The sequence below is a fragment of the Paraburkholderia sp. GW821-FHT02A12 genome, assembly GCF_059422005.1.
The window spans coordinates 2,524,064-3,441,973 of record NZ_JBWKWA010000002.1 but is presented as its reverse complement, the minus strand read 5'-3'; the positions used below and the strand labels follow the sequence as shown (position 1 = coordinate 3,441,973).

The following is a 917,910-nucleotide window of genomic DNA, read 5'->3' as shown; positions in this document are numbered from 1 at the left end:
ACAGCGGTACGACGTACACCCAGCAATCGGCTTCGGTGAATACGGCCGCCGATCTGACGAATACCGGCACACTTGCGGCGCAGCAGAACTCGACGATCAACGCGGGTTCGGTGAATTCGACCGGGACGCTCGGCGCGGGCGTGAACAACGATGGTTCCGTTGGCCGTAGCGGCGATCTGAACGTGACGGCGTCGGCGCAGCTTTCGGCGAGCGGTCAGAACGTCGCGGGAGGCAATGCATCGCTGATCGGCGCGGACGTGAATCTCGCTGGTAGCACGACGGCCGCGAACGGTAATCTGTCGTTGAACGCGACGGCCGGTGACGTGAACCTCGCGAACGCGACGACAAGCGCTCAAGGTGCCGTCTCTGCGAACGCTTCGGGCACGGTGATCAACGATCACGGCAGCCTGTCGAGCGGCGGCAGCACGACGCTTTCTGCCGGTAGCGTTTCGAACCAGGGCGGCAAGGTGTCGTCGCAGGGGCCATTGTCGGTGACGGCCGCCAACCAGATCGCAAACCAGTCCGGCGTGCTCGTGTCGGAGAGCACGATGGCACTGCGTGGCGGTACCGTCGCGAACAATCAAGGCACGATCCAGAGTGCCGGACACGCGACGGTCGACGGGGGCGCGATCGACAACACGGCAGGCCGCATCACGTCGCTGAATGGCGATGGTCTGACGCTGACCGCGACCGGGCAACTGACGAACGCGGCGGGCACGACGTCGGATGGCGCGCAAGGCGGCATGATCGGCGGCAATGGCGACGTGACCGTGCAAGGCGGACATATCGCCAACCACGGCACGATCACGTCCAGCACGAATCTTCACGTTGCCGGTCAGTCGGTCGGCAACAACGGCGGCGCGCTGAGGGCCGCTCAGGCCGTGACGGTCGATGCCGGCGCGCACCTGACGAACAGCACCGGCACGATCGCCGGCCAGACGGCAACGGTCAGCGCAACGACGCTCGACAACAGTACAGGCACCGTGCAGGCCGAACAGGTCTCGTTGACCGCTACCGACCTCGCGAATCATGGCGGCGCGATTACGCAGACCGGCACCGGCGCGATGGGCGTCAACGTGTCGGGCACGCTCGACAATTCCAGTGGCGGCACGCTGCAGTCCAACAGCACTGACCTGACACTCGCTCCCGCTTCGCTGGTTAATGACGGCGGCACGATCACGCATGCCGGCACTGGCACGCTGACGCTCGGCGGCGGCGCGGGTTCGATTTCGAACGTCGGTGGCACGATCGCGAGCAACGGGCGCATCGTCGCGCAGACTGGCACGCTGAACAATACGTCGGGTTCGATCAACGCCCAGACAGGGTTGGCGGCTACCGCCAGCGGCATGCTGAACAATACGAGCGGCAAGCTGCTGTCGAATACGGACCTCGGTCTGACCAGCAGCACGCTGACGAACGACGGCGGTCAGATTGGCGCGGGCACGAACGCGTCGATTCAGACCGGCTCGCTGACCAACAGTGCTGGGTCGATTGTTGCCCCTAACCTGACCGTCAACGCAAACGATTCACTCGACAACAGCGGCGGCAGGCTCGAAGCCAATCAGCTCGCGCTGACGGCGACGAACCTCACGAACCATGGCGGCACGATCTCGCAGTATGGGTCGTCGGCGATGGGCGTGAACGTGAGCGGCACGCTCGATAACTCGGCCGCCGGCGTGATTCAGACCAACAGCACGGACCTGACGCTCGACCCGGCTGCGTTGGACAATGCGGGCGGCACCATTACGCATGCCGGCACCGGTACGCTGACGATTGCACCGGGCAATCCCCCAGGGGGACTTCCTTCGGGGCGCGGAGCCAGCGCGCTGAACAACGCGTCGGGCACCATCGTGACGAAGGGGCAAGCGATCGTCAACGCCGGCAGCTGGAACAACGCGAGCGGCATCCTCGCGGCGCAGCGCGGCATCAGCGCAACGATTGCGGGCGACGTGAACAACGCGCAGGGACTGCTGAGGTCGGATACCTCGCTGTCGCTGACGAACGGCGGGGCGTTGTCGAACCGCAGCGGCCACATTCAGGCCGGACAATCGACCGCCGGCGACACCAGCACGCTCGATATTCAATCGGCCTCGATCGACAATGCCGACGGCGCCATGGTCGATCTCGGCGCGGGCAAAATGACCGTGCAGGGCGGCAGCCAGATCGCCAACAGCCACGCTGGCGGCGTATCGGGTATGGGTGCCGTCACCGGCAACGGCGACGTGACGGTCAGTGCTGGGTCGATCAGCAACACGCAAGGCGGTCAGCTCAGTGGCGCGTCCCTGCATGTCCAGGGGAATGCGCTCGACAACAGCAGCGGCACCATCGGCAATGTCGCGAATTCGAATGGCGACGTGAATGTCACGACGATCGGGGCAGTCACGAACACGAACGGCCAAATCAGCTCGACGCACGACCTGACGGTCTCGGCGGCTACCCTGCAAGGTGGCGGCACATACAGCGCGGCGCACGACGCGAGCGTGAACCTGCGCCCCGGAGGAAGTCCCCTTGGGGGACAGGGCGATTACACGGCAGCGGCCGACACGCAGTTCAACGTCGGCCATGATCTCGCCTTCACGCTGCCCGGCACCTTTACGAACAACGCGAACCTGCAATCGGTCAACAACCTGAGTGTCGACGCGGGCAACATCGTCAACACGGGCGCATTGACGGCCGGCGGCCTGCTGCACACGCAATCGACCAATCTGACCAATACCGGCGCGCTCGTCGGCGCCAGCGCGTCGCTCAATGCAACGAACACGATCTCGAACGTCGGCCCGACCGCGCTGATTGGCGGGTCCGACAGCAACGGCACGCTCGAGCTCCTCGCGCACGACATCGAGAATCGCGACGACACCACCGCGACCGACACGATGGCGCAAACCGCGATCTTCGGGATGGGCAAGGTCGTGCTGGCCAGCGGCAAGGACGCGAGCGGCAACTATACGAACGCGGCGCTGGTCAACAACGCGTCGGCGCTGATCCAGTCCGGCGGCAACATGGAACTGCACGCCGACAAAGTGACGAACACGCGGCGCGTGATGACGACCTCGACCAGCTCGATCGATCCGGCGCTGCTCGCGCAGTTCGGCATTCCGATCAGCGGCCGCACGGGCCAGGTCGGTGTGAAGGATCCAGACAGTATCGGCGGCGTTTATACCGATCCGCCCCATGGCGGTCAGTGGAACAGCACGTATCAGTACACCATCTTCTACGCGGACAGCGCGACGGCGACGACCGTGGCAGGCATTAGTCCGGCAGGCCAGATCGTGTCGGGCGGGAACATCGACGCGTCGTCGGCTGGCAATCTGCAAAATTACTGGAGCAACATTGCCGCGGTTGGCGACATCAAGATGCCGGTGCACTACGACGCTGACGGCTGGGCGGCGTCCGGCCAGAAACTGCCGGGCGTGACAGTCTCCTATTCCGGGCAATATCACTACAACAACTACGACAACAGCGAATACAACTGGCAGTTGCCGTTCGGCAACGCGCCGTTCGTGACGGGACGCCCCGGTGGCTATACGCAGGCGGCGCCGGCCGACATCAAGGATTACAAGCTGCCGAGCTACGATTCGACGTTGGGTTCGAACGGCACGATTTCGGGTACCGGCGTCAGCGTCAATAACACGGCGGGCAACGCGTCGATTCCGTCGCTCGGCCTGCTGCCCGGCCAGGCGGTACCGGGTCTGACGCTGGGTGGGCTGAGCGGCAACGCGAGCGGTGCGAAATCGGGGGCGTCGTCCGTGCACGGCGGCACGCCGGCGCCGGTGGACCCGATCATCGCGAGTGCGACGGCGCTGAACGTGCTGAACAATCTCACCATTGCGCAGGGCGGGTTGTTCAAACCAACCACTGCGCCGAATGCGAGCTACGTGATCGAGACGAACCCGGCTTTCACGAATCAGAAGAATTTCATTTCGAGCGACTATTTCTTCGGTCAGCTCGGCGTCGACCTCACGCATATTCCGAAGCGGCTCGGAGACGGCTTCTATGAGCAGCAGCTTGTGCGCAACGAAGTCACGGCGCTGACTGGCAAGGCTGTACTCGGGCCGTATGCGGACCTGGAGACGATGTATCAGTCGCTGATGGCGGCCGGTGCGGATCTTTCGAAATCGCTCAATCTGCCGATCGGGGCAAGTTTGTCGGCCGATCAGGTATCGAAGCTGACGAGCAATGTGATCATGATGGAAACGCGGGTGGTCGATGGCCAGTCGGTGTTGGTACCGGTCGTTTATCTCGCGAAGGCCAGCCAGCGGAACATCGACGGGCCGTTGATCAGCGCGACGAACATCGACTTCCAGAACGCACAGTCGTTCACGAACAGCGGGACGATCAAGGCAGATAACACGCTGGCGATTCAGGGCAAGCAGATCGACAACGCGTTCGGCGCGCTGCAAAGCGGCGGGCTGATGTCGCTCACGACCGGGAACAATATCGACCTGACGTCGGCCAATGTGAAGGCCGGCAGCCTGCAACTGGACGCCGGGAAAGACCTGATTCTCGATACGGCGACGACGACGAACACGCGGGTGAGTCGCGATGGTGCGATGAGCGTGGTGACGACGCTCGGGCCGACCGCGAAACTGGACGTCACCGGCGACGCGTCGATCACGACGGGCGGCAATTTCCAGCAGAACGCGGGCAACCTGTCGGTCGGGGGCAATCTCGGCATGAATGTCGGGGGTAACTGGGATCTCGGTGCGGTCCAGTCGGGCGAACACAAGATCGTGCAACGCGCGAACGGCGTATCGAACACGGACATCAACAAGGTTGCCGGCAGCTCGGTCGAGGTCGGCGGGCAATCGAGCATCGGCGTCGGCGGGGACCTTGCCGCGAAGGGCGCGCAGATCGACCTCGGCCAGGGTGGGACGATCGCAGCCAGGGGCAACGTTACGCTCGGCACGGCGAGTGCGACTTCGACGGTAAACAGCAACAGTTCGGGCAGCGATAGTCACGGCAGCTACGCGGAGACGTTGCACACGTCGGACCAGGCGCTGACCGGCACGATGCTCAAGGGCGGCGACACGGTCAACATTGTGTCGGGCAAGGACATCACGGTCAGCGGCAGCACGATCAGCCTCGACAAGAGCAACGCGAACCTGCTGGCAGCCGGCGATGTGAATATCGGCGCGGCAACCGAGACGCACGAACTCAACTCGCACGAAACGCACAGCCACAGCAATGTGGTGAGCGGTTCGAAGGTTGCGAGCGGGGTTGACCAGACGGCGACCTATAGCCAGGGCAGCACGGTGTCGGCCGATGGCGTCAACATTGTCAGCAACCGAGACATCAACGTGACGGGCAGCAACATCGTTGGCACGAACGACGTTAAGTTGCAGGCAACGCGTGATGTCAACATCAAGACCTCGCAAGATACGGTCCAGTCGTCCACCTACTACGACAAGCAGGAGTCCGGCCTGCTGTCGAACGGCGGTCTGTCGGTTTCGATTGGTTCGCGCTCGCAGTCGGACAAGCAGCAATCCGCCAGCGTGACGAACAACGGCAGCGCGATCGGTGCGCTCAATGGCAACCTGACGGTAAGCGCAGGCAATGACGTGCATGCGACCGGCAGCCTCCTCCACGCAGGCAACGATCTCGCCGTAGCGGGCAAGACCGTCACGATCGATTCAGCTTACGACACCATGAGCCAGGCGGAACAGCAACAGTTCCGTCAAGCGGGCTTGTCGGTCGGATTCACCAATCCGGTTGTGGCGACGGTGCAGACGGGCCGGCAGATGGCGGAAGCAGCGCAACATACGAACGGTGACCCGCGTCTGACGGCACTGGCAGCGGCCACCACGGGACTGGCGGCGAAGAACCTCTATGATGGCGCGGCCAGCGGCAATCCGGTGCAATCGCCGACGAGCGTCGGGGTCAGTATTTCGCTCGGTGCGAGCAAGAGCGACAGTCAGTCGCAAGCCCAGGCGAGCACGGCTATCGGCAGTACGCTGTCGGCAGGTCGGAATGTCACGATCGGGGCGTCGGGCGCAGGCGCCGACAGCAATATCAACGTGATCGGCAGCACGATTTCGGCCGGGAACAACGCGCTGCTGGCGGCTGACGGCAACGTGAACCTGCAGGCGGCACAGAACACCAGCGACCAGCATTCGACCAGCAGCGGGTCGAGCGCGTCGGTCGGCATTGCATTCACCGTGGGTTCGCAAAATGGTTTCTCGCTCAATGCGGGTGTGGCGGGCAATCGTGGGCACGCGGACGGCGATTCGACCACGTGGACCAATACGCACGTCACGGCGGGCGACACATTGACGATCCAATCGGGCGGCGACACGAATCTCAGGGGGGCCGTCGCATCGGGTAAGCAGGTCGTGGCCGATGTGGGCGGCAACCTGAATATCGAAAGCTTGCAGGACAAGGACCATTACGATTCGAAGCAGCAGAGCGCGGGCGTATCGGTCAGCGTCTGCGTGCCGCCTTTCTGCTACGGCGGTTCCTCGAGCGCGGCGGCAAACTTCAACCAGCAGGAGATGCACAGCGACTACGAGGCGGTGGGCGAGCAGTCTGGCATCAAGGCGGGCGATGGCGGTTTCCAGGTCGACGTGAAGGGCAACACCGATCTCAAGGGGGGCGTGATCGCGAGTGGCGACAAAGCCGTGCAGGACGGCGTGAACAGCCTGACGACTGCGACGCTCACGCATAGCGATATCGAAAACCATGCATCGTACGACGCGTCGTCGGTCGGGATTTCGGGCGGTGTCGGCGGGCAAATCGGCAAGGATCAGAAAGGTACGGCGGACAACGTGAATCCGGTGCCGGGGACAACGCTGCCGAAGGGGGATGGCGGAATGCAGGTTGCGCCGCCCGTAGCCCTCAGCGCGTCGGGCGATGCGAATTCCACGACCCGAAGCGGGATTAGTGGCGGAGCAATCAAGATTACAGATGGCACGAAGCAGCAGCAGCTGACGGGCCAGACTGTCGCCGAAACGGTAGCGAACATCAATCGTGACTCGTCGAACACCGGGGGCGCGCTCGCGCCGATCTTCGACAGGGACAAGATCCAGGCCGGCTTCGACATTACGAGCCAGTTCATCAATCAGGCGGGGACGTTCGTGGCGAATCGCGCGGCGGAAGCCGATGCAGCGAAGGCAGCCGCGAACAACCCGAATCTGACGCCGGATCAACGAGCGGCCGCCCAGCAGCGCGCCGATGAACTGAACGCCAATTGGGGGCCGAGCGGCACCTATCGTCAGGTGCTGACGGCTCTGTCGGTGGCTGCGGGCGGAAACGTGACAGGCGGCTTCGGTCAATTTGCACAGAATGCGACGGTCGCCTATCTGCAAGAACTCGGCGCGAACCAGGTTAAGCAGATTGCCGACAACCTCGGCAGCGAAGAAGCGCGTGCTGCACTTCATGCGATTGTCGGTTGTGCTGGCGCGGCCGCCAGCAGCCAGAGTTGTGGCGCGGGCGCCATGGGTGCGGCGACCAGTTCTGTCCTCGGTAGTCTGCTTGCGCCGTCGACGAACCTGCCGGCATCGGAGCGCGAGGCGCGCGACAATCTGGTGACAAGTTTGGTTGCCGGCGTCGCTGCGGTGTCCGGGCAGAATGTAGCGACGGCGACCGGTGCTGGCAAAATTGAGGTGGAGAATAACCAGGTTTCGTTGCCGGGAGCCAGACCGAAAGACTCGCTCGACGCAATCAAGGTCGATCTGGTCAGTAAGTACTGCGGTGGAGGGAACGTTTGTACAGATGCCCAATTAAAGGAGGTTCTGGCGGCGCAAGGTGAACTGTCTCAGGCGGTGAATCAGTATGCGATGGGCACAGTCGCAGCCGGCGGCGGAGCAGCAGCGCTTGCTGCGGCAGCGATCGCGGGACCTGAGGCGCTGGTTGCGTACAAAACTGCGCAGGCTGGGTATTCACTGTACACCGCCGCACTTACTGGCGCGGGGGTTTCCGGAGGTTTGTATGTAGGTTTGGCGGCGTTTACTGCTGCATTTAATTCCATCTTTCACGGCCAGGATTTTGGTTCTGGTTTTGACCAAAGATTTTCTGTAGCAGGCTTGGGAGCCGCCGCGACGGTCGGTGCGCTCAATGGAATGTTCGCGACCTCTATGTTCCAATGGGCCGGCCTTCCGAACTCGATTAAGAACATCAATACAATTCCCGGTTTGGTGATTCAAGTAAACAAATTCGCTTTGGGTCAAGCTGCGGGCAAGGCGGCTCAAGGAGCCGCTCGACAGGGCAATTGACGAGGCAAACGGAGAAAGCCATGTTCGATGGATTCTGGAGCGGCATGATCGGCGGTCTTTTTGGCCCAGCCCTTGTGCGTTGGGCGGGCCAGTATAAGTATCGGCTCACATTTTTCACCGTCACTTTTGGCGTGTACATATGCATGTTCATCTTAGGTTCACTGGAGTTCGGAGTTCGTGTCGCATTTGAGAAGATGGGAAGCGCGATCTTCACGCCAGCCTTTCTTTTTGTTCCTTCGGGCATAGGTTTGTTGGCAGTCTTCATCGTTGCCTTGTACTCGGCGACAACACCAAAGGAATCCGACAAAAATAGTACTAGAAACTGAATACGCTCGGCACGACAGCCTTCGCTTATGAGGAAGCTCCCCCTCTGGAAAGAACAAATTGAGGTAGAGAACAATCAGGTCGCCATTGGGCGAACCGTCACCGGACCGCAGAATGTGCCGCAAGGCATGGGCGGGTACTTCGGGGAGCAGCGCCAAAAAGGCGACGGCGTGACCGCCGATCCTGCTACGGTGCTTGATCCGACGATTAAGCCGAATGGGTCGTTGATCCATCCGTTGCCGGATGCCAAGACGGTCGGCGACTGGATTACGGCGATCATCCCGGATGACGTTAAGGATCTGGTTGACCACATCTTCTCGGCGTCTAACGAAAATGACGCTCGACGTACAAATCCTTCGAAAGCTGATAGTCCGGTATGGCAGGGACTTCGGCCATCGGGGAACGGGGTGAGGACTGACGGGGATCGCCTGTACGAGTGGGACTACACTCATAACAAATTTGAAGTCTACGATAAGCGCGGGCGTCACTTGGGGTCTGCGGACCCGGTAACTGGTGAGCTATACAAACCCGCTGTTCCCGGCAGAAAACTGAATCGGTGAAAGATGAAAAAGCGCGATTTGCTTGATGATTTGATTAGGGGGCGACTGTCGCCGGAGGATGCTGAAAACGTCTATGACTTGTACATGGACAATTTGACCGAAGCCGATCCGCCTGTCACGGAGATGCTTGGTTTCTCAAAGAAGGAGTGGACCGCGCATGCTCATGGAGCTCCTTTCGAGGTAATCGCTAAATGGCGTGAAAAAGGTTGGCCTGACACGTGTTTCGTCTGTGGAGGGAAAATTGTTTCCGACGATTTCGGATGGTTTCCTCGCGAGCACGATGGAAAATATGGGCTCCGACATATCGTGTGCCCTAAAGATATCTTGACTGGTTGAGAAGGCGAGGATTCAAGTCTGATGTGAGGACGCGAGTGTTCGATGGTAAGGGGAATTTCAAATATGTTGTAAATTTGGATGGGTCGGTGAATTCCGATAAGACGAACGCCGGATCTGGTCGAAAACTTAATATTAGGTGAGGTGTATGGAGTCGAGTCGAGTTATCAATTCGCGTAAGATTGTTGCCAAAAACTGCGCGCAGTCTTATGAATACGACGAGACGTCATTTGCTGCGATTCTGCACGAGCGTGGTATATGGCAACGGGACCAATATTGGCTTCTTGAGCGGGCGCTTTACGACCTCACTTCAGAAACAGAGGGTCGCGAAGAGCTGTGTGGGTCAGTTTTTCGTATCTTTAGTTACGTAATGAATGCGATAAGCTCGCATCTTGATAAAGATGATCTCTTTGAGATACAAAATCTTGGAAGAGATGAAGTTTACGAGTTTCGTGAGCGAATTAGAATGGTTTTCGAGGGATTTTTTTTAAAGAATTTTCCCGATCAGATTATGTTTGAGGAAGAAAATCCATTGCTTCCTGGAGGAAAAGGTGCTTTGTGATGAATGGTGAAACTATTGGGGGCGCTGGTTCAGTTAAAGCAGCTTTTTGTCGTGCGACCTGCCCCGGAATTTCCGGATCAATTGAAACTTGAGAGAATGGCTTCCAACGGAGAAAAGGAAGTCATGATGAATAGCCGATTTACCGAAAAACAGATGGTCATCATCCTGCGCGAGGCGGACAAGACCCCGGTCGCTGAGGTCGCGAAGAGGCACGGGATCAGCGAGAAAAAATCTTGGAACCATTCCCGGCATTGTCATTAATGCAAACAAGATTGCGATAAGCCAGACTGCGGGGCGAGCGGCTCAGGCGGCGCAGTCCGGGAATCCGCCACAGAAATGAAAGGAGTGAAGTAATGATTGATGGTCTCTGGAGTGGTCTGTTGGGTGGATTTCTGGGGTCTATCGTTGCGAAAATCCTCGGGAAATTCTCATGCTGGAAGGTTTTTGTTTTTCTGCTGACTTGCATTTATATTTTTATATTTTCTGTTGCGATATTTAAGGCTGGATTTAAACATGGTTTTGCGACCGCAGTGGAAATTGCTTCAACTATACCTGGTGCGCTGGTGCCGATAGGATTTGCCGCAATTTTTGCATTCTGCGCCCTTCTTCAAGCGCGATCAGATAAGAAGGGCTGATCTCATGAATCATTTATCGTTGGCGCGGCAGAGTCTAGAATTTGATCGACAATGAAAATAAAAAAACAGCTGGCGACCATGCCGTTCGCCGCCTTGATATCGGTTGCGGTGCAGGCGCAACAGACACCTATACTTACTCCCGCCGACCAAGCCGCCGCGGCACGGGCGAACGCGGAACAGGATCGGCAGGCGCAACAGCAACGGGACGCGCAGCAGCGTGACGCAGCCGTGCGTGCGCCTTCAGTGCGGTCGGACGTGCCGCACGTCGAAGCGTATCCGGCCTTGCCTACCGAAACGCCATGCTTTCGCATTGACCGCTTCACGCTCGACGTACCGGGCTCGTTACCCGACGCGGTGAAAGCACAAGGTGCATCTGCGCTGCCGATGGACCGCTTCGCATTCGCGCGCGAATGGCTGCACCACTATTCCGGGCAATGCGTTGGCAAACAAGGCATTGATATGCTGGTCAAGGGACTTTCACAGGCCATACTGGCGCGCGGGTACGTGACGACGCGCGTGTTGCTGCCTGAACAGGACCTGTTGACAGGGACTCTGAAATTTTCGTTGATCCCCGGCGTGATCCGCCACGTGCGCTTCGCTGACGACAAACTACGCGGCACGTGGAAAACTGCGTTTCCGACTGGCGACGGTGAGCTGCTGAACCTGCGCGACCTCGAACAAGGTCTGGAGCAGATGAAGCGCGCGACGAGCCAGGATGTGTCGATGCAGATCGTCCCTGGCGATCTGCCGGGCGAAAGTGACGTGGTGCTCGACGTGAAGCGCGGCAAGCCATGGACCGTCGTTGCGTCGATCGACAACTCGGGCACGCGCGCGACCGGCAAGCTGCAAGGCAACCTTTCGGTTGGCATCGACAATCCGCTCGGCCTGAACGACGTGTTCAACATTGGCGTAAGCCAGGATCTCGAATTCGGCGACAAGCGCCTCGGCTCGCACGGCTGGAACGGCTTCTATTCGATTCCGTGGGAGTACTGGACCGCGACGCTGTCCGCGTATACCAACACGTACTACCAGCAGATCGCCGGCGTGAATCAGACATTCGTCGCGAGCGGCAACTCGAAGACGGTCGACTTCAAACTGGCTCGCGTTCTGGCGCGCAGCCAGAATGACGTATTCGGCGGGTATTTGCGCTTGTCGCGCCGTTTCGGCCAGAGTTTCATCGAAGACACCGAGATTTCGCAGCAGCGCCGCAACAACACATTCATCGAACTTGGTCTGACCGATCGGCACTACTTCGGCAGTGCGCAGTTCGATGGCACGCTCGCGTACAGGCAGGGCATCGGCACATTCGGCGCACAAGACGATGTGCTGGCGGCGGGCGGTGACCCTACCTATCGCTACAAAATGGCCGTGCTTGATGCGAACTTGTCGGTGCCGTTCGCGATCGCGCAGCAGCCGTTCCGGTACGTCACGACATTTCACGGCCAGTACACGGGCAACACGCTGTACTACATCGATGACCTGACGATCGGTAGCCGCTATACGGTACGTGGTTTCGACGGCGAAACGATGCTGGCGGCGGCGCGCGGATTCTACTGGCGTAACGAGCTAGAGGCACCGATTGGACAGACGGGGCAGGCGCTCTATGCGGGACTCGATTATGGCCGCGTATGGGGCCCGCAGCCGATCGCGCTCGTCGGTACGCAACTGGCCGGTGCGGTGATCGGCGTCAAGGGGAGTGTTGGCACGCGATTCGGCGCCTATGCGTACGACCTCTTCGCGAGTACGCCGGTCTACAAGCCGTCGGGCTTCCCGACCGCGCGCGTGACGGTTGGTTTTCAGGTGACAGCGCAGTTCTAAGGGATGGTGGAATGGGAGATGGGGCACGAGCCAAAGATGTGATCGAGCCGAATGACGGAGGCGTGGGCGACAAGCTGTTGAGTCAGAGCCGATGTGCGTTCGAGCGCGCGTCGCGACGTCGTTTGCATACGTTGCTTTCGGCTGATGCGAATCCTGTCCCGTCATGCCCGCGTTGCAAAGGAATTGCTGTCGAGAAGAAGGGATACACGCACCGCAGTACGGGACGACTGCCGACGTACATTTGTACAAGATGCGGTCAGTATTTCAATCTCGCAGCCGAGCAGGTGCGCGGCCTGACAAGCAGACCCATGCGGGTGGTGTGGTTCTCGAAATTTGCGTTTTGATGCTGGTCGGAAGCCGGTGCGGTGCATGCATTGCGGACGCATGATGTCGGTGCGTCGTGAGATCGTTGAACGGGGCGGCTTGTTGGAGCTTGGCAACGGGCAGGAATCAATGCGAAAACCGAGTAACGGCATCTGAGATCTGAACAGGCTCACTTTTGTTCGTTCGAGTGACGGGGGGAATGGAGCAACCCATCGCGCGGCGAACCCGATGTCCGAAGGTTATGTGGTTGATCGGCGCGTTGCTCCTGGCGTGGGCGCGCTTCTCACCACAACGCAAAAGGACAAATGCAGAATGGAGAATCTGATGGAAAAATCGAACGTTATCGCCGCGCTAAAAGCAGCAGGCGCTGCAGGTTGCCGTTTTCACGTTGGAGTGCCGTCGTTGGGAGGCGCCACAACGGTTGCGTTGACTCCGGAGCAGGTTCTTCGCCTTACATCGGATAAAAATGCAGTGTTCGCGGAAGTCTTGGGCCTCACGGTTCCCGAATACATCGAGTGGTATGAATCGCAAGGCTCGGTGTATTGTTCCGGACGTACGAAGCAAGGTCGACAATGCCGCAATTTTATCGTAGGCGGAATCGGGCTCATGCCTGAGAAATGGACGGCACTGCGAGCCGCTGGAGGCTATTGTTCGACTCACGGAGCGTAGGAAACCCGATGGATAAGATCAAGCTCACCCAACGTTGCGACACATGCGGAACGATTTATCAATTTGGTCCGCACGTGTACGACGGCAAATACGTTCCGACGTACCGGATTAACGTGTGTATGACGTATTGGGACGCGAACTGGGATGCGCTGGGCGCCGCACCTGGAAGAAAAGGTAACGGCAAAGCTCAAGGCGGAAGGGCTACCTGAAGTTGGCCCGCCGAAACGCCCAGGCATAAACGCCCTGTGGAGTTCGTTGCCGCCAGCAAATTCGGCGAGGTTCCAGTTCTGGTTGATGAAGGCACTGCGCTTTGCCAGTCGAACGCCATCCTCATGCATCTTGCTCAGCGCACTAACGCCTTCCGTGGTGAAAAGTCGGAATGGCAAACGATCCTGGAATGGCTTTCGTGGGAGACGAATCGTATCGGGTTCAGCATACCGAACCTTCGTTTCTCGCTACTGTGGGCGCATCAACCGACAGAGGTTATTGCATATCTGCGCCATCGAGCGATTGCAGATCTGAGGACGCTTGATGAAGTTCTATCGACCACCGAGTTTCTCTTACCATCAGGTCCAACGATTGCCGATATCTCGTGTTCGGCGTATCTGTTCTGGCTTTCTCAGGCCGGCATCGCGGAGGCTGAATTCCCTAATATTGAGCGATGGTTGCGATCACTGCGTGCTTTGACTGGATGGATCCATCCTGATGACGCAATGAGGCCGGCGCCGCTCGCTCCCATGGCCTAACTGGGGTCATGCGAAACGCTGAATGTCTGCTCTCGAGTGCGGTGAATTTTCGCGATGGGTCGACTTCTGCCTGTCGCCAACACAGCAGTCGCCGACCAGGCGATTTTCACTGATTGCGCTGGGAATTTTGACAGTTGAGCGAACCGAATCGATGGAAAGCTTCGAGCAATGCCTTCGCTACGCGACGAGCGCAGCGTCCACCGCAGGCAGATAGCTGTTGAAGCCGGCTTCCACGAGGGCTGCGCGCGCACGCTCGAGTTCGCGCTGCGCTGCTTCCCCAGAATGGTCTTGCTGCGCGCGAGCGAGGGCGCGGCCGCGCGCCACAAACAGCTCTGCCCATGGCAGCGGCTCAGCGCGCGTATAGTCTTCGAGCGCGGTGACATAGGGCAGTGCGCCGGCTGCGTCGCCGGCGGACAGCATCGCTTCCATGGCATCGCGGTAGAACCACAGATGATTGTGGCCAACCGCGCCTCGGTGCAACATGTCGGCACCTTCGGCGAGCAGACGCGCGCGTTCGCCGTCGTCCTCGACAGCGCGGCTCAGTGCGCCCACGGCCTTGGGTGCGCTGAACTGCGTTCCCACCTCGCGGCAAATCGCTAGCGCTTCACGCAATAATTCGGCGGCCTCTCGCCGACGCCCGCTATCGAGCAGCACTCGCGCCCGCATTTCCATATTCTGCGCCTCGAAGCGGCGAGCTCCCAGCTGACGGATGATGTGCATCTCGCGTTCGAGATGGGTGAGGGTCGCCTCCATGTCGCCCATTTCGTAGCAGGCAAAGGCGCCTAACGTTTCGCACAGCATCTGCGCACGCGGCTGACCGACCAGCGCGGCGGCGCGTGCGGCGGCGCTTACGTCCTCGCGCGCTGCGCGTGCCTGGTTGAGGTAGATCCTGCTGAAGCCGGCCATCGAACGATTGGCGACCTCGATGCGGCCGAAGCCGTGTTCGCGGCTTAACGCAACGCACCGGCTAAAGTGCTCGAAAGCGGTGCGCATGCGCCCTTGCGCGTAAGCAGCATCCGCGATGCCGCCGAGCGCGCGCGCCTCGGCTTCCGGCAAGCCGAGGCGCCGTGCATAGGCAAGCCCGCGCTCATGCTCGGTGCGGCAATCTTCGATCCTGCCAAGCGGGAAGAGGATGTTGCCGCGCAGGTGATGCAGGCGCGCAAGTTCAGGCACCTTATCCAGACGTTGCGCCACTTGCTGGGCCGCGTCGAGCAGCGAGAGGGCTTCGGCGAGGCCTTCGCTCACCCGCAGACCTTCGGCGAGCCCAAGTTGGGACTGGCAGAGACTCGCTTCGTCCGGAGCGGCGGCCACGGCCGCACGGTACGTCGCGATGGATGCGGCGATGTCGCCGAGATCTCGTTGGAGTTCGCCCCTGAAACAGATCAGCGCGTGGCGATCCACGTCCGTTTGCGCGATTTGCAGACCTCGCTCGACTAGCCGCAATGCCGCCTCGGTCAAGTAGGCGGAGCGTTGTGCGATCGCGGCGTCGAGATAGGCCTGCGGCGCCCGCTTGTCCTCGGCGCGATCGAGATGCTGGGCGCGCAGCACGGGGTCAGTCGCCGCAAACCAGTCGGCCGCCAGGCGGTGCAAGTCGCGCCGGCGCGCCCGCAGCAGCGTCGCGTAGGCGCTCTCCTGGATTAGCGCGTGGGCAAACAGGAAATCGTCGCCTTCCGGCAGGACGAGCGCGTTGGCGACGAGCCCGTCACAGACATACTCCGGTGCATCGATCAACCGCCGGAGCAAGGCGAGGCCAAAGCGCTGTCCGATTACCGAGGCAGCCTGGAACGCTTCGCGGTCGCGCGGAGCCAGCCGGTCCATGCGCGCCAGCACGAGGCTCTGGATCGTCGCGGGGACCGCTTCCTCGCTGCCTTCCTCGGCGTTATGCAGGAGTTGTTCGAGGAACAGCGGATTGCCGCCGGCTCGCTCGATGCAGGCACGCGCGACACGCCCGGTCGCTTCGATAAAGCTGCCGGCAAGGTTCAGCGCCTCGTCGCTGCGCAGCGGGCCGAGGTCTATCGTGGCGAAGGGCGTGCCGCGGCAACTTGCCCGCCATGCCGCGTCGAGCGGATCGCCGTCCACGCGCGACGTCATCACAAGCAGGCCCGGACCGTTCGCGATCGCAACGGCGAGGGTGGCGAGGTAACCGAGCACCTGCGGGTCGGCCCAATGAATGTCCTCCACCACAATCATGGTTGGCTGGTGCCGGCAGACATCCTCCGTGATTGCTGCTGTGACCGCGCGCTTGCCGCGCGTGTGTGCGGCATTGTCCATCGCGTCGTAAAGCGTGTGCCATTCGCCGGTTTGCGTGAGATCGAGGAGGTCGTGGAGAAACATCAGCTGATCGGGGCCGACGGCCCCGGATGCGGCAACCCGTTCGGCGGCGGCGCGCAGTTCATCGGACCCGGCCGCGGGCCGCAGGTCCAGCAGGCTGCCGACAATGGTGCGAATGGGGTCCTGGCCTTTACCCACGCCAAAATCCAGTACGAGGCCGCGGTGACTGACAAAGCCCAGCGTTTCGACGAAGCGGCGCATCTCGTCGACGAGCCGCGTCTTGCCAATGCCCGCCTCACCGCGGACATAGACGACGTGACCGGCCCGCTGTTCGAGGCACGCGCGGGCGAGGCCCTTGAACTGCTCGAGTTCAGCCTTGCGGCCGACAAACACACTGCGGCTTGGCGTGACGGGTTCAAAGGCGAGACCGCTCAGACGCCACACGCGCACCGGCGAGTCGATCCCCTTGAAGCGCATCGCACCGACGGCGTCGCTCATCACGCAGTTGCCGAGCGCGTGATGCACGCTATCGGAGAGCAGCGTTTCCCCGGGGCCGGCGGCGGCAACCAGGCGGGCGGCGAGGTTCACGGAGTCGCCGAGGACCGTATAGTCCTGAACGTCTGCGCGCTCGAGCGGACCCGCGACCACCTCGCCGCTGGCGATGCCCACATGCGCCCTCAGCGCAGGCGCCACTTGCTTGCCGAGTCCGTTAAGGGCCTCATGAATCTCCAACGCGGCACGCGCCGCGCGCAGCGGATCGGTGTCGTGCGCGCGCGGTGCACCGAAGATTGCCATGACGGCATCGCCGATGTGCTTGTCGATCGTACCGCCGTAACCGAGGACGATCCCATCGACGAGCGCTGTGTAACGACCGGTTAACTCGCGCAACTCTTCAGGATCGAGCGTTTGCGACAGCGCGGTAAAACCACACAGATCGGCGAAGAGAATGGTGACTTGCCGACGCTCGCTTGCCGGCGCATTCACAGCGGGCGACGCTGCGCACAGTGCGGCGTCGCGCTGATCGGCAATCGCCGCCAGCAGGCGCTTACGGTGGCCGAGCGAGAGGACGCCGAGCTCTTTCAGATCCGCGCCGTCGAGCTGTGACAGCATCGCGAGATCGATGTCGTTCTCGGCAAATACGCGTGCGTATTGTTCAAGCCCCAATGCATGCAGCCACTGATCGATATCCATCGCCGCCGCCTAATCCGGTGCGTTCGAACAGGCATACTCCGTCGCGGTTCGTGGCCGCGCAGGCGGTCGAACCGTATCCCCGAACCGGGCCGCGTCGCACCAACAGATCATACGAATCGACGCACCGCCGGTTGCCTGGCTGTGACGGGTGCAACATACTCCGTGCTCAAGGCCTTCCTGCCGAAAGCACAGTGTACGTCCAGCGTGAAGGAAACGGATACCGGGCATGAGCGACGAGGTGGATGCAAATTCGGCCAGGATCGCAACGGCGCGCCGCAGTGCGTTTGACACTGGCTGCGGCCACGACGGATACTGCCTAGCGAATCGGCCACAGTGTCGGGCGAGCAGGCAAGCGCAACGTGCAGTCGTTCGTCATCCGGAACGATGGGTGACGTTCGAACAAGCCACAACCGCAGCGCGCCGCGCGAACCGCACGGCCCAGGCCAGATTCCATCTGCCCTCACCGGGAGCACTGTGAAGCCAGCTACGACAGGTTCCTCACCCGATGCCCGCCCCGGGCCACGCATCACGGGCCTGGTCGGAGACCTCTCGGCCGGCATGGTGTCGATGTTGGTCATGCTCTGCTATGCAATGAGCCTGGGCACTATGATCTTTAGTGCGGATCTCGCCCGTTACGCTGAGCTTGGCGTGCCCACCGCCTTCATCAGTTGCGTGGTAACGGCACTGGTGATCGCCTTGACGAGTTCGATGCGCATGAATATAGCCGGACCCGACGGCAACGCGACGGCGTTTCTTGCCGGTGTGGCGGCAGGCGTCGCGAGCAGCGTGCGGGCTGACGGCGGTACGCCCCAGACAATTCTGCTGACGGTGCTGATTGCCATCGCGCTGTGTTCTGTGGTGACGGGCGTCATTCTGTATGCGGTCGGTTCGTCGAAGCGCAGCCGTTCCCTGCAATTCCTGCCTTACCCGGTCGTAGGCGGCTTTCTTGCCGGTACTGGCTACCTCCTGCTAGCCGGCGCGTTTCGGGTCGTGACCGGCGAACCCTTGAACTGGCACACACTGGCGCTGATGACGCACCTGAACTGGCTGGTGTGGACACCCGCTGTGCTGGTGTGCGCATTAGCCACGCTCCTGTCGCGCACCTGGAAACACCCAGCGGCGCTGCCGATCACCCTTGCACTCGGCGTCGTGCTGTTCTACCTGCTCCTGCTTGCTGCAGGCCTGTCGATCGACGACGCCCGCAACACGGGATTATTGCTTCCGCGCGTGGCACTGCACCCGATCCGGATTCCAGAACTGCATCTTCCGGCATTGCTGACGCGTGGGAGCGTCGACTGGTCGGCAATCGCTGCGCACTTGCCGGAGACGCTCGTGGTCACCTCGATTGCGGCGATCACGATCCTGATGAATTCGACAGCGATTGGCGCAGCCACGGGCGAAGACATCGATCTGAACCGCGAAATGAGGGCCGCCGGAATAGCTAACATCGCGAGCGGGATGTTAGGCGGGATGGTCGGATACCAGTCGTTCAACCGATCGATGCTCAACGCGCGCGCGGGCGCGACAAGTCGTATGGCGGGCGTATTCGCCTCCCTCGCATGCCTGTTCGTGCTGGCCGCCTCGCCGGACCTGGTGGCGCTATTCCCGGTACCAGTGCTGGTCGGGCTGCAGCTCTTCATTGGACTGCGTCTGTTGATCCAGTGGCTAGTCGGTGCGTATCGTAAGCTCAACTGGCATGAGTATCTACTTGTACCGCTTATTCTGGGCGCTATTGCGTTCTACGGCGTCGTCACGGGCGTCGTCGCGGGGGTCATCGCCGCATGTGTGATGTTCGCTCTGCTGTATGGCCGCGTCAGTTGCGTTCGTATGGAGTTCGATGGCAGTACCCGCACATCGAATGTTGAGCGCAGTATCGAGGCAACCGAACGGCTTCACGAACTCGGCGTACAGGTGTGCGGAACGTGTCTGCAGGGGTTCCTGTTCTTTGGCACCGCCAATTCGATCTTGCAGCGCGTGCGCGAACGGCTGGCGAGGCACGGGCCGCTGCCGGTTCGCTTTGTCGTGCTCGACTTCGCTTTGACCAACGGCATGGACGCGTCGGTATCGGTCAGCTTCGTCAAGCTCAGGCAGCTGTGCGCGACGATTGATGCGGACCTGGTGTTGACGGGGCTGCCGGCACGCTCGCGTGAACTGCTCATGAAGACCGGCACGCTGAACCTAAGGATTCACGAGTTCGCTACGCTGGATGCCGGCCTGGAATGGGTCGAAGATACGCTTCTTGCGTCGGATTCACGCGCGCCGCCTTGCGGCGAAGAGGATTTCGAGGCGCTGCTCGCACCGCATTTCACGTCATACGCGCTCGAAAGGCTGTTGGCCCTTCTAGACGTGCGCGAGCTTGGCGCGGGGCAGCCGGTGTTCCGTCACGGCGAGCCGGGGGACGCCATGTACTTTGTCGAGCGCGGCCGTGTCACCGTCTTACTGCCGCTTGTGGACGGGAGATCCATCAGGCTGCGCTCGTTCGGACCAGGTACGATCGTCGGCGAAATGGCGGTGTACACGCAGCGGGCGCGTAGTGCGGATGTGCTCGCAGACGGCCCTGCGCGTGTCCGGCGTTTGACACTTGATTCGTTGCATGCGCTCGAGCAGGACGATCCGGTGACCGCGCGGCAAATCCATCGTTTTGTCGTCAAGGTCATGGCGTCACGGCTGGCTGTCGCGGACGAAGCCTTGCGCGCGGCTCATTGACAGGCAACCCTAATCATTGAGGCAAGCCCGTATCTGCCGGATCGTGACCAGCGCCCGCAGCCGCACGAGCGTGCGGCAGTCCCGTTCATTCCGCACGCGCACCAGACGCTCCATGACGGCCTCCGGAGCTGTATATGCAAACATATTGCTCACATATACAGGTTCCACGGATCTTTCAAGGTTCAGCCCGTTCAATTGACGAGACAAACGGCGAAAGACCCTCGGCCAGGCGCTCGCCCAAAGCGAAGTCAGGCCGCGAGGTCGGGCGGCAACTTCCCGCCGTTCGCCGCCAGCGCCTGCATCACTTGCTTGTGCAGCCAGATATTCATGCTCGCCGAGTCGTTCGTGTCGCCGTTGTACTTGAGTTCCTGGGCGAGTTGCTTGCGATGATCGAGGCTGCTGTCGACGCCGAGCGCCTTCATTGTGTCAACGATTGACGTGCGCCAGTTCAGCGTTTGCCCGCTTTCACTGACAAGCTGATCCATCACGGCTTCGACGTCGACGTCAGTCAGAGGCGCAGGTGCTGGCGTGGCATCCGGGGCGGCAGCCTGGGCTGCCGCGGGATCCGGGGTCGGCTCCGCTGCAGGCGCTGGTTGATCCGGTTTTGCTTTTCCGAACAGCTTGTTCACAATCTCGCCGAAGATGCTCATTATCGATGCTCCCAACAGGTTGGTAATTCACGGAAACACCGTACCGTATCCCGATACGCGTGCTTTCAACATCCTATGCGAGGTTTGCGTCCGGGTCGTGGCAAATTGTTTAAGAATGTTCAGGCGTTGGCAGTCTGCGCCAAGGATTGAAAGCAGCGCGAGTCGCCTTGTGGCGCGCTCTGCATGAGAGCTGCCCGCACACTTTCCGATCGACATGAGCGCACTCTGTGTGGCCGCTCATGCGCCCGCGGATGCTTCCAGTTCCGCGAGACGCTTGCGCAGCAAGCGATCTTCCTGGAAGCGGCTGGTTTCGTCGCGGATCACGGCGACGATGCCGGTGAGCTCGTTTTGCGGCGAATGCAGCAACGCAACCGTAAAGGCAATCGACAGTGACCGCCCGTCCTTATGTGCGGCGGGCACACGCAGCACGTCGTTGCCGTAACGGGTTTCGCCCGTTGCCATGGTCTTGTGATAGCCGTCCCAATGGCGGCCGCGCAAACGTTCCGGAATGATCAGGTCCAGCGACTTTCCCAGCGCCTCGCTTTGCGTAAAGCCGAACATGCGTTCGGCCGCGGGGTTCCACAATGTGATGCTGCCGCCGGCGTCGGAAATGATGATCGCGTCGCCGATTGCGTTGACGAGTTGCTGGAAGTCGATGGCTCTTTGCATGGCGTTCCCCCGAATGTAAAAACGTAGATCCTTGAATCGGATATGGCGCCGCCAGGGGCGCTGTATTCACAGGCCCGAGCGTACGACCGGGCCTGCGTGACACCCCGCGTGACACCCACGTGACACCATTAAACCGCTTTGACTTCGCGCAGGTTGACGATTTCCTGCTGACTGTAGCCAAGGCTCGCGAGCACTTCGTCCGTGTGTTCGCCGAGCAGCGGCGACGCGGTGACTTCCGGCTTCAGATCCGAGAACTTGATCGGACTGCCGACCGTCAGATACGTGCCGCGTTTCTTGTGCGGCACTTCGACGATCGTGCCGCTCGCGCGCAATGACGGATCGTTGGCCAGTTCCTTCATCGTCAGCACCGGCGCGCACGGAATGTCGAACTTGCGCAAGATGTCGACTGCTTCGAATTTGGTCTTGTCGGCGAGCCAGTCTTCGATGGTTTTGAAAATCTCGAAGATATGCGGTTGACGTGCTTCAGCGGTCTTGTAGGCTGGGTCATCGATCCACTCGGGTTTGCCGAGTGCCCGGCAGATCGGCTCCCACGCATGACCCTGGATCGTGAAGTAGATGTAGGCGTTCGGATCCGTTTCCCAGCCCTTGCACTTGAGCACCCAGCCCGGCTGACCGCCGCCGCCCGCATTGCCGCCGCGCGGCACCACATCGCTGAATTCGCCGTGCGGATATTGCGGATATTCCTCGAGATAACCCACGCGCTCCAGCCGCTGCTGGTCCCGCAGCTTTACGCGGCACAGGTTCAGTACGCTATCCTGCATCGACACCGCGACCTTCTGGCCCTTGCCGGTTTTGTCGCGCCCCAACAGCGCGGTCAGAATGCCGATCGCCAGATGCATGCCGGTGTTGCTGTCGCCGAGCGCCGCGGCGCTGATGGTCGGCGGACCGTCCCAGAAGCCGGTGGTGGACGCCGCGCCGCCTGCGCATTGCGCGACGTTTTCGTAGACCTTCAGGTCGTCGTAGTGATGGCCGTCGCTGAAACCCTTCACCGAAGCGACGATCATCTTCGGATTGAGTTCGTTCAGGCGTTCCCACGAAAAGCCCATCCGGTCCAACGCGCCCGGGCCGAAATTTTCGACCAGAACGTCGGATTCGCGGATCAGCTTTTCGAGTACTTCCTTGCCTTCGGGCTTTTTCGTATCCAACGTCAGCGACTTCTTGTTGCTGTTGAGCATCGTGAAGTACAGCGCGTCGGCGTCGGGCATGTCGCGCAACTGGTTGCGCGTCACGTCGCCCGAACCTGGTCTTTCAACCTTGATCACGTCGGCGCCGAACCAGGCGAGCAACTGGGTGCACGCGGGACCGGCTTGAACGTGGGTGAAGTCGATGATCTTGATGCCGTCGAGAGGTTTGGTCACTTTGCTATCTCCTGGGTTGCTCTGGATTACTTTTTCATCGCCGCGCTTTGCGGATTCAGATTGGTCAGGCGGCCGCTTTCGGTGCCCGCCGCTTCATCGATCACGGCATTGATCAAGGTTGGCTTGCCCGATGCGATCGCTTCGAGTAGCGCCTTCGTCAGTTCTTCCGGGGTGGTCGCGTTGTAGCCGACACCGCCGAATGCCTCGATCATCCTGTCGTAGCGCGCACCCTTGACGAACACGGTCGGCGCGACGTCCTTGCCGCCCGTCGGGTTCACGTCGGTGCCGCGATACACGCCGTTGTTGTTGAATACGATCGTGCAAACCGGCAAGTCGTAACGGCAGATGGTTTCGAGTTCCATGCCGCTGAATCCGAACGCGCTGTCACCTTCGATCGCGACAACCGGTTTGCCGCTCGTCACCGCCGCGCCGATCGCGAAACCCATGCCGATGCCCATGATTCCCCACGTGCCCGAATCGAAGCGTTTGCGCGGCTCGGCCATGTCGATGATGCTGCGCGCGTAGTCGAGCGTGTTCGCGCCTTCGTTGACGACGTTGATGTCCGGGCGCGTCTTCAGCACATCGCGGATCGCACGCAACGCGCTGTGGAAATTCATCGGCGACGGGTTCTTCTCGAGCGTCGCGGCCATCTTGGCGAGATTCTTGTTCTTGCGCTCGGCGATCGCGCCGGTCCACTCGGCGCCCGGCTTCGCGAAGCCCGCATCGAGGCCCGCGCGCAGTGCTGCGACACACGAGCCGATATCGCCGATCACCGGCGCGGCGATCGCGACGTTGCTGTCGATTTCGGTCGGCGAAATATCGACCTGGACGAACTTCTTCGGCTCCGCGCCCCACGTTTTGCCCTTGCCATGCGCCAGCAGCCAGTTCAGCCGCGCGCCGATCAGCACGACGACGTCGGCTTCCTGCAGCACGAACGAGCGCGCCGCCGACGCCGATTGCTCGTGCGTATCGGGCAACAGACCCTTGGCCATCGACATCGGCAGATACGGAATGCCGCTTTGTTCGACGAACCCGCGGATCTCCGCGTCAGCCTGCGCGTACGCCGCCCCTTTGCCGAGCAGGATCAGCGGACGCTTGGCGCTCTTCAGGACATCGATCGCACGCTTGACCGATTCCGGCGCGGGCAGCTGACGCGGCGCGGCGTCGACTACTCGCACCAGCGACTGCTGCGCCTTCACGGCATCCAGCGTTTGCGCGAGCAGCTTGGCCGGCAAGTCCAGATACACGCCACCCGGGCGGCCTGACACCGCGGCACGAATCGCACGCGCCACGCCGATGCCGATGTCTTCCGCATGCAGCACGCGATATGCGGCCTTCGCGTACGGCTTGGCCGCGTTCAATTGATCCATCTCTTCGTAATCGCCTTGCTGCAAATCGACGATTTCGCGCTCGCTGGAGCCGCTGATGAGGATCATCGGGAAGCAATTGGTGGTCGCGTTGGCGAGCGCCGTCAGGCCGTTCAGAAAGCCCGGCGCCGATACCGTCAGGCAGATGCCCGGCTTTTGCGTCATGAAACCGGCAATGGCCGCCGCGTTGCCCGCGTGCTGTTCGTGACGGAAGCCGATAAAACGCATCCCTTCCGCCTGGGCAAGCCGCGCCAGGTCGGTGATGGGGATACCGACCAGCCCAAAGATGGTGTTGATGTCGTTTAGTTTCAGTGCATCGATGACGATGTGGAATCCGTCGGTCGTCTCCGTCGCCTGTTGTTTCAAGGTCTCTTCTGCTGTGGTGCTGTCGGCTTCTGCCATGACGTCTCTCCTCCGAAGCTGGGGCGTTGTGTGGTTCGTGATATACAATATTCCACACACAGTATTAGTCAAGCGAGTTTTTCCATGACGGGTGGATTGCTGCATTGCAGCTAGTCTGTGCGTGCTTGTATTTAAAGGCCGATGCGGGGTGCGAGCGTTTGCGCCGCACAAATCGCCGGCGGAGCCGGAATTGCGCGGGCGCTGCATTTTTGACCACTGGTTTGGCGGGTGTCGGTGACGAAAGAGAAGGGTTGGCCGACGCTCTGTCAAGGTCTGGCCCCTTGCGAGGGAGAATAAAAAAGCACTGCGACGCTGAAAGCGTGGCAGTGCCTGGCGGTTCTTACGAGATGCGGCGACCGGCTCCTATGCGAAGCCTTTATGTCGCGCCGAAGATGATTTCAGGCTCAGTCGAGGAAATCGCAGTTCGCTTCGACGAACGCCGCCAGCTCGAGCGAATGCTGCCGCACGAGGCTCTCGACCAGCTCGGTATCGCGCCGCTCCAGCGCCTCGATGATGCGCATGTGATCGACAATCGAGCGCGATGCCCGGTCGCTCTGCGAGATCGTCATTTTGCGAATCGCGCGGACATGGACGAACAGATTCTTCATCGTATCGAGCAGAATCTGCGATTGCGAGAGCTGCACGATCGACTGATGGAACGTAATGTTTGCCTCCGAATACTCGTCGATGTGCTCGGCCGGCGTGGTGTCGCGAAAGTCGTCGAACATGCGCCTGAGCGCGGCGATCTCGGAGTCGGACGCGCGCTGCGTGGCGAGGCGCGCCGCCATGCTTTCGAGCGCCGCCCACATGTGGATCATGTCGACGATCTCTTTCTTCGTCTTGCGCTGGATGTAGATACCGCGGCGCGGCACGGTGCGCAGAAACCCTTCCTGCTCGAGCAGCGTCATCGCTTCGCGAACCGGCGTCCGGCTGACGCCGAGCGCCTCTGTGAGTTCTTTTTCGTCGAGCCGGATCTCTTCGCGCGAGCGATAGATGTCGGCTTCGGCAATCGCCTGCTTCAGCTTGGCGTAGGCCTGGTCGCGCAGCGAGGCAGTCGCGTTGATCGGCACGAGCGTCAGTGGCCGAGCCGCTGGAAGAACATCGGATTGCGTATCAGCCATTGACAGTGCTTCCCAGTTTGAGGATTCGTTGCTCGGGACGCGCGAGCGAGTCATTTAAATATATTTAATACCATATATCACATACAGCTATTAGTCCAGGTGGTGTAATCCACGGGTTTTAGCTGGGAAGCGCGTGCCGTTCCGTACGCGCTATACATATTAGATGGGGAAGCGCGGAAAGCGACCGTGCAGCAAGCTGCAGGTCGCGACGCAGCACCGTCGAACGCGGTGCGAGGGCAGGGCTGCCGCCGCAGCAGCCTATGCCGCTGCGGCAGGCGAATCCAGTTGGGCCGTGAGCTACGCGCTCACGTTGTCATTCACGCTCACGTTGCCATTCATTCACGCGAGCCGCCGGACAACGGCTGCAACCGCGCTTCGGCGACAACTACGCCGGCCGGCGCACCCGAGTGCTCGATCCAGCGCTTTCTCATGGGTGCGAGGACGAACTTCGCGGACACTGCTGCCGCAATCGATACCACCGCCGCCGAGATGAACACTGTGCTCCACCCGCCGTTCGCCGACAGCACCGATGCTATCGGCACCAGCATCGACGCGGTCCCCTTCGCGGTATAGAGCGTCCCCGCATTGGCCGCGGCGTATTTGCTGCCGAACGTGTCCGCGCAGGTCGCCGGGAAGATCGAGAAGATCTCGCCCCAGCACAGGAACACGATGGCTGCGAAGAACATGAATGCGTACGGATTGTGGCCGAACTGCATGAGCCCCAGCAGCGCGACGCCTTCGCCGAGAAAGATCATGAACATCGTGTTCTCGCGGCCGATGCGGTCCGACAGAAAACCGCACAACGGACGCGTGAAGCCGTTGCACAGATTGTCTATCGACAGCGTCATCGTCAACAGCGGCAGGGTGATGCCCATCAGATTCACCGGCAGCCTGGCAAAGCCGAATTCCTTCGCAATCGGCCCAAGCTGCGCGGTTGCAATGATGCCGCCGGCCGCGACGAACACGAACATCAGGTACAGCACCCAGAAGAGCGGCGAACGGATCATCTCGCCGGGCGAGTAGTCGATCCTGGTTGCGACCACGCGTCTGGCCGCGACCGCGGTTGCGGGCGGTTTCGGCCGTATCAGCATGGTGGCGAGCAGCAGAATGCAGACGCCCTGGAAAATGCCGAAGAACATGAACGTGTGCTCGTAGCCCGAACGCTGGATCATATTGGCGATCGGAATTACGGTGAGCGCCGCGCCGGCGCCGAAACCGGCCGCCGTCAAACCGGCCGCGAGACCGCGCTTGTCCGGAAACCATTTGAGCGCCGTGCCGACGCAGGTGCCGTACACGCAACCCGCACCGATACCGGCGATCACCGCCGCGACGTATAGCGCGGTGAGACTGCTCGCATGCGCGTCGATGATCCAGCCGAGCGCCGCGCACAGCGAACCGCCGATCACAACCGGGCGCGGTCCGAACTTGTCGACGAGCCAGCCTTCAATGGGCACGAGCCACGTTTCGGTGACGATGAAGATCGTGAACGCGGTCTGAATCGCCGTCTGGCCCCAATGGTGCGCATTGTCCATTGGTACGACGAAAAGCGTCCACGCATATTGCAGGTTCGCAACGAGCCCCATGCACACGATGCCGATCGCCAGTTGCACCCAGCGGTTATGCCTGAACGCCGTCCTGCCTCTCCCGGCTACGTTGGAATAGCCCATGTCTCCGTCTCCTGTAGATTCCGTCGCGCTCGAGCGGCACGTTGGACTTACCTAGTCGAATCGCCTGATCGCCGGTTTGTGTGCCGGCAATGAAGCGCCAATGGTCGGCCAGAGGGCATTTCATTAACGAAAACCCTTACCTCGTTGATCGCGCGACAACTGAGTAGAAGTAGCTGCGCGTGCGGCGAGTGTGGGGGCATGCTGCGCGAGAACAGCAATCGGTGAAAGTTAAAATATTTTATGGTTTGTATTAGGTATCCCTAATATAGGGTTTCCCAGCTCTGAGTGTGGGTTCGTCGTTCTGGGCGGCGAACATGCATAAACAAAACACTATCGTTATTCACAATAACTTTAACTGTTGTTTATTTATGCTCGCTCCTATTCTTGGTCCATACCATCTGCCTGAAGGAGACGACCATGAACCCCTCCCAATTCGACGCAGGCGACAGCGCGCATGATGCGGAAATCCGGGCGCAACTGTGCGCCTATAACACCGCTTTCGACGAACTCGGCCTGCGCTTCCGTTGGGACGCGCGCACGCTGGCGTCGCTGGCTATGATCGACGGTGAACAGGCGCGGATTACCGCGTACATCGAAGCGCACCATGCGCATTTGCTGAAAGCGTATAGCGCCGAGTTTCTGAGCCGGGCCATTCTCGAGAAGAAGAACGCACGCTACCCGGCGTGCGTACCGACGCGCGTCGACAGCGCGCCGCATCTGAACCACGAGACACGTCGGTCGCCGATGAGCAGCCGGCGCGAGCGCGTGTCGTATGACGTAGAGCTGCCGGCGCTGGCGGGTGTTTAGACGCAACGGGCGGATTTCGGGAACGGCGTCCTTACCCCGGCTGCCGTTCTCGCGTCGCACCTTACTTTCGCAAGCTGATTCCGCGTGTTTCGGGCGCAAAGAAAGTCGCCGTGAAGCTTATCCCCGCGAGCACGCCGATATACGTTGCGATCGGCCAGTACGCACCGTGTGTCCACGCCAGCAAAGCCGCGGCAATGAACGGTGCGATACCGCCCGACGCCACTGCTGCGAACTCTTTGCTTACGGCAATGCCGGTATATCGATAGCGAGCATTGAACAGTTCGGGGAAGTATGCACCCTGGATGCCATACATCCCGAACACGCCGACGCCTATCGCCATCGCCATGCTGAAAACAATCAGCACAGGATCCTGAGTGCTGAACAGCCAGAATGCCGGGAACGCCCAGAGGCAGGTAAAGAGGGCGGCAAGGCGGTACATCAGGCGCCGGCCGAATCGATCGGAAAGCCAGCCCATCAATGGAATGGTCAACACCGCAAGCGCCGCCGCGATCGTAACGCCGATTGTGCCGACCGATTTGTCGACCAGCAGCACCTTGGTCAGATAGCTCAGTGCGAACACCTGATACAGATAGGATGAACCGTTCTCGCCAACCCGAAGGCAGAATGCGACGAGCAAGGTGCCGCGGGCTTCAGACATCAGATCGCGCACGGGACGTTTGCTTGCATGACCCGTCTTCTTGATCTCCTCGAAGACCGGACTCTCTTTGACCCGCATCCGGATAACGATGCCCGCGACAATGACAACGGCGCTGAACAGAAACGGCACGCGCCATCCGTAGCTCAGAAACTCGTCCTTGGGCAGGCGCTGCACCAGGGTGAATATTCCATTCGCTAGCAATATGCCGACAATGCATCCGGCGAATGGCAGGGCGGCATAAAAGCCGCGCCGGGCGGGCGGGGCGAATTCTGAAACGATCAGCGAGGCGCCGGCTTGTTCCGCTCCGGCGCCGAAGCCCTGCAGGAGCCGGAGCGCCACCAGAAACACCGCTGCCCAGACGCCGACCTGGTTATAGGTGGGTAGAAGGCCGATACAGAATGTCGAGCCGCCCATCAGCAGTACGGTCGCAACGAGCACACTCTTGCGCCCGTACTTGTCGCCGAGCCAGCCGAAGAAAAGTCCGCCGAAGGGGCGCGCAAAGAATCCGGCGGCATATGCGCCGAATATCGCCAGCAGCCCGGCCGCCTTGTCGAGCCCCGGGAAAAACAGATCGGAAAATATCAGCGCCGACGCAGTACCGTAGATACTGAAGTCGTACCATTCCATCGCGCTGCCGGCGACGCTGGCGCTAATGACGCGTCTAAGATCCGTGCTTGTGACCGTACCGGCCGTCTCATGAGTCGTTGAGATATTGGTGGCTGCGTGTCCCGTCATGTTTTGTCTCCTTGTCCTTGATGCACGGACATTCGTCGTGGTTTTGAATTTGCGATTGCATAGCCGGCAAACCGGATTCGCCAATTTCGCCGCTAGTTTTCAATCCCAGCATGGAGGCTGAGGAATTCGCCCATCCGGCGACGCGCCAGTTCCGGCCGAATCAGAACGCCGGATCCGTCTGCCTTTCTGAACACGTTCGCGTAATGCAGGACGGACCGTGCCGATTGCATGCCACCCGCCATCGAGAAATGACTTTGATGGCCGTTGAGCCACGCGAGAAACACCACGCCAGCCTTGTAATACTGCGTCGGCGCGACGAACAACTCTCGCGACAGTGAGACCGTCGGCGCAATCAACTGGTGGTAGTGTTCGAGATCGCCTGCGGCAAGCGCCGTCAGCGCCCGGGACGCGACCGGCGCGATCGGATCGAAGATACCCAGCAGCGCGTGCGATTTGCCGGTGCTGTCGCCGGCGATCAGGTCGCCGTAGTTGTAATCGTCACCGGTGAACATCAAGACGCCTTCGGGAAGCTGGGACCGCAGCTGGCATTCGTATTCGGCGTTCAGCAGCGATATCTTGATGCCCTCGATATTGCTGCGGTGCTGTCTGATGATGTCGAGGACTGTTGCCATCGCAGTCTGCACGTTGCTGCTGCCCCAGTAGCCTGCAAGGGAAGCGTCGAATGCCTCGCCAAGCCAGTGCAGGACGACCTTGTTGCGAGACGGGGAGATCACCGCGTCATAGACGTTTTTGTAGTCGTCGGCAGACCGGGCCACCGCGCAGAGCGCGCGGCTAGCCATCATGATCGGCCGACCGCCCGCGGACTCCACCACCTCGAATTGCTCGTTGTATGCATTGATGATGTCCGACAGCGTGTGGCGGCGCGAATTGTCCAGATGGTCGGTGCCTGCCCCACAGGCAAGGTCGGCGCCTGGAATAGTGCGGGCATGTGCGATGCTGCGCCGGATCAGTTCAGCCGCGGTCGGCCAGCCGATGCCCATGCCTCGCTGTGCGGTGTCCATCGCTTCGGCCACTTTGAAGCCGAGCCCGTAGAGATACTCGCGGAACGCAAGCGTGCTATCCCAATCGACCCGAGGCGCATCACCCCACGGCTCATACGCCGTGCGCGGATCGACTACGACGTGCGCCGCCGCATAGGCGATACGGTTGAAAACAGGGTGCGTCGTGGGAGGCACCGCGTCTTCCTGATGCTGCATCACGTAGCTTTGGATCGCGCCGTCGTGGGATGGTAGATTGATCTGCATGAAATCCTCTCACTGTCTGGATTGAATGATCATGTCGGCCGCTTTCTCCGCGACCATGATCGTCGGTGCGTTGGTATTGCACGACGGCACGAACGGCATGACCGACGCGTCGACCACGCGCAATCCCGCGAGGCCGATCAGACGAAGATCGGGCGTCACGACGCTATCCGGATCGCTCGCGGAGCCTATCCTGCATGTGCCGACCGGGTGATGATCGGTCTTCGCATTCGCGCATGCGTATTCGAACAACTCCTGGTCCGTATTCGCGCGCGGTCCCGGAAGCACTTCGTTTTGCACATACCGCTTCATGGCAGGGGCGCTCATGATGTCGCGCGCAATCCGTAAGCCCTTGATCGCCATGTCGCGATCGTGAGGATCGGACCAGTAGTTCGGATCGAGTAGGGGAGCGGCGGCCGGGTCGGAGCTCGCCAGGCGAACCGTGCCTCTCGAGCGAGGGCGAAGGTACGCGGTATTCAACGTCACGCCGGCGTTTTTCAGCTTCGCCATGCCCGCTTCGATGCCCGATCCCAACCCCAGATGAAACTGGATGTCGGGAGATCGGTCGCGTGACGGCGAGTCGCGATCCGCGTACCAGAAGCCGCCCGTTTCGAAGAGGCTGGAAGCGACAGGCCCTTTCTTCAGCACCAGGTACTGCAATGCGGCCCACGCTGCGTTGTGCAGTTTGTTGTACTTGTCGTAGGTGTGATCGCCGGTGCATTCCGCAATGACAAAGAGATCCAGGTGATCCTGAAGATTCTCTCCAACGCCCTTCAGGTTGTGCACGGGTTTGATTCCCACCGATTCCAGATGACTCGCCGGACCGATTCCGGATTGCATCAACAGTTTCGGTGAACCGATCGCACCCGACGAAACAATGACCTCGCGCCCGGCACGCACGATTTGCGGATCGCGGCTATTGCCCACTACGAGTTCCACGCCGACCGCCCGGCCCGCCTCGACAAGCACACGCAGCGATCTGGCCTGCATCCGGACCGTCAGGTTCGGCCGGTCGAGAACAGGCTTGATAAAGCCGGTCGCCGTGGAGGAGCGGCGGGCGTCGAGCTGGGTGAGCTGGTAGTAGCCGAGTCCCTCCTGGCTCGCACCGTTGAAATCGGGGTTGAAGGGAATCCCCAGTTCCTGTCCGGCCTGAAAGAACGCTTCGCAGATCGGCAGCGGGCTGATCGGATTCGATACCCCGAGCGGGCCGCCATAGCCGTGATATTCGTTGGCAAAGCGCTGATTGTTCTCCGAGCGCTTGAAATAGGGCAGAACGTCGCGATAAGACCAACCCGTGGCGCCGGCCTTGCTTTCCCATTCATCGTAGTCGGCGGGCACGCCGCGCGTATACAGTTGGGCGTTGATGGATGAGCCGCCGCCGATTACCTTGGCCTGCGTAAAGCGCAGTACACGATTGTTCAGATGCTTCTGCGGCACCGTGTACCAGCCCCATGAACCGATTCCCTTTGTCATCTTCGCGAAGCCTGCCGGCATCGCAAAGAAGGGATGGCGGTCCGAGCCTCCCGCTTCGAGCAGCAGGACCTTCACCGAAGGATCGGCACTAAGGCGATTGGCCAGTACACAGCCCGCCGAACCGCCGCCCACAATCACGTAGTCGTATGTTGTCGTTTTCATGTCAGTCGGCTTCAAAAAGCGGGAATAGACAGGCCGCCGTCCACGTTCAGCACACTGCCGGTGGCGAACGGGAGAGAGCCGTCGGCCAGCGTGGCGACCGCCTGGCCGACCTCTTCGCTTTCGCCCCAGCGCCCGGCCGGGACGAGGCCTTGTTCGAAGCGCGCCTCGTATTTTTGCGCGACGCCTGCTGTCATCGGCGTTCTGATGATCCCGGGCCTGACCTCGAAGACGGCGATATTCGCGCTCGCCAGGCGGAGCGCGAAGAGCCGGTTCATCATCGGCAAGGCGGATTTCGACAGGCAATACTCGGCGCGTTCGGGTGAGGCCATCTCCGCGGATACCGACGAGACCGTGATGATCGAGCGGGCGAAGCCGGATGGCGTGGCCGTCATGTGGCGGGCCACTGCTTGCGACATGAAAAACGTTCCGCGTAGATTGACGCCGAGCACGGCGTCGAACGCTTCGGACGAAACGTCGAGCAGATCTCCGCGGCTCGGTGAACCCACTCCCGCGTTGTTCACCAGGCACTCGATGCCGCCTTTGAAGCGGACGGCCTTCTCGAGAACGCCGGCATGCGAACCGAGGTCGCTCAGGTTGCTCTGCACAAAGAGAGCGTCCCGGCCTTCCCGCCGAATCAGCGCGCAGGTGTGCTCCGCCTCTTCATCCTGCACGACATCCGTCAACACCACGTCGAACCCGCGACGCGCAAGCGCAACGCAGATCGACCGACCGATGCCTCGCCGGCCGCCCGTTACCAGTGCGGTCGGATACTTTCCCTCTGAATTGCTCATGGTTACACCATCTTTCTATGCGCGAGACGCCGCAGCGCCGTTCGTGGCTCAATGAATCCGGGCTTCCGTTTCGGCATCGAACAGGACGAGTTTCGAGAGATCCACTCGTAATTCGCAGCGCTCTCCTGACCGGTGAGGCATATCGGCGCCCAAGCGCGCCGACACCTCCATGCCGCCGAATTCCAGAACGGCCAACGTATCGGGTCCGGTCGGCTCGAGCACGTTGATCTTCACGGGAACCGTGCGGAATGACGACGTTGCGCGCTCGTTCTCGACGCCGATCGCCTCCGGCCGAAGACCCGCGATCACGTTCTTTCCGACATACCGCTCCACAGCCGCCGGTTGAGCCGGCAACGCCAGATCGATCGCATCCTCACCGGTGCCGATATGAAGGTTGAGCGAGCCGTTCCTTTGCTCGATGCGAGCCGGAATCAGATTCATCGACGGTGAGCCCATGAAGGTCGCCACGAAGGTATTCGCGGGCGTGTTGTACACCTCCGAGGGCGTGCCGAGCTGCTGCAGGATGCCGCCCTTCATTACGGCGATTCTGGTGGCAAGCGTCATCGCCTCGATCTGATCGTGCGTGACATAGACGATCGTCGCGCCGAGCCGCTGATGCAGCTTCTTGATCTCGGTGCGCATGTCGACGCGAAGCTTGGCGTCGAGATTCGAGAGCGGTTCGTCGAAGAGAAAGATCTTTGGGTGCCGCACGAGCGCGCGGCCCATTGCGACGCGCTGCCGTTGACCGCCGGAAAGCTGAGCCGGGCGACGGTCAAGCAGATGCTCGATCTGCAGGAGGCGCGCGGCATCCTGCACAGCCTTCTCGCGCGCCGGTTTCGACACCTTGCGCATCTCGAGACCGAAGCTGATGTTCTGTCCGACGGTCATGTTGGGATACAGCGCGTAGCTCTGGAACACCATCGCGATGTCGCGTTCGCTCGGATGGAGATCGTTGACCTTGTCGTCGCCGATGCGAATCTCGCCGCCGCTCAGCGTGTCGAGGCCCGCGATCAACGAGAGCAGGGTGGACTTGCCGCAACCAGACGGGCCGACGAGAACAAGGAAGTCCCCGTCTTCGACATCGATGTTGATCTCGCGAAGAATTTCAGTGGAGCCGTATGCCTTGCGGACATTCGATACGTGCAGAGAAGACATTTTCTTACCCCTTGACCGAACCGGCCATCAAACCGCGAACGAAGTAGCGGCCGCCAATGACGTAGACGAGCAGCGTCGGCAGCGCGGCGATCATTGCCGTTGCCATCTGCACGTTGTATTCCTTCACACCGGTGGACGTGTTGACGATGTTGTTGAGCGCGACCGTGATCGGCGCGGAGCTGCCGGTCGTGAAAGATGCGCCGAACAGAAAGTCATTCCAGATATTCGTGAATTGCCAGATCACGGTGACGGTGATGATCGGCACCGAATTCGGCAGCAGAATCCGGAAGAAAATCCGGAAGAAGCGGGCGCCGTCGATCATCGCCGCCTTGACGAGTTCATCCGGAAACGCGATGTAGTAGTTGCGAAAGTAGAGCGTCGTAAAGCAGAGGCCATACACGACGTGGACGAAGACGAGGCCGGGGATCGACTGTGCGAGGCCCACTTTTCCGAGGAACGACGCCATCGGGATGAGGACGATCTGAAACGGAATGAAGCAACCGAACAGGACGAGCGCGAACAACACGTTGTCGCCCTTGAAACGCCACTTGGTCAGTACGTAGCCATTCAGTGCGCCGATCAAGGTGGAGAGCGCCACGGCTGAAAACACCATCCGGAACGAGTTCCAGAAGAAGCCTTTGACACCTGAGCAATCGAGGCCCACGCACGCCGAACCCCACGCCTTCTCCCACGCGGCGATAGTCCATTCGTGAGGCAGCGCGAGGATATTGCCCGCGTAGACTTCCGGCAGCGGTTTGAGCGACGTCAGAAGCATGACCAGCAGCGGTATGAGGTACACCACGGCTGTGATAGCCAGCATCGAGTAGATCACGATGCGTGAGATGTAGTTGTGCTTGCCCACCACCATTTGTGGCGAGTCCCATGATTTGGCAGCCATCATTGTCTCCTTGGCTTTGTGAATCAGGCTTTGTGAATCAGTCTCTATGAATCGCTTAATGCCCACCCGCCGTCCGGCGGGGGCGCATTTCAGAGTAGAGGTACGGCACCATGATGGCCGCGACGGTGCACAGCATCATCACAGCGCTCGCGGCGCCCATGCCGAGTTCGTTACGCGTGAAGGTGAACGAATACATGAACGTCGACGGCAACTCGGTGGCGTAGCCCGGTCCGGCTCCGGTCAACGCGATCACCAGCTCGTAGCTCTTGACGGCCAGGTGTACAAGAATGACCAGCGCGGAGATGAACACGGGACGCAGCTGCGGAATGATGATGCGGCGGTAGATCGCAGGCATCCGCGCGCCGTCGATCGATGCGGCCTTGATCATTTCCTGGTCGATCCCGCGCAGTCCCGCGAGAAACATCGCCATCACAAAGCCGGAGGCCTGCCACACCGCGGCGATCACGACCGTATAGATGGCCATGTCGTCATTGATGATCCAGTCGAACTGGAACGTCGTCCAACCCCAGTCATGAAACAGCTTGGTGAGCCCGAGGCCGGGATTCAGGATCCACTTCCACGCCGTGCCCGTGACGATGAACGACAGGGCCATCGGATAGAGAAACACCGCACGCAGGCCGCCTTCGGCTCTGATGCGCTGGTCGAGAAGAATGGCGAGCGTGAGACCGATCACGAGACATAGCGCGACATAGAGCGATGCGTAGATGCCCAGGTTCGTGACCGCTACATGCCAGCGCGGATGCTCCCAGATACGCGAGTACTGGAGGAAGCCCGCCCACTTGAAGTTGGCGAATGCGCGAGATCGCGTGAACGAGAGGATTGTCGTCCAGGCGATAAAGCCGTACACGAAGATAAGCGTAACGATCAGCGTCGGGCTGAGAACGAGCTTGGGAAGAACCGCTTCGAACTGGTTGCGAAGAGAGCGTTTTTTCACGCTCGGCTCGGCGGACCGGTTCAATGAAGCGGCCGCGTCGACTGAATGGGCGCGATTGTGTAAGAGCATGGTGTCACCTGCACATCAGGTACAACGAGTACACGGGGGACGCGGATATCCAGGAGCATCTCGCGTCGCCGGCTAGTCGATTACTTCGAGTTCTCCACGGCCTTCACGAGTGCCTTCACTGCGTCGGCAGACGACTGATTCGAATTGAAGAAGTGGGTCACCACGTCGTACATCGCGGTCTTCGACGCTTCCGGCATGGCCTGGCCATGGGCGAAGCTGCCGACCATGGTTCCGTTCTTCAGCGCGGTGCGCATGTCGTTCATCGATTTCACGCCGCATTCGTCGAAACCGTCGGACGGAACATCGAGGCGGGCCGGAACCGCGCCCTTCACCTGATTGAATCTGGCCTGCACGCCCTTGTCCATCACCGCTTCCGAGAACGCGTATTCGCCTGCCTGCCGGTCGCTGCCGGCCTTGAACGTGGCGAACTGATCGGTCACGAAGATGAAGTCGCCCTGGGTGCCGGGATAGCGCATGCACAGATAGTCGACGCCGGCCTTCTTGCCCGCATTGGCGAATTCGCCTTTGGCCCAGTCGCCCATGATCTGCATGGCCGCCTTGCCGGTGATGACCATGGAGGTCGCGAGGTTCCAGTCGCGGCCGGAGAAGTTAGGATCGACCATGCCGCGCAGCTTGCGCATCTGATCGAAGGCCTTTTCCATCGTCTTCGAGCCGAGCGCCTTGGTGTCGAGATTGACCATCGCGTCCGTATAGAACTTCGGGCCGCCAGCCGACATCACGGCGCTGTCGAAGATCGTCGCTTCCTGCCATGCCTGGCCGCCGTGGGCGAGCGGCACATAGCCCGCCTTGCGGATTTTGTCCGCGTCGGCCACCAGTGCGTCGAAGGTTTGCGGCGGCGTCAGCTTCAGTTCGTCGAAAATCTTTTTGTTGGCCCAGATCCAGTTGGTGCTGTGCACGTCGATGGGTACGGCGTACCAGTGGCCGTCCGCCTTCGAAAAGCGCTGGATCGGAGCAGGGATCAGCTTGTCCCAGCCGCCCTTGGACGCCACGCTATCGAGCGGCGTAAGAAGGCTCTGTTCCGCGTAGTCCTGGACACTGAAGCCAAGCATCTGCATGGCGTCCGGGGGATTGTTCGAGGCCACGCGTGCACGCAGCACCGTTCGCGCAGCTTCGCCGCCGCCGCCGGCGATCGGGCTGTCCTTCCATGCATAACCCTTCTGTTTGAGATCGTCCTTGAGTACGCTCAAGGCCTTCGCCTCGCCGCCGGACGTCCACCAGTGCATCACTTCCACCTCCCTGGTGTCGGCCGCAACGGCAGACAGGGCGTGGCAGGCGAGCAGTCCCGCCGCGATCGCAACAATGCGTTTCCTGAACATCTTCGTCTCCATGATTACGCTCCCTTGATGGGCGTTCTTTTCGATTCCACAGCGACAGATCGCCGTGACCAGGTGATGAGGGTTGGGTTAGGCCGCCGGGCGCGGTAACCACCAGTTCTTCCGTTCCCCGATGTGAAGCTGAATCGTTTTTGTCTCGGTGTAGTCTTCGACCGCCTGTTTGCCGAGCTCACGTCCCACGCCGCTCGACTTGAATCCGCCGAAGGGCAACTCCGGGTAGCCGTCGAGGAATGTATTGACCCAGACCGTCCCGGCATCCACGCCGCGCGCAACGGCGAGGCACGTGTCGATGTTGCTGCTCCAGACCGCCGCGGAGAGGCCATAAGCCGTGTCGTTGGCAATATCGATCGCTTGCTGCGCGTCGGAGAAGGGAATAATCACGAGGACCGGGCCGAAGATCTCGTCGCGGGCGATGCCCATGTCCGGCGTGACATCGCTGATGATCGTCGGCTCCAGATACAGGCCTTTCGCGTCGTAGCGTTTGCCGCCGAGACGCAGCCGGGCGCCGGCTTCGACACCCTTGTCGACGTTGCCGAGAATGTCGCGCAACTGGTTTTCGCTGACGATCGCACCGACCTTGCAATCCGGGTGCAGCGGGTCGCCGACAGGCACCTGCTTCGCACGCTCGACGACCGCCTCGGCGAAGCGTTCCGCAATGGATTCGTGGACGAGTACACGGCTGCCGCTGTTGCAGCATTCGCCGGCGTTGAAATACACGCCGAAGACGACCGCATCGATCATCGCTTCCCAGTCGCAGTCAGGGAAGACGATCTGCGGGTTCTTGCCGCCGAGTTCCAGCGCGATCTTCTTCAGGTTCTTCGACGCCAGCCCGCCGAGCATGCTGCCCACGCGGGTCGAACCGGTAAACGACAGCATGTCGATCGCGGGATGTTCGGCAAGCGGCTGGCCGACCGTCGGACCTTTGCCGGTCACGACATTGACGACACCCGGAGGCACACCGGCTTCCTCGAGTACCTCCATCAGCATGACGGTGGTACTCGAGGTCAGCTCGCTCGGTTTGACGATGCAGGTGCAGCCTGCCGCAAGCGCGAAGGGAAGCTTTTGCGAAAGGATCCACAGCGGGAAATTCCAGGGCGTGATCAGGCCGACGACGCCGATCGGCTGACGCAGCACGATGCCAAGCATGTCTTCGCCGAGGCTGTCGTAGGCGTCGCCGCTGATGGTGCGCGCGAGACTCGCCGCGTATTGCCAGAGATCGACACAGCCGGACACTTCGCCGCGCGCCTGCGCAAGCGGTTTGCCGGTTTCGAGCGATTCGAGAAGCGACATCTTTTCGACGCGAGCCTTGATCCCTTCAGCGACCGCGAGAAGAATCCGGGCGCGCTCGGCGCCTTTGAGTTTCGGCCACGTTCCTTGCCGGAGTGCCGAATCAGCGGCTTTGATCGCTGCTTCGACGTCCGCGGAAGTCGCCTCCGGAAATGTGCTGACGACGTGTCCATGCGCCGGGCTGCGTCGCTCGAAGCGCATACCGTCCCGCGCTTCGGTCCACACGCCGTTGATGTACATCCTGCCGTTGAAGCTGTCTTGCGTGGGCGTCGTAGCGCTCATCAGCAGAGCAGGGGCTGCGGGAATTGCGGATGCGTTCGTCATTTCATTGACCCTCGTATTGCGCCTTGCGGCGTTCACGGAAGCTGGCCATACCTTCGCGCGCGTCATTCGTCGTTGCGGACAAGGCACCCGCCATCGCTTCCAGGGTGGCGCCTGCTCCGTGGCCAGAGGCGGCGTTGATCAGTTGCTTGGTCAGTTGTACGGAGACCGGCGCCAGCGTCGCGATTTTTTCGGCCAGCGCGATGGCCATGTCGAGCGACTGTTTCGGTTCGGAAAGTTCGTCCACGAGGCCGATTCCATAGGCGCGTTGCGCATCGATCCGGCGGGCCGTCAACGCGAGCGATTTGACATGGCTGGGGCCGATCAGCGAAACGAGACGCTGCGTGCCCGACCAGCCGGGACAGGTGGCAATGCTTGCCTCGGGCAGCGCGAAGGTCGCCGCGGGGTCCGCCACGCGCACGTCCGCGACAGCGGCGAGTTCCAGACCACCGCCTAATGCGGGGCCGTTGATGGCGGCGACAACCGGCAGACGCAGCGCAGCCCAACGATCGAAGATCCGATGACCGCGGGTGACCCAGACGCGCCACATGTCGAGCGGGGCGAGCGCTGCCCATTCGTTGATGTCCGCACCGACGCAGAACGCCCGCTCTCCCGCGCCGGTGAGCACCACGGCACGCAGCGTCGAATCTGCTTCGAGACCAGCCGCAGCCGCCTCCAACTGGTCCAGCATGGAAGGCGTGAGGGAATTCAGCTTCTCGGGCCGATTGAGCGTGATGACGGCAACCGCTCCTGTCCTGTCGATCTGGATCAGTGGCTGATCAGACATGACGGGCCTCCTTGAGCTTCAAGCCAAAGCGCTCGTCCGTGAAGATCGACGCGTCCATGGTTTTGAGCGCGGGGGAGACTGCGAGATGGATGTCGGACTGATCCAGCACATCTCGTTGCAGATCGATGCCGGGAGCTATTTCGGTTACCTCGAGTCCATCAGAGCCGAGCCGGATCACGCAGCGTTCGGTGACGTAAAGTACTTCCTGATTTCGTTGCCGGCCCATGCGGCCGCTGAACGTGACGTGGTCTACGTCAGCGATGAACTTCTTCTTGCCTTCCTTGAGGATGGTCAGGCGGCCATCGCCCACTTCGAGTTTCGCGCCGGCTGTAAAGTAGCCGCTGAACACTAACCGCTTCGCGTGAGTCGTGATGTCGATGAATCCGCCGCAGCCGGCGGTCAGATAGGGTTTGCTGGGCAGCTTCGAGACGTTCACGTTGCCGAAGCGGTCGACTTGCAGGAACGACAGCAGCGAGACGTCGAATCCGCCGCCCTGGAAATACACGAACTGCGAAGGCGAGGGCATGATCGCGTCTGCATTGCCCGAACAGCCGAACGCGAAGCCGAGTAGAGGAACGCCGCCGACCGCGCCTTGCTCGATCACCCAGGTCACGTCGTCGCGGTAGCCTTCCTCGAGCAGAATTCGCGGGACGTTGGCCGAGATGCCGAAGCCGAGATTCACCGCGTCGTTCTGCGCGAGTTCCATCGCTGCGCGCCGCGCGATGACCTTGTCCGCGTTCCAGTCGGCGAAAGCAAAGGTGCTATCCGGCAGCTTCACTTCGCCGCTGATTTCCGGGTCGTATTCGATCTGCGTTGTCTGCTTCTGTTCAGGATCGACGACGACATAGTCCACGAGATTGCAGGGGATATGCACCGCCTGCGTATGCAGTGAGCCGGCCTTGACCACGCGTTTGACCTGCGCGATCACGATGCCGCCGTTGTTGCGAACGGCCAGCGCCTGATCGCGTCCGCCAAGAAGCGCTCCTTCGTGCTCGAACGACAGATTGCCGCGCTCATCCGCGGTCGTGGCGCGCACGATCGCAACTTGCGGAACGAAGTTCTTGTAGTACAGCCACTCGTCGCCAGCGAAAGAAACCTTCTCGACGATTGGCTGCTCTGCAGCTCGCGGGTTCATCGCACCGCCCTGGCGGGACGGGTCCACATACGTGTCCAGACCGACCTTCGTCAATACGCCCGGCCGTTTCGCTGCAACTTCGCGATGCATGTCGAAAAGCACGCCGCTGGGCAGGTTGTAGGCGCGGATGTCGTTGTCGACGACCATGTGCCAGATGTCCGGCATGGGCAGACTCGATGGACCGCTCGGAAACGAACCGGCAATGACCGTGTCGATCAGCCCTTTCTTCGCAACGTGATCGATGCCCTTGATGCCGTACATATCGCCTGCGGCGATCGGATGAAGCAACGTCAGATTGCGCGGATGGTTCTCTTCTTCGAAGCGCGCGCCAATGGCGGCGAGCATTGCATCCGGACATCCCAATCCGCTGGACGAACTCACGGTGACGACGTCGCCGTCGTTGATCAGGCTCGCGGCCGCTGCCAGTGAAATGACTTTGCTAGGACCCACAGTGAATCTCCTCGGACATTCTTAACGCGCAAATTGAGCAGGGACCGTCACGTGCTCGCCTGTTTCGGCGGACCGCACGAGAGCCAGTGCGGTAATCAGGGAGCGGTATCCGTCAACGCCCGTCGCAGCGGGTTCCTGTCCCTCTGTGATCGCGCGATGAAACTGGGCAACCGCGGTGACGTACAGATCGCCGTGTGCGATATCGATGAGTTCGATGCCGCGCGCGGATCGAAGCTCGACTTGCCCCACGGCGCGCTGAGTCATGACGTCACGCGCCGACAGCGATCCTTCTGTTCCGTGGACCTCCAGGCCTGTCGGTGCATAGGGAACTGTGAATGCGTCGTGAATTTGCGCGAGCACGCCGTTCCGGAAGCGGATGATGGCCATCACGCCGTCGGCGAGTCCGGCCGTTCCCAGGGATCCCGAAGCGGTGAGCGCGCTGACCTCGAGCGGTTCATCGTCGAGAAGGAAACGCAACGTATCGACGTCGTGAACGGAGATGTCGAGGACGACACCGCCGCCTGCGTCCTGGCTTTCGATCCGCCAGCCGCGCAAATGCGGCGGCAAGCAGACTGCGTGAAAAACCCGCGCATAAAGCGGTTTTCCAACGGCGCCGGCGCGGATGAGTTCGCGCATCTTCCGGTGCGATGCCGCGCAACGCAGATGGTGGTTGGTGCCGAGAATCACCTTACGAGCGGCACATGCTTCGATCATGTGTGCCGCCTCGGCCTCGGAGAGGGCAAGAGGCTTTTCGCAAAGGACGTGCTTGCCGGCTTTCGCTGCGGCCAGAACGTGAGAGAGGTGTTTTTCGTTGGTGCTGCTGATGTAGACGGCGTCGATGGCCGGGTCGGCGAGGACCGCGTCCAGATCCGTCGAGGCAAGCGGGATACCGTGCTTTTGCGCGAATTCACGGGCGCGGTCCTCGTTGCCACTGACGACGGCTTCTATCGAGCCGTCAGGTTGCGACCGTATCGCGTTGATCATCCACTCGTCGGCGATGGTGCTGGCGCCGATCAGCGCCCAGCGAATCTTGGACATTGTCTCTCTCCGTTGGAACGTTCCAACTCACATTCGTTGGATCGTTCCAACGGACTGTAGTAGACTGAATTCACGCTGTCAAACACTTTTTGGAACGTTCCAATTGTGCAAAGCAACATGAAATCTGGTCCGACCATTCAGGACATTGCCGCCGCTGCCGGCGTCTCCAAATCGACCGTCTCGCTCGTCTTGCAGGAAAGCCCGCGGATCAGGGCCGAGACGGCGGAGAAGGTGCGCGCGGCCGCTCGCAGTCTCGGCTACGTATACAACCGCGGGGCCGCGACGCTCAGAGGGCGGCGCAGCACGACGATCGGGATGGTGATCAACGACTTGACCAATCCCTTCTTCGTTGAATTGCTGGTTGCGATCGAACGGGTGCTTGCGCAATCCGGCTACACGACCTTGATGGCCCACACGGCGGAAAGCATGGAAACGCAGACGAGGGTTTTGCGATCGATGCGTGAGCAGAATGTCGCCGGTCTCATCATGTCGCCTGCGCTCGGCACCCCCGACGAGCTGCCTGCCGAGATTCAATCGTGGGGAATTCCTCTGGTTCTGGTGATGCGTCCGATGGGGACCGACGTCGACACGGTCGGCGTGGATAACCAATACGGCTTTGCTCTCGCGACTGAGCATCTGATCGAACAGGGACACACTCGAATCGCCTTCGCCGGCAACCGGAAGGGTTATGCGGTCGCGAACCAGCGCAGGGAGGGCTATCTGTCCGCCATGGCGAAGCATTCGCTGACTGTCAGCGATGACTGGATTATCGATGTGGAGTTGACGCCGCAGGGAGGCCGCAACGCGGTTCGTGCGATCTTCGAGATGAAGCCGCGGCCAACGGCGGTCGTCTGTTATAACGACCAGGTCGCCATTGGCGTGTTGCACGAGCTTGACCGGATGGGCAAGCGCGCGGGCAAAGCGTTGGCGGTCGTAGGCTGCGACAATGTCGTGGCGGCGGAACACACCAACCCGCCTTTGACGACGCTATTCGCCGGGGCGGGCAAGCTTGGCACTATCGCGAGCGAGACGCTGCTGGGCAGGCTGACCGAAACATCCGAAGGCGAAAAGCCCCCGGTGCAATACTTCGCGGTGCCCGAGCTCGTTGTCAGAGAGTCGAGTGTAGGCGCCGGCGTGAGCCACGCAAGCGCAACGTCCGGGACGGCACGGAAACGGGAGCCTGTTGCTGGAGGGCGATAAACTCCGCGCACGCGATCCTCGGCGTCGTTCGCCGCGCACACCACCATTTAACGTGCCTGTTGCCTCAAGAGGGGCGTGACAACGCGCTCCAGCCGCTCAGATGTCCAGACGGGAGATTTGTCGTCCCATCCGTTGTCGGCCAGAAGTCCAGAACGGTCGATCGTGAAGCTCACCGGGAAGTATCTGGCTTACTGCAGACGGAACGTGCCGACCATCGTCTGCAACCGTGCGGCTTGTTCGTCAAGCGATGCCGCAGCCGCGGCCGCCTGTTCGACCAGCGCCGCGTTTTGCTGCGTCACTTCGTCCATCTGCGACACCGCGCGATTGACCTGCTCGATACCGGTGCTCTGTTCGAGCGACGCTGCGGCAATCTCGCTCATGATGTCGCTGACGTGCCGGATCGACTGAACGATTTCACTCATCCGTTCGCCCGCGACCGCCACCTGATCCGTGCCGTCGTCAACACGCGCCACGGACGATTGGATCAGATCCTTGATGTCTTTCGCCGCCGCCGCGCTGCGTTGCGCGAGCGTGCGCACTTCGCCTGCGACCACCGCAAAGCCGCGCCCTTCCTCACCAGCCCGTGCCGCTTCGACCGCTGCATTGAGCGCGAGAATGTTGGTCTGGAACGCGATGCCTTCGATGACCGCGATGATCTGGCCGATCTTGCGCGATTCGTCGGCGATGCCCTGCATCTTGCCGATCACCTCATCGACCGCATTGCCGCCGCGCCGGGTGGCTGCCGTGGCGAGCTCCGCTAGCTGGCTCGCCTGCCGCGCGTTGTCGGCATTCTGCTTCACGGTGGCCGTCAACTGCTCCATGCTCGCTGCCGTCTCCTGCAAGGACGCAGCCTGTTCTTCGGTACGTTGCGACAGATCGGTGTTGCCTTGCGCGATTTCACCCGAGCCCGTCGCAATCGAATCGCTCGAATGCTGAATGCCTTGCACCAGTTCGCGCAGCTTCTGCCGCATCTCGCTCAACGCGTACAGCAAACTCGAACGGTCAGTCGGCGCGAGCTTGATATTGGCCGCCAGATTGCCCGAGGCGATCTGCGCCGCAAACACTGCGGCCTCTGCCGGTTCGCCGCCCAGTTCACGCTTCACGCTGCGCGTCATGACCCACGCCATGCCGCTAACCGCGGCGAAGATCGCAAGCGAGAGCGCGATCAGCGTTTTCGCGAGCTTCCAGTACGCCACGTTGATGTCGTCGTGGAAAAAGCCTGTGCCGATCCACCATTGCCATGCCGGAATCGCGACCACGCCTTGCAGCTTGGCTTCGAGCGGGCCGTTTTGAGAGCGTTTGATCAGGACGTCCACCAGCGCAAAATGTCTGCTTGCAAGTCCTTGCTGATAGGCCTGCGTATCGGTGAGATCGCCAGACGTCGTCTTGTTGCCGCCGGTCTTGGTGCCGACGAGACTCGGGTTCGGGTGGACCAGATTGATACTGTCGGTATTCGTCACCCAGTAGTAGCTCTGGCTGTTCGCGTTCAACTGACTGAGCGCCGTTTTGGCGGCGGCCTGCGCGTCTTCGCGGCTCATCTTGCCGCTCGCCTCGAGCGACTGGTAGTACAGCACGAGATGTTCCGCTTTGATCAGCAGCGTTTCGATCTGCGCCTGACGGCTCTCGATCAGGGCATGGTCGAGTTGTGACAGCGCGATTGCAGCGATGCTAACGACACCTGCCAGCGCGGTGCAGACAATCAGAACCAGTTTGGTCGAAACTTTCATGGGAATATAGCCGGCGGGGGCGCGCAAAGTTAACCGTACAGTACATATAACGACCAACCGCGCTTGAACCTTTAGCGATTTTTTTGACTGGCAGGCGTCACTTGTGAGAGCTACCGATCGCAGCCGCAGATCTGGTAAAGCGACCGCTTCATTCTCGAAAGGCGCCAATCGTTGACACGGACGATCCTGTTCGACGGGGCGCCTGGATTGCGTGGAAAGTTCTTGTAATCACTTCCGGATCACGGGTTTTTCTCTCTTAATCGCAAAATCGCGCCCGCACTATCCTGTTCTCTCAGAAACCGCATCCCTGAAAGCATGGCGGCAGGTCGCGACGATGTCCCGCCACGCCTCAGCCTGGTTACTTCCCTGAACAGAGGCTCGGCATGTTTACTTTCAACACTGTTTTCTCTTGCGCTCTCCAGCGCCTCGCGAAGCCGTCGGCTTTGCTGTCGATCGGCATGCTGGTGGTAGGCGCTACGCTTGCCGCCGATGCATCCGCGGCAAGCTTCAAGTGCACGAGCAAGTCGTCCGCGTCGGAAAAGATCGTCTGTAAAGATCCGGAACTGTCGGCACTCGACGACCGTCTCGCCGCCTCCTGGCACCGCGCAAAGGACACCACGCTCGACCCCGCAGCGCTCGAAGCGGCGCGCACCCAGCAATGGCTCTGGCGGCAGCACCACTGCACCGACCAGGCGTGCGTGAAGAGCTGGTACGACCGCCGGATCGTCGAATTGGACGCCGACTATGAACAGGCGAAGCAGGCGCGCCACGAAGCCTTCGAAGCGTCGCTGGCAGCGCAAAAACTCGTGCCTTCGGCAGCTGACGCGGTTCGGAAGATGAAAGGCACGTCGGTGGCGAATGCGACAACCGCGAGCACGCAGTAGTCGAATCCGAGCCGCTCGAGCGGATAGCCCCGGAAACTCCGTTTGAAGGGGCACGCGGCCTGACTACGCTCGCGGATAAACCGCTCGGTGCGCTCGCGCAGGTGTGCGGTGCTGGTATGGCTGGCATGGCGCCGCACATGCGATCTCGTCTGTCTGGCGCATCTCAACGCAGCAGAATCGCACACAGCGCCCCACCGGTCAGGTAGGTCCCAAGTGCGCCGACGAACCGGAAAGGGTTGGGTTTTGCCATCGTTGGCCATGCGATCAGTCCGACGACAAGCAAACAGCGGCACACGGTTGCCGCGACGATCAGCGATACTGTCGCCGTCGAAGGCGATCGCGCGCCAAGATAGAGAAACAGCAACGCGAGGAACGGCGCGTATTCGGCCGTGTTGGCATGAGCCCGGACGAGCTTGTGTAGCCGGTTCGCGGGATCCAGCTCGCAGCCTGAGCCGGTGCCTTCGCGAAAACGCATCACCGAGACGGACAATCCGAGGCCGAACAGTAGTAGCCCTAGAACTACCGCGCATGCGAGAGCAACGTTGTCCATTTGAACGAGCCTCCTTGGCAGGGAATCAACGAACGCCGGTTTGGTAAGTAAAGCTGGCATGTCGGTCTCTCGATTACGATGCACCGATTTGCAGCGGATAGCCTCGGAAGCTCCATTTGAAAGGGCGTGCGGTCTGATTATATGCTCGCGGATAAACGGCTCGGTCGCCTCATGTCTTCGGCCACATTGCGAACGGACAACCACCACTACTTGCGAATCTACATGGGGCATCTGCGTCACAAGCTCGAACGCGATCCGGCTCGCCCCGAGCACATCATCACCGAAGCGGGCGTGGGTTATCGCCTCGTCGGCGTGCGCTGATCTGGCGGCGCGAATTCCCGAGCGGGGCGAGAGTCCGCAAGGAGTTTGAAAACCTCCGATACTTTTACACTGTGTTAACGCAGCTTTAGCTAAGCTGAAAGTACATAGTGCGGGATAGGAGTTTTCGGTGTTAAGAATGCTGATCCCTGTGTTCGGCAACGGCGGAGCAGTAGAAGCCGCACGTTTCGCTGCATTCATGTTTCTGGAGCGCTGCGTCACCGAAGTCGAATTGCTGGAAGTACTCGAACCCGTGGACCAGGGGCGCGCGGCAGCCTTCCACTCCCGAAGCTCACTGGTGCGTCTGGAAAAGCAGGCCATGCTGAAGGCGCTGATCGAGGCCCGTGCGATCCTCGAAGAAGCCGGCGTACCGTATCGGTGGAAACGCGTATTCGGCCACCGCACCAAGGCCATCGCCGCCTATGCGGCAACGACGCAGCCTGACGTGATGGTGATCGACGCCAGTCATATGGGATTCTTCCGCCGGCTGGCGACGCTCGCGGCACTCTCGCGGCGCACCGTCACCCCGGTGACGATGGTCCACTGAATCAACCCACGTTCATTGGCAGCAGCACCATCTGTTTGCCGACAATCAGACGCCAGATGTTGCTGAAGGCGTTCATGTCCCCTCCCAACCTGCGTAGGCATTCCGGCGTAGTTTGCGTCGGTCGATGGCTCTGGTGCGGGGTGCACGACGACGGCCCAACATCCAGGCGGTCATTTTGCACCCGATCGGGCCAAATCGACGTTTGAAATGGGCTATCGGGGATTCAACTGCGGAAAACGGGGTGGTAGCTGCGATGCCGAGGAGGACGGGTCGGTAAAGCAACCCGCGGAAGAAACTTTTTTCCGCCAGTTTGCATCCGGCGTGCCGCTTGATCCGTATAGCTCGGTGAGGACTTGCCGCTTCGTGCATAGCCATCGAATGCGCGGTCTTATGCTCAGGGAGAGTCTCGGGATGCGATGGCAACGACCCCAGGAGGCACTCGTTTCGACTGGCCGCCGCGCTGCTAAACTACCGCTATTCCCGATCATGCACGGCCAACCTGCAGAGAATGCGATGCCCATGCAAGGAAATGCAGCGGCCGACGGCGACGGGATCGCGGATGACTTCGAGGCCCGGCGCCGCGACGAACTCAACCGGCTTCTGCTCCGCACCGGTGAAGGCGACCAGGCAGCATTCGCCACGCTCTATCAGCGCACTTCTGCAAAGCTGTTTGGCATTTGCGTGAAGATGCTGCGAGATCGCAGCGAAGCCGAGGACGTGCTTCAGGACGTCTATGTCACGGTATGGCGCCGAGCCGCAATCTTCGACCCTGGAATGGCCGGCGCCGTCACCTGGCTCGCGACGATCGCGCGCAACCGGGCGATCGACCGCTTGCGCCGCCGCCGCGAGGAATCGCTGGATGAGTCGACAGAAGAGGACATCGTCGACGAGCATCCGTCACCGGCCGCGTTGGCCGAGCGCAGCCAGCAGAGACGGCGTCTGGAGCATTGTCTGGAAAGGCTGCCTGCCGGGCACGGCAAGATCGTACGGGAAGCCTTTTTCACGGGCGCGACGTATGCCGAGCTGGCGGAGCGCCTGAGTGTGCCGCTGGGCACCATGAAAAGCTGGATCCGGCGTAGCCTGATTCAGCTCAGAGCCTGTCTCGAGCAATGAATACGCCCTTACACGAACCCGACGATCTGCGGTGCGCCGAGTACGCGCTGGGTGTGCTCGACGCTGCCGAGCGCCGCCAGATCGAAGAGGCGATGCGACACGATCCTCATCTGGCGGCTAACGTGGCTCGCTGGCAGAACCGCTTGATGCCGCTGAGCGAGGATATCGGCGAGATCACGGCGCCTCCGCAGGTGTGGGCGCGCATCCAGTCCGAGCTGGGTTTCGCGCGGCCGGCGCCGCGCGCGCCACGCGTCAGGCTATGGGACAACGTTCGTTTGTGGCGCGTGATCGGTATCGGTTCGAGCGTCGTGGCTGTCGCGCTCGCTATCGTGTCTGTGTTGCCGGTCGGACGGGCGCCCGTTACGGCGCCGGGCAATCATGACTACATGGTCGCCAGCATCGTCCGGCAAGGCGGGGGTGCGGGATGGACCGCCACCGTCGACGTTCAGCGTGCCCGCATGGTGATCGTTCCAGCAGACAACGTACCGGCGGTGGCCGACCGTTCCACCGAACTATGGATCATCCCGCCGGGCGCACGGCCCATCTCGCTCGGCGTCATTGCCGCGGACCGGCCGACTATCGTATCGCTGCCGCAGGCCCGGATCGCGCAGTTGAACGCCCGCGCGATCCTGGCTGTGTCGCTGGAGCCGTCCGGCGGGTCGCCTACCGGACAACCGACCGGGCCGGTACTGGCGAAAGGGGTTGTCGGCGGGACGTGAACCGTTCTTGCGGCAAGGTTCTTCGCGTGCGTTTGTGTTTAATTGATGCGCGTGCATCCGCCCGTTCGTTGGACCCGTATCTTCGATTGCTTCCAGTCCGGAAGCGTCGATCTTTCGGGGAGAACCGAAATGCAATCCTGCAACAATATGAAGACTATCGGCGCGATGCTCGCGCTCGCGCTGACCTTGGGCGTGGTGACGCCGGCCGCTACGGCCGGATCGATGTCCACCGATAACACGGTGGAAGTCGGCGGCGCGCCGATGTATCCGTCAAAAAATATCATCGATAACGCGGTGAATTCGAAGGACCACACGACGCTGGTGGCGGCCGTCAAGGCCGGCGGTCTCGTCGATACGCTGTCGGGCAAGGGGCCATTTACGGTGTTCGCGCCGACCAACGAAGCATTCGCGGCGTTGCCGTCCGGAACAGTCCAGACGCTGCTCAAACCCGAGAACAAGCCGACACTCGTGAAAGTGCTCACGTATCACGTCGTGCCGGGCCGCATCACCGCACACGACCTCGCCATGGCGGTCGAACAGGGGGGCGGCAAGGCCAACCTGAAAACGGTCGAGGGCGATTCACTGATCGTCAGTAAGGACAGCAAAGGTTGGGCTATCACCGACGACAAGGGGGATATCGCACACGTGACGATTGGCGACGTCATGCAATCCAACGGCGTGATTCATGTCGTCGACACGGTGCTGATGCCTTGACGTCCGCGTGAAAACCTCGGGGGACTGGCTGTTGCGACGACTGCGTTTAGAGTGGCAGGTCGGCGGCCAGTCCGCTTCGTATTGCGTGGGCAGGCGATCCGTGCGTGATGTCGCGGCGCCGCAGTCCTGCATTACAGGTCAGCGGCCGACAGCGTTACACGTTCGCCGGTGTCTGGCGCTTCCTTCGCCTCTACTGCCTGCAACAGCCGATGCTTGCCAAGCTCGAAGGCGAGCAGCAATTGCCTGGGGGTCCGGTTCGCAGCGCCGAGTTCTTCGCAAACGACTTCGCAAGGCAGCGCAAAGGCGCAGTATCCCCAGCCGAAGCCGTACGCCGAAAACAACACGGTAGAGTCGGTACAAAGGATTGGCTCAGTCAGATTCCTGGTGGGCTGCATCATGGCTCATCGCCCTCCTATCCGACGGAAATGTTTTTTGAATTCTTGCATGTTGACCTTACAAAAGTCCGTGTGTAGGGGTAAGCGATGACGAGGTGCAATAGTTGTTGATTGGTCTGGCGAATTCACTGCAGCGAATACGCGCGCAGGTATCGTGAGCTATTAGGACCAGCGCGGTGTGATCCGGATTCACGGCATTCCATCTATGCGACTGCATAACGGTGCCGTTTCGGTTTGCATTCGACCTCGCCCCCCGGTCGCGCTATCGGCGACTCGAGTGCGGCGACCGAAGCACGATGGGAGGTGATTAGAGAGTAGGACCGACTAACGATTTACGATAGTTAATGTCTTTAGCGATAAAAATAAGCCAAATTTTATGCATTTTGGCGCTCGGTCCAGCCGAGGTTTCTATGAAGCGCCGGCGACTGCCTGGCGGACATTCGCTAGACTTCACCCTACCCGACGGATAGGTCTCTGCCCGGAATAACAGCCATTCCTGCAGCCAGTGAAATCTGCCCTCGACTTCCTTAAGCAGACGTTAAGCGACTGTCTGTCATGCTTGGTCACGGTTTCTGTTTAACTTTGAACAAGGGCATTCATCAATATGAAAAGCGACGCGCGGCAGATATTGGAACATGCGGTCAGCAAGGTCCCGCAAGTCACATTGGGCTTCTGGATTGTCAAGATTGCCGGAACTACGCTTGGAGAAACGGGCGGCGACTGGGTGACGATGTCGCTCAACCTGGGCTATCTGATCGGCTCGGCCATTTTTGCGGTCATCTTTATCGGACTCGTTTCGGGACAAATCAAGGCCGAGCGGTTTCGTCCATCCTTATATTGGGCGACGATCGTCGCGACCACGACGCTCGGCACGACCATGGCCGACTTCTTCGATCGATCAATGGGTGTAGGTTATCCGGGCGGCGTCGCCATCGTGTTCGCACTGCTGCTTGCGAGCCTCGTCATCTGGTACAAGGCGGAGGGCAGTGTGTCGGTCCAGAGCATCACGACGCCCAAGGCCGAGTGGTTCTACTGGATCACAATCCTGTTTTCGCAGACGCTGGGTACAGCGCTGGGCGATTGGGTGGCAGGCTCGGACCGCGGCGGCCTGGGTCTCGGATACGAGTACGGCGCGCTGATTTTCGGCGGCGGCCTGGCGATTGTGGCGGGTCTTTATTTCTGGAAGCGTATCTCGCACACGCTGCTGTTCTGGGCCGCTTTCATCCTGACGCGTCCGCTTGGCGCGACGCTTGGAGATTTCCTCGACAAACCCGTCACCGACGGCGGCCTGCACGTCAGCCGGCTGTATGCGTCGGTGATATTGCTGGTCTTCATTGTTGCGTGCGTCATGCTGATTCCTCAACGCCCGGCAACCCGGACAAAGCCGGTGAGAGCGAGCGGCGAATACGGGGGCGCCTGACGGGTATTGAGTTTGCCTGGCGACGCGGCCGATCCGGTGCATGTTCGCCAAGGACAAACGTTGCCAGATGCCGCGCCACCGGCATCTGGCTTGTCCGTCGCTACGCGGAAATCAATGCCGTAATCTGCGCGGCGCTAAGCGCGTTACGGTAGATGCGGAACTCGTCGATCAAGCCGTTGAAATACGGGTCGGCTGAAAACTGCGAACGGCCGATCCAGTTCTGGTTCGTACTTTCCAGCCGGAACGGCGCAAACGACATCGCCGTGTTGGAGCCGATCTCGCTGCCGTTCAGGTACAGCGTGCCGACATTGCCCGACAGCGTCACCGCGACGTGAACCCATTGCCCCGTGGGCAGCGCGACGTTGCCGTCGATGCCCTGCTCGCCGGCGGCGCCGTTGAGCGTGATCGCGAAGCGTGCGAACCCGCTATTGGCGCGCGGCGTCAGCATCATGTAGCGGCCCGTGCCGGAGCCGAAGTCGAATATGCGCTCCCAGGTCTTCGCTGCATTCCAGTAGACCCAGGTAGCGATCGTGAAGTCCGACACGTCGGCCACGAGGTTGTCCGGCAGGCTGACATAGCCCGTGCTGCCATCGAGCGACACGGCATTGCCCTTCTTGCCGGCCGCCCGGCTCGCACCGCCGACCAGCGTACCGGTATGTCCGTTCCCGCTCGAATCGGCCGCGCTCGTGCCGCTGCTTTCGTCGAATGTCAGCCAGGTCTGCAGTTGCACCGCCGTGATCGCGACGGCCTCGTTCGATGCAGCCGTTTCACCGGACGGTGTCACCGCGGTCACGACGTAGTAGTAGGTGCCGGCTGCAAGACCGCTGTCCGTATAGCTGAGCAGATCGGTGACGCCGTTCGCAATGGAGGTATAGGGTCCGCCCGACGTAGTGCCGCGCTTGACGTTATAGCTCGTCGCATACGCCGTGCCCCACCACGACAGGATCACCTGCCCCGCGCTCACGCTCGCGCTGAGCGCGCTCGGCGCCGCGCCGCTTGCGATCGCGTCCAGCGTGCAGGTCAGCGTTCCATAGCCCAGTTGGTCGTAGCCGCCGCTGTCCGATCCATAGTTGCCTCCGCCGCCTTCCGGCTGAACCAGTGTCGCAAACTTCTGCGTATAAGGCGCGGCCAAACCCTTGCGGTTGACGTAATGGTTGTAGACCAGCGCCCAGCAAGGCCGCGCCGTACCTTGAGCCAAAGTCGAAAACCCCGTCTGGTTGACGTTGTCGACATTGTTGTAGCGTACGAAGGGCACCGTGTAATAGTTCGTGCCCGACTGGATCAGGTTGCTCTTCGCAACGTATTCGGCGCCCATCAGGAACCGGTTGTTGTCGTAGCCATAGAGGTCGACGCCCTGATTCCAGGCCATTTCGCAGATCGTCCCCGCGAGCGCGATGCCGAGCGTGGCATGCCCCTGGTCGCGTCCCGATTCCTGCCATTGGCCAAGATAACCCGGATGAACGTAGTACACAGCTTGCTGGATCGCGCCGTTGCCTGCGCCGCTCTTGAAGTAGGTGACGGCCTCGTCGAATAGCGCCTGATCGTCGCATAGCACGCCGATGGCCATGATCGATGCCATGTTGCACAGATCCCAGTTGGCCCAATAGTGGGTCACCTCGGTGTTGTTGTGCCGGTTGATGAAATCGTGGTTGATCGGATAGAAGACGTTGCGCATCATGCTCTGGAAGCGCGCGAAGTCGGCGGCCGCCCAGCCTGAATAGGTGCGCATGATTTCACCGGCATTGGCGAATTCGTAGCCGTAGATGCCGGCCGCGAGATCGGCGTCCGTATCGCCGCCGATCCCGGTCAACGTGGACGACCATGCGTTCATGATCTGCACCGACTTGTCGGCGTAAGCGGTGTTGCCCGTGACTTTCCAGCGCAATGCGCATGCGTACGCCGCCGCGACGTCGTTGTACAGCAAGGAGTAGTTCTGCGGATGCACCCCGTCGCTACCCCGATAGACGACTGCCTGTGGGCGCGGTGTCCAGGACAGGCTGGCATGACTGTTCGCAATCAGGATGTTCCAGCTATCGATCCACGGCGAAGCCTTCGCCGCGACCTTCTGGCTCATCCGGTCGAAATCGGCCTGGGTGTGCAGCAGACCTGGATGGACGAACGTGCCGGATGACGAACTGCTTAGCACCGCCGCGCGCGACGCGGCCGCCGCAAGCGATGACCCGGACGATGCTTCGGCGTTGCCGCCACCGCCGCAGGCGGACAGCGCCAACGCACCGAGGCTGTAAAGGAATGTACGACGCGAAATGCCTTCAGCAATGTGTGCCTGCATCGCGAAGGAATCCGCTTGTCCAGACAATGTTTCAGGAGTGTCTGGATTCACGTGAGCTCGTTGCACATCGAATTTGCTCGATTTCGATCTCTTCATACCCTGCTCCATCTCTGATTGGGACGCGCCCGGCGGTTGATCCATGTAACGATTCCGGGCGTCGCCGATAGTTGGCAAACGTTTGCTCTCGAGGCCGCAACGTTCCTCGCCCGTACCAAGCGGCGAACAAAATCATCACGGCCTGTTTGTCTGTTGCAGTTCAGTGAACCCTGTTGGCTTCACCCAGGTTTTGATACGCGCGTTCAGTGCCCGGCAAGGCTTTCTGTTTTGCCGGATGGCTTGTCCCGATACACTTTTGCGCTGCGACGTCGAATCTGAATGCGAATGCCGGTTGATTCATTTCGATCATTTAAGACAGCCGAAATCACATCGGATCAAGCGATTTCGACAGGTGTTCCGAAGATCAGACATAGCTGAGCCGCCAGAATCAAGCCGTGACGAGCGCGGATGGCGGCGGCTGCTGATGATCCACGATCCTCCATGGTATACGGCCACGTCCAGTCATTCTGAAGAGCGGAAGCAGGTGTTATTTCATCGGTTTCAGGTAAGGCGCTGGATGTAAAGCAAGCTCCAGCAATGGTCTATGAATAGGAAAGGAAATCCTTATAAAAAAATCAGGATTTATTTACAAAGAAATGTTCATAGAGTGAGCGAGCCTGAGGAATAGGCTCGCGGAAATCAGCGAATAAAGCGCGCGTCAACTTTCCGACCCGGTCGCCCGCGAGAGTCTGTCGTGCTCGCCGCGCAACTCGTCGTGGCGCGGCGACGCATCGCGGTCGATCTCCCGCTGACGCAGCCGCCCCGGCAGGCGCGCTGAGGTGCTTAGCGTCTTGCCGAACAAGATGCATGGCGATTCGATGAATCGATACGTAAGCGATGCGCTCGCACAGAGCAGAACGACATAGGCAAGACCGACAAGCCAGAATGCCGGCATGCTGGCGAATGCGAACGAGCGGATTGCGGGAATGGAAAAGAACAGCGTGAGGAACAGCCCCTGGGCAAGGTAGATGCTATAGCTCGCTTGTCCCAGCATCTGCACGGACCGGCTCGTCAGTAAGCCGAATAGGGTGGTGCCGGAGCTGATCAGATAGAAGAGGAGCGAATAGTACGCGACAGACATCGGGGACAGTGTTTGGAATGCATGTGGCGCAGCAAACATTGCGGCAAGCAGCAACAAAGCGGCAGACGACGTAGCGCGGTTGTCGAGATGAATCCGGTGGCCCGTATGATGAAGTGACGCGGCGCTCATGCCGGCAAGGTACAGCGAGGCGAACATGGGCATCGTCTTGTGGCTCGTCAGCCCTGCGACCAGCAGGCAGACGGTCAGGGCCAGCAATGGGAAGAGCACGCGGGTCTTCTTTCCGGATAGCAGGGCCAGCACTGGCAGGCACGCGTAGAAGAGCCACTCCCAACGCAATGTCCACGTTACGCCGGCCAAGATGAGATCGGCCCTCGGGTGGCCGTTCACCGTATGCGGCACGTCGACGATCCCCACGCCGAGCCAGCACAGCACCTGGTAGGCGACGCTGCTTGCCGGCTCGCGCAGGATGAAGCCGGTGCGCGCAAAGACGACAAGCAGCATGATGCTGACAACGAACAAATACATCGGACCAATGCGAAACAGACGCGCGATATACAACCGTAACCAATCGGTCTTGATGCCGGCCTGAAGGACCTTTTCCCAAAAGACGAACCCTGTGATCATAAAAAAGAGTGGGAACGACTCGAAATAGCCGATCATGCCTTCCCATTCGCCCGTCTCGATGGCTTTGTGGGTGCGCAGCAAGTGACTGACGGCGACATTGATCGCAAGAAAGGCGCGCAATCCATTTATCGCGGCGTTGCGTGCAGGCGGCGAACTCGCCGGCGCGGCGTTCGACCGTGCTTGCCAGAGCTGAAATATCCAGAACGTGGTCGCCAGCAAGACGATGCTCGGTAAGGCGGGGGAGTAACCGATCATGGGCGTCTCCGGTCTCGTGGAACGGGCCAAGCGGGAGCGGTGCTCGACCGAAGCAGCGATCGTCTGCCCGCCGTGACCGCGTTCACCGGCTCCACTCGCATGCAGTAGGACAGCGCGTTGGCCGCGCTGTGTATAGGCTTCCTTCCTGGGTACGCAAAGAGAGCCGCGTTCTCTGTGTGGAACGCGGTCGAGAGGCTCAGTTTTCCCCTCGCTGTCTCCGTTTTATAGACCCGAGTATGGGTCGTCAATGGGGTTGCTTCCCCAAACGCTCGGAATTCTGGGGGCCGGCCCACCGGCCACACGCGTTATTCCTTCTGAGCGACCAGCTTCTGGATTGCCGCTTCGGTCTGAGCGTAATCGCCTTCGCCGAAGTGGCTATAGACGATCTGTCCTTTCCTGTCTCGTCTGGATGTATCTCGTGTGTGTCGATTGGGATTCGAATGCGCAATGTTTTGTATCTATTCGGCGCGTGGATGCATTGCGATACAAATCGCGGAGCTATGCCACCAGCAGCCTGAAATTCCGCGTTCACCCGTCCCACTAATCAAGAAGCGGCAGTCTTCAGCCCGGCGGCGTGTAAACTGCTGACTTTTTTGACTTTGGTGGTATGGTGCAAGCCCCGCAGCGCACAGCTTTCAGCGGTCCGACGCTCATTCGCTTACTGGCTCGCCTGACAGACGCCGACGTTCCCGAATCCACGCAATCGCTCTCGGACCGGCTGAGCCAATGGCTCGGCTGGACCGACGCCATCGCCTTGTCCAGCGCGCTCAACGGCAGTCCGCCTGCCGCAGCATCTGGCGCGCGCGCCTTCGGCAGCGCTGAAGAGAACGAGTGCGACCGCGTGCGCACCTCGTTGGCACATGCCATCGCCGGCGACAGTGCGTTCGCCGGCGCCAGACGGCGCGGGCCGGCGCAAGCGCCCGTCCAGGGCGCCCCCATGGATGCAGCGGTCGATTACGCGGTTTTTCGTCAACGCTATCTCTCCTTGCAGCAGGAGATGGAGACGGGTATCGACAATCTGCGCGGCCGTCTGCGGCAAATGCTGGCCGCCAGGACGCCCGCCATGACCCGGCTCGCGGTAATGGATGCCGTCATGGAGCGAGCGCTGAGTTCGCGCGAGCAGAACCTGCTGGCCGCTGTGCCGGGGCTCCTTGCAGCGCACTTCGAGCGTTTGTGCCGGGCCGGGCAGGACACGCTGGCCGACGCTCGAGTTTCGGGCGATGCCGCGGCGGTCACGCCCGGCGCATGGCTCGACGTGTTCCGCAAGGATATGCAGAGCGTGTTGCTCGCCGAACTGGATCTTCGTTTTCAACCGGTCGAAGGGTTGCTCGCGGCCCTTCGCACCAGCTAACTGGGACACTATGTCCAGACATCTTCTTAATCTCGTTGTTTTTCTGGCAGGTCTGGCCGTTGTGTGCTGGATCGGCGCCGGCTACGCCGGCTCGAACCCGCTGGCGCTGGCCGTCACGATGCTGGTTGGCGTTTGCTATCTGGCCGGCGCGCTCGAGTTGCGACGCTACAGCCAGGCGACTTCCACCCTGGCGAGCGCCGTTACGGCGCTGTCCGTACCACCGCCGAGCCTTGGCGCCTGGCTCGACCGCTTGCATCCCAGCCTGCGCAATGCGGCGCGCCTGCGCATCGAGGGTGAGCGCGTGGCTTTGCCGGGGCCGGCGCTGACGCCGTATCTGGTCGGCCTGCTGGTCTTGCTGGGCATGCTGGGTACGCTGCTGGGCATGGTGGCGACCCTCAGGGGCACCGGGATGGCGCTGGAAAGCGCGACGGACTTGCAGGCTATCCGCGCTTCGCTGGCCGCACCGGTCAAGGGGCTGGGATTTGCGTTCGGCACCTCGATTGCGGGCGTGGCCACCTCCGCCATGCTCGGGCTGCTTTCCGCGTTGTGCCGGCGCGAGCGGATTCAGGCGGCGCAGTTGCTCGACGTCAAGATTGCGACGACCTTGCGCATCTACTCGCAGACCCATCAGCGCGAGGAAACCTTCAAGCTCCTCCAGCGGCAGGCCGAGGTGATGCCCGCTCTGGTCGATCGGCTACAGACGATGATGGCGGCCATCGAGCAACAGGGCCTCACCTTGAACGAGCGGCAGATCGCCAGCCAGGACGTCTTCCATGGCAGGGCGGAGGCCGCCTACACGCGCCTTGCTGCCTCCGTGGAGCAGTCGTTGAAGGAGAGCGTCGCCCAAAGCGCCCGCGTCGCCGGCGCGGCGTTGCAGCCGGTCATGCAGGCCACGATGGCGGGTCTCGCGCGCGAGTCGGCCTCGTTGCATGAGACCGTCACGCACGCCGTGCAGCGTCAGTTGGACGGGCTGTCGACCGGTTTCGAGACGACTACGACGACCGTGGCGGATATCTGGAACCGGGCATTGGGCGAACACCAGCGATCGAGCGAAGTGCTTGCCCAGGACCTGCGCGCCTCGCTGGACCGATTCAACGAGACTTTCGAACAACGCTCGGCCGGCCTGCTGGAGGGCGTCTCCACCCGCCTGGAAGCCGCGGCCGGCAGTGTGGCGCAGGCGTGGGGCGAGGCGTTGTCGCGGCAAGAGCGCGTCGGCGAGAAACTGGCGGGCGACAACCAGCGAGCCCTGGCGGCGGCCACTGCGACCTTCGAGCAGCATTCGGCGTCGCTGCTAAGCGGCGTGAGCCGATCGCATGCCGACTTGCAGGCGGAATTGGCGGCGCGCGACCAGCAGCGCCTCGCGGGCTGGACCGAAACGCTCGGTTTGATCGCCGCGACGCTGAGCAAGGAGTGGGAGCAGACGAACGCGCACGCCGCGAGCCGGCAGCAGCAAATCTGCGACACGCTGGAGCAGACCGCGCGCGACATCTCGGCTCAGACGCGGGCTCACGCGAGCAACACGATTGCGGAAATCTCCCGCCTCGTGCAAGCCGCCTCGGAAGCGCCCAAGGCCGCGGCCGAAGTCGTCGCCGAACTGCGTCAGAAGCTCTCTGACAGCATGGTTCGCGACACCGCGATGCTGGAGGAGCGCAGCCGCCTGCTGGCCACGCTGGAAACGCTGCTCGATGCTGTGAACCATGCGTCCACCGAGCAGCGGTCGGCCGTCGACGCGCTGGTCGCGACGTCGGCGGATCTGCTGGAGCGTGTCGGCACCCAGTTCACCGACAAGGTCGAGCTCGAGACCGGCAAGCTGGGCGCCGTTGCCGCGCAAGTCACCGGCAGCGCCGTCGAAGTGGCGAGCCTCGGCGAAGCATTCGGTGTGGCCGTCCAGTTGTTCGGCGAGTCGAACGACAAGCTGGTGGCCCACCTGCAGCGTATCGAAGCTGCGCTGGACAAGTCCCTCGCGCGCAGCGACGAACAGCTTGCCTATTACGTGGCGCAGGCGAGGGAAGTCGTCGACCTGAGCATGAGGTCGCAGAAGCAGATCGTCGAAGACCTGCAACAGCTCGCCGGCCAGCGGGCGTCCGCCGGAGCCGAAGCGGCATGAGCGAGGAAATCGACGGCGGTGTGGAGACAACGGCGCCGATATGGGCCGTATTCGGCGACCTGATGTCGGTGCTGCTGGGCGCCTTCGTGCTGATCCTGGTGGGCATCATCGGCGTGCAGTTGGAACTCTCGACGAGGCTGGATGAAGAGGTCAAGCAGCGGCAGATGGAAACGCAGCGCCGCAAGAGCCTGGAGCAGGCGCTGGCAGGGCCGCTGGCGGCGGGCCGGGTGACGCTGGTCAACGGGCGCATCGGCATCAGCGGCAGCGTGCTGTTCGCGCTGAACTCCGATCAATTGCAGCCCGAAGGCCGGGAAGTGCTGAAGAGCCTGGCCGGGCCTCTGTCCGGGTATCTCAAGGCCCGCGACGAAATCCTGATGGTGAGCGGCTTTACCGACGACCGCCAGGTGCGGGACGGCAACCGCCGCTTTGCCGACAACTGGGAGCTGTCGGCGCAGCGCGCGTTGACGGTGACGCGTGCGTTGATCGATGAAGGCGTGCCCGCCTCCTCGGTATTCGCGGCTGCGTTCGGCTCCGGGCAGCCCGTCAGCTCGAATGCCGACGACGCCGGACGAGCCAGGAACCGGCGAGTGGAAATCGCGCCTGTTCCGAGGCCGTCGACGGCAACGGTGAAGTCCCATGACTAATGGCGTGACACACGCCCGGGCGACGCTCGACGCATGGCGCGAGCACGGCGCCGATCGCCTGGATCCGGTCCGCTTTCATTTCATCGAGGCGCTGGATCGGCGGGCGGCTGGCCACAGCGGCGAGGCGCGGCGCATCCTGGATGACAGACTGTCCAAACTGCTCGCAGCCTATGCCGATGATCTCGAGCGCGCCGGCCCCAGGCCTGGCGACGCCGACGGCGCTTCATCGTCAGGCGAGCCCGCTCGCGGAGCGCTCGCCGGACTGATCGATCACATTGCCAGCCACGCGCCTATGGATGGCGCCGGCCCCGCGGCCAACGCCGCGCCGCGGCGCCCCTCCTATCCGGAACTGGAGGTGCTCGATTACTTCAGAGACATCTGGTCCAGGCTCAGCACCCAGAAGCAGTTGCGGCAGTCGCTGGAGCAGGTGCCGGGGAATGCCGGTCCGCTCAACTCGAGCAGCCTCGTGCATCGGTCGCTCTCCTTGATGCGCGAGCTGTCGCCTGGGTATCTCCAGCAGTTTCTGTCGTATGTCGACGCTTTGTCGTGGATGGAGCAGATGAACGGCGGCGCCGTGGCGGGTAAAGATGCGCCTCGCGCCGGGAGCGCCAGGAAGAGCGCCCGGGGCAAAGCACGCTAGCGCCGTCAGTGCGGCACCCATTCCCGCGAGGACCGAAGCCCTCATCATCTCGCTGCTGTTGGTTTGCAGGCTGTTGCTCCGCAATAGCCGTTTTTCATCGGCAATCGTTGCGTGCCGTCACAAACCTGTCACACCGAAAAATCAACATCGCTTGATGAATCAGCCGAGCCTGGCGGTCGGCGTGGCCGGACCAGAAGCGAGTACTCGTGGAGCCGGGGAGCCTGAGATCGCATTCTGGCGTGCTTTCGTCATCACCGCCCGACGCCCGGCAGGAATGGACGAGACTTCATGAAACAGCGCGCGACTGTCGTGTGCCAGCAAGGAACGCGAGTTCTGCTGGTAGGCCGGGAACAAAGTAGATGGTCGCTGCCGGGCGGCAAACCGGAAGTGGGGGAAACGCTGGAAGATGCGGCGTTGCGCGAGTTGTTCGAGGAAACCTGCCTTCGTGCGGGTGCCTTGAAATTCATGTTCGAATTTGCCGGCGCGCATACCCGCCATTACGTTTTTGTGGCTGAGGTTGCGCAGGGGCAATTCCCGGTGCCCAGCAACGAGATTGCCCATTGCTGGTGGGCCAAGGTGACGGATGTCCCGAAGCTCGCCACCAGTGTGTCCACCAAGGGCATCGTGGGTCTGCTGGCCATGGATACTCGCCGCCCTCTACGGCTGCAAAACCGCCGCGAGCGAGCACAGTCGTTCGTGCAGAACCTCAGGCTCGCACTACAGGAAGGGAGCAATCAGGGCCAGCCTTCCTTCATGAACGCCAAAGGCTGACACCGCCAGGCAGTCGCCCCGCACTTTGGAACGGATGATTAGCGCGGGGGCAAAACCAGCCCTTCGCGCATGTGCCGTCGACGCAGCTTTTATCCCTTTGCAGGTCGCCCCGTCTTCACTGCTTCCACTGACGACACCGCGGCTACAAGTCGTTTCGGTGCGGCGGACTCCAGCATCAGCAGCCCTGCACGCAACAGCTCACTCTTCTTGACGGAAACGCCGGCATCCAGACACTTCTGCTTCAGCGCCGCGATTTTTTCGTAGTCGGATTTTGGCATGGTGAAGCTGTCGCGCACGACTTTCTCTTTCTTTGCGCGCTTCACTTTTGCCTCTGCGGGAGCGCTGGCCGGTGCGGCCTCCTCAGCCACCGGGCGTTTTGATTTCGCGGCCTTCTTGGTCGTGGCGGACTTTTTCGTCGTAGCGGGCTTGTTCGCAGCGGCGGCCTTCTTCGCAGTGGCGGGCTTCTGCGCAACCGGTTGCTCCGCAGCGACAACGGCTTTGTCATCGCCTGATGCAACGCTATTCGAATTCTTCGGGAAGTGGAATGCTTTCTTGCTGGGCTTCTGGGTAATGGGAGCGGTCATGTGAACCTCTGCGTTGATAATGGTATAAACAGTATATACCGTTTATTGCAATCATCCCGTCGGACAGGTCCCACCGTCTTTCTATCGTTACCTGGTGCGCCGCACTGAAGCGAAGAAACAGAAATCCTGCAATCGCTAGCCGGTGTACGCGTCAGAGCGGTTTTCAGCGCTGGGAAAAGGTCCAAATTCTTGACATTCATCACGGCGTCGTAGCGCTTGGCGACGTGGACCAACCGTTTGATCCACGCCGACGACGGGCAAACGCTATAGGGCGGTCGTTTGTCCGAGTCGAAGGGGTGCCACTACCGTAGGCAATGGCCGATGAAGAGGCGGTGCGGGCCGCCCGGCTGGCGGCCGGTCATCGGCCGGAGCGGACGTTCATCCATAGGCGATGACAAGGCAGGTAACGATTCCTTTCCCGCCATTCGCACGTCGGCAACCATCAATGTCAGGTTTCATTGCAAGCGGATGCGTACTTGCGACCCGTTGCGGCCCGTCAAGCCAGCGCGACATCTACGGCGGCTTTCAAGGTACAACGGCCGTTCGTCGACTCGCATAGGGAGACGGGAGTTCGGCCATTGCCGACATTGGGGCGGGCTGAGTTGTACGTCAGCAATGTGGCGGATTGCTGACGGGCTGCGTCAAGGAGACGGACGGCAGCTTTCTGCATCAGCGAACTCACACTCCCGACCCAGAACTGCCGTTCCGACTCGCGCCACCGCAACGACCTCTTTCAAGCTATTGCGGACAGTGGACGCCCTGCCGCGTCAATGGCGGCTGTTGCGGGCTGCTCGGCATCACAGGCACGAATCAGTGCGCGTTTAGTGCCCGTCCGTCAAGGCGCGTTCAAGCGCGTCGACCGATACGGCGCCGAGAAGCCGTCGGCTGTTGGCAAGAATGATCGTCGGCGTGCCCGTCACGTTCGCGCCACGCCCGAGTGCGAGATTCCTTTCGAGCACGCTCGTGTCGCAAGCCGTCGATGCCGGCGACGGAGCGCGGCGATCCAGCATCCACGCTTCCCACGCCGTGACGCGGTCGGGCGCACACCAGATTGCCTTCGATATCGTCAACGAATCGGGCGACAACACCGGGTAGAGGAAGGTGTAGACCGTAACGTCGTCGACTGACTTCAGCGCCGCTTCGAGCCGCCTGCAGTACGGGCAGTTTGGATCCGAGAAGACGACGATCTTGCGGCTACCCTTGCCTTTGACGACCTTCACTGCATCGGCAAGCGGGAGGCTTGCGAAATCGACTTTGTTCAGCTCGTCGAGGCGCGCTTTGCTCTGATCGGTGCGCGTCTTCGTATCAACGAGATCACCTACAATCACATAGTCGCCGTTTGCGTCGGTGTAAATGATCCGGGAACCGAGGTTCACCTCGTAGAGGCCTGCGATCGGCGTCTTTTCGATGCTCTTGATTTCGATCTCGGGCAGGCGCGCTTGCAGCATCGATCTGATCTTGTCGGCAGTCTCATCGGCGTATGTCGGGCAGCTCAGTGTCACCGTGCTGAGAACAGCAGTCGCTGCCGCGATGCGCATGAAGTTGGGCATGATTCGGGTCCTTCTGTTGCGAAGCGTCGCACGCGCGGCCTGATGTTAGGTAGCTACGTCAATCAGCCGCCGGCCTGGCGCGCTCCCTTCTCACCGGAGCACACGCGTAAAGCGCGCCTCATCGGACGCAGTGCCTCGATGGTCTCGCGCGAGCTGGCACGTAACCGCAATTCTTTGTGCCTCATTCCGATGGGCCACGGGCGGCGTTGCCAAGCTTTGCTGAACGCGCCTTTGCAGATCGCGAACGATACCTTCAAGATTCATACGTCGATTGGCTTTCCCAACATGCCGTGACGCCGGTATTGCAGTGACCCGCGCCAAGCCTCGTGCGTGCAACCCGTGACGCAAAAGAAGAGGCGGCCGGCAGGACCAGCCAGCCGCCTGAATGTCGACGTATCAGGGGCACATGAAAATAGTCGCGGAGACTGAAGACGGGACGGCATTCTGCGTGATCGAATTCGTGTCATCGGTGATCTGAATACCTGAATAGCTAACCTGTGAAAGCGTCAGCGTCTGGCCGCCAGGGCACTTGAAACTCCCCGCACTAGGCGGAGCGAGCATAAGACACGCATTAATTGAGCCATTTTTTCCGGAATTGAACGACCCGTTGGCGCTGACTGGCCCATTTACGGTTGTCTTATTAGCGGCGTTCGGGCACTGCCCGCCGCCGTTCTCACAAACGTAAGTGGCAGCCGCTTGCGCGCTTGCGGTGTAGTTAATTAATTGATTGTTCCCGAGACCGGCCTCCTTGAAACACACTTCCGCGTCGCCATCGGCTTGTAGCGTCGATGTCACCTTACCTACGAAATGTGGATTTTGTGCCGATGCCGGAAGCGCCGTCCAGGCCAACGCAGCGAAAACAAAGGCCAGCGCTGCGCGTGCTGCGATCGTTTGACACATGTCATACTCCTCATATCCAGAATGGCGGCACACTACGCCTTAGCAGTCGGAACGCTGCACCGGCCGATCAAGGCGAATGACCAGATCCCCCCGTGCTACCCACGACGCAATCGATCAGAGAAAAAAGCTGCAAAGCCGCGACCGCGATAGCCGCAACGATTGTTGCGGACATTAGTTTTTCATATACGTTGCATTCAGAAAATAAAACCAGTCAATTCGTGCGCTGGAATCGGTTTGCGCTTCGATTTTTCAATTTACAAAATAACTAACTAACCCCTTCACGGTCCCCATCGACAAAAGTATTGTCGATAGTGATTAACTGAGAATCCGCGCATATTCTAAAAGCACCCAGCGTCTTGTATGGATAATACGAATATCACGCTGATGGACGATTTAATCTATTTTTTAAACAGCCGATTCGATGAAAAGTATAGGTTTACGCAGGAGTTACTTTATGGCGCTATCGGATACGCGCTAGGTTGTGTCTGAAATCAATCAAGCGCCGCGAGCACCACCAAGCAAGCGACGAAAGAGTCGTAGGCCGGTTTTCTTGCGGCCCATGCAAGAGCAGAAAAATCAGTAGCGAACGACCGATTCTGGAGTAAAACGGTCGCGTGAACGTCCTGCCGACCGCGAGGACGAAAGTCCGCTAAGCGTCTTAATTTCCGGGATAGTCCGCTGCATAGGGAAAACCAAGCCCTCCGGAGGTGAGTTCTGGTGGTGACACCACAATTTGCCTCGATCCATTCTGGAATTGGGCGACCTCATGACCCTGTATTCCCTGGAATTGGATCTGCAGGACCCGCGGTTCCGCCCATTCGCCATTTACCCCAAACCTCACAGCGCCTATGACTGTGTGAAAGGTCGTGCTTCGCGTGTACGCCGAGAGGCTTGCATCGTCGAAGCCACGGGTAGCTTCGACAGCCTGGGCAACCACCTGCATCTGGGCGTCGGCGAGCGGTGCCATGTAGTGTCCCAGGAGGTCGACGCCGACGTCGCCGGCTCGCGCCTGGTAGGTATTGAGTAGTTCCTGAACGCCCGGGAACATCATCTTGGGGACTGGCGCCCAATACTCGTAGTTCACGAAGCCATTGAGCAGCGGCCCGAGTGTGGTTTTCACCGACGCATTCTGAGGACCGATCATGGCACCGCCAACCATCTTCGGACGAAAACGGTGTGTACTGATGGTTCGCACAAGACCGATCGAGTCAGCGAGGTACGAGCAGAGAAACAGCAGATCGCAACCGCTTTCGGCGACAGCGTCGATAACAGGCGCAAAATTCTCGGTCGTCAGTGGATAAGTCGCCTCGTGCACAATCTGGAAGCCGTGCTTCACGGCATTGGCCTTCGCGCCGAGAACGGGATTGCGTGAAAATTCCGCATCTGCCGAGACCAGCGCCACAGTCAAAGGCCGAGGCGTCTGCGCAGCGGCGAGCTCGAAAAATCCCTCGGTGAGGGCGGCATTCGGATCCGGTCCAGTTGGAATCATGGCGAAGTAGTTCGGATAGGCAAGCGCGTTGTTGACGCCCAAGCCCATCAACCCGACGAAAAAGCGCTGTCGCTGCATGATCAACGGCATCGCCGGCAACAGGCTGTTGGTGCCGTAACCGCCGATGACGAGATCGACCTTGTCTTCGTCCATCAGCCGCTTGTAGATGCCTGGAACGAGTGAAGCATCCGCACGATCATCGTAGCAGACGAGTTCGACAGGGCGGCCAAGCAGCCCACCGCGGCTGTTTACGTTCTCCCGCCAAATGTCATGGGCGAGCCGAGCCGAGCGGCTGTTGTCCGCGACGGGACCGGTGAGCGACAGGCAGTACCCTATACGGATTGGCGCTGGTGCGGTGGGCACGATCAGACGCCCGATCCAGCGCGCCCCGCGAGAAGCTGCAGTTCCCAGGCCAAGGCGACACCGCTGGCTCCGCCATGTTCGAGAACGACTACGGCAAGTACAGCTTCCGCCGCTGGACCGCGCAGTTTACGCCGCGTCACGCCGGCCAGTGGGTGCTGAAGGTTAAAGCCGTCAACGACCACGGCGTCGCTCAACCGGACACCCCGAACTGGAATGCCGGCGGCTACATGCGCAATGTCGTCGAATCCGCGACTGTGGTCGTCGCGTGAGGAGGGGAACATGAAGGCGGCTGCTGTAGTCCTGTCGATGTGCGCGATCTGTGCATGGCTGTCCGCGGCGGCTGCCGGCCCGGACAAACCGGGCAGTGCGGCGACCCGGACCGTCGACGTCACGATGCCGGGCGGTACGGCGACGTTCCCGCCCGGCGACGGGGCGGACCGCGCGAACTCGCAATGTGTGCAATGCCATTCCGTCGGGATGGTGACGCGACAACCCGCCCTTTCTTTCGACGAGTGGAAGGCCGAAGTGAACAAGATGCGCACCGTTTACGGCGCGCCACTGTCGGCCGATGAGGTTGAGCCGATCGCAAGGTATCTGACGGCGATCAATGGCAAGCCTTGATCAGGTTCAAATGACGTGTCGAAAGGGCCTGCAAATTTGCACCCGAGCCAACTGAACAGGGGTAGCGCCCGTCGGGGTGATCGGCCTATTCTGGAAGCATCCGCCGTTCGTCACGATTGAGCGCGTCCAGGGGAACATCATGAATGTACAGAATGGTTTCGTCGACTGCATTGGCAGCACGCCGCTGATCCGGCTTGCCAAGCTCAGTGCGGAAACGGGGTGTGAAATTCTCGGCAAGGCGGAATTCCTGAATCCGGGCGGATCGGTGAAAGACCGCGCGGCGCTGTATATCATCCAGGATGCCGAGCGGCGTGGCGTGCTCAAGGCTGGCGGCACCGTGGTGGAGGGCACCGCCGGCAATACCGGGATCGGGCTGGCGCATATCTGCGCCACGCGTGGTTATCGCTGCGTGATCGTCATTCCGGAGACCCAGTCGCAGGAAAAAATGGACCTCCTTCGCGTACTCGGCGCGCAGGTGCGTCCGGTGCCGGCGGTGCCGTACAGGGATCCGAACAACTACCAGAAGATCGCCGGCCGTCTGGCGCAGGAGATGGAGAACGCTATCTGGGCCAACCAGTTCGATAACCTCGTCAACCGGCAGGCCCACTATGAAACCACCGGGCCGGAAATCTGGCGCGACACGGCGGGTACGGTGGACGCTTTCGTGTGCGCTACAGGGACGGGTGGCACGCTCGCCGGCGTCGCGCGCTTTCTCAAGGAACAGAATCCGGCGGTGAGAACCGTGCTTGCCGACCCGCACGGCAGCGGGCTGTACAGTTTCGTGAAAACGCGCGAAATCAAGGCGGAAGGCAACTCGATCACGGAGGGCATTGGCTCCAGCCGTGTCACTGCCAACCTCGAGGGCTCGCCGATCGACGACGCGGTGCGGATCGATGACCAGAGTTGCGTCACGATGGTGTACCGCCTGCTGCGGGAGGAGGGGCTGTTCGTGGGCGGCTCCAGTGGTATCAATGTAGCGGCAGCCGTCTGGCTGGCGCAGCAGATGGGGCCGGGCCACACCATCGTCACGCTCCTGTGCGATCGTGGGGACCTGTACTTTGCCCGGCTATTCAATCCCGCCTGGTTGATGGAAAAAGGGCTCGTGCCGGGTTGAGGCGGTGACTTCACGTTACGCATCTCCCGCGAACCGGCAGGGTTCTGCTACAGAACCAGACGATCGCCCGTTTCCGCAAAGACAACGGCAAAGCAATCCGGGCGGTCTGCCGCCAGTTGGTGAAGAATGCGAGCAGTTGGATCTTTTCTCCGATGCCCTCGTCGCGATTGATGGCAGCAAGTTCAAGGCGGTAAACAATCGGGGCCGCAAGCGCCCGATAAGCTGCGCACCATACGGCGAGGAGTAGCTGCCCGGCTTCGAATCACAAACGTTCGGACCAGCCCGGAATTCCTGGTCAGCCTCCATTGCAGACGGATTGGAAATGCAAAGGGGCGTGGCCGCTGGGGCGGTGGGCGCGACGGGCCGTGGCGTACCTCGCACTCTTATTCGAGCCTGATTAAGTCCTCGAATTCGACTTTCAGCTTGACTTCCGGAACTTCCAACGTAACTTTCGCGGGAAAAGATTCAGTTCCTGCGATGGCACCGCTAGCAATGGCCTTGGCCACTGCATGCTCGATCTCACGCTGAGAATTTACGCCAACCATTTTTAAGAACTTACGTACACTGAGGTTGAAGCTATCTTCGTTCATTTGGGCTCTCCAGTTTTCCGTGAACCTGAAAATTTTCGATGACACAGATGGTTGGGGGAGGGACCTCAAGTATGCGCGCGATACGTCGATGCAACGCGCAGGAGTCCCACCGAAATTGGTGTCGCCAAGCATGGACAAAAGCCTATTTGGGGTGCCGTCAGGAAACGGACGAAATCGTACGCCTGACGTCCGGGAAGTCCTGTCGCATAAGGCTTGGCGCTAACGCTGCGTTCCGACCCTTGGCCGAAAAACGGAGTCCATTCGCAAGCTGTTGATTATATTGATTGTGCGGTGCGGCTATCGTACGTTTTCGTCCGTTTCCTGACGGCACACCAACCCGTACGCACGTCGGCGCCGCAAGCTGAACCGCGCCACAGCAGCAACAATTTTCGCCGGCCGGATATGCCTGCCAGGTCAGTCCGCTCGCGGCCACGACTCATCGGGCGCGTCGAGTTTCCGAAGCGCCGGGGCCAGCGTCCGCAGTCTTTCGACGCCGGGTTGAGGCGCGCCACGCGCGCTGGTCTTTGGCCGCGGAATGGTGATGGCTTCAGTCAGTTGCGTCTTAGTTCCGCGTTGTAGGCCAGAGCGCCATTGGCGACGGCAAACAGGAAGTCATTGTTCCTGCCATCCCCGTCATCGACGAGGGTAGCCAGACCGGTCAGCGCCTGGCTACCCACCTGCAACGTCATGCGATAGACATCCACCGTCGGATCAAGAACGGACAATGTGCCAGCGAAAGCTTGCCCGGCCGCATCCCGGTAAGAGACATTCCCGTTCGCATCGACGTTCAGAGCGGTAAGTCTCTGGCTGATGGAGTAGGCACCTGCGGCGCGCGGCAGCGTGCCCGACTCGTTAAAGTAGTCCGGATAGAAGTTCAGGAACGAGATCGTTCCGCTGTCATTCGCAGTGGTGTAGTTGGCGAATGCTGTGCCGGTCCGATCATCGAACTCCCCAGCGATCTGGAAAGGTTGCACGGCACCTGCACTAGAGGTCGGCGGCACCACAGTGACATCGACGCCGTCGCAGTTTGTCTGCGTATAGGTCGTGCCGGCACCGGAGAAAAAGGGTCCGCTCGCTGCAATGTTTGCAGAGGTCTGGGCGCAGTCGTCGGTGATAAGGCTAAGGGCGCCGCCTGCCGTCACGATCACGAACATGCCGGTGTCGCGGCCCGTCAGGTTCGAGTGCACATGGCCGTTCCAGATTCCCTCCATGATGCCGGCAACCCCAAACGGCCGATGATCGTGGTGGTCGCCTCCGCATGTCACCACGCTGCCAAGCATTGCGATCGACAGTAGCCAAACCCATAGCTTCTTCATGAGTTCACCTGCGTGTTTAACAGACCCGTCAATAGTGGCTTACGGCAACGGCACGGCAGCGTAAAGTAGGGTCAGCCCTGGGACAGTGGACCTGGACCGCGCAGAGAGCCTCGGCTTTCCGGGTTCCGACTTCCGTCGACTCCGCAGCATAAAGCGCCAGGCGTGGCGAGCACGCTATACGCCGAAGTTGAAGAGCAGGGCCACTATGAAATCCGCTGACTCGCGCCTCATTCACCAGGCGAGCTCGACGCTCCTGGGTTGATGAATACGCCGGCTCCGCGCTCGCGGATGCGTTTTCTGACGGTTGCGTGACGGTCTCGGTCATCGCATCCTCCTCACTGGAAGTCGTATTCGGGGTTATGCCGGTCGAAGGTGGTCTCGCTCCAGTGGTGAGGCACGACGTCTTCGAACTGGATCAGTTCCAGTGGCCGGCCGCTGTCGTCCCACGCGGCTTCGCCACGGGGCCAGGGGTGCTGAAGATCGAACAGCAGTCTCACGCGCTGTGCATAGTGCGCAGGCGGCCCCGACGGAGCAATCCACGTCCAGGCTAGCAACCGCATTCCATGGGCGTTCACGAGTTCGATGCGGGTCGGCCGTTCAGTAAGACCCTCTTCTCGAAAGCTGCGTGCGTCGTGCTCGACGATGCGCGCGATGAACTGCAGACCGAGATCGCGGACGCTATGGCGGGACTGGGTGTGCGCGAGCGGGCCATCGATGGCGATCTTGCCTGACACGAAATGCAGTGAGCCCCCCAGATGGCCGAAGATGCTATCCCGATCCGTCGTTTCGTCGTAAAGAAGCTCCTGTCCCGCATGGTCTCCGTCAGGCAGCCATTTTGCGTAGACTTTTCGTGGGATGTCCTGGTAACGGACAACCATGTGATCGGGCCTGTCAGGCCATCTCCCGAGCACGCGCTCCTGCCGGAACATCCGGTATTCGCAGCCGCCATCGGGGAGCATGTCGGACCTTGCGTACTCAACGAAAGCTTCCGGCTTCATCGCGTCCATCAGGGACAGAATCTGATCGTCGGTCAGGGAGGACAGGGTGTGGTTTTCGATTCGTATTCGCAGCGACGCCGCCTGTTGGCCAGCCGTGAGACACCGGAACTTGTCGAGCTCCGCACTCACGGCGACGGATGTAGCGGCACTGGCGCATCGCGCCGACGTACCGGATGAAGCAGGCACAAGTGGGCTGGTCGATTGAGCCAGAGCGCCAATTGAGAAGATCGGGCACGTCAACGCGAGCGCGCGCAGCAACGTCCGCGCGGTTGCCTGCCATCCCGCAGCAGGCGGGCTGCTCCAGCTTGCAGGGTGATCAGAACTGCGAAAACCGTCAAGCACCGCAGGTTCGAACCACCGCCCGTTGCGAGGTTTCTGCCTAGTCCCCAGCGCGCCGAAAACGTCGATCATCGTGGAGCGCAACGGCGCCTCGGAGGCGTGACCAGTCAGCGCGAATCCCACTCTCTGACTCACCCAGAAGAACGCGCTGCGGGTGCCATCACGAAACAGGCGAAACACCGTGGCGCCCTTTGACTGCGCAGCGACATGCAGGGTAAGCGGGGCCTTGACGGGGATCTGGTACATGAATTGCCTTGCAGGGCCGGACTCGTCGTGCAGCATGTGACTGCCGACCAGCGGATAGCCATATTCCCGAAGCGAAGGCACCGGCAACGGCCGAGGGAGGGGCATGGACGACCACTTGTCGAGATGATCCTCGTTCGCCGCCATGACATCCACGGGGTGGCGATGCTCGGGCGCCGACACCGCGTAAGCGATGTCGGCGCGCTTCGCAAACACGGGCTGATCGGCCGGGAATCCAGCCGACACCCAGCCGGGTGCCGACCTGAGCACCACGCCCACGCCCCGGCAGGAGGCTGCCACGCACGCGTGCCGCCACCACGGCGTGCGGCGCCGCACGACGATGCATCGAGTGTCTTCTCGCGGGTCGCCGAACAGTGCCATCAATGCAGCTTTCTGGGCGCGGTAATCGGCTACTCGGGCGGCTGCCTCCCGGTCATTGGCTAGCCAGTCGAGCGTGGCCGCGCGCTCCGTGGCGGACAGCTCATTGTCGGCAAACGCCGACAGCGGCCACAGATCCGGCTCGCCCGAGCCTCGACTCCTCCGGTCACTATCGTAGATTATGGCCCGCCTCCCGCTACCCTGGTTCGATGCCTCGTGATACCTGAACGCCGCGAGTCGACCAACAGCAGGATCCGGCGTTGCTCGACGGGCAGGCACCAATACCCCCTGCAATGCACATCGCGCAGGACCCGCTCGTCGCCCCGCTGGGGCTGCCGGGTCGACCTCGAAAACGCATGGAGGCAATCGCGGCCCCTAAGACGTCGTCAGGATCATCAATATCCGCCGCCGCCACTGCTGTTACCACCGCTGGACGTCGCGCCATCGCCATGCATGCTCCCGTCGGACGAGCATCCCCGCACGGCGACTGCGAAAACCATCAGGAATGCTGAAAATAGTCGAACTGCTTTCAACGTCATCTCCTGTGAGCGCGGCCAGCGAGCCGATCGCCTGACCGCAGTTTCATGCTGTGCCGCATGCCCTTCAAGCCGTCACCATTCATATCGCCGTATTCCCTGTCCGCCGCAAACCGGTACAGGCGGTGTCCTTTGTATGCCGCGCCGCCTTGTCATATGGATCCGCGAGGCGTCGGTGGCCAGTTCGCGGCACAGGCATCGCCGCACGCACTCTCGCCAAGCAACGGTGTCCTTGTCGATGACGCACCGGGTCTTGCCATCATCGTCGAGCCATTTGCCGAGGTCCGTCTTGCGTACGTCGGCAAACGGGGGAGCAGCAAGGCTTGCGCACGCGGGCAGTACGATCCAGGTTCCTGGCACGTTGCCTTCTTCCCGGTCAGGAACGACATCCGGGTACAGATCTGGGCTCGAAGCATCGCATGCCACTGGTGTTAATAAACGTGCGACGGGACAGCTTTATTCCAATCGGGTGTGGTGAAGGTGACAGAGCCGAAATTGCGTTCGGCACAAAGGCGCAACCTTGGGGTCGAGCGTGAACGCTTGTTGATCGGCTGCACTTCCGGCTTTGCCGGACGGACCAAACCGCAAAAGCGGCCCGCCGGTCTTCCCCTTGCGCGCTGCCACTGTGGAAGCACGTCAGTCCTGCTTTTGACTCTCACCTGAACCTTCAGCGTGGCCAGGGTCCCGTGGCCGTAACGTTAACTCCGGTTCATGCCGCCATCCGCGCGGTCGAATTCGCCCTCCGCATCGGCGCCGCGCACGGCGTACTTGACCGTCGCGTTTAGCGGGCGCTCAAAGGAAACGAGTTCGCTTCATCGGACTCGTCGCGCATTTCAGCGTCAGCGTGCCAATGGTTTGCGTCGGCGTGGCGCCGCTGGCACGGCGTTCGCGTACGGGCTTGTAGCGGCAACGCCCATCGTGGGCGCTGACTTGCCCCAAATCGGTGTGTGGCATGGCCGGTTGTCGACGCCGATGTCAGTGCGTGCGGTGGTGATTGGCGTTGCGCGAAACGCGTGCGTACAGCTCCGATTCGCTGGGTACGTCATCATCCGGCATGCATCTTCATTGGACAGCGACGGACATGAAAATAATTCCTGGACATAGGAATAACCGTGCTGCGCTGACGTTTTAATACCGTAGTGAGCAGGCGGGCGGAATGGTCAGCCCTCGAAGCGCATTCGATCCTGAGATTCATTGTTGCTTGCGACGACCACGACCCGGACGGCGGCGTCAGCAGCGCTATGCCGTTAGCTATTGACTCGTGCTGCGGTCGATGGATCGCACGTCGTTTCCTTGCGCTTCTTCCGGCCCTTCTCAATGAAGCGAGCGGCCAAGGCATGATGCGTAGGGCGACCAGCGATACGTGGAAGCTCGGGCCGATTTGCAGAGGAAAATGTCATGATCTCCAGTCCAAGCACCGCGGTCCTCCTTGGTGCAGCCGCGCTCGGCCTCGTCTGCAGTCCCGGTTACGCAAACGAGACGATAAAAGCCACCTTGCTCAACAACGCGATCCAGCTTGATGTGAGTCGTGTCAAGGCCGGTACAGTCACGTTCGAGGTAAGCAACGCACCGGACACGGCTCAGACACACGAATTGGTCGTGCTAAAAACTGACCTGGCCGCCGATAAGCTGCCAGTTAAAAAGGAACAAGTGCCAGAGAGCCAGTTCAAAAAAATGGGAGAGGCGCAGGACATGGCTCCTGGCAAGAACAGTCGTCTGACGCTCAAGTTGGCACCCGGCCACTACGTACTGATCTGCAACAAGCCCGGACACTACGCTATGGGGATGCATACGTCTTTGGTCGTCACGCGCTGACGCGACCTGCTTCGTGCGTTCCTTGATGCGCCTTCACTTATCGCCGATGGCGTGAGGTCGGTCGGAGGCTGTCGAGTCAAACGGGTTAAGGCGCTAGTAGATTCAACAGAAGCGCTGGGTGAAGGCGACGGACGACCGGTAACCAGGGCAAGCCTGCTACGGTGGTTTTGTCGCGGGAAGAGCGTTGGGGCGAGCGAAAGGACTACTGGGCGGCGGACGGCGTTGTACTCCGAGCCGTTCTGAGCTGGCCTTGCCTGATTGTGTGCATGAACTTGGGCGCCCAAACCTGGGCTTTGCCGATGGGCCTAGATAGAGCCAGGCTGGGTTGATTGTCCTTGCCCACAGATCAATAGTCTCCGCCGCGTTGCATGATCTCTTGCGCGAGGGCCACCTGGGTGCCGATCGCACCCGGGCTGCCTTTAAGGGAGAGGAACGTCAGCAAGCGGCCAACCTCCGAGATGCACAGGAGTCACTGCTCAAGCGCACGCGGGCGAACGGCGCCGCATCCTGCAGGCAGTACAACCCAGCGTTTGAGGCTGCCGCGAGTTCAGCTTTGTGAGCCGTTCCTTGATCTACTGGTTGTCGTGTGTCTCTCGGGCGACACCCCGCCGAACGCAAATCCATCGCGCACCCTGAAATAGTTCGCCGGCAAGGGAATAAAGCGGCGTTACCGCACGTTCAGTAATCTCGTTGACCTTCGGTCAGATGAGGAGCGCTGTCATGAAATCTCTGCTTAAGGTATTGAGCATCGTGGCGGGCGGTGCGGCTTTGGCGAGTCTGGTCGCGTGTGGCGACGGGTCCGTCCACGTGCAATCGTTCACAGCGACCGCGCTGGTTTCGGATGGCGCCGTCCCCGCGCCGCACACCGACGCGAACCTGAAAAACCCCTGGGGCATCGCTTTCAATCCGAAGGGCTTCTTCTGGGTCGCGGACAACGCAACGTCGGTCGCCACCCTCTATGACGGCAACGGCGTGCCGCAATCGCTCGTCGTCAGCATCCCTGACGGCAGCAGCGGTCCGGCAAATCCGACCGGCATCGTCTTCAACGGCACCACGGATTTCGTCGTCAGCCAGAGCGGCAAGTCCGGCGTGGGCGTTTTCATCTTCGTTGGCGAGGGCGGCACGGTTACTGCATGGTCGCCAGCGGTCAGTCCGACGGCCGCGATCACCGTGTTCGACGACGGCAGCGGGGGCGCGGTCTACAAAGGGCTTGCGCTCGCAAGCAACGGTGGCGCGAACTTTCTGTATGCCACGGATTTTCACAACAGCAAGATCGACGTCTTCGACAGGACCTTCACGAAAGTCGCGCTGCCTGGCAAGTTTCAGGACCCGACGTTGCCGGCCGGATTCGCGCCGTTCGGCATTCAGGCGATCGGCTCGAAGCTCTTCGTGACCTACGCAAAACAGAATGCGGCATTGCATGACAATCTCGACGGCCCGGGCCTCGGCTTCGTCGATGTATTCGATACAGCAGGTAATCTCATGCAGCGCTTCGCATCGGCCGGTCCGCTGAATGCACCCTGGGGCGTCGCGCTGGCGCCCGCCAACTTCGGTCCGTTGAGCGGCGACGTGCTGATCGGCAATTTCGGCGAGGGCACCATCAACGCTTTCGATCCGACCAGCGGCCAATTCGTCGGCACCGTCAAGATGCCGAATGGAGCCCCGTTCGTGCAGGCCGGGCTGTGGGGTATTGCGTTCGGTAATGGACTCGATAATCAGCCTGTGAACACGCTGTTCTTTGCCGCAGGACCTAATGACGAAGCGGACGGCGTCTACGGACGCATCGACGTGCAGAACTAGCGATCGTCGCGCACGTTCGTTGCGACTGGAGAAACCTGCACCAGGGTGTGCCCGGAAGTCACCTTGCGTTCCTTGAGCGCGTCCCGGAATGCTAAGGAGATCCCGGTGGCAAACGGCCGCAGATTCGCATGCAGTTCAGTCGGCGATTGATGTCTTGCACCGATCCGCTTGATCGCGAGATAGCGTTGTTGCATGGCGCGAAGCGAGGACGAGATTTTTCCTTCCCCACACGTTATCCGAGCTGCCGCTCCCGGCGTACGGATTTCGGACGTGCGATTGAGCACGGCCGCGCCGATGGGGCGCGCTCCTCGGGGTAGTCGTCCTTTTCGCGCAAATCTGGCGGGCGCTGCTCGCAGTGCACCGTCCAGCAAGGCTTTGCGGTATCACAACACCCCGTTGAGGCGTTACTTCATAAGCCCTTGATAAGTAAGCGATTTTGAATGCAAAGCGCCAGAATTTCCACGAAAAGGACGATTCCACCGTGATGGACATGACATGCATCGGTCGATTGACCTATGCTTCCCGAGGGAGAACCGTCGACCCGGGCGCTTCGAGTGGCGTTTGCAATGGGGCGACTTCCGGACTGGAGGCCCCCTATGTCCACCCAAGTAGATCGCGGCGAGCTCGAAACCAAGGTCCAGGCGATGTACCGCGACGTCGCCGAGCATCCGCACGGCGAATTCCACTTCGAAATGGGCCGCGCGCTGGCCGAGCGGCTCGGCTACCCGACGGCCGACCTGGACCGCGTCCCCGCCGAGGCCATCGATTCGTTCGCCGGCGTCGGCTACTTCTTTCACCTGCTCGACGAGATGGAGGGCACGCGCGTGCTCGATCTCGGCAGTGGCTCGGGCATGGATACCTTCGTCTCCAGCCTGTTGACCGGACCGACGGGTACGGTGATCGGACTGGACATGACTGACGCACAGCGCGCCAAGGCCGAAGGGCTCCGCCGGCGCCACGGCGTGCGCAACATCACCTATGTCAAGGGCTACATCGACGCCGCGCCGTTCGAAGATGGCAGCTTCGACGTGGTGATCAGCAATGGCGTGATCAACCTTGCCGTTGACAAGCTTCAGGTGTTCCGCGAGGTGGCGCGGCTGCTGCGCCCGGGAGGCCGGCTTGCGCTTGCAGACATCGTGACCGATGTCGATCTGCCCGAAAGCATTTCATGCAACTCGACGCTGTGGGCCGCCTGCATCGGTGGCGCCTGGCAGGTCGAACGCTACAAGCAGACAATCGAGGCGGCCGGCCTGCACGTCGTCGCACAGCAGGTCAACGACAAGTATCGCTTCCTGTCTGACAATGCCCAGCGGGCAACGGAGAAATTCGGCGTCAGGAGCGTCTCATTACGTGCAGACAAACCGTGACCGGGGCGGTCATCGACTATACGTGCTGAGTCTGGCGTCACGGCGTTATACCGGAACGTGACCTCGATCCCCGTTTGCGCCGCCCCTGATGTGATGGGACGCAGTCTCGTAGAGACGCTCATGGGAGCGATGAAAACCGTGGGGTAGCGATTCGGGTTCAGGTTGCCGTTGACGGCACCCAGCCATTCGGGCGCGGCCCCGAAATCCGCGGGATAAATTCCAGTTGCGACAAGTTTTCCGGCAAACGTATGGCCATCGAGTCCGTAGCCCCTGCAGCCGTTGTCACGATCCCTTTCGTGATTGGCCGCCGCGGGCAAAAATCGACGTGCCACGACATCGATGGCCACCCGCCGGACCAACAACCAACCCATAGTGGTCCGCGTAAACCGGTACCGGAATGACGCGAGATCCATACGGCGCAGCGTGTGGATCGCGACGTCAGTCTTCCGCGCTACCTGGCCGGTGACCAGGTGAATTCCCTGAAGCGCTCGTCCAGGGGTGCCGTCAGGAAACGGACGAAATCGTACGCCAGACGTCCGGGAAGCCCTGTCGCATAAGGCTTGGCGCTAACGCTGCGTTCCGACCCTTGGCCGAAAAACGGAGTCCATTCGCAAGCTGTTGATTATATTGATTGTGCGGTGCGGCTATCGTACGTTTTCGTCCGTTTCCTGACGGCACACCCACATGGTTGCACAACCGCCGGTGCAGGCGCTTTTCCCCGGCACCGTGTCTTTATCGTACGTGTAGAGCGTCATCCCATCGTCGTCGATCACCATGCCGTTCGAAATCCTCGGTGCCTCAGCAAGGCAGGTGACAGGCACAGCGCAGGCAATGGCACACAGCAAGATCCTGATTATGATTTCCGTCCTTATAGAAACGTGGCAGCAATGCGCAAACGCAACCACGACGCATGAGGCATCGCGATCGCAAACGAGGCAAGCCGCCGTGCCAGCCGTAGCCCGCGTCTTGCACCGCGGCAACAGGTAAACGACCGGGTGGGCGCTTTATTCCGTGTACAACCACACCCACCTCGGCGCTCAGTGCCGAGGTGGGCTTCGATAGCGCGCACTTCTGGCATTCGCTCAAGGTGTGCTTTGACGCAATGTCCAGACAGTCGAAGTGTTGGTGTTGTCGTTGACTGCCGCGAACTGCGGCTGGCCACTGCTGCTGCGCCCAAACGCGAGGCCGAATGCCGAGCCCGACGTCGGATCGATCTGCATCTGCGCGATAAAGCGTCCGTCAGGCGTGAACTCGACGATTTCGCTCGGTTGCTGCGGGTCGGGATTAACCGCGTCGCCATTCGACGTGACGAGATCGCCATTGGGCGCAAGCGCCAACGCCAGCGGCCCGTGAAGGTGGGTGTTGTCCTGGTAAATTACCCTTCCCACGCCGCCATCGTGCGTGATCGACGCAGCACCTGAAACCGCGAACACCGCATTGTCAGCGGTTGACGCGACATAGAGCACATCATGGGCCGCATCGTAGGCCAGTCCTGTTGGCCCGACAACGAGCGCCGCGGGATCGGTCCGATGCGCATAGCCGGACGCAATGATCAGCGAGCTTTGCAAAAGGGTCGCGTTGCTCTCCCCGATGTTGATATCGAGCCTGGCCACCGTGCCGTTCAACACGTTCGAGACGAATGCCGTGACCCTCGACCCCTGATCGACGATCACCGTCATATCCCACGGGCCGTTTAACAGGGTGGAACTTTTCAGTTCACTGAAGAGCCCGCCTTGCGGGTTGATCACCAGCAGCGAGCCGGGTGAGATGACGGCTGTGCCGCTCTTGGTCGGAAGATTGCCTACCAGCACAAAGCCGCTCTTGAGCACTGCAAGTGCGGTAGTGAGACCGAGGTCGCGCCCCTGAAAAAAGGTGACCGGCTTGCTGTCGGTGACGAGCTTCACGATGGTCGTCCCGGTGCCTTGCAGGTTCGACTTGGCGTTGAAGTTGGACACCACGACGTCCCCCGGCTTCAGCGTGCTCCATGACGGCACGCCGCTTGGCACGAAAGCAATGCCGTACGGATTGAGGTCGCCGTTGGCTGGAACGGTCGATGCGCTCGTGGACGACGGCGGCAGAATCGTCGCGTCAGTGCCTGCCCACGCGGAGCCCAACGACAGTGCAAGCAGGCCCACCCCGCATGCCGCATTTCGCAGGCCACGGGCAGCGGCATGAAATGTCCGCTTTGGCTTCGCGAGCCGGGTGACGTCAGCGATCGGATCGAGAGAAGACAGATGGCGTAGAGTTTTCATGTTGTGACTCCATTTCGCAAAAGATCGGCCCGCTTGTCGATTGGCAAGGCACGGGTATCCGGCGAGAGCTCGCGATGCACCAACGCGGGTAGTCGCTGTGCGTAAACGGACATCGAAGCCTTTTATTCCTTCGCATTTGCACAGCCTTGACGGACAGCGCAGTGCGGATCGCACCGGTCCGCATGAATGAGTTGTCCGCTCCAAACGTTTGTGGGATCGGGGAGCCGGCCTGGAACTTCCTGTTACGGGTCCAAAGGGCCGAGACGGTTCACGCGAGCTGACTCATCTGGCGCTGCGCCAGTTGCCGGAACAGTCCGGGCAATCGATTGCTCGTCCTCTGCGGCAAACACCGTGGGCGTTGCTGTCAAACGACACAAAGTTGTCCGAGAAATGACCCAAAGTCGTCCAGCACCGCTCGCTGTGCCTTATAAACTGGTCTTTGGGTCTGGACGACTTTGTGTCATTTGACACTTGCTCAAGGTCGTTAAGTGCAAGCGTGACGGTTGCCTGACGCAGTTTGTCGAATTGCTCAGTACCGAGCGTCGTACGCAGTTGGCGCAAGAGCGTCTCCCGCAGCTAGAGCAGCACCGGCGAACGAAGCAAACGCCGCTATCACGGCTGGATAAAGAACGCTAACGGAGAAAAGGCGGGCCGCCATACGCAGAATTGGGCGTTTAGCTTGCGTTTCGACGATCAGGCGGGGTGTCTTTCGGCGGGACGGCCGGCATCGCTTGCGGTCTTGAGCGGCGATCTGCGCGAGGTTGCGCCGCATCGAATCTCCGAGGTCGACACGGTGATAACGCTGTTCGAAGGGGAGGCGGTGTTCGGCAGCCGCGATTGAACCGCGCCGCGCTGTCGAGACCCACGGCAGACAGCGTGTTTCGCCGGATCGACTAGAACATCGTGTTGTCGTTGTCCGACTGCTCGGACACGGGTTGAATCACATCCCAGTGCTCGGCGATCTTGCCGTGCTCGACGCGGAAGATATCCACGATGGCGTTGCCGCGGTCTTGCGGGTTGCTGGTCGAGTGAACATGCAGAAAGACGAGATCGCCGTCAGTCGCACTGCGCACGATGGCCGAACGAGCATCAGGGGCATGCTTGAAGTATTCGGTAAAGAAGCTGATGAACGGCGCGGACCCGGTGGGCACATGCGGATTGTGCTGAATGTAATTCGGTGCGAGCACGGTGCTAGCAGTCCTGAGATCGTGCCGGTTGAACACCGCCTCGTAGAAGTTCACGACTAGCGCGCGGTTGCGCTCTTCCTGGGCAATATCGCGAGCGGCCGGATGAACCGGCGCGACGCTATCTTCGGCGCGGGCCACATGGCTCGCGATCAGCACAAAGAAAGCAGCCGCTGCCGCGCGCTGGAGCAGGGAGGTTCTGTTTGGCATGACGGTCCCCTTCTTTTCGTTGAAAGCCGGCGGCTTCAAGGACTTTAGCATCCGCAGGTGGCGACGACGAGACGGATCTTGCCGGCGCATCGCCGCTCCCGCGCCGAATGGCCTGCTGCATTGCAACCGCGTCGCCATGCCATCTGCGCCGGCCCTGGAACCTGGGCCATAGCGCGAAAGCCTGCAACACCGACGCGCTTGCAGCATAGGGCAAGTCCCTAAGGCGATTTAGCCGTGCATTACCACATTCGTGTTGGCGTCCCTACGCTTGATTTAACAACACGGGGGTGCGACATGGCCAAGCTGATCCACACGATGATCCGCGTGCAGGACTTGCAGCGCTCGCTGCAGTTCTACCAGCAAGCTTTCCATTTCAGCGTCGCGCATCGGCTCGACTTCCCCGAATTCACACTGGTTTATCTGCGCAATGGCGAGGCCGATGCGGAGATCGAACTGACGTGCAACAAGGGCCGCGCCGAACCCTATACGCATGGCGACGGGTAGGGCCATGTCGCAGTCTGCGTCGGCGACGCGAAAGCCGAACGACAACGTCTGGTCGAACTCGGCTTCGCACCGAACGCTCATGACGGCGAGATCGGTGCCGAAGGACGGATGCAGGAAGCGCCCGTATTCGAAAAGGTTCACAACGGGGATGTCGTGGCAGCTGCCGATCGGACCGACCTGATCGGCTGTGCTTCGCCAGTTGGGCATACTGTGGTCAATGTGGTTGGCCGAGGCAAGCGTCAGCGACATCGACAATCGGCTCGCTGTCGGCGTGAGCTTCGTAAAAGCGGTCGACGCATCTTATCTGAAGGAAGGTCCACCACGTTCCGGGTGGATCGTGACCCAGCCACATCACTGTGGCCGCTGCCTTTGTCCGAAGACCCCATCGTTGCCAGTCAGAGCCGGTTGGCGAAAAATGGCCTTGCTTGTCCATGTACAAGTTCAGGTCCAAGCCGTATCGCTTCAGGTATGGCGGGTTAAGGAAATCGTCGATAGTAGGTATTTCGCCACGGTTAATTCGTGCTCTTTCGATGGCCTCGTCCAGACGGAAGTCGCTGATGGCACGGTTGATCACTGACAACTGAAACAGTAGCATTGCGCCAATTGCCATGCACGTAACACCTATGCAAAGCACGAGCGCCACAAGAACGCGCCTTCCGGTTATCGATATCCGTGACACTCGCGATGCCCCATCGTTCGCTTTTCCTACTCGTGGTCCCGAAGGTCGGCCAACGACTCTTCGAGCGTATCCGTTGCGTCCAGGTGCAGTTGCACGACGGCGTCATTTAACGGCTCGCCTGATGGCATCTTGCGCGACTCGGCTGAGTCACGTAGCACGTTAATCGCAGCCCGCAGTGCGAGTGCTTGGGTCAATTTCGACATGGTTTGCTTTTCCTCGGTATGCCAGGCCGCCGCTGATTACTCTGCGCCTGGCGCTTCCTTGTCCAGTTCGTTGTAGCCCTCGGCGGGGTCATCGCCGATCACATCCTCAAATTCGAGCGATTCGGGGAAGACGTCGAGCGCCGACGCGGTTAATTCCTCGGCCAAGGCGCTGATCGAATCGATCCATTCCTTCGTCGCGATTCCCCTGTCGCCGTTCTGCCAGTTCGCCGACCTATCATCGAATTCATCTTCAAGCTCACGATGCACGTCATCTAGCATGCCCCGCACCGCATCGACCTTTTCGTTATATGCGTCCACGTCTAGTTCCAGCTTCGCACGTGCAGCCGCAACCGCCTCATTGAACACACGCACAGACTCTCCCAACGTGCTCCGCTGCGCCGTCAGTTCGCCGAACGCTGCATCGATGCGCTTCTGATCGGCGGCTTTGATCTTGAATGTCATGCTTGTCCTCTTTCGTGATACCCGAGTCCTGCTGCTGGGCCGCGTCATTTAACTCACGATCGCCAAGGCTTTTCCATGCTCCAGATTCACGCTCTACTGCTTCTGCCAGCCCATGCGCCCATAAGCTGCTGCGCAATCGTCAATCTCGTGTTGAGCGATGATCGGGAAAATTCCCGGCGTTGTTGCATTGCATTGAGCCACTTGCCCCGTCTTGGGATCACGAAAAACCGCCGGTGATGCACATCCGGCAAGCATCAGCGCGACGACGATGATCGTTCGATTCACGTTTTCTCTGTCGATGATGGGTCTTGTGCTGCTACGACGACGATTCTGCCTCGCGGTTCCTTGCGTTAGGATCGCGTCACTCCTGAGTCGCGGTATAGCAACTCGGCGCTGTTTTTGCTGGTGGGGTGCCTTGCCAACAACGCTTCATTTCGCCCGTGTTCGTATCTAATCTCCACGCATTGCCGCCGCCATCCACAGCCAGTTGGTAGTGGCCTGATGCCGTGGGCGAAGCATCATGCGATGCTTGGCCGCAGCCAGTGAGGATCAGGGATAGCGCAATAGGGATGAGTTTCATATGGCTTTTCCTTCCAATTTGACCCGAGCGGCGCTTACGCTTTCGGCTGATTCGCGTTCGGCAGATTTCGAACTTCGATAGGAAACGGTCACTCTCCGCGGAATGCCTCTGCAGCCTACTGCGTAGGCGAAGGTGTGCAAGGTGAAACCGGAATCAACACCCTACGATCTGTCGACGCGACCGCGATCGGTCGGCCCCCTTTTGTGTAGAGCAACTGAAGGGAGCCACGTGGACCGTGGCCGCTGTCGATGTCGGCCGCCAGATTAGCGCCCGCTGGAATCCCCCCGACGCTCAGTCCCGACATCATTGCCGGACGATGTTGCGGATCATGCCAATTGACATTGGCAACCTGCACGTAGAAGTTTGGCAGTGTGCCATGGCTATAGAGGGTCCCCAGCGTCTGCGTCAACCTGATCGCACACGTGGCGCACGGTGCAGGGCGGTTCGCCGACATCAGTTGTTGGCCGACGCGCTGCACCTCAGCTTGGCATGACACAGGGCCTTGCACTTGCGCATGCGCGGGGAATGCGTGAAAAGCGGCCAACGCGCAGACCAAATCCACAGCCCGCCAAATAGTCGCCAGACGCCGGCGCGGCGCATTGAAAGAGGTAACGGATCCGATCAACGTCATGGCAAAATAGCCGCAGAGTTCGGCGCGTGTCGACAATTCGCATTAGATGTGACGCGAGCATCACCATCTCTTGCGCCTCGCGCGCGTCGGCAATCGTGACGGTACGATGCGAATGCGGATTCTTGTACGAACCAATCGCCCCGGCGAAGAGGTGTTGCAGCGCTTCGCGCTCCGCTGTCGGTTGCGACGGATCTGAGAGCGGCCCGTTCGCAGTATGAAATGCCTTGCGCATCAGATCTGTGCCGACGTCGGTAGCCGCGAGGCCTGCCGCATCCCGAACTGCTACCTCGACGGACTTGAAGGCAGCAAAAACAGCCTCGTCATAGTCGCCACGCGCAAGGCTCAGCCAAACCTTTTCCGCGAAAACCGGATGCAGAAGCGTTTTCGGGAACTCGAAGGCTTCTCGGAACGCACGGAACCCATGGTCATCCACCAGGGCCTCTCCGCGACGGCTCACAACAAACCAGCCATTGCGGCCGTTCGGCTCGCTTGCCGGCACAATCAGCCCGGTCACCTGCAGCCAGTTCCATGCCTCAGCGAGCGCCATGTCGATCTCCACCTGCTTGAGCCGCGGATAGCCGCCATTCGAATCGAAATTCGCGCCATACAGGTATGGGGTTGCGGTTGCCGTTGTGAACATGTTGTTTTGGTTCACGCGGTCTTGCTTGGCAAGGCGTAGGAGGATGGGCGCTAGCTCCTCGGGCGCAAGGGCGAGCAGCATGTCCGCATCAGGAATCAGCGCGTGCAGAGTAGTCATCGCGAGGCTTTTCCGATATTTATGTGGCATCCGCGGCGCGAGCAGCCAGCTCCGCCAAATGCTCGATTACCTTTGCTCGCGGCCGGCCTACAAAGATCACTTCTTGCAAGGCCTGAGGCTGGCTGGAAAGGCTCATGATGTAAGAGTCGCGTCGCGCAAACAGGTCCAACGGATCGCGCTCGACAATGGCCTTCGCCCCGTCAACGAAGCTCACAACAACGCTCTTGTCGGGAGTCGGCTGACACGTCCGATACGCCTGGCAAAGCGGACAAATCCGTCCGTATGTCAAGATGGTCCATGGTGCTTTTCCTTAGTCAAAGGGATTCAACAACCGGACCCCTGTTCCTGCAAAGTCATCGACGTTGCGCGTGACAACGGTCAGGTCATGAATCAAGGCTGTGGCCGCAATCAGTTTGTCCAAGGCATGCTCTGGATGCGGCACGCGGAGCCGTCCCCATAGTTGGCCGATTTCTTCGTCCACAGACAGAACGTTTTGGGCATAGTCAACCATGATCGCCCCAAGCCACGTTTCGAGGATTGTCGCCTGCTGTGTGTCGCCCCTGTGGCGGATCAACTCAACTCCACGGCGCAATTCCGCAGCGGTAACGACCGACAAATAAATATCGCTGTCGTCTCGCACCGCTTGGCGGAAGAAAGCACGCACCCCTTTGTTCGCGCGGTCCCGTTTTCGGACCTCGCTGATAACGTTCGTATCAACCAAATACACGCGAAGCCTCGCCGTCATCGACGCGCTCAAAATCCGAATCCGCACCGACGTTTGGAATACCCGTTAACACTTCCGCAAAGCTCTTACGCTTGGGCTTTCGCAGCGCCTTTGCCAATATTTCGCGATGTTCGGCTTCGGCGCTGCGGCCATGCGCAGCGGCCAGTTCGCGCAGACTCTGCACCAAGGCGTCGTCCACGTTGCGCACCAAAAGATTTGCCATTGCAATGCCTCCTGTGATGTTGATATCAATGATAGCATTCAGGCGACGGATTGCAAGCATTGCTATCATCGAAAACGACGTCCAGCTTTAACTGATATCGGCACGTCAAAGCGTTTTCTTCAGTCCCACTCCAACTGATCGAACGCCGATAGCGCATCGCGCTGCTCGCGCGGCGTGACGTCCAGATAGGGTGAGACGTGATCGAGATGGGAGTGTCCTAACAATAGCTGAACGGTATCTAGCGAGGGTTCTGTCGCGATAACGAAGTGCTGTCGAAAGAATGCACGTTTGTTAGCATTCGTTAAATAAGCAAGGAGTAAAATTGCTCGGCGCTGGAAGGATGAGTTCCGTGCGCCGTCTTCATTTGCCCTTTCCTGATCATATGCATCACTTCGATGCCGGACATTGTGATGCGGGCGCACCGAAAATCCTTGAAACCCATCATCGGCCTGGCGATGCGTTTGATCGCCCGGTGATCCTGCTCTACGATGTTATTCAGATACTTGACCTGGCGGACCTTGATCGGCGTTTCCCTTTCAGCATTGATACTCTGGATGGCGGCCAGATTGGCTCCGCTTTTGTCCATGGCGACCGTCTCGGGCACGCCGTTCTGGCCGATGGCTTTCTCGAAGTAGCGACGCGCCGCGGCCTTGTCACGGCGAGCCCTCAGCAGGAAATCGACGGTGTTGCCCGCCTTGTCAACAGCGCGGTACAGGTATTTCCATTCGCCACTGACCTTGATATAGGTTTCGCCCATCCGCCAGCTCTTGCCGACCGGGCGCTTGTGCTTGCGGAACGCCTTTTCGAACAACGGCACGAGTTTGATCACCCAGCGATGCACGGTTGAATGGTCAACCTCGAAACCGCGTTCAGCCATCATCTCCTCGAGATTGCGCGTACTCAGCGAGTACGCCACATACCAGCGCACACACAGCAGAATCACATCCACCGGATAGTGCAGTCGCTTCAGAACCTTGGCGACACCTGCGGGTAACGTCTTTCGCGGCGTCTTCTTCGTCTTTTCCATCGCGAGCTTCATCAAATTCTTGTCGCCCTGATTTTACCTCCACGCCTTAATGCGACAGAGCCCGACTGAATGCCTACGGAAACTGCGCACCTTTATTATGAAAACGATGAGCTTTATGACTGCGAGGCTTATGAAGAAATTCGCGCTCAGCTTGATCCAACCCCAAAAAGGCGCAATGCCGCTTGAATGCACCGATCAACGCACCGCTCCCTGCCCATCGAAAAGTCCGCCGAAATCCCGCTGACATAATGGCACTGTTCGCCGGAAGCCGTTCACCGTCCAGGCCGATCCGGATCGCTCGGGAGAGCGAAAGTTGTCAACTGAAAACGGGACGGAATCGGGTCTGGCCTCACAATGGACATCCATCGCGGATACCCCTCCTGGCCAAACCATCTTTTCCGCTTTCAGCCGCATTGGCGTAGTCGATCGGTGCCTGCGGGTTAGGTCGATTGCGCCAAAGGGCCCACTCGGGCGGACATCGTGCCTGAACATTCGTCAAAGTCCAGGTCTCGCCAGCCTTTACGAGTGCAAGTGTAGTGTCGCAGATGATTCCATCGCGGAGCTCGCGCGGTCCCCGACGGCCGATGATCGCAAACCGGCCTGACAAGGTAATGCGATTCGTCGTGTACTCAAGGCTCAATAACGCTTCCATGATCAGTTCGCTCAATACGAACTGGCGCGTTTCCAGGTAGCGTCGAAACGCAGCGGCCGTGGTCACGTTGCCTTTGATGCTGAATTGCGAGTTTCCGAGCGCCGTATGGAGCGCGTCCCACCGTCCCTCGAGGAAATCGTCGCGCAGTTGCTTCAGTGCCGCGACCGCGGCGTCGGGAAGCCGATCGATCATCGCATGAATGCCGCGGACGGGGGCCGTGCGAGCGCGGCCACGGCTCGAGGCGAGGGCGCGGCGGACGCTGCGCCCGTTTCAACGCGTTGGCGGATCAGTCGCGCCACGGCCGTGCCAAATTGCAGGTCGGTATCCCGGATTCCCAGCCATGCGACATGCGCGTCCCCCGCTGTCGCGCGTACCCGATTGCCTTCCCAGAATACATATCGACCGTCGGGCAGGCGGCTGTAATCGAGCGAGATCACGTCGAGTCCCACTGCTCGCGCGGCGGCGAGAACGCGTTCCGGATGCGGCTCGCCTTCCATGCGGAACATTTCATCCATGGAGCAGGTCTGCGCCCATAAGGCGGCATCCTTGTAGTTGACGAACGCCGACATCGATCGCATGAAGTGCGCGGGAATCACGTCGTCGCCGACGACATAGCTCCGGAATTTATGGTAGTAATGCCCCGATCGCTCGGTTTCGATGAACTCAATGGCCAGATTCAGCGGCAGCATGCCCTTCGCGTTGGGGTAGGTGTGCAGTGCCTGTACTCGCTGATGTTCGATGGTGCGGCGCGCTTCGTCCTCGTTTCTGACAAGGTGCATGCCGGATCCGCGGTGCATGCCGTCGCGCCGCAGCACCAGCGGGTATTGCAGCTCCGTAATATCTTCAAAGGTCGCGAAGTGCTGATACCGCGCACAGGGAATGCCGCCTTCGGCCCAACGACCGAGATAGAACGAATGCAGGCTATGCGCGTTCTCCACCGTGCTGATCACCGGCAAGCCTCGCGCATGCGCTTCGCGCTCGCGTTTGGCGCCATAGTAGACAAAGTTGCGGTTGTAGAAGCGGTAGACGGAGATGTATAGCGCGTCGTACCGTTCGAGGTTGGGTAGTGGATTCCACGGGTTATACAGATGCCACTCAATGTTGGCCTCATCGAGCCCCCACACGAGGCAACGGTGTTCCATGGGCAACATGAAGCCGGTAAGGGTTTCGAAGCCCGTCATGATTAACACCCGAAGTCCTTTCATCTTCCTGTCCCGTTCTTCAATTCGAGCCCAGCGGTCGACACCGGAAGATGGCGCAGACCATGAAAACTGATCGTCGGATACCACTCTGGCGTGCCCGCCAGCGTCAGGTCGGGAAGGCGCTCCACGATCGCTCTGAGTGCGTGCATGGCCTGCATTCTGGCAAACCAGCCGCCAAGACACGCGTGGCGCCCCTGTCCGAATGCCAGATGACGGTTGTTGCTCCGCGTGATGTCGAAGCGTTCCGGGTCGTTGAATACTGCGGGATCCCGGTTCGCCGCACCCAGTACGAGCATCAACTGGTCGCCAGCGGCGATGGGCTTGCCGCCCAGTTCGTGGTCGCGTGTCGCGACGCGCCATGCAATCTGCTGGGGTGATTCGAAGCGGAGCATCTCTTCAATCGCCTTTGGCCATAGTTCAGGCTGTTCGATGAGCATCCGTCGTTGCTCCGGATGTTGCAGCAAAAGCCAGAGTCCGTTTCCGATCAGGTTAACCGTGGTCTCGTGGCCGGCGGGAAAGAGCAGAACGAGATTGGCCAGCGCGTCTTCGAGGCTGATCGCATGGTTTTCGACCGCGCGGGCCAGCGTGCCTGCGAGCCCAGCGTCGGTGGGGTTCTTCATCTTCTGTCGCAGATAGTCTTTGAATGCGTCGATGCTCTCGGTGGCATCGCCAAGAATCGATGCCGCGGGCAGGGGTTCGATCAATGCGGCAACGTGGTTCGACCAAGCCTTCACGCTTTCACGCTCGCAAGTCGCTACATCAAATACGCGACAGATGGTGTGCACGGGAACGGGTAACGCGAAATCGCCAATCGCGTCAAACGTCCTGCTAGTCGTCAGAGACATAAGCTGAGTCTTCAGAATCTCGTCGACCAACTGAATGAGGCGACCTTCCTCAGCCGGGCTGAATGCCTGGACGATGGCGCGCCGCAGTGGCTTATGGTCCGGCTCATCGCGGTTCAGCAGCGAACGCGTGAGTAGCCATGCGACACCCCGGCGGGACCGGTAGCGTTGAACGAAGCCACTCCAGCGCGAGAGTTCGGAACTATAGGTGGCGTCCCGCAAGACTTCGCTGGCTTCCTCGTAGCGGGTTACCACCCAGGTCCCCATAAAGCTCTTGTGCACGGGGTCGTGTTCGCGCAGTTCGCGATAGTGTGCGTAGGGCTGTGCGGTGAAACCCTTGGCGAAGGGGTTGAAGTGCAGCGTGGTCATGGGGCGCCTTCGAACCAGTCGAGTAGTAAAGCATCGGATACCGGCCGCTCGCCGCTCGCGAGCAACAGGATCTCCGCGGTCAAACCAAATGGTGGCATGACGATTAGGCCCCTCGGTTTATAACTCGCGAGATACAGCGCGCTTTCCGCAACGTCGCCAATACGCGTCAGCACCTGGCACAAATCCTCGAACGTCCTGACTTTCCAGCGGCGTCCATAAGCGCGCGTGCGCTCCCGCGCGTGAGAATCGAGGGCCAGTGCGACGCGTACCAGGTCCACCAGCGCGAGCGAAGCCGCGCGCGGTTGCCCGCGCGCGACGATGCTGATGCCGCGCCAGACATCCGGTTCGAGGCGGCAGCGAAACGCCCTGGCCTGTGGCAAGGGAAAGTCGGTGCGTAGCGATTTCACCGTGGCCACCGTGGCCTGATCCGGCACGCCGATCAGCTGCGCGGCCAGCTGGCGGACCTGTGCGCGTGTCGCGGCACTGCCCGCGTAGTGAATGTCGCCGGTGGCGTCGATGGCACTGTCGTGCGTTGTCATCGGATCGTCGAATTGAATGGGTAAATGGCCACTGGCTTTGGCGACAGCGCATACGCGCGTAGTACCCCGCGGTGGCTCAGGCGCGCCAGCAAGCCGTCGCTCGGATAGCGCAGCGGCCGTACATGTTCGAGCAGCGTGCGCGCGCCACGCTGGGACACCAGGTAACAGGCGGAACCGCCGCACGACCATGTGCTGAAGATGGCAAATCCCCCGGTGCGCACGACGGGTTTGTCCTTGTCGATGTCGAACGCCGCCCCCATCAGGTTCTGGTGCTGATCGTTCAGGTAATGCAGATACACCAGGTCCGCATCTCCCGGCGTCCAGCGCAGCAGCGTCCACAAGTCGAAAGCATCTGGCAGCACGACGTCGTCTTCGCAGATCAACGCGTAACCGCTGCGCGACGACCGGAATGTTCGCCATACCTCGGCGTGCGATAACGCGCAGCCGACTTCGCCGGGTGACATCGGCCCGGTCAGTCCTTCGTTTTCCATGTGCAGCAGGCCGTCGCTGCGCATCGACGCAAGATCCAGGCTCGTCCCCTCGACCGCGTTGACGAATTCCGCCGGCCAGCCGACGCGCCGAAACTGCCGTTCCATGTGGCGCCGCCGCGCCGAACTCTGTCGCAAGCTGATGCAGTAGACGCTGCAGGGGAGCCACCGGGGCTTGCTCATTATGCGCCCTCCGCATGAGCGATCAGGCGTTGCAGCTCGTCGAATTCGACGGACCCTGTGGCGCTGCCATCGGATGTGTCCTCCTGGCGGTTCGCTTTGCTCACCAACTGCCGTCCGAGCAGCAGGCCGTCCATGCCGCATGAACGATAGCAGTCGATTGCATCCGCAACGGTTTCCACGATCGGTTTTCCTGCCAGGTTAAACGACGTATTCAGCACGACGGGAACCCCCGTTCGCTTGCCGAAGGCCTCGACAATGTCGTACAGCCATGGATTGGCGGGCCTGCGCAGCGTCTGGATGCGCGCGGTGCCGTCCACGTGCGTGATCGCGGCAAGCTGATCGCGGCGATCTTCGCGGACGCGAAACACGCGCAACATGAACGGACTTTCGTCGTCGCCTTCATCGCCCAGCTCGAACCACTCAGCGGCTTGCTCGTATAGCACGACCGGCGCGAACGGCCGGAACAGCTCGCGATGCTTGATGCGTGCGTTCACGATGTGGGTCATGCTGGTCGAGCGCGGATCAGCCAGAATGCTGCGATTGCCGAGTGCCCGTGGGCCGTATTCACTGCCGTTCTGGAACATCCCGAGAATCCGGCCCTGAGAGAGAAGCTCCGCCACCTCATCGGCAGTCGTACTGGAGGCCGACAGGTTGTGCGCGGCGAGCGCGAGCGTCGCGTCCGTATCGGGTGGCGGCCCAAGGTAGTCGGTTGCCGGCGCGGCGCGAGGCAGTTCACCCAACACGTTGGCGCCGTACAACGCGCAGGCGAGCGCGTGGCCGTTGTCACCGGGATTGGGTGCGATATAGATGTTGCGGAAGCCTGCTTCCTGCGCGATGCGTTGATTGGCGCAACTGTTCAGCGCTACACCACCGGACAGGCAGATCGCGTCCTCTTCCGGCAAGCGGCGGCGCAGTGCACACGCGGCGTTTACCATAATCTCCTCGATCAGCCGCTGTGCCGCATAGGCGATGTCCGCGTGCTCGGGGCGCGGGGCACCGCTCTTGCGGCGCGGCGCATAGCGCGCGAGTTCGGCGAGATAGGCCTCGGCCTGCATGAACGCAAACTCGCCGTCGGCGCGCAATTCGAGAGCGGGCCGCAGCAGCCGATAGAGCGTATCGCGCCCATAGGAGGCGAGGCCCATCGTCTTGCCTTCATCTCCCGCGAAGAAGCCGAGGTATCGCGAAAATTCCGCGTACAGCAGGCCGGGACTGCTCTGCGGGTGCAGGTGTTCCTGCAGCACCTCGATGGCGAGTCCATCGGCCCGGCTTAGCGTCATCGCGATCTTCGATTCGTCGTTGCGCCCGAGGCTCTCACCGCTTTCGTCGGCCGTGAGTACCGCGGCATGCGAAAACGGGCTAGGCAGATAGGCCTGCCATTGATGTATCTGGTGATGATCGAGGTCGCGCACGAGTGCGGCATTGGGGAACAGGCACTCGAGCAGCGAGCCGACGCGGCCCCAGTTGAATGCGAAATGACAGTCGGCCGTCACGATCAGGTCGATATCGTCCGGCGTGAGTGGCAAGCCGCGCAGCAGATGGTGGATGAAGGGCAGCAGCGTGTCCTCGGCGACGTAGGCCGGGGGGAAGCCCTTGAACGAGTAGTCGAGCGCCGAATGGATCGCTGCATCGACTTCGGAGTGCGCGGCACGAATGTCGGCCAGCTCGCGCCGGGTAAACAGGATCGAGTGTTTGCTGCCCGTAAAGCGTTCGAGCGTGAGCGCTCTGGTGCCGTGCCGGGAAGAGACCAGTGCCGCGGCAGCGCCGTGGCCCGTCGAGCACAGTCCGAGGACGTTGGTGACGGCGCGGCGAGGGGGGCGGACATCGATTGCTTGTTCAGGACCAGTCATCGGGACCCTCGTAGATGCGGGGATGTTTACGGGCGACCATGGCCGCGGAGACCGTTCTGCTCGTGAGTGTCTGAAAGTACGCCTGCAGACCGGAGTTGGCGCTTAACAGATCGGAAAACACCGTGTTGATCCATGCGATCGCATCGGCCTGGCACGTATCGATCAGGCTTCCGAAACCGGCGGGTAGCGGTGTGGTCGCGAGCGCATTGATGATGGCTTGCAGATCGGCGGCGAGAACCTGCTTGCGGGAGGCATCGAGCCCCGTTTGGCCCTGCAGGACGGTGAGGAGAGCTTGGGTCTGTGCTTTGATCTGATTCGCAGGAATAGCGGTCTGAAGCGCCGCTTCTTCCACGCCTTTGATGCGGCTCCAGATCTGATAAACCATCGTAATGGGAGAGGCAAAAATGCCTTGCAAATAGATCGAGTCGAGCAGACGCCCGGACATCCGCGTGAGGTTGTACAGGCGCTTGGCAACCTTGCCCAGGTTGTACTTCGCCTTGTGTGGCGTACCGAACTTTATGACCTCGAGTTCCAGCTGCTCGATGTACTGCGCGCGCAGATCGGCTCCGAGCGCGACGAACAAGGCGGCCACGAGGGTCTCGTTGCCTACGTCAAGATAGATTTCCTGCAGAAACGCATCCTGCGAACCGTCCAGCGTCGCGATGTCGCCGGCAGGGTTCTGCCACGTCGGGTCGAGCACGTTGCTGGTGTTCAGGACGATCTGCTGTGACGGATTCGAAAATATCCAGTCGAACTTGATCCAGCCAGGGTTGGTCTGCGCGTCCGTCCACGCAATCGTGGCAGGCTGGCCGGTCCCTACCTGTGTGCCGCTGATCGAACCGGCGGCGATTTGCGCCGGTGTCCACGCAATCGGACTGCCTTTTTTGTCGACACCGGTCTGGCCACTCGCGCGGAAATCGAACGGATAGGCGCCGAACTTCACTTCGATCAGTTGCGCGGTGATGCCCGGCACGCTGGGGACAGTGCGCGCGCGGCCAAGTACGGTGTCGCCGAGAATGCTTTGTGCGGCAGCGAGCGTAGCTGCGGTAATATGCACGCGCTGGGTGAAATCCAGGTCGCCGGGAAAGAGCTGGATCGCGTCCTGGGCGGTGGAGCCGGACATGGCGAGCGCACTTTGTACCGACGCGGGCACCGGCGAGCCGCTACCGCCCACGCCGACCACCGCGACCACGCTGCGCGCGAGTGGCAACGCGGTGCCGTCAAAATCGATCATCGCGACGTTCGGCCCGAATACCTGCGCGGCGCCGTTGCGCACGAACCAGCTTGCCAGGCAGTTGATTGCAGCGCTCTGCATCCAGCTGCGTGCCGACATGGCGTCGAAGCGCAGGTTCTTTCGCGAAAGCAACGCGCCCATCTGGGCTAAGCCCCAGCCGGAAACCGAAGTGGGTGCGCCGCCGAGGGCAAGCGTCGCGCTCGGCGCATAGACTTCACCGAGTGCCGTGCCGCCGCTCTCCGGCAACGCGTAGGACCCCGCCGGGCCCGGCATGAGTGCCGCGATCGCGGGCAGAGGCGACGGCGGTGCGCTGATCAGTGCCGGCGTGCCCTGGTAGTTTGCCTGCGGGTAAAGGGCTGCGTCGGCTTCGTTGACGAACGCGCTCACGCCGAGCGGGGCACTCGTGGAGACTGGGGTGCCGGTCCGGGACCACAGACGCACGCCGGTCTGCAAGTCGAACGCGGATAGCGTTCCGGCGCCGTCCTGCACGATGAGCGCACTGCCCCAGAGCACCGGCGCCGTGGCCGCCGCCTGCGCGAGCGTGACGCTCCAGCAGAGCGACCATGTGGCTGGCTGATCGATGAAGAGCCACGCGTAGGCCGCCAGTTGCCCAGACGCGGTGGGGACAAACAACCGGTTTCCGACCAGCAGCACCTTGGCGAAGTCGATTCCTGTGATGCCCGGTGTCCATGTCGCCACGGCACTGCGGCTGTCGACGTCGACGACGGTAAAGGTGTCGGCCTGGCCGTTTATCAACGCCTGACCACTGCCGGGACTCAATAGTGTCTGGATGGTGGCCGGGCAGGTAAGTGTCCATGTGCTGCCGTTGCTGCCGAAACCATACAGAGTTTGCGCCGAAGCGGCGAGTAACGTGCCGGCGGCAAGGGTCGCGCCATGCGCGGAAAAGTCGGTGGTGGTACAGGCTGACCAACTCAGCGCGGGCTGCGCGCCGAGCGTCAACGCATAGACGCCGATGCTCGAGACCGCGTAAAGCGTTCCACCGTCGCGCGACAGCTGGCAACTGGTCACTCGCGATGTGGACGTTCCGGACATGAACGTGAGCGCCGAGCGAACGACGGGGCTGCCCGGCGTGGTGATGTCCACGGAAACCAGCTGGCCGCTGCCTGTGCAGAACCAGATCGTATTGCCGGTCGCGACCGGTGTCGCATCGATGGAGCCGGACACTTGCGGCAGCGCTGCCGCCCACAAGTCGCCGCCCTGATACAGGTCGAACGCATGCAAATACGTGTTGCCGGTCGCATTGCCTTCGCCGAACACGGCAAGCCGCCCATACCCAAGCGGGGGCGCGGTTAGCGCGGAGAGTAGATACGGTAGTGTGCCGATCACGCTGCCGTTCAGCGTCTGGTAGAAACTGAGCAGCAGATTGGCCGACGCGATGGCGATACCTCCTGGCGGGCACGGCGCTGGCGGCGAGTCGAGCTGCGCGCGCAGCGCGAACATGAAGTTCACCGCGCAGGTCGCGGCCGACGTTGGCGCGGTGGCTGCCAGCGTCTGCGCGGCTGCGCGGCTGTTGACGCCGGCAAAGTCGACCAGGCCGCAAAACGTGATGGCGAGTTCGTGCAGAAGCGAAGCCGCCAGGTCGATCTGTCCGGACTTCGGGTCCAGATAGATCCGTTGCCAGATGTCGCTCCAGAGCGTGACGGTTGCAGTCGCGGACGTGAACGCCGTGATCTGCAGATAGACGCCGTCGAGCATCATCATTGGCAGCGAGTTGTTCAGGTCGAAGGTGATGGTGACCGTAGAGAGTTTGCTGAGCGCGGTTGAAAATACCGCGCTCACCGTGGCCGCGGTGGTGCCGTTGCCGAACAGCGTGCTCAATGCCGGTGACGTCGGCAGGCTCGCGCCCAAGGTCAGTGCATCGGCTAGCGCGGCAAGCGCGTCGTTGAGCACGGTTTGTTGCTGCGGGGTTCCCCCGATGAATGAGGTTGGCACGTGCGTTCCTTCAAACAGGCAGGCTCATAACAGCTGGGACGGATCAACGAACGCCGAAAGCAGTGCCCAGGTGAAGCTGGTCGGCTGTCTGGGCAGCGATTCGTACTTGAGCGGGAGCACGCCGAGGCTGATCGTGGTCGTTGCGGCGAAGCGGTTCATGTCGTCTGACCATGCGGCGGGCGTCGACATGTTCCAGTGCTGGAACAGCTTCACCCGGATCGCGCTCGCGGTCGGCGCGTCGTCGACGAAAACGCTGAGTTCGCCGTCTGCGCGCAGGCTGCGCCGGGAAAAATTGGCGCTGCCGATCAAGGCGACCTGGTCGTCAAACAGCGCGAGCTTCGAGTGAATGTAGACGCCACGGAAATTCGCCGGATATCCCTGCAACGCCTTGTCTCTATCAGAAGGGACAGTGGAGAAGTAGCGTGCAGGCGAACACATGCAGACTCGCGGTTGCGCCGCCGTGCAATGGATGTTTGTAACCTCGGCGAGGGGCACCGTACGGGGTGAGTTGCCTTTCGTGAACGTCAGGGTCGTGTACTCGATTCCGCGCGCATCGAAATTGAGCACTGTGCTGTCCGTGCTGCTGACGATGTCGCCACCCTCGAGCGCATAGAAGTCCCAGTCCGTCGAAGACAGCTTGAGCGCCGCACAGGCGAGCCGCGTGAGCTTCAACTGTCCCAATTCCATCGTGAAGTCATTGGTGAACTCGCTCACGGTCGGGTGTGGCACCATGACGATGATTCTGAATCCGGACGCGGGTCCCGACTTCAGTTTGGCGGCCAGCGCGGCGACCAGTTCCGACGACGTGAAGGTGAAATTTTCGAAGTAGATGTATGTCGTTGCCTGCCTGATCTGGACGATCATCTGATCCAGGATCTGATGAACGTCGGTGAGCAGCGCGCCAATATTCAGGCTGCCCGCTGTGTTCACGGAGAACCGCTCATTGCTGGTGATGGATACCTGGGTCGTCACCGTACGCGACGCCGGCAATGGAGAGACATAGGGCGGCGGCGAACTGGACGGCCCAAGGATCGAACCGCGAGCGATCATCCAGTTGGCGAACTTGACGTAGCTGGTGCCGGACGGCGCAGGCAGCGGGTTCTTTTTCGACCAGCGCCGGTCGAACTCCGCTTCGATCAGATCGACCGCCGGGCCGGTCAGTACAATCCCCGTGTCGTGCCAGCTCGCGCCGTCATAGTTGCCCTGCTCGTCGAGCAGCGTATGGTTCTGGGTATCGTAGTAGGACGGGGTGATCGTATTGAAACCCGAGACCAGCGCGACGCGCGTGCCGTTGACCGAGGCGATCACGATCTTCTGGTGATTCGAACCGAGTTCGACCGGTAGTTCGAACCAGCTGGATACATTGGTCTGATAGTCTTCCAGGTAAGCGGAGACGTTGGGCGTACTCGCCAAGGCAAGTGCCGTTTGCGAATTGAGCCGGTGATCGCCCCGGTACGCGCCACGGGCGTCGAACAGCTGCTGAAACTTGACTGCGCCGAGCGTGGTGGCGATCTGGGTGTTAGTCCAGTTGCCATTCTCGGTCAGCGCGTAGGCGAACGCGGTGTTCCACATCATGACGTAGGCGTTCTTGCCGGCGTTGCCGATCGCCTTGATCAAGCCTTCGAAAGAAAGATCGGCGGGCATGCTCGATGGCGCGTCGAACGATCCGTTGAGTACGGCAATCAGCAGGTCGCGAAGTGCCGGAAAGTATTCTTCGCCGTCGAGCAAAAAGGTGACACTGGCGCTACTCACGCCCTGTGCCAGCTCGATGCCGCTGAGTACCGCCGACATGGCGCCTGCGCTCAAAACCTGAGCGCCGTCGATAACGGGTTGTCTGTTTTTCAGGTCGTAGACGGAAAGCTTACCGTTTGCGCCGATGCCGGCCACGAGGCCGCCCAGTATCAGCGGTGGCGCGATGAATCCCGTGCCGCGGAGCGACCAGACGGAACTCAGGTCAAGTGTGCCGTTCGTGCCGACTGTCAGCGACTGGAGCGCGAGCGTGCCGTTCGGCGCGAATGACAGCAGATCGCCGCCAGCCACGCGTGTCCATGCGACCGCGCCGGGGGCGCCGGCCAGAGCGAATCGGCCCAGCGACTGCTGCCTGTCGACTTCGAGCAGGAAGCAGTCGCCATTGCTGCATCCCGCCAGCAAATAGCTGCTGCTCATCGGCAGAAGCACCGATATGGTCGCGGTGGCCTCGATATCGGACGGCGGCTGTATTCCGCTGGCCGTCAGCGACACCGCGTACAGGGTCGCGCCCGATGCGACGAATGCCGTGTTACCGACTATCGTCGGAACGACGCCGCTCAGGTCAATGCCGCCAAGCGTCGCCCAGAGCGGTGTTGCGCCCGAGCCGGAGACCGCTGCGCCATACAGACCGTCCGCGGTGACAAGCAACAACGTGCGATTGTCGCCCGTGGCGAGCAGCGCCGACACCTTGCCGGGCGCGCGGGTCGAACCGCACACGTAGACCGGCTCCGTGAGCGTCGGCGTCGAGCTTTGCGGGTCGAGAACGCCAATCAGATTTCCGGCACTCGTCGCGAACCACACTACGCCGTTCATGCAAACCGGCGTGGCATCCACGCTGCCGGAGACGCTCAGGCCGCTGCCCCAGCGGTCGGCGATCGGCGTGGTCGAAGGATCGAACGCATGCAGCAGCGTGCTCGCGTGGTTGGTACTCTCGCCGGCATAGAAAAGCGAGTTCCACGCGAGACCCGGCGCGGACAGGATGCCGCGACTGAGCGTGACGCTGCCCGACACGGCACCCGATCCGGCATTGACGAATACCAGGTTGCCCCGGTTGTCGCCGATGGCAACGATATTGGCTGTCGCCATGCTCACATCGATACCCCGGTTGGGACGTCCGCCGCTTTCATGTCGGGCGCCTCGTAGAGACTGGCAATCAGATGGTCAGCGAGCATCGCGCAATTCGGATAGTCCCAGAACAAGGTGCCCTCCAGATCTTGCCGGCATTGATCGCCGATATGCATGGCGAGGTTGACCGCCGCCAGCGAGTCGAGTCCGTACACGCCAAAATGCGTATTCGGGTCGATTTCGGATGACTGGGTGTTCAGCTCGGTTGCGAGTAACGTCGCGAGCCAGTCGCGGACCCGTTCGACGGCGACGGCGGGAAGCTCGCCATGCAGGGAGGGCATAGGCGGTAGCGGTACGCGCGCGGCGCGAGCCACACAGGACCCGGTGGCGTTAGAGCGCCAGGACGCCATGGTGCTCAGGCGCCCGGTGCGAAACGCGGCGGCCACGATGTTGCGGCGGATCTTCCCGCTCGGCGTGCGAGCGAGACTGCGCTCGCGTACCAGCAAGATTTCGTCGACGGCGATGCCATGCGTTTCGGCGATGGCGGCGCGAACGCGCACGAGTAGAGCGGGCATGTCGGCGTGGCGCTTCGGCACTTCCAGCACGACCACAATACCGGTCTGGTCGTCACCGAACGCGGCGGCTCCCATCTGTGCGAGGCCGGGCTCGAGGCCACGGCAGGTCGCTTCCATGTCCTCTGCCTGGTGATTGCGGCCGCGTACCACGAGAACCGCTTTGCTGCGACCGACGACATACAACTCGCTTTTGTGAATGAAGCCGAGATCGCCGGTCCGCACAAAGCGCGCCGGATTGTCCGGCAAACGTGCGCCGAACGCCGGATTGTCGTCGTCGATCGGGGTCGCGACGCTCGGTCCGCTGATCCAGATTTCACCGACGTCATGCGACGACGCTTCGCTACCGTCCGCCTTGACGATCCGCACGGGCTGCAACGGCGCGCCGTGACCCACGAGCAGCCGGTGCGTTGCATCGTTTGGCTTGTGCACGATGTGCACTTCTCCTGCTGCCAGCGCGTCCCGCTCCACCCCGAGTATCGCGGGCCTGTGCCTGTGGCTGCTCGCCGAAACGATCAGCGTCGCTTCGGCGAGACCGTAGCAACTGGTCAACGCGTCGGCCCGGAATCCGAAGCGCTGAAAGCGGCGCGCAAACTGGCGGAGTGTGGACGGGTTCACTGTCTCGGCGCCGTTGAAGGCCACCTGCCAGCGACTCAGGTCGAGCCCGGCCCGCTCGAGTTCGTCGTCAGACGCGGCGAGGCACGACTCGTAGGCGAAGTTGGGGCCGCCTGACGTCGTCGCGCCGGTCAGCGTAATGGCCCGCAACCAGTTCACCGGCGAGCGAAGAAAGGTGCGCGGCGCCATCAGTGTCGTGCGAAAACCTGCGTAGAGCGGCTGGACCAGGCCGCCGATCAGGCCCATGTCGTGATAAGGCGGTAGCCAGATCAGTCCGCGCTGCTTCGACATGTGCACGAACGCCCGGCAGATCAGATCGCTGTTCTGCATCAGGTTGCGATGCGATATGCGCACGCCGTGCGGAATGCCTACGGTGCCGGAGCTGTACTGGTGGATCGCGATCGCATCCGGCTTTTCCGTCATGTCAAGCGCGGCGGCGTTGCTCGCGAGGCAGTCTTCGACGGCCAGCCAGCGTGGCGTTTCCCCGTCCGATGCCCCCGGCAGCGTAGCGATCGTCGCGCGTGCCGCGATTGCCCAGCGCACGCCGCTGTTCGCCACGATGTGCCGCAGGCGGGCGACGGTATTCTTTTCGCCCGGCGGCTGGGTCGGCACTGCGATCGCCCCGGCACGCAGGATCCCGTAGAACGCGCGAACGAAATCCAGCCCGGGCGGGCAGGCGAGTATGACCGGCGCGCCGCGCTGGACGCCGTTGCGCGCGAGCGCCGTCGCCACGCGTGCGGCGGCATCGGCCAGGGTCGCGTAGCTGTCGGTGTCGACGATCTCCAGCCGATGGTTCATGAACGCGAAAGCCGGCAATGCTGGCTGATATTCGGCGCGCCAGTCGAGCAGGCCGCTCAGAGTCGCGCGCGGGGCGAATTGCATTTCGCTCATGGGCACGGCACTCCCGGCGTTCTTTCGAAGAACGGCGTTTCGCGGGGATCGAGCCAGTAGTTATACGTGAAAGCCGGTTCCACGCATTCGACAAAATGCGCCCAGCCAAGCGGCAACAGCAACAGATCGCCTGGAAACAGATCGAACACCACGCAATGGGCCGGATGGTCTGGACTGCGAGGATCGAGCGGGCTGCGCATGAACGCGCTTCCCATGACCGACTCGGCCCGAATGGCGTCCAGTGCCGATGGCGGATGCAGCCAGAAGCGCTTGCGTCCGATCACGCAGAGTACGAAGTTATCCTGAGGGTCGGTATGCAGATTGGAGCAGGCACCCGCGGCGCCCATCCAGATGCAGGGCAGATGCACCTCATGCGGGCGCAGGAACGCGGGGCGGATCAAACCCAGTGCGTTGCGCAATTCCAGCGGCACGCGAAGATTGCGAAATCGAACATAGAGGTCCTGCCGTACCGTCTCGCCAAGGACTGCCGCCGACAGGTACTCGCCGACGCTGATGGGCGCGTCGTGCGCGCCGGAGTCGAGGGTTTGATAGACCTGCGAAGGCTTCCAGCGCGGGTCCAGCATCAGCGAGCCGGCTCTTGCCCGAAGCGCGTCGAAGGTGAGGCCGGCAAGCGGCGTGCCGTCGAGATAGCCGCGCACAACCACCGGCTGCGTGGCGCCGATGAAGCGAGCGACGATCTCTTCGTCCGGCGCGTCACGCCGCTCGAGTTCCACCACCTCGTCAAATGGGCCTTTCCAGCTGCGCAGCAGCTTCTGGATCTTGGAGTTCGATGCGCTCACAAGTTGCCGTCCTCTTCGCTGTCGTCGATTCCGCTGACGAAGTCGATGCCCGGTTCGTTGCGCTCCATGTCTTCCTCGAGGAACATCTCGAGCGTCACATCGACGTCAACGTCGACATCGACTTCGGTTTCGATCTCAGCATCGACGTCGGCATCGACGTCGACGTCAACGTTGGGGTCATCGGGAATCTCGACGTCGTCGCCGATTTCGAGCTCCCCCGGATTGCTCATGTCGGCGTCGTCGGAGGCGTTCTCGAACTCTTCGTTCTGTTCGTCGAAATCGTCTTCCAGGTCGTCGCAGGTGCTGCCTTCGATCAGCCTAGTATTTGCCACCTCATCCCCCGCTCCGTAGTTTGCGATGACCCATGCCAGATGTCAGTCGCATTTGAGTTTCTGCATCTCGACCGACTCATCCTGAGCGACGCGCACATATCCGTTGGCGGAGGAACGACACCAACGAATCAAGCCGATAATGCCCCCAGCGCCCAGAATGCCTAGCACTGCGGCGACGACTCCGAACACCCATCCGGGTGTTCCTCCGCCACCGCCGTTGTTTTGCGCGAGCGTACCGGACCAGTTGATGGCGGTTGGGGCGGGGGCGGATTGATAGAACACACCCTTGAAGCCGCCGGTCTGTCCACGTGCGTCGACGAAGAACGAGATCGCGCCGTTATTGAAGCGGCTGTCACCCGTGACATTCTGGCCGGACCAGTACAGCGTGTTGCCTGTTATCTGATATTGCGCGTTGGTGATCGTGGTTGACTGACCGTTGGCGGTGATTGTCAGCGTGAAACTGCTCTCATCGGTGGCCGCGATAGTGAGGGTCGGGCCATTGGGTATCAAACTGCCGTTGGTGGCGCTGACGGTCGATGTCTGGTAAGTGCCGACCCAGCGCAGCACGTCATTGCTGACCAGGCTCGAGCTCCAGTTGCTCTTCGTACTGCCCGAGGTCTGCGTGCCGGTGAACGCCGTTGCGAATGTCGGAGGCGAGGTACTGTCGGCTGGTACGTATTTGAAGGTTGCATCCAGCTTCAACCCGCCCGCGGTGGTGCCGCTCAATTGTCCGGTGAAGAACGTATAGTTCACCTGCTGCGAGCCGTAGGCGACCCGCAGGTTGCTCGGCGTGCCGCCGATCGATAGCGTGTCGGCCGGTTTCCCGTCGAGCGTGGTCGGATAGTTGCCGGTGAAATTGATCAACGCGTTTGCCGATGCGACGCCCTGGAAGTTAGGGGTGGTCGGCTGAGTGGCGCCGTTGGCCCAAATCGTGCCGACGAAATACGCGGCGTTGGTGAACGGATTGACTGCGAAGAACACTTGCCCGTTCTGCATCGCAGATGGGCCGTTGGTCCACGTTATCTGCCGATTTGCATAAGTGACGGAAAATGAACTTGAGCCCAGCGACAGGGTCCATGCGTTGTTCGTCTGCGTGAAGCCGAGCGGGTAGAAAGGCTGCCATACATTGGTGCCTTTGGTGGCTACCAGATGCTGGGTCGCATACTGGCCCTCGAAGCTGGTCGAGGCGCCGGCCACGCTTGCACCGGTAACGGTCTTGTCGCCGATCGTGCCGCTTAGCGTCATCTTCCCGCTGGTGTTCGCATCCAGAGCGAACACCAGCGAGCCGCCCGACCAGCTGAACTTCGAACCGCCGAAGCTGCCACCGGTGACTGGCGAGCCGTCTACATACAGCGCGGGAGACGGATTGCTGCTGCCCGGCAGATAGACAGCGACCGGCGGGCCAGCCTCATTGGTCTGTGTGACGACCGTTGTGTATTCGCCGGTCCAGACCGACAAAGGATTGCTCGGTAGCGGCTGCAAGGTGGCCGTAAAGTTGTTCGCGGACGGTTCGCCTTGCGCGGTTGTCCAGATCTTTCCGCTCACCGTTTGTGCGGTCGACGCACCGGGGACCGAGAACGTCAGGAGTCCACTGCACGGGTTGCCTTTACCTTCGGTAAAACTGAGCTGGCCGGCGGAAAACGTCACATTGTAGAGTGCCGAAGCATTCAGGTAGACCGCGCCATTGCTGACGATATTCGCGTTGCCGTTGCTGCCCGGCGCGCCGGCCATCACCATCAGGACGTCTGGCTGGCTACCACTCGTCGCGTAGATGCCGTTCCACATCAGAAGTAGCCATGCCTGTACGCTGGCCACCGCATCCGGAACGTCGGCAAGGTGCATCCCCTGATAATTCGCGCTGAGCCAGTCATCGACCGGTTGCCAGTTCTTGGGGCTGGACTTCACCGCCGTGGCAAGCATCTGCATCCACTGCTTTGCGAGCGCCGGCTGGGTCTCGACATTGACGACGAATTGCTCGTTCGGCGTAATGCTCACCGCTGCGCCGCGGGCGGCAAGCTGGGTACGCGCGGTGCGCCGGCTGGCAAGCAGCTTGCGCTCTTCGCCGCTTAGATCAGTAAACCCGCGCATTCCTTGTGTCGGGTCGGCCTGGAACTCGCGGCGCAAGGCGGGCTGCTCCGACAGGGCGAGCAGGAAGCGCGCGGCGGCGGTGTCCGTCTGAAAGTGATAGTCGGGCGGCGGCTGGAAATCCTTGAGGGCCGCGATCGCACGGATTTCACGCGGTCCGTAGCGATCGAGCGGGCGGGTCAGTCGCGGCCGGCCGACACGTTGGCCGGGTTTGATCAGTCCAACCTCGCGCGCGAAATCCACGTCAACCGTACACGCTTTGGCGGGCGCAATGTAAAAGGTCGAAATCCCGCTGATCCGCGCGTGCACGACCGGGTCGAGCAACTCATCGAGCGTGTAGGTGTCGATGGTCGGAGGAAGCGTCGGATAGCGCGACGCGATGTAGTGGACGACCGGATGATCGGGCTTGTAGTAGCCGCGCAGATAGTCGACCAGGTGCGCAAACTGGCGGTTGTGAAAGCCACGCCGGCGAAAGCCCAATTCCGCGATCAAGCCGACCTGCCAGAGCACGACATGCGCGCCGATGTCGATCGCACGCCGACGCAGCAACATGTCGGTCGCCTCGAAGGTTTGCAGGCCGGGATAGGCCGGATCGATGCCGAGATCGGCACACAGCCAGTCCAGCGCCGAGACGCCGGGACGCATTTGCGCGCGGTGCCCCTCGCGCCGCGCAATCTTCACGGCGCGATGCGTCGACAAGACAAAGATACCCGGGTGACCATAGAAAACCGCAACGACGCGCTTGCCCTGACGAACGTGGCACAGCATCGCTTCGGTCATCTGCATGTAGGTGTGGTAACGCGGCTTGCGGTCATCGTAGAGTGCGTACAAGTCGATCGCATCGGGCCGACGCGTGCGTAACCACACCTGGGTGACCGGGTCCGCGACACAGAACAGGACGTACTCGGCGTCGTCGATGTACTGCTCGGCGTCGCGCGTGAATCCCATGACGCCGATGCCGGATCCGATGATTGTGAGCTCACCCGGCAGCGCCGCCTTTTCCATCGCCGCGGTGTCACTCAGCCCCGGCAAGGAGGCATGGATCTGGCCGGCCAGCTCGACCCACGCAGCTTCGGCGCTACTGCGGGTAGGGTATCCAACGGTCATGCTTCGGCTCCTGCTACAGTGGGTTGAGTGGGATTGAGCCGATGCGCGGCGCGATGCGTGTCGCTCAGCGATGCGGCCAACGCATCGCCGACCTCCTCGGGCAGCACATCGATCAGTGCCGTGATGGCGTCGACCTCACGGGCGCAGATCTCGCGGATGGCATCCGAGGTCTGAACCCAGTCGCAGAGGTTCGGCTGTCCGGCGTCCTTGTCGTCCTGGTAGTCGCCAATGTCGTTCAGGTACTGGGCCAGTCGCGACAGATGCGCGGTGGCTTGCAGCACGGTCGTGCGCACCGGAGACGGGCACGGGTCGAGCAGATTGCGGTAGAGGATCTCGTCGTACCAGACGGCCTTCTTCTGGATGACCTGTCGGTACTCCGCCAGCGTGGCGCGGGTGGTGTCCAGACCTTCGAGCAGGATGCCCGGTGCGATGCGCTCGCAGATCCGCAGCGTGGTGAGTGCGGCTGCGTCGCCACCGTGTCGGCGCAGCCGCTCGATGCCGAACAGCGTGATCCAGGTGCCGGCGAGCATCGTGTAAGCGCGCCGTGTCGCGTCGTCGAGTTGAGGATGGGTGAGGGACAGCGCGCCGATTAGCGTCGTGCGCTTGCCCTTGTAGCTCCCGTGATTGTCGAGGGCGTCGTCCATGACGCGTGGGCCCGCATACACGAGCATCGCCGCCGCGATGCGTCGCACGTCTACCTCGGCGACGAGACCGAGCGGCGGGGCGAGCTGGCTCGAGCACCAGCTCGACCAGCCTAGCCATCCAACGTATCCGCTCAGCTGCTCGATGAAGGTGGTCGCATCGGAGCGGGTCGGATCAGCCGCGAATGCGTGACGCATGCGCGCGACTTCATTCTGGAACTGTGCCTCGATGCGCAGGCGCAAGTCTCGCAGCACCTCGCCGTAGCGCGCAGCATGGGCGGCCGCGCGGCTATGAAGCTCCGCTGGAAGCAGGTCATCCGGCAATGCGATCATCGCTTTTCCAGAGTGAAGGTTCGGTCAGGCGGAGCAGCCTGACAAAGTTCGAGCGCGATACCACGTCGAGTTCGTCCGGCGCCCGGTCGTGAAAGCGGTCGCGCCAGCGCGGCCATGAGAACTGGTCGTCGAGCCGCTCCAGCGCCTGCTGTACGCCGCCTGGCAACGCATGCCAGATACGATCGAGCAGTTCGTACGCCTTCGCCGCGCGGACACCGCCGGCGTAGGCGAGCAGCGAGGTCGCGTGCACCATGCCGTTAAATGGCAAGCCGCACTGCTTCCCTGTATCGAGCAGCCGGATGACCGCTCGGGCGGCCTGCAGCACACAGTGCCGGCCGGTCTGCAGGTTGAACCAGAATGTCCACGGCGACGGTGCCCAGAAGCGCGGGTTGTGCTCAAGGCAAAGGGCAATCGATGGGGTGCCAGTTTCGGCCGCCAGGTGCGCGGTGTAGGTATCGATGCCAAAAAGCAGATCGGCACGCGTGAGTTCATGCACGACGTGAGCGATCGCATTCTGGGTCGTCAATGCGTTGTCCCCGGTATGCGCAAGTTCGGCATGGCCGCGGCCCCGCAACTGATGCGATGCGAGCCGCGCGATGTCCGCCGCGTGCGCGTTGCATTCCGGTGTCAGCCCAGGCAGCACCACGCAGAGCACGCGTCGACCGCGGGGCAGTGCGCGCGCCAGCGTGGCAATGTAGTCCGCCCAGTCGTAAGCGGTGAGCGGCGAGCGTTTCGATGTGAACGGGCTGAGCAGTATTCTGAAGACGGGCCCGCGCGTCGTCGCCGGGCCCGGACGCATCGCCGTGAAGGGCTCCGCTGGTGCGCGGCGCGGCAAGATGTGTTCGCCGATACGCCCTAATGCCCGGCTCAGACAGGGGTACTCGGCGTTCAACCCGCACCAGTGCAGCTCGGCGCGCTCGCCGTGGCGCCGGAGCACGACTTCGCCGGAGCCCACCGAGATATCCAGCACGTCGTGCCAGTCTTCATACGGCAACATGACACGAAGCGCATCGCGGCGCAGGAAATTGCAGAAGACGACCAGCACCTCGCCGGCCGACGTGGTGGCGCGCAGCGTGGTCAGGCGGTCGAAAGCCGCCATAGGCTGCAGTCCGAGATCGTCCACCTGCCAGCCGCTCTCCAGCGTACGCCAGATTGAAGGGCAGTACGAAAAAATATGGACATCGTGCGCACGCATGGCAAAGTGCCGTTCGATACGCTTGAGTAGCCCTCGCAGCTTGATCTCATCGCCGATGCCGAGCCCGGGCCCGATCATCACGACCACCGAGACCGGCTGCGCGTCATGAAGTGGATCGGCAGGTACTGCTGCTCTGGACGATTCTGTGCGCATCAGTCGCGCGTACAGCGAAAAGTCTTCGCGGATGTAGTGGCCGCATGCCTGTATCGCCTGTTCGCCTGGCCTCGACGCGACGCTCCGCAACAGGCTCGCAAGGCGCACCGCCTCGTCGTCGTACGGGTTCGCGAGAGCATGGCTAGCCTGCACCAGTCGGCCAGCGAGCGTAGCCAGGTTACTCAGGCACGCGTCGACGAATGGCGTGTTGGCGTGGCTGAGCGGACGTCCGGCGAGCGTCTCGACGGTGACGCGCGCGATATGTGCCGCGTAAACCGCATCGCAATGTGGAGCGTTCGACTTGGGCTGCGTTGCGCTCGTCATGATCCGAGGATTGCACGCAGGGTTTCGCGATCGAGAACAACGGGCATGTAGACGACGTGCCGCGACCGCTCCGTGGACTCGAGGGGCGGTGCTTGCGGTACCGCAAACGGCGCCTGCGCGGCGAAATACTGGACCTTCTGATCCGCTGCGGCCTCGACCGGAACGGGTGTGCCCTGCGCGCCTGGGCGAGGCGGTGCGACCGGCGCTACAGTGTTCTGCATGAGAGGATCGGGTAGTTCCCTGGGCGCCGGGGCATGGGCAACGGGCGCCTCCAGATTTGCATGAACATGACGATCCACTACGACCTGAACGGCCGTCCATGTCGCGCGCCGAATGTGGAACACCGCATGTACGACGACTTCCGCGTGCCGTTCGTCCCAATCATCCAGCGTTGTCCAGAACAGATTGAGCACAACAGATATTCTCTGCTTTCCGTCACCGAGGCGCTTTCTGTCGATCTCGTGCTGCACAATCTCGAAGTCGCAGACCTCGTTGAACGCGTTCGCCAGGGTCTGCGAGGTGTCGTCGATCGACGTGGGTTGACCGAAGAAATAGATTTCCTCCAGATTGACCATCTGGCGGAATCCTTCCCAGTCTCGCAGTTCTATGGCTCGAGCCCATCCGCGCACGATTTGAGTTAGCCAATCACCGTCCTGACATGCCGTTGCTTCGGCGTTTGAGGACCCTGCTTTCAACTGTGAGCGAATATCGTTCATTGAAACTCTTCAGTGAGCAATGAAAGCTTACCGCCATGGCTTAGCGTGTGCATGGCGCATAGGAGTGCAGACATTTTCGGCCGGACCGCTCCCGATAACCCGGCAAAAGCGATTTGCCGTGGTCGTCTTGCTTCCCTCTCGTCGGAATGTCAGTTGAACCGAAGTCGGCCCGCATACGCTGGAAATTGCTCACTGCGGCCCCGTCCTTCGTAAATCGGCATCCGGAATGGAGCGCCGTGTCTAGCTGTGACTGCATCTGCGAAGAAGACGACTTTCTGGACTACTAGTGCCGCTGTACTTGAACCGATTGAGTTGACTATTGAGGAATGAACTATTGCAGATCGATCTGCAATAGTTCACATTTCTCAAATCAAAAGAGGGAAGGGCAGGCGCTGTGAACCAAGAGACTGGTAGCAAGACGGTCCGCCTTGGAGAACTACACCCCGTTTTAGGTCGATCAATCTTCAGTAATTTTCGGACAACTATAGTTACCCGGAGAGACATCGTCAACGATCAAACAGCATAAACACACATCATGAGTCCGGGATCGTGGTTGCGACTGCTTCAGCCAGCAAGGTAATCGAAACTGTCCCGCCTTGAGGTACACCCTCTCCGGCAAGGGCGCCGGCGCGGCGCGGGTCCGAAGTGCAGCGTAGGTTTATGTGTTTCGTTAAACTCGCTAAATCTTGTCACCTAATCTTCTCCGCAAGGTTATCTACTGCCCATAAACTCTTTGAACTTGGAGTTGAGGTGAGGAGCGGTGGCTTGGCTTTCTATGCTCATTGCATCAATGAATCTGCGACCGATGAGGCGTGGCTGCGCGCGCAACCTAGTCATGAAGCGTGTCGATGATAGCCGCCGTGATTCCCGTGAGCCCGTGTGAAGTCCCTTCGATCATCCCGACTGCTCGAAGGATTGCCGGCTGCGCAATCGAAATCAGCGCGCAGCGCCGGGCCGGTCTGCTATCCCGCCCTATGTAGTTGTGGCAATACCGTCATAGGTTCAGGCACGAGTCGTGTGAGTGTCAATCGCGACGTGCCGACGGCGAATGGATGGTGGTTGGGTGCCAACGACGCTGGCTTTTCCGATCCGTTCGTGGGCGTTCTGCACATCGATGGGATGAACAAAAAACCGCTGGCGATTTTGATGAATGTCGCCGTACAAGCTTCGATCATGGACGGCTCCCGAACCGCCGCCGGTGGGGCTCTGTCGTCTGTTCAACCGATAGCGCCGGTCGCTCGCAGTAGTTCGTCACGCCGGGATTGGCCTCGAGCATGATCCACAGGTGCCGGATTAGAAGCGGCTCTCGGTCTGAACGACTGCGATGACGCCGTGACGATCTGCTGCGGCAATGAACACTATCCGACAGAACGTTTAGGTCGCAGAGCTTGCGGACAGACGCGCGGCGCGCCGATCCCGCAGGGGTGGCCTGCCGCGCTGCGTCGGATCGGTAACAAGCTACCCGCTGATGGTCGCGAATATTCGCTAGGGCGGTTCCAATTCCTAGTTATCGGCAGGGGCCGTACCGGCGCCCTGCCGTTCTGATCAACGCCTAGACTTCGGCGAGGTAACGCTGGAGGGCCTTGATGTTAACATCGTAGGCATCCGGAGAGCCGAGATCGACACTGCCGCTGCGCACGTAATAAGCAAAGGGAATACTGCGCGTGTCGAAGAACGGCAGGAAGCCGTCTGGTTGCAGCGTGCTGCCGTTCAGGCCGATCGCCCAGTTCCTAGCCTTGTACACCTCGAGTTCGGCGATCACGCTGTTCACGGCCGTGGTTTCCGCCGCCCGGATATTGCCAATGTACTGGGTGAGCGTGGCGATGTTGGTCTGATAGGCACTCGGCTCACCGACGTTGACGCCCTTGGCCCGTACATAATAGCTGAACGGCAGATGGCGTTCGGTGAAGAAGGCCAGAAAGCCATCCGGGGCCAAGGTGTCGCCGTTCAGGCCGATCGCCCAGTTCTTGCTCTGGAAGTCCCTGATCTGCGCGATCGAGCTGTTGGCCGCGTGGATTTCCTTTTGTGCAGGAATGCTAACCGATGTAATGTTGCTCATTCGAATCTCCATGATTGTTGTTACCGCACGGTTGCTCCGGCCGGAGCAATGAGACCGGGTAACCCGACACACTCAGGTGTCGGGCCGCCTACTGTTCCTATCATAGGATGAATGGCCGAAGTTGTTAGGGTCTTTTTGATCAGCCTGCGGATACCGCGTCACCCATGAATCCGGGCTTCAAAACCGGATTTGCACGCAGCAATCTGGTACGCATAAAATCGGCAGCAAAAGCTTGTCGGCCATAGCCGCCTCGTTATGACCTTGTACTACACCAAGCCCGGAGCGACCTATATTCGCGACGTTCTACTCGATGCGAAGGCACGGCTGGACGCGAACAAAGACGCGAGCATCCAGAATTTCCTGCTCGACACCAAGCACGAGGAGCTTCTGCAAACAGCGATTTCGTAGCCAGCGTTGCAAGTACGATCCCAGAGCATCCCGCAGCAAGAAACCCGGTCGGCTGGATGCCGATGCACCACGGCCTCTGCATGGTTGGCGGCAATACCAGTGACTCGGTGGAAAACCGAGCCATCGGTGGATGTCACAACGGAGGGCCGTTGCTTCTGCCGGGTACCGCTGTCACCAATGCAAAGCACGCTCCTGGCCCCGGGGGCAGTCGCAACTGCGTTCGTTGCCGTTGGTTTCTGACGGAGCCACACTACCTGCCGGCGCTTGCGGGGCACTTCAACACGATCGCCTACCATGTCGACGAGGCACGCAACGCTTGCCTCGCGAATGAGAACGTTCTTCTTGAGCTAAAGAAGCAGAAGGCTGATGCCGAGGAAGCGGGCCATGTGTTTCTCCATCTCGATACCTACCGGCAGGCAGAGCGCGTGTGGGAAGGGGCGATGAAGCGATTCAACGACTTCGCTGAAGATTTGGCGGCCTGCTGGCGTCTGATCAAACGCTGTAAGTCTGCGCTCGACGTAGCACGCGATGGCGATACCCAGTTAGTGAGGCGTGGCCGGGATTCGCAAATACCCTAACCTTCAGGTATTCACGAATCCCGGCCAGACCTCTTAGTGGCCGTGGGCGCCGCTGGTGATGTGCATATCGCGTTTGAGGAGACCGAGTCGGAATTGCTGCAACTCGCTGGCGTCTGCGAAAACGTCGAACTCTATCCGGATCTCGATGCGGGCAAGGCGGTATTCCGTCGTAGCCAGTTGCTCGATGCCGTGCTTTATCGCGATGACGTACCACCCGTGTTCATGATGCTGAGTGAAGACGAGCAACTGCGTGCGGGCAACGCGTTTATGCGTCGTCTCGCACAGCAGATGAATCCAGCGAACCCGGTGCTGGGGCAGCGGCAAGTGATTAATCTGATGGACGCCGGTGAGAGCTTGAGCGAGCGATTTGGTGTCGATCTCATCACGCTGTTGCCAAAGGGCAACTCGGTCGCAACGTTCGCCCGCAAACCTCGAACGCTCGCGGAATCGGAAGCATGAATGACATGACGATCGACCGCAACCCCGACGTCGTTCTAGACACGCTGCTTGCCAAAGGCGGACGCTCTCATCGGCGCGCCAAACTGACGGCCATGCACGAGATTTGTCGCAGGCACCACGCATCAGGGTCCCGCGATTTTTCGCTTCCAACCATCGGGCGCCTGGCCGAGGCCGATGGAATCCTAAAAGGACGAGTCCTTTACAACGCTCAATCGACCGACTACCGAGTGCTGGTAAGCGCTTGGGCGGCCTTTGTCGGGCGGCCGGCGCCACAGGCATCGAAGCCGTTGGCAAGCCATGAATACCTGATGCGTATCCATGACCCTGCCATTCGCTCCATCATGCAGACCATCATCGGAGAGCGTGACAAGCTAAAGGCGGAGGTCAACCTTCTGAAGTCCAAAACCCAAGTCGTTGTGGATCGGCGCCCTGTCGGCATCCGCGTTGCTGGCGCAGCCACGTTGCCTGGGACGATATTCGGCCACAACGAGCAACTCACGCCATCCGAACGCGAAGCGCTGCAGAAAGCGGTCTCGGCCGATCACCTCGAGAAGCAGGGGTTACGAGAGGGCACCCACGGCGAGATCTTAAACGAGCGAGGCCGGACGGTGTTCGATATCGGCTTTGCACGCGCTATACGCAAGGTCCTTGGGAACTGACCGACTACCTTTGGAAGGAACGATGTATTTCGATGTATTGATACATCGCAAGGAGAGGCTAGGCGGACGTCATGCCCCACAACGCTTCCGCGCCCTCGAGCTACAAACTATGTACCGCTAGGGTAAACGTCCACAAAGCGGGGTGGACTTCTTCAGGGTGACGCGGCAGGGCGCTCATGGGGTAAGAATACTGTATGAATATACAGTGTCTAGTGTAGCGCTTATCCCGGAAAAATGTAAAAGGGGGTAGTCCGGAGGCCACGGGCGGTTGCTTTTCGTCGAGTGACTGCACAGCCAGCAGGCTATCCATGCCGGACTCGCGTGCCTCGCATCCGAATTCCCGATGACGCCACTCGCCGAACGCAATGCGATGCCGGACCATTCGCCAGCACGTTTTTGCTCGTGGCGGTGCCAGTGACGAAGGGCAGAAGTCGGACCCAACTCGGCCATTCGGCTGCTGGTTACGGGTTGATATTCCGGTCCCGGCAGCATTAAATTGATTTTCCTGCGACGTGCATGAGGCGTCCGGTCAGCAGACGCCTCGCGTGTGGGGTTGCGGTATCCGCCCACTGAACCTCGCGCGCGGCGCGATGGCTGTCGTTCAGGCTCCTCACCAAACGCAACGCCTATCACCCCGGAGGCGAAGATGCCGAGTCCCCATGAATGTGCAACCCTGTGGTTCGATCCGGTTCCGCGCACACGCAAAGGGCCGAATTTCAGGAGCTTCATGATGAGTCTGCTACCCGTCGAGCAAATCAGTGCTGCCCAGAAAGCCAACCTCAACACCTTGTTCGGTCTGACGAACAGTGCCCTGGAAGGATTCGAGAAACTGGTTCAGTTGAACCACGATGTCATGAAGTCGACGCTCGCCGAAATCCGGGATGATGCGCAGAAAGCGCTGTCCGTCAAAGACCCGCAGGAACTGCTCGCGCTGCAAGCCAGCCTGATGCAGCGATTCGCCGGGAAGGTCGTGCCGTATGGACGTCACGTGTATGAAATTGCATCGTCGACGCAGGCCGAATTTGCGAAAGTCGCCGAGGTGCGCTACGAAGCGCAGAGCCGCCGGGTGCAAATGCTCGCCGACGACCTCGCGAAGAGCACACCGACTGGTTCGGAAGCCGCCGTTGCCGTGATGCAGTCGGCGATCACGGCTGCCAACACCGCATATGAAACGGTTCACAAGGCCACGCAGCAAGCGGCTGAGACCATCGAAGGCAATTTCAACGTGGCGACGACTGCTGCGTCGAGAGCGACACAACCCGCCGACGGGCAAACCTCGCGCGCCGCGAGAAAGTAATGATTGACGCGCGCCCGCAGCACCCGCTGCCGGGACGCTGCGGGGCGTATTGACCTGATGGGGTTCCTGCTCGATCTTTCTCGCGATCGGGGGCGTTGCGCTGGCCTCTGAATCCGTCGACAAAAAAGCCAGGCGGTAAAGTCTTTGCCTGGGGAATTTGCTGATTGAGAGGACCAGCAGAAACCGGGAGCGGCCACCGCGCAGGTGTTATCAGTGCGCGTTTCCAGGAGAACCGCGTGTGCCCGTCCAACCAGGCATCAATACGATCATCCTCGGTGCCGCAACAGGTTAGCGAGGGCGGAAGCTCAACGCCGGGCGCTGCCCCAGTCCCACCAGTCGTGATGGTAATCCAGCCGTCTGAGCAGTTTTTGGCGCATTTGCTCCCGGTGATAGTGAGCGGCGACGAAAGCGGTTGCCGTCACCAGCACGAATGACCCTACAACGATTGCCACTGCTTCGCTCATCGGAACCTCCATGGCTGATCTCCCGGGTTCACTGCAGATGTTGCCCTCCGTTGATCGCGATGTTGGCGCCGGTCACAAAGCCCGCTTCGCGCGAGCACAGGTACAGCACGAGTGCGGCGACTTCGTCGGGCTGTCCGAGCCGGCCGACCGGAATCTGCGGAATGATCTTCGTCTCGCGGATCTCCTCGGGCACCGCCATCACCATCTTCGTCGCGATATAGCCAGGCGAGATCGTGTTGACAGTGACGCCTTTCTTCGCCACCTCGAGCGCCAGCGATTTCGTGAAGCCATGCATGCCGGCCTTCGCCGCCGCATAGTTGGTCTGACCGAACCCGCCCTTGGAGCCGATGATCGACGACACGTTGATGATGCGGCCCCAGCCACGCTCGACCATGCTGTCGCACACCGGCTTCGTCATGTTGAACACCGAATCGAGGTTGGTGCGGATCACCGCGTCCCAATTGACCTTGTCCAGTTTCTTGAAGCTGGCGTCACGCGTGATGCCGGCGTTGTTGATCAGGATGTCGACCGGCCCGACTTCCGCTTTGATCTGCGCCATGCATTTTTCGCACGAGTCGTAGTCGGCGACGTCGACCGCATACCCGCGGAACTGTCGTCCCTCGGCTTCCATGCGTGCGAGCCACTCGTTCGCACCGGTGTTGCCGGGCGAATAGGTGACTACGACCGCATAACCGGCGTCATGCAACTTGATGCTGATCGCCTCGCCCAGTCCACCCATGCCACCCGTTACTACCGCGATCTGCTTTGCCATCGAATCGTCCTCACAAATACCAGCGGCGTGCTCGTCTGGAGCAACACTGCCTTCAGTCAAAATTGGATGCATTGAAATGCCGGATTCTTATCCAAAATGAATAAAAGGAATCCTACATATCAGCATGGAACCGGAAACGCGGGCATCGCTGCCCGCGTGAGTCCTAGTGCTTCGCGCTCGCGACTACGGCAGCCGACCCGGCGGCACTACGTTTGGCGGCCTTGGACGCTGAGGCCGTGACGGCTTCGAGATTGGTCCCGGCCATCTCCACGGCCTGTTGCCCCGCCTTCTGCAGCGATTCGCTCAGCGTGGTGGTGGCGCTGATCGCGGACTTCCACGCGGCGATCGCCGCTTCGGAACCCGCGGGAGCACTCTTCGCCGCTTCCTCGACGAGTGCCTGCACGCGTGCGTTATACCGTTCGTACTGCGTCTGTGCGAGTTGCGCGACCTCAGCCTGCGTGGTTGACGCGATGTCGAAGAGTTGACGACCGTATGACAGTGATTTCTCCGCGAAAGGCGCGGCGAAACCGGCTTGCAGCGTGAACCACTGCTGCGGGTCTGTTGTGCCGGGCGCCTTCGTCAGGTTCTCCTGCGATTCCGCCAGCGTGGACTTGACGACCTGCAGGTTCAGCACAACCAGTTTTTCGACGCCTTCAAAGACCTTGCCGGTCAACCCGAAGAATGCGTCGAGGCTGGCCTTCTGTGATGCGGCGATTTGCTCGGGACTCGATAGAGCCATTATTGAAATTCCTCAGGATTCAGTTCGCCGCGCGAAACCCCGGTCGACCGGATGTAGCACGGCGAATGGCGATGATGGATGGCCCGAAGCGCAAGGACGCCTGCCAGGCAGCATGCGTCGCGAATACTTCGGAGGGTCGTTACAGCAAGAGGCACTACGCATTACAGTCCAACAAAAGCTACTTCGCTTACCTTTTCTTCGGCGCGCTCGCCGCGTGATGCAGCGGTGCGCGCCGCAATTCCTAGCGCCTGCGCGCGACCGCCTTGAGAATGGAAGCGCCTTCGCTTGTGACATGAGGACGTGGATGGCCCGACGCGAGGCGTTCCAGTGCTATGAGTTGACGCTCCAGCAGCGTGTCGAGCTCGGCGCGGCCCAGTTCGATCTGATCCGGCGCGTCCTTGATGAGCATTAGGGTGGCGAATTCATGGGGACTCAGCATATCGTCTCCTCGATTTAGTCGGTCTGCGCCGTGGGCATTAATTACCTTCTCCGCGGCCGAATGGCGGCAAATATTTCCTCGCCTTTGCGAAGCGCGCTCAGGAAATCCTTACGGAGACGTCATCATAACCGCACAATTTTCAATTGCAATATGCGGAGTACATTTTTGATTTGTCTGTCTATTTAGTCTGCATATCGACGACAACGCATTGCCCTCGCGATGCCGGTGCGGAGGCCATGAAAGCCTTGACTGGCATGGCCCAGGTCGATCTGGCCGCGCACCCGATGTCTGAATTGGCAGTCCAATCAATGGCACCGCGCAGCGTCCCAATTCATACTTGAATATGCCGTTTATAGGTAAGCATTGTCTTTTTCAGACAGGGCCGCTTCTAACCTGTTATTGAGAAACATTTATTACATCGCATGCGAATCGCTTATTTTCAGAATTCTGACCGGCGAAACGGCTCACGAAGCATTGACTTCTCCCACTGTTGTGAAGGACCAGGAGATGTCGGCAAAACCACACCGGCTCGTTGCACTTTCACCATGTCCGATTCCGCCTCTGCGGCACGGGATTGCTCCGGGAAGCGTAGATACGTAGTCCTTGATATATTGCTCGAGTGTCGCGAAAGGTGGGTTCGGGCTGAAGAGGCAATCCGTGAGGCATCGCTAGTCATCGGTCCGCTGCAGTCATTCCGCGCCGGAGAACCGGATGGATGAAAGTGTGTCACGAACACAGGCGAAAGCTTGTGGTGCTGTACTGAAGATGGGAGTAGGCCTCCCGAAGCCGGCTTGCAGGAGCAGGCTTCAAACCGCCCGGTGCTGCTGCGTTCAAAAGGCGTGGTGGTGAGCGACCGTGGAAAAGTCATCCATAAGGATGGCAGGTATGTGTTGAGAAGATGAGCGAAAGCAAACCGTACGATGATGCGTCGTTAATCCGTTAAGTTGCTGTCAAAACTGGGGTCATTTCGTCGCTCCAGGATCAGTCAGGGCGAGACCTGTTTACGGACCTGACGGCAGCCGGCGTAGAGGCGGCATGAGCTCAACCCAGGCTTCAGTATGGAACGTGAGAACCTTGTTGCGGATGTGAAGGGAAATGACAAGTGGCCAACACCATGAGGAAGAATACCGATGCCGTAACGAGGGGCGGAGCTGCCCGTAGTAGTGCTGAAGCCCTTGTAATGAGGGTGGAGCGAAGGGGCAGCGTTATCCGGTTGACAAAGGTCACCAACCCGCTTGTCGGGGAGGAGTGACATGACATCAACGAAACCTTATGACATTGCTAAGCGAACGATCTGGGAGGCGTACCAGCGAGTGAAGGCCAACCGGGGTGCTGCCGGCATCGATGATGAAACCATCGCGATGTTCGAGCAGGACCTGTCGAAGAATCTGTACAAGCTGTGGAACCGGATGTCGTCGGGGTCGTACTTCCCGCCGCCGGTCAGGCAAGTGGAGATTCCAAAGGCAACGGGCGGTATTCGTAAGTTGGGCGTGCCCACGGTGAGTGATCGTGTGGCGCAGACTGCGGTCAAGCTTCTCATTGAACCGATTCTCGATCCACTATTCCATGCGGATTCGTATGGATACCGGCCCCGGAAATCGGCCAGACAGGCGGTCGCCATCACCCGACAAAGGTGCTGGAAGTACGACTGGCTGGTGGAGTTTGATTTCAAGGCGGCCTTCGATCAGATTGATCATGGCCTCTTGCTAAAAGCGGTACGCAAACACATCAAGGAGGACTGGATCCTGATGTACATCGAGCGGTGGCTGACTGCACCATTCGAAACTGCACAGGGGACACGCTTGCTGCGGGACCGCGGTACCCCGCAGGGGGGAGTGGTCAGTCCGATCTTGATGAATCTGTTCATGCACTATGCGTTTGATGCCTGGATGCAGCGTCACTTCCCGCAATGCCCCTTTGCGCGCTATGCCGATGATGCGGTGGTCCATTGCCGCAGCCAGGAGCAGGCGCAAGAGGTTATGCAGGCCATTGCCTCGCGGCTGGCTGAATGTGGGCTGGCGATGCATCCTGAGAAGTCAAAGATCGTGTATTGCAAGGACCGAAGCCGCACCCAAACCTATCCGAATGTGACCTTCACATTTCTAGGCTTTCTGTTTCGTCCGCGAAGGGTGATGACCAGGCACGGGCAGGTCTCTACCAGCTTCCTGCCGGGCGTCAGTCCTGCTGCCTTGAAACGGATGCGACAGACGGTGCGGGGGTGGCGGCTGCCTCGCCAAACGTCCAGGCCACTGGTCGAACTAGCCGAGCAATGTAATCTCACGATACGTGGCTGGTGGAACTACTACGGCGCCTTCTATCGGACAGCCATGCATGGGCTCTGTCGGTATCTAGACCGGAAGCTTGTGCGCTGGGCTCAGCGCAAGTACAAAACACTGCGACGGCACAAGCGGCGCAGTGAAGAGTGGTTGCACAAGATGAAGAAGGCGTACCCGCGACAGTTCGCGCACTGGCAGTATCAGGGGGTACAGGTTGGATAACGGGTTGTGCCATGAACGTGTTTGCATTCTGAACACGATGCTGTACTCGAGATGGAGGAAGACCCTCCGAGGTCGGTTTGCAGGAACTGACTTCAAACAGCCGTAAGCTGCTTCAGTCGGAAACGCTGCGGTGGTGAACGTTACGGTCAAAAGGCGTGATCAAACACGTCATGTATGGATTAGAGAGTCGAACGAAAGTGAACCGCTGACGACGCATCGAAACCAACTTAGACGACATCAAAACTGGGGGCGCCCGTTACTCCCAGGATCAGCGTGGCGGAAACCTGCTTATTGGCCACGTGGTGTCCGGTGTATAGGCGGCGTGACTCGAATCCGGGCTCGGGTACGGAACTTGGGAACTCTTCATGTGATGCCAAGGGAAAACCTTATAAGTGGGACCCACGAAGGGGGAAAGTACCGATGCACATGAAGGGGGCGGATCATCCCGTATTAGTGTTGAAACTCGTGTAATGCGAGTGGAGCGAAGGGGATGACTCAGCTCAGAGAAGGTTACCGCCAACCGGTAAACCGGGATGAGCATCTACCTTCCGCGTCGATCTGTCATCGCAAGATGGCGGAAGAATGGCTGGGACGAGCCGTGTAAATCGAGAGGGTTACGCACGGTTCTGTGGGCGGCTGGTGGTGAAATTCCACCGGCCGACCCGGCAGCCGTGTAAATCGAGAGGTTTACGCACGGTTCTGCGAGAGACTCCGGGTGAAATTCCTTGGGTCTACTCACCCGTACATTCGTATTCGTGTCAAGGGCGAATGGCGGTATCTTTACCGGGCCGTCGACAAGGACGGCAACACCATTGACTTTCTGCTACGCGCCCATCGGGACAAGACTGCAGCCCGGCGTTACTTTGAGAAATCGATCGCCCAGAATGGCGTGCCCGAGACGGTGACCATCGACAAAAGCGGCGCCAATCTCGCCGCACTCGAAGCCATCAATGATGATCGTGAAACGCCCATCAGGATCCGCCAGTCCAAATATCTCAACAATCTTGTCGAGCAGGACCATCGCGCGATCAAGCGACGCACGCGACCCATGCTGGGATTCAAAACTTTTCGCTGTGCCCGAATCCTTCTGGCCAGCATTGAGATTATGCACATGATCGCCAAAGGACAGATGAAATGTGCTCGCGGAACCCATCCGTCTGGCGCCGATCAATTCTACGACTTGGCAACATAAGCAGTACTTCGCATATCGATCAACTTTCCTCCGCGAGCTTTATGCGACAAAACCTTTCGACATCGAGCGCGGCCTGCACATGCAGGGGCGTGAGCGCGCGGTCCTGCTTGTGCAGGATGCGATGTTCATAGAGCCATCGTTTGAGCTCCTGCATCAGATCGGCGCGATTCGGGCGCCCCGCGAGCCGCTCCTTGAGCCAGCGCGACGCATCACCGGTTGAACGGCGTTTCGGCTGATGAAGTGCGCGCCGATCACTGGCTGAAACAGATCCACTCGCGGGTGTTTTGCGTTCCCTCAGAACGCTGTCTGCGCGTGATGAATACGCCGGTCGATGTGCGTGAACGCGAAGGCGAGGTGTGCGATGAATACGCGCCCGACATCTCAGCGGGACGCTGGCCGGGGCGATTCAGGATCTTCGGCACGCGCTTATCGCAGCAGGGGTGCCGGTGAACACCGTAACGTCAGTCGTCGAAATATCCCGCTGCCAGCGCCTCGTCGAAATCGGTGATCCACGGGGCGAAATGATCGGTGTCGTAGATCGCCATCTTGCCGTTGGTGATACGGGTTACGGAGATCTGTCGGATCGTTCCGTTCCTTCCACCCGTCGGGTAGTCGTCGTTGTCCGTGATCTTGAATTCGCGCAGGTCAAGTCCACGGCTTGCAAGGACAGCCTTGACGTCTTCCTGTTCGTCCCACGAAAACTCGGTGAAGTCATGGGCTGCCATGTTCGTCTCCTCGGCGCGGTGAGCGAAAAACATCCTAGCACGGAGGCGTGACATGCCGGATACGAGCGAACAGCGGCGAGAATACTCCAACTCGCGCATCATCTACGACGCGCTCGCGCGTCTTGGTCCGCAGACGCAATCGCAACTGTCAGCGCATGTGGACGCGACGGCCGTGGTGCAAAAAAAGGTAGAGAGGAATCGCGGCTCGTTGATGGGTTGCTTCAAGATGCGGAAAGAACGGCATTCCAGACAGCGGGCGCAGCGGTATCTTTGAGGGGCAGTTTGGTGAGGTCGAACTGACCTTTGCGAATGCGATGCATCAGCTCGATGCCGGAGATCGTAACGGCGCCGCTCCTGAAACGTTTGAGGCCCAGCATCGCGTTGATCCTGGACTTGATGTTGCGGTGATCCCGGTCGGGTAAAAGCCATTTCCGCTTGTTTCTAGTAACGACCTTTATCGCAGATTCACATGTGTTCGCCATATCGACTATCTGGCACCCATCCGGCTTGTGGCTGCCAGAAGGGTACGCCTCTCGCGATTGATACCCCGCACCTCGCGGTGCTTCGTTACGTTGTCCGGTTCGCACTTGATTCAGAACCGTAGGTTCATCCAGTAACATGGATGGTCCCTTCCTGAGTAGGGACAACTTCTACAAGGGACCTCGTGTCGCACCTCGATCAAGTTGTTTAAGCGATCAAGAGATTGCCCCGTACGGTGAGCAGCCTGAATCCGGCCACCTCGAGTCCTCGCGCCTTCAGACGATTCACCACAGTCAATGTATTGTTTTATAATAGAAGCTATTGGAAACTCATAATTGGGGTGGCAATGACCGCAACAGCGACAACCCGGACCCTGACTGCGCAGGTACCCGTGGCGTTGGCCGAGGAGGTTGACGCCCTGGCCGAGCAGATCGAACGCCCGAAGCAATGGATCATTAAGAAAGCCTTGATCGCGTACTTGGCGCGTGAAAAGGAAAAGCGACGTCTGATCCAGGAGGGTTTGGACGACGTTGACGCAGGCCGTGTGGTTTCGATGGAGCAAGCCGAAGCGTGGGCGGATAGCCTCGGGACGCAAAACGAACGGTCGGTGCCGCGCGCATGACCGTGCCGGTTGAACTAACCAGCAAGGCCATGTCCGACCTCGCTCAGATCGCTGACCACGTCAAGCTTTACAACGACGCCGCAGTGGCGCGAAAGGTAGTTAAGGCAGTGTCGGCCGAAGCGAAGAAACTGGGTGAGGACCACCACCACCGGCTCGGGGAAGAACTGGACGGGTACGACGGCCCGCCGCCCCGCGAGGTTCACAAGTGGGTGTGCCTGGGCGGGCGATACGAAATCCATCTCGAAATCAAACCCGCCTACGCCGATCCCCCCACCACAATCTTCGTGCTCTGGGTATGGGACACGAGGCAGGACCGCTGACCAACGGGCGGGGCATTAGCCCGCTTGCGCGGTGTGTGACCGGGGCAAGTTGCCTTGCACCCGCTCATGCGGACGTAGCCACACTTCGCACATATTAGGGAGGACCCGGGCCCGAGACGATGCCACTGAATGGACTGGGACCCGTAAGATCAGCGCTGGTGAACATGCCGACACTTGCGGCGTAGTGTTCATCAGGGCTCCAAAGAGAAAACGCCCGCGCTATTCACGCAGGCGTTTCCGTGGCCCCGCTACCGCGCCCCAATGAACGATTTCTCGTCCGCTTCTGCTTCAGGGGCCGGCTTCCGCGCGGCTCCTTTCAGTATAGGACGCGCAGCGGGATAACCAAGTCGGCGAGACTAGCGTTCAGATGGGGGTATTCGTACCTTTCGTGCAATTTATGGCGGTTTGATCCTAAAAATCGTTATCGATCAATGACTTGTGTATCCTCCGATTGCGCGAAAGCCGTGGAGCCGCCGAGCCTTGCTGCAAGCGGCTCTGAAAGTGACTACCGCCGGATTTCGCACGATTCGTACGATTACCCCATGACGAACAGGCAGAGCGTTCCAGACAAGGGCGCCGCCGGTGGAAACCGGGTTTTACCATCACCACCTTGCCGCTTGCGTTGCTGGTCGCCTACGGATTTGTCCGTTTCATGCTCGAACTGGTTTTCCCGATCGCAGCGACCCGTCACTGACCGGTGAGGCGAGACCTACCAGTCGATGCGGTGCTTTTCCTCGGTTTCGCGGTGGCGCTCTTCGCCGGGTGTGTGCAGGTACGGGTTGGTGCTCGTCAGCGATGCATGGCGCAGGTTGTCGCGCACGGTACGCAGATCGGCGCCGCCGTCGGCCATGTGCGACCCTGCCGTGTGGCGCAGCCAGTGCGCGGAGGCCTGTTCGAGCAGATCCGCCTGTCCCGCGAAAGCGTCGCCGCGCAGCCGGAGCCGCTCGGCCGCGCCGGCAAAAATGGCCTTGACGATTGTCAAACGACACAAAGTTGTCCGAGAAATGACACAAAGTCGTCTAAATAGCAAATTCGAGAGCGCACGATCTGGAGAAATCGTTATTAATCAAATGGTTGCCATAAAATTGACGTAAAGTCGTCCTGTTTGGTTGATAGGTGGGCTGCGGAATTTCGCGAGGTTGGCTGAACGGTTTGCAATCCTAACATATTGTTATGTGGTCACTGATGAATCGCGCGATACGCACCACACGCGCTAAGGCTCGGTTCCTAACGTGCCATCGAGGTGCCCCGGGCTTATTGCACCAGGAGCAACGGCGTCTCTGACAAGAGCGTGCGGAGCAGGCGTGAGCGCGCTTGGGACGTCGAGAACCACGCATTCAAAGAAGGTATTTTGCAATGCGAATAATCATCGATTGAAGTGTATCGATCCATCTCGAGGGTTAGGCCGCTCGCGATAGGTCGCGGCAGCGAGAGTCGGCGCCCAGCATGAAGGTGAGCGGCACCCGATAGGGAGAAGTCAACACCACTGGACGTAGGAGATGGAGGAGACCGTGCGTGTGCGGCCGCGACATCGCTAAATTTCCGGTTCGCTTCTCGTGCCGATCCCGTCCAGCAAGACTTGTCAACTTTAAGTCAATTTCAGCAAAATGGACGACTTTGCGTCAATCAAAATTGACGTAAAGTCGTCCAGCACTGCTCGCTGTGCCTTATAAACTGGTCTTTGGGTCCGGACGACTTTGTGTCATTTGACAGCGCCGCGGCTCGCGCCGTTCGAGCGGCTCGCAGTGCCGGCGGAGCTCTCCGGTGGAGATGGCACCCACCGGGGGACCAACCGCGCGGGCGCGTTTGCGTTCATCCGGGCGCCGCACGACCTCGCGGCGATCCACGCGTACCTGCACCGCTACCGGGACCGGCCGGCGACCTGTCGCGCCTACACCCACGAGCTCGAGCGGCTGGTGCTGTGGGCCGTGATCATGCGCGGCACCGCGGTGTCGTCGATGACGGTCGAGGACTGTGAGGCGTACAAGGATTTCCTCGCGGCCCCGTCGCCGGCGCTTACCGGCCCGAAGCAGCCACGCGCGGGCGGACGCTGGCGGCCGTTCGCCCCCGGGGGCCTGGCGCCCGACAGCCAGGCGTATGCGGTGCGCGTGCTGCGCGCGGCGTTTGCGTGGCTCGTCGAGGTGCGCTATCTGGCCGGCAATCCGTGGAGCGCGGTGCACGATCCGGTGACGGTGACCCGCGAAGTCCCGGTGCAGGTCGGGCGCGCGCTGCCGGCCGGGTTGTGGACGGGATTGCGGGCCGCGCTCGATGCGCGCTGCGCACGTCGCACGAACGGTGCGGGTGCGCACGGGGATGAGGCCGAAGCCCGGCAGTGGCGCACCGCGCGCGCGGCGATCCTGCTGATGGGCGACTCCGGGCTGCGGCGCGACGAGGCCGCGCACGCCCGGCGTGAGGACCTGCGGCGTGAGGACCTGCATCGGTCGCCGCAGGGTCCGGATGCGGCTGCGGTCTGGGCGCTGACGGTCATCGGCAAGCGCCGCAAACAGCGCGCCCGCGATTTCGAGGACCGGGCTCGAGCCGCTTTCGGCGACGCCTGCGAAATGAGCGAAAACGCGTGTCCTATGCGCCGATCGACTTGAGTGGCCGGCGACTTTCCGGGAACGGCCATAATCAGCCATTCGACATCGGCATTCAGATCGTTGACACCCATTAGCGGGCCCGGTGTCAAGTGAGCAAACAACATCCTCGACTGCCTGAGCAGCCGATTTCGATTGCACTGACCGAATGCAGTAGCCGAGCGCACCCGTTTCTTCGATTCATGGCTGCGACGGATCGCGCCAGACACCCATCAGGCTCAAGCGATCGGCGTACATCGGTTGCCTGTCGCCCTGGTGGCTCTGCCACCCCAGAAGAACTTTGGTGCCGCAACGCGTCCATTGGGTTCGCACAATAGTCGTGGTTGCCAGACGTCCGGCACCAATCCAGGGCTGGCTCGCGTTGCCGGCGATCCGCGTTGCTGCACATCGGGGACGGCGGCACGGCATCCCATTCAATTGGGTGGCTTTTCGCCAGTCAACGATCAGGGCTTGCCGGTCGCCGTCGTAACGCTTATGCGAAGCAGCGGGTCACATCAAATGGCTTTCGCTCCTTCAGCATGTGGAAACACGCACGGGCGAGCTTGTGGGCCAGGGCCTTGCGTGCGATCACTGAATTCGTCCTGGCTTTCTTGCGCTCGTAGAACTGCCTGGCTTCGGCGCTAAAGTGCATCGCGAAGTTGGCCGCCTCGATGAATGCCCAGGACAGGTATGGATTTCCGTTCCTGGTATTGCCTTCGCCCTTCTTCTTGCCGTTGCTCATGCGCTGGCTGTCCACGCACCGCGCGTAGGAGGCGAAGTTACCGGCGCTGGCGAAACGTTCGATGGTCCCGGTTTCCAGTACGATCACGGTGGCAAGCGTCTGGCCGATGCCGGGCACCGTGGTCAGGAGGGCGTAGTCCGCGTGTGGCGCGACCTTTTCCTGAAGACGCTTTTCCACGATGGCGATCTGTGCGGAGAGCGTCGTGATGACCGCGACGTTGGCGCGGACCGCGAGCGCCACGTCGTCTGGGAGATGCAGCTGGTCGACAGCGGCCTGGTCCAGTTGCTTGACCTGATTGCTCGTGATTCGCGTGCCGTACTGACGCGCCGTTGTGTTCTCGATGGCGAGGATGTGGCTGGTGCGGCTGCGCACCAGTTGCATGCGTTTGCGGGCGAGGTCGCGCACATCACGGTGCTTCGCCGGCAGAATGGTGCCGGTAGGCAGGATGCCCAGGCGCAGCAGGTGGGCCAGGTAGCGCGCGTCGGTCTCGTCACCGCTGTGCTTGAGCCCATCGTACTTTTTGATTGCCGTGGTGTTGGCCAGATGGACCACGAAGCCGGCCGTCTGCAGGCCGTCGACAAGCCAGTACCAGTTGTACGTGGATTCGACCACGACGCCTGCCAGCTCGGCTCGCCACGGGGCAAGGAACGCCAGAATCCTTGCCAGGTCGTTCGGCAGCCGCTTTTCGGCGACCACGCGGTCCGTTTCGTCGATCACGCTCACCACGCTGTTGTTCGAATGCAGGTCAATGCCGCTATAGTTCATCATGACCTCCTTCCGGTTAAAGCGGTTTTGGCAAACTCACTTTAACCCCGTCGCCCGGCAGGGCGGCGGCAGGAGGTCCGCTAGATGATTTTCAAACTGTTGCAACTCCTCCGACGAAACCAAAGCTAACCCATGGCCGATATGAATGAGTCGACGCAGTCGATCGGACGTGAAGCGTATGACGAGTTTGCCGAGCGCTACGCAGAAGCCGTTACGACAAAGCCACACAATGCGCTCTACGAACGCCTCGCGACAATCTCGCTCCTCGGCGATGTCAACGGTTTGCACGTTCTCGATGCGGGTGCGGGCCCGGTATATGCAGCGAGCAGGTCAGGTTTCGGTGAGCCGAAGCCGTACGCGCAAGCCTATCGTCGTCCTCTTTCCGACATTCTGAACGGAAACCGAGAGCGGCTGGCTGTTGGGTCGCTTTGTCGAACCTCGACCGCTCGCCGAGATGCAGACCGTCTCGGAACGCTTGCACACGGAACTCTCGCAAGCCCCAGCATACTGCGCGCCGCTTTAGCGATTAATTCGATTGCTTTCCCCTATCGCATTGATCGTTAAATTTCAACAGTCTAGGTTTGATTTTCTGCCGGCAGAAAACTACACCAGGAGGTGTCATCTCGAAAATGTGCTACCACGCTCCATGGAGGATGATATGTCTGACAAGCGACACACCGGAAGTGTTAGCGAAAGCGAAAGCCCTGCCAACCCCGCGCCAACTCCAAAGGTCAGCCGACCGATGAGGAACGAGGATTGGTGGCCGAATCAGCTGGATCTTTCGGTGCTTCACACGCATTCGCACCTGTCCTGCCCGTTGGAAGAGGAGTTCGACTATGCCGAACAGTTCAGGAGTCTTGATGTCGAGGCGCTGAAGCAGGACCTCATCAAGCTCATGACCACATCCCAGGATTGGTGGCCGGCCGACTACGGCCACTACGGGCCCTTGTTCATCCGCATGTCCTGGCATGCCGCCGGCACGTATCGCATCGCCGATGGTCGCGGCGGCGGCGGCGAGGGCCAGCAGCGGTTTGCGCCGCTGAACAGTTGGCCGGACAACGCCAATCTCGACAAGGCGCGCCGGCTGCTCTGGCCCATCAAGCAGAAGTACGGCCAGAAGATTTCTTGGGCCGATCTGCTGATCTTGGCCGGCAATGTGGCTTATGAATCGATGGGCTTCAAGACCTTCGGCTTCGGTTTTGGCCGGCCCGACGTCTGGGAGCCCGAAGACATTTTTTGGGGTCCGGAGGACACGTGGCTGGGGGACGAGCGCTACAGCGGTGACCGGGAACTCGCCAAGCCGCTCGCCAACGTGCAGATGGGCCTGATCTACGTCAATCCCGAGGGACCGGGGGGCAACCCCGATCCGCTCGCTGCGGCCAAGGACATCCGCGATACTTTTGGCCGCATGGCCATGAACGATGAAGAAACCGTTGCGCTCATCGTGGGCGGCCACACGGTCGGCAAGACGCATGGTGCTGCGCCGGCGGTAGGGAATGTCGGCCCCGAACCAGAGGGCGCCTCGATCGAGGAGCAAGGCCTAGGCTGGAAGAACAAGTTCGGCAGCGGCAAGGGTTCCGATGCGATTACCAGCGGGCTTGAAGGCGTATGGACCAACAATCCGACCACATGGGACAACGGGTTTCTGGAGAACCTGTTCAAGTACGAGTGGGAGCTGACGACGAGCCCTGCGGGCGCGAAGCAGTGGACGCCCAAGAATCCCGAGGCGAACGACACTGTGCCCGATGCACACGAGGCGTCCAAGCGGCACGCGCCGACGATGCTGACGACAGACCTGTCGCTGCGAATGGATCCGATTTACGGGCCGATTGCGAAGCGCTTCTACGACAACCCAGACCAGCTTGAGGACGCGTTTGCCAAAGCCTGGTTCAAGTTGCTTCACCGCGACATGGGTCCCCGCTCACGCTATTTGGGCCCCTGGGTCCCGGAGGCGCAGCTTTGGCAAGACCCGATACCACCCGTCGATCACGTGCTGGTCAGCGAACAGGATATCGTCGCCCTCAAGCGCACGGTCCTCGACTCTGGTTTGTCCGTCCCTGAGTTGGTTTCCACAGCCTGGGGCGCTGCCGCCAGCTTCCGTGGCACCGATAAACGTGGTGGTGCCAACGGCGCGCGGATTCGCCTGGCGCCGCAAAAGGATTGGGAGTCCAATGAGCCGCCGCGGCTGGCAAAGGTCCTGACAGCGCTTGAGCGCATCCAGAAAGACTTCAACGGCTCGCAGTCCGGCGGCAAGAAGGTTTCGCTTGCCGATCTGATTGTCCTCGGCGGGTGCGCTGCCGTCGAGGAAGCGGCCAGAAAGGCGGGATACAAAATTAGCGTCCCGTTCGCGCCGGGTCGCACCGATGCGTCGCAGGAACAGACGGATGAGAGCATCTTTGATGTGCTCGAGCCGATCGGCGACGGGTTCCGCAACTATTTCCGAGCGGAAGACCCCCTGTCTCCGGAGATCCGTCTGCTGGACCGGGCCAACCTCTTAAAGCTGACCGCGCCCCAGATGACGGTTCTCGTCGGCGGCATGCGCATGCTCGGTGCAAACCACGGGCAATCGAAGCACGGCGTGTTCACCGACAAGCCGGGCACGTTGAGCAACGACTTCTTCGTGAACTTGCTCGACATCGGCACAGCGTGGAGACCTTCCGTCTCGGACAAGAACGTGTACGAGGGCAATGATCGCACTACGGGCAAGACCAGGTGGACCGCGACGGCTGCCGACCTTGTCTTCGGGGCGCATTCTCAATTGCGCGCGCTGGCCGAGGTCTACGCGTGCGACGACGGGAAGGAGAGATTCGTGCGCGACTTCGTGGCGGCGTGGAACAAGGTCATGAATCTCGATCGCTACGACCTGCTCGGCCGGGGAAACGGTCGACGCGCGGTTGCAGCCGCGCTCTAAGCGAGTGTGACGACACCGCTGCAGCAAGCGTGGGCGCACCTCCCGAGGGTCGCCTGCGCCTCGTTGCTCGGGCGCGTCGCTTAACATCATGTGAGGCAAGTCCATGGGTCAAGACACCGCGAACCTGATCGCTCGCCTCAACTCGGTTGCTGTCTCCGTGGAGGACTTGATTCTTGCGAGCCACGAAGTTCATAACCTTCCGCCTGAGAAACGGAATTGGGAGGGGCGGACGAGCTGCATCGCGCGTCTCTTTAAAGGGCAACATTACAAGGCGTTTGCGGTTCATTCCAGGCTGCAAGCCATGGCTGCCGTTATCACAAGCGGCAAACTCCCTCTGGCGCTTGTCGCTGAAATGAGCGAGGGCGGCCGAATGGTCGCTGAACCGATATTTACTGCTGCTGCGAAAGAACCAATTCTCTTTACGGAGAAGGAGCCGTTCTTCAATACCGAATCCTTCATTGAGGCTGTACTCCGACACAGTGGCGCGGAGGGACATGCCTAACCGCCTTGCCGATTACACGGCGGGGGATTATTTCAAATCGGACCCGCGGCGCCGATCTTCCAGACAGCGCAGGACGCGCTAACGTGATCGCAGTGCACGTTTACGGTTAGCGGCGGTGGACTGCGCTTCGGGTCGCTGGTACTGGGTATTGAACGTCCGTTTCGGAGTGAGACGACAGTCCGTTGTGGGTCGAACCGAGCCGTTCAAAGTCACTTTGCCGGGTCTTCGCGGGCGGCGATAGTTCATGGGGTGGAATGACAAGGGCAAGCCTCGTCCTATATGGCATCTGGCCATTGCTGTAGCAAATCTGTAGCACGCGAAACGCCCTCTCTTAGAGCACCACTCGACTATTCCGCCGTCACGGCTCGCGCGCGCTCGTTCAACGAAAATCGGCCAGTTTCTGCCGCTCGATTTGGGCGCCTAGATCGTCGACGATCGGTGTTCAGTGTGCGTCCGTATTCAGCATTCACCGGCTAATCGCGCTTCCTTTTGTATCTTCGAGAATGGCACTAGAAGACTGCGCGCTCAATCCAGCGAACGTGCGGAAGTTTGATCCAATCCGCAGAAATGCTAATGCAATGTTTGTTTAAAAGCGTTTCGTAGGATGAGCCTGATCGATACGGATCGCATCGGTCAGGGGCGTCACCTCCGCGCCATATTCATGTAGAGTCGATTCACGGCAAAAGAGCGGTGTTGCCCAAGCGTGCTGCCGTTCCCACTCGTTATTGGCGTGTCTTTCAAATGAAATACAAAGACTATTACGCGATCCTGGGCGTGGAGCGTACGGCGGCTCAGGAGGACATCAAGCGCGCGTATCGCAAGCTCGCGCGCAAATACCATCCGGACCTCAGCAAGCACACCGACGCGGAGGATCGCTTCAAGGAATTGGGCGAGGCCTATGAGGTGCTCAAGGATCCGGAAAAGCGCGCAGCCTACGATCGCATGGGCACTCACTGGCGCAGCGGAGAGGACTTCCAGCCTCCGCCGAACTGGGACGAAGGTTTCGAATTCAGCGGCGCGGGCGAGGAGCCCGGCACGCATGCCGACCTCAACGATTTTTTCGAAGCGATGTTTGGCGGTGCACGAGCGGCGCATGCGCGGCCCTCGCACGCGATGGGACAGGATCACCACGCTAAGGTGTTCATCGATATCGAGGATGCCTATCGAGGAGCACAGCGCTCGATTTCGCTGCAATTGCCTGTCATCGATGCGCAGGGCCATGTCTCGCTGCAATCACGTACGTTGAACGTTTCCATTCCGAAGGGCGTGCGGGCTGGGCAGCACCTGCGGCTCGCCGGCCAGGGAGGAACCGGAGTGGGAGGCGGGCCGGCAGGGGACCTCTACCTGGAAATTGCGTTTCGCGAACATCCGCACTTTCGCGTCGATGGGGCCGACGTCTTGCTCGACTTGCCGGTGGCGCCCTGGGAAGCGGCGCTTGGCGGGCACGTAACGGTGCCGACGCCCGATGGATGGGTCGAAATGACGGTGCCGATGGGCTCGGCGGGCGGCAGGCGCTTGCGGCTCAAGGGCAAGGGGATTCCCGGGAACCCGCCCGGGGACCTGTACGTGATCTTGAATATCGTATTGCCGCCAGCCGACAGCGAGCCAGCCAAAGCGGCCTACAACACGATGCGGCAAGCGTTCAACTTCGACCCGCGTGCGCGGTTTTATGGGTAGTTCATTATGAAAGAATCTGAGACGACCTATCTGGCAGGCCAGATTGTCGATGAAGACGTCGAGTTCACGCTCGTCGAGCTGAGTCGGGTAAGTGGCGCATCGGCAGAAGAAATAACCCTTTGGGTTGCTGAAGGCGCCTTCGAGCCGAAGGGCGCCGGGCCGCAGGAATGGCGGTTCAGCGGCGCTTCGCTGTGTCGCGTGCGCACCGCTTTTCGGCTGGCTCGGGACCTTCAGATCAACGCGTCGGGCATTGCGCTCGCGCTCGATCTGCTCGACGAAATCGAGGCGCTGAAGACACGCTCTAAACGTTCGCCTGGCAACTGAACCGGGCCGTACGCATCGGACCGGGTTCGACCATCTACGGTCATTCGCCCGCAGATCAACGCGGACGTCCGAGCGTCGCCTCCACCGGTTGAATCCGCCCCAGACAGCGGACATTCGCGCGTCGACCGCGCATGTCGCGTCGCCGGCCAAAACGGTCACTCAAGGAACTGCTACCCTAGTCGCAGCGAATGGCCGCTATCAAAAAAACCAAATGCTCGTAGTCGACCCATACAACTGCGCTCGCCTAATCGGAATTGCCTGCGGCGCCGGCCCCCTTGACGGCTCCAGCCACGTCTCCAATTGGATCGACGCATTACCGGAGAATGGCAACGAGCGGCCATCGCGCAGGTGCCAGCTCTAGCCTGATTGGTGGCGCGCTCGACTGAGGAATTGATCGACCGTTTATGTCGCGGCGCAATGTCCACGCGGAAGTCATCTGTTATGGCAACAGCCCCTTGCGCCACCACACACCGCGTTCGGTGGCGCTCGTCCGGGCATGCTATCTATGGCTGAGTATGGCTGAGTTAGATCAAATCCGCCGCCGCCGGACGCGCTAAAAGTGAATTTTGTGAGTCGTCAGGAGCAGCCATGAACACTAAGCACAGTAAAAAGGAACACCTCGAAGCCGCAGCGTCGCATCACGAGCAGGCAGGACGCTTCCACCGCGAGGCGTCGCGGCATTTCGAGGCGGGCAAAGACTTCGCCCACGCCGCACATCAGGCGATGATGGCGCACGGTCATGCGTTGCACGCCATCGACCGGGCGAACGACGCCGTCAAACACAACCGCAGTACGCCGCTGATAGTGCCCCCATCTCCGGGCTCCGCCGAAAGCAGCGCGACCGCGGCCCAGCATCACGCAATGGCAGCGGAGCTACACGAGCAGGCGGTGCTGCATCTGCGCAGCGCCGCCAGGCACTTCGATCAAGACCGTGGCGCAGTCGCTCATGAGACGCAACTGGCGTTCTCCCTTGCGCTGCGCGCGTTGTCCCACAGCAACGAAGCGGCCAGGCAGCATGTCACGTCGTCGCGCGATAGAGGTCCGGTGACCGACGCTGCATGAGATCGGCGCGAGTCGTCGTGCCTGAGCGTTTTCCGAGCTGGCGCTGCAGAGCTTGCGAGCGCCATTGTTGAAACGTGGGCCTGCCCGATTAGTTTGTTGTGGCACTTCGGGGACTGAACCGTCGTGTCCTCGGCATCAAACCGTCGGCCTTCATCGACTCGCCACGACTGGCAGGTTGCCGTAGCAAGGCGATTAGCCATATGTCTTATGAGAAACCATATGGCGGACGTTCGTTGAGAAGTCTGTTCGCTTTACGAGGCCATTGGTCGGGACGCGGCGTGGCGCCCGCAGCTCGTCCAGCGCGACGACGAATGGCGCACTCTCGCGGAGACTGTCATGAAGTTCGACTACAAGGAGTTCCACATCGACGCGTCGCCTCTTGATGAGGGCGGCCACTACTACGCCCGCGCCAAGATTTACCGGCGCGCCCCGGAGGGCGGCTATGCCGTTGAAGTGAAGTATTCGGGCGACCTCGGCGACTATCCCTCCGACGCGGACGCTATCGAGGCGGCGCAGCGCTGGGCGATCCAGTGGTGCGACGAGAACTCCGAATAGGCCGCGCGCACGGACTCCTCGCAATAGATCCTTGGAGGCAGTTATGCAGCCTTGCAATGCCTGTCTCGAATTGGTTGGAAAGCCATCTAGCGTTCCCCCGCATGGTGATCTCGCCGATTCCGGCGTCAGTGAAATCGGGTCGCCTGGCCACATGACGAAGATCAGCAACAACTGGAATTGCACGGTCTGCGGCAACTGGCTGTACCAGAACACAGCGGATGGCGAACCTCCAAACAAGTGGACGATGGGCGAACGGCCGTTAGATTGGTTCGGGAAGGGATGACTAACGATTCCTCGAAGATTGCGATGGAGGCTCAGGATGAGCAATGAAAGCGGGAAAATTGACCGCCGTTTCATGGACCAATTTGCTGGCTTTGTCGAAGAAGACCGGCATACGAATTGACCACGACGCCGGCTTGCGTCCGCTTTCGGTTGCGGCGCTCGTCGGTCTCGCAAGTGCCTGTCACGCACAATCCGCAGTGAATGCGCAGGACCTTGCCGGGGGGGGGGCGAAGGCTCCGTCCATCGCAACCTGTGTCGCGTGCCACGGCGCATTGGGCGCCGGCACCGCAACCGGTGGGCCGCGGCTCGCTGGCAAAGATCCGGATTATCTCGCGCACGCATTGTCAATGTTCAAGGCGGGTACACGCGCAAGCGCTGTCATGCAGACGGTTGCACACAATCTTTCCGATAGCGAGATACGCGAGCTCGCAACCTTTTTCTCGAAGCAGGATCCGCCGCTTGCCGAAGGTGCGCCGCCGCAACAAAGCCTGGTGTTGGCCGGAAAGCAGCTCGCCGAGATGGGTGCAGGATCCGGCGTTCCCGCCTGTTTCAGCTGCCACGCGGCCGGCGGTAAAGGCAACGGCGCGCGCTTTCCGGGCATTGCAGGCGAACCGGCGGCGTTTGTCGTTTCCCGGCTACACGAATTTCAGGCGCGCGCGAAGGAGAAAACGCCGGCTCCGGGAACGATGACAGCCGTCGCGGCCACGCTGAACGACGCACAGATCGAAGCGGCTGCGGCTTACCTTTCGGTGACCAGACCTTGACGACCGGCAACGTGTGATCTGCGCGTCAACACTGTGTCGATTGGCGTTGCAACTCAACGCCTAACAGCGTTTGCGACGGGTTTCCCGTACCGCAACCCATTCCCTTCGTGTCGAGTACATATGCAATTTACCGTGTGGAGTAACGTCGCCGTGGTATCGGGTCTGGTAGTGATGCTTGCCGGTTGCACCGTGAGTAGCGACGGCTCAAATTTGAGTGCAGCGCAGAACCCGCAGCTACCTGAATCCTATCCTTGCCAAAGCTTGCACGTTAAGTCGATGACCTGCCCACCCGGATAGGAAGGCACCGACCGCGTTCGCTACCTCGTCGGCGGTGACGCGTGCGGACGGGGTCAAGGGAACCCCGTTTCAGCTTGCCGCCGATCCTGACTGCAACTGCTTCCATTCCCGCCTGAGAAGCCCATACACCCAGGAGTCCGATACCTCGCCATCCACAATGCAATCTTCTCGCAACGTGCCTTCGCGGACAAACCGGAGCTTCTCCAGCACGTGGCTCGATGCCGTGTTGCGCGTGTCGGTCTCGGCCTGAACACGGTTCAGGTCCAGCGTGTCGAAGGCCCACTGCAACAAAGCGCCTGCGGCTTCGGTGGCGAAGCCTTGGTCCCATGCCGCGTCATCGAGGCAGTAGCCCATCCGCGCGCTGCGATAGTCTGGATCCAATTTGATCAAACAGCACCAGCCGATGAACACACCGTCGACGGCACGCTCGATGGCCAGTTGCGCGCCGGTGCCTTCCTGCTCAATTTGCCTGCAAACCGCGATAAAGTGCTCTGCTTGCGCGCGCTTCTTCCAGGGCGGCGCGTCCCAGTAGCGCAACACGCGTGGGTTGCTCTGCAGTGCGTAGATGGAGTCCGTATCGGCCTCCGTGAAAGGGCGCAATAGGAGGCGAGGGGTATGCAGTGTCGGGGTTGGCAAGGACATGAGCGTATGTGTGTATTGGTCAAGCACGGTGTGCACAGAGTTTTCGAGCCGAGATGTCCCGAAAGAAAAAGTGCCAACTAACAGCAGAGATCTTTGCGGAGATACGAAGCGACCGCCCCTGTCAGCGCGATGCCGTGCAATTCCTCCTGCGATGCCAGATGCGTGGCGATAACCTCACGATTATCAAGCCGCAGCTCGGGTATGCAATCGTCATGGCGAGGCCGTCGAAGGTGCCACCAGGCGCGAGCGAGCCGGAATCCGAGGCGAAGCACCATGCGCCAGACAGAGTCGAATACTCGGCGAATCTTAGGATCGGCTAGCGTCAACATGAAGATTTTTCTCAGAAACTTTAGCGCACACCACCCGCAGAAGGGTAGTCACGGTCGTTGACAACCGACGTGTCGACGCCCTGCCATCCGAAATAGTAGAAGCCTATGACAATGCTTATCACGCAGACCGTCAATGCTGCTCCGATTACTGCTTTAGTCGGTCGATCCATGAATCGAACTCCATAGTCAACTCATAACAGTGGATATCGCATTGTCGCCAGGTTCGGAGCAACGGTCCAGCGACCGCAAGGTCGCTGCGGCAGATCGTCCCGTCAAACGAGGGGAATGTAGATATCGGTTTGCCACTGGTCCTGCGGCGTTTCTGGAAAGACGCTCAGGTAGTGAAAGAACAATGGATGGTCCCGAAGTTCCTCTCCGCTTGCAGGAAGCCAGTCGCGATAGATCGGATAGATTGTCTCGCCAATGTGGTCGGTCGATCCCGTATGCCGAACCACTGCACATCGGCCGCCCGGAATGACGAGTTCGCGGATGCCGTAGACGTTCGACGCGACCGGCTCGTCGATTTCTCCGCAGATGTCGAAGCGAAATGCGTCCGCCGGTGTCGTGTCCGGGTTATTGCGCGGGATACCAAAAGTTCTGCTCGACGCAACCGGAGATTGCCCACTTTGCTTCCGCCAGTCGACGAACTTGCGCACGCTCTCGTTGACGAGCCCAGTCGGTCCGCAGTGTTCAAGCGCGGCGACGCGAGTTTCAGAAAAATCGACAATTTGTACTTGCATGGTGAGTTTCCTTGAAAGATAAGGGACGACGAAAGTCGCACTCCAGATCTGCCAGTTCGGATGCTGCCGAAACGAACTCGGCGCCGCGCCGAACGCGCGCTTGAATGCGCGACTGAAGGCTTCGGGGCTGTCGAAGCCCGCGTCGAACGCGGCGTCAAGCACCGAGCAGAACTCACGCGAAACCAGGCGGTGGGCAGCCCGACGCAAGCGCGTCAGTTGCACGTAGCGTGCGACTGGCACCCCCACATAGGCCGCAAACTGCCGATGAAAATGGAACTTCGAGAAGTTCGCAATGCGACTTAGCGCTTCCACTGACAGGTCGCCATCGAGGTTCGTTTCGATGTATGCGAGTACGGCATTGAAGCGCTTCGTGTAAGCGTGAGTGGCGTCAACATGAGCTTGCATGGTCTGGATATTTGGATCGTGCGACTGGCGTTATGGTCGCTCATGGTCGAAACATCGCGCCTAGCCGTTCTTGCTCAATCTCCAGACGGCCTGTTCGATAAGTTCTCGGCTCATTCAGCCAGTCTTTCGCGGGAGCCGGGTGCCCAGCTCTGAATCCTTTTTGTCAAGCCTGCACCGTCATACCGGCGAAGTGCACGTCTTTAACCTTGAAGGGCAGCGTCGTCTCTGTACTGGCGAAACTGTCGTATCCGGCGACTACGTGCACGAGTCTACCGGCAACGTCGACTGGTGGGAGGCGGTCGGTGACGAACCACTAGTCGTGATGGTGGTGGTGATGGGCACCGTCGAGTATCTTGGTCACAATGGCGAGATCAAACGCCGCATCACAACCGCCGATCGCCTTGCCGACTATCAGCGCTACTGCAGCGAGGTGGGCATCGAGCCGCAGGATCTGCTCGAGCGCTGAGCGCGGCGCCCCAGCCTGTAGGTGCAGGCTGCTCATGCCCTCCTTGCGCCAGCGGTCTTCAGCCGTCAGTCGAGACCGTAACAGACTCCTAGTTACGGATCTCGTTTCCCAACGTGGACAACTTGTCCCTCACCAACCCGAGTGCATCGCTACCGAGCAAACGATGCGTAGGAGGGCGGTGCGCGGCGATTGCGGCGAGCATCGCGCGTGCCGCCTTTTGGGGATCCCCCAATTGCTTGCCGCTCTTCTCCACACGCGCTTTGCGGATGGGCTCGAAGATAGCGTCGTAGTCCGCAATCGAACGGGGCGTTCGCGTCATCGAGCGACCCGCCCAGTCGGTGCGGAACGAGCCTGGCGCGACGGCTGTTACGGCGATGCCGAGAGGCTTGACCTCTTTGCCAAGCGCCTCAGAGATGCCCTCCAGCGCGAATTTGCTTCCGCAGTAGTAGGTGATTCCTGGCATGGTGATATGGCCGCCCATCGACGTGATATTCAGGATGTGGCCACGTCTGCGCTCACGCATGAAGGGCAGGACGGATTTCATCATGGCGACAGCGCCAAACACATTCACATCGAACTGTCGGCGCATCTCGGACAAAGGCGATTCTTCCATGACGCCTTCGTGCCCGTAGCCGGCATTGTTGACCAGAGCGTCCACGGGTCCGACGGTCGCCTCAATTTCCGCCACGATGCCGTCGATGGCATCGAAGTCGGTCACGTCAAGTACACGTCCAAAAGCAGCTTTCGCGGACAGAGACTCGAAATCACGCTTTGCCTGCGCACTTCTCACCGTACCGACGACTTTGTGTCCCGCCGCTAACGCCTCTCCCGCGAGCGCACGGCCGAAGCCGCTGCTGACGCCAGTGATGAGCAGAATTTTACTGGATGCCACTGAAGCTTCTCCCGAGTGTTGTCTGGAGAATGCATACTAGTCTGAAGGACGAGGCTAGCTAAGCCATATTCCGCTATTTTTCTTGCCTAAAGCTATGAGTACGAAGCGGACCTCTACGCACAATCCGGATCTTTCCTCGGGAACCCAGAAACGCATGATTGCGTTGCTCCGCGCGTTGGCGCCGGAGGAGGGCTACAACCTCACGGCGCTGCCGAGCGTCCGCATCTTGCGTTCAAACCGGCCCCTGTCACGCACGCCGGTTCTCTACGACCCCGGCATCGTGATCGTTTGTCAGGGCCGCAAGCGAGGTTATTTCGGCGACCAGCTCTATCTGTACGACGAGCATCACTACCTGGCCGTGTCCGTGCCCGTTCCGTTCAGCATGGAAACCGAGGCAACCCCGGAGCGCCCGCTGCTCGCGCTGTACCTTCACCTCGATTTCACATTGGCCGCTGAACTGGCCGTACAGATCGATCGTGAAGGCGCAACGGAACACGTGCAGGGGCCTCAGAGCATGATGTCGACGCCGATGGATGACGCGATGCAGGCGTCCGTGTTGCGCTTCCTTGAGGCGATGCATCGGCCGCTCGAAGCTGCTGTATTGGGCCCGGGCCTGCTGCGCGAACTTTATTTCCGTGTGCTCACCGGCAAGCAGGGAAGCTCGATGCGCGAGGCTTTGGCGATGAAAGGGCAGTTCGGCCGGATAGGCAGATCGCTACGCCTCATCCATGCCGGCTACGCGCAGCCGCTGGACGTGATGCGGTTGGCAGAGGAAGCGGGAATGAGTCTTCCGAGCTTCCATAGCCATTTCAAGGCAATCACACACGTTTCGCCGATGCAGTACGTGAAGTCAACGCGTTTGCATCAGGCTCGCCTGTTGATGGTCCGCGAGGAATTGACTGCGGAGGCCGCGAGTCACGCAGTGGGGTACACAAGCGCGTCCCAGTTCAGCAGAGAGTTCAAGCGGCTTTTTGGCTTGACGCCAGCGGCGGAGACGAAGCGTATGCGCGAGAGCTTCGCCATTCCGGCGGCGTTCGGCGATGCGAAGTACGTTTCGTCACACTGAGTTTGGCACGCTTTCAGCTGTGAAACGGGATCGGTGCGTCTGGCGCAAGAAACGGCTTCAAATCCCGCCAAGGGATCGAGATCTCTGTCGCTCCAAGAGCGTACGCAAGCACGACGTCTGGAGCGAATGTAATCATCAGCCCGTCTGGCGTGAGCGTCCAGTTGCGAATATCGGTCGTTGCGTCCTCGAGCTGGTCGCGGTCGATGCCCGGCGTCACGGATACCCCGCGACCGCTTCCGCATCGAACGCATCGGCACCCGGCAGATGCGCCCATTCGTTCGGGCCCGGGGCGATTTCGGTAACGGCCAGCAGACACGTCTCGAGCTCCTGCCGCAGCCGGTCGTGGTTGATCGCCTGTCCGATGAACACGATTTCTTGCCGGCAATCGCCGACCGGCTCCTCCCATTTGTCGAGTATGCCCTGACGGCGATAGTCGTCGCGCGGCCAGTCCGGCTGCGGAACGAAGCGCCACCAGCGTCCGACATAGCCCCACCGAAAGCGCCCGCCGGTCTGCACAAGCATGCCGATATCGACATGCCGATGCGCTGTCCAGAAATAGCCCTTGCAGCGAAGCAGGCGGCCGTTGCTCCACGGTTGCTGTAACCACGCAAGGAGACGCGCCGGATGAAACGGCGCGCGCTCGCGATAGACCCATGACGCGATCCCATACGACTCCGATTCCGACGATCGCTCGTTGGCCTGCATCCGTTGCATCCAGCCCGGCGATTCGACGAGCGCCGGTAGATCGAAGCGGCGGGTATGCAGCACGTCTGACGGATCGACTTTGCCGTTCGCCATCGGAAGGATCCGCGCGGACGGATTCAGCGAGGCGAGTGCCGCGCGCAGCCGGTCGAAACCCGCTTCGCCGATCCGGTCGATCCGGCTGACCAGGATCACGTTCGCGTATTCAACCTGCTCGATCAGCAAATCCGAGAGCTTGCGCGGGTCGGCGCCGTCATTGCCTTGACCGCCGTCGTCGCCACTGCCTCCGGCCGTGACTGGGTCTGTCGATTCCAGCATCGTCTCGAACGTCTCGCCGTTTACGACGGTGACGAGCGTATCGAGTCGCGCGAGCTCGCTGAGACTGAAGCCGTCCCGGTCGAGAAACGCGAATGTCTCCGCGACCGGCATTGGTTCCGAGACGCCGGTCGATTCGATCAGCAGGTAGTCAAAGCGTCGCTGCCGCGCGAGCACGCTAATCTGATCGAGCAGATCAGCGCGCAGCGTGCAGCAGATGCAGCCGTTGCTCATCTCGATGAGCTCGTCCTTGCCACGATGCAGCTCGACATGCCGCCGCACGTCATCCGCGTCGATGTTCACCTCACTCATGTCGTTGACGATTACCGCGACCTTCAGGCCCGCGCGATTGCGCAGGATGTGGTTCAACAGCGTGGTTTTCCCCGCGCCGAGAAACCCGGAAAGCACGGTCACCGGTATCCGTGCCACCGGGTTTCCCGGCGTGGGTGACGACACGAATGATGGCGCGAGCGTATTCACGCCGGCGCACCGTCGGCGTGTTTCCGGGCCCACGCAGCTGCGGCATCGGCGCGGGCCGGCGCGCGGTCCAGATAGCCTTCGAACAGATCGGCGACCACGAAGCCGTCGTCCGTGGCATCGCCCCAGAGATCCCTCGCGCGGAATTCGACGTGATAGGTCGGCTGGTGCGCAGCACTTGTGTCGCCGTGGCCAATCGCGTCCGGGAACGGCCACGACTCGGTCGTCCGGTGCAGTACGACGCCTTCCTTGCCGCGCACGTATCCCGGTGCACGAATGTGCCCGCTCACGTATTCGTCGCGAACGATCACGCGGTCGCCGACTTCGAACCGCATCGAGCCTGCGGGCGCCGCGCGACCTGGCGAGTGCGGCGGGTTCGCGAGCCTGAACCGCGAGCCGAGCGCGCGGTCGAGATCGTCCTGCGTCAGCACGCCGGTTTCGACTAGTAACGTCGCCGTCGCGATCACGTAGCGCTCGTAATAGCGCGTGCCGACGTGTTGGCGCACGTCGATCCGTTCGACCGCGTGGCGCACTTCGTCGACGCTGAATTTCTTCAACTGGTCGACACCGACGAACATCAGGCTATAGGCGAGATGTTCCCAGTCTTCCTTGAAAACCGGCTTGTAGCCCAGGCTGTTGATCGAATGCGGAACCCGGCCGAAGCCCTGGAAGCCGCCGAGGTCGTGAAAACCGTCCATGTGTGTACTCCGGAATGAATGTCGATGGGAGAGGGCGGCGCGAATCAGCTCACGCGCGGCAGGGCGACGCCGATCAGCACGTCCTTCGTGACGAGCGTCTGCAACCCGGCCTCGCTCATGTGCTCGCTGCCTTGCGGGCGCACCGGCAGCACTAGATAGCGGCTTTCAGCCGTTGTGTCCCAGACCTTCACCACGACGTCGTCGGGGAGATCGGTGCCGAGTTCGCGCAGCACCGTGCGCCCTTCGCGAACGAGGCGCGCACGGTATTCGAAGCCCTTGTACCACTCGGGTGGCAGGCCGAGCACCGGCCAGTTTGTGCACGAACACAGACTGCAGACGATCACATTCTTGAGCGTTGGCGTGTCTTCGAGCGCGACGATGTATTCGCCCTGTGGACCCGTGTAGCCGAACTGCGCGCACGCGGCCGTGCCGTCCTTCAGCAGCAGTTCGCGAAATGCCGGATCGACCCACGCACGCGCGACGATGCGCGCGCCGTTGGCCGGGTCCCAGGTCGTCGACATCAGTTCAGTCAGGCTTTCGATGTAGCCGTCGGGGATCAGGTTCTTTTCCTTCATGACCCGGAACAGCGCCCTGGCACGTTCGCCGGGCGTCGAGGTCGTTTCCGCGGATGGGTTAGCGCGCATTGGAGGGGACTCCTTTCCTTGTGGTGGATCGGGATGACCGTCGCGGTGTCGATACCGCTGCCGTGTCCGAGGCGGGACGCGGCCTTCACCGGTCACGCTCGATGCAAAGGGTAAGAAGAGAAAATGTGCGGTTCTTTGTCTACGCGGATCGGAAACTGTGCTGAGACGGATCTAGCCGGGCAATCGGCGATGGGCGGGGAACGTGCGGGGCAACCGGCTATATACGAGGCGCCAGACTGAAGTATGCCGCCGCGGGCGGGGCGCTCCGCTCCGCAGGAAATGATGGTGATGGATAGCCGTTTTGTTACCGCCGCGTGGCGCCGATTGCGGAAGCCCGCCACAGTCAATTTCTTGTTCCGTCAGGAAACAGAACCGCATATTTTGTCTTCCTATTCTCCCTCTCAAGCGACGGTCATCGAGCTGTCGCGAATCGACGGCGCATCGAATGCGCCGCCGGATAACAGCTATGCAGCACACCACGATACCGGCGTCCGGCAACGGCGCACGTTCCTTGCACGTCGAGCGTGGTGGTGTTTGCTCATCCAGGTGAGGGGAATGATGGACAACGTCAACAGAACGAAACTGAAGCGGATCGCGAGCTGGATCGGCGCATCGCTGATGCTGGTCGCATCGCACTACGCGGGCGCGGTCGAAGTCGATCCGGGCGACTACGAGCAGTACCCGGCCGGCGCGACGATCGGCGTGCTGTACTACGACTACTCGGCGACGAACGCGTATTACTCAAACGGCGGCAAGACGTCGGATTTCGACTTGCAGTCGAACGTAGGCATAGCGCGTCTCTTGCACGTGTTCCAGCTGACCGACCGGCTGACGATCGATCCGCAGATCCTGCTGCCGTTCGGTCACGTCAGCGGCTTCGGCAACGCGAGTGCGCTCGGCAGCACGACGGGTGTCGGCGACGTGATCCTGACTGCGCCGCTGAAGTTCCGCCTGAACGACGCAAAGGACGTGGCCGCCGCGACCGTGTACCTGTACGCGCCGACCGGTAGCTATGACCAGAACAAAAGTCTCAATTTCGGCGCGAACCGCTGGTCGCTCGACTTCCAGGCAGCGTACGTGAAGCATTTCTCACCGCACTGGGCGCTTGATCTGGTCGGCGACGCGATCTGGTATGGCAACAACACGTCTTACGGCGGGAGCGGCGCGACGCTGCACCAGCGGATGAGCTACAGCGCGCAGGCGATGGTCCGCTACATGCCGGATCCGGGCACGTCGCTCGGGCTCGGCGTTACGCAGTTCTGGGGCGGCGAAACGAGCGTCGACGGGATCGACAGCCACAACGCGCTGCGCACGACGCGGATGCGGGTGACCGCGTCGAAGTTCGTGACGAAATCGGATCAGGTGCAGATCCAGCTCGGTACCGACCTGAGCGTGCGCAACGGTCCGAAGGACAGCGTGCTCGTTGGCCTGCGCTACGCGCACATCTTCTGAGCACAGTTCGAGCGACGCCGATTCGTCCTTCCTGTCTTCGATTCTTCAACATTCAATTCCTTTCCCAGCGAGGCCATTCATGGAATCCGCCATCGACAAACACCTGGTCTGCCCGCGCAAGCTGTCGCGCCGCGTCGCCGACGACTACCAGCCGCCGTTCCCGATGTATGTCGCGCGAGCGTCCGAGGACCTGACCCAGGTCGTGATGGGTTACTTCGGCGTGCAGTATCGCGGCGCCGACAAGCGTGCCACCGCGCTTGCCGCGCTGCGCCGCATCGTCGCCGATTTCGGCGCGACGGACGGCCCTGCGCACTACGACCTGACCCAGCACACCGACAACCAGGGCTATGGCAACCTTATCGTGCTCGGCTACTGGCGCGACCCGGCCGCGTATGGGCGCTGGCTCGCGTCACCGACGATCGCCGAATGGTGGGCGTCCGACGAGCGGCTTTCCGACGGGATCGGCTATTTCCGTGAGATCGTCGCGCCGCGCGCGGACCAGTTCGAGACGCTGTACGCGTTTACCGACGATTTCCCCGGCGTCGGCGCGATCATGGACGGCGTCAGCGGCGAGATCGAGGAACACGGCTACTGGGGATCGATGCGCGACCGCTTTCCGATCTCTCAGTTCGACTGGATGCAGCCGGACGGCGAGCTGCGGATCGTGCATCGTGATCCGTCGAAAGGCGGCCGCGTCGTCGTGCATGCGCACGATAACATCGCGCTGATCCGATCAGGCCAGGACTGGCGCACGGCCGAAGGGGACGAGCGCCGGCTTTATCTCGATGAGATCGAGCCGACGCTGCGCGCCGGCATGGATTTCCTGCGCGACAACGGTAAGGATGTCGGCTGCTACAGCAACCGCTACGTGCAGTCGATCGATCTCGACGGCAATCTGCTCGACGAGAGCTACGCCATCGGGCACTGGCGCTCGCTTGACCGGCTCGAGCGCTGGGCCGAGTCGCACCCGACGCACCTGCGCATCTTCGTCACGTTCTTCCGCGTCGTCGCCGGGCTGTCGAAGCTGCGGTTGTATCACGAAGTGTCGGTGTTCGACGCGCAGCACCAGGTCTACGAATACGTGAACTGCCATCCGCAGACTGGCATGATGCGCGACGCCGTCGCCCGCTGAATGGTCCGGGCGCCGCGCATCGTGCGGCGCCGTCCTACCGAACTGGAGAAAGTCGATGGCTATCAAGCGCCCGACCCGTGAACAACTCGCCGACATCGCAGCTGGGTTCGGCTTCCATGTCGACCAACGGCAGCTCGCCGACTACGACGAAGCGCTGCAGGCGAACTTCGACGCGTACGACGCGATCGACGCGCTGCCCGACTACCTGCCGACCGTTGCGTATCCGCGCACGCCCGGGTATCGCCCGGAAGGAGAGCAGAACCGCTACGGCGCGTGGGCGTGCAAGAGCACGATCCACGGAGCGCCCGACGGCAAGCTGCACGGCAAGTCCGTCGCGGTGAAGGACAACATCTGCGTGGCCGGCGTGCCGATGCGCAACGGTGCGAGCACGTTCGAGGGCTACGTGCCGGACATCGACGCGACCGTCGTTACGCGGATGCTCGATGCCGGCGCGACGATCGCCGGCAAATCCACTTGCGAGTACTACTGCTTTTCCGGCGGCTCGCATACGAGCACATCGGGGCCGGTGCAGAACCCGCGAAAGCCCGGACATTCGTCGGGCGGCTCGTCGTCCGGCAGCGGCGCGCTCGTCGCGAGCGGCGAGGTCGACATGGCACTCGGCAGCGATCAGGGCGGCTCGGTGCGGATTCCGTCCGCGTATTGCGGCGTCTACGGGATGAAGCCGACGCACGGGCTCGTGCCGTACACCGGTGCGATGCCGATCGAGGCGACCGTCGACCATCTCGGACCGATGACGAACAGTGTGCTCGACAACGCGCTGCTGCTCGACGTGATCGCCGGCGACGACGGGCTCGATCCGCGCCAGCGCGCGCTGCCGCCGCGCGCCGACTATCTCGGCGCGATCCGCGACGGTATCGCCGGGCTGCGGATCGGGATCCTGCGCGAAGCCTTCGGGCTCGCGAATTCGGAATCGGTCGTCGATGAGGCTGTGCTCGTCGCCGCGCATCGGCTGCGCAAGCTCGGCGCGAGCGTCGACGAGGTGTCGGTGCCGCTGCATGCATCCGGCACCGCGATCTGGCTGCCGATCGCAGCCGAGGGCGCGACGCAGCAGATGATGAAGGGCAATAGCCACGGCTTCAACTGGGGCGGTCTGTACGTGACCGGGATGATCGATCACCACGCGGGCTGGCGCGAGCGCGCCGACGAACTGCCGGACACCGTGAAGGTGACGATGTTGCTCGGCGAATACTTCACGAGCCGGTATCGTGGCCGCTACTACGCGAAGTGCCAGAACCTCGCGCGGCGGCTGCGCGCGGATTACGACTCGGTGCTGCAATCGTACGATCTTTTGCTGATGCCGACTGTGCCGATGCGCGCGTCGAAGCTGCCGGACCCCGGCTGCGCGATGTCGGAATCGCTGACGCGCGCGTTCGAGATGCTCGCGAACACCGCACCGTTCGACGTGTCCGGGCATCCCGCAATGTCGCTCCCGTGCGCGGTTGCCGAGGATCTGCCGATCGGCCTGCAACTGGTAGGACGACGCTTCGACGAGGCCACGATCTATCGGTGCGCGTATGCGTATGAACAGTCGTCCGACTGGCGTCAGACGGCGCTCGTCTGACACGTACGACTCGCGTCGGTGTGACCGGCGGTGCGGCCTTCGCGACCATGCGGCGTAAGTTGTCGGATCGATTGGACAACGACTTTTTGAACGGGCACGCTACAGGATCCCCCGTTCGCTCATCCATGTTGGGGCACGATCATGACGATGCAACCGATCATTCCCGCCGCGCGCGACATCGTACCGGGCGTCGTGTCCGGCGGTGCGCCGTTCGAGTGGGCGAGTTCGGCGATCGAGGTGGCGACCGACGGCTCGATCAGCCAGCGCATCGAATTCTGGCGCGAGATGATCTTACGCCTGTTCGCGGACGTGCAGATCGCAGCGGTGCAAAAGCCCGATTTCTTCGGAAAAGTGCGGCAGCGCAAATGCGACAAGTTGTGTATATCGGAAATCCATGCTGCCGAGCAGTCGGTCACTCGACGCTATCGCCAGGCCCGAAGCGAATACGAGGATAAGTACTTCGCGGTATTGATGCTCGAGGGAAACCAGTCCGTCGAACAGGACGGCAAGATCGTGACGCTGCGCCCCGGCGATTTTGCGATTTATGACGCGACACGCCCTCATCATCTTCACTTCGACCAGTCATGGCGTGAAATCGTCGTCAGCATTCCCCGGACGACGCTGAACCAGCTTGTTGGAGGGATGGAAAGTCGCACTGCTACCCCGATGAACACATCCCAAGGCGTCGGGAACGTAATGCGCACGTTTCTGGAGGGGATGTCGTCGCAGCTTAGTCACGTGACCGAGGACGAAATGCTCAAGCTCTCGGATACGGCAATCACATTGGTTGCGATGACGCTCGGAAATCTGCGGCAAAACGATATAGCCCAATCACGGTTGAAGGCGATGACTCTGTTGCGTGCAAAGAGTTTCGTCATGGAGCATCTCCGGGATCCCGAACTGAATCCACAAATAGTCGAACGGGCAATGGGAATTTCGGCTCGATACATTAACAAGTTGTTTGAAGCAGAGAACATGTCCTTGATGCGCTATGTTTGGCATATGCGCTTGGAACGGTGTGCGGAAGAGCTCGCAAACCCTCAGTTTTCTTTCTTACGAGTCTCCGACATCGCGTTCAGGTGGGGCTTTAATGATATGTCGCATTTTAGTCGTGCTTTCAAGGAGCGCTTTAACATGTCTCCTCGAGATTGGCAAAACAAGAGGGGACAGGGATGACCGCCATAGCTGCCGCGTAACGTTCGGGTTTCTCCCGCCGCCACTGATAGAACTTACCCCCGACACTGGACTCACTCACGTAGCAAGGTCGATTCATCGCAAAACTATTGCCTCACTTCGCGTGTCAGCCAGCCTTCGCTTCATTGGCAACGGCGAGCATGGTCAAACCATCCTTAGTGGCTCGTCCTGCATCGATATTAAGTTGAGGGCTTATTCCGCCTGGAATTCTGGTCGGGCAAATCGATAAAAATTGATTTCTCACGCTCATAGTCCGAAAAATGATTCGATTTCGCTCTCTGGAAAGTAAGGTGTGAAAGCTGTCCAGGCTGCTCGAACAGCATTACCCTGACGGCTTTTCGCTTGACACAACGCAGCAAATTGAGGTGGGTGTACGACAGACACCTGCTCTCATGAGCGGCCCACATCTAGTCAACCTGAACCATTCAATCGTTGATAGGTGGGGACAGGAGACCGGTGCCGTTTCCTCGATTTTTGTGCTCTGTGGTGATGACTTTGTTCGGGTCGCGACCAACGTCAAGGATTCTCAAGGTGTTCGCGCCGTGGGTGTAGTCATGGACCGTTCACATGCGGCATATGCACTCAATCGCGCGGGACAAACCTTTTACGGGTACACACTCGTTGCGGGCAGGAGGTTCCTTGTGAACTACCGCCCCATTCGCGATGGACAAGGGAACGTCATCGGTATTTTCTCAGTGGGTCTCGACATTGCGGACTTCCGAACACCAGCCCTCGCTGAGAAACTCGGCCTCTCCGTACTCGGTGGTGCCGCGATCCTGACTCTTGACGTTCTGGTGCACATAGTGTTGGACGCATCCACTGCCCCTTTGAATCTGGTAAATGAGGTGCCAAGTTTGATCGCTGCCTTATTGATAGGCCTGTGTGCCTTCGCTTTAACCCGACAGTATGTCTCCCGCGAACTGACAGATGTCGAAACGGCGGCTCGCCGGTTGGCAGCAGGCGACCTGTCAGCCCAGATACATGTCAAACGAAACGACGAAATCGGTGCGATTCAAGACTCCTTTAACAGTATCAATATCGGTCTTGCCAGTCTTATCAGCAACGTTCGCAAATCGAGCGACGATGTGACTACTGCGGCACGCGAAATTGCGGCAGGTAATGCGGACTTGTCTTCCCGAACCGAAGCACAGGCCGGCTCGCTTCAGCAAACCGCTGCTGCCATGGAACAGCTGACCTCCACTGTGCGGAACAACGCAGCAAACGCGCAGCAGTCGCATGAGTTCGCTACTTCGACGTCCGGTCTCGCAGCCACAGGTTCTGATCTGATGAACGTGGCCGTTGAAACAATGGAAGAAATTCGTGCGACCTCGCGTAAGGTATCGAATATTGTTGGCACCATCGAAGGCATCGCATTCCAGACCAATATCCTCGCGTTAAACGCCGCGGTGGAGGCCGCACGTGCAGGTGTCGAGGGCCGTGGTTTCGCAGTTGTCGCACAGGAAGTGAGAAGCCTTGCACAGCGCAGCGCAGATGCTGCACGCGAAATCAAAGCCTTGATTTCCGAATCCGTTGCCAAGGTCGACGAGGGCGGTCAGTTGATCGATCGAGGCGGTCAGAACATGAAGCAGATCGCAAACTCAGTGCACGGTGTTACCAAGCTGATGGCGGAGATTAGCAATTCCTGCACGGAACAAGGCACTGGAATTGAGGAAATTAACCGCGCCGTGGGACACCTGGACGAGATGACGCAACAAAACGCCGCCTTAGTCGAACAAGCCGCAGCAGCTTCTGCAAGTATGCAGCAGCAGACAGACGTGCTCGATAACGCGATGAGAGTATTCCGCCTCGCAACGGATTGAGTGTAGTCAAGCAACGACGCCACCTCTACGGCCGTAGTCTCCTGGAGAGTCTCTGCCCGTCCCGCAAGAAACCATGCCGCTCATAAAAGCGGTGAGTATCTGGCCGGTAATCACCGCTCGTCACTTTTCAACGGTACCACGCCGGCGCTCACGGGCCGACCGTCCTATCATCCGGGCGTGATGCTCAAGATCTATATCTACGGGTATCTGAACATCCGCGCGTGCGAACTGGCCGGGATCACGGCGTATGTCCCGAAACCACTCACCTCGGCATCACGGAAGCAAGGACTCTTTACCACGCGCGACTTTGTCTACGTTGTCAGGAACGTGAGTATCGATGCCCCGCTGGCGAGCGCGCGATTCACCGATTCACGACCGTTGAGCATGACATGAATCTGCGCGCGTACTGGCCCAGTGCTTGCCCGCATTGCCATCTCAAGGAACGCTGTTCGCCCAGCGACTATCGCCGCATCCGACGATGGGAGCACGAACATATACTGGAAGCCATGCAGCGTCGGCTCGACCGGAAGCCAGATGCAATGACCATTCGTAGGAGTACCGTTGAATATGTCTTCGGTACGCTCAAGCACTGGATGGGTGCCACACACTTCCCGACCCGATTGCTCTAGCGATACTGCCAGCTCGAACCTCACTCTTGCCGCGCTTCGCGCAGCGCGTCCTGCATCACGACGCCAGCCGCTTCGATATGCGCTTTCGTCAGGCGCTTCGCGGCGCGCCGGTCTCGGGCGAGTACTGCATCGAGGATCGCATGATGTTCTGCGAGCGAGATGCGTTGGTAGCGCTCCAGTTGCCAGACGAGCCGCAGATAGCGGTCAGTCTTGCGCCAGATTGATTCCAGCGTCTCCAGCAGATGCCGCTTGTCGCTTGGCTGATAGATGGCTCGATGAAATGCCCAGTTGTCGATCGACCAGTGCTCGACCTCGTGCGCATCCTCGTCGCGCTCGAGGATTGCGCGGACCGCGGTCTCGTCGTCCGCGCCGAATGCATCGATAGCGGAGTCGAGCGCCAGCAGCTTTGAGCCGGGCGACGAGGTCGTGCTGACGGATCCAACCTACGCTGGCCTGATCAACCGGGTGCATTTGGCCGCAGGCGTGCCGAAGTTCGCGCGGCTGCAGCCGGGTGCCGACGGCTGGCGGCTCGATCTCGACAGTCTTGCCGCGGCGATCGGGCCACGAACGAAAGCGCTGCTGATCATGTCGCCTTCGATGCCAAGCGGCTACGTCGCATCTCGGGACGAATGGCTTGCGATTGCGGAACATTGCAAGCGCCATGGCATCTGGCTGGTCTATGACGCGGCGATGGAGCGCATCCTGTTCGACGGGCGCGAGGTCATTCATCCCGCCGGTTTGCCGGGCATGCGCGAACGTACCATCACCATCGGCGCGGTTTCGAAGGAGTATCGGATGATCGGATGGCGCGTCGGCTGGATCGTCGGGCCCGCATCGATCATGAACGACGTACGTCTCGTGAGTTTGTCGAACGTGGTGTGTCAGGTGGGAATCGCGATGCCCGGCGCCACTGCCGCGCTGACGGCAACCGACGACGGCGTGGCTGCTGTTGAGGTCCGTTAATTATGCTAATGGGTACGCTAATTTTGCTAATATCGCTTGAGCCACGGAGTTTCGGAGAGGCGACGTCGATATTCGCTGACGAGTGAGAGTAGGCGATCCATATTCCGTGCCCGCCGTGGAATCGACGCCGGAATGCGCTCCAGATCTGTCCCGTGTTCATCGCATACTTTGATACCTGGATCGAGCCATCGTCGTTTCCAGCGTGGGGCGGTGACGTCAACGGGATTGAGTACCAGGCATCTGAAGCAATACGGTAGGTTGGGGCGATCTACCATCCAGTCGGGCGGTGTTTGAGTTCGCGCGAGCCGATCAACGTCCAAACGTGCGAGCGTTGCGAGGATTTCGAGCGTGCTTTTGGGTACCGGAGTGAACAAGATCCACCAGGCGTTGGTCAATGCCGGGAATATTCCAAGCTGATTGATTTCCCATGCTTGGATGACGCTCAACTGATAGCGGTTGGCAATCCGCCCCAACCAGCTTCCGAACGCCTCTTCATCGAACGGGCGGGGCGCAACTGGCCACGGACGCAAGCTAGTGGACGGCAACGCGCGTCACCTGTTCGAGATGATGGAGCTTGATCGATTCGTTCCCGTCGCGGATTGCCAGTTCGGCCGCGGCGTTCAAGATTCGCGATACCTCGCCGGTGAGTCCATCACTGGCGGCCAAAACGTATTGTACGATCTCACGCTGCGCGAGATCAGACGGACGACGTAGCGGCAATATGCGTTCGAATGCCGATAGCAGCCGGCGAAACGCTTCGCTTTCGCGCCAGCGGGGTATCTCAAATGGTGTGAAACGACTCACCATTTGCGTATTGCTTTGGAGAGCGATCACCGCGTCGTCGGTACCGACGAGGACGATGCTGGCGCGGAGATCGTTGGCAAGGAACTTCAGGAGATTCAAAGCGGCGCGTTGTTCGCGATACGTGCCCGCCAGGAGATGATGCACCTCGTCGACGATCAGCATGCTCGGAGTCATCCTCCTCAGTAGATCTCGTGCGAGTCGCTCGAGCACTGCGAGGCTCGCTACGGCATTGTGTGGCGCGCCGATTTCGAACAGCAACGCTGAGTAGAAGCGATGTTGGTCTGGTGTCGGCGGCATTTGCATCGAAACGATTGGGCGCACTTCGATGCCGCGTCGCTCGTCAAATTCACCGGGATGCTCGCGCCGAAACTTGGCGATAATTTGCGTCTTGCCAATATTGGAATCACCATGCAGGAGAAGGCACGGCATCCTGCTCGCGTCGTGGTGTCGCAAGCAGCCTCTCGAGCTGCTCCAGCGCCTGAGTCGCGCGTGGGTAGTCTATCCATCGGTCACGCAACAGAGACTGAATACGCGTTGCATCATCGAGCTGAGCTTGTGGCCGGATCGCCGGTAGTAAGTGTCCGAGCTGCGCGTTCTTCATGTCGTACCCTCACCATTGTTCTGCATCGTAGGCTGGTGCTGGCTTGCTGTAATCGACAAGGTCAAGTTGCGGGTCAGATGCAGCAGGTGATTCAGAAACGACAGGACCGGGGTCAGATTTCGTTTGTGGTGCACTACGATCAGTGCGCGAGGCTCGTTGCTTTGTGCTGCGCGTATTCCGTTGAGCTTGCGTAACAAGACGACGTTGTTCCTCGATCGCGCGAAACATCATCGCTTCCGAAATCAATTTCTGTCCTTGGTCGCGTAAATGCCGGACAACTGATCGCTGCTCCCAAAGTGAGATTCGGGGATGGCGCAAATCCGCAAATCGGACCTCGATGAATTCCTTGCCGGGTATGCTCACGAATATGCGTGAGAGGTCTTCGGGGTGATAGCGAACCATCACGGTACGTCTATCCGGTCGCCACGCGGAGAAGATCGGATGCCAATAGCGAATATAGAACAGCGTGAGCCCATCAGCCTGGATCGTTCGCCGGGCGACAGGAAGAAACTGCAACAAGAATTGCCATTCTGCTTCCGGAGTATCGGGCAGACGCGATGTAACTTCGGCGGCGTTCAAAGTGTTCCACATACTGGCGGGCGTTGCCCCATGAAGGCCACGATGCGCGCTGTTGTGATAACGCTGCCCGATTTCCAGCGCGAGCCATCGCTCGAACTCTTGCAGCGTTAAGGCAGCATGCTTTTCAGGAGCGCGCTTTTTCCGACCCTTCGGGGACGAACCCGTCGTACCGGGAAGCCCGTGAACCCGCTCCATCAGCGTGCGGTTCAAACGCTCAATGTGGCCTCCAAAATGAGGGCGTCCGACTGGGCGGTACATGAGTTCAATGCCATATTCAGAGCATCCGATCCGGAGTGCTCGACTCTTGAACTCAGCGGCATTATCGAGATGCAATACCTTGGGCACGCCGTGCATGGACCACTCGACCTGGACACCGAGTTTGTCCAGCCATGCGGATTTGGGAAGCGCCACGCGTGTCAGCAACAGCGCAACGGTTGCCGCCCCGGGTCGCTCCATGCTGACATAGAAACCCACCACACAACGGGTCGCGACGTCGATGGCGAGGGAAAGCCATGGTCGACCGATTGGGCGCCGGTAAAACGCATCAACGACCATGATATCCGCTTGGGTATGATCAACCTGGACGACGTCGAGTGGATGGCGCACGACAAAATTGCCAGGTGCCGCCGTTGGTTTGCTGGCCTGTTCGAGACTGTCGGCTTCGCGATGTGCGACCCACCGCCGGACCACTGAGCTGCGGCTCGGGGGCGTTACGCCTGCTGCCGCACATCGACGCCGGATCTCGAGTGTCAGGTCGGAAAGCGGGTGAGCGAGCTGACGTTGTCTGGGAAGCCAGATCGTCAGCGCTTCGTCGACGATCAACTCGGCTCGTTCGCTCAAGCGGCGACCGCCCGTCTTTGGGCCTCGCTCACGAGGTTTAACTGCACTGGCGACGGGATTGACCAGGAAGCGTTGCCGAAGGCGGTAGACGGTGGTCCAGTGCACGTCGAGCAATTGTGCGGCCTTCAGTGCCTGAGCCTTCGTAAGAGGCCCGCTCCCGAGCGGTCGGAGCAGTCGGGCAACCGTGTTTTCTCGGTCTTCGCTTTCGTTGGCTTTGACCATTGGGACGTTGACGTCAGTGACGATTAATCTACATTAGTACAATTAGTGGTCAAGAAAGGTGTATTAGCAGAAATAGCGGACAAGAGTTGTATGCCGCGTTGCGAAAAAGCAACAAATCGCGACGAAGTAAATTCGTTGATTCTGTCGAAAAATCAATGAGATAGAGAGATTTCTCGTTAGCAGCGAGATTGGACGCCGTTAGCGGAATTAACGAACCTCAACACCGACATCCGCAGCGGGATGCCTGCGGTCACGGCGAGCGCCCGCGGTTCCCGCAACCCAACCGTCACTGACCTTGGGCTCTCGTACAGACGGTTAGAGTCGCGGGGGTAACCTGTTCCCGGACTCGCGCTGCGGTCTCGACACTTTCGGAAGCAAGGCGTAGCGCCCCTGGTCGTCGGCTGTCATTTTCCCGTGGTACAAGGAAACTGCCGCGTTCGGCCGTTCCGCTGAACGTGACAACAACACAAAACTTTTCGGAAAATTCAGGAAAATGGCAACAGGTACTGTGAAGTGGTTCAACGACGCAAAGGGCTTCGGATTCATCACGCCGGACGACGGCGGCGAGGACCTGTTCGTCCACTTCTCTGAAATCAAGGCAGAGGGCTTCAAGTCGCTGCAGGAGAATCAGAAGGTCAGCTTCGATGTGAAGATGAGTCCGAAGGGCAAGCAGGCTGCAAACATTAAGCCGGTCTAACGGCCAGTTCATCCTTTGCGGTGTCGAATGCCCGGTTCGCCGGGCATTTTCGCCTTTTGTGCGGCGCTCATCTACGAGAGCATGGATGCCGACTGACGGAATTTTTCTGCCGCCAGGCTTTGCGGTTTTGCTAGCCATTCGCTGGCACACTTGCGATACGCTTCTGTACAGCGTTTGCAATGCTCCTCCTGATGCTCCTCGCATTCTGCCGCGCACGCATCGACCTGCGCGCACAAGGCGCAGATAGCCGTCGCGTGCCGGCTGCTGCATACCATGCCACCGGATGCAAGGCGGCAGACCGCCGCGCAATCGACATCGGGTTTTATGCGTTCGGCCATTTCGGTCGCATGTTCCTCTCACAAACGGGAAGCGACGCAGTGGTCGCAAGCCGTTGCTCATGCGTCGAAGGCCGAGATGCAAGGTTGATGCTGTTCGTGTGCCATTTAAAGCTCCGATGGAATGGCCGGCGACAAGACCGGCTCATTTCATCGAGCAACGCACGGACCCAGTCTGCAACGTTGTCTTTTTCGGCCTCCCGTGTCAGAGCCAGGGCGACCGCACTCACGACCATCGGCGTGAGCCGTCAGGTCAAGGTATTGCCTCAGACTGCGTGCGGACGCGGAAAAACCTTTCGACGGGAATAATCGCGACTATGCCGTCTCCGGCCGGCCCGACGTGCGCGATATCCATGATTGCTCTTACGAGGGTTTCAACGTCCGATGCCTGGGCGAAAATTTCGATTTTGAGGTGCTCGGTTGTCCAATCATCGGCAAACAGGTTTGGATGCGCGCCGAACCCTTTTACCTTGCTAACGGTTATGCCGTGGATATCAATAGCGCCGAGCCTCTTTTCCAGAGTTTGCAGAGCGTCCGGCCGAACAACCGCCACAACACATTTAAGTTCCATGTCTTGCTCCTCGTTGACTCCTTGATGGAAGGACGTCATGCGCTGCTACCCCTTCGGCGCCCACCTTGCATCAACTACTGCCTGAATCTTCCCTGCATCTCGAACTCCGTCTTGTGTCATCTGATAGTGTATCTCTGCCATACCTTGGGGAACCGGACAAGTTACTGCAATCCGGTCTTCAAAGCATTGCAAGCGCAACGGCGGCGTATCGGCGTTGGCGAGCGTGATAAGTGCCTGCGCCGGCTTATTTGGGTCGTTGGCCTCTTTTCCATTGACAGCGACCGTTGCTTCACGCGTAGCCCCCGCCGTTGCAGCATATGCGTCGATTACTTTTTTCGCGTATTTAACGGAATTGCCGCTGAGTTACTCAGTGCTGAAATATCCTGGTTCCACTACCGTCACATGAATTCCCAATGGGGCGACCTCGATGGCCAAGCACTCGGTGATGCCTTCTACGGCAAATTTCGTCGCGCAATAGCTAGACGCGCCGTCGCCGTGTTCGCAGTGGAAAACTCGCTCGGCGTTCGCTCCATCCGCCAGATTTCTTTGCGCGCGCCTTGGGTGGCCCGTGAGATGTTGGTTGGGCACCCGAGCCGACACGATGCGAGCGCGGCGCCTCATGCTACTGCGCCAAACAGAGCGCCAACACCTGATGACACGCCCATTGCCAGGGCACTCCAGAAGACCACGCGGATGACGCCTGCGCCGACTTTCGCTCCGCCCGCTTTTGCGGCCAAGCCGCCCAGAAAGGCTAGCGAAACCAAGGCAGAGAGAGCTATGGCCGGAATCAACACCGACTCGGGCGCCAGGGCGGCAACGATAGCCGGCAAGGCTGCGCCCACCGAAAAGCTGCAGGCAGAAGCCAGTGCTGCTTGCAAAGGTCGGGCGGACGTCACTTTCGAAATGCCCAGCTCATCACGTGCGTGAGCGCCAAGCGCGTCGTGGGCCATCAGCTTTTCGGCAACCTGCTTGGCAAGCGGCAAATCCAGACCGCGACGCACATAGATTGCAGTCAATTCTCGATGCTCGCGCGGAAAGTCAGCCTCGAGTTCGGCCTGCTCTTGGACCAGAGCTGCCTTTTCAGTATCCGCCTGCGAGGAAACAGATACGTATTCGCCAGTCGCCATCGACATGGCCCCCGCAACCAGCCCGGCCACGGCCGTGAGCACAATGCTTCCATGAGAGGAATGCGCTGATGCTACGCCGGTAACGAGGCTGGCAGTCGATACGATGCCATCATTGGCTCCGAGAACCGCAGCACGCAACCAGCCAATGGTTTCAAGACGATGCTGTTCCCTACGTCGCCTGGCCATATTTCCTCAACGTTCGAAGCTCTCACCTATCAGCCTCGACCGAACGCACAGTGAAGCTGAGCACCCAGCGCCGTGCATCCAGGCGACCTACCGCTTCTTGCTGCCAATAAAGCCTGGCAGCACTCTGGCATCCGGGTTTTTCGCGAGATATTCGCCCTGATGTACAGCCGCAGTAAACTGAAATGGAGTGGTCCAAAGTCGGATGCGAGTCCAGAAGAAATCGGCCCAGTGTGTTGTCACCGATGCCAGGTTGGCCCATATGCCGGCATCGGACTGACCAGCCTGCCAATCAAGAAACGACTCTGTCATCAACGACTTGCGGCCCAATCTGGCTGGTCAGCCGATTTTCGGCATGCGGGTCAATATTATGTTGGTGTCAACAGGGCAGCCGTAGACTTAAAGCCGGATTCTTCGTCGGGGGAACCGCTGAAACCTTTGTCTCATCGCAGCGGTCCCGCTGGATACGTCTCTCAATGACCAAAGAAAATGTCACATTGAGGCCTAGTAGCGCAAGTTCGAGTGCGCGCGCTGCCTGATGCGCTACGTATGTCGCGAACGCCGCCATATGACATGTCGGTGCTGGATTGAGCGGACGCGTTGGCGTTATCCTGCATCGTCGCGTGAGCGTCGCCCTGCATCGTCTCATCAGCGTCGGCCTGCATCGTCTCGTGGGCGTATGGCCGTACGTCCCGCAGCTCCTTCGCGGTCGCCATATCCGCCACAAGAAGCAAAGCGATGGCTGCCGTCAAAATCAAACGTAATTTCATTTCGAGCCTCCTTGAATCTAGTACCAGTTGCCTGAGTCCTTTTCTCGGCAATTCGCTAATCTGACGCCTGCTCGCAGAACCGCGCTAAAGCGACCCCGGACTACGTCGACGGGCGCGAGCGGGAAAGGTGGGATATCGACCGCTGCAGGTCGCATCGCCGAATTAATTAGGTAACTACTGGCGAAAGACACGCCCTCGGTATCGGGCGGTACAGGGCGGCGCACCGGAAGGTCGCTTGACCAAGTCATGGTAAGCCTTTGCGCAGATAACGCCCGCGCTACAAATTCTGTTATAGGCTGCCAGCGCTAGACTTCAACGGACATTCGATGGAGCCTCTGCGTTGCAAGCGCAACCTGGTCAGCAAGCATCCCTGAATGACTCGTCGCGATAGAGCAGCTTTCGCAATCCTCGTCGACAATACGCATATCGATGGCATGCCAGGTAACGCAGAGGAGCCGTATGTCGACAGAAAAGAGGAGCTCCGACGAAGCACGGGCCTTGGAACGAGTCGTAAGCGCGGCGCGCAATGTGCAAGCCGCGTCCACCGCTCTTGAACGGCACTTCGCATCGGACGGCGACGGCCAGCCGTCGACTCTCGAACTTGTCAGGTTCGAAGCTGCGATGCAAGAACTGAAGGAGGCACGTGAAGCGTTCGATGCGCTCCTATCGGGGGGGCGAGGTAAATTGACGCGTGCGGTCGCGTCCCGGACTAGCTACAGTGGCCGGACCAAGGGAGACGAACATGGCTGAATCCAATCCGCTCAGGCTGTCGCACGAACAATTGCGCGCCACACTCGCCGCGCAGCCTCTACCCTTTATCGAACTGTTCGCGCGACAAGGCGTATCGCTGGAGTTGTTCTCGCCACGCACCGCCGACACGCAGCAACCGTACGACCGCGACGAGTTATATTTTGTCGCGTCAGGTCACGGCACGTTCCGGCGCGAGGGTGAAGTTGTTGCTTTCGAGACTGGAGATTTTCTGTTCGTTGCTGCACATGTGCCACATCGCTTCGAAACCTTCAGCGATGACTTTCAGACGTGGGTCGTGTTCTTCGGGTCCGTTATTCCGCACCCGACGCGATAGCCTAGTTACGCCCGCAGGATGTTGAAGCGCCGACCGCGCGCGTGGAAGCTGACGACAAAGACGGGATGCTTGAAACCCGACTGGGGTGCGGAAGTCGACATGATTTCCTTTCTTACCTCGCGCTATTTCGGCATGAGAACGGAGACGTACAGTCCGGCTAGATACCCGGCTGAATTCCGCATACGGCTACGGAATGGCAAGGACGGAACTTGCCTTTCGGATAGCCGCGGACGACGTGTGATAGCAATTGCCGACCGTTTTCCGCCTAACGCGTTCGCGCGAGCTTGTAGCGGTCGACTACCCTGGAATCGCACCCCCTGTCTTTATTGCCCGCCATACTGCTGGTTTATCTTGTCGAGTTCACCCGACTGGCGCGCGCGCAGATATTCCTGCTTGACTTGGGCCCGGGTTTTGCCCATTGACATGCCTGACTCGCTGGTCGTGGCAGGGACACCTCCAACAGACTCTGTCGAGGACACAGCGGGACTGGCGGCCGGCGTTGCAGGCGACATTTCCTGAGCCTGAACGTACCCGAATGCGAGGGCGGCGACACTAACTGCTGCGAATCTGAGCGGTTTCATATCTATGTACTCCATGTGATGTGGTTCGTTCTCTTGAACCAGGCAAGTGCGGCCGTTCCAGATAATGTCGACGCGGCCTTGCCGACGACCTGTACGTGCGGGTCCAATTAGTTACCTTGGTAAATATCGCAGGACAGTCCAACCGTACACGGCGTCCCGTCAAGGCGAGCGAATCCAAAGCCAGTTTCTGGCACGCGCTGTGCAAGATATCGAACTTATAAAATGGCTATGTGGGCAATAACGCGAGGCTGGTACCGGGCGGAGCAGAACGGTGCGCAATAAGTACGCTGGTGACTGGACGTTGTAAATCCGCTAGCCAATAAAGACCATGCTGCAGTTCTGTTATAGGCCGCTGCGGCAGTGATTAACAGGACAATCGCGAAGCGGCAAATCCAGAGCGGCGCACGGCCTCATAAAAGAACACCACATTTTTATGGCGCGAAAGACCGCGCGTTGCCCGTGCGTATGACAGCTGTTGAGCCACCTAGTGAAGCGTCTTCTCCTCCATCACAAGACAGTGAGGTTGGCCCGCGGATGTATTGAATTCGGCGGATGGCACCACACGAACAAAGCCCTGACACCAATCAAGCTTGCCGAACCGCTGACAAGACCTCATAACCGTACTTTGTCATGAGCTTGGACAGTCTGGCGGCGGCCGAAGCGGGCATACTGGACGGGGACCGATACATCCAGCAACTGTTTGCAAGCAAAGTGGATGTACGTGCCTCCAGAATCATCTTGCGAGATGCAGGTCAGGATAGGTGGTTGCAGGACCGCCATTTCAATGCCCTCAAAAAGCTGGGGTGTGCGGAAATGGACGCATTCACCTAAGCAAGCATCGCGAGGAACAGATATTCTTTGAGCATCTGTTACGCCCCCCTTTCTGGACTACGCATGCGCGAAGCCCGAGTGCTCCTCCCACTGTAGGCGATGCTCAATGGCCTCGCCGATGAACTTCACTTGCAGTCAAACATCGACGCGATGCGTTCCCCCGCCGGCGGCGGCCGCCCCTTGCGCGAGAAGGGCGCCGGAGACTGCAAGCAGTAGCAGCCAGCACACGAATGATTATCAAGGATGCCATATAAACGGCATTCAACTATCGCATCTTGCGGTCAAAATCGACGCGTCCTACTCTGAATCCGGCTATCGAACATAAAGCTTCGGGTCGGCCGCAATTCTGCGTTGTCACACCGAGCACCTTCCCATCCTTTTTGCAGGCCCGTAGTGGAGAAAACATGGACGAGAAGATGATTGCAGCAATTGTGACGCGAAAGTGGCCGCTCGCTCAGGGATATCACGCCGTCGAATTGGAGACGAAGCACCAGATGGAACTACCACCGTTCGAAGATGGAGCAATAGTAGACCTCGTTCGAGACAATGGTAGCCGAACCGTGCGGTCGCACCCTCTGTGGCGCATTCCATCGCGCCTTGACGCGTTTGTCCTGGGAGTCCGGCAAGAGGCCGATAGAGAAACAAAGCAAGTAAGTTCGGGTTTTTCGTGGAACAGAGGGGACGAAATTCATATGGGAATTCCGCGAGACACTGCTGTTGTCATAGACCGAAGCGCGCGCTATATCCTGTTCTCAGCTGGCGTTGGAGTCAAAGCTATCGCAGGTGTCGCAAGGCATATCGCATCAGTGGCGGGATGCTTCATGGAAATTCACAATTTCGCTCGAACACCCGAGCGAGCTGTCTTTCGGACGGATTTGGACGAACTTCGCGACCATGCTCAGGTTGACCACCGAATCGGTCTCAGCGAGGAACAGATTGCGAACGCTACGGCTCACGCCTTGAGCCCCACCCACGCGAACTCACATGTAATCTGCAGCGGACCGCCTGCGTTCATGAAGCTTATCGAATGCCAAGCGCTTCAGTGGGTCTACCCCTCGAACGTGCATAAACTCGTTCTTGGTGAGAAAGTGCTCGAAAAGACCTAGTAGAGCGAGACTGCCTTCGAGGCTGATTTCGAATCCAACCCGCTCACGGCGCCTGGGCGTGATGGTCTGTTGTGCGGGGGAGGTCGGTCTCGGAGCAGCCGGCGTTAGCACCGGATTAACTGCGATTGGTGCGGTCGCCGGAAGCGGCGCTGTCACCGGAGGAGCCATTGTGCTATCCCACTGCATGCAACGCCTCGGATGCACGTTCCCACAACGGTCGACGAGGGTCAATTTCGGCCGTCGCTGTATACGACGGCGGGGCGTCATCCGGTTCAGTCGCGTGCGTACCTCCATATACCTTGACTGACGTGCGCGACCATTCCGCCGCCCACGCCACGGCAGCTTGGCGCAGACGTTTGAAATCATCGTCGTTCTCAAGCATCTCGATGGGACTCCGGTTACCAAGGCTCCCGCGCCGCGACGTCAGAAAATCAAGTCGACTCATCGGTTCAGCAGGAACGATGATTCGGCAAATTGCCTGCAGGCGCCTCCGGTTGTGTGCGGGGTCTGCGAGCAAAGCGGGAATGAACTGAGCTTCATCCACCTCAACCGAAAAGATGCTGCCATCTTCGAGTAGATGTGTAAGTCGTTTCTCGGTCACGCCGATGCGCTTGCTGAAGTCGACTGGTCGCAGCAGTTCTCCACTTGCAATCATGGCGCGCCGGGTAACGAGAGCCTGCTGCCAAAGGTGCTCGCGCAAAATCTCACCGCCGACATCTTCGCCCGCATCGAGGTATGCGTCGCGAACAATTTGTTCTATGCGAGCAATAACATCGTCGGGTACCACCGCACGCACAGCAGGATCACTTCCAGCGGATAGTGCAGTCGTTTCAGTACCCGCGCCACGCTCACAGGCAGTGTCTTTCGCGGTTTCTTCGTCCTGGCCATCGTCGGTTTCGTAAATTTTCGGAGACAAAATCTTACCTGAACGACTTAGCGCGACAGAGCCTGCGGTGCATTTCGCGCCGTTGCATATTCCGCCTGCACTGGCCTTGATCGACGAGGCGTCGGCGATTTTCGGCGACGCGCAGCATTTTGCGTGCTTCGATACCGCGTTTCATGCCACGCTGCTGCCGCGCGCGGTGTTTGCGCATCTGGGAAACGGTTCGAGTTTGTGCGCGTTACAGGACGGTAAATCCGTGGACACGTCGATGGGTTTGACGCCGACCGGCGGCGTGCCGATGGGTACCCGCTGTGGCGATCTCGATCCGCGCGTGCTGCCGTATCTGATGCGCGCGGAGAAGCTCGACGCGGACCCGCTCGAAACGCTGCTGAATCGCCAGAGCGGCCTGGCCGGTTTCGCGGATGGCGAGAGCGATATGCAGGCGCTCGAGAAGCGCTGCGCGGCGGCGGATGTTAATGCGTTGCTGGCGATCGATGCGTTTGCCACCGCTGTGCGGAAAACTATTGGCGCGTATGCGGCTTTGCTGGGGGGTTGATTTGCTGGTGTTTACTGGCGGGATCGGTGAGCACAGTACAGAGATTCGCAAGCGAGTGTGCGAGGGGCTTTCGTTTCTCGGGCTATCGGAGGGTGACACTGCGGGGAAAGTGCGTGCAATTCACACTGAGGAGGAAAAGCAGATTGCCAGGCATTGCCGGAGGCTGTTACAGGCGGGTTGACGCTATTTTGCTTTGATCGTGGTTCGGTCGGAGACGCCGGCGACGCCGAACAGGCGGGATACGTCTTCGAGTGCTGCGGTTTTTTGCTGCGCCTGATGGAGTTCACCTCGCAGGGTGATCCTGCCATGGTCGACTTTTACTTTTAGAGACCATTTCAAAAAGACCCCGAGGTGGCTGTTAAGTTCAAGACCGGGATACACTGGTGCGACCTGTCGATCAAGTTGGGATTTGGTTCGGGCCCGACCTGCTGGCGTCGCTTGCGCGACTGGCAAAAGGCCAGCGTGTGGGACCGGCTGCACGGGTATTGTCAAGTTGTTCGGTAGGCGGACGAGCGAGGGCGATTGGAGTGGGTAATCAATCGCCTTACGCCGCCATGCGGGCGCACGAAGCCCTTTCCCAAGCCGCGAAGGCTTGGGCGCGCGCCTGGCGTTTGTGCTGCGCGTTCCGATTGTGATCTTTGCAGTACAACGGAGTTCGTAACGAACCGACAGCAAACCGAGAACAACCGCGACGAGGCCAGGCATCGATCCAGCGGCGCGCACAGCAGGTTGAGCATGGCAAGCGCAAGCAAGCCGAAGCTCAAACGACGGCGCCGAACATAAATCTCAAACGCCCAATGCGCCTCAAACCACGGGACAGCGCGTCTGATAAGCGTCAGTCGCGAGGCTGCTGAAGAGCAGTCAGCAGAAGCCGGCCAAGCGCCGGCTTTTTTTGTCTGGCGTACGAGAAAAATGGCCGGAACCGAAACGGAGCGGGCTGACTGCATGCGACCGCCGAGCGAGAGAAACGCTGATCTGTTCCTGATCCTGGAATCGAGTGCAAGGCGCATTGCCCGCTTTCAGTTCCATTATGGCGAGCGCGCTCAACAATCCGCCCTCTTGTATTTTTTTTTGCCCGCCCCCATGTATCCATTGCATAGGTCGGCCACCACGCGCCTTCTCGTCCAGCGTGAAATTCGAGTGACTGCCCTGGGTCGCCTTTCGGCGAAGCTGCCGAGGGGCGCACTCGCCTGCGAGGTGATAGATGAAAGGAGATCCAGCCATGAAGGGTTCATTCACGAGGTTTTCTTCCGACGTATTTCCGGACTTCGAGCGGCTCCAGGAGCAGATGGACGCCGTCGTTCGAAACTTTGGCATTTCGTCCGGTATCCGTGCCGGCGCTCGGGGTACATTTCCCCCGATCAACATCGGGAGTACGGCGGACGCCATCGAAGTGGTCGCATTTGTGGCGGGCGTCGACCCGCAGGCGCTGCAGGTGTTCATCGACAAGGGCCTGCTTATCCTGAGCGGCGAAAGGCCGGCCGCCGTTGCGGACGCCGGCGAGCGCAAAATCGTCTATGCGGACGAACGGTTTGCCGGCAAGTTTCGCCGCGTCGTCAGCCTGCCTGACGATGCCGACCCGGCTCGCGTCGAGGCAAAATATGCGGACGGTTGTCTGCGCGTCACCGTGATGAAGCGCGAGTCGTCCAAGCCTCGCCTGATTCAAGTCCAGTAAAGGGAGACTGCCATGAGCGAAGAAACCCAAGTCGCCACGCGTGAACCGCAAAAGGTGTCGGCCAAGAGCGCCACCGCGGCGTTGATCCCGCCCGTAGACATCGTCGAAGATGAGACGGGAATTACCATCACGGCCGACCTGCCGGGCGCCTCGAAGGACCGTCTCGAGATCAAGATGGAAGGTGAACACCTGCTGATTGAAGCAGAGGCTGCCATCGCGGTGCCGGAAGGTCTGCAACTGCTTCACGCCGAAATTCTTGAGGCGCGCTACCGCCGAGCTTTTAGATTGAGTCGCGAACTGGATGGCTCGAAGATCGAAGCAAGCTTGAAAGACGGCGTTCTAACGCTACGCATTCCACGCATCGAACAGGCGCAGCCGCGACGCATCGAGGTGCAGGTAGCGTAATGACAGCGAGCAGTACCGGGGGCGGCTTCAACCCGCCCCTAAAAAGCGGAGAAAGGGTAACCCCTGCCTTATGGCCCGGTAATCAGGGCAGCTTGGGCGGCGACAATCATTGGGGCCGAAAGTGGAGCCAAGGTCACGGGGCTCCATGTCATCCTGGAATTTCATGTCCTCGCGTATGGCACCGAAATGATCGCGGACACCGAAAAGCGAGTCATTCAGGCCACCCGACAGCATGCGGATGACTACCTCGGGCGCTGTCACGTTGAGGTGTTAGTGCCGCAATAGCGGAGAGAACGCGCATTGCTCAGAAAGCGAACGGATTTTGGGTGAGATCAGTGAAGCGATGCCACGCGGCAAAGCGTGCTGCGAGCTGTTTTCGATACGGTGAGGCGCGTAGCAAATGTCGCTTGAGCGCGAAGTGCTGGCGGATCGGACCGAAGCTCGACAGGAACGCCTGCGTACGGTTGGGATCGCGGAAGCCACGCATGCGGCGCTCGCGTTCACGCGTAGGCTGATGGCTATTTTCGGCACGATTGTTTAGGCGGGCACTGGCCTTGACAAAGACATGCTTGACGTCGGCCAGTTCGGGGATCTCGGCCTTCGCCGCAGGATAGCTACGGAGTTGGTCGGTCACGATCTTGCGCGGCACTTCGGAACCCGAGGCCAGCACGCGCTTGAAAAACGGCTTGGCTGCAGCCTTGTCGCGACGCTTCTGCAGCAGGATATCAAGCTCGGTGCCGTGTTGATCGACTACTCGCCACAGCAGGTGAGGCTTGCCGCGCAACGTCACGAACACTTCGTCCAGATGCCACGTGGAGCCGGGCTTGCGACGTGCAGCTTTGACACGGTGCGCAAAGCCCGCGCCGAACTTGTCGCACCAGCGCCGGATCGTCTCATAACTCACGATCACGCCGCGCTCGAACAGCAATTCTTCGATGTCGCGAAGGCTCAATTGGAAGCGAAAATACCAGCGCACGGCGCAGCTGATAACTGCAGCCGGAAAGCGATGACCGTGATATAGCGATTTTGCATTCTTCATCGCCCTATCTTACGCGACCGCCCAGGCAACGTGAGAATGCCGTCGGGATCTGATCGGCACCGCGATCGGCCGCGAAATCACGGGTAGTCCTGAGGACGGTTGGTGGCCGCGCTTGACGGCTCTCCTTATCGTGACCGCTCGTTTCAGACCGTCAATCGATTGCTCTTACAAATATGTTAGTCCTGCATCCGCTCTTGCGGGAACTGGTACGGCGGACGCGGGAGCCGAAGGCATCGGTTGAGGACAAACATATTTGCAACATCGGATCGGGGATGTGTCACGCGCGCCTCCTCGCTTGATGTTCGTGCGTGGGCAGTGTTGTGTCCGGACGCTTATTGGTCTGTTGTGGTTGCGAGCTTGGCTGGTGGCCTTCATCATCACGGACTCTCTTCACGTAGGAGCGTCCGGCTTTGATCGACGCCTTGTCGGGAGACGCCCTTTCCATTTCAGATTGACCCCGTGCTTTTGCAGCAAGCCCACGATCTGGCCTTCGCGCATGTGCGGCAACTGCGCCGGCGCCTTTGCCTTGAACCAGGCGTGCAATTCGACGAACTGGTAGTAGCCGATGTCGGAACGGAGCCAGAATTTCGATCCGGACGAGGTGTCCTGACACTGCATGTGCGTCCACACAAACCGGCGCGCGCAGAAATGCCATTGCGTTTCGGCCAACTCGTCGCGCACCCCGTTGCAGCGCGGGTACGCCGATCGTGCACATACGACGCGACTCAGGTTAGCTGCGCGTCCGATGTGGCTCCTGGAAACCCTCACTGGTCGCTCGAGGCTGGCGTAGAGTTTGATCGCTGCCTGCCGGATTCTGTCGGCCAGTTCAGCATCCATCGGGTGGGGCGAGACGGGCCGCGTTGCGGCGTTCGTTGGTATCCCGCGGGATTTTTGCGCTGCTTCCGGCCCCGGGGCGCCCCTGCATAAGCAGCGTCATGTAGCAGATTCCATCGCCACGTTGCGATTGGAACTCACCGTAGCCCTGCTGGCTTGCTTCGAAAGGTGCCCATGCTGCGGTCGACGAAACGAACATTTGTTAACACAGTCGTACTAGGAGATGACCTGTGGCTGCAACCCCCGCGCCGATCGCCGGCATCCGCAACATCGGCGTCATTGCTCACATCGACGCTGGCAAGACCACCATTACCGACCGGATTCTCTTTCACACGGGACGCACCCATCGCCTGGGTTCGGTCGACAGCGGCACGACGGTGACCGACTGGATGGCCCAGGAGCGCGAACGGGGGATCACGATCGTGTCGGCGGCCATCAGCGCGCGGTGGCGCGACTGCATGATCAACCTGATCGATACCCCGGGCCATATCGATTTCACCGCCGAAGTGCAGCGCTCGCTACGGGTGCTGGATGGCGCCGTGGTGGTATTCGATGCCGTGCACGGCGTACAGCCGCAAAGCGAGACGGTATGGCGGCAGGCCGATCGCTACCGGGTGCCGCGGCTGTGCTTCATCAACAAAATGGATCGCATCGGGGCCGACTTCGAGCGCGCGGTGGCCAGCGTGCGTGAGCGCCTCGGTGCGCCGGTGGCGTGCCTGCAAATGCCTGTCGGCCACGAAGCGGCGTTCGAAGGCGAGGTCGATCTGCTGTCGATGCAGGCGCTGCGCTGGGGGGCTGCGCAGGAGGGCAAGCCGGAATGCGGTCCCATACCGGCTGAATATCGTGCGGCGGCCGAGGCCGCGCGGCAGCGCCTGATCGAGTCCGTCGCCGAGGCTGACGATGAACTGCTCTCGCTTTACGTGACCGGCGGCGACATCGGGACGGAGCCGTTGCGCGCGGCGCTGCGCCGTGCCACGCTCGCCAATCGCCTGTTTCCGGTTTGCTGTGGCGCCGCGTTACGGGATATCGGCGTGCAACCGCTGCTGGACTGCGTGGTCGATTTTCTGCCGTCACCGCTCGATATCGGCGAGGTACAGGGGACCGATCCCGACAGCGGCCTCACGATCTGCCTCGCGCCGCGCGACGAAGAACCGCTCGCGGCGCTGGTCTTCAAGATCGTCAACGATCCCTACGTCGGCCACCTGGCCTATGCGCGCATCTATTCGGGCATGGTCAGCGCCGGCATGACGCTGCACAATGCCACCCGTAACCGCAAGGAGCGGGCCGGGCGCCTGTTGCGCATGTATGCCAATCACCGCGAAAACGTCGAGGCGCTGCACGCCGGGGAAATCGGTGCGTTTCTCGGCCTGAATCAGACCTATACGGGCGATACGCTGTGCCACGCGGAACACCCGGTAACGCTGGAAACGATCACTTTCCCGGAGCCGGTCCTGCGGGCCACGGTAGAACCGAAAACGCTCGCCGAGCATGGCCGCATGGCCGAGGCGTTACGCCAGTTGACCGACGAGGATCCGACCCTGCAACTGAGCCTCGATGAAGACAGCGGCCAGTTGCTGATTGCCGCCATGGGCGAACTCCACCTCGAAATCTTGCTGGACAGGTTAGAGCGCGAATACGGTGTAGCGGCGAAAATGGGGCGGCCGCGCGTGGCCTACAAGGAAACCATCACGCGCGAAGTGGCGGCTGAGGAGGGGCGTTTCGTCCACCAGACTGGCGGGCATGGCCAATACGGCCATGTGATTCTTTCGCTGCACCCCGGCGCGCGCGGCTCGGGCATGCGCTTCGAAAACGCAATCACCGGCGGGGCTGTGCCGCGCCAGTTCATCCCGGCGGTGGAGCAGGGTGTGCGCGATGCCGCCGAAATCGGAGCGCTGGCAGGCTATCCCGTCACCGACCTCGAGGTGCGTCTCGAAGGCGGTTCCAGCCATTCCGTCGATTCGAGCGAATTCGCTTACCGCGCCGCGGCCATCCAGGCATGCCGCGCGGCGTTCGGCAAGGGGCGGATGGTGCTGCTTGAACCGATGTTCCGCATCGAGGTGCTGGTCCCGACTGAGTACACCGGGGCCGCGCTGGCGCAGCTCGGCGCCCGCCGCGCCGAGATTGAAGCGGTGGCGTCGCGCCCGGGCGGTGTGGAAGCGATTGCCGGCCAAGTGCCTCTCGCCGAAATGTTCGGCTACGTTACTGATTTGCGCTCGGTCACCCAGGGCCGCGGGCTGTATTCCATGGAGTTCGACCACTATGCCGAGGTCGAGCTTGAGGTGGCAGGCGTGCCGTCCCGGAATTAAACGGCGGAACGACCTTCATCGGTCGAATTCAGCGCCTGCCGGCGCGGTTCGAAACCCGTCGTTTTTGGGTCACACGCAGGCGACCGGAATCCGTTTGGGCAGCGTCATCCCGCGCTTCGTGTGTAACCCTCGTTTGAACCATGCCCACCTGTTATGAGGCGTCCGGCCGTCTGTATGCTGACTTCGCGGCTATAGTACAGATCTGTGTTCCCTTGTCAGCGCATCGCGCAAACGGTCGTGCAGCCCCCAACTCCGGACGTCGTACGCCTGTTCCCAACCTTCGTGTGCCAGAGCCGCCTCGAACCAGCGTGCTATGAACCACTTAACCGGGATCTGCTCGCGTATGTCGAAACCTTGATGCGCGCTGGTAGCGGAACACGCACAGGTGCCACTTGGCAATCCGGGCACAAACAACATCAGATGCCCGAATTTGCTGCGCTGATCACTCGCATCGATGCAGCCGTGCGCAACGTGGTCGCGTATATCAAGATAGCCGATGCCCCGTTCCGCATCACGGGGTGCTGGGTCAACGTGCTGGGTCCAGGTGCGGCACACGCCACGCACAGCCATCCCAACAATTTCCTGAGCGGCGTCTACTATCTGCAAACGCAGACAGGCACAGACACGATCAATTTCCACGATCCGCGCCCTCAGACTGCCATCATTCGTCCGCCGGTCACCGAATTGACGGCGTACAACACCGACCAGGCGGTGGTGACGGTGAGCGACGGCACCTCGCTCGTGTTTACCGCCTGGCTGCCACATTCGGTGCCAGTGAACACGAACGCCCGCTCGCGCATCAGCGTTAGTTTCAATGTCATGTTCACCGCTTACGAAACGACCATGAGCCTGCCGCTATGGGGCCAGGACTAAGTGCCAGCCCGGCCCTGTAGATATCGGGCGGTGACGTTAATGGGTGAAACTGCGCGCACCATGGCTCCGCTGAAAATGATTGGGCGTTCCCTCATGCTGGGACTTCTCCGAGACAATAGGAGTCGAGTTCATGGAAGATAAGCGCAGCTACGAGTACATGGGTTTCGAGATGACTTCCGGTGTCAGCGGGGACTCGACCAACGGGTTCTACGTCGCCATGCAATGGATCAAGGAAACCACGCCGGCAAACCGGATCAACGTGCCGATTGACGGCATCGCCGCAGGCCGCTTCCGCAGTCTGGAAAATGCATTCGATGCGTCGTTTGATCGTATGAGGATAGCAATTGACCGCCAGGTTAGTGCTGGACGCACATCCTGATCCCGCGGCACATCTTCGATAGTCCGTCGCTTGACCGTCGGGCAGCGCATGCACTAACGCGCCACTGGAAAGAATAGGGCGTTCCTTCATGCCAGGATCCCTCGAGAATCAATGGGAGGACGGCAATGGCTGTCGAGTCGCCCTCTGATCCCCAGCGTTCGCGCTGATGAGTGGTCTAGAGCACGACCGCCTTCGCGAAGGCGTGCAACTCGGGCATGTTGATGAGCGTCGACAGTTGCGCATTCTCACGCTGCAGCTTTTCGACCTGATCGAGCAGGGCCAGGACCGTTGTGGGGTCGACAGCTGATATGTGGTCCACGTCAGCAGCGCCGCAAGCGACGTCGGCGTAGTCTCGGCGTACCATAGTCGGATGCAGTACGCCGCCGTCGGGGCCGCGCCCCGCAGTTTGGCGCTTAGCGCTATTGCTAGTCCACCATTTCAACGGACCCGGCGTCGCGCGTTCGGCAATCTCACGCAGCTTGTTCGTGTCAATGTTCATGCTGCGCGTCCTGCTCGATGATGATGGAGATTGACATGGCCCACGCTGAGAATACGTACAACGGATTTCAGTACCTGGTTCGAACGCTTGCGAAACAGGGCGTCGGGGGCGAGCAATTGCAGATATTCGGATTCAACGGTTTCGTGCTTATCCCGCGCGAATTTGATGCAGAGCAACCCATGCAAATCCCCGTTCAATGCCTCGAGGAAGAGGGATATCGTCAAGAAGACTGGGCGTTGGATGCAGCGATTGACGAAGCGAAGGCGATCATCGACGGCAAGCGTCCGCTGAAAGACCCGAAAACGTTCCGATAAGGCTAGCTTCATTGCGTTTCCGCGAAGGTCGTCAGGTCGGACATTCGGTACGCCAGACCTCGAGGCGCGGCGGAATCTGCCAGCACGAAGGCGGAGAGGAGCCGGGGATGAGCCGGTACAACAGCCGGGAATGCGAACGGTTGTGACCAGGACAGAAGATCAGCGGGCGACGCTGTGCTCCGCACAGGATGCGCGTGCTGCCGGTCAAGTTCCGGGCCATGCAGGCAACAAGGTAGGATTACTACTTTACGAATTTGGCGTGACATTTCGGGCAGGACGCGTGGCCGGGCTGGGCTGAGATCCGGGCACGCATGGCAGAGCTGGAGGATAAGCTGCAGCAGGAACAGTTGAAAGGCCTCATCCTCGCAGTAGCCGAATGCCACGCCGTGCTGGGCCCGCTGCACGCTGCACTGGCCGCTACCGCACGAGCGAAGTCCCACGGAAACGAACATGATCGATCTTGCTGCGGCTCTTCCGACAATTCTTCCTGCGGCGATTGCCTGGGCAGAGGCTCAATCTAGGCTGGTACTTTCTGCTGGCGCACCCTTGACTGAATATGGCATCACCGACGCGCATACGGTGGGCGTCGCTGCACTCGAATCAATTCGCGTAGCGATCGTTCCTCGCTTGCCGCTGCCGGACGATCCAGTGCTGCGGGATGTCGCACTGAATACGGGGCGGTTCAGTCGGCAAATGACGTGCAGGTAGGGGTCGACAAATCACAATTCCGAACCTTGCCCCCTTTTTCGGCGACGAAAACCCTAGTCTTGTTTCCGTTAAAACTTATCGCGGTCGGCTGATTAAGACAGCCACTGTACAAAATCTGCTCGGTAAATCCCTTTGGAAGCGTCGGCTGCGGCCTGGTCGTGGAAGTGGGTTGGCATGTAACCGACTGCCCAACAGCAGCGGCATTGGGTACAACAGCGGCCGGAAAAACTGCGTGCGCCGCATTGGTCAAAAACGGTAACGTCAGCAACAGTGCCAGCGCGGCGATCAAGCGGCTTTGGCTTAACCACTTTTCCATATAGCGCGACACTTTATCCTCCTGCACGAATCGAACCGCGAGACACCGCCACGCACCACGCGTTAATCGCTTAAGCGTGAATCGTTGGTTTTGACGCCGCAGATCATTTAATAGTGGGCCGTGCGCCCGCGGGCAGCGGACAAAAGACTGTCACCGCTCGCCAGGCAAGTAAGCTGAATGGCAGATGAGCTGCAGCCGGCACGCGCTTCCCTGGCAAAAATGCTGGATGCCCGAACCTGGTTTGTCGGTTGCGAGGAAACCAACGCCTGCACTTGACTCATTGCTTCATCACAGCGCTTTATTTACCTAGATGCGCGGCAGTGCGACCGTCTCGAACCAAACCGGAAGCTGCCGTTGAGCAGAGCAATGTCCGAACGGCACAGATGGGTCGACTTCTGCCGAACGAGGACGAGTCTAAGGAGGACCACCTCACCGACTCGACGGCCGACCGGGTCCGGCCAATTGCGGAGGTTGGCTGGAGGCACCTGGATTTTGCACCGCTCCTCAGGTTTACTACGACGGTACAGTTACTACACTTGGTATGGGTCGCGGAAGTGAGGTGCGCGGCCTTCTCAATTACTTCCACGCACTACACGCTGTCGGAAAGAGCAGTTACACGCTGCACACATTGTTCGTGCGGCATGCTCGTTTCGCTGGTCAAACAGGAGGATGCAATCATGCAAACTGTTATAAGGAGATTTTCCGGAAAGGGTGCAAAGGAGTTGTTCGACCTGCTGGAGAAGCGCACGGCTGACGTCGAAGAACTGATGCGTTCGGTCAAAGGCTTTGTCAGCTACACCCTCGCACGCAGCGGCGATGGCGGATTCTCGGTGACTGTTTGCCAGGACAAGACAGGCACTGACGAAAGCGTGCAGAAGGCGAAGGACTGGATCGCGAAAAACGCAGGAAACACGGGCGTAGGCGCGCCGGAGATATCGGAGGGATCAGTCCTCATTCACCTGAAGTAACTTTGCCTGGCGACTGGCAGCGCGTGAGTTCAGCGGGCGGATTGGGACGTGCGCCACCGGCCTCACCGCCCACTCCTCACGCTCACGTCTTGCCGGGTTCGTCCAGACCTGCCTTTTGCGGATCCTCCGGGCTCGTCACAATGCGGCACTTCTGGCTCTCATGCCGCCTGACATGCATTCAACGGACCCACGTCCGTACTACTCAGAAAAGCAGAGCGGGCAATCTGTTTTCTTCTTCATCGAGCGGCGAGTCGCGAACAAGCCCACGCACGCGACTCATGTCAAACGTTGAACGGCTGCTTCGGAGAGAACTGACCGACCAGAGTGGGTCGGCCACTGCCTGACGGCGATCGGCGGCACACGACCCTTCTCGGCCGTTCGGCTCGACGCCATATCAACGGCAGTTACGAATGTACAACGTAGCAGCCCTTTCTGGTGGACGCCGTACTCCTTGCGCCAGCGGTAATAGCTCTGCTCGGAAATGCCGACTTCCTTACAGTCCAGCAGAGCGCTCCCCGGAGCGTCACCGGTACCCGACCGCGCAAATTTTTCGATGAACGACGCATGGTACGTCTATAACACCCGAATGGGGCTGCGCTCAGATCATCGATGACCAGCTGCGTGATGTTCACGAAACGCTTGGACGGCGTACCGCCCTCCAAGAACTCGTGGTTGTTGATGCAGGAAGGCAACTTGCAACGTCCGTTTCCGTTGGGAGGCAAATATGGACAAACGATTGAATGAAGAAGGGATGGATCTGCTGTTCCGTCAGGCTCGAACCCACAATAGCTGGCTGCCTAAACCGGTCAGTGATGACACATTGCGCGAACTCTACGAGCTGATGAAGTGGTGTCCAACGAGCGCAAACTGCAGCCCAGCACGTATTCTGTTCCTGCGCACTCAGGAAGCGAAGCAACGACTTCTGCCGGCATTGGCACCAGGCAATATCGACAAGACGATGAGCGCACCGGTGACTGCCATCATCGCTTATGACGGCAAGTTCTATGACAAGCTGCCTAAACTCTTCCCGCACGCAGATGCGCGAGCCTGGTTCGCCGACACACCGGAACTGGCCGAGGTCACGGCGCGGCGCAATAGCTCGCTACAAGGGGCTTATTTCGTCCTGGCTGCCCGCTCGCTCGGACTGGATTGTGGTCCGATGTCTGGGTTCGATCATGCAAAAGTTGACCATGAATTTTTTCCTGCGAGCGCACAGGAGGGCACCTTCCAGCAGGAGTACTTTCCCGACAGCCACATCAAGTCGAATTTCCTCTGCAATCTGGGCTATGGTGATCCGGCAGGGCTGTTCCCGCGCAGCCCACGCCTAGATTTTGACGAGGCCTGCAAATTGCTCTGACCACCAGGAACCCGGCTTGGCGGGCCGGATCTCCCTCGCCTGCCTAGGTGTAAACGGCTCACATGCCGGTGGATCAGCATGTGGGCCCAATTGCATGGCCACTGCAAAGAAGACGTTCCCGTCCGGTGCGGGCATATCCATACGACCCGACACAAACATGGGTGCATGCGACCGAGACCGACGCTCACGGGTGCCGGCCCTGCATCGCCAATCGTGCCGCCGAGCCCCAAAACGCCATGCCCATCGACCGTGGCGCCCCATGCCCCCAAGGAATAAGTCCTGTCTCCACCACCTGTCTACAGCCATGGCATTCCCGGCGATCGCAGCCGTGTCCTGCAAAGCCGACCACTGCTGACGCTCGGTTTGGCCATCAACTCTGGTTTGAAACGGATTCCTTTGCTGCAGATGGCAACGGCTGCCCTGACGCTGATTCGAACAAGTCGAAGTGACACGGAAACGCTGGTGTACGGTGATCATGTACGGCCGCGGATCTTGATTGTCTGCAGCAGGCTCGGAAGCGGACGGACAAGTAACAAATCCGACTGGCGGAAACTGGCCGTACTGCCTCATGCAAAGGGCCTAGGCAATGTGAACTGCGCACGTCTGCGGTCGGCAGCACGCGACCCGGACGCGACACTCGGCCTGCTCCGAAGCTGCCGCTCAGGATGCGACGATGGTAGCGCAGCGTGTAGATGCTGCGGATTAGCTTGTCGAACTCGAGGATCGCCCGCCGCGTCGGATTTGGCGCGGTGTAGGTGCATACCATCGCGGGCTGGCCTGGATGAACGCATGTGATGCGGCGGACGATGCAGGACGGCGGCGACCTGGACTTCGATATGGTGTCGGCGTTCAGCGTTGAATTTGTCCGGTATTGCCAGGGCGCCATGTTTCGTGGACCACCATCCTACCGGGGAGCCATCGCCTCGATGCACCAACGCCGGAGAACGCGGCTCATCTGATGCTGTCGACAATTCTTGACTCTGCGTGAATGGGCGAATACGCTCGTACTCCCTGACTCTTGAAAAGGAGAGTTCATGGACAGGCGAAACATGATGCGCGGTCTGGTGATTTCCGGTGCCGGATTCTCGGTCATGACGCCGTCGCTGGCCGCGCCAGACCTGATGGTAAAGACTCTCGCTGAGCAATTCGCCGGGACTTTGAGCGCGCATGATATCGACGCGTTCGCGGCGCTGTACGCAGACGATTTCGTCAATCACCAGAGAACTGCCGCCTTGCCGCCTCCGCCAGTCGGCACGCGACCAAAGGATGCGGTGGTGGCGTACTTTGCGAGCCGCCTCAAAGGAATGCCCGACCTCGCCGTGTCGATCGAGGTGATGGTGGGCAATGGGGATATGTTCGCGGCCAGCTTCGTCTACGAGGGCACGCATCAGGGCGTGTATTTTGGTATCGCGCCGACCGGCAAGAAATTGCGGTTCACGTCCTGCGACATCTTTCGTGTCGCCGACGGAAAGATCGCAGAGCACTGGGGTATGGGCGACATCGCGGGCACGCTGGCGCAATTGAAATCGTAAGAGGCGGCGGCGACGTCAGTTCAGCAGGGGGCTCCACGCCGGGTCGCTCGCAGAGGACGGGGTTGGCACAGCGAATTCCTGGCGGCCGAGAATGCCCATCATGTAGATTTGGCGACGTTGATGCCGCAGGTGTTTGCCTGCGGCGTCCGCTTCATATCCACAGGATTCCTCCGCGGGATAAGGGCTCGAATAATCCCGCAATGCGAATTCAATCCGAGCCTGGAACCTTTAATTAGCAACACTATCGGCACGATAAGTGCCCGTCAGCCAGAAAGGGCTGATCGGTAAAAACCAGCCCCGCTTGCTCGGGCTGCGGCATGCAACAACGAACGCGCTTCAGCGCAATGCTACTTGACGCGCGCCCAGACTACGTCACCCTGGCCACCGCCGCTCGATGGTGCGTTGACGGTATAGGTCAGTTGATCCCCGGAAACCTTGAACGCCCGCTTGAACGTACTGCCGTCGTAATTCGCGAATGTGCTGACCTCGACGTTGAATGTAATGGTTTTGTCGTTCGCGTCCACCGTGTACTTGCCGAAATGCGCGATGCTGCCGCCTACGATCGCCTTATTTTCCTCTGCGGTCCCTTTGACTCGCGTACCCGCGGCGACTTTCGGCAGCGTCGCGCGTGCGAGGATGATGGAATAGTGGCCGTCCGGTCCCAGGATCAGCTGGCCGCGCGGATTGTCGCCGAACTGCGCGGCCGAGACGAGGGTATAAGTGCCGGCGACGCTCCTGGCGTCCTGCGCGGCTGCGTTCCCGGTAGACAATGCGAATGCCGCGATCAGCAGCAAAGCGGAAACTGCGGAAAGGTTGTTGCTGTTATTCATGGTCATCCTCGCAGGTGTTTTGGCGCCACGGGCTCAGCCCCAAGCGTCCTTAAACAGGATAGGTGAGTTAGAGCAAATTAGAGGGGCCGTGGTCGAATTTTGTCTCGGTGCACCGCATCGAGAAAGGCGTTGAAGACATTCGCGAGGAACTGCGGATTGCAGTGGGATCTGGCCAGCCATCACTTTCGCAGGAAGTTCGGGAACTATGCCGCTCGTAGTCAGTTCGGAGACCTTCGGTACTTGCGCTCTCATTTCAAACACTGGTCGATGGACATGACTTTGGGCTACGCCTTGACAGTCACAACCACGTCGCGAGCGTACCTTGAACGAAAATTGGTTTTCGTATTCATTTGATTCTCGCGGAATAATAAATGAAGTACATGATGTGCCTCTGTAAATAGAACGCTGTGTTCAACTCAACTTCGATATCATTCCCTCCTCCGTTCCAAGGAATAACTTCTTGCTGATGTGCGCCGCGTAGTAAATACGGTCTGGAGACTGCCCGTGGCATGAGTGGAACCCCCGTGTGCTTCCACGCGTTCGTCCCAGGTTGGGAAACAATCGTACTTTTTTTATATCCAGGACGCGCAACTGGCCGCTCGTATGGCCGTGCTCAACGACGCATCCTGGATCGACCGTGTGAACCAGCGATTGCGACTGAAGGCCACCAGGTGTCACCACGAAGTTTTCCGACATAAGCACTCCTCCATCGACGGGCGAGCCTAAGGATTCCCTTAAACCTGGGACCACTCCAGTGCCTGTTCACATTGAACTGTTCAACGTACCCACTTACACAGTTTGAGTACCCCTTTGATTAAATCCGCCAGCGTCTACCGAAGCACCGATGTGCAGGACCTCTTATCCCAGAGCTTTGGTGTTTTCCCCAAGGGCAGGTTCCGAGCCATTTCGACAAGTGAGGCTCCTCGCTGTCTGTGGGCGCAACCATAAGCGCGGATCACACTCGGATGGTGGAGGAACGCTTAGAAGCCGGAACGGAAACCGCGTCGGAAAGAGGCGCGTGTCGACCGGCATATTCACCACCAGTTATATGCAAAATCAGGCAGCGAAATCCGACAAATTGCCCCTGCATCTGTCCAGCAGTACATGCAGCATAGACGCGCTCACACTTACGGAAACCCGCCGCCGTCAAAAAACGCCGAGCTTACCAAGCCTCGAATGGGCGTGATGGGTCAACAACCCGTTCGTACAGTCCGTGCAGAACTCGTGAGCAGTGGACTGAGCGCGACACCGGCGGTCTCCAAGTTACAACGTTCGGGCGCCGACGGCATAGGACCGAACGGCCGCTGTGAAGCGCAGCCGATACATTCGCGTCAACTACAACCTGACATTCGCGGCCGCCACGGTGCGAATGTCAGGAAAGCAACATGTAACTACCTTACCAGCGCCGATACCTGAAATCCGGCCGCCGTACCAGGCGGCGGCCGGGGCGTCCAGAGCACATCGGCAACGGTCGAGATGCATCCATAGGGTATCCGGCAGGTATCAGAGTAGACCCGCCGTTCGAATGACGGGTTTGTGGAATGGGCGAGCGGCAGCAATTGGCCGAGGGTGTGTCAAAACTCAGGCTCACGCTTCTCGTTCAAAAAGTCGGCTTTCGAGAAGGGCTTACAACGGCTTGGTGGCGTGTCGGGAAGGGTAAAGTGACCCCTCGAAACCTTCAACTTTTGTGTTTTGACACACCCTCGGCCGCTTGCCGCCTCACGCAACCTCGTCATGTCGACCCGTTTGGGCCATTCAGCCGCGGCTCTTGATGATCCGCTCGGGCCACCATGAGCCTGTCGTTCGCGAAGCATGTATCTGTGGCTGGTCGGTCCTTGCGGACGGTTGTGGATCGCCGTCGTTGGGTGAGCTCGATCGTGTCTTCACGCAGAGTCGACGTGATCGCGCACGGCGCCGCGCTGCACCGTCTGCACCAGCGGCTCGCCGAACTGCAGGGCGGCAAGCTGCGTATAGAGCGGCGAGGTCTGAAGGAGATCGGCGTGACGGCCCTGCGCGACGATGCGACCTTGTTCCAGCACGACAATGCGGTCGGCTTGTTGTACGGTCGCGAGGCGGTGCGCGATGACCAGCGTGGTGCGATTCTGCGCGGCATTGTTCAGCGCCAGTTGTACCAGTCGTTCACTGGCGGCATCGAGCGCGCTGGTGGCCTCGTCGAGCAGCAGGATGGGCGGATTCTTCAGGATCGCGCGGGCGATCGCGATGCGCTGACGCTGTCCACCAGAAAGCCGCACCCCGCGCTCGCCGAGAAACGTGTCGTAGCGTTGCGGCAGTTCTTCGATAAAGTCGGCCGCGGCGGCCATTTCGGCGGCCTGCTGAACTTGAGCGAGTGTGGCTTCGGGCGCGCCGTAGCGGATGTTGTCGAGCACGCTGCCTGAAAAGATCACCGATTCCTGCAGTACCGCCCCGATTTCCCGGCGCAACTCGGCAAGCGGCACATGCCGTGTCGGGACGCCGTTGATCAGAATGCTGCCGGCCTGCGGGTCGTAAAAGCGCAGCAGCAGTTGGAACAGGGTGGTCTTGCCGGCGCCGGACGGTCCGACCAACGCGACATGCTCGCCCGGGCGGACATCGAGCGAGAGGCCGGAGAGCGCGGCGATGCCGGGGCGGGACGGATACGAAAAGCTGACGTTGTCGAAGCGGATGCCGTCCCCGTGCGTCGGCAGCCGAACGGCGGCCTCGGCCTGCGCCACCGGCGAGCGCGCCGCCAGCAGTTGCAGCAGTCGCTCGGTGGCGCCGGCAGCCCGCTGCAGATCGCCCCACACCTCGGCGACCGCCCCCACAGCCCCGGCGGTGATCACTGCGTAGAGGATGAACTGGGACAATTGGCCAGCCGTCATGTGCCCGGCCAGCACCGCCTGCGCGCCTAACCACAGGACGAAGACGATAGCCGCGAACACCAGCACGATGACCACGGCGGTCAGCCAGGCGCGCGCCCGAATGCGCGTGAGCGCCGTCTCGAATGCCGCTTCCGCCATGCCAGCAAACCGCCGCGCCTCGCGGGGCTCCTGCGTAAACGATTGCACGGTCGGCATGGCATTGAGCACCTCCCCCGCCAGCGCGCTCGCGTTCGCTACCTTGTCCTGGCTCGCACGCGAGAGCCTCCGCACGCGCCGCCCGAAAATGACGATGGGTGCGACCACCACCACCAGCGTGGCCATGATGTAGCCCGACAGCACAGGGCTCGTCACCGCGAGCATCGCCAAGCCGCCGGTAAGCAGGAAGAAGTTGCGCAACCCCATAGACAGGCTGGTGCCCACCACCGTCTGGATCAACGTGGTGTCCGTGGTGAGTCGCGACAGCACCTCGCCGCTCTGCGTGGTCTCGAAGAATTGCGGACTCATCCCCAGCACGTGCTCGTAGACCGCCTTCCGCAAGTCGGCCGTGACCCGCTCGCCGAGCCACGACACCAAATAGAAGCGCAGCGCCGTGGCCCCGGCCAGTACCAGCGAAACGGCGAATAGCGCCAGGAAATAGCGATCGATGTGCGCCCGGTTGCCGCCGGCGAAGCCCCGGTCGATCAGATATTTGAACGTTACCGGCAACGCCAGGGTCGCACCCGCGGACGTCACCAGCGCCACGAAGGCGAGCGCCCAGCGTCCGGTATAAGGGCGCAGGAAGGGCAACAGCGCGAACAGGGGACTGATACGCGGAGTAGACGGGGCGACATCTGGCATGAGGATTCCTGAACGGATCGAGGCTCCCCTCGATTGTGCCAGTCCTGCAGATTCGGAGTCAGTCCGCCTGCATGCTTGTCATTGATCCATGAGGGCTCATGGCTCGCTTACACCGCTGCGGACTGCCCGCCTGTCTGACTACGCGCCGTTCAGCGATCTGCTTCCACATGCTTGCTGCGACTGCGCATCTGTATCAAGATCAAGTCGCCTCATCAGGAACAAGCGACTCCCATGACAAACGATCCCGACCTCGATCCTGACTCCGATCCCGGCAAACTGAAAGGCCCCGGCGGCATGACGTTGCGGCAGATCCACGAACAGGTACAGAAGAGCGTCGAGCGCGACCGCGAAGCGCAGGCTGCGCACAACTCACCCGCTCCGCCGCAACGCCGGTGGCAGCGGTGGGTGCGCTATGTATGGGGCCGCAGCGGACGTCGCTAGCCACGGTTTGATAAGGAATGTGCCGGTCGCCAGCAGGTTTCTCAGGAATTGAGCCGTATTGCCACTCAGCGCCGTTTCGCTCCGGCCAACCCGAAATTTGAACGCCCGTAGGTCAGCAACGTTGCTAGCCGGGTCCGGCCCTATGTTGGTGTTGCTCGTGAGCGGTCCGTCATTAGGACCGGATAGCCGCCGTCGCAGCCGGGAAAGCCGAAACTGACGCTGTCGCGACAAACGACAACCCGTTTTGGCAGCGCATATTTCGCCTACAGTCGCCACCACCCGACCAGGATTCAATACGCACTCGAACCCGGAAACCCGCGCCAATGCGCGGTCTAGCACGTGACATGCAGGATCGCATTGGTCTGGTCAGGGTGCTCCTTGAGTTTGGCGATAGCTTCCGCTGTCGGCAGGATAACCAATTCGACTTGCCGACGCTGTGCCTCGTGCTTCACCTCTTCCATCACCGGTAACGCCCCGGTGCCGGTGCCAATCACGAGCCGGCGGCACTTCCAGGGTATGTCCTCCTGCGCGGACAGCGGTGTGTGCCCGAAGGCCTCGCGGAACGGCTTGGAGGGTTTCTTCGTGCGTTTGCGAATCTGCCCGTGGTCGATCACCACGTCATGCTGGTAGGTGACCCCATCAATGCGGATGGAACCAAACGAAAATGCTTCGAAGCGCATACCCACCTCCGCCGGTTTCGTGCTGGCAGCGACTCCCTCAGTCAAGGCCCATCGGATTGATGTCCGACACGAATAATTATAGGTTGGAACCATTTGCCGGCAAACCGCGCGAGCCGACTGAGGCGACCGACGACATCGACGATTCGGAGGTGATGTCACGAGTGCCATTGAGAAGGCCGCTTGGGGTAGGGATTCGCGAACTACCGGTATCGACCCATTTGCGTCCTTCGCTGTTCCGCAAAGCGGTCATTCGTATGAGCCAAACACACAACTAGGGTCATACTCATTAATCGAGGCCACCAACTCGACAGCCGCTTCATTAGACGCTGGATCCAAGTATGCATGTCCGGACCGGTCACTGGCAGCAAGCGCCTTAAGTTGCTCGGCAACCTTCTCTGATTCGGACGCAGATATGTCCCATTCAAAGTCGCTTTCATGGCGAGATAAGCGACCGCGGTGGTGTGCAGTGGGAACGAATCGTAACCTCGTGAGCGAGGTCATTGCCCCCCACTCAATAGCGACTAATTGCCGTCCGGAAATCCGCTCCGCGAGCCAAAGAAAGGACTCGGGATTACCTAAGACCAACAGCGTTGGCTCAGAAAAGTCGACAATGCCGATATGCAGTGTAAATTGTTCATTAGGCATGGCTTGAGCGGCGGAAGACCGCCGTGAGGTTCGTTTTCCAGAGGGGAATTAGTGCGTCAACTTCCGTACTCAATGTTAATCGCAAGACGGCTGTCGGAGTGCTCAAAGTTTGGTGCTTCAGATTGTCGCCAATCTAGCACCATCAGTCCAATGACCGCACCTGGCCGCGCACCGCCTCATGCAAACCGCATCGGCGGCTCGACCTCCCTCGGTGTCGATCGACAAAACGCGACCCGCAACGGACCTTCCGGTATCTCGAAAGCAGACATTCAGCACCTCAATTCACCAGCCCGCATGATGTTCCGGCTGTGAGGAATACGTTTCGCCAGTAGCTACGTTTGACGAATCTAAGAAAATTCGATGTCATCCCTTAGGAGATACTCGTCTTGCCGTTCAACAGGCTCAAGGAACCCCAGATGTAGAAAGACGGGGTGCGCCGCTGAATCCCGGATCGATAGATGCCGACGCCGCTTATGAGATGGCGATCACCTAGGTACGGAGCCTGCAATTGCCACGCGTGCCATAGAACCTCCGATTCGGTGAACGCATGGCCGTCTTGCGAATGGACTAAGGTTGCCGGCTTCTGGCTGCCCTTTGGACCGAAAGGTGCGAGGTAGATTGCCGGCGCCTTCAGAAGCGACGCACCATCGCTCGTGCGTTTATGACCTCGTGCTTGGGCGATCTGTTGGGCCAGTTGCGATAGAGATTCGGGCGTTTGGTCATACCAGCTCAACGATTCGAACTGCGCGTAGGCCAAGGGAAGATCAGGCCTGTGAATGCTGACCTCGAGTTCCGTGTATTCATCGGTCAGCAGATAATGCGCCCGTGACAAGAACAAGGTGCGTCGCACGCGGTAGTAGCTAAAGGTGCCGGACAGGTTCTTCATGCCCCAAGCTTGCCTGTGTGGCCGCCAGGCGTCATACATGACCACATCTTCATCAAACGCGATCACGCGAACAGGATGCCCTGTCCAATCCGTTTGGAAAACAGCACCAAGTTCGAGTGGCGGGTAGTTCATGTGTAACTATCCTTTCTACACGGACCAAGCAGGCGTATCGCTCTCTCGCCACCGAAGCGTCACACAATGCTCGACATAACGCGGACCGTCGTGCCTTTGGAGAAGGAATGTCGATATCGCGCAACTAGTCACTGTCGGGCAAATACGGTTCAACGCGCACCACGCGCGCAACTGCGCAATAGAGCAGGAACGAAAAGCCAGTTGACGGATCCAGATCGACCTGGATGCGGCCATCATCGCACCGCGAAAAACGCAAGTCATTGATCCACGAGGGATGGGTTACGTTTTCTGTGACGAACTCCTCCCCCTCCACGTCCTTGAGCAGAAACGTAACCTTGCAATGCTCGTCATTACCTTTCCATGCCGGATTGTCCTGCCCCCAGTGATGAAGTGTGAACTCCATGTCCGTATGCCCTTTTCCACTGGACGCGCGTCGACGCAGGGTTACGGAAAGCAGTTCGGCATCGTGAAACTCAGGCCAGTAGCCGAAGATGCGACGAATCAGCCACGCATCGTTGACCGCGCCCTCGTCGGTTTCCTTGCAGTTCCTGTATCGGTCCGATTCCCATGACTCCGGCAACCTCTCTACCATCTCCTCCAGCATGTTTCGGAGGTATTTTTCCGCTTGTTCGTGCGTGCCCCGGAAATTCAGCACGCTTGCCCCACTCCCTAGGCGGCCATCGCAAGCTTCCTGCACAATTTCGAAACCGTAGATAAACGTCCCGTCGTCGCGCTGATAGAGGTGGTAACCGATGTCATAAGTCAGGCCGCGTGCGTTCTTGCGGATGTACTTGAACGTATTCTCGCAATTTGACTGAAGTCTCATTTGCCTCCCCCGCTTATATAAACCAGCTGGATCGGATCGCCTGGCTCTCACCGCCGCCAACGCCACTCGATAGCCCTCATTTGACATCCATCCAGATTGCGGGAGTGCGTCGCGCGCTCCTGCGGCCCCCGTTCAATTCCTTACTTCAACAGACCAGGGGCCAGTGTACGTTGGCCCCGCACTCATAGGTCTGACGATCAAATCGACCTTTTTTGAATCTAAAACCATTACTTCTGTTGGATCAGATTGCCAAGCATCCTCATTCCCCGCACGGGGATCGTACGGGTCAGAAGAGTATGACACGACGACATGGCGACCGGATGTGACTCTTAGGCATTTATGGGTTCCGCCAAATAATGACATGACTCGCCTTCCATCAAGACGGACGTGAGCAGGTCGAATATTAAGAACTCCACCATCCTCAGCCCGGGAGAAACACATTAATCCACTACCAGCGAAAGATTGAGCGGAACCAAAATAGAGTACGCAAAACAAGATAATTCCATTCGTTAGCAATCTTCTCATGGCTATCCTCGTAGTGTGTTGAATCAGAGCGGTTATTTATTGCCTACGTTCGCCTAAGGGTAAGCGCCCGGTGATCCCAGGGGTTCGGCAGCCGACGTCAGCCTACTGTTGGAGCTGAGGCTGCCAGAGGTGCGGCAACAACTCGTCAAGCCGGCTGGCGGGCTGTGTAGGGAGCCGCGTCAGGATGTCTTTCAGATAGGCATAGGGATCGTGCCCATTAAGCTTGGCCGACTGGATGAGACTCATCATTGCAGCTGATCGCTTGCCTGCTCGCGCGGAACCCGCGAAGAGCCAGTTCCCTCCGCTGACGGCAATCGGCCTTATTTGGTTCTCGCACCAATTGTTATCGACGGGAAGCTGCGGATCGTCGAGATATCGGGTGAGCGCTGCCCACCGCCGCAGACTGTAGTCGAGCGCCTTCGCTATGGACGAACCTTCGTTCACGTGTGCACGCTGCAGAACCATCCAGGTGTGCAATGCTTCGGCGACGGGACGCGCGCATCGTTGGCGAAGTTCCAATCGATTCTCGGGGGAGAGATCACGCGCCTCGCGCTCGACATCGTACAGCTGGCTGATGTAGCGCAAGGCATCTTCGGCAATCTGGCTTCGACTGGCAACATGCAAGTCGTAGAACTTACGGCGCGCGTGGGCCAGGCAACCAACCTCGGTCACGCCCTGGGCAAACAGCTGCTTATAACCTGCGAAGTCATCGCACACCAATTGGCCGCGCCATGGATCGAGGAAGGCGCGCGCATGTTCGCCCGCGCGGCTCTCGGCGAAGTCATAGACAACCGCCTTCATCTGTTCGAATGCCCCGGGGCAATAAGTCCAGAGATAAGCGCGATGCGTCTTCCCCTTTCCCGGACTGAGCATCGCAATCGGTGTCTCGTCGGCGTGCAACACGCGATGCTTCAGTATCTTCTCTTTCAGCGCGTCAACTAACGGCTGCAGTTGAACGCCACACATGCCCACCCATTGGCCCAGCGTCGATCGGGGAATGGCCAGGCCGGCACGCGCGAAGATGCGTTCTTGTCTGTACAGCGGAAGGTGATCGCCGTGTTTCGAAACAAGCACGTGAGCCAGCAAGCCCGACGTTGGAATGCCCTTATCGATGACGTGCGCCGGCACCGGTGCCTGAGTTAAGGTTTCGCAGTGAGCGCACACCCATTTGCCACGAACATGACGCTCGACGGTGAACACGCCCGGCGTGTAATCGAGCTTCTCGCTGACATCCTCGCCGATGCGCTTGAGCTCACAGCCACAGCCGCAGACGGTCGACTCGGGCTCGTGATGGACATTGACACGTGGAAGGTTCGCCGGAAGCGGCGCCCGTCGCGGTTTGTTCGGCACGTCTTTCGTCTTCGGCTCGGTGGACAGCCTCTCCAACTCGAGTTCGATGGCTGCCAAATCGCTGTCGATGGTCTCATCGAGCAAGCTTTGCTGCTCGTGACTGAGCTTCTCGCTTCGGGCGGCAAACTTCCAGCGCTTAAGTACGGCCATCTCGTGCGTGAGTTGCGCGAGCTTCGCGTCGCTGAATCGTAGTGCTGCTTCCGTGCGATCGACGATGTGTTGTTTCGCCTGGACTTCGGACATCAATTCCAGGGCGAGCGCACGCAGTTCGTCTGCGCTCATGTCCTGGAGTTGTGTCCTATCGATCATGACCAATAGTGTGCCAAAGGCCGTGCGACAAGGGTATTGGCACACGCACCGATTGCCGCAGACCGGCTCACACCACACGAATCACGCCGTCTTGACCAATGCGTTGCCACGGCAATCCGAGCACGAGTCCGGCCAGTTGCTCCTGCGTGATCGGCCGACGCGTATCGGTACCGGGCTGCGGCCAGACGAACTGTCCCTGGTTCAGCCGTCGTGCTGCCAGCCAGATTCCGATTCCGTCGTGTACGAGCACCTTCATGCGGTTGGCCCGACGGTTGGTGAAGAGATAGGCGTGGTGCGGATGCGCCGCGTCAAACACGGCGACCACGCGCGCGAGTACCGTATCGAAACCTGCTCGCATGTCCAGCGGGTCAACCGCGAGCCACGCCTCGTCGATGCGGATCATTTCAGCCACTCGCGCAGCCACGCTGCGCACTGGGCCGCGTCTGATGTCGGCCAACTGACCGTGATTGATTGTTGGCCACGCCGCACCTCGACGCGAATTTCCCTTTGATGATCATTCGCGTCGCTCAGTTGAAGTGGGACGAAAGCAGGTGGTATGGGCGCCGCCGCTGACGGCTTCATTGCCACGACGTCACTGCCCGTCGTCGTTGCGCCGCTCTCGGCTTTCTCCAACCAACGCCGCAGCAAGTTGGCGTTCAGTTTATGCATCAACGCGATCGCGGCAACCGACACGCCTGGTCCTTGGCAGGCTGCCACTACTTCCGCTTTGAATTCATCCGTGTATCGCCGCCGTTTGCGGCGCCCCGAGGGTGCATCTTGGTCAATAGTGTTCACGTGTCCACCTATTCGTTAAGTGGACACGATGCTCCCAAGGCTGCTACGTCGATTCAAGATGCCATCACCGGCCGCTTACGCCTAAGGAGAATGGCTTCATCAAATTCGCCGATCGTCGCGAAGTATTCTAAAGACTCTGAAATCAGCGATTTTGGGCCGACGATCCACAGACACAACGAGCCATGTGAGACGCGCTCGCGTACAACATCTTCAAACTTCCGGTCGATATCACCTTCAACCGCAAAGCAGACCGTGGCGAAAGACCGCAAATGGCCCGAACCCGGTCCGATGTCGAAATTCCGCAGGCGACCCTGAGCAATCAGTCGAATCCCCCGAGAAGAGGCGTTCGATGCACCCTATGGTGGGAGGGATGGCAATTTACTACCGTCTCCAGTCATGAGGTGTTTTGCTGGCTTGCACCCGTTCGTGCTTTGGCCGCGAGAATGTATGCGTCTGTCTGCCACTCCTCGTAGCCTAGAAGGAACCCCTCCATGCGTTCAAGCGATTCGTTCCAGCCAGTCACTTCTCCTGTATGCCAAAGAAGTATATAGGCGTCGATCCGCCACGCTTCGTCAGGTCGCGCATACAAAACGCGCCTTGTACGGTAGCCTTTGAGAACCTTTGTTCCGACGTACTCTCTCTTTACAAATCGTCCAGCCGCCACATAAGGGTCGAATAGCCGCTCTGGAATCACACTGTCGTCTGTCAACGATGGATATTCGTCGGCGAAAGCGGCAAAGGGTTTCACGCCGTCAAGCATCAGCGCAAGCTCCCGATCTGTGTGGACCTGGTAAGGAAGGTCGTCAAGCCAATGACGGGGTCTCAGAATTGCTGAGGCCGATTCTCCAACCGAGAAACCGAAATGCGCTGAGATTCTAGCCGTGTCGTGCGCGTCTAACTCATAGACACAATGTGCATCAAATTCCTCGTCCTCCAGTAAAGAGGAAACGACAGACGGATCTGGCAGTTCGATCGCAAAGCTCTTTGCAGGACACGCCGTGTTCGCATCGATGATTTCGAGGATGAATTTAGCGATCATGTCGGAGTGCCCAAAGTTTGGTGCTTCAGATTGTCGCCAATCTAGCACCATCAGTCCAATGACCGCACCTGGCCGACCTCAGCCTGACGCTGATCGGTACGAACGCGACCCAAGCGGGCGCTCGCGCACGGCCCTTATGGCTGGGTTTGCACCGCGACGACGACCAATTCGCTGTCTCCAACTTCAATAGTTTTTCTCCATACGTGTTTAGCATTCGACACAGGCAGAAACTCGCCTCGGTATGCCTTGCCCACCAATTCCCGCTGAAGGACAGGCGTAAGCCCAGGAAGTGCTCCAATCGGAATATTGGAGCACCACGTAGACACGAAGCCTTTGTAATTACTGTGGCTACCTTGACTTATATGAGTCGAACCCTTGAAGGAAACCACATAAGTGTAAAGCGGCATGAAAATGCACCTCAACAAAGAGTGACAACTAATGGCTGCATGTGGCCCGTCACTGCCTGAGGGCGATCGGCAGCGCGCGACCCGTTGCAGCCATTCGGTCTCGGGCTCGACAAACGAAAGCAGTCATCCCACAAGCCGCTGCAGTGCTACCTAACCGCCACCGAGAAACTTGGCGTTGTTGGCCTCTGTGAACAAGCTCAACGTGGCAATCAACGTTGCCGCCTCGGCTCGGATGGGTGTCCAAACCTCATCGCTCATCGCTTGGAGATTGCGCTGCCTGCCCTGGGCGGATATCAAAAGCTCTTGCGGTATTTTATCAAGCGCGTTTATGAGCTTCCATATGTCTGCCTTTGCCTGTGTGGGCAGAAGTTCCCACTCCACGAGGTATCTGCCGGCTTGGACGTCGTCCTTCACCTCCCATGCGACGTTGTAGTCGCCCATCCTATCGCAGGCTTCATCGGGGTTGCTTGCAAGCGTCGTCACCGCGTAGATGAAGTAGTAGTAGGCGGTTCGAAAGCCCTCGTCGGATGTCAATGTCATATTGCAATTCTGCCCGTATATGTTTCAGTGGCCATCCCCAAAAACGGTCGCTCAAGCTTTCGAATGGCTTTTTATTGGCCGTGCTCCGTCGGCTATCGGCTCGTCTTTGCTTCTAACGTTCAGTTCGGGTTCTCTCGGAAGCAGTCGTTCAGAAGTCTGTCCTACAACGCGTACCGACCCAAGGTGGCCTGTTTCACAAAAAAAGTGCCCATGCCGCCAGCCCCAGCCCAATCAGCAGAAGGAGGCAACCGTTAAGACGAACTACTTTTTCTGCATATTCCGATTTAAATATAAAGGAGTAGATATCAAATAGGTCAAACCATGGATGACGCCTTCTCATTTCAATGAAAAAATTAGGCCGTATTGCCTTTGCCGCTCCGAACCCGAAACATAAAATGGAAATACAGTCGATCCAGATCTTCTCGGTCACCTGCTGCCCCTATTTAATTAGACTTCCAAGGTTCCAGCTGGCCCAAGCGTCCTGCTCCCGTTGACAGTGTCAGCGACGCTTGCTCCTTACAAACGGTTCATAAGTAGGAAGGCCACATGCTATACACGTTCGACGAGGAAACGGCCGGCTGATCTTCCAGTGCCCACGAATTTCCCATAAGAGTGGTTCCCTACATCGCGGACACGAAAAGGTTAGCGCCCAGAACATAAATACCACTATCGAAACAATACCACTGACAATCGCAACGCCGACCGCCAAATGCGCGGCCATGACCACGGACGGAATAATAAGGACGAAAAATAGCATTAGAAGCCATGCGACCGTGCACTTACGCCTTGATGTCATTTCCATCTCCCGGAATAGCGCTGACGGATGTCCGCGTTTGGCCTCATTCATCTGGCGGCTGCCTGAATGCGGTTGTTCAAACCCGGCTCTCAGCCTCGGCCGTACAAACGCCACCGTCAGAGTAGCTTCCACTAGTGGCCTGACCATCCGTCCGTCGATTGAAAATCATCTAGCGGACCTCCTGCCGCCGCCCTGCCGGGCGACGGGGTTAAAGTGAGTTTGCCAAAACCGCTTTAACCGGAAGGAGGTCATCATGAACTATAGCGGCATTGACCTGCATTCGAACAACAGCGTGGTGAGCGTGATCGACGAAACGGACCGCGTGGTCGCCGAAAAGCGGCTGCCGAACGAGCTGGCTAAGATCCTGGCGTTCCTTGCCCCGTGGCGAGCCGAGCTGGCAGGCGTCGTGGTCGAATCCACGTACAACTGGTACTGGCTTGTCGACGGCCTGCAGGCTGCCGGCTTCGTGGTCCATCTGGCCAACACCACGGCAATCAAAAAGTACGATGGGCTCAAGCACAGTGGCGACGAGACCGACGCGCGCTACCTGGCCCATTTGCTTCGTCTGGGCATCCTTCCCACCGGCACCATATTGCCGGCTGAGCACCGCCAGGTGCGCGACCTGGCCCGCAAGCGCATGCAACTGGTGCGCAGCCGCACCAGCCACATTCTCGCCGTTGAGAACATTACGGCGCGTCAGTACGGCACGCGAATCACGAGCAATCAGGTCAAGAAACTGGACCAGGCCGCTGTCGACCAGCTGCATCTCCCAGACGACGTGGCGCTCGCGGTCCGCGCCAACGTCGCGGTCATCACGACGCTCTCCGCACAGATCGCCATCGTGGAAAAGCGTCTTCAGGAAAAGGTCGCGCCACACGCGGACTACGCCCTCCTGACCACGGTGCCCGGCATCGGCCAGACGCTTGCCACCGTGATCGTACTGGAAACCGGGACCATCGAACGTTTCGCCAGCGCTGGCAACTTCGCCTCCTACGCGCGGTGCGTGGACAGCCAGCGCATGAGCAACGGCAAGAAGAAGGGCGAAGGCAATACCAGGAACGGAAATCCATACCTGTCCTGGGCATTCATCGAGGCGGCCAACTTCGCGATGCACTTTAGCGCCGAAGCCAGGCAGTTCTACGAGCGCAAGAAAGCCAGGACGAATTCAGTGATCGCACGCAAGGCCTTGGCCCACAAGCTCGCCCGTGCGTGTTTCCACATGCTGAAGGAGCGAAAACCATTTGATGTGACCCGCTGCTTCGCATAAGCGTTACGACGGCGACCGGCAAGCCCTGATCGTTGACTGGCGAAAAGCCACCCAATTGAATGGGATGCCGTGCCGCCGTCCCCGATGTGCAGCAACGCGGATCGCCGGCAACGCGAGCCAGCCCTGGATTGGTGCCGGACGTCTGGCAACCACGACTATTGTGCGAACCCAATGGACGCGTTGCGGCACCAAAGTTCTTCTGGGGTGGCAGAGCCACCAGGGCGACAGGCAACCGATGTACGCCGATCGCTTGAGCCTGATGGGTGTCTGGCGCGATCCGTCGCAGCCATGAATCGAAGAAACGGGTGCGCTCGGCTACTGCATTCGGTCAGTGCAATCGAAATCGGCTGCTCAGGCAGTCGAGGGTGTTGTTTGCTCACTTGACACCGGGCCCGCTAATGGGTGTCGACGATCAATGCGGCGATGTCGAACGTCAGAAATTGGCCGATGACTGCCTCATGCAAACCGCATGAACTTCGGAATCCCACTCCGTCGCGACCGGCAGTACGCGACCCTAAGCCGCCGGCCATGAGTCTTGGAAGCGGACGGTCATCACATTAAAGGTTCACCAGCACCAGCAACTTCTCTGTACAGTGATTCATCACATGTCACTAAGAACAAGATTGGTGTTCCAGCTCCGAGTACGTGTATCGGCCGTAAGGCAGCAATCTGTGCCCAAAATTCTTCTGTCAGTGCATCGCCGTCCTTAAGCGGTGAAAATCCAAAATGATTCACAAATGACCGATGGGGGCCAAAGTTCCTACGATTATCGTAAACGTACCACTCGTCGAAGCCCGGCGTCGGCAATTGTGAAATAGTCTCGATCCGTGGGCTAACTGCCAAGTCTCCGAGGCTGTACCAACCGCTTGCTACTTCAAAATCTGTCGGCCTGTACGGGCCACTGTCGCAGGACGCGATTGCAACATGCCTTTCTATAACTATGTTCGGGAAGCGCTGAAGAATATCTTCAAGAGAAGGATCCCAATCACTTTCCCATTCGATAACCCGATAACCAGCTCGCAAGCCTGTACGCATGATCTCTGATCTCCAGAGAATGGTTTAGCAACGCAGCCCTTCTTCGATATATCTATCATACGAAACAAATAACTGCTCAATCATGCTGAAATCTGGGATAAATATGTATTCCAATACTATAAATAGAATCTTCAGTAAAACGTGTAAACTGCCCCAAAAAAACACCAAGGCAACAAACGTCATGGCCCAAATAACCATAATGGCCAGCAACTTAAGACGATACTTCAGATACTGCGATTTGGACATTTTTTGTGGAGCCGGCCAAGCTATATAAAGAAATTTCAGCATTGTTCACCGCTAGCTATAGGTTAATTACTGATGGACTGACTGGCCTCAACCTAGGCTACGGTCAGAGTAGCTTCCATTAGTGGCTTGACCATCCGTCCGTCGATTGAAAATCATCTAGCGGGCCTCCCCACCGCCGCACTGAGACCGATGACAACCGTCTCAGGTCGACCCGCGGCGGTCATTCAAAACTCAGTCCACCGGCATTGCTGCTTGCTGGTGGCCCACAAAGGTTAAGTCACCTTATGGCCGCAGTGCACACATTTGCTAGACCAAACATTACCCCATCCAAATATCCAACCTACTTTGGTGAAGAAAAATCTTTCTCCGCAGCACGGGCATACAAATGTATAAAGCCTTACCAAAGCGCGATAAGCACGAAAGAACAGCACCCATACCCATGACGAGGCGTTGCGCATCGCCTCCATGCACCCGGCGGCCACGCTGGGCGAAGAAGGTGGATGGGTCGTCGAGCTTATCCCCGTGGATTTCTACTGGTCCCGATGAGGGCTTGGACGCGTGTCTCAAATATGCGTTGGGGCTCTGTTCTCCTCAAACACCTTCACGGCTTCGTGAGTCATCGCGACGATGCTACTTCTGGGCCGAGCGGCGACGCCTGTGATCGACCCGGAACGGACGGTAACGTCGATCCATAGCGGACATACACAGCGAGATCCAGTTCGCTCCTGCAAGCAAAATAGTCTACTCTAGGAGTTTGGTGCGATTGGCGCAGTAGTTGGTGCTGGCATAGATATCGGCAAGCAAATGTTGATTGATGGCAAGAGCGCCAAGTGTGTAAACATCGGGCCGGTTCTTACTTCGGCCGCTGCGGGTGCCTTTTCTCCAGGCCTTTTGACGTTGGGGACGAGTGTTGTTGGTAGATCTGGCGTGTCCGCATTGGGACTCGGATTCAAGGACCTAGCCATCATGCAAGGATTGTTCATTGGCACAAACACGTTGATGAAGCGTGTTTTGGGAGAGAAACCATGGGCGATCGGCAGCGATTGTGAGTGCAAGTAGTGGTGACGATTATGTCGATTTGTCGTCGTCTCGCTGAGCTCATTAAAAGAGCGTTTTCCAATCCGTGGGTCTTGTGGGCTTTGCTTACGGTACTGGGGGTAGCTTCCGCATACATGGCAACGTTTGCCAAGGAGTCACTGTCCGCCAGTCACTTGGCGGTGGGAGGAGTTTTTGGTTGCGCGGTCGGCGCAGCCTATGTTGTGGAAGTACGGCGCATTGGTACGGTCTCACTGAATCGCATGATTTGTGCGCTTATTGGAATACTTGCGGGCGTGGTGATCGGATTTCTGTTGTCGTTCTCGATCGCCGGGACATTGATTAGCGCCGTGGTCGGTCTTTTTTTAGGCGCTACCAGCAGAAATTGGATCAGTCACGTAAATCTACCATAGACCTGAACCATGCTCGTGTGACGTACCTGTTCCATTTTGACCTCGGCAAACTTGCAAGCTCAGTGCAAAAAACGTTGGCCGTACTCCCTCGCTAATCACATGTGCTCTCAATGCTCTAGCGGCCGTTCATACGTATTAGCTCTTAGGATCGCCCGTCCACCATCTCAATTCTGGTTGGCGTCCATCCGGCGTATCCGAATATCGCCTCGTTAAGTCGGGCCTGTAAGGACGGACCGTCAGGACCGCTGCAGCAATTGCCACGCAAACAGCAGAGGTAAAGAGATACCCGAGGACCCCAACTTCCCTTGTGTGCGAATGCGCACCGTCAAGTAGACGTAATGCGGTTAGCCCAAATGCCAGCCCTGTGAGCAACGACATAATCCCGAACAGACGAGCTAGGATGTTGAAGATGCTCCAATGTAGAGCCTCGTATTTCGCGTATTTCATTGTCGGGAAGGGAGGCTTTCACGAAGTGCTTGGATTTCGAAGCTTCAGATTGTCGCCAATCTGAGGGCATCAGTCCAGTGACCGCTCCTGGCCGAACCTTGCCGATCGTCGTGCGATCGACCTGTGCCTTGCCACGAGCGGCAGCACGCGACCCATCAGAGACCTTCAGCTTTCCCGGAAGCGGTCATTGGCACCGGTGGCATTTGAACAACGCTGAGGAACTATCACTTCGCTAAGCTCCGAAGTGCTCTCGCGCAAAATCCAGAAAGCTCCTCAACTTTGGCGTCACGCGGCGATCATGCGCATATAGAACGTGTAATGGCCGCGAAGGCGCCTGATAATCCGGAAGCACGACAACCAGATTGCCACGATCGAGCTCGCCCTTCGCCAGTTCTACGGGTTGAAGCATGACCCCGACGCCCGCCACTGCGGCCGCTAGCAGCACCTCTCCGTGGTCGACCATAAACCGACCCGACACCTGCACAGAGACGCGCCCCGCAGGGCCATCAAACGTCCACTCCGATCTTAGTGACGTGTGCGTAAACGCAAGACACTCGTGATGCTGGAGATCAGCGGGAGTTGTTATGCGCGGGTTTGCAGCAAGATACGACGGCGCAGCGCATAGCACCAGCCGGTATGGAGCGAGGGGTTGAGCAATCAGGCCGCTGTCCCCCAGCTCACCAATCCTGAACACAGCGTCATATCCTTCGTCGATCAAATCAACGGCTCGATTTGAAAGGGCCAAGTCCAATACGACCTGTGGAAACGCCTTTAGGTACTCCGGCAACTTCGGGGCCAAGGTGTGTATGCCGAAGCTCACCGGAGCATTCACCTTCAGACGACCGGTCGGCACCGCACGGGTTTCGGCAACGAGATTTTCAGCGGCCTCGACCTCCGCGAGGATGATCTTGGCGCGTTCGTAAAACACCCGTCCGACATCGGTCAGGCTTTGCCGACGCGTCGTTCTGTTCAGCAAGCGCACGCCCAGGTTCTGTTCGAGCAACTGAACATGCTTTCCGACAAGTTGCGGCGACATCTGAAGCGCGTCCCCGGCCGCTGAGAACGAGCCCAGTTCGACCGCTTTCGTGAAAACGCTCATGCCGGTCAAGCGATCCATTCCAAACATCCTGTTGTGAATGTTCAAAGATATCACGCATTTATCTCGATGAATTTGCAGTCTAGACTTGTTCAAGACGTCGTAAGCGCTCCCAACGCGGCACATACGCGACGCGCCGCAGCCTGCTCTACCTCTCGTTTAGCAGCGCACATGAACCACGCCGTTGCGGACGGCGGCACTCACTTACAAGGCTCAAACCATGACCGCCGAATCGAACAAACTCTTGATGTCTCGCTTTCTCGAATTCATCAACACAGCCAACGAGGTACTCGCCGACGAGCTTATTGCTGCCGACGCAATCTTCTATGTCCCTGGCCGCCCGGACTCGTTGACGGGACCACGTGGGTACATGGAAATCATTGGCATGATGCGTTCCGGTTTCCCCGACGTTCAGTGGACGCTCGAAGAAACGATCGCGGAAAACGACAAGGTTGCCGCACGATTCATCATGCGCGGTACTCACCAAGCCACCTTCTTTGGCGTGCCTGCGAGCGGTAAGAAGATTCAGGTTCAAGCCATGAACTTTTATCGTTTTTCCAGCGGGAAAATTGTCGAAGAGCGCGGGCAACCGGATCGACTTGCCCTCCTGCAGCAAATCGGTGCCGTTCCAGTCCTGAACGGAAGATAGTCGCGCCCGGCGTCGATCGGGACGACCGTGCACACGCACCTTTTTTTGCGAGTTGGATAGCCGGAGAGAGGGACCACTACGGAACCGCGAATGCATATCGAAAGCACCGTACCCAGTTTCTCCTAATGGCTACCGGTAGCGAATATCCATTACGCGGGTCGACCTTCGCCTATATGCGTATGGTTTCCCATGCGACAGTGCTCACACCGATTGCCAACGATCTTGGTCCCAGTGCCGAAGGTCCCCTTGTGGCGTGCGCGGTTCGTGCGGCCGCTTTCCGGCGCGGCCCTATTCGTGCGCAACCGGCCATGAACTGCCGCTCGCAGTTACATTTCCATCGAATTCCTTTGGCGATGAGCTAAGCTGACTTGATGGCGATCGGACCAACGCCGTCGTCGTTTGAAGCACGCTTGCGGGGCCGCCGTCGCTGGTCATCGTCGTACGTTGACGTTCGGTTCTGAACACGTAAAACGACCCTCATTGGCCGCTTTGAAGCGGTGCATAAGAAGGGCCAAAAGCAATGGGCATTCGTCGCCGCTGCTCCAGTTGTAGCTTGCTGATTCGCTAGCCCGTCCAAACGGCAAGTGTCCTGGCGACATCAATGTTTAAAAGGAGGATGGCAATGAAGTACATGATTAGCTGGTTCGAACGCACACAAGGTTCGCCTGTAGAGTACGAGAATGCCCAGAAGCGAATCCTTGATGTGTTTGGTCAGTGGAAGGCGCCAGACAACTTCAAGATCGAGTTTTTCGTGGTGCGTGTGGGAGAGTGGGGTGGGCACATGTTGGTTGACTGCGACGATCCGTTGGCGGTTCACAAAGTTTGCTCGACATTCCCTGCATTTGAATTTCGGGCGCACCCCGTAGTTGCCGTCGAGGACGCAGTCCGGGTCGAACTCGAAGCGATCGCCTGGCGAGACGGACTGAAAAGCAAGTGACATCCGAGAGGATCATGTCGCCTTCACGGCGAGTGAACCCGAGGCACGGTCCTCCTTTTTGAGGTGGCCAGCGTCCTGGCACTGCCGCCGAGCCGCGGGCTAACCCCCGCTCAGTCAGACAGCCAACGGCCTGCACCCGCGGGCCGTCGTTGACCGTAAGCGTCCGCTTCAGGGAAGGATGAACGGCGGCAGCGGGTCGAGAGTACGCATCCGCTATCCGTGAAACCCGACATTCGCGGTCGCGTAGGTTCGAATGGCAGAAAAGGAACCTGAAGCCGCCTCACGTGCGGCGACACGTGAACGTCGGCTAAGGCCGAACTCCCGTCTCCCTGTGCGGGTCGATGAACGGCCGTTGTACCTTGAAAGTCGCCGAAGTTGCCGCGCTGGGTCGACGGGCCGCAATGGGTGCGGGAGTTCAGTTGCCCGGGTTCTGCCGTCTCCTTCCATTCGATAATCGCTGTCGGCCGTAGAAAGCGAGTTTGCGAGAAGTCGATAATCGCTCGTCCGCGCATCCTCCAGCCCTTGGCGTGGATCGATCCATCCGATATCCGGCGGCAGGGACGGCGGCACAAGCCGTGCCATTGCCGCCGCGCAAGCCGGGAACAAGCGAATAGCGCAGAATAGGATCGTGAGCACCTTCAAACGCGCGTGAGAGGAAGTGGCGCCCGACTTGGGTCATTAGGGCTAGGCGTTAGCGAGACAACTTTGCTGCAGAGAGACCAATGAAGAAAGGAAAGACAAAACTTACCCGCCATGATGCTGAGCGCCTTTTCGAGGGTCTGCCCGACGGGAAGGTGAGAGTATCGAGCCGGCCCGAGAACCCATTCGAAGCAGGGGTATTCGACGTGGTCGAGCGCGTCGACGACGAAACCAAACTCTGGAAAGACAACCTCATTACTCTTCCGATGTCGATCGAGTTGCCGGCCGGCTACGAATCGGTCTCTCGCATGCGCGAGGCGATGGCGCGGGCATGGCGCGTGAAGTGGGTGAGGGAGGGTAAAAACGAGGTTGTCGCGGAGTTTCCTGAAGGATGGACCGCCGTTCGCCCTGAAAGCGGCCCCATAGAGTTGCGAGATCCGTCCGGCGTGGTCCGCGCCTTATACGGGTGGGCCAAGGATGCTGAACTCAGGATTCTGCCACGGTATCTTGTTGAGTCACAGGCGAACAGTTCAAGCGGACTAGGCAGCTTGCTTGTCCGTGATCGCGGGAACGGTCAAATTCTTGAGAGGTCGTCGACCTGGTCTGCTCAAACTGGTACCAACCATCCAGATTGGACCAGGCTGTCAGCGTGGCTCAGCTTACGCTATCCACAACATCACGACCCGCTGAGGTACTGGGAAGATTGCGAGGAAAACATCCAAAACTGAGCTGCTTCTGGGGCGCTGTTCTCGGGCAAACCGCTACACCCAGCTTGACAGAGGCGAAAGGAGGGCTGACTGCTTGATTGGGCTTCCGAGTTCGGGGCGGACCCGACGCCTGAACGTCCGACCGACGACGCATGTAAACGACGGTTTGTGGCCGAAAGCACCAGTTCGATGAACGTTCTACAAAACGGACGTTGGAATCGTACAGACTCAACCCAATTCCAGTGGGAACAGAACGGTCCGGACCGCGCAGCGCAGCGCGGGGTCTGAGCCGCGTTAGCGCGAGGCTTGCAACCTCGCGTGGCATACGCAAGGCGCCAATCTAACTTCTCGCCGATGACAGCTCGATGCGCTTGCGCTGCAGGAACCGGCGCACGGCCGGATCGCGCTCGAGTCCGATCGCGAGATCGTACGCGCCGAGCGCTTCGGCCGTCGCGCCGGCACGCGCGAGCAGATCGGCACGCGCGGCCCAGTACGGCTGGTAGTCGGCCAGCCGCGGATCGTCCGCATACGGCTCGAGCGCGTCGAGCGCCGCCTGCGGGCCGTCTCGTTCCGCCAGCGCGAGCGCGCGGTTCACCGCGACCACCGGCGACGCTGCAATCGCGAGCAGCGCATCGTAGAGCTGCACGATCTCGTCCCAGTTCGGGCGATGCGTCCGGCAGCGGTGGACGTGCGCCGACTGCAGCGCGGCCTCGAGCTGAAAGCGTCCGATTGCGTTGAATGCGCTTGCGCGCCGCAGCAATGCGTTGGCTGCGGCGATCATCGGCGCGTCCCATGTCGCCGGATCCTGAGCCGACAGCGGCACGTAGTCGCCGGCCGCATCGCGTCGCGCATCGCGCCGCGCCTGCGCATACAGCATCAACGCGAGCAGACCAAGCGTCTCCGGCTCCTCGGGCAGCAGTTCGACGAGCAGTTGTGCAAGAAACAGCGCCTCGCCGACGAGATCGCGCCGCTCGGTATCGCCGCCGACCGGATCGGTCCACCCTTCCGCATACGCCGCATAGACCGCTTCCAGCACCGCAGCGAGCCGGCCGGGCAGCTCCTCGCGCTCCGGTACGCTGAACGGAATGCCCGCTTCGCGGATCTTGTGCTTCGCCCGCACGAGGCGCTTGCTCATCGCGGCGGGCGACATCAGGAACGCGGACGCAATCGTCTTCGCTTCGAGCCCCAGCACCACCTGCAGCATCAGCGGCGTGCGAATCGCGGCCTCGAGCGCCGGGTGCGTGCACGCGAACAGCAGCGCAAGCCGCCGGTCGGGCAACATGCCTGCTTCACGCTCGTCGATCTCGTCGGCGAGGATCGCGAGCTGGTTCGCCACTTCGTCGCCGACACGGCGATGACGCGCGCCATCGACCGCCCGGCGGCGCGCAACCGTCATCAGCCACGCTTCGGGATTCGCGGGGCAGCCGCGCTCCGGCCAGTCCGCGAGCGCGGCCGCAAACGCGTCGGCCAGCGCGTCCTCGGCCGCGGCGACGTCGCGCGTGCGCATCGCCAGCAGCGCGACGAGCTTGCCGTAACTGCGGCGAGCGACCGCCTCGGCAATCGAATGCGCGGCGCCGTCAGCGTCACGGCCGCCGCCGGACGGACTCATGCAGCAGATGGCGCATCGCTGGGGGCGGTCCAGACCGGGCGCACTTCCATGAGGCCGTGCGCCGCGCCGGGACAACGCGACGCCCACGCGATCGCCGCATCCAGGTTAGGCACGTCGATCAGGTAGTAGCCGGCGAGCTGCTCCTTCGAATCGGAATACGGTCCGTCAAGCACCTGCGGCTTGCCGTCGACGAGCCGCACCGTGGTGGCCGTGTTCGTGTGCTGCAGCCGGTTGGCGCCCACCAGCGCCTCCGCTTTTTTCAACGATTCGGTGTACGCCTGATATGCGGCAACCCCTTGCTGCCGCTCGCTGTCGGTCATCTGGTTCCAGCGGTTTTCTTCCGAATAGATCATCAATAGGTATTGCATATGAGCCTCCGTCATGGGGTTAAGGCGGGTGAATTACATCGGGCCGCCATCACAATGACGCTCGGGCTGCATGCTGACGGACAAGCGGCGTCGAAAAAAAATCGCGGACGGTACGCTCGCACCGTGCGTGATGCCTACCGACCACCGCTCCCCTATCAGAGTCGCCCGGGTCATCGAAAAATTTGAGGGGGTCGGCTGCGAATCTAGCCGGGTCAGTTCGTCTTGGAGCTAACAACAACGGGATTCGTAGTCCAATCCCTCTCCGAGTGTCGACCACGGATGCAAAACTATTTCCCGAGGTGGATAAGAAAATAGAGAGGCTACTGCCAATGGCGTTACCTAGGAGGAACGATGCTCCCGCTCATTCTTGGACCACGATACAACATCCGCGTCACCTGTGATGCCAGCCCCAGCAATGACCGAAGTGAATCGACGATAGAAGTCAATCCGACCAATCCGTACAACATGGTCGGGTCGTCCAAACGGTTCACCGACCCGCACACCTATGCGTTCTCGCTCGCCGCGTATTCGACATTCGACGCGGGCCGATCGTGGCAGGAGGCTGCGCCCCTCGGGCTCCTCGCGGGTTGGGACGGCGTTTCGGATCCGACGGTCGCCTTCGACGACATCGGCGGCGTATATCTCGTCGCTCTGCCGTTTCAGGGAGCCGAGCCGATGGCCATAGCGGTGTACAAGTCTACGGACGGCGGGTTGACCTGGTCCGCTCCGAACCTCATTCACTCGGCGCCTGGCGATGACAAGCAGTCGGCCGCAGGCGATACCAATCCCGGCAGCCCCTATCATGGCCGTGTTTACGCCGCCTGGGACGGTCCGGGTGGCATGCTCTTCGGGCGCACGATCGACTACGGGGCCAACTGGCGCGGGACCGGAGCGAACCCGGTCGGAACGTCGCTTGCTCCGGCCTCGTTCGGACCCCAGGTCGTCGTGGCCGCGGACAGTAGCGTCTACATCTTCTTCATCGCCGGCACCGACATTCAGTTCGTCAAATCCACCGATGGCGGGGATTCGTTCTCGAACCCGGCCATCGTTGCGAGCGGAATCACGGGCTTGCCCGGCCAGCTACCCGGTGGGACGTTCCGGACGCCCACGGTCGCGACGGCGTGTGTCGGCGTGAATGCGACCGACCTGGTTGTTGCCTGGGCCGACTATCGACAGGGAATCGCCCGCATCTACTATGCGCGCTCCAACAATGGCGGCGCCGTCTGGCAGGCGGGCAGCGGCTCCGGCATGCCGCTGATGAGCGGCGGCGCTGTCTCTGCCCCGGATCAACACGAGTTCCAGCCGCAGCTTGCCTGCACGCCACAGGGAGACGTCGGCTGCGATTTCTATCTCTTCGGACCGAAGGGCGGCGGCACGACACCGCTGATCGACGTTGTCCTGACAGCGTCGGCCGACAACGCGGCGACCTTCGTGGATCGGGCCACCGTGACCGAGATGCCGTGGGACCCCACAGTGGATGCCGTCTGGGCGCACGGGGATCCTAACGTCACCTTCATTGGCGATTACTTCGGTCTGGCGGCGAGTCCGCTCGGGTTCTTCCCGTTCTGGATGGACACTCGCACCGGAACCCAGGAAATGTTCACCGCGCGCGTCGCGGTCCGGCCCGCGAACGTCTACATCAGGGACTCCTCGAGCGACACAGGAACGGTACCGTCACCCGGCAATCATTGGGAGGCTCCGGATCTGATCGTGCGCCGGCAGCAGGACGGTAACGCTGTCTGGGTCGATCAGGATCTGCTGCGCGACGGTGTGACGGACCATTTCATCTACGGCAAGATCACCAACCTCGGGCCCAATCCCGCGGAGAATGTCACGCTCGCTGTCACCGTTGGCAACTATCCCGCGCTCGATGCGCTGCCTGGGCTGGAGTTTCGTTATCCGCAGGATTGGTATCCGGGCGACTGGCAGACGGCTGCGGTCCAGCAGAGACACCTGTATCTCGGTGAAAGCGCGCCGATCAATCTGGCGGTGGGCGCCACCCGTATCTTCGGACCCATTCGCTGGTCCGCCGCTCAGATTCCTCAGGAGGGCACCTGGCACCCATGCCTGCTGGCCGAGGCGCGCGGGGACAACAACGACTCCGCAGGCGGCCTTGATGGTGCGCCACTGCTGGTCGCGCCCGGTACGTGCGATTACGGCAGCTACTTCTGGGGCGACAACAACGTCTGCCAGCGCAACCTGTCATACGCACATGTCTTCGCCGACGCCGAGAGCCTGATCGAGTTGCCCTTCATCATCGGCAGCCCGTACAGTCACGCAAAGCTCGTCGAGGTCATCGTCCGCAAGGACTACCGGCTCGACGACGTTCCGATGATTCTCGAAGTGCTTCCGCCCAGGAAGGGGGAGAAGCCGCCTGTACCTGACGGGAATCACATGCACGGCGCCAAGCTTACTGGCAAGCATTGGAACCTGACGCATCGAGTGGCTGGAGTCGGCTTTGCGGTTGAACCAGGGCAGACGCTTCGCCTGAAGCTGTCGGTCAAGCTTCCCAACGAATTCGATCTCGACGCGCCGACGAAGCTGACCATCTTCCAGCGCAATGACGGCCATGTCACGACCGGCAGCGCCACCCTCGAGCTCGTTCGCGGCCACGTCGAGCACGCGAACCACGAACGGAAACAACGTGCTCCTGCGGCGCGCAAATCGGGGCGATGACGCCGCGCAGCATCGGACTCCAGTTACTGCACGCACTTTACAAAATCGGCCTGCCTGCGCCGTTTTGCTTACACGTGATTTTGCAAGGCACCTTTTCCGAGCTGGGCTGTCGGGTTCCATCGGCCAGCTGTTACCGCCCGGGGCCTTTTCATTCTGCTGGTCGTGTCTTCGCGACCAGCCCATGAATGAAGGTTTCGCGCCGGGCGATCACTCGACCTTTCGAATAATCGATAAGGGGGGATCATGTCGAATATCCAGGTCACGCACGATACGAGCGTGAATAACGCGAGAAGCGAAAGCAATATCGCAGTCAACCCCAATCACCCGAAGCAGATCGTAGCGGGGTCCAAGAAGTTCGGGGACATTCACAATTACGACTTCATTCTGGCCACCGAATACTCCGCGGACGGTGGCCTCTCATGGCATGATTCGGCCGCCTTGACGCTATCCGGTTTTACGCTGCTCACCGACCCTGCGCTTGCCTGGGACGATGTGGGAAACGTCTATCTGGTCGGTCTGTCGGGCAACAATCCGCCGACCTTCGACACCGTCGGGATCGTGATCTACCAGTCGTCGGATGGCGGGCAGACCTGGAGCGCTCCGCTGCCGATCCACAACAGCGCTGGCGATGACAAGCAGTGGGCGGCAGGAGACACGAATCCGTCGAGTCCGTTTCACGGCCGCGTCTATGCAGTCTGGGACGACGGATCCGACATGCGGTTCGCACGCACCACGGACTATGGTGTAACCTGGATCGGTGCGGGACCTGGCGTGACACCCGCCGGCACGGTGCTCATCAATGATTCGTTTTCACCGGACATAAGAGTCGCGGCCAACGGTGACATCTATATCGTCTGGATCGCGGGAAGCGAGATCAAGATGATCGTGTCGACCGACGGGGGCGACAGTTTTGCGCCCGCCGTGTCGCCGGCCGTGGGCGTGACGACGCTCAATGCCGGATTGCCGGCCCCTCATGGGTGGCCGGTGTTTCCGGGCGGAAACTTTCGCGTGCTGACGATCCCATCGGCGAGCGTCTTCGGGAGCACCGTCGCCGTGGCATGGGCCGACTTCCGCGAAGCCGTGTCCCGTATCTACTGCGCAGTGTCGCCTGACGGCGGCGCCAGCTGGCCCACCGGTCTCTCTGGAAAGCCGCTGCTGGCAGGACCGCTACCCTCGGGTTTGCAGCACTTTCACCCGCAGATCGTCATTGATCCCAACGGCGTGATCGGGTGCGCCTTCTACGAGTTCGGACCCAAGCCGTCGACACCGCTCATCGATGTGATCATCGCCCAGTCGGTTGATGGCGGGGTCTCGTTCGATCGTGCCATCGTGACGGACCAGCCGTGGGATCCGGCCATCGACGCGCCGTGGTCCCATGGAGATTCCAACGTCACCTTCATCGGTGACTACTTCGGGCTGGACGCCAGCACGCGGGGATTCTATCCACTCTGGACGGACACACGCACCGGTATTCAGGAACTCTGGACTGACATCGTGCGGGCCCGTGCAAAGGCGGCTGGGATTCCACTTGGTGTCTATGGGCAGGTAGCCCAGATTCTGGACGGCATCATTCAGGACGGCGGTGGCGATGAGATCGTGGGCGGGCATATCGTACATATTCCGCCCTGGGGACCCGAACTGGATATTCTGCTGGGTGTCGCGATCCAGCGGATCGCCACGCTTGTCGCCAGCCCCGGGGGCATCGGCATTCAGAGAGCAGCCATGGCCATGGTGGCGCACGTAGCTCAACAGGAAGTAAAGCGTCTTGAAGGCAAAGGATAGGCGACCAGCGCGCATCCAGGTGACTCGCGGTGCCAGGCCAACTCCGGTCGCGCCTGCCCACCGCTACTTCACCGCCCCCAGCGCCAACCCCTTCACCAAGAACCGCTGCAACCACGCAAACACAATCGAAACGGGCAACGTCGCACCGAGTGTCGCCGCCATCACAAGATGCCACTCGACGACGTACTTCCCAGCGACCATATCCGTAACTTGAACGGTCAAAGTCTTATTCTCCGGCGACCGAATCAACGTATAGACCACCGCAAACTCATTCCACGCATTAATAAAAGTAAAGATCGCCGTCACAACAATCGCAGGCACGGCCAACGGCAAGAACACCTTAAAAACAGCCGTCGTCCTCCCACACCCCTCAAGCCATGCCGACTCTTCAAGATCCCTTGGCACAGTCTGAAAGTAAGAAGACAACATCCAAACCGCAAACGCGATATTAAAAGACGCATAAGAAACGATGACTCCGATCCTGGAGTCAACCAGATTCCCATCCCCATAAGGAATCATCGCCGCGAGCCGGAACAAGCCAACAACCAGCAGAATCGGCGACAACATCTGCGTCACCAGCAGAAACTGCGAATACAACCCCTTCCCGCGAAACGGAAACCTCGCCAGCGCATAAGCCGCCGGCAAGCTCACCGCCAAAGCCAGCGCAGTCGAAAGAAAGCTGATCACGCAGCTATTCCTCAGCGCCACGCCAAAATTAGCCGCGACCCACATGTCCGAAAAATTGCTCCACTGCCAATGCACCGGCAACCACCTTGCCGGATACACAAAGATCTCCGAAGCTGGTTTCAAGGCGGTAAACAGCATGACGGCAAACGGAAACAGCACGACCACAACCAGCGGCGACAGCGCGAGCCAGCACCACAGCGTGCGCTTCATCTTGACGCTCAGACTCATGTCGGCTCTCCTTCTTTTGCGGGCTGCAGGCGCAGATAGGCGATCGAGAAAACGAGCAGCATGACGAGCATGATCAGCGACACCGCGGCAGCTTCGCCGGGTCGTCCCAGACGGAAACCGAGCTCGTAGAGATACGTGACGAGAATATGCGTGCCGTTGTCGGGGCCGCCTTGCGTCATCACCCAGATGATCGGGAACGAGTTGAACACGTAGATCACGTTCAGCAGAATCGTCATGTTGACGAACGGCCGTAACAACGGCAGCGTCAGTTTGCGAAACTGCTGCCAGGCGCTGGCGCCGTCCATGCGCGCCGCTTCGTAGATATCGCCCGGCACCGACGACAAACCGCCGAGCAGAATCGTCACCGTAAAAGGAATCGACACCAGAATGCCCACCGCGATTTCCACCGGAAACGCGAGTTCCGGCGTCGCAAGCCAATGAATCGGACCGCTGATGAACCCGAGCCGCTGCAACGTGACGTTGACCATGCCGTAGTCGTCGTTGAAGGCCCAGCGCCAGACCACGGCGGTCATCGTCAGCGAGACGGACCACGGCAGCATCACGATCGTGCGCGCTACGCCGCGTCCATAGAAGTCCTGATTCAGCACCAGCGCGACCGGCACCGAAATCAGCACCGTGCCGCCCACCACGCAGACGGTCCAGATTACCGTCCGTCTGGCGGCGGCCAGGAAGGCGGGGTCGCTGAAAATCGTATAGAAATTCTGCAGGCCGGTGAAATCGCGAATCGCACCGAAGCGCGACACCTCGTGCAGCGATTGCCACACGATGTTGAAAATCGGATAGCTGATGATGAACAGCGCCAGCGCGAGGCTCGGCGCAATCAGCAACCAGGGCGCTTGCAGGCGCGAAGAAACGGAAGAAACGGAAGAAATGGAACGGCTCATGCGTGCTCGATCGTAAGACGCGCCCGCATCAAAAGCGGGCGCGACGGGATGGGCCGGACAGTGCAGTACGACCGGAACGCGCGCCGCCTTCGCGACGGCGGCGCGCGTTCCGTCTTCAGCAGATCACTGCGAGACTACGCGATCAATGACCGAGCGACTTGTTTGCTTGCGCCGCCGCGGCATTCAGCGCGTCGGCCGGTTTCGCCTTGCCCAGATAGACCGACTGCATGGCATCGGTCACGGCCTTCGCGGTGTCTTCCCAACCGGTCACGGTCGGCGCGAAGTGGGCCGTTGGCAGCAGCGCGACGAAGGCCTTGGTGTCCGGATCGTTGAACGCCGGATCGGTCGCCTCAGCCTTGGTGGTCGGCAGGAAACCCTCGGTGGTCGTGAACTCGACGCGCGGTTCCTTCGTGAACAGATAGTCGAGGAACTTCCATGCCGACTTCTTCACCTTCGAGTTCTTGAACATCACGATCGAGTCCGTCACCGCGTAGGTGGCGTGCGTCGTACCCATCGGGATCGGATCGATGCCGTACTTCAGGTTCGGCGCTTCCTTCTTGATCTGCTTGGCGAGGAATGGCGCGGAGATCATCATCGCGACGCGGCCTTGCTTGAACAGGTTCTGCACGTCTTCGCGGCTGTAGCCGGTCACGCCCGGTTGCGTCAGCCCCTGATCGATCATCGTCTTGTACAGCGTGGCCGCCTTGATGCCGGCCGGCGAATTGACCGCCGCCTTGCCGTCCTTGCCGACCACGTCGCCGCCGTGGGTCCACAGGGCGTAGTAAAAGTAGACGTCGGTTTCGATTTCCTTGCCTTGCAGGCCGAAGCCGGCCACGCCTTGAGCCTTCAGCTTCTTCGACGCTTCGAGCACGTCATTCCAGGTTTTCGGGCCGTCGGGATAGCCGACCTTCGCGAGCAGATCCTTGTTGTAGTAGAGCGCACGTGCGGAAGCGGCGATCGGCAGGCCGTACACCTTGCTGTTGATCTCGCCCGGTGCGAGGAACGGGCCGATAAAGCGGCCCTTGAAGCTTGCGTCCATGTAGCTGTCGAGCGGTTCGGCGACGTCGTCTTTCACGAAGTCGAGCAGCCACCGCGTGCCGACGATCGCGAGGTCGGCGTTGGCGCCGCCGGAAATGTCCGTTTGCAGTTTCTGTTGCAGCGTGTCCCAGTTCACGTCTTCGATCTTGATGGTCGTGCCGGGATTGGCCTTCTCGAAGTTGCGGGCCATCTTTTCGAAGTACGGCGCGGTGGCATCGCTGTAATGCGCGACGGTGACGCGGACCGTGTCGGCGTGAGCCGCGACGGCGATACCTGCAAACGCGAGCGCCACGGCAACTTTGCCGAGCGCGAGGGAAGCACGGGCATGCAACGACATTTCTCTCTCCTGTGTCGATCGGAGTTAGCGCTTCAGCGCTTACTCCGGTCCCATCCAACGAAGGGTGTCGATCGGAGTTAGCGTGTCGACCAGAGTTAGCGCTTTAGCGCTTACTCTGGTCCCATAGCGCTTACTCCGGTCCCATCCAACGATGGTGGGGGGGGCTGCTGCCGTCGCCGGCCGCTTGGGGTTGAATTGTTTGAAAAAATCCTACATGACGAAAAATAGCTTGTCACGTAGGGTCTGCGATATTTTTTCTCGGCCGGTTTTGTGCATAAGATGCTGTAAAGCAGGGATGTTTTGTGGGGCGAGAAGAAACGGATACCCAATCTTCGGGATGACCAGGCAACTGCGGGTCGTCAGTTTTGTAGGAAATTTACACGCGAAACCGGCGCCGGCAACGAGGGGCAACGAGGGGGCAACGAGGGGTTGAGGAGTGAGGCGAACATGAATCGTGTGGTGTTGGTAACCGGCGCTTGCGGCGGAATCGGCAGCGTGTTGTGCAAGCGGTTCGTGGAGCAAGGCGATACGGTGCTGGCGCTCGACATCGACGCGAACGCGCTCGGCGCTTTGACTTCGCAGCTCGGTGACGCGCACGTCACGCCGATCGCGGTCGATCTCGGCGACGCCGAAGCGGTCAAGCAAACGGTGGCCGCAGCGGTCAAGACGCGCGGTCCAGTGGACGTGCTGGTCGCGAACGCGGGCGCAGCCCAAGGCCTGACGCTTGCCACGACGGACGCCGCCAGTTGGCAGCGCGACATCCATCTGAATCTGAACGGCACGTACCACACGGTGGAAGCGGTGCGCACGTCGATGATCGAGCGGCAAAAGGGCGTGCTGGTGCTGATCGGTTCGGTGAACGGCATGGCTGCGCTCGGTCATCCGGCGTATAGCGCGGCGAAGGCGGGTCTCATCAGCTACACCAAAGCGCTGGCGATCGAGCTGGGCCGTTACGGCATTCGCGCGAACATCGTTTGTCCGGGCACGGTGAAGACGCAGGCGTGGCAGGCGCGGGTCGACAAGAATCCGCAGGTCTTCGAGGATCTGAAGAAGTGGTACCCGTTGCGCGACTTCGCGACGCCCGACGATATCGCCGACGCGGTGCTGTTTCTCGCATCGCCGATGGCGCGTGTGATTACGGGCGTCGCGTTGCCGGTGGACGGTGGCTTGATGGCCGGCAATCGTCTGATGGCCGAGGAGCTGACGCTCGAACCGCTTTGAACCGCTTTGAACCACGTTGAACTGGTAAGCGAGCGTGGCGCGCACTGCGTTCAATGAGGCACGACAGCACGACGGAATGACAATGAGGACAGCATGGCAGCAGTGCAACTGAGCGGCATCTTCAAACGCTACGGCGACACGCAGGTGGTGCACGGCATCGATCTGCACATCGACGACGGCGAGTTCGTCGTGCTGGTCGGCCCGTCGGGTTGCGGCAAGAGCACGCTGATGCGGATGGTGGCGGGGCTCGAAGAAATCAGCGGCGGCGATCTGATGATCGGCGGCACGCGCGCGAATGGTCTCGCGCCGCAGCAGCGCAATATCTCGATGGTGTTCCAGAGCTACGCGCTCTATCCACATTTGTCGGTCTACGAAAACATTGCGTTCGGGCCGCGGATCCGCAAGGAATCGTCGGCGAGTTTCAAGCCGCGCATCGAAGCCGCCGCGAAGATGCTGAATCTCAGCGGCTACCTGGACCGCTTGCCGCGTGCGCTGTCCGGCGGTCAGCGGCAGCGCGTGGCGATGGGCCGCGCGGTGGTGCGCGAGCCGTCGCTGTTCCTGTTCGACGAACCGCTGTCGAATCTCGACGCCAAGCTGCGCGTGCAGATGCGCACGGAAATCAAGGCGCTGCATCAGCGTCTGAAGAATACGGTGATCTACGTCACGCACGATCAGATCGAAGCGATGACGATGGCCGACCGCATCGTCGTGATGAACGCGGGACGTATCGAACAGATCGGCCGGCCGCTGGAACTGTACGACCATCCGGCGAATCTGTTTGTCGCGAGTTTCCTCGGCTCGCCGTCGATGAATTTCGCCGAAGGCGTGCTGGTCAATCGCGCGCAAGGCGCCGGTCTCGCGTTGAAACTGGACGACGGCGGCGAAATCGTTCTGGAGGGCGCGCCGGCCTCGGCGACTGCCGGCGCGAAGGTCACGCTCGGCGTGCGCCCTGAGCACATCGAGACCATGGCGGAAACGCCGGATGCTTCGATGGAAGTCGAAGTGGTCGAGCCGACTGGCGCCGAGACCCATTTGTACGGGAAAATAGGCGGCAGCACGTGGTGCGTGACGACTCGCCAGCGCTCGAAAGTCGAGCCCGGTCAGCGCGTGACGCTGCGCTTGCCGGCCGAACATATTCATCTGTTCGATACGGAGAGTGGGCGCAGGCTGGTCTGAACCGCGCGATGCTGGCTGAAGCCGATTGAAGCTGCGACGCGACGCGGATTCATTTAACCCTTAAGGAACATTGGGTGTCCGCACCGAACTTGATTCCCCACATCCGCAGCGCACTGGCCAATTTGCGGCCCGCCGAGCGCAAGGTCGCCGACATGGTGCTGAGCGACGTCGACTTCGCCATGCGTGCGAGCATCACCGAGCTTGCGCAGCGCGCGGATGTCTCCGAGCCTTCCGTCACGCGCTTTTGCCGCGCGATCGGCGCGCATGGTCTGCGCGACTTCAAGATGCAACTGGCGCAGAGCGTGGCGGGCGGCTTGCCGTACGCGTCGACTGCGGTGGCGCGCGGCGACGATGTGCAGACGCTGATGGACAAGGTCGGCGAAGCGGCCGTCGACGGCATCACGCATGCGCGCGGCGCCCTCGATCCCGCAGTGGTCGAAAGCGCGATTGCGGCGTTGGCGAGCGCGCGGCGGGTGTTCTTCTTCGGCGTCGGTTCGGGGTCGGGGCTCGTCGCGCAAGATGCGGCGCTGCGGTTCTTGCGCCTCGATATCGCCGCGAGCGCGTTCACCGACGGTCATCTGCAACGTCTCTATGCCGGGCTGATGGAACCGGGCGACGTCGCTTTCGCGATTTCGCATGCGGGGCGCAGCGTCGAAGTGAACGAAAGCATCCAGATCGCCAAGGAGCGCGGCGCGACCACGATCGCGCTGACTAACGTCGGCTCGCGGCTTGCGTGGCTGGTGGATATTCCGCTGCTGCTGCGCGTGCCGAGCCCGATCGATCCGAATACGCCAGGCGTGTCGCGGCTCGTGCATCTGTGCATCATGGATGCGCTGGCAATCGGCGTTGCGCTTAAGCTCGGTCCGAAGACGCTCGAAAAGATGCGGCATGCGAAGGCGCGGTTGTCGCATGAGCCGGAGGCGGCGGGGGATTAACCCTCGGTGCGAACCGCACAGTGATTTTGCGCTGCTCGTTGTCGCGGGTATTGGCGGGTGGGGCTATCGCAGGGTTAAAGCGCGGCGGGATGCGGGAAGCCGCGAGTGATGCTGCAGGGTTAGCGGCTGTTCTCATCCGCAAATGCATCCGTAATGGCCTGCACGATTTTTGCCCTCAACTCTGGCCGCTCGTCGAGTAGCGGATAGCGCTTGCGCAAGTGGTTCGAAATGTCGTTGTCGTTCTGTCGAACGCTGCGAATGATACCGTCCAGATCGTTGTCGGGCGCCTCGAGAAAGTCCTTGATGGTACGGCGTGCTTTGTCGGGTGCCTTGGGGGGCTCGAGAGCCGCTCTGGTTTGCTCAGTTTTGCTTACTCGGCTCCTAAAACGATTAGAAATCGCCTGTTTTATGAAAAAACGCTTACACACCCTTCGGCGGCCCCTTCTTCAGCCCTCGGCCGCCGCCTCGATCCACCCAAACCGCCGCGACAACCGCAGCGTCGCGGCCTTTAACGTGCGCGCCGGATCGCCCGCCGGTTCGCTGTCGAAGCTGCCGGTCGGCCCCATCAGCGCGAGCACCAGACAGATGCTGCCGGTGTGGTCCAGCACGGGCGCGGCCAGCGTGTTGATGCCCGGCACGGGGCGGCTCAGCGCGGTATCGATGCCGTCCGCGCGAATCTGTGCGAGCCGTTGCGCGTAGTGTTTGGCCACTTGCGCCGGCGCCGCTTTTTTAGCGCTCGCCGTGGTCGTCGTTGCCGTCGTTGCCGCCGTCGCGAAGATATCCGCTCTGTCCGCACCCGCCAGCCGCAGATGATCCTGCGCGAGCAAGCCATTGCGCACCTCGTCCGCGACGTAAGCGGCGAACACGCGGCCGATCGCTGTGTTCACCAGCGACATCACCGTGCCGACCCGCAAGCTCACATGCAGCGGCCGCGCGGATTCTTCCAGACGTACGACGGTCGGCCCGAGCGGCCCGAGCACCGCCATCGCGACGCTCATTCCCGTCGATGCAGCCAGTTCGACCACTTCCGGTTCGGCTTCGCGGGTCGGCGAAAGACGTTGCAAGCCGATCAAGCCGAGCTCCAGCGCAAGCGGACCGGCTTCGAAACAACCCGCGGCGTCACGATTGAGCAAACCGATCTTCAGCAGGCTCACGAGATGCGGAAACGCCTTGGCCGGCGGCATGCCCGCGGCGGCGGCAAGGTCGCGCAAAGTCAGCGGCCGCGCCGCAGCGACCAGCGCGGCAAGCAATTCGCCGGTGCTGTCGAGCGACTGGATGCCGCGCTGCGGTTTCGCATCGGCGGCGCTATTAGGCGAAGTGTCGGGAGAGTCGGTCACGATGTGGAAGAAGCAAGCAGGGAAGGCGTTGCCGCAAGTTCGGCGCCGATGTCCCGAGCCGTGGCGAGGAGCGCTTGAGCGGTCGGGCCGTCGGCGGCCACGTCCATCGCGCCGGTCGAGCCGATTACCGTCAGCGCGAGGCATAAGCGGCCGTCGCCATCGATCACCGGCGCGCTCAGGCTGCTGATTCCCGGGCTCGGCACATCGACGCTGCACGCAAGCCCGCGTGCGCGAATCTCGGCGAGCGCCGCTTCGAACGCTGCGTGCTCGCCGGCCGGCGTCATCGGGCTATCGGCGGCGCCGGACTGGTTCGCCCACATGCCGTCGAGCGTGGCGCGCGGTAGATAAGCGCAAAACACACGTCCAGTGGAAGTCGCCGGCAACGACATCACCGTGCCCACGTGCAGATTCACGTGCAACGGAAAGCCCGCATGCTCATATCTCACGATGGTCGGCCCTTGCGGACCAGCAATGCAAATCGCGACGCTAAAGCCGATCGCTTCGGCCAACGCCGCCACGCGCGGTACAGCGGCGCGGAACGCCGGCTGGTTTTCCAGATGCAGCAAGCCGAGCCGCAGCGCCAGCGGGCCGGGTTCGTAACGGCCCGAAAGCTCGTCGCGTTTGATCAGCCCCAGGCGGCCCAGGCTCACCAGATAAGCGTGGGCTTGCCCAGGCGCAAGCTGCGCGCTGGCGGCGAGATCGGACAGCGCGAGCGGACTGCGTGCCTGTGCGAGCGCCAGCAGCACGCGGCCGCCCACTTCGACGCTCTGGATGCCGCGCTGGGTCTTGCCGCTGTCGGCTGGTTCGCCGCCGCCTTGATGCCGGCGTCCGCCTTTGCCCGCGCCCGATTTCGCTGCTTTGCTCACACCCGCGCTCATCCGTAAAAAGGGTCCATATTAAAGGAAGACTCCCGAAGGCCCGCACCTTCTTGTCCTTATCTTAGGCGTTTTGAAATTTGCGTATAGCAACACATTTCGCTATTGACAAATAATCTGAGACGGCCATAACATGCATTCACCCCGACATACCGGTGCAGTCACAGAGTCAAAACGGGGCGAGACAATCCTCCAATACAGTCAGCCTGCGCGGCAAACGGCACGCCACGCAGCCGGCCGTCTCGCCTCACGTCCAACTTTTGAGGGAGACAAGCATGGCAAAGGCATTCGCATCCCAGGCCGACCTGGAAGTCAAGAAAGTCACGTGGACGCAGTTGTCCGAGAACGCCTACGCGTACACCGCTGAAGGCGATCCGAACTCGGGCGTGATCATCGGCGACGACGGCGTGCTGATCGTCGACACCACCGCCACGCCGGCCATGGCGCAAGACCTCATCGCGAAGATTCGCAGCGTGACCGACAAGCCGATCAAATACGTCGTGCTGTCGCATTACCACGCGGTGCGTGTGCTCGGCGCGTCGGCGTATTTCGAAGAAGGCGCGCAAGAAGTGATCGCGAGCCGCGGCACGTACGAGATGATCGTCGAGCGCGGCGAAGCGGACATGAAGTCGGAAATCGAACGCTTCCCGCGGCTCTTTGCCGGCGTCGAAACGGTGCCGGGCCTGACGTGGCCGACGCTCGTGTTCGAAAAGGAAATGACGCTGTTCCTCGGCAAGCTCGAAGTGCGCATCGCGCATCTGGGCGCGGGCCACACGAAGGGCGACACGGTGGTGTGGCTGCCGTCGCAGAAGGTGCTGTTCTCCGGCGACCTGGTCGAATACGACGCGGCCTGTTATTGCGGCGATGCGCAGCTCGAACAATGGCCGGCCACGCTCGAAGCGCTGCGCGCGCTGAACGCCGGGAAGCTCGTGCCGGGGCGCGGTCCTGCATTGACCACGCCGGAAGAGGTCAACAAGGGCCTCGACTACACGAAGGACTTCGTCACCACGCTATTGCAACAGGGCCGCGAAGCCGTCGAACAGAAGCTCGACCTGAAGGCCGCGATGGCGCACACGCGCAAGGCGATGGACCCGAAGTTCGGCAACGTGTTCATCTATGAGCACTGCCTGCCGTTCGACGTTTCGCGTGCCTACGACGAAGCGAGCGGCATCACGCACCCGCGCATCTGGACCGCGCAGCGCGACAAGGAAATGTGGGACGCGCTGCAAGCCTGATAAAGAAAGCGCACCGCAGAGCAGAGATGGACGGAGACACAAGATGAGCATCAACTACCAGACGCTGTCGTTCGAATATAAGCCGTGCCGTGAACAGAGCGAACCTGGCGCACAAGCGGCACAAGGGGCACAAGGGGCACAAGGCGGCGCGGAGCGGGCGGCCTATCCCGTGATCGTGGTCGGCGCGGGCCCGGTGGGCCTCGCCACGGCGATCGATATCGCGCAGCAGGGCGTGCCGGTCGTGCTGGTCGACGACGACTGTTCGTTGTCGACCGGTTCGCGGGCGATCTGCTTTTCGAAGCGCTCGCTCGATATCTTCGACCGGCTCGGCTGTGGGCAGCGGATGGTGGACAAGGGCATCAGTTGGAATGTCGGCAAGGTGTTCCTGAAAGATGAACTGGTGTACACGTTCAATCTGCAGCCGGAAGCGGGCCATCACCGGCCCGCGTTCATCAACCTTCAGCAGTACTACGTCGAAGGTTTCCTGCTTGAACGCGCGCAGGAGATGCCCAATCTCGAGATCCGCTGGAAGAGCAAAGTGGTCGGCGTGCAGCAGAACGGCACGCCGGGCACGTGCGATGCCAGCGTGACGCTGAGCGTCGATACGCCCAATGGTCAGTACGCGTTGCGCGGCCGTTACGTGGTGGCCGCCGACGGCTCGCGCAGTCCGATTCGCAATCTGATGGGACTCGACAGCAAGGGCGTCACGTTCAAAGACCGCTTCCTGATCGCCGACGTGAAAATGGAAGCGGACTTCCCGACCGAGCGCTGGTTCTGGTTCGATCCGCCGTTCCACCCGAATCAATCGGTGCTGTTGCATCGGCAGCCGGATAACGTGTGGCGGATCGATTTCCAGCTCGGCTGGGACGCCGACCCTGTGCTGGAAAAAACACCGGAGCGCGTGATTCCGCGCGTGCGCGCTTTGCTTGGACCTGACGCGAAATTCGAGCTGGAATGGGTCAGCGTCTATACGTTTTCGTGTTTGCGGATGGAACGCTTCCGGCACGGCAATGTGCTGTTCGCGGGCGATTCGGCGCATGGCGTGTCGCCGTTCGGCGCGCGCGGCGCGAACAGCGGCGTGCAGGACGCCGAAAACCTCGCATGGAAACTGGCGATGGTGCTCGAAGGCAAAGCGTCCGACGCATTGCTCGACACCTACGCCAGCGAGCGCGAATTCGCCGCCGACGAAAACATCCGCAACTCCACGCGCTCGACCGACTTCATCACGCCGAAGAGCCCCGTGAGCCGCGTATTTCGCGACGCCGTGCTGAAGCTCTCACGCAAGCACGCGTTTGCACGGCAGTTGACCAATAGCGGCCGGCTCTCGGTACCGGCGGTGCTGCGTGATTCCCCGCTGAATACAGCGGACAGCGACAGCTTCGAAGGCCTGATGGTGCCTGGTGCGTCATGTGTCGATGCGCCGGTGCAGGTGGCCGGGCAGCCGGCATGGCTGTTGCGGCAACTCGGCCAGCGCTTTACCGGCGTGTTGTTCTGCGGCTCGCAAGGTGTGGATTCCGCGACGCAGGCTGCGTTGGCAACATTGCGTGCCGGTTCGATTCCGCTGAATCTCGTCGTGGTGACGAGCGGCGATGCTCAGGATGTCGTAGCCGCGGGCGCGAACGTCGTGCGCGACGTCGAAGGTCTTGCAACCGCACGCTACGACTCGACGCCCGGCACGTTCTATCTGATTCGTCCGGACCAGCATGTCTGTGCGCGGTGGCGGCAATTCGACATGAGCGCCGTGGAAAGTGCGTTGAAGCGCGCGTTGTGTGTCGAAGGTACGGCCTGAACGCACAGTAGGGCAGGCGCAGCGCAGACGCAAAGCACATGCAGAGCACATGCAGCGCATCAGCTAAAAATAGCAGGAGACAGTCATGACGTTGAACACGCAACCCAATCTCGCCCGCCCCGACGATTTCTACGAGGCGCTGATCGACATGCATCGCGATCTGAGCGATGCGCAGAGCCAGTCGGCCAATGCGCAACTGATTCTGCTGCTCGCCAACCATATCGGCGATCACGCGACGCTGCTCGAAGCCATGCAATACGCGCGCGAAGGCGCGGCCGATGCCCCGCTTCGAGGCGGCGAGACGCATCCGCTGGCCGCCTGAGCCGGCGGCGCAAGCGACACGAAATCCCGGTACGCAGGTGATGGTTCGAGTCACCTGCAATCCATCAAGACTACGGCACGCGGCGTATCAACGCCGCCGCGTACCGTTCCAGCAGCAAACAAAAACGCGGCGCATCAAGACGCCGGACCCATCGGGTCCGTTGGACCCTCACGTTTGGAGAAGACCGATGAGCCAATCTTTTGTCCGCGCGCTCGAGCCGGGCGCATCCGCTGCCGCGCACGACGACCTGCTGTATCACAAGGTCTCGCTGCGGATCATTCCGTTTCTATTCCTGTGTTATGTCGTGTCGTTTCTCGACCGCATCAATATCGGCTTCGCGCAGTTGCAGATGAAGCACGACCTCGGTTTCAGCGACGCGATGTACGGTCTCGGCGCGGCGGTCTTCTACATCGGCTACGTGCTGTGCGAAGTGCCGAGCAATATGCTGCTCGCGCGCTTCGGCGCGCGCCGCACCTTCACGCGGATCATGCTGCTGTGGGGCATGGCATCGGTCGGCATGATGCTGGTGTCGAAGCCGACGCACTTCTATGCGCTGCGCTTCATGCTCGGCGTGTTCGAAGCAGGTTTCTTTCCCGGCATCGTGCTGTATCTGACTTACTGGTATCCGGCGCGGCGGCGTGCAGCCGTGCTGTCGATTTTCTTTGCCGGCGTTGCGGTGGCAGGTGTGCTCGGCGGTCTCGTGTCCGGCTGGATCATGCGCGACATGGGCGGCGTGATGGGCATGTTCGGCTGGCAGTGGATGTTCGTGATCGAAGGCGCACCGGCCATCGTGCTCGGCTTGCTCGCCGCGTTCTATCTGGACGACGGGCCACAGCATGCAAAGTGGCTCAATGCTGCCGAGCAAGCGCATCTGATCGCGCAACGCGATGAGGACCGGCCGTCGGGGGATGCGCATGCGTCGCGCTCTTTCATGCAGGCGCTGCGCAATCCGCGGGTCTATCTGTTTGCGTTCATCTATTTCTCGCTGACCTGCGCATCGCTGACGTTGAACTTCTGGATGCCGCTGATGATTCGCGATTTCGGCATTCACGACGTGCTGGCGATCAGTCTTTATACGGTGATTCCGAATGCCGTCGGCGCGGTGGGCCTGATTCTGATTGCACGCCACTCGGATCGCCGCGGCGAGCGCCGCCGGCATTTTGCGGTTTGCACGATCGGTGGCGGTATCGCGCTGTCGCTATTGACACTGCATCTGAGCAGTTTCCCGGCGATGCTCGCGATCCTTTCGCTGGCCGCCGTGCTGATCTTCGCCGCGTTGCCGATCTTCTGGACCGTGCCGTCGGGCTATCTGTCGGGTGCTGCCGCGGCGGCCGGGATTGCGCTGATCAGCAGCATCGGGATCACGAGCGGAATCGTCAGCCCCTGGGTGATCGGCCAGATCAAGACGCATACCGGCAGCATGGACAACGCGCTGTATCTGCTGACCGCGCTGTTGTTCGTCAGCGGTGTGGCGTTGCTGCTCGGCGTGCCCAGGGAAACCCGGCGCGTCTGAAGATCGAACGGGCCCGGAGGTCGGATCGGGTACAGTCGCGGTATTGTCTTGCGACCTCGCTTTTGAGCCCCAACCCTGCGATGTATTCTGTTGAACCCGTTCCCTTAACGCATGAAGGCCCGCCCGACGTTTCGTTGTGGCGGGTCGATTTCGTTTTCGATGCGTCACTGGATGACGCCGCCTTCGCGCCGCTCAGCGATGACGAGCGCGCGCGAGCCCGCGCCTTTCGCCGCCATGAGGACGCGCTTCGATTCGCGACGGTGCGCGTGGCGCTACGTGCGCAACTGGCAGGGCATCTCGGCATTGCGGCGCACGCCATCCGTTTCATGCTCGATGTCAATCGCCGTCCCCATGCCGCGGATTCCGGTGCGATCGATTTCAACGTATCGCATGCGGGCGCGCATGGACTCATCGCGATGTCGCCTTGCCGGCGTGTCGGAGTCGATATCGAACAGCACAGCGATAAATTCGATTGGCGTTCGATCGAATCGTTGACGCTCGATGAAAGCGAAGCGGCGTGGATCGAGCACCTCGACGCCGCGCAGCAGATCGCCGCGTTTTACGACGCATGGGTCGCTAAAGAGGCACTCGTCAAAACAACCGGCGTGGGCATCACGCGCGGTTTGCAGCATCTGACGGTGTTGCCGCGCGACAGCGCATGGGTGACTTTGCGCAATCACGTTCCGGACGACATGCGCGATATCTCGGCGCGCTGGATCGAGGCGCCTGATGCTTATGCCGCATGTGTGGCGTGGTCGGTTTCAACGTTCGCGGAATAGAACGGGCCGACGCGCACGTACCTACGCGACTGCGCCAAAAGTCAGCGCCTTCGGCCAGCCAAACGCTGGCACCTGCGTGACCGGCTGCGCGAGCGCAACCGCCGCGCGAGTCGAGGTTGTCGCGCAGACGCGGCGAGGCGGGCGAAGCCAATTCCAGTTCCAACGGCATGGGCCTGGCCCCTCAATGCATATACGTGACGCGGCGAGCTTGCACGTCGAGTTCGAGACCGGCGTCGAGCAGATCGATGGCGAACCAGCGGATCAGCTTCAGCACGCCGCTGACGGCCGGCGCGGGCAGCCATTCGGTCAGCATGCGTAACGCGGCGCCGCTATGGGTTCGTTGCAGCAGCGCGATGGTTTGCAGAATCACGGCTTCGTCTTTGCCGAGATCGCTGGCGCAGCGGCACCGCATGTCGAGCGGACGGTAGGACACGTGCATCAGTGAACGCATCAGCAGATCGAAGTGTTCAATGCCGTCTTGCCGCAAGCCCACACCGGTCAGGATGTCGCGCCAGTTCATGCCGCTGCGCACCGTTTCGCAAGCCGGGCGCAGCCACGTGCGCACGGCGCTCAGGACCGTGCGGTCGGGCGCGTCGGTGGTGTCGATAGAATGATCGTCGATCAGTTCGGGACGGCTGCTGTATTGAGAGCGGAAGTTCATCGATGCTCCTGAATGGACACGGTCCAATGAGTCGCGCCGGCCTGATCGAAGGAATGCCGCGTCGCGGGCCAGCGCTGTTCGCAGGCGACGGATGGGCGATGACGCAATGCTTGCTTGCGTCAGGTTCGTGCCGGCTGAAGCGGACGCCATTCGCGCACGTGTTCGCTGCGCGGCGGACGCGCCGTTGTCTGCCCGGGCGTTTTCGGCGTGCCGACAAAGAGGAAGCCGAGCAGCCGCTCGTTCGGCGCGAAGCCCAGAGCGTCATGCAGTTGCGCTTCGTCACTGTCCGCGCCGGTGGACCAGAAACCGCCGTAACCGAGCGCATGAATCGCGTTCAGCATGTTCATCGTGGCCGCGCCGACCGCCAGCAATTGTTCGCTCTCGGGCACCTTCGGATGAGCCGAGAGCGCGGCGCCGAGCGCGATGATCAGCGGCGCCGCATAGGCCTTTTGCCGCCGATGCGCATGCGCCGAACGCGGCTCGCCGGGCGAGCGGGCGCAGGCCAGGTCGACCAGCACGTCGCCGAGCCGGCCGCGCGCGTCGCCGCGGATCGTGACGAAGCGCCACGGCCGCAGATTTCCGTGGTCCGGCGCGCGCAATGCCGTGTCGAAGATCAGATCGAGCTCGGCGTCGGCAGGACCCGGCTCGATAAGCGGCCAGTGAGACTGGCGCGACAGCAGCACTTCGAGCACCGCCTTCGCGTTCGGCGTGGTGGCGGCGTCCGGCAGCGTGTCGATTTCAGCTTCGGTTTCGGGACAGCAGGCGTCTGGCGTGATCATGATTTCATTCGGCGGGTAGCACGGACTCCATCATGATCGAAATCATCGTTAAATGCAAATGATTCTCATTTATACGATGGCGCGGTGCGTTACACCTGCACGGAAGGAATGCTCTTCATGCAGCGCAGTGCGAACATCGAGCGGCTGTGGCGGATGCCGGCGATCTTGTAGAGTTTCTCGCGCAGAAACCGCTCGTAGCCGGCGGTGCCGTCTACAGCCACCTTGACCAGATAGTCGTAGTCGTTAGCTGCCTGCGTGCATACAGCCTTCAGGTTGCTCAGGATGTTTTGGTGGACGTTTTGACCGCGCTTTGTACGGCGACATTGCGATAGACGTCGCGGCAAAATTGCATGCTGGTGTTGTCGTGTGTGCCGGTGACGGCAGCCGTTATTTTCACTGCGCCTTTGTCGGACGGGGGTGTTGCTGGATTGATCACAGCGGCATCGATCGCGAACGGATCGGTGGCTGATGCGCGCATGATGCCGATGCCCTTGATCGTGACCGCGAGACAAGGATCCGGAACCTGCGGACCGTGCGCGGCGGCGACGTTGAAATTGATGTTCAGCGTCCAGAAACCTTCGTGAATGCCCTGATGAATGATCACCGCCTTCACCACGTCCTGATGCGACAGCGTGTATTCGTTGCTTGCCATCGGTCCCTCCTTGCTCGGACGCGGCATGCGCGAGCGCGTGCGTATCTGGCATTCGCGCGGAACCGTCAGTCTAGTCTTTGACTTCGATTCCTCGACTACCTGTCAGGTCCGGTCCAGGCTAATACCCGTTATGGGAGCGCGAAATTTGCCTGGCAGGACTCGTCCGACGTGTATGTGCCTTAGCCGATGGCGCACGGTGTGACGCAGCAGGCAACGTCGTCGTCGTCGTCGTCGTTACGCGCAGCGTTACGTAACGTGAACTCGATTTTCGGTAGCAAATGGCGCTCGCTGACCCCCGCCGCTGACGGGAGGCATCCCACGAAGCCGCACCTTAGCCGTCGCTCTGCAGGCTCCTCTCCGCCTCAAACCGATCCAACTCCCTGAGCAGTCTCCCAATCGTGGAAATCTGCGAATCGGACAGGTGGAAAACATCCAGAATCTGTTCAAGCCGTCTACGCCAATAGGCCGGCGGCAGCACAGGCTCACCGCGAAACGCGCTCAGCGACGGCACCATCACACGCGCTACGTGCGCGATGTCTTCATCCATTGTCATGCCCACAACCCCGAAGACCTCGTTGTTTAGTTTTGGCCCTTGTTATATGGCTCGCTTAGGCTGAAAACGTATGCGCTCGAGTAGCGCCCGCAAGCCGCGACCCGACATAGTAGAAACTCAAAATCCACCGGTCAAGGTCTCTGACTATTATTCGCGGTTCAGAGCGTCAAACCTTCACCTTGCCTCTTAAGCATCCGCTTCCGCCTGCCCGCCCGTCATCAGCTCAACTTCCAGATAAGTGATCCGCACAGGCGGCACGAACCACGCGAGGCACAAACCGATTAGCGCAGCCGCGCCCGCCACCAGAATGCCGATATGGATCGACTGCACCAGCGCATCGCGCGCGGAATTTATCATCGCGTCGCCGGCATGGCCGGCGCTCACCAGCCGATTGATCAAGGCCGCCTGTTCCGCGCGGTCCACCAGCAACTCCGGACTCGCGAACGACTTGAACCACTGCGTAGCCTGATACGAATCCAGCGACCGATGCACGCCGCGCGTGTATAGATGTCCGAGCAATGCGCCCGTCATCACGGTGCCGAGCATGCCGCCGAACGTGCGCAGCGATTGCAGCAGTGCGGTGGCGGCGCCGAGATGGTCCCGCGCGACGATTTGCTGCGAACAGATCGTCAAACTGGTTGCCACCAGTCCGAGCCCGAGTCCGCTCAGACCCATGCACGACATCCACACCAGGTGCGGCTCCGTGCCCCGCAGTGCGACCACGCTCAGACACGCAAGCGCGGACAGCGCAAAACCCGCATACATGATCGCGTTCGCGCGGCGAATTCGTGTGACGATACGATTGTTCACCACGCTTCCCACAGTGGTGCCGAGCAGCAGCGGCGTGATCAGCATGCCCGAGTCGTGCGCGGACATCGCGTAGCCGCCCTGAAACAGCAACGGCACATAAAACACCAGCGAAAACAGCGCAAAACCACCGAGCACAGACATCGCGAAGAGCGGGGAGAGCTTGCGATCCATCAGCATGTCCACTGGAATGATCGGGTAGCCAATGCGTCGCTCCCACAACCAGAGTATCAGCGCGCAGATCGCCGTCACGGTGCCCAGCACGACCGTCATCGTGCTGAAGCCTTGCCTCGGAAACAACTCGATCAGCAATTGCAGCGAACCGAACGTGACAGCGACGACGAACGCGCCGAGCCAGTCGAGCCGCACGCGGCCGCTATGCCGCAAATGACGCAGCGGCGGCAGAAAGCGCTGCACGAACAGCAGCGAGACCAGTCCGACCGGCACGTTGACGAAGAACACCAGCCGCCATATTGCGTCAGCAATCCGCCGAGCGTCGGGCCGACCATATTGGCGATGCCGAACGCCGACGTGACGAATACGAGCCAGCGCAGCCGCAGCTTCGGATTGGGGAACAGATCGGCGACGGTGGCGAACACGGTGCCGATCAGAATGCCGCCGCCGATGCCTTGCACGCCACGCGCGATCACAAGGAGCAACATGCTCGAGGCGACGCCGCACAATACCGACGCACAGGTGAACAACACGATGGCGGCGACCAGAAACGGCTTGCGGCCGAACAGGTCGCCGAGCCGCCCGAAGATCGGAATGGTGATCACCGATGCGAGCATGTACGACGTCGCGACCCACGCGTACAGATCGAAGCCCTTCAGATCGGCGACGATGCGCGGTAAGGCGGTGCCGACGATGGTCTGGTCCAGCGCCACCAGCATCGCGACGAACGCAATGCCGAGCATCGCCAGCACCGATTCGCGAAACGGCAGTAGTTGTCCGTTGGGACGCGGCGCGGCTCGACCGGGAGTCATGGTGTGCTCCACGGAAAGTAACAGCGGGCGCGGTGGGTTTACTTGTGTGCCGCCTGGTGCGCGGCCAATGCGGCACCCAGATCTTCATCCGTCATGGCCGGCGAGACGGACAACGACAACAGGTCGCCCCATTCGAGCGCCAGCGCCGAAAGCCCACGCGTATCGTCCGCTTCGACAATTGCGACGCCATGCAAGCCGCCGACTGCGTGCCAGCGCCCGAGCAATTCGACACCCTCCGGTGCCTTGCCGCCGGTTTTCATGAAGCGCTCGATCACGGATTGTTCGGCGGACGGCTGCCCAACCCATTGCACGATGAATTTCATTGCGGATCTCCAATTTGAATTGGCGATGCCGGCTCGTGGCGGGCTGCCATCGTCGCGAGCGTCGCGTGGCGCTCATGTATGACGTGTGTCGCGACACTTCCACGCCAGCATGCCGCTCGAACATGCGCTGTTCGCGAGCGGCATAAGACCACGTGGCGTCTTAACCATCATAGTTGACGATGCGGCGGCTATCGTCGCCGCATACGGACATTCAATAGGCCTATTGAACAATGCGCCCTACGCGGCCAAAGCGTGGAGGGCGCATCATTGTTTCCAATTACGGGCATCTCGCGCGTCCTAGAGGAAGGACGACGGATTTCCTGGCGGTACTCGCGACCCCGTCGGTGTGTAACCTGTAACCGGAAGAAAAAACGCGAGGGGCACATACGCAAAACGGCACGCGCATCGAGCGCGTGCCGTTACTGCGAAAGTCCGAACCGGAGTCTACCCGCGCGACAACTTGCGCGGCGCGGCCGTGTCGGCGATTGCCTGGTGCGCTGCGGGAAAACCCGGTGGATACTCGACGACGCGCGGCGAACCCGGCGCCGGCTGCGCGGCAAAACTCCAGCGTGCACCGATCCGCGCTCCGCCGATAATCGCGGCCATGGCCTGGCGGTCAAGTTCGACACTGTCAGTGAGGTCTTTGATGACGACTTTTGCCATGAGGGCTCCAGATAAATAGGCGAGTCGGCAGTCCGCTTCGTTGGTGCGATGGTTCGGCTGCCGCCCGGTTTGAGTCTTTAAAGTGTGCTGAGGTCTCCTCGCCCTATCAGTATAGGAAATCTGCTTGCGGCCCGCCTGTAGAGTACAAGTGATCGGTACGGCGGATCGGTACGGCGCTCCCGCAGCGGGGCAATCCTGGTTTGCGAAAGCATGGGTCCGGGGCTAGTATCGAAGCGGCACATGTAACTGGTTACGACAGGTTTTTTATCAGCCCGACTGGTTTCGCTCGTATGCGATCCGGTCCAACGGCAGCGGCGGCGCTTCGCAAAAATGGCTAGCCTTGCGCATGTGATTCGCGACTTTCAGAGCGGCGAGCTGTCACGCGACGAGTTCGTCGCTCAGCTCGACAGCACGTTGACGACCGAAGGGCTCGGTCCGGCGCAGCTGCTGGAGATGCTCGGCGCGGCCCAACGCCGGACCCCGCTGCCCGACGATCTGTACGCGGAAGTGCGGCGGCGGATCGAACAGTTGCGCGTCTCGAACGTGGCGGCCGGCGGCGAGGAAACCGGCGTGCAGACCACGATCGAGATTCCATCGGTGCCGTCCGCGAGTTCCGCAAGCGCCTCGAACTCGTCGAGCGCCTCAAGCTCCTCAGGTGGGATAAACCCCCCGGGGCACGATCAGGTCAAAGGCACCGGCGACACGCTGAACAACCGCTTCGTTCTCGAGGAATGTCTGGGCGTCGGCGGAATGGGCACGGTGTACAAGGCGCTCGATCTGCGCAAGCTCGAAGCCTCGGATCGCAAACCGTATCTCGCGATCAAGGTGCTCAACCTTCAGTTTCGCGGCAACCCGAATTCGCTCGTCGCATTGCAACGCGAGGCGCGCAAGGCGCAGGTGCTGGCGCATCGCAACATCATCACGGTGTACGACTTCGACCGCGACGGGCCGATCGTCTACCTGACGATGGAGTATCTGACCGGCAAGCCGTTGAGTCAGTTGTTGCGCACGCCCGGCTACAAAGGCATGCCGGTGCGCGCCGCGCTGCCGATCGTGCGCGGCATGTGCAGCGCGCTCGCCTACGCGCACGAACGCGGCTTCGTGCATTGCGACTTCAAACCCGCCAACGTATTCCTGACGACCAGCGCCGAAGTGAAGGTGATCGACTTCGGCATTGCGCGCGTATTTCAGCGGCCGGAGGAGGAGAGCGACGCAACGGTGTTCGATCCCGGCAGCCTCGGCGCATTGACGCCCGCGTATGCAAGTGCGGAAATGCTGGAACATCTTGAACCGGACCCGCGCGACGACATCTATGCGCTTGGCTGCATCACCTACGAGTTGTTGACCGGCCGTCACCCCTTCGATCGACTGTCGGCGACCCAGGCGCGCAGCGCGGATTTCAAGCCGCAGCGGCCCGCCAACCTCGACGCAAAACAGTGGCGCGCGTTGCGCGCGGCGCTTTCGTTCGATCGCAAGACGCGCATGCCGAGCGTGGTGCGCTTCATCGCGGAGTTCGACAACGAAGCGCGCGCCGAGAAGTCGGGGACGTTGGTGAAGGCGGCGTTCGCGGGTTTGGCTGTGTTGTGCGCGGCAGTGGTCGGCGTGTTTGCGTTCCGGTCGGCGCCGGATCGCCAGAGCGGAACACAGCCGGTGACGACGGCTTCGCAGGCGGTAGCGGAGCAGGCAGGTTCAGCAGGTTCGTCGCCGCCGTCTGCGTCCGCGGCGACGGTGGCGAGCACGCCTCTACCGCCGCCAACTGCCGGGCCACCCGCGGCGCCGCCCATCGCGCAAGCTCCGCCACCCGTGCCCAAGCCGGCGCTGACGATGGCCGCCGTCGCGCCGATGCTGGCGCAGGTTCCGTGTTCCGCGCTGGCCGGTTCGGCGCACGACCATTCATTGACGGTTCGCGGCTACGTCTCGCAACGCTACGGTGCGGCGCGTCTGAAGGACACGCTGACCGCGCTGCCGGGCGTGGAGACGCTCGCGCTCGAAGTCGAGCCGCTCGCCGACGACAAATGCGACACAATCAAAGCGCTAGCACCGTACTGGGTTCGCAACTGGCAGGCCGGTCACGTCGCGGCGCTGCATGTGCGCCCGCCTGGCGGCCAGTTGAGCGAAGGCGATCCGCTCGTGGTCGACGTGACGACACCCGCTTACGACTCGTACGTCAACCTCGACTACTACCAGCTCGACGGCAGTGTCGTGCATATGGTGCCGAGCCCGCGCGCGAAGGACAATCAGGCGCCGCCGCGCTACGCCGCCACGATCGGCAGCGCGGGCGACTGGATCATTTCGAAGCCGTTCGGATCGGAAATGGTGGTGTTGCTGATTACGCCGGTGCCGCTATTCGACAAGCCGCGGCCGGAGAGCGAAGCACACGCCGACTATCTGCGTGCGCTCGATACGCGTCTCGCGCAAATCGCCGGCAAGTACGGTCAGGATCACATCGTCGCCGATTTCGCGCAGATCACGACCAAGCCGCGTGCGCCCTGACGCATGCGCAAAATCATCTGCGGCACCCGGATCACTTGAGTTCCTTGACCACCCTGAAGCCGTCCTGCGACTGGCGCACGCCCGCACTGTATTTGAAGCGCGTCGCGCTGAGCATGTAGTTCGCGCCTTCGCGCCACGAGCCGCCGCGAATCACGCGCATCTCGCAGCCTGGCGTATCCCATGCGCGGCCGTCGGTGGGTGCGCCCTGGTACGAGTTGTGCCAGCAATCGCCGACCCACTCCCAGACGCCGCCGTTCATGTCGTACAGGCCGAGCGGATTCGGCGCGAACGAACCCACGCTCTCGGGACCTTCCTTGTGCCACGGCTCGCCGCAATCCTTGCAATTGGCGTTGCCCTTGCGCATCGGGTCGCCCCACCAGTATTGCGTGGTGGTGCCGCCGCGGTCCGCGTATTCCCATTCCGCCTCGGTGGGCAAACGATACGTTTTGCCGGTCACCTTGCTGAGCCATCTCACGTACTGCTGCGCGTCGTCCCAGCTGAGGTCGCGGGCCGGCGCGCTTCTGTTGGAATTGGTTTCGGGCGTCAGCTTTTGACAGGCGTTGGCGTCGGCGCACGCGTTCCATTGCTCGACCGTCACGTCGTATTTGCCGATCGCGAATGGCGCGCCGATGGTCACGCGGTGGACGGGTTTCTCGGAAGGGTCGTCGGTGCTGCTGCCCATCGAGAACGAGCCCGCCGGTACCGCGATCATGACGGGGCAGGTAGCGCAATCCCGCGTCTCGTTGGCGTTCGCCGGGCGTGCTGAGGGTTTTTGCGCGGCGGCCGGCGCGGTTGAAGGTGTGGCAGCAGGCGCCGCCGGTGTTGGCGTGACCGACGCGCGCGGGTGTTCCTGCGGCCCTGCACTGGCGGGCGCGGCCGGCCGCGCGGCTTGTGGTGCAGGCGCCGGCGCGCTCGACGGTGCGGCGGCGCGCAGCCGGTCGATACGCGCATGGGCGAGCGTGGCAAAGCGGCCGTTCGGATAGGCCTTCAGATAGGCCTCGTAGTCGCTCGGGTAGTTGCTGTCCTTGATCGAATTCCAGAAGGTGATTTCGTATTGCTCGCTGCTGTCCTTCGGCAGGATGCCGCGGCTGTGCAGCACGACAACCGGTTCAACGAGCGTAGCGGCGGCGAGCTGCGCGGTCGCGACATCGGAAGAACGCATATTTAAGTGAAAAGCCCTGGAAAGCGACGAGGTCACCCATGGTGTTTGCTTACCGCCGGTGTTCTCGCGAACCTGTACGGCGACGCGTTGAAACAGGTCATGAAGATCTTGCGACGGAGCGTCGGCAAGGGCACGCAACAGTGTGCTCGTATAGACGCCATGACGCACGCCGTCCGCCGCGAAGCCACCCGGCGCTGTTGCGTAAGCGATTAGCGTATTGCCGGGAAGCGCATGTGTACCGATTTTTGCGGGAGCCGAGAACGGATTGTTCAGGCACGTATCGAGGATCACGAGATTGAGCGGATCGGCACGCGGCGCACGCATCGCTTGCAACACGCTGCTCAAGTCGACGCCTTCGCCAATCAGCCGCGCCGGTGAGCGTGTGTCGGTGCGGGCGGGAATCAGCAGCGTCTGCTCGCCGACTTGCATGCCATGTCCAGCGAAATAGAAGAGGCCAACGCCACCCGCATGCAGACGTTCGCGGAATTCGGCGATGGCCTGCTGCATCTGCTGCGGAGTCGCGTCGATACGCACGATGACGTCGAAGCCGTGAGCGCGCAGTTGGTCGCGCATTGCCAGCGCATCGCGCGGCGCGTTCTCACGAACCTGATCGGTGTCGTGGTCATACTCGCCGTTGCCGATCACGAGCGCGACGCGCCGGGGATTGACGTTGTCCGTCGGTTCGGCGGTCACAGCTGCAACGCCGGCGTCTACGCCGCCGCCGCGCTGCGCTGCGGCATAGGCATGACCCCAATGCGCCTGAATTGCCCCGGCCATGCACACCAGCAGGAATATTCGCCACATATTCAAATCCTGTTTGTTCCGGACAGAACATAGGTATTCGACGACCGCGACGCCCGCAGCGGCCGTTGGAGTGCATAGGGCGGCACATCGACGCCGCTATCGACCATCCGTAGACAATCTATGAACAACGATAGCACGCAGTTCGCGCGCTACAACCGTCCGCTTGCCGTCAACGTGTTATACGGTTAACGAATGTGGCGTTTCTTTTTGACAAGTTACGTCCTAAGCTAAATCACAAAGTAACAATGCAGCGCGGCCTTTGCATGCCGCGGCCGTCCGACCACGCGTGCGCCCGCAAAAAAACAGCCGGAGCGCGCGGTCCTCGCCTCGAGTCACGAAGGCGCTGGGCCACTCTTCGGGAGAGTGCGCAATGCGAATAACAGTCACGCTGGGCGTGCTCAACACGCGGCATCGGGTGTGCGCGCGATCCACCGCTCTCGGTACAGTTCTTTGCGCCGCGTTTGTCACCCTGCTCGGCATCGCGCCGCTGTCCGAATCCACGCTCGCCGCGCAAACAGCTTCCCCGCCGGGCGCCGAGGAATACATCATCTGGCCGCCGGACGGTGCCGTGATTCACGGCGGCAAGCTGTGGGTACGCATGGGGCTGCGCAACATGGGCGTGTGTCCGAAGGGCATCGTTTTTCCCAATACCGGCCATCACCATTTGCTGATCGACACCGATCTGCCGCCGCTCGACCAGGAAATTCCATCGGATCGAAATCACCTGCACTTCGGCGCCGGCGAGACGGACGCGCGCATCGAGTTGCCGCCGGGTAAGCACACGTTGCAACTCATTCTCGGCGACCACAACCACGTGCCGCACGTGCCGCCCGTGTATTCGAAGAAGATCACCATCAACGTGCAATAAGACTCGCGCGACCCGGTCGTTCAAAGTGGGTCCGTCTGGACGGAGAGCCTTTCATGTACAGGAACATCGCGATCGCGGCGCTTGTGACACTGGCCGTACTGGCCTCGCCGGGGCTCGCCTTAGGCGGCACGACGCCCGCGCCGGCCGGCGCGCATGTATATATCGGGTATCCGAACGACGGCCAGGTGGTGCCCGCCAACAGGCCTTTTCGCGTGTGGTTCGGCTTGCGCTTCATGGGCGTGGCGCCCAAGGGCGTCAAGTATCCGAACACCGGCCACCATCACCTGCTGATCGATACCGATCTGCCGCCGATGGACCAGGAAATTCCCTCAGACCGCAACCATCTGCATTTCGGCGCGGGCGAGACGGAAACGATGATTCAACTGCCGCCCGGCAAGCACACGCTGCAGCTGCTGTTGGGCGACGACATGCACATTCCGCACAACCCCCCGGTTTACTCGAAGAAGATCACGGTCATTGCGCGGTGAGATTGTGACGCGGCGCGCCACCTCACCGCGCGCAGTGCCATCCACAGTGTCTCGGTTCGGCCAACACCGCAGCGTGCGTTGTTGGTTGCGATCCACCATCTCCCGCTTGCCGCTTTGCCGCCATCTCGATGCGGTTAGCGGGACCGCATCCCGCCTGGCCTTTATCGACAGCCTTTCTGCGATTTTCTTAGGATCGGAAAACAAACCTGGCACAGCCCATGCGTTAGTGACACTCGAGCAGACAAATTGCTTGAACCCAGCCGCAAGACTGGGCTGTTTTCCTTCCAGGAGAATTACCATGAACACGCTGATGATCAAAGACCTGTCCATCACCGAACAACTCGACGGCAAGGCCATGAGCGCTGTGCGCGGCGGCTTCGGCTATGACTACCCGTTGTCGTCGTACTTCAGCTTCGCGCCGGTGTATGCGCCGAACAACAGCAAGCGGGTCGAGGCCACGCAACTGATCAGCACGACGCTGAACATTCAGAATGCGAATGGCAACAACGCTGCGTTCGATGCCGGCATCACCACCACGATCAACCCGCATCTGAGCACCAGCAACAACATCTACGTCGCCTGAACGGCGCAGGCCGCCGCGGAGGCTTACCGGCCGCCGCGGGCCGCGCAACAGCGGCTCGTCAAAAAGAATTCGCAATCAATCGTTCTTTTCACGCGACCCCCGCGTCACCGTACGATTCCCGCGCCGACTTTCTTGCACCGCTTCGATGGTGAAGCCGGGCAGGACCTGCTTTACTTGAAGAGCGCGTTCTGCTCGTGCAGCGCAGCCGGCGTCATCGGAGAAAATCGTGTCAGCGTTGCTTGATTCATCGGTCCGTCAGCGCTTCTTCAATGTATCGGCGCAGCGCTGCCCGGCACTTCAACGGGCTAATACGGGCCGCCTGGCCACGGCGGCGCGCGCAGCCGGCGCCGCGATCGTATCCGCGCTGCTGCTGTGCGCGTGTGTCGATGTGAGCATGCCCGATTACAAAAGGCCCGACACGCCGGCCAAGGCATCGTGGTCGGATCAGAAGGGCGCGCCGGTGTCGGCTGCCGCGACCATCGAACCCGACTGGTGGAAAGGCTTCCACGATCCGTATCTGGACACGCTGATCGCCAAAGCGATTGCGGGCAATTTCGACATCAAGGTGCTGGCCGCGCGTATCGACGTCGCCGGCACGCAGATCGGCGAGGCAAAAGCCGGTGCCTTGCCGACCATGGATCTCGGCGCGGGCGCCGATTTCGAGAAAACCACCCGCCAGACTTTCTCCAAACAGTACAACGTCGCGACCCAGGTGAACTGGGACATCGACATCTGGGGCAAGGTGGAGAAGGGTGTGCTGGCGCAAAAAGCCGAGTTCCATGCCACCGAGGCGGACTGGCGCGCCGGCTATCTGGAGCTGGTCTCGAACGTATCGAGCACCTATTTCCAGATCCTGCAATTCGACGACCAGATCGAGCAGCAGGAGAAAACGCTCGTCGCGAACAAGCAGATTCTCACGATTTACGACGGGCAGAGCCGCAGCGGTCTCGTGCCTCACACCCAGGTATTGCGCCAGCAAGCCGAGATCAACCGCCTGACGAACCAGTTGCTCGAACTGCGCCGCTCACGCGATCTCGCGAACAACGCGCTCTGCACGCTGGTCGGCGTGCCGGCCGGCGAATTCCAGCTGCCCAAAGGGCATTTGCAGCAACGCGTGCAACTGCCGTCCGTGCCGGACGGTTTGCCGGCGCAACTGCTCGCGCGGCGTCCCGACGTGGTAGCCGCCGAATTCAGAGTGCTGGAAGCCTACGACCTCGTCGGCCAGGCCAAGCTCGCGCAACTGCCCACCATCAGCCTGACTGGTCACGGCGGCACCGCCAGCTTCGCGCTGACCGACCTGCTGAAATCGTTCACGTTCGGCTTCATGCCGAGCATCAACATTCCGCTGCTCGATCCCGGCGTGCGAGCGCATGTGAAGGTCACGCAAGCGCAATCGACGGTGGCCGAGCAGCAGTATCGCGTCGCCGTTATGGGCGCGTTCGAGGAAGTGGAAAACGCGCTGGTCAATCTGAATTCGCACAAGGCGCAGCGCGTGGAATTGCAGCAGCAGGTGTCGCGCCTGCAAATCGTCGCCGATCAGATCCAGGCGCAATTGCGTCTTGGCGTCGTGTCGCAGCTGGAAGTTTTCGAAACCGAACGGACACTGCTGGAAGCGCAGCAGCAACTGCTTGCCAACCATCAGTTGATTCTGTCCGACACGGTGCTGCTCTATAAAGCGCTGGGCGGCGGTTGGCCGAGCGTCGACGTGCAAGCGCAAGTGAAGGATAAGTGAAGGATAAGTAAAGGGCAGCTAAGGGCAGCTAAGGGCAGCTAAGGGCAGCTAAGGGCAGCTAAGGGCAGCTAAGGGCTCAAGTAAAGGAACGCTGAGCTAATCGGCGGATCAACGCGCGTTGCGTGCAGCGTGTGGAATTCAGGCTGTGCGTCGTGCGTTCATTGCTTCTACAACCGAGGATCTGAAAATTGACACTCGCCATGCGTGACTTAAAATCGTTAAAGGGCTGGCCTCTGCGCGGCTCATTCGCACAAGATCTCTCCGCCGTCGTCCTTTTTCCCCGTTTTCATCGCGTTTTATCCGCAGCGGGTAAACGATTAGTGATCCAGACAAAATGAACGCCGGCGAAGTTCCGATTGCTGAGGGGCGCACGACACTGGACGCTCTGTTCGACGTGGTGCTGTCGCCGGTTGCATCCGCGCAGCGTCCCGCGCTCGACGCGATCCGGATCGTCGACAACCTGTTCGCAATCGGGCGCAGCGAGGCGCCGTTTACGGATTATCCGGCCGAGCGGATCACACGCCTGTCGCGCCGGCATGCACGGATTTTCACGGAGCACGGCGCTGTCTATGTTGCCGACCTGGGCAGCAAGAACGGCACGACGGTGAACGGCGTCGCGGTGCGAACGACACCTGCCCGCGTGCGTGCCGGCGACGAATTGTGCTTCGGCGGCGAGCTTTGCTATCGCGTCGGCATCGAACCGCGTGCGCGTATCGTGGCCGCCGCCAGTGCCGCGCCGGCGCCTGGCCTGCTGCTGGTGCCGCAGCGTGACGACCTCGGCCTTCAGCCGATCGACGTGAAGGCGTTTCCGTTCCTCGTCAGCAAAGCGGACGACATCTTCTCGCGCTACAAAAACCGCTACCCGCATCAGGTCAACTACATCTCGCGGCGTCACGCGCACATCTTTCTGAAGGGCGGAGAGCTGTACGTCGAGGACCTCGGCAGCACCAACGGCACATTCGTCGGCGGAAAGCGGCTCGACGAATCGGCGCAACCGCTTGTCGACGGCGACGTCGTTGCATTTGGCGGCGACCACTTCGTCTACAGGGTAACGCTGCAACAGCCCCCTGAAGTCGAGCCGACCGTGACCCAGCTATCTCTGACTCCCGCTATCGACGAAGCTGCCGATACCGACAAGACCACGTTCGTTGCCGCCGCACATTCATTCCTCGATATCTTTTGCGTCGACCCGGGGCTACAACGCGAAGATGAAGTCAACGAGGCGGCCCAGGCTGCGTCGGCGCATGCGAAGAAACGGGACGCGGCTGGCGGCGGGGCGAACGGCGCCCATGGAACCCACGGCACCCACGGCGCAGGCGGTACGAGCGGCGCCGCGAAGGGCAGGCCGCAGCGTTGGCGTCTGGTGGCGGCTGAACTCAGCGAGGCTTTCGCGGGCGGCGACCGCACGATGGTACGGCGCGCGGCGTGGTGGGGCGGCGCGGGTGTCGCCGTACTGATGGCCCTGGCGCTGACGCTCTACATGCGCGGCTCATCGGAGCGCGAATTGAAAAACCTGTTGGCGAGCGGTGACTACTCCAGTGCGATCGTGGTGGCGAACGGCTATCTGACGCATCATCCTGCGGATTCGCAGATCAAGGCGCTGGCGAGCGAAGCGCTGCTGAAGGCGAAGGTCCCCGGCTGGCTGAATGCGTTGCAAAAGGCGCAGTTCGGCCAGGCGGACATGCGGCTCGCGGAGATGAAATCGTTGAGCGCGAACAATGCGGACGCCGCGTCGCTGGTCGGCGAATTGCAATGGGTCGGCGATCTGGAGCGTTTCGTGGTCGGGCGGGGCGGCGTGGATGCGCCGATCAGGATGTACGCGGACGAGTCCGTCATCCGCAGCTTGCTGCAACGCTGGGACGACGACGCAAAAAATCACCAGCGCGCGCTCGACCGCATTGCGTCATACGTGCCCATGTTCGCTGAGCTGTACGCGCAGGCGCTGAGCCATCTGCGCAAACTGGAGAGCGACGATTCGGTGTACCTCGCCGCAATCGACCGGCTCAACGCGACGATTCGCACCGAGCTGGCGCGCGACAAACCCGACGCGCTGCCGCCGGCGTTCGACGACTACGCGCAGCGCTATCCGCGTCTCGCCGGCCTCGACCGGCTGCGCGAAGATTTGCGCCAATACGCGAATGTGCTGAACGCCGCACTCGGCCGCCAGCTGACGCCGCTGCTGGCTTTACTGAAGACGGTGCATTTCAGCACGCCGCCGTTCCAGGCGCAGTTTCAGCAACTGGCCGCGAGCCGTTTGCCTTCGGCGGATGTGATCCAGCGGCATGACGCCGTGACCGCGGCGTGGCTGCGCGGCGACGGCCAGCAGGCGCTGGCCGGTTTGCAGGCGATGCCCGCCGGTCCGTGGTCCGACGTGCTCGCCGCGGAGCAGACGCATAAGAAAGCGCTGCTCGACCAGTTCGCCGACTTGCAGAAAACCCGTGGCGGCAAGGGCTACGACGAACGCCTGCTGTCGTTCTACGCGAGCCTCGATCCGGCCGCGGACGCGTGGTTCGTGGCGTCGATCCAGAAGGACGTAGCGGCGCTGCACGACAAGGCGCTGGCCCGCGCGCAGGATTTGCTGCAGCGCGCGCAGAGCCTCTGGAAGCAATACCGCGCGAATGGGTCGATCGGCGGCACGCAACGGCTCGAGGCCGGCATCTCGGCTGGCTTTCGCAGCGAGGCGCGTTTGCTGTCGGATGCGCAGGCCGCCGCGCAACAGGGCATGCGCATCTATACGCAGTTGAAGGCGGATCATCCCGCCGACTTCGACCAGCTGCTCGCGGATATCGAAGCCGAAGCGAATTTGCAGCGCCGCTCGCTGACGGAACTGCGCATGGTGCTGGACCCCGGGCTGCTGAAGGCGAAACTGGCGTTGATCGGAGGCGAGCAGAGTGAAGCGCGACAGTCACCCTAGACCGTTGTCGGAGGCGCTGGAGGATCACAGCGTCGAAGGCATCGCGATCCTGACCGCCGAACCGGTGCGGCTCGCCCGTGCGCTGATCTGGGCGATGGTCGCGCTGGTGGCGGTCGGCCTGCTGTGGTCGTTCGTCGGCCGCGCGGATGTGATCGTCAGCGCGCAAGGGACCTTGTCGCCGGAATCGGAAGTGCGCCGCATTTATGCGCCGATCGACGGCGAGCTTGCCGATCTGTATATCGCCGAAGGGCAGCCGGTGCAGAAGGGCGACGTGCTGGCGCGGCTCAACGCACGCGGCGCGATCGAAGCGGCCAGCAACGCGCTGCAAGCGCAGCTCAAACTCGAAGACGCCGAGCGCGACTGGAAGCAGTTCCCTGAAAAGAAAGCGCTGATGGAGCGCAAGGCCGCCGCGCTCAAGGCACAGATGGAAGTGGAAGCGCGCCTGCACGAAAACCGCCTCTCCGAAGGCACCACCAAGCTCGCCGAAGGGCAGAAAGCCGAACTCGACGAAGCGCGCAGCGTGCTCGACAACGCCCGCCGCACGCGCGAAGCGGCGCGCCAGGAACTGGACCGGTACTCGCGTCTGTTCGCGCAGCCGGGCGGTGGCGGCATCGCCGAACTTCAGGTCGAGCAGAAGCGCACCGCCGCGATGGAAGCGGACAACGCCTACCGTGTCGCGCAATCGAAACTCGCGGAACTCGATTTCCGCCTGAGCCACGAGTATGCGCAGGCCCACGCGCAACTCGAAACCAGCGGCCAGCAGGCCACCGACCTGCAACTCCAGTACGACTCGGCGGTGCGCGATATCACCGACGCGGAAGACAAGGCGCGCCTGCAATTGCAAAGCGCGCGGCTGGTAGCCGACGCCGCGGCGCGGATTCGCTTCGAGAACATCGACAAAGACAATTTCCTGCTGATCCTCGCGCCGGTCTCCGGCGTGATCACCGACGTGACCTCGACGCAACCGGGCGACAAGATTCAGGCGAACGCGCCGCTCGGCGGCATTGCGCCGAAAGATGCACGGCCCGTACTGAAGATCGAAATCGCCGAACACGACCGCGCGTTTCTGCACGAGGGTTTGCCGGTGAAGCTGAAATTCAGCGCGTTCCCGTATCAGCGTTACGGGCTGATCAGCGGCACGCTCGCCTACATCTCGCCGGCCACCAAGCCGTCCTTGCAGGACAAACAACCCGTGTACGAAGGCCGCGTCACGCTCGACAAGAACTACTACCAGATCGCCGAAACTCGCTACCCGCTGCGCTACGGCATGACGGCGAGTGCGGAGATCGTGGTGCGCGAGCGGCGCCTGATCGACCTCGGTCTGGACCCGTTCAGACAGGTTGCGGGCTGATAGCGCAGATCACACGTCAATTAAAGGAGCGGATGACATGACCGCGATAGTGCGAATCGATGAGGAAGTCGTGGACGTTGCCGAGTTCATTCGTCTTCTGAAATTGACCGGCCAGTTCGAAAGCCTGATCGAGCAGATCGTGCGCGACAAGCTCACCGTGCATGCGGCGAAGAAGCAGGGTGTCGTCGTGACGGCCGACGAAATCCAGCAGCGCGCCGATCAGTTCCGCCGCGTGCGCGGTCTGCACCGCGCGACGGATATGAATCAGTACCTCGATGTGCTCAACGTGAGTCTCGACGAATTCGAGGCGTTCATCACCGACGGGCTGTATCAGGAAAAGATGCTCGACATTGTCGGCAACGAGGCGGCGATCAAGGACTACTTCGCGCTGAATTCGCCGAAATTCGATGCGATCGAGGTGAGCCATATCGTGCTCGACAGCGAGGGCAAGGCGAAGGAAATGATTTCCTATCTGCGTGACGATCCGGACTGCTTCGCCGACATGGCGCGCGAGCATTCGATTGCGGATACGCGCGAAGCCGGCGGCGTGATCGGCAAGGTATTGCGCGGCTCGCTGAAGCCGGACATCGAAGCGAAGATTTTCAACGCGGCGGTGGGCGATCTGCTCGGGCCGTTTCCGTCGGCGGATCGTTCGTGCTTCGAGATTTTTGCCGTGACAGCCAAGTATCCGGCAACGCTGGATGCGGACGTCGCTTCTGAAGTGAAGCGTCTGCTGCGCGAGAGCTGGCTGATCGCGCGTGCCCAGGAGCATGTGATCGAAGCGCGCTAGCCGGCCCGCGATGCACCTGATGCACCTGATGCACCCGATGCACCCGATGCACGTATTGCGCCACATCGCGCACTGTCGTAACAAAGCTGAATCGAGGTCCGCAAGTCTATGGATGCACCCCAGACCGCGCCGTCCGCCGCCGAGTTTCTGACTTCGGTGGAGATTCTTTCGCCGTTTTCGCGCGACGAGATCGAACGTCTTGCCGAATATGCGCAAGCGCGCTTCTATTCGTTCGGCGAAACGGTGTGCTCCGCGGGCGAGACGGCCGACGGTCTGTACGTGGTCCGTTCCGGCTCGGTGCGCATTTTCATCGAGGAGCACGGCAAGGAAACCAGCATGGGCGTGCGCAAGGCCGGCGAGATTTTCGCCGACATCGCGATGTTGCGCGCGTATGTGCACGAAGCGTCGGTGCGGGCGTCGGCGAAAACCGAGTTGCTGTTCATTCCGCGCGCCGCGATCGAGCCGGTGATCGCCGGCAATCAGGCGGCGCTGGCGTTTATCGCGAGCTATGTGGCGATCAATTCGGCAGGCGGTTTCGTCGCGCAACTGTTCGATCTGCGCGGCAAGCTGAACAAGGCGGAACTCGAAGAATACGTGCGCAGCGTCGGCGTAAAACGGGTGGCCGCCGGCAAGGAGATTCTCAAGCAGGACGGACGTGACGACCGGCGGCTCTATGTGGTGCGGCAAGGGCAGGTGCGCATCGTGCGGCATGAGGAGGGGCACGATTACACGCTCGCCACCCTGGGCGAAGGCGAAATCTTCGGTGAGAAAGCGTGTTTGATGCGGCAGGAACAGATGGCCTCGGTGGTGGCTACAACCGATACGCGGCTGCTGGTGATTCCCGAGCGCACCGTCCACTTCATTCTCGAACGCAATCCGAAGTTGCGCGACGTGCTCGATGAACGGATTCGCTACGGCGACCGCGAGTTGCAGCGGCAAAAGCGGCTCGAACAGCGGCGCAAATTGCCGCTGATGCTCGATTTGCAGAGCAAACCAGAGTTCGGCGAAAAAGTCATCAAGCGTTTCGCGCTGGTCGAGCAGGCCGAGGAAATGGATTGCGGCGCCGCGTGTCTCGCGATGGTGTGCCGTCACTACGGCATTCCGATGACACTCGGCAAACTGCGCGAACTGGCCAACGTCACGACTCAGGGCGCCACCCTCGACAGCCTCGCGCGCGCCGGCGAATCGCTCGGCTTCACCGCGCGAGGCGTGCAATGCACGTTCGACTCGTTGCGCGGCTTCGATCTGCCGTTCATCGTCCACTGGGAGGGCTACCACTACGTGGTGGTGTACGGACTCTCGAAGGACTATGTGTGGGTCGCCGATCCAGCGCTCGGCTTCAGGAAAATGACCGTTGAAGATTTCGAGCGCGGCTGGAGCGGCACCTGTCTGCTGTTTACCGGCGACCCGAATCTGTTGCAGATGTCGGCTGCGCGTTCGCCGTGGATACGCTTTGTCGGCTATCTGAGGCCGTACAAGAAAATTCTCGGACACCTGTTTCTCGCCACTTTCGTGATTCAGGTGCTCGGCGTGATTCCGCCGCTGATCATCCAGAACATTCTCGACGGCGTGATCGTGCATCAGAATGTGAGCCTGCTGAATCTGCTGATCGGCGGGCTGATTATCTCCAACGTGTTTTCGCAGTTGATGTCGTCGATTCGAGCGTATCTGGCGAATTTCATGGTGCGCAACATGGACTTCGCGATGATGTCGCAGTTCTTCAGGCACACCATGACGCTGCCGTTCTCGTTCTTCGCCAAGCGCAAGACCGGCGACATCTTCGCGCGCTTCCAGGAGAACCAGACGATCCGCGCGTTTCTCACCGAATCGACCGTGACCACCGCGCTGAATCTGCTGATGGTGTTCATCTACTTCACGATCATGTTCGTCTACAACGTGAAGATGACGCTGGTGCTGATCGCGTTCGTGATTCCGATTATGGCGCTGACCGCGCTGGCCACGCCGAAGATCAAGAACTACGCGCGCGAAGTATTCACCGCGTCGACCGATGCGAAAGCGTTTCTGATGGAGGCGCTCGCTGGTGTGGAAACCGTCAAGGGCATGGGCATCGAACGGCCGGTGCGGCTGCGTTGGGAGAAGAAGTACGCGAAGGCGCTCGAAGTGCAGTATCGCGCGCACGCATTCAATATCCTCGTCGGGCTCGGCAGCCAGTTGCTGAACGCCGCGACGACGATTGCGATTCTCTGGGTCGGCGCGAATCTGGTGCTGGCGCGCGAAATGACGATTGGTCAGCTGATTGCGTTCAATGCGTTCATGGGCAGCGTGCTGGGTCCGCTGATGGGACTGGTGGGCCTGTGGAGCATGTTGAACGACGCGGGCGTCGCGATGGAGCGGCTCGGCGACGTGCTCGACATCGAGCCGGAACAGAAGCCGGAGGATTTGCCGTCGCGCGTGATGCTGCCCGAACTGCAAGGCGAAATCAGTCTCAACGGCGTCTATTTCCGCTACGGCGACAACGACTCCGCATACGTGCTCGAAAATATCAGCTTCGACATCAAGCCCGGCGAACTGGTGGCGATTGTGGGCCGCAGCGGCTCGGGCAAGACCACGCTCGCCAAATTGCTGGTCGGTTTCTATGCGCCGACCGAAGGCAAGATGACGATCGACGGCTACGATCTCGGCGTGGTCGATAAAGCCTATTACCGGGCGCAGATCGGCTACGTGATGCAGAGCAATCTGCTGTTTTCCGGCACGATCGCGGAGAACATCGCGAGCGGCGACGACGCGCCCGAACGGCGCCGTATCGAGGAAGTCGCGAAGATGGCCGACGCACACGCGTTCATCAGCAAGATGCCGCTCGGCTATGAGCAGATTGTCGGCGAACGCGGCATTGGCTTATCCGGCGGGCAGATTCAGCGGCTGTGCATCGCGCGGGCGTTGTATCACGATCCGCGTCTGCTGGTATTCGACGAAGCGACTTCGGCGCTGGACTCGCAGTCGGAAAGCAATATCCTCGGCAACATGCACGACATTCTGAAGGGCCGCACCGCGGTGATCATCGCGCACCGGCTCAGCACCATCATGCGCGCGGACAAGATTCTCGTGCTGTATGAAGGCGCGATTGTCGAGCAGGGCCGGCACGATGAACTGATCCAGCGTGGCGGCATGTACTACCAGCTGGTCCAGAAACAGTTGAGCGCGTGATGAAGATACTCGACCAGATTGAAGAGCCCAGCCCGGCGATCTCGTATGCGGGCCTGATCGAGCGGATCGAGATTTTGCGCTCGACGCTGCGCTGGTCCTCGCGCCTCGAGCGCGCCGACATCGACAAGCTGCTCAGGCAAGCCACCTCGTTGCGCGACGAGGTGATGCAGCTCTCGCACAAGGAGCGCTTCGTGCAGGCGGCAGTGGCCGAACCCGCGCGCGTGGATCAATCGCGCGGCGCGCGCAGAAAGGCATTGATCGAGCGCAGCTTCATTTTCGAGGGCACGTTCGGCGACAATCCGCGCTTGCTCGAATCGCTCGAAATCGCCGAAAAAGCGGCGCCCACCGATCTGCCCGTGCTGATCGACGGCGAAAGCGGCACCGGCAAGGAACTGATGGCGAAGGTGATTCACGCGAACGGCTCGCGCGCGGACAAGCCGTTTATTTCCGTGAACTGCGGCGCGATTCCCGAAAATCTGCTGGAGTCGGAATTGTTCGGGCATCGGAAGGGCGCGTTCACGGGGGCTTCCAACGACCGTAAAGGCAAATTCGAAAGCGCGCATACCGGCACGATCTTTCTCGACGAAATCGGCGAGTTGCCGCTGGCCGGCCAGGTGAAGCTGCTGCGCGTGCTGGAAGCGCACGAGATTCAACGCGTGGGCTCCGACGAAACGATTGCCGTCGATACGCGGATCGTCGCGGCGACCAATCGAAACTTGCGGCAACTGAGCGAGGAGGGCAAGTTTCGCGAAGACCTGTTCTACCGGCTCAGCGTGATTCATGTCACGTTGCCGCCGTTGCGCGAGCGGCGCGACGAGATTCCGCTGCTGATTGCGTGGTTCGGCGACGAGGCCGCCGGCACGCTGAAGCGCCGGCCCGTCAGACTGACGCCGCGCTTGCGCGACTTTCTGCTGAACTATGCCTATCCGGGCAATATCCGCGAACTGCGCAACGTGATGTATCGCGTGTCGTGCCTCGCCGGCGACATGGCGGACGTCGATCATCTGCCGGTGGATATGCGGCCGGCTGCGCCCGGTTCGGCCGCGGCGGCGGGCTCGGCGTCGTCAGGCGGTGAACCCATCAGCGTGGCGAATCTGATGTCGCTGAGCGACGCCAAGCGAGCCGCCAGCGACGATGCGGAAAAAGCGTTCCTGGAGCGCGGCCTTCGCGAGGTAAGCGGCACGGTTGCCGAACTGGCCAGACGCATCGACATGAACCGTTCGCATCTGCAAATGCTCCTGAAGAAGCACGGCCTGCATTCGAAGGACTTTCGCAACCGGAACTTGCCGCCGCCCGGCAACAACGGCACCGATGAAAACGATGAAGAAGACGGCGACAGTTGACGCCGCGTTCACGCCCTCAGGGCGCCGGGTTGAGCAGCGTTTTGTCGGATGCGTAGCGATCTTCGGCCCGCACCACCACGGCGGTGATGTTGTCGCGCCCGCCGCGCGCGAGCGCCAGATCGACCAGTTCATCGGACGCGCGCTCGCATTCCACCGTGGTCAGCACGGCGAGCATTTCCTGATCGGTGATCTCGTTGCTCAGGCCGTCGCTGCATAGCAGGAAGACGTCGCCGTCCGCGACTTCGATTGCATCGTCGTCGAGTTCGAGCTGGTCCGTGGCCCCGACCGCGCGCGTAATGGTGTGCTGCGCCGGATGATGGCGCGCCTGTTCGCCGGTGATCACACCCAGTGATTTGAGCTCTTCGACCTGGCTATGGTCGCGCGTCAATTGCCGCAATTGCCCTTCGCGATACAGATAGAGCCGGCTGTCGCCAGCCCACAGATAACCGCAGAAGCGGTCGCACGCGAGCAGCACGATCACCGTGCTGCCGATCCGCTGCACCTGGCGGCGCGCCGCTTCGTCCCTGAGCTGGCGGTTGGCCGTCTGCAGCCGGGTGCGCGCGTCGGCAATAGAGGCTTTCATGCCCGCGGGCCGCGCGAGCCGGCTCAAGGTATCGATCACCAGGCGGCTCGCCAGATCGCCGACCGCGTGCCCGCCCATGCCGTCGGCGACGGCCCAGCGCCCGAGTTCGGGCTGGTCGAGGCAGGCATCTTCGTTGATTTCACGCACGCGCCCCACGTCGGAACGCGCGGACGACGTCCATCGAAATTGGCTCGCACAGGTCACAACGTCTACACCGTATCGTTTCTGCTGCGTGCGTCGGGAGAGACACTGATGTTCGAGTTCGCGCCGGTGTTGCGGACATCGACCGACTGGAACTGGTTGATCATCTGGTTAGCATAGAAGTTGTTCGAGACCTCGTACAGGTTGACGACCGGCCCGATGCTAGGGGTTTCCCGCACATAGGGCTGAATCCAGCCGTACACCCACGGCGCACCGCCGCCGCCGCGAATCGCCGCCATTGCTTTACGGTCGAGTGCGAGGTTCAGCGCCAGGTCATTCACGGTGATTGAGGCCATGTCGATCTCCGGTTGGCCGCCCGAGAGCGGCGCGCGGTTAAAAGAGAAGCTGAGCGTGATGGTGCAAGTGGCATGCCAATTTGCGGCCGGCGCGCGCGGTTTGCCGTAACGCGTTGATTGGGTGGCGATTCCGTTCGATCAGGCCCGCGCCGTACGTTCAGGCTGACGCGCAGAGGTCGGGTTGCAGCCAACAGCCGCGGCCTCAGACCGATGCTGTACCCAACACATTGGCAAGGCCTGCCGCACGTTTATCGACGACCGCAAATGATCGCCGAGCGCCAACACATCGACGCGAAATCTGTCGGCTGCCGGCGCACACCTGCTTGATTCCCGAACCCTCGAAAATGCCGATTTCCCCGTAAACAAAGGCTTTCCGGCCCATGGCCCGGATGATGCGAAAGACCTCGCAACAGTGTTGGATATTGAACCGAGGCCAGCCATGAACACCCACCTTCTTCAGACGAACGTCGAACGGCGCAGCGAAGGCCGCAACGATACGTCGACCATCGACCTGCCGATCGGCGCGCATCTCGTGACGCAACGCAACGGTTATGAACACCACGGCATTTATGTCGGCAACGGCCGGGTGGTGCATTACGCCGGGTTTGCGAACTCGGCTCATCGCGGTCCGGTGGAAGAAGTCGAACTGGCGCGCTTTGCCGCCGGCCATCCGCTGTCGGTTCGCACGACACCCTGCGCGCGCTACCAGGGCGACGAGGCCGTGCGCCGCGCCCGCTCCCGGCTCGGCGAAAACCGCTACAGGCTCCTGACCAATAACTGCGAGCACTTCTGCGCGTGGTGCCTGCTCGGCGAAAGCCGCAGCGAACAGGTGCATTGCTGTCTGACCCATCCGCGCGCCGGCATGCATGCGCTGCTGTGTCTGGTGAAGGCTTTTGTCGAAAGTGGTGCGAAGGGTGGTCAGGTCGCTGCGTACGCCGCGTGAGCGAGTGGAAAGAGTTGAACGGGATTCGAGGAGAACATCATGGTTGCCGCAGAAAAGACCTTGCACTGGGCCGTCGACAAATGGCTCGCACCCACACCGTCGATGCCCGCGCGCGTCACGCAGTTTTGTCATAGCAAGCTGCAGCATCAGTGCTATGTCTGCGTGGAAGCACTCCGCCCGGGCGGACTGCTGTCGATCTTTTTCTTCCGTCACGACGACGGCTCATGGAACGTGTTTCCGCCGCAAGCCGAGCGGCCCGCGATGAACGGCCATCGCCGCGCGGCGGTTTGCTAGTCCCGCGTTTGTCTCCCGCGATGCCCTTACGGCTGTCTGCAGCGGCTCATCTGCGCACTCCAGGCCTTGATCGACCCAAAACTCGCACTTCACGCCGCGACCCGCCAGGCCTGAAAAACAAAACCCCACGCTCCGAAAAACATGGGGTTGGTCAGCAATCTGAAGCCCGCAGATGCGGGCTTTTTTTATCTAACGTCGATTAGAACCTGTGACGGATACCCACGGTCACGGTAGCCTGCTTGCTGGACCCCGAATTGCCCGTTGCTGAGCCGATGACAGCTACAGCAGCCGTGCCCGACGAGTCTTGCGTTCCTGATGCAGTCGTGTACCCTGCCCACGCGTAGGCATCCGTACGCTTGCTAAGCGAGTAGTCCGCTGCGACTGCGAGCTGGTTATACTTTGCCGACGAGTTGCCGCTCGACTTCAGATACACGTAGCCAATCTGGGTCTGCAGCGGTGCCGAGACCTGCCACACGGCGTACACCGAACCCGTGTTGTACTTTTCCGCGTGCTTGAACGTCGAGCTGCCGTCTGCAGTGTATTCGGCGTAGCTGTAGTAGCCGCCCAAGGTCACCGAGCCGAATACGTAGTTGCCCCCGATACGGGCATTGTTGATCGACGCCGCGGTGGAATACGCGGCGTTGACCGCTGTGTTGAACAGCGAGTCCCACGTCGATGTTCCGCGGGTTGCGCGGTTGCCGTTGCTCAGGTGGTAGTAACCCGCTGCCAGGTTGACCGGACCGTTGCTGTACGCAGCTGCAGCGGCATAGCTCTGACCCGAGCCCATCGCGCCAGCCACCCCGCCCAGCGAGTACATGGTCTCGAACTGGAAGCCGGACCAGGAAGGCGACGCGTATTTGATCGAGTTATTGACGCGCGCGCTGTTGTCGGCGTTGTCGATGTCACCCGGCGAGATGAACACGCCACCGAGAAAGCCATCGCCCTGCACCGGCTGAACCAGGTCAACCAGCGGATCGTATTGACGCCCGGCCGTGAGCGTACCCCACTTGTCACTGCTCAGACCAACGAACGCCTGACGACCGAACAGGCGGCTACCCTGACCAAGCTTGCCGTTGGTCGAATTAAAACCGTTCTCCAACTGGAAGATTGTTTTCAGGCCACCACCGAGGTCTTCCGAGCCTTTCAGGCCCCAACGGCTACCGGACTCGTTACCCGACGACATGCTGAAGGACTTGCTGCCGCCGTCGTTGGAAACGTACGTCAGGCCCGTATCGACGATACCGTAAAGCGTGACGCTGTTTTGTGCGTGAGCTACGCCAGTTGCGCCAAGCATGGCCAGCGAAAGAATTGCCGGAGTGGTCTTCTTCATCGGCGTCCTTGAGTTGACGGTGCCCGCAAGGGTAATAGCAAGGTTTTTCATTAGTGATCTCTTCAGTGAATTGACGACTTCGAATTGACGGAGGTTTTAGCCAAAAGTGTCCCCTTTCCTATTTTTTGCATAGACATACTAATTATCCATATTGGACTGCGGATCTTCGAAGGTAAGGTCCAGCGGTGGTTACCCCGTTATCGCCTGGATAACGTCATCCTGAAGTCCACGAATGTGGCTGACCATCGCGTTGCGCGCTTCCACCTTGTCACGCGACTTGAGCGCGGCGAGGATCGCCAGGTGTTCGACGTGATTCTCCTGCTGGCGGTGAAGATGGCTCGTCACGCGAAAGAGCCGCGCGTTCAGCCGCATCATCGCGATCATCTGGACCAGAACGGCATTGCCCGACGCCTCCGCAATCGTCCTGTGCAGCAGATCATCCAGTTCACGATGCTCGACTTCGGTATGCTTGCCGACCTCGAGCGCGTGAACCTTCTCTTCCAGCGCCTCGATCGCCACGGGCGTGAGCCGCTGGATGCCGAGGTCGATCGCTTGTGCCTCGAGTACTTCACGAACCCGCATGCTTTCGAAAAACTCGCGGGCAGACACCGTGCGCACCGCGAAGCTGCGTGCGTCGGCGCGCACCAGCAGGCCTTCGCCGGTGAGCCGGATGAGCGCCTCGCGAACGGGTGTACGCGACATATCCAGTTGATCGGCGACACGCAGTTCATTAAGCAGCGCGCCCGCCTCGAGCTCACGATCCAGAATCATCTCGCGCAAACGCCGGTAGGCGCGCTCGCCGAGGCTGGCAATGCGCGTTTCGGAGACCGCTTCTTCTGTCTGCACGGACGATGCGTCTGGCTGCGGCACCTCGCCTGTCGATTTCCGCGATGCCTTCTTCACGCCGGTTCCCGCTGCTTTGGTGTCTGCTTTTGTCATGATTGCGCGTAGTTCTCTTTTCCGCCGGATCCGCTTTCAGATGGCGGCAGTCCCGATTTTGACCTGCGATGTTACAACCTCGGGGCGCTCGCATCGCAGGAACTGTCCATGACCGGCCTGCCCGCGGAACTGCCCGTCCGCCCAGACGGTCACGCCTCGACTCAGCGTCGTCGCGGGCCATGCACGCACTTCGCGTCCCTCATAGGGCGTGTAGTCGGCCGCATGGTGAAGCTCGTCGTTGCGGATCGTACGTTCGATACCCGTATCCCAGATCACCAGGTCGGCGTCACTGCCGACCGCGATTGTGCCCTTGCGCGGGTACAGCCCGTACAGCTTCGCCGCGTTCGTCGACGTGAGTTGCACGAAACGGTTGATGCCGATCCGGCCGGCCAGCACGCCTTCCGAGAACAGCAGCGGCAGCCGGGTTTCGAGGCCCGGAATGCCGTTGGGCACCAGGTGGAAGCCGCTAGCGGCGCCATGCAGCATCTTGCCGTGCGGATCGTCGTAGTTAAAGGGCGCGTGGTCCGACGACACGATCGTGAACATGCCGTTCTGCAATCCGGTCCATACGGCCTGCTGGTTCGCCTTGTCGCGCGGCGGCGGGCTGCAGATGCACTTCGCGCCAGCGAAGCCTTCGAGCGCGAGGTCTTCTTCGCTGAGGAAAAGATACTGCGGGCAGGTTTCCGCGAAGATCGGCAGACCCCGGCCGCGCGCCCAGTGAATCTGCTCGATCGCCTCCCGTCCGGAGACATGGACGATCAGAATCGGCACCTCCGTCACCTCGGACAACGCGATTGCCCGATGAGTAGCTTCCCGCTCGACCAGCATCGGCCGCGAATCGCCGTGATACTTCGGCGCGGTGAGCCCGGCCGCGAGCAGCCGTTCGGTCAACCAGCCGATGCAGTCGCTGTTCTCCGCATGGACCATCGTCATGGCGCCATGAACGCGCGCGCAGGCGAGCACGTCTATGATCTGGCGGTCGTCGAGCTTCATGTCGTCGTAGGTCATATAGACCTTGACCGACGTATAACCGTCCGCGATCAGTGCCGGCAGTTCGTCCTTCAGCACAGCCTCTGTCGGGTCCGACACGATCAGGTGGAACGCATAGTCGATCGATGCCTTGCCGGCCGCTCGAGCATGATAATCCTGCACTGCCGCGCACACGCTGTGTCCCTTGAACTGCAACGCGAACGGAATGACCGTGGTAGTGCCGCCGCACGCCGCGGAGCGCGTGCCGGTCAGGAAATCGTCCGCCATTTTCGAGCCGTCGGACGTGGGCTGGTCGAGATGAACGTGCGCATCCACGCCGCCCGGCGTGACGAAGCGGCCCTTCGCGTCGATCGTCTCGCGGCCGCCGGGCAGATCACGGCCGATTGCGACGACCACGCCGCCGCTGATGCCGATATCGGCGGTGTAGAGATCGGCCGCCGTGGCGATGCGGGCGTTCCGAATCACCGTGTCAAAGCTGGACTGGTACATGTCGGTCACGCGTGTTTTCTCCGTAATCAATGCGAGCGGGCTGCTACGCGCGGCGTGCGGCGCGCCGTGAGCCATGCGCGCCAACCGCTGCGGCCTGCATCGTGCGCGGCATAGCCTCGTCCGTAATAGGCTTCGATCCTGCGCTGGAAGAAGCTCCAGACCGTCGTCATCAGCAAGTAGTAAAGCGCGGCCACGACAAACAGCTCGAGCACCATGAAGCGTTCCTGGATGAGTTCCTGCGTGCGTCTGAGCAGTTCCTCCATCGAGATCACCGACGTGATCGAGGTCGTCTTCAACAGGCTGTTCACGCTATTGCCGAGGGACGGCACGATGAGCCGCATCGCTTGCGGGAAGACGATCTGGCGCATGGTCTGCACGCCGTTCAGGCCAAGCGCCTTCGCGGCGTTGATCTGCCCGCGCGGCACAGCGGCAATGCCCCCGCGGATGATCTCGGCAAGGTATGCCGCCTCGTTGAGGATCAGGCCGATGAGCGCGGCCTCGATCACGGAGAAGCGCAGCCCGACCTGCGGCAGCCCCGTGTACAGGATGATCAGTTGTACCAGCAGCGGCGTCCCACGAAAAATCCATACGTAAAACGCAGCCGGTGCTGACAGCCAACGCTTTCCGGACAGCCGCGCAAACGCGATGAGCGAGCCGAGAACAAGGCCGCCCGCGATCGCCGCGAGTGTCAGCCAGATGGTCTGGAACGCGCCGCCGATCAAGTACGGGCTGATCAGATACGAGGCGAAGCCGTCCCAGTTCCATCCTTTGTTCATTGCTCGGCTCCTGATGATGTAATCAACGTGCTGGTGACGCGGTCACTTCGGCTGTGCGACTGCGATCGGCGCGTCGAGCGGCTTGATGCCGTACTTCGCGAACAGCTTCTGGTAGCTGCCGTCCTTCTGCATCTGGTCGAGCACGCCGGCGATCGCGCTCGCGAGAGCCGGGCTCTTCGCCGCAAGCGCGACCGGCGTCGGGTGGATGCCGGATATCACGCGTGCAAAACCACCGCGCTTCTGGTACTCGCCGGCCACCGCGTCGATCGAGACGACCGCGTCCACCTGCCCGGCAGCCAGCGCCTGATAGGCGATCGAGAAGGTGTCGAAGGTGCGCAACGTGAAAGGCTTCATGCCACGCGCCGTCATGTCCTTGATCATCGCGCGGGCCTGCGCCTCCTCGAAACCGCCGATCTCGACGGCCACCGTGTGCTCTGCGAGGTCATCGGTCTTCGTGATCTTCAGCGGATTTGAAGCCAGGGCGGAAATGCTGATCGCCTGGTTCTCGTACGGGATCATCTGCATGATGCGGGTACGCTCATCGGTCACGAAAATACCGGTATTGATGACGTCCCAGCGGCCGCCTTGCAGACCCGGCACCATCGCGTCGAAATCGATCTTCACGTATTCGGGCGTGAGGCACAGACGCTTCGCAATCTCCTCGCCCAGTTCGATGCGCATGCCCTTCAGTTGTCCGGAGGCGTCGGTGTATTGCAGCGGCGGCAACGTCGGGTTGGTCGACATGATCAGCGCGCCTTGCTTGATCAGCGCGCCGGCGGGAATCGATGACGTGCACGCGGCAGCAGCCGGCTGCGCGGCCATTGCCACTGCAATCGCGAGTGCGCCTGAAAACAGGAGCGGGCGGGCGAACGAACGGTAGGACATGAAATTCTCCAGGAAAAAAAAGGGAATCAGGACAGCGTGTTTAGCGCGCCGAGCGCCGCGAGATCGGCGCGTAGCAGTTCACGATCGGCGGCCGGCAGCGGCAGACGCGGCGCGCGCGGCTCGCCGGCTGGCAAGCCCATCATCGCGAGGCCGGCCTTGCTTGCCGACACATAGCGATGCCCGCCGACCCAGCGCACGATCGGCAGCATCTCGCGATAGATCGCAAGCCCCGCGTCGAGATCTCGCTCGACAGCGGTGCATTCGTAAAGCCGTGCAGACAGCCGGGGCAGCAGGTTCGAGCACACCGCCACCCAGCCCTGCGCGCCGACACACATGGATTCGTAACCGAGGATCCCCGCGAACACGGTCATGCGGTCGCCGCACAATTCGACGATGTCGCGCACTCGCGTGACTTCAAGCGTCGACTCCTTGATGTAGCTGACGTTGTCGATGTGCGACAGGCGCGCGACGAGTTCCGGCTTCAGGTCGACGTTCGCCGTGGCCGGATTGTTGTAGATCATGATCGGCAGTTCGATCGATTCGCCGATCCGGCGGTAATGCTCGAAGAGCTCGTCTTCGGTCGGCGTGCTGTAGAACGGCGGAATCACCATCACGCCGTCAGCGCCGAGTTCCTGCGCTTCCCGCGAGCGGGCGATGGCGTCGTCGGTCCATTCCATCCCCGTGCCGAGCAGCACGGGCACACGGCCCGCCGCCGCCTCGATCACGGTCTGCGCCACTTCGATCCGCTCCGAGTCCTTTAGAGACAGGAACTCACCCGTACTTCCGAGCGGGATGAGCCCATGAATCCCTTCTTCGATCTGCCAGTTCACGAGTTTGCGCAAGGCTGGGACGTCGACGTGCTTGCCGTCGGCGGTAAAGGGCGTAATCAGGACGGTGTAGGTGCCGCGAAAAGTTTTCATCGTAGAGCTGGAATCCGGTTTTTTTGAGAGCTTTGAATCTGCATATTGTTTGTATAGCATTTGTATACAAATTTCATACGTCAAGTCTTTTCAAATCCCGGCACCCGTCTGGAAGCTTGAGCCCAATGCAACAAGGTTTCCGATGCGTCTAAAAGAATCGCACGTCGCTCCATCCGGCAAGCTCATCTCGTTCGAATACGACGGCGAGCGCATCCGCGCGCTAGAGGGCGAGTCCATCGCCGCGGCGCTTGCCGACGCCGGCCGCGGGGTGTATCGAGAGACACGCGACGGGGCGCGGCGCGGGCTGTATTGCGGCATGGGCAACTGCTTCGAATGCCTCGTGTGCGTGGACGGCAAACAGGGACAACGCGCCTGCATGACGAAGGCGGCGGACGGCATGCAGGTCACCGCACAGGGCACGGCGCGCGCAAACGCCGGCGATCATGTGCCGCTCGCGCCGACGCCTGAGGGCGCACAGCCGCGCGAGGTCGCCGTCGACGTGCTGGTGGTAGGCGCCGGTCCCGCGGGACTGACGGCGGCGTGCGCGGCCCGCTCGCGTGGTGCATCGGTCGAGGTGATCGACGAGCGCCCCATGGCGGGCGGCCAGTTCTTCAAGCAGATGGCGCCGAGCCAGCAGGCCAGCAAACTGGATCGACAGTTCCGCGAAGGCGCAGCGCTGATCCGGCGTGCTCGCGCGATGGGCGTCACGCTCACGTCGGAGGCGTTCGTCTGGGGCGCATTCGGCCCGCACGAAATCGGTGTGATCGTGAATGGCGCAAGCGTCGTGTTCCGCCCGCGGCAGATCGTGCTCGCTCCTGGCGCGTACGAATACACCGCGCCCTTCCCGGGTTGGACCTTGCCCGGCGTGATGACCACCGGCGGCGCACAAACGCTAGCGCGGGCGTATCGCGTGGCGCCGGGCGAGCGGATCGTCATTGCGGGCAACGGGCCGCTGAACCTGCAACTTGCCGCCGAGTTGGTGGCCGGCGGCGCGAACGTCGTGGCGGTTCTCGAAAGTGCAACGCGACCCGGCTTGCGCCTGTGGCGCGAACTGCTTGTCGCGACCCGCGAAGCGCCCAGCCTGATTCGCGATGGCGCCGCTTACCTCGCCACGCTGCGCGCCGCGAACGTCCCGGTCGTCTGGAACGCGCGCGGGCTCGAGGCGCATGGCAAGCAGCGGCTCGAAGAGATTGCCTACAGTTGCGACGACAAAACCGTCACCCTCTCTTGCGACACCCTGTGCGTCGGTTACGGCTTCGCGCCGACGACCGATATCGCACGGGCGCTCGGCTGCGCGCATTCGTTCGTCGACAGAGGCGTCGGTCATCTCGCCACCGACATCGACGCGAACGGGCAGACGAGCATCGCAGGCGTGTTTGCGGCAGGCGACGGCGCGCGCATCGGCGGCGCCCGGGTCGCGCTCGCGCGCGGGACGCTCGCGGGCCACGCGGCGGCGGATGCGCTATGTCTTCAGTCAAAGGCGGACGCCGGGCAATCGCGTGCTGCGGCACGCCGTGCGTTGGCGCGCGCGGACCGGTTCCAGACTGCGCTGTGGAAAATTTTCGCCGCACCGGCGCCGCGCATCGCGGATCTGCCGCGCGACACGATCGTCTGCCGATGCGAGGACGTGACGCAGGGCGTAATCGTCGACCAGCTCGCCGCCGGCCACGACACGCTGGCGTCGATCAAGCGCAACACCCGCCTCGGCATGGGCCGCTGCCAGGGCCGCAATTGCGCGGCGAGTTGCGCGAAGCTCGTCGAGGAATCGACCGGCCGTGCCCGTGAGGTCATGCATTTTCTCGCACCGCGTGTGCCAGTACGTCCCACGCCGCTCGCCGCGCTCGCGTTCGAGAAGCCCGAATGGGGCGGCCATCGCAAGGCGTCCACGCCGAACGTTGCGCGGCCTGTAAAAGAACCCGCACTGGGCGATCAGACGACCGACGTTCTAGTGATCGGCGGCGGCGTGATGGGTGCGTGCCTGAGTCATTTTCTGAGCCGTGCCGGCTGCGACGTGCTGGTGGTAGACCGCGACGATCTGAACCTGCAGGCGTCCGGCGCGAACGCGGGCAGCCTGCACGTGCAACTGCTGTCGTTCGATTTTGGCAAGAAGGCCCGCGCGGGCGGCACGCCCGCGGCCAACACGCTTGCGCTCGGCCCCGCGTCGGTGCGGCTCTGGCAGCAACTCGAACGCGAAAGCGGCGACAACCTCGAAATCCGCGTGACGGGCGGTCTGATGGTGGCCGACAGCGACGCTGGCATGCGCTTCCTCGAGCAGAAGATCGCGCTCGAAAAACAGTTCGGCATCGAAGCGGAACTGCTCGATGCACGCGGCCTGCTCGCGTTGTCGCCGCATCTTTCGCCCGCGCTTCTCGGTGCGGAATACTGCCCGATGGAAGGCAAGATCAATCCGCTGCGCGCAACGTATGCCGTCATGCGCCTTGCCGGCGCGCAGGGAGCGCGCTTCCAGCGTGCGACCAACGTCACGGCGATCATGCGCGATCGCGGCGGCTTTTCTGTCGACACGAGCCGTGGCCGGATTCGCGCACGTGTCGTGGTGAACGCCGCCGGCGCGTGGGCGAAAGAGATCGGCGCGATGCTCGGCGTGCACGTCCCGGTGGCGGGCGCGCCGTTGCAGATGATCGCCACGGAACCCGCGCCGAAGCTCGTCGACCATCTGATCGCCCACGCCGACCGCCACCTGAGCCTGAAGCAGACCGCGACCGGCGGCATCCTGATCGGCGGCGGCTGGACCGCCGCGTTCGACCCCGCGCGGCGCATGAATCACGCAATGCGCGAGAGCATCGAAGGCAATGCCTGGGTCGCAAGTCACGTGCTGCCCGCGCTCAAGGGAATGCACATGGTGCGCGCTTGGGCCGGCATGAATATCGACATCGACGGCGCGCCGATTCTCGGTCCGGTGGAAGGCGTTCCCGGCTTTTTCAATGCCGTGACGTCGAACGGATACACACTTGCGCCGATCGTGTCGCAACTCGTCACCGATCTCATTCTTCAACGCTCTCCCGAACTCGACATCGCGCCCTTTCTGCTCGACCGGTTTACACCTGCGTGAAGCACGGCGACGTGGCTCGAGGATTTCAGGCAGGCCGGCTTCAGGGACGAGGTGCAGCCTCCAATTCTGAAGCAGAACGCGATCGGCTTGCTCGGCTTGAGCGCCTGAGCGTCCTGACGCTTGGGATACGGAAGGTCAGTCGCGCGGCGCGTTCGAGCATTCCGCGCCGCGCGGCAGAAGCGTTTCGCCGTATACAATTCGGCAGCGCTTGAAATTTGCTCAATACTGACCTGATCCCATCCATGCCCAATCCGACCCGGGCCTTTCTTCTCGGTCCGCTCCTGAAAGGCGTTTCACGCTCCTTTTACCTCACCTTGCGCGTGCTGCCTGTCGGCATGCGCGATCCGATCGGCCTTGCCTACCTGTTGGCGCGCGCCGCCGACACCATCGCGGACACGTCGCTGATTCCGCCGGAACAACGTCTCGCGTTGCTGTTGTCGCTGCGCAATCAGGTCAACGGCGCGGCCGACGATGGCGCTTCGATCCGGCGGATCGCGGCCGAAGTGGCCGGTCAGCAGATCCAGTCGGATGAAAAAGTGTTGCTCGAGTCGCTCGGACCTGCGCTGGAGGTGTTGTCGCAACTGAGCGAGTCCGATCGGAAGGCCGTGTGCGGGATCGTCTCGACGCTGACCGAAGGCATGGAATTCGATCTTCGAGCCTTTCCTGACGAGCAATCCGGGCAGATCGTCGCGCTTCGCGAATATGACGAGCTCGACCGGTATACCTATCTGGTGGCGGGATGCGTCGGCGAATTCTGGACCACGATGACCTACGCGCACATGCCCGGCACGCTGAAGGAGCAACCCGGGACGATGACGCGCCGGGGCGTGCGCTTCGGCAAAGCGCTGCAGATGACCAACGTGCTGCGCGATTGCGGCAAAGATCTGCGGATCGGCCGCTGTTATCTTCCCGGCACGATGCTGGATCGATTCGGCTTGAGTGCGCAAGACCTCCTGTTGCCGGGCAATTCGGTCCGCGCGCGGCCTCTGATGGTGGAGCTCGTGCGCAAGGCTCTGGATCACTTCCGCGAGGCCCTGGCGTACACGCTCGCGATACCCGCTCTTTCCGTGCGTTTGCGTCTGGCCTGTTTGTGGCCGGTGCTGATTGGCCTCGACACACTGCTGTTGCTGGTGGATAACGACGCGTGGCTCGACCCGGCCAAAGTTTCCAAGGTGCGGCGCAACGACGTGTACAAGATCATCGCGTCTTCAATGCTGCTGGTGCCGTCGAACGCGCTTGTGCGCAGGTCGGTGGAGCGGCGGATCGAAAAAATCGAAGCACGGCTCGGAACGTGACGCTACTCCGCCGCGTCCCGCAGATCCCTGATGTGCTGATACACCGTCGCGCGGCCCATTCCCAGAACGTTGGCAACGTAGTTCGCCGCGCTCTTTCCTTTGAAGGCGCCCTCCGCCCACAGCGCCGTGACGAGTTCGCGCCGGTGGTCTCGGGTCAATGAGTTCAACGCCAACTGGCGTTCCTGAAGCCATGCGTGAAGGAACGTGTTGATGCGTTCCTGCCAGTCGTCCTTGAACAGTTCCTCAGGCTGCTTCACGACGCCCGCGCCTGAAACGACAAGGTCGATGACGTGTTTCACTTCATCGAAGACCGCGATGTTGTAGTTGATGCACATCATGCCGACCGCGGCGCCGGCGTCGTCCAGCAACACCGTGCTGACACAGCGCATGCGCCGGCCGTCCCAGTTGATCTTCTCGTATGGACCGATCGTGCCCGGCGTCGCGACGTGATCGATTTCTTCCAGCGCCGATTCGTCACCCAACTCGCGCTTCGACAGATTGTTGGCGATATACGCGACCGTCTGGCTCTGAAGGTCGTGAATGACGATTTCGACATACGGGAAAAAGAGCAGCGCGATACCGTCGGCGACACGGCCATATCGCTCGAGCAGAAGCCGGCGAGCCGGTGTGGTTTTTGTCTTTCGCATGGAGATAGGTGCAGTTTTCAGGTGGCGGCGATGTCCGGCATCGGCTTGTTCATGCCGCCGCCGATCCGTGTGGTCCGTGCTATTTTGCCACGGCGTTTATGCGGCGATTTTCAACGTCAGATGCCGCAACAACTCGTAAGCGATCGCCACGTCCTCGAGTCCGAGTCCGATTGAGCGGAAAAAAGCATGCTTCCGGTAAGACGGCTTCTCAGCGTTGCCGCAAACCAATTCAGGCAAATCAGCCACCACGCTTTGCGGCGACCATCCGTGCCGCTCGGCCGCCAGCTTCATTTCTCCCGCGCTGGCGGGCGTGGTGCGCCGGTAGTCGCAATAGACGTCCATCTCCGTCAACCACGCAGGCGGGATCTCGTGTGCATTCGCGGCGTTCGTGCTGATCGACGTGATCAGCGCCGGTTTCGCCAGCATGCCCTCCAGCAACACGGGCGTGCCCGATGAAGTGCACAGCGCCACCACGTCCGCGTCGCGTACGCACTCTTCGAGTGTGGCGTTGATCGTCACCCGCGCTTCCAGCGCGGTGATCGCCGCGCATTTCGCCACGTCGCCGTGCAGTCCGGGCGAGAACACCTGGATCGAGTCCCACGGCCGCAACGGAGCGATATGGCGCAGGTGCGCCTGCCCGACCGCTCCAGCGCCGACGATCGCCAGGCGGCGCGCGCCAGTTGCCGCAAGATGTTCGACCGCGAGCGCCGTCGCGCCGGCCGTGCGCTCGATGGTGAGCAGGCCGGCGTCGCACCACATCAGCGGCTGGCCGGTTTCCATCGACATCAGCGCCGTCCACGCGGTGATGATCGGTTTTGCGCCTGTCACGATGTACGGCGACAGCTTCGCACCGAATACCCTGGCGTCGGCGACGGCGCCGAGGTACGTGATGAAATCGCCGGCGTTGGCGGGAAACAGCGTGAGGCTTTGCGGCGGCTGGACCGCATCTTCATGGCCGAGCGCGCGAAACATCTGCGTCAGCGCACGGCGCACATCCAGTTCTGGCAGGGCCTTGCGCACGGCGTCTTCCTGAACGATCAGCGGGGTCTGGTTCGTTTCGTGATTGCTCATTGGCCTGCTCTCCAAGTCGTTGCCGGGTTCCGGCGGTGACGCAATTCTAAATTCAAAGTCCAGTCTGGACTATTATTTTTGAAAAATGCTTGCAATTGTCTGAGTCCAGAATAGACTGATGTTCCAGAACAGCGATGAACACGGTTCATGCCCACCGGCGCCGGCGGTCTCATGGCTGTTTCACCCGATCCCTATTTCTAGCGATACCAACCACGCCTGGAACCATCATGAATCTCAAGATTTCGCTTTCACTCTGCCTCGCTGCCGCGTTGGCCAGCGTGGCCGGCACGGTCAACGCCGAAACCGCAGGCACCTTGCGTTTCGGCATCGAAGCCGCTTATCCGCCGTTCGAAAGCAAGTCGCCCGCTGGCCAGTTGCAGGGATTCGACATCGATGTCGGCAATGCCGTCTGCGCCAAGATGGGCGTGAAGTGCGTGTGGGTGGAAAACTCGTTCGACGGTCTGATTCCCGCGTTGCAGGCGCGTAAATTCGACGTCATCAATTCGGCGATGAACATCACCGCCAAGCGTAAGCAGAGCATCGATTTCACGCGGCCGATCTACGTCGTGCCGATCGTGATGGTGGCGCGGCGCGGCTCGACGCTGCTGCCCGATGTAAAGAGTCTCCAGGGCAAGCGTGTCGGGGTCTTGCAGGCGTCGTCGCAGGAAGACTTCCTCAAGCAGCACTGGGCGAATGCGGGCGTCACGATCGTGTCGTATCAGGACCAGGATCAGGTCTATGCGGATCTGCTCGCGGGACGTCTGGATGCAGCGGTTCAGGAAGCGCAGACCGCGCAGGAAGGATTTCTGGATAAGCCGGCGGGTCACGACTACGCAATCGTCGGTGAGCCGCTGAAAGATCCGGCCACGCTCGGCGAAGGCACCGGCTTCGGCATGCGCAAGGACGACAAGGCGCTGGGCGGCAAGATCAACGCTGTGCTCGACGCGCTGAAAAAAGACGGCACGCTGAGCAATCTGTCGATGAAGTACTTCAAGCGCGACATCATTGCGAAGTAACCGGCTCCCAGGCCGGGGCCGACGGATCCGAACCGCGCGAGCCGGTGAGGAACACAGAGCGAGTCTATGGATTTCGATGTAATTGTACTGGGCGCCGGCATAGTCGGCGTGTCGTCCGCGCTGCATCTGGAGGATCGCGGACGCCGCGTCGCGCTGGTCGACCGGCGTGGCCCCGGCGAGGAAACCAGCTTCGGCAACGCGGGCTTGATCGAGTCGTCGTCGATCGTGCCTTATGGGTTTCCGCGCCGTCTCGGCACGCTGCTGCGCTACGCCCGCAATCGGTCAACCGACCTCTATTGGGACTACCGGGCACTCCCTGCGTTCGCGGCGTGGCTCGGGCGTTTCTGGTGGGAGTCGTCACCGCAGCGTCTCGCGATGGCCGCGCGCGACATGCTGCCGTTGATCCGGCAAAGCGTCGCCGAACACGATGCGCTGATCGAGCGCGCCGGTCTTGGCAATCTCGTGCACGACGGCGGCTGGATCGAAGCATTTCGCACGCGGGCCGAGTTCGATCAGCAGGCGGCCGCCGCCGAAGTCTCCGCGCGCCAGCACGGCCTGCGTCTCGTGCCGCTCGATGCGGCGGCGCTCCGTAAGCAGGAGCCCGGCATTGGCCCGGGCTTTTGTGGCGCGCTGCACTGGCAGGACCCGAAGAGCATCTCTGATCCCGGCGCACTGACGAAGGGCTACGCGCGTCTCTTCAAAGACGGCGGCGGCACGCTGCTGACCGGCGACGCGGCCACCGTGCGGGCCGAAGGCGATGCCTGGACCGTCCAGACAAGCGCCGGAAAAATCAGCGCAAAGGAAGTGGTGGTCGCGCTCGGACCGTGGTCGGATACGGTATTCGCGCCGCTTGGCTACCGCATTCCGTTGCGCGCGAAACGCGGGTATCACATGCACTATCAGCCCATGCAAACGATGCTGTCGGTGCCGGTTGTCGATACTGAGGAAGGCTACGTGATCGCACCGATGCGCGGCGGCTTGCGTCTCACCACCGGCGTCGAGATCGCCGCGCGCGATGCGGCGCCTACCGCGGTTCAACTCGACCGCGCGGAACGTATCGCCAGACCGGTATTCGGTCTGGGGGATCGTCTCGATGAGAAACCATGGCTCGGGCTGCGTCCGTGCACGCCCGACATGCGGCCCGTGATCGGACCTGCGTCTCGGCATCGCGGCCTCTGGTTTTCGTTTGGACATAACCATCATGGCTTGACGCTCGGTCCCGTCACAGGGCGCCTGCTAGCGGAAATGATGACGGGCGCTGCGCCGTTTGCCGACGTGCATCCGTTTCGTCCGGAGCGGTTCCGCTAGACAGGCCGGAGACGTCGGCGCGATTTGAAAAATAAGGAGCGTGAAATGAAGATCAAGGAATTCGGCGTCGAGCGCTGGATGGACCTCTATGAAAACCAATGCACGTACAACCTCGCGGAAACCTGCGTCGAATCGCTGACGGTCGATCAGTTGCTGACCCTCACGGGCAAGCAGGACAGCATCCTGGACGAGTTGCGTGCGCTCAAGCTCACCTACGGCGCCATCGAGGGCTCCGCGCGGTTGCGAGAGGCGATCTCGGCGATGTACGAACATCAGACGCCGGCCAATGTGATCGTCACGCATGGCGCGATCGGCGGCAATGCGCTGGTGTACGAAACGCTGGTCGAACCCGGCGATACGGTGATCTCGGTGCTGCCGACGTACCAGCAACACTATTCGATTCCCGAGAGCTATGGCGCGGACGTGCGCATTCTCAAGCTGCGCGAGGAGAATGCGTTCCTGCCGGATCTCGCCGAACTGCGAAGCTTCGTCAACGACAAAACAAAACTGATAGCGATCAACAATCCTAACAACCCGACGGGATCGTTGATGGACGAGAAGTTTCTCGGCGAGGTGAGTGAGATCGCGCGATCGTGCGGCGCATACGTGCTGTGCGACGAGGTTTATCGCGGCACCGATCAGCACGGTAGCGGCTACACAGCGTCCATTGCGGACGTCTACGAGCGCGGCATCAGCACCGCAAGCATGTCCAAGACCTATTCGTTGGCGGGACTGCGGCTCGGCTGGATTGCGGGTCCGAAGGAATTGATCCATGCGGTCGCGATTCATCGCGACTACAACACGATCAGCGTGGGCATGATCGACGATCACTTCGCGACCATCGCGCTCGAACACCGCGCCGCGATTCTCGCGCGCAATCACGACATCGTGCGCACCAATCTGGCGATCGTCGACGCCTGGGTCGAAAAGGAGCCGGCAATCTCGTACATCAAGCCGAAATCCGGCACTACGGCGCTGCTGAAATACGATTTGCCGATGTCGTCGCGCGATTTCTGCACGGCGCTGATCGAGCAGACCGGGGTGATGTTCACGCCGGGCAGCGCGCTCGACATGGAAGGCTACGTGCGCATCGGCTACGCCAATAACCGCAATGTGCTCGAGGCTGGGTTGGCCAAAGTATCCCAATTCCTCGCGAAGCAGGGCGGATGAACGCGGTGGGCTAACGCGAAGGCGTGCATTCAATCTGCATCATCTGACACAGGCCAATCGGGAAACCCCTGGCATCCTGCATCCATGGTTCACGTTAGTCTCTTCAAAAGAGGAGACGAACCATGAGACAAGTGTTCAATATTGCCGTGGTGTTGCTGCTTGGCTATCTGATGGCGGATAGGGCGTTGATGCGCGCCCAGGCGGGAGAGGTGGGGACGATAACCTGCGCAAGAGGCGCGGAGCTGGTCAAACTGGACGCGTTGAAAAAGGGCTTCGGCGAGGCGGGATCCAGCAGCCAGGGTGAAAATTTCCTGTCGAGCTGCCTTGTTACGGGCCGCGGACGCGTGGGCGATCTGGTCGCTCGCGATTGAGCGTTGCGTCCCGCGCAGAGATAGCGTAACGAGAACGCGGCGACGAAAAAGCGCGCAGACAGCGAAGGTTCAGGCGAAGTCATCGGGAGCCCGATGCGGTGTATCTCGAGTAGGCGCCGCGTTAGCCTACATGCCATAGCAAGTGAAGCGGCGTCTTACCCGGGTTGGAGCCGTGGCGTCGAGAAATCAGCCTGCCAGTTCAATTGCCTCCCTTGAAAAGCTCCTGCATTCGGGCCGCTTCACCGCTTTGCTGCGATTGTAGAAGCTGCTGGTAAACCTGCGCCCGCGTCAGCCCTTGTGCGGGACCACCCGACATCGTGGTGGTGGCAGGTTGCCCGCCGACGGAGTCGGCGGCTGACTGCTGGGTTTGCGCTGTCGTGCCCGTGCCGGCGTCTTCGGCATGCGCTTGCCACGAAAGTGCGCAAAGCAGTCCGCCTGCGATCATCAAAGCCTTCTTCATTTCCATCTCCTTCAAACTGCCGGCGCCGCTCTAACGACACCTCATTGCGAAAACCTCGCCGGATTGCTCACGATGAACGCCGAGCGCTCTGACGAGACACGGAGTGGAGATGGCCACCGGCGTCCCTTGTCGAGTTCTGCGCAGCGCACCAGAGAAGTGCGTTACCGGAAGAGCTTCCCTTCGCAATGGAAAGGTGCATGCTGAGGCTGTGTTGTTTGACGGACCTCAGGAAACCGGATTGCCTCCACCTTGAAAATGAGACGAGCCGCTTGAGATGAATTTCAAGCATTAATCAGCCATCCTCAATGCGTGAGAGGCAAACTCGGATCTGGTGTTTTTATACGATGATTGCGCTGGGACAACGCGCATGGAGCAAGGGGAACGTGAGGAAGGGAGCGGTGGATAATTCGCGTGCGCTGCAATCAGAATGCAAAAAGGGCGCCTGTGGCGCCCTTTTCACTATACTGCCTGACGGTCTGGTTAAACCGCCGTCGGCCGCCACTTCAGCAACCGCTGTTCGACAGCGGTCAACAGATAGTCCGCCGCCAGTGCGACCACCGCCAACACAATCATCGCCGCGAACACGCCGCTTGCGTTGAATGCGCCTTGAGCCGTGGAGATCAGCAAACCGATACCTTGCTTCGAACCGAGGAACTCGCCGACCACCGCGCCGACCAGCGCAAAGCCGAAGCTCACATGCAAGCTCGCGAGAATCCAGCTGAGCGCGGAAGGAATCACAACCGAAGTCGTCACCTGGCGGCGCGACGCGCCGAGAATCTGCGCATTCGCGATCATGTAACGGTCAGCTTCACGCACGCCCTGAAACGCGTTGGCGAACACGACGAAGAACACCATCACCACCGCGAGCGCCACCTTCGACGCCATCCCGAGACCGAGCGCGATCACGAACACCGAGCCGAGCACCACACGCGGAATCGAATTGGCGATCTTGATGTAAAGACTGAACACGTCGGACAGCAATTTGTTGCGGCCGAGCACGATGCCGCAGAGCACGCCGGCCACCGAACCGATGATGAAGCCGAGCCCGGTTTCCTCCAGCGTGACCCACACTTGCGTCAGCAGCGGACCCTGCGAAGTACCGTTCACGAACCAGTCGATGATCTGTTCGAAGATCGCGCTCGGCATCGAGAAGAAGAACGGATCGATCCACTTCAGGCGCGCCGACAGTTCCCAGCCGCCGAGCACGACCACCAGCACGAGAATACGCAGCGAAATCACTAGCGCATGACGTTGGCGGATGCGTTTTTGCGCGACGCGTTCGACTTGCGCGAGCGCCGCCGCATCGATGCCCGAAGGCATCATCTGTTGAGAGGTAGTAGACATGTTTGCCGTTCCTTGATTAACCGATCTGCACTTCTTCGCGCAGGTCATGCCAGATGTCGCGCGAGATTTCGATAAAGCGTGGGTCGTAGCGAACTTCCGACGTGACGCGCGGACGCGGCAGATCGATTTCGTACACTTTCTTCAGCGTAGCCGGGCGCGCGGTCAGCACGAACACGCGATCCGCGAGCGCAATCGCTTCTTCCAGATCGTGCGTGACGAACACCACCGAGCCGGCACCCCCCCACAGTTGCAGCAGTTCGTCCTGCATCAGCGTGCGGGTTTGCATGTCGAGCGCCGAGAAGGGCTCGTCCATCAGCAGGATTTCCGGCTTGTTGATGAAGGTCTGCGCGAGCGCCACGCGCTTGCGCATGCCGCCCGACAGCTGGTGCGGATAGTGTTTGCCGAACTTGTCGAGGCCGACGCGGCGCAGCCATTCGTTGGCTTCGTCGTGGGCGGCGGATTTCGAGCGGCCGCGATACAGCGGGCCGGCCGCGACGTTGTCGATCACCGAGCGCCACGGGAACACGGCGTCGGCCTGAAACACGAAGCCGATGCGCGGATCGATGCCGTCCACCGGCGCGCCCATGACGCGCACTTCACCGGTGGTCGGCTTCAGGAGGCCGGTGATCATGCTGAGCGTCGTCGATTTGCCGCAGCCCGTCGGGCCGACAACGGCGACGAACTCGCCGCGCGCCACCGACATGCTGAAGTCGCGCAACGCGATTGTCGCCTTGCCGTCGGGAGAAATGAAACGGCACGATACGTTGCGGAACTCGATGGCTGGCGTATCGCGTGACATAGGTTGATTCATCGGCTGATGCCTCGCTGTTCTCGTGATGTTGAAAGTGTGTTCGTGTTCGTTACTTAGCCGCGGTCTTGACCGGCACCGACGACACGTAGTCGCTGGTGTAGGTCTTGGCGAGGTCGATATGCTTACCCTTGACGGAAGGATTGAAGGCCGACAGCACCTTCAGCACCGTGTCCGGGCCGTCGGCGGGCATCTTGCCGTCCTTCGTGAACATCGGCAGCGATGCCTTCAGCGCGCCGACGTAAAGGTCCTTGTTATTGCCGTAGTAGTCCTTCGGCATCCTGGCGGCGATCTCATCGGCGCTATGCGTGGCGATGAAGTTCAGCGTCTTCACGAACGCGTGCGAGAGTTTCGCCGCGTCGTCCTTGTGCGAATCGGCCCACGCGCGCTGCACGTAGAAGCTCGAAGCCGGATACGTGCCGCCGAGCGCGGCGCGCGTGCCTTCCAGCGTGCGCATATCGACCAGCACCTTCGCGTCGCCGGTCTTCAGCAACTGCGAAACGGTCGGCTCGGTCGTCATGCCGGCGTCGATGCGGTTCTGCTTGATGGCGGCGATGAAGCTGTTGTCCGCACCGACCGGCAGCAGCGTGTATTGCGTCGACGGCACGCCGGCGCGTTGTGCGAGGTATTGCGTGAGGAAGCTGGTGGAGGAGCCGAGGCCGGTCACGCCAAGCGTCTTGCCCTTCACGTCGGCCATGCTCTTGATCGTTTCGGCGGCCTTGGTGGAGACCATTTCGACTTCACCCGGCACCTGGCCGAAAATCACCAGCGCCTCGACTTCCTTGCCCTTGCTCTGCAGATCGATGGTGTGATCGTAGAAGCCCACCACGCCTTGCACGGCGCCCGCGAGCAGTTCGTTTTCCGCATCGACGCCCGCCGGTTGCGAGAGGATTTCGACGTCGAGGCCTTCGTCCTTGAAGTAGCCGAGCTGTTCCGTGAGCTTGGCCGGCAGGTAGATGATCTTGGTGGCGCCGCCGACCATGATGGTGAGCTTCTCGGCATGAGCGGCGGCCGACGCGGCGGCAAGGGTGAACGCAACACCGGTCACAGCGGCAATCTGGCGCAAGGTACGCATGAAGCAGTCTCCTTAGGTATGGTCGCCGCTGGGTGCAAAAAATGCGGCGCTTTCTGGATGAATGTCGAGGATTATAGAAATTGGAAACCTTCTGGCAGCTTTCTGGGCTGCAGGCAAATCATGGGTGTTAACCCGAAACTGAGCCGAGACTGAGCCGAGACTGAGCCGGAAGCGAGTCGAAACTGAGCCGGAACCGGGCCGCGAGCGCGCCTCAAACATCACAACGTACGCTGCAAACCACGCGAGACGCGCGCAAAGCCTTTGTTTTACGGCACAATCGGCGTCCTGACTTTCGCCGTTCCCGCCATGAAGCTGCTGCTGATCGAAGACAACCCCACGCTGGCGCACTGGCTCGCGAAGATGCTGGAGCAGGAGTCGTTCGCGCTCGACGCCGTGCAGGACGGCGATGCCGCCGACCAGCTGCTGCGCACCAACCACTACGACGTGATCCTGCTCGACCTGAATCTGCCGAAGCTGTCGGGCAAGAACGTGCTGCGGCGGCTGCGCCAGCGCGGCGACGCCACGCCGGTGCTGATCCTGACCGCGAGCGGTTCGATCGACGAAAAGGTGGAATTGCTCGGCGCCGGCGCGGACGACTACCTGGTCAAGCCGTTCGAAGTACGGGAGCTGGTGGCGCGCATCAAGGTGCTGATCCGGCGGCAGACGCCGTCGAAGGCCGGCGAGGTGGTGTGCGGCGACCTCGCTTTCGATATCGACACGCGCCAGTTCACGCTGAAGGGCGCGCCGCTGAACGTCACGCCACGCGAGCGCACGGTGCTCGAAACGCTGATTCTGCGGCTCGGCAAGACGGTGACGAAGCCGGCGCTGGCGGACGCGATCTTCACGCTCGCGGACGAGCCGAGCGAAGACGCGATTGAAATCTATATCTCGCGGCTGCGCAAGAAGCTGGACGGCAGTTCGGCGGCGATCGTCACGCTGCGCGGGCTCGGCTATCTGCTGCGCAAGAAAGACGATGACCAATAGCCTGCGCATGCGTTTGCTGTGGTGGCTGCTGGTGCCGCTCGCGTTGTACGTGTTCGTCACGGGCAAGGCCGAATACGACAATGCGCGGCGCACCGCGGATCTGGTGCAAGACAACCAGCTGATTTCGTCGGCGCGTATGATCGCGGGCGAAGTGGAATGGGTGGACGGGTTCCTGCGTGTCGATGTGCCGCCCGCGGCGCTCGAAGTCTTCGTGTCGCCGTACCGCGACCAGGTGTTCTACAGCGTGAGCGTCGACGACGGCCGGCTGCTGGCGGGCACGCCGGACTTCCCGCAGCGCAAGGCGCAGGCACCCGACACGCCCGATCACTACAACGCCGACCTGCACGGCCAGCCGGTGCGCGCCGTCGGCCTGGTTCGGCAGATGTACGATAACGGCGTAACGCGGCGCGTGCTCGTGACGGTCGGCAAGACCGTGCGGTCGCGCGATGCGATGGCGCAGCAGCTGTGGCAGCCGCAGCTCGTGCGGCAGATCGAGATGATCGTGCTGGCGGTCGCGCTGGTGTGCATCGGCCTGACCTTCGAGTTGCGTCCTCTGATGAAAGTGAAGGAAGAGGTGGCCGACCGCGATCCGATGCAGTTGGAGCCGATTCGCGTCGAGCGCCTGCACACGGAGTTGCGGCCGATTGTCGAAGCGATCAACCAATGTATCGCGCGGCTGGGTGTCCAGGTGGCCGCGCAACGGCGCTTCATCGCCGATGCCGCGCACCAGTTGCGCACACCGCTCACGCTGCTGGGCACGCAGTTGCAGTTCGCGCGCCAGCAGGACGGCTTGACGCCCGCGCTCGATGAAGCACTCGCGGCCATGCACCGCAGCAATCGTTCGATGGTCGGGTTGACCAACAAGCTGCTGCTGCTCGCGCAGGCGGAGGCGGCCGACAACACGCAGTTGGCCGTGGAAACGGTGGATTTCGTGCCGCTGGCAATGGAAGTGGTGGAAGACCTGGCGCTGCTCGCGCAGGCCCGCGACATCGATCTGGGCGCCGAACTGAACGGGCCCGCGCCGGTGGCGGGGCACCGCGGCCTGCTGCAGGCGCTGGTCGCGAATCTGGCGGAGAACGCGATTCGCTACTCCGGCAAGGGCGGCCATGTCACCGTCGCCGTCAGCGCCGATGCGGAAACGGTCACGCTCACGGTGCTCGACGACGGGCCGGGCATTCCGCCCGAGTCGCGCAGCCGTGTGTTTGAACCGTTCTTCCGGGCGTCGACGGATACAGAGGGGACCGGGCTCGGCCTCGCGATCGTGCGCGAGATCACGGATGCGCATCACGGCGAAATCACGCTCAAGCCCGGCGAGGGCGGCAAAGGCGTGCACGTGACGGTGTCGTTCCCGCGCGCGGCGGCCGACGAGGCGCAGCCACTCTGACGAGCGCCTTGGCGCGCATTGCTTGCTGCCGGAGTCGGGACAAACCCGCAATTGGCGCAGGAAACGCACAAGCGAAAGCATATAGAAGGGTTTGCGCCCCTAGAATTTTTGCAGGCGATCCACCCGACGCCCGCCCGGATACGGGACATAAAACGGAGACATTCACCATGAACCATGCGTTGACGCGCTTCACGCGCGCCGTCCGTGCCGTGGTCGCGGCGTCGCTCCCACTGTTCCTGGCTGCTCCGGTGCTGAAGGTGCTCGCGGGCTCAATCCTGCGATGAAGGACCGCCATATCGAGCTGTCGAGCGCTTTCACGAGTCAGTTCGTGAACCAGGTCGAACCATAAGATGGACGCCGGCCGCGCCGCGAGGTGCGCCGGCCTCCTGAGACAAGAGGAACGCCGAATCGTGTTTTCAGGCAGTTTGCGCGGACGTTTGCTGTGGTGGCTATTGCTGCCGCTGGCGGCGTTCGTTTCCATTTCCGGCATGATTTCGTTCCGCAACGCGCAGACCACGGCCGATCTGGTGCAGGACAATGCGTTGCTTTCGTCGATGCGGATCATCGGCGAGGACGTCGACTGGGATAACGGCAGCGTCGTGATTCAGATTCCGCCGGCCGCGCTCGAACTGTTCGAATCGCCCGAGCAGGACAGCGTGTTCTATCGCGTCGAGGCGAGCGGGCATCGTCTGCTGGCGGGTATCCCCGAGCTGCCGTTGCCGCCTGGCGCCGGGGTCGGCCCCAGGCTCTATTCCACCCATCTCGACGATGGCCGCGCCGTGCGCGCCGCCACTTACGTGCGGCAGCTGTACGACTCCGGGCGGACCGAGGAAGTCGTGGTGGCGGTCGCCAAGACGGAACGCTCGCGCGACGCGATGGTGTGGCGCCTGCTGCGTCCACAACTGTTCGGCGAGGTTCTCACGCTGGTGCTCGCGATGGTCTTCGTCTATCTCGGGTTGACCTTCGAACTGCGTCCGCTGATGAAAGTGAAAGACGACGTCGAGGATCGCAATCCATCGCAGCTCGAACCCATTCGCGTGGCGCGGCTGCATGTGGAGTTGCGGCCGATCGTCGAGGCGATCAATCAGTGCATCGCGCGCATGCGCCAGCAGGCCGCGGCGCAGCGGCAATTCATCTCCGACGCCGCGCATCAGCTGCGCACGCCGCTCACGCTGCTCGATGCGCAGATCCAGTTCGCACGGCAGCGCGAGAACCGCGACGTGCGGCTTGCCGAAGCACTGGCCGCCATGCACAAGAGCAGCCGCAAGATGACGACGCTGACCAACAAACTGCTGCTGCTCGCTCAGGCGGAGTCCGCTGCGCGGTCGAAAGAACACGAACGCGTCGATCTGAGCGCGTTGATCGCGGGCGTGCTCGAAGAGCTGATTGCGTTCGCCCAGTCGCGTGAAATCGATCTGGGCGCGGAGCTGGAAGACGGTTTGCACGTCACCGGAGACGAGGCGCTGACCGCGGCGCTGGTGACCAATCTCGTCGATAACGCGCTGCGCTATACGCAAGCGGGCGGCCGCGTCACGGTGCAGACGCAGCGCAGGAACGACATGGCGATCGTGCGTGTCGTCGACAACGGGCCGGGTATCAAGGCCGAGGCGAGGGCGCGCGTGTTCGAGCGCTTCTATCGCGCATCGAACCACGCGGACGGAACCGGCCTCGGTTTGCCGATCGTGCGCGAGATCGCCCAGCGGCAGGGCGGCACCGTCACGCTCGGGCCGGGAGAAGACGGTGTCGGTCTGGTCGCGACCGTCGAGATGCGATTGTGGGCAGCCGTGGTTCGAAGCGCGGCAAGGGGAGACATATGAAACTGCTGCTTGTCGAAGACGACGCCGACCTGGCGCGCTGGGTCATCAACCTGATGCAGGTCGAAAATTTCGCGCTGGACTGGGCGCAGGACGGCGAGAGTGCGGAGACGCTGCTCGGCTCGCAACGCTACGACGCGGTGCTGCTCGATCTGCGCCTGCCAGGCATCGGCGGCAAGGATGTGCTCGCGCGTTTGCGCCGCAAACGCGACAACGTGCCGGTGCTGATGCTGACCGCCAACGGGTCGACCGACGACAAGGTCGCCTGCTTCTCGGCCGGCGCGGACGACTACGTCGTCAAGCCCTTCGACGCACGCGAACTGGTGGCGCGCATCAAGGCGCTGATCCGCCGTCAGGCGGCGGGCGACAAGGGCCAGTCGATCGACTGCGGCGATCTGCGCTATCTGTTCGACACACGCGAATTCCTGCTGCAAAACGAGCTGTTGCCGCTGCGCCGGCGCGAACACGCGATCCTCGAAGCGCTGATTCTCAAGCAGGGCAAGACCGTCTCGAAGACCACGCTGATGGACAGCGTCTTCAATCTCGACGACGAACCGAGCGCCGATGCGATCGACATCTACATTCACCGCTTGCGCAAGCATCTCGCGAGTTCGAGCGTGAAGATCATGACCTTGCGTGGACTCGGCTATATCCTGCGCGAAGAAGCGCCTCGCGAAGCGTTTGCCGGGGCGCTGTAGCCGCACGCTGTATCCGCATTCCGTCACGCTGCCCCGTTCAGCCACGCCGCCTGGAGCGGTGCTACTCATGCGGCTTGTACAGCATCACCTCGCAGCCAGGCGTTGCGTCGTTGAAACGGATCGACATGCCGTGCATTCCGGCCACCGCCAGCGCCAGACTCAGGCCGAGCCCGCTGCCCGGCGTATGGCGGCTCGCCTCGCCGCGATAGAAGCGCCGCAGCACCGCTTGCCGTTCTGCGGGTGCGATGCCCGGCCCGTCGTCGGATACGCTGACGCCCGCGCCCGTGCGGTCGCGAAACACCGTGAGCCGTACCTTGCCGCCATGCGGCGCGAACTTGATGGCGTTCTCCACCAGATTCGCCAGCGCTTCGAATAGCAGACTCGGGTCGCCCTGAATTTCCAGCGGACCGGCGGTAGTCCGCTGCACGTCGAAGACGATCTGCTTGTCCTCGGCGGTCGGCTCGTAGAACTCGAATACGTCGTCGGCGACGGCGGCCAGATCGACACTCGTAAAACCCTTACGACGCACGCCGCTCTCGATTTCCGAAATACGCAGCAGCGCATTGAAGGTGCGCAGCAGGCCGGTGGTCTCGACAATGGTTTCATCGATCGCCGCGCGATACTCCGCTTCAGTTTTGGCGCGCCGCTGCGCGCGTTCGAGTGCGCCGAGCATCCGCGTGAGCGGCGTGCGCAGATCGTGCGCAATCGCATCGCACACGCCCTTGACTTCGTGCATCAGCCGCTCGATCTCATCGAGCATGCCGTTCACGACGCCGACGAGACGATCGACGTCGTCCCGTTTCGAATGCACGGGCAAACGCCTGCTGAGATTGCCGGCGACGATCTCTTCGATCGACGCAGTCACCGCATCGAGCCGCCGCATTGCCGAGATGCCGATCAGGCTCGCGCCGATCAGGCCGATCACAAACGTGAGCATGGCCGTGGACAGCAGCGCGTGCAGCAGTTCTTCGTCGAAGTGATCGAGCTCGCGGGTGTTCTGGCATTGCAACGCGACGCGGCTGTCGGACAGCCGCGCGGCGATGCATCGTCCGGGCGGGTGGCCCGGCAGATTCGCGAGGCGCATCGAAAACGGCTTGTCGAAAGCGGAAATCGACGGTTGCTCGCCCGGATAGCCGCCCGCAAGATGTTTGCCGCTGCTGTCGAACAGCGCGAACGGGCGCTGGTGGCGCGGGTCGAACTGGCCTTGATGCTGGAATCGCGCGACCAGTTCGTTCGGGTCTTCGCGTATCAGCTCCGCGTGTTCCCGCACCAGCCAGTCGTCGATGCGTTCCTGTTCGAAGCCGGTGATCTCGCGGTAGAGATAGCCGAACAGCAACATGGCGATCACGCCGAACAGCACCAGAAACAGCGTGGCGAGGCGAAAACCGGTGGTGCGGTGCAGTTCAGTCAGGCGCATGCAGCATGTACCCCGAACCGCGCACGGTATCGATCATCGGCGCCGACCCGTCCGGGTCGAGCTTCTTCCTCAGGCGGCTGATGTGCACGTCGATCACATTGGTCCGCTCGTCGAGCCGATAATCCCACACTGCCTCGAACAGCATGGTGCGGCTCACCACCTGGCCTTCGTGCTGCATCAGATATTCGAGCAGGCGGTATTCGCGCGGCAGCAGCGGCACCGGACGGCCGCCACAGGTCACTTCGCGTTTGAGCGGGTCGAGCCGCAGCGGCCCGACCTGGTACTCCTGCACACCCGGCGCCGCTTCGCGCCGGCGCATCAGCGCGTCGAGCCGAGCGGTCAGTTCGATGAACTCGAACGGCTTGGTCAGATAATCGTCGCCGCCGGCACGCAAACCGCGCACGCGTTCGTCGACCGCGGACAGCGCGCTGAGAATCAACACCGGCGTAAGCACCCCGGCGCTGCGCAACGCCGCCAGCATGCCGAGCCCTTCGAGGCCGCCTGGCAACATACGATCGAGCACGATCGCGTCGTACGTATTGGCGACCGCGAGCATCAGGCCGTCGCGGCCCGTGCTCGCGGCTTGCACCGTGCAGCCGTGATCGGTGAGGGCCTCGACGATTTCCGCGAGGGTTTGCTCGTCGTCCTCGACGACCAGTACATTCGACATGCCTTTATCCAGTCAATGAGCAGCGCCAGCGCCATGAGCAGCTCAATGAGACAGCTCAGTCGGCCAACGCAATCAACGCAATCAACGCAATCAGCGCAATCAGCGCAATCAGCGCAATCAGCGCAATCAGCGCAATCAGCGCGCGGCGGGCCGCAGCCGGCCGGCCGTTTTACACTATGCCCGTACGCGCGATCTTCGCAGTATGCCGCGCGAAGCTGCACAGGCGTTTCGCGCCAACATGAAAAAATTTTAATGTAAGCCCGATTGCGGATGCGAATCCTTCTGATCGAAGACGATATGCGCGCCAGCCAGTTTCTGGCGCGCGGCTTGAGCGAGAGCGGTCTCATTGTCGACACGGTGGCCGACGGTGCGACCGGGCTCGCCTATGCGCGCGAGGGCATCTACGACGTGATTGTGACCGATCGGCTCTTGCCCGCGCTCGACGGCATCGCGTTCGTGCAACAACTGCGCGCCGGCGGCGACACGACGCCGGTGCTGATGCTATCGGCGCTCGGCGGGCTGAACGAACGTGTAGAGGGGATACGCGCGGGTTGCGACGACTATCTGGTGAAGCCCTACGCGTTCGTTGAAGTGCTGGCGAGAATCGAAGCGCTGGCGCGGCGCGCGGATCGCAGCAGGATGAGCGAGCGGCTCGAGTGCGCGGATCTGGTGCTCGACACGCGTGCGCGGAGCGCGAGCCGCGCGGGCCGCGATCTGCGCCTGCAGCATCGCGAGTTCCTGTTGCTCGAATGCCTCGCGCGCCGCGAGGGGCAGGTCGTGACGCGCAGCATGCTGCTCGAGGCCGCGTGGAATTACGATTTCGAACCGCGCGGCAATATCATCGACATGCACATGCATCGCCTGCGCATGAAAGTGGATCGCGACTTTCCGGTGGCGCTGATTCACACCGTGGTCGGCGCGGGCTACGTGCTCAATCCCGCGCCCTGAACGCCGTCGATGGCCGTGGACAGGCCGTTCCACACGCATGTTGCGCCGCATTAAATTTTTTTAATCATTGGGCGAAAGCGCCGACAGAACCCATTGGCTAATCTGGCGGCATTCTTTGTTGCCTGAGGCTTTTCCATGTCAGGGCTGTTCCGTCCGGCGCCGTTTTCTCCCGTCGTCAGTCCTCATGCGCGGCGTTCCTGCGTCATGCGCGCTGCCTTGTGCACGCTGGCCGCCGCGGTTCTGGCCGGATGCTCGCTCGTGCCTGCCTATCAGCGGCCCAGTACGCCGCTGGCGCCAAGCTTCGACGGCGCGGCGGGGGCCTCGCTGGCCGATACGGTGCCGGTCAGAAGCGGCTGGTGGCGCGAGTATCACGACCCCGCGCTCGACGCGCTGGTCGAGCGCAGCCTGCGCAACAACTTCACGCTGGCGTCGGCCGTCGCCAGCGTCGAACAGGCGCGCGGCAATGCCGAGAAAGCCGGCGCGCCGCAGTATCCTTCGCTGTCGGCCGGCGGGACTTTTACTCGCAGTCACCAGGGCCGCGGCTCGACCACAAAGAGCCAAAGCCTCTTCGCCGAAGCCAGCTACGAAATCGATTTCTGGGGCTTGAATGCCGCCAACGCCAATGCCGCCGACCTGCTCACGCGCGCGTCCGAATTCGATCGCGATACGGTTGCGCTGACGCTGACTGCCTCGGTTGCGGATACGTATTTTCAGGTGCAGAGTCTGCGCCGCCGTCTCGCGATCGCACGGACCATTTCCGACGACGCAGCGCGCATTCTGCAATTGTTGCTCGCGCAACAAGCTGCGGGCGTCGCGACCGAATTGCAGGTGCAGCAGCAGCGCAATGCGCTTGCCACCTTCCAGGCCGCGGTGCCGGCGCTGCAGCAGCAACTCGACACCAGCGTGCATGCGCTCGCCGTCCTGGTGGGCACGGCGCCCGAACAATTCGCGGTCAGCGAAGCCCCGCTCGCCGACATCGTCATTCCGCTGCCGCGCGCGAATCTGCCCGCGAGCCTGCTCGAAACGCGCCCCGACATCCGCTCGAAAGAAGCGCAGTTGCAATCGGCCAATCAGAGCGTCGGCGCGGCGCGCGCGGCGTTTCTGCCGAACATCGTGCTGACCGCCGACGGCGGCCTCAGCAGCAAGTCGCTGTCGCACTTCCTGTCGAGCCCGTTCGCCAGCATCGCCGCTTCGCTAGCGGCGCCGATCTTCGACGGCGGCGCGCTGCGCGGCCAACTGCATGCGAGCCAGGCGGCGGAGACGAAGAGCGTGGCGGATTACCGGCAGGCCGTGGTGACCGCGCTGCAGGACGTCGAGGATTCGCTGTCGGCGGCGCAGCAGCAGCAACTTGCTGAAGCCGCCGACCAGAACGCCGCCGACGCCGCCCGCAAAGCCGCCACGCTCGCGCAAACCCAGTACACGCTCGGCACCGTCGATTTTCTGACCGTCCTCGACGCCCAACGCACGCTGTACCAGTCCGAAGACACGCTGGTGCAGGCGCGGCTCGCGCGCCTGCAAGCGTCGGTCAGTCTGTTTCGCGCGTTCGGCGGCGGCTTCGGCATAACCGGCGATAGCGATGGCCGTCCCGCTTCCTCTTCTACGCCTTCCCGCTCATGAAACCTGCTGACCTTCCGAAACATGAGGCGCCGCGTGCGCGCAGAAGCCGCGCGCCGCTCGCTGTGGCGTTGGCCGTTCTCGTCGTGATTCTCGTGGCGTGGTTCTGGCCGAGGCACCCGGCTGTCAAACCGGCGCCGGCCGTGCCGGTCAACGCCGGCCATGCGGCGAATCGCGACTTTCCGATCCGCGTCGCGGCGGTGGGCACGGTTCTGGCGCTCAATACCGTGGACGTCAAGGTGCGCGTCGACGGCCAGTTGCAGCGCATCGCCTTCACCGAAGGGCAGGATGTGCACGCCGGGCAACTGCTCGCGCAACTCGATCAGGGACCGCTGACCGCCCAGCTGCACCAGGCGGAAGCGGCGCAGCGCAAGGACCAGGCATCGCTCGACAATGCGCGGCTCGATTTCGCGCGCTATTCGAAGCTGGTCGGAATCGGCGCGGCGACCAGCCAGGCGGTCGACACGGCGAGGTCGCAAGTGGAAGCACTCGCCGCGACCGTCGCCGCGGATGCCGCGCTGGTGCAGAGCGAGCGCCTGCAACTCAGCTTCACGACGCTCTCCGCGCCGTTCACCGGCCGCGCCGGCGCGCGCGAAGCCGATATCGGCGCGATCGTGCATCCGACCGACACGACCGGCATCGTCACGGTCACGCAGATGGAGCCGATTACCGTGCAGTTCTCCGTGCCTCAGGACGTGCTGCCCGACCTGCTCGCCAATCAGGCGAAAGCGCCGCTCGCGGTGAACGTCACCACGCGTTCCGGCAGTTCGCCGCTTGCCGACGGCACGCTCGTGTTCATCGACAGCACGGTCGATCCCACTACCGGCCAGATCAAGCTCAAGGCCTCATTCACCAACAAGGACCGCAAGCTCTGGCCGGGCGAACTGGTGAACGCGCGCGTGCTGGTGCGTACCGATTCGCAGCGTCTCGCGGTGCCGAGCCGCGCGGTGGTGAATACGCAGAACGGCACGCAACTGTACGTGATCGACGCGAACGGCACAGCGCGGATGCGGCCGGTGCAAACCGGTGTCACGGTCGACGGCATGACGGAGATACGCAGCGGCATTGTCCCGGCGGATCTGGTCGTGTTCGACGGACAAAGCCGGCTGAACCCGGGCGTGCATGTGGCGGCGACCATGGTGGCGACGCTCGCCGAGGCGCCGCAGGCCAACGCCAACGCCAACGCAGCGGGCAGCCAGGCTAACCAGGACAATCCGTCATGAGTTTCATGGAGTTGTTCATCAAGCGGCGCATTGCGACCAGTTTTCTGGCGATCGCGGTGCTGCTGGTCGGCGCGGTAGCGTATTTTCTGCTGCCCGTCGCGCCGCTGCCGCAAGTCGACTTTCCGACCATCCAGGTCGTCGCGAAGTTGCCCGGCGCAAGTGCGGAAACCATGGCGACGTCGGTGGCGACGCCGCTCGAGCGGCAGCTGTCGCTGATTTCCGGCGTGACGCAGATGACGTCGTCCAGCTCGCTCGGCAACACCAACATCGCCGTGCAGTTCGACCTGTCGCGCGACATCAACGGTGCGGCGCAGGACGTGCAGACCGCCATCAACGCGGCCGGCGGCAATCTGCCGAAGAATCTACCGAATCCGCCGACCTATCAGAAGGTCAATCCCGCGGACTTCACGTTGCTCTCGCTGGCGCTGACTTCGCCTTCGCTGACGCTCACGCAGCTCGACAGCTACGCCGAAGACTATCTGGCGCAACAGATCTCGCAGATGCCCGGCGTCGGCCTCGTCGATTTCCACGGCCAGCAGCGGCCCGCGGTGCGCATCCAGCTCGATCCGGACAAGCTCGCCGCCCGCGGTTTGACGCTGGAAGACGTGCGCTCGATCGTGGGCGTGCAAACAGTGAATGCGCCGAAGGGCAGCCTGAACGGCCCGGACCGCTCGGTCATCTTCAACGCGACCGACCAGATCACGAGCGCCTCGGAGTATCGCGATCTGGTGGTGGCGTACAAGAACGGCGCGCCGATTCGCGTGTCCGATCTCGGCACGGTTCTGAACGCCGCCGAAGACAACCAGCAGGCCGCGTGGCTGCAACACGAGCGCGCGATCATTCTCGACATTCACAAGCAGCCGGGCTTCAACGTCGTGCAGACCATCGCCAACATCAAGGCGAAGCTGCCGGCGCTCGAAGCGACGCTGCCCGCGGCCGCGCATCTGCACGTGGTGGGCGATCGCACGCAGACCATCGACGCGTCGGTGCACGACGTGCAGTTCACGCTGATGCTGACGATCGCGCTGGTCGTGATGGTCATTTTCTCGTTCCTGCGCAACCTGTGGGCGACGGTGATTCCGAGCCTGACGATTCCGCTTTCGTTGGTGGCCACGTTCGGCGTGATGTATCTGCTTGGCTATAGCCTCGACAATCTGTCGCTGATGGGTCTGACGATCGCGGTGGGCTTCGTGGTGGACGATGCGATCGTCGTGATCGAAAACGTGATGCGGCATATCGAAGAGGGTGTGCCCAGAATGAAGGCCGCACTGCTCGGCGCAATGGAAGTGCGCTTCACCATCGTTTCGATGACGATCTCGCTGATCGCCGTCTTCATTCCGATCCTGCTGATGGGCGGCATTGTCGGCCGTCTGTTTCGCGAATTCGCGGTGACGGTGAGCGCGGCGATCGTGATGTCGGCGCTGGTTTCGCTGACCGTGACGCCGATGCTGTGCGGCTGGCTGATTCGCTTGCCCGAGCCGGATGACGCAGGCTGGATGCGCAAGTTCGAAACGTGGCTCGAAGCGGGCTTTACCGCGGTGGAGCGGCGCTACGAGCGTGGTCTCGATTGGGTGCTGAGTCATCAGAAGCTGATGCTGGCTGTGACGGTGGCCACGATTGCGGCGACCGGCGTGTTGTTCGTCGCGATCCCGAAGGGCTTCTTTCCGCAGGAAGACTCCGGCTTGATCATGGGCGTCGCGCAGGCCGCGCCGGACATCTCGCCTCGCTCGATGTCGGTCAAGATGCAGCAACTGGGCAATCTGATCGAAGCCGATCCGGCTGTCGATAACGTCTACTACTGGATGGGCCCGAATCCGACCGTGAGCCAGGGGCGCGTCATGATCAATCTGAAGCCGTTCAATCAGCGCAAGGACAGCGCGGCGCAGGTGCTCAACCGCCTGAAGCCGAAACTGGCGAAGGTCATGGGCATTTCACTGTCGATGCAGGTGCGGCAGGACATACAGGTGGGCGGCCGCATCAGCGCCGCGCAGTATCAGTACACGTTGCAGGACCCCGATATCAAGGAACTCAATCACTGGGCGGGCGTGCTGACCGACAAGCTCTCGAAGCTGCCGGAACTCGCCGACGTCACCTCCGACCAGCAGGCTGCCGCCACCAGCGCGACGCTCGTGATCGACCGCAGCACGGCGTCGCGCTTCGGCATCACCGCCCAGGCGATCGACGACACGCTCTACGATGCGTTCGGCCAGCGGCAGATCGCGACGCTCTTCACGCAACTGAATCAGTACCATGTCGTCGAAGAAGTGGACCCGAGCTTCCAGTTGACTACCGATGCACTCGCGCACCTCTACGTGCGCTCGCCGTTGACCAGCGAACTGGTGCCGCTCAACACGTTGGCGAGGCTCGAGAACAACGTGTCGCCGATTTCGGTGAATCACCAGGGGCTGTTCCCGGCCGTGACGATCTCGTTCAATCTTGCGGCGGGGCAGTCGCTCGGCAACGCGGTGGCGGCGATTCACCGGGCTGAGGTCGCGGCAGGCAAACCCGATAGTCTGACGGGCTCGTTTCAGGGCACTGCGCAGGCGTTCCAGGCATCGCTCGCGAGCGAGCCGTATCTGATCGCCGCGGCGCTCGTGGTGGTCTATCTGATACTCGGCATCCTGTACGAGAGCGCGATTCACCCGCTCACCATCATCTCGACGCTGCCTTCGGCGGGCGTGGGCGCACTGCTTGCGTTGATGCTGTGCGGTCAGGATCTCTCGATCATGGGGATGATCGGCATCATTCTGCTGATCGGCATTGTGAAGAAGAACGCGATCATGATGATCGACTTCGCGCTCGTGGCCGAGCGGGAGCAGGGGCTGTCGCCGCGCGAAGCGATCCGGCAGGCCTGCGTGCTGCGCTTCCGGCCGATCATGATGACCACGCTTGCGGCGCTGTTCGGCGCGTTGCCGCTCGCGCTCGGTCATGGTGCGGGCGCTGAGCTGCGCGTGCCGCTCGGCATCGCGATTGTCGGTGGCCTGATCGTTTCGCAGATGCTCACGCTGTTCACGACGCCGGTGGTGCATTTGTGGTTCGACCGTCTGTCGCATTGGCTGGAGAAGCAGCGCTCGAGCGGCAGTGTGGTCGAAACGGAATCTGTTAGTTGAGCGCTGACAATCAGATCAATGGCGGGACTGGCTCACACTAAAAGTATGTACGTGGTTGTTATCCAGTTTCGCAAGGCGTGGACAGTCAGCGTAGATAGAAATGGATGGCCATTTCTTTTGCTCTCGATCACAAAGACCGTCGATAGGACAACTCCACCCAGGAACGCTGTCGCAATGTATGGAATGCTGTAGTCGTGAGCCAGACCGAACACCGCCGAGGAGACAAGAATAGCAACGCTTGCTCGACAACGGAGCTTCTGAAGTATGCGGATACAGGCCCACTGATGAAATGCCGTTTCAAGTAACGGCGCCAGCACGCATCCGAACAGAATCATCCGAAAGACGTCATGCTTGCCCCAGCCGGGCCCGCCGACAGAAGATTCGGGACTGACGAGAACGGAAATGACGGACGGTAGCGTTGCAACATAAGTTAGCAATAGGGCGAGTGGAATGAGTTTCACTGTCGGCAATCCGAGAAGCGTCACTTTCAGATTGCTATAGCAAGAACCAACTAAAGTTGCAAATTTGATCATCGAGATACGCTCTCCGGAAAAATAATGCCCAGTCGAGTGACCAGCCATACTCGCAATTCTCCCGCTCTCGCCACCGAAAGCAGCACGCTCCGAAAATGCGTCGGGGCATTGGGTGATCCTCTATTAGCCGGTCCCGCGCCGGCTCATGGAACACATACGCCTCGTACGGTACGAAGTCTGGCGCAGACGACGTTTCGGCCGCCTCGAACTGCACAACGTCAAACCTGAGTTCGCGCTTGAAATAGTGCGCCAGTGTTTCAACGGCGCGACGAAGCGCGATCGGCGAATCGGGTCCAATACGTAGCGGCGCCCCATCATCCAGCCAACGATGGCGACTAAGCGGTAGAGTCAGTGAATAGAAGTCCGGCATCGCGCGCGACGCGCGCTCGAACGCACATCGGCTCTGACTCAACAGCTTGTCGCCCACGCCTCCGTCATTCGGCTCGATCACATCTTTGGCTCGTGCCCCATCTCCCATTCCACCATCCCTTAGAACTGCGCTGTCACCTGAAAACCAACCGTCACGCGCGCGGTCGGGAAGCCCGACGGCTTGTAGACCGGCGTACTCGCGAAGAGGTCGTACGCATAGGCGCCGAATCGCGTGCCAACACTCCCCTTGACGCCGATCACCGCACCGGCCAGTTGCGTACCGACGAGCGCGATCGGCTGCGGGCCCCAAACGCGGCCATAATCGAGTCCCGCATAGAGCGCCTGCCCCGTCTGTCCAATCGGTGCCTGTAGCTCGTTACGCCAGTAGAATCCGCGCGCCGCCGCCAGCATCGTTTCGCCGTCGAAACCACGTACCGTATAGCGGCTACCGATCGTCAGGTCATCGATGTAGTACAGCGTGTTGCCCGTGTACTGGCCGTGAAATGTCGTGACGTACCGGAACGGCTGCTGCGCGATCGCGAACGGCACCGACAAGTTCGCATCAAGCACGGCCATTTTGTAGCGATAGGTAGGGCCACCGCCCGCCGCCAGCACATCGTCTTGTGCGCCGAATGTGCCGATGCCCTGCCTGTACGCGAGCGTGCCATCGAACTGCGCACTGCCGAAGTAGTGCCGATCGGTCAGACCAAGTTCGATGAATGTGTTGTTGCGGCGCTGCTGCGAAATCTCGGTGTCTTCGATGAAACTCTGGCCGAAACGGCGCGACAAGCGCATATACCCGCCGAATACGTCATTCTGGCTGCGCGCTAGAATGCGAGCCAGTTTGAAGTCGACCGTCTTCGAGTTGCCGCTCGCGACGAATGTCTGATTCACGCCGGCGATCTGCTGGTAGTACGCGTTGGTATACGCGGACAGCGTCGCGGTCCAGTAGCCCCACGGAATCGAATAGAAGCCGTTCCAGCCGTGCGAGCCGAGGCGCTTGTCGCCGAATTCGAGATCCTGGCTCATGCCGATGTTGAAGAGGTCGTTCAGGCCGAGTGGGTTGTCGATACCAAGCGAGAGATTGCCTTGCAGCTTGCCGGTCGCGCGTGTGCCCGAATTGTCGATCGATGCAACGACGGTCCACGGCTTGCCGCGCTTCACGTCGAGCACCACGTCACTTTCGCCCGGCAGATCGCCCGGGACGATCTGCATCGAGACATTCTGGCTCGTCACGCGCTTCATCTGCTCCAGGCCTTGTTCGAGGTCGCGCAGGTTCAGCAGTTCACTGTCGCCAGTCGGAAACGCGGTCTTCCACGTGCCGCGCAGCTTTTCATCGGCGAAGTGCACATGACGGATCGTGCCGGGAATCAGCGACAACTTGAGCGTGCCGCTCGACAGGTCTTGCTCGGGGACGAGTACACGTGTCGTGACGTAACCTCGCGACAGAATCGCTTGAGACAGGCCCTTGACCAGCACGTCGATGCCTTGCTTTCCGACGCATTGTCCGGCGTAATGGTTCAGCCATTCACGCGCGAACGCGAAGCGATCCATCGGCAATGCAGACGCGCCTTGGGTCTTGACCGCTTCGGGCAACGTGCCTGGCACATCGAGCGAGAAGTGGTCGATGCGGAAACACGGTTGCTCTCTCGGCAGCGGTGGATACGTTTCAGCTTGTGGCACTTCCGAGCGCACCGATGGGGCTCGCAAGGCCGCGTCGCGCTGCTGGGCGTCCCGTTGCTGCTGGGCTTGACGGTCCTGCTCCGCATTCGCACGTGCAGCTGCTGCGCGATCAGCTGGGGTTGGGGCTTGTTGAGCAGAAACGGAGATCGGCACTAGCCATGCAGCCGACAGTAATACAACAGATGTGCGGATGGTCATGCGCGTGATTTCGTTAAATTCGTTTTATGGCTTGGGTGCAAGGTGGCCTGGAATCCAAACCAGTCAGGATGAAGTTGCCGGTTGTAGCGAACACGCAACCCAGACACGCCCGCCGTTGGCGAATCCTCAAACTCCCGACGCGACGCGGCTTTGAGCGCCTCAATTTCCCGGATGCAGTTCTTCACGACAGATTTTTTGCCCCGACGCGGGTTTTGGCCTAAAGACGCGAGTCTGCCAGAAGAGACCTTTTCCTTATCCCAATTACATTGCATCACGAAGCAGTTTCATCGTCCCGCCGGGTTTGACGGCTCCCGGTTTGCTCAAGGCTAATTTTCTTCGTCGTCCTTGACCTTGTAACTTTCCCGCGCCTGCTTGTAGCTGTTGTCGAAAGGCTTGATGTGGAACATTCGCGCTCGACAGGTCATCCCTCCTACTGCCGCCACACCAAAGCCAATCAATACCAAAACAGCACTCCATATCGAGGGAGGCCCAAATTTTAGTGTGCCGAACATTACACCGAACCCTAACAGGATCAGGCATACACTAGCGCCCCATGTCAAGTTGCCGTCCTCAATGAGTTTCATTTCTTGACTCCCTGATTTGTAAACTTGTTCCAATTAGAATTAATAAAGTCCTGAATGGCATTGGACCAGTTGCTATCGTTAAACTTGTTTGCCGCTTCGTTTATAGCTGGACTCAATTCGGGATACCGGCCGGAAACGGCGTTTGCCGCGATGCCAGTCGCGCCGTTTTCTAAGAGGTCAGTTCAAAAAGGCCGCTCCGTACGCCTGAAGATGTTCCAGCAGACGAGGGCGCAGCTGAGTTTCAAGAACGCTTCGTGAATGTTTGCTCGGCGATCGAAGCGAATACGAAGACGACGGAAGCTGTGGAGCCACGAGTGAGTCCGTTCAACCACCCAGCGGAATTTGCCCAGACCGCTGCCATGTTCAGTGCGACGCTTCGCGATCACCGGCTTGATACCGCGCTCGCGCAGTCGCTGACGATGCGAGTCGGAATCGTAGCCACGATCAGCATAGACGACCTTGGGCTTCTGAAGCGGCCGACCGCGTACGCCGCGAATAGGCGGAATCGCATCGACGAGCGGCAGCAACTGGGTGACGTCGTTTCGGTTCGCGCCAGTCAGGATCGCGCTGATGGGAACGCCGTTTGCGTCGACGAGGATGTGGTGCTTGGAACCGGGTCGCGCGCGATCCGTGGGGTTCGGGCCAGTTTTTCGCCCGCCCCAACGGCCCGTATCGACGAGGAATCGACGGCAGCGTGTGAGAGGTCGATCTGGCCAACCTCGCGCAGCTTGTCGAGCAGCAGTTCGTGCAGCCGGTCCCACACACCAGCCTTCTGCCAGTCGTGCAGTCGTCGCCAGCAGGTTGCGCCGGAGCCAAAGCCCAATCTGGTCGGCAGGTGGTTCCATCGCAGACCTGTCTTCAACACGAACAAGATGCCATTCAGCGCCGCCCGATCCGACACGCGTGGGCGACCAGGATGCTTCTTGCGCCGCGGCTTGGGCGGCGGCAATAACGGTTCGATCAGTATCCACAACTCGTCATCAATAACCGGCGGTTCCATCCCTTGGGTTCCGTTGTTGAGGCAACCAAGGTTAACAGCTTGCTGGGAAAGTAAACAGCCCCCTCACGGGTTTTTGAACTGGCCTCTAAGTATTGGCCAACATCAGGTTTGACAAGTTGAGTGACACCGTCCGCCGCCATGTCTGTCGCGGTAGCAACAAATGCGCCGCTCGATCGTCTCAGGGATGCGGGTGACTTTCCGTAAGGACAAGGAAATAGATACTGAGCGCAATAGCTACGAGAATCGTCAGCATAACGAGAAATAGATTTCGCCAACCTCTGCGAGTTGTTGGAAGGTCGCTTAAGCCCCCGCCTGTACCCATACCCCCGCTGAGAAGTTCGAGAGCGACAAGAAGCAAAGCGGCAATGACCATCGTCGCCTTCGCAATCGCACCGAAGAACAATTCGGCGAAGCGATAGGGCCACATGGAACCGCGCGGCCCTACCGCGGGACGGCGAAATTCTGGATGTTTGTTCGAGAACATGATATTTCCGCAACAATGCGGCTTCGTTAGAAATGCCAAGCTGCTGCTGGTGAGCGCTGCTCACGCTCGCGATGTTAAGGTTTCCGTTACGCTTGAAGCAGACCGCACGCACGAACACGCTGGCTTCCTGCCGGGACACCAGGTTCTGTTCAGCGTCGATTATCGGTTCGGCCACGTCACCATCACGCCCGATTACGACTATAGGGTCGCCGGCAGGTACATGACCTCGCCAGAGACCGAGGCCATGCTGCAAAGACGCAGCAAACAGAACTGAACAACCCACAAACAACAATCCCGGCTCACGCAGGGTTTGCTGCTTGCTCAAGGCTTATTCTCTTCGTCGTCCTTGACCTTGTAACTCTCCCGCGCCTTCTTGTAGCTGTTGTCGAAGGGCTTCAAATGAAGCAGGTTTGCTCTTTCAGCATAGGTCCCAGTGGCCAGAATAACCATACCAACAACAACCCCTATGAACATCGGCATACCGGAAAGTAGCTGATAGGATGCGGCGGCAATAGCAATTCCAGTCGCCCACAGCACAACGCGGAACCATGGAGAGAAATTTCCGTTTTCTATGATTTTCATTTTTTTGGTTTTACGGCGTCGTTTAACTTATCACTCGCTTGCTTTACCGGTCCCGGTCTTGATTGTTACCGGGCTCCACACTTACTTAGTGCTTGAGCAAGACACTCGAGACTCTCAACGTTTCCGTGTAGAACAACGGTGTTGGTGCATAAACATCATTCCCACGTTTCCATCGAGCCGCCGTAATAACGTAGTCTACAAGCCCCTCGATCTGATCAGGGATGATCGCCGTAATCCAGTCCCCCACTGTCTTGGCATCCGGCAACGGATAAATCAACGATCCATTCGGCTTGATCGTCGGATCGAGCGCCGTAGCGGGATCGGCAATCACGCCGTCGCCTTTCTGCCACTGCTCCCCGGTGTACCCGCCCATGCCTTGCGGCACATTCTGCGGTCCAGTGACGGTTCGTCCAATGATTCCGCTGAGCTGGTTGTTCTCAACAACATCAGCATCCGACGCACGCGCCGTTGTCGAAACGGATTTTTTCCCGACGCCTCAACCACTTTCAAGCCACTTCGCCCCGACGCACCGGCCAGCCAACAACTTTTTTCCCCGACGCGACTTTGCGCCTAAAGACGCGAGTTTGCCAGAGGACGCCTTGCGTCCATCTCAATTACATCGCATCACGAAGCAATTTCATCCAGCAGGGTTTGACGGCTCCCGAAGGGAGACGGCAAACCCGGGGGAACAGGGCCGTCGTGCTCCACTGCTCCATAACCGCGTCGACCCTCGTAACTCGATAACGGCACCTCGCTGGCCTCGTGCACTTCTCCGTCAAGGCCGCGCGTGAGCGCGCCGAAGGGCAGCCTTGACGGCCACCAGGGTTCTACGCTTCACCGAAGCTGAACAGCAGTTCGCCCGCCGCTGACTCGCTCACCTGCATGTCATCGGCGTGTGTCACCGCAGGAGCCAGGGGCGATACCTCCTCATTAGCCGCGCTTTCGGCTGCGGCCAGCGTGACCGCTTCGCCTGGCACAGCAATAGCAGCTAAAGAGGAGGCAGGTTTAACGTCCGTCACTTCGTCAACCCGCATCGGCTGTGCAACCGCACAGTAGTGAGCAATACGCTGACGTAAACGAAGCGCGGGCGGTGAGTGCTACCAACACTCACCGCCCGCTGACCACCACCAACTCAGACAAGGAGTTGATATGGCTGACGCCCATCTTAAAGCATTGCACGCTCATCCCGAGCGACACGCCACCGTCCAGCAGATCATGCGCTGGCGGCCCAGCCCCCAAGAGGGAAGACCCTGGCGAACACCACGGTTTTTTCCGTGGCTACGCATCGCCGGCATGTGGCTTGAACAGGCCGGCTTCCCGCCCGGACAGCGAGTGAGAATCCAGGTCGAGCACGGCAGGCTCGTCATCACGCCGGATTGAACGACTCTACAAACGACAAACCCAGCTCGAAGACTGGGTTTGTCGTATAGGTAGTCAATCGAATGGGAAACTATTAAACCGCTCCCCAATATCCATGGAACGGACCATCTGGCGCTACAAGCCTCCAGACATCTCCGGATTGCTTACAGCGGAACCACTTTTCGTCAAACATTTCTCCGGCATATGAGTCTTGGACGGCTACTTGCTCCGCCAACCCGCTAGCCACCTGATCACCAAGCCAAGCGCAGAAACGACGATATTCGCCGGGCGAGGAGAATGTGTCTATCACTTCCCAGTTACACGCGTTCATGGTTTCTTAATCCACGATGGATCAATCTTGACGTCCTTCGGAAACACCACTTGACTGCCGCCACCAACAAGTCCACCTTGCGCAGCGGCAGCACCCTCATAGAATTTTGTTCCAGCGGGAATATCTATTGCGACCACATTAACAGCCGTATTGCCCCATTGCGGATTCAAGGCACTATCGATTATTGACTGGACTGGACCAGCCGGTGGCGTACGCGACCAATACCCTCCAAGTTCGTTAGCTGTACCCCCGTACACTCGATAAAGAGTCGTCGGCTCTTCTACGACGATTTCCGCATAGCTTCCGCCTCTGAATGTATTCGCAATGGCTTGAGGGAGAGGACCTTGATTGAGCGGTCCATATTGTTCAATAAGTTTCGAACCGCTTGCAACGGCCTTCGCTCCAGCACCTTCAATTGCAACGCCCGGCGTCACCGAGTTCGTCACAATCGCCGCCGCAGTCTCCGCCGTAATGATGCCAGCATTCACCGCTGCCACCGGATTCGACAACGCCAGCGCCAACGCATCTGGCGCCAACGATGCCAACGCAGGCACCGCCACTATAGCCGCCGCTGCTCCGGCCACGATCACCGCATTCTTGCCAACCGCGTCATTCATCTGGTTCTGCGCCTGAACCAGTTGCTTGACCTGCTCATCTGTGCACGTCCCCGTCGCGCAGAACGTCTTTACCAGATCGGTTGTCAGCGGATTTTTCTTCGGCGCGAGGATGCTAACCTGATTGTTCTCTACCTCAATTTTGCCAGCACCGGTCGCCGTCGCTACATTCTGCCCTGACATCGCAGCGACGCCGGCAACCAAACTTGTCACCAGATTGTCGCGCGCCTCGCGCTCCGATGCCGGCCACCTCACCTAATATTAAGTTTTCGACCAGATCCGGCGTTCGTCTTATCGGAATTCACCGACCCATCCAAATTTACAACATATTTGAAATTCCCCTTACCATTGAACACTCGCGTCCTCACATCAGACTTGAATCCTCGCCTTCTCAACCAGTCAAGATATCTTTAGGGCACACGATATGTCGGAGCCCATATTTTCCATCGTGCTCGCGAGGAAACCATCCGAAATCGTCGGAAACAATTTTCCCTCCACAGACGAAACACGTGTCAGGCCAACCTTTTTCACGCCATTTAGCGATTACCTCGAAAGGAGCGCCATGAGCATGCGCGGTCCACTCCTTTTTTGAGAAACCAAGCATCTCCGTGACAGGCGGATCGGCTTCGGTCAAATTGTCCATGTACAAGTCATAGACGTTTTCAGCATCCTCCGGCGACAGTCGCCCCCTAATCAAATCATCAAGCAAATCGCGCTTTTTCATCTTTCACCGATTCAGTTTTCTGCCGGGAACAGCGGGTTTGTATAGCTCACCAGTTACCGGGTCCGCAGACCCCAAGTGACGCCCGCGCTTATCGTAGACCTCAATATCGTTATGAGTGTAGTCCCACTCGTACAGGCGATCCCCGTCAGTCCTCACCCCGTTCCCCGATGGCCGAAGTCCCTGCCATACCGGACTATCAGCTTTCGAAGGATTTGTACGTCGAGCGTCATTTTCGTTAGACGCCGAGAAGATGTGGTCGACCAGATCCTTAACGTCATCCGGGATGATCGCCGTAATCCAGTCGCCGACCGTCTTGGCATCCGGCAACGGATGGATCAACGACCCATTCGGCTTAATCGTCGGATCAAGCACCGTAGCGGGATCGGCGATCACACCGTCGCCTTTCTGTCGCTGCTCACCGAAGTACCCGCCCATGCCTTGCGGCACATTCTGCGGTCCGGTGACGGTTCGCCCAATGGAGACCTGGTTGTTCTCAACCTCAATTTTGCCAGCACCGGTCGCCGTCGCTACATTCTGCCCGGACACCGCAGCGACGCCAGCAACCAAACTTGTCACCAGATTGTCGCGCGCCTCGCGCTCCGATGCCGGCAGATTCGTCGACGGCGCAAGCAGACTTCCGAGGACAGAACTGGTCGCCGCACCCATGGCACCTGCACCGCAACTCTGGCTGCTGGCGGCCGCGCCAGCACAACCGACAATCGCATGAAGTGCAGCACGCGCTTCTTCGCTGCCGAGGTTGTCGGCAATCTGCTTAACCTGGTTCGCGCCGAGTTCTTGCAGATAGGCGACCGTCGCATTCTGTGCAAATTGACCCATCCCCCCCGTTACATTACCGCCCGCGGCCACCGACAAGGCCGTCAGCACCTGACGATAGGTGCCGTTCGGCCCCCAATTGGCGTTCAGTTCATCGGCGCGCTGCTGGGCGGCCGCTCGTTGATCCGGCGTCAGATTCGGGTTGTTCGCGGCTGCCTTCGCTGCATCGGCTTCCGCCGCGCGATTCGCCACGAACGTCCCCGCCTGATTGATGAACTGGCTCGTAATGTCGAAGCCGGCCTGGATCTTGTCCTTGTCGAAGATCGGCGCGAGCGCGCCCCCGGTGTTCGACGTGTCGCGATTGATGTTCGCTACCGTTTCGGCCGCAGTCTGTCCCGTCAGTTGCTGCTGCTTCATGCCGTCGGTAATGGTGATGGCGCCGCCACTGATACCGCTCTTCGTCGTCGAATTCGCATCGCCCGACGCGCTGAGGGCTACAGGCGGCGCAACCTGCATTCCGCCATCCCCCTTCGGCAGCGTTGTCCCCGGCACCGGATTCACGTTGTCCGCCGTACCTTTCTGATCCTTGCCGATTTGCCCGCCGACACCGCCCGAAATCCCGACCGACGACGCGTCGTACGATGCATGGTTTTCGATATCGCTATGCGTGAGCGTCGCGGTTGTCAGGCTGTTGACGCCGTCCTGCACCGCCTTGTCGCTGCTCGCGATCACGCCACCCTTGAGATCGGTATTGCCCTTCACGTCGACCTGGAAACCGCCATCGCCCGCTGCTTTGATGCCGGACTGCTCGCCCACCGCCTCGTAGTCGCTGTGCATCTTCTGCTGGTTGAAGTTTGCCGCCGCGCTCGAGGAACCGCCGTAGCAGAAAGGCGGCACACAGACGCTGATCGATACGCCCGCGCTCTGCTGCTTCGAATCGTAATGGTCCTTGTCCTGCAAGCTTTCGATATTCAGGTTGCCGCCCACATCGGCCACGACCTGCTTACCCGATGCGACGGCCCCCCTGAGATTCGTGTCGCCGCCCGATTGGATCGTCAATGTGTCGCCCGCCGTGACGTGCGTATTGGTCCACGTGGTCGAATCGCCGTCCGCGTGTCCGCGATTGCCCGCCACACCCGCATTGAGCGAGAAACCATTTTGCGAACCCACGGTGAATGCAATGCCGACCGACGCGCTCGACCCGCTGCTGGTCGAGTGCTGGTCGCTGGTGTTCTGTGCCGCCTGCAGGTTCACGTTGCCGTCAGCCGCCAGCAGCGCGTTGTTCCCGGCCGAAATCGTGCTGCCGATCACGTTGATATTGCTGTCGGCGCCTGCGCCCGACGCCCCGATCGTGACATTCCGACCTGCCGACAGCGTACTGCCGATAGCCGTGCTCGCCTGGGCTTGCGACTGACTGTCGCTCTTGCTCGCACCGAGCGAAATACTGACCCCGACGCTCGTCGGCGATTGCACCGGATTGCCGCTGGCCGCGCCATCATAGAGGTTCTTCGCCGCCAGTCCCGTGGTGGCCGCCGCCAGTGCCGTCAGACGCGGGTCACCGTTCGTATGTTGCGCTGCTTCCGCCATCTGCCGGCCCGTCTGCACCGCCGCCACAACCGGATTGGTGAATCCGACCGACAAGCCCGCTTGACGGAACTGTTGCTGTTCCGCCTGGCTCATGGTGTCGTAAGCTGAATCGATCGTGACGGTCTTGCCCGCTACGGCGAGATCGTTGCCTGCGTGGAGGAGGCTGCCGGTCGCATGCACGTCATTGCCTGCGTTTACCGTCAGGTTGCCGTTGAGCGCACCGATCGCGCTGCCGTTGTTCGTCACGCTGGCGGATTGCTGCTTGTCCGACTGCGAGCGCGAACCCACCGTCACCGACAGACCGCCATTCGTGAGCAGCCCCGTTTCCTTCTTCTCGTAGTAGCTGGATGATTGCGTCGTATCTTGCGAGGTCTTGATGGTGACGTCGCGTGTTGCCTGCAACGTCACATCGTTTGTGCCGACGATGTTGCTGCCCGTCACGTTGATGTCTCGGTTGCTGACAATGTTGACGCCATCAGCCGACACCGTGCTACCGCATGGCAGTGCTTGCCCGCCCGCAGTCCGTCCGCATCGCCTGAATTCAGCATCACAGGGACCTTTTCGCCTTCAAATTCGATTTATGCAACAACGCCGCGTAGATCACCTACCACCACACCGGGAATTGTTCAATTTGACTCTTTATATGTGCCATTGTGTCTTCGTCGATTCGCGAGCTAAACGCCGCCGTCACAGTCGCGCCATCTAAGCCACTTCGCTTGATTTCCCATGACATTTCCGGCATCCCAGCCGATTTTCCAAGTCGCAAAATGAAATAGTTATTCATATCGGCAAGACTTGCCTCGGCTGCGTCAAGGTCATTCAATCTCGAAACAAACTCATCCCAACTGGAGCAAGCAAACCATAGACTGCTGTGGTAACTAATATCTTGCCCAAACTGCTGTATCTCCGCCGATACTTGCATCCGCATGGACGGAACATGCTCATCCGTTTCGACCACATCGAAACTCAACCGAAACGGCTTCTCAATCCTGATTTCCATATGCGAATCTCACTTACCTGTAGGCAGTGCATGAATGAGCACGGGAAGCTGCCCCGGTTGCCGTGGAGGAGCAAACTTTAATTCCCAGCCGTTGGAATTGATTAGCTGATTGTATGGCACGCCATCTTTGGTAACAGCGTTCACGGCACCCTCCAAGCTCGCAAGTTGTTGTTGTGTCGCAACTCGAACAACTTCCGGCGGATTGTTCTTTGCAATCATCTGGGCATATTCCGCGATATGCTCCGTCGCGTTCCCATGTACCCAAACACTCTGCCCGCCTTCCAATGTTAGCTCAAACGATTTTGGAAGAACTGAGCCAGGATAAACGGGCTGAGTCGCAACAATCGAATCCCACACCGTACCTGCTTTCGCTCCCGCGCCCTCAATAGCCATGCCTGGCGTGATCGAATTCGTCGCAATCGCCGCTGCGGTTTCCACCGTGATGATGCCAGCATTCACCGCTGCCGCCGGATTCGACAACGCCAACGCTAACGCTTCCGGTCCCAGCACCACAAGCGCAGGCACCGCCGCAACAATCGCCACCGCTCCGGCCGCTGTCACCGCGTTCTTGCCGCTGGCCTCATTGATCTGGCTCTGTACCTGAACCAGTTGCTTGACCTGCTCGTCCGTGCACGTCCCCGTCGCGCAGAACGTCTTTACCAGATCGGTTGTCAGCGGATTTTTCTTCGGCGCGAGGATGCTAACCTGATTGTTCTCCACCTCAATTTTGCCAGCGCCGGTCGCCGTCGCTACATTCTGCCCGGACATCGCAGCGACGCCGGCAACCAGGCTTGTCACCAGATTGTCGCGCGCCTCGCGCTCCGATGCCGGCAGGTTCGTCGACGGCGCAAGCAGACTTCCGAGGACAGAACTGGTCGCCGCACCCATGGCACCCGCGCCACAACTCTGGCTGCTGGCGGCCGCGCCAGCACAACCGACAATCGCATGAAGTGCAGCACGCGCTTCTTCGCTGCCAAGGTTGTCGGCAATCTGCTTAACCTGGTTCGCGCCGAGTTCTTGCAGATAGGCGACCGTCGCATTCTGTGCAAATTGACCCATACCCCCCGTTACATTACCGCCCGCGGCCACCGACAGAGCCGTCAGCACCTGACGATAGGTGCCGTTCGGCCCCCAATTGGCGTTCAGTTCATCGGCGTGCTGCTGGGCGGCTGCTCGTTGATCCGGCGTCAGATTCGGGTTGTTCGCGGCTGCCTTCGCTGCATCGGCTTCCGCCGCGCGATTCGCCACGAACGTCCCCGCCTGATTGATGAACTGGCTCGTAATGTCGAAGCCGGCCTGGATCTTGTCCTTGTCGAAGATCGGCGCGAGCGCGCCCCCGGTGTTCGACGTGTCGCTATTGATGTTCGCTACCGTTTCGGCCGCAGTCTGTCCCGTCAGTTGCTGCTGCTTCATGCCGTCGGTAATGGTGATGGCGCCGCCACTGATACCGCTCTTCGTCGTCGAATTCGCATCGCCCGACGCGCTGAGGGCTACGGGCGGCGCAACCTGCATTCCGCCATCCCCCTTCGGCAGCGTTGTCCCCGGCACCGGATTCACGTTGTCCGCCGTACCTTTCTGATCCTTGCCGATTTGCCCGCCGACACCGCCCGAAATCCCGACCGACGACGCGTCGTACGATGCATGGTTTTCGATATCGCTATGCGTGAGCGTCGCAGTCGTCAGGCTGTTCACGCCGTCCTGCACGGCTTTGTCGCCACTCGCGATCACGCCCCCCTTGAGATCGGTGTTGCCCTTCACGTCGACCTGGAAACCGCCATCGCCCGCCTTGATGCCAGACTGCTCGCCCACCGCCTCGTAGTCGCTGTGCATCTCCTGCTGGTTGAAGTTTGCCGCCGCGCTCGAGGAACCGCCGTAGCAGAAAGGCGGCACGCAGACGCTGACCGATACGCCCGCGCTCTGCTGCTTCGAATCGTAATGGTCCTTGTCCTGCAAGCTTTCGATATTCAGGTTGCCGCCCACATCGGCCACGACCTGCTTACCCGATGCGACGGCCCCCCTGAGATTCGTGTCGCCGCCCGATTGGATCGTCAATGTGTCGCCCGCCGTGACGTGCGTATTGGTCCACGTGGTCGAATCGCCGTCCGCGTGCCCACGATTGCCCGCCACACCCGCATTGAGCGAGAAACCATTTTGCGAACCCACGGTGAATGCAATGCCGACCGACGCGCTCGACCCGCTGCTGGTCGAATGCTGGTCGCTGGTGTTCTGTGCCGCCTGCAGGTTCACGTTGCCGTCAGCCGCCAGCAGCGCGTTGTTCCCGGCCGAAATCGTGCTGCCGATCACGTTGATATTGCTGTCGGCGCCTGCGCCCGACGCCCCGATCGTGACATTCCGACCTGCCGACAGCGTACTGCCGATAGCCGTGCTCGCCTGGGCTTGCGACTGACTGTCGCTCTTGCTCGCACCGAGCGAAATACTGACCCCGACGCTCGTCGGCGATTGCACCGGATTGCCGCTGGCCGCGCCATCATAGAGGTTCTTCGCCGCCAGTCCCGTGGTGGCCGCTGCCAGTGCCGTCAGACGCGGGTCACCGTTCGTATGTTGCGCTGCTTCCGCCATCTGCCGGCCCGTCTGCACCGTCGCCACAACCGGATTGGTGAATCCGACCGACAAGCCCGCTTGACGGAACTGTTGCTGTTCCGCCTGGCTCATGGTGTCGTAAGCTGAATCGATCGTGACGGTCTTGCCCGCTACGGCGAGATCGTTGCCTGCGTGGAGGAGGCTGCCGGTCGCATGCACGTCATTGCCTGCGCTTACCGTCAGGTTGCCATTGAGCGCACCGATCGCGCTGCCGTTGTTCGTCACGCTGGCGGATTGCTGCTTGTCCGACTGCGAGCGCGAACCAATCGAAACCGACAGACCGCCGTTCGACAGCAGGCCGGACTCCTGCTTGTCGTAGTAGGTGGACGACTGGACCGTATCTTGCGAGGTCTTGATGTTGACATCACGCGTTGCCTGCAACTTAACGTCGTTCGTGCCAACGATGTTGCTGCCCGTCACGTTGATGTCTCGGTTGCTGACAATGTTGACGCCATCGGCCGACACCGTGCTGCCCTGGCTATAGGTCGCCGTCTGGTCAACCCCGCTCGCAACCTTCGAACCGCTCACCACATTGCTGTGGCTGTGCGTTTCGTGCGAGTTGAGTTCGTGCGTCTCGGTTGCCGCGCCGATATTCACATCGCCGGCTGCCAGCAGGTTCGCGTTGCTCTTGTCGAGGCTGATCGTGCTGCCGCTGACCGTGATGTCCTTGCCCGACACAATGTTGACCGTGTCGCCGCCCTTGAGCATCGTGCCGGTCAGCGCCTGGTCCGACGTGTGCAACGTCTCCGCGTAGCTGCCGTGACTATCGCTGCCCGAACTGTTGCTGTTTACCGTCGAAGTCGCACTCGCCGTGCCGAGCGTAACGTTGCCCCTGGCTGCGATCGTCCCACCCTGGCCGAGGTCGATCTGCGCGCCCTTCGCGGCAAGGTCCCCGCCGACGCCGATGCTCGATTGCCCGCCGACCTCGACCGAGCTGCCGGCAACCTTGTTGATGTCCGTGTTCGATACGCCGTTCGCGCGTTGCACGATCTTGTGTTCGCCCGACTGGACCGCACCGAGATCCCAGTTACCCCCGACATTCATGCCGAGATTGCCCCCGACCGACAGGTTGCCCGCGTTCTGCTGGAAATTGCCGCCCGTCGTGATCGACGCGTCGCCGGTGACGTCCAGTTTCGCGGTCGGCCCGAGCGTCGTCACCACGCTCATCGCACCATCGCGACTCACCCGCGTGTTCGTCGTCGTCGCCGTATCGAGAATCAGGTCTTTCCCGGCGTCCAGTTGCAGGCTGCCGGCCTTCACATTGGCCGACGTCAGATCGATATTGTTCCCGGCCTTGAGCGACATCAGCCCGCCGCTTTGCAGCGCGCCGAACGCGTTGTCGATCTGCTTGCCCTGAATCGCCAGCGTGTTATCTGCCTTGATCGTGCCGCTGTTCGTGAACGACTGTGCGTTCTGGAAGTCGATGTTCGTCGCGCTGATCAGTGGCCCGTCGATGTTCTGCTGGCTGGCCTTCGCGAGATAGACGACCGGTACCAGCACCGACTGGCCTTCGACCATCCGCGTTTCCATCAGGATTACGTTGCTCGTCAGCTTCGATACCTGATCGGCCGACAGACTTGCCCCGATCGGCAAATCGAGCGATTTCGACAGATCCGCACCGGCCGCCATCAGCGACTGATACATGGTCTGCAGGTCCGCGTATGGGCCAAGCACCGCCTTACCGGTCAGCGCCGTGACTTCGTTGCGCACAAGCTGCTGCTCATAGAAGCCATCGCCGAGCCGCTTCGGAATATGCGTGAGGTCGACGCCGAGCTGACCGAAGAAATAGTCGCTCGAAATGAAATTCTTCTGGTTCGTGAACGCCGGATTCGTCTCGATCACGTAGCTCGCGTTCGGCGCAGTGGTCGGTTTGAACAACCCGCCTTGCGGAATGGTGAGATTGTTCAGCACGTTCAGCGCCGTCGCACTCGCAATGATCGGGTCCACCGGCGCTGGCGTGCCGCCGTGCACGGACGACGCCCCCGATTTCGCACCGCTCGCGTTGCCACTGAGGCCGCCGATTGTCAGGCCCGGAACGGCTTGTCCGGGCAGCAGGCCGAGCGACGGAATCGACGCGTTGCCCGCGGTGTTATTGACGCTGACGCCGGTACCCGAAATCGTGCCGTTCGAACCCAGCGTCGAATCGTAGCCCGGCAGCTTGTAATCCTTGATGTCGGCCGGCGCCGCCTGCGTATAGCCACCGGGACGTCCCGTCACGAACGGCGCGTTGCCGAACGGCAACTGCCAGTTGTATTCGCTGTTGTCGTAGTTGTTGTAGTGATATTGCCCGGAATACGAGACTGCCACGCCCGGCAGTTTCTGGCCGGACGCCGCCCAGCCGTCAGCGTCGTAGTGCAACGGCATCTTGATGTCACCGACCGCGGCGATGTTGCTCCAGTAATTTTGCAGATTGCCGGCCGACGACGCGTCGATGTTCCCGCCCGACACGATCTGGCCTGCCGGACTAATGCCTGCCACGGTCGTCGCCGTCGCGCTGTCCGCATAGTAGGTCGTGTACTGATACGTGCTGTTCCACTGACCACCATGAGGCGGATCGGTATAGACGCCGCCGATGCTGTCCGGATCCTTCACGCCGACCTGGCCCGTGCGGCCGCTGATCGGAATGCCGAACTGCGCGAGCAGTGCCGGATCGATCGAACTGGTCGAGGTCGTCATCACGCGGCGCGTGTTCGTCACCTTGTCGGCGTGCAGTTCCATGTTGCCGCCCGACTGGATCAGCGCTGACGCGTTGTTGACCACCGCCGCATTCGTGTAATTTCCGCCCGCATCCTTGCCGCCTGCCAGCACGACCTTGCCCATCCCGAAGATGGCCGTTTGCGCCATCGTATCGGTGGACGTGGTGTCGTCGCGGTTTTCGATGTCGTGCGCGAGAATCTCGAGTGTACCGTTGCCGTCGGAACCGCCGATCAGCGCGGTCGGGCCGACGTTCGAGATCGTGTTCGTTGCATTGAGCGACGCGCTGGCGCCGACGAGCGCGCCGGTATTGGTCAGATTGGTCGATTGCGTGTGCAGCAGGCCGCCGGCCGTCAATGCGCCCGCGTTGACGATGCTGCCCGCATCGACGCTCAGGTTGTTGACCGATTGCAGGTTCGTGTTGTTCGTGAAGGTGCCGGGCAGCGTGAACGCGAGATCGTGACCGACGTTGAACTGCGTGTCGGGCGACGACGTGTAGTCGCCCTGTCCCCCAAGGGGACTTCCTCCGGGGCGCAGGTTCACGTTCGCGTCGTGCGTTGCGCTATACGTACCGCCGCCTTGCAGCGTGGCTGCCGAGACCGTCAGGTCGTGCGTCGAACTGATCTGACCGTTCGTGTTCGTGATCGCACCAGCCGTGGTCACGTCGACGTCGCCATTCGAATTCGCGACATTGCCGATCGTGCCGCCGCTGTTGTCGAGTGTATTCCCCCGGACGTGCAGCGATGCGCCGCTGAGTTGCCCACCCTGCGTGTTGCTGATCGACGCCGCACTGACCGTCACGTCGCCGTTGCCGGTGATGGCGCCCATACCCGATACGCCGCCAGCGTGGCTGTTGGCGATCTGGCTGCCGCCTTGCACCGTCATCTTGCCGGCGCCGAGGTCGACCATGGCGCCGTCCGCGTTATCGATCGATGCCGACTGAATATCGAGCGTGCTGGTGTCGCCGGCGGTCGATTGCCCCGCCTGAATATGGCCCCCGCGGTTCGACAACGCGCCGCCGTTCGTCAGCGACAGCGAGGTATCCGAACGCAGCAGTCCCTGCGCGTTGTTGACGTCGCCCGAAATCGTTGCGTTGATGCCGCGCTGCGCCGCGAGAATACCGCTCGCGTTGTTCCAGCTGCTCGCATCGACGACCGCTTGTCCCTTCGTCACGATGGTGCCCGATGCGTTGTTCAGCGCGCTGGCGCCATTGCTCGGTGCGATCGTCAGCGTGCCCGTGCCGGCATGCGTGATGGTACCGCCCGCGTTGTTCAGCTCGGCGGGCTTGAGCGTCAGATCCGTGCTGTTGGTCTGAATCACGCCGGCGGCCGAGTTGTCGAGCGTGCCGCTCACGTTCACGCCCATCGCCGACGATCCATACTGCGTGATCGCACCGTCATGGTTCGTGAGGTTCGTCGCCGTCAGCGCGAGCTGATTGGCTTCGAGCCTGCCGCCGCTGTTGTCGAGTGTCGAGTCGGTCGTGACCGACAGATTCGGCGCGACGATCGAGCCACCCTGATTCGTCATCGAGCCGCTATGAATCGACGCGTTCGTGCTCGCGCCGATCTGACCGCCGTCGTTCGTCAGCGTGCTGCTGGTCAGACCGAGGTCCGTATTCGACAGCAGCTTGCCGCTCGTATTGTTCAGCATGCCGCTGGCGGTAGCCGCCAACCCTGTCTGGGCGTTGATCGAACCCGACGTATTGTTCAGCGTGCCAGTCTGCGCGACGATGCGCCCGTTGCTCGCGATCGTGCCACCGACGTTCGAAATCGAACCCGCGCCGCCGCCGAGCGTCAGCGTGCCAGTGCCGGCATGCGTGATCGTGCCGCCGTCATTAACCAGCGAAGCGGGAGCGAGTGTCAGGTCAGTGCTGTTGGACTGCAGCGTGCCGCCACTGGAATTGTCGAGCGTGCCCGACACGTTGACGCCCATCGCGCCGGTGCCGGTCTGCGTAATCGCGCCGCCATGATTCGCGAGGTCGGTAGCGGTCAACGAGACCTGTTCGGCCTGCACGGTGCCTGTACTGTTGTCGAGCGTCGTTGCGCTGACCGTTGCCGTCTGGCCGGCGATCGTGCCGGTGCTGTTCGTCAGGTGCGCGCCGGCATCGACCGTCACGGCCTGAGCGGCCCTCAGCGCGCCGCCGTTGTTGCCGACCGACTGACCGGCAACGTGAAGATTCGTGCTGGACGTGATCGTGCCGTGGTTGGCGATATGTCCGCCTTGCACGGTCACGTCGCCATTGCCGCCGATCATGCCGCCTTGCGCGCCATCCGACGTCGTGCCCGCCGCGTTCGTCAGTTGCCCGGTCGCGGTCAGCGTCAGACCATCGCCATTCAGCGACGTGATGCGGCCTGCCGTGTTGTCGATCGCGCCCCCGTCGACCGTCGCGTGTCCGGCACTCTGGATCGTGCCTTGATTGTTCGCGACGGTACCGCCACGCAGTGCCATCGTGCTCTCCGACACGAGCACGCCGGACTGGTTTGCGATCTGGTTGGCGGCCGTCACCGACAATGGCCCCTGCGACGACACCTTGCCGCCCTGGTTCGAAACGCTACCGGCAGAAAGCGTCGTGCTGCCGCCGCTCGACAGGCTGCCGTGATCGTTGATCACCGTGCCCGAAGCGTTCGCAGAGACGGCACCTTGAGCGCTTGTCGTCGCGTTCGCGAGGTTCACGTCACCGGCCGTCGCGTTCAACGACAGATTACCGTTCGCGGCCGTCGTGCTACCAGCGAGATTCACGTCCGCGCCGATCAGCGATGCATTGCCTCCCGCGACGTTCTGACCGCTCGCCGAAAGCTGCGCCGACGCCGTCACGTTCAGATCGCCGCTACGGCCAACGGAACCATCGTTGTTCACGCCCGCGCCGAGCGTCCCGGTCGAATTCACCGAACCCGCGTTGATCGTCGAGTTCTGCTGCGCCGCAAGTGTGCCGGTATTCGTCAGATCGGCGGCCGTATTCACCGAAGCCGATTGCTGGGTGTACGTCGTACCGCTGTTCTGGATGCCGCCTGCGGCCGACAGCGCGAGGCTGCCGGTAGAGGTAGTCTTGCCCGTCAGCACCAGACGGCCGTCCGACTGCAACGTCAGGTCGCCCGCCTGTGCCGCGATCGTGCCGGCATTCGCCACACCGACGCCTGCGGAGTTGCCGACCAGAAACACCCGGTTCGCGTACATGCCGCCCAATTGCGCCACGTCGATCGCAACTGCCGGTGAAGCGCCATCCCCCTGAATCGGCGTCGCGGCCAGCGTGTCGTGATTGACCTGATTCGCGCCGGCGATCACGTTCAGGTTCTTTGCGTAGATTGCGGCATTGGCCTGCACAGCGCGCGCAATAATATCCGTCTGGTCGACGTTTGACGTATCGAGGCCCGCACCTTGCACGGTCACGAGGCCGCGATTCACATTGAAGCCCGTCAGCGAGCCGTCCGCGCCAAACTGCGGCACGCCCGTTGTAAGGACTGCGCGTGAGGTATTGATGAACCCGCCACCATCCACGACGATACCGGCGGGATTGGCCTGCACGATCTCCGCGCGGCTTCCCGCGATCTCGACATACCCCTTGATCTGGCTGGCCGCCGTACTGTTGACCTGGTTGACAATGATGCGCGCCGCCTGCCCCGCACTCAGATTCGGGTTGCCGTTGATATAGCCCGCTTGCTGCGTGTTGACGATCGTCGGCGAGTTGTTCAGGATCGCGCCGTTCTTCTGAACGTCGAACTGGTTATAGGTGTTCAGCGAAACGCCAGCGCCGCCCGGCTTGTTGATGTTCACTTGTGGCAAGCCGTTAGGCGTCTGAACCACCGAGGCGGCGTTTGGCCCCGCTCCCACGATCTGCGCATGCGCCCACATCGGCATGGCGCCAGCGGCAATCAATGCGCCGAATGCGACGAGACGCAAAGCGAACTGCGTTACCAGACGCACGCCGCTATAACTGACGGTACGCCGGGTTTCACCCGTATTTGCTTTCCCCGCTGCGCTGGCTATTTCTTCCACCGCAACCAGCATACCGTGCACGCGGCTGAATACCAGCCGATATTGGTTTTTATTCATAATCTTGGTCTACTCGCGATTCATGCGACCCGCTCTCACGGACCTCGAACATCGAATGAAATCTAATAGAACAGCGTCAAGAAGTGTCGAGCGTTGCCGAGACGCGACGGACTGCACGATTCGATTGAACGCCTCGTGCTCGTACCAGTGCGCTGACCAGCAATCCCGGTCTCTCGGACGAGCAACGTACTTCGCTAGCCGCATATATCGGCGATATTGTTTACGGCAATTCGGTGGATATTACCGCGCCGGGCATCTCAAAAATCCCTGGCAGAATTGCGAGGTCCGTGCGTCACGATGCGCCTATCAACTCACGAAGTACCCTAGGGACCAATTCAAATATGCGTTGTATGCCGATGAACGCTGGGCACCTCAATGTCGCACAATTTGATATAGAAATAGTTATGCGTTTAGTAGCGAAATGGATGTATCGCAATTCGAAGGCGTGTCAATGAGTAAATGTAAGGTTTGTCTTGCGAATCTTCTCCAGTGGCGCGCAGACAATTCTGGCCACTCGGCAATGCGGTGACCGCGATTCATCTAAATCTCCCGAGAGAAAAAACGTTTGTACTGCGCTCTGTCCATCGGCCTGGAAACCGAGTGCTTGAGCGGTATATTTTTTGCATTTCGCGCGGCCCTTAAGCCTTTCTTAAGGCTCGGTCGAAGCCTGTCTTCGTGATGTGCGCGACAACAGCGACTCGCGATTCTTTTTTACATCGTCGTAAGCTTTCCATAAGGTTTCCCGTCGCATATTGGCGCCTGGACGAAACGCGAGCCGTCTCGCTCGCAGCGTCGATCTATACGCCTATTAACGGGAGAACCAGCTTGGCAGAGATCTCGAACTATCGCGTTGCCGACATGAGCAACAAAGTGCCTGAAGCGACACTTGTCTTCTGGGCGATCAAGATCATGGCAACCACCGTCGGCGAAACCGGCGCGGACTATCTGGCCGTGCATGTCGGTCTCGGCGCGGCGCTCACCGGCGGGATGATGCTTGTGTTGCTGCTCGCCGCGCTGGCCGTGCAGCTTCGTATGCGCAAGTACTTACCGTGGATTTATTGGCTGACCGTGGTTCTGGTCAGCGTGGTCGGCACGCAGATCACCGATGCGCTGACCGACCGTCTCGGCGTCAGTCTTTACGCCAGCACGATTGCGTTTTCCATTGCGCTCGCCGCTGTGTTCGCCCTCTGGTACCGCAGCGAGCGAACGCTGTCGATCCACACGATCGTCACGACACGCAGAGAACTGTTTTACTGGGCCGCCATATTATTCACGTTCGCATTGGGCACCGCGGCCGGCGACCTCGCGACAGAAGCCTTGGGACTCGGCTTCATGATCGGTGTGGTGGCGTTCGGCGCGCTGATCGCGGTGGTGGGCATCGGCTATTACGTCGGCGGAAATCCTGTGCTGACCTTCTGGATTGCCTACATTCTGACGCGGCCGTTGGGCGCCTCGTTCGGCGATCTGCTCTCGCAGTCACGCGCATACGGCGGTCTCGGTCTGGGCACGATCAATACGAGTGTGATGTTCCTGAGCGCGATCGTCGTGCTGGTTATCTTCGCCAGCGCTATCGAACAGCGGTCCATGCGCGCGGTCACCGTACGCGAACCTTGAGCCTTGAACCTGCGTCGCGCGGAAAGCTGCGCACGATGCCTTCTTTTTTCACCGAGTATCGGATCCAACCGAAGAGAACAATCATGAATCAACGTACCCTCAGTAAAGCCGTCATTGCTTCGTTCATCGCGATCTCCGCGGCCAGTTTCGGCCACATCGAGCCGGGCAGGATCGGCTTTTCGTCCGCAGCGGCCGCCGAACCGGCCAAGGCGTCGAAGCTCGGCGACCTGTCGCCGTTCCGCAAGATTGCCGCCGATACCGCGGCCCTGGTCGGCAAAGGCGAGCTCGCGGGCGGCAAAGCGCGCATCAAGGATCTGGAACTCGCATGGGACGATGCCGAGCCTTCGCTGAAGCCACGCGCCGCAGCCGACTGGCACACAGTCGACAAGGCAATCGATCGCGCATTGAGTGCATTGCGCGCCGGCACGCCGAATGCGGCGGAATGCAAGCAATCTCTGACGGACCTGCTGGCGGTTATCGACCGGATGAGCGGCAAGGCTTGACGCTCTAGCCATGATTGAATCTGACGCCATCGGCGAGGCCGCGGGTGGCGATCGTCAATCGATATGGGATGCGAATCAGCTTTGCATGATGTCCCCGTAGAAAATACTGTTGGCTGCCCGTCGCGCCACCGGCAACAGTCGCCAAAGCGAATAACAGCGCAGTCGCATTCAACTCGCTGAACTGGCTGGTCAAATCCATTTACGCCGGCGCGTAGGCTCACCCTGGTCGCGGCCCACATCACGCTTCGTCAGACAAAACTATCGCGACTGTAAGGTTATTCCAGATCATTATTGAGAATGATTCGCGTTTACGATAGATTGACGCCCTGTCTTGAAAAAAACGGAGCGAATCTATGGCTGAGGTGCTCACTCGGCGGGGGGCTTCAACGGCGCGACCGATGTCTGTTTTCAGCCCCGGCGTTGCGTGCCCGCCGCCTTCGCCACGTATGCGCCGCCGTTCCCGCTCTGTCGATTGGGAGAACGGCACGCTGCTCGACGTGCTGATCGCCAACCGGCCGATGCTCGTCAATCTGGCGCGCGGCTTTGTCGGCTGCGCGAGTCTGGCGGAAGACGTGGTGCACGACGTCTTCATCAAGCTGGTCGATTTCCCGGATCAGGATGCCGTGCGGCAACCCTTGGCCTATGTGACCCGCATGGTGCGCAATGCATCGATCGATGCCTTCCGCCGCCAGAGTCTCGAAAACACGTACCACGCGGACGAAGACGACGGGCTCGACGTGCCGTCGCCGGAACCGTCGCCCGAAGCGGCGCTGCTCGTGCGCGACACGCTGCGTCATGTCTACAACGCGCTCGACCAGTTGCCGCCGCGAAGCCGCGCCGCGTTCGAGATGGTGCGGCTGCGCGAGGAGACGCTGCAAAGCACGGCGCGCGCGCTCGACGTTTCGCAAACGCTGGTGCATTTCATGGTGCGCGATGCCGAGAAGCATTGCGCCGATTGCCTCGACGCCTGCAATCGCGGCGTTGCCGGTCCCGTGTTCTGCGGCGGCCGTGCCCGCCGCCGCGGGTAAATGGGCGCTCAGTGGCCGCTCTAGTGCGGTCAGGTCGCCGCCAGGCCGCCTATCAATCGCCGGTAAAAAAACACGTGCGCCAAACGTCAACTGGATAGAGGCGGTGCGAGTGGGATCTTGCCGCCGCAGCTTGGGGAGCGTTGCCCTGAGAGCCTGATTAGGCATCCAGACAATTTCATCGAAAGAGCTATTCATCATGACGCAATCACAGCATGCTTCCACCGCCGCAACGGGCGAGGCGGACGACCTCGTCTACACGGTCGTCATCAACGACGAAGAACAGTACTCGATCTGGCCGACGTTTCGCGCCGTGCCCGCCGGCTGGCGCGAAGTGGGCGTGAGCGGTCCGAAGGCCGTCTGTCTCGCGCATATCGAAACCGTCTGGACCGACATGCGTCCGGCCAGCCTGCGCCGCCACATGGACGAGGCTTCGAACGAGGCTTCGAAGGCGCGCGCGTCGTAACCCGGCACGCCCGGACGAGCACCGGGCCACGCCGCTTCTGCAAGAGGATTTCGCATGACCATGCTGTCGATGCCGCTGCTCACGCTCGAGGATCTGTCGATCGAACCGGGGCTGCCGATTGTCGTTTCGCCGCGAGCGGGCGCGGAGATTTCACTGGAAGAGGCGGCGCCGCTGCTGCATGCGATCGTCGGCGACACGCTCGAACGCGCCGGCGGCGTGTTGTTCACCGGCTTTCGCGTGGCCTCGATCGATGCCTTTCAACGCTTTGCCGGGTCATTCGGCCATCCGCTGATCGGCTACGAATTCGCGTCGACGCCGCGCAGTCAGGTGGAAGGCGCTATCTATACGTCGACCGAATATCCGCCGCACCGGTCGATTCCGTTGCATAACGAACAGTCGTACACGCGCGAGTGGCCGTTGCGCATCTGGTTCCATTGCGCACTCGCTGCCCGCTCGGGCGGCGCGACGCCGATCGCCGACAGCCGCGCGATCTACCACGCGCTCGATCCTGCTCTGGTCGCGCGCTTTGCGAAGCGCGAGCTGCTGTACGTGCGCAACTTCGGACAAGGACTCGATCTGCCGTGGGAGCAGGCTTTCGGCTCGGACGATCCGCGCGTGGTCGAGCGCATTTGCCGCACGCGCGGCATCGAGTGCGAATGGTGCGACAGCGAAGACGGCGAACTGCTGCTGCGTACGCGCGAGCGCTGCCAGGCCGTCGCCCGCCATCCGCGCACGGGCGAGCAGGTCTGGTTCAACCAGGCGAACCTGTTTCACCTGTCCTCGCTCGATGAAGACATGCAAGATGCGCTGATCGATTCGGTCGGACTCGAGAACGTGCCGCGCAACGTCTATTACGGCGACGGCGAGCCGCTCGAAGCGGACGCACTCGCGGAAGTTCGCGGCGTGCTCGATCAGCAGCGCATCGTGTTCCCGTGGCTGACGGGCGACGTGCTGATGCTCGACAACATGCTGACCGCGCATGCGCGCGACCCGTTCGAGGGGCCGCGCAAGGTCGTCGTGGCGATGGCGCAGAGCTACGGCGAAGCCGCCGGGCGGACGAGCGCGCAATGACGAAGATGCTGGTAGCGGCGCTCACGGCGCACTCGCTGACGGTCGGCTACCGCGCTCACGTGGTGCTCGACAGTCTCGATCTGACGATCGCGGCGGGCCGTGTCACCGCATTGTGCGGGCCGAACGGCTGTGGCAAGAGCACGCTATTGCGCACGCTCGCCGGTTTGCAGCCGGCGCTCTCGGGGCGCGTCGAAGTGAACGGCGCGCCGCTCGCTTCCTACCGGCGGCGCACGCTCGCCCGCACGCTGACGATGCTCGCGCAATTCAACCAGATTCCATCCGGCCTCACCGTGCGGGAACTGGTCGCGTATGGCCGCTATGCGTATGGCGGCTGGTTGCGCGGACTGTCGCGTGCCGATCACGCGGCGATCGACGAAGCACTCGCGACCAGCGGCCTGGCCGACGACGCCGCACGCGACGTCGCCGCGCTGTCAGGCGGCGAACGACAGCGAGCGTGGATCGCGATGGCGCTCGCGCAGCAGGCGCCGATCGTGTTGCTCGACGAGCCCACCACGTACCTCGACATCCATCATCAGCTGGACATCCTGGGTGAATTGCGGCGCCTGAATCGCGAACGCGGTCTGACGATCGTGTGGGTGCTGCACGATCTGAATCAGGCCGCCGCGTACAGCGACGAAATCGTGTTGATGCGTTCGGGCCGGATCGTCGCGCAGGGTTCGCCCGACGCGATGCTCGATCCGCGTCATCTGAACGAGACCTTCAACGTGCCGATGATCAAGATCGCGCATCCGCAAACAGGCGCGCCGATGTGCGTGCCCGCTTACGACGGTGACGCTGCCGATATGAGCGCCGTCGAATTCGACGGCGAAGCGTTGAGCGATGCGACGGCCACGAGCAAGGACCTCACCGCATGACGACTCTCGCAGCGCGCAGACGCCTGCGCCGCCATGCGCCTGCAAACGGTAGCTGGCGCGCACCCGTAAGAAGCCGGGCGGGGACGATCGGCGCGGCGCTCGTCGCGTTGATCGTGGTGGTGGCCGCGATGCGGCTCGCGCCTGGTTTCAACACCTGGCTCGCCGCGCCCGCGGGCAGCGACGCGGCCCAACTCGCCGGCATTCTGCTTTTCGATCTTGGTGTGCCGCGCATTCTGGCGGCTTTGGTGGCAGGCGGTTGTCTTGCCGTCGCGGGGACGTTGTTCCAATCGTTGACCCGCAATCCTTTAGCTTCGCCTGACCTGCTCGGCATTACCGGCGGCGCGCAACTCGGTTTGCTGGCCGCGATGCTGGTGCCGTCGCTTGCGGGCGTCGCATCGGTGCCGCTTCTGTTCGCTTGCGGGCTCGCCGCTGCCGCATGTGTCGCCGCCGCAGCAGGCGGCTGGCGCGCGACGCCGTTGCGGCTCGTGCTTGCCGGCAGTGTTTGCATGCTGCTGTTTTCCGCGCTGAGCACGCTGATCCTCGCGTTCTTCGAACAAAGCATCGTCGGCGTGTCGCTGTGGGCAAGCGGCAGTCTCTATCAACCCGGCGCGGCGGGGCTGAAAATCGCCGCCAGTTGGCTCGTGTTGCCGCTCGCCGCGCTGCCGTTCGTGATCAGGCCGCTCGACCCTCTGGCGCTCGGCGACGACGCCGCCGCGGCAGCCGGCGTGCGTGTCGACGCGACGCGGCTCGCGGCGATGGTGGTGGCGGTCGGCTTCGCGAGCGTCGCCGTGAGCGTGGCGGGGCCGCTTTCGTATGTCGGTCTGATTGCGCCGAATCTGCTGCGCCAGGCGCGTGGCGCGAAGGCGTCGCGCCTCGCGGCGCTCGTGCCTTTGTCCGCGCTGGTGGGCGCCGCGCTGGTGCTCGTCACCGACAGCGCCGTGCAGGCGCTCGATCTCGATGCGACCCTGTCGGCCGGCGTGGCGATCGCGTTCGTCGGCACGCCGCTGATGCTGGCGATGATTCGCAGCGGCGCCGCGTGGTCGGGCGCGTTGCACGCCGGCCAGGACCGTCCTGCCGTGCGGGCGGGGACGCGCTTCGTACGGATAGTCGACGCGTGGCCGTGGCCAATGACAGCAATCGTGCTGCTGTTGCTGGGCATCGCGATCGTGTGCGCGGGTGCGTCGATTGGGCCGGCCACGATCGGGTTGCATCGCTGGCTGGCGGTAGTCGATCAGCGTGACGACATTGCACGGATGCTGCTCGACTTGCGCATGCCGCGTCTCGTCTGCGCGTTGCTGGCAGGTGCGTTGCTCGCCGCAAGCGGGGTGCTGATGCAGAGCATCGTGCGCAATCCGCTGGCCGGGCCGGAGGTGCTCGGCGTCACGCAGGGCGCGGGGCTCGCGACACTCGCTGCACTGGTTGCCTGGCCGCTCGCCGCGCATTCGACGCTGGCGGTTGCATCGCTCGCAGGCGGCGGCGTGACGCTTGCGCTCACGCTGATGCTCAATCGGCGGCATCGCTATGCACCGCTCGCGGTCGCGCTGACCGGCATCGTCATCGGCACGCTGTGGACGACGCTGTCCCAATGGCTCATCACGCAGCAAAGCGTGCAGCCCGCGCGTTTCGTGGTCTGGCTGGTCGGCGGTACGTACGGACGCAGCTGGGGCGAAGCGATGACGCTGTTGCCGTGGTGTGTGCTCGCGGTGCCCGTCTTCGCGCTGGTCGCGCGGCCGCTGGATTTGCTCGCGTTAGGCGACGACCAGGCCGCCGCGCTCGGTTTGCCGATTGCCGTGCTGCGTCCGCTCGTGCTGACGATCGCGACGCTCGCCGCCTGCGCGGCGGTGGCCGCGGTCGGGCCGGTCGGCTTCATCGGTCTGATGGCGCCGCATCTGGCGTCGATGCTCGGCGCGCGTGCGCATCGCACGCGGCTGTGGCTCGCCGCTACGTGTGGCGCGTTAGTGCTCGTGGTGGCCGATATTGCGGCCCGCACGCTGCTCGCGCCGCGTGAAATTCCCGCCGGCGTGCTGACCGCGCTGATCGGTGCGCCTTATCTGCTTGCGCTGCTGATCATGGAGGCGAGGCGCGAGAAACGGGGCAAACGGTGACGGTGCGGCAGGATCATGCTTCTGCCAGCGTCGATGCACGAACCTCGAACACGCAGTGCTTCGCTGCGTTTGTGCCTGGAAAATCTGCTCGACTACCTGTTCGAACAATGTGCGCCGCAGCTTGACGCGACCGGCGATGCCGCCTGGCTATTCGGGCCGCTCGTCGCCGACAGCGAGGCCAATTCGCTGCGGATGCCGGTACGTCAGGCGAAACCACGCGCGGCGAGCTTGCCGAATCCGTTTCGCGCACGGCGCGTCTGCTGCGTACGTTATGAAATTCCCGGAGAGACGCAACTGTGTGGAAGCTGCCCCTTGCTATTGACTATGAGCGAAGCGGAAATCGCGTTGCAGGACGCTTCGCATTGACGAGCCGCGCCAGGATAGCCCGACACATCAAGCATTCTGTGGCCGCTGTGGCGACAGGCGCGCTGTTCTTCAGTTCCTGCGCGTTCGCACAAGGCAGCATTGGCAATTCAAGTGGCGCAAACGGCGCAAACGGCGCAATCAAGCAACAGCAGCAGATCTGCACACCGCTCGCCGGCAATCGAAGCATCTCGCAAGCCAGCCCTTCGCTGCCCGCGCGGCCGAAGCGCATCGTCGTGCTCGAATTCATGTTCGCCGAAGACCTCGCCGCGCTCGGTATTACGCCCGTCGGCATGGCCGACCCGGCGTACTACCCGGTGTGGATCGGCTATGACAACGCGCGCCTCGCGCCGGTGCCGGACATCGGCACGCGCCAGGAGCCGAGTCTCGAAGCGATCGCGGCGGTCAAACCCGATCTGATCCTGGGCGTCGGGCTGAGACACGCGCCGATTTTCGCGGCGCTCGAGCGGATCGCGCCGACGGTGTTGTTCAAGTACGGCCCCAACTTTACCGAAGACGGCGCCAAGGTTACGCAGCTCGATTGGGGCCGCACAATCCTGCGCACGATCGGCTGCCTGACCGGCCGCGAAGACGCGGCGCGCGCGGTCGAAGCGAAAGTGGACGCCGGCTTCGCACGCGACGCGCAACGCCTCGCGCAAGCCGGCCGTCGAGGCGAACAGGTCGCGTGGTTGCAGGAGCTGGGATTGCCCGACCGTTACTGGGCGTTTACCGGCAACAGCACGGCGGCGGGCGTTGCGCGCGCGCTTGGGCTCGACCTGTGGCCGCCCGAGCCGACGCGCGAAGGCACGGCCTATGTGAGTTCGGAGGACCTGCTGAAGAAAGCGGATCTGACGGTGTTGTTCGTCAGCGCGACCGAACGCGATGTGCCGCTCGCCACCAAACTCGATTCGCCGATCTGGCGCTTCGTGCCGGCACGTAGCGCGGGCCGCGTGGGCCTTGTCGAGCGGAATATCTGGGGGTTTGGCGGGCCGATGTCTGCATTGCGTCTCGCCGACACGATGACCGACAAGCTGCTCGCGCTGCCCGCACCGGGTGTCAGGAAGCCATAGCGCAACAGCATCGCAAGCAGGAGTCTTTCAATGCTCGTGCCTGCGATTCGTTCAGACTCAACCCTCAGTGCCGTTCGCCACCGCCTGGGTCTGCACAACCTGCGCGGAGCCATATGTTTCGCTGACGATACTGCCGTTATCCAGCTTCAGCACCCGGTCCGCGAGATGGAAGTAGCGGTCGTCGTGGCTGATTACCAGCACCGTCTTGCCGCGCGAGCGTAATTCCGGCAGCAGTTGCTCGTAGAACACCGCCTTGAACTGCGGGTCCTGATCCGCGGCCCATTCGTCGAACAGATAGAACGGCCGGTCCTCCAGATACGCGACGACGAGCGCAAGACGTTTGCGCTGACCGGTGGAGAGGGCACGCGTCGAGAACGCGCCGTCCACCACCTGCACCTTGTGATCGAGCGCGAGCTTCGCAACCAGTGCGTTGGCGCGCGCGTCGGCCTGCGCGCGCGACTGGCCGTTCGGATCGACGATGCCGAGCAATGCGTCGAACAGATGGAAATCGTTGAATACGGCCGTGAAGCGCTGCCGGTACGCGGCGCGTTCGGCGAAGCCGACCGGCTTGCCGTCGAGTTCGATGGTGCCGTCTTCCGGTTCGTATAGACCCGTGAGCACTTTCGCGAGCGTCGTCTTGCCGCTGCCGTTACCGCCGACGATGAACACCAGTTCGCCCGGCCTGAAGGTCAAATTGACCGGGCCGACGCGGAACATCCGCTCGTCGCGCTCATGGAAATACGAATGCGTGACGTTGCGCAATGTGAGCGTTCGGTACGGCTCGTGCGACGCGTGTTCGCCGGGCGGCGGCGCGGTGCGCAGCGCGCCGAACTCGCCCATCACCTTCTCGATCCGGTCGAGCGACACGCGCGCGGCGTTCAGCGTCGGCACGTTGTTGAGCAAGCCGTCGAGCGGCAACAGCATGAACAGGAACACCACGACATAACCGGATGCCGCGGGCGCATCGGCGTGCACGCCAAGCGCGGGCCAGAACGCGGCGACGCCCAGAAACACATAGAACAGAAACACGATCCAGCCGACGCTGACCGCATACGCGCTGAACGCGCGGCGTCGATGGTCGCGCACCTCGCCGATCGCCGAGCCGAGTTGACCGTCGACGAATTGACGCGAGCGCGCCTGATGCAGCTTCAATTCCTTCGCGCCCGTGAACAGCGCGCCGAGATAGCCGAAGAGTTTGTCCTGCGAGCGGCCCGCGTCTTCGAGCGACGCGATCGCGCGCTTGTCGCCTGCGTGATAGCCGATCGAACCGACCAGAATCGCCGCCACCGCGAGCAGGCAGACCGGCCACGACAGCCAGGCCAGATAACCGAGGCAGCCGAACACGATCGAGCCGTGCATCACGAGATTGGGCAGCGCGAAGAACAGCATCGACACGTTGGTGGCGTCGTCGGTCAGCACCGACTGCACCGGTGCCGCGCCGATCCGTTCGACGTCGCGCAGTTCGGCCTCCGCCACGCGTCTTGCGACGTGTTCCCGCAACTGCGCCATCGTGTCCTGCGAGAGGCGCGCGAACAGTACTCCGGTAATGACGCGCGTGACGAGCGCGATCACGGCGCATAACGCGAAACGCATCGCGAGCGGGAGATCGGCCGCGCCCGGTTGCGACAGCGCACGGCTGAGTGTCGCGACGAGCAGCACGCTTGCGATGCCGTTCAGCACGCACGCGGCGAGCGCAATCGCGAAGGAACCGCGCGAGCGCTTGAGCAGCGCCACGATGAGGCGCATGGCCGGTTTGCCGGGTCCGTTAATAGTGGAAGCGGTAGCTGAGGGTGAAGACGAAGGTGGCGCGTCGTAGCGCTCGTTGGCAGCGGTCATCGGCAATGGGTCGCAGTGGATCGGTGGAATGCGGCAGATAAGTGCTGCAAAAAAGGCGGCAATTCGACGGAGCGCAAAGACGCGCCCCTTGCCTGATAGACGAATGGGCGCCGCAAACATTTACCGTGTTCAGCATAAAAGCGGCAGTCCGAACAAAAAAGCAACGGCGGCGGTAAAGATTTTTGATCGCGGTTCGTCACACCCAATGAAGCGGCCCTTTGCGGCCCGCGACTTGGCCGCAGCGGCCAGATCTAACGGATTTCACGCCCATGACGAGCTTCCCGATTGCGTTGCACCACCGAATCCGCGCTCAGGCGCGCATCGATCCCGATGCGCCCGCGCTTGCATCGTTTTCGCCCCACACCGTGCGGCTCACGCGCGGCGAACTGGATAGCCGCGCGTCGCGTCTCTCTGCCCGGTTGAGGGCGGCAGGCGTCACGACCGAGGTGCGGGTCGGCGTGTGTGTCGCGCGCTCGTGCGATCTGTTCGTCGCGTTGCTCGCGGTGTTGAAGGCGGGCGGCGTGTTCGTCGCGCTCGATCCACGCCATCCGGCTGCGCGCCTCGACTGGATCGCGCAAGATGCGGGACTCGCACACGGTATCGTCGACGGTTCCGCCGATGCGGTGATACGCGCGCGCTTTGCGCAATGTTTCGACGTGGAAAGCGCTGCTCTGACGGACGAAGCGGACGAAGCGGACGAAGCGGACGAAGCGGACGAAGCGGACGAAGCGGACGAAGCGGACGGGGCAGACGAGGCGGACGGGACGGACGAAAGCGCGCCGCGTTTCGATGGCGCTGACGAGCCGGTGCATCCGCGGGCGGCGGCGTACATGATCTATACCTCCGGCTCGACCGGCACGCCGAAGGCGGTGGTGGTCGAACACGGCCCACTCGCCGCGCACGGCGACGCGCTCGCCGAATCTTTGCCGATCGACGGCAGCGACCGCGTGCTGCATTTCGCGTCGGTGAATTTCGATGTCGCGATCGAAGCGTGGCTGGTGCCGCTCGCGGTCGGCGGCAGCGTCGTGATCAGCGATCCGCCGCCGTTTCCGCCGGAAGCCACGCACGCCTTCATGCTGCGCGAAGGCGTGACGAACACCACGCTGCCGCCCGCTTATCTGCGCGAATTCGCGAACGTTTGCGAGCGCCTCGGCGTGCCGCCTTCGCTGCGCGTGCTGCTGTTCGGCGGCGAGGCCATGTCGCAGGACAGCTTCGACGAGATTCGCCGCGTGTTCCCGTCGATTCGTCTTGTCAACGGCTATGGGCCGACCGAGACCGTGATATCGCCGATGCTGTGGCCGGTCGATCCGGGCATGACGCCGACGCTCGATGACGGCAACGGCTATGCGTCGCTGCCGATCGGCTGGCCTATCGGGCGCCGTGTCGCCTGCATCGAAGGCGCGGCGCAGCAGGGTGAAGCGGGTGAACTGCTGCTGGGCGGCGTGTGTCTCGCGCGCGGTTATCACGGACGCGCGGCGCTCACCGCCGAACGTTTCCTGCCGGACCCGGCAGGCGTTCCGGGTGAGCGGATCTATCGAACCGGCGACCTCGCACGCGAACGCGCCGACGGCTCGTTCGACTATCTGGGCCGCATCGACGATCAGGTGCAGGTGCGCGGCGTGCGCGTGGAGCCGGGCGAAATCGCGGCGTGCCTGCTCGCGCATCCGGCCATTGCCGATGCGGGCGTGCTGGCCGGGACCCCTAACGGGCGGGCGCAATTGATCGCCTGCATCGTGCTGAATGAAGTCCTGGACGATGAAGCATTGCAGGCGCATCTCTCCGCGCAATTGCCGCAAGCGTGGCTGCCGCATCGGATTGCGCGCTTCGAAAGTCTGCCTTATACGCTGAACGGCAAGCTCGATCGCGCCGCGTTGCGCGATGCGGTTGCAACCATGCCGGTCCCCCCAGCCGCCGATTATGTCGAGCCGCTGACCGCTACGGAACAGCGTCTCTGCGGCATCTGGAGAACCTTGCTGAACGATCCGACGCCGATTGGCCGCAACGATCGTTTTTTTGCTCGCGGTGGAGACTCGCTCGCGGCGATGCAATTGCAAGCGGCGATCAGGATCGAATGGCAGGTGAATCTGCGGCTCGATGCGCTGTTCGACGATCTGCCGCTCGACAAGCTTGCGGCGTTGATCGATAGCGGCGATGTCGAAGCGGCTGTGGGTAAGCATCAGATCACCGTCGTGCAACCCGCGAAAGCGCCGTACGTCGATCGTGCTGCGTCGTTCGCGCAACAACGTTTCTGGGTACTCGCGCAAACCCAGGATGCGGGCTCGGCGTATCACGTCGCCGTGCAATGGGACGTTCAAGGCAGGCTCGATCTCGGCACTTTGCAACGCGCGCTCGATCACCTGATAGAACGTCAGCAGGCCTGGCGCACCACGCTCGTCGAAACCGACGACGGCATCGTGATGCAGCGGATTCACGCGACGTTGCCGGTGACGGTCGAAGAAGCCGACCTGTGTAACGCCAGCAACAAAGCCGAACTCGAGACACAGCTGGCCGCGTTCACGGGGCGCCACGTCAGCTCCGCCTTCGATCTGTCGGCAGGTCCGCTGGTGCGAGCGACGCTCGTCACGCTCAACAGCGACAAGCAGCGCTTCCTGCTGACCACGCATCATTCGATCAGCGACGGCTGGAGCTCGCGCTGTGCATTCGACGAATTGACCGCGGCGTATGCGGCCTTCGCGGCCGGACGCGTTGCGCAACTTCCCGCGCTGCCGATCCAGTACGCCGACTACGCGCAATGGCAGCGCGACTCGCTCGCAGCCGGCGAGGGCGCCCGGCAACTCGCATACTGGCGCGACGCATTGCGCGATGCCCCCGAACCGCTAGCGTTGCCGCTGGACCGTCCTCGTGCGCTGCAACGCGACTATCGCGGCGGCCGTCTCGCGACCCGCCTTCCGGCGACCACGTCCAACGCCGTGCGCGAACTGGCGCGGCGCACGCGCGCTTCGCCGTTCACGGTGCTGCTGGCCGCGTTCGGCGCGTGGCTGTACCGGCTCACAGGCGCGACCGATATCGTGGTGGCTGCGCCGATCGCTCATCGGCAGCGAGCGGAAACCGCACCGCTGGTCGGCCTGTTTCTGAACACGCTCGCGTTGCGTGCGCGCGTCGCGCCGAACCGGTCGTTCGCCGCGTTGCTCGACAGCGTGCGCCGTTCGGCGTTCGATGCCTTCGCGCATCAGGACGTGCCGTTCGATCAGGTGCTCGACGCCGCAAAGCCACCCGTGCGGCGCGGCGAAGAATGGCTGAAGGTCAAGTTCGCGCAGCAGTTCGATCTCGAACTGACGGCTCAATTGCCGGGCGCGTCGGTGCGGATGTCGCCGGGACTGGATCTCGCCGCGCGTTTCGATTTCGCACTCGATTTCACCGACGACCCGCGCGGCATCGAACTGGTCGTCGCCTATGCGCTCGACGGTATCGACGAAGCGACGGCTCAAGCGTGGCTCGATAGTTTCGCCGCGCTCGTGACCGACGCGGTGCGCGATCCGCAACGAACCATCGCGGAGCTGGATTGCGCCGATAGCGCCGGGTATCGCGCGGCGCAGCACGGCCGCGCACTTCAACTCGCCGCCGACAATGTCCTCGCGCTGTTCGCGCGTCATGCGAGTGAAACGCCGCATCGCGTGGCGCTTGCGGACGTCGGCACGCAGATCACATTCGCCGAACTGGACGACGCGTCGGACCGTGTCGCGATCGCGTTGCGGCAGCGGAACGTGGGCGTGGAGCAGCCGGTTGCCTTATGCATCGAACGTTCGGTGCGTTTCGCCGTTGCGCTCGTCGGCGTGATGAAGTCGGGCGCCTGCGCGGTGCCGCTCGATCCGGCTGCGCCGCACGAGCGGCTGGCGGCGGCTGTCGATGCCTGCGGCGCACAGTGGATGCTGACAGCGGCTCCCGAGCATGCAACGCTTGCTATTGGCCGTGCGCAGACGCTCGGGCTCGATACGCTCACGCAAGATCCATCGCTCGCCAACGCCGCTGCGCCACGCATCGCGCCGTTGCCCGATCAGGCCGCGTATCTGATTTTCACGTCAGGTTCGACGGGCACGCCTAAGGGCGTGGTGATCCCGCATCGCGCGCTGGCCGATTATGTCCAGGGGATGCTGGACGAACTCGCGTTCGCCGCCGATGCGTCGATGGCGATGGTCTCGACAGTCGCCGCCGATCTCGGCCATACGACGCTGTTCGGCGCGTTGTGCTCGGGCCGCACGCTGCATCTGCTGCCGGTGCAATGCGCATTCGATCCCGATCGCTTCGCTCACGAGATGCGCACGCGCGAGGTCGGCGTGCTGAAGATCGTGCCGAGTCATCTGCACGCGCTGCTCGACGCGCAACAGCCTGCCGATGTGCTGCCCGCGCATGCGCTGGTGACCGGCGGCGAAACGCTGCCGTGGGCGCTGGTCGAGCGGATCGCGGCGCTTAAGCCTGCTTGCCGCGTCATCAATCACTACGGTCCGACGGAAGCGACGGTCGGCGCACTGATCTGCGACACGTCGGCTCTGGCGGCGCAAGCCGTCTTACGCGCCCATGCGGCGCAGGCCGTTCCGCTGGGTCTGCCGTTGCCGAATGCGTACGCGTGCGTGCTCGATAGCCACGGTGCGAGCGTGCCGCCTGGCGGGATCGGCGAGCTGTATCTCGGTGGTCCGGGGCTCGCACGCGGTTATCTGAAACGCGCTGCTGCTACCGCTGAGCGTTTCGTGCCGCATCCGTTTGCGCCGGGCGAGCGTCTCTATCGAACGGGGGATCGCGTTCGGTTGCGCGCCGATCGTCGGCTGGATTTCCTTGGACGTCTGGACGATCAGGTGAAGATTCGCGGCTATCGGGTCGAGCCGGGCGAGGTGAGTGCCGCTCTGCGCGCGCTCGATGGCGTCGCACAGGCGGAAACCGTGGCGATGGAACACGAAGGGCGCTTGCGGCTGGCATCGTTTGTCGCTTTGTCTGACGGCGCACGTCTCGATGAGCCCGCATTGCGCGCTGCGTTGACCGCGCGTTTGCCGGATTACATGGTGCCGGCCGTGCTGCTGGTCGTGGCTGCGTTGCCCGTAACCGCGAACGGCAAGATCGATCGCGTTGCATTGCGGGCGCTTGCTGCTGCGCCGGTTCCATCCGTTGCTGAAGGCGACACGCCGCGAGGGGCGACCGAGGAAGCGCTCGCCGCTGTCTGGAAAGAGGTGCTCAAAGCCGAGCGTGTAGGCCGTGACGACAACTTCTTCGAGTTGGGCGGCGATTCGATTCTCGTGTTGCAGGTGATCGCGCGTTCGCGCAAGCGTGGCGTGCGCTTCACGCCGAAGCAGTTGTTCGACGCACCGACGCTCGCGCAGCTTGCGCAAGTGGCGACCGCGGCGGATGCCGCTGCAACGAAAGCGCCGCGAGTCCCTATAAAACACGAGGACGCGGCCGCGATCCTCACGCCCGCGCAACAGCGTTTCTTCGCGCTGGATATTCCGCAGCGTGGCCACTGGAATCAATCGGTCGAACTCGATACGCATGCGCCGTTCGATTTCGACGCGTTCGCCCGCGCCTTCGAGGCGCTGCTGACGCATCACGAGATTTTCCGGCAACGTTTCGCGCCGACCGGTCCGCGGGGCGAATGGCAGCTCACGCTAGCTGCGCGCGCGTTCGACGCACTGCCGCTCGCGGCTGCCGCCGCACGCGACGAAGCCGACGCGCTCGCCCAGTTCGACGCGTTGCAAAGCGCGCTCGATCTGACGCGTGGCCCGCTGACGTGCGCATTCGCCGCGATGTTGCCCGACGGTTCGACCAGGCTTTACGTGGCGATTCATCACGCGATCGTCGACGGCGTGTCGTGGCGCGTACTGCTCGACGATCTCGATGCCGCCTATCGCGCCGCCTGCGAGCGCCGCAGCGTGCGTCTTGCGTCGACGGGCACGAGTGCGCAGGAATGGGCCGCGCGGCTCGCCCGTTCGGCGCCCGATGCGGCGCACTCGCCGTTTGCCGCGGAAGTGCCGTATTGGTCGGCGCTCACCGCGCTCTCTGCACCGTACGACGATCTGCCGCTCGACTATCCGCGGGCGTCGGCGACCAATGCCGACGCGCAGGTGGTCATTCAAACAATCGACGCCGATCTCACACGCGCCGCTCTGACGGAAGCGAATGCCGCTTACCGCACGCAGATGATCGAACTGTTGATCGCAGCGCTGGCCCAGTCGCTCGGCAAACTGACAGCTCAGTCCGTTTGCCGCATCGAACTCGAAGGCCACGGCCGCGAGGCGTTGTTCGACGATGTCGACGTGAGCCGCACGCCTGGCTGGCTGACGAGCCATTATCCGGTGGAGTTCGCGGTCGAAAGCACGCCGGCCGCGACGCTCGGCGCGGTCAAGGACACGCTGCGCGCGGTGCCGAACAAAGGGCTCGGCTTTGGGGTGCTGCGCCATTACGGCGATGCGGCGACGCGCGAGGCGCTGGCCGCCGTGCCGCGTCCGCATGTCACCTTCAACTACCTCGGCCAGTTCGATGCGCCGCGCGATGCGCTGCTCGTGCCGCGCTTCGGTGGCGCGGGCTGCGAGCGCGATCCGGCCGGCCCGATCGGCAACGCGCTGGCGATTCACGCGTATATCGACGGCGACGCCGCTCGCACGCTGAAACTCCATTGGATCTACGGCGCGACGCAGTTCGACCGCACGACCATTGAAGCGCTCGTGCAGCATTTCGAAACCGCGCTCGCCGACTTGACGGCCGCTTGCGCCGCACGTCTTACGCAACGCGGCGGCGGCGCGACGCCGGGCGACTATCCGCTCGCGCGTGCCGCTGGGCTCACGCAGGCCGCGTTGGAGCGCCTGCCGCTCGATCTGCGCACCATCGACGACATCTATCCGCTTTCGCCAATGCAGCAGGGCATCCTGTTTCATTCGCTATTCGCGCCCGAGCAGTCGACCTATGTGAATCAACTGGTCGCGACGCTGATCGAACCGGACGTGGAGCGTCTGCGCGCGGCGTTCGAAGCCGCGCTGCCGCGTCACGACATTTTGCGCACCAGCTTCACGCCCGACGAAGCCACGCCGATGCAGATCGTGCATCGCGCGGCGCGCATGCCTGTTGAGATGTTCGATTGGCGCGATCGGGGCGAGGCAGCGCACGATGCCTTTGAAACATGGCTCAGCGCTGACAGGGCACGCGGTTTCGATCTGACCACGCCACCGCTGATGCGCGTCGCGCTGATCCGGCTCACGAACGACCAATGGCGTCTCGTCTGGACCCGCCATCATTTGCTGCTCGACGGCTGGAGCACCGCACGTTTCTTCGGCGATGCGCTGCGCGACTATATCGAGCCGCCGCGTCCGCAACCGTTCGCCGCACCTGCGAAAACCCGTTACCGCGACTTCATCGCGTGGCTCGCGGCGCGTGACGTCGAAGCGGAACGCGCGTTCTGGCTGCAACGTCTTGCTCGCCTCGACGAGCCGACGCTGGTTGCCAGTCGCGAAGCCGAAGCCGCCAGCGCGACCGGGCATCGCACGCGCCGCGAGAGCCTCAGCGCCGGCGCCACCGCACGTTTGACCGAGGCGGCCCGCCGTCTGAAGGTGACGGTCAACACGATGGTGCAGGGCGCATGGGCGCTCGCGCTGCAACGGATGACGCATCACACGGCGGTCGCGTTCGGCGCGACCGTGGCAGGCCGCCCTGACGCGCTGCCCGATGCCGACACCGTACTTGGCCTCTTTATCAACACGCTGCCGGTCATTACCGCGCCGTTGCCGCAACGTCCCGCGTCGGCCTGGCTGCACGAATTGCAGCGAGACAATGCCGCCGCTGCGGAACACGCGCATACGCCGCTCTATGAAATCCAGCAATGGGCCGGGCAAGGCGGCGCTGCGCTGTTCGATACGCTGGTCGTCTTTGAAAACTATCCGGTCGATGAAGCCTGGCAAGGGCGCGACGAACGCGCGCTGAAGCTGCGCGATCCGCGCAATATCGAAGCGACCGACTTCGCGTTGACCCTGGTGATCGAAGCGGGCGCAATGCTCACGATCGACTATGGCTACGACGCCGCGCAAATCGACGAAGCGCGCGTCGCGACTTTGCATCGCGCGTTTGCCGCGTGCCTTGATGGCTTGATCGCCGATCCCGAAGCACCGCTCGGCACGATTTCGATCGCGACGGCGGATGATCTTGCCGCTCTGGCGCGCGTCAATGACACAACGGCGGCTTGGCCGCACGCGCAGCGACAGCCGCTGCATCGTCAATTCGAACAAGCCGCGCAAGCGTCGCCCAATGCGGTCGCGCTTGAGTTCGTCGACGCACAAGGACACATGCAACAGATGTCCTACGGCGCGCTCGACGCGAACGCCGACCGCGTCGCCGCCGCGCTCATCGAAGCGGGCGTGCAAGCGGACACGGCAGTTGCGCTATGCATCGAGCGTTCGTTCGACATGGTGGTGGCGCTGATCGGCGTGCTGAAAGCGGGCGCGGCCTATCTGCCCATCGATCCTGATTATCCCGCCGAGCGCATCGGTTATCTGCTCAACGACGCGAAGCCGGCAGTCGTACTGACGCAACCGCATCTGCGCGAACGCGTCGCGGCGACGGTCGAACGTGTCGACGTAAAGATCCTGAGCGTCGGCGACCTGCCCGGCCGCGACGCCGCACTCGCCGCGCCCGTCAAAGCCGCGCCTGAACAACTCGCCTATCTGATCTACACCTCCGGTTCGACCGGCAAGCCGAAGGGCGCGGGCAATACGCATCGCGCGCTCGCGAACCGGATCGCGTGGATGCAGGACGCGTATCGCCTGAACGCCGATGATGTCGTGCTGCACAAGACCCCGTTCGGCTTCGACGTATCGGTGTGGGAATTCGTCTGGCCGCTTGCCGTCGGCGCGAAGCTCGCCATTGCAGCGCCGGGCGATCATCGCGATCCGGCGCGGCTCGTCGCGGCGATCGAAGCGCATCGCGTCACGACGTTGCATTTCGTGCCGGCGATGCTCGCGGCCTTCGTCGCGCATCTCGACGATTTCAACGCCGCAGGCCGTTGCGCGAGCATCGAACGGATCGTGGCCAGCGGCGAAGCGCTCGCACCGGAACTGGTGACACGCGTCGCGCGACATCTGCCGAAGGCGCGGCTCTACAACCTCTACGGTCCGACTGAAGCCGCTATCGACGTCTCGCACTGGACCTGCAATGCGCGCGACGCCACCGCGGCGTCCGTCCCGATCGGCCATCCGATTGCGAATCTGCAATTGCACGTGCTCGATGCGGCGCTGCAACCGTTGCCGCCCGGCGCGATCGGTGAACTGCATCTCGGCGGCGTGGGACTCGCGCGCGGTTATCTCGGCCGTGCCGCGTTGACCGCCGAGCGTTTCGTGCCCGATCCGTTCGTGAGCGGCGCGCGTCTTTATCGAACCGGCGATCTCGCACGCCGTCGCGCGGACGGCGCGCTCGATTACCTCGGCCGTATCGATACCCAGGTGAAGCTGCGCGGCCAGCGCATCGAGCCCGGCGAGATCGAAACCTTGCTGCGTGCCGGGCAAGGCGTGCACGACGCGGTCGTGATCGTGCGCGATGAACAGCTGATCGGTTACGTCGCACGGAGCGCGGACAACGCGATCGACACGCAAGCGCTGCTCGACGCGTTGCGCGCGCAATTGCCCTCGTACATGGTGCCCGTGCAGTTGATCGAGATGGACGCACTGCCCGTCACGCCGAACGGCAAGTGCGATCGTCATGCGCTGCCGGCACCCGTTCGTGGCCTCGCCGAAGGCAAGCATGTCACGTCGCTGGAAACCGATACAGAGCGCGAACTCGCCGCGATCTGGCAACGCGTGTTGCGTCTGAAGTCGATTGGCCGCGACGACGATTTCTTTGCGCTCGGCGGTCACTCGCTGCTCGCAACGCAGGCGAACGCGCAGGCCAATCTGCATTGGACGCTGATCCTGCCGCTGCGCACGCTGTTCGACGAACGCACGCTGCAACGCTGCGCAGCCGCGATCGACCGCGCGCTGGCGGCGCGCGACACGCATGCGGGACAGGACACCGCGAGTGCGATCGATGCGCTGCTCGGCGAGTTCGAACTGCAATGAATCAACCAGACGATCGGCAATAAAAGTACAGAGACAACCCAGCATGACGACAGCCAAACCGGATCTGCTTTCTCTCGCGGCACGCTTCGCGCTTTTACCGGACGCGCAGCGTACGGCCTTCCTCACGAAGCTCGACGCGGCCGGCATCGATTTTCGGGTGCTGCCGATTCCGCCGCGCACCGAGCGGGCCGCGAGCGTGCCGGCTTCGTTCGCGCAGACGCGGCTGTGGCTGCATGCGCGCATGATCGACGAACCGGCGGCGTACCACATCACCGAACGTCTGCGGCTAGACGGCGCGCTCGATGCGAATGCGCTGCGCCTTTCGTGCGATGCGTTGATCGCGCGTCACGAGGCATTGCGCACGACGTTCGCCGAAAGCGCGGACGGCGTCTTGCAGACCGTTCATGCGCCGTCGCGCTGCCCGTGGCACGCTACCGATATCAGCACGCTGCCCGTACATGAGCGCGAGGCACGCGCCGCGGCCATCGCGCAGGCCGATGAAGCACAAGCTTTCGATCTGGCGCTCGGCCCGCTGCTGCGCGCGCATCTGATCCGTCTCGACGCGACGACGCACTGGCTCGCGCTGACGACGCATCACATCGTGTCGGACGGCTGGTCCGCGGACGTGATGCTCGCGGAACTGGGGTCGTTTTATCGCGCTTATGCGAAGAGCGAGGCGGTGTCGCTGGCGCCGCTGCCGATCCAGTACGCCGACTTCGCGCTGTGGCAGCGCCGCTGGCTCGATGCCGGCGAGCGTGACCGTCAGCTCGAATTCTGGCGTGCGCGGCTGGATGCGAGCCGCGACGTGCTGATGCTGCCAGGCGCCGCGCCGCGTCCGGCGCAACGCAGCGCCCGTGGCGCGCGGCATCGTTTCGCTTTGGACCCAGCGCTCGCGCAACGCGTCAGGGCGCTCGCCAACGCACAGCGCGCAACGCCGTTCGCTGTGCTGCTTGCAGCGCTTAACGCGCTGCTCGCGCGCTCTTCAGGTGAAGCTCAGATTCAGATCGGCGTGCCCGCTGCGAATCGCGAGCGAAGCGAAGTGGCGGGGCTGGTGGGCTTCTTCGTCAACGCACTGACGCTTGCTGCGCCCGTTCCCGCTACGCAGCCGTTCGCTCCATTGGTCGGTTCGACGCAGCAAACGCTGATCGATGCCCAATCGCACCAGGACGTGCCGTTCGAGCAGGTGGTCGAGGCGCTCGGCGTGGTGCGTAGCGCGAGCCACCATCCGCTGTTTCAGGTGATGGCGGCATATGGCGCGCGCCGGGCGCTGCCGTCGCTCGCCGAGGTGCGCGTGACCGAGTTGCCGTCGGGCGCACCGTTTGCCAAATTCGACTTGACGCTGAGCTTCGAAGAGCGCGACGACGGCTCCATCGATGCCTATTTCATTTACGCGCTCGATCTGTTCGACGCCGATGCGGTGGAGCGGCTGGCTGGGCGGTTCATCGAACTGCTGTCGAACGCGACTGTTGCGCCTGAAACTGCGGTCGGCGATTTGCAATGGCTGCCCGAAGCGGAGCGAGTCCAACTCGATGCATGGAACAGCACCGGCCTGAACCACGACGAAGCGTTCAAGCCCGTTCATCAGCGCGTCGCCGAGCATGCGCACGCACGGCCGGATGCGCGCGGCGTGGCCGATCTCAACCGCGCGCTGACGCGCGGCGAAGTGGACGCGCGCGCCACGCGGCTCGCACAGCGGCTCGCCGCAGCGGGTGTGAAAGCCGAGATGCGAGTGGGCGTGGCGCTGAGCCGCTCCGTCGATCTTTTGGTCGGCCTGATTGCGGCGCTGAAATCGGGCGGCGCGTTCGTGCCGCTCGATCCGAGCCATCCGCGCGAGCGCCTTGCACAGATTCTCGACGACGCGCAGATCTCGCACGTCATCACGGAGCGGTCGAGCCTCGCCGCGCTGCCGGCGTCTGACAGACTGCGTGTTTGGCTGATCGATGAGGAAACCCGGCGCAACGATCCGGCGACGGCCCCGCTCGAGCTTCCCGCCGTCTCGCGGCACCAGGCGGCCTATGTGATCTACACGTCCGGCTCGACCGGCAAGCCGAAAGGCGTGGTGGTCGATCACGGCTCGTTCGCGCTGCATTGCGCGGCGATCGCACAGCGCTACGGCGCGGGCGAAAGCGACGTCTTCCTGTTGTTCCAGTCGGTCAATTTCGACGGTGCGCACGAGGGCTGGTTCTCGCAGTACATGTCGGGCGCAGCAGTGGCCGTCACCGCCGACACGCTGTGGCCGCCCGCGCAAACCTGCCGGATGATGGTTCGCGAAGGCGTGACGATGACCTACGTGCCGCCCGGCTGCGCGACCCAACTCGCCGAATGGGCGCTCGCGCACGGTGCGCCGCCGACGTTGCGATCGCTGACGGTGGGCGGCGAAGCCACCTCGCGCGAAGCCTTTGCACTGATGCGCCGCGCGTTTCCGAATGCGCGCATCGTCAACGGCTATGGTCCGACCGAGACTGTGATCACGCCGATGCTATGGATGTTCAATCCCAACGACGATGCCGCGAAGCTCGCCGACAGCGCGTACCTGCCGATCGGCACGCTGGTCGGCGCACGCACCGCACACGTCCTCGACGCCCGCGTGAATCCGCTGCCGGTCGGCGTGATCGGCGAACTGTATCTGGGCGGCGAGGGCGTCGGTGTCGCGCGTGGCTACCTCGACCGGCCGGCGCTCACCGCCGAGCGTTTCGTGCCCGATCCGTTCGGCGCACCGGGTGCGCGGCTCTATCGCACGGGCGATCTCGTCAAGCGCCGCGCGGACGGCGTGTTCGATTTCATCGGCCGGGTCGATCATCAGGTGAAACTGCGTGGGCTGCGTATCGAACTGGGCGAAATCGAAGCGCAGCTCGCCGCGCATGATGACGTGCGCGAAGCCGTGGCGATCGTGCATGGCAAGGGCGCGCAAGCCGCGCTCGTCGCCTATGTCGAGTTGAGCGCCGAAGCGCGTGAGCGCAACACGCGTGCGGATGCCGCGGAACTCGACGCGCATCTGCGTCACACGCTGCCCGATTACATGGTGCCGGCGCATATCGTCGTGCTCGACGCGCTGCCGCGCAACGCGAACAGCAAGGTCGACCGCGCGGCGCTGCCGGAACCGCAGCGCGTCGAGCGTCCGTATCAGGCGCCCGCGCCAGGGCTCGAAACGGCGCTCGCGGCGATTTTCCTCGAGGTGCTGGGTGTGGCGCGCGTCGGCCGCACGGATCATTTCTTCGAACTCGGTGGACACTCGCTCGCGGCGGTGCGTGTGGCGACGCGCGTGGCCGAGCGGCTCGCGCGGGACGTGCCAGTGCGCGTACTGTTCGAAGCGCCGACGCTCGCACAGTACGCGCAGCGGGTGATCAATTCTGCGCACCGTGAAGCAGTGGCCGAGTCGGAAGGCGGCGCATCGAGTCCGCTTATGGTTGCGGATGCACAAGGCGTGTTGCCGCTGTCGTTCGCGCAATTGAGCCTGTGGTTCTTGTGGCGCGCGCAGCCGGACAGCGCGGCCTACAACATTCCGGTCGCGTTGCGTCTGCGCGGGCCACTCGACGCCGATGCGTTGCGCGAAGCATTTGCCGAGGCTGCTGCGCGGCATCCGGCATTGCGTACGCGCCTTGTCGTTCGTGAGGGGCAATGGCCGGGCCAGCGAATCGCCGCAATGTGGCCGGTTGAACTGCCGGTAGTCGATCTCTCGCTTGAGGCGGCCGATGCCGAAGCCGCGCGCGAAGCGGCCGCCGTCGCACTCACCGACGAAGACGCGCTCACGCCGTTCGATTTGTTCGGCGACGCGCCGCTCTGGCGCGTGCGGCTGCTGCGGCTTGGCGAGCAGGATCATGTGCTGTCGCTGGTCGTGCATCACATCGTATCGGATGGGCAGTCGATCGATCTGTGGCTGGACGAGGTCCGCACGATTTATGTGGCGATCGTGAGCGGCGCTGCGCCGGCGCGTGGCGCGTCCGCGGCTGCCGATTCGTTGTCGGCTTCGCACATCGCGCCGGTTTTGCCCGCCGCCGCGCCACGCGCACGGCTGTCGTTCTGGCGTGACGCACTCGCCGACGCGCCCGCTCATGTCCTGCCGGCGCCGCCGTCGGGCCGGGCCGCTGAGCCGCTGTGGGCCGCCGGCCGCGTCGCGTTCGAGTTCGACCCGGCGCTGGTGCGGCGCGCCCGCTCGATGGCGCTCGAGGTCCACGCGACCTTGCCGATGCTGCTGCACGCCGCGCTGAACGTCGCGTTTTATCGGGCGACCGGCGCGACCGATCAACCCGTCGGCGTGCTCGCCTCGACCCGCGAACTCACCGGCGAAGCCGCGCGTCGCGCGCTTGGGCTATTCATCAACGCGGTGGTCGTGCGCACGCGGCTCGCAAAAAAGGATTCGCCCGCGACCTTGCTTGCGCAAGTCCGCGATGCGGCGCTCGCCGCCTATGCGCACGCCGATACACCGTTCGCCGACGTGGTGGCGGCGTTGCGCGCACCGCGCACGGGACTCGGCAATCCGCTGTTCCAGGTGATGTTCAACTACTTGCGCCCAGCGGGCGCGACGGAGCGCGACTGGGCCGGCCTCTCGCTCGACGATTTCAACGACGTCCGGCACCGGGTCGTGTTCGAGCTGGAACTCGACGTGGTCGAGCATCTGGACGGCCGCGTGACGGGTGCGTTCTCGTACGCGAACGAACTGGTCGACGGCGGCTTCGTCGAGGCGCTGACGGCTGATTACCTCGACGTGGTGCAGCAGTTTGTCGATGCGCCACATGCGGCGCTGGGCACGGCGCAAGCGCGCTTTGCACTGAAGGCGCAAAGCGCTTCCGCTACGAGCACGGCCCGCGCACAAGACGAAGCCGCCGACCACGCCCAGGCGCTCGAACGCGTGTGGAGCGATCTCTTTGAAGGCAACACGCCTGCTCGCCACGACGATCTGTTCGAAGCCGGCGCGACTTCGTTCGACATCGTGCGCTTTGTCGATGCGGCGCGAACGGCCGGTCACGCACTGTCGATCGCCGATGTATTCGCCGCGCCGAATTTCGCCGGGTTGGGCGCGCGGCTCGCAGCGCAGGCATCGGCGGTCGCCGAAGTGCGGGACGCCGATTGATACGCGCACGAACCTCGCGCAAGACCCCGCGCAAAAGCCCCGTCAATCACGAGACATTTTTCCCCGGCCCGTGCATCCGGCGCGCCGGCTCACACCGATAAGGACCTGCGACATGCACAGAGACACTGTATTTGATCTGATCGGAGTCGGCTTCGGGCCGTCGAATCTGGCGCTTGCCGTGCGCCTTGCCGAAGAGGCGGGCGTATCGAACCTCGCGCATTGCTTTATCGAGCGGCAACCGGAGTTCGGCTGGCATCGCGGCATGCTGCTCGACGACTGCCGGATGCAGATTTCCTTCCTCAAGGATCTCGTCACGCTGCGCGATCCGAAGAGCCGCTTCACCTTCATCAACTACCTGTTTGAACGGGGGCGTCTGGCCGATTTCGTCAATCTGAAGAGCTTCTATCCGACGCGGGTCGAGTTCCACGATTACCTCAGCTGGGTCGCCGCGGCCTTCGACGAGCGCGTGCACTACGGCCAGACCGTGATCGGCATCGAGCCGGTCGCGGTGGCGGGCAAGCCGGCCGAAGTTGAAGCGCTGCGCGTGTTCTCGTGCGACGACGAGGGCCGCGAATGGCAGCGTGTGACGCGCGCGCTGTCGGTCGGCATCGGCGGTGGCGCGCAGGTGCCGGAAGCGTTTGCCGCGCTCGGCTCGCACAACATTGTGCATTCGTCGAAGTATCTGGGTTCGATCGACCGTGTGATCGGCGCGGCGGATAGTGGTTCACGCAAACGCGTGGCGGTGATCGGCGCGGGGCAGAGCGCCGCCGAAGTGTTCATCGATCTGACGCGCCGCTTCCCGCACGTCGACGCGAGCCTCGTGATCCGGTCGAGCGCGCTCAAGCCCGCCGACGACAGTCCGTTCGTCAACGAAATCTTCAGCCCGGCCTTTACCGACGTCGTTTATGCGCAGCCGAAAGACGGTCGGCGCTCGCTGATCGAACGCTTTCGCGATACCAACTATGCGGTGGTCGACCGTCCGCTGATCGAGCAGATCTACGAAATGCTCTATTTGCAGAACGTGTCGGCTGAACGGCGCCATCGGCTGCTGGCGAACACCGGCATCGAAACCGCAACGCGCACGGCGAGCGGGCAGATCGAACTTACGCTGCGCGACCGTCTGAGCGGCCACGCTCGCGCTGAACAATTCGATGCGCTCGTGCTCGCGACCGGCTATCGCCGCGACACGCATGTCGCGCTGCTCGAAGGGCTCGCGCCGCAGCTGGGCGAGTCGCTCGCGCAAGGCAATGTCGAACGCGATTACCGGCTCGCTACGCCCGCGAGCTTCAAACCGCGCATTTACCTGCAAGGCTGCTGCGAAGACAGCCACGGGCTTTCCGACACGCTGCTGTCGGTTCTCGCACTGCGCGCGGACGAAATCGTCGCGTCGCTCGCGCAGTGCGGCACACAAGAGCAGATGACCAGCGGGAAGCAACAACAAGAAAACGGGACGAGTGCAGGCCGCATGGCCTTCGCTCTTTGACACAGCGCGGCGGGAAGGCCGCATAAAAACCTGGAGCATCGAGAGATGGAGTGGGCAATCAGCACGCGTCGGCGCGCAATCGCAGCCGCGGCAAGCGTGGCGTTTTACGCGGCGGCAACCGGTCACGCGCAGGCGCAACAAACCGCACCGCGGGCAGGCGACGCACAGCAGCAGAACAATCAGACACAACAGGACGCGGCGCCAGCCAGCACGTTGCCGTCGATCAGCGTCAAGGCATCGGCGGAAAACGAGGGAACCGTGGGCCTCGTCGCACGCCGCAGCAGCACCGGCACCAAGACCGACACCGCGCTGAATGAGATTCCGCAGACGATCAACGTCGTGACCGCCGCGCAGCTCGAGGAAACCGGCGCGACCAGCATCAACGAGGCGCTGCGCTACATTCCGGGTTTTTCGTCGTATGGCGCGGACGTGCGCTCCGACTGGTATTCGGTGCTGCGAGGCTTCACGCCGACCGTGTTCGTCGACGGCCTGCAGGTGCCCAACACGCTGAATCTTTCGAGCTGGCGCGTCGATCCCTACATGATCGACAGCATCACCGTGCTGCGCGGTCCAACTTCGGTGCTCTACGGGCAGGGCGATCCGGGCGCGATCATCGACGTGCAGAGCAAGCTCGCGAATGGCGAACGCATTCGCGAAGTCGCCATGCAACTCGGCGACTATGCGCGCAAGCAACTGGCGTTCGACGTGGGCGACAAGATCGATAAGGACGGCACGCTGTCTTATCGTTTCGTCGGCGTGGGACGTGACGGCAATTCGCAGACCGGGCCGAATCCGGAGCAGCGCGTCGCCATCGCGCCTTCGATCAAGTGGCAGCCGAACGCAAAGACTTCGCTTACCGTCGAGGCCAGCTATCTGCAGGATTGGGGCGACGCGTCGAACAACTTCTTGCCGGCACAGGGCACGATCCTGCCGAATCCGAACGGCAAGATTTCGCCGGATCTGTACACGGGGGACCCGGAGTTTTCTCATTACCGCAAGAAGCAATGGTCGGTCGGATACCAGTTCGAATACAAGCCCGATTCGGTCTGGAGCTTCCGGCAGAACACCCGCCTGATGCATCTTTCGCTCGACCAGGGGCAGGTGTTCGGCGGCGGTCTTGATCCGGCCGACCCGACCGGGGCGTCGCTGCTGCGCTACGTCGGCCTCTACCAGCTGAATTACAGCCGCTTCGACGTCGACAACCAGGCGCTGGCCCGATTCGGCACGGGTCCGCTCGAGCATACGGTGCTGCTCGGTTTCGAATACAACCGGCAGTCCACGACCGATAGCGAGTGGATGGCGACCGGGCCGAGTCTGAACCTGTACAACCCGGTGTATACGCCGATCACCAACGCGATTTTTTCCGGCCCCACGGCGTTCCCGCGCACCGATACGAAGTCGACGCTCAATACGTTCGGCCTGTACGCGCAGGACCAGATCAAGTGGCAGCGCTGGGTGCTGACGCTCGGCGGCCGTCAGGACTGGAGCAACACGAAGCAGAACGACATCGCCGGCGGCACGCAGCTGGAGCAGAACGACCATGCGTTCTCCGGGCGCGTCGGGCTCGTCTATCTGGGCGACTATGGGCTTTCGCCGTATATCAGCTATTCGACGTCGTTCAATCCGCTTGTCGGCGTGAAGATCGCGGGCGGCGGGATCGTCGAGCCGACCAAAGGCAAGCAGATCGAAGCGGGTTTGCGCTGGCAGCCGGCCGGCAAGAATCTGCTGCTGAACGCGGCGGTCTACCAGATCAACCAGACCAACGTCGTGACGCCCGACCTCGCGCTCGATGCGAGCGGCAGCACGTCGGCGCAAATCGGCGAAGTGCGCTCGCGCGGCATCGAGTTGAGCGCGGTGGGCAACGTCACGCGCAACCTGTCGGTGATGGCCGCCTACGTGTACCAGGACGTGAAGATCATCAAGGCCGGCGACGGCACGCTGGGCAAGTGGCCGGTCGATATTCCGCGGCCACGCCAGATGGCCTCGCTGTGGGGCGACTGGACGTGGCACGCCGGGCCGCTCGCGGGCTTCGGCATGGGCGCCGGCATTCGCTATCAGAGCGGCTCGGCGGGCGCCGCCGACAACTCGCTGTACGTCCCGAGCTACACCGTGTACGACGCGGCGATCCACTACGAGATGCGCAACTGGCGCTTCGCGATCAACGGTCAGAACATTTTCAATCGCCGCTTTGTGAGCGGTTGCCAGTCGGCGAACACCTGCTTCTACGGTAATCCGCGCACGGTGATCGCGACGGCGAAGTACGACTGGTAAGCGGCAGGCGTTCGGGCGGGCAGCTGGGTTTCGAGCGCCGTCCGAACGTCCATTGCCATGTTCAACATTGCAACGACTGACCCCTACTCGAACCGACTATGCCGAAGAAAAAACTCGTTTATATCTGGTCTTTGAGAAACGCTGCCGCCGACAAGGCGGGGCAGGACATCGCGTACAAGAGCGGCACGCGCTACATGAAATCGGTGCTCGAATCGCTCGTCGAGGCGCTCGACGAAACTGGTCTCGGCGATCTGTACTCGCTGGAAAAGGTCATCTACGACGACGATGCGGGCTCTGCTCAGGATCGCGAGAAGCTGAAGGAATATGGCTTCTCATACGAGCCGGGCGAACCTGGGAAACCGGGAAAACACTGGTTCTATCCGCCGAATCTGCGTGTGCAAGGCAAGTCCGTCAACGATCTGCTGCTCGCGATTCCCTCGACGTACCGCCGCGAGCCGCCCGGCGCCGCAGGACGCGCGGCCGGCAAGAGCCGTTTCGAAAAGCACCTGCTCGATATGCTGGTCGAGTTGACGGCCGATCTCGTCGTGCTCGATGGGCTGCTGATCATTCTCGACGAGCTGGTGCGGCCGGGCGCGCCGTTCTATCGCAAGATCGTCAATATTCATCCGGGTGTGACGCGCGCGGAGTCGCCGTATAAGCGGCGCGGCGCCTGCGCGACGCTCGATGCGCTTTACGGCGCGCGCGGCAAGAAAGTGGTCGACTGGAAGACGATGGAGACCGTGCCGGTGACGCCGTTATATCTGACGGGCGCGTCGTTTCATTATGTCGACAACGGTATCGACTCCGGCGAAGTGATCCACGACGTGCTGAACACCGAGATCGACAAGGACGACACGATTCTGGAGCTACGCTGGAACAACTTCAACCGCAGCCTGTTTCCGGCCTTGCATGAAGGACTCGCGATGCTGGCGGGTCATGTCGTTCAGGCCGAAGCGTAAGGTGGGCTGTGGTCTTCACGCGCCTTGCGGCGCGTGACTGCATCAACCCCGGCTGGCGCTCGACTCCGATGAATAAGGTGCAGGTATGATCCACTGCCTTGGTATCGACCGACGCTCACCCGGAGCCCCGCACTGAGAAGCGACGGAGTGCGGCGTTGGCCGCGCGCAAACGCAGGGCGGCCGGCAAGCAATTGATTCTGCATATTCTTTGAATTGGGCAGCGTGACGCCTTCCCGCACCAAAGGTGTGTGGAAGGAATCGGTTGAACGGCTGGAGAAAACGGCAATTTCGTGCGAATGTTGATGCATCTGATTCGCATTAACAATTATGTCGTGTTCAAGTCATCTATAAGACATCTGACAAAAGACTAGGGGAGATTCCCTCAAACCCATGCCTGGCAGGCGTCGGCCCGGTTTGGGGCGTCTGCGGCGTATGTTTATCTAGCAGCGCGTACTGGAAAACACGCATATACTCACGTGCGGGCCGTAAAAAGTAGTGCCGTGGGTCGCGCTGCCTTTGCGCCGTTCGTCGCAACCTCGCTGGCTCAGCGCTACAACGCTCTGTCTTTCAATTCACCAAGCAAAGCATTAAACATGTCCACGCCAAAGATCATCTACACCCTTACCGACGAAGCGCCTGCACTGGCGACTTACTCGCTGCTCCCGATCGTCAAGGCTTTCACGCGCTCATCCGACGTGATCGTTGAAACGCGTGATATCTCGCTTGCCGGCCGGATCATCGCTGCATTTCCGGATTACCTGACCGCGGAACAAAAGGGTTCCGACGATCTGGCGGAACTGGGTGGACTCACCACGCGCCCGGAAGCGAACATCATCAAGCTGCCGAACATCAGCGCGTCGGTGCCGCAGCTGAAGGCCGCGATCACCGAACTGCGCGACCAGGGCTACAAGCTGCCGGCCTATCCGGACGAGGCGAAGACCGACGCTGAAAAAGACGTCAAGGCACGCTACGACAAGATCAAGGGCAGCGCGGTGAACCCGGTGCTGCGCGAAGGCAATTCGGATCGCCGCGCGCCGTTGTCGGTGAAGAACTACGCGCGCAAGCACCCGCACAAGATGGGCGCGTGGACCGCGGACTCGAAGTCGCACGTGTCGCACATGAGCGGCGGAGATTTCTACGGCAGCGAAAAGTCGGCGCTGATCGCGGCAGCCGGCAGCGTGAAGATCGAATTGACGGCCGCTGACGGCGCGAAGACGGTCCTGAAAGAAAAAACGGCAGTGCAAGCGGGCGAGATCATCGACGCTTCGGTGCTGAGCAAGAACGCGCTGCGCAGCTTCATCGAAGCCGAGATCAACGACGCGAAGGCGAAGGGCGTGCTGTTCTCGGTGCACCTGAAAGCCACCATGATGAAGGTGTCGGATCCGATCATGTTCGGCCAGGTGGTGTCGGTGTTCTACAAAGACGTGCTAACCAAGCACGCTGAAGCGCTGGCGCAAGCCGGCTTCAACCCGAACAACGGCATCGGCGATCTGTATGCGCGCCTGAAGGACCTGCCGGCCGAAACGCGCGAAGCGATCGAAGCGGACATCAAGGCTCAGTACGAACAGCGTCCGCAACTGGCCATGGTCAACTCGGACAAGGGCATCACGAGCCTGCACGTGCCGAGCGACGTGATCGTCGACGCATCCATGCCGGCCATGATTCGCGAGTCGGGCAAGATGTGGGGCGCGGACGGCGCGCTGCACGACGCCAAGGCCGTGATTCCGGACCGTTGCTATGCAGGCGTCTATCAGGCCGTGATCGAAGACTGCAAGAAAAACGGCGCGTTCGATCCGGTCACGATGGGCACCGTGCCCAACGTCGGCCTGATGGCGCAAGCCGCGGAAGAATACGGTTCACACGACAAGACGTTCCAGATTCCGGCGAACGGCGTGGTTCGCGTGACCGACGAAGCCGGCACGGTTCTGCTCGAGCAGCCGGTCGAAGAGGGCGATATCTGGCGCATGTGCCAGGCCAAGGACGCACCGGTCCAGGACTGGGTCAAGCTCGCGGTGAACCGCGCACGCGCTACCAACACGCCGGCCGTGTTCTGGCTGGACGCGGCTCGCGCGCATGACGCGCAGATCATCAGGAAGGTCGAGCAATACCTGAAGGACCATGACACCAGCGGTCTGGATATCCGCATCATGACGCCGGTCGATGCCACGAAGTTTTCGCTCGAGCGCATCCGCGCCGGCAAGGACACGATCTCGGTCACCGGCAACGTGCTGCGCGACTACCTGACCGACCTGTTCCCGATCATGGAACTGGGCACCAGCGCGAAGATGCTGTCGATCGTTCCGCTGATGGCCGGTGGCGGCATGTTCGAAACCGGCGCGGGCGGTTCGGCGCCGAAGCACGTTCAGCAACTGGTCGAAGAAGGCTTCCTGCGCTGGGACTCGCTCGGCGAATTCCTCGCGCTGGCTGCGTCGCTGGAACACCTGAGCAACGCGTATCACAACCCGAAGGCGGCGATTCTGGCCAGGACGCTGGATCAGGCGACCGGCAAGTTCCTCGATAACGACAAGTCGCCTGCGCGCAAGGTTGGCGGTATCGACAATCGCGGCAGCCACTTCTATCTGGCGATGTACTGGGCCGAGGCGCTCGCTGCGCAGACCGAAGACGCCGCGCTGCAGGCGCAGTTCGCCGGTGTGGCGAAGGCAATGGCCGACAACGAAACGAAGATCCTCGAAGAGTTGGGCGCAGCGCAAGGCAAGCCGGTGGATATCGGCGGCTACTATCGTCCGAGCGTTGAACTGACGAGCAAGGCAATGCGTCCGAGCTCCACGTTGAACAAGATCGTGGACGCGGTTGCGTAAATGGTCGCGTAAAGCACTGAAGTACGCACTGAAGCAAGCAGTGAAGTAAGCGGTAAGCATGACGATGGCGCTCGTGAGCGCCATCGTCGTTTCTACCTGCACGTGGGCGGCGGCCATGCCTGCCGTCACACGTGAACGATTTCCCAATCGCCGATTTTTTCCGGAATTTCGAGCGTCGACGTGTCGACTTCGGACAGATGCGGGCAGGTCAAGCCGCGCGCGAGGTCGTCAGCCGCTTGTTGCGGGCTGGAAAACTCACCGAGCGTTTCGTTGCCGAAGGTTGCCTCCCAACCATCCTGTCCCGGCAAAATGTAGAACGCTCCCTGGGTCGAGCCAAAGCGAAAGCCTTTCATTTTTAGTCTCCCAATTGCCATTAAAAACCGCGACGCCGTGGCGGCTTCCTGCGGGCGGCGGGGGACAGACTCGACAGCGTTTTTGTCCTATCCGTTTCAACTCGACCGCGTGAAGCGCCAACTCATGTGAAAGAGTCTACGTCAGCAGGTCGCGTCGCAAGGGATCGTTAGATGGCTCATTTGTTCAAAAAATACCCTTAAAAAACAATGATTTGTTTGAGTCATTTTGAGATGTGAAACTCGAGGCGACATTGCGGAATGGCGAATTTGTGCCTTGCACCAAGGTTTTTTACAGAGCAACGCGTCATGCCACATCGTGAAATTTTGGGTGGTTGGCGTGACGTAAGCCGGCACGGACTCAAGACGAAGCGGAACCTTGAAATAGCGATCCGCTACGGGTCGTTATCTTTTACACCAGTGATCCGGACACGCCGTTTCTCGATCCATTGCATTGATCTTGCCGGGCGGCACTATGACGTGCGCGGAGCGTTTACCTATACTCCTCTCACTCTGTAAGGCACCCCCACCCACAGTCATACCAACAACACGGAGCCTCACATGCCGATAGCATTGCGAAACGCGGCCTTGGCATTACTGACCTGCTCCATGTTGAGCGCCACCGTCTGCGTACAAGCCGATGCCAGATGCAACTCCGCCAATTGCAATCCTCGCGGCCAACTCCTCGATCGACGCACCACGCTGCGCCTGAGCGCAGCCGCATTCTCGAAACTGCTGGCGTCGACCGCCTCCGGCCAGCAACTCGCTCAAGTCGCCGGCACCCCCGCGTGCAACGTGGAGATCGTGTATTTCCGCTACCGCACCATCGGCGGAGCAGGGGAGCCCGCCACGGCCAGCGCCGCCCTGATGATGCCTGGCGGACGTACGGGGTGTAGCGGCTCGCGCCCGCTCATGCTCTACGCGCACGGCACCACCGCCTATCGCAAATACAACATCGCCGATGTGACGCAAACCGATCCGGGCAACGGGGACGGTGCGTCGGAGGGCATCAGCGTCGCCGCCATGTACGCAGCCCAAGGCTATATCGTGGTGGCCAGCAACTACGCGGGCTATGCCGGCTCCGATCTGCCGTACCACCCCTATCTGAACGCCGACCAGCAATCGGCGGATATGATCGACTCGCTGCGGGCGGCGCGCATCGTCCTGGGTGAATCAAAACCGGAAAGGCCGGAAAAGTCGGAGAGGCGCACGCGGGAAAACGGCAAGCTCTTTATCACCGGCTATTCGCAAGGCGGCTTTGTGGCCATGGCGACGCATCGAGCGCTGCAAGCGGCGGGCGTCAGCGTGACCGCGGCCGCGCCGGGATCGGGACCCTATGCGCTCGCCGCCACCGCCGACGCGCTCGTCGAAGGCGAGGTGAACCTGGGCTCGACGCTGTTCACGACGCTGGTCGTGACGGGCTACCAGCATGCGTACCAGAACATCTATCGCAAGCCCGGCGACTTTTACGAAGCCGCCTACGCGCCCGGCATCGAGAATCTGCTGCCCAGCGTGAAGCCGCTCGATACCCTGTTTGACAAAGGGAAGCTGCCCGCGACGCAACTCTTCAGCAGCGTCCCTCCTGCCCCGCAGTTCGCCGCCATGACGCCGCTGACGGCTCCGCCGCTCGTGCCCGCCGCGCTGACGCCGCTCTTTGCTTCAGGGTTCGGCAGCGCGAACCTCGTGCGCAACGAGTATCGGCTGAGCCTTCTCGAAGACGCATCCGTCAATCCCGATGGCGCCTTCCCCAACGCAACGGTTGCTCTCGCGCCGGCTGCCAATCCGACCCATCCGTTGCGCCAGGCATTCAAGCGAAACGATCTCCGAAACTGGCGTCCGCATTCGCCGGTTCTGCTCTGCGGAGGCCAGTCGGATCCCACGGTGTTCTTCTTCAACGCGCAGATCGAGCAGGCCTACTGGCTGAACGCCAAAGTGTCGGCGGGGCTCACGTCGGTGCTGGATGTCGACTCCCCGGTCTCCGGGCCCAACGACGCCTACGCGCCGATCAAGCAAGGTTTTGCGCTCGCGAAATCGACGCTCGCCAGTCAGGCGGTTGCGGCAGGCGCCACCGACGGCGGCGCCTCGGCGGTGCTGCAGGCCTACCATGGTGACCTCGTCGCGTCGTTCTGCATGGTCGCCGCACGGGCTTTCTTTGCGAACTTCTGAGCGTGCCGCCAACATCCGAACCGCCTGGCAGGCTTCATCGGCCGAATAGCGGCAATCGGCTGGTCTGCGGCGGCGTTCCGAAGCCGACGGACCGGCGCGGTACGCTTTTTGTCGCTGTCACATCGAACCTGCTTTTCGGCTGTTGCCTCCCTATACTTTGAACAAACAAGGCAGCAAGCCAATCAACTGATCATTCATCCGGCTTTCAGATCGATCGGGAGCGAAGACGCGACGATCTGTTCCTTACGGCACAGCGGCACATCGAGTGCGTTGCATCGCAGGAGCGCCAATCTGGAGCGAGACATGAGCCAGTCAGTATCCGCCAGGGCCAAGGCTGGCCATCCCGGCCATCCCGGCGAACCCGCGCCTCACCGGCCGGCGATGCCCGCGCTTGCACTTGCGGCGCTGGGTATCGTGTATGGCGACATCGGGACCAGCCCGCTCTATACGCTGCAGACGGTGTTCGATCCGGCCAGTGGACTCACGCTGAACGCGCTGAACGTGGTCGGCATTGTGTCGTTGATCGTCTGGTCGCTGATTGTCGTCGTCTCGCTCAAGTATGTCGCGCTGATTCTGCGCGCGGACAATCACGGCGAGGGCGGCATCATGGCGCTGCTGGCGCTCGCTGCTTCGTCAGTGGCGACACGGCCACGGCTGCGTCATACGCTGCTGGGCGTCGGCCTCATGGGCGCCGCGCTCTTCTACGGCGACAGCGTAATCACGCCGGCAATCTCGGTGCTGAGCGCGGTCGAAGGTCTGGAGGTCGCCGCGCCGTTTCTGAAGACGTACGTGATACCGGTGACACTGATTGCGCTGGTCACGCTGTTCCTGATGCAGAAGCGCGGCACAGCCGGCATCGGCAAGATCTTCGGACCTGTGATGGTGCTCTGGTTCATCGTGCTTGCCGTGGTGGGCGTCGTCAATATGACGAGGGCGCCGGTGATACTGTATGCGCTCGATCCGTTCACGGGGCTCGCATTCTGTCTGCGTCACCGGTGGCTGGCCTTCGTTGCGTTGGGTGCGGTCGTGTTGTCGCTGACGGGCGCCGAGGCGCTGTATGCCGACATGGGACATTTCGGCGCGAAGCCGATCAGGTTGACGTGGTTCGGCCTGGTGTTCCCGGCGCTCGCGCTGAACTACCTGGGGCAGGGCGCGTTGCTGCTTGCCGATCCGGGGGCGCTGCAGAATCCGTTCTACCGGCTGTTCCCGCAATGGGCGCTGTATCCGATGATCGTGTTGTCGACGATCGCGACCGTCATCGCGTCCCAAGCCGTCATCTCGGGTACGTATTCGATGACGAAGCAGGCGATGCAACTCGGCTTCCTGCCGCGCATGAACGTCGTCTATACGTCGGAAAGGGAGATGGGGCAGATCTACGTACCCGGCATCAACTGGACATTACTTGCTGCCGTCGTGGCCGCGGTGGTCGGCTTCGGCTCATCGACGGCGCTCGGCTCCGCATACGGTATTGCCGTGACCGGCACGATGCTGATCACAACAGCTCTTACGTTCTTCGTCGTGCGCTACGCGTGGCATTACAACTGGCTGCTGTGTGTTTTCGCCACCGTATTTTTCTTCGTCATCGACGCGACGTTCTTCTCCGCGAATCTGCTGAAGCTGATGCAGGGCGGCTGGTTCCCGCTTCTGATCGGGCTGATCATCTACACGATCATGGCGACATGGGGACGCGGCTGGGAGATGATGCGTGCCGAAGCGCGCGTGAGGGCCGGGACGACGCCTCTCCGGCCATTCCTGGCGAAGCTGCTGGCCTGCTCGCCGACGCGGGTCGGCGGTACGGCGATCTTCCTGTCGGCTGATCCTGATGGCGTGCCGCACTCGCTGATAAACAATCTGATGCACAACCGCGTGCTGCACGATCGCGTGGTTTTCGTGACGGTGAATAATGAGGAAATACCATGGGTTCCGGCGAGCGAGCGCGTGACTGTGCACCCGCTCGACTCGGACTGCTACCAGGTCACGATCACCTATGGCTTCATGGATGAGGTCGATCTGCCGCGCGCACTGAAGGCGTCGGGTTTCACCTTCGATCCAGCTGAGACGTCTTATTTCCTCAGCCGGGCGACCGTGGTGCCCACGCGCGACAGCGGCATGGCGATGTGGCGCGAGCGGCTGTTCGCGGTCATGCTGCACAACGTCGGCAACGTCGCAGCCTATTTGAAGCTGCCTGCCAATCGGGTAATCGAGTTGGGCGCACGCGTGGAAATCTGACGCGCCAAGCCTCACGATGCGTGCCCATACGGCCTCTCGAAATGCTCGATGAGCATGCGCAGTCGCGGTCAGTTGCTGGCGTTGATCATGGCCTTCTGCACGGCATGTTCCTGCAAGCCCCACTTCACGAGAATCTTCTGGTACGTGCCGTCGGCGATCAACTGGCTGAGCGCGGTCGTCAGCGCGGTATTGAGCGCCGCGTTACCCTTCGCCATGCCAATGCCGCTGTACTGCGACAGGAACGGCTTGCCGACCGGGGCATACGCGTTCTGCTCCACCGAGTTCTGGTAAGGCAGCGTTTCACCTCCCTGCACCGCGGCATCGATCCGGTTCTGACGCAACTGCATGCGGGCATCGGATGAGCCGTCCGTGCCGACCACCTTGATCGCCGGCTTGCCGGCCTTCACGCAGTGCGCGTCGCTCCACTTCGTAATGTCGTCCGGGAAGGATGTGCGGCGGCTCGCACCCACGGTCTTGCCGCACAGCGCATCCATGTTGGGGAATTCGCCTGCGCGCGCCTTGACGGTGTAGAACTGCGGACCGCTCGCGATGTAGTCGAGGAAATTCACCGCCTCGCGGCGTGACGGCAGGTCCGTCATGCCCGACAGGATCACGTCGACCCGCTTCGTGGCGAGTGCGCTCATCATCTGGTCGAAGCTGCTCTCTTCCCACTGCAGCTTGACGGCGAGCTTCGCAGCGAGTGCTTCGCCGAGATCGACGTCGAAACCCATCAGCTTGTCGGTGGCAGGATCCTTGTATTCGAACGGCGGATAGTTCGGCACGATCGCCGCGACGAGCGTGCTTTTGCCAATCGACGGCGGTGTCTCGGCATGGGCAACCGAAACCTGCAGCGCCGCAGCGCCGACGATGAGCATGACAAGGCTGCGAAAACGGAAAGATGCGTTCATGGGATCTCGCTTGGAAGTGAAGGTTGCACCGGATGCCTGCCGGAACCCGGCGTTATGCTCAGGACAGCACGGCTGAAATGAAATCCTGGGTGCGGCGATGCCGGGGTTGCGACAGGACCTGTTGAGGTGGACCGCTCTCCACCACTTGCCCCTGGTCCATGAAGACCACGCGATTGGCCACTTCGCGTGCGAAGCCGAGTTCGTGCGTCACGACGATCATCGTCATGCCGCTCTTCGCCAGATCGCGCATGACGGCCAGCACTTCGCCGACCAGTTCGGGATCGAGCGCCGAGGTGGGCTCATCGAACAGCATCAGTTGCGGATGCATCGCCAACGCGCGCGCGATCGCCACGCGTTGCTGCTGGCCACCCGAGAGTTCCACCGGGAACGCGTCGCACTTATGCCCGAGCCCTACACGCGTCAGCAAGGTGCGTGCTTCGTCGAGCGCTTCGGCGCGACGGCGTTTGAGCACCTGCACCGGCCCTTCGATCACGTTCTCCAGCGCGGTCTTGTGCGGAAACAGGTTGAAGCGCTGAAACACCATGCTGGTCGCGAGACGCTGCCGTGCGATCTGCTTCTCCGACAACTCGTAGAGCTTGTTGCCGACACGCCGGTAGCCGACCAGTTCGCCGTTGACCCACAACGCGCCGTCGCTGATCGTCTCCAGCTGATTGATACAGCGCAGGAAGGTGCTTTTGCCCGAGCCGGATGGTCCGATTACGCACAGCACGTCGCCTTTGGCGACGTCCAGCGTGATGCCCTGCAGCGCCTTGAATTCGCCATACGACTTGCGCAGATCGACCGCGCGAACGATGGAAGTCATGGTGGGTTTCTCCTTTGTCGTCGCCGGGTTCACTGCCGGCCCGAGGCGCGGCCCGCGCCTCGGGCGTAGTGCCGCTCGACGCGCGACTGCGCGAACGACAGGACCGTCACCACCACCAGATACCAGATGCCCGCCACCATCAGCAGTTCGATCACACGGGCGTTGGCGTAGTAGATGTTCTCAGCGTTATGCAGCATTTCCGCGTACTGGATCACGCTCGCGAGCGAAGTCAACTTGACCATGCCTACCAGTTCGTTGCCGATCGGCGGCACGATCACCCGCATCGCCTGCGGCAGGATCACGCGGCGCAGCGCCTGCAGCCGCGGCATGCCGATCGACTTCGCTGCCTCGTACTGCCCCGTGTCGACCGACAACAGGCCGGCCCGCACCACTTCCGAGGTGTACGCGCCCTGGTTGATGCCAAGACCGAGCAGCGCGGCGAGGAACGGCGTCATCACGTCGACGGTGCGGAACTCGAACAGGCCCGGAATGCCCAGCGCCGGAAACACCAGCGCCAGGTTGAACCACAGCAGCAGCTGCAGGATCACCGGCGTGCCGCGAAACAGCCACACATAAGCCTGCGCGACGGTTTGCAATACCGGATTGGTCGATAGCCGCATGATCGCGGTGATCACACCGAGTACGATGCCGAGCGCCATCGCCAGGATGGTCATCACGATCGTGTTGACCAGACCGGTAAGGATCGAGCGCGCCGTCAGGAAGCGCGCGACGTAGCGCCATTCAATCTGTCCATGTGCAAAAGCGGCGACCACATAGCCCACGATCGCGATGATCGCCGCCGATGCGAGATAACGTCCCCAGTAGCGGCGTCGCACATGCTCCAGATGCGAGATGCCGGTGACGTCGTCCGCGCCCGTTGCTGCCTGGCTGTTCTGCGATGTGCTCAACATGTGGGTCCCCTGTAATCCGCTGCCCAGGCGGCCTGTCGGTCGATGGCCGCACGCAGGCGTGCGATCTGTTCGGCGACGCGCGGCGGCGCGGTCCCGCCAAAGCCGCTGCGCGCTGCAACGGCCGCGTTCAGTGTGACCCGCTCGAGCACGGCCGGCTCGAGGCGGGCGTCTACCGTGGCCAGCGTTTCAGCCGACACGTCAGCGAGTTCGATGCCTTGCACTTCGCAGGCGCACACCAGTGCGCCCGTGATCTCGTGCGCTTCGCTGAACGGTACGCCGCGCAGCGCGAGCCAGTCCGCAACCTCGGTTGCCAGCGTGAAGCCGAGCGGGGCCTGGCGCCGCATTTCGTCGACATTCACGCGCATCGTACGGATCATGCCCGCCATTGCAGGCAACACGAGTTCCAACGTGTCGATGCAGTCGAATGCCGCAATCTTGTCTTCGGCGAGATCGCGGTTGTAGGCAAGCGGCAACGACTTCAGCGTCGCCAGCAGACCACTCAGGTTTCCGATCAGGCGGCCGGCCTTGCCGCGCGTCAATTCGGCAATGTCGGAGTTCTTCTTTTGCGGCATGATCGAACTGCCGGTTGCATAGCCATCGTCGAGTTCGACCCAGGCGAACTGGCGGGACGTCCACAGGATCACTTCCTCGGACAGTCGCGACAGGTTCACAGCCAGCATGCTCGCGATGAACACGAATTCGGCGACATGGTCGCGTGACGCAACCGCATCGATCGAATTTTCACACGGCGCGTCATACGCCAACTCCTCGGCGGAGAGTTCCGGCTGCAGGCAGATCGCCGAACCCGCCAGTGCGGCGGCGCCCAGCGGCGAGCGCGCACTGCGGCGGTCCCAGTCCAGCAGACGGTCCACGTCACGATAGATGGCTTGTGCATGCGCGAGTAACTGATGCGCGAACACGATGGGCTGAGCCGGCTGCAAGTGGGTAAAACCCGCGGTCACGGTTTGCACATGCGTCTGCGCCTGTTCGACGAGTGCGTTCTGAAGACCGATCACACCCAGAGCAAGTTGGCGCGCCTTGTCACGCAGATAAAGACGCAGATCGTTCGCCGCCTGGTCGTTGCGCGAACGTCCCGCTCGCAACTTGCCGCCGACCGTGTTCAGACGCTCCGTTAACGCGCGCTCGAGAAACGTGTGCACATCTTCGTCGGCCAGCGACGGGGCGATCTCGCCCGCGAGAAACTCAGCTTCGATTTGCGTCAGCGCATTCAGAAGCTGCTGCAGTTCGTCATCGTTCAGGATTCCCGCGCGACGCAGTTCATGCGCATGGGCGCGGGATCCGGCGAGATCGTAGGGTGCGAGGCGAAAGAAGCTTGGGTCGGATCTCGACAAGGCCTCCAATGCGGCTGAGGGACCGGACTTGAAGCGGCCACCCCACAAGCGCTCGATTGGTTCAGAAATGCTCATTGCCGGATGCCTTGCGTAGTTGGGTTATATGAACTCTACGTGTTCAATTTTTCTTCTTGTAGCGAGAATTAAATTCTGATGAAATGAAATTTTTCTCAGCATCTCGTCACGTCCCATGAGAGATCGCCTTCCGCTGCTCAACCCACTCCGGGCCTTCGAGGCGGCGGCACGGCGCGGCAGCGTGTCGGGCGCGGCGCAGGAATTGAACGTCACGGCAAGTGCTGTCAGTCACCAGATCCGCATTCTCGAGGGCACGCTTGGGGTGGCGCTATTCGTCAGGTCGAAGGCGCGCGTCAAGCTGACCCGGGAGGGCGAAGCGCTGTTGCATCCTGTCAAAGGCGCGTTCGACATGATCGCGAGTGCGGTGGTCAAACTGGGTTCGCCCGCCATGGCCGGCGATCTCGTTGTTTCGACGCCGCTGCTGTTCACCTCGCGCTGGCTTGCGCGGCATATCGGCGAGTTTCTCGACCACTATCCGGGGATCAAACTCAAGGTGATCCCGTCCAACGATGACCGCGAGGTCTATGCTCCCGATGTCGACGTTTGTGTGCGTTATGGCGAGGGCCGTTGGCGCGACCGCCGTGTGACGCTCATCACCCATCCGGCGCTGTTCCCCGTCGTCAGCCCGGCGCTGATGAACGGGCCCGACGCAATCCGCAAGGTCGGGGATCTCGCTGGCAAGACATTGTTCTGCGAACACTCGGGATCGTGGATGCGATGGCTCGCGCAAGCGTCGGCCGACAAGCTCGAGGGTCTGCGGATTCTGGAAATCGGCAACGCGCACATCGGCATCGAAGCTGCCGTGCGCGGTCAGGGTGTCGCGCTGGGCGACAGTTTCTCGGTGCGGGACGATCTGGTCGACGGCACGTTGATTCGCCCGTTCAACATCACGGTGCCCTCGCGGCACGCCTATTATCTGGTGTCCCGTCACGAACTCGCGGACACTCCGCTCGTGTCCGCGTTCGCGTTGTGGCTGGACGCGAAGCTCGGCTAAGTTGGCCGCTTTGAACTGAGCCGATCCGCACAACAATAAAGGACGAGTTTCATGCTCACTTATTCATCCGTGGTTTCCTGCTGCATGACATCGTTGATCTCTATCAAGTGCTCGGCGCGCCCTTCGTCTGGCGATACAACGGTATCGGCATCGCCAAAGGGAATATCGCCTTGATCAAGACGGTTTCAAATGCGGTCAACCAGATGATTGCCGATGGCCGCTACGCAGCACTGCTCCCGCAATGGGGGATTAAAGATTTCGGCATCAAAAAAGTGACGCTGAACGCCGAAGAATAATCCTTCATCGGTGCGTGGCATCGCGGGCCATCTCGGCGCTTTACTCACACTTGTCGCTGACAGCGGAGGAGGTGGCGGCGTCGTTGAATGTCTGGGTGCGCGGCACGCGCCGTCGTTGCCTTCGGCCGTGCCGTTTCCGCCAGCACCTAGTGCATGGCCATTTTGAATTCTTCGAGCCCCAGCTTGATGGGCTCCGCGGGCTTGAAGGATTGTTTGAGTTCCGCCACCTTCAATATCTCGAGCTGCGCGTCTTCGAACGCGATGAGAAGATCTGTCCGCCGCCTGCTCGCGGCCCCGCAATATCTGATCAGCGCCTCAGCGCTCACTTCGAAGATCTGCGCGCGATCGTCAAAACAGACACGAAAGGCCACGGTTGCGCATTCCGTGACACAGGGCCTGAACCCCTCATCGACATAGACCGACATGGCGATCTCCCAGCACACGCCTGAACTGACAGGATGACGGAGCATCAATTTCAGGTATGTGGGAAAACCCGCATTACTCGCGAAGTGGATATTCAGCGCTTGCTGGGGAATACGCTGAAGCGCTCGCCGCGCGATTTGCGTGCCGCGCGACGAGCATGAGAACTTTCGACCACTTTGTGCTTATTGGACACTGCATCCTCGAACGGCAATGTGAGTTATAAATAGAGAGTGCATTTGAAATCTCGTTCTCTCTTAATGACGAGATGCCACCTGAGAAGATCGCTACGTCGCGCCACACCTGGTTCGACGTTCCGTACCTTTCAGAATGGCTTCGCTACCTCGTGAGGCAGCGAGGCGACACGATTAGCGTGAGCGTCGCGTTAGCACAGCGTCTGCGCACACCAATTGGAGTCACTCGGAGTCACTCCTTTCGGGGTCGAAATCGCAAAGTTCGTGTGCATCCAATCTTCCGATCATCATGAGAAAGCCGAAATCTTTGCGACGCGGCAAAGTAATAGAAAGAATTCTGCTATTTGGAGGAACGCGACTATTTCGTTTGTGATCAACCCGCCATTCCGGGTACGATTTACCCCGGTTGCGGCGGTAAGCGTGAAGAATTTTCCGGATGGCTGCTAATGGCAGTCCTGCCCGGTCGAACGTTTGTCCGGCGCGTGGCGGTAGGTTTTGAACAGCGATGGGTGTCGCAGTTAGATCGTCTCAATCGTTCGTTAAACGTGGCGTGGCGCGCGGATCGGCTTCGCGCGCAAAGGCGGCGCTTGTACATTGGCTCGCCGCGTTTAACCAAACGTTACCCCTGGCGGTTTAATCGAGCTTTCAAACTGAACGAAGAAGTCACTAGAAAAATTTTTGCTTTGAGGGCTGCGAAATTCAACGCGCTTTGTCTATGCGCACTGACTCATTCGAAACATCCAAAAACGACCATTTGGATTTTTTATCGAGACTTTTTCGACAGTGGACTAAATTCGCAATGATAAAACGACGTCAATTTCTTGGTTGCCTGACGGCTCTCAGCGGAAGTTATCTTTTGAGCGCGTGCGGTGGAAGCTCCGAAGGCGGAAGTAGCAGTAACTCCGGATCCGCCGTCAGTAATGCGACGGCACATGCGAGCACTGCGTCGGCGAGTGGCACGACAATACCGTCGGCGACCTCTATCACCGACAGCACGGGCGCCGTATGGACCTTGGTGCAGGGATCGGTATATCGGAACGGTACCAAAGCGGGGAATACCTACAATGTGACGCTCGTGCTGTGGTACAGCGGGAGTATTTATCACGAAGGCACCGGAGGTCAGTTCTATTCATGGAACGGCTCCACATGGACCGCCTGCAACGATCCGCGCCTGGGCGGCACTTCTGCCGACGGTACGACGATTCCTTCAGCGCCGTACATTATCGACAAGACGGGTGCGATATGGACTCTCGTCAACGGTGTCATTTATAAGAACGGGGCAACCGTAGGCAACACGTACAACGTATCGCTTGTCCTCTGGTACGGCGGCAAGATCTGGCATAGCGGCACAGGCGGCCAGTTCTACGTGAACGCGGAGGTTGCCGCGCAATGGCTGCCGTGCAACGATCCCCGCATTGCCACGGCCGCGATAGCGGGCACCTTCTACGGGATGAACGGACATTACGACTACGCGTACACGCCTGGGCAACTCGTCTCGATCCTGAAGGGTCTAGGCTGTACGAGCTACCGCGTCGGCTGCAGCGACGACCCGAATCAGTTGAGTGCCGTGGTGAAACTGGCGCAAGCATTCCAGTCAGCCGGGCTCACGCTGCTTGTGCTGGTCAATCAAGGCGTCTACGACACCAACGGAAGCCTCCTGAATGGCGAGTCTGCCGCTTACAACCGTGGTTTCGCGGCCGGCATGGCGGTTGCCAACGCTCTGAAGCCATACGGCGTCACAATTTACGAATGCGGAAATGAGTTGACACGGCAAAACGCCACGATTCTGGACTTTACCAACGCAGGTACGAAGGCCGTCGATTTCAACAATGCGAACTGGCCGGTCATGCGTGGCGTGATGCGCGGCATGATCGACGGGGTGAAATCAGTCCAGGCCTCCGCAAAGTGCGGCATCAACTTTTGCGTGGCGGATGTTGGCGCGGCTGACGCGTTGTGGGACGGCATGCAGCCCGATGGAAGCGGGGGCTATCCCAAGGTGCGCTGGGACATCACTACCTGGCACAATTACGAAGTGTACGGAGACATTTTCAACATCGGTTCCGATGGGTCGGGTCCCGGCTTTGATTTGCCTACCTATTGCAAGGCAAGATACGGTGTGCCCTTTATCATTTCGGAGTGGAACACGGGCCCTGAGCAAACCCAGACCTATCGGGCGAATTACATCACCACAAAACTGGGCGAGTTCTATCAGGCAAGAAAGACGCACAACATCCAGTCGGTGATGTACTACGTGCTGGATAGCGGAGACAATACGTTCGGCATTATGAACAACGGTGTCGCACTGAATCCGCCATACAGTGCATTTTCGAGCTTCGTAGCGGGCTATCCTGACAATTAACCCGCCCCGCATTTGTAGCGCAAGATAGACCTGCTCCTGACTCGCCTTGCTAGTCGGGAGCAGGTCGCATGTCCTTGCACGGTCGCGGACCCGTCCAACGTGGTGCTATTAGCCTCGAGTTCAGGTCAGAAGTCTGCCCCATTCGTAGTCGACGCGGTCGGGGGAAAAAGGCAATACGCCGGCGCCGGGTGTGAACGTCAACTCACCAAAGTAGACCTTGTCATCTGGAGCATATAAGTCGACGCGGACATAGTCGAAGTCTTCGCATAGAGTGGCTGCCGCAGCCAACACCGACTCGAGGTTCTTTGGGCGAGGGGGCGGCGTTGCGCTGCGCTTGTAGTGGCCGATGGCTACGTCAAGATGATTCCAATCAACGTCGTACACATCGCCGCTGGTATCGCCCCCGAATCTATCCGAGATCACCAGAATATAGATGAGCGGTCGTCCCGCTCTGCCGCCGAAGCAATGCACTTTGTAGTCTGCGGGAATCTGGCCACGTTGGTCCAGAAGAAGGTGTTCAAAGAAGATGCGCGGCTTTATTTTCCGGTAGTGCCTCTCCCGTGCAATCGTGTAAAAGTCGGTGGACAACCATTGTGCTGCCAGATGCTGCAATTTTCCGAAGGAGGTCTCCGACTTGTTTCGAACGACTTCGACAAAACTACTGCCGTGGTTTGCTTTCATCACGAAGGAACCCGGGAGTGCGTCGAAGATCTCGCGTGTGAAAATCCCGGGCGCAGCGAGCAGTGGAATGAGATGCTTCTCGCCAAGCTTCGCCGCAATATATTCTCGCACTGAAAGCTTATCGGCCAATGTGACATAGCGCGGGTCGGGCCTAAGGCTCCGTAGCAGGATCTTCTCGTTGAAGGTGGTGGGACGAATGAGGTTTGGGTAGCGGCCGACGCATTTATGATGCAGCAGACTCAGGAATAGAGCATCTGGTAGCATCGACTTCGCTGCATTCTTGATTCTTCGCGCGACTGACTCAGGTCTTTTTGGTGAGAGATGAAGCTTATCCGGTGAGAACATCCCTTCGTTTGGCGAAATATCTTCGAACAGATCGGCTCGATTTCGTCGTCGGGCGGCCGAGCCGGCGTGTCTGTCGAATTGCGCGGACTTGTTGTTCTTCATTTTTCCATCCATAACTGATGGTCTTGCCAGACTGCATCTAAAGGTTTAGGCGGCTCAGGGTGTTTCCCGCAATATCTCGCTAACGTTCTCCCAACTTTCGTCATGGGGCAGGCTCCGCTCGCCGAGTTCAAAGCGCTGCTGCGCGCGGAATTGCGTAGGCGACATGCCATATCTTTCCTTGAACAGGCGGCCTAGGCGGTTTCCGTCTCCCATTCCACACCGTCTCGCAATCTTGTCGACTGGTAAGTCGGTATTCCTTAGTATTGTGCGAACGACTTCGAAGCGCGTGCGTAGCAGGTACTCGAGTGGTGTCATGCCGAACTCGAATTTAAAGCGGCGTTGAAAATTGCGCTTGCTCATCGCAGCGGATTCCGCTGCTAGAGCAACCGAAATGGGGTTGCTGTAGTTCTCCTTGATCCATCGCGCCGACTCGCGGATCTTCTCGGTTGTCGTAACGACGCTTGCATCGTCAAACTCAGGCCCGATGTGCTCGACGAACCTTGTGTGCAGCGCGCGGGCGATCCTTCGAGCGGTATCCGTGCTCAGGTCGCGCTCGATCTGTGCAAGAACCACGTCGGTGGGTGTCGTGCCGCGATTCGGCGTTCCACCGAAACAGTCGTCAAAGAGAAAAATCGGCACGGTTGATTGCCGCGGGTTCCTGCAGACGACCGCCAGATTTTTCGCTCCTTGCTGCATACCAAACGATGCAATGGAGCCTTGACGTGTAATCCATGAAAGCAGGCTATCGTTCGATTCCGCTGACACCGTCGCGTCGCGGCAAGCCACAAAGAATGCGTGGAATTCGGCCACGCTGTACCGCTCCAGTCGTTGCGTCCAGATAGAAATGCTGGATGAACTAGTTACCAGGCCGCCTTCGTCCGACAACACTGAAAACCTATAGGGAGGCTGCTCGCCTCCTGTCATCCCAAACTGGTTAGCGAGGCGGAAGGCATCTCCGATCGCTCCTGTGGTAGTCAATGAGCATTCCTGAAAAACTAGAAGTCCAATGTGTTTCATAACATTCAGTCCCGCTTGGTGCATCTTTGATGCAGGGCGTAGAAAAACGAGTGAAAGCAGTCACTTAGTTATGCAAATGGATGCATCACACTACGTAGCAAGCTTATCGTATCGAAACGAGTCGCGCGACCTGTCCGGTTTCGGGGAGCATTGGCGTAATTGTCAGAATGAATGAAACTATTACCTCTAATTAAACTGAGGAATCTTCGCGTGTTGCTCAATTCATCGGAAACTTTTCCCGCAAATATTTTGCAGGTTGACGACCCGAAGTTGTGCGTGCGTGCGGCCGTCTGCCCCGAGTAGCAAGGAATTGCGGCCCGCGAGCCGCGCCAGAGCATACGATTGCGCGAGACGAACTGTCACCACGATAGTGTCACGACTTAAAAATGCGTCGTGTATAACTCTGTTACATCAATTGCAGACCGCAACAACGCTTTCTGACGTCGCGGTATTTGTAACGCGTTCAACGGAATCGGCCAATAGCACCCGAATTTAGGCCGAAGGCGATCCGGTGCCTTTGGTGGGGACTATGCTTCAGTGCAACATGGATGCAAAAGCTGTTGTTGCGAACGCGTCAGTTCCTGAGAGCTGACGCGGAGTAGTTTACTTTTAGGGCGCGTCCGATGCGGTGAGGAGAGCGTGTCAGATCATTGACTTCTACGAGCATTCGATTGCCTTCTGGACTTCAAGTCATGAAGGTGTAAAGCCCCGGTTGCAGGGAGCCAACCTGCATAGAGAGAGGTACACGCCATATCAGGCGAAACCGTCTTCTCAGCGACCTGTGGGGCCTGCGTAGGACCTTCTTGACGCTGGTCTCCGGTTGTCGCGACACCGCGGCGTCGACATCACCGATGCCAGCCGTTCAATATGTCCCAGCTCGTTCAAAAGTTGGGGCATCCACTTGTTCGAAAAAAATGGAAGAGACAAATCTTTCTGACTTTCAGTCAGCGTGACTATTGGTAGTACGAATTAACACGAGTTGTTGTTGGATGTGTACAAGGAATTCATATCGTGATGAATGAAGCAATGCGCCTCCGGGCAGATCTGAAATTGCGCCGGAGGTGAAGCGCGCGCTCTGCATCGTCTGGACTGCGCTCAAGAAGTCCTGAGAGCGGGTCCTAAACCTGATGCGAGCCAGCAGAAACTCCAGGGCGGCGTTGGGCGGGTGCTGCATCCGATTTGGCCGGCGCCGCTTCCAGATTGCGAAACACCGGTGCCGCGGATCGGTACCGAACCATGACATCGCCCATCGAACTTGGAAGGATCACACCGTTGGATTATTACCCTTCGAATTCGCTCCCCTTTGCCGCCAACGTAGAGCGCAGTCAACTCAGCGTGAGCGGAATGCTCAATCTGATGCGAGACCACGTCTGGGAGATTCTGGCCGCGACGGCGATTGTCTCTATGCTGGCGGTGGGTTATCTGCTTATCGCCACGCCGATCTACTCTGCCGACGTCCTCGTGCGCGTAGATCCGCCAGAACCGAATGCGCTCGGCCTCGCAATACAGAGTCAGGAGGCGCTTCCTCCGCCTGCGCCGTCGCCGGTTACCGAAATGGCCGTCATGCGGACTCGTTCGGTACTGGAGCCGGTGATCGAGAAATACCGGTTCGACGTTACCGTGACGCCGCACAAGATTCCGCTGCTGGGCGATATCGCGGAAAAATTCGCCACCCCTGGTGAGCCGGCTGGAGCATGGTTTGGATTGAAGACGTTCGCATGGGGAGGAGAACGCGTTCAGATCGGTGCGCTGGACGTTCCAAAGGATCTCGAGGAAGAGAAATTGACCTTGATTGCCCTTGATGGTGGCGCGTATGAGTTGCGTGGTCCTTCTGGTCAGGTTCTGGTCAAAGGGACGGTGGGTGCGACCGCGAAGGGAAACGACGTTTCAATGCTGGTGAAGCAATTGATCGCGCGACCGGGCACGGAATTCCAGGTCATTCGCTGGAATTCAATTGACGCCATCAAGCGCTTTGACAACGTAGTGAAAGTTGGCGATAAGGTTAAGGACTCGGGTCTGCTTCAAATAGAGTATTCGGATACGAGTCGCGACAAGGCCACCGAAGTCGCCGACGCGCTAGGAAAGCAATACCTTGCAGCTGCCGTTGCCAGCCGGCAGCTCAACGACACGACCACTCTCGCGTTCATTAACGGCGAGCTTCCCCGTTTGCTCGCGGATCTCAGGAAGTCCGAGGAAGCGCTCAAGCGTTTCAGAGCGACGTCCCAGTCCATGCAGCCGACTACCGAGGCGCAATCCTACCTCCAGGGCGGGCTCGACCTTGATAAGCAAATCGCGGGTCTGCAACTACAGCGTACCCAACTGCTGGAGCGCTTCACGCCCGAGAGCCGCTGGGTGCAGAGCGTCGATAAACAACTCGAGCAGTTGAAAAGCGCGAAGGCGGAATTTGACGGCCGTTTTGGCAGCATGCCGGCATCTGAACGCGAAAGCGTCGATCTCGTCCGGGCCCAGAAGGTCGCGGAGACGATTTATCTAGGTATGGTCCAGAAAGCCGAGCAATTGCAGGTGCGGCGTGCGAGCACGACGGGAGGCGCGCATATCGTCGACGCTGCAGTCAGGCCGCACCGGCCCGTCAAGCCGAATCCCGCGCTCGTGCTGCCGGCCGGCGTGGTGCTCGGTATCGTGTCGGGCATCCTCCTGGTTTTCATGCGCCGTCACGTCATGATTGGAGTGACGGATCCGAAATACGTTGAACATCGATTCAGCGTGCCGGTGCTCGGCGAGATTCTATTCAGTCAACAGCAGGTGTTGCTCGACCGTAGCGCCCAGAATGGAGCACGCAAACCACTGCCGACCAGTGGAGGGCGAACTACGTTACCGTTCCAGCGAGCCACATCCGATATCCGGTTGCAGGGTGGCGCCAATGAGCTGGATCCATCTGGTTCCCTGCGTGCTGATGGCAACAGAGTCCTCGCGGCATGTTTTCCGAACGACCCCTCGGTCGAGGCGCTTCGCACTGTGCGCACCGCGGTGACGCGCGACCTTGCGCACGCGCGCAATAACATCCTGATGGTTATTGGTCCGACGCCGTCTGCGGGAAAGAGCTTTGTTGCGGCGAATCTGGCGATCCTGCATGCCGAGATCGGCTCGCGGGTCGTATTGGTAGACGCCGATATGCGTCGCGGCCACCTCGCGTCGTTTTTCGATCAGAACAACCGCGGCGGTCTCTCCGAAGTTCTCTCGGAGCGGATGGCGTTGCGTCATGCGCTGCGGCATACCGGCATAGACGGCCTGTCCTTCCTGTCATGCGGGGCGCGTCCGGAGAACCCCGCCGCGATGCTAATGAGGCCGCGCTTCAAGGATGTACTGGAGCAGCTCGTCAACCAGTTCGACCTGGTAATTGTGGATACGCCTCCGTTTCTCGCAGTCACTGACGCCTCCATCGTTGCCAGTGAGGCCGGCGCATCGCTACTTGTCTTGCGCTCGGGAATGCAAACCGAGCAGGAAATTGCCGACACGGTCAAGAAGTTGGAGCGCGCCGAGGGACGCATGGCAGGCGCGGTCTTCAATGGCATCCCGCTGCGGCGTAGTACCCGGTATTACGGGTATCCGACGAACTACGCCAGCGACTTTGGCGATCTCGAACCAACGCTGAAATGACCGGGTCGCAAGCGAGTAGCGACCGGATGTTCTGCAATTCGAAAAACGGAGAACCTGATGGCCTTCGCAATCAACGGAAAGTTCACCTCGCAGCAAATCACCGGTGTTCAAAGAGTTGCCTATGAACTAACGAGAGCCATGCAGATGCGCGCAAATCCTGGCGACGAACTGGAGGTTTTCGTGCCTGAAAACGCCATCGAACCGGGTGCGCTGCTTAAGCATCAAAGGCGCTTTCCGTGGCTGCGCGGCACACTTTGGGAGCAGATTACGCTTCCAATCGCCGCAAGGGGAATGACGCTTCTCAATCTCTGCAATACCAATCCGATCTTCAAGCGCGGCCAGGTCGTGATGGTCCACGACATGGCCGTCTATGACGTCCCGCAAGGGTTCTCGAAGAAGTTTCTGCTGTGGTACCGGATCTGCTTTTCCATACTGCCAAGGATGAAGCCGATGATCCTGACGGTATCGACATTTTCAAAAAGACGGATCTGTCATCACCTGAAGATCGATGAGGCGCGCGTCGCGGTCGTCCCGCCCGGCGCGGATCATCTGGATCGCGTTGTATCGAATCCCGCGACAGTGAGACGGCTTCATCTTGTGAAGGACGCGTACTGCATCATTGTCGGCAGCCTTGATCCGCGGAAGAATTTGCAATGCGCGTTAGAAGCCATCGATCAGCTCGAGCATTTCGGCAACGTCAAGTTCGTCGTTGTCGGAGGCAAGAATCCGCGTATCTTCAATAGCGAAAGTATTGGGCGAACGGCGCACTCGAAACAGGTCGTGTGGACGGGATTTGTCTCAGATGGTGAATTGAAAGCGCTTTATGAGAATGCTGGCTGCCTCGTCTTTCCCTCCCTGTACGAAGGATTCGGGCTGCCGCCGCTCGAGGCGATGTACTGTGGCTGCCCGGTGATCGCCTCTTCGCGTACTTCGATACCGGAAGCGTGTGGGGATGCCGCTATGTATTGCGACGCGAGCTCCGCTCAGGACATCGCCGAAAAGGTTTCTTTGATGATGTCCGACGACGGGCTACGGCAACGCTATCGAACAAAGGGTCTGGTTCATGCACGGGAATATCAGTGGGAGCGCTCGGCGCAGAAAATTCTGGAGATTCTGTATGGCCAAACTGGCACCCGGCTGTCCGAGCTTGCGCCCAGCGCGTCGGTGAGCTAGCGAATGCTGGTGGGCAGGCTTATGTTTCGGACCGGTTGCGGTGCCGGCAGGCGGCGGGCGTTGCGGACACTGGCAGCGCTCGCGGGGGCTGTCCTGCCGATGACGCGAGCGAAGACCTCGTTTGCGCTGCCGGCCGATTCCCGCACGCACGATGCCACCGGGCGCAGGATCACTGAATTGATCGGGACAAACGGCTGGCCCGGATCGGCTAGAGACATTCAGATGTGGCGCGAGATGGGCATCAGCTGGGGGCGCGGCTCTGTGGGACCTGGACAACCTGATTCGCCCGGCGAAGTCATGCGCGTCGACAGGACAGGCTCTGAATTTGACAGCGATCTGCCGTCGGTTCTGATCCGAAACAACCGGAACGGGATCGGATCTCTCCTGTTGCTCGGCTATACGCCTACGTGGAATGCGAGCGTGCCGGGGGACTCGAATTCGGCACCCGTGGATGTGGAGGCGTGGAAACGATATGTCGAAGCGGTCGTCCGCAAGTACTCCGCACCGCCTTATAACCTGCGCTACTTCCAGATATGGAACGAGGCGGCCGGCAAGCTGTCCGGGGGATTGCCTCAGGCCACGTTCTGGCACGGCCCGGATTTCAACGTCGACAAGAAGCGCTCAGCGCCCTATGAGCGCGCCATGCAGGACTACGTTGAACGAATCCATATCCCGGCGGCACGAATAATCCGCCGTTACGGGGCCTATGTTGTCTACGGTGGATGGCCGGATCAGGGGGGGCTTGCCAATTTCAGCAAATGGCTGGAGTACAGGAGCCCCGTCTTGAAGGAGCGGATGCTCGATTGGGTCGACTACCTCGACACGCATTACCTCGCTGTCGCCGATCTCGATTCGCTTTATCAGCAATACGTTAGGAATGGTCCCGCTCGCGGTATATGGCAAACGGAAATCGGTGACGCCTACATGAAGGATGTGCACTATTTGCCGCGCTATTTTTTTGACTTTGCAGTGTGGGCGCTCGATCGGAACTGGACCGACGCGGACAAGTATCTCTCCATGGTCTATCACTGGGATGGCTACGAACCGTTCCGTCTTACACATCGGGGGCCGCCTCACAGGACGTACAACGTATCGGGGAAAAGTCTGATCGTGCTTCGTAAGACCGTTGCCGGCTCGCTTGCAAGTTTTTCGAAACCGTTGAAGTTCGGTACAGGTGTATCTGGAAGTGCACTACTTTCCGGCCAAGACATCGTGCTTCAGTTGAGCGCGGACGCGGGCTGGCGAACGGTCACTGCGTCCGGGATCAAACCGCCGCCGTCGCGCCGTGCAAATGTCGAGTTGATCGACGCACTGACTGGCCTGCGGAGTTCTCGTGACGATGTCAGTCTGACGTGGGAGGGCGAAAACATGAACATTCGATTCAAGGTGCCAAGTCGCGTCAATGGTCCGGACAACGATCCACCGAAGCACCTCGCTTATGTCGTTGTCCATACTCAATCGTAGCAATTCAGACAGGCGGGAGGCGCTGCGCAATGGGTGTGCGGGGTGTGCGTTGCGTGCTTGCTGCGGGAATTGTCAGTTTCACTGTCGGCGGATTCACACTGACCGACCCTTTTAGATAGCGTCTAGACACCATGAACCAAGCCACCGTTGTCATCTGCAACTACAACTACGAGCACTATCTGGCCACGGCGATTGACTCTGCGCTCGAGCAGGACCATCCGGGAACACGTGTGATTGTCGTCGACGATGGTTCGACCGACGGGTCGCGCGCAATCATTGAAAGATATGGGGCGCGCATCGTGTCGATTTTCAAGGAAAACGGCGGTCAGGTATCCGCTTACAATCGTGCGATTTCGATTCTCGAGACCGAATATGTGATCTTCCTCGATTCGGATGACGTCCTGTATCCGGGCGCCGTATCCGAAGTGATGCGGATCTTCGATGACGGTGATCGGACGAAGGTGCAGTTTCGCCTGGACGTCATGGACGTGATGGGAAAGCCAACTGGCGCCTATGTGCCGCACACCGAGCCGCCTGCCAATTGCGGCGCGCTGTTGCGGGGCGGGTGGCTGTATCCATCGCCGCCGGCGTCGGGAAATGCGTATCGTGTGAGCGCGCTAAGGCACATTTTTCCGGTTCCGGAGGAGAATGTAAATCGCTACGGAGCGGACTTCTACGCCATCTACGGTACGGCTTTATTAGGTCCTGTCGCGACCGTCACGAGATCGCTAGGGGGCTATCGTGTGCATAACTCGGTCGGCTCTACTGCGTCGTTCGCTAACTCGGAGAAAATCTCCAAGGCCCCGAAAGCCCTCAGTATGCGGTGGGCGATATTGAGGGACATTGCACGTTCCCGGCTGCAGATCGAGCTTCCGGTGTCATTTCATGATTTTGCTCATGAGAAGGCTGGCTTCTGCGCGGCCGTTTACGGCGCGCCGCTTTTAACACGGTGGCGCTGGATGTTCCGGGAGTCTCGCGGGTATTTGCATACGATCGTCGCCAACCCATTCTGGAGTCTAAAGAAGAAGCTCGGCACTCTCGCTTTATCAAGTCTGTGTCTCGTACCGTACTCGCCACTTTCTGACTTTGTGGTTCGTTACATAACCAACCCGCTTGCCCGTCGTCGCACGGTCGAGCGCTAAGTCCAGAACGCGTGTCGATCCGGTTCAAAGGGGAACAGTATGGATAAACGAGAGAACGCTAACATCATTGCGTTTGTCTACGGCGGGTATGTGATGAGATACGTTTATCTCATCATTGTGGTGCCGTTCTACGGCAGGATTCTTGGTGTGGCCGAATATGGTCGCGTCCTGGCGTCGATGTCACTAATGAACGTGATATGGATGCTCGTAAGCTACGGATTCACCTTCGTCGGCATGCGCGAAGTATCGAACGCGAAATCGGCTGAAGAATGCAATGCCATCTACTCCTTGCATGTAAGTGCGCGTCTTTTGCTGGGGCTGGCGGGTGGATGTGTCGGCATTGTTGCCACGATGTATTCACCCACATTGGCGGAACGACCCGTCATCGGTCTGCTGGCGACCCTGCTGGGTATTGTCTCCGCTTTGAATCTCGGGTGGCTGTTTCAGGGGCGTCAGCACTTTCGAACGCCCATCATGATCGAAGTTTTCGGCTTCGCCTTGAGCCTCGTGCTGGTTCTGAATCTGGTGAGAGGGCCGAAGGACTCCGTATGGGTGCTTGGGAGCCTGTTGATCGCTGGCGTGGCATCTCTTGCGATTTCATACGGTCTCACAACCGCTCAACTGGGGTTGCCGCGTCTCAGGTTAGCCGGAATCGTTCCGCTCCTGCGAAGCTCGACAATGCTCTTCTGTTATTCGTCGGGATCGGTCGTCCTCACGGCGTCGTCGACCTACCTGCTGACTCTCTTGTCCACCCCCGCTCAGGTGGGCTACTTCGGCGCCGCCGAACGCTTCGCAACAATCGGGCTCAGCCTGATGGGGCCGGCGTCGCAAGTGTTCATTCCCACGATTTCCCGGCAACTCGCGCAAGGAGACAGGGACGGTGCGCACGCCACTACCCGGCGAGGCGCAACGTTGCTGATGGGTTATGGACTATTGATCCTATGCGGCGCGCTAACGTTGTCGCCTTTCCTGCTGCCTTTGATACTGGGTGCCGCCTTCGAGCCGAGCGCTCGCGTCCTTCAGTGTTTCGCGTGGATGTTCCCGTTCGCTGCGTTTAACGAATTCGCCGCGTTCTACGTGTTCGTGCCGCGGAAGAAGGACCGGCTGCTTGCCGTCGTCGGAGTCGTGTCGGGTCTCGCCAATCTTGCAGCGGCACTTTTCCTCGCGCCTCGATATGGCGCAATTGGAATGGCATTCGCGCGGGTGATTGGTGAAGCAACGCTATCGGCATTGCTGATGGGCACCATGATTCGCCTGGAACTGTTTGGCCTGGTGCCGGGCGCCAAACGGGCGGTTGGGATGGTTCGGCTTGCATGGGGCGCACGGACTCAGGCGGGCACCGCAAAGGACGAGTGAATCATGTTTGTCGAACACGTAGGGTTTCGATCCTAATCTCACAGGAGGTCGAAGTGAAAGTTGCCATTGTTCACGATTGGCTAGTGGTTTCGGGTGGGGCAGAGAAGGTCCTGAAGAACATCATCGAATGCTTTCCGAAAGCGGACGTCTTCGCGATTGTGGATTTTATGGAAGATCGCGAGTGCCTGAAGGGCAAATCCGTCGAGACTTCATTTATCCAGAAGCTGCCCTTTGCCCACAAACGTTACCGCGCATACCTGCCTTTGATGCCGATCGCCATCGAACAAGTCGACCTGTCCGGCTACGATCTCGTCATTTCCAGCTCGCACGCGGTCGCGAAGGGTGTTCTCACCGGACCGAACCAGGTGCATGTCAGCTACGTTCATTCGCCTATTCGCTATGCCTGGGACTTGCAGCATCAATACCTCAGGGAGTCGCATCTGGCGAGGGGGCTCAAATCCGCGATGGCGCGCGTTCTGCTTCACTACATCCGGGGCTGGGATTCGCGCTCGGCGAACGGAGTCGATCACCTTGTCGCGAATTCGCAATTCATCGCCCGGCGGATCCGGAAAGCGTACCAACGTGAAGCGACGGTCATTTACCCACCGGTCGATTTGAAAAACATGACGATGTGCACGCAGAAGGACGACTTTTACGTTACGGCGTCGCGCATGGTGCCCTATAAGCGTATCGATCTGATCGTGCGGACCTTCTCGCAGACACCTGAGCGCCGGCTTGTGGTGATCGGAGACGGACCCGAGATGAAAAAGATCAAATCCATTGCCGGGGAAAACGTGACGATCCTGGGTCATCAATCGTCGGAAGTCCTTGTCGACCATTTACGGCGAGCCCGCGCGTTTGTGTTTGCGGCTGAGGAGGACTTCGGTATCTCGGTGGTGGAAGCTCAAGCATGTGGAACGCCGGTCATCGCGTTCGGCAGGGGCGGTGCGCTCGAGTCCGTTGTTGGTCTGCCGCTTGAAAGACCGACCGGCGTTTTCTTCGGGGAGCAGACGCCGGAAGCACTGCTGGAGGCGGTCATCCGATTTGAACACAATGCCAATCTGTTTGATCCGCGGCAATGTCGCAAGAACGCAGAGCGATTTTCGTCTGATAACTTCAAGGCGGCGTTGACGAATTTTATCGATTCCCGCATTCCATACGGCCACGTCGAACAGTTTCTTCCGAATCGGGTCAGCGAACAGGTGCTCACTGAGGAGCGTCATCTTGCCGACGTGGCTTCGTGAGAATAGACGCGATAGGCGATTCGACCGAGGCGAGCGAGGACGGAGGGCGCATGGCTGCGGAGTTCCGGCGAGCGCGTCTCAATGAGATGTTGCAGCGGCGCTTTGTGTCCATAGGCGAGCGTCGCGACAAGCAGAAGGCTGATGGTCGACCAGACAGGCCGGAAGCGCTCAAACTGGATGCCAGTAGTGGCCCGTAAGAATATCGCGGCCACAAGTACGCCTAAAACCCAGCCGGTGACCACTTCGGGCAGCGAATGCGAGTGGCCCACGACTCGGGAAATGCCGGTCAGGAGCCCAATGGCCATGCCGGCGACTATGCCTGGTATCGGCGGTTGACGCCACCACTTCAATTGAAGGGTGTTCGTCACAATCCATACTGAAGTCGACAGCATGGTGTGTCCGCTAACGACGCGGAAATCCGAACTCGGGATGGATAGGCCCCACCCGGCGTAGATGATCTTGGTTGCGCCAACCAGAGCCATGCCGGCGGCCAGTGCGCCGATCCATCGGCATGCCAGGCGGAGATCGAATAGCGCGATCCAGCCGGCGCAGATAGCGGCCACGGGTAGCGTGATGGCGGCGTCGCCCAGGTTGGTGAACACGGTCCACATAGGATTCTCTCTTCTTCGCTGATCTTCAGCTGACACAGCGAGACTGATGCGCAACCTGTTCGCACCGTATCAGACCGGCGCGAACAGGCTGTCAGGATGGGATACGCCCGCGTGGCCCGTGCCGATACTGTTCAGGCGCGATTGCGGTGATTGACCGCGAGGCCAGTAACAGGGAGATGACGAGAGAAAGAATCAGAACATTCGATGGCGAGACTAGCCGATGTTCTGTCGCCGCCATCACAAGAAGGCAAACAGACGATATCTCGACAAATCTGAAGGCGGCGAAGTTCCGTCCTTGTGCAATCAGTGCGGCCGCGGCCGCACCTTGCTTGCTCCACTCAACCAGTTTCCAGTAGAAACTCAGCATCAGAAAGAGGCCGATCACGCCGAGTTCCGCGAGAATGTTCAGGTAGGAGTTGTGAGCATGGGAGTCGCTATGTTCGATGACAACATCTGAAGGTATGCCCAGGAGGTTGAAGTAGGAGACTACGCTGCCGATATGGTCGTCGAACGAACCGAATCCGAGCCCGACGATTGGGCTTTGCAGGAAGTAAGTAAGAGCCCGCGGCCACAGCCATTCATATCGAATGTCCAGATTGGCGACTTTGGCATCCTGATTGTGAATGGAGAAGGTATAGCCCATGTAGTCGACCGTCGGGTCGGTATGGTAGACAGCCATCGCAATGGAGCCCACGACGAGGCAGGCCATCAAGGTCGCCAGTATCCAGCGTTTGCGGCCGAAGTAGAGATAGGGAAGGATTGCAAGGGCACCCAGCAATGACCCTCTGCTATACGTGGAGAAGAGCATCAGTGCGTTGATGCCAAGCTGCGCCAGAAGCAGGTTGCTGCGCTTCTGCAGGTAGCATGCCACGCCCAGGCAAAACAGCATGGCAAAGAAGCCTCCCGCCGCGTTGCGAGCGATGAAGAAGCTGCCGAAACTGTCGTCCGGATGGGTGAAAATGCTCAGCAACCCGGTCTCTAGAATGTAGTAAGCGTAAAGCGGTATGTTGATTGCCACCGCGAACACGAAAAACGCACGGAGAACTTTGTTCAGGTCCCAGCGGTGCGCGTAGAGGCAACCGGCAAAAATGGGTGCATACGAGATGAAGAAATTACCGTCGCGCCGATAGAAGTCAAACTCGGTGAATGATCGAGGGTCGTAAAGCAATGTCGAGACCACCGCCAGAAGCGTGAACGCGGTGAGCGGTGTGATGAATGCAGGATAGCTTCTTCCGAAGAAACGCCATGAGCAGAAGACGAGGGGTACGAACCCCACCGCGCTAACGGGTACCAGATTGGTGACAGTCAGGAATAGCGCAAATAACGATATGTAAGCCATTGCGGGTTCCATAAACGAACATCAGACAGTCTTTGACGACCAGCCTGTGCCATAAAAAATACGCGAGAGATCCGACACAGCACGCCAGAACTGTACTGACTATGGACAACATCGGAATCCTACCTTTGTGATTGCGACAATGCCGCGTTCACACGAAGGTACCACGTGTAGAAGTTGATTTCCAAGTTGCCCGTCATTTGTCGGAGCGGAAAGCAGGGGTATTCGCTGCGTTTGGGGCATGGGTCCGACGTGCGTGGCCAAAACCTCAACGGTTCGCGCCAGAAATGCCGTGCTGCAGCGTATCGCGTCTATGATTTATCACATCGAGTACAGCCGTTGCGGCCTCTGCTCGCCAGCAGAACGTCGACGTGTGTCGTTCATTTTGCTTGCGATGGAGTCGCGGTCTGTCCATGGCAGCGGTGACGGGCACGGATCGAAATCGATCCGCCGTTACCGCGTTGGTCCTCTGCTGCCTCAGACGGAACGGCTGGTCATGTCCGTTGACACGGACGTCATGTCACTAATCAAGTGAAGAGACATCGGCGCAGGAATTGCTCTCGGGCATGAACATGAGCGTCCGGGATCGGGCTGCATTGAAGAGGAGTTTTGAATGAGCAAGGTGACGGTTGGGGCAGGCGAGACAGATATTGCGATTATCAATGAAGCGTTCGTGGATAGTCCGCGACTCGTGCAAGTGATTCTCGCCGGCGGATCCGGGACTCGCCTGTGGCCAGTGTCGCGCGAGCAGTTTCCCAAGCAGCTGATCGGCGTGATCGACAACCAGACTTTGCTGCAAGCCACGATGGGTCGGATGAAAGGCTTTGCCGGCAAGTGGGATGTCGCGCCGGAACCCGTGATCGTTTGTGGCGCGGAGCATTACTTTGTCACTTGCGAACAGGCTCGCGAAAGCGGGATGAATGCGCACATCGTGGTGGAGCCAACTCGCCGGGATACCGCGCCCGCTCTAACTCTGGCTGCGCTGACCACATGCAGTGATGGTCGGGACGCCATATTGGTCGCTATGCCCGCAGACCATGCTATTACGGATCTGGCAGCGCTTCATGATGCGATCGCTGTCGCAGCCGGCTATGCGCAAGCCGGCGCGATCGCGACGCTCGGTGTTCCGCCGAGCCGCGCCGATACTGGCTTCGGTTATATCCGCCTGGGCAGCGCGTTGCGCGATGGTGCTTATCAGATCGAGCGTTTCGTGGAGAAACCCGCCGCGGAACTTGCTGCTCAATATGTCGGCGCTGGCAATTACTGGTGGAACAGCGGCATGTTCGTGGTTCGTTCGTCGGTATGGCTTGCCGCCATTGAGCGCTTCCAGCCAGAGATGTACGCCGCTTGTGTTCAAGCCTATGAAAGCGCCCGGAAAGCAGATGGTTGCGTCGTCCCCGATGAGGCGGAGTTCCAGCGATCGCCATCCGATTCGATTGATTACGCGGTCATGGAACATCTTGGCAAGCCCGACTCTCCGTGCATGGGAGTAGTCGTGCCGCTTGAAGCGGGTTGGTCCGATCTCGGCTCCTGGGATGCGGTCTGGGAGGCGATGGAAAAGGATGAGTCAGGTAATGCATCGAGCGGTCGCGTGTTGTTCGAAGGGGCAACGGCAACTTACGCGCGCTCTCAAGGCGGAAGGCTGCTGGCGTGTGTCGGCACCAACGACCTGGTCGTGGTGGAGACTGACGACGCCGTGCTCGTCGCCGACCGCTCGCACGTGCAGGACATCAAGGGCCTCGTGTCGCGCATCAAGCGGGACAAGTCTCCCGAAGCCGACGCGCACAGAAAGGTCCGCCGGCCCTGGGGCTTCTACGATTCGATCGATCACGGCGACCGTTTCCAGGTCAAGCGAATCGTCGTGAATCCGGGCGCGCGGCTGTCTTTGCAAATGCATCACCACCGCGCCGAGCATTGGGTCGTCGTGAGCGGAACAGCGCTCGTCACTCGCGGAGAAGAACAGTTCCTTCTGGGAGAGAACGAATCGGCGTACATCCCGCTGGGCGTGCGTCACCGTCTCGAGAATCCCGGGTGGGTCCCGCTTCAGATCATCGAGGTTCAATCGGGAACCTATCTTGGCGAAGACGACATCGTGAGATTCGACGACAAATATGGGCGGTGCGGCTAACCGGCCGTGGCGGACTCGTGCGCGCTCCTGGAGGACTGCAATGCGATTGATTACAGGTTTACTGGCGAGATTGTTCGACGTTGCGATGATTTTGGCGGGTGCCGTCGTGGCCTCGCAATTCCGCTTCGACGATGTCTCGCAGCGAAGTTTCTATCTGGCGTTTGTAGCGTTCGCGGCGGCGTTTTCGCTTGCCGTGTTCCCGGCGCTCGGTGTTTACGAATCATGGCGCGGCCGTTCCAAGAGAGCGCTTGTAGGGCACGTCGCACTCGGCTGGCTAGTCGTGCAAGCCTGTGCAATGGCGTTGATGTTCTCGCTACACTGCATCGACTTCGTCTCTCGTCTCTGGTTTGCGTATTGGACCGGCATTTCTGGCGCTGCGATGATGGCCGGGCGGATGATCTCACATGTCCTGCTCGGGCGCGTGAGAAACGCCGGGCTGGATTTGCAGCAAGTTGCGGTTGCCGCATGCGGGGAACACTGCGACGAGATTATTCGCAAGATGGAAGCGGCGCCCGCAGCCGGCTTCCGCCCAAAGGCGCTCTATAACCTGCGGCCTGGCAACACGGCCAGAACCAGGGGCAGGACCACGACGTCCGTGCAGGTTTTTGAAGATCATGCGGCGTTCGCCCGGTACGTTCGCGAACAGAACATCGGTGAAGTCTGGTTGGCGTTGCCGCTGACCGAAGAGCGCGCGATTCTCAAGCTTGTCGACGAGTTTCGCAATGACCTGATCAACATCCGTTTCATGCCCGATGTGCGTGCGTTGGCACTTTTTGAAGGAGGCGTAACAGACCTGCTGGGCTTTCCGACGATCAACCTGGCTGCATCGCCGTTGCCGCCCAATGCGATGGTGAAGAAGGAGCTATTCGATCGTCTTTTTGCGCTGGCTGCATTGCTCGCAGTGTCGCCAATCCTGCTTGTATGTGCGATCGCAGTGAAGCTGAGTTCACGCGGACCGGTATTCTTCAAGCAATCCCGGAAAGGGGCCGACGGGCGGGTCTTCACGATTTACAAATTTCGCACGATGCGCCTGCATGAGCAGAAGCAGGGAATTCTCGAACAGGCCACGCGCGGCGACCCACGTATCACTCCCGTGGGTGGATTCCTTCGCCGCACCAGCCTGGATGAATTGCCCCAATTCTTCAACGTGCTACGCGGCGACATGTCGGTGGTCGGACCGCGTCCTCACGCGCTTGAACACGACGATCTCTATCAGAACATTGTTTTGGGTTACATCCATCGCTATCGCATCAAGCCTGGCATCACCGGATGGGCGCAGATAAATGGCTTCCGCGGCGAAACGGATCGCATTGAGAAGATGGAGGGCCGCGTAGCACACGATCTGTATTACCTCCGGAACTGGTCATTCAGGCTTGATGTGAAGATCATCTTTGCGACTGTATTCAAAGGGCTGCATCATCCTAACGCCTACTGATGCCTTAGATTGAGGCCCCGGGTCGAGCACGCGGGGAAAATCCGCACTGACAATGGCAACCTGCTTCATTGCGTCATGAGGCCTGTTTGAAATGGAACAAACTTTGCTCAAGCTGGAGGGATCAGAGGTCGGCGACTTGGGAGCCGTACGGAGTCCGGAAGTGGGCGAAAGGCTGTGGTGCGTCCATATCGAAGGCCTTAACGACTTCATTGCCACCCGTTCTCAGGAGGCGGCTCTGCGGGAGGCGTTGGCCATCAACGCGTATCTGGACAGGTTCGAGGACGGCCAGCGCGGGACGGTCGCGCGAGCTGCGGTAGTCGTCGAATGGCCGCATACACCGGCGGGTCATGCGCGTTCTCTGGAGGAGGACTGGGAGGATCTGCAACATATGGTGCACAGACAACCGGACGCCAAGGCGCGCAGGAGCGTATTGAGCAACATAGCGCGACGGGTTAAAGAACTTATACAACGGACGGCGCGCGGTATTTGATCGCGGTATTTGATCAATAACCGCCCTCAACCGCAACGACACCTCTTCACCCGGCTTGCCCAAGCGCATCGATCGCGGAACCCAGGCAAGCGGAAAACTGCTCGATCGCGCGTTGCTGATGTTGTGTGCCTCGCTGCACGAGGCCGATTTCACGGTTGAACGTGTCTTCTCCCAAAGACAGCGCGACGACATTCTCCGGCAAGTGAAGCGCGGCAGCCTCGGGAACCAGCGAAATTCCCACGCCGTGCGAGACGAGCCCCACGATCCCCTGCAGTTCATCCAGTTCGACCACGTCGTGCACCGTGACCCGGATCCTTCTCAGGAAACGATCGACGAGCCGGCCACCGAAGGAATTCCGGTCGTACCTCACAAAGGGTTCCGTCTTGAGCAGCGTGCGCCATGGCTGATCCGCCAGCTCGCGGGGAACCAGCAGCGCAAAGGCTTCGGTAATCAAGGTGCGCCACTGCAACTCGGCGGGCAACGCGAATGGCGGTTTGATGATCACCGCGATATCCACCTCGCCCGAGTCCACCTGCGTCAGCAGATTGAGCGACACGCCGGGAACGACGCGAATTCTCCATCCGGGCGAATGCTGACGGAACTGCTGAATCGCGCTGATGAGAAACGACGCTTGCGCCGATGCAATGGCGCCGATGCGCAGGATGCCCGAGCGCTCCGCGTCGCCGCCTTTCTCCGCCAGCCGCGCGTAAGCGGACAAGACATCTTCGGCCAGTTTGACCGTTTGTTTGCCGGCTTCGTTGAGCGTCGCGGAGCGGCCCGTTCGATCGAAGAGCGCGAAACCAAGGTCTTCTTCCAGCCGTTGAATTTGCGCGGAGACGGCCGATTGCGTCAGCCCGATATGCGAGCCGGCGCTCGCAAAGGTGCCGTAGCGCACGACAGCCAGGAAGGTCTTCAGCTCTCGCATCATGGGTCGATTGATTCGATCGATTGATCGAAATTATTGTTGCTGAGGGTAAAAATATATCGCTTTTTCGCTATTTTTGTCATCCCTAGACTGCTTCTCATGGTGTGGCCTCCGGGTCGTTCCAGCACGGCGGGATGGCGCGGTTGCGCGCCCGTCGCCGGCTCAATCATTCAACTTATATCGGTCCGACCATGAGCGACACGACTGCCGTCATCTCTCCTTTTCACCTCGCATTTCCGGTTCACAGCATCTCCGCGGCGCGCGAATTCTATGGCGATCTGCTGGGCTGTCCGGAAGGCCGCAGCGCCGCCGACTGGGTGGACTTCAATTTTTACGGTCATCAGATCGTGGCCCATCTGGCGCCGGGAGAAGCCGGTCACCGCACGACCAGTGCAGTAGACGGCGACGCCGTGCCGGTCCGGCACTTCGGCGTCGTGCTGCCGATGGAGCAGTGGCACGCCGCGTCGAACCGGCTGAGCGCGGCCGGCATCGACTTCATCATCGAGCCTCACATCCGTTTCAAGGGCGAAGTGGGCGAACAGGCCACGATGTTCTTCCTCGACCCGTCGGGCAACGCGCTTGAAATCAAGGCGTTTGCCAATATCGAGTCGCTGTTCGCGAAGTAAGCGTTCAGCCGTGTATTCGCTTCCCGAATGACGGCACTGCTTATCGCGCCGCTCATTGCGTCGAATCTGCCCCGCAGCCGGATCATGTCCCATGAAAAGCGAACCTGTCCTGCCGGAAGCTGTGCCTGAGAGTTCATGGTCGCTCTTTCCGTCGGGCGAGAGCCTGCTGATCATCGAGGTAGCAGGAAGCGGCCGCGTCGAGCAGAACCGCCGGGCGCGAGACTTTGCGGCGCGCGTGGCGGCCGCGCAGCTCGACTTTGTGATCGACATCGCGCCCGCCATGACGACTGTCGGCATTCACTACGCGCCGTCGCGAGTGCCGCTCTCGCATGAAACGCAAGCCCCTTACGACGCGCTGGCGAACGCGGTGGCCGGCCTGCTGGAAAGCGCATCTGAGGTGCGGCCCGAGTCGGCGCGCGTCGTGGAGATTCCCGTGTGCTACGGCGGGGAACATGGGCCGGATCTCGACGAAGTGGCCCGCTCGTGCGGTCTCGCCACCGGCGAAATCATCGCGCTGCACAGTGATTCGCTGGTGGACGTGATGCTGCTCGGCTTCGCACCGGGACACCCGTACATCGGCATGTTCGACGAACGCCTGTCGCCGGCCCGGCGCGCGACACCTCGCACGGCGGTCGCGCCCGGCTCCATCGGTCTCGCCAACCGGCAAACCGTCATCTATCCGATGACGCTGCCGGGCGGCTGGAATCTGATCGGCCGCACGCCATGCCGGATGTTCGATCCGTCGCGCGATACGCCGTGTCTGGTGAACGCGGGCGACCGGATCCGCTTCATGCCGATCACGCCGGAGCAGTTCCAGGCCTATGAATCGGCAAGCCGGTATGCGGGAGCCGCGCGATGAGCATCGAAGTCATCAAGCCGGGTGCGTTGAGCACGTTTCAGGATCTCGGCCGCGTGGGCCATCAGCATCTCGGCATTCCGGTCAACGGCGTGATGGATGAACGGGCGCACCGGCTGGCCAATGCGCTGGTGGGCAACGCGCCCACTGTGCCGACGCTCGAAATCACGTTGATGGGACCGACGCTCAGGTTTCACGAGAAGGCGACGATTGCGTTCTGTGGCGGGAATCTCGACTGCCAGCTCGACGGACAGCCGCTCTTCAGCGATTGCTCCCTGGAGGTGCCGGCGGGCTGCGAAATATCGTTCGGCACTCGTCATGCAGGGCTGCGTACGTATTTCGCGGTGCGCGGCGGCTTTTCGATCGAGCCGGTCATGGGCAGCGCGAGCACGTTCGCACGCGGCGGTTACGGTGGGCACGCCGGCCGGCCTTTGAAGAAGGGCGACATGCTGTTCACTCAGGAAAGCTTCGCGTGCCGTAGCGTCTCGCTCTCTCCAGAAACGGTGTTTTCGGAAGACGTGCTGTTATCGAATGACGCGCCGATCAGGATCACGCCTGGGCGCGAATGGCGCTACTTCACGGCGGACGCGAGGCGGGCTCTCGAGCGCGAGACGTACCAGATCACGGCGCAGTCCGACCGCATGGGTTATCGCCTGCAAGGCCCGGCGCTCAGCCTCGTTGCGCCTCTGGAAGTGGTGTCCGAGGCCGTGGGTTTCGGCGCGATTCAGGTGCCCGCCGATGGTCAGCCGATCGTCCTGATGGCGGACCGCCAGACGACCGGCGGCTACCCGAAGATCGCGCACGTATGCGCTGTCGACTTGCCGCGGCTTGCCCAGCGGATACCCGGAGACGATGTGCGCTTCGAGCGGGTCGATCTTGCGGAGGCACAGCGCCTGTTGCTGTCCCAGGAGCGAAGTTTTGCGCAGCTCGCGCAATGGTGCCGTGCGTGATCGTCGCGATCTGAAGCGCGATTTCCGCAGCGATTTCAACCCCGACCGCAACGCCGACTTCAACCCCGGCCTCGGCGAGACGTAGTCCATCTTTCATCCTCACAACGGAACGCAAAATGCCCCACGTCCCAACCGCCACCTTCGACGCAGACATTCCGCCTGCGCCCCTCTCGACCCAACACGTCGCTCGCAAGGCAGCGACTGCCGCGGCTGTCGGAACCGCGATCGAATACTACGAATTCGGCGTGTACGGTTACATGGCCGCGGTAATCGGGCCGCTGTTTTTCCCGTCTGACAATCCGACTGCCGCGCTGCTCTCGATCCTGGCGATCTTCGGCAGTGCGTTCCTCATGCGGCCAGTGGGCGGAATCGTGCTGGGGCGTCTCGGCGACAAGCTCGGGCGCCGCGCCATCCTGCTGGTGACGGTGATCGGAATGGGTATTGCGACCGCTGTCGTCGGCTTGCTGCCGACCGCGGCGAGCGCAGGTGTCTTCGCGCCGGCGGCGCTCCTCGTCGTGCGTCTCGCGCAGGGATTTTTCTCGGGCGCGGAAGTGACCGGTGCAGCTGCTTATGTCGCTGAATCCGCGCCTCGCGGACGCCGCGGATTTTACGGCGCGTTCACGCCGGTCGGTGTCGCATTGGGCGGCGCGCTTGCCGCGGCAGTCTGCGGGTTGACCACCGCGGTCATCAGCTCGTCGCAGTTGCACGACTGGGGCTGGCGGATTCCCTTCCTCGCGGCGGTTCCGCTCGTGCTGATATCGGCTTATGTGCGCAAACGGGTCGAAGAGTCGGTGGCATTCAAGAAGACTCTCGAACACAGCGAGCCGCTGAAAGCGCCGTTCAAGGAAGTCTTCGCGCATCATCGCGCGGCCATGCTGAGGGTCTTCCTGATTTCGTTCGGACAGAACGCCGGCTACTGGGTGGGCTTCGTCTTCATGAACATCTACATGACCACCTACCTGAAATACGACAAGGCGAGCGTCTACTGGATCATGTCGATCGTCAGCATGTCGATGGCCGTGCTGATGCCGGTGTGGGGCGGACTGTCCGACCGCATCGGCCGCCGCCGCGTGCTGGCGATCGGTTTTGCCGGATACATCGTGCTGGTGTTCCCGATGATGATGCTCATGAACCACCAGAATCTCGCTCTCGCTTTCCTCGCGATGTTTATCGTCGCGCTGCCGATGCCCGTCGTTCAATCGGTTGGATATCCGACCTATGCCGAGCAATTCCCGACGCGGGTCCGTTACACCGCGATGGCCTTCAGCTTCAATTTCGGCGCGATTCTCGGCGGCGGCGTGACGCCTTACCTTGCGACTGCGATGATCGGCAAGACCGGCAACCTGCTGAGTCCCGCGTTCCTGCTCGTCGGTGCGGCGGCAATCGGTTTGTTGACGCTGACCAGGACGCGCGAAACGGCGGATGCCTCCTTGCAGTAAAGGCCGATCCGCCGGACGAAATTCAACCCAATATCAACCCGCTCCGGCTTGCAGACCTTGTCATGAACCAGGCAATCAGCGAAGCGCCACGAGGCAATATCCTGCCCGGCTGGGCGGCCACGCCTCGCGCTGCGAGAGCACGCATCCGTGCCGGCTTCAACGGCAACACGAGCGGCATGGCGCCTGGCTTTGCGCAGGGAAACCTCGTGATTCTGCCGCAGTCGTGGGCCGGGGATTTCATCGGGTACTGCCGCGCCAACCCCACGCCTTGTCCGCTCATCGGCATGACCGAGGCCGGCAGCAGTCTTGTGCCAATGCTGGGCGATGACGTCGACCTGCGCACCGACATTCCGCGCTATCGGGTCTGGCGCGATGGCGCTCTCGTGGAGGAGCGGGACGATATCTCCGCAATCTGGCAGGAGGACTTCGTGGGTTTCGTGCTCGGTTGTTCGCTATCGTTCGAGCACGCTCTGGAATCGGCGGGGCTGCGTGTGCGGCACGTGGACGAAGGCAAGGTCGTTCCAATGTACCGCACCTCCATTCAGACGAAACCCGTTGGCGCTTTTCGCGGACCGATGGTCGTGTCGATGCGGCCGTATACGCCGGCCGAGGCAGCGATCGCCTACGAGGTTTGCCGGCCGTTGCCGGGTGCGCACGGTGCGCCGGTCCATATGGGCGATCCGGCGCTGATCGGCATCGCGAACGTGGACGTGCCCGATGAGGGCGAGCCGACGGAAATCCGCGCCGGCGAGATCCCGGTTTTCTGGGGTTGCGGCGTCACGCCTCAGGCTGCGGCGGTGGAAGCGCGGCCGCCGATATGCATCACTCATGCCCCGGGTTACATGCTGGTTTGCGATGTCAGGACCGAGGATCTGACGCTGATTCGGTAAGATTGGCGCCACCGCCACCGCCACCGCCACCGCCGGTGCCACGCCCCGGCACCACAGCGAGCATCCCGTCGCCGCAACGGCCTGCGGGTTTGCACTGCATGATGGCCATAGTGAAAGCCTTATTTTGTTCTACGCTATAGACGCGACCTCCCGCATTACGGCTATTGAAAGGGGCCTCTGAATCTGCTGCGTTCGCGGAAGGTTCTCCCCGCAGTGCAGGCCAATGAGCAGAGTCCCATAAGCAGTCCAATGAGCCGGCGGCCGATCGTCAAGCAACCATTCGTCTGACTACAACCCAGGTAGCCGGGCGTCGCCGCTTCGACAGCGGCGGCGATACCTTGGCGCACCCGTTCCATGGAGATGAAGATGTCGATTCGATTAGGAGAAGAAGCTCCCGATTTCACCGCCGAAACTACCGAGGGGACGATCCATTTTCATGAGTGGATCGGCAACCAGTGGGTGATCCTGTTCTCGCATCCGAAGGACTTCACGCCCGTTTGCACCACTGAGCTGGGATACATGGCGGGGCTCAAGCCGGAGTTTGACAAGCGCAACACGAAAATCATCGGACTCAGCGTGGACCCCGTCAGCGACCACCAGAAGTGGGTGAAGGACATCGAAGAAACGCAGGGACATGCCATCAACTACCCGTTGATCGGCGACGCGGATCTGAGCGTCGCGAAGCTCTACGACATGATTCACCCGAACGCGAGCGGCGGCCCGCGCACCGCCGTGGACAACGCAACGGTACGCTCAGTTTTCCTCATCGGACCCGACAAGAAGGTCAAGGCCATGCTCGTGTATCCGATGAGCGCGGGCCGTAATTTCGACGAGGTGCTGCGCCTGCTCGATTCACTGCAGCTGAACGCAAAGCACACGGTGGCGACGCCGGTGAACTGGAAACCGGGTGACGACGTCATCATTCCGACATCCGTCTCGGACGATGACGCGAAGAAGAAATATCCGCAGGGATTCAAAACCTTGAAGCCGTATCTGCGGTACGTGCAGCAACCGATGTAACGGGGGCGGCTGAAACCGCGCGGCGAGTGCCGGCCAATCCGGGCCGGCGCCCGCCGTGAATCCTGCGGTTTGCAGGGCGGTTCGGCGGCGCTGGTTCCGCCGCCATTCTCAAGGGCCCGTAAGCGCGGGCGACGGAGCGCAATCGTGCTGATCTTCCGGCAATTGTTCGACCAGCAATCGTCCACCTACACCTATCTTCTTGCCGATAGCGCAACCGCGGAAGCCGTGCTGATCGATCCGGTATTCGAGCAGGTACGCCGCGATACGGCACTGATCGACGAGCTGCGATTGCACCTGCTTTATACAATCGACACCCACGTTCACGCCGATCACGTGACCGGCGCGTGGCTGCACAAGCAGCGCACGGGCAGCCGGATTGCGATATCGGCCGCGAGCGGCGCCGAGGGCGCGGACCGCTACCTGAGCCATGGCGACAGATGCGGATTCGGCGCACGGTATCTGACGGTGCGTGCCACGCCTGGTCATACGAATGGCTGCATCAGCCTCGTGCTCGACGACGAGAGCATGGCGTTGACCGGCGATTGCCTGTTGATTCGCGGAACCGGCCGGACGGATTTCCAGCACGGCGATGCGCGCGCGATGTTCCGGGCTGTCCACGAGCAGATTTTCACGCTGCCCGACACGTGCCTGCTCTACCCGGCCCACGACTATCGCGGTCTGACCGTCACGAGCGTGGGCGAGGAGCGGCGCTTCAATCCGCGCCTGGGCGGTGCGCTCTGCGAGGACGACTTCGCTGTCTACATGACGAATCTGGGTCTGCCGCATCCCAGGCAGATCGACGTTGCGGTGCCGGCGAACCTGAAATGCGGGCTCGCCGCGTGCGATCCCACGCAAATGGCCGAGCCCGGTTGGGCGCCGCTGACCTACACCTTTGCGGGCATCTGGGAAATCGATCCGCAATGGCTCGAGGACAATCCCGGTTCGGTCCAGATCGTCGATGTGCGCGAGCCTGCCGAGTTCGACGGGCCGCTAGGGCGCATTCCTGATGCCCGGCTCATTTCACTTGGCGAGCTGGCCGCACGCGCCAGCGAACTCGCGCGGGAGCGCCCGATCGTGACGGTCTGCCGGGCCGGCGGACGGTCGGCGCAAGCCACGGCGATCCTGCGGCAGGCAGGATTCGAAGCCGTCGCCAATCTCGCCGGCGGCATGCTTCGCTGGCGCGCGGAAGGCCGCGCCGTCGAGAACGGCAGCATGTAGCCGCCCTTCGCCATAGCGGTTTGGCGGTTCAATGGCTTAGCGGTTCAATGACTTGGCGGTTCAACGGTCTGGCCGGATCAAATCGTTCCGAACAGCGCTCGCGGACGGTCCTTGAGCGTTCCCGTCAACAGCCGTAGCGCGCTCACCAGTTGATCGCGGCTCGTCGCGCACGCGAGGTTGATCCGCACGCCGTGTTCGATTTCGGAACGGTCGACGGCAAACGCCGACGACGGCATCACCACCACGCCGCGCGCCTTCGCATTCGCAGCGAAATCATCCGCACGCCACGGCGGCGGCAACTTGAGCCACACGAACATGCACGCCGGATCGGTTTGCAGCAGCTCCTGCGGCAGCAGCTCGCGCGCGAGATCCTGGCGCGCGCGAATTTCGGCGAGCTGCGCGTCCATGATATGGCGCGCAGTGCCGTCCTCGATCCAGATCGACGCGATCAGCATGGACATCGGCGCGGGCATCCATGCGGTGGTGCGCACCGCTTCCGCGCAGAGAGCGGAACTGTCCGGCGGACTGAGCAGATAGCCGAGCCGCAGTCCAGGCGCGAGGATCTTCGAGGTGGCGCCGATATGGAACGTCAGTTCCGGACAAAGACTCGCGATCGTCGGCAACCGCTGCGACACCAGCGGTCCATAGACGTCGTCCTCGATGATCGCCACGCCGTGCCGTCGGGCAATGTCGACGAGCGCCATGCGGCGCTCGAGACTCATCGTCGTGACAGTCGGGTTCTGCAGATTCGGCACCGTGAAGATGGCCTTTACCGGCATACGCCGGCAGGCGGCTTCGACGGCGTCGGTCAACAAGCCATCGCGGTCGCTCGGAATGCCGACGATTTCGAACTGGAAAACCGGCGCGAGCGCTTTTAGGCCGTAGTAGGTGAGTTGATCGGCGAGGATCACGCCGTCCGTGCCGATCAGGCTGTTCAGCACGGCATACAGGCCGTGCTGCGCGCCGCTTGTCACGACCACGTGATCGGGCGTCGGCGCAAAGCCTGGCGCGGCGATCCAGCGAGCGCCGGCGGCGCGCGCCCATGCCGGCCCTTGTGGCGGCTGGTATTCCTGCAGTTGGGGGTAGCGCGGATCCTGCGGCAAGTCCGCGAGCGTGCGCGCGAGGCAGGTGAGAAATTCGCCGGTGGCCGGCCGGTTGACGGTCAGATCGATCGCCGCGTTGTTTGCCGCCTGCGCGGGTTCGACGCTCGGCATCGCGCCGCCGGTGACGAGCGAGCCGCGCCGTTTGCTGCCGATCACCAGCCCGCGCAACTGCAATTCCTTGTACGCGCGCGACACCGTCGACACGTTGATGCCCAGCTCAGTCGCGAGTTGCCGCTGTGGCGGCAGACGGCTGCCGGGCGGATAAACGCCGCTGCGAATCTCGTGCTCGATCGAACTGGACACCTCGACATACGTGGAGCGCTTCGCCCGCGCCGGCGCACCGTTGGCGCGTTGTTCCGCGTCTTTGCCAGAAGCCATGAGTCAGATGTCTCCATACAAAATCGTCTTTGTCCGCAGTTTTGCGGATGTGTGCCGATTCTATACCACACAAGCCCGACTGCAAGCCTCAGTCGATGGGGTTCCCGGCAGGTGGCGGCCGCACCGCGACACGCCGCAAGGACTGCGCCAATCACCATCCAGGGAAAATGCCAGGACCACACAAGACTCGTTTTAATTGCACACAAAAAAATATTGTGTGATTCTAGATGCCAGAGTTTGTCCGGTTAGGGTGCTTTGAGGCATCGCCGGGCAGTGTCCTGGAACTGTCAGCTGGAGTTTTCCCATGAGCTTTGCGCCGTTCGTCGTACCCGAGGGCGCCCCGAAACCCGGCGCCGCCACCGGATATCGGTCGCGGATCGGCGCACCAGCGTTGGAAGGGCGCAAGTAATGCCGGATATCGCCATCGTCGGAGCGGGATTCATCGGCCTCGCGAGCGCCGCGGCGCTGATGCGCGACGGTCATCACGTCACGCTGTTCGATCCGTCCGGCGTGGGGCAGGGCGCGTCGTTCGGCAATGCCGGGACGTTCGCGCACTACGCGTGCATCCCGGTCAACAACCCGTCCGTGTTCCGCGATTTGCCGCGCTTCCTGTTGTCGAAGAACAGTCCATTCAGGCTGCGTTGGCAGTATCTGCCGCATCTGGCGCCGTGGCTCGTGCGCTTCATGATGAGTTCGCTGCCGCGCCGCTATGAAGCGAGCGCCGGCGCACTCGCCGCGTTGCTCGCCCATGCGCAGGACGGTTACGCGCCGCTGCTGGCGGATCCGGAACTCGCGCGTTTCGTCCGGCCGCGCGAGTGTCTTTATCTGTATTCGAATGCGGCTTCGTTCGACGCCGCGCGTGCCGCACTCGATCTGCGCCGCAAGCTCGGCGTGGCGTTCGACGTGCTTGCCGGCGCGGACATCCGTGGGCTCGAACCGTCGCTGGCGCCTATTTTCGAGCGCGGCGTGCTGTTCAGCGACAGCTGGCATTTTTCCGATCCGCGGGGCTTTTTGCAGGCGCTTTATGAGCGGCTCGCCGCGCAAGGGCTGGCGTTGCATCACTCGGCGGTCAGCGTCGTGCAGCCGTCGGCCGACGGCGTGAGTCTGATGGTCAACGGCGCCGCGCGGCCTTTCAGCCACGTCGTGATCGCGACCGGCGCGCGCTCCGCGCAGTTCGCCAAACAATGCGGCGATGTGGTGCCGCTCGATACCGAGCGCGGTTATCACGTGCGCTATAGAGGCGCGCAGCAGCTGATTTCACGGCCGGTCGGCTGGGCCGAGCGCGGCTTTTACATGACGCCGATGAGCGACGGCATTCGTGTCGCGGGCACGGTCGAACTCGGCGGCTTCAGCGACACGCGTAATCGCTCGTTGCTCGACCTGCTGACGTTCTCGTCGAAGCGTGCCTTGCCCGCGCTCGATACGCCCGACAGCAGTTGGCTTGGCTTTCGCCCGACCTTGCCGGACGGCTTGCCGGTGCTCGGACGTTCGCGTGCAAGCGAACGTGTGATCTACGCATTCGGCCACCAGCATCTTGGGTTGACGCTGGCCGGCGTGAGCGGACGTATCGTCGCCGATCTGATCGCGCAGCGTGAGCCTCCACTCGATCTCGCGCCGTACGCGGCCACACGTTTCTAGATTTCGCGGAGGGTTTCGCAGCACAGGTTCAAGTTTCACCGTAGGCATCGCAGGACGGTTTCGACGCGTCGCGCATCGAACCGGTCGATCAACACAACGCGCGACGTGACATCTCGCAAGGAGCGCATCATGAATCGCCGCTATTGGCTTTTGACTCTGGCCGTCTGCGCACTCGGCACGCACGTGCCGATTTCGTGGGCTGCCGATCCGGAAGTCGTCAAGATTGGTTTTGTCGGACCGTTGACCGGCCCGGTTGCCCGGGTCGGCAAGGATTTGCAGTACGGCGCGCAACTGGCGCTCGATGAAGAGAACGCCAGGCATCCCACGATCGGCGGCAAGCCGGTCAAGTTCGTGCTCGACGTTCAGGATGACCAGGCGGATCCGCGCGTGGCGATTCAGGTCGCGCAGAAACTGGTGGATGACGGCGTGGTCGGCGTGATCGGCCACTACAACTCGGGATGCAGCATTCCTGCCTCGACGGTCTACCATCAGGCGAACGTCGCGATGATTACGCCGGGTTCGACCAATCCGCAGCTGACGAAGCAGGGTTACAAGAACGTGTTTCGCACGATGGGGCACGACGGCATCGGCGGCGTGGTGGCGGGGCACTTCGTGGTCGAGCAGATGAAGGCGAAGCGCATCGGCATCATCGACGATCGCACGGCATTCGGGCAAGGACTCGCGGACGCGTTCGAAAAAGGCGCGAAAGAAGCGAATGGCAACATCGTGGACCGTGAATTCACCAACGACAAAGCCGTCGATTTCCGCGCGATCCTGACGACGCTCAAGAGCAAGAACGTCGATCTGATTTTCTTCGGCGGCCTGGATGAACAGGGCGCGATGCTCGTCAAGCAGATGCGCTCGCTCGGCATGCCCGCCCAGTTGTTCGGCGCGGGTGCGTTGAAGAGCAATGCTTTCCTGCAGATTTCCGGCACGGCGGGAGACGGTACGCAGGATCTGGAGCCGGGTCCAGCGCTGGACAAGCTGCCGGCCGCGCAGGAGTTCGGCAAGCGTTACAAGGCGCGCTTCAATCAGGATGTCGAACTGTACGCGCCGTTTGCGTATGACGCCGCGCTGGCGATGATCAAGGCGATTCACGGCGCCGATTCGCTCGACCGCGCGAAGATCGTCGATAACCTGTCGAAAGTCAGCGTGACGGGCGTGACGGGCAAGATCACGTTCGATCCGTACGGCGACCTGATCAAGCCGCCTTACACACTGTTCCAGGTCCAGCAGGGACAGTGGAAGAGCGTGAAGACGGTGGGCGGCAGCGGGGTCTAGTGTTGCGGGTATTAAACCGTGTTAAACCGTGCGGCGCCCCTCGATCGGATAGCCGGGATCGGTATAGCCCAGCGTCGATGCGTGGCCTGGTGCGACGAGGCTGTCGACCAGCTTCTCGTCGTCCGGTCCGAGCTGCAGCTTCAGCGCGTCGACGTAGCTGTCCCAGTGCGCTTCAGTGCGCGGACCCGCGATGGTGCTGCTGACCAGCCGGTTCTTCAGTACCCATGCGAGAGCGAAAGCAATTGAAGTCGTACCGCGCTTCGCCGCATGCTCGGCGATCGTTTGCGCGATCTTGAGCGATTCCGGCCGCCACTCGGTCTGCTGGATCCGCTTGTCGCCGCGGCCCGCGCGCGAGTCGGCGGGCGGCGGCGCATCCACGGCGTATTTGCCGCTGAGCACGCCACGCGCCAGCGGGCTGTACGACACGACGCCCAGGCCGTAGTGGTGCGCCGCCGGCAGTTGCTCGACTTCCGCCGTGCGGTCGACGAGGTTATAGAGCGGCTCGCTGGCGACCGGCCGGCCGATGCCAAGTTGATCGGCGAGACGCGCGATTTCTGCAATGCGCCAGCCGCGGAAATTGGACACGCCGAAGTAACGGATCTTGCCCTGACGGATCAGATCGCCGATCGCGCGCACGCCTTCTTCCAGCGGCGCGTCGGTGAGCGCCCGGTGGAAGTACAGAATGTCGATGTAGTCGGTGCCGAGCCGCTTCAGGCTCGCTTCCACCGACTGGATGATCCACTTGCGCGACTGACCCTGCTCGTTCGGACCTTGAGCGGTCGGAAAGCCGAACTTCGTCGCGACGACCCAGCTGTCGCGCCGATCCGCAATGGCGCGCCCCACGATCTGTTCCGAACGCCCTGCGTGATAGACGTCAGCTGTGTCGATGAAATTGACGCCTTGATCGTATGCTTTGTCGATGATGCGTTTCGAGGTTGCCTCGTCGGTCTCACCGCCGAACATCATCGCGCCCAGACACAAGGGCGAGACCTTGAGGGCGCTGCGGCCCAAATATCGATAATCCATCACGCGTACTCCGTTCAGGCTGCGCCTGAGATAGAAATTGCCCCAAAAGTCGATCCGGCTCGTCGAGCCTCGCGGTCCTCGAGGACGCGCCTGGCGTCAGACCATTGACGGCGCCCCGCGGGCGCTATTCGCCCTTTACCGGTTCGATTGTCCAAGCCGCAAATTTACCGGCCGCGAAGACACGTGACTAGACGGCAGAATCGGCAAACCCACATGAGCGAGATTCATGAATGACGCATGAAAACCTGAACGACGTCTTGACAGCGGAAAATCATCGCCTATAGTTCGCCACATGGTGAAGTTTCCAGTCAGTCAACTCGATCGTACTTTTTCCGCCCTTGTGGACCCCACACGCAGGGCGATTCTCGCGCGTCTCGAGCGGGAGCCCGGCTTGTCGATCACGGAGATCGCCCGTCCGTTGCCGCTCAAGCTCCCCGGTGTCATGAAGCACCTCGATGTGCTGAGCGACGCGGGCCTGGTGTCGCGCACCAAGCGTGGACGAACTGTTTCGGTGGAATTAATCGCGGGCCCGATGGAAGAGGCGATGGCCTGGCTGAAGCGCTACGAGCGGTTCTGGTCCGCCAGCCTCGATCGACTCGCCGGCTTTGTTGAGGAGGATGAGGAATGATCAAGGAGCAGCCGAGCCTGACCATTGTCCGGCGCATCAAGGCGTCGCCGGCGAAGGTCTACGCAGCATGGACCCAGCTCGAACTGATGGCGCGGTGGTGGGGGCCTGACGGCGGACCGGTGTTGAGCGCCGAAGCCGACCCGCGCGTCGGTGGCCGCTTCCGCGTCGTGTTTCAGACGCTGGACGGCGAAACGCACGATTGCCGCGGGGAATACAGGGAAGTCGAAGCGGACCGCAAGCTCGTCTTCACGTGGGAGTGGGTCACCATGCCCGAACGCCGGTCCCTCGTGACGATCCGGCTGCGTCCTGTCGCGGAAGGCACCGAGCTCGACTTTACCCATGCCCAGTTCTTCGACGAAGTCGCGCGCGACAACCACTACGTCGGCTGGAACGGCGCGTTCGACAAGCTCGAAGCGCTCTTCGCCTGACTGGACGAGACCGGTGCTGCAAGCGCGTCCCATGCGGTGCTTCGGGAGGCCGCAAGACATGATCGTCAAATCAGATGCAACTCATGCAGAGGTCGATGATGAAGCTCTATTACGCTGAAACCCTGGCTCCCCGGAAAGCATGCGCTGTCGCCAAGTATCTCGGCGTGCCGATGGAGTATGTCTTTGTCGACCTGCGGAAAGGCGAACAGAACGCGCCTGGCTATCTGGCGATCAACCCGAACGGCAAGGTCCCCTGTCTGGTTGACGGCGACAGGCGCATCTGGGAGGCCGACGCCATCATCTGCCATCTGGCGCAGCGCACGGGTTCAGGTCTCTGGCCGGAGGGCGCACGCCAGATCGATGTCGTGCGTTGGCTCAGTTGGAACAGCCAGCATTTTTATCGGCATGGCGGCTCGCTTTACTTCGAATACCTTATCAAGCCGCAGATCGGACTCGGCGACCCTGATCCGTCAGCGGTAGCTCAAGCGCAGGGCATGTTTCGCAAGTTTGCCGGCGTGCTCGATCAGCATCTCAAGGGCCGCAAGTGGCTTGTCGGCGATGACCTCACGGTTGCCGACTTTTCCGTCGCAGTGACGCTTCCCTACGCGAAACGGGCGGCGATGCCTCTGGACGAGTTTCCGGAGGTCCAGCGCTGGCATGATCAGCTCAACGCAATCGACGCATGGCGGGAGCCGTTTCCGGCGAGAACGGCGGTAAACGCGTGAGTTTCTGCCGGGCTGCTCCTAACTCCGCCCACACTTCGGAAAGGATCGAAACATGGAAACGCACAGCGTTGTGTCGCCTGATGAATGGATCAAGGCGCGGGTCGCATTCCTCGCCAGGGAAAAGGAACTGACGCATCGCAGGGACGCGCTCGCCGCCGAGCGGCGCGAGCTGCCCTGGATGAAAATTGAAAAGGAGTATGTATTCGACGCGCCAGATGGGCAGGTTGCGCTGTCGGACCTGTTCGACGGACGCAGCCAGCTCTTCATCAAGCACTTCATGATGGGACCAGGCGTCGAGCATCAGTGCGTGGGGTGTTCGCTCGAGGTGGATCATATCGATCCGCTGCTGCCGCACCTCGAGAACCATGACGTGAGCTATGTCGCCGTCGCGCGGGCGCCGATTGCCGAAATAGAGGCGGTGCGCCAGCGTATGGGATGGCGCTTCCGGTGGGTGTCTTCCTCGCGCAGCGACTTCAACTACGATTTCCATGTTTCTTTTACGGCCGGGCAGATCGCTTCAGGCAAAGCGCTCTATAACTTTCAGCCGGCGCCGGACTGGGCCGCGGGACTGCAGGATCTCTCTGGCGACAGCGTTTTCTTCAGGAACGCATCTGGCGAGATCTTCCTGACCTATTCGACATTTGGCCGTGGCGGCGAGCAGTTCCTTGGGATTTACGGGCTGCTGGACGTGTTGCCGAAGGGCCGCAACGAGAACGGTCCGGCTCACTCTTTGTGCGACTGGGCCCGGCCGCACAACATGTATGGCCAGGGTGGAGTCGTCGAAGTCAACGGCCGCTATCATGCTCCGGCATGCGCCTGCGGCGCTCATACATAGACTGAGCGATGTGCTGCGCGATTGTTGCGCTTGCAATGACCTTGCTGGCCGGCTGGCGAACCCGATTCAGGACGTTTCTGGTTCGCGGCGCACGGCTAGCCGGATAGCGATCGCATTCATCGCGGTTGGCCAATGTTTCCGCGCAATCGCGCTCCGTGGCGTCTCAACCCCGTGGCGAGGACGGAGCACCTGCCGGATCGCCCCGAAGGAGCATGGCGTTGCCTACACCATCGGGCGCACGCCGAACAACCATCCGTGCAGTACGAATGCAAACAACGCCCATGCGATAAGTCCGGAGACGATAACGATGCCGTCGCGCGCCACGTTGGCCGGCGGATAGGTTGTTCCCGCGAGCAGGTCGCGTCGCCGCGAGGCGATGAAATCGACGATTGCCCACAGCAGGAATGCGCCGAACAGCACGATTGCCGACAGCGTGCCGGTCGCCAGCAGATGCGCGAAGGCCCACAGCAGCACGCCCAGAATCATTGGATGACCGAGCAGCGTCTTGAAGTGATTGTTCGGGACATGCGCGGCAGGCAACAGGATGAACGCGATGGCGACCAACGGTAGCGCCACGTACCGCGCCCACGTCGGCGGAATCCATACGGACACGGGATGCGCGCGCGCCAGTCCGTAGCCCCAGATGATCAGCACCAGCCCGATGCCCGAAGCGATTGAGTAGATGGCCTTCCAGCGCTTCTCGCCGATACGTGCGATCTGCGCGCCGCGCCAGTCTTCGGCGACAATGCGCACTGAATGCACGCCTAAGAAGATCAGCAATCCCAGGATCAGTATTGTCATGTCGGACTCCACCGTGGATCGATTTCAATTCGGTTTGTCTTGAGCGGACGGCATATGCGGGCGGCATATCGCCGATCTTCGCCGCCAGCCGTGAAGGCTGATCGCGAAGCTACCATGCTTCGTAGAGAGAGTAGGTGAATTTTTCGCGTAGCGCTCGAGCATGACATTCGGCGAGGCGTAGCCGCCTGACACGCTATTGTCATGATGCGCCGCCGCACTCGTGCACCGCAGCTTGGTTCCAGTAGCTTGCTAGCGTGGTTTTCAGATCATCGACGGACATCTGGAGCTGTCCAGAAGTGGACCGGGCCATGCGCATGGAACTGTACATTTCAACGACTTTTGCGCTTTTCTAGAATGGTCGAGCGCTCAACTGCAAGGACTTTGCATGCCAAAAAATACTCGGGAAGGCATCCTCCATCAATGTCCGCAAAGTTCTTTGGGCGTGTGCCGAGCTGCAACTTCCCTTTGAACAGGAAAATTGGGGCGTGGGGTTCAGATCGACCGATACGCCTGAATTTCTTTCCCTGAATCCCAATGGCCTCGTGCCTGTCATCAGGGACGAGGACCTCGTTCTCTGGGAATCCAACTCGATCATTCGCTACCTTGTGTCCCGCTACGGCGGCGAGCATCTTTATCCGGCCGATCCGCTGGCGCGCGCCCGCATCGATCAGTGGATGGACTGGCAGGCAACGGACCTGAATCGTTCATGGAGCTATGCGTTTCTTGGTCTGGTCAGGAAATCGCCCGCGCATCAGGACCGCAACGAGATCGGTCTGTCGTGCGGGAATTGGGCGAGACACATGGGCATACTGAATGGGCAGCTTCAAGCTACCGGGGCATTCGTTGCCGGCGAGCGATTCTCGCTCGCCGACATACCGGTGGGGCTGTCCGTGAACCGTTGGTTCAGCACGCCGCTAGAACATCCTCATTTCCCGGCGGTGTCCGACTATTTTGAACGCCTGGCGGAACGCCCGGGTTTTGCCGCCTATTGCAGGAACGGGATACCGTAACCGGCAACGTAAGCTGGCAGCATAGGCAGCATAGGCAGCATAGGCAGCATAGGCAGCATAGGCAGCATAGGCAGCATAGGCAGCATAGGCAGCATAGGCAGCACAGGCAGCACAGGCAGCATAGGCCGTGAGCGCGGCACGCGAGCCGGCCATCAGCGCAACGACGCGGCGAGCTTCGCGAACGTGCGTTCATCCGTGCGATCGAAGGCAAGCGGCGTCACCGACACACGGCCCGAGGCCACGACAGCCGTTTCGCTATCGGGGTCGTTCGCGCGCGCACCGCGCTGGAAACGCAACCAGTGATAGGCAAAGCCACGCGGATCGACCTGCGGCAGCACGTCGATATCCTCGACGAGTCCGACGCCTTGCTTCGTCGGCGTGAGCGGGCCGGCAGCGGCGGCGTCGACATCGGGGAAATTGACGTTCAGGCAGGTAGGGACATCGTGTTCGATCGCGAGCAACTGACGGATCACGCCCGGCGCAAGTGTTCGCGCGGTGTCCCAGCGCACCTTGTCGCGATCGCTGAAAGTCTGGCTCAATGCGAACGACGGCAGGCCGAGCAACAGACCCGTCATGGCCGCGCCGACCGTGCCGGAGAACATCGTCTCCACGCCGAGATTGCCGCCGCGATTGACGCCGGAGAGAACGAGTGTGGGCGGCGCGTCGCGCATCAGATGCCGCACGCCCATCACGACGCAATCGCCGGGCGTGCCCACGACGCCGAAACGCCGCTCGCCCTGGCGGCTGACCCGCAGCGGCGAATGCAGACTGATCGAGTGCGACGTGCCGCTCTGATCATGCTGGGGCGCGACCACCCAGACTTCGTGTGCGAGCTCGGCGGCAACCGCTTCGAGCACGGCGAGACCGGGTGCGTCGATACCGTCGTCGTTCGTCAACAGGACCCGCGGCACTTTGGATTCATAGGCAGACATCGCAGCAATCTCCTCTCGATCGGTAAACGGAAGCCCCATTATCCGGCTATCAGGAAGGGCGTGGTGCGAAGCGAGCGGCCGGCGAGGACAGCACGATTTAATGCGGTAATAAACTCCACCCCAAGCGCCACGGACGCACAACCTAGCCGCAGTTGCCGAACAGCGACGTCTGCTTTGCCGAACATGACGATTGCCGGGCGGGTTGCGCCTGCGCTTCGTCGTGGTCCGTAGCCGCATTCATTTCCAGCGAAGTCTGTCCGGATTCGAGCGACAGCAGAAATTGCTTGGTCGCCAACCCGCCGGCGAAACCCGTCAGATCGCCGGAAGCGCCGATCACGCGATGGCAGGGCGCGACGATGGAGAGCGGATTTTTGCCGTTTGCCGCACCGACCGCCCGCACGGCTTTGAGGTCCCCGATCTGCGCGGCGATGTCCTTATAGCTGCGCGTTTCGCCGAACGGAATCGTCAACAATGCGTCCCAAACCTTCTTCTGGAAACCGGTTCCTTCAAAATCGAGTGCCAGGTCGAACTGGTTTCTCGTTCCGGCGAAATATTCGTTCAGTTGCCGCTCGGCGTCGATCAGGATCGGACGATCGTCTGCTTCGACCATCTCGTGTAGACGCACCCGGTTCGGCTTGTCGTTCTCCCACAAAATCGCGGTCAACCGGTCGCCTTTTGCAACGAGCTTCAGCTTGCCGACGGGCGAGTCCATCAACTTGTACGCGTAGATCATTTTGCTCAACTCCTGGCGGGTTAGCTGTAGCTGCTTGCATTTGAAACCGGCCGTGCTTGCAATCGACGCGCGTTTTTGCTCGAAATAACTGCAACTGACGGGATGCGCCTGCTCGCATTATCTGCAACTGTGCTTGCATTCAGCCGGGCGTGCTCGCATTTCATCGCCGCCTCTCACATTATCTGCAACTGACTCTGATTCGCAGCAAGGTCGCGCTGAACCCGCGCGAACCGGCAAGACCGTGGACAAGTCCGGTTACAAGCGTGGACGCGCTGCCAGAAACCTGTCCCATCTGGAGGGCGGTAACGAAATATACGTAGCATCATCACCACCATCGCCGATTGAGAACGACACATATACGTCGGTATAGCTAAACCAGGCAATTTGAGGAACTGGCGTGCTGAACGTATGCTGCGCGAGTTTCTTTCCGCTTTTCGCGTCGAAGACCCTTCCAACGTATTCTGAATTTCCACCTGGAACCCACCTCACCAGGCATCGCTCGGCGGTGTAAAGGCCGTTTGGGGACGTTGACTTCCGGCATCCCGTGCCGTGCGGGGTGTGGTCGGTGAGGCAGAAGAAAAGCACGCCGACGACCACTGCAGATATTGCAGCGCGTTTGAACGGGAGCTTCATAGGTCTATTGTGATTGGCGGGACTAGCGGAACATAACGACGGTCGGAATAGATGATGAAGTCTCCGCCCCGATTGTGCCTGATTGCCCACCGTCGAAAGTCGCCGTTGTGTACGGGGTAGTGTACGTTGCCCTTGATGACCGGCTTGCCAACGGCGACGGATGCGTTGATGTAAGGGAGAGGGGTCGCGGATTCGACGTACGGGATATAGGGAGAGGTCGCCGCAGCAGCATCGAGCGGGATGACGATCACGCCATCGCTACTCCAGTGTCCAAGATACTGCGATCGATCGCCTTGCTTGTCGGTGAATGTATAGTTGTCTTTCACATAAACCCAGATGCCCTTCACCTCGGCTCTCGTTCTCCGTGACGTGGCATCCCAATGAAAGCGGGCGTGACCAAGGGCCGCGTAGAAGTTGAATGAACCAAGCGCGCCGGTGAGATCATCAGGCGCACCGCGGCGCTCCAGATTCTGCAGGAAGAGGTTTATTTTCTGACCGAATGTGCCGTCAACCGATGCGAGTTGAAACTGGAAGCGATGGTGCAGTCTGGCTGTATCATTCCCGCAAATGTCTGCGGCATCGAGAACGGTCATCCTGTCCTTGTAGGGGATCAGCTTCTTGTATAGCTCGTCTTTCGCTTTCGATGATCGAATGGCTTCATTGATCAGATAGTCGTACTTCTCCATCGCGCGTGCAAACCGGAGCACCCAGTCCAGCTTGACGGTGGTGGTGTCGTACATATCAGGCGGGTATGGCCTGCCGTCCTGATTGATTGTCGCTTCCTCATCGTCGTCCGTTGGAGAATAGTTGAGTTTCCCGGCAAACCACCGCTCCATCAGGACGGCAGACATCGGCAAGTGCATCTTGCGCATTGCAGCCGGAATCTCCTGAATGTCGAAAGGCGGTACCGTTTCTTCCTGTTTGACAGGATTCGGCGGTCTGGCCGGCTTCGGCGGATCGGGCGTCTCCAGCCAGGTCTTGAAGCGCGAGTGCAACTCCATCATCTTCAGCAAGCCATCACCTACCTGTGGCTTCGGCTTTTTCGGGATAGCTGCGGGCGGTGGCGTGGGTTCCTCACGCGCGGGTGGTGGACGGTCCAGAGTCAACGAGACATTACGCGCGATGCGGGCACCGTCTTCTTCGCTCCAGCGCCATAGCAGCTTGTTGATCTTGTAATACGACAGGTCCATAGATCGGTGCGACCGTACTCCAATAAACGATGGTTTGATGGACGCTAGCCGCCGCCGATCCCGATTGGGCCGCGAACCGCAAGGGCGTCCAATATCGGCTTCCGTTTTTCAACGTCCGACTATACTGGATTTTCACTGGACAAACTGGAATTCCTATGTTGATAGGATACGCGCGCGTTTCGACGGACGACCGGCATCTCGACCTACAACGCGACGCGTTGGCGAAGGCCGGATGCGAGCGGGTCTTCGAGGACCCGGTGCGCGCCGCGACCTTGGGCGACAAGATGCTGGCCGCCGGGTTGCCGATCTAATCAAGGAGCACAGCCATCGTGTCCCAAAGCCAAGGATTCTTATCCGCTAACCTCTCGATCTCAATCGTCAACATTCGCTGGGACTTTGCTCCGTGGTTCAGCGTGGCTGACGCCTTCAACGATCTTGGAATGCGCGTACTGCCTGCCGTACAGGCCGACAAGATGAATAATCAGCAATGGGTTGCCGCTGTGCTCTACGGTCGGGCACTAACGTCATTTCAGGCCGCATATCTTCTGACCGAGCGCGGCATGCTGGCCGATGCTCGGACTATTGTGCGTGCGGCTGCGGAGACGGCAATCGTACTCTGTGCCGTGGCGAAAGATGTTGCGGTTTGCGATCTGCTGGTTCAAAGACATTTTGTACACCACCGCAAACTCCGCAACGCGTGGTTGAGCGATCCTCAAGCTGTTGGGGAAATGTCGCAGCAAGACGTGGATCGCGTCAAGGCCGCTATCGAGGACATCGACGCGGATTATCCGGCGGCCGCGCAGGTGAAGGACGATCCGGTAAAAATAGCGAACCTGGCGCAAAAGGCAGGAGTCACGGCGCTGTACAACGCGATATACCGCGCGGCCTCCGGCGATGCAGCGCACACTTCTCTCGATGCGTTGAATCGCCACATTACGGCAGACGCGCAAGGCAACATCATGGGGTTGAAATTCGGGCCGGAGACTGGCGACCTTCCCGCAACATTGTCCGATGCGATGTCCGTGTTGGCTCACGCGCTGCACGCAGTGGGGGAGCTTTTCCAGTTGCAGCAGTTCGCCAATGACGTGACTCAATGCGTCGCGTCATGGAAGGCTTTGGGTGTGCCGGGCGACTACAAGCCTAGCGTGAACTGCACGGACGAGGGAACCTGAGCCAGCTTCCGGCAAGTCAAACGCATGGTTCGGCGCCAGACGGCCGATCCGATGTCCGGTGAGTTGCAGATAATGTGAGCAGGCGCATCCCGTCAGTTGCCGCTATTTCGAGCAAAAACGCGCGTCGATTGCAAGCACGGCCGGTTTCAAACGCAAGCGCCTACAGTTAGCGGCACAGATGGTCGACCGCCCACGCGGGTTCGTGAACCCCCCATGGAATAGTGCCGACAGCCGATAACTTAACCCGCGGATTGTCCGGAGGCGCTCCGGATCTTGCTATTCAATTCCGCGCGTCTGTCTTCAGTGCGTGTCCGGATACTAACGCGAGGTGACCAGGATCCGCTGGTCACCTCGGCTGGCCACCTCGCGTTGTCGCCATGGCCGCGCGCGCCGCAGATTAGAATCGATACCCAGGGCACGATGCCCACCGGCAACCCGGATATCTTCTCTACGATTGTGACAACCACACTTGAACAACTGCGGGCCGGCCAACTGGCGGGTACCAGGCGGCTCAAACTGGCTTGCGGACTGAGCGAATTTCCACGCGAGATTTTCGATCTGTCCGACACGCTGGAAATCCTCGACCTGTCCGGCAATGCGCTCTCGACGCTGCCCGCGGATTTGCCGCGACTGAGCAATCTGCGCATCGTCTTCGCCTCCGACAACCTGTTCACCGAACTGCCGGAAGTCCTCGGGCAATGCTCGCAATTGAGCATGATCGGCTTCAAGGCAAACCGCCTACGCGAGGTGTCCGGCAGATCGCTTCCCGCTCAACTGCGCTGGCTGATCCTGACCGACAACGAGATCGAAGCGCTGCCCGCCGAAATCGGCAACTGTACGCAGCTACAGAAGCTGATGCTTGCCGGCAACCGGTTGCAGACCTTACCCGAGACGCTGGCCGCCTGCACGCGGCTCGAACTCCTGCGCCTCGCGGCCAACCAGCTGAGCGAGTTGCCCGCGTGGCTGCTGCGTCTGCCGCGGCTTTCCTGGCTAGCGTATGCCGGTAATCCGTTCGGCGCAGCGCGGGAGACCGCGGCGCTGACCGGCACGCCGATCGCCGATATTCACTGGGACAGCTTGAGGCTCGAGGACCCACTGGGCGAGGGCGCTTCCGGCGTCATCTACCGTGCGTCGCTTCTGCGGACGGCGAGGGACGCGTCCCGATCCGTGGCCGTCAAGTTGTTCAAAGGCGCGGTGACGAGCGATGGTTTGCCGGACTGCGAGATGGCGGCTTGCATCCGCGCCGGCGATCATCCGAATCTGATTCCGGTGGTGGGCAAGGTGAAGGACCATCCGGCGGGCGCGCACGGGCTCGTCATGGAATTGATCGATCCGCAATACAGCAACCTTGCCGGGCCGCCGAGTCTGGAATCGTGTACGCGCGACGTCTACGGTCCCGACACCCGTTTCGATCTGACTTCCGCGTTACGCATCGCACATGGCATCGCTTCGGCAGCTTGTCACTTGCATCGGCAAGGCGTCATGCACGGAGACCTGTATGCCCACAATATTCTGCATGGCGGGCAAGGCCGGGCATTGCTGGGCGATTTTGGCGCGGCCTCTTTCCATGCGCCTGAAGATCGGGCGCTTGGGCTTGCGCTTCAGCGGCTGGAAGTGCGGGCGTATGGCTGTCTGCTCGAGGAATTGATCGATCGATGCGATGTGCGGGAGGAGGCGCAGGGCATCGTGTCAAAGCTCGAGACGCTGAAGGCGGAGTGCCTGGACGAGGACGTGGGCAACAGGCCGTTGTTCGATGAGATCGCCTCCAGTCTGTCGGCACTGGCGGGTTCTACCGAAACGCCGTAGTGCATGGCTCCTTCAGTTGAGTCAGTACAATAACGCGGAGTTTTTATGTGAAGGCGCGGCGATCGTTCGCACGCCTCGGCAAGGAGGAGAGAGAACCCATGACTCAGAGGATGCGCCGCCGTGTGCTGGTTGCCGGCACGCTTGCAGCGGCCGGCCTGGCAGGCGCGGCTCGCGCCGATGCGATGCAGGGCGGCAAGTTGACGGTTGCGCTCGTGTTGAAGTCTCTCGCTGACCCGTACGCCGTGGCGATGGCGCGCGCCGCGCAGAATTACCAGAAGCACTTCGCATCGCAGTTCGATCTGACGGTTCGAGGAACCGCAGCGGAAACCGATACGTCAGCCCAGATCCGCATCGTCGACGAAATGATCCGTGCCAGGATGAACGCGATCGTGATCGCACCGACTGATTCGAAAGCGCTGACGCCCGTCGTCGCGCAGGGCGTCAAAGCGGGCATCATCATGGTCACCATCGACAACTCACTCGATGAAGCGTCCCAGGATGCCGCGGGCATCTCCGTGCCGTTCGTCGGTCCGAACAACCGGAAAGGCGCGTTGGAGGTGGGAAACTATCTGGCCCGCAGACTCAAGGCGGGCGACGAGGTCGGGATCATCGAAGGCATTTCCGCCGACCGCAACGCGCAGCAGCGCACAGCAGGCAGCAAAGAGGCGATGCGCGCGGCAGGCATGAAGATCGTCGCCATCCATTCCGGCGACTGGGACACCGGCAAAGGCAAAGCAGCGGCATCCAGGATGTTGAGCGACCATCCGCGGCTCCGCGCGCTGCTGTGCGGCAACGACAACATGGCGATGGGCGCGGTCGAGGCCGTGCGCGATGCGGGCAGAACCGGCAGCGTCTACGTCACCGGGTACAACAATATCGACGCCGTCAAACCGCTGCTCGCCGACGGCCGGGTGCTCGCGACGATGAACCAGTTCGCCGACAGGCAGGCCGTGTTCGGCATCGACGTCGCGCTCAAGGCCATCGCCGAAGGGAAAAAACAAAGCGAGTTGTCGCGCTTCATCGAAACGCCGCTGCAACTGGTCACCAAAGAGAACCTTTGAGCGCCTTTTGATTGCAGTGATTGCAGTCGTGTCGTGGGTCGACTCGCGCTGTCAGCGGGGCGGGCCGTCTGTGTCGCCCGGCTCGATCAAGGGTTGCGCGAGGCGCTGCTCGCAATGCTCCCTGTCGGCAATCGCGCCCATGATCAGCTCGGCGATGGCCTTGCCCGACGCATGCCCGGTAGGCTGCACGACGGAGGTCACCGTGTACGGGAAAGCAACGTCGGGCGGCACGCCGTCGTAGACGATCAGGGAGATGTCCGTGCCGATCTGTCTGCCGCTGTCGGCAATGGCGCGGAATGCACCCGTGCCCGCAATGTTGTTGTCGATCAGCACGGCTGACGGCGGATCCGCGCGGCTCAGCAGTGCGCGCGTTGCATCGTAGCCTCCCGTCCTGTCAAACGGGCATTCGACGATCAGCGAGGCCTCCGGCTCGATATTCGCGCCGCGCAATGCGCTCAGGAAACCGGCGCGCCGTTGCGCTGCAAAGCTGATGATCTGCGGCGCGCTGACCATGGCGATTCTGCGGTGCCCGAAATCGATCAGGCGTTGGGTCGCCGCACGGGCGCCCGCTTCATTGTCGAAGTCGAACCATCCGTAGGGCACCGGGCTGTTGGTGCGGCCGTACGCGATAAACGGGAAATTCTGCTCCTGGAGGAAGCGGATGCGCGGATCGTCCATCAGCGTGCGCGCCACGATCAGGCCGTCCACCAGCTTGCCCTCGACGAGGCGCCGGTACGTCTCGAGCTCCGCATTCGGCCGTGCGGAGATGATGAAGAGATCGAGCCCCTTCGCGCCAAGACTTTCCGTCATGCCGGCGACCACTTCGCCAAACCGGGGATCGCCGAGATCGCCCGCCCCAAACGGATAGATGATGCCCACGGCCTCCGCGCGGCCGGTTGCGAGGCGGCGCGCCGTCGGGTCCGCGTGATAGCCCAGCTCTTCGGCGGCCTTTCTGACCCGTTCGCGGGTCGCTTCGCTGACATCGTCGTAGCCGTTCAGCGCCCGGCTGACGGTGGTGCGCGAAAGACCGAGCGAGCTGGATAGCGTTTTTAAATTCACCTTCACCGTGACACCCCCGTGACACCCCCGTGACCCCGCGTTTCCGGCTGCCAGCAAGGCCTGGCAGGCCGCCCCGTGCCGAAACACACGGCATGTTACATGGATCGCGCAAACGTTTGACTTCCAAACCGGTTTGGCTTAGCATCCGAACCGGTTTTGTTGCGAAATCTTACACGTTCCCCCTCACCCATAAGGACGCGGTCACAATGAAATGCCTCCCACTTCCACCAGCGACGTTAGCCCGCACCCGCCTGCGCGCCGGCTTGGTTTCCGGTTCCCTGCTTGCCGTCGCGGCGATGCCCACGCTTGCTCACGCGGTAGACGGATTTCCGGCGCCTACCCCGCACTCGCAGCAGGCGTATGACCCCGAGAGCAATTTCACGATGCGCTGGACGCGCGCGGATGCCCGGCAGATCAAGGCGCAATCGCATACCGCGACGGCGGCGGACAAGAATTCGCTGCCGGCGGCGCTGACCATGCCGGACATTCCGGCGGACTTCCCGCAGATCAACTCGAACGTCTGGGTGTGGGACACCTGGCCGTTGTCCGACGTCAAGGCGAACAATCTGAGCTTCAAGGGCTGGGAAGTGATCTTCTCGCTGACCGCCGATCCGCACGCGGGCTATGTGTTCGACGACCGTCACGTGCACGCGCGCATCGGTTTCTTCTATCGCCGTGCCGGGATTCCGGCAGCGCAGCGTCCGGCGAACGGCGGATGGACCTACGGTGGGCATCTGTTCCCGGATGGCTCGAGCGTGAAGGTCTTCGGCACCGCGCCGATGACGCAGAACGCGGAATGGTCGGGCTCCGCGCGGATGCTGAACGGCAACAACGTCAGCCTCTACTACACCGCGCTGTCGTTCAACCGTACGGCTGAGGGCGGTCAGGACATCACGCCGCCGATCGCGATCATCACGCGCACGGACGGGCACATTCACGCGGATGACAAGCACGTGTGGTTCGACGGCTTCGACCAGCACAACGCGCTGCTCGAACCGGACGGCAAGATGTACCAGTCGCGCGATCAGAACGTGTACTACTCGTTCCGCGATCCGTTCGTATTCGTCGACCCGGCGCATCCGGGCAAGACCTTCATGGTGTTCGAAGGCAACACGGCAGGCCCGCGCGGCGCCCGCACCTGTACCGAGGCCGATCTGGGTTACGCGCCCAACGATCCGTACAAGGAAGACCTCAATGCGGTGATGGATTCCGGCGCGACCTATCAGAAGGCGAACGTCGGTCTGGCTGTGGCCACCAACCCGCAGCTCACGCAGTGGAAGTTCCTGCCGCCGCTTCTGTCGGCCAATTGCGTCAACGATCAGACCGAGCGGCCGCAGATCTACATCAAGGACGGCAAGTACTACCTGTTCACGATCAGTCACCGGCCGACCTATGCAGCCGGCGTCACCGGTCCTGACGGCGTGTACGGTTTCGTCGGCAACGGCATTCGCAGCGACTTCCTGCCGTTGAACAAGGGCAGCGGCCTGGTGCTCGGCAATCCGACCGATCTCGATCAGCCGATCGGTGCGCCGTACGCGCTGGACCCGAATCAGAATCCGCGGGCCTTCCAGTCGTACTCGCATTACGTGATGCCGGGCGGCCTCGTCGAATCGTTCATCGACGCGGTCGGTCCGCGCCGCGGCGGCACCCTGGCGCCGACCGTGAAGCTCAATATTCACGGCGATTCGACCGACCTCGACCGGAGCTACGGCAAGGGTGGTCTGGGCGGCTACGGTGACATTCCGGCTAACGCCGACGCCAGCCCGGGCAATTCAGGCGGGAACGCTCAATAACGTCCCATGCAGTAAAGCAGTCTGACGAAGGCCGGGCGGGTGACGAGTCAGTTCGTTGCCCGCTCCGGCCATTCGACCATGGCACGGCACTGGACGAGCGTCCGGTCATGGCCGTGCCCGAACGGCAAGCGCCAGTAGTGAGAACGCAGCGATGAAAGCTTGGATTCCAGATTTGTCTTCGTACGACGGTCCCGCGTACCGCGCGGTGGTGAATGCGATTGAAGCGGCAGTGGGATCCGGCCACCTCAAGCCCGGCGATACCTTGCCTCCGCAACGGATGCTGGCGGACTTTCTCGGCTTGCATGTGAACACCGTCAATCGCGCCATGCGCGAGACGTCGCGCCGTGGCTTGACAGTCGGCAGCCGGCGCAGAGGCACGGTCATTCTCAGGCTCTCCGCCTGATCGTCGGTCGACCCGACGAGTATTCATTCACTGCGCTCGCGGGGCGTGGCGGCATCCCCGTTCACGCGCGCGCAAGCAGGAAAAGGGCAATTCATGCACGACCCGCAACGTCCCAACATGTCCAAACTGCGCTCGCTGACGGCCTGGCTGTTCGCCTTGCTGAGCGTTTCGAGCACGGTATACGCGGCGCCATCGGCATCGCCGGGCGAGGCCGATGCAGGTGCAGCGCAATGGCGATCGGCGCTTCACTACACGCCGCAACGCAACTGGATGAACGACCCCAACGGGCTCGTCTTCTACAAGGGCCTGTATCACCTGTTCTATCAATACAATCCGGAAGGAAACACGTGGGGCAACATGTCGTGGGGACATGCCACCAGCGACGATCTCCTTCACTGGAGCGAGCAGCCTGTCGCCATGCACGTCAATGAAACCGAGGAGATTTTTTCCGGCTCCATCGTCGTGGACGCACACAATACGTCCGGCCTGGGAACGGCGAATTCGCCGCCGCTGATCGCGCTCTATACGAGCGTATACAAGGCCGGCTCTGGACATCAGCCGGGCACTCAGGCGCAATCGCTTGCCTACAGCACGGATGAGGGCAAGACGTGGCGTCAATACACACGCAATCCGGTGCTGACGCTCGACCCGGAATCGCAAAATTTTCGCGATCCGAAGGTGTCATGGTATGCGCCGGGAGGTTATTGGCTGATGACCACCGTCGTCGCCGATGCGCACGTCGTCAAGATGTACCGCTCGAACAATCTCATCGACTGGGACTTCCTCAGCGACTTCAGTCTTCCCGGCGTTCCTCATCAAGGGACGCTCTGGGAGATGCCCGATCTGTTCCCGCTGCCTCTCGATGGAGACAGCCACAAGCAGAAGTGGGTGATGATCGTCAACGTCAATCCGTGGTCGATTGCCGGCGGATCCGGCGCGATGTATTTCGTCGGCCACTTCGACGGCAGGACGTTCACGCCGGAGAACGTGGCGCCGCCAGGTTCGGATCCTTCGCGCTACCAGTGGCTCGATCACGGCGCCGATTACTACGCAGCCGGAACCTTCGCCAACGCGCCGGACGGCAAGGCGGTCACGATCGGCTGGATGAGCAACTGGGACTACGCCGAACGCATACCGACCACGCCCTGGAAGGGCGCAACGGCGCTCCCTCGCGTGCTCGCGCTGAAGACCGTCGACGGCATCCCGCAACTGGCATTCGAGCCGGTGCAGCAATATGCGTCGCTGGTCGGCGAAGGCGCGACCACGCGCATAAAAGAACTCAGTGTGTCCTCGCGCGTACAGGAGCTCGGCCGGCTCACCCGAGGCGTCGTGCAGAACATCGAGGTGACGTTGAGCCCACATTCGGCTGAGCGTGCCGGTCTCATCGTGCGAGGCTCGGCGAATGGCGATGTCGGCACCCGCATCTTCTACGACACCGCGAATCAGACATTGACGCTCGACCGTTCGAAGTCAGGCGAGACCGGTTTCTCGAATGCCTTCAGCAAGCAGCACATCGTCAACCTGCCGCTCGTGAACGGGAAGTTGCATCTCACCGTGGTGGTCGACAGGAATTCCGTGGAAGTATTTGCCGACCACGGCCGTACCGTCATCACGGATCTCGTCTTTCCGGCCGCAAACGATAACCGGGTTTCGGTGTTCGCCGACGGCGGCACGGCGGCATTCAGCGATATGGCGATCACCAATCTCGTTCCGGCCAATTAGCAGAGTATGCTGGTGACAAACGACTTCTCGCGGGCGGCCAGCCACCGCTCGCGGAGACTTTCGCAGTGACGCCGGCGCTATGCGTCGAAGAGCGAAGCAAAGCATGAAGCCGGCCGCGGTGCGATAACAACAAACTATATGGAGGCGACACATGTTGATCGGCGTACCGAAGGAAATCAAGAACCATGAATATCGCGTGGGTTTGACGCCGGCGAGCGTGCGCGAATTGACCAGCCGCGGTCATCAGGTGATGGTGCAGTGCGGGGCGGGCGCCGAGATCGGTCTATCCGACGAGGCCTACGCGGCGGCCGGAGCAACGTTGTGTAGTACTGCGGCGGAAATCTTTGCGCAGGCCGGCATGATCGTCAAGGTCAAGGAGCCGCAGCCTGCCGAGTGCGCGATGTTGCGGCCGGGGCAGATCCTCTATACGTACCTGCATCTCGCGCCCGATCCTGTGCAGACCGCCGCATTGGTGAAGTCCGGCGCGGTCTGCATCGCTTACGAGACGATCACCGGTCCGGGCGGCGGGCTGCCGTTGCTTGCGCCCATGAGCGAAGTGGCGGGCCGCATGTCGATCCAGGCCGGAGCGGCGCACCTGGAAAAATCGAAGGGCGGCATCGGCTTGTTGCTCGGCGGCGTGCCGGGTGTTGCACCGGCGCATGTGGTGATCATCGGCGCGGGCGTCGTCGGAACCAATGCCTTGCAGATCGCGGTGGGAATGGGCGCGAAGGTCACGAGTCTCGACACCAACGTGGATCGCCTGCGTCAACTGGATCTGGTTTTCGGCAATCGCATCACGACCCTCTACTCCAATGGCCAGAGCATCGAAGAGTCCGTGCTCGATGCCGACCTCGTGATCGGCGGCGTGCTGATACCGGGGGCGGCGGCGCCCAAGCTCGTCACGCGGAACATGATTGCAGGGATGAAGGCGGGCGCGGTTGTCGTCGACGTGGCGATCGATCAGGGCGGCTGCTTCGAAACTTCGCATCCGACTACGCACGCCAAGCCGACCTATCTGGTCGACGGCGTCATCCACTATTGCGTGGCGAACATGCCTGGCGCAGTGGCCAGAACCTCTACTTTCGCGCTGAACAATGCGACGATTCGTCACGCGATCGCGCTTGCAGACAAGGGCTGGAAACGCGCGCTCAAGGACGATGCGCATCTGAAAGCCGGCTTGAACGTGTGCGAAGGGCAGGTGACCTACAAAGCGGTCGCAAGGGATCTGAACTACGTGTACGTCGCACCCGATAGCCTGCTAGGCTGAGGCCGGCAGCGATGCCGTGGACACGCGGCGCGTGTCCACGGCACGATGATGAGTTGGGGTTGTCCGTCGGGGTTGTCTGTTTGATCCGCGGCTCGTCAGCCTTAAGCCACTACGTCTGCCCCGTGTACGCGACATGATCGATGCGCGCATCCCTACTGCTTCACCTCGTCACTCTTCGTTTCGTCTTTAGCCATGCTGTCATGGCTCATCGCGTCTTCCTTCATCGCCTCTTCTTTCATCCCGTCTTTGGCCATGCTGTCGGCGCTCGCCGCATCGTGCTCCGTTGCCGCGGTCTCCTGACTCATTGCGTCTTTTGACGCCGGGTCGTTTGACGCGCTATCGGTAGCAAAGGCGCCCGCGCTTGCGAGCGTTACGCAACTCGCGAGAATGATGGCAGTTAGCTTGTTCATGATGTGATCCTTCAGCAATTCAATGGGGAGGCCGGAAATCTCAAGAGCGGCGGGTCGACGGTGCGGACCTCATCGTGTCCTCGACCCGTTGTAACCCTGGCGCTTTCCAGTGTCCGACGGCCGGGCACTGTTCCCACATTTTTGCCTCGATGGACATGAAGGGAAGTAGGAATCCCCGCCGAATGGCATGGGTAAAGACCCTCAATGCAAACGAAGCGGAAGGCCGGGCTGGATTCGGCCTTCGGTCGAGAACCGCTCGAAAGACGTTGCGCGGGCCTGAGGCGCTACCCTGGTACCGGCTACGTGACCGAATGAGTGCGGGAGGCGCTTGACACGCGCCTCGGTTCGGTTCAGCAAAGCAAATCTGAGAAACCCCGCTGGGTTTGCCCCACCGCAAGTGTAGGGGGGTGACCCATCCCAGGCTACGTCGCTCTTGTTCAGAATCCAGATACGGGTTGATGCAGCAACGTAACCAGCCCGCATTCGCAGTAGAGCATGACGTCCAGCGCGTATCGCGCTGGCTGACCCCTGGGTTGGAGGTCATATGTTCAGTACCCGCGCATTCCTCGGCAGTGTTGCAACGCTGCTGCTACTGTTGTTCTCCATTCCTTCATTCGCCCAATCGTTCCGGGTTCAATGCCCGCCGACCACGCCGGCGCATCCGACGGTGCTGCCGCCAGGCGCAGGGGAGCCCGCCTACACCGGGCCGTCCTACACCGGACAGACCTCCGTGTCGACAGGCGTCGTCAATGGCGCGATCAAGTGCCAGCAGATCTCGGGCGGCGACGGTTACGCGACGATGGCCAACGGCGTGCAGACTTACCTGTTCGCTTTCGGTCCGTTGTCCGGGCTCGCCGACATCAAGGCAGGTCTGCCCGGCACAGAATTCGCCTCGGTGTTCAACACCGTCGGCGACCCGAGAACGGAGCCGACCTACAACGGCGCGGTCGGCCTCGCCCCCGATCCGGAATCCGTGCCTCCGGGCCAGCTGACCGGCCACGTCGATCCACGGCCGATCATGGATATCGGCGTGATGAACGGCAACGAGCCGGCGCCGACAATGGCGATCGACGAGGACGATGAGTTCTTCCTCACGCTGACGAACGTCGGGATGATCATGCGCCCCGACCTGTTCGAGAGGCACACGGTGCACTTCCACGGCTACCCGAACGCCTCGTCGTTCTATGACGGCGTCCCGGACGCGTCGGTGGCGATCAACATCGGCGCGAGCTTCACGTACTACTACCTCGCGCCGGATGCGGGCACCTACTTCTGGCATTGCCACATCACGCCGCCGGAGCACCTGCAGATGGGTATGGTCGGCCAGATCTTCGTACGGCCGCGCCAGAACCGCGTGCCCGGCGGCGCATCGCTATACAACTCGCTGGTCGCGCAGCAGCGGGATCTGCGCACGGCGTGCGGCAACGACATTCTGTGCACGACGCCGCTGCCGCTGCAGAACAGCGTGCTCCACGCCAACAACAAGAGCGGCACGCCGACGCTGTACGCGTACAACGACGGCGACGGCTCGACCGCCTACGACGTCGAATATCCGGTGCAGATACACGGCTTCGATCCGAACTTCCACTTCGTGGGCATGACGTTCAATCCGGAGCCGTTCACCGACATGAAGGACAAGTTCTTCATGTTGAACGGACGCAGCTATCCGGACACGGTGAATCCGAACCCGCTCTCCACGCCGGTGGCGGACGGCACGCAGCATTTCTCACAGCCGCTGCCGACGCTGATCAACATTCCGGCCGGCGGCCGTGCGCTGCTGCGCATCTCGGACCTCGACGTCACCGAGTATCAGACGCTGGCGACGCTCGGCATTCCGATGCGCGTGGTCGGGATCAATGCCCGCTTGTTGCGCGACATGTCCGGCAACGACATGACCTACAACACGAACTCGATCACGATGGGCGGCGGCGAATCGATGGACGTGATCCTCGACGCCAGCGACACGACGAAGTATCAGCCGGGCGCGATCTATTACCTGTACACGCCGAATCTGGATCACCTGGCGAATGACCAGGAGAATTTTGGCGGCTTGATGACCGAGGTCCATATCTGCCATGCGGTGGATCCGACCACGAAGTCCTGCACCTAGGAGAAGAGCCGTGGCCCACATTACTCACCATACATGGCGCGCGGCGCTCGCGCAGCTTGGACGGCTTGTGCGAGTCGGCGCGGCGACGCTCGCCGCGCTCGTCTGCATGCACGCGCAAGCGGCGGCGCCGGGCATCACAGGCACGCACTTCGATCTGAGCGCCGAGGCAAACCGCATCACCCAACCCGACGGTGCGAGCGTTTACTCATGGGGCTATGGATGCCGCCTCGCGCCGGCCGGCTTTTCGCCGTCCACGATCGCGGGCGCGAACTGTCCGAGCATGCAGATTCCCGGTCCGACACTGATCGTCAAACAGGGCGACGTCGTCACGGTGACGCTCACCAACAACCTGCCGGCCGCGGCGGGCAACACGTCGATCCTGTTTCCCGGATTCCAGGTCTGCGCCGCGGCGTTGAACCCCGATGGAAGCTGTCCGACCACGCTCACCGGCGTGCCCGGCTTGCTGACGCGCGAGGCCGCGCACGGCGCCACGGTAACGTATAGCTTCGTCGCGGCGACGCCCGGCACGCATGCGTACTACAGCGGCACGCAGGGCGATCTGCAGATCGAAATGGGCCTGTACGGCGCGATCATCGTTTTGCCGACCTCGGCACCCGGCACGGTGGCCGTGCCGACAGGCTGCCGCGCGGTCGCGGCGACGCTGCCGGATGGGCAGCCGGACTTCCGCAACGCCCCCGCGGCCTACAACCACAGCGCGGCCTGTTACGACCGCGAGTATCTGTTCCAGTTCTCCGAAATGGATCCGCGCATCCATGCGCAGGCGGAACAGCAGGCCGCGAACGCCTGCACGCAGCCAAACGGCTGCATGAGTGTCGAGACGGAGCCGTATCACCCGGCCTATTTCATGGTCAACGGCCGCTCGATGCCTGACGACATGGATCCGAACTACGCGGTGCAGTATCCGCACCAGCCCTACAACGGCAATCCGCACATGCATCCGGGTGAACTGGTGCTGTTGCGCATCGTCGGCACCGGCCGCTGGCAGCATCCGTTCCACGAGCACGGCAATCACGTGCGCGTGCTGGCGCGCGATGGAAACATGTTGCTGAGCAAGACGGACGCGACCAAGGTGGCCGGCCCCTTGCTGTTCACGACGACCACGACGCCGGGTCTCGCGATGGACGGGATTTTCTACTGGACAGGCAGGGGCCTGAACTGGGACGTCTACGCGCATAAGCCAGGGAGTCTGTACACCGAGACCGATCCGAAATTTGCTGCTTACTTCGGCAAGCCGGTCGTCTGCATTCCGGATGCGAACGGCTACTACACGGCCGACCCGCACGCGCCGAACTACTACGAGTGGTGCGCCGATCACAACAAGGCGCTCGAAACGCATCCGTTCGGCAACGTCGGCAGCGGCGGCCCGGTCACGCTGCCTGACTCGCACGTCCTGACGAACGGTTTCTGGTATGGCGGCAGCCCTTACCTCGGACCGGACGCGACCATACGCGCCACGGCGCCGACCGGAACGACGCCGCCGAGCGGGACGGTCGTGAATCCACCGGCAACCGAAGCAGGCTTTGCTTTCATGTGGCACTCGCATAACGAGCGCGAGATCACCACGAACAACATCTTCCCTGGCGGAATGATGATGATGATGCTCGTCGACCCACAAGTTTTCCTGATTGACGAATCCAATTAGAGGCGGGGAGAAGCGCTATGAGATCCACCCAGTTTAAGGCGACCCTCTTCGACGTGTTCAAGGCAGGGGTCACGGCGTGTGTTCTGCTGACGGCCAGTGGCGTATCTTTCGCCCAGGTCGTCAATCTGACAGCGAAAGCGACGACTGCTGCGTTGCCTGACGGGCAGGCTGTGCCGATGTGGGGCTACACCTGTACGCCGGCTGCGGTGGCGCCGGCTACCTGTGCGGCGGCGAATCCGGGCGCTGGAGCGAACTGGTCGCCGGTGGTGATTACCGTGCCGCCAGGACCGCTGACGATCAATCTAACCAATAGCTTGCCCGCCTCCGTGCCGACCTCGCTCGTCATCGCTGGGCAATTGGGCGGCGGTCTGGGGACGACAGCGACAAGCTTGCCGAGTCCCCCGCATCCAACGCAAATGACGACGACCTGGCCGATTGCCATCACTGCGACCGCCACAACCGGCGCGACCTTCACGCCGCCCGCGCAAGGACCTCGTGTCCAGTCGTTTGCGACCGAAGTGGCGAAGGGCCAGACAACCTCGCTAACCTGGAACAATCTCAGCCCCGGCACCTATCTGATCGAGTCGGGAACGCATCCGTCGATCCAGGGGCCGATGGGGCTGTACGGCGTGCTGGTGGTGAAGACCCCGGTCGGCGGCAGCGTGAGCTGCCCGGTGGCGTCGCAGACCTATCAGGCCTATCCGAATATCTGCTATGACGCCGATGTGCCGCTCCTGCTGAGCGAAATCGATCCCGTGCAAAACGCTGCTGCGGCAGCGGCGGTGACGACGACGGGCTTCAGCGAAACCCTGGTGTGGTCGGGTCAGCCCGGCGGCTGCGGCGATTCGAAATCGACGACGTTCGGCACCTGCTATCCGCCGACGGTGAACTACGAGCCGCGCTACTACCTGATCAACGGTGTCGCCTTCGACCGCACGAACGCCAATGCCTCGTCGTTTGCCGTCACCGCGCCTGCGTCTACCGGCCAGGTGCTGGTGCGCTTTGTGAACGCGGGTCTGCGGATGCACGTTCCGGCGGTGGTGGGCGCGCAAACCGGCACGCCTGCCGTGTCCGGTTTCTCGCTGATTGCAGAGGACGGCAATGTGTTGCCCGGCAATGCGCGGGTTCAGTCGGAAGTGTTTCTGGCGGCCGGCAAGACGCAGGACGTGTTGTTGAACGCACCGGCAACGGGCGCATTGGCGCTCCCGGTATTCGACCGCGAACTGAGTCTGTCCACCAACAATCAGCGCGATGGCGGGATGCAGGGCTACATCAGCGTCAATAGCGGCGCGCTGCCGACGTCGTCGCTGGCCAATCAGAATGCGGTTGCCAATGCCGCGAGCTACTTCTTCGTCAAGGGCACGACGTTGACCGTGTCGGACCCCGCCAAGGGCGTGAAAGCGAAGGATGTCAACGTGTACGGCGTGGAGGTCAAGACCCCGACCACGGGCGGCGCGCTCACGCTGAACCCGGACGGCACGTTCGTCTATGTGCCGAATGCCGGCACGACAGCCGACAGCTTTGTGTATCAGGCGAACGGCAATCCTTTGATATCGGCGACGGTCACGCTGTCAGCCTGTAGCGCCGCCAACGGCTGTCTGTCCGGCGCGCCGGTGGCCAACAACGGCAGTTACACGAGCAACATCGCGTCGCTGCTGCAGATCGGCGCACCGGGCGTGCTGGCCAATGCCAGGGATCCGGCCGGGCTGCCGCTTACCGCGGCGCTTTCGGGTGGTGTCACCGGCGGCAGCGTCACGCTGAATCCGGACGGGTCGTTCACGGCAGTACCGACGGCGCCGCCGGTCGGCAGTGCTACCAGCGCCAACCTGACGTTCAACTACACGGCAACGAATTCGCAGGGCACGCCGAGCGCTGCCGCGACCGTGACGGTGACGTTCAAGGGCGGCAGCGGCATCGTCGTCAAGGTGCTGGACGCGCCGAGCACGTTGCCGGGCAAGACGCCGGTTCAGCTGACAGACTACCGCTGGATCATCGAGGAGGACCGTACCTTCCAGATCGATCCTGCCTGCCAGACGACTGCGACAACGCGGCCGGCTACGTGCCCGGCGCTGCCGGTTCCGAGTCTCGGCGCAAACTTCCACACCAGCTACATGCCGGTGGTGGCAGCAGGCTGTGTCGGCACCGTCGCCTGCGAGTCAGGGCAGACGGTGTACGACCCGAAGACCAACTCTCACCTGCCGGCTGTGTGCGACGTCGGCAACGGCGTGTGCCGCACCTTCACGAACCCTGCCGATGCGCACCAGACGCCGGTCGATCCCAGCCAGGTGGCGCTCGATCCGACCAAGCACTACTACATCTCGGTCTTGCCGGGCGACGCGGGCAATACGTTCGGGAATGGCGGGGGCAACCCGCAGCCCACCACTGCGCCCACGAGACAGTTCGATATCGCGAAGGACTGCCCATCGGGTCCCGGCGGCGCGGATTTTGCACCGGGCACGGGCAAGTGCGGCCACACCATGAGCGGCGCGCCGATCGCGCCCGGACAGAAAACCGTCAACGTGCTGGCCACAGAATCGCCGTTCCCGACAGCGAAGGTCTCCGTGTTCGTCTTCGAGGACGACGCCCCGCTCAATGGAGAGGTGGACGTCAGCGGTGGAACCGATGTGTTTGGTACAGCCCGCGAGCCGGGACTCGGCGGGTTCGAAATCAAGCTCTGGGACGACGCGGGGCAAACCGGCGACCCGACCGGACAGATGACTTACGACATGTTCAACATGCCGCTGTCCAATTCGTTGCAGGGCACCGTCGATCCGGTCACGGGCCTCAACGCCTGCCCGATTTCGACATCGACCGACGGCATTGTCGGCATGATCCCGACCTGCCCGAAATACGAGTCGGATGGCAAGACGCTGTCGCCGCTCGTCGGCCAGGCCATCATTGCCAACCTGATGCCCGGCCGGTACGGCGTCGTCGCGACGCCAGCAGCCGACAGAATCGCCAGAGGCGAGGAATGGCTGCAGACGAACACGCTGGACGGACAGAAGGCCCACGACGCGTTCGTCAAGATCGGCGGCCCGGCGTACTTCCAGGAATTCGGACCGGCGGGCTTTCACGTCGCGGTCGGCTTTGCCAATCCGAAAATCATCAATGCCCGCCTGCCGCTCCTCTGCACAGGCGCCGCAGCTGCGACGTGCAACAACGGGCTCAAGGGCAGGGTAACGAACCTGCACTACAGCCGTCCGCCGAACGAGAACCTCTACGGCAGCGGCTCGCGCACCTCGCTGAGTTTCACCCAGTGCTACGTCAGCGTCGGCGATCCGGACGGCGAGGATGTCGCGTTCACCAAGTGCAATGCCGATGGAACGTTCAGCTTTAGCGGCCTGCCCCCCGGCACGTACAGAATCACGATCATCGATCAATGGAACGATCAGATCCTCGATGGGCTCGCGACGGCGGTCAAGCTGGCGAACGGCCAGACCGTGAACGTCGGGGATATTTCGGTGCTCCAGTGGCACACGAATCTCTACACCCGGACCTTCATGGACCTGACCGGCTCCGGCGTCTCGCAGCCGGATTCCCCACCGCTCGCGCTGCTTTCAACCAATATCCGCTTCCGCGACGGCAGCTATTCGAATTTCAACGTCACCGACATGAACGGCTACGCGACGTTCAACGAAGTGTTCCCGCTGTTCAACTGGTACGTCGTCGACACCGACGAGACCCGCTTCAAGCAGACGGGCGTCCACGTCGTCTATGACGCGGGCGGTCCACCCGACGGCACACCTGGCGGGGGCACTTCGACCATTGCCGCCAACTATGCCAACACGCTGGAATCGGCGACGGCGCACCTGCCGACGAACCTGCGCGTGCCGGGCGCGGTGTATTGCAACGATGCGGACTGCAAGGACCGCTCGGGCACGAACCCTTCGACTGGCAGAGTCGATCCGCCGTGGGTGACCACGATGGGTTGGCAGGGCTTCTCGGGGCAGAGTTCTTTTATCGAGTTCGGCAAGGCGCCGTTTGGCGCGAACGAAAACGGCGGCATCCGGGGCGAAGTCATCTATGCATCGACGCGGCCGTTCGACGATCCTTCGCTGCTGATCCACACGAAGTGGACGCCTAACGTGCCGAACGTCACGGTGAATCTGTATCAGGAGGGCACTGCCGCAGACGGCACCACCAGCCTGACGCTGGTGGACACGACCAAGAGTGCGAGCTGGGACGACTGGGCGCAGGGCTTCCGCTCGGACGGCGTGCCGAACATGAACTGCCCGGGGCAGGAGACCAACGACCCGTACTTCTTCACGTTGCAGAACACCACCCAGTGGCTCGACCCGCAGCATCGTCCGTTGCCCGCGAATTCGCAGTTCAAGTGCTATGACGGCATGCACGCGTTCAACCAGCTGCAGCCGGCGCCGTACGACGGGATGTACAAATTCCCCAGCGTGACGGCGCGGGATACGACTACGGGCAAGCCTATCGCGACGAACTGCAAGATCTGCGTGGCGAATCCTTCGGGCGACGGCACCAAGATGCTGCCTGCCGGCAAGTATGTGGTCGAAGTGATCTTGCCGCCGGGCTACGAACTGGTGAAGGAGGAGGACAAGAACATCCTGATCGGCGACAACTACATCGCGCCTGTGACACAGCAGTTCGGCGGCATCGGCGCCATCTTTATCCTGCCCGACCAGGCTGCGATGAATTCCACCTACAACCGGAACAATGCGCAGAATCCGACCACGAATCTCGGATCCAACACGTACTCCAGGGGTGAGGGCGACACGGGCAGCGTCGAGACCTCCTGGCCTTGCGTCGGTGAGCTGCGCATCGTGCCCGACTACATGAGCATTTTCCCGGGCGTACAGGAAGTCGCGCCGTTCGCGGGCGCCTCGCGGCACCTGTGCGACCGCAAGGAAGTGAACCTGACGAACCAGTCGACAGTGCTGACGAAGTTCTGGATCTTCAGTTCGACGCACGTGGCCTCGCACTACACCGGCTTCATGCTGGATGACTTCTCTTCGGAGTTCGATCCGTATTCGCCGCAATTCGGCGAAAAATTCGCGGTACCGAACGTACCGATCTCGATGAAGGATTTTTCCGGCAACGAAGTCGCGCGCACGTATTCGGACCAATGGGGCATCTTCAACGGGTTGAACTATTCGACCTGGCAAGTCAACCCGCCGAACCCGACCGGCTATGCGCCGACCATGATGGTCGCCTGCATGAACGACCCGGACATGCCCGACCCGGCGCATCCTGGCCAGACGATTCGCGATCCTCTGTTCAACCCGGCGTACAGCCAGTTCTGCTACGAGATTCCGTTCATGCCCGGACAGACTCAGTACATGGATACGCCGGTGGTGCCGGTCTCGGCCTTCGCGGAAGGCTACGACCAGCCTGACTGCGCGTACCCGGATGCCACGCCCGCGATCGCCAGCGTCACCGGCGACTCGAGTGGCGGCGGCGCGGGCCCGTGGATCAGCACGTTCGGCCACACGCTGACGATCAAGGCTCAGGGCGACCAGCAGGTGCCGAACCATGCGTACACGGGACCGGGCGCGACCAAGGCGCCGTTCAACCAGAAGTTCATCACGCGCCACTATGGTTTCGGTGCGCAACGGGGATCGGGATCGGTGACGATCGGCGGCCTGCCGGCAATCATCACATCATGGAGCGATACGCAGATTCAGGTGATGCCGCAGGCGCCGTTGCCGGGCATCGGGCCGCAGTTGAGCTGCACGATCCAGCAAAGAGGCCTGCTGACGCCGACGCCGACGAACTGCGGTGAACTCGTCATCACGGCCGGCAACGGCAAGCGCTCGATCGATACGGTCACCGTGACGATCGGCGGCAAGCCGCCGACCTACGTGAATGGCGAGAACGCCACGAGCAACGCGATCCAGACCGCGATCGACCAGGCAACGCCGGGCGACATGATCGTCGTCGGCCCAGGTGTCTATAACGAAATGCTGCTCATGTGGAAGCCGGTCCGGCTGCAAGGCGTTGGCGCGACGTCGGTGACGGTCAACGCGAACACGCATCCGTCGGGCAAGATGGACCCGTGGCGCAGGCAGGTTGGCTGCCTCTTCGGCGACGCATTGAACGGCGGCCCGATCTCGGCAAGCAATCCGTACGATCCGACCAGCACGTATTCGTGCTCGACAGCGATGCAGCGCAAAGTCGACGGAATCCCGTTCGAACCGATCTCCGGCTGGGACTTCAACCTGAACGGCAATCTGGCCGAACTGCTGATCGAGCCGACGCTGATGGGCGCGTATGAAGGTGCGGCCATCACCGTTCTCGGCAAAGGCGTGAAGGACGTGCTGGTGGGCGGCGCGCTGCAACCCGATCCGAACTGCACCGCGAACGGCATCTGCGCGCCGCTCACGGACAGCAACGCGGATTGCACCAACTATCCGAGCAACTTCCTGTGCAATCCGTCGCGGATCGACGGCATGACCTTCACCAACAGCTCGCAAGGCGGCGGCGGGATCTTCCTGCACGGCTGGAACCATTACACGGAGGTCTCGAACAACCGTGTCTTCGCCAACTCAGGGACGCTCACGGGCGGCATCACGGTGGGCCAGGTCGAAACGCCTGACGCGACCATTGCCGGAGACGGTGTGACGGAGCTGCCGTTCCAGTTCAACGCGCATGTGAACGTGCACCACAACGCGGTCACGTCGAACGCTTCGTACGGCGACGAAATCAACTCGACCACGCCTTCGGCAGCGGGCGGTGTGACCTTCTGTACAGGCGCCGATTACTATCACTTCAACTACAACTGGGTCTGCGGCAACATAAGCGGCGGCGATGGCGGCGGTGTCGCGCACTTCGGGTTCAGCTACAACGGCGACATCTCGCACAACTGGGTGCTGTTCAACCAGAGCAACAACCCGACGCTGCCCACTTACGGTGGCGGCGTAATTGCCGAAGGCGTGCCTCCTGACGGCACGTTCTGCGAGAACACGACCACGGACGTCGATTGCGCGCCCCAGCTTTCGGATGGCGTGGGCCCTGGCCTCGTGCTCGACGGCAATCTGATCGTCGGCAACACGGCCGAAAGCGGCAAGGGTGGCGGCCTGCGGCTGCAGAGCGTCAACGGCACCGATGTGCAACGCAGCCCCAGCAACCAGAACGCGTGGTATGACGTTCGCGTGATCAATAACATCATCGCGAACAACGTGGCCGGGTGGGCGGGAGGCGGCGTCTCGCTGCAGGATGCGGTGCGCGTGAGCTTCGTCAACAACACGGTCGTCTCCAACGACGCGACAGCGTCGGCAGGCGTGCTCTTTAACACCTCTGCCGCCGCGCAGGCCAACGTCGGGCCGCCGAATTGCACGACGGTGGGGTCGGAAACGACGTGCAATCCGATCACGACGTCGACTTACCAGCCGGCTGGGCTGGAGACCGCGCGCCATACGTCGAACTTCATTGCCGCGTTCACCAACTCGCATGTGATGTGCCCGATGGGTCAGCCCAACTGCACGACGTTCTCGAACCCGGTGCTGACCAACAATCTGTTCTGGCAGAACCGCACGTTCTATATCACGGTGGGCGGGCTGAACAAGAGCATAGCGGGCCTGCAGAACGCGGTCGCATTGAATCCGACCTTGAATCAGGCAGGCAAGGCGACGGGCTATTGCGATCCGAATGCGGTCTACTGGGATATCGGCGCGTTCGGCGACACCTCGGCCAGCAGCCGTCAGGCAGGCATGTCGATGAACCCGCGGTACTCGATTCTGACCGACGTCGGCGACTACCCGGGAGCGCACAACAGCGGGTTGAATCCGGCGGTGGTGAGTCAGTACTGCAATGGTTCGCGTGTGCCGCCGGAAGCGGGCGGGATCGGCATCACGGTGCCCCCGGGCATTTCGGATACGGTGCTTCCGAATCCGCTGTTCGCCCTGATGCCGTCGGCGACGCCGGATGAAGGCAATCAGTGGATCAACATGTCGTACGGTCCGCTGTCGCTGTTCAACGAAGCGCTCACGTCGGGCACCGGCTATAACGTGATACTGGGCAACTACACGATCAAGTCGGGTTCGCCGGCCATCAATAACGGCACGTCAACCGGTGCGCCGGATCACGACATCTTCGGCACGCAGCGGCCGCAAGGCGCCGGATACGATATCGGTGCGGTCGAGTTCGTGTTCGGCGGCTTCACGACCTATCCGCTCGCATTGGGGAACGAATCGGGCGCTCTGTTCGGCCCGTTGCAGGGCATGACGGCGGTCCTCGGAGGAGCGCCGTGATGAAACTTCGATCCCTCCCGACGCCGCTGGTGGTGCTGTTCGCGGCGAGCAGCGTCTGTCTGGCCGCGACCGTGGTTCAAGCGGTCGCGGCCCAGCAGGGCGCACCGGCGGCGTCTACGCCCAGGCACTCGCCGTATTTGCCCGTGAGCATGTCGCAGCGCGCCAAGAACTACTACGGGCTGATGAAGGGCATCGACAACCTGAGCGTGCGCCGTACCGCATCGGGCAATCTGATTCGCTTCAGCTACCGCGTGACCGATCCGGCGGCGGCGCATCTGCTCGGCGAGAAGACCGCGACCGCCTATCTGTACGGGGAAGCGAGCCATGCGTTGCTCGAAATTCCGGTCATGGACAAGATCGGCCAGCTGCGCCAGACCGGTCCGCTGGAACCCGGTCAGGAATACTGGATGGTGTTTTCCAACAAAGGCAATCCGATCAAGGCGGGGGACCGCGTCGACGTATTCGTCGGCTCGCTCCATATCGACGGACTGATAGTCGAATGATCGCGGGACAGCGATCCATGACATAAATAGAGGAGGTGACTCATGACCAGGTTTCTTTTGATGGCGCTCTCCGCAGCCTCGGTGGCGGGTTTTCTGGCAGCCGGCCCGGCTGCGTTCGCGGCCTCGACCGCAGGAACGGCTCAGGCCGCGGCGGCGAGTCATCTGAGCGCGGCGCAGATCGTCGACCGGAATGTCGCGGCACGCGGCGGGCTTCAGGCGTGGCACGCGGTCAGTGCGATGACCATGTCGGGGCAGATCGAAGCCGGCGGCACGAAGAACACCAAGCTGCCGTTCGTGATGACGTTGAAGCGGCCGCACAAGAGCCGCTTCGAGGTGCGCTTCAACGAGCAGGCGGCCTATCAGGTCTACGACGGCGCACAGGGCTGGAAAGTGAGACCTTTCCTCGGACGCGATGAAGTCGAACCCTATACGCCCGCGGAGGCCAGATCGGCCGCGGTATCGGCCGAACTGGACGGACCGCTGATCGACTATGCGAGCAAGGGCTCGCGGGTCGAGGCGCTGGGCATGGAACAGGTGGAAGGGCATCGCGCGTACGTCCTGAAGGTGACGACAAAAGACAATGCCTCACGCCGCATCTGGATCGACGCAAGCAGCTTTCTGGAACTGAAGATCGACGGCGAACCGCGCAAGCTCGACGGCAAGATGCACGACGTCGCCATCTTCTATCGCGATTACCGGAAAGAAAGTGGGCTTGTCGTGCCGCACACGCTGGAGACCGTTGTCACCGGCGGCAAACAACCGCACAAGTTGACGATCGAGCATGTCACGGTGAATCCGCCGGCGGACGACACCCTGTTTGCGAAACCGCAGCTGGCCATGGCCAAAGTGCCGAGCCACTAGCCGAACATCCGTGCGAGGTTCACGGTCATGACAAAAATCGTATTGTGGGTGCTCGTCGCGTTCCTGACGGTGGCGGTGTACGCGAGTGAGCAGATACCGGCGGAACACGATCTGAGCGCGGACCAGATCGTCGAGAAAAACGTCGCTGCGAGAGGCGGCCTCGACGCATGGCGGAAGATCCAGACGATGGTCTGGGCCGGACACGTGGATAGTGCGAACGCCCCGGCGCAGGATCTGCCGTTCATGCTCGCGATGAAACGGCCGAACAAGACACGTTTCGAGATCAGCGTGTTCAACCAGAAGGCTGTCAGGGTATTCGACGGCCGGCAGGGCTGGAAGCTGAACCCGAGCGCGATGGGCAACGGCGAATTTCGGCCGTACACGATGGACGAGTTGAAGTCCGCGCATGACGAGCAGGTCATCGACGGCATGCTGATCGACCATCTGGCGAAGGGCGTCGATGTCGCGCTCGACGGTATCGATAAGGTCGACGGACACGATGCTTACCGCCTTGCCGTGAAGCTGCCTTCCGGCGTGACCCGTCACGTGTGGGTCGACGCGCAAAGCTTTCTGGACGTGAAATACGACCGCCAGGCGCGGGGCCTCCATGGGCCGGTCACCGTGGAAGTGAAGTACCGCGACTACCGGAGCGTCGATGGCTTGCAGATACCGTTCACGATCGAGAGCGGCGCGGCCGCTTCCGGAAAGCGCGACAAGCTGGCGATCGACAAGGTGTCGCTCAATCCGCCGCTGGACGATGCGATGTTCACGAGGCCTGCCTCGCAGGGTCACCGCAATTCCGTGTCGGTCAACGCCGACGCCTCGCCGCCGGCGCTTCGCGCGATGACCCGGCCGACCCCGTAGCCATGGACTGCGCCTGGGTCAGCCGGGAAGCCAGCGCGCGGGCGCGGCCGCGCGCGGCGCGCACACTCGTTCAATGCGTGTTGCTCGCCGCGCTGATGGTGCCGGTGGGCAAGGCGAACTGTGCTCCCTCGGCGCCGCTGGCCGCGACCGGGAGCACAGGGGAAGCGATCTTCCAGAAAGGCGTGCTGGGTTCCGGCGAACCGCTTGAAGCCATGCACGACGGCGGCGTGAATCTGCGCGGCGCCGCCGCGGCCTGTATGAATTGCCATCGGCGCAGCGGCCTCGGGTCCCGAGAGGGGAACAACAGCAGCATTCCGCCGATTACCGGCCGGTATCTGGTCCATCCTCGCGCGGACAGCCCCGACGATCTCGACATACCCTACATTCCCGGCATGCGCACCAATCGCGAGCCGTACACCGATGCGACGATCGCAAGAGCGATACGCGAGGGCCTCGACTCGGAAGGCAAACCGCTCAGCAATCTGATGCCGCAGTACGCGCTGAACGACACCGACATGGCTGCGCTGATCGGTTATCTGAAGCGACTCGACCGGCGCGCGCCGGCGGGTGTCACGGACACGGTGCTGCACTTCGCGACGATCGTTACGCCCGACGCGGACCCGGTGAAGCGGCGCGGCATGCTCGATGTGCTCAAACAGTACTTCGATGACAAGAACGTGTTTCCGCTTGGCGCGACGCCGCCGCTGCGCTCGTCGCGCAAGATGATGTTCATGGTCAATCGCCGCTGGGAACTGCATGTGTGGGAGCTGAACGGTCCGCCGGCCACATGGCATGAACAGTTGCGGCGCTATCTGGCGCAGCAGCCGGTGCTTGCGGTGCTGTCGGGACTCGGCGGCAGGAACTGGGCGCCGGTCCACGAGTTCTGCGAGCAGGAGGCCGTGCCGTGTCTCTTTCCCAACGTGGAAGTGCCGGTCGAAACCGACCACGATTTCTATTCCGTGTATTTCTCGAAGGGTGTGCTGCTCGAGGCGGATCTGCTGGCCGGGCGGATTCTCGATGAAGCCGGCAGCAAGCCGGCGCACGCGGTGAAAACAGTCTGGCAGATCTATCGCGCGGGCGACAGCGGCGAACAGGGTGCAGAGGCGCTCGCCGCCGCCTTGAAGGGCCACGGCATAACGGTGGCGTATCGTGCTCTTGCGCGAGACGCCAGCGTCGCGCGCGCCACGCATGGCATTTCGCGTGCGGACGTGCTTGTGCTGTGGCTACGTCCGCCCGACATCGCGGCGCTCGGCCGCCTGCCGCCGCCGTCGGACACGGTGTTCATGTCGGGGCTGCTGGGCGGGCTGGATGACACGCCATTGTCAGCGAGCTGGCGCGGCGTCACGCGCCTCGCGTATCCGTTCGACTTGCCGGACGGACGGCGCGTCCGTGTCGACTATGCGTTCGGCTGGTTCTCGATCCGCAAGATTCCGATGGTTGCCCCGCAGGTGCAGGCGGACACCTATCTCGCGTGCGGCCTGCTTGCTGAGACGCTCAGCCATATGGTCGATGCGTTCGGCAGGGAATATCTGATCGAGCGTATCCAGGACATGCTTGAGCGCCGCATCCTGACTGGCTACTATCCGCGCCTGACGCTGGCGCCGGGGCAGCACTTCGCGTCCAAAGGCGGTTATATCGTCCGGTTTTCCGAGCCGGATCGAGTCGGGGTCGTCGCCGATGGCAGATGGACGGTGCCCTGACGAGTCTGCGCAGTCTCTCTGCTTCACGCGTGACTTCGCGCGTGACTTCATTTGCGAGCCGGCTTCCCGTCGCGTTCATCGACTGGTCGAGAGCGGGTCATGCCCGTTCAACGTTTCGGGGAAACCATGGAAGACCGTCGAATCATGACGGACTGGAGCGCTCACCTACCGCAAGAGTAGGACGTTGCCCCCTGCCGGGTTTCATCGCGCGTTTGCACAATGTAAGCGTGGCGAGCAGTGAGAAATGCGAATCGTCATTGATGCAGTGCCAGGTCTTTATCACTCGTGGTGTAAGGCAGCCCGGAGACGGTGCAGGGGAGACGGCCATGTCAAAGGCTAGTATCGGTAACCAGGCGCTTTATCGTCTGCTTTGTCGTCTGCTTTGCCGCGGCTCGACAGCCGCACTCGCGGCGCTTTGTCTGTTGCTGGCTTCCAGCGCGCACGCATTGCCCCTATTCGCGCGCCAGACGGGGCAAAGCTGCGTGGCGTGTCACGCCGGCGGCCAATTTCCTGAACTGACACCCTATGGGCGAATGTTCAAGCTGAACGGCTATACCATGGGCGAACGCACGATTCCGATCGCCGTGATGGGATCGGTCGACGCGACCAAGACAAGGCACAACAACGACGCTAACGGGAATCCCATCTCTCCCAAAGACGGCAATCTGACATGGGATGCGGCCAGCATTTTCCTCGCCGGGAAGATCACCGACAAGATCGGCGCGTTCGCTCAATATACCTATACGAACTACGATCACCAGAATGCCGACGGCAAGTGGATCGGTAAATGGGCATCGGACAACACCGATGTCCGTTACGTGGAACGGATCGTCGGCGAAGCGAGCGACTTCATACTGGGCGTAACGTTGCACAACAATCCCACCGTGCAGGACGTCTGGAACACCGCGCCTGCGTGGAGCTACCCCTACATCTCTTCGTCGACGAGCGCGGTTGGGTCTCCGCAGTTTACGCCTCTCATCGAGGGGGCATTGGCGCAGCAGGTCGTCGGCATTGGTGGCTACCTGTACTGGAACAAGATGGTATACGCGGAACTGACCGCGTACAGCACCGCCGACGGAATCTGGTCGTTTCTGAGCCATGGCAGCAAGGCCGGAGACCTGGCCCACCCGCAGACCTATCTGAAAGGCTACAACCCGTATTGGCGCCTTGCGCTGACTCGCGAATGGGGCCCGCATAACATCATGCTGGGGACGTTTGGGTTGTTTGCCGACGTCTATCCCAACGATCCAAACGCTTTCCCGATATTCACACAAGGTGTGACCCGCTATCGCGATATCGGTGTGGATGCGCAGTATCAGTACCTGCTGGAACCGCATACGCTTACCGCACAGGCACGCTACGTTCACGAGAATATCAGCGATCCGAATAATTTCGTTTTGGGCGACAGCCAGTCGGCGAATCTCAAATCGATGCTGCTGAAAGTGTCGTACATCTATCAGGCCAAGTACGGCGTGAGCCTTGCTTTCTTCAATGTGACGGGCAGCACCGATAGCGTGGCTTACGCCAGCAGCGCGAACTTTTCTCCGGCCACGCAGGGATGGATACCCGAGATCTTCTGGATGCCGGTGCAGAACATCCGGGTCGGCCTGCAATACACGCATTTCACCAAATTCCTTGGATCCCGATCCAACTACGACGGCACCGGACGCAACGCATCGGACAACGACACGCTGTTCGTCTACTTATGGGCCGCGTATTGGTGACATCCATGCCAGCGTTTCCGACTAAAACCAGTCGCGCTGGCCTGGAATAAAAGGAAGGTGCCTCGCGTTCATGCAGTACCGGCGAAAACGGGAGGCGTTGAAATACGCACTGATTGCGCTGCGCTTTGTTGCGCGGCCTTAAAGGGCGGTAAGAGCAGTCTGGAGGTTCGTGACATGAACAAATTGGCGCAGTTCATCTCTCTTGGGATGTTGCTTGTCGGGTCGGGTTGTCACGACCTGGAACGGTCCCGGGCAGTCGATAACCCGGCTGTCCCCGGAAAGACAATTGCTCTGCAAGTTTGCTCGAACTGTCATGGCATGAACGGCGTGTCGGTATCGCCGACCTTTCCCAAGCTGGCGGGACAACGACGGGAATACCTTGTCGCTCAGTTGACGGACTTCAAGAATCACGCCCGATCCGACCCGAACGCAAAACGATTCATGTGGGGCTTTACCCACTTGACCGAGGCGCAGATCGACGAGCTTGCTACGTATTTTTCAAGTCAGCACGCGGTTCTGGGTGAACCCGACGACCCGGCGCTCATTCACCAGGGGAAAGCGATTTTTACGTCGGGCCTGCCGGACAAGGGCGTCGCGGCATGCGTTTCCTGCCACGGCCAGCACGGCGAGGGGACGGACAAGTTTCCTGGTCTGGCTGGGCAGCACGCGGACTACATCGTGAAGCAGCTCAGGGTGTTCCAGCACAGCGAAGATAGGCCCCGCGGTGCAATCATGAAGGAGGTCTGCGCCAATATGTCGGAGCAGGATATGCGCGCCGTCGCGGCCTTCGTGGAGGCGTTTCCGCCAGAGACCGAGGCATCGGCCAGCCCGCCAGCCGAGCCGCAGGCGCCGGCCAGCCCCGAGGCCAGGCAATGAGCCCGCTTGCTTTACGTATCGCTGCGCTCGCAGGCGCAGCGATTCAGACGCGAGGCTGGCCGGCGGGTTTGCGTGGCGCGAATGAAGCGACGCCGCTCGACGACCGTTCCTTCCTGAAGCGCCTCGGCATGACCGACTGGCTGTTCGCCCTCGTGATGGTCGCGGGCGCGGGGTTTGCGCTGTCGCGCTATTACCCGTTCATGAACTACTACGACAAGCTGGTGCTGGTGTGCGCGGTGCCGGTGTTCGTCGTGCTCGGCTGGCGCTGGAAGCCGGTGCGCCCGCTGATGGTGGGCATCGCCGCGCTGTCGCTGTTTGCGATCCAGCTCTATCACGGCGATCTGGCGCGCGCCGATAACACGTTCTTCCTCAAGTATTTCCTGTCGAGCCAGTCCGCGATCCTGTGGATGAGCGCGCTCTTCATGTTCGCCACGGTGTTCTACTGGATCGGCCTCGTGTCGCGTTCGCCGACCGGCGCCGCGATCGGTTCGAAGATGACGTGGGCCGCAGTGGTGATGGGCTTTGTCGGCCTGATGGTGCGCTGGTACGAGTCGTACCTGATCGGCGCGGACGTCGGCCATATTCCCATCTCGAACCTGTATGAAGTGTTCGTGCTGTTCAGCCTGATCACCGCGCTGTTCTATCTGTACTACGAGCAGCACTACAACACCCGTGCGCTCGGCGCGTTCGTGCTGCTGGTGATCAGCGCGGCGGTCGGCTTCCTGATGTGGTACTCGGTCGCGCGTGACGCGCAGCAGATCCAGCCGCTCGTGCCGGCGCTGCAAAGCTGGTGGATGAAGATTCACGTGCCGGCGAACTTCATCGGTTACGGCAGTTTCGCGCTGTCGGCGATGGTGGGTGTCGCGTATCTGATGAAGGCGCGCGGCATGCTGGCCGATCGCCTGCCGGCGCTCGAGGTGCTCGACGACGTGATGTACAAGTCGATCGCGGTCGGTTTCGCGTTCTTCACGATCGCGACGATTCTCGGCGCGCTGTGGGCCGCCGAAGCGTGGGGCGGCTACTGGAGCTGGGACCCGAAGGAAACGTGGGCGCTGATCGTCTGGCTGAACTACGCGGCGTGGCTGCATATGCGCCTGATGAAGGGCCTGCGCGGCGCGATGGCAGCCTGGTGGGCGCTGACCGGCCTGCTGGTGACGACCTTCGCGTTCCTCGGCGTCAACATGTTCCTGTCGGGGCTGCATAGCTACGGCAAGCTATAGAAAGCGTCGTGCGGCGCTTGCCGCTCCGCTCACCCGCTCACTAGGACCTAGCTGCTGGCGGTCAGCAGCCGCCGATAGCGGGCGAGGACGCGCGGAACATATTGACGTGTCTCGGGCAGGGACGGGATACGGTAGCCGGCTCGAATCACCGCATTCTCTCCCGCGTTATATGCGGCCAGCGCGAGCTCCATGTCTTCCTTGAAGAGATCGAGCAGGAAGCGCAGATAGCGCGCGCCCGCCAGCACGTTGTCGCGCGGATTGAACATGTTGCCGTCGGAAAAGCGCCGCGCTGTGTCGGGCATCAACTGCATGAGTCCCTGTGCTCCTTTGTCCGATACCGCGTTCGGGTTGAAGCGGGACTCGACGTCGATCACGGCTCGCAGCAGTTCGGGCTGAACGTGAAACGTCCGGCTTGCTTCGTCGATCACATCGGCGAAACGCGCGATATCGATCGTAGCGCTGAACGTGGCGTTGGTTCGTTTCGCGTCGTGTTCGGCCGGCGGCTCTCCCGCCACGATGACCTTCAATCCCGCCTTGCCGGGCGCGTTGGTCAGGACGATCGCGCCCTTGCTGTCGACTGCGCCGAATATGTCCGCATGCACGACGCCGGCCGAGCTCATGCCGAGCACCATCGAGACGACTTGTATAGAGACGGCCCGTAGCGGGACGGCCCGTAGCGTGTAGATCGACAGGAAAGAAGGGCGCCTGCACATGTTCGAAATCCCCCCGCGTTGCCATTGTGGTTCGCGAAAAAGGACGTCAGCAATGGGGCAACCCCCTCCTTTTCAAAGCGCTGCGAGGGGGGCTTTCACCCCATGTGCAGAAACGTTACGTCTGTAATGGATTGTCACAGACGTCAGGATCGTGCGTCATTCGCAAGCTGCTTCAAAGAAAGAAAATAATTCCGGTGGAAGCCATAGCCAATAGCAGGTGTTATTGCTTATTGCCGGTTTGCGCGAGAAGGATGCTCTTATTCGTATTATTACCCATGTCGGATTCAGCCCTGAAATTATCATTTTTGAAACGTTTTGGGCCGGAATTGGTAATTCGACTTTACGTTTTGCAGCGCACAACTGCGCTGCAGGCGGGCCGCAGAGCGATGGCGCGAACCTTGCGAACCAATGCAGCGCAGGGAATAAAACAGTATCGTCTCACGAATATGTAAGCTTAAAGAGATGGAATTGAAAATAATTAGAAAGAAATAATTGAAAAAAATATCGACCCGCAAAAGGCGACCTTTCGGTTGTGCACTCAACCGGCCATGCCGAGGAGAGGGGATCGTGAATATCAAATATCGCGTACTGGTTGTCGAGGATCATGATCTGTTGCGCAACGGATTGTGTTCCATGCTTTCGGCGCAAGGCGATTACGACGTCGTCGGGGACGCGAGGGACGGCAAGGAAGCCTGTCAGCTTGCGATGACGCTCAGCCCCGATCTCATCCTGATGGATCTGTCGATGCGTGGCATGAACGGCATCGACGCCAGCGCGGCCATCAAGCGCCGCTCGCCGCACGTGCACATTATTGCGCTCACCGTTCACCAGACCGAAGAGTACGTACGGGAAGCGCTTCGCGCAGGCGTCGACGGCTACGTGCTGAAAGACGTGTCGTTCGACGAACTGATTGTCGCGATACGCGCGGTGATGCAGGGGAAAAAACATTTGAGCGCCGACGTCTATGGCTACATGGTCGACTCATTCATTATCGGGCGCGAAGCCGTCGCGCCGAAGAAGGCGTGGGACATCCTGACGGCGCGCGAGCGCAGCGTGCTGAAGCTGATTGCGGAAGGACGCACCAACCGGCAGGTCGGTCAGTACCTGAACCTCAGCCCGAAGACGATCGAGAAATATCGCGCGAGCGTCATGCACAAGCTCGCCATCGAGAATTTGACGGAGCTTGTGCTGGTCGCCATCAGCATGGGCCTGTTGACGTCTCTCGCGGCCAAGTGCGCCGAGCGCGATACCGACGACACGCTGGTGCGGTTGCCGGCGGCGCACCCCGGCTCGTCGGCTGAAGGTGGCGATATCGCGGAGTTGCCGGTGCCGCGGGTGAGCGGATCGGCGACAGGGTGAGGCGCGGGCCCGTCAGAGTGCCCAGCTCGCCGACACCAGCGTTCCACTGCTGTCGGAGGAGTGAACCGAGAGAAAGCCGCCCTGCGATTCGACCCGCTGTTGCATGCCGGTCAGGCCGAGCCCCGTAGAGCTCATTTCTTTCAACGAGAGCGGACGCGTGTCATAGCCGGTCCCGTTGTCCTGAATCGTGAGCAAGAGACCGCTCTCGATCCGTTGCAGCGCGAGCCGGATTTCAGTGGCTGCCGCATGCTTGACGCTGTTGTTGAGCGCTTCCTGCGCGACTCTGAAGATGTCTGCTTTCAGATGCTCCGGCACATCCCGGTCGTCGACGTCGCAGTGAAAGTTCACCACGAGATGCTCCGCGCCGCGGTCCACGCTTCGGCACAGCGTGCTCAGTGCCGCGGGCAGACCCAGCCGCTCGAGTGCAAGCGGGCGCAACTCGCCGCATATCTGCCGCATCTCGCCGATGGTCTCGCGGATCTGCAACACGGTGGCGTCCAGCTTCTGCGCGGCGTCTTCGGCTTGTCCGCGGCGCAGACGCATGCGGGCGTCCTCGACCATCAGCTTGATCAGCGTCAGCGCCTGGCCCAGGCCGTCGTGCAGATCGGCGGCGAGGCGTTGACGCTCCCGCTGCTGACCGATCAGCAGATACTTCAGCCGATTGCGTGCCCCTGCTTCGGATAGCTGAGTATCGTCCGCAAGCGGCTCTTCAGGCGCAAGCGGTTCCTCGAAGAGCGTCAGGCGTGCGCGGTCCTCGTCCTGGTCCGCTGCAATCAATTGCTGATGCAGTATGAGCCGGGTCGGGCGGCCAGTGCGCCCGGCCAGCAGCGTACTGAACGAATGAAACTCGCGAGCGGGATCCTCGGACAGCTGGGCGGCCAGCGAAGCACGATCGCTCGCGGGCGCCATATCCAGCAGCCGGCGGCCGATCAGCTCGCCGCTGGAATAACCCAGCAGCGCCGCAGCACTGCGGTTTGCCGACAGGAACATGCCATCCGCCGACACGATCGCAAGCGCTGCGCCGCGCGCGTCGGCGACGCTGCCCGCCTGCGGTTCATCGAGCCGGGCCGCGATCCCCAGCTTGCGCATCGCCTCGATGACATCGCGCAACTTCAGCTGTCGTCCCTCGGGCTGACTGGCATGCATGGGATCTCCCAGCGGGTGGGCTTAAGCGAGTTTTAAGCTGTCAACGGATTGTAGGCCTCCGTGTGCGCGTCTGCCAACGGGGCATGTACGGGCGTCAAGGGGGGGACACCCCGCGCGGTAGCTAGCGGGATTTTCCTCTGGCAGGCATACCCTACCGTGCTTTGGGGAGCTTCATCTAATGACGCGTGAAAGCGGAGTCACGAGACTGAACGGACAGGGCGGAGCGCGTGCGGCTGCGTATTGGGCGACGCGCCTCGTTCTTTCTTCCGTTTCTGGAGACCGCGATGAAGATGAACCGCACATGGATGATAGGCGCATTCGTGGTGGCCGGCACCGGGCTGACCAGCGTCGGCGCACTGGCGGCAACTGCCGCCGACGTGGCCGATGGCGCAGCGATGGAGGCGCAACATCACGAGATGACGGCGGATAGGCAACCCGCCGCTGCTGAAGGTTCAGCCGGCAACACGGCAATGGCGGCGCAACCTCACGGCGCCATGAAGGACATGAAGCCTGCGCCGGCTGAAGCTGCCGCCGCCGGCGCCGCGATGCACATGCATCACCACGACATGACGGCGGGGACGACGCGCTCCACCGCCGAATACACGCTGCCTGCGGTGACCCTGATTCGTGACGACGGCAAGGCCGTCTCCCTGGTCGACGAGTTGAACGACGGCCGCCCGGTCATCCTGACGTTCATCTACACGACGTGCACGACGATTTGCCCGATGGTCAGCCAGACCTTCGAGGAATTGCAGGGCAAGCTGGGTGTCGATCGTGACAAGGTCCATCTGGTGTCGATCTCGATCGACCCCGAGCAGGACACGCCGGCGCGCCTGAGAGCGTACGCAGCCCGGTTCGATGCCGGTCCCGAGTGGCAGCATTACACCGGCACGGTCGAGGCGAGCATCGCCACGCAACGCGCATTCAACGTCTATCGCGGCGACAAGATGAATCACACGGCGGTGGCCTTCTTCCGCGCCGCGCCCGGCAAACCATGGCTGCGCCTCGACGGTCTCGCGACGCCGGCGGACCTGTTGAACGCTTACCACGAAGTCGTCGCCTCGAACTAACCGCACGGGTTCCGGCCGGGAGCGAATAAAGTGGAGACGAAGTATCGGGTACTGATTGCGGAAGACCAGCATCTTCTGCGCGGCGGCCTCCGCACGATGGTGTCCTCACTGCCCGATTACATGGTCGCCGGCGAGGCGACGGATGGGCTCGAGGCCTGCTGTCTCGCCAGTACGCTGCTGCCCGATCTGATCCTGATGGATCTCTCGATGCCGTGCATGAGCGGCATCGAGGCCATCGCCGTGATCAAGCGGCAGACGCCGCGCATACGCATCATCGCGCTCACGATTCATTGCAGCGACGAGCACGTGCGCGCGTCGCTGGCGGCCGGCGCGGATGGCTACGTGATCAAGGATGCATCGTTCGAAGAACTCGTCAACGAAATGCGCCTTGTGATGCAGGGCAAACGCAACCCGGCTTTCGATGCTCACAGACACCGCTGCGCGGCGCCCGAGCCGCTTCCGGGCGTTCCGCAACCCACGCAGATCTGGAACACGCTGACCGGCCGGGAGCGCACGGTGCTGCGGCTCGTCGCGGAAGGCCACACCAATCGCCAGGTCGGCGAGCAGCTCGGGCTCAGTCCGAAAACCATCGAGAAACACCGTGCGAGTCTGATGCGCAAGCTCGGCGTCACCAACGTCACCGGTCTCGTGCGCATCGCGCTCGACATGGGCGTGCTCACGCTGCCGAGCCACACGGACGAGTTCAACGGCTTCCTCTGAACGGCGTGGGAACTGGAGGGTCTTTACCCATCCCTTTGGTCTGGTCTCCCTACTTCTTGCCGATATCGACCTGAACAAGAATGAATGAAACGGCTTCGGCGGTATCGGAGCGGTGAGTCGATAGAAGGGGAGAAACGTGCGCAACGAATCGTTCTCGATCAGGTCTGCCGTGCGTATGAGCGCCATGCGCACGGCACGCGTTCAACAGGCACCGCAGGCACCGCGGCGCAACGGCGGTTTCACGCTGCTCGAACTGCTCGTGGTGATGGTCATCATCGGTTTGCTCGCGGGTCTCGTCGCACCGCGTTACTTCGAGCAGGTCGGCAAGTCGAACGTCAAGATCGCGCGAGCCCAGATCGACTCATTGAGCAAGGCGCTCGATCAATACCGTCTCGACATGGGTGCGTATCCGACGACCGAGGAAGGTCTCCAGGCGCTCATGGTCAAACCCCAGGACGCGACGCACTGGAGCGGCCCGTATCTGCAGAAAGCGGTGCCGCCCGATCCGTGGGACCGCCCGTACCAGTACCGCTCGCCAGGCGAGCATGGCGATTACGACCTGTTCTCGCTCGGCAAGAGTGGTCAGGGCGGCGGCACCGGTGAGAACGTGACCATTTCGTCCTGGTAGTGTGCCTGGCAGTGTGCCTGGTAGTGTGCTGTCAGCAAGGAGAATCGACGTGAAGTACCTGCTGCGCGTCTTCGATACCCGCGGTTCAGTGCAGACGCTTCGCGTCGACTGCGATTCTTCTGCCGCTGCAACCGCGCTCGCGCGTGCGAAGGGCCTGCGTGTCGTGTCGGTGCGCGCGGACGCGCGGGGACAGCGCCGCCGCGCGAGCTGGTCGGCGATGCCCGGCGCCAGGTTCAACGTCGAATTGTTCGCGCGGGAACTCGCCGCCTTGCTCGAGGCCGGCGTCGGCGTGGTCGACGCGTTGCGCACGCTCGGCGGCAACGAACGCCGCGAAGCTTCGGCCGTGGTGTATCGCGATCTGCTGCGGCAACTCGAAGAGGGGCAGTCGCTGTCCGCGGCGCTCGAACACGCGAGCCACGTGTTTCCCCCGGTGCTGGTGGCGTGCGTGAAAGCCAGCGAACAAACCGGCGGTCTGGCCGACAGCCTGACCCGCTACTCGCGCAATAGCGCGTTGCTTCACGAACTGCGCGGCCGGGTGGTGTCGGCGGCGATCTACCCCTCGGTCCTGCTGCTGGTGGGCGCTGCCGTCGTGCTGTTCCTGCTCGGTTTCGTCGTGCCGCGCTTTGCGACCCTGCTCGAACATAGCGGACATGAATTGCCTTTGCTGTCGCAACTGCTGATGGCTTGGGGCGGCATGGTGCATGCGCATGGGACAGAGCTCGCCGTCGGCCTCGCCGTGCTGGTGGTGACGGCCGTTGTCGCGCTGCGCCGGGCGGCGGCGCGCAACTGGATCGCCGATCGCATGCTCGCGCTGCCCGGTATCGGCCAGCACTTCCGGGTGTTTCGCCAGTCGCAATTCTTCCGCACGACCGCGATGCTGGTCGATGGCGGCATCCCCGCCGTGCGGGCCTTCGATCTTGCCAGCGGGCTGGTTAGCCGCACCGATCAGGTTGCCGTCGCCGCCGCCATGCAACAGGTGCGCAACGGCGCAAAGATGTCCGACGCATTCCAGCAAGCCGGCCTCGCCAACGCGATTACCTATCGTCTGCTGACCGTCGCGGAGAAAACCGGCGGACTGGGTCCCGTGCTCGACCGGATCGCCGCGTTTCAGGAGGCGCAGGTGTCGCGCACGATCGATCTGATTTCGCGGCTGATCGAACCCGCGATGATGATTTTCATCGGCGTGGTGATCGGCGGCATCGTCGTGCTGATGTACATGCCGATCTTCGAAATTGCGTCGAGCATCCAGTAGGCCGGCCTTGGGGAACACGCATGGACACGATCAGCGCGACACCGGAAAGCCCCAGCATCGAGCTGCGCGACGCGCTGCGCGCGCTCGGCGAGCGGCACGGCTCCGGCATCCGGGCGCTGGAGGAATTGATGACGCAGGCGGCCCTGAGCGCCGACGAGATGGTCGTGCGGCTTGCCGGGCAGTTCCGCATGAAATCGATCGGCATGCAGGCGTTGAACCGGCTCGAAGCGGATTTCGACGTGATGCCGTTCGTCGAAGCGACGACCCGCTTGTGCGTGTGTTTTCGTCAACCGGATGAAGGCGGCGCGCTGCTGTTCGTGATCGCCGATCCGCTCGACGCCCGCACGCGCGGCAGCGTCGAACACCGGATGCGCTCGCGGCCGACCGTGCCGTATAGCTGGGCGCTCGCCAGCGTCGGCGACCTCACCGCGTGGCTCGCCGTGCGCGAGAAAGACGTGCGGGCGCTGGACTCGCTCGCCTTCGACGATCAGGTTCAGCATGCCGCCGACCCGTCCTCGCTCGCGCTGACCTTGCAGGGCATCAGCAGCGACGACAGCGCGGTGGTGCGGCTGCTCAATTCGACCATCTACGACGCGCTGAAGATGATGGCGAGCGATATTCACCTCGAATGCCGCGCGAACGGGTTGATGATCAAGTGCCGGGTGGACGGCGTGCTGACCGTGGTCGGCCGGGTGGAAGGCCGCGATGTCGCCGACCAGGTGTTGTCGCGCGTGAAGGTCATTTCCGAACTCGACATCGCCGAGCGCCGCGTGCCGCAGGACGGCCGCTTCAAGGCGCTGTATGCGGGCCGCGAGATCGACTTCCGCGTGTCGATCATGCCGAATCAGTTCGGCGAAGACGCGGTGCTGCGGATTCTCGACCGCTATCAGCTTTCGCAGGCCGCAGGCGGGCTGACGCTCGAAGCGCTCGGTTTTCAGCAAGACGACACGCGCTTCATGCGCTCGGTCGCATCCATGCCCTACGGGATGCTGCTGGTGACAGGGCCAACGGGCAGCGGTAAAACCACGACGTTGTACGCCATTCTCACCGAGATCAACGACGGCCTCGAGAAGATTGTCACGATCGAGGACCCGGTCGAATATCAGTTGGGCGACATCCTGCAGATTCCGGTCAACGAAGCGAAAGGTCTCACGTTCGCCCGCGGACTGCGATCGATTCTGCGGCACGACCCCGACAAGATCATGGTCGGCGAAATCCGCGATCCGGAAACCGCGCAGATTGCGGTGCAGGCGGCGTTGACCGGCCATCAGGTGTTCACGACGGTGCACGCGAACAACGTGTTCGACGTGATCGGCCGCTTCACGAATATGGACGTCGACCCCTACAGCTTCGTGTCGGCACTGAACGGCGTGATCGCACAGCGTCTCTTGCGGCAGTGCTGCGCCGACTGCGTGGTGGACGACACGGTCGACGCGGACACGCTGGTCCGTTCGGGCATCGACCCCGACGCCGCGGGCAGCTACCGCTTTCGCCGCGGCACGGGTTGCGCGGCGTGCCGCGGCAGCGGGTATCGCGGGCGGCGCGCGATCGCGGAAGCGCTGCGGATGAACGACGAATTGCGTCAGTTGCTCTCGGAGCGCGCGCCGCTCGGGCACATCAAGGCAGCGGCAATGCGCTACGGCATGCAGACCCTGCGCACGGCCGCCGTCGCGCTCGTGATGCGGGGCGAAACGACACTTGAGGAGATCAACCGTGTCACCATGGTTGAATAGTCTGCTAGCCGCCGGCGGTTCGCTGGCCACCGGCGGTTCGCTAGCCGCCGGCAGTTCGATCGCGGTCGGCGTCGGTACACGCGAACTGGTCGTGGGCGCGGCTAAGCCTCGCTGGATGCGGTTGCGCCGCAAGCCTGGCGAACTTCCTGAACCTGCGAGCATCGCCATCCCGGACGAGCAGTGCTTCACCGAAGCGGGCGTGCTCGGCGCGCTGAACCTGGCATTGGCCACCGACCCTGCGCCGGCAGAGCAGAAGGGCACGGCAAAGCGCGGCGCACGCATCGTGCTGGACGATTTCTGGGCGAGTCACACGATTCTGCGCGGGGACTTTCGCACTCTGCGCGCACGCGAAATCGAAGAAGTCGTGCTGGCTCATCTCGCCGATCTCTACGGGATCGATGCCGACTCGGTGCAGGTGCGCTTCTCGGTGCAGCGTGGCGGCCACGCGGTGTTTGCGAGCGCGATGTCCCGCACGCTGCATGACGGCATTCATGAAGCGGGCGCGGCTGCGCGCGTCGACATCCAGTGCCTCAAGCTGTGTCTTCCGGAACTGCTGAATCGCGCCGAAGACGCAGCCGGCGCCGGCCCGGCGATGCTGTTGTTCGTCGCGGATACGCTGTTGCAGGCGGTGCTCGTCGAGGCGAACTGCTGGGTCGCGTATGACGCGCAGCGTCTCTTTCCCGGCGACGCCAGCGACGCTGCGCGAATCGCGGCGCGCGCCGAGCAGGCGTTCGAGCGCCTCGCGAACCGCACGAGCGGCAAGCGCGAAGCGTGCCGGGTCTATCTGTATGGCAGCGAGATCGACCCGGCGCCGTTCGAAGGGCGCTTCCTGGCGACGCTGCGGCCCGCGCAACCGGCGCTGGATACATCGGTCGCGCAGCGCCTGATGGAGGCCGCGCGATGATGCCCCGTCTCCACATCGATTTTGGCCGGCACCGCGCGCTCACCGCGCCGGCGGGCATCGTGCTGCTGTGCGTGGCCGGCTTGCTGCTGCTCGTGAGCGGCGAACGCCTCTGGCATGCCTACGACGAAAACGACCGCGTGCAAGCGGAGCAGGAAGCGCAACGCCATCGGCTGTTCGCCAGATCACACCCGGCCACCGTGCCGCAGACGCCGGCGGCCAGACTGGCGGAGAGCCAGAGTCTCGCGGTGCTGCGCGAACTGACGGTGCCGTGGCAAGACCTGCTGTCGATCGTCGAAGACTACCCGGATCACGACGTCGCCCTCATCGGCATCGATCAGAGCCCCGCGCAAAGCCAGATCCGCATCACCGCGGAAGCGAAGAACTTCGACGCGATGATCGCGTATCTCCGGTATCTGCAGGCCAGCGTGCTGCTGCGTGAAGCGGTGCTCAACGATCACATCATCGAGACCAACGTGCCCGGCACGCCGGTGCGCTTCCAGATCACCGCCGTCTGGAGAAAATCATGAACCGCGATCAGTGGCAGGACAGGCTGCTCACCTTACGCTTCGAACTGCAGCGCTCCCTTGGGCTGCCTGGCCTGCTAGGCGCGCTGCTGCTGGGTGCGGCAGCGGTGGTCGCGGCTGCGATTCCGCGCGTGGAAGGGCAGCCGCCTGAACTGCGCGATCCGGCGTCGCTCGCGCAGACTGCAAAGGCCCGTCATGCAGCGGCGGAACGGTCAGCGGCTGTTGAAACGGTCTCACTCAATACGTTGCCCGAACTGTTTCCGGGGTTCGCGCAGAGCGCCGACGACATCGCGGCGATCCTTGCCCAGGCCCGTGACAGCAATCTCACGCTCGGTTCGGCAGAGTATCTCGTGACGAACGATACGAACGCGCATTTCGTCCGCTATCAGATGCTCTTGCCGGTCAAGGATCAGTACGGTTCGATCCGGCATTTTCTGGCCTCTGTGCTCAACAACGTGCCGAACGCGGCGTTGCGCGAAATCCATGTCGAGCGTCCCGCCGTGAACGGCAACGTGCTCGACGCGCGCGTGCGCTTCGAACTCATCTATCGGGCAGCGCGACCATGAAATCCGATCTCGTCAGGCGCGTGTTGCTTACGTTCTGCGGAATCGTTGCCGCGGGATTGAGCTTTCGCGAGTTGGCGCCCGCGATGCAGACGCCGGCGGCGGTCGCCGCGGCCAGCGGCGCACATCACGACGACGTGCGCGCGCGGACGGTCGCGATGCATCGCGAAGGCGCGGCATATGCGCCGGCTTCCGCATCGCACGTGGCGAACCCGGCCAGCGCGGCGGATGCGGCGCACGTGGTGAATGCGGCTAGGGCGGCCGGTGCGGCCAGCGCCGCTCAGCCAGCCAGGCCGGCCAAGGCCGCCAAGGCGGCGCCGACTCCACGCGAGAGGCTTATCGCGCTACGGGCGCCGCTGTCCCTGACGTCGGCGAACAATCCGTTCGTTGTGTCGTCATGGCTGCCGCCGCCACCGCCGCCCGTGGCGGCGCCGCCCGTTCCGGAGCCGGTGGCGCCGCCCACGGCTCCACCCGTGCCCTTTACCTACCTCGGCGAGCTGGATGAAAAAGCGGCGAAACCGCAAGTGTTCCTCAGCAGCGGCGACCGCTTGTTGATCGTTTCGCCGGGTGAGGTCGTCGATGGACAGTATCGTGTCGAGTCGATTTCGGAAAACGACGTGGTGCTGACCTATCTGCCGCTGAACGAGAGGCAGGTGCTCTCCACGCAAGCGAAGGAAAATAAATGAAAGCCGCATACAACCGGGGTGGAAGCCGCATCGGAGACGGCGGCTCGTCGATACACCTGTCGCCTGAGCGACTGTCTCGCGACGATCGCCCCGCTTTCAGCTGGGCTACAAGGAAGCGCTCGGCACTGGCGATCGCGGTCGCGCTCGCCTTCAGCGGGTGCATGAATCCGCCGACCCGGCAGAGCGAGCCGAACAACGCCGAGCTGCAGATCAACTATCTGCGCGATCGCAATCACCAGGCCGATGCGCTGCTCGATGAGGCGGACCAGTTGCGCAAGAGCTATCAGTTCGATGCGGCCGTTCAGAAGCTCTACGCGGCGAGCCAGATCGACCCGAGCAGCGAACGCGGCCGCAAGATCGGCGCCGCGCTCGACCAGGATCGCCGCGATCTGGCGAGCCTGCAGGAAGCGGACCGGATGATGCAGCGCGGCTCGTACGCGCTGGCGTCGGAACGCATACACCGTGTACTGGTCCAGAACCCGACCAACGCGATGGCGCTGCAGATGCTCAAGGAAATCGAGGACAAGCGCAGGCAGCAACGCTCGGCGAAGGAAGAGAATATCGCCGCGTCGTCGATCATGCGCACGCCGATTACGCTGCAGTTTCGCGATGCGAATGTGCGTATGGTCTTCGAAGCGTTGTCGCGCACCTCGGGCCTGAACGTGATCTTCGATCGCGATGTTCGCGCCGACCTGAAGACGACGATTTTCGTCACGAACGCGTCGTTGCAGGACACGGTCGACATGATCCTGATGCAGAACCAGCTCGACAAGAAACAGCTCAACGCGAATACGCTCTTCATCTACCCCGCGACCCCCGCCAAGCAGCTCGAATATCAGGAGCTGAAAGTGCGCACGTTCCAGTTGTCGAACGTCGACGCCAAGCAGGTCCAGTCGCTGTTGAAGAGCCTCCTGAAGATCAAGGAAGTCGTCATCGACGAGCGGGCGAACACCGTGACGATCCGCGGCACGCCGGACACCGTGCGGGTGGCCGAGGAAATGATCGCGGCGCAGGATTTGCCGGAACCGGAGGTCATGCTGGAAGTGCAGGTGCTGGAAGTGTCCCACGACCGCATGACCGACCTCGGCATCGAGTGGCCGAATTCGTTCTCAGTGGCGACGCCGTCCACGGCGAACACCTGGGGCGCGTTGCACCATCTGCCGATCAATACATTGAATGTCAGCGGCCTGTCGGCCACGGCCAACTTCAAGCTCAGCGACGTCGACGCGAACCTGCTGGCGAGCCCGCGTATCCGCGCGCGTAACAAGGAAAAGGCGCGGATACTGATTGGCGACAAAGTCCCGGTGATTTCGAGTTCGAGCACGCCGAGCACGAGCGGGCCTTCGTACGCGCAGATGATTCAGTACCTCGACGTCGGCATCAAGCTGGAGGTGGAGCCGCAGGTCTATCGTGACGGCGACGTCGGCATCAAGCTCAATCTTGAAGTGAGCAACATCACCAAGACGATTTCCAGCAGCAACTCGCAGACGGGTCTCACTTCGCTCGCTTATCAGATCGGCACGCGCAGTGCGTCGACCAGTCTGCGCCTAAGAGACGGCGAGAGTCAGATTCTCGGCGGCCTGATTTCGGATCAGGACCGCACGACGGCCGACAAGGTGCCGGGCCTCGGACAACTGCCCGTACTCGGACGCCTGTTCTCGGACCACAACGGCGACCACGTGAAGACGGAAATCGTGTTGCAGATCACGCCGCACATCATTCGTCCGCAGCTTTCCGCCGATGCGGACACGCAGGAGTTGTGGTCCGGCACGGATGTCAACGTCCACGCCGACCAGCTGCGGCTCGATCCGGTAAGCGCCGAAGCGGCTCAAGCGCTGCCGGCTCCGGCGGCGCATACGCCGGGCAACGTCGGCGGCGGCACGACTGGCGCGCCGCGCGAACCGCAGGCGGGCGCTACGGGCTCCGCCACGACGGCGCCGCCGACCAGCGCGTTTGGGCAGTTGCCGCCCGCGCCGCGCACGACGCCGCCGCCGGCGCCATACGGCGGCCGCTTCTCGACGCTGCCGAGCGCACCCGCCGCGCCGGCTGCGCCGCCGGCCGCCGTGCCGGTGCCGGGAGCGCAACCGAGCGGCGCCGAGGCCGCGCCTGCCGGCGAAACGAATGCGGCTCCGGCGGCGGCTCAGGCTCAAGCGCCCGCTCCGGCGCCCGCGCCAGCACCGGCTCCGCCGCCCGCATTTCCGCCGTCGAACATCGTGATGCCGCCCGGCGACATGCAGAGCGACAACCCGCTGCGTCCGATTCAAAACGGGTACTGAGCCATGAAGGTCCGGTTCGATGCGTTCCGCTTGCGTGTCCGGGCGCGCGCCGCTCAGCGCGGCTTCACGCTGATCGAGCTGGTCATCACGCTGGCGCTTGTCGGCATCCTCGCGCTCGCAATCGTGCCGTTCTCGGAGCTGATCGTGCAGCGTCAGAAGGAACAGCAGCTGAGCGCGGCGCTGCGCGAGATTCGTACCGCACTGGACGCCTACAAGGAAGCCAGCGACACGGGCATGATCGAGCGGGAGGCCGATGCGTCCGGCTATCCGCCATCGCTCACCGTAATGGTGACCGGCGTGCCCAACGCGAAAGACCCGAAAGGCGGCCTGCTGATGTTTCTTCGCCGCGTGCCGCGCGATCCGTTTTTCACGGGCGAAGCGGATGTCGCCCCGGAGGACACGTGGAACGTGCGTGCCTTCGGCGAGCCGCCGAACCAGGGCGACGGCGGTGAGTCTGTCGACAATCCCCCGGCCGGCAAGGACGTGTTCGACGTGTCGGCGAAAACCGATCGCGTCGGCATCAACGGCATTCCGTACAAACAGTGGTGACGTGCATCATGAAATCCGTTCTCGCGCGCAAGGCTGGCGGCTTCACGTTGATCGAACTGGTCGTCGTGATGGCGATCATCGGACTGCTGCTGACGATCGCCTTGCCGCGCTACATGCACAGCATCGAGCGCGGCAAGGAGCAGGTGCGTCAGCAGAACGTCGCGGTGATGCGCGACGCCATCGACAAGTACTACGGCGATAACGGCCAGTATCCGGAGACGCTCGACGAGCTGGTGACGAAGCACTATCTGCGCGCGATTCCAGTCGACCCGGTCAACGGCGACGACAAATGGGCTGCGATTGCATCGCCGGACGAAAGCAAGACGGGCGTGTATGACATCGCGCCGGCGAGCAGCCCGCAAGGTTCGGCCAAAGATCAAGCGGGAGCCGCGCAATGAACGCGGCGGCGCGCCGGCTGCACCCGCGTGGGCACTTGGCGCGGCGTGCCGGACAAGGGCAACGGCAGCGGCAACGGCAGCGCACCGTCGCGACGCGCGAGGACGGACTTGTTCTGCTGACGCTGCTGATTGCGTTGATGCTGATATCGATTGCGCTCGCGGGCGCGCTCGACGTGTGGTCGCTGGAACGGCAGCGCGAACGCGAGCGGCAGCTGCTGTTCGTCGGCGACCAGTACCGGCTGGCGATTCTTCGTTACTACCGCGCAGGACGGGCGCTTCCCGCCTCGATCGACGATCTGCTCGACGATACGCGCTTCCCGAAGCCCCTGCATCATCTGCGCCACGCCTATCCGGACCCGGTCACGGGGAAGAACGACTGGGTTTTCATGCGCCAGGGCGACCGCATCTATGGCGTCTATAGCAGTTCCACCGATGCACCGATCAAAGTTGCAGGCTTTCCGCGGCGTTATGAGGACTTCGAAAACCAGAAGACTTATGACGGCTGGCGATTCTTCTATCTGCCGCCTGTGCAGCGCAACTATTCGAACACCGATACGCTGACAGCGCCCCCGAAGCCGGCGACGACCTTCAATCCGATGAACAGCACGTTGCCCAGTTTCAACGGGCGCAGTGTGGGCGGCTTGCGGTGAGCGGGTCGATGCGCTGCATTGCCGCGCGGTGGCGGAGGGACGTTAGCGCGTCGGTTCGTATCAGTTTTCCGAAACTGCGGCAGCCGCCAGGTTCGCCGTAGTGTTTGACGGCGCGCCGCCGCGGCCGCTCATCGGATGCCGGTCGCTTCTCGGACTCGCGCCGAACCGCGCGCGATAAGTCCGCGAGAAATGCGATGGCGACTCGAATCCGCAGGCGACGCAAATCGACGTGATCGACATATCGGTCTGTTGCAGCAACTCGCGCGCGCGGTCGAGCCGCAACTGGAGATAGAAATGCGTTGGCGTGTCCTTGAGCGACGCACAGAACAGCCGCTCCAGTTGCCGCCGTGTCACGCCGATTTCCTGCGCGAGCCGATCCGACGTGAGCGGCTCTTCCATATGCTGTTCCATCACGCCGATCACCTGAATCAGCTTGCGGTTGTGCACGCCGTAGCGCGCCGCGATCTCCATCCGCTGATGATCCGAGCGTTGCCGGATGCGGCTCACGACAAACTGCTCCGACACCGCCGAGGCCAGCGCCGCGCCGTGCTTGCGGCCGATCAGATCGAGCATCATGTCGATCGACGCGGTGCCGCCCGCACAGGTGATGCGCCGCGCGCCGATTTCGAACAACTCCTGGCTCGCGTCCAGCGCGGGATAACGCTCACGGAACGCCGACAGCGCTTCCCAATGCACGGTCAGGCTGTCCGAGCCGCTAAAGAGGCCGGCTTCCGCGAGAATGAAACTGCCGGTATCGATGCCGCCTAGCGTCGCGCCGGCGCGGTCGAGGCGCTTGAGGCAATCGCCCAGCGTGCGCGCATAGCAGGCGAGCGGGTCGAAGCCCGCCACGACAAAGAGCGTCTGCACGTCCTTGACGTCGCCGATCGCCGCCTCGGCGTTCATCGAAATGCCGTTGCTGGCCGCCACCGGCGCGCCGTCGAGGCTCAAAATGTGCCAGCGGTAGAGATCGCCGCGAAAGCGGTTCGCGACCCGCAAAGGCTCGACCGCCGACATGAAGCCGAGCGCCGAAAAGCCCGGCAGCAGCAGAAACGAAATATCTTCGGGCATCGTGCGGGAACTCGACAGAGGAAAGACGCAGGCGGGCGCGGAGTTGCCGGACCCGGGTGGCCGGAAACCCGGATGGCCATCTCCGGATGACCGGCCTGCCGGATGGCCGAACTCCGGATGGCCGGCCTCCTCGGTTCTCCAGCGAGCGTAGCAAGCCGCGCGCGGACCGGCAAGACACGCCAAAAAACACGGCGGCGCCGATGTTGCGCCGCATCGCGCGCAATGCTGGGTTTCCCTCATGGTCGCACGCGGACAAGAACGGGTCGCTGGCGGTCGCTTCGGCGGGAAAATGGGGCATTACCTTTAGGTCACTCCTGGATTCATTCAGCACCTCGAGCCGTATCACGCATGTCTGGTGGGCCGCCCGTCCGCGGCCTGATTCGAAACACGCTGCAAAACGTGTCCGTTAGGGGGAACGTCATGAAGTTACGCGTCAAAACCTTGCTTGCCCGCTTTGTCCGCCTTGCCCGCCTTGCTTGCGTGGCTGCCGCTGCCGTCACCGCTGCGCCGGCGTTCGCACAGGATCCGGCCGCCTGCCGGGCCGTCCACTTCGCCGACATCGGCTGGACCGACATCACGTCGACAACGGCGCTCGCCTCGACGGTCTTCGAAGGGCTCGGCTATCAGCCGGTCACCACCGTCGCTTCGGTGCCGATCTCGTTCGCGGGGCTCAAGAGCAAGCATCTCGACGTGTCGCTCGGCTACTGGTGGCCCGTGCAGGAAAAAGCCATCGCGCCGTTCGTCGACTCGAAGTCCATTCAGGTGCTGCAACCGCCGAACCTGACCGGCGCCAAGGCGACCTTCGCGGTGCCGACCTATGAATACGACGCGGGTCTCAAGACCTTCGCCGACATCGCCAAACACCGCGCGGAACTCGACGGCAAGATCTACGGTATCGAGCCGGGCAGCAGCGCGAATGCGGCGATTCAGAAAATGATCGCGACCAATCAGTTCGGCCTCGGCGGTTTCAAGCTGATCGAATCGAGTGAAGCCGGCATGCTGGTGTCGGTGGACCGCGCGATCCGCGAGAAGAAGTGGGTGGTGTTTTTCGGCTGGGAACCGCATCCGATGAACATCCAGATCGACATGAAGTATCTGACCGGCAGCGAGGGCGTGTTCGGTCCCAACGACGGCGAAGCGCGCGTTTATACGCTGACGTCCCCCGATTTTCTGACGCGTTGCCCGAACGCGGGCAAGCTCGTGAGCAATCTGCGCTTTACGACGCAACTGGAAAACGTCGTGATGCAGTCGGTGATGAACAAGGAAAAGCCCGCCGAGGCCGCGAAAGCGTATCTGAAGAAGAACCCGCAAGTACTCGATGCATGGCTTGCCGGTGTGAAGACCTACGACGACAAGGACGGCCTGCCCGCGGTGAAGGCGTATCTCGGTCTCTGAGCCGCTCAGCCACCAGGTCACCAGGTCACTTTGAAACGCGCATTTTCAATTCACAGGATTTAGCACGCATGAATCATGAAGTCATCGTGACCTGCGCGGTCACCGGCGCGGGCGATACGGTCGGCAAGCACCCGGCCATTCCCGTCACGCCGAAGCAGATCGCCGAAGCCGCGATCGAAGCGGCCAAAGCCGGCGCCACAGTCGCCCATTGCCACGTACGCGACCCGAAGACCGGGCGCGGCAGCCGCGATCCGCATCTGTATCGCGAAGTGGTCGACCGGATTCGCTCGTCGGGCACCGATGTGATCATCAATCTCACCGCCGGCATGGGCGGCGATCTGGAGATCGGCCCCGGCGAAGAGCCGATGCGCTTCGGCGCCAACACGGATCTGGTGGGCGGCCTGACGCGGCTCGCTCATGTCGAGGAACTGCTGCCGGAAATCTGCACGCTCGATTGCGGCACGCTCAATTTCGGCGACGGCGACTACATCTATGTATCGACACCGGCGCAATTGCGCGCCGGTGCGAAACGGATTCAGGAACTCGGCGTGAAGCCGGAGCTGGAAATCTTCGACACGGGACACCTGTGGTTCGCCAGGCAGCTTCTCAAGGAAGGCTTGCTCGACGCTCCGCCGCTGTTTCAGATCTGCCTCGGCATTCCATGGGGCGCGCCCGCCGACACGACGACGATGAAGGCGATGGCCGACAACCTGCCGCCCGGCGCGCAGTGGGCCGGCTTCGGCATCGGCCGCATGCAGATGCCGATGGTCGCGCAGGCGATGCTGCTCGGCGGCCACGTGCGCGTCGGCCTCGAGGACAACATCTGGCTCGATAAAGGCGTGCATGCGACGAACGGCACGCTGGTGCAGCGCGCGGCAGAGATCATCGAACGCCTCGGCGGACGCGCGCTGACGCCTGCGGAAGGACGCAGGAAACTCGGTCTGCCCGCACGCGGCGAGCGGCAGCTGGAGCGTCGCGCGGCCGAACAGTACGCTTGAATCAGTGCGCTTGAATCAGTGCGCCTGAATCAGTGCGCCTGAAGCAATGCAATGTCCAGCGTGTTCAGTATCTGAAACCCTGAATCTGAAAACCTGAAAGGCAAAGGATCGTCAGCAATGGCAGTGATCGTCGATATCAAAACATTTGCAGCGATCGGGGCGGGCGTGATCGGCAGCGGCTGGGTGGCGCGCGCGCTCGCGCATGGTCTCGATGTGCTCGCCTGGGACCCGGCGCCCGGCGCGGAGAAGCAGTTGCGCGAGAACGTCGCGAATGCATGGCCGGCGCTCGAACGTGCGGGATTGGCGCAAGGCGCTTCGCAAGCGCGCCTGCGTTGCGTCAGCACGATCGAAGCGTGTGTGGCGCAGGCGGACTTCATCCAGGAGAGCGCGCCGGAGCGCGAAGAATTGAAGCTCACGTTGCACGAGCAGATCAGCCGCGCGGCGAAACCCGATGCGATCATTGCATCGTCGACTTCGGGGCTGTTGCCGAGCGATTTCTATGCGCGCGCTGTCGATCCGCAGCGCTGCATCGTCGGACATCCGTTCAATCCGGTGTATCTACTGCCGCTCGTCGAAGTGCTCGGCGGCGCGCGCACCGCGCCGGAAACGATCGACGCTGCGCTGCACATCTATCGTTCACTTTCGATGCGGCCGCTGCGGGTGCGCAAGGAAGTGCCCGGCTTTATCGCCGACCGTCTGCTCGAAGCGCTGTGGCGCGAGGCCTTGCATCTGGTCAACGACGGCGTGGCGACCACCGGCGAAATCGACGATGCGATCCGCTTCGGCGCGGGCATCCGCTGGTCGTTCATGGGCACGTTCCTGACCTACACGCTGGCAGGCGGCGACGCCGGCATGCGTCACTTCATGCAGCAGTTCGGCCCGGCGCTGGCGTTGCCATGGACTAAACTGGTGGCGCCGAAGCTCACCGACGAACTGATCGATCGCGTCGTGGACGGCACCGCCGAACAGGTCGGTCCGCGCTCGATCAAGCAACTCGAGCGTTATCGCGACGACTGCATCACGAGCGTGCTGACGGCGATCAATGAGGCGAAAGCGCGGCACGGTTTGCATCCGGATGAATGACGCGTTACACGTGTCGCGTGGCGGCAAGAAACACACGTCAGCGTACTTGAGCGCACCTAAGCGCACCATGCATCGGCCGAGCCTCGCCGGAGGCCGATGCAGCCTGCACAGATAAAGGACACCATTGCACATGCCGAACACCGCCACGTTGCCCAGCTATCGCGACACGGTGCGCGCCGAATGGGTCGACTACAACGGCCATTTGCGCGACGCGTTCTACATGCTGGTTTTCAGCTTCGCCACCGACGCGCTGATCGATCAGATCGGTTTGCCCGACGCGGTGCGTAAAGCGCGCAGCCGCTCGATCTATACACTCGAAGCGCACATCAACTATCTGCACGAGATCAAGGAGGGCGCACAGGTCCGCGTCGACATGCGGGTGCTCGCGCACGATGCGAAGCGCTTGCATCTGTACCTGGAAATGTTCGCCGATGACGGCGCCGAGCCGGTCGCCGCCGGCGAGCAGATGCTGCTGCACGTGGATACGAGCGGACCGCGCGCGGCGCCGTTCGACCCGGACGTCGAAGCGCGCGTGCGGGAGCTGGCCGACGCGCATGCCGCGCTGCCGCCGGCCGCCTTTGCGGGCCGCGCGATCGGCTTAATCGGCTTACCGGTCAAAGGGCCGAAGGGCGAGAGCACGCAGGCTTGAGCCGGCCGTCGCGCTGCGTGCCGGCTCGCAACCCGCTTTCAGCGCGCGCCGGTCTTTCGCGCTGGAACTACGAATCTCCTGTATGGACGCCGCCTGACGCATCCCCTAGCCTGAGACTCCTGAAGGCGCCCGTCCGGCAGCTGGCTGCTGCGTGGGCGCCCGGCATGGCGCGGCAGGGCCGCTCGACAGCTTTGCATGGGACCGGAGTAAGCGCTAAAGCGCCAACTCCGATCGACAGCTTTGCATGGGACCGGAGTAAGCGCTAAAGCGCCAACTCCGATCGACAGCTTTGCATGGGACCGGAGTAAGCGCTAAAGCGCTAACTCCGATCGACAGCTTTGCATGGGACCGGAGTAAGCGCTAAAGCGCCAACTCCGATCGACAGCTTTGCATGGGACCGGAGTAAGCGCTAAAGCGCTAACTCCGATCGACAGCTTTGCATGGGACCGGAGTAAGCGCTAAAGCGCTAACTCCGATCGACAGCTTTGCATGGGACCGGAGTAAGCGCTAAAGCGCCAACTCCGATCGACACGGGAGAACCACGATGCTCATGGCAATAGATGGAGGTGGCAGCGTCTCGCCCAATCCGCCACCCCCGCCTTCGGCTCACGACGTGTCCGCCGCCCAGCAGGCGGTGCAAAAGGCGCTGGGCGACAAGTCGCCCAGCGATGCTTCCGCTTTGCAGGACGCCGTCAAGAAGGCCGAGCAAGCCGACGCGCAATTGACCCGCGACGCGCTCGCGCGCGCCGTGATCCTGCTGCAGGCGCAGTACAACGCCGCGCATCAGCAGGCGCAGAATGCGCAGGACCCGAAGGTCGATGCGATCACCGAGGCGGCCAGCCAGATCGGTCTCACACACCAATTCGACAATGCCACGCTCGATGCCGCGGCCAAAGCGCTCAGCGACGGCCCGCTCGTCATCGATAGCAGCACCAGCAACGCGCCGGTCACCGCGGCGAACGCACGGGTGGCGATCCAGAAGGGGCTCGACGGCGGCATGACGCTGACCGAAGCGGTCAATGCGGCGCGCGTGCAGCTCGGCGGCAACGAACAGGACGAAACGGCGCTCGACGAAGCGGCGCTGGCGATCAAGGGCGACCAGATCGTTGCCGATCCGAATCACAAGGCCGGTGACGATCCGCTGAAAACCGCCGCGCAGCAGTTGGCGGATCTGAAGATTTTCGCGAGTCCGGTGCAGGACGCGGCGCTCAAGGCGCTGACCGTCGACGTCAAACCGGCCGCCGATCTGCCCGCCGCCGCGCAGCAGGCGCAAAGCGCCTATGCTGCCTTGCAGAAGGACAAGGCAAGCCATGCGTCGGCCCAGCAGATCGCGCAGGACGAAGAGGCCTACCATCAGGCGCTCTCCGGCGAACTGAACGCGGCCGCCGGCGAGACCGGCAACGACTGGCGCGGCGATCTGCTGCAGATCGACCGGCGCTGGCAGGCCGAACAGGCGGTAACGGATGCGAATACGGCGAAGGGCGTCGCCGATGCGTCGCCAGCTGCCGATGTGCGCAGCGAGTTGAAAGCGACCGAGATTCTCGACGCCGCCCAGGCGGCGCGCGGTTCCGGCGATCCGGCCGGCAACCTGAAGGCCGCTCAGTCGCTGACGCAAAGTTTGCAGGGTCTCAAGACCGACGATCCGCTGTACACCGAAGTGACCGGCGACGCGCGCACCCAGGCGCTGCAAGCCGCCGCCTTGCAGGACATCGAAGGCGCGCATGGCGGTAACGCGACCGACACGCTGAAGGCCGAAGGCAACGCGTTGACCGGCTACCGGAACACCTTCCTGTACAAGGATCTGCTCAGCGCGGCGCTCAGTTCGCCGGTCACGCAGCACAACCTCCAGCAGGTCGGCACGCCCGGCAATCTCGCGGATATCGCCAACCTGCTCGCCGCCGTCAAGCAGGCTTCGCCGGAACTCGCCGTCGCGCTGTACAAGCAGAATCTGCAAGGCAAGCTCGACGGCCTGATCAAGAACGGCGCGCCGCTCGACTATGCATCGACCACTCAGACCATCAAGGATCGCGACAACTACTACGGTCCTATCGGCACGATCGTCGACGCGCTCGGCGGCCCGAAGAGCGCCGACGCGCAGCCGGTGATGCAGGCGTTGAAAACGCAACTGACCGCGCAACAGAATGAGATCGACCGCGAACGCCAGGCGGGCGTGGCGTACGGGCAAACGCGCTTCGATACGCTCGGCTTCGCGCGCATCGATGGCGCGTCGCTCGCGCCCTATCAGGCGATCATCAACCAGGACCCCAACAGCGAACTGGCGAAAACGCTCGAAGGCCCGACCGAACTGAAGCCGACGCCCGCGCCGGTGCAAGCCGCGCCGCAGGACGCGCAGCAACTGGCGAAAGCGCAGCAGGCATTGAGCGCTCAGCTCGGCAACGGTCCGGTCGATCAGCAAAGCCTCGACAAGGCACTGGCGGCCGGACGCAAGGACAATCCGGCGATCACCGACGGCACCTGGGCGCAGGCCGCGCTGCTGCAGAAAGCGCAGGCCGACGGCCGGCAGTGGCTCACCGCTAACGCCGCCCAGCTGAAGGCCGGCGCCAAGGTCGATACGATCGACCCGGTCGCGCAGGCGTCGGACGAACTGTCGAAGATGCAATTGTTCGATGCCCGCACGCTCACCGGCGCGACCGATGCGGTGCAGTGCGGCACGGTGGCCGCGGCCGCCGATGCGCCGCCGTCGAAGAGCGATCCGGCGCCCGGTCCGACCTCGGCGTCCGACTACCTGTCGCAACTGCTCAGCGAAGGCATGAGCATGAAGGCGGCGCTCGTCGCGACGCGCGCCTATCTCGGCGGTCAGGCCAAGGACGATTACGCGCTCGCGCAAGCGGCGCTTACGGCGGACGCGCCGAAATACCTGTCGGCCTACTACCAGGACCCCACCAACAAGGACAACGATCCGATCCAGGCGGCGTCGAAGGATCTGGCGGCCCTCGGCGTGCTGCGGCCCGATGCGCTCAACAAGGCCACCCAGGCGATGACGCAGGATCCGAAGCCGGACGACAAGGCGTTGGCGAGCGCCGCCGGCAAGGTGAACGACGATTACCAGAAGGTCCAGCAGGCGCAGGCCGACCTGGCCAAAGACTCGAAGAACCCGGCTTTGCAGCAAGCCGTCGCGAAAGCGTTGCAGACCTATCACGATGACCTGACAGTCGCGCTGAACGCCGCCGCCGGCCGCCAGCCCGAGGACAGCGCGTGGCAAACGGATCCGAACTACGTCGACACGATGTGGAAAGCGCAGTTCGCGCTCGAAGGCCAGGTGCTGGCGCCGCAAATCCAGGCAGCGCAAAACACCGGCAAGGATTCGCCGGAAAGCAAGGCGCTTAATGACGCGTTCAACCAGTTGCAGCTCGCGCTCAGCGCGCAACAGGTGATCCAGCAGACGCGTTACGCGCAGCAGCAGAACGGCGGCGCGGGTCCGGGCGATGCGGCTGCCGCTCAGGCACTGAGCCGCCTGATCGGCGGCATGAAGCCGGGCGATCCGCTCTACGACCAGGTGATGGGCGACGCGACGGTTACCGGCCTGCGAAGCGAAGCGCTGCAGTCGATCGTCGATGCGGGGGCGCTGCTCCCGTGCATTGCCGGCCACAACGGCATCGACGACGCAAAGGCGCGCTTCGCTGCTGAAGGCAAGCAACTGGCGGCGTACGCCGGCACGGTGTTTTATCCGCAACTGCTCGACGGCGCGGTGCAAGATCCGCAGACCCAGCGGCTCTTCACGGAGATCGATTCGCTGGTGCGCGGCAAGAACGATCCGGAAGACAAGCTGAACACGATCGCCGACTTCATGCACGCTTCGACGAGCGCCGACCTCGCCGCGGCGCTCTACCAGGCGAAGTTCGCCGGCGACGGCAAGCAGGACGGCGTGCTGCAATGGACCGCCAGGGCCAACGATCTCGACGCGGTGTCGCGCATCTATGCGGCGGGCGGCGGCGCGGCCAATCCGCAGATGACGGCGTTGCGCAAAAGCATCGAGGGGCTGATGGGCAAGCCGCTCGGCAAGGGCGGCTTCGGCACCGTCGATAGTTCGTCGCAGTACAACCAGACCGTGATCGCGACGGGGAGAGTCGCGCTTGTCAGAGGTCAGGGTTTCGGGCTCGGCGACGTCAAGGACAAGAAAGACGGCTCGGCGCAGTTCGCGCAGGACATGCTCGACGACGATCCGAACAGCAAGGTAGGCAAGGAAATCGCGCGCGAGACCGGCTTCAAGGACGCCGGCAAACCGGTCACGCCGATCGACATCACCGCCCATCCGGAACTGAAGTTGCAGCCCAACGCGCCGTGGTCGTCCAGCCCGGACATCACCACCGTCGTGACCTCGGACGGCCATGTTGCCGGTCTCGGCGCGCAGGACGGCATGCAGGTCGTGACCAGTTACGACGCGGTGCTCAACGCGGTCGGCGCGGCGGAAAGCAGCAAGGGTCCCGCTTACACGCCCGGCTCGCTGCAGGACGAGCAGGCGCTCGCGCTCGGCCAGTTCGCCGAGTACGACCCGAACGAGGTGGTGTACGACCACGGCCGTAAGACTACGCTCGGCCAGATCGCCGACAGTCTGATGAAGGGCGAGGGCATCACCCAGCCGAGCGGACACGCACCCATCGCGCTCACGTCGCTGTCGATGCAGTGGTGGGACAACCGCGAAGGCCAGGGCAATCCGGCGCTCCAGGCCGCGGTGATGGAAGGCATCGACGCGAAGGGCAACGAAATCGAAGTCGGGCCGGCCGATACGGCCGTGCGTTACGGCTATTCGGATTGGCAATCGCATACCGGGCTCGACAAGGGCCTCCTGATGGCGCAGCCGCACTGGGTGCTCGGCGGCAACGGCTCGCTATTGACCGGCGAGTCCTACTGGACCACCTACAAGCCCGACGATCACTGGTACGACTGGGACCATCTGAAGACCGATCTGGAGATTGCCGGCACGGTCGCTGCCGGTCTGCTGACGACCCTCGTGCAACCGGAAACGGCGGCATTGTGGCTCGTGGTGCTGTCGGATCTGGCCGACGCGTACTTCGCGGTGAGCGCGGCGCAGGGCGCGATGCAGTCGATCAAGGCGTTGAATACCGACCACGGATATCGCAACGGCTGGAACTGGCTCAGTCTGGCCGCCAATGTGCTGGGTGGCGCGGCGGGTGTGGGCGGGTTGGCCGGCCGCACCACGACGGCGATCAGCCGGATCGGTGTGACCGATAAGGTGTTCACCGATGCAACCGGGCTGACACGCGTGGCGCGCGGCGCGAGTGCCGAAGACAAGGCGTATGCGAGCATCGTCAACGGCGGCGCAAAACCGCTCAGCGAGTTCAAACATACGCTGCCGGAGTTGCTGGCGCGCCGTGCGCTGGTCGGCTCGCCTGAGGCGGCGGCCGACACGGCGAGCCTCGTGCGGGCGATCTTGCGGGTCACGGAGGGCATGCCGATGCGCGCTGTCGGCATGGGCGCGGTGACCACCAACGTGGCTTCCTTGGGCTATCAGGGTTATCAGTTGCTGAATTCGAACGGCCAGGCAAGCGCGACAGACTGGCTGCAATTTGTCACGTCGGCGGGTCTGGCCGGCGTCGGTATCGGTGTGAGCCGCGGCCGGGGGGCGGGAATCGGCGACGAGCAGGTCCAGAAGCGTGCCGCGGCCCGTGCAGCACTGCCCAAAGGCTGGCGCCTCACGCCGGCGAACCTGATGGTGCCGCCGGCGGGCACGCTTGCGGTGCCCGAAGTGCCGGGCTTCACGCGTACCGCGAGTGGTCTGCTGGTGCCCGATACCCCGGCGCCGGCGCCGCAGCCTGCCGCGGCGAACGCCGGCGCTCCGTCCCGGCCAGCTCAGCCGCTGCTGCTGCCAGAGCAATCTGCACCAGCGCAACCGCAAAACCTGGCAGACGGGCAGTGGCCGAACCCGGCCGGCAGGCCGGGCGTGGCGCGTCCTTACCAGTTGGTGCTAGACCTGATGGCGCGGCACGACCCCGGCAGCCTGTACCAGATGCTGGTCAAGGCGGGCACGATCACGAGCCCGAAGACGTTCGCGGCCGACCCGCTGACGTTGAGTCTGGTCGATATTCCGGGCGGCCTCGAACATGTGATCGCCGACATTCATGCGCATTGGCGAGGCTACGACCATCGAGACGGTATCGTGCTGGAATCGCTGCTGAACGTGGCCGGTGACCATGCAACGATCCTGTTTGGATCGATTCCGCAATTCTGTGGCGAGAGCCATTATTCGAGTCTGAATGCACCGACGCTGACCATGCACGACGCGGCGGCGATGGACGAACGTGTTGCGGAGAATTTCAAGAAGCTGTACGACGATCCAGCTACGCGAGGCCAGGCCGCGCGCGCGTATCTGTCGTCGACCGGGATCGATTTGTCGAAGCCGGGTTCGATCGGCTTCCTCACCACGTTGCTGAAGAAATACCCTGGCTATTTCATCTCCGAGGGCGAAAAAACCTTCAACAAGGAAGCCGTCTCGAAGATGATGGGAATGAACCGGTTCAAGCTCGGCACACCGGAAGCCCACGCCAATTTCGAGCTGGCCGAAAAGATCGGCTTGATCGAGCTGATCCATAACGACTGGGGGCACCATGGCGAGGCCGCGGGGAACGCGCGGCCGGCCCCGGTGGAGACCGGCTATGAATTCGTCAAGCCGCTGCTGGACCAGTTCAGTCCTTATCCCAACCTGAATCTGGAGCTGGCGCACTCGGGCCTTGGCCGCTTTGTCCGTCCCGACATGCGCATGACGACTCACGCGATGTTCCCTGACGACAGCGTGCCCGGCGGCATGCGCCATGAGTTCGTCAGCGACAAGCCGATGCCGAACCATATGGCGGTCTGCCGCTACATTCTCGACACGCTGCCGAACGCGCATATCGACCTGTCATGGAACGACGTTGGTGAGGCGATCACGCATCCCGACATGATCGAAGCAGCCGCGGATCTGCTGGTCGACTACTCGGGACGCGTTCATAACGGCTCGGATACGGTCAAGCCGGTCAACGCCGGGCAGTACAACCAGTCGCTGACCACCACCTCGCCGCTGATCGCGCGGGTTGCCCTGCGCGATCCGGAAGCCGCCTGGCAATTCCTGCGCGGCGCCAGCGAAACGCTCTTCAACCAGGCGCAAGCGCAAGTCGCCGATTGGACCGAAGGGCAACTGATCGCCGACGGCCGCGCCGCCGACGTGCAGGCGATGCGCGCTATGCACGACACACTGCGGCCCTTGCGTGAGCAGAACCTCGCGCAGGCACGCGCGCGCTACGACGAATGGGTCGCGAAACTGCAGTCGAAGGCGAATGCGCAAGCGCAGCCTGGCGGAGCCAATCAGCCGGTGAGATATTCGGCGTATCAGTCGCCGATCGAAGGTTCGAAGACGCGCCCCGCGCCCGGCGGCAGTCCGGGCGGTTCGTCCACCTCGCATGGCAAGCCTGGCGACCTGAAGGGGCAAATCCTCGGTGGCTTGCTTTCAGGACTGTTCACGACGGGCGCAAGCGCCGCTGTAGCAGGCGGCGAAAATCTCGCCCATCAGCAGGCTTACGATGCATCGCTTGCGAGCACACTGGCGTTCATCACGCGCGGTGGCCTGACGGCACTCAAGACCTACAAGGGCGAACTGGATCGTCTCGACTGGGAGAGCGGCTTCGAGCAGGGCCATTTCAGCGACGCCAGTCTGAACCGCTTCGCCACCTACTTCAAACAGTACGCGGGCGGCCTCAAGATCAATGACGAACAATTGGTCAAGCTCGCCGAGATCACCGAACAATTCCGCGCCAACCTGGCTTATCTGTACGGCCTGGACGCGGACAGGTTCGACGCGCCCGGCAGCAAACCCGGTGAGCAACCCGCGAGCGGCGGGCGCGAACAGCAACGCTTCAACGCGATCATGGCCGCGGTCGGCCTGTATCAGATCAACGTTGACCGCACGCTCGGCTTCCAGGCCTCGTCGGCGAGTCCGCTCGCCGACGGCCGCACATGGCCCGGCAAGCTGTATCGCGGCGCGGTTGGCGCGACCTTCACCGGCAATCTGATCTCGACCGTCCACTCGCTGGAAACACTGCCGCTGCACTTCGATACGCCTGCGCACGCTGCGGCCGCGATTGCGGGGCTAGGTTTCAACGGGATCTTCGGCCTCGCCAATGCGGGCCTCGCCGTGCATAACTTCACCGAGCTTGGCAGCGGTTTCATCGGCGACAACATGACGACGACGAAGGCGCCCCTGCGCTGGCTGCAGACGGGGTCGATGATGGGGTTGCCAGTGGCTTCGGCGTTCTGGGCCGGCAACGATGTGATCAACCATGCCCTGATGAACCCGACTCTGCCGAATATCGCCGTGGCCGCGTTCGATGCGGCGCTCGATCTCGCCTTCGGCAAATTCACCTACGACGCCGCGAAGAATACCGGCAACAAAGGCGCATGGCGCAGTCCGGTCGCGGGTCCGGGCGCGCTCGCCAAGCCGCAATATCTGTTCGCCGCCGCGCTGATCGCGCGGATGGTCATGCAATTGGCGTATGGATCCGGCGGTGCGCCGTCCAGTGCGCAGCCTTCTCAGGCGCCGGGCACGAACCAGAATAATCAGCAGCAGCCGGGGCAGGGTGGCACACCGCCGTCGACGCCCAATCCCAACCCGACGGCGAGCCCAGCGCCTACGCAAACGGCATCTGCACCGCCGTCGACCCCGACCCCGACCCCGACCCCGACCCCGACCCCGACCCCGACCCCGACCCCGACCCCGACCCCGACCCCGACCCCGACCCCGAAGCCAGGCAGGCCGTCCGCGCAGCCCTCGCAATCTCCGGCGCATCCGACTGCCGTCACACATCGGGTCGGAGCCAGTGAAACATTGACGATGGTGGCCGATAGTTATCAGGGCGGCTTATTGACTCGAGCGGAGGGTAAGGACACCTCTCTGTCGATGCGGCAGAAAGAACATCTCGCCCTGATGCGGCTGCTCGAATTGAATTCGACAGTGCCGGCCAATCCGGACACGGATCCGGTAACTGGCGACACGCTGACTGTCGGCTATGCCGACCCTCAGGGCTCGCTGTTGCCCTGGCAGGCACCGGACACCGTGCCGAGCGAATGGAAATTTGTCGATGCGCAGCCGGGCGACTCGCTGGCCAGCATCGGTGCGGACCATCATCTGCTCTTTGATCAGATACTCAATCTGAATCCGCAATTCCGTGCGGACTTCAACATGATCGGGATCGGCGACGAAGTTCGAACGAAGTGACGTATTGAGGCAGGCATGCTGTCTCCTTTCCCACCCCGACGCCCGATATCTGGGCGCGCGGGCCGTTCGTCGTGGCAACGGTCGCCAATCACCGGCTCCAGATCCTTTCCGGCCCGTCTTTCAAGCCGCCGCAGGTGCGCACTGATCGCGAATTGAGTCAGATGCAAACGGCTCGCTGCGCGCGTGAAAGCCGCCCTCTTGAGCGACACTAACGAAAGATCGGAGCAGAATGGCGTCAAACATGATTCGTTCGAAGAGGTCTTTGGGAGTCCGACGGTATTACTTTGTTTTCAAATCGACGAGAATATGTTGAGATAGTGTGACTAGAGCGTCGGGTCGATGAAGGCGCAAGGCAGTCGTGCAACGATAGCGGTTCGTCGGCATGCGTCATGTTCACGCCGCCTTCGGTTGCCGCTTTTCTCTCACGTTCACCGGAGCAGTCAAATGCATGGCTTTTCGGTACCGTCGATCGATATGGAACGCTATCCGGTGGGCGAGCAGCCCGCCGTAACGGGCGCCGGCGACCCGCCGGAGCTGATCTGGCACAAGGACCGCGATCTCGCGGCCGATTCCGCTGCGCGCCGCTCGGGCGCGCAGTCGCATCTGATCCGGGAACTCGCATCCGCGGCCACGCCGGCGGAGCGCATGCGGCTGTTCGCGGGTTTGCTGCGCATCATCGGCTTCAACACGGTGGCCTACGTGACGTTGCAGGTCGTCAATGAGCGCGTGGCACGCGCCTTCATGGTGGAGGGGCTGGTACCGGCGCAATTTCGCGGCAACTACTTCCACGAACGCTACTTCGAAGTCGATCCGCGGCTCGTTATCGGCCGTGTGCATACGCCGCCGGTCGTGTGGGACCTTTCGCAGCTGAACAAGGCATGCCGCAGCCGCGGACGCGATCCGCGCGCGAATCGCTTTCTGCAGGAAATGGACGCCGACGGCATGCGTTCGGGCATCATGCTCGGCCTGCCGGTTCCGTCGACCGATCTTCAGGTGATCGTCAGTTTCACGTCGATGAACCCGAAACTCGCGTGGATCGACAGCAGCATTCTCGCTCAGACGCTTGGGCTCGGCCTGTCGCTTCATCAGCTTGCCGCCGGATACCGGCGCACCCTTGCGCAGCAGTTCGTGGCGACGGCGGTGTCGGAAAGGCAGCGGGAGATTCTGCTGTGCATCGCGTCCGGCCTGTCGGACAAGCAGATCGCGTTGCGGCTGCATACGAGCGTGCACAACGTCGACTATCACTTGCGGCTGCTGCGCAAAACGTACGGTGTCGGCAATCGTGCGGAACTTGCGTATCTGGCGGGACGTCTGCGGCTGAATTGACAGCCTGCATTGATGCATGCGGTGGCCGCTTGCCGGCGCGATCTAATGCGCGGCAAGCGTCGTCTCGTTCAGGCAGCGCGTGCACCAGCGGTTGGGATCGTCGGCGCAACGTACCGTGATGAACTGCCGTGCGTCCGGCGTGCGGCATGGTTGCCGGACCGGTGCGCGTTGGGCGGTTTTGCGCGGCGGGGCGGCTTGCGCGATGGATGCTTCGGCTGCATCGGGCGCGGCGGTGCGCACCGCCTCGACAGGTCGCGCCGCCGAGTCCGGCCCGCGTGCCGCTTGCCGCGCATTCGTATAAGCGCCGGCAATCACGCGCGCCACGTAACCTTCCCGATACCCGGTCGAAAAATTGCCGCTGTAGTAGCAGGAAAACGCCCCGCGCAATGCGCCTTGCTCGTCGCGTGTCTGCCCCGCCGAACGCGCGAAGCATTGCGCCAGAATTGCGCCGCTCGCGCGCAGATTGCGGCACGGCTCGAAAATCGTTTCGATGGTTTCGCCGAAGCGCTGCAAATTGCGCACGTTGATCTGTCCGAGCCCGAGACTGAAATCGAAGCCGCGCGCCGCGAGCGCATGTGCGGTCGCCACGGCTTCGCCGTAGTCGCGCGGCTGGCGTTTCAGATGGCCGCCGACCACGCCGATCGCATACGGATTGAAACTCGACTCGACACGCACGATCGCCGCCAGCGTCTGCGTGTCGACATGCGGCGCGCAGGTCTGCGCGAGTTCGGCAAAGCTCGCCGACGCCGCACCGTTCTGCTGTGCGGCCGCGGCGAGCGGCAGCGCAGCGGCGGCGAGCACCGTTGTGGCTAGCCACACGAACCCGCGCACGGCACTCATCGCGGCCTCAGCGATACGACAGGATCAGCCCGTGAATCAGCACGGACCAGCCGTCGAGCGTGACGAACAGCAGCAGCTTGAACGGCACGGAAATGGTGGTCGGCGCGATCATCTGCATGCCGAGCGCGAGCAGTACATTGGCTACCACCAGATCCACCACCACGAACACCAGATACAGCACGAAGCCGATCTGGAACGCCTTCATCAACTCGCTTAGCGTGAAGCTCGGCACCAGCACCAGCAGGTCGTCCTGTTGCAGATTCTTCGCGCGCGCCGCGGGCCATACGCTAGTGGCCGAGCGCACGAAGAAGCTGCGTTCGCGCTCCTGCGTGTGCTGCATCATGAAAGTCTTGATGGGCGGCGCGGCGGCGTCGAACAATTGCAGCACGTCCTGCACGTTCATCTGGCTGCCGACCGAGAAATTCTGCTGCTTCAGGTTGTCGCCGATATCCATGCCGACCGGCGCCATGATGTACACCGACAGAATCAGCGCAATGCCGTTCAGCACGATATTCGGCGGCACCTGCTGGATGCCGAGCGCGCTGCGCAACAAGCCGAACACGACGACGAGCTTGGTGTAGCTCGTCACCATCAACGCCGCGAACGGAGCGATGCCGAGCGCGGCGAGCAGCGCCACCATCGCGATGGGATTCGGCAGATTACCCATCGCGATGGTCCGGCGTTTTTGCGTGCGTTGGTGCGTGCGTTGGCGTTGGTGTTGGCGTTTGCGCGGTCCCCGGCGCGAGTTCCGCGACCCGCACGCCGAGCTTGTTGCCGACCGCGATCAGATGCCCGTGTCCGACCAGCATGCCGTTCGCGAGGATGCGGATCACGCCCTGGTTCAGCGGCTGCTCGAGCTCAAGCACGAAGCCCGGTCGCAACGCCTTGAGCTGCGCGAGCGTCAGCGTGCGCCGTTCGAGCTCGAAGCTCGTGGTGACTTCGAGCGAGTCGAGCGGCAGCGCGGCGGCGGCTTTGGTGCCGCCAGTGTCGCTAGCGTCATTGGTAGCGCCGGCCGGCGCGGCGTGCTGATCCGGCGTTGGCGTGGTTGCGGTCACGGCGTTCCCCTGAATCTGTTCGATGGTGATGGTGGCGCCCAGCACGCGTGCGTTTAACGTGATGCCCGGCGAACCGGGTGTTCTGGCGTGGCAGGTCAAACCCGTGCCGGCCGACTTCCAGCGCTCGATCGCGATGATGTCGCCTTGCTGCAAGCCGTTCAGTTCCTGTTGCGCGAGGCGCGTCGTGCCGATGCAAAACGACAGCGGCACCGGAAGCATGTCGAAATCGTGCGGGCCGAGCGTGGGCGGCGGCGGATCGGCGGGGCAGGCGAGCGCGAGAAATCGGGCGTCGTCGAATTGCAGTGCGCCGTGCGTGCGCCAGTCGGCGGCGCCCGGGCTAACCTTGCTGACCGAAAAACGGAGTTCGGCGCCAGCGTCGGTCGCGCCGGGCGCTTCGCCGTGTTCGGGCGCGAACAGCACCGCGTCGTGCCGCGTCAGCCGCGCGAGCGCGTTGCAGACGGGCGCCAACGCATCGGCAACCAGCGCGCAGCGAATCGCCTCGGGCACGGCCGGATCGGCCGCGTCGCCGATCAGCTCGGGCTCGGCGAGCGCCTCCAGCAGCAGCCAGCCGGATGCCGGGCCGAGGCGAAAGCGGTAGCGGCGCGGCGCGCCTTCGGCGAGCCGCGCGTTGAAGTCCCAGCGCAGCGCGTAAGCGGCGCCGCCGGCTTCGAGTGCGAACGGGCGCGGCCATGCATAGGCGCGCCGCAATGCGCGCGCGGCCTCGGGCGCGAGCCGCGGCAGCAGCGTGCTATCGCCGAGCGCGCTGACGGATGAAGCGGGGAGCGTCTTCGCGTGCACAGCGGCGGATAACGGCGCGTGCAACGGCGTGTGCAACGGCGTGTGCAACGGCGTGTGCAACGGCGCGGCATCGCTATCGAACGCCTGCGGTTCGCGCATCGTCGCGGGACCGTTCATCGCGCGTCGTGCTGACCGGCCAGATACGCGAGATGCACGCGGTTCTGCGCGCCATAGCGTTTCTTCAGCAGTCGCAAGTGATAATCGACGTTATGCGTCGACATCTGCAATTGATCGGCGATCTGTTTGTCGCTCATGCCTTGGGTCAGCGCGGTCAGGATGCGGCGCTGCACGTGCGAAATCGGCTTGTTGCGCGGCGGCGCTTCGTCGAGCGAGGCCGCATGGCTCAACAGATATTCGTGCAGCGCGAGGCCCAGCGCATAGGCCTGGCCAATGACGCGGTCGCCGATCCAGTGCTTCGACAGATTGGCGCAACTGAAATTGATCACGCTCTGGTGCGGACTCGACGGACTCGCAAGCCCGAACGTGATGCCGCTGCGCAATCCGGCTTCATGCGCGTCGTCGAGCAGATGCCGCAGACGCGGTTCGACGGTTTGCACCGCATCGCCATAAGGCGCTTGCGCGAGCGACGTGAGGTCCCACACCAGCGGCCATTCGTAGCGGCACGCGAAGGCGATGCGCGGATCCACTTCGATATAGCGCTGAGCAACATAACGGTCGGGCCAGCCGGGCGCGGCGTATTCGCGTACATACAGCGCGCGCGTGATGAGGTCGCCGGCTCGCGCGAGCCGCCAGTAGCACAGCCAGTCGAAGCCGATCGCGCCGAGCATCGTGCCGATCAGCAGGCGCCGTTGCGCCGGGCTGCGCGCGCCGCTCAGTTCGTCGGCGACTGCCGAGCGTGCGGCCGGCAACGGCTTGCTGGCGAGGTCGGCGATACAGCGCTGCCTGCCGTCCAGCATCACGTAGCTATCTTCGGCGCGTTGGCTCGATTTCAAGCTTTCCTCCAGGTCCGGATGCGTGACCCCAATGTAATGTCGAACGCGGACGCGGAACACTACAGCGTTTCGTAGTGCGGCGTGAAATGAACGCGTTCAAACCACCGGATCCCACGAGTTTTCCAGGCACTGCCACGACAGGGTTTCTCTAAACTGACTGCACCATTGGCTTTCATGGAGCGCTGTTCCGCAACTCGCCGAAGGCGGCTGCGAAGGACACACGTTCATGCCTTTCGATACGGTCAACAAGCTCTGGCGCGGCACGCTGGGAGTGGGGTGGCGCGAACGCGGCGCCCGCTTCTCGCTCGCGCGCAACTACGACTTGCTGCTGGCGCTGTTCGTCGCGGCGGTGGTCGCGCTATTCGTGCTGCCGTTGCCGACCGTGGTGCTCGACGGCCTGATTTCGCTGAACCTGGCGTTGAGCATCCTGCTCCTGACAGTGTCGACGTACCTGCCGTCCGCCGTGAGCTTTTCATCGTTTCCCGCGCTGCTGCTGTTCACCACGCTGCTGCGGCTCGCACTGAACATCGCTTCGTGCAAGCTGATTCTGTTGCAGGCGAATGCAGGACATGTCATTGATACCTTCGGGCGTCTGATCGTCGGTAATAACTTCGTGGTCGGCGGTGTGGTGTTTCTGGTGATCGCGATCGTGCAGTTCATCGTGATTGCGAAGGGCTCCGAACGCGTCGCGGAAGTGGGCGCGCGTTTCTCGCTCGATGCGATGCCCGGCAAACAGATGAGTATCGACGCCGATCTGCGCGCCGGCATCATCACGTCGGACGAAGCGAAGCGGCGCCGCGAATTGCTCGAACAGGAATCGCAACTGCATGGCGCAATGGACGGCGCGATGAAGTTCGTCAAGGGCGATGCGATCGCGGGCATCATCATCGCGTTCATCAATATTCTGGCGGGCATCGCGGTCGGCACGCTGATGCACGACATGAGCGTGTCGCAGGCTTTGCACCGGTATGCGGTGCTGACCGTCGGCGACGGCATGGCTTCGCAAATTCCGTCGCTGCTGGTGTCGATCGCGGCGGGTGTGGTGACCACACGGGTTGCGTCGCGCGACGCGCAGGAGCGGCACCTCGGTGAACAGATCGGCACGCAGATCACCAATCATCCGCGCGCGATGCTGATCGCCGGTGTGATCGTTCTCGCCTTCGTGCCGGTGGCGGGTTTTCCGAAGTGGTCGTTTCTGCTGCTGGCGGGCGGCATGATCTCGGGCGGCGTATTCCTGATGCGGCGGCGCAAGACGGTGCCCGCACTGAATCTGATCACGCTCGCGGATGCGCCCGCCGACAGCGAAGCGGGCATTGGCGCGGGCGGCTCGCTGGTGCATCCGCTCGGCATGACGGCGCTGCTCGCGGTGGTGTTCGCCCGCGATCTGCGCGCGCATCTGAACCTCGTGCAATTGCAGGCGGCGCTCTCCGAAGCGAAAGCGCGCGTCGACGTCGATCTGGGCCCGGTGTTTCCGCGCATGAACCTGCGTTTCGATCCGGCGCTCGCGCAGCACAGCTATCGGATTCTGTTGCAGGACGTGATTGCGTCGACGGGCTATCTGCGTCCCGGTCTGCTGTTATGGGACGGCACGTCGCCGCTGCCGGCCGATCTCGAACGCGAAGCGGGTGAGCCGTTCGGGCCGTTCACGCAGCCGGTGTGGATTGCCGCTCACGCGTCGCCACCGGGCGGCCGCGCGGGGCACGTGTCCCACAGTGGGAATCTCACGCACGAACAGGTGCTCGCGCAGCATCTGGAGTCGATCGTGCGCGCGAATCCTGCCGCGCTGATCGGGATTCAGGAGACGCAGGCACTGGTGCATCTGGCGCGCCGCGACCATCCGGAACTGATCGCCGAACTCACGCGCATCGTGCCCTTGCAGCGGATTACCGAAGTGCTGCGGCGCTTGTTGCTCGAACACATTCCGATCCGCAATCTGCGGGTGATTTTCGAAAGCCTCATTACGTGGGCGCCGAAAGAACCCGACGACACCATCGCGCTGGTCGAGCAGGTGCGCGTCGACCTCAAACGGATGATCACCGACCGCTATTGCGGCGTGAGCCGCAGCCTCGATGTCGTGCTGTTCGAGCAGAGCTTGCAGGACCGCGTGCAGGCGGCGATCACGAAGACGCCGCAAGGCGTGTTTCTCGGCCTCGCGCGCGACGTGAAGGACAACGTCGGCGAACAGACCCGCGCGGTGATGGAGTCGCTGCGCAGCGGCGCGCGCGAGGGGCGTGAACGGCGCGTCGGCGTGCTGGTGCCGATGGCGGTGCGCTTCTATGTGAAGTCCGTGCTCGAGCCGGTGCTGCCCGATGTGCCGGTGCTGTCGTATCAGGAGATCGAGGAGGACGTGCGGCTGCATACGATCGGCTGGGTGAAAAACCCGGCATGAACCCGGCATGAACCCGGCATGAACCCGGTACGAACCCGGTACGAACCCGGCATGAACCCGGCATGAACCCGGCATGAAGCGCATGACGAACCCGCGCCCCAACCATGGAGAAACCGCATGACCGCAGCCGCGCTTCTCGACATCACGCGCCAGGCGCTGCTGCTGGTGTTGATGCTGTCGTTGCCGGTAGTGCTGGTGGCGACCGGCACGGCGCTGTTCGTTGCGATCGCGCAGGCCGTCACGCAGGTGCAGGACTCGAGTATCGGCACGTCGGTGCGAATGATCGTCGTGATGGTGACGGTGATCGTGCTGGCGGGCTGGGCCGGCCGCGAATTGCTGATCTTCGCGCGGCAGGCGCTCGAGCGGGTGTTCGTCGTCTTGCCAGGGATGTCGTGATCAACTCGCCACAGGGCTTTCACTTGAAAAAAATAGTTCATCCCGTTCTGTTGATACGCATGCGCGGCACGCTGCTGCTGATGTTCGCGCTCTGCATGCTGGTGCCGCTGTCGCGCGCGCATGCGGCGGAATTGCAATGGCGCAACCGCAGTTTCGAAATCGTCGCGAACGGCCGGCCGCTGGCCGATTTCCTGCGCGAACTGGCCGCTTCGCAGGGCACCACGGCGGTGATCGACGGCAAGGTGGAAGGCAGCATCAGCGGGCGCTTCAACGACACGCCGGTGCATACGCTCAATAGCGTGTGCTCGACCTACGGCTTGACGTGGTACTACGACGGCTCGTTTCTGTACATCGAACGCGCGGCCGACGCGCAAACCCAGGTCTTTCCGATTCCGCGCGGTTCGGCGTCGAATCTCGCTCAGGCGCTGCAGTCGATGCAGATCACCGACAAGCGCTATCCGCTGCAGATCAGCGACCGCGACAGCACGGCCTATGTATCCGGGCCGCGCCGCTATGTGGAACTGGTGCGCCAGGCGATCGACTCGGTCGGCAACGGCGCGGCGAACACCGACCACGCGGATATCCGCGCATTCCGGCTCAAGTACAACTGGGCCGCGGACTTCGTGATCAATCGCTCGGGCAAAGAGGTGACGATTCCCGGCGTGGCGACGATTCTGCGCAAGCTGTACCTGCGCGGCGCGAGCAACAACGCGCCGAGCGCGGGCGCGATGCGCCTCGGCGGCCCCACCCGCGAAGTCAAGCTCAGTTCGGGCGACACGATCAACGTGCCGCGCATCGAGATCCCGCTGGCCGGCATGAGCGGCGGCAACGGCGTCGCGTCCGGCGGCGGTGGTGGTGGCTATGGTGGCGGTTACGGTGGTTACGGCGGCGGCCAGGGTCCGGGCGGCGACCTGAACGCGTTCGGCAGCGCCGACTCGTTGCCGCAAATCGAAGCCGACCCGGCGATCAACGCCGTGCTGATTCGCGACACGCCCGATCACATGGGACGCTACGCATCGCTGATCCAGCAGCTCGACGTGAAGCCGCGCATCGTCGAAATCAATCTGACGATCATGGATATCAGCTTGCAGTCGCTCGATCAGCTGGGCGTGGACTGGCGGCTGCATACGAGTCACGGCGACTTCCAGTTCGGCAACGGCGCGAATCCGCCGCTGACCTTCGCGGCCGGCACGACCGAAGCCGGGCAGACCGGCACCACCACGCCGGTGGGCCTCGCGCTGACCGCGTCGATCGGCGGGTCGCTGCGCGATTATCTGCTCGCGCGGATCAACGCGCTCGCCCGCACCGGCGACGCCAAGCTGTATTCGAAGCCGAAAGTGCTGACGCTCGACAACACCGAAGCCGTGCTCGAAAACCTCACCGAGTTCTACGTGCAGGTCCAGGGCTTCCAGGACTCGTCGCTGTACGGCATCACGACCGGGCAAAGCGTGAAGGTGACGCCGCTGATCGTCGAAGACGGCACGCAGCGCGTGATGATGTCGCTCGACATTCAGGACGGCGAGGTCACGAATCAGCAGGTGTCGAACGTGCCGGTGATCCTGCAGCGGAACATCGTCACCAAGGCGATGATCGACGAAGGCAAGAGCCTCCTGATCGCGGGCTTCAACAGCGACGCGCAGAGCTTCGACAAGACCGGCATTCCGCTTCTGTCCGATATTCCCTGGATCGGCCACCTGTTCAAGTACACCAACAAGAACGGGCAGCACATGGAGCGCTTCTACATGATCACGCCGCGCGTGGTCACGCCGTCGGCGGAATATGCGTCGACAGGCGGCGTGGAGAACTACACGTCGGATCTGATGCAGAACGTGGTGGTGCCGCCGTCGAACGATTCGCTGACCGCGCGTGCGCAGACGATCGCGCCGCCGCCGGCGCCGGCAAGTTCGGCCGCTGCCGCGAATGCCGCGCCGGCGACGAGCGCGCCGGTTGCGACTCCGTCCGCAACGCCGCCGATGACGCCGCCGGCCGCTCCCGCTGCAGGAGACAGCAATGGTCAGCAGCGGCCCTGATGCGTCCGGCTGGCAACTGTGTTTTTTGAACGGTCCGATGTCGGGCCGCACGCTGTGGCTGAAGCTCGGTGAGAACTGGGTCGGCACCGGCGCCGATTGCGAAGTGATTCTGCCGGATCGCGAGATTGCCGCGCGGCAACTGTGTCTGCATGTCGGCTCGATTGCGGTGTCGATCCAGAACCAGGGCGGCGCGCCGGTGCTGCTGAACGGCACGCCGCTCGCGCAGATGCGCCGCGCGTTGATGCCCGGCGACACGGTGACGGTCGCGCACGTGAAGTTCGGCATCGAGCGGCTGGCGGGCGTGCAGATCATGCCGGCGGGCGCGGCAAGCGCGAGCGGCGCGAAGCGTCGCGGCGAATCGCACCGCTGGCTCGCGGTGGCGTTGCCGGCGTGGCTCGGCGGGCTCGGCAGCCGCCGTCTGATGTTCGCGCTGCTGGCGCTGTGGAGCGCGTTCGCGATCGCGGCGGGCAGCTATGTGGCGGTGGCGACGCGCGGTTCGTTCTGGTGGTCGCATCAAAGCCGCTTCGAACGGATGCGCGATGTGGAAGGCGCGTTGCGGCAGTTTCCCGAGCTGACGGTCGAGCCGGGGCAGGGCAACGGCATCGTGGTGGACGGTTACGTGCGCGATGCCAACGAACGCGCGCGGGTCGCGGCGATCGTCAACGGTTTCGACGGCGTGACGCTCGGCGAGGTGTACAGCGTCAACGAATTGCTGGCGACCGCGCAGCAGACGTTGAGCGACACGCCACTGAAAGTGGCCTACACGGGCCGTGGCCGCGTGACGATCAGCGGCGTCGCGACGCGGGCGGTGTGGCAGCGCGTGCAGAACTTCAAGCGCGACGCGAAGCCGGCGGTCGAAGTGACCGACAAGGTTGTCTATGACGACAACGCCGGCGGTCCGCTGATCGCGGCGGGCGGCGGCGCGGTGCCGGTGGATATCGCGGGCGTGTATGGCGACGACAGCGGCACGCGTTACGTGGTGACGCGCGACGGACGGCATTTCTTCGAAGGCGCGACCTTGCCGGGCGGCTTGATGATCGCGTCGATCGATTCGGGCAGCGTCACGTTCGAGCGCAACGGCGCGCGCTATGTGGTGGCGCTGGGGCCGCACGGCGCTGCGCCGGCGCTGGCGTCGGATGCGGCGGCGTCGGCGGCGCCTTCAGTACCGCCTGCGGCGGCGCCCGCCGCGGCGGGCGTCGCCATGCCGGGTTCGTAGCCGCAGCCGTGCAGGGAACAGGGAATTCAAGGAGTGTCTTGCAGGCCGCAAGTCGGGCGTGCGAGGGCAAGGCGCCGCGTGAGCGGCATTTCATTAGTCCAAGGAGTCGATCATGACCACGTCAAACGTAACCAGCACAGGAACGAACCCTTCGTCGAATTTGCCGGACAACACGGCGCAGATGCAGGCGTTCGAAGAAAAACTGTTCGAGCAGCAGATGCAGATGCAGTCGATCGGGATGGTCGGTCAGTCGCATGCGCAGACCGTCAGCGTGTTGAACAACATGAGTTCGGCAGAAGGGGGCGCCAATTCGAGCGCAGGCCGGTTGGGCTAAGCGGCGGCGGTTTGCGGCGGCGCTTCGTTCACGCGGGTCGCGGGCCCGCTGTGACGAAGCCGCCCTCGCGCGCGGTGGTGTCGGTGATGCAAGCGCAGCACTTGCAGGACCTGTAATGCAGTTTTCAAGCGCAGTTTTCAAGCACGGAGCTGAATCATGACTGGATCAGCGATAGCGCCGGTCGGCGCAGAAGCCGTAGTGCAAAAGTCGGCCGCCGAGTCGGTGCAGCAGGCGCAATGGACCGCGTCCACGCAGCCGCAGGCCGGACCGCCGCCCGCCGGACAGGGTCAGGAATTCGCCGCGCAGATGGGCGGCGCGCGCAGTGTCGAAGCGGCCGCGGCCACAACGGCATCGGCGCCGGTCTCGAATAGCGGCGTGGTGAATTACCTCGACGGCCTCGGGCGGCATTTCAGCGACCTCGCCAACGTTCGTCACGAGGCGTTGCGCCCCACCGGCGACTGGGGCATGGATATGGCGCGGATGATGGAATACAACTGGGACCTGTCGATGACGGCCAATGGTTGCCAGTTCGCGCTGTCGGCCGCGCAGGCGGCGAACAATTGCTCGCGCTCGGTGTTGACGCCGGATAAAGGCTGATCGCAGCGGCTAAACGTGAGGCCAGGCGCGTGCCGGCGGCGAGCGGAAATCCGCCACCCTCGCCGCCGCCCACGCCACCGCCCGCGAGGCGCACAGGATGAGAAAGCGATGACGAGAATTGTCGGATGGCTCGGCGCGGCCGTGTTGCTGCTGTGTCTGGCCGGCTGCGAGCAGGAACTGGTGTCCGGCCTCGACGAAAGAGACGCCAACCAGATCGTCTCGGTGCTGGCCGACGCGGGTATCGGCGCGTCGAAGGAAAACGTGGAGAGCCGCGACGGCGCGGCGGCGTGGCAGGTGAGCGTGGACGGCGGCGCGATGGGCGACGCGCTGAAGGTGCTGCGCGCGCACGGCCTGCCGCGCCAGCGACTCGCGAGTCTCGGCCAGGTGTTCCAGCAGCAGGGGCTGGTGGCGACGCCCGCCGAAGAACGCGTGCGCTATATCTACGGCGTGCAGCAGGAACTTGCACGCACGCTCGAGGACGTCGACGGCGTGGTGGTCGCGCATGTGCAAGTGGTGATTCCGGAGAACGATCCGCTGTCGGACAAGATCAAGCCGTCGTCGGCGGCGGTGTACATCAAGTACCGGCCGGGCATCGATTTGCACGCTACCGCGCCGATGGTCAAGGACCTCGTCGCGCATAGCATCGAAGGGCTCTCGTACGACAACGTGTCGCTGTTCCTGCAAGCCGATAGCGCGGCGAGCCAGCGCGCGGCGGGCCTGGGCGGCGACAGTCTGGCGAATCTGCTGATGCTGCGCACGCCGTTCGCGTGGCTCGCGTCGTTACTGCTTCTGCTCACGCTCGGCGTGGTCGGGCTGATCGGCGCGCGGCGCGGCGTGTTCGGTTCGCGCATCGCCAATGCAATGGGCGCGCGCTCGTCGCTGGCGGCGGGTGCGTCGGCGCGAGGCGAGTGAGATGGAGGCCGCGATGTCGCACGATACGGCGCACGAAGCCGCGCGCGACGGCCATGGCGCCCATGGCGGCGTCCGCGACGCAGCGCGCGCCGAAGACCCGGCGCGTGCGGCGCGGCGCTACCGGCTCGCCGTCGAGTTCAATCTGCGGCCCGACCGTTATATCGATCCAAGCTGGTTGCCGCAGGATTGGCCCACCCGTTACCGCGATTTCGCGAGTTTTGGCCCGCGTGGCCGTGCGGTGCTCGCGCGCCATCTGCTGGTGCGAAGCGGGTTGGCGGAACGTTATGCGTTCGGCTTCGGCAGTCTGGTGGCGCGCATCGCGCTGATCGAACGCAGCGCCTTGACGACGCTGGCCGCTTACTGCGGGTTGATGCTGCATCGCGCGTGGCTGCAGGACGCGCCGAACTGGCGCACGCATACGGCGCTCGTCGACGCGTTCGGCTACAACGCGATGCCCTTCGTGCTCGAGCGTGCGCCGCCGTTCGACGCGATCGGCGAAAGCCTCGAACCGTTTCGCCAGACGCCGCGCGCCGCGGTCGACGCGATCCGCCAGCGCGGTGCGCGGCTGCTGCTGGACTTCGTCGCGCCGGAGGGCGATGCGATCGTCGAGCGGATGCGCCTGAAGTTCGCGCGCGGCGTCAGCGGCCAGCCGGCGTATGGACTGAGCGCGGTGCACCGGCAGCATCTGGCCGAACTGATCTTTCTTTGCCTGATACCTGAGAGGCTCGCACAATGGGACTGGCTTTTCTGATCACCAGCGAAAACCTGCAGATCCTCTCCGAGCGCAAGGTGCTCAAGCAGAGCGAGTATGCGGCGCTGCTCGACGCCGGTTCGCTGCTGTCGACCGCGCAGACCGAACGTCAGCGGATTCTCGACGAAGCGCAGCAGGGCTACGAACGCAGATTGCGCGAGGGACATGCGCAAGGCGTCGAACAGGGCAAGCGCGAATACGCGCAGCAGGCCTGCGGCGCCGCGCTCGATGCGGCGCGTACGCTCGACGGTTTGCGCGAGACGATCGCCGGGATCGTCGTGAAGGCGGTGCGCACGATAGTCGGCGAAAGCGATCCGCGCGCGCTGTATGAAACGGCGTTGCGGCGCATCGATGCGCTGGTGCGCGAGGAGGCGTTTCTGGTGGTGCGGGTGGCGCCCGCGTGCCGAGAGGCGGTGGCGGCGGCGTTGCAGCAGGTGTGGCCGGAGCGGATGGCATCGGTCATGGCCACGGCCGGGGCGCTTCCTGTTCGCATCGTCACCGATAGCCGCCTGAACGAAGAGCAATGCATTGTCGAGACGCCGTCCGGCACGCTCGATGTCGGTCTCGACGCGCAGATCGACGCATTGCGCGCCGCGATCCGGCAGCGTACGTCATGAGCGATGCTCCGTTTGAACGCGCCGGCGACGCCGATAGCGAAGCGGCGCCGTCGCTCGATAGTTTCGCCGACGCGTTAGGCGAGCTCGCGCTCGACGGTTTCGGCTCGGACCTCGGCCTCGACCGCAACGCGCTCGCCAGCGAACTCGAGCACGGCCTCGATCAGTTCAACCCGGTGCGCATGCGCGGCCGTGTGAGCCGTGCGGTCGGCCTGCTGGTCAACGCATCCGGCGTGCATGCGAGGCTCGGCGAAATCTGTGAGTTACGCACGCCGGGCGCCGCGCCCATGCTCGCGGAAGTGGTCGGCTTCGCGCGTCAAACCACCTTGCTGACGCCGCTCGGCGCAACCGACGGTTTGTCGCCTTCGACCGAAGTGATTCCATCGGGACGCGGGCATCGCTTCGCAGTCGGCGCGAGTTTGCGAGGGCGCGTGCTGAACGGCCTCGGCGCGCCGCTCGACGGCCGCGGCGCGATTGCCGGCGGCACGCTGGTGTCGGCGCACAACGAGCCGGTCAATCCGCTGCTGCGGCAAAACATCGACACGCCGCTCGCCACCGGCGTGCGCGCGATCGATTCGCTGCTGACGGTGGGCGTCGGGCAGCGCATCGGCGTGTTCGCGCCGTCCGGCGTCGGCAAGAGCACGCTGCTCGGCATGATCGCGCGCGGCACCGAATGCGACGTGATCGTGATCGCGCTGGTCGGCGAACGCGGCCGTGAAGTGCGCGAGTTTCTCGAGCACAGCCTGTCGCCCGAGGCGTGCGGCAAGGCCGTGATCGTTGCGTCGACATCGGATCGTCCGGCGATGGAGCGCGTGAAGTCCGCACATGTCGCGACCGCGATCGCCGAGTACTTCCGCGATCAGGGCAAGCGCGTGCTGTTGCTGGTCGATTCGCTGACGCGTTTTGCGCGCGCGCAGCGCGAAGTCGGTCTCGCCTCCGGCGAACCGCCGACGCGGCGCAGTTTTCCGCCGTCCACTTTCTCGGTGCTGCCGCAATTGCTCGAGCGCGCCGGGCAGGGCGAACGCGGCTCGATCACCGCGTTCTACACGGTGCTGGTGGAAGGCGACGAGGAAACCGATCCGATTGCCGAAGAAGTCCGTTCGATTCTCGACGGCCATATCGTGCTGTCGCGCAAGGTCGCGACCGCCAACCGTTATCCGGCGATCGACGTGCTCGCGAGCCTGTCGCGCGTGATGTCGCAGGTGGCGGACGCAGCGCATGTGGCTGCGGCGGCGCGCGTGCGTGCGCTGCTGTCGAAGTATCAGGACATCGAGTTGCTGGTGCAGATCGGCGAATACCGCGAAGGCGCCGATCCGCTCGCCGACGCTGCGTTGCGCGCCAAGGCGCCGCTCGATGCTTTTTTCTCGCAGCGTGCCGACGCGCTTGCGCCGTTCAACGAAACCCTGGCAACGCTCCATGACATCGCCCGACGCCATTAAGTCCACGCTCGATGCGTTGCGCCGTGTGCGCGAGGTTCGTCATCGCAAGGCGGCGCTCGACAAGATGCGCCAGCATCGCGTGACCGAACAGACGGCGCAATCGGTCGCCGACGCCCGCGCGCGGATGCTGAATGAACTCGCCGCCCGTCATGCGCTCGCGCAGCGTGTGACGAACGACGCCGGCGCGGCGCGCATGTCGCCGCGCGCGTTGCAGGACACGGTATTCGAGGACCTCTCGCGGATGCGCGCGGCCGGTCTCGCTCATGAGGATGCAGAGCGCGCGGGCGAGCAGCATCGGCAGGAAGAGGGGCGGCTCGCGGAACTGCAGACGCGGCTCAATCGCGCCCAGGCGAATCGCGACAAGCTCGAGCGCGTGGCGAGCGATGCGGGCCGCGGCGCGCGGCTCGCACAGCAGGCGCGCGAGGACGACGAAGCGGACGAGGCGGCATTGCGCCGGCATGGCGCGTCGGCGGCGAGCTTGCTGGACGATGGGCGATAACAGCTTCGCGGCGATTCAGGCCGCGCTGCATCCGCTGCTGCTCGTCATGCCGCGCCTCTTGCCGATGATGCTGATCGTGCCGGTATTCGGCGAACGCGTGCTGACCGGGCTCGTGCGCAACGGGCTGATCGTGGTGATCGCGCTGTTCGCGTCGCCGATGGTCGACGTGCCGGAGCTGGCCACGATCGCGCCGCTCATGTGGATGCTGATCCTCGCGAAGGAGGCGCTGCTCGGCGTGCTGCTCGGCTTCACGTTCAGTGCAGTGTTGTGGGCGATCGAAAGCGTTGGCCACCTGATCGACTTTCAGACCGGCTCCGGCAACGCGGCGTTCTTCGACCCGATCTCAGGCAGCGAGGGCGGTCCGACCGGCGCGTTCCTGAACTTCCTCGCGATCACGCTGTTCGTCACCGGCGGCGGCTTGCATCTGATGCTGACGCTGTTCCTGGAGTCGTACCGGCTGTGGCCGGTCGACTCGCTGATGCCGAACGCGCACCGGTTACTCGACCAGTTCGCGATCCGCGCAACCGACTCGGTGATGCGCGCGACCGTCAAGCTCGCCACGCCGGTGATTCTGGTGCTGGTGCTCGCCGAACTCGGCATCGGGCTGATCGGCCGCGCGGTGCCGCAGATGAACGTGTTCATGCTCTCGCAGCCGGTCAAGAGTTCGCTGGCGCTGTTGATGATGGCGCTCTTCCTCTATTTCGTGTACGGCTCGTTGCAGGCGTTTCTCGCGCCGGATAGTCCGCTTTTTGCGCTATTGCGCGCGGCCTTGTAGCGGCGCCGCATGAGCTGACCGCCACGCCATCATGGCCGAAAAATCCCATCAGCCCACCGCGCGCAAGCTGCGCGAAGCGCGCCGCAAGGGCGAGGTTGCGAGAAGCGCCGATGTCGTCGCGGCGGTGCAGTTCATCGCGCTGCTGGCGCTTCTGATCGGCGCGGGGCCGATCGGCCTGCGGGTGCTGCACTCGCTGCTCGATGCCGCCGCGCAGTTGATTGCCGCGCGTGATCCTGGCGCGTTGCTCGTACCGCTGGTGAGCGCGGCGGTCCGTGCGCTGGCGATGCTGATACTCGCGGTGAGCGCGCTAGCCGGGATTGCCGCGGCGGCGGCCGCGCTCGCGCAAGTCGGCGGACTGATGGCGTGGGAACGGATCAGGCCTGACCTGAACCGCCTCAATCCGGCCGCGGGACTCGCGCGGATGTTCTCGCTGCGCAATCTGATCGACCTCGCGAAGCAGGCGCTCAAGACGCTCGCGCTTGCCGCGATTCTCTACGTGGTGATTCGCGGCTCGCTCGGCACGGTGATCGAGGCAGGTTTTACCGAGCCTGCGCGGATACTCGGCGTAGCCGGCAAATTGCTCGCGCTGCTGTTCGGCTGGGCCGCGGTGGTGTATGCGGCGCTCGCCGCGTTCGATTACGCCCATCAGCGCTGGCAGTACACGCGCCAGCTCAGAATGAGCACCGACGAAATCCGCCGCGAATATCGCGAGACCGAAGGCGATCCGCATCTGGGCTCGCGCCGCACGCAACTGGCGCGCGAGTTGCAATTCAATTCGCTACAGGACGTGGTGGGCAGCGCGTCGGCAGTGGTGTATTCGGCGCGCGTGGCGGTGGCGCTGCGCTATACCGGCGCGCCGTCGCTGCCGACGGTGGTGGCGCGCGGCGAGGGCGAAGCCGCGCAGAGAATTCGGGCGCTCGCGCAGGAACTGCTGCGCCCGGCGGTGGCGAATGCGGGGCTGGCTGAAACGTTGTACGAGCAGGTGGCGCTCGGCCATTTCATCGACCGCGCGCACTTCCGCGAGGTGGCGGAACTGCTGAAGTGGGCGACCGGCGACGACACGTGACGAGCGGCGCGCGGGGCGGTCACCGGCGTAAGCGGTGTGGCCGGCCGAGCTGCTGGTGCACGACCTCGCGGACCTCGCGACATCACGACATCACGACATCACGACATCACGAGGTCGGCACCTGCCCCGCGAGAAACGCCAGCTGGGTGCGATTGGTCACGCCGCACTTCTGACGCAGACGCCGCAGATGGTAGTCGACGTTGTGCGCGGTCGTGTGCATGCGCAACGCGATTTCCTTGTCCGACAGGCCGGCCGCCAGAAAGCCGAGAATCCGCATTTGCAGCTCCGACAATTCGGCCGCCGACTCGCGCCGGTTGATCGCCCGCACATACGCCGAAAAGCGCTGATGAATCGACAAACCCAGCGTCAGCGACTGCACCACCACGCTGTCGGTGATCCAGCACGCCTGTTCGCTCGGCGCAGCGAAGCTGATGATCGAGCGCAGCCGCGTGTGCGGAATCGGCAGGCCAAAAATCAGGCCGCTGCCGGCGCCTCCGTCGCGCATTTCGTCGAACATGGTGCGCATGCCTGGCGGTGAGCCCGCGCGGCGCCACGCTTCGACGAGCCGCCGAAGATCCCACACATGCGGCGTGTTGCCCGCCAACGCCGCGGCGAAACGCGGATCGTGCCGGTGATAACCGGCTTCGAAATAGTGCGGCGCGAGATTCGACGATAGATAGCTGCGCGGGAAGTACAGCCGTTCCGGGCGGCCCTGCGTGTCGAGCTTCACCGTCAGATAGCCGAGTTCGCTGAAGCCGACGAGGCGCAGCATGCCGCGCACGAGCCGCATCCGTTCGTCGGTATTGCGGGCGGCGCCGAGCTGAGCGGCGATGTGGGTTTCGCCGCCCAGCTCGTCGCGGCGGATCGTGCCCAGCAACTCCGCTTCGTCGTAGTAGCAGATGTCCGGCGTATCGGCGGCTTGCGCGGCGTCGGCCGTCTCGCAAGCCGGCGCCGCGGCGGCCGGCGACAGCTTGCTGTCGTAGCCGCCCGTCGCCATGCGGCAGACCGCAACGCCCGCAGGCTCGTTTAAAACGTCCATTCCATAGGTCATACGCTCCCCCCTGTTGTCGTTGTGGACACACCTCGGCCGCGGCGAACCGTACCGCTGGATTTCCCGTAGCCAAGTGGTGGTGCGGCCGTCTGCGTGGCAGGGGCCGCGAGCGCACAGCGTCAGTCGCCGAGGATGCAGCCCGCGATATACGCGAGCTGTACCCGGTTCTGCGCGTTATAGATTTTCTTCAGTTGCCGCAAGTGATAGCCGATGTTGTGCGCCGACATCGACAGGGATTCGGCCATTTCACGGTCGCTCAGGCCTTGAGTCACGAAACGCAGGATCGAGCGCTGCACGCCGTTCAGACTGGCCGCTGTCAGCGACGGCATCAGACTGCGCCCGCGTGCCTCGATGAACGCATGCAGGCCCACGCCGATCGCATAGGCTTCGCCGAGCGTGGTGTCGGCGATCCAGCTGCGGCCTGTTTGCGCGCTCGACAGCGTGATGATGCAGTGCTCGAGCGCGTTGCCGGTGGCGAGGCCGAAACTCACGCCGCTATGCAAGCCCGCCTGCCTGGCGGCGGTGCTGAAACGGCGCGCGAAGGTCTCGCAGCGCTCGGCCATCGGCGTTGAAAACATCGACTCGATGTCCCACGCGAACGGCCATTCGAAACGGCATGCGTAGGTCACGCGCGGATCGATCGCGAAGAACTGCTCGCGCCCGTAGCGCTCGGCCCAGCCCGGCGGCGAATAAGTATCGAACCAGGCGGCGCGGCTGACGAATTCGCCGATCCGCACGACGCGGCAATAGCAGAGCGTGTCGAATCCCGCGTGCTGGATCGCTTCGCGCATCAGGGCTTGCCGTGCCTCGCTGCCGGGCGCTTCGAGCAGGCTGCGGCCGATGCCGGCCAACCCCTGCCCCCCGGCAGTCAGCGTTGCGTCGAGCGCCGGCTGTGTGCCCTCGTGATCGAGCTGGGTGTCGCCGAAGGTGAATAAAGCGGTTTGCTCTTCGCCCGTTTCGCTCATTGATTGATTTTCCGCTGGAACGCCGTGTTCCTTTTTGCCGGCTCAGGAGGCGCCTCGTGGGCCTGAGCGGAACCGGCTCGCGCTCGCGCCGGATGCGGGCAATCGAGCGCCAAGGAGTGCGTCAATTCTAGGAGCGAATAAATCCTCTGACAATTGAGGCTCTCGTAGTTTTCGCAGTGTGCTGGGCATTCGTCTGATTGAAAACTACGAAGTCTCGTGGCGCGAAACGACTGTGCGGTAGCGCTGAAGTTTTGGCAAAAGACGATTTTTCTATCGATTTTTAATAAGCGATTGAATTTTCGTAGTATTTTGCGCGATCGAATAGCCGGATATATCACCGCTGCTTAGCACCATGTGGGATTGCGGATCTGATCTGCCGGGAATCCGGCTCGACGATCTCACCGGCGCCTGGATTGAACGAGCCTTGCAGTGTTTGCTTGAGTCTCGCGCGACCTTCAGATTCAATGACAGGCGACCAGGCAGGTGACAGCGCCAATGCCGACCGCCGTTCCAGCCAGCGTACCTACAAGGAACGTTTCCAACGACGTCGCGCAACCCTGAAGCTGGGACAGCACCGCCAGTGCTGCCAGGATGATGACTCGCCGCATTTATCGTTTCCTTTGCCGGATGTGTGGCGCCGCATGGAATATTCAGGCGCCCGTTGTTGGTAGGGAGGCGGACCGCTGCTTTCCTGCGGGACAAGCCGTGGTACGTTTCGAATTATCCTCATTTGACACCGGGCGAATACCCGGAAAAAAGGACGTACATCGCGGAGTCCTTACCAATGGTTAGCGCGTCCTGAAGCGCGATGATCTTACGTAACCTTTCCTTGTCTCAAGATCCCGGCAATCGCGACGTTATTCCTCACGTAACCACTCGACACGGAGGATGAAATGTCAGCTGCAACGCCGGATCAGATCGCCCGTATGGTGCGTATCAACCCAATTGTGATCGTTAGCGGGAGCGGTGGCGCGACGCGATCCTTGCGTTACCGCGGCAAACATACCTTGCACGCCGTATTGGGTTTTCTCGATAGTCAGCGCGAGTCCCGCGCGCTTGTGTATAGCCACAAAACAAATGGTCGAATGATGTGGATCGACGTGCGGACAGGCGCATTTTGCGTGTTGCACTAGACGTCGAGAGCGATGGTTTTCCCGGTGCGAGTCTTTGAAAGAATCAGGCGCGCGCCGTGCCGACCCCGCCGAGATGTGCATCAAGCGAGATCGGACACCCCCAGCTGCGCGGCCGGGTCCACGGAAATCGTCGACTGGAACCGGCCTTGCGCCGCCGGAACCTCTCATTGCGCAAATGGTCTATACACGACATCGCCCTTTTTTCCGGGGGATTCAAAATGGCTGCCACGCAATCAGGGGCGATGCCCCTCACCGAGGAGGACGCTCGGCGGCAGTTGCGCCGCGCCGTCATCGCCAGCACGATTGGTACCACGATCGAATGGTATGACTTCTTCCTCTACAGTACGGTGACCGGCCTGGTTTTCGCGAAGCTGTATTTTCCAGAGTCGGACCCGCTCGTCGGCACACTGCAGGCTTTTCTGATCTACGCCGTCGGCTTTGTAGCGAGGCCGGTTGGCGCGGCCATTTTCGGCCACTACGGCGATCGCATCGGACGCAAGGCCACGTTGATCGTGACGCTGTTACTGATGGGTCTCGCCACGTTTGCCGTGGCCTTTGTCCCCACCTATGCGGCGATCGGCATCTGGGGCGCCGTCGCGCTCACGGTGCTGCGCTTCATCCAGGGTGTGGGCGTCGGCGGAGAATGGGGTGGCTCGGTCCTGATGTCGATGGAATGGGCGCGTACCAACGCGCATCGCGGCTTCGTCGCCTCCTGGCCGCAGTTCGGGGTGCCGGCGGGACTGTTCATGGCCAACCTGGCCGTGCTGGCCACGAGCGAGATCTCCGGCAGCGGTTTCCTCACATGGGGCTGGCGAGTGCCGTTCCTGTTCAGTATCGTACTGGTCGCGATCGGCCTCTATATCCGCTTGAATATTCTCGAGACGCCGATCTTCGCGCGGCTCCTGGCTGAGCGCAAGATCGAGAAGGCGCCGATGCTCGAGGTGTTGCGCCGCCAGCCGAAAGACATCCTTCTCTCGGCTTTTGCGCGCATGGCCGAACAGGCACCTTTCTATATTTTCACGGCCTTCGTCTTCACCTATGGCGTCTCGACGCTGGGCGTGACACGCAACCTGTTGCTGACGGCGGTGCTGGCGGCTTCGGTGCTGGAATTCGGCACCATTCCGCTCTTTGGTCATGTGTCCGATCTGATTGGGCGGCGGCGGATGTACATGATCGGTGCCGCCACCGTCGGCGTATTCGGCTTCCTCTATTTTGCGATGGTCGGCACCAAGGATCCGATGTGGATCTTTGCGGCCATCGTGCTCTCGCTGGTGCCGCATTCGATGATGTACGGTCCCCAGGCCGCTTTGATCGCTGAATCCTTCACGGGGCGGCTGCGTTACAGCGGTGCCTCCCTGGGCTATCAGTTGGCTTCGGTCATTGCAGGCGGCCCTGCGCCGCTGATTGCGACCGCGCTCTTCGCTTACTACCATTCGGGCTATGCAATCGCGGGCTATGTCCTGGCGTGCGCGGTGCTCAGCCTGATCGCCGCTTCGCGGCTAGGCGATTACACGAACAAGGACATCTCGCGGGAATACGACGATCCGCGGGCGATGGGCGATAGCGGACACGCGACCCCGACTGCATGATGATGAACAGACTGTCGTGAGGCAACGCTTATCTTCCGCGCTGATGCATCCCCAGAGCGGCGGCAGTCCGACGCCTGAGCTTATCGGTCCGGCCGAGGCCGGCCCTCGTGGCCGGTTCGGCCCTGCACCTTTTGATCGTCACGCAATTGTCCTAGGATAGAAATCTCGAGGCGCCACTGCCGGTGCGCCGAGCGACCACAAGGAGCGACATGCCATGCACGCTGATTCCGTGGAGTACAAGACATCGACGATCATGCCCCTAGCCCCAATTTCGATGCCAGGCTACGCAGCAACAGCGATAGTCACGCACCGGAACGGCAAACGCGAAACGTTTGGCATTCTTGGTTATTTCGCTTCCGAGAGCGCGGCGTGCATGTTTGCCGTTGAATACGCAAAGGCCCATATCGACGGCCGGCGACACCCGAAGCCGCCGTTCTCCCTTCGGTGAGTTTGCGCGGGTTGTTTGTGCGGCGGCACCGGATGGCTCGCGCCAACGCTGGAGAGATTCCGAATATATAAAAAGAGGCCGCAGACATGGCTGCGGCCTGAACACACACGTCGCGCAAGGGGCGCTGACGTTGGTTCCATCCTACACATCGGCGTTTCTTAAGCAATCAGGTATCTCGTCTGAATATTCGCAAGAACCCGGACTGCCGCATCTGCTGTGGGGCGGCCTTATTTCGATCGTGGACGCAGGCGTTGCAGAATGGCCACAGGGCCAGTTGTCCGGTGCCGCGATGATGGTCCCGGACTATCATTTGGCCGGGGTTCTGGCTGGTATATCGCTGTGCCGTGTCGATGAATCAGTGTCCGTGCCGGCGATGTCGCCGTTGCGCGCATCAATCCACGCAATTGCCCATTCGCGTGCAACCTCGATTGCCTCGTCTGCATTATCGAACCAGGCAAGATTGCGCTCGATGTGCATTTCAGCGTCCGCGTCATCGTCAGATGACGCGCGGATCAGCCGCGCGTGCGCAAAGAACTGACCAAGCGAGAAATCCGGGGTTGCGTCAATGACCCAGCCGCGGTACTCGTACTCCATGATTACCTCCGATACTTGGCTAGTCGCGATTCGAACAGACAAAGCATGGATTCGTCAGGTCGTATTCGCTAAACCTCCAAGGTTGAGTTGCCGACTTCGGCGTCGGCGAGCGGGCAGCACGTCGACCTCGTGCCGCCATATTGTTATATATAGGTCCTCCAGCGCCACGCGCCGGTGCTTCTGCACATCGACAATCAAAAAAATGCCCGTCCAGACAGATGGGCCTAAGCGTCCGCGCGGTCCAGCCAGAACTAAGCGTCGTACGGCCTGTTATTCCAGGCAGCGTACCGGCAACGAAACATTCGGCCGGTCAGGTTGCGCTCAGGTTGCGCTCAGGTTGCGTTTGCACAGCGCCGCCGCCAGCCCTTCGTTTCAGTTGCCACGTTGTAAATACCGTCGAGCTTCTCGTGCTCGTCCAGGCAGGCCGCACGGAACACGGCCGGGCCGTGTCGTGTCAGGCTAAACATGCGGGTAGTTCAATTGTCGTCTGACCTGCTCGGTAGATGCTCGTGCGGGACCGGCTCCGCTTCTGCGGCATCGGGAACGTCATCCGGAGTGCCCGGCGCAGGTTTAGGACCCGGCGACCCGGTGTCTGGCATCACTCCGTGGATGGGGTGGTTCGGAAGTCCTGGCCGGTGACTCGGTCGTGTGGTCGGGTTTGAGGGCATGATTTCCTCCTACGCTGACGTGACCAGTAACGACCATCATACCTCTCTCGGAGACGCGGAACGTACCGCCCCCAAGCCTGGCATCTGGCTACGTTCAGCGAAACTGAAGACTGCTGTCCAGGGAGGAGTGGGCGAACGAATATCGCTATCCTGCTGGGCACGCGCTACGCTGCGACCGGCACCATTCAGGATTCCACGCATGCACATCACGAAGCTGACACGACTGTGTGCCGATCAAGTCAACTCGATTGTGAAGGCTGTTCGATAAAGGATCACTGCGTCACCTTGCATGGGCGGGCCGTATCTATCCGGCCTTCTGGTGAGAGCCGTATGCCTGGGTATGCCCGGCGGTTTTGCCGATCGTACAGTTTTCTTCTCCCGTTCCTTCGCGACAGCGGCAGAAGTCAACGGTTGTCGAGTCTTTGCGCTGATTGAAATTCGGGAGGCAAGGAAAATTCACGCGCGCTGTAATAAATATTTCGCAATTTCGGACTATGGATTGCCGCCTCCTTCAAGAAGGCGCTGACCTATAAATACAATATTCAAATATGAACTCACTCAATTATGTCGAATGAATTGGAATACTTAATTAAGTGATTTGTTAAAAAATTGGCGTGTGGTCCATGCCAACTCGCGGGCCTTGCCAGTCGGGCACTCGCTGGCGTCCACAGTTGTATTGCGGGAGGCAATGTGCAGCTATGCGACGCAAAAGTATTCATCAGACATAATGGCTGAACCAATAAAAGCATTTCACATATTGCATTCGAAAATTGAGCGGTTATGATGGCGTCTCCGTGATTCGATTTCTCGAATGATCGCTTAACGGAGACGGCAGGAATATTTGCCGGGCAAACACGCTGGAGAGCGTAATTAATACCCGCTGCACAGACAGACTAAATCGAGGAGACGATATGCTGAGTCCCCATGAATTCGCTACCTTAATGCTCATCAAGGCCGCGCCGGATCAGATTGATCTAGGCCGCGCCGAGCTCGACACGCTGTTCGAGCGGCAACTCATATCACTGGAAAACCTCGCGTCGGGACGCTCGCGTCCTCATGTCACAAGCGACGGCGATTCCATTCTCAAGGCCGTCGCCCGGATGCGCTAGACATCTGCGGCGCCTACCTCGCGGTCCTGAATGAAACTGCGGCGTTTGCTGTCCCCATGTTCGACGCGAGCGCTGCTGCACCACACGGCGAGCGCGGCGAAGCAACAGTCATGAACGAAGCGTCGCTGTTGGGGTTGGGTTCTCAGTTGCGGTTTGGTTTGTAGTGCCAGTTGATGTAACGACCGTCCGAAGTCATCGCGACGCGTGCTGCATGGCAAGCGTCCTTGCACTTCGGTTTATCTATCATCGCGATCCGCCGCAACACACCCGTCCGAACGGGGTTTCGCGCGCCGGACCGAATTTTGAGGAATTCAATAATGGCTCTATCGAACACTGAGCAAGTCGCTGCCGCGAAGGCCAGCCTCGACGCATTCTTCGAGTTGGGCGGGAAGGTCTTTGAAGGCGTCGAAAAACTGGTCGCGTTGAACCTGCAGGTCGTCAAGTCCACGCTGGCCGAGACGCAGGAGAAATTGACGAAGGCGCCCGGCACGACGGACCCGCAGCAGTGGTTCGCGCTGCAAGCAGGTTTCACCGGGCCCTTCGCAGAAAAATCGCTGTCATATGGCCGGCAAGTGTTCGACATCGCGTCGACCACGCAGGCTGAGGTCACACAAGTCGCACAGGCGCACTACGAACGGTATAACGGTCGCGTGCAGACACTCGTAGAGGAAGCGGCGAAGAGTGCTCCCGCAGGTTCCGAAGCAGCGATCGCTGCGTGGAAATCTGCGATTGCCGCCACCACGACCCTGTGCGAATCGCTGCAGAAAACGGCGCAGCAGGCCGTGCAGGTTGCCGGGAGTAATTTTGATGCAGTCACGGCCACAGCGTCAAAGGCCGTGCGAGGCAACTCCGAGCGGGCGCCCGTTGCCGAGGGCGCGAAGCGATAGGACTGACGTGGGCAGCGATGCCCACGGTGCGGTTTATGTGATGTATGAAGGATTCCTGATGGGTAAGGGATTCCAGTTTCCAGCACATCCAATTCCTGGACTGAATGCCGTATTGCTCCAGATGAGCATGAGGCCAGCTTTTGCGAGGACGATTCGATGGCAAAGCAGATCGCGGTGGTGACGGGGGGAATGGGCGGACTTGGCGAAGCGATCAGCATCAAGCTGCACGACGCCGGGTATGCGGTCGTAGTAACCTGTTCGCCGGGCAACACCGGTGCGAACGAGTGGCTCGCACGGATGGAGGCACAGGGACGACAATTTCGCGCCTACGCGGTCGACGTCGCCGACTACGACTCGTGCGAACGATGCATGGCGCAAATCAGCGCTGAAGTCGGACCGGTCGACATCCTGATCAACAACGCCGGCATTACGCGCGACGCCAGCTTCAAGAAGCTCGACAAGGTCAATTGGGACGCGGTCATCCGGACCAACCTCGATTCGGTGTTCAACATGACGAAGCCGGTGTGCGACAGCATGGTTGAGCGTGGCTGGGGCCGCATCATCAACGTGTCGTCGATCATCGGCTCCAAGGGCGGGTTCGGTCAGACCAACTATGCGGCGGCGAAGGCCGGCATGCATGGCTTCACGAAATCGCTGGCGCTCGAGGTGGCGAAGAAAGGCGTCACTGTCAACACGATCTCGCCTGGCTATATCGCGACGAAGATGGTGATGGCGGTGCCCGAGGAGATCCGCGAGACGAAGATCATTCCGCAGATTCCGGTCGGCCGGCTCGGGCAGCCCGACGAAGTCGCCGCACTCGTGCTGTACCTGTGTTCGCGCGAAGCGGGCTTCGTGACTGGAGCCAACATTGCGATCAACGGAGGGCAGCACCTGCAATGAACCGGAGAGAGCAGCCATGGAGGTTCCGATGAGTGAAACAGTGACAATTGTCGTAGGTTCATTCGTGCTGGCGATGGCAGCCGTGTTTGTCGCCGCTCACTATCACCGGGAGCAAATGCGCCGGAGACAGCTCAGAGAGCTGGATTACCGTCGCTACTGGCGGGACTGGAGCAGAGCCTCGCATTGAGCTTCTGCGCTCCCTGTGCTGTTGTTGCGGTACCGAGGGTGATCGCATCGTTGCCTGGGCTGCCGCGCGCTCAGGCGCGGTGGCGGCCCTCGGATTCTGCTGGTCCTCTGAACGAGCAGCATCCTCTAAGCCGAGGCTTCAGGAGTGCATCGGGCAAAGCCGCTTTCGCATGCAGGTAGCCGTCGAAGGACACAGAACGGCGAATTGCCTGCATAGCTGCACTTCGCCCGGCACTCCGTTTCGGGTTACCTGCTCATACCCGGCTCGCTCAAAAAAACGCTCCGCGGTTGTTGTCAGTAGCCAGACATCCAGTTGGCCGCACGAGCGCGCCTTCTCTTCGAGCCGTACGACCAGTTCCCGTGCAATGCCCGTTCGGCGCACGTGTGACGCGACAGCGAGCGATCTCAACAGCACACTGGAGCCAAGTCGCTCAAGTCCGATGCTGCCGATAACAGATCCGCTCGCATCTTCTGCGACCAGAAATCCTTCGATGAGCGACGCCGAAACGTCTTCCACCAATAAGCCATTGACGAGTAGAAGCTTTCGGATTTCGTTCAGATCAGCGTCGCTGGCCGTTCTTATTTTCATGGCCGCATGCACGCTCGCACTTGATTTGATTCCTCTGCGGGCTTCTCGCCGATGGCGCGCATTTCTCGCTCGATCGCGTTATGGTCCGGCACATGCAGCGGCAGGTTCACGAACTGGCTCACCCGGTTCATGATCTGCCGATAGACCTTGCTGAAGACCTTGCGCTTATCTTCGTCGCTGCCCTCGAAAGCGGCCGGATCTTCAAACCCCCAATGAGCTGTCATCGGTTTGCCGGGCCAGATCGGACAGACTTCGCCCGCGGCCTGGTCGCGAACCGTGATAACGAAATCCAAGTGCGGAGCGTCGGGTGTCGCGAACTCATCCCAGCTCTTGCTCCGTAATTGCGACGTGTCATAGCCGAGCGTTTCGCACCGCTGAATCGCGAACGGATTGACGGTGCCGGATGGATGACCGCCCGCGCTATACGCCCGGAACTTCCCCTTTCCCAGTACGTTGAAGAGTGCTTCGGCCATGATGCTGCGCGCGCTGTTGCCCGTGCAGAGAATGAGAATCGAGTAAGGTTTGTCGCTCACGGGCGGCTCGAGAAAGTCACGGCAGGTTCAGACGGCGCGCAGCATGCAGCCGACGATTGCTGGTGCGTTTGCGTTTGCGTTTGCTCGCGCGAGTGGCCATAGACCGGCGCTGCATCGAGTGTTCGAAAAGTTTCCCAGGCGACGCCTTGTGGATCAATCGTCCACGCCTTGTTTGACCTGGCATAGCAGCAGGTCGTGCCTATCTGCGCCGCGACTGGCAGTTGTGCCGCGCTGAAACGCGCATTCATCTCAACCAGCTCCGCGTCGGTGTCGACCTGAATGCCGATGTGATCGACACCTGGTTTTGCGCCGCGCTGCGAGATCGCGAAATTCACTGCAGGATCCGACAGTTCCCATTTGCAGTAGTCGTTCTTGAGAACGGTGGGCTCGGCGTTGCCGAACAGGGCGCTGTAGAACTGGATGCTGTCGCTCAGGTTTTCAACAGCGACATGGATATGCATGCGCTTCATGGTGTGTCTCCTCAGCAGTTGGGGAGATCGCTCGCGGCACACGCGGCACCAGCGCAGCAGTTCTCCGTCAGGAAGCTGATCAGGCCAGTCATGGCATCGAAGTTCGCCGTGTAGACGATGAAACGCCCCTCCTGTCGCGGCTTTACCAGGCCAGCGTATGACAGATCCTTGAGATGAAACGACAGGCTTGAAGGGGACAGCCCCAACTGTTGTGCGATTTCACCGGCAGCCATACCGCCACGTCCGGCCACGACAAGGGCGCGAAAGATCGCGAGGCGCGATTCATGGGCGAGCGCGCCCAGGGCGCGTACAACGAGATTCGAGTCCATGTCCGGAACGATAGGCCATTCATTTCTATATTTCAAGTATTATTGAAATGATGCTTCTGTTCGCGCTGGGGCCGTGTAACACACGCATGTCAACGGCGTGAAAGGTGATGGCGCCAGCGCGATCCATGGCACCCAGACGAAGGCGGTTGAGACTGGCAATCGCCTCGCCTTCAAGTGCTCAGAACGCCTTGTCTTCAGGCGACCATATCTCGAGCGTGCGGCCTCGCCGCGAGGTTATCAGTGAGTCGTAAAAGTTATCACCTCATGGAAAGGTTTCATTATTCAAACCGGCTATCGCGCACGTATAGTTGGCTCAATTCGAATAAAGGAGACTGCTTCCATCATGCAGATTTCGGGCAATCTACTCATTGGCCAACATACCGTGCGCGGTTCGAATGGTTCGATCAGGGCCGTCAATGCGTCCACTGGCGCTTTGCTGGAGCCTTCGTTTGGCGGTGCGGCTTTAGCCGACCTCGACGCCGCATGCGCGCTCGCGTGGGCCGCGTTCGATTCCTATCGCGAGAGCGCGCTTGAAGATCGAGCACGCTTTCTCGAAGCGATCGGGCAAAATATCCTCGACCTCGGCGATGATCTGATCGAGCGTTGCGTCATGGAGAGCGGCCTGCCGCGTGTCCGTATCGAGGGCGAACGCGGCCGTACGGTGGGCCAGTTGCGGATGTTCGCAAGCGTCGTTCGCTCAGGCGATTTTCTGGGCGTTCGCATCGACCCCGCACAGCCGGAGCGCAAACCGTTGCCTCGCGTTGATTTGCGGTTGCGGTATGTCGGTGTGGGCCCGGTGGCGGTATTCGGCGCGAGCAACTTTCCGCTGGCATTCTCGGTGGCAGGCGGCGATACGGCTTCGGCGCTCGCCGCAGGGTGCCCGGTGATTGTCAAAGCCCATTCGGCGCATCCAGGGACCTCCGAGATGGTGGGCATGGCCGTGCAGAAAGCGGTGAAGAATTGTGGCGTGCCCGAAGGGACATTCTCGTTGCTGTTCGACAGTGGCCGCGAGATCGGCCAGACACTGGTGAGCGACCATCGGATCAAGGCGGCGGGCTTTACTGGCTCGCGAGGCGGCGGCACGGCGCTGATGAAGCTTGCGGCAGCCCGCAAGGAACCCATTCCCGTGTATGCCGAAATGAGCAGTATCAATCCGGTGCTGCTGTTTCCGGCAGCACTAAAAAACCGTGCGGAGGCCGTCGGCCGCGCTTTTGCCGCGTCGCTCGTACTTGGGGCAGGCCAGTTCTGTACGAATCCAGGGCTGATCCTCGGGATTGACGGTCCACATCTCGACCGTTTTATCGACGCCGCCTCAACCGCGCTGTCTGATATGCCGGCGGCGACAATGCTCACGCCCAACATCCGCGACGCGTATCAGCGGGCGGTTGCCAAGGCTGCTGATCACCCGGAAGTGGCGATGCTCGCACGCGGCAAGGCACCCGTTGACGCAACCGAAGGTCAATCAGCGCTGTTTGCGACCACCGCCGAGGCGTTTCTCCGGCACGCCGAATTGCAGGAGGAAATCTTCGGTGCGTCATCGATGGTGGTGCGCTGTCCCGATCTTGCAACGATGCTGGAAGTGATCGAATCGCTGGAGGGCCAACTGACTTCGTCGCTGCACATCGACGAAGCCGATCATGCGGACGTTCGCGCCTTCTTGCCGGCTCTGGAGCGTCGTACGGGTCGCATTCTGGTGAATGGCTTCGGTACCGGGGTCGAAGTTGGACATGCGATGGTGCATGGCGGCCCTTATCCGTCAACCGCGGATGGACGATCCACCTCAGTTGGAAGTCTCGCGATAGAGCGATTCCTTCGACCTGTGAGCTACCAGGACGTGCCCGAAGCCTTGCTGCCCGACGCATTAAAGACAGCCAATCCCCTTGGCTTGAACCGCCGCATTGAAGGCAAGCTTCAACTGGCCGACCTCTGATCGACGCTATTGAATTTTTGCGAGAGCACTTGGGGGCGTAGTGCCTATCACCCGGCAAGATGGCTGACGACATCGCGTTGCGCCGGATGGAGCGCGGCGGTGTGACCTACCATGCCGGTGCTGCTCTGCGCGGATTCCCCGGACGCAAGGGCGCTGGTGAACCCAGCGCGAAGACACTGTGGATTGGCATGCAGCGTGTCATGGATGCGGCGATAACCATCCAGATCCTGCGCGACGGGTACGATACTTCTGTATGACGAGATGCCTAAAACCCTGGTTTAACTGATTTCGCAACAGCTTCCAAGTCGACGACCTGCGCCAGAACGTTATTCCACGGACGGGTGGGCCCGATGCTGTTGCATCGCTGATGCGCGTGAACAGCACCCTGTGGCCGGCGTCAATCAATGAGTGTCCGGTGGCTGGGCCAGCTCCTTTGACACCTGCGCGTCTAGAGCGATCTGCCTGCGAAGCGCCTCGAAGCGCTCCAGTACATTGTCTCCGAAAAGCGGATCGGGGCTAGCCGGTACGGCCGCATCGACTGCAGCCCAGTCCTGTTCTGTCAGCACCTGCGCAGCGCGAGGCATCAGGTCTCGCTCCTCAGTGGAAATGTGCTGACGATAATACACAAGATACGTCGCCGTGGCCGCCTCCAGAGCCGTGCGCGGGATTACAACATCTCCCGCGGCTTCATTGATGCGAATCAGGAGTTCATCGCCGGCCGTGGCGATCACGCGATGCTCCTGCAGAAGGCGGTTCACCACCATTTGAGTCCCGGGATCCCGTTCAGCAAGCCGCGCGTACGCAACATCCTCCCGCGGATGATGAACGCGATCGGAAAAATTCCGCATGTAGTAAAGGATATCGCCGATGAGAGCGTAATTCGGGTTCTCGCCCCGGCGGAGCTCAGCTACCTGTTCTTCCAGAATGTCGAGTAGCCGGGCGAAATTAATGTGCTCGGTGTGCCATACGGCAAGTGGGTCGGCCATGGCGTGCTCCATTGAAATGGATCAAGTACACGATAGACCGTCTGGACCAAAGCGCAAATGCATTCCTTGTAGCGCGGTCGACAGCGCCCAGCGCGATCAGTGCAATTGAAATGCTACTGGTTGCAACCCGAGAAGGACTGATACAGGTCAATCCACTGCGGCATCAGTGCGCGGAGATCCTGCTGGAACGGTCACTCAAGGAACTGCTACCCTAGTCGCAGCGAATGGCCGCTATCAAAAAACCAGGCGCTCGCAGTCGACCCATACAACTGCGCTCGCCTGGTCGGAATTGCTTGCGGCGCCGGCCCCCTTGACGGCTTCAGCCACGTCTCCAATTGGTTCGACGCATTACCGGAGAATGGCAACGAGCGGCCATCGTGCAGGCGCCAGCTCTAGTCTGAGTGGTGGCGCGCTCGACTCGGGAATTGATCGGCCGTTTGTGTTGCAGCGCAAAGTCCACGCGGAACTGATCTGTTATGGCAACAGCCCCGTGCGCCACCACACACCGCGTTCGGTGGCGCTCGTCCGGGCATGCTATCCGCGGTTGAGTTAGATCAAATCCGCCGCCGCCGGACGCGCGAACAATCAATCATGTGATTCGTCTGGAGCAGCCATGAACACTAAGCACAGTAAAAAGGGACACCTCGAAGCCGCAGCGTCGCATCACGAGCAGGCAGGGCGCTTCCACCGCGAGGCGTCGCGGCATTTCGAGGCGGGCAAAGACTTCGCCCACGCCGCACATCAGGCGATGATGGCGCACGGTCATGCGTTGCACGCCATCGACCGGACGAACGACGCCGCCAAACACAACCGCAGTGCGCCGCTGGTAGTGCCCCCACCTCCGGGTTCCGCCGAAAGCAGCACGACCGCGGCCCAGCATCACGCAATGGCAGCGGAGCTGCACGAGCAGGCGGTGCTGCATCTGCGCAGCGCCGCCAGGCACTTCGATCAAGACCGTGGCGCAGTCGCTCATGAGACGCAACTGGCGCTCTCCCTTGCGCTGCGTGCGTTGTCCCACAGCAACGAAGCGGCCAGGCAGCATGTCACGTCATCGCGCGATAGAGATCCGGTGACCGGCGCTGCATGAGATCGGCGCGAGTCGTCGTGCCTGAGCGTTCTCCGAGCTGGCGCTGCAGAGCTTGCGAGCGCCATTGTTGAAACGTCGGCCCTGCCCGATTAGTTTGTTGTGGCACTTCGGGGACCGAACCTTCGTGTCCTCGGGCAGCAAACCGTTTTGTTTCATCAGACGGAGCATCAGCCATGAAAGCACTCTTCATCCTGAACGGCCCGCCCTACGATAGCGAGCTGACCTACAGCGCATTGCGCCTCGCCAATGCGCTCGCGAAGCGGGAGCACAACGAAGTTCGCGCGCGAGCCAATCTGGGCGCGGAGGCTTGAGGCGTGGACACCGCATCGATCCATCTCGGGCTGCGTGAGAATCTCGGCCAGTTCTCGCTGCTGGTCATCGTCAATGCGTTTGTCGGCGCCATGGTCGGGCTGGAGCGCAGCATCCTGCCGGCCATCGCGGAACACGAGTTTCACATTGCGGCGAAGGCGGCAATCCTGTCCTTTATCGTCGTCTTCGGCGTCACCAAGGCACTGACCAACTATCTCGCGGGACGTCTGTCCGACCGCTTCGGTCGCAAGCACGTACTGGTGGCAGGGTGGTTGATCGCCATCCCGGTGCCGTTCGTGTTGATGTGGGCTCCGGCGTGGGATTGGGTCGTCGCCGCCAACGTGCTGCTGGGCATCAGCCAGGGGTTGACGTGGTCCACCACGGTGATCATGAAAATCGACCTGGTGGGGCCGAAGCAGCGCGGGCTGGCAATGGGGCTCAACGAATTCTCCGGCTACGTCGCTGTTGCCGGCAGCGCCCTGGCAACCGGCTGGATGGCCGCGCGTTTCGGGCTCCGGCCGGAACCCTTCTATCTCGGCGTCGGCTATGTCGTGGCCGGTCTTCTGTTGTCTGCGCTGAGCATTCGGGAGACCCGGCATTACGTCGCGCAGGAACTGCGCATGCATCAGGCTGCTGCGAACGGGGAACGCCTTAGCCAGGGGGAGATCTTCCGCCGTACGTCGCTGAGTGATCGCAACCTCTCCAGCGTCAGCCAGGCGGGGCTGGTCAACAACCTGAATGATGGCATGGCTTGGGGCTTGTTCCCCTTGGTATTCGCCGTCGCTGGCATGACGCTCGCCCAGATCGGCATCCTCGCCGCGATCTATCCGGCCGTCTGGGGCTGCACACAAATATTCACCGGCGCGCTATCTGATCGGATCGGCCGCAAATGGCTTATCGCTGGCGGGATGTGGGTGCAGGCGGCGGGCATCGCCATGACGGCATCGACGGCGCGTTTCGTAGGTTTCGGATTGGGAGGCGTCCTGCTCGGCATCGGTACGGCGATGGTCTATCCGACCCTGCTGGCCGCCATCGGCGATATCGCCCAGCCGAACTGGCGGGCTTCCGCCGTGGGCGTCTACCGGCTATGGCGCGATCTCGGCTACGCGATCGGCGCGCTACTGGCCGGCATTACCGCTGACTTGTTTGGCCTGGCGTCGGCACTATGGCTGGTGGCCGGCCTCACTGGCTTGTCCGGCGTGATTGCCGCGATACGCATGAGCGAGACGCTGGCCCGAACGAAAACCGGCGCAACAGTGTGAACGTCAGTTTGAGCTATCGCTTGTGCTGACAGTTGCTCAATGGCTGGAGAAGCCAATCCATGACCCAATGCCCGCTCGAGGTCGAAAGGCATTACGGTTGCGCCGAACTGCCTGACCTGCGCGCGGCGCTGTGCCGAAGCGTCTGCCGCGCTGGCAGGATGAGGCACGCTGGCCCCAACGATCGATATCGCAACCAGTGCTGCGCATGCCCGAATCGCCAGTGGAATAGCATGCCGGACGTGGCCTGCAGCGCTAGTGAAGAAAGGCATTGATCTGCGCCAGCTGCTGTTCATCGAGTTCGCCCGCCGCGGCCACGAGTCGCAATCGGCTCATCGCAACCTGATAGCGTGCCGCGGCGAGATCGCGCCGGGTGCTGAACAGCGCCTGCTGTGCGTTCAGTACGTCGATCGACGGCCGATCGCCCGCTTCGAAGCCAGTCCGATTCGCATCCAGTTGCAAGTCGGCCGAATGGGCCGCCTGCGTCAGCGCGATCACCTGCGCCTGGGTGCTGCGCAGACCGAGGAATGCCTGTCGAACCTGGCGCGCGACCATGACACGGGCGGCATCCTGGTCGAGATCCGCCTTCCTGAGCAGCGCGATGCTTTCGTCGTGCTTCGCGCTGCGCAACCCGCCTGTATAGAGCGGTATCGTTACCATGATGCCGATCACTGCACTGTTGCTACGCATTGAACTGTTGCCGCCGTAACCTGCGCCGTTCATCCGGTCGCCGATATACGACGCGAACGCATCGACCGTCGTGCCACCGCCCGGGCGGTAGCGGGAAGTCTCTTCATGCGCGATCTCGACGCCGAGCCTGCGCAGTTCAATCAACGGGTTGGTTGCCATCGCGCGTTCCTGCCAGTCGGCGAAATCGCCTGCCGCGATGGATTCGAGTGCGGATGACGCGGAGAGGTGCCGTAACGCGGTGTCGGGATCGCCCGTCAGATCGCTCAGTTCGGCGCGCTTGAGATCGAGATCGGTCTGTGTGGCGAGCATTTGCGCACCGGCCAGGTCGGCGCGGGCTTGCGCGTCGTTGACATCGGTAATTGCTGCGTCGCCGGCTGCGAACCGTGCCTGCGCGAGCGCGCGTGCTTCGAGCGCGGCATCGCGGATTGCCTTGAGCGCAGCGACATTGTCTTCTGCGAGCAGCACGTCAAAGTAAGACTGGGCAACCTGCAGAAGCAGCGTCTGCCGGGCGAGCCGCAGCGATGCATCACCCGCGTCGGCTGTCGTGTTCATCTGCTGCGCGGTCGCGCTCTTGTCGGCGCTGTAAAGATTCTGCTTGATCGTCACCGCCCAACCCGCACCCGTGGCGCCTGCGGCGCGCGTGTCGAATGAGATGCCGTTGCTCGAACCGAAGCCGCCGCCGGAGAAATGCGCGCCGGTCGTTTCCTGGTCCACCGTGCCGTAACGAACGTTGCCCGTGGCGAATACCTGCGGCAACAGGCCGGCCCGGCCTTGCTTGCGTTTGGTCGCGTCAGCCTGGTTCTGTGCGACTGCGGCGGCATAGACGGGATCATGCGCGAGCGCGCTCCGCGCCGCGCTCAGCAAGTCCGTTTCCGCACACGCGAGCGAACTCACCGTGCCGAGTACAGTCACCCACCAACGCGCGTTCCGTTTCATGATCGCCTCGGATCGAGGTGGCGGTGCGTAGTTCAGTCGCCGCCGCGCACGCCGAGCCTGCGCATGAAGATTTCCATCGGGCACCACCTGGTCAATCCGCTTTGCAGCAGATTGGCGCCGACGAACCCGGTCAACCACAGCCAGTACGCGCTGACATAGAGCGGGCTGGCCGATGCACCGATCGCAAGCGATATCAGGATCAGCGTGCCTGCGAAGACGCGGGTGATTTGCCAGGAGGTCATGTTGGGCTCCATAGAGGTATCAGGTGGAAAGGCGCCGCCGGTAGGCGGTGTAGTAGAGCAGGGGAATGACGACGAGCGTGAGCAGTGTCGACACCAGAATCCCAAAGATCAGCGACACCGCGAGCCCGTTGAAGATCGGGTCGTCGAGAATGAACAGCGCGCCAATCATCGCGGCGACCGCCGTCAGCAGGATCGGTTGCGCACGCGTGGCCGCCGAGTGGACGATCGCTTCCTTGAATGGCACACCGTCGGCAACCTGCAGGTTGATGAAGTCGACCAGCAGGATCGAGTTGCGCACGATGATTCCGGCGAGCGCGATCATTCCGATCATCGACGTCGCGGTGAACTGTGCGCGGAGCAGCGCGTGCCCAGGCATTACGCCGATGATCGTGAGCGGTATCGGCGCCATGATGATGAGCGGCGTCAGATAGGAGCCGAATTCTGCAACGACCAGCAGGTAGATCAGCAGGAGGCCCACTGCGTAGGCAATCCCCATGTCGCGGAAGGTCTCGTAGGTGACCTGCCATTCGCCATCCCACTTGATCGAAAAGGACCGGTACGGATCGTCGGGCTGCCGGATAAACCATTCGCCGAGCTTGCCGCCTCCCGGTACCCGCAGATCGGCCAGGCGGCCACGCATCGCGAACATGCCGTACAACGGGCTGTCAACCTTGCCGGCCATGTCTCCCACGACATAGACGACCGGCAGCAGATCCTTGTGATAGATCGGCTGCTCGATCTGGCTATCGCGCTGTCGGATCAGCTCTGCAAGCGGCACGAGTTGTCCCTGGCTGCCGCGGACCGTGAGCGCCAGCAGGGCGGACGCGTCGCCGGTCATCGACGTCGGCAATGCGAGCCGGACCGCAGCCGGATACTTGCTGCCGTCGTGCAGGTAAGTCACGTCGCTGCCGGACAACCCGGTGTACAGCGTGCCCGCCACGTCCTGCTGGGCGATACCCAGCAAACCGGCCTTGTGCCGGTCGAGTTCGAACTCGCGTTGCGGCGCGGGAGCGACGGTGCTGTCGTCGACATCGACGACCCCGGACGTGGCCGCGAAGATCTCCCGCACGCGGTGGCCGACACCGATGCGATCGCGCGCGTCGCCTCCGTATACTTCGGCGACGATCGGTGCGAGCACGGGCGGCCCCGGCGGCACTTCGACGACCTTGACGCGCGCACCATGGCGCCCGGCGATCTGCACGAGCGCGGGCCGCACCGAGGCGGCGATCAGGTGGCTTTGCCGGTCGCGCCGGGATTGATCGACCAGGTTCGCCTGGATATCGCCGATATTGCTCGCCGAGCGCAGGTAGTACTGCCTGACCAGGCCGTTGAAATTGATTGGCGCGGAAAGTCCTGCATACGCCTGATACGACGCCATCTCCGGCACGGTCGCCAGATAGGCGCCCATTTCGTGCAGCACCGCGGCGGTGCGTTCGAGCGGTGTGCCCGCCGGCATGTCGACGACAACCTGGAACTCCGATTTGTTGTCGAATGGCAGCATCTTCAGCACGACCCATTGCAGTGCCGGCAGGGACAGCGAGACCGCGATCGCGCATGCGATGCCGAGCCACAGAAAGCGCCGGTTGCGTGCGCCCCGAACGTCGTCGAGAAACGGTGCGAACACTTTGCCGAAGAGCGCTTCGAGCTTTGTCCGCAATCCCGTTTGGGCCTTGTGCTGTGCGCGCCCCAGCCAGATTCGAGACAGCCACGGCGTGACCACGAAGGCGACCGACAGCGAGATCGCCATCCCCATGCTCGCGTTGATCGGAATCGGGCTCATATAAGGCCCCATCAAGCCGGTGACGAAGGCCATTGGCAGCAGCGCGGCGATCACCGTCAGTGTCGCGAGGATGGTCGGCCCGCCCACCTCATCGACCGCGCGCGGGATGACCGCGGTAAGCGGCGCCTCAGGCTGCAGCAGGCGATGCCTGTGAATGTTCTCAACCACGACGATCGCGTCGTCTACCAGAATGCCGATCGACAGGATCAGCGCGAACAGCGACACGCGATTGAGCGTGAAGCCCCACGCCCATGACGCAAACAGCGTGGTCGTCAAGGTGAGGACGACTGCCGCACCCACGATCGCCGCTTCGCGCCAGCCCAGCGCGAAAAGAACCAGCACGACAACCGACGTCGTCGCGAACGCCAGTTTCTCGATCAGTTTCATCGCCTTCGCATTGGCGGTGATCCCATAGTCGCGCGCCACGTCGATCCTGACGTCGCCGGGGATGACGGTATTGCGCAGTTGCTCGACGCGCCGCAGCACATTCTTCGCCACCGTCACCGCGTTCTCACCGGGCTTCTTCGTGATCGTCACGGCGATGGCCGGGTACTCCGCCGGATGTGCGCCTGCCAACCCTTCCCATACGTAGCGGGTCGCAGCGGGTTGGCCGTCGCGCACGGTCGCGACATCCGAGACGAATACCGGCCGTCCTGCGCGCACAGCGACGATCAGGTCGCCGACTTCGCGCGCACTGCCAAGAAGCGGTCCGCTTTCGATGTGAAGATTTCCGTTGTCCCGGATGAGGTCGCCGACAGAGGCTCCGGCATTGGCCGCGATCAGCATGCGGCCCAGATCGTCGACCGTAACGCCCGCAGCGCGCATACGCGCGGGATCGAGCAGTACATTGACCGCGCGCTGCGGTCCGCCCACTGTCACGACTTCGCGCGTGCCCGGCACGCGCTTGAGTTCGCTTTCGACAGAATGGCCGACCCGCTCGAGATCGAATGCGTTTCCATCGGGGCGAGTGGAATACAGCGTCAGCACGACAATGGGCACGTCGTCGATGCCCTTGGGTTTGATGAGCGGCGGCAGCACGCCGAGATTCTTCGGCAGCCAGTCCTGGTTGGAAAACACCGTGTCGTACAGGCGCACCAGAGCTTCCGTGCGCGGCACCCCTACCTTGAATTGCACGGTGAGGACGGCAAGTCCCGGGCGTGACACCGACATCACGTGCTCGATGCCGTTGATTTGAGAGAGCACCTGCTCGGCGGGGCCCGCTACCATCTGCTCGACGTCGCGCGAACTTGCGCCCGGAAAGGGCACCAGCACGTTGGCCATCGTGACGTTGATCTGGGGTTCTTCCTCGCGCGGCGTCATCACCATCGCGAACAAACCCAGCAGCAACGCGACGAGAGCGAGCAGCGGGGTGATGCGGTTCTCCTGGAAGAATGCCGCGATGCGACCGGAGATGCCGGGTCGGGTAGAGGGCATCGTCATAGTCTCGCGCTGCCGGCTACCGCTGTGCGGCTGCCGCCGCTGGGTCGAGTGCGATACGTTCCCCGCTGGACAACCCCGTCAGGATTTCGACGTGATCCCCGCGAGTCTCGCCAAGACGTACCTGGCGAAGGGTGGCCTTGCCGTTTTCGCCCACGACATAGACCGCTGTCACTTCCGTGTGCCGCACAACGGCGGCGAGTGGCACCATCAACCTCGCGCGCTGTGCACCGACCGGAAAGTAGGCGCGGGCAAACATGCCCGGCCGTGCTTCGTTCGCGGTGGGCGGCAGTGTCAGACGGATCTGCACCGTGTGGCTAAGCGGGTCCGCGACCGGCAGGACGGTGACCGACACCGCGGTTTGCCAGCGTTGCCCGTCGGGGAGATCCGGGAGTTCCACTCGCACTGATGCGTTGCTGCGCAGGCCTGCCACCTGAGATTGCGGCACCGTCGCTACTGCGCGCAGCGCTGCGGGGTCGAAGAGCGTGAGCAAAGGTGCGCCAGGCGTGGCCATCGTACCGAGTTCCACATCGACGCTGGCAATGGTGCCCGCATAGGGCGCGGCAATGCTGTGCAACGTGGGTTCGACTGCCACCGCGCGGGCTTCGGCCTGTCTCGCGAGCGCTGTTGCTGAAGAGGCTTTATAGCGTGCCTGCGCGCGATCCAGCGCTGCCTGGCTCACGTACTGCTTGCTGAACAGCGACTGGGTTCGTTCGAGATCTCGCTGCGCGACCTCGCGTTCGGCGCGCGCCGCCTCGACCTGTGCGCGAACGGCCTGCAGCTGTTGGTCCGCCGCACGCTGATCGATCGCGAGCAACGTTTGTCCGGCCTTTACGCGATCGCCTGCCTTCACGTTCAAAGCCGTTATGCGGCCCAGAACCTGGACGGCAATCGCTGTTTGCCGCATCGATTCGACTACTGCGTCGGCGACCAATTCGTCATGGACCGGTGCAGTTTCAACGACGGCCGTGGATAGCCCTTCGGCACAAGCGGATGTCGAAGCGAGCATGCAGCATGCGGCAAGCAGCAGCCGCCATCGAGCCGGACGTTGCATAACGGCCAGATCGGCCGGGAGCGTGCGCAGGGCAGATGCGGGACCGGTACAGGCCAGTATGCGCGAGGTCACTGGGAGGAGGCCGGCCGTGCTGCTGGCCAATTCAGTGTGAGGCGGACGCCGCCGTGCGCCGGCACGACGATTGTCCGCGTGCGTTTCAGGCCATCGGAGGTTGCGACCAGGCGATAGTGACCGGGCGGAATCTGCGCAAATAGATAAGGGCCTTCCGAAACGGCGGTGAAGACGAGCGCACCATCCGGTTTTAGCACCTGGACGGCCACACCCGACAGGTACTCACCGGAACTGGAAGCGAAGGTTGCCGCCATGCTGTAGCGGGATGCGGCGCCACGCAGCGCAGCAGCTTCATCGTCGCCGACCCCGCCCGTGACGAATGCGATACCGTGGTCGTATCCAACGGGCACGTCGCCGGCCGGCGCAGCGGCGCGTCCGTCCGGGTCAGCGCTGCCCGGTCCGCAACCCATGCCGCGCATCCCCATTTCAGCGCCGCCGCGCCCCATCATTGGATTGCCGTTTTGCATACCGTGCGGCAGCACGATACCTTGCTCCTTCGCACGGTTGACCATCGTATCGTGCATGCGTTGCGCGATGGCCTGGCGCTCCGCAGGTGTCGCGGCGCTGCGCATCTGCGTGCAGAATTCGACACGTTCGTCGGCGCTGAACAACTGGTAGGGCATCATGCCGCGCATTCCCGGAGCGGGCTGCGCCTGTGTGTCAAAGACTACCGTCGATGCAACGCATGCGAGTGCGAGCAGCGCGGCCCTCGACAGGCTGGAGAAAGATGTGGACATCGTGGATCCCTGTATCAATACCGCACTATGCATGCTTGATTCTGGGGTTGTCCGGCGCAATGCGCTTGATGTTGGTCAAGTAACCGCAATATGTTCGCTGTCCGCATGACTCCGGACAGTGTCAGGGCTCGCGCGCACGATGCAGTCCAGTCGAGTTTTCCGCGCTCGAGGTTGAGGTGACAGGGCGGTCTCGCCGACGGCAAAGCCGCAGCGTCGGTCGGGGCGGTGTGGCTTTGCCTGAACATAATCGAACGGTAACCCGCCGCCGCTATTACGGGCAGATCATCCGGCATCACCTGTCCCGCGCTTGAGCATTGCGCGTCGTGCTGCACGATTTGAACGGACGTTGGCGTCTCCTGATCAGTTTCGCTTGGGGTTGCGCTGCTCTAGCAGCGTGAAAATCGCCATGCCCAGCAGCATCGCGGCGACAAACAGCCACGCCCCAGGCTGGCCGCTGCCGGCGCTGACTAGCGCGGGACCGGGACAGAAGCCCGCCAGCCCCCAACCGGCGCCGAATAGCAGGCTGCCGCCGATCAGACGGCGGTCTATCTGCTTTACCGCAGGCAATTGCATCGGCATGCCGAGCACGCTGTGCCTGCGGCGGCGAGCGATGCCAAATGCCATGCTGCCCACGAGGATCGCCCCAGCCATTACGAAGGCGAGGGAGGGGTCCCAGCGGCCCGCGAGGTCCAGAAAACCCAATACTTTCGCCGGGTTCGACATCCCGGAAACAATCAGGCCGATACCAAACAAGAGACCGGCGATCAATGCGTTAACAATCAGCATGTCAAATTTTCACTAAATGACGGCTGACCAGCACCGTCAAGAATCCCGCGGCCATAAATGCAATCGTGGCGACGACGGAGCGCACAGAGCCACGGGAGATGCCACATACGCCATGACCGCTCGTGCAGCCCGACGCGTATCGCGTGCCGATGCCGACAAGCAGTCCGGCAAGTACCAATATCGGCGGTGAGGCACTGACGGTGGCTGCCGGCAAGGGGGCCACGAGTCGGAACGCCCACGGGGCGAGAAACATGCCGCCAGTGAATGCAACACGCCATGCCCGTTCGCCGCGGCCTGCGTGTAACAGACCACCCAGGATCCCGCTGATCCCGGCGATGCGGCCGCTACCGAGTACAAATAGCGCGGAAGCTAGGCCAATGACGAGACCGCCGGCCAACGCAGTGGCCGGGCTGAAATGCGCGAGGTCAAGGGTCATTTGCCACGCATCCTGAGCTTTCCGCAGTAGAGACCCGAGAGCGTCTGCATGATCTGAATGACTTCGTCGCTGGCGAGGCTGTAATAGATGTACTTGCCCTCGCGCCGGGTCGCGACCAGACCTTCTTCCCGAAGCACGCCAAGGTGTTGCGACAGGCTTGGTTGATGCACGCCAACCAGTTCTTCAAGTTCGCCGACATTGCATTCGCCCTCAGTCAGTTGGCACAACAGCAGCAGGCGATCCTCCTGGGCGAGCGCCTTCAGAAGCGCGCACGCTTTGGTCGCAGATTCCCGCAAAGCGGCGCGGGCTCGAGGGGTGAGAGATTCGTTCATATGTTAAGGGTAACGATACATTGACAAACAGTATATAAAAAAATAATATGTGTTTCAAGATATGGATTGGAGTCCGTGATGCAACCCATCGTAGAACCCTTCTTTGATCCGGCCACGTCTACCGTGACCTATGTCGTCCACGCGGGTGAGGGCTCGGCTTGCGCGGTAATCGATCCGGTGCTCGACTACGATCCGAGATCCGGACGCACATCCACTGCGTCTGCGGATCGCGTGGTTGCGTTTGTAAGGGCGCATGGACTTCGGCCGGAATGGCTGCTTGAGACGCACGCGCACGCCGATCACCTGTCGGCAGCACCGTATCTGAAAGGGCTAATCGGTGGAAAGATCGCAATCGGAGAGAATATCCGGCTCGTGCAAAGTGTATTCAAGCGGATCTTCAATATCGGTGTGGAGCTGCCTCCCGACGGCCGACAGTTTGATCATCTGTTTGCGGCCGGCGAAACGTTCTCCATCGGCGCGCTGACCGCGCGTGCCTTGCACGTGCCGGGTCATACGCCAGCCGATATGGCCTATCAGATCGGCGATGCGGTATTCGTCGGCGACACGCTGTTCATGCCGGACGTTGGCTCGGCCCGCTGCGATTTTCCTGGCGGCGATGCGCATGTGCTTTATGGGTCGGTTCGCAAGCTGCTTGCATTGGCGCCGGACACGCGTCTTTTCATGTGCCACGATTACCCGCCGGAATCGCGCGGCCCACAATGGCAGACTACCGTGGCGGAGCAGCGCCACAGCAACGTTCATCTGCACGATGGCGTGTCAGAAGCGGATTTCGTCGCCATGCGCACTGCACGGGATCGCACGTTGGCAATGCCCACGCTGATCCTGCCGGCAATCCAGATCAATATCCGGGCAGGGGCGATGCCCGCACCGGAGGATAACGAAGTCAGTTACCTCAAGATTCCGTTGAACGCGCTCTGACACCATCAGGCTTGTGGTTGGGCTGTTGTCATCGCGGCGAGCCTACGCGAAATCGTTCCGCTGGGGGCGGGCGGCATAGTCTACGGGCTTCCCAGCACCTGTCCGTTGACCGTCTGGCCATACATCGAGTATGGCGAGTCATGGTATTTCGCACGAGTTGCCTCGACCGACCCAGCAAAACGTGGATCCTGCGGAGTCGGCGCTGCTGCGTCGGATTGTTTGACGTCCGCTGCGCACGTAGTCAGGCTCGCTGCGCCAGGAAGCGCAAGACAGACCCCCTGATAGATCGGGAGGCAGATCCTCATTGCCCGCTCCCGTCTCTCGCTCAGCTTTTCCGTACCACGGCTGACAGCGGGTTCCAGCCGGGTCGGCGCGCCTCAGGAATTTGGACCGGATTGCGACTATATTGAATAACGCAACGCCGTCGCGCCTCGCTGGCGGGGACGTGATGCGCAGTGACCGGCGACGCGGCGGCCAGTGTTGCGGGTATCCCCGATAGGAGGCGCGAGATGCGGCGCATATATTTCCTGTTGCCTAACGTGCAGAGTGCGAAGGACATCATCGACGAACTGTTGCTCAAACGGATCGAGTGGCGACACATCCATGTGCTTGCCCGTCCCGGCTTACCGCTCGAAGACCTGCCGGAAGCGACCCTTGTGCAGCGCAGCGACCTGCTGCCCGCGCTTGCACGAGGCACTGCAGTGGGTGGCGTGACGGGAATGCTGGCCGGGCGGGCGCGCTTCAACAGGTAGCGCAGGAGACCACAATGAGCGACGAATACGGTGCGAAGCGCCGGCAGTTGATGCGTGCGCTGTCGGCAGGCGGCCTGATGGGGTTGGGCGGGAGCTGGGCGTACCGTTCCTGGGCCGCCAACGCCGTGACGCTGCCATTCGAAAATGGTTTGCGGGAGTTGACGAGCGCTTTTCCGCAGAAGGGCGAGATGCTGCTCCTGCGAAGCCGGCCGCCGTTGCTCGAGACACCGTTTTCCGTGTTCGACGACGGCGTGTTCACGCCGAACGACCGGTTCTTCGTGCGCTGGCATCTGTCCAGCATTCCGACCCGCGTCGATGGCGCGGCCTTCCGGCTGGTGGTCCACGGATTGGTCGGCCGCGAACTCAGCCTGAGCCTCAGCGACATCATGCGCGGCTTTCCTCGCGTCGAAGTGGCTGCGGTGAACCAGTGCGCGGGCAACTCCCGAGGCTTCTTCAAGCCGCGCGTCGCAGGCGGAGAGTGGGGCAACGGCGCAATGGGCAATGCATTGTGGACCGGCGTGCGGCTCAAGGATATCCTCGATCGGGCCGGGGTCAAGGCGGGCGCCGTTCAGGTCCGCTTCAACGGTCTCGACGAGGGGGTGAGCGCCGCGACGCCCGACTTCATCAAAACACTCAATGTTGACCATGCCCGCGACGGCGAAGTTATCGTCGCGTATGGGATGAACGGCCAGCCGCTGCCGCTCCTGAACGGATTTCCCCTGCGGCTCGTGGTGCCCGGCTGGTATTCGACATACTGGATGAAGATGCTGAACGACATCGAGGTCATTGACCGGCCGGACGAGAACTTCTGGATGGCCAAGGCCTACCAGATTCCCGATACACCTCACGCGAATGTCGAGCCCGGGCAGACTGGTGTGAAGACAGTTCCCATCAACCGGATGGTGCCGCGGTCATTCTTCACCAATCTCGGTGACGGCTCAGTGCTGCCTATGGCGCAAATGACGACGGTCAGGGGCATCGCGTTCGGCGGCGACACGGGTGTGCGGAAGGTGCTGTTTTCCGCCGACGGCGGTGCTTCCTGGGCGTCGGCGCGCCTCGAAAAGAACTTTGGAAAATACAGTTTTCGCCGCTGGGACGCGCCGTTTACGCCGCGTCGCGCTGGCCAGTATGTACTGAAGGTGAAGGCCGTGAACAGCGATGGAATCGAACAGCCCGACACCCCCAACTGGAACGCCGGCGGCTACATGCGCAATGTCGTCGAATCAGCGACCGTGGTCGCCGCATGAGGAGAGCATCATGAAAGCGTCTGCTGCGGTCCTGCTGATATGGGTAAGTTGTGCGTGGGCGTCCGCCTTGGCCGGGCCGGACACGGTTGGCAGCACGGCGATCCGGACCGTCGACGTCCGGCTGCCCAATGGGGCAGCGACGTTTCCGCCTGGCAATGGGTCAGATCTCGCGAACTCGCAATGCGTGATCTGTCACTCCGCTGGAATGATCACCCGGCAGCCACCGCTGTCGTTTCAGGAGTGGAAGGCGGAGGTGAGCAAGATGCGCGCGGTCTACGGCGCCCCGCTGGCTGCCGATCAGATTGATCAGATCGCACAGTATCTGACGGCGATTAATGGAAAACCGTAGGTCAATTGCACCGGTGCAGGTGCAGGCGCGGTAAAGCCAGCATGCCGCCGCTGGACAGCGAACTGTCCGGCGGCGGATGTTCGGCCGGCGCCACCTCGAAAAAGGATGTGGCCATCGATTTCGATAGCGGCCTCGAACCGACATTCAGATCGATCGCCGTTACCGATGCGCAGGTCAAGTCGCTGATGAACCGCCATGAAGTGATTGATCCGTCGAACAAGGCGCAGCGATCGCACGCGGGATAACCCCTAAGGCGCACGCCGATGACCGTCTTGCCCATCCTGTCACGGTTTCTTCCTTTACCTTAACAAGATCATTAGCTCGGAGATAACGAATTCCCGCCGGGCGTAATTGAACCGATGCTGCTCGCACCATAGACTCGATTCAAGTTTCCAGCGAGAGTGGTATGTCCCATCAAAGTCCGTCCCATTCCGGCTCGGCCACCCGCCTCGCGGAAAAACATCGCCGACTGCCGCCCATCGGTTCGATCACGGATGACGTGGTATTGCCGATCGACTGAATCGTGGGTGTCGTTCGAAACCTGATTTCGCCGGGCGATATGGGAGTTCGCCAGATCACAAAACGCCAGCGAATTCTTGCTACATCAGCATCCCCGGTCTTCTCTAACGCCGCCTCGCCGGTGTCTGCTTCGGGGCACCCGTAGCAGACATATGGAAGTTGAAATTTGTCGCCGAAAAGCGGATACGTGTCGGCAGCTTCGGCCATTATCGCGAACGCCGACCCAGGAAAGCGACAGTAGTGAGCACATGGATACGTTGCATATCTCGTATCCGTAAGCAAGGTTCCGCGCTTGCTCCGGACGCGCACCGCGCGTGCGGTCATCCAGTGAGTAACGAGAATATAGGAGATATAAGATGCACAGGTCAGCATGGGTAAAGGCTTCGGTCGTATGCGCGGTGTTTGCGCTGGCCGGTTGTGGCGGCAATGATAAGTTGGAAACAGGACCACACTTTGTCGCCGACATTGCGGTACCGAACGTGAAAGCAGGGGGCAATTTTTCGTTCGATATCGGCACCACGAACGGCAACCGCTACTATTTCACCGATCGCAATAACGCCGCTCTGGACGTGATAGATATTCCGACCAAGACCTTTGTCAAGTCGATCCAGGGCAGCGGGAATCTCGCATTCGCAGGTCTTAGGCCGGGCTCGAATTCGACGTCCGGGCCCGATGGCGCAACGCCGGTCGGCAACCTCATCTATACCGGTGACGTCAACTCCGTGAAAATCGTCGATCCTGCTGCGGGCGCCGTGCTCACCAGCATCCCTGTCAGCGCCACGGGCGTGCGGGCGGACGAGGGTTGTCTCGACTCGACGCACGGCATCTTCATGATCTCCAGTCCCGAAGAGCCGACGCCCTTCGCGACGTTCATCAGCACAACCACTCAAAGTGTGATCGCGAAAGTCACCTTCACGGACGCGGCCGGTCAACCCACTGCGGGGCTGGAGGCGTGCGTGTACGACGCGGCGAGTGACAACTTCTATGTCAACGTCGATGGAAGCACTGCAAATCCGCATGGCGAACTGGTCAAGCTGCCCGGCGCAGCGATTCGCGCAATACCGTCCGGGACGACGCAGAATTACACGGCCCTTGCGGGTGTAGCGATCTACGCGGAAGGCAATTGCGATCCGACTGGTCTTGCGCTGGGGCCGGGCACCGACATCGCCGTTGGGTGCCGCGAGGCGACTACAGGCTCGCCACTGTTGATGCAAATCTTCAACCGGGCAAGCGGCGCGCTCGTCGCTTCACTTAACGCGGGCGGCGGCGATCAACTCGAATACGACGCCGCGACGAACCGATACTACAACGCGACAAGCCGGTGGACTGCATCGGGCAACGCTTCAGCGAACGGAACGTGCACCGCGGCGTCGCCGTGCAAACCGATGCTCACGATCGTCGACGCTGGCTCGCGTAGCGTTACGGCGCGGCTGAACACCGGCAACAATGCGCATTCGGTCGCGATTGATCCCGCAACTGGGCTCGTCTTTGTTCCCTACTCTTCTGCCACCGCACCGGCGGGTTGTCCTGACTGCGCATCGAACGGGTTTGTCAACGGAGGGGTATCTGTGTTTGCCGCCCGATAGCAGCACGGCAAGCGGGCGATCAATATAGCCGGGGCTGGAGCGCTATCAGGCGTCCAGATCCCGGCCACCTGAGGTCGCCCGGAACGCAGTGTGCGTCGGCGGTTCAAGCCAGGCTGCAGCGGCGGGAGTCGGGGCCCTTTGAGAGTGGCGTCGCTCGACAATGCGAGCCGTGGTTCTGCATGAGCGTCGACGACGCGCGACCGGAATGGACCACAGTGCCTCACGGCTAACGAGCTTTTCGTGAGGCGGGCGCTCTGACGAAGAGGCGTTCTAGTGAATGCGGGATTAACGCTATATGTCAGAAGCGGAGGCGAGCCGATAATCGTCGAATCAGATCATTTAACAGTTCAAGATGCGCGACCGAATCGACGACGAAATCACCTTTCGCAAGCTGGAAGTGCTGCTCGCATTCATGGACACCGGCAATCTGTCGAAGGCAGCGGAGGCTCTGAATGTGAGCACGGTCAGCGTGCACCGGGCGCTGCATTCGCTCGAACAAGGCGTGCGGTGTGCGCTGTTCCGGCACGAGGGCCGCAACCTGAAGTCGACGGAAGCCGCGCAGATGCTTGCCGATGTAGCACAGGAGGTGATTACGCTGATGTCCGATGGCATTCGCGCGACGCGTGAGGCCGCGGGTTACTCGTCGCATCGTCTGAAGATTGGCTCCCTGTACTCGCTGACCATCAAGACCGTGCCCGGCATCGTCATCGATATCAAGGTGCGGCGGCCGACGCTTCAGGTCGAGCTCGTGCTGGGGCCGAATGCCGAACTGTTGGAGAAGTTGAAGCTGGGCGTCATCGATGCCGCCCTGATGGCGGTGCCCGACGCCGAGCCTGAAGTTGAATCCATTCCGCTGTTCGAAGACGACATCTTTTTCGCAGCGCCCGCCGGATCGCCCTACGCTAATCAGCAAGCCGTCGATTTGAGGGACTGTCGCGACGAGACATTCGTTTCGCTAGGCGAGGGCTTCGCGACGTATCATGGCTTTCTGGAGGCCTTTCGCGTCGCGGACTTCACGCCGAACGTCACCATGAGAGTCGGCGATATATTTTCGTTGATGAACCTTGTGAGCGGCGGGGTCGGTTATACGCTTTTGCCAGGGCGTGTACGCGGTGTATTCGGCGACAAGGTGCAATTCATTCCGCTGCAGCCGCGATACCTGATGCGCCAAACCATTGGCGTGAGCTTTCTGCGTGCACGCGAACGGGATCCGAACCTGCTCGCGCTCATGGCCGTCTGCCGCCTTCGCACGAGAAGCGTCGACTGACCGCCACTCCTCAGGCTGCCATTACTGGCGCGCCTGTTCCCGCTCAATGAGCGTGCCAAGGTCCGGAAGTGAGGTCGCGCTGCATACCGCGATCCCCTCCGTGAAAATCGCGCTGCTCAGCCGCGTCAGCACGCTGGACGGCGGCATCTCGATCGCGAGGCGCGCGCCTCGTTCCCACGCGAGCCTCACTGTATCGTCCCAGCGAACCTGCCGCGCCATGTTGCCGGCAAGATCGGCCGCGATACGCGGGCCGTCGAAAAGCGGGCGTGCAATGCTGCTGCTCAGATACACAAGGCGAGGCGCGCGCACGGAGACCTGGCCGAAGGCATCGGCGAGCGCAGTCGCGGACGCGTCGAGCAAGGCGCAATGCGAAGGGACCGCCACGTCGAGACGCTCATAGCGTTGCGCTCCGTGCTCACCCGCAAGTGTTGCAAGGCGTTGCATGGCGGCATCGCTGCCCGCGACCACCATCTGCGTCTGGGCGTTGATGTTTGCCAGAAAGACCGGCATGGCCGGGCTGTTCACTTCCGCGATCAATCGTTCGAGCGCACGCTGCGTCATGCCGACGATCGCGGTCATGCCGTAGCCGTGCGGGAAGGCTCGTTCCATCAACTGGCCGCGCAATGCGACGAGCCTGACGGCGTCGGCGTAGCGCAGAGCGCCTGCGATCACGGCGGCTGGATAGGCGCCGATCGAAAGGCCCGTGACCATGTCGGGTTTGTGGCCGAAGGCGCTGATGACGCGCGCCTGGGCGACGCCCGCGATCAGCAGGCAAAGTTGGACCGCGACGGTGGAGCGCAGCGAGTTCGTGTCGTCAAGCGACAGGGCGTCGTAGCCCAGCGCGTCGCTGGCTTCTTCGAGTGCGTGAGCAACCTCGGCGTGATCCGGCAGCGCGTGCAGCATGCCGCTGCGCTGCGCGCCCTGGCCAGGGAACGTGAATAGCACGCTCACGATGCACCGGCGGCCCACGGGTCCGCTACCAGCAGGAGATCGTGCGGCTGGAGCACGCCGTCGATGGTTTCAGGGATAGACAAGCGATTCTCCTTCACGCAGCACATGCAGGGCTTAGCGTTTTAGGTGCCCATCAACGCTTTCGTCGCGAAGAACAGGACTGACGGTCCGAGCAGGCAGCCGACGCCCGTGTGAAACGTTGCGATTAGCGCGCCGTAGGGGACGAGGCGCCGGTCGGTCGCGGCGAGCCCCGCGCTCACGCCGCTGACGGTACCCGCCAGTCCGCCAAAAATCATCGCCGAGCGCGGCGTCTTCAATCCCATGAAGCCGGCTGCGAGCGGCGTGCCGATCATGACGATGATCGCCTTGATCAGCCCTGCGGCGATGCTGAGCGCCATCACGTCGGAGCTTGCGCCAATCGCTGCGCCGGTCACCGGCCCCACGATGTAGGTGACCGCGCCCGCGCCGATGGTGGTCATACTGACCGCGTCGGTGTAACCGAACGCATGCGCGATGCTCGCGCCGACGATAAACGGCAACACGGTTCCGAGCAGCAGCGACACTACGCCGATGAGCCCGGCCTTGCGCGCCTCGGTGGCCTGCACCTCGAACGCTGTCGCGACGATGGCGAAGTCCCGCAGCATCGCTCCACCCATCAGGCCAACGCCGGTGAAGAGCGGCAGGTCGGCGAGACCTTTTTGTCCGCCGGTGAAGGCGCCGCCCAACCAGGCCAGCGCGAGGCCGATCACGATAGCGATGGCCGAGCCGTGCACGCGCCCGAACGTCAGCTTGCGCGAAATCAGTGACGACACCCACATGATGAGGCCGACCAGCGCAAACGAGGTAAGAAGGCCGTTCTGGATCAATACTTTATCGAGCATATGGAACATGACGCACTCCTGCTTCAGATTTCTTCAAGTTGCGGAGCGTTCACGAACGACGTGCTGTCGTGACCGGTACGGGAAAGAACGGCGATGCAGCATGCGCAGAGGGCTGCGGCTCCCAATGCCGAAAGGAGCGCGACTGGACCGCCCTTGAGCGCGGCAACGACGTTCTGGTTGGCGGCCATGGCGACCACCACGGGGATATACATCGCACCCCAGAAGCCCACGCCCGCTTCAGTTTCCTGCGGCAGCAGCCCCTTCTTGTGCAGATAGAGACGCAGGAAAATCAGCAGCAGCATGGCGATGCCGACCCCGCCGACATTCGTCTTCACGCCGATCGCGACCCCGAGCAGGTCGCCGAGAAAGAGTCCCGCCAGATGGCAGAACGCGAGCAGTGCAGTTCCATAGATGATCATGTTGCGTCTCCTGTAGTAGCTTTATCGGCTCGAAGTCGGCCGGATTTGTTTGCGCCGCGGGGGCGCATCAACACTGGTATCACTGCATGTTCAGCGCCATTGTTCGCGCAGCCTCCGACGCACCTTCACCGAGGCCGCGCGGTGTACGCTGCCGAGCCGACCGCCCAGGCCGCGCGACGGGTCGGCGCGGATGTCGTCGAGTGCGGCTTGCAGCGTCTGTTCTACGATGGATTGATCGGCGCCCGTCGGTGCATCGGCGTTGCTCACGCTGAGTAGCTTCCACAGCAATCCGAGCGAGGCGTAGCTGTCGATGTCATAGGCCATCGGCGGCACGCGGGCCGTGAATGCTTCGAGATCGGCAACCGAGCGCAGCGTGACCCGCGCGGCGGATTCCTTGCCCATCGCGTGAACCATGACCTGTGAATCCGCAAGCGCTACCAGGCGGTTTGCCTGATAGCCATGCGCGAGAAATGCACCCGACATCGCACGCCCCACAATCAGACCGATCACCGGATGGCCGGCGAGGCGCGCGCTCGCGTAGGCATCGGCAGCGCCGGCCAGAGCCTGATGGATGCCAAAGGCTTCCTCTCGTCGGCCATACGCCTGGCTCGCGACGTCAATGACCGCGACAATGGCGCGCTTTTCGTCCTGTTTCGCATCGGCGTCGACCACTTCGCGCACCGCCCGAGCGACCTCCCATGCCTCGATGAGACCGATCTCGCCGCTGCGCGCACGCGGAAAGAGATTGTCGGGGTCCGGCACCACGGCAATAAAGCGCGCCGGATGGTCGCCCAGCCGTGCGTCGGCGACACGCACCGAAGGCCGGTAGCCCGGCTGCAACGGCGTGCTGTAAGTAAGCGCATCCAGCCAGACGGCGCCGCGCTTCGAAAACTCGCCTGTGTTCATGACTGGAACCCCTTGCCGTAGATGGCGACCGCATTTTCCGGGCTGCTCTGTTCGCTCGGATCGATTTCGGAAAGCCGCTGCAGAAAGCCCGCGACACGTTCGCTGCGGCACGCTTCGGGACGCCCCGCGCGGAAGCGTTCGATCACAGCGGTCCGGATCGCATCGGCGGCGTCGTCGACGTACACATCGATCAGACCCGTGCGATACCGTTGTTCGCCACCCGTGAAGCTCCAGATCATCGGACGGTCGCGTGAGTCGAATTCCGCGATCCCCGCTTCCTGCTCGATGACGGCCGGTCCGTTAAGACCGAGGCGCGCTTCGCGGGTCGCGATCAGATAGCTGCACAGGCCGGCTGCGATCGACATGCCGCCATAGCAGCCGATCGGGCCCGCCGTGATCCCTATTACGGGCTGGTAGCGCCGCAAATCGACGATGGCCGCGTGGATCTCCGCGATCGCCGCGAGCCCGAGGTTCGCCTCCTGCAACCGGACGCCGCCGGTTTCGAAGAGAATGACGGCGCGCGTCGGGATGCCGTTGCGGTTATCCTCGGCAGCGAGTTCGAGGCTGCCGGCGATCTTCGCCGCCGACACTTCGCCCATGCTGCCGCCCTGGAAGCCGCCATCGATGCCGAGCACGACGGCGGGCAGTCCGTCGATGGTTCCCCTGGCGACTACGGTGCCGTCGTCGGCCTGGGTCACGATGCCCTGACGCGCAAGCCATGGCGAGCTCACGCGCTCGAATGGATCAAGCAATTCGCTAAAGGTACCTTCGTCGAGCAGCTTCTTCGCGCGGCTGCGCGCATTGAGTTCAATGAAGCTTTCACGCGCGAGCAGTTCCTGTGCATCCATGTTCTTCACGCTCCACCGGTTTGAGTCAGTGCTTCGAACACCTGCCCGACGCGCATGCGCACAACGCCTGGCGTCGCGCCGAAATCGTTGATTTCGAGCTTTGCGGCAGGCAACGAGCCGTCACTGAAGATGCGCTCGAGTACGGCTTCCCAGACGCGGCTCATGCCATCCACCGAAGTGGTGATGTTCACGACAGTGCGGTTCCCGTCGTTCGTTTCGAGCAGTACTTCGAGGTCCCCGGACGCGACGACGCCTGCAAGTGCGCGGCCTCGGGCGGGGGCGCCCGCCGGGAAATCAAGGACGATGGTTTCCATTTGCTTTCCTATGCCTTCGTCGTGTGAGGGGCTTCGTTTTGAAGCCTGTCGAGAAAGAGTGCGGCGGCGAGCAGATCGGCCGCACCGCCGGGTGACACATGAAGTTCGATGAGCCGCCGGTCCAGTGCCTTCAGGTGACGGCGGCCCGCAAGCATGGCGGCTCCGCCGTGCTCCAGTACGCGTCGTGCTCCGCCTTGCGTCTCGGCGAGGGCGCTGCGTCCGCCTCGTGCGAGCACACAGGTGTCGTCGAGACTCGCCATAACGGCGAGCAACGCGTTCAGCCGGGCTGCCGTTTCACTGTCGCCTCGAAGGCGCGAACTCGCGAGTTCCGGCAAGGCAACCTCAACCACGTGCGGAAAGCCTGCCTGCGCCTGACCACGTGCGCCGCCGACGTCATAGTCGAGACACGCCTGCTCGCCCTTGTGACCGGTCAGCGTGGGCGCGTGGCGGTCGGGCAGACGCGCGATCGATCCGGCGCGCGAGGTAACGCCATGCGGCGTGAGATCCGTCGGCTCGCGCGCTGCAGCGGTCACGAGCAGCCCGAGTGCCCAGATCGCGCCGCGATGGGTGTTGACGCCACCCGTCGCGTGCAGCATCCGGATTTCGCCGATGCGTCCGATCGCACCGATGCGCTCGCGAAGCGCCAGCATCGCGCGGGTTTCGATGGCCGCCTGGGCCAGTTCCACAAAGGTCGGCTCCAACGCATGGGCCGACGCGCACATCAGGTTCCAGTCGAGGTCGTCGTGCGCGCCGCGGCTGCGAATATCGACGAGACCAGGCTTCGGCGCGAGCGTGACTTCCTCGATGAGTGCCGCTACCACGTGCCCACCCAGGCGTTCGGCGAGACGATCCCGCTCGGCGGTTTGCAACTGCGGGACCGTTGTGGGAGCCGTTGCAAGACTGTCGTGCATCACCAGCTCCTGAAGCGTGCGGGTGGGGCGTACAGCCCATTGGACCAGTCGACGAGATCCGCCATGCTCTTTGCGGCCAGCAGCGAGCGATTGGCTTCGTTGCGGTGAATGCCGAGATCCTCGGGCAGCGCGACAAAACCATCGCGACGCAGCGCTGTGAGCCTGTCTGCGCTGCTCGTCAGGCCAACCGGCGTGACACCGGCGACGGCGGCGATCATCTCCTTGCGGTGTTCAATGGAGCGGGCCTTGTAGAGGTAGGCGATGCCTTCTTCCGTCAGCACATGGGTGACGTCGTCGCCATAGATCATGACCGGCGCGAGTGGCATGCCGGCTTCGCGGCCCACTTCGACCGCGTCGATTGATTCGACGATGGTCGGCTGCCCGCCCGCCTGGAACGTCTCGACCATCTGGACGACCAGCTTGCGGCCACGTTCGAGCGGGCTGTCGGTTTGCAGCAGATCGAGCCAGGCGGGGGACGCGTGGCGGCGGCCGTGCGGGTCGTGTCCCATGTTCGGTGCGCCGCCGAAGCCGGTCAGCCGACCGTGCGTCACCGTCGATGAGTTGCCGAGACCATCCATCTGCAGGGTTGAGCCGATGAACATGTCGACTGCGTATTGCCCCGCGAGCTGGCACAGCGCGCGATTGGAGCGCATCGACCCGTCCCGGCCCGTGAAGAAGATGTCCGGGCGTTCCGCGACATAAGCTTCCATGCCCAGTTCGCCGCCAAAGCAGTGCACGCTCTCGACCCAGCCGGTTTCGATTGCCGGAATCAAGGTCGGGTGTGGGTTCAAGGTCCAGTGTTTGCAGATCTTGCCCTTGAGGCCGAGCTTTTCGCCGTAGGTCGGAAGGATCAGTTCGATTGCCGCTGTGTTGAAACCGATGCCGTGATTGAGTGACTGCACCTGATGCCGCTCGTAGATGCCGCGAATCGCCATCATTGCCATCAGCACGTGGATAGGCGTGATGAGACGCGGATCGCGCGTGAAAAGCGGCTCGATGAAAAACGGCTTGTCGGATTGGACGACGTAGTCGATCCACGAACCGGGGATATCCACACGCGGCAGGTCCTTCGGGTCGTCGACGATTTCATTGACCTGCGCGATCACGATACCGTCACGAAACGCGGCGGCTTCGACGAGCGCGGGCGTATCTTCGGTGCTCGGGCCGGTGTAGAGATTGCCTTGCCGGTCGGCCTTGTAGCCGGCCACGAGTACGACGTTGGGCGTCAGATCAACGTAGAGCCGCGCGTACAGTTCGATGTAAGTATGGATCGAGCCGATTTCGAGAATGCCGTCCTGAAGGAACTGCGAGATGCGCAGGCTTTGCGTACCGGCGTAGGCGAAGTCGAGCTTTCTGGCAATGCCGCGCTCGAAAAGATCCAGATGTTCGGCGCGGCTCACGCTCGGGATGATCAGGTGCAGGCCGTTGACGATGCCCGGATCGACCCTGGCGAGCGCGCGCGATAGAAAATCGGCCTGTTTCTGGTTGTTGCCCTCGACGACAACCCGGTCGCCCGGCGCGATCAGGTTTTGAAGGACGTCGACAATGCGCTCGGTGGGCAATACCACGCCATCCGCGATCGATGCGACGCGCGCGAGGCGGCGATGTTTTTCCGCACGCCGCGTGGCCCAATGGGACGGACTTTGACTGGACATGTGTGCTCTCGCTCTGGACATGAGATGAGTCTATGGAGCGAGGGGTATCGGTTCAATCACGTTCGGGGCGAGTCCGTTATCCCAAGGGTAATGATCTTTTGATCTGATAGCTAAGACCGTGACTGGACCGTTCAAGAGGGTAGGACCTCGTCACCCAGGGGTTTTCCCTGTTGCACCGCAGGATGTGCCGGTCAGTGCAGGGCGATCTCGGCGGCATCTATAACAGCGGTTATTGGGGCTTGGGGCGGCCGGTATCGAGGCGCCCCTCATGGAGTTCGGCGCCGTCGGCAAGGGTACGCGTCAAGGCGCGAGCGCATTCACCATCGCCGCGCACAGCGTCATCGTGCTGGCCGCCGAATCGAAGTCGAGCCCGCCGGCCGGCGCAACGGTTAGCACGTCGCATGCGCCGAGAGCCAACGGATACGTCGCATCGTCCGTGATGAGGACGAGGGACGTTCCCGTTCGGACGGCCTTGTTCGCAACACGCTGCAAGAAGGAACTGTCGGCCTGGAGATCGACCAGGAGCCACGCCTCGTCGCGCGCAGTGTCCCTATGTCCGAATAGCGGTGTAGGCCACATGGACGTGTTTAGCTCCGCCGGCTTGCCGGTCTCAAGCAAGGCGAGAAGGCAGTAGCATGCCGCCGCATACCCTCGTGGCGTACACGCGATGCGCACGCTGCGGAAACGGAATTTCACGAAACCTGATCAGGTGGCTAGTGCATAACGAAGATAGTCGGCGCTGATCCGCCTCGAGTGGGTGACCAGCGCGCGGATGTAGGGCAATCGCGCCGCCTCGTAGCGGGCCAGAGTGGCAGAAACGGTTTCATTTGCGCGCCGGTCTGCCAGCATTTGCGCCAACACCGCCGCATCCTCCACCCCGGTCGCGAAGCCTCGTCCCGTCATCGGTGAAACGACATGGGCAGCGTCACCCATGATCGCCAACGCGCCACGCGCTAAGCGCTCCGGTTTGTATTCCGCGATTGGGGCGCCACTCAGTGCGTCTGCCGAGCGCACCCCGACGGCCACCGCCTCCGCCCATGTATCCGGCCAAAGCTGTGGAATGAGCGCAAGCAATTCTGCACGGACATCTGCGCCAATCTTGCCGCGTCCGAGTGTTCCCACTACGTGACCGTCCGCCGTCAGACGGTTAGTGTGACGAAGTAACCCCTCCCGGTGCACATCGAACCAGGCGAATGTGACCTGGCGCCGTCCGATTTCCACCGACCCATCGCGACCGGGAAGCACCGCGGCGACCAGGCGATATCCGTCAACAAACTCTATCCATAACCCACCGTTTGACGGCCAGGGGACAGGACGCTCCAGCGTTTGTTCGTCAATCAGCCCGCGCCACACGAGATAGCCCGCATAGCTGGCAAACGGAGCGTCTGGCGCAATCGTCCGGCGAACAATGCTTTGATATCCGTCTGCGCCGATCACCGCATCGGCAAACCTCTCCGTTCCGTCCGAAAAGGAGAGTTGTGCCCGATCGCCAAGGTCCTTGACCGATGTGACGGTCTTGCCTTCATCGAGGATGATGCCGGGTGTCCCGGCAGCCCGCTCATGCAACCAGCCGTACAGCGCTGGCCAGGTTGTCAAATCACGATAAGCGGGTACTACGGGCAGTATCGGATGCGCGCGCGGATCGTGACCGACAGTCGCTGCAAGTGCCGCGAGATCGATGCTCAGGCTGTCGCCACCTTGCACACGCCGGGCAGAGCGCTCAACAACACGAACAGGCACATCTCGTGTTGCACAAGCCAGCGCCAGCGTGAGCCCGGCCAGAGAACCGCCGACGATAACGATCTGTGGGTGTGTGGTACTCATCGAGTGCGAGCGTTCATGCAATTTTGTGACCCGTGAAGTTCATGACCCGGAACGCGCGAGCCGGATGGGGGGCCAACCAGCGGGAGTTTTCCAGCCTCAGAGTCGCGCGCGCCCGATCCCTACACGGTCGGCCAACATGAATTGATCTGTTGACCGAAGCGCCATGCGCTTCAGTCAACAGGATGGGGTTTCGGGTTTAAGCGATGCCGGCGCCGAGGGCCGGGAAGACATCGGTGAACAGCAAGGTGATCAGCTGTTGTCCGGCCGGGGTGGACCAGTCCTGCGCGATTTCCGCCATGAGCGTGTTGGTGGCAGTGAGCACCACGCCCGCATCGTGCATCCGTTGACGCGAAAACTCTTCGGAAAGATCGCTAGGCGATCCCGAAGCATCCATCACTGCCTGGACGGCAAAGCCTTCGAGCGCAGCGTCGATGGCCGGGAAGATGAGGCAGACGTCAGTGGTCACGCCCGCCATGATCAGGTTCTTGCGCCCCGTGGCGAGCACCGCATTGCGGAAGTCGGGATAGGCCCAGGCGTTGACGACGCCGGGGCGCTTGATTCGCGCCGCGTGCGCTTCGGGCAGGATCTCGGCAATTTCCGGAAGAATCGGGCCTTGGGCGCGATCTTCCTGACTGGACGTGATCACGACCGGCAGATTCAGGATCTTCGCCATCTTGGCCAGCGCAATCGACTGACTTGCGGCAAGTTTCTGGTCAATATTCTTGATCAGCTGCATCGTGCCAACCTGATGGTCAATCAGCAGCAAGGCGGTGTTGTCGGCAGTGAATCGTTCAACCTTCATAATGTCGCTCCTAAGGTGATGGGGCGCACGCCCCGGGGTGTGTGGCGGCCTGTTACAGCGTTCCCATTTCGCCACGGTGGTACGCGGCGGTTGCCGCGATCAGGCTTTCCTGGCTCGCAAAAGCCATCGGTCCGTTTGAAAACACGGGTTGGCGCAACGGTTCGCCGATGAACACGGCGACCTTGGCACCGCCGGCTTTGGCAGCGAGCTTGTGCATCACCGCATCGGTCGCGGTCGGCAGGATCGGGACACGCAGGTCGTCGAGACCGAAGCCTTCGCCATCGAGCTCAGCGCTGCCGAAGATCGGCATGAAGAAGGCGCGCTTGCCTGCGGCCACCGACAGCACCAGTTCAGCGCCTTCCTCCAGCGTGATGTCGAGCAGGGTGACCTCGGTCGGCGGTGTCAGCGAGGAGCGCACGCCGTCAAAGCTACCCAGGGGGACGCGGACCCGGACACCGGGGCGCTGCACCACCGGCACGTCCTGCGGGGCCAGGCTCAGCGCGAACGGCGCCGCATTCTGCTTTTCCCGGGGGAGATTGACGAAGATTTGCAGAAGGTGGGTGGTACTTCCCTGCACCGCGGGATTCTCTTCATGGACCACACCCCTTCCTCCAGCGGTCCAATGCAGGCCGCCCGGCTCGATCAGCGTGCTGTTGCCCTGCGAATCGCGGTTGGCAATGCCCGTCTCCGAGTCGAGGAACAGGTAGGTCACCGCGGAGAAGCCGGCGTGCGGATGCGGCGGGAATGTGGGCGCGCTCATCCAGGCATGGTCGACTCCCATAAAAGGATCGAGCTGCGAGGGATCGGAACCATGCAGGCTGTATGCGCGGAATTGGCTTCCGCGGTTGGCGCGCTGCATGCGGACGGTGGTTGTTGACATGGCTTACTCCTTAAACGTTACCGGACGCACTGAGCGCGGGGTAATCGATATAGCCCTGTGCGCCGGGCGAGTAGAACGTGTTCTTGTCGGGGGCGTTGAGCGGCGCACCCACGCGAAACCGCTCAGGCAGGTCCGGATTGGCGAGGAATGCGCCGCCGAACACCGTGGCGTCGGCGCGACCCTCGGCCAGCACGTTTTCAGCAGCGGCCTGGTCGAGTCCTCCTCCGACCAGATAGGCACCATCGAAACGCGGGCGCAACATGGCGTGGTAATCGACGCTCGTACCGAACAGGGCGACGTGCAGGTACGCGAGATTGAGGCCGCGCAGGTGCTCGACGAGATAGGTGTAGGTTTCCTGCGGTGCAGCGTCGGAAATGTCGTTGAAGTTCATTTCCGGCGAGATCTTGATGCCGACGCGCTCACCACCGGCCTCTGCCACCATCGCCTCCAGCACTTCGAGAACGAAGCGGGCACGGTTCGCAACGGAGCCGCCGTATTCATCCTCACGCTGGTTGCTGCCGGACGAGAGGAACTGTTCAGGCAGATAGCCCGAAGCAGCATGCAACTCGACGCCATCGAAGCCTGCTTCGAGAGCGCGACGCGTCGCCATACGGTACTCGTCGACGACACCGGCGATCTCATCCAGACGCAGCGCTCGCGGCGTCACGAATTCTTCCATGCCGTTGCCGGTCCAGGTCTGTCCCGCCGGCTTGATGGCCGAGGGTGCCACCGGCAACGCGCCATCGGGCTGCAGCGACGGGTGCGAGATGCGCCCGCTGTGCATCAGCTGCATGAAGATACGTCCGCCGCGGGCATGCACGGCTTCGGTGATCTGCTTCCATGCTGCCACCTGGGCATCGCTGTGGATGCCGGGCGTACGCACGTAGCCCTTACCGGCCGCAGACGGAAACACGCCTTCAGTAATGATCAGACCGGCGCTGCTGCGCTGGGCGTAGTAGGTGACGACGACATCGTCGGGAACGCCTGCGTCGTCAGCGCGCGAGCGGGTCATCGGAGCCATGACCATACGGTTTGGAAGGGACAGGCTGCCAATGCGGACAGGGGAGAAAAGCTGACTCATGTTGTGCTCCTCGGCGGTGATGTGCTTATCAGATGGGGGTCATCATCCGGCAAACCGTATTCGGGATAAAGGTGGCAAAATGGAAATCATTGGGCCATTTATGGAGCAGTGAGATGGAGTTTCTGAACGACATGGCGTTGTTCGTCGAGGTGGTCAAGGCGAAAAGCTTCCGCCGCGCGGCCGAGGCGATTGGGGTGCCGAACTCGACGCTGTCGCGCCGGATCAGTGCGCTGGAAAAGGCAATCGGATTGCGCCTTCTGCATCGCACTACGCGCAAGATCGAGCTGACCGAAGCCGGTCAGCTCTATTTCGAGCGATCGAGGCGCATCGTGGAAGAGGCGCGCCTTGCGCACGAGCAACTCGGCGAGATGCTGGCCCAGCCGGTTGGCGTTTTACATGCGTCGTTGCCGGTGGACTTTGCGAATATCTTTCTCGCACCTTTGCTTGCGGAATTCGCCCGACGCTATCCCGGCATCAGCTTCGAGTTTGACCTGACGCCGCGCCGCGTCGATCTGGTCACCGAGCACGTCGATGTCGCGATCCGCATGGGCGAGCCGCCGGACTCGAGTCTGATCGCACGACAGCTTGCCCGTTTGCCGCGGTATCTCTATGCATCGCCGCGTTATATCGAACTCTATGGCGAGCCCGGCGAGCCGGCTGACCTCTTGCGACACGAGTGCATGCGTCTCAGCCCGGCGGAAGTCAATGGATGGACCCTTCACAAGGAAAAGGAAATGGTCGAGATCGATGTAGGCGGCCGGTTCCTGCTGAACAGCGTCGGCATGATCCGGCGACTGGCGACGCTCGATCTCGGCATCGCTGTGCTGGCGGAAGAAATCGTGGCCGATGACGTTGCCGCGGGGCTATTGCGTCGGGTGTTGCCAGACTGGCAGGCCCCGCCCGTTCCTGTCTACGCGATCACCGAGACGCGGTTGTTGCCAGCGAAGACACAGCGCTTCATTGAATTTTTGCGAGAGCATCTCGGGGAGTAGTACCCATCTGGCTGGGCGCGCCTCGAGCAATCCCCAACTGCTCGAGTGTCGTCGCCAAAGACTGACCGCACGCGCGGCCAATATCTTTCGCAGACATTGAGTCGAAGGTGCGCGAAAAAATCTCGGGCCCGACTCGGGTCAGACCATTGATATCTTTTAACACGCCGAGGATGTCGCGGACTGGCAGATCGCCATCCCCAGGAAGCCTTCTATCCTCGAGGCAATCCTGGAAGAGTGAACGGTGCGCAGGTACGCGCTCGACACCATCGCACAATTGCACGTAGGAGATTTTGTCTCCAGGAATCGTTCGAAGGGTCTCGAGCGACGACCCGCTTCTGCAGAAGTGCCACACATCGAATGCAATCCCGCTATTAGGCTTATCTGCGTCCCGCACGATTCTCCAGGCGACGTCGAGGTCTGGGATACTCCAATCGAGGGGAATGAACTCGAGGTCGCAGCGAATACCATCGTCGGCTGCCCGATCGCATAGCTTTGCGAAGTCTTCGGTGAGCTGCTCAACCGAGGTTACTTCGGGAGGAGCTATCGATATGGCAGTAATCGACTCGAGCCGCAAAGCGCGCGCTATGCTGAGAAAATCCTCGACTGCGAATGCAAAGTACCCGATAGAAAAGACAGCGGGGTCAATGTTTTGTGGGCGCCATCTTTCCGACCATCGAGCCAGCGGGTCCAACTGAGTCAGTCTAATTCCAGAATCGGACGCCATAGCTAGTAGGTCGGCACTTGACATGCCTGCTGCCAACGTCTGGGTGTATTGGAGAGGAGTCACCGTGAGCGTGTCAAACCCGGCTTCAACGGTCGCTTCTATTTGCTGGGCAAATGAGAGTCGCCGCACGTTGGCGGTCCACATGGTCGTTTCCGGATAGGGGTTCATACTATCTCCTGGTTAGTTGTGCCGGGGCTTAAGAGTCTATGAACGGCTTGTTTCGGGTTATACGAGCCGAACCGTGGATTCGTTGAGCTCATAGCCAGAACCTTCGAGCGAATTCACTCCGAAGTATCCGAAAATAGTTCTCACAGGCGAAGCGCCTGTGTGCTTTCTCCAACGACAGGAGCCAACTGATTGACGACCTCTTTGTTGACCAGCCACCGAGCAGCCAAATGATAGAAGGCGAGCTCTGCACTGTGAAACGGACGGTTGGTGGCATCTGCAAACGCAACAACTTGAATTCTTCCGTCTTGGTCACCGGCTTCGCCGCTGGCAATCTCTGTTGCGGTGATAGTGAACAGAATCGTCGGCTCGACCGCTGTGACTAGAGCGCACATCAATTCTGGCGACCAAAAGGCAGACGGGCAAAAGAACTCAGCGCGTGCGCTGAAGATATCTTCGATTAATTTCCTAGCGAGTTATACCCGCAATTTTGGAAAACAATGTTCCATTGATGGCGCAATGGGACGGGGTCTACCGGGGAGCTGAGGGGTAGACTTTGGAGTGGGCGCAGCCACGGCTTGCCGACGAGATAACACAGCGTCGAGGGGGGGCGGCATATGCCATCCAGTGCTCGCAGTGCACCGCGTCGCTGGGGTGCGGCGTCAACTTCGCATACGAAAACATTGTTAGGAAAACAGGCAAATGACTGAGATTCTGAACACGCGTCCTGTCGCGGTGGTAGCGGGCGCCGGACCCGGTAATGGTCTGGCGCTCGCACAACGCTTCGCCGCCGCTGGCTACGCCGTGGCTCTCTTGGGCCGCGACTCCGGCAAGGTCGAAGCGCTCGCGACGCAGGTTCCATCTTCTCGTGCATACGCTTGCGATGTAGGCGATGCGGCATCAGTGGCAGCCGCGTTTTCGAGCATTCGCTCCGATCTCGGAGAGGTTGACGCGCTTCTGTTTAACGCGGGTTCAGGCGTGTTTGCCGATATCGAGGCTATTACGGCAGAGCAGTTCGAAGCTGCCTGGCGGGTGAACGCTTTGGGCGCATTCCTCTGTTCGAAAGAGGTCATTCCTTCGATGGTCCAGCGCGGACGGGGCAGTATCGTTTTCATCGGTGCGACGGCGTCGCGACGAGGCGGCATCCAGACAGCGGCATTCGCCCCAGCCAAAGCCGCGCAGCGAAGCCTGGCCGAATCGATGGCGCGGAAGCTCTGGCCAAAGGGTATCCATGTCGCTCTCGTCATCGTTGATGGTGTCGTTGACCTTCCGGATTCGCGCAAGCAGATGCCCGACAGACCCGTAGATGCTTTCGTTTCACCCGCAGCGCTGGCTGAGGCGGTGCATGGCCTCACCACTCAGGATCGTCGCGGTTGGAGCTTCGAGATTGAGGTGCGCCCCTTTTTGGAGCCTTGGTAGTCCGGAAGCTGCTTCCCGTCCCTCCAAGGTCCGCCGCCGTTGCGCGAATGGCAGCTTTGCCAACTGCCATTTTCAACGGCCCGGCGGTTCAAAGAGGGCAGCACCTGTAGCTCTTGCCTCCATCGCGACACATGCGAGAACATGAGTTCCGCCTTGCCCGCCGCCTCCGCAAACTCACGAGGCCTTTGCTACCGCTTCTTCGCGAATCCTGCGTAACGTCGTATTCACGGCATCCAGATAAGCCACTTCCATACCATCGGCAAACTCGACTTCTTCTGCGCTGCCGCCTTTGACGCCATCAAGCACTAGATCGAACGTAAAACGCAGGTACAGCTTTCCGGTCGCATCCTCTTCAAGGATGTTCTTGATTTGTCCTTTCGCTTTCCCAGAGAGACGGATGAATTCGACGCGCTCTTCAGGGAAGAACAGAATCATTTCACGCATCGTCTCTCCATGCAGCACGATCTCGCGGATCAAGCGATCCGGATGCTGTTCAACGATTGAACAACGAGTGATCGCTGCGACAAAAGGGACGGCATTTTCCGCCTTGCGAACCAGTCCTTCCCATACCTGCTGACGGTTGAGATTTACGGGTCCCGAGCCATCGTTGGGATTGACTTCAAGTTTACGGCTGACACTAATCACGTTTGTCTCCTATTGCATAGTTTGTTTGGCGGTCCGCGTGCCCGATATGGTGCGGATCTGAATTCTAGGAGTTGCCGCGCGCGTTCGCCATTAGTCGTGTTTGTTCCTGCGCATCACTTTTCTGAATAGGTGGATCCGGCCTACACGAAAGCCTGTCAGCGTTCGTAGTGCGTTGTGCCAGGCTTCGCCCGAAGCTGGCCGAATGCTCTATGTCAATGGATGTATGGCGCCGCTGATGTAGACGTCGGAACAATCGCCGCTGCTGGAAGCTCCGCAGCGCAGCCGGATCTGTTTCCGGCTACGGCAACAATGTCACGGATCCGGGCGATCCATATACGAGGAGACGAAGCGAGCCCATTTATCCAGATAATTCTGTATGCATTATGTAATAAATCAGAAATATAAATCCTGTGAATAAATTTCATTTATAGAAAGGCATAACGCTGGCTGCATCGACAGGCGAAGGTGGTCGACACACAATGAACTTCGAGATGGTCGATGCCAATGCCAGCGGATGAGCGCTGATGAGAAGGGTGTCGAGCCCCCGATTCGGGTCACTTGCGCAAGCAACGTCCGCGGGCGCAGAGGCGATGGAGGCAGGAAATGAAGAAGTCACCGAGAACAGGAGAACATTCCACGCTTGCAGAATGGCTGATGATCGGTGGCGTGTTTCTGTCCTATCCCTTAGGGGCGTCTCTGCCCCACGATTTCCAGAATCACCTAAATCACTTCCTCAAGAATCTGGCGATTCTCGGCGGCCTTCTTTATCTTGCCACCTTCGGGCCGGCCCCGCTCAGTTCCAGCGAGCCGTCGACGTGCTCCAGGTTTGCTGTTTCAGATTAACCGAGTTCACCCAATTCTTAATAACACGGAGACAAAGATGCGTAATCTTGAACAGATGTTTACGGCGGTCGACAAGAAGGACGTTGAGGGATTCGTCGCCCACCTTTCTGAAAACGTAATCTTTCAGTTCGGCAATGCCCCTGAATTGAGCGGTCGCAAGGCGGTCGCTGGTGGCGTGACGGACTTCTTTAACGTTATAGCGGGGCTGCGGCACGTCCCGACAGGTGGTTGGGACGTCGGCGACTTTTCTATTCGGCGCTTCATGACCTATTACCTACGACTCGACGGGATCGAAGTATCCGTCCCCTGTGCAGTGGTCTTACACCACGATACGACTGACCTGGTCGACGATTACCGCATTTACATTGATCTGGCGCCCGTTTTTGCTAACGCGGTAGCGGCTCCCGCCACGGCTGCGGCATAACGGCGAGGAGCTGACCATGGATCATTTGCTGGACGGAAAGGTTGTTATCGTGACGGGCGCCGCGCGAGGAATTGGACGAGCGGCGGCCTTGGCAGTCGCGAAGGCGGGAGCATCGGTGGCCCTGACCGACAGGGATGAAGGTGCGGTGCTCGAAGTTGCGGCCGAAGTCGTGAGTTTTGGGGGGCGCGCGATCGGCATTCCGGGGGATGTGGCGCGCGAGGAGGACGTCGCACGAGTCGTAGAAACCACTGTTGAGCGGTATGGACGCCTTGACGGCGCGTTTAACAATGCGGGTGTAGAGCAACGCAATACGCCGTTGCATGAGCTTTCGGAAGAACAGTGGGATTTCGTAATCAATATCAACCTGAAGGGCGTGTTTTTCTGCATGAAACACCAGATCGCAGCCATGTTGCAGAGTGGGGGCGGATCGATCGTTAACGCTTCGTCGTCTTTGGGGCGTGTCGGTATTCCCAACGCATCCGAGTATTGCGCTTCAAAGGGGGGCGTGCTTGGTCTGACCAAAGGCGCCGCGCTCGATTACGGCGTCAACAATATCAGGGTGAACGCAGTCCTGCCCGGCGTGATTCGAACGCCAATGATTGAGTCACTTATCGCGCAGCCGCAGTTCTCAGCATTGCTACCGGCATTGGAAGCAAGGCATCCAATTGGGCGGCTCGGCATGCCATCTGAAGTGGCAGATGCGGTGGTCTGGCTGCTCTCCGACAGCTCCTCGTTTGTTCACGGTGCGGAAATCGCCGTAGATGGCGGTTATCTGGCCATCTAGAAAAGTGTCGTCGTGTCGCATGCCGGCTTGATGCAATGTATCGAACGATGCTTTGCGTCAAGCTTCGCCAGCGCCTGGCTTCCCTGGGGCCAGGGTGTAAGTAGAAATATAAAACCCACAACGCCCAGGCGAACAAGCGAGCGGGAGACTGTCGAATCCCCTCTGCTCCGCTCGAGACGCGGTGATGCGTCACGGCGCACCTATTGAAACGGAATGAGTCGGTCGCTTGAACCGTGAGCGGCGCTCGGTTCTACGCGGTTAATCGACGTGGCTGACCGTGGCATGCAGGACCGGGCTCAGCCTGCCTCCATGAAAAATCGAAGTGCACGCCGATTATCGAGTATTCGATAGCGTTAACTCCAAGTGCCAGCTGGCATCATTACAAGTATAAATACTGGTTATGCAGGAATTGGCTGTGCGCGTTGTCGTTTCCTCGTTCGAGGGCCACGGTGCGCACTCCAGGAAGCCGTGAAGCCGGTCGAGGAGACAGCATGAAAGACTTGAACCTGCTATATGTTTTCGAAGCACTGTGGCGGGATAGATCAGTTACCGTGGCCGCCGAGAATTTGGGTCTGACTCAAGCCGCGGTGAGCAGTGCGCTGAAGAGGTTGCGCAACGCATATGGCGACAAGTTATTCATGCTGGTCGGGCGACGAATGGAGCCGACTCCACTCGCCGCCAGCATCGCGACGGCACTCATTGAGTCGTTGCATCTTGTACGCGGCACGACTGGCACGCCGCCGCCGTTTTCTCCCGCGCTAGCACGACGGACCTTTACGATCCGCACGCGTGATATCGGCGAGGTTGCTTTCTTGCCGACGCTTCATCGGGAATTGCAGAGATTGGCGCCGCATACCTCTTTGCAGACTGTATTCGAGCCTATTGAAGAAACGGTGGCGGGGCTTTCCAGCGGCCGGATCGATGTCGCTCTTGGGTACCTTCCTGCACTTGAGCAGGATATTCATCGCAAGGTACTGTTCACTCAACGCTACGTATGCGTGATGCGAAAGGGCCACCCGCTGGACGGTCGAAGCATCGATAAAAAGACCTTCCTCGAACACGACCACCTGCTGGTCGAAAATAGTGGAAGCGGCCATCGGATACTCGAGCGTGCGTTGATTGACGCCGGCGCGCGCGAGAAGATCAAAATCAGGGTGCCGCAATATCTTGCCGCTCCGCACTGTCTGCTGGGCTCAGACTTGATCTGGACGGTACCGGAAATGCTGGCGATGACACTCAGTCGATACTACCCGCTAACGTTCAAGCCTGAACCGCTGCACATTGAACCGTTCGAAATCGCTCTATATTGGCATGATCGATATCACAAAGAGCCCAGCAACATGTGGTTCCGCTGCCTCATCAATGAACTCTTTTTAAACGCAACGAGCGAAGCGATCCTCGACGGACTGTTAGTCCACAATGAAGGGGCGAAATTGGAAGGGGAGCATTCCGCCTGTTCATTACCTGTGTAGTGCACGCATTGGGTTACTACGTAAGCACCAGCGAGTACTATGAGGAATCCCCTCGGTGAGAGATAGCCGCCCCTGCGAGGGGCGGCGCTTGCTCACGCTGTTTCGAAAGAATCTTCATGCTTTACTTTATCGGCGAGAAAGCCGTGGGTGTCAAAATCTCGTTGCGTTGACTAACAAGTAGTGGTCCAATTTTCGCCAGCAATGCTCTCCATTCCGGCATGGAGGCGAGACGAGCACGCCTCTGCTGGCGATCCTCGAAGGATTCAAATTTCCAGAGCTGAATGATCCGATTGAGCTCGCCTACCTCCGAAATAAAATACCCGACAAGTTCGCCAAATGCCGCAGTTTGAATGTCCAGACCTTCTGCCTCGTAGGTTTTGAGGAATTCGGGCAAAGAGCCGGGTCTGAGGTGATAAGTTCGTTGTTCGATGATCATCGTGAAGTCTGTTTAAGAATTGTTGAACGCCCAGCGCCGTGATGGCGGAGGTTGCGCGCCGGTCTTACCACGCGGTTGTACCGCCATCGATCCTGATATCGGTTCCTGTAATAAAAGAGCTTTCGTCGGATGCGAGGAATACGGCAGTCGCCGCTACTTCTTCGGGTTGACCCATTCGTCCGAGCATGATTTTCCCGAGCATCGCTTCGGACCATGCCGGATCAGCGAGCAAAGGGCGCGTTTGATTTGTCTCGATCAGTCCGGGCGAAATAGTGTTTGCCCTGAGTCCGTGACTACGTCCCTCAAGCGCAAGTTGGCGCGTCATCGAAACGATCGCGCCTTTAGCCGCAGAATGCGCAATACCCGGCAGGACCCGGTATGTCGACCAGGCAGAAACCGATGCCGTGTTGATGATTGAGCCAGCCTGCTTGATTAGCTCCGGCCATGCTGCTCTGGTCATCTGAAAGACGAGATGCAGTTCGTTATCGATGGTCCTGTACCAGTCATCGTCACTGATCTCGTCAACCCAACCGAAATAGGCCATCGCCGCATTGTTGAATAGGACGTCGACTCTTCCGAACGTTTCAATCGCGAGTTGGACCAGATCGTGACAATGTTCCTTGCGCGTGAGGTTGCAGGGGTGCATCGATACCATCTCCCCCCCAACGTCCTGAACAGCGCTCACAGTTTGCCGAGCGGCCTCGGCAACCGTGTCGCAGCCCACAATCTTTGCGCCTTCACGCGCAAATGCCAGGGCCGAAGCACGCCCCATGCTTCCACCCGTTCCGGTGATGATGCAAACCTTTCCATCGAGACGGCCACCACGACTCATGTCAATCCTCCATTGTTTTCGTTTTGCGGAAGCGTCGGAATCAATCTGTGTCGATGCCGACCCGCAAGCGCACTAGTTCGGACCAATTGTTTGACGAAGGAGAGAAAGACTCCATGCGCGTGGGTTGATACACAGGTATTTCTGACATTTATATGCGCGTCGCTCACCCCTGCGCGCGCGGCCTGACGTGACCCGGCGCAGTCACCACCTCGTTGCATCAACGATATTTAACGCACTCAATAAAGCTGAGAGATAGATTGGGACTGCAACCACGCCATAGAATCGGATGCACACCTGATCCACAAATTCGGTACGGAAACCGAAAGAAATTAGGGGCGACATACGGGTTTCGACGGCGCTGAATTACGTGCGGTAAGTGCGAAACCGAGGTGGTACGTCGAACAATAAAAACCGGCGATCGATCATCAACTCGATCGAGAGACAAACAAAATAGAGGCACGGAGATGATTCAACGTTTACCGAAACTGGCGCTGTCCGCGGCGCCAATGGGACTGATTGCCGCGCTGCTATACGCAGGACTATTTATCAAGCCGTCGCCGCACAGCGCGACAGTTGCGAGACCGATTTTTGAACGCGGAGACCAGTTCTACGGATTCACAACTGTAGGCCAGGGTGCATCGGCACATCTCCTGTTGGCTGGCACACACGGCAAAGTCCTTCGCAGCGATGACGCCGGCAAGACATGGAAACCCGTGACCGTTCCTGTCGATACCGCCTTGCAGGATATCGGGTCATGGGGCAATGGTCAGGCGATTGCGGTCGGCGACCGAGGCGGCGTTCTTGTCTCGAGTGCAACCGGCAACGACTGGCGAAAGGTTGCCATCCCTCATTCCAATATTTCCAACAAACTTTTGCGTGTTCGCACGCTGCCTGGCGGTGAGGCATGGGCGGTGGGCGAGGGAGGCGTCGTACTGCATACGCGTGACTATGGCGCATCGTGGGAGAACGTCGGTGTGCAGGAAGACGTCGCATGGAACGACATCGTCTTCCAGGGAAAGCGGGGCCAACTGGTGGGCGAGTTCGGGCGCATCAAGGTAACTGATGATGGCGGACAGACGTGGCGGCCCGTTTCGAGTCCGGTAAAAACGAGCCTGATGGCAGTTGCATTTCGCGACCCATACAACGGAATCGCCGTTGGCCTTGGCGGGGTGGTCCTCGCGTCTACAGATGGCGGGGAGCATTGGAATGCATTGCCGCCTGTAACTCGGGAACACCTCTTTGATGTCGCGTGGACTGGTTCGGCATGGCTTGCTGCCGGCGACAAAGGTGTCATCGCCCAGGGAAGCGCCTCTGCCGATCAATGGCACAGCTCGCGGCTATCCAACTGGGATCGTGGCTGGTATGCACGCGTAGCGAATGTTGGCGAGACCTGCTATCTCGTCGGATCATCTGTTGCGACGGTACCGAAATGCTTTGCCTGACAAATAGCTGTAGTGATTGCGGTAATTGGAGGAGATCGGTGTGAAGGATATAACGTTCAAACGGCTCGAACACTTCGTCGAGTTCTGCATTCGATATCGCGTCGTCGTTGTGACAGTTTTTTCAATACTCACGTTAGTCATGCTTGTGTCCGCGCTTAGAGTCGAGATCAAGACAGTTTTCGACGATCTGCTGCCGACAAATCATCCATACGTTCGTATCCACGAGCAATTCCGTCAGGATTTCGGCGGTTCGAACGTGGTCAGCATCATGCTGGAAGTCGACCACGGGGATATTTTTTCCCCGGCCGTTCTGGCCAAGGTGAAAAAAGTCACGATGGACCTGCAGCAAGTGGATGGTGTCAATCCGTTTCAGATCATCTCGCTCGCATCGAAGAAGCTGAAAACCATCCGTGGATCGACCGACGACATCGCGATCAAACCGATAATGTGGCCCGATGTGCCGAAAACCCCGGAGGGAATTGCGGCGCTCAAGGAGGCGGTTCTGGATAACCCCCTCGTCTACGGCGCCTATGTATCGCGTGACCTCAAAGCCGCGTTGGTGAATGTCGATTTCTATGAGAACGGGGTTGACTATAAAAAGATATTCCCTGAAATCATGAAGATTGCCAACGAGGCGCAGGGCGGCGGCGTGAACGTTCGCGTCGTGGGCGAACCGATTCTATACGGGTGGGTGAATCACTATGTACCTGAAACCGTTCACATCTTCCTGTTCACGGTTGCCTGCCTCATAGCACTGCTCTTTCTGATCGCACGAAGCTGGCGAGGAACATTGCTTCCATTGCTGGCGGGACTGACGAGTGCCATTTGGGCCTTGGGTACCGCGAGCATGCTGGGATTCAATCTCGATCCGCTGGTCATTGTGATTGCATTTCTCATTACCGCTCGTGCGATTTCCCATTCGGTGCAACTGGTTTCACGCTTCGACGACGAACTGGATAGCGGCGCGGATAGCACTACTGCGGCTGCGAAGGCGGCAATGCTCCAACTCTTCAAGCCTGGAATTCTTGGCGTAGTGGCGGATGCGGGTTGCATGGTCGTCGTGGCGCTTACTCCCATTCCATTGATGCACAAGGTATCGATCATCGGCACCGTCTGGGTGATGACAATCGCTTTGAGTGCCTGTGTCATGACGCCGGTACTGCTGTCATATATCAAGAAACCCCGCGGACATGCGCATCCGATCAATCTCGCCCCGGTGCTGGATTCGATTTTGAACCTCAGTGTCGGAATCGTGACGTCAAGGCAGCGTTACGTCGTGCTGGCAGGTGCTTTAACGTTGTTCGTCATTTCGGGATCGTACGCATTCAACCTGAAAGTCGGCGATTCGGAGCCAGGGTCGCCGATTCTCTGGCCGAGCGCGACCTACAACCTGGATTCAGCGGCGGTCAATCAGCAGTTTCAGGGTGCAGACCGGCTTTACGTCGTCTTCTCGGGGAACAAGGAAAACGCGGTCAAGAATCCTGCAGTGCTACGCAGCATGGAGGATATGCAGCGATACATGGGCGCGCAGCCGGAGATAGGCGGAAGTCTGTCTATAGCCGACGTATTGCCAACGGTGCGCCGCGTGCTGCGTGAAGGGAATCCTCGCTACCAGGAGGTGGGGGACGATGCCGGTGAAAACGGCGAGTTGATGTATCTGTTTGAGTCGAATTCGGAACCCGGCGATATGTCGCGCTTCGTTGATCCTCGTTCGAAGAACGCCGCGGTGACTTTCTATTTCCGCGATCACAAGGGTGAGAGCGTCCGCACGGCGATGGGCCGTCTGAAGGACTTTATCGCATCGCACCCCCAGGCCGAGGGAAAGTACCTTCTTGGCGGAGGGCTGGTGGCAGTGCTGGCGGCTGTCAATGAGGTCATCCTCTCGGGACAAATTGAGAGTATTGCGCTCGCTCTGCTTGTACTGGTCGTCTGCTGCGCGGTTGCATATAGATCGACCGTCGCTGGAATCTTCTTTATGGTGCCGGTCGTTTTGTCGAATACGATCACTTTCAGTTACATGGCGTGGAAAGGCATTGGCATGAATCTCAGCACCCTGCCGGTCGCAGCGCTTGGTATCGGTCTGGGTGTCGACTATGCGTTTTATATCGTGGATGGAATTCGGGAAGAACTACATCACCACGATGACATATCGAAGGCTATCGTTCGCTCGCTAAGGACAGCGGGGAAGGGGGTGCTGATCACTGCGCTGACCCTCACTGCCAGCGTAGTGCTGTGGTGTACCTCATCGCTGCGATTTCAGGCCGATATGGGGATTCTGATGGCGATCTGGCTGCTTGTCTCAGCGCTCAGCGCGTTGTTTCTGATGCCGACTATGGTGTACGTCTTTAAACCGGACTTTGTTCTGGTCGGGAAAAAGAAAGCCGTGTCATCCGGTAAAAGCAGCGGGTTTGGCGCAACGACGGTGTCGTAACAAAAATCATATAACAGTGCGGTTTGGAGGAGATAAATATGTTTGATACAAATAGTAGTACATATGGAAAATTGAAGCTTCGAAAATTGCCTCTGCTTCTGCTTGGAATCGGATGCGTGTTCGGTGCCCACGCTGCCGAACAGGACAGGACGAGTGGAGGGTTGACGTCCTTGCTTGGCTTGAGTGATAACGCGTTCACATACGGAGGGTTCGTGAGGACCTGGGCATCGATGAACCTGCAAAACCATCCAGAGGTTTCAGGTGGTGCAGGTCAGTTACAGATGCTTCGTGGCTCGGTTGAACTGGACACCAGCTTGAAGACGGGGCCATTAACATGGACAGTTGTTGGTCGCTCTGACAGAGAGATTCTGACAGGATACGAGAAGGATTTGCAGGATCTCGCTCGACGGTATACCCCGGGAGGACCTGGAAGTAGTCTGTTGTCACAATACGATCAGGACGAAATCCGCGAATTCTATGTGGACGCTGACGTTGGGAGACGGGTCCATCTGCGTCTCGGTAAGCAGCAGATTGTGTGGGGCGAAACAGATTTCTTCCACCCAACCGATCTCATCCAGGGGTATGACTACCGTTGGCGCTCATTTGTTGAGCCCGAAAGCGACGAGCTGAGAAAGCCGCTCATTACCGCGAACGCGAAAATCGATGTGCCGGAGGCGAACGGCTCGTTGCAGCTTGTACTTCGTCCCGGGGTTGATCGCAAACGGGACATCGGCAACACGTATGACCTGTACGGTGGACGCTGGATGCAGGAACCCTTTAAGGGTACCGATTTCCTCGCGACGGCGACCCATTACGACTACAACCACCCAGCGGGCAATGTCAATGTTCCCACGGGCGGATTGCGATGGACGGGGGAGGCCGGGCCTGTGGGCTTCGCATTGTCTTATCTGAACACGTTTAATCCCGATCCTGTGCTGAATCCGGCGGCCAATCCATACAAAAAAACGCCGTCCGGTGGATTGGGCGATTGGTTCTATCCGAAGATCGACGTATTTGCGGCGAGCGCGAATGGCGAGATTACCGCGATAGACGCTGTGGTGACAGCCGAAGTGGCGTATCAACTACACAAGTTATACAACACAGGAACCGGTCTTCCGAATCTGACGCAGGGAACAGGTCCGGTTGTCAGCAAGAATGTCATCGAATCGACGCTTCGCATCGACAAGCAATTGCGTCTTGAATCCTTGCTCGGCACGAACGCACCATCGTTGTTTTCCGTGCAACTGTTCGATACGTGGATTCAGAACTTCCACTCTTCTGATGACATTGTTGCGCAAGTGGGATGGAGCGCACCGGCAAAGCAGCATGACACGATTCTCACCGCGTTTCTCACTCTGAACTATTTGAGCAATCGTATCAACCCGGGTATCGCGGGTGGAGTCGACGTGTCGACGGGAGACGCTTTCGTCATCCCGAGTGTGGAATTCGCGTTTGGAAATCGCTGGCGGGTTCGTGCCGAAGCGGATCTCTTCTTCGCGCACGACTCGCGCACGAGCCCTACTCATTTGGGCCAGAGCACCTACGCCTTGGCCGGTCTGAACCACAACGACCAATTCCTGATCCGCGCGACCTATCAATTCTAAGGAGACAAATATGAGACGCTTCAATCACAAAACTTCCATGACTGCGACTGTCCTCTCAATCTGTATTGTGGGAGGGGCCGTACACGCCGCAGAGTTGCCGGATGGCACTGTTCTATCGAAAGAAAATTTTGACAAGGTCAAGGGTGATACCTTCGAAGGGCACACCATCGCTACCCTGGTCACGGAGAAGATGGGATGGCAGATTCAGAATACGGGCCTAAAGTTGACGCTCGCTCATTCGCCCGAGCCCTCGCTCGATCCGAAGTACATTGCGGCAACCAAGGAGAACGCGGCCAACGTGAAGTTTGATCCGGCGACCCGTGAGGTCACTGGCCATGTAGCCGGTATGCCGTTTCCGACTATATCTGAGTCGGACCCGAACGCAGGCGACAAGGTTTTGTGGAACGTCTATTACGGTTCGGTGTTCGGAAAGGACGTGTACAACAGCGTGTACTTTGTCACCGTCAATTCGTCTGGCTACGAATCCGGTCAGAAATGGCTATTCGAACGCCTTTTCAACAAGGGACGTTTTGGCGAGGAGAAACCCGTGCTGGGGGATGCGGACGTCTTGACCAAGACGATATTTGTAGGTGTCGAACCACAAGACATCAAGGGAACTGGAACCTTCACAATTCGCTATGACGTTCCGGGTCGCGTGGAGGACGAGTGGGCATACATCAAGTCCGCACGTCGTACGCGCCGGTTGTCGGGCAACGCGTGGATGGATCCGATCGGCGGCTTTGACTTGCTTCAGGACGACTTGTATGTCTACAACGCGCGGCCATCCCAGTACAAGCAGAACAAGTTGATCGGGAAGCGCTGGATTCTCGCATCGACCGATTTCAAACTGGCTCGCAATGCGTCTAAAGCGGGCAGCGCAGAGGAGTTTCCGCAGCTCCGCAATGAAGCGCCGTATTGGAACATTGCGGACCGGTACACGCCGCGGGAGGTCTGGGTTGTCGAAGGCACGCCCCCGTCCGAACACCCGTATAGCAAGAAGGTGGTGTACGTCGATACCAAGGTGCCGGTGATTTACCAGGGCGAGGTGTACGACAAGAAAGGGGAATATTGGCGGCAGGTCAATTTCCAGTTCGCCATGGAGAAGGGTCAGTCGACCGGGGACAAATATTTTGTGCCCATGGCAGGCAATTTCATCGACTTCAAGGCGAAGCATGCGACGCTGGAATTCTCGGATCCGGCCATTACCGACAAGAAGGGCGTGACGTACGATCAGTTCTCCGCAGAGGCCTTGGATAGGGCGCAGCACTAAGCGGGGAAGCGCGCGGGCTGACGTCCGCGCGCGGTAGTGCTAATGGAGGCAAAGCAACATCGCGGTGATCTGGTGGGACATGCCGTCCTCCAGGCGAAGGAATTTGACATCGTGAACGACGCAGCTGGCAGCTGGCGCCGCAGTAATTGCTGGACGGGACCTTGATGAACTTGACGTCATCGCCCTGTGAGGCGTAGACCTTGGTGTGGCAGGGGAGGTTCAGTTCGATGCGGCCGCGGATGCACCGGCAGTCCTCACCGCGGATGGCTTCTGAGATATCTCCTGCGCCGGAAGTAGCGTGGCGTTGGCGTTCGGTGGCGCGCTATTTGTAACCGGCTCGACCAACGGCGCGAGTCCCACGTCTTTCGCGTCGAAGCCGCCACCGAGTGCTTTGATCAGCGCAATCTGCATATCACGACGCCGCATCTTGAGGTTCGTGACCGTTTGCTCGGCGGCAAGCCGGTTCTGGTCGGCTGTCAGCACCTGTAGCTGCGGCGATAACCCCGTCTTGTAGCGGACGACCGCAAGCTCGCACGCCTTGGTCGACGCATCGAGCGCGCGCTGCGCGTCGCCCGCCTGCTGATCGATCGTACGGATTGATGACACCTGGGTCGCGACATCCGACAGCGCGTTGATTAGCGTCTGATTGTAGTTCGCGATGTCCGTGTCGAAGTCGGCATAGCGGCCCCTTAATTGCGAACGCAGCGCACCGGCATCGAAGATCGGCAGGTGGATCGCTGGGCCGAACTGGATCTGTCGGCTTGCCACGTTTAAAAAGCGACCCCAGCCAAATGCGTCGAAACCGAAACCTGCGGCAAGGTTGATGTCCGGGAAGAATTCGGCTTTTGCTTCCTTGATATCGTGCATCGCGGCCTCGATCTGCCAGCGCGCGGCGACAATATCCGGGCGGCGTGACAGAAGATCGGCAGGCAGGTTGTCCGGCAGCGCGACGGCGCCATCCGGACTCATCACCGGCTGCGCGATCTGCAGACCGCGGTCCGGCCCCTTGCCGAGCAGCGCGCCGAGCTGGTAGCGCACCATCCTGATCTGGCCGTCGATGTCCGTCAGGTTGGCCTCGGTCGTCGCGATATTGCCGTTCGCGGTCTCTTTCTCGACATTGGTGTCGAGGCCCGCGACCACTCGGCCGTTGGTGATGGTGACAATCGTCTTGCGGTTCGCGATTTCGCGCTGTGCGATATCGCGCAGCGCATAGAGTTGCGCGAGCTGGTTATAGGTGTGTGCCACCGATGCGGCGAGCGTCACGCGCGCCTGCTGCATCTCAGCTTGTGCGGCTTTCTCCTGCGACAAGGCCTGACCGAGGCGCTCGCGGTTCTTGCCCCACAGGTCAAGATCCCATGATGCACTCGCGAGCACGTTGTTCTCGCTGTACCATGCACCGCCATAGGGCGGCGGGAACAGTGCATTTGACGAGTAAAGCTCGCGGGTCCACGAGTAGCCGGCATCGGCCTTCGGATAGAGCGCTGACTTCGTGCTTTCGATGTATGACGCCGCTTTCGCGATCCGGGCTTGCGCCTGTGCGATCGACGGACTGCCTTCCAGCGCCTCGGCGATCAGCGTCGGCAGTTGTGGATCGCCGAACTGCTTCGCCCAGTCGAGCGACGGCCATAGGCCGCCCTCGCCAGGCAGGCTCTGCGTCGACTCGTACTGTGCCGCCGTCGACATCTGCTTGTCGCTCTTGATACCGATATAGTTCGCACAACCGGCGAAGTAGAATCCGGTCGCCGCAGCGATTGCAACTGCTCGCGATAGCGGCCGAAGCAACGGTGAAACCACGCTCGTCATTGTGCGATCCTGTGTGCGGAGGAGAGACTGATCGTTGGATCGTTCGTGCTCTGTATAAAGAACAGCAATGTCCTACCGAAAGATGCGCTGCAGTGCCGATACGATTGCAGCAATGGCGGCGACCCACGAAACGAGCCAGAAATATTCGAGACCTGCCATCAGGCTTGCTTGACGACTGATCTCCTGCGCGTAGTAAGCCACGGCCATCTTCGCGGACACCGAACTTTCATGGGTCAGGGCGAAAAGACTGCTCAGGTGCTGCAACGTCGCCGTGAACACGGGGTCTCCGTTCTGCAGTCTCACGTTGAGATTGCCGTAGTGAACCGTGCTGCGCCATTGGGAGAAGATCGAGGCGAGCGCAATGCCCATTGCGCTCGAGACCTGAGCCGCCATGTTCTTCACCTGTTGGGCATGGGCAAACAGGACCTCTTCGTGTCCGACGTCCTGGAAGGTTTGCATCGCCGTTGTCGCCATTACGAGCATCGTGAAGCACCCATTGAAGGCAAGCGCCGGCAGGACGTGCGTCCGCATCTCGGCTGTCGGGGGCAGCGAGGATAGCTGCCAGCCAAACGCTGCGAGGGCGAGGAAGCCGAGAACAAAGAATTTCTTTGGCGCGGGGTATCGGGCAACAACCTGGGCCATCACCAGCCAGGTAATGAGTGATGCCGTCAGGCCTAGCGACTGGTATTGACCAATCGTTTGCCATGAATAGCCCAAACCGGTCTGCAGAAAGGACGGCAGAATGGTGTTGTTCGCCCCGACGATCACATAGCAGAAGCAGAACAGCATCACGCCGTAGCCATAGCGCGGTGCGAGCAGTTCGCGCATCTTCAGGAGCGGGCGTTCGTCGCTGTGCTCTACCGAAAAGTAAGTGTAGACGGAGAGTGCGGCTGTCAACCCGAAAGCGATGAGTAGAAACGGACTCGTGTAAAAATCGTAGTACGACCGCTGTAAGCTATAGAGCAACACGAACGATCCAACGCTCAGGAGAAGCACACGGCCGGCCGTAGTGCGTGTTCGGGTTTCCTCGGGGGCCGGTAATGCGGGTAGGACAGAAAACGCCAGAGCGCCGGCCAGGATGGAGACGGCGATCAGCACCCAGAAGATGGCCTGCCACGTATCGTAGGTTACTGCGAGAGACGAAACGAGCGGCGCAGCGGCCATTCCGGCAGCGAGTCCGACGGCAAATACTTTGATACCGACAAATCGACCGGGACCGGGCGGAATCAGGTTGACCATCACGCGTGCGCTCGTCATAAACGACGCCCCACCCAAGGCCATAACGACGCGTCCCACGGCAAACGACTCGGCCTGCCTGCTGGAACTGCACACCAAAGCACCAACGACATATATCGCGATCGACCCAGCGACATAGTTGCGCCATCCAACACGCTCTACGAGCCAGCGTTGGATCGAGATGACCACGACCGCCACGCATGCGTACAGGGACGCGATGAAGCTGTATTCCTCAGGGCTGGCCGAGATTTCATTTCGTATCGGCGTGTTGGCGAACGCGAGCATCCCCGTCTGTAGAAAATCGAGCCCGCACAGCAGGCAGACGGTACATAGCAGCGCCGCGTGCTTTCGGTACATAACTACGACCCTAGCGCGAGCTATAGGTGGCCGCGGTCTGGAGGCCTATCCCATCGTTTTGCCGGATGATGGTCTCCACGGCGGTGCTCGCATCCTTGAGTTCCGCGTCGAATACCTTGGTCACGTACGCGGACGACGGAGAAACGTTGTGCCGGACGGTGGGGCCGTTGCGGTCATGCGTATCGACGATCACATGCATCGAAAGACCCACCTGTAGCGGATGGCTTTCGATTTCGCGCGGATCCAGCGCGATTCTCACCGGAACACGCTGAGTCACCTTGATCCAGTTTCCAGTCGCGTTTTGAGCAGGGAGCAGCGCGAAGGCGCTTCCGGTACCGGCGTCCATACCGACGATCCTGCCGTGATAGTCCACGTCGCCGCCATAGGCGTCAGCGTTGAGCGTGACGGGTTGTCCTATGCGCAAGTCTTTGAGTTGCGATTCCTTGAAATTGGCAGTGACCCATAGCGCGTCGAGCGGCACGACCGACATCAGCGCCACGCCGGGGTTGATCCTTTCGCCAACCTGGACACTTCGCTTCGTGACTGTTCCTGCCACCGGGGAGGGAATCCTCGTCCGTTCGCGGGCGATATATGCATCACGCAGGTTCGCGGCGGCGGCCAGTACCTCCGGGTTGGTGCTCAGTGTCGTTCCGTCGACCGTTGCCTGCCCTTGCGCGAGCGCTTGCCGAGCGGCATCCAAAGCGGCCTGAGCGTTTTTGAGCGCGTCTTCGGCGTGATTGATTTCCTCACGCGAGACAGCGCCTGCAGGCGACGCTTCCATGCGACGCGCAAGATCGGCTTTTGCCTTGATCACATCGCTGCGGCGTTGGTCGAGCTCCGCTTGCAGTTGCACTGCATTGTGGTATTGCGCTCGCGCGACGCGCGTCGCTTTGGCGAGCGCCGCAGTTGCTCGTTCGTACTGGACTTCCTGGTCCACGGGATTCAGTTTGACGAGCGCCGAACCTTCTGCAACGTGGTCGGTATCGTCTGCCAGGATTGCCGTGACGGTGCCGGTGATCTGCGAAGTAACCTGCACCGCATTGCCGTCCACATAAGCATCCTCCGTACGTTCTGTATCCAGTTGCAGGAAGTATCGCGCCCCCATCACCACAACCATAACGAAGATGACGCCGGCGACGATGATATTGCGCCTGCTGTCGCCATTCGGCGGCTTTATGGAGGGCGGGGCGGTATTCATGACGATGGCTCAACCTGATGCGTTCGCTTTAGGAAGTCACTTTCGGAGACTTTTGGCTGGCGGAGATGTTGCCGATCTGGTTCAGAGAACCGCATTTTCCAACTGTCCGAGTCCCTCGATCCACACGCGAATGATGTCACCTCGTTTCAGGAATGTGCCGCTTTCCATGCCGACTCCCGCTGGCGTTCCGGTAAGAATGATGTCGCCCGGATAGAGCACAAGGCGTCGGCTCAGGTAGGCGATCTGCTCTGCGACGGTATAGAGATGATTGCGCGTGTTGGAGTCCTGCTTCAGTTCGTCATTGACCCACAACTTGATGTCTAGCGCTTCCGGAGACTCGACAAACGCGGCGGGTGTCAGGAAGGGGCCTAGCGGGCAGGAACCGGCGAAGCACTTGTGCCCAATCCAGTCGAACCGGAAAGGCGAGGTCGGATCCACCTCTTGCCGGACCAGGTGGTCGCGCGCCGAAATGTCATTCGCGCAACTGTAACCGGCCACGTAGTCGAGCGCTTCGTCGACGGACACATTCGAGGCAGTTCGACCCATGACCACGGCCAGCTCTGCCTCCCAATCAAGCTTCGTGGTGTTGGCGGGGAACGGGATCGCCGAGCCATGGCCCGTTAGCGTCGCGCGCGGCGCCTTGATGAAATGCCATGGCGGAATGCCATCACCGCGCGGATCCAGCGAGAGATTCATGTTGAAGGCACGGCTCATGGCTTCTACATGATCCCGGTAGTTTGCGCCGGCACCGTATATCGCGCCCGCTCGTTGGAGGGGAGCCTGGATTTGCACGTTCCCTGCATCATCGGACAAGGCGTCGAATTTCGAGGTGTCGTCCGCCAGCGCTTGCGCGATCGTCAACAAGGTCGCATGCGAGTGGGTCCAGTCTTCTATCAGGTCGTCAACGGTGATATTGGGCTTCAGGTCGCAACCAAGTCGACTTGCCACGTCGCGCAGGTCATAAAGGTTGTCGCGAGTGAGCACACCAGGACGGACGTCGCCGCCATCGGATACGTATGAGAAAAGTTGGTACTTCATTCAACGTCCTTGTGTGTGGACACGGAGGGGGTGAGCGACGTGTGTTGCCGCCTGAAGTGAACGTGCGGCCGCGCTATTCACAGCGCGTGTGAGAATGGGTCGGCAATGTGGATGCTCACCGCGACGCTTCCTGCCAGAGAATGCATGTCCTGACTTCGACCTTGAATACGCCTTCGCGGTTGAACGGAGCGGATCAGAGGATTTCTTGAATTGTTGCGTGCGGATTGGGTTCACGCCAGCACGCTCTATTAATAGGTTCGAATAAACGAGATTTATGCATTATTCGGAATCCGGCTGTCTGGCGGGGTGAGCCCTGCGAAACGCGTCGATCTCTTCACGGTGTTTCTCGATCTCGCGAAGTGTCGGGAAGCGATCCATGTCGACGCCAAAACGCCGTGCATTGAACAATTGCGGCACGAGGCAACAGTCTGCGAGCGTTGGTGTATCGCCGAAGCAAAATTTGTTTCGCGTGCCCCAGTATTTCGCCGAGTTGCTCGTGCGAGCCACGCCTCGTCGACGATACGTTTGCGTCGAGCCGGCGAGCGTCAGTCAGTTCGATCTTGCGCGCCGTGCAGCGCAAGAGCACTTAGCCGATCGCCTTCTCCAAAGGGCAGATTCGCCAAGACAAAGTCGAGTTCTGTACGCCTATCGCTTCGGCTGCGCCGCGAAAGCTCATGACCTTGACGACCTCGACGAACAAGGCCCTGTCGTTAAGCAATTTATAACGATTGCTCCATTAATGAATCAATCATTTCCATCTTGCCGGATTTATCCCGAATCCAGTTTGCCGGATCATGTACGACATCGCCACTGAGCAAGAACGGTATGAGCGAGCTTTTCATCGCCGTCCGTATCGGCGGCCATTCCCTGCCGAACCGTTTGGTGAGGTTGCAGGCATAAGAAGCACCGTGTATTAGCGCGTGGAAGTACGCGATCCTGAAGTTATTTCGGAGGGTAAATATATGATTTCGGTCTCTAAAGAATTGAAGGTTAATCCTGACCAACCCGGTCTTCCCCCGCTTTCTCGGAGCGACTTGTGGAAGGGCTTGAAAATGAAAGCGGAGAACGCATTGCCATTTGTTCAAGGCATGAGCAAATGCGATGTGGTCGAGAAGACTGATAACGGTCTGATTCGAGACATCGAATTTCAAGGAAAGCCGGCCCGCGAACGCATCACTTTCTATCCCGAAAAGAAGGTCGTGTTTCTGCGGCTATCTGGCGACGCGGATGGCATCATTGTGAATGAGATATTGGGCGCGGATGATGACTTGCGCGTCAGGTTCAGTTTTGCATTTCAGCTGACGGAGGCGGAATCTGGAAGTCCAGAAGAGGAAGTACTTCGCAAAGCCATGGAGACGGCATATGTTGCGGCCGTCGATGCTACGCTGAATGGCATAAGAAGTGCGAAAGCCAGCGGCGCGCTGTAGCCAACTGAGGTCATACAGAGGCGCCTATTTTTTGCGAAGTGCCTCAGGGTCTGTCTACATTTGCTAAAAGTGAATACATCCTGCCTTTTGCGAAAGCGAGGCAGGATGATTCGAACACTACTGAGCAAAGACGTATGGAACAAGGTTAGAGCGATATGGCTTGGCAAGGAAGGCGGCCGTGATCGTGAGGCTGCCGAAATTGACACCCCGAAGCCCGCCATGAACAAGTTTGGTGCATCGACCTGCACCCGGACCCAGGTCAGGATTCGGTGCAAACCCACAGATTGACCCTAAAAAATATTTCGGTACCTTGGTTGACAGTATCTGATTTTGCAGATAATGTTGAGTCTGTCGATTAAGGAGCGGAAGATGGACCACTACACGAAGGACAACTTCCTGGCGGCGCAGAGCATTGGTTTCTCTATCAACAAGGCCCGCAACATTCTTGTGGCCGAGATGGACAATGCCTTGAAGGACCTGGAGATCACCACCCAGCAGATGGGCATCCTGCTGTCGATGAGTAGCGGGATCGCCTCCACGCCGTTTGAGTTGTCGAAGTTGCTGGGTATCGATACAGGCCTGATGACCCGTCTGCTCGACAAACTGGAAAACAAGGGCTTGCTCGAGCGCTCGCGCAGTCTGGAAGATCGCCGGGTGGTCAATCTGACGCTGACGAAGAAAGGCAAAGCGGTCGCCGCGCAACTCCCGGAGATCGCACCGGTTGTCTTGAATGCCCGTCTGAAGCGCTTTACCAAGCAAGAATTTAACGAACTGGGCCGCCTGCTTAACAAATTCCTTGAGGACTGAGCGGCATTTTTTTTACCTATATATCAGACAGGTCAGAAAATGAAATCACAGTTAAATGGAGCGGTAACCGATGGGCGAGTGGTGAAGGCTTGCGTCACCGTGATGTTCGCCGCTGTGTTGTCGGCGTGCGCGAACTACGCAGGCATTACGAGCGACAAGCAAATGACCGGGCCGCAAACGCTCGCGACCCAGCAGAGCATTCCGTCTGACGACGGTCATTGGCCGGCCGCCAATTGGGCCGACCAGTTTGGCGACGCGCAGTTAAAAGCCCTGTTGGCAGAAGCACTGAAAGGCAGTCCGTCGCTCGCTCAGGCGCGTTCCCGTGTCGCGGCTGCCGCCGCGTATACGGAGACGGCAACGTCGAACACGCTGCCGAAAGTCGGCGCTACCTACTCGTTCACGCGCGAGCAGTATTCAGCCAACGCTCTGGTCCCGCCGCCGTATGCCGGCTCGTGGCAGTCGGAAAACAAGGGGCTGCTGTCGGCCTCCTACGACCTCGATCTGTGGGGCAAGAACCGCGAGGCGCTCAAGGCTGCCATGTCGCAGTTGCAGGCGAGCGAGGCGGATGCCGAGGTCGTCAAACTGACGCTCACCTCGGCTATCGCCCGCAACTACAACCAGCTCGCCCGCCTGTACGCGTTGCGCGACATTGCGCAACAGGAAGTCGGGCAGCGCGAGCAGATCGACCGCATTACGGCCGGCCGTATCGCCAACGGGCTGGACACCGAAGTGGAGCGCAAGACCGCGCAGGCAAACCTTGCCAGCAGCCGGGCCGCGCTGGCTTCGCTCGACGGCAGCATTGTCACGACGCGCTATCAACTGGCCGCGCTCCTCGGCGCGGGTCCGGACCGCGGCCTGTCGATCGCCCGGCCTGCGCTCGGCATTGGCGACGAGGTCCGGCTGCCCGATAACGTTCCGGCCGATCTCGTGAGCCGCCGCCCGGATCTGGTCGCGGCACGCTGGCGCGTCGATGCGCTTACGCACGACGTGAAGGAAGCCAAGGCCGAGTTCTACCCCGACATCAACCTGAGCGCCGCTATTGGCCTGGATGCTTTCGGTTTCGGCCGCTTGCTGACCGCCGCCAGCCGCACCGCCAACGCCGGCGCGGCGATCCATCTGCCGATCTTCGACGGCGGCGAACTGCGGGCGCAACTGAAAGGACGTTACGCCGACTTCGACAATGCGGTGGCCGGTTACAACCAGACGCTTGTCACGGCGCTGTCGGAAGTTGCCACGCAGTTCGCCCAGATCCGTTCGACCGACGCCCAGCTCGGCGATGCAGAAGCCGCCCAGGACGCCGCGCACAGTGCCGACCAGTTGGCGCTCACGCAATACAAGGCCGGCCTCACGAACCAGCTCACGGTGCTGAACGCCGATACCAATGCGCTCGCCGCCGACGAGGCAGTGGCCAACCTGAAGATGAACCGCCGCGATCAGCAGATCGCGTTGGCTGCGGCACTCGGTGGCGGGTATGTCGACACCGGTACTGCCGCCTCGAGCAGCTCAACTGCAACCTCAAACACAACTGCAATCCAAACCAACCCAGTCGTCGCCGCGCGCTAATGCGACTGTCGCGGCACCTTCATATACTGCCAGGAGTTATTGAAATGAGCGATACGACCACCACCGAGCGCACCACGGCGCAGGTAGAACCAGTCAAGTTGGAGAGTCCCCGTAAGCGCAAGCTGATGCTGGCGCTGCTTGCGGCCGCCGTTGTCGCGTCAGGCGTTGGCTTTGGCGCTTACTATTTCACGGTGGGGCGTTTCTACCAATCCACCGACGACGCGTATGTCAGCGGCAACCTCGTGCAATTGACGCCGCAGGTCAGCGGCACCGTGGTCGCAGTCAACGCGGACGACACGCAGGTCGTCAAGCAGGGCGATCCTGTAGTGATGCTGGACGCGGCCGATGCGAAGATCGCGCTGACGAACGCAGAGGCGACGCTCGGTCAGACGGTTCGGCAGGTCAGCGGCCTGTATGTGAACAACGATTTCTACGCGGCGAACATCGCCCAGCGTGAGGCCGATCTGGTCCGCACCAACGACGACCTGAAGCGCCGTCAGGCGATTGCCGAAACCGGCGCAGTGTCGGGTGAAGACATTGCCCATGCTCGCGACGCCGTCAGCTCCGCACAAGCCGCGCTCGACGCCGCCCGTCAACAGGCCGAAGCGAATCATGCGCTGACAGACCGCACCACCATCGAACAGCATCCAAACGTGCAGGCTGCAGCATCGAAGGTGCGTGATGCCTATCTGAACTATGCGCGCAACACCTTGCCCGCGCCGGTCACTGGTTATGTCGCGCGGCGTTCGGTGCAGGTGGGTCAGCGGGTCGCGCCTGGCTCGCCGCTGATGGCCATCGTGCCGCTCGATGGAGTCTGGGTGGACGCGAACTTCAAGGAAGGCCAGCTCACGCACATGCGAATCGGCCAGCCGGCCACGCTCACGGCGGATGTCTACGGCTCCAGTGTCAAGTATCACGGCACGATAGAGGGCTTCTCCGCCGGCACCGGCGCAGCCTTCGCGGTGCTGCCGGCGCAGAATGCCACCGGCAACTGGATCAAGGTGGTGCAGCGCCTGCCGGTGCGCGTGCGACTCGATCAGCGTGAACTCGATGGGCATCCGTTGCGGATTGGTCTGTCGATGCAGGTCGAGGTGGACACGCATGACGAGTCGGGCACCCAACTCGCTGCTGCCACGAACACGATGTATCGCACCGATGTGTTCGCACAGTACGGTGCGGCTGCCGATGCTGAGATTGCTCAGATCATCGCGCAGAATCTGCCAGCCTCGCGCCTCGCTGCATCAGCCGCGCCGCAAAAGACCGCCGCGCGCCGCGACGCCTCACGCCGTGCCGGCTGAATGTAGGAAGAACTCAAATTTTTTTATCGAATTGGCTGACTGGTCAGATAGCTGTTGGCGACGCTGACCCTCGCTTCTCATGATGGGTGATGAAATGAATGAATCCACCAATCCCGCTGCACTCGCGCCGCTGACCGGCGGCAAGCTGGCGCTGGCGACGCTCGCGGTGGCGTTGGCCACTTTCATGAACGTGCTGGACTCGTCGATCGCCAATGTCGCGATTCCGACCATCGCCGGCAACCTCGGTGTCTCGGTGGACGAGGGCACGTGGGTGATAACGCTTTTCGCCGCCGCTAATGCAATTTCAATTCCGCTTACCGGCTGGCTCACCCAGCGCGTCGGGCAGATCAAGCTGTTTGTCTGGGCGATCCTGCTGTTCGTGCTGTCGTCCTGGTTGTGCGGCGTTGCGCCGAACCTACCGGTGCTGCTCGCCGCGCGGATCATCCAGGGCGCGGTGGCCGGTCCGCTGATTCCGCTGTCGCAGGCGATCCTGCTCGGTTCGTATCCGAAGGAAAAAAGCTCAACCGCGCTCGCGTTATGGGCGATGACGGCCACCGTCGGCCCGATTGCCGGCCCGGCGCTGGGCGGCTGGATCACGGATAGTTACTCCTGGTCGTGGATCTTCTACATCAATATCCCGGTCGGCCTATTCGCCGCCGGCGTGACGTGGGCGATCTACCGCGACCGTGAAACGCCAACGAAGCGTCTGCCGATCGATAAAGTCGGTCTGCTGTCGCTGATCGCCTGGGTCGGCTCGTTGCAGGTGATGCTCGACAAAGGCAAGGACCTCGACTGGTTCAACTCACCGGTAATCGTCGCGTTGACCGTGTTCTCGTTGATCAGTTTCGTGTTCTTTCTGATATGGGAATTAACCGAGAAGAATCCGATCGTCAATTTGAGGCTCTTTGCCGGGCGCAATTTTCTGGGCGGCACAGTGGCGATCTCGGTCGCCTACGCGGTGTTTTTCTCGAACCTGGTATTGTTGCCGCAGTGGATGCAGGGATATCTGAACTACCGCTCAGTGGATGCCGGGCTCGTCACTGCGCCGCTTGGCGTCTTCGCAGTGTTGCTCGCACCGGTAATGGCTAAGATCATGCCGAGGTCTGACGCCCGCGTGTTGGCCACGCTCGCATTTCTGGGTTTCGCGGGAGTGTTCTTCATGCGTTCGCACTATACGACCGGTGTCGATACATTCACGCTCGTGATTCCGACGCTGCTGCAAGGCATCCCCACCGCGCTGTTCTTCGTGCCGCTGACTGCGATCATTCTGTCCGGTCTACCCGGGGACAAAATTCCTGCTGCTGCCGGTTTGTCAAATTTCGCGCGGGTTTTTGCGGGTGCGGTGGGCACGTCATTGTTTAGCACTGGCTGGAACGATCGCACGATCCTGCACCATGCACGCCTCGCCGAGCAGACCAGCGTCAACAACCCGACCTTCATTGGAGGGCTCGACTCGCTGCACAGCGTGCTCGGTGGCGGTACGCAGCAAGCGCTAGCGGCGTTTGAGAACTCGCTTAACGCACAAGCGGCGATGCTTGGTCTCAATGACATTTTCTGGCTGTCGGCCGTGATCTTCATTGCGATTATTCCGTTGATCTGGGTGACGAAACCCGGCAAAGGTGGCGGCGCCGGTGCCGCGGCCGCTGGTGCCCACTGAGCTGGACCTGCCGTCGAATCTTGGGCTCCGCTCACATCTCGCTAGCAGTTTCATGCGCGTGCTCCTTTCGACGCCCCCGATTGGGAAACAGATACTTTGGAACGGTACGCCGACAGTCACTACCGCATTGGAATCGCCGGATGAGGGCGGTGTACCACCCAACGTGATGCGCGTTTGAATAACGGACCGGACTATTTTGCGAGCTTCGTCAGATGATATCCACGCGATACATTGAAATACAGGCGCTTCTCTTAAACAGCTTCACCAGGTCTTGCCAGGCGTTTCGATATGCGTCCTGCTCAGTTGCCCTTCTGGCGCTGGCGGGCTGCGCTTCAGCTACCGATGTAACGGCAACGGACAATCCGGACATTTATGAGGTATCTGCGTCTGCGGCCGGCGGAAGTTTGGCGTGGGCACGTGCGCATGACAGGGCGGTTAGCCAGGCGCAGAGCTATTGTGAGCGGCGTGGCATGCAAGCGAGCGTTAAGCTTGAAACGATAGATGGCGTTGAAGCGCTGCGGCAGCACAAATCACAAGTCAGGTTCGAATGCCATCCATCGTTCTGACGCAGCTTCTGTTGACCCAATCCATCTAATAGGGGGCCCTTGTTCAAATAGATGGAAGCACTGCTCAATGTTGTATTTACTGCGCCAATAGCCGGTATGTCTGCCATCAATTCGACATCCCTATCTACGGTCGGTAGATTCAGAATGCTCGCCTCGTTGGCGCTTTCGTCAAGGGCGGCCGTTTCAACAAACAAGGAGGAGATGTATGACGAAATATGCGTGGACAGTATCGTTGATACTATGTTGTGTCGAAGCAGTCGTGGCCAGCGCAGCGTACGGCCAGGCGTCCGCAATACCCGCAAGCGGTCCAAAGGTCGTCGAAAATGTCTTGGGTTCGTCTGTTTACGTGCCGCCACGGCACGCCAGGAAGAAAGCGAAAAAACAGCTAGGGGGAAGTGCTGCGTCTGCCGCACGCGACAGTACAGTCCCAGCGTCGCAGTAACTGCCTGAGGTTGTTTTACTGCTTATGCAGTGGTGATGCAGCGAGGTCGGGCCCTCATGTGGTGACGCTAAAGAGCAGGTAGGTGTCGTTACCGAATGAGTAGAAGGGCGCTAAGTACGCCCTTTTTTTGTACGGGCCGATCTTGGCGCGATTGAGGACGATGGTCCGCCACAAACGCCATAAAACAGCAATCCAGACCTGGGAGACCCTGCGGTAGGTGGGGCGGTAGCAGTTGAGTTTCCGGGCGGACCGGTGAAAAGGGCCCAGAGTCAAACCCGGAAGATGCCCACAGCCGTATGCAAAAGACTTGCTCGTTCGGCTAACAAAGGTGTGCGGGAAAGTTGTACGTCACAGTGGTCACCATTCCGATCTGGAGTTCAGAGTAAAGCTAAAAAGCCGAGACAATGCCTCGGCTTCCTGATCAGACCACCTTCACCGACTGATCCGAAAAATTGATCGTCAATGTGAGGCTGCCTTCGCTCAGAGTCCAGGATCGTACCTCGAAGGACCGGAGGCCGCTTTTTACGAATGGGTCCTGTTCTGCAAGTCGACGGGCATCTTCAAATGTCGGAGCACGTACGATGGTCAGTCCGCCGCCCGTGAGGTGACCTCGGGAGTTCTTGAACGGCCCGGAACCAAATAGAAGTCCGCGTTTCTCCAGGCCGATCATGTAGTCGAGGTGATCATTCAGGTGTGGCTCGAGGACCTGCGGATCCTCCACATCGCTACTCAAGATTGCGAAAAGTGGGAGTCCGAGAAGGCCGGCCACCCGTTCCCTGACATTACTCGCCATGCTTCACCTCAATCAAAGAAGTCTTGAGGGACTTCGGGCCCCCACTGATGGACAGCTTCAGGAGAGGTAAGGTTGGTTCGATGCGGTTGCGGAGCAGACGTCAGCATGTCGCCGTCACAGAAATGCTCGACCCGGAAACCGTCGGGATCACGCCAATAGTCAAAAACCTGGCTGCCGATAACGTGTCGACCGATGCCAAATTGATGTTTCCAGCCCTTCTTGTCCAATGCATAGTGCCCCGTCTGGACCGCATCAAAGTCCTGAACTTCGAACGACGCGTGGTGGATGCCTTTCTTTCCGATTCCAAAGAGCCCGAGGCTGTGGTGGTCGACCGGGGTCGCACCTCGATTCAGGCGACAGAATGCGCCGAAGGGCCGATCGTGAATATCATCGTAAATTTCATCGGATACCAGAATACCGAGTTTTTCCTGATACCAAGGCAAGCTCCTGGTGATATCCGTGACATTCAGCACGAGATGGCCGAGTCGAAGAATCTCGGACGGTTCGACGCGAAGACGTTGATAGGCATCGATTCGATTCTTCGTGACGCCGTAGTTAATCGTCATCGGGTCACGGGGCGCCGGGACTGCTTTCGTCGGCGTACCACCGGCCAGAATCTCGATCTCCCAGCCGTCAGGATCGACAAGCCGAATTGATTTGTGACCGCCGGGTGCATCGCTGTCGGCCACAGGCACGCCTTCTCTTTCGCCCAACGCCTTCAGTGCTTCAACGCTTTCGGCACGAAAACCGATACCGACGAACGAGGGTTCGCCCTCTTCGGCGACATAGCAGAAAGGATACGAACCGCGTCCTTTCCAGTAGTGGCGGTTGCCAACGGTACCTGCTTCAAGCAGGCCAAAATCGCGGAGAAATTCCGCTGTCTTTTGCAGCGACGATACGCGGTAGTGCACGTACGCAATGTCTTCAATCATTCCAATCTCCATTTGTACTGTAACGTTCAGTACAGTTACTATAGGGCGTGGTGCTGCTGGGTACAAGCGCGCCGCGCTTAACGTTTACCCAGGTATGACTGGGGAGCCGACGTGAGGCGCCATCGTCGTTTTGCTACCATCCGTCACTTCTTGCCAACCTTGAGTTTGAGAGATACCTGCCATGTCGGACACTGAACCAAGCCGCCGAGCCGAGGCGAAGCGGGCTGCCATTCTCGACGCGGCAGTGACGCTGTTCCTCGAATCGGGCTTCGACGCTGTCACTCTCGATGATGTCGTTGCTCGAGCTGGAGGGTCGAAGGCGACCATCTACAGCTACTTCGGTGCCAAGGACAACCTGTTTCATTCATGCGTCGAACACCTATGCGGGAAGATCCTGCAGTCGGTCTCATTGTTCGACGTTGACGAACTTCCTATGGAAGAAGCACTTCGTCAAATTGGCGTCTCGTTCCTCAACGCCGTCTTAAGCGACGATGCGCTCGCTTTGCATCGGCTGGTGGTCGCAGAAGGAAAGCGTTTTCCAGAAATCGCAAACCGCTTTTATAGCGCCGGACCTGCTCGGGTTTATAGCGATGTCGCGAGAGTTCTCCGGCAACGCGAAGGAGTATCGAGCAAGATCGTCGAGGCGAACGAACTCTCTGTTCTTTTCATCGACATGCTGACTGCGGAGTTCCAGCTACAGATGTTGCTTGGGATTCGTGCCCGACCGTCGAGGAAAGAAATCTCTGGTCGGGTCGATCACGCAGTTCGACTCATGATGGCCGGGGCCGGACTACGTCATAGCTAGGACGGTCGAGCTGAATTCACGGCATGAATCAGGCGCATTTAGGCAATTTGTTGGTTAAATAGGTTTTGTTTGTTTAACGTCCCTTTCGAAGCGGCTCTGCTTGCCATCGCATGCACGACGGCTCTCTCTGGAGATGTCGTTGGCGATTGACGATGCAGCCAAAGATCAGCCGCTCTTGACACAAGAGGAGACGACATGAAGCAGACGAAACTTAGGGTGCTGCGCGAACGCAAACAACACGCGGCATGTGAACGTGTTAGCCCGCAAATCAGGACGCAGTGGTTTGCGGGAGCGATGAGCCGAATGCTCGGCGTTGGCCTGCTTGCAGGTGGGCTATGCAGTGCCACGTCAGCCGTGGCGACTGAGGGCGGTGGGACTTCCTATCCGGTTGGCGTCAATACCGTGTTGTCCGGGATGATGCCGCCGCCCGGCCTATATGGCTACGTCTATCTTTCTAACTACGACGCCGCGCACACGCTCGGCAATAACGGCAATGACAAGGCCGGGTTGTCGAATTTCGACCTGCACGTTCAGGCTGCTTCCTTGCGTGTTGACTACGTGTACTCGGGGATAAAAATCCTTGGTGCCGATGTCGAGAGTCGTTTTGCTCTACCGTATATCAAGGGGAGCGTTGAATTCAATGTTGCAACGCCGAAGGGCAGTGTGCATAGGGCTGGCCGTGAGTCGGGCTTTGGCGACCTGACCTTGTCGCCATTTCTGCTTGGATGGCATGGCGCCTACCTGAATCAGATTGCTGGCTTCGACGCCTTTGTCCCAACAGGCGTCTATAACAAGACGAATCTGTTCAATCCTGGACGCAATTACTGGGCCTTTGGTCCGTGGTACGCATTTACCCTGTTTTTAGGCGGGAAATGGGAGGTTAACGGCAAAGCTATTTACATCTTCAACGGTCGGAACCACGATACGGATTACACGTCCGGTCAGGAGATGAACCTCGACTATGACATCGCGTACAACATCACGCCGGCATGGCAGGTCGGCGTGAGCGGATACGCCTACAAGCAGACTACCGATGACAGGCAAGGTGGAAGCACGGTGGCTGTAGATGGCACTAAAGGACAGGCTGTCGCAATCGGGCCGTTCTTCAAATTTCAGCCCGGCAAGACGTGGGGTGTCGTCGTCAAGTGGCAGCATGAAACACTTGTGCGAAACCGTGCTCGCGGCGATCGCATCTGGCTGCAGGCTGCGGCTAAGTTTTAGATAATAGCGAGCCTTTGCGGACCCCAGTCGTGGTTACGTTAAGTGAGGCAAGCGAGTGCGTGTATCCAGGAAGCGGGATCTCTTCCACCAGACAGCATCGTCTCGCCGCGAGGCAGTTCTTCCGTCGCATTAAAGTCGTGATGATGTGTCCGGGAGCGAAACAGGGGTAGCGTGCCCCTTACGAGAGCATGCTCCTCCGGTTTCATGCGCTGCAGCAGTTTGCCCGTCGCAACGCATCGCGACAAAGAGATGGTGATTATCTGAAGCGTTAGACGACCCTATTCTGCAAATCCCCGATACCTTCAATCCAGACGCGAATCGTGTCTCCACGTTTGAGAAACGTACCAGACTCCATGCCAACACCGGCTGGCGTGCCTGTCAGGATGACATCGCCGGGATACAGTTCCACTCGTTCGCTCAAGTAGGCGATCTGTTCCGCCACGCTGTAGAGATGGTTCGACGTGTTTGAATCCTGCTTGAGTTCGTCGTTGACCCAGCACTTGATGTCGAGATCTTCGGGGGTGGCGATAAACTCCGCAGGCGTGAAGAATGGGCCTAAAGGGCATGAGCCGGGAAAGGACTTGTGACCGATCCAGTCGAAACGGAAAGGCGACGACGGATCGACATTCTCCCGACGCAAATTATCGCGGGCGGAGAGGTCATTGGCGCAGGTATACCCGGCGACGTACTGTAACGCGTCATCCACGTCAACAAAGCGGGCCATCCTGCCAATGACGACAGCGAGTTCCGCTTCATAATCGAGCTTCTCGGTGTGAGCCGGGTACGTCACCGCTTGACCGTGAGCGGCAAGGGTGCTTCGCCCGGCCTTCTGGAAATGCCAGGGATTTACACCGGCAGCCTTGGGATCGGTCTCCAGATTCATATTGAAGGCTTTGGACATCGCTTCAACGTGGTCTTTGTAGTTCGCTCCCGCGCCATAGATGATTCCGGGCATCTCGAACGGGGGGAGAAAGCTTATTCTCGCGATATCAAGCGGTTTGATCTGGTCAGCCTTGCCTTGGTACAGATCGTTCGCCAACTGCGTAAGTTTCGGTCCGAAGATAGTCCAGCCTGCGATGAGCTGATCAAAGGTCTGGTCGCCTACAACTGCCATGTCGCAGGCGACGGCACAAGACTTCAGGCTGTACAGAGCAGAGCCGAAAGTAATGCCAGTTTGCCGCTCGTATCCATCAAGCGAATATGAGAAAAGTTGATACTTCATCTGGGGTAGTTCCGCGTTGTTTCAGGGAGGATGGGGTATCAGTCGCGCGTTGATTCAGCCTCGATGAGCTTGATGACAGCAGAGATGTCTTCGCCGCCCATACCATCGTCCAAAGCCTTCTCGAAGTAGCGTTTCGCAGTGGAAAAAAGAGGAGTAGCGCATCCAAGGTCGGACGCAAGCTGGCCGGCCATCTCCAGATATTTTTCCAGCGTACTGAATGGACCGGGAGCCGGAGAGAACGTGCGCGAGGCCATCATCGGGCCTCGAATCGCAAACATCGCGGAACTGCCGACGCTTTGCTTGATTATTTCGACCACGCGATGAGGGTTGAATCCGGCACGCGCGCCCATATTGATGGCCTCTGCCGCAGCCAGCGTATGAATGGTCAGTAGGTAATTGGCGATCAGCTTCATATTGACCGCTGATCCGAGTTCACCGATGTGAAAATGAACCGATGAAATCGCGTTCAGAACCGTTTCTACAGATGTAAGAACGTCTTCGTCGCCACCAATGAAGAGCGCGGCCTTTCGCTGCTCAACAATACTGGGGGACCCGCTGACTTCTACCTCAAGCACTTTTGCGCCCGTTTGCAGGATGCGTTCGGCTTGGGCGATCTTGAACTCACAGCTGTATGTTCCTAGTTCGATGACGGTTTGCCCGGGAGAGAGGGCAGCGAGGACTCCACGCGGCCCGTCCAGAACCTCAAGCTGAGCTTGTTGACCCGGCAGGCACAGCAGCAGTACGTCACATGCTTTGACCACTTCTGCTGGCTCGTCCATTGCGACTCCGCCTCTGGCAACGAACTCGGCCCGGTCTGTTCGTCGGAAGCCGACAACCGAGAATCCGGCTGCCATCAGGTTGGTTGCGATCGGCAGCCCAAGTTGCCCGATTCCGATCATGCCAATACGCGCTGCGCTCACAGATGTCTCCTTTAGATGTTTTTCCTAGTCTTGCTCAAGTTTGTCGAAGAAGCCATACTGATTTCGTAATGAGTAACTATTAGCAGAATAGATAGCGGGAGGCGTGTGAAGGATTTGAACCTGCTTTATGCTTTCGAAGCGATTTGGCGGGAAAGATCGGTCTCAGCCGCCGCCGATGTGCTTGGTGTCACTCAGTCAGCTGTGAGCGGTTCGTTGAAGAAGCTGCGGGCGGAATATGACGACAAGCTGTTTGTGCTGGTTGGGCGGCGCATGGAGCCAACCCCCTTGGCCAACGAGTTGGCACCCATGCTGCTGGATGCGTTGGCGATGATCCGCAGAACGCGTAAGGAGCCGGCAAGTTTTGAACCGCTCCAGTCGAAACGGGTATTCACCATCAGGACGCGCGACATCGGGGAAGTCGCCTGTTTCCCACGACTTGTTCAACGACTTCGGGAAACGGCTCCGAACGTCCGAATTCGAAGCATATGGAAGCCGATTGACGAGACGCTGGCGGGCCTCGCAAGCGGGCAGATCGATTTGGCCATTGGGTATCTCCCCGCGCTCGAGGCGGGAATACACGGCAAGTCCCTTTTCTCGCAGAAATACGTGACGGTAATGCGAAAAGGACATCCGCTAGAAGCGTCTGTTTTGACGCTAGACCGTTTTCTAACTCAAGAACATCTGCTCGTCGAATACTCGGGAAGTGGTCATGTACTGCTAGAAAAGGCATTGGTTGAAGCGGGTGCGAAGGACCGCATCAGGCTTCGGCTGCCGCAGTATCTGTCCGCTCCTCATATTGTCACCAGCACGGACCTGATATGGGTCGTGCCTGAGCTACTCGCAAATGAACTGACGAAGCATTTTGAACTTGTTGTGAAGCCACTACCTTTATCGGTACCAGAATTTGACGTAGCCATGTACTGGCACGACCGATACCATCGCGATCCTGCAAGCCGGTGGCTCCGGGAGCAGTTCGACACGCTCTTTCGAACGGTCTGAGAGCTGATGGCAGCGATAAGAGGCGCAACGCTAATAGCGCCGCCCTAGGAGACGCAGATGAATCTTTTGACTTTGGATCTAAACCTCCTGCTTGTATTCGACTCCATTCTGAGAACAAGGAGCACGACGCTGGCAGCGGAAGAATTGAGCTTGACACAGTCGGCCGTCAGCAACGCCTTGAAGCGTTTGCGAACATCCTTCGATGATCCATTGTTCGTCAAGACAAAGGACGGAATGCTGCCGACCTCTTTGGCAGAGGGCCTTGCTGATCATGTCAGCGCAGGCTTGGCATCGCTCCGGCAAGCCGTGGAAACCAAGAGCAGTTTCGACCCTCAGACGTCCGACCGGTCTTTTACGATCTACATGAGTGACCTCGGGCAGATGGTGTTCATGCCGAAGCTAATCTCGCACTTGGCATCGGCTGCACCGAACATTCGAATCGTCACCGTAGATGCCACGCCGAAAGACGCGCAAAACGCAATGTCGACCGGTGAAATCGATCTGGCGATAGGTTTGTTTATGAGCTTTGATCCGGGGTTTCATCAGCAACGGCTTTTCCGTGAATACTACGTTGCGTTGGTACGTGACGGACACCCCGCTATATCGACTGCGCTGTCGCTCAGGCGGTTCCTGGATGCGCGGCATGCAGTGTACAAGCCTACGGCTGGTAGTCACGCCATGTTCGAAGAGGCAGTCGAGCGTGTATTTGAGGAAAATGGACGCGCCAGGCAGGTTGCTGTCCGACTCGCCCATTCGCTTGGACTATCGCAAATGATCACGGCAAGTGACCTGCTCGTTTGTGTTCCCAGTCGCTTGGCGAACGCCTTCAATGACTATGCAAGCGTCAGAGTTTTTCCGTTGCCGTTTGAAGCACCCACCTTCGATATCTCACAGCTCTGGCATGACAGATGTCATCGTGACGCCGGGCACCGCTGGCTCCGAAGCACAGTTGCATCATTGTTCGCGAGTCAGTCTGGACACCAGGCTGCTGGGCAAAATTCATGATGTAAATTCTGTGGATTTACACAATTCGTTGGTGCAATAACGGTCGTCAGCCTATCTTGAACGAATCAACGCGGTAGCAGCTGCAGTCTTCCAGATCATGACCTCGGCTCGGCTGCTGCAAATCAAGAAAAGCTGGAGACAGACTGTGATCAACTTACACGACATTCGATACGTCCGCCTAGCAACGAATGACCTTCAGTCTACTGTCAAGTACGCGCAGGAGATACTTGGACTGCAACAGGTTCGGCGAGAGGGACCCTTCGTCTATTTTCGCAGTGACAATCGTGACCATTCTGTCTGTTACTACGAAGGCAACCCTGCTGAGCATGTTCTTGCTTTCGAAGTAACCACGGCCGAAGAGCTGGACGGCGCTGCTGCTCAGCTTGAGGCAATGCGGACGCCGGTGAAGCGCGGAAGTCGCGATGAAAGCGAAATGCGGCGCGTCGATGACTTCATTACATTCGCTGACCCGACCGGCAATAAGATCGATCTTGTGCTGCGTCCCCATGAGAGCAGCCGCCGATACCACGCGTCGCGCGACGCGGGCATCGAATCATTCAGCCACGTCGGCCTTCGCACGACAAATGCCGCTCGCGACGAGGAATTCTGGACGACAGTTTGCAATGCGCGCGTATCTGACCGAATTGGCGACGCGCCGCTTCTGCGTATCGATGAAGTGCATCACAAGATCGCGCTCTTTCCCTCAGACCACGCAGGTGTCCAGCACGTCAACTTTCAGGTCAACAGTATCGATGACCTGATGCGCTCATATTACTTCCTGCTTGAGCGTGGCATACCCATCCGCTTTGGTCCTGGTCGACATCCTACGTCAGGCGCGGTCTTCCTGTATTTCGCCGGCCCTGACGGGATGATTTACGAGTACTCGACCGGTGTGCGCCTAATCACGGCTGACCAGGAAAGGGACTATAAACCGCGTCAGTTTCCGTTCGGTCAGACTGGCTTCTGCATGTGGGGGGCCAAGCCCAACATCGAGGAATTTTCAGTCTGACGTGGAGAGAGCGATGTCTAACAACGTTCGTTCCGACGCCGACCGGAAGCTGAGAATCGCGGCACGCTCGCTTGGCAGGGCTGGGCTTGCACACGCATACGGGCACTACAGCGTTCGCCTTGATGCCAATCATTGCCTCGTGTGTGCGCCAAAACCAATGACGCTACTGGAAAGCTCCGACGAGGGAACGGTTGTCCCGGTGAAAGGCGCACTGCCCGACGGCGTGCTCGGTGAGGTCCGTATCCACCAGCAGATTTATTCCCAACGCCCAGACATCCAGTCGGTCGCGAGGAGCATGCCGCCCAAGGTGATGTCGCTTTCCACCTTGTCGCGCACACCGGCGCCGCGGCACGGTTTCGGCAGTTACTTCGCGCCATTCGTTCCTCTTTGGGATGACCCTCTTCTTATTCGCTCGGATGAGCAGGCTGGCGCGTTGGTTGACGTAATGGGCAAAAGCAGGGCCGTGGTCATGCGAGGCAATGGCGCAGTCGTCGCAGGAAGCTCTCCCGAAGAAGTGCTCGTGTTGACGTGGTATCTGGAGGACGCGGCGCGCGTGGAGCTTGATGTATTGGCTTGTGGAGCAGTGCTGTCGGGTATGACGCTGACGCAGACGCAATGTGAAACCCGCGCAACGTTTTCCGGAAGGATTCTGGAACGGATGTGGGACTACCTCACTGCGGGCGACTGCGAACTCTGAATTACATGGAAGATTGAAATGCAAATGCGAGAAAACTCCACGTTCCAGAATTTTATCAATGGCGAGTGGGTGTCGACGGAACGCCATTTCCGGAACGTCAATCCTGTCGACGGTAGCCTCATCGGACTGGTGCATGAGGCCGGAGCATCCGAGGTCGACGCGGCGGTAAAGGCTGCACGCGCAGCGCTTTCCGGACCATGGGGCCGCTTCAGTGTCCAGGAGCGGGTCGAACTTCTCTACGCTATTGCCGACGGAATTAACAGGCGGTTTGATGACTTCCTGGCTGCGGAAATCGCCGACACGGGCAAACCGCACTCGCTGGCTAGCCATCTAGACATTCCGCGTGGCGCGGCGAATTTCAAGATCTTCGCGGACGTCATCAAGAATGCGCCGACGGAGTCATTCGAGATGGCCACACCGAACGGTGGCAAGGCGCTCAATTACGCGATCAGGGTACCCAAGGGCGTGGTGGGCGTCATCTGTCCGTGGAATCTGCCGCTGCTGCTTATGACATGGAAAGTTGGGCCAGCACTCGCGTGCGGTAATGCGGTCATCGTGAAGCCCTCTGAGGAAACCCCCGGCACGGCCACTCTGCTTGGCGAAGTGATGAACGAGGTCGGGGTGCCCCAGGGTGTATACAACGTCGTTCATGGGTTCGGACCTGGGTCGGCCGGCGAGTATCTCACTACGCACAGGGAGGTGAACGCCATTACCTTTACTGGCGAAACACGTACCGGTGAAGCCATTATGAAGGCGGCGGCTCAAGGTACGCGCCCGGTCTCATTCGAACTGGGCGGCAAGAACGCGGCGATCGTGTTTGCGGACTGCGACTTCGATAAGGCAGTCGAGGGGGTGACCCGCTCGGCATTCGCGAACAGCGGACAGGTGTGTCTCGGGACGGAGCGCGTGTACGTCCAACGTCCGATCTTCGACAAGTTCGTGGCGGCACTAAAGGCCAAAGCGGAGTCATTGAAGCCCGGAAATCCGTACGACAAGGAGATGAACTTCGGTCCGCTGATATCGCAGGAGCATCAGCAGAAAGTACTTTCTTATTACGCGCGTGCGCAGGCCGACGGAGCGACAGTCATTACGGGTGGCGGTGTACCGCAGCTCGAAGGGAAACTGGCGGAAGGGTCGTGGGTCCAGCCGACAATCTGGACCGGGTTACCTGAAACCTCTGCGGTGATTCAGGAAGAGATTTTTGGTCCCTGCTGCCATATCGCTCCGTTCGACACCGAGGAAGAAGTCGTTGGACTTGCCAACGCGAGCGAATATGGGCTGTGCACCTCGGTATGGACAAGCAACATAGGCATCGCTCACCGTCTTGCGGCTTCCATCGAAGTCGGCCTTTGCTGGATCAACTCTTGGTTCCTGCGCGATCTGCGCACACCCTTCGGCGGCTCAAAGGCGTCTGGCATTGGGCGGGAGGGTGGTGTCCATTCGCTGGAGTTCTATACGGAACTTCGCAACGTTTGTATTCAGCTTTGAGGTGAGCATGGAGGTCTCCGACATCAAGCGCTATGGCGCGGAACTTTATCAGTCACTGATCACCCGCGAGCCGGTTTTGCCGCTTTCTTCAAGAGTGCCCGGCATAACCATCGACGATGCCTATCGCATTCAGATTGAAATGATGGCCTTGCGCGTTGCCGCGCGCAACGAGCGGGTGGTGGGTAAAAAGGTCGGCGTGACAAGCAAGGTCGTCATGGATCTGCTTAAGGTCAACCAGCCTGACTTCGGCGTGCTGACATCCGGAATGGCCTATCAGGACGGCGCCACCGTTCCATTGGAGCAGTTCATCGCCCCCAAGGCCGAGGGGGAAATTGCTTTCGTCCTGAAGCATGACCTTTCTGGCCCCGGGGTCACGGTTGCGGACGTCCTTCGCGCGACCGAGTTCGTCATGCCTTGCTTCGAACTCGTTGACTCCCGTATTAAGGACTGGAAGATCACGATCACGGATACCGTCGCCGACAACGCGTCGTCGGGCGCTTTCGTGCTTGGCGATAACGCGATAGATCCCTCGAAGGTCGACTTGTCCACTGTGGGCATGACGCTGGAGAAGAATGGAGAGATCGTCGCGACGGGCGCAGGTGCGGCAGCACTCGGCCATCCCGCAAATGCAGTTGCATGGTTGGCAAATACGCTAGGCCGTCACGGCCTGGGATTGCATGCAGGGGAGGTCATTTTGTCGGGGTCGCTTGCCACGATGGTTCCGGTGAATGTCGGTGACAACCTCCAGGTGCGACTTGGTGGTATCGGCACTGCGTCGGTGCGGTTTAGCTAAAGGATGTGAGGAAGGAATGAATCTCGACAAAAACACCATTGCTTATCTCGCGGAAAAGCTCGAATCCGCTGAGATCGAATGCCGTGAAGTCACGAAGATTACGCAGGAATTCCCGGAGTTGGACTGGGAAGACGCGTATGCGATTCAGGATGAAATCCGTCGACGAAAAGAAGAGCGGGGCGTGCGCATCGTCGGTTACAAGATGGGTCTGACGTCGCACGCGAAAATGCGTCAAATGGGCGTAGCGGAGCCCGTGCGCGGTTTTCTCACTGACTACGGGTACTGCTTCGACGGCTCGAGTATTTCAACGAAGGATCTTATCCACCCAAAGGTCGAAGCGGAAATTGCGTTTGTGCTCAAGCGTCCGCTGAAGGGGCCGGGTTGCACGATCGCTGACGTATTGGCAGCAACGGACTTTGTTATACCTGCGGTCGAGGTCATCGACTCGCGCTATCTGGATTTCAAGTTCGATGTGAAGAGCGTTATCGCAGACAACACCTCTGCTGCCAGGTTTGTCGTGGGGGGCGCCCACAAGTCGGTGGACGGCCTTGACTTGAAGACTCTGGGCGTAGTCCTCGAGAAGAACGGTGAAGTCGTTGCGACCGCGGCTGGAGCGGCAGTGCTCGGCCATCCGGCACATAGCGTAGCCATGCTGGCGGACATGCTTGCGCAACGCGAAGAAGAGCTGCCTGCAGGGGCATTCATCATGACCGGCGGCGTCACCGAAGCGATTCCCGTCGAAGCGGGCGACAGTATCGCAGTTCGATATCAAAGCCTCGGATCGCTTTCCATGCGGTTCGTTTGATACGCACAGACACTGAGGAAAAACATGCCGATTATTCAGGTTTACATGATGGAAGGCCGCAGCGACGAACAGAAGGCGAAACTCATTGAGGCGCTGACGTCCGCGACCGTTGAACAAGTGGGCGTTCCGCGCGAATCAGTTCGGGTTCTGATCAGCGAAATGCCCAAGGTGCACTGGGGCATTGGCGGAAAAACGGCCAGGGAACTCGGGCGATAACCTGTCAGGAGCGAGATATGAGTGATACAGGGCGGTCAAAAGTCGCGATTATCGGATCAGGAAACATTGGAACCGATCTGATGATGAAGGTGTTGCGCTACGGTAAGAATCTTGAAGTTGCTGCGTTGGTGGGCATTGACGCGAAGTCGGACGGTCTCGCGCGAGCCGAGCGGCTGGGCGTCGCGGCAATCTCGGACGGCATCGAGGGCCTTCTTGCCTGGCCAGGCATCGAGGAGATCAAGATTGTCTTTGATGCGACATCCGCCGGTGCGCATCGTCGGCACAGTGAGTTGCTGGTTGCGCGAGGCATTAAGGTCATTGATCTCACGCCGGCTGCGATTGGGCCTTACGTCGTTCCAGTAGTTAATCTGGACGAGGAACTGGATGCACCGAACATCAACATGGTGACGTGCGGCGGCCAGGCAACAATCCCGATCGTTGCTGCGGTTTCGCAGGTGGCGAAGGTCAAATACGCCGAGATCATTGCTTCTATCGCAAGCAAGTCAGCAGGACCTGGCACCCGGGCAAACATTGACGAATTCACCGAGACGACCACTCGTGCAATCGAGAAGGTCGGTGGTGCGGAAAAAGGCAAGGCGATCATTGTCCTGAATCCGGCCGAGCCGCCACTGATGATGCGGGACACGGTCTACACCCTTTCTGAGCCGGTAGATACCACGCTGATTGAGCGGAGTGTCGCTGATATGGTTGCCAAGGTACAGGCGTATGTCCCCGGCTATCGGCTGAAGCAAAGCGTTCAGTTTGACCTTTATGACGACGCAAACCCCCTCAACGTACCAGGGCTTGGAAAGGTCTCAGGTCTCAAGACCACGGTTCTTCTTGAGGTGGAGGGTGCGGCCCACTACCTGCCCGCGTACGCGGGTAACCTCGATATCATGACGAGCGCCGCTTTGATGTGTGCTGAACGGTTTGCAGAGTCGGCACTGGTCGTATGAAGGAGAGGGCAATGAACCCGGTGGAAAAGAAACTGTACATCTCTGATGTGACCCTGCGAGACGGAAGTCATGCTGTGCGTCACCAATACAGCATCGCGAACGTAAAGGCGATCGCGGAAGCGCTGGATGCTGCGGGCGTGGATAGCATTGAGGTTGCGCACGGCGACGGTCTCGCCGGTTCATCCTTCAACTATGGCTTTGGCGCTCACACTGATGTCGAATGGATTGCTGCAGTCGCAGAGGTGGTTCGGCGCTCAAAGGTCGCTACGCTGCTGCTGCCTGGTGTCGGCACCGTTCATCATCTGCGCGAAGCGTACGACGCCGGTGCGCGTGTAGTGCGCGTCGCGACGCACTGTACCGAAGCGGATATTTCGAAGCAGCATATTGAATATGCAGTCGAGCTCGGTATGGACGCAGTTGGATTCCTGATGATGAGTCACATGGCGGAACCCGCGAAGCTCGCGGAACAAGCCAAGCTCATGGAGTCTTACGGTGCAAGCTGCGTGTATGTCGTGGATTCGGGCGGTGCGCTGGATATGAATGCTGTCCGCGAGCGGTTTCGAGCATTCAAGGACGTTCTGAAACCCGAAACGCAAACTGGCATTCACGCACATCACAACCTGAGTCTGGGCGTAGCCAACTCCATTGTCGCCGTGGAGGAGGGCTGTGACCGCGTTGACGCGAGTCTTGCTGGCATGGGGGCCGGTGCAGGAAATGCCCCGCTTGAGGTTTTCATTGCAGCCGCGAGCCGTCTCAACTGGAACCACGGTTGTGATCTCTATCGACTGATGGATGCAGCGGACGACATCGTGCGGCCACTTCAGGATCGTCCGGTTCGGGTTGACCGCGAAACGCTGGCACTCGGCTATGCGGGAGTCTATTCAAGCTTCCTCAGACACGCCGAGGTTGCTGCCAGGAAGTACGGGCTTTCGACGGTGGACATCCTTGTGGAACTGGGCCGTCGACGGATGGTCGGCGGTCAGGAAGACATGATCATTGACGTCGCGTTAGACCTGAAAAAACGCGAGAGCCAAGGTCAGGCTGAAAAAGCGGCCTGAGGCAGGCTGGAAACTTCTCCCAAAACTATACGAGAAACGCTGACGGACCTCAGGTCCGTCAGCCAGGGAGTAGGCGTTTCAACGACCGCAGGAGGAGACATGAAAGCGGCGGATTTGGTGAATGGCAGGGGCATTTCGCGGCTGCAGGTCGCGGTGCTCGTTTATTGCCTCCTTATTGTGACGATCGATGGATTCGATACAGCATCGGTTGGCTACCTGGCTTCCACGCTGCGCGCGCAATGGTCTATGCAGACGGCGAGTATGGGGAAGATCTTCGGCTCAGGGCTGCTGGGCTTGATGATTGGATGCTTCCTGTTTGGACCGGTAGCGGATCGCATCGGCCGCAAAAAGGTGCTCATTGCCTCGGTTGTTTTTTTCGGATGTGGCAGCGTAGCTTCGGCGTTTGCACAGTCACCTGAACAGATGGCCGCGCTGCGTCTGTTGACCGGACTCGGTCTCGGCGGGGCAATGCCAAACGTGATCACGCTGAGCTCGGAATATAGCCCGGCCCGTTTTCGCTCTCTTCTTGTTACGGCCACTTTCTGCGGATTCACGCTGGGGTTCGCGCTTGGCGGCTGGATTGTGGCGTGCCTCCTTCCTCTCGCAGGTTGGCGAGGTGTACTGGTTGCCGGCGGACTAACCCCGCTGATACTTGTGCCATTCCTAGTCGTGTATTTGCCCGAGTCGCTCGACTATCTTCTCGCCAATGGGCGGCACGCCAGCGAAGTCTTGCGAATTGCGGAGAAGCTTAACCCAGGTATTACGGCCATCGAGATAGAGGACAGCGCTGAACCTCGCTCATTGATTCCCGTGCGGGGCCTGCTTGCGCGTGACGTCCGGTCAGGAACAATCCTGCTGTGGCTAACTTACTTCTGCACATTGTCCGCGTTCTACCTGTTGTCGAGCTGGCTCCCCCTGGCGCTAAAGGATTCGGGCTACTCGCTTTCTGAAGCGGCCCGTCTCGGGGCAATGCTCCCATTTGGCGGAACAGTCGGCGCCGTCGTCATCGGATATTTGATGGACAGACGCGATCCTTACCTCGTGCTGGCTTGCTCATACGTCATTGCTGCCATTTCTCTTCTGCTTCTTGGCGGGAGCGTTCACCACTCCGTTCTTCTGCAATTTGTGGTCTTTGGCGCCGGTGTTGGCGTGGCCGGCTCCCAGACGGGAGCGAATGCGTTGACTGCGCGCTTCTATCGTAGCGACGTGCGTGCCACTGGTGTGAGCTGGGCGCTAGGAATGGGCCGCGTCGGTTCGATATTTGGATCAATGGCTGGCGGCGTGTTGTTGGCTACATTGGGAAACATGTCGACGGTGTTTGGAATAGTTGCAATTCCTGTTTCCCTGGCGGCGGTGTTGATGCTCTTGATGAAAAGCGTTCAGACCCGCCGACTAGCCGACGCGGTAACGCCGCTGAAGCTGGGATGACCGACCGTCCATAAGTCGGCCAGTGTTTTTAGAAACGAAGAAGGTGCATTGTAATGAAAATAGGAATTCCTAAAGAAAGCAGGTGTGGCGAAACACGTGTGGCGGCAACGCCAGAGACTGTTCGAAAGATGAAGTTACTCGGCTACGAAATTCTGATCCAGCATGGCGCGGACAGTGGTTAAGGTCCAGTCGGCGATTCAGGAAAGCTTTCCTCTCATCATCTGATGGCAAGACGAGGCCAAAGTATTCGTCGAAGGCGCAGTCGGTCTGCGCCCGTGGGTGGAGAGGTTTCGCGCGTATAGGGCCACAGGTCCCCGGCCGCCGTGGGGTCGCAGCGATAGCGAGGCTCTGTCTTTGAAGTTGCGGCCTCTTGAACTGCAACAGCATGAGTTTGGTGAATTGCACTCACAGTGCAACGGCAATTGATGGCGAGCGCATCTCTTTCCACAGACATTAGGCCAAAAAAGTTATGCCGGGGACGACCATCGGCACTTGGGCGCTTTCGTGACGGGGTTGTCGAGCGCCTGTCCGTGCGGATGCGCCCCCTTGCGAGGGACGAGCGAACCACCTTTACCACGCAAGCCATCGGGGTTTTCCTCCCCTAAATTGCCTTGACAGAGCCACCAGCGTAACCGAATATTTGTTCCCTGATAGAGCAGTTGTTCATTTCGAGTGTTGCATAAGACCGGGTGGCCCATGTCACGATAAAGCAGAGAATCGCGCAAGATTAAGCCGCAATGATGGTCACCGGTGCAGCCTGAGACGCCGTTCCTTGCGGAGTGAGATGAGTGGAGACAAGCTATTGGGGCAGATTGCTACCTCATCAAGTCTGCGAAGACTGCTAAACAGGAGGAACAGGAAAATGGCAGGAGAACTGCAAGGCAAGGTCGCTGTGGTCACTGGCGCCGCTTCAGGCATTGGCTTGGCTAGCGCCGAGGCGCTGTTGGCGGCTGGTGCCCGCGTGGTTCTAGTCGACCGCGATGACGCCGCACTGACGTCAGTTTGCAAGAAACACGGCGACGCGGCGATTCCGCTAGTCGTAGATTTGCTCGACCCGACGGCGTGCTCGACGCTCGTGCCACGCGTGCTAGAAATCGCGGGGCAAATCGACATCCTTCACGCCAACGCCGGCACTTATGTCGGTGGCGACCTCGTGGACGCGGATACGGCAGCGATTGACCGGATGCTGAATCTCAACGTCAATGTGGTGATGAAAAACGTTCACGATGTCTTGCCCCACATGATAGCCAGACGGACCGGCGATATTATAGTGACCAGCTCCCTGGCAGCTCACTTTCCAACGCCGTGGGAACCGGTCTATGCGTCATCCAAATGGGCGATTAACTGCTTCGTTCAGACCGTACGGCGCCAGGTTTTCAAGCACGGAATACGCGTTGGTTCCGTCTCGCCTGGACCGGTCGCTAGCGCACTGCTCGCTGACTGGCCGGAGGAAAAGCTCAAAGAAGCCAAAGAGTCGGGGAGCCTGCTTGAGGCCAGCGAGGTAGCCGAGGTCATCATGTTCATGCTGACGCGGCAACGCGGTCTGACTATTCGCGACGTGGTCCTGATGCCAACCAATTTCGACCTTTAGACGATATAGGCAAGACGTATCTTGAGTTCGAAGTATCTTGAGTTCGAATAATGTTTCTTGGCATTGACCTCGGCACGACGGAATTGAAGGTCCTCCTGCTGGGCAGCGATGGACATGTCGTCGGCACCGCTCGCCATCCGCTGGAAATATCGAGGCCGAGGCACCGATGGTCAGAACAGGACCCGGAGGATTGGTGGCGAGCTACGCGCATTGCGCTAGCGACGCTGCGTAAGAACTATCCCGACGCGTTTGGACGCATACAGGCCATTGGTCTCTCTGGTCAAATGCACGGTGCCGTTCTCCTTGATGCCAATGACCAGCCGCTGCGCCCAGCGATATTGTGGAACGATATGCGCAGCGTCAGCGAATGCACTGAACTCACGGCCCGCGCACCAGGGCTGCATGAAATCGCTGGCAATTGCGCAATGCCAGGGCTCACAGCACCAAAGTTATTATGGGTCGCACGATACGAGCCGGAGCACTTCCGAGAGCTGGCGTGCGTCCTGCTCCCGAAGGACTATCTGCGCCTGCGTTTGACCGGCTTAAAGCTCACGGACCCATCTGATGCGTCAGGAACCCTTTGGCTCGACGTCGGGCGTCGCGAGTGGTCCGACGAGCTTTTGCAAGCCTGTGACATGACACGAATGCAGGTGCCCCCGATTGAGGAAGGGAGCCAAGCAGTTGGCATCGTCCGTCGCAGTATCGCCAGCGAGCTTGGCCTGCCGGCGAATGTAATTGTTGCGGCTGGCGGGGGCGACACCGCGACAAGCGCGCTGGGCGTAGGCGCTGCAGAATCGGGGGATGCATTTCTGTCTCTCGGCACCTCCGGAGTGCTGTCCGTTGTCACCGAGCAGTTTCGGCCGAGCCCGCATTTAGGGGTACACGCGCTCTGTCACGCGATTCCGAAAAGGTGGCACCGAACGAGCGTTGTGCTGTCTGCGGCTAGCTGCGTTCGCTGGCTATGCAACCTCACTTCGGCTGACGAAGCATGTTTGCTAGGTGAGGTCGAGAGTGTCAGTGCGAACCGCCGCGCAAAAGCCCCATTGTTCTTGCCTTACCTCTCCGGTGAACGAACACCCCACAATGACCCGTACGCCCAAGGCGTGTTTTGTGGACTGGTTGATTCGACCGACCGCGCCACGCTTGCCTATTCGGTTCTTGAGGGCGTCACGTTTGCTTTGTCGGACGGCCTCGATGCCCTGCGTGCGGACGGCACCCGTGAAACCTCGCTGAGCCTTATCGGTGGAGGCGCACGCAGTACGCTCTGGACGCAGTTGATTGCTGACGCGTTTGGAGTATCGATACGCCGGCCGCCCGATGCACAGTGCATCGCTGCGCTCGGAGCCGCCCGTCTCGGCTGGTTGGCGGCTGAAGGCAATTTCTCGGCCGTTGTCCGTACCCCGTCGTTATCGCAGGAATTCTTTCCTGACAATGAGCAGCATTCAATACTTATGGAACGGTTAGCGTCGTATCGAGCTCTGTACAGACAGCTGCGGCCGCTTTTCCCAACGTGACATGTAGTCAATTTCGGAGCGAGGCCGACGTAATGGCTGCGACGTTACATGATCAACGTGACCGTCTACATCATCGGCATATGTAGATGATGCGGATCGTTAAGCGTCTCCGCGACGCGTTGCAAAGCGTCGCGGCAATCGTCGCGATCTTGCGGCCCGCCGAGGCACACGCGGATGGCGTTGGGCGGATTGCCGTCAGTCGAGAACGCGGCGCCTGCCACCACACCGACGCCCTGATTGCGCAGTTGCAACGCCAGCTCGGGTGCGCTCCAGTTGCATTGCGCCGGAATAGGCAGCCACAGGTGAAAGCCGTCGACGTGCGCGTCGTAGCGCAATTCCGCCAGTTCCTGCGCGGCGATCGCCTGGCGCGCATTGGCCTCCACACGAATCGCGTCGAGCATCTCGCGCGCGGTGCCATCGTTGACCCATTGCGTCGCTAGCATCACCGTGAATGGACTGGGCATCACCGTCGTTGCGCGCAACGCGCCGGCAATGCGTTGTGTTTGCCGCGCAGTCGGCGCGCGCAGGTAGGCGACGCGCAAACCGGCGCCGAGTGTCTTCGAAAAGCCGGTGACGTGATAGGTCAACTCGGGTGCGAGCGCGGCAAGCGCGACAGGCTTGCTCGTCGGCAGCCAGCCGTATGCGTCGTCTTCGATGATGGGCACGCTATAGCGCAACGCGACGTCGGCCAGCGCTTCGCGGCGCTGACCCGACAATGTGAGCGTGCTCGGATTCTGCAGCGTCGGATTGCAATAGAACGCGCCGGGTTTTTCGCTCTTGCATAGCGCTTCGAATGCATGAGGCAGCGGCCCTTCGTCGTCGCGCGGCAGCGGTTGCAGGCGCACGCCGAGTTGCGACGCGATAGCCTTGATGCCTGGATACGCGAGCGTGTCGAGGCAGATCGTCTCGCTGCGGCGCGCGAGTTGCGAAACGAGTGCAACGAGCGCGCTATGAATGCCCGGGCAGACGAGCACGGTATCGTCTGAGCAATGGGGCAGACGCTCCTTCAGCCAGGTGCGGCCCGCCGCGCGATCGTCGGGCGTGCCGCCGAAATCCTGATAGCGCAGCAGGCGGTACGGATCGACATGCGCGAAAAGACTCGCGGCCGACTCGCGCAGACGCGTCGCAAGTTCGGGCGGCTCGGGTGGCATGTTCATCGACATCTCGACACTGCTGCCGCCCGCGAGCGGCAACGTCTGCGTCCGGCCGCGCACGAAGGTGCCGCTGCCGGCGCGCGCATCGAGCAGGCCGCGCTTGCGCGCTTCGGCATAGGCGCGCGCGACGGTCGTGTAGTTCAGTTGCAGCGCGGCCGCCAGATCGCGCAGACCCGGCAGACGGTCACGTGGACGCAGACGCCCGCTCGCGAGATCTTCTTCAATCAGATCCGGAATCACCAGATAAGCCGGTTTGCGGCTTTCGGTTACTCGCTTGAGCCAGTGATGCGTGAGACTGTCCATGCTAAACATTCCTTAATGGGTCGATCAAAAGTAGCACGTGGTTCGCAATAAAAATAAATCATTTCTCATCCGGTCTGAAAGTTGATCGCATTGATTGGATGAATGCACGTTTTCGGGGTTTGCCGCACCATGCGCACGCACGAACATATCTTGCGCTGCGCTGAGACGGTGCGCAGTCGACTTCGCGATTCGGCGCAAAGCCGCGTCAAACAAGGCATTCAAAGATTTTTTTCGGGTCGCTCGAACAATTGCCGTTTGAATGATCGGAAGTTGATCGCATGTTTCGGGCCGGATGGTGGCATATCCGTTGCGTTATTGAATTCGCCAGCCGGCCATTTCCCGGCGGGCAAATACGATCAATTACGCGACTTATTGGAGAGTGATATGCCTGCCGTCAATAAACCTTTGCATCAGAAAGGCGATTTTCTGGTCGATTACGAAGAGAAGGTTTTCCCCGACGTCAAAGCCGAACCCGGCGAAAAGGCGCTGGTGACGTTTCACACCGTCGCGTTCGAAGGCTCGATCGGTTTCGTCAATCTGTTGCAGGCCACGCGTCTGCAACGCAAGGGCTTCGATACGTCCGTGTTGCTGTACGGGCCGGGCGTCACGCTCGGTCTGCAACGCGGCTTTCCGACGCTCGGCGACGAAGCCTTTCCGGGTCATCTGAACTTCAACAAGCAACTGACGAAGTTCATGGAAGAGGGCGGCAAAGTGTACGCCTGCCGCTTCGCACTGCAGGCGCTGTACGGTCATGGCGAAGCGTCGCTGATCGAAGGCATCCGTCCAATCAATCCGCTCGACGTGCTCGATATCCAGCTTCTCCATCGCAAGGAGAACGCGCTGGTCATCCACACGTGGACCGTTTGAGCGCGGGCCGGATGCCGATCATGTCCGACCAGCGAATCATCCGAGCGGCCGCGGTGCAGATTGCACCGGAGTTCGATTGTCCCGGCGGCACGCTCGACAAGGTGTGCGCCGCGATCGACGAAGCTGCGGCTAAAGGCGTACAGCTGATCGTCTTCCCCGAGACGTTCGTGCCGTACTACCCGTACTTTTCGTTCGTGCGTCCGCCCGTCGCGTCGGGCGCCGATCACATGCGGCTGTATGAACAGGCCGTCGTCGTGCCGGGGCCCGTGACGCAGGCGGTAGCCGAACGCGCGCGCCGTCACGCGATGGTGGTGGTGCTCGGCGTCAACGAGCGCGATCACGGCAGCCTGTACAACACGCAGCTCGTGTTCGACGTCGACGGTCGCCTCGTGCTCAAACGCCGTAAGATCACGCCGACTTTTCACGAGCGGATGATTTGGGGCCAAGGGGACGCGGCGGGACTGAAGGTCGCGCATACGGACATCGCGCGCGTCGGCGCGCTCGCCTGTTGGGAGCACTACAACCCGCTCGCGCGCTATGCGTTGATGACGCAGCACGAAGAGATTCATTGCAGCCAGTTCCCAGGCTCGCTCGTCGGGCCGATCTTCGCCGAGCAGATCGAAGTCACGATCCGTCATCACGCGCTCGAATCGGGCTGCTTCGTCGTCAACTCGACGGGCTGGCTGAGCGAAGCGCAAATCGATTCGGTGACGAGCGATCCGAAACTGCAAAAGGCACTGCGCGGCGGCTGCCATACCGCGATCGTGTCGCCGGAAGGACAGCATCTCGCCGAACCTTTGCGCGAAGGCGAAGGGATGGTGGTCGCCGATCTCGACATGTCACTGATTACGAAGCGCAAACGGATGATGGACTCGGTCGGCCATTACGCGCGGCCCGAGTTGTTGAGCCTTGCGATCAACGATCGTCCCGCGACCCCGGTCGCGCCGATGAACACGGCGTTCGAGCGATTCAGCGCCGATGCAGCTTTCGATACCACGGGTGGAGGTCAGGATGAATGCCAGCGCGAATCTGCCGGCCATGAGCCGGCAGTCAACTGAAGTGGGAACCGAACGGCACAGGCAGATGATGCAACTGCGCACCGAGTTGCAGTCCGCGGGCTTGCGTCTGGTCGATCCGAATGCGGGCGTCGCGAGCCGGCGCGGCGGCGCGGGGCCGTCGGATCACAAGGCGGTCACCGTCGACGGCGTGACGATCATGGTGCCGGTGCATACGAGTTCGGCGTGGAACTCGCCATTCGTCGCCAGTGCGCCGGATGAAGCGGGCGCGAGCGCGTTGATGCGCGGCACGATACCGATCGCGGATATCAGCTTTCCGAAGGCGCCGCGCTTCACGCGTTTGCAAACGCTGGACGGCGTGCCGTATTCACACATTGCCACGCTGCACGGCACCGATGTGCTCGCGACGACCGTGCTGCAAACGTGCATCCGTTACGAAAGCCGCCGCAAGACATGCAAGTTTTGCGCAATCGGCCAGTCGCTTGCGGCGGGCCGCACGATTGCGCGCAAGACGCCTGAACAACTCGCCGAAGTCGCGCGCGCGGCCGTGCTGCTCGACGGCGTCAAGCACATGGTGCTGACGACGGGCACGCCGCCGACGAGCGATCGCGGCGCGCAGATCCTGTGCGAAAGCGCGTTCGCGATCAAGGCCGCTGTCGATCTGCCGATCCAGGCGCAATGCGAGCCGCCCGACGACGACCGTTGGTTCGAACGGATGAAAGCGAGCGGCATCGATACGCTTGGCATGCATCTGGAAGTAGTGACACCTGCCGTGCGCGAACGCGTGATGCCCGGCAAGGCGAGCGTGCCCGTGTCGCGCTATATGGAGGCGTTCAAGGCGGCCGTCGCGGTGTTCGGCAGAGGGCAGGTCAGCACGTACATTCTCGCGGGACTTGGCGACACCGCCGACGCGATCCTGTCGATCTCGCGCGAACTGATTGCGCTCGGCGTCTACCCGTTCGTCGTGCCGTTCGTGCCGATCAGCGGCACGCCGCTCGAAGATCATCCGGCGCCGACGCCGGAGTTCATGAAATCGGTTCTCGCTCCGCTCGGTGCGATGCTGCGCGAAGCGCGGATGCGTTCTGCCGACATCAAGGCGGGCTGCGGCAAATGCGGCGCATGTTCGTCGCTGGCATCGTACGAGGAGTAGCCATGTTCTGCGAGGCCGTCGATGAACTGGACGCATTGCCGATTGCATTCACGCCGGCGGAATACCGCGTGAAATGGGCGACGCTATCGTGGGAAAGCAAAGAAGCCTATGCGCTGCGACGCGCGGTGTTTTGCGTCGAGCAGGGCATCTTCGCCGGCGACGACCGGGATGAAATCGACGCTCACGCGAAGCTGCTGGTTGCCTTGAGTTGCATCGCGGGCGTGCCGGAGCAGGTAGTCGGCACCGTACGGATTCACGAGACCGAGCCGCACGTGTGGCTGGGCTCGCGGCTCGCGGTGCATGCGGCGTTCCGCTCGCACGGCAAGCTCGGCTCGACGCTGATCCGGCTCGCTGTGAGCAGCGCGCACGCGCTCGGCTGCGAGACTTTTCTTGCGCATGTGCAAAGCCAGAATGTGCCGTTGTTCCGGCGTCTACACTGGCAATCGGTTAGCGAAGAGATGCTGTTCGGCCGTGCGCATCATCTGATGGAAGCGGACCTTGCGCACTATCCGCCGTGCTTTACGCCGGAGAGCGGGCTCGTCACGTCGTCGCGGGGACGCTCATGAGCATCGCTTCGCTCGTTCAACGGCTAAGGGAAAGCCGCGGCTTCCGGCATAAGACCGATATTGCGGGAGTCGTCGCGTCGTTGGCGCAGCGCCTGCCGCACGGCGTGCGCGATCTCGCGCAGGCGGTCGCGGTCGGCGACGACTGCGCGGCGATCCGCGACGGCGACGGCTACCTGCTCTTTGCGATCGAAGGGCTGGTGAGCGATTTCGTGAAAACTATGCCTTGGTTCGCGGGCTACAGCAGCGTGATGGTCAACATCAGCGACGTGTTCGCGATGGGCGGCCGGCCGCTTGCCGTCGTCGATGCGTTGTGGAGCGACGGTCTCGGCGCGGCCGAAGAAGTGCTGGCCGGCATCGCGGCGGCGTCGGTTGCGTACGGCGTGCCGGTGGTTGGCGGGCATAGCAATACGCGCAGCGCGCAGCCGCAACTCGCGGTGTCGATTGTGGGCCGTGCGCGCGCGTTGCTGTCGAGCTTCAATGCGCGGGCAGGCGATCGCCTGGTGATGGCCGTCGATTTGCGTGGCCGCTTCGAAGACCCGTATCCGTTCTGGAACGCATCGGTCGGCGCTCCGGCGCAGCGCTTGCGCGACGATCTCGAACTGCTGCCCATACTCGCGGAATGCGGGCTGTGCGATGCCGCGAAGGACATCAGCATGGCCGGCGTGTTGGGCACATCGTTGATGCTGCTCGAATGTTCGGCGACGGGCGCGCGAATCGATCTGGACGCGATTCCACGACCGCGGGGCGTCGACTTCGAGCGTTGGCTCAGCGCGTTTCCGAGCTTCGGGTTCGTGCTGTCGGTACGCGCGGAACACGTTGACGAAGTGCTTGCGCGCTTCGATGCACGCGATCTGGCGTGCGCGGTGATCGGCGAAGTCGATACGTCGCGCGAAGTGGTGCTTACTCAGCACGGCGACGCGGCGCTGCTCTGGAATTTCGGCGATGGGCCGTTCATCGGCGCGCCTTCGGGAGCGCGCGCATGAAGACAGGTCCCCTTCGAATCGCGCTCTTCACGCACTCGGTGAACCCGCGCGGCGGCGTCGTGCACACGCTCGAACTCGCGCGCGCATTGCATGACGCAGGGCATCGCGTGACGATCTTCGCGCCGTCGGCCGGCGGAGCCGCTATGTTCCGGGCGTCGCCGTGCCGGATCGTGCTCGCTCGCGTCGCGGCGAACGCGAGCGACACAGTATCGATGGTGCAGACGCGTATCGACGCGTTAAAGGCCGCATTGCTGGCCAGCGATCCGGCGAGCTTCGACGTTCTTCACGCGCAGGACAGCATCAGCGGAAACGCGCTCGCCGAGCTTCGGCATGAAGGCGCGATACGCGGGTTCGTGCGAACGGTCCACCATCTCGATGACTTTACCGTGCCGCGCCTCGCCGAATGGCAGCGGCGCGCGTATGCGGATGCCGATGCCGTTTATTGCGTCAGCGATGCGTGGACGTGCCGGATGCTGCGCGACTTCGGCGTGAACGCGGTGACCGTGACGAACGGCGTCGATTTAAAGCGCTTCACGGCGACACGTGACAATTCCCAGGACACGGCGCTGCTCGCAAGATTCGGCATTGTCGGCGCGCCCGTCGTGCTGGCGGTCGGCGGCATCGAGGAACGTAAGAACACACTGCAACTGCTCGAAGCGTTCGCGTCGCTCAGGCAGACGCATGCCGATGCGCAACTCGTCGTGGCGGGCGGTGCGAGTCTCCTGAATCACGACGCCTATAGCCGGCAGTTTTTCGAGCGCGCTGCGGCGCTGAATCTTGGCGCTGGCTGTCCGATCGTCGTCACCGGCCCGCTCGACGACGACGTCATGCCCGCGCTCTTGCGCCGCGCGGATGTCGTATCGATGGTTTCGGTACGCGAGGGATTCGGGCTGGTCGTGCTGGAAGCGCTGGCGTCGGGCACGCCGGTTGTTGTTTCGCAGATTGCGCCGTTCATCGAGTACCTCGATGAACGCGTCTGCTGCTGGGCGCAGCCTCACGACGCGCACAGCATCGCTAGCGCGCTGCGCCGTTCGCTCGATGCGCGCGGGGGCATCGATTTCTCCCACGCGGTACCTGAGTTGTTGCAGCGCTTCAGTTGGACCGCGAGCGCCCTTCGTCACATCGCGTTATACAGGCGGCAACTGCAACTCACTCCCGCTTGAACCAATCACTTATCGAGGATATGTCATGCCAGTCATGCACTTCAGGGTTCAGTGGCCCGATGGCACCGAGGCCAACTGCTATTCACCGTCGACGGTAGTCGGCGAGTTCTTTGCCGCGGGCGAGAGCTACGCGTTGAGCGAGTTTGTCGAACGCTCGCGCGAGGCTTTGCATATCGGCTCCGAGCGCGTGCGCGAGAAGTACGGCTTCGCCTGTTCCGCCGCAATGGATCAGCTCGCGCAGATCGAGCAGCAGGCCGAGGGTTTTTCGTCGGACCCGCTGGCGGTCGTGAAGGTCGTCGAACTTTTGTGAAACCTGAATGCGGCGTGCCCTTTGACGAAGCGATGGCAGTGGGCGCCCGAACATTCATACGCAAGGCAGGAAAGAACCATGTCGAACACAACCGTTAGCCCTCAAGCGGCACATGCGAATCGTCACTACACGGTCATCGTCGCCGGTGGCGGCCAGGCTGGCTTGTCCATCAGCTACTACCTGAAAGAGGCGGGCATCGATCATCTCGTCCTCGAGAAGCATGCGGTCACGCACACCTGGCGTTCGCAACGCTGGGACGCATTCTGTCTCGTCACGCCAAACTGGCAATGTGCGCTGCCCGGTTACCCGTATCGCGGCGACGACCCGCATGGCTTCATGAAGAAGGATCAGATCATCGCTTATCTGGATGGCTTCATTGCGATGGTCGATGCGCCGGTGCTCGAGCACACCGAGGTCAAACGCGTGAAACGCGACGCCGATGGACGCTACAACGTGTCGACGTCGAATGGCGAGTTCACGGCGGATCACGTCGTCGTGGCGTCGGGCGGTTATCACACGCCGATCGTGCCGCGCATGGCCGAGCGTCTGCCCGCCGGGATCGTGCAGGTACAGTCTTCACAATATCGCAATCCTGAGGTCTTGCCGGATGGCGCGGTGCTCGTCGTCGGCTCGGGGCAGTCCGGTGCGCAGATCGCCGAAGATCTGCATCTGGCCGGGCGCAAGGTGTACCTCGCGGTCGGCGAGGCGCCGCGCTGCGCGCGTTTCTATCGCGGACGCGACGTGGTCGACTGGCTCGCCGACATGCACTACTACGACATGCCCGTCGAGCAGCATCCGTTGCGCGAAGGCGTGCGCGACAACACAAACCATTACGTGACAGGCCGCGACGGCGGACGCGATATCGATCTGCGGCGTTTCGCGCTCGAAGGCATGGAACTGTATGGCCGGCTCGAGGATCTGCGCGACGGCCGCCTGCAGTTCGCGCCGAACCTGATCGAGAACCTGGATAGCGCGGACGATACCTACAACCGTATCAACGCGAGCATCGATGCGTTCATCGACAGGCAGGGCATCGGCGCGCCGCGCGAAGCGGCCTATGAGCCGGCATGGCGGCCGGACGGCGAGCGCACGTCGCTCGATCTGGCGGCGAGCGGCATCACGTCGATCATCTGGTGCATCGGCTTCACGCCGGACTTCAGCTGGATCGATGCGCCCGTGTTCAATGGACGCGGCTACCCGGCGCACACGCGGGGCATCACGCCGCAAGCGGGACTGTATTTCATCGGCTTGCCGTGGCTGCATACATGGGGTTCGGGGCGCTTCTCGGGCGTCGCGCGTGACGCGGCTTATGTCGTCGACGCGATCCGTGCGTCGCTCGATGCGTCCGTGCCGGCAACCGATAGTCTCGCGGCCTGATCGATCGAAGCTTATGCAGAACACGACTGGACGCTATCGCGCCGGCATGCCGCAATTGAGCTTCACCGGCCTGTCGGAGAACTGGCTGCTGAAGGAATGCGGACATCGCCATTGGGAGGCGCTGGCCGCACACACGGGGCGAGCCACGCCGGATTTCAGCGACGACAACGGCGGCCGATCATATGCCGCCTTCACCGCAATCCGCCTGCGGGCGCACGGTTTCGATGCCGTGCGCGAGAACGACGACTTCGAGATTCACACCGCGTTATGCAGGACCGGCCCGGTCCGGCACTTCAGCACACACCGCATCGTGCGTGGTGGTGCGTCGATCGCGGAGGTGTCGATGTCGTCGACGTTCGTCACGCGCGGAGAAGCGCGTAACAATCGCTCGGTCGCACGCGCAACGCTTGCCGCGCTGGCGGGGGCGGTCAGTCCGACGCCCGACGAAGCGCTTGCCATGACGCAAACGGGCAAGCGCCTGAGGGCAGGAGACTGGGCATCATGCGAAGGTCTTGCGCCTGCCGTGCACGAGGCCGCCGGGTTTCTTCCATGCCCGAACAACGACTTCAACGGCGCGGACTTTCTCTACTTCGCGAGCTTCCAGTCGTTCGTTGATCGCGCCGAATGGCAACGGCACCGGTTTGCGGAGCCGCCCGTGATCGCGAGCCGGTCGCTGCACTTCTATGGCAACGTCAATGTCGGCGACGCATTGAGCGTGCAGGTCATTGGCGAGCGCGAAAACGGGCAGGGCATCACGCATTGGAGTGAAGTGCGACGCGGCAGCGACAACCTGAAGATCGCCGATGTCGTCACGGAAAAACACTGGAGACAGCGATGAGATCCGCCGTCAGACGCGAGGCGCCAATGCGAGTGCGGTCCCGGCGACGCGCCGTTCCGCTGAAGACGCTTTATACCGCCTCCGACCTCGCCGACGTTGCGCATCTGAACAGCATGCCTGGCACCGCGCCGTTCGTGCGCGGTCCGTACGTGTCGATGTACGCGGCGAAGCCGTGGACGATTCGACAATACGCAGGCTACGCAGAAGCCGCCGATTCGAACCTCGCGTTTCGCACCGCGCTCGAGGAAGGGGCGCAGGGTTTGTCTGTTGCGTTCGATCTGCCGACCCAGCGCGGCTACGATTCGGACGATCCGCGCGCGAGCGCCGATGTCGGGTTGGCCGGGGTCGCGATCGATACAGTCGAAGATATGACGCGTCTTTTCGCGGGCATTCCACTCGACCGAACGTCGGTATCGATGACGATGAACGGCGCGGTGCTGCCGGTGCTGGCTGCCTTCATCGTTGCGGCCGACGAGCGCGGCGTGGACGCGGCGCAACTGACCGGCACGATTCAGAACGACATTCTCAAAGAGTTCATCGTGCGCAACACCTGCATCTTCGCGCCAGAACCGTCGTTGCGAATCGCAGCCGACGTGGCCGACTATCTTGCGCAGCATGCTCCGCGCTTCAACGCGCTATCGGTGTCCGGCTATCACTTTCAGGAGGCCGGCGCCGATCCTGTGCTCGAACTGGCGCTGACGATGGCCAATGCGCGCACTTACGTCGAAACGCTTGGCGAGCGCGCAATGAGTGCCGACGACGCCTGTGAGCGCATGAGCTTCTTCTTCGGCGTCGGCACGGATTTCTATGTGGAGGTGGCGAAGCTGCGCGCGGCGCGTCTCGTCTGGTCGGAACTAGCAACACAGTGCGGTGCGACTTCCGATAAAGCGCGCGCTCTCCGGATGCATTGCCAGACGTCCGGCTGGTCGCTGACCGCGCAGAAGCCGTCGAACAACATCGTGCGCACCACCGTCGAAGCGCTGGCGGCCGTATTCGGCGGCACGCAGTCGCTGCATACGAACGCTTACGACGAAGCGCTCGCCTTGCCGTCGGCATCGTCGTCGCGGCTCGCTCGCGACACGCAACTCATGCTTCAGCACGAAATGGGACTGTGCGACGTCGTTGATCCGTGGGCGGGTTCGTACATGATGGAAGCGTTGACGGCCGACATCGCAGCGCGCGTCCGTTCGCTGATCGGCGAGATCGACGCGCGCGGCGGCGTCGTGCAATCGATCCGCTCCGGATGGATTCGCGAACGCATTCACGAATCGGCTGTGACGCTGCAGGCGGAAATCGATAGCGGGCAACGAATCGTGGTGGGCGTCAACGCGTTCGTTCATGGCGATGCGGACGAAGCGCCCGCATGTTTCGAGCTGGACGGAAAACAGGTGCGTGGCCACCAGGTGCGTCGAATCGCAGAGGTCAAACTGCGGCGCAATGCGGAGCTTGTGGCGTGTGCGTTGGGCGCGCTTGAAACGGCCGCGCGCGAGTGCACAGGCAATCTGCTCGCGTTGACGATCTGCTGCATGCGTGCGCGCGCGACAGTCGGTGAATGCACGCGAGCTCTCGAAGCCGTGTGGCCACGTCATGCGATCAGTTTGCATGCTAGCGCTGGCATTTATGAAAAAACGCTTTCATCGGATGTAATGTGGACGGCTGCTCGCGACCAGGTCGACAGGTTGACATCGACGCTGGGACGCAAGCCCCGCGTGATGATCACGAAGCTCGGACAGGACGGCCACGATCGCGGCGCGCAAGCGGTGGCTGCCGCGTTGTGCGATGCGGGCTTCGACGTCGTGTCCAATGAGCTCTTCATCGCGCCCGCGGAAGTTGCGCAGCGCGCGCTGGCGAACGACGTCGACATGATTGGCGTGTCGTCGCTCGCGGGCGCGCATGTCGAGTTGACGTCGCAATTGATGCATGAACTGCGCGTGCGTCGTGCCTCGATACCCGTTGTGCTGGGCGGGAACGTTCAGGCGGAAAGCACGAGTGTGCTGAAAGCGCTGGGCGTCGCCGATTTTTTTCTGCCTGGCACACGTATGCACGAAATTGTGCTGCGCATTGCGCGGCTCGTGGAGGGCGTCGCAGACCGACAAGCGGGCGAAATGGACGAGCGAACGGTGGCGTGAGCAGCTGACGGAGGCACGCGAAGCGCGAGGCCGCACCGCCCGTCGGCCGAGGCGTACGCATAGTTGCCCGTCGTGCCCGGTTTTGTGGAGCACATCATAGCGGGCGACTTCGAGCGCAGGTTCGGCTTATATCCGGCTTCGCTATCAGGCGTGCTGATGAACGTCGCGAGGCCGAGTTACGGTAATGACTTTTCTCACGCGGTCATCGCCGCCGCGATGGTTGCCGTCATCATCTTCGTGTCGGTGTGTCGAATCAGGCGTTGATTGCACAGCGTTGTCGCCGTTAATATGAAAGGCTCAGGCGCACTCCCGCGCGCCGGAACGACGACTTGTTGTCGCGCCGTCCATAGCAGTTATACACGCGTACCACCGCCTCGATGTAGTTCATGATGTGCTGCCACGGCAGGAACTCGCGCAGCACCGTCGCGGTCATCGGCGTGCGCCCCATGCCGCCGCCTACGGAGACACGAAAGCCCAGATCACCATGCTCGTTCGACAGCAGTCGCAAGCCGACATCATGCCAATCGGTGGCCGCGCGATCGTCGATGGCCCCCGTTATCGCGATCTTGAATTTGCGTGGCAGGAACGCGAACTCGGGATGCAACGTCGTCCACTGCCGCATGATTTCGGCGAAAGGACGCTTGTACATGCGCGCTTCAGTCGCCAAACATGGCTTTTATGTCGCGTCCCGTCTGCTCGGCTTCCTCGATTAGCCAGTCGAGAAATTGCCTGGTTGCTGGGGAGTCTGCTACAGCTCGCTTCCAGCAAATGAAGTATGGGAACGGCATGGGTATCGTGACCTTGAACGGCGCGACAAGTTCGTGTCGCTTGATGCTATCAATGGCAAAAAAGCCCTGTCCCAACGAAATGCCTCTTCCCCGAATTGCCGCATCGATTGCCATGCCGGAAACGGAGTAAGTGAGCGGCGTCAACGCCTCGGGCAGAGGCACTCCGACCGCATGCAACCACTGTCCCCATGTTGGTGGTGACAGGTTTGCCCATCCCCACTCGACGTGAATCAGCGGGTAGCGCAAGATATCCGCCGGTTGCGAGACCGGCTTTTCCGCCTGCAACAGCGAGGGTGAAAACATGGGTGCAACTCTGTCCGTAAAGACGACGTGATAGGGCGTGCCGTCATTCGGTAGGGCCCCATACGTTAGCCGGACGTCAGCACTTCTCGCACCGATACTGGTTTCGTGATCGACGACCTCGACATGAACCTGTACGTGAGGGCAGATGGTGTGCCACGTGTCCAATCTGGAGGCAAGCCAATGGGTCGCGACTGACGGAAATGTCATCAGGGTGAGCCGGCGTCCCGTCTGCGCCTTGAGCGCCGCCTGGGCGCTATGGAAGCACTCGAACCCCCGGGAGATGTGCGAATGGTACATCTCGCAGAGCGGGGTCGGTCGCAGGCCCGTGTTCTCCCGCTCGAAAAGCGCGACCCCGAGAAACTCTTCGAGGACGCGAATCTGCTGACTAATCGCACCGGGCGTCACGTGAAGCGCCTCCGCGGCCGCCACGACGCCCCCGTAACGGATGACGGCATCGAATATCTGCAAGGCTCGAAGAGGGGGAAGGCGGTTCATGTCGTTGACCTGGCAAATGCCGTGCGAAGCTAGTTTAGCTTACGGTTGCACATCGGCCTTGAACCACTTTTCCGACAGCCGCTTCACGGTACCGTCTGCAAGTGCTTCCGTGATGGCTGCGTCAAATTTTGCTTTCAGATCCGTATCCTGTTTGCGAAACCCAAGACCTTCTCCCGGCCCCCAAATCGCGCCACCGATCCTGGGTCCCGCGATCTGGATTCGAGCGGTTTCCTTGTTGTCGGCAATTCCGGCGTAGTAGGTGACGTCGTCGAAGGCCATGTCGACGCGTCCGTTGACCAGGTCGAGGTCACGTTCGGCCGAGGTCTTGTAGAGGCGTACGGAAGTGATGTCTTTGAAGTTGTCGGTGATGAACCTGGTGTAGACCGTGCCGGATTGAATGCCGATAGATTTCCCTCTCAGTTGATCGCGCAGCGGGGCGATCATGGGTCCGTCGGTTTTGGGGTCGCCAGTCAGCTTGAGGGACGGAGCTTTTCCTATCGTGTTCGCCAATCCATGGCCATCTATTGTTGCGAACGCGGCCGGCGTTGCAGCGTAGGGCTTGGAGAAGGCAATGGCCTTTTCGCGATCTGGTGTGATTGCGAGGGCGTCCATCACAACATCGAATTTGCCTGCCTGCAGGCCGGTAATGAGGCCGTCAAAGTCCTGGGCGACTGTTTCGCATTGCAGGTTGACCCGCTTGCACAGATTGTCGATTAATTCCGGTTCGAATCCCGAGATTTTTCCGTTCGGCAAGGTCAGATTCCACGGAGCATAACTGCCTTCCATGGCAACCTTCACGGTCTTCCATTCCTTTGCTTGAGCGCTGTTTCCTGCCAGTGCCAGCACGCCGAGAAAGGTGACGAGAGAAGCCTTCAGGACGTTTGTGGAATTCATATTCACATTACACCTCCATAGTGTCGAATCAAGGTTGTGCCTGGATTGGAAATACTCGGATCGTCACGCTCCGCGGGATTGCGCGCTCTACCGGCTTCAGCTGTGCAACGTGCCGGCGATGCTCTCCACGATGCTCAGCAAGTCGCCTTGTTCGACGAGCCGGTGGACTCCCACCATGTCCGGATAGAAAAACCGATCGCCTTCTGCAGTCGGGGCGACCTGTCGAATTCGCGCATACACCGCCGCGGTTGCGGGTGATGCGTCGGCTGGATCGAAGAAGTCCAGCGCCTGGGCGGCGGTGAGCAGCTCGATCGCCAGCACGTGCTGCAATTTCTGCGAAGTTGCGTAGGCTTTTCGTGCAGCGTGATAGGCGAAGCTCACGGGGTCTTCCTGGTTGCCGCTCGTCGGCACGCTGTCGACGCTTGCTGGTTGAGCGAGGGTGCGCATCTCGCCCAGCAATCCGGCCGCTGTGTACTGAATGATCATGTAACCGCTGTTCAGCCCCGGATCCTTCGCGAGGAACGCGGGCAGTTCGCTGAAGTACGGGTTGACGAGCCGGTCCGTCCGGCGCTCCGAGATCTTCGCGAGCGTGGTCATGGCGATGCAGAGGAGATCGCATGCGATGCCGACGAACGTACCGTCGAAGTTGGCGCCGGATATCGCGGTACCGTCCTCTCCATCGGGATGGATGACTGGATTGTCGCCGCACGACCCCGCTTCATCGAGAATCGCGTCGTACGCGTCATTGATCGCCCGCTTGGACGCCCCATGTACCTGAGCAATGCCGCGAAGGCTGTAGGCGTCCTGGAGTCTGTAATCGGCAAAGCGATCGCATAGCGCACTTCTGGACAGCAGCCGCCGGAGGTTGTCGGCGGTGTTCCTCTGGTCGACATGTTTCTTGACGGAGTGATACCTGGCATCCAGCGAGCGCGTGGTTGCCTTGAGCGGCTGCAGGGACATCGATGCGGCAATGTCGGCAACCTTCGAAAGCTCGGTTGCGTTGTAAAGCGCCAGCATTCCGATCGCGGTCACTGACGTGGTGCCGTTGGTGAGCGCAAGCCCCTCCTTGCAGCGCAGCGAGTGCGGCTGCAGCCCCGCTCGCTCCAATGCTTCGGCGCCACTCATGCGTTCACCGCGGCAGAAAGCCTCTCCTTCACCGATCAGCACGAGTGCCATATGTGCCTCGGGCGCCAGATAACCGACCGATCCGTCGCCCGGCGCGAACGGCGTGATGTCGTTGTTCAGTAGTCCGGCGATTTGCTGCAGCAATTCGAGGCTGACGCCGGAATAACCCTTGCCGAGGCTGTTCAGCATCATCAGCAGCGTGGCTCGGACAACTTCGCGAGGCAGCGGCTCGCCGACCGAGACGGCATGGGAGCGCACGATATTTCGCTGAAGCTGCTCGGCGTCGTGCGAGCTGATGACGCGTGTCGAATTTGCGCCAAAGCCGGACGTCACGCCATAGACAAGCCGGTTCTGGCTCAGAAAAAGGTCGACCAGGCGGCGCGAATTCAATACGCGCTCGCGATAGACGGGCGAAAACCTTATCTGCGCGCCATGTCTGGCTACGGCAATGAACTGCTCGATCGAAATATCGGATTCTCCGAGCTGAACTTCGGATATCTTGCTTGGTCGGGATTCGATGTGCGCCAAACTCATTCTGAATTTCCTCTGTCGAATGCATGAAATGAAGTGGCCGGAAAATCAGCTTCAAAGCGTGATGTTTGCCGGAGATCATTGCAGGGCAGAGTAGCGTCGGCGGCCTTGGCGCACAAACGATTTGATTTGAGCTTCGTGTTTAGATTTTCTAAAGTCGGATTTTGGTGATTTACCAGAAATTCTCGAGATTTCGATTTTTGATCTGTGTAAATGTTTTTTCTTGAATTGCTGTCACGCAGCGAGCATTTGGCGATTAAACAATGCGAACTTTGGAGGTGGAAGAGGAAGGGGCGTTTGCTTTGTTGCCGACCTTCTCCTGCCCACTTCCAGCAATGGACATGGCGGCCAGATATCCGAACGTCAGCGCGGGCCCGAGTGTAATCCCGGCACCAATGTAGTGTCCGCCCACCGGCGAGTTCATATCGTTGCCGCAAGCGTACAGTCCGGGAATTGGACGGTTGTCGTGATCAAGAACTTCGCCGTGACTTCCGGTCACGAGACCACGGCTTGTACCGAAGTCCCCGGGCATCAGCTTGACAGCGTAAAAGGGGCCTCGCTCAATGGGCCCAAGGCAGGGGTTGGGTGAGTGTGTCGGGTCACCCTTGTAAATGTTGTAGGCGGATGATCCCTTGCCGAAATCTGCATCCACGCCGATGGCTGCAAACTGGTTGTTGCGCGCGACGCTGCGTTCCAGCCCGCTGCGGTCGACGCCGATCTTGCCAGCAAGTTCAGCCAGCGTCCGGCCGCTGAAGAGGTATCCCGCCTTCTCATAGCGCCGCAGCGACAAACTGCCGGGAAGGATGACGCCAATACCGTACTTTTTTACTGCCGCTGCGTCGGCAATAAGATATGCCGGGATGGCGCCGGCATCGAACATCCCGAGGGTGAAAGCGTGGTACGACGCCGCCTCGTTGGTGAAGCGGTTCCCGTCCTTGCCCACTGCAATGAACCCGGGCTTGGGACGGTCAAGCATGAAGTGCCCCCACAACGTCTTATCGCCCGTCTCGTTCGACAACACGGACATTGGCACATAGAAACCCGTGTCCTCGGAGTTGTGATCGAGCCGCCCCCCGGCCGATAGACCCAGACGAATACCCTCGCCAATGTTGCTAGGCAGTCCGAGTCCCAACTCGACTGTGGGCTTGCGTGAGTGTTCCTGGCGCATTTCCTGGCTGCCCGGATACCCCCCGGTCGCAATGACCACGCCCCGGCGAGCGCGGATTCGAAGTGTGCGGCCGTCCCGAACCACTTCTGTGCCGATGACGGTACCGTCATCGATGATCAGCCTGGTGGCGGACGAGCGCAGCCAGATTTCGATCTGCCGAGCCAGTATCGTCTTGTACAGGCGAGCGATGAGAGCATTTCCGCCAACGAGCCGGGTGCCACGGTGATAGCTCAGCCGATCCACGCCATAGCGAAAAAAGCGCTTTAGCACGTGGAAGAACGACCGAGCTGACTTCGTGAAGGAAAGGAAGTGGAGCAAGTCAACAAGGTCAAGCATCATTCCACCGAACGGTGCGAACGCCGGTAGCGGAGCGCGTAAATTCTTGAAGTGCTGACCAAGCTTGCGAGCGTCGAATTCTACCGGGGCATGGGCGCGACCGAACATGCCTCCCTCCAGCTCGGGGTGGTAGTCCGGGTAGTCGACTGCCACTACCTCGAGCGCGGAGTTGCGCAACATGTAGTCGAGCGCAGTTCGGCCTTCCTGGATGTAGGCTTCCTGCAATGAGCGGTCGACACTCGTACCGACAGTCCTGGCAAAGTATTGCCGCGCTTTATCAAACGAATCTTTGAAGCCAGCGGCCTGCATTGGCGCGCTGTCGACGAACCACATCATGCCCACCGACCACGCGGACGTTCCGCCGACCTGATCGGTCTTCTCAAGAACGAGCGGCTCGAGCCCCTCGTTCTTCGACACGATCGCAGCCGTCATGCCAGCTGCGCCTGCACCCATGATGATGACGTCGACCTCGCGGTCCCAGTTCTCCGTCGTTGCGGTGCCCATGATGTTTGTCCTGTTTTAAAGAGTCTCTGACGGTCGCACCACACTAGCGTAGTACGCATCGCGCTGCAGTTAAATAATTCTGTATAGAATCATACTGAAAAGGATGGATTTATATCGAATGATGTGTTTCGGAGTGAACAATGTCAAGAAATTCCAGGGTATCCCCTGGCAAATCTTGTCGACGCCTCTCGCTACAGGTGCATACGTTTCCCGCCGGAGAACCCCTCGAAATTTCTTGACGCAAATCGTTCTATTGGCGATGATTCGATATAAAACAATAGTGGTGATTGCAGATCGGGACCTGCGTTTTTCGTTCGTCTGCAAGGTGCATGGGCGCAGGCAAACAAAGCGTTTTTCAGCAACACGCAGCAACCATGTTGCTGCATGGGACCGGAGTAACCGCTAAAGCGCTAACTCCGGTCGACATAGGAGGAACAATGAGCAAGCTTCAGTTGTCCATCGCCGTAGGCAACTACGACCGGATCAGGCCGTTGGTCGACGGTGAGGTTCAAATCGAGGGTGTGGACCCGGTCTTCATGTTGCAGGATCCCGAGGAGATCTTCTTTCGCGCTTTCAGACACGCTGACTTTGATATTTGCGAACTCTCGCTTAGCAGCTACTCGGTGAAGACTGCTGCGAGGACCTCACCCTACATCGCGGTGCCGGTCTTTCCGTCGAGAGCCTTTCGACACACGTCGATTTATGTGCGCGCGGATAGGGGCATTAACAGCCCGGAAGATCTGAAGGGCAAGCGCATCGGGGTGCCGGAATATCAGCTAACGGCAAACGTCTGGGTACGTCTTTTTCTCGAGGAGGACTACGGTGTAAAGCCTTCTGATGTGACCTGGGTGCGCGGCGGATACGAAGATCCGACAAGGGTGGAGAAAATCTCGCTGAACTTGCCTTCGGACGTCAAACTGGAGAACGCGCCCGAAGGCAGGACGATCTCGAGCCTGCTGGCCGACGGGGAAATCGATGCCGTCATTGGACCGCGAGCGCCTTCATGCTTTGACCGTGGGCATCCCCAGGTCAAGTATCTGTTCGACGATCCGCACAACGCCGCAGCAGACTGGTACGCGCGTACGAAGCTGTTTCCGATCATGCACACGCTTGGCGTCAGGAAGACGCTGGCAGAGAGTCATCCCTGGCTACCAGGAGCGTTAGTGAAGGCATTTGAGAAGTCTAAAGCCCTCGCGTTGGCACGGTTGAGCGATACGGCGGCCACCAAAGTTACCCTACCGTTCGTTGAGGACCAGCTACGTGCCGCTCGCAAACTGATGGGTACGGACTTCTGGTCATACGGGTTTTCGGCGAATGAGCATGCGATTGACCGTTTTCTCGCCCGCCATTTTGCAGAGGGGCTGTCAAGCCGCCGGCTTGAACCGCGTGAGCTGTTCCACCCGGCAAGCCTTGAAAGCTTTGCAATCTGAAGGAGAGCCTCTGCCTTTCAATCGGGCAGAGGCGCGGATTCGCATGGGGCCATCAGCAGCAGCGGCCCCGTTAGACATCAGAGATCAACACAACAGCGTGCCGAGGTTGACGCTCCCTATGCGCTCTCTTGTTGCAATGATTTTTTCATGGCCGTCCTTGCGGATCCGCAGTTCGATTGTCGACGTCTGCTCAGTCAGACCCGAGAACCGGAAATCCCCGAAATGGTCAGTCGTTGTCGTGCGTTCGTCCCCGCCGGCGGAGTCGTGCAGCACAACTTCAACACCCTCCAGGTTTCGCAGGCGACCGTCGCCAGTGGCTTCGCAGACGTTGCCTGCGACCAGATGGCTTAGAGCGTCATCCAGATTGCGGTAGAAGACGCGAGGCCTTGTGCCAAACTCCGGGTGAATGACCGTCAGGTGTTCCTTCTTTACCATTTCGTCCAGCTCGCTGTCTGGCATGTTTAGCGCACGTAGCGCCTTTGTCGGGCAGGCTTGTGCGCAACGCGGCTCTTTCCATCCGGCGTCAAGCAAATGCGCGTCAAAATTCCAGTTCTGCGGCACCTGTTCCTGTTCGTTCCATTCAATCATGCCGTAGGGGCATGTCGTCACCAGATCCCGTCGGCCGCGTGACTTCTCCGGATCAATGATCACGACGCCGTCCGGGCGTTTATAGATTGCTCCGTCGGCCGCTGCCTTAACGCATGGAGCGTTGTCGCAGTGATTGCACATCTGCGGAATATAAGTGACGTCCACCAGCGACCCTTCTCCCCGGACGTGGCGTTCGACACGAATCGTATCGAGGCCCTCCGGCGGGTGCGGTGCCGAATAGCCAGGGAACGCGTTGCCGGTGTACTCGTCTTTTGTCGAGATCACGCAGTTTCTGCAATTGATGCAGAGGGAAACGTCCACTACCAGTGCCCAGCCGGTCATGCTGCCTTCTCCATTGTTGCGTCCCATTTCTCTACCTCCACCCAGCAACTGTTGGGAATAATCCCGTCTGCGGTCGGGCTCATCTTTTGCCCTGGAGTCAGGAGGTTGAGACAACCTCCGCGATCGACGATACCTACCGAAGTCGGGATCAGATCGAGTTCGCCGCATGATTCGTTTCCGCGTGCTACGCCCTCCTTGACGAGTTGCGAAACGTCTATTGCGCAGATGACCGACGCCTGGGTGTTGTAGACCCGGACCAGATCGCCTGACCGCAGGCCGCGCGCCGAAGCATCTTTGGGACCCATTCGCAGGACCCAGTATCGATAGCCTCCAACGTCCATCCGGTGCTCATTGATCGTGCTGATGTGACTATTCTTCCCATCAGCCTGGGTATGGAAGCTGTAGACCGGGTGATTGGTCACGAGTTGTAGCGGGAACCTTTGCGTCACACCGCTCTGACTGTTGATATATCGGTTGACTGCCGGCCGCGCGGGATCGATCTGCTCGATACGGCGCAGGCTGGACGGAACAAACTCGAACTTGCCCGATTGCGTTGGAAGTCCCTGGCTGAATCCAGTCGAATACACGCCAGGAAGGGGATTCGCTTCCGGTAAGTCTTTGGTGCGACCCTCTGCGAACCAGCGCATGTCCACTGGTTGCTTGTCATCGTCCTTGGGAGGCGGCACGATGTGATAGCCCTTCTGGAGGAATTTCTTCCAGGTGGTCTGCTTGGGTAGGTCCGTGGAGTTGAATATCCGCTCGCACCAGGTCAGTTCCGATCCACCGCCTTCCGAGTACATGCCACCGTAGCCGAGTCTTGTCAGGATTTCCAGGAAAATTTGATAGTCTGATTTGGATTCGCCGAGAGGCTCGATGCATTTGTGCTGCATGATCATCATGCGGTGATTGAGCTGGCTCTGTGCATGCTGGATGTAGCCGCCACTGTTTGCCCATTCGGAAATATCGTCACGCTCGAGCGCGGTACACGCTGGCAGGATGATGTCTGCAAACTGCGCTTCGTTCTCCATCCATACCGACTGATTGACGACGAATTCGAGCGATGGATGACGATACGCTTCGATCAGTCTGTTGGAGCCCGGGACCGTGCCGAAAGAAGACGAGCCGTAGCGGTACAGCATGTGAACCCGCGAATAGCCCAGCTTGGGATAGGAGTATTGGCCAAATTGCCCTTCGATCGAGAAGCCCTCCCACAAGTAGCCATCCGCCGTTCCCTGCGTGATCGCCTCGGCAAACCGTTGGCGAGGGATAGACTGCTTCACCGGATTGATCGTGATGATGTGAGGCATGCGGCAATAGTTGTTGGCTGCGCTCGCGGTGTAGTTCAGGTCGCCCGAGATTCCTCCCTCGGCGTAGCCGGGAAAGTAAAAGTTCAGGTCCTGGGGGGCGCCGATCTGAAGATTGCCAAAGTTGATCCCCGGCTTCCCCCATCCCTGCATTGCCATCATCATGACGAGGCTTCGCGTCCATTGGGCCCCCGTCTCGGTGCGGCATGCTCCGCCAAAGCCCGCGCCGAGGCCTCCTGCAGCGAGGTACGTCTTCCTTGACGCCCACAACTTCGCGAGACTGCGGACGTCTTTCGCGGGAATACCGGTTTCAGCTTCTTGCCACTCCGGCGTCTTCGGCGAGCCGTCCTCTTCACCGAGAACATAAGCACGCCATTCGTCGAAACCCGTCGTTTTCGATGCTATGTATTCCTTATCGTAGCTGCCGCTGATCATCCATTCATACATGATGGCAATGGCCAGCGCCGAATCGGTGCCGGGCCTGATCGGTAGCCATTTTCCACCGAGGAACTGAGCGGACTGCGTCAGGTAGGGGTCGATGTGAACGAACTGCATCCCGAGCTGCTTGGCCCACAAGCGGCGCTCGGTGCCCTCGAACCCGGCGTACACCCCACTGGTCGACTCGGGATCGCTCGACCAGAAGACGATCACCTCCGCGTGTTCAAGACAGTCCACCGTCGTGCCGTAAAAGCTGGGCGTGCCCAGACGTAGACTGTTGCCGTAGTGATGCATGGCACCCCAGTACCAGCCTTCCCAGCTAATCGGGCTCATTTCGACGCGGGTGTATCCAATCAGGTTACCGAAGCGTTGCATGGCGCTTAGGTAGTAGTTGATGTTTCCCCACTGATGGTGGGCACCCGTGGCCATCGCGATAGCGCCGGGACCATGCTCCTGCTTCATACGGCGGATTTCGCCTGCGACAATGTCGAGCGCTTCGTCCCAACTGATACGCTCGTAGCCGGAAATCCCCCGGTTCTGAGGATTGCGTTCACCCTTCGGGTCGAAATCGACCCGCTTCATTGGATAAAGAAGCCGCTTGTCGGAATAAACGAGAGATTTGAGTGAGAGCGCGTGCGGGCTAACGGTTGCACGTCGTGCAGGCGAAAACTGGCGACCCCGTGCGGTGATGGTCCAGCTTGGTCCATCCTCCGCCGTCAGATCAATGGGAGTTGTCCGGATGATCTTGTCGTCCTTGACGAAGACAAAGACCGGCCCTCCATTGGTGAGCGTGACATAACGGGTGGTCCCATCTTTCATCCGGGTACCCGTGCGCCAGGAGGCCGTCTTCATCGTGTTCACCAGTTGACCGAACCAGACGAGCGCCTGATCACTGCCGCCTTGCGTGATCTTGAAGTTCTTGAGCGCATCAATCAGGAACGCGTGATCGGTCGTGGGCGCCAGCATCTGGCGTGCCGTGGCCACATCCATAAAGACAAGCTCGGCGTCGGGCTGAGGAGTCACACCCCAGCGCGCCGACACTGTGCCGTTTCTGAAATGCAACTGCCTCCCGAGGCTATTGTCCCGTAGCCGGAGCTGGATCACCCAGTTTCCCGCGCCAAGATGTTCACGCACGGGAGGAAACATGCGTGCGGCCATCCGTAGAACGGTCGGCATCAGCCAGAGTATGAGTACGAGGATGTGTCTTTGCATGGAAATCCTTCCTGAGCTGGCATGCGCCCGTCTCACTCGCCCGTTACACGTCGGTTTTGCGGTACCGCACCATAAAAGGCTCCGCAGATTCAGACGAATGCATCGGTACCTGTTGTATGATCTTCCTCGCGACGGATCATTTGCATAAAGATGATTCCATCAAAGATAGATTTATATCGAATGATGTGGTTCGGGACGAACAAAGTCAAGAATCCCAGGGAATGCCCTGGCGAGATGCATGTGATCGTCATATTTTTTGCCGATCGGCTCCGCGTCCCACTGGCCACCCTTATGTCAAGGAATGAACGAATGCCCAAGTCAAACTCTACTGCGGCCAAAGCAACCAGGGACGTTGCTGTACGACCGGGACCGGGAGCAAAAGAATCTTCTGACGTATTTGATGATCGCGGCAGGACTGTGCCGTGGATGGCGCGAACGGTGCACAGGCTCTACGACGCACAAGCGCAAAAGATTCTTGACAGGGAGAACCTCGCTATCGCGTACTGGTATTACCTTCGTGTACTGGCAGAGCGCGGTGAACTGAACCAGCTGGAGCTCAGCAAGCGTGTGGGCATTGCATCCACCACGGCGGTACCTGCGTTGGATAACCTCGAAAAGCGTGGCCTCGTACAACGAACCCGGGACCCAAACGACAGACGAAAGTACTTTGTCACTCTGAAGGCTGAGGGCAAACGGCTGGTAGATGAAATGCTGCCCGAACTCACCGACATGATTTCGGCGTCAATCGACGGGATCACTCAGAGGGATATGCGTATTTTTTGGAAAGTGATGCACCAGATCGAAACAAACCTCACTCTGAAGTCCCAAGACGACACAGTCGTGGATTGAACTGGCGGTAGCGTCTGAGGCTTTAAGCGGTGTGCCACTCTTTCATGTGCGGGTCCGCGAAAGCGCGGAGACTTTCCAATGCCATGGCCACCGCCGCGCGATTGACGCTCTCGGCGTGCCAGTAGATCGACACTGAGCCGAAGCCTTCGAGTTGAACCGGCAGAATACGAAGCGCGTTCAACTGCTCGAAGCGACGCGCGGCCCGATGCGAGGCGACGCCCACCAGATCGGTGTTATTCAGCAGCGTGAGATTGAGAATCGACGAATTCGATTCGACGCAGTGATTGGGCAGCGCGCGTCCCGCTGCCGCGAGCGCCGCCTCCAGCGCGTTGCGCACGGGCGTGCCCTGCGGCCAGACGATCCACGAATACGCGAGCACATCGTCCCAGCCGGGCTTTGCCTTTTCCGTGAGCGGATGATCGGGCCGTGCGACGAAGTCGATCGGCTCCGTATAGAGCGTCTCGGTCTGCAACTGCGGATCGTCGTACTGCTGACCCGAGCGGCCGACGACGATACCGAGTTCCCCTCGCGCAAGCTGCGGCATAAGCTGATTCATCGTACTTTCGACGAGCCGCACCTGCGCGCGCGGCATGCGTTCGAGAAGCCGCGACACGGCGAGCGGCACCGTGTCCGCCGCCGATACACCCGACGTCCCAATACTGACGAGGCCGCTGCCGCCCGCGCGCAGCGCCTGCATGTCATCACGCGCAATGTCGAGATGCGCTTCGATTCGGCGCGCGTGCTCGATCAGCGCTTCGCCGTAAGACGTGGGCCGCAGACCGCGCGCATGCCTCTCGAAGAGGGGCAGGCCGACGTCTTCCTCAAGTTCCTTCAGCCATTTCGACAGCGCCGGCTGCGTCGTGTTGAGCGCGGCTGCCGATTGGCTGAGGTTGCCCGTGCCCGCGAGGCTCAACAGTACCTGCAGATGCCTCAGACGCAAGCGGTAAGTCCAGTCCATTGCGCAGACCTTTAGTCACGAGTTTCGCGAATCCCGCTCTGCAGGCATATCCGAAACCGTATGGATTAGATGATTTCGCCATTTTACTGGGCATAGCGCTGTCGCATATAAATGATTGTGCGGTATCTATTCAGCCGACGCGACCAGCTAGCGCGTTTGAACCGCGAGACACTACAAAGGAGACGCGAATGACGAGCAACTATCCGGGCGGATCGCGCGCGGCCTATTACGAGCAGATTGCCCAGCAGCGTATGGCCCCGCTTTGGGAATCGCTGCACAACCTCGTGCCGAAAGCGCCGCAACCGAAAGCGCAGCCCGCCATCTGGAAGTACGCGCAGGTGCGCGACCTGGTGATGCAGGCGGGTTCCGTAATCAGCGCGGAAGAAGCCGTGCGCCGCGTGCTGGTGCTCGAAAACCCAGGCTTGCCCGGCAAGTCGAGCATGACGCAGAACCTGTACGCTGGACTCCAGCTGATCCTGCCTGGCGAGATCGCGCCCAGCCACCGGCATACGCAGTCGGCGCTTCGCTTCATCGTCGAAGGCAAGGGCGCGTGGACGGCCGTCGACGGCGAACGCACGACGATGCATCCGGGCGACTTCATCATCACGCCGTCGTGGACATGGCACGACCACGGCAATCCTTCCGTGAAAGAGGGCGGAGAGCCTGTCGTGTGGCTCGATGGCCTCGATATTCCGCTCGTCGCGCAGATGGACGCCGGTTTCGCCGAGAACTACCCCGAGATGACGCAGCCGGTCTCGCGCCCCGAGGGCGATAGCTTCGCGCGCTTCGGCCACAACATGGTGCCCGTGCGGCATCGCGTGTCCGATCCCACTTCGCCGATTTTCAGCTACCCGTACGAACGCAGCCGCGAAGCGCTCGACGCGCTGTACCGCAACGGCGAACTCGACGAATGGGACGGCGTGAAGCTGCGCTACGTGAATCCGGCCACGGGCGGCTGGCCGATGCCGACCATTGCGACCTTCATGCAATACCTGCCCGCGGGCTTCAAGGGCCGCACGTATCGCAGCACCGATGCAACCGTGTACTGCGTCGTCGAAGGCAAGGGCACGGTCAAGATCGGCAACGACGAATTCACGTTCGAGCCGCACGACGTGTTCGTCGCGCCGTCGTGGGCGCCAGTGCAACTAGCGGCGTTGGCGGAAAGCGTGCTGTTCAGCTATTCGGATCGTCCCGTGCTCGCCGCGCTGAATCTGCTGCGCGAAGAGCGCAGCTAGGCGCATTCCTTTCCTTTCGACGCGCCGCGTTGGCGGCGCGTGATCCATCCTTTATCTGTCGAGTCGAACTCATCATGACTTTTGTTTTCCCGCCCGAAGCGCCCGTCGCTGTTCCCGTCGCCAGTAGCGACGCGCAATTCGCTGTGCGCCGCGTTTATTGCGTGGGCCGCAACTACGCAGCGCATGCGCGCGAAATGGGCTTCGATCCCGATCGCGAGCCGCCGTTCTTCTTCTGCAAGCCGGCCGATGCCGTCGTGCCCGTCGCTTACGGTGAAGCGCTTGAACTGGCCTACCCGTCGCAGACGCAGAACTACCATTATGAAGCCGAACTCGTTGCTGTGATCGGCAAGAGCGGCTCGGATATCCCGGTCGAACGGGCGCTCGATCACGTATGGGGCTATGCGGTCGGCCTCGATATGACCCGCCGCGATCTGCAGATGAAGATGCGCGAGATGGGCCGTCCGTGGGAGATTGGCAAGGCGTTTGACCGCTCGGCGCCGATCGGGCCGATTCATCCAGCAAGCGAGGTCGGTCACTTCGAGAACGCCGGCCTTTGGCTGACCGTCAATGGCGAGACCAAACAGAAGAGCGACGTATCGCATCTGATCTGGTCGGTCGCGGAGACGGTTCAGTATCTGTCGAAGTTCTTCCGCCTCGAACCGGGCGACGTGATTTTCACGGGCACGCCTGAAGGCGTCGGTGCGGTGAAGAAGGGCGACACGATGAGGGTCGGCGTCGAGCGTCTTGGGGAAGTCACGGTGCGCGTGGCCTGAGATACGTAACCTGCATTGATCGGAGGTCTACTCGTGCAACTCCATAGCTTCTTCAACAGTTCGACGTCGTACCGCGTACGTATTGCACTCACGCTCAAGGGGCTCGCGTATGAGACGCTGCCCGTCAACATCCGCGTCGGCGAACATCGCGCAGCGGACTATGTGGCGAACGTCAATCCGTCTGCGTCGGTGCCCGCGCTGATCGATGGCGATTTCAGACTCGGCCAGTCGCTCGCGATCATCGATTACCTCGACCAGAAGTACCCCGAGCCGCGCCTGATTCCGCTCGAACCGGTACTGCGTGCGCGCGTGCTCGAGTTCGCTTCGCTGATTTCTTGCGACATCCATCCGGTTAATAACCTGCGGGTGTTGCGATACCTGGAAACGGAATTCAAGGTCACGCCCCAGCAGAAGAGCGCGTGGTATCGGCACTGGATCGCGGAGGGCATGGCAGGCGTCGAGCGCCTGCTCGAACGCAGCAACGCAGGTCCGTGGTGCTTGGGTGCGCAACCGACGCTCGCCGACGTGTGCCTGGTGCCACAGATCGCCAACGCGCTGCGCATGGACTGCGATCTGAGTCCGTATCCGCGCAGTCTCGCCGTATATGAACACGCATCGAAACACCCGGCATTCGACGCCGCGCAGCCGCAGCGCCAGCCCGATTACATCGCTTGATTGGAGTAGCCATGAGTGAGACAAATAGCAACGGCCGGCGCGTGCTCGTGATCGGCGGCGGCATTGGTGGCCTGGCCACCGCGCTGGCGCTCGCGCGTCAAGGCATTCGCGTGCAACTGCTCGAGCAGGCCCCTGAGATCGGGGAAATCGGCGCAGGAATCCAGTTGGCCGCCAACGCGTTTAACGCACTCGATGCGCTGGGCGTCGGTGAGGCAGCGCGCAACCGCGCCGTATTCACGGACTACCTGAAATTGATGGATGCGCTTGACGCAAAGGAAGTGGTGCGGATCGACGTCGGCGCCCCGTATCGTGCGCGCTTTGGCAATCCGTATGCGGTAATTCATCGTGCCGACATTCACCTGTCGATTCTCGAAGCCGTGAAGGATCATCCATTGATCGAGTTCCGCACCAACACGCAGGTCTGCGAACTCGAACAGAATGCCGCCGGCGTGACTGTCATCGATCAGAACGGCGAGCGGTACCACGCGGATGCCGTGATCGGCTGCGATGGCGTGAAGTCGGCGATACGCAAGGCATTGATCGGCGACGAGCATAGCGTGACAGGGCATGTCGTGTATCGCGCCGTCGTTGAAGTCGAAAACATGCCGGAGGATTTGCAGATCAATGCGCCTGTGGTGTGGGCCGGTCCGCATTGCCACCTCGTGCACTATCCGCTGCGCGGCGGCCGCCAATATAACCTCGTCGTCACCTTCCACAGTCGCGAGAAGGAGGAATGGGGCGTGCGCGAAGGCAGCAAGCAGGAAGTGCTGTCCTACTTCGAAGGCATTCATCCGTTGCCGCATCAGATGCTCGACCGGCCGACTTCATGGAAGCGCTGGGCCACGGCGGACCGGGACCCCGTAGAGCGCTGGAGCTATGGGCGTGCGACGGTGCTCGGTGACGCCGCGCATCCGATGACGCAATATCTGGCGCAAGGCGCCTGCCAGGCGCTCGAAGATGCCGTCACGCTTGGCGCCGCCGTCGCTGCGACGGATGGCGATTTCGAAGCCGCGTTCAAGCTGTACGAGACCGCACGTATTCCGCGCACGGCGCGCGTGCTGTATTCGGCGCGTGAGATGGGCCGTATCTATCACGCCAAGGGCGTCGAGCGACAAGTTCGGAATTCCCTTTGGGTCGGCCGCACGCAGGAGCAGTTCTACGACGCACTGCAATGGCTGCACGGCTGGCGCGCGGAAGAGTGCCTGAAGGGCGTCATCTGAGGCGCGACGGGGTACCAGGCAACAGGCTGGCTCAACGAAGGACGCGTCCGTAAGGCGGTGAGACACCGCCCCGAGGACGCGTGGAGTAAAGTGCCCGCACTCCATCAAGACATCGGCTAGAACATGTGCATGATGCCGAAGTAGCCGCCTTGCTGGTTGTGGCCCGGCAGCGGTTGGGAATCGGCCGTCTCAACAGGGAAGACTGCGTTTTTGCCGTTGAACATCGCTCCGAGGGTCAGGTAGAGGAAGGTCCGTTTGGATAGGTTGTAGGTGGTGCCGATGGCAGCAAGATTTCCGGTGCCGCCGCCATGATTCACGTTACCGTGATACCAGCCGGCCTGGAAGGCGAGGGCAGCAGTTGCCTGATAGGAGGCGCCAACCCACTCTTGCTGGCTCCGCGTCGCCCCGCGGGGGTTAAAAGAAGAAGTGGCAACCGTGTCCTGCCCTGACGAGACAAGTTGCTGAAAGCCCGCGTAGAACTTCAGCGCATCCCACTGGTAGGTGGCGCCTACCATGTATTCGCGCGATGCGGCGTACAGGTCGGAGAACTTTCCTTTGGCGTCGCGGATTTCCTCGTATACTCCGTACGCAGCAAAACTTGCGAGGGTGTACTGTGCGCTCAAACTGAACTGACGTCCGCCCCGGAAATTACCTGCCTGGTTGCCAAAACCGTCTTGCGCCCGGAAGGAGAAGCCAGCCCAATTGGGCGAATTGTAAGTGACGACGTTCGATCGGGGACCCCACGCTCGCCCGAAGGCGAAGTTACCAACGCCTATGCCCACCTGTTCCCCTAACGGGTCAATGTACCAACCGGTTTCATCGGTCAGGCTCATGGCCTCTCCGAACCAGATACTTCCGTATTTATCGTCGGACAGACCCACATACGCGTCGCGGGTGAAGATCGTGTTCGGTGGAATCTGACCATTTCCGGAAGTAAAAAGGCTTTCTAGTTTAAAGACCGCGTGCACGCCTCCTCCGAGGTCTTCATCGCCTTTCAGGCCAAACCAGCTGTATCCGTACTGGTCGCTGCCGAACCTGAAATTGTTCTTCGACTGGCCGTTGGGCGTCGCGACGTTCGTGACGAAATCGAGACCCGAGACGACGCGTCCGTACAGGGTTACAGTGCTTTGCGCGTAGGTGTTGCAGACGCCACACGTCATCAGCGCTGCACATAGAATGATCTTTCGCATTTCGTTATCCTTAACATAAAAGAATCTCCAGAAGTTTCCTTATGACCTCTTGCGGGTCTATGCAATCAGCTAGCCAAGTTGGGTTTGTCCGGAAGAGAATGGCGCAAACCCCGGCTACTACTTTCCACTACGAGTTTTTGCGAAACGTTCCTAGCGCCGTTGGCAAATGGCGAACGGTGGTTGCGAGCAGAATCGCGCACGCCTGTACTAGCAGCTGAACTGCGGGCCCCGCACCAAGTGCCAGCACAAGTTGGCTGAGCTGCGCCATGAACAGCGCCGCGACCGCGCTAGCGATGACGCTGCCTTTTCCTCCAGTGAATGGCGTACCGCCGACAACGACAGCCGCGATGGCCGGAAGCAGATAGTCGTCGCCCGACGTCTGCGACGCACTACCAATGAATCCGGCGAGGAGCATTCCGGCGGCAGAGAAACACACCGCAGACGCGACGTAGGCACCAATCCTGTACCGCAGGACCCTCACCCCAGCAGCTTCTGCCGCGCGCGGATTTACACCCACGGCGACAAACCGGCGTCCGATCGCGGTTTTCCGGGTGATGAACCACGCTGTTATCACGAAAGCGAAGGCGAACAGGACATTGGCGGGCAAACCAATGAACTGAGCGTGCGAGATCGTCTGCATGATGGTCGGGACGTTGACTGGAACATTGCCGGTCAACGAACGGACGCCGCCAATGAGAAGCGCGTTGACTGCCAACGTTGCAACCAATGGTGTAATTGCGAACATCGAGACCAATGTTCCATTGACGATTCCAACAATCGCACCCACGCACACGGTGAAGATCACTGCAAGGACGATGGAGTCGAGACCAAATCCGGTGCGGGCCATCACCACGCCGGCAAGCGAGACTATGCCAATTGCCGACATGTCGAGTCCCCGCTGCTGGATGACCAGGGTCTGTCCCGTTGCGACAATTGCGAGGATGCCTGCGAACGGAAGCATGGCCAGAATCGAACCACGGGTCATGGTGCCTGGCGCGACCACTGAGCTTACGGAGAAGAGAAGTATCAATCCGACCCCGATCCACCAGAACTCACTGAATGCTGGAACCCGAATCGACCTCGACCTCGCGCAAAATGACCGCAAGAGATCCGAAACCACGTCTGCCTGATTGCTCGTGACCTTTCTCATTTCGCCACCGCCATTTCTCTGCTCCTGGAATAAAGGGCGACAGATGCCAGGATCATTCCGCCCAACAGATAGGACTGCCACGAATCTCCAATGTCCAGAAATGACGTGACCACATTGACCTGGATGATGAGAAGAGCACCAAGCAGGGAGCCGACAAAGGACCCGCGTCCGCCAAACAGGCTTGCCCCGCCGATGACGACGGCTGCGATGCTAGCCAGCGTGTAGTTGATGCCTGCGCTCGGGTCGCCGGACCCTACTTGCGCCATCATCGGCACGGCGGCGATGCCAGCGAGGAGCGAGCAGCCCACATACGCGGTAAGCAGCGTTAGATGTGGGCGTACGCCCGCCATACGAGCCGCTTCGAGCCGTGAGCCGACGCCACGAAACGCGAGGCCAAGCCTGGTCCTGAATAGGGCAAATTCAAGCGTGATGGCGAAAATGACCGCAACGATTGCGATAATCGGTATAAATCCCGCCTGCGTACCAATTGTCTCGACGATCGAATCAGCGATCAGCCCGCCCGGAACGGGGCGTAACAGAAGGGAAACCGCCTGCAAAGCCATGTAAGTCGCCAGCGTTGCGACCATGGGATGCAGTCGGAAGGGACCGACCAGTACCCAGTTCACTAGCCCGACTGCTATCGCGACGAGAAACACAATGACCCATCCCGACAGCTGATGCCCCAAAGTGGCTCCGTCGTTCAGGAAAAAGGACTGTATAACGACCATTAAGCCCATCAGAGGACCGACAGACAGGTCGATACCTCCAACTAGCATAAGCGCCTGCTGCCCGTATGCGACGATGGCCAGCGTCGCCACCAGTGCCAACATCCCACTCAGGTTTCGCGCGGACAGATAGGTTTCGTTAACATGCGCTGCATAGATACCCAGAGCACAGACTGCCAGTGCAAGCATGACAAGAGGGGCCCAGTCTCCGGAAGCCCACTTCCAGAATCCCGCAATGCTTGCCGAACCCCTCTCACGCTCAGTGGTCGCGGTAAGCACCGCAGACGTGATGTTGTTCTCGCTGACGGCCGCGTCGCGCAGTTCCTTTACGATGTGCCCACGAGAGAAAATCAACACGCGGTCGCACAAACCTGCCACTTCCATCGCGTCCGAGGAGACGACGATGACTGCGGTGTCGGTTGCAGCGGCCTGACGAAGCACTTTGTAAATTTCCATCCGGGCGCCAACGTCGACGCCTTGCGTCGGTTCGTCGACGAGGAGGACCTCGGGTTTGCTTGCGAGGACGCTCGCCAGGACCAGCTTTTGCTGATTGCCTCCCGACAGAGAGCGGATTGGCGTCTCAACGGACGGCGTCTTGACTGCGAAACCTGCTACTGCCAATCTGGTGCGCTTTGCTTCACTTCTCTGGCTGACCCAGCCCTTGATGGAGTCGAACGGGAGACTGCGGATCGAGAAGTTCTCGCGCACAGATAGTTCACCGAAGATGCCTTCCCTGTGCCGGTCGCCAGGGAGGCAGCGAATACCTGAAGCGGCGGCAGCCTGGGAATTCTGAAGTTTCGCCGGTTTCCCGTTTACGTTGACACTTCCACGGCTTCGGGCCAGACCGGCAAGGGCGCGCATGAACTCGCGCTGTCCATTGCCGTCTATGCCAGCCACGCCCACGATCTCTCCCTTCCGGACTTGAAGCGATATATCGGTGAAGCCTGCACCGCGCAGCGACACCACATCGAGGACCGTGCCGACGCGGCCATTTCCAGCTTTAGCGGGAAACTCCCGGTCAAGCGCCCGGCCGACGATGAGTTCGACAATCTGCTGCTCACTGAGGCCAACTGCGTCGTAGGTCCCTTGCCCTTGTCCATCGCGGAGCACGGTAAGACGATTGGCAATCTTTTGTACTTCGCGAATGCGGTGCGAGATATAGACGACTGAACAGCCTGACGCAGCGACTTGACGAATGCGTTCAAAGAGACGATCGACGTCCTCTGCCAGCAGATGTTCGGTCGGTTCATCCAGGACCAGAACCTTAGGTTTGGCGGCGAGTGCTTTTACGATCTCGACAATGAAGCGTTGTTCAGGGTTTAAGCTCAAAACGCGCTCGCTCGCGTCGATCGCGACGTCGTCACTCCATTGCCGAAGGAGTTGGTGTGCCCATTCGCTTGTTCGCATAAGCGACGGACGTTGCTCCGCAGGCACGCCGAGGTAAAGATTCTCTGCGACGGTCAGATCGGGCATGAGAGCCGGCTCCTGTCGCACGATCGCCAGCCCCAGTCGCCGCGCCTCGTCGGTGTCGCCCTTGATTTCTACGCCATTGATAACGACGCGCCCCTTTTCGGGGACGAGCGCGCCGGACGCGACAGCCATGAGAGTGGACTTACCCGCGCCGTTCTCGCCGACGAGACCGTGGACTTCTCCCGCGAGCACTGAGAATGTGACGTTATCGAGTGCACGCACGCCGGGGAAGATTTTGGTGACGCCGTCAATCTGCAGCAATGTGTTCTGGTCGTTCATGATTTATCTCGAGCGATTACTGCTCAAACACTGCCTTGAGCTTTTCTGGGTGGAGAGCTGAGGAAAGATCGGCATCAGGCGGCGCGCTCGGGTCGCACTTGGGATCGAGGCCCTTGGCGCTGTCGGCGTATGCGAAAGGAAGGATTGCGGGCGACTCGTTGTCTGTCGTGCCTTGATAGGCCGCTACCCCATGTCGCACTGCAAAGCGCACGTATGTCGTAGTGCCGTCGAGCGTGTAGTAGGGAAAGACGGCTCCAGACTTCTTGGCCGACAGGTAATGGCAGTTCAGCTCGTTGTCGCTTGCGATCGTTACGATGGCCGGCACCGGAAGATGTGCCTGTTCGAACGCTTTCGCTGCTGCGAGCGCAGTCACCCCATAGTCCGTGACGATGGCGTTAATCTGGGGGTACTGCGCAATGAGGCCCGCCGTGGCCTTTTGTGCGTCCACGGGGTTCCAGTTCGTCACCACGAACTGATTGTTCAGGAGCTTCAGATCTGGGTATTTCTGGAGCCCCGCCTTCAGGCCGTCCATGAAATTTTGCGACGGTGCGGCGCCGGGCGATCCACCCATGAACACCACGTTGCCTTTCTTGAGATTTGCTCCGAGCCAGTCAGCCCAAAGGATGCCGATCTGCTTCGTGTCTCCGACAACGTTGACGACGTAGTCGCGTCCAGCTACTCCCGATATCTGTGCCGAATACGGTACGACTGCTACGCCGGCTTTCATGGCCGCTCGCATGGCCGGGAGTTGCACGGCACCAAAATCCGGCAGCATGATAAGGACGTTGACCCCTTGTGCCACCATGCTGTTGATGTCCGAGTTTGCCTTCTGCGGGTCACCGTTGGCATTGCTGTAGATGACCCGCTTGACGTTCTTGCAACGGCTTAGCTCATCCTTGACCTCGGCAAGGCCCGTTTTGCGCCAGGTATTGCCACCGTATCCGTCAGACACGCCAACAATCATCGGCTTTGTACCGCAGAGCGGGGTGATGTCGCCTTGGCGGTTCGTGAGGGAGTCGTCTGCCGCATGTGCTGCAGTGCAGATCAAACCTGCCGAAGCAAGCAGTCCGATTTTGAGAAGAGAATCCTGGACCAGTTTCTTGCGCGGGTGGATTCGGTCCTGCATTTTTGGCGCTATGGCTTGCCAGACCCGGAACTTATCGAACATGACGATCCTCGAATTGAGTGATGAAGTTGGATTCAATGTTGGTTGAGACGGATACCAGTGCATAGTTGCGCCCGAGCTGAGCCCGGCCGGACAGCTGCCCGACCGGCAAACGCGTGCTCGTGTCCGATACGATTCGAGTCGTCCTCCTTGCTGTCATTAATTACGTAGTCCTTTGTTATGTGTATAGTCTGATCAAATCATTCGGACTCGGACTCGTCGGCCGCGGGACAGGTAAGGTTGTCCCGATTGTCACTGCATAATTCATTTGATAAGAGATGATGCTATGACAAATCGATTTATATCGAATAATGTGTTTCGGGACGACCAAAGTCAAGAATCCTGGGGAATCTCCCTAGCGATGCAGAGGCGCGCGCTACGTTCTCCAAGCGAAACGGTCGAACCCGTGTTGACCGATTGTTGACTCACCTGCAACGGAGAGTTGGCAAGACTGGTGCTTACCCTGGTGATTTTTACACTTTAGACTGCACTCAACCGTGGCAGAGAAGCTCCTTTGTAGCGCCACTAACAAAAATCGTTGAGGTACGTCGTTATGAAGTCGTTCACCAGGATGGTCCTTCTTGCTGCCCTTGTTGCAGCACCCGTTGCGTCGTTTGCACAGTCCAGTCAGTCGGTAAGTCGTGCGCAGGTGCGCGCCGAACTGGCGCAGCTGGAGAAAGCTGGCTACGACCCGCACGACTGGGTTCACTACCCCGAGAACATCCAGGCCGCTGAAGCAAAAGTCGCGGCACAGAACGCGGCAGCCCAAGCTGCCGTCTCGGGATACGGCGGTGCTGCTAACGGAACTTCCCGTTCGGGCACGGCAAGCGGTCTGTAGTATTGGGTGCTAAGGCGCCATTTTCGAAAATCGCGCAACTTGCGGCTGAGTCTTTCCCGCCTGCATCGGTAGGAAGCCTCGGCCGTTTTGTTTTATGTTCGCGCTGTGCAAAGCTCTGATGTGTCCAGCACAGGCGTTAGCCTGCTAATCGACGACCATGTCTTCGTTGGACTTCGCAGAGAGGTTTTGCGCGATCTGATGCAAAACCTCCCAGAAGATGAGCCCCTCGTTAGGGGCCACTCCATCAAAAGAGCCGGAGATCATGTGGATGATCTCCGGCATCATCTCATCGACCAGACGTCTGCCATCGTCAGTGAGGCTGACGTAGTACTTGCGCCGGTCCTTCGGATCGCGAGTCCTCCTCAATAGACCGCGCTTTTCCATGCTGTCCAAAGCGGGTACAGCGGTTGTCGAGGCGATTCCAACGCGCTTGCTCAGTTCCAGTTGATTCAGTTCGCCGCGTTGAGCCAGCACCCGCAGGTAGTACCAATGCGCGATGGACACTTTTTCGCGGTCGAGGATCCTCTGCGCCTGCACGTCGTAGAGCCGATGCAACGTTCGGGTCATCCATGGAACCGTTCTGCCCCGATCGTCGAAGATCTCGGGCGCTTCCTTTTCCGCTGAGCCGCAAACCGGCTCGACGGCATCCAGGGTCGTATCGATTGCGGTGGAGTGGGACTTAACCATTCGCTCATTCCTCGACATGTAGATGGGGCTCGGCGGGTAGCCGGGTCGCCCGGACAAGCGCTGCAGTCAAAGCGTTTCACCCAGGGAATTCCCTGTTGCACTTGACTTTGTTCATTCCAAAACACATCATTCGATATAAATCGATTCTGCTTGGAATCATCGTAACACAAATGATCTGGTTGCGAGAACGGTAGGCCGGTCGCGTGTTATGACTCTGTTCCGAGGCTGGGGCAGCGTTCGCGTCGTTTTTTATTGGAATAGGAATGCTAACAAGTTGATGGTGCTGGAAGTAGTCCGTCAACCCTGTTGGGCCCCTTATTGCCAGCCTGATTGCCGTTGGTTCGGAACAGTTCGAACCCTTACTTCACCACGTATGTCGAGGACTATCATGATCGAAAAACTGCCACTTTGGGAAGCCGCCAGGCGCGAAATGGAGGAGTATCAGTTCCTCGCTGGATCCGAACTGCAGCCCAAATGGGACGTTCCACAAAAGATTGCCATCAACGCGGCTGTGTCTGGCCGCTTTGAAACGACCACGTCACTTGAGGAATACGTGGATGCAGCGTCCAGCGTGATCGAGGCCGGTGCATGCGGCGTTCACATTGACTTTTCATGGATGACCGACAAACAGGGTCGACGCCTTGACCGGGACATTCCACCGGTCGAAGCCTATTCGGCTGTTCTAGAACCGCTCAAGGCGCGTTTTGGCAAGGACTTCGTCCCGAACCTGAATGTGCTCCACGGAACGACCTTCGATATGTGCATGAGTCCAGCGCGTGCGGGACTGACTGAGGTAGCGCCGTGCGCTCCGGGTCACCCGGAAGCCTTCATGGTGCCGGCAATTGAGGCGCTCGAGGCCGCTGGTGTCAAGCCGGAACTCGCAATCCATAGCTCCGGAGAGATTGAACTTGCGAAACGAAAGCTCATTGATACAGGCATCCTCAAGAAACCGTACAACTGGCTGCTTCTGTACGGACTGCCGTTCAACGTTGGTCGCACCCTGGTTTCGGGAACCTGGGTCAGCAATGCTCAGGACATGACCCGTCACATGTTCCTGATGGTCGATCAGATTCGCCAGATTGACCCAACCTCAGTCATCAGTGTTTGTGCGGCCGGGCGCGCAACTCTGTACATGACGACGCTTGCCACGATGATGGGGTTACACATCCGTATCGGGACGGAAGACACGCCGTGGAAGTACCCGAACAGCGACGAGCATCTCAAGGACAACCTTGAAATGTTCAATATGGCGCGTGACATCGCTGGCTTGCTCGGACGCACTCCGGCAACCGCGAACGAGTATCGGGCGCTGGTTGGAAAGCCGACCCGCTAATAACACTTAACAACGATGGCGCAACGTTCGCGGCGCCACTTGCAAACGCGACTGTTCGTCCGGCTTTTGCATAAGATAGATCGCAGGGAAGACAAGACTCGTTTGTAGGCGGGGTGAGCAGTGCCTCTAGTGCGGCGACAACAACGCATGCCTGGACGGTCCGACGAGGCACGCCCGTTGTGTGTGTGTGTTTGACAGCGAAGGAGATTGACAAATGAGTGATCAGACAAATGGCGGAGAGCCTCCTGTGCAACTGTGGACTCGGGATGGGTTCATGGGCGCAATTTCTGTCGTTACCCGCTCGACATACGCGCCGGACTACCTTTCTGTGGAAGGTCCGCATGCACCGCGACGAGCAGTCCTTGATCGACTGATCCCTGACGATCAGGACGATGCGCAAGCCCTTTCGACAACCGTGGCTACATCCAGGCTGGGTGTCAAGTTGCTTGTGTCCGGTCGCCGCACGCCAATGCCGTATGTGGTTCGAAATGTCGAAGCAGACGAAATTCATTTCATTCAGTCGGGTCATGTCAAATTCGAAACCGACGTTGGCTGTCTTACGGCCGAGGAAGGTGACTTTGTCTGTATCCCACGTGCGATAGCGTATCGATACGCGCCGACCGGCGACGCCATGCGCAGCATCATCGTCGAAAGCCCGTCAGCCTTGAAACTCTCACCTCCGGCGCCTACAGGAATGGTCAACGTCGCGCGGGACGTGACGTATGCCAAGGTTGATCCCGAAATTCCCGTGGGCGGACCGACAAAACTGATCTTGAAGACCACCGACGGTGAGAACACGGTGTTCACAATGCCGCACGACCCGCTCTCTCTAGGTCTGCAACTTTCGGAGTCGGTTCCCGTGTGGAAGCTGAATCTGAACAAGATTCAGGTTCTCACCTATTTGCCCGAAGGAGGGCCTCCAAGTCCGTTTCTGTCGTCCAGCGCGGGAGACGTGCTGATGTTTAACCTCAGTTCGCGCATCTCGAGTCGACCACCGATTCATATCAATGCGGACTTCGATGAGGTGATCTGTTATGTGCGCGGACCTGGTGTCTGGGGAGGGTGCTCGGAGCCTGGCACGTTGACCTGCGTGCCAAAGGGTGTCATTCACCACGGACCTGCCGAGAACGTTCCGGAGACCTATCAGGCGTGGTTGCTGGAAACGCGTGCGACGCTTCGCTGGACGCCCAAGGCGATTGCGGCCTCGCAGTTGATGGAAACAGGTGAATACGGACCGCATCCGAGCGTGAGCAAATGACTCTAGCGCTTGTGCGCCTCGAAGGTGGCGTGCGGTGTGGAGTATCAGGAAACCTAACAGGAGACTAACGTGGAAGCGCGGCTTCAACAGTTTCTCGACGAGGCAGAGATCAAGCGCGTTCATATCCGCTATTGCCGGGGTATCGACCGGATGGACTGGGATCTCGTGCGCTCGTGTTATCACCCGGATGCGATTGATCGTCACGGAGCCTATAACGGCGGAGTGGAAGGGTTCATTGAATGGGCTGCGGAGTTGTTGCCGGCTTTTGAATGCACACAACACTTTACGGGCAACCAGTACGTGCAGATCGATGGCGACGTGGCGTACGCGGAGCACTATGCGCACGCATTCCACAGGACGAAGCCTGAAGGCGACAAGCCCGCCATGGACTGGGTCGTGAACATCCGGTACGTCGACCGGATGGAACGGCGAAATGGTGAGTGGCGCATCGCCGACCGTGTCGTGGTGCTTGATTCCCAGCGTTTGGACCCAGTCCCCACCGACCTGGCGCCACTTGAGAACTCCAACGTTGGACGGCGCGATAAGGATGATCCGTCGTACAAGTACGGGCTCGTCTGAAATCCTGACGGTCAGAATGAAAGTTACTTAACGGTTTTGAGGAAGCAATGGAAAAACGTTTTCGTGTGGGCATTATCGGTCTGAGCGCCGAGCGTGGTTGGGCCACTACTGCTCATATTCCAGCACTGCGCGCCTTGTCGGATGTGTTTGAAATCGCCGGTGTGGCAAACACCAGTCTGGCGAGTGCGCAGGCCGCCGCCGCCGCCTTTGACATTCCACGCGCCTTCGAGAACGTGGCGGAACTCGTCGCGTCTCCAGACATTGATGTCGTGGTTGTAACGGTAAAGGTCCCATACCATAGGGAAGTAGTCGCGGCGGCGCTTGAGGCTGGAAAGAGGGTCTACTGTGAATGGCCGCTTGGAAATGGACTTGCCGAAGCCACTGAACTCGCGCGTCTCGCGAATGAAGCGAAGGTGCTAGCCGTTATTGGAACTCAAGCGATTGCGTCACCTGAAGTGCAATTCATTCGCGCGCTCGTTGCCGATGGGTACGTCGGAGACGTGTTGTCGTCGACCTATATCAGTGCCGGGGTCAGCTGGGGCGAACGCATCCCGCGCGGTGACGCTTATGCCATGGACTCCAAAAACGGCGCGACCCTGCTTTCGGTCATCGGTGGACATGCCATCGCGGCGGTGCAAAGTGTACTGGGGCCCATCCGCGAGATTGATGCCGTATTGTCGCGGCGTCGGCAAACCGTGAGCATCGTCGAAACGGGAGAGAGCATCCCGATGAAGACGCCCGATCATGTGATGATTAACGCGGTGCTTCAGTCTGGCGCGCCTCTGTCTTTGCAGCTTCGCGGTGGTTTGCCGCGCGGAACCAGGTTTCTATGGGAGATAAATGGAACCGAAGGGGATCTGCGCATCACCGCAGCGATCGAACAGGTTCCTGTGGTGAACATCTCGCCGCTGCGCGTGGAAGGGGGGCGTAAAGGCCAGGACGGCTACATCGAGCTTGAGATACCGCAATCGTATTGCTTCGGTCTTAGGGATGCCGTAGCTGCCCGAAACGTGGCAGGAATATACCGGCTAATGGCTGACGATCTGCGCCTCGGAACCCACACGGCTCCCAGTTTTGATGATGCGCTCGGACTTCACAAGGTTCTATCCGCGATTGAACAGTCTGATCAGACAGGTCGACGGGTACGCGTCCGTTGATCGGCGCGTTGGTCGTCAACCGGCGTGATATACGCGGCCAGTGCGCCCCCTTCATAATTGGCGGCAACCATCTTGCATGGGACCGGAGTAAGCGCTATGGGGCTGGAATAAGCGCTAAAGCGCTAACTCTGATCGACACAGGAGACAAACGATGAAACGTGCTTCGGTCGTCGACGTCCAGAGATTCATCGACGAGCACCCGTTCGACCGCTTTCAACGACTTATTTTTTTCATGTGCTTCGTGATTGTCATGCTGGATGGGTTCGACACTGCGGCAATCGGTTTCATCGCGCCGTCGTTACTTCATGAATGGCATCTCGCCAAGCCCGACCTCGCACCCGTCCTGGGTGCCGCGCTGTTCGGCCTCGCGTTCGGTGCGCTCGTGTCCGGCCCTTTATCAGACCGTGTTGGACGACGGTCCCTGATGGTCGGGTCCGTGTTCCTCTTCGGTATTGCCTGTGTCGTGTCCGCGTTCTCGACGAGTATTGGTCAACTGACCGTGCTGCGCTTCATGACGGGCATCGGCCTCGGCGCAGCGATGCCTGGCGCGGTGACAATGATGGACGAGTTCTGCCCGACCCGACGCCGCGCAACTGTGACCAGCCTGATGTGCTGCGGATTCCCACTCGGCGCTGCTTTGGGCGGATTGCTTGCGGCATGGTTGATTCCCCATGCTGGCTGGCGGAGTGTTCTGATGCTGGGCGGGGTCGCACCGATACTTCACAGTGTCCTGCTATTGCTCAAGATGCCGGAATCTGTACGCTTCATGGTTGCAAATGGCAAACCCGTAGCGCGCATTCGCGCAATTCTGGTGCGCATCTCCGATGAAGCAATCAATGCGCGCGGCTTCGCACTGACCGAGAGCGCGCCGGGAACGGGCGACAACGGGCTCGGCCTTGTGCTGTCGCGTTCATACATCGTCGGTTCATTGATGCTATGGTTCGCGGCCTTCATGGGCCTCCTGATTATCTACGCGTTAATCAACTGGATGCCAATTCTGCTGAAGGATGCAGGCCTGAGCCTGAAGAGCGCGACGCTGATCTCTGCACTGTTCCCGCTGGGTGGTGTCGGCGCGGTGCTGTGCGGCGCGCTGATGGATCGCTTCAATGCAAATCTCGTGATTGCCGCGTGCTACGCGCTCGCTGCGATCAGCCTCGTTTGTATTGGAGAGACGGCAGGAAGCGTTAGCCTACTCGTGCCAATCGTACTTGTGTCCGGCGTGCTGATGAACACCGCACAAGCCTCAATGAATGCTCTTGCGGCTGCCTTTTATCCGACTGAGGGGCGTGGCACCGGTGTCGCGTGGATGCTCGGCATGGCCCGCTTTGGCGGCATCGCAGGCTCGTTTCTCGTAGCCGAACTCGTACGCTGGCATTTTACGTTTGTCGGTGTCTTCGCGACGATCGCTGTTGCCGGAGTCCTTTCGTGTATCGCTTTGCTAGTCAAGCAGCTTGCACCGCCACACATCTTCAGAACGGCGCCCGACGGAGTCGGATCGCTGACTCATTGACGTACTCATTCACCATTTGAGGAGGAGACTCGACATGTTCACTGAGGCGCCCACAGCAGCGTTCGATTATGTATCAGAGGTGTACGAGGCGATTGATTCGAGGGACGAGCAACGGTTAGCGCGTTTCTTGACGGAAAACTGCACGTTTGTCTACGCCAATAACGACCCTGTCATCGGACGCGCGAATGTTGTCGAGTATTCGAAGAAGTTCATGGCATTGATTGCCGGCATCAAGCACCAATTGCTTGATGTCTGGGCATTCGACGACGTCATTGTCTCGCGGATCGAAGTGACCTACACGCGCAAGGACGGTTCGACACTGACTGTGCCGGCCGTGACGATTTGGCGGGTACGCGATAGGCAAATCGACGACTACCGTATCTACATCGACGTTGCGCCGCTGTTCGTGGACGGCGGCAATCTCGCAAGATAAGACGTTCAAAAGGATTATTTGGACGCCTCCCGAATTGCAGGCCTGGCGCGAATGCGACGGTTGGCGGTATCCGGGGGCTCTGGGTTCATCCTGGGCATTCTCGATCTGACGAGGCGATCCTCCATCTGCACGCCGGATGGTTCAACCTGGGAACTGCCAAAGCATTTCGCCACCTGGTCGGCCATATCGCCGCGAGGGCGGGAGCGAGTGCATTTATCCCGGACTATCGGCTTGCTCCCGAGCATCCTTTTCCGGCAGCCGTCAACGATGTGCTGGCGTGTTACCGCGGGCTTGAGGAAACGGGAATTCGCCGGATTGCGATCACGGGAGACTCTGCCGGAGGCAATCTCGCACTGGTACTCGCCGCGTGCGTCTCCGGCGACGCGGTCTCCGCCAAGGCGGCTCTTGTTGGCGTGGCCGCACTGTCGCCGGTTACCGATTTGACGCTCTCGGGCGAGACGTATGTGACGCGCGCGGATGCCGATCCGTATTTCACCCTCCCGCAGGTGGTGGAACTGGTGCGTTCCTATTTGGGGAGTGCCGATCCGAAACCTCCTCTGGCTTCGCCGCTCCACGCGCGACTTTCCGGGTTGCCCCCTGTTCGCATTCACGTCGGAGATGACGAAGTATTGCTCGATGATTCGCGCAGCTATGTCGAGCGTGCCATCGCAGCCGGAACCGATGCCCAGCTTGATGTCTGGATGGGGATGCCGCATGGATTCGCCGGCAGTGTCGGAAGGTTGAAGGCGTCGACACAGGCGCTGGATGCCATCGGCATGTTTCTCACTGAAAAGCTGCTGGCAGGCGCCGGCTCGCATACTGCACGCTGAAACCACAGCGTAGGGAGTGCTCGTCGCGGGCGGCCGCTCTAGCGCTGCCGGTTCAGACCTTCGCATCCTGCAACGAGTGCATCGAGCAAGTGACGGACGGCCGGAACCATGCCTCGGCGCGTGGGGAAGAGCGCATGGACAAGGGCCGGCGTGCTAGCCAGACCTGGCAGCAGGTGCTGCAGGCGGCCGGCCTGAATATCGGCCTCAACCAGCTCCCTAGGCAGCATTGCCACGCCGACGCCAGATATCGCCGCGACCCGAAGGCTGGCCAGGTCGTCGGTCGCCAAGCGGGGCTGGTGTACCCATGCTGTCGAGCGCCCCTCAACGTCGACCAGATTCCAGACAAATCGCCCGCTGCTGCTGGCCATGGAAAGGGTGGGCCATTCCTTCACGGATTCGATCGAGCTGGGCGCCGGATGGCGCGCCGCCAATTCGGGACTGGCAACCAGAATGTGGATCGACAAGCCCAGTTGGCGGACGGCGAGATCGGTGTTTTCCAACGGCGGAAGCCTGACCCGGATGGCAAAGTCCAGGCCTTCCTCGACGACATCCACGCGGCGGTTGGTTGCATCCAGCAGGACCTGGACATCAGGGTTGTCCTGAACATATCGCGCGATGATCGTGGAGATACCGGATTCCAGTAAGGCCACGGGGCAGCTGATGCGGACGGTGCCCTGCGGCTTGGAGCGCGTGCGGTCCACGATATCTTTGGCGGCCTTTGCTTCCGCCACCAGCGCAAGGCAATGCTGGTGGAACTGCCGCCCGGTTTCCGTCAACGACAGACTCCGGCTGGTGCGATTGAGCAGGCGGACGCCAAGTTCTTCTTCCAGGGCGCGAATGCGCCGGCTGAGTTTCGATGTCTGTAGGCCGAGGCTGCGCGCGGCCGCCGTGTAGCTTCCATGCTCGACCACCTCTGCGAAGAGCCGAAGATCATTGAGCTCAGTGATTGCGTTCATGGGCAGACTTCAACTCCTTCTGATCATTCTATTTTAGGCAATGATGCGTTCCAATCTAGCATCTATGCGCTGGTTCGTTGCAAATATAGCATTCGTCCCATCACCTGCACCAGCGCCGAATTCGGTGGGTGGCACAGGTGACAAGCGTCGTCGCATTTGCGATGGCGAGAAACGGAGGCGGACATGCTCACACACAGGCGTTGGGAATCATTGGACAGGGCGGAACTCGGTTGGCTGCGCGCGAAACACCATTTCGTGGTCAGCGCCGACGGCAATCCCGCGCACGCGGCCCTGGGTCCCCTGATTGTCTGGAACGACGACGAGATCGCCGTTGGCAGCGGTTTCCCCATGCACGGGCACCGCGACATGGAGATCATCACCTATGTGCGGCAAGGCCTGCTCGGGCATCAAGACACCTTGGGATCCGAGGGAGCGATCCACGCAGGCGATGTCCAGGTCATGAGCGCCGGCACGGGCATACGTCACGCCGAGTTCAACCGGGGCGAGGTGCCGCTCAAGGTTTATCAGATCTGGTTGCTGCCTCGTGAAGCCGGTGGCGAACCCGCGTGGGATACCAAGCCGTTTCCAAAAGGCGACCGGTCTGGGCGCTTCGTAGTCCTTGCCAGCGGGTTCGCCGGCGATGAAGGTGCGCTTCCTGTCCGCGCCGATGCGCGTGTGCTTGGCGCGATGCTAAAGGCAGGCGAGAGCGTTCGACACGAGTTGGGTCCAGCGCGTCGTGCCTATCTCGTCGTGGCCTCGGGACGCATCGAAATGAATGGCGAGCCCGTTGGACCGCTAGACGGCGTGGCGATCACGAAAGTCGCTGCGGCGCAGATTTCTGCTCTTGAAGATTCTGAGCTGGTGATGGTGGACGCCGGCTAATTCCCTTTTTCGTAATCCACCTATGCAAATTCATTTCTGGAGATCGTAATGGAACGTTTCAAATTTATTCCGCTGTTGGGCCGCATTTTGATCGGTGCGCCGTTTGTCATGAGCGGGCTGGGCAAGCTCGCAGCGTATGGTGCGACAGTTGGCTATATTGCAGCCATGGGCCTGCCCGTGCCACCACTCGCGTTCGTTGTTGCCGTGCTGACCGAGTTAGGCGGCGGCCTGCTGCTGCTGTCGGGCTACAGGGCTCGCGTCGTTTCGCTGGCGATGGCGGTGTTCTGCGTGGTCACCGCGATGTTCTTTCACCACAACTTCGCAGATCAAAACCAGATGATTCACTTCCTCAAGAATGTGATGATGGCCGGTGGCCTCCTGCAAATCACCTGGTTCGGTGCCGGCGCGTTCAGCCTGGACGCGCGCTCCGGTCGGATAGCTTCGCGTGTTTCACCTCTGAACGCGAGCTAAGAAGACGGACTCGTCGAGGCGATCGCTTGCCTGATCCGGTATGCGATCGTCTCGTCGTGATGTTTCTCTGTTGTTGGAGTACCAGTGGGAGCCAACACCATGTCTTTCGAAACGATCCCATCGCGCGTCCCATCGCAAAGTTTTGCAGAAGATGGAGCATTGCCCGATATGCAAACTACTGCCCATACCTCTGGTCTGCTGCGTGGCGGGAAAGCGATAGTCACGCGGACGGCAGGCCAGCAACACGGTCCTGTAAAGCGGCTGGTCAGCCCGTCCGAACTTGGAGAGATGCTGAAACCTTTCGTCTTTCTCGACTATTTCGATAGCTCGGTGGAAGCCGAAATGCGGTTTTCCATGCATCCCCATTCCGGCCTCGCCACGACGACCGTGCTGCTGGAAGGTGAAGTTGAATATGAAGACACGACAGGCGCATCAGGGATCATGCCGTCCGGCGGCGTCGAGTGGATGAATGCGGGCAGGGGCGTGTGGCACGATGGCTGTGCCAGAGGCGATGGGCTGATGCGCGGCTATCAGCTGTGGGTCGCGTTGCCCCCTGAGCTCGAACTAGGCGCGCCCAGACAAATAAAGCATAAGTTGCAAAGAAAAATCCGCTTATGCTTTATTTGTCAACTCCCGCACACACCTGAACCCCGCATAGACATACTGATAGTGCGGTTGAAACCAGTTTCGGAAAGCCGGCCGCAACATGCATTGCGCGGTGCGCGCCGAACCGCCTTTGAGCACGTAATGTTGTCCGTCGAAGAAGTTGGCGGAATAGCCGGGATAAAACGGAAACGCCTCGAAGCCTGGGAGTGCGTCGAATACCGTCGAGGTCCATTCCCAGCCATTGCCGAACTGACTTTCGACGCCGAACGCGCTGACGTTATCCGGATGCGCGTCGACCGGCTGCGGGTCCCAACTGCGGAAATCGAAATTTCCCGACGCGGCATGCGGCGCGCCGTGGGCCGCGCGTTGCCATTGCGCTTCGGTGGGAAGCGTCTTGCCGGCCCAGCGCGCGTAGGCGCTGGCTTCGGCGTGACTGACGTACACGGGCCAATCGAGCGGCAGGGGCACTTCGTCGAACATCGTGCGCAACATCCACGCGCCGTCCTCGCGGTTTCCTTCGCGCTGCGACCAGCAGGCGGGATGTTCGATCCGTTCGGCTTCCTTCCATGCCCAATCTTTTTCCGACCACCACTTCGGCTCCCGATAGCCGCCCGCCTCGATGAACTGGCAAAACGCGCCGTTCGTCACCATATGGCGGTCGATTTCGAAGGCGGGCACATCGACGAGCAACTCGCCGAACTCGTTGTCCCAGCCGAAGCGGCCACTTTCGCGCGCCATGCCGAGCACCGTCGATCCGGCCGGCACGCTGACCATCGACTCGGCAATCGCGCCGCGTCCGACGCGCGTTGGCATCACATTGCGTGGGCCCGTGACCTTTTGTGCAAGCGGCAACTGATGCAGCATGTACGCGAGCGTTTCGGCATGCATCAGCCGATGCTCGATCGCGACATTCAGCAACTGCTCGGCCGCGCCGGCCTGCGCGCCATCGTGGCCGAGGCGAGCCGAATCGCCCAATGCGGCGAGCTCCCGGTCGATCTGCTCGCGAGCACGCAACCCATAGCCGCGTACGACTTCGAGCGACGGCCAATCGCCAGGCTGGTCGGCGGGGAACCCGCCGTCGACGGGATCGATGCCGAACGCAAAGAGCTGGTCGAGGTGCGGATCGAAGGCGGGCAGGTCGCACAGACGCTGATCCAGCAGATTACGGTCGAAAGCTTCCAGATGGCCGATGTAAAACACGATCCGGTGGCGCTCGCGGATCGGCCGTTCATACAGAAATTCGGGTTTGACGATGGAGAACAGTGCGTCAGTGACGTGACGCGCGTCGATCAGACGCTGAACGAGCGGGTGATGCGGGGCGGGGTCGCGATTCATTTCGCCGGGTCTCCTTGCGGGGGACGGACTCAAGACTGTACCCGCTCGCAGGAGCCATGCCAAGGCGAATGCGCGCTAAAAGGAGATGGGCGGGGATGTGGCGGCGCGGGCCAGGTCCAGCGCGTCTGGCTTAAACCTGCCGAACGCCTTCGAGATCGACGATGCGGATGTGCTTGCCTTGCGTATCGATCAGGCCGCGCTTTTGAAATCTTGACAGGGTGCGGCTGACGGTTTCGAGCGTCATACCGAGGTAGCTGCCCATATCTTCGCGCGTCATGCGCAGGTTGAATTCCGCAGACGAATAGCCGCGTTGCGCGTTGCGCTCCGACACGTCGAGCAGGAATGCCGCGACGCGTTCGTCTGCCGACAACGAGCCGAGCGCCATCATTTGCGCGGCCTCGCGGACGATCTGTTCGCCCATCAGTTTGTGCAGACGTTCCTGCATCGAGCTGATTTCGCGGCACAACGTTTTGAGCGCGGTGTAGGGGACGATGCAAACGGTGCTGTCCTCGAGCGCCAGGGCGCTGCATGCGTGCACGTCTTCACTGATGCCGTCGAGGCCGAGCGCTTCGCCGGCGAGGCGCAGGCCGGTAACGTGTTCCCGGCCGTCACGGTGCGCCATGACGGTTTTCATCGAACCGGAACGCACTGCGTAAAGGTTGTCGAACCGGTCGCCGCTGCGGTACAGCGCTTCGCCGCGCTGCACGGAGCGTGCAGTGCAGATCAACGCTTCGAGTTTCGGCAGTTCGTCGGACGACAAGCCTTGCGGCATGCAGAGCTGCCGCATCGAACAACTCGAACAACGCGCGGCGCTTCTCCCGCTAGCCCGCAGCGGCGAAGCACGGCGGCCGCTACGCGCGGATGAAGTAACAGCGGAACTGGCGGTAACAGCGGTAGGAGTAAGCATGTTCTGCAGCCATTTGTCGAGGTAATGACTGATTGTCCCACCGCGTACGGCCCACGTTTAGCGGCAAAATGACGCGTTCGCGCAGCGAGGCTGCTTGAGCGACGTCACGCTCGCGCTTCCGCTTGTAGTTTCCGCTTGTAGTTTCCGCTTGCAGTTTCCGCTTGCAGTTTCCGCTTGCAGTTTCCGCTTGTAGTTTCCGCTTGTAGTTTCCGCTTGTAGTTTCCGCTTGTAGTTTCCGCTTGTAGTTTCCGCTTGTAGTTTCCGCTTGTAGTTTCCGCTTGTGGTTATGTACTGCTATGCATCGGGATGAGCGCCGGCTTCGCTGCTTTTGCCCGCAGCGGAGGGGATCAATAGCACAGGCAAGCTGGCTTGGCGCACGCAGCGTTCGGCGACGCTGCCGAGGATCAGGCGCTGGAACCCGCGCCGGCCGTGTGTGCCCATGACCAGCAGATCGGCGTTGAAAGCGGCGGCGGCCTTCAGCACCACCGACGAGACGTCGTCGAGCGACGATGCTTCGCCCACTTCAAGTTCCCCTTTGACACCCTGGTCGCGCATGGCCTGCGCGAATTCCGTGCCGAGTTCCTTGCCTTCCTCGACCAGGCGGTTGCGAAGAATCGAAGGATCGTAGCCGGGTGCTTCGAAATACATGGGCGTATTTTCGACGACATAGAACGGTCGCAGAACAGCGCCTGTGGATTTGGCGAGCGCCAATGCCGCCTCGAACGCGCGGCGTGAGGTGTTGCTGCCGTCGACCGCTACGAGGATACGTGTGTACATATCAACTCCGTGTCTGAAAGGATTCGGGGGTCGCGGCCAATCCGCATGACCGCGTCCATTGACGATTTATTACCGATGCGAGGTTAAATGATCGCTGAAAAAGACGCACTCGGGTCAGGATGTAAATCAAACACTTGTCAAATTGTGTTGCCTGGATGGATTGCGCGACAAGCGGCGTGCAGTAAGCGTTTCCGGCCTGCGCATCGGCTTGGCGCACCTCCATGAACTCATGGATAGGCTCCGGTTTGCCTTACAATCAAAGCCTACTCAGACAAGCTGGCTCAGCATCGCTGATGAACGAGCGCAAAACGACAGGCCTGCCCGACAAGATTTACGGCGACATCCTGAATCGCATTCTCGAAGGCGAGTACAAGGAGGGCGACCGGCTGCCTACCGAGCATGCGCTGGCCGAGCGCTTCGAAACTTCGCGGCCGACCATACGCGAGGCGCTGGCGCGGTTGCGGGCGGACGGCATCATCATGACCCGGCACGGTTCCGGCACCACGGTCGCGCGGCGGCCCGATCCGGACGTGCGTCGCTTCGCACCGCTCGAAACGCTGTCCGACATCCGCCGCTGCTATGAATTTCGTATCGTGACCGAAGCGGGCGCCGCCGAACAGGCCGCGCTCAAGGCCGATGCCGACGACCTTGCCTCGATCCAGCGCGCGTGGGACGAACTGGAACGCGTGATCGAAACCCAGGGTATCGGTGCAAAAGACGATTTCATGTTCCACCTGGCGGTGGCGCGCGCATCGAAGAATCCGTTTTTTATCACAGTCATGTCGTTCATCGAAGAACAGATCGTGTTCAGCATGAATCTGTCGCGCAATCTGTCGCTCGTGAAGACTGTCGAGCGACAGCGGCTCGTGCAGGCAGAGCATCTGGCGGTGCTCGAGGCGATTCGTCGCAAGGACGCTCCGGCTGCCGGCCAGGCGATGCGTGCGCACCTGGAAAACGCGCTCGACCGGATGTTCGGTTCCTGAAGTTCTCCACGAGCCGAAACCGGCCCGCCGTCTCCGCGGTCCGCTTTCGACCCGGCTGCGTGTGGCTACGCCGCCGCGGCCATCGGCCCGAACAGGGCAGTGCGGGTTTTCGGGCTGATCGCGATATCCAGCGCCACCGCGCGTTCCACGCCGATCTGCAACGGCGAGCCGAGCCGGCTGATCTCCATGCCGGTCTTGCGCAGCAACCGTTCGATCGGCGTAGTGGTGACCGTGACATAGCGCGTGATGCCCGTCCGGATGGCGAACATGATGACCTCGCGAATCGCCTGCATCGTGAGGTCGGCGAAACCGAACGACTGTTCCTCACCGCTGGTTTCGATCGCGAACCGGCTCAACTCCCAGATGTGCCGCCCGACTGGCGCGGCCGCGCCGTGCAGCAGTTGCGGGAAAGTGTCCTTCAGCATGTTCGGTCCCTCTGTGGGCATCAGGCGCCAACAGCCGCGCACATGATGGTCGTCGCCCTGAATCAGCATGTAGTGCGGCCCGAGCGCGTCGTAGCCGTCGATTTCCATTCCCGCGATAGTCGGGATGTCCCACCCGAGCCGCCCGTGAAAAACCCGAGCCCGCAGGCGGTACATCTCGTTGATGTCCGCGTTGTCAAATTCCTGCCGCATTCCAATCCGGATTGCTGTTTGCATGACGTTCTCCTGAACGTGTTGGGGTACCCAATACGCAAGAAAACTTATGCATTTTGAATCGTTCTGCCACCTACCTACCTGGATAGGTGCGCATGCTTATCGGGTAAAGCAAAATCGAGATAAGCATCAGTAACCAAACCGACGAGACACGACATGGAACTTCTGGAAAATCACTGGCAACCGCAAACCGGCATCCAAGCTCGCATGGCTGAACCATCGTCGGGAGTGGATCGCGTTCTGATCATCGCCTACCGCAAGAAGAAAAAAGAAAGCCAGCGCCGCTTCTGGGCGCGCTTCGGCGTGACGCAATCGCGCGGCAGCCGGTTTGAGTCGGGCGCTGAGATCCCGGCACCGGTGGCGATCCTGCTGGGCCTTTACTTCACCAAGACCGTTTCCGACGCCGATCTAGGCAGGGCCGAGCGAGTGCTGTACAGCCGCGACGCCGCTGCCTTGTTCAACCCGGGTCAATAAGTCCGAGCTGCGCGGCGATGACGGCCGCCGCGCGCCGCGAATTCACGCCGAACTTCGTTCTGATGTTCTTCATGTGGAAGTTCACCACGGCTTCCGAACAGTTCAGGATATGAGAGATTTCCCAAGTGGATTTGCCGCGCGCGGTCCATTTCAGACATTCCCGTTCGCGCGGCGTGAGCTTGGGCAATAAAGTCTGGGCATGCGTATTCAGGTGGCGCTGGCTGGTGTCGATCACCAGATCGCGCAGTAACACGAGATTCGGCAGTGCGACGTCGACGTGGCGCCAGAATGCGTCGGACGGATTGCTGTCGTTGACGAAGCACATCATGCCGGCCTCCTGGTTTGGCCCGTGGATCGGCAACGACACCCCTGCGCGCAAGCCGTACGAGCGGGCTTCCTCGTACAGCGATTGCTGCGGGGCGGTCGTGAAAATGTCCGGCGACCAGATCAGCGGTGTCGCGCGCGTCAAGCAATGCGTGACAGTGGGGTCGATGTGCACGAGACCCTGCTTGTCATACGTGCGGCGCCATGTCGGCGCGTAGGTGCTGCGCACGTAGGCGTCTTCGAGGCGAATGGTCGGGCGCGGCAGCATGGCGATCAACAGGCGGTCGAAGCCCCATGTGTCGGCAAGCCCCGCGATGGCACCGAACCATTCCGCTTCGTCCGCGGCGTTCAGTAACGGAGCCATCTGCTCGATAAAATGTAGCGCCAATTGAGTTCTCTCAGATCGCAAACGACACGTTGCGGTTAATTGCCGTGCGGCCTTCCGTCCGGCTGTTTTATCGCCACAATCTATCACCAAAAATTAATTCGCAAATCCTGGCTGGATTCGAAAAGAAACGGCGGTGATACGGCTTGCGCGAAGCGACGTACGAATTACTCTTTATATCGGATTTTTTTCGGTTTTATTGCTATAGGCACAGCAATAAAACGGGTAATTTTCTGCAGCGCTGCTTCCGCACCGCTTTCGAGTGGCCACATATATATTTTAAATTATGCGAGCAGTCATTGCGCTTACGGGAGTTCGGAAAAAACGACCTTAATCCGCTATTGGCGAGAAAATAATGCTTAATTCCGCCGCACGCTGCATGCGGTTTTAAAGTTGTTTGACAACTACTTGAGCCTGATGCTACCTTGAACGTCGAATCCCGCTCCCGTTTGAGGCGTCATTGCGGTCACGTTCTCGAAGATCGCCGATATGAGGGATCCTGCCGCTGCTCAGTTCGACGCCGAGTGAACATCATGCGAAGATCGGCCGCGCGGCGCAGGCATTGCTCGCGTCGGAGCGTCAGTTCGCGCAATCGTCCGCGGCTTATTGATGACGCATTGACGTGTCACATTGATGACGAACTCGCCGCGCGCAACGAAGCTGGCTTCGGCCCGTCTCCTTCGGTCCGTCTCCACCAACAACCTTCAACTTCAATCAGCCAAAGCACAACCATGAGCGACAACAGCCGACGCTACCCCGATCCCGCCATCCGCAGCTTCGATCCGCGCTTCAAGGCGCTGACCCTCGCGTCGGCGTCGGTCGAATGTCTGCATCAGGGCGCGCGCTGGTCGGAAGGGCCGGTCTGGTTCGGCGACGGCCGCTATCTGCTGTGGAGCGACATTCCCAATGACCGCATCCTGCGCTGGGATGAGCCGAGCGGCGCGGTCACGACGTTTCGTCAGTCGTCGAACAATGCGAACGGCAACACGCGCGATCGCGCGGGGCGCCTCGTCACGTGCGAGCACCTGACGCGCCGCGTGACACGTACCGAATACGACGGCTCGACGACCGTGCTCGCCGACCGTTATCGCGGCAAGCGCTTCAATTCGCCGAATGACGTGATCGTGAAATCGGACGGGTCGATCTGGTTCAGCGATCCAACCTTCGGTATCGACAGCTTCTACGAGGGCGAGCAGCAGGAGTCGGAACTGCCCGCGTGCGTCTATCGCATCGATGGACAAACCGGCGAGGTGACGGTGGTCGCCGATGACGTGTTGGGGCCGAACGGTCTGGCGTTCTCGCCGGACGAGTCGGTGCTGTACGTGGTCGAATCGCGCGGCGAGCCACGCAAGATCCGCGCGTTCGATGTCGATGGTCATGGCGGCACGCTGTCGAACAACCGCGTGCTGATCGACGCCGGGCCGGGCACGCCGGACGGCTTTCGCGTCGATATCCACGGCAATCTGTGGTGCGGCTGGGGCATGGGCAACGATGAACTCGACGGCGTGCGCGTCTTCACGCCGCAAGGCGAGCCGATCGGCCACATTGCCTTGCCGGAGCGCTGCGCGAACGTCTGTTTCGGCGGACGGCATCGGAACCGGCTGTTCATGGCGGCAAGCCACGGGTTGTATTCGCTATACGTGAACACGCAGGGAATTCCGGGCGGGTGAATGTCGGGTTGAGTTTCAAGTTGCCTAACAAGTGATGATTCAAGTTGCTATCCGGCCTCGGGTTTGCCCTTGATTTGCCCAGAAAAAATCATTGAAAAATAAAGGCTTTAGCCATAAGTGGCCGGTTTTGTAGTCAAAACCGTATCGCCATAATTTGCTTGACATCGGCAGTTGGGCTTCGCTATGTTGCGGTGATAGAACGACACCGCCAGCACCGCATTCGACCGGCGGACTTCCATACGAAGAAGCGAGGAGACGCAATGACTGTTTCTGGCAGATTGGCGCTCAGGCTGGTGTCCGTATGTTTCGCGGCAAGCGCCGCCTTCGCATCGGCGGCGCCCGCGGCCGATCCGGTGACGCTCAACATCGTCGACGTCGCCGGGGATCTTCAGCTCACTCAAAAGGGCTTCGAGGCGTTCAAGGCGAAGTATCCGAACCTTATCGCCAACCTCACGTTCACGAATGCGCCGGCGCCGCAGTTGCCCGGCAAGATCAAGGCGATGCAGGCCGCGGGCCGCTCCGACATCGACCTCGTGCTGACCGGCACCGACGCACTGGCCGCCGGCATCGAACAGAATCTCTGGATGAAGCTGCTGCCCGACAATGCCGCGGCATTCCCGGGCGTGCTCGACAAATACGCGCCCGGGCCGCGCAGGATGCAGGATCTCGCGCAAGGCTTCGGCCTCGAAGTCGCGTATATGCCGGCCGGTCCGCTGATCGAGTACAACCCCGCCAAAGTCAGCGATCCGCCCAGGACGCCCGAGCAATTGCTGCAATGGTGCAAGGCGCATCCGGACAAGCTGATCTACGCACGCCCGGCGAACTCGGGTCCGGGCCGCACGTTCCTGATGGGCTTACCCTATGTGCTCGGCGACAAAGACCCGCAGGACCCGATTCACGGTTGGGACAAGACGTGGGCCTTCCTCAAGCAACTGAACGAATGCATTCCTTACTATCCGGGTGGCACGTCGGCGGTGATGAAGGAGCTCGGCGAGGGCACGCGCGATATGACCGTCACGGTGACGGGATGGGACATCAACCCGCGCGCGCTCGGCATCGTGCCGGCGGAATTTCGCGTGCAGGCATTCGACAACATGACGTGGGTGAACGACGCGCACTACATGGTGATTCCGAAGGGCGTGCCGAAGGAAAAGCTCGACGTGCTCTACAAGCTGATGAATTTCATGCTCGAACCGGCGCAGCAGGCGTTGACCTATGACGACGGCTATTTCTATCCAGGTCCCGCGATCAAGGGCGTGAGCGTCGAACAGGCGCCTGCCCATAGCCAGGATGTGCTGAAGAAGTTTGGGCGACCCGAGTACGCGAAGCTGCTCGCCGAGCGTCCGCATGTATTGCCGCTGAACGCGGCCGCGATGGTCGCGGCATTCAGGAAGTGGGACAGCGAGGTCGGCGCGCAGAAGACAAAGTAGCCCGCAAGGTGCTCCGTCAGGAGCGTCGTGATTGCGCGCGTCATTCGTATCAGGAAACCGCCATGAAGCATCACTTTGAGCAGTTGCGGCTCGATTCGGTGAGCCGCAGTTTCACGAATGCGGAAGGCCATCCGATCGCGGCGTTGCAGGGGCTCGATCTGGACATCCGGCGCGGCGAGTTCATTGCGTTGCTGGGACCGTCGGGCTGCGGCAAATCGACGGCGCTCAATTGCATCGCCGGTTTGCAGCCGTTGAGCGGCGGCGGCATCTGGCTCGACGACAAACGTATCGACGTGCTGCCGCCGGAAAAGCGCGGCTTCGGCATGGTGTTCCAGAACTACGCGCTGTTTCCGCATATGACGGTGCTCGATAACGTCGGCTTCGGTTTGAAGATGCGCGGGGTCGGCAAGAGTGAAATCGCGCGGCGTGCGCGTGAGGCGCTGCAACTGGTGCAACTGGTCGGCCATGAGCGCAAGCTCCCCGGACAACTCTCCGGCGGTCAGCAGCAGCGTGTGGCGATTGCGCGAGCGATTGTGATCGAACCGCCGCTGATCCTGATGGACGAACCGCTGTCGAATCTCGATACGAAGCTGCGCATCGAAATGCGCGCCGAAATTCGCCGTATCCATAGTCAGCTCGAACGCGCGACCCTCTACGTGACGCACGATCAGGACGAGGCGCTGTCGATGGCTGATCGCATCGTCGTGATGAAAGAGGGTGTGGTGCAGCAGATCGCGACGCCGAAAGAGGTGTATACGCGGCCGCAGAACCTGCATGTCGCGCGCTTCATGGGTTATCGCAATGTGGTCGAATTCACGCTCGAGGGGATGCAAGGCGACAGCGTTGCGGTCAGTGCGAACGGCGTACGTCTGATCGGCATGCCGATGGCCGGTTTCAACAGTAAGCGCGTAAGCGTCGCGTTGCGTCCCGAGGATATGGAATGTGCGGAGCCGGGCGCGGAAAACGCGTTTGACGCCCTGGTGAGCACGGTCGAATACGGCGGCCACGATTCGCTGTTGCGCGTGAAGACTGCATTCGGCGAGTTGTGGGCGCGCGTCGCGGGCGAGTTCGAGCAAGACGAGCGAATCAGCCTGCGCGTGCCGCCGTCACGCACGCTCGTCTATGACGGAGAAGCGCCGTGAACACGGCTACGCTGCCGCCGCCGCTTGCGCCGCGCGACACCAAAGCGTGGCTGGTCGCGCCAGCTTTGATCTTTATCGCCGCGTTGTTCATCTATCCATTTGCATATGGTCTGGCGCTGTCGTTCCGGCCGACGAACGGCGGCGGCCTGTGGGCCAACTATCTGGCGTTCTTCACCGATACTTCGATGTGGCCGACCATCATCGTCACCTTGAAGCTTGCGGTGCCCGCGACGCTCGTCAATGTCGGCGTGTCGGTTCCGGTGGCGTTCGCGCTGCGCCGCAATTCGCCCTATCGGAAATTCGTCACGACGCTGCTGGTGATTCCGGTCACGCTCGGCACCGTGCTGATCGCCGACGGCATGCTCACGTACTTCGGCCCGAACGGCTGGTTTCCGCAAGCCTTGCAAGGCCTGCATCTCTACACCAGTGAAGTGCGTCTCACGCATAACTTCTGGGGGGTGCTGATCTCGCTGATCGTGTCAGGCTTTCCGTTCGCGTTTCTGCTCACGCTGTCGTACATAACGGGTATCGATCCGACGCTGGCAAGCGCCGCGGCCACGCTCGGCGCGAGTCCGTGGCAGCAGTTTCTCCGCATCTATCTGCCGCTGCTGGTGCCCGGTCTGACGATGGCCGCGTGCTTGTCTTTCGTGCAGGCGTTTTCGGTGTTTCCATCGGCGGTGCTGCTCGGTGCGCCAGCCGGCCCGACGCGTGTCATGTCGATCGCCGCTGCCGAAGCCGCGTTCGAAAGCTACGACTATTCGCTCGCCTCCGCGATCGCGATGGTGATGGGCTTCGTGCAATTGCTGGTGGTCGCCGCGATGCTCGGCGCGCGCCGTTTTTTCTACCGCGGTCCGGTGACGGGAGGCAAAGGCTGATGGCCACCGATCACCATGCGCCGCATCCTTCGTGGGCCGCGTCCACATCAAATGGCCAGGATCACGGCCACGACCACGGCGCCCACCGACCCAGCAAGCGCATCAAGCAGCGCGACAGTTTGCCGGGCCGTGCGTGGCGCGTGCTGGTGTGGGGCGCGATGGTGTTCTTCCTCGTCAACGTGGTGTTGCTGATCGCGACGGTCGCGGTCAACTCGGTGGCGACGCGCTGGTTCGGCACCTTGTTGCCGCAAGGCTTCACGCTGCATTGGTATGCGCAGGCGTGGAACGACTTTCAGTTGGCGAGCGTATTGTGGGTCACCGTGGAAGTGGTCGGCGCGGTGGTGCTGCTGTCGGTGTTGCTCGGCGTGCCCGCGGCCTATGCGCTTGCACGCGTGCAGTTTCCCGGCAAACGCTTCGCGATGCTGATCTTCCTGTTGCCGCTGATGGTGCCCCCCGTCACGTATGGCATTCCCCTGGCGACCGTGATGTACAAGGTCGGCCTCGCCGGCACGCTCGGCGGCGTGATCCTCGCGAATCTCGTGCCTGCGTTGCCGTTCGTGATCCTCGTGATGACGCCGTTCATCGAACAGATCGATCCGGATCTGGAAGCGGCGGCGCGCATTTTCGGCGCCAACACTTTCCGCTATTTCCGCTACGTGCTGCTGCCCTTGCTGGTGCCGGGCATGCTGGCGGCCGGCCTGCTCGTGCTGGTGCGGACCATCGGCATGTTCGAGCTGACTTTTTTTACGGCCGGCCCCGCGACGCAAACGCTGGTGGTCGCGTTGTACTACGCTGTATTTTCAACCGGCGTGCGCGCGCCGCAGTCGATCGACGCGATGGCGATGATCTACATGGCGATCACGCTGATCTGGGTGCTGATCGCGCTGCAATTCGTCAGCCCGACGCAGATCGTGTCGCGCGTGAAGGAACAGAAGCGCTGACCCGGGGCTCACGTCGACGCCGTGCGACCGGCGCCGTTCAAAACCGCATCAATAGCCGACGCGATAGACGCGCCCTGTCTGCGCGCCTTCGACGCTGCGCAGATAGGCCAACGCGGCGCGCTGGGCAGTCACGGGTTCGAAGCCGCGGAAGTAGGGCGCGAAAGCGTCGAGCGATTCCGTCAGCACCGTCGGGCTCACCACGTTGATGCGGATGCCGCGCGGCAGTTCGATCGCCGCGCCGCGCACGAAACCTTCCAAAGCCATATTGACGGTGGTTGCATTCGCGCCTTCGCGAATCGGCTCGTCGCCGACGATCCCGCTCGTCAGCGTGAACGAGCCGCCGTCGTTGATGTATGGCTGGGCGGTCAGCACCACGTTGATCTGCCCCATCAGCTTGTCGCGCAGCCCGACCCAGAACTGTTCGATGCTCATGTCCGGCAGCGGGCCGAAATGCAGCTTGCCGGTGGTTGTGACGACGCCATCCACTTTGCCGATCTCGCGAAAGAGCCGCTCGATGCTCGCCGGGTCGGTGCTGTCCACGCGATACTGGCCGCGCGTCGCGCCCACTTCGATCACTTCATGGCGCGCCTTCAGCGCTGCTGCCACGGCCTGGCCGACGGTACCGGTTGCACCTATCACCACGATCTTCTTCATCTGCTGCTCCGTTTGGGGTAAATGTACAGCCGATTGTGTCGGCGTCAGGCGAGCGGAAAAAGCCTCTATCGAGTACAGGTCCTGCAACCTGGGGTTTCTAATCCAGACGCAAAGCGCACACCGTCTTTCAAACGGCGTGCGTTTAAGATTTCCTTGATTAATAAGCCCGGGCGGCTCGATTCAAACGTATGGGTAAACCATGCGCAAAGCGGGAATGAATTATCTCGCCCGAAGTAATTCAATCACGCGCGTAGGCCGCAGATGATTAACGGCGTAATGAGTGCGGCCGGATTCGCCTCGGCTGCCGACCGGGCGCGGGTCGTCGAATTGATGATCCTGCGAATAGGCGGTTTGTGGCTCGACCATGCCTTTGTCGATCACGATGTAGCCCGGTTCGAGCGCCAGCAGCAGATGATTGCCGCCGACGCGGCTGTCGAAGCCGGCCATGCCGTCGGGCGACTCGGGCATGCTGTTGCAGAGGGTCGCATTGCTGCCGATGATCTCGTCGACGGCAATCGGGCTGTGGTTCGCGATGCGTGCCGCCTCGCGATTCTTGCCGTCGGTGTCGACGGTGCTGTCGTGTGTGCGGTCGTTGTGCAATTCCGCCGTGCTCGGGCGAACGGCGCCGGGCAGCTTGGCCGCGTCTGCCTGCTTGCTGATATCGGTGCTGTTCATCATGCTTTCTCCGTTGAAGAGGACATGGTTGAAGTAACAGCAAAACCCGTTCCGTAAAGCATAACGCCTGCTTGCGTTCCGGTTGCGCCGCGATTGAGTGGCGGCTACGCGGAAGGGGTCTTTCACCTGGCGATTGCGTCCGGGATTCTTTTCGTTTTTTTTAATGAACGCGTATTGTCTACAGAGTATGATCTTACTCCGGCGAGCGGCGCGCGGTGAAATCGACGACATTTGCCTGGCTGTTCCAACACGGCGGGCATCGAACGGCTGCGCCCAACTCAAAACACCTTACGGGGCCGTCAGGGCGGGTGACACATGCACTTCGATGCTGCATTCACACATCGCGGCTACTTGCTGAATTGCGCGCCGGCGCGCGCGGGCGATGGCAGTTGGCAACCCTATGTGGTCATCTCCCGTTCGAGCGACGGCGAGCTGGTCGCCAACCGTTTTTTCCCCACCGATCTGCGCTTTCCCGACGAAGCCGCCGCCATCGCGCACGCACGCGACTGGGCGGTGCGCTGGATCGATGCGAGCAGCGTCACCATCTGAATCGCATCGAGCGGCGGCGTACCGCGCGCCAGACCGCCCCGCGGCGCGGCGCGCGAACCGCGGAAAAACGCGGTAATCTCTCCGCATAATCACTCTGAACCGTGCCCAGGCACGGCGCTGTCCTTTTATGCCTAACGTGCCTTCCCAGAACTGGGGTCTCGAACAGATCGTCGCGGACCTGCGCGCGTCGCGCGAAGAGTTGCATCGCACGCGTCATCCGCTCGGCATTCGCGAGCTACCGTCGCGCGATGCAGTGGTCGACATTGTCGCCGGCCTGCGCGCGGCGCTGTTTCCCACGCACTACGGCGCCCCCGATCTGACCGACGAAACCGTCGATTACTACGTCGGCCATACGCTCGAAAGCACCTTGCGATTGCTCGCGGAACAGATTCGCCGGGCACTGCGCTTTCTGCCCGAATTCGGCGAGACGCCCGAGGCGGAATTGAAAGAACGCGCGTTCAAAGTCGCGCGCGAATTCGGCACGCAGCTGGCGGGGATTCGCGCGTTGCTGGTCAGCGATATTCAGGCCGCCTTCACCGGCGATCCGGCGGCACAGCACATCACCGAAATTCTGCTGTGTTATCCGGGCGTGTGGGCAATGACGCATCACCGTCTCGCGCACGCGCTGCATCGGCTCGGCGTGCCGCTGCTGGCGCGCTTCATCAACGAGATCGCGCATTCTGCGACCGGCATCGACATTCACCCTGGCGCGACCATCGGGCCGAGCTTTTTTATCGACCACGGCACAGGCGTCGTGATCGGCGAGACCGCGATCATCGGCGAACGTGTGCGCTTGTATCAGGCGGTGACGCTCGGCGCGAAGAGCTTTGCCGCCGATCTCGACGGCATGCTGGTCAAGGGCAACGCGCGCCATCCGATTGTTGAGGACGACGTGGTGATCTACGCCGGCGCGACGATTCTCGGCCGTGTGACGATCGGGCGCGGCTCGGTGATCGGCGGCAATGTGTGGCTCACGCATAGCGTGCCGCCGGGCAGCAGCGTCTCGCAAGGCAAGATTCGCGAGGGCGATCGCGGTGACGAGGTGCGCCGGTGATGGGCGCGTTGCGTCGTTGTTTGCCGGTACCATTGCTTACGTATTGGCAACCGAGATCACCCCCGGATTGCCGACGATCGCCAGAAACTCACGACGTGTCGACGGATCGGTACGGAACGCGCCGAGCATGCGCGAGGTGACCATCGTGACGCCGGCCTTATGCACGCCGCGTGTCGACATGCATTGATGCGCGGCTTCCAGAATCACGCCGACGCCCTCCGGTTGCAGCACGTCGTTCAATGTGTCGGCGATCTGCACCGTCATCTTTTCCTGAATCTGCAGGCGCTTGGCGAACGCATCGACGAGACGCGCCAGCTTCGAGATGCCGACCACCCGATGCCCCGGCAGATAGGCGACGTGTGCGCGGCCGATGATCGGCACCATGTGATGTTCGCAATAGCTTTCGAAGCGGATATCTTTCAGCACGATCATTTCGTCGTAGCCGTCCACTTCGGAGAAAGTGCGGACGAGGAGCTCGCGCGGATCGGTCAGATAGCCCGCGAAAAACTCCTCATAGGAGCGCACCACGCGCGCCGGTGTATCGATGAGGCCCTCGCGCTGCGGATCGTCGCCGGCCCAACGCAGCAGCACGCGTACGGCTGCTTCGGCTTCTTCGCGGCTAGGGCGTTCCGGCGCGGCTGCGGGTTTGGTTTTCTTTGCCTTGCTGCTGGTCATCCGTCGCTCCTTTGGGATCGCGCGTCGACGCTCGATGGAGCGCGCGGGTTCAATGAGTGCGGCCATTGTTCCATGTTTTGCGCCGGGTCGTGCTGATGTCCCTTTTCGCTGTCGGGGCGCGCGGCTATTTCGGCCACTCGTCCTTATCGTCGTTGAAGAGTTCGGCGACCACGCCGCGCAGCCAACTCGCGCGCGGATCGTTATGAAACTTGCGATGCCAGTGCTGCCGCAGATCGAAGCGCGGCAGCGGCAGCGGCGGCTCGACCAGCGTGATCGACGCGTGCTCCGACACGTACGCGAAACCGATTGCGTGCGGCACGGTCGCAAGCAGATCGGTGCGCGCGAGGATGAACGGTAGGCTCATGAAGTGCGGCGTTTCCAGCACGGCACGGCGCTTGATGCGTTTCTTTTCCAGGTATTTCTCGAGGACTTCCTGGCTGCGTCCTTCGGCGCGGACCACCGCGTGGCCTGACGCCACAAACTGGGGCAGCGTGAGCGGCGCTTTCGAGAGCGGATGACCCGTGCGCATCAGGCAGATGAATCGATGGGTGAAGAGCCGTTGCTGAAAGAAGTTGTTTCCCGACAGATCGGGGAAATAGCCGACGGCCAGATCGACGTCGCCCGATTCGAGTCCGCGTTCGACATGCGAGGGCGAGAGCGACACCGAGCGCAGGTTGGCGTTGGGCGCGCGTTCGGCGAAGAGTTGCAGCAGACGCGGCAGGAAGACGATTTCGCCGACGTCGGAGAGCGCGATGGCGAAGGTGTGGGTGCTGGTCCCGGGGTCGAAGTCTTGCGCGTCGAGCATGCCTTTTTCGATGCGCAGGAGCGCGTCGCGGGCAGCGGGCAGGATCGCCAGCGCTCGCGGCGTGGGCTCCATACCGCGGGACGTGCGCACGAAAAGCGGGTCGTCGAAGTATTCCCGCAGGCGGCCTAGTGCGGTGCTCACGCGCGGCTGGCTGACGCCTAGCTGCTCCGCAGCGCGGCTGACATTGCGGGTGTCTTCCATGGCTACCAGATAGGGGATCAGGTTGAGGTCTAAATCTAGGTCCGGCATTTTCTTTTGCCTGTGGCGCTGTGAGAGGTATTCGGTATCTGGATAGAGGGTAGGGGGTTAATTGGTGATCTGGATAGTGGGGTAAGCCTGAGGTTGGGCTTTTTAAACCAGACCGCTGCGCGAACAACGCCCTATCATCATGGAATCCCCTGCCTTGACAACCCGCCCGAAGGGCAACCATAATCTGCTGCAACGTTCGCTAATCGAATCAACGTTCATATAGCGAACAAACTCAAGGCGATGAACGAGTACTTCAACCCGGCAAGCACAGCCGGGCAAAAAGGCCCGGAGACCGTCCCGCAAACGCCCCTGCCTGCAAAGGCAAAAGCCGATCGGTGCGCAGCGCCCCAAAAGGAAATTCGACATGATCAACAAGATTTTCGAGTCACTTCAAGCGGCGGTCGCCGACGTCCACGACGGCGCCACCGTCATGATCGGCGGCTTCGGCACGGCCGGCATGCCGTCCGAACTGATCGACGCGCTCATCGAACAAGGCGCGCGCGAACTCACCATCGTCAACAACAACGCCGGCAACGGCGACATCGGCCTCGCGGCGCTGCTCAAAGCCAAACGCGTGCGCAAAATCATCTGCTCATTCCCGCGCCAAACCGATTCGTATGTGTTCGACGCGCTCTATCGAGCCGGTGAAATCGAACTCGAACTGGTGCCGCAAGGCAACCTCGCCGAGCGTATTCGCGCTGCGGGCGCAGGCATCGGCGGATTTTTCACGCCGACCGGCTACGGCACCAAACTCGCCGAAGGCAAGGAAACCCGCCTGATCGACGGCAAGCACTACGTGCTCGAGTCGCCGCTGCACGCGGACTTCGCGCTGATCAAGGCGCACAAGGGCGATCGCTGGGGCAACCTCGTCTATCGCAAGACGGCCCGCAACTTCGGACCGATCATGGCTAGCGCGGCCAAAACCGCGATCGTCCAGGTGTCGGAAGTGGTGCCGCTCGGCGCGCTCGATCCGGAAGTGATCGTCACCCCCGGCATCTTCGTGCAACGCGTGATCGAAGTGCCGCAAGCGGCCCATCAAAACGCAGCCGCCACCGCCGCCTGACCCGGAGACCGACATGAAGAAACTGACCCGCGATGAAATGGCCAGGCGCGTTGCGCTGGATATCCCTGAAGGCGCCTACGTGAATCTCGGCATCGGCGTGCCGACGCTGGTGGCCAACCACCTCGCCGCCGACAAGGAAATTTTCCTGCACAGCGAAAACGGTCTGCTCGGCATGGGCCCCGCGCCGGCTCCTGGCGAGGAAGACGACGAACTGATCAACGCCGGCAAGCAGCACGTCACGCTGCGGACGGGCGGCGCCTACTTCCATCACGCGGATTCGTTCGCGATGATGCGCGGCGGCCACCTGGATTTCTGCGTGCTCGGCGCTTTCCAGGTGTCGGCGAAGGGCGATCTGGCGAACTGGCACACCGGCGCGCCCGACGCGATTCCGGCCGTCGGCGGCGCAATGGATCTGGCAATCGGCGCGAAGCAGGTCTACGTGATGATGGAGCACCTGACCAAGCAGGGCGAAAGCAAGATCGCCGCCGAATGCACGTACCCGGTGACGGGCGTGGGCTGCGTCAATCGCATCTACACCGACCTCGCGATGATCGACGTCACCGGCGAAGGCCTCGTGGTCCGCGAGATCTTCTCGGACATCGACTTCGACGCGCTGCACAAACTGACCGGCGTGCCGCTGATCGACGGCACCCAGGCGGCGCGCGCGGCCTGACCCGAAGCGAAAGCGCGGCCGATGTATGGCCAAAGCGCATGGCCAGAGCGCATGGCTAAAGCGCATGGCCAGAGCGCCACCGAAAGGCGCCCGAACGTCACACCGTCACATCAACGCGCATGAGGCACGCATCGTGCGCGTGACACGATGTCGCGAATGACGTTCTGGCCGCGTTCGGCGCACAATACTCCGCAACGCCGTGTGCGGTACGCTGTCTACTGTCCATCAGACGCGTCTCGCCGCGCGCTGAAAGCCGCGCTAAAACCTTCACTTTCGATTCCCTCGATCATCGCCCATCATGCTCGACTCCAGCACCCGTCTGACCGGTCTCCTTTGCGGCACGCAGCCGATGAACGACATCTGGGCGCCGCGTGCCACGCTGCAACGGATGCTCGACGTCGAAGCGGCGCTCGCCCGGGCATCGGCCGCGCATAACGTAATTCCGCCAGGCGCGGTGGCCGCGATCGAAGCGGCCTGCCACGCCGATCAGCTCGACGCCGACGCGCTCGCGCGCGACGCGGCGCTCGGCGGCAACCTCGCGATTCCGCTCGTCAAGCAACTCACCGCGCGCGTGAAAGCCGCGGATGCCGAAGCGTCGAAGTACGTCCATTGGGGTGCGACGAGCCAGGACATCATCGATACGGCGACCGTGCTGCAACTGCGCGACAGCTTCGATTTGCTGGACCGTGGCCTGCAAGCCACCTGCGACGCGGTGGCGGCGCTCGCCGTCACGCATCGCGCGACGCCGATGATCGGCCGCACGTGGCTGCAGCAGGCGCTGCCGATCACCCTCGGTCTGAAATTCGCGCAGTGGCTCGACGCGCTGCTGCGCCATCGCGAGCGGCTCGACGCACTGCGTCCGCGCGTGCTGGTGCTGCAATTCGGCGGTGCGGCAGGCACGCTCGCCAGCTTGCGCGACGCCGCCCCGCAAGTCACGCAAACACTCGCGCAGGAACTCGAACTCGCCGTGCCCACTTTGCCGTGGCACACGCAACGCGATCGCATCGCTGAAACAGCGTCGCTGTTCGGCATGCTGATCGGCACGCTCGGCAAGATCGCACGCGATATCTCGTTGCAGATGCAAACCGAGATCGACGAACTGGCCGAGCCGGCCGCGGCAGGCAAGGGCGGTTCGTCGACGATGCCGCACAAGCGCAACCCGGTCGGCTGCGCGGCGGTGCTGACCGCCGCGACCCGCGCGCCCGGGCTGGTCGCCACGGTGTTCGCCGGCATGGTGCAGGAACACGAACGCGCGCTCGGCGGCTGGCAAGCCGAATGGGACGCGCTGCCGGATCTCGCGCGTCTCGCGGGCGGCGCGCTCGCCAACATCGAACAGATCGCCGCGGGTCTGAACGTCAACGTGCCGCGTCTTGCGGCGAATCTCGACGTCACGCACGGCCTGATTCTCGGCGAAGCGGTGATGCTCGCGCTCGGCGACAGCATTGGCCGGCTCGATGCGCATCATCTGGTCGAGCGCGCGTCGAAGGCGGCGATCCGCGACGGACAGACGCTCTTCGAGGTCCTCTCGGTCGACCGCGCCGTCACCGAACATCTTCCGCCCGAGCGCTTGCAGAAGCTGCTCGACCCCGCTCAATACGTCGGTCAGGCGCACGCTTATGTGGACGCCGTGCTGGCGCTTCATTCCACGCGCGCCAAGCGCGCAACCTCCAGGGAGTAACCGGCATGCCTTACGCCGCAGTCAACGGCACCGAACTTCACTATCGGATCGATGGTGACCGTCACGGCAACGCGCCGTGGATCGTGTTGTCGAATTCGCTCGGCAGCGATCTGTCGATGTGGACGCCGCAAGTCGCGGCGCTGTCCAGACACTTCCGCGTGCTGCGCTACGACACGCGCGGTCACGGCCACTCGGAAGCGCCGAAGGGTCCGTACACGATCGAACAACTCACCGGCGACGTGCTCGGCCTGATGGATACGCTGAAGATCGCGCGCGCGAATTTCTGCGGCGTGTCGATGGGCGGCCTGACCGGCGTCGCACTGGCCGCGCGTCACGCGAATCGTCTCGAGCGTGTCGTGCTGAGCAACACCGCCGCTCGCATCGGTTCACCCGAAGTATGGGTGCCGCGCGCGGCGCGTGCACGCGCCGAAGGCATGCTCGCGCTGGCGGATGCGGTCTTGCCGCGCTGGTTCACCGCTGACTTCATCGAGCGCGAGCCGGTCGTCTTCGCGATGATTCGCGATGTATTCGTGCACACTGATAAGGAAGGCTATGCGTCGAATTGCGACGCGATCGACGCCACCGATCTGCGCCCCGAAGCGCCCGGCATCAAGGTGCCGGCGCTGGTGATCAGCGGCACGCACGATCTGGCCGCCACGCCGGAACAAGGCCGCGCATTGGCGGCGGCGATTCCGGGCGCGCGTTACGTGGAGCTGGACGCCGCGCACATTTCCAACATCGAGCAAATGGACGCCTTCACGAAGACCGTGCTCGACTTCCTGACGGGGCCGCGATGAACGACGAAGACCGCTACGAAGCCGGACTCGGCGTGCGCCGCGCGGTGCTGGGCGATGCGCACGTCGACCGCTCGCTCGCCAACCGCACGGAGCTGACTGAAGAATTCCAGAACCTGATCACCCGCTACGCGTGGGGCGAAATCTGGACGCGTGAAGGCTTGCCGCGTCATACGCGCAGTCTGCTGACGATCGCGATGATGGTCTCGCTCAATCGCAGCGAAGAGCTTGCGTTGCATTTGCGCGCCGCGAAGAACAACGGCGTCACGCGCGAGCAGATCAAGGAAGTGCTGCTGCAAACCGCGATCTATTGCGGCGTGCCGGCGGCCAATTCGGCATTCCACCTCGCGGACAAACTGTTCCGCGAAGACGACGCCGCGGCAAAGCCGTAACGCTCGCCTCACGAAGCGCACGCCGGCAACACCGCGTGCGCTTCAGGCGGTTGTGCTCCCGTTCCCCGCAGCAGCATCAGCCGGCAATTGCAAACGCACCGCCCGCAACACCGTGTCCTTGATGACCTCGCGCCAATGCGCGAGCGCCGCCTTGTCCATCAGAGGTTCGCCGAGAAACGCGCCCAACGTGTATTGGTTGGCGTTATAAAAATAGCCGAGCGACGCGATCATCAAATACACGTCGCGCGCCTTGACGTCTGCGCGAAAGACGTTTTGCGCGTGGCCCGCGTCCAGCAACTTCTGCACGACCGAAATCGCATAGCCCGAAATCTCCTTCAGCTTGGACGATTTCTTCGCGTGCTTGCCTTGATGCAGATTCTCGCTCGACAGCAGCGTGACGAACTCGGGATGATCGAGGTAGTACTGCCAGACGAATTCCACCATTTGCTCGAGGCCATGCACCGGATCGTCGAGGTCGAGATCGAGCTTGCTTTCGGCTTCGTTGAACTGTGTGTAGATAGTCTCCAGCGCTTCGACGAACAACTGCTCCTTGCTGCCGAAGTAGTAATAGATCATGCGGTCGTGCGAACGCGCGGCCTTCGAAATACTTTCGACGCGGCCGCTTGCATAGCCTTGCTTCGCAAAGACCTTGATGGCCGCTTTCAGAATCTTCGCGCGCGTGTCCTGCGCCTGTTTCGCTCGGACACCGGTGGCGCCCGGCTTGCGGGCGGCAGTGGGACTCATGGCGGTTTCGTTCTCTTTGTTGGCGTCTGATTAAGCGACATGCTAAGCGACATGCGCCACGGGCACGATGGGCACTGGCGCGCTTTCATCATACAGCCCGCATCGCACGCCGCGACATGCGCTGCCCGAACATGTGCTTCGGCGTAGATTGACTTGTGATCCACATGAGGATGCCGCGCCGCAGCATTCAGGCGTAGCCCGAAAGTGCGCCGGGAAACACATTGCGCAGTCTATTTTGATCAGTTAGATTTCAGTCGAGTTTGGTGTAGTGGATACTACACGAACGGTGAGTGGCCGCAACATTCAAAAAGCGGGTCACGCGAAAGTCCCTGAAAACAAGGGCTATTCGTCAACCGGGCAGGACCGATTGTAATGTCGTCGTATGGGAACCCCACCATGACAGAACATACGAAGGTCGATTTCGGTGCGGAGCGCGTCGACGGCGAAACCGCCTCGACGCCGGGTCCCACCGTGCTCGAAAAAGCGGCGCCGCGCAGTGAGCGGATGGCGTCGAACAAGATCGAATGCAATGCGTGTCCGGTGTTGTGCCAGATATCGGCGGGCCGCACCGGCGCATGCGATCGTTATGCAAATGCGGATGGCCGGCTGATTCGCGTCGATCCGGTGGTGTTTCTTTCGCGTGCGGCTTCATCGTCCGAAGCGAGCGCAGGCAGTACGGATGCCACGGTCGAATTTGGTGCATCGTCCGAAGCGCATGATCCCGCCGCGGAACAGGCGCTGTTCGTCACCGGCGTCGGCGCATCGTCCACTTATCCCGACTACAAGCCCGCGCCGTTTATCGTGTCTTCGAAGCTCGACGACGTCGACATGATTACCGTCGTCACCGAGGGCATTTTCAGTTATTGCAGCTTCAAGGTGAAGATCGATACCGACCGCTTTCTCGGGCCGGAGCAATCGAACGTGCGCTGCCAGGGCGAGATCGTCGGCCATGTGACCACCGCGGAATACGGCTCGCAGATGCTGAGCCTCGGCGGCGTCCATCATCTGACCGGCGGCAGCAAGAAGGAAGGCCGCGTGACTTGCGACATGATGCTAGCGCTCGGCAACAAGGAAGCGGTGGAGCTGACCATCGACGGCGGCGCGAGCCTGGCGATTCGCGCGGGCGCGGCGCCGATTGTCGACGGCGTCGAAGAGCAGCGTATGCGGGTGGGTTGCGGCTCGGCGACCATCGGCATTTTCGCGAAACAATGGTTCGGTCATGCCGATGAAGTGGTCGTGGTCGACGATCACATCACCGGCGTGCTGACCGAACACCAGGCGGGCCGATGTCTCGGCATGACGCGTTCAGGTCTGAAGATTCGCGGACGCAAATCGACGCCGGGCCGCTATTTCCAGGTGGCGAATCCCGGCACCGGCTGGGGCGGCACCGACATTCAGGACCCGCTGGCGATTGTCGAGGGCTTCGACCCGGCGGTGGCCAAACCCGGCATGCGCTTGCTGATGGTGTCGACCACCGGCGAACACGCGCAGTGGTACGAACTCGATCGCGATCTGGTGCCGCGCGTTGCAGCGATGCCCGACGCGGTGCGCCGCACGGTCGATCGGATCGGCGAGAACTGCGAGCCGTCGCTCGCGACGGTGCTGTTTCTCGGCGGCGCGGGCGGCAGTCTGCGAGCGGGGGCGACGGAGAATCCGGTGCTGCTGACGCGCGCCATCAAGCGCAAACTCGTGAACGTGACCTGCGGCGGCGCGCCTGCCTATGTGTGGCCGGGCGGCGGCATCACGGTAATGGTCGATGTTTCGCGTATGCCCGATCGGTCGTTCGGCACCGTGCCGACGCCCGCGATCGTCGCGCCGATCGAATTCACCATGACGTATGACGCGTATCGCGACCTCGGCGGCCATCTCGACGCGGTGCGTTCGCTGGCGAGCGTGCTGGCAAACGGACCGGAGCACACGGAAGGTGCGCCGCTCGCGCGCCGGACGTTGCCGCGCAATCCCGCCAACCCGTGGCCGCCCGCCATGCCGCCGATGCCCGGATGATGGGGATAGAGACGATGAACGCAATCCGCACTCGACTCGACGCGGCACGCTGGCATTGGCAGCATGGGCCGATCGATCTGATCCTCGGCGCCGACGGCGAACCCGCGGCGGTGCAGGCCGCGTATGAGGCCTGCTGGACGCGTTTTGTCGGCGTGTTGCCCGAGTTGGTCGGCGAGCTCGAGCTGCTTCGGCAAGCACTGCCGAGCGAGGCCGCTGGCAACGAATGCGGGTTGAAAGGCGAAGTGGCCCGCCGCATGTGGCGCGCGTGTTTTCCGCACCGTGCCCGCTACATCACGCCGATGGCCGCCGTGGCGGGCAGCGTCGCCGATGAACTGATCGCGGCGTTCGCGCGGCCCGGCGTCGCGCGCGCGTTCATCAACAATGGCGGCGACATCGCGTTGCATTTGACTGAAGGACAGCAGTATCGCGTCGGCGTATTCGCCAACCTCGCCGACCTCGCCGAACTTTCGGGCGCGAGGCTGACGGGCGGGCGAGGGCTCGACGCCAACCTGACGCTCGACGCCGGCATGCCGATCCGCGGTATCGCCACGAGCGGCTGGCGTGGCCGCAGCTTCAGCCTCGGTATCGCCGACAGCGTAACCGTGCTCGCCTGCAACGCCGCCGCTGCCGACGCCGCCGCGACGGTGATCGCCAACGCCGTCGATTGCGATCACGCGGGCATCGTGCGCCGTCCGGCGTCGTCGTTGAAGGACGATAGCGATCTCGGCGACCTGCCGGTAACGGTCGACGTGCCACGCTTGCCGCCGCCGCTGACCGATCTCGCGCTGACCCGTGGCGCCGAGGCGGCGCAGCGCCTGCGTGAACGAGGCTTGATTGAAAGCGCCGCGCTGTTCCTGCAAGGGCAGGTGCGCGTCGTCGGCATGACTCAGCAAGGCGCGGCGCTTCTGACGCATCGTGCTCAACAACCAACGGAGGCTCCGTGTTCGAAATACGCCGCGTGCTGACGCACGTCGAAGACATCTTTCACGAGTTCGGCCCCGCGCCCGCGCAGCCGTTGCGCCGCGGCGCGATTGCCGCGGTGATGGCGAACCCGTTCGCCGGACGCTACGAAGCCCACATCGAATCCGCGATGGAAGCGCTCAAGCCGATCGGCTTCGATATGGCGCAGCGGCTGCTTGCGGCGATGGCCGTGCCGCACGCGTCGATCGAAAGCTATGGCAAAGGCGCGATCGTCGGCTCGCGCGGCGAGCTCGAACACGGCGCGCTGTGGCATGTGCCCGGCGGCTATGCGATGCGCGAATTGCTGGAGAAAAACGGCGTGCCGACCCATGCGATCGTGCCGTCCACCAAGAAAGTCGGCGCGCCTTCCACCGCGCTGGATGTGCCGCTCACGCACGTCAACGCGAGCTACGTGCGCAGCCATTTCGATGCAATCGAAGTGCGCGTGCCTGGCGCGCCAGCCGCGGATGAGCTGGTGGTTATCCTCGTGATGAGCACCGGGCAGCGCGTGCATGCGCGCGTCGGCGGTCTCGCGAAAGAGGCGATTGTCGGCAAGGACGGCTTGCGCTGAGCGCTTCCTGAACGGCGAACCGAACATAAGCAACGAACATAAGCAGCGAACATAAGCAGCGGACAGATGCAACGCGAGCACCCAAACACGGAGAGCGAAATGGCAATCAAGCTTCGCAAGCTGGTCGTGCAGGTCGATGAAACACGCATTGAAATGGGGCAGACCGTCAACCCGCCGGCACGCCGCGCGGTGGCGATCGCGGTCATCGAGAATCCGTATGCGGGCCGCTACGAGGCCAGGCTCGACGCGCTGATCGAAGCCGGCGAGGAACTCGGCGGCTTGCTCGGCAACAAGTGCGTCGAAGCACTCGGCATCAAGCCGTCCGAAGCGCAAAGCTATGGCAAGGCGGCGATCGTCGGCGAGGCGGGCGAACTCGAACACGCGGCGGCGATCCTGCATCCGAAGCTCGGCGCGCCGCTGCGGGTGGCAGTCGAGAAGGGTGCGGCGCTGGTGCCGTCGGCGAAAAAAATGGGCACGCTCGGCACCGCGATCGACGTGCCGCTCGGCCACAAGGATGCCGCCTTCGTGCGCAGCCATTTCGATGCGATCGAGGCGCGGGTTTCGGATGCGCCGCGCGCCAGCGAAATCGTCGTGGCGGTCGCGGTAACGGCATCGGGACGGCCGCTGCCGCGCATCGGCGGCTTGCAGGTCAGTGAGATCAAGGGCGAAGACGGTTTGCGTTGAGTTATTTCGCTGGCCTCCCAAGGGGACTTCCTTGGGGGCGCTTGGGGGCGTATTGTCCTGCCGTTGACGCGTGCGCGCATGGTGCCGCACGCGCTGCAACGTTTGCTGTCCGTTCGTCGCGTGTAGAGCGCGCTTTAGACGCGATGGTCGAATAGCAAGCTGCCGAGGGTCACGATGCTTTCGAATTTGCTGGTACAGCTGGTCAACGGACTCGCCGACGCGTCGACGCTGTTTCTGGTCGCCGCCGGCTTGTCGCTGATCTTCGGCGTGACGCGCATCGTCAACTTTGCGCACGGCTCGTTCTATATGTTCGGCATCTATGTCGCGTATAGCATCGCGAGCCGTTTCGGCCATACCGTGAGCGGATTCTGGTTATCGGTGCTGGCGGCGGCGCTGGTCGTAGCGGTGCTCGGCGCGCTGGTCGAAATGATCGTGTTGAGGCGCATTTATCAGGCGCCCGAGCTGTTTCACTTGCTGGCGACGTTCGCGCTCGTGCTGATCTTTCGCGACGCCGCTTTGTGGCTGTGGGGCCCGGAAGACCTGTTCGGCCCGCGCGCGCCGCATCTGGCGGGCGCAGTCGATTTCCTCGGCCATCCGCTGCCCACGTACGATATCGCGCTGATCGTGATCGGGCCGGTGGTGCTGCTGCTGCTGTGGTACGCGTTGACGCGCACGCGCTGGGGCACGCTGGTGCGCGCTGCGACGCAGGATCGCGAGATGCTCGGCGCGCTCGGCATCAACCAGGCGTGGCTGTTCACCGGCGTGTTTTTCGTCGGCGCGTTTCTCGCCGGGTTGGGCGGCGCGCTGCAAGGGCCGCGGATGTCGGCGAATCTGTCGCTGGATCTGGAGACCATCGGCAACGCGTTTGTCGTGGTGGTGGTCGGCGGGATGGGGGCGATCCCGGGTGCGTTTATCGCCGCGTTGCTGATCGCGGAGATCAAGGCGCTGTGCATCGGCATCGGACATGTATCGGTGTTCGGTATCGATCTGTCGTTGAGCCGCTTTACGCTGGTCGCCGAGTTTGTCGTGATGGCGGTGGTGCTGGTGGTGCGGCCCTGGGGCTTGCTGGGCCGGGCGAGCGCGGCGGTGCGGGGCATGGCGGCGCCGGAAGCGCCTTTGCGGCCGGCCGGCAAGCGTCTGAAGTGGCTGGCGGGGATCGCGCTGATGGTGCTGGGTTTGGCGCCGCTCGCGGCGAACGCGTTTCCTTACGTGCCCGTCCTGCTCGTTGAAATCCTGATCGCCGTGCTCTTTGCAACGAGTCTGCATTTCATCATGGGGCCGGGCGGCATGCATTCGTTCGGCCATGCTGCTTACTTCGGCCTCGGCGCCTACGGCGCGGCGCTGTTCCTCAAAGTCCTGAATCTGCCGATGGAAGCCGCGGTGTTGCTCGGCCCTTTGCTCGCGGTGGCCGGCGCGCTGGTATTCGGCTGGTTTTGCGTGCGCCTCTCCGGCGTCTACCTCGCGATGCTCACACTCGCGTTCGCGCAGATCGTCTGGTCGGTGGTGTTCCAGTGGGACGACGTGACGGGCGGCAGCAACGGCATTCTCGGTTTGTGGCCGTCGAACTGGCTGGCGTCGCCGGTGGCTTATTACTATGTGACGCTCGCCTGCGCGGTGATCGGCGTGTGGCTGTTGCGCAAGATGCTGTTCTCGCCGCTGGGCTATGCGATGCGGGCGTCGCGCGATTCGGTGTTGCGCGCGGAAGCGATCGGCATCGACGTGAAGCGCGTGCAGTGGGCGGCGTTCGTGATCGCCTCGCTCTTTTGCGGGCTCGCGGGATCGCTGTATGCGTTTTCCAAAGGCACGATTTCGCCGGAAGTCATCAGCGTCAGCCGCTCCGTCGACGGCCTCGTGATGGTGCTGCTCGGCGGCTTGCAGACGCTGACAGGGCCGATTGTCGGCGCAGCCGTGTTCACGTGGTTGCAGGACACTGTCGCGCGGCAGACCGATTACTGGCAGGCGCTGCTCGGCCTCGCGATTCTGCTGCTGGTGATCGCGTTTCCGCAGGGGATTGCCGGTTTCATCCGCGAGCGTTTTGGCGACGACACCGCCACGGAAGACAGCATCAAGTCGCCGCCGCAGGCTACCGCGGTCAAGGAGGGGCTATGAGCTTGCTGCGTGTGTCCGGCCTGTGCAAATCGTTCGGCGGCTTGAAAGCGGTCGACGACGTTTCCTTCGATCTCGAAGCCGGTCAGCTGCTCGCTTTGCTCGGCCCGAACGGAGCGGGCAAGTCGACCTGCTTCAACATGGTCAACGGCCAGTTGCAACCGTCGTCCGGCTCGATCCGGCTCGACGATCACGAGCTGGTCGGCATGCGTCCGCGCGATATCTGGCGGCTGGGCGTGGGCCGTACGTTCCAGATCGCCGCGACCTTCAACTCGATGACCGTGCTGGAAAACGTGCAGATGGCCCTGGTATCGCGTGAACGCAAGCTATTCGGCCTGTGGAAATCCGCGGGCTCGCGTTATGCCGACGAAGCCTTCGCGTTGCTCGAACAGGTCGGCATGGCTGCCGACGCGCATCGCGCTTGCGGCGTGCTCGCTTATGGCGACGTCAAGCGCGTCGAACTTGCCATCGCGCTGGCTAACCGCCCGAAGCTGCTGCTGATGGACGAGCCCACTGCCGGCATGGCGCCGAAGGAGCGCAACGACCTGATGGCATTGACCAAACGTCTCGTCACCGAACACCGGATCGGCGTGCTGTTCACTGAACACAGCATGGACGTCGTATTCGCGTACGCCGATCGCATGATCGTGCTCGCGCGCGGCAAGCTGATCGCCGAGGGGGACGCGGAAGCGATCCGCAATGACACGCGCGTGCAGGAGGTCTATTTCGGCACGGGCAAAACCTTCCGGCCGCACGCGCCGCTGCATGAAATCGCGAGCGGCCAGCCAGCACCAGGAGGAGCGCTGCAATGAGCGAGCCGATGCTGAAAGTCTCCGGCCTCAACGCGTTTTATGGCCGCGCGCACATCCTGTTCGACGTCGGCCTCGAAGTCGGCCGTGGCGAAGTGGTGGCGCTGATGGGCCGCAACGGCGCCGGCAAATCGACGACGATGAAAGCGGTCATGGGTTTGCTGCCGCGCCGTCAGGGCGAAGTGCGGTTTCGCGGGCAGAACATCACGACCTTGCCGCCGTATCGCATCGCGCGGATGGGCGTGGGCTTCGTGCCGGAAGACCGTCGCGTGTTTGCCGATCTGAGCGTGATGGAAAACCTCGACACGGGCCGTCAGCCGCCGCGCGAAGGCGCGCCGCAATGGACGCCGGAAAAGCTGTTTCGCCTCTTTCCCAACCTCGGCGAAATGCCGAAACGTCCAGGCGGCCAGATGAGCGGCGGCGAACAGCAGATGCTGACCGTGTCGCGCACGCTGATGGGCAATCCGTATCTGGTGCTGCTCGACGAACCGTCCGAGGGCGTGGCGCCCGTGATCGTCGAGCAGATGGCGAACATGATTCTCGAACTCAAGCGCGAAGGGCTGTCGATCCTGTTGTCCGAACAGAACCTGCACTTCGCCGAGCTGGTCAGCGACCGAGCGTATGTGCTCGAAAAAGGGCAGATCCGGTTTAGCGGCACGATCGGCGAACTCGCAAAGAACGAAACAGTCAGGCGCGCTTATCTGAGCGTGTGATTCCATCGGCGGCGAGGCGTGCTGGGTACGCATGCGTGCGGCGCGGGACAGTTGTTGCGAAAGGAGAAGCAGATGGCAGCAGAGACGTTGACAGGCTTGTCGGGCAAGGTCGCGGTAACGAACATCGGCTTGCTGTTGTCCGGCGACATCGATCGGCCGATTCTCGACGCCGACACGCTGGTGATCGACGACGGCGTGATCGTCGCGCTCGGCAAGGAGAAGGATTGCAACCTCGAAGGCGCGCGCACTACCGTCGATTGCAAAGGCACCACCGTGGCGCCCGGCCTGATCGATTCGCACGTGCATCCGGTGTTCGGCGACTGGACGCCGCGTCAGAATCAGATGGGCTGGATCGAGTCGAATCTGAACGGCGGCGTCACCACGATGATCTCCGCCGGCGAGGTGCATCTGCCGGGTCGCCCGAAAGACGTGCTCGGCGTGAAAGCGCTCGCGATCACCGCGCAACGCTCGTTCGAAGGGATGCGCGGCGCGGGCGTCGGCGGCGGTGTGAAGGTGATGGCCGGCGCGCCGGTGATCGAGAAGGGCATGGTCGAGGAAGACTTCAAGGAGCTGTCTGAAGCAGGCGTCAAGCTGCTTGGCGAAGTCGGTCTCGGCAGTGTGAAGGGCGGTGAGGAAGCGGCGCAGATGGTCGCGTGGGCGCGCAAGTATGGGATTCAAAGCACGATTCATACGGGCGGTCCGTCGATTCCGGGCTCGGGGCTGATCGACCGGGACGTGGTGCTCGCCGCGGATGCCGACGTGATCGGCCATATCAACGGCGGCCATACGTCGCTGTCGTACCGGCATGTATGCGATCTGTGCGAGCAGTCGAGCCGCGCGCTGGAGATCGTCCACAACGGCAACGAGCGGATCGCGTTGCTGACCGCGCGTCACGCGATCGAATTGAAGTGTCCGCATCGGATCATTCTCGGCACCGACAGCCCCGCGGGTTCCGGCGTGCAGCCGCTCGGCATTCTGCGGATGATCGCGCTGATCTCGAGCCTCGCTGAGGTGCCTGCTGAAATCGCCTTCTGCTTCGCGACCGGCAATACGGCGCGGCAACGCAATCTGCGCCAGGGCCTGATCGAGGTGGGCCGCCCCGCCGACCTCGTGTTCATGGACCGCGCGCAGCATACGGCCGCCGATACGCTGCTCGAAAGCGTGCAGCTCGGCGATATTCCGGGCGTCGGCATGGTGATGATCGACGGGTTGATTCGTTGCCGCCGCAGCCGCAATACACCGCCGGCGACCGAAGTGCCGGAGGTGATCTGAGCGCGCGGCGCGCAGCGTGAGCGGCACTTTCATGAACCGCCCGGCGACCCTCACGCTGAAGGTGAACGGCGCGACGCATCTCGTCAGCGCCGCTGCCGACACGCCTCTGCTTTATCTGCTGCGCAACGACCTCGCGTTGAACGGGCCGAAATTCGGCTGTGGTCTCGGCGAATGCGGCGCGTGCACGGTGCTGCTCGACGGCATGCCGACGCGTTCGTGCGTGACGACTGCGAAGGTCGCGCTGGGCCGCGAGATCACCACGCTCGAAGGATTGGGCACGCGTGCCGCACTGCATCCGGTGCAGCAGGCGTTCATCGAAGAACAGGCCGCGCAGTGCGGCTATTGCCTGAACGGCATGATCATGACCGCCAAAGCGCTGCTCGATCGCGATCCGCATCCGAGCGTCGACACGATCCGGCGCGAGTTGTCGCGCAACCTGTGCCGCTGCGGCACGCACGTCGAGATCGTGCGCGCGGTGCAGCGCGCGGCTGAGTTGCTCGCGGCGCAAACGGACGCACAAACGGACGCACAAACGGACGCACAAACGGACGCACAAACGGACGCACAAACGGACGCACAAACGGACGCACAAACGGACGCACAAACGGACGCACAAACGGACGCACAAACGGACGCACAAACGGACGCACAAACGCCTGCGCAATCAGACGCGCAGACAGGAGCGCGAGCATGACAGGGCCGGATTTCAGCGTCGATCGCCGGTCCGCGCCGCCGTCGCGGCAGCAACTCCGTGACGCGCAGAACGTGCTGATCGTCACGCGGCCGCCGCAAGCGCCGCTGAAGCCGGCCATCGGTCAGCCGGGGTCGCGTTCGTCGTTTGTGCCTACAGAAGCAGACCTGTTTCTCGTTGTGCGCGACGACGGCAGTGTGGTCGCGTTCAACGGTCATGTGGATCTCGGCACGGGTATCGGCACGGCGCTCGCGCAGATCGTCGCGGAAGAACTCGACATACCGTTGACGCGCGTGTCGCTCGTGCTCGGACATACCAGCGAGGCGCCGAATCAGGGGCCGACGATTGCGAGCGCCACGATCCAGATTTCGGCGGTGCCGTTGCGGCAGGCGGCGGCGCAGGCGCGGCAGTTTCTGGTGGCCGAGGCAGCGCGGCGCCTGAATGTGAACGCGGATGCGTTGGACGTGCGAGACGGCGTGATCTTCCGCCGCGATGGCGCCGGTTCTGGCGATGTCGAAACAGGCATCGGCTACGGCGAGTTGATTGCGGGACGACGCATCGAACTGACGCTCGCGACCGATGCGCCTCTGAAATCGCCGGACACGTACAGGATCGTCGGCAGGAGCACGCCGCGCGTCGATATTCCCGCCAAGGCCACGGGCGAATTGAGCTTTGTCCACGACGTGCGCGTGCCGGGCATGCTGCACGGCCGGGTGGTGCGGCCGCCGTATGCGGGCGTCGCGCAGGGCGAGTTCGTGGGCAACAGCTTGCTGCATGTCGATGAAGACTCGGTCAGCGATTTGCCGGGCATCGTCAAGGTGGTGGTGCTTCGCGACTTCGTCGGCATCGTGGCTGAGCGCGAAGAGGTGGCGCAGCAGGCGGTCAGGCGGCTGAACGTGCAATGGAAAGCGGTGGAAGGTTTGCCGCCGCTCGAAACCAGCCACGAGGTGGAGGCCGCCTTGCGCGCGAATCCGTCGACGCGGCGCGATCTGGTGATCGACGGCGATGTCGATGCGGCGCTCGGCGATGCCGACGCCCGTATGCTCGAACGCACGTACGTATGGCCGTTCCAGATGCATGCGTCGATCGGGCCGTCGTGCGCGGTGGCCGACTATCGCGACGGTACGCTGAAGGTATGGTCGGGCACGCAGAATCCGCATTCGCTGCGCGCCGATCTCGCGCTGCTGATGACGCTCGACGAAGCCCACATCGAAATCGTGCGCATGGACGCGGCGGGCTGCTACGGCCGCAATTGCGCGGACGATGTCGCTGCCGACGCCGCGCTACTGTCGCGCGCGGCCGGCGCTCCGGTGCGCGTGCAACTGTCGCGCGAAGACGAGCATGCGTGGGAACCGAAGGGCGCCGCGCAATTGATGGACGTGCGCGGCGCTTTGGACGCCGAAGGCGAGCTCGCGGGATACGACTTCGCGACGCGTTATCCATCGAACGACGCGCCGACGTTAGCGTTGCTGCTGACCGGCACGATCTCCGCGCAGCCGCAAGTGTTCGAAATGGGCGACCGCACGGCGGTGCCGCCGTACGACTACCGCACGATGCGCATTGTCTGCGACGACACGCCGCCGATCGTGCGGGCGTCGTGGTTGCGCGGCGTGTCCGCGTTGCCGAACACGTTCGCGCACGAATCGTTTATCGACGAACTCGCGGCCGAGGCGGGCGTCGATCCGGTCGAGTTTCGCCTGAAGCATCTGACCGACCCGCGTGCGATCGATCTGGTCAAAGCGGTGACGGAGAAGGCGGCTTGGGAGCCGCGCAACGTCGCGCTGAAAGATGCGGACGAAGGCGACGTCGCACGCGGCAGAGGTTTCGCATATGCCCGCTACGTGCACAGCAAATTTCCCGGCTTCGGCGCGGCGTGGTCCGCGTGGGTCGCCGACGTCGAAGTCAATCGCAAGAGCGGTGAACTCGCGGTAACGCGCGTGGTGGTCGGCCAGGACACCGGCACGATGGTCAATCCGGACGGCGTGCGTCATCAGATCCACGGCAACGTGATCCAGGCGACCAGCCGCGCGTTGAAGGAGCGTGTGACCTTCGGCGAAAACGCGGTGACGAGCCAGGAGTGGGGCGCGTATCCGATTCTGACGTTCCGTGAAGTGCCGGTGATCGACGTGGTGATGATGCCGCGCCACGGCGAGCCGCCGATGGGCACCGGCGAATCGGCGTCGCTGCCTGGCGCCGCGGCGATCGCCAACGCGTTATACGACGCGACCGGCGTGCGTTTTCGCCGCCCGCCGTTCACGCCCGAAACGATTCGCGCCGCGCTCGCCGATGCGCAGGCGGAGGAAGCTGCGGCGCGCAAGAAGAAGCGCTGGCGGCTGGGCTTTCTCGGCGCGCTGGCGACCGGCGCGGCCGGCTGGCTCGGCGCATTGGCGTTGGCGCCGCAGGCCATGTCGCCGATCACGCCGCCGCTGCCGAGCGCTTTCGCGCCGGAACGGGTGGCGCGCGGCAAACTGCTCGCTGCGCTGGGCAATTGCGCGGTTTGCCATACCGCGCACAACGGCGTGCCGAACGCCGGCGGCAAGCCGCTCGAGACGCCGTTCGGCACCGTCTACAGCACCAACATCACGCCCGACGGACAGACCGGCATCGGCACGTGGTCGCTGGAGGCGTTCGTGCGGGCGATGCGCGAGGGCATCAGCCGCGACGGCCATCATCTGTATCCCGCGTTTCCCTACACGTCGTTCAGGAACACTTCCGACGACGATCTGAAAGCGCTCTACGCGTACCTGATGTCGCAAACGCCGGTGGGCTCGCGTCCGCCGGAAACGAAGCTGGCGTTTCCGTTTAGCGTGCGTCCGCTGATGAGCGCATGGAACGGGCTCTTCCTCGGCCGCAATACATTCACCGCCGACGCAACGCAAAGCGCGCAATGGAATCGCGGCGCCTATCTGGTGAACGGCCTCGGCCATTGCAGCGCGTGCCATACGCCGCGCAACGCGTTCGGCGCCGAGAAAACCGGTGCGGCCTTCTTTGGCGGCGGCATGGCGGAAGGCTGGGAAGCGCCCGCGCTGACGACGCTTTCGAATGCGCCCGTGCCCTGGACCGAGGACGAACTGTTCGGCTATTTGCGCTTCGGTCACGCGCCGCTGCATGGCGTGGCGGCTGGCCCGATGGCGCCCGTCGTCGGCGATCTGGCGGCGTTGCCCGACAGCGATATTCGCGCGATGGCCGCTTATCTGGCGTCGCTCAATCCGCTCGAGCCCAATGCCGATCCGCAGGCCGTGGCGCGTCAGTACGAGCAGGCCAGCGCGATCGCGGGACCAGGCGCGGGAGCCGGCGCGAGAACCGGCGCGGGATTGGCTTCCGGCCTCGGCGCCCGGCTTTTCGACGGCGCGTGCGCCGCCTGTCATCACACCGGCAACGGGCCGCAACTGTTCGGCGCGCATCCGTCGCTGGCGCTCAACACGAATCTGCACAGCGCCACGCCCGATAATCTGATTCGCGTGATTCTCGAGGGCATCGGCTCGCCTGCCCGGCCCGAACTCGGTACGATGCCGGCTTACCGCGACAGTTTCAACGACGCCCAGGTGGCCGAGCTCGTGTCGTATCTGCGTCAGCAGTTTGCCGGCGGCAAGCCCGCATGGCAGGACGTCAGAGCGAGCGTCGCCCGAATTCGCGCGACGCCGCGAGTCGATTGAATCGCCCGACGCTTGAACGCTTGATAAAAACTACCGGCATTCCCGCAATTCTTTTGATAACGGAGAAACGCATGACCACGCGCGCAGGATGGATCACTCGCCTCACGGTTTCGATGACGTTGTCGCTTGCTGCTTTCGGCGCGGGCGCACAGACCATCAAGCTTGGCGAAATCAACAGCTACAAGGCGCAGCCCGCCTTTCTCGGGCCTTACAAGAACGGCTGGAATCTCGCGCTCGAACAGGTGAATGCGGCGGGCGGCGTGCTCGGCAAGCAACTCGAAGTGGTGTCGCGCGACGACAACGGCAATCCGGGCGACGCGATCCGCGTCGCACAGGAGCTGATTGCGCGCGAGCAGGTGCAACTGTTGTTTGGCGGTTTCCTGTCGAACACCGGCCTCGCGCTGACCGACTTCGCGAAGCAGAAGAAGATTTTCTTCCTGGCCGCTGAGCCGCTCACCGACAAGATCGTGTGGGCTGACGGCAACAAATACACGTACCGTCTGCGTCCTTCGACGTATATGCAGGTTGCGATGCTGGTGCCGGAAGCCGCGAAGCTGAAGAAGAAGCGTTGGGCGCTGGTGTATCCGAACTACGAGTATGGACAATCGGCGGTGGCGACGTTCAAGAAGCTGCTGACGGCGGCGCAGCCCGACGTGCAATTCGTCGCGGAGCAGGCGACGCCGCTTGGCAATGTCGACGCGGGTGCGGTGACGCAGGCGCTTGCCGACGCGAAACCCGACGCGATTTTTAACGTGCTGTTCGGCGCCGATCTTGGGAAGTTTGTCCGCGAAGGCAATACGCGCGGGTTGTTCAAGGATCGGAGCGTGGTGTCGTTGCTGACTGGCGAGCCGGACTATCTCGACCCATTGGGGGCGGAAGCGCCTGCCGGCTGGATCGTGACGGGCTACCCCTGGTATTCGATCGATACGCCGGCCAACAAGAAGTTTGTCGATGCGTATCAGGCGAAGTATCACGACTATCCGCGACTGGGGTCTGTCGTCGGCTATTCTGCGCTGATGTCGATTGCTGCCGGGATCAGGAAGGCGGGTTCTACCGATCCTGACAAACTTGCCGCTGCGTTCAAGGGGCTCGGGGTCGACACGCCTTTCGGCCCGATTACCTATCGGGCGCTGGATAATCAGTCGACCATGGGGGCTTATGTCGGCGTCACTGGCGTGAAGGATGGGAGGGGGGTCATGACTTCTTATCGGTATATTGATGGGGCTAGTGTGCAGCCTTCGGATGCCGAGGTTAAGAAGTTGAGGGCGGCTGAATAAGGGCGTTTTTTGCGCGTAGCGCGTGGCGGGTTGTACGCCGTAAAGGCCCAGCCAAAGTGCCGCGAAGGCAAGCAGATCAGGAACAAGCCGGTGCTGTAGGCGACAACCAGGCAACAACCGGCTGCTACGCGCAAAAACTACTCTTCTGCGTCATGCTCAATGACAAACCGCTTCAAATAAGCCAGCACGGCGGCTTCCAGCGCCCGATGGTCAGCGGTGCTCCTGGACCCGGCATTCTCCTCGTCGCCGAACAGGCTGGAAGGCGCATCATGCACATCCACTTCCTGGCCTTCGCGAAAAATGCGAATCTCATGAACATCTTCGGCGTACTCGGCGATCCAATGCACGCCTTCGATATGCACGCCTGCGCGAACGGTAGGTATCTTCATGGGCGTCTCCCGGCGGGTCGGACCACGACGCCAACCCTCGCTATCACCATACGCTGTCCAGCTAGCCGGCGCGAGTCTTGTCCGGCATTTTCCTGAAGTTTCACCACGCCGCAGGCCGCTTCTCCGACACGCGCAGACCGCGCAGACCGCGCGAAAAACCCCTCCAGACAGCGCTTCCAGCGAATCGATCGCCACCCGGAAGCGCCCCGGCACGCGCACCGCAGTCTTTCCAGCTTCTTACTGCACCGTTGCCAGCACGTCGCGCACGGTCTTGAAGAGGTGCGCGATTTGTTCTTCGTTAATGATGAGCGGCGGCGAGAACGCGAGGATGTCGCCGGTAAAGCGCACCAGCACGCCCGCTTCGAAGCACTTCACGAACGCTTCGTACGCCCGCGCACCCGGTGCGCCGTCGCGCGGTTCCAGTTCGACGCCCGCGATCATGCTGAGATTGCGGATGTCCTTCACATGCTTCGCATCGCGCAGCGTGTGAGCCGCCGCTTCGAAGCTCGGTGCGAGCGATGCCGCGCGCTCGAACAGGCCTTCGCGGCGATACAGATCGAGCGTCGCAACCGCCGCGGCAGCCGCGGCCGGGTGCGCCGAATACGTATAACCGTGGAACAGTTCGATCGCGCCTTGCGCGCCGCTGTTGACGACCGTGTCGTGGATGGTGCGGCTCGCCGCCACCGCGCCCATCGGGATCGCGGCGTTGTTGATCGCCTTCGCCATCGTCAGCAGGTCCGGCGTCACGCCGAAATATTCGCTCGCCGTCGCTTTGCCGACGCGGCCGAAACCGGTAATCACTTCGTCGAAAATCAGCAGGATGCCGTGCTTCGTGCAAATCTCGCGCAGCTTCTGCAAATAGCCTTGCGGCGGAATCAGCACGCCCGTGGAGCCCGCCACCGGTTCGACGATCACCGCGGCGATCGTCGACGCGTCGTGCAGCGCGACGATGCGCTCGAGTTCTTCGGCCAGATGCGCGCCCCACGCCGGCTGACCCTTCGAAAACGCGTTGTGTTCGAGGTTATGCGTGTGCGGCAGATGATCGACCGCCGGCAGCAGCGCGCCGGAGAACGTCTTACGGTTCGGCGCGATCCCGCCGACCGAAATGCCGCCGAAGCCCACGCCGTGATAGCCGCGCTCGCGGCCGATCAGACGCGTGCGCTGGCCCTCGCCACGTGCACGGTGGTACGCCAGCGCGATTTTCAGCGCGGTGTCGACCGATTCGGAACCGGAATTCGTGAAGAAGATCCGATCGAGCCCGTTCGGCATCAATTCGGCCACTTTCGACGCCGCTTCGAACGCGAGCGGGTGGCCCATCTGGAAGGTCGGCGCGAAGTCGAGCGTGGACAGTTGCTGGGTGATCGCGGCGACGATTTCATCGCGGCCGTGGCCGGCGTTCACACACCACAGACCCGCGCAGCCGTCGAGCACTTCGCGTCCGTCCGTGGTGCGGTAATACATGCCCTTGGCCGATTCCAGCAGGCGCGGCGCAGCCTTGAACTGGCGGTTGGCGGTGAAGGGCATCCAGAAAGACGACAGGTCGTCGATGACGGGGCGCGAAGTCATGGTTTTCTCCTCGAAGTGGTAGCGAAACTGTAGCGTCCGCGGTTTAATGGCGGCATAAACAGTTGCTGCAGTGTGGCGCTAACTGTGTTGGTGAAATTGCGATAACTGTGCCGATTGGTTGGGTGCTCCGGCCGCCTGTGCGAGGCCGGTCGCCCGTGCGAGGCCGGTCGCCCGTGCGAGGCCGGTCGGACCTAACGGGCTGCACCTTGCCGGTAGCGCCTCGCCCGTAGCACCCTTCCGGCCGCACCTCGCCGGTAGCACAAATCTCCGTCCTTACATGATCGAACTGGAACTTGAACGCGACCGCCGCGCCGCCCCGACGCTCGTCGAGCAGGTCGTGCAGGGCTTTGCACGCGCCATCGAGGCGCAATCGCTGCGCGCCGGCGCGCTGTTGCCGTCGGTGCGTCAACTGGCGCAAAGCCACGCATTGAGCACCTTCACGGTCACGGAGGCCTACAACCGTCTGGTTTCGATGGGCCTCGTGGTTGCCCGGCGCGGCTCGGGTTATCGCGTCGCGGCGCGCGCGCCGTCCGCGCGGGTCGCCCCGACCGACTGGCAGCCGCCGAGCCTGACCGCCACGTGGCTGCTCTCCGACGTGTTCGCCGATCATTCGGTGCCGATCAAGGCGGGCGGCGGCTGGCTGCCGAACGAGTGGATCAACGAGACCGGTTTGCAGCACGCGCTGCGCGCGATGAGCCGGGTGCCGGCGGCGCGGCTTGGCGATTATGGGCATCCATACGGCTTCGCGCCGCTGCGCGAGCGGATCGCCGAGCAACTCGACCGGCGCGGCTTGCCGGTCGACGTCTCGAACGTGTTGCTCACGCAGGGCGCGACACAAGGGCTGGATCTGATCGTGCGCACGCTGCTGCGGGCGGGCGACGCCGTGATCGTCGAAGACCCCGGCTACTGCAATCTGCTGCAGATTCTCAAGCTGGCCGGACTGGTCGTGCACGGCGTGCCGCGCACGCCGGCCGGCGTCGATACGGATGTGCTCGAAACGCTGGTCGCGCAGCACAAGCCGAAAGCGATCTTCGTCAACACCACGCTGCAGAATCCGACCGGCGCGACCTTCGGCATGTCGGCCGCGTTCCGTCTGTTGCAGATCGCAGAGCGCCAGCGGATGTGGGTGATCGAAGACGACGTCAGCCGTGAACTGGCGCCACCCGGCGCGCCGCTTTTCGCCGCGATGGAAGGCTTGCAGCGCGTGCTGTATGTGGGCGGTTTTTCGAAGACGGTGACGCCGGGGCTGCGCTGCGGCTACGTGGTCGCCGAGCGCGCGGTGCTGCGCGAACTGGCGCGCACGAAGATGGCGGTGGGGTTGACGTCGTCGGAAGCGATCGAGCGGATCGTCGACAAAGTGCTGCTCGAGGGACGCTACGCGCGTCACGTCGAAGCCGTGAACGAGCGGCTCAAGGCGGCGCATGCGACCGTCGAAGAGCGGCTCGATTCGCTCGGCCTCGAACTGTTTCACCGGCCACGCGCCGGCCTGTTCCTGTGGGCGCGCCTGCCGATCGAGGCGGAGCGGGCCGGCGAAGTGGCGACGGCCGCGCTCACGCACGGCATCTGGCTCGCGCCCGGCTCCTATTTCCGCCCCGACGATGCGCCGAGCGCCTGGTTCCGTTTCAACGCGCCGTACTCGACCGACGACGCGTTGTGGCGTTTCATCGAACGGGTTGGCCGGGATTCGGGGCAGGGCTCCATATAGGCCGCTCGCTGACGGGCGCCGCGCCTAGCCGAGCAGCTTCAGCGCGATCGGATACAGCGTCAGCACCAGCAGCAGCGCCATCACCACGTTGAAGATGCGCAGCTGCTTCGGGTCCGACAGCACGCGCCGCATGGCAGTGCCGAAGCCCGCCCACAGGCAGATGCACGGGAAGCCGACCACGTAGAAAATGATCGCCATCGCCAGTGCGTTGAGGCTGTAGCTCTCGCTGAGGTGAATGGTGGTGGCGGCGGTCAGCACCATCATCCATGCCTTCGGATTCACCCACTGGAAAGCGATGGCCTCGTGAAACTTCATGGGCCGGCGTTCGCCTTTCTTCACCTTCAGTTCGCCCGACGTGCCGATTTTCCACGCGAGATACAGCAGATAAGCGACGCTCGCGACTTCGAGCACGGTGTACAGCACCGGAAAGTGCACGAAGGCCTCGCCAAGGCCGATGCCGACCGACAGCATCAACAGTACGACGCCCGCACTGATGCCAGACAGATGCGGCAGCGTGCGGCGAAAGCCGAAGTTGACGCCCGAGGCCAGCAGCATGGTGTTGTTCGGACCGGGCGTGATGGTGGTGACGAGCGCGAACAGAATGCCCGCGGGCAGCGCGCTGAGACTGAGGAAAGACATGGGTGGCTCCGGTGTCGATAGGACTTTCAGGCATTCTAGCGACGCAGGCCGGTACAGTACCGGTACGGATTTTGAAATGGTGTCCGGTACGGATGGCGTGACGGTGTCTGCTGTCGGACTTCGCAGGACACCCGTTTCCCGTCAAGTTCCGGACCTGTCCCGAGAGCGCCGGAATTTCTTTCCGGGAGCACCACACATAGGCTGGTCTTTAGCGCAATGTAGAAGGATGCGCCGCTGTGTTTCTTGCGTCAGGTCTACATTTTCTCGCGGCGCGTTGATCGCCGTTAAACGCGTTTCACTCCCGTTTTTCCGACCACTCTCCGGCCTCGATGGGGGACGGAACGAGACGCGGGCAGGAGACAGCATGTGGTATGCGTGGCTTGAAGAGCAGCGTGGCCTGATGCAGTCGCTCAGCAACTGGGCGATGCGCGGATGCGATGCCTGGTTGTCGCCGGCGATGCCTTGCATGCCCGTCGCCGCTGCCGGCTATGACTGGCTGTACCGGCTGGTTCGACCGACCCCCGAGCCACCGCCGTTCGGCATCTCGGCGGTGACGGTCGGCGCCACGTCGGTACCCGTTGTCGAACAGGTGGTCGACAGCACGCCGTTTTGCGCGCTGCGGCAATTCACGCGTGCGCACGTGCCCGTTGCGCCCGGGCGCGGTCAAAACCGCACGGCGCCACCGGACATCTTCCTCTGCGCGCCGCTCGCGGGACACCACGCGGTCATGCTGCGCGAAACGGTCGAAACGCTGCTGCAGGACGGCGATGTGTGCGTCACCGACTGGGCCAACGCACGTGACGTGCCGCTTGCCGCAGGCCGTTTTGGACTCGACGACTATGTGCTCGCGATCGAACGTTTTCTGCGAAAACTGGGCTGCGCGCATACGCACGTCATCGCCGTCTGCCAAGCCGCCGCGCCGACCCTCGCCGCTGCGGCGTTGCTGGCGAGGCAAGGAGAAGCGCCGCCGCTCAGCCTGACGCTGATGGGCGGGCCGATCGATGCGCGCCTCAATCCGACCGCCGTCGACCGGTTGGCGCAAAGCCACAGTCTCGACTGGTTCCGCGACACGGTGATCGACATCGTTCCGCCCGGCTATGCCGGTTCCGGCCGCCGGGTCTGTCCGGGCTTTATCCAGCACGCGGCGATCGTCGCCGCGCATCCGGACCGCCAGTTGGCGCTCGAATTGCGCTACTGGTCGAGCCACTTCTCAGTCGATGCGAAGGTCATTGCGAACAGCCTGCGTGCGCTGAACGAATACGCCGCGGTTCTCGACATGGCCGAAGATTATCTGCTCGACACGATCCGCGTGATCTTTCAGGAGCAGCACCTTGCCCGTGGGGAATGGCACGTCGGTGGACGCTGTGTGCAGCCGCAGGATCTCGCACCCACGGCGCTTTGCACCGTCGAGGGCGACCGCGACGACATTGCCGGAGCGGGCCAGACGCATGCCGCTCACACGCTGTGCAGTGCGATCCCGGTATCGAAGCGCTGTCGCCTGACGATAGCGGATTGCGACCACTATGACCTGTTCACCGGCCCGAGGTGGCACGAGGTGATTCACCCCGCCGTGGTCCGGTTCTGGGCGTCGGTGCGCTGACCGGGGTCTCGTGAGCGCACGCGAGTCGGGCGGCGAAGGTCGTCTTTAAAAAAGATGTTTCCCGTATTGATCTTTCGGTCCGGGCGGCATTAAATTAATTTTTCTGCGGCTTGCGCCAGGCGCCCGGTCAGCCAACACCTCGCGTGTGAGGTCGCGGTATTCGCCTACCGAGCGCCCACCGAGCCCCGCTCGCGGCGCGATGGCTGTCATGCAAACTCCCCAGCAAACGCAACGCCTATAACCGAGGAGGCGAAGATGCTGAGTCCCCATGAATTTGCAACCCTGATGCTGGTTAAGGACGCCCCGGATCAAGTAGAGCTGAATCGTGCGGATCTTGACGCTCTCCTGGAAAGTCAGCTCGTCAGGCTGCAACGGCTCGCGTCCGGGCGCCAGCGTGCCGAGATAACCGTCAACGGGCATTCTCTCCTCAAAGCCGTGGCCCGGATCCGCTGAGCGGCTCCGGGTCGTACACCTCTTGACGAGGGACACGGCGCGAATTTGACCTGCGCATGAGCCGACGCCCTGCCACGGAAGCCAGGAAAGAGGCTCGCCGGACGTAGCTTACGCAACGCTGCGCAAGCACTTGAAGACGTCGGCACGTCGCGTTGCGCACGTGCCGAACACCGCCATTGTTCCATCCACACGACCCTGTCGCGCGAAGGTTCGATCCGATTCCGCGAACGCGCGAGGGGCCGAATTTCAGGAGCTTCATGATGAGTCTGCTGACCCCCGAGCAAATCACTGCCGCTCAGAAAGCCAACCTCGACACCCTGTTCGGTCTGACGAACAAGGCATTCGAAGGGTTCGAGAAACTGGTTCATCTGAACCAGGAGGTCGTGAAGTCGACACTCGCCGAAATCCGGGATAATGCACAGAAAGCGCTGTTCGTTAAGGACCCGCAGGAACTGCTCGCGCTGCAAGCCAGCCTGACGCAGCCATTCGCCGAGAAGGTCTTGTCGTATGGACGTCACGTGTATGAAATTGCAGCGTCGACGCAGGCCGAATTCGCGAAGGTCGCTGAGGCGCGATACGAAGCGAACAACCGCCGGATGCAAACGCTCGTCGACGACATCGCGAAGAGCGCGCCCACGGGTTCGGAAGCCGCCTTTGCCGTGATGCAGTCGGCGATCACGGCTGCCAACACCGCATACGAAACGATTCACAACGCCACGCAGCAGGCAGTTGAAATCGTCGAAGGCAACTTCAACGTGGCGGCGGCTGCCGCATCGAAAGCGAATCAACACGCCGTCGAGCAAACGTCGCGCGCCGCGAGGAAGTAACGATTGACGCGCGTTTCCGCAGCACCCGTCGCCGGGACGCTGCGGAGCGTATTGATGGTCTGCCGATGCCTCCTCATGTCGGCATTTGACATTCCGCGCCCGGCCGCCGTCACTGACATCTTTCGGGAAGCGGATGAGTCAATCCGTGAGCCGGGTGCGAATCCCGGCGACCCAGCGAGCACGAGACGCGCACCGCCGTTGGCTACCGCGGCGGTGTTCTCGCGAGGTCGAAGCCGTTTCGCCCCGTGCGGCTCAGAACTCGACGTCCAGTTCGTCGATCTCGTCGGGCTCCTGGCGGGCGGCTGCAATCCACGCCTGCATCTCCGGCAGGGCCATGATCGTCTGGCAATAGGCGGCCGAAACGTCATCCAGTTGCACGTCATAGGTCAGAAACCGGGTGACGACCGGCGCGTACATGGCATCGGCCATGCCGAGCGCACCGAACAGATAAGGTCCTCCGTACGCTGCCCGGCAGTCGCGCCAGATGGTGGTGATCCGGTCGATGTCGCCTTGCGCGCGCGCCCAGACCTTGAAGCCGGCGCAATGAGCACGCAGATTCATCGGCAGCGCCGAGCGCAGCGCGCTGAATCCCGAATGCATTTCGCCGCAAATCGAACGACAGTGCGCCCGCGCGACGCGATCGGTGGGCAGCAGCCCGGCCTCCGGCCGTACTTCGTGCAGGTACTCGGCGATCGCCAGGGTGTCCCAGACTCTGACGCCTTCATGCTCGAGGCAGGGCACCAGGATCGACGGCGAGAGCAGCAGGAGTTCCGCGCGGATGGTCGGATCAGCCGGCGGCACCACAATCTCTTCGAATTCCAGCCCACTGAATTTCGCCAGCAGCCATCCGCGCAACGACCACGACGAATAGTTTCTGCTGCTGATTGTCAGCGTTGTCCTGGCCATATGCGAACTTCCGTGACGAAAGGGTGTTCCGCTATCAAAGCAGAAAAATAGATATACTAACTATATAGACGCGACAGGCGACTTTTTGCTTTTCGAGCCTCTGACAGTGGTTATTTTGCGGGCTCCCGCATGATGTATCAAGCTTACCAGGCGTATGCCGACATGGCTGCCCCGCTTCAGGCGGCCGCCAGCGCGGCGGCCGTTTCCTCTGCGGCGTGGCCAGGGTTGTTGTCCACGAACAGTCTGGCACGGGATTTCGGCGCGTTCCTTGAATGGCTGGCGCTCGCGCGCCTCACGCATCAGCGGCCGCCATTTGGCATTCGTAGTGTTCAGATTGATCGCCAGGTGGCCGCAGTGAGCGAAGAGGTGGTTCACCGCACACCGTTTTGCACCCTGCTGCATTTCAGGAAAGACATCCAGCCCACGCAACCGCGGGTCCTGCTCGTCGCGCCGCTGGCGGGCCACTTCGCCACGCTACTGCGCGGCACGGTGGCCGCGATGCTCGCCGAGCACGACGTCTACATCACCGACTGGCACAATGCGCGCGACGTCCCTCTGGCGGACGGCCCGTTCGGTTTCGACGATTTCGTCGGGCATGTGATTCGCTTTCTCCAACTGCTCGGTCCGGGGACGCACGTGGTGGCGGTCTGTCAGCCAACGGTCGCGACCTTGGCCGCCGTCGCGCTGATGGCCGAGGATGGCAATCCGGCGCAGCCGCGGAGCATGACGCTGATCGCCGGCCCGAACGATACCCGCATCAATCCCACCCAGGTTGACGAATGGGCCGTGAGGACCCCGCTCGCGTGGTTCGAGAACGATCTGATCGACCTGGTGCCAATGCGCTTCCCAGGGGCGATGCGGCGTGTCTATCCTGGATTCGTGCAGCTTGGCGCGTTCATGTCTATGGACCTTCGGCGGCACGTCAGCGCGCTGATCGATTTCTACAATTACCAGGCGCAGGGTGACACGGGGAAAGCCGAGGTGATCCGCGCCTTCTACGCAAATTATTTTGCGACGATGGATTTGCCGGCCGAATTTTACCTCGACACCGTGAGCCGGGTTTTTCAGCAGCACGCGCTGCCGCGTGGCAACCTGCTGATCGCCGGCCGCCGCGTGGACCTGCGCGCGATCCGGCACACGGCGCTGCTGACCGTCGAGGGGGAGAAAGACGACATTTGTGCGGTCGGCCAGACCGAAGCGGCGCAGGAAATGTGCAGCAGTCTGCCGTCCTTTATGAAGACTCACTACATGCAGACCGGGGTTGGGCACTACGGCGTGTTCGCGGGCCGGCGCTGGGAAACGAAGATCTACCCGATCGTCAGGGAGCTCATCCACGACAGCGAAATGCGACACGCCCCGGTCCACGCTCCGCAGGGGTGCGGGACGGTTTGTTGAACCGCATCAGCTCGCGAGCACACGCCGATAGCCTGGCGTCAGGCACGACGTCCGGTCGCGTGTGGTCACGGAAGAATGTGACGCTGGCGTGGCTGTCTCTGGGCGGATGCGCTCAGGGTTCGAGCACGTAGGTGCCGGGTGCATCGCCGATTACCGTGCCGCCGCCCAGGACGGGCGGTACGGTTTTCTTGCCGGAATGCGCGATGAGCCACTGCTGCCAGCGCGGCCACCATGAACCTTCGCACACCGGCGTCTGCGCGAACCATTCGTCCGGGCTCACATAGGCAGCATCCTTGCGCCGTGTGCCGAAGCGGTAGCGGCGTCCGGCATGGCCCGGCTCGGAGACAATCCCCGCATTGTGTCCGCCCGAGGTCAGCAGAAAACTGATCTCGGCGCGGGTCAGCTGGTGCAGCTTGTACACCGAGCGCCAGGGCGACACATGGTCGCGTTCTGTGCCCACCAGAAAGGCTGGCAGTTTGAGATCGGAGAGCTTCACCGGTCGCCCCCCGACACAGTACCGGCCTTCGGCCAGATCGTTGCGCAGGTACAGATGATGCAGGTTTTCGCTGTGCATGCGATAGGGCAGGCGCGTGGTGTCAGCATTCCAGGCCATCAGGTCAGTCGGCTTCGCGCGCTGGCCCAGCAGGTACTCACGAATCGACCGGGACCAGGTCAGATCGCGCGCATGCAGCAGCTGGAAGGCGGCAGCCATCTGGGCGCCATCCAGATAACCTTGCTCCCACATCAGCGCGTCGAGCCAGGCGAGTTCGCTCGGGTCGATGAACAGGCCCAGTTCTCCCGGCTCGCTGAAGTCGGTCTGCGCGGCGAACAGCGTAACCGTCCTGAGCGGGACTGATTGGCGCACGCCGTCCCGTTCCAGTACGGCCGCACCGATTGCCAGCAGCGTCCCGCCGAGGCAGTAGCCGGCCGCATGAACCGGGGCTGTGCCGGTAATTCTGCGCAACTGCGTGAATGCGTCGAACAGGCCCAACTGGAGGTAGTCATTCAGGCCAAGGTCGCGCGCTTCTTCGCGAGGGTTCTTCCAGGAGATCATGAAGACCGTGTGTCCCCGTTTCACCAGATAGCGCACGAGCGAATTGTGGGGAGAAAGATCGAGGATGTAATATTTCAGGATCCACGAGGGCACGATCAGCACCGGCTCGTGCCAGACCGCCGGGGTTTGCGGCGCGTACTGGATCAACTCGATCAGATCATTGCGATAGACCACCTTGCCGGGCGTGATGGCGACGTCCCGACCGACGCAATGTGGAGTGCATCTGCGACGTGAGACACCCGGGCTGTATCCGGCGAAAACCTCCTGCTGGTCATCCAGCCAATGGCGACCGCCTTCGACGAAGTTTCGTCCGCCTGTCCCGGCAGTCGCCCGCAGCACTTCGGGGTTGAGCCACCAGCAGTTGCCTGGTGAGAGCATGTCGGTCCATTGACGGGCGGCGAAACTGATCACGTGTTCATGATGCGGCGAGACACCTGGCAGGCCCGTGGTGGCTTCCTGCCAGAACGACTCGGTCTGTCGAAAAGCGTCGCGCAGCAGACTGAACGGCCAACGCTGCCAATCCGGATCGGCGAAGCGCGGATCGCTGTCTCCGCCAGGGCGTGGGAACGATCCTGTCAATCCTGACTGCCAGTGCTGCCAGATCCGCTGGGCGAGCGCCACCTGCGTGCCCGGCGAGCCGGTCAGATGCCACGCCCAATCCAGCCATGCCAGCGACAGCGCCGCAGGCGACACACCGCCGGTGGCGCGGGCGAACGCGGCATGCACGAGCCGGTCGACCTGCCCGGCCGGCGCGTTGCGCAGCGTATCGAGGCGCTCATGCGTGCAGTCGGGTCCAGCTGAGAGCCCGGCCGGACTCGCGCCCGGCCACGGATTGTCAGTGGGTTGTGTAACGGTCATTGTCATTGCCATTCCCCGGACGGCCAACGCGATGGCCTGTTAATTAATTGGACAGTGAAACCATGTCGCAGTGCGACGATTGCATGCGAGGATTCATCCGATGCTCTGCGCAGGGCGAGCCATCTTCGTGTCACCAGAACGGGGCGTTCAGTTCGCGCGCGGGCGGAAGGTGATCGTGCAATGCGCCGGCGCCGTGCCGTTGTCATCGAGCGGCTCTCGCGGCAATTGGCGAGTGCCGGGCCGTTTCGTCAGATCAACGAACCCGGCGTTGCAGGCGATGGCACGAGGCGCCATGCGGAACGTGCGCGTCACGTCACGTCGCTCCTGCCGGCGCGTGCGCGACGGGTTGTGCGCTCAACACCGGCTTGACCAGTTCGTTGCGCACATCACACGAGGATGCGCGGCCGAGCAGGGCATGACTGGAAGCGAGCCATCGGTCGGCGACAGCTCGCCCACCCTTGAATAACGCGTCGATGAGCGACCACGACGTGCTGCTCTTCGACACGAGGCCGAACCCCGCCAGGAAAGGGTCGTCACGGATCAGGTGGAAGCGTACCGGCTTGTATCTCGTCAGCTTGGACGCATTCACCGCATCAAGCTCGGCCAGAACGCGATTCACCGCCTCGATGGCATTGATCTCGAGCACGACGGACGCATTGAAACCGATCTCGTTCAGGCGATCCAGAATGTCGCGCGCATTCCTGGGCGGCATGTGCTGCCGGACGAGCGGGTTGACCATCACGAGGATCAGGTCCTGCGCCGCGTCGACGAGCGGCGACAGCGGCGGGTTGCCGAGATACCCCCCGTCCCAGTAGGGCACGCCGTCGATGCTCACCGCCCGGAACGCGGTCGGCAGACAGGCGGAGGCCCGCAGCGCATCGAGGGAGATATGCGGTTGCGTAAAAATCGTGCGCTGGTTGTCGCGGACATTCGTCGCCGAGACGAACACGCGTACCGCGCCTTCGGCCCGGTTGAACGCTGCCAGTTCGGCAGTTGGCAAGACCTCTTCAAGCAGCGGAAGCAGCGCGTCCCGGTAGAACGGGTTGTTGTACGGCGAGACGACGAGGCCCACTGCCTCGAGCGCGATCGCGATCGGGCTCCAGTCGATATTCCAGCCGCCGAACGGAGCGGGCTCGGCGAAGCCGAAGAGCGGATTGCCGGCAAGGGTCCCGCCGCGCGAGACCGCTTCCCAGAATGAGCGCAGCTTGTGGCGCGCCGCGTCGGGACCGCCGAGCGCCAGTCCGCACGCACACAGAGTGGCGTTGATGCCGCCCGCGCTTGCGCCGCTGATCGCGGCAATATTCAACGTTGCTCGCCCGACTTCCTCCAGCAGACGGTCGAGCACGCCCCAGGTGAAGGCGCCATGCGATCCGCCGCCCTGCAGCGCCAGCGCGACCTTGGCTGCTTCGTTCGGTACGGCCGTTGCCATCGTATGCTCATTTGCCATCGCGTAGGCTCCATCAGTCACAAAACGAATATGCCTCGGTCAACGTCACATTGCTCAATACGACCTGGTCCAGTGTGTTCCTCAGCTGCTACTCGGCCGCCAGTGGCGCACATCACTGCGTCGGCAGCTTTCCGTCGCTTGCGATGTCCGCGCCAGGTTGTGCTTGTTGGCGGCATCGTCACGTTGACGTGTTGATGAGGGCGGGCAGCCTTGACGCGAGCGATTTGGCTGTCTTCATCGCGCTATCTTACGCGACCGCTTCGGCAACGTGACAACGCCTCGCGGCGGCATCCGGGCCGCCGTCTGACTTGAACGGCTAACCTAAGTAGGGATAGTCAGCCGCCTGGTTTCGGGAACGCGGTTCACGGTCTGGTTTTCGTAGCGCCGTGCAAGCGGTTCACACCCTCACTCACGTGACGACCCGGGCAGGCGCTGCCCCACCTTCTTGCGCGCGGAGGGCGTCAGCACCCCGGCGAAAAACAGATCCAGTGCTTTCTCCAGCGCTTCGCGCGGCGTCAGCCCCGTTCGCGTGAGCAACGCCGGCTCGTGGACGCCTCTGGCAACCTGCAGCCAGTACTCGGCGACGAACTTCACGTCGATGTCGGCGCGGATCATCTCCTGTTCGATGCCGAGGTTCAGGACGCGCGTGAATACCGCCGGGATATTGCGCTCCTTGATGATCTGGATTTCATCGTAGAGATGCGGCGCGAAGCGGTGGAGATCCTGCAGAAAGTCGGGGGACATCGCGCCTGCATGATCGGCGATCACGCGCAGCAAACCTTCGAGCTTCTCCGGGAACCGGCCGGGTCCGTCGAGTATTTCCGTGACCTGGCGACGGACGGTGGCGCCGGTCGCCGTGATGATCGCGGCGACCATCGCGTCCTTCGACGGGAAGTGAACGTAGAGCGTCTTTTTGCTCATGCCGAGCGCGAGCGCGAGCCGGTCCATGGTGAGCCCGCTATAGCGCTCCCGCAGCAGGATCTCGCGCGCGGCCGCAAGGATGATTCCCGCAGGCCCTTCGGCGAAATCGACCGGTGGCAAAGGTGTCGGTGGCGTTGCGATGTTACGGTTCTCCTTTGTCGACGAGCCGCATACGTGGGCTCGGCAGGTTCGGCAGGCTCGTTCCCGTCCAGATGATCAGCGGTTCTATGTTTTGAACCCCGCGCGGTTTCGTCCGCGCTACGGTTGCTGCTGCTCCATTGCCGCGGCCTGCCATCCGCCGCCCAGCGACTGGAATAGAGCTGCCGTATCGGTAAAGCGGTCGGCTTGCGCACGGGTTCGGTCGAGCGCGGTTTGCAACGTCTGACGTTGCGTGTCGAGCAAGCCGAACTGACTGACGCCGCCCGCCGCATATTGCGCGTGCGCGATAGCGAAGCTCGCCTGCGCCTGTTGCGCGGCGTCGTCGCGCGCCTGCAGTGTCCGGGCGTCGTTCTGCAATGCCGTCAACGTGTCCGCGACCTGTTGCAGCGCCTGAAGCACGGTTTGCTGATAGCCGGCAAGCGCGTCGTTGTAAGCCGCCTGGGCCGAACGTTGTTTCGCGCGCAATTCACCGCCGTGAAAAATCGGTTGCGTGATGTTCAGACCGATGTTCCAGATGTTCAGGCCTTTCACCACATTCTGTATGTCGGTGCGCTCCGAACCGATTCCCGCCGACAGCGAAAACTGCGGATAAAGATTGGCTGCCGCCACGCCGACATTCGCGCTCGCCTGATGCAATAACGCTTCGGAGGCGCGAATGTCGGGGCGCTCGCGCGCGAGCGTCGAGGGCAGCGTGACCGGCACATTACCGGGCAGACGCAGCGAGTCCAGCGTGATCTCGTCGAAGTCCGCTTGCGACGGTGCGACCCCGAGCAGGATGGCGAGTTGATGCCCGGCCTGAGCGAGTTGTGTGGCGAGCGGCGGCAGCGAGGCGCGGGTCTGCGCAAGCAGGCTGCGCTGGCTGCGCACGTCGAGTTCTGACACGCCGCCGGCCGCGAAGCGGGCCTGCATGATCGCAAGCTGTTGCGCCTGTGTGTCAGCAAGGCGCTGCGTCAGTGCAATCTGCTGCTGCAACGAAGCTCGCCGTACGACGGTGGAGACGACATTGCCGGCAATGGACAGCCGCGCGGCCTCGAATTCGAAGGCCTGATAGTCGACTTGTGCCATCAATGCTTCGAGCGCCCGACGATTGCCGCCGAAGATATCGAACGCATACGACACGCTGACCGACGCGTTGAATAGCGAAAACGGTCCGGGATTCGGTACGTTGGGCAAACCGAATGCAGCGGTGGAGACCTTTTGCCGCGCCCCCGACACCTTTGCGTCGACACTCGGGAACTGCGTGGCGCCTGCCTGGGCGTTGTAGTTCTCACGTGCTTCGATCAGTTTCGCGCGAGCTTGCGCGAGGGTCGGGCTTTGCCTTAAGGCCTGTTCGACCAGACGATCGAGCGGTTCCGAATCAAACTGCGTCCACCACATCGACGCGGCGTGGCCGGATGAGATAAAGGTCTGCGACGAACCCGCCGCGCCGCTTGCCGCCTCCGTCGCGGCAGGCAGCCGCTCGCGCGTATAGGTTTGCGTGTCCGGCGCCGCGGGCGCATGAAAGTCCGGACCGACGGTACAAGCGCACAGCGCAAGGAAGGACAGGAACGCGAGTCGTTTCATGACGGGGTCTCCTAGTCGAGCGTGCGCCGATAGAAGCGCAGTGCCACGCCCATCACGATGGCCGTAAAGAGTGCCATGGGCCACACGGAGGGCCAGAGTTCCGTCCAGCCGTTACCCTTGAGAACAATGCCGCGGATCAGGCGGTTGAAGTACGTCAGCGGCAGCAGATTGCCGATGAACTGCGCCCAGCGTGGCATGCCGGCGAACGGGAACATGAAGCCCGAAAGCAGGATGTTCGGCAGGAAATAGAACACGGCCAGCTGCATGGCCTGCAACTGGTTCTGCGCGAGCGACGACAGCGTGATGCCGACCGTCAGGTTCGCCGCGATAAACAGCAGCGCCGCGAGATAGATCGCCACCACGCTGCCGACGAACGGCACATGGAATGCATAGCGCGTCGCGACCAGGATGATCGTCGCCTGGATGAGGCCGATGATCACGTAAGGCACGATCTTGCCGGTCATCACTTCGACCGGCAGGACCGGCGTGGCGAGCAGGTTTTCCATCGTGCCGCGCTCGCGTTCGCGCGTGACCGCGAGGCCGGTCATCATCACGAGCGTCATCGTCAGGATGACGCCCATCAGGCCCGGCACCACGTTGTATTGCGTGATGCCCTCGGGGTTGTAGAGACCGTGAACCTGGACATTGAATGCGGGCTGACTGCCGTTCAGATGCGCGAGCGAGCCGGTGATGTCCTTGTCGGCGACCGGCTGCACGAGGCTCGGCAGCGCGGCGATGGCCGCGTTCGTTGCAGTTGGATCGGTCGCGTCGGCTTCCACCAGCAGTGACGGATGTTCGCCGCGCAGCAGGCGCCGCGAAAAATCGACCGGCACGTTCAGCACGAACTGCACGCGGCCCTGCGCGAGGGCAAGGTGGCCGGCTTCCTCGTTGGGCAGCGTTTCGACGATGTCGAAGTAAGCGGAGTTCTTCATCGCCGCGACGAAGCTGCGCGAAAACGGGCTGTTATCGCCGATGATGACGGCGGTGGGCAGATGCTTGGGATCGGTATTGATCGCATAGCCGAACAGCGAGAGCTGAATCACCGGCACGCCGACGATCATGGCGAACGTGACGCGGTCGCGCCGCAATTGCAGGAATTCCTTGAGCACGATGCTCCACCAGCGCGTCAGTGAAAATAGCGTGCGTGTTTTCACGGGCGTGCTCCGAAGTTGTCCGTCGAGCGGCTCATCAGATAGATGAATACGTCTTCGAGCCCGGTTTCGATGCGCTCGATGCGTAGTTCAGTACCGGCGGCAGCCTGTTTGACGGCGTTTTCCAGCGCGGAGTGATCGTGGCCGCTCACGTGCAGCGCCGAGCCGAAGAGGACGGTCTGGTCGACGCCGGGTGTCTTGCGCAATTGTTCGGACAGCTTGCTCAGATGGTCGCCGTAGAGGGTCCACGTCGCGAGATTCTGCGATTCGATCACTTCTCGCGCCGTGCCTTGCGCGAGCAGCTTGCCGTACGCGATATAGGCGAGCTTGTGACAGCGCTCGGCCTCGTCCATGTAGTGCGTGCTGACCAATACCGAGATGCCGCGCGCGGCGAGCTGGTGCAGTTCTTCCCAGAAGTCGCGCCGGGCGGCGGGATCGACTCCCGCGGTGGGTTCGTCGAGCAGCAGCAGCCGCGGTTCGTGCAACAGGCAGGCGGCCAGTGCGAGCCGCTGCTTCCAGCCGCCGGACAGCGATCCCGTCAGCTGATGTGCGCGGCCTTGCAGTCCGAGCGATTCGAGCGAGCGGTCGACGGCCTCCTTGCGGTTCTTCATCTGATAGATCCGCGCGACGAAGTCGAGATTCTCGCGAATGGTCAGATCTTCCCAGTACGAGAAGCGTTGCGTCATATAGCCGACGTTGCGCTTGATCTGCGCGCTCTCACGGTTGATGTCGAAGCCGAGACACGTGCCGGTGCCCGAATCGGGCGTGAGCAGTCCGCACATCAGGCGGATCGAGGTTGTCTTGCCGCTGCCGTTCGGTCCGAGAAAGCCGAAGATCTCGCCGCGTGCTACCTGCAGGGACACGTCGTTGATGACGTGCTTGTCGCCGAAGTGCTTGTTCAGATTCCGCACGTCGATCGCATAGTCCTGGGCGGAAAGGTTCATTGCAGCGTCACCGTGACGGGTTGGCCAGGATGCAGCTTGCTTGCGTCAGCCACGGACGGATGCGCTTCGACCATGAAAACCAGCTTCGCGCGGCTCTCGTTGCTGTAGATCACGGGCGGCGTGTATTCGGCCTTGCTCGATATGTAGGTGATTCTGGCGGGTATGTCCGCCCCGCAGCCGTCGCAATGCACCAGCAACGTTCGTCCCGCCGCGAGCCGGCCGACCACGGTTTCAGGCACGAAAATGCGCACCTTCACGTTCCGCGGCGGCAGCATCTGGACGACGGGACTGCCCGCCTGCACCCACTCGCCGGTTCGGTACAGCGTGTCGTAGACAAGCCCGTCAGCGGGAGCGTTCACACGCTTCTGATCGAGCTTCCATTGCGCCTGAGCGACAGTGGCCTGCGCGGCTGCGATCTGCGCGTTCTGCGCGGTGATCTGTTGCGAGCGGCCGGGCAGGCGCGCTACCTGAACCTGATTGCTGAGCTCGCGAACCTGTGCAGCCGTTGCATCGGCGTTGGCGCGCGAATCGTCGAGTTGCGCCTTTGGAATGCCGCCGGCGTGGAATTGCGCTTCGTCGCGCGTCAGTTGCAGCGACGCCTTGCGAGCATTGGCGACGGCCTGGGCGAGTTGCGCCCGCACCGCGTTGACTTCGGGCGGACGTTTCCCCGTTTCGATGTCCGCCAGCTGCGCGCGTGCCGCCGCGAGCTGCTGCTGCGCCTGTTGAAGTGCGGCGGTTTCGTCGGCCGATTCGAGCGTGAAGAGCGGCGCGTTCGCCTGCACGGTTTGTCCCCGCGTGACCGATAGTTGCGTGAGCGCACCGGACTGCGACGACGCGAGATAGACGAATTCGCCTTCTATGTAACCTTGGTATTCGTTGTTGTTTTGACGTGAGCAGCCGGACAGCACGGCGGCGACGAGCAGCAGCGACAGCGGCGCGCAATGAAGCCGGATCATGACTGGCTCCGCGAGGTGCGGCGGCGCAATGCGTTCGTGCCGAAGGCTGGAAGGGGCGCGTTTCGCCAGTCTTCCGCGGTGGCAAGCGGCAGCATCACGCGTGTGATAACCGGATTGAAAACTGACATGAGTTCAAGTTCCGTTTGAGCGCGCCGCGCTTGCCGTGCGCTACTTGCCGTGCGCTATAAACCCGTAGCCCAAATTGATTGGATTCGGACGTGGCGTTGGACCGCTTTGATGTCTCCGCTCAAAGTGGGCGGCGCTTCAGTTCCGGACAACACGCCAGTGGATTGATTCGTCCGCGCGCCACCGGACCGCACCTTGGGTCGGTGGAAACTATCTTCGTCGTGTTGGTTTCCTGGGTCAATCGAAATGTGAGAGCCCGGACTTGCGGAGTGGACATGCGGCTTCACGGCAACTACGCGGGTGCGGCGCCGATCGGGTTATGCCGCATGGGCTTTGGCCCGATTCGGGGCGCGGACTCTCACTGAGCGCCGAGTTTCCTGATGAGGACGTCGAGTTGCGCGATTTCATCGTCGGTCAGGTCGGTGAGCGGGGCGCGCACGGGTCCCGCGCTGCGGCCCACCAGCTTCGCGCCGGCCTTCACGATGCTGACCGCGTAGCCCGCGCGGCGATTGCGAATGGCGAGATACGGCAGGAAGAACTCGTCGATCAGCTTGCCCACCGTGGCGTGATCGTCCGAGGCGATTGCACGGTAGAAGTCCATCGCCGTCTTCGGGATGAAGTTGAACACCGCGGACGAATACACCGGCACGCCCATCGCCTTGTAGGCGGCTGCGTAGACTTCGGCGGTCGGCAGGCCGCCGAGGTACGAAAAGCGGTCGCCGAGGCGGCGGCGGATCGACACCATGTTCTCGATTTCACCCACGCCGTCCTTGAAACCGATCAGGTTCGGGCAGCTGTCCGCGAGACGTTCGAGCATGTCGGCGTTGAGCCTTGAATTCGCGCGGTTGTAGACGATCACACCGATGTTCCGCACCGCCTTGCAAACCTGCTCGACGTGCGCGGCGATACCTTCCTGCGATGCTTCGGTCAGATAGTGCGGCATCAGCAGCACGCCGTTCGCGCCGAGGCGTTCGGCTTCCTGAGCATATTCGATCGCCACGCGCGTCGGGCCGCCCGCGCCGGCGAGAATCGGCACCTTGCCCTTGCAGGTTTCGGTAGCCGTACGAATCACATTCGTGTATTCGGTCCTGGTCAGCGAAAAGAACTCGCCCGTGCCGCCCGCGGCGAAGAGCGCCGTCGCACCGTAGGGAGCGAGCCATTCGAGGCGCCCGGCATAAGTGTCGGCGCGAAAGTCGCCCTGCGCGTCGAAGTCGGTGAGGGGGAAGGACAGCAGGCCTGAGGAGATGATGGCTTTGAGTTCTTGAGGGGTCGTCATCGTGTATTCACGTCTTTTATGGCAAGAAGCAGCGGCCACGAGGACCGCGGCCGAAGGAATGTTTTGCTTTAGCGTACGAGACACGGACGCTTGTTATCGAACTTCCAGTTCGGAATCAGGAACTGCATCGCGACGCCGTCGTCGCGAGCGCCCAGGCCGTGCTGCAGATACAGGGCGTGCGCTTTTTCCACTTCGTCCAGATCGAGTTCGACGCCCAGGCCCGCTTTTTCCGGCACCTTCACTTTGCCGCCTACGATCTGCAACGGATTGCGGGTCAGGCGCTGGCCGTCCTGCCAGATCCAGTGGGTATCGATAGCGGTGATCTTGCCGGGCGCAGCGGCGGCGACCTGCGTGAACATCGCGAGCGAAATGTCGAAGTGGTTGTTCGAATGCGAACCCCACGTCAATCCCCACTCATTGCACATCTGCGCAACGCGGACCGAGCCTTGCATCGTCCAGAAGTGCGGGTCGGCGAGCGGGATGTCCACCGATTGCAGCTGGATGGCGTGGCCCATCTGGCGCCAGTCGGTCGCAATCATGTTGGTGGCGGTCGGCAAGCCGGTCGCGCGGCGGAATTCAGCCATCACTTCGCGGCCGGAATAACCATTCTCGGCGCCGCAGGGGTCTTCCGCATAGGCCAGCACGTGGTGTTGGTCGCGGCAAAGACGAACTGCCTCGGACAGCGACCACGCGCCATTCGGGTCGAGCGTCACGCGCGCTGTCGGGAATCGTTCGGCGAGCGCCGTGACCGCTTCGATTTCGGCGTCGCCTGGAAGCACGCCGCCTTTGAGCTTGAAGTCGTTGAAGCCATAGCGCGCTTGTGCGGCTTCGGCGAGGCGCACCACGGCCTCGGGCGTCATGGCTTCTTCGGTGCGAAGACGCTCCCAGTCGTCGCTGCCGTCCGCGCCGCCGGCGTATGGCAGAGCGGTTTTTTTCCGGTCGCCGATGTAGAACAGATAGCCGAGCATTTCGACTTCGTCGCGCTGCTGGCCTTCGCCGAGGAGTGCGGCAACCGGTACGCCCAGATGCTGTCCGAGCAAATCGAGCAGCGCGGCTTCGAGCGCGGTCACCGCATGGATGGTCGTGCGCAGATCGAAAGTCTGCAAACCGCGTCCGCCGGCGTCGCGGTCCGCGAACTGCGTGCGCGCTTTGTTGAGCACGGCCTGAAGGTTGCCGATCGACTGACCCACGACGAGCGGACGCGCATCGTCGATGGTTTTGCGGATGCTCTCGCCGCCGGGGACTTCACCGACGCCGGTGTTGCCCGCGCTGTCGCGCAGAATGACGATGTTGCGCGTGAAGAACGGGCCATGCGCGCCGCTCAGGTTCATCAGCATGCTGTCACGGCCGGCGACTGGAACGACGCGCAGCTCGACGACCGTCGGGGTGGCATTCGATTGGAAGGTATTCGTGGACATGGTGGTTGGACCAGTTAAGTTAGGAATCCGACTGGCGGGAGCCGTTTGGGTGTGCGGTGCCGGGCACTGAAGCGAGCGTCGAAAATGAGGCTGAAACTGAGGCCGGAACTGAGGCTGAAACTGAGGCCGGAAGCGCGTTGCTCATGCCTGGCTATTCCTTGAAGTCAGTGGGCTTTGCTATGCACGGCTTGCGCCGGCGCGTCACGATTCACGAGACGATTGCGGGTGAGGAAGCCGGCTGCGGCCGCGACGAGCGATGCCACGGCCAGCCCGTACAGGCCGCCGGAAATCGAGCCGGTGTGCTGTTGCAGGTAGCCGAAAGCAGCAGGAGCGAAGAAACCCCCGAGGTTGCCGACCGAGTTGATCAGTGCAATCACCCCGGCCGCGACACGCGCATCCAGATACCCCTGCGGAATCGGCCAGAACAATGATGAAGCGGCCTTGAACCCGATCGCGGAGAAGCAGATCGCCACGAACGACAGAACAGGGTTGCCGGATGTCGAAGCGAACAGCCCGCAAGCCGCGATGACGAGCGCAGCCGCGAGCCATGCCTGCTGGAAGCGCCACCTGGCCGACAACATCGCGAAACAGTACATCGCGAACATTGCAATGAGCCAGGGTATCGCGTTGAGCATGCCGACTTCGAAGTCCGACAGTCCACCCATCTTCCTGATAATCGTCGGCAGCCAGAAGGTCGCCGCGTAGATCGTCAATTGAATCGCGAAGTAGAGAAAGCAGAACAGAAGGATTTGCGGGTCCTTCAGCAGTTTTGCCGTCGGCAGGTGCGCAGCGCCGAGCGCGTCGCGCTCGGCCTGCTCGGCGGCGATCGTCGTTGCGAGAACTTGCTGTTCTTCTGCCGTCAGCCACGCGGCGTCGCCAATGCGCGACTTCAGCAACATCCAGCTCACGGCGCACAGGCCAACCGAAAACCCGCCTTCAATGAGAAACATCCACTGCCAGCCGTGCAGTCCGAGGCCGCGAATCGACAGCAAGGCGCCCGTAATCGGGCCGGACAGCACCGATGCCAGCGCCGAGCCAGCGAGGAAAACCGCGACGGCCTTGCCGCGCTCTTTCTGCGGCAGCCATTGCGTGAAATAGAAAACGACGCCGGGGAAGAAGCCGGCCTCGGCGACGCCCAGCAGGAAGCGCAGCACGTAAAACGACGTGTCGTTCCAGACGAAAGCCATGGTCGCGGCCACCACGCCCCACGTGCCCATGATGCGCGTGAGCCAGGCGCGGGCGCCGTATTTCTGCATGAGGACGTTCGACGGCACTTCGAACAGCGCGTAGCCAATGAAGAACAAGCCGCTCCCGAGTCCATACGCGGCGGCGCCGATCCCAAGATCTGCCTGCATGTGCGAATTGACGAAGCCGATGTTCACTCGGTCGATATAGTTCGCGATGAACATGATCAGAAAGAGCGGCAGCACGTGCCGCTTGACCTTGGAAACCGCGGATTCGAGCGGGCCGGCCGCGGTGGCGGGAGCAGGTGTCAAGGTTGTCTCCAGTGTCGGCCGATTCGACGGCCTGATCGAACGCAACGCGCCGCATCCGGCAGCAGCGGGAACTATCTTCTCTCAAAGGCGTGAGATACGTTGTCGGACGACAGTCTACTTTTTCCGTTTTTACTTTCCTACGGAGTGTTTACCCTGGCCATTTACACCTTTATTACAGCCGCTGGGCCGGAATTCGCAGCACTGATGTTGAATTTCAAGCGGGTAAACTAAGACATCTGATGACATGGATTCTATCGGTCATCGACTTGGACTACGTTATGATGGCCCTATCGAGACGTCAGATGACGTGACGCACGCGCAACGTGTGCTTTTCCAGTTGATGAGGCAACAAGCTACAAAATGAGCAGCCTGACTGAGAAGGTGGTGGCCACTCTTTCCGAGGAAATCCGCCGTGGATCGCTTAGGCCGGGAGACCGCATTCCGACTGAAGTAGCGCTGATGAAGCAGCTCTGCGTGAGCCGCTCCGTGGTTCGCGAGGCGATTTCGCGCCTGCAGGCGGCGAAAGTGGTTGAGACGCGTCACGGCATCGGCACATTCGTATTGACGCCGGCCGTGGAAGAGCCGATGCAACTGCCTGCCGCCGACCTGTCCAGCATGCTCGACGTGATGGCCATTATCGAGTTCCGGATCGACGTCGAGGCGGCATCCGCTGCTTTTGCGGCGGCGCGGCGCACTGCGCAGAATCTCAAGCAGATGCGCAGCGCGCTGGAGCGTTTCGAATCCGAACTGGAGCGGGGCAGTACCGACGTGCTGGCGCATGACATCGAGTTTCATCTGCAGATCGCGCGAGCCAGCGGGAATCGGTACTTCTTCGACGTTCTCAGTCAACTCGGACGCGCGGTGAGTCCGCGCACGCGGCTAGGTTCCGCCGAGATCGCGGAGCTCGACCATGTCGAACATCTGCGCAATGTGCTGCGCGAGCATCAGTTGATTTACCGGGCAATCGAACGTCAGGATCCGGACGACGCACGCGCCGCCATGCGGATGCACCTGAGCAACAGTCGCGAAAGACTTCGACGCGCGCACGAGTTGAGCAAAGCGGGCGTGTAAAGCGCTGCGCAAGGACGTCATCTCAGGACGAGCTGCATGCCGCAGCAAAGAACAAAGACGAGAAGGGCGGCGGCGATGGCCATGTTCAGGGGGTAGCGCATTTTTCACCCGGCACGAGCGTTGCTGTGCTTTTATCCTAATCAGCCGGTGGAGGATAAAAAGCGGGCAATAAGCGGCTATGTGCGAAAGCCAACGTAGCGCGCCGGCTTAAACGGCTGTTTTTGTGCGGGAGCGCTTCCAACCGCGCAGGCGTTGCGCCGGGTTGCAACGCTCCTTTTGTGGCTGCATTGCAACCTGCCTACGCGGTGGCGTCGGTGACGGGTTACTGCTTACTGCGGCATGGCAGGCGGCTGGATACCCGCCGCTGCGCCGCGTGGCGGCTTGTTCGCCGCGGCCAGGTCTTCCGTGAGACTGGTGCGCAGCGTCGCGATGGCCTGCTCCGGGTTGGCCGGCTTCAACTGCTCACGAGCGAGCGAGTCGTAGACGTAGTGGCGCAGCATCGGATCCTGCGTCTTGTTCAACACCTCGTGATACACCGCGACGATGTCGCCTTCACGTCCGCTCATCGCGTACAGGCGGCGCAGCTGTTCCAGATCGTTGACTACCGCGAAGCCCGGACCCATCGGTCCGTGAGGTGGCGGCCCGTCGCCGCGATGCGGCTCGTCATACGCATGGACCGCTGCGGGCGGCGGTGGCGCTTCCTGTGCAAGCGCGGTTCCCGCGGCAAGGGTCAATACGGCGGCCAGCGCCGCACTCACTAATCCTTTTTTCATGATCTCGCTCCCATCGAGACAACGCCGGCGCTACAGTGCGCCAGCGTATCAGCAACGATAGCCGACATGAGCTTGCGCGAGGTTACTGAAGCTTGCGTTGTAACTTACCAAACCTTGCGGACAGGCCGGCGGAGCCGGCAACGCGAACCGGCATGGCACGGCCGACGCCAGGGTGTGCCCGCTGGCGCAATGACGCCGGATAGCGCATGATTGACGCGATGTGCCGTCCGACCCCACAAGCAGCAAGCGTTCGCGGGACGCACGGCACACGCGAGGCCACCGGTCATCTGCCAGGAGAAGTGCAGCGCGGCGATGCCCGGTCGGCGAGTATCCAATACGTTAAGGAGGATTTCGCATGGACCGACCTGACGCCGCCAATCCGTTTGGCGATTTCACCAAAATGCTGGAGCAGTTCAAGCTCCCCGGCTTCGACGTGCCCGCCATCATGGACGCGCGACGCAAGGACGTCGAAGCGCTGGTTCAGGCCAATCAAACCGCCTTGCAAGGCATGCAGTCGCTTGCGCAGAAACAGGCGGAGATGCTGCGCACCACGCTGAGCGAATTGCAATCGCTGACGGGGCAGTTGTCCACCGGGGGCGCTGCGCCTTCGGCGAAAACCGCCGAGCTGATCCAGCAAAGTCTGCATAAGTCGCTTGCCGATATGCAGCAACTCGCGCAAGCCGCGTATCAGACTCAAGCCGAGTCATATGCGGTGATCGCAAAGCGTGTGGAAGAAAACGTGCAGGAGCTCAAGTCGCTTTTGCAGCAACAGAAGAAGTAAGGGCGCGTCGACCGATTCGGGTATGACGTGGCCAGACGAAGTATCGGTGCCGCGGATCGGCCATCAGGTCATCCGCGGTATTTTTTTGCCTCGGGAATCTGGTTTCAAACAGGCCTTTTCCATTCATCCACAGGCCATCCAGTTCGACGGTTATTGTCAGAGGAAAACGGCAATAAACGGCGATTTATTCGGCATCCGCTTACATTTGCATCGACATGCGCGGCGCATCGATATTTTTCTGCCGCCGCGCGGCGTTGTCACACGCCTGTTCGCTTTAAACCGCATACGTCGCGAATATCTGCGCCGAAGCGCCGCCCCTCATGGACATCGTCCGCAAAAATCAAACGCGCTCGAACGGCCCGAAGGCGGCTGAAGGTTTGAATCGCCTCGCAAACGATTGCTGTACCGTCGCGCGCCGCCTAAAGTTTCGCGCTGCCACTCCGTAGACGCATTCACGCAACCCCACTGGTGTGAATGCAGCACTGGCGCCGCCAGTCGGGGAGTGCGCCCCTGGTTCGTCGTTTGTGATCGGCTGCGCGCCGGGCACGAGCGTTTCACCTCGAAGGAATTCTCTTGAAACCGATGCTCTCTATCAGCATTGCTCGCGCAATGCTCGGGGCAAGCTGCGTGCTGTCGTTTGCCGCGCATGCCACGCTCGGCCAGAACGTCAGCACCGTCGACAGCGATCAAACGCGCATGCGTGCAGTCGCTCATACGGCCACTGCGCAAGGCGTGTACTCGGTGCACCTGCTGACGATGCCGTCCGGCACGCTGGTGCGCGAGTACGTTGCGCCCAACGGCATCGTCTTCGGTGTCGCGTGGGAAGGCCCGACGCTGCCGGATCTGAAGTCCGTGCTGGGCGCCGCGTTCGACCAGTACGCCGCGGCCACCGCAACGCGCAGCGGAACGCCGCTCGCGGTTTCCAGCAGCGATCTGGTGGTGTACTCCGGCGGCCATCTGCGCGCGTTCGCCGGCCATGCCTATCTGCCGCACGCGATGCCCGCGGGTGTCGACGTCGGCGTCATTCAATAACGGAGCGGTCATGCGTCATACGTCTTCGTTCATCACCCTGTTGTGCGCGGCGCTGCTCGCGTTGCTGGTCAGTGCCTGCGGCGGCGGGGGCGGCGGCTCCAGCGGCTCGGCCACGTCGGCCAATTCCAGCACTTCGGCCAGCACCTCGGCCAGCACCTCGGCCGGCCCGACCGTCACCAATACATCGCCTTCGCCACAAGTGGTGGCGGCCAATGCGGTGCGGGTCAGCGTCGATTCCGGCGTGAGCGGCGTGCCGAACATGCCGTTCGTCAGCGTCACGATTTGCGCGCCCGGCACCAGCCAGTGCGAAACCATCGATCACGTGCTGGTGGATACTGGTTCGTGGGGCTTGCGCGTGTTCGCCTCGCAATTGCCCGCATCGATGACGCTGCCGCAGCAGAAGGACGGCTCGGGCAACCTGGTCGCCGAATGCATGCAGTTCTTCGACGGCTACACGTGGGGTCCGGTGAAGCTCGCCGACTTGCAGATCGCCGGCGAAACAGCAGCCTCGTTGCCGATCCAGCTGATCGACCCGGGCTACGCTTCCGTGCCGGCCGATTGCGCGAGCGTAGGCTCGCCGCGCAACACGCCGGGCGCGTTGCAGGCCAACGGCGTGCTCGGCATCGGCGTGTTCAAGCACGACTGCGGCGCGGCCTGCGTTCAGCAGGCGGTGCCCGGCACCTATTACGGCTGCAGCGGCTCGGCTTGCACGGCGATTCCTCTGGTCGAGGCGCTGCAGGTCGCCAATCCGATTCCCTACTTCGCCACCGACAACAACGGTTCGGTCCTGAGCCTGCCGACGGTGTCGGGCGGGGCACCGTCGGTGACCGGGCAACTGGTGTTCGGCATCGGCACGCAGGCCAACAATACGCTGGGCAACGCGCAGGTGATCGGCGTGAGTCCGTCCAACGGCACCTTCACGACGGTGCAGAACGGCAGGACGTATTCGCGCAGCATCCTGGACAGCGGCTCGACCGGCCTGTTCTTTCAGACCAGCGCGTTGCCGGTGTGCGCGAGTCCGAATAGCGCGTACTACTGCCCGAGTTCGACCGAGCAGCTCAGTGCAACGATCGAAGGCGTGAACGGCATCACGAGCGCGGTCACGTTCAATGTCGGCAACGCCATGGCGATCGCGCAGACGTACAGCGGCGATGCGGCGCTGCCGTTGCTGGCCGGCCCGGCGTTCGTGACGTCGACGATCTTCGACTGGGGACTGCCGTTCTTCTACGGCCGTAACGTGTATGCCGCCGTCGAGCAGCAGACGACGCCAGGCGGTGCCGGTCCTTACGTTGCGTATTGAGCGTTAGCGGCGCGGCGCCGCGCGCTGGGGCGGCGCCGTCTGCGGGACGGGTCCGGACTGGAGCGGCAACGCTGACGGGGCCATTGTCCGGATTGAGGCCTGCGGCTTTGCGTGAGCCGCTGCAACCCGATGTACGAAGCGCAGCTTGTCCACTACCGGCGCGGCCAGCGTGAACGGATAGCCATCGGGCATCCCGAGGCTGCGGTTCAAACTGTTCAACACATACGTGAGCGGAAACCAGCGCTTCATCAGATTCTCGAAGCTGGCGTCCTCCACAGGCGTGCGGTCAGTCAGCGTCGGCTCGCTCGGGTCGTCGGGCAGCAGCGCGACGCCATATGAGGTCGACGTATCCAGGACGTCGACGATCAGCAGGTAATGCGCCCACGTCTCGGCCCAATCTTCCCAGGGATGCATGGTGGCGTACGCGCTGATGAAGGACGCCTGCCAGTCGGCCGGCGCGCCATTGCGATAGTAGGCCAGCAGCGCCTCGCCGTAGTCGGCGCGTTCGTCGCCGAACAGATTGCGATACGGCTCGATCCAGCGCGGGTCGTTCTCCACCAGCTGACTGAAGTAGTAGTGGCCCGACTCATGGCGGAAGTGGCCGAGCAAGGTGCGATATGGCTCGCCCATCGCGGTGCGGACCCTTTCGCGGTAGGCGTCGTCGGCTTCGGCGATGTTCAGCGTAATCAGGCCGTTGTCGTGGCCGGTCATCACCTTTTCGCCATCGCCGCTGTCTTCGAGGAATTCGAAGGCGAGGCCGTGCTCCGGATCGGTCTGGCGCGATGGCACGTCGAGGCCGAGCGCGGCCAGCGTGTACAGCAGACGCCGTTTCGCCACTTCCATCCGATACCAGTAGAACCGGTTGTCCGTCGTGCCCAGATTCGGAATCGTGAGCGTCAGCTGGCAGGCGTGGCACAGCGCGTCGGGCGAATCGGCGGGGATCATCCAGTTGCAGATATTTTCGACGGCATAGTTGTGGCACTGCCGGAACAGCGCCCCCCCGGCGCCTGGATGCAGGCTGCGCCAGCGCCCTTCGCCGGCTTCTTCGAAGGCGCTGATTTCGGCCAGTTCCGGCACATAGCCGAGCAGCGCGTCGCAACGTTCGCAACGAACGTTTTCGTAGAACACGAGGTGCGAGCAGCGATTGCAGTGGAAGGTTTTCATCGTTCGGAGACTCCGCAATCTTCATGCCGCATTTGCCAGACGTCACTGGTTTAACGCACATTACGTGCATCATCGTGCATCGGCGCTGCGCCGCTTTGGTGCGCCGGGCCGGAAAAGGCAGTGGAAAGACGCGCTGTTCGATCGACCGGACGGTCGGCAGACGCGGCAGACTTCAAAGCAGGCTGTCATCCGGGCGGTACAGATAACTCACGCGGTTTTTCGATCCACGGCATGAAGCTTGCTTTTGGCGGGCTGCCATCCCTTGTCCCAGGAGTCCAGTGTGTCCATACGCGTCGCGTTGAATCATGTCACACATTATCGCTACGACAGGCTGGTTGCACTGTCGCCTCAGGTCGTGCGTCTGCGGCCTGCGCCCCATTGCCGGACCCCGATTCTGTCGTATTCGATGCGGGTCGAACCGGCCGAGCACTTCATCAACTGGCAGCAGGACGCGTTCGCCAATTATCAGGCGCGTCTCGTGTTTCCCGAGAAGACACGCGAATTCAAGGTGACCGTGGATCTGGTCGCCGAGATGGCGGTCTACAACCCGTTCGACTTCTTTCTCGAACCGTCCGCCGAGCAATTCCCCTTCGAGTATGCGCCGGGCCTCGCGCAGGAACTCGCGCCGTACCTCGTCAAACGCACCCCGACGCCGCGCTTCGCCGATTTTGTCGCGAGTATCGACCGGACGCCCAAGCGCACCGCCGACTTCCTCGTCGAACTGAATCAACGCTTGCAGCGTGAAATCCGCTATCTGATCCGCATGGAGCCGGGCGTGCAGACGCCCGAAGAAACGCTGACCCATGCGTCGGGTTCATGCCGCGATTCGGGCTGGCTGCTGGTCGAGACTTTGCGGCAACTGGGTCTGGCGGCGCGTTTCGTGTCCGGCTATCTGTTGCAGCTCGCGCCCGATACCAAGTCCATCGACGGCCCGAGCGGCACCGAAGTCGACTTCACCGATCTGCACGCCTGGTGCGAGGTGTACTTGCCGGGCGCCGGCTGGATCGGCTTCGATCCGACCTCCGGCCTGCTTGCCGGTGAAGGGCACATTCCGGTCGCCTGCACGCCGGAACCCGGCAGCGCGGCGCCGATCTCCGGCGCGGTCGACGAATCCGAAGTCGAGTTCGAGCACATCATGTCGATCGAGCGCGTGCTCGAGACGCCGCGCGTCACCAAGCCGTACAGCGAAGAGGTGTGGAGCGACGTCTTGCAAATGGGCGCGCAGGTCGACCAGCAGCTGGGCGAGATGGACGTCCGCCTGACGATGGGCGGCGAGCCGACCTTCGTGTCGGTGCGCGACCGCGACGCCGCCGAATGGAACACCGACGCGCTCGGCCCCACCAAGCGCGGCTATGCGGTGGCGCTGATGGACAAGCTGCGCGCGCGTTACGGCGCGAACGGCTTTCTGCATATCGGCCAGGGCAAGTGGTATCCGGGCGAGCAGCTGCCGCGCTGGGCGATGTCGCTCTACTGGCGCGCCGACGGCGAGCCGTGCTGGCAAGACCCGTCGCTCTTTGCCGACGAACGCGCGCCGGGCGCCTACACCGCCGAGGACGCACAGCGTTTCCTCGCGCATCTGGCGGGCAAGCTGTCGCTCGACAAGGCGTGCATCCACGCCGGTTTCGAGGACGCCTGGTACTACCTGTGGCGCGAGCGCCGTCTGCCGGTCAACGTGGACCCGTTCGATGCGCGTCTGGACGACGAAATGGAGCGTGCGCGCTTGCGGCGCGTGTTCGACGCCGGTTTGACGAGCGCCACCGGCTACGTGCTGCCGCTCGCCCGTGAACGCGACGTGCCGCATCAGCCGCCGACATGGGTCACGGGCCGCTGGTTTCTGCGCGACGAACGCATGTACCTGATCCCCGGCGACTCGCCGATGGGTTATCGCCTGCCGCTCGACTCATTGCCGTGGGTGTCGAAGACCGACTATCCGTATCAGCACGCCCACGATCCGTTTGCGCCCCCGGCGCCGTTGCGCTCGGCCGTGCAATTGCGGATGCAGTACGAAGGCGAATCCCGCAACATGACCGCCGCCGACGCGCGCAATGCGGCTGCGTTGTCGTCTTCGGCGGCCGACTTGCTGAGCGGCATGCCGGGCAGCGGCGCGTTGGCCTACGCGCCGGACCCGCAGCGGGCGCCGGCCCGCGGACAGTCGTCGAAGGAGACGATTCGCACGGCGATCTGCGTCGAAGCGCGCGACCCGAAACGTGCCGCCGGTCCCAAAGCGGAGACCGAGGCGTTCGGCAGCGGCGACAAGCTGCTGCATGTGTTCATGCCGCCGCTCACCGAACTCGACGACTATCTCGAGCTGCTCGCCGCAATCGAAGCGACGGCCGCCGAGTTGCGGATGCAGGTGATTGTCGAAGGCTACCCGCCGCCGCGCGACCCGCGGCTGAAAGTGTTGCAGGTGACGCCGGACCCGGGCGTGATCGAGGTGAACATTCACCCGGCGTCGAGCTGGGACCAGCTGGTCAGTCACACCGAGTATCTGTATCAGTCGGCGCATGAAACCTATCTGAGCACCGAGAAGTTCATGACCGACGGCCGGCATACGGGGACCGGCGGCGGCAATCACTTCGTGCTCGGCGGCGCGACGCCGGCCGACAGTCCGTTCCTGCGCCGTCCCGATCTGCTCGCCAGTTTGATCGCGTACTGGCACAACCATCCGTCGCTGTCGTATCTGTTCTCAGGGCTCTTTATCGGGCCGACCAGCCAGGCGCCGCGCGTCGACGAGGCGCGTAACGACCAGGTCTACGAGCTGGAGGTGGCGTTCCGCGAATTGCAGCGGCAGATCGACCTGCTCGGCGGGCGCGAAAGCGCGAGTTTGCCGGCCTGGATGATCGACCGGTCGCTGCGCAACATCCTGATCGACGTGACCGGCAACACGCACCGCGCCGAGTTCTGCATCGACAAGCTGTATTCGCCCGATGGCCCGACCGGCCGCCTCGGCCTGCTGGAATTGCGCGGCTTCGAAATGCCGCCGCATGCGCGCATGAGTCTCGTGCAGCAGTTGTTGCTGCGCGCGCTGGTGGCGCGTTTCTGGCACACGCCTTACACGCAGCAGCTCACGCGCTGGGGCACCGAGCTGCACGACCGGTTCCTGCTCGGCACCTTCGTGAAGATGGATTTCGACGATGTGCTGGGCGAATTGAATGAGGCCGGTTTTGCGTTCGACAGCAGCTGGTTCGCGCCGCACTTCGAGTTCCGTTTCCCGCTGGTCGGCGAGGCGACCGTAAACGGCGTCGCGCTGACCATCCGCAACGCGCTCGAACCGTGGCACGTGATGGGCGAGGAGGGCTCGGCGGGCGGGACGGTGCGGTACGTGGATTCGTCGGTGGAACGGCTCGAAGTGCACGCGCTCGGCTTGAACGGCAACCGCCATGTACTGGCCGTCAACGGCGTGCCGGTGCCGTTGCAGCCGACTGGCCGCGTCAGCGAGTATGTGGCCGGCGTGCGGTTTCGCGCGTGGTCGCAGCCATCGGCGCTGCATCCCACCATCGGCGTGGACGCGCCGCTCACTTTCGATCTGGTCGATACATGGAGTGGCCGTTCGGTGGGCGGATGCCAGTATCATGTCGCACATCCGGGTGGGCGCAATTACGAGACCTTCCCGGTTAACGCCTACGAGGCGGAAAGCCGGCGGCGCTCACGCTTCTTCGCGTCCGGGCATACGCCGGGGCCGCTCGCGGTGGACACGCCGCAGCGCAGCCTCGAGTTTCCGTTCACGTTGGACTTGCGCTACTGGTAAAACGCAGCAGAACTTTAAACCGACACGATCTTGGCCTTTCAATCGACTTTTCCCTTCGAAGCGTCCGCGGCGCGCGCGGACGCTTCATCCCTGCTGCGGCTGTTGCCGGCCTACGAAGGACACTGGGACGAGTTGCGCGACGTGTCGGGCGCGCTGCGCGAGCCGTGGCGGCAATTTTTCGAGCGGCTCGGCGAAGACGGTATCGCGCGGCTGGACCACAACTGTGCTTCGGTCGCGCAGCAGGTCCGCGACAACGACATCAGCTACAACGTCTACGCGGACAACGGCGTGCCGCGGGCCTGGGCGCTCGACCTGCTGCCGTTCCTGATCAGCGAGGCCGAGTGGGCGCATATCGAGCGGGGCGTGACGCAGCGCGCGCATCTGCTCAATGCGATCGTCGCCGATATCTACGGGCCGCAGACCCTGCTTCAGCGCGGGCAGTTGCCGCCCGCGCTGGTGTTCGGGCATCCGGGCTATCTGCGTTCGGTGAAGGGCTACACGCCGCCGGGCGGCCAGTACCTGCAAGTGGTCGCGCTCGATCTGGCGCGCCCGCCGAGCGGCGAGTGGACCGTGATGGCGCACCGCACCGAGGCGCCGTCCGGCCTCGGCTACGCGCTGGAGAACCGGCTGATCGTGTCGAGCCAGTTCGCCGACCCGTTCCGCACGATGCACGTGAGCCGCCTCGCGCCGACCTATTCGCAACTGATCGCGACGCTCGCGCAGGCGGCGCAGGCCACCATGCGGCACGACTCAGCGGCAAAAGATACTTCGCCGCATATCGCGTTGCTCACGCCGGGGCCGTTTAGCGAAACCTACTTCGAGCACGTGTTTCTCGCGCGTTATCTCGGCGTCACGCTGGTCGAAGGCAAGGACCTGACGGTGCGCGACGACATGCTGTATCTGAAGACGCTCGCCGGTCTCGAACGCGTGCACGTCGTACTGCGCCGGCTGGACGATGCGTTCTGCGACCCGGTCGAATTGCGCGCCGATTCCACCATCGGCGTGCCCGGTCTGTTGCAGGTGATGCGCGCGGGCAACGTGATCGTCTCGAACGTGCCGGGCTCGGGCTTCGTCGAATCGCCGGCTTTGCATGGTTTTTTGCCGGGCATTGCGGAGGTCCTGCTCGACGAAGATCTCGTGTTGCCGAGCGTGCCGACCTGGTGGTGCGGCGAAGATGCGGCGCGCGAGCACGCCTTCGCGCGTCTGGACGAAGCGTTCGTCGTGCCGACGTGGCCGGTCGCGCCGCGCGACGCGCCGCCCGGCGTCGAGCAGGGCAGGCAGCGGCTCGCGGCGTGGCGCGATCGCATCGAAGCCATGCCCGACACCTTCACGATCCAGCAGCCGCTGCGCTTTTCGTGCACGCCGCGCTACGAAGAGGGCACGCTTGGCCGCCGCCCCTCGGTGTTGCGCGTGTACGCGATCGCCGATTTCAACGGCGGCTGGCATGTGATGCCCGGCGGCTTCACGCGGATGGCCGCCGAACGCCAGGCGACCGTCTCGATGCAGTACGGCGGCAGCAGCGTCGATACGTGGGTGCTGTCGAGCCAGCCCACTTCGACCTTCACGCTGCTGCCTTCGCCGATGCAACCCGCGGACCTCGCGCGCAAGCATCGGACCGTGTCGAGCCGGGCGGCGGAAAATCTCTTCTGGGCCGGACGCTACGGCGAACGCTCCGAAAACAACGTGCGGCTCCTGCGGCTGATTCTCGACTCGCTGGAAGGCAACGATGCCGACGCGATGTTTCCCACGCTGGTCGAGCTCGCCGTCCACTGCGGTCTCGTGCAGGCCGGCGACATGTTTTCGCCGAACTCGCCGCAAGCGTTCGAGCGTGCGCTGGTCGCGAACCTGAGCGAGGCCACCGGCCCCGCGAGCATCGGCCAGAATCTCGCGTGGCAAGCGCGTTCGAACGGCGAGGTGCGTGGGCGTCTGTCGAACGATCACTGGCGCACGATTCTCGCAGCGCGTAACGACTTCCGCGACGCGTTGCAGGAACTGCTGCCGGCTACGGACTCGAACGGCAATGGAGCGCAAGGCAACGGCCGCGCTGAGCGCATCGAGCGCATCGACCGTTATGACCGCGTGACGCTGATGAGTGCGCTCGAGCGCCTGTCGGTGCAACTGTCGGCGATCAGCGGCGCGCAAGGTGACCGCATGACGCGCGACGAAGCCTGGCGCCTGCTGTTCGCGGGGCGGCACATCGAACGCGTAGCGGCGATGACGTCGATTCTGCGCGTGGTCGCCGACAAGGGCCGGCTCGCCACGCCCGCCGGCTTCGATCTGCTGTTGCAGCTGTTCGACAGCACGCTGACGTATCGCGCGCTCTATCCGGGCCGCTTCGAAGTGCCTGCCTTGCTCGATCTGCTGGTCATCGAGCCGACCAATCCGCGCGCCCTGTATGGCGTCTATGAGCGCCTGCGCAAGAAGCTCGACGAGATTGCGGTGGCGGCGGGCAGCATGCGGCATCGTCCGTTCGCGGACCTGATGCCGCCCGCCGGATCATTGCCGACGCTCGAACGTCTGTGCGCGACCGACGAAGACGGCGCCTACGCCGACCTGATCGCGGTCTGCGATCAGGTCGGCGGCTTTGTCGCCGCGGCGGCGCATGAGATCAGCGCGCGCTATTTCAGTCACGCGAGTACCGTTGCATCGCAGGTGTGGTCATGAAGAGCGCGCAAACCGTATTGTCCGTATCGCATCGCACCACCTATCACTACTCGACCTACGTCGAGACCGCGCAGCATCTCGCGACGATCCGGCCGATCGTGTGCGCGTGGCAGCGCGTGGTGTCGCATAGCGAGCGGATCGAGCCGGAGCCGTCGTATCTGAATAGCCGTATCGATGCATTCGGCAACGACGTGCTGTACTTCGCTCTGGACGCCCCGCACGAACGCCTGCAACTGGTGAGCGAAACGACGGTGGCGCTCACGCCGCGCTGGACCGACCTCGATCCGCTCGCGACACCCGAATGGGAAGACGTGGCGGACGCGCTGCGCTTTCGCGTCGGCGGCCAATTCCGGCGCGAAGCCGAATTCTGTTTCGCGTCGCCGAATATCGTGCCGCGGCCGTCGCTGCGCGACTATGCGTTGTCCAGCTTTCCACCGGGCACGCCGATCGCGGCGGGTGCGATCGATTTGATGCACCGGATTCACGAAGACTTCGAATACAAACCCTCCGCGACGATGTTCGATACGCCCGCGGACCGCGCCTTCGAGTTGAAGAGCGGCGTGTGCCAGGATTTCGCGCAGGTGATGATCGGCTGCTTGCGCTCGCTGGGTTTGCCGGCGCGGTATGTGAGCGGTTATCTGCGTAACGATCCGCCGCCAGGGCAGCCGCGGTTGATCGGGGCGGATGCGTCGCATGCGTGGGTGTCTGTGTATTGTCCGGGCAGCGGCTGGATCGATCTCGATCCGACTAACGACGTGCTCGCCGATATGGATCACGTGACGCTCGCGATCGGGCGCGATTACAGCGATGTGTCGCTGCTGCGCGGGATGATTCTTGGCGGCGGGGCGCATCGGGTGGAGGTGGGGGTGACGGTGCTGGCGTTGTAGTTGTAGTTCCCCGGTAATCCCCCGGTCTTCCAGTTCTCCAGCAAGTTCGTGTTCCGATACGCCGGCCGACGTCTCTCCTGAGTCAAGACTTCGCCGCCCACATGCGCGAATCCACAAAAAACTTGACTCTGTGCGTATGCACATATAGACTGCACAGCATGAACCGCCCTCTCTCTTACGACGAATGCAACTGTTTCGCGCTGCGCCAGGCGGCGCGGCACGTCACGCAGATCTACGAACGCCATCTCGGCCAGGTCGGGCTGACGGCCGCGCAGTTCACCATCCTCGCGAAGCTGGCGCGCACGCCCAATACGCCGATGGCGGACCTCGCGGACGCCATGGTGATGGAGCGCACTACGCTGGTCCGCGCGTTGAAACCTTTGCAGCGCGACGGTCTGCTGAGCGCCGAAGCGGCTGAGCACGACGGCCGCACGTATCTGTTCAGTCTCACGGAAAAGGGCGAAACGACCTTCGACCAGGCGGCCGTCGCCTGGCGGGCCGCGCAGGACGAGTTCGAGGAAAAGTTCGGCCACGCACGCGCGAAAGCGCTGCGCTCCGAGTTGTTCAGCATCACAGGCTAAAAGGCGCACAAGCTCGTTCCGGCGAGCTTCAGTACGTCTTGTTGTGTGCATACGCACTTTTAAAAAAGGAAGCGCGGCAATGAAAGGCATACTCGACGACGACTGCTTTGCGATCCGTCAGGCCGCGCGCTACGTATCGCAGATTTACGACCGCCATCTGGCGCATGTCGGCCTCACGATCACGCAGTACTCGCTGTTGGGGCGCTTAAGGCGTGAGGGCTCGATGACGATGAGGCAACTGGCCGAAGCCATGCGCATGCAGCGCACCACGCTGGTCCGCACGATCCAGCCGCTGCGGCGCCACGGGCTGGTGTCGAGCGAAGCGCTCGGCCAGGACGTGCGGGCATTGTCGATTTCGCTCACTGCTGCAGGTGAAGCGCGGCTCAAGACGGGACGCGAACATTGGTATGCGGCACAAGCCGAATTCGAGCACCGTTTCGGCGAGCAACGCGCGGCAGCATTGCGCGGCGAACTGTTCGCGATGACACGAGATTCCATCTGAAGCCCGCAGCCAGCGGAGCAGGGCCGGCGCAGCAGAACCGCGCCGTTTTTTTCAGCCTAACCAGTGCATACGCACATTTAATCATGTCCACTACACCCTCGACTCTTGCACCGCCCAGCGCGGCCACCGCCGCCAAAGCCGCACGGCGTATTCCATGGATGCTGCTGGCGATCCTCACGGTGCTCGCCGTGCTGGCGATCGCCGCGTCGTACTGGTTTATCGCTGGCCGCTTTGTCGAAACCACCGACGATGCGTATGTCGGCGGCGACGTCACGGTCATGGCGCCGAAGGTGAATGGTTTCGTGACTGATGTGCTGGTGCGCGACAACCAGTTCGTGCACGCGAACCAGGTGCTGATCCGGCTCGACGCGCGTGACTATGACGCCCGCCTCGCGCAAGCCACCGCCGAAGTGCAGAGCGCGCAAGCCGCGGTCATCGAATTGCAGGCGAAGAAATCCTTGCAGCTCGCCACCATCAACGAGCAGGCCGCGGAGGTCCGCGCCTCGGGCGCCGAGTTGACGCGCAGCGCGGCCGATCAGACGCGCTATCGCGAGCTGGTGAAAGACGATGCGGTATCGAGCCAGGTCGTCGAACGGGCCGAGGCCGATCTGACCAAGGCACATGCCGCGGTGGACCGCAGCAGTGCGGCATTGACGGCGGCGCAACGCCAGATCGCCGTGCTCGACGCGCAGATCGGCGACGCCCTGGCGCGCATCGCAACCGCGCAGGCGGCGCAGCGCGTCGCGGCATTGAATGTCGAGTACACGACGATACGTTCGCCGATCGACGGCTATGTCGGCAATCGCACCGCGCGCGTCGGCCTGCTGGCGAATACCGGCGTTTCGCTGCTTACGGTGGTGCCGTCGAACGGATTGTGGATCGACGCCAACTTCAAGGAAGACCAGTTGAAGAAGATGCGCGTCGGCGACAGCGTCGATGTGGATCTCGATGCGTCGAGCAAACGGATTCGCGGCGTGGTGGAGAGCCTGGCGCCCGCGACCGGCGCGACCTTCAGCGTGCTGCCCGCGGAAAACGCCACCGGCAACTTCACGAAGATCGTGCAGCGGGTGCCGGTGCGGGTGCGTCTGACCGTGCCGCAAGACATGCAAGGCGTGCTGCGCCCCGGTTTGTCGGCGACGGTGAAGGTCCATGTCGACACGAACAACGTGCCGGCCCGCGGATAACGATCATGAGCCACGCCCATCCCTCCCATCCCGTCAATCCCGCGGATCAGCCGACGCGCACCAAAGTCTTCGCGTTCGCGCTGATGTGCCTCGGCTTTTTCATGGCGACGCTCGATATCCAGATCGTTGCGTCGTCGCTCAAAGATATCGGCGGCGGTTTGTCCGCGAGTCAGGACGAACTCTCGTGGGTACAGACGTCATATCTGATCGCCGAAATTCTGGTGATTCCGATGTCCGGCTGGCTCACGCGCGTATTCTCGACGCGCTGGCTGTTCGCGTTCTCCGCGCTCGGCTTCACGATCACCAGCATGCTGTGCGGCCTCGCATGGGACATCAACTCGATGATCCTGTTCCGCGGCCTGCAAGGCGCGCTCGGCGCCGCGATGATTCCAACCGTGTTCACCACCGCGTTCGTGCTGTTCCCCGGCAAACAGCGGCTGATCGCGTCCACCACCATCGGCGCGCTGGCGTCGCTCGCGCCGACCGTCGGTCCGGTCATCGGCGGCTGGATCACGTCGCAATGGTCGTGGCACTGGCTGTTCTATCTGAACCTGGTGCCGGGCCTCGCCGTCACGCTGATGGTGCCGAAGTACGTTCATATCGACGAGGTCGATCTTTCGCTGCTGAAAAAAGGCGATTACCTCGGCATTCTGCTGATGTCCGGTTTCCTCGGCTGCCTCGAATACGTGCTGGAAGAAGGCCCGCGCAAGAACTGGTTCGGCGACGACATGATCATTCTGTGCACATGGGTCTCGGCGATCTGCGGCTTTCTGTTCATCGTGCATGCGTTCACGGCGAAAGAGCCGATCGTCGATTTGCGCGCGCTGGCGATTCGCAACTTCGGCATCGGCAGCTTGCTGTCGTTTATCACCGGAATCGGGATTTTCTGCGCGGTGTTTCTGACGCCGGTATTTCTGTCGCGCGTGCGTGGCTTCGATTCGTTGCAGATCGGTTTGGCCTTGCTGTCGGTCGGCTGCTTTCAGCTGCTGGCACTGGCTGCCTATTCGACGCTGGCCCGTGTTATCGACATGCGCTTGCTGATGATAGCCGGGCTCGTGCTGTTCGGCGTCGGCTGTTATCTGTATGTGCCGTTGACGAATCAATGGGGCTGGCAGGAGCTGCTGATTCCGCAGGCGCTGCGCGGCATCGGCCAGCAGTTCTGCATTCCGCCGATCGTGACGATGGCGCTCGGCTCGCTGCCGCCGTCGCGGCTGCGCTCGGCAAGCGGGCTGTTCAACCTGATGCGCAATCTCGGCGGCGCGATCGGCATCGCCGTCAGCAGCACGATGCTCAACGATCGCCTGAACCTGCATTACGAGCGGCTCGACGAGCATGTGAGCGCCGGCCGTCCAATTGTCGAATCGATTTTGCGGCAGCAGAGCGCGCATTTCGCGGCAGTCGGCGGCGATGCGCTCAATGCGGCGAACGCGGGCCTCGGTGCCTTGCATGCATTGTTGATGCGCGAAGCGCTCGTTCTGACTTTTTCCGATACTTTTTTCGCGTTGTCGCTGTGTTTTGTGGTCGGTTTGCTCAGCGTGGCGTTTTCCCGACCGTTCGGCAACACCGCGCCGCCCCCTGACGCTCATTGAGGAACCCGCATGAAATCGATCGTTATGAAAGCGCTGGCGAGCGCGGCCCTGCTCAGCCTTGCCGCGTGCGCGGTGCAACCGGCCACGCACGCGGACCTGCCGCATACGGTGCAAACCGTCGCGCCGGACGCATGGAACGTCGACGCGCCGCAAGACAGCGTGACCGCGCGCGCCTGGTGGACGCAATTCGGCGACCCGGTGATGCATCAACTGGTCGAATCGGTGCTGACCGGCAATCTCGACGTGCAGGCGGCGGTGGAGCGCGTGAAGCAGGCGCAGGACCTGACGACGCAGACGCGCGCCGCGTTGTTGCCTGAACTGAACGCCGGCGCCACTGCTTCCGACGCACGCCAGAACACGCCGCCGCCGCTCGGTTATGTGCGCGAGGCCGGGGTCGGCGTGACGGCGAGCTGGACGCCGGACGTCTTCGGCGGCGAGCGTCTCGCGGTGCTCGCGGCGCAGGCGCAGGTGTCGGGTCGTCAGGCGGCCTTGAATCAGCTGCGTCTCGCGCTCGCGGCGAACACGGCGGCGGCTTATATCGATCTGCGCTGGGCACAGTCGCAATTGCAGATTCTCAGCGACAACGAGCAGATCCGCGCTCGTGCGTTGAAGCTCACGCAGGAGCGTCTGCATTTCGGGCTGTCGACGCAACTCGACGTCTCCCGCGCGCAGAATCAGTTGCAGGATTTGCAGGCGCAGATTCCGCGCGTGCAATCGATCGTGCAGCATCAGTTGAGTCTGATCGCGGTGTATTCGGGGCGCACGCCGGAAAGCGTCGACAACTTGCTGCTCGCGAATGCACGCGAGATTCCGGTGCCCGCGCAAAGCGTGCCGCAGACGCTGCCGTCCGAAGCACTGCTGCAGCGTCCCGACGTCCGCAATGCGTATGCCACTGTCGAACAGCGCGCGGCGGAAGTGGGCGTGTCGAAGGCGCAGCGCTATCCGCAGTTCAAGCTCAATCTCGCCGACGGCCTGCTGGCGTCGTCGTATCTCGGCTTGCCGACGCTCACCGACAACCTGTTCAGCGCGGCATTGAGCGCGGCGAGTCCGATTTTCAACGCCGGCCGCATCACCGCGAACATCGACGCGAGCGAGAGCCGTATGCGCGAATCGCAACTCGGTTTGCAGCAAACCATGTTGCAAGCGCTCAAGGAAATCGAAGACAACCGCAGCGATCTGGTGAATGGCGCGGTGCAGGTGGAGCGCCTGGGCGGCGCGCTCGATGCATCGAATCACGCGCTGGGTCTGTCGAGCGAGCTGTACAAGGGCGGCGCGTCGAGTTTCCTCGATGTGCTGGCCGCTCAGGAAGCGTATCTGCGTGACGCGGAATCGTTGAACCAGGCCAAACGCGAGCACGCGCTCGCGGCCGTCGCGTTGTACCGGTCGCTGGGTGGCGGCTGGGATGTGCCTGACACGGTCACGGCCGCGTCGGCGAACTGATGCATGGGCGTCAAATGCCGCGGTAAAAGCGGCGGTAAAAGCAGTGGTAAAAGCAGTGGTAAAAGCAGTGGTAAAAGCAGTGGTAAAAGCAGTGGTAAAAGCAGTGGTAAAAGCAGTGGTAAAAGCAGTGGTAAAAGCAGTGGTAAAAGCAGTGGTAAATGCAGTGGCAAAACGCAGTCGTAGTCCAACTGGAGAGAAACAATGAGTACGCGAGAAGTGGTGATCTGCAATCCGGTGAGAACGCCGATCGGCGCGTTCGGCGGAGCGCTGAAAGATGTGCCCGCAACCGAACTCGGCGCGATCGCGGTGCGCGAGACGCTGCATCGCAGCGGTCTCGATGCGGCGGCGTTGGCGTCGGTGGTGATGGGCAACGTGATTCAGGCCGGCAACAAGATGAATCCGGCGCGCCAGGCGTCGATCGGCGGCGGCGTGCCGGTGGCCGTGCCGGCGCTGACCATCAACCGCGTATGCGGCTCGGGCGCCCAGGCGATTGCGTCGGCGGCGCAGGAAATCTGGCTGGGTTTCGGCGACGCGGCCGTGGCGGGCGGCATGGAAAACATGGACCGTGCACCGTATCTGCTCGACGGCGGCCGCTGGGGCTACCGGATGGGCAACGCGCAAATCCATGACAGCCTGCTGCGCGACGGCCTGAACGACGCGTTTTCCGGCGAGCATTCCGGCTGGCATACCGAAGACCTCGTCGCGCAATTCGACATCGCCCGCGAAACACAGGACCGCTGGGCCGCGCGTTCGCAACAACGCTTTGTCGCGGCGCAGGCGCGCGGCGACTTCAATGCCGAGCTGGTCGCCGTGGAAACGCAGGGACGCAAAGGCCCGCAGCGTTTCACGAGCGATGAACAACCGCGCCCGGACACGACCGTCGAAACGCTGGCCAAACTGCGTCCGGCGTTTCGTCCCGACGGCACGATCACCGCGGGCAACGCACCGGGATTGAACAGCGGTGCGGCGGCGATGCTGGTCGCCGAGCGCGGATTCGCCGAAGCGCGCGGCATCGAACCGTTCGCGCGGCTGGTGGCCTATGGCGTCGCGGCAGTGGAGCCGGGCATGTTCGGCCTCGGTCCGGTGCCGGCCGTGCAACTGGCGCTGGCGCGCGCCGGGTGGCAGTTGGGTGATGTCGAGCGCTTCGAGATCAACGAAGCCTTCGCCGCCGTGCCGATCGCGGTGGCGCGCAAACTCGGCATCGCGGACGAGCTGATCAACGTGCAAGGCGGCGCGATCGCGCACGGTCATCCGATTGGCGCAACCGGCGCGGTACTCACTACGCGGCTGCTTCATTCGCTGCGCCGCGACGGCCTGAAGCGCGGCATCGTTACGCTGTGCATCGGCGGCGGGCAGGGGATTGCGCTGGCGTTGGAACTGATCTGAGCGTGGCGGCGCGGGCGGGAGCGGGCGCGTTGCCGTGTTGCCGTCATTTGCACGGAGCCGACGAACATATCGGCTCCGTGCAAGCCACGCGCTTTGCCGCCAATTTTCCGACCCTTCGCCGCCCCAATGCGCGTTGCATGACTCACGAGGTTTTATCAGCAAATCGACGTCGAGCTTCCATTAATATTTTTTCTCCAGCATCGGTTTCGTTTAGCATCGTTGCCACTTTCACAAGAACACAGAGAGACATGGCCCTGATCGCTCGAAACCTGCTCGGCATCGCCGTTCTGCTGCTCATCGCATTCATCTTCTCCACCAACCGCCGCGCTATCCGCTTACGAACTGTAAGCACGGCGCTGCTCGCGCAAATCGGCATCGGGGCGTTCATTCTGTTCGTGCCGATCGGCAAGACGATCCTCGCGGCCGCTGCGTCCGGCGTCAATCACGTGCTCGGCTATGGCAATGCGGGCATCGAGTTCCTGTTCGGCGGCCTCGTGCAATCCAGGATGTTCCAGGTCTTCGGCGACGGCGGTTTCATTTTCGCCGTGCGTGTGCTGCCGGCCATCATTTTCGTCACCGCGCTGATCTCCGTGCTGTACTACCTCGGCATCATGCGCTGGATCGTGATCGTGCTCGGCACACTGTTCCAGAAGCTGCTGGGCGTATCGAAGCTCGAATCGTTTTCCGCGGTCACCACGATCTTTCTCGGCCAAAGCGAAATGCCTGCCGTGGTCAAGCCGTTCGCGCGCGACATGACCGGCGCCGAACTGTTCGCGGTGATGTCGAGCGGCATGGCGGCGATTGCCGGGTCGGTGCTCGCGGGCTATGCAGGCCTCGGCGTGCGGGTCGACTATCTGCTCGCTGCATCGTTCATGGCCGTGCCCGGCGGCCTGCTGTTCGCGAAGATCATCCACCCGTCGACCGAACCGAGCCGCGTGCAGCTCGATAACCTCAACTTCGACGAGAAGCGTCCCGCCAACGTCATCGAAGCCGCGAGTTCCGGCGCGACAGTCGGCCTGAAAATCGCCGTGATGGTGGGCGCGATGCTGATCGCGTTCGTCGGACTGATCGCCTTGCTGAACGGCGTTGTGGGCGGTATCGGCGGCTGGTTCGGCCACCCGCAACTGTCGATGCAATCGGTTCTCGGCGCCGTGTTCGCGCCGCTCGCGTATCTGATCGGCGTGCCGTGGAACGAGGCTGCACTGGCCGGCAATTTTCTCGGGCAGAAGATCATTCTCAACGAGTTCGTTGCCTATGCGTCGCTGTCGCCGTACCTGAAAGACGCCGCGAGCGTGAGCGCGGCCGGCCTGCGGGCGCTCGATCCGCGTACCATTGCCATTCTGTCGTTTGCGTTGTGCGGCTTCGCGAACTTCGCGTCGATCGCGGTGCTGACGGGCGGCTTCAGCGCCGTCGCGCCGGAGCGCCGTGCCGAAGTCGCGCGCTACGGCCTGCGTGTCGTGCTCGCCGCGACGCTCTCGAACCTGATGAGCGCTACGATTGCGGGCATGTTCGTTACGCTCAATTGAATCGAGGACCGCTGCATGAACATGGAACAACTGCTGGAACGCGCGGGCGCGGCCCGGGAAAAAGCCTACGCGCCGTATTCGAAATTCAAGGTCGGCGCTGCGCTGCTGACGAGAGACGGCCACGTGTTCGACGGCTGCAATGTCGAGAATGCTTCGTACGGACTGTGCAATTGTGCGGAACGTACGGCGTTTTTCAGCGCCATCGCCGCGGGCTATCAGCGCGACCAGTTCGCCGCGCTCGCCGTGATCGGCGACACGGATGGCCCCATCGCACCGTGCGGCGCGTGCCGCCAGGTGATCATCGAACTCGGCGGCCCTGAATTGCCGATCCGCCTCGGCAATCTGCGCGGCGCCACGCGCGACACCACCGCGCGCGAACAACTGCCGGACGCGTTCTATCTATGAGCAAGCACAAGGTTATCTACGACACCGATCCCGGTGTGGACGATGCAATGGCGCTGGTTTTTCAGGCGCTGCATCCTGACATCGAACTGCTTGGTCTCACGAGCGTATTCGGCAATGCCACGATCGAGACCACGACGCGCAACGCGCGGTTTCTGACCGCGCGTTTTGCTCCGCACGTGCCGGTCGCGCAGGGCGCCGCAGCGCCGCTCAAACGCGCGGCGCCCGAGCCGCTGGCGTGGATTCACGGCGACAACGGCCTCGGCAACATCGCGCTCGGCGCGCCTCACGAAGCCGTTGTCGAGACACGCTCCGCGCACCGTTTCATCATCGAAACCGTGCGCGCCCATCCCGGCGAAGTCACGCTGATCGCGGTCGGCCCGCTGACGAACCTTGCCTTGGCGCTCGCCGAAGATCCGCAGATCGCTGCGCTCGTCAAGCAGGTGGTCATCATGGGCGGCGCGTTCGGCACGGATGGCGTGCTGGGCAACGTGACGCCCGCTGCGGAAGCGAATATTCTCGGCGACCCCGACGCCGCCGATATCGTGTTCGGCGCGCCATGGCCGGTGGCGATCGTGGGGCTCGACGTCACGCAGCGAACCATCATGAGCCACGACTATCTCGCCTCGATCCGCGATCGCGGCGGCGAGGCGGGGCGTTTCGTGTGGGACGTGTCGCGGCACTACGAAGCCTTTCACGAGCAAAGCGCGCATCTCGCGGGTATTTACGTGCACGATTCGTCGGCGGTGGCGTATGTGCTCGCGCCGCATCTTTATACGACCCGCAGCGGTCCCGTGCGCGTGCTGACGGACGGCATTGCGGCAGGCCAAACCATCCAGAAGCCGTCGACGATGCCGGTGCCCGCGCCAGCCTGGGATGGCCGGCCGGCGTGCAAGGTCTGTGTGGCCGTGGATGTGCCCGGAATGCTCGCGCTTTACGAGGACACGGTGTGCGGCACGCTGCCGGCTCGTTGATCGTTCTTTGCATCGGGCAGGAGATCGCGGGAGATCGTAGGAGACCGCACGGACGCCGCCATCGATCGGACATTGGTCTGATATTGGTCTGACGTATGCCGCAGTGCATTGCAGCAAGCCGGTTCGGCACTCGCGCCCGATGCGGATCTTCAATCTTTGCTACATTCTTCACAGGCACTGCGTACACGGCGCGCGAGGCGCGCCTGGCAGCGCGGAACGCGTGACCCAATCTATCGGAGAGGCGAAAGATGCGAATTCTAGTAGTGGGTGCGGGCGCCGTGGGCGGCTACTTCGGCGGACGTCTCGCGGCAGCCGGCCAGGACGTGACCTTCCTGGTGCGCCCCGGTCGCGCGGAGAAACTCCAGCGTGACGGTCTCGTGATCCACAGCGTGCGCGGCGATCTCACGCTGCGCGAGCCCAAAACGATACTCGCCGGTGTCAGCGCGGAGCCGTTCGACCTGGTGCTGCTGGGTTGCAAAGCCTATAGCCTCGACGACGCGATCGACTCGTTCGCGCCGCTGGCCGGCGAGTCGACGCTGATTCTGCCGATGCTCAACGGTATGCGCCATATCGACGTGCTGACGGAAAAGTTCGGCGCATCGCGCGTATTGGGCGGACAGTGCGTGATCGCCGCCACGCTCAACGCCGAACAGCAGGTCGTGCATCTGAACGAGATGCACGCGATCACATTCGGCGAACTGGAAGGCGGCACATCGGAACGCGTGCAAGCGATCGCCGACGCGATGACCGGTGCGAATTTCGACGTGGTGGTCAGCGACAACATCCTGCTGCGCATGTGGGAAAAGTGGGTGTTCCTCGCGGCACTGGCGGCCAGCACGTGCTTGATGCGCGGCTCGGTGGGCGAGATTCTGGCCGCGCCGGACGGCAAGCGCATCATCGAAATTCTGCTCGGCGAGTGCCGGGCAGTCGCCGAACACAACGGCTTCACGATGGGCTCCGACTTCGACGGACGGGCGACCCAGACGCTCTTCACGCCTTCGCCGTTGACGGCTTCGATGCTGCGTGACGTCGAAAACCATTCGCATACCGAGGCGGATCATATTCTCGGCGACCTGATCTCGCGCGGCGGCGACGCGCAGAAGGGCGAACACGGGCTGTCGTTGTTACGCATCGCCTATAGCCATCTGAAGACCTACGAAGCGCGCCAGACCCGCACGTCGTAGACCTCGGCGTATGCGGATAGCAGCTTGACGATCGGAGGTAAAGCATGCCGGGTCCAACCGGTTCGGTGCCCGCGCTGAGTTCGGCGGCGGCTCCAATGAAAACGCGCGCGCCTCGCAGCAAACAAGGCACGCGCGTCGTTACAGCCAGGAAGGCTTAACGCTCGATCTGCCGGTTCCAGCGCGTATCCCACTGCGCGCGATGCGCATTGATCGTGTCCCAATCCACCACGGTCACCTTACGCACCAGATCTTCGACGTTGCCGAGGCTTTGCTGCATCGGCGGCGTCATCTTCGCGAGACGGTTGGTCGGAATCTGCTTGCCGGCCTCGGCGGCTTTCGTCTGAACCGGCGCGGACAACAGGAACTGCGCGAGTTTCTGCGCCAGTAGCGGGTCCGGGTCGTTGTTCACCACGCACAGATCGACCAGCAGCAACACCGGACCTTCCTTCGGGTTCACATACCCGACCGGAATGCCCTTGTCCTGCAAATCGCCGACGGCGGTCGGCGTCAGCGGGAAGAGACCCGCTTCGCCGGTCTGCACCATTTCGGAAATCTTCGCCGAATTCGGCACGTACTCGACGACGTTCGGGCCGACCGTGCTCGCCCACTTCGTGAAGGCGGGTTCGACGTTCTGCTCGCTGCCGCCCATCAAACGGTTGATGGCGAGAAAGCCGTGCAGACCGAAGGTACTGCTCGAAGCGGACTGAAACACCACTTTGCCCTTGTACTTCGGATCGGCGAAATCCATCCATGAGGTCGGCGGCGCCCAGCCTTTTTCAGCGAACAGTTTCTTGTTGTACGCGATACCGGTCATACCGAGTTGCACGCCTGCGCCCATGTCGTCCTTCATGCGCGCGAACGGATACAGTTCTTTGAGCACCGGCGCATCGTCGAGCTTCTTGCACACGCCCATGCTGACGGCGCGCGCCATCACGCCGTCGTCGAGAAACACCACGTGAATCTGCGGATTGGCTTTATTGGCGAGCAGCTTGGCGAGAATGTCCGACGAGGTGCCCGGCACCACGACCACTTTCACGTTGTTGGCTTTCTCGAAGTCGGGCAGCACCTGGCTCGTATAGGCCTTTTCCATCGGGCCGCCGTTCATGCCGATGTAGATGGTTTTGGTCTGCGACCACGCCGGCGCGGCTGCGCCGAACGCACACAACGCAGCTAGCGCCGCGATCGTTCTGAACAGTTTCATTGAGGGGCTCCTGAGTTTCGGCTAAAGGGCAATGGCTGGCAAATTAAGGGCAAATAAGCGGCAAATAAAGGGCAACTAGGTGACGGACGAAGTAGGAACGGCAGCGAAGCGGTCGATCGAGAAAGCGTCGAGCGGAGTCGCAGTCACACCGTCGACGACGAGGTCGGCGAGGATTTCGCCGACGCCCGGCGCGAGCAGAAAACCGCCGCCCGAAAATCCGAACGCATGCAACAGACGCGGCACCGTGCGGCTCGCGCCGATGATCGGATTGCTGTCGGGCGTACTGCCTTCGACTCCGCTCCACGTGCGGATCAGCAACGCATCGCGCAGCGCGGGCAGCAACGCGCACGCGTCGCGCATCACGGCGCGGGTCGTTTGCGTCGACGGCTGACCATATTCGCCGTCGCCATGTCCGCGTCCGCCGCCGATCACGCAATTGCCGCGCGCCACTTGCCGCGCGTAGATAGCGCCGCCATACACGCCCAGGTTGTGCGTGATGAAGGGCGGCAGCGGTTCGGTGACCCACATGTTCGGATAGATGGGCTTCATCGGCACCGTTTCGCCGAAGTCACCCGCCACCGTGTTGGCCCATGCGCCGGCCGAGTTGATCAGCCAGTCAGCGCTGATGCGCGCATCGCCGGCGCGCAATTGAAAGCGCGTGCCGTCGTGACGGATGTCGGTCAGTTCGCTTTGCTCGCGCACGTCGGCGCCTGCGGCTCGCGCGGCACGCGCAAACGCGGGCGACACGAGACGCGGATTCGCATGGCCGTCGCTTGCACACAGCGAGCCGCCGATCGCGGCTGCGCCCAGCCACGGATAGCGCTGGCGGAACGCCGTGCCGCTTATCAACTGCGTGTGCAGTCCGTGATCGCGCGCCATGTCGGCCCATGCTTCCAGCGCGGCAAGATCGGACTCGCTGCGCGCGAGCCGCAAATGCCCCGACACGACAAACTCGCCGTCGATGCCGATCAGTTCCGGCAAGCGGTCCCAGACGCGGCGCGCGCGCATCGCGAGCGGCATCTGTTCGACCGGGCGTCCCTGGCAGCGCACGCCGCCGTAGTTCACGCCGCTGGCTTGCGCGCCGCAATAGCGCCGCTCGAACAGGCCGACGCGCATGCCGCGCCGCGCCAGTGCCAAGGCCGCCGATGCGCCGACGAGACCGCCGCCCGCAATCGCGACGTCGTAGTGCAGGGCGTCACTCATCGCGCGCCTCGTCAGGAATCCCGGCGACGCCGTCGGCGTAGAGCGCGGGCGACAGCGGAATCGGTTTGACCGGCGGCTGGCTGCGCAAGCGTCCGACGGCTTCGAGCGGGCGGCCGGTTTCGTCGGCGAGCAGCGTCAGCGCCGCTTCGCCACACATGCGTCCCTGGCAGCGGCCCATGCCGACGCGGGTGAGCGCCTTGAGCCGGTTGATTTCGTTCGCCTCGCCAGCGCGGATGCAGCGCCGCAACGTGCCCGCATCGACTTCTTCGCAGCGGCACACGGTCATGCCGTCGGGCCATTGCGCCGCGCAATGCGCCGGCGGCGCGAACGCGGTTTCAATGCCCGCGCGAAACACGGCGATGCGTTGCAGGCTGCGTTCGAGCGAAGCCGCATCGCGCATGCCGGAGCCGCGTGGGTGGGCGATGCCGAGGTCGTCGAGCAAGGCCAGCGCGGTGCGGCGGCCGGCGAGTTCGGCGGCGTCGGCGCCCGCGATGCCCGCGCCGTCGCCGGCGAGATAGAGGCCGCGTACGGAACTGCGGCCGGCTGTATCGAGTTCGGGCAGCCAGCAACGGTTCTGCGTGTCGAAGCGGAAGCGGCAGCCGGCCAGATCGGCAAGCTGTGTTTCGGGCTTCAGGCCGAAGCTGATGCCGACCGCGTCGCATGCGAGCGTTTCGGTCCTGGTCCTGGTCCTGGTTCTTGAGCCGGCACGATTCGCGCGCCATTCGATCGCATTGACGCCTTGCTCGCCGTGAATGCCGGTCAACATCACATCGCGTTCGATCCGTACGCCGCGCAGGGTCAGCCAGCCGACGTAATACAGGCCTTTGGCGAACGTCGACGGCAGCCGCGCGAGCTTCGGCGCCGCGGCGATCTGTTGCGACAGCGGGCTCGTGTCGAGCACGGCCAGCACCTGCGCGCCCGCTTTCACGTATTGATACGCGACCAGATACAACAGCGGCCCCGTACCCGCCAGTACGACACGCTGACCGATCGCACAACCCTGAGCCTTCAACGCGACCTGTGCCGCGCCGAGCGTGTAGACGCCGGGCAGCGTCCAGCCGGGTACCGGCAACACGCGATCTGTCGCGCCGCTCGCAATGATCAGATGCGAGAACGGCACGCTGATCTCGCGTCCCGCGTGCAATGTGTCGAGGCGGCCCGGTTCGCACGCCCACGCGAGGGTGTCGGGGCGATAGTCGAGATGCGGCAGCAGCGCGGCCATCGTCGTGTGCAATGCGTCGGCTTTGTGCGCCTCGAAACCGTACAGGGCTTTCTTCGAGCGCTTGAAATTGCCTTGCAATGGCGGCTGCCGATAGATCTGTCCGCCCCAGCGCGCGTTTTCGTCGAGCACGACCGGTTTTACGCCGGCCGCTACGAGCGTTTCGGCGGCGCGCACGCCGGCCGGTCCCGCGCCGACGATCACCACACGGCGTTCGTCGCTCATCGTGGGTCTCCGTTTTCAGCGGCAGCGGCAACGGTCGCGGCAATCCCGGCGAGCCGCGTGACGACGCGCATGCCCGCGCTAACCGGCGTGGAGCAGGCGCGCAAACGCGTGCCGTCCTCGGTGCGCATCCAGCAGTCCTGGCACGCGCCGATCAGGCAGAAACCCGCGCGCGGCGAGCCGCTGAATTCGCTTTCGCGCACGCGCCGTTGTTGCATCAACACCGCGGTCAGCACTGTGTCGCCTTGCAGCGCGGCGGCTTCGCTTCCGTCGATGAAGAAGCTCAGCGGTTCGCGCTGCGTCTCGGCGAGGCGAACGAATTGCGCCTCGCGCCTGGGCACGGCGGCATCGGACAACGGCAGGTTCGGCGGCATGTGAGAGAGGGCAGTAGAAGGCATCAGTGCTGGCCGATCAGAATCCGGTTGAGCCCGTACACGCGATCGAGCAGCAGCATCGCGCCCGCGGTGATGAAGACCACCAGCGCGGACACCGAGGCCATCATCGGATCGATCGATTCGGTCGCGTACATGTACATGCGGACCGGCAGCGTGACGGTTTGCGGCGACGTGACGAAGATCGACATCGTCAGTTCGTCGAAACTATTGATGAAGGCGAGCAGCCAGCCGCCGGTAATGCCCGGCAGAATCATCGGAAAGGTGATGCGGCGAAACGTGGTCCACGCATCGGCGCCGAGCGAGTGCGCCGCATGTTCGACGCTGCGGTCCAGGCCGCTGGCCGAAGCCAGCACCAGCCGCATCACGAACGGCGTGATGATGATCATGTGCGCGAGCACCAGCCAGGCAAACGAACCGGTCGCGCCGATCAGCGCAAAGAAGCGCAGCAACGCAATGCCGAGCACGAGGCCGGGAATCACCAGCGGCGACAGCAGCAGGCCGTTCAGGAAGCCGCGGCCCGGAAAGCGCGTACGGCCGATCGCGAGCGCCGCGGGCAATGCGACGATCAGGGACAGCGTCGCCGAGGCAAACGCCAGCTTCAGGCTATTGACGAACGCCGAGATGAAATCGGGGTAGTTGAGGATCGCGCGGAACCAGCGCAGCGATACGCCGTGCGTGGGCAGCGTCAGTGTTTCGTCGGGCGTGAAGGCCACCAGCACGACGATCACGAGCGGCGCGAGCACGAAGGCAATGACGAGCGCGTGGAAAATCAACGCGATGGGGCCGTTTTTTCTCATGATAATTTCGCTTGTTGAGCTCGCCTGTTGAACTCGCTTGTTGAGCTCGATCAGTTAGCCGATGCTTCTGGCGTACTTGCGTTCCAGAATCCGGTAGTAAGTGAGCATCACGATCAGATTCGCGACCAGCAACAGGAGCGCGATGGTCGCGCCGAGCGGCCAGTTCAGCGAGCCGAGGAATTCGTCGTAGACAGCGGTGGCTGCCACTTTCAGACGCCGTCCGCCGAGCAGGCCCGGAATCGCGAAGGCGCTCGCCGACAGGCCGAACACCATCAGGCTGCCGGACAGAATGCCTGGCGTGAGTTGCGGCAGGACGATGCGGCGCAAGGTGGTGGCAGGCGAGGCCATCAGCGAAAGCGCCGCGTTTTCGGTTTGCGGATCGAGTTTCTGCAAGGCCGTCCACACGGGAATCACCATGAACGGCAGCATCACATGCACCAGTGCGATGACGATCGCGAAGGTGGTGTATTCGAGCTTGTACGGCCCGAGTCCGACGAGACCGAACGCCTGATTCACCAGACCGTTGGTGTTGAGCAGCATGCTCCAGCCGAACGCGCGCACCACGACCGACACCAACAGCGGCGCGAGAATCACAAGCAGGAACATCGAGCGGTACGGGTCGCGCATGCGTGACAGCACGTACGCTTCGGGCGTGCCGATCACGACGCACAACAGCGTCGTCAGCGATGCAATGCCGAAAGTGCGTGCAAAGATCGTGTGGAAATACGACGACTTCAGCACTTCCGCGTAATTGCCGAACTGGAACGCCGCGAGCGGACCGCTGGCCGGATCGAAGCGGTAGAAGGTCAGCACCAGCGTCATCGCGAGCGGCACCAGCACGAGTGCCGCGAACAGCAGGAAGGCGGGCGCGCACATCAGCCACAACGGCAGATAGGCTTGCCACGGTGCGCGGCGCGCAGGGCCAGGCTTCGTGCCGCTGTTGTCCGAAGCGGGCAGCGTACTAGCCATGATGCGCATCCCGTTGAATGAAGCGGATCGCCTCGCTGTTCCAGTCGACGCCGACCGCCGCGCCTTCCGGGAGCGGCTCGGCGCCTTCGTTCTGGCAGCACACCAGCACTTCGCCGAGCCGGCAGTCCACGCGATACAGCCACTGGCTGCCGAGGAAGAAACGGCTCGTCACGGTGGCCGGCAGGCGTCCCGCGTTCGGCGCGCATAGACGCAGCTTCTCCGGGCGGATGCACAGCATCACCGCGTCGCCGACGCCGACGACGCGCTCGCGGACCGGCAGTTGCGCGGTGTGTCCGGTCTCGGCGAGGTCGTGTCCGAGGTCGATGCGGATCGCGTCGCCGTCGCGCGCCACCACCGTGCCCGGCAGCATATTGGCCTTGCCGATGAACTGCGAAACGAACCTGTTCTCGGGGCGCTCATAGGCTTCGTATGGCGTGTCGATCTGCGTGATGCGGCCGGCTTCCATTACCACCACGCGATCGCTGATCGACAACGCTTCCGATTGATCGTGCGTGACCATGATGGTGGTCGTGCCGATCTTGCGTTGAATGGAGCGGAGTTCGAACTGCATGTCTTCGCGCAGCTTGGCGTCGAGATTCGACATCGGTTCGTCGAGCAGCAGCACCGGCGGGGCGATCACGATCGCGCGGGCAATCGCCACGCGTTGCCGCTGACCGCCGGACAGTTCGCGCGGAAAGCGATGCGCGAGCGTGTCGAGCCGCACCAGCGCCAGTGCCTCGCGCACACGCTCCTTGCGCTCGGCCTTGTCGATGTTGCGCATCTCCAGACCGAAGCCGACGTTATCGGCGACGCTCATGTGCGGAAACAGCGCGTAGCTCTGGAACACGATGCCGAGGCCGCGCTTGTTCGGCTTCATGTGCGTGATGTCGCGGCCGTCGAGCGTGATGCGCCCGCGCGTCGTCTCGACGAAGCCCGCGATCATCTGCAGCGTGGTGGTCTTGCCGCAGCCGGAGGGCCCGAGCAGCGAAACGAACTCGCCTTTTTCCACCGACAGGTTCACGTCGGCGACTGCCTGCAGATCGCCGAACGATTTCGCTACGTCCGTGAGTGTGAGGAACGACATGATCTGGCCTTTTGCTGGTTCGACACCGGTTCAATTGACAACTGTCTCGATGGAGCCGACTCTAGCTAGCCAAATTACGCCGCGTCAATTTCAAATTCCGTTTGCCGGTATAAGATTTGAAAAAATTCCGATCAACGGAACATATGCGCGGTGCCTGGCATCATCTGTTCCGTTGCATGATGTACGGAAAATCCCTATGAAGATTGCACAGGGCATGGCGGGAAAAGGGGGTGGGCGAATATTCCATTCAAAGATAAAACCCTCTATAGTGTTCCGGTCAATGAAATAAATTGGAACAACCGAGATGAATCCTGCCGCTAAACGGGATGCGCGAGATGCGCGAGATGCGGACGCCGCGTCGGCTCAAACGGGCGGCGCACCCGGCCCGGGCATGCTGGAGCGTGCGTTCGCGGTCATCCGCGCGTTGTCCGTAGCGCAGCCCGACGGCGGGCGTGTCACGCGTCTGGCGAAAGCGGTGGGTCTTACACAAGGCACCGTGCACCGCATCCTTCACGCGTTGATCGCCGAAGGTATCGTCGAACAGGATGAAAATTCGAAGCTCTATCGGCTGAGCGTCGATTTCTTCGCGCTCGCCGCGCAGGCCGGCAATCCGAGCGGCATGCGCACGCTCTGCCGTCCCGCCTTGCTGCGGCTCTGCGCGAGCCTGGGCGACACGATTTTCCTGCTGGTCAAAAGCAGTTTCGACGCGGTGTGTCTCGACATCTGCGAAGGGCCGTTTCCGATCCGCTCGTTCACCGGCGATATCGGCGGGCGCGTGGCGCTGGGTGTCGGACAGGGAAGTCTGGCGATTCTCGCTTTCCTGCCGGAAGCGGAACGCGAAGAGATCATTCGCTTCAACGTGCCGCGTATTCGCGGCTACGGCGTGCTCGACGAAGTGTATTTGCGCACCGAGATCGAACGCGTGCGCCAGCTGGGTTACGCGGGTCGTAATAGCGGCGTGCTCGACGGCATGGCGGGCGTGGCGGTGCCGATTCTGGATCGCACCGGCGTCGCGGTGGCGGCGTTGAGCGTCGGCACGCTGGCGGCGCGTCTCGGCGACGATCGTCTGCCGATGGTGGTCGAATTGCTGCGGCGCCAGGCGGAGGCGATCGGCCCGCAAACCAATCCGTTCGATGTCGCATTGCGCCGGCCGATGCACGGCTTGTCGCGCGCCATGACCACCGAGCGGATCACGGGATAAGCGTCAACGAAAAAGGCGTCAGGACGAACGCATCCTTCGGCGCGGCGGCCTGCCGCGGCGGGGAATAATGTGGTGCTTCAGAGAGGGTTCGCTTCTCGCTTTAGCGGTCCCCCAAGGGGACTTCCTTCGGGGCGTCGCTCACGCGAATGCACGCAACTCGCGTCGCGCTCGCGCCGTGCGTGACAGGCTGGGGAATTTCCGCGGCGCAGGCGTCGATCGCATCCGGGCAGCGCGTGCGAAACGCGCAACCGGAAGGCGGGCTGAGCGGCGACGCAATCTCGCCGCGCAGCAGCAGATGACGGCGCGCGCGTTCCACGGCCGGATCGGGCACCGGCACCGCCGACAACAGCGCGCGCGTGTACGGATGACGCGGCTCGCCATAGACGTCGCGTTTGTCGCCGAACTCCATCACACGTCCCAGATACATCACCAGCACGCGGTGGCTGATCGCCTTGACGACCGCGAGGTCGTGCGCGACGAACAGCAGCGACAGCGACAATTCGCGTTGCAGATCGCGCAGCAGGTTGACGATCTGCGCCTGAATCGACACGTCGAGCGCCGACACCGGCTCGTCGCAGATCACCAGTTGCGGCTCGCCGATCAATGCGCGCGCAATGCCGACGCGCTGACACTGACCACCCGAAAACTCATGCGGATAGCGGCGCAGATGCTGCGCATTGAGGCCGACGCGCTCGAGCATGGTCAGCACGCGCCGCTGCACGTCGGCACGCGCGATATCCTGGCCGAATGTAGTGAGCGGTTCGGCGACGATCTGTTCGATCGTCATGCGCGGATCGAGCGAGGCGAGCGGGTCCTGGAAAATCATCTGCACGTCGCGGCGCAAACGCGAGGTGTCGCGTTTTGCGTTCGGCAGCACGGTTTCTTCGCCGAGCCAGCGCACGCTGCCGCTCGCCACCGGCGCGAGACCGATGATCGCGCGCGCGAGCGTGGACTTGCCGCAACCCGATTCGCCGACGAGGCCCACGGTTTCGCCGCGCCGCACGTTGAACGACACGCCGTCCACCGCGCGCAGCGTCGCCTTGCCGGACCACGGAAAGCCGCCGCGCGGTATGCCGAATTGCACCTTGAGATTGTCGACCGACAACAGCGTTGCCGGATCCTGGCTTGTGGTTGAAGTGGCGCTCATGCGTGTTGTGCCTCGATGATTTCCCGCGCCGGACGGTGGCAGGCGCGCAGCACGGCGGCGCCCGGCGCAACGGCGCCCGGCGCATCGGATCCTGGTTGCGATGCGCTCAGCGCAGGCCGCGACTCGCGGCAACGGTCGCTGCAATACGGGCAGCGCGGCGCGAACGCGCAGCCCGCACCGGCTTCGCCGGGCAGCGGCGGATTGCCGGGAATGGTTTGCAACGGACGGTCGTCGTCGTCGGTCAGACGCGGCAGCGCGTTCAGCAGGCCGATCGTGTACGGATGGGTCGGCGCGGCGAACAGCGCGGCGGCGCTCGCCTGCTCGACGGTCTGGCCGGCGTACATCACCATCACGTCGTCGCACAAGCCGGCTACCACGCCCATGTCGTGCGTGATCAGAATGATCGCGGTGCCGCGTTCACGATTCAATTCACGCAGCAACTCGATGATTTGCGCCTGCACGGTGACGTCGAGCGCGGTGGTCGGCTCGTCGGCGATCAGGATTTCGGGCTCGGAAAGCAGCGCCATCGCGATCATCACGCGCTGCCGCATGCCGCCGGAGAATTCGTGCGGATACATGTCGATGCGGCGCGCGGCGTCGGGAATGCGCACCGTCTCGAGCGTTTCGATCGCGCGGCGGCGCGCTTCGCGCCGCGACATCCTGCGATGCAGTTGCAGCGTTTCGGTCATCTGCCGTTCGATCGTCAGGAACGGATTGAGCGAGGTCATCGGGTCCTGGAAGATCATGCCGATGCAGTCGCCGCGGATCCTGTTCAACGCGGCTTCGTTCATCGTCAGCAGGTTTTCGCCGCGATAGGTCGCTTCGCCAGATACGTTGCCGTTGCCGGCCAGCAAGCCGAGCAGCGCCATCACGGTCTGGCTTTTGCCTGATCCCGATTCGCCGACGATGCCGAGCGTGCGGCCGGCTTCGAGTGAAAACGACACGCGCTGCACGGCGTCGACGGGTGCGCCCTCGCGGCGCGTAAAGCGCACGCTCAGGTCTTTGACTTCGAGTAGCGGCATGTCAGCGGTCCTTCGGATCGAATGCGTCGCGCAGACCGTCGCCGACGAAATTCACGCAATACAGCGTCACGCACAACATCACGGCCGGGCACAGCAGCAGCCACGGCATCGACTCGAGCTTCTGCGCGCCGTCCTGAATCAGCACGCCCCAGCTCGTCATCGGTTCCTGCACGCCGAGACCGAGAAACGACAGCACCGATTCCGTCAGCACGATGTTCGGCACCGTCACGCTGGCATACACCACCACCACGCCGAACAGATTCGGCACGATGTGGCGCGCGATGATCGAGCGCGAACTCACGCCGATCGCGCGGGCGGCATCGATGAATTCGCGCGAGCGCAGCGACAGCGTCTGGCCGCGCACCACGCGCGCCATGTCGAGCCACGAGAACGCGCTGATGGTCAATACGACCAGATAGAACGCGCGGCCGAACATCGTCATCATCAGGATCGCGATCAGCATGTACGGGATCGCGTACATCATGTCGACGATGCGCATCATGACTGCGTCGACACGCCCGCCCAGATAGCCGGCGCTCGCGCCGTACGCGACGCCGATCAGGCCCGATACGAGTGTGCCGAGCAGGCCGACTTCCAGCGACACGCGCCCGCCTTGCAGCGTACGGGCGAGCAGATCGCGGCCGAGTTCGTCGGTGCCGAACCAGTGCATGTTTTGCCACGTCGGCGGCAGGCTGATCGCGCTCCAGTCGCTATCGATCGGGCCGTTCGGCAGCAACCACGGACCGGCCACGCAAGCGATCACGATCAGCAGCAGCACGATAAAGCCGCTAAAGGCCGCACGATTGCGCACGAAGCGCAGCGCGGCGGTGGCGAGCGGGCCGCGCGAACGCGGCACCTTCGCGATGGCCGCGAGCGGATCGAGCGCCGCGGCAGTCGATTGAAGAGAGCGGGGCATGGATCAGTACCGGATGCGCGGATCGAGCCACGCATACGCGAGGTCGACCAGCAGATTGAACAGCACGGCCACGGCGGTCGTCAGCACGACGAGACCGAGCACGAGGGTGTAGTCGCGGTTGATCGCGCCGTTGACGACCAGCTGGCCGAGACCGGGCAGCGCGAACACCGATTCGGTGACCACTGCCGCGGTGATCGACGAGATGCAGATCGAGCCGAGCAGCGACACCACCGGCATCAACGCGGGCTTCAATGCATGGCGCAGAATGATCGTGCGGCCCGGCAGGCCTTTCGCGCGCGCGGTGCGGATAAAGTTGCCCGACAGCACTTCGATCATGCTGCCGCGCATCACGCGGGCGATCGCGGCGACGTTGATGAAGGTGAGCAGCACGATCGGCAGCACGCGATAGCGCCATTCGCCTTCGCCCCAGCCGCCGGCCGGCAGCCAGCCGTGGCCTTCGGAGGTCTTCAGCAGGATCGCGAAGATCCACACCAGCACCGGACCCAGCACGAACGGCGGCACCACGTTGCCGATATTGCCGAGCACCATCACCGCATGATCGACGAAACGGTCACGGCGCACGGCGGCCAGCGTGCCGAGCGTGACGCCGATCGCGAGCGCGATCGGCACCGACACGCCGCCTACGCCGAGACTCACCGGCAACGCTTTCCACACCAGATCGTTGACCGACCAGTCGGCGTAGCGAAATGACGGACCGAGATCGCCGTGCAGCAGCGAACCGAGGTAGTGCAGGTACTGCAGCCACAACGGTTCGTCGAGGTGATACTTCGCGTTGAGATTCGCGAGCACGGCCGCCGACAGTTGCTTCTCCGTGTCGAACGGGCCGCCCGGGGTGAGGTGCAGCAGCAGATAGCACGCGGTGATCACGGCGAGAATCGTCGGGATCGCCCAGAGCGTGCGGCGCAGCGTGTAGGCCAGCATGACGGTGCTCCCGTGCTCAGTGCTTGATCAGATACATGTCTTGCGTGGCGCGCTGGTCGATGTAATTGGTCAGCGTGTAGCCGCCCACATACGGTTTCACCAGCCGGTCCGCCGAGTACTGGAACAGCGGCACCATCGGGTAGTCGCCCATCGCCATGTCGTGTGCCTGGGTGAGCAGGGTGGTGCGCCTGGCGTCATCCAGTTGCTGATTGGCTTCATCGACCAGCTTGTCGACTTGCGGGTTACAGTAGCGCTGGTCGTTCTGCACGCTGTTGCAGCGGATCAGATCGAAGTACGACATCGCGTCGTTGTAGTCGACGAACCAGCCATCGCGCGACGCTTGCACCTTGCCGTCGTGGCGCTGTTTGAGCAGCACCTTGTATTCGACGTTCTCCAGCCTGGCGTTCACGCCGAGCTTGGTGCGCCATTCCGAGGTGGCGAACAGCGCGACCTTCTTGTGCAGATCGTTGGTGTTGTAGGTGAGCGTGAACGTCAGCGGCTTCGCGTCCGAGTAGCCGGCGGCCTTCAGCAGATTGCGCGCGTAGTCGACGCGCCTGGGCATTGGCCAGGCGGCCCAGTCAGGCTTGAAGACCACGGCGCCTTGCGTGCCCCTGGAGATCAGGCCGTACATCGGCAGTTCGCCGTCCGCGGTCAGGCGCGAGGTCAGCAGGTCGCGGTCCAGCACCATCGAAAGCGCCTGGCGTACGCGTTTGTCCTTGAAAATCGGGTCTTCGTTATTCAGGCTGTAGTAGTAAGTGGCGATCTGGAGACCGGATTTCAGCTCGGAACCGAACTGCTTGCTCACCTGCGAATAGATGCCCGACGGAATCGAATACGTGTAGTCGAACTGGCCGGCCTGATACATGCGCATCGCCGTTTCGTCGTTTTCGATCGGCAGGTAGGTCACTTTCGTGATCACGACCTTGCTGGCGTTCCAGTATGTGCTGCTTCTGGTGCCGACCAGCCGGTTGCTCGGCTGCCAGTCGGTCAGCGCATACGGGCCATTGCCGACGAAGTTGCCCGGACGGGTCCAGTCGCCGCCGAACTTCGTCACGGTCGCGCGATTGACCGGCGCCATGGTCGGCATGGCGGCTAGTTGCGGGAAGAAGGCGGCGGGTACTTCAGTCGTCACTTCGAGCGTGTACGGATCGGGTGCGCGCACGCCGAGGCTTGTCAGCGGCGCCTTACCGGCGAGAATCGCCTTGGCGTTCTTCACGAATTCGACCAGCACCGTGTACTTCGAACCCGTCTTCGGATCGAGCACGCGTTGCCACGCATAGATGAAGTCGGCCGCGGTGACGGGCTGGCCGTTGCTCCAGCGCGCGTCGTGGCGCAGCTTGAACACCCACGTGTCGGGGCTCGTGCGCGTCCACGACTGCGCGACGCCCGGCACCACCGCGCCGGCCGCGTCGATGCGCGTCAGGCCTTCGAACAGGTCGAGCGCGATCGTGTTGCCGGTCCATGATTCGATGTGCGCCGGGTCGAGCGACTCGGTTTCGGTCGGCACCTGGCGGGTCATTTCCTGGCTGGCGGCGAGCGTGACGCCGGCGGGCACCGTGACGGCGAAGGCGGAAGGCTGAAGCGTAAGGACGAGCGTGGTCAGCGCCGTCGCGTAGACGAACGGGGTTTTCATCGGGTGAGATCGCAGGGAAAGGTCGAGAGAGAAACGCGCTGGCGCCGGGGCGCCCGGTTATCTGCTTTGCCCGGGCCGGGGCGGCCCTTGTTTCTGGTCCGACATGCAGGATTCCTTACATTGAGTAATGCAGGCAATCCATGGCCGGATCAACCGGATAAGGTGCCTGCTTTTTAAAACAGTCTTGGTGTACCCACCCAGACGACCACCGATTCGCCACGCGCGGTGTTCGTCCAGCTATGCGGCACCGTCGATTCGTAGTGCGCGCTGTCTCCCGCGTGCAACGCGAACGTCTTGCCTTCCAGCATCAACAGCACTTCGCCGTCGATCACATACATAAACTCTTCACCGGCATGCGTGGTGACTTCCGAACGCTTCTGCCCGGGCGGCATCCTGACAAGGATCGCTTCGAGCTGACGGCCGCCCGTCAGATTGGTCAGCCGCGCAAACAGGTTGGCCGAGTCCGCAAAACCGAAAAACTTCAACTGATCGCCACGGCACACGCAGCGCTCTTCGCTTGGTGTGTCGACGAAATACTGCATCGTCACGCCGAGTGCACTGGCAATCCCGGCCAGCGAAGTGATGGACGGTGACGCCAGACCGCGTTCGACTTGCGACAAAAACGGCTTGGAAATACCCGCCGCGGTTGCAGTTTCGTCGAGCGTGCGCTTGAGCCGTTGCCGCAACGCGCGGATTTTGCTGCCGAGTTCGAGAGCCGGGTTGTTCTTTTGAATTGTCGTGACCATAGCAGGAGGAAATTAGCCCGTCAAAATTTGTTTGATATAAGTAAATATGGTTTGATTGCGCTCCAGGCCGGGATGACGGGCATTCAGCAGCCGGTCGTGCAAGGGACCGCGTTTTCGAGACAGCACGCTATGTTGCCAGAAGCGAAAAGGGCACCCGCCGATTTGGCCGATGGGCGAAGGGATTTCGCGAGGCATTTGGGCAAGAACCGCGGTTTGCACAGAGCGCGTTCTGCTATGCGTGTTGAGTATCGGAGGCCTTTAAAGGCATGACGTCAAAGACTATTTTTGCGCGGAGCGACCGCGAAACGAATCCCGGATTGCACGTAAGGGCGGGTAATTGAGCAGGAGCGCGCGGGTCTCGTTGCCGCGCTGATTCTGACCGCGCAGGTGATTCTGTTCTTCGTGTTCTTCGTGCAGATGTCGACGTCGCTCACGCTGTTCGACTGTAAAAACGCGCGCTTGCACGGCATGACAGAAGCATAAAAAATAGCGCGCCTCGCATTGCGTGGCGCGCCATTTTTTGCATCCATGGACGCTTGTTAAAGCGAGTTTCGCTTACTCCGGCATCTTCCGGAACGAAACCGCAATCCGGTTCCAGCCGTTGATCGCGATCACCAGCAACGTCAGGTCGGTCATCTCCTGTTCGGTGAAATGCGGCTTCACCGCTTCCCACACGGCATCCGGCACATGCGTTTGCGAAACCAGCGTGACCGCTTCGGTCCATTCGAGCGCGGCGCGCTCGCGCTCGGTGAAGAAAGGCGTCTCGCGCCAGACCGCCACCGTGGCGAGGCGCCGCTCGGTCTCGCCGCCCTTGCGCGCGTCCGTCACATGCATATCGACGCAGAATGCGCAGCCGTTCAGTTGCGACGCGCGCAGCCGCACCAGTTCCGCGAGCGGTTTTTCGATGCTGCTCCTGCTGACGGTTTCTTCGAGCGCCAGCATCGCACGGGTGCCGCTCGGGCTGGCCTTGTAGAAGTCGAGACGGGATTGCATGACTTGCTCCTTATCGAAAGTGTCCGCTCAAGCAGCGGCGACGGAGGTAAGCTTACGATTTGCATTGGTCTTTAGAAATAACCATTTCATGATTATTTGAGGTAGCCACTCGGATGGACATCCATATCGCGGTCGAAGGGCGTCACGATCTGTCCGGACAGATCTACCGGCAGCTGCGCGCCGGGATTCTCGAAGGGCGCCTGGACGGCGGCACGCGGCTGCCGTCCACGCGCGATCTCGCCATACAACTCGGCGTATCGCGCAAGACCACGCTCGACGTGTTCGAGCGGCTCCTCGCCGAAGGCTATCTGAATGCCCGCGCCGGTTCAGGCACCTTCGTCGCCGATGGCCTCGAGCGGTTGCCGGTGGAGCGCTCGCCGCACACGCGCGCCGCCGATGCCGCGCGCGAGCAGGCGGGAGCCAAAGCCAAAGGCAATGCCCGCGCCCGCGCTCAGCCGCTGTGGGAGCAGATGCCCGACACCTTGCCGTTGCCGCGGCCGACTGTGTCGTCGCCACAAGACTTTGTCGGCGGCGCGATCGACAAATCGCTGTTTCCTTTCGATGTCTGGCGCCGCTGCGTGAACCACGCATTGCGCACGCAGGCGCGTGGCCGCGGCATCTATCGCGATGCGGCCGGCGAGCAGGAATTGCGCCTCGCGATCTCGCGCTACCTGGCGTTCAACCGCGCGGTGACGAGCAACTGGGAGGACGTGATCGTCACACAAGGCGCGCAGCAAGCGCTCGATCTGCTGGCACGCATCACGCTGCGCTCCGGTGAAGTCGCGGCGATCGAAGACCCCGGCTATCCGCCCGCCCACGCCTGCTTCACGGCTACCGGCGCACGCGTCGTGCCGGTGCCGGTGGATAGCGAAGGTCTGATCGTGCGCAAGCTGCCGGACAAGGCGCGGCTCGTCTACGTCACGCCGTCGCATCAGTTTCCGCTCGGCATGCCGATGAGCCTCGAACGGCGCGTCGAGTTGCTCGAATGGGCGCAGAAACGCGGCGCGGTGATCATCGAGGACGATTACGACTGCGAGTACCGCTTCGAAGGCCGGCCGATGGAGCCGTTGAAGAGTCTCGACCGCGCCGGGCTGGTCGCCTACGTGGGCACCTTTTCGAAGACGATCTTTCCGGAGCTGCGGATCGGCTATGTGGTGCCGCCCGCGTCGCTCTACGGGCCGCTCTTCAAGGCCCGCCAGATCGCCGACTGGCACGGCTGCACGCTCACGCAAACCGCGCTCGCGAGCTTCATGCTCAACGGCGACTTCGCCAGGCATCTGCGGCGCATGCATAAGGTCTACGCGACGCGCCGCGCGATGCTGCTGGATCACCTGCACGGCGACCTCGCGCCGTGGTTCGAGCCGATCGTGCCGACCGCCGGCATCCATATGGCCGTACGCCTGAAAGCGCCTTTGACCGAAGCGGCGCTGGTAAACGCGGCGCGCGAAGCGTCGATCGGCTTATATGGTCTCGCGCCGTTTCATCTGCGCGCGAAGCCGCAGCCCGGCTTGATTTTCGGTTACGGCATGATCGCCGTCGAGCATATCGACGCGGCCCTCACCACGCTGGCCGGCATGTTGCCGCACCTCGCCCGCTAGAAGGCCGCGTGCTATCTGTCGGCGCTTTATCGCAACGGCTACGGCGTCGCACGCGATTCCCGCCTCGCCATCCTTTCGCTGCGAGAGGCGTGTTTTTTCCGTCGTGTAACTGAGCTTGACTGACCGTGATCGAGCCGCCGGCGCACTCGAATGTGCCTGCTTCCATGCATCGAAATGAGCTGTAACGCGCGTTACGTGTTCGTATTGCAGCGCTCTTCGACGCACGTTCGCCAGCTAAATACCCGCTAAAACAAGCATCAAAATGTGTTGCGCAGTCTGCGCCGCGCAACAAACCCGCGCTGTTATACACAAAAGAGTCGCGCAAATCGCATTAGCGCTTGTAGAATCCGGCGTTGAAGCGTGCGCATACCGTGTGCGCTTCGTGCAATTCACTGACCACAACAGGTAGGAGAAACATGCCGACTTCCGCAAAAAAGGTGGCCAAGAAGGCTGCTGCCCCGGTACCGACCAAGAAGGTTGCTGCAAAGAAAGTCCCTGCGAAGAAAGCCGTCGCAGCTAAGAAGGTCGCCGTGAAGGCGTCCAGCGCACCGTCGCCGATCAAGGACACCTTCACGAAGGCCTCGCTGGCTGCACACGTCGCTGAACGCGCCGCTGTGGAACCGAAGACCGTCAAGGCCGTGCTAGCCGCGCTCGAAGACACGATCCTCGGCGCCGTGCATAAGAAGGGCGCTGGCGAATTCACGCTGTCGGGTCTTCTGAAGATCGTCGTGCAAGCTGTGCCGGCGAAGAAGAAGCGCTTCGGCAAAGACCCGTTCTCGGGCGAAGAGCGTTGGTTCCCGGCCAAGCCGGCTAGCGTGCGCATCAAGGCACGTCCGCTGAAGAAGCTGAAAGACGCAGCAGCAGCCTGATCGCGCTTCATGCGTTGCCGCGGTTTTTTAACCACGGCGAACGCGTGAGCCGGCAGGCCATGCAAGTTGTCTGAATCCCCGCGGATGCGAATCCGCGGGGATTTTTTCATGCGCGTTGCCGGTCGTTTTACGGGGTCGCCGCGAACGCACCGCAAACGCACCGCACGCGAGCCGGCCTCGCACCACGAAGCTGGCGGGTGTTCGGCGCCGCTCCTGTGCTGCTCCTGTGCGCGTTTGGTGCGGATTCGGGCCCGGTCGGCGATGGCCGCCGCGGCACACCGCGGTGCCGCCCATGCACCGTACTAGCGCATCATGGGCCGTCGCAGTACGATGGCAGCGAAGCCGCGCTGGTCGGATGCGCTGTTCGCGTGCATAGGCGGCGGTTTACACGCGAAAATGCTCAATGGCATAGCGTTTGCTACAACGATTGTCGAACACCGAATGCGCAGCGCATTCGCCTTCTATCCGACAACAAGAGCGGGGCGTGACATGCGATGCTATGACGAGATGCGTCATCATGACGATGCCGTGCGGCCACACTACGCACGCTTCGAACGATGGCTGATGAAGCAGGGCAATGAAGCGATCGCGCGCAAACGCGCCGAAGCGGACCTGCTGTTCCGCCGGGTCGGCATCACCTTCGCGGTGAACGGCGATCTGTCGGGGACCGAGCGGCTGATTCCGTTCGATCTGATTCCGCGCATCATTCCGCGCCACGAATGGCAGACGCTGGAAGCGGGTTTGCGACAGCGCGTGCAGGCGCTCAACCTGTTTATCCACGACGTTTATCACGAGCGCAATATCGTGCGCGCCGGCATCGTGCCGGCCGATCAGGTCTATACGAACGCGCAGTACCGGCCCGAAATGCAAGGCGTGAATGTGCCGCTCGGTGTTTACGCGCATATCGCCGGGGTCGACGTGGTGCGCGCCGGCGACGAGGGCGAGTTCTACGTGCTCGAAGACAATCTGCGCGTGCCGTCGGGCGTGTCCTACATGCTGGAAAACCGCAAGATGATGATGCGGCTTTTCCCCGAACTGTTCGTGCAGAACCGCATTGCGCCGGTCGCTCACTATCCTGATCTGCTGCTCGATACGCTGCGTTCGGTGGCGCCCGAGGGCGTCGACGATCCGGTCGTGGTGGTGCTCACGCCGGGCATGTACAACTCCGCGTATTTCGAGCACACGTTCCTCGCGCAGCAGATGGGCGTCGAACTGGTGGAAGGCAAGGATCTGTTCGTCGACGACAACTATGTGTTCATGCGCACCACGCAGGGGCCGAAGCGCGTCGACGTGATCTACCGCCGCGTCGACGACGACTTTCTCGATCCGCTCGCCTTCCGCAACGATTCGGCGCTCGGCGTGCCGGGTCTGTTGACCGCGTATCGCGCCGGGCGTGTCGCGCTCGCGAACGCCATGGGCACCGGCATCGCCGACGACAAATCGATCTACCCGTACGTGCCGGACATGATCGAGTTCTACCTCGGCGAAAAGCCGATCCTGAACAACGTGCCGACCTACCAGTGCCGCAAGCCCGACGATCTCGCGTACACGCTCGCGCATCTGCCTGAACTCGTCGTGAAGGAAGTGCACGGTGCGGGCGGCTACGGGATGCTGGTGGGACCGGCCTCCACGAAAGCCGAAATTGAAGCGTTCCGCGAGCGCCTGATCGCGCGCCCCGCGGGCTATATCGCGCAACCCACACTGGCGTTGTCCGCGTGTCCGACTTTCGTCGACGCGGGCATCGCGCCGCGCCATATCGACTTGCGGCCCTTCGTGCTGTCCGGCAAGACCGTCACGATGGTGGCCGGCGGGCTGACGCGCGTCGCGTTGCAGGAGGGCTCGCTGGTCGTCAATTCATCGCAAGGGGGCGGCACCAAGGACACCTGGATGGTCGACTGACGGGTCTGCCGAGGTAGTTGCTCACGCAATCGCAATTGCAGCCGCAACCACAACCCGACAAGCCGGCGACTCACCACGTACGCCGCCGGCGCACACGGATAACCTGCGCGGGCCTTGTTCAAGGGCCCCGCGTCATCAGATACGGAATGCCGTCATGCTAAGCCGCACCGCCGATCACCTCTTCTGGATGGCCCGCTACATGGAGCGCGCGGAGAACACCGCCCGCATGCTCGACATCAACCTGAAGGCGCAACTGTTGCCGCAGACGCCCGAGCAGGAATCGCGCGCGCAACGTTCCGTGTTGCGCATCTCCGAACTCGAAACCGCGTTCGCGCAGCGCTACGACGAACCGACCCGCGATAACGTGCTCGATTTCATGGTGGCCGATTCGACCAATCCGTCGAGCATTCATTCGTGTTTGCAGGCCGCGCGCGAAAACGCCCGCGCGGTGCGCGGCACCTTGACGACCGAATGGTGGGAAACCATCAACGACACCTGGCTGGAGTTCAACGAGCGCACCGCATCCGGTCAGGCCGTGGGCAACCCGGGCGCGCTGTTCGAGTGGGTGAAGTTCCGCTCGCATCTGTCGCGCGGCGTGACGATCGGCACCGCGCTGCAAGACGACGCGTTCTTCTTCACGCAGCTCGGCACGTTTCTCGAACGGGCCGACAACACCGCGCGGATTCTCGACGTGCGCTTTGCCGACGTCGAACCGAATTCACGCGATGCCGCGCGCCAGCTCGAAGATTTCTACTACTGGACCTCGATTCTCAGCTCGGTGTCGGCGCTCGAAATCTATCGCAAGGTGTATCGCGATGTGGTGACGCCGGCGCGGGTGGTCGAACTGATGATCCTGAACCAGCAGATGCCGCGTTCGCTGCTGGCATCGCTCGACGGCGTCTGCACGAATCTGGCGATGCTGCGCACACAAGGCTCGAATCAGTGTGAACGCTTCGCCGGCAAGCTGCGCGCCGAACTGGTGTACTCCGACATCCGGCAGATTTTCGAAACCGGCCTGCACGCTTATCTCACGCAGTTTCTTGCCCGCGTGTTCGAACTCGGCAATCTGGTTGCTCGCACCTATCTGATGCTGCCAGTCGCCTGACGGAGTTTTTTATATGTACCTGACGATCCGCCACGACACCTCCTATCGCTACGAAGCGACGGTCCATTATTCGATCCAGCAACTGCGTCTGACGCCGGCAAGCGGCGCCTCGCAGGTGGTGCGGCGCTGGAGCATCGATGCACCCGGCAAGCTCGACGCCACCTTCGACGCGTACGGCAACGCGCTGCACACGCTGGTCATCAACAAGCCGCATAGTGAGATCCATCTGCACGTGGCCGGGGAAGTCGAGACGATTGCCCTGATCGATGGCCGGCTGCCCGATAACGTCGGGCCGATTCCGCTCGAGCACTTCACCTGCGCGACGCGTCTCACCGAGGCCGACGCGGCGGTCCGCGAACTGGCCGAATCGGTGCCGGTCCTGACAACGCCGGGCGGGCTGATCGAACTGTCCGAACAAATCGTGCAGCGTGTGAAATACCGTCCGGGCATCACCGAAGTGACCAGCACTGCCGCGCAAGCGCTCGCGCTCGGCAACGGCGTGTGTCAGGACCATGCGCATCTGATGCTGGCTTGCTGCCGGGCACGCGGCATTCCGGCGCGCTACGTGAGCGGCTACATCGAACCGGGCGATGTGCCGCAGGCGGCAAGCCATGCGTGGGTCGACGTGTGGCTCGACGGCAGTGGCTGGATTTCCGTCGACGTGACGCATGCCGGGTTTGCCAGCGAACGCTTCTGCCGGCTCGCTGCCGCGCGCGATTATGAAGCCGCCGCGCCGGTGCGCGGGCGGCGCATCGGCGGCCTGGAAGAGCAGCTGGAGGTGTCCGTGAGCGTCAGCGCGCAGCTCTCGCAATAGCAGCCACGGTGGGCCTGGCAGGGCGGCGCGAACGCGCGTCAGCGCTCGCAGCCGTTCAGAAAAGGCCCGCAAAAGGCCGTAATACGCGATCGAGGCATGTGCGCGCCGCATTACAATAGCGGCGTTCTGTCGTTTTTTGCGGGTACTTTTTCTTATGACATATTGTGTCGCGATGTCCGTCGACGACGGGCTCGTGTTCCTCTCGGACACGCGCACCAACGCGGGCGTCGATCACATCAGCACCGCGCGCAAGATGTCGGTGTTCGAGATGCCGGGCGAACGCATGCTCGTGCTGCTCGGCGCCGGCAATCTGTCGCTGACGCAAGCGGTGCTGCACGAACTCACCGAGCCGGCCGATACCGCCCAGCCGACGCTCTGGACCGCGCCCACCATGGCCGACGCGGCGCGCGTGATCGGCCGCGCGGTGCGTTGCGTGCACCAGCGTGAGGCTGAGGCGTTGCAGGAATTCGGCGTCGAGTTCAATTGCAGCTTCATTCTGGGCGGCCAGATCGCGGGCAACCGGCCGCGCCTGTTCATGATCTACGCGGCGGGTAATTTCATCGAGGCGTCGGCGGTGAATCCGTATTTCCAGATCGGCGAGGCCAAATACGGCAAGCCGATCATCGATCGCGTGCTGACGCCGTCCACGCCGCTCGACGAAGCCGCCAAGTGCGCGCTGATCTCGATGGACTCTACCTTGCGTTCGAATCTGTCGGTCGGTTTGCCGCTCGATCTGCTGGTGTACGAAAAGGATTCGCTGCGCGTCACGCGCTTCGTCTCGATCGATCACGACAATGCGTACTTCGAGATGATTCACCGCACGTGGGGCGAGCGGCTGCGCCAGGTGTTCGGCGAGATTCCCGATCCTGACTGGCAGGACTCGCCTCATGTGCTGCTGCAGCAGCGCGAGCGCGCGCTGGTGTTGCATCGCGCGCCGGTGGGCGCCGACGGCGTGGAGCACGAACTCGAAGTGAAGCCGGCGCAGACGCTGGCGCAGTCGGACAAGGGGAAGGTTCAGCGGCGTTAGCCGGATCGTCAGATCGTCAGATCAGGGCGGACGAGGCTTCCCTGAATCCTCTCAGCTGCGAGCATCACACCAAGGTCGTCACGAGCCTGATAAAGGCTTCGCTGGCGGCCTTTTTTATTCTCTGTTGAGATCGTCCTGGACGCGCGACGCATGCGCGCGTGAGCGTGCGTCCGCCACGTCTTGCATGTGCCGATCGGCTCCGCTGCGCCAAATCTCAAATCACAAACCACGGACGAAAAAAAAACCAGCCACAGGTTTATCACCCGTGGCTGGTTTTCAGCTGCGTGTTGCTTCAGCAGTCCGTCAAGCTCGATTAGAACTTGTGGCGGATGCCCAGGCTGACGACTTCTTGCGAGCTGGTGGCCGAGTTGTAGCTGTACGAACCGATTGCTGCGCCTGCGTTGACCAGCGTGCCGTTCGAAGCGCGCTGTTGGCCGCTTGCGTGTTGGTACGCGCCAACCAGGTAGATGTCCGTGCGCTTCGACAGGTTGTAGTCGCCGCCCAGCGAAACCTGGTGATACGTTGCGCTCGAGTCGCCGCTAGCCTTCGTGTAGATGTAGCCCACACCCACCAGCATAGCCGGGGTTGCCTGGTAGCCCAGGTACGCGCCGCCGACGTTGTACTTCTCAGTCGAACCGAAGCCCGATTGTGCGTCCGGCTTGTATTGCGCATTGCTGTAACGCAGGTTAGCCGTGAACGGGCCTGTTACGTATTGCACAGCAACCGAAGCGATGCCGATCGACTTGGCCGCTTGGTAAGCCGCGTTTGCTACGTTGCCGCCGTTGACCTGGTTGTCGAATGTGCCGTCCGACGTGCCGCCCCAGCCAGCGCGGACCGGCTTTGTACCGTTCGGATTATCTGCGCGGAAGTAACCTGCAGCGACGCTGAACGGACCCGTTGCGTACGTTGCAGCGCCCGACCACGTTTGACCCGAACCCGTCGAGCCAGCCACGCCGCCGAATGCGTACATGCCTTCGAACTGGAAGCCGCCCCACACCGGCGAAGTGTACTTGACGGCGCTGTTCGTGCGCGAGGAGTTGTCGTTGTTGTCGACGTCGCCAGGCGTGGTGAAGGTGGAGCCGAAGTAGTTGTCAGCCGTCAGCGGTTGAACCAGGTCGACCAGCGGATCGTACTGACGGCCAGCCGTGACCGTACCCCATTGGTCGCCCGTCAGGCCGACGTACGCTTGACGACCGAACATCCTGCCGCCTTGGTTCAGCGTGCCGTTGTTCACGTCAAAACCATTTTCCAACTGGAAGATTGCCTTCAGTCCACCGCCCAGGTCTTCCGTGCCCTTCAAGCCGAAACGATCGCCTTGCAGGTTACCTGCGACGAGGCCGACCTGATTCTTGTTCACGCCGTTAACGGCCGTGTTGTGTGCGTACTGGATCGATTCATCGATCAAACCGTACAGGGTAACGCTGCTTTGAGCATGTGCCAGGCTGGTGACGCCCAGGAGCGCCAGCGAGAGGGTCGACAGTGCGATTCGTTTCATCCATTTCTCCACGCAGATGATTAGTTTCTTTGTTGCGGAAAGGAGAATAGCTCACCGTCTCTATCGGCAAGAACAGGAAAAAAAAGAGTGTCTCCAAAATGTGACACAACGCGCAACGCCTTGTATTTAAAGCACGTCAAGGATTGTTGCTGTTTCGGCAATATTTATTCGTTGACTGAGCATTATTGTTGTTTTGTTGACAGTGAAGGGTTCGGTGCCTGCAATTTAGACACTTATTTGAAGGGGTTTTGTAATTTAGTCGTCTGTTTTTCACGCCGGATCCGTAGTGGCCGCATAAAAGTTGGAACGCGTCTCAGTTGACGAGCGCGCTGGACATAACTTTCAGGTTGTGGAATGCGCGGCGCATGACCGTGCGATCTTCGAGCCGCTTCCGGTCACATGCGCCGACTTGCGGCACTGGCGTGGGGCCTTCGTTTCACGCACCGCTTGCGTCGTCATTAGCGCCACGGCGCGCCACCGTGGCGACGGCGAGCCCGGCGACCGCCGCCAGCAGTACCGAGCCCCATGGATGCCGCCGGACATAACGGTCTGCCGCGACGGCTTTGCGGCTCGCTTCCACCAGCGTGACGGCCGCGGCGCGTGTGGCTCGCGCTTCTGCATGCACGACGCTGCGGCCGATCTTGACCGCGGTAGTGCGCGCGGATGCTTTGCGCCGCGCCTGGCCCCGCGAGAAAGCCGTACCTCGAGCGGAGGCGGAAAGCGCCGCCGCCGCGCCGGCCGCGGGAGCGGCGCTGGTGGCGCTGGTGGCGTTAGCGCCGCTGGCCGCGCTCTCGTCTGCGCGTGGCGCCGCATCCGCCAACACCGTCGACGCAGCCAGCACCGAAGCGAGCTTTGCGCGGCTGCCTGCGGGCGCGTTGTCCTGCATGCCCCATTTGCCGCGCGGGTCGTGCAAGCGGCCGCGCGCCGCCGAGAATTCCGCGCCGAGCAGCAGCACGGCGGCTGAGAAGTACAGCCACATCAGCAGCACCGCGAGCGAGCCGGCCGCGCCGAACGAGCTCTCCATTCCAGCATGAGCGATATACAGGGCAAACAGCTTCTTGCCCGCCGAGAACAGCACGGCCGCGACAATCCCGCCGACAAACGCATCGCGCCACTGCACCCGGGCATCGGGCAAGAACTTCAGCAAACCGGCAAACGCGAACGCCAGCACCAGCAAGCCGACCCCGAGTTGCAGCAGGTTGCCGATCACCACGTAGGGAGAGTCGCCCCAGAGCCACTTGCCGACGAAGGTGATGGCCGTATCGAGCACGAGCGAGACGATCAGCAGAAACGCGACACCCAGTACGAGGCCGAACGAAATCAGCCGGACCCGCACCATCGCCATCACGCTCGACGAGCGCGGCCCGGTGTTGGGCCACACTATATTGAGTGCGCTGTTGAGCGACGAGAAGGTGGCTGATGCGCCGATCGCGAGCATCGTGAACGAAATGATCGCTGCGATGCCGCCCGCGTTGCCGCTGTGATGCGCGTTCTCGACGATGGTTTGCACGCCCGCGGCGGCCTGGTCGCCGAGCAGGCCATGAATGTGGTCGAACAGTTCGCCGCGCGCCGCTTCTGCGCCGAAAAACCAGCCGGCCACGGCAATCACCATGACCAGCGTCGGCGCCAGCGAGAACGCCGCATAGAACGCGATGCTGGCGGCCATGGCTGCGCAGCGGTCGTCGGCAAACTGTTTGAATGCGCCGATTGCCCAGTTGGCCTGCTTGCGGGCCATCATCTGGAGGTTGTCGGCGGAAAGCGTGTCCATATCCATGGTCGTGTTCTCAATAGAATCCTGGCACCGGATGCGGTGTTGACGTGGTCTCGACGCAGTTTCCCGCATCGAGGCTTTTCGCAAACTGTGTGCCTGCCACTATAACAAGGCGGACCGCGAGTCTCTTTGACGCGCGCGAGTCAGGTGTGCCGTTAGAATGCCGGTGGATCCTCACATTCCTGTCCCTATGCACTCGCACGAACTCGTACAGCAGCTGGACGTTATTCCAGTAGAACAACTGGGCGCGCATTTGCCTGCGCATGTCGTCGAACAGTTGCCGGTCCGGGGCGTCACGGTGTTCGCCGTCAGCGACGACGCCTCCGATACCGCCGAATTCAGCGCGCGTTATGGCTTTGGTCTCGAAGACTGCGCGAATACCATTGTGATTCGCTACAGGAAGGAGGGCGCCGAGCACTATGCGGCGCTGGTCTCGTTGGGGGCGTTGCGTCTGGATATCAACGGCGCGGTGAAGGCGGCGCTTTGCGCGCAGCGGCTTTCGTTTGCCAGGCGGGAGGCCGCTGTGGAGCATAGCGGAATGGAGTTCGGCGGGATTACGGCCTTCGGCTTGCCGGACAATTGGCGCATTCTCGTCGATGCTGCCGTGATGGAGCGCGCTCAGATTGTGATGGGCGCCGGGGTCAGGGCAGCCAAGCTGCTGTTGGCGCCGGATGTTTTGCGGCAGTGGCCTCGATGCGAGGTGGCCTCGCTGACCTTGCCAGCCGGCTGAAACGCTGTTTCTTGCCTGCGCGGCGCTTTTTGTCTGCTTGCCTGCGGCGTACAACCAAAAAGCGCTACGCAAGGAGCCCGTTGGCTCAAATAATCAATCGTGAAATCTTGGTGCCTTCCAGCGACACCCCAGCCATCAACCCGCCATTAGTCAACACAAAAGCCTCGACCGGGCTGGTAGCCGTCGAAGTATCAATCGCGCCATTGGCGCCAACCTTCAGCACGGCGACCGTCGCGTCGGCACCCGCCGCCCACCCCTGGCTGCCGAGGAATTTGTCGAGCGCATCCTGCGTCATAAAAAGGAATATGAGCGCCTTGGATTGCGCGCCGATCTGCAAGCCGAACGAACCCGCGACCGTGCTGTAGTAACCCGCCGTGCGTCCGCCGACGCGCAACGCGCCTTCGCCATATTGTCCTCCGACCCAGAAGCCGGCCGAGATGACGGACGGGAACACGAGCACGCCGCGCGCTTTCGCAACGAGTTCGCGCGAGCCGGCAACGTTTTCATAAAGCCGCTCGAGGGTTGAATCGACGCCGGCGTTGATCGTGTCGCGCTTGCCCGCGTTGGCCGAAGCAGACGCGCTCGAAGACGGAGACGTGGTGGTGCAGCCGGCGAGGCCAAGACCCGCCGTTGCCAGGACGGCGCCGGTGGTGGTGATGAATTGTCGTCTGCGCATGATGGCTCTCCCTATGCGTTCGTTATGGGAGGTTCGGCTGTCGCCGTCCTCCTTGCCCCCGCCGGGATCGGCCGGGGACAGGGGTGTGACGCAATATGGGTGCAGCAGTTCCCGTGCCTGATACAGACGTTGCCTCGTGGCGCGCGCTCAGCGCCCGGCGCGCCGGCGAAAACCCCACCATCCGGCGAGCGCCGTGAAGCTCACCACCATCATCACCATGACCCGGAAACCGTGCCGGTTTTCCGCCAGCGGAATGCTGCCGACGTTCATGCCGAACAGGCCGGCGATGATGTTGATCGACAGAGCGAGGACCGTAACGAGCGTCAGCGTGAAGAGCGTGCAATTGGCTGGTTCGGTCAGGCGCGCGGCGATTTCTTCCTGCAGAAGCTTGATCCGCTCGGCGAGACCGGACAGGTCGCCGAGCACCAGCGAAAATTCTTCAGTCGAATCGCGCAGACTTTGCACGTCCTGCACTCGGGGGCTGGGGCCGCTATTTTTCTGTCTGAGCGCGGCTCAAGCTGCGGCTCAAACATCCGATGCCGTGTCGCATCGCGCGCGTACGTCGAACAGCAGTGCGATGTCGGTGAGGGCGGCAAATACCGAAAACGAATTCAGCTCGGAGTAGGGCAAGTCGAGGCTGAAGCCGGTGTAAAACGAGTTGTAGGGCGAGGGGCCTTTCAGCGCCGATTGCTTGCGCGGCACGTTGAAGACGAGATCGACCGTATACCCGCCACCGCCGCGCGTGGGCACCCACACCATGAGACGGATGCCGACCAGATGACCGAGCGGGAAGCGAAAGCTCTCGCCGTCGTGGCGCAGTCCGCCCCACACCGCGTCACGCGAGCGGAACGCAGCGGTAAGCAGCGCGCGCGAGCCGTTCCTGAAGTGCGCGAAGGTGGGAAACGTCGCCAGCTCATCGAAACTGACCATCGCGGCCGGCGTGCCGTCCTCGCCTGTTTCGATGTCCAGATACGAGCCGATCGCTTCCCTGAAGCCCTCGTACAACTGCTTGTGTAAAAGCGCTTCGGCGTTCGGTTCGCGCTTGACGTGATCGCTCAAAGCGAACCAGATGCGATCGAAGCAGGCGGTCTCGCCGATATAGCTGGGCAGCAATTGTTCGTTGTCGCGCTCGTCGAAGGAACGGCGGCCGATCGGGTAAGGCAATTCGTCGACCGGCAGGTAGCGATCGGTCGGCCGCCAGACCTGCACGCTGGTGTCGACCGTGGCCGGCGCGGCCGGCGCAGCGAGCGATGCCGCCAGCGCGAGCGTGTCGGCCGACGGCTGCGCGTGCGCAGCCCCGCCGGATGCCGCCGCCAGAGCGGCTTGCTTGCGCATCGCTCTTCCTCCGAGCCAGGAGACGAGCACGTATTCGGTGACCAGTGTCGCCACGCCGCTGAGTAGTCCGATCAATAGTCCAAAGTGGGCTTTGACCAGAAAGATGACGACCACAGGAATCGCAAAAAAATAAAACACGGTAGTCCCCGTTTGAAAATTTCCAGCCGCATCGTGACGCGCCAATTTTTCCCCTGATAAATCACGCGGCCCCTGATGTCACTGCTTCGAGAGCGGCTGTCACGACTTTGCGACGTGCTCAATCGATGCGCTTCACCGACGCGCTAAATATGACCCACGGCCTCGATCGTCATATCGAGCAGAGCCCGCAGCCGTGCCAGGCGCCGCAAGTCGCGGTGATAGCCGAACCAGACGTAGCGGCCCGGCGGCGCTTCGTTCAGTTCGATGCGCACGAGGCCGGGCGTGCTGTCGCCGAGCGGGCACGGCAGCACCGCAAGGCCCGCGCCTTCCGCGCACATGCGTGCCTGCGCGCCGCGATTGTTGCTGCCGAACGCAACGCGCGCTTGCGGCAGCATCCGCTTGATCCACACGACGTCGGGCAGCGCGCCGAAGGCGCTGTCCAATCTGATGAGCATCTGACCGGCGCCACCGTCTTCGCCCGTGTACGCCGCTGCCAGGTCGGCGCGGCTGCCTTTTCGCATGGACGATTATGCGCGTATCGACACAATCGTCGCCAACCTCCGGGAAACCATCATGTCCGTGCAAGCGCTGGTTCTGAAGCAATACAACGGTCCGCTCGAACTCACTGAACTGCCGCGGCCCGAGCCGGCGCGGGGCGACGCTGGATGCCTCGTTTGCCGCCGTGAAGCACTTCGGCCATGTGGTGAGCGCGCTCGGCTGGGGCACGCATGCGCTGGCGCCACTCTCGTTTAGGGAAGCCACGTATTCGGGTGTGTTCACGCTGCACGCGCTGCTTGTCGGCGAAGGCAGCGCGCATCACGGCGAAATGCTGCGCACGGCGACGCGGCTCGCGGAAGAAGGCAAGCTCGCGCCGCGTCTCGACGCGCGCCGCTTCGATCCAGGTTCGGCACAGCAGGCTTATGACGCGCTGACCGACGGCAGCGCGCGAGGCAAGATCGTGGTCGAGGTGGCTTGAGCGGGGCGGGACTGTTTGAACTGAGCTGAGCTGAGCGGCGCGCAGTCCCGCTGGCGCTCAATCGGCCCTCGCCGCGTCAACCGCCAGTTGTCGCAACAGGCCTTCGCACGTGTTATTCGAAGTGCCAGGCAATCTGCTGTTACGCCATGTCGACGCGCGCGTCACGTTCGCCCACATCTTGCTCTTATAGGGCGCCCGTGCCGGTGGCGCGTCGATCGCGTTGTTGCCGCTGACGACGCACTTCAACAGTCCCGCGGTGATGTTCGGTTTGCTGTCGCTGGCGGCGCTGCTGATTTTCTCGGCGCACCCGGCGCCGACGGTCCGGTTCTGACCGGTTACCGCGTGCCGATTGGTTCCCACGCGCCGCAGTCTTTCTATTCAGCGATGCATTGAATTTCGTCAATGGACATATTTTGTATGTCGGTGGCGGCGTAATTGCGGCGCTTTGATTCGAGCGCCGTATTCAGCGTAATACTGACAGACAAAGGGCAATTGGATGGCAGTGTAAACCCGCTCGGTTTGCGCTGTCTGTGTGATTGCCCTCACTCCCGCCCTTCTAATCTCTCTCCTATGTTCGGATAAACGCTTATATGAAGCGTTCGAACGCTTCATCGTCGTTTCGCCGCCTATTTCCCGCCTCGAAAGCAGACCTCGGTCGCACCTTCATGCGGCTTCTGCGCCAAGGCTCGGTCCCGAAGTACAACCGCCTGATTCATATGCCGAGGCGGGCTGAATGTTAAATAAAAATAACCATTCGGACTGCCTGATCGAAGAAAAAATGTAGCGGTCTTCAAGATCGGGAAATGGCGCTATTTGACGAATCGACTGCGAATTTGATTGAAAAAAGCTGGCGATATCGCTTTGCGTGGGGTAGCGCACGGTCGGTGAGTTGATCTCTGCATAACGTGAACTTCCATCAAGTCCTGCTGTGATCTTTCCACGACTTTGTTCGCGCACAGCCAACGGTTTCTCTCAGGGCATATCAAATCGGACCGGGCTTTTCCGCGAGAAAGATGCCGGGCGCGACGCAATTTTCGAGTGGCGCGAAGCACTGGTGAACAGGTTTTGACGTTTCACTTTCGACAGTGAACAGAGATTCGCTGGCTATATGAATCTGACTTTGTAAGATGGTTAGGAGAGAGAAATGAAAAAGTACAAAGGGGAAACAAGGGCATTGGGGACATGCAAGGCGGTCCTGGCAGTTGCCGTGAGTCTGTATGCTGCGATGGCTGGTGCTCAAATTAATCCGGCGGCACCTGTCGCGTCGCCGACCGACTCGGCGAGGCCGACGCTGGCGCAAGCTTTGCCGACCGATTGTCCAATAGTCGACACGATTGGTTGCAAGCGCGAATACGACGGTTTGGTGGTGGCTGGCGGGACTGGGATGACTGCGGCTATTGGCTCGACATCGGCGACCGGTTCGCAGAACGGCAGTGGGAGCGGAAAGGGAAACGGGAACGGGATTTCGTCAGGTAGCGCGGGCGATAGCGGTGCCAGGAATGGGACTGCGTCGGGGGCGGGAGGGTCTGCGGCGGGGAGTTCCGGTAGTGGCCGCAGCGGCAATGGGGGGGCGGGGTCGGCTGGTGGTGGTACTGCTACTGGCGGCGGTGGCGCTGGTACCGGGGGGGCGGGCGCCGGTGGCACGGGTGCTGGTGGCGCAGGCGGAACAGGTACGGGTGGCACGGGCGCTGGTGGCACAGGCGGAACAGGTACGGGTGGGACGGGCGCTGGTGGCACAGGCGGAACAGGTACGGGTGGGACGGGCGCTGGTGGCACAGGCGGAACAGGTACGGGTGGGACGGGCGCTGGTGGCACAGGCGGAACAGGTACGGGTGGCACGGGCGCCGGTGGCGCAGGCGGAACAGGTACGGGTGGCACGGGCGCTGGTGGCGCAGGCGGAACAGGTACGGGTGGGACGGGCACTGGTGGCACAGGCGGAACAGGTACGGGTGGAACAGGCACTGGTGGAACGGGTACCGGAGGCGGTGGTGGCACAGGAGGTAACGGCGGCGGTGGTCAGGGAAGTTCAGGTCATGGCGGCGGGCAGGGCAATGGCGGTCACGGCAGTGGAGGCCAGGGTAACGGCGGTCACGGCAACGGCGGCCAAGGCAGCGGAGGTCAGGGCAACGGCGGTCAGGGCAACGGCGGCCAGGGTAACGGCGGTCACGGCAACGGCGGCCAAGGCAGCGGAGGTCAGGGCAGCGGAGGTCAGGGCAGCGGAGGTCACGGCAACGGAGGTCAGCGCAGCGGAGGTCACGGCAACGGCGGCGAGGGCAACGGAGGCCAAGGTAACGGCGGTGGTCACGGCCACTGACGCGGCGAATTTCATTCAGTGCGCGGCGGTCGGCGAAACGGCCCCTCGCGCAGACGCCTTCGCCTTGGAGACGTGAGCGGACACCAAGACGGCCGTTTTTTGTCACGCTCACGTATCCAACACAAAAGAGCCTGTCAGTATATTAGTGTGCCGAGGTCATGAGACGATAACGGAAACAACGTCCTATGACCGAAGCAGCTGTGACTAAGAAGATCAAGAACCCGAAGGCGCCGAAGCTGTTCCCCGATGAACTGATCGATCAACTGCTGGCGCAGATTCAGAACAAGGATGCGGAGTCGGTTCTCGGCGAATCGGGCCTGGCCGGGCAACTGAAGAAGCAACTGGCTGAGCGCATGCTGGCGGCGGAGCTAACGCATCACCTGGAGAACGAGGCGGAGCAAGGCAAGGCCGGCAACCACCGCAACGGCACGAGCCGCAAGACGGTCATCACGCCCAACGGCGAACTGAATCTGGACATTCCGCGTGACCGGCAGGCGACATTCGAGCCGCAACTGGTGGGCAAATATCAGCGCCGGCTGCCGGGTTTCGACGATCACGTCATCAGCATGTACGCGCGCGGCATGAGCGTGCGCGAGATCCAGGGCCATTTGCTGGAACTGTATGGCCTGCAGGTGTCGCCCGATCTGATTTCGACTGTCACCGATGAGGTGCTGGCCGAGGTCGAACAGTGGCAGCAACGCCCGCTTGAGGCAATGTATCCGATCGTGTATTTCGACGCACTTCGGCTGAAGATCCGCGACGAAGGCACGGTCAGGAACAAGGCGGTGTATCTCGCGCTGGGCATTCGCGCCGACGGCCGCAAGGAAGTGCTGGGTTTGTGGATCGAGCAAACCGAGGGAGCCAAGTTCTGGCTGAAGGTCTTCAACGAACTGAAGAACCGTGGCTTGCACGACATCCTGATCGCCGTCGTCGATGGCTTGCGCGGTTTCCCCGAGGCGATCGAAGCGGTGTATCCAGCCGCGCAGATCCAGACGTGCATCGTGCACCTGATCCGCAATTCGCTGAATCTGGCGAGCTGGAAGGACCGTAAGCCGCTGGCAACCGCGCTCAAGCCGATCTATCAGGCTGCCACGGCCGAAGCGGCGGCAGTCGCCCTGCAAGCCTTCTCTCAAGGCGAGTGGGGGCGCAAATTCCCCACCGTGGCCGCGATGTGGCAGCGCCAATGGGAGCAAGTCATCCCGTTCTTCGCCTATCCGCCGGAAGTACGCAAGATCATATACACGACCAATGCGATCGAGAGCATGCATATGCAGCTGCGAAAGATCGTCAAGAACCGCGGTCACTTCCCCAGCGACGAAGCCGCCAGCAAACTGCTGTACCTGGCCTTGCGCAACATCGAAAAGGATTGGAAGATGCCACCTGTTACCTGGCGGCAAGCAGTCAATCAGTTCGCCATTCTGTTCGGCGAGCGGTTCACCGCCGCCATCAGCTGAGATTTTTAACCGACCTCAGCACACAAAATTCCTGACACCTCCAGTGCGCGGCGGTCGGCGAAACGGCCCCTCGCGCAGACGCCTTCGCCTTGGAGACGTGAGCGGACACCAAGACGGCCGTTCTTTGTCACGCTCACGTATCCAACACAAAAGCACAAAAAAGAAGCCGCAAAAGATCCCATCGACAGATATGCCTTCGAACCAAAGGCAATCTCGTCGAGGGGATTACTCAAGACCTCTCACATCCCAACCATCACCCGGCAAAGCGCTCAGGCAACCCTCGCCGCTCCACCTGGATTCCCCGCTTCTGCTCCACCAAAAAAACTTTCTCCCCGGCAGCATTGTCATTCTCACGCGCGCCACCGCTAAAACGCGTTCGCATCTTCGCACTGGCACATGGAGCGCCGGCCGTGTTTAAAATGTCATGGCTTCGCGCGCGCTGATGTTCGACAAACGCTCGCTCGCATACCGCAACGGTCCATTCATAACGGAGTTCGTGTTGAATCACAAACAGGCATCGTTCCCTCAAGCGTCATTGCGCATTGCGGCGGCGCAAGCGCAGCCAGTATCCGGCGACGTATCGGCAAACATCGCCAGAACCGTCGAATTGGCCGGCCTCGCCGCCGATAAGGGCGCGAAACTGGTGGTTCTTCCGGAGAAATTCCTGAGCGGCTATGAGCCCGACCTGATTGCCGGCGACCCCGCGAAATATGCATTTGATGCACACGACGCACGGCTCGATCCGATCCGTGAAGTCTGCCGGCAGCGCGAGATCGCCGTGGTCGTCGGCGCGGCGACGCGTGGCGTTGGCGGCCTTTACATTTCTTCGCTGGTGTTCAGCCGTTGCGGTGAGTTCATCGAGCCGTATCACAAGCAATATCTTTATAGCGGCGAGACACGGATTTATCGGCCGGGCGCGCAAGGCGCGATGCTGGAGATCGACGGCTGGCGGCTCGCACTCGGCGTCTGCTATGACTCGGGTTTTCCGGAACACGCGCGCGTTGCAGCAACAAACGGCGCCCACGCCTATCTGGTGAGCGCGCTCTTCAGCGTGAAGACCGGCTATCACCAGTCGCGCCTCTGGTTTCCCGCGCGCGCTTTCGACAACACCATGTATGTGCTGATGTCGAATCACGTCGGCACGACGGGCGGCTGGCAGACGTGCGGCGCAAGCGCTATCTGGAGTCCATATGGCGAGGTGGTGGCAGAGGCAAGTCGTGAGCACGAAGAGGTGATTGCGGCGCTACTCGATCCGGCGGTTCTGGCCGATATGCGCGAGCGTGAAACGGTGCTCGCGGATTTCAACGCGCGCGGCGACGAGACGCCGCGCGCCTACGCCGTGCATCGTCTGGACTAAAGGCACCGGATTCAAAGCGCAGGCGGAACGCTCGCTGGCCAACAAGCGCGTAACGGTGCTCACACTCACCGGCGCCGGCCGCATCGCTCATGAACAGGCGCGCGTGAGCGGGCAACGCTACAACGCTGAGTTTGCGTCGTATCCAGGCGATGAAGAAGCGCACTTGCTCGACGGCTTGCTCAAGCGGATGGAGCAGCAAGCCGTGCAATTGACGCGACGGGAGATCGCGAAACGCGGCCCTCTATTGAGCGAGGACGCTGAATGAGTTTGTGCGCGCGATCGGATTGCCTGGAACATCGCGAACGGTACGAGACTCATCGCGCCGGTCGAGAACCACCCAAGCCGGTTTGCAGCATGCTATCCGCTACAATGACGCACACTACCCACCTGGAGACTCGCCTTGAAATCTATTGTCGTTCTGGTCGCCGCGGCTGTTCTTTCTTCAACGGCCATGGCCGCTTCACCCGCTACCGAAAAGCTCCCTTCCGGCGTAGTCGTCGAGCACATTACGCAGGGCACGGGCGCCCAGCCCACGGCGGACGATGTCGTGAAGGTCAACTACCGCGGCACGCTCGCCAACGGCACGGAGTTCGACAGCTCCGCGAAGCACGGCGGCCCGGCAACCTTTCCGCTCGGACGAGTGATTCCTTGCTGGACGCAAGGCGTGCAGAAAATGAAGGTCGGCGGCAAAGCCAAATTGACCTGCCCGGCGGCTACCGCCTACGGTGATCGCGGCGTCGGCCCGATTCCCCCGAACAGCGACCTGACGTTTGAGGTCGAACTGGTCGATATCGTCAAGTGATCGAGCGCCAGCTTCGTTAGGACCAGGCCCTTCTTCGGACACCGAAGCGGGGCTTTTCCTTTTAAGGGTATGGGATTGCCCACTGCAATTTATCTGTGGCGAAGCTCGAGGAGACAGGCTGTCATTCACCCGGCGTTGTAAAGAGCATCGATACATAGACAATAGTGGACACCACGATGATGCCGACGCCGACGAACACTTTGGTTCGGTTGAATTCCACACCGCCATTGATCGCCACGCCGATTCCGGCGACCGCCGACAACGTGCCGATGGTGGCAAGTAGCACGTGCACCTTGCTGCGAATAAGCTTGCGCCGTTCTGGACTTGCGCCTTTTCTCCAGCTGTCGAGTTTCATTGAGTCATCCTTTACGCCAGAACGCGGTGGCAGTGAAGAACTCAATCAGAGCGTCATGCGATAGAGAGAACACCTGCTTGCATCGCGAGTGGCTGTTCAATTATGCAAAGCATATATGACTCGCCAAACAGTAAAAACAACAATCGGGAAAATCCAGCCTCTGATGGTCGCGATGCTATTCATTCGGTAGCGTGGGGAACGGCGAACGTCTCCTGCTGCGCGAAGCCGGCGGCGCGAACTATGTCGGTAGTGACGAAATGCACGCGCGCGGGGCGCGGCTGGCCCTCAAGGAACGGCAGGCGCGGTCTTTTTTCAAGTCTGAGGTTCAAGTCTGATTGTGCTCAGTCGTTTACTTTCCACTCCCGCGTGGATGTGGAAAGCGCCGCTTTGCGCACTCGAGGAGAACCGCCGTCATTCGTCGCCCGTCAGGAGCGCCTGCATGAACATCGACTTTCACTATGGGGTCGTCTATATCGTTGCCCGCGTTGGCGGGATGACAGCCTGCGAGGCGCTCACGGTGGCGCATGCGTGCCAGTATGTCGACGACGCGACAACCCACGGAATACTGCGTTTTTCAGGCGGCGAGACGTTTGAGCGTTTTGCCACTGCGCACAAGCTTTTCGACTATTCCAACACCGAGAACGATCAGAACACGCTGGTGTGGACGCCGTTTCATTTTCTGCCTGCCGGCTCATGGACTGCGGATCGCGTAAATGAGCCGGCAATAACCCGATCTGTCTGGTATCCGCCAGGTTATTCCGCGTGGGCTGCCCGACGCTGGGCAGCCTGTTCTTCCGCGTGTTTCTTCGCCATGTGTCTTCCCACCAGACAACCGCCTACCGCGCCCACGACCGCGTGGTGCCCGGCATAGTGCCCAGCGACTCCGCCCACCACGGCACCCTTGACGCAGCCGGCAGCGTTCGCCGTGCCGATGGTGGCCGAGGCGGCCGCGGTCAGTGCAATCGCCGTGAGGGCGGCTTTGATAAAGCTGGCTTTCATCTGAACGTACCGTGTTGTTGAGTTTTTCGAAGGTGGCGCATTTCTGCGTCATTTCAATAGCCGCCCCAGCGGCCGCGCTCATGCCATTCATGCTCACGCCATTGCTCGCGGCGCCATTCGCGTTCGCGCCATTCGCGACGCTCGCGCCATTGGCGTGCTCTCCAATCGTCATCGCCGCCATAGGCGACCGCTACCGGAGCCGCCTCGTAGGCAACCGGCGGCGCAACATAAACGGGTGGGGGCGGTGCATAGACGGCAACCGGAATGCCGAGTCCGACGGCCACATTCACGTGCGCCGATGCCACCGACGATGCCGCCAGAACTGCCAGACCAAGTGCCGCGCCAACGATCTTCCTGTTCATTTCCCTTCTCCTTGCGCACCGGGTGCGCTGCATCTGCTTGTTGCCGCTTGTTGCCGGTTTGCTGCTGAGTACGGTTCGGAGTGTAGGAGGGCGATGCGGACACAGGTGAAACAGCTCTGCGAGATTGGTAACGCGGAGTTACCGGGGATTGGGCGAAGGTCAAAACCCCGCGTTGCCGGTAACGGTTGCGGCAATAGCAACGGCAAGGCCTGGTTATCGCGTTTCGTCTTTTGTCAAAGCCGGCTGGTGCGCAATTGCACTCGCACGTTAAAAAAATAGCCGGGCAGGCTTTGAATCTCCGGATGCTTGCCTATAGTAGAAGCGACTATTGCTGTAAGGTACAGTTGCCTGCTTCTGATGATAGGTCCGACGGGGAATCGAAAATGACGCCAACGAACGCTGCGATTTATCGGACCCAGACTTGCACGCCGGAGTCGTTGCGAACGCTTGCCGGCTATCTCGAACTGGCGCTCGACGAAGGCGAAAGCGTGGTTTTGATGCGAATCGGCACAGACGTGCGCAGCGTTTATGTCGGCAACCCGTCCGGTGCATTGGAAGATTTGACGGATCACGGCGTAGTGGCCGCCTTTCAGGCAGAGGAGATGCTGGCGTTGACGCAACTGGGTCTCAACCGGATAACCGCGGATGATCAACAGTACCGGTTCATGCGCAGCGTGAGGTACATTGCCGACCGCCAGGTCGTCGTTTTTACGCCGACGTAAGCGGCTGACCAGCGAATGGAAAGGCAAAAGAATGCGGCTATTGAGCAGTGGCCTTGAAAGGTTCGTACTCCGCTGGATGCGTAATGACCTCAAGCCGATCTCTTTTGAGCTGACCGGATCTGCCTTTCTCATGCCAATCGTGGCATAGTTCGGTCGATTACCACATAAGGAGCAATCAAATGCCCACGTTAGAGCAAATCCAGGCCAAGCTTAAGAAGCTCCAGGCGCAAGCTGACGTCCTAATCGCGAGGAAGGCAAAACTCGCGGTCGACCAGATTCGCGATCTGATGCTCAAGCATGGTCTGACTACCGCAGATATCGAAGCAAAGGCCAAGGCGAAACGCGACGCGAATGCCGTGCATGGCCGCAATGCGAATGGAAAGGCAAAAGCCGCTGCCAAAGCAAATGGCAATAAGCTGCCCAAGTATCGCGACGACAAAACTGGCGCGACCTGGACCGGTCACGGGCGCGCGCCGGGCTGGATTGCCGGCGTGAAAGACCGAACTCAATTTCTGGTCCAGGGCGCCAGCGAACTGAAGTCTGCTGTCAAGGCTTCGGTAACGCGCGCCGCTGCCGGCCGCAAAGGGCAACCTAAAGGCAAACAGCCGCCCAAGTACCGCGACCCGAAAACCGGTGCGACCTGGAGTGGACGTGGTCCGGCGCCGGCCTGGCTCTCGGGGGCCAGGGATCGCAGCAAGTTTCTGATCGACAGCACCGCGGCAGCCAGCGGCATGGTCAGCACGAAGGCGGCAGCCAAAAAAGGCGTGGCAGCGAAAAAGGCCGCAGCCTCCAAAACGGCATCGAAGAAAACCGGTGCGGCGGCGAAGAACGTAGCGGCAAAGAAAGGCGCTGCAAAGCCGGCTGCGAAGAAGACCGCAGCGAAGACCGCAGCGAAGACCGCAGCGAAGACCGCAACGGCGAGCAGGGCGGCAAAAAAAGCTCCGGGCCGCAAGGCGCGTAGTCAGGGCAGCGCTAGCGTAACAGCTACGACTGCGGCGCCGGCAACCTCGACGGCGCAGGCGGGCGCGTGAGCGCAGCGGAGTAGCGAAGTAGATGACTAGCACGCTCGAATCACACCAGCAGGAAGACCAGGTCGTCCTGCTGGACGCTGTTCCTCATCCGGCAGCCGATGCCGCCGAGCCGTTCATAGTCGCCAGCGATCGGCGGGTGATCGTGTCGTATCCGATTGCGGAATCCGACTTCGAACGGTTCGGCCCCTTCGATTCCGACGACGACCCGTTCTGCGCGGTTCTATTTCCGGACGCGGTCTTTCATCGGCTCGGGCCACCCGGCGACGCCGATCTCGACATTCATCCGCTTGCATCACAAGGTTTGAATGCCTATTCGGTTCACGAAGTGACGAATTCGTCGCTTGCCGCCGAGATTTCGGCTGTAGTCTCTGCGGAGCCCACGCGGCGCCATTTCGTGATCACGTTTCTGGACTCGACGTTCGAATGCGTGGCGTCGGACTGCACGGTGGTCGGCGTATTTGGCGCGGGTGAAATTGCCAGCAGGGAAGCCTTTTCGCTGGTCCGCTAGCGGCATTGATCACTACCGTTCCTTTCCCGCGCGCCTGCATCGCCCGAAAGCTTTTGCACTGTTTCGGGCGCTGCCGGCTACGCAACACCGACGCGATGGCCGTACAACTCAATGCGGTTTGCACGCAATGACCGCGCTACTCAATATGGATTGCATGGAATGACGAATTTCCAGATCAATGCATGAATGCATGCTCAAGGATTTTTTTGGGGAATTATTTTTGAAATGTGCGTAAGTTGCTTAGTTGCCGGGATCGATCACCGGCTTGTCCGGGTCCGCCAGCGTTTTGTACGGTAATTGCGCTGCGTGCGGATTCGTGGTCGTGTCGTCGATGACGCGCTCGACGTCCGCGGTTTTCGCGAGTTCCGCCAGAAACGTTTTCTTGTCGAAGCCGGGTGTAACGCAGCCCTGCACGTAAATGAAGCGGCGTTGCAGCGTGAGCCACATTGTCGACTGTTCGCGCCAGTGAGTGGCGTAGCTGATGCTGGCAAGACGCCGCTGAACCGCCTCGGCGATTTCGGCGTCGTAGAGATACGCGTTCGACAAACGGCAGCGGCCTTCCACCCAGCAGCTATTGCCGCGTTCGATCCGGTAATGGCTGTCGTCCAGCCATTCCTTTTCGGTTTCGAGCGGGCCTAAAGGCACCAGGCATCCGCTGATCGCTTTGGAGATCTGGAAAAACGGATCGTGGCCGCGATTGACGCGCTGATCTTCGGCGTGAGCGTGACACGTGAGCACGCAGATCAGCAGACTTGTCAGCGTGCGGCGGATCGGCTGTTTCATTCCTTTGTCTCCGGTTCTGAGCGCGCTGGGCTTCACGAATTGATGGCGGTGCGGCCGCCCTTAATTGCCAACTCAGCGCCAACTCATCCGCGCTTGCGGCGATTCTCGACGGCGAACTTGATCAACTCGGCCTGGCCTTCGATATCGAGCTTGCGTTTCAGATTCAGCCTGTGTGTCTCGACGGTGCGCACGGACAGGTCATTGCGTTGAGCGATCTGTTTGCTCGACAGACCTTCCGCGAGTGCGTCGAGGATATCGCGTTCGCGCGGGGTAAGCCGTTCAATCGGCGATTGCGTCGCGGACGCCTGAATCAGTCGCGCGCCGAGCCCGGCGCTAAAAAACGTCTTGCCCTCCAGCACCGCGCCGATCGCCTGGATGATTTCAGTGGCGGGCGAGTCCTTCAGCACATAGCCACTGGCGCCCGCCCGCACTGCCTGGGTCACGTATTCGAGGTTGTCGTGCATCGACAGCATCAGCACGCGAATCGCCGGGAAGCGCTCATGAAACATGCCCGCTAGCGCGATGCCGTTCATGCCGTTCATTCCGACATCCATCAGCACGAGATGAGGTTCGTGGCTGGCGGCGAGCGCGAGCGCTTCCTGTGCGTTGCCCGCTTCGCCGACGATTTCGAGGTTGCGCACCGCTTCGAGCCGGGCCCGCAAACCGTCGCGCACGAGCGGATGATCGTCGATCAGGATCAGGCGTGCGACGGCGGGTGAGGTGTCGTTCATGGTCAGTGTTCCTGCAAGGCCGGCGAATGCGGCTCGTGTGTTCCCAACGGCACACGCGCGGTGACGATCGTGTGGCCGGTTTGCGAGCTGAGGGATAGTTTGCCGCCCAGCGCCTCCAGACGCTCGCGCATATTGCGCAGTCCGACGCCGGCGCGCAGGCTGACGAACGCGTGCGCCACGTCGAAACCGCGTCCATTGTCGGAGATCGACAGCGTGACGGCGTCGCTCGATACTTCCAGCATGAGCGCCGCGTTCGACGCCCGTGCGTGCCGCACGATGTTCGTCAGCGCTTCCTGCGCGATACGGAACAGGACGGTGTTGACGGCGTCCGGCAGCGCCGCGGCGTTCGTATGCATGACTTGCGTGAAGCCGATCTTGATACCCGACTCGTCGCCGAACTCTCGCGTGAGTTGTTCCAGCGCGGCCGCCACGCCGAGGTCGTCGAGCATCGACGGACGCAGCGCATGGGAAATGCGGCGCACTTCGCGCAGCGTATCGCCGAGCCGCGCGAGACTGGTCGATAGCGCGGCTTCCGCCGCCGGCACGCGCACCGCGCTGCGCTCGAAGCGCGCGAGCGCCGATTCCAGCAGCAGCTTGACCGACACCATCATCTGACTGATGCCGTCGTGCAGTTCACGCGATAGCCGCGCGCGTTCGTTTTCCTGCGACTCGACCACCTGCTGCGCGAGCCGCTTCAGTTTCGCGTCGGCGCTGCGGTATTCGGTGACGTTGAGCACCAGCGCGCACAACGCGATCACGGCGAGGCCTGCTAGCGCGATCGCGTCGATCCACTTCATCGTGCGATCGATGTTGGCCGCCGCGCGCTGGTCGATGTGCGCGAGCGTCGTATCCACGTCGTCCAGATAGATGCCGGTGCCGATCATCCAGCCCCAGCGTTCGAGCGGCACCACATAGCCGAGCTTCGATGCGAGCTTGCCCGTCGACGGACGATGCCACACGTAGCGCACGTAGCCGCCGCCATGCGAGGCGGCGGCGAGCAGTTGCTGAATGGTCGGCGTGCCTTGCGGGTCGCGCAGCGCCCACAGATCGCGTCCGACCAGATCGGGCTCGCGCGGATGCATCAACGTGCGGCCGTGCATGTCGTAGACGAAGAAGTAGCCGTCCTGACCGAAATCCATTTTCTCCAGTATGTCGAGCGCGCGGGTGCGCAGCATTGCATCGTCGCGCGCGTTGCCGCGTCCCGCGTTGTAGAGCGGCGCGATCGCGGTGGTCGCGAGCTCGACGTAGTGCTTGAGTTCGATTTCCTTGCTGGCCATGTACGCAGCCTGCGTCGTGGCGTGCTGCGTTTCGGCGAGCGCCGTGGCTTCGCGGCGCACGCCGGTTTCGATGCTGGCGATGGCGGCCAGAAAGGGCACGATAGCCAGCAGGAAGATCTTCGCTTTGAGTTTCATCGTTGAAAAGACGGCCGACGGGCTACGTAGTATTACGTAGCCTGCTTACGTAGTTACGCGCTTGTGAGGACGCTTACGAAGGCGAATACTACATCCCCACGGCGTGCCGCGCCTTTCGGCCGGGTACACCTTCTGGCGCACTGTCGCGAATCCGGCCCGGCCCGGCATTTTTATAAATCAGCAGGAGACACATGAACCCGGTTTCAGGCTCAGTCCGTGCATCGTCGCAAGGGGAGGGCATTCGCCTTCGCTACGCCGGTGGCGTGCCTGCAAGCCGGCCATGACCTGCGGTGAGGTCGTTGCGCATTCGTATGAATGTTCGACCGACAAGCTGGATAAGCCGTCACGCCAATCCATTTCCGCGTTGTGCAACAAGCAAACTCCGGTTCCGCCTGCCTGATAACAGGCAACCGGTTTTCCGCGTGCCGGACCACAAGTCATGTCACGCGGTTTCGATAATAGATCTAGGAGAAGTTTGTGGAGACCTCCCAACCGTCCGGCCGTTCATGGCTCTGGCTCATCTTGCTGATTCCGTACATCGCGTTGTTGTGGCTGCCGTTCTATAACGACACGCGTCCCTCGTTCGCCGGCTTTCCGTTCTTCTACTGGTATCAGTTCCTGTGGGTGCCGTTGACCTCGCTGCTGATTTACGTCGTGTATCGAGGTGTCAAATGAGCGATCTGAATCCTGTGAATCCGGTTTCGATGACCGTCTTTATCGCGTTCTTTGTTCTCGTCACCGTGATCGGTTTTTTTGCCGCGCGCTGGAAGCGGGGCGACCTGACGCAATTGCATGAGTGGGGTTTGGGCGGCCGCCAGTTCGGCACGGTGATTTCGTGGTTCCTGGTGGGCGGCGACTTCTACACCGCCTATACCGTGATCGCGGTGCCCGCGCTCGTGTATTCGGTGGGGGCGTATGGCTTCTTCGCATTGCCGTACACGATCATTGTCTATCCGTTTGTGTTCGCGGTGATGCCGAGGTTGTGGAAAGTCGCGAAGGAGAAGGACCACATCACGGCGGCCGACTACGTGGAGGGCGAATACGGCGGCAAGTGGTTCCCGGCGGCGGTCGCGCTGACCGGCATTGTCGCGACGATGCCGTATATCGCGCTGCAACTGGTGGGCATGCAGGTCGTGATCAAGGGCTTGGGCGTGAGCGGCGAAATGCCGTTGATCGTCGCCTTCGTGATTCTTGCGTTGTACACGTATGCCAGCGGCTTGCGGGCGCCGGCGATGATCGCGTTCGTGAAGGACATCATGATCTACATCGTCGTGATCGCGGCGGTGTGGCTGATTCCGTCGAAGCTCGGCGGCTACGCACATGTGTTCGACGCGGCCGATACGTATTTCAAGGCCAAGGGCGGTGCAACCGGCGTCATCCTGAAGCCGGCGCAGTTCACTGCTTATGCATCGCTTGCCTTGGGCTCGGCGCTGGCGGCATTCATGTATCCGCATACGATGACGGCGGTGTTGTCGTCTTCTTCCGTGAGCACGGTGCGTAAGAATGCGATTTTCTTGCCGGCTTACACGTTGTTGCTCGGGCTGATTGCGTTGCTTGGGTATATGGCGATTGCGGCGGGCGTGCATGTGAAGTCGGCTTCGGACATGGTGCCGGCGCTGTTCAACACGCTGTTCCCATCGTGGTTTGTCGGTTTTGCGGCGGCGGCGATTGCGATTAGCGCGTTGGTGCCTGCTGCGATCATGTCGATTGGGGCGGCCAATCTGTTCACGCGGAATTTGTGGCGTCCTCTCGTCTCGCCGGATATCACGCCGGCGGCGGAGGCTTCTACGGCGAAGATCGTTTCTTTGGTCGTGAAGTTCGGCGCGCTGTTGTTTATTGTGTTTTTGCCTACGCAGTATGCGATTGATTTGCAGTTGCTCGGTGGGGTTTGGATTTTGCAGATCTTTCCGGCTATTGTGTTTTCCTTGTATACGCGGCGGTTGAACACGCAGGGGTTGTTCCTCGGGTGGCTCGTCGGGATTGTGATCGGGACGGGTATGGCTGTTTCTCAAGGGCTCAAGCCGGTGTTCGCCTTGCACTTTGGCGACGCTGTCTATCCGGTTTATATCGGGTTGATCGCGCTTGTGGCTAACGTTGTTGTTAGTTTTGGGGTTTCTGTTCTGTCTCCTCGGAGAGTTGTCGCTGTTGTTTGAGGTTTTTTTTTGCCGGGCCGGCGCTTGTTGTTTGTTTGCCTACGGTGTTGGCCTTTCTTGATTTTTGCCCTGTGCGGCACTTATGGTGGTGCTGCCTGCGGCGTTGGCCTTTCCTTGATTTGATATTGGTTTATTAGCTTTCCCCCTGTGCGGGGGAGCACCTACTTTTCTTTGTCCCCCAAGGGGACTTCCTTCGGGGCGCCGGCCGCAAAGAAAAGTAGGCAAAAGAAAGCGGCTTCACACCGCAAGTACTAAGCGGGCACCCCTGTGATCAACGGGGAGTGGAGGCCGCCTGATCTGTGCCAGCGCACCTTCACGCCCCGGTGACAAGGCAGTCATCCGCCCCTTCTCGCGCTGCGCGCTCGCCGGAAAGGTACTTCATCCAACCACCCACTACGTTTGGCGCCTGCGTTTTGCGCGGAGCGTAGCTCGCCATTTCACGCGTGCGCGCCGCGCCGTTACGCCCAGGTTCTGCTCGGTAATCCATATCTGCACCTCGCCGAGGCGAAGCCGATGGCCTCCACCAACATACAAACGAAGCGGGTGGTGTGGGATGGACCTTGCCGGCGAGCGCGCAGCGCGAGAAGGGGTGGATGACTGCCTTGTCACCGGCACTCATGGACCACGGTGTGGTCCGGCAGGTTTCCACTACCGGTGGTTGACCGAGGTGCCCGCTTCAGAATTGGCGGTTCGAGCCGCTTTCTTTTGCCTACTTTTCTTTGCGGCCGGCAAAGAAAAGTAGGTGCTCCCCCGCACAGGGGGAAAGCTAATAAACCAATATCAAATCAAGGAAAGGCCAACGCCGCAGGCAGCACGAACATAAGCGCCGCGAAGGCAAATAATCAAGGAAAGGCCAACGCCGCAGGCAGTACCACCATAAGTGCCGCACGGGCAAAAAATCAAGGAAAGGCCAACGCCGCAGGCAATACCACCATAAGTGCCGCACGGGCAAAAAATCAAGGAAAGGCCAACGCCGCAGGCAATACCACCATAAGTGCCGCACGGGCAAAAAATCAAGGAAAGGCCAACGCCGCAGGCAGTACCACCATAAGTGCCGCATAGGCAAAAAATCAAGGAAAGGCCAACGCCGCAGGCAAACAAACATAAGAAGCGCCGCACAGGCAAAAAAACATCCTAAACTTGCATCAAGCTTTCCCAAGCCCCCGGCAGGGGACAAAACCCAGGAAGCCTGATTCATCGAGAGACCCCCGCCCAGCAGGGTCCCAACGGCGGGACCACAAAAAAAGAAAGTGGAGACAACCGAGATGACATCACCGATACGAGCGAAAACGGCGCTAAAACCTACCACCCAAGCGCGAGCATCACTAATAGCAATAGCTATTGCACTAACCTCATGCCACGGCGGCAATAACATCAAACCACAGACCAACGTCCTCCCGGGCTTCATCACCAGCCCGGCGAAAATCCAGTCCTACGACGGTAACACCGACGACCTCCTCACTGCCGGCCTCGGTAAAACCGGCCTGGCCTCGGCCACGGCGCCGACCATCGCCAACCCATCACAACCCACCGCCGCCGAACTCCGGCGTCTCGCCATCTGGTCGAACTATCGCGCGCTCGTCGACATGACGGCAAACGGCGGCTACGGGCGTTTCTGGGGTCCCAATGTCGACCTGAACGGCAACGACACCCTTGGGGAGGGCAAAATCGCCGGCAAGGAATATCTCGCGTTCGCCGACGAAGGCAGCGGCAAGCAGAACGTCAGCATGCTCGTGCAAATCCCGGCGAGCTTCAATCAGGATCAGCCATGCATCGTCACAGCGACCTCGTCGGGTTCGCGCGGCGTGTACGGCGCAATCTCCGCAGCCGGCGAGTGGGGCCTCAAGCGCGGTTGCGCAGTCGCCTACACCGACAAGGGCGGCGGCAACGGCGCGCATGAACTGTCGACCAACCTCGTCACGCTCATCGACGGCACCTTGCAGGACGCAGGCACCGCCGGCAAAACCAGCATCTTTACCGCGAATCTGAGCGGCAGCGCGCTCGCTGCCTTCAACAGCAATTTCCCGAATCGCTACGCGTTCAAGCACGCACACTCGCAACAGAATCCGGAAAAGGATTGGGGCAAAAACACGCTGCAAGCTATCCAGTTCGCGTACTGGGCACTCAACGATTCATTCGGCACGCTCGACGGCTCGACTCGCACCGTGCGCTACGCCAACGGCACGATCATGACCATCGCGGCGTCGGTGAGCAACGGCGGCGGCGCGGCGCTTGCCGCAGCCGAACAGGACACCGGCGGCTGGATCACGGCAGTCGTGGTCGGCGAACCGCAGATCAATTTGCGGCTGCCCGCGCAAGTGTCGGTGACCCAGGGCGGCGTGCCGGTCGGTGCAATCGGCAAACCGCTCGCCGACTACATGACGCTCGCGAATACGTTGCAGCCGTGCGCGGCGCTCGCGCCCGCCGCGGCCGGCGCGCCGTATCTGAGCGCGTTGCCGCTCGCCACGACCACGGCGATTCGCACCGCGCGATGCGCGTCGCTGGCGGCCGACGGCGTCATCGCCGGCACTACGGTGACGGCCCAGGCGACTAATGCGCTGACGCTGCTACATCAAAACGGATACCAGACTGATTCCGATCTCCTGCAGGCGCCGATGTGGGATTCCCAGGCAGTGCCGGCCGTTGCCGTGACCTATGCCAATGCGTACTCGCTGTCGAGCGTCGCCGATAACCTCTGCAACTTCAGCTTCGGCACCACGAGCTCAACCGGTGCGGCGGGCGTCACGCCGGCGGTGTCGCCGATGCTCACGGTGTTCGGCACCGGCAACGGCGTGCCGCCGACCAACGGCATCAACCTCGTCTACGACGTGGGCACATCCGGCGCAGCGGATCATCGCCTGGCGAGCGCGGATGGCAGCTATGCGGGCTCCGCCTGCCTGCGCAGACTGTGGACGAACGGCGGATTGAGCAGCAGCGTCGAGGCGATCCGCGTGAACGCCAACCTGCACGGCAAGCCGGCCATCATCGTGCAGGGCCGCGCCGATGCGCTCGTACCGATCAACCATGCGTCGCGTCCCTATCTGGCGATGAATCAGTTGGCCGAAGGCGGCGCGAGCAAGCTGTCGTTCTACGAAGTGACGAACGGCCAGCATTTCGATGCGTTCCTCGGCGTCGCCGGCTTCGATACGCGTTTCGTGCCGGTCCATTACTACAATCTCCAGGCACTCAACCTGATGTGGAACCATCTGAAGAACGGCACGCCGTTGCCGCCTTCCCAGGTGATTCATACGACGCCGCGCGGTGGCACTGCCGGCGCGGCGCCCCCGCTCAGCACCGCTAACCTTCCCGCGATTGCCACGAGCCCCGGGCCCGACGCGATCACGGTCGCCAACGGCGCGGTGAATGTACCGAACTGAGGAGCGGCGGCCCGCGGCGTTGCCCCGTATCGACGCCAACCCCATCCCGGGCCAGAATGCCACTTGCGTGCAGCGTGGCGGGCACACGGCGCCCGCTGACAATATCGAACAGCAACGATAGCTTTAAAGGGGCTACCCGCATGCTGAATCTGAAACGTGTCTCAGGCAACCAGCCGAGAGTCAAGACTATCCCCTGCGTTGCCGGTCTGTGTCTCCTGCTGGCTTCGGGCGCGAGCGACGCCCAGGAATTCTCGATGTTCGGCGGCGGCTCGCGCGCCGGCAGCACGAACACCTACACATGGGCGTTCAACTATCAGGAAGGGCTAGGCCAGTATTTCGCCGCCAGCTTTACCTGGCTCAACGAAGGCCACATTCCAGACCATCATCGCGACGGCCAGATGATCCAGCTCTGGGGCCGTATTCCGGTAGGAAGCCCGCAGTTCGTCCTGCAAGCGGGCATCGGTCCATACCGCTACTTCGATACGACGACAGCCCAGCAAGGCGGAAGTTATTCCGACACCCACGGCTGGGGCGTGGTCTACAGCGTGCGCGCCGCATACTATGCCTCGAGCCGGTGGATCACGCAGCTCCAGTTGAACCGTGTGCACGTGCAGCGCGGGCCGGATGCGACGAGCGTGATGTTCGGCGTCGGCTATCAGTTCGACGCCCCGAACACACCCGGTCCGCGCGACTGGGCCAGCAGCAGTACGCACAAGGTCACGAATAACGAAGTGGCGGTGTATGTCGGCGAAACCATCATCAACTCGACCAGTTCGCCAACCGCGCTGGGCGGCGCGATCGAGTACCGGCGCGGCCTTGCGAAGTACCTCGACGTCACCGTCGGCTATCTTCACGAAGGCAGCAGCAAGGTGGCGCGGCGCGACGGCTTCACCAGCCAGCTGTGGGCAACCCGCGCGTTTATGAACGACACGGTCACGCTGGCGCTCGGCGTCGGCGCGTACTATGCGATCAACGAATACGAGGGCAGTCTGACGCCGGGTCCGGGCGCCGGCAAGTTCTCCGGCCTCGTCACGATTGCGGGCTCATATCGCTTTACCGACCACTGGAATGGACGGATCGAATGGAACCGGGTCGTGACTCGCTATGACCGGGATTCGGATGTGATTTTCGCCGGAGTGGGATATCGATGGTAAAGGCGTCGTGGCACCATTTGGGATCGCGTCCCAGAATAGCGAAAAGCAACAGGCGAGCTTAGCTGCAAGCAGTCTTCTAAAACCAGTCGTGAAGATCCGCAGAAAAGACGGAGAAGAGCATGAAAGCCAGCACCATCGCCGAACGGGAGGCCCGTGGCCGTGCCGCCCGCGAGCACTCGAAGCGTTCGAGCCATCGCACGGTGGGCGAACTGAACCGCAACCCGATCGAACTGCTCAAGCAAAGCAGCGAGGGCCGTGTCGTCAACCTCATACCGTTGCGCTATGGGCGCATGGCCGTCTCGCCGTTCACCTTCTTTCGCGGCAGCGCGATTCTGCAAGCCAGCGATCTCAGCCAGATCTCCGATACCGGCCTCACCATGCCGATATGCGGCGACGGCCACCTGATGAATTTCGGTGGTTTCGCCACGCCTGAGCGGCAACTCATATTCGATTTGAATGACTTCGACGAAGTGTCGGTCGGTCCTTTCGAGTGGGACCTGAAACGTCTGACCGCGAGCCTCGTGGTCGCCGCGCGCCACATGCGTTTGAGCCGCGGCGCGGCCGAGAATCTGGTGATGACGGCTGTCACCGAATATCGCGATCGCATGGCGCAATATGCGCAATGCGGCGCGCTCGAACTCTGGTATGACCGCATCACCTTCGACCGGATGGCGGAAACCGCGCTGACCCCGGAGCGCCGCCGCACCGTGCGGCGCGGCATGGAAAAGGCCGCGAACCGCACTCACGAAAGCTTGCTGGAGAAAATGGCCGAGCGCGACGGCGATCGCTGGACGATCCGCGATGCGCCGCCGGCGCTATTCCACGTGCTGGGTTCGAACACGCTCTTCACGCCGGAAGAGACCGACATGTTCAAGAGCGCCAACTGGCGCAAGCTGCTCGAACGCATGTGGGGCGAGTATCTGAAGACGATGTCGCACGACCGGCGTGAACTGCTGAGCCATTTCACTGCACAGGATATTGTCTTCAAGGTGGTGGGCGTCGGCAGCGTGGGCACGCGCTGCATGGTGGTGCTGAATGTCGATCACATGGACAAGCCGCTGTTCCTGCAAATCAAGGAAGCGCGGCCGTCGGTGATCGCGCAGTACTACAAGTCGCCGGCGGTCAAGCACGAAGGCGAACGCGTCGTGCAAGGGCAGCGTATGTTGCAGGCCGCGAGCGATATCTTCCTCGGGTGGGCGACTGGGCCGGCAGGGCGGCATTTTTATTTCCGGCAACTGCGCGACATGAAACTGTCGGCCAGCATCGAGTTATTCGACACCGATCTGCTGGAAGGCTATGCACGGCTGTGCGGCTGGATCATGGCGCGCGCGCATGCCAAGGCGAGCGGCAAGGCGATCGAAGTCAGCGCGTATATCGGCCGCAGCGATCAGTTCGCGGAAGCGCTTGCCGGCTACGCGGCCTCTTACGCGGACCAGGTGGAGCGCGATTACGACGCGTTCATGAAAGCCTGCCGCAGCGGCGAGCTTCAGGCTCGCAGCGATGACGACATGGCGGCGGATTTTCGCGTGTAGCGGCGGTTTTGCACGGCTCGCCGCGTCCCCGGCGGCGAGCCGCAGGCGCCGTATTCAGGCGTCGATATGCGCTTCACGTGCTTCGCGCAGCGTGACGAAACGCAAGTTCCGGCGGCGCACCGCGTCGATCACACGCGGCAGGACCGCGAGTATCACCGGCTTGGCGTCGACGGTGAGGGCGGCATTGCCGTCGTGCAGCAGCAGGATATCGCGCGCGGCGAGGCCGTCCAGCAGCCGCTCGGCGACGACTTGCGGATCGCGCTCGCGGGTATCGAAGCCGCGTCGCGTCCACGCCGCGAGCCGCAGATCGAGCTTCTGCAGCACGGGTTCGAGAAAGAGATTGCGCAAACCGGCAGGCGCGCGGAAGAACATGGGCCGCTCGCCGCTCAGCTCTTCGAAGGTGCGCTGCGCGGCGTCGATCTCGCGCGTGAGCGCGCCGGGAAACGTCACTGAAAAGGTGTGCACGTGGACCTGCGAATGGTTTTCAAGCGCATGGCCGCGTGCGACGATCTCGCGCGTCAGCGCCGGATAGCGCTGCGCGTTCGCGCCGATGCAGAAGAACGTGGCGCGCACGCCGTAGGCGTCGAGCAGATCGAGCACTTGCGGCGTGACAACCGGGTCGGGGCCGTCGTCGATGGTCAGTGCAACGGCGTCGGCATTGCGCGCCCCGGCGGGCAGCCGCGTCCAGTTCGGACCCAGCAGCGAGGTGCGCGGTAACAGGCCGGCCACCGTGAAGATGGCGTGATTCGCGACAATCGCGGCGAGCCACCAGGGCCACGCGGACGGCGCGAACAGCCAGCCGGCCAGCACGGCAACGTGCCATGCGGCGGTGGCGGTCAGCATCGCGGGATAGCCGGTGCGCGGCCAGCGCCGGCGCGGCGCGGCGGCTTTGGTGCTATCCGCGTTTTGTGGCGGCGAGGAGAATTCAGTCATTAACGGTGCTTCCGGGTGCTTCCTGTCTTCCTTCCTCCGTCCTGGGAAGGCCTTGCTTTGCGCGCATCACGCGCAACAACAAACGATACCATCGTTGCGCCGTTTCAAACCGGCGCGCATAAGAATCGGGAAATAATGAAGGCAAGTTGAAAGACTTTGTGCTTCGCGACAACCCGGTCGCGTTTTCGAACAGCGTCTTCCAGTATGGCGTGCGGATGATCGTGAAGAAAAGCTCGGGCGTGAAGGACTTTTCCGATCTCGCGGGCAAGACCGTGGTGACGACGGCGGGCACGTCCGGGGAACGCCTGCTGCGGCAGATGAACAGTGAGAAGGGCATGAATATGCGCCTCATCGGCGCCAAGGATCACGCGGAATCCTTCCTCAATGTGAAGACCGGGCGCGCCGTCGCATTTGTGATGGACGATCCGCTGTTGTATGGTGCCAAGGCCCAGGAGGCGGATGCTAACGACTGCCTGGTCGCCAGCACGTCGCCGATGTCCGAGGTGTAGGGTTGTATGTTCCGCAAGGAAGATCCGGGCTTCAGGAAACTCGCCGACCGGTTACGCGCGGTTCAATCCGCGCGGTGAAGTCCGGCAGGTTCGCGCGGCCGATCTGCAAAACAAGGAGAAGTGCTGTGACAGTAACGGGAACGAGGAAGGTCGCGCTGGTGACGGGCGCGGGCAGCGGCATCGGCCGTGCCAGTGCGCTGAAGCTGCTGGAAAGCGGCTATAGCGTCGTGCTGGCGGGCCGTCGCCAGGCGGCGCTCGACGCGGTCGTCGAGCAGGCGCAACTGTTGGGCGGCGATGCGCTCGCCGTGGCTTGCGACGTCACGGATGCCGCCAGCGTCGCTGCGCTGTTCGACACGATTCGCGCGCGGCACGGCCGGCTCGACGTGCTGTTCAACAACGCCGGCCGCAACGGGTCGCCCGTCGAGATCGACGAACTCGATATCGACGAATGGCGTTCGGTGGTCGACACTAATCTCACGGGTGTGTTTCTCTGCACACGCGCCGCGTTCGGTCTGATGAAAACGCAGACGCCGCGCGGCGGCCGCATCATCAACAACGGCTCGATCTCGGCGCACGCGCCGCGGCCGAACAGCATTGCCTACACGGCGACCAAGCACGCGATCACCGGTCTCACGAAAGCCGTTTCGCTCGACGGCCGCAAGTACGACATCGTCTGCGGCCAGATCGACATCGGCAATGCCGCGACCGAGATGGCCGAACGGATGGCGCGGGGCGTGCCGCAGGCGAACGGAGAGATCGCCGTCGAACCGCTGATGGACGTGCAGCACGTGGCCGACGCGGTGCTGCATATGGCGGATCTGCCGCTGTCGGCGAACGTGCAGTTCATGACGATCATGGCGAGCAAGATGCCTTTCGTAGGCCGGGGCTGACCGCAAGACCGAGGCGGCGCAGAACGCGATGCGCCGCCGCGCGCGGCGCGGAAGATCAACTTATACTGAGCGCTTCCCGTCATCCGGAAGCCATTCGCCGTGCCCCGAGCCACGCCCAAGGACGACCCGAAGCCGGTGCCGCCCGTGCAGCCTGACCTCGACGATTGTTGTCATAGCGGCTGCACTCCATGTGTCTTCGATCTTTACGATGAAGCACTCGAGCGCTATCAGGCCGCACTCGCCGAATGGCAGGCGCGGCAGGTGCGGCACGAGCAAAAGGCGCGGCAGAGCAAGCCGCGCTCGCGCCGCTGAACGGCGCTTCAATGCTTAACGTCCAGGCCGCACCCTACCCAACGTCCCTGTCATGACCGACCTTCAGCCCGCTCGCATCGAACCCTTCAGCGGATTGCACGCCGACTCCCAGCACGCCGACTCCCATACGCTAGACGACCTGCACAGCTTCGTGCAGCGTTATCCGCGTCTGTTCGTGCTGACCGGCGCGGGCATCAGCACCGACTCCGGCATCCCCGGCTATCGCGACGACAACGGTGAATGGAAACGCTCGCCGCCGATCACGTTGCAGGAGTTTCTCGGCACCGTCGCGATGCGTCAGCGCTACTGGGCGCGCAGCATGGTCGGCTGGCCGGTGGTCGCCGACGCGCAGCCGAACGCGGCGCATACCGCGCTCGCCCGGCTCGAAGCGGCCGGTCACGTGCCGACGCTGGTCACGCAGAACGTCGACGGTTTGCATCAGCGCGCGGGCAGCCGCGACGTGATCGAATTGCACGGCGGGATCAACGGCGTGACGTGTCTCGACTGCGGCATGCAGCACACGCGCGCCTCGATCCAGCAGACGCTCGAAGCCGAGAATCCCGCGCTGCTGAACGTCACCGCCGAAACCGCCGCCGACGGCGACGCGCATCTGGAATGGCACGATCTCGAGGCGTTCCGCATTCCGGCGTGCTCGAACTGCGGCGGCTTGCTGAAGCCGGCGGTGGTGTTCTTCGGCGAAAGCGTGCCGCGCGAGAGAGTCGAAGCGGCGTCGCACGCGCTCGATGCGGCGGACGCGGTGCTGGTGGCCGGTTCGTCGTTGATGGTGTATTCGGGCTATCGCTTTTGCGTGTGGGCGCAGAAGCAGGGCAAGCCGGTCGTCGCGATCAATCTTGGGCGCACGCGGGCCGATCCGCTGCTCTCGCTGAAAATCGCCGCGCCTTGCGCGGACACGCTGACCGCGCTGGCGGGCCGTTTGGCGCTGGAGTGAGCGGGTTCGACCCGACAGATCGAACCGCGCCGCGCGCCGCCATCGCCGATAATCACACGCTCTATGCAACGCCGATCCAACGAAATCCACCGCCACGGTGCAAAGGAAAGCCGATGTTGACGACGATCGAGCAACTCGAAGCAATCTACGGTCAGCCACACGAACGCTCGGTGCGCAAAGAGATTCCGTACGTCAACGAAGACTATCGCGCGTTCATCGAAGCCGCGCCGTTCGTCGTGCTCGCCACCGCTGGGCCCGACGGCCTCGACTGTTCGCCGCGCGGCGACGCGCCGGGTTTCGTGCGCATCGTCGACGAACGGACGCTCGCGTTGCCGGACCGCGTCGGCAACAATCGCCTCGACAGTCTGCGCAACGTCATCGCCGAGCCGCATCTGGCGCTGCTGTTCATCGTGCCGGGCGTGGGCGAAAGTTTGCGCGTGAACGGCCGCGGGCGCATTTCGAACGATCCGGAATGGCTTGAAAGCTTCGCCGTTGAAGGTAAACTGCCGCGCACCGTGCTGCTGATCGATGTCGACGCGGTGTACTTTCATTGCTCGAAAGCGCTGGTGCGCTCGAAACTGTGGGATGCGGCGCAGCATGTGGAGCGTTCGCGCCTGCCGAGCGCGGGCGAGATTCATCGGCGTATCAACGGCGCGAGCTTCGATGCCGCTACCTACGACCGTGAACTCGTCGAGAGACTGCGCACCAGCCTGTATTGAAGCTGAGTTGAAACTGAGTTGAAGCTGAGTTGAACCGAACACAAGACATGACCGAATCTCATCCCGCTCAGCGGCAACATTCACCGTCCGCCGAACGCAATCGCGAACCGATCCTCGCGGTGCTGCGCGAGGTGTTGCCGGCCACCGGCCGGGTGCTGGAAATCGCCAGCGGCACCGGCGAGCACGCAGTGTGCTTCGCCGGCGCGTTGCCCGGCCTCGACTGGCAGCCGAGCGATCCCGATGCCGACGCGCGTGCTTCCATCGCCGCGTGGGTCGCGCATGAAAAACTGGCGAACGTGCGCGCGCCGCTCGCGCTCGACGTGCATCAGGCGGATTGGGGCGTGGATACGCTCGACGCGGTGGTCTGCATCAACATGATTCACATCTCGCCGTGGACCGCGGCGCAAGCGTTGTTCGCCGGCGCGAGCCGGTGTCTCGCCGACGGCGGCGTGCTGTATCTGTACGGTCCTTACAGGCGCGGCGGTGCGCATACGTCACCGAGCAACGAGGCGTTCGATCAACAATTGCGCAGCCGCGATCCCGCATGGGGTGTGCGCGACATGGAGGCCGTGATAGCGTTGGGCGCATCGGTCGGCTTGCTGTGCGACGAGCCGATCGCAATGCCGGCCAACAATTTCAGCCTGGTTTTCAGGAGACGCCGGAGCGCGGCGCGAGTCTGACAAGCGTTCGGCTGCGTGCGAACGTCCGGCGGCTCGCATGCAGTGAAAAGCTCCGTTCATCGCCCGCCGCCAAGCGGCAAGCCGGCATTTCTTTTATCCTTTCACCCTCGCCGTCCCGCCGACGATCATTCCGGCGCGACGTCCCGACATTTTTTGGACTCTGGAGAATTCACATGGGCAAACAGGCCATCGGCGTGGTAGGGCTAGCGGTCATGGGCCGCAATCTGGCGCTCAACATCGAGAGCCGCGGCCACGCGGTGTCGGTATTCAACCGTAGCCGTGCGAAAACCGACGAACTCATCGCCGAATATCCGGACCGCAAGCTGGTGCCGGCTTTCACGCTGGAAGAGTTCGTCGAGTCGCTGGAAAAACCGCGCCGCATTTTGCTGATGGTCAAGGCAGGCGAGCCGACCGACGCCACCATCGCCTCGCTCAAGCCTTTGCTGGACAAGGGCGACATCCTGATCGACGGCGGCAATACGCATTTCACCGACACCATCCGCCGCAATCAGGAGCTGGCGAAAGCCGGCCTGCACTTCATCGGCACGGGCGTGTCGGGCGGCGAAGAGGGCGCGCTCAAAGGCCCGTCGATCATGCCGGGCGGCCAGCGCGATGCTTACGATCTGGTTGCCCCGATCCTCACCGAAATCGCCGCGAAGGCGCCGGACGGCGAGCCGTGCGTTGCTTACATGGGGCCGGACGGCGCGGGCCACTTCGTGAAGATGGTGCACAACGGCATCGAATACGGCGACATGCAGCTGATCGCCGAGAGCTATGCGGTGCTCAAACAGGTCGCGGGTCTGTCGAACGAGGCGTTGGGCAAGGTCTACACCGAATGGAATCAGGGCGAGCTCGACAGCTATCTGATCGAAATCACCTCGAAGATTTTCAGCAAGAAAGACGAGGAAACCGGCAAGGACCTGGTCGACGTGATCCTCGATCGCGCCGCGCAGAAGGGCACCGGCAAGTGGACCAGCCAGAACGCGCTCGATCTGGGCGCGCCGCTGCCGCTGATTACAGAAGCGGTGTTCGCGCGCGTGCTGTCGTCGCTGAAAACCCAGCGCGTGGCCGCGAGCAAGGTGCTCGAAGGGCCGAAGGCGAAGCCGCTCGGCGTCGAGCGTGACGCGTTCATCGAATCGGTGCGCCGTGCGCTGTACTTCAGCAAGGTGATTTCGTACGCGCAAGGCTTCGCGCAACTGCGGGCGGCGTCGGAAGAATATAAGTGGGACCTCGACTTCGGCACGATCGCGAAGATTTTCCGCGCCGGCTGTATCATCCGCGCCCGCTTCCTGCAAAAGATCACGGACGCCTATACGCAAGACAAGGCGATCGCCAATCTGCTGCTCGATCCGTACTTCCGCGACATCGCCGCGAACTACCAGTCGGCGCTGCGCGACGTGGTGATCGCCGCGATCAATGCGGGCGTGCCGGTGCCGGCTTTTGCATCGGCTATTGCGTATTTCGACGCTTATCGCTCGGAACGCCTGCCCGCGAACCTCGTGCAAGCGCAGCGCGATTTCTTCGGCGCGCATACGTTCGAGCGTGTCGACAAGCCGGGCAGCTTCCACGCGAACTGGAGCTGAGCGTTTGAATCGCGGCCCGGCGCGCGCTTGCCGCAAGGCGCGCCGGGTGACGGCAGTGATTGACGCCAGCGATTGAAATTGAGACGGGCAATTATTGCTGAAAACTATCATTCAGATAGCATATGGGTGCAGTGGGTTGCGAACTATTGCGAAAATCGAAATAGAGTTTCGTCGTTTTGGGGGTTTCCCCTAGATGTCGGCGCTCCTAAACTTGTACTTAAGCGCTACGGGACATGGGTCCCGAGCGAAATCAAAACAAGTTTTGGAGGTTAATCATGAAGACGTTTATTTCCGCAGTTGTCGTTGCCGCCGCTCTGGCCGCTCCTGTTGCTTCGTTTGCTCAATCGAACCAGCCCGTGACGCGCGCTCAAGTTCGCGCTGAACTGGTGCAACTCGAAAAGGCCGGCTACAACCTGGTTGGCGATCACGTCGACTACCCGGCCAACCTGCAGGCCGCACAAGCACGCGTCGATGCACAGAACGGCGCCGCTCAAGCTGTGAACAGCGGCTACGGCGCACCGATCGCCGGCAGTTCGCAAGCTGGCCGCCCGATTAACGGCAACGACCGTCAGTCGGTTTACTTCGGCAACTAATTTGCGCCGAAGCTGATGCAAACAAACATCGCCTGGGTGACAGGCGGTGGGCAATAAAAAAACGCCGACCGGTTTCCGGACGGCGTTTTGTCGTTTACGGTCCGCGTGGGCGGTTTGCCTGGAGACTGGAGCCGCGGTTCAGCATGCCGGGCAGTCTGGCGGTTCGGGCGGTGAGCGAAAAATGGCGGACCGCCGGCGTTGGCGTACGGGGCGCCGGGGTGCGCGGCAGTGCCGGCGCAGCCTAATGCAAGGTCCGATGCCGGCGGCCGATATCGTCGAACAGCGCGCGGCTCGGTTCGAGTGCGAGCAGCCAGGATTCGTCGTAGCCACTCAGATTGTCGAGCGCCTCGCGCAGCCGCTCGATCGCCACGGCGGGAATTTCGACGCTGGCTTCCACGCCGCTCGACAGACCCGCAATGCTGGCGAGCTGCACCAGCGCGTCGGCCGCTTCGGCCACGTCCGCCGCAAAAACCAGATGTGTGTTCAGCAACTCGACCAACCCGGGCGACGCCGCAACATCGTCGACGTTGAGTTGCACGGCCAGAAAGGTGGCTTTGTTCATCCCCGACTCCTCACAGGATCTGAGCGTTTTGCGTACGGCGCGTTGCGGCAGCATGCCTGAGTATAGGTGACCTCAAAGGATTCAATAAATCACACGAATGGCGCGGCGCGGCTCCGGGACAGCCGTAAGACCGGCCGTCAGACTCGCCGTCGGACCTATAATGGGGCCAGTCGAAACGGACGGCCTGGCTGGTCAGGCTGCCCCGATAGGCCTCAAGGGTAGGGAGAAGAGGAAGGCCGCGCCGTTCAACCGTCGATTCACTATGAAGATCATTCGCAGCAAGAATTTCACCGCGACGCGGCCATGGGGCGCGCTCGATATTGCCAACATGGGCGGCATCACGACGCGCCTGCATTGGACCGATCAGCCGTACAAATGGCACGTCAACGACGGCGAGGAAGTGTTCGCCGTGCTCGATGGCCGCGTCGAGATGCGTTACCGCGAAGCGGGTCTCGAACAGTCGACCATTCTGGAAACGGGCGATGTGTTCTACGCGTCGGCCGGCACCGAACATGTCGCGCACCCAATCGGCGTGGCGCGCATTCTGGTGGTCGAGGCGCAAGGCAGCGTCTGAAGTTCGCCGCGGCGCCGGTGCGCTCGCGCGTGCACACGGCGGGCATAATGCGTGCTGCCGCTTCGGTTGAACACCACACTGCGCCGCGTTTTTCCGCGTCGCGCCGCGGGCGCTGGCAGATCAATTGAATCAACCTGTCGAGGATCATCACATGACAAGACAATGGCAAATCGCGGGGTCCCGGTTGCTGATCGTGGCCGCGTTTGGCGTCGTGCTCGGCGGCTGTACGACGATGCCGTGGGAGAGCACGCCGTTCTACAGCAGTACGCCGAGCCGGCCGACCACCCTCGCCACGGTTCCTGTGCCGGCCGGCTATTACCGCGTCAATCCGGGTGACACGCTCCCCGGCATCGCATCGGCGTTCGGTCGTCGGCCGCAGGATCTTGCTACGTGGAACGGTCTGGCGCCGAATACCACGACGGTCAGTCCGGGACAGGTGTTGCGCGTTGCGCCGCCGATGGCGTCCGGCAGTGTGGTGACGCCGCCGGTCAATATGGCCGGCGCCAACGGCCCTGCCGGCGCCGTCCCGCAGCATGGCGTGCTGCTGTGGCCGTTGCGCGGGCCGGTGCTGAAAGGCTTTGCGCCGGGCAAGTCGAACGGCATCGTGATCGGCGGCCGCGCCGGCGATCCGGTCAAGGCCGCCGCCACCGGCCGGGTGGTGTACGCGGGCTCCGGTATCGAGGCGTACGGGCCGCTGATCATTATCAAGCACGACGATTCATTGATTACCGCTTACGGGCAAAACAGCACGCTGCTCGTCAAGGAAGGCGACGCCGTCGCGCAAGGCCAGACCATCGGCGAAGTCGGCGTGGATAGCCGGGGTGTGGCGTCGATCCAGTTCGAAGTCAGGCAGAACGGCCAACCGGTCGATCCGCTTGCCTGGCTGCCTAAGTCCGGCGGCTGAGTTTCGGCGGCTGAGTTTCGGCGCGAGCTTAGGCGCTGAGTTTCACCTAACACCTAAGAGATCCGGCGGTGAGTCCGGCACATGAGCCGGGACCGGTGGGAGCGGCGGCTGCGGGTTTTTAGCGCGGGTTTTTAGTGCGATTCTCAGCGCAGCGGTAATTGAAATACACTCTGTGGTTCGACAGCTAGAGCCGGGCCTGCCGTACCAGGCCATGAAGCAGGCCATGAAGTTGAACCGGCGAAGCGGCACGCCGGCCGGCTGTCACGGGCCGTCAAATACAGGACTTCACAATGATCGATTTGCGCAGCGATACCGTAACCCGTCCGACGCCGGCCATGCTCGCGGCCATGTCGGCCGCCGAAGTGGGCGACGACGTCTGGGGCGACGACCCGACCGTGCTGCGTCTGCAAGCGAGCGTCGCCGAGCGTGCCGGCAAGGAGGCCGGCCTGTTCTTCCCGAGCGGCACGCAAAGCAACCTGGCCGCGCTGATGGCGCACTGCGCGCGCGGCGACGAATACATCGTCGGCCAGTTGGCGCATACCTATAAGTACGAAGGCGGCGGCGCCGCGGTGCTCGGCAGCATTCAGCCGCAGCCGCTCGACAATGCCGCCGACGGTTCGATCCCGCTCGACAAGATCGCCGCCGCGATCAAGCCGATCGACAACCACTTCGCGCGCACGCGGCTGTTCGCGCTGGAAAACACCATCGGCGGCAAAGTGCTGCCGGCCGGTTATGTCGCCGAGGCAGTGCAACTGGCGCGTCAGCACGGCCTGTCGGCTCACCTCGACGGCGCGCGCGTCTATAACGCGGCAGTGGCCTCCAGGCAGCCGGTCGCGGCGCTGTGCGGGCCGTTCGACTCGGTATCCATCTGCTTTTCGAAGGGCCTGGGCGCGCCGGTCGGCTCGGTGCTGGTCGGCAGCCAGGCGCTGATCGACGTGGCACACCGCTGGCGCAAGGTGCTGGGCGGCGGCATGCGCCAGGCCGGCGTGCTGGCGGCGGCTTGCCTGTATGCGCTCGATCACAACGTCGAGCGCCTCGCCGACGATCACGCGAACGCCGCGCATCTGGCTGCCGGCCTCGCCGATGTCGAGCAGGTCAAGGTGCAGTCCGTGGCGACCAACATGGTGTTCGCGCAGTTTCCTCAGCAGCATTGCGCGCCGCTCGAAACGTGGCTCAAGGAGCACGGTATCCTCACGCAGATGCTGTATGCGTCGCGCTTCGTCACGCATAAGGATGTGTCGCGTGCCGATATCGACACGTTCGTCGCGGCTGTGAAGGGGTATTTCGCCGCGCGTTGATTCAGCGGCGTAGCCGGGTAGTCAAAGCGGCGAAAACAAGCGGCGAAACGAAGCGGCGAAACAAAGCGGCGAAACAAAGCGGCGAAACAAAGCGGCGAAACAAAGCGGGCGCACTGTTAGGCAACGCGCCCGCTTCGCGTTTATGGCGGCGTTTACGTTTACTCCGCCGCTGCCTTGGCGTGCACGCCGGCTCGATGCGACGGCGCCAGAAGCCGCAGCCCGCTAGCAAGGCTCGCCGCGCCGGCGAAGAAAGCGCCCGCGCCCAGCGCGAGCGTCGGCCCATGCCGGCCGGCGATGCCGAAGCTCAGCGCGACCAGCGCGGCGCCGGTGGTCTGCCCCAGCAGCCGCGCGGTCGCGACAATACCGCTGGCGCCGCCGCTGCGCTCGGGCGGCGCGCTGGCCATCAGCGCCTTCAGATTCGGCGACTGAAAGAAGCCGAAGCCCGCACCGCACACCGCCATCCGGATACCGATGTCGAGCACATGCGGATGCACCGGCAACAACGCGAGCGATGTCATTCCCGCCGACAACACCGCGAGCCCGATCGCGCCGAGCAAGCCCGGCGGATAGCGGTCGGACAGACTGCCGGCCAGCGGCGCGGCCAATGCCACCACCACTGGCCACGGCGTCATCAGAAAGCCGGTCTCGACCTGGCTGCGATGCAGCACATCCTCGAAGTAGAACGGCAGCGACACGAACGCCAGCCCTTGTGCGGCGAACGAGCACACCGCGGTCACCGCCGACAACGCGAACACCGGCCGCTTGAACAGATCGACGGGCAGCATCGGCGCCGGGTGTCCCGCCTCGCGCCGGATCAGCAGCAGCCCAAATACGACGGCAACCGCCGCCGCGCTCAGTACCCGTTGCGCCGGAGCCCGTTGAGCCGCCTCGCCGAGCGCGAAGATCAGCGCGGCAAAAGTGATCACGTTGAGCAGGGCGGCGAGCGGGTCGAAGTTGTGCGTGCCGCGCTCGGTGTGCGGCAACGCCGGCCATGCAAAGGCGAGCGCCAGCAGGCCGAGCGGCACGTTGATCGCGAACAGCCACGGCCATGCCGCCACCGACAGAATCAGCGACGCCACCGTCGGCCCGACCGCGAACGACACGCCGACGATCAGCGCGTTGGTGCCCAAGCCGCGTCCGAGCCGATGCGGCGGATACAGATAGCGGATCAGCGCGGTATTCACGCTCATGATCGCGCTCGCGCCAAGCCCTTGCAGCACGCGCGCGGCGGCCAGCAGCGGCAGGGTCGAAGCGAGCGAACAGGCTAGCGACGCCAGCGTGAACAGCGCAATCCCGCCGATATAAATCCGCCGATGTCCGACGATGTCGCCGAGCGCGGCGAGCGGCAGCAGCGTCGCGACCATCGCGAGCTGGTAGGCGTTGATGATCCATACCGACGCAGCGGGCGCCGCGTGCAGATCGGCGGCGATGGCGGGCAGGGCGGTGTTGGCGATCGCGGTGTCGAGCGTGGCGAGCGCCACGGCCAGCATGATCGCGGCCATCGCGCGGCGGTTGGCCGCTGACATCGGGCCGTCCGCCGGATTGGCGTGGGCGGAAGTGGCGCTGGATTTGTCGGACAAGGCGTGGCTCGTCGGGTTGAGCATGCCGAAGCGCCGGCCGCGCCAAAGATGGCGCGGTGCGCAAGCGGCAGGGTGGGGTGGAGCGGAGCGCGCGCGGCCCGAATCCATCGGTCAGGGCGGCTCGCGCAGTGAATGAAGTGATTGTTACAGAGTCGTGGAAATCGTGCTGGGAGCGCGGCGGCAGGGCAGCCATTTGGGTGCTGCCGCAATGCAACTAACGGTCAATTCCAGCGCATGCCTCCGAGCAGGCACGGCTCACGCACGATACGAGTTCGCGCGGAAAAAACGTTCAGCAGGCGAGGCGGCCCGATTCGACCACGTATCGCGGGCATCGAGTCGTTCATCCGCGCGTCACGTCGTAGAAAAATAATCGCGCTGTATCCTGTCGAAGCGCGCCTGCATCGTTCGCAATCGTTTGTCTCTTTTGTACGCCGATGCACGCGCGCAGGCCCGCCAGCACGCTGCTTGCACCGCGCGAGTGCGCAAAACCCTCGAAGTACCCCGCATCGGCGGGCATGGCATGTGCCTAATTCCCGTTCGCGCCCGCCGGTGTCCGCGGGTCGTAAAATGTCCTACTCTGTTGGTTAGCTTGTTAATCCGCCTGACCGGCACGCGCCTCCCGTCCGTCATCTGTGCGGTTCGCGTTCGCCGCATCGCTTTTTCCCGGAGGCTTCGATGACAGCCGTCGATCTGGAGTTCGACCAGCTCAACAGTACCGTCGACGCGCTACGGCGCTCAATTTCCAATCGCATGATGTATGGCGTCGGCAAAGACGCCGTCACGGCCCGCCCGCACGACTGGCTGCACGCCGCCGCGCTTGCCGTGCGCGACCGGCTGGTCGCGCGCTGGATGAAAACCACGCGCCTGCAATACGAACAGGACGTGAAGCGCGTCTATTACCTGTCGATGGAATTCCTGATCGGGCGTACGTTCACGAACGCGTTGCTCGCGCTCGGCATTTACGATCAGATGAAGGAAGCGCTCGCGAGTCTCGGCGTGGACATGGAAGCGCTGACCGATCTCGAACCGGATGCCGCGCTCGGCAACGGCGGCCTCGGGCGGCTAGCCGCCTGCTTCCTCGATTCGATGGCGACGCTCGGCATTCCGGGCTTCGGCTATGGCATCCGCTACGAATACGGCATGTTCCGTCAGGAGATCGTCAATGGCGAGCAGGTCGAAGCGCCGGACTACTGGCTGCGCGCGGGCAATCCGTGGGAGTTTCCGCGGCCCGAGATCAAGTACATGGTGCACTTCGGCGGCCGCACGGTGCAGCGCGGCGAACACGTCGAATGGATCGACTCCGAGCATGTGAATGCTATGGCCTACGACACCGTCATTCCCGGCTATGCGACCGCCGCGACTAACACGCTGCGCCTGTGGTCGGCGCGCGCGACCGAGGAACTCGACCTCGGCGCGTTCAACCGCGGCGACTACCGCAACGCGGTCGATACGAAGAACATGTCGGAGAACGTATCGCGCCTGCTGTATCCGGACGACTCGACGCCGGCCGGCCGCGAACTCCGGCTGCGCCAGGAATACTTCTTCGTCTCGGCGACGATGCAGGATCTGATCCGCCGCTATCAGCGCACGCACAGCACGTTCGGCCGCTTCGCCGAGAAAGTGGCGGTGCATCTGAACGATACGCATCCCGTGCTGGCGATTCCGGAACTGATGCGTTTGCTGGTGGACGTGCATCACGTGCCGTGGGACAAGGCGTGGAAACACATCACGCAGATGTTCTCGTACACCAATCACACGCTGATGCCCGAAGCGCTCGAAACGTGGGACGTCGAGACGCTCGCGCGTTTGCTGCCGCGCCATCTGGAGATCATCTTCGAGATCAACGCGGAGTTTCTCAAGCACGTCAGCGAGCAATCGTGGCATGACAGCGAGATGATCCGCCGCATTTCGCTGGTCGACGAATATGGCCAGCGGCGCGTGCGGATGGCGCATCTGGCGATCGTCGCGAGTCATACGGTGAACGGCGTGTCGAAGCTGCATTCGCAACTGATGACGCGCGATATCTTCGCCGACTTCGCGCGCCTCTATCCGGAGCGCTTCACCAACGTGACCAACGGCATCACGCCGCGGCGCTGGCTCGCGCAGGCGAGTCCGTCGCTGTCTTCGCTGATCGATCAGCAGATCGGCAAGCACTGGCGCAGCAATCTGTTCGAGCTGGAGCAGCTGCGCGATTTGCGCAACGACACGGCGTTCGTCGACGCCTTCCGTGAAGCGAAGCGGCAGAACAAGATGCGGCTCGTGCAGCGTCTCGCGCATCACACGAAACTGCACTTCGATCCCGATGCGCTGTTCGACCTGCAGGTCAAGCGCATCCACGAATACAAGCGGCAGTTGCTGAACGTGCTGCACGTGATCGTGCGCTACAACCAGATTCGCGAGAACCCCGAGCGCGACTGGGTGCCGCGTGTGGTGATGTTCGCCGGCAAGGCCGCGTCCGCGTATCGAATGGCGAAGACGATCATCAAACTGATCGGCGATGTCGGCCAGAAGGTCAACCACGATCCGCTGGTCGGCGACCGGCTGAAGGTGGTGTTCGTGCCGAACTATGGCGTGAGCGTGGCCGAGCTGATCATTCCGTCAGCCGATCTGTCGGAGCAGATTTCGATGGCCGGCACGGAAGCGTCAGGCACCGGCAACATGAAGCTCGCGCTCAACGGCGCGTTGACGATCGGCACGATGGACGGCGCGAACATCGAGATCTGCGACGCGGTGGGGCGCGAGAACATCTTCATCTTCGGCCATACCGCCGACGAAGTGGACGACCTGCGCGCCTCCGGTTACCGGCCGCGGCAAGTCTATGAGGAGAATCCGGAACTGCGCATGGCGCTCGACCAGATTCGCTCGGGCTTCTTCTCGCCGGACGATCCGCTGCGGTTCTCCGACATCTTCCACACGCTGGTCGATTGGGGCGATCACTACATGGTGCTCGCCGATTTCGCGGCGTTTGCGAAGGCGCAAGCGGAAGTGGACGCGCGTTTCGTCGACAAACGCGCGTGGGCCGAGAGCGCGATCGAAAACGTTGCGGGCATGGGGCAGTTTTCGTCGGACCGCACGATCGGCGAATATGCGCGCGATATCTGGCACGTGAATCCGCTCGAGATCGAGTGACGGGCGCGCTCGCTTGCTCGAAAGAAAAAGGCCGTGCGGAGCTTGCACGGCCTTTTTTCTAGCGCCCGATGAATGTCACGGCGCGAATCTTTCGCTCTCGCTGACGGCATGCAGACCGAACTCGCCGCGCGCGAAATCGAACAGCACATCGATGTTCTGCATCCCCATCAGACCGATCACGATGCGATTGGCGTCCGGCTTCGCCTTGACGATCGTGACCTGCGCGGCCTCATAACGGTGCACCCATGATCCGGTGCCGATCGCCGCTTCGTAGTTGCCCTGATTGAGCACGTTGCCTTCTTCGCCGTCGCCGGTCCAGTTCGGCACTGTGTCCGTTTCGATGCGGATCATGCCGGTGCTGCCGGTTGCGAACACCAGCGGCGCGCAGAACGTCATCTTGTCGGCGACCTTCACGCAGCCTCGCGGCCATTGCGCCGCGCCGTCTTTCGATATGGTCATCGGCACCATCGTGTAGTCCTTCGTGAGGGCGCTCGACGGGCTCAACACCATGTACGGTTTCGCGAAGTTCGAGTGCACCAGGTAGCGTTGACCGATGTTGCCGGACAGCGCGCGCAGCGGTTGCGTGTAGCCGCCGTCGCCTGGCTGCGCGGCGCCGACGCCGAAAATGCCGGAAAAGGCCCAGCCGAATTCGCCGGTGTAGCCGTCCATCGCCACGCAGCGCTTCGCGATCGGCAGACAGCGCACGGTTTCGACCGCTTGCGCGTCGATCGGTGCCGGCTTCGTGCCGGCCACGCTGAATGGCACCTTCACCGCCGCGCCCCGAATCTCCGCGCCGTTCGCAAACGACAATGACGTCATGGCGCCGGTGTTCGCGTAGTTCGAACCCGGCAGCACCGACTTCAACACCCGCACGCCTTGCGTGCCCGTGTCGAGCGCGACGTACACCGGCTTGCCGTCGAGCTGAACCGGCAGGCCGAGGCGCGCATGATCGTTGTCGGCGCGCTCCACATGCAGCGGAATCAGCAGACCGTCGTTGCCGCCGTTGATCAGCGCGGCGGTCGGGGCCGGCGGGGTGGGTGTTGGGAAGCTGGTCGAGCAGCCGGTCAGCGTGATGACGGCGACGGTTGCGGCCAGCGCCGCCGCGGTGAGATGACGCAAACGAGGACGAAGACGAGGACGACAATGCCGGCGCGCGGCATCGGAAGACGACAGGAGCATAGGATCACGCTTTGCAAAAGAGCGAGTCCCTGGCGAAGGCGATGCATCGCGAGCTGCGAGGTGGACAGCACTGGCGGCAATCTCACTGGATTGCCGCGGCGTGGACGGCGAAACCGGGACGCTTGCGGGGGCCTGCGGGAGGGAACACGCGATAACAGGACCGCCGACTCTACAGGGCCACCTGCGGGCAATTGCAAAGATGTGTAAAGGTTCGCGGGTTTGCAGCACGGCAGCAGATGCGCCCGTGCAAGCATTGATCTACGTCAACAATCGCATGGACGCCGGATCACCGTGGTCTGCGCACGACCCAGCGTGGCGCGGTCGAGGGCGCTCGTCAGCAGGCGGATTACGTCGTCGAGCGTGTGCGAGGTGACTTCGACGCGGAAGGTCACGCGCTCGCGATGTTTGTCGATGGTAACGACATAGAGGCGCAGATCGTCGCAGAGCGCGGCATGCAGCGCGCGCCGTCCGCTTGCGGACGAAGTGCCCGGCACGGTCACGTCGATGATGACGAGCGGCACGATGAGGTGCGTGGGACGGGCAACGCGCGGCGCGCGCGGCATGGAGGTGTCAGACGAGGCAGTGGACGTTAGCATCGTGATTGCGCCGATCCGGCGAGGCGGCGCGTTTTGTTGATATCTGTCCACTCTAGCGATGCGCGCCTCAATGGCGCGCAAAAGCCGCGATGCCGCGAATCAATTTTGCGTTAACGCATGGCGCTTGAACGCGGGGGGCTGAGCGCTTTGCGGAGGGCTCAGGCTTTTGAGGTGGCTGCGACCGCCTTCGCTTCATGCACGGCCGCACCGACCCGCTCGACGAATTCGCGATCGACGCTCGAGAGCGCTTCCCGCTCGCCGTTGGCGGTTTTCACCATCAGGCGATGGGTAATGTCCTGGGTCGCCCATGTGAGCCAGCCGACCACCACCAGCATGACGCCGCACACCATGCCCGCCGGTGAGTGCAAGATCCCGCCGGCAATGGCGCCGGCCAACCCGATCAGCGAAATCGTGAAAGGTAAGACCTTGTTCTTCTGCACGGTAACAACATGCACATCCAGAATCTCGCGCAGCGGGAACACCTGGCCGGCGGCTGAAAGCGCGTTACGTGTGACCGACACGCCACGATCATTGAAAGGGGTTTCCATCGAGTCGAATGCAAGCGGTAGCAAAGGGCGCAGCGTACCAGACTTCAAATGACTAAAGTTATGGGATTTTTCGGCACCCGTGACGCCCACTGTTTCAGGTATCTGTAGTCCGTTGACTAAAATCTGGAATTGCGGGATTTTATGCCTAAGTTATGCCGCTTGCTTCATCACCCTTTTTACACCGGAATACTTGGGGTAGCGATTAACCGAAATCATGCCCCGCGTTCGGTTCTGCGCCGGTTCCCATTGCATGCGAAACAGTGTCGCGATTTTCGGGCGCTGGGGTGACGGCGCTGCGTCGGCGGCGCGTAGGGTCTCGTTCATTGCGGGAAGGCTTTTTCGATCGAATCCAGCATGGTCCACAGGATGTCGAGCTTGAACTGCAGGATCGCGAGGGCCCGTTCGTGCTGGTCGTGTCGTGTGAAATGATCGAGCGTGACAGCGAGGCCGTGCAGGACGTCGCGCTGCGCGAGCGGGATCCGCGCGCGGAAATAGGCGAGGCCAGCCGCGTCCTTCAGAGGAATGTTGATCTGATAGTAGAAGCGGTTCGCTACCCAGCCGCGAATCTGTTCGCGCGAGCAGCAGCCGCTATTCATCTTCACGTTGAACGGATGATGGATATGGTAGGCCGTGCCCTTGGCGCGCAACTGCGCTTCGAATTCGTCGCGGCTCCCGGCGCGCGTGGCGCTCCTCGTGTGCGGGTGGGTCGAACATCGTTTCGAGCGCACGGGTCACGTGCTCCTGCAGTGCGGAGTCGCTCGCCAGATGGCCCGCGCGCACGCGTTCGATCCGCGCGGCCGGCACGGCGCGCGCGAGGCGCTGCATATTGGCCGGCGGACAGACCGGATCGCGTGTGCCGTGCACCGCGGCGAGCGGCACACCGGCCGCCGCCGCGCGGCGCGCCAGCGACAGCAGACGGGTTTCGCCGAGCCAGCAGCGATGCTTCAGGTAGTGGGCCTGGATCCGGTATTTACCGATCAGTTTGCGCGCATCGCGCCGCGAGTGCAGGACTGCCGGGTGCGCGCGGCGCGTACGGACGGACGCGAGCACCGCGTCTTCATAGCCGCGCCAGGCGACGGCGACCGCGCGCTGACGCTCCTCACTCGAGCCGGTTTGCAGCACTTGAGCGCAGCGCGCAAACAACGCGGCGGGCCGGCCGGAGTGCGCCGCGGCGCTTAACCGCGCCCATGCGCGCGGCGCCCGGCGGCGGGAGGTGATGAACAGTCCGCGCATTTCGCGCGCGGACGTCAGGAACAGCCCTCGCATCACAACACCCGTCACGGATTGCGGGTGCAGTCCCGCATAAGCGAGCGCCAGCGCAGCGCCCCACGAGCCGCCGAGCACGCCCCATTGCCCGATACCCAGATGCCGGCGGATCGCCTCGATATCATCGATCAACTGCGCGGTGCAGTTGTGACGCACGCTGCCGAACGGCGTCGACGCGCCGCTGCCGCGTTGATCGATCAGCACCACCTTGAAGCGCGCCAGGTCGAAGAGTCGCAGTACGCCCGGTTGGCTGCCGCTGCCCGGGCCGCCGTGCAGCACAACCACCGGCACGCCATTGACCGCACCCGCCACGGCGAATGCCACGCGATGGCCGTCACGCGTACGCAGTGCATCGGCTTTGAGCTGCGGCAAGGTCTGCTGCGGGGCGCGTCTCGTCATGGCAACATCCGCGCGAGCAGGTTGTCGCGATCGATTCGCTGATGCTTGAGCGCGCCCGCGATGTGCAGCACGATCAGCGCAATCGGCACATAGCCCATTGCCTTGTGAAGGCAGCAGAAGAGAGCGCGCAATCCCGCGTCATCCAAACCCCGTGTCTGCAGCAGGACGCGCCAGAAACGTGTCTCATAGCGGTTGAATGAAGAGCCGGGGTAACCGCACAGCGGCATCACAACCATGCCCCCATACAAAATCCCCTGCGTAGTGCACACGGCGTAAAGCGTAACCCGCCTCAATGCACATGCGCGCGACGCGGGGCTATAAGAGATGAAGGAGACCGGTCACCCGGCGCTGCCGCGATGGCGGTTCGGTCATTGAGCGACGAAACCGGCAGTGTTCGCAGCGCCGGGCAGGCAGGCAATCCGGATTGGCGAAAAGTATTCACAAAGCCGCCATTCGCGGCTCAAGCGAGCTTAACGCGTGGCGATATACATCGTGATTTCAAAACCGAAACGCATATCGGTGTAGCTAGGCGTTGTCCATTGCATGTTCGTACCTCCATTTTCTGGCCTGGACACAATGATGACATTGCCGCAGTCCGGGTCGCGGCGTCGGCCCCGTTTCGCGACCAGCCTACGCAAGCTGCATGCCTGAAACGGATTAAAGCACCCGTTGGCGCTTCGGCAGGCATGACTGCAACCCGATGCCGACACGCCCGATGATGCGCCTAATAGGGCAGCCGGTAAAGAATTGTGCACGCCGCGATCAGACCAATAAAGACCCCGTTCGCGGCTATACCGTCTGGAAAAAAGGGATCGCTTGGCCTACGCTTAAAGAGGCCGGCTTTATGGTGAAAAAGCGTAAAGCGGTGTCCATTCCTCTCAGCCGACCCGCCCTAACCAGGCAATCGACGATTTGAATCCAAACGCGTTCAGATCAAAGCGCATCCGATAGGGTTGTGCCATCCCGTATTCGACGCCGCCCGTGAAGCGGACGATGTCGCATTCGCATGACGAATACCCTAGGCAATTAAAAACCAGGAGACACTCATGCATCCATCCCGCAGTACCTTAACGATTTGCGCCTGCCAGTTTGCGCTGATGCTCGGTGTGTCCGCCGCATTCGGTGCGGACGAGGTGCAAAACGCCGCAACGAGCACGTCGGCGCCGATGCCGGACGTGCTCCGGCCGGTCACGCAGCAGCAACTCGACGCGGCTGGCGGCAGCACTGCCGACTGGCTTCATTCGAACGGGTCTTACTCACAGACGCGCTACTACCCCGGTGCGCAGATCAACAAGACCAACGTGGCAAGACTGAAGCCGGTTTTTATCTTCCAGACTGCCGTCAACGAGTCGATGGAAACGGCACCGATCGTTTCGCACGGCATCATGTTCATTACGACGTCGTTCAACCACGTGTACGCGGTGGACGCGGCAACCGGCAAGGAGTACTGGCATTACAAGCACAAGATGGGACCGATTACCACGTTCTGCTGTGGGCCTAACAACCGCGGCGTGGCGATCTCGGGCGACCGGCTCTTCATGGCAACTCTGGATGCCAAACTGGTCGCGCTGGATGCGAAGACCGGCAAAGTCCTGTGGGCGACCCAGATTGCCGACCCGGAACTCGGCTACTCGGAGACGATGGCACCCGCCGTCGTCGAAGACAAGGTGCTGATTGGCACCAATGGCGGCGAGTATGGCATTCGCGGGTTTGTTAAAGCATACGACGCGGCGTCTGGAAACTTGTTGTGGACCTTCTACACGATTCCGGACACTGGACAGGAAGGGGTCTGGGCGACCAAAGACGCGACCGGCCGCGACATGAAGCGCGATATCAATAGCGAAAAGCAGCAGCTTGCGGCCAAGGGCGGTGACTTCTACAAGACGCTCGGCGGCGGAGTGTGGATGGCGCCTGCGATCGACCGGGAGTCGCGCACGGTGATTTTCGCGGTCGGTAACCCGTCCCCGGACCTGTATGGAGCGATCCGCCCCGGAGACAATCTCTATACGGATTCGCTCGTCGCGGTCGAGCTGGATACCGGCAAATACAAATGGCACTACCAGTACATCGCCCATGACGTCTGGGATCTCGACGCAGCGAGTCCGCCGATCCTTGTCAATGTCCGCGACACCGATGGCAAGATGGTTCCGGGTGTGCTTGAGGGCGGAAAGACCGGACACGTGTACGTCCACGATCGGCGCACCGGCAAGTTGATCCGTTTCTCGCAAGCGATGATTCCGCAAGAGAACATGTGGACGCTGCCTACCGCCGCTGGCGCGCGGATGTTGCCGGGTGCCAATGGCGGGGTCGAATGGTCCCCGATGGCGTTCGACCCGAAGACGCGCCTCGCGTATGCGGCGAACCTGCACCAGCCGATGACCTATCAGGTTGAAGACGCCGCGTATCCAGGCGGCAGCAAGCTGTGGCTCGGCGGCGCGTTCAAGACGATCCCGTCCGAGGCGCAGTGGGGCAAGCTGGTTGCGGTCAATGTCGACACAGGTAAGGTTGCCTGGTCCTACAAGACTGAGCAGCCGCTGATCGGCGGCGTGCTCGCGACCGCCGGCGACCTCGTCTTCAACGGCGAGGGCAACGGCCTGTTCCGGGCTTTCGACGCGTCCACCGGCAAGATGCTGTGGGAATTTCAGTGCGGTGCCGGCGTGAACGCGCCAGCGGTGTCGTATATGGTCCACGGCAAGCAGTACGTTGCCGTTGCCGCCGGCGGCAATACGCAGATCGACTTCAAGCGCGGCAATGCGGTCGTTGTATTCGCGTTGCCATGAGCGAGCCCGTGGCGAGCGCCGGCAAAGATGCGCGCGCGTGTCTGGGCACGCGTTGGATCTGGACAATCCTGCTGTTGTGTTGCGTGAGCGCCGGGGGGCTTCCCACCGGCGCGCATGCAGACGCCGCGGCAGGCCAGTCCAAGGCGCAGGTATGCGTGGCCTGCCATGGCCCGATGGGCAATTCCACCAACCCGGACTATCCAATTCTGGCCGGACAGACCGCTCGCTACCTCTACCTGGAACTGCAAGACTTCAAGGCGGGACGCCGCAGCGATCCACGCATGTCGCCGATCGTCACCGGTCTGTCTCGTGACGACATGCTGGATCTGGCTGACTACTTCGCCGCGCAGCGCCCCGAACCGGTGCCGTACAGGGCCGATCCCATGAAAGTCGAAGCAGGGCGCCGCAAGGCGGCGGAGGTGTTGTGCACGATATGCCATCTGGGCGGGTTCTCCGGGCAGAACGAGATTCCGCGTGTCGCGGGACAGTACGATCAATACATCGTCAAGCAACTGCAGGACTTCCGGGCGCGTCGGCGAACGAACGATGCGGGCAACATGACGAGTGTCAGCAAAGGGCTGTCCGACGAGGACATCGAAAACCTTGCCGCTTACGTCGCCAATCTGCAGTAGCGCAGCGGTGATGTTGCGGTGCCGCACGCAACGGACGTGAGCCGCTAAAGCGGGAGCGAGAGCCATGAGAGCAACAACAGGATGGATAGCGCGTGTTGCGCTGCTGGTGGGCGCATACGGCGCTGGTTTACCGGCGGACGCGATGGCCGCCGATGCGACGCTGAACCAGCAATTGCTGGTCGCTGCCAGGAGCGGCGACGAAGTGGCAGTCCGGGCCGCACTGGAAGCCGGCGCGGTAGTGGATTCGCGCAACCGGATCGGCGACACTGCGTTGATCACCGCGTGCAAGAAAGGCTTAGCCGGGATGGCGCAGACCCTGATCGGGCATGGCGCGAACGTCCGCCAGGCCGACGTGTCGGGCGTGACGCCGCTGATGGCCGCGGCCTATGGCGGATACGACGAACTCGTCGCGTTGCTGCTCGCGCACAGCGCCGATCCAGCAGCTACCGATCGGGTCGGCAAAACCGCGATGGAGTATGCGGCGGGGCAGGGACACACGGCCGTGGTGCAGCGCTTGCTGGATGCCGGCATCGACGTCAACCGCATCTACAAGAACAACCTGACCGCGCTGATGTGGGCCGCAGGCTACGATCATCCTGACACGATCAAGCTGCTGCTTGCGCGCGGCGCCGATCCGACGCTGCGGGACAACCGCGGGATGACCGCCCAGGACATCGCCGCGCAGACCGGCTCAGGTCACGCGGCCGTGCTGTTGTCCGCGCACTAGCGAACCGGTTCGTCATCCTCATCGAGTGCAAGCGACCGACGAGAAATTCGGCGTGCCAAGTGAGGGTTTATCCGCTGGCACCTCTGGCGGAATATTCAAAAATCGCTATATATACTGGTAGTTCATGGGCAACACCACGTCCGAGGACCGCCACCATGGTCAATTTGACAAGGCGCCAGTTCCTGACGCTCACCGCCACATCGCTGACCGGATCGAGTTTGGCCCTGATGGGCTTCTCACCGGCACCCGCGTTGGCTGAAGTCCGTCAATACAAACTGTCGCGTACCACTGAAACCCGCAACACCTGCCCGTATTGTTCAGTCGGTTGCGGCATCCTGATGTACGGGCTGGGCGACGGCGCGAAAAACGCCACGGCCAGCATTATTCATATCGAAGGCGACCCGGATCACCCGGTCAATCGCGGCACGTTGTGCCCGAAGGGCGCCAGCCTCATCGACTTCATTCACAGCCCGAGTCGCCTGACGCATCCGGAGTATCGCGCGGCCGGTTCCGACCAGTGGCAGCGCATCTCGTGGGATGACGCGCTCGACCGTGTCGCGAAGCTGATGAAAGAAGACCGCGACGCCAACTTCGTCGAAACTGCCGAAGACGGTAAGAAGGTCAACCGCTGGCTGACGACCGGTATGCTGGCCGCGTCGGCGAGCAGCAACGAGGTCGGGTACCTGACGCACAAGGTGGCCCGCAGCATGGGGCTACTGGGTTTCGACAACCAGGCTCGTGTCTGACACGGCCCGACGGTGGCAGGTCTTGCCCCGACGTTTGGCCGTGGAGCGATGACGAACCATTGGGTCGACATCAAGAACGCGGACGTGATTCTGGTGATGGGCGGCAATGCGGCCGAGGCGCACCCGTGCGGTTTCAAGTGGGTCACGGAAGCGAAGGCGCATCGCAAGGCAAGGCTGATCGTGGTCGATCCGCGCTTTACGCGTACCGCGTCGGTTGCCGACTATTACGTGCCGATTCGCACCGGGACGGACATCGTCTTCCTTGGCGGGATCATCAACCATCTTCTAACGAACGACAAGATCCAGCACGAGTACGTGAAGAACTACACGGACTTATCGTTCATCGTGCGAGAGGACTTCGCATTTAGCGACGGGCTCTATTCGGGCTACGATGCCGCCAGGCACAGCTACCCCGACAAATCGACGTGGGACTATGAGCGTGGCGACGATGGTTTCGTGAAGGTGGACGCGACACTGCAACATCCACGTTGCGTGTACAACCTGATGAAGCAGCACTATGCGCGCTATACGCCGGAGATGGTCGAAAAGACCTGCGGTACACCTAAGGATCAATTCCTGAAGGTGTGCGAGATGCTCGCGACCACGGCCGTGCCGGGCCGCGCCGGAACGATCCTGTATGCACTTGGCTGGACCCAGCATTCGGTCGGATCGCAGATGATCCGTACGGGTGCGATGGTGCAACTCCTGCTTGGCAACATCGGCATCGCGGGCGGCGGGATGAACGCGCTGCGTGGACACTCGAACATCCAGGGGCTGACGGACCTCGGACTGTTGTCGAACCTGCTGCCGGGGTACATGACGCTGCCGTCGCAAGCTGAACAGGACTACGAGGCGTATATAACGAAGCGCGCGACGCAACCATTGCGGCCGAACCAGTTGAGCTACTGGAAGAACTATCGAAGCTTCTTCGTTAGTCTGATGAAAGCATGGTGGGGCGACACGGCGACGGCTGGGAACAACTGGTGCTTCGACTACCTGCCGAAACTCGACAAGCCATACGATATGTTGCAGGTGTATGAGCTGATGAACCAGGGCAAGATGACCGGCTACATCGCGCAGGGCTTCAATCCACTTGCTTCCGCGCCGAACAAGGCGAAGATGACCGCCGCTTTTTCGAAGCTGAAGTGGCTCGTGATCATGGATCCGCTCGCTACCGAGACATCGGAGTTCTGGAAGAACCATGGCGTGTTCAACGACGTCGATGCGTCGAAGATCCAGACCGAAGTGTTCCGTCTGCCGACCAGTTGCTTTGCCGAAGAACGCGGCTCGCTCGTCAGCTCGGGGCGCGTGCTGCAGTGGCATTGGCAGGGCACTTTGCCGCCCGGCGAAGCGAAGAGCGATCTGGAAATCATGTCGGGGCTGTTCCTGCGCATGCGCAAGATGTACCAGGGGCAGGGCGGCAAGTTTCCGGACCCGATCGTCAATCTGAACTGGCCGTATGCGAATCCCGCAAGCCCCACGCCTGAAGAACTGGCGATGGAATATAGCGGCAAGGCGTTGGCCGACGTGGCCGACCCGAAGGACCCGGCCAAGGTGCTCGTGAAAAGAGGCGATCAGCTAGCGGGCTTTGCACAACTCAAGGATGACGGCAGCACATCGAGCGGCTGCTGGATCTTCTGCGGTGCGTGGACGCAGGCGGGCAACCAGATGGCGCGGCGCGACAACGCCGACCCGACGGGCATCGGGCAGACGCTCGGCTGGGCATGGGCGTGGCCGGCAAACCGACGCATTCTGTACAACCGGGCGTCATGCGACGTAAGCGGCAAGCCGTTCGATCCGACTCGCAAGCTGATCGCGTGGAACGGCCATACCTGGGGCGGAGCTGACATACCGGACTACAAGGTGGACGAACCGCCGGAAGCCGGCATGGGTCCGTTCATCATGAACCCGGAAGGGGTCGCGCGTTTCTTTGCCCGCGATGGGATGGCCGAAGGCCCGTTCCCTGAACATTACGAGCCGTTCGAGACCCCGCTCGGCTACAACCCGCTCCATCCGCAAAACGCGCAAGTAACGAGCAATCCAGCGGCCCGCGTGTTTCCGGGCGACCGTGCGGCGTTCGGCAAGGCGGCGGAATTCCCGCATGTCGCGACGAGCTACCGGCTCACCGAACACTTCCATTACTGGACGAAGCACGCGCGGCTCAACGCGATCACTCAGCCGGAGCAGTTCGTCGAGATCGGAGAGGATCTCGCGAAGGAAGTCGGAGTGACGGCCGGAGACCGGGTGAAGGTGTCGTCGAATCGCGGGCACATGGTTGCGGTGGCGGTGGTCACCAAACGCATCAAACCTCTGATGATTGACGGCAAGAAGGTGCAGACCGTCGGTATTCCATTGCATTGGGGCTTCAAGGGCCTCGCGAAACCGGGCTATCTGATCAATACGCTTACGCCAGTGGTCGGCGACGGCAATACGCAGACGCCGGAATTCAAGTCCTTCCTCGTGAAAGTCGAGAAAGCCTGACCACGTGAGAGGAGAACGCGATGGCACTGCAATCGCTCGATATCAAGCGCGTGTCGGCCACTACGGTGCAGCCGCCGTCAGCGCGCGAGCCGGCTACGGGCAGCGTCGCGAAGCTGATCGACGTCACCAAGTGCATCGGCTGCAAGGCGTGTCAGACCGCGTGCATGGAGTGGAATGACCTGCGCGACGAAATCGGCACGAACGTCGGCGTCTACGATAACCCGCCCGACCTGACCGAGCACTCGTGGACGGTGATGCGATTCGCCGAATACGAGAACCCGGATGGCAACCTCGAATGGCTGATCCGCAAGGACGGGTGCATGCATTGCGAAGATCCCGGCTGCCTGAAGGCGTGTCCTTCACCCGGCGCGATCGTCCAGTACACGAACGGCATCGTCGATTTTCATGAGGAAAACTGCATCGGCTGTGGCTATTGCATCACCGGCTGTCCATTTAACATTCCGCGCATCTCGAAGCGGGATCATCGTGTGTATAAATGCACGCTGTGCTCGGATCGCGTCGCGGTGGGCCAGGAGCCAGCGTGCGTGAAGACGTGCCCAACCGGAGCGATCGTGTTCGGCACCAAGGACGACATGAAGCAGCACGCGGCGGAACGCATCGAGGACCTGAAGGAGCGCGGCTTCGAGCATGCGGGCTTGTACGATCCACCGGGCGTCGGCGGCACGCATGTGATGTACGTGCTGCACCATGCGGACAAACCATCGCTGTACCACGGGCTGCCGGACAATCCGAGGATCAGCCCATTAGTCGGTTTGTGGAAGGGCGTGGCGAAGCCGCTTGCATTGGGTGCGATGGCGCTGGCGGCGCTTGCAGGGTTTTTCCACTATACGCGCGTCGGCCCGAGCGAAGTCACGCAGGAAGAGGAGGCCGCTGCCCGCGACGAGGCACGCCGCCCGAAGGAGGGTTCCGATGAAAGTTGACCAAAATGCGGCAGACGCGAACCGGATTGTGCGCTATACCGCTAACGAGCGCACCAACCACTGGATTACCGCGATCAGTTTCGTGCTGCTCGCGTTGTCCGGGCTCGCGCTGTTTCATCCGTCGATGTTCTGGCTCACCGCGCTTTTCGGCGGCGGACAGTGGACGCGCATCATGCATCCGTTCGTCGGCCTGGTGATGTTCGTGTCGTTCCTGATTCTTGCGCTGCGCTTCTGGCGTCACAACCTGCTCGACAGGAGCGACCTCCAGTGGCTCAGGCAGATCGACGATGTGCTTGCGAATCGCGAAGACAAGCTGCCCGAGGTCGGCCGCTACAACGCCGGACAGAAGCTGCTTTTCTTTCTGATGGCCGCATGCTTGATCTTGCTGCTGCTAAGCGGCATTGTGATCTGGCGACGCTATTTCTCGGACTACTATCCGGTCTCGGTGATACGGCTGGCGGCGTTGATTCATGCGGCAACGGCGTTCGTGCTGATCGTGGGGATCATCGTGCACATCTATGCGGCGCTGTGGATCAAAGGCTCGATCGGCGCGATGACGCGCGGCACCGTGACGCTCGGCTGGGCGAGGAAGCATCATCCACGCTGGTTCCGTGAGAGCATCAAATAGGGCGCTGTCAACTGGTTGAGAAGATGACAGAGCGGCATGACAGAGCGGCGGCAGGTAAAGCGAATGTTCTGAAGCCAGTCGACGGATTTCGGGTAACTTCGCTGAACTTCATCTCGGTCTCCGTTAGGTCATAGTGTCTAGTGCCATCTTGACTCTACCCCTGCGCCTCTCGCTGCGAAGCTCAGGCCAGCTATATGATTACCAGTACCTGTAAAAGCGTTGCTCCAAAAGAAAAACGCCCCGCAGGGCGTTTTCCAAAACCTCGGGCCGGCAAGGAGCTCGCGCTCCCTGCCGGCAACACCCGATCAGAACTTGTGACGGATACCCACGCGGAATGCCAGCTGGTTGTCCGCGCCCGTGCCCGACGTGCTGAAGTAGCTCGTGCTCGAACCGATCTGCGCTTGCAGATCCTGCGTGCCGTTGTGGCCTGCGGCGATCTGGTAGATACCCAGTGCATACACGTCCGTACGCTTGCTCAGCGCGTAGTCGACGCTCAGATCAGCCTGGTTCCAGTGGCCCGTGTTGGCGTTGCTCAGGTGCATGTACGTGTAGCCTGCGCCTGCCGTCAGTGCCGGCGTGAATGCGTACTTCGCGCCCGCTTCGTATGCAGCGAACGTCGTCGAGCCGCCCGTGATCGGTTCGAAGCGCGTGTTCGTGTACAACGCCCACAGCGTCGCTGCGCCGATCGAATAACGGCCGCCGACGCCGAACGTCCGCAGATCGCGAACATTGGCGACTGCGACGTTAGCCATGCTGGTCGAGAACGCCGGGGTTGCCTGGCTCGGGTAACGGATGTCCGTGTACGCCGCGCCGATGCCGAACGGGCCGTTCGCGTAGTTCAGGCCGAAGCTGTATGCACGTGACGAACCTGCGACCGGTGCCGCGACCGTGCCGCTTGCCGGTGCGCCGGCGAATGCGCCAGCCTGGTTCGAGAAGCCGTACATCGCGCCGAAGGTCAGGCCCGAGAAATTCGCGCTGCTGAACTTGACCGAGTTGTTGATACGGCTCGACGTCAACTGGTCGACGTCGTTGATGTGGTAAGCGTAGTTACCCGCGACGGTTTGGCCACCGGTCGAGTAATTGCCGCCCAGGTAGTCCGTCGAAAACGAGTACTGGCGACCGAATGTCAGCGAGCCGATGTCGTTCTTCGACAGACCGACATACGCTTGACGGCCGAACATCGCGCCGCCCTGGCCAGCCGTGCCGTTGCCGCTGTTGAAGCCGTTTTCCAACACGAACAGTGCCTTCAGGCCGCCACCGAGGTCTTCGGTGCCGCGCAGGCCCCAACGGCTGCCTTGAGCAACGCCGTCGTCGTACTTGAAGAGCTTGTCGTGGCTAGTGCCCGACCTGGAGTTGTTCACGTAGCTGATGCCGGCATCGATCAGGCCATACAGCGTGACGCTGCTTTGCGCATGGGCGGCGCTGGCGAAGACGGCGAGAGTAGCGGCGGTCAATACTTTCTTGTTCAAGACATTCTCCGATTAAAAATTAAGCGATCGCGACGCCGGCTCTTCGGCGAGGTCGTGCGATGGGCGGAAATTTAAGGGAATGCAGAGTAAGGTCTGTGACAGCTTCGGTTATTTTTGTAATTTGTCGCGTCAACGCGACACTCACATCGCTTCACCTGGCTTCGCTATCGGAAATGGCTCATGCCACCCGCGTCTAAGCTCTTGCCGTTTCGCGCGGATATGCGTATGAAAAACGATTGGTTTCAGGGCGCCGCGGCGGCGTGCGACGTACAAAAGCAAATCGCCCGCTTGAATAGCGGGCGATTTGCTTTACAGCGAAAGGCTTTCCGGCCGGCGCCGAGGCGTGGCCCCGCTTGCTGCTTGTTGGCCGCTTGCTTACCGGTCAATTGCTCAACAGCGAGCCGCTTCTGAACGCCTTTGCGCCGGCAATGCGTGCGAACTCCAGGCCGGCCGTTGCAAAGCGCGTCAGATGCCGTGCGTACAACACGCCGGCCACACCGCTCTTCAAGGTCACGACGCGATCGGCCAGCGGATCGACGATATCGGCGATCTCAGTCCCCACGTCGACCCAGGTGCCGACTTCGCAGCGGTACACCAGTACGCCGCTGATCGGCGCGACGAGCGGCTCGGCGCCGGCGAGCGGCGTCGCGGCGAATTCGAGCGCCGGCAGCGGAGCGGGCGAGCCTTCGATCACGCCGCGCGAGGTCAGGTATTCGATGATCGCCTGTGCATCGCGATCGGCGTATTCGTACGACACCTCGCGCTGGCCGCGCAGTTCGATCGTCACCGAGATCGCGCCGTTCGGAATCGGGAAGCGCTCGCCGTACCTGCCGCGCAGATCCGACCAGCAGAAGCTGTGAATTTCGTCGAACGGATTGCCCACCGAATTCAGCGCGAGCAATGACGCCTTGGCGTCCAGATAGCACGCGAGCGGCTCGACTTCCGGCCACAGATCGGGGTTCGTGTAGAGGTGCATCGCGGCTTCCCAGTCGCAATGCAGATCGAGCACGACGTCGGCGTCGCAGGACAGCTTTTGCAGTGCGAGACGCTGCGATTCAAGTTCGGTTTCCGGCTTTTGCTCGTCGAGCGCCTCGCGCATCGCCGCGCGGATCGCGAGGCGATTGGCGTCGATGTTGTCGGTCAGGCGGGCCTCGATGCCCGGCTGCACCAGCGCCGACAGGTCGTAGAAGTTGCGGTTGAAGTTCTGCGCGCTGTTGGTTTCGAAGCGGCCGCTCAGGTGGCCGAGAAAGTGCTGATTCAGACCGATCGGATTCGCCACCGGCACGATCACGACCTCGCCGCGCACCTTGCCGGCGGCTTCCAGCGCGGCGAGCTTGCGGCGCAGCGCCCACGACACCAGCATGCCGGGCAACTCGTCGGCATGCAGCGACGACTGGATGTAAATCTTCTGCCCGCCGCCAGGACCGTAGTGAAAACTCGTCAGGTTGCGGGCGGTGCCGAGCGTCGGCGCAATCAGCGGATGGGTTTGGGTTTGCATGGTTTTCAAGTGCGCGGGCAAGTGGGGCGGGCCGTGCTATGTCGTTGATTACAGGGAAAAGATTGTCTCATGATCGGTCTGCGGGGGGCCGTCGCGCGGCGCCTCGATCGCACGATCTTAGCCGATATGGCGCGGTGGATGGTTTTGCGCTGCGTCGTGTGGACGGCTTTGCAAACAAAACGGGCCCCGCGTGTGGCGGGGCCCGTCCTGGTCACGTTGCCTCGCGCGGCGCGCCTTTCAGACACGCCACGCTGGATCGGCTGCCGTATTAGCTGCCGTACACGTCGAAGTCGAAGTACTTCTTCTCGAGCTTCTTGTACGTACCGTCCTTGATGATGTCGGCAATCGCCTTGTCGACCTTCGCCTTCAGATCGGCGTCTTCCTTGCGCATGCCGATGCCGGCGCCGCTGCCGAGGATCTTCGGATCGTCCAGATCCTTGCCGACGAACTCGAAGCCCGCGCCGCGCGGCGTCTTCAGGAAGCCGATGTCAGCTTGCACCGCGTCTTGCAACGCAGCATCCAGACGGCCCGACAGCAAGTCGGCGTAGACCTGGTCCTGGTTCTGATACGGCACGACCTTCGCGCCCTTCGTTTCCCAGTACGTCTTTGCGTAGGTTTCCTGGATCGTGCCTTGCTCGACGCCCACCGTCTTGCCCTTGAGCGAATCGGCCGTCGGCTGGATGCCAGAACCCTTCTTCGCGACGAGGCGCGTCGGCGTGTTGAACAGCTTCGACGAGAAAGCAATCTGCTCGGCGCGTTGCGGCGTCATGGACATCGACGACAGCACGCCGTCGAACTTCTTCGCCTTCAGTGCCGGGATCATGCCGTCGAAGTCGTTTTCAACCCATACGCATTTGGCCTTCAGGCGCGCGCAGATTGCATTGCCGAGGTCGATGTCGAAGCCAACGAGCTTGCCGTCCGAGCCCTTCGACTCAAACGGAGGATAGCTGGCGTCAACGCCGAAACGGATAGTCGACCAATCTTTAGCGTGTGCGCCAATCGAGACGGTGGCAAGCAGAGCAACCGTCAAAGCCGCTAGCAGTTTTTTCACTGTTTAACTCCTCGGTGTAGTTCAAATACTCCCGCATGCGGTTGTGCCGCAGCGGGACGTCCGGCGCGAATCACGACCGGACCTGGTTTAGTCTGCCGGCCGGGGCGGCCAGCAGCGCGCGCCAAGCTTATCAGTTCAAAAAGATTGGGTAGCTAGTGAAACACCGGATAGCGAACGGGAATAGCTTCTAAAGCCCGAATAGGGCGGTAATTTGACTGTGCCGTTGATGTGAATTGCATTGCTGGGCTTTCTATCGTTTGCTGTGTTGTAAAGGTGCTGTAAAGAAATTGGCTAATGTGCGGATTCGAAGCGGATTTCGGCGCAGACCTGGTTGACGATCAGGCTGGCTGTAAAAGTCACTCCTTTATTCCCTTCTGGTTCCTTGCCTCCTGCCCCTTGCCGAACGAATCCGCGAGCTCGCCGCTGACGGTGCCGTGTCAGGCGCGCCGAAGCTTGCGCTTCGAGCGTTCCCTTGGCCCGGTTCAGTTAAAGATTCCGTGGGGCGATCCGTTATACATAAATGAGTGGGCGCGAGGTGAGCCGTTGAGTGCATCTTGCCGGCGGCAGCCTGTTCCTGCCGGCGCCGGCGAGGCCGAACCAAAAACGCCTTCCTTAGCGCTATCATCGACGCGCTGCGCGCTTGCCGCACAGCGTTGGCGAGCTTATCTGTCTGAACGAAGTCATTCGACACACCGCGCCGGCGGCCAACTGCCGCCTGGCGGTAGACGCTCGTCGTCACGGCATTCCGCTGGGGCGATGTTGATGGAATGCACACGATTTGGAGGGCAGATGAAATGCACGGTGGCAACCCATCGTTCCAGCGGCGAACCGCAGCCGCTGCACGGCGCCCGGATCCATCGCGCAACGGCGCTTTTCCCGGATTTTTGACGCTGCTGCTGAGCGCCGTTTTTTGCGCTAGCCTTTTGTCGTCCGCGCCGGCTGCCGCCGACGAGAAGGTTCTGCGCGTGCTGGCATGGCCGGGGTATGCGGACAGCGACGTGGTCAAAACTTTCGAAGCGCGTTTCCATGCGAAGGTGGAAGTCACGCTGGTCGATTCCGACGAGGCGCTATGGGACCAGATGCACGGCAAAGGAGGCGCGCCGCAATTCGACGTGCTGGCAGCCAATACCGCCGAAATCCAGCGCTATACCCGCGCGAATCTGCTGACGCCGCTCGATCTGGCCAGTCTGCCCAATACCCGAAGACAATTGCCGCGTTTTCAGGCGCTGTCGTCGATCGCGGGATTGACGACGGCCGGCAAGGTGTACGCCATTCCATTCACGTATTCGTCGATGGGACTGATCTATGATCGCAAGCAGATTGCCGTTGCGCCGCGCTCGATGCTCGAATTGTGGAACCCGCGTTACCGCGGCAAGGTTCTCGACTTCAACAGCGCCCAGCATAATTTCTCGTTCACGGCGCTGGCGCTGGGCTATGCCCATCCCTTTCAGCTCGATGCCGCGCAGATGCGCGTGATCGCACACAAGCTGGTCGACCTGCGCCGCAACTTGCTGACGTATTACACGCTGCCGGAAGAGGCGACCGCGTTCTTCATTCAACACAGGGCTGCCTTGATGTTCGGCAACTACGGCACCCAGCAGGTCGCTTTGCTGCGTCGCGCCGGCGCGGACGTGGGCTATGTGATTCCCGACGAAGGCGTGCTTGCGTGGCTCGACTGCTGGGCGATGACCATTTCAGCGGCCGATCGTCCGCTTGCGCTCGCGTGGATCAACTACATGCTCGAACCGGACGTCAGCGAGTTGTTGACGCAGCGACAGGGGCTCGCCAACACCTTGACTGAGTCCGCGGAAAACCGCGATGATGCGCGCATCGTCTGGATCGGCCCGGTGGAGGATATCCAGCGGCGCGAGGACCTTTGGAGCAAAATCGTGTCGGGAGACCGCTCGGAGCGCTTTTGATGATGCGTCCAGGCCTGACGTTCAAGTTATCGGTGCTGCTTGCGTGCATTGGTGTGCTGGCGTCCGGCGCAACCGGCTATTACGCGTACCGTGCCAATCGCACGATGCTGGTGAACGAAGCCGAACGCAGCTTGCTGACTTCGACGGAACTGCTGGGCGAGCGCTTTTTAGTGGCGATGGACGATGCCGCCGCCGACGCCCTGGTGCTCGGCAGCATGCCGTCCGCGGCCGAGGTCGCGCAGACCGACAACGGTCTTGGCCCGAATGCGCCGCGCGAAAGGCTGGCACAGGTGTTTGCCAGTTTCATGGCCCACCACCCCGAATATTTGCAGATCCGTCTGATAACCCGTGAGCACTACGGGCTGGAACTGATCCGTTTCGATCGCGACGCCGGGCGCACGGTGCGCGTCGCGGGGCGCGCGTTGCAGGAGAAAGGCCAGTTCGCGTATGTGTTCGATACGCTGGCCTTGCCGCCGGAGCGCATCTATACCTCGCCGATCACGATCAATCGCGAGTACGGCGCGCATTCGGCCGAAGGCAAACCGACACTGCGGCTCGGCACGCCGGTGGCGAACGAAAGCGGCGCGGTGGTGGGCGTCGTGGTTCTCGACATCGACCTCGCCGGATTGCTCAAACGTCTGCAGAGCGATCTGCCGCGCAGCTACCAGGTCTACCTCGCCAACGAGTGGGGCGATTTCCTGGTCCATCCCGATGCCTCGAAAACGTTCGGCTTCGACAAGGGGCGGCGCTTCTTCATGCAGGACAGTTTTGCCGCCGCCAGGCCGCTCTTCGAGCAGTCCAGAAGCGAAGTGCTTCTGAAAGGTCTGGTGCGCTCGGGGCTGGACGCCGGCCAGGTGCTCGCTTTCGTTCGCCGGCCGTTCGGCGCGGCCGAAGGCAATCGCTTCATCGTGCTGGGCCTCGCCAAGCCGCTTGACGATGTGCTCTCCGGCGCCAACCTGCTGGGCAGCCGGATCATCCGGATGGTGCTGATTTCGAGCGCGATGGCGATCCTGCTCGCGATCCTGTTTGCCCGCGCGCTAACCAGGCCTCTGCACATTCTGTCGCACGCAGCGACCCATCTGTTCGCCGGACACTCGATGGAAACGCTGCCGCTCAAACGCACCGACGAAATCGGCGTACTGGCGCGCTGCTTCGATCGTCTGCGCCGCGAAATCAAATCGCAAATGGATGCGCTGCACAACAAGCAACATGAACTCGTTCATCTCGCCACGCACGACATGTTGACCGGACTGCCCAACCGGATGTTGTTCATGCAGAAACTCGAGGCGGCGATCGGCGAGGCGACGAAGCGCGACGAACGGCTGGCCGTGCTGTTCGTCGATCTGGACCGCTTCAAGCAGATCAACGATCAGTTCGGCCATTCCGTCGGCGACAAGGTGCTCGTTGCGGTGGCGCGGCGTCTGAGAAATGGGCTGAGCCCCGTCGATGTCGTGGCCCGGCTGGGCGGCGACGAGTTCATCGTGCTGATCGAAGGCTCGCGTTCCGCCGATGCGGCGCCAAAGATCGCGGCGCGGATCATGGACATGCTGAATGAGGCGTTGCTGATCGATGAGCATTGCATGACGGTGGGCGCCAGCATCGGCATCAGCCAGTTTCCGGTCGACAGCGCCACTGCCGAGGCGTTGCTGCTCAACGCCGACGCCGCGATGTACGCGGCCAAATCCGGCGGACGTTGTGCGTATCTGAGCTACCAGGACCTGCTCGACGCGCAGAAGCTCGAAGAGGAGCGAGGCATGCAGGAAGGTGCGGAAGGCGGCGACGCCGAGCCTACGGCTGGAAGCGCCGGTTTGGCGCTGTGAGCCGGGCTGAGCGCCTGACGGTCTGGACGCTCGCGGCCAGTAACGAGGCCAGCAACGAGGCCAGCAACGAGGCCAGTAGCGAGTTCATTGCGAAGCGGCGATCGCGCCGCGTGCGCCGTATTCGTGGAGCAAGCGCAGCGCGTCATGAAGCGTGGTGATGAAGCGCGGCTGCGCGGCGAGATGCGCCGGAAACACTTCCCGCACGGACAATAACGCGGCAAGCAGCGCCTGCGGCTCGCCACGCGCCGACGCCGCGAGCGCTTTCAATCTATCGCCAAGCGGATCGCTGATTTCGTAGCGTGTGCCGTCGTCCGCATGGCCACGCAAAAACATCATCCAGGCGGCAATCGCCAGCGCCAGACGCATGAACGGCTGGCCCGCCTCGATCCTGGCTGCAATCGTGCCGAGCAGACGCGGTGGAATCTTCTGGCTGCCGTCCATTGCGATCTGCGCGCAGCGATGTTTGAGCGCCGGGTTCGCGTAACGCTCGAGCAGTGCGTCCCGGTAGGCGAGCAGGTCGAACGACGCGGGCACAGTCAGGGTCGGGGCGATTTCGTGCGTCATCATCGCGTGAATGAGATTGCGCATGGCGGGGTCGGCGATCGCCGCGTCGATGGTATCGAAGCCGCCCAGCATCGACAGATACGCAAGCGTCGAATGCGTGCCGTTCAGCATGCGCAGCTTCGCCAGCTCGAACGGCGTGACGTCGTCGACGAGTTGTGCGCCGACTGCGTCCCACGCGGGACGTCCCCCCGGGAAACGATCTTCGATCACCCATTGCCGGAACGGCTCGCACGGCACCGGCGCGGCGTCCTGATAGCCGAGTGCAGCGGCGGCCGTTGCGCGTTCGGCGCCGGTGGTGGCCGGCACGATGCGATCGACCATCGTCGATGGAAACGCGACTTCGGCGGCGATCCAGTCGGCCAATGAGGGATCGAGTTGCCGTGCGAACGAACAGACCACCTGGCGCAGCGCGGCGCCGTTATGCGCGAGGTTGTCACATGACAGCACGGTAAACGGCTTACCATCCGGAGTGCCGGCATTGCCCGCACTGTCACGCCGCTCGCGCAAGGCGGCCACGAGAATGCCCGGCACCGTGCGCGGCGCGAGCGGGCGTGCCAGATCGTGTGCGACGGCGGCATCGTCGAGCGCGACCTCGCCCGTTTTCGGGTCGCGGCAATAGCCTTTTTCAGTCACCGTCAGCGAAACGATTCGCACCAGCGGATCGGCAAGCCGTGCGAACAGCGCCGCGTGATCGTGCGGCATGGCCAGCACCTCACGCAGCGCGCGCACGACCGTCACCTCCGCGCCGTGCGGCCCGCGCTCAACCACGCTGTACAAACCTTGCTGCGTCATGAGCGCGTCGCGCTTGCCGAGGTCGCCTTGCAGCGTCACGCCGCAAATACCCCAATCGCCACCCGCCGCCAGCATGGCTTCTTCCGTATAGAGCGCCTGATGCGCGCGATGAAAATTGCCGATGCCCAGATGCACGATGCCGATGCGCGGCTCGCGCCACTGCGGCGACAACAGGTGGGCTCCCAGTGCGGGCAATGCGTGGCGGGCGAGGCGCGGCAGGGCGTCAGCAGATGTCATGAGAGGCGATCCAGAGAGCGGAGACGGGCTTGAAAAGGGCTTGAAAAAAGGCTTGAAAAACGGTGTCGATTAGCGGGAAAACCCTGATTTGACGACTTACTATACTTGTATGGTAGCATCGTTCGCACGGCTTGAGTGATGCATGACATAGGTGTTTTCGCAGCTCGGCCACCGCTCCAGAACCGCCACGAAAAGCTGCAAGTTGCATGCCGCCGCATGGCGCGGTCCGCAACTCGCCTCTGCAAGGAAAATGTCATGAAGATCGTTCGCGCCGACGTGATCGTCACGTGCCCGGGCCGCAATTTCGTCACACTGAAAATCGTCACTGATGAAGGCGTGCACGGTATCGGCGATGCAACGCTGAACGGCCGCGAACTCGCGGTCGCGTCGTATCTGAAAGACCACGTGTGTCCGCTGTTGATCGGCCGCGATCCGGGCCGTATCGAAGACACCTGGCAATACCTGTACAAAGGCGCGTATTGGCGCCGCGGGCCGGTCACGATGACGGCGATCGCCGCCGTTGATATGGCGCTGTGGGACATTCTCGGCAAGGTCACGGGCATGCCGCTGTACAAGCTGCTCGGCGGCGCGTCGCGTGACGGCGTGATGGTGTACGGCCATGCCACCGGCCGCGACATTCCCGAGGCGCTCGATCGCTACGCCGAACATGTCGAAGCCGGCTATCAGGCCATCCGCATTCAATGCGGTGTGCCGAATATGCGCTCGGTGTACGGCGTCTCGAAAGGCAGCGGCATGTACGAGCCTGCCACCAAAGGCGCGGTCGAAGAGCAGAGCTGGTCGTCGGAAAAGTATCTCGACTTCGTGCCGAAGCTGTTCGAAGCGGTGCGTGACAAGTTCGGCTTCGATACGCATTTGCTGCATGACGTCCACCACCGTCTGACGCCGATCGAGGCGGCGCGTCTCGGCAAGTCGGTCGAGCCGTATCGGCTCTTCTGGATGGAAGACCCGACGCCCGCCGAAAACCAGGCCGGCTTCCGGCTGATTCGCGAACATACGGTTACGCCGATCGCAGTCGGTGAAGTGTTCAACAGCATCTGGGATTGCAAACAGTTGATCGAGGAGCAGTTGATCGACTACATCCGCGCGACCTTGACGCACGCGGGCGGCATTACGCATCTGCGGCGTATTGCCGATTTTGCTTCGCTGTACCAGGTGCGCACCGGTTGCCACGGTCCATCCGATCTGTCGCCGGTGTGCATGGGTGCGGCGCTGCACTTCGATCTGTGGGTGCCGAACTTCGGCGTGCAGGAGTACATGGGTTTTCCGGCGGAAGCGCTCGAGGTGTTCCCGCATGCATGGCGCTTCGATCACGGCGTGATGCATCCCGGCGAGGCGCCGGGCCACGGCGTCGATATCGACGAAGCGGCTGCCGCGCGCTATCCGTACGACCCGGCCTATCTGCCGGTCGCGCGTCTCGAAGATGGGACGTTGTGGAACTGGTGAGCGGGTGAGCTGATTCGCCCCGCAAGCCCAATAACAGAATGGAGACACGCGTGAATCCAGCACGCCCGCAAGCCGCCGCGCCGGCCAGCACCGCCATGCTGCGCCGCGTCGCCTTCGCCTCGACCATCGGCACCGCAGCCGAGTACTACGACTTCTTCGTGTACGGCACCGCCGCCGTGCTGGTGTTTGGCCAGAAGTTCTTTCCTGCAGACGACCCGCTGATCGGTACGCTCGCTGCCTTTGCGACCTACGCGGTCGGGTTCCTGGCGCGGCCGCTGGGCGGCATCGTGTTCGGTCATTTCGGCGACCGCGTCGGCCGGAAGAAAGCACTGATCGTGACGATCCTGATCGTCGGCTTGGGTACGTTCGTGATCGGCCTGCTGCCGGACTATCAGTCGATCGGTATCTGGGCGCCCATTGCATTGATCGTGATTCGCGTGCTGCAAGGGTTCGGCGTGGGCGGCGAGCAGGCGGGCGCCGTGTTGCTGACGGCCGAATACGCACCGTCTGTGCGGCGCGGCTTCTTCGCAAGCCTGGTGCAATTGGGCGCGCCTGCCGGTTTTCTGATTCCGTCCGGGTTGTTCGCGGTGCTCAGCGCAACGTTGACACAGGCGCAACTGCTCGACTGGGGCTGGCGCATTCCGTTTCTCGCCAGCGCGTTGCTGGTCGCCGTGGGTCTGTATATCCGCTTGCGGACCGAAGAGTCGCCGATCTTCGCCACGATCCAGCGCACCAAGGCGGTGGCTTCACGTCCGGTGGTCGAAGTGGTGCGGCAGTTTGCTCCAACCATCGTCAAGGGCGTCGGCGCCAAGCTGATCGAGGCGTGCACCTTCGCGATGTACACGATGATCGTGCTCGCCTACGGCAAAGCACATGGCATTGCTCAAAGCATGCTGCTGCAAACGGTGATCGTTGCGGTGGCGCTCGAGCTCATGACGATTCCGCTCGCCGGCGCGTTGTCCGATCGCATCGGCCGGCGGCCGACCTTTATCGCCGGCGCGCTGCTGCATGTGGCGCTGGTGGTGCCGTTCTTCATGGCGATCGATAGCGGCAATCGTGCGGCGATCCAGCTCGTGATGATTCTGGCGATCAGCGTCGGCCACAGTCTTTGCTATGCGCCGCAAGCGGCGTTGTTCCCTGAATTGTTCCCGGCGCGCGTGCGTTGCAGCGGCATTGCGCTGATCTGGCAGATCGGCTCTTTGCTCGGCAGCGGTGTGCTCGGTCTGCTGGCCGTCAAGCTGATCCAGCTGACGCATGGCAACTCGCTCGCGTTGATCCTTTATGTCGCTGTGCTCGGCATCGTGTCGGCAGTGTCGCTGTTTGCGTTGCCGGAAACCGCGCCGCGCCGGCGCGGCGGCGATCTCCAGGATTGGGGCGCCGGCGAACTGCCGCAGGAGTACGCGTCCGCGCAAGGCCTCTCATCTTCATCTTCATCTTCGTCGTCAATTGCGCAGCCCTGAGCGCGCGACTTTTGCCCTACCGGAGTTCACCATGCTGGCAGCCGTGCTTCACGAACCCAAACTGATCCGCATCGACGAAGTCGAGCCGCCCGAACCCGGCCCCGGCCAGGTGCGCGTACGCGTGCGCGCCGGCGGCATTTGCGGCTCGGATCTCTCGTACTACTTCAAGGGCAAGAGCGGTGACTTCGCGGTGCGCGAGCCGTTCGTGCTCGGGCATGAAGTGGCCGGCGAGATCGATTCGCTCGGCGTGGACGTCGGCGTGGTGACGCCCGGGCAGCGCGTCGCCGTCAATCCTGGGCTCGCTTGCGGGACGTGCCGCTTTTGCCTCGGCGGCATGCCGAATCACTGCCTCAACATGCGCTTCATGGGCAGCGCTTCGACGTTTCCGCATACGCAGGGCATGTTCCGTCAGTACATCGTTGTCGCAGCGCGGCAGTGCGTGCCGGTGCCGGATGGCGTAGATTTCGCGCAGGCTTCGATGGCCGAACCACTCGCCGTCGCGTTGCATGCGGTGAAGCAGGCCGGCTCGCTGGTCGGCGCGAGCGTCCTGCTGGTGGGCTGCGGGCCGATCGGCTGCATTCTGCTGACGGTTGCGCGCCGCTTGGGCGCGCATCGCACAGTCGCGCTCGATCTGTCGAGCCGCGCGTTGCAGGTGGCCTGGCTACTCGGCGCGGATCAGACCGTGAACGCTGCCGATAGCACCTCGATCGATCAATGGTCCGCGCAACGCGGCACCTTCGACGTCGTCATTGAAGCGTCGGGCAGCCCCGCCGGTCTCGACACGGCGCTGCGCTCGGCGCGGGCGGGCGGCACGGTGATCCAGGTGGGCAATCTGCCGGCCGGCCAATCGCCGGTGGCGGCCAATCTCGTGATGGCCAAAGAACTCCGCTACCAGGGCTCGTTCCGTTTCACCGACGAATACGCGATCGCCGCCGAGGAAATCGCCTCGGGCAAGGTCGATCTGCGGCCGCTGATGACGCATGCGTTCGCGATGAGCGAGGCGAACCACGCGTTCGAAGTGGCGCTCGACCGCTCGCAATCGATGAAGGTGCATCTGAACTTCGACTAGGCACTCGACACCCACTGACCGTGGCCGGGGCATTGCATCCGCAGCGCCTCCACAATTCATTAAAACGCCCGCAAAGAGGCGAACCGAAAGGAGACATCCGATGATCAAGAGCCAACGCTGGTTTGTCGTCGCGCTGCTGTTTCTGGCAGGCGTGATCAACTATCTCGACCGCTCGGCGCTGTCGATCGCCGCGCCGCTGATCCAGAAGGACCTGCACTTCTCGCATGCGCAGATGGGCATTGTGTTCAGCAGTTTTTTCGTCGGCTACGCGCTATTCAATTTTGTCGGCGGCGTGCTCTCGGACAAGATCGGTGCGAAGCGCGTGTTCGGCACCGCAATGGGCGTCTGGTCGGTTTTCTGCGGCGCGACAGCATTGGCGACGGGCATCGGTTCGCTGATCGTGCTGCGCGTGTTGTTCGGCATGGGCGAAGGTCCGTTCAGTTCGTCGAACAGCAAGATGGTCAACAACTGGTTTCCACGCAAGGAAGTCGCGAGCGCGATCGGCGTGATCAGTTCGGGCACGCCGCTCGGCGGCGCGCTGGCGGGCCCGGTGGTGGGTTTCATGGCGGTGCAGTTCGGCTGGCGCTGGGCCTTTGTCGCGATCATGATGCTGGGGCTCGCGTGGCTCGTAGTGTGGGCGGCGACGACCACAGAACATCCGCACGAAAATTCGCGCGTGACGCCTGACGAGATGGATCTCATCCGCGCGGGCCAGGCCGATGAACATGCCATCGCTCATTCGGCCGATGGCGAACGGTTCGGTCTCCGCCACTTCTTGCGCAAGCCGATCATTCTCGCGACCGCCTTTGCGTTCTTCTCATACAACTACGTGTTGTTCTTCTTCCTGTCGTGGTTCCCGACCTACCTGACCGAAGCGCATCATCTGAGCTTGCATGACATGAGCTTCGCAACCGTGATCCCATGGGTGCTCGGCAGCATCGGGCTGGCGGCGGGCGGCTTCATCTCGGACTTCATCTTGCGCCTGACCGGCAAGCCGCTGCTCTCGCGCAAGCTCGTGCTCGGCACCTGTCTCGGCGCGGCAGCGGTGTGCGTGGCGTTGGCCGGACGCGTCGCCAGCGTGCAAGGCGCGGTCGCGCTGATGTCGGTGTCGATCTTCTTCCTGTACGTGACGGGCGCGGTCTACTGGGCGGTGATTCAGGACACCGTGCCGCGTGAACACGTAGGTGGCGTGGGCGGTTTCGTGCACCTGCTGGCGAATCTGGCCGGCGTGATCGGGCCCGCGGTGACCGGTTTCATCGTCGAGGCGACTCACGGCACTTACGGCAGTGCGTTCGTGCTGGCGGGCGCGGTCGCGGTGCTCGGCGCGGCGTGTTCGCTGGTATGGATTCGCGAGCCGCGCACAAGCGCTCTGCGTATGAAACGTGCATGGTAGTATGGTGCGACGCGCTTGCATGGGTTCAGCGCGCGTGCCGTCTCCCTCGTATTTCATCCGCTGCTTTGTCCGATGCCGAACAAAAACCTTCACGCTGCTGACTCGTCTATCTCCGCCGATATGCTGCTCGCAGCGCCTCGCGCGCGGCGGCGCGCGGCTGTGCCGGCCGGCCCGCGTGCCGAACTGCCGGATCTGACCGCCAGCGTCTCGTTCGATTCTCACGAGCCGATCGGCAAACAGATTTTCCGCGCGTTGCGCCAGGCGATTTTCGTCGGCCAGATGGTGCCGGGCACGCCGCTCTCGGAGAAGGAAGTGTCGGACATGTTTCAGGTGTCGCGGCAGCCGGTGCGCGAAGCGTTCATCAAGCTGGTCGAAGCGGGCGTGCTGCAAGTGCTGCCGCAGCGCGGCACCTTCGTTAAACGTATTTCGCCGCGCCAGGTGCGCGAAGGCCGCTTCATTCGCGAGGCGATCGAGACAGCGGTGGTGCGCAAGGCGGCTGTGTCGATCACCGACGAACAGTTGCAGGCGCTCGCCGACAATCTGCGCGATCAGAAGCTCGTCGCGAAATCGAACGACACTGCGGCCTTCCTCGCGCTCGACGAGGCCTTTCACTTCGCGATCGCCCAGGCCATCGACTGCACGGCGGCATGGGAGACGATTCAGGACATCAAGGCGCAGATGGATCGGGTGCGCTATCTGAGCTTGCCCGACGTTTCGCCGCTCGACCTGCTGATCAAGCAGCACGCGAAGATTCTTGCCGGGCTGCGCGCGCACGACCCCGGCGCTGCGGAGGAAGCGATGCGCCGGCATCTGCGCGAGATTCTGGTGTCGCTGGGGCCGATTGCCGAGCGCAATCCTGCGTGGTTCGAAGCAGACGAGCCGGAGCGCGTACCGCTGTCGACTTGACGCGCGCCGACAAGCGGCCCGCGCGCCTTCAGTCTCGCAGGCGGCCTGAGCACCTCGCAGCCTGATTCACCGTTCCCCGATTCATCCCTCCTGGCTGTGCCGCTTGTCGACACCCGCGTGTCGACACGGCTTCCTGATAGCCAATCATCAGACGATTTCACGCCGAAAACGCGAGGCAACTTTGCCTGGATCGGTGCCTCGGTGAGCGCCGAAGCAATCGTTTGCGCGGATCTTGAGGTAACTATTTTTGTTTTTGCGGAGGCGTTTTCGGCATATCAACTTTCTCCTCCGGCCTGCCGAAAACCACGTTACAGCAACGAGACTGACTGGAGATCCGCGTGAAGCGACAGATGATGTTTGTGGTGGCCGTTCTCGCGTTGGCCGGATGCGCACAGATGCCGTCCTCGACTGCCGCACGGCCGGACAAGGCGCCGAACGAAGTCATCAGTTTCGAAATTCCGCCGGACGCGCTCGGCGCGCGCGACCCGCAGCTCACCGCCGTGCTCGCCAAAGCAGGCGCGTTGGCTGCCGCGCAGAAGCAGTCCACGGTTGTTCTCGTCACCGCGCTGGGTCAGGACTTCGCGTACCTGAATCAGGCTGTATGGAAGGGCGTGCCGGCACAGCGGATGACAAAAGTGAGCTTCGAGAATCGGACTGCCGGCCTCGGTCAGCCGTATAGCGTGTCGATCAGGACGGTTCAATGAAGGAGGCCATCGAGATGTTCCGGATGACTTTACTGGCGGTGGCAACGCTTCTGAGCGCGCCGGCCTTCGCGGGGCAGCCGGGGGCCGACCTGCAGTCGGCGAGCGCTTTTCCCGCCGCGGCGGACAAGGTGTATCCGCCGCTGCCGTCGCTGGCGATGCTGCCGCCGTCGAGCGGCGACGATGACGACTTGCCGCTGAAGCCGGCGCCGCATCGAAAGAAGCCGCGCGCGCCGGTACACGTTCAGGAACTCAAGCCGCCACCGGGCCCGGTCGTACGGCTCGTCGTATCCGACGCCTCGCATGCTTACCTCGACTCCGTGCAACGGCAGATCGATCAGGCGTCGATCAAGTAAGTCGGCCGGCGAGCCGGAGCTCACTACTCTTTATCGCTATCAAGCAGGGGGATGAATCATGTCCTTGAAAATCTGCGTTGTTGCGCTCGCATGGCTGTCGGTGTGCGGCACGGCGTACGCGGCCGACGATTGCTTCAACGAAGCCGCGGCTTATCAGGGCGTCAACCCTTGGGTATTACGCGCGGTTGCATGGTACGAATCGAAGGGGGACCCGAGCGCAATCCGGCAGAACGCGAACGGTTCGATCGACGTCGGTCAGCTGCAGATCAATTCAATTCATTTCGGCGACCTTAAGCGCGAAGGCGTACCGCATCGCGCGCTGACCGACCCGTGTGTCAACGTCTACGTGGCCGCCTGGCTGCTGAAACAGAAGATGGTCAAGCACGGCAATACCTGGCGCGCGATCGGCGCCTACCATTCGGAATCGCCGAAGCGGCGCGACGCCTACGCACGCGGCATTCAGCAGGTACTGGTCGCATGGGGGCAGTTGCCGTCCGCCCGCTAGGCATGCCCGGCACGAGCGAGCCGCCCGCACAGGGCAGCGGCGTGGGCCGGGTGCCGGACTGCGCAGCGCCGTCACGAAAACGCAGCGTTGATCGACTATCATGAGGCGCCCGAGAGCCTCGCTTTCACGCGCGACGCAGCGTCATGCATGCCGCGTCGTGCGGAGAAAACGGCGCCTTGCCAACCGCGCCTGCTGAGGCCTCCCCGTGATCGGATCACATACGCGTAAAGCGGCAGTGCTGGTAGCGCTTGCCGGTATCGGCCTCGCCATCGGCGCGCCTTTCGTCCTCAATTCGCACGCGGCGCTCGCCGGGCTGCGCGACGTCTCCTTGTACGTCTTCGTTGCGCTTGTCGCGAGTGCCGCGCTCAGCGCGATGGCCAAGGCCGGCAAGCTGCATCTGATGCAAGCCGCGCTCGGATGTCGTGTGAGCTTCCTGCGCACTTTCGCCATCACGCTGGCCACCGATTTCGCGTTTCTGGCCTCTCCGCTGGGCGCGGCAGGCTACGGGGTCAACCTGGGCTTGCTGCAGCGCGCCGGCGCATCCTGGGCGCTGGCGACAACCGTCGTCGGCGCGGATCAGGCGCTCGATCTGGCGTTTTTCGCGAGCGCCGTGCCGATTTCCCTTCTGTTTTCATTTGGGCCGCTGACGCGAGTGATTCCACGCGAGATTGCGCCGCTCGTCTTCGCCGTGCTGGCCTGCGGCGCGTTTTTAGCCGGCGTCGTCTGGTTCAACCGTCGGCGGGTGGCGGCGGCATTGGACGCCACCGGCCAGCGGGTTCGCTGGCTGAACGAGCGTCGAGCGAGGTGGAGCCGGTTTTGCCGCAGCGTTCGCGCGCAATGGCGGGAACTGGTGGCCGGGCCCAGGTGGCGGCTTGCCGCCTTGTTGTTGCTGACGACGCTCCAGTGGCTGCTTCGCTACGGCGCCCTTTGGTTTATCTTGCGCGAACTCGGCTACCGCCTGCCGTTGGGTTTCGTGCTGGCCGTGCAGGCGGTCGCCCTGCATGCTGCGCTATGGACCGGTGTACCCGCTGGCGGCGGCACCGGCGATATGGCGCTGGCTGCCGCGTTCGCGAGCTGGGTGCCCCGTGCGAGCATCGCGACGGCATTGGTGCAGTGGCGCTTCGCGACGCTCTACTGTCCGCTGATGCTGGGTGCGGCAGGTTTCGTTGCGCTTGCGACGAGGCGCGGCGGCACGCTCCCCGCGGCCGAATGAGTCACAAGGCTAAAGCCAACGGAACGGCTCGGTGAACACGCTTCACCGCGAGTTGTCCGGCGTCTTTCTGATGCGCGCCGAAAAACGCGCGCGTGGACCGTGCTCGACGCGTAAGCGAAGCAGTTGAAAGGTCTGTGAAATCAGCGCAAGCGGATAAGCCACCTTCAGGATGTCCGCGATCATGCGCCATTCCGCGCGTATGCCCTTCCAGTAGCCGAGCTTCTCGGTTTTGCGAGCCTGCGTGACGTTCGGCCAGTGCGAGACCGCAACGGGAAGGCGGCGCTCGATGATCCGGCGGTTCATGAATACCTCGACCCCGAAGCGTGGCAAGCCGTGAACCTCCTGTAGCACTTCGCCCAGCAGCGTTCTTTTGACCACCCGTTCGCCGGAGACGAAATCGAGGCCGATGGCGCGAAACGCCAACAGACTGTTCTGGCGCAAGCTCAGGCTCACTTGCGCGCTGCCTTGCAAAACGGGACGGGCGAGCGCGCTGATGTACTCGGCGCTCAGACCTTTCAAATCGGCATCCAGCAGCATGATCAGCTCGCCTTGCGCGGCGGCGATCCCGGTCGCCATGGCGGCGCTTTTACCGCGGTTTTCGCTGCACCGGATCAGCTGCACCGGCGTGAAGCGCTCGACGACCTCGGCGGTGCCGTCGGTCGAACCGTCGTCCACCACAATGACTTCGGCGAACAAAGGGTGCGCGGCGGCTACGGCCAGCACCCTGCCGATGCGTGGCGCTTCGTTGTAAGCGCAGATGACGCAGGAAATTCGTGGGGGACGACGCAGTGGGGAATCAACAGTCATTGGTTAGGCGGTCACGAAGAGGGGATGCCGCGCTGGACGCGATTGGACGCGCTGGGCCGCGGCCGAACCGCTGCCGCCCGCGCCCAACGAGGCTTGAAAGCATCGTCAAACGATCCGCGCGCCGGCCCGATAAGTTGCGCGCGGCACCGGCAGCGTGTCGAGCATGGTGACGCGTACGAAGTCGCCACGCAAGCCCGGCGCGATCGCGCCGCGGTCATGCAGACCGGCTGTGCGGGCCGGCTCGGCGGAAACGGTCGCCATGGCGCGCGGCAAACTCCAGCCGGCCTTGTCGACCAGTTCGAACACGGCGGTCAGCAAACTTGACGGCACGTAATCCGACGACAGGATATCGAGCAGATCCGCTTTGGCCAGTTCGAGCGCCGATACGTTGCCCGAGTGCGAGCCGCCGCGCACGATATTCGGCGCGCCCATGATGGTCGAAATGCCGTGCTCGCGCGCCGTCTCGGCGGCGATGCGCGTGGTCGGAAATTCCGCCAGCACGATGCCCTCGGCCTTGGCCTGTTCGACGTGTTCGATCAGCGTGTCGTCGTGGCTCGCGACTGGGACGCCGAGCCGGTTGCAACGCGCGACGATCGCGCGGCGGTGCACGTCGGCGTAACGCTGCTGTTCGTCGGAGAGTTCGGCGAGCGCCATGGCGACGTGCTCGTCGCTCAGCTTGCCGTTGCGTTCCTGGAAGCGGCGCCATTGATCGCGGTCGTGCCATTGACGCTGGCCGGGCGTGTGGTCCATCACCGAGGCAAGCCGCAGTAATGGATGCGTGCACAACGAGTCGAATACTTCCACCACGTCGGCGGTAGCGATTTCGCAGCGCAGATGCAGGAAGTGTTCGGCGCGCAGCAGCTTGCGCTCGGAAAAGCGCGTGAGCGCTGCGGCGCATTGCGTTTGCAGATCGCGGCCACGCAGGCCGACATTCGAGCGCGAGCCGATCGCGAGCGCGTCGAACACCGTGGTGATGCCGGCCGCCGCCACCTGCGCGTCGTGGATCACGAAGGCGGCGTCGGTGTTCCATTGCACGCCGGGACGCGGCGCGAGGTGCTTTTCGAGGTTGTCCGTGTGCAGTTCGATCAGGCCCGGCAACAGATAGTCGCCGTCCCAGTCTTCTGCCTCGCGCGCTGAAGTTGTGCCGCGCTCGACGTCGCGGATCACACCGTCTTCGATATGGACCACGCCAGTGAATACTTCATCTCGCGTCACGATGCGAGTGTTTTTGATCAACATCGATTTGCTCCGTAGTCGGTCGGATCTGAGCGCCTGGCTCAGTGTTCAGTTGAGTGCCGTCTCGTGTCAATCAGCGACGTCAGCGACATCAGCGACATCAGTGGCGCGAGGGCGGCTGGAGTTCGAGACGGCGTGTCGCCACCTTGTTGCGCGTATCTTCATCATGAAAGATACCGACTATCGCCGCGCCGCGCTCGCGCGCCTCGACGATCAGATCGGCGACGACGTCGCGATTTTCCGCGTCGAGCGAGGCCGTGGGTTCGTCGAGCAGCAACAGCGGATGTCCCGCGATCAAGCCGTCGCGCGATGTTCACGCGCTGCTGCTCGCCGCTGGAAAACGTGGCGGGCGCCAGCTGTCGGCTTCGGTTTTCAAGGCGAGCGTATTCAGCAGTGTGGTCTTGCCCGAGCCGGATTCGCCGACGATGCACAGCACCTCGCCTGGATAGAGATCGAAGCTGACATCCATGCAGCCGTTGCGGCCGCCGTATTGTCTGGTCAGCGAACGGGCGCTCAGCAGCGGCGTCATGCTCATCGAGACTCCTGTTGATTCAGCGAGCGATCATTTGACCATCTATTCGTCTAAACGTCTAGACGTTTAAAGATATACTTGTCGAGTGTTGCTGAACGTGGAGGGCATTTCACATTTCCATCACGGCTTGCGCACTACAATGCACGACATAGCGAATATTTGAACTCAAGGGAATGACAGCACCATGACATCGAACGACAACGCGACACCGGGCACGCTGCTCGAACGCGGCGCGGGCGTTGCCGTGTGGCGGCAGATCGAGCAGATTCTTGCCGCGGAAATCGCCGCGAGCGGTTTCGGCGAGGAGGGCCGCCTGCCTAGCGAGGGCGAACTGGCCAAGCGCTTCGACGTGAACCGGCATACCGTGCGCCGGGCGATGCTGGGTCTCGCCGCGCTCGGTCTTGTCAGCGTCGAACAGGGACGCGGCACCTTCGTGCAACCCGGCGCCATCGACTATACGATCGGCCGCCGCACGCGGTTTACAGAAAACTTGCGGCAGCAGCATCACGCGGCTGCCGGCACGATGCTGTCGGCCGCGCGGGTGAAAGCCGAGCCGAATGTCGCCAAGGCGCTCAGCCTGCGGGCGGGTGCGTCGGTCTATCGGATCGAATCGCTGCACGAATCGGACGGCGTGCCGCTCACGTTCGCGCGCAACTGGTATCCGGCGGCGCGTTTCGCGGATCTGCCGGAGGTGCTGGAGCGCACCGGCAGCATCACGAAGTCGATGGCGGAATTCGGCGTGACCGACTACTTGCGCAAGTGGAGCCGTATCGGCAGCGTGTTGCCTGAGCCGGAAGTGGCGCGACGTTTGAACATCAACCGGCAGCAGCCGGTGCTGTGGGTCGAAAACGTCGACGTCGATCTGGAGGGGACACCGATCAAGTACGGCTTCACGCATTTCGCCGCTGACCGTGTGCAACTGCTCGTGGAGCACGAAGTATGAGCGGCGCCCTCTGGGGCGCCGAGGCACGTTTTGCCGTGTATTTCGCGCCGTCGCGTGATTCGGCGTGGTGGCGGGCAGGATCCGGCTGGTTGGGCCGCGATGCGGAAAACGGCGAGGTGTACGTGCCGCCGCAACCGGACGGCTTGAAGCGTCCATTGGTGGATCTGACTGATGCGCCCCGTCGCTATGGATGGCACGGCACGCTGATTGCTCCATTTCGTTTGGCGGACGGCGCGACCCAGCACGACGTGCTGCAAACGGCGCTCGAATGGGCGCGTTCGCAGGCCGCATTGACGTTGCCGGTCGAAGCCGCGACGCTCGGCGATTTTGTTGCGCTGCGTCCTGCGGATGAGGCCGGCGAAACGAATATCCGCGCCGTCGCAGCAAGCGCGTTGCAATCGTTCGATGCACTGCGCGCCAGGCCGTCCGCTGCCGATCTCGCACGCCGTCTTGCGGCGCCGCTGACCGAGCGGCAACGCGCGCTGCTGGTCGAATGGGGTTATCCGTATGTGTTCGACGAATTCCGTTTTCACATGACGCTATCCAATTCGCTCGCGGACGCCGATGAGCGCGCGACGCTGGTCGCCTGGTGGCGGGCGCAAACGCCGAGGCTCGGGCCGCTCGTCGTCGACCACGCCGCGCTTTTTGTCGAGCCCGCGCCGGGCGCGCCGTTCGTGTTGTGGCGGCGTGTGCCGTTTCAGACATGGGAGGTGAAGTAACGATGGCAGGTCGTTTGATCTATGTAATGGGGCCGTCCGGCGCGGGCAAGGATTCGTTGCTGGGTTTTGCGCGCAGGCGTTTGATGGGCGAACCGATTCTATTCGCGCATCGTTACATCACGCGGCCGAGCGGCAATGGTGAGGAGCATGTCGCGCTGAGCGCCGAAGAATTCGCGGCGCGTTCCGTGCTCGGTCTGTTCGCGTTGGAGTGGTCCAGCCACTCGCTGCGTTATGGCATCGGTATCGAACTCGATGCGTGGCTCGCGCGCGGTTGCGCGGTCGTCGTCAACGGTTCGCGTCAGCATTTGCAGCATACGCTGGGGCGTTATCCGCAAACGGAAGTGGTGCACGTGGACGCTGCGCCGCACATTCTCGAAGCGCGGCTCGGCGCGCGGGCGCGTGAGTCGGCGGAGCAGGTCGCGGCAAGGCTTGCACGGCGTGCGCCGTTTGCGTTGCCTGATGGGATTCGCTGCACGACCATCGATAACTCCGGCGAGCTTGAGGACGCAGGGCATGCGTTGATTGCGTTTTTGAAGGCGTGCGCCAATACGCGTTAGGCCGGCGCGGCCATTCGTTCGCGCGTCGCTTACTGCAAACACGACACGAACTGCAGTACGGCCGGCGTGGGCAACAAATCCCGCCACGAGATAATGCTGAGATCATAGTTCGGCAGCGCTTCTTCGATCTGCGCGACGCAGATGCCGAGCGGCGCGATTCAGCGCGGCGAACTCGCAACCGTCGTCAAAAGGTGGCGACAGTCGCCTGCACGAGAGGATGCTCCGCGGTCGACTTCCGCCTGTTGGCAGTTGGCGGGATTACGCACCAACTGCCGTCATCGTGCCTGAAGAAGAACAATGCGTGCGCTCCGGCTGGTGACGACATCTCGACGCACACGTAGCGTCCCCCATTCCATCCGGTGCGACTGAATCTGGTCACATGAACGGCTGTCGCGGGAGCCGGCGCGAGCCACTTTTCGACCTGCGAACGCAGGGACTGCCCGTTCGTGTTTTTCATGTTCGGCTCCAGCAAGTTTCCCGTTCAGGTAACGGGACGGTTTCTCACCGTTCATCTCCTTAACGCCCCAGACGCCCAACATGTTGACCAAGGTGTTGTGAGTTCTGAAACCGAATATTTCGAAGTGGGTGGGCTTCAGAAAACTGCCCAGAGGTGGTCGGCCAAAGGCGTAGTCCGGTTCGCACCATGACGATCGAAATCCGCGCATGGCAGCTCAAAGTAATTTGTGAAAGCCGTCGAGCCTCATCATCAAAAGCGATTGATGCCAGTAGCGGCTCCTATATATCCGCGACTGGCCAAATCCGCCAGACGGCTGGCGTTTAAACCAGGACTGGCGTAAAAAGCCGCTTGCGAGTTCGCGAGCGAAGCTCGACGCGAATATTCACTACCGCTCCGGCATTCCGCGCCCTATAACCTATCTGCAGGGCGATTATTACGTGTCGAGGGTCCACAAAATCCATTGACACTGCCAGTTCGCACGCCACCTTGCGCCTCGGGACTTCGGCTCGGCGCACTGCTTTCCTAATTTTCCCAATGACCTAGAACTTTCGCCTCGGGCATCTGGCCCGCAGGCGCGAAGGACGCTTTGCGCGTTCGACAATCCCGTGAGGATGTCAACTTCGGGCACGCGAATGACGCATCGCATGGTTGGAACTCAACGCAATTCAAGGAGCTAACGTGAAATCAAAATTGATGGTCGCTTCTGCTGCCGGGTTGCTTGTCATGGCAGGGCTTGCTCATTCTCAAGGCACGCCGCAGACGCCACAACCCGCCCCACAGGAAAATGCCGCGACTCAGGATGCTGCGCCCGCTACAGGGACGCCGGCATACGGAGGTATGCCCGACACGAAAATGCAAAGCGGCGTGAAACATGCGCGGCCCTGTGGCACGGACCCACAATGCAACATTTTTTTCGGGGGCAGCTAAAAACTAGCTGGTGATGTACGGGATCGCAACAGAAGACACGAGGTAACCGCACCGGGCGGGGGGCGCCGACTTTGTTCGTGTTGCGACCGCTTTCGTCCGCCGCCCGGTCCGAATCCGTGTCCGAAGACGCGGCCGCGTATCAATGCGACGGCGAGGTTCGAGTACCGATGCCGTGTGTGCTCGCCTCTGCGAGGATGTCCTGAACGGTCGTTCTGTCATGTATTTTTGTCATCGACGCCATCCTGCTCGAGTACTGTTGATTTGCGAATGCTTATTGCGCCAGGTCTGCAGCCGCGCACGTTGAACCGCTTACGCGCAATGAAGGCTCGTCACGGTGCACCGCCACACCGCCCAGGAGGTCACGTACCGCGCGCCGCTATCAATCTCAACCGCGCAACAACCGCTAAACTCAGCCGCGCCGCGCCACCATCTCCGACACCGTCTGCGCCGCCTGCTGCAGCGGTTCCAGAAACGCCTTCACCATCTGCCTGGCCGAATTGCGCTGGGCGTTGCCGCTGATATTCATCGCCGCGATCACGCGCCCCTGGCGGTTGCGAATCGGCGCGGACAGCGAAATCAGACCGCCTTCCAGTTCCTGGTCGACGATTGCCCAGCCCTGGCGGCGCACCTGCGCGATCAGTTTCTTCAGCTCTTCCTTGTCGGTGACCGTACGCGGCGTGTGTGCGTAGAGCGGCGCCGAACTCAGGGTCGCGTCGAGCGTTTCGTCGTCGAGTGCGGCGAGCAGCACGCGGCCCATCGACGTGCAATACGCCGGCAAGCGGCTGCCGATCGACAGATTGATCGTCATGATCTTGTGGGTCGGCACGCGCAGCACATAGACGATCTCGGTGCGATCGAGCACGGCCGCTGAACAGCTTTCATGCACCTGTGCCGACAGTTCTTCCATCACCGGTTCGGCGAGGTTCCAGAACGGCATCGAGGTGAGATACGCGAAGCCGAGATCGAGGATCTTCGGCGTCAGGCGGAACAGGCGGCCTTCGGCTTCCACATAGCCGAGCGTCTGCAAGGTCAGCAGGATGCGGCGCGCGCCGGCGCGCGTCAGACCGGTGGTGGCGGCCACGTCGGTCAGCGTCTGTTCGGGGCGCGTGGCGTCGAACGCGCGAATCACCGCCAGGCCGCGTGCGAACGACTGCACATACGAATCACCCGGTTTGTCCGGGGCCGGTTCGGCACTGACAGGAACGGCGGAAGACGGCGGCAGGGCTTTGCTCATGGGCCTTTGCAAAAAGCGTTCGAAGAGGGCGTATAGCGGTCGCGCACCACGCGGCACAACCGGCACGAGCCGGGGCGGCGCGATGCCGCGGGAAGCCGTGACGATAGCTTAAGCCTTGATTTTCGCCAACCTCGCAGGTTTTTGGGCCGCGAGCCCAGGGTTTGCATGGATGCGGCCTGCGATCGAAAGTTGTATGATGACCCGATAACATGATCAATCGAGGCATTCGATGTTCGACAAGATTCCTGCCCGGGCACTGAGCGACACGGTCGCGCAGCAGCTTCTCAAGCAGATCGACAAAGGCGCCTTCGAGCGCGGCGGCAAGCTGCCGACGGAGGCCGTACTGGCGCAGCAGTTCGGCGTGAGCCGCACGGTGATTCGCGAGGCGATCTCGCGTCTGAAGAACGAAGGCGTGGTCGAACCGCGCCAGGGCAGCGGCGTGTTCGTTGCCGCGCACGGCGCGATCCGGCCGCTGCGCATCGATTACGCGGAAGCCGTCGAGGCGGGCTCGGTGCTGCAAATCCTCGCGCTGCGGCGGGCGATCGAAGCGGAAGTCGCATCAGAAGCCGCCATGCGCCGCAGCGACGCCGACATGGTGTCGATCGACGCTGCGCTCGCGAAGATCGACGAAGCGGTGGCCGAAGGCGAAGACGGTGTCGCTGAAGACGTCGCGTTTCATCGCGCTATCGCCGCGGTCACCGGCAATCCGTATTTCCTCAAGACGCTCACGTTCCTGAACCAGTACCTCGAAGCGGGCACCGTGGTGACGCGGCGCAATGAAGCGCTGCGCGAGGACTTTTCCCGTCAGGTGCGCGAAGAGCATGCGGCGATCGCCGCCGCGATTCGTGCGGGCGATCCGATGGCGGCGCGCAATGCGGCGCGCACGCATATGTACAACGCGGCGCGGCGGCTCGCGGAAGCGGGTATTTGCTGAGCGCTTTCGAGCGTCAGCTGCTAACGAAGCATTCTCAGAGGTCAAGCATGTCCAGAAATGTTGGTGTCATCGGTCTTGGTGCAATGGGCCTGGGTGTCGCGCGCTCGCTGTTGCGCGCAGGTTTTCGGGTTCACGCGTGCGATTTGCGCAACGAGGTCCTGCAAGCGTTCGTCAAGGAAGGCGGCGTGGGTTGCGCTTCGCCCGCGGAGCTCGGGGCGCAATGCGAAGTGGTCGTCACGCTCGTGGTCAACGCGGCGCAGACCGAAGCGGTGCTGTTCGGCGAGCAGGGCGCCGTGCCGGCGATGAAGCCAGGCGGCGTCGTGATCGCCAGCGCGACTGTCGCGCCCGACTTCGCGATCGAACTCGGCAAGCGGATCGAGGCCGCCGGTTTGCAGATGCTCGATGCGCCGGTGTCGGGTGGCGCGGCGCGCGCCGCCTCCGGTGAAATGACGATGATGACGTCCGGCCCGGACGCGACCTATGCCGCGTGCGAGGACGTGCTGGCCGCGATGGCCGGCAAGGTGTATCGCCTCGGTTCGGCGCATGGCGCCGGGTCGAAAGTGAAGATCATCAATCAGTTGCTGGCCGGCGTGCATATCGCGGTGGCCGCCGAGGCAATGGCGCTCGGTCTGCGCGAAGGCGTGGATCCTGAGGCGCTGTACGAGGTCATCACGCACAGCGCGGGCAATTCGTGGATGTTCGAGAACCGCGTGCCGCATATTCTGAAGGGCGATTACACGCCGCTGTCGGCAGTCGATATCTTCGTCAAGGATCTCGGCCTCGTGCTCGATACCGCACGCCGTTCGAAGTTTCCTTTGCCGCTTTCGGCGGCGGCGCATCAGATGTTCATGATGGCGTCGACCGCCGGTCACGGCGGTGAAGACGATTCGGCCGTGATCAGGATTTTCCCCGGCATCGACGTGCCGGCGGCGAAATAAGCGCGGGAGTTCGCCATGACCACCCCGTCCAAACGCGCGCTGCTCGGCTGTATCGCTGACGATTTCACCGGCGCCACCGACCTCGCCAACATGCTGGTGCGCGGCGGCATGCGCACGGTGCAGACCATCGGCGTGCCGGCATCGAATGACGCGATCGAGGCCGACGCGCTGGTCGTCGCGCTGAAATCGCGCACGATTCCCGCCGCCGACGCGGTCGCGCAATCGCTCGCCGCGCTCGACTGGTTGCGCGCGCAAGGTTGCCGGCAGTTCTTCTTCAAATACTGCTCGACGTTCGATTCGACCGACGCGGGCAACATCGGCCCGGTAACGGATGCGTTGCTCGACGCGTTGTCCGCGGACGCCGGCGCAACGGCTTTTACGATCGCATGCCCGGCGTTTCCCGAGAATGGCCGCACGATCTATCGCGGTCATCTGTTCGTCGGCGATACCTTGCTCAACGAGTCGGGCATGGAAAACCATCCGCTCACGCCGATGCGCGATGCGAACCTCGTACGCGTGCTGCAACGGCAGACTGAATCGAAAGTCGGGCTGGTGCGGTATGACGCCGTCGCCAAAGGCGTTTCCAAGGTACGCGAATCGTTCGACGCCTTGCGCCGCGACGGCGTGCGGATGGCGATCGCCGATGCGGTGTCGGACGCGGACCTCTACGTGCTGGGCGAAGCTTGCGCCGACCTCGCGCTGATTACGGGCGGTTCGGGTGTCGCGCTAGGTTTGCCCGGCAATTTCCGCCGCGCGGGTTTGCTCGCGGAGCAAACCGACGCCGCACAATTGCCGCGAGTGGAAGGGTTGTCGGTCGTGCTGGCGGGCAGCGCGTCGAAAGCGACCAACGCGCAGGTGACGGCCTGGCGCGAAACGCGGTCTTCGTTCCGCATCGATCCGTTGGCGGTGGCGCGCGGCGAAACGGTGGTCGAGCAGGCGCTGGCATTCGCACAGGGGCACTTCGATAAAGCCGAGCCGGTGCTGATCTACGCCACCGCCACGCCCGACGAAGTCAAAGCGGTGCAGCGCGAACTCGGCGTCAGCAAAGCGGGGCATCTGGTCGAAACGGCTCTGGCGTCGATTGCACGCGGCCTGCGCGAGCGCGGCGTACGCAAGTTTGTGGTGGCGGGCGGCGAAACTTCGGGCGCGGTGGTGCAGGCGCTCGACGTGCACACGCTGCGCATCGGCGCGCAGATCGATCCCGGCGTGCCGGCCACCATGACGACCGGCGTCGAGCCGCTTGCACTGGCGCTGAAATCCGGCAACTTCGGCACGACGGATTTCTTCGAAAAGGCGCTGCGCCATCTCGACGGGGTGGTGCAATGACCGGCACGCCCGCACTCCATACGACGAACGAAGCCAGGGTCCGCGAAGAAATCTGCGTAACCGGCGCGAGCCTCTATCAACGCGGCTACACCGTGGGCACCGCCGGCAACATCAGCGCGCGCCTCGACGACGGCTGGCTGATCACGCCGACCGACGCATGCCTCGGCCGGCTCGACCCTGCCGACATCGCCAAAGTCGATCTGGCCGGCAACGCGGTGTCCGGCGGCAAGCCGTCGAAGACGCTGGCGCTGCATCGCGGCATCTACGCGCGCAACGGCGAAGCGCGCGGCATCGTCCACACGCATTCGACGCATCTGGTCGCCTTGACGCTTGCGGGCGTATGGAGCGACAACGACGTGTTGCCGCCGATCACCCCGTACTACGTGATGAAAGTGGGACACGTCCCCCTGATTCGCTACAGGCGGCCGGGCGATCCGCAAGTCGCGGAGCAGATCGCCGCGCTTGCCGATAGCGTTCGCGCGGTCCTGCTCGAGCGTCTTGGCCCGGTAGTGTGGGAGCGTTCGGTTGCGCAGGCCGCGTATGCGCTCGAAGAACTCGAAGAGACCGCGCGCCTGTGGCTGATGACGACCCCGCGGCCCATGCCGCTCGACGAAGCGGCACTCGAGGAATTGCGCACCGTGTTCGGCGCGCGCTGGTAGCACACCCGACATCAACAAAGCCAGGCGACAAGCAGCAACGCATCAGGCTATCCATAGAAGGAGACAATGCATGAGTACCTATCAGACAGCATCGAGCCGCCCCATTGCAGCCGACGCGGGACAACCCGGCGCTGCCGAAGTCGAGCGCACCTATAAGAAAGTGTTCTGGCGCATCGTGCCGTTTCTGATGCTGTGCTACGTGGTGGCTTATCTGGATCGTGTGAATGTCGGCTTCGCGAAACTGCAGATGTCGCAGGACCTTGCGTTCAGCGAAACCGTGTTCGGTCTCGGCGCCGGCGTGTTCTTTATCGGCTACTTCCTGTTCGAGTTGCCGAGCAACATCCTGATGCACAAGATCGGCGCACGTATCTGGATCGCGCGGATCATGATCACGTGGGGCCTGCTGTCCGCGCTGTTCGTCTTCGTGAAGACGCCGATGCAGTTCTACATCTTGCGCTTCCTTCTGGGTCTCGCCGAAGCCGGTTTCTATCCCGGCGTGATTCTGTATCTGACGTACTGGTTTCCGTCGCATCGGCGCGCGAAGATCATCGCCGTGTTCATGTCGGCGATTCCGGTTTCGGGGATTTTCGGCAATCCGCTGTCGGGCTGGATCATGCAGACGTTCCACCACAGCTCGGGTTTCGCGGGCTGGCAATGGATGTTCCTGATCGAAGCGATCCCCGCAATCGCGATCGGTATCGCGACGATCCTCTATCTCGACAACGGCATCTCCAGCGCGAAATGGCTGAGCGAGAGCGAAAAACGCCTGCTCGCCGATGAAATCGCCGCCGCGCAGCCGCAGCAGAAAACGCAGGCGCACTCGCTCGGTGCGGTGTTCCGCGATCCGCGCACATGGTGGATGTCGCTGATCTATTTTGCGTTCGTCACCGGGCAATACGGCCTGACGTTCTGGATGCCGACGCTCGTCAAATCGACCGGCGTGAGCGGCGCATTCGAAATCGGCCTCTTGAGCGCGATTCCGTTCCTGTGCGCGATCGTCGTGATGAACCTGATGGGCCATAGCGCGGACAAGCGCCGCGAGCGTCGCTGGCATCTGATCGTGCCGGCGCTGTTCGGCGCGATCGGCTTCACGGTGGCCGCTTCGTTTGCGGACAATACGGTGGTGTCGATCGCCTTTCTCTCGCTGGCCGCTGCAGGCGTGCTGACCTGCGCGCCGCTATTCTGGTCGTTGCCGACTGCGTTCATGTCGGGCGCGACCGCCGCCGCCGGCATCGCGATCATCAATTCGATCGGCAATCTCGCGGGCTTTGCGAGCCCCTACATGATCGGTTATCTGAAGGATCTCACGCATAGCACGCAGACCGGCATGTATGTGCTGGCCGGCATGCTGGTGATCGGCGCGATCGCCACGTGGCTGACGCCGGCCAGGCTGGTCAATCGCTAAATCGGGCGTCGCGCGCCGGGCGCCGCTTACGGTGATCGCGGCGCGCTGAATTAACTGTTTTCAAGGAGTTGCTGCCATGCCTCGCTTCGCCGCCAACCTGACCATGATGTACAACGAGCACGCCTTCCTCGACCGTTTCGCCGCTGCGGCAAAAGACGGCTTCAAGGCGGTCGAGTTCCTGTTCCCGTACGATTTCCCAGCAGCGGACATCAAGGCGCGGCTCGACGACAACGGCCTGACCCAGGCGCTCTTCAATGCGCCGCCCGGCGACTGGGCTGCGGGCGAACGCGGCATTGCCTCGCTGCCGGGCCGCGAAGGCGAGTTCCATCGCAGCGTCGAAACCGCGCTCGATTACGCGCGTGTACTCGGCAATCGCAAGCTGCATGTGATGGCTGGACTGATCGGCGCGGATCAACCGCGCGCGCGGCATCGCGAGGTGTATCTGAAGAATCTCGCGTATGCCGCGAAGGCCGCGCAAGCCGAAGGCATCAGCGTCGTGATCGAGCCGATCAACACGCGCGATATTCCGGGATTTTTTCTGAACCGCCAGGACGACGCGCAGGCCATTTGCGCGGAAGTGGACGCGCCGAATCTCAAGGTGCAATTCGATTGCTATCACTGCCAGATCGTCGAAGGCGATCTCGCGGTGAAGCTCAAACGCGATATGGCGGGCATCGGCCATATTCAGATTGCCGGCGTGCCGGAACGCCATGAACCGGATACCGGTGAACTGAACTATCCCTACCTGTTCGATCTGATCGACACGCTCGGCTATGACGGCTACATCGGTTGCGAATACCGGCCGCGTGCGGGTACCTCGGCAGGCTTGGGCTGGATGAAGCCCTATCTGAACAACGTTCGCCAGGAAGGAAGAACGACCTCATGAAAGTACTGATTACAGGCGGCGCGGGTTTTCTCGGCCAGCGCCTCGCGCGCGAGCTGCTGGCGCGCGGTTCATTGAAAGACGTGGACGGCAAGCCGCAAGCCATTACCGAGCTGGTGCTGCTCGACGTGGTGCGTGCGGGCGATTTCGGCGACAGCCGCGTTCGCACGGAGGTGGGCGACATCGCGGAGCGCAGCGTGCTCGAAAGCGTGATCGACGGGAAGACCGCGGCGATCTTCCATCTCGCCGCGATCGTCAGCGGCCAGGCCGAGGCGGATTTCGATCTCGGCATGCGCATCAATCTGGACGCGTCGCGTCTGCTGCTCGAAACGTGCCGGCAACGCGGACACAAACCGCGGGTGCTGTTCACGAGTTCGGTGGCGGTCTATGGCGGCGATCTGCCGGATGTCGTGCAGAACGATACCGCGCTGAATCCACAATCGTCGTATGGCGCGCAGAAGGCGATCGCCGAGTTGCTGCTGAACGATTACGCGCGGCGTGGTTTCGTCGACGGCCGCGTGCTGCGGCTGCCCACCATCAGCGTGCGGCCGGGTAAGCCGAATGCGGCGGCGTCGTCGTTTGCGAGCGGAATCATTCGCGAGCCGTTGAACGGCGAAGCGGCGGTGTGTCCGGTAGCGGGCGCCACGCGCTTGTGGCTGCTGTCGCCGCGCAAGGCGATCGAAAGCCTGATCGCCGGACTCGAAATCGATGCCGCCGCGCTCGGCAACCAGCGTGTGCTGAATCTGCCGGGGATTTCGGTGAGCGTCGACGAGATGGTCGCGGCGCTGCGCGAGGTCGCCGGCGACGAGACCGCGCAGCGAATCGTCTGGGAACCGGACGCGCGCGTGGAGAAGATTGTCGGCAGCTGGCCGGGACGGTGGGATACGTCGCGCGCCGCGCGGCTCGGCCTGAGCGGCGACCGCAGTTTCGCCGACGTGATTCGCGCCTATCTCGAAGACGAGCGGATTCAGGTTCGCTGAAAAGCACGCCCCAAGCCTCGTGCCGGCGGTTCTTCACGGACCGTCAAGCTGATCTGAGCGGCACGAGCGCGTCATTTGTCTGAGGCATCGCGCAGGCCGCGAGGCTGCACGTATTCCCTGGTAACGGTGTCGCTTTGCTTGACACGGTTTCGGCCGCACGCCTATTATCGAGCCTCAATGTTCGATATATGACCTATTGTTCGTATAAAGAACAAATGGCCGCGATATTGCGATATCGAATCCGTGGTTCATCATCCTGCGCTAAGCTGATTTGAGGTGGCGGCCGCCACGCGGCTGTTTCTCGTCAGTTTCGCCGTTTTTCGGCGCGCTCGCCGGGTCAATGCCTTTGCGCAAGCGGCCTGCGCCGCTACCCGATTTCGGCACAGCGCACGCAGCACACCAACTGGAGACATCACATGACCGAAGCATTCCTGTGCGACGCGATTCGCACCCCGATCGGCCGCTATGCGGGTTCGTTGTCGTCGGTTCGCGCCGACGACCTGGGCGCGGTGCCGCTCAAGGCGCTGATGGAGCGCAACAAGGACGTCGACTGGAACGCGATCGACGACGTGATCTACGGCTGCGCGAACCAGGCCGGTGAAGACAACCGCAACGTCGCGCGCATGTCGCTGCTGCTGGCCGGTTTGCCGCAAGGCGTGCCGGGCTCGACGGTGAACCGCCTGTGCGGATCGGGCATGGATGCGGTCGGCATCGCGGCGCGCGCGATCAAATCGGGCGAGGCCGCGCTGATGGTGGCCGGCGGCGTGGAAAGCATGAGCCGCGCGCCGTTCGCGATGGGCAAGGCAACCAGCGCGTTTTCGCGCCAGGCCGATATCTTCGACACGACGATCGGCTGGCGTTTCGTCAACCCGTTGATGAAGCAACGCTACGGCGTCGATTCGATGCCGGAAACCGGCGAGAACGTCGCGACCGACTACCACATCAGCCGTGCCGACCAGGACGCATTCGCACTGCGCAGTCAGCAGAAGGCCGCACGCGCGCAACGCGACGGCACGCTCGCGCAGGAAATCGTCGGCGTGACGATTGCGCAGAAGAAGGGCGATCCGATCACCGTCTCGCAAGACGAACATCCGCGCGAAACCAGTCTTGAAGCGCTGGCCAAGCTCAAGGGCGTGGTGCGCGCGGACGGCACGGTGACCGCGGGCAACGCATCGGGCGTCAACGACGGCGCCGCTGCGCTGCTGCTCGCCAACGAAGCCACCGCGAAGCGCTTCGGCCTCACGCCGCGCGCCCGCGTGCTGGGTATCGCAACGGCCGGCGTGGCGCCGCGCGTGATGGGCATCGGACCGGCGCCCGCCACGCAAAAGCTGCTGGCGCGCCTGAACATGACCATCGACCAGTTCGACGTGATCGAGTTGAACGAAGCATTCGCATCGCAAGGGCTTGCCGTGCTGCGCGCGCTAGGTGTCGCGGACGACGACGCGCGCGTGAACCCGAACGGCGGCGCGATTGCGCTCGGTCACCCGCTCGGCATGAGCGGCGCACGTTTGGTGACGACCGCCATGTATCAATTGCAACGCACGCAAGGTCGCTTTGCGCTGTGCACGATGTGTATTGGCGTTGGCCAGGGCATAGCGATCGCCATCGAACGCGTGTGAAGCGTCTGGCGACGCGTAGCGGATGTGCTAGCGCGGCGTCGGCGCGCCCAGGTTCAGCCATGCCAGCCGCGCCAGCCAACGGCTGACCAGACCACGGCGTGCGGGCAGCGCGCTAGTCAACGAGACGCGCGCGGCGATCTTTCCATCCGTGCTGAGCCACACGCGTTCGCCGCGTTGCAGGCGAAACTCGTTGCCGGGTTGGAGCCAATGATCGTAAGGTGAACTGACGCGTGTGAGCCATACGCGTGCGCCTTGCACACTGAGCGTGCTGTCGGCATCCACACGCCATGTCAGCGTCGCGCCGGGCATCACGGAAAAATGCACTACCACCTTCGGGAGACGCTCGTCCTGCTGATATGCGTACTGGCTCGAGTCGTCATCCATGCACTGCGGGCTTGCCTGATCCATCTTGCTCTCCGTCATCGAGCCGGCGGACAGAGGCGCCCACAAAACAAAAGGCCCCTTCCGTTACCGGCGGGGCCTTGGGGGTCTTGTTTTGCAGATTCAGACTGCTAACGCGCACATACTCCCAAAGGCCAGCCGATGATGGCTCGCGTTGGGTTTTTAATCGCATGGGCGATGAAGGTGTGCGTCAACATGAGATCGAGTGTGCCGTTTTGTCGCATGCCTTGTCAATAAAAAATTGCAATCGATTCAAGCGATAAGCGTTGCATACCGTTTCAGCAAGAACCGGATCAGCTGCGATGCGGTCCGACAATGCTCAGCTTCGCGATGCGCCGGTACAAGGTCGCGCGCGAAATACCTAGAGCTCGAGCGGCAGCGTTTGGCCTCCATTGATGACGCGTGAGCGCTTCGACAATGCGTGCGCGCTCGTCGCGTGGGTCGTCGTGCGGGTTGGCGTGCGCGTTTGCCTGCATCAGCGCGCGATGATCGGTAGCCCCCGGCTCGAGCACTGCCGCAATATCGGGCGCGACATGCCGAAACTCCACGCGCGCGGAATCGCAGATCGCACACGCATAGCGCAGTACGTTGCGCAGTTGGCGAATGTTGCCCGGCCAGCTGAACGCGGCGAGACGCTCGGCGAGGCGGGTGTCGAGTGTGAGCACATGGCCGGCCATTTGCGCTTCTTCGTCGAACACCGCCTCGATCACGTCGCGGATATCCGCGCGCTCGCGCAACGGCGGCATCGGCAAGCTCGCGCCGCTCAGCCGGTAGTAGAGATCTTCGCGGAACGAACCCTCGGCCACCATCTGCGCAAGATCGCGGTGGGTTGCGCAGATCACGTCGATATCCACGCGCACGGGCGCATCGCCGCCGAGCGGCATGATCTCGCCTTCGGCCAGCACGCGCAGCAGCCGCGTTTGCAGATTGAGCGGCATGTCGCCGATTTCATCCAGAAACAGCGTGCCGGTATGCGCTTGCGCGATCTTGCCGCGCGCGCCGCGGCTGCGCGCGCCGGTGAAGGCGCCCGGCGCGTAGCCGAACAATTCGCTCTCGATCAGCGACTCCGGAATCGCGCCGCAATTCACCGCAATGAACGGCCGGGTGCGCCGCGCGCCCGCGTCGTGCACGGCATGCGCGAACACCTCTTTGCCGACGCCAGTTTCGCCGAGAATCAGAATAGGCAGCCGCTTGCCGACGATGCGCAACGCCACCGCCGCGTTGTGCGCAATGCGCTTGTCGGCGCTGTGCAGAAAGCGGCTGAGCGCGCCGAGCTGCAGATCGCGTTGCGAATCCGTTTGCTGCGCACGGGCAATGCTGCCGGTCATGCCGGCCGTGCTGCGCGAAATCCGCTTGAGCGGCGCACGGATGCGCGCGTGCAGCGTCGCGCCGGTCGCGCGCAGACGCAAGCCGACAATCGTATCGGTGCGCGCAATGTCATGCAGATGCACATCGGACGTATCGAATACATCGTCGATGTGGCGCGGGCCATTCAAGCCCGGAATACACTCGCGTGCCTTGCGATTGGCGGCGACCAGGTTGCCGCACTCGTCGAAAGCGATCAGCACTTCGGGCTGCGCCTCGACAAAGTTGCGGCTCGAATGGCCGAACAGAATCCAGTGCTGCGTGGTTTGATTGAGGAAATAGCCGTCTTCGATCAGACCTGCGCTTTGCCGCACCAGTTGAAACACCAGCCGCTGACTGTCGCGGTTATCCGGCGACTGCACCGCGGACGCGTCGAGCACGCAGATCATCTCGCCGGTCGGCGCGAAAATCGGCGCGGCGCTGCAGGTGAGCGTCGTGAAGGCCGCGCGGAAATGGTCGGTCTTGTGCACCGTGATCGGTGCGAGATCGGTCAGCACATTGGCGACGCCACAGGTGCCTTCCTCGCGTTCCGACCAGCATGAGCCGATATACAGCCCCGCGTGCTTGAAATCGCTGCGGCGCTCGCGGTCGATCCGGTAGTCGATCGTGACGCCGTGAGCGTCGGTGAGCATCACGCAATAGTCGGCCACGCGAATCATGTCGTGCAGGCGTGTCAGGCACTGGCCCGATGCGCGCAAAAAGGCTTCTTCCTTGCCTTGCACCTCGCGTAATTCGGCCGACGTAAGGACGCGCGGCCCGATCACGGCGCCCGGATCGAGTCGGTACTGTTCGAACGAACGCTGCCACGACGACACGAGGCGCGCCGAATCGGCGGGCGCGGGCAGCCGTCCTTCGATGGCGCCGCGTACGCGGTCGATATGCTGGGTCTGCGAAACGTAGGGCATGGTCGGCTCCAGTCGAGCGACGCACAGTGAGTTCAGGCTGTTCTTGTAGCACATCCGGCTTCAGCAATCACATTGCAACGCAGCACGCGAGACGCGTGAGACGTTCGTCTCATGCGCGTGTGAGACCGCATTGAGACGGCTTGTCTCATCCCTGAACTCACCCCTGAAATTCAGGCGCGAAAAGGCTTTGCGCGTGTTCTTCGAGTGCTGGATTCGCACGCGGAACGTCGTACACGGTGCGCCTGAGACGCCGCGCAGGTTGCATCGCACGGCGTGTGCGGGCGGCTGCATGCACGCCGTTTACTCTACAGAGCCCTTTAAACAAGGCACTTTGCGATCGGTCCGCGACTGTTCGAGCAAATTGGCACACCCTTTGCTGGGTCCTGCGCATGACAAAGCGCCGTTGCGCGCCGTTGCGTGCCGTTGCAAATAGCGAATGCGGCGCCCCACTATGAATAGTCCGCGCACCGCGCGGGCAGGAGACAAGCACAGTGCCATCGCCCATCACCGTCGGTGTGATCGCGAATCCGGTCTCGGGTCGCGATATTCGCCGCCTCACCACGTATGCGTCGGTGTTTCCGACCGCTGAAAAAGCCAACATGGTCGTGCGTCTGCTGGCCGGGCTCGGCGTGCTCGGTGTGGATCGCGTGCTGACGTTGCGCGATCGAACCGGCGTCGCCGCGTTGTTGCTGCGCGCGCTCGACACGCATGCGGCGGTCGCCGCGCAACAGCGCTGGCCGGCAGTCGATTTCATCGATCAGCCGATTACCGACAGCGTGACCGATACCCACTCCGGCGTCGCCGCGATGCTGCAAGCAGGCGTCGAACTGATCGCGGTGCTGGGCGGCGACGGCACGCACCGCGCGGTGGCCGCGCATTGCGACAAGGTGCCGTTGCTGACCTTGTCCACCGGCACCAACAACGCATTTCCCGATTTGCGCGAGGCGACGGTCGCCGGCCTCGCCGGCGCGCTGGTCGCGTCCGGCGCGGTGCCGCCGGATGTGGCGCTCACGCGCAACAAGCGCCTCGTGGTGCGTTGCGTCGCCGGGCCGAACCAGGGCCGCGAGGAGATCGCGCTGGTCGATGTGTGCGTGAGCCGGCAACGCTTCGTCGGTGCTCGCGCGGTGTCGGATCCGGCCGATATCGAAACGCTCTTTCTCACCTTCGCTTCGCCCGACGGGATCGGCCTGTCGTCGATCGGCGGCGCGTGGGCGCCGGTTGAACGCACCGCCTCGCATGGCTTGCATCTGTGCTTCACCCGCCCCGGCGCAATCGGCGCAATCGGCGTGCCGCTGGTCGCGCCGATTGCGCCGGGCCGCGTCGAGCGTGTGCTCATGCGCACCTGCGAGCGTTTCGAAGTCGGCCGCTGGACGCCGCTCGATACCGAACACGGCACGCTCGCTTTCGATGGCGAGCGCGAAATCGAACTGGAGCGGGGCGATCGCTATGAGATCGCGCTCGATTGGGAAGGGCCGCTGACCGTCGATGTCGAACGCACGCTGCGCTTCTCGGCATCGCGGCAACTCGTGCGGGAGGTGGCGAACGTGGTTGCGCATCAGAAGTAGTGTTGCGGATTGGTCGGAGCAAGTAATGCATTCACTCCAAGGAGACACACCATGTCGGTTTCAAGTGATTTGAGCAAGGACGAACTGCTGAAGGCGTATCGAATGATGCGCACGATCCGCGAGTTCGAGGAGCGCCTGCATGTCGAATTCGCGACCGGCGAAATCCCCGGTTTCGTGCATCTATACGCGGGTGAAGAAGCATCGGCGGTGGGCACGATGCTGCATCTGAACGATTCGGATTATGTGGCGACGACGCACCGCGGTCACGGCCATTGCATCGCCAAGGGCGTCGACGTGCACGGCATGATGGCCGAGATCTACGGCCGCAAGACGGGCGTGTGCCACGGCAAGGGCGGCTCGATGCATATCGCCGATCTGTCGAAAGGAATGCTCGGCGCGAACGGCATCGTCGGCGCGGGCGGGCCGCTGATTTGCGGCGCGGCGCTCGCGGCGAAGTACAAGAAATCCGGCGGCGTAGGCGTGTGCTTTTTCGGCGACGGCGCGTCGAATCAGGGCGTGATTTTCGAATCGATGAATCTGGCCTCGGTATGGCGGCTGCCGGCGATTTTCGTCGCGGAGAACAACGGCTATGCGGAAGCGACTTCGTCGACGTGGTCGGTGGCGACCGACAACATCGCCGACCGCGCGAGCGGCTTCGGCATGCCGGGTGTGATCGTCGACGGTTTCGATTTCTTCGCGGTGCATGAAGCATTGGGCGAAGCGATCGAGCGAGCGCGCCACGGCGGCGGCCCGACGCTCGTCGAAGTGAAATTCTCCCGCTATTTCGGCCACTTCGAAGGCGACGCGCAAACCTATCGCGCGCCTGGCGAAGTGCAAAAGCTGCGCGACGAGAAGGACTGCCTGAAGCGCTTCGAGGAGCGCGTGGTACGCGCCGAAATTCTCACGGCGGATCCGTTGCGCGGCATCGATGCCGAGGTCAAGACCCTGATCGACAGCGCCGTGACCGAAGCCAAGGCGGCGCCGCTGCCGACCGCCGAAGACCTGTTGAGCGACGTCTACGTGTCCTATCCGTAACGCACGCGTGGCAAACCTGAACGATTTGGCAACCATCTTTCATGGGACTGGAGTAAGCGCTATGGGACCAGAGTAAGCGCTGAAGCGCTAACTCTGGTCGACACGCTAACTCCGGTCGACCGCAATTCTGCATGGGACTGGAGTAAGCGCTGAAGCGCTAACTCCGGTCGACCGCAACTCTGCATGGGACCGGAGTAAGCGCTGAAGCGCTAACTCCGGTCGACCGCAACTCTGCATGGGACCAGAGTAAGCGCTGAAGCGCTAACTCTGGTCGACACAGGAGACAGACATGGCACGCAAGATCACATTCTCTCAGGCAATCAACGAAGCGCTGAGTCAGGAAATGGCCCGCGATGAAACCGTCATCGTGATGGGCGAGGACAACGCGGGCGGCGCGGGCTCGCCCGGCGAGCAGGACGCGTGGGGCGGCGTACTCGGCGTGACGAAGGGGCTGTTTCACAAGTATCCGGGCCGCGTGCTCGACACGCCGCTCTCGGAAGGCGGCTATATCGGCGCGGCGGTGGGCGCGGCCGCGTGCGGCATGCGGCCGGTCGCGGAGCTGATGTTCATCGATTTCATGGGCGTGTGCTTCGACCAGATCTTCAATCAGGCCGCCAAGTTTCGCTATATGTTCGGCGGCAAGGCGGTGACGCCGGTCGTGATTCGCGCGATGCAGGGCGCCGGCCTGCGCGCGGCGGCCCAGCATTCGCAGATGCTGACTTCGCTGTTCACTCACATACCTGGTCTGAAGGTCGTGTGTCCGTCGACGCCGTACGACGCGAAAGGTCTATTGATTCAGGCGATCCGCGACAACGATCCGGTGATTTTCTGCGAGCACAAACTGCTGTACAGCCGCGAAGGCGAGGTGCCGGAAGAGTCGTATGCGATTCCGTTCGGCGAGGCGAACGTCGTGCGCGACGGCGACGACGCCACCATCGTCACCTACGGACGCATGGTGCATTACGCCACGGAGGCCGCGGAGAAGCTGGCGAAAAACGGCGTGCAGGTCGACGTGATCGACCTGCGCACCACCTCGCCGCTCGACGAGGAAACGATTCTCGAAAGCGCGGAGCGGACCGGCCGCGTGGTGGTGGTCGACGAAGCGAATCCGCGCTGCTCGATGGCCACCGATATCTCCGCGCTGATCGCCCAACGCGCGTTTCACTCGCTGAAGGCGCCGATCGAACTCGTGACCGCGCCGCATACGCCGACGCCGTTTGCCGGCGTGCTCGAAGACATGTACATCCCGTCGGCGCAGCAGATCGCCGAAGCCGTTCTGAAAGTGAGAGGTTGAGCGATGCCGATTCAGATGATTACGATGCCCAAGTGGGGCCTGTCGATGGAGCAGGGGCAGGTCAACGGCTGGCTCAAGGCCGTCGGCGACAAGGTCGCCAAGGGCGACGAAGTGCTCGACGTGGAGACGGACAAGATCTCGTCAGGCGTCGAATGTGCGTTCGACGGCATCTTGCGCCGGCAGATCGCGCAGGAGGGCGATACGCTGCCGGTCGGCGCGTTGCTGGCGGTGGTAGCCGACGCGGAAACGCCGGACGCGGAAATCGATGCCGCGGTCGAAGTGTTCCAGCGCGACTTCGTGCCGGCCAGCGCGGACGCAGGTGCAAGCGGCCCGCAACCGGAGAAAGCGCAGATCGGCGGGCGCACCGTGCGCTATCTGAAGCTCGGCGAGGGCGGCACACCGGCAGTGCTGATTCACGGCTTCGGCGGCGACCTGAACAACTGGCTGTTCAATCATGCCGAGCTCGCCGCGCATCGCACCGTGTGGGCGCTCGATCTGCCGGGCCACGGCGAGTCCGGCAAAGCGGTCGAAACCGGCAGCGCCGATGAACTGGCGGACAGCGTGATCGCGTTCCTCGACGATCGCGGCATCGGCAGCGCGCATCTGATCGGACATTCGATGGGCGCGCTGGTGGCGATCACGGTCGCGGCGAAAGCGCCGGGGCGGGTTGCTTCGCTTGCATTGATTTCGGGGGCGGGTCTCGGCGAGGAGATCAACGGCGAGTACATCGGCGGCTTTGTGGAGGGCAGCAGCCGTAACACGCTCAAGCCGCATCTGGCGAAACTCTTCGCCGACCCGGCGCTGGTGACGCGTCAGCTGGTCGAAGACATCGTCAAGTACAAGCGGCTCGAAGGCGTGAACGATGCGCTGCGCAAGATCGCGTCGTCGGCGTTCGACGGCAATGTGCAGCGCGCCGGCTATCGCGAACGGCTCGCTCAGCTTGCGCCGCGCACGCTGGTGATCTGGGGCGCGCAGGACCAGATCATTCCCGCCGCGCATGCGCAGGGCCTGCCGGGCGACATTCGCGTCCACGTGCTCGAAGGAAAGGGGCATATGGTGCAGATGGAAGCAGCCTCGGAGGTCAATCGCCTGCTCAACGATTTTCTGGGGCGTTGAGAGGGACGCCGCCCTGCATGGCGATAGCGTCACCGCGCTCGGTCAGCATGGCAAGCGCAGCGCCGCCAGGCTTGCGCGGATTCCGGTGAAGATCGTGCCGGTTTCCGGCGGCGAGGCTTTGCCGAAGCCTGCGTGGCTGCACGCCAGGCCGACGGGCTCTCGCGAGGTGGCGGCCGGCCCGCTGGTACGGTCTTCGTATCATGCGGACCGGGTGGCGGATGCGGCCATGGAGTCCGCTCGCATGCCCTTGCGATAACGTTCGAGGCCGACGATGCCAAACAGCGATACCGCCGAGAGCCCGCTGAAGAAAACCGCCAGCGGCAACCACTCGCCCTTGTAGTTCTGCGCGAGCATGGTGCCGATCAGCGGGGTCGTGCCGCCGGCGATCGTCGCGCACAGCTGATAGGCGATCGAAATGCCGGAGTAACGTACCTGAGTCGGAAACGCCGGTGTCATAAAGCCGGCGATGACCGCGTAGATCGCGGACAGGGTCACCACCGCGAGCGAGATGCCCGCGATGATCGCGACAGGATTTTGCGTCGTCACGAGCACGAACATCGGGTAGGGGGTGACCATGGACAGCACGGCGGCATAGGTCAGAAAGCGGGCCTCGCCGAAACGTTGAGCCAGCAGCGCCGAAACCGGCTGCGAGCACAACTGGATGACGGTGACGACGAACAGACAATCGAGAATGAACGATTTCGACATGCCGAGATAAGTCGTGACATACGAAATCATGAAGGTGTTGGTGAAGAAGAATCCGGCAGAGCCGATCGTCGTGGCCATCGCTGCCAGCACGATCGGATACCACGCGGTGCGCAACACCTCCGCAACGGGAAATTTCACCACCTCGCGGCTCTTGCGGAGCTGCTCGAACTCCGGCGATTCCTTGACGCCCAGACGGATCGCCATGCCGATCAGAAGCAGCACGAAGCTGGCGAGGAACGGCAGTCTCCAACCCCAGGCAACGAAGCTCGCGTGATCGAGCGAGGTGACGAGCCGGAACGATATCAACGAAAGAATCAGGCCGGCTGGACTGCCCATCTGTGGGAACGACGCAAAGAGCGTCTTGCGGCCCGCTGGTGCATGTTCGCTTGCCATCAGCACGGCGCCGCCCCATTCGCCGCCCACCGCGATGCCCTGCAGGATGCGCAACAGCACGAGCAGGACGGGCGCCCAGATGCCGATGCTGTCGTAGCCGGGCAGCAAACCGATACCAGTGGTGGCGATCCCCATCAGGAACATGGTCAGCAGCAGCATTTTCTTGCGTCCGAGCGTGTCGCCGAGATGGCCGAACACTGCTCCGCTCAACGGGCGTGCGACGAATCCGACGAAGAACGTTGCAAACGAGGCCATCGTGCTGAGAAAGTGGTTGCTGCTGGGGAAGAACACTTCGCCGAGAATGAGTGCGGCCGCGGTCGCGTAGGTGTAGTAGTCGTAGAACTCGACAGCCGTGCCGATAAACGCCGCGGTCGCGGCGCGTACGGGTTGATGAGTCTGTTCGGGGTGGGACATGGGAATCCTGTTCGTGAACATGCGGCCGCTCGCTGCGGGGGCGGCGGCGGATTTCGTCGCCGTCTATGCTTTGCGACCGCTGCATCTTGTGGGGTTGTGCGACCAGCCGCTTTTATCGGTCGCCGAAATACGCCGACAAAATTCGGATTTCTAATCCTTACTATCAGGGCGGCTAATGCTCATGCTGCTCATTCGTGTTGCTCCCGCGTCGCGATGCTCATGGAACTCGCGCAACCGAGCATCGCGCGCGATCAGGCGCTGGGCGTTGTTGCGCTCCGGATAGTCGATCCATGCGGCGCCGGCAGCAGCAAACCCGGCCTGTTGCGCGTGATGTGCTTCGACCAGCGCATGCGCCGCCCGCACCTCGCCTTCAGCCGGCGTGAGCGCACGATGAATCGCCGCGACGTGTTCCGGAAACACGACGCTCTTCGAAGCAAATCCAAGTTGTGTCGAGACGTCGAGCTCAAGGGCGAGCACCTCAGCGGATCGATACGTGCAGGGCAGATCGATCGGTACGCATCCGGCGGCGATGCACTCGATCAGGAAGCGGCTTCGCGCGTACAGCAATTCGTGGCCGCCGGGCGTGCGGCGCGCGCCGAGATTCGCCGCAAGGTCTTCGACCGCCAGCATGCAGCACCTTATCCGTGCACTGACCTGAAGTAGTGCGCCCAAATGGACCAGGCCCTTCGCGGATTCGATAGTTGGAACAATCTCCGTCGAGCCTGCTGCAATCCCAAGGTCGAGTTCGATGCCGGACAGCGCGCGGTCGAGAGCGGCGAGTTGATCCGGGTGTTCCGCATGCGGCAGGAAGATGGCGCGCGGCATGCCGCGCATGACGCCCTGGAGATCGGCATATCCGTCCTGTTCGAGTTTGTTGATCCGCACCGAGCTGAACAGGCCCCGCGCGGCTGAGTCGCGCAAGAGCGTCACGATTCGTTCGCGTGCGCGCGGCCGGTCTTCAGGCGCAGTCATCTCTTCCAGATCCGCGACGATAGCGTCCGCACCGCTGTGCAGGGCGATTTCGTGAGCGCGGGTGTTGTTGCCCGGTACGAAGAGCCAGGTGCGCCGCAGGCTCGGCGGACGTGGGGGTGGGTGAGCGTTCATGCGCTTGTCAGCTTTGACCGGCACGCGCGAGCATCGCGTGCAGCAACACGTCCGCGCCGCGTGTCACGTCTTCGGGCAGCGCGTCTTCTGCCTCGTTGTGGCTCAGGCCGTTGACGCAGGGGATAAAGATCATCGCGGTCGGACAATGCTTCGCGAGATGAATTGCGTCGTGGCCGGCGCCGCTGACGATGCGCTGATGCGGATAGTCCAGTGCCTGAACCGCGTTGCCGACAGCGGCAATGCAGTCCGGATCGAACGGCGTGGCGGGGCTGACCCAGTGCTGCGCGACCTCGACCTCCAGACGGCGGCGCTTGGCGAGCGCTTCGAAGCGCTCGCGCAACGCGCTTTCCATTTTGCCGATCAACGCGTCGTCAGGATGACGAAGGTCGACGGTGAAGGACAGGTCCGCCGCAATCGTGTTGCGCGACGCGTTGCGTATCTGTAGGTCACCCACGGTAGCGAGCCCTTGCGGGAAGAAATCCGCCGCGATGCTCTCCAGCTCCGCGGCCATTTCGGCGGCGCCGAACAGCGTGTCGCGCCGGTACTGCATCGGCGTGGTGCCCGCATGCGCCGCCTGTCCGCGCACGCGCACGTCGAGCCAGCGAATCGCCTGGCCGCCCGTGACGACGCCAATCGGCACGCCGCTTTCCTCGAGCACCGGACCCTGTTCGATGTGCGCTTCGAAGTAGGCGTCGAAGACGATGCCGGGCACGGCGCGCGCGCCGGCGTAGTCTGTGGCGTGCAGAGCCTGCGCGACGGAAATCCCTGCGGCGTCGCGCGTAGCCAGCGCCTGCGCGAGCGGCATGACGCCCGTGAAGGCGGCCGAGCCGAGCATGGCCGGGGTGAAGCGGGCGCCTTCCTCGTTGGTCCAGACGACGATTTCAATGGGACGGTCGGTCTGAATGCCTGCGTCGTTCAGGGTGCGGACGACTTCGAGCGCCGCGAGCACGCCATAGACGCCGTCGAAGCGCCCGCCTTCGGGTTGCGTGTCGAGGTGGCTCCCGCTGGCCACAGGAGCGGCGTCGTTGCGTTTGCCCGCGCGCCGGGCGAAGAGATTGCCCACCTGATCGACGGACAGTGTGAGACCGGCGTCGCTGCACCATTGCGAAAAGAGCGCGCGTCCGGCCGCATCCTGCTCCGTCAGCGCGAGGCGCCGCACACCGCCGCCGGCTGTGGCGCCGACTTTTGCCATCTCCATCAGGCTCGTCCAGAGCCGTTCACCATCGATTTTCAGCATCATCACACTCCTGAATTCGCAGCCGCGAGGGCGGCGTCGGGTTCGTCGTGATGCCTTTATCGGAAATCAAAAAAGATTAGTCTAATTTCTAATTCTTATCCTAAGTATAATTTTGGCGGATGATGAAACCAGTGAGGCTCATTGTGAGCAAAGAGCGCCCGGATACTTACCTGAACGACCGTCTGGACTGGAACCTGCTGCGGACGTTTCTGGCGATCGCGAAGGAGGGCAGCGTGAGCCGGGCGGCCACTAAGCTGCATCTGACGCAGCCCGCCGTCAGCCAGGCGTTGCGCCGTCTGGAAGAGCAGCTCGGCTTGCGGCTGGTGGATCGTCACGGACCGCGTATCGAGGTGACGCAGGCCGGTATCGAAGTGAAGCAGATCGCCGAAGACGTGTATGGCACGATCTCGCGTCTGTCGCTCGCCGAGGTGGATCGCGATCACGATATTTCCGGCATGGTGCGCGTGGCCACCGTCAGCGGTATCGATTTTCCGGCCTACGACACCTTTCTGGCAGACTTTCACCGCACGTATCCGCGCATCGAACTGGAGAGCCAGGAAATGCGCAGCGCCGATGTCGTGAACAGCCTTCAGCAAAAGTCCGCCACGCTCGGACTGACGCCGCGGCGCGCGTTGCCCAGGCGAGTGGATAGCCGCGTGTTTCTTCGTCAGCGTTACGCGCTCTTCTGCGGACGCCACCATCCGCTCTTTGGACGCAGCGATCTTCGCGTCGCGGACCTGGCCGGCGAAAAGTTCGTCTCTTTCACCGGCGACAAGGTGGGCGACCACCTGTCGCCGCTCACCTTCTTTCGCGACGAAATGGGCTTCACGGGGCGGGTGGTCGGCTCTTCGTCGAGCATGACCGAGGTCAGGCGTTTCATTTTCGCGGGCTTCGGCATCGGCTGCCTGCCGGAGCACGTCGTGCGCGACGACATTGCGCAGGGCCGCCTGCAGCGGCTGCCGCCCGACGAAGGCGTGGCCGATCTCGACATCTACATGCTGTGGTCACTGGACCGCAAGCTGAGCACCGCAGAAGCCGCGTTTATCGATTCGTTGAATGCGTTCATCGACGGGCAGGAGCAAGGCGCAGTGGCCCACTCGCCCGACGCTCCCGACGCTCAATAGCCGCGCGCTGCGTCGATCACATTGCTCAAGGGTTCGCCGCGCATCAGCCGTCTTGCGTTGTGCGCCACCTGCGCGCCGATCGTCTCCGAACTTGCCACCGACGCCATGTGCGGCGTGACGATCAGATTGGGCGCGCGCCATAAGCCATCGTCCTTGGGCAACGGCTCGGTCGGAAACACATCGACAATCGCGCCGCCGAGATGGCCGCTCGTGAGCGCCGCGATCAGGTCCGCGGGAACCAGATGCTCGCCGCGTCCGACGTGAATGAGCTTCGCACCCGGGCGCAAATGCGCGAAGGTGTTGGCGTTCAGGATCAAGCGCGTTTCCTCGGTGAGCGGCAGCAGACAGACGAGGATGTCCGTCCCTTCCAGGAACGGCTCGAAGCCCTGCGAGCCGGCGAAGGTCGCCACGCCCGGCAATTCGCGCGCGTTGCGGGCCCAGCCTCGCACCGCGAAGCCGAAGCGCTGCAAATCCAGCGCGACGCGGCTGCCGATCTCGCCGAGTCCCATGACGCCCACCGCGCATTCGGAGGGATCGCGCTGGTCGTGGCGGAACCAGCGTTCGGCGCGTTGATTGGCCAGCACGCGATCGAGCTGACGGTGATAGTGCAGCACGCCCCATGTGACGAATTCGCTCATGCCGCGCGCGTGTTGCGGATCGACGACCCGGCACAATGGCACGGACGGAAGCGCAGGGTCCGACAGGATGTTGTCGACGCCCGCGGCGATGCTATGCACGAGCCGGAGTTTCGGCAGCAACGCAAGCGCGCCCGCCGGCGGGTTCCAGCATACGGCGATTTCGGCGTCCTCGGCTGAAGGCGTGCCGTGCATCACGACGTCGAGTTCGGGGGCCGCGCGCAGGATCGGCGGCACGAGGTGTGACATGTCGTAGTCACGACTCATCAGGACAAGTTTGGTCATGGCGTCGTTGGCGATACGTGCATGGCGACGGCACGTATCGCGAAGGGTGAAGCGGGCCTGGCTGCGGGACCTGGCCGCGGGAAACTAGCTGCGGTAATCGGATTGCGGGTCGTCGATGAGCCGTAGCGCCGCGCGCCATGCCACGTCCGCGATTTCCGCCGAGTCCTCGCGATCGAACTGGGCGGCGGTCAACTCGCATACTTCGCGCGGTGGAATGCGCAGCGCGGTGCCGCCGGCCAGCGCCTGAATCTGCGCCTGGCAGGCCCGCTCGAGAAAATAGATCTCGTGAAAGGCAATGGCCGCCGTCGCGCCCGCCGCGAGCAGTCCGTGATTGCGCAGGATCATCGCCTTGCAGGAACCGAGATCCCGCACCAGCCGTTCGCGCTCGCCGAGTTCGAGCGCGATGCCTTCGTAGTCGTGATAAGCGAGCTTGCCGTAGAACTTCAGCGCATGCTGGCTGATCGGCAGCAGCCCATGCTCCTGCGCCGACACCGCGGTTCCGGCGGCCGTATGCGTGTGGATCACGAAATGCAGGTCGTCGCGCGCTGCGTGGATGGCCGAATGAATCGTGAAACCCGCGGCATTCACCCGGAACAGTTCCGGCTCACTGTGCGCGCGTTCGTCGATGACGTTGCCGTGGTGATCGATCTTCACCAGATCCGACGCGCGCATCTCGTGAAAAAGCACGCCGTAGCGGTTGATCAAGAAGGCCGGCGCCTCGCCCGGCCGGTCCGGCAGACGTGCCGTGATGTGCGTGTCGATCATGTCCGTCATGCGGAAGTGAGCGGCGAGGCGGTAGAGTGCCGCCAGCTCCTCCCGTACGTGCTGTTCGGCATCGGAGCGGGTATCGACTCGGGCGCCGATTCTGGCGCCGAGCGGCGCGGACTTGTCGCTCATGGGATCGGGCGATTGCTTCGTTTGCATTTCAAAAGACTCCAGATTCGCACGTGCTGTCATGCGTGTAGTGTTCGCTGGCGTTGGGGGGCTCGTCAACCTTATTGTTCTAATGCTGATCATTAGCCGCTTGAATACTGGGCGGCATGAAGCATTGCAGGACATCGCGAACCGGTTCTTTCGCGTCGAGACGCGCGAGTAACGCGGGTTCCGCCTGATCGGACGCGAGCGCCATGTCGATCACGGCGGCGAGGGTCGGCGCATCGCTGAACAGTACGCCGTTGTCGTCGGCCAGCACGATAGCGCCAGGCCGCACCACGACGCCTCCGCAAACAACCGGCTCGTTGAACGCGCTTGAACCGGTGTCGCGTTTTTTCGTCGTCAGCAATGAGGTGCCGCGCGCGAAGACCGGGAGCCCCGTGCGCTGCAGTTCGAGCCAATCGGTCACCACGCCGTCGACGATGATGCCGGCCGCGCCGGTGCTGCGCGCGGCACATGCTGTGACCGCCCCGACCGGCGCGTGCTGGTGATCGCCGTTCATGTCGATCACCAGCACGTCGCCGGGTTTCAGTTGCGCTAGCGCGCGGTTGACCGGAACGGCATCGGGCGATGTCAGCTTGAGCGTCACGGCGCGCCCGATCACCTTCACGTTGGGCACCAGCGCGCGAATGCGGTGATCCGCGAAACCGTTTTCCAGAAAGTGGCCGAGCGTCGGAAGGCTGACGGTATCGAGGCCGTGTAACAAGGAGGTGTCGGGATTGGCTTGCATGCGAGCAGTCTGTTCAGATCCGATGTCCGGCATTCACGACAGGCTTGCCGTGGCGGCACTGGCGCGCGCCGTCGAAGAGAGATCCCTGCGAAGCGTTTCGGCGAGCAGCACGAGGGCGAATGCGGAGACCGCCGCCGAGCCGATCATGTACCACGCGACCGACGACCCGCGGCCCGTGGCGGACAGCAGCGCCGTCGTCACGATCGGCGTGGCGGCGCTGCCGAGCAGCCCGGACAGCATGTAGCTGACGGACAGGCCGGAGTATCGGACCTCGGTGCCGAACAGCTCGGCGAGGAAGGTTGCGATGGGGCCGTAGTTCGCCGCGAACGCCGTCATCATCAGCAGATAGCCGATCAGGGCAAACGGAAATTCACGGGTATCCAGCAGCCAGAAGAGCGGGAACGCGAACAGCGCTTCAGCGACAATGCCGCCGATGATCACCGGTTTGCGGCCCACGATATCGGACAGCCTGCCGAAGGCCGGCAGCAGCACGATACACAGCGCGCAGGCGAGCAGGGCGATGGACAGCATCGCGTTGCGCGAAAAGCCGAGTGTCTGCGTGCCGTAGGTAAGACCGAACGCGACGATCAGATTGAAGGAGGTGCCGGTCGACATCGTGGCGATACCGCCGAGCAGCACCTGCTTCCAGTACCTGGTCAGCACATCGGCGATCGGCAGTTTGACCTGCGCGGAGGCCTCCTTGATCTTGCGGAAAGACGGTGTTTCGGACGTGTTGAGACGGATGTACAGGCCCACGCCGACAAGCAACGCGCTCGCGAGAAACGGAATGCGCCAGCCCCACGAAAGCAGCGCTTCGTTCGCGAGCACGGCGTTGCTGATCAGAAAGGCCAGGTTGGCGATCAGCGTGCCGGCGGGCACGCCGATCTGGACCCACGAGCCGTACAGTCCGCGTTTGTTGGCCGGTGCGTGCTCGACGGCCATCAGCACGGCGCCGCCCCATTCGCCGCCGAGCGCGAGGCCCTGGACGATGCGCAGCGTGAGCAGCAGAATGGGCGCCCAGATGCCGATCGACGCATAGTTCGGCAGCAGGCCGATCGTGAATGTCGCGATGCCCATGATGACGAGCGAAACCAGAAGCATGGCCTTGCGGCCGAGGCGGTCGCCGAAATGCCCGAACAATGCCGCGCCGGCAATCCGCGCGACGTAGGCGGACGCGAAGGTTCCGAACGCCAGCAAAGTGCCGGTCAACGGCACGAAGCCCGGAAAGAACACCTTGTTGAAGACGAGCGCGGACGCGGTTGCGAAGACGAACAGGTCATACCATTCGACGGTAGTGCCGATCACACTCGCGACGGCGATTTTTTTCATGTTGCTTTGTGTGCCGTCTGGCGTGGAGGACGCGTCGGCGGGGCGTAAGGAAGTCATGGGCTTCTCCTTGGGGCATGGCGGTTTCAGGTTCAGGTGATGAACACAGCCATTGCGCTATGGCCTGGCGCCTTTATCGGAAGCCAAAAACAATAAGTAAAAGTCTGTTTTCTAATCCTTTGTATTAATGGTGCGAATGATGAGGCGCGCCGTGATTCCTGTTGCGAGAATCTGGAAGCCGCGACTACTGTCGCGTGCAACGCGGCTCAATCAAACGCAACGCGGCTCGATCAAACGCAACGCCACGCAGAACGGGTATCTCCGCGCTCAAGTCGCCGGCGTAGCCGGCGCACTCGCTGTGTATTTCCGCAGTCGCTGGGAAATCAGATGTGAAGGCCTTTCGATCATCCGGTAGAACGCATAGCTGATGGCGAACGCCAATGCCACCTGCACGAACCATGCTAAGCGGGATGTGCCGTCGAACCCGGTCATTTCCAGCAGGGCAAGCGCCATCTTGTGGCAAAGATAGAGGCTATAGGACCACGCCCCTAAAGCAGCCAGTCGGGACCAAATGCCGGCTTTGGAAGGCGTGGCTGTTTCCGTCGCGATCCAGATCGCCGCCAGAAACTGAAATAGCGGCAGCGTGATATCGGGCGTAATCAGCGGCACGAGCGCCGGTTTGAGATTCGATTCGGACAGCAGAATCATGACTGCCGCCCCGGCTGCGGCAACCGTCACTCGCAGCGCAACCAGATGGTTTGCGAGGTAGCGAGTGCTCCGATCGAGGCCGCGCTTGATCATCATGGTGAGCGGCGAATACGCGCCACGCACGTGAAACTGCTCCGCATTGCGCTGGGTTTCCGCGATCAGGCAGCCAAAAATCCATCCAGCCGCATACAGTAAAGCGGTACCCGGAATGCGATACGTCTCGTAGACGCAGCCGCGGCACGCGGGGTGCCCAAACAGACGAACCGCCGCCACCATCACGCCGGCTGCAATCGCGCTGCCGACGATCATTTCACCGATGTAGCGAAACCGGGGCCGCAAGATCGGATAAACGGCGTAATACACCATCTCGCAGTAGAGCGACCAAAGCACGGACTCCAGATAATTTTGCCCGGTCGGCAACGATTGGACGAGGCATAGCAGGATGATCAGCGGCAATCCGATACGGATGAATCGGGATGCGTAATAGTTGACCGGCTTGAGCGTGACATCCTTCTGATAAGCGTTGTGGATGCAATAGCCGGAAATGACAAAGAACACAATGACGGCGGCGGGCCCCGCAAACAGCGCTGTCGATCCGGACCACAACGCGCCGCCGAGGAAGGCCAGCTGATGCGGGAGAAGTTCTTTGAAAGCGGGCGGCTTGAAGTGATACATCAAGACCCAGAAAGCCGCGATGAATCGAATGGCGTCGATCTTTAACGATTTATTCAGATTCGCGGACGCTGGCAGATTCAAGGTGATCGCCATTTTCTGCCCCTTTTTTATTCAGGCTGCGACGATCTTACCTCCGCGCTCAACGACAAAAATCGAAAAAAATCGCGAAATTAATGTCCATCCGGATGTCCTCCGCCGTCGTCAAACACGAACTCCGCGGTATGTCCTTTCGTTGGAAAGTGGCGGCGGGGGCTGCGCGGAATATGCGCACTTTACGCATTGGTTTCAACCGTTTTGAGCGCCGCTCCTGGCGTTACGCGGCGAGCGTGCGGCGCGCAGTTTCTTATTGGGCTCAGCAGCTTGCGGCCACTGGTCTTCGTCAAGCAGCCGATCGAACAAACGTCCGCGCTCCTTTTCGGAAAGCGGGCAGAGGCCAAGCAGGGCCGTAAACACCAGGCCTCTGGCTGCTGCCCAGCGCAGGAGCGCCAGGTCCGGGTCGGCCGCCTCGGCCTTGATATGTTTGACCTTTTGCGCGGTGGTCTCGCGCGTGGCGGACAGCAGCGAGGGATCTTCGACCAGAGCGGCAAGGATGGAAAAACCCGCGGAATGGGGATTGTCCGTGGCTTCGCGCATGGTGGCGATCTCTGCTGCGAGATTGGGCTCGGCCTTCGTCTCTCCATTCGCAGCAAGGTAGTTGCGCGAGAAATTCTCGAAGTACTCGATCTCATGCTCGAGCAACGCCTTCAGCACATCCCCTTTGGTGCGGAACTGATGCATCAGTCCGCCCTTGCTCATACCGCTTTCCCGAGCGATCGCGTCAAACGTGAGCTGACCTGGGCCATCGCGAGCGACGATGGTGAGCGCCGCCTGGAGCGCCGCTCGGCGGGAGCGTTCCGAACGGGTGGGATTATCCATGGTGTCTCCGGAGCGTGAGTGCGAGTTCGCGCGATGTCACGGCCGCGGATTCGGAATTGCCCGCTTCTCGAGGCGCGTCGGGCTGGTGTGGGCGATGCCTGGTTTGCATAGTCGAAAGAGGTCGGTTGAAGCTTCATTTTACAAGCATCGACCTGCTGACGACCTTTTGGACCACGGCGCCTCCGGGAACGAGCGCCGGACCGGCCGCGCAACCGGGGTTTTCAAGCCGCCTGCATGGCGGCGCCATCCACTTCGCCGCCGCGCATGAGGGGAGACGAAATTCTTTTCTTTGCGTGTGCTGCGATCAGCCACGACCGTGATTGTGATATTTGAACCATGAACATGGTGCGTAAGTAACAATTATGGTACTAAGACAGGCTGAAATCTTTGCGGATGTAACGATCTATTCGCAAAACTTGTGATAATTCTATCAATCGTTGTAGCATAGGCGCGAACGAATCGGCGGCCGGTGTTGTGCGTCGCATCAATATTTCGGATGTCTCATGCCTGAAGCTCCTTCCTTGTCTTCGTCGGTCGTCGCGCTGCGCGGCGGGCCGCTCATCCATCCGGTGCGCAACCCGGGCACGCCGTTCGACGCGTCATGGCTGGACGGCCTGCGCGTCAATCAGTCCGCGGTGGAGCGGCGCACGGCCACGCTCGCCACGCGCCGCACCGTCAAGAAGGATGCGCAGGCCGCATGGCTGCTGAAGGCCGTCACCTGCATCGACCTCACCACGCTCAACGGCGACGACACCGAGGGCCGCGTGCGGCGCCTCTGCGCGAAGGCGCGCCAGCCCGTGCGCGCCGATCTGCTCGAAGCGCTCGGCATCGCGCCGCAGGGGATCACGACGGGCGCGGTCTGCGTGTACCACCGCTTCGTCGCGGCGGCGGCCGATGCGCTGCATGGCAGCGGTATTCCGGTCGCCGCGGTATCGACAGGGTTTCCGGCCGGGCTCAGTCCGCATCCGCTGAAGCTGAAAGAGATCGAGGCCTCGGTTGCGGACGGCGCGACGGAGGTCGACATCGTCGTCACGCGCGAATACGTGCTCACAGGCAACTGGCGGGCGCTCTACGACGCAGTGCGCGAGTTCCGCGCTGCCTGCGGTCCCGCGCATCTGAAGACGATTCTCGCGACCGGCGACATCCGCACCCTCTCCAACGTTGCGCGCGCATCGATGGTCTGCATGATGGCCGGCGCCGATTTCATCAAGACGTCGACCGGCAAGGAGGGCGTCAACGCGACGCTCGACGTGTCGCTCGTGATGGTGCGCATGATCCGCGAATACCGGGAGCGCACCGGCGTGCCGATCGGCTTCAAGCCGGCGGGCGGCGTGTCGGGCGCGAAGTCGCTGCTGTCGTACCAGATCCTGATGAAGGAGGAACTCGGCCGGCCGTGGCTCGAACCGGAGCTGTTCCGGATCGGCGCGTCGAGTCTGCTGGCCGATATCGAACGCCAGCTCGAACATCACGTGAGCGGCCGTTATTCCGCTTTCAACCGTCACCCCGTAGCCTGAACACAAGACCGATCCCATGAGCGTAGCCGAGTATTTTTCATCGTTGGAGTACGGTCCCGCACCCGAGGACGACCAGCCCGCGCGCGCATGGCTCGCGCAACACGAGGCAAGCTTCGGGCATTTCATCGGCGGCGCGTGGCATGCGCCGGCCGCCGGCGAGCGTTTCGTCTCGCACGCGCCCGCGACGGGCGAGCGGCTTGCCGGGATCGCCCAGGGCGATGCAGCCGATATCGACGCGGCCGTTGCCGCGGCGCGCGCCGCGCAGCCGGGCTGGCTCGCGCTCGGCGGCGCCGGACGTGCACGGCACCTGTATGCGCTCGCGCGCATGGTCCAGCGTCATAGCCGGCTGTTCGCCGTGCTCGAAGCGCTCGACAACGGCAAGCCGATCCGCGAGACGCGCGATATCGATGTGCCGCTCGTCGCGCGGCACTTCCTGCATCACGCGGGCTGGGCGCAGCTGCAGGACAGCGAATTGGCCGGTTATGCGCCGCTCGGTGTGGTCGGCCAGATCGTGCCGTGGAATTTTCCGTTGCTGATGCTCGCGTGGAAGATCGCACCGGCGATTGCAACGGGCAATTGCGTCGTGCTGAAGCCCGCCGAATACACGCCGCTCACCGCGTTGCTGTTCGCCGAACTCGCGCAGCGCGCGGGCTTGCCCGCGGGCGTGCTGAACGTCGTCACGGGCGATGGCCGGACCGGCGCGGCGCTGGTTGCGCATCCGCAGGTCGACAAGATCGCCTTTACGGGTTCGACAGAGGTGGGACGGTCGATCCGCTCAGTCACGGCCGGCTCGGGTAAATCGCTGACGCTCGAACTCGGCGGCAAGTCGCCGTTCATCGTGTTCGACGATGCGGATCTCGACAGTGCGGTGGAAGGCGTAGTCGACGCGATCTGGTTCAACCAGGGGCAGGTCTGTTGCGCGGGCTCGCGGCTGCTCGTGCAGGAAGGTATCGAAGCGCGCTTCATCGCGAAGCTGAAGCGCCGCATGGAGACGCTGCGGGTCGGCACGTCGCTCGACAAGAGCATCGATATCGGCGCGATCGTCGATCCGGTGCAGCTCGAGCGCATCCAGTCGCTGGTGGAAAGCGGGCGGCGCGAGGGCTGCTCGGTCTGGCAATCGCCCAATGCCGCGATGCCGGCCGGCGGCTGCTTTTATCCGCCCACGCTCGTCGCCGGTGTGGCGCCGGCCTCCACGCTTGCACAAGAAGAAATCTTCGGCCCGGTGCTGGTGACGATGAGCTTTCGTACCCCCGACGAAGCCATCGCACTCGCCAACAATTCACGCTATGGGCTCGCCGCTAGCGTGTGGAGCGAGACGATCGGCCGCGCGCTCGACATCGCGCCGCGCCTTGCGTGCGGCGTCGTGTGGATCAATGCGACGAACCTGTTCGACGCGGCGGTCGGCTTCGGTGGCTATCGCGAATCGGGCTATGGGCGCGAAGGCGGACGTGAGGGCATCTACGAATATCTGAAACCGCGTGCGTGGCTCAACCTTGCGGAGCGTCGGCCGGCGGTTGCTCCGGCAGCGGCAGGCGCAGGCAAGCGTGATCAGCCTTCGAGTGTCACGAACGTCGCGAATGTCGCGTTGATCGACCGCACCGCGAAGCTGTTCATCGGTGGCAAGCAGGTGCGGCCGGACAGCGGCTATTCGTTGCAGGTTCACGCACCGGACGGCACGCCGGTCGGCGAAGTGGGCGAGGGCAACCGCAAGGACATTCGCAACGCCGTCGAAGCGGCGCGGGCGGCGCAGAAGTGGTCGCAGGCGAGCACCCATAGCCGCGCTCAGGTGCTCTTCTATCTCGCCGAGAACCTCGCCGTGCGCGCGGACGAATTCGCGCGGCAGCTCGTCGTGAGAAACGGTGCCACGGAAGCGGCGGCGCGTGCGGAAGTCGACGCAGCGGTGACGCGTCTGTTCACGTACGCCGCGTGGGCCGACAAGTTCGACGGCGCCGTCCATACGCCGCCGCTGCGCGGCGTCGCGCTGGCGATGCACGAGCCGCTCGGCGTGATCGGCATTGTGTGTCCGGACGAGGCGCCGTTACTCGGTTTCGTTTCGCTGGCGGCGCCCGCGCTTGCGATGGGCAATCGCGTCGTCGTGTTGCCGAGTGCGGCGTGTCCGCTTACGGTCACCGACTTTTATCAGGTGGCCGAGACCTCGGACGTGCCCGGCGGCGTGCTCAACATCGTGACGGGTGAGCGCGGCGCGCTGCTGCCGGCGCTTGCCAGGCACGACGACGTCGATGCCGTCTGGTGCTTCGGCAATGCGGCGGATTCGGCGCTGGTCGAACGCGAGTCGATCGGCAATCTGAAGCGCACGTTCGTCGATCACGGACGTCGGTTCGACTGGTTCGACCGCTCAAGTGAAGGCCTGCCGTTTCTGCGCCAGGCCGTGCAGGTGAAGAACATCTGGATACCGTACGGAGACTGATCGACAGTCGGAATCGCCGTCTGAATGACACGCACGCCAACCAGAAAATGGAGGAGACAACGTGCTGAAGAATCTGGACCTGTTGTTGAATGCCGCGCTTTTGCATACCGATGCGCCGCGCGCACGTCATAGGCGTCATGCACGTCATGCAGCTCATGTACGTCATGCCCCAAACGAAGTCCTCTCGGGCAAGGCTGCGCGAGGGGAGCGCAAATGAACGCGCCTCAGCAAGGAAACGGGCGCGTCGTCATTCTCGGCATCTACGTCACGGACCTGACGTTTCGCGCCGGGCGTATGCCGCTGATCGGCGAGACGATCGCCGGCTCGGCGTTCGCGATGGGGCCGGGCGGCAAGGGCTCGAATCAGGCGGTCGCGGCGGCGCGTGCCGGCGCCGAAGTGGTCTTCTGCACCCGCATCGGCAACGACGCGTTCGGCGCGATTGCCCGCTCGACGTGGGCTGCTGAAGGCATCACGGCGCGCGCGTCGATCGTGGAGGGCGTTTCCACCGGCGCGGCGCATATCTTTGTCGACGACAGCACCGGCATGAACGCGATCATCGTCGCATCCGGTGCGGCCGGCACGATGAATGCAGCCGACGTCGACGCGATCGAAGCCGACATCGCTGCCGCGCGCGTGTTCGTCACGCAGCTCGAACAACCGCTGTCCGCCGCGCGCCGCGGTCTGGAAGTGGCGCGCAAACACGGCGTCACGACCGTGTTCAATCCGGCGCCCGCGTTGCCGCTCGACGACGGAATTTTTCCGTTGTGCGACTACATCACCCCGAACGAAACCGAAGCCGCCGCGCTGACCGGCGTGCCGATCGCGAATGCCGACGATGCGCGCCGTGCCGCCGATGTGCTGCTCGCCAAAGGCGCCGGCGCGGTGATCGTCACGCTCGGCGAAGGCGGTGCGCTGCTGCATTCGGCGAGCCGATCGGTACACGTGCCGGCTTACCGCTGCGGCCGCGTGGTGGAAACCGCCGGCGCCGGCGACGGCTTTACGGGCGGCTTCGCGGCGGCGCTGGCGCGCGGCGACGATGCGGTCTCGGCGATGCGCTTCGGTTGCGCGCTCGCGGGCATTTCCGTGACGCGTGCGGGCACGGCGCCCTCCATGCCGACGCTCGACGAAGTGAAGCGGGTCCTGAATCAGTCCGGCCAGTCGGGCCAGACGTCACGGGCATTCTGACTGTTTGCGCAGGTTGAAGGAGATCGCCGTCACCATGAAGTCCTCGTTCGCCGCTGGAAAACTGTTCGCCGACCGGCAACTGAATTTTCTGCTGATCGTCAACGTGCTCGTCGTGCTGGTCGCGACGTGGCTATCGCACGGGCAGTTCGTCGACATCGACAACCTTCAATCGATGGGCGGCCAGTTGCCCGAACTCGGTTTGCTCGCGCTCGGCATCATGCTGTCGATGGTGTCCGGCAATGGCGGGATCGACCTGTCCGGCGTCGGACTGGCGAACCTCTCGGGCATGGTCGCCGCCATGGCCGTGCCGCATTTCGTCAACGGCGACGACTCGCCGGTGCTCTATACGGCGTTGTTCTGCGCGATCGTGTTGACGGTCGGGTTGCTTGGCGGCCTGCTGAACGGGGTGGTCATCGCGCGTCTCCGGCTCACGCCGATTCTCTGTACGCTCGGCACCCAGCTGTTGTTCACGGGTGTCGCCGTGGTGCTCAGCAACGGCGCGTCGGTGCATGTCGACTATGTCGATCCGTTGTCGAATATCGGCAACGGTACGGTGTTTCAGGTGCCGCTTGCGTTCTGCATCTTTATCGCGGCGGTCGCCGTGCTGGGGTGGTTGCTCAAACGCAGTCCGTTCGGCCTGCGCCTCTATCTGATGGGCACCAATCCCAAAGCCGCGTTCTATGCCGGCATTCCGCGCGCGCGAATGCTGATCACGACCTATGCCATGTGCGGCGTGCTCGCTTCGCTGGCGGGGCTCATCAGCGCGACGCATACGTCCAGTGCGAAATGGGACTACGGCAATTCATATCTGCTGATCGCGATTCTGATCGCGGTGATGGGCGGCGTGAACCCCGCGGGCGGGCATGGACGCATCGTCTGCGTGTTCTTTGCCGCGACGGTGCTGCAATTTCTGTCGAGCCTGTTCAATCTGCTGGGCGTGTCGCAGTTCTTCGGCGATTGCGCGTGGGGTTTTCTGTTGTTGCTGTCGCTGGCGTTCGCGGGCGGCGAGCGGGTGCGGGCGATTTTTGGCTTCGGCGGAGGCGGCAGTGCAGGCGGTGCAGGCGCGGCGCCGAAGCGTTAGCGTTCGAGCAGACGCTAGCAGGCACAACAAGGTTTTCAGTACGCGGCGGACAACGAGCCCTGGCTGTCCGCGATCGTGAAGAGGGGCGACATCGAACGATAAAGGAGACATCGCATGAAATTGACTCGACTGGGCACCGCGTTTGCGGCAGGCGCCCTCGCGGTGGGCGTGATCGCCGCCGCGCAAGCTGCAACCAACGAGACGATCGTCACGGTCGTCAAGGTGACCGGCATCAACTGGTTCAACCGGATGGACGACGGCGTCAAGCAGTTCGCGAAGGACAACCCGGGTGTGAACGCCTATCAGACTGGCCCGGGCCGCGCGGATGCCGCGCAGCAGCTGAAGATCATCGAGGACCTGATCGCGAAGAAAGTCACGGCGATTGCCGTGGTGCCCTACGATCCGCCGACGCTCGAACCGGCGCTGAAGAAAGCGATGGATCGCGGCATCAAGGTGGTCACCCATGAGGCCGACAACGCGAAGAACACGATGGTCGACATCGAAGCGTTCGACAACACCGCCTACGGCGCCGGGCTGAACGAGCGTCTTGCGTCGTGCATGCACGACGACGGCAAATGGGCCGTGCTGGTCGGTTCGCTCGGCAGCCGCTCGCAGGTGCAATGGGCGGACGGCGGCATTGGCAACGCCAAGGCCAGATATCCGAAGATGAATCTGGTCGAGCCGAAGCTCGAAACCAACAACGACGGCGAGCGCGCGTATGAAGTCGCGAAGGAAGTGCTGCGCAAGCATCCGGACCTGAAAGGCTTCCAGGGCTCGTCCTCGCTCGACGTGATCGGCATTGGCCGCGCGGTCGAAGAAGCCGGCATGCAGGGCAAGATCTGCGTATACGGCACGGGCTTGCCGACCGAAGCAGGCAAGTTCCTCGAAAGCGGCGCCATCAACGGCATCGCGTTCTGGGATCCGAAGCTTGCGGGCATCGCGATGAACAAGGTCGCGCAGATGCTGGTGGACGGCAAGACGGTCGAGAACGGAGCCGATCTCGGCATCCCTGGTTATACGAAGGTGACGGTCGCCAAGGGACCGGGCAAGGGCATCATCGTGCGCGGCCAGGGCTGGGTGAACGTCGACAAGTCGAACTACAAGCAGTATCCGTTCTGATCCGTGTTTCATGTGCCACGGCGTGCCCATGCGGGCACGCCTTAACTAGCGGTTCGCCATCATGAATCAAGACGCATCGTCATCGCAGCCTCAACCGTCGCAGCCTTTTCTACAGGTCTGCGGCGTGCATAAACGATTCACCGGCGTGCATGCATTGCGCGGTGTGAGCCTCTCGTTCGAGCGAGGCCAGATCTATCACCTGCTCGGCGAGAACGGCTGCGGCAAGAGCACGCTCATCAAGATCATCTCCGGTGCGCAGCCGCCTGACGAAGGCGTCCTCGTGATCGAAGGCGTGCGGCATGCGCGGCTCTCCGCGCTCGAAGCGCTCGCGGCAGGCATCGAGACCGTCTATCAGGATCTGTCGCTGCTGCCGAACATGAGCGTGGCCGAAAACGTCGCGCTCACGTCCGAGCTGGCGCTGCACGAAGGCAGGCTCGCCCGCACGTTCGACCGGCGCGCGCTGGCGCGCACGGCCGCGCGTGCGCTCGAAGCAGTCGGTCTGCCCGGCGACGCCGATTTTCAGACGACGCTCATCGAACAATTGCCGCTCGCGACGCGTCAGCTGGTTGCGATTGCCCGCGCGATCGCCAGCGAGGCGAAGTTCGTGATCATGGACGAGCCCACGACGTCACTCACGCAAAAGGAAGTCGACAACCTGATCGCAGTGCTCGCCAATCTGCGCGCGCAGGGCGTGACGGTGCTGTTCGTGAGCCACAAGCTCGACGAGTGCTACGCGATCGGCGGGGAAGTGATCGTGCTGCGCGACGGACAAAAAATGGCGCAAGGACCGATCGCGCAATTCACGAAAGCGCAGATCAGCGAGTTGATGACGGGGCGTCACCTGTCGAACGAACGCTATCGCGAGGGCGGTCTTGGGCAGGATGTCGTGCTCGATGTGCGCGGTCTGACGCACGCCGGCCAGTTCAATGATGTGTCGTTTGCACTGCGTGGCGGCGAAATTCTCGGTGTCACCGGTTTGCTGGATTCGGGGCGCAACGAATTGGCGCGGGCACTGGCAGGCGTCGCCCCCGCGCAGTCGGGGCAGGTCATCGTGGACGGCAAGGCTATCGCATTGCGCACGCCGTCGGACGCGAAACGCCATCGCATCGGCTACGTGCCGGAAGACCGCCTGAACGAAGGACTATTCCTCGATAAACCGATCCGCGACAACGTGATCACCGCCATGATCTCCAGTTTGCGCGACCGCTGCGGCCAGATCGACCGCGCCCGTGCGCAGGCGCTCGCCGAACAGACGGTGAAGGATCTGCAGATCGCGACGCCCGGCGTCGACAAGCCGGTGCAGTCGCTCTCGGGCGGCAACCAGCAGCGCGTGCTGATCGGCCGCTGGCTCGCCATCGATCCGCGCGTGCTGATCCTGCATGGACCGACGGTCGGCGTCGACGTCGGATCGAAGGACATCATTTACCGCATCATGCAGCGCCTGTCGCAACGCGGCATCGGCATCGTCCTGATCAGCGACGACCTGCCGGAACTGCTGCAGAACTGCGACCGCATCCTGATGATGAAGAAAGGGCGCGTCGCGAGTGAATACCTTGCCGACGCGCTGAGCGAAGCCGACCTGTATCACGCGCTGCTTTCGGAAGCCGCATAGAGGACGCCAATACCCATGAACTCGCGCATGAATCCGCGCATGAACCAGACCATGAGCACCCCGACCGTCGTCGAAGTCGCACCCGAGGTCAAGCCGCCGGGGTTGCGCACGAAGCTCGCGCGCAACCCCGAATGGTTCACCGTTGCGCTGATCGCGGCCACGTGCCTGATAGTCGGCGCGATCAATCCGCGCTTCTTCCAGCTCGCGACGCTGTTCGACCTGCTGCATTCGGCCACCACGATGTCGCTCTTCGCGCTGGGGACGCTGGTCGTGCTCGCCTCGGGCGGCATCGACGTGTCGTTCACCGCGATCGCCGCGCTGACCATGTACGGCATCACCAAGGCGGTATTCGCATGGTGGCCCGACGCACCCTTCGCGCTGATCCTGAGCACGGGCGCTCTCGGCGGCGTCGTGCTCGGCATCGTCAACGGCCTGCTCGTGCACCGCTTGAAAGCGCCTTCGCTGATCGTCACGATTGGCACGCAATATCTGTATCGCGGGCTGTTGCTGACCTTCATCGGCACGACGTTCTTCATGAACATTCCGCACAGCATGGATCGTTTCGGCCGCATTCCGCTGTTTTTCTATCACACGGCAGACGGACTGCGCGCGGTGCTGCCGATTTCGGTGCTGGCGCTGGTGGCGGCCGCGTTCGTCACGTGGTGGCTGCTGAACCGGACGATGATGGGGCGGGGCGTCTATGCGATGGGCGGCAGTCTGGCGATTGCCGAACGGCTCGGCTACAACCTGCGCGCGATCCATCTGTTCGTGTTCGGCTATACGGGCATGCTTGCGGGGATCGCCGGCATTCTGCATGTATCGAACAATCGTCTCGCGAATCCGTTCGATCTGGTCGGCTCGGAACTCGATGTGATCGCCGCGGTGATCCTGGGCGGCGCGCGCATTACCGGCGGCACGGGCACGGTAGCCGGTACGCTGCTCGGCGTCGTGCTCGTCACGCTGATCAACAGCGTGCTGATTCTGGTCGGCGTGCCGAGCACCTGGCAGAAGGTGATCATCGGCGCGTTCATTCTGATTGCCGGGACACTCTTCGCGTTGCAGCGCAAAGGTTGAACGCCGCGGTCGGCGCGCTTGCAACGCGCGCTGTCGAGGCGCCGTGCCGCAAGCGCGTTTATCTGCGCTTGCGGAGCTCCTGACCCTTCTCCGTGATGATGGAATCGAAGTCGTCGATTTGCGAGAAGCGCACCGCCTTGACGACGCCGAACTTGCTCTGGTCCACCACCAGATGCCGTTCGACGGCACTGGCCATGGCGGCCTGCTTCAATGCGACTTCGTGAAAATTCCAGCAGGTGACGCCGCGTGCGGCATCCACGCCGCCCGCGGAAATGAACGCCTTGTTGATCCCCATGCGGCGCAGCATCTCGAGACTTTCTTCGCCCGCAAATGAATCCGACGACGGCACATAGACGCCGCCCAGCAGAATCATCCGCACATTCGGCTTGCGCCGCAGAATCTCCGCGACATTCAACGAATAGCACACCACGGTGACGTGGCGCTCGACCGGAATCAGCCGGGCAAGCGTGGTGAGCGTCGTGCCGCAATCGATGAAAAGCGTTTCGTTGTCGCCGATGAGTCCCGCCGCAATCGCGGACGCTTCCGCCTTGGCCTGCGCGAAGTGGTCTTTCTCCTCTTCGAGTGAATAGCCGGCGTTGTTCGGCACGTCAGTCGCGCTGACGATGTAGCCGCCGAGATAGGTGAATCGTTCCGGACTGCCTGCGATGTCGCGCCGGACAGTCATTTCCGAAACGCCCAGCAGACTGGCGGCGTCGCGCAGGCGCATTACGTTCTGCCTGGCCAGCGCATCGGCGAGGGCGCGGAGGCGATCGGGTTTCAGCATGGAGGTCCTGTCGCGCAGTGGAGGGGGCGTTATGTTTTGTTCGATTTGGTGAAAGAATTATAACAAGAGGTGGTCTGCGCGGCGAGCCTCGTGTGAGCATGGCGGCCCAACTTTTTCTACGCAAATGTTCGAGTCCTGCATTCCTTGCCGTGCGCGAAATCTTTGCAACTGAAGATTCAGTAACGGGCAACGGTCGAAGGAAAGTTAAGTTAATCGTGTAGTAACTCAACGCGTTGGAGAGCCACCTACACTTCGAGCCTGGCTTCATTCTGGAATGCTCAATGGCACCGCCTCCATCCCTTGCGATCGACTCCGTGCGTGGCTTCGAATTGACGGGGGACGGTCAGTACCTGATGTTGAAGACCAATCAATCTTCCAGCATTGCGTTGCATTGCTCTGTCATGCACGAGTTGCTGGCGGCCTTGTCGAACGCCATCGGCGTGTCGGAGCGGATTCGCAGTAAGAAGAAAAGCGTGAAATTCGCGATGCCCTGTGAGGCGTGGGAAATCGGCAAGGATGGCGGGACGGCCGCCCATCTGATTCTGACGTTCCGTCTGCCCGGCGGTGCGGAACTTTCGTTTCGCATGCAACGCACTCAGGCCGCGCACATGACAGAAGTGCTGGCGTTAGTGAGCGGCGTGGCAAAGCTCGGCGATCTGTCCCGCATCACGATGCAATAGCGATCGTGTTTCCATCATCCGCGCCTCGGGCAATACGCGAAAAAGCGTATTGCAATCGCGGTTTCCACGTTGTGCGTCTTTCATTTGGCTCCCCTGCATGTCTGTTCAATTCCCATCCGCGCGCCGCAGCAGAGCGGTGACCTTCGTCGGCCTCGGCGTCAGTGTGACAGCGGTGTCGGCCTACGCCGGCGAATCATTCGTGGTTAGCGATATCCAGCTCGAAGGACTGCAACGCATCGAACCCAGCACCGTGTTCGCGTATCTGCCGATCAAGCAGGGCGCGACGTTCAGCGAAGATAAGGCTTCCGAAGCCATTCGCGCGCTGTATGCCACCGGCTTTTTCAACGACGTCAAGATCTCGACCGAAGGCAGCGTCGTGATCGTGCAGGTGCTGGAGCGTCCGGCGATCGGCACGATCGATTTCGCCGGCATCCATGAATTCGACAAGGACAACCTGACCAAGGCGCTGCACGCCATCGGTTTGTCGCAGGGCCGGTACTACGACAAGGCGCTGGTCGACAAGGCCGAGCAGGAACTGAAGCGCCAGTACCTGACGCGCGGCTACTACGCCGCCGAAGTCACCACCACGATCACGCCGATCGACCGCAACCGGGTGTCGGTGCTGTTCTCGGTGGCTGAAGGCCCGAGCGCGAAGATCCGTCAGGTGAACTTCATCGGCAACAAGGCGTTCAGCGAGAATACCTTGCGCGACGAAATGCAGATGTCCACGCCGAACTGGTTCTCGTGGTACACGAAGAACGACCTGTACGCGAAAGACAAGCTGACCGGCGACCTCGAAAACATCCGCTCGTATTACCTGAATCGCGGCTATCTCGAGTTCAACATCGAGTCGACGCAGGTGTCGCTTTCGCCGGACAAGAAGGACATGTACCTGACGGTCACGCTGCACGAAGGCGAACCGTACACGATCTCCGGCATCAAGCTCGCGGGCAATCTGCTCGACCGCGAGGCGGAGCTCAGCAAGCTGATCGACATCAGGCGGGGTGAGCGCTTCTCCGCCGACAGGTTGAAAGCGGCGACGAAAGCGATCGTCGACAAGCTCGGCGAATACGGCTATGCGTTCGCCACCGTCAATGCGCTGCCGCAGATCGATCAGGAACACCACAAGGTGGACCTGACGCTGCAAGTGGACCCGAGCCGCCGGGTATACGTGCGCAACATCAACGTGGTCGGCAACTCCCGCACGCGCGACGAAGTGGTGCGCCGTGAAATGCGTCAGATGGAAAGCTCATGGTTCGACTCGAATCGGCTCGCGCTGTCGAAGGACCGGATCAATCGTCTGGGCTACTTCACCGATGTCGATGTGACCACGGTGCCGGTGGAAGGCGCGCAGGACCAGGTCGATATCGACGTCAACGTGACAGAAAAACCGACCGGCTCGATTTCGCTGGGCCTGGGTTATGGCTCGGGCGAGGGGCCGATCGTCTCGGCGGGCGTCTCGCAGGACAACGTATTCGGCTCCGGCACCAGCCTGGCGGTGAATGTGAACACTTCATCGACGTACCGAACGCTGACCGTCACGCAGGTCGATCCGTATTTCACGGTGGACGGCATCAAGCGCATTACCGACGTCTTCTACCGCACCACCGAGCCGCTGTATTACTCGACCGATTCGAGCTTTCGAATCATCACGGCAGGCGCGGATATGAAGTTCGGGGTTCCTTTCTCCGAAGCCGACATGGTGTACTTCGGGCTGGGATTCGAGCAGAACCGTCTGGAGATCGATTCCGCTACGCCGCAGAGCTACAAGGACTATGTCGCTGAATTTGGGCGTGTGTCCAACAATGTGCCGGTGACGGTGGGCTGGTCGCGCGACAACCGTGACAGCGCGCTCGTGCCGAGCCGTGGCTACTACACGCAGGCGAACGCCGAATACGGCACACCGCTCGGCGATACGCCTTACTACAAGGCCGATCTGCAGGCGCAATACTATTATTCGTTCGCGCGTGGCTTCGTGCTCGGTCTGAATTTTCAGGGCGGCTACGGCAATGGATTGAACGGCAAGGCTTACCCGATCTTCAAGAACTACTACGCCGGCGGGATCGGTTCGGTGCGCGGCTATGAGCCGAGCTCGCTTGGACCACGCGACGCCACTACCAACGACCCGATCGGCGGGTCGAAGCTGCTGGTGGGTAACGTCGAACTGACGTTCCCGCTGCCGGGCACGGGCTACGACCGTACGTTGCGCGTCTTCACATTTCTCGACGGCGGCAACGTATGGGGCAGCGAAGGCAACAGCATTGGTGCGAACGGATTGCGATACGGCTACGGGCTGGGCCTTGCCTGGATCTCACCGATTGGTCCGCTCAAGCTGAGTCTCGGCTTTCCGCTCGTCAGGCACGCGGGCGATCAATACCAGAAGTTCCAGTTCCAGATCGGCACGTCGTTCTGAGTGTCGACACTTACATGGCTGCTTCAGGTAGTGCGTTGCAGCGTTGGCTCAGTCGAAGTGTCGTGCCCGGCAGGTTCCTGCTCGAATCCGTAGAAGGCATGCGGCGTGATGCTTAGAATCGAGTCGACAACAGCCGGGTCCAGACCCAGGTCCAGCAGCGTTGACAGCGACTGGCCGTAGTCCAGCACCTCTTCGTACTGCGTGTGGGGCCAGTCGCTTCCCCACATCAGGCGCTCAGGGCCAAAGTGTTCGAGGAGCTGGTTCGTCGCGTCGCGGACAAAGCTGGAACCGGGAGCCGTACAGCGGTACGCGCCCGAGACTTTCACCCAAACCCGCGCTGTGTTGCCAAAGTCGAGCAGCGCCTTGAATCCGGGATCGCTCGTACCCTTGTCCGGGTCGGGCCGCCCGAAATGGTCGACGATGACCGGCAATCCCGCCTCCAGAAGGCAGTCGATCAGCGGCGCCAGGTCATGCGCTTGCCGGTGCAATTCGACATGCCAGCCGAGTCGCGCCAAACGGTTCAGCAGCGTTGCCCACGATTTTCCGCGCAGCTCGGGTAATGCCTGCTCTATCAGGTTAAGCCGTACGCCGGTAATGCCATGGTCATGCAGGTCAACTAACTCTTCTTCGGAGATGTCGGGCGCGACGACTGCCACGCCCCTCAAGCGGCGGGTGTCACGCGATAGCGCTTGCAGCAGATAGCGGTTGTCGGTGCCGAGAAAGCTTGGTTGCACGAGAACGGCCCGGCCGATGTCGTGGGTGTCCAGAAGTTGCAGATAAGCAGCGAGCGTTGCATCGTAGCCCGGCGCATAGCGCCTTCCGTCTGCCAGTGGCAAGCCTCGCTCGAAAACGTGCGCGTGAGTGTCCACGCGGCAGGGGCGCGATGGGGCGGTGAGTCCTCGAGAGCTCATGGTCATCCCCGCGGAGGGTTCAAGGTCAACCGCGTGTCGTCGGCGGCATCGGCGGCGAGTTCCGGCGCCGCCGCACGCAGCCGCTTGCCGCGCGTCTCGGGAAGGAGCAGAACGGCGACCATCGCCAGTCCGTATGCCACTGCGGCGTCGATGCCGATTGCCGCGCCGAGCGACATCGAATGACTCATATAGCCGACGAGAAGCGGGAAGCTTGCCGAGGCAATGCGCCCGAAGTTGTAGCAGAATCCAACGCCGGTACCGCGCATGTCGGCCGGATAAAGTTCGTTGAAGAGCGGGCCCAGGCTGGCCGGAATGCCCGCGGCGAACAAGCCGAGCGGGAAGCCGAGAACGAGCATTTCCGTGTTGGTCAGCGGAAGCATCACGTAGGCGAGCACGGTGACGATGCAGCAGAACGCGAACAGTGCAACGTTGCGACGGCGGCCGATTCGGTCGAGCAGATGAGCGCTCGCCATGCAGCCGCACCAGAAGGCGACGATGACAACCGCGAGATAGCCGCCGGTATTCAGCACCGAGAGGTGCCGCTCTTTGGCAAGGAAGGTCGGCAGCCACGTCATGATGGCGTAGTACCCGCCGTGAGCGCCGGTACCCAACACCGCGCCAATGATCGTGGTCCTGATTACCCTTGGCTGGAAGACCTGCGTGATTTGCCCCAGCGCGGAGACCTTGGGTTCCGCGCTGGCCGGAGCGGGACGCACGGGTTCCTTGAGGTTGCGCCGTACGAAGAGAACCAGGCCGGCCGGCAACAGGCCGACAGCGAACATCGTTCGCCACGCCGTGTCCGACGGCAACCAGGAAAAGGCCGCGGCATAGAGCAGGACCGCGGCGCCCCATCCGACCGCCCAGGCGCTTTGCACGGCGCCCATGGCCTTGCCGCGGTGTTCGGTCCGGATGGTTTCAGCCATCAGCACCGCGCCCGCCGCCCATTCGCCGCCGAATCCGAACCCTTGCAGCGCCTTGAGGACAAGGAGCTGAGGGAAGTTTTGAGCGAACGCGCAAAGAAACGTAAAGCTTGCGAACCAGAGAATCGTCATTTGCAGCGTCCGGACTCGCCCAAAGCGATCCGACAGCGCCCCGGCGAGCCAGCCGCCGAGCGCCGACGACACGAGCGTCACGCTGCTGATCGCGCCGGCCTGCGTATGGTCGATGCCATAAGCCGCGATGATGGCGGGGATCGCCAGTGTGAACATCTGCACGTCGAGCGCATCGAGTCCCCAGCCTGCGAAGCACCCCCAAAAGGTGTTGCGCTCGAGGGGCGTGCCTTGCTTGTACCAACTGAACATGCCTGTCTCCGTTCGTGCGTGTCATCGTGCATCTCATACAGTCATATATATGACTGTATGAGAAGTCTAGGCCGCCGGACGGGAATGTGCATTCGGGATTAACCCTTGACGACTCGGCCGGTTGCGGATGCGGTACAGTGGTAGCTCCTCTGAACAACTATATGAATCATGAACGCGCTTTCTGTCATGACCAAGCCGGACGATCGATTGCCCCGGTATCAGCAATTGCGGGACGACCTTGTCAGCCGGATTGCCGCGGGGGAATGGGCGCCTGAGGAAGCCATCGCCACCGAGGCGGAGCTTGGCCAGTTCTATAACGTATCCACGGGTACGGTGCGCAAGGCAATCGATTTGCTGGTCGTCGACGGTGTGCTCACGCGCAGTCAGGGCAAGGGAACGTTCGTTCGCCGGCCGCGTTTTGATTCGTCGCTGTTTCGCTTCTTCCGTTTCAAGTCGCGTGCGGGTGAGCCGGTGCGGCCGACTGCGCGCGTGCTCAAACGTGAAGTGGTCAAGCCGGGTGAAGAGATTCGCGCGAAGTTGCGGATGAAAGCCTCCGAGAAGGCGATTCACCTGTCACGCGTCCGGCTGATCGAAGGGCAAGCCGTCTTGTCTGAAGAAATCTGGCTGTCCCGCGCCCGCTTCGAGCCGCTGGCAACCCTGGCGCTCGAGGATTTCGAGGACCTGCTGTACCCCTTGTACGAGCGGCTCTGCCGGCAGATCGTAGCGTCCGCCACGGAAATTCTCAACGTGGAACAAGCCACCGCCGACGATGAAGCGTTTCTGGGCGTGCCGGTCGGCAGCCCCGTGATTCTTGTTCACCGTGTCGCGTCGGACTTCGCCGGGACACCATTCGAATGGCGCAGCACCCGCGGCGGCGCCGCCACCTTCCAGTACCAGGTCGAAATCCGCTGAGCGGCAAAACCCGGCGGCAAAACCCGGCGGCAGAGCCGTCCGAAAGGCGAGGGCGGCATGCCGCGGCCGCCCGGCTTCGCCCCGGGTGCGGGTATCACCTCATAGCGCCTATTTCAAATTCATACAAACATATATATGACTAAATCAATTTGGCTGATTGCGCCGAGGTAGCGACTGCCGGTCTATGACGCGATGGTCGAAGGCGGCCAGCAAGGAAACTGGAGCGGACCATGACTACACCGGCAGGATTTGAGCAGCAGGTAATGAAGAAGATGGCGTGGCGGCTGATGCCGTTGCTGATCGTCATGTTTCTCATCTCGTTTATCGACCGCCAGAATGTCGGCTTTGCCAAGCTGGAGATGGTGCATGCCCTCGGCATGACGGAAGCGTCATACGGTCTTGGGGCGTCGTTATTCTTCATCGGTTATCTCCTCTTCGAGGTGCCCAGCACGCTTGCGCTTCATCGCTTCGGCGCGCGGACGTGGCTCGCGAGAATCATGATTACCTGGGGCGTCGTCACGGTTCTGATGGCGTTCACCCGGTCGCTTCCCGTCTTCTATTCGTTTCGCTTCGCGTTGGGTGTGGCCGAGGCCGGCTTTTATCCCGGCGTCATTTACTACCTCACCCAATGGTTTCCGCAGAGTTACCGCACCCGGGTGCTCGGCTTCTTCACGCTGGGCAGTTCGCTCGCGAACATGCTCGGCTCGCTGATCGGCGGTCTGCTGCTCACCCTCGGCGGGACGTGGGGATTCGCGGGATGGCAATGGGTGTTCATCGCGACGGGCATTCCGGCCATCCTGATTGCATTTGTCGCGCTCAAATTCCTGCCGGATTCGGTCAGGAACGCGGCGTTTCTTTCGCAAGCGGAGAAAGACGTCGTGATCGCCGCGCTGAAGCGCGAAGCGTCAAGCGAGGCGAAGGCGACGCGGCCTTGGGGCGCGCTGCTCGACCCGAAGGTGCTGATGTTCGCGCTGACTTACATGCTGATGTCGACTTCGCTGTACGGCGTGACCTACTGGATGCCGACGCTGCTTAAAAGCTATGGCGTGTCGTCGTCGCTCAATGGCTTGCTGAACATGATTCCCTGGGCGCTCGCAACGCTGCTTCTGCTCTGGCTTCCTGGCAAGCTCAAACGTGAGCGCGTCGTTCTGAAGGCAATGAGCCTGGTGGCAGGAATCGGGGTGATCGGCTTCGCGTCGAGCCTCGTCTTGCCGGGCGCGTCGATGCGCTTCGCTGCCCTGTGCCTGGGTGGAGCATGCATCCCGTTGCTGTACCCGTGCTTCTGGTCGCTTCCCCCGCGGTTCTTCTCGGGCGCGAGAGCGGCAGCGAGCGTTGCGGCGATCAACGCAATCGGCAACCTTGGGGGCTTCGCTGGTCAGAACCTGATGCCTTATGTCGGCAAGGTCGCGCATAGCCATGTCGCGCCGATGCTGGTGCCCACCGCCTGCCTGTTCGTGTTGGGGATTGGAACCGCTGTCGCGGCGCTGGCCAGTGCGCGCCGCAGAATGGCGCTGGAGTCGGCGGCGTAGAGCGAGCATCAGCCTGGGCGCTGCCTGAGCGCGCCTGGCTGATGGTCGTGGCGGCGGTCGGCACGCTGATCGCCGCGCGGTCCTTCCGGCTTACAAAGCGAGCTTGTCCATTTCGCCATAAGCGCGATTCAGCCACACTTTGACGCGCTGCCGCTCCAGCATGCCGAGTCCGTTGGCTGAGCGGTCGGGGTGATTGACTGCGGCCCAGAAGCTGGCGCCTTGCTGGTCGATCTTCTGCATCGTCGTATCAGGCAAGCGGCGTAGCGAGATGACGCTGGCGCCAAGCGCTTCGGCCCGGGCGCGTTCGCCGGACGCATCCAGAATCTGGAAACGCTCGCCGCGGATTTCATTCAGAACGAGCACAAGCTTGATTCGTCCGCCGAACTGGTCGAGCCACTCCCGCAGCAAATCGACCGAATCGCGTCCTGCGTCCATGACGTGCCACCAGGTCAGCGTCAGGCCATGCTCTTCGGCGAGCGCGATCACGTCTGCATCGTCCAGCCATTTGCTCAAAGGCTGCTGGGTCTGCGCGGCGAGATCGACCAGAATGCGCCGCTCGGGCTTCTCGAGCGCGTGTTCGATGATGGGATCGAGACTGTCGTGCTGATCGAGCACGGCCGGAGCGGCAAAATCGGCATAGAACCGCAATAAGGCGCCATGCGATTTATCGGTGTCGAAGCCAATGAACGGCGTGCTCCGGTCGATAAAATGCTGGGCCAGCACGCGGGCGACGAGCGATTTGCCAACGCCGCCTTTTTCGCCACCAATGAAGTGGATATGGCTCATTTCTGCGGATCCTGTGTGGTGATGCGGCCTAAGTCAGAAAGGACCGTACCAGACTTCGGTGACGTATCCGCGAAATAGGCTACACGGAAAAGAAATGAGCGGCGGCAATACGATGCGATGCGTTCGTCTTAGTCGTCGTGGCGATGGTGCTTGCGGTGGTGCTTGCCGCCGTAGTTGCGTTGACCGTAGTCGTTCGAATACGCATTACGCGACATGTTGCCGCCTAACGCCGCACCCGCGCCGCCGCCAACGGCCGCGCCGACCAGGCCGCCGGTGCGCCCGCCCATCGCATTGCCTGCCGCCGTGCCGGCACCGCCGCCCAGCGCTCCGCCGATGATCGCGCCAGTGCGCTCATGACCGTGCGACGTCACCGCGCCACCCGCGCCACCACCCACCGCACCGCCGAGCACGGCGCCCGTGCTGCCCCCGAGTGCGCCGCCCACCGCTGCGCCGGCAACCCCGCCGAGCGCGCCGCCGACGGCGTTGTTCATGTCGCCGGCAAAAGCCGGCAAGGACGTGGCTGCTGCAAGTGCCCCGATGGCAATGATCTGGCTGATTTTCTTCGACATATGCAAACCTTTTCTTCGTTCGAAAGACGTCAGCCAAACGCGTATCGGCCGGCGTCCCGTTACTGTTGTAGTTGTGAACCTTGACGGACTGTATTCGCCCATTGACCGGACATCGCGCTAACTCGCGCAGGGCGCTGATTGTGCCGATGGCACCGATTGCGCGGCGTGGTAAAGCGCGTCTTATCCGGTTTTTCGGCCCGAAGAATAGCATTTCCCATCGCCGATTCCATCCAGGAATCTGGTAACAAACGGCAGGGATCTGGTAACAGACTGTTAAGAAAAGCCCGTCCCGATCGTCTCCGATCGCAAGAGCCACGTCTTGCACAGGGTAGGGGATTGCATTGATCGCCAGAAACAGCGCCGCCACACCGACATTCCACAGCAGGATCATGAGCGTGGCATCGATGGGATGAAACAGCGATAGCGCAACCACGGTCATCGCCGCACCGCGAGACTGCCCATCATGGCAATGGGCATAGGAGCGAGCCGTGCGTGTGCCGGACCGTGTGGAGGGGTAGAAGAATATCCTGAACCGTGTCTTCGACATCGTTCCTGTTGTTGATCTGTCGCGCGGCCAACGACCGCAGGTATGGCGCGATCGCTTCGAGCAGCAGCCGGTAGGCTTCCCGGTCGCCGGCCTGCGACCGGATCATCAGCATGGTCCAGTCGACGCTGCCGTCGGCGCGGCTTGCGCGACAACATGGCGCGCATGGAAAGGGACAAGCTGGAGAAATGCTTCGGCGTCGACGCGGTCGCGAAGAACGACTGTGCGCAAGGCGCTCATTCCTGCGCAGGACAGGCGACGCAGGCGCGCGATCCGAAGTCGTTCGTCCTGCTGCCCGCCGGCGACTGCTCGAAGATCCAGGGCGGCAAGCTCCAGGCGGGCTGAGCGGCCGCTGTGCGATGAAACTCGCTGACGCCACGGCGCGCGACAGGTCTTGCCCCATTCCCACGAGCGCGGGTATCGGGCTGCGGTTCCGTCATCATCAGACAGTGATTGACACGCAGCCCGATGTCGCCTGGTTCGAGGTTCAACCAGACCTGTGGCGATTGTTCTGCTTGGTATGACAGCAGTCATCGAAATATTTGTCTATCCGCAGGCGTGGCCGACGCATGCTGATTTTCGTCTCACGCATGGGGAGGGATTTTGTCGATTTTTAACCCGCCATTAATCAGATGATTGGTTTTAACAAAAGATCTGACGAAAGGCGATATGAAGCACTTTCTATGTTTCATCGAATTCGTGCCGTATCGCTCTGTCATTGCTGCAGGTTTATCAAGTATATCTATTTATATTAATAATATAAAAAACGCTTAAATGTCGTCTGTTGCTGCTAAGTTGTCGTCATCAGTTTATAAAAATTAACATTTTCCTTTTTTTGTCAGGCTGAGGCAGAGCTCTTCGTTTTCCCTCGTTTTGGAAAACCGTCGGGCACCTGCCGTGGAAGATTCTTCGAATTATTACTTATCATCTCCAGCCGCCACCACGTTACACAGATGAAACGTTTATAATTCATCTGCCAAAAACGTTCGCAACTAATACCGAGTCCGCGCCGAAGCTCTGTCGATCCAGTAAGAATTACATCGATAAGAGTTGTGCCGCGCTGGAGAAGGATTTCTTGTGCGAAACGCCTGGCGAGTGAGTCTGGCGCCTCGAGTGCTATCTGCAGGATCCTTCGCCGGTGCTGGACTGCCGGACCTGGACGTGGCCCAATGAGTTTCGAGTTCCGAACCTGCCTGCCAGGTGATGGGCTTGCCTCGACTGCCGGGTCACCGGGTTCGTACCGGCATTGGGCCGTCAAGAGTGAAAGAAGGCGGATTCGACCGAGCTGTCAGCTGTCCTCAATTTCCTGATTGAACGTGCCGAGCGAATGTCTGTTTGTCACATGGAGGGTGCGCCGAACTGCTGGTGCAATCCTTACCAGGTGTGACAGGTTTTATCGTCGGCACGCCATAACCCCTTGTGTTGGCTTTTTTGGTGTGCGCTCGGCGGATCGTTTCAAACTGGCTGCCAAGTCGACTGAACTGTTCACGCAATAGGTGCGTACGGTCGAGTCTCGCGACATGCTGCGCTGGATGCTTGGCGTTGCAGATCCAGGGAGGTAGCCACTGATAGCACGTCGTCGGATGAGCCTTAATCAGGTTGTTAGTAAGGAATGCGTAATTTAAATGTGTTGACTGATGCCAGATCGAAATGCTGAACGCGCTGTTGTCTGGCAGCGGTCAGCTCACGGGCGGATGTCTAACGGTATCTGCCAGCGGAAAACGTCACATCGAAGCGCCAGCTTCATCAGCAATGAACGCAATCAGTGCGTTCTCCGGTTCATCTCTCTGTGCTCAATAACGCCAAAGCGGGACGGCTTTGATCGATCTTGCTGAATCCTCGGGGACAACCTGCTTTTTAGCGATTCATACGGACAATGACGAGTAATCTAAGACTACTGGGCGTTGCGACAGCAACAGTGTTGGCATCGTTTGCTGCGCAAAATGCGCAGGCTCAGGCCAGCACCATCACCGTCGCAGGCCAGCAATACAAGTTGTGCGCACTGGAGAATGGCAACTGCGCATTCCTCGGAACAGCTTCGGTGGTGTTCGGTGCGGTTCCGCCCGATGCGCCATCGGTGATGTTGACCGCGCCGGCTACCTTTAGTAACGGGGTCGGTTGTTATGTCGGCGCTGTTTCGCAGACCGATCCCGCAGTCGGCTACGACAAGGCATGCTGGATGACGGCGGTTGCCGCTAGCCCGACGCCGACGCCGACGCCGACGCCGACGCCGACGCCGACGCCGACGCCGACGCCGACGCCGACGCCGACACCGACACCGACACCGACACCGACACCGACACCGACACCGACACCGACACCGACGCCGACGCCGACGCCGACTCCGACTCCGACTCCGACTCCGACCCCGACCCCGACCCCTGGCAGTTCAACCATGTCGTGCGGCTCGCCGACACAAACAGCGGGCGGAACCTCCAACGGGTTGATCAGCGCCGACACACCCACCACCGACGGCCTGCGCGTGTTCCAGAACAACACACCGTTCAAGCTCGCGATTACGACGAACGCTCAGAGCGCGGATACGGTCATCTGGTCCGTGGCGGACTCGAATGGCGCGATCAAGACGCAGGGAAGTTTCGCGGTGAGCTCCGGTGTGAAAACCAGCACGATTCCGTGCACGTCGACGTGGTCCGGCTATGGCGCGCTGACCGCGACGCTGCGCTCGAATGGCGGCACGTTGCCGAGCAGCGGAACGCGTCCGATGGGCATCGCGACGTTCGGCGTGTTGCCGAACCTCAAGCCGGTACTGGGCACCGTTACGTATGCCCATCAGGATCAGCACCGCTTCGGCATGCAGGGCTTCAACGGCAACATCGCTGCGCTGCATGCTCTGGGAATCTCGTGGACGATCGACGACCGTCAGGTATCGGCCATGGAACCCAATGGCCCCTACACGTACACGCCGAACGTGAACGACCTCGATCCGTTCTATAAGGCTAATCCGGATCAGATGCGCATTGTGCGCCTCGATGGACTGCCTGCCTGGGATTCGAAGACGGGCCAGTTCAACGACAGCTATTACGCACCGTCGAACATGGCTGAGTTCCAGAGCTTCATGGGCAGGGTCGGTACCGATACGAGCCTGATTCGCGCGGCCAACTACCCGAACCAGCAAAAGAACTATTACCAGGTGACGTGGGAGCCGAGCCTCGGGTGGGCGGATAGCGACGCAAACTTCGTCGCCATGTACAAGGCCGCTTACGAAGGCATTCACTCGACCGATCCGAATGCAGTCGTGATGGGCACGGCGAACCCGTTCGCCGCGAATTGCGACACTTGCACCACCGGCTATCTGCAGAAATTCGGTGCGCTTGGCCTGTGGAATTACATCGATGCCGTCTCGACGCATGGCTACTGGAATGCGGGCACCTATCCGTCTCATCCGCCTGAATTGCAGGACTCGGATCCGGATCCGGCGAACCAGGCCAACGCGCTCGACAACCAGATGGTGCAGTTGCGTTCGGTGATGCAGGCGGGCAAGCCGAACATGAAGCTCTTCTTCACCGAAGCTGGCGCGAGCTACGATCCTGGCCTTAGCTACGGCCCCACGGTGCCGTCGCAGAACCAGTTGTTCGCCCATGCCGCGATTGGCGTGCGGGCGCACATTATTGTGCTCGGCGGCGGCGCGCAGCTCACGACGCTTTTCTATGGTCCTGACTATCCGGGCGAAGTGGGCTACGGCTCGTTCTTCGACCTGAATGACGCCCAGGGCGCGTACGGCGCAACGAACCTCTCTCCGAAGCCGGAAGCGATGGCCTTCGCCACGATGACACGGGTCCTCGACGGCACGAATACCTTGGGCCGGGTCACGGGTACGCCGTCCGGAACCTTTGCGTACGCGTTCCAGCAACTCGGCAACGGCAAGGTCGTGACGGCTGCGTGGGCGCACAACAATGCGCAGTGGCCTACGAGCGGTGGCCTTTATAGCCAGACATACTCGGCCACCTATCAGCTTCAGGTCGACAACGCTGGCACGTCGGGCAATGTGACGAAGATCGATGGTTACGGCAATGCCAGCACGCTTGCCTATACCAACGGCAAAGTCACGCTGACCCTCACCGAGGTGCCGCAGTACATCGTGTCGAACAACGCGACGGTTGCGAAGAGCAATGCGACTGTTCCGCTCGGCTATACGGGCCAGTAAGGGCTGAGGGTGATTGACGCGCCGCTGCGAAAGTAGCGGAGGTTCGCTCACCGGTTGGCTGGGACCACACCCTGGCCAACCGGTTGGCTGACCATAATAAAGCCTGCCAAAAGTTAATCAGCGCTACCCATTAGCGGAGGCGAGTCGAGGCTCTTCGAGATTGACGAAGACGGGTTGTCGGTATCGCGAAACCGGAAAGTCGGCATAGCGCGTTGAGACAACAGGCGAACCTGGCGTGTCGGATTGCCGCGATCGTGCGGGTTACCCGTGACCTTCCGCGGAGGCCATTCGAAAGACCGAGATGCCCTCCATAGGGTCCAGTGTTTCGCGCCAGGGTGCACGTTCCAGTAAGCGGGTCGTGTCTTCATAACCTGCCATCCAGCGCCGCCCGATGCCACTCGACGAAAAATCGATATCCCTGTTCAGGTCGTCGTTGTCGAATGCCGGCGCGTCGAGTTCCAATACCTGCATCGTCGTGCCACAGCCCCAGCCGAGAAGCTCCTGAATCTCCGGGGCATTGCGCCTCTCTTCAGGGATGTACTGGCTGAGTTCGCGAATGACATGACGCAGCCGGTGAATCTGCTTCTGTCGATCGAGATGGCTCTCCGCGCGGCTCGAATACTGAATGTCGCGCTGCCGGCTCATGACCTGCAGAATCGATTCGGGTTCCGGACCGCTCGAGGGCCACAATTGCACGGAAAAAATCACCGAGCTGCAGCGCGGCCGGTCGTCGAGCACGGCTTCGAGCGGCGTGTTCGAATAGACGCCGCCGTCCCAGTACGATTCGCCTTCCAGTCGCACCGAGGGGAAGCCGGGTGGGAAAGCGGCGGATGCCATCACATGCTCGACGTCCAGCAGCGCGTCGCGATTGGTGAAATACCGCATACGTCCGCTACGGACATTGACCGTACCAACGGTCAGCCGCGTCGTCTTCCTGTTCAGGTAATCGAAATCGACCAGTGAAGACAAGGTCTCACGCAGTGGCTCTGTCGAATAGAATGCCGCCCGTTCGGAACCGACGCGCGTTTGGATACTCGCCCAGGACTCCAGCTGCGGAGTGAAGAACGACGGCACGCCTTGCGTGACGATCGCCAGGTCGCGCGACCAGTTTGCGAGTCCTGGCAACCAGCTTGCCGCATCGATGTCTCGACGCGCCACGCCGTTCCAGAACTGGGTCAATCGGGCAATTCGGTTCTCGGGCGGATTGCCGGCGATGATCGCGCCGTTTATCGCGCCAATCGATGTACCAATCACCCAGTCGGGTTTGATCTTGCCGTCATGAAGCGCCTGATAAACCCCAGCCTGGTACGCGCCGAGAGCACCGCCTCCCTGAAAGACCAGCACAACCTGTCCGGGAAGGTCCGGCGCGGCGCCCGACCGGCCGGCCGGGTCAACGTCGCGTTCGCCGTGCGTCTTGTTGCCCTTTGCCGTCATTGTCAGTCCCCCGGACGAATGCTGCGATGCCGGTGATTCTGCCACGTGCAGCGTCGGCGTGGCGTGAGATCGGCACGTGGCTTCTTCAGACGATACACGTCCTCGAAGGGCATGACGCACCTGCCGTTCGCTGCTACTCCTGCGCGGCGCCGCGGCGGGCAGATCGATTCCTCGCGATTGAGCATTCCGGCGGCGTGGCCGATGTGCTGAAGCACTCGATAGAGCGATTTCTTGAGACGAACAGGTTGCGTTTGTGACTGTTTGTGACTGCTTTTCGCTTCACGCGTTCGATCTGTAGCGTTCGTTCCTCGAGAGGGTTACCCGGTTTCACCGCCGTACCGCAGTTATAGCTCCTGGCGCGTGGGCCGGAACAGGATTTCGTTCACGTCGACTTCCGCCGGCTGACCGATCGCGAAGGCGACCGCGCGCGCGAACGACTCGGCAGGTATCGCGTACTCCTCATAGAACTTGTGGATGTTCCCGGCGACATCCGACTCGGTGATGCTGTTCGGGAGTTCCGTGTCCACCGCGCCAGGCGAGATCACCGTCGTGCGGATGTCATAGGGCTTGACCTCCTGGCGCAGCCCCTCGGACAGCATGAGCACGGCACTTTTGGTGGCCGCATAGACGGCGCTGCCGGGCCGCACTTTATGGCCGGCCACGGACGAGACGTTGATGACATGGCCGGCCTTCTGCTGCTTCATGTAGGGCAGGGCCGCAGCGATGCCGTACAGCACGCCCTTGATGTTCACGTCGATGGTTCGGTTCCAGTCGTCGATCTTGAGGCGCTCGAGCGGCGAGTTCGGCATCAGCCCGGCATTGTTAATCATCACGTCGACGCGGCCAAAGGTCTGTACCGCCGTATCGACCAGTTTCTTCACGTCATCGTAGCGGGTGACGTCGGTTGCCACGGCGGCTGCCTTGCCGCCGTCGCGGATCAGCGCGTCCGCCAGCGACTGAATGCGATCGACGCGCCGGGCACCCAGCACGACGCTTGCGCCTTGTGCGCACAGATGCCGCGCGGTCGCCTCGCCCAGCCCGCTGCTCGCGCCGGTGATGACGACGACTTTTCCTTCGATGTTGTTGCTCATGGTCATGATATCGACTCCTCGTTTGATCCGACCTTGGTTGAAGATCCATCCTTTGCTTCAGGGCTTCCAGGCGCCGCGCCTTTCCTGCGCGCACCTCCTGAATATGCAGCCGATGCTGCCAGCTCAACGGGCGGCCGTCGCCTCGTTGGCCGTGGCCGTGGCCGCGGGAGATGGGACCAGAAACAGCGCGCACAGCAGACTGCCGACGCCCAAAAGGGCGATGACGCATCCCATCGGCCAGGGTGTGCCGTCCGCGAAGACACCGACCAGAGCCGATCCCATGATGCCGGTGCCGTACTGGATCGCACCGGTCAGCGCCGACACGGCGCCCGCGCGTTCCGGCAACGTGCCCAGTGCCCCGGCAATCGAGTTGGCAACGATGAAACCGGTCGCGGAGACGAACAGAAAAAGCGGAATCACAAGACCCATCAGCCCGCCCCAGTCAGTCCGTGCGTCGACCGCCAGCAGCATGCCCGCGAGTGCCGCACCGATGGTGCCGGCGCGCATCAGGCGATCGCTGCCAAGCCGCATCACCAGCCTCGAGTTGATCAGGTTAGTGATCATGATGCCGGCGATACCTGCGCCGAACAGCAGGCCGTAGTGCTGCGGCGATACGTGGTGGTAGGTGATGTACGCGAACGGGGTGCCTGCAATATAGGCGTACATGCCGCCATAGAAAAACCCGCCTGCGCCCGCGTAGCCGAGCAGCCGGCGATTCCCGAGCAGTTCGCCGTAGCGGGCCAGCGCGCTGCGCAGCGGTTCGCGGCTGCGGCGCTGCGGCGGCAATGTTTCGGGGAGGGCGTAGAGCGCGGCGAGCGTCATCAGACCGACGCCTACCAGCGTCCAGAAAATGGCGCGCCACGACGCCACATGAAGGATCTGTCCGCCCAGGCTGGGTCCAACAAGCGGGGCGATCGCCATCACCGTCATCAGGGTGGACATCATCTGGGCCGCGCGGTGGCCGGTGTAGAGATCGCGAACCATCGCACGGGCAAGCACAACGCTGGCGCAGGCGCCCACGGCTTGCAGCGCGCGCCAGCCGACCAGCATCGGCGCGCTGGTCGACAGCGCGCAGCCGGCCGAACCGGCGATGAACAGCACAAGACCGATGGCGACCGGCAAGCGGCGACCGTATCGATCGGCAACGGGCCCCCACAAAAGTTGACCCAGGCTGAAGCCGATCAGATAGCCGGAAATCGTCAGCTCGATGGTGCCGGTACTGGCATGAAGCGCCGCAGCCATGGCGGGCAGGGCAGGCAGGTAAAGGTCCGTCGAAATTGATGCGAACGCCATCAGCATGCTCAGGATTGCCAGGATCCGGAAGCTGTGCGCATTCGCGGTCTGCCGCACGGAAGTGCCGGCGCCGGACGAGGTCGCGTCATCAGTCGCACTGCCGGGAAACTCGGCCTGCATAGTCGTTCTCCTTTCGAAAATGGCGCAAGCGGATCCTTGCGGTCGGTCGTGCAGTCGTATGGTGCGGGGGCGCCGGTGCCGATCGCCAACGTCCGGTCTCAGGCACTACTGACGCCGAGACTGCAACGGACATGCAGCCCTGGAACGGTAGCCAGCTTGACGATCAGGTTGGAAAGGCTATTCAGCCGCCGCCGGACGGCTAGCGGTCGATCGAGCTTCGGGCGGAGCAGAGCCGCCTTTGCACCGAAGGCGTGGATCCGCGGATAAGTACCACCGCCGGCAGCGTCTGCCGCGTGGCCCTCGGCGTTCAATGCCGTGAATCTTAGGCTGTTGCGAGTTGCTCAACAATATGGCTAGAATTGCACGAGGTATTGAGCAAAATTCAACTATGCTGTGCACCGGCCTTTGCGTCCATCGCCGTCCGGCTCGGACCGGCATGCGGGTTGCCGCGCCCAGTTGCCGACTGCAGTGAGACTGTTCGCGCGAGCGCCAAGTGAGTGGACGGGAAGTCCGTAACAGGGAAGAGTCAGGGAAGAGTGAGAACACCGTGGCCTTCTAAAGCCGTCGATGTTTCAGATCCACTACACGCGTAGCGCACGCGCAGAAGCTGGTGTCCAACCGCTATTTCCTGCCGGCCCGGCACTATGCCTCAGGTGGCGTTGCTGCCGCGTCAGGCTTTAACCCGCAGATGGGCGTAGTCGATGGAGCGTCGCGGCAACTGATCTTTACGATTCCTGTGGGCACCGGCGCGCATTCCGTCGCCATCGACAGCCCGCTTGGGCAAGTCTATGTGCCCTTCCAGGCTGGCGCGGCAGGTTTCCCCAATGGCGGTATTTCGGTGTTCTCCACTCACTAGCCTTTCCGGTTGGGTTGTCTTCCAACGGATCATGGTGACGCTTGCGGCGGCGGAACCCGGCCTCGGCGTGATTCCAGCCGAGGCCGCCACTGCTTTGCCGCCTAATGTCGTGGCGCGTCCGCTCGATCTTCCTGGGCGCCGCATCGGGATCGGCCTTGCTTACACGCGGCTCGATAGTGCGGCCAGGCGTGCGCTTTGCAGCGCGATGGAACAATGCGTCGGCGACGGATGGAGGACGTAAGCGCCGGCGCCTGCTTCGGTGAGTTAGACGAGAGGCTACAAGCCGTGCCCGACAGTGCGCAGAAAATCGCAGGCCGACGTCGGCGTATTGATTGCATTGATGATATCGGTGAGGAACCAAGGCAGGATCAGCTGCGTGTCGGGATCGCTCACTCCGACGCTAAGGATCGGCGCCTTCATGGGCGGTGCGGCGTGTTGCTGGTCGTTCGCGGCGGCCGGGTTGGGCGCAGGCGTATCGGTTTGCGCCGTTTGCGCGAGACGAAAACCCGCATTCGACCATGCCGGCGAACACGCGGCAGTGAGCAGGACGAGAAGCGCGGCAAAACGAAGGGCAGTCATAAGGCGACCTCCAGAAAAGGGTCGGGATTTGATTGCCACCGGGCGATCGCCGGCATTCGCTCTCCCAAGGCGCGCGCCGGTAAGCGACTGCGCGACGATCGGAATACGGCGTCGCAACACGTCGCCGATACAGCCGGTACAGATCACCAGAATCGGGCGAGGCTGAGCGGTGTCGGGAAGAAGTGTGGCCAGGTAGCGCTCTATGGATGGGTCTGTACGACGGTGTCGACCGGGTAGCTATTACAAATTCTAGTAGACCGCGGGCATGCCTGCCGGGCGATGTTTGAAGCGCCTGTGGACCCAGTAGTACTGTTCTGGAAGGCGCAGAATTTGTCTTTCAGGAAACGCGTTCATCGCGCCTCTGCAGATCGGGGGCGAGGGGCGTTCGCCACGACTGTCGATCTGAAGATCGGGAAGTGGCAGAACGTGAGTGTCGCGCTGCGCGGTGGCGGCGGGACGACACCGGCGCCTGGCGTTGGACAACTCGGCGTGGGTGCCTCCTTCGGTGGCTCCTCAAATCCCGCCGACGCACATGTACTTGATGACGACGTAGTCGTCGATACCGTAATGCGAGCCTTCGCGACCGAGGCCGGATTGCTTGACGCCGCCGAACGGTGCGACTTCGTTCGAGATGAGACCGGTGTTGATCCCGACCATGCCGTATTCGAGCGCTTCGGCGACGCGCCAGACGCGGCCGATATCGCGGCTATAGAAATACGACGCGAGGCCGAACTCGGTATCGTTGGCGAACCGGATCACTTCTTCGTCCGACGAGAAGCGGAACAGCGGCGCGAGCGGCCCGAAGGTTTCGTCGCGCGCGACCTTCATGTCCGGCGTGACATCCGCGAGCACCGTCGGTTCGAAGAACCCGTGACCGAGCGCATGACGCTTGCCGCCCGTGAGGATGCGTGCGCCTTTGGCGAGTGCGTCTTCGATATGCGATTCGACCTTGAGCACGGCGGCTTCGTTGATGAGCGGGCCTTGCGTGACGCCTTCTTCGGTGCCGCGGCCGACCTTGAGCTGTTCGACTGCGTCGCGCAGTTTCGCGGCGAACGCGTCGTAGACTTTATCGTGCACGTAGAAGCGATTCGTGCAGACGCAGGTTTGGCCGCTATTGCGATACTTCGACGCAATGGCGCCGGCGACGGCCGCATCCAGATCCGCGTCGTCGAAGACGATGAACGGCGCGTTGCCGCCGAGTTCGAGCGACACTTTCTTGACCGTCGGCGCGCACTGCGCCATCAGCAGACGGCCGACCGGCGTCGAACCGGTGAACGACAGTTTGCGTACGATCGGATTGCCGGTCAGTTCCGCGCCGATGGCTTTCGGCTCGCCGGTGACGACGTTGAACACGCCACGCGGCACGCCCGCGCGTTCGGCCAGCACGGCAAGCGCGAGTGCTGACAGCGGCGTGGCTTCAGCCGGTTTGACGATGATCGGGCAGCCGGCCGCGAGGGCGGGACCGACTTTGCGGGTGATCATGGCCGCCGGGAAATTCCACGGCGTGATGGCCGCGCAGACGCCGATCGGCTCTTTCGTCACGACAATGCGTTTGTCGCCTGCCGGCGTGGGGATGGTGTCGCCGTTGACGCGTTTGCCTTCTTCGGCGAACCATTCCAGGAAAGAGGCGGCGTACTGGATTTCGCCTTTTGCTTCGGCGAGCGGTTTGCCTTGCTCTGTGGTCAGGATCTGGGCCAGATCGTCCGCGTGCTCCAGCATGAGGTCATGCCATTTTCTGAGTACCGATGCGCGGTGTTTTGCGGTCGTTGCACGCCATGCAGGCCATGATGCGTTTGCCGCGTCGATCGCCCGACGGGTCTCTGTTGTGCCCATGCGGGGCACTGTTGCGATGATTTCGCCTGTGGCCGGGTTCTTTACTTCAAAAGTCGTCGCGTCGTCCGCGCCTTGCCATTCGCCCGCGACGTAGGCTTTTGTCTTTAACAGAGTCGGGTCTTTCAAGGTCAATGTCGTCACTTTGTCGTGCTCCGCGTAATTTGAAATTCGATTGGGATTTTTGCCTGCTCGGCGGTTCTTCTTTCTGTTTGCCTACGGCGTTGGTCTTCCCCGATTTTTTGCCCTCGCGGCGCTTCTTCTTTCTGTCTGCCTACGGCGTTGGCGTTTCCTTGTTCTGACTTCTTTGGCCTTTCCTTGATTTGATATTGGTCTATTAGCTTTCCCCCTGTGCGGGGGAGCACCTACTTTTCTTTGCCGCCGCAAAGAAAAGTAGGCAAAAGAAAGCGGCTTCACACCGCAAGTACTAAGCGGGCACCCCGGTCAACCACCGGTAGTGGAAACCTGCCGGACGACACCGTGGTCCATGAATGCCTGTGACAAAGCAGTCATCCACCCCTTCTCGCGCTACGCGCTCGCCGGCAAGGTACTTCATCCAACCGCCCGCTACGTATTGGCGCCTGCGTTTTGCGCGGGGCGTAGCTCGCCATTTCACGCGTGCGCGCCGCGCCATTACGCCCGAGTTCTGCTTAGTAATCCACATCTGCATCTCGCCGAGGCGAAGCCGATGGCTTCGGCTGTGCACAAACGAAGCCCCGGGTTTCCCTTGCAGACCTTGCCGGCGAGCACGCAGTGCGAGAAGGGGTGGATGACTGCCTTGTCACCAGGGCTAAATGTGCGATGCCACAGATCAGGTGGCCTCCACTCCCCGTTGATCATAGAGGTGCCCGCTTAGTACCTGCGGTGTGAAGCCGCTTTCTTTTGCCTACTTTTCTTTGCGGCCGGCAAAGAAAAGTAGGTGCTCCCCCGCACAGGGGGAAAGCTAATAGACCACAAAGAAATCAAGGAAAGGCACACGCCGTAGGCAGACAACCAAGGGGAAAGCTAACCGACCAATATCAAATCAAGGAAAGGCACACGCCGTAGGCAGACAACCAGGGGGCAACGCTAATAAACTAATAACAAAAGAAAGGCCACCGCCGCAGGCACATCAAAAAAAAAAAGACCACCGCCGCGGGCACCAGGACATAGCGCCTCGCAAGGCAAAAAAACCTTAAACAGCGACCGTCACGGTCTCCCTAACCACATCTTCAAGAATGGCAACAGCCTCATCAAACACAGCATCCTGAATAGTGAGCGGGAACAGGAACCGAACGACGTTCGAATAAACCCCGCAAACGAGCAACAACAACCCGCGCTCGAGCGCACGAGCCTGCACCCGCTTGGTAAACTCCGCGTCCGGCTCGGACGAGCCAGCCTTGCAGAACTCGACAGCGACCATCGCCCCCGGCCCGCGCACATCGGCAATCTGCGGAACCTCGCCCTGAAGCGCGATCAGCTTCGCTTTAATGCGATCACCCAACACGGTAGCCCGCTCGCAGAGCTTCTCTTCATCGATGATATCGAGCACGGCATGCGCAGAAGCCACCGCCAGCGGGTTACCTGCGTAAGTGCCGCCAAGGCCGCCAGGCGCCGCAGCATCCATCACGTCCGCACGGCCCACGACACCCGACAACGGCATGCCGCCTGCCAGGCTCTTGGCCATCGTCATCAGATCAGGCACCACGTCATAGTGATGCATCGCAAACAGCTTGCCGGTACGGGCAAAACCCGTCTGCACCTCGTCAGCGATCAGCAAAATCCCGTGCTCGTTGCACAGCTTGCGCAATGCGCGCACGAACTCGGCCGGCGCTGGATAAAAACCGCCTTCGCCCTGAACCGGTTCAAAAATGATCGCCGCGACACGCTTCGGATCGATGTCGGCCTTGAACAGAAACTCGATCGCCTTCAGCGAATCGGCCGTCGTCACGCCGTGCAGCGGATTCGGGAACGGTGCATGGAACACGTCCGAAGGGAACGGTCCAAAGCCGAGCTTGTACGGCGTAACCTTGCCGGTCAGCGCCATGCCCATCATCGTGCGGCCGTGGAAACCGCCGGTAAAGGCAATCACGCCCGGGCGGCCTGTCGCGGCGCGGGCAATCTTGATCGCGTTTTCAACGGCTTCGGCGCCCGTCGTGAAGAATGCGGTCTTCTTCGGATAGTCGCCCGGCGCGCGTTGATTGATCTTCTCAGCCAGTTCGACATACGACGCGTACGGCACGATCTGATACGCGGTGTGCGTGAAATGATCCAGCTGGTCGCGGATCGCCGCCACGATCTTCGGATGACGGTGGCCTGTGTTGCACACCGCGATGCCCGCAGCGAAGTCGATGAAACGGCGGCCCTCGACGTCCCACAACTCGGCGTTCTCAGCGCGCGCAGCGTAGAAATCGCACATCACGCCCACGCCGCGCGGCGTGGCAGCATCCTTGCGGCTCTTCAGTTCAGCATTCGTCACAGTCATCTCCTTCGCTCCTCGGTTGTTGCGGGGGGCCGCCTGCGGGGAGCCGCCTGCGGGGGGCCGCCTGCGGACGCCGCGCCCGCAGCGCAGCACATGCAGCGACTATAATGAGATTTGGCTCTTAACTTCAGAGCCATTTCAATAAAAATGTAGGAGCCAATCGTGCGCGCGAGCGTTTTGTCCGACTGGCTGGCGCAGCGCCTCGATCGTGGCAACGGCCAGCCGATCTATCGTCAGCTGCATCGTCTGTTGCAGCAGGCGATCCTGTCGCGCGAATTGGCAGCGGGCACCAAGGTGCCTTCGTCGCGTTTGCTGGCTCAGGAATTGGGCATCGGGCGCAATACCGTCACTCAAGTGTATGAGCAGCTGGCGCTCGAAGGTTATGTGAGTTCGGCCACCGGCCGCGGTACGTTCGTCGCCGATAGCGCGCCGGACGAAATCGTCGGCGCGCCGGACGCGGAGGCGCCCGCGGCGAAGCCCGAGCCGCTGCCACTGCCGTTGCAGGCAAAGCGCGCGCTGTCCACGCGCGGCGCGCGGCTGATTGCCGGCGCGGGCGTGTCCAAGCGCCAATGGGGCGCGTTCATGCCGGGCGTGCCGGACGTCACGAAGTTTCCGGCCCGCGTGTGGAGCCGCCTGCATAACAAGTACTGGCGCCGGCTGCGCCCGGACCTGCTGACTTATGCGCCGGGCGGCGGTCTGGCGTTGCTGCGGCACGCGCTGGCGGACTATCTGCGGACTTCGCGCTCGGTGCGTTGCACGCCCGAGCAGATCATCATCACGACCGGGATCCACCAGTCGGTCGATCTGGCGGTGCGTTTGCTGTCCGATCCGGGCGACGTGATCTGGACCGAAGACCCCTGTTATTGGGGCGTGCGCAGCGTGCTGCACGTGTCCGGCCTGCAATCGCGGCCGATCGCCGTCGACGAAGAAGGCATCAATCCGTCAGCCGACGACCTCGCGCAGCCGCCGAAGCTGATGCTCGTCACGCCGTCGCATCAATATCCGCTCGGCATGGTGATGAGCCTCGCGCGGCGCCGCATGCTGCTCGAATATGCGCGGCAGAACCAATGCTGGATCATCGAGGACGACTACGACAGCGAATACCGCTACGGCAGCCGGCCGCTGGCGTCGCTGCAAGGTCTCGACACGTCGGGGCAGGTGATTTACGTGGGCAGCTTCGGCAAGACGCTGTTTCCGGGTTTGCGCATCGGCTACCTGGTCGTGCCCGAGGCGCTGGCGGAGAGCTTTGCGACCGCGAGCGCGGAGCTGTATCGCGAGGGACAGTTGCTGCAACAGGCGATGCTCGCGGAGTTCATCGCGGAAGGGCATTTCACCTCGCACATCCGCAAGATGCGCACGCTGTACGGTCAGCGGCGTCAGACTCTGCTCGATGCCGCCGCGCAGCGTTATGGCGATGCGTTGCCGGCGGTGGGCGGCGACGCCGGTTTGCATCTGGTGATGCAGTTGCCCGAAGGCGCCGACGACCGCGCGGTGGCCGCGGCGGCGCTGCAGCGCAATATCGTCGTGCGGCCCTTGTCGGGTTATTACGCGCAACCGTCGGTCGCGCCGTCGGGCTTGCTGATCGGTTACGCGTGCGTGCCGGACGAGGAGATCGCGCCGGCCTTCAACACGCTCGCCGATGCCATCGACGCGACGCTCCCGCAATTCGCGTGAGGCTGAGCACATGACATGAGCGTGCGCGCACACGCTTCACGGCTTCAAATCCGGATCAGGACGGCGCCCACCGTGAGGCGGGCTTTGACGATCTGCCTTCGCTGCGGGTTGAGGGAAGGCATCGCAACGTCTAGACGACTATATCTTCTCGTGTCGCTGGTGCATTCTTTTGCGTCGTCATCAAGACAGATTCGAGTCATCTATTCGAACAAAAAATGACGCCCGTATGACAGGATTAGCAAGAGGCGGCCCTCGACATTCATGATCGCCGCAAGCCAGGCTATATTGCGTCATTCGCTGTGCCGCCCCAATAACCTTGCAGTTCCATTCAGCGTCGTCATGCAGCCTTTGAGCTTTCTTCCCGACAGTTTTGCGGAGTACGAAGATCTCAAGACGATCCTCGAACAGGGCAGCGCCACCTTCGAAATCCACACCGTCTGCGAGACGACGGTGCGCGGCAGGCAATTCGCGGTGCGCACGGCGAGCATGGGTTCGACCGATCCGCTTGCGCCGGCGATCGGTTTTTTCGGCGGTATTCACGGGCTCGAGCGGATCGGCTCGCAACTCGTGCTCGACTACATGCGCGCGCTGCTGGCGCGGCTCGAATGGGACGAACTGCTGGTGCGGCAATTGCAGTCGATTCGTCTGATCTTTATGCCGATCGTCAATCCGGGCGGTATGTGGGCGGCCACGCGCGCCAACCCCAATGGCGTCGATCTGATGCGCAACGCGCCGCAGAATGCCGACGCACGCGTGCCGCTGCTCGCCGGCGGTCAGCGCGTGGGCGCATGGCTACCTTGGTATCGCGGCCGGGAAGGCGAGCCGATGGAGCCGGAAGCCGCGGCGCTGTTACATGTGGTCGAAACTGAGCTGGCGGCGCGGCCGCTCAGTTTCGCGCTCGACTGCCACTCGGGTTATGGATGGAGCGACAGCATCTGGTTTCCGTATGCGCGAACCCGCAAGCTGATGCCGCATCTGCCGGAAATGTACGTGCTGAAAACCATGTTTGAGCGCTCGCATCCGCATCACGGCTACAAGTTCGAACCGCAGAGCCACCAGTATCTGTTGCACGGCGATCTGTGGGACTGCGCGTACGACCGTACGCCGCCCCCCAACGTATTTCTGCCGATGACGCTCGAACTGGGTTCGTGGCTGTGGATCAAGAAGAATCCGCGCCAGCTGTTTTCGCGTCAGGGCATGTTCAATCCCGTGAAAGCGCATCGCACCGCACGTGTGCTGCGGCGTCATGCGAACCTGCTCGACTTTCTGGCGCGCGCGGCATTCTCGGCGCAACGCTGGCTGCCGCAGGGCAACCGCCGCGAACAACTGCTGCAAAGCGCAATCGCGCACTGGTACAAAGAAGCGGACCGCGTATGAGTACGTGGATTCTATTGCGCGGACTCACCCGCGAAACACGGCACTGGGGCCGCTTACCCGGTTGCCTGCGTGAGGCGATCGGCACCGATCGCCTGCTGCTGCTCGATCTGCCCGGCAACGGCGAGTTCAACCACTTGCGCGCGCCGGCTGCGGTGGCGGATATGGTGGGCTTCGTCCGGATTGCTGCTTTGCAAAGTGGCGTGAGCGCTCCGTACCGCGTGCTCGCGATGTCGCTTGGCGGCATGGTGGCGACCGACTGGGCGCAACGGCATCCCGGCGAGATCGAGCGGCTCGTGCTGATCAATACCAGCATGCGGCCATTCAGCCGTATGCACGAGCGGCTGCGTCTATCCGCGTGGCCCACGCTCTTCGAGGTGGCCGCGCACTGGCGCGACGCCCCGCGCGCCGAAGCGGGCATTCATCGGTTGACGTGCAATGACGTTCAGACGCGGGCCGCCGATCTCGCCGCATGGAGCGAAATTCGTCAACACGCGCCGGTGAGTCGAGGCAACGCGTTGCGGCAGCTGTGGGCGGCCGCGTGCTTTAGCGCCGGGCGGGAGAAGCCGGGTTGCCCGACGCTGATTCTGTCTTCGCTCGGCGACAAACTGGTGAATCCGGTATGTTCCGCCAAGCTCGCGGTGGCGTGGGGCGCCGAGCATCGCGAGCATCCGCAGGCCGGTCATGATCTGCCGCACGACGACCCGGCGTGGACCAGCGAGCAGGTCCGCGCGTGGCTGGCCGAGCATGCGGGCGCGCCGAAAGGGGCGCTTTAAACGGGCAGCCCGCCCCATCAGGGGCAACCGGTGGCGGGTATAACCTATGTGCGATCGCACATCGCTTTTCGGGCGGGCAGGCGCATAATTCCGGTGCATGCGATTCAAGCGATACACGCTATGGCCGGTCTTGCCGGCCGCCGGGGAGCTCATCATGCAAGCAAAGAATGAAGAAGCCGTCACGCACCTGCTGAACGATGTCTTCGAATTTGCGCGTGGGCGATTGCCTGAAGCAGCCTTCGCAGTCGTCGAGCCTTTTTTGCGGCACTACTACGATTTCGTCGACGCCGACGATCTGCAAAGCCGCGCCATTGCCGATCTATATGGCGGGGCGCTCGCGCACTGGCAAACCGCGCAGCGCTTCGTGCCCGGCAGCGAACGGTTGCGCGTCTATAACCCGATCCTCGAACAGCACGGCTGGCACTCCGATCACACGGTGATCGAGATCGTCAACGACGACATGCCGTTCCTCGTCGATTCGGTATCGATGGCGGTCAACCGGCTCGGGCTGGCGCTGCATTCGGTCGTGCATCCGGTGTTTCGCATCTGGCACGGCCCCGACGGCAGCATTGTGCGTGTGGGCCAGGGCGCCGAAGACGCAGCCGATACGCGTTCGCAGCTTGCCTCGTTCATCCACTTCGAAGTCGATCGTTGCGGCGACGCGGCAAAGCTCGATGCATTGCGTGACGAGATCGCGCAGGTCTTGCGCGACGTGCGCGCCGCGGTCGAAGACTGGCCGAAGATCGTCGAACTCGCGCGCGCCACCATCAAAGGCATGAAGGCCGGCGAGGCGGGGCCGGAAGGCGTCGAGGCGCGCGCGTTCCTCGAATGGATGGTGGCCGATCACTTCACGTTTCTCGGCCAGCGCGACTATGAACTGGTGCAGCACGATATCGGTTTCGGTCTGCGCGCTGTGCCCGGCTCCGGGCTCGGCATTCTGCGCGACGCGCAGCGTCCCGCGGGCACGCCCGAAATCACGCCGTTGCCGCCCGCCGCAGCCGATATCATCTCCGGCCCGTCGCCGATCTTCCTGACCAAGGCGAACTCGCGCGCAACTGTGCACCGGCCCGGCTATCTGGACTACGTCGGCATCAAATTGGCCGGCGAGGATGGCAAGATCACGGGCGAGCGGCGCTTCATCGGCCTCTATACGTCCACCGCCTATTTTGTATCGGCCTCGGAAATACCGATCGTGCGCCGCAAATGCGCGAACATCGTGCGGCGCGCCGGATTCTTGCCGAAAGGTCATCTGGCCAAGTCGCTGGTGACGGTGCTCGAAACCTATCCGCGCGACGAACTCTTCCAGGCCGACGAAAACCAGCTCTACGACATCGCGCTTGGTGTGCTGCGTTTGCAGGAGCATCAGCGCACGCGTCTGTTCGTGCGGCGCGACCGCTTCGATCGCTTCGTGTCGTGCCTCGTGTTCGTGCCGCGCGACAAGTACAACACCGATCTGCGCCGGCGCATCGCCAACCTGCTGGCCGATGCGTTCAACGGCGCGAGCGTCGAATTCACGCCGTTGCTGTCGGAGGCGACGCTCGCGCGCATTCACTTCGTGGTGCATGCGAAGCCCGACGGCATGCCCAGCGTCGACACGCGCGAACTCGAAGCGCGACTCGTGCAGGTCACGCGCCGCTGGCAGGACGATCTCGCTGACGCCTTGCTCGACGCATTCGGCGAAGAGCAGGGCAACCGTCTGCTGCAACATTACGTGGATTCGTTTCCCGCCGGCTATCGCGACGACTATCCGGCCCGCACCGCGGTGCGCGATATCGAACTGATCGAGCGCGTGCAAGGCAGCGAGCGGCTCGCGATGAACCTGTACCGCCCGATCGAAGTGGGACCGCGTGCGTTCCGCTTCAAGGTCTATCGTGCCGGCCTGCCGATCGCGCTGTCGCGCAGCTTGCCGATGCTCGAGCACCTGGGCGTGCGTGTGGATGAAGAGCGGCCCTATCTGATCGAGGCGGTGGGCGCGACGCCCGCGTGGATTCACGATTTCGGTCTCGAAGTCGCGGACGATACGGAGTTCGATATCGAACGCGTAAAAGACCTGTTCGAAGAAGCGTTCGAGCAGGTGTGGACGGGCGCGATCGAAAGCGACGATTTCAACCGCCTCGTGCTGCGTGCGCAACTGAATGCTCGCGAGGTGACGATTCTGCGTGCTTACGCCAAGTACCTGAGGCAGGTGGGATCGACCTTCAGCGACGCCTACATTGAACGCGCGGTGACCGGCAATCCGGCGATCGCCCGCATGCTGGTGGAGTTGTTCATCGCGCGCTTCAACCCGGTGCTCGGCGATACGCGCGAAGCACGCGTCGACGGCTGGTTGAAGACGATCGACAGCGCCCTCGATCAGGTGCCCAATCTCGACGAAGACCGCATACTCCGGCAGTTTCTCGGCGTGATCAAGGCGACGCAGCGCACCAACTACTATCGCTTCGGCGCCGACGGACAGCCGAAGCCGTATCTGTCGTTCAAGTTCAATCCGGCGCAGGTGCCCGGTTTGCCCGAACCGAAACCGATGTTCGAGATCTGGGTGTACTCGCCGCGTGTGGAAGGCGTGCACTTGCGCGGCGGCCGGGTCGCTCGCGGCGGACTGCGCTGGTCGGATCGCCGCGAAGACTTCCGCACGGAAGTGCTGGGCCTGATGAAGGCGCAGATGGTGAAGAACGTCGTGATCGTGCCGGTCGGCTCGAAAGGCGGCTTCGTCGTGAAGAATCCGCCGCCGCCAACCGATCGCGATGTATGGATGCGCGAGGGCATTGCGTGCTATCAGACGTTTTTGCGCGGCCTGCTCGATTTGACCGACAACCTCGCGGGCACGGCCATGGTGCCGCCGCCCGACGTGGTGCGCCACGATCCCGACGATCCCTATCTGGTGGTCGCCGCGGACAAAGGCACGGCCACGTTCTCCGACTACGCGAACGCCATTTCGCAGGAATACGGCTTCTGGCTCGACGACGCATTCGCTTCGGGCGGCTCGGTCGGCTATGACCACAAGAGAATGGCGATTACCGCGCGCGGCGCATGGGAATCGGTGAAGCGGCATTTCCGCGAAATGGGTGTCGATACGCAGACAACCGACTTCACGGTCGTCGGCATCGGCGACATGTCGGGCGACGTGTTCGGCAACGGCATGCTGTTGTCGCCGCATATCAAACTGGTGGCCGCGTTCGATCACCGGCATATCTTTCTCGACCCGAATCCCGATCCGGCAGTCAGCCTTGCCGAGCGTGGGCGTCTGTTCGGACTCGACCGTTCGAGCTGGGCCGACTACGATCCGTCGCTGATCTCGGCGGGCGGCGGCGTGTTTCCGCGCACCGCCAAGACGATTCCGTTGTCGGCGGCCGTGCAGTTGGTACTCGGCATCAATGCGCCGGCGCTGGCGCCGGCCGAGCTGATGCGCGCGATTTTGCAGGCGCCGGTCGATCTGCTGTACAACGGCGGCATCGGCACCTATGTGAAGGCGAGCGGCGAAACACATCTGCAAGTCGGCGACCGCGCCAACGATGCGATCCGCGTGAACGGCGCGGATCTGCGCTGCAAGGTGGTGGCCGAAGGGGGCAATCTCGGCCTTACGCAACTCGGTCGCATCGAGTTCGCGCAGCGCGGCGGCCGCATCAACACCGATGCGATCGACAACTCGGCGGGCGTCGATTGTTCGGATCACGAAGTCAACATCAAGATTCTGCTCGGCCTCGTCGTTTCCGACGGCGAGATGACCGGGAAGCAGCGCAACGCGCTGCTCGCGGAAATGACCGACGAAGTCGGTTTGCTGGTGTTGCAGGACAATTACTATCAGACCCAGGCGCTCTCGATCGCGGGACGTTACTGCGTCGAATTGTTCGATGCCGAGGCGCGCTTGATGCGCTATCTGGAGCGCGCGGGCCGTCTGAATCGCGCGATCGAGTTTCTTCCCACCGATGAAGAGATCGCTGAGCGCCAGGCCGCGAAACATGGGCTGACCTCGCCCGAACGCGCGGTGCTGCTCGCGTACAGCAAGATGTGGCTGTACGACGCGCTGCTCGAATCGTCGATGCCGGAAGACCCGCTCGTCGGCGACATGCTGATCGAGTATTTCCCGAAACCGTTGCGGCAGCGCTTTAGCGAACCGATGCAGCGGCATCCGCTGCGGCGTGAAATCCTCGCGACGCATCTGACCAACGCGTTGGTGAACCGCGTGGGTTGCGAGTTCGTGCATCGCCTGATGGAAGAGACTGACGCGGAACCCGGCGAGATCGTGCGGGCGTGCATCATGGCGCGCGACGTGTTCGATCTCGATCAGGTATGGCGCAGTATCGATGCGCTCGATAACCGCGTCGCCGACGACGTGCAGGCGCGCATGTTCGTCGAAGTCGCGCGGCTCGTCGAACGCGCGGCGCTGTGGTTCCTGAGGCAGCTGCAATCGGGCGCGGTGAGCGGCGGCGATGTCGCCGGTCTGCTCGCGCGTTGCCGCGACGCCGCGCAACGCCTCGCGCCGCAATGGCCCGTGCTGTTGCCGGCCGCCGATCTGGAAGCGCTCTCCGAGCGGCAGCGCGTGCTGGCGGATGCGGGTGTCGATAGCGAACTGGCGGTGCGGATCGCGAGCGGCGAAATCTCCGCGTCTTTGCTCGATATCGCCGAAGTCGCCGCCACTTGCGGGCGCAGCCTCGAACTCGTGGCGGGCGTGTACTTCGCGCTCGGCACGCTGTTGAACTACCACTGGATCAGCGAGCGCGCGGTGGCGTTGGCGGCGCCGACACACTGGGACATGCTGGCGCGCGCCTCGGCGCTGGCCGAACTCGCCCGTCTGAAGCGCGCGTTGTCCACGAGCGCGCTGGCCGATGCCGACGAAGCGTCGACGCCGGATGCGCTGGTTCACGCCTGGCGCGAGCGGCGCGCCTCACAACTGGAACGCTACGCGCGGCTGCTTGCCGATCTGCGGGCAACCGGCGGCGCGAGCCTGTCGATGCTGCTGGTGATCGTGCGTGAGATGGCGGCGCTCGAACGGGTCTAGCTCGACGGGCCGCGAGCGAGCGGACGGCGCGGAACAGGGTACGAGGCATGGCGCAAGAACGGCGCCGGTTGGACGCATGCCGCCCGGCATGCGCATAATACGAACTATTGCCAACCGAAAGCTATCTGAAACCCATCCGCAACCCTACCGAAAACTCACGGAAAACAATTAACGACGATGAAAGAAGAATCGCCGAAAGCCATTCTGTATGCACTCGCCGCCAACCTCGGCATCGCCGTCTGCAAGTTCGCCGCCGCGGCGTTCACCGGTTCCGGTTCGATGTTCGCCGAAGCCATTCACTCCACCGCCGATTGCGGCAATCAATTGCTGCTGCTGTTCGGCCTGCGTGAAGCGCGCAAACCGGCGAGTCCGCTGCATCCGATGGGCAAGGGCCGCGAGATCAATTTCTATTCGCTGCTCGTCGCGTTGCTGCTGTTTTTTGTGGGCGGCGCGTTTTCGGTGTATGAGGGCGTGCATCGGCTGTTCGCGCGCGAGCCGCTGCAGCATGCGTATGTGGCGCTCGTCGTGCTCGGCGTTTCGGTGGTGCTCGAAGCGCTGTCGCTGTGGGGCGCCGTCAAGGAGATCCGCAAGACCCATCCCGACAAGAGCATGTGGAGCTGGTTTCGCGAGACCCGCGAATCCGAGTTGCTGGTCGTGGCGGGCGAGGATATCGCCGCACTGGCCGGCCTCGCGATGGCGTTCGTCGCCGTGCTGCTCACGATGGTGACCGGCAATCCGCTGTATGACGCATTGGGCTCGATCGGCGTGGGCTTGCTGCTGATGGTGATTGCGTGGCTGGTGGCGCGTGAAGTGAAGTCGATGATCGTCGGCGAATCGGCGAGCCCAGAAGTGCGCCGTGCAATCGAGGCTCATCTGCGCGCGCGGACCGAGATTCGCGGCATCATCAATATGATTACGCTGCAATGGGGCCGGCATGTGGTCGTCGCCGTGCAGGCGGAAATGATCGACTACGCGAGCGGCCGTGCGATGGTCGATGCGATCAACGTGATCGAAGCCGACTTGCAGGCCGCGTTTCCGCAGGTGCGCTGGGTGTTTTTCGAGCCGGACGTGCCGCGCGTTCGAACCGCTGGCGCCTGACTCGCCTTGCGACACCACGTCGGTGATGCCGATTCGACAATGGCGCGGAAACTTACGCGCCGCGTAGTGGAAAATAATTTCTTCGCATCTATACTTCTTTCGGCCTGAAAGCAGCACCTCTCCCAATCTGCATCACAAGCAAAAGGAAGGATCACGATGCTGACTCGCACACTCAGTGCAATCTCCGCTATTACGCTAGCCGCCTGCGCGGCCTTTTCGGCCGGACCCGCCAACGCGGGCGACAGCGATGGTTTCGCGCAAGGCGACGGCGGTTCGCGCGGCCGGCCGGTCAAGGTGATGATCATTTCGATGTTCGGGCCGGAGGGCCAGGTATGGCTCGACCGCCTTGGACCCTGGCGTGATATTCCGGTCGACGGCTTGTCGCCGGATTACCCGATGGTTCATTGCAATAAGCAGGACGTGTGCGTGATGACGACGGGCATGGGGCACAGCAACGCCGCTGCGTCGATCATGGCTTTGACTTTTTCGCCGCGATTCGATTTGCGGCATACGTATTTCATGGTGGCGGGGATTGCCGGGATCGATCCTGGGCAAGGGACGGTGGGGTCCGCCGCGTGGGCGAAGTATCTGGTCGACTTCGGGATTCAGTGGGAGATCGATGGGCGGGAGATTCCGCCTGGCTGGAATACGGGCTACCTGGGGATCAATACCAAGAGTCCTGCCGATAAGCCGCCGCTTGATTATCGGACCGAGGTTTTCCAGTTGAATACTCAGCTTGCCGATACGGCTTTTGCTTTATCCCGGAGTGTCGCGTTGGCCGACAACGCGCAGGCTCTGGCTGCGCGGGCCAAGTATTCTTACGCGCCGGCCAATCGGCCGCCGACGGTCATTCAATGCGATACGCTTGCTGGGGATACCTGGTGGTCGGGGACTTTGCTTGGGCAGCGGGCCCGGGATTGGACCAGGATTTTGACCGACAACAAAGGGGTTTATTGCACTACGCAGCAGGAGGATAACGCGACATACGAGGCGCTCAAGCGCGCTGCTTCTGTGCGTAAGGTCGACTTGAACCGGGTTGCCGTGCTGCGGGCCGGGTCCGACTTTGATCGGCCGTACGATGGGCAGTCCAGTGCGGATAATCTGCTTAACTATGCTGCGCAAGGGGGCTTTACCATCGCTCTCGAGAATCTGTTCCGCTCCGGCAATCCGCTGGTGCAGGATATTGCTACGCATTGGAGCGAGTGGAGGGACGGGGTCCCGCAGCGGTAGTATTCCTGCGTTTATCTGCCTGCGCGGCGCCGCAGGCGCACAGGCATACAGCGCCGCGCAGGCAAAAGACCTTTACTTTTGAGGTGCCCGATACGGCGTCCACACCGCCGTATCAGTATCCCAATGATCAAGTTCAGATGGCGTCATGATGAGTTCCTTTTTGAAGAGTGCATATCCGCCGCCGCAATGCCCATTTCTTTTGGAAACCGAACAATGACGGCGCCGTAGCCTTCGCCGTGGCCTTATTACTGACCGCGTGCGACGCGAGTCACATCGCCGCTCGTGCCTTCCTGCAACGCGATGCGCGCGGCTTGCGTCTGGCCGATCAACCCTTTGTTCGGGTAAGTCGTCCGGTTCAACGAAGGCAACGACCCATCGCGATACGCAGCGACCAGTTCGGCCTGCACTTCAGCGCGCGTCTTGCTGCTCGTGCTCGGCGTGGGTTGCGTTTCATAGGTGCCGGCGCGGCCAATGCCGCCACTGCTGCTTTGTGCAAACACGGGTGCGCTCGCGAGCAGCGAAAGAGCAATACCTGCTATGAGTTGGCGTTTCATGATCCACTCCTGTCCATTCGTTTGCAGCACAAGGAGCGCTGCGACAGGGTGAAATGTAGGCTCTGAAGTGGGGTGGATAAATCGCACTTTCGCGAAATGAATTGTCGCGTTTTCAGAACAATCGCGGCAACTCAAGCAATCGCGGCATTAGAGCCGCGATTGAAATTCACTATTTCAATTACTGTACTTCAAATCAACGCGAATCAGGCTACCCACTCGGTTATCACCGGCGTATCGAGCATCGGAGCAGATTCGCGCTCTTCAGGAGTACGCTTCGTGCACGTCGCGTCGAGCGTGCCGCGACCGCTCAACAACGGGCAGCGATCGAATAACTCGGCAATCCAGTCTACGAAAACCCGGACTTTCGGCGACAGATGCCGACTGTGCGGATAGACTGCGGAAATTGGCATCGGCAAAGGTTTCAGCTCCGGTAACACTTCAACGAGCTGGCCCGAACGCAGATGCGGCAGCACCATGAAGAGCGCCGGCTGAATCAGGCCGAAGCCTTCCAGTCCACACGTCACGTAGGCATCGGCGTCGTTCACCGACACGATGCTCTTCATCTTCACTTCAACTTCTTTGCCATCAACCATGAACGCCCAGTCGAGCGTGCGTCCCGTGCGGCTCGAGAAGTAATTGACTGCTTTGTGATTGTCCAGGTCTTCGAGCGACGTCGGCATGCCCGCGCGCTCGACGTAGTCCGGCGACGCGCAGCTCACGCCTTCGAACAAACCGATACGCCGCGCCACCAGCGACGAATCCTGCAGCGCGCCCACCCGTACAACGCAATCGACACCTTCCTGCAACAGATCGACTGGCCGGTCCGTCAGTCCGAGTTGCAAGTCGATGTCCGGGTAGCGCTGGTGAAATTCACATAGCGAAGGAATCACCAGCAAGCGGCCAATCGAGCCGGGCATGTCGATGCGCAGCTTGCCGTGCGGCTTCTTATTGCCGCTCTGGAAACTGGCCTCGGTCTCTTCGACGTCCGCGAGAATGCGCACGCAGCGCTCGTAGTACGCCGCGCCGTCCGGCGTCAGCGACAAACGGCGCGTGGTCCGGTGCATCAGACGCGTGCCGAGGAACGCTTCGAGATTCTGAATGATGGTGGTGACCGATGCGCGCGGCAGATCGAGCGTTTCCGCTGCGCGGGTAAAGCTGTTGGTGTCGACGACACGCGTGAACACTTGCATGGCCTGAAGCCGGTCCATTGCAAACCTCCAGAAGGGGCGGGCGCACTGAGCAGTAATCGAATCCGCAGAGCAATCGCGTTCGATTGTTCAGACACGCCGAATTGTGTTGCCGGATTATAGGCATTTATTTACGAGTCTGCCGAACCCACAATTTGCACCATTGAAGTTCTATGCGCATTGCGCGGCTCGACATGGATGCATTTAAACCGTCGTACTCGTTCGTGCCCGCCGGCAGCAACCCGGCAGAGGCCAGCAGCACGGCGCTTGACGTCACTGACGTACAGATCGAAGGACACGCACAAGACATCACGTTGCGTGTGTACAGGCAGCCGCAGAAAACCGCACTGCCGGTACTGCTTTATTTCCACGGCGGCGGTTTTACGAAGGGCTCGATCGATCAGGCCGACTTTGCCGCGCGTTATTTCGCAGAACACTTACCGGCCTTGGTGGTGTCGGTCGGTTACTCGCTGGCGCCGCAGTTTCCGTTTCCCGCGGCGCCTGAAGACGCACATCGCGCGGCGCTGTGGGTGCAGACCCGGGCGCGTGCGTTCGGCGGCAACAGCAGGAAGGTCGGCGTGGCGGGCCACGATGCGGGCGGGCAATTGGCCAACTGCCTCGCTTTCATCGCGCGCGATCGCGGCGACGTGCGCATCGCCGCGCAAGCGCTGTTCGGACCGATGCTCGATCCGAGCCTGACGCGCCTCGGCGACGAAAAGCGCCTTGGCTCGGACATTACCGCGAAGGAATGCGCGGCGTGCTATCGCGCGTATCTGCCGCAAGCGTCGCAACGCATGCATCCGTATGCCGCGCCGCTCGAATCGTCGCGCCTCGCGGGCCTGCCGGCCACGCTGATCGCGACGGCGCAAAACGACGTGCTGCATGTGGAAGCGGAGAAATACGCGAGCAGTCTGATCGACGCCGGCGTGCTGACCCAGGTGGTCCGCTATCCGAGCGTCTCACACGCCGCGCTGGCCGACCATCCGCCTGCGTTGCAGGAAGCGGTGCGATTTTTTCAGTGGCGCTTCGACGCGCGCGCCCATCGATAAACAGAATTTTAACCAACGATACCGGGAGCTTTTGATGACTATCCTTCCTCTTTCCCGTCGCCGTCTGGCGATTGCCGTTCTAGCCGTCGCCGTGGTGGCAGGGCTGGGCACGTTCGGCGCGATCCGCGTGGATGCGAGTTCGCCCGCGGCGCCCACCATCGTGCCGGAAGTCGATGTCGCCACGGTCGTGCAAAAGACCATCACCGATTGGCAGAGCTACTCGGGCCGCCTCGAAGCGGTCGAGAAAGTGGACGTGCGTTCGCAGGTGCCGGGCACCATCGTGTCCGTCAATTTCAAGGACGGTGCGCTCGTGAAGAAGGGCGACACGCTGTTCGTGATCGACCCGCGTCCGTACGCGGCCGAGGTGGATCGCGCCGAAGCGCAACTGGCGGCCGCTCAGGCGCGCACGGGCTACACGCAAAGCGATTGGGAGCGCGCGCAACGCCTGATCGCCGACAACGCGATCGCCAGGCGCGACTACGACGAGAAGCAGAACGCCGCGCGCGAAGCGAGCGCCAACCTGAAGGCCGCACAAGCTGCCGTCGAAACCGCGCGCATCAATCTCGGCTATACGAAGATCGTGGCGCCTGTATCGGGCCGCGTGTCGCGTGCTGAGATCACGGTAGGCAACGTGGTGTCGGCGGGCGCGAGCTCGACGCCGCTGACCACGCTGGTGTCGGTCTCGCCGATCTACGCTTCGTTCGACGCCGACGAACAAACCTATCTGCAATACCTGAACCGCGCGAAAGACGGCGGCAAGGTGCCGGTCGAGCTGGGTCTCGCGGATGAAAGCGGCTACTCGCGCAGCGGCACGATCGAATCCGTCGACAACCGGCTCGACACGTCGTCCGGCACCATTCGCGTGCGTGCGCGCTTCGATAACCAGGATGGTGCATTGATCCCGGGTTTGTACGCGCGCGTGAAGGTCGGCGGCAGCGAGCCGCATCCGGCTCTGCTGATCGACGACGCGGCAGTGGGCACCGATCAGGACAAGAAGTTCGTGCTGGTGGTCGACAGGAATAACCACGTCGTGTACCGCGAAGTGTCGCTGGGCGGCATGCAGGGCAATCTGCGCGTCGTCAAGGGCGGCTTGCAGGGCACCGACCGGATCGTCGTGAACGGCATCCAGCGGGTGCGTCCGGGCGATGCGGTGCGCGCTCACATGGTGCCGATGGACGCCGATCAGGATCCGAACAGCGCGCCGCTCGCACAAACGCGGGCGAAGGCAGACAAGAATTCGTGAGCCTCGTGCGCCGCGTTTTCATTGCGCGCGCATGCTCCAACCGCGCATGCTTCAACGTTAAGAGCTTCCAATGAACATATCCAAATTCTTCATCGATCGGCCGATCTTTGCCGGCGTGCTATCGGTCGTGATCCTGCTGGGGGGCATCATTTCGCTCTTCAAGCTGCCGATCTCCGAGTACCCGGAAGTCGTGCCGCCTTCGGTGGTGGTCCATGCGCAGTATCCGGGCGCGAATCCGAAGGTGATCGCGGAAGCGGTGGCCTCGCCGCTCGAAGAGCAGATCAACGGCGTCGAGAACATGCTGTACATGCAGTCGCAAGCCAATAGCGACGGCAACCTCACGCTGACGGTGACCTTCAAGCTCGGCACCAATCCGGACCTCGCGACGCAGCTGGTGCAGAACCGCGTCAATCAGGCGCTGCCGCGTTTGCCGGAAGACGTGCAGCGCCTCGGCATCACGACCATCAAGAGCTCGCCGACGCTGACGATGGTGGTCCACCTGATCTCGCCGAACAACCGCTACGACATGACGTATCTGCGCAACTACGCGCTGTTGAACGTCAAGGACCGGCTCGCGCGGATTCAGGGCGTGGGTGAAGTGCAGTTGTGGGGCTCGGGCGACTACGCGATGCGTGTATGGCTCGATCCGCAGAAAGTGGCGCAACGCGGTTTGACCGCCACCGAAGTGGTCAACGCGATCCGTGAGCAGAACATTCAGGTGGCAGCCGGTGTGATCGGCGCATCGCCTTCGGTGCCGGGCACGCAGTTGCAGTTGTCGGTGAACGCGCGCGGCCGTTTGAAGACCGAGGGCGAATTTGGCGACATCATCGTCAAGACCGCGCCGGATGGCGGTGTGACGTATCTGCGCGATATCGCGCGTATCGAACTGGCGGCATCGGAATACGGCTTGCGTTCGCTGCTCGACAACAAACCGGCTGTGGCGCTGGCAATCAACCAGGCGCCAGGGGCGAACTCGCTCGCGATTTCCGACCAGGTGCGTTCGGCGATGAAGGAACTCGCCGAAGATATGCCGGCGGGCGTCGAGTACAAGATCGTCTACGACCCGACGCAGTTCGTGCGTTCGAGTATCGAGGCGGTGATTCATACGCTGCTCGAAGCGATCGCGCTGGTGGTGATCGTGGTGATCGTGTTCCTGCAAACGTGGCGCGCGTCGATCATTCCGTTGATCGCGGTGCCGGTGTCGATTGTCGGGACCTTCTCGTTGCTGCTCGCGTTCGGCTTCTCGATCAATGCGTTGTCGTTGTTCGGCATGGTGCTGGCGATCGGGATCGTGGTGGACGATGCGATCGTGGTGGTGGAGAACGTCGAGCGGAATATCGAAAACGGCCTCAGTGCGCGTGACGCGACATATAAAGCCATGCAGGAAGTGAGCGGGCCGATTATCGCCATCGCGCTGACGCTGGTCGCCGTGTTCGTGCCGCTCGCTTTCATGAGCGGTTTGACGGGCCAGTTCTACAAGCAGTTTGCGATGACCATCGCGATCTCGACGGTGATCTCGGCATTCAACTCGCTGACCTTGTCGCCGGCTTTGTCCGCAATGCTGCTGCGCGGTCATGGTGCGAAGGAAGACCTCCTGACGCGTGTGATGAATCGCGTGCTGGGCCGCTTCTTCAAGGGCTTCAACAAGGTGTTCCATCGCGGCTCGACCGAATATGGCCGTGGCGTGACTGGCGTGCTGCGTCGTAAGGGCGCGATGCTCGTGGTGTACGCGATTCTGCTGGGTGCAACCGTGCTGATCTCGCGCGTCGTGCCGGGCGGCTTCGTGCCCGCGCAGGACAAGGAATACCTGATTGCATTCGCACAGTTGCCGAACGGCGCGTCTTTGGATCGCACGGAGAAAGTGATCCGCGATATGAGCGCGATCGCGCTGAAGCAACCGGGCGTGGAAAGCGCGGTGGCGTTCCCGGGTTTGTCGGTGAACGGCTTCACCAATAGTTCGAGCGCGGGCATCGTGTTCGTCACGTTGAAGCCTTTCAAGGATCGCGGCAGCAAGAAGCTCGCGGCCGGTGCTATTGCCGGCGCGTTGAACCAGCAGTACAGCGCGATCAAGGATTCGTTCGTGGCGGTGTTCCCGCCGCCTCCGGTGCTCGGCCTCGGCACGCTCGGCGGCTTCAAGATGCAGTTGGAGGATCACGGCGCGGTCGGTTATGCGGAGTTGAACAAAGCTGCCCAGGCGTTCGTGAAGAAGGCCGCGCAGACGCCCGAACTCGGCCCGACCTTCTCCAGCTATCAGATCAATGTGCCGCAGTTGAACGTCGATCTGGACCGAGTGAAGGCCAAGCAGCTAGGTGTGCCGGTCACGGACGTGTTCAACACGATGCAGATCTATCTGGGCTCGCTGTATGTGAACGACTTCAACCGCTTCGGTCGCGTGTATCAGGTGCGGGTGCAGGCGGACGCGCCGTTCCGTCAACGTGCCGACGACATCCTGCAACTGAAGACACGTAATGCGGCGGGCGACATGGTGCCGTTGTCGTCGCTGGTGACGGTCACGCCTACGTATGGTCCGGAAATGGTGGTGCGTTACAACGGCTATACCGCTGCCGACATCAACGGCGGTCCGGCACCGGGCTTCTCGTCCGGCCAGGCTCAGGCCGCGGCGGAACGCGTTGCGGCGCAAACCTTGCCGCATGGCGTGAAGCTGGAATGGACCGACCTGACGTATCAGCAGATCATCGCCGGCAATGCGGGGCTGTGGGTGTTCCCGATCAGCGTGCTGCTCGTGTTCCTCGTGCTGGCCGCACTGTATGAAAGTCTGACGCTGCCGCTCGCGGTGATCATGATCGTGCCGATGAGCGTGCTGTCCGCGCTGACCGGCGTGTGGCTCACGCACGGTGACAACAACATCTTCACGCAGATCGGCTTGATGGTGCTGGTGGGGCTGTCCGCGAAGAACGCGATTCTGATCGTCGAGTTCGCTCGCGAACTCGAGCATGACGGACATACGCCGCTGTCGGCGGCCATCGAGGCCAGCCGCTTGCGTCTGCGTCCGATTCTGATGACGTCGATCGCTTTCATCATGGGTGTGGTGCCGCTGGTGCTCTCGAGCGGGGCCGGGTCGGAGATGCGTCACGCGATGGGTATCGCGGTGTTCTTCGGCATGCTCGGCGTGACCTTGTTCGGCCTGATGCTGACCCCTGTGTTCTATGTGGTGCTGCGTACGCTGGCGGGCGGGACGATTCACGTCGCGCAGAAAGACGCGCCGCACTATGCGTTGCCGGTGACGGATGCCTGAGGAGAAAACAATAATGAAGCGGTTTGAATCTTTGAGCGGATGGGGCCGGGCGGCCGCCAGCGGTTTGCTGGTGGCGCTGCTCGCAGCCTGCTCCGTGGAGCCTACGTATAAGCGGCCGGAGGTGGATACGCCGGCCGCGTTCAAGGAGGCGCCGGTCGCGTCGCCGCAAAACGCGGGCACCTGGAAGCCGGCGCAACCCGCCGACGACGCGCATCGCGGCGAATGGTGGACGATTTTCGGCGACGCCAGGCTCAACGAACTGGAACAGCAGGCTGCTGCTGCGAATCAGGACCTGAAGGCGGCCGCGGCGCGCGTGCAGCAGGCGCGTGCGGTGACGCAGGCGGCGAAGTCGGACTGGTTCCCGAAGCTTGACGCGGGCTTCGGTCCGACGCGCGAACGGGCGTCGGCAGCATCGCAACTCCAGCCGGATAGCGCAGGCGGCACGACGGGCACGATCTGGCGTGCCCAGGTCGGGGCGTCGTATGAAGCGGATCTGTTCGGGCGGGTCGGTTCGAACGTGAATGCGTCGCGTGCGGACGAGCAGCAGAGCGAAGCGTTGTTCCGTTCGGTGCAACTTGCGCTGCAGGCCGACGTTGCGCAGAACTATTTCCAGTTGCGCGAACTCGATACGGATCAGGACCTGTACCGCCGTACCGTGGCGCTGCGCGAGGATGCGCTGAAGCTGGTCGAACGGCGTTTCAAGGAAGGCGATATCGGCGAGCTGGATGTGTCGCGCGCCCGCAATGAACTGGCGAGCGCGCGTGCCGACGCGGTCGGTGTGGCGCGTCAGCGAGCTGCCTCCGAGCACAGTCTGGCGATTCTGCTCGGCAAGCCGCCGGCGGATTTCTCGTTCGCGGAAACGCCGCTCGTGCCGGTGACGGCGCGGGTGCCGGCCGGTTTGCCTTCGGCGCTGCTCGAACGACGGCCGGATATTTCGGCGGCGGAGCGGGCGATGGCCGCGGCGAATGCGCGGGTCGGCCTGGCGAAGTCGGCGTTCTTCCCGAAGCTCGATATCACCGGCGCCTTCGGCTATGAATCGGCGACGCTCGGCGATCTGTTCAAGTGGTCGAGCCGCGCGTTCATCCTTGGACCGCTCGCCGGTACCGCGTTGACTTTGCCTCTGTTCGACGGCGGCCGCCGCAAGGCGAATCTCGCGCAGGCTCGCTCGAAATACGACGAGGATGTCGCGCAATATCGTCAGCAGGTGCTGGTGGCGTTCCGCGAGGTGGAAGACAACCTGGCCGATCTGCGTCTGCTCGACGATCAGATTCGCGAGCAGAACAACGCGGTAGAGGCATCGCAGCGGGCCGCGCATCTGTCGCGCACGCAGTACACGGAAGGCGCGGTCAGCTATCTGGATGTGATCGACGGCGAGCGGCAGGTGCTGATTTCGCAGCTTCAGGCGAGCCATTTGTCGGGCACCCAGGCGGTGTCGACGGTGAATCTGATTCGCGCGCTGGGCGGTGGCTGGGGCGATGTCAAGGCGCCCGATACGGCGGTGGGGGCGGTTGCGCCCGCGTCCGCGCTGGCGTCAGCATCAGCCTCTGCGGCTCCGGAGCAGGTAGCGAAGCGGTAAAGCAGGTAGCAAAGCGGTAGGTTGGCGCTTAAGCGAATGGGTAGACGAGGGCCGCCGGGTCGTGCGAAAGCGCGGCCCGGCTTTTTTTATCGCCTGTACAGTACCGCTGCTAAATCATCTTTCCTGCGTTCCTTCCAAAAATCGCTTCATAGACCGCCCGCATCCCGCCATCTATCATGGTCCGCTCTCTTTACGTGAAAATTGCATGAACCCACCTCGTCATGCCGAGGCGCTGGAAACGCTGCAAACATCCGCTGAGCCCGCAGTGCGCGATCTTGCTGGCTTGCTCGACGCATTGCGTGCCAGCGCCGCGCAACGCGATCGCGACGGCGGGCACGCCGCGCAGGAGAAGCAATGGATCGCCGACGCGGGTCTGCTGACGCTGGCCGTGCCGCGCGAATTCGGCGGCGCCGGTGCGAGCTGGCCCGACATCTACGAAACGATCCGTGCGATAGCGCGTGTCGACAGTGCGCTCGCGCATCTGCTGGGCTTCACCTGCTTGCAGGTGGTCAGCGTCAATGTGTGGGGCAATCCCGAACAACGTGCGCGTTATCTGCGCGGCACGGTGGAAGGGCGCTGGTGGTGGGGCAATGCGGTCAATCCGCTCGACACGCGACTCGTTGCGAGCGCAACCAGCGGCGGCGGCTATCGTCTCGATGGCCAGAAGGGATTTTGCTCCGGCACGCGCGGCTCGCAGATGATGACCGTTTCCGCGCAGGATCCGACAACCGGCCGACCGGTCTTCGCCGTCGTGCCGACGGCGCGCGAGGGCATCACCGTCCACGAAGACTGGAACCCGATCGGTCAGCGGCAGACCGATAGCGGCAGCGTGTCGTTCGCGCAGGTCAAGGTCGAGCCGCATGAAGTGCTGGAGCGCGCCGATACGCCGTACGCGAGTCTGCGCACACTGATCTCGCAGCAGGTGCTGACCAATCTGTTCGTGGGCATCGCGCAGGGCGCGCTCGACGAGGCGCGTGCGTACGTGAGCCAGTATGGCAAGCCCTGGATCAGTTCCGGCGTCGAAAAAGCCACTGACGATCCCTACCTGATCCAGCGTTTCGGCGAGATGCGTCTGCAAGCGGTGAGCGCGGAAGCGCTTGCAATGCGCGCCGCCTGCGCGCTCGAAGACGCGTGGCAGCAGGGCCCGGTGCTTGCCGCCGAAACGCGTGCGCAGGTCGCGCTCGCCACGTCGGAGGCGAAGATTCTCGCGCACCGCGCCGCGCTCGATGTCAGCGAAAAACTGTTCGACGCCTGCGGCGCCCGCTCGACGCACGCGCCGCTCGCGCTCGATCGCTTCTGGCGCAACGCGCGCGTGCACACGCTGCACGATCCGCTCGACTATCGCGTGCGCGATGTCGGCCGTTATGCGCTCAGCGGGACATTGCCGGAAGTTTCTTTGTACACTTGAGGCGGTTCGCGGCGGCCCTGCAGGCGCGCCGCGTTTCATCCACCTCAAGAGACCACCGGATTGCAGTTCAAACTACCGACTACGGCAACAGCGCCGTTTTGCCCGTCCGAGGTGCAAGGCACGGTCGCCGTCTCGCAAGGCGCACCTTTCTGGAAAAAAATCCTGCAATTCGCCGGACCCGGCTTGCTGATTTCGATCGGTTACATGGACCCCGGCAACTGGGCCACCGATATCGAAGCCGGTTCGCGTTACGGCTATAGCCTGCTGTTCGTCGTCGTGCTGTCGAGTCTCGCGGCCATGGCGCTGCAATGCCTGAGCATGCGCCTCGGCATCGCCACCGGGCGGGATCTCGCGGAGTTGTCGCGGGCGCGCTATACGCCAGGTGTCGCGCGTTTCCAGTGGCTGCTCGCGGAGTTGTCGATCGTCGCCTGCGATCTGGCCGAAGTGCTCGGCGGCGCGCTGGCTTTCCATCTGCTGTTCAAATGCTCGCTGACTGCCGGCGTGTTGCTGACCGCATTCGATACGCTGATCGTGCTCGGCCTGAAGGGCAAGAATTTCCGCGATCTCGAGGCGATCATGCTCGGACTGATCGCGACCATCGGCGTCGGTTACATCATCGAACTGGCGCTGGTGAAGCCGCATTGGCCGTCGGTCGCGCAGGGGCTGATTCCGTCCTGGCAGGCGCTCAGCTCACGTGAGCCGATGTATCTCGCGATCGGCATTCTCGGCGCGACCGTGATGCCGCATAACCTCTATCTGCATTCATCGATCGTGCAGACACGGGCCGTGAAGCGCGATTCAGCCAGCATCAAGTCGGCGATCGGCATGTCGCGCATCGATACGATTGCGTCGCTGGTGATCGCGCTGCTGATCAACATGGCGATCCTGATTCTTGCCGGTGCCGCGTTTCATGCGACCGGCCACAACCAGGTCACCGAAATCGAAGATGCGTACAAGCTGCTCGCGCCGATCGTCGGGACCGGTTTCGCGGCGGTGCTGTTCGCGCTCACGCTGCTGGCGTCGGGACAAAGCTCGACCTTCACCGGTACCGTAGCCGGGCAGGTCATCATGGAAGGTTTTCTGAAGCTGAAAATCCCGTGCTGGCAGCGGCGCTTCATTACGCGGGCGCTGGCCTTGATCCCGGCGTTGATCGGCGTGCAGATGTTGGGCAACGATGCGGTCGGCAAGCTGCTGGTCGCAAGCCAGGTCGTGCTGAGCCTGCAACTGCCGTTCGCGCTCTATCCGCTGATCCGCATGACCAGCGATCGTTCGCTGATGGGCGAATTCGCCAACCAGCTGCCGACGCGGCTGCTCGCCTGGGCGCTGTTCGCGGTGATCAGCGCGGCGAACCTGTGGCTGGTGGCGCAGACGGTGGGGTGGGTGAGCTAAGGTGGGTACGCTAAGCGGCCTCGCGTCGGACGCCGAAAGTTTAGGCTGCTTGCGCGATCTGCGATGCTTCGAGCGCTTCCTGACGGGCGGCGGCGGCCTTCTTGGTCTTGCCGGCGCGCGACGGCGGCTGGCAGGCGCCGCATACCACGTTGTGTTGCAGATCGTGCTTGTGGGCGACGAACTTGCCGGTGCAGCGGCAGCACTTGGTCAGTTGCAGGATGTCGGCGTCGAAGAAACGCACCAGCGTCCACGCACGCGTCAGGTCCAGCACGGGTTCGGTTTCGCTGTGCCGGCAATGTTCCAGATACAGCCGATACCCTTTGGTCAGCGCGTCCAGATGCGAGCAGCGCGCTTCATTCTTCAGGAACAGGTACGTGTTGTAGAACAACGATGCGTGGATGTTCGCCAGCCACGTCATATACCAGTCCGCCGAGAACGGCAGCATGCCCTTGGGCGGAGACACACCCTTGACCTCGCGGTACAGGCGGATCATGCGGTCGCGCGACAGCGTCAATTCGCTTTCGAGCACCTGCATGCGCGCGCCGAGTTCGATCAGCGCGATGGCGCGGAATACGTCTTGCGCGTCTTCGGTCAGGCTACGCTTGAGCATCGCAGTCACCTCGTTTAAGCAAACTGCTCGGCAGGCTGGCCTGCAAGCAGGATCGCAGCGTGAGTCGGCGAAACTGCGGCATGCTTCGTCGTTTGCGTCAACGCCGACAGCATCGAGTGGTCGTTGAAGCGGAAGAAGCACAAAAGCTGATCGGAAGCGGCCAGTTTGACGATCTGCGCGAGCGACAGCCCGGCAAGCAAATCAGCCAGTTCCGATGACAGTCCCAGCCGGAACATCCCGACCGGTTTGTCCTCACGCAACATGCGTTGCGCGAGCATGATGTAAGACAAGTTGATTTCGCGGATTGAATCCAGCGTCTCGCTGCTACGGTCCATTTTCTGCGTTTCCGAAGCCCCGAATTACTATGTCGGCTTTTTTGCCGTTATGTCTTTTCTGCCTCACCGGAAACGATGACCTCCGGCTACATGTCACCACCTGATACAGATGGCGATTTCTTGATACATAGCGTTACATTTCGTAACAGCTTGGGACGAATTGTATGAAGGGTAAAACCAGAAATCAATCCTTTCTCAAAAAAATATCTCAAAAAGATGCATCAAATTTCGGTAACTATTTCACAGTCCCGTAATAGAGGGGGCTGTGCCGTTTTCCCGCCCTCAAAAACTCTTGTCTGATCCATGCAAACCCTTGTATGGCGGGACTCAGGTTTGATTGTCAGGAAATAGGAAGAGGCCTGTCAGGAGACCGGAAAATCGCGCATTGGGCAGGAAGGGAAATAGAAAGTAAGCCCAATTAAAAGTAATAAATACCGGTCATTGGCATTGCGATGGGGACAAATCAGGCGTGTAACATTTCGGTGAGGCCCCAGTTACAAACAGCGCGGTATTTGTAACTTCCGGCAATCCGTTTGGGCGAATTCGTTCGACGGCGGGGCTGAACTCAGGGCCGCGGGCATGCGCCCGGCACATTGCGGGCGAATGTGACGGCCAGCTAGAGCCGGGCCGTGCAAGCTGCCTGACGCGATGCCGCTGAAATAGGCGCGGATGTCAAAACGCCGGTACTTCCGACCACGCCGATCAGCGGTGTTTCGGACGATGCGTACGGGCCCAGCGCTGGCCTGGCGCGAGCCGGTGCTGGGCGGCGCCGGTCTCGTGTTGCTGGCGTTGGTGGGATGGCTGCGCTGGCAGTGCCGGCAACGCCGCAATGACGCGGCCCGGCACTTCGCGCGGAACGGCTGATCGTCAATTCGGCCATAATCGACATTCGACGCGAGCCGGTCGTGAATCGACCGGCATGCCTTACCTGGGCCGACCCGCCGAACCCGGACGGTCAGCCGCCAATTGGACATCAAGGAGACACCGTGCTGAAGAATCTGGACCCGCTGTTGAACGCCGACGTGTTGTACGCGCTACGCTCGATGGGGCATGGCGACGAGTTGGTGATTTGCGACGCGAATTTCCCGGGCGCTTCAGTGGCGCGTACGACGGTGCTGGGCAAACTGCTTCGCCTCGACGGCGTGAGCGCGCCGCGTGCGATTCGAGCGGTTCTGTCGGTGCTGCCGCTCGATACCTTCATCGAGCATCCTGCTTCGCGGATGGAAGTGGTGGGCGAGCCGAACACGATTCCGGCAGTGCAACGCGAAGCGCAAATCGAGGTCAACGCAGCGGAAGGGCGCGAGGTGCCGTTTGCTTCGATCGAACGATTCGCTTTTTATGAGCGCGCGCGTCAAGCCTATTGCGTGATCGCAACGGGCGAAGAGCGCGGTTATGGCTGCTTTGTGCTGGCCAAGGGCGTATTGCTTGCGCCGGACGCCCCGCGATAATCGAGGCAGGTCGCGTCGAGGCGCGCCGTACACCTCTGCCCGAGCTTGGAAAAGGCGGGCAGTGCACATATTCTCAGGTGCAAAGCGGGGAACTGCGGCCGTCTGGTCGGGTCTGCTGCTTATTCATTTACAGGAGCCCCCTCATGACGCGTCCCGTCGATTCCGCTGTCATCCTCGTCGCGCGTATCGCCCTTGCCGTGCTCTTTCTGTGGGGCGGCGTGATGAAGCTGCTGGGCTATGCGGGCTTCGTCGGCTATCTGCATTCGAAAGGCGTGCCGTTCGTGCCGGTCGCCGCACCGATCGCGACCGCGGTCGAGGCGCTCGGCGGCCTGTTCCTGATCGTCGGCTTCAAGGTCCGTCCGCTCGCGCTCGTCATGGCGGTGTATACGGTGGCGACGGCAGTGCTGGGGCACGACTTCTGGAACGTCACCGATGCCGCCTTGCAACGCGACATGGTGATCCACTTCTGGAAAAACATCGGCATTGCCGGTGGTTTCCTGCTTCTGTTCGTGACCGGAGCGGGCCGTATCAGTATCGACGGCGCCCGCGCGCCGCGCGGCGGGTTGAATCGATGATGGCACAGGCCGTGCTGGTTGCTTCTGATTCCGGCTGTTATCAAGGGAGCAAACCATGATTCAAAGTTTCGAGCAAACCATTGGCGGCAAGGTCACGCAGCTGTGCGCAAGCCTTGGCGAAGGGCCCACGCCGCATCGCGTCATCATCAGCCTGGCGGATTCGGCGAAAACGCTGGTGGTTCTGGATGCATCGGGGCTCCTCAGCACGATCAAGGCCGAGATCGATGAGCCGGAAAAGCTCATCGCCGACGCGATCAGCAAGGCGCAAAGCGAAGGCCTGATCGAGCGCGCTATCGATACCGGCACGATTCAGGAGGCATCGCTCTGAGCCCGAAACGAAGCGGTCAGTGCGGCTCGGTTGCTCGTACGGGCCCGGACTTGCGCTCGCTCGCCGCTCGCCTATGCGGCTCGGGATGCACGAGGCAGGCGAGTACGCCGCCGAGCACCAGCAGCCCCACCGAGATTCCGGTGGCGGCCTGCACGCCCGCTACGATCCGCGTGGCGGCTGCGCCGCTTGCCAGGGCGCCGAACGCGGCCACGCCCACTGCGCCGCCCGCTTGCCTCGCCGTATTCAGCACTGCCGACGCCGTGCCTGCCCGTTTCGCTTTGACGGAGGCCAGCACGCTCGTGGTCATGGCCGGGACGGCAAGCCCCATGCCTGACGGAATCAGCAGGAACGGCACCAGCAAGCCGGCGAGCGGCGTAGCTGCGTCGACCCGATGCAGCAGGCCATAGCCGAGCGCGGCAGTCATCGCTCCGGCGATCATCGGCACGCGCACGCCGTAGCGGCCGACTACCCAGCCGCTCGCCACGTTCGAGACCAGAAACCCGCCGGTCAACGGCAGGAACGCGAGCCCAGCCTGCAACGGCGTATAGCCGCGCACGCGCTGCAAATACAGGCTCAGCACGAACACCATGCCGTAGTACGTCAGATTCACGCAGATGCCGAACAGCACCGCGGCGCTGAAGGTGCGCTTGCTGAAGAGCGAGAGCGGCAGCATCGGCGCCGCGACGCGCGTTTCCACGGCGATAAACGCGCCGGTCGCAACCAATGCGAGGATGAACCCGCCCGCCACCAGCGGATGGCTCAAGCCGGCTGGACGCCATTCGATCACGGCGGCGACGAAGGCGGTCAGCGCGACGATGGCAAGGCCTTGGCCGCTCAGATCGATGCTGCGCGCGCCTGGCCCGGCTTCGGTCCGCAGGCTGCCCGCTGGCGTCGGTGCCGTTGCCGGGCGCGGCACCCAAAGCAAGGTCGCCAGCAAACCGGCCGCGCAGATCGGCAGGTTGACGAGGAAGATGCTGCGCCAGCCGAACGCCGCGATCAGCAGACCGCCGGCTACCGGACCCGCCGCGATCGACATCGCGCCGGCAGCGGTCCACAGCCCGACGGCGCGGGCCCTGAGCCTCGGGTCATGTCCAAACGACCGATTGAGCAGCGCGAGCGAGTTCGGCAGCATCGCGGCGGCGCCGATACCTTGCGCCGCGCGCGCCGCGATCAGCATGGCGGCGTTCTGCGCCAGTCCGCAAGCGAGCGACGCCAGGGCGAACAGCACGATGCCGGCCGCGTACATGCGCCGCGTGCCGAGCCGGTCGCCGAGCACGCCGGCGGACAGCATCAGCACCGCGAACGCGAGCGCGTATGCATCGACGACCCATTGCAGGCCCGCCACATTCGCCTGCAGGTCCGCACCGATCTTCGGCAGCGCGATGTTGACAATGGTCACGTCGAGTTGCGTGACGACGAAGCCGACGCTGACCGTCGCGAGGACGCGGCCGAGAGCGGGCGTGAGAGAGGGATTGGGCGTTTTCATGCGATGCATCGTAGGTCCGATGCGGCGCACCATGTTTCGCGATGGCGTGAAGTGTCGATGTCGCCGAAACAACCCGCAAGGCAGGGCATGAGCCCGAGAGAGGAACCACGGCGCGCCGCGTGGGCGCGCCGTTGCGATGCTACGACGTACGACCCGCGATCAACGCGTTTGCGCTGCGTCCTTGATGAGGAGCGTGGTCAGCGCGCCGACGATGCACAGCGCGCCAACATACATCGGCGCGGCCATCGGGTTCGACTTCATCATCAGCGACACGGCGACCGGCGTGAGGCCGCCGAACACCGCATAGGCGACGTTATACGAGAACGAGATGCCCGAGAACCGCACGACCGGCGGGAATGCCTTGACCATCACGAACGGAATCGCGCCGATCACGCCGACGAAAAAGCCCACCACCGCGTACAGCGGCACCAGCGCCGACGTATCGGCGGCAAGCTGCTGGAACATCACGTAGTACGACACCGCGAGCGCCAGGCCGCCGATGAAAATCGTGGGCCCCGCGCCGATCCGGCCGGCGATCGAGCCCGCCATCACGCAGCCGATCGTCAGGCACAGCGTCGCGACGCAATTGGCCAGCAGCGCGGTGGCCGGCGCGATGTGAAACTGCTTCTGCAACAGCGTCGGCGTCATGAGGATCACCACGACGATCGCCGCCGACAGCATCCACGTGAGCAGCATCGACACGATCACGGCGCGGCCGTGATCGCGCAGCACGGCTTTGAGCGGCACTTCCGCGGCGAGCGACTTGCGCTGCTTGAGTTCGGCGAACACCGGCGTCTCGTGCAGCCAGCGGCGCAGATAAACCGAGAACATGCCGAACACGCCGCCGACCAGGAACGGAATGCGCCACGCGTACGCCGAGATGTCCGCCGGCGCGAAATGGCGGTTCACCGCCGAGGCGATCAGCGAGCCGAGCAGGATGCCCGCCGTGAGACCGGCCGTCAGCGTGCCGCACGCGTAGCCGACGTGCCGCTGCGGCACGTGTTCGGAGACGAACACCCATGCGCCCGGCACTTCGCCGCCGACCGCCGCGCCTTGCAGCACGCGGAACACCAGCAGCAGCACCGGCGCCAGCACGCCGATGCTCGCGTAGGTGGGCAGCAGGCCCATCATCAGCGTCGGCACCGACATCAGCAGCACGCTCAGCGTGAACATGCGCTTGCGGCCGAACAGGTCGCCGAAGTGCGCCATGATGATGCCGCCCAACGGCCGCGCCAGATAGCCGGCGGCGAAGATACCGAAGGTCTGCAGCTGGCGCAGCCAGTCCGGCATTTCGGCCGGGAAGAATAGTTGACCGATCGCCGGCGCGAAGAATACGAAGATGATGAAGTCGTAAAACTCCAGAGCCCCGCCCAGCGCGGCGAGGCCGAGCGTCTTGTAATCGCTGCGCCCAAGAGGGCGTGGGGTGGCAGCCTGTGCTCCACCCAGATTTGTTGCTTGCATTGCTATGTCATTGTCTTGAATTGAAAGCCACACGTAGCGCGTGGAATGCGGCGGTCGTCGGCCGAGAAGTGTGGCAAGCGCTGGGTAGAGCACGGGACACCGGCGCGCCGGTCCGGATAGGGCAGGCGCGATGACGACTGAGGCCAAGCCGGGATTTTACAGGATGAAAGCCCTTCGCTTCGCGAAGTGTTTAATTAGATTGGGAAAAGTTCCCTTGAAGCCGTTTTTATTCCGGTGTCGGGCCTTTACGCTAGGGGCGCTGTACGTAGTGTGGAAGTCTGATGTCGGAACGTGACGCGCGTCCGTCAGAACAGGGCGCCCGGCGTGCAGTTTAGGATTGCTCCTATGGGATGGAACGGGCACCGCTTTGAGAATCGCGTCCGAGCTATCAGTTGAGAGTCATCCCATGCGTATTGCCATCCTTCAGCGTGACCCCGTGCAGCGCCAGTCGCTCGAGAGGATCGTCATGCATGCCGGCCACACCTGTATGAGTTACGGCGACGGTCTCGCCATGTCGAAAGCGCTTGCTCGTTCCACGGTGGATCTTCTCGTGCTGGATTGGCGGGGCTCGCGCCTGTCCGGCGCCGAAGTGCTGAGGTCGGTGCGCGCAGTGGGCGGCCGCCTGCCGGTCATGTTCGCTTCGGCTGAAACGTCGGAGGAGAGCGTGGTGCGCGCTTTCAGCGGCGGCGCGGACGACTATGTCGGACTGCCTGTGCGCCCGGGCGAGTTTCGCGAGCGCATTACCGCGCTCCTGCGCCGTGCCTATCCGGACCGTTTCAGCGCGGCGAGCTTTGACGTCGGCCCGTACCATTTCGATACCCATCGGCAGATCGTCATGTTGCGCGGGCAGCCGGTCCAGCTATCGGGTACGCAATACCGGCTGGCGTCGCTGTTCTTTTCCAACATCGGCCGCGTGATGTCGCGCGACCATATCTACGCGATGGTGTGGGGCCGCGAATTCCGCGAGTTCACGCGCACGATCGACAGCCACGTGTCGCGCCTGCGTCTTTTGCTCGAAATCGAGCCGCAAAACGACTTCCGCCTGCAACCGGTGTACAAGAGCGGCTACCGGCTGGTGCATTTGCAGCAAGGCGAAGCCGGCGCCGAGATGAAGGCGGCCTGAGCTGGCGGCCGGTGTTGCGGGCTGCTCGTTAGAGCGCAACCAGCCGCAACCAGCCGCAACCAGCCGCTACCGTACCTCTGCGCCGTTCAGAGCGGCAACGCCGGACGCGTTTCGAGCGCCCGGCGAATCAGCGCTTCCACGGCCAGGCGTTCGTCGCCCGCCAGCGGCAGACGCGGCGGCCGCACCGGTTCCGTGCCGAGCCCGACGATCGCCTCCGCCAGCTTGATGTTCTGCACCAGCTTCGGCGACACGTCGAGCGCGAGCAAGGGCGCGAACCAGCGATAGATCGCGCGGGCTTCTTCGAGCCGGCCGGCTTTCAGCAGCTTGTAGATCGCGACCGTCTCGTGCGGAAATGCACACACGAGACCGGCCACCCAGCCATGCGCGCCCATCAGTATCGCTTCCATCGCCAGGTTATCGACGCCGCACAGAATCGCGAAGCGGTCGCCGACCGCGTTGATCAGATCGGTCACGCGCCGCACATCGCCGCATGATTCCTTGATCGCGACGATTTTCTTTTCGTCGGCGATCTCGGCGAACATCTCGGGTGTCATGTCGACGCCGTATGCCAGCGGATTGTTGTAGATCATCAGCGGCAGTGCGCTGGCGTCGGCGACGCTGCGGAAGTGGTGCAGCGTCTCGCGCCGGTCGGACAGATAACGCAGCCCCGGCAGCACCATGAAACCGGCCGCGCCGCGCCGGCTGCCGGCTTCGGCCTGACGGCAGGCGTCGAGCGTGCTGTTTTCGGCGATCGTCAGCAGGACCGGCACGCGGCCGCACGCCGTGTCGACGGCGATGTCGAGCACTTGCAGCTTTTCGTCCAGAGAGAGGGTCGACGCCTCGCCGAGCGAACCGCACACGATGATGCCGTCCACCCCTGCCTCGATCTGCGCTTCGATATTCTTACCGGTCCACGCGCGGTCTATGCTGAAATCCGCGTTGAATTTGGTGGTGACTGCGGGCAATACGCCTTCCCAGATATGCGCCACGACTGCTCTCCTGAATGTGATGAGTCGAAGCGCAGTGTAAGCAGGGAATTTGCCGTCGTCTTGCGCGATTGCCGCGTGGCGCATGACGATTTCGGCATAGTGACTGTGCGCGCAGGCCTGTCTTGATGAAGCGAGGCGGCTATTTCAGGATGAAACGCGAAGAACGGTGAGGTTGCGTGAGGCGTCCGCCCGGGGCGCCTGGTGCTGTCGCCGCTCGTGTGCGATCAAGGCGCCGCGCGCGTCGGTCGCAAGCGCGCGACGCGCCCCAAAACGCGCCAGATGATTATGCCGAAATCGTCACAATCCACGCGCACGTACACCAAGACTTGCCAGCCGCGCATTCTTACCATGGTCGTCATGAAAACCTTGAACATTATCGACTCGCACACCGGCGGTGAACCGACCCGCCTGGTGGTGTCGGGTGGCCCGGATCTCGGCGGCGGCACGCTGGCGCAGCGCTTCGACGTGTTTCGTGCGCATTTCGACGACTGGCGCGCGGGCATCGTCACCGAACCGCGCGGCTCCGATGTCGTGGTCGGCGCGCTGCTGTGCGAGCCGGACGACCCGGCGTGCGCGGCGGGCGTGATCTTCTTCAACAACGTCGGCTACCTCGGCATGTGCGGGCACGGCACGATCGGCCTGGTCGTTTCGCTCGCGCACATGGGACGGATCGGGCCGGGGCGCCATCGGATCGAAACGCCGGTCGGCGTTGTCGAAGCGACGCTCAACGAGGACGGCAGCGTCGCCGTGCGCAACGTGCCGGCTTACCGCTATCGCGAAGGCGTGCAAGTGGACGTGCCGGGCTACGGCATGCTGAGTGGCGATATTGGATGGGGCGGCAACTGGTTTTTCCTCGTCGCGGAACATGGACGCACGCTGGAAGCCGCGCGCATTGGCGAACTGACGGCATTCAGTTCGGCGATTCGCGACGCTTTGATCGCGCAGCGCATTACCGGTGCGGCGGGCGCCTTGATCGACCACATCGAACTCTTCGGGCCCGGCTCGCGCGACGGCATCGACAGCCGCAGCTTCGTGCTGTGTCCGGGCAACGCGTACGACCGCTCGCCGTGCGGCACCGGCACGAGTGCGAAAGTCGCCTGTCTCGCCGCCGACGGCAAATTGGCCGAAGGCGCGGTGTGGCGGCAGGAAAGCATCATCGGCAGCGTGTTCGAGGCGAGCTATCGCCGCGCCGCCGACGGCGTTTCGGTCATCCCGACCATCACCGGCCACGCGCACATCATGGCCGAAGGGCGCCTGTGCTTCGATGAGCGCGATCCGTTCGCATGGGGCATCCGCACGGCATGACAGCGGACGCGGTGATCGTCGGGGCGGGCATTATCGGCGCGGCCTGCGCGGCGGAACTGGCCGCGCTCGGCATGCGGGTCGAGGTGCTGGACGAACAGGGCATCGGCGGCGGCGCGACCGCGGCGGGCATGGGCCATATCGTCGTGATGAACGACTCGCCGGCGGAATTCGCGCTGAGCCGCTATTCGCGCGCGTTGTGGCTGGAACTGGCGCCGCAGTTGCGCCCATGCGATGCGTTCACGCGCTGCGGCACGCTGTGGGTCGCCGCGGACGACGAGGAGTGGCAAGCCGCGCGCGCGATGCAGGCCGCGTTTGCGGCGCAAGGCGTCGCCGCGCAGCTGCTCGACGCGGCGGCGTTGCGGGCGTGCGAGCCGGCGCTGGCGGGGTCGATGGCGGGCGGCTTGCGGATCGAGCACGACAGCATTGTGTATGCGCCCACGGTCGCGCAGTGGCTGCTGACGCAATCGCCGGGCGCCGCGCATATCCGTGTGCGGCTCGGCCCGCAAGTCGTCGAGCTCGGTGCGCATGGCGTGACGCTGGCCGACGGCGAGCGTGTGAGCGCGGCGCACGTGATCGTCGCCAATGGCCTCGGCGCACAGCGGCTTGCGCCACGGCTGCCGTTGCAGGCGAAGAAGGGCCATCTGCTGATCACCGACCGCTATCCCGCGCTGATTCGTCATCAGCTGCTCGAGCTCGGCTACATCAAGAGCGCGCACCATGCGGCCGGCACGTCGGTAGCGTTCAACGCACAGCCGCGGCCTACCGGCCAATTGCTGATCGGCTCGTCGCGCCAGTTCGATACCACCGATCCCGCTGTCGAGATGCCGGTGCTCGCGCAGATGCTGCTACGCGCGGCGCGCTATCTGCCGGTGTTGCCGGCGCTCAATGGCATTCGCGCGTGGACCGGCTTTCGCGCGGCGTCGCCGGATGGCCTGCCGCTAATCGGTCCGGCCGGCGAGCACGCGCCGGGTGTCTGGCTGGCTGTCGGTCACGAGGGGCTGGGCGTGACCACTTCGCTCGCAACCGCAAAGCTGCTCGCGGCGCAAATCACGGGGAGCGCCGCGCCGATTCCTGTCGAGCCGTATCTGCCGGCGCGATTGACCAGACGGAACTGTCATGTCTAGCACGCTGATAGGTGGCCGCGTGCGCGTCCGCGTGACGATCGACGATAGAAGCATCGACGTCGAAGCCGGCACGACGGTCGCCGCCGCGCTCGTCATTGCCGGGAAAAGCGGCACGCGGACCTCGGTCGGCGGCGAGCCGCGCGCGGCGCTGTGCGGCATGGGCGTGTGCCAGGAGTGCCGCGTCACGATCGACGGCCGGCAGCACGTCTTGGCGTGCCAGACGCTTTGCCACGACGGCCGGACCATTTGCACGGGCACGATGGGCATGACGGGTATCACGGACACCGCGAGCACCACGGACACCACGGACACCACGAGCACCACGAGCACCACGAGCACCACGAGCACCACGAGCACCACGGACACCACGGACACGCGATGAAACAGCACTTCGATATTGTCGTCGTCGGCGCCGGTCCGGCCGGGTTGAATGCCGCGTGCGCGGCGGCCCGCGCGGGCGCATCTGTCGCGGTCCTCGACGACAATCCGCGCGCCGGCGGACAGATCTGGCGACAGGGGCCGGGGATTCCGCCGCCAACACCGCTACGCACGCTGCTCGACGCTTTGCGCATGCAAGGCGGCGTCACGCTGTTGCCTTCGACTCGCGTGATCGCGCCGTTGGGCTCACGCGGTTTGCTGCTCGAATCGGCGGAGCACGGCGGCGTGTGCGTCACCTACGAGCGGCTCATCCTTGCGACTGGCGCACGCGAGCGCCTGCTGCCGTTCGCCGGCTGGACGCTGCCGGGCGTGACCGGCGCAGGCGCGCTGCAGGCGCTCATCAAAGGCGGCATGCCGGTGCGCGGCGAACGGATCGTGATTGCCGGCAGCGGTCCTTTGCTGCTCGCCGCGCTAGCCACCGCGCGCGCCGCCGGGGCGCAGGTAGCGGCGGTGGTCGAACAGGCATCGGCGGCGAAGCTCGGGCGTTTCGGCGCTTCATTGCTCGCCGAGCCCGCAAAGCTGTGGCAGGCCGTCCACTTGACGCGCGGCTTCGCGGGCTTGCGTTACTGGACCGGCAGCGTCGTGCGGGAGGCGCAGGGTAGCGGCCGCGTCGAGCGCGTAACGATCCGGCGCGGCGAACGCGACGTGACGCTCGATTGCGAGCGCCTCGCGTGCGGTTATGGACTCGTGCCGAATGTCACGCTTGCGCAGGCGCTGGGTTGTGAGATCGGCGTGGCGGGCGAGATCGTCGTCGACAGCGAGCAGCGGACTTCGGTCGACGGCGTGCTGGCCGCCGGCGAATGCACGGGCATCGGCGGCGCGGAGTTGGCGCAGGTGGAAGGCGAGATCGCGGGGCTGGTGGCAAGCGGAGCCGCGCTGCGCGCACAATGTGCCCAACGCGCGCGGTGGCGGCGTTTCGGCCGGCGCGTCGAGTCGGCGTTCGCGTTGCAAGGCGCCACGCGCACCCCGCCCCCCGACGCGACGCTGCTGTGCCGCTGCGAAGACGTGAGCATCGGCGAAGTGCGCGCCTATCCGAACTGGCGCGAGGCCAAGCTGCACACCCGCTGCGGCATGGGTGCGTGCCAGGGAAGACTCTGCGGCGCGGCGGCGAGCCTGTATTTCGGCTGGCAAGCCGCCGCGCCGCGCCCGCCGTTCAGTCCGGCGCAAATCGGCACGTTGATGACGGCGAGCGCCGAGCCGCCGCTGTCCGAATGACGCCGGGGCCGGAGGGCCGTCCGCCAAGGGGACTCCCTTCGGGACGGATATTTTCCCCCGCCGCCTGGCCCTATAATCGACCGCACACGCTAACCGCCCAGATGCATGGATAAGCGGCGCAAACGGCGCAAACGGCGCAAAACGGGACAAGCACGATGAACACGCTCGCTCATCCGCTCGAAGCTGACGACGCAACGCTGTCCGGCATGCTGTCGCATTTCACGCTGCTCGAGCCGGTGTTCGACGCGATGCCGGACGTCGTGTTCTTCGTCAAGGACGCGCAGGCGCGCTATGCGCTGGTCAATCGAACGCTCGCCTCGCGCTGCGGTTACAAGGAAAAAGCCGCGCTGCTCGGCAAGACCGCCGAGGATGTGTTTCCGCGCCGCTTCGGCCGCATCTACACCGCGCAGGACAAGGCGATCATCAACGTCGGCAACCAGCTAATTGATCAACTGGAACTGCATCTTTATCCGGGGCGCCAGCCCGGCTGGTGTCTGACCTGCAAACAGCCGCTGCGCGACGCGGCCGGCAAGGTGGTCGGCCTTGCCGGCATTTCGCGCGATCTGAAAGCGGACGAGGGTAGTCATCCCGCGTACAGCCGGCTTGCCGCGGTGGTGCAGTCCATCCAGGAAAACTACGTGCAGCCGTTGAATTTGAAACAGCTTGCGGCGATGGCGGATATGTCGGTCGCGCAACTGGAGCGCTACTTTCACAAAGTGTTTCATTTGACGCCGCGTCAGGTGTTGCTGAAAACGCGTCTCGACGCCGCCACCGCGCTGCTGGTTTCGCACGACAAGGTCACCGATGTCGCCGCGCTCTGCGGCTACACCGACCACAGCGCGTTTACGCGGCAATTCAAGGCGACCGTCGGCGTGACGCCGACCGAGTACCGGATGCTGCTGCACGGAACCGCGCGAAGCTGAGTTCGCGCATGGTTCGTCGCAAGCATCGCTATTACGTGTACGTCGTCGCCCTGGACGATAAAGTCTGGAACGAGGCGCGCTTTCGCCGCGCGAATCCGGACTACCGGTTCGACAAGCCGTGCGTGTATGTGGGAATGACGGGACTGGACCCGGATCTGAGATTCGACCGGCATAAGGCCGGCATTCAGGCAAACCGCTATGTGCGCGATTACGGCCTGCGCCTCGTGCCCGAGTTGTATGAAGTGTTCAATCCAATGCCTTACCGCGGCGCCCAGGATATGGAAGTGGAGCTGGCGATTGGGCTGCGCGAAGCGGGGTACGGCGTGTGGCAGGCTTAAGAAGACGAAAGATGGACAACCGCGGGGGGACAACCGCAGGGGGCTGCGAATGCGAGCCCTGAGATCAGGCGCGCGTAGTTACTTCACCCCAAGCCCGCGCAGCACCGCATTGCCCTCAGGCGTCAAACGGATATGCGACGCGCCGGAATCGCCGGATACCGTTTCGATCAAGCCGGCTTCGTGAAGCTGCGGAATCTCGGGTTTCGCGAAGGCGTCGATCGGCGCATGCAGCAACAGCAGCAGCGTGGCCAGTTCGTGGTGGCTCAGCAGGCGGCGCAAAATGGTGGGCCGCCTGGCCGGAGCCGGCGTGCCGTTCGGATCTTGATCGGGCTGGTTCATGGAACGCACCTTGTGCGGGATAGTGTCGGACGGATCATGCGGACGAAGTCTTAAACGTTTCTTAAGACCGCATTGTCCTGTAACACCGTGACACTATGATTGCTCTGGAACAAGTTTCCGAACGTTACGCTTGCCGCTCCTTACCTCACGGCGCGCAGGTTTTGCTGGCCGCCTCGATCCACAGATTGCCGACATGGCGTTTGCCCGCGTAGAAGCGGTAAGTGGTCGCGCCATTGTCGCTGCGCACCTTGACGATATTCGAATCGCCGAAGTCGAGCATCTGGCCCTGCGGGATCGCCGTCGACTTGAACGCGGCGTTGTGGCTGGTCGCCACCTGCGTCAGGCAGGCGACCACGTCGTTGACCGAGCGCTGCGTGGTTTTGTCGGTGACGGGCTCGCCGGCATCCGGGTTCTTCTGAAAGTACGCGCAAGCGCTAAAGAGCAGGGGAACTGACAGCACTACGGCAAACTTCTTCATATCTCTCCTGGCGTTTCGGTCCGGCCCGCTGCTGGCGCGCGGTGCCTGGCCGAAGGCGCCGCCGCGCTGCACCGGACCGCGGATCAACCGCCATTATATCGGTGCAGCGGGCTCGCCCGAGCCGTGCTGCACCGGACGAACCGATCCCGTTGACGCTCTGCTTATGGTTCTTATGGTTGTCAAACAACTGGACCGCTCAAGGCGCCCGCTGGCGCTTCGGCTGGCCGCTTACTTCCGGCGCTGCGCCTGCGCCGCGAGCCGCACGGCCGCGTTGGCCGCGCCATAGCCGTCGTAGCCGCCGCGCCGCTCGACGATTTCGAGGAAAAAGCGCTGGTCGAGCTGTTCGGTATAGGCGTGGAAAAATTCGCCGCCGCGTTCGTCGCGGTCGTACAGGATGTGGTGGGTGCGCAGCGCGTCGAGCGTCTCGTCCGGCAGCGCGTAGCGGGCGGCGAGGTCCTCGTAGTAATTGCGTGGGATGCGCAGCACCGGCACGCCGTCGGCGACGAATTCGGGGATCGCGCTGAAGATGTCGCCGGTGCTGAACGCGACGTGGTTCAGCCCGGAGCCGTGATAGGTGTGCAAGGCCTCCGCCACTGCCGTGTGACGGTCCACCGACGCGTTCAACGCGATGCGCACCGAGCCGTCGCGGCTACGCAGCGCGCGGCTGCGCACCAGCCCGTAAGGATCGGGCACCAGCACGCCGGGCTCGGCTTCGAAACCGAAGGCGGTTCTCAGAAACAGCACCCAGGTATCCAGCGAATTCGCCGGCACCGACAGGCAAACATGGTCGATGCGAGTGAGCGGACCCACTTCGCTTGGACCGTTGACGTCGGTGAGGATGAAATCGGCCTCGAACAGCGTGGGCTGGTCCGGCGCTTCGTCGACGAAATAATTCAGGCTGCCGTCGGGCGCCTGCACGGCGGGCAACACGCGCTCGTTCGGACCGATCTGGCCGGAGAACGGCGCGTAGCCGAAACCGGCGGCGCGCTCGAATGCCTGGTTCGCATCGTCGACGCGAAAGGCCGACGCGCACAGCGACAAACCATGCTGCTGGAAGAACGCGTTGGCGAACGAATCGGGTTCGGCGTTCAGCACGATCGACGCCGCGCCGTGCTGATACAGCGTCACGTCTTTCGAGCGATGCTGGCCGGCCTGGCGAAAGCGCAGCCTGCCGAGCCAGTCGACGAGTTGCGCGCGGGTCGTGTGGTCGACGGCGAATTCGAGGAACTGATAGCCGACGTGCGCGGGCGCGGCGGGCGGCTGATAAAGCTGCCCGACCGGCTGCTGCGTGGATTCGAGCAGCGCGCGGGTTTGCTCCTCGAGGAACAGCAGCGAACGATGACCGTCCGCAGCGGTGATGTTGGTCGGCGCGGCGCGAAAGCCGTCGTTGAAAATTTCGAGCGAAAGCGGTCCCTGGTAGCCGGTTTTGACGACCTGCGCGGTAAAGCCCGCCACGTCGAAGTCGCCCTGGCCCGGGAAGCAGCGGTAGTGGCGGCTCCATTCGAGCACGTCCATGGCCAGCTTCGGCGCGTCGGCGATCTGCACGAAAGCGATGCGCTCGCCCGGGATGCCGGCGATCGCGTCCACCGAATCGTTCAGCGACAGCGTATGAAAGCTGTCGAGCACGAGCCCGAGATTCGGATGATCGACCGCGTCGACGAGTTTCCACGCATGCCGGTAGGTCTTCACATGCTTGCCCCATGCGAGCGCTTCATAACCGGCGATCACGCCGGCTGCTTCGGCCGCGCGGGCCAGCGCGCCGAGCTGATCGATCATCAGCGCGTCGTCGCAAATGGTGTCGGGCGAGACGTTGCTGCACACCAGAATGCGCTCCGTGCCCAGTTCATGCATCACCTCGAACTTGCGCTTCGCACGATCGAGGTTGCGCGCGAGGCGCTCCGCGCTCACGCCGTCGAAATCGCGGAACGGCTGGAACAGCATGATTTTCAGACCGAGATCGTCGGCGATGCGCCGCACGTCGGCCGGCGAGCCGTCGAAATACAGCAGGTCGTTCTCGAAGATCTCGACGCCTTCGAAGCCCGCCGCCCGAATCGCGGTCAGCTTCTCGACAAGGGTCCCGCTGATCGACACGGTGGCAATCGAACGTTGCATGAACGGCTCCTGCAAAAACGGTGAAACGGCTACTGAAGAGGGCGCGGACCGGCGGCTGCGTCCATGCCCGCGTGCCTTGGCGGTGATCATGTTGCGATGCGCAAAATGGCCTATTTCGTTACCTTAAACCAGCATGGCGTAGGCCGGAATGGCCCACGTCAGCGCAAGTTTCGGCAAGTCTATACAAACTAACTAGATCGTACAAATGCGTACAAACCCCGAATGACGGCTGCGGAGAATGGGTGCACACTGCCCTCACGTTGTAAAAAGGCGGCGCGTGTCGTGGTCCGCTTTGTGCCTTGCTTTGTGCCTTACTTCGCAGGAGTGGTTGTCATGAGTTTTGCATCGGTACTGGTCCTGAACGGGCCGAATCTCAATCTGCTGGGCACGCGCGAGCCGGCCATCTACGGCTCGGAAACACTCGACGACGTCGCGAGACTCTGCCGCGACGCGGGCGAGCGGCTCGACCTGTCGGTCGACTTCTGCCAGTCGAACGCCGAGCATCAGCTGATCGACTGGCTCCACGCGGCGCGCACCAAGGTCGACGGCATCGTGATCAATCCGGCGGCTTACACGCACACGTCGGTGGCGATCGCCGACGCGCTCAGCGCGATCGAAAAGCCCGTGATCGAAGTGCATATTTCAAACGTGCATCGGCGTGAGGCGTTCCGGCATCATTCGTTCGTATCGGCGGTGGCCGAGGCCGTGATCATCGGCTGCGGCACGCAAGGCTACGTGCTCGCTCTGGAACGGATGGCGACCATCCTTAAGAATAGGGCGGCCAAATGAATACGAAGTCGAATACGAAGTCGAATACGAAGTCCTATCTGGTCGGCCTGATCGGTTCGGGCATTGGCGGCTCGCTGAGCCCTGCGATGCATGAGGAGGAGGGCAGCCAGCTCGGCCTGCACTATGTCTACCGGCGCATCGATCTGGAAGCCTTGAAGCTCGACGCCGGCGCGCTGTCCGATCTGCTGGTTGCGGCCGAGCGCATGGGTTTTAACGGCCTGAACATCACGTACCCGTGCAAGCAGAGCGTCATTGCGCTGCTCGACGAACTATCCGACGACGCGCGCGCGCTCGGGGCGGTCAACACGGTCTTGTTCAAAGACGGCAAACGCATCGGCCACAACACGGACTGGTCCGGTTTCGCCCGCGCGTTTCAGCGCGGTTTGCCGGATGTGTCGCTCGAGCGCGTCGTGCAGCTAGGCGCGGGCGGCGCCGGCGCGGCGGTCGCCCATGCCGCGCTGACGATGGGCGCGAAAACGCTCACGCTGTTCGATGTGGATGCCACGCGCGCCTCCTCGCTCGCCGCGGAATTGCAAAAGCGCTTCCCCGCGACGACGGTGAACGCCGGCGGCTCGCTTGGCGAGTCGCTCAAAGCCGCCACTGGCCTGATTCACGCAACGCCCACCGGGATGGCGAAATTGCCCGGTTTGCCGTTGCCGGTCGAATTGCTGCACCGCGACTTGTGGGTGGCCGATGTCGTCTATTTCCCGATTCGTACCGCGTTGTTGCAGGCGGCCGAAGAGATCGGCTGCCGCACGCTGAGCGGCGGCGGCATGGCGGTTTATCAGGCCGTCGACGCGATGCGCATCTTCACCGGACTGGAACCGGATGCCGAGCGCGTGTACACGCATTTCCAGTCGTTGCTGGAACGCTAGTTCAGCAGCACGCAACTGACGCACGAGCACCACACGAGCAGATTAGAGACAGAGAGACCCGGAGACGACATGCCACAACCCATCCATTCCAATCCCGCCGACGCGACGCTGCCGGCAAATGCCGCGGCCAGCGCGACGCGCCGTTCGAAAGCCCGCTTTCAGATTCTCACGCTGCTCGCGGTCGGCACCATGATCAACTATCTGGACCGCACGGTGCTCGGCATCGCGGCGCCGCAATTGACCAAGGAGCTCGGCATCAATGCCGCGCTGATGGGGCTGTTGTTCTCCGTGTTCTCGTGGAGCTATGTGGCCTCGCAGATTCCGGGCGGACTGTTTCTCGACCGCTTCGGCAGCAAGCTCACGTATTTTCTGTCGATGACGTTGTGGTCGCTGTGCACGCTCGCGCAAGGGCTCGTGCATGGCATCGGCGCGCTGTTCGCGTTCCGGCTCGGTCTCGGCGTGTCGGAAGCGCCGTGTTTTCCGACCAATAGCCGGGTGGTGGCGACGTGGTTTCCGCAGAGCGAACGCGCGATGGCAACCGGCACCTACACCGTCGGCGAATATATCGGCCTCGCGTTTTTCAGCCCGCTCCTGTTCGCGCTGATGGGCGCGTTCGGCTGGCGTTCGCTGTTCTATGTAGTAGGCGGCGTGGGCATCGCGTTCGGTTTCGTCTGGTGGGCGTTCTATCGCGAGCCGCGCGATCATCCGTCGGCCAATCAGGCGGAGCTGGACTATATCGAAGCGGGTGGCGGCTTGACGCATCGGAAGAAGGAGGCTGACGCGTCCAAGGCTTCCGCAGCTACGGCCGGGAGCGGTTTCGAATGGCGCACCATTGGCCGCCTGCTCAAGCACCGTCAGCTGACCGGCATCTGTCTCGGCCAGTTCGCCGGCAACTCGACGCTGGTGTTCTTCCTCACCTGGTTTCCGACCTACCTCGCCACGGAGCGCCACATGGCGTGGCTGAAGATCGGCTTCTTCGCGATCATGCCGTTCATTGCCGCGTCGATCGGCGTGATGTTCGGCGGCATCTTTTCCGACTGGCTCCTGCGGCGCGGCAAGTCGCCGAACGTGGCGCGCAAGCTGCCGATCATCGCCGGCCTGCTGCTCGCCTCGACGATCATTCTCGCTAACTATGTCGAGAGCAACGTGGCGGTGATCGCGATTCTGTCGGTGGCGTTTTTCGCGCAGGGCATGGCGGCGCTCGGCTGGACGCTGGTGTCGGACATCGCGCCCGACGGCCTGCTCGGCGTGACTGGCGGCATCTTCAACTTTGCGGCCAATCTGGCTGGCATCGTGACGCCGCTGGTGGTGGGGTTCATCGTCGCGGCAACCGGCTCGTTTGTCGGCGCGCTGGTGTTCATCGGCGCGGTCGCGTTGATCGGCGCGCTGTCGTACATCTTCATCGTCGGCGATATCAAGCGGATTGTGCTGGTGGATTGAGCGGCGCCTGATGCGCTGAAAGCCGCTGCGAAAACCGCGGTGGGAAGCCGCGGTGGGGATGCCGCGGTGAAAACGAAAGGGACGTGGATGGCCGCGTCCCTTTTTTCTATTTCAGCCTTCCTTGCGTACGAAGCGCAGCACGGCGTCGACGATCATCGCGCGATGCCGCGCGCGCAAGCGCGGATGCGACGGATCGCGGCCGAACGCCGTACCGAAGGTATGGCGATTGCCGATGCGGTGAAAGCACAGCGAGCTGATCAGCAGATGCAGGTCGATCGCATCGACGTCGCTGCGAAACTGTCCCGCCGCGATGCCGCGCTGGAGCAGATCCTCGATCGTATGAATGACCGAGGCGTTGCGGCTTTTGAAGGTCTTCACCTGCTCGACGTACTTCGCGCCGTGAATATTTTCGATCGTGATGAGACGCACGAAATCGCGCTGGCGGTCGTGATAGTCGAACGTGAATTCCACCAGCGCGCGCATGCCCTCGACCGGATCGAGTTCGCTGATATGCAGATCCTGTTCGAGCGTGCGAATGTCGCCGTACACCTTTTCCAGCACCGCCTGATACAACCCTTCCTTGCTGCCGAAGTAGTAGTACAGCATGCGCTTGGTGGTGTTGGTGCGTTCCGCGATAGCGTCGACGCGCGCGCCCGTGAGCCCCATCGCCGAGAACTCCTGGGTCGCGACGTCGAGGATGTTGCGCTTCGTCTGTTCGGGATCGTACTTGCGCCGGGCGTCGCTACGTCGGGCGTCGCTACGCCGGGCGTCGGACGGGATGCCGTTGGTATCAGGCTCGGCGGCCTTGCTTCCCTTTTTCATTGTGTATTCGAGCGGCAGTGACGGCGCATTCTAGCATGGCGAAATGGCCGTCCGGAGCGGGTTCCGGGCATAAGCGGCGGCGTATCGGACGGCATCACGGCGCGGCACGCGGGGCGCGGCGCCGGGCGGCGAGCGCGTCGCGCGTTTGCATCGTGGTGTAGGTCAGCTGCGCGGCGGCCAGACCGAGCGCGCCGTACGCGGGCGTCAGCCCGAACCTTGCGAACGCTTCGGGCACCGGCCGTTCGCCGGAGATCGCCGCCGCCAGCAATTCGCCGGAGACAGTGGTCGGCGCCATCCCATGACCGCCGAAGCCGACCGCGTACCAGACGCCGTCGGCGCTGCGGCCGATTTGCGGCATTTTGTGCCGCGCGTAGCTCATCAGGCCTCCCCATGCGTACTCGATACGCACGTCGCGCAACTGCGGATAGACCTTCAGCAGATCGCGCCGCAGCAGGCGCGCGATGATCTCCGGTGCGCGGTCGCGCACCGAGATGCGGCCGCCCCACAGGATGCGCGTGTCGGGCAGCGGGCGGTAATAGTCGAAGGCGAAGCGCGTGTCGTAGACGGCGGCTGAGGTGTCGAGCGCGTCTTTCAGGCGCGCGCCGAGCGGTTCGGTGGCCATCACGTAGGTGGCGATCGGCAGCACCGCGCGCTCGACCCTGGCGTACACGTTGCGCGCATAGCCGCCGCCCGCCATCACGACGTGGCGCGCTTCGATCGCGCCGTGCGGCGTGTGCACGACAAAGCCGGCGCCCTCGCGCTGCAAGCGCACGACCGATGAATTCTCGTAGATCCGCACGCCTGCGCCGGCCGCCGCTCCGGCGACGCCGAGTACGTATTTCAGCGGATGAAAATGGAACGCGTTGCGCGCGAACAGGCCGCCGTGATAACGGCACGTCTTCAGTTGCTCTGCAAGCCGCGCGGCCGGTACGGGCTCCCATTCGACGCCGAACGATTCCTGCATCAAGCGCCGCTGCGTGTCGAGCCGCGCGGGTTCGTCGAACCAGTTGGCGAGGATCACGCCGGCATCAGTCGCGTCGCAGTCGATGCCGTAGCGCCGAATGCGCCGGCGCATCAGATCGACGGCGTCGGTGGTCAGCGTATAGAGTTCGCGGGCGCGGGCCGGGCCCAGGGTTTTCAGCAGATCGGCGCAATCGAGGCTGTAGCCGCCGAACACGAATCCGCCGTTGCGCCCCGATGCGCCGAAGCCCACTCGCTCGGCCTCGAGCACGACCACCTCGGTGACGCCGCGCTCGGCGAGCCCCAGCGCGGTCGACAAACCCGCCAGCCCGCCGCCGATGATGCACACGTTGGCGCTGCAGCGGCCGGACAGCGGAGCATTTTCAGGGCGGGTGACGGTGGCTTCGTAAAAGTTTTGCATGCAGCTAGGTTAGCGGCAATCTCACGCACGCGTCCAGCCTTTACGCGCGCATAGAAGCAGCGCGCTGCAGCGATAAAACCATCGACAAAACAAAGGCCGGCATCCGCATCCTGCGAATGCCGGCCCGCAGGACCGCTTTATCCACGCATTGTCCACGCATTGTCCAGTTACTTGCCCCAGCGCAACACCAGCGGATCGAGCCGGCGCGCGACCTTCAGCAAGCCTTCACGCGTGGCCGGATGCATCGGCGGCAATGGATGGCGCACCGCGTCCGAGCGGATCACGCCGCCTTCCTTCATCAACGCCTTGCACGACGCGAGACCGCCCTGGCGGTTCTCGTAGTTGATGAGCGGCAGCCATTGCTGATAATGCGCGGCGGCCGCTTCGGCATCGCCCGCGGCGTAGGCGTCGACGATCAGGCGGATGCCGTCGGCGTAGCCGCCGCCGGTCATCGAACCGGTTGCGCCCGCATCGAGATCGGCCATCAAGGTGATCGCTTCTTCACCGTCCCACGGACCGGCAATCGCATCGCCGCCCAACTCGATCAGCTCGCGCAGCTTGTTCGCCGCTTGCGGCACTTCGATCTTGAAGTACGACACGTTGTGCAGCTCGCGCGCCAGCCGGGCGAGGAACGGTGCGGAGAGCGCCGTGCCGCTGACCGGCGCGTCCTGGATCATGATCGGAATCCCGATCGCGTCGGATACCACGCGATAGAACTCATAAATGCCGCGCTCGCCGATCCGGATCGTCGCGCCGTGATACGGCGGCATGATCATCACCATCGCGGCGCCGGCCGCCTGTGCGCTGCGGCTGCGTTCGGCGCAGAGGTGCGAGCTGAAATGCGTGGTCGTGACGATCACCGGCACGCGGCCCGCGACCTGTTCGAGCACCACGTGCATCAGCGTGTTGCGTTCGTCGTCGGAGAGCGCGAACTGCTCGGAGAAATTCGCCAGAATACACAGGCCGTTGGAGCCCGCGTCGATCATGAAATCGATGCAGCGTTTCTGGCCTTCGAGGTCGAGACGGCCGGCCTCGTCGAAGATGGTCGGCGCGACGGGGAACACGCCGCGGAAGGGGGCTTTGCTGGATGCGTTTGTCATGGTGGCCGGTGTGAGCGAAGGTGGTGAAGTGACGACCGTAAAGCGACGACTGTGCAGCGAGGGCGTTTTGAATGTCTCCGGCGTCGACTATACGGCGGGCATCGCCAGGCTGTATATTGAATTGTTTCCATCTTGTGATCGCTTTTGCGACTTACCCCGTTGCCCCATTGTTGTCTGTCCGAAGCGCACCGATTCCATGAAAGACACCCTGAACGTATTGCTGTCGAGATTACGTATGAAACAGCTGCAATTGCTGATCGCGCTCGACGACCGCAAGTCCCTGCACCAGGCCGCCGGCGCGATGTCGATGACGCAATCGGCCGCCAGCAAGGCGCTGCAGGAGCTGGAATCGATGCTGGAGGCGCCGCTCTTCGAGCGCTCGAAGAACGGCATGATCCCGAATCAGCTCGGTCATTGCGTGATCCGCTACGCGCGGCTCGTGGCGACGGACCTCGCTTCGCTGTGTCAGGACGTCGCCGAAATACGCTCAGGGCGTGGCGGCCGTCTGGCGATCGGCGCGATCATGGGCGCGATTCCCGGGCGGGTCGTGCCGGCGTTGAACGAATTGCATGCCGGGCAGCCGGGTCTGTCGATCGAGGTGGTGGAAGATACGAGTGCGCGGATGCTGCTGCAACTCGACGAAGGCCGGCTCGATCTGGTGATCGGCCGTGCTGCGGTCGCCGCCGATCCGTCGAAATATCACTATCGGCCGCTCGGCGACGAGCCGTTATCGGTGGTGGTCGGCTATGGCCATCCGGCGTTGCCGAAGAAGGAAGTGAACTTGCGCGATCTGGCCGGACACCGTTGGGTGATGTATCCGTCGCATATGCCGCTGCACGCGTTGCTCGAACGGGAGATGGATCTGGCTGGACTCGACATGCCGGAAAACCCGATTTCAACCGCTTCCACGTTTGTGACGGTCGCATTACTGCAAAGCAGTCCCGATCTGGTCTCGCTTTTGCCCACGGGTATCGCCGAAATGTTCGTCCGGCAAAAAATGTTGCGCACGGTGCCGGTCAAACTGAAGTCGCCTTCGCAGACCTTCGGCATTGTGACGCGCAAGGGCGGCGTGCTCTCGCCGGCGGCCGAGCAGTTTATCCAGTTGTTGCATGGACAGAAAGTAGCGGAAGCAGTGCACAAAAAGTAGCGGAAGCAGTGCACAAAACCGCCTGAAACAGCGGTTTTTCGGCACGTGAAACTGAAAGACCCTCAATATCGCATCGCGATTTGTGCTCCGCCACGCGTTGCAAAAAAGGTGTTGCAGCCACGACACTCTCGGGTAAACCGAACCAGATGCGCACATCGGTTCCGCGCTAAACTGATTCGAAGGTGCGCCTGATTTTGCTGTGTGGCGCCCGCCTCGGAGAGTAGCCATGAATCGGCCACTGGTTCGGTTTCCGCTTCGCGCGACGGGTAGGGCACCCGTGTGGAAGTGGCTCAAATGGGGGCTGGCAGCGGCATTTTTGCTTGCGCTGGCGTTCGCTGCGCGCTTTTGCCAGGTCGAAATCGAGACCTCGCGATTGCAGGCGCGCTATCTATCCGAACTGACGAGCGAGGTCGGTTTCTCCGTCGCCGACGGTCCAAGTCATTCCATCCGCTTTCCCTTAGCCGATCACGGTCCTTACGACAGCCGCCTTGGCTACGCTTTGCTGCCGTCGTTCCAGCAGCGCCTCCTCGAACGCGGATTTGAAATCCGTTCGCAGACGCGCGATTCCGAGCGGATGCTGTCGCTGGCGGATTACGGCCTGTTTCTGCCTTACGCCGAAAAAGATCAGGCCGGGCTGCAACTCTTCGATGGCACCGGCACGCCACTCTTTGGTGCACAGTTTCCCGGCAACGTGTATGACGACTTCGACGCGATTCCGCCGCTTGTCGTGAGCTCGCTGCTTTTTATCGAAGACCGTTATCTGCTCGACCCGAGTCAGCCGAACCGCAACCCGGCAATCGACTGGGGACGTTTTAGCCGCGCGCTGGCCGACCAGGGCGCACGCGTGTTCAACCATCATCAGTCGACGCCCGGAGGCAGCACGCTCGCAACGCAGATTGAGAAGTTCCGTCACTCGGCCGGCGGCCGCACGGCAACGCCGCCAGAAAAATTGCGGCAAATCGCGTCGGCCTCGGTGCGCGCCTATCTGAACGGCCCGCAGACGATGCCCGTGCGCCAGCAGATCGTCGTGCACTATCTGAACTCGGTGCCGCTTGCCGCGCAACCGGGCATCGGCGAAATCAACGGGATCGGCGACGGCCTTGCCGCGTGGTACGGACGCGATTTCAACGACGTGAACCGCGTCCTCAAAGCGCCGCCGACGCCGGATAATCTCGCCGGGCAAGGCATCGCTTTCCGGCAGGTGCTGTCGCTGATGATCGCGCAACGTGCGCCGTCGTATTTCCTGACTCACGGCTATGCCGAACTTCAACGTCTGACGGATAGTTATTTGCGCCTGCTGGCGAGCAACGGCATCATCCCGATCCCGCTGCGCGACGCCGCGCTGTTCGCGCAAGTGGAATTGCACCACGCGTCCAGAACGCAGAACGCGGACTCGTTCGTGTCGCGCAAGGCCGTGACGTCGATGCGCTCGCATCTATTGACCGCGCTCGGCGTCGCGAGCTTCTATGAACTCGACCGGCTCGATCTGCAGGCAACGGGCACGCTCAACAATGCTGTGCAGCAGGCGGTCAGCGAACGGCTCGCCGCCGCGGCGACCCGCGACGGCGCAAAAGCCGCCGGCCTGGTGGGATACGAAATGCTGCGCGCGTCGGACGATCCGTCGAGAATCGCCTATAGCTTCACGCTGTTCGAACGGCGCGACGGCGCGAACCTCGTGCGGGTGCAAACCGACAGCGTCAATCAGCCGTTCGATATCAATTCCGGCGCACGTCTGAATCTCGGTTCCACCGCGAAACTGCGCACTCTCGTGACGTATTTGCAGATCGTCTCCGAGCTGCATGCGCGTTATGCACCGCTGAGCATAGCGGAGCTGAAAGCAGTCAAACCCGATCCGAACGACAGACTGACGCGCTGGGCGCTCGATTACCTTTCGCATACCTCGGACCGCTCGTTGCAGACGATGCTCGATGCGGCCGTTGAACGCAAATATTCGGCGAGTCCTGGCGAAACGTTCTACACCGGCGGCGGCGCGCAGACCTTCAACAATTTCGAAGCCGATGACAACGGCCGCATCCTGACCGTACACCAGGCGTTCCAGCATTCGGTGAATCTGGTGTTCGTGCGCCTGATGCGCGATATCGTGCACTACGAGATGGTTCAGACCACCGGAGCGTCGTCGCAATGGCTCGGCGATCCGGCGGCGCGCAAGATGTATCTGACGCGTTTCGCGGATCAGGAAAGCCGCGTGTACATGAATCGTTTCTACACGAAGTATCACGGCAAAACGCCCGATCAGACGCTGGCGTTGTTGCTGCTCGGCGTGCGTAAATCGCCGCCTAAAGTGGCGACGGTATTGCGCAGCGTCGCGCCGGATGAATCCAACGCGTGGTTCAACGCGAAGATGCGTGCCGCGTTGAAGAACACGCCGGCCGCTTCCATGCTGGACGACGAGGACCTCGCGAACCTCTACGACAAGTACGCGATCGACCGCTTCAATCTGAACGACCGTGGGTACATTTCGAGCGTTCATCCGCTCGAACTGTGGACCGTCAACTATCTGCGCGAGCATCCCGATGTGACGCTCAACCAGATTCAGAGTGCGAGCCGCGACGTGCGTCTTTCCACGTACTCGTGGCTCTTCAAGACGCGCTATCACGCGACCCAGGATCGTCGCATCAAGCGGATAGTCGAACAGCGCGCGTTCGATGCGATCGGCAAATCATGGCAGGCGCTCGGCTATCCGTTCGCGACACTCACGCCGTCGTATGCGGCGGCGATCGGCGCGTCGGGCGACCGGCCGGCCGCACTTGCGCAACTGATCGGCGTGATCGCCAACGGCGGCAACAAGGTGCCGACCGAAAGCCTCACGCAACTCGACTTCGCGAAAGACACGCCGTACGAAACGCACTTCGAGCGCGCGGCCGTGGCGCCGCAACAGCAGCTGTCGCCGGAAATTACCGGCGTGGTGAGAGGGCTGCTGCGCGACGTCGTGACGGGCGGCACAGGCAGGCGCCTCGCGCAGGGCATGACCTTTCCCAATGGCCAGACATTCGAGGTGTACGGCAAGACCGGCACCGGCGATCAGCGCTTTAACGTGTTCGCCAAAGGCGCGCGTTTGATCGAGTCGCGCAAGGTGAACCGCAGCGCAACCTTTGTGTTCGTGATGGGGGACCGCTTTTACGGCACGCTGACCGCGTGGGTGCATGAACCTTATGCGGCGCGTTACGAGTTCACAAGCGCGCTCTCGGTACAGTTGCTGAAGTCGCTCGCGCCGGTGCTGCAGCCGTTGCTGGAAGAGCAGCCCACGAAAACCGCCGCCGTGACGAAGGTAATCACGCAATGAGCACGCAATGAGCTCGCAATGAGCGTGTGATGGTTGCCTGACCTTTGCCCGACCTAGTAGTCGGCGTCCACCGCCGGCTTCAGAAACAGCTCATGCACCGGCGCGAAGTGCGCGTAGAGCGGCAGAATCGCGCCGCCCATTGCGCGCGCATCCGCGCCGATGGTGCCTTCCAGCAGTTGCGGACGCACCATGCCTTCCCACTCGAAACCATCGAGCACACGCTCGGTACGGCGGATGATTTCGCGCACCAGTTGCCGGTCGAGTTCGCCGTCGACCACTACCGCTTCCAGGTCGAGCAGCGCCGCGGCATTGGTCAGCGCGTTGGCGATCGCCGGGCAAGCGGTGTCGAGCCACTGCTCGGTCTGCCGCCACAACTCCGGCGACAGCGCGCGATGGTCGTGCGCCGCGGCCGGCGGCGCCCCAGCATCGCTCAACAACTGTTCGAGCACGAAGCCGGATGCCGCGTGCAGCAATTGCCGGGCAGGCTTGCGCGCAGTGCCGTCCCGAAGCGGAATCGAACCGACGGCCCCGGCGTTGTCATGCGGTCCGCCGTGCAAACGGCCGTCGATCACCAGCCCGCCGCCGATAAACGTGCCGACGAACAGGTACAGAAAATGGTGAATCCCGCGGCCCTGGCCCATCACGAGTTCGGCGGCGCAGGCGGCGGTGGTGTCTTTGGCGAACTCGACGGGCAAGCCCGTCATCGTTGCGACGCGGCTGCGCAAGTCGATCTCGTTCCAGGCTTCCAGCGCGTCGGGCGGCGCGCCGAGAAAGTCGCGCCAGCCGCCGAGCCACAGCGGCGCGGCCACGCCTACGCCGACCACTTTGTTCGCTTTCGCGCCGAGCGCCTGGTTCACGCGCGCCAGTTTGCTTTCGAGCGCGGGGAACAGTGTGCGCGGATCGGGATAGGCATACTCGAATACATCGCGGCACACCACGTGGCCCGCGAAATCCATCGCCAGCACGTCGAGACTGCGGCGCCCCACCTTGATGCCGATGGTGTAGGCCCCTTCGGCATGCAACGCGATCGGCACCGACGGCTGACCGATCCTGCCGCGCACGCGCGCCTGCTTCTCGAGCAGGCCGTCTTCTATCAGGCGCTCGACGATCATCGAAACCGTCTGCATCGACAGGCGCGTGAGGCGGCCCACGTCGGCTTTGGGCAGCGGTCCGTGCAAGCGGATCGCCTGCAACACGATCCGCTCGTTGAACTGCCGCATGCCGACCTGGTTCGAGCCGACCGTGCGTTTGAGGGGGGAGCGGGGGCCGGTGGTTTCCATCGTCGGGTGCAGCGGCTCAGCAGGATGCGGGCATCATGCAATCGCCTTGACGTCCGCTTTCTTCGCGCCCGTCATGATCGCGACAGCCTCCGACATGTGCACGTCCCTGGTCTTGACGAGCGCTGCGCGCTGGCCGAGCCGCTGAATATGAATGCGGTCGGCGACTTCGAAGACGTGCGGCATGTTGTGACTGATCAGGATCACCGGCAGACCGCGGTCGCGCACGCGCCGGATCAGTTCGAGCACCATGTTGCCTTCCTTCACGCCGAGCGCGGCGGTGGGCTCGTCGAGAATCACCACGTGCCGTGCAAATGCCGCGCTGCGCGCCACGGCCACGCCTTGACGCTGGCCGCCGGAGAGCGTTTCAACGGCCTGGCGCATCGAACGGATGCCGATCTGCAGGTCCTTCATTGCCGCGGTCGCTTCCTCCAGCATGCGGCGCTTGTCGATCATCTTGAAGAGCGAACCGCGCCAGCCCGGCTTGAGCAGTTCGCGGGCAAGGAACAGGTTTTCGGCGATGCTCATCGCCGGCGCCACCGCGAGTTCCTGATACACGGTTTCGATGCCTTGAGCGCGCGCGTCCAGCGGACTGCGGAATTTGACGGGCTTGCCGTCGAGCCGAATCTCGCCTTCATCGGGCACCAAGGCGCCGGAAAGGGCCTTGATCAGCGACGACTTGCCCGCGCCGTTGTCGCCGATCACGGCGAGAATCTCGCCGGGCAGCAATTCGAAATCGCAACCGTCGAGCGCGGTGACGTGGCCGTAGCGTTTGACGAGTCCGCGCGCCTGCAAGACGGGCATCGCGGCGGAAGCGGAAGTAGGTGTCGACATGACTGGCTCCTGTCGGCCTGAGTTAGCGCTTTAGCGCTTACTCAGGCCCCATGCAAGGTAATTGCGGTCGGTCTGAGTTAGCGCTTTAGCGCTTACTCAGGCCCCATGCAAGATAGTTGCGGTTGGGTGATCAACCGCGCCGATGAGAGAGTTTGTCCGCGGCGACCGCGAGAATCACCAGCATGCCGGTGATCAACACCTGGTAGACCGAAGAGACGCCGATCAGCGTCAAGCCGTTGCGAAACACGCCGACAATCAGCGCGCCGAGCAGCGTGCCGACAATGGAGCCGCGTCCGCCGAACAGACTCGTGCCGCCCAGCACCACCGCGGTGATGCTGTCGAGATTCTCGGTTTGCCCGGCCTGCGGATCGCCGACGCCGGTGCGCGACACCGACAGCAGCGCGGCGATGCCGTAGATCGCGCCGGCCAGCGAGTACACCGTAAGCAGGATCTTCTGCGACGAGAGGCCCATCAGACGCGCGGCTTCGGCGTTGTTGCCGAGTGCGTACAAATGCCGGCCTGGGACTGTGTCGCGCAACACGAACCACGTCGCCAGATACATCAGCAGCGTGAGCACGGTGCCGTACGTGACGTCGGCGGGGCCGAGCTTGAAGGTGTTGCCGAAGAACATGATCGCATCCGGCAGGTTCGATACGCTCTCCGCGTTCGAATAGATCTGTGTGAGCGCGAAGGCGATGTTCAGCGTACCCAGCGTGACGATGAACGCGGGCAGTTTGATGCGCGTGATCAGCACGCCGTTGAGCGCGCCGAACAGCGTGCTCGCGGCGATGCCGCACAGAATCGCGAGCACCGGCGGCACGCCGAGCGTGACCGCGAATTTGGTCATGATGATCGAGCCGAACGCCATCACCATCCCGCATGACAGGTCGATGCCCCCGGTGAGCACGATCAGCGTCTGGCCGATCGCGATGACGGCGACCACCATTGTCTGCTGCAGGATCAGCGACAGGTTCTGGAACGACAGGAAGCGGCTGCTCTGCGAGATGAAAAAGGCGCAGGCAAGCACCAGTGCGATCAGCGGGCCGACTTCGGCAAGCGACGGCAAACGGTCGGTGAAGTGGCGCGTGTGGCTGACAGGCGCGGAGGGAGTCGACATGATGGGTGTCCTCGCTGCATGAGCGTGGCTGACAGGCCACGCGGCAAGTCTGGTGGCGGCCCAGCGGAGTGGGCCGCCGAACTGTGTTGCGTTACTTGTTGCCCCAGCAGTTGTCGAGGCCGAACTTCGCGTCCTTGCTGTCGACGCCGGACATCGGCTTATCGGTGATGAGCGTCACGCCGGTGTCCTGATAGCCGGAGACTTTCTTGCCGGTCTTCGCGTACTCGACGCCTGCCGTCACGCCGAGCGAGGCCATCTTCAGCGGATACTGCTGCGAGGTCGCGGCGATCGCGCCGGCCTTCACGTTGCGCACGCCTTCGCAGCCGCCGTCGATCGAGACGATCATCACGCTCTTGTCCTTGCCCGCAGCTTTGAGCGCACGATAAGCGCCCGCCGCGGCAGGTTCGTTGATCGTGTAGACCACGTTGATGTCGGGCGACTTCTGCAGGCAGTTTTCCATCGCCGTCTGACCCTTCGACTGATCGCCGCGTGTGTCCTGGCTGCAGACCACCGAGGGATCGCCTTCCTTCACGCCGAAGCCTTGCAGAAAGCCGTTATGGCGCAACACGCCGACCGATACGCCAGGCGCGAGATCGAGGGTGGCGATCCTGGCGGGCTTGCCGTTCAGCGCGGCCTTTGCGTATTGACCGATCAGCACGCCGGCTTTGAAGTTGTCGGTGGCGAAGAGGGCGTCGGTGGCATCTTGCGGATCGGTGGGCGTGTCGAGCGCGACCACCATCACGCCGGCGGCGCGCGCTTTCTTGATGCTCGGCACGATGGCCTTGGTATCGCTCGGCGTGATCAGAATCGCTTTTGCGCCGGCCGTCAGCATGTTTTCGATCGCGGTGACCTGGCTTGCGTTGTCGCCGTCGAACTTGCCGGCCGCGGTGATCAGCTTGGCGCCGTCTTTCGCGGCGGCGGCTTCGGCACCCTGTTTCATCTTCACGAAGAACGGGTTGGTATCGGTCTTGGTGATGAGGCCGACGACCGGCTGATCCGCGGCGCGGGTGGCGCTCGCGCACCACACCGCGGATGCCGCTACGCACATCGACACGATTTTCCTGGCGACGGGATGCCTGCGGGAATTCAGATTCATGGGACGCTCCTCCGGTTATTGCCAACGATGTTGTGAACTGCGGGCGGTTGGACACACGAACGCTGCGCGTTTGCAACCTGGTGCTACTCGATGGCGATCCGAATCGGATCGCCTAAATCACCTAGGTTGATTTAGTACAGCAGGCGCGTGGACGCTCGTCAAGAAATCGATCAGCGGGGGAGGATGACACACCGGTTTCATCGGAAACACGGTGCGCCTTATCTGGTGGAGCCTTTCGGGAGTGGTGCGCCGCAAGATGAAAGCGCCGCGATTGGGGAAAGTCCTGGCTCGATTGCGAGCTATCCGAATGCTTAATCGACTGTTCGCGAGGAGCTAATCTCTTGCACCGGGGGGCTTGGCCTCGCCGGTTGGGGAGCGCAAACGGCAGGTGAGTTGTGCCGGCGCGCGGGGATGCCGCTACGTAACGTCAACGACGCTGTTACGGCCACACGAACGCGATTGACGCGGAAATCAAAAGTGGATGGGAGACGGCTTGGCCGGTGGAGCGCTCTTAGCTATCCGGCAGCAGAAAGAGCGGCCGGTCGTCTGCGCGGCAAGTGAGATTCAGGCCGCTTTCCCATGCAACGGTCATCGCATGGGCGACCTCGGCAAACTCGGGATGCGCGGCGGCATAGTCGCGCAGTTCAGTTGCGGCTTGCTGAACGCCGTGCGCGACCGCATCGAGCGCATCGCGAACGCGCGCGGCGGACAGATCGCAAGCCAGCCGGCCGAATCTCATCAGCTCGCCGTGCTTCGGATAACGGCTTGTACCGTTGAGCGTCAGAGCCAGCGGGTCATTGGGGATATAGGCTTGCGTGCACACGATGTCGAACGCTGGCGCAAGACGAACGTCTTCGAGCGGATCGTCATACAGGATGCCGAAGTTTTTTAAGTGCGCGTCGCCGTTACGCAGCGCACAAGACAGCGCGAGCGACGTAAAGAACTGCGACAGCGCTTCAGCTTTGTTTTGCGGCGAAACCATCTCTTTGATGCGCCTGGCGATACGCTCGTACGTGGACTCGTATTTATCGCTAGTCGGCATCACATAGAGGGAGCAGAAGTCCTCGAAGCCGCGATAGTGACCTTCCGGCGCCAGATCGAAACGCTCTACGATCAGCAGCGCGCCGTCGTCGGATAGCGATACACGCGGCACAGGCAATTCCGCAATCTCCGCCGCGCGCATGCAGAAGAATTCGTTTGCGGCCAGCCCTGGAAAAACGGCTGGGTCGAACGACTTGACGATGTGCGTGGTGCCGCGCACCGCAAAATGGTTCGGCTGTGTCTCGTCTACCGCGCGCACGAGTACCTTGGGTTGCACGCCGGCGACGCCGGAGTAAGTCGCATATTCCTCGAAGATGTTTTCGAGCAGGCCCTCCGTGCCGGGCTTCGCGAGCAGGCTGGAGAGTTGAAGGTTGGGCGCCGCCTCGACACGGGTAGAAGTCTCCGCGTAGCGAAGGCGGCCGATCTGCGAATGCCCGACCACCTGCAGAACCGAGAACTCGTCGGGGTAGGCTGCGGTTCCGCGCAGCATCCGCATCACTCTGTCGAGCAAATAGCCTTCCGGAATGTTCGACTGGAAGATCGGATGCAGATGGTTGTAGATCTTGAACTGATCGGGTCCGACCGGCATCATCAGGGACACGATGTCTGCCGCTGTCGCTTCAGGAAGATAGTTGAAGACGTAACAATTGGCTTCGAGCGCGCTTCGGTCAAGGATGCCAATCGGCTTGCTGTTGTTGAAGACGTACATGATCAGTCCCGCTGCGCCGAAGTACGCGTTGCATTGAGCATTGCCAGCTTCAGGCGCTCATTCTCGGCAAGCTGCTCATCCCAACTCAGCAGCTTTTGCTCTCGCGGCCGGACGACGAATTCCAGGTTGAGCTGATCGCAAAGCGCCATGACTTTTCGGATGCCGACTTCGCTGACCGTGCCGTTCTCGATGCCCGAAATGGTGGCCCGGCTCATTCGCAACGGGCTGCCAGCCTGCGCCTGGCTTAGGCCCTTCGCCTTGCGGGCGGCACGAATCGCTTTGCCAATTTCGCTTAAGTCCATGATTGCACCGTACGTAATGCATGAAATTTTAAGATGCATGAATTGATGCATATTTAACAACTCAATGCATTATATTTGATGCAAGATGGAAATCAAGATGAATGACTCATATACGGTGCATTGGTAGCGAGATCGGTCTTATTTTGCAACAACGCATTGTATATGGTGCAATTCGACTGGGCGACAAGCGCTTCGCGACCGATACGCGCCGAACACTGGACCTGTTCGCCGAGTGTCACGGTTTCCCCAAAGTGCATTGATGAAATAGGCGCGCGTGCTCCATGCGTCGAGTTGATTTGCATATCTGACATGGTCGTTTTGCCGGCGCGTCGGGGCCCTTCAGGATGGACCGATTCTCTGTCCCTCACGCGAAGCTCAACACCATGTCTACTGTTGCTTATCCGTCGAACGCAAACGACGTTTCCGCCGCGCACACTGCCGGCGCTTCCGCTTCCCACATCATCCGCTCCGCACAAGACGTGTCGCGCCTCGTCAATGCCGGCGCCGCGAAAGGCAGCAATGCGCGAGTGGTGATCGCCATCGCCCTGGGCGGCGTGTTTCTCGATGCGGCCGATCTGTTCGAATCGCGTTAGAACATCGGGTTTATCACTCCAGCAGATAACCGTATCGGATTTGCTTCGTTGTCGTCGCGGCCGTGCGCCGGTAAATTCGTCTGACTGCGCCCTCGTGGGCGTCCTCCGAACAGATTCGACGAAGAGTTTCCTGTGACGACTGCTATTGCACCCATCGCCGCCAGCGCCGCCGGCCACGTCAAGCCGGCCTCGCGCATCGAGATTCGCGCTTTCGACGGCCCCGTCGGCGCAGAAGTGCTGGGTCTCGATCTCGATCAGCCGCTGAGCAACGAAGATTTCGCGCGCATTCACCGCGCGCATCTCGATCACCATGTGTTGGTGTTTCGCGATCAACGCATCACACCGGATCAGCAGATTGCGTTCAGCCGCCGCTTCGGTCCGCTGCAGATTCACGTGCTGCATCAATTCCAGTTGGCGGGTTATCCGGAGGTGCTGGTCGTCTCGAACATCGTCGAGAACGGGCGGCCGATCGGTCTGGGCGATGCGGGCCATTACTGGCATTCCGATCTGTCGTACAAGGAAAAGCCGAGCCTGGGTTCGCTGCTGCATGCGCAGGAATTGCCGTCGGAGGGTGGCGACACGTTGTTCGCCAACATGCACTTCGCGTGGGACACCTTGCCCGCGCATTTGCGCAGCGCCGTGCAGGGTCGCTCGGCGGAGCACACGTATCTGGCGAAATACGCGGAATTGCAGAAACGCAGCCCATGGCGGCCGAATCTTTCCGCGGAGCAGATCGCACAAGTGAAGCCGGTGGTGCAGCCAATCGTGCGCACGCATCCGGAGACGGGGCGTAAGGCGCTTTTCGTCAGCGAGCATTTCACGACCCGCGTGATCGGGCTGCCCGAAGACGAGAGCAAGCAACTGCTCGAGGAGATTTTTGCACACAGCGTGCGCCCCGAGCATCTGTACCGGCATCGGTGGGCCGGGCACGACATGGTGTTCTGGGACAACCGTTCGTTGATGCATCTCGCCGCAGGTACGCCGGACTCTCTGCGCCGCAAGCTCTATCGCACGACTATCGAAGGCGATGTGCCGTTCTGACGGCAACTTTGCCCGCTTCAACCATCACACGCTGACCGGAGTTCCGATGCTCGCCAAGTTTCGCCCGACCGCTGTGCGGTCGTCTTTTGCTCGCCGTTTGAGCGCAACGATCCTGACCTTATCGATGGGCGCGGCCGGCGTGGGAGCGGCCATGCCCGCGCATGCCGAAGGGCAGATCCGCATTGCCGAGCAGTTCGGCATCGTCTATTTGCTGCTGAACGTGGCTCGCGATCAGCAATTCGTCGAGAAGGAAGGGCGCAAGCAGGGGCTCGATATCAAGGTCGACTGGGTGAAGCTGTCGGGCGGCGCCGCCGTCAACGATGCACTGCTCTCGGGCGCTGTGGATATCGCGGGCGCCGGCGTCGGTCCGTTGCTGACGATCTGGGACCGCACGCACGGCAAGCAGAATGTGAAGGGCGTCGCGTCGCTGGGCAATCTGCCGTATTACCTCGTGAGCAACAATCCCGATGTGAAGACGATCGCCGATTTCACTGAAAAGGACCGCATCGCGGTGCCGGCCGTCACCGTCTCGGTGCAATCGCGCGTGCTGCAATACGCGGCGGCGAAGCGTTGGGGTGACAAGGATTACAACCGGCTCGACAAGCTGACGCAGGCGTTGCCGCATCCTGATGCGGCCGCGGCGATCATCGCGGGCGGTACGGAAATCACCGGGCATTTCGCCAATCCGCCGTTTCAGGAACAGGAACTGGCCGGCAATCCGAAGGCGCATATCGTGCTGAATTCGTACGACGTGCTGGGCGGCCCGAGTTCGGCAACGGTCCTGTACGCGACCGAAAAATTCCGCCACAGCAATCCGAAGACCTACCGTGCGTTCGCCGATGCGCTGGCCGACGCGGCGCGCTTCATCACCGCGAATCCGGATGCCGCTGCCGATATTTATATCCGCACGAATCAATCGAAGATCGACCGCAATCTGCTGTTGAAAGTGATCAGGAATCCGCAGGTGCAATTCAAGGTCGCACCGCAGAACACTTTTGGCCTCGCGCAGTTCATGTATCGCGTCGGGGCGATCAGGAACGAGCCGAAGTCGTGGAAGGACTATTTCTTCGACGACCCGGCGACCGCGGCGGGAAGCTGACATGGCGTTCTTTTTTAACTTCGCCGGACATTCAACGGACCAGGTGGTCTGCATACAGGGAGCGATCTGATGGTGGCTAATCCCACGCTTCTGTTTCCGAACCGCGCTGATCCAGCAGGCAGTCTGCCGGTTGCAGACGGCCCGGCGACCAGCGCGGCAACCAGCGAAAAGTTGCTCGCGGTCGAGCACGTCAACCTCGAATATCGCACCCGCGAGCGGATTGTCCGCGCCACGCATGACGTCAGCTTCGACGTCTACGGCGGCGATCGCTTCGTGCTGCTTGGACCGTCCGGTTGCGGCAAGTCGACCTTGCTCAAAGCAGTCGCCGGCTTCATCCAGCCGAGCTCAGGAAGCATTTCGCTCGACGGCGAGACCGTGCGCGGCCCCGGCGCCGATCGTATCGTCGTGTTCCAGGAATTCGACCAGTTGCCGCCGTGGAAGACGGTCTTGCAAAACGTCGCATTCCCGCTGCGCGTGGCGAAAAAACTCTCGCGTGCGGAAGCTAACGAGCGTGCGCTGCATTATCTGGAGAAGGTCGGCCTCGCTTCATTCGCCAATGCGTATCCGCACACTCTGTCGGGCGGCATGAAGCAACGGGTCGCGATTGCCCGCGCGCTGGCGATGCAGCCGCGTGTGCTGCTGATGGACGAACCCTTTGCGGCGCTCGATGCGCTCACGCGTCGCAAGATGCAGGAGGAACTGCTGCGCTTGTGGGAAGAGGTGAACTTCACCTTGCTGTTCGTCACGCATTCGATCGAAGAGGCCCTCGTGGTCGGCAACCGGATTCTGTTGCTCTCGCCGCATCCAGGGCGTGTGCGGGCCGAGCTCAACAGCCATCAGTATTCGCAGGACAGTTTCGGGCGCAGCGATTTTCAGCGCAGCGTCGCGCGTATTCATCAATTGTTGTTCGAGCAGACGGAGACCGTTCAATGAGTGCTCCCGCTACCTTGCTGCCGCCGGTTCGCGAAGAGTATGAACGTCCGCTCGAACCGCTCGGCGAACTGGTTCTCGAAGCGCCGTTGCCGCTCGGCAAGCGGATCTTTGCGCAAAGCTGGTTGCGCAAGACGCTGATTGCGCTGGTGCTGATCGCTGTGTGGGAGATCGCCGCGCGCGCCGTCGATAACGATTTGCTGTTGCCGACCTTCGGCGCCACTTTCAGCGCGTTCGTGCAAGGCATCGGGTCCGGCGAACTGCTGCGGAAAACCGCGGTGTCGATGTCGGTGCTGTTGCGCGGCTATCTGCTGGGCGCCGCGCTCGCCTTCATTTTGACGTCGCTGGCCGTGTCGACGCGCGTGGGCCGCGATTTCCTGTCGATGCTGACGGCGATGTTCAATCCGTTGCCTTCGATCGCGCTGTTGCCGATCGCCTTGCTGTGGTTCGGTCTCGGCACCGGCAGTTTGTTGTTCGTGCTGGTGCACTCGGTACTGTGGCCGCTGGCGCTCAATACGTACTCCGGTTTTCAGTCGGTGCCCGCGACGCTGCGCATGACCGGCCGCAACTACGGCCTGACCGGCTTGCGCCACGTCCTGCTGATTCTGGTGCCGGCTGCGTTGCCGTCGATACTCGCCGGCTTGCGGGTTGGCTGGGCCTTTGCGTGGCGTACGCTGATTGCGGCCGAACTCGTATTCGGCGCGAGTTCCGGCAACGGCGGCCTTGGCTGGTACATCTTCCAGAATCGCAACGAGTTGTACACGGATCGCGTTTTCGCGGGGCTGGCCGCGGTGATCGTGATCGGCTTGCTGGTCGAGCATCTGGTGTTCGATACGCTCGAGCGCATCACCGTGCGGCGCTGGGGCGTGCAGCAGTAGCAGGAAGTGTGAGGGGCAGGGCATGCGCGTGCCCGACGGCACGCGTCTGTTTCTGCAATTCGGCACTATGGCGGTGCGCACGTATTGCGATTTTTCCTGTCGGTTTCATAAGCTGTCCTTGGCTGCCTTGCTGCGAGAGACCCGCAGCGTCCGCTGCATCGCATCCCCAATCTGCCGCCACAAAAACTCAGCCGCCGGAGAAAGCCGCCGCCCGACGCGTCTGAGAATCTGGCTGTTGAATTCGCGCGCGATGGGGTGCTCCAGTTCCAGCGCGACGAGCCTTCCCGCATCGAGATACTGCCGCGCCGCGTCGGTCGACATGAATGCGACGCCAAGCCCCGCCGCCGCAATGGCCTGAGCCGCGGAAAAAAGATCGCAGCGGTAGGCCGGCGCCAGATTCAGCCGTTCCGCGTGAAGGATCGCATCGAGATACTGCTGCGCGCCGAACCGTTCCGGCATGAAAATGAGCCGCTGCTCCTTCAATTCATCGAGCCTGATGCGCCGCGGCCCGGCCGCAGCCAGCACATGGCGCGGGCTCACGAGCGCGCAGAAGGGCGCCGCCCGGAAAGACTTTGCCCGGATCGCCGGGTCGCGCTTGCCGCCCGCACAGAGCCCGATATCCACCTCGTCATTGCGCACCATCGCCGTGATGGCAGCGGTCGAGCCGCTATGCAGTTCGACCACGATATCGGGAAACTCCGCGCTGAACCGCTCCAGTGCGATCGCCAGCAGATTCTCGACGAAGCCCTCGCCAACGCCGATGCCGACCCGTCCGCGCCGCAGGCCCCGGAAATCCTCCAGTTGAGCCAGCATGTCGGCGTCGCGCCGGCAGCTCTCGCGGAAATGCTCGACGAGGCTTCGGCCGATGTCGCTCAGCGCCACCCGCCGGCCGTGCCGCTCCAGCAGGACCACCCGGTGCCGGCGCTCGAGCTGCGCGACCTGGCGGCTGATCACGGATGCATTGATCCCCAGCGCGTCAGCCGCCGCGCGTACGCCGCCGTGCACCTCGATCTCGTGCAGATAGCGCAGGCTCCGCGTGTTGAGCGCGTTGTCCCGGTCCGCCGCTTCATCTTTCTCCATGCCGTCACCTGTTGACTTGCAAGTCAACATTATCATCCCTGAAACATCATTGATCAGCGTTTATTGCGACGAAATACTGGCACGATCATTTCCTACCGAATGCAATCCGACCATGGCAAGCACGACGCATTTTTGCGCACTCGACGATACGAAAGACCTCCGCGACGAGCTGAGCACCATTCGCCGTCACCTCCATCAGCACCCTGAGCTGGCGTATCAGGAGTTCCAGACGGCCGATTTCGTCGCCCGGCAGCTGGAGAGCTGGGGCTATCAGGTCACGCGCGGCCTCGGCGGCACCGGCATGGTGGCGTCGCTCACAGCGGGCAACGGGTCGCGCGCGGTGGCTGTGCGGGCCGACATGGATGCGTTGCCGATCACCGAGGAAACCGGGCTGCCTTACGCCAGCGCGCACCAGGGCCTGATGCATGCGTGCGGCCACGACGGGCATACGACGATGGTGCTCGGCGCGGCGCGCCATCTCGCCCGGACCCGCCGTTTCAACGGCACGGTCCATCTCGTGTTCCAGCCCGCGGAGGAAATCGGCGCGGATAGCGGCGCGGAGCGGATGATTGCCGACGGCCTGTTCGAGCGCTTCCCGTGCGAGGCGATTTTCGGGCTGCACAATCATCCCGGTTATCCCACGGGTACGTTCATGTTCCGCAGCGGTCCGTTCATGGCAGCGTGCGACACGGTGGACGTCACGATTCACGGTCGCGGCGGGCATGCGGCGCGTCCGCATCTCGCCGTCGATCCGGTGGTGATCGGCAGCACGCTCGTGACCGCGCTGCAGACGGTGGTCTCGCGCAACGTCGACCCCATGCAGACGGCCGTGATCACGGTGGGCGCATTCAACGCGGGACACGCGGCCAACGTGATTCCCGAATCGGCACGTTTGCAGATCAGCGTGCGTTCGTTCGATGCTGAGATTCGCAAGCTCCTCGAAACCCGCATCCGCGCGCTCGTGGAAGCGCATGCGAGCGCGTACGGCGCGCGGGCCGACATCAAGTACATCGCCGGCTATCCGGTGGTCGTCAACAGCGAACGGGAAACCGGGCTGGCGCTGCAGGTGGCGCGCGAGCTGGTCGGCGACGAACAGGTGATCGACAGGTTCGGGCCCATCGCGGGCAGCGAGGACTTCGCCTATTACCTGCAACACAAGCCGGGTTGCTTCCTGCGTCTCGGCAACGGCGAAGGGGCGCCCATGCTGCACAACGCCTCCTACGATTTCAACGACGACAACCTCACCGTCGGCGCCGCCTACTGGACGCGGCTCGTCGAGCGCTTCCTCGCCGAGGAAGCCTGAGGCGTCCGGACACCAAAAGCAAGCGCCGCGCGATGCCTGAGGCACTGCGCAGAGGCGTTGCGCCTGACCAGATCATCAATGGGGATTTTTTCATGTCAGTCAAACCTGTGTCGTCAAGCATCGTCGAGCAGAATCGTGCTGTGTCGTCAAGCAGAATCGTGGTGGCCGCGACCGTCGGCAACCTGCTGGAGTTCTACGATTTCACGGTCTACAGCTTTTTCGCGTTGACGATCGCGAAGCTTTTCTTCCCTTCGCACGATCCGATCGTCTCCACGCTGATGGCGCTCTTCGCGTTCGCGATCGGCTTCGTCGCGCGTCCGCTCGGCGGTTTCGTGCTCGGCCGCTACGCGGACAAACGCGGCCGCCGTGCGGCACTGACGCTGACCATCTTCCTGATGGCGCTCGGCTCCCTGACGATCGGCATCACGCCGACCTACGAGTCGATCGGC

At 61.9% G+C, this 917,910-nt stretch carries 793 protein-coding genes and 52 pseudogenes (2 of these 845 only partly in view); 471 read left to right on the top strand and 374 right to left on the bottom strand.

Features of this window, described 5'->3' with window-relative positions:
* From AC07WT_RS36960 to AC07WT_RS36905, 12 genes and pseudogenes are all read left to right on the top strand, one after another.
* Positions 1–8,207, top strand: partial view of a hemagglutinin repeat-containing protein gene (locus AC07WT_RS36960; RefSeq protein WP_494950777.1) — the 3' portion only. The gene continues 1,054 nt to the left of window position 1, outside the view; the window shows 8,207 of its 9,261 coding nt (coding positions 1,055–9,261); its start codon lies off the left edge, out of view; the stop codon is at positions 8,205–8,207.
* 20 nt (positions 8,208–8,227) lie between these two features.
* Complete coding sequence (locus tag AC07WT_RS36955; RefSeq protein WP_494950776.1) at positions 8,228–8,533, top strand: hypothetical protein; 306 nt, start codon at positions 8,228–8,230, stop codon at positions 8,531–8,533.
* A gap of 27 nt (positions 8,534–8,560) precedes the next feature.
* The gene (locus AC07WT_RS36950) at positions 8,561–9,091 is read left to right on the top strand and encodes a colicin E3/pyocin S6 family cytotoxin (RefSeq protein WP_494950775.1); all 531 of its coding nucleotides are present in this window, start codon (positions 8,561–8,563) and stop codon (positions 9,089–9,091) included.
* A 3-nt stretch (positions 9,092–9,094) separates the two neighbouring features.
* Positions 9,095–9,427: a hypothetical protein gene (locus tag AC07WT_RS36945; RefSeq protein WP_494950576.1), complete on the top strand. Its 333-nt coding sequence runs from the start codon at positions 9,095–9,097 to the stop codon at positions 9,425–9,427.
* 145 nt (positions 9,428–9,572) lie between these two features.
* A complete protein-coding gene (locus AC07WT_RS36940) occupies positions 9,573–9,986 on the top strand; it encodes a hypothetical protein (protein WP_494950774.1) in 414 nt (137 codons plus the stop codon).
* Between the two features lie 3 nt (positions 9,987–9,989).
* The gene (locus tag AC07WT_RS36935; protein WP_494951159.1) at positions 9,990–10,247 is read left to right on the top strand and encodes a hypothetical protein; all 258 of its coding nucleotides are present in this window, start codon (positions 9,990–9,992) and stop codon (positions 10,245–10,247) included.
* Between the two features lie 92 nt (positions 10,248–10,339).
* Complete coding sequence (locus tag AC07WT_RS36930; RefSeq protein WP_494950773.1) at positions 10,340–10,621, top strand: hypothetical protein; 282 nt, start codon at positions 10,340–10,342, stop codon at positions 10,619–10,621.
* 51 nt (positions 10,622–10,672) lie between these two features.
* A complete protein-coding gene (locus AC07WT_RS36925) occupies positions 10,673–12,439 on the top strand; it encodes a ShlB/FhaC/HecB family hemolysin secretion/activation protein (RefSeq protein ID WP_494950772.1) in 1,767 nt (588 codons plus the stop codon).
* A 552-nt stretch (positions 12,440–12,991) separates the two neighbouring features.
* Entirely contained in the window at positions 12,992–13,432 is a 441-nt protein-coding gene (locus tag AC07WT_RS36920) for a hypothetical protein (protein ID WP_494950771.1), read from the top strand.
* Positions 13,433–13,440: 8 nt separating this feature from the next.
* The gene (locus AC07WT_RS36915) at positions 13,441–13,641 is read left to right on the top strand and encodes a hypothetical protein (protein WP_494950770.1); all 201 of its coding nucleotides are present in this window, start codon (positions 13,441–13,443) and stop codon (positions 13,639–13,641) included.
* Between the two features lie 30 nt (positions 13,642–13,671).
* Positions 13,672–13,776: pseudogene (locus tag AC07WT_RS36910) on the top strand (glutathione S-transferase N-terminal domain-containing protein); the annotation flags it as partial.
* Positions 13,765–14,178 carry a glutathione S-transferase family protein gene (locus AC07WT_RS36905; protein WP_494951138.1) on the top strand — a complete coding sequence of 138 codons (414 nt, stop codon included), beginning with the start codon at positions 13,765–13,767 and terminating at the stop codon, positions 14,176–14,178. The pseudogene AC07WT_RS36910 and the gene AC07WT_RS36905, both read left to right, overlap by 12 nt.
* A gap of 177 nt (positions 14,179–14,355) precedes the next feature.
* On the opposite strand, the gene AC07WT_RS36900 is transcribed toward AC07WT_RS36905, so the two are convergent.
* Positions 14,356–17,640: an adenylate/guanylate cyclase domain-containing protein gene (locus AC07WT_RS36900; protein ID WP_494950769.1), complete on the bottom strand. Its 3,285-nt coding sequence runs from the start codon at positions 17,638–17,640 to the stop codon at positions 14,356–14,358.
* 474 nt (positions 17,641–18,114) lie between these two features.
* Here AC07WT_RS36900 and AC07WT_RS36895 point away from each other — a divergent pair, with 474 nt between their 5' ends.
* Positions 18,115–20,346, top strand: a complete 2,232-nt coding sequence (locus AC07WT_RS36895; RefSeq protein WP_494950768.1) for a SulP family inorganic anion transporter — start codon at positions 18,115–18,117, stop codon at positions 20,344–20,346.
* A 248-nt stretch (positions 20,347–20,594) separates the two neighbouring features.
* Here AC07WT_RS36895 and AC07WT_RS36890 read toward each other — a convergent pair whose 3' ends face one another.
* From AC07WT_RS36890 to oxlT, 6 genes are all read right to left on the bottom strand, one after another.
* A complete protein-coding gene (locus AC07WT_RS36890; RefSeq protein WP_494950767.1) occupies positions 20,595–20,996 on the bottom strand; it encodes a DUF3597 domain-containing protein in 402 nt (133 codons plus the stop codon).
* A 237-nt stretch (positions 20,997–21,233) separates the two neighbouring features.
* Positions 21,234–21,665, bottom strand: a complete 432-nt coding sequence (locus tag AC07WT_RS36885) for a PAS domain-containing protein (protein ID WP_492595308.1) — start codon at positions 21,663–21,665, stop codon at positions 21,234–21,236.
* Positions 21,666–21,793: 128 nt separating this feature from the next.
* A complete protein-coding gene (gene frc / locus AC07WT_RS36880) occupies positions 21,794–23,044 on the bottom strand; it encodes a formyl-CoA transferase (RefSeq protein ID WP_492595307.1) in 1,251 nt (416 codons plus the stop codon).
* Positions 23,045–23,070: 26 nt separating this feature from the next.
* Positions 23,071–24,813 carry an oxalyl-CoA decarboxylase gene (gene oxc / locus AC07WT_RS36875; protein ID WP_494950766.1) on the bottom strand — a complete coding sequence of 581 codons (1,743 nt, stop codon included), beginning with the start codon at positions 24,811–24,813 and terminating at the stop codon, positions 23,071–23,073.
* Positions 24,814–25,217: 404 nt separating this feature from the next.
* Positions 25,218–25,934 carry a GntR family transcriptional regulator gene (locus AC07WT_RS36870; RefSeq protein WP_492595305.1) on the bottom strand — a complete coding sequence of 239 codons (717 nt, stop codon included), beginning with the start codon at positions 25,932–25,934 and terminating at the stop codon, positions 25,218–25,220.
* A gap of 335 nt (positions 25,935–26,269) precedes the next feature.
* The gene (gene oxlT, locus AC07WT_RS36865) at positions 26,270–27,601 is read right to left on the bottom strand and encodes an oxalate/formate MFS antiporter (RefSeq protein ID WP_494950765.1); all 1,332 of its coding nucleotides are present in this window, start codon (positions 27,599–27,601) and stop codon (positions 26,270–26,272) included.
* A gap of 417 nt (positions 27,602–28,018) precedes the next feature.
* Here oxlT and AC07WT_RS36860 point away from each other — a divergent pair, with 417 nt between their 5' ends.
* Positions 28,019–28,408: a hypothetical protein gene (locus AC07WT_RS36860; RefSeq protein WP_494950764.1), complete on the top strand. Its 390-nt coding sequence runs from the start codon at positions 28,019–28,021 to the stop codon at positions 28,406–28,408.
* A 61-nt stretch (positions 28,409–28,469) separates the two neighbouring features.
* Here the strand turns inward: AC07WT_RS36860 and AC07WT_RS36855 are convergent, their stop codons facing one another.
* The 12 genes from AC07WT_RS36855 to AC07WT_RS36800 form a co-directional block, all read right to left on the bottom strand.
* Positions 28,470–29,801, bottom strand: coding sequence for an MFS transporter (locus AC07WT_RS36855; protein WP_494950763.1), 1,332 nt, complete (start codon positions 29,799–29,801; stop codon positions 28,470–28,472).
* A gap of 92 nt (positions 29,802–29,893) precedes the next feature.
* Complete coding sequence (locus AC07WT_RS36850) at positions 29,894–31,066, bottom strand: dihydrodipicolinate synthase family protein (RefSeq protein ID WP_494950762.1); 1,173 nt, start codon at positions 31,064–31,066, stop codon at positions 29,894–29,896.
* Between the two features lie 9 nt (positions 31,067–31,075).
* Entirely contained in the window at positions 31,076–32,698 is a 1,623-nt protein-coding gene (locus tag AC07WT_RS36845; RefSeq protein ID WP_494950761.1) for a GMC family oxidoreductase, read from the bottom strand.
* 11 nt (positions 32,699–32,709) lie between these two features.
* Positions 32,710–33,489 (bottom strand): 3-ketoacyl-ACP reductase, encoded by a 780-nt coding sequence (locus AC07WT_RS36840; RefSeq protein ID WP_492595299.1) that lies wholly within the window; start codon positions 33,487–33,489, stop codon positions 32,710–32,712.
* 48 nt (positions 33,490–33,537) lie between these two features.
* Complete coding sequence (locus AC07WT_RS36835) at positions 33,538–34,644, bottom strand: ABC transporter ATP-binding protein (protein WP_494950760.1); 1,107 nt, start codon at positions 34,642–34,644, stop codon at positions 33,538–33,540.
* A 4-nt stretch (positions 34,645–34,648) separates the two neighbouring features.
* Positions 34,649–35,542 (bottom strand): carbohydrate ABC transporter permease, encoded by an 894-nt coding sequence (locus tag AC07WT_RS36830; protein WP_492595297.1) that lies wholly within the window; start codon positions 35,540–35,542, stop codon positions 34,649–34,651.
* Between the two features lie 55 nt (positions 35,543–35,597).
* Positions 35,598–36,497: a carbohydrate ABC transporter permease gene (locus AC07WT_RS36825; RefSeq protein WP_494950759.1), complete on the bottom strand. Its 900-nt coding sequence runs from the start codon at positions 36,495–36,497 to the stop codon at positions 35,598–35,600.
* 149 nt (positions 36,498–36,646) lie between these two features.
* Positions 36,647–37,903: an ABC transporter substrate-binding protein gene (locus tag AC07WT_RS36820; RefSeq protein ID WP_492595317.1), complete on the bottom strand. Its 1,257-nt coding sequence runs from the start codon at positions 37,901–37,903 to the stop codon at positions 36,647–36,649.
* Between the two features lie 87 nt (positions 37,904–37,990).
* Positions 37,991–39,532 carry an aldehyde dehydrogenase family protein gene (locus tag AC07WT_RS36815; RefSeq protein WP_494950758.1) on the bottom strand — a complete coding sequence of 514 codons (1,542 nt, stop codon included), beginning with the start codon at positions 39,530–39,532 and terminating at the stop codon, positions 37,991–37,993.
* A 1-nt stretch (position 39,533) separates the two neighbouring features.
* Positions 39,534–40,316 carry an enoyl-CoA hydratase/isomerase family protein gene (locus AC07WT_RS36810; protein WP_494950757.1) on the bottom strand — a complete coding sequence of 261 codons (783 nt, stop codon included), beginning with the start codon at positions 40,314–40,316 and terminating at the stop codon, positions 39,534–39,536.
* Positions 40,309–41,901 (bottom strand): acyl CoA:acetate/3-ketoacid CoA transferase, encoded by a 1,593-nt coding sequence (locus tag AC07WT_RS36805; RefSeq protein ID WP_494950756.1) that lies wholly within the window; start codon positions 41,899–41,901, stop codon positions 40,309–40,311. Before AC07WT_RS36805 ends, AC07WT_RS36810 begins: the two co-directional genes overlap by 8 nt.
* Before the next feature lie 21 nt (positions 41,902–41,922).
* Complete coding sequence (locus AC07WT_RS36800; RefSeq protein ID WP_494950755.1) at positions 41,923–42,939, bottom strand: Gfo/Idh/MocA family protein; 1,017 nt, start codon at positions 42,937–42,939, stop codon at positions 41,923–41,925.
* A 117-nt stretch (positions 42,940–43,056) separates the two neighbouring features.
* Between AC07WT_RS36800 and AC07WT_RS36795 the strand changes: the two genes are divergently transcribed.
* On the top strand, positions 43,057–44,139 hold the full coding sequence (locus tag AC07WT_RS36795) for a LacI family DNA-binding transcriptional regulator (protein ID WP_494950754.1): 1,083 nt from the start codon (positions 43,057–43,059) through the stop codon (positions 44,137–44,139).
* Between the two features lie 47 nt (positions 44,140–44,186).
* On the opposite strand, the pseudogene AC07WT_RS36790 reads toward AC07WT_RS36795, so the two are convergent.
* Both AC07WT_RS36790 and AC07WT_RS36785 read right to left on the bottom strand, forming a co-directional pair.
* Positions 44,187–44,315 (bottom strand): annotated as a pseudogene (locus AC07WT_RS36790) (TlpA family protein disulfide reductase); the annotation flags it as partial.
* A gap of 12 nt (positions 44,316–44,327) precedes the next feature.
* Entirely contained in the window at positions 44,328–45,866 is a 1,539-nt protein-coding gene (locus AC07WT_RS36785; protein ID WP_494950753.1) for a methyl-accepting chemotaxis protein, read from the bottom strand.
* 383 nt (positions 45,867–46,249) lie between these two features.
* On the opposite strand from AC07WT_RS36785, the gene AC07WT_RS36780 reads away from it, so the two are divergent.
* Positions 46,250–46,750 (top strand): lysozyme inhibitor LprI family protein, encoded by a 501-nt coding sequence (locus AC07WT_RS36780; protein WP_494950752.1) that lies wholly within the window; start codon positions 46,250–46,252, stop codon positions 46,748–46,750.
* 163 nt (positions 46,751–46,913) lie between these two features.
* Here the strand turns inward: AC07WT_RS36780 and AC07WT_RS36775 are convergent, their stop codons facing one another.
* Entirely contained in the window at positions 46,914–47,300 is a 387-nt protein-coding gene (locus AC07WT_RS36775; protein ID WP_494950751.1) for an MAPEG family protein, read from the bottom strand.
* Between the two features lie 195 nt (positions 47,301–47,495).
* On the opposite strand from AC07WT_RS36775, the pseudogene AC07WT_RS36770 reads away from it, so the two are divergent.
* From AC07WT_RS36770 to AC07WT_RS36750, 5 genes and pseudogenes are all read left to right on the top strand, one after another.
* Positions 47,496–47,621: pseudogene (locus AC07WT_RS36770) on the top strand (winged helix-turn-helix domain-containing protein); the annotation flags it as partial.
* Between the two features lie 127 nt (positions 47,622–47,748).
* The gene (locus AC07WT_RS36765; protein ID WP_494950750.1) at positions 47,749–48,165 is read left to right on the top strand and encodes a universal stress protein; all 417 of its coding nucleotides are present in this window, start codon (positions 47,749–47,751) and stop codon (positions 48,163–48,165) included.
* A 519-nt stretch (positions 48,166–48,684) separates the two neighbouring features.
* Positions 48,685–49,278, top strand: a complete 594-nt coding sequence (locus tag AC07WT_RS36760; RefSeq protein WP_494950749.1) for a sigma-70 family RNA polymerase sigma factor — start codon at positions 48,685–48,687, stop codon at positions 49,276–49,278.
* A complete protein-coding gene (locus tag AC07WT_RS36755) occupies positions 49,275–49,997 on the top strand; it encodes an anti-sigma factor (RefSeq protein WP_494950748.1) in 723 nt (240 codons plus the stop codon). Before AC07WT_RS36760 ends, AC07WT_RS36755 begins: the two co-directional genes overlap by 4 nt.
* A gap of 129 nt (positions 49,998–50,126) precedes the next feature.
* On the top strand, positions 50,127–50,711 hold the full coding sequence (locus AC07WT_RS36750) for a fasciclin domain-containing protein (RefSeq protein WP_494950747.1): 585 nt from the start codon (positions 50,127–50,129) through the stop codon (positions 50,709–50,711).
* A 131-nt stretch (positions 50,712–50,842) separates the two neighbouring features.
* Here the strand turns inward: AC07WT_RS36750 and AC07WT_RS36745 are convergent, their stop codons facing one another.
* The gene (locus AC07WT_RS36745) at positions 50,843–51,109 is read right to left on the bottom strand and encodes a hypothetical protein (protein ID WP_492595283.1); all 267 of its coding nucleotides are present in this window, start codon (positions 51,107–51,109) and stop codon (positions 50,843–50,845) included.
* 601 nt (positions 51,110–51,710) lie between these two features.
* On the opposite strand from AC07WT_RS36745, the gene AC07WT_RS36740 reads away from it, so the two are divergent.
* Positions 51,711–52,526 carry a COG4705 family protein gene (locus AC07WT_RS36740; RefSeq protein ID WP_494950746.1) on the top strand — a complete coding sequence of 272 codons (816 nt, stop codon included), beginning with the start codon at positions 51,711–51,713 and terminating at the stop codon, positions 52,524–52,526.
* A gap of 100 nt (positions 52,527–52,626) precedes the next feature.
* Here AC07WT_RS36740 and AC07WT_RS36735 read toward each other — a convergent pair whose 3' ends face one another.
* From AC07WT_RS36735 to AC07WT_RS36725, 3 genes and pseudogenes are all read right to left on the bottom strand, one after another.
* Complete coding sequence (locus AC07WT_RS36735) at positions 52,627–54,816, bottom strand: LamG-like jellyroll fold domain-containing protein (RefSeq protein WP_494951137.1); 2,190 nt, start codon at positions 54,814–54,816, stop codon at positions 52,627–52,629.
* Between the two features lie 754 nt (positions 54,817–55,570).
* On the bottom strand, positions 55,571–56,797 hold the full coding sequence (locus tag AC07WT_RS36730; protein ID WP_494950745.1) for an acyltransferase family protein: 1,227 nt from the start codon (positions 56,795–56,797) through the stop codon (positions 55,571–55,573).
* Between the two features lie 341 nt (positions 56,798–57,138).
* Positions 57,139–57,234 (bottom strand): annotated as a pseudogene (locus AC07WT_RS36725) (thioredoxin); the annotation flags it as partial.
* Between the two features lie 206 nt (positions 57,235–57,440).
* Here AC07WT_RS36725 and AC07WT_RS36720 point away from each other — a divergent pair.
* From AC07WT_RS36720 to AC07WT_RS36700, 5 genes are all read left to right on the top strand, one after another.
* A complete protein-coding gene (locus tag AC07WT_RS36720) occupies positions 57,441–58,184 on the top strand; it encodes a DUF3348 domain-containing protein (RefSeq protein WP_494950744.1) in 744 nt (247 codons plus the stop codon).
* A 10-nt stretch (positions 58,185–58,194) separates the two neighbouring features.
* Positions 58,195–60,291, top strand: a complete 2,097-nt coding sequence (locus AC07WT_RS36715; RefSeq protein WP_494950743.1) for a DUF802 domain-containing protein — start codon at positions 58,195–58,197, stop codon at positions 60,289–60,291.
* The gene (locus tag AC07WT_RS36710) at positions 60,288–60,935 is read left to right on the top strand and encodes an OmpA family protein (protein WP_494950742.1); all 648 of its coding nucleotides are present in this window, start codon (positions 60,288–60,290) and stop codon (positions 60,933–60,935) included. The genes AC07WT_RS36715 and AC07WT_RS36710 overlap by 4 nt, the downstream gene beginning before the upstream one ends.
* Entirely contained in the window at positions 60,928–61,575 is a 648-nt protein-coding gene (locus tag AC07WT_RS36705) for a DUF2894 domain-containing protein (protein ID WP_494950741.1), read from the top strand. The genes AC07WT_RS36710 and AC07WT_RS36705 overlap by 8 nt, the downstream gene beginning before the upstream one ends.
* 288 nt (positions 61,576–61,863) lie before the next feature.
* The gene (locus tag AC07WT_RS36700) at positions 61,864–62,346 is read left to right on the top strand and encodes an NUDIX hydrolase (RefSeq protein WP_494950740.1); all 483 of its coding nucleotides are present in this window, start codon (positions 61,864–61,866) and stop codon (positions 62,344–62,346) included.
* Between the two features lie 89 nt (positions 62,347–62,435).
* On the opposite strand, the gene AC07WT_RS36695 is transcribed toward AC07WT_RS36700, so the two are convergent.
* Both AC07WT_RS36695 and AC07WT_RS36690 read right to left on the bottom strand, forming a co-directional pair.
* Entirely contained in the window at positions 62,436–62,930 is a 495-nt protein-coding gene (locus AC07WT_RS36695; protein ID WP_494950739.1) for a hypothetical protein, read from the bottom strand.
* An 821-nt stretch (positions 62,931–63,751) separates the two neighbouring features.
* A complete protein-coding gene (locus AC07WT_RS36690) occupies positions 63,752–64,480 on the bottom strand; it encodes a DsbC family protein (protein WP_494950738.1) in 729 nt (242 codons plus the stop codon).
* 42 nt (positions 64,481–64,522) lie between these two features.
* Here AC07WT_RS36690 and AC07WT_RS36685 point away from each other — a divergent pair, with 42 nt between their 5' ends.
* The gene (locus tag AC07WT_RS36685; protein WP_494950737.1) at positions 64,523–64,774 is read left to right on the top strand and encodes a hypothetical protein; all 252 of its coding nucleotides are present in this window, start codon (positions 64,523–64,525) and stop codon (positions 64,772–64,774) included.
* A 102-nt stretch (positions 64,775–64,876) separates the two neighbouring features.
* Here the strand turns inward: AC07WT_RS36685 and AC07WT_RS36680 are convergent, their stop codons facing one another.
* Together AC07WT_RS36680 and AC07WT_RS36675 are read right to left on the bottom strand one after the other, a co-directional pair.
* Complete coding sequence (locus tag AC07WT_RS36680; protein WP_494950736.1) at positions 64,877–65,380, bottom strand: hypothetical protein; 504 nt, start codon at positions 65,378–65,380, stop codon at positions 64,877–64,879.
* Between the two features lie 658 nt (positions 65,381–66,038).
* The gene (locus AC07WT_RS36675) at positions 66,039–67,232 is read right to left on the bottom strand and encodes an amino acid ABC transporter substrate-binding protein (protein ID WP_494950735.1); all 1,194 of its coding nucleotides are present in this window, start codon (positions 67,230–67,232) and stop codon (positions 66,039–66,041) included.
* 74 nt (positions 67,233–67,306) lie between these two features.
* On the opposite strand from AC07WT_RS36675, the gene AC07WT_RS36670 reads away from it, so the two are divergent.
* From AC07WT_RS36670 to AC07WT_RS36655, 4 genes and pseudogenes are all read left to right on the top strand, one after another.
* A complete protein-coding gene (locus AC07WT_RS36670) occupies positions 67,307–67,501 on the top strand; it encodes a hypothetical protein (RefSeq protein WP_494950734.1) in 195 nt (64 codons plus the stop codon).
* A gap of 10 nt (positions 67,502–67,511) precedes the next feature.
* Positions 67,512–67,853 (top strand): c-type cytochrome, encoded by a 342-nt coding sequence (locus AC07WT_RS36665; protein WP_494950733.1) that lies wholly within the window; start codon positions 67,512–67,514, stop codon positions 67,851–67,853.
* 139 nt (positions 67,854–67,992) lie between these two features.
* Entirely contained in the window at positions 67,993–68,967 is a 975-nt protein-coding gene (locus AC07WT_RS36660; protein WP_408366259.1) for a cysteine synthase A, read from the top strand.
* A 32-nt stretch (positions 68,968–68,999) separates the two neighbouring features.
* Positions 69,000–69,175: pseudogene (locus AC07WT_RS36655) on the top strand (IS5/IS1182 family transposase); the annotation flags it as partial.
* 175 nt (positions 69,176–69,350) lie between these two features.
* Here AC07WT_RS36655 and AC07WT_RS36650 read toward each other — a convergent pair.
* The 4 genes from AC07WT_RS36650 to AC07WT_RS36635 form a co-directional block, all read right to left on the bottom strand.
* The gene (locus AC07WT_RS36650) at positions 69,351–69,557 is read right to left on the bottom strand and encodes a DUF6494 family protein (protein WP_494950732.1); all 207 of its coding nucleotides are present in this window, start codon (positions 69,555–69,557) and stop codon (positions 69,351–69,353) included.
* Between the two features lie 551 nt (positions 69,558–70,108).
* Positions 70,109–70,873, bottom strand: a complete 765-nt coding sequence (locus tag AC07WT_RS36645; protein WP_494950731.1) for a hypothetical protein — start codon at positions 70,871–70,873, stop codon at positions 70,109–70,111.
* A 335-nt stretch (positions 70,874–71,208) separates the two neighbouring features.
* Positions 71,209–72,834 (bottom strand): DUF1571 domain-containing protein, encoded by a 1,626-nt coding sequence (locus AC07WT_RS36640; protein WP_494950730.1) that lies wholly within the window; start codon positions 72,832–72,834, stop codon positions 71,209–71,211.
* 532 nt (positions 72,835–73,366) lie between these two features.
* Positions 73,367–73,489, bottom strand: coding sequence for a hypothetical protein (locus AC07WT_RS36635; protein ID WP_492595743.1), 123 nt, complete (start codon positions 73,487–73,489; stop codon positions 73,367–73,369).
* 1,276 nt (positions 73,490–74,765) lie between these two features.
* On the opposite strand from AC07WT_RS36635, the gene AC07WT_RS36630 reads away from it, so the two are divergent.
* Both AC07WT_RS36630 and AC07WT_RS36625 read left to right on the top strand, forming a co-directional pair.
* Positions 74,766–75,182 carry a plastocyanin/azurin family copper-binding protein gene (locus AC07WT_RS36630; protein ID WP_494950729.1) on the top strand — a complete coding sequence of 139 codons (417 nt, stop codon included), beginning with the start codon at positions 74,766–74,768 and terminating at the stop codon, positions 75,180–75,182.
* Between the two features lie 720 nt (positions 75,183–75,902).
* Entirely contained in the window at positions 75,903–76,982 is a 1,080-nt protein-coding gene (locus tag AC07WT_RS36625; RefSeq protein WP_494950728.1) for a TIGR03118 family protein, read from the top strand.
* On the opposite strand, the gene AC07WT_RS36620 is transcribed toward AC07WT_RS36625, so the two are convergent.
* Positions 76,979–77,176 carry a hypothetical protein gene (locus tag AC07WT_RS36620; protein WP_494950727.1) on the bottom strand — a complete coding sequence of 66 codons (198 nt, stop codon included), beginning with the start codon at positions 77,174–77,176 and terminating at the stop codon, positions 76,979–76,981. The genes AC07WT_RS36625 and AC07WT_RS36620 overlap by 4 nt on opposite strands.
* Before the next feature lie 450 nt (positions 77,177–77,626).
* Between AC07WT_RS36620 and AC07WT_RS36615 the strand changes: the two genes are divergently transcribed.
* The gene (locus tag AC07WT_RS36615; RefSeq protein WP_494950726.1) at positions 77,627–78,349 is read left to right on the top strand and encodes a methyltransferase domain-containing protein; all 723 of its coding nucleotides are present in this window, start codon (positions 77,627–77,629) and stop codon (positions 78,347–78,349) included.
* 680 nt (positions 78,350–79,029) lie between these two features.
* Here the strand turns inward: AC07WT_RS36615 and AC07WT_RS36610 are convergent.
* Positions 79,030–79,206 (bottom strand): annotated as a pseudogene (locus tag AC07WT_RS36610) (hypothetical protein); the annotation flags it as partial.
* Between the two features lie 225 nt (positions 79,207–79,431).
* Positions 79,432–80,601: a lactonase family protein gene (locus tag AC07WT_RS36605; protein ID WP_494950725.1), complete on the bottom strand. Its 1,170-nt coding sequence runs from the start codon at positions 80,599–80,601 to the stop codon at positions 79,432–79,434.
* 679 nt (positions 80,602–81,280) lie between these two features.
* Here AC07WT_RS36605 and AC07WT_RS36600 point away from each other — a divergent pair.
* A complete protein-coding gene (locus tag AC07WT_RS36600) occupies positions 81,281–81,442 on the top strand; it encodes a hypothetical protein (protein WP_492595709.1) in 162 nt (53 codons plus the stop codon).
* Positions 81,443–81,494: 52 nt separating this feature from the next.
* Here the strand turns inward: AC07WT_RS36600 and AC07WT_RS36595 are convergent, their stop codons facing one another.
* The gene (locus AC07WT_RS36595) at positions 81,495–82,202 is read right to left on the bottom strand and encodes a nuclear transport factor 2 family protein (RefSeq protein WP_494950724.1); all 708 of its coding nucleotides are present in this window, start codon (positions 82,200–82,202) and stop codon (positions 81,495–81,497) included.
* An 87-nt stretch (positions 82,203–82,289) separates the two neighbouring features.
* On the opposite strand from AC07WT_RS36595, the pseudogene AC07WT_RS36590 reads away from it, so the two are divergent.
* Positions 82,290–82,574 (top strand): annotated as a pseudogene (locus AC07WT_RS36590) (VOC family protein); the annotation flags it as partial.
* A 139-nt stretch (positions 82,575–82,713) separates the two neighbouring features.
* Here the strand turns inward: AC07WT_RS36590 and AC07WT_RS36585 are convergent.
* The 26 genes from AC07WT_RS36585 to AC07WT_RS36460 all read right to left on the bottom strand — a co-directional run bounded on the left by AC07WT_RS36585 (position 82,714) and on the right by AC07WT_RS36460 (position 111,731).
* Positions 82,714–83,109 carry a hypothetical protein gene (locus tag AC07WT_RS36585; protein WP_494951136.1) on the bottom strand — a complete coding sequence of 132 codons (396 nt, stop codon included), beginning with the start codon at positions 83,107–83,109 and terminating at the stop codon, positions 82,714–82,716.
* 95 nt (positions 83,110–83,204) lie between these two features.
* Positions 83,205–83,381, bottom strand: a complete 177-nt coding sequence (locus AC07WT_RS36580; protein WP_494950723.1) for a hypothetical protein — start codon at positions 83,379–83,381, stop codon at positions 83,205–83,207.
* A 36-nt stretch (positions 83,382–83,417) separates the two neighbouring features.
* Entirely contained in the window at positions 83,418–83,843 is a 426-nt protein-coding gene (locus AC07WT_RS36575; protein WP_494950722.1) for a hypothetical protein, read from the bottom strand.
* A 93-nt stretch (positions 83,844–83,936) separates the two neighbouring features.
* Positions 83,937–84,128, bottom strand: a complete 192-nt coding sequence (locus tag AC07WT_RS36570; protein WP_492595705.1) for a hypothetical protein — start codon at positions 84,126–84,128, stop codon at positions 83,937–83,939.
* A 76-nt stretch (positions 84,129–84,204) separates the two neighbouring features.
* Complete coding sequence (locus AC07WT_RS36565; protein ID WP_408357365.1) at positions 84,205–84,423, bottom strand: hypothetical protein; 219 nt, start codon at positions 84,421–84,423, stop codon at positions 84,205–84,207.
* 479 nt (positions 84,424–84,902) lie between these two features.
* A complete protein-coding gene (locus AC07WT_RS36560) occupies positions 84,903–85,811 on the bottom strand; it encodes a TIGR02391 family protein (RefSeq protein WP_494950721.1) in 909 nt (302 codons plus the stop codon).
* A 19-nt stretch (positions 85,812–85,830) separates the two neighbouring features.
* On the bottom strand, positions 85,831–86,025 hold the full coding sequence (locus AC07WT_RS36555) for a hypothetical protein (RefSeq protein ID WP_494950720.1): 195 nt from the start codon (positions 86,023–86,025) through the stop codon (positions 85,831–85,833).
* A gap of 96 nt (positions 86,026–86,121) precedes the next feature.
* Positions 86,122–86,556 (bottom strand): type II toxin-antitoxin system VapC family toxin, encoded by a 435-nt coding sequence (locus AC07WT_RS36550; protein WP_494950719.1) that lies wholly within the window; start codon positions 86,554–86,556, stop codon positions 86,122–86,124.
* Positions 86,525–86,758 carry a FitA-like ribbon-helix-helix domain-containing protein gene (locus AC07WT_RS36545; protein ID WP_492582768.1) on the bottom strand — a complete coding sequence of 78 codons (234 nt, stop codon included), beginning with the start codon at positions 86,756–86,758 and terminating at the stop codon, positions 86,525–86,527. The genes AC07WT_RS36550 and AC07WT_RS36545 overlap by 32 nt, the downstream gene beginning before the upstream one ends.
* Positions 86,759–87,059: 301 nt before the next feature.
* Positions 87,060–87,785, bottom strand: coding sequence for an IS6 family transposase (locus AC07WT_RS36540; protein ID WP_494950718.1), 726 nt, complete (start codon positions 87,783–87,785; stop codon positions 87,060–87,062).
* A 349-nt stretch (positions 87,786–88,134) separates the two neighbouring features.
* Entirely contained in the window at positions 88,135–88,629 is a 495-nt protein-coding gene (locus AC07WT_RS36535; RefSeq protein ID WP_494950717.1) for a hypothetical protein, read from the bottom strand.
* On the bottom strand, positions 88,626–89,618 hold the full coding sequence (locus tag AC07WT_RS36530) for an ATP-grasp domain-containing protein (protein ID WP_494950716.1): 993 nt from the start codon (positions 89,616–89,618) through the stop codon (positions 88,626–88,628). The genes AC07WT_RS36535 and AC07WT_RS36530 overlap by 4 nt, the downstream gene beginning before the upstream one ends.
* Before the next feature lie 20 nt (positions 89,619–89,638).
* Positions 89,639–90,850: a cytochrome P450 gene (locus tag AC07WT_RS36525; protein ID WP_494950715.1), complete on the bottom strand. Its 1,212-nt coding sequence runs from the start codon at positions 90,848–90,850 to the stop codon at positions 89,639–89,641.
* The gene (locus tag AC07WT_RS36520) at positions 90,847–91,389 is read right to left on the bottom strand and encodes a hypothetical protein (protein ID WP_494950714.1); all 543 of its coding nucleotides are present in this window, start codon (positions 91,387–91,389) and stop codon (positions 90,847–90,849) included. The genes AC07WT_RS36525 and AC07WT_RS36520 overlap by 4 nt, the downstream gene beginning before the upstream one ends.
* Positions 91,386–92,060: a glycosyltransferase family 25 protein gene (locus AC07WT_RS36515; protein ID WP_494950713.1), complete on the bottom strand. Its 675-nt coding sequence runs from the start codon at positions 92,058–92,060 to the stop codon at positions 91,386–91,388. The genes AC07WT_RS36520 and AC07WT_RS36515 overlap by 4 nt, the downstream gene beginning before the upstream one ends.
* Positions 92,060–93,907, bottom strand: coding sequence for a carbamoyltransferase family protein (locus tag AC07WT_RS36510; RefSeq protein ID WP_494950712.1), 1,848 nt, complete (start codon positions 93,905–93,907; stop codon positions 92,060–92,062). Before AC07WT_RS36510 ends, AC07WT_RS36515 begins: the two co-directional genes overlap by 1 nt.
* Entirely contained in the window at positions 93,894–97,094 is a 3,201-nt protein-coding gene (locus tag AC07WT_RS36505) for an outer membrane protein assembly factor BamB family protein (protein WP_494950711.1), read from the bottom strand. Before AC07WT_RS36505 ends, AC07WT_RS36510 begins: the two co-directional genes overlap by 14 nt.
* 24 nt (positions 97,095–97,118) lie before the next feature.
* A complete protein-coding gene (locus tag AC07WT_RS36500) occupies positions 97,119–99,929 on the bottom strand; it encodes a phospholipase D-like domain-containing protein (protein WP_494950710.1) in 2,811 nt (936 codons plus the stop codon).
* 2 nt (positions 99,930–99,931) lie between these two features.
* Positions 99,932–101,986, bottom strand: coding sequence for a non-ribosomal peptide synthetase (locus tag AC07WT_RS36495; protein ID WP_494950709.1), 2,055 nt, complete (start codon positions 101,984–101,986; stop codon positions 99,932–99,934).
* A complete protein-coding gene (locus AC07WT_RS36490) occupies positions 101,983–102,786 on the bottom strand; it encodes a cupin-like domain-containing protein (protein WP_494950708.1) in 804 nt (267 codons plus the stop codon). Before AC07WT_RS36490 ends, AC07WT_RS36495 begins: the two co-directional genes overlap by 4 nt.
* Positions 102,783–103,118 (bottom strand): hypothetical protein, encoded by a 336-nt coding sequence (locus tag AC07WT_RS36485; protein ID WP_494950707.1) that lies wholly within the window; start codon positions 103,116–103,118, stop codon positions 102,783–102,785. Before AC07WT_RS36485 ends, AC07WT_RS36490 begins: the two co-directional genes overlap by 4 nt.
* A gap of 42 nt (positions 103,119–103,160) precedes the next feature.
* Complete coding sequence (locus AC07WT_RS36480) at positions 103,161–106,310, bottom strand: SAM-dependent methyltransferase (protein ID WP_494950706.1); 3,150 nt, start codon at positions 106,308–106,310, stop codon at positions 103,161–103,163.
* The gene (locus AC07WT_RS36475) at positions 106,307–107,284 is read right to left on the bottom strand and encodes a class 1 isoprenoid biosynthesis enzyme (RefSeq protein WP_494950705.1); all 978 of its coding nucleotides are present in this window, start codon (positions 107,282–107,284) and stop codon (positions 106,307–106,309) included. The genes AC07WT_RS36480 and AC07WT_RS36475 overlap by 4 nt, the downstream gene beginning before the upstream one ends.
* Positions 107,265–108,956, bottom strand: a complete 1,692-nt coding sequence (locus AC07WT_RS36470; protein ID WP_494950704.1) for a glycosyltransferase family protein — start codon at positions 108,954–108,956, stop codon at positions 107,265–107,267. Before AC07WT_RS36470 ends, AC07WT_RS36475 begins: the two co-directional genes overlap by 20 nt.
* On the bottom strand, positions 108,953–109,672 hold the full coding sequence (locus AC07WT_RS36465) for a hypothetical protein (protein ID WP_494950703.1): 720 nt from the start codon (positions 109,670–109,672) through the stop codon (positions 108,953–108,955). Before AC07WT_RS36465 ends, AC07WT_RS36470 begins: the two co-directional genes overlap by 4 nt.
* Positions 109,673–111,224: 1,552 nt before the next feature.
* Complete coding sequence (locus AC07WT_RS36460) at positions 111,225–111,731, bottom strand: hypothetical protein (protein ID WP_494950702.1); 507 nt, start codon at positions 111,729–111,731, stop codon at positions 111,225–111,227.
* A 225-nt stretch (positions 111,732–111,956) separates the two neighbouring features.
* Between AC07WT_RS36460 and AC07WT_RS36455 the strand changes: the two are divergent.
* The 3 genes and pseudogenes from AC07WT_RS36455 to AC07WT_RS36445 form a co-directional block, all read left to right on the top strand.
* Positions 111,957–113,176, top strand: a pseudogene (locus AC07WT_RS36455) (gamma-mobile-trio integrase GmtZ); the annotation flags it as partial.
* Complete coding sequence (gene gmtX, locus AC07WT_RS36450; RefSeq protein WP_494950701.1) at positions 113,173–113,835, top strand: gamma-mobile-trio protein GmtX; 663 nt, start codon at positions 113,173–113,175, stop codon at positions 113,833–113,835. The pseudogene AC07WT_RS36455 and the gene gmtX, both read left to right, overlap by 4 nt.
* Before the next feature lie 730 nt (positions 113,836–114,565).
* Positions 114,566–115,132, top strand: a complete 567-nt coding sequence (locus tag AC07WT_RS36445; protein ID WP_494950700.1) for a phasin family protein — start codon at positions 114,566–114,568, stop codon at positions 115,130–115,132.
* Positions 115,133–115,437: 305 nt separating this feature from the next.
* Here the strand turns inward: AC07WT_RS36445 and AC07WT_RS36440 are convergent, their stop codons facing one another.
* From AC07WT_RS36440 to AC07WT_RS36425, 4 genes are all read right to left on the bottom strand, one after another.
* Positions 115,438–115,596 carry a hypothetical protein gene (locus AC07WT_RS36440; RefSeq protein ID WP_494950699.1) on the bottom strand — a complete coding sequence of 53 codons (159 nt, stop codon included), beginning with the start codon at positions 115,594–115,596 and terminating at the stop codon, positions 115,438–115,440.
* Positions 115,597–115,624: 28 nt separating this feature from the next.
* A complete protein-coding gene (phbB, locus tag AC07WT_RS36435) occupies positions 115,625–116,368 on the bottom strand; it encodes an acetoacetyl-CoA reductase (protein WP_494950698.1) in 744 nt (247 codons plus the stop codon).
* A gap of 163 nt (positions 116,369–116,531) precedes the next feature.
* Entirely contained in the window at positions 116,532–117,107 is a 576-nt protein-coding gene (locus AC07WT_RS36430; RefSeq protein WP_494950697.1) for a phasin family protein, read from the bottom strand.
* Between the two features lie 241 nt (positions 117,108–117,348).
* The gene (locus AC07WT_RS36425; protein WP_492595736.1) at positions 117,349–117,546 is read right to left on the bottom strand and encodes a hypothetical protein; all 198 of its coding nucleotides are present in this window, start codon (positions 117,544–117,546) and stop codon (positions 117,349–117,351) included.
* Between the two features lie 1,253 nt (positions 117,547–118,799).
* Here AC07WT_RS36425 and ltrA point away from each other — a divergent pair.
* Both ltrA and AC07WT_RS36415 read left to right on the top strand, forming a co-directional pair.
* Positions 118,800–120,044, top strand: a complete 1,245-nt coding sequence (ltrA, locus tag AC07WT_RS36420) for a group II intron reverse transcriptase/maturase (protein WP_494950696.1) — start codon at positions 118,800–118,802, stop codon at positions 120,042–120,044.
* A gap of 751 nt (positions 120,045–120,795) precedes the next feature.
* A pseudogene (locus AC07WT_RS36415) lies at positions 120,796–121,236 on the top strand (IS6 family transposase); the annotation flags it as partial.
* A 19-nt stretch (positions 121,237–121,255) separates the two neighbouring features.
* Here AC07WT_RS36415 and AC07WT_RS36410 read toward each other — a convergent pair.
* From AC07WT_RS36410 to AC07WT_RS36400, 3 genes and pseudogenes are all read right to left on the bottom strand, one after another.
* The gene (locus tag AC07WT_RS36410; RefSeq protein WP_494950695.1) at positions 121,256–121,390 is read right to left on the bottom strand and encodes a hypothetical protein; all 135 of its coding nucleotides are present in this window, start codon (positions 121,388–121,390) and stop codon (positions 121,256–121,258) included.
* A gap of 307 nt (positions 121,391–121,697) precedes the next feature.
* On the bottom strand, positions 121,698–121,961 hold the full coding sequence (locus tag AC07WT_RS36405) for a hypothetical protein (RefSeq protein ID WP_341314927.1): 264 nt from the start codon (positions 121,959–121,961) through the stop codon (positions 121,698–121,700).
* Positions 121,962–122,182: 221 nt separating this feature from the next.
* Positions 122,183–122,383: pseudogene (locus tag AC07WT_RS36400) on the bottom strand (IS6 family transposase); the annotation flags it as partial.
* Positions 122,384–122,787: 404 nt separating this feature from the next.
* Between AC07WT_RS36400 and AC07WT_RS36395 the strand changes: the two are divergent.
* Both AC07WT_RS36395 and AC07WT_RS36390 read left to right on the top strand, forming a co-directional pair.
* A complete protein-coding gene (locus AC07WT_RS36395; RefSeq protein WP_494950694.1) occupies positions 122,788–123,063 on the top strand; it encodes a CopG family ribbon-helix-helix protein in 276 nt (91 codons plus the stop codon).
* Positions 123,060–123,383, top strand: coding sequence for a type II toxin-antitoxin system RelE/ParE family toxin (locus AC07WT_RS36390; RefSeq protein WP_494950693.1), 324 nt, complete (start codon positions 123,060–123,062; stop codon positions 123,381–123,383). The genes AC07WT_RS36395 and AC07WT_RS36390 overlap by 4 nt, the downstream gene beginning before the upstream one ends.
* A 709-nt stretch (positions 123,384–124,092) precedes the next feature.
* Here the strand turns inward: AC07WT_RS36390 and AC07WT_RS36385 are convergent.
* Positions 124,093–124,359: pseudogene (locus AC07WT_RS36385) on the bottom strand (tyrosine-type recombinase/integrase); the annotation flags it as partial.
* A gap of 721 nt (positions 124,360–125,080) precedes the next feature.
* Here AC07WT_RS36385 and AC07WT_RS36380 point away from each other — a divergent pair.
* Complete coding sequence (locus AC07WT_RS36380) at positions 125,081–125,983, top strand: site-specific integrase (protein WP_494950692.1); 903 nt, start codon at positions 125,081–125,083, stop codon at positions 125,981–125,983.
* A gap of 469 nt (positions 125,984–126,452) precedes the next feature.
* Here AC07WT_RS36380 and AC07WT_RS36375 read toward each other — a convergent pair whose 3' ends face one another.
* Positions 126,453–127,466 carry an IS110 family RNA-guided transposase gene (locus AC07WT_RS36375; RefSeq protein WP_494951135.1) on the bottom strand — a complete coding sequence of 338 codons (1,014 nt, stop codon included), beginning with the start codon at positions 127,464–127,466 and terminating at the stop codon, positions 126,453–126,455.
* A gap of 132 nt (positions 127,467–127,598) precedes the next feature.
* Between AC07WT_RS36375 and AC07WT_RS36370 the strand changes: the two genes are divergently transcribed.
* The 8 genes from AC07WT_RS36370 (at position 127,599) to AC07WT_RS36335 (ending at position 135,543) form a co-directional block, all read left to right on the top strand.
* Complete coding sequence (locus AC07WT_RS36370) at positions 127,599–128,030, top strand: hypothetical protein (RefSeq protein ID WP_494950691.1); 432 nt, start codon at positions 127,599–127,601, stop codon at positions 128,028–128,030.
* A gap of 178 nt (positions 128,031–128,208) precedes the next feature.
* Complete coding sequence (gene katG, locus AC07WT_RS36365) at positions 128,209–130,377, top strand: catalase/peroxidase HPI (RefSeq protein ID WP_494951134.1); 2,169 nt, start codon at positions 128,209–128,211, stop codon at positions 130,375–130,377.
* A gap of 103 nt (positions 130,378–130,480) precedes the next feature.
* Positions 130,481–130,879, top strand: coding sequence for a hypothetical protein (locus AC07WT_RS36360; protein ID WP_494950690.1), 399 nt, complete (start codon positions 130,481–130,483; stop codon positions 130,877–130,879).
* A 741-nt stretch (positions 130,880–131,620) separates the two neighbouring features.
* Entirely contained in the window at positions 131,621–132,556 is a 936-nt protein-coding gene (locus AC07WT_RS36355) for a DnaJ C-terminal domain-containing protein (protein WP_494950689.1), read from the top strand.
* A gap of 6 nt (positions 132,557–132,562) precedes the next feature.
* A complete protein-coding gene (locus tag AC07WT_RS36350; protein WP_494950688.1) occupies positions 132,563–132,880 on the top strand; it encodes a chaperone modulator CbpM in 318 nt (105 codons plus the stop codon).
* Between the two features lie 588 nt (positions 132,881–133,468).
* Positions 133,469–133,942 carry a hypothetical protein gene (locus tag AC07WT_RS36345; protein WP_494950687.1) on the top strand — a complete coding sequence of 158 codons (474 nt, stop codon included), beginning with the start codon at positions 133,469–133,471 and terminating at the stop codon, positions 133,940–133,942.
* A 336-nt stretch (positions 133,943–134,278) separates the two neighbouring features.
* A complete protein-coding gene (locus AC07WT_RS36340) occupies positions 134,279–134,497 on the top strand; it encodes a hypothetical protein (protein WP_494950686.1) in 219 nt (72 codons plus the stop codon).
* A 326-nt stretch (positions 134,498–134,823) separates the two neighbouring features.
* The gene (locus AC07WT_RS36335) at positions 134,824–135,543 is read left to right on the top strand and encodes a c-type cytochrome (RefSeq protein WP_494950685.1); all 720 of its coding nucleotides are present in this window, start codon (positions 134,824–134,826) and stop codon (positions 135,541–135,543) included.
* Between the two features lie 366 nt (positions 135,544–135,909).
* Here AC07WT_RS36335 and AC07WT_RS36330 read toward each other — a convergent pair whose 3' ends face one another.
* The 3 genes from AC07WT_RS36330 to AC07WT_RS36320 form a co-directional block, all read right to left on the bottom strand.
* Complete coding sequence (locus AC07WT_RS36330; protein WP_494950684.1) at positions 135,910–136,482, bottom strand: GNAT family N-acetyltransferase; 573 nt, start codon at positions 136,480–136,482, stop codon at positions 135,910–135,912.
* A 77-nt stretch (positions 136,483–136,559) separates the two neighbouring features.
* Complete coding sequence (locus AC07WT_RS36325; protein ID WP_494950683.1) at positions 136,560–136,811, bottom strand: hypothetical protein; 252 nt, start codon at positions 136,809–136,811, stop codon at positions 136,560–136,562.
* 272 nt (positions 136,812–137,083) lie between these two features.
* Positions 137,084–137,956, bottom strand: coding sequence for an AraC family transcriptional regulator (locus AC07WT_RS36320; protein WP_494950682.1), 873 nt, complete (start codon positions 137,954–137,956; stop codon positions 137,084–137,086).
* A gap of 160 nt (positions 137,957–138,116) precedes the next feature.
* Here AC07WT_RS36320 and AC07WT_RS36315 point away from each other — a divergent pair, with 160 nt between their 5' ends.
* Entirely contained in the window at positions 138,117–138,422 is a 306-nt protein-coding gene (locus tag AC07WT_RS36315) for a cupin domain-containing protein (protein ID WP_494950681.1), read from the top strand.
* Between the two features lie 88 nt (positions 138,423–138,510).
* Here the strand turns inward: AC07WT_RS36315 and AC07WT_RS36310 are convergent, their stop codons facing one another.
* Positions 138,511–139,314, bottom strand: a complete 804-nt coding sequence (locus AC07WT_RS36310) for an oxidoreductase (protein WP_494950680.1) — start codon at positions 139,312–139,314, stop codon at positions 138,511–138,513.
* A gap of 94 nt (positions 139,315–139,408) precedes the next feature.
* On the opposite strand from AC07WT_RS36310, the gene AC07WT_RS36305 reads away from it, so the two are divergent.
* A complete protein-coding gene (locus AC07WT_RS36305) occupies positions 139,409–140,380 on the top strand; it encodes an AraC family transcriptional regulator (RefSeq protein WP_494950679.1) in 972 nt (323 codons plus the stop codon).
* 13 nt (positions 140,381–140,393) lie between these two features.
* On the opposite strand, the gene AC07WT_RS36300 is transcribed toward AC07WT_RS36305, so the two are convergent.
* Genes AC07WT_RS36300 through nthA form a run of 4 tightly spaced genes read right to left on the bottom strand, consistent with a single transcriptional unit; the run spans position 140,394 to position 143,216 of the window.
* Positions 140,394–140,654, bottom strand: coding sequence for an RsiV family protein (locus tag AC07WT_RS36300; RefSeq protein ID WP_494950678.1), 261 nt, complete (start codon positions 140,652–140,654; stop codon positions 140,394–140,396).
* Positions 140,594–141,877, bottom strand: a complete 1,284-nt coding sequence (locus AC07WT_RS36295) for a GTP-binding protein (RefSeq protein ID WP_494950677.1) — start codon at positions 141,875–141,877, stop codon at positions 140,594–140,596. The genes AC07WT_RS36300 and AC07WT_RS36295 overlap by 61 nt, the downstream gene beginning before the upstream one ends.
* Complete coding sequence (nthB, locus tag AC07WT_RS36290; protein WP_494950676.1) at positions 141,874–142,572, bottom strand: nitrile hydratase subunit beta; 699 nt, start codon at positions 142,570–142,572, stop codon at positions 141,874–141,876. The genes AC07WT_RS36295 and nthB overlap by 4 nt, the downstream gene beginning before the upstream one ends.
* A 44-nt stretch (positions 142,573–142,616) precedes the next feature.
* Entirely contained in the window at positions 142,617–143,216 is a 600-nt protein-coding gene (nthA, locus tag AC07WT_RS36285) for a nitrile hydratase subunit alpha (RefSeq protein WP_494950675.1), read from the bottom strand.
* 555 nt (positions 143,217–143,771) lie between these two features.
* On the opposite strand from nthA, the gene AC07WT_RS36280 reads away from it, so the two are divergent.
* The 7 genes and pseudogenes from AC07WT_RS36280 to AC07WT_RS36250 all read left to right on the top strand — a co-directional run.
* Positions 143,772–144,668 (top strand): transporter, encoded by an 897-nt coding sequence (locus AC07WT_RS36280; RefSeq protein WP_494950674.1) that lies wholly within the window; start codon positions 143,772–143,774, stop codon positions 144,666–144,668.
* A gap of 79 nt (positions 144,669–144,747) precedes the next feature.
* Positions 144,748–145,800 (top strand): aliphatic aldoxime dehydratase, encoded by a 1,053-nt coding sequence (gene oxdA, locus AC07WT_RS36275; RefSeq protein WP_494950673.1) that lies wholly within the window; start codon positions 144,748–144,750, stop codon positions 145,798–145,800.
* 55 nt (positions 145,801–145,855) lie between these two features.
* Entirely contained in the window at positions 145,856–147,382 is a 1,527-nt protein-coding gene (locus AC07WT_RS36270; RefSeq protein ID WP_494950672.1) for an amidase, read from the top strand.
* A 147-nt stretch (positions 147,383–147,529) separates the two neighbouring features.
* A complete protein-coding gene (locus AC07WT_RS36265; protein WP_494950671.1) occupies positions 147,530–148,558 on the top strand; it encodes a helix-turn-helix domain-containing protein in 1,029 nt (342 codons plus the stop codon).
* Positions 148,559–148,875: 317 nt separating this feature from the next.
* Positions 148,876–150,396 carry a methyl-accepting chemotaxis protein gene (locus AC07WT_RS36260; protein WP_494951133.1) on the top strand — a complete coding sequence of 507 codons (1,521 nt, stop codon included), beginning with the start codon at positions 148,876–148,878 and terminating at the stop codon, positions 150,394–150,396.
* Positions 150,397–150,495: 99 nt separating this feature from the next.
* A pseudogene (locus AC07WT_RS36255) lies at positions 150,496–150,549 on the top strand (hypothetical protein); the annotation flags it as partial.
* A gap of 57 nt (positions 150,550–150,606) precedes the next feature.
* Positions 150,607–151,022: pseudogene (locus tag AC07WT_RS36250) on the top strand (transposase); the annotation flags it as partial.
* A gap of 23 nt (positions 151,023–151,045) precedes the next feature.
* On the opposite strand, the gene AC07WT_RS36245 reads toward AC07WT_RS36250, so the two are convergent.
* Complete coding sequence (locus AC07WT_RS36245; RefSeq protein ID WP_494951132.1) at positions 151,046–151,366, bottom strand: FCD domain-containing protein; 321 nt, start codon at positions 151,364–151,366, stop codon at positions 151,046–151,048.
* Between AC07WT_RS36245 and AC07WT_RS36240 the strand changes: the two genes are divergently transcribed.
* Entirely contained in the window at positions 151,314–151,988 is a 675-nt protein-coding gene (locus AC07WT_RS36240; RefSeq protein ID WP_494950670.1) for a pyridoxal phosphate-dependent aminotransferase, read from the top strand. The two genes, AC07WT_RS36245 and AC07WT_RS36240, sit on opposite strands and share 53 nt — an antisense overlap.
* A 26-nt stretch (positions 151,989–152,014) precedes the next feature.
* Here the strand turns inward: AC07WT_RS36240 and AC07WT_RS36235 are convergent, their stop codons facing one another.
* Genes AC07WT_RS36235 through AC07WT_RS36220 form a run of 4 tightly spaced genes read right to left on the bottom strand, consistent with a single transcriptional unit; the run spans position 152,015 to position 155,034 of the window.
* Positions 152,015–152,518, bottom strand: a complete 504-nt coding sequence (locus tag AC07WT_RS36235) for a TniQ family protein (RefSeq protein WP_494951131.1) — start codon at positions 152,516–152,518, stop codon at positions 152,015–152,017.
* A 1-nt stretch (position 152,519) separates the two neighbouring features.
* Positions 152,520–153,245: a TniB family NTP-binding protein gene (locus AC07WT_RS36230; protein ID WP_494950669.1), complete on the bottom strand. Its 726-nt coding sequence runs from the start codon at positions 153,243–153,245 to the stop codon at positions 152,520–152,522.
* Positions 153,196–153,393 carry a TniB family NTP-binding protein gene (locus tag AC07WT_RS36225; protein WP_494950668.1) on the bottom strand — a complete coding sequence of 66 codons (198 nt, stop codon included), beginning with the start codon at positions 153,391–153,393 and terminating at the stop codon, positions 153,196–153,198. Before AC07WT_RS36225 ends, AC07WT_RS36230 begins: the two co-directional genes overlap by 50 nt.
* Positions 153,394–153,402: 9 nt before the next feature.
* Positions 153,403–155,034: a transposase gene (locus tag AC07WT_RS36220; protein ID WP_494950667.1), complete on the bottom strand. Its 1,632-nt coding sequence runs from the start codon at positions 155,032–155,034 to the stop codon at positions 153,403–153,405.
* A gap of 493 nt (positions 155,035–155,527) precedes the next feature.
* On the opposite strand from AC07WT_RS36220, the gene AC07WT_RS36215 reads away from it, so the two are divergent.
* The gene (locus tag AC07WT_RS36215) at positions 155,528–155,731 is read left to right on the top strand and encodes a cold-shock protein (protein ID WP_494950666.1); all 204 of its coding nucleotides are present in this window, start codon (positions 155,528–155,530) and stop codon (positions 155,729–155,731) included.
* Positions 155,732–155,802: 71 nt separating this feature from the next.
* Here AC07WT_RS36215 and AC07WT_RS36210 read toward each other — a convergent pair.
* The 6 genes and pseudogenes from AC07WT_RS36210 to AC07WT_RS36185 form a co-directional block, all read right to left on the bottom strand.
* Positions 155,803–156,075: pseudogene (locus AC07WT_RS36210) on the bottom strand (four-helix bundle copper-binding protein); the annotation flags it as partial.
* A gap of 244 nt (positions 156,076–156,319) precedes the next feature.
* Positions 156,320–156,637 (bottom strand): P-II family nitrogen regulator, encoded by a 318-nt coding sequence (locus tag AC07WT_RS36205; RefSeq protein ID WP_063500914.1) that lies wholly within the window; start codon positions 156,635–156,637, stop codon positions 156,320–156,322.
* A gap of 363 nt (positions 156,638–157,000) precedes the next feature.
* On the bottom strand, positions 157,001–157,258 hold the full coding sequence (locus tag AC07WT_RS36200; RefSeq protein ID WP_494950665.1) for an SDR family NAD(P)-dependent oxidoreductase: 258 nt from the start codon (positions 157,256–157,258) through the stop codon (positions 157,001–157,003).
* Positions 157,255–157,950 (bottom strand): VIT1/CCC1 transporter family protein, encoded by a 696-nt coding sequence (locus tag AC07WT_RS36195; RefSeq protein WP_494950664.1) that lies wholly within the window; start codon positions 157,948–157,950, stop codon positions 157,255–157,257. Before AC07WT_RS36195 ends, AC07WT_RS36200 begins: the two co-directional genes overlap by 4 nt.
* Before the next feature lie 87 nt (positions 157,951–158,037).
* Entirely contained in the window at positions 158,038–158,259 is a 222-nt protein-coding gene (locus AC07WT_RS36190; protein ID WP_494950663.1) for a hypothetical protein, read from the bottom strand.
* Positions 158,260–158,420: 161 nt separating this feature from the next.
* Positions 158,421–158,717 (bottom strand): hypothetical protein, encoded by a 297-nt coding sequence (locus AC07WT_RS36185; protein ID WP_494950662.1) that lies wholly within the window; start codon positions 158,715–158,717, stop codon positions 158,421–158,423.
* A gap of 742 nt (positions 158,718–159,459) precedes the next feature.
* Between AC07WT_RS36185 and AC07WT_RS36180 the strand changes: the two genes are divergently transcribed.
* The 3 genes from AC07WT_RS36180 to AC07WT_RS36170 all read left to right on the top strand — a co-directional run bounded on the left by AC07WT_RS36180 (position 159,460) and on the right by AC07WT_RS36170 (position 162,319).
* Positions 159,460–159,801: a cupin domain-containing protein gene (locus AC07WT_RS36180; RefSeq protein ID WP_494950661.1), complete on the top strand. Its 342-nt coding sequence runs from the start codon at positions 159,460–159,462 to the stop codon at positions 159,799–159,801.
* Between the two features lie 1,211 nt (positions 159,802–161,012).
* Positions 161,013–161,213 carry a hypothetical protein gene (locus tag AC07WT_RS36175; RefSeq protein WP_494950660.1) on the top strand — a complete coding sequence of 67 codons (201 nt, stop codon included), beginning with the start codon at positions 161,013–161,015 and terminating at the stop codon, positions 161,211–161,213.
* Between the two features lie 404 nt (positions 161,214–161,617).
* Complete coding sequence (locus AC07WT_RS36170; RefSeq protein ID WP_494950659.1) at positions 161,618–162,319, top strand: ferredoxin reductase domain-containing protein; 702 nt, start codon at positions 161,618–161,620, stop codon at positions 162,317–162,319.
* Between the two features lie 172 nt (positions 162,320–162,491).
* On the opposite strand, the gene AC07WT_RS36165 is transcribed toward AC07WT_RS36170, so the two are convergent.
* Positions 162,492–163,115, bottom strand: a complete 624-nt coding sequence (locus AC07WT_RS36165; RefSeq protein WP_494950658.1) for a hypothetical protein — start codon at positions 163,113–163,115, stop codon at positions 162,492–162,494.
* Positions 163,100–163,207: pseudogene (locus tag AC07WT_RS36160) on the bottom strand (IS6 family transposase); the annotation flags it as partial. The gene AC07WT_RS36165 and the pseudogene AC07WT_RS36160, both read right to left, overlap by 16 nt.
* A 59-nt stretch (positions 163,208–163,266) precedes the next feature.
* On the opposite strand from AC07WT_RS36160, the pseudogene AC07WT_RS36155 reads away from it, so the two are divergent.
* Positions 163,267–163,939: pseudogene (locus AC07WT_RS36155) on the top strand (acetate kinase); the annotation flags it as partial.
* Positions 163,940–163,941: 2 nt separating this feature from the next.
* On the opposite strand, the gene AC07WT_RS36150 reads toward AC07WT_RS36155, so the two are convergent.
* Positions 163,942–164,139 (bottom strand): BON domain-containing protein, encoded by a 198-nt coding sequence (locus AC07WT_RS36150; RefSeq protein WP_494950657.1) that lies wholly within the window; start codon positions 164,137–164,139, stop codon positions 163,942–163,944.
* Here AC07WT_RS36150 and AC07WT_RS36145 point away from each other — a divergent pair.
* The 3 genes and pseudogenes from AC07WT_RS36145 to AC07WT_RS36135 all read left to right on the top strand — a co-directional run.
* A pseudogene (locus AC07WT_RS36145) lies at positions 164,125–164,238 on the top strand (transposase); the annotation flags it as partial. The gene AC07WT_RS36150 and the pseudogene AC07WT_RS36145 sit on opposite strands and share 15 nt — an antisense overlap.
* Positions 164,239–164,980: 742 nt before the next feature.
* A complete protein-coding gene (locus tag AC07WT_RS36140) occupies positions 164,981–165,433 on the top strand; it encodes an Hsp20/alpha crystallin family protein (RefSeq protein WP_494950656.1) in 453 nt (150 codons plus the stop codon).
* 12 nt (positions 165,434–165,445) lie between these two features.
* Positions 165,446–165,838 carry an Hsp20/alpha crystallin family protein gene (locus AC07WT_RS36135; protein WP_494950655.1) on the top strand — a complete coding sequence of 131 codons (393 nt, stop codon included), beginning with the start codon at positions 165,446–165,448 and terminating at the stop codon, positions 165,836–165,838.
* A 304-nt stretch (positions 165,839–166,142) separates the two neighbouring features.
* On the opposite strand, the gene AC07WT_RS36130 is transcribed toward AC07WT_RS36135, so the two are convergent.
* Both AC07WT_RS36130 and AC07WT_RS36125 read right to left on the bottom strand, forming a co-directional pair.
* Positions 166,143–166,877 carry an IS6 family transposase gene (locus tag AC07WT_RS36130; RefSeq protein ID WP_494950654.1) on the bottom strand — a complete coding sequence of 245 codons (735 nt, stop codon included), beginning with the start codon at positions 166,875–166,877 and terminating at the stop codon, positions 166,143–166,145.
* Between the two features lie 390 nt (positions 166,878–167,267).
* Positions 167,268–167,714 (bottom strand): hypothetical protein, encoded by a 447-nt coding sequence (locus AC07WT_RS36125; RefSeq protein WP_494950653.1) that lies wholly within the window; start codon positions 167,712–167,714, stop codon positions 167,268–167,270.
* 227 nt (positions 167,715–167,941) lie between these two features.
* Between AC07WT_RS36125 and fusA the strand changes: the two genes are divergently transcribed.
* The 3 genes from fusA to AC07WT_RS36110 all read left to right on the top strand — a co-directional run bounded on the left by fusA (position 167,942) and on the right by AC07WT_RS36110 (position 171,269).
* Positions 167,942–170,017: an elongation factor G gene (gene fusA, locus AC07WT_RS36120; RefSeq protein ID WP_494950652.1), complete on the top strand. Its 2,076-nt coding sequence runs from the start codon at positions 167,942–167,944 to the stop codon at positions 170,015–170,017.
* A gap of 204 nt (positions 170,018–170,221) precedes the next feature.
* Positions 170,222–170,890 carry a TIGR02466 family protein gene (locus AC07WT_RS36115; protein WP_494950651.1) on the top strand — a complete coding sequence of 223 codons (669 nt, stop codon included), beginning with the start codon at positions 170,222–170,224 and terminating at the stop codon, positions 170,888–170,890.
* Between the two features lie 130 nt (positions 170,891–171,020).
* Entirely contained in the window at positions 171,021–171,269 is a 249-nt protein-coding gene (locus AC07WT_RS36110) for a hypothetical protein (protein ID WP_494950650.1), read from the top strand.
* Between the two features lie 175 nt (positions 171,270–171,444).
* On the opposite strand, the gene AC07WT_RS36105 is transcribed toward AC07WT_RS36110, so the two are convergent.
* On the bottom strand, positions 171,445–171,768 hold the full coding sequence (locus AC07WT_RS36105) for an ead/Ea22-like family protein (RefSeq protein WP_494950649.1): 324 nt from the start codon (positions 171,766–171,768) through the stop codon (positions 171,445–171,447).
* 35 nt (positions 171,769–171,803) lie between these two features.
* Here AC07WT_RS36105 and AC07WT_RS36100 point away from each other — a divergent pair, with 35 nt between their 5' ends.
* The 3 genes and pseudogenes from AC07WT_RS36100 to AC07WT_RS36090 all read left to right on the top strand — a co-directional run bounded on the left by AC07WT_RS36100 (position 171,804) and on the right by AC07WT_RS36090 (position 172,790).
* The gene (locus tag AC07WT_RS36100; protein WP_492591405.1) at positions 171,804–172,082 is read left to right on the top strand and encodes a hypothetical protein; all 279 of its coding nucleotides are present in this window, start codon (positions 171,804–171,806) and stop codon (positions 172,080–172,082) included.
* 115 nt (positions 172,083–172,197) lie between these two features.
* Positions 172,198–172,435: pseudogene (locus tag AC07WT_RS36095) on the top strand (IS110 family transposase); the annotation flags it as partial.
* A 97-nt stretch (positions 172,436–172,532) separates the two neighbouring features.
* Complete coding sequence (locus tag AC07WT_RS36090) at positions 172,533–172,790, top strand: hypothetical protein (protein WP_494950648.1); 258 nt, start codon at positions 172,533–172,535, stop codon at positions 172,788–172,790.
* Here AC07WT_RS36090 and AC07WT_RS36085 read toward each other — a convergent pair.
* The gene (locus AC07WT_RS36085) at positions 172,765–173,118 is read right to left on the bottom strand and encodes a hypothetical protein (RefSeq protein ID WP_494950647.1); all 354 of its coding nucleotides are present in this window, start codon (positions 173,116–173,118) and stop codon (positions 172,765–172,767) included. The two genes, AC07WT_RS36090 and AC07WT_RS36085, sit on opposite strands and share 26 nt — an antisense overlap.
* Before the next feature lie 665 nt (positions 173,119–173,783).
* Between AC07WT_RS36085 and AC07WT_RS36080 the strand changes: the two genes are divergently transcribed.
* The 3 genes from AC07WT_RS36080 to AC07WT_RS36070 all read left to right on the top strand — a co-directional run bounded on the left by AC07WT_RS36080 (position 173,784) and on the right by AC07WT_RS36070 (position 176,963).
* Positions 173,784–174,074 (top strand): hypothetical protein, encoded by a 291-nt coding sequence (locus AC07WT_RS36080; RefSeq protein ID WP_154562303.1) that lies wholly within the window; start codon positions 173,784–173,786, stop codon positions 174,072–174,074.
* Positions 174,075–174,798: 724 nt separating this feature from the next.
* Positions 174,799–175,431 (top strand): malonic semialdehyde reductase, encoded by a 633-nt coding sequence (locus tag AC07WT_RS36075; RefSeq protein WP_494950646.1) that lies wholly within the window; start codon positions 174,799–174,801, stop codon positions 175,429–175,431.
* A 1,034-nt stretch (positions 175,432–176,465) separates the two neighbouring features.
* Entirely contained in the window at positions 176,466–176,963 is a 498-nt protein-coding gene (locus tag AC07WT_RS36070) for an ester cyclase (protein ID WP_492593521.1), read from the top strand.
* A 347-nt stretch (positions 176,964–177,310) separates the two neighbouring features.
* Here AC07WT_RS36070 and AC07WT_RS36065 read toward each other — a convergent pair whose 3' ends face one another.
* Together AC07WT_RS36065 and AC07WT_RS36060 are read right to left on the bottom strand one after the other, a co-directional pair.
* On the bottom strand, positions 177,311–177,793 hold the full coding sequence (locus AC07WT_RS36065) for a lipocalin-like domain-containing protein (RefSeq protein ID WP_494950645.1): 483 nt from the start codon (positions 177,791–177,793) through the stop codon (positions 177,311–177,313).
* 1,883 nt (positions 177,794–179,676) lie between these two features.
* On the bottom strand, positions 179,677–181,488 hold the full coding sequence (locus tag AC07WT_RS36060) for an ABC transporter transmembrane domain-containing protein (protein ID WP_494950644.1): 1,812 nt from the start codon (positions 181,486–181,488) through the stop codon (positions 179,677–179,679).
* Positions 181,489–181,719: 231 nt separating this feature from the next.
* Here AC07WT_RS36060 and AC07WT_RS36055 point away from each other — a divergent pair, with 231 nt between their 5' ends.
* Positions 181,720–181,929 (top strand): hypothetical protein, encoded by a 210-nt coding sequence (locus tag AC07WT_RS36055; RefSeq protein WP_494950643.1) that lies wholly within the window; start codon positions 181,720–181,722, stop codon positions 181,927–181,929.
* Positions 181,930–182,261: 332 nt separating this feature from the next.
* Here AC07WT_RS36055 and AC07WT_RS36050 read toward each other — a convergent pair whose 3' ends face one another.
* The 9 genes from AC07WT_RS36050 to AC07WT_RS36010 form a co-directional block, all read right to left on the bottom strand.
* On the bottom strand, positions 182,262–182,609 hold the full coding sequence (locus AC07WT_RS36050) for an MTH938/NDUFAF3 family protein (protein ID WP_492591220.1): 348 nt from the start codon (positions 182,607–182,609) through the stop codon (positions 182,262–182,264).
* A 1,015-nt stretch (positions 182,610–183,624) separates the two neighbouring features.
* Positions 183,625–184,272, bottom strand: coding sequence for a hypothetical protein (locus AC07WT_RS36045; RefSeq protein WP_494950642.1), 648 nt, complete (start codon positions 184,270–184,272; stop codon positions 183,625–183,627).
* 124 nt (positions 184,273–184,396) lie between these two features.
* Positions 184,397–185,098, bottom strand: coding sequence for an Imm50 family immunity protein (locus AC07WT_RS36040; RefSeq protein WP_494950641.1), 702 nt, complete (start codon positions 185,096–185,098; stop codon positions 184,397–184,399).
* Positions 185,099–185,725: 627 nt separating this feature from the next.
* A complete protein-coding gene (gene tnpC / locus AC07WT_RS36035; protein ID WP_494950640.1) occupies positions 185,726–187,282 on the bottom strand; it encodes an IS66 family transposase in 1,557 nt (518 codons plus the stop codon).
* Between the two features lie 67 nt (positions 187,283–187,349).
* Complete coding sequence (tnpB, locus tag AC07WT_RS36030; protein WP_494950639.1) at positions 187,350–187,685, bottom strand: IS66 family insertion sequence element accessory protein TnpB; 336 nt, start codon at positions 187,683–187,685, stop codon at positions 187,350–187,352.
* Positions 187,682–188,077 (bottom strand): IS66-like element accessory protein TnpA, encoded by a 396-nt coding sequence (tnpA, locus tag AC07WT_RS36025; RefSeq protein WP_494950638.1) that lies wholly within the window; start codon positions 188,075–188,077, stop codon positions 187,682–187,684. The genes tnpB and tnpA overlap by 4 nt, the downstream gene beginning before the upstream one ends.
* Positions 188,078–188,471: 394 nt before the next feature.
* Positions 188,472–189,116, bottom strand: a complete 645-nt coding sequence (locus AC07WT_RS36020; protein ID WP_494950637.1) for a hypothetical protein — start codon at positions 189,114–189,116, stop codon at positions 188,472–188,474.
* Between the two features lie 557 nt (positions 189,117–189,673).
* Positions 189,674–190,063: a hypothetical protein gene (locus AC07WT_RS36015; RefSeq protein WP_494950636.1), complete on the bottom strand. Its 390-nt coding sequence runs from the start codon at positions 190,061–190,063 to the stop codon at positions 189,674–189,676.
* Between the two features lie 193 nt (positions 190,064–190,256).
* Complete coding sequence (locus AC07WT_RS36010) at positions 190,257–190,493, bottom strand: hypothetical protein (RefSeq protein ID WP_492592956.1); 237 nt, start codon at positions 190,491–190,493, stop codon at positions 190,257–190,259.
* Between the two features lie 619 nt (positions 190,494–191,112).
* Between AC07WT_RS36010 and AC07WT_RS36005 the strand changes: the two genes are divergently transcribed.
* Positions 191,113–192,126, top strand: a complete 1,014-nt coding sequence (locus tag AC07WT_RS36005) for an IS110 family RNA-guided transposase (RefSeq protein ID WP_494948505.1) — start codon at positions 191,113–191,115, stop codon at positions 192,124–192,126.
* A 552-nt stretch (positions 192,127–192,678) separates the two neighbouring features.
* Here the strand turns inward: AC07WT_RS36005 and AC07WT_RS36000 are convergent.
* On the bottom strand, positions 192,679–193,161 hold the full coding sequence (locus AC07WT_RS36000; protein WP_494950635.1) for a hypothetical protein: 483 nt from the start codon (positions 193,159–193,161) through the stop codon (positions 192,679–192,681).
* Positions 193,162–193,842: 681 nt separating this feature from the next.
* Between AC07WT_RS36000 and AC07WT_RS35995 the strand changes: the two are divergent.
* Positions 193,843–193,953, top strand: a pseudogene (locus AC07WT_RS35995) (YciI family protein); the annotation flags it as partial.
* Between the two features lie 503 nt (positions 193,954–194,456).
* On the top strand, positions 194,457–194,855 hold the full coding sequence (locus AC07WT_RS35990; RefSeq protein WP_494950634.1) for a hypothetical protein: 399 nt from the start codon (positions 194,457–194,459) through the stop codon (positions 194,853–194,855).
* A gap of 679 nt (positions 194,856–195,534) precedes the next feature.
* Here the strand turns inward: AC07WT_RS35990 and AC07WT_RS35985 are convergent.
* The gene (locus tag AC07WT_RS35985) at positions 195,535–196,419 is read right to left on the bottom strand and encodes a LysR family transcriptional regulator (protein WP_494950633.1); all 885 of its coding nucleotides are present in this window, start codon (positions 196,417–196,419) and stop codon (positions 195,535–195,537) included.
* A gap of 199 nt (positions 196,420–196,618) precedes the next feature.
* Between AC07WT_RS35985 and AC07WT_RS35980 the strand changes: the two genes are divergently transcribed.
* The 3 genes from AC07WT_RS35980 to AC07WT_RS35970 all read left to right on the top strand — a co-directional run bounded on the left by AC07WT_RS35980 (position 196,619) and on the right by AC07WT_RS35970 (position 199,351).
* Positions 196,619–197,047, top strand: coding sequence for an ester cyclase (locus AC07WT_RS35980; protein WP_494950632.1), 429 nt, complete (start codon positions 196,619–196,621; stop codon positions 197,045–197,047).
* 622 nt (positions 197,048–197,669) lie between these two features.
* Positions 197,670–197,984 (top strand): DUF3303 domain-containing protein, encoded by a 315-nt coding sequence (locus AC07WT_RS35975; RefSeq protein WP_492595271.1) that lies wholly within the window; start codon positions 197,670–197,672, stop codon positions 197,982–197,984.
* Positions 197,985–198,706: 722 nt separating this feature from the next.
* Entirely contained in the window at positions 198,707–199,351 is a 645-nt protein-coding gene (locus tag AC07WT_RS35970; RefSeq protein WP_494950631.1) for a hypothetical protein, read from the top strand.
* Positions 199,352–199,670: 319 nt separating this feature from the next.
* Here AC07WT_RS35970 and AC07WT_RS35965 read toward each other — a convergent pair whose 3' ends face one another.
* Both AC07WT_RS35965 and AC07WT_RS35960 read right to left on the bottom strand, forming a co-directional pair.
* Positions 199,671–200,939 (bottom strand): RNA polymerase sigma factor, encoded by a 1,269-nt coding sequence (locus tag AC07WT_RS35965; protein WP_492594790.1) that lies wholly within the window; start codon positions 200,937–200,939, stop codon positions 199,671–199,673.
* Positions 200,936–201,307: a YciI family protein gene (locus tag AC07WT_RS35960; protein ID WP_494950630.1), complete on the bottom strand. Its 372-nt coding sequence runs from the start codon at positions 201,305–201,307 to the stop codon at positions 200,936–200,938. Before AC07WT_RS35960 ends, AC07WT_RS35965 begins: the two co-directional genes overlap by 4 nt.
* Positions 201,308–201,658: 351 nt before the next feature.
* Here AC07WT_RS35960 and AC07WT_RS35955 point away from each other — a divergent pair, with 351 nt between their 5' ends.
* Positions 201,659–203,983, top strand: a complete 2,325-nt coding sequence (locus tag AC07WT_RS35955) for a sialidase family protein (RefSeq protein ID WP_494950629.1) — start codon at positions 201,659–201,661, stop codon at positions 203,981–203,983.
* A 243-nt stretch (positions 203,984–204,226) separates the two neighbouring features.
* Positions 204,227–205,765 (top strand): sialidase family protein, encoded by a 1,539-nt coding sequence (locus AC07WT_RS35950; protein ID WP_494950628.1) that lies wholly within the window; start codon positions 204,227–204,229, stop codon positions 205,763–205,765.
* A gap of 63 nt (positions 205,766–205,828) precedes the next feature.
* Here AC07WT_RS35950 and AC07WT_RS35945 read toward each other — a convergent pair whose 3' ends face one another.
* The 3 genes from AC07WT_RS35945 to AC07WT_RS35935 all read right to left on the bottom strand — a co-directional run bounded on the left by AC07WT_RS35945 (position 205,829) and on the right by AC07WT_RS35935 (position 208,960).
* Entirely contained in the window at positions 205,829–206,680 is an 852-nt protein-coding gene (locus AC07WT_RS35945; protein ID WP_494950627.1) for a carbohydrate ABC transporter permease, read from the bottom strand.
* Entirely contained in the window at positions 206,677–207,585 is a 909-nt protein-coding gene (locus tag AC07WT_RS35940) for a carbohydrate ABC transporter permease (RefSeq protein ID WP_492594795.1), read from the bottom strand. The genes AC07WT_RS35945 and AC07WT_RS35940 overlap by 4 nt, the downstream gene beginning before the upstream one ends.
* Before the next feature lie 142 nt (positions 207,586–207,727).
* The gene (locus tag AC07WT_RS35935) at positions 207,728–208,960 is read right to left on the bottom strand and encodes an ABC transporter substrate-binding protein (protein WP_494950626.1); all 1,233 of its coding nucleotides are present in this window, start codon (positions 208,958–208,960) and stop codon (positions 207,728–207,730) included.
* A 447-nt stretch (positions 208,961–209,407) separates the two neighbouring features.
* Here AC07WT_RS35935 and AC07WT_RS35930 point away from each other — a divergent pair, with 447 nt between their 5' ends.
* From AC07WT_RS35930 to AC07WT_RS35920, 3 genes are all read left to right on the top strand, one after another.
* The gene (locus AC07WT_RS35930) at positions 209,408–210,181 is read left to right on the top strand and encodes an SDR family oxidoreductase (protein WP_494950625.1); all 774 of its coding nucleotides are present in this window, start codon (positions 209,408–209,410) and stop codon (positions 210,179–210,181) included.
* A 93-nt stretch (positions 210,182–210,274) separates the two neighbouring features.
* Positions 210,275–211,357 carry an ABC transporter ATP-binding protein gene (locus AC07WT_RS35925; protein ID WP_492594798.1) on the top strand — a complete coding sequence of 361 codons (1,083 nt, stop codon included), beginning with the start codon at positions 210,275–210,277 and terminating at the stop codon, positions 211,355–211,357.
* Between the two features lie 74 nt (positions 211,358–211,431).
* Positions 211,432–212,292: a MurR/RpiR family transcriptional regulator gene (locus tag AC07WT_RS35920; protein ID WP_494950624.1), complete on the top strand. Its 861-nt coding sequence runs from the start codon at positions 211,432–211,434 to the stop codon at positions 212,290–212,292.
* 119 nt (positions 212,293–212,411) lie between these two features.
* Here AC07WT_RS35920 and AC07WT_RS35915 read toward each other — a convergent pair whose 3' ends face one another.
* Genes AC07WT_RS35915 through AC07WT_RS35905 form a run of 3 tightly spaced genes read right to left on the bottom strand, consistent with a single transcriptional unit; the run spans position 212,412 to position 214,507 of the window.
* A complete protein-coding gene (locus tag AC07WT_RS35915; RefSeq protein WP_494950623.1) occupies positions 212,412–212,720 on the bottom strand; it encodes a hypothetical protein in 309 nt (102 codons plus the stop codon).
* Between the two features lie 18 nt (positions 212,721–212,738).
* Complete coding sequence (locus AC07WT_RS35910) at positions 212,739–213,629, bottom strand: IclR family transcriptional regulator (RefSeq protein ID WP_494950622.1); 891 nt, start codon at positions 213,627–213,629, stop codon at positions 212,739–212,741.
* On the bottom strand, positions 213,626–214,507 hold the full coding sequence (locus AC07WT_RS35905) for an IclR family transcriptional regulator (RefSeq protein ID WP_494950621.1): 882 nt from the start codon (positions 214,505–214,507) through the stop codon (positions 213,626–213,628). Before AC07WT_RS35905 ends, AC07WT_RS35910 begins: the two co-directional genes overlap by 4 nt.
* A gap of 272 nt (positions 214,508–214,779) precedes the next feature.
* On the opposite strand from AC07WT_RS35905, the gene AC07WT_RS35900 reads away from it, so the two are divergent.
* The 5 genes from AC07WT_RS35900 (at position 214,780) to AC07WT_RS35880 (ending at position 220,142) form a co-directional block, all read left to right on the top strand.
* Complete coding sequence (locus AC07WT_RS35900) at positions 214,780–215,739, top strand: MBL fold metallo-hydrolase (protein WP_494950620.1); 960 nt, start codon at positions 214,780–214,782, stop codon at positions 215,737–215,739.
* Between the two features lie 43 nt (positions 215,740–215,782).
* A complete protein-coding gene (locus AC07WT_RS35895; RefSeq protein ID WP_494950619.1) occupies positions 215,783–217,528 on the top strand; it encodes an FAD-dependent oxidoreductase in 1,746 nt (581 codons plus the stop codon).
* Between the two features lie 85 nt (positions 217,529–217,613).
* Complete coding sequence (locus AC07WT_RS35890) at positions 217,614–217,850, top strand: DUF2783 domain-containing protein (RefSeq protein WP_494950618.1); 237 nt, start codon at positions 217,614–217,616, stop codon at positions 217,848–217,850.
* 187 nt (positions 217,851–218,037) lie between these two features.
* Positions 218,038–219,363 carry an MFS transporter gene (locus AC07WT_RS35885; protein WP_494950617.1) on the top strand — a complete coding sequence of 442 codons (1,326 nt, stop codon included), beginning with the start codon at positions 218,038–218,040 and terminating at the stop codon, positions 219,361–219,363.
* A gap of 80 nt (positions 219,364–219,443) precedes the next feature.
* Positions 219,444–220,142 (top strand): 4'-phosphopantetheinyl transferase family protein, encoded by a 699-nt coding sequence (locus AC07WT_RS35880; RefSeq protein ID WP_494950616.1) that lies wholly within the window; start codon positions 219,444–219,446, stop codon positions 220,140–220,142.
* 181 nt (positions 220,143–220,323) lie between these two features.
* Here AC07WT_RS35880 and AC07WT_RS35875 read toward each other — a convergent pair whose 3' ends face one another.
* From AC07WT_RS35875 to AC07WT_RS35840, 8 genes and pseudogenes are all read right to left on the bottom strand, one after another.
* Positions 220,324–220,803 (bottom strand): hypothetical protein, encoded by a 480-nt coding sequence (locus tag AC07WT_RS35875; RefSeq protein ID WP_492594806.1) that lies wholly within the window; start codon positions 220,801–220,803, stop codon positions 220,324–220,326.
* A gap of 119 nt (positions 220,804–220,922) precedes the next feature.
* On the bottom strand, positions 220,923–221,582 hold the full coding sequence (locus AC07WT_RS35870; RefSeq protein ID WP_494950615.1) for a nitroreductase family protein: 660 nt from the start codon (positions 221,580–221,582) through the stop codon (positions 220,923–220,925).
* Positions 221,583–221,671: 89 nt separating this feature from the next.
* Positions 221,672–221,830, bottom strand: a pseudogene (locus tag AC07WT_RS35865) (Lrp/AsnC ligand binding domain-containing protein); the annotation flags it as partial.
* Positions 221,831–221,859: 29 nt separating this feature from the next.
* Entirely contained in the window at positions 221,860–222,234 is a 375-nt protein-coding gene (locus AC07WT_RS35860; protein ID WP_492594808.1) for a hypothetical protein, read from the bottom strand.
* Positions 222,235–222,565: 331 nt separating this feature from the next.
* Positions 222,566–222,781: a hypothetical protein gene (locus AC07WT_RS35855; RefSeq protein ID WP_492594809.1), complete on the bottom strand. Its 216-nt coding sequence runs from the start codon at positions 222,779–222,781 to the stop codon at positions 222,566–222,568.
* A gap of 192 nt (positions 222,782–222,973) precedes the next feature.
* Positions 222,974–224,580, bottom strand: a pseudogene (locus AC07WT_RS35850) (MFS transporter).
* Positions 224,581–224,618: 38 nt separating this feature from the next.
* Complete coding sequence (locus tag AC07WT_RS35845; protein WP_492594811.1) at positions 224,619–224,903, bottom strand: DUF3303 domain-containing protein; 285 nt, start codon at positions 224,901–224,903, stop codon at positions 224,619–224,621.
* A gap of 444 nt (positions 224,904–225,347) precedes the next feature.
* Entirely contained in the window at positions 225,348–225,566 is a 219-nt protein-coding gene (locus AC07WT_RS35840) for a hypothetical protein (protein WP_494950614.1), read from the bottom strand.
* 330 nt (positions 225,567–225,896) lie between these two features.
* Between AC07WT_RS35840 and AC07WT_RS35835 the strand changes: the two genes are divergently transcribed.
* Entirely contained in the window at positions 225,897–228,059 is a 2,163-nt protein-coding gene (locus AC07WT_RS35835) for a serine/threonine protein kinase (protein ID WP_494950613.1), read from the top strand.
* A 31-nt stretch (positions 228,060–228,090) separates the two neighbouring features.
* Here AC07WT_RS35835 and AC07WT_RS35830 read toward each other — a convergent pair whose 3' ends face one another.
* Positions 228,091–229,257 (bottom strand): formylglycine-generating enzyme family protein, encoded by a 1,167-nt coding sequence (locus AC07WT_RS35830; protein ID WP_494951130.1) that lies wholly within the window; start codon positions 229,255–229,257, stop codon positions 228,091–228,093.
* 33 nt (positions 229,258–229,290) lie between these two features.
* Positions 229,291–229,998, bottom strand: a pseudogene (locus AC07WT_RS35825) (caspase family protein); the annotation flags it as partial.
* 397 nt (positions 229,999–230,395) lie between these two features.
* Between AC07WT_RS35825 and AC07WT_RS35820 the strand changes: the two are divergent.
* The 9 genes from AC07WT_RS35820 (at position 230,396) to AC07WT_RS35780 (ending at position 243,259) form a co-directional block, all read left to right on the top strand.
* Positions 230,396–230,893 (top strand): DUF4399 domain-containing protein, encoded by a 498-nt coding sequence (locus AC07WT_RS35820; protein ID WP_494950612.1) that lies wholly within the window; start codon positions 230,396–230,398, stop codon positions 230,891–230,893.
* A gap of 53 nt (positions 230,894–230,946) precedes the next feature.
* On the top strand, positions 230,947–231,381 hold the full coding sequence (locus AC07WT_RS35815) for a DUF4399 domain-containing protein (RefSeq protein WP_494950611.1): 435 nt from the start codon (positions 230,947–230,949) through the stop codon (positions 231,379–231,381).
* A gap of 298 nt (positions 231,382–231,679) precedes the next feature.
* Positions 231,680–231,964: a hypothetical protein gene (locus tag AC07WT_RS35810; protein WP_494950610.1), complete on the top strand. Its 285-nt coding sequence runs from the start codon at positions 231,680–231,682 to the stop codon at positions 231,962–231,964.
* 319 nt (positions 231,965–232,283) lie between these two features.
* A complete protein-coding gene (locus AC07WT_RS35805) occupies positions 232,284–233,696 on the top strand; it encodes an efflux transporter outer membrane subunit (protein ID WP_494951129.1) in 1,413 nt (470 codons plus the stop codon).
* 334 nt (positions 233,697–234,030) lie between these two features.
* Positions 234,031–236,610, top strand: coding sequence for an FHA domain-containing protein (locus AC07WT_RS35800; protein ID WP_494950609.1), 2,580 nt, complete (start codon positions 234,031–234,033; stop codon positions 236,608–236,610).
* On the top strand, positions 236,588–237,961 hold the full coding sequence (locus tag AC07WT_RS35795) for a beta-barrel domain-containing protein (RefSeq protein ID WP_494950608.1): 1,374 nt from the start codon (positions 236,588–236,590) through the stop codon (positions 237,959–237,961). Before AC07WT_RS35800 ends, AC07WT_RS35795 begins: the two co-directional genes overlap by 23 nt.
* 37 nt (positions 237,962–237,998) lie before the next feature.
* Positions 237,999–238,751 (top strand): peptidylprolyl isomerase, encoded by a 753-nt coding sequence (locus AC07WT_RS35790; protein WP_494950607.1) that lies wholly within the window; start codon positions 237,999–238,001, stop codon positions 238,749–238,751.
* Positions 238,752–238,859: 108 nt separating this feature from the next.
* Positions 238,860–241,916 (top strand): peptidase domain-containing ABC transporter, encoded by a 3,057-nt coding sequence (locus tag AC07WT_RS35785; protein WP_494950606.1) that lies wholly within the window; start codon positions 238,860–238,862, stop codon positions 241,914–241,916.
* A complete protein-coding gene (locus AC07WT_RS35780; RefSeq protein ID WP_492594821.1) occupies positions 241,913–243,259 on the top strand; it encodes a sigma-54 interaction domain-containing protein in 1,347 nt (448 codons plus the stop codon). Before AC07WT_RS35785 ends, AC07WT_RS35780 begins: the two co-directional genes overlap by 4 nt.
* Before the next feature lie 16 nt (positions 243,260–243,275).
* Here the strand turns inward: AC07WT_RS35780 and AC07WT_RS35775 are convergent, their stop codons facing one another.
* Together AC07WT_RS35775 and AC07WT_RS35770 are read right to left on the bottom strand one after the other, a co-directional pair.
* Entirely contained in the window at positions 243,276–244,046 is a 771-nt protein-coding gene (locus AC07WT_RS35775; RefSeq protein ID WP_494950605.1) for a PP2C family protein-serine/threonine phosphatase, read from the bottom strand.
* Positions 244,047–244,051: 5 nt separating this feature from the next.
* Positions 244,052–244,339 carry a hypothetical protein gene (locus AC07WT_RS35770; protein ID WP_115100824.1) on the bottom strand — a complete coding sequence of 96 codons (288 nt, stop codon included), beginning with the start codon at positions 244,337–244,339 and terminating at the stop codon, positions 244,052–244,054.
* A 439-nt stretch (positions 244,340–244,778) separates the two neighbouring features.
* Between AC07WT_RS35770 and AC07WT_RS35765 the strand changes: the two genes are divergently transcribed.
* Both AC07WT_RS35765 and AC07WT_RS35760 read left to right on the top strand, forming a co-directional pair.
* The gene (locus AC07WT_RS35765) at positions 244,779–245,282 is read left to right on the top strand and encodes a lecithin retinol acyltransferase family protein (protein WP_494950604.1); all 504 of its coding nucleotides are present in this window, start codon (positions 244,779–244,781) and stop codon (positions 245,280–245,282) included.
* Positions 245,283–245,321: 39 nt separating this feature from the next.
* On the top strand, positions 245,322–245,576 hold the full coding sequence (locus AC07WT_RS35760) for a hypothetical protein (protein ID WP_492594824.1): 255 nt from the start codon (positions 245,322–245,324) through the stop codon (positions 245,574–245,576).
* A gap of 199 nt (positions 245,577–245,775) precedes the next feature.
* Here the strand turns inward: AC07WT_RS35760 and AC07WT_RS35755 are convergent, their stop codons facing one another.
* The 6 genes from AC07WT_RS35755 to AC07WT_RS35730 all read right to left on the bottom strand — a co-directional run bounded on the left by AC07WT_RS35755 (position 245,776) and on the right by AC07WT_RS35730 (position 251,905).
* Complete coding sequence (locus AC07WT_RS35755; protein ID WP_494950603.1) at positions 245,776–246,906, bottom strand: porin; 1,131 nt, start codon at positions 246,904–246,906, stop codon at positions 245,776–245,778.
* 189 nt (positions 246,907–247,095) lie between these two features.
* Positions 247,096–247,845: a GntR family transcriptional regulator gene (locus AC07WT_RS35750; RefSeq protein ID WP_492594825.1), complete on the bottom strand. Its 750-nt coding sequence runs from the start codon at positions 247,843–247,845 to the stop codon at positions 247,096–247,098.
* A 36-nt stretch (positions 247,846–247,881) separates the two neighbouring features.
* Entirely contained in the window at positions 247,882–249,324 is a 1,443-nt protein-coding gene (gene hydA, locus AC07WT_RS35745) for a dihydropyrimidinase (protein WP_494951128.1), read from the bottom strand.
* A 26-nt stretch (positions 249,325–249,350) separates the two neighbouring features.
* Complete coding sequence (locus AC07WT_RS35740; RefSeq protein WP_494950602.1) at positions 249,351–250,100, bottom strand: amino acid ABC transporter permease; 750 nt, start codon at positions 250,098–250,100, stop codon at positions 249,351–249,353.
* A gap of 42 nt (positions 250,101–250,142) precedes the next feature.
* Positions 250,143–250,985: an ABC transporter substrate-binding protein gene (locus tag AC07WT_RS35735; RefSeq protein ID WP_492594827.1), complete on the bottom strand. Its 843-nt coding sequence runs from the start codon at positions 250,983–250,985 to the stop codon at positions 250,143–250,145.
* A 26-nt stretch (positions 250,986–251,011) separates the two neighbouring features.
* Positions 251,012–251,905, bottom strand: coding sequence for a dihydrodipicolinate synthase family protein (locus tag AC07WT_RS35730; RefSeq protein WP_494950601.1), 894 nt, complete (start codon positions 251,903–251,905; stop codon positions 251,012–251,014).
* 142 nt (positions 251,906–252,047) lie between these two features.
* Here AC07WT_RS35730 and AC07WT_RS35725 point away from each other — a divergent pair, with 142 nt between their 5' ends.
* Together AC07WT_RS35725 and AC07WT_RS35720 are read left to right on the top strand one after the other, a co-directional pair.
* Positions 252,048–254,975 (top strand): FAD-dependent oxidoreductase, encoded by a 2,928-nt coding sequence (locus AC07WT_RS35725; RefSeq protein WP_494950600.1) that lies wholly within the window; start codon positions 252,048–252,050, stop codon positions 254,973–254,975.
* 242 nt (positions 254,976–255,217) lie between these two features.
* A complete protein-coding gene (locus AC07WT_RS35720; protein ID WP_494950599.1) occupies positions 255,218–256,270 on the top strand; it encodes a phytoene/squalene synthase family protein in 1,053 nt (350 codons plus the stop codon).
* A 2-nt stretch (positions 256,271–256,272) separates the two neighbouring features.
* Here the strand turns inward: AC07WT_RS35720 and AC07WT_RS35715 are convergent, their stop codons facing one another.
* Together AC07WT_RS35715 and AC07WT_RS35710 are read right to left on the bottom strand one after the other, a co-directional pair.
* Positions 256,273–256,917 carry a helix-turn-helix transcriptional regulator gene (locus tag AC07WT_RS35715; RefSeq protein WP_494950598.1) on the bottom strand — a complete coding sequence of 215 codons (645 nt, stop codon included), beginning with the start codon at positions 256,915–256,917 and terminating at the stop codon, positions 256,273–256,275.
* Between the two features lie 96 nt (positions 256,918–257,013).
* Positions 257,014–257,988 (bottom strand): ornithine cyclodeaminase family protein, encoded by a 975-nt coding sequence (locus AC07WT_RS35710; RefSeq protein ID WP_494950597.1) that lies wholly within the window; start codon positions 257,986–257,988, stop codon positions 257,014–257,016.
* 227 nt (positions 257,989–258,215) lie between these two features.
* Between AC07WT_RS35710 and AC07WT_RS35705 the strand changes: the two genes are divergently transcribed.
* The 4 genes from AC07WT_RS35705 (at position 258,216) to AC07WT_RS35690 (ending at position 261,853) form a co-directional block, all read left to right on the top strand.
* Positions 258,216–259,004, top strand: coding sequence for an ABC transporter substrate-binding protein (locus tag AC07WT_RS35705; RefSeq protein WP_492594896.1), 789 nt, complete (start codon positions 258,216–258,218; stop codon positions 259,002–259,004).
* 66 nt (positions 259,005–259,070) lie between these two features.
* On the top strand, positions 259,071–260,312 hold the full coding sequence (locus AC07WT_RS35700) for an NAD(P)/FAD-dependent oxidoreductase (protein WP_494950596.1): 1,242 nt from the start codon (positions 259,071–259,073) through the stop codon (positions 260,310–260,312).
* A 45-nt stretch (positions 260,313–260,357) separates the two neighbouring features.
* Positions 260,358–261,482 (top strand): aminotransferase, encoded by a 1,125-nt coding sequence (locus AC07WT_RS35695; RefSeq protein ID WP_494950595.1) that lies wholly within the window; start codon positions 260,358–260,360, stop codon positions 261,480–261,482.
* A 122-nt stretch (positions 261,483–261,604) separates the two neighbouring features.
* On the top strand, positions 261,605–261,853 hold the full coding sequence (locus tag AC07WT_RS35690; protein WP_492594899.1) for a hypothetical protein: 249 nt from the start codon (positions 261,605–261,607) through the stop codon (positions 261,851–261,853).
* A gap of 199 nt (positions 261,854–262,052) precedes the next feature.
* Here the strand turns inward: AC07WT_RS35690 and AC07WT_RS35685 are convergent, their stop codons facing one another.
* The 4 genes from AC07WT_RS35685 to AC07WT_RS35670 form a co-directional block, all read right to left on the bottom strand.
* Entirely contained in the window at positions 262,053–262,319 is a 267-nt protein-coding gene (locus AC07WT_RS35685; protein WP_494950594.1) for a hypothetical protein, read from the bottom strand.
* Positions 262,320–262,793: 474 nt separating this feature from the next.
* The gene (locus AC07WT_RS35680; RefSeq protein ID WP_494950593.1) at positions 262,794–263,657 is read right to left on the bottom strand and encodes an ABC transporter permease; all 864 of its coding nucleotides are present in this window, start codon (positions 263,655–263,657) and stop codon (positions 262,794–262,796) included.
* Between the two features lie 16 nt (positions 263,658–263,673).
* A complete protein-coding gene (locus AC07WT_RS35675) occupies positions 263,674–264,468 on the bottom strand; it encodes an ABC transporter ATP-binding protein (RefSeq protein WP_492594902.1) in 795 nt (264 codons plus the stop codon).
* Positions 264,469–264,517: 49 nt separating this feature from the next.
* Positions 264,518–265,540 carry an ABC transporter substrate-binding protein gene (locus AC07WT_RS35670; RefSeq protein WP_492594903.1) on the bottom strand — a complete coding sequence of 341 codons (1,023 nt, stop codon included), beginning with the start codon at positions 265,538–265,540 and terminating at the stop codon, positions 264,518–264,520.
* A 306-nt stretch (positions 265,541–265,846) separates the two neighbouring features.
* Between AC07WT_RS35670 and AC07WT_RS35665 the strand changes: the two genes are divergently transcribed.
* The 4 genes from AC07WT_RS35665 to AC07WT_RS35650 all read left to right on the top strand — a co-directional run bounded on the left by AC07WT_RS35665 (position 265,847) and on the right by AC07WT_RS35650 (position 270,420).
* The gene (locus AC07WT_RS35665) at positions 265,847–266,524 is read left to right on the top strand and encodes a response regulator (RefSeq protein ID WP_492594904.1); all 678 of its coding nucleotides are present in this window, start codon (positions 265,847–265,849) and stop codon (positions 266,522–266,524) included.
* Positions 266,514–267,908, top strand: coding sequence for a sensor histidine kinase (locus AC07WT_RS35660; RefSeq protein ID WP_492594905.1), 1,395 nt, complete (start codon positions 266,514–266,516; stop codon positions 267,906–267,908). The genes AC07WT_RS35665 and AC07WT_RS35660 overlap by 11 nt, the downstream gene beginning before the upstream one ends.
* 410 nt (positions 267,909–268,318) lie before the next feature.
* Complete coding sequence (locus tag AC07WT_RS35655; protein ID WP_492594907.1) at positions 268,319–269,725, top strand: sensor histidine kinase; 1,407 nt, start codon at positions 268,319–268,321, stop codon at positions 269,723–269,725.
* A complete protein-coding gene (locus tag AC07WT_RS35650; protein WP_492594908.1) occupies positions 269,722–270,420 on the top strand; it encodes a response regulator in 699 nt (232 codons plus the stop codon). Before AC07WT_RS35655 ends, AC07WT_RS35650 begins: the two co-directional genes overlap by 4 nt.
* 61 nt (positions 270,421–270,481) lie before the next feature.
* Here AC07WT_RS35650 and AC07WT_RS35645 read toward each other — a convergent pair whose 3' ends face one another.
* Together AC07WT_RS35645 and AC07WT_RS35640 are read right to left on the bottom strand one after the other, a co-directional pair.
* On the bottom strand, positions 270,482–271,837 hold the full coding sequence (locus AC07WT_RS35645; protein ID WP_494950592.1) for a sensor histidine kinase: 1,356 nt from the start codon (positions 271,835–271,837) through the stop codon (positions 270,482–270,484).
* A complete protein-coding gene (locus tag AC07WT_RS35640; RefSeq protein ID WP_115100856.1) occupies positions 271,824–272,507 on the bottom strand; it encodes a response regulator transcription factor in 684 nt (227 codons plus the stop codon). The genes AC07WT_RS35645 and AC07WT_RS35640 overlap by 14 nt, the downstream gene beginning before the upstream one ends.
* 270 nt (positions 272,508–272,777) lie before the next feature.
* Between AC07WT_RS35640 and AC07WT_RS35635 the strand changes: the two genes are divergently transcribed.
* From AC07WT_RS35635 to AC07WT_RS35620, 4 genes are all read left to right on the top strand, one after another.
* Positions 272,778–273,455 (top strand): response regulator transcription factor, encoded by a 678-nt coding sequence (locus AC07WT_RS35635; RefSeq protein WP_494950591.1) that lies wholly within the window; start codon positions 272,778–272,780, stop codon positions 273,453–273,455.
* A 204-nt stretch (positions 273,456–273,659) separates the two neighbouring features.
* A complete protein-coding gene (locus AC07WT_RS35630; protein WP_494950590.1) occupies positions 273,660–275,072 on the top strand; it encodes an efflux transporter outer membrane subunit in 1,413 nt (470 codons plus the stop codon).
* Complete coding sequence (locus AC07WT_RS35625) at positions 275,069–276,292, top strand: efflux RND transporter periplasmic adaptor subunit (protein WP_494950589.1); 1,224 nt, start codon at positions 275,069–275,071, stop codon at positions 276,290–276,292. Before AC07WT_RS35630 ends, AC07WT_RS35625 begins: the two co-directional genes overlap by 4 nt.
* Positions 276,289–279,402 (top strand): efflux RND transporter permease subunit, encoded by a 3,114-nt coding sequence (locus AC07WT_RS35620; RefSeq protein ID WP_494950588.1) that lies wholly within the window; start codon positions 276,289–276,291, stop codon positions 279,400–279,402. Before AC07WT_RS35625 ends, AC07WT_RS35620 begins: the two co-directional genes overlap by 4 nt.
* A 32-nt stretch (positions 279,403–279,434) precedes the next feature.
* Here the strand turns inward: AC07WT_RS35620 and AC07WT_RS35615 are convergent, their stop codons facing one another.
* The 6 genes from AC07WT_RS35615 to AC07WT_RS35590 form a co-directional block, all read right to left on the bottom strand.
* Positions 279,435–279,935, bottom strand: a complete 501-nt coding sequence (locus AC07WT_RS35615) for a CPBP family glutamic-type intramembrane protease (RefSeq protein ID WP_494950587.1) — start codon at positions 279,933–279,935, stop codon at positions 279,435–279,437.
* Positions 279,898–280,386 (bottom strand): hypothetical protein, encoded by a 489-nt coding sequence (locus tag AC07WT_RS35610; protein ID WP_494950586.1) that lies wholly within the window; start codon positions 280,384–280,386, stop codon positions 279,898–279,900. The genes AC07WT_RS35615 and AC07WT_RS35610 overlap by 38 nt, the downstream gene beginning before the upstream one ends.
* Before the next feature lie 38 nt (positions 280,387–280,424).
* A complete protein-coding gene (locus tag AC07WT_RS35605) occupies positions 280,425–282,185 on the bottom strand; it encodes a ShlB/FhaC/HecB family hemolysin secretion/activation protein (protein WP_494950585.1) in 1,761 nt (586 codons plus the stop codon).
* A 326-nt stretch (positions 282,186–282,511) separates the two neighbouring features.
* Positions 282,512–282,769, bottom strand: a complete 258-nt coding sequence (locus tag AC07WT_RS35600; RefSeq protein ID WP_494950584.1) for a hypothetical protein — start codon at positions 282,767–282,769, stop codon at positions 282,512–282,514.
* Between the two features lie 182 nt (positions 282,770–282,951).
* Positions 282,952–283,769 (bottom strand): IS5 family transposase gene (locus AC07WT_RS35595; protein ID WP_494947200.1). Its coding sequence is split into 2 segments (ribosomal slippage): positions 282,952–283,421 and positions 283,421–283,769, totalling 819 coding nucleotides; the frame shifts between segments, so codons are not numbered across the junction.
* A 178-nt stretch (positions 283,770–283,947) separates the two neighbouring features.
* Positions 283,948–284,253 (bottom strand): hypothetical protein, encoded by a 306-nt coding sequence (locus AC07WT_RS35590; protein ID WP_494950583.1) that lies wholly within the window; start codon positions 284,251–284,253, stop codon positions 283,948–283,950.
* Between AC07WT_RS35590 and AC07WT_RS35585 the strand changes: the two genes are divergently transcribed.
* Positions 284,252–284,527, top strand: coding sequence for a hypothetical protein (locus AC07WT_RS35585; protein WP_494950582.1), 276 nt, complete (start codon positions 284,252–284,254; stop codon positions 284,525–284,527). The two genes, AC07WT_RS35590 and AC07WT_RS35585, sit on opposite strands and share 2 nt — an antisense overlap.
* A gap of 47 nt (positions 284,528–284,574) precedes the next feature.
* Here AC07WT_RS35585 and AC07WT_RS35580 read toward each other — a convergent pair whose 3' ends face one another.
* The 3 genes from AC07WT_RS35580 to AC07WT_RS35570 all read right to left on the bottom strand — a co-directional run bounded on the left by AC07WT_RS35580 (position 284,575) and on the right by AC07WT_RS35570 (position 285,869).
* On the bottom strand, positions 284,575–284,835 hold the full coding sequence (locus AC07WT_RS35580; protein WP_494950581.1) for a hypothetical protein: 261 nt from the start codon (positions 284,833–284,835) through the stop codon (positions 284,575–284,577).
* 85 nt (positions 284,836–284,920) lie between these two features.
* Positions 284,921–285,208 carry a hypothetical protein gene (locus AC07WT_RS35575; protein ID WP_494950580.1) on the bottom strand — a complete coding sequence of 96 codons (288 nt, stop codon included), beginning with the start codon at positions 285,206–285,208 and terminating at the stop codon, positions 284,921–284,923.
* Between the two features lie 454 nt (positions 285,209–285,662).
* The gene (locus AC07WT_RS35570; RefSeq protein WP_494950579.1) at positions 285,663–285,869 is read right to left on the bottom strand and encodes a hypothetical protein; all 207 of its coding nucleotides are present in this window, start codon (positions 285,867–285,869) and stop codon (positions 285,663–285,665) included.
* Between the two features lie 115 nt (positions 285,870–285,984).
* Here AC07WT_RS35570 and AC07WT_RS35565 point away from each other — a divergent pair, with 115 nt between their 5' ends.
* The gene (locus AC07WT_RS35565) at positions 285,985–286,215 is read left to right on the top strand and encodes a SymE family type I addiction module toxin (RefSeq protein ID WP_494950578.1); all 231 of its coding nucleotides are present in this window, start codon (positions 285,985–285,987) and stop codon (positions 286,213–286,215) included.
* A 306-nt stretch (positions 286,216–286,521) separates the two neighbouring features.
* Here the strand turns inward: AC07WT_RS35565 and AC07WT_RS35560 are convergent, their stop codons facing one another.
* The 6 genes and pseudogenes from AC07WT_RS35560 to AC07WT_RS35535 all read right to left on the bottom strand — a co-directional run bounded on the left by AC07WT_RS35560 (position 286,522) and on the right by AC07WT_RS35535 (position 300,569).
* Positions 286,522–287,343: a hypothetical protein gene (locus AC07WT_RS35560; RefSeq protein WP_494950577.1), complete on the bottom strand. Its 822-nt coding sequence runs from the start codon at positions 287,341–287,343 to the stop codon at positions 286,522–286,524.
* A 187-nt stretch (positions 287,344–287,530) separates the two neighbouring features.
* Positions 287,531–287,863, bottom strand: a complete 333-nt coding sequence (locus AC07WT_RS35555) for a hypothetical protein (RefSeq protein WP_494950576.1) — start codon at positions 287,861–287,863, stop codon at positions 287,531–287,533.
* Positions 287,864–287,866: 3 nt separating this feature from the next.
* Positions 287,867–288,019: a colicin E3/pyocin S6 family cytotoxin gene (locus tag AC07WT_RS35550; RefSeq protein ID WP_494951127.1), complete on the bottom strand. Its 153-nt coding sequence runs from the start codon at positions 288,017–288,019 to the stop codon at positions 287,867–287,869.
* A gap of 78 nt (positions 288,020–288,097) precedes the next feature.
* A pseudogene (locus AC07WT_RS35545) lies at positions 288,098–290,728 on the bottom strand (hemagglutinin repeat-containing protein); the annotation flags it as partial.
* 100 nt (positions 290,729–290,828) lie between these two features.
* Positions 290,829–291,224 carry a hypothetical protein gene (locus AC07WT_RS35540; RefSeq protein WP_494950575.1) on the bottom strand — a complete coding sequence of 132 codons (396 nt, stop codon included), beginning with the start codon at positions 291,222–291,224 and terminating at the stop codon, positions 290,829–290,831.
* Between the two features lie 9 nt (positions 291,225–291,233).
* Complete coding sequence (locus AC07WT_RS35535; protein ID WP_494950574.1) at positions 291,234–300,569, bottom strand: hemagglutinin repeat-containing protein; 9,336 nt, start codon at positions 300,567–300,569, stop codon at positions 291,234–291,236.
* Between the two features lie 858 nt (positions 300,570–301,427).
* Between AC07WT_RS35535 and AC07WT_RS35530 the strand changes: the two genes are divergently transcribed.
* Positions 301,428–302,183, top strand: coding sequence for a COG4705 family protein (locus AC07WT_RS35530; RefSeq protein WP_494951126.1), 756 nt, complete (start codon positions 301,428–301,430; stop codon positions 302,181–302,183).
* 83 nt (positions 302,184–302,266) lie between these two features.
* Entirely contained in the window at positions 302,267–302,686 is a 420-nt protein-coding gene (locus AC07WT_RS35525) for a histidine kinase (protein WP_492594914.1), read from the top strand.
* A 4-nt stretch (positions 302,687–302,690) separates the two neighbouring features.
* Here AC07WT_RS35525 and AC07WT_RS35520 read toward each other — a convergent pair whose 3' ends face one another.
* Positions 302,691–302,885, bottom strand: coding sequence for a hypothetical protein (locus AC07WT_RS35520; RefSeq protein WP_494950573.1), 195 nt, complete (start codon positions 302,883–302,885; stop codon positions 302,691–302,693).
* 154 nt (positions 302,886–303,039) lie between these two features.
* Between AC07WT_RS35520 and AC07WT_RS35515 the strand changes: the two genes are divergently transcribed.
* From AC07WT_RS35515 to AC07WT_RS35485, 7 genes and pseudogenes are all read left to right on the top strand, one after another.
* Entirely contained in the window at positions 303,040–303,714 is a 675-nt protein-coding gene (locus tag AC07WT_RS35515) for an RNA polymerase factor sigma-70 (RefSeq protein ID WP_494950572.1), read from the top strand.
* A gap of 196 nt (positions 303,715–303,910) precedes the next feature.
* Positions 303,911–304,177, top strand: coding sequence for an MbtH family protein (locus tag AC07WT_RS35510; RefSeq protein ID WP_494950571.1), 267 nt, complete (start codon positions 303,911–303,913; stop codon positions 304,175–304,177).
* 54 nt (positions 304,178–304,231) lie between these two features.
* Positions 304,232–305,248: a TauD/TfdA family dioxygenase gene (locus AC07WT_RS35505; RefSeq protein ID WP_494950570.1), complete on the top strand. Its 1,017-nt coding sequence runs from the start codon at positions 304,232–304,234 to the stop codon at positions 305,246–305,248.
* Complete coding sequence (locus tag AC07WT_RS35500; RefSeq protein ID WP_494950569.1) at positions 305,245–306,123, top strand: ABC transporter ATP-binding protein; 879 nt, start codon at positions 305,245–305,247, stop codon at positions 306,121–306,123. The genes AC07WT_RS35505 and AC07WT_RS35500 overlap by 4 nt, the downstream gene beginning before the upstream one ends.
* The gene (gene fhuB / locus AC07WT_RS35495; RefSeq protein WP_494950568.1) at positions 306,120–308,228 is read left to right on the top strand and encodes a Fe(3+)-hydroxamate ABC transporter permease FhuB; all 2,109 of its coding nucleotides are present in this window, start codon (positions 306,120–306,122) and stop codon (positions 308,226–308,228) included. The genes AC07WT_RS35500 and fhuB overlap by 4 nt, the downstream gene beginning before the upstream one ends.
* Positions 308,229–308,309: 81 nt before the next feature.
* Positions 308,310–308,594 (top strand): annotated as a pseudogene (gene fhuF, locus AC07WT_RS35490) (siderophore-iron reductase FhuF); the annotation flags it as partial.
* A 38-nt stretch (positions 308,595–308,632) separates the two neighbouring features.
* Positions 308,633–309,661, top strand: a complete 1,029-nt coding sequence (locus tag AC07WT_RS35485; protein ID WP_494950567.1) for an ABC transporter substrate-binding protein — start codon at positions 308,633–308,635, stop codon at positions 309,659–309,661.
* 57 nt (positions 309,662–309,718) lie between these two features.
* Here the strand turns inward: AC07WT_RS35485 and AC07WT_RS35480 are convergent, their stop codons facing one another.
* Positions 309,719–311,497, bottom strand: coding sequence for a cyclic peptide export ABC transporter (locus AC07WT_RS35480; protein ID WP_494950566.1), 1,779 nt, complete (start codon positions 311,495–311,497; stop codon positions 309,719–309,721).
* Between the two features lie 269 nt (positions 311,498–311,766).
* Here AC07WT_RS35480 and AC07WT_RS35475 point away from each other — a divergent pair, with 269 nt between their 5' ends.
* From AC07WT_RS35475 to AC07WT_RS35450, 6 genes are all read left to right on the top strand, one after another.
* Entirely contained in the window at positions 311,767–321,537 is a 9,771-nt protein-coding gene (locus AC07WT_RS35475) for an amino acid adenylation domain-containing protein (RefSeq protein ID WP_494950565.1), read from the top strand.
* A 43-nt stretch (positions 321,538–321,580) separates the two neighbouring features.
* Positions 321,581–326,608: an amino acid adenylation domain-containing protein gene (locus AC07WT_RS35470; RefSeq protein ID WP_494950564.1), complete on the top strand. Its 5,028-nt coding sequence runs from the start codon at positions 321,581–321,583 to the stop codon at positions 326,606–326,608.
* Positions 326,609–326,720: 112 nt separating this feature from the next.
* Positions 326,721–328,091 (top strand): lysine N(6)-hydroxylase/L-ornithine N(5)-oxygenase family protein, encoded by a 1,371-nt coding sequence (locus AC07WT_RS35465; RefSeq protein WP_494950563.1) that lies wholly within the window; start codon positions 326,721–326,723, stop codon positions 328,089–328,091.
* A 45-nt stretch (positions 328,092–328,136) separates the two neighbouring features.
* Entirely contained in the window at positions 328,137–330,362 is a 2,226-nt protein-coding gene (locus AC07WT_RS35460) for a TonB-dependent siderophore receptor (RefSeq protein ID WP_494950562.1), read from the top strand.
* Between the two features lie 98 nt (positions 330,363–330,460).
* The gene (locus tag AC07WT_RS35455) at positions 330,461–331,321 is read left to right on the top strand and encodes a N(5)-hydroxyornithine transformylase PvdF (protein WP_494950561.1); all 861 of its coding nucleotides are present in this window, start codon (positions 330,461–330,463) and stop codon (positions 331,319–331,321) included.
* Between the two features lie 593 nt (positions 331,322–331,914).
* Positions 331,915–334,140, top strand: a complete 2,226-nt coding sequence (locus AC07WT_RS35450; protein WP_494950560.1) for an NADP-dependent isocitrate dehydrogenase — start codon at positions 331,915–331,917, stop codon at positions 334,138–334,140.
* A 125-nt stretch (positions 334,141–334,265) separates the two neighbouring features.
* On the opposite strand, the gene AC07WT_RS35445 is transcribed toward AC07WT_RS35450, so the two are convergent.
* Positions 334,266–334,493 carry a hypothetical protein gene (locus AC07WT_RS35445; protein ID WP_492594917.1) on the bottom strand — a complete coding sequence of 76 codons (228 nt, stop codon included), beginning with the start codon at positions 334,491–334,493 and terminating at the stop codon, positions 334,266–334,268.
* A 558-nt stretch (positions 334,494–335,051) separates the two neighbouring features.
* Between AC07WT_RS35445 and AC07WT_RS35440 the strand changes: the two genes are divergently transcribed.
* Complete coding sequence (locus AC07WT_RS35440) at positions 335,052–336,656, top strand: alpha/beta hydrolase family protein (protein WP_494950559.1); 1,605 nt, start codon at positions 335,052–335,054, stop codon at positions 336,654–336,656.
* Positions 336,657–336,959: 303 nt separating this feature from the next.
* Entirely contained in the window at positions 336,960–338,885 is a 1,926-nt protein-coding gene (locus AC07WT_RS35435; protein WP_494950558.1) for a potassium transporter Kup, read from the top strand.
* Positions 338,886–338,953: 68 nt separating this feature from the next.
* On the opposite strand, the gene AC07WT_RS35430 is transcribed toward AC07WT_RS35435, so the two are convergent.
* From AC07WT_RS35430 to argH, 4 genes are read right to left on the bottom strand one after another with little or no spacing between them, the layout of a single operon-like run.
* Positions 338,954–339,793 carry an ABC transporter substrate-binding protein gene (locus AC07WT_RS35430; protein ID WP_494950557.1) on the bottom strand — a complete coding sequence of 280 codons (840 nt, stop codon included), beginning with the start codon at positions 339,791–339,793 and terminating at the stop codon, positions 338,954–338,956.
* 58 nt (positions 339,794–339,851) lie between these two features.
* A complete protein-coding gene (locus tag AC07WT_RS35425; RefSeq protein ID WP_494950556.1) occupies positions 339,852–340,616 on the bottom strand; it encodes an amino acid ABC transporter ATP-binding protein in 765 nt (254 codons plus the stop codon).
* 29 nt (positions 340,617–340,645) lie between these two features.
* Complete coding sequence (locus tag AC07WT_RS35420) at positions 340,646–341,527, bottom strand: amino acid ABC transporter permease (RefSeq protein WP_492594922.1); 882 nt, start codon at positions 341,525–341,527, stop codon at positions 340,646–340,648.
* Positions 341,521–342,954, bottom strand: a complete 1,434-nt coding sequence (argH, locus tag AC07WT_RS35415) for an argininosuccinate lyase (protein ID WP_494950555.1) — start codon at positions 342,952–342,954, stop codon at positions 341,521–341,523. The genes AC07WT_RS35420 and argH overlap by 7 nt, the downstream gene beginning before the upstream one ends.
* 115 nt (positions 342,955–343,069) lie before the next feature.
* On the opposite strand from argH, the gene AC07WT_RS35410 reads away from it, so the two are divergent.
* Both AC07WT_RS35410 and AC07WT_RS35405 read left to right on the top strand, forming a co-directional pair.
* Complete coding sequence (locus tag AC07WT_RS35410; protein WP_494950554.1) at positions 343,070–343,948, top strand: LysR substrate-binding domain-containing protein; 879 nt, start codon at positions 343,070–343,072, stop codon at positions 343,946–343,948.
* 107 nt (positions 343,949–344,055) lie between these two features.
* Positions 344,056–344,244: a hypothetical protein gene (locus AC07WT_RS35405; protein ID WP_494950553.1), complete on the top strand. Its 189-nt coding sequence runs from the start codon at positions 344,056–344,058 to the stop codon at positions 344,242–344,244.
* 146 nt (positions 344,245–344,390) lie between these two features.
* Here AC07WT_RS35405 and AC07WT_RS35400 read toward each other — a convergent pair whose 3' ends face one another.
* A complete protein-coding gene (locus tag AC07WT_RS35400; RefSeq protein ID WP_494950552.1) occupies positions 344,391–344,669 on the bottom strand; it encodes a DUF1488 family protein in 279 nt (92 codons plus the stop codon).
* A gap of 533 nt (positions 344,670–345,202) precedes the next feature.
* On the opposite strand from AC07WT_RS35400, the gene AC07WT_RS35395 reads away from it, so the two are divergent.
* Positions 345,203–345,661: a hypothetical protein gene (locus AC07WT_RS35395; RefSeq protein ID WP_494950551.1), complete on the top strand. Its 459-nt coding sequence runs from the start codon at positions 345,203–345,205 to the stop codon at positions 345,659–345,661.
* Positions 345,658–347,217: a hypothetical protein gene (locus AC07WT_RS35390; RefSeq protein WP_494950550.1), complete on the top strand. Its 1,560-nt coding sequence runs from the start codon at positions 345,658–345,660 to the stop codon at positions 347,215–347,217. Before AC07WT_RS35395 ends, AC07WT_RS35390 begins: the two co-directional genes overlap by 4 nt.
* Before the next feature lie 120 nt (positions 347,218–347,337).
* On the opposite strand, the gene AC07WT_RS35385 is transcribed toward AC07WT_RS35390, so the two are convergent.
* The gene (locus tag AC07WT_RS35385; RefSeq protein WP_494951125.1) at positions 347,338–348,243 is read right to left on the bottom strand and encodes an ATP-grasp fold amidoligase family protein; all 906 of its coding nucleotides are present in this window, start codon (positions 348,241–348,243) and stop codon (positions 347,338–347,340) included.
* Positions 348,244–348,399: 156 nt separating this feature from the next.
* Positions 348,400–349,323, bottom strand: a complete 924-nt coding sequence (locus tag AC07WT_RS35380; protein ID WP_494950549.1) for a helix-turn-helix domain-containing protein — start codon at positions 349,321–349,323, stop codon at positions 348,400–348,402.
* A gap of 1,383 nt (positions 349,324–350,706) precedes the next feature.
* On the opposite strand from AC07WT_RS35380, the gene AC07WT_RS35375 reads away from it, so the two are divergent.
* The 6 genes from AC07WT_RS35375 to AC07WT_RS35350 all read left to right on the top strand — a co-directional run bounded on the left by AC07WT_RS35375 (position 350,707) and on the right by AC07WT_RS35350 (position 359,359).
* Positions 350,707–352,980 carry a polysaccharide biosynthesis tyrosine autokinase gene (locus AC07WT_RS35375; RefSeq protein ID WP_494951124.1) on the top strand — a complete coding sequence of 758 codons (2,274 nt, stop codon included), beginning with the start codon at positions 350,707–350,709 and terminating at the stop codon, positions 352,978–352,980.
* A gap of 57 nt (positions 352,981–353,037) precedes the next feature.
* On the top strand, positions 353,038–354,153 hold the full coding sequence (locus tag AC07WT_RS35370) for a glycosyltransferase family 4 protein (protein ID WP_494950548.1): 1,116 nt from the start codon (positions 353,038–353,040) through the stop codon (positions 354,151–354,153).
* Between the two features lie 21 nt (positions 354,154–354,174).
* Complete coding sequence (locus AC07WT_RS35365; protein ID WP_494951123.1) at positions 354,175–355,617, top strand: hypothetical protein; 1,443 nt, start codon at positions 354,175–354,177, stop codon at positions 355,615–355,617.
* Between the two features lie 131 nt (positions 355,618–355,748).
* A complete protein-coding gene (locus AC07WT_RS35360; protein ID WP_494950547.1) occupies positions 355,749–356,759 on the top strand; it encodes a glycosyltransferase family A protein in 1,011 nt (336 codons plus the stop codon).
* Between the two features lie 39 nt (positions 356,760–356,798).
* Entirely contained in the window at positions 356,799–358,115 is a 1,317-nt protein-coding gene (locus tag AC07WT_RS35355) for a lipopolysaccharide biosynthesis protein (protein ID WP_494950546.1), read from the top strand.
* 53 nt (positions 358,116–358,168) lie between these two features.
* Positions 358,169–359,359 (top strand): glycosyltransferase family 4 protein, encoded by a 1,191-nt coding sequence (locus AC07WT_RS35350; protein ID WP_494950545.1) that lies wholly within the window; start codon positions 358,169–358,171, stop codon positions 359,357–359,359.
* On the opposite strand, the gene AC07WT_RS35345 is transcribed toward AC07WT_RS35350, so the two are convergent.
* Both AC07WT_RS35345 and AC07WT_RS35340 read right to left on the bottom strand, forming a co-directional pair.
* Entirely contained in the window at positions 359,335–359,970 is a 636-nt protein-coding gene (locus tag AC07WT_RS35345; RefSeq protein WP_494950544.1) for a phosphatase PAP2 family protein, read from the bottom strand. The genes AC07WT_RS35350 and AC07WT_RS35345 overlap by 25 nt on opposite strands.
* Positions 359,971–360,061: 91 nt before the next feature.
* A complete protein-coding gene (locus AC07WT_RS35340) occupies positions 360,062–361,309 on the bottom strand; it encodes an O-antigen ligase family protein (RefSeq protein ID WP_494950543.1) in 1,248 nt (415 codons plus the stop codon).
* A gap of 610 nt (positions 361,310–361,919) precedes the next feature.
* Here AC07WT_RS35340 and AC07WT_RS35335 point away from each other — a divergent pair.
* The 3 genes from AC07WT_RS35335 (at position 361,920) to AC07WT_RS35325 (ending at position 365,359) form a co-directional block, all read left to right on the top strand.
* Positions 361,920–363,434 (top strand): mannose-1-phosphate guanylyltransferase/mannose-6-phosphate isomerase, encoded by a 1,515-nt coding sequence (locus tag AC07WT_RS35335; protein WP_494950542.1) that lies wholly within the window; start codon positions 361,920–361,922, stop codon positions 363,432–363,434.
* Positions 363,435–363,474: 40 nt separating this feature from the next.
* Positions 363,475–364,869: an undecaprenyl-phosphate glucose phosphotransferase gene (locus tag AC07WT_RS35330; RefSeq protein ID WP_494950541.1), complete on the top strand. Its 1,395-nt coding sequence runs from the start codon at positions 363,475–363,477 to the stop codon at positions 364,867–364,869.
* 91 nt (positions 364,870–364,960) lie between these two features.
* The gene (locus tag AC07WT_RS35325; RefSeq protein WP_494950540.1) at positions 364,961–365,359 is read left to right on the top strand and encodes a hypothetical protein; all 399 of its coding nucleotides are present in this window, start codon (positions 364,961–364,963) and stop codon (positions 365,357–365,359) included.
* A 46-nt stretch (positions 365,360–365,405) separates the two neighbouring features.
* On the opposite strand, the gene AC07WT_RS35320 is transcribed toward AC07WT_RS35325, so the two are convergent.
* A complete protein-coding gene (locus AC07WT_RS35320; protein WP_492594939.1) occupies positions 365,406–366,287 on the bottom strand; it encodes a LysR family transcriptional regulator in 882 nt (293 codons plus the stop codon).
* Positions 366,288–366,475: 188 nt separating this feature from the next.
* Here AC07WT_RS35320 and AC07WT_RS35315 point away from each other — a divergent pair, with 188 nt between their 5' ends.
* From AC07WT_RS35315 to AC07WT_RS35285, 7 genes are all read left to right on the top strand, one after another.
* A complete protein-coding gene (locus tag AC07WT_RS35315) occupies positions 366,476–366,910 on the top strand; it encodes a VOC family protein (RefSeq protein ID WP_492594940.1) in 435 nt (144 codons plus the stop codon).
* A gap of 91 nt (positions 366,911–367,001) precedes the next feature.
* The gene (gene pxpB / locus AC07WT_RS35310; RefSeq protein ID WP_494950539.1) at positions 367,002–367,769 is read left to right on the top strand and encodes a 5-oxoprolinase subunit PxpB; all 768 of its coding nucleotides are present in this window, start codon (positions 367,002–367,004) and stop codon (positions 367,767–367,769) included.
* A complete protein-coding gene (locus AC07WT_RS35305) occupies positions 367,766–368,716 on the top strand; it encodes a 5-oxoprolinase subunit C family protein (protein ID WP_494950538.1) in 951 nt (316 codons plus the stop codon). Before pxpB ends, AC07WT_RS35305 begins: the two co-directional genes overlap by 4 nt.
* 116 nt (positions 368,717–368,832) lie before the next feature.
* Positions 368,833–370,155 carry an MFS transporter gene (locus AC07WT_RS35300; protein WP_494950537.1) on the top strand — a complete coding sequence of 441 codons (1,323 nt, stop codon included), beginning with the start codon at positions 368,833–368,835 and terminating at the stop codon, positions 370,153–370,155.
* Positions 370,156–370,217: 62 nt separating this feature from the next.
* Positions 370,218–371,045, top strand: coding sequence for a putative hydro-lyase (locus AC07WT_RS35295; RefSeq protein WP_494950536.1), 828 nt, complete (start codon positions 370,218–370,220; stop codon positions 371,043–371,045).
* 366 nt (positions 371,046–371,411) lie between these two features.
* On the top strand, positions 371,412–372,065 hold the full coding sequence (locus AC07WT_RS35290; RefSeq protein ID WP_492591678.1) for a peroxiredoxin: 654 nt from the start codon (positions 371,412–371,414) through the stop codon (positions 372,063–372,065).
* A 147-nt stretch (positions 372,066–372,212) separates the two neighbouring features.
* On the top strand, positions 372,213–373,283 hold the full coding sequence (locus tag AC07WT_RS35285) for a rhodanese-like domain-containing protein (protein ID WP_494951122.1): 1,071 nt from the start codon (positions 372,213–372,215) through the stop codon (positions 373,281–373,283).
* A 77-nt stretch (positions 373,284–373,360) separates the two neighbouring features.
* On the opposite strand, the gene AC07WT_RS35280 is transcribed toward AC07WT_RS35285, so the two are convergent.
* A complete protein-coding gene (locus AC07WT_RS35280) occupies positions 373,361–374,764 on the bottom strand; it encodes an aminotransferase-like domain-containing protein (RefSeq protein ID WP_494950535.1) in 1,404 nt (467 codons plus the stop codon).
* A 408-nt stretch (positions 374,765–375,172) separates the two neighbouring features.
* Here AC07WT_RS35280 and AC07WT_RS35275 point away from each other — a divergent pair, with 408 nt between their 5' ends.
* Positions 375,173–376,402 (top strand): NAD(P)/FAD-dependent oxidoreductase, encoded by a 1,230-nt coding sequence (locus AC07WT_RS35275; protein WP_494950534.1) that lies wholly within the window; start codon positions 375,173–375,175, stop codon positions 376,400–376,402.
* Between the two features lie 129 nt (positions 376,403–376,531).
* Positions 376,532–377,683, top strand: coding sequence for a branched-chain amino acid ABC transporter substrate-binding protein (locus tag AC07WT_RS35270; RefSeq protein WP_494950533.1), 1,152 nt, complete (start codon positions 376,532–376,534; stop codon positions 377,681–377,683).
* Between the two features lie 21 nt (positions 377,684–377,704).
* Here AC07WT_RS35270 and AC07WT_RS35265 read toward each other — a convergent pair whose 3' ends face one another.
* Complete coding sequence (locus AC07WT_RS35265; RefSeq protein ID WP_494950532.1) at positions 377,705–378,709, bottom strand: aldo/keto reductase; 1,005 nt, start codon at positions 378,707–378,709, stop codon at positions 377,705–377,707.
* Between the two features lie 292 nt (positions 378,710–379,001).
* Here AC07WT_RS35265 and AC07WT_RS35260 point away from each other — a divergent pair, with 292 nt between their 5' ends.
* The 4 genes from AC07WT_RS35260 to AC07WT_RS35245 all read left to right on the top strand — a co-directional run bounded on the left by AC07WT_RS35260 (position 379,002) and on the right by AC07WT_RS35245 (position 381,325).
* Positions 379,002–379,337 carry an ArsR/SmtB family transcription factor gene (locus AC07WT_RS35260; protein WP_492591683.1) on the top strand — a complete coding sequence of 112 codons (336 nt, stop codon included), beginning with the start codon at positions 379,002–379,004 and terminating at the stop codon, positions 379,335–379,337.
* Positions 379,334–379,765, top strand: a complete 432-nt coding sequence (locus tag AC07WT_RS35255; protein ID WP_494950531.1) for an SRPBCC family protein — start codon at positions 379,334–379,336, stop codon at positions 379,763–379,765. Before AC07WT_RS35260 ends, AC07WT_RS35255 begins: the two co-directional genes overlap by 4 nt.
* Positions 379,766–379,863: 98 nt before the next feature.
* Positions 379,864–380,490, top strand: coding sequence for a glutathione S-transferase family protein (locus AC07WT_RS35250; protein WP_494951121.1), 627 nt, complete (start codon positions 379,864–379,866; stop codon positions 380,488–380,490).
* Positions 380,491–380,542: 52 nt separating this feature from the next.
* Positions 380,543–381,325, top strand: coding sequence for a DUF899 domain-containing protein (locus AC07WT_RS35245; RefSeq protein ID WP_494950530.1), 783 nt, complete (start codon positions 380,543–380,545; stop codon positions 381,323–381,325).
* 222 nt (positions 381,326–381,547) lie between these two features.
* Here AC07WT_RS35245 and AC07WT_RS35240 read toward each other — a convergent pair whose 3' ends face one another.
* Entirely contained in the window at positions 381,548–382,126 is a 579-nt protein-coding gene (locus AC07WT_RS35240; RefSeq protein WP_494950529.1) for an NnrU family protein, read from the bottom strand.
* Positions 382,127–382,521: 395 nt separating this feature from the next.
* Here AC07WT_RS35240 and AC07WT_RS35235 point away from each other — a divergent pair, with 395 nt between their 5' ends.
* Positions 382,522–383,136 carry a glutathione S-transferase family protein gene (locus AC07WT_RS35235; protein WP_494951120.1) on the top strand — a complete coding sequence of 205 codons (615 nt, stop codon included), beginning with the start codon at positions 382,522–382,524 and terminating at the stop codon, positions 383,134–383,136.
* A gap of 152 nt (positions 383,137–383,288) precedes the next feature.
* Here AC07WT_RS35235 and surE read toward each other — a convergent pair whose 3' ends face one another.
* The 3 genes from surE to AC07WT_RS35220 form a co-directional block, all read right to left on the bottom strand.
* Entirely contained in the window at positions 383,289–384,068 is a 780-nt protein-coding gene (surE, locus tag AC07WT_RS35230; RefSeq protein WP_494950528.1) for a 5'/3'-nucleotidase SurE, read from the bottom strand.
* Positions 384,069–384,210: 142 nt separating this feature from the next.
* The gene (locus AC07WT_RS35225; RefSeq protein WP_494950527.1) at positions 384,211–384,801 is read right to left on the bottom strand and encodes a methylated-DNA--[protein]-cysteine S-methyltransferase; all 591 of its coding nucleotides are present in this window, start codon (positions 384,799–384,801) and stop codon (positions 384,211–384,213) included.
* A gap of 629 nt (positions 384,802–385,430) precedes the next feature.
* Positions 385,431–386,624, bottom strand: coding sequence for a DUF6402 family protein (locus AC07WT_RS35220; RefSeq protein ID WP_494950526.1), 1,194 nt, complete (start codon positions 386,622–386,624; stop codon positions 385,431–385,433).
* Between the two features lie 155 nt (positions 386,625–386,779).
* Between AC07WT_RS35220 and AC07WT_RS35215 the strand changes: the two are divergent.
* The 4 genes and pseudogenes from AC07WT_RS35215 to AC07WT_RS35200 all read left to right on the top strand — a co-directional run.
* A pseudogene (locus tag AC07WT_RS35215) lies at positions 386,780–386,884 on the top strand (recombinase family protein); the annotation flags it as partial.
* A gap of 69 nt (positions 386,885–386,953) precedes the next feature.
* On the top strand, positions 386,954–387,796 hold the full coding sequence (locus AC07WT_RS35210; protein WP_494950525.1) for a DUF5677 domain-containing protein: 843 nt from the start codon (positions 386,954–386,956) through the stop codon (positions 387,794–387,796).
* 456 nt (positions 387,797–388,252) lie between these two features.
* Positions 388,253–389,602, top strand: coding sequence for a leucine-rich repeat-containing protein kinase family protein (locus AC07WT_RS35205; RefSeq protein ID WP_494951119.1), 1,350 nt, complete (start codon positions 388,253–388,255; stop codon positions 389,600–389,602).
* A 98-nt stretch (positions 389,603–389,700) separates the two neighbouring features.
* Positions 389,701–390,663 carry a substrate-binding domain-containing protein gene (locus AC07WT_RS35200; RefSeq protein ID WP_494950524.1) on the top strand — a complete coding sequence of 321 codons (963 nt, stop codon included), beginning with the start codon at positions 389,701–389,703 and terminating at the stop codon, positions 390,661–390,663.
* 51 nt (positions 390,664–390,714) lie between these two features.
* On the opposite strand, the gene AC07WT_RS35195 is transcribed toward AC07WT_RS35200, so the two are convergent.
* Complete coding sequence (locus AC07WT_RS35195; protein ID WP_494950523.1) at positions 390,715–391,728, bottom strand: substrate-binding domain-containing protein; 1,014 nt, start codon at positions 391,726–391,728, stop codon at positions 390,715–390,717.
* 200 nt (positions 391,729–391,928) lie between these two features.
* Here AC07WT_RS35195 and AC07WT_RS35190 point away from each other — a divergent pair, with 200 nt between their 5' ends.
* From AC07WT_RS35190 to ald, 4 genes are all read left to right on the top strand, one after another.
* Complete coding sequence (locus tag AC07WT_RS35190; protein ID WP_494950522.1) at positions 391,929–393,515, top strand: glycoside hydrolase family 68 protein; 1,587 nt, start codon at positions 391,929–391,931, stop codon at positions 393,513–393,515.
* Between the two features lie 172 nt (positions 393,516–393,687).
* Positions 393,688–393,918, top strand: coding sequence for a GntR family transcriptional regulator (locus AC07WT_RS35185; protein WP_494950521.1), 231 nt, complete (start codon positions 393,688–393,690; stop codon positions 393,916–393,918).
* A gap of 93 nt (positions 393,919–394,011) precedes the next feature.
* Complete coding sequence (locus AC07WT_RS35180) at positions 394,012–395,640, top strand: glycoside hydrolase family 32 protein (RefSeq protein WP_494950520.1); 1,629 nt, start codon at positions 394,012–394,014, stop codon at positions 395,638–395,640.
* A gap of 151 nt (positions 395,641–395,791) precedes the next feature.
* Entirely contained in the window at positions 395,792–396,907 is a 1,116-nt protein-coding gene (gene ald / locus AC07WT_RS35175; RefSeq protein WP_494950519.1) for an alanine dehydrogenase, read from the top strand.
* Between the two features lie 152 nt (positions 396,908–397,059).
* Here ald and AC07WT_RS35170 read toward each other — a convergent pair whose 3' ends face one another.
* The gene (locus AC07WT_RS35170) at positions 397,060–397,317 is read right to left on the bottom strand and encodes a pentapeptide MXKDX repeat protein (RefSeq protein WP_494950518.1); all 258 of its coding nucleotides are present in this window, start codon (positions 397,315–397,317) and stop codon (positions 397,060–397,062) included.
* A gap of 544 nt (positions 397,318–397,861) precedes the next feature.
* Here AC07WT_RS35170 and AC07WT_RS35165 point away from each other — a divergent pair.
* From AC07WT_RS35165 to ccsB, 10 genes and pseudogenes are all read left to right on the top strand, one after another.
* Complete coding sequence (locus tag AC07WT_RS35165; protein ID WP_494950517.1) at positions 397,862–399,427, top strand: multicopper oxidase domain-containing protein; 1,566 nt, start codon at positions 397,862–397,864, stop codon at positions 399,425–399,427.
* A gap of 10 nt (positions 399,428–399,437) precedes the next feature.
* Positions 399,438–401,090 (top strand): multicopper oxidase domain-containing protein, encoded by a 1,653-nt coding sequence (locus AC07WT_RS35160; RefSeq protein ID WP_494950516.1) that lies wholly within the window; start codon positions 399,438–399,440, stop codon positions 401,088–401,090.
* A gap of 17 nt (positions 401,091–401,107) precedes the next feature.
* A complete protein-coding gene (locus tag AC07WT_RS35155; RefSeq protein WP_494950515.1) occupies positions 401,108–409,306 on the top strand; it encodes a cadherin-like domain-containing protein in 8,199 nt (2,732 codons plus the stop codon).
* Complete coding sequence (locus tag AC07WT_RS35150) at positions 409,306–409,809, top strand: hypothetical protein (protein ID WP_494950514.1); 504 nt, start codon at positions 409,306–409,308, stop codon at positions 409,807–409,809. Before AC07WT_RS35155 ends, AC07WT_RS35150 begins: the two co-directional genes overlap by 1 nt.
* Positions 409,810–409,851: 42 nt before the next feature.
* The gene (locus tag AC07WT_RS35145; RefSeq protein ID WP_494950513.1) at positions 409,852–410,670 is read left to right on the top strand and encodes an outer membrane lipoprotein-sorting protein; all 819 of its coding nucleotides are present in this window, start codon (positions 409,852–409,854) and stop codon (positions 410,668–410,670) included.
* 27 nt (positions 410,671–410,697) lie between these two features.
* Positions 410,698–411,534 carry a LolA-like protein gene (locus AC07WT_RS35140; RefSeq protein WP_494950512.1) on the top strand — a complete coding sequence of 279 codons (837 nt, stop codon included), beginning with the start codon at positions 410,698–410,700 and terminating at the stop codon, positions 411,532–411,534.
* A 95-nt stretch (positions 411,535–411,629) separates the two neighbouring features.
* A complete protein-coding gene (locus tag AC07WT_RS35135) occupies positions 411,630–413,234 on the top strand; it encodes a c-type cytochrome (RefSeq protein ID WP_494951118.1) in 1,605 nt (534 codons plus the stop codon).
* 227 nt (positions 413,235–413,461) lie between these two features.
* A complete protein-coding gene (locus AC07WT_RS35130) occupies positions 413,462–414,958 on the top strand; it encodes a cytochrome C (protein ID WP_494950511.1) in 1,497 nt (498 codons plus the stop codon).
* 174 nt (positions 414,959–415,132) lie between these two features.
* A complete protein-coding gene (locus AC07WT_RS35125; protein ID WP_494950510.1) occupies positions 415,133–415,834 on the top strand; it encodes a c-type cytochrome in 702 nt (233 codons plus the stop codon).
* 98 nt (positions 415,835–415,932) lie between these two features.
* Positions 415,933–417,054 (top strand): annotated as a pseudogene (ccsB, locus tag AC07WT_RS35120) (c-type cytochrome biogenesis protein CcsB); the annotation flags it as partial.
* A gap of 47 nt (positions 417,055–417,101) precedes the next feature.
* On the opposite strand, the gene AC07WT_RS35115 reads toward ccsB, so the two are convergent.
* Positions 417,102–417,674 carry a lytic transglycosylase domain-containing protein gene (locus tag AC07WT_RS35115; protein ID WP_494950509.1) on the bottom strand — a complete coding sequence of 191 codons (573 nt, stop codon included), beginning with the start codon at positions 417,672–417,674 and terminating at the stop codon, positions 417,102–417,104.
* A gap of 310 nt (positions 417,675–417,984) precedes the next feature.
* Between AC07WT_RS35115 and AC07WT_RS35110 the strand changes: the two genes are divergently transcribed.
* Positions 417,985–418,239: a hypothetical protein gene (locus AC07WT_RS35110; protein WP_494950508.1), complete on the top strand. Its 255-nt coding sequence runs from the start codon at positions 417,985–417,987 to the stop codon at positions 418,237–418,239.
* Between the two features lie 95 nt (positions 418,240–418,334).
* Positions 418,335–419,126, top strand: a complete 792-nt coding sequence (locus AC07WT_RS35105; protein ID WP_494950507.1) for a response regulator — start codon at positions 418,335–418,337, stop codon at positions 419,124–419,126.
* Positions 419,127–419,138: 12 nt separating this feature from the next.
* Here AC07WT_RS35105 and AC07WT_RS35100 read toward each other — a convergent pair whose 3' ends face one another.
* The gene (locus tag AC07WT_RS35100; RefSeq protein ID WP_494950506.1) at positions 419,139–420,272 is read right to left on the bottom strand and encodes a sensor histidine kinase; all 1,134 of its coding nucleotides are present in this window, start codon (positions 420,270–420,272) and stop codon (positions 419,139–419,141) included.
* A gap of 284 nt (positions 420,273–420,556) precedes the next feature.
* Here AC07WT_RS35100 and AC07WT_RS35095 point away from each other — a divergent pair, with 284 nt between their 5' ends.
* The 13 genes from AC07WT_RS35095 (at position 420,557) to AC07WT_RS35035 (ending at position 432,225) form a co-directional block, all read left to right on the top strand.
* Positions 420,557–421,342: an SCO family protein gene (locus AC07WT_RS35095; protein WP_494950505.1), complete on the top strand. Its 786-nt coding sequence runs from the start codon at positions 420,557–420,559 to the stop codon at positions 421,340–421,342.
* Positions 421,343–421,372: 30 nt separating this feature from the next.
* Positions 421,373–422,062: a response regulator gene (locus tag AC07WT_RS35090; protein WP_494950504.1), complete on the top strand. Its 690-nt coding sequence runs from the start codon at positions 421,373–421,375 to the stop codon at positions 422,060–422,062.
* Between the two features lie 175 nt (positions 422,063–422,237).
* Complete coding sequence (gspG, locus tag AC07WT_RS35085; protein ID WP_494951117.1) at positions 422,238–422,690, top strand: type II secretion system major pseudopilin GspG; 453 nt, start codon at positions 422,238–422,240, stop codon at positions 422,688–422,690.
* A 49-nt stretch (positions 422,691–422,739) separates the two neighbouring features.
* Positions 422,740–423,942 carry a type II secretion system F family protein gene (locus AC07WT_RS35080; protein ID WP_494950503.1) on the top strand — a complete coding sequence of 401 codons (1,203 nt, stop codon included), beginning with the start codon at positions 422,740–422,742 and terminating at the stop codon, positions 423,940–423,942.
* 20 nt (positions 423,943–423,962) lie between these two features.
* A complete protein-coding gene (locus tag AC07WT_RS35075) occupies positions 423,963–425,675 on the top strand; it encodes a GspE/PulE family protein (protein ID WP_494950502.1) in 1,713 nt (570 codons plus the stop codon).
* Positions 425,656–426,579 (top strand): hypothetical protein, encoded by a 924-nt coding sequence (locus AC07WT_RS35070; RefSeq protein WP_494950501.1) that lies wholly within the window; start codon positions 425,656–425,658, stop codon positions 426,577–426,579. The genes AC07WT_RS35075 and AC07WT_RS35070 overlap by 20 nt, the downstream gene beginning before the upstream one ends.
* On the top strand, positions 426,576–427,106 hold the full coding sequence (locus AC07WT_RS35065) for a PilN domain-containing protein (RefSeq protein ID WP_494950500.1): 531 nt from the start codon (positions 426,576–426,578) through the stop codon (positions 427,104–427,106). The genes AC07WT_RS35070 and AC07WT_RS35065 overlap by 4 nt, the downstream gene beginning before the upstream one ends.
* Positions 427,103–427,669, top strand: a complete 567-nt coding sequence (locus AC07WT_RS35060; RefSeq protein WP_494950499.1) for a hypothetical protein — start codon at positions 427,103–427,105, stop codon at positions 427,667–427,669. Before AC07WT_RS35065 ends, AC07WT_RS35060 begins: the two co-directional genes overlap by 4 nt.
* Positions 427,666–428,352, top strand: coding sequence for a hypothetical protein (locus AC07WT_RS35055; RefSeq protein WP_494950498.1), 687 nt, complete (start codon positions 427,666–427,668; stop codon positions 428,350–428,352). Before AC07WT_RS35060 ends, AC07WT_RS35055 begins: the two co-directional genes overlap by 4 nt.
* On the top strand, positions 428,349–430,628 hold the full coding sequence (locus AC07WT_RS35050; protein ID WP_494950497.1) for a secretin GspD/PilQ domain-containing protein: 2,280 nt from the start codon (positions 428,349–428,351) through the stop codon (positions 430,626–430,628). Before AC07WT_RS35055 ends, AC07WT_RS35050 begins: the two co-directional genes overlap by 4 nt.
* Positions 430,629–430,631: 3 nt before the next feature.
* Complete coding sequence (locus tag AC07WT_RS35045; RefSeq protein WP_494950496.1) at positions 430,632–431,177, top strand: type II secretion system protein; 546 nt, start codon at positions 430,632–430,634, stop codon at positions 431,175–431,177.
* Positions 431,178–431,185: 8 nt separating this feature from the next.
* Positions 431,186–431,575, top strand: coding sequence for a type IV pilin protein (locus AC07WT_RS35040; protein WP_494950495.1), 390 nt, complete (start codon positions 431,186–431,188; stop codon positions 431,573–431,575).
* On the top strand, positions 431,572–432,225 hold the full coding sequence (locus tag AC07WT_RS35035) for a type II secretion system protein (protein ID WP_494950494.1): 654 nt from the start codon (positions 431,572–431,574) through the stop codon (positions 432,223–432,225). Before AC07WT_RS35040 ends, AC07WT_RS35035 begins: the two co-directional genes overlap by 4 nt.
* 60 nt (positions 432,226–432,285) lie before the next feature.
* Here the strand turns inward: AC07WT_RS35035 and AC07WT_RS35030 are convergent, their stop codons facing one another.
* Complete coding sequence (locus tag AC07WT_RS35030; protein WP_494950493.1) at positions 432,286–433,293, bottom strand: GlxA family transcriptional regulator; 1,008 nt, start codon at positions 433,291–433,293, stop codon at positions 432,286–432,288.
* Between the two features lie 420 nt (positions 433,294–433,713).
* On the opposite strand from AC07WT_RS35030, the gene AC07WT_RS35025 reads away from it, so the two are divergent.
* The 5 genes from AC07WT_RS35025 to AC07WT_RS35005 all read left to right on the top strand — a co-directional run bounded on the left by AC07WT_RS35025 (position 433,714) and on the right by AC07WT_RS35005 (position 446,647).
* Positions 433,714–434,688, top strand: a complete 975-nt coding sequence (locus AC07WT_RS35025) for a choline ABC transporter substrate-binding protein (RefSeq protein ID WP_494950492.1) — start codon at positions 433,714–433,716, stop codon at positions 434,686–434,688.
* Positions 434,689–434,756: 68 nt separating this feature from the next.
* Positions 434,757–435,686, top strand: coding sequence for a 3-dehydrocarnitine:acetyl-CoA trimethylamine transferase CdhC (gene cdhC, locus AC07WT_RS35020; RefSeq protein ID WP_494950491.1), 930 nt, complete (start codon positions 434,757–434,759; stop codon positions 435,684–435,686).
* Between the two features lie 117 nt (positions 435,687–435,803).
* The gene (locus AC07WT_RS35015; RefSeq protein WP_494950490.1) at positions 435,804–436,769 is read left to right on the top strand and encodes an L-carnitine dehydrogenase; all 966 of its coding nucleotides are present in this window, start codon (positions 435,804–435,806) and stop codon (positions 436,767–436,769) included.
* Positions 436,770–436,899: 130 nt separating this feature from the next.
* Positions 436,900–437,418, top strand: coding sequence for a thioesterase family protein (locus AC07WT_RS35010; protein WP_494950489.1), 519 nt, complete (start codon positions 436,900–436,902; stop codon positions 437,416–437,418).
* 544 nt (positions 437,419–437,962) lie between these two features.
* The gene (locus AC07WT_RS35005; protein ID WP_494950488.1) at positions 437,963–446,647 is read left to right on the top strand and encodes a hypothetical protein; all 8,685 of its coding nucleotides are present in this window, start codon (positions 437,963–437,965) and stop codon (positions 446,645–446,647) included.
* On the opposite strand, the gene AC07WT_RS35000 is transcribed toward AC07WT_RS35005, so the two are convergent.
* Complete coding sequence (locus tag AC07WT_RS35000; RefSeq protein ID WP_494951116.1) at positions 446,569–446,856, bottom strand: helix-turn-helix domain-containing protein; 288 nt, start codon at positions 446,854–446,856, stop codon at positions 446,569–446,571. The two genes, AC07WT_RS35005 and AC07WT_RS35000, sit on opposite strands and share 79 nt — an antisense overlap.
* Positions 446,857–447,091: 235 nt before the next feature.
* On the opposite strand from AC07WT_RS35000, the gene AC07WT_RS34995 reads away from it, so the two are divergent.
* Positions 447,092–447,973, top strand: coding sequence for a helix-turn-helix transcriptional regulator (locus AC07WT_RS34995; RefSeq protein ID WP_494950487.1), 882 nt, complete (start codon positions 447,092–447,094; stop codon positions 447,971–447,973).
* A gap of 42 nt (positions 447,974–448,015) precedes the next feature.
* On the opposite strand, the gene AC07WT_RS34990 is transcribed toward AC07WT_RS34995, so the two are convergent.
* From AC07WT_RS34990 to AC07WT_RS34975, 4 genes are read right to left on the bottom strand one after another with little or no spacing between them, the layout of a single operon-like run.
* On the bottom strand, positions 448,016–448,813 hold the full coding sequence (locus tag AC07WT_RS34990; RefSeq protein ID WP_494950486.1) for a lytic transglycosylase domain-containing protein: 798 nt from the start codon (positions 448,811–448,813) through the stop codon (positions 448,016–448,018).
* Positions 448,814–448,820: 7 nt separating this feature from the next.
* A complete protein-coding gene (gene sctR, locus AC07WT_RS34985; protein ID WP_492591822.1) occupies positions 448,821–449,480 on the bottom strand; it encodes a type III secretion system export apparatus subunit SctR in 660 nt (219 codons plus the stop codon).
* Positions 449,473–450,783, bottom strand: a complete 1,311-nt coding sequence (sctQ, locus tag AC07WT_RS34980; protein ID WP_494950485.1) for a type III secretion system cytoplasmic ring protein SctQ — start codon at positions 450,781–450,783, stop codon at positions 449,473–449,475. Before sctQ ends, sctR begins: the two co-directional genes overlap by 8 nt.
* Entirely contained in the window at positions 450,780–451,619 is an 840-nt protein-coding gene (locus AC07WT_RS34975; protein WP_494950484.1) for a helix-turn-helix transcriptional regulator, read from the bottom strand. The genes sctQ and AC07WT_RS34975 overlap by 4 nt, the downstream gene beginning before the upstream one ends.
* A 226-nt stretch (positions 451,620–451,845) precedes the next feature.
* On the opposite strand from AC07WT_RS34975, the gene sctV reads away from it, so the two are divergent.
* The 13 genes from sctV (at position 451,846) to AC07WT_RS34910 (ending at position 464,637) form a co-directional block, all read left to right on the top strand.
* The gene (gene sctV / locus AC07WT_RS34970) at positions 451,846–454,008 is read left to right on the top strand and encodes a type III secretion system export apparatus subunit SctV (protein ID WP_494950483.1); all 2,163 of its coding nucleotides are present in this window, start codon (positions 451,846–451,848) and stop codon (positions 454,006–454,008) included.
* 117 nt (positions 454,009–454,125) lie between these two features.
* Complete coding sequence (locus AC07WT_RS34965; RefSeq protein WP_492591733.1) at positions 454,126–454,404, top strand: flagellar biosynthetic protein FliQ; 279 nt, start codon at positions 454,126–454,128, stop codon at positions 454,402–454,404.
* A 59-nt stretch (positions 454,405–454,463) separates the two neighbouring features.
* Positions 454,464–456,434 carry a type III secretion system outer membrane ring subunit SctC gene (gene sctC / locus AC07WT_RS34960; RefSeq protein ID WP_494951115.1) on the top strand — a complete coding sequence of 657 codons (1,971 nt, stop codon included), beginning with the start codon at positions 454,464–454,466 and terminating at the stop codon, positions 456,432–456,434.
* Positions 456,415–457,650: an FHA domain-containing protein gene (locus AC07WT_RS34955; protein WP_494950482.1), complete on the top strand. Its 1,236-nt coding sequence runs from the start codon at positions 456,415–456,417 to the stop codon at positions 457,648–457,650. Before sctC ends, AC07WT_RS34955 begins: the two co-directional genes overlap by 20 nt.
* A 112-nt stretch (positions 457,651–457,762) precedes the next feature.
* Positions 457,763–457,984, top strand: a complete 222-nt coding sequence (locus AC07WT_RS34950) for a hypothetical protein (protein WP_492591735.1) — start codon at positions 457,763–457,765, stop codon at positions 457,982–457,984.
* Between the two features lie 156 nt (positions 457,985–458,140).
* On the top strand, positions 458,141–458,581 hold the full coding sequence (locus AC07WT_RS34945; RefSeq protein WP_494950481.1) for a hypothetical protein: 441 nt from the start codon (positions 458,141–458,143) through the stop codon (positions 458,579–458,581).
* 108 nt (positions 458,582–458,689) lie between these two features.
* A complete protein-coding gene (gene sctJ, locus AC07WT_RS34940) occupies positions 458,690–459,493 on the top strand; it encodes a type III secretion system inner membrane ring lipoprotein SctJ (RefSeq protein ID WP_494950480.1) in 804 nt (267 codons plus the stop codon).
* 13 nt (positions 459,494–459,506) lie between these two features.
* Positions 459,507–460,244, top strand: coding sequence for a SctK family type III secretion system sorting platform protein (locus AC07WT_RS34935; RefSeq protein ID WP_494950479.1), 738 nt, complete (start codon positions 459,507–459,509; stop codon positions 460,242–460,244).
* Complete coding sequence (gene sctL, locus AC07WT_RS34930) at positions 460,226–460,861, top strand: type III secretion system stator protein SctL (protein ID WP_494950478.1); 636 nt, start codon at positions 460,226–460,228, stop codon at positions 460,859–460,861. The genes AC07WT_RS34935 and sctL overlap by 19 nt, the downstream gene beginning before the upstream one ends.
* Positions 460,858–462,297, top strand: coding sequence for a FliI/YscN family ATPase (locus AC07WT_RS34925; protein ID WP_494950477.1), 1,440 nt, complete (start codon positions 460,858–460,860; stop codon positions 462,295–462,297). Before sctL ends, AC07WT_RS34925 begins: the two co-directional genes overlap by 4 nt.
* Positions 462,275–462,796 carry a hypothetical protein gene (locus AC07WT_RS34920; RefSeq protein ID WP_494950476.1) on the top strand — a complete coding sequence of 174 codons (522 nt, stop codon included), beginning with the start codon at positions 462,275–462,277 and terminating at the stop codon, positions 462,794–462,796. Before AC07WT_RS34925 ends, AC07WT_RS34920 begins: the two co-directional genes overlap by 23 nt.
* On the top strand, positions 462,786–463,571 hold the full coding sequence (sctT, locus tag AC07WT_RS34915) for a type III secretion system export apparatus subunit SctT (RefSeq protein ID WP_494950475.1): 786 nt from the start codon (positions 462,786–462,788) through the stop codon (positions 463,569–463,571). The genes AC07WT_RS34920 and sctT overlap by 11 nt, the downstream gene beginning before the upstream one ends.
* Before the next feature lie 31 nt (positions 463,572–463,602).
* On the top strand, positions 463,603–464,637 hold the full coding sequence (locus AC07WT_RS34910) for an EscU/YscU/HrcU family type III secretion system export apparatus switch protein (RefSeq protein ID WP_494950474.1): 1,035 nt from the start codon (positions 463,603–463,605) through the stop codon (positions 464,635–464,637).
* Between the two features lie 106 nt (positions 464,638–464,743).
* Here AC07WT_RS34910 and AC07WT_RS34905 read toward each other — a convergent pair whose 3' ends face one another.
* The 3 genes from AC07WT_RS34905 to AC07WT_RS34895 form a co-directional block, all read right to left on the bottom strand.
* Positions 464,744–465,676, bottom strand: coding sequence for a helix-turn-helix transcriptional regulator (locus AC07WT_RS34905; protein WP_494950473.1), 933 nt, complete (start codon positions 465,674–465,676; stop codon positions 464,744–464,746).
* 131 nt (positions 465,677–465,807) lie between these two features.
* Positions 465,808–466,653 (bottom strand): autoinducer binding domain-containing protein, encoded by an 846-nt coding sequence (locus AC07WT_RS34900; RefSeq protein WP_492591745.1) that lies wholly within the window; start codon positions 466,651–466,653, stop codon positions 465,808–465,810.
* A gap of 461 nt (positions 466,654–467,114) precedes the next feature.
* A complete protein-coding gene (locus tag AC07WT_RS34895; RefSeq protein ID WP_492591746.1) occupies positions 467,115–467,261 on the bottom strand; it encodes a hypothetical protein in 147 nt (48 codons plus the stop codon).
* A gap of 285 nt (positions 467,262–467,546) precedes the next feature.
* On the opposite strand from AC07WT_RS34895, the gene AC07WT_RS34890 reads away from it, so the two are divergent.
* From AC07WT_RS34890 to AC07WT_RS34880, 3 genes are all read left to right on the top strand, one after another.
* Positions 467,547–467,786, top strand: a complete 240-nt coding sequence (locus tag AC07WT_RS34890; protein ID WP_494950472.1) for a hypothetical protein — start codon at positions 467,547–467,549, stop codon at positions 467,784–467,786.
* 218 nt (positions 467,787–468,004) lie between these two features.
* Positions 468,005–469,375, top strand: a complete 1,371-nt coding sequence (locus AC07WT_RS34885) for an MFS transporter (RefSeq protein WP_492591824.1) — start codon at positions 468,005–468,007, stop codon at positions 469,373–469,375.
* 214 nt (positions 469,376–469,589) lie between these two features.
* Positions 469,590–469,823 (top strand): hypothetical protein, encoded by a 234-nt coding sequence (locus tag AC07WT_RS34880; protein WP_492591748.1) that lies wholly within the window; start codon positions 469,590–469,592, stop codon positions 469,821–469,823.
* A 306-nt stretch (positions 469,824–470,129) separates the two neighbouring features.
* On the opposite strand, the gene AC07WT_RS34875 is transcribed toward AC07WT_RS34880, so the two are convergent.
* Entirely contained in the window at positions 470,130–470,459 is a 330-nt protein-coding gene (locus AC07WT_RS34875) for a hypothetical protein (protein WP_494950471.1), read from the bottom strand.
* A 1,537-nt stretch (positions 470,460–471,996) separates the two neighbouring features.
* Here AC07WT_RS34875 and AC07WT_RS34870 point away from each other — a divergent pair.
* The 4 genes from AC07WT_RS34870 (at position 471,997) to AC07WT_RS34855 (ending at position 474,168) form a co-directional block, all read left to right on the top strand.
* The gene (locus tag AC07WT_RS34870) at positions 471,997–472,194 is read left to right on the top strand and encodes a hypothetical protein (protein WP_492591750.1); all 198 of its coding nucleotides are present in this window, start codon (positions 471,997–471,999) and stop codon (positions 472,192–472,194) included.
* A gap of 317 nt (positions 472,195–472,511) precedes the next feature.
* Positions 472,512–473,081: a phasin family protein gene (locus AC07WT_RS34865; RefSeq protein WP_494950470.1), complete on the top strand. Its 570-nt coding sequence runs from the start codon at positions 472,512–472,514 to the stop codon at positions 473,079–473,081.
* Positions 473,082–473,237: 156 nt separating this feature from the next.
* Positions 473,238–473,981 carry an acetoacetyl-CoA reductase gene (phbB, locus tag AC07WT_RS34860; protein WP_494950469.1) on the top strand — a complete coding sequence of 248 codons (744 nt, stop codon included), beginning with the start codon at positions 473,238–473,240 and terminating at the stop codon, positions 473,979–473,981.
* A gap of 28 nt (positions 473,982–474,009) precedes the next feature.
* A complete protein-coding gene (locus AC07WT_RS34855) occupies positions 474,010–474,168 on the top strand; it encodes a hypothetical protein (RefSeq protein ID WP_492591753.1) in 159 nt (52 codons plus the stop codon).
* Positions 474,169–474,306: 138 nt separating this feature from the next.
* Here AC07WT_RS34855 and arsN2 read toward each other — a convergent pair whose 3' ends face one another.
* The 4 genes from arsN2 to AC07WT_RS34835 are packed head-to-tail and all read right to left on the bottom strand — an operon-like array spanning position 474,307 to position 476,088.
* Positions 474,307–474,756 (bottom strand): arsenic resistance N-acetyltransferase ArsN2, encoded by a 450-nt coding sequence (gene arsN2, locus AC07WT_RS34850; RefSeq protein ID WP_494950468.1) that lies wholly within the window; start codon positions 474,754–474,756, stop codon positions 474,307–474,309.
* Positions 474,753–475,289, bottom strand: coding sequence for an arsenate reductase ArsC (locus AC07WT_RS34845; RefSeq protein ID WP_494950467.1), 537 nt, complete (start codon positions 475,287–475,289; stop codon positions 474,753–474,755). Before AC07WT_RS34845 ends, arsN2 begins: the two co-directional genes overlap by 4 nt.
* Positions 475,286–475,759, bottom strand: a complete 474-nt coding sequence (locus tag AC07WT_RS34840; protein ID WP_494950466.1) for an ArsI/CadI family heavy metal resistance metalloenzyme — start codon at positions 475,757–475,759, stop codon at positions 475,286–475,288. The genes AC07WT_RS34845 and AC07WT_RS34840 overlap by 4 nt, the downstream gene beginning before the upstream one ends.
* Positions 475,760–475,770: 11 nt before the next feature.
* Positions 475,771–476,088 carry an ArsR/SmtB family transcription factor gene (locus AC07WT_RS34835; RefSeq protein ID WP_494950465.1) on the bottom strand — a complete coding sequence of 106 codons (318 nt, stop codon included), beginning with the start codon at positions 476,086–476,088 and terminating at the stop codon, positions 475,771–475,773.
* Positions 476,089–476,431: 343 nt separating this feature from the next.
* Here AC07WT_RS34835 and AC07WT_RS34830 point away from each other — a divergent pair, with 343 nt between their 5' ends.
* Positions 476,432–478,018, top strand: a complete 1,587-nt coding sequence (locus tag AC07WT_RS34830; protein WP_494950464.1) for an aldehyde dehydrogenase (NADP(+)) — start codon at positions 476,432–476,434, stop codon at positions 478,016–478,018.
* A gap of 59 nt (positions 478,019–478,077) precedes the next feature.
* Positions 478,078–478,275 (top strand): IS4 family transposase, encoded by a 198-nt coding sequence (locus AC07WT_RS34825; RefSeq protein WP_494950463.1) that lies wholly within the window; start codon positions 478,078–478,080, stop codon positions 478,273–478,275.
* Between the two features lie 144 nt (positions 478,276–478,419).
* On the opposite strand, the gene AC07WT_RS34820 is transcribed toward AC07WT_RS34825, so the two are convergent.
* On the bottom strand, positions 478,420–479,004 hold the full coding sequence (locus AC07WT_RS34820; protein ID WP_494950462.1) for a hemerythrin domain-containing protein: 585 nt from the start codon (positions 479,002–479,004) through the stop codon (positions 478,420–478,422).
* 613 nt (positions 479,005–479,617) lie between these two features.
* Here AC07WT_RS34820 and AC07WT_RS34815 point away from each other — a divergent pair.
* The 3 genes from AC07WT_RS34815 to AC07WT_RS34805 all read left to right on the top strand — a co-directional run bounded on the left by AC07WT_RS34815 (position 479,618) and on the right by AC07WT_RS34805 (position 481,662).
* Complete coding sequence (locus tag AC07WT_RS34815) at positions 479,618–480,091, top strand: hypothetical protein (RefSeq protein ID WP_494950461.1); 474 nt, start codon at positions 479,618–479,620, stop codon at positions 480,089–480,091.
* A gap of 173 nt (positions 480,092–480,264) precedes the next feature.
* Complete coding sequence (locus AC07WT_RS34810) at positions 480,265–480,402, top strand: hypothetical protein (RefSeq protein ID WP_494950460.1); 138 nt, start codon at positions 480,265–480,267, stop codon at positions 480,400–480,402.
* Positions 480,403–480,405: 3 nt separating this feature from the next.
* Complete coding sequence (locus tag AC07WT_RS34805; protein ID WP_494950459.1) at positions 480,406–481,662, top strand: MFS transporter; 1,257 nt, start codon at positions 480,406–480,408, stop codon at positions 481,660–481,662.
* A 252-nt stretch (positions 481,663–481,914) separates the two neighbouring features.
* Here the strand turns inward: AC07WT_RS34805 and AC07WT_RS34800 are convergent, their stop codons facing one another.
* From AC07WT_RS34800 to AC07WT_RS34765, 8 genes are all read right to left on the bottom strand, one after another.
* Complete coding sequence (locus AC07WT_RS34800) at positions 481,915–483,285, bottom strand: TolC family protein (protein WP_494950458.1); 1,371 nt, start codon at positions 483,283–483,285, stop codon at positions 481,915–481,917.
* A 32-nt stretch (positions 483,286–483,317) separates the two neighbouring features.
* The gene (locus tag AC07WT_RS34795; RefSeq protein ID WP_494950457.1) at positions 483,318–483,527 is read right to left on the bottom strand and encodes a YgaP family membrane protein; all 210 of its coding nucleotides are present in this window, start codon (positions 483,525–483,527) and stop codon (positions 483,318–483,320) included.
* Between the two features lie 19 nt (positions 483,528–483,546).
* Positions 483,547–486,741: an efflux RND transporter permease subunit gene (locus tag AC07WT_RS34790; protein ID WP_494950456.1), complete on the bottom strand. Its 3,195-nt coding sequence runs from the start codon at positions 486,739–486,741 to the stop codon at positions 483,547–483,549.
* Between the two features lie 22 nt (positions 486,742–486,763).
* Complete coding sequence (locus AC07WT_RS34785; protein ID WP_494950455.1) at positions 486,764–487,753, bottom strand: efflux RND transporter periplasmic adaptor subunit; 990 nt, start codon at positions 487,751–487,753, stop codon at positions 486,764–486,766.
* Positions 487,754–487,866: 113 nt separating this feature from the next.
* The gene (locus AC07WT_RS34780) at positions 487,867–488,607 is read right to left on the bottom strand and encodes a carboxypeptidase-like regulatory domain-containing protein (protein ID WP_494950454.1); all 741 of its coding nucleotides are present in this window, start codon (positions 488,605–488,607) and stop codon (positions 487,867–487,869) included.
* Between the two features lie 360 nt (positions 488,608–488,967).
* Positions 488,968–489,393: a DUF6691 family protein gene (locus AC07WT_RS34775; protein WP_494950453.1), complete on the bottom strand. Its 426-nt coding sequence runs from the start codon at positions 489,391–489,393 to the stop codon at positions 488,968–488,970.
* A gap of 1 nt (position 489,394) precedes the next feature.
* Positions 489,395–489,829: a YeeE/YedE family protein gene (locus tag AC07WT_RS34770; protein WP_494950452.1), complete on the bottom strand. Its 435-nt coding sequence runs from the start codon at positions 489,827–489,829 to the stop codon at positions 489,395–489,397.
* Positions 489,826–490,161: a metalloregulator ArsR/SmtB family transcription factor gene (locus AC07WT_RS34765; RefSeq protein WP_494950451.1), complete on the bottom strand. Its 336-nt coding sequence runs from the start codon at positions 490,159–490,161 to the stop codon at positions 489,826–489,828. Before AC07WT_RS34765 ends, AC07WT_RS34770 begins: the two co-directional genes overlap by 4 nt.
* 78 nt (positions 490,162–490,239) lie before the next feature.
* Between AC07WT_RS34765 and AC07WT_RS34760 the strand changes: the two genes are divergently transcribed.
* Entirely contained in the window at positions 490,240–491,100 is an 861-nt protein-coding gene (locus AC07WT_RS34760) for an MBL fold metallo-hydrolase (RefSeq protein ID WP_494950450.1), read from the top strand.
* An 80-nt stretch (positions 491,101–491,180) separates the two neighbouring features.
* Here AC07WT_RS34760 and AC07WT_RS34755 read toward each other — a convergent pair.
* Positions 491,181–491,294, bottom strand: a pseudogene (locus AC07WT_RS34755) (c-type cytochrome); the annotation flags it as partial.
* A gap of 315 nt (positions 491,295–491,609) precedes the next feature.
* Here AC07WT_RS34755 and AC07WT_RS34750 point away from each other — a divergent pair.
* From AC07WT_RS34750 to AC07WT_RS34735, 4 genes and pseudogenes are all read left to right on the top strand, one after another.
* Positions 491,610–491,837, top strand: a pseudogene (locus AC07WT_RS34750) (DUF1269 domain-containing protein); the annotation flags it as partial.
* 29 nt (positions 491,838–491,866) lie between these two features.
* Complete coding sequence (locus AC07WT_RS34745; RefSeq protein WP_494950449.1) at positions 491,867–493,099, top strand: molybdopterin-dependent oxidoreductase; 1,233 nt, start codon at positions 491,867–491,869, stop codon at positions 493,097–493,099.
* Between the two features lie 10 nt (positions 493,100–493,109).
* On the top strand, positions 493,110–493,448 hold the full coding sequence (locus AC07WT_RS34740) for a c-type cytochrome (RefSeq protein ID WP_492591779.1): 339 nt from the start codon (positions 493,110–493,112) through the stop codon (positions 493,446–493,448).
* 41 nt (positions 493,449–493,489) lie between these two features.
* Positions 493,490–493,693 (top strand): hypothetical protein, encoded by a 204-nt coding sequence (locus tag AC07WT_RS34735; RefSeq protein WP_494950448.1) that lies wholly within the window; start codon positions 493,490–493,492, stop codon positions 493,691–493,693.
* 169 nt (positions 493,694–493,862) lie between these two features.
* Here AC07WT_RS34735 and AC07WT_RS34730 read toward each other — a convergent pair whose 3' ends face one another.
* A complete protein-coding gene (locus AC07WT_RS34730; protein WP_494950447.1) occupies positions 493,863–494,174 on the bottom strand; it encodes a hypothetical protein in 312 nt (103 codons plus the stop codon).
* Between the two features lie 149 nt (positions 494,175–494,323).
* On the opposite strand from AC07WT_RS34730, the gene AC07WT_RS34725 reads away from it, so the two are divergent.
* Positions 494,324–495,553 (top strand): YncE family protein, encoded by a 1,230-nt coding sequence (locus AC07WT_RS34725; protein WP_494950446.1) that lies wholly within the window; start codon positions 494,324–494,326, stop codon positions 495,551–495,553.
* Between the two features lie 352 nt (positions 495,554–495,905).
* Positions 495,906–496,820: a LysR family transcriptional regulator gene (locus AC07WT_RS34720; RefSeq protein WP_492591783.1), complete on the top strand. Its 915-nt coding sequence runs from the start codon at positions 495,906–495,908 to the stop codon at positions 496,818–496,820.
* Positions 496,821–496,841: 21 nt separating this feature from the next.
* Here the strand turns inward: AC07WT_RS34720 and mdcH are convergent, their stop codons facing one another.
* The 13 genes from mdcH to AC07WT_RS34655 form a co-directional block, all read right to left on the bottom strand.
* The gene (mdcH, locus tag AC07WT_RS34715; protein WP_494950445.1) at positions 496,842–497,771 is read right to left on the bottom strand and encodes a malonate decarboxylase subunit epsilon; all 930 of its coding nucleotides are present in this window, start codon (positions 497,769–497,771) and stop codon (positions 496,842–496,844) included.
* 122 nt (positions 497,772–497,893) lie between these two features.
* Positions 497,894–498,661, bottom strand: a complete 768-nt coding sequence (gene madM / locus AC07WT_RS34710) for a malonate transporter subunit MadM (protein ID WP_172177234.1) — start codon at positions 498,659–498,661, stop codon at positions 497,894–497,896.
* A 14-nt stretch (positions 498,662–498,675) separates the two neighbouring features.
* Entirely contained in the window at positions 498,676–499,071 is a 396-nt protein-coding gene (madL, locus tag AC07WT_RS34705) for a malonate transporter subunit MadL (protein WP_492591786.1), read from the bottom strand.
* A 90-nt stretch (positions 499,072–499,161) separates the two neighbouring features.
* Positions 499,162–499,977, bottom strand: a complete 816-nt coding sequence (gene mdcE, locus AC07WT_RS34700; RefSeq protein WP_494950444.1) for a biotin-independent malonate decarboxylase subunit gamma — start codon at positions 499,975–499,977, stop codon at positions 499,162–499,164.
* The gene (locus AC07WT_RS34695) at positions 499,974–500,825 is read right to left on the bottom strand and encodes a biotin-independent malonate decarboxylase subunit beta (protein WP_494950443.1); all 852 of its coding nucleotides are present in this window, start codon (positions 500,823–500,825) and stop codon (positions 499,974–499,976) included. Before AC07WT_RS34695 ends, mdcE begins: the two co-directional genes overlap by 4 nt.
* A gap of 5 nt (positions 500,826–500,830) precedes the next feature.
* On the bottom strand, positions 500,831–501,139 hold the full coding sequence (locus tag AC07WT_RS34690) for a malonate decarboxylase subunit delta (RefSeq protein ID WP_429260136.1): 309 nt from the start codon (positions 501,137–501,139) through the stop codon (positions 500,831–500,833).
* 8 nt (positions 501,140–501,147) lie between these two features.
* Complete coding sequence (locus AC07WT_RS34685) at positions 501,148–502,050, bottom strand: triphosphoribosyl-dephospho-CoA synthase (protein WP_494950442.1); 903 nt, start codon at positions 502,048–502,050, stop codon at positions 501,148–501,150.
* Positions 502,050–503,705 carry a malonate decarboxylase subunit alpha gene (gene mdcA / locus AC07WT_RS34680; RefSeq protein WP_494950441.1) on the bottom strand — a complete coding sequence of 552 codons (1,656 nt, stop codon included), beginning with the start codon at positions 503,703–503,705 and terminating at the stop codon, positions 502,050–502,052. Before mdcA ends, AC07WT_RS34685 begins: the two co-directional genes overlap by 1 nt.
* 300 nt (positions 503,706–504,005) lie before the next feature.
* Positions 504,006–504,401, bottom strand: coding sequence for a hypothetical protein (locus AC07WT_RS34675; RefSeq protein ID WP_494950440.1), 396 nt, complete (start codon positions 504,399–504,401; stop codon positions 504,006–504,008).
* Positions 504,402–504,410: 9 nt separating this feature from the next.
* The gene (locus tag AC07WT_RS34670; protein WP_494950439.1) at positions 504,411–505,529 is read right to left on the bottom strand and encodes an FAD-dependent monooxygenase; all 1,119 of its coding nucleotides are present in this window, start codon (positions 505,527–505,529) and stop codon (positions 504,411–504,413) included.
* A gap of 196 nt (positions 505,530–505,725) precedes the next feature.
* Positions 505,726–506,331: an isochorismatase family protein gene (locus AC07WT_RS34665; RefSeq protein WP_492591807.1), complete on the bottom strand. Its 606-nt coding sequence runs from the start codon at positions 506,329–506,331 to the stop codon at positions 505,726–505,728.
* 52 nt (positions 506,332–506,383) lie between these two features.
* A complete protein-coding gene (locus AC07WT_RS34660) occupies positions 506,384–507,211 on the bottom strand; it encodes a pirin family protein (protein ID WP_494950438.1) in 828 nt (275 codons plus the stop codon).
* A 10-nt stretch (positions 507,212–507,221) separates the two neighbouring features.
* Entirely contained in the window at positions 507,222–508,292 is a 1,071-nt protein-coding gene (locus tag AC07WT_RS34655; RefSeq protein WP_494950437.1) for an alkene reductase, read from the bottom strand.
* A 113-nt stretch (positions 508,293–508,405) separates the two neighbouring features.
* On the opposite strand from AC07WT_RS34655, the gene AC07WT_RS34650 reads away from it, so the two are divergent.
* Positions 508,406–509,284, top strand: a complete 879-nt coding sequence (locus AC07WT_RS34650; protein WP_494950436.1) for a LysR family transcriptional regulator — start codon at positions 508,406–508,408, stop codon at positions 509,282–509,284.
* Here AC07WT_RS34650 and AC07WT_RS34645 read toward each other — a convergent pair.
* A complete protein-coding gene (locus AC07WT_RS34645; protein WP_494950435.1) occupies positions 509,250–510,176 on the bottom strand; it encodes a sugar phosphate isomerase/epimerase family protein in 927 nt (308 codons plus the stop codon). The two genes, AC07WT_RS34650 and AC07WT_RS34645, sit on opposite strands and share 35 nt — an antisense overlap.
* Before the next feature lie 140 nt (positions 510,177–510,316).
* Positions 510,317–510,568, bottom strand: a complete 252-nt coding sequence (locus tag AC07WT_RS34640; RefSeq protein WP_492591811.1) for a hypothetical protein — start codon at positions 510,566–510,568, stop codon at positions 510,317–510,319.
* A 307-nt stretch (positions 510,569–510,875) separates the two neighbouring features.
* Between AC07WT_RS34640 and AC07WT_RS34635 the strand changes: the two genes are divergently transcribed.
* Entirely contained in the window at positions 510,876–511,592 is a 717-nt protein-coding gene (locus AC07WT_RS34635) for an SDR family NAD(P)-dependent oxidoreductase (RefSeq protein WP_494950434.1), read from the top strand.
* A 174-nt stretch (positions 511,593–511,766) separates the two neighbouring features.
* On the opposite strand, the gene AC07WT_RS34630 is transcribed toward AC07WT_RS34635, so the two are convergent.
* Positions 511,767–512,237 (bottom strand): SRPBCC family protein, encoded by a 471-nt coding sequence (locus tag AC07WT_RS34630; RefSeq protein WP_494950433.1) that lies wholly within the window; start codon positions 512,235–512,237, stop codon positions 511,767–511,769.
* Positions 512,238–512,840: 603 nt separating this feature from the next.
* On the opposite strand from AC07WT_RS34630, the gene AC07WT_RS34625 reads away from it, so the two are divergent.
* From AC07WT_RS34625 to AC07WT_RS34610, 4 genes are all read left to right on the top strand, one after another.
* Positions 512,841–513,080: a hypothetical protein gene (locus AC07WT_RS34625; RefSeq protein WP_494950432.1), complete on the top strand. Its 240-nt coding sequence runs from the start codon at positions 512,841–512,843 to the stop codon at positions 513,078–513,080.
* A gap of 37 nt (positions 513,081–513,117) precedes the next feature.
* Positions 513,118–513,504 carry a nuclear transport factor 2 family protein gene (locus AC07WT_RS34620; protein WP_492591815.1) on the top strand — a complete coding sequence of 129 codons (387 nt, stop codon included), beginning with the start codon at positions 513,118–513,120 and terminating at the stop codon, positions 513,502–513,504.
* A gap of 16 nt (positions 513,505–513,520) precedes the next feature.
* Complete coding sequence (locus AC07WT_RS34615) at positions 513,521–514,288, top strand: SDR family NAD(P)-dependent oxidoreductase (RefSeq protein WP_494950431.1); 768 nt, start codon at positions 513,521–513,523, stop codon at positions 514,286–514,288.
* Between the two features lie 491 nt (positions 514,289–514,779).
* The gene (locus AC07WT_RS34610; RefSeq protein WP_494950430.1) at positions 514,780–515,760 is read left to right on the top strand and encodes a LysR family transcriptional regulator; all 981 of its coding nucleotides are present in this window, start codon (positions 514,780–514,782) and stop codon (positions 515,758–515,760) included.
* 121 nt (positions 515,761–515,881) lie between these two features.
* On the opposite strand, the gene AC07WT_RS34605 is transcribed toward AC07WT_RS34610, so the two are convergent.
* Both AC07WT_RS34605 and AC07WT_RS34600 read right to left on the bottom strand, forming a co-directional pair.
* Positions 515,882–516,196, bottom strand: coding sequence for an NIPSNAP family protein (locus AC07WT_RS34605; protein WP_494950429.1), 315 nt, complete (start codon positions 516,194–516,196; stop codon positions 515,882–515,884).
* 64 nt (positions 516,197–516,260) lie between these two features.
* A complete protein-coding gene (locus AC07WT_RS34600) occupies positions 516,261–517,028 on the bottom strand; it encodes an SDR family NAD(P)-dependent oxidoreductase (RefSeq protein WP_494950428.1) in 768 nt (255 codons plus the stop codon).
* A 464-nt stretch (positions 517,029–517,492) separates the two neighbouring features.
* Here AC07WT_RS34600 and AC07WT_RS34595 point away from each other — a divergent pair, with 464 nt between their 5' ends.
* From AC07WT_RS34595 to AC07WT_RS34580, 4 genes are read left to right on the top strand one after another with little or no spacing between them, the layout of a single operon-like run.
* Complete coding sequence (locus tag AC07WT_RS34595; protein ID WP_494950427.1) at positions 517,493–518,470, top strand: WD40/YVTN/BNR-like repeat-containing protein; 978 nt, start codon at positions 517,493–517,495, stop codon at positions 518,468–518,470.
* 40 nt (positions 518,471–518,510) lie between these two features.
* A complete protein-coding gene (locus AC07WT_RS34590; protein ID WP_494950426.1) occupies positions 518,511–520,901 on the top strand; it encodes an efflux RND transporter permease subunit in 2,391 nt (796 codons plus the stop codon).
* Positions 520,902–520,939: 38 nt separating this feature from the next.
* On the top strand, positions 520,940–522,505 hold the full coding sequence (locus tag AC07WT_RS34585) for a DUF1302 family protein (protein ID WP_494950425.1): 1,566 nt from the start codon (positions 520,940–520,942) through the stop codon (positions 522,503–522,505).
* 10 nt (positions 522,506–522,515) lie between these two features.
* A complete protein-coding gene (locus AC07WT_RS34580; RefSeq protein ID WP_494950424.1) occupies positions 522,516–523,775 on the top strand; it encodes a DUF1329 domain-containing protein in 1,260 nt (419 codons plus the stop codon).
* Positions 523,776–523,994: 219 nt separating this feature from the next.
* Here the strand turns inward: AC07WT_RS34580 and AC07WT_RS34575 are convergent, their stop codons facing one another.
* The 5 genes and pseudogenes from AC07WT_RS34575 to AC07WT_RS34555 all read right to left on the bottom strand — a co-directional run.
* On the bottom strand, positions 523,995–525,578 hold the full coding sequence (locus AC07WT_RS34575) for an efflux transporter outer membrane subunit (RefSeq protein WP_494950423.1): 1,584 nt from the start codon (positions 525,576–525,578) through the stop codon (positions 523,995–523,997).
* A 72-nt stretch (positions 525,579–525,650) separates the two neighbouring features.
* A complete protein-coding gene (locus AC07WT_RS34570; protein WP_494950422.1) occupies positions 525,651–527,171 on the bottom strand; it encodes an MFS transporter in 1,521 nt (506 codons plus the stop codon).
* Between the two features lie 10 nt (positions 527,172–527,181).
* Positions 527,182–528,369: an HlyD family secretion protein gene (locus AC07WT_RS34565; RefSeq protein WP_494950421.1), complete on the bottom strand. Its 1,188-nt coding sequence runs from the start codon at positions 528,367–528,369 to the stop codon at positions 527,182–527,184.
* A gap of 81 nt (positions 528,370–528,450) precedes the next feature.
* Entirely contained in the window at positions 528,451–529,407 is a 957-nt protein-coding gene (locus AC07WT_RS34560; RefSeq protein WP_494950420.1) for a fumarylacetoacetate hydrolase family protein, read from the bottom strand.
* Positions 529,408–529,686: 279 nt separating this feature from the next.
* A pseudogene (locus AC07WT_RS34555) lies at positions 529,687–529,869 on the bottom strand (glutathione S-transferase C-terminal domain-containing protein); the annotation flags it as partial.
* On the opposite strand from AC07WT_RS34555, the gene AC07WT_RS34550 reads away from it, so the two are divergent.
* The 6 genes from AC07WT_RS34550 to AC07WT_RS34525 all read left to right on the top strand — a co-directional run bounded on the left by AC07WT_RS34550 (position 529,784) and on the right by AC07WT_RS34525 (position 536,159).
* The gene (locus AC07WT_RS34550) at positions 529,784–530,221 is read left to right on the top strand and encodes a hypothetical protein (RefSeq protein ID WP_494951158.1); all 438 of its coding nucleotides are present in this window, start codon (positions 529,784–529,786) and stop codon (positions 530,219–530,221) included. The pseudogene AC07WT_RS34555 and the gene AC07WT_RS34550 sit on opposite strands and share 86 nt — an antisense overlap.
* 106 nt (positions 530,222–530,327) lie before the next feature.
* Entirely contained in the window at positions 530,328–530,834 is a 507-nt protein-coding gene (locus AC07WT_RS34545) for an SRPBCC family protein (protein ID WP_494950419.1), read from the top strand.
* 369 nt (positions 530,835–531,203) lie between these two features.
* On the top strand, positions 531,204–531,641 hold the full coding sequence (locus AC07WT_RS34540; protein WP_492596197.1) for a MarR family winged helix-turn-helix transcriptional regulator: 438 nt from the start codon (positions 531,204–531,206) through the stop codon (positions 531,639–531,641).
* A 39-nt stretch (positions 531,642–531,680) separates the two neighbouring features.
* On the top strand, positions 531,681–533,204 hold the full coding sequence (locus AC07WT_RS34535; RefSeq protein ID WP_494950418.1) for an efflux transporter outer membrane subunit: 1,524 nt from the start codon (positions 531,681–531,683) through the stop codon (positions 533,202–533,204).
* A 44-nt stretch (positions 533,205–533,248) separates the two neighbouring features.
* Positions 533,249–534,502: an HlyD family secretion protein gene (locus AC07WT_RS34530; protein ID WP_494950417.1), complete on the top strand. Its 1,254-nt coding sequence runs from the start codon at positions 533,249–533,251 to the stop codon at positions 534,500–534,502.
* A gap of 94 nt (positions 534,503–534,596) precedes the next feature.
* A complete protein-coding gene (locus AC07WT_RS34525; RefSeq protein WP_494950416.1) occupies positions 534,597–536,159 on the top strand; it encodes a DHA2 family efflux MFS transporter permease subunit in 1,563 nt (520 codons plus the stop codon).
* A 1,429-nt stretch (positions 536,160–537,588) separates the two neighbouring features.
* Here the strand turns inward: AC07WT_RS34525 and AC07WT_RS34520 are convergent.
* Both AC07WT_RS34520 and AC07WT_RS34515 read right to left on the bottom strand, forming a co-directional pair.
* Entirely contained in the window at positions 537,589–537,960 is a 372-nt protein-coding gene (locus AC07WT_RS34520) for a YciI family protein (RefSeq protein ID WP_492596201.1), read from the bottom strand.
* 8 nt (positions 537,961–537,968) lie between these two features.
* Complete coding sequence (locus AC07WT_RS34515; RefSeq protein WP_494950415.1) at positions 537,969–538,892, bottom strand: VOC family protein; 924 nt, start codon at positions 538,890–538,892, stop codon at positions 537,969–537,971.
* 181 nt (positions 538,893–539,073) lie between these two features.
* Here AC07WT_RS34515 and AC07WT_RS34510 point away from each other — a divergent pair, with 181 nt between their 5' ends.
* Both AC07WT_RS34510 and AC07WT_RS34505 read left to right on the top strand, forming a co-directional pair.
* Positions 539,074–539,697 carry a TetR/AcrR family transcriptional regulator gene (locus AC07WT_RS34510; RefSeq protein ID WP_494950414.1) on the top strand — a complete coding sequence of 208 codons (624 nt, stop codon included), beginning with the start codon at positions 539,074–539,076 and terminating at the stop codon, positions 539,695–539,697.
* Between the two features lie 195 nt (positions 539,698–539,892).
* The gene (locus AC07WT_RS34505; RefSeq protein WP_494950413.1) at positions 539,893–540,918 is read left to right on the top strand and encodes a SphA family protein; all 1,026 of its coding nucleotides are present in this window, start codon (positions 539,893–539,895) and stop codon (positions 540,916–540,918) included.
* A gap of 268 nt (positions 540,919–541,186) precedes the next feature.
* Here the strand turns inward: AC07WT_RS34505 and AC07WT_RS34500 are convergent, their stop codons facing one another.
* Positions 541,187–542,140, bottom strand: a complete 954-nt coding sequence (locus AC07WT_RS34500; protein WP_494950412.1) for a fumarylacetoacetate hydrolase family protein — start codon at positions 542,138–542,140, stop codon at positions 541,187–541,189.
* A 38-nt stretch (positions 542,141–542,178) separates the two neighbouring features.
* Positions 542,179–543,066, bottom strand: a pseudogene (locus tag AC07WT_RS34495) (NAD(P)-dependent oxidoreductase); the annotation flags it as partial.
* A 99-nt stretch (positions 543,067–543,165) separates the two neighbouring features.
* On the opposite strand from AC07WT_RS34495, the gene AC07WT_RS34490 reads away from it, so the two are divergent.
* From AC07WT_RS34490 to xylB, 14 genes and pseudogenes are all read left to right on the top strand, one after another.
* On the top strand, positions 543,166–544,059 hold the full coding sequence (locus AC07WT_RS34490; RefSeq protein ID WP_494950411.1) for a LysR family transcriptional regulator: 894 nt from the start codon (positions 543,166–543,168) through the stop codon (positions 544,057–544,059).
* A gap of 57 nt (positions 544,060–544,116) precedes the next feature.
* A complete protein-coding gene (locus tag AC07WT_RS34485) occupies positions 544,117–545,064 on the top strand; it encodes a LysR family transcriptional regulator (RefSeq protein ID WP_492594354.1) in 948 nt (315 codons plus the stop codon).
* 145 nt (positions 545,065–545,209) lie between these two features.
* Entirely contained in the window at positions 545,210–546,073 is an 864-nt protein-coding gene (locus tag AC07WT_RS34480; RefSeq protein WP_494950410.1) for a VOC family protein, read from the top strand.
* Positions 546,074–546,086: 13 nt separating this feature from the next.
* Positions 546,087–546,770 (top strand): class II aldolase/adducin family protein, encoded by a 684-nt coding sequence (locus AC07WT_RS34475; protein ID WP_494950409.1) that lies wholly within the window; start codon positions 546,087–546,089, stop codon positions 546,768–546,770.
* 18 nt (positions 546,771–546,788) lie between these two features.
* Positions 546,789–548,258 (top strand): 2-hydroxymuconic semialdehyde dehydrogenase, encoded by a 1,470-nt coding sequence (locus tag AC07WT_RS34470; protein ID WP_494950408.1) that lies wholly within the window; start codon positions 546,789–546,791, stop codon positions 548,256–548,258.
* Between the two features lie 7 nt (positions 548,259–548,265).
* Entirely contained in the window at positions 548,266–549,051 is a 786-nt protein-coding gene (dmpE, locus tag AC07WT_RS34465) for a 2-oxopent-4-enoate hydratase (protein WP_494950407.1), read from the top strand.
* A 16-nt stretch (positions 549,052–549,067) separates the two neighbouring features.
* The gene (gene dmpH, locus AC07WT_RS34460) at positions 549,068–549,856 is read left to right on the top strand and encodes a 2-oxo-3-hexenedioate decarboxylase (RefSeq protein ID WP_494950406.1); all 789 of its coding nucleotides are present in this window, start codon (positions 549,068–549,070) and stop codon (positions 549,854–549,856) included.
* Positions 549,857–549,880: 24 nt separating this feature from the next.
* Positions 549,881–550,072, top strand: coding sequence for a 2-hydroxymuconate tautomerase (gene thmT / locus AC07WT_RS34455; protein ID WP_492594359.1), 192 nt, complete (start codon positions 549,881–549,883; stop codon positions 550,070–550,072).
* A gap of 17 nt (positions 550,073–550,089) precedes the next feature.
* On the top strand, positions 550,090–551,028 hold the full coding sequence (locus AC07WT_RS34450) for an acetaldehyde dehydrogenase (acetylating) (RefSeq protein ID WP_494950405.1): 939 nt from the start codon (positions 550,090–550,092) through the stop codon (positions 551,026–551,028).
* Between the two features lie 11 nt (positions 551,029–551,039).
* Positions 551,040–552,086, top strand: a complete 1,047-nt coding sequence (gene dmpG, locus AC07WT_RS34445) for a 4-hydroxy-2-oxovalerate aldolase (RefSeq protein ID WP_494950404.1) — start codon at positions 551,040–551,042, stop codon at positions 552,084–552,086.
* 99 nt (positions 552,087–552,185) lie between these two features.
* Positions 552,186–553,514, top strand: coding sequence for an MFS transporter (locus tag AC07WT_RS34440; protein ID WP_494950403.1), 1,329 nt, complete (start codon positions 552,186–552,188; stop codon positions 553,512–553,514).
* A 53-nt stretch (positions 553,515–553,567) separates the two neighbouring features.
* Positions 553,568–553,684: pseudogene (locus AC07WT_RS34435) on the top strand (NAD(P)(+) transhydrogenase (Re/Si-specific) subunit alpha); the annotation flags it as partial.
* Between the two features lie 692 nt (positions 553,685–554,376).
* Positions 554,377–555,105, top strand: a complete 729-nt coding sequence (locus AC07WT_RS34430) for an SDR family oxidoreductase (RefSeq protein WP_494950402.1) — start codon at positions 554,377–554,379, stop codon at positions 555,103–555,105.
* A 50-nt stretch (positions 555,106–555,155) separates the two neighbouring features.
* Positions 555,156–556,619 (top strand): xylulokinase, encoded by a 1,464-nt coding sequence (gene xylB / locus AC07WT_RS34425; protein WP_494950401.1) that lies wholly within the window; start codon positions 555,156–555,158, stop codon positions 556,617–556,619.
* Positions 556,620–556,684: 65 nt separating this feature from the next.
* Here xylB and AC07WT_RS34420 read toward each other — a convergent pair whose 3' ends face one another.
* Positions 556,685–558,076, bottom strand: a complete 1,392-nt coding sequence (locus AC07WT_RS34420) for an aminotransferase-like domain-containing protein (RefSeq protein WP_494950400.1) — start codon at positions 558,074–558,076, stop codon at positions 556,685–556,687.
* Positions 558,077–558,460: 384 nt separating this feature from the next.
* Here AC07WT_RS34420 and AC07WT_RS34415 point away from each other — a divergent pair, with 384 nt between their 5' ends.
* From AC07WT_RS34415 to scpA, 10 genes are all read left to right on the top strand, one after another.
* The gene (locus AC07WT_RS34415; RefSeq protein ID WP_492594366.1) at positions 558,461–558,943 is read left to right on the top strand and encodes an MSMEG_0572/Sll0783 family nitrogen starvation response protein; all 483 of its coding nucleotides are present in this window, start codon (positions 558,461–558,463) and stop codon (positions 558,941–558,943) included.
* 20 nt (positions 558,944–558,963) lie between these two features.
* Entirely contained in the window at positions 558,964–560,001 is a 1,038-nt protein-coding gene (locus tag AC07WT_RS34410; protein WP_494950399.1) for a Nit6803 family nitrilase, read from the top strand.
* On the top strand, positions 559,955–561,109 hold the full coding sequence (locus AC07WT_RS34405) for an MSMEG_0568 family radical SAM protein (protein ID WP_494950398.1): 1,155 nt from the start codon (positions 559,955–559,957) through the stop codon (positions 561,107–561,109). Before AC07WT_RS34410 ends, AC07WT_RS34405 begins: the two co-directional genes overlap by 47 nt.
* 2 nt (positions 561,110–561,111) lie before the next feature.
* Positions 561,112–561,675: an MSMEG_0567/Sll0786 family nitrogen starvation N-acetyltransferase gene (locus AC07WT_RS34400; RefSeq protein ID WP_494950397.1), complete on the top strand. Its 564-nt coding sequence runs from the start codon at positions 561,112–561,114 to the stop codon at positions 561,673–561,675.
* Complete coding sequence (locus AC07WT_RS34395; protein WP_494950396.1) at positions 561,672–562,658, top strand: sll0787 family AIR synthase-like protein; 987 nt, start codon at positions 561,672–561,674, stop codon at positions 562,656–562,658. The genes AC07WT_RS34400 and AC07WT_RS34395 overlap by 4 nt, the downstream gene beginning before the upstream one ends.
* A complete protein-coding gene (locus AC07WT_RS34390) occupies positions 562,655–563,821 on the top strand; it encodes an MSMEG_0565 family glycosyltransferase (RefSeq protein ID WP_494950395.1) in 1,167 nt (388 codons plus the stop codon). The genes AC07WT_RS34395 and AC07WT_RS34390 overlap by 4 nt, the downstream gene beginning before the upstream one ends.
* Positions 563,822–563,846: 25 nt before the next feature.
* Complete coding sequence (locus tag AC07WT_RS34385; protein WP_492594372.1) at positions 563,847–564,131, top strand: MSMEG_0570 family nitrogen starvation response protein; 285 nt, start codon at positions 563,847–563,849, stop codon at positions 564,129–564,131.
* 78 nt (positions 564,132–564,209) lie between these two features.
* On the top strand, positions 564,210–565,508 hold the full coding sequence (locus AC07WT_RS34380; protein WP_494950394.1) for an MSMEG_0569 family flavin-dependent oxidoreductase: 1,299 nt from the start codon (positions 564,210–564,212) through the stop codon (positions 565,506–565,508).
* Between the two features lie 13 nt (positions 565,509–565,521).
* Positions 565,522–566,346, top strand: coding sequence for a Pnap_2097 family protein (locus AC07WT_RS34375; RefSeq protein WP_494950393.1), 825 nt, complete (start codon positions 565,522–565,524; stop codon positions 566,344–566,346).
* Between the two features lie 26 nt (positions 566,347–566,372).
* The gene (scpA, locus tag AC07WT_RS34370; RefSeq protein ID WP_494950392.1) at positions 566,373–568,475 is read left to right on the top strand and encodes a methylmalonyl-CoA mutase; all 2,103 of its coding nucleotides are present in this window, start codon (positions 566,373–566,375) and stop codon (positions 568,473–568,475) included.
* Between the two features lie 316 nt (positions 568,476–568,791).
* Here the strand turns inward: scpA and AC07WT_RS34365 are convergent.
* The 5 genes and pseudogenes from AC07WT_RS34365 to AC07WT_RS34345 all read right to left on the bottom strand — a co-directional run.
* Positions 568,792–569,115: pseudogene (locus tag AC07WT_RS34365) on the bottom strand (nitrite reductase); the annotation flags it as partial.
* 16 nt (positions 569,116–569,131) lie between these two features.
* A complete protein-coding gene (locus AC07WT_RS34360) occupies positions 569,132–570,061 on the bottom strand; it encodes a LysR substrate-binding domain-containing protein (RefSeq protein WP_494950391.1) in 930 nt (309 codons plus the stop codon).
* Positions 570,062–570,100: 39 nt separating this feature from the next.
* Positions 570,101–570,955 carry a transporter substrate-binding domain-containing protein gene (locus AC07WT_RS34355; protein ID WP_494951114.1) on the bottom strand — a complete coding sequence of 285 codons (855 nt, stop codon included), beginning with the start codon at positions 570,953–570,955 and terminating at the stop codon, positions 570,101–570,103.
* A gap of 96 nt (positions 570,956–571,051) precedes the next feature.
* Positions 571,052–572,614: a histidine ammonia-lyase gene (gene hutH, locus AC07WT_RS34350; RefSeq protein ID WP_494950390.1), complete on the bottom strand. Its 1,563-nt coding sequence runs from the start codon at positions 572,612–572,614 to the stop codon at positions 571,052–571,054.
* A 253-nt stretch (positions 572,615–572,867) separates the two neighbouring features.
* A complete protein-coding gene (locus AC07WT_RS34345; RefSeq protein ID WP_494950389.1) occupies positions 572,868–574,619 on the bottom strand; it encodes an FAD-binding protein in 1,752 nt (583 codons plus the stop codon).
* A 437-nt stretch (positions 574,620–575,056) separates the two neighbouring features.
* Between AC07WT_RS34345 and AC07WT_RS34340 the strand changes: the two genes are divergently transcribed.
* Positions 575,057–576,049: an ABC transporter substrate-binding protein gene (locus AC07WT_RS34340; protein ID WP_494950388.1), complete on the top strand. Its 993-nt coding sequence runs from the start codon at positions 575,057–575,059 to the stop codon at positions 576,047–576,049.
* 84 nt (positions 576,050–576,133) lie between these two features.
* Here the strand turns inward: AC07WT_RS34340 and AC07WT_RS34335 are convergent, their stop codons facing one another.
* Both AC07WT_RS34335 and AC07WT_RS34330 read right to left on the bottom strand, forming a co-directional pair.
* Positions 576,134–576,979 carry a 4Fe-4S dicluster domain-containing protein gene (locus AC07WT_RS34335; protein ID WP_494950387.1) on the bottom strand — a complete coding sequence of 282 codons (846 nt, stop codon included), beginning with the start codon at positions 576,977–576,979 and terminating at the stop codon, positions 576,134–576,136.
* Positions 576,976–579,933, bottom strand: coding sequence for a molybdopterin-dependent oxidoreductase (locus tag AC07WT_RS34330; protein ID WP_494950386.1), 2,958 nt, complete (start codon positions 579,931–579,933; stop codon positions 576,976–576,978). The genes AC07WT_RS34335 and AC07WT_RS34330 overlap by 4 nt, the downstream gene beginning before the upstream one ends.
* Positions 579,934–580,242: 309 nt before the next feature.
* On the opposite strand from AC07WT_RS34330, the gene AC07WT_RS34325 reads away from it, so the two are divergent.
* The gene (locus AC07WT_RS34325; RefSeq protein ID WP_494950385.1) at positions 580,243–580,782 is read left to right on the top strand and encodes a MarR family winged helix-turn-helix transcriptional regulator; all 540 of its coding nucleotides are present in this window, start codon (positions 580,243–580,245) and stop codon (positions 580,780–580,782) included.
* 22 nt (positions 580,783–580,804) lie between these two features.
* Here AC07WT_RS34325 and AC07WT_RS34320 read toward each other — a convergent pair whose 3' ends face one another.
* Positions 580,805–581,740: a LysR substrate-binding domain-containing protein gene (locus AC07WT_RS34320; protein ID WP_494950384.1), complete on the bottom strand. Its 936-nt coding sequence runs from the start codon at positions 581,738–581,740 to the stop codon at positions 580,805–580,807.
* A gap of 188 nt (positions 581,741–581,928) precedes the next feature.
* On the opposite strand from AC07WT_RS34320, the gene gtdA reads away from it, so the two are divergent.
* The 4 genes from gtdA (at position 581,929) to AC07WT_RS34300 (ending at position 585,643) form a co-directional block, all read left to right on the top strand.
* The gene (gene gtdA, locus AC07WT_RS34315; RefSeq protein ID WP_494950383.1) at positions 581,929–582,975 is read left to right on the top strand and encodes a gentisate 1,2-dioxygenase; all 1,047 of its coding nucleotides are present in this window, start codon (positions 581,929–581,931) and stop codon (positions 582,973–582,975) included.
* Positions 582,976–583,049: 74 nt separating this feature from the next.
* Positions 583,050–583,748: a fumarylacetoacetate hydrolase family protein gene (locus AC07WT_RS34310; protein ID WP_494950382.1), complete on the top strand. Its 699-nt coding sequence runs from the start codon at positions 583,050–583,052 to the stop codon at positions 583,746–583,748.
* Between the two features lie 33 nt (positions 583,749–583,781).
* A complete protein-coding gene (gene maiA / locus AC07WT_RS34305; protein WP_494950381.1) occupies positions 583,782–584,423 on the top strand; it encodes a maleylacetoacetate isomerase in 642 nt (213 codons plus the stop codon).
* A gap of 11 nt (positions 584,424–584,434) precedes the next feature.
* On the top strand, positions 584,435–585,643 hold the full coding sequence (locus AC07WT_RS34300) for a 3-hydroxybenzoate 6-monooxygenase (RefSeq protein ID WP_494950380.1): 1,209 nt from the start codon (positions 584,435–584,437) through the stop codon (positions 585,641–585,643).
* Between the two features lie 116 nt (positions 585,644–585,759).
* Here the strand turns inward: AC07WT_RS34300 and AC07WT_RS34295 are convergent, their stop codons facing one another.
* The 4 genes from AC07WT_RS34295 to AC07WT_RS34280 all read right to left on the bottom strand — a co-directional run bounded on the left by AC07WT_RS34295 (position 585,760) and on the right by AC07WT_RS34280 (position 591,625).
* The gene (locus AC07WT_RS34295) at positions 585,760–586,833 is read right to left on the bottom strand and encodes a porin (RefSeq protein WP_494950379.1); all 1,074 of its coding nucleotides are present in this window, start codon (positions 586,831–586,833) and stop codon (positions 585,760–585,762) included.
* 127 nt (positions 586,834–586,960) lie between these two features.
* The gene (locus AC07WT_RS34290) at positions 586,961–587,818 is read right to left on the bottom strand and encodes an ABC transporter permease (RefSeq protein ID WP_494950378.1); all 858 of its coding nucleotides are present in this window, start codon (positions 587,816–587,818) and stop codon (positions 586,961–586,963) included.
* Between the two features lie 161 nt (positions 587,819–587,979).
* Entirely contained in the window at positions 587,980–590,457 is a 2,478-nt protein-coding gene (locus AC07WT_RS34285) for an ATP-binding cassette domain-containing protein (protein WP_494950377.1), read from the bottom strand.
* Positions 590,458–590,473: 16 nt separating this feature from the next.
* Positions 590,474–591,625: a substrate-binding domain-containing protein gene (locus AC07WT_RS34280; protein ID WP_494950376.1), complete on the bottom strand. Its 1,152-nt coding sequence runs from the start codon at positions 591,623–591,625 to the stop codon at positions 590,474–590,476.
* Between the two features lie 550 nt (positions 591,626–592,175).
* On the opposite strand from AC07WT_RS34280, the gene AC07WT_RS34275 reads away from it, so the two are divergent.
* The gene (locus AC07WT_RS34275) at positions 592,176–592,460 is read left to right on the top strand and encodes a DUF4148 domain-containing protein (protein WP_494950375.1); all 285 of its coding nucleotides are present in this window, start codon (positions 592,176–592,178) and stop codon (positions 592,458–592,460) included.
* Between the two features lie 144 nt (positions 592,461–592,604).
* On the opposite strand, the gene AC07WT_RS34270 is transcribed toward AC07WT_RS34275, so the two are convergent.
* Positions 592,605–593,147 (bottom strand): MarR family winged helix-turn-helix transcriptional regulator, encoded by a 543-nt coding sequence (locus AC07WT_RS34270; RefSeq protein ID WP_494950374.1) that lies wholly within the window; start codon positions 593,145–593,147, stop codon positions 592,605–592,607.
* Between the two features lie 388 nt (positions 593,148–593,535).
* On the opposite strand from AC07WT_RS34270, the gene AC07WT_RS34265 reads away from it, so the two are divergent.
* The 7 genes from AC07WT_RS34265 to AC07WT_RS34235 all read left to right on the top strand — a co-directional run bounded on the left by AC07WT_RS34265 (position 593,536) and on the right by AC07WT_RS34235 (position 600,247).
* Positions 593,536–594,480 (top strand): 3-keto-5-aminohexanoate cleavage protein, encoded by a 945-nt coding sequence (locus AC07WT_RS34265; RefSeq protein WP_494950373.1) that lies wholly within the window; start codon positions 593,536–593,538, stop codon positions 594,478–594,480.
* Positions 594,481–594,694: 214 nt separating this feature from the next.
* Positions 594,695–595,738, top strand: coding sequence for a homogentisate 1,2-dioxygenase (locus AC07WT_RS34260; protein WP_494950372.1), 1,044 nt, complete (start codon positions 594,695–594,697; stop codon positions 595,736–595,738).
* Between the two features lie 69 nt (positions 595,739–595,807).
* The gene (locus tag AC07WT_RS34255; RefSeq protein ID WP_494950371.1) at positions 595,808–596,317 is read left to right on the top strand and encodes a nuclear transport factor 2 family protein; all 510 of its coding nucleotides are present in this window, start codon (positions 595,808–595,810) and stop codon (positions 596,315–596,317) included.
* Between the two features lie 47 nt (positions 596,318–596,364).
* Entirely contained in the window at positions 596,365–597,474 is a 1,110-nt protein-coding gene (locus tag AC07WT_RS34250) for a Gfo/Idh/MocA family protein (protein WP_494950370.1), read from the top strand.
* Between the two features lie 151 nt (positions 597,475–597,625).
* Positions 597,626–598,984 carry an MFS transporter gene (locus tag AC07WT_RS34245; RefSeq protein WP_494950369.1) on the top strand — a complete coding sequence of 453 codons (1,359 nt, stop codon included), beginning with the start codon at positions 597,626–597,628 and terminating at the stop codon, positions 598,982–598,984.
* 34 nt (positions 598,985–599,018) lie between these two features.
* Positions 599,019–599,417 carry a nuclear transport factor 2 family protein gene (locus tag AC07WT_RS34240; RefSeq protein ID WP_494950368.1) on the top strand — a complete coding sequence of 133 codons (399 nt, stop codon included), beginning with the start codon at positions 599,019–599,021 and terminating at the stop codon, positions 599,415–599,417.
* A complete protein-coding gene (locus AC07WT_RS34235) occupies positions 599,414–600,247 on the top strand; it encodes an alpha/beta hydrolase (RefSeq protein WP_494951113.1) in 834 nt (277 codons plus the stop codon). Before AC07WT_RS34240 ends, AC07WT_RS34235 begins: the two co-directional genes overlap by 4 nt.
* Positions 600,248–600,285: 38 nt before the next feature.
* Here the strand turns inward: AC07WT_RS34235 and AC07WT_RS34230 are convergent, their stop codons facing one another.
* Complete coding sequence (locus tag AC07WT_RS34230; protein ID WP_494950367.1) at positions 600,286–601,203, bottom strand: LysR substrate-binding domain-containing protein; 918 nt, start codon at positions 601,201–601,203, stop codon at positions 600,286–600,288.
* Between the two features lie 183 nt (positions 601,204–601,386).
* Here AC07WT_RS34230 and AC07WT_RS34225 point away from each other — a divergent pair, with 183 nt between their 5' ends.
* The 3 genes and pseudogenes from AC07WT_RS34225 to AC07WT_RS34215 all read left to right on the top strand — a co-directional run.
* Entirely contained in the window at positions 601,387–602,085 is a 699-nt protein-coding gene (locus AC07WT_RS34225; protein ID WP_494950366.1) for a pirin family protein, read from the top strand.
* 48 nt (positions 602,086–602,133) lie between these two features.
* On the top strand, positions 602,134–602,556 hold the full coding sequence (locus tag AC07WT_RS34220; protein WP_494950365.1) for a DoxX family protein: 423 nt from the start codon (positions 602,134–602,136) through the stop codon (positions 602,554–602,556).
* Between the two features lie 99 nt (positions 602,557–602,655).
* Positions 602,656–603,087: pseudogene (locus AC07WT_RS34215) on the top strand (pirin family protein); the annotation flags it as partial.
* A gap of 81 nt (positions 603,088–603,168) precedes the next feature.
* On the opposite strand, the gene AC07WT_RS34210 reads toward AC07WT_RS34215, so the two are convergent.
* From AC07WT_RS34210 to AC07WT_RS34200, 3 genes are all read right to left on the bottom strand, one after another.
* Entirely contained in the window at positions 603,169–604,497 is a 1,329-nt protein-coding gene (locus tag AC07WT_RS34210; protein ID WP_494950364.1) for an SUMF1/EgtB/PvdO family nonheme iron enzyme, read from the bottom strand.
* A gap of 130 nt (positions 604,498–604,627) precedes the next feature.
* Positions 604,628–605,284, bottom strand: coding sequence for a helix-turn-helix domain-containing protein (locus tag AC07WT_RS34205; protein WP_494950363.1), 657 nt, complete (start codon positions 605,282–605,284; stop codon positions 604,628–604,630).
* A gap of 414 nt (positions 605,285–605,698) precedes the next feature.
* A complete protein-coding gene (locus AC07WT_RS34200) occupies positions 605,699–606,181 on the bottom strand; it encodes a universal stress protein (protein ID WP_494950362.1) in 483 nt (160 codons plus the stop codon).
* Between the two features lie 293 nt (positions 606,182–606,474).
* Here AC07WT_RS34200 and AC07WT_RS34195 point away from each other — a divergent pair, with 293 nt between their 5' ends.
* Complete coding sequence (locus AC07WT_RS34195) at positions 606,475–607,164, top strand: FadR/GntR family transcriptional regulator (protein WP_494950361.1); 690 nt, start codon at positions 606,475–606,477, stop codon at positions 607,162–607,164.
* Positions 607,165–607,229: 65 nt separating this feature from the next.
* Here AC07WT_RS34195 and AC07WT_RS34190 read toward each other — a convergent pair whose 3' ends face one another.
* Positions 607,230–607,823: an acyl-homoserine-lactone synthase gene (locus AC07WT_RS34190; RefSeq protein ID WP_494950360.1), complete on the bottom strand. Its 594-nt coding sequence runs from the start codon at positions 607,821–607,823 to the stop codon at positions 607,230–607,232.
* A gap of 153 nt (positions 607,824–607,976) precedes the next feature.
* Between AC07WT_RS34190 and AC07WT_RS34185 the strand changes: the two genes are divergently transcribed.
* Positions 607,977–608,294, top strand: coding sequence for a helix-turn-helix domain-containing protein (locus tag AC07WT_RS34185; RefSeq protein ID WP_494950359.1), 318 nt, complete (start codon positions 607,977–607,979; stop codon positions 608,292–608,294).
* Here the strand turns inward: AC07WT_RS34185 and AC07WT_RS34180 are convergent.
* Entirely contained in the window at positions 608,278–608,982 is a 705-nt protein-coding gene (locus AC07WT_RS34180; RefSeq protein ID WP_494950358.1) for a helix-turn-helix transcriptional regulator, read from the bottom strand. The two genes, AC07WT_RS34185 and AC07WT_RS34180, sit on opposite strands and share 17 nt — an antisense overlap.
* Positions 608,983–609,734: 752 nt before the next feature.
* Between AC07WT_RS34180 and AC07WT_RS34175 the strand changes: the two genes are divergently transcribed.
* From AC07WT_RS34175 to AC07WT_RS34155, 5 genes are all read left to right on the top strand, one after another.
* Entirely contained in the window at positions 609,735–610,673 is a 939-nt protein-coding gene (locus AC07WT_RS34175) for an SMP-30/gluconolactonase/LRE family protein (RefSeq protein WP_494950357.1), read from the top strand.
* 260 nt (positions 610,674–610,933) lie between these two features.
* The gene (locus tag AC07WT_RS34170) at positions 610,934–612,103 is read left to right on the top strand and encodes an extracellular solute-binding protein (protein WP_494950356.1); all 1,170 of its coding nucleotides are present in this window, start codon (positions 610,934–610,936) and stop codon (positions 612,101–612,103) included.
* A 62-nt stretch (positions 612,104–612,165) separates the two neighbouring features.
* Positions 612,166–613,245 (top strand): ABC transporter ATP-binding protein, encoded by a 1,080-nt coding sequence (locus AC07WT_RS34165; RefSeq protein WP_494950355.1) that lies wholly within the window; start codon positions 612,166–612,168, stop codon positions 613,243–613,245.
* Complete coding sequence (locus tag AC07WT_RS34160) at positions 613,242–614,120, top strand: ABC transporter permease (RefSeq protein WP_492594386.1); 879 nt, start codon at positions 613,242–613,244, stop codon at positions 614,118–614,120. The genes AC07WT_RS34165 and AC07WT_RS34160 overlap by 4 nt, the downstream gene beginning before the upstream one ends.
* A complete protein-coding gene (locus AC07WT_RS34155; RefSeq protein ID WP_494950354.1) occupies positions 614,120–615,061 on the top strand; it encodes an ABC transporter permease in 942 nt (313 codons plus the stop codon). The genes AC07WT_RS34160 and AC07WT_RS34155 overlap by 1 nt, the downstream gene beginning before the upstream one ends.
* 48 nt (positions 615,062–615,109) lie before the next feature.
* Here AC07WT_RS34155 and AC07WT_RS34150 read toward each other — a convergent pair whose 3' ends face one another.
* Together AC07WT_RS34150 and AC07WT_RS34145 are read right to left on the bottom strand one after the other, a co-directional pair.
* Positions 615,110–615,715: a short chain dehydrogenase gene (locus tag AC07WT_RS34150; RefSeq protein ID WP_494950353.1), complete on the bottom strand. Its 606-nt coding sequence runs from the start codon at positions 615,713–615,715 to the stop codon at positions 615,110–615,112.
* Between the two features lie 219 nt (positions 615,716–615,934).
* Positions 615,935–616,390 carry a DUF3005 domain-containing protein gene (locus AC07WT_RS34145; RefSeq protein WP_492594424.1) on the bottom strand — a complete coding sequence of 152 codons (456 nt, stop codon included), beginning with the start codon at positions 616,388–616,390 and terminating at the stop codon, positions 615,935–615,937.
* Positions 616,391–616,705: 315 nt separating this feature from the next.
* Between AC07WT_RS34145 and AC07WT_RS34140 the strand changes: the two genes are divergently transcribed.
* Complete coding sequence (locus AC07WT_RS34140) at positions 616,706–616,939, top strand: hypothetical protein (protein ID WP_013342515.1); 234 nt, start codon at positions 616,706–616,708, stop codon at positions 616,937–616,939.
* A gap of 127 nt (positions 616,940–617,066) precedes the next feature.
* Positions 617,067–617,993, top strand: a complete 927-nt coding sequence (gene epsC, locus AC07WT_RS34135) for a serine O-acetyltransferase EpsC (RefSeq protein ID WP_494950352.1) — start codon at positions 617,067–617,069, stop codon at positions 617,991–617,993.
* A gap of 36 nt (positions 617,994–618,029) precedes the next feature.
* Here the strand turns inward: epsC and folE are convergent, their stop codons facing one another.
* Together folE and AC07WT_RS34125 are read right to left on the bottom strand one after the other, a co-directional pair.
* Positions 618,030–618,668: a GTP cyclohydrolase I FolE gene (gene folE / locus AC07WT_RS34130; protein ID WP_492594390.1), complete on the bottom strand. Its 639-nt coding sequence runs from the start codon at positions 618,666–618,668 to the stop codon at positions 618,030–618,032.
* Between the two features lie 124 nt (positions 618,669–618,792).
* Positions 618,793–619,722 (bottom strand): LysR family transcriptional regulator, encoded by a 930-nt coding sequence (locus tag AC07WT_RS34125; RefSeq protein WP_494950351.1) that lies wholly within the window; start codon positions 619,720–619,722, stop codon positions 618,793–618,795.
* Between the two features lie 364 nt (positions 619,723–620,086).
* On the opposite strand from AC07WT_RS34125, the gene AC07WT_RS34120 reads away from it, so the two are divergent.
* From AC07WT_RS34120 to pcaC, 5 genes are all read left to right on the top strand, one after another.
* Positions 620,087–620,785 (top strand): 3-oxoacid CoA-transferase subunit A, encoded by a 699-nt coding sequence (locus AC07WT_RS34120; protein ID WP_492594392.1) that lies wholly within the window; start codon positions 620,087–620,089, stop codon positions 620,783–620,785.
* A gap of 13 nt (positions 620,786–620,798) precedes the next feature.
* The gene (locus tag AC07WT_RS34115) at positions 620,799–621,458 is read left to right on the top strand and encodes a 3-oxoacid CoA-transferase subunit B (RefSeq protein WP_492594393.1); all 660 of its coding nucleotides are present in this window, start codon (positions 620,799–620,801) and stop codon (positions 621,456–621,458) included.
* Between the two features lie 298 nt (positions 621,459–621,756).
* Positions 621,757–623,136: a 3-carboxy-cis,cis-muconate cycloisomerase gene (locus tag AC07WT_RS34110; RefSeq protein ID WP_494950350.1), complete on the top strand. Its 1,380-nt coding sequence runs from the start codon at positions 621,757–621,759 to the stop codon at positions 623,134–623,136.
* Positions 623,137–623,141: 5 nt separating this feature from the next.
* Positions 623,142–623,933: a 3-oxoadipate enol-lactonase gene (gene pcaD / locus AC07WT_RS34105; protein WP_492594395.1), complete on the top strand. Its 792-nt coding sequence runs from the start codon at positions 623,142–623,144 to the stop codon at positions 623,931–623,933.
* Positions 623,930–624,322, top strand: coding sequence for a 4-carboxymuconolactone decarboxylase (gene pcaC, locus AC07WT_RS34100; protein WP_494950349.1), 393 nt, complete (start codon positions 623,930–623,932; stop codon positions 624,320–624,322). Before pcaD ends, pcaC begins: the two co-directional genes overlap by 4 nt.
* Positions 624,323–624,364: 42 nt before the next feature.
* Here pcaC and AC07WT_RS34095 read toward each other — a convergent pair whose 3' ends face one another.
* Positions 624,365–625,066: a TetR family transcriptional regulator gene (locus AC07WT_RS34095; protein WP_494950348.1), complete on the bottom strand. Its 702-nt coding sequence runs from the start codon at positions 625,064–625,066 to the stop codon at positions 624,365–624,367.
* Between the two features lie 396 nt (positions 625,067–625,462).
* Here AC07WT_RS34095 and AC07WT_RS34090 point away from each other — a divergent pair, with 396 nt between their 5' ends.
* The 11 genes and pseudogenes from AC07WT_RS34090 (at position 625,463) to AC07WT_RS34040 (ending at position 639,809) form a co-directional block, all read left to right on the top strand.
* Positions 625,463–627,070, top strand: coding sequence for a 6-hydroxynicotinate reductase (locus AC07WT_RS34090; protein ID WP_494950347.1), 1,608 nt, complete (start codon positions 625,463–625,465; stop codon positions 627,068–627,070).
* A gap of 14 nt (positions 627,071–627,084) precedes the next feature.
* Positions 627,085–628,035 (top strand): UPF0280 family protein, encoded by a 951-nt coding sequence (locus AC07WT_RS34085; protein ID WP_494950346.1) that lies wholly within the window; start codon positions 627,085–627,087, stop codon positions 628,033–628,035.
* Positions 628,011–628,601: an amino acid synthesis family protein gene (locus AC07WT_RS34080; protein WP_492594400.1), complete on the top strand. Its 591-nt coding sequence runs from the start codon at positions 628,011–628,013 to the stop codon at positions 628,599–628,601. Before AC07WT_RS34085 ends, AC07WT_RS34080 begins: the two co-directional genes overlap by 25 nt.
* 99 nt (positions 628,602–628,700) lie before the next feature.
* Positions 628,701–629,285 (top strand): amino acid synthesis family protein, encoded by a 585-nt coding sequence (locus AC07WT_RS34075; protein ID WP_492594401.1) that lies wholly within the window; start codon positions 628,701–628,703, stop codon positions 629,283–629,285.
* Between the two features lie 174 nt (positions 629,286–629,459).
* Complete coding sequence (locus AC07WT_RS34070; RefSeq protein ID WP_494950345.1) at positions 629,460–631,394, top strand: ABC transporter permease; 1,935 nt, start codon at positions 629,460–629,462, stop codon at positions 631,392–631,394.
* On the top strand, positions 631,391–632,203 hold the full coding sequence (locus tag AC07WT_RS34065) for an ABC transporter ATP-binding protein (RefSeq protein ID WP_494950344.1): 813 nt from the start codon (positions 631,391–631,393) through the stop codon (positions 632,201–632,203). The genes AC07WT_RS34070 and AC07WT_RS34065 overlap by 4 nt, the downstream gene beginning before the upstream one ends.
* Positions 632,200–632,913 carry an ABC transporter ATP-binding protein gene (locus AC07WT_RS34060; protein WP_494950343.1) on the top strand — a complete coding sequence of 238 codons (714 nt, stop codon included), beginning with the start codon at positions 632,200–632,202 and terminating at the stop codon, positions 632,911–632,913. Before AC07WT_RS34065 ends, AC07WT_RS34060 begins: the two co-directional genes overlap by 4 nt.
* Positions 632,914–632,985: 72 nt before the next feature.
* A complete protein-coding gene (locus AC07WT_RS34055) occupies positions 632,986–634,185 on the top strand; it encodes an amidohydrolase family protein (RefSeq protein ID WP_494950342.1) in 1,200 nt (399 codons plus the stop codon).
* A gap of 31 nt (positions 634,186–634,216) precedes the next feature.
* Positions 634,217–634,717, top strand: a pseudogene (locus tag AC07WT_RS34050) ((2Fe-2S)-binding protein); the annotation flags it as partial.
* Positions 634,718–634,875: 158 nt separating this feature from the next.
* Positions 634,876–638,532: a molybdopterin cofactor-binding domain-containing protein gene (locus AC07WT_RS34045; RefSeq protein ID WP_494950341.1), complete on the top strand. Its 3,657-nt coding sequence runs from the start codon at positions 634,876–634,878 to the stop codon at positions 638,530–638,532.
* A gap of 71 nt (positions 638,533–638,603) precedes the next feature.
* Entirely contained in the window at positions 638,604–639,809 is a 1,206-nt protein-coding gene (locus AC07WT_RS34040) for an ABC transporter substrate-binding protein (protein ID WP_494950340.1), read from the top strand.
* Between the two features lie 137 nt (positions 639,810–639,946).
* Here AC07WT_RS34040 and AC07WT_RS34035 read toward each other — a convergent pair whose 3' ends face one another.
* Positions 639,947–640,198: a hypothetical protein gene (locus AC07WT_RS34035; protein WP_492594408.1), complete on the bottom strand. Its 252-nt coding sequence runs from the start codon at positions 640,196–640,198 to the stop codon at positions 639,947–639,949.
* Positions 640,199–640,435: 237 nt separating this feature from the next.
* Positions 640,436–641,764 (bottom strand): omega-aminotransferase AptA, encoded by a 1,329-nt coding sequence (aptA, locus tag AC07WT_RS34030; RefSeq protein ID WP_494950339.1) that lies wholly within the window; start codon positions 641,762–641,764, stop codon positions 640,436–640,438.
* Positions 641,765–642,041: 277 nt separating this feature from the next.
* Here aptA and AC07WT_RS34025 point away from each other — a divergent pair, with 277 nt between their 5' ends.
* Entirely contained in the window at positions 642,042–643,469 is a 1,428-nt protein-coding gene (locus tag AC07WT_RS34025; RefSeq protein WP_494950338.1) for an aminotransferase-like domain-containing protein, read from the top strand.
* 24 nt (positions 643,470–643,493) lie between these two features.
* Here the strand turns inward: AC07WT_RS34025 and AC07WT_RS34020 are convergent, their stop codons facing one another.
* Positions 643,494–644,108, bottom strand: coding sequence for a LysE family translocator (locus tag AC07WT_RS34020; protein ID WP_492594411.1), 615 nt, complete (start codon positions 644,106–644,108; stop codon positions 643,494–643,496).
* A 364-nt stretch (positions 644,109–644,472) separates the two neighbouring features.
* Here AC07WT_RS34020 and phaZ point away from each other — a divergent pair, with 364 nt between their 5' ends.
* From phaZ to AC07WT_RS34005, 3 genes are all read left to right on the top strand, one after another.
* A complete protein-coding gene (gene phaZ / locus AC07WT_RS34015; protein ID WP_494950337.1) occupies positions 644,473–645,708 on the top strand; it encodes a polyhydroxyalkanoate depolymerase in 1,236 nt (411 codons plus the stop codon).
* Positions 645,709–645,963: 255 nt separating this feature from the next.
* Entirely contained in the window at positions 645,964–646,161 is a 198-nt protein-coding gene (locus AC07WT_RS34010; RefSeq protein WP_492594602.1) for a hypothetical protein, read from the top strand.
* A 260-nt stretch (positions 646,162–646,421) separates the two neighbouring features.
* Positions 646,422–646,988, top strand: coding sequence for a phasin family protein (locus tag AC07WT_RS34005; protein ID WP_494950336.1), 567 nt, complete (start codon positions 646,422–646,424; stop codon positions 646,986–646,988).
* Between the two features lie 252 nt (positions 646,989–647,240).
* Here the strand turns inward: AC07WT_RS34005 and AC07WT_RS34000 are convergent, their stop codons facing one another.
* Positions 647,241–647,894, bottom strand: a complete 654-nt coding sequence (locus tag AC07WT_RS34000) for a glutathione S-transferase family protein (RefSeq protein WP_492594600.1) — start codon at positions 647,892–647,894, stop codon at positions 647,241–647,243.
* 129 nt (positions 647,895–648,023) lie between these two features.
* On the opposite strand from AC07WT_RS34000, the gene AC07WT_RS33995 reads away from it, so the two are divergent.
* Positions 648,024–649,289: a polyhydroxyalkanoate depolymerase gene (locus AC07WT_RS33995; protein ID WP_494950335.1), complete on the top strand. Its 1,266-nt coding sequence runs from the start codon at positions 648,024–648,026 to the stop codon at positions 649,287–649,289.
* A 112-nt stretch (positions 649,290–649,401) separates the two neighbouring features.
* Here AC07WT_RS33995 and AC07WT_RS33990 read toward each other — a convergent pair whose 3' ends face one another.
* The 11 genes from AC07WT_RS33990 to AC07WT_RS33940 form a co-directional block, all read right to left on the bottom strand.
* On the bottom strand, positions 649,402–651,201 hold the full coding sequence (locus AC07WT_RS33990) for a PHA/PHB synthase family protein (protein WP_494950334.1): 1,800 nt from the start codon (positions 651,199–651,201) through the stop codon (positions 649,402–649,404).
* 147 nt (positions 651,202–651,348) lie between these two features.
* Entirely contained in the window at positions 651,349–651,513 is a 165-nt protein-coding gene (locus AC07WT_RS33985; protein WP_494950333.1) for a hypothetical protein, read from the bottom strand.
* 1 nt (position 651,514) lies between these two features.
* Complete coding sequence (locus tag AC07WT_RS33980) at positions 651,515–652,630, bottom strand: patatin-like phospholipase family protein (protein ID WP_494950332.1); 1,116 nt, start codon at positions 652,628–652,630, stop codon at positions 651,515–651,517.
* A gap of 423 nt (positions 652,631–653,053) precedes the next feature.
* A complete protein-coding gene (locus AC07WT_RS33975; protein WP_492594597.1) occupies positions 653,054–653,689 on the bottom strand; it encodes a TetR/AcrR family transcriptional regulator in 636 nt (211 codons plus the stop codon).
* A gap of 138 nt (positions 653,690–653,827) precedes the next feature.
* A complete protein-coding gene (locus AC07WT_RS33970) occupies positions 653,828–655,291 on the bottom strand; it encodes an efflux transporter outer membrane subunit (protein WP_494950331.1) in 1,464 nt (487 codons plus the stop codon).
* An 11-nt stretch (positions 655,292–655,302) separates the two neighbouring features.
* Positions 655,303–656,445 (bottom strand): ABC transporter permease, encoded by a 1,143-nt coding sequence (locus AC07WT_RS33965; RefSeq protein WP_492594595.1) that lies wholly within the window; start codon positions 656,443–656,445, stop codon positions 655,303–655,305.
* Positions 656,442–657,386 carry an ABC transporter ATP-binding protein gene (locus AC07WT_RS33960; protein WP_494950330.1) on the bottom strand — a complete coding sequence of 315 codons (945 nt, stop codon included), beginning with the start codon at positions 657,384–657,386 and terminating at the stop codon, positions 656,442–656,444. Before AC07WT_RS33960 ends, AC07WT_RS33965 begins: the two co-directional genes overlap by 4 nt.
* The gene (locus AC07WT_RS33955) at positions 657,383–658,342 is read right to left on the bottom strand and encodes an HlyD family secretion protein (protein ID WP_494950329.1); all 960 of its coding nucleotides are present in this window, start codon (positions 658,340–658,342) and stop codon (positions 657,383–657,385) included. Before AC07WT_RS33955 ends, AC07WT_RS33960 begins: the two co-directional genes overlap by 4 nt.
* Before the next feature lie 484 nt (positions 658,343–658,826).
* Positions 658,827–659,744 (bottom strand): 5-dehydro-4-deoxyglucarate dehydratase, encoded by a 918-nt coding sequence (gene kdgD, locus AC07WT_RS33950; RefSeq protein WP_494950328.1) that lies wholly within the window; start codon positions 659,742–659,744, stop codon positions 658,827–658,829.
* Between the two features lie 68 nt (positions 659,745–659,812).
* Positions 659,813–661,162, bottom strand: a complete 1,350-nt coding sequence (gene gudD / locus AC07WT_RS33945) for a glucarate dehydratase (protein ID WP_494950327.1) — start codon at positions 661,160–661,162, stop codon at positions 659,813–659,815.
* Between the two features lie 164 nt (positions 661,163–661,326).
* Positions 661,327–662,658, bottom strand: a complete 1,332-nt coding sequence (locus tag AC07WT_RS33940) for an MFS transporter (protein WP_494950326.1) — start codon at positions 662,656–662,658, stop codon at positions 661,327–661,329.
* A 360-nt stretch (positions 662,659–663,018) separates the two neighbouring features.
* On the opposite strand from AC07WT_RS33940, the gene AC07WT_RS33935 reads away from it, so the two are divergent.
* Complete coding sequence (locus tag AC07WT_RS33935; protein WP_494950325.1) at positions 663,019–663,729, top strand: FadR/GntR family transcriptional regulator; 711 nt, start codon at positions 663,019–663,021, stop codon at positions 663,727–663,729.
* Between the two features lie 329 nt (positions 663,730–664,058).
* Here AC07WT_RS33935 and AC07WT_RS33930 read toward each other — a convergent pair whose 3' ends face one another.
* Positions 664,059–664,502, bottom strand: coding sequence for a hypothetical protein (locus tag AC07WT_RS33930; RefSeq protein WP_494950324.1), 444 nt, complete (start codon positions 664,500–664,502; stop codon positions 664,059–664,061).
* A 355-nt stretch (positions 664,503–664,857) separates the two neighbouring features.
* On the opposite strand from AC07WT_RS33930, the gene AC07WT_RS33925 reads away from it, so the two are divergent.
* From AC07WT_RS33925 to AC07WT_RS33910, 4 genes are all read left to right on the top strand, one after another.
* Entirely contained in the window at positions 664,858–665,283 is a 426-nt protein-coding gene (locus AC07WT_RS33925) for a phasin family protein (RefSeq protein WP_492594587.1), read from the top strand.
* 22 nt (positions 665,284–665,305) lie between these two features.
* A complete protein-coding gene (locus tag AC07WT_RS33920) occupies positions 665,306–665,656 on the top strand; it encodes a hypothetical protein (RefSeq protein WP_494950323.1) in 351 nt (116 codons plus the stop codon).
* Positions 665,657–665,865: 209 nt separating this feature from the next.
* A complete protein-coding gene (locus AC07WT_RS33915; protein WP_494951112.1) occupies positions 665,866–666,315 on the top strand; it encodes a DUF2844 domain-containing protein in 450 nt (149 codons plus the stop codon).
* A gap of 10 nt (positions 666,316–666,325) precedes the next feature.
* Positions 666,326–667,615 carry a DUF3443 domain-containing protein gene (locus tag AC07WT_RS33910; RefSeq protein WP_492594585.1) on the top strand — a complete coding sequence of 430 codons (1,290 nt, stop codon included), beginning with the start codon at positions 666,326–666,328 and terminating at the stop codon, positions 667,613–667,615.
* Positions 667,616–667,618: 3 nt separating this feature from the next.
* Here AC07WT_RS33910 and AC07WT_RS33905 read toward each other — a convergent pair whose 3' ends face one another.
* Positions 667,619–668,779 carry a zinc-binding metallopeptidase family protein gene (locus AC07WT_RS33905; protein ID WP_494950322.1) on the bottom strand — a complete coding sequence of 387 codons (1,161 nt, stop codon included), beginning with the start codon at positions 668,777–668,779 and terminating at the stop codon, positions 667,619–667,621.
* Between the two features lie 280 nt (positions 668,780–669,059).
* Between AC07WT_RS33905 and AC07WT_RS33900 the strand changes: the two genes are divergently transcribed.
* The 14 genes from AC07WT_RS33900 to panE all read left to right on the top strand — a co-directional run bounded on the left by AC07WT_RS33900 (position 669,060) and on the right by panE (position 686,846).
* The gene (locus tag AC07WT_RS33900; protein ID WP_494950321.1) at positions 669,060–672,527 is read left to right on the top strand and encodes a transglutaminase family protein; all 3,468 of its coding nucleotides are present in this window, start codon (positions 669,060–669,062) and stop codon (positions 672,525–672,527) included.
* Positions 672,528–672,557: 30 nt separating this feature from the next.
* Positions 672,558–675,191, top strand: a complete 2,634-nt coding sequence (locus AC07WT_RS33895) for a circularly permuted type 2 ATP-grasp protein (RefSeq protein ID WP_494950320.1) — start codon at positions 672,558–672,560, stop codon at positions 675,189–675,191.
* Positions 675,188–676,078: a transglutaminase family protein gene (locus tag AC07WT_RS33890; RefSeq protein ID WP_494950319.1), complete on the top strand. Its 891-nt coding sequence runs from the start codon at positions 675,188–675,190 to the stop codon at positions 676,076–676,078. Before AC07WT_RS33895 ends, AC07WT_RS33890 begins: the two co-directional genes overlap by 4 nt.
* Before the next feature lie 158 nt (positions 676,079–676,236).
* Positions 676,237–676,659 carry a MarR family winged helix-turn-helix transcriptional regulator gene (locus AC07WT_RS33885; protein WP_494950318.1) on the top strand — a complete coding sequence of 141 codons (423 nt, stop codon included), beginning with the start codon at positions 676,237–676,239 and terminating at the stop codon, positions 676,657–676,659.
* A 79-nt stretch (positions 676,660–676,738) separates the two neighbouring features.
* The gene (locus AC07WT_RS33880; protein ID WP_494950317.1) at positions 676,739–677,161 is read left to right on the top strand and encodes a MarR family winged helix-turn-helix transcriptional regulator; all 423 of its coding nucleotides are present in this window, start codon (positions 676,739–676,741) and stop codon (positions 677,159–677,161) included.
* Positions 677,162–677,244: 83 nt separating this feature from the next.
* Positions 677,245–678,345 (top strand): HlyD family secretion protein, encoded by a 1,101-nt coding sequence (locus tag AC07WT_RS33875; RefSeq protein ID WP_494950316.1) that lies wholly within the window; start codon positions 677,245–677,247, stop codon positions 678,343–678,345.
* 5 nt (positions 678,346–678,350) lie between these two features.
* Entirely contained in the window at positions 678,351–679,934 is a 1,584-nt protein-coding gene (locus AC07WT_RS33870; RefSeq protein WP_494950315.1) for a DHA2 family efflux MFS transporter permease subunit, read from the top strand.
* Between the two features lie 9 nt (positions 679,935–679,943).
* Positions 679,944–681,374, top strand: a complete 1,431-nt coding sequence (locus AC07WT_RS33865) for an efflux transporter outer membrane subunit (RefSeq protein WP_494950314.1) — start codon at positions 679,944–679,946, stop codon at positions 681,372–681,374.
* A 43-nt stretch (positions 681,375–681,417) separates the two neighbouring features.
* The gene (locus tag AC07WT_RS33860; protein WP_494950313.1) at positions 681,418–681,579 is read left to right on the top strand and encodes a hypothetical protein; all 162 of its coding nucleotides are present in this window, start codon (positions 681,418–681,420) and stop codon (positions 681,577–681,579) included.
* Positions 681,576–682,760 (top strand): thiolase family protein, encoded by a 1,185-nt coding sequence (locus AC07WT_RS33855; RefSeq protein ID WP_494950312.1) that lies wholly within the window; start codon positions 681,576–681,578, stop codon positions 682,758–682,760. The genes AC07WT_RS33860 and AC07WT_RS33855 overlap by 4 nt, the downstream gene beginning before the upstream one ends.
* A gap of 248 nt (positions 682,761–683,008) precedes the next feature.
* The gene (locus tag AC07WT_RS33850; protein ID WP_494950311.1) at positions 683,009–684,286 is read left to right on the top strand and encodes a NupC/NupG family nucleoside CNT transporter; all 1,278 of its coding nucleotides are present in this window, start codon (positions 683,009–683,011) and stop codon (positions 684,284–684,286) included.
* A gap of 15 nt (positions 684,287–684,301) precedes the next feature.
* Positions 684,302–684,691 carry a cytidine deaminase gene (locus AC07WT_RS33845; RefSeq protein WP_494950310.1) on the top strand — a complete coding sequence of 130 codons (390 nt, stop codon included), beginning with the start codon at positions 684,302–684,304 and terminating at the stop codon, positions 684,689–684,691.
* On the top strand, positions 684,688–685,662 hold the full coding sequence (locus AC07WT_RS33840) for a nucleoside hydrolase (RefSeq protein WP_494950309.1): 975 nt from the start codon (positions 684,688–684,690) through the stop codon (positions 685,660–685,662). Before AC07WT_RS33845 ends, AC07WT_RS33840 begins: the two co-directional genes overlap by 4 nt.
* Before the next feature lie 248 nt (positions 685,663–685,910).
* Complete coding sequence (gene panE, locus AC07WT_RS33835) at positions 685,911–686,846, top strand: 2-dehydropantoate 2-reductase (RefSeq protein ID WP_494950308.1); 936 nt, start codon at positions 685,911–685,913, stop codon at positions 686,844–686,846.
* Between the two features lie 154 nt (positions 686,847–687,000).
* On the opposite strand, the gene AC07WT_RS33830 is transcribed toward panE, so the two are convergent.
* From AC07WT_RS33830 to AC07WT_RS33800, 7 genes are all read right to left on the bottom strand, one after another.
* Positions 687,001–688,047, bottom strand: a complete 1,047-nt coding sequence (locus AC07WT_RS33830) for an ABC transporter substrate-binding protein (protein ID WP_492594570.1) — start codon at positions 688,045–688,047, stop codon at positions 687,001–687,003.
* A gap of 75 nt (positions 688,048–688,122) precedes the next feature.
* A complete protein-coding gene (locus AC07WT_RS33825) occupies positions 688,123–689,250 on the bottom strand; it encodes an NAD(P)/FAD-dependent oxidoreductase (RefSeq protein WP_494950307.1) in 1,128 nt (375 codons plus the stop codon).
* A complete protein-coding gene (locus tag AC07WT_RS33820) occupies positions 689,243–690,694 on the bottom strand; it encodes an FAD/NAD(P)-dependent oxidoreductase (protein WP_494950306.1) in 1,452 nt (483 codons plus the stop codon). The genes AC07WT_RS33825 and AC07WT_RS33820 overlap by 8 nt, the downstream gene beginning before the upstream one ends.
* Positions 690,691–691,065: a (2Fe-2S)-binding protein gene (locus AC07WT_RS33815; protein ID WP_494951111.1), complete on the bottom strand. Its 375-nt coding sequence runs from the start codon at positions 691,063–691,065 to the stop codon at positions 690,691–690,693. Before AC07WT_RS33815 ends, AC07WT_RS33820 begins: the two co-directional genes overlap by 4 nt.
* A gap of 23 nt (positions 691,066–691,088) precedes the next feature.
* Entirely contained in the window at positions 691,089–691,883 is a 795-nt protein-coding gene (locus tag AC07WT_RS33810) for an ABC transporter permease (protein ID WP_494950305.1), read from the bottom strand.
* 54 nt (positions 691,884–691,937) lie between these two features.
* Complete coding sequence (locus AC07WT_RS33805) at positions 691,938–692,852, bottom strand: ABC transporter permease (protein ID WP_494950304.1); 915 nt, start codon at positions 692,850–692,852, stop codon at positions 691,938–691,940.
* On the bottom strand, positions 692,845–693,936 hold the full coding sequence (locus AC07WT_RS33800) for an ABC transporter ATP-binding protein (RefSeq protein ID WP_494950303.1): 1,092 nt from the start codon (positions 693,934–693,936) through the stop codon (positions 692,845–692,847). The genes AC07WT_RS33805 and AC07WT_RS33800 overlap by 8 nt, the downstream gene beginning before the upstream one ends.
* Before the next feature lie 304 nt (positions 693,937–694,240).
* Between AC07WT_RS33800 and AC07WT_RS33795 the strand changes: the two genes are divergently transcribed.
* On the top strand, positions 694,241–695,137 hold the full coding sequence (locus AC07WT_RS33795) for an IclR family transcriptional regulator (protein WP_494950302.1): 897 nt from the start codon (positions 694,241–694,243) through the stop codon (positions 695,135–695,137).
* 100 nt (positions 695,138–695,237) lie between these two features.
* On the opposite strand, the gene AC07WT_RS33790 is transcribed toward AC07WT_RS33795, so the two are convergent.
* From AC07WT_RS33790 to AC07WT_RS33760, 7 genes are all read right to left on the bottom strand, one after another.
* A complete protein-coding gene (locus AC07WT_RS33790) occupies positions 695,238–696,284 on the bottom strand; it encodes an ABC transporter ATP-binding protein (protein ID WP_494950301.1) in 1,047 nt (348 codons plus the stop codon).
* The gene (locus tag AC07WT_RS33785) at positions 696,281–697,306 is read right to left on the bottom strand and encodes an ABC transporter ATP-binding protein (protein WP_494950300.1); all 1,026 of its coding nucleotides are present in this window, start codon (positions 697,304–697,306) and stop codon (positions 696,281–696,283) included. The genes AC07WT_RS33790 and AC07WT_RS33785 overlap by 4 nt, the downstream gene beginning before the upstream one ends.
* Position 697,307: 1 nt before the next feature.
* Positions 697,308–698,222, bottom strand: coding sequence for an ABC transporter permease (locus tag AC07WT_RS33780; protein WP_494950299.1), 915 nt, complete (start codon positions 698,220–698,222; stop codon positions 697,308–697,310).
* Between the two features lie 3 nt (positions 698,223–698,225).
* Positions 698,226–699,164, bottom strand: coding sequence for an ABC transporter permease subunit (locus AC07WT_RS33775; protein WP_494950298.1), 939 nt, complete (start codon positions 699,162–699,164; stop codon positions 698,226–698,228).
* A 16-nt stretch (positions 699,165–699,180) separates the two neighbouring features.
* The gene (locus AC07WT_RS33770; RefSeq protein WP_494950297.1) at positions 699,181–700,797 is read right to left on the bottom strand and encodes a peptide ABC transporter substrate-binding protein; all 1,617 of its coding nucleotides are present in this window, start codon (positions 700,795–700,797) and stop codon (positions 699,181–699,183) included.
* 173 nt (positions 700,798–700,970) lie between these two features.
* Positions 700,971–701,543 carry a cupin domain-containing protein gene (locus tag AC07WT_RS33765; RefSeq protein ID WP_492594558.1) on the bottom strand — a complete coding sequence of 191 codons (573 nt, stop codon included), beginning with the start codon at positions 701,541–701,543 and terminating at the stop codon, positions 700,971–700,973.
* A 555-nt stretch (positions 701,544–702,098) separates the two neighbouring features.
* On the bottom strand, positions 702,099–702,536 hold the full coding sequence (locus AC07WT_RS33760; protein WP_494950296.1) for a carboxymuconolactone decarboxylase family protein: 438 nt from the start codon (positions 702,534–702,536) through the stop codon (positions 702,099–702,101).
* Positions 702,537–702,649: 113 nt separating this feature from the next.
* Between AC07WT_RS33760 and pdxR (AC07WT_RS33755) the strand changes: the two genes are divergently transcribed.
* The 6 genes from pdxR (AC07WT_RS33755) (at position 702,650) to AC07WT_RS33730 (ending at position 709,848) form a co-directional block, all read left to right on the top strand.
* The gene (pdxR, locus tag AC07WT_RS33755) at positions 702,650–704,134 is read left to right on the top strand and encodes a MocR-like pyridoxine biosynthesis transcription factor PdxR (RefSeq protein WP_494950295.1); all 1,485 of its coding nucleotides are present in this window, start codon (positions 702,650–702,652) and stop codon (positions 704,132–704,134) included.
* A gap of 416 nt (positions 704,135–704,550) precedes the next feature.
* Entirely contained in the window at positions 704,551–705,003 is a 453-nt protein-coding gene (locus AC07WT_RS33750) for an HU family DNA-binding protein (RefSeq protein ID WP_492594557.1), read from the top strand.
* A 489-nt stretch (positions 705,004–705,492) separates the two neighbouring features.
* Entirely contained in the window at positions 705,493–706,902 is a 1,410-nt protein-coding gene (locus tag AC07WT_RS33745; RefSeq protein ID WP_492594556.1) for a circularly permuted type 2 ATP-grasp protein, read from the top strand.
* A gap of 154 nt (positions 706,903–707,056) precedes the next feature.
* Positions 707,057–708,007 carry an alpha-E domain-containing protein gene (locus AC07WT_RS33740; RefSeq protein WP_115100448.1) on the top strand — a complete coding sequence of 317 codons (951 nt, stop codon included), beginning with the start codon at positions 707,057–707,059 and terminating at the stop codon, positions 708,005–708,007.
* 13 nt (positions 708,008–708,020) lie between these two features.
* On the top strand, positions 708,021–708,821 hold the full coding sequence (locus AC07WT_RS33735; RefSeq protein ID WP_494950294.1) for a transglutaminase family protein: 801 nt from the start codon (positions 708,021–708,023) through the stop codon (positions 708,819–708,821).
* A gap of 154 nt (positions 708,822–708,975) precedes the next feature.
* Positions 708,976–709,848: a proteasome-type protease gene (locus AC07WT_RS33730; protein WP_494950293.1), complete on the top strand. Its 873-nt coding sequence runs from the start codon at positions 708,976–708,978 to the stop codon at positions 709,846–709,848.
* A gap of 313 nt (positions 709,849–710,161) precedes the next feature.
* Here the strand turns inward: AC07WT_RS33730 and AC07WT_RS33725 are convergent, their stop codons facing one another.
* Positions 710,162–711,343 carry a porin gene (locus AC07WT_RS33725; RefSeq protein WP_494950292.1) on the bottom strand — a complete coding sequence of 394 codons (1,182 nt, stop codon included), beginning with the start codon at positions 711,341–711,343 and terminating at the stop codon, positions 710,162–710,164.
* A gap of 436 nt (positions 711,344–711,779) precedes the next feature.
* The gene (locus AC07WT_RS33720; protein WP_494950291.1) at positions 711,780–713,117 is read right to left on the bottom strand and encodes a YihY/virulence factor BrkB family protein; all 1,338 of its coding nucleotides are present in this window, start codon (positions 713,115–713,117) and stop codon (positions 711,780–711,782) included.
* A 187-nt stretch (positions 713,118–713,304) separates the two neighbouring features.
* Here AC07WT_RS33720 and AC07WT_RS33715 point away from each other — a divergent pair, with 187 nt between their 5' ends.
* Positions 713,305–713,844, top strand: a complete 540-nt coding sequence (locus AC07WT_RS33715; RefSeq protein WP_494951110.1) for a YbaK/EbsC family protein — start codon at positions 713,305–713,307, stop codon at positions 713,842–713,844.
* Between the two features lie 85 nt (positions 713,845–713,929).
* Here AC07WT_RS33715 and AC07WT_RS33710 read toward each other — a convergent pair whose 3' ends face one another.
* The 4 genes and pseudogenes from AC07WT_RS33710 to AC07WT_RS33695 all read right to left on the bottom strand — a co-directional run.
* Positions 713,930–714,520: a BPSL1445 family SYLF domain-containing lipoprotein gene (locus AC07WT_RS33710; protein WP_494950290.1), complete on the bottom strand. Its 591-nt coding sequence runs from the start codon at positions 714,518–714,520 to the stop codon at positions 713,930–713,932.
* Between the two features lie 147 nt (positions 714,521–714,667).
* Positions 714,668–714,991: pseudogene (locus AC07WT_RS33705) on the bottom strand (CorA family divalent cation transporter); the annotation flags it as partial.
* 54 nt (positions 714,992–715,045) lie between these two features.
* Positions 715,046–715,993 (bottom strand): hypothetical protein, encoded by a 948-nt coding sequence (locus tag AC07WT_RS33700; protein WP_494950289.1) that lies wholly within the window; start codon positions 715,991–715,993, stop codon positions 715,046–715,048.
* Positions 715,994–716,136: 143 nt separating this feature from the next.
* A pseudogene (locus AC07WT_RS33695) lies at positions 716,137–716,496 on the bottom strand (LysR substrate-binding domain-containing protein); the annotation flags it as partial.
* A 122-nt stretch (positions 716,497–716,618) separates the two neighbouring features.
* Here AC07WT_RS33695 and AC07WT_RS33690 point away from each other — a divergent pair.
* Both AC07WT_RS33690 and AC07WT_RS33685 read left to right on the top strand, forming a co-directional pair.
* A complete protein-coding gene (locus AC07WT_RS33690; RefSeq protein WP_494951109.1) occupies positions 716,619–716,969 on the top strand; it encodes a zinc-binding dehydrogenase in 351 nt (116 codons plus the stop codon).
* 362 nt (positions 716,970–717,331) lie between these two features.
* Positions 717,332–717,418: pseudogene (locus AC07WT_RS33685) on the top strand (gluconate 5-dehydrogenase); the annotation flags it as partial.
* 214 nt (positions 717,419–717,632) lie between these two features.
* On the opposite strand, the gene AC07WT_RS33680 reads toward AC07WT_RS33685, so the two are convergent.
* Positions 717,633–717,932, bottom strand: coding sequence for a hypothetical protein (locus AC07WT_RS33680; protein ID WP_494950288.1), 300 nt, complete (start codon positions 717,930–717,932; stop codon positions 717,633–717,635).
* Between the two features lie 620 nt (positions 717,933–718,552).
* Here AC07WT_RS33680 and AC07WT_RS33675 point away from each other — a divergent pair.
* From AC07WT_RS33675 to AC07WT_RS33655, 5 genes are all read left to right on the top strand, one after another.
* Complete coding sequence (locus AC07WT_RS33675; protein WP_494950287.1) at positions 718,553–719,359, top strand: hypothetical protein; 807 nt, start codon at positions 718,553–718,555, stop codon at positions 719,357–719,359.
* Positions 719,360–719,468: 109 nt separating this feature from the next.
* Positions 719,469–720,737: an IS256 family transposase gene (locus tag AC07WT_RS33670; protein WP_494950286.1), complete on the top strand. Its 1,269-nt coding sequence runs from the start codon at positions 719,469–719,471 to the stop codon at positions 720,735–720,737.
* A 496-nt stretch (positions 720,738–721,233) separates the two neighbouring features.
* Positions 721,234–722,094: a carbon-nitrogen hydrolase family protein gene (locus AC07WT_RS33665; protein WP_494951108.1), complete on the top strand. Its 861-nt coding sequence runs from the start codon at positions 721,234–721,236 to the stop codon at positions 722,092–722,094.
* A gap of 55 nt (positions 722,095–722,149) precedes the next feature.
* Entirely contained in the window at positions 722,150–722,359 is a 210-nt protein-coding gene (locus AC07WT_RS33660; RefSeq protein ID WP_494950285.1) for a hypothetical protein, read from the top strand.
* A gap of 186 nt (positions 722,360–722,545) precedes the next feature.
* Positions 722,546–722,896 (top strand): FKBP-type peptidyl-prolyl cis-trans isomerase, encoded by a 351-nt coding sequence (locus tag AC07WT_RS33655; RefSeq protein ID WP_494951107.1) that lies wholly within the window; start codon positions 722,546–722,548, stop codon positions 722,894–722,896.
* A gap of 121 nt (positions 722,897–723,017) precedes the next feature.
* Here the strand turns inward: AC07WT_RS33655 and AC07WT_RS33650 are convergent, their stop codons facing one another.
* The gene (locus AC07WT_RS33650) at positions 723,018–723,251 is read right to left on the bottom strand and encodes a hypothetical protein (RefSeq protein ID WP_494950284.1); all 234 of its coding nucleotides are present in this window, start codon (positions 723,249–723,251) and stop codon (positions 723,018–723,020) included.
* A gap of 439 nt (positions 723,252–723,690) precedes the next feature.
* Here AC07WT_RS33650 and AC07WT_RS33645 point away from each other — a divergent pair.
* A pseudogene (locus AC07WT_RS33645) lies at positions 723,691–723,984 on the top strand (DUF6765 family protein); the annotation flags it as partial.
* Positions 723,985–724,004: 20 nt separating this feature from the next.
* On the opposite strand, the gene AC07WT_RS33640 reads toward AC07WT_RS33645, so the two are convergent.
* Positions 724,005–724,250 (bottom strand): hypothetical protein, encoded by a 246-nt coding sequence (locus tag AC07WT_RS33640; RefSeq protein ID WP_494950283.1) that lies wholly within the window; start codon positions 724,248–724,250, stop codon positions 724,005–724,007.
* Between the two features lie 53 nt (positions 724,251–724,303).
* Positions 724,304–724,612 (bottom strand): hypothetical protein, encoded by a 309-nt coding sequence (locus AC07WT_RS33635; protein WP_492596345.1) that lies wholly within the window; start codon positions 724,610–724,612, stop codon positions 724,304–724,306.
* Between the two features lie 383 nt (positions 724,613–724,995).
* Here AC07WT_RS33635 and AC07WT_RS33630 point away from each other — a divergent pair, with 383 nt between their 5' ends.
* From AC07WT_RS33630 to AC07WT_RS33620, 3 genes are all read left to right on the top strand, one after another.
* On the top strand, positions 724,996–725,334 hold the full coding sequence (locus AC07WT_RS33630; RefSeq protein ID WP_492596344.1) for a hypothetical protein: 339 nt from the start codon (positions 724,996–724,998) through the stop codon (positions 725,332–725,334).
* Between the two features lie 179 nt (positions 725,335–725,513).
* On the top strand, positions 725,514–726,365 hold the full coding sequence (locus AC07WT_RS33625; RefSeq protein ID WP_494950282.1) for an H-NS family nucleoid-associated regulatory protein: 852 nt from the start codon (positions 725,514–725,516) through the stop codon (positions 726,363–726,365).
* A gap of 22 nt (positions 726,366–726,387) precedes the next feature.
* Positions 726,388–726,873: a hypothetical protein gene (locus AC07WT_RS33620; RefSeq protein ID WP_494950281.1), complete on the top strand. Its 486-nt coding sequence runs from the start codon at positions 726,388–726,390 to the stop codon at positions 726,871–726,873.
* A 240-nt stretch (positions 726,874–727,113) separates the two neighbouring features.
* On the opposite strand, the gene AC07WT_RS33615 is transcribed toward AC07WT_RS33620, so the two are convergent.
* The 4 genes and pseudogenes from AC07WT_RS33615 to AC07WT_RS33600 all read right to left on the bottom strand — a co-directional run.
* On the bottom strand, positions 727,114–727,656 hold the full coding sequence (locus AC07WT_RS33615; protein ID WP_492596341.1) for a hypothetical protein: 543 nt from the start codon (positions 727,654–727,656) through the stop codon (positions 727,114–727,116).
* A gap of 83 nt (positions 727,657–727,739) precedes the next feature.
* Positions 727,740–728,387 carry a response regulator gene (locus tag AC07WT_RS33610; RefSeq protein WP_115100473.1) on the bottom strand — a complete coding sequence of 216 codons (648 nt, stop codon included), beginning with the start codon at positions 728,385–728,387 and terminating at the stop codon, positions 727,740–727,742.
* 2 nt (positions 728,388–728,389) lie between these two features.
* On the bottom strand, positions 728,390–728,836 hold the full coding sequence (locus AC07WT_RS33605; RefSeq protein ID WP_494951106.1) for a sensor histidine kinase: 447 nt from the start codon (positions 728,834–728,836) through the stop codon (positions 728,390–728,392).
* 12 nt (positions 728,837–728,848) lie between these two features.
* Positions 728,849–729,655 (bottom strand): annotated as a pseudogene (locus AC07WT_RS33600) (cache domain-containing protein); the annotation flags it as partial.
* Between AC07WT_RS33600 and AC07WT_RS33595 the strand changes: the two are divergent.
* The 6 genes and pseudogenes from AC07WT_RS33595 to AC07WT_RS33570 all read left to right on the top strand — a co-directional run.
* Positions 729,539–729,805 (top strand): annotated as a pseudogene (locus AC07WT_RS33595) (hypothetical protein); the annotation flags it as partial. The pseudogenes AC07WT_RS33600 and AC07WT_RS33595 sit on opposite strands and share 117 nt — an antisense overlap.
* 471 nt (positions 729,806–730,276) lie before the next feature.
* Positions 730,277–730,474 (top strand): DUF3311 domain-containing protein, encoded by a 198-nt coding sequence (locus AC07WT_RS33590; protein WP_492596339.1) that lies wholly within the window; start codon positions 730,277–730,279, stop codon positions 730,472–730,474.
* On the top strand, positions 730,471–731,952 hold the full coding sequence (mctP, locus tag AC07WT_RS33585; protein ID WP_494950280.1) for a monocarboxylate uptake permease MctP: 1,482 nt from the start codon (positions 730,471–730,473) through the stop codon (positions 731,950–731,952). The genes AC07WT_RS33590 and mctP overlap by 4 nt, the downstream gene beginning before the upstream one ends.
* Before the next feature lie 1,265 nt (positions 731,953–733,217).
* Positions 733,218–735,329 carry a D-(-)-3-hydroxybutyrate oligomer hydrolase gene (locus AC07WT_RS33580; protein ID WP_494950279.1) on the top strand — a complete coding sequence of 704 codons (2,112 nt, stop codon included), beginning with the start codon at positions 733,218–733,220 and terminating at the stop codon, positions 735,327–735,329.
* 140 nt (positions 735,330–735,469) lie between these two features.
* Positions 735,470–736,483: a hypothetical protein gene (locus tag AC07WT_RS33575; RefSeq protein WP_494950278.1), complete on the top strand. Its 1,014-nt coding sequence runs from the start codon at positions 735,470–735,472 to the stop codon at positions 736,481–736,483.
* 119 nt (positions 736,484–736,602) lie between these two features.
* Entirely contained in the window at positions 736,603–738,015 is a 1,413-nt protein-coding gene (locus AC07WT_RS33570; RefSeq protein WP_494950277.1) for a DUF2252 domain-containing protein, read from the top strand.
* A 54-nt stretch (positions 738,016–738,069) separates the two neighbouring features.
* Here AC07WT_RS33570 and AC07WT_RS33565 read toward each other — a convergent pair whose 3' ends face one another.
* Positions 738,070–738,948, bottom strand: a complete 879-nt coding sequence (locus AC07WT_RS33565) for a polysaccharide deacetylase family protein (protein ID WP_492589590.1) — start codon at positions 738,946–738,948, stop codon at positions 738,070–738,072.
* 164 nt (positions 738,949–739,112) lie between these two features.
* Between AC07WT_RS33565 and AC07WT_RS33560 the strand changes: the two are divergent.
* The 8 genes and pseudogenes from AC07WT_RS33560 to AC07WT_RS33525 form a co-directional block, all read left to right on the top strand.
* Positions 739,113–739,517, top strand: a pseudogene (locus AC07WT_RS33560) (ABC transporter substrate-binding protein); the annotation flags it as partial.
* 65 nt (positions 739,518–739,582) lie between these two features.
* Positions 739,583–740,347 (top strand): SDR family oxidoreductase, encoded by a 765-nt coding sequence (locus AC07WT_RS33555; protein ID WP_494950276.1) that lies wholly within the window; start codon positions 739,583–739,585, stop codon positions 740,345–740,347.
* 99 nt (positions 740,348–740,446) lie between these two features.
* On the top strand, positions 740,447–740,659 hold the full coding sequence (locus tag AC07WT_RS33550; RefSeq protein WP_492589594.1) for an oxidoreductase-like domain-containing protein: 213 nt from the start codon (positions 740,447–740,449) through the stop codon (positions 740,657–740,659).
* 52 nt (positions 740,660–740,711) lie between these two features.
* A complete protein-coding gene (locus AC07WT_RS33545) occupies positions 740,712–741,608 on the top strand; it encodes an NAD-dependent protein deacetylase (RefSeq protein ID WP_494950275.1) in 897 nt (298 codons plus the stop codon).
* A 113-nt stretch (positions 741,609–741,721) separates the two neighbouring features.
* Positions 741,722–742,327, top strand: coding sequence for a pyridoxamine 5'-phosphate oxidase family protein (locus tag AC07WT_RS33540; protein ID WP_494950274.1), 606 nt, complete (start codon positions 741,722–741,724; stop codon positions 742,325–742,327).
* A 47-nt stretch (positions 742,328–742,374) separates the two neighbouring features.
* Complete coding sequence (locus tag AC07WT_RS33535; RefSeq protein WP_494950273.1) at positions 742,375–743,007, top strand: DUF938 domain-containing protein; 633 nt, start codon at positions 742,375–742,377, stop codon at positions 743,005–743,007.
* 173 nt (positions 743,008–743,180) lie between these two features.
* A complete protein-coding gene (gnd, locus tag AC07WT_RS33530) occupies positions 743,181–744,590 on the top strand; it encodes an NADP-dependent phosphogluconate dehydrogenase (RefSeq protein WP_494950272.1) in 1,410 nt (469 codons plus the stop codon).
* 275 nt (positions 744,591–744,865) lie between these two features.
* Positions 744,866–745,183, top strand: coding sequence for a DUF4148 domain-containing protein (locus AC07WT_RS33525; RefSeq protein ID WP_494950271.1), 318 nt, complete (start codon positions 744,866–744,868; stop codon positions 745,181–745,183).
* Positions 745,184–745,424: 241 nt separating this feature from the next.
* On the opposite strand, the gene AC07WT_RS33520 is transcribed toward AC07WT_RS33525, so the two are convergent.
* A complete protein-coding gene (locus AC07WT_RS33520; protein WP_492589606.1) occupies positions 745,425–745,745 on the bottom strand; it encodes a hypothetical protein in 321 nt (106 codons plus the stop codon).
* Between the two features lie 262 nt (positions 745,746–746,007).
* On the opposite strand from AC07WT_RS33520, the gene AC07WT_RS33515 reads away from it, so the two are divergent.
* From AC07WT_RS33515 to ltaE, 3 genes are all read left to right on the top strand, one after another.
* The gene (locus AC07WT_RS33515) at positions 746,008–746,319 is read left to right on the top strand and encodes a cupin domain-containing protein (RefSeq protein WP_494950270.1); all 312 of its coding nucleotides are present in this window, start codon (positions 746,008–746,010) and stop codon (positions 746,317–746,319) included.
* A 151-nt stretch (positions 746,320–746,470) separates the two neighbouring features.
* Positions 746,471–747,223: a peptidoglycan DD-metalloendopeptidase family protein gene (locus AC07WT_RS33510; protein WP_494950269.1), complete on the top strand. Its 753-nt coding sequence runs from the start codon at positions 746,471–746,473 to the stop codon at positions 747,221–747,223.
* A gap of 290 nt (positions 747,224–747,513) precedes the next feature.
* The gene (gene ltaE / locus AC07WT_RS33505) at positions 747,514–748,521 is read left to right on the top strand and encodes a low-specificity L-threonine aldolase (RefSeq protein WP_494950268.1); all 1,008 of its coding nucleotides are present in this window, start codon (positions 747,514–747,516) and stop codon (positions 748,519–748,521) included.
* Positions 748,522–748,679: 158 nt separating this feature from the next.
* On the opposite strand, the gene AC07WT_RS33500 is transcribed toward ltaE, so the two are convergent.
* Positions 748,680–750,047, bottom strand: a complete 1,368-nt coding sequence (locus AC07WT_RS33500) for an MFS transporter (RefSeq protein WP_494951105.1) — start codon at positions 750,045–750,047, stop codon at positions 748,680–748,682.
* Positions 750,048–750,441: 394 nt separating this feature from the next.
* Positions 750,442–750,618, bottom strand: coding sequence for a hypothetical protein (locus tag AC07WT_RS33495; protein ID WP_494950267.1), 177 nt, complete (start codon positions 750,616–750,618; stop codon positions 750,442–750,444).
* A 158-nt stretch (positions 750,619–750,776) separates the two neighbouring features.
* Between AC07WT_RS33495 and AC07WT_RS33490 the strand changes: the two genes are divergently transcribed.
* On the top strand, positions 750,777–753,230 hold the full coding sequence (locus AC07WT_RS33490; protein WP_492589614.1) for a glycogen/starch/alpha-glucan phosphorylase: 2,454 nt from the start codon (positions 750,777–750,779) through the stop codon (positions 753,228–753,230).
* Between the two features lie 75 nt (positions 753,231–753,305).
* On the opposite strand, the gene AC07WT_RS33485 is transcribed toward AC07WT_RS33490, so the two are convergent.
* The 7 genes and pseudogenes from AC07WT_RS33485 to pqqA all read right to left on the bottom strand — a co-directional run bounded on the left by AC07WT_RS33485 (position 753,306) and on the right by pqqA (position 757,763).
* On the bottom strand, positions 753,306–754,409 hold the full coding sequence (locus AC07WT_RS33485; RefSeq protein ID WP_494950266.1) for a hypothetical protein: 1,104 nt from the start codon (positions 754,407–754,409) through the stop codon (positions 753,306–753,308).
* A 263-nt stretch (positions 754,410–754,672) separates the two neighbouring features.
* Entirely contained in the window at positions 754,673–755,005 is a 333-nt protein-coding gene (locus AC07WT_RS33480; protein ID WP_494950265.1) for a hypothetical protein, read from the bottom strand.
* A gap of 158 nt (positions 755,006–755,163) precedes the next feature.
* Positions 755,164–755,553, bottom strand: coding sequence for a DUF6232 family protein (locus AC07WT_RS33475; RefSeq protein WP_494951104.1), 390 nt, complete (start codon positions 755,551–755,553; stop codon positions 755,164–755,166).
* Between the two features lie 320 nt (positions 755,554–755,873).
* Positions 755,874–756,200, bottom strand: coding sequence for a thiaminase II/PqqC family protein (locus tag AC07WT_RS33470; RefSeq protein WP_494950264.1), 327 nt, complete (start codon positions 756,198–756,200; stop codon positions 755,874–755,876).
* The gene (locus tag AC07WT_RS33465; protein WP_494950263.1) at positions 756,142–757,218 is read right to left on the bottom strand and encodes an alpha/beta fold hydrolase; all 1,077 of its coding nucleotides are present in this window, start codon (positions 757,216–757,218) and stop codon (positions 756,142–756,144) included. Before AC07WT_RS33465 ends, AC07WT_RS33470 begins: the two co-directional genes overlap by 59 nt.
* Positions 757,215–757,490 (bottom strand): annotated as a pseudogene (locus AC07WT_RS33460) (cytochrome b); the annotation flags it as partial. The gene AC07WT_RS33465 and the pseudogene AC07WT_RS33460, both read right to left, overlap by 4 nt.
* 198 nt (positions 757,491–757,688) lie before the next feature.
* Positions 757,689–757,763 (bottom strand): pyrroloquinoline quinone precursor peptide PqqA, encoded by a 75-nt coding sequence (gene pqqA, locus AC07WT_RS33455; RefSeq protein ID WP_013342881.1) that lies wholly within the window; start codon positions 757,761–757,763, stop codon positions 757,689–757,691.
* A gap of 552 nt (positions 757,764–758,315) precedes the next feature.
* Here pqqA and AC07WT_RS33450 point away from each other — a divergent pair.
* The 6 genes from AC07WT_RS33450 (at position 758,316) to AC07WT_RS33425 (ending at position 766,153) form a co-directional block, all read left to right on the top strand.
* Positions 758,316–759,998, top strand: coding sequence for a pyrroloquinoline quinone-dependent dehydrogenase (locus AC07WT_RS33450; protein ID WP_494951103.1), 1,683 nt, complete (start codon positions 758,316–758,318; stop codon positions 759,996–759,998).
* A complete protein-coding gene (locus AC07WT_RS33445; protein WP_494950262.1) occupies positions 759,995–760,630 on the top strand; it encodes a c-type cytochrome in 636 nt (211 codons plus the stop codon). Before AC07WT_RS33450 ends, AC07WT_RS33445 begins: the two co-directional genes overlap by 4 nt.
* 64 nt (positions 760,631–760,694) lie before the next feature.
* On the top strand, positions 760,695–761,357 hold the full coding sequence (locus AC07WT_RS33440) for an ankyrin repeat domain-containing protein (RefSeq protein WP_494950261.1): 663 nt from the start codon (positions 760,695–760,697) through the stop codon (positions 761,355–761,357).
* A gap of 155 nt (positions 761,358–761,512) precedes the next feature.
* Positions 761,513–764,584 (top strand): formate dehydrogenase-N subunit alpha, encoded by a 3,072-nt coding sequence (fdnG, locus tag AC07WT_RS33435; RefSeq protein WP_494950260.1) that lies wholly within the window; start codon positions 761,513–761,515, stop codon positions 764,582–764,584.
* 20 nt (positions 764,585–764,604) lie between these two features.
* Positions 764,605–765,525, top strand: coding sequence for a formate dehydrogenase subunit beta (gene fdxH, locus AC07WT_RS33430; RefSeq protein ID WP_494950259.1), 921 nt, complete (start codon positions 764,605–764,607; stop codon positions 765,523–765,525).
* A complete protein-coding gene (locus AC07WT_RS33425) occupies positions 765,515–766,153 on the top strand; it encodes a formate dehydrogenase subunit gamma (protein WP_494950258.1) in 639 nt (212 codons plus the stop codon). Before fdxH ends, AC07WT_RS33425 begins: the two co-directional genes overlap by 11 nt.
* Before the next feature lie 305 nt (positions 766,154–766,458).
* Here the strand turns inward: AC07WT_RS33425 and AC07WT_RS33420 are convergent, their stop codons facing one another.
* The 3 genes from AC07WT_RS33420 to AC07WT_RS33410 all read right to left on the bottom strand — a co-directional run bounded on the left by AC07WT_RS33420 (position 766,459) and on the right by AC07WT_RS33410 (position 770,171).
* The gene (locus AC07WT_RS33420; RefSeq protein WP_492589631.1) at positions 766,459–767,622 is read right to left on the bottom strand and encodes a porin; all 1,164 of its coding nucleotides are present in this window, start codon (positions 767,620–767,622) and stop codon (positions 766,459–766,461) included.
* A gap of 382 nt (positions 767,623–768,004) precedes the next feature.
* Positions 768,005–769,120, bottom strand: coding sequence for a succinylglutamate desuccinylase/aspartoacylase family protein (locus AC07WT_RS33415; RefSeq protein ID WP_494950257.1), 1,116 nt, complete (start codon positions 769,118–769,120; stop codon positions 768,005–768,007).
* A 268-nt stretch (positions 769,121–769,388) separates the two neighbouring features.
* A complete protein-coding gene (locus AC07WT_RS33410) occupies positions 769,389–770,171 on the bottom strand; it encodes an ABC transporter substrate-binding protein (RefSeq protein ID WP_492589633.1) in 783 nt (260 codons plus the stop codon).
* A 794-nt stretch (positions 770,172–770,965) separates the two neighbouring features.
* Here AC07WT_RS33410 and AC07WT_RS33405 point away from each other — a divergent pair.
* Together AC07WT_RS33405 and AC07WT_RS33400 are read left to right on the top strand one after the other, a co-directional pair.
* Positions 770,966–772,090: an extracellular solute-binding protein gene (locus AC07WT_RS33405; RefSeq protein ID WP_494950256.1), complete on the top strand. Its 1,125-nt coding sequence runs from the start codon at positions 770,966–770,968 to the stop codon at positions 772,088–772,090.
* Positions 772,090–773,910 (top strand): bifunctional diguanylate cyclase/phosphodiesterase, encoded by a 1,821-nt coding sequence (locus AC07WT_RS33400; protein WP_494950255.1) that lies wholly within the window; start codon positions 772,090–772,092, stop codon positions 773,908–773,910. The genes AC07WT_RS33405 and AC07WT_RS33400 overlap by 1 nt, the downstream gene beginning before the upstream one ends.
* An 84-nt stretch (positions 773,911–773,994) precedes the next feature.
* On the opposite strand, the gene AC07WT_RS33395 is transcribed toward AC07WT_RS33400, so the two are convergent.
* The gene (locus AC07WT_RS33395; protein ID WP_494950254.1) at positions 773,995–775,503 is read right to left on the bottom strand and encodes a mannitol dehydrogenase family protein; all 1,509 of its coding nucleotides are present in this window, start codon (positions 775,501–775,503) and stop codon (positions 773,995–773,997) included.
* Positions 775,504–775,758: 255 nt separating this feature from the next.
* Here AC07WT_RS33395 and manD point away from each other — a divergent pair, with 255 nt between their 5' ends.
* From manD to AC07WT_RS33350, 9 genes are all read left to right on the top strand, one after another.
* Positions 775,759–776,967 carry a D-mannonate dehydratase ManD gene (gene manD, locus AC07WT_RS33390; RefSeq protein WP_494950253.1) on the top strand — a complete coding sequence of 403 codons (1,209 nt, stop codon included), beginning with the start codon at positions 775,759–775,761 and terminating at the stop codon, positions 776,965–776,967.
* 50 nt (positions 776,968–777,017) lie between these two features.
* A complete protein-coding gene (locus tag AC07WT_RS33385; RefSeq protein WP_494950252.1) occupies positions 777,018–778,427 on the top strand; it encodes an MFS transporter in 1,410 nt (469 codons plus the stop codon).
* A 31-nt stretch (positions 778,428–778,458) separates the two neighbouring features.
* Positions 778,459–779,496, top strand: a complete 1,038-nt coding sequence (locus AC07WT_RS33380) for an L-idonate 5-dehydrogenase (protein WP_494950251.1) — start codon at positions 778,459–778,461, stop codon at positions 779,494–779,496.
* 100 nt (positions 779,497–779,596) lie between these two features.
* Positions 779,597–780,889, top strand: a complete 1,293-nt coding sequence (locus AC07WT_RS33375) for an MFS transporter (protein ID WP_494950250.1) — start codon at positions 779,597–779,599, stop codon at positions 780,887–780,889.
* Positions 780,890–780,961: 72 nt separating this feature from the next.
* The gene (locus AC07WT_RS33370; protein ID WP_494950249.1) at positions 780,962–781,795 is read left to right on the top strand and encodes a GntR family transcriptional regulator; all 834 of its coding nucleotides are present in this window, start codon (positions 780,962–780,964) and stop codon (positions 781,793–781,795) included.
* Positions 781,796–782,145: 350 nt separating this feature from the next.
* Positions 782,146–782,499, top strand: a complete 354-nt coding sequence (locus AC07WT_RS33365; RefSeq protein ID WP_494951102.1) for a hypothetical protein — start codon at positions 782,146–782,148, stop codon at positions 782,497–782,499.
* Positions 782,496–782,852, top strand: a complete 357-nt coding sequence (locus AC07WT_RS33360; RefSeq protein WP_494950248.1) for a hypothetical protein — start codon at positions 782,496–782,498, stop codon at positions 782,850–782,852. The genes AC07WT_RS33365 and AC07WT_RS33360 overlap by 4 nt, the downstream gene beginning before the upstream one ends.
* 58 nt (positions 782,853–782,910) lie before the next feature.
* On the top strand, positions 782,911–783,357 hold the full coding sequence (locus AC07WT_RS33355) for a lytic transglycosylase domain-containing protein (protein WP_494950247.1): 447 nt from the start codon (positions 782,911–782,913) through the stop codon (positions 783,355–783,357).
* A 205-nt stretch (positions 783,358–783,562) separates the two neighbouring features.
* Positions 783,563–784,570, top strand: a complete 1,008-nt coding sequence (locus AC07WT_RS33350; protein ID WP_494950246.1) for a lysylphosphatidylglycerol synthase transmembrane domain-containing protein — start codon at positions 783,563–783,565, stop codon at positions 784,568–784,570.
* Between the two features lie 42 nt (positions 784,571–784,612).
* Here the strand turns inward: AC07WT_RS33350 and AC07WT_RS33345 are convergent, their stop codons facing one another.
* From AC07WT_RS33345 to AC07WT_RS33330, 4 genes and pseudogenes are all read right to left on the bottom strand, one after another.
* Positions 784,613–785,377 carry a glycosyltransferase family 2 protein gene (locus AC07WT_RS33345; protein ID WP_494950245.1) on the bottom strand — a complete coding sequence of 255 codons (765 nt, stop codon included), beginning with the start codon at positions 785,375–785,377 and terminating at the stop codon, positions 784,613–784,615.
* Between the two features lie 105 nt (positions 785,378–785,482).
* A complete protein-coding gene (locus AC07WT_RS33340) occupies positions 785,483–786,616 on the bottom strand; it encodes an alpha-D-ribose 1-methylphosphonate 5-triphosphate diphosphatase (RefSeq protein WP_492589661.1) in 1,134 nt (377 codons plus the stop codon).
* A 97-nt stretch (positions 786,617–786,713) separates the two neighbouring features.
* A pseudogene (locus tag AC07WT_RS33335) lies at positions 786,714–786,972 on the bottom strand (ATP-binding cassette domain-containing protein); the annotation flags it as partial.
* Positions 786,969–787,142: pseudogene (locus AC07WT_RS33330) on the bottom strand (ATP-binding cassette domain-containing protein); the annotation flags it as partial. The pseudogenes AC07WT_RS33335 and AC07WT_RS33330, both read right to left, overlap by 4 nt.
* 187 nt (positions 787,143–787,329) lie before the next feature.
* Between AC07WT_RS33330 and phnF the strand changes: the two are divergent.
* From phnF to phnN, 3 genes are read left to right on the top strand one after another with little or no spacing between them, the layout of a single operon-like run.
* The gene (gene phnF, locus AC07WT_RS33325; protein ID WP_492589663.1) at positions 787,330–788,088 is read left to right on the top strand and encodes a phosphonate metabolism transcriptional regulator PhnF; all 759 of its coding nucleotides are present in this window, start codon (positions 787,330–787,332) and stop codon (positions 788,086–788,088) included.
* Positions 788,085–788,807, top strand: a complete 723-nt coding sequence (locus AC07WT_RS33320; protein WP_494950244.1) for a DUF1045 domain-containing protein — start codon at positions 788,085–788,087, stop codon at positions 788,805–788,807. Before phnF ends, AC07WT_RS33320 begins: the two co-directional genes overlap by 4 nt.
* 2 nt (positions 788,808–788,809) lie before the next feature.
* Positions 788,810–789,364 carry a phosphonate metabolism protein/1,5-bisphosphokinase (PRPP-forming) PhnN gene (gene phnN, locus AC07WT_RS33315; protein WP_492589667.1) on the top strand — a complete coding sequence of 185 codons (555 nt, stop codon included), beginning with the start codon at positions 788,810–788,812 and terminating at the stop codon, positions 789,362–789,364.
* 29 nt (positions 789,365–789,393) lie between these two features.
* Here phnN and AC07WT_RS33310 read toward each other — a convergent pair.
* The 3 genes and pseudogenes from AC07WT_RS33310 to AC07WT_RS33300 all read right to left on the bottom strand — a co-directional run.
* Positions 789,394–789,522, bottom strand: a pseudogene (locus tag AC07WT_RS33310) (LysR family transcriptional regulator); the annotation flags it as partial.
* 26 nt (positions 789,523–789,548) lie between these two features.
* On the bottom strand, positions 789,549–789,821 hold the full coding sequence (locus AC07WT_RS33305; protein WP_494950243.1) for a hypothetical protein: 273 nt from the start codon (positions 789,819–789,821) through the stop codon (positions 789,549–789,551).
* 1,336 nt (positions 789,822–791,157) lie between these two features.
* The gene (locus AC07WT_RS33300; protein WP_494950242.1) at positions 791,158–791,982 is read right to left on the bottom strand and encodes an IclR family transcriptional regulator; all 825 of its coding nucleotides are present in this window, start codon (positions 791,980–791,982) and stop codon (positions 791,158–791,160) included.
* Between the two features lie 229 nt (positions 791,983–792,211).
* Here AC07WT_RS33300 and AC07WT_RS33295 point away from each other — a divergent pair, with 229 nt between their 5' ends.
* From AC07WT_RS33295 to pcaF, 8 genes are all read left to right on the top strand, one after another.
* The gene (locus AC07WT_RS33295) at positions 792,212–792,916 is read left to right on the top strand and encodes a FadR/GntR family transcriptional regulator (protein WP_494950241.1); all 705 of its coding nucleotides are present in this window, start codon (positions 792,212–792,214) and stop codon (positions 792,914–792,916) included.
* A gap of 17 nt (positions 792,917–792,933) precedes the next feature.
* A complete protein-coding gene (gene ltnD, locus AC07WT_RS33290; protein WP_494951101.1) occupies positions 792,934–793,854 on the top strand; it encodes an L-threonate dehydrogenase in 921 nt (306 codons plus the stop codon).
* A gap of 15 nt (positions 793,855–793,869) precedes the next feature.
* Complete coding sequence (otnK, locus tag AC07WT_RS33285; protein ID WP_494950240.1) at positions 793,870–795,180, top strand: 3-oxo-tetronate kinase; 1,311 nt, start codon at positions 793,870–793,872, stop codon at positions 795,178–795,180.
* Positions 795,177–795,839 (top strand): 3-oxo-tetronate 4-phosphate decarboxylase, encoded by a 663-nt coding sequence (otnC, locus tag AC07WT_RS33280; protein WP_494950239.1) that lies wholly within the window; start codon positions 795,177–795,179, stop codon positions 795,837–795,839. Before otnK ends, otnC begins: the two co-directional genes overlap by 4 nt.
* 70 nt (positions 795,840–795,909) lie before the next feature.
* Positions 795,910–797,244, top strand: a complete 1,335-nt coding sequence (locus AC07WT_RS33275; RefSeq protein ID WP_494950238.1) for an MFS transporter — start codon at positions 795,910–795,912, stop codon at positions 797,242–797,244.
* Positions 797,245–797,320: 76 nt separating this feature from the next.
* A complete protein-coding gene (gene otnI, locus AC07WT_RS33270; RefSeq protein WP_494950237.1) occupies positions 797,321–798,130 on the top strand; it encodes a 2-oxo-tetronate isomerase in 810 nt (269 codons plus the stop codon).
* Entirely contained in the window at positions 798,127–799,107 is a 981-nt protein-coding gene (gene denD / locus AC07WT_RS33265; protein WP_494950236.1) for a D-erythronate dehydrogenase, read from the top strand. The genes otnI and denD overlap by 4 nt, the downstream gene beginning before the upstream one ends.
* A gap of 416 nt (positions 799,108–799,523) precedes the next feature.
* Positions 799,524–800,726, top strand: a complete 1,203-nt coding sequence (gene pcaF, locus AC07WT_RS33260) for a 3-oxoadipyl-CoA thiolase (RefSeq protein ID WP_492589683.1) — start codon at positions 799,524–799,526, stop codon at positions 800,724–800,726.
* Between the two features lie 27 nt (positions 800,727–800,753).
* Here pcaF and AC07WT_RS33255 read toward each other — a convergent pair whose 3' ends face one another.
* A complete protein-coding gene (locus AC07WT_RS33255; RefSeq protein WP_494950235.1) occupies positions 800,754–801,134 on the bottom strand; it encodes a DUF2917 domain-containing protein in 381 nt (126 codons plus the stop codon).
* A gap of 287 nt (positions 801,135–801,421) precedes the next feature.
* On the bottom strand, positions 801,422–803,398 hold the full coding sequence (locus AC07WT_RS33250; RefSeq protein WP_494950234.1) for a sigma-54-dependent Fis family transcriptional regulator: 1,977 nt from the start codon (positions 803,396–803,398) through the stop codon (positions 801,422–801,424).
* 491 nt (positions 803,399–803,889) lie between these two features.
* On the opposite strand from AC07WT_RS33250, the gene AC07WT_RS33245 reads away from it, so the two are divergent.
* From AC07WT_RS33245 to AC07WT_RS33230, 4 genes are all read left to right on the top strand, one after another.
* Positions 803,890–804,963, top strand: a complete 1,074-nt coding sequence (locus AC07WT_RS33245; RefSeq protein ID WP_494950233.1) for an ATP-NAD kinase family protein — start codon at positions 803,890–803,892, stop codon at positions 804,961–804,963.
* Between the two features lie 51 nt (positions 804,964–805,014).
* Positions 805,015–805,998: a thiamine pyrophosphate-dependent dehydrogenase E1 component subunit alpha gene (locus AC07WT_RS33240; protein WP_494950232.1), complete on the top strand. Its 984-nt coding sequence runs from the start codon at positions 805,015–805,017 to the stop codon at positions 805,996–805,998.
* Between the two features lie 289 nt (positions 805,999–806,287).
* A complete protein-coding gene (locus AC07WT_RS33235) occupies positions 806,288–807,292 on the top strand; it encodes an alpha-ketoacid dehydrogenase subunit beta (RefSeq protein ID WP_492589693.1) in 1,005 nt (334 codons plus the stop codon).
* 3 nt (positions 807,293–807,295) lie between these two features.
* Positions 807,296–808,408, top strand: a complete 1,113-nt coding sequence (locus AC07WT_RS33230; RefSeq protein WP_494950231.1) for an acetoin dehydrogenase dihydrolipoyllysine-residue acetyltransferase subunit — start codon at positions 807,296–807,298, stop codon at positions 808,406–808,408.
* Between the two features lie 198 nt (positions 808,409–808,606).
* On the opposite strand, the gene AC07WT_RS33225 is transcribed toward AC07WT_RS33230, so the two are convergent.
* Positions 808,607–809,923, bottom strand: a complete 1,317-nt coding sequence (locus AC07WT_RS33225; protein ID WP_492589697.1) for an MFS transporter — start codon at positions 809,921–809,923, stop codon at positions 808,607–808,609.
* On the opposite strand from AC07WT_RS33225, the gene AC07WT_RS33220 reads away from it, so the two are divergent.
* Positions 809,922–810,077 (top strand): hypothetical protein, encoded by a 156-nt coding sequence (locus AC07WT_RS33220; RefSeq protein ID WP_494950230.1) that lies wholly within the window; start codon positions 809,922–809,924, stop codon positions 810,075–810,077. The two genes, AC07WT_RS33225 and AC07WT_RS33220, sit on opposite strands and share 2 nt — an antisense overlap.
* On the opposite strand, the gene AC07WT_RS33215 is transcribed toward AC07WT_RS33220, so the two are convergent.
* Together AC07WT_RS33215 and AC07WT_RS33210 are read right to left on the bottom strand one after the other, a co-directional pair.
* On the bottom strand, positions 810,074–811,027 hold the full coding sequence (locus tag AC07WT_RS33215; protein ID WP_494950229.1) for an HpcH/HpaI aldolase/citrate lyase family protein: 954 nt from the start codon (positions 811,025–811,027) through the stop codon (positions 810,074–810,076). The genes AC07WT_RS33220 and AC07WT_RS33215 overlap by 4 nt on opposite strands.
* A gap of 7 nt (positions 811,028–811,034) precedes the next feature.
* On the bottom strand, positions 811,035–812,264 hold the full coding sequence (locus AC07WT_RS33210) for a Zn-dependent hydrolase (RefSeq protein WP_494950228.1): 1,230 nt from the start codon (positions 812,262–812,264) through the stop codon (positions 811,035–811,037).
* 143 nt (positions 812,265–812,407) lie between these two features.
* Between AC07WT_RS33210 and AC07WT_RS33205 the strand changes: the two genes are divergently transcribed.
* Entirely contained in the window at positions 812,408–813,388 is a 981-nt protein-coding gene (locus AC07WT_RS33205; protein ID WP_494950227.1) for a LysR family transcriptional regulator, read from the top strand.
* Here the strand turns inward: AC07WT_RS33205 and AC07WT_RS33200 are convergent.
* From AC07WT_RS33200 to AC07WT_RS33175, 6 genes are all read right to left on the bottom strand, one after another.
* Positions 813,382–814,308 carry a 2-hydroxyacid dehydrogenase gene (locus tag AC07WT_RS33200; RefSeq protein ID WP_494950226.1) on the bottom strand — a complete coding sequence of 309 codons (927 nt, stop codon included), beginning with the start codon at positions 814,306–814,308 and terminating at the stop codon, positions 813,382–813,384. The two genes, AC07WT_RS33205 and AC07WT_RS33200, sit on opposite strands and share 7 nt — an antisense overlap.
* 84 nt (positions 814,309–814,392) lie before the next feature.
* Positions 814,393–815,205, bottom strand: coding sequence for a class II aldolase/adducin family protein (locus tag AC07WT_RS33195; protein WP_494951100.1), 813 nt, complete (start codon positions 815,203–815,205; stop codon positions 814,393–814,395).
* Between the two features lie 106 nt (positions 815,206–815,311).
* A complete protein-coding gene (locus AC07WT_RS33190; RefSeq protein ID WP_494950225.1) occupies positions 815,312–815,971 on the bottom strand; it encodes an RraA family protein in 660 nt (219 codons plus the stop codon).
* Positions 815,972–816,004: 33 nt separating this feature from the next.
* Positions 816,005–817,357 carry an MFS transporter gene (locus AC07WT_RS33185; RefSeq protein WP_494950224.1) on the bottom strand — a complete coding sequence of 451 codons (1,353 nt, stop codon included), beginning with the start codon at positions 817,355–817,357 and terminating at the stop codon, positions 816,005–816,007.
* A 267-nt stretch (positions 817,358–817,624) separates the two neighbouring features.
* Positions 817,625–818,773 carry an acyltransferase family protein gene (locus AC07WT_RS33180; protein WP_494950223.1) on the bottom strand — a complete coding sequence of 383 codons (1,149 nt, stop codon included), beginning with the start codon at positions 818,771–818,773 and terminating at the stop codon, positions 817,625–817,627.
* 192 nt (positions 818,774–818,965) lie between these two features.
* Entirely contained in the window at positions 818,966–819,595 is a 630-nt protein-coding gene (locus AC07WT_RS33175) for a TetR/AcrR family transcriptional regulator (RefSeq protein WP_494950222.1), read from the bottom strand.
* Positions 819,596–820,098: 503 nt separating this feature from the next.
* Here AC07WT_RS33175 and deoC point away from each other — a divergent pair.
* From deoC to AC07WT_RS33135, 8 genes are all read left to right on the top strand, one after another.
* Complete coding sequence (deoC, locus tag AC07WT_RS33170; RefSeq protein WP_494950221.1) at positions 820,099–821,109, top strand: deoxyribose-phosphate aldolase; 1,011 nt, start codon at positions 820,099–820,101, stop codon at positions 821,107–821,109.
* Positions 821,110–821,125: 16 nt separating this feature from the next.
* Positions 821,126–823,537: an aldehyde dehydrogenase family protein gene (locus tag AC07WT_RS33165; protein ID WP_494950220.1), complete on the top strand. Its 2,412-nt coding sequence runs from the start codon at positions 821,126–821,128 to the stop codon at positions 823,535–823,537.
* Between the two features lie 61 nt (positions 823,538–823,598).
* A complete protein-coding gene (locus AC07WT_RS33160) occupies positions 823,599–823,754 on the top strand; it encodes a hypothetical protein (RefSeq protein ID WP_494950219.1) in 156 nt (51 codons plus the stop codon).
* Positions 823,751–824,722: a ribokinase gene (gene rbsK, locus AC07WT_RS33155; protein ID WP_494950218.1), complete on the top strand. Its 972-nt coding sequence runs from the start codon at positions 823,751–823,753 to the stop codon at positions 824,720–824,722. Before AC07WT_RS33160 ends, rbsK begins: the two co-directional genes overlap by 4 nt.
* Positions 824,723–824,756: 34 nt before the next feature.
* Complete coding sequence (locus AC07WT_RS33150) at positions 824,757–825,803, top strand: ABC transporter permease (RefSeq protein ID WP_494950217.1); 1,047 nt, start codon at positions 824,757–824,759, stop codon at positions 825,801–825,803.
* Between the two features lie 114 nt (positions 825,804–825,917).
* A complete protein-coding gene (locus AC07WT_RS33145; RefSeq protein WP_492589726.1) occupies positions 825,918–826,922 on the top strand; it encodes an autoinducer 2 ABC transporter substrate-binding protein in 1,005 nt (334 codons plus the stop codon).
* Between the two features lie 61 nt (positions 826,923–826,983).
* Complete coding sequence (locus tag AC07WT_RS33140) at positions 826,984–828,534, top strand: sugar ABC transporter ATP-binding protein (RefSeq protein ID WP_494950216.1); 1,551 nt, start codon at positions 826,984–826,986, stop codon at positions 828,532–828,534.
* Between the two features lie 15 nt (positions 828,535–828,549).
* A complete protein-coding gene (locus AC07WT_RS33135; RefSeq protein WP_494950215.1) occupies positions 828,550–829,608 on the top strand; it encodes an ABC transporter permease in 1,059 nt (352 codons plus the stop codon).
* A 58-nt stretch (positions 829,609–829,666) separates the two neighbouring features.
* Here AC07WT_RS33135 and AC07WT_RS33130 read toward each other — a convergent pair whose 3' ends face one another.
* Positions 829,667–830,392 (bottom strand): DeoR/GlpR family DNA-binding transcription regulator, encoded by a 726-nt coding sequence (locus AC07WT_RS33130; protein WP_492589732.1) that lies wholly within the window; start codon positions 830,390–830,392, stop codon positions 829,667–829,669.
* Between the two features lie 281 nt (positions 830,393–830,673).
* On the opposite strand from AC07WT_RS33130, the gene AC07WT_RS33125 reads away from it, so the two are divergent.
* Together AC07WT_RS33125 and bamA are read left to right on the top strand one after the other, a co-directional pair.
* Entirely contained in the window at positions 830,674–831,072 is a 399-nt protein-coding gene (locus AC07WT_RS33125) for a hypothetical protein (protein WP_492589733.1), read from the top strand.
* 97 nt (positions 831,073–831,169) lie between these two features.
* A complete protein-coding gene (gene bamA, locus AC07WT_RS33120; protein ID WP_494950214.1) occupies positions 831,170–833,485 on the top strand; it encodes an outer membrane protein assembly factor BamA in 2,316 nt (771 codons plus the stop codon).
* 23 nt (positions 833,486–833,508) lie between these two features.
* On the opposite strand, the gene AC07WT_RS33115 is transcribed toward bamA, so the two are convergent.
* The gene (locus AC07WT_RS33115) at positions 833,509–834,396 is read right to left on the bottom strand and encodes an amidohydrolase family protein (protein WP_494950213.1); all 888 of its coding nucleotides are present in this window, start codon (positions 834,394–834,396) and stop codon (positions 833,509–833,511) included.
* A 2-nt stretch (positions 834,397–834,398) separates the two neighbouring features.
* Positions 834,399–835,697, bottom strand: a complete 1,299-nt coding sequence (locus AC07WT_RS33110) for an MFS transporter (protein WP_494950212.1) — start codon at positions 835,695–835,697, stop codon at positions 834,399–834,401.
* Positions 835,698–835,883: 186 nt separating this feature from the next.
* Between AC07WT_RS33110 and AC07WT_RS33105 the strand changes: the two genes are divergently transcribed.
* Positions 835,884–836,609: a GntR family transcriptional regulator gene (locus tag AC07WT_RS33105; RefSeq protein WP_494950211.1), complete on the top strand. Its 726-nt coding sequence runs from the start codon at positions 835,884–835,886 to the stop codon at positions 836,607–836,609.
* 230 nt (positions 836,610–836,839) lie between these two features.
* Positions 836,840–838,138 carry an MFS transporter gene (locus AC07WT_RS33100; protein ID WP_494950210.1) on the top strand — a complete coding sequence of 433 codons (1,299 nt, stop codon included), beginning with the start codon at positions 836,840–836,842 and terminating at the stop codon, positions 838,136–838,138.
* A gap of 90 nt (positions 838,139–838,228) precedes the next feature.
* Here AC07WT_RS33100 and AC07WT_RS33095 read toward each other — a convergent pair whose 3' ends face one another.
* The 4 genes and pseudogenes from AC07WT_RS33095 to AC07WT_RS33080 all read right to left on the bottom strand — a co-directional run bounded on the left by AC07WT_RS33095 (position 838,229) and on the right by AC07WT_RS33080 (position 840,152).
* Positions 838,229–838,924 carry a P-loop NTPase family protein gene (locus tag AC07WT_RS33095; protein WP_494950209.1) on the bottom strand — a complete coding sequence of 232 codons (696 nt, stop codon included), beginning with the start codon at positions 838,922–838,924 and terminating at the stop codon, positions 838,229–838,231.
* A gap of 128 nt (positions 838,925–839,052) precedes the next feature.
* Positions 839,053–839,493 carry a hypothetical protein gene (locus tag AC07WT_RS33090; protein WP_494950208.1) on the bottom strand — a complete coding sequence of 147 codons (441 nt, stop codon included), beginning with the start codon at positions 839,491–839,493 and terminating at the stop codon, positions 839,053–839,055.
* Between the two features lie 343 nt (positions 839,494–839,836).
* Positions 839,837–839,985: pseudogene (locus AC07WT_RS33085) on the bottom strand (DUF1109 domain-containing protein); the annotation flags it as partial.
* Positions 839,955–840,152 (bottom strand): hypothetical protein, encoded by a 198-nt coding sequence (locus AC07WT_RS33080; RefSeq protein ID WP_494951157.1) that lies wholly within the window; start codon positions 840,150–840,152, stop codon positions 839,955–839,957. The pseudogene AC07WT_RS33085 and the gene AC07WT_RS33080, both read right to left, overlap by 31 nt.
* A gap of 29 nt (positions 840,153–840,181) precedes the next feature.
* Here AC07WT_RS33080 and bufA1 point away from each other — a divergent pair.
* Positions 840,182–840,382, top strand: a pseudogene (gene bufA1 / locus AC07WT_RS33075) (BufA1 family periplasmic bufferin-type metallophore); the annotation flags it as partial.
* A gap of 142 nt (positions 840,383–840,524) precedes the next feature.
* Positions 840,525–840,608 (top strand): annotated as a pseudogene (locus tag AC07WT_RS33070) (DoxX family protein); the annotation flags it as partial.
* Between the two features lie 1,589 nt (positions 840,609–842,197).
* On the opposite strand, the gene AC07WT_RS33065 reads toward AC07WT_RS33070, so the two are convergent.
* Positions 842,198–842,497, bottom strand: coding sequence for a hypothetical protein (locus AC07WT_RS33065; protein ID WP_494950207.1), 300 nt, complete (start codon positions 842,495–842,497; stop codon positions 842,198–842,200).
* Here AC07WT_RS33065 and AC07WT_RS33060 point away from each other — a divergent pair.
* Complete coding sequence (locus AC07WT_RS33060; RefSeq protein ID WP_494950206.1) at positions 842,481–844,202, top strand: hypothetical protein; 1,722 nt, start codon at positions 842,481–842,483, stop codon at positions 844,200–844,202. The two genes, AC07WT_RS33065 and AC07WT_RS33060, sit on opposite strands and share 17 nt — an antisense overlap.
* Before the next feature lie 261 nt (positions 844,203–844,463).
* Here the strand turns inward: AC07WT_RS33060 and AC07WT_RS33055 are convergent, their stop codons facing one another.
* The 3 genes from AC07WT_RS33055 to AC07WT_RS33045 form a co-directional block, all read right to left on the bottom strand.
* Positions 844,464–845,636 carry a patatin-like phospholipase family protein gene (locus AC07WT_RS33055; RefSeq protein WP_494950205.1) on the bottom strand — a complete coding sequence of 391 codons (1,173 nt, stop codon included), beginning with the start codon at positions 845,634–845,636 and terminating at the stop codon, positions 844,464–844,466.
* A 344-nt stretch (positions 845,637–845,980) separates the two neighbouring features.
* Positions 845,981–846,727, bottom strand: coding sequence for an SDR family oxidoreductase (locus AC07WT_RS33050; protein WP_494951099.1), 747 nt, complete (start codon positions 846,725–846,727; stop codon positions 845,981–845,983).
* Positions 846,728–846,850: 123 nt separating this feature from the next.
* Complete coding sequence (locus tag AC07WT_RS33045) at positions 846,851–848,020, bottom strand: multidrug effflux MFS transporter (RefSeq protein WP_494951098.1); 1,170 nt, start codon at positions 848,018–848,020, stop codon at positions 846,851–846,853.
* 730 nt (positions 848,021–848,750) lie between these two features.
* Between AC07WT_RS33045 and AC07WT_RS33040 the strand changes: the two genes are divergently transcribed.
* Positions 848,751–848,996: a hypothetical protein gene (locus AC07WT_RS33040; RefSeq protein WP_492589757.1), complete on the top strand. Its 246-nt coding sequence runs from the start codon at positions 848,751–848,753 to the stop codon at positions 848,994–848,996.
* Between the two features lie 31 nt (positions 848,997–849,027).
* Positions 849,028–849,237 (top strand): annotated as a pseudogene (locus AC07WT_RS33035) (LysR family transcriptional regulator); the annotation flags it as partial.
* A 35-nt stretch (positions 849,238–849,272) separates the two neighbouring features.
* Here the strand turns inward: AC07WT_RS33035 and AC07WT_RS33030 are convergent.
* The 4 genes and pseudogenes from AC07WT_RS33030 to AC07WT_RS33015 all read right to left on the bottom strand — a co-directional run bounded on the left by AC07WT_RS33030 (position 849,273) and on the right by AC07WT_RS33015 (position 853,869).
* Positions 849,273–849,575 (bottom strand): hypothetical protein, encoded by a 303-nt coding sequence (locus AC07WT_RS33030; protein ID WP_494950204.1) that lies wholly within the window; start codon positions 849,573–849,575, stop codon positions 849,273–849,275.
* 249 nt (positions 849,576–849,824) lie between these two features.
* Positions 849,825–849,929 (bottom strand): annotated as a pseudogene (locus AC07WT_RS33025) (lipid A biosynthesis lauroyl acyltransferase); the annotation flags it as partial.
* A 159-nt stretch (positions 849,930–850,088) separates the two neighbouring features.
* Positions 850,089–851,549, bottom strand: a complete 1,461-nt coding sequence (gene gabD, locus AC07WT_RS33020; RefSeq protein ID WP_494950203.1) for an NADP-dependent succinate-semialdehyde dehydrogenase — start codon at positions 851,547–851,549, stop codon at positions 850,089–850,091.
* A 1,030-nt stretch (positions 851,550–852,579) separates the two neighbouring features.
* Positions 852,580–853,869, bottom strand: a complete 1,290-nt coding sequence (locus tag AC07WT_RS33015) for a 4-aminobutyrate--2-oxoglutarate transaminase (protein WP_494950202.1) — start codon at positions 853,867–853,869, stop codon at positions 852,580–852,582.
* Positions 853,870–854,028: 159 nt separating this feature from the next.
* On the opposite strand from AC07WT_RS33015, the gene pdxR (AC07WT_RS33010) reads away from it, so the two are divergent.
* The 6 genes from pdxR (AC07WT_RS33010) to AC07WT_RS32985 all read left to right on the top strand — a co-directional run bounded on the left by pdxR (AC07WT_RS33010) (position 854,029) and on the right by AC07WT_RS32985 (position 865,014).
* Positions 854,029–855,540 (top strand): MocR-like pyridoxine biosynthesis transcription factor PdxR, encoded by a 1,512-nt coding sequence (pdxR, locus tag AC07WT_RS33010; protein WP_494950201.1) that lies wholly within the window; start codon positions 854,029–854,031, stop codon positions 855,538–855,540.
* Positions 855,541–855,879: 339 nt separating this feature from the next.
* Positions 855,880–856,917, top strand: coding sequence for a M14 family zinc carboxypeptidase (locus AC07WT_RS33005; RefSeq protein ID WP_494950200.1), 1,038 nt, complete (start codon positions 855,880–855,882; stop codon positions 856,915–856,917).
* Positions 856,914–857,690, top strand: a complete 777-nt coding sequence (locus tag AC07WT_RS33000; RefSeq protein WP_494950199.1) for an alpha/beta fold hydrolase — start codon at positions 856,914–856,916, stop codon at positions 857,688–857,690. Before AC07WT_RS33005 ends, AC07WT_RS33000 begins: the two co-directional genes overlap by 4 nt.
* Before the next feature lie 154 nt (positions 857,691–857,844).
* The gene (locus AC07WT_RS32995; RefSeq protein ID WP_494950198.1) at positions 857,845–862,686 is read left to right on the top strand and encodes an NAD-glutamate dehydrogenase; all 4,842 of its coding nucleotides are present in this window, start codon (positions 857,845–857,847) and stop codon (positions 862,684–862,686) included.
* A gap of 177 nt (positions 862,687–862,863) precedes the next feature.
* Positions 862,864–863,784: a cation diffusion facilitator family transporter gene (locus AC07WT_RS32990; protein WP_492589773.1), complete on the top strand. Its 921-nt coding sequence runs from the start codon at positions 862,864–862,866 to the stop codon at positions 863,782–863,784.
* Between the two features lie 156 nt (positions 863,785–863,940).
* On the top strand, positions 863,941–865,014 hold the full coding sequence (locus AC07WT_RS32985) for a purine-nucleoside phosphorylase (RefSeq protein ID WP_494950197.1): 1,074 nt from the start codon (positions 863,941–863,943) through the stop codon (positions 865,012–865,014).
* Between the two features lie 245 nt (positions 865,015–865,259).
* Here AC07WT_RS32985 and AC07WT_RS32980 read toward each other — a convergent pair whose 3' ends face one another.
* Both AC07WT_RS32980 and AC07WT_RS32975 read right to left on the bottom strand, forming a co-directional pair.
* Entirely contained in the window at positions 865,260–865,568 is a 309-nt protein-coding gene (locus AC07WT_RS32980; protein ID WP_492589777.1) for a DUF4148 domain-containing protein, read from the bottom strand.
* 203 nt (positions 865,569–865,771) lie between these two features.
* Positions 865,772–866,776: a LysR family transcriptional regulator gene (locus tag AC07WT_RS32975; protein WP_492589779.1), complete on the bottom strand. Its 1,005-nt coding sequence runs from the start codon at positions 866,774–866,776 to the stop codon at positions 865,772–865,774.
* Positions 866,777–866,949: 173 nt separating this feature from the next.
* Here AC07WT_RS32975 and AC07WT_RS32970 point away from each other — a divergent pair, with 173 nt between their 5' ends.
* The 6 genes from AC07WT_RS32970 to AC07WT_RS32945 all read left to right on the top strand — a co-directional run bounded on the left by AC07WT_RS32970 (position 866,950) and on the right by AC07WT_RS32945 (position 876,676).
* Positions 866,950–867,804: an alpha/beta hydrolase gene (locus AC07WT_RS32970; protein ID WP_492589781.1), complete on the top strand. Its 855-nt coding sequence runs from the start codon at positions 866,950–866,952 to the stop codon at positions 867,802–867,804.
* 34 nt (positions 867,805–867,838) lie between these two features.
* Positions 867,839–869,047, top strand: coding sequence for an efflux RND transporter periplasmic adaptor subunit (locus tag AC07WT_RS32965; RefSeq protein ID WP_492589783.1), 1,209 nt, complete (start codon positions 867,839–867,841; stop codon positions 869,045–869,047).
* Between the two features lie 70 nt (positions 869,048–869,117).
* Positions 869,118–872,303, top strand: a complete 3,186-nt coding sequence (locus AC07WT_RS32960; RefSeq protein WP_492589785.1) for an efflux RND transporter permease subunit — start codon at positions 869,118–869,120, stop codon at positions 872,301–872,303.
* Between the two features lie 13 nt (positions 872,304–872,316).
* A complete protein-coding gene (locus tag AC07WT_RS32955; protein ID WP_492589787.1) occupies positions 872,317–873,879 on the top strand; it encodes an efflux transporter outer membrane subunit in 1,563 nt (520 codons plus the stop codon).
* Positions 873,880–874,084: 205 nt separating this feature from the next.
* Positions 874,085–875,287, top strand: a complete 1,203-nt coding sequence (locus tag AC07WT_RS32950) for an acyl-CoA dehydrogenase family protein (RefSeq protein ID WP_494950196.1) — start codon at positions 874,085–874,087, stop codon at positions 875,285–875,287.
* Between the two features lie 60 nt (positions 875,288–875,347).
* Positions 875,348–876,676, top strand: coding sequence for an Nramp family divalent metal transporter (locus AC07WT_RS32945; RefSeq protein ID WP_494950195.1), 1,329 nt, complete (start codon positions 875,348–875,350; stop codon positions 876,674–876,676).
* A 40-nt stretch (positions 876,677–876,716) separates the two neighbouring features.
* Here the strand turns inward: AC07WT_RS32945 and flhC are convergent, their stop codons facing one another.
* The gene (gene flhC / locus AC07WT_RS32940; protein WP_492589793.1) at positions 876,717–877,286 is read right to left on the bottom strand and encodes a flagellar transcriptional regulator FlhC; all 570 of its coding nucleotides are present in this window, start codon (positions 877,284–877,286) and stop codon (positions 876,717–876,719) included.
* Between the two features lie 14 nt (positions 877,287–877,300).
* Positions 877,301–877,621 carry a flagellar transcriptional regulator FlhD gene (flhD, locus tag AC07WT_RS32935; protein WP_115104566.1) on the bottom strand — a complete coding sequence of 107 codons (321 nt, stop codon included), beginning with the start codon at positions 877,619–877,621 and terminating at the stop codon, positions 877,301–877,303.
* Between the two features lie 720 nt (positions 877,622–878,341).
* Here flhD and AC07WT_RS32930 point away from each other — a divergent pair.
* From AC07WT_RS32930 to AC07WT_RS32915, 4 genes are all read left to right on the top strand, one after another.
* Positions 878,342–878,485 carry a hypothetical protein gene (locus AC07WT_RS32930; protein WP_494951156.1) on the top strand — a complete coding sequence of 48 codons (144 nt, stop codon included), beginning with the start codon at positions 878,342–878,344 and terminating at the stop codon, positions 878,483–878,485.
* A gap of 122 nt (positions 878,486–878,607) precedes the next feature.
* Positions 878,608–879,069: an RbsD/FucU family protein gene (locus AC07WT_RS32925; RefSeq protein ID WP_494950194.1), complete on the top strand. Its 462-nt coding sequence runs from the start codon at positions 878,608–878,610 to the stop codon at positions 879,067–879,069.
* A gap of 143 nt (positions 879,070–879,212) precedes the next feature.
* Positions 879,213–879,644 (top strand): DoxX family protein, encoded by a 432-nt coding sequence (locus AC07WT_RS32920; protein ID WP_494950193.1) that lies wholly within the window; start codon positions 879,213–879,215, stop codon positions 879,642–879,644.
* A gap of 55 nt (positions 879,645–879,699) precedes the next feature.
* Complete coding sequence (locus tag AC07WT_RS32915) at positions 879,700–879,972, top strand: hypothetical protein (protein WP_492589799.1); 273 nt, start codon at positions 879,700–879,702, stop codon at positions 879,970–879,972.
* A gap of 16 nt (positions 879,973–879,988) precedes the next feature.
* Here the strand turns inward: AC07WT_RS32915 and AC07WT_RS32910 are convergent, their stop codons facing one another.
* Together AC07WT_RS32910 and AC07WT_RS32905 are read right to left on the bottom strand one after the other, a co-directional pair.
* A complete protein-coding gene (locus AC07WT_RS32910) occupies positions 879,989–881,458 on the bottom strand; it encodes an MFS transporter (protein ID WP_494950192.1) in 1,470 nt (489 codons plus the stop codon).
* 159 nt (positions 881,459–881,617) lie between these two features.
* The gene (locus AC07WT_RS32905) at positions 881,618–882,919 is read right to left on the bottom strand and encodes an MFS transporter (protein ID WP_494950191.1); all 1,302 of its coding nucleotides are present in this window, start codon (positions 882,917–882,919) and stop codon (positions 881,618–881,620) included.
* Between the two features lie 406 nt (positions 882,920–883,325).
* On the opposite strand from AC07WT_RS32905, the gene AC07WT_RS32900 reads away from it, so the two are divergent.
* On the top strand, positions 883,326–884,042 hold the full coding sequence (locus AC07WT_RS32900; RefSeq protein WP_494950190.1) for a response regulator transcription factor: 717 nt from the start codon (positions 883,326–883,328) through the stop codon (positions 884,040–884,042).
* An 86-nt stretch (positions 884,043–884,128) separates the two neighbouring features.
* Here AC07WT_RS32900 and AC07WT_RS32895 read toward each other — a convergent pair whose 3' ends face one another.
* On the bottom strand, positions 884,129–885,031 hold the full coding sequence (locus AC07WT_RS32895) for a dihydrodipicolinate synthase family protein (protein ID WP_494950189.1): 903 nt from the start codon (positions 885,029–885,031) through the stop codon (positions 884,129–884,131).
* 348 nt (positions 885,032–885,379) lie between these two features.
* On the opposite strand from AC07WT_RS32895, the gene AC07WT_RS32890 reads away from it, so the two are divergent.
* The 6 genes and pseudogenes from AC07WT_RS32890 (at position 885,380) to AC07WT_RS32865 (ending at position 890,374) form a co-directional block, all read left to right on the top strand.
* Positions 885,380–886,336, top strand: a complete 957-nt coding sequence (locus tag AC07WT_RS32890) for a 4-hydroxyproline epimerase (RefSeq protein WP_494950188.1) — start codon at positions 885,380–885,382, stop codon at positions 886,334–886,336.
* Positions 886,333–887,460, top strand: a complete 1,128-nt coding sequence (locus AC07WT_RS32885) for an NAD(P)/FAD-dependent oxidoreductase (RefSeq protein WP_494951097.1) — start codon at positions 886,333–886,335, stop codon at positions 887,458–887,460. The genes AC07WT_RS32890 and AC07WT_RS32885 overlap by 4 nt, the downstream gene beginning before the upstream one ends.
* Positions 887,453–887,713 (top strand): annotated as a pseudogene (locus AC07WT_RS32880) ((2Fe-2S)-binding protein); the annotation flags it as partial. The gene AC07WT_RS32885 and the pseudogene AC07WT_RS32880, both read left to right, overlap by 8 nt.
* A 125-nt stretch (positions 887,714–887,838) precedes the next feature.
* Complete coding sequence (locus tag AC07WT_RS32875) at positions 887,839–889,113, top strand: FAD-dependent oxidoreductase (RefSeq protein WP_494950187.1); 1,275 nt, start codon at positions 887,839–887,841, stop codon at positions 889,111–889,113.
* Positions 889,114–889,268: 155 nt separating this feature from the next.
* A complete protein-coding gene (locus tag AC07WT_RS32870) occupies positions 889,269–890,036 on the top strand; it encodes a PAS domain-containing protein (RefSeq protein WP_492589809.1) in 768 nt (255 codons plus the stop codon).
* An 8-nt stretch (positions 890,037–890,044) separates the two neighbouring features.
* Positions 890,045–890,374 (top strand): hypothetical protein, encoded by a 330-nt coding sequence (locus AC07WT_RS32865; protein ID WP_494950186.1) that lies wholly within the window; start codon positions 890,045–890,047, stop codon positions 890,372–890,374.
* A 78-nt stretch (positions 890,375–890,452) separates the two neighbouring features.
* Here the strand turns inward: AC07WT_RS32865 and AC07WT_RS32860 are convergent, their stop codons facing one another.
* From AC07WT_RS32860 to AC07WT_RS32850, 3 genes are all read right to left on the bottom strand, one after another.
* Positions 890,453–890,713, bottom strand: a complete 261-nt coding sequence (locus tag AC07WT_RS32860; RefSeq protein ID WP_492589812.1) for a hypothetical protein — start codon at positions 890,711–890,713, stop codon at positions 890,453–890,455.
* Between the two features lie 145 nt (positions 890,714–890,858).
* Positions 890,859–891,191 carry a hypothetical protein gene (locus tag AC07WT_RS32855; protein ID WP_492589813.1) on the bottom strand — a complete coding sequence of 111 codons (333 nt, stop codon included), beginning with the start codon at positions 891,189–891,191 and terminating at the stop codon, positions 890,859–890,861.
* 228 nt (positions 891,192–891,419) lie between these two features.
* Entirely contained in the window at positions 891,420–893,303 is a 1,884-nt protein-coding gene (locus AC07WT_RS32850; protein WP_494950185.1) for a bifunctional sugar phosphate isomerase/epimerase/4-hydroxyphenylpyruvate dioxygenase family protein, read from the bottom strand.
* A gap of 333 nt (positions 893,304–893,636) precedes the next feature.
* Here AC07WT_RS32850 and aroQ point away from each other — a divergent pair, with 333 nt between their 5' ends.
* From aroQ to AC07WT_RS32835, 3 genes are all read left to right on the top strand, one after another.
* The gene (gene aroQ / locus AC07WT_RS32845; RefSeq protein WP_492589817.1) at positions 893,637–894,092 is read left to right on the top strand and encodes a type II 3-dehydroquinate dehydratase; all 456 of its coding nucleotides are present in this window, start codon (positions 893,637–893,639) and stop codon (positions 894,090–894,092) included.
* Positions 894,089–894,967, top strand: coding sequence for a shikimate dehydrogenase (locus tag AC07WT_RS32840; RefSeq protein WP_494950184.1), 879 nt, complete (start codon positions 894,089–894,091; stop codon positions 894,965–894,967). The genes aroQ and AC07WT_RS32840 overlap by 4 nt, the downstream gene beginning before the upstream one ends.
* Positions 894,968–895,036: 69 nt before the next feature.
* The gene (locus AC07WT_RS32835; protein ID WP_494950183.1) at positions 895,037–896,407 is read left to right on the top strand and encodes an MFS transporter; all 1,371 of its coding nucleotides are present in this window, start codon (positions 895,037–895,039) and stop codon (positions 896,405–896,407) included.
* A 111-nt stretch (positions 896,408–896,518) separates the two neighbouring features.
* Here the strand turns inward: AC07WT_RS32835 and AC07WT_RS32830 are convergent, their stop codons facing one another.
* From AC07WT_RS32830 to AC07WT_RS32820, 3 genes are all read right to left on the bottom strand, one after another.
* Positions 896,519–897,229, bottom strand: coding sequence for a TetR/AcrR family transcriptional regulator (locus AC07WT_RS32830; protein WP_492589822.1), 711 nt, complete (start codon positions 897,227–897,229; stop codon positions 896,519–896,521).
* A gap of 94 nt (positions 897,230–897,323) precedes the next feature.
* A complete protein-coding gene (locus tag AC07WT_RS32825) occupies positions 897,324–898,610 on the bottom strand; it encodes an NAD(P)/FAD-dependent oxidoreductase (protein WP_494950182.1) in 1,287 nt (428 codons plus the stop codon).
* A 167-nt stretch (positions 898,611–898,777) separates the two neighbouring features.
* Entirely contained in the window at positions 898,778–899,710 is a 933-nt protein-coding gene (locus AC07WT_RS32820; protein ID WP_494950181.1) for a dihydrodipicolinate synthase family protein, read from the bottom strand.
* A 196-nt stretch (positions 899,711–899,906) separates the two neighbouring features.
* Here AC07WT_RS32820 and AC07WT_RS32815 point away from each other — a divergent pair, with 196 nt between their 5' ends.
* Together AC07WT_RS32815 and AC07WT_RS32810 are read left to right on the top strand one after the other, a co-directional pair.
* Positions 899,907–900,857 carry a LysR family transcriptional regulator gene (locus tag AC07WT_RS32815; protein WP_494950180.1) on the top strand — a complete coding sequence of 317 codons (951 nt, stop codon included), beginning with the start codon at positions 899,907–899,909 and terminating at the stop codon, positions 900,855–900,857.
* Positions 900,858–901,083: 226 nt separating this feature from the next.
* On the top strand, positions 901,084–904,161 hold the full coding sequence (locus AC07WT_RS32810) for a transglycosylase domain-containing protein (protein ID WP_494950179.1): 3,078 nt from the start codon (positions 901,084–901,086) through the stop codon (positions 904,159–904,161).
* 53 nt (positions 904,162–904,214) lie between these two features.
* On the opposite strand, the gene AC07WT_RS32805 is transcribed toward AC07WT_RS32810, so the two are convergent.
* The 6 genes from AC07WT_RS32805 to AC07WT_RS32780 all read right to left on the bottom strand — a co-directional run bounded on the left by AC07WT_RS32805 (position 904,215) and on the right by AC07WT_RS32780 (position 910,537).
* Positions 904,215–905,441: an ROK family transcriptional regulator gene (locus AC07WT_RS32805; RefSeq protein WP_494950178.1), complete on the bottom strand. Its 1,227-nt coding sequence runs from the start codon at positions 905,439–905,441 to the stop codon at positions 904,215–904,217.
* Between the two features lie 33 nt (positions 905,442–905,474).
* Entirely contained in the window at positions 905,475–906,272 is a 798-nt protein-coding gene (locus tag AC07WT_RS32800) for an ATP-binding cassette domain-containing protein (RefSeq protein WP_492589830.1), read from the bottom strand.
* Between the two features lie 130 nt (positions 906,273–906,402).
* Positions 906,403–907,389, bottom strand: coding sequence for an ABC transporter permease (locus tag AC07WT_RS32795; protein ID WP_494950177.1), 987 nt, complete (start codon positions 907,387–907,389; stop codon positions 906,403–906,405).
* Positions 907,390–907,480: 91 nt separating this feature from the next.
* Positions 907,481–908,485: a sugar ABC transporter substrate-binding protein gene (locus tag AC07WT_RS32790; protein WP_492589833.1), complete on the bottom strand. Its 1,005-nt coding sequence runs from the start codon at positions 908,483–908,485 to the stop codon at positions 907,481–907,483.
* A gap of 511 nt (positions 908,486–908,996) precedes the next feature.
* A complete protein-coding gene (locus AC07WT_RS32785; protein WP_494950176.1) occupies positions 908,997–910,235 on the bottom strand; it encodes a type II toxin-antitoxin system HipA family toxin in 1,239 nt (412 codons plus the stop codon).
* A gap of 2 nt (positions 910,236–910,237) precedes the next feature.
* Complete coding sequence (locus AC07WT_RS32780) at positions 910,238–910,537, bottom strand: helix-turn-helix domain-containing protein (RefSeq protein ID WP_494950175.1); 300 nt, start codon at positions 910,535–910,537, stop codon at positions 910,238–910,240.
* A gap of 383 nt (positions 910,538–910,920) precedes the next feature.
* On the opposite strand from AC07WT_RS32780, the pseudogene AC07WT_RS32775 reads away from it, so the two are divergent.
* The 5 genes and pseudogenes from AC07WT_RS32775 to AC07WT_RS32755 form a co-directional block, all read left to right on the top strand.
* Positions 910,921–911,115, top strand: a pseudogene (locus tag AC07WT_RS32775) (MFS transporter); the annotation flags it as partial.
* 147 nt (positions 911,116–911,262) lie between these two features.
* Entirely contained in the window at positions 911,263–912,171 is a 909-nt protein-coding gene (locus AC07WT_RS32770; protein ID WP_494950174.1) for a TauD/TfdA dioxygenase family protein, read from the top strand.
* Between the two features lie 46 nt (positions 912,172–912,217).
* Positions 912,218–913,270: an ABC transporter substrate-binding protein gene (locus AC07WT_RS32765; protein ID WP_494950173.1), complete on the top strand. Its 1,053-nt coding sequence runs from the start codon at positions 912,218–912,220 to the stop codon at positions 913,268–913,270.
* Between the two features lie 69 nt (positions 913,271–913,339).
* Entirely contained in the window at positions 913,340–914,203 is an 864-nt protein-coding gene (locus tag AC07WT_RS32760; RefSeq protein WP_494950172.1) for an ABC transporter ATP-binding protein, read from the top strand.
* On the top strand, positions 914,200–915,078 hold the full coding sequence (locus tag AC07WT_RS32755; RefSeq protein WP_494950171.1) for an ABC transporter permease: 879 nt from the start codon (positions 914,200–914,202) through the stop codon (positions 915,076–915,078). Before AC07WT_RS32760 ends, AC07WT_RS32755 begins: the two co-directional genes overlap by 4 nt.
* A 105-nt stretch (positions 915,079–915,183) precedes the next feature.
* Here the strand turns inward: AC07WT_RS32755 and AC07WT_RS32750 are convergent, their stop codons facing one another.
* On the bottom strand, positions 915,184–916,158 hold the full coding sequence (locus tag AC07WT_RS32750) for a LysR family transcriptional regulator (RefSeq protein ID WP_492589847.1): 975 nt from the start codon (positions 916,156–916,158) through the stop codon (positions 915,184–915,186).
* 112 nt (positions 916,159–916,270) lie between these two features.
* On the opposite strand from AC07WT_RS32750, the gene AC07WT_RS32745 reads away from it, so the two are divergent.
* Both AC07WT_RS32745 and AC07WT_RS32740 read left to right on the top strand, forming a co-directional pair.
* On the top strand, positions 916,271–917,461 hold the full coding sequence (locus AC07WT_RS32745; protein WP_494950170.1) for a M20 aminoacylase family protein: 1,191 nt from the start codon (positions 916,271–916,273) through the stop codon (positions 917,459–917,461).
* Positions 917,462–917,553: 92 nt separating this feature from the next.
* Positions 917,554–917,910, top strand: partial view of an MFS transporter gene (locus AC07WT_RS32740; RefSeq protein WP_492589851.1) — the start only. The gene runs 933 nt beyond the window's last position; only the first 357 of its 1,290 coding nucleotides appear in the window; it begins with the start codon at positions 917,554–917,556; the stop codon falls past the right edge of the window.

Excerpts from the sequence above, each read along its gene's own strand:
- AC07WT_RS35015 (WP_494950490.1), top strand. The coding sequence starts at position 435,804 with ATGGCAGTGATCGTCGATATCAAAACATTTGCAGCGATCGGGGCGGGC.
- AC07WT_RS35645 (WP_494950592.1), bottom strand. The coding sequence starts at position 271,837 with ATGCGCCTGACTGAACTGCACCGCACCACCGGTTTTCGCCTCGCCACG.
- AC07WT_RS33300 (WP_494950242.1), bottom strand. The coding sequence starts at position 791,982 with ATGAGCAAAGCCCTGCCGCCGTCTTCCGCCGTTCCTGTCAGTGCCGAA.
- AC07WT_RS36550 (WP_494950719.1), bottom strand. The coding sequence starts at position 86,556 with ATGACGGCGAGGCTTCGCGTGTATTTGGTTGATACGAACGTTATCAGC.
- AC07WT_RS33235 (WP_492589693.1), top strand. The coding sequence starts at position 806,288 with ATGGCACGCAAGATCACATTCTCTCAGGCAATCAACGAAGCGCTGAGT.
- AC07WT_RS35650 (WP_492594908.1), top strand. The coding sequence starts at position 269,722 with ATGAAACTGCTGCTTGTCGAAGACGACGCCGACCTGGCGCGCTGGGTC.
- AC07WT_RS35590 (WP_494950583.1), bottom strand. The coding sequence starts at position 284,253 with ATGTTCTCGAACAAACATCCAGAATTTCGCCGTCCCGCGGTAGGGCCG.
- AC07WT_RS36185 (WP_494950662.1), bottom strand. The coding sequence starts at position 158,717 with ATGAAATTACGTTTGATTTTGACGGCAGCCATCGCTTTGCTTCTTGTG.
- AC07WT_RS36040 (WP_494950641.1), bottom strand. The coding sequence starts at position 185,098 with ATGAGACTTCAGTCAAATTGCGAGAATACGTTCAAGTACATCCGCAAG.
- AC07WT_RS34785 (WP_494950455.1), bottom strand. The coding sequence starts at position 487,753 with ATGCTCGCTTCGACATCCGCTTGTGCCGAAGGGCTATCCACGGCCGTC.
- AC07WT_RS35165 (WP_494950517.1), top strand. The coding sequence starts at position 397,862 with ATGTTCAGTACCCGCGCATTCCTCGGCAGTGTTGCAACGCTGCTGCTA.
- AC07WT_RS35605 (WP_494950585.1), bottom strand. The coding sequence starts at position 282,185 with ATGACCATCCGCACATCTGTTGTATTACTGTCGGCTGCATGGCTAGTG.
- AC07WT_RS35735 (WP_492594827.1), bottom strand. The coding sequence starts at position 250,985 with ATGTCCTACCGTTCGTTCGCCCGCCCGCTCCTGTTTTCAGGCGCACTC.
- AC07WT_RS32885 (WP_494951097.1), top strand. The coding sequence starts at position 886,333 with ATGACAGCGGACGCGGTGATCGTCGGGGCGGGCATTATCGGCGCGGCC.
- AC07WT_RS33485 (WP_494950266.1), bottom strand. The coding sequence starts at position 754,409 with ATGCTCCTGTCGTCTTCCGATGCCGCGCGCCGGCATTGTCGTCCTCGT.
- AC07WT_RS33415 (WP_494950257.1), bottom strand. The coding sequence starts at position 769,120 with ATGCAAACCCAAACCCATCCGCTGATTGCGCCGACGCTCGGCACCGCC.
- AC07WT_RS36125 (WP_494950653.1), bottom strand. The coding sequence starts at position 167,714 with ATGGATGCTGAACTGGCCGACAGAATCCGGCAGGCAGCGATCAAACTC.
- AC07WT_RS33320 (WP_494950244.1), top strand. The coding sequence starts at position 788,085 with ATGAGCGGCGCCCTCTGGGGCGCCGAGGCACGTTTTGCCGTGTATTTC.
- AC07WT_RS36425 (WP_492595736.1), bottom strand. The coding sequence starts at position 117,546 with ATGCTGAGTCCCCATGAATTCGCCACCCTAATGCTCATCAAGGACGCG.
- AC07WT_RS36870 (WP_492595305.1), bottom strand. The coding sequence starts at position 25,934 with ATGGCTGATACGCAATCCGATGTTCTTCCAGCGGCTCGGCCACTGACG.
- AC07WT_RS33640 (WP_494950283.1), bottom strand. The coding sequence starts at position 724,250 with ATGAAAGCCAGCTTTATCAAAGCCGCCCTCACGGCGATTGCACTGACC.
- AC07WT_RS36900 (WP_494950769.1), bottom strand. The coding sequence starts at position 17,640 with ATGGATATCGATCAGTGGCTGCATGCATTGGGGCTTGAACAATACGCA.
- AC07WT_RS35890 (WP_494950618.1), top strand. The coding sequence starts at position 217,614 with ATGACGTTGAACACGCAACCCAATCTCGCCCGCCCCGACGATTTCTAC.
- AC07WT_RS36945 (WP_494950576.1), top strand. The coding sequence starts at position 9,095 with ATGAAAAAGCGCGATTTGCTTGATGATTTGATTAGGGGGCGACTGTCG.
- AC07WT_RS35255 (WP_494950531.1), top strand. The coding sequence starts at position 379,334 with ATGATCAAGGAGCAGCCGAGCCTGACCATTGTCCGGCGCATCAAGGCG.
- AC07WT_RS32920 (WP_494950193.1), top strand. The coding sequence starts at position 879,213 with ATGACGCGTCCCGTCGATTCCGCTGTCATCCTCGTCGCGCGTATCGCC.
- AC07WT_RS32825 (WP_494950182.1), bottom strand. The coding sequence starts at position 898,610 with ATGCAAAACTTTTACGAAGCCACCGTCACCCGCCCTGAAAATGCTCCG.
- AC07WT_RS35480 (WP_494950566.1), bottom strand. The coding sequence starts at position 311,497 with ATGACCGCTGCCAACGAGCGCTACGACGCGCCACCTTCGTCTTCACCC.
- AC07WT_RS35975 (WP_492595271.1), top strand. The coding sequence starts at position 197,670 with ATGAAGTACATGATTAGCTGGTTCGAACGCACACAAGGTTCGCCTGTA.
- AC07WT_RS33445 (WP_494950262.1), top strand. The coding sequence starts at position 759,995 with ATGAGCGAGCCCGTGGCGAGCGCCGGCAAAGATGCGCGCGCGTGTCTG.
- AC07WT_RS35870 (WP_494950615.1), bottom strand. The coding sequence starts at position 221,582 with ATGATCACGCCAGACGCCTGCTGTCCCGAAACCGAAGCTGAAATCGAC.
- AC07WT_RS33905 (WP_494950322.1), bottom strand. The coding sequence starts at position 668,779 with ATGAAAACCTTCCACTGCAATCGCTGCTCGCACCTCGTGTTCTACGAA.
- AC07WT_RS35985 (WP_494950633.1), bottom strand. The coding sequence starts at position 196,419 with ATGGATCGCTTGACCGGCATGAGCGTTTTCACGAAAGCGGTCGAACTG.
- AC07WT_RS36820 (WP_492595317.1), bottom strand. The coding sequence starts at position 37,903 with ATGTTCAGGAAACGCATTGTTGCGATCGCGGCGGGACTGCTCGCCTGC.
- AC07WT_RS33135 (WP_494950215.1), top strand. The coding sequence starts at position 828,550 with ATGAACTCGCGCATGAATCCGCGCATGAACCAGACCATGAGCACCCCG.
- AC07WT_RS35705 (WP_492594896.1), top strand. The coding sequence starts at position 258,216 with ATGAATCTCAAGATTTCGCTTTCACTCTGCCTCGCTGCCGCGTTGGCC.
- AC07WT_RS36715 (WP_494950743.1), top strand. The coding sequence starts at position 58,195 with ATGTCCAGACATCTTCTTAATCTCGTTGTTTTTCTGGCAGGTCTGGCC.
- AC07WT_RS35420 (WP_492594922.1), bottom strand. The coding sequence starts at position 341,527 with ATGTTGAGCACATCGCAGAACAGCCAGGCAGCAACGGGCGCGGACGAC.
- AC07WT_RS36075 (WP_494950646.1), top strand. The coding sequence starts at position 174,799 with ATGGACAAACGATTGAATGAAGAAGGGATGGATCTGCTGTTCCGTCAG.
- AC07WT_RS36685 (WP_494950737.1), top strand. The coding sequence starts at position 64,523 with ATGTTAGGTAGCTACGTCAATCAGCCGCCGGCCTGGCGCGCTCCCTTC.
- AC07WT_RS34265 (WP_494950373.1), top strand. The coding sequence starts at position 593,536 with ATGATCGAAAAACTGCCACTTTGGGAAGCCGCCAGGCGCGAAATGGAG.
- AC07WT_RS33140 (WP_494950216.1), top strand. The coding sequence starts at position 826,984 with ATGAATCAAGACGCATCGTCATCGCAGCCTCAACCGTCGCAGCCTTTT.
- AC07WT_RS34405 (WP_494950398.1), top strand. The coding sequence starts at position 559,955 with ATGAATGCCAGCGCGAATCTGCCGGCCATGAGCCGGCAGTCAACTGAA.
- AC07WT_RS34560 (WP_494950420.1), bottom strand. The coding sequence starts at position 529,407 with ATGAAGTACCAACTTTTCTCATACGTATCCGATGGCGGCGACGTCCGT.
- AC07WT_RS33810 (WP_494950305.1), bottom strand. The coding sequence starts at position 691,883 with ATGAGAAAAAACGGCCCCATCGCGTTGATTTTCCACGCGCTCGTCATT.
- AC07WT_RS36560 (WP_494950721.1), bottom strand. The coding sequence starts at position 85,811 with ATGACTACTCTGCACGCGCTGATTCCTGATGCGGACATGCTGCTCGCC.
- AC07WT_RS33255 (WP_494950235.1), bottom strand. The coding sequence starts at position 801,134 with ATGGATCAGGCAAGCCCGCAGTGCATGGATGACGACTCGAGCCAGTAC.
- AC07WT_RS34645 (WP_494950435.1), bottom strand. The coding sequence starts at position 510,176 with ATGAACCCCTATCCGGAAACGACCATGTGGACCGCCAACGTGCGGCGA.
- AC07WT_RS36100 (WP_492591405.1), top strand. The coding sequence starts at position 171,804 with ATGGCCCACGCTGAGAATACGTACAACGGATTTCAGTACCTGGTTCGA.
- AC07WT_RS33790 (WP_494950301.1), bottom strand. The coding sequence starts at position 696,284 with ATGAGCGCCACTTCAACCACAAGCCAGGATCCGGCAACGCTGTTGTCG.
- AC07WT_RS34470 (WP_494950408.1), top strand. The coding sequence starts at position 546,789 with ATGCAAATGCGAGAAAACTCCACGTTCCAGAATTTTATCAATGGCGAG.
- AC07WT_RS34640 (WP_492591811.1), bottom strand. The coding sequence starts at position 510,568 with ATGTGCGCTCTAGTCACAGCGGTCGAGCCGACGATTCTGTTCACTATC.
- AC07WT_RS33610 (WP_115100473.1), bottom strand. The coding sequence starts at position 728,387 with ATGAACGACACCTCACCCGCCGTCGCACGCCTGATCCTGATCGACGAT.
- AC07WT_RS35620 (WP_494950588.1), top strand. The coding sequence starts at position 276,289 with ATGAGTTTCATGGAGTTGTTCATCAAGCGGCGCATTGCGACCAGTTTT.
- AC07WT_RS35555 (WP_494950576.1), bottom strand. The coding sequence starts at position 287,863 with ATGAAAAAGCGCGATTTGCTTGATGATTTGATTAGGGGGCGACTGTCG.
- AC07WT_RS35030 (WP_494950493.1), bottom strand. The coding sequence starts at position 433,293 with ATGCCCGAAGATATTTCGTTTCTGCTGCTGCCGGGCTTTTCGGCGCTC.
- AC07WT_RS33400 (WP_494950255.1), top strand. The coding sequence starts at position 772,090 with ATGATGCGTCCAGGCCTGACGTTCAAGTTATCGGTGCTGCTTGCGTGC.
- AC07WT_RS36020 (WP_494950637.1), bottom strand. The coding sequence starts at position 189,116 with ATGATCGCTAAATTCATCCTCGAAATCATCGATGCGAACACGGCGTGT.
- AC07WT_RS35155 (WP_494950515.1), top strand. The coding sequence starts at position 401,108 with ATGAGATCCACCCAGTTTAAGGCGACCCTCTTCGACGTGTTCAAGGCA.
- AC07WT_RS34230 (WP_494950367.1), bottom strand. The coding sequence starts at position 601,203 with ATGAACGCAATCACTGAGCTCAATGATCTTCGGCTCTTCGCAGAGGTG.
- AC07WT_RS32760 (WP_494950172.1), top strand. The coding sequence starts at position 913,340 with ATGGTGGCTAATCCCACGCTTCTGTTTCCGAACCGCGCTGATCCAGCA.
- AC07WT_RS33355 (WP_494950247.1), top strand. The coding sequence starts at position 782,911 with ATGTCCTTGAAAATCTGCGTTGTTGCGCTCGCATGGCTGTCGGTGTGC.
- gmtX (WP_494950701.1), top strand. The coding sequence starts at position 113,173 with ATGAATGACATGACGATCGACCGCAACCCCGACGTCGTTCTAGACACG.
- ltrA (WP_494950696.1), top strand. The coding sequence starts at position 118,800 with ATGACATCAACGAAACCTTATGACATTGCTAAGCGAACGATCTGGGAG.
- AC07WT_RS34200 (WP_494950362.1), bottom strand. The coding sequence starts at position 606,181 with ATGTACACACGTATCCTCGTAGCGGTCGACGGCAGCAACACCTCACGC.
- AC07WT_RS34515 (WP_494950415.1), bottom strand. The coding sequence starts at position 538,892 with ATGATTGAAGACATTGCGTACGTGCACTACCGCGTATCGTCGCTGCAA.
- AC07WT_RS36445 (WP_494950700.1), top strand. The coding sequence starts at position 114,566 with ATGAGTCTGCTACCCGTCGAGCAAATCAGTGCTGCCCAGAAAGCCAAC.
- AC07WT_RS32915 (WP_492589799.1), top strand. The coding sequence starts at position 879,700 with ATGATTCAAAGTTTCGAGCAAACCATTGGCGGCAAGGTCACGCAGCTG.
- AC07WT_RS33080 (WP_494951157.1), bottom strand. The coding sequence starts at position 840,152 with ATGCTGATGATCCGGTCGCAGGCCGGCGACCGGGAAGCCTACCGGCTG.
- AC07WT_RS34095 (WP_494950348.1), bottom strand. The coding sequence starts at position 625,066 with ATGAGTCCCACTGCCGCCCGCAAGCCGGGCGCCACCGGTGTCCGAGCG.
- AC07WT_RS35330 (WP_494950541.1), top strand. The coding sequence starts at position 363,475 with ATGCGATTGATTACAGGTTTACTGGCGAGATTGTTCGACGTTGCGATG.
- AC07WT_RS33615 (WP_492596341.1), bottom strand. The coding sequence starts at position 727,656 with ATGAAACAGCCGATCCGCCGCACGCTGACAAGTCTGCTGATCTGCGTG.
- AC07WT_RS32960 (WP_492589785.1), top strand. The coding sequence starts at position 869,118 with ATGAACATATCCAAATTCTTCATCGATCGGCCGATCTTTGCCGGCGTG.
- AC07WT_RS34140 (WP_013342515.1), top strand. The coding sequence starts at position 616,706 with ATGCACTTCGATGCTGCATTCACACATCGCGGCTACTTGCTGAATTGC.
- AC07WT_RS36775 (WP_494950751.1), bottom strand. The coding sequence starts at position 47,300 with ATGGACAACGTTGCTCTCGCATGCGCGGTAGTTCTAGGGCTACTACTG.
- AC07WT_RS35275 (WP_494950534.1), top strand. The coding sequence starts at position 375,173 with ATGCCGGATATCGCCATCGTCGGAGCGGGATTCATCGGCCTCGCGAGC.
- AC07WT_RS35250 (WP_494951121.1), top strand. The coding sequence starts at position 379,864 with ATGAAGCTCTATTACGCTGAAACCCTGGCTCCCCGGAAAGCATGCGCT.
- AC07WT_RS35845 (WP_492594811.1), bottom strand. The coding sequence starts at position 224,903 with ATGAAATTCATCGTGCAATGGGTTGGGCAGCCGTCCGCCGAACAATCC.
- AC07WT_RS35340 (WP_494950543.1), bottom strand. The coding sequence starts at position 361,309 with ATGGCTTACATATCGTTATTTGCGCTATTCCTGACTGTCACCAATCTG.
- AC07WT_RS34300 (WP_494950380.1), top strand. The coding sequence starts at position 584,435 with ATGAGTGAGACAAATAGCAACGGCCGGCGCGTGCTCGTGATCGGCGGC.
- AC07WT_RS34760 (WP_494950450.1), top strand. The coding sequence starts at position 490,240 with ATGCAACCCATCGTAGAACCCTTCTTTGATCCGGCCACGTCTACCGTG.
- AC07WT_RS32800 (WP_492589830.1), bottom strand. The coding sequence starts at position 906,272 with ATGTCGACACCTACTTCCGCTTCCGCCGCGATGCCCGTCTTGCAGGCG.
- sctQ (WP_494950485.1), bottom strand. The coding sequence starts at position 450,783 with ATGAACGGTCCCGCGACGATGCGCGAACCGCAGGCGTTCGATAGCGAT.
- AC07WT_RS34275 (WP_494950375.1), top strand. The coding sequence starts at position 592,176 with ATGAAGTCGTTCACCAGGATGGTCCTTCTTGCTGCCCTTGTTGCAGCA.
- AC07WT_RS36915 (WP_494950770.1), top strand. The coding sequence starts at position 13,441 with ATGGATAAGATCAAGCTCACCCAACGTTGCGACACATGCGGAACGATT.
- AC07WT_RS32815 (WP_494950180.1), top strand. The coding sequence starts at position 899,907 with ATGAAAGACACCCTGAACGTATTGCTGTCGAGATTACGTATGAAACAG.
- AC07WT_RS35710 (WP_494950597.1), bottom strand. The coding sequence starts at position 257,988 with ATGAGCAATCACGAAACGAACCAGACCCCGCTGATCGTTCAGGAAGAC.
- AC07WT_RS34695 (WP_494950443.1), bottom strand. The coding sequence starts at position 500,825 with ATGGATGCACAGGAACTGCTCGCGCGTGAAAGCTTCATTGAACTCAAT.
- AC07WT_RS36625 (WP_494950728.1), top strand. The coding sequence starts at position 75,903 with ATGAAATCTCTGCTTAAGGTATTGAGCATCGTGGCGGGCGGTGCGGCT.
- AC07WT_RS33275 (WP_494950238.1), top strand. The coding sequence starts at position 795,910 with ATGAGTACCTATCAGACAGCATCGAGCCGCCCCATTGCAGCCGACGCG.
- AC07WT_RS33575 (WP_494950278.1), top strand. The coding sequence starts at position 735,470 with ATGCTGAATCTGAAACGTGTCTCAGGCAACCAGCCGAGAGTCAAGACT.
- kdgD (WP_494950328.1), bottom strand. The coding sequence starts at position 659,744 with ATGACGACCCCTCAAGAACTCAAAGCCATCATCTCCTCAGGCCTGCTG.
- AC07WT_RS34665 (WP_492591807.1), bottom strand. The coding sequence starts at position 506,331 with ATGAAGGTTGAACGATTCACTGCCGACAACACCGCCTTGCTGCTGATT.
- AC07WT_RS34745 (WP_494950449.1), top strand. The coding sequence starts at position 491,867 with ATGAGCGACGAATACGGTGCGAAGCGCCGGCAGTTGATGCGTGCGCTG.
- AC07WT_RS35315 (WP_492594940.1), top strand. The coding sequence starts at position 366,476 with ATGAGCGACACGACTGCCGTCATCTCTCCTTTTCACCTCGCATTTCCG.
- AC07WT_RS33110 (WP_494950212.1), bottom strand. The coding sequence starts at position 835,697 with ATGTTCAGTTGGTACAAGCAAGGCACGCCCCTCGAGCGCAACACCTTT.
- AC07WT_RS35325 (WP_494950540.1), top strand. The coding sequence starts at position 364,961 with ATGGAACAAACTTTGCTCAAGCTGGAGGGATCAGAGGTCGGCGACTTG.
- AC07WT_RS33930 (WP_494950324.1), bottom strand. The coding sequence starts at position 664,502 with ATGAAAAAAGGATTAGTGAGTGCGGCGCTGGCCGCCGTATTGACCCTT.
- AC07WT_RS35065 (WP_494950500.1), top strand. The coding sequence starts at position 426,576 with ATGATGCCCCGTCTCCACATCGATTTTGGCCGGCACCGCGCGCTCACC.
- AC07WT_RS36700 (WP_494950740.1), top strand. The coding sequence starts at position 61,864 with ATGAAACAGCGCGCGACTGTCGTGTGCCAGCAAGGAACGCGAGTTCTG.
- AC07WT_RS35440 (WP_494950559.1), top strand. The coding sequence starts at position 335,052 with ATGCCGATAGCATTGCGAAACGCGGCCTTGGCATTACTGACCTGCTCC.
- AC07WT_RS32930 (WP_494951156.1), top strand. The coding sequence starts at position 878,342 with ATGCGTACGGGCCCAGCGCTGGCCTGGCGCGAGCCGGTGCTGGGCGGC.
- AC07WT_RS36375 (WP_494951135.1), bottom strand. The coding sequence starts at position 127,466 with ATGAACTATAGCGGCATTGACCTGCATTCGAACAACAGCGTGGTGAGC.
- AC07WT_RS35305 (WP_494950538.1), top strand. The coding sequence starts at position 367,766 with ATGAGCATCGAAGTCATCAAGCCGGGTGCGTTGAGCACGTTTCAGGAT.
- AC07WT_RS32850 (WP_494950185.1), bottom strand. The coding sequence starts at position 893,303 with ATGCAACGTTCGATTGCCACCGTGTCGATCAGCGGGACCCTTGTCGAG.
- AC07WT_RS35445 (WP_492594917.1), bottom strand. The coding sequence starts at position 334,493 with ATGAAAGGCTTTCGCTTTGGCTCGACCCAGGGAGCGTTCTACATTTTG.
- AC07WT_RS36705 (WP_494950741.1), top strand. The coding sequence starts at position 60,928 with ATGACTAATGGCGTGACACACGCCCGGGCGACGCTCGACGCATGGCGC.
- AC07WT_RS35715 (WP_494950598.1), bottom strand. The coding sequence starts at position 256,917 with ATGCGAAAGACAAAAACCACACCGGCTCGCCGGCTTCTGCTCGAGCGA.
- AC07WT_RS35435 (WP_494950558.1), top strand. The coding sequence starts at position 336,960 with ATGAGCCAGTCAGTATCCGCCAGGGCCAAGGCTGGCCATCCCGGCCAT.
- AC07WT_RS33190 (WP_494950225.1), bottom strand. The coding sequence starts at position 815,971 with ATGCAAGCCAATCCCGACACCTCCTTGTTACACGGCCTCGATACCGTC.
- AC07WT_RS35365 (WP_494951123.1), top strand. The coding sequence starts at position 354,175 with ATGTTTCGGACCGGTTGCGGTGCCGGCAGGCGGCGGGCGTTGCGGACA.
- AC07WT_RS34955 (WP_494950482.1), top strand. The coding sequence starts at position 456,415 with ATGGTCAGCAGCGGCCCTGATGCGTCCGGCTGGCAACTGTGTTTTTTG.
- AC07WT_RS32910 (WP_494950192.1), bottom strand. The coding sequence starts at position 881,458 with ATGAAAACGCCCAATCCCTCTCTCACGCCCGCTCTCGGCCGCGTCCTC.
- phnF (WP_492589663.1), top strand. The coding sequence starts at position 787,330 with ATGACATCGAACGACAACGCGACACCGGGCACGCTGCTCGAACGCGGC.
- AC07WT_RS36810 (WP_494950757.1), bottom strand. The coding sequence starts at position 40,316 with ATGTCTGATCAGCCACTGATCCAGATCGACAGGACAGGAGCGGTTGCC.
- AC07WT_RS35510 (WP_494950571.1), top strand. The coding sequence starts at position 303,911 with ATGACGCAATCACAGCATGCTTCCACCGCCGCAACGGGCGAGGCGGAC.
- AC07WT_RS35700 (WP_494950596.1), top strand. The coding sequence starts at position 259,071 with ATGGATTTCGATGTAATTGTACTGGGCGCCGGCATAGTCGGCGTGTCG.
- AC07WT_RS35335 (WP_494950542.1), top strand. The coding sequence starts at position 361,920 with ATGAGCAAGGTGACGGTTGGGGCAGGCGAGACAGATATTGCGATTATC.
- AC07WT_RS35575 (WP_494950580.1), bottom strand. The coding sequence starts at position 285,208 with ATGGGCGGGTACACCGGGGAGCAGTGGCAGAAAGGCGACGGCGTGATT.
- denD (WP_494950236.1), top strand. The coding sequence starts at position 798,127 with ATGAAAGTACTGATTACAGGCGGCGCGGGTTTTCTCGGCCAGCGCCTC.
- AC07WT_RS34180 (WP_494950358.1), bottom strand. The coding sequence starts at position 608,982 with ATGGCTCCGTTACTGAACGCCGCGGACGAAGCGGAATGGTTCGGTGCC.
- AC07WT_RS36750 (WP_494950747.1), top strand. The coding sequence starts at position 50,127 with ATGCAATCCTGCAACAATATGAAGACTATCGGCGCGATGCTCGCGCTC.
- AC07WT_RS34205 (WP_494950363.1), bottom strand. The coding sequence starts at position 605,284 with ATGCGGCAGCTCTGCATGCCGCAAGGCTTGTCGTCCGACGAACTGCCG.
- AC07WT_RS35665 (WP_492594904.1), top strand. The coding sequence starts at position 265,847 with ATGAAGCTGCTGCTGATCGAAGACAACCCCACGCTGGCGCACTGGCTC.
- AC07WT_RS34650 (WP_494950436.1), top strand. The coding sequence starts at position 508,406 with ATGGAGTTTCTGAACGACATGGCGTTGTTCGTCGAGGTGGTCAAGGCG.
- AC07WT_RS34075 (WP_492594401.1), top strand. The coding sequence starts at position 628,701 with ATGGCAATCAAGCTTCGCAAGCTGGTCGTGCAGGTCGATGAAACACGC.
- AC07WT_RS34010 (WP_492594602.1), top strand. The coding sequence starts at position 645,964 with ATGCTGAGTCCCCATGAATTTGCAACCCTGATGCTGGTTAAGGACGCC.
- AC07WT_RS34525 (WP_494950416.1), top strand. The coding sequence starts at position 534,597 with ATGAATGAATCCACCAATCCCGCTGCACTCGCGCCGCTGACCGGCGGC.
- folE (WP_492594390.1), bottom strand. The coding sequence starts at position 618,668 with ATGACCAGCAGCAAGGCAAAGAAAACCAAACCCGCAGCCGCGCCGGAA.
- AC07WT_RS35060 (WP_494950499.1), top strand. The coding sequence starts at position 427,103 with ATGAACCGCGATCAGTGGCAGGACAGGCTGCTCACCTTACGCTTCGAA.
- aptA (WP_494950339.1), bottom strand. The coding sequence starts at position 641,764 with ATGACTTCGCGCCCCGTCATCGACGACCTGTCGTCTTTCTGGATGCCC.
- AC07WT_RS35750 (WP_492594825.1), bottom strand. The coding sequence starts at position 247,845 with ATGACAAAAGCAGACACCAAAGCAGCGGGAACCGGCGTGAAGAAGGCA.
- AC07WT_RS34600 (WP_494950428.1), bottom strand. The coding sequence starts at position 517,028 with ATGAGTCGTGGTGGCCGTCTCGATGGAAAGGTTTGCATCATCACCGGA.
- AC07WT_RS36855 (WP_494950763.1), bottom strand. The coding sequence starts at position 29,801 with ATGACGGGACACGCAGCCACCAATATCTCAACGACTCATGAGACGGCC.
- AC07WT_RS34165 (WP_494950355.1), top strand. The coding sequence starts at position 612,166 with ATGAAGCATCACTTTGAGCAGTTGCGGCTCGATTCGGTGAGCCGCAGT.
- AC07WT_RS34065 (WP_494950344.1), top strand. The coding sequence starts at position 631,391 with ATGAGCTTGCTGCGTGTGTCCGGCCTGTGCAAATCGTTCGGCGGCTTG.
- AC07WT_RS35035 (WP_494950494.1), top strand. The coding sequence starts at position 431,572 with ATGAACGCGGCGGCGCGCCGGCTGCACCCGCGTGGGCACTTGGCGCGG.
- oxc (WP_494950766.1), bottom strand. The coding sequence starts at position 24,813 with ATGGCAGAAGCCGACAGCACCACAGCAGAAGAGACCTTGAAACAACAG.
- AC07WT_RS33635 (WP_492596345.1), bottom strand. The coding sequence starts at position 724,612 with ATGAACAGGAAGATCGTTGGCGCGGCACTTGGTCTGGCAGTTCTGGCG.
- AC07WT_RS35580 (WP_494950581.1), bottom strand. The coding sequence starts at position 284,835 with ATGAAAATCATAGAAAACGGAAATTTCTCTCCATGGTTCCGCGTTGTG.
- AC07WT_RS36680 (WP_494950736.1), bottom strand. The coding sequence starts at position 65,380 with ATGTGTCAAACGATCGCAGCACGCGCAGCGCTGGCCTTTGTTTTCGCT.
- AC07WT_RS33620 (WP_494950281.1), top strand. The coding sequence starts at position 726,388 with ATGACTAGCACGCTCGAATCACACCAGCAGGAAGACCAGGTCGTCCTG.
- AC07WT_RS34225 (WP_494950366.1), top strand. The coding sequence starts at position 601,387 with ATGCTCACACACAGGCGTTGGGAATCATTGGACAGGGCGGAACTCGGT.
- cdhC (WP_494950491.1), top strand. The coding sequence starts at position 434,757 with ATGAATCATGAAGTCATCGTGACCTGCGCGGTCACCGGCGCGGGCGAT.
- AC07WT_RS33650 (WP_494950284.1), bottom strand. The coding sequence starts at position 723,251 with ATGAAACTCGACAGCTGGAGAAAAGGCGCAAGTCCAGAACGGCGCAAG.
- scpA (WP_494950392.1), top strand. The coding sequence starts at position 566,373 with ATGCGAGTGCGGTCCCGGCGACGCGCCGTTCCGCTGAAGACGCTTTAT.
- AC07WT_RS34145 (WP_492594424.1), bottom strand. The coding sequence starts at position 616,390 with ATGAACAGCACCGATATCAGCAAGCAGGCAGACGCGGCCAAGCTGCCC.
- AC07WT_RS32890 (WP_494950188.1), top strand. The coding sequence starts at position 885,380 with ATGGTCGTCATGAAAACCTTGAACATTATCGACTCGCACACCGGCGGT.
- AC07WT_RS33015 (WP_494950202.1), bottom strand. The coding sequence starts at position 853,869 with ATGACTGTGACGAATGCTGAACTGAAGAGCCGCAAGGATGCTGCCACG.
- AC07WT_RS36335 (WP_494950685.1), top strand. The coding sequence starts at position 134,824 with ATGAAAGCGGGAAAATTGACCGCCGTTTCATGGACCAATTTGCTGGCT.
- AC07WT_RS33780 (WP_494950299.1), bottom strand. The coding sequence starts at position 698,222 with ATGCCCCGCTCTCTTCAATCGACTGCCGCGGCGCTCGATCCGCTCGCG.
- AC07WT_RS32975 (WP_492589779.1), bottom strand. The coding sequence starts at position 866,776 with ATGGACCGGCTTCAGGCCATGCAAGTGTTCACGCGTGTCGTCGACACC.
- AC07WT_RS33655 (WP_494951107.1), top strand. The coding sequence starts at position 722,546 with ATGGCCGCTTCACCCGCTACCGAAAAGCTCCCTTCCGGCGTAGTCGTC.
- AC07WT_RS35010 (WP_494950489.1), top strand. The coding sequence starts at position 436,900 with ATGCCGAACACCGCCACGTTGCCCAGCTATCGCGACACGGTGCGCGCC.
- tnpC (WP_494950640.1), bottom strand. The coding sequence starts at position 187,282 with ATGATCGATAGGACACAACTCCAGGACATGAGCGCAGACGAACTGCGT.
- AC07WT_RS32835 (WP_494950183.1), top strand. The coding sequence starts at position 895,037 with ATGCCACAACCCATCCATTCCAATCCCGCCGACGCGACGCTGCCGGCA.
- AC07WT_RS36495 (WP_494950709.1), bottom strand. The coding sequence starts at position 101,986 with ATGAGCGAAATGCAATTCGCCCCGCGCGCGACTCTGAGCGGCCTGCTC.
- AC07WT_RS33725 (WP_494950292.1), bottom strand. The coding sequence starts at position 711,343 with ATGAAACGAATCGCACTGTCGACCCTCTCGCTGGCGCTCCTGGGCGTC.
- pdxR (WP_494950295.1), top strand. The coding sequence starts at position 702,650 with ATGGACATCCATATCGCGGTCGAAGGGCGTCACGATCTGTCCGGACAG.
- AC07WT_RS35280 (WP_494950535.1), bottom strand. The coding sequence starts at position 374,764 with ATGGCTTCTGGCAAAGACGCGGAACAACGCGCCAACGGTGCGCCGGCG.
- AC07WT_RS35940 (WP_492594795.1), bottom strand. The coding sequence starts at position 207,585 with ATGAGCCGTTCCATTTCTTCCGTTTCTTCCGTTTCTTCGCGCCTGCAA.
- deoC (WP_494950221.1), top strand. The coding sequence starts at position 820,099 with ATGCCTGAAGCTCCTTCCTTGTCTTCGTCGGTCGTCGCGCTGCGCGGC.
- mdcA (WP_494950441.1), bottom strand. The coding sequence starts at position 503,705 with ATGTCCAGTCAAAGTCCGTCCCATTGGGCCACGCGGCGTGCGGAAAAA.
- AC07WT_RS33495 (WP_494950267.1), bottom strand. The coding sequence starts at position 750,618 with ATGCCCGCCGATGCGGGGTACTTCGAGGGTTTTGCGCACTCGCGCGGT.
- AC07WT_RS32870 (WP_492589809.1), top strand. The coding sequence starts at position 889,269 with ATGAACACGCTCGCTCATCCGCTCGAAGCTGACGACGCAACGCTGTCC.
- AC07WT_RS34865 (WP_494950470.1), top strand. The coding sequence starts at position 472,512 with ATGGCTCTATCGAACACTGAGCAAGTCGCTGCCGCGAAGGCCAGCCTC.
- AC07WT_RS34575 (WP_494950423.1), bottom strand. The coding sequence starts at position 525,578 with ATGACGAGCGTGGTTTCACCGTTGCTTCGGCCGCTATCGCGAGCAGTT.
- AC07WT_RS36460 (WP_494950702.1), bottom strand. The coding sequence starts at position 111,731 with ATGAGCAACATTACATCGGTTAGCATTCCTGCACAAAAGGAAATCCAC.
- AC07WT_RS32795 (WP_494950177.1), bottom strand. The coding sequence starts at position 907,389 with ATGTCGACTCCCTCCGCGCCTGTCAGCCACACGCGCCACTTCACCGAC.
- pcaD (WP_492594395.1), top strand. The coding sequence starts at position 623,142 with ATGCCTTACGCCGCAGTCAACGGCACCGAACTTCACTATCGGATCGAT.
- AC07WT_RS36105 (WP_494950649.1), bottom strand. The coding sequence starts at position 171,768 with ATGAACATTGACACGAACAAGCTGCGTGAGATTGCCGAACGCGCGACG.
- AC07WT_RS33745 (WP_492594556.1), top strand. The coding sequence starts at position 705,493 with ATGCGATGCTATGACGAGATGCGTCATCATGACGATGCCGTGCGGCCA.
- AC07WT_RS35905 (WP_494950621.1), bottom strand. The coding sequence starts at position 214,507 with ATGAGCGCGGGTGTGAGCAAAGCAGCGAAATCGGGCGCGGGCAAAGGC.
- AC07WT_RS32810 (WP_494950179.1), top strand. The coding sequence starts at position 901,084 with ATGAATCGGCCACTGGTTCGGTTTCCGCTTCGCGCGACGGGTAGGGCA.
- AC07WT_RS36695 (WP_494950739.1), bottom strand. The coding sequence starts at position 62,930 with ATGACCGCTCCCATTACCCAGAAGCCCAGCAAGAAAGCATTCCACTTC.
- AC07WT_RS34870 (WP_492591750.1), top strand. The coding sequence starts at position 471,997 with ATGCTGAGTCCCCATGAATTCGCTACCTTAATGCTCATCAAGGCCGCG.
- AC07WT_RS36735 (WP_494951137.1), bottom strand. The coding sequence starts at position 54,816 with ATGCAGGCACACATTGCTGAAGGCATTTCGCGTCGTACATTCCTTTAC.
- AC07WT_RS36630 (WP_494950729.1), top strand. The coding sequence starts at position 74,766 with ATGATCTCCAGTCCAAGCACCGCGGTCCTCCTTGGTGCAGCCGCGCTC.
- AC07WT_RS35500 (WP_494950569.1), top strand. The coding sequence starts at position 305,245 with ATGACGAAGATGCTGGTAGCGGCGCTCACGGCGCACTCGCTGACGGTC.
- oxlT (WP_494950765.1), bottom strand. The coding sequence starts at position 27,601 with ATGGGCTATTCCAACGTAGCCGGGAGAGGCAGGACGGCGTTCAGGCAT.
- AC07WT_RS36565 (WP_408357365.1), bottom strand. The coding sequence starts at position 84,423 with ATGAAACTCATCCCTATTGCGCTATCCCTGATCCTCACTGGCTGCGGC.
- AC07WT_RS36780 (WP_494950752.1), top strand. The coding sequence starts at position 46,250 with ATGTTTACTTTCAACACTGTTTTCTCTTGCGCTCTCCAGCGCCTCGCG.
- AC07WT_RS34360 (WP_494950391.1), bottom strand. The coding sequence starts at position 570,061 with ATGAACCGCCTTCCCCCTCTTCGAGCCTTGCAGATATTCGATGCCGTC.
- AC07WT_RS33095 (WP_494950209.1), bottom strand. The coding sequence starts at position 838,924 with ATGAGCCATATCCACTTCATTGGTGGCGAAAAAGGCGGCGTTGGCAAA.
- AC07WT_RS33840 (WP_494950309.1), top strand. The coding sequence starts at position 684,688 with ATGAGCAAGCACAAGGTTATCTACGACACCGATCCCGGTGTGGACGAT.
- AC07WT_RS32970 (WP_492589781.1), top strand. The coding sequence starts at position 866,950 with ATGGATGCATTTAAACCGTCGTACTCGTTCGTGCCCGCCGGCAGCAAC.
- AC07WT_RS35320 (WP_492594939.1), bottom strand. The coding sequence starts at position 366,287 with ATGATGCGAGAGCTGAAGACCTTCCTGGCTGTCGTGCGCTACGGCACC.
- AC07WT_RS34820 (WP_494950462.1), bottom strand. The coding sequence starts at position 479,004 with ATGGCCGACCCACTTGCCGTATGGCACACCGAGCACATTAATTTCGCC.
- AC07WT_RS32790 (WP_492589833.1), bottom strand. The coding sequence starts at position 908,485 with ATGAATCTGAATTCCCGCAGGCATCCCGTCGCCAGGAAAATCGTGTCG.
- AC07WT_RS35005 (WP_494950488.1), top strand. The coding sequence starts at position 437,963 with ATGCTCATGGCAATAGATGGAGGTGGCAGCGTCTCGCCCAATCCGCCA.
- AC07WT_RS33165 (WP_494950220.1), top strand. The coding sequence starts at position 821,126 with ATGAGCGTAGCCGAGTATTTTTCATCGTTGGAGTACGGTCCCGCACCC.
- AC07WT_RS35945 (WP_494950627.1), bottom strand. The coding sequence starts at position 206,680 with ATGAGTCTGAGCGTCAAGATGAAGCGCACGCTGTGGTGCTGGCTCGCG.
- AC07WT_RS33210 (WP_494950228.1), bottom strand. The coding sequence starts at position 812,264 with ATGCTGAAAATCGATGGTGAACGGCTCTGGACGAGCCTGATGGAGATG.
- AC07WT_RS34505 (WP_494950413.1), top strand. The coding sequence starts at position 539,893 with ATGAAGCAGACGAAACTTAGGGTGCTGCGCGAACGCAAACAACACGCG.
- AC07WT_RS34635 (WP_494950434.1), top strand. The coding sequence starts at position 510,876 with ATGACTGAGATTCTGAACACGCGTCCTGTCGCGGTGGTAGCGGGCGCC.
- AC07WT_RS36135 (WP_494950655.1), top strand. The coding sequence starts at position 165,446 with ATGAGCGAAGAAACCCAAGTCGCCACGCGTGAACCGCAAAAGGTGTCG.
- AC07WT_RS33490 (WP_492589614.1), top strand. The coding sequence starts at position 750,777 with ATGACAGCCGTCGATCTGGAGTTCGACCAGCTCAACAGTACCGTCGAC.
- AC07WT_RS36885 (WP_492595308.1), bottom strand. The coding sequence starts at position 21,665 with ATGCAAAGAGCCATCGACTTCCAGCAACTCGTCAACGCAATCGGCGAC.
- sctJ (WP_494950480.1), top strand. The coding sequence starts at position 458,690 with ATGACGAGAATTGTCGGATGGCTCGGCGCGGCCGTGTTGCTGCTGTGT.
- argH (WP_494950555.1), bottom strand. The coding sequence starts at position 342,954 with ATGAGCATTTCTGAACCAATCGAGCGCTTGTGGGGTGGCCGCTTCAAG.
- AC07WT_RS34190 (WP_494950360.1), bottom strand. The coding sequence starts at position 607,823 with ATGCAAACAGCAATCCGGATTGGAATGCGGCAGGAATTTGACAACGCG.
- AC07WT_RS34810 (WP_494950460.1), top strand. The coding sequence starts at position 480,265 with ATGAAAGCACTCTTCATCCTGAACGGCCCGCCCTACGATAGCGAGCTG.
- AC07WT_RS33125 (WP_492589733.1), top strand. The coding sequence starts at position 830,674 with ATGGCACCGCCTCCATCCCTTGCGATCGACTCCGTGCGTGGCTTCGAA.
- AC07WT_RS32965 (WP_492589783.1), top strand. The coding sequence starts at position 867,839 with ATGACTATCCTTCCTCTTTCCCGTCGCCGTCTGGCGATTGCCGTTCTA.
- AC07WT_RS34485 (WP_492594354.1), top strand. The coding sequence starts at position 544,117 with ATGAATCTTTTGACTTTGGATCTAAACCTCCTGCTTGTATTCGACTCC.
- AC07WT_RS33630 (WP_492596344.1), top strand. The coding sequence starts at position 724,996 with ATGACGCCAACGAACGCTGCGATTTATCGGACCCAGACTTGCACGCCG.
- AC07WT_RS36175 (WP_494950660.1), top strand. The coding sequence starts at position 161,013 with ATGAGCTTGGACAGTCTGGCGGCGGCCGAAGCGGGCATACTGGACGGG.
- otnK (WP_494950240.1), top strand. The coding sequence starts at position 793,870 with ATGACCACCCCGTCCAAACGCGCGCTGCTCGGCTGTATCGCTGACGAT.
- AC07WT_RS36860 (WP_494950764.1), top strand. The coding sequence starts at position 28,019 with ATGAACCCCTCCCAATTCGACGCAGGCGACAGCGCGCATGATGCGGAA.
- AC07WT_RS36200 (WP_494950665.1), bottom strand. The coding sequence starts at position 157,258 with ATGAGGCGCCGCGCTCGCATCGTGTCGGCTCGGGTGCCCAACCAACAT.
- tnpB (WP_494950639.1), bottom strand. The coding sequence starts at position 187,685 with ATGATCCGCATCGACGAGGCGTGGCTCGCGGTTGACCCGCTGGACATG.
- AC07WT_RS36500 (WP_494950710.1), bottom strand. The coding sequence starts at position 99,929 with ATGGCGACAGCCAATATCGTTGCCATCGGCGACAACCGGGGCAACCTG.
- AC07WT_RS36080 (WP_154562303.1), top strand. The coding sequence starts at position 173,784 with ATGCAAACTGTTATAAGGAGATTTTCCGGAAAGGGTGCAAAGGAGTTG.
- fdxH (WP_494950259.1), top strand. The coding sequence starts at position 764,605 with ATGGCACTGCAATCGCTCGATATCAAGCGCGTGTCGGCCACTACGGTG.
- AC07WT_RS36195 (WP_494950664.1), bottom strand. The coding sequence starts at position 157,950 with ATGGCCAGGCGACGTAGGGAACAGCATCGTCTTGAAACCATTGGCTGG.
- AC07WT_RS34025 (WP_494950338.1), top strand. The coding sequence starts at position 642,042 with ATGATCGAACTGGAACTTGAACGCGACCGCCGCGCCGCCCCGACGCTC.
- AC07WT_RS34855 (WP_492591753.1), top strand. The coding sequence starts at position 474,010 with ATGAGTGAAACAGTGACAATTGTCGTAGGTTCATTCGTGCTGGCGATG.
- AC07WT_RS34290 (WP_494950378.1), bottom strand. The coding sequence starts at position 587,818 with ATGACCCGTGGTTCGATTCTGGCCATGCTTCCGTTCGCAGGCATCCTC.
- otnI (WP_494950237.1), top strand. The coding sequence starts at position 797,321 with ATGCCTCGCTTCGCCGCCAACCTGACCATGATGTACAACGAGCACGCC.
- AC07WT_RS35690 (WP_492594899.1), top strand. The coding sequence starts at position 261,605 with ATGAGACAAGTGTTCAATATTGCCGTGGTGTTGCTGCTTGGCTATCTG.
- AC07WT_RS34740 (WP_492591779.1), top strand. The coding sequence starts at position 493,110 with ATGAAAGCGTCTGCTGCGGTCCTGCTGATATGGGTAAGTTGTGCGTGG.
- AC07WT_RS34840 (WP_494950466.1), bottom strand. The coding sequence starts at position 475,759 with ATGAAGCGCATGCATATCCATGTCGCTGTTGAAAACCTGAGCGACAGC.
- gspG (WP_494951117.1), top strand. The coding sequence starts at position 422,238 with ATGAGCGCCATGCGCACGGCACGCGTTCAACAGGCACCGCAGGCACCG.
- AC07WT_RS33115 (WP_494950213.1), bottom strand. The coding sequence starts at position 834,396 with ATGAGCTCTCGAGGACTCACCGCCCCATCGCGCCCCTGCCGCGTGGAC.
- nthB (WP_494950676.1), bottom strand. The coding sequence starts at position 142,572 with ATGGACGGTTTTCACGACCTCGGCGGCTTCCAGGGCTTCGGCCGGGTT.
- AC07WT_RS35240 (WP_494950529.1), bottom strand. The coding sequence starts at position 382,126 with ATGACAATACTGATCCTGGGATTGCTGATCTTCTTAGGCGTGCATTCA.
- AC07WT_RS32745 (WP_494950170.1), top strand. The coding sequence starts at position 916,271 with ATGGCAAGCACGACGCATTTTTGCGCACTCGACGATACGAAAGACCTC.
- AC07WT_RS35685 (WP_494950594.1), bottom strand. The coding sequence starts at position 262,319 with ATGGAAATGAAGAAGGCTTTGATGATCGCAGGCGGACTGCTTTGCGCA.
- AC07WT_RS34765 (WP_494950451.1), bottom strand. The coding sequence starts at position 490,161 with ATGAACGAATCTCTCACCCCTCGAGCCCGCGCCGCTTTGCGGGAATCT.
- AC07WT_RS35095 (WP_494950505.1), top strand. The coding sequence starts at position 420,557 with ATGAAGATGAACCGCACATGGATGATAGGCGCATTCGTGGTGGCCGGC.
- AC07WT_RS33395 (WP_494950254.1), bottom strand. The coding sequence starts at position 775,503 with ATGACATCTGCTGACGCCCTGCCGCGCCTCGCCCGCCACGCATTGCCC.
- AC07WT_RS34340 (WP_494950388.1), top strand. The coding sequence starts at position 575,057 with ATGAGCAAGCTTCAGTTGTCCATCGCCGTAGGCAACTACGACCGGATC.
- AC07WT_RS35100 (WP_494950506.1), bottom strand. The coding sequence starts at position 420,272 with ATGCATGCCAGTCAGCCCGAGGGACGACAGCTGAAGTTGCGCGATGTC.
- AC07WT_RS33785 (WP_494950300.1), bottom strand. The coding sequence starts at position 697,306 with ATGCCGCTACTCGAAGTCAAAGACCTGAGCGTGCGCTTTACGCGCCGC.
- AC07WT_RS36840 (WP_492595299.1), bottom strand. The coding sequence starts at position 33,489 with ATGAGCAATTCAGAGGGAAAGTATCCGACCGCACTGGTAACGGGCGGC.
- mdcE (WP_494950444.1), bottom strand. The coding sequence starts at position 499,977 with ATGAACACAGGCGAGTTTTCGAAGCGCGGCGCCGTCTGGCTGGATGCG.
- AC07WT_RS34920 (WP_494950476.1), top strand. The coding sequence starts at position 462,275 with ATGACATCGCCCGACGCCATTAAGTCCACGCTCGATGCGTTGCGCCGT.
- AC07WT_RS35025 (WP_494950492.1), top strand. The coding sequence starts at position 433,714 with ATGAAGTTACGCGTCAAAACCTTGCTTGCCCGCTTTGTCCGCCTTGCC.
- AC07WT_RS33215 (WP_494950229.1), bottom strand. The coding sequence starts at position 811,027 with ATGAACGCTCACCCACCCCCACGTCCGCCGAGCCTGCGGCGCACCTGG.
- AC07WT_RS33425 (WP_494950258.1), top strand. The coding sequence starts at position 765,515 with ATGAAAGTTGACCAAAATGCGGCAGACGCGAACCGGATTGTGCGCTAT.
- AC07WT_RS34220 (WP_494950365.1), top strand. The coding sequence starts at position 602,134 with ATGGAACGTTTCAAATTTATTCCGCTGTTGGGCCGCATTTTGATCGGT.
- AC07WT_RS36215 (WP_494950666.1), top strand. The coding sequence starts at position 155,528 with ATGGCAACAGGTACTGTGAAGTGGTTCAACGACGCAAAGGGCTTCGGA.
- AC07WT_RS36395 (WP_494950694.1), top strand. The coding sequence starts at position 122,788 with ATGACCGCAACAGCGACAACCCGGACCCTGACTGCGCAGGTACCCGTG.
- AC07WT_RS36905 (WP_494951138.1), top strand. The coding sequence starts at position 13,765 with ATGCATCTTGCTCAGCGCACTAACGCCTTCCGTGGTGAAAAGTCGGAA.
- AC07WT_RS32900 (WP_494950190.1), top strand. The coding sequence starts at position 883,326 with ATGCGTATTGCCATCCTTCAGCGTGACCCCGTGCAGCGCCAGTCGCTC.
- AC07WT_RS33105 (WP_494950211.1), top strand. The coding sequence starts at position 835,884 with ATGACCAAGCCGGACGATCGATTGCCCCGGTATCAGCAATTGCGGGAC.
- AC07WT_RS32905 (WP_494950191.1), bottom strand. The coding sequence starts at position 882,919 with ATGCAAGCAACAAATCTGGGTGGAGCACAGGCTGCCACCCCACGCCCT.
- AC07WT_RS34400 (WP_494950397.1), top strand. The coding sequence starts at position 561,112 with ATGTTCTGCGAGGCCGTCGATGAACTGGACGCATTGCCGATTGCATTC.
- AC07WT_RS36890 (WP_494950767.1), bottom strand. The coding sequence starts at position 20,996 with ATGAGCATCTTCGGCGAGATTGTGAACAAGCTGTTCGGAAAAGCAAAA.
- AC07WT_RS35055 (WP_494950498.1), top strand. The coding sequence starts at position 427,666 with ATGAAATCCGATCTCGTCAGGCGCGTGTTGCTTACGTTCTGCGGAATC.
- AC07WT_RS33150 (WP_494950217.1), top strand. The coding sequence starts at position 824,757 with ATGAAGTCCTCGTTCGCCGCTGGAAAACTGTTCGCCGACCGGCAACTG.
- AC07WT_RS33195 (WP_494951100.1), bottom strand. The coding sequence starts at position 815,205 with ATGAGCGACAAGTCCGCGCCGCTCGGCGCCAGAATCGGCGCCCGAGTC.
- AC07WT_RS35260 (WP_492591683.1), top strand. The coding sequence starts at position 379,002 with ATGGTGAAGTTTCCAGTCAGTCAACTCGATCGTACTTTTTCCGCCCTT.
- AC07WT_RS35935 (WP_494950626.1), bottom strand. The coding sequence starts at position 208,960 with ATGTCGTTGCATGCCCGTGCTTCCCTCGCGCTCGGCAAAGTTGCCGTG.
- AC07WT_RS34670 (WP_494950439.1), bottom strand. The coding sequence starts at position 505,529 with ATGAGTACCACACACCCACAGATCGTTATCGTCGGCGGTTCTCTGGCC.
- AC07WT_RS36300 (WP_494950678.1), bottom strand. The coding sequence starts at position 140,654 with ATGGGCGCATCTGCCGGGTGCCGATGCGTTCGATGCGGAAGCGGTCGC.
- pcaC (WP_494950349.1), top strand. The coding sequence starts at position 623,930 with ATGAACGACGAAGACCGCTACGAAGCCGGACTCGGCGTGCGCCGCGCG.
- AC07WT_RS33775 (WP_494950298.1), bottom strand. The coding sequence starts at position 699,164 with ATGCTGGCCTACACGCTGCGCCGCACGCTCTGGGCGATCCCGACGATT.
- AC07WT_RS35640 (WP_115100856.1), bottom strand. The coding sequence starts at position 272,507 with ATGTCGAATGTACTGGTCGTCGAGGACGACGAGCAAACCCTCGCGGAA.
- sctT (WP_494950475.1), top strand. The coding sequence starts at position 462,786 with ATGGGCGATAACAGCTTCGCGGCGATTCAGGCCGCGCTGCATCCGCTG.
- AC07WT_RS33005 (WP_494950200.1), top strand. The coding sequence starts at position 855,880 with ATGCAGCCTTTGAGCTTTCTTCCCGACAGTTTTGCGGAGTACGAAGAT.
- AC07WT_RS35630 (WP_494950590.1), top strand. The coding sequence starts at position 273,660 with ATGCGCGCTGCCTTGTGCACGCTGGCCGCCGCGGTTCTGGCCGGATGC.
- AC07WT_RS35125 (WP_494950510.1), top strand. The coding sequence starts at position 415,133 with ATGAACAAATTGGCGCAGTTCATCTCTCTTGGGATGTTGCTTGTCGGG.
- AC07WT_RS34240 (WP_494950368.1), top strand. The coding sequence starts at position 599,019 with ATGTTCACTGAGGCGCCCACAGCAGCGTTCGATTATGTATCAGAGGTG.
- AC07WT_RS33230 (WP_494950231.1), top strand. The coding sequence starts at position 807,296 with ATGCCGATTCAGATGATTACGATGCCCAAGTGGGGCCTGTCGATGGAG.
- AC07WT_RS35950 (WP_494950628.1), top strand. The coding sequence starts at position 204,227 with ATGTCGAATATCCAGGTCACGCACGATACGAGCGTGAATAACGCGAGA.
- AC07WT_RS33055 (WP_494950205.1), bottom strand. The coding sequence starts at position 845,636 with ATGACGGCAAAGGGCAACAAGACGCACGGCGAACGCGACGTTGACCCG.
- flhD (WP_115104566.1), bottom strand. The coding sequence starts at position 877,621 with ATGGACCGTAGCAGCGAGACGCTGGATTCAATCCGCGAAATCAACTTG.
- AC07WT_RS34270 (WP_494950374.1), bottom strand. The coding sequence starts at position 593,147 with ATGGTTAAGTCCCACTCCACCGCAATCGATACGACCCTGGATGCCGTC.
- AC07WT_RS32820 (WP_494950181.1), bottom strand. The coding sequence starts at position 899,710 with ATGACAAACGCATCCAGCAAAGCCCCCTTCCGCGGCGTGTTCCCCGTC.
- AC07WT_RS33850 (WP_494950311.1), top strand. The coding sequence starts at position 683,009 with ATGGCCCTGATCGCTCGAAACCTGCTCGGCATCGCCGTTCTGCTGCTC.
- AC07WT_RS35955 (WP_494950629.1), top strand. The coding sequence starts at position 201,659 with ATGCTCCCGCTCATTCTTGGACCACGATACAACATCCGCGTCACCTGT.
- AC07WT_RS35425 (WP_494950556.1), bottom strand. The coding sequence starts at position 340,616 with ATGACTTCCATCGTTCGCGCGGTCGATCTGCGCAAGTCGTATGGCGAA.
- AC07WT_RS35220 (WP_494950526.1), bottom strand. The coding sequence starts at position 386,624 with ATGGACCTGTCGTATTACAAGATCAACAAGCTGCTATGGCGCTGGAGC.
- AC07WT_RS32950 (WP_494950196.1), top strand. The coding sequence starts at position 874,085 with ATGAACCCACCTCGTCATGCCGAGGCGCTGGAAACGCTGCAAACATCC.
- AC07WT_RS34120 (WP_492594392.1), top strand. The coding sequence starts at position 620,087 with ATGATCAACAAGATTTTCGAGTCACTTCAAGCGGCGGTCGCCGACGTC.
- AC07WT_RS34885 (WP_492591824.1), top strand. The coding sequence starts at position 468,005 with ATGGCTGCCACGCAATCAGGGGCGATGCCCCTCACCGAGGAGGACGCT.
- AC07WT_RS32875 (WP_494950187.1), top strand. The coding sequence starts at position 887,839 with ATGAAACAGCACTTCGATATTGTCGTCGTCGGCGCCGGTCCGGCCGGG.
- gudD (WP_494950327.1), bottom strand. The coding sequence starts at position 661,162 with ATGTCCACGAATACCTTCCAATCGAATGCCACCCCGACGGTCGTCGAG.
- AC07WT_RS36935 (WP_494951159.1), top strand. The coding sequence starts at position 9,990 with ATGGTGAAACTATTGGGGGCGCTGGTTCAGTTAAAGCAGCTTTTTGTC.
- AC07WT_RS35970 (WP_494950631.1), top strand. The coding sequence starts at position 198,707 with ATGAAGAAAGGAAAGACAAAACTTACCCGCCATGATGCTGAGCGCCTT.
- AC07WT_RS35680 (WP_494950593.1), bottom strand. The coding sequence starts at position 263,657 with ATGTCTACTACCTCTCAACAGATGATGCCTTCGGGCATCGATGCGGCG.
- AC07WT_RS34070 (WP_494950345.1), top strand. The coding sequence starts at position 629,460 with ATGCTTTCGAATTTGCTGGTACAGCTGGTCAACGGACTCGCCGACGCG.
- AC07WT_RS33870 (WP_494950315.1), top strand. The coding sequence starts at position 678,351 with ATGAGCCACGCCCATCCCTCCCATCCCGTCAATCCCGCGGATCAGCCG.
- AC07WT_RS36800 (WP_494950755.1), bottom strand. The coding sequence starts at position 42,939 with ATGTCCAAGATTCGCTGGGCGCTGATCGGCGCCAGCACCATCGCCGAC.
- AC07WT_RS34610 (WP_494950430.1), top strand. The coding sequence starts at position 514,780 with ATGAAAGACTTGAACCTGCTATATGTTTTCGAAGCACTGTGGCGGGAT.
- AC07WT_RS34210 (WP_494950364.1), bottom strand. The coding sequence starts at position 604,497 with ATGAATCGCGACCCCGCCCCGCATCACCCGCTCGTTCAGCGTCTGATC.
- AC07WT_RS33480 (WP_494950265.1), bottom strand. The coding sequence starts at position 755,005 with ATGCTAACGTCCACTGCCTCGTCTGACACCTCCATGCCGCGCGCGCCG.
- AC07WT_RS35360 (WP_494950547.1), top strand. The coding sequence starts at position 355,749 with ATGAACCAAGCCACCGTTGTCATCTGCAACTACAACTACGAGCACTAT.
- AC07WT_RS35900 (WP_494950620.1), top strand. The coding sequence starts at position 214,780 with ATGGCAAAGGCATTCGCATCCCAGGCCGACCTGGAAGTCAAGAAAGTC.
- AC07WT_RS33535 (WP_494950273.1), top strand. The coding sequence starts at position 742,375 with ATGACCGAATCTCATCCCGCTCAGCGGCAACATTCACCGTCCGCCGAA.
- AC07WT_RS35930 (WP_494950625.1), top strand. The coding sequence starts at position 209,408 with ATGAATCGTGTGGTGTTGGTAACCGGCGCTTGCGGCGGAATCGGCAGC.
- AC07WT_RS36410 (WP_494950695.1), bottom strand. The coding sequence starts at position 121,390 with ATGCAGGAGCTCAAACGATGGCTCTATGAACATCGCATCCTGCACAAG.
- rbsK (WP_494950218.1), top strand. The coding sequence starts at position 823,751 with ATGAACGCGCCTCAGCAAGGAAACGGGCGCGTCGTCATTCTCGGCATC.
- AC07WT_RS35375 (WP_494951124.1), top strand. The coding sequence starts at position 350,707 with ATGCTCAATCTGATGCGAGACCACGTCTGGGAGATTCTGGCCGCGACG.
- AC07WT_RS36585 (WP_494951136.1), bottom strand. The coding sequence starts at position 83,109 with ATGGCAATTGGCGCAATGCTACTGTTTCAGTTGTCAGTGATCAACCGT.
- AC07WT_RS34835 (WP_494950465.1), bottom strand. The coding sequence starts at position 476,088 with ATGGACTCGAATCTCGTTGTACGCGCCCTGGGCGCGCTCGCCCATGAA.
- AC07WT_RS34410 (WP_494950399.1), top strand. The coding sequence starts at position 558,964 with ATGTCCGACCAGCGAATCATCCGAGCGGCCGCGGTGCAGATTGCACCG.
- AC07WT_RS35265 (WP_494950532.1), bottom strand. The coding sequence starts at position 378,709 with ATGGATTATCGATATTTGGGCCGCAGCGCCCTCAAGGTCTCGCCCTTG.
- AC07WT_RS33185 (WP_494950224.1), bottom strand. The coding sequence starts at position 817,357 with ATGACTTCCTTACGCCCCGCCGACGCGTCCTCCACGCCAGACGGCACA.
- AC07WT_RS35695 (WP_494950595.1), top strand. The coding sequence starts at position 260,358 with ATGAAGATCAAGGAATTCGGCGTCGAGCGCTGGATGGACCTCTATGAA.
- AC07WT_RS36470 (WP_494950704.1), bottom strand. The coding sequence starts at position 108,956 with ATGACGAGCGCAACGCAGCCCAAGTCGAACGCTCCACATTGCGATGCG.
- AC07WT_RS36005 (WP_494948505.1), top strand. The coding sequence starts at position 191,113 with ATGAACTATAGCGGCATTGACCTGCATTCGAACAACAGCGTGGTGAGC.
- AC07WT_RS33875 (WP_494950316.1), top strand. The coding sequence starts at position 677,245 with ATGTCCACTACACCCTCGACTCTTGCACCGCCCAGCGCGGCCACCGCC.
- AC07WT_RS36950 (WP_494950775.1), top strand. The coding sequence starts at position 8,561 with ATGAGGAAGCTCCCCCTCTGGAAAGAACAAATTGAGGTAGAGAACAAT.
- AC07WT_RS36760 (WP_494950749.1), top strand. The coding sequence starts at position 48,685 with ATGCAAGGAAATGCAGCGGCCGACGGCGACGGGATCGCGGATGACTTC.
- AC07WT_RS36370 (WP_494950691.1), top strand. The coding sequence starts at position 127,599 with ATGGCCGATATGAATGAGTCGACGCAGTCGATCGGACGTGAAGCGTAT.
- epsC (WP_494950352.1), top strand. The coding sequence starts at position 617,067 with ATGCCTAACGTGCCTTCCCAGAACTGGGGTCTCGAACAGATCGTCGCG.
- AC07WT_RS36220 (WP_494950667.1), bottom strand. The coding sequence starts at position 155,034 with ATGGTCAAAGCCAACGAAAGCGAAGACCGAGAAAACACGGTTGCCCGA.
- AC07WT_RS36785 (WP_494950753.1), bottom strand. The coding sequence starts at position 45,866 with ATGAAAGTTTCGACCAAACTGGTTCTGATTGTCTGCACCGCGCTGGCA.
- AC07WT_RS35450 (WP_494950560.1), top strand. The coding sequence starts at position 331,915 with ATGTCCACGCCAAAGATCATCTACACCCTTACCGACGAAGCGCCTGCA.
- AC07WT_RS34150 (WP_494950353.1), bottom strand. The coding sequence starts at position 615,715 with ATGAAGAAGATCGTGGTGATAGGTGCAACCGGTACCGTCGGCCAGGCC.
- bamA (WP_494950214.1), top strand. The coding sequence starts at position 831,170 with ATGTCTGTTCAATTCCCATCCGCGCGCCGCAGCAGAGCGGTGACCTTC.
- AC07WT_RS35755 (WP_494950603.1), bottom strand. The coding sequence starts at position 246,906 with ATGAAGAAGACCACTCCGGCAATTCTTTCGCTGGCCATGCTTGGCGCA.
- AC07WT_RS34900 (WP_492591745.1), bottom strand. The coding sequence starts at position 466,653 with ATGAGCGAAACGGGCGAAGAGCAAACCGCTTTATTCACCTTCGGCGAC.
- AC07WT_RS33980 (WP_494950332.1), bottom strand. The coding sequence starts at position 652,630 with ATGGCAACGGCCGTACCGAACGAAGCAGCCAAGGTCGCGCTGGCGCTG.
- AC07WT_RS35040 (WP_494950495.1), top strand. The coding sequence starts at position 431,186 with ATGAAATCCGTTCTCGCGCGCAAGGCTGGCGGCTTCACGTTGATCGAA.
- AC07WT_RS33345 (WP_494950245.1), bottom strand. The coding sequence starts at position 785,377 with ATGACTGTTGATTCCCCACTGCGTCGTCCCCCACGAATTTCCTGCGTC.
- AC07WT_RS35075 (WP_494950502.1), top strand. The coding sequence starts at position 423,963 with ATGGACACGATCAGCGCGACACCGGAAAGCCCCAGCATCGAGCTGCGC.
- AC07WT_RS35875 (WP_492594806.1), bottom strand. The coding sequence starts at position 220,803 with ATGAACTTCCGCTCTCAATACAGCAGCCGTCCCGAACTGATCGACGAT.
- AC07WT_RS33520 (WP_492589606.1), bottom strand. The coding sequence starts at position 745,745 with ATGAACAAAGCCACCTTTCTGGCCGTGCAACTCAACGTCGACGATGTT.
- AC07WT_RS36620 (WP_494950727.1), bottom strand. The coding sequence starts at position 77,176 with ATGCAACAACGCTATCTCGCGATCAAGCGGATCGGTGCAAGACATCAA.
- ald (WP_494950519.1), top strand. The coding sequence starts at position 395,792 with ATGTTGATCGGCGTACCGAAGGAAATCAAGAACCATGAATATCGCGTG.
- AC07WT_RS36190 (WP_494950663.1), bottom strand. The coding sequence starts at position 158,259 with ATGACAGAGTCGTTTCTTGATTGGCAGGCTGGTCAGTCCGATGCCGGC.
- AC07WT_RS36510 (WP_494950712.1), bottom strand. The coding sequence starts at position 93,907 with ATGACTGGTCCTGAACAAGCAATCGATGTCCGCCCCCCTCGCCGCGCC.
- AC07WT_RS35635 (WP_494950591.1), top strand. The coding sequence starts at position 272,778 with ATGCGAATCCTTCTGATCGAAGACGATATGCGCGCCAGCCAGTTTCTG.
- AC07WT_RS35785 (WP_494950606.1), top strand. The coding sequence starts at position 238,860 with ATGGATGCACCCCAGACCGCGCCGTCCGCCGCCGAGTTTCTGACTTCG.
- AC07WT_RS34260 (WP_494950372.1), top strand. The coding sequence starts at position 594,695 with ATGAGTGATCAGACAAATGGCGGAGAGCCTCCTGTGCAACTGTGGACT.
- AC07WT_RS35815 (WP_494950611.1), top strand. The coding sequence starts at position 230,947 with ATGTACAGGAACATCGCGATCGCGGCGCTTGTGACACTGGCCGTACTG.
- AC07WT_RS36615 (WP_494950726.1), top strand. The coding sequence starts at position 77,627 with ATGTACCGCGACGTCGCCGAGCATCCGCACGGCGAATTCCACTTCGAA.
- AC07WT_RS34935 (WP_494950479.1), top strand. The coding sequence starts at position 459,507 with ATGTCGCACGATACGGCGCACGAAGCCGCGCGCGACGGCCATGGCGCC.
- AC07WT_RS36955 (WP_494950776.1), top strand. The coding sequence starts at position 8,228 with ATGTTCGATGGATTCTGGAGCGGCATGATCGGCGGTCTTTTTGGCCCA.
- AC07WT_RS33735 (WP_494950294.1), top strand. The coding sequence starts at position 708,021 with ATGTACCTGACGATCCGCCACGACACCTCCTATCGCTACGAAGCGACG.
- AC07WT_RS36015 (WP_494950636.1), bottom strand. The coding sequence starts at position 190,063 with ATGACATTGACATCCGACGAGGGCTTTCGAACCGCCTACTACTACTTC.
- AC07WT_RS36325 (WP_494950683.1), bottom strand. The coding sequence starts at position 136,811 with ATGTTGACGCTAGCCGATCCTAAGATTCGCCGAGTATTCGACTCTGTC.
- AC07WT_RS34285 (WP_494950377.1), bottom strand. The coding sequence starts at position 590,457 with ATGAACGACCAGAACACATTGCTGCAGATTGACGGCGTCACCAAAATC.
- AC07WT_RS34800 (WP_494950458.1), bottom strand. The coding sequence starts at position 483,285 with ATGAAACGGAACGCGCGTTGGTGGGTGACTGTACTCGGCACGGTGAGT.
- AC07WT_RS35725 (WP_494950600.1), top strand. The coding sequence starts at position 252,048 with ATGCGTCTAAAAGAATCGCACGTCGCTCCATCCGGCAAGCTCATCTCG.
- AC07WT_RS35740 (WP_494950602.1), bottom strand. The coding sequence starts at position 250,100 with ATGAACAAAGGATGGAACTGGGACGGCTTCGCCTCGTATCTGATCAGC.
- AC07WT_RS36835 (WP_494950760.1), bottom strand. The coding sequence starts at position 34,644 with ATGTCTTCTCTGCACGTATCGAATGTCCGCAAGGCATACGGCTCCACT.
- AC07WT_RS36065 (WP_494950645.1), bottom strand. The coding sequence starts at position 177,793 with ATGAATAACAGCAACAACCTTTCCGCAGTTTCCGCTTTGCTGCTGATC.
- AC07WT_RS35515 (WP_494950572.1), top strand. The coding sequence starts at position 303,040 with ATGGCTGAGGTGCTCACTCGGCGGGGGGCTTCAACGGCGCGACCGATG.
- sctL (WP_494950478.1), top strand. The coding sequence starts at position 460,226 with ATGGGACTGGCTTTTCTGATCACCAGCGAAAACCTGCAGATCCTCTCC.
- AC07WT_RS36360 (WP_494950690.1), top strand. The coding sequence starts at position 130,481 with ATGGGTCAAGACACCGCGAACCTGATCGCTCGCCTCAACTCGGTTGCT.
- AC07WT_RS35455 (WP_494950561.1), top strand. The coding sequence starts at position 330,461 with ATGCCGAAGAAAAAACTCGTTTATATCTGGTCTTTGAGAAACGCTGCC.
- AC07WT_RS32865 (WP_494950186.1), top strand. The coding sequence starts at position 890,045 with ATGGTTCGTCGCAAGCATCGCTATTACGTGTACGTCGTCGCCCTGGAC.
- AC07WT_RS34175 (WP_494950357.1), top strand. The coding sequence starts at position 609,735 with ATGAGCGACAACAGCCGACGCTACCCCGATCCCGCCATCCGCAGCTTC.
- AC07WT_RS36650 (WP_494950732.1), bottom strand. The coding sequence starts at position 69,557 with ATGAACGAAGATAGCTTCAACCTCAGTGTACGTAAGTTCTTAAAAATG.
- AC07WT_RS36340 (WP_494950686.1), top strand. The coding sequence starts at position 134,279 with ATGAAGTTCGACTACAAGGAGTTCCACATCGACGCGTCGCCTCTTGAT.
- AC07WT_RS34380 (WP_494950394.1), top strand. The coding sequence starts at position 564,210 with ATGTCGAACACAACCGTTAGCCCTCAAGCGGCACATGCGAATCGTCAC.
- AC07WT_RS33565 (WP_492589590.1), bottom strand. The coding sequence starts at position 738,948 with ATGACTGAATTCTCCTCGCCGCCACAAAACGCGGATAGCACCAAAGCC.
- AC07WT_RS33855 (WP_494950312.1), top strand. The coding sequence starts at position 681,576 with ATGAGTACGCGAGAAGTGGTGATCTGCAATCCGGTGAGAACGCCGATC.
- AC07WT_RS35770 (WP_115100824.1), bottom strand. The coding sequence starts at position 244,339 with ATGGCCTCAATCACCGTGAATGACCTGGCGCTGAACCTCGCACTCGAC.
- AC07WT_RS33625 (WP_494950282.1), top strand. The coding sequence starts at position 725,514 with ATGCCCACGTTAGAGCAAATCCAGGCCAAGCTTAAGAAGCTCCAGGCG.
- aroQ (WP_492589817.1), top strand. The coding sequence starts at position 893,637 with ATGAGTTTTGCATCGGTACTGGTCCTGAACGGGCCGAATCTCAATCTG.
- AC07WT_RS35150 (WP_494950514.1), top strand. The coding sequence starts at position 409,306 with ATGAAACTTCGATCCCTCCCGACGCCGCTGGTGGTGCTGTTCGCGGCG.
- AC07WT_RS33865 (WP_494950314.1), top strand. The coding sequence starts at position 679,944 with ATGAAATCGATCGTTATGAAAGCGCTGGCGAGCGCGGCCCTGCTCAGC.
- AC07WT_RS33605 (WP_494951106.1), bottom strand. The coding sequence starts at position 728,836 with ATGCTCGACGACCTCGGCGTGGCGGCCGCGCTGGAACAACTCACGCGA.
- madM (WP_172177234.1), bottom strand. The coding sequence starts at position 498,661 with ATGTTCCATATGCTCGATAAAGTATTGATCCAGAACGGCCTTCTTACC.
- AC07WT_RS35530 (WP_494951126.1), top strand. The coding sequence starts at position 301,428 with ATGAGCAACAAAGTGCCTGAAGCGACACTTGTCTTCTGGGCGATCAAG.
- AC07WT_RS36595 (WP_494950724.1), bottom strand. The coding sequence starts at position 82,202 with ATGCTGCAAGCGCGTCGGTGTTGCAGGCTTTCGCGCTATGGCCCAGGT.
- AC07WT_RS33970 (WP_494950331.1), bottom strand. The coding sequence starts at position 655,291 with ATGAAACGACTCGCGTTCCTGTCCTTCCTTGCGCTGTGCGCTTGTACC.
- AC07WT_RS35565 (WP_494950578.1), top strand. The coding sequence starts at position 285,985 with ATGGCTGACGCCCATCTTAAAGCATTGCACGCTCATCCCGAGCGACAC.
- AC07WT_RS36050 (WP_492591220.1), bottom strand. The coding sequence starts at position 182,609 with ATGCGCTTCGAAGCATTTTCGTTTGGTTCCATCCGCATTGATGGGGTC.
- AC07WT_RS35295 (WP_494950536.1), top strand. The coding sequence starts at position 370,218 with ATGAACCAGGCAATCAGCGAAGCGCCACGAGGCAATATCCTGCCCGGC.
- oxdA (WP_494950673.1), top strand. The coding sequence starts at position 144,748 with ATGGAATCCGCCATCGACAAACACCTGGTCTGCCCGCGCAAGCTGTCG.
- AC07WT_RS35840 (WP_494950614.1), bottom strand. The coding sequence starts at position 225,566 with ATGGCAAAAGTCGTCATCAAAGACCTCACTGACAGTGTCGAACTTGAC.
- AC07WT_RS33375 (WP_494950250.1), top strand. The coding sequence starts at position 779,597 with ATGATCAAGAGCCAACGCTGGTTTGTCGTCGCGCTGCTGTTTCTGGCA.
- AC07WT_RS34795 (WP_494950457.1), bottom strand. The coding sequence starts at position 483,527 with ATGACCTCCTGGCAAATCACCCGCGTCTTCGCAGGCACGCTGATCCTG.
- arsN2 (WP_494950468.1), bottom strand. The coding sequence starts at position 474,756 with ATGAAAATAAGAACGGCCAGCGACGCTGATCTGAACGAAATCCGAAAG.
- AC07WT_RS36405 (WP_341314927.1), bottom strand. The coding sequence starts at position 121,961 with ATGGCAGCCCATGACTTCACCGAGTTTTCGTGGGACGAACAGGAAGAC.
- AC07WT_RS35045 (WP_494950496.1), top strand. The coding sequence starts at position 430,632 with ATGAAGGTCCGGTTCGATGCGTTCCGCTTGCGTGTCCGGGCGCGCGCC.
- hydA (WP_494951128.1), bottom strand. The coding sequence starts at position 249,324 with ATGTACCAGTCCAGCTTTGACACGGTGATTCGGAACGCCCGCATCGCC.
- AC07WT_RS35525 (WP_492594914.1), top strand. The coding sequence starts at position 302,267 with ATGAATCAACGTACCCTCAGTAAAGCCGTCATTGCTTCGTTCATCGCG.
- AC07WT_RS36320 (WP_494950682.1), bottom strand. The coding sequence starts at position 137,956 with ATGCAAGCTCATGTTGACGCCACTCACGCTTACACGAAGCGCTTCAAT.
- AC07WT_RS33475 (WP_494951104.1), bottom strand. The coding sequence starts at position 755,553 with ATGGAAACCCCTTTCAATGATCGTGGCGTGTCGGTCACACGTAACGCG.
- AC07WT_RS34655 (WP_494950437.1), bottom strand. The coding sequence starts at position 508,292 with ATGAGTCAGCTTTTCTCCCCTGTCCGCATTGGCAGCCTGTCCCTTCCA.
- AC07WT_RS34500 (WP_494950412.1), bottom strand. The coding sequence starts at position 542,140 with ATGAAGTATCAACTTTTCTCATATTCGCTTGATGGATACGAGCGGCAA.
- AC07WT_RS33250 (WP_494950234.1), bottom strand. The coding sequence starts at position 803,398 with ATGCCCTACGTTTCGCAGACCCAGCATATCGACCGCGTACGCGGCGCC.
- AC07WT_RS34390 (WP_494950395.1), top strand. The coding sequence starts at position 562,655 with ATGAAGACAGGTCCCCTTCGAATCGCGCTCTTCACGCACTCGGTGAAC.
- AC07WT_RS36670 (WP_494950734.1), top strand. The coding sequence starts at position 67,307 with ATGTTCGAGAACGACTACGGCAAGTACAGCTTCCGCCGCTGGACCGCG.
- dmpG (WP_494950404.1), top strand. The coding sequence starts at position 551,040 with ATGAACCCGGTGGAAAAGAAACTGTACATCTCTGATGTGACCCTGCGA.
- AC07WT_RS35505 (WP_494950570.1), top strand. The coding sequence starts at position 304,232 with ATGACCATGCTGTCGATGCCGCTGCTCACGCTCGAGGATCTGTCGATC.
- AC07WT_RS35300 (WP_494950537.1), top strand. The coding sequence starts at position 368,833 with ATGCCCCACGTCCCAACCGCCACCTTCGACGCAGACATTCCGCCTGCG.
- AC07WT_RS36140 (WP_494950656.1), top strand. The coding sequence starts at position 164,981 with ATGAAGGGTTCATTCACGAGGTTTTCTTCCGACGTATTTCCGGACTTC.
- ltaE (WP_494950268.1), top strand. The coding sequence starts at position 747,514 with ATGATCGATTTGCGCAGCGATACCGTAACCCGTCCGACGCCGGCCATG.
- AC07WT_RS36720 (WP_494950744.1), top strand. The coding sequence starts at position 57,441 with ATGGTGCAAGCCCCGCAGCGCACAGCTTTCAGCGGTCCGACGCTCATT.
- thmT (WP_492594359.1), top strand. The coding sequence starts at position 549,881 with ATGCCGATTATTCAGGTTTACATGATGGAAGGCCGCAGCGACGAACAG.
- mctP (WP_494950280.1), top strand. The coding sequence starts at position 730,471 with ATGAGCGATCTGAATCCTGTGAATCCGGTTTCGATGACCGTCTTTATC.
- AC07WT_RS36130 (WP_494950654.1), bottom strand. The coding sequence starts at position 166,877 with ATGAAGAATGCAAAATCGCTATATCACGGTCATCGCTTTCCGGCTGCA.
- phaZ (WP_494950337.1), top strand. The coding sequence starts at position 644,473 with ATGTGGTATGCGTGGCTTGAAGAGCAGCGTGGCCTGATGCAGTCGCTC.
- AC07WT_RS35475 (WP_494950565.1), top strand. The coding sequence starts at position 311,767 with ATGACGAGCTTCCCGATTGCGTTGCACCACCGAATCCGCGCTCAGGCG.
- AC07WT_RS35600 (WP_494950584.1), bottom strand. The coding sequence starts at position 282,769 with ATGAAACTCATTGAGGACGGCAACTTGACATGGGGCGCTAGTGTATGC.
- AC07WT_RS33885 (WP_494950318.1), top strand. The coding sequence starts at position 676,237 with ATGAACCGCCCTCTCTCTTACGACGAATGCAACTGTTTCGCGCTGCGC.
- AC07WT_RS34035 (WP_492594408.1), bottom strand. The coding sequence starts at position 640,198 with ATGAAGATACCTACCGTTCGCGCAGGCGTGCATATCGAAGGCGTGCAT.
- AC07WT_RS35925 (WP_492594798.1), top strand. The coding sequence starts at position 210,275 with ATGGCAGCAGTGCAACTGAGCGGCATCTTCAAACGCTACGGCGACACG.
- AC07WT_RS36830 (WP_492595297.1), bottom strand. The coding sequence starts at position 35,542 with ATGGCTGCCAAATCATGGGACTCGCCACAAATGGTGGTGGGCAAGCAC.
- AC07WT_RS32980 (WP_492589777.1), bottom strand. The coding sequence starts at position 865,568 with ATGAAACGCCAACTCATAGCAGGTATTGCTCTTTCGCTGCTCGCGAGC.
- AC07WT_RS33130 (WP_492589732.1), bottom strand. The coding sequence starts at position 830,392 with ATGCTGAAACCCGATCGCCTCCGCGCCCTCGCCGATGCGCTGGCCAGG.
- AC07WT_RS35290 (WP_492591678.1), top strand. The coding sequence starts at position 371,412 with ATGTCGATTCGATTAGGAGAAGAAGCTCCCGATTTCACCGCCGAAACT.
- AC07WT_RS33500 (WP_494951105.1), bottom strand. The coding sequence starts at position 750,047 with ATGTCAGCGGCCAACCGCCGCGCGATGGCCGCGATCATGCTGGCCGTG.
- AC07WT_RS35050 (WP_494950497.1), top strand. The coding sequence starts at position 428,349 with ATGAAAGCCGCATACAACCGGGGTGGAAGCCGCATCGGAGACGGCGGC.
- AC07WT_RS32995 (WP_494950198.1), top strand. The coding sequence starts at position 857,845 with ATGCAAGCAAAGAATGAAGAAGCCGTCACGCACCTGCTGAACGATGTC.
- AC07WT_RS32855 (WP_492589813.1), bottom strand. The coding sequence starts at position 891,191 with ATGAAGAAGTTTGCCGTAGTGCTGTCAGTTCCCCTGCTCTTTAGCGCT.
- AC07WT_RS33540 (WP_494950274.1), top strand. The coding sequence starts at position 741,722 with ATGTTGACGACGATCGAGCAACTCGAAGCAATCTACGGTCAGCCACAC.
- AC07WT_RS33845 (WP_494950310.1), top strand. The coding sequence starts at position 684,302 with ATGAACATGGAACAACTGCTGGAACGCGCGGGCGCGGCCCGGGAAAAA.
- AC07WT_RS36475 (WP_494950705.1), bottom strand. The coding sequence starts at position 107,284 with ATGATCGCATTGCCGGATGACCTGCTTCCAGCGGAGCTTCATAGCCGC.
- AC07WT_RS33515 (WP_494950270.1), top strand. The coding sequence starts at position 746,008 with ATGAAGATCATTCGCAGCAAGAATTTCACCGCGACGCGGCCATGGGGC.
- AC07WT_RS34520 (WP_492596201.1), bottom strand. The coding sequence starts at position 537,960 with ATGGCGAGTAATGTCAGGGAACGGGTGGCCGGCCTTCTCGGACTCCCA.
- AC07WT_RS33360 (WP_494950248.1), top strand. The coding sequence starts at position 782,496 with ATGAAGGAGGCCATCGAGATGTTCCGGATGACTTTACTGGCGGTGGCA.
- AC07WT_RS35345 (WP_494950544.1), bottom strand. The coding sequence starts at position 359,970 with ATGTGGACCGTGTTCACCAACCTGGGCGACGCCGCCATCACGCTACCC.
- AC07WT_RS33295 (WP_494950241.1), top strand. The coding sequence starts at position 792,212 with ATGTTCGACAAGATTCCTGCCCGGGCACTGAGCGACACGGTCGCGCAG.
- AC07WT_RS34115 (WP_492594393.1), top strand. The coding sequence starts at position 620,799 with ATGAAGAAACTGACCCGCGATGAAATGGCCAGGCGCGTTGCGCTGGAT.
- AC07WT_RS34530 (WP_494950417.1), top strand. The coding sequence starts at position 533,249 with ATGAGCGATACGACCACCACCGAGCGCACCACGGCGCAGGTAGAACCA.
- AC07WT_RS36390 (WP_494950693.1), top strand. The coding sequence starts at position 123,060 with ATGACCGTGCCGGTTGAACTAACCAGCAAGGCCATGTCCGACCTCGCT.
- AC07WT_RS34430 (WP_494950402.1), top strand. The coding sequence starts at position 554,377 with ATGGCAGGAGAACTGCAAGGCAAGGTCGCTGTGGTCACTGGCGCCGCT.
- AC07WT_RS33305 (WP_494950243.1), bottom strand. The coding sequence starts at position 789,821 with ATGAAAAACACGAACGGGCAGTCCCTGCGTTCGCAGGTCGAAAAGTGG.
- AC07WT_RS36525 (WP_494950715.1), bottom strand. The coding sequence starts at position 90,850 with ATGACCACGCTGCACTTCAACCCCTTCGCCAAGGGTTTCACCGCACAG.
- AC07WT_RS35115 (WP_494950509.1), bottom strand. The coding sequence starts at position 417,674 with ATGAGCTCGGCCGGCGTCGTGCATGCGGACATATTCGGCGCAGTCGAC.
- AC07WT_RS34730 (WP_494950447.1), bottom strand. The coding sequence starts at position 494,174 with ATGGCCGAAGCTGCCGACACGTATCCGCTTTTCGGCGACAAATTTCAA.
- AC07WT_RS36465 (WP_494950703.1), bottom strand. The coding sequence starts at position 109,672 with ATGAACGATATTCGCTCACAGTTGAAAGCAGGGTCCTCAAACGCCGAA.
- AC07WT_RS35960 (WP_494950630.1), bottom strand. The coding sequence starts at position 201,307 with ATGCAATACCTATTGATGATCTATTCGGAAGAAAACCGCTGGAACCAG.
- AC07WT_RS33800 (WP_494950303.1), bottom strand. The coding sequence starts at position 693,936 with ATGTCGTTCCTCACACTCACGGACGTAGCGAAATCGTTCGGCGATCTG.
- AC07WT_RS34910 (WP_494950474.1), top strand. The coding sequence starts at position 463,603 with ATGGCCGAAAAATCCCATCAGCCCACCGCGCGCAAGCTGCGCGAAGCG.
- AC07WT_RS34925 (WP_494950477.1), top strand. The coding sequence starts at position 460,858 with ATGAGCGATGCTCCGTTTGAACGCGCCGGCGACGCCGATAGCGAAGCG.
- AC07WT_RS35540 (WP_494950575.1), bottom strand. The coding sequence starts at position 291,224 with ATGGAAATCAGGATTGAGAAGCCGTTTCGGTTGAGTTTCGATGTGGTC.
- AC07WT_RS34450 (WP_494950405.1), top strand. The coding sequence starts at position 550,090 with ATGAGTGATACAGGGCGGTCAAAAGTCGCGATTATCGGATCAGGAAAC.
- AC07WT_RS35895 (WP_494950619.1), top strand. The coding sequence starts at position 215,783 with ATGAGCATCAACTACCAGACGCTGTCGTTCGAATATAAGCCGTGCCGT.
- AC07WT_RS36480 (WP_494950706.1), bottom strand. The coding sequence starts at position 106,310 with ATGACCGTTGGATACCCTACCCGCAGTAGCGCCGAAGCTGCGTGGGTC.
- AC07WT_RS35170 (WP_494950518.1), bottom strand. The coding sequence starts at position 397,317 with ATGAACAAGCTAACTGCCATCATTCTCGCGAGTTGCGTAACGCTCGCA.
- AC07WT_RS36280 (WP_494950674.1), top strand. The coding sequence starts at position 143,772 with ATGATGGACAACGTCAACAGAACGAAACTGAAGCGGATCGCGAGCTGG.
- AC07WT_RS34830 (WP_494950464.1), top strand. The coding sequence starts at position 476,432 with ATGCAGATTTCGGGCAATCTACTCATTGGCCAACATACCGTGCGCGGT.
- AC07WT_RS36045 (WP_494950642.1), bottom strand. The coding sequence starts at position 184,272 with ATGAACTACCCGCCACTCGAACTTGGTGCTGTTTTCCAAACGGATTGG.
- AC07WT_RS34770 (WP_494950452.1), bottom strand. The coding sequence starts at position 489,829 with ATGACCCTTGACCTCGCGCATTTCAGCCCGGCCACTGCGTTGGCCGGC.
- AC07WT_RS34110 (WP_494950350.1), top strand. The coding sequence starts at position 621,757 with ATGCTCGACTCCAGCACCCGTCTGACCGGTCTCCTTTGCGGCACGCAG.
- AC07WT_RS32785 (WP_494950176.1), bottom strand. The coding sequence starts at position 910,235 with ATGTACGTCTTCAACAACAGCAAGCCGATTGGCATCCTTGACCGAAGC.
- AC07WT_RS36660 (WP_408366259.1), top strand. The coding sequence starts at position 67,993 with ATGAATGTACAGAATGGTTTCGTCGACTGCATTGGCAGCACGCCGCTG.
- AC07WT_RS35145 (WP_494950513.1), top strand. The coding sequence starts at position 409,852 with ATGACCAGGTTTCTTTTGATGGCGCTCTCCGCAGCCTCGGTGGCGGGT.
- AC07WT_RS33100 (WP_494950210.1), top strand. The coding sequence starts at position 836,840 with ATGACTACACCGGCAGGATTTGAGCAGCAGGTAATGAAGAAGATGGCG.
- AC07WT_RS35820 (WP_494950612.1), top strand. The coding sequence starts at position 230,396 with ATGCGAATAACAGTCACGCTGGGCGTGCTCAACACGCGGCATCGGGTG.
- AC07WT_RS34040 (WP_494950340.1), top strand. The coding sequence starts at position 638,604 with ATGACCACGCGCGCAGGATGGATCACTCGCCTCACGGTTTCGATGACG.
- AC07WT_RS34155 (WP_494950354.1), top strand. The coding sequence starts at position 614,120 with ATGGCCACCGATCACCATGCGCCGCATCCTTCGTGGGCCGCGTCCACA.
- AC07WT_RS35390 (WP_494950550.1), top strand. The coding sequence starts at position 345,658 with ATGATAAAACGACGTCAATTTCTTGGTTGCCTGACGGCTCTCAGCGGA.
- AC07WT_RS36575 (WP_494950722.1), bottom strand. The coding sequence starts at position 83,843 with ATGACATTCAAGATCAAAGCCGCCGATCAGAAGCGCATCGATGCAGCG.
- AC07WT_RS34000 (WP_492594600.1), bottom strand. The coding sequence starts at position 647,894 with ATGGCCAGGACAACGCTGACAATCAGCAGCAGAAACTATTCGTCGTGG.
- AC07WT_RS33370 (WP_494950249.1), top strand. The coding sequence starts at position 780,962 with ATGCCGAACAAAAACCTTCACGCTGCTGACTCGTCTATCTCCGCCGAT.
- AC07WT_RS36170 (WP_494950659.1), top strand. The coding sequence starts at position 161,618 with ATGGACGAGAAGATGATTGCAGCAATTGTGACGCGAAAGTGGCCGCTC.
- AC07WT_RS34965 (WP_492591733.1), top strand. The coding sequence starts at position 454,126 with ATGACCGCAGCCGCGCTTCTCGACATCACGCGCCAGGCGCTGCTGCTG.
- AC07WT_RS33450 (WP_494951103.1), top strand. The coding sequence starts at position 758,316 with ATGCTCGGTGTGTCCGCCGCATTCGGTGCGGACGAGGTGCAAAACGCC.
- AC07WT_RS36540 (WP_494950718.1), bottom strand. The coding sequence starts at position 87,785 with ATGGAAAAGACGAAGAAGACGCCGCGAAAGACGTTACCCGCAGGTGTC.
- sctR (WP_492591822.1), bottom strand. The coding sequence starts at position 449,480 with ATGGGTAATCTGCCGAATCCCATCGCGATGGTGGCGCTGCTCGCCGCG.
- AC07WT_RS36180 (WP_494950661.1), top strand. The coding sequence starts at position 159,460 with ATGGCTGAATCCAATCCGCTCAGGCTGTCGCACGAACAATTGCGCGCC.
- AC07WT_RS33440 (WP_494950261.1), top strand. The coding sequence starts at position 760,695 with ATGAGAGCAACAACAGGATGGATAGCGCGTGTTGCGCTGCTGGTGGGC.
- AC07WT_RS33225 (WP_492589697.1), bottom strand. The coding sequence starts at position 809,923 with ATGTCCCACCCCGAACAGACTCATCAACCCGTACGCGCCGCGACCGCG.
- AC07WT_RS33830 (WP_492594570.1), bottom strand. The coding sequence starts at position 688,047 with ATGAAACTGTTCAGAACGATCGCGGCGCTAGCTGCGTTGTGTGCGTTC.
- AC07WT_RS33715 (WP_494951110.1), top strand. The coding sequence starts at position 713,305 with ATGCACTCGCACGAACTCGTACAGCAGCTGGACGTTATTCCAGTAGAA.
- AC07WT_RS33825 (WP_494950307.1), bottom strand. The coding sequence starts at position 689,250 with ATGAGTGACGCCCTGCACTACGACGTCGCGATTGCGGGCGGCGGTCTC.
- AC07WT_RS34780 (WP_494950454.1), bottom strand. The coding sequence starts at position 488,607 with ATGTCCACATCTTTCTCCAGCCTGTCGAGGGCCGCGCTGCTCGCACTC.
- AC07WT_RS34320 (WP_494950384.1), bottom strand. The coding sequence starts at position 581,740 with ATGGACTGGACTTACCGCTTGCGTCTGAGGCATCTGCAGGTACTGTTG.
- AC07WT_RS36515 (WP_494950713.1), bottom strand. The coding sequence starts at position 92,060 with ATGAGCAAGCCCCGGTGGCTCCCCTGCAGCGTCTACTGCATCAGCTTG.
- AC07WT_RS36845 (WP_494950761.1), bottom strand. The coding sequence starts at position 32,698 with ATGAAAACGACAACATACGACTACGTGATTGTGGGCGGCGGTTCGGCG.
- AC07WT_RS35965 (WP_492594790.1), bottom strand. The coding sequence starts at position 200,939 with ATGAGTCCGTCCGGCGGCGGCCGTGACGCTGACGGCGCCGCGCATTCG.
- AC07WT_RS33880 (WP_494950317.1), top strand. The coding sequence starts at position 676,739 with ATGAAAGGCATACTCGACGACGACTGCTTTGCGATCCGTCAGGCCGCG.
- AC07WT_RS35140 (WP_494950512.1), top strand. The coding sequence starts at position 410,698 with ATGACAAAAATCGTATTGTGGGTGCTCGTCGCGTTCCTGACGGTGGCG.
- AC07WT_RS34550 (WP_494951158.1), top strand. The coding sequence starts at position 529,784 with ATGTCGACGCCAAAACGCCGTGCATTGAACAATTGCGGCACGAGGCAA.
- AC07WT_RS36330 (WP_494950684.1), bottom strand. The coding sequence starts at position 136,482 with ATGTCCTTGCCAACCCCGACACTGCATACCCCTCGCCTCCTATTGCGC.
- sctC (WP_494951115.1), top strand. The coding sequence starts at position 454,464 with ATGCGCGGCACGCTGCTGCTGATGTTCGCGCTCTGCATGCTGGTGCCG.
- AC07WT_RS35460 (WP_494950562.1), top strand. The coding sequence starts at position 328,137 with ATGGAGTGGGCAATCAGCACGCGTCGGCGCGCAATCGCAGCCGCGGCA.
- AC07WT_RS33925 (WP_492594587.1), top strand. The coding sequence starts at position 664,858 with ATGGACCGACCTGACGCCGCCAATCCGTTTGGCGATTTCACCAAAATG.
- AC07WT_RS35190 (WP_494950522.1), top strand. The coding sequence starts at position 391,929 with ATGAAATGCCTCCCACTTCCACCAGCGACGTTAGCCCGCACCCGCCTG.
- AC07WT_RS34565 (WP_494950421.1), bottom strand. The coding sequence starts at position 528,369 with ATGAATACCGCCCCGCCCTCCATAAAGCCGCCGAATGGCGACAGCAGG.
- AC07WT_RS36605 (WP_494950725.1), bottom strand. The coding sequence starts at position 80,601 with ATGAAAACTCTACGCCATCTGTCTTCTCTCGATCCGATCGCTGACGTC.
- AC07WT_RS34020 (WP_492594411.1), bottom strand. The coding sequence starts at position 644,108 with ATGTCTTTCCTCAGTCTCAGCGCGCTGCCCGCGGGCATTCTGTTCGCG.
- AC07WT_RS34250 (WP_494950370.1), top strand. The coding sequence starts at position 596,365 with ATGGAAAAACGTTTTCGTGTGGGCATTATCGGTCTGAGCGCCGAGCGT.
- AC07WT_RS34510 (WP_494950414.1), top strand. The coding sequence starts at position 539,074 with ATGTCGGACACTGAACCAAGCCGCCGAGCCGAGGCGAAGCGGGCTGCC.
- AC07WT_RS32805 (WP_494950178.1), bottom strand. The coding sequence starts at position 905,441 with ATGGAAACCACCGGCCCCCGCTCCCCCCTCAAACGCACGGTCGGCTCG.
- AC07WT_RS33180 (WP_494950223.1), bottom strand. The coding sequence starts at position 818,773 with ATGGCGATCACCTTGAATCTGCCAGCGTCCGCGAATCTGAATAAATCG.
- AC07WT_RS34335 (WP_494950387.1), bottom strand. The coding sequence starts at position 576,979 with ATGACCGGCTGGGCACTGGTAGTGGACGTTTCCCTCTGCATCAATTGC.
- AC07WT_RS33995 (WP_494950335.1), top strand. The coding sequence starts at position 648,024 with ATGATGTATCAAGCTTACCAGGCGTATGCCGACATGGCTGCCCCGCTT.
- AC07WT_RS34055 (WP_494950342.1), top strand. The coding sequence starts at position 632,986 with ATGGCAGCAGAGACGTTGACAGGCTTGTCGGGCAAGGTCGCGGTAACG.
- AC07WT_RS33380 (WP_494950251.1), top strand. The coding sequence starts at position 778,459 with ATGCTGGCAGCCGTGCTTCACGAACCCAAACTGATCCGCATCGACGAA.
- AC07WT_RS36000 (WP_494950635.1), bottom strand. The coding sequence starts at position 193,161 with ATGCGTACAGGCTTGCGAGCTGGTTATCGGGTTATCGAATGGGAAAGT.
- AC07WT_RS35200 (WP_494950524.1), top strand. The coding sequence starts at position 389,701 with ATGACTCAGAGGATGCGCCGCCGTGTGCTGGTTGCCGGCACGCTTGCA.
- AC07WT_RS34295 (WP_494950379.1), bottom strand. The coding sequence starts at position 586,833 with ATGCGAAAGATCATTCTATGTGCAGCGCTGATGACGTGTGGCGTCTGC.
- katG (WP_494951134.1), top strand. The coding sequence starts at position 128,209 with ATGAGGAACGAGGATTGGTGGCCGAATCAGCTGGATCTTTCGGTGCTT.
- AC07WT_RS33365 (WP_494951102.1), top strand. The coding sequence starts at position 782,146 with ATGATGTTTGTGGTGGCCGTTCTCGCGTTGGCCGGATGCGCACAGATG.
- AC07WT_RS34660 (WP_494950438.1), bottom strand. The coding sequence starts at position 507,211 with ATGTCAACAACCACCGTCCGCATGCAGCGCGCCAACCGCGGAAGCCAA.
- AC07WT_RS36350 (WP_494950688.1), top strand. The coding sequence starts at position 132,563 with ATGAAAGAATCTGAGACGACCTATCTGGCAGGCCAGATTGTCGATGAA.
- AC07WT_RS33580 (WP_494950279.1), top strand. The coding sequence starts at position 733,218 with ATGACATCACCGATACGAGCGAAAACGGCGCTAAAACCTACCACCCAA.
- AC07WT_RS34775 (WP_494950453.1), bottom strand. The coding sequence starts at position 489,393 with ATGCTGATTGTTAACGCATTGATCGCCGGTCTCTTGTTTGGTATCGGC.
- AC07WT_RS36925 (WP_494950772.1), top strand. The coding sequence starts at position 10,673 with ATGAAAATAAAAAAACAGCTGGCGACCATGCCGTTCGCCGCCTTGATA.
- AC07WT_RS33200 (WP_494950226.1), bottom strand. The coding sequence starts at position 814,308 with ATGACCAAACTTGTCCTGATGAGTCGTGACTACGACATGTCACACCTC.
- AC07WT_RS35585 (WP_494950582.1), top strand. The coding sequence starts at position 284,252 with ATGATATTTCCGCAACAATGCGGCTTCGTTAGAAATGCCAAGCTGCTG.
- AC07WT_RS32830 (WP_492589822.1), bottom strand. The coding sequence starts at position 897,229 with ATGAAAAAGGGAAGCAAGGCCGCCGAGCCTGATACCAACGGCATCCCG.
- AC07WT_RS34625 (WP_494950432.1), top strand. The coding sequence starts at position 512,841 with ATGAAGAAGTCACCGAGAACAGGAGAACATTCCACGCTTGCAGAATGG.
- AC07WT_RS35800 (WP_494950609.1), top strand. The coding sequence starts at position 234,031 with ATGAACGCCGGCGAAGTTCCGATTGCTGAGGGGCGCACGACACTGGAC.
- AC07WT_RS33710 (WP_494950290.1), bottom strand. The coding sequence starts at position 714,520 with ATGCGCAGACGACAATTCATCACCACCACCGGCGCCGTCCTGGCAACG.
- AC07WT_RS32765 (WP_494950173.1), top strand. The coding sequence starts at position 912,218 with ATGCTCGCCAAGTTTCGCCCGACCGCTGTGCGGTCGTCTTTTGCTCGC.
- AC07WT_RS36640 (WP_494950730.1), bottom strand. The coding sequence starts at position 72,834 with ATGGCACTGTTCGGCGACCCGCGAGAAGACACTCGATGCATCGTCGTG.
- AC07WT_RS34950 (WP_492591735.1), top strand. The coding sequence starts at position 457,763 with ATGACCACGTCAAACGTAACCAGCACAGGAACGAACCCTTCGTCGAAT.
- AC07WT_RS34395 (WP_494950396.1), top strand. The coding sequence starts at position 561,672 with ATGAGCATCGCTTCGCTCGTTCAACGGCTAAGGGAAAGCCGCGGCTTC.
- AC07WT_RS33740 (WP_115100448.1), top strand. The coding sequence starts at position 707,057 with ATGCTAAGCCGCACCGCCGATCACCTCTTCTGGATGGCCCGCTACATG.
- AC07WT_RS34895 (WP_492591746.1), bottom strand. The coding sequence starts at position 467,261 with ATGCGGCGAGTCATCATCCTGGCAGCACTGGCGGTGCTGTCCCAGCTT.
- AC07WT_RS34540 (WP_492596197.1), top strand. The coding sequence starts at position 531,204 with ATGGACCACTACACGAAGGACAACTTCCTGGCGGCGCAGAGCATTGGT.
- otnC (WP_494950239.1), top strand. The coding sequence starts at position 795,177 with ATGACCGGCACGCCCGCACTCCATACGACGAACGAAGCCAGGGTCCGC.
- AC07WT_RS34330 (WP_494950386.1), bottom strand. The coding sequence starts at position 579,933 with ATGCAAAGACACATCCTCGTACTCATACTCTGGCTGATGCCGACCGTT.
- AC07WT_RS36645 (WP_494950731.1), bottom strand. The coding sequence starts at position 70,873 with ATGAAGAAGCTATGGGTTTGGCTACTGTCGATCGCAATGCTTGGCAGC.
- AC07WT_RS35660 (WP_492594905.1), top strand. The coding sequence starts at position 266,514 with ATGACCAATAGCCTGCGCATGCGTTTGCTGTGGTGGCTGCTGGTGCCG.
- AC07WT_RS36060 (WP_494950644.1), bottom strand. The coding sequence starts at position 181,488 with ATGCCAGATGTCGCCCCGTCTACTCCGCGTATCAGTCCCCTGTTCGCG.
- AC07WT_RS36815 (WP_494950758.1), bottom strand. The coding sequence starts at position 39,532 with ATGACGAACGCATCCGCAATTCCCGCAGCCCCTGCTCTGCTGATGAGC.
- AC07WT_RS34385 (WP_492594372.1), top strand. The coding sequence starts at position 563,847 with ATGCCAGTCATGCACTTCAGGGTTCAGTGGCCCGATGGCACCGAGGCC.
- AC07WT_RS34085 (WP_494950346.1), top strand. The coding sequence starts at position 627,085 with ATGAACGCAATCCGCACTCGACTCGACGCGGCACGCTGGCATTGGCAG.
- AC07WT_RS34355 (WP_494951114.1), bottom strand. The coding sequence starts at position 570,955 with ATGAATTCCACAAACGTCCTGAAGGCTTCTCTCGTCACCTTTCTCGGC.
- AC07WT_RS33770 (WP_494950297.1), bottom strand. The coding sequence starts at position 700,797 with ATGAAAACCCCGTTCGTCTACGCGACGGCGCTGACCACGCTCGTCCTT.
- AC07WT_RS35465 (WP_494950563.1), top strand. The coding sequence starts at position 326,721 with ATGCACAGAGACACTGTATTTGATCTGATCGGAGTCGGCTTCGGGCCG.
- AC07WT_RS33175 (WP_494950222.1), bottom strand. The coding sequence starts at position 819,595 with ATGGATAATCCCACCCGTTCGGAACGCTCCCGCCGAGCGGCGCTCCAG.
- AC07WT_RS34690 (WP_429260136.1), bottom strand. The coding sequence starts at position 501,139 with ATGGAAACCATCGTCCTTGATTTCCCGGCGGGCGCCCCCGCCCGAGGC.
- AC07WT_RS34990 (WP_494950486.1), bottom strand. The coding sequence starts at position 448,813 with ATGAGTGCCGTGCGCGGGTTCGTGTGGCTAGCCACAACGGTGCTCGCC.
- AC07WT_RS34890 (WP_494950472.1), top strand. The coding sequence starts at position 467,547 with ATGTCAGCTGCAACGCCGGATCAGATCGCCCGTATGGTGCGTATCAAC.
- AC07WT_RS35270 (WP_494950533.1), top strand. The coding sequence starts at position 376,532 with ATGAATCGCCGCTATTGGCTTTTGACTCTGGCCGTCTGCGCACTCGGC.
- phnN (WP_492589667.1), top strand. The coding sequence starts at position 788,810 with ATGGCAGGTCGTTTGATCTATGTAATGGGGCCGTCCGGCGCGGGCAAG.
- AC07WT_RS36225 (WP_494950668.1), bottom strand. The coding sequence starts at position 153,393 with ATGAAGAACGCGCAGCTCGGACACTTACTACCGGCGATCCGGCCACAA.
- AC07WT_RS36535 (WP_494950717.1), bottom strand. The coding sequence starts at position 88,629 with ATGATCGATCGGCTTCCCGACGCCGCGGTCGCGGCACTGAAGCAACTG.
- AC07WT_RS34825 (WP_494950463.1), top strand. The coding sequence starts at position 478,078 with ATGGCTGACGACATCGCGTTGCGCCGGATGGAGCGCGGCGGTGTGACC.
- AC07WT_RS35860 (WP_492594808.1), bottom strand. The coding sequence starts at position 222,234 with ATGGCAAGCAACGAATACACGCTGTCGCATCAGGACGTGGTGAAGGCG.
- AC07WT_RS33525 (WP_494950271.1), top strand. The coding sequence starts at position 744,866 with ATGAAGACGTTTATTTCCGCAGTTGTCGTTGCCGCCGCTCTGGCCGCT.
- AC07WT_RS35880 (WP_494950616.1), top strand. The coding sequence starts at position 219,444 with ATGTATTCTGTTGAACCCGTTCCCTTAACGCATGAAGGCCCGCCCGAC.
- AC07WT_RS34945 (WP_494950481.1), top strand. The coding sequence starts at position 458,141 with ATGACTGGATCAGCGATAGCGCCGGTCGGCGCAGAAGCCGTAGTGCAA.
- AC07WT_RS36920 (WP_494950771.1), top strand. The coding sequence starts at position 12,992 with ATGTCCGAAGGTTATGTGGTTGATCGGCGCGTTGCTCCTGGCGTGGGC.
- AC07WT_RS35670 (WP_492594903.1), bottom strand. The coding sequence starts at position 265,540 with ATGCGTACCTTGCGCCAGATTGCCGCTGTGACCGGTGTTGCGTTCACC.
- AC07WT_RS35855 (WP_492594809.1), bottom strand. The coding sequence starts at position 222,781 with ATGGATGAAGACATCGCGCACGTAGCGCGTGTGATGGTGCCGTCGCTG.
- AC07WT_RS36530 (WP_494950716.1), bottom strand. The coding sequence starts at position 89,618 with ATGACGGGCTTCGAAACCCTTACCGGCTTCATGTTGCCCATGGAACAC.
- AC07WT_RS36070 (WP_492593521.1), top strand. The coding sequence starts at position 176,466 with ATGGACAGGCGAAACATGATGCGCGGTCTGGTGATTTCCGGTGCCGGA.
- AC07WT_RS33795 (WP_494950302.1), top strand. The coding sequence starts at position 694,241 with ATGAATCCTGCCGCTAAACGGGATGCGCGAGATGCGCGAGATGCGGAC.
- AC07WT_RS33910 (WP_492594585.1), top strand. The coding sequence starts at position 666,326 with ATGCGTCATACGTCTTCGTTCATCACCCTGTTGTGCGCGGCGCTGCTC.
- AC07WT_RS34125 (WP_494950351.1), bottom strand. The coding sequence starts at position 619,722 with ATGCCGGACCTAGATTTAGACCTCAACCTGATCCCCTATCTGGTAGCC.
- gtdA (WP_494950383.1), top strand. The coding sequence starts at position 581,929 with ATGACGAGCAACTATCCGGGCGGATCGCGCGCGGCCTATTACGAGCAG.
- AC07WT_RS33955 (WP_494950329.1), bottom strand. The coding sequence starts at position 658,342 with ATGATCCGGCTTCATTGCGCGCCGCTGTCGCTGCTGCTCGTCGCCGCC.
- AC07WT_RS34045 (WP_494950341.1), top strand. The coding sequence starts at position 634,876 with ATGACAGGGCCGGATTTCAGCGTCGATCGCCGGTCCGCGCCGCCGTCG.
- AC07WT_RS34615 (WP_494950431.1), top strand. The coding sequence starts at position 513,521 with ATGGATCATTTGCTGGACGGAAAGGTTGTTATCGTGACGGGCGCCGCG.
- AC07WT_RS36795 (WP_494950754.1), top strand. The coding sequence starts at position 43,057 with ATGAAATCTGGTCCGACCATTCAGGACATTGCCGCCGCTGCCGGCGTC.
- AC07WT_RS35520 (WP_494950573.1), bottom strand. The coding sequence starts at position 302,885 with ATGGATTTGACCAGCCAGTTCAGCGAGTTGAATGCGACTGCGCTGTTA.
- manD (WP_494950253.1), top strand. The coding sequence starts at position 775,759 with ATGAAGATCGTTCGCGCCGACGTGATCGTCACGTGCCCGGGCCGCAAT.
- AC07WT_RS33750 (WP_492594557.1), top strand. The coding sequence starts at position 704,551 with ATGCCGACTTCCGCAAAAAAGGTGGCCAAGAAGGCTGCTGCCCCGGTA.
- AC07WT_RS36740 (WP_494950746.1), top strand. The coding sequence starts at position 51,711 with ATGAAAAGCGACGCGCGGCAGATATTGGAACATGCGGTCAGCAAGGTC.
- AC07WT_RS35730 (WP_494950601.1), bottom strand. The coding sequence starts at position 251,905 with ATGAAAACTTTTCGCGGCACCTACACCGTCCTGATTACGCCCTTTACC.
- AC07WT_RS35180 (WP_494950520.1), top strand. The coding sequence starts at position 394,012 with ATGCACGACCCGCAACGTCCCAACATGTCCAAACTGCGCTCGCTGACG.
- AC07WT_RS34685 (WP_494950442.1), bottom strand. The coding sequence starts at position 502,050 with ATGCACGACAGTCTTGCAACGGCTCCCACAACGGTCCCGCAGTTGCAA.
- AC07WT_RS34790 (WP_494950456.1), bottom strand. The coding sequence starts at position 486,741 with ATGCCCTCTACCCGACCCGGCATCTCCGGTCGCATCGCGGCATTCTTC.
- AC07WT_RS36205 (WP_063500914.1), bottom strand. The coding sequence starts at position 156,637 with ATGGAACTTAAATGTGTTGTGGCGGTTGTTCGGCCGGACGCTCTGCAA.
- AC07WT_RS34570 (WP_494950422.1), bottom strand. The coding sequence starts at position 527,171 with ATGTACCGAAAGCACGCGGCGCTGCTATGTACCGTCTGCCTGCTGTGC.
- AC07WT_RS35470 (WP_494950564.1), top strand. The coding sequence starts at position 321,581 with ATGACGACAGCCAAACCGGATCTGCTTTCTCTCGCGGCACGCTTCGCG.
- AC07WT_RS35885 (WP_494950617.1), top strand. The coding sequence starts at position 218,038 with ATGAGCCAATCTTTTGTCCGCGCGCTCGAGCCGGGCGCATCCGCTGCC.
- AC07WT_RS36110 (WP_494950650.1), top strand. The coding sequence starts at position 171,021 with ATGGAAGATAAGCGCAGCTACGAGTACATGGGTTTCGAGATGACTTCC.
- AC07WT_RS35760 (WP_492594824.1), top strand. The coding sequence starts at position 245,322 with ATGGTTGCCGCAGAAAAGACCTTGCACTGGGCCGTCGACAAATGGCTC.
- AC07WT_RS35720 (WP_494950599.1), top strand. The coding sequence starts at position 255,218 with ATGCCCAATCCGACCCGGGCCTTTCTTCTCGGTCCGCTCCTGAAAGGC.
- AC07WT_RS33465 (WP_494950263.1), bottom strand. The coding sequence starts at position 757,218 with ATGACGAGACGCGCCCCGCAGCAGACCTTGCCGCAGCTCAAAGCCGAT.
- AC07WT_RS34535 (WP_494950418.1), top strand. The coding sequence starts at position 531,681 with ATGAAATCACAGTTAAATGGAGCGGTAACCGATGGGCGAGTGGTGAAG.
- AC07WT_RS34725 (WP_494950446.1), top strand. The coding sequence starts at position 494,324 with ATGCACAGGTCAGCATGGGTAAAGGCTTCGGTCGTATGCGCGGTGTTT.
- AC07WT_RS34060 (WP_494950343.1), top strand. The coding sequence starts at position 632,200 with ATGAGCGAGCCGATGCTGAAAGTCTCCGGCCTCAACGCGTTTTATGGC.
- AC07WT_RS34595 (WP_494950427.1), top strand. The coding sequence starts at position 517,493 with ATGATTCAACGTTTACCGAAACTGGCGCTGTCCGCGGCGCCAATGGGA.
- AC07WT_RS36265 (WP_494950671.1), top strand. The coding sequence starts at position 147,530 with ATGCAACCGATCATTCCCGCCGCGCGCGACATCGTACCGGGCGTCGTG.
- AC07WT_RS33760 (WP_494950296.1), bottom strand. The coding sequence starts at position 702,536 with ATGCAATCCCGTCTCGACTTCTACAAGGCCAGCCCGAGCGGCACCCGT.
- AC07WT_RS33960 (WP_494950330.1), bottom strand. The coding sequence starts at position 657,386 with ATGAACCTTTCCGCCCAGGACTATGCGATCGACGTGCGGAATCTGAAC.
- AC07WT_RS34310 (WP_494950382.1), top strand. The coding sequence starts at position 583,050 with ATGACTTTTGTTTTCCCGCCCGAAGCGCCCGTCGCTGTTCCCGTCGCC.
- AC07WT_RS36355 (WP_494950689.1), top strand. The coding sequence starts at position 131,621 with ATGAAATACAAAGACTATTACGCGATCCTGGGCGTGGAGCGTACGGCG.
- AC07WT_RS35370 (WP_494950548.1), top strand. The coding sequence starts at position 353,038 with ATGGCCTTCGCAATCAACGGAAAGTTCACCTCGCAGCAAATCACCGGT.
- AC07WT_RS36305 (WP_494950679.1), top strand. The coding sequence starts at position 139,409 with ATGAGTACGAAGCGGACCTCTACGCACAATCCGGATCTTTCCTCGGGA.
- AC07WT_RS33000 (WP_494950199.1), top strand. The coding sequence starts at position 856,914 with ATGAGTACGTGGATTCTATTGCGCGGACTCACCCGCGAAACACGGCAC.
- AC07WT_RS33670 (WP_494950286.1), top strand. The coding sequence starts at position 719,469 with ATGACCGAAGCAGCTGTGACTAAGAAGATCAAGAACCCGAAGGCGCCG.
- AC07WT_RS32755 (WP_494950171.1), top strand. The coding sequence starts at position 914,200 with ATGAGTGCTCCCGCTACCTTGCTGCCGCCGGTTCGCGAAGAGTATGAA.
- AC07WT_RS33045 (WP_494951098.1), bottom strand. The coding sequence starts at position 848,020 with ATGGCGTTCGCATCAATTTCGACGGACCTTTACCTGCCTGCCCTGCCC.
- phbB (WP_494950698.1), bottom strand. The coding sequence starts at position 116,368 with ATGGCAAAGCAGATCGCGGTAGTAACGGGTGGCATGGGTGGACTGGGC.
- AC07WT_RS36940 (WP_494950774.1), top strand. The coding sequence starts at position 9,573 with ATGGAGTCGAGTCGAGTTATCAATTCGCGTAAGATTGTTGCCAAAAAC.
- AC07WT_RS32840 (WP_494950184.1), top strand. The coding sequence starts at position 894,089 with ATGAATACGAAGTCGAATACGAAGTCGAATACGAAGTCCTATCTGGTC.
- AC07WT_RS34345 (WP_494950389.1), bottom strand. The coding sequence starts at position 574,619 with ATGGGCACCGCAACGACGGAGAACTGGGACCGCGAGGTCGACGTCATC.
- pxpB (WP_494950539.1), top strand. The coding sequence starts at position 367,002 with ATGAAAAGCGAACCTGTCCTGCCGGAAGCTGTGCCTGAGAGTTCATGG.
- AC07WT_RS34170 (WP_494950356.1), top strand. The coding sequence starts at position 610,934 with ATGACTGTTTCTGGCAGATTGGCGCTCAGGCTGGTGTCCGTATGTTTC.
- AC07WT_RS36930 (WP_494950773.1), top strand. The coding sequence starts at position 10,340 with ATGATTGATGGTCTCTGGAGTGGTCTGTTGGGTGGATTTCTGGGGTCT.
- AC07WT_RS36345 (WP_494950687.1), top strand. The coding sequence starts at position 133,469 with ATGAACACTAAGCACAGTAAAAAGGAACACCTCGAAGCCGCAGCGTCG.
- AC07WT_RS33935 (WP_494950325.1), top strand. The coding sequence starts at position 663,019 with ATGAGCAGCCTGACTGAGAAGGTGGTGGCCACTCTTTCCGAGGAAATC.
- AC07WT_RS36690 (WP_494950738.1), bottom strand. The coding sequence starts at position 64,480 with ATGCCCAACTTCATGCGCATCGCGGCAGCGACTGCTGTTCTCAGCACG.
- AC07WT_RS34375 (WP_494950393.1), top strand. The coding sequence starts at position 565,522 with ATGCAGAACACGACTGGACGCTATCGCGCCGGCATGCCGCAATTGAGC.
- AC07WT_RS34735 (WP_494950448.1), top strand. The coding sequence starts at position 493,490 with ATGCCGCCGCTGGACAGCGAACTGTCCGGCGGCGGATGTTCGGCCGGC.
- AC07WT_RS33920 (WP_494950323.1), top strand. The coding sequence starts at position 665,306 with ATGACGTGGCCAGACGAAGTATCGGTGCCGCGGATCGGCCATCAGGTC.
- AC07WT_RS34185 (WP_494950359.1), top strand. The coding sequence starts at position 607,977 with ATGGAACTTCTGGAAAATCACTGGCAACCGCAAACCGGCATCCAAGCT.
- AC07WT_RS33545 (WP_494950275.1), top strand. The coding sequence starts at position 740,712 with ATGACCGACCTTCAGCCCGCTCGCATCGAACCCTTCAGCGGATTGCAC.
- AC07WT_RS34815 (WP_494950461.1), top strand. The coding sequence starts at position 479,618 with ATGAACACTAAGCACAGTAAAAAGGGACACCTCGAAGCCGCAGCGTCG.
- phbB (WP_494950469.1), top strand. The coding sequence starts at position 473,238 with ATGGCAAAGCAGATCGCGGTGGTGACGGGGGGAATGGGCGGACTTGGC.
- dmpH (WP_494950406.1), top strand. The coding sequence starts at position 549,068 with ATGAATCTCGACAAAAACACCATTGCTTATCTCGCGGAAAAGCTCGAA.
- AC07WT_RS36745 (WP_492595283.1), bottom strand. The coding sequence starts at position 51,109 with ATGATGCAGCCCACCAGGAATCTGACTGAGCCAATCCTTTGTACCGAC.
- madL (WP_492591786.1), bottom strand. The coding sequence starts at position 499,071 with ATGATCATCTATGGAACTGCACTGCTCGCGTTCTGCCATCTGGCGGGA.
- dmpE (WP_494950407.1), top strand. The coding sequence starts at position 548,266 with ATGGAGGTCTCCGACATCAAGCGCTATGGCGCGGAACTTTATCAGTCA.
- AC07WT_RS36755 (WP_494950748.1), top strand. The coding sequence starts at position 49,275 with ATGAATACGCCCTTACACGAACCCGACGATCTGCGGTGCGCCGAGTAC.
- AC07WT_RS34090 (WP_494950347.1), top strand. The coding sequence starts at position 625,463 with ATGACAGAACATACGAAGGTCGATTTCGGTGCGGAGCGCGTCGACGGC.
- AC07WT_RS32860 (WP_492589812.1), bottom strand. The coding sequence starts at position 890,713 with ATGAACCAGCCCGATCAAGATCCGAACGGCACGCCGGCTCCGGCCAGG.
- AC07WT_RS33030 (WP_494950204.1), bottom strand. The coding sequence starts at position 849,575 with ATGACTGCCCTTCGTTTTGCCGCGCTTCTCGTCCTGCTCACTGCCGCG.
- AC07WT_RS36850 (WP_494950762.1), bottom strand. The coding sequence starts at position 31,066 with ATGCAGATCAATCTACCATCCCACGACGGCGCGATCCAAAGCTACGTG.
- AC07WT_RS33220 (WP_494950230.1), top strand. The coding sequence starts at position 809,922 with ATGGGAATCCTGTTCGTGAACATGCGGCCGCTCGCTGCGGGGGCGGCG.
- AC07WT_RS36665 (WP_494950733.1), top strand. The coding sequence starts at position 67,512 with ATGAAGGCGGCTGCTGTAGTCCTGTCGATGTGCGCGATCTGTGCATGG.
- AC07WT_RS33510 (WP_494950269.1), top strand. The coding sequence starts at position 746,471 with ATGACAAGACAATGGCAAATCGCGGGGTCCCGGTTGCTGATCGTGGCC.
- AC07WT_RS35135 (WP_494951118.1), top strand. The coding sequence starts at position 411,630 with ATGGTGCCGGTGGGCAAGGCGAACTGTGCTCCCTCGGCGCCGCTGGCC.
- pcaF (WP_492589683.1), top strand. The coding sequence starts at position 799,524 with ATGACCGAAGCATTCCTGTGCGACGCGATTCGCACCCCGATCGGCCGC.
- AC07WT_RS34720 (WP_492591783.1), top strand. The coding sequence starts at position 495,906 with ATGCGCGACCGAATCGACGACGAAATCACCTTTCGCAAGCTGGAAGTG.
- AC07WT_RS34420 (WP_494950400.1), bottom strand. The coding sequence starts at position 558,076 with ATGGACAGTCTCACGCATCACTGGCTCAAGCGAGTAACCGAAAGCCGC.
- xylB (WP_494950401.1), top strand. The coding sequence starts at position 555,156 with ATGTTTCTTGGCATTGACCTCGGCACGACGGAATTGAAGGTCCTCCTG.
- AC07WT_RS36580 (WP_494950723.1), bottom strand. The coding sequence starts at position 83,381 with ATGTCGAAATTGACCCAAGCACTCGCACTGCGGGCTGCGATTAACGTG.
- AC07WT_RS34585 (WP_494950425.1), top strand. The coding sequence starts at position 520,940 with ATGTTTGATACAAATAGTAGTACATATGGAAAATTGAAGCTTCGAAAA.
- AC07WT_RS33340 (WP_492589661.1), bottom strand. The coding sequence starts at position 786,616 with ATGTTGATCAAAAACACTCGCATCGTGACGCGAGATGAAGTATTCACT.
- fhuB (WP_494950568.1), top strand. The coding sequence starts at position 306,120 with ATGACGACTCTCGCAGCGCGCAGACGCCTGCGCCGCCATGCGCCTGCA.
- AC07WT_RS35245 (WP_494950530.1), top strand. The coding sequence starts at position 380,543 with ATGGAAACGCACAGCGTTGTGTCGCCTGATGAATGGATCAAGGCGCGG.
- AC07WT_RS36430 (WP_494950697.1), bottom strand. The coding sequence starts at position 117,107 with ATGGCTCTATCGAGTCCCGAGCAAATCGCCGCATCACAGAAGGCCAGC.
- AC07WT_RS35615 (WP_494950587.1), bottom strand. The coding sequence starts at position 279,935 with ATGATCAAATTTGCAACTTTAGTTGGTTCTTGCTATAGCAATCTGAAA.
- sctV (WP_494950483.1), top strand. The coding sequence starts at position 451,846 with ATGCCTTTCGATACGGTCAACAAGCTCTGGCGCGGCACGCTGGGAGTG.
- nthA (WP_494950675.1), bottom strand. The coding sequence starts at position 143,216 with ATGCGCGCTAACCCATCCGCGGAAACGACCTCGACGCCCGGCGAACGT.
- AC07WT_RS33050 (WP_494951099.1), bottom strand. The coding sequence starts at position 846,727 with ATGAGCAACAACATCGAAGGAAAAGTCGTCGTCATCACCGGCGCGAGC.
- AC07WT_RS35400 (WP_494950552.1), bottom strand. The coding sequence starts at position 344,669 with ATGTCGGTCTATGTCGATGAGGGGTTCAGGCCCTGTGTCACGGAATGC.
- AC07WT_RS35225 (WP_494950527.1), bottom strand. The coding sequence starts at position 384,801 with ATGATCTACGCGTACAAGTTGATGGACTCGCCCGTCGGCAAGCTGAAG.
- AC07WT_RS33720 (WP_494950291.1), bottom strand. The coding sequence starts at position 713,117 with ATGGATATGGACACGCTTTCCGCCGACAACCTCCAGATGATGGCCCGC.
- AC07WT_RS36710 (WP_494950742.1), top strand. The coding sequence starts at position 60,288 with ATGAGCGAGGAAATCGACGGCGGTGTGGAGACAACGGCGCCGATATGG.
- AC07WT_RS35765 (WP_494950604.1), top strand. The coding sequence starts at position 244,779 with ATGAACACCCACCTTCTTCAGACGAACGTCGAACGGCGCAGCGAAGGC.
- AC07WT_RS33405 (WP_494950256.1), top strand. The coding sequence starts at position 770,966 with ATGCACGGTGGCAACCCATCGTTCCAGCGGCGAACCGCAGCCGCTGCA.
- AC07WT_RS34995 (WP_494950487.1), top strand. The coding sequence starts at position 447,092 with ATGCATGGCTTTTCGGTACCGTCGATCGATATGGAACGCTATCCGGTG.
- AC07WT_RS35430 (WP_494950557.1), bottom strand. The coding sequence starts at position 339,793 with ATGAACGCATCTTTCCGTTTTCGCAGCCTTGTCATGCTCATCGTCGGC.
- AC07WT_RS36545 (WP_492582768.1), bottom strand. The coding sequence starts at position 86,758 with ATGGCAAATCTTTTGGTGCGCAACGTGGACGACGCCTTGGTGCAGAGT.
- AC07WT_RS33765 (WP_492594558.1), bottom strand. The coding sequence starts at position 701,543 with ATGGTCACGACAATTCAAAAGAACAACCCGGCTCTCGAACTCGGCAGC.
- AC07WT_RS35410 (WP_494950554.1), top strand. The coding sequence starts at position 343,070 with ATGAGAGATCGCCTTCCGCTGCTCAACCCACTCCGGGCCTTCGAGGCG.
- AC07WT_RS33090 (WP_494950208.1), bottom strand. The coding sequence starts at position 839,493 with ATGTCGAAGAAAATCAGCCAGATCATTGCCATCGGGGCACTTGCAGCA.
- surE (WP_494950528.1), bottom strand. The coding sequence starts at position 384,068 with ATGTCTGCCTATGAATCCAAAGTGCCGCGGGTCCTGTTGACGAACGAC.
- AC07WT_RS34245 (WP_494950369.1), top strand. The coding sequence starts at position 597,626 with ATGAAACGTGCTTCGGTCGTCGACGTCCAGAGATTCATCGACGAGCAC.
- AC07WT_RS34880 (WP_492591748.1), top strand. The coding sequence starts at position 469,590 with ATGCACGCTGATTCCGTGGAGTACAAGACATCGACGATCATGCCCCTA.
- AC07WT_RS35570 (WP_494950579.1), bottom strand. The coding sequence starts at position 285,869 with ATGCGGGTTGACGAAGTGACGGACGTTAAACCTGCCTCCTCTTTAGCT.
- AC07WT_RS35355 (WP_494950546.1), top strand. The coding sequence starts at position 356,799 with ATGGATAAACGAGAGAACGCTAACATCATTGCGTTTGTCTACGGCGGG.
- AC07WT_RS35535 (WP_494950574.1), bottom strand. The coding sequence starts at position 300,569 with ATGAATAAAAACCAATATCGGCTGGTATTCAGCCGCGTGCACGGTATG.
- AC07WT_RS34620 (WP_492591815.1), top strand. The coding sequence starts at position 513,118 with ATGCGTAATCTTGAACAGATGTTTACGGCGGTCGACAAGAAGGACGTT.
- AC07WT_RS33240 (WP_494950232.1), top strand. The coding sequence starts at position 805,015 with ATGTCGGTTTCAAGTGATTTGAGCAAGGACGAACTGCTGAAGGCGTAT.
- AC07WT_RS35790 (WP_494950607.1), top strand. The coding sequence starts at position 237,999 with ATGACCGCGATAGTGCGAATCGATGAGGAAGTCGTGGACGTTGCCGAG.
- AC07WT_RS36520 (WP_494950714.1), bottom strand. The coding sequence starts at position 91,389 with ATGACAACGCACGACAGTGCCATCGACGCCACCGGCGACATTCACTAC.
- AC07WT_RS33570 (WP_494950277.1), top strand. The coding sequence starts at position 736,603 with ATGAAAGCCAGCACCATCGCCGAACGGGAGGCCCGTGGCCGTGCCGCC.
- flhC (WP_492589793.1), bottom strand. The coding sequence starts at position 877,286 with ATGCTCAAGCGTAGCCTGACCGAAGACGCGCAAGACGTATTCCGCGCC.
- AC07WT_RS35385 (WP_494951125.1), bottom strand. The coding sequence starts at position 348,243 with ATGTTCTCACCGGATAAGCTTCATCTCTCACCAAAAAGACCTGAGTCA.
- AC07WT_RS35980 (WP_494950632.1), top strand. The coding sequence starts at position 196,619 with ATGACCGCCGAATCGAACAAACTCTTGATGTCTCGCTTTCTCGAATTC.
- AC07WT_RS34280 (WP_494950376.1), bottom strand. The coding sequence starts at position 591,625 with ATGTTCGATAAGTTCCGGGTCTGGCAAGCCATAGCGCCAAAAATGCAG.
- AC07WT_RS36270 (WP_494950672.1), top strand. The coding sequence starts at position 145,856 with ATGGCTATCAAGCGCCCGACCCGTGAACAACTCGCCGACATCGCAGCT.
- AC07WT_RS32955 (WP_492589787.1), top strand. The coding sequence starts at position 872,317 with ATGAAGCGGTTTGAATCTTTGAGCGGATGGGGCCGGGCGGCCGCCAGC.
- gnd (WP_494950272.1), top strand. The coding sequence starts at position 743,181 with ATGGGCAAACAGGCCATCGGCGTGGTAGGGCTAGCGGTCATGGGCCGC.
- AC07WT_RS32990 (WP_492589773.1), top strand. The coding sequence starts at position 862,864 with ATGAAAGAAGAATCGCCGAAAGCCATTCTGTATGCACTCGCCGCCAAC.
- AC07WT_RS34415 (WP_492594366.1), top strand. The coding sequence starts at position 558,461 with ATGCCTGCCGTCAATAAACCTTTGCATCAGAAAGGCGATTTTCTGGTC.
- AC07WT_RS33730 (WP_494950293.1), top strand. The coding sequence starts at position 708,976 with ATGACATATTGTGTCGCGATGTCCGTCGACGACGGGCTCGTGTTCCTC.
- AC07WT_RS35810 (WP_494950610.1), top strand. The coding sequence starts at position 231,680 with ATGAACACGCTGATGATCAAAGACCTGTCCATCACCGAACAACTCGAC.
- AC07WT_RS34195 (WP_494950361.1), top strand. The coding sequence starts at position 606,475 with ATGAACGAGCGCAAAACGACAGGCCTGCCCGACAAGATTTACGGCGAC.
- AC07WT_RS33820 (WP_494950306.1), bottom strand. The coding sequence starts at position 690,694 with ATGAGCGACGAACGCCGTGTGGTGATCGTCGGCGCGGGACCGGCCGGC.
- AC07WT_RS34325 (WP_494950385.1), top strand. The coding sequence starts at position 580,243 with ATGCCCAAGTCAAACTCTACTGCGGCCAAAGCAACCAGGGACGTTGCT.
- AC07WT_RS34440 (WP_494950403.1), top strand. The coding sequence starts at position 552,186 with ATGAAAGCGGCGGATTTGGTGAATGGCAGGGGCATTTCGCGGCTGCAG.
- AC07WT_RS34580 (WP_494950424.1), top strand. The coding sequence starts at position 522,516 with ATGAGACGCTTCAATCACAAAACTTCCATGACTGCGACTGTCCTCTCA.
- panE (WP_494950308.1), top strand. The coding sequence starts at position 685,911 with ATGCGAATTCTAGTAGTGGGTGCGGGCGCCGTGGGCGGCTACTTCGGC.
- hutH (WP_494950390.1), bottom strand. The coding sequence starts at position 572,614 with ATGAGTTTGGCGCACATCGAATCCCGACCAAGCAAGATATCCGAAGTT.
- AC07WT_RS35835 (WP_494950613.1), top strand. The coding sequence starts at position 225,897 with ATGGCTAGCCTTGCGCATGTGATTCGCGACTTTCAGAGCGGCGAGCTG.
- AC07WT_RS35675 (WP_492594902.1), bottom strand. The coding sequence starts at position 264,468 with ATGAATCAACCTATGTCACGCGATACGCCAGCCATCGAGTTCCGCAAC.
- AC07WT_RS33990 (WP_494950334.1), bottom strand. The coding sequence starts at position 651,201 with ATGACCGTTACACAACCCACTGACAATCCGTGGCCGGGCGCGAGTCCG.
- AC07WT_RS36440 (WP_494950699.1), bottom strand. The coding sequence starts at position 115,596 with ATGAGCGAAGCAGTGGCAATCGTTGTAGGGTCATTCGTGCTGGTGACG.
- AC07WT_RS33805 (WP_494950304.1), bottom strand. The coding sequence starts at position 692,852 with ATGGCTAGTACGCTGCCCGCTTCGGACAACAGCGGCACGAAGCCTGGC.
- AC07WT_RS33145 (WP_492589726.1), top strand. The coding sequence starts at position 825,918 with ATGAAATTGACTCGACTGGGCACCGCGTTTGCGGCAGGCGCCCTCGCG.
- AC07WT_RS34475 (WP_494950409.1), top strand. The coding sequence starts at position 546,087 with ATGTCTAACAACGTTCGTTCCGACGCCGACCGGAAGCTGAGAATCGCG.
- AC07WT_RS33890 (WP_494950319.1), top strand. The coding sequence starts at position 675,188 with ATGAAGAGCGCGCAAACCGTATTGTCCGTATCGCATCGCACCACCTAT.
- AC07WT_RS35625 (WP_494950589.1), top strand. The coding sequence starts at position 275,069 with ATGAAACCTGCTGACCTTCCGAAACATGAGGCGCCGCGTGCGCGCAGA.
- AC07WT_RS34005 (WP_494950336.1), top strand. The coding sequence starts at position 646,422 with ATGAGTCTGCTGACCCCCGAGCAAATCACTGCCGCTCAGAAAGCCAAC.
- AC07WT_RS33815 (WP_494951111.1), bottom strand. The coding sequence starts at position 691,065 with ATGCCGCCGAACCTGCCGTTGTCCGATGCCGCCGTGCCCAGGCGCGAG.
- AC07WT_RS32750 (WP_492589847.1), bottom strand. The coding sequence starts at position 916,158 with ATGGAGAAAGATGAAGCGGCGGACCGGGACAACGCGCTCAACACGCGG.
- AC07WT_RS36055 (WP_494950643.1), top strand. The coding sequence starts at position 181,720 with ATGACAAACGATCCCGACCTCGATCCTGACTCCGATCCCGGCAAACTG.
- AC07WT_RS34905 (WP_494950473.1), bottom strand. The coding sequence starts at position 465,676 with ATGGACGTTTTAAACGAGCCTGCGGGCGTTGCGGTCTGCCGCATGGCG.
- AC07WT_RS36090 (WP_494950648.1), top strand. The coding sequence starts at position 172,533 with ATGATCGATCTTGCTGCGGCTCTTCCGACAATTCTTCCTGCGGCGATT.
- AC07WT_RS34605 (WP_494950429.1), bottom strand. The coding sequence starts at position 516,196 with ATGATCATCGAACAACGAACTTATCACCTCAGACCCGGCTCTTTGCCC.
- AC07WT_RS33915 (WP_494951112.1), top strand. The coding sequence starts at position 665,866 with ATGCTCTCTATCAGCATTGCTCGCGCAATGCTCGGGGCAAGCTGCGTG.
- AC07WT_RS32985 (WP_494950197.1), top strand. The coding sequence starts at position 863,941 with ATGCTGACTCGCACACTCAGTGCAATCTCCGCTATTACGCTAGCCGCC.
- AC07WT_RS32780 (WP_494950175.1), bottom strand. The coding sequence starts at position 910,537 with ATGGACTTAAGCGAAATTGGCAAAGCGATTCGTGCCGCCCGCAAGGCG.